This window comes from Ruegeria sp. HKCCD7251 (genome assembly GCF_013031165.1).
Classification (GTDB): Bacteria; Pseudomonadota; Alphaproteobacteria; order Rhodobacterales; family Rhodobacteraceae; genus Ruegeria.
The window spans coordinates 57,672-962,918 of sequence record NZ_WPZC01000001.1; the positions used below are offsets into that span (position 1 = coordinate 57,672).

Sequence of the window (905,247 nt, forward strand, 5' to 3'; positions counted from 1 at the left end):
CACGCTGGAAGGCCGCCGTTGGAACCGCTTCGGATCCGTCAATATCCGTCACAAGGTTTGACAGGTCTTCGTCGATGAATTCGACCAGAGTGCTTCGCAGCTCATCCAGATCAACGCTGCAGGCTTTCATAACGCGGATGGCATCAGGTTCTTCCAACAGCGCCAGCAACAGATGCTCCAGCGTTGCAAATTCATGTCGCCGTTCGTTCGCAGCAGCCAAGGCCGCGTGAATGGCTTGTTCTAATGTGCTCGAGAATGAAGGCACGCGGGTGCTCCTCTGTCTTGGGTCGGAAGGGGCGCGGGCTTTAGGCCGGATCCCCATCCCAACCATGTCCTCATACTATTAGAGTTTGGTTGATCGCGGCCCGGCTTCAAGGGTTTTCTTTCACTTGACAGTCACATTTATTGTGACCGTGGCCGTGAAGAGCGCGAAATAAGCACTAAAAGCGATCTTTTCTAGCCCGGATTTCTGCGAAAACTGCAGCAGGATCGGTATTTTTCATCCCAAGATGCGCCTGAATCGCCGGATCTGTGGCGCGAAGGAACGGATTTGTGGCCTTTTCCAGCGCTAATGAGGACGGCACTGTAGACTCATTGGCGGCGCGGGCGCGTGCGATATCTGCGACACGCTCCAGCAGGGCCGTGTTATCAGGATCGACAGTTAACGCGAATTTCCCGTTGGACTGCGTGTATTCGTGACCCGAGCATACCAACGTGTCATCGGGCAGGGCGGCCAGTTTCGACAGCGAGGCCCACATTTGCGGCGCGGTGCCTTCAAACAGGCGACCGCAGCCAAGGGCCATCAGGCTATCGGCGGTGAAAACGGTCGAGCTCTGTGGCATGTAGAATGCGATATGCCCGACTGTGTGGCCCGAGACATCCATGACTTGCACGGGCTCTCTACCAATCTCGAACCGGTCGCCCTCGGCAACCTGTTGATCCAGCGGCGGCAGGCGATGTGCGTCGGCGGCAGCGCCGATCACCTTGGCCGGGTGTTTCTCGAGAATGGCGGGCAGGCCGTCCACGTGGTCGAAATGATGGTGGGTTAACAATATGTGACTAAGCGTCCATCCCCGGTTTTCCAGTTCGGCCAGAATGGGGCCGGCCTCTGGCGCGTCGATCAATGCGGTGTTGCCGCTTTCTGCGTCATGGGCCAAAAAAGCGTAGTTATCGCTTAGGCATGGGATGGTGACGATCTCAAGAGGCATGGCCTTTTGCCCTTTCGTTGCTAGACTGCGCCGAAGCTAAGCCGATTGACCGGGTGTCCGCAATGCATCTTGATGTGCAGGATCTGAGGAACTTTTACTACCGCAGCACCCTGGGTCGTGCGGCGCAGGCCGCGATACGCGGGCGTTTGACGGAATTGTGGCCCGAAGCCAAAGGGCAAACAGTGGTCGGTTTCGGCTTTGCCGTCCCGCTGCTGCGGCCCTATCTGACCGAGGCGCGGCGGGTGATCGGTTTGATGCCGGGCCCTCAGGGGGTGATGCCTTGGCCTGCGGGTATGCCCAACGTGTCCGTCCTGACGGAAGAGACACTGTGGCCGATTGAAACGGGTCATGTCGACAAGCTGGTCGTCATGCACGGTCTTGAGACATCACAGCGCCCCAGCGAATTGTTGGACGAATGCTGGCGTGTCTTGGGACCCGGAGGTCGGGCATTCTTTATTGTGCCCAACCGGGCGGGGCTATGGTCGCGGACAGATCGCACGCCTTTTGGATTTGGCCGCCCTTATTCGGCGTCGCAGCTTGAGAGCCAGCTCAAGTCCCATCACTTTATTCCGGAAAACCACTGCTCGGCTTTGTATCTGCCGCCATCGTTCCGTCGATTTTGGCTGAAATCCGGAAGCTTGATCGAAAAAACCGGACAACGTCTGCCGACGATCATGGCGGGTGGGGTGTTAATGGTCGAAGTGACCAAGCATATCCGACCGCCCAGCGGCAGCGTTACGAAGGATGCCGAACGGCGTCCGATCAAGGCGCTTGATGGTCTGCTGAAACCGGCCTAGGCCAAGCCAGGCGTTTTACGCCGCGTCGGGCGTAGAAATTGCGGCAAAAAGGCCGCAGGAATCGCAAAAACTTACAGTTTGGTAACATTTTTCGCGCCCTCCAGCAGGAAAAAAGGGCCGCACCCACCGTAAGTGTTTGAAATGGCGTATTTTGTGGATAACGCGGAGGGGATTATAACGTATTGCTAGCTGGGTTCGGCTCTGCTACATCCCCGGTGATTTTGATCCCCGGCCGTAAGGGCGGGGTTTCTTCACGCCCCCGGGATGGCTGCGCGCGCGGTTTTTCGGGGCCTAATATTCGGAAGGGTGGACGTGTCCGAACCAGCTTCGATTTCCACTGGCATAGCTGAACGCTATGCCACGGCGATTTTCGAGATCGCGAAAGAGAACAAGGACCTTGCAGGTCTGGAAACCGGAATCAACGATTTGGCAGCAGCTTTGGGCGACAGCGCCGAACTGCGCGACCTGATTGCCTCGCCTCTGGTTTCGCGCGCCGAACAGGAAGGCGCCATTACTGCAATTGCCGATAAAATGGGTCTGAATGCCATCCTGCGTAATACGCTGGGTCTGATGGCGCAGAAACGCCGCCTGTTTGTTGCACCGCAACTGATTCAGGTTCTGCGCGACATGCTGGCCGAAGAGCGCGGCGAAGTGACCGCCGATGTCGCCTCGGCCAAGGCGTTGACTAAGACGCAAATGGATAAACTGTCCAAAACGCTGTCCGAGCGTGTGGGCAAAACCGTGACAATCAATGCGACCGTTGATGAAAGCCTCATCGGCGGTCTTGTCGTTAAAGTCGGCTCGAAGATGATCGACAGTTCGATCCGTTCGAAGCTGAACTCCCTACAGAATGCAATGAAAGAGGTCGGATAAATGGGAATCCAAGCTGCAGAGATTTCTGCAATTCTGAAGGACCAGATCAAGAATTTTGGTCAGGAAGCCGAAGTAGCCGAAATCGGCCGCGTGCTGAGCGTCGGCGACGGTATCGCCCGCGTATACGGCCTGGACAATGTGCAAGCCGGTGAGATGGTCGAATTCCCCGGTGGCATCATGGGCATGGCCCTGAACCTGGAAAGCGACAACGTTGGTGTCGTTATCTTCGGTTCTGACCGTGACATCAAAGAAGGTGACACTGTTAAGCGCACCAACTCGATCGTGGACGTTCCGATTGGTGACGAGCTGCTGGGCCGCGTTGTTGACGGTCTGGGCAACCCGCTGGACGGTAAAGGCCCGATCAACGCGTCGAAGCGTGGTGTTGCGGACGTCAAGGCCCCCGGCATCATCCCGCGTAAATCGGTGCACGAGCCGATGGCAACCGGCCTGAAATCGGTTGACGCGATGATCCCGATTGGCCGTGGCCAGCGTGAGCTGATCATTGGTGACCGTCAGACCGGTAAGACCGCCGTGGCTCTGGACACCATCCTGAACCAGAAAGTCTATAACGACGCAGCAGGCGACGACGAGTCTAAGAAACTGTACTGCATCTACGTGGCTGTTGGTCAGAAGCGTTCGACCGTTGCACAGCTGGTGAAGAAACTGGAAGAGTCCGGCGCGATTGAGTACTCGATCGTTGTGGCCGCGACCGCGTCTGACCCGGCACCGATGCAGTTCCTGGCACCTTACGCGGCGACCGCGATGGCTGAATTCTTCCGTGACAATGGCCGCCATGCGCTGATCATCTATGATGACCTGTCCAAACAGGCTGTGTCTTATCGTCAGATGTCGCTGCTGCTGCGCCGTCCGCCCGGACGTGAAGCTTATCCTGGTGACGTTTTCTACCTCCACTCGCGCCTGCTGGAGCGTTCGGCCAAGCTGAACGAAGATTTCGGTGCGGGCTCGCTGACCGCTCTGCCGGTGATCGAAACGCAAGGTGGTGACGTTTCCGCCTTTATTCCGACCAACGTGATCTCGATCACCGACGGTCAGATCTTCCTGGAAACCGAACTGTTCTATCAGGGGATCCGTCCTGCTGTGAACACCGGTCTGTCGGTTTCGCGTGTGGGCTCGTCGGCTCAGACTGACGCGATGAAGTCGGTTGCCGGTCCGGTTAAGCTGGAGCTGGCTCAGTACCGCGAAATGGCTGCGTTTGCGCAGTTTGGTTCCGACCTTGACGCGGCGACCCAGCAGCTGCTGAACCGTGGTGCGCGTCTGACCGAGCTGATGAAACAGCCGCAGTACTCGCCGCTGACCAATGCGGAAATCGTTTGCGTTATCTTTGCGGGCACCAACGGTTACCTCGACAAGATCGACGTCTCGGACGTTGGCCGCTATGAGGCCGGTCTGCTGGCGCACCTGCGCGGCAAGCACGCCGACCTGCTGAAGTGGATCACCGACGAAGATCCGAAGATCAAAGGTGACGCGTCCGACAAGATCAAGGCAGCGATCGACGAATACGCCGCGACCTTCGCGTAACGGGGGGTTCCGATGCCTAGTCTGAAGGACCTTAAAAACAGGATCGAGTCGGTCAAATCGACCCGCAAGATCACCAAGGCCATGCAGATGGTCGCGGCAGCAAAACTGCGCCGCGCCCAGGAATCTGCCGAAGCCTCGCGTCCCTATGCCGAGCGGTTCAATGCCGTGATGGCGGGGCTGGCAGCTTCGGTCGGGGGCAGCGACAGCGCCCCCAAGCTGCTCCGTGGTACGGGCAGTGATGATGTGCATCTGCTGGTTGTGATGACAGCTGAACGCGGCCTTTGCGGCGGCTTCAACTCGAACATCGCCAAGCTGGCCCGCCAAAAGGCGGAAGAGCTGCGCGGCAAGGGCAAGACGGTCAAGGTTCTGACCGTCGGCAAGAAAGGCCGCGACGCGCTCAAGCGCGATTTGGGCGATCTGTTCGTTGGACATGTCGACCTGAGCGAGGTCAAGCGCATTGGGTACACCAACGCGCAGGACATCGCGAAGGACATTCTGTCTCGCTTTGACGGGGCTGAGTTCGATGTTGCCACGATCTTCTACTCGAAGTTCGTCAACGTCGTGACCCAGATCCCGACGGCACAGCAAATCATTCCTGCTTCGTTTGAGGACGACGCAGCGGGTGACGACAGCGGTGCCATTTTCGATTACGAGCCCAGCGAAGAAGCCATTCTGGCCGACCTGTTGCCCAAGGGGGTTGCGACCGCAATCTTCTCGGCTCTGCTCGAAAACGGAGCATCTGAACAGGGTGCACGGATGTCCGCGATGGACAACGCGACTCGCAACGCGGGTGAGATGATCGACAAGCTGACGATCCAGTTCAACCGCTCGCGTCAGGCCGTGATCACCAACGAGCTGATTGAAATTATTTCCGGCGCCGAAGCGCTGTAGAGACATACCGGAGACGAAACATGGCGAATGCAAAAGGCAAAGTCACACAGATCATCGGGGCCGTCGTCGACGTGCACTTCGAAGATCAGCTGCCTGAAATTCTGAACGCGCTGGAAACCACCAACAACGGCAAGCGCCTGGTGTTGGAAGTTGCTCAGCACCTGGGTGAAAACACCGTCCGCACCATCGCGATGGACGCGACCGAAGGTCTGGTCCGTGGCGAGGTTGTGACCGACACCGGCGCACCGATCTCGGTTCCGGTTGGCAACGCCACCCTGGGCCGCATCCTGAACGTGGTCGGCGAGCCGATCGACGAAAAAGGCGACGTTGTTGCGTCGGAAACCCGCGCAATCCACCAGCCCGCGCCTGAGTTCGCGGAGCAGTCGACCGAGTCGGAAATCCTGGTGACCGGCATCAAGGTTGTTGACCTGCTGGCCCCCTACGCCAAAGGCGGTAAAATCGGCCTGTTCGGCGGCGCCGGCGTTGGTAAAACCGTTCTGATCATGGAGCTGATCAACAACATCGCAAAAGTGCACTCGGGCTTCTCGGTGTTCGCGGGTGTTGGTGAACGGACCCGTGAAGGGAACGACCTGTACCACGAGATGATCGAATCGAACGTCATCAAGCCCGACAACCTGTCGGAATCGCAGGTGGCCCTGGTTTACGGTCAGATGAACGAACCTCCGGGAGCGCGTGCGCGTGTTGCTCTGACTGGTCTGACCCTGGCCGAGCAGTTCCGCGACCAGTCCGGTACCGACGTTCTGTTCTTCGTCGACAACATCTTCCGCTTCACGCAGGCGGGTTCCGAGGTTTCGGCTCTGCTGGGTCGTATTCCTTCGGCTGTGGGCTACCAGCCGACACTGGCCACTGACATGGGCGCCCTGCAGGAACGCATCACCTCGACTAAGTCGGGCTCGATCACCTCGGTGCAGGCGATCTACGTGCCTGCGGACGACCTTACCGACCCCGCGCCGGCAACCTCGTTTGCCCACTTGGACGCAACAACCGTTCTTAACCGTGCGATCTCGGAAAAAGGTATCTACCCGGCTGTTGACCCGCTCGACTCGTCCTCGCGTCTGCTGGACCCCGCGATTGTGGGTGAAGAGCACTACGCGGTTGCGACCGACGTTCAGCAGATCCTCCAGCGCTACAAGTCGCTGCAGGACATCATCGCCATCCTCGGCATGGACGAACTGTCGGAAGAAGACAAACTGACCGTGGCCCGTGCCCGTAAGATTGAACGCTTCCTGTCGCAGCCGTTCGACGTGGCCGAAGTCTTCACCGGTTCGCCGGGTGTTCAGGTTCCTCTGGATGTCACCATCTCTTCGTTCAAAGCCGTTGTAGCTGGCGAATACGATCACCTGCCCGAAGCGGCCTTCCTGATGGTTGGCGGCATCGACGAAGTAATCGCCAAAGCGGAAAAGATGGCCGCAGAAGCCGCCTAAGGAGTATCCCTGATGGCAAACACGATGCAATTCGACCTCGTCAGCCCCGAGCGGAGCCTTGCTTCGCTTGAGGCCACCGCGGTCCAGCTACCCGGCGCGGACGGGGACATGACGGCGATGCCCGATCATGCCCCCACCATCACCACGCTGCGCCCCGGTCTGCTGAAGGTTGAGGCGCCTGCCGGAGCCAGCGAATACCTGGTCACTGGCGGGTTTGCCCAGATCAACGGCGATAGCATGTCGGTTCTGGCAGAAAAGGCCATTCCGGTTGCGGAAGTGACTCGGTCGCACCTGGATGACCTGATCGCCGAGGCCCGTGCTTCGCACGAGGCTGCCAAGGCCGGTGAGGATCAGTCGATCGTTGACGATGCAGCCAAGCTGCTGGCTGACATGGAAGCACTTGGGACACATATGAGCCTGTAAGGTTCATATCATACCCGGATAGTAAGACGGCCCTGCAAAAGCGGGGCCGTTTTTTTGTCGTGATTTTGACAATGCCTCCGAATAAGCTGTCGGAATATTTGGTAAAGAACAAAAATCGAAGACATAAATGAAGGTTTTTCAGACACACCCGATTGGTATCGACCAAGGCGAAACAGTCTTGTTTTCTGACTTTTCGAACGGCGGGGATATGTGGACAGGCGAGGGCGCGCGGGAAAGGCGCTCGGCTGTTTCGTTCAGCCAGCCGTTCCGCTCTGTACCTGTCGTTCAGGTCAACATTTCGCTTTGGGATGTAGACACATCCGCGCCGTTGCGCGCAGAAGTCGTGGCCGAAGATGTCACTGCCACTGGATTCAATGCTGTGTTCCGTACGTGGTCAGACACGCGCATCGCCCGAATTCGCGTTAAATGGACTGCGATTGGTGAGGTGGCCCATGACGATGATTGGGATATCTCATAAGCCACTGATCAAGAGTTTTGGCCGTATTTACTCGTCCTGAGGTTCGATCATGTCCACGCGGGTAGCGTGGCGGCCGCCTTCGAATTCGGCGTTCAGAAAAGCGTCCACGATGTCCAGCGCCTGACCTTCGCCAACGACACGTGCGCCGATGGACAGCATATTGGCGTTATTGTGCTGACGGATCATCCGCGCCGAGAACGCATCGGAACAAACACCACAGCGGATGCCGGGCACCTTGTTGGCGGCCATCATGATCCCTTGACCGGTGCCGCAAAAAATGATCCCAAGCGCACAATCGCCCGAGGCAACGGCCTGAGCGGCGGCCTTGCCATGCAGAGGATAGTGGGTGCTTTCCGGCGAGGTCGGGCCGATATCCATGACCTCCCAGCCTTGGGCGGAGATGTGGTCGCCTACCGCTTGGCGCAGTTCGATTGCGGCGTGGTCACTGGAAAGAACAATACGTTTGGGGGCTGTCACGGGAAGCTCCTGACTTGGTGGTCACGAAAAAGGGCGGCTGGTGGGCCGCCCTTTCAGATCAGTCCATATGGTACATGGATTCGTAGATCGGGGTCAGGGTCTTATCCTCGAACAGGGACGACACGCTTGTGCCATTCCAGATGTTCAGGATCGCCTGTGTAAAGATCGGCGCGGTCGGCACGATGCGGATGTTCTTGGCCTTGGCGACCTCTTTGGTGGGCTGGATCGTGTCTGTCAGCACCAGAGATTTCATCACCGAATTGGTAACGCGCTCGACTGCGGGGCCGCTCATGACGCCGTGTGTGATGTAGGAATGAACTTCTTTGGCGCCGTTATCCAGCAGCACCTGCGCCGCCTTACACAACGTTCCCGCCGTGTCGCACATATCGTCTACGATCAGGCAGATCTTGTCTTTTACGTCGCCGATCACCGTCATCTCGGCCACTTCACCAGCCTTCTCGCGGCGTTTATCCACGATCGACAGGGGTGCATTGATGCGCTTGGCCAGTTCTCGCGCGCGTGCAACGCCGCCTACGTCGGGTGAAACCACCATGATCTCGTCCAGATTGTCCTTGAACTGGTTTTTCACGTCCAGCGCAAAGATCGGCGAGGCATAAAGGTTGTCCACCGGAATATCAAAGAACCCCTGAATCTGCGCGGCGTGCAGATCCATGGTCAAAACGCGTTCGATCCCGGCACCGGTCAGCATATTGGCGACCAGCTTGGCGGAAATCGGCGTGCGGGCTTTGGTGCGGCGGTCCTGACGAGCGTAGCCGAAATAAGGGATCACGGCGGTGATCCGCTGCGCGGACGAACGGCGCAGCGCGTCGGCGATGATCAGCAGCTCCATCAAGTTGTCGTTTGCCGGGTTCGAGGTTGGCTGGACGATGAACATGTCCTCGCCCCGCACGTTTTCGAAAACTTCGACGAAAATCTCGCCGTCGTTGAACCGTTCGACGCGCGCATCGACCAAACCCTGATCGACGCCGCGATACAGGCTCATGCGTCGCGAGATGGTTTCGGCAAGAGGAAGGTTGGCGTTCCCAGCAATCAGCTTGGGTTCGTTGAGTGTCGGCATCGGCTGTTTTTCCCCGGGCAGCAATAGCAATGTGACAGATTCGTGATGTTGACACCGCTTATCATGGCCTTACCGTCTCGCAAAGATAACGCAGCGGAGAAAGTGAACATGGCCACCATTGACTACTATTTTGCGACACTCTCGCCCTTTACCTATCTGGCTGGAACCCGGCTGGAAGAGGTGGCGGCGAAACACGGCGCGACAATCAACTACAAACCGCTGGATATTATGGCCCTTTTCGGCCGCACCGGGGGAACACCCCCAAAGGATCGGCATATCTCGCGCATCGAGTACCGGGCGCAGGATCTGCAACGAACGGCTAAAAACCTGGGTATGGACTTCAACCTGCAACCCGCACATTGGCCAACCAACGCCGCGCCATCGTCCTATGCGGTAATCGCTGCAATCAAGGATGGATCAGGGGATATTGGAAAGCTGGTTCATTCCTTCGTTCGCGCGTGCTGGGCCGAGGAAAAAGACATCGCGCAGGATGATGTGATCCGCGATTGCCTGACGCAAGCCGGGTTTGATCCGGGGCTAGCAGACAGCGGGCTGCTGGTTGGGGCCGAGACCTATTCCGCGAATCTGGAGGAAGCCGTCGACCGCGGTGTGTTTGGTGCCCCGTTTTATCTAACTGAAGACGGCCAACGGTTCTGGGGGCAGGATCGACTGGACGATCTGGATCGGCACCTGTCGGAGATGAAGGGGTGAAGGACGCAGAAAGCACGTCCCCAGTTTTCGTCAGAACACTTGGACAGGGCGCGCGCAAAGTGCTCGCCCTTCATTGCACAATCGCGCATTCTGGCGTGTGGGCCGGTCTGGCTTCAGCGCTGGGTGACCAGGCCACTTTGACCGCTCCGGACATGCTTTCGCATGGGAACAGCCCGGATTGGGACGGGCAGGGGGATTTCTTTGATCTCACGGCCGGTTTCTCTGCCGATCTGTTGGCCGAGCCGATGGATGTAATTGGCCATTCCTTCGGCGCGATGATCGCGCTGCGGCTTGCCCTGGAATACCCGGACCGCGTCCGCAGTGCCGTGTTGATAGAACCGGTTTTCTTTGCCGTGGCAGCGCAGGATGCGCCTGACGTTCTTGCACGCCATGATCAAGAGGCGCAGCCTTATGCCGATGCCTTGGCCGCTGGGGACATGCAGTTGGCGGCTCGTCTGTTCAACAGGATGTGGAGCGCGGATGTCAGCCCACGATGGACAGAAATGCAGGAAAAGACCCGCGCTGCGATGATACGGGGCGTGCCCGTTGTGCCTGCCGTGAAAGAGGCGGTGTTTGACGACCAAAAGGGCTTTTTGAAGCCTGGTGTTCTGGATCGTGCAACCGTGCCCATTTTGATTCTGAGTGGCACAAAATCGAACCCCGTCATGCCAGTGATCGGTCAGGGGTTACAGAACCGTCTGCCCAACGCGTCTTACGATGTCGTCGAAGGAGCCGGGCACATGCTGCCGATTTCCCATCCCGCAGCTACCGCAAAGCTTGTGCAGAATTTCTGGAAAACCACCGGGTCATCTGAATAAGCTGGCGTTTGCTCTGAGAGTTTTCAGAGCAAAGCGAGAAAGCGGTCGATATCATCCGAACTTATTGACCAGTCGCAAACGAGCCTGCAGGCGAGGGGTTCTTCCTCGTCTGCTCCATCAAGGTCCGCGCCCCACAGGTGATAGACCGCGCCAGCATCGTGCAACTGCCTGTGACGCGCGCGCGAAAACTCGGCGAAGATCATGTTGGCTTGCGGTTCGTGCAGAAACGAGGCCCCTTTCGCGCGCAGCCCGTCCGCAAGCCGTGCGCAGTTGGCGTTGGCCTGACGCGCCATTGTCAGCCACAGATCGTCCTGAAGGTAAGCCGCCATTTGCGCCGATAGGTAACGGTGCTTGGAAAACAGGTGCGCTCCGCGTTTGCGCCGTAGTTCAAATTCCCAAGCCTTTGTTTCGTCAAAGAATACAACGGCTTCAACGCCCATCAGGCCGTTTTTGGTGCCGCCAAAACTGACGACATCCACCCCTGATTTCCATGTCATCTCAGCTGGGGAACAGTTCAGCGCGACCAGAGCGTTGGTGAAGCGCGCGCCGTCAAGGTGCACGGGCAGGCCGTATTCTTTTGCCACGCCGCACAATGCCTGCAATTCACCCAACGAATACACCGACCCGCGCTCGGTCACTTGTGTGATGGACACCGGTCCGCGCTGGGGGCCGTGTACGCCGCGGGTTTCCTCTGCCAGAATTGCGCCACGCAACGCGTCGGGGTCCATCTTGTCGCTGCCCGGGACAAGCGTCAGTTTTGCGCCAGAGTAGAATTCGGGCGCGTTGCACTCATCTTCGTGGATATGCGCAACCGGAGAACAGAATACGGTATCCCAAGGGTTGGAAAGCGTTGCCAGTGCTAGCGAGTTCGCTGCTGTGCCGGTTGCCACCAGATAGACCGCCGCCCCCGGAGCTTCAAAGATGCCGCGAATACGATCGCGCACCTCGTTCATAAGCGTGTCGGCGCCATACGCCATCTGATAGCCTTCGTTGGCCGCGTTCAAGGCGGCCATGACCTGCGGGTGCACCGGCCCGGAATTGTCAGAGGCGAAATACATCAGCTAGGCTCCTCGATGATATAATCTTCCCACTCTTCCATGGGGGTTTCGAACTCGGACACCGTGCGCCCCTGAACCGAGATCCCGGCGGAATGTACGCTGTCGGGCGTACCAGATATCAAAGGGTGCCAGTCGTAAAGGGGCTTACCCTCCCACAGCAGCCGATAGGCACAGGTCTGGGGCAGCCAATAGGCATGGCTGTCGATATTGTCGGGCTTCATAACGATGCATTCCGGCACGAATTGGTGGCGGATGTCATATTGCGTGCAGCGGCAGGTCTCATCGTCCAGCAGGCGGCAGGCAACGCAGGTCAGGGCGACCTCGCCAGTATCTTCATCCTCTAGCTTGTTCAGACAGCACTTGCCGCAGCCGTCGCACAGGGCTTCCCACTCGCGCTGGTTCATCTTGGTTAGCGGCTTGCGTTCCCAGAACCGGGTGGCCAGACCATTGCGGTCAATCGGGTCGGTGGTCATAGAGCCGCCAGCAGCGTGCGGGCCGTGTCGCAATCGGTATCCATCTGGGTGATCAGCCCTTTCAGTCCGTCAAAGGTCATCTCGGGGCGCAGGTATTCGACCAAGCCAACCGAGAGAGTGGCACCATAAAGATCGCCCGAGAAATCGAACAAGAATGTCTCGATATTCGGGACTTCGCCGTTGAACATCGGGCGCGTGCCCACCGAGGCCGCTCCGTGATAGCTGCCCTGATGCGGGCCATCCAGAACATCGACCAGCACGGCGTAAACCCCAAATTTTGGAGGATGCAGCCCCTCAATCGACATGTTGGCGGTGGGATAGCCCAGTTCACGCCCGCGCTGTTCGCCACCGATCACCTTGCCCTCAATCCGGTGCCAGTGACCCAGCATTGTGGCGGCATCACGCGGTCTGCCTTCGGTCAACGCGGTGCGGATCGCGGTCGAGGACACGATGTTTTCGGACCGCTCCATTAACGGCGCGATTGTCACACCAAACCCCATCTCATTTCCAAAACGCACCAGATCTTCTGCCGTCCCGCTTCGCCCCTTGCCGAAACAGAAATCCGACCCAACAACCACATGCGATAGCCCAAGCCCCTCACAAATCACCGAGCGCGCGAACTGCTCGGGCGTTAGCCCGGCCAGCGCAGCGTTGAAGGGGAGTTCGTACAATTTCTTCACGCCCAGTTTCTGCAACCGGTGCGCACGTGCATTGCCTCGCATCAGGCGAAAGGGCGGAGAATCCGGGGCGAAGTATTCGCGGGGATGCGGTTCAAATGTCATCACGCCAAGCGATGCATCTAGCGCGGCGTTCCGCGCCAGTTCAATAACCGACTGGTGACCGATGTGAACGCCGTCAAAATTGCCGATGGCTACGCTGGCGCCACGGTCTTGAGGCTCGACAAACTGAAAATCCCGGATGATGCGCATAGCGACTGCCTAACGGGACTACAGCCGGTGTTCAAGAGGTTGAGAGGTCAGTCGAACTTGCGCGACGGTGCCAATACCATGGCTTCGCCAACAACCACCTTTTTGCCGTCAACCGCGCAGTGGCAATCTAGCTTGACCCGACGCTTGGCAAAGTCGATGTCGATCACTTTGACTTCGGCATAAACCATGTCGCCGGGACGGACGGGTGCAAGGAACTTCAGCGACTGCCCCATGTAAACGGTGCCATGGCCGGGCAATTGCTCGCCAATCACGGCCGAGATCAATCCCGCTGTCAGCATGCCATGGGCGATGCGGCCTTCGAAAATCGTGTCGCGGGCGTAGTCGTCATCCAGATGCACCGGGTTCCGGTCGGTCGAAACCTGCGCGAACATCTCGATATCTTCGTCTGTAACCACTTTGCGCAGGTGACGGGTCATGCCCATTTCGATGTCTTCAATACAGATCGTGCCGCGTGGAAGATTGTCCAACATGTCGCCCTCACTCGATTCGATTGGGCAACAAAAAAACTAAAGTCGCCCATATTGGGCAACTTTATTACTTCGCAAGCGCAGAAAATCAAGCCCTTTCTGATCAACGCAATCGGCCGATTGTGTAGGTTGGATTGATGTTTTCCCTTGCAATATAATCGGTTAGGGATTCATGGTGGGGATGGTGCGACGTTTTGGTTTCAGCGGCGGCCAGCCCGCCCGAGATGAACAGAGAATCAATCCCTTCGCCCATTCCGCCCAGAATGTCAGTATGTGGCCCGTCACCGATCACCAAAAGATCGCCATCAGGGAAGTCGTGACCCAGTTCTTGTAACCTGCGACGCGCCAGATCATAGATTGGCGGGTGCGGTTTGCCGAAATACAGGCTTTCGCCCCCCATATCCGTATAAAGCTTGGCCAAAGCGCCGGCGCACCATTCTCGTACCTCACCGCGATCAACAACGATGTCTGGGTTGGCGCAAAGCAGCTTCATGCCTTTTTGCTTGGCGTAAAGAAATTCTGCGCGGTTCACGGACGGGTCCGCCATTGGGTCGAATGGACCGCAACAGACGATCCCTTGGGCTTCGCTTAGGGGAACCCGCTCAATCTGGATGGGATGATGCAAAAGCTTCAGCGGCTCGAAAAAACCTGCATCCCGCTCCCATTCCCCCATAAAGTAAACTTTCTCACCGACAGCGCCCTGGAACATGGCTGAACGGGCAGAATCGCCGCTGCTGGCAATTGTGTCATAGGCGTCTTCGGGGACGTTGAACTGCACGAGTTGCTCTGCCACCCCCGCGCGGGGTTTAGGGGAGTTGGTGACCAAAACAACAACTCCACCCTTGGCGCGGTAGTCTTGCAAAGCCGCGACTGCCTCGGGGTAGGCGGTGATGCCGTTATGGACGCAGCCCCACAGGTCCACGAATAGGGCTTTGTATCGGTCAGAAATGTCAGAAAGTGTATGAATGATCTGGGTCATTTGATCGCCCCCGGGCACAGATATCGCATTTGCGTCAGCTATGGCAAAGCTGATGCGCTTTGACCATCCCGCAATGCAATTTCCTGACGTTTGTGTGGGTGCTTATCAGTTTTCTTCTGACAGCTTGTCCACGTCCGGGGCCTGCTGGACATTCTCGGTCCCCAGGATGAGTTGCGCACCAATTCTGTTCTGGAACCTTACGACAATCAGGTAGCCAGGGCCCAGCTCATCCTCCAATACGTCCACTAGCGGAGTTTCTCGTAGGCTGTCAGGCAGTAGCCCCGCGATCGAGGACACCTTGAAGGCTGCTTCGATGGGCAGGTCGACGATTAGCCACAGGTCTGCGTGTTTGCGCTTGGCGCTGACGTCGATGCGGATGATCTCGACCGAAACCGGGTCGGCCCAATCGCGGATCGCCTGAGCGACGCGGGCCTCGGTTCTGGTTTCAAGGTACCGGTTGTACGTGGATTTCCCCAATTGCAGAACCACGACAGCCAGAAACGCAAGGGTAACGAAAACGCTGGCTGTAAAGCTGAGTTTGCGTTTGCCTTTGCTGAACATCACCGACCGCGCGGCATAGACTATATAGACAGCGCAGGCGGACAGGATAATTGCCCCAAGGTTCGTCGCAAACAGCAACCCGGCTTCATAGGCGTCAGCGGGTTCGCCGAAATACAACAATACACCCGAAGCCGATAGCGGTGGCACAAGCGACACACCAATCGCGGCACCGGGCAGCAAGCTGGCCTCTGACCTGTTGATCTGCACATATGCTGCCGCCACGCCAGCGGCCAGCGCGACGATCAGGTCTTCGGTGCCCGGGTCAGTGCGCGCCAGCACCTGATCGGGGATCAATATGCCCCGAGGTACGTCCGCGACGTAGACCAGGAACCATGCCAGCAGAACGCTCAGGAACGCTGCGGTACAGACGGTCAAGGCCAGAAACAGCGCCCGCTTTAGCCACCCCATGACCATGGCTGCGGCGATTCCGAGGATCGGCGTCATCAGGGGGGCAACCAGCATTGCAGCGATTACAACTGCGCCGGAATTGCGCAGCATACCCATTGTGGCGATGATCACCGACAAGGTCAGCAGCATGGCAAAGCGCCGCCAATAAGCAGCTTGGTCCTTGCCTTCAAACCGCAGGATATCCCGCGTCGTGCTATAGCTGAGCATGCTCATGTGATTGGTTTGGCCCGTGTTCCCAAGTTATCTTGGAACAGATTACCAACGGAAACGGATCTCGCAAATCTTTAGGCGCAAACAATAAAGGCGCCCTGAGGGGGCGCCTTTTCAATCGCAGGGTTGGCAGATCAGACCTTAAGGTTCGGGATGATCTGTTTTTTGCGGCTCATGATGCCGGGCAGAACGACCGCATCGCCATCGACGCTTGCGCCAAAGCTTTTCTCAGCGACGGATTTGACCAGATCGTTGGGGACCAGCAGGGTGGCCTCTTCGTTCAGGATGTCGACCACGAATAGCAGAACCTGATCGACGCCGTCTTCCTTGGCAACATCAACCATCGACGCGGCCAGGCTGTCTTTACGATCCAGCACAACGCCCGGAGCGGTGGTTTCCAGAACCGAGACGCGGAACTTGGTGCCGTCTACCTCATATTCCTTGCTGTCCATGCGGATCAGTTCAGCGTCCGAGAACGAAGACACGTCCGACTTCGCTGCGAACATGTCAGCGGCATAGGCCGAAACGTCCAGACCCAGCTCAGCCGCCAGTTTCTCGGCCACGGCGCGGTCATGCGCGGTGGTGGTGGGCGAGCGGAACTCCAACGTATCCGACAAGATGCAGGTCAGCGCCGCGCCTTTTACGGCGTCGGGCATTTTGGCAGCGTCGTCACCCATCAGGTCAACCATGATGGTCGCGGTGCAGGCCAGCGGGCGCACGGTGATGTCGATGGGGCCTTTGGTTTCCAGACCGCCGACCAGCTTGTGGTGGTCGATGATGGCGCGGATATCGGCGCTGTTGACGCTGGCGGGCAGCTCGGCAGGGTTGTTGGTGTCAACGATGACAACAGGCGCGTCTGCGTCCACGTCCGCGATGATGCGCGGCTTGGGCAGGTCCCAGCGTTGCAGCATAAAGGCGGCCTCGGTGTTGGGTTCGCCCAGCAGAACGGGCTCGGCCTGTTCGCCTTTCACTTCGTTCAGGTACCACGACCACAGGATCGGAGAGCCGGTGGAATCGGTGTCGGGGGATTTGTGTCCAAATACGAGGGTTGTCATGTCAGGATCCTGAGGATGGTCATTTTGCGCGCCTTATAGGGCGGTCCTGCGGGCTTGTCACCCGCCCTCGCGTAAACTGCGACGAAGGGTGATCTTTGCCTCAGAATGCGGCACGTTCCAGTGTGTATCCGGCCTGCTCAAGTTGGTTAAGCAAGCCGTGCTCTCCACCCAGATGACCAGCACCGACTGCGATCACGGCCATCTGATCCTGAATCCCCAAAATATGCTGCATCCAGTTGTTGTTGCGTTCGACCAGAAGCTGCTGTTCGAAACCGCCCCATTCCTCGTCAAAGATTTCTTCTGAAAGACCCGAAGATTCGAGCCCCTGAAGGCGGGCGAACTGGATGATCTCGCCGTGTTTTTCTTCCAGATAGGCATTCAGCATGGTGGCCAACTGGTCCTCGCTGCTTTCAAACGCGTCCGCCATGCGCACCAAAGATTGCACTTGCTGTTCCATGGGGAATTCATCGAACATCGCCATCAGGTCTTCGATGCGTTCAAGCGAGAGCTGCGGGATGTTATGCTCGGCTGCCAGATCTGTCAGGCGTGCATCCATCCCGTGATTGGCTTCCGGGTCTTGAATCATGCAAGGTGGGATGCCAAGGGTCATGCTCAGGAACCATGGGCGCATTTTCGCACCCATCCAGCCGGGAATGCCGCGATCGGCCAGCCCCTTGGATAGCGCGGCCCAGTCTTCTTCTGACACCATGTCGATCAAAGTGGGTCCTGACGTGATCAGAACCGGGCTGAGGTCCTGCGCCAGTTGCTTTTCGAAGGCGTCCATTTCGGATTTTGTCACCTCGAAATAGAACGCGTCGGCTTGGCTGAGCGTCGGGGCCAGTCTTTCAACCACAGCATCCATACGCGGATCGTTGGTGTGCACAGTACCAATCAGGTGCAGAACCGTGTCACCCTTTGTGGCCGTCCAGTGATTGCCTTCGGGAAATGGGAAATCTTTCAAGGCCTGCTGCAGTTCCTCTTGCATCTCAGCCGAAATATCGGGCCTTAGATCCCGCCCTTCGCAGGCGGCATGAACCGCCAGCGGCAAAAGCGAAAAGAGGAAGACAAAAAGAAATCGCATCGGCACCATCCCGTTAAACCAAGTACTTATATGTGTCGCGACCTTGCCCTGCTCAAGGTGTCGGTTCAAGCGACTTGGATGCGGGTAAGGCTGATCTGTGTCTGGCATTCCACAGCAAAACGCCTAGCATGGCAGGATGAACCGCGAGCAGGACCTCTATCCCCCCATCAAAACGCTGTTAGAGCGTCAGGGCTATACCGTTAAAGGTGAGGTTGGCGCGGCTGATATCGTAGCCGTTCGTGATAGCGAGGAGCCGGTGATAGTCGAGTTGAAGCTGCGCTTTTCATTGGCGTTGTTCCATCAGGCCATCACCCGGCTGAAAGTAACGGATCAGGTCTATATCGGGGTAAGCAAACCGACAGGGCGCACAGCACGACGTGCTTTGAAGGACAATGTTGCGCTGTGCCGGCGTTTGGGGTTGGGCCTGATCACTGTCCGCGCGGATGGTGCAGTCGAGGTTCAGTGCGACCCCGGCCCTTATGCTCCGCGCAAAAACAAGGCCAAGGCTGCTCGGTTGTTGCGCGAATTTGATCGGTTGGAAGGCGACCCTAACGCCGGGGGCGCCACGCGGCATGGGATCGTTACTGCCTACCGTCAGGATGCTTTGAGATGTGCTGCCCATCTTGCCGAACAGGGTGCCACCAAGGGGGCCGAGGTCGCCAAGGCCACCGGTGTTTCTGAAGCCACCCGCCTGATGCGTGACAATCACTATGGCTGGTTCGACAAAGTAGAAAAGGGCGTCTATTGCCTGACCGAAGCCGGGCAGGAAGGGCTGAAGCACTGGGCTTACAGTTGGGAGCAGCCGGAATAGGACCCCACGTCAAAAAAACCTTCACGGCTTGTTGACTCGGGGATTTGAACTCCCTAGCTATGCGTCGTTATCACTCGCATACCCTGAGTGCTAACGCCCCGCCATCCGGCGAGGGGAGGATTAACAACTTTGAGCCCAAGGAGCTGCAAAGATGGCATTGAAACCGCTTCATGACCGTGTGCTGGTTCGCCGTACCGAAAGCGAAGAGAAAACTGCAGGCGGCCTGATCATTCCTGACAGCGCAAAAGAAAAGCCCAGCGAAGGCGAAGTCGTCGCGACCGGCGAAGGCGCACGCAAGGACAGCGGCGAGCTGATCGCAATGGCTGTAAAAGCTGGCGACAAGATCCTGTTCGGCAAATGGTCGGGCACCGAGGTTCAGGTCGATGGCGAAGAGCTGCTGATGATGAAAGAAAGCGACATCATGGGGATCATCGAGTAAGCCGCGCGCTTTCTCTGATCTTCATTCCCAACTTATTTCTCAAGGAGAAACGACATGGCTGCAAAGGACGTCAAATTTGACACCGATGCCCGTAACCGCATGCTGGCAGGCGTAAACATCCTGGCCGATGCTGTTAAAGTGACCCTGGGCCCCAAAGGCCGCAACGTGGTTCTGGACAAATCCTTTGGCGCACCGCGCATCACCAAAGACGGTGTTTCGGTTGCCAAGGAAATCGAACTGGAAGACAAGTTCGAAAACATGGGCGCGCAGATGGTGAAAGAAGTCGCCAGCCGCACCAATGACGAAGCCGGTGACGGCACCACCACCGCGACCGTTCTGGCCCAAGCAATCGTTCGCGAAGGTCTCAAGCAGGTTGCTGCTGGTCTGAACCCGATGGACCTGAAGCGCGGCATCGACCTGGCAACTGCCAAAGTCGTTGCAGGCATCAAAGACGCGTCGCGTGAAGTCAAAGACTCGGCAGAAGTGGCTCAGGTTGGCACCATCTCGGCCAACGGCGAAGCCGAAATCGGCCAGCAAATCGCAGACGCGATGCAGAAGGTCGGCAACGAAGGCGTTATCACCGTCGAAGAAAACAAAGGTCTGGAAACCGAGACCGATGTTGTCGAAGGTATGCAGTTCGACCGCGGCTACCTGTCGCCTTACTTCGTCACCAACGCAGACAAGATGATTGCAGATCTGGATGACTGCATGATCCTGCTGCACGAAAAGAAACTGTCTTCTCTGCAGCCGATGGTTCCGCTGCTCGAGCAGGTGATCCAGTCGCAAAAACCGCTGCTGATCATCGCTGAAGACGTTGAAGGCGAAGCGCTGGCAACTCTGGTTGTCAACAAACTGCGCGGCGGCCTGAAAATTGCTGCTGTCAAAGCACCGGGCTTCGGCGATCGCCGCAAAGCCATGCTGCAGGACATCGCAATCCTGACCGGCGGTCAGGTCATCAGCGAAGATCTGGGCATGAAGCTCGAGTCCGTCACCATGGACATGCTGGGCACCGCCAAGAAAATCGAAATCACCAAAGACGAAACCACCATCGTCGACGGTGCTGGCGAGAAAGCCGAGATCGAAGCGCGTGTTGCTCAGATCCGCACTCAGATCGAAGAAACTTCGTCGGACTACGACCGTGAGAAGCTGCAAGAGCGCGTTGCCAAACTGGCAGGCGGTGTTGCTGTTATCCGCGTCGGTGGCATGACCGAAGTGGAAGTGAAAGAGCGTAAAGACCGTGTGGACGATGCTCTGAACGCAACGCGTGCTGCTGTTCAAGAAGGCGTTGTTGTGGGCGGCGGTGTTGCCCTGGTTCAGGCCGGTAAAGCGCTGGAAACTCTGGAAGGTGCAAACGCTGACCAGAATGCAGGCATCAACATCGTTCGTAAGGCAATTGAAGCGCCGCTGCGCCAGATCGCCGAAAACGCAGGTGTTGACGGTGCGGTTGTTGCGGGCAAAGTCCGCGAATCCGGCGACGTGGCATTCGGTTTCAACGCGCAGACCGAAGAATATGGCGACATGTTCTCGTTCGGCGTGATCGACCCTGCCAAAGTCGTTCGTACCGCTCTGGAAGACGCGGCATCGGTTGCTGGCCTGCTGGTCACCACAGAAGCGATGGTTGCAGACCGTCCTGCCAAAGAAGGCGCGGCACCTGCCGGCGGCATGCCCGACATGGGCGGCATGGGCGGCATGATGTAAGCTGTCTAAGCCTTAGTGCTTATGGATGGGGTCGCCTTCGGGCGGCCCCGTTTCGTTTGAAATGCCCGCTGCGCGGTTATGCCTCCGGCGGAAGTATTTTTGAACAGAAGAAGATCGGGGTTTTGGTTGCGGGAAAGTGAGTGTGCAAACGGCGTGGAACCCGCTATGCGATGGGTATGCGACTGTTTTTGCTCTCTGCCCTGACCATGTGCGCTTTTGCGGCGAATTCGATTCTTAATCGGTTGGCCATTGAAAGCGGTGCCGCTGATCCCGCCGGTTTTGCCGTTATGCGCGTTCTGGCAGGGGCTGTGGTGCTGGCGGTGCTGGTTTTTCTCAGAGGTGGGCATTTGCCGCTGCGAAACACGCGTCGGATCGCCGGGGCGGGTTCCCTGTCTTTCTATATGATCGGCTTTTCGATTGCCTACCTGACACTGGACGCGGGACTGGGCGCGTTGATCCTGTTCGGGGTGGTCCAAATCACCATGTTTGCAGTGACATCGGTGACCGGAACAGCTCCGGGCACCCGCCAGATTGCCGGGGCCGCGATTGCGCTTGGCGGGCTAGCTTGGGTGCTATGGCCGTCTGGTGAACTGCGCGTGGACCCAGTCGGAGCCGCCCTGATGACTGCTGCTGGGGTGGGCTGGGCCATCTACTCATTGGTTGGCCGATCCGAGCCGGACGCATTGGCCGGCACAGCGGCCAACTTTGTTGTCGCGTTGCCGGTCACCACATTGGCCCTGTTGTCCGGCAGCACCGATTGGCACATGACTGCTAACGGTTACCTGCTGGCCGCCCTCTCTGGGGGTGTTACGTCTGGAATGGGCTATGCGCTTTGGTATCGTGTCCTGCCGCAGTTGGCACCGACCACTGCAGCGGTGGTCCAGTTGAGCGTTCCGATCATCGCGATTGTAGGCGGCGTCATCTTGTTGGGCGAGACAGCTTCGGTGCGCTTAATACTTGGTGCGACACTGGTGTTGGGTGGCATTGCGTTGGCAGTCCTTAAGTTGAAGCCGCGCTAGGGGTTTTAATGCACCCTGTTTGGGCTTATCTGGCCGCTATGAGATACCTGTTTGCCGTTGTTCTATTTCTTTTTCCTGCCGTGGCGCAGGCAAAGTGCGTCGTGTTGTTGCATGGGCTTGCGCGTACCGAGGCGTCCTTTACCGTGATGGAGCAGTTGTTCAAGGCGCATGGCTATACGGTCGTGCGGCCTAGTTACCCTTCAACGGATTTGCCGATCCCTGAGCTGGCCAACCAAACTCTGCCCGAGGCGTTTGCGGCCTGCGGCGACGACACAGTCAACGTCGTGGCCCATTCGATGGGGGGGATCCTTTTGCGGTATTGGCTGCAGGGTAACCAGCCTGAAAATCTGGGCCGCGTGGTGATGCTTGGACCGCCCAATCAGGGAAGCCAACTGGTTGATGAGTTGGGCGCATATGAGGTGTTCGGAATGCTGCACGGGCCTGCGGGTCTGGCGCTGGGAACGGGCCCAGAAGGGATCCCGGCCCAGTTACCGCCGGTTGATTTTGAGTTGGGGGTAATTGCCGGCGAAAATTCTTTGAATCCTTTGTTTTCCTCAATGATCGACGGAAAGGATGACGGTAAGGTTTCTGTCGAAACCACCAAGGTCGACGGGATGAAAGATCATATCGTCTTGCCCGTGACCCACACCTTCATGATGAATAATCCCCGTGTCATGGCTCAGGCGCTGCATTTTATTGAGTTTGGCCAGTTCGATCCGGAAATTACTTGGCTGGATGGGGTGCAGGATATCATTGATGAAATCTGCATCGGGCAGGATTGCTCCGAACCTGTCTCGGAGCCCTCTCAGTGACTGCTCTGAACCTGACGCTGACAGGTGCAGAGGTTCTGTTGCCGGACGCCGGTCTGACCGTTGCCAACCTGTCATTGGCCGAGGGTGTCTTTCAATCTAACTGTACAGGACGATCCATCGACCTGTCGGGGTATTTGTTGCTGCCCGGAATCATAGACCTGCACGGTGACGGATTCGAACGTCACATCGCGCCGCGCCGGGGGGCGATGAAACAGATGGATGAGGGTATCCTGTCGGTCGAAGCCGAGCTTGCCGCCAACGGGATCACGACCGCTGTCTTGGCGCAGTTCTATAGTTGGGAAGGCGGCGTGCGCGGCCCTGAATTTGCGGGGCAGGTGTTTGATGCAATCGCGTCGGTGAAAGGCCAGGTCGTAACGGACTTGCTGCCACAACTGCGGTTTGAGACGCATATGCTGGACGATTACAAGGGCTTGCCCGAACGTATCGCAGCGTGGCAAGTGCCCTATGTCGTCTTTAACGACCACTTGCCGCATGACCGCTTGGTAGAAGGGCGCAAACCGCCGCGCCTGACTGGACAGGCGCTGAAGGCTGGGCGCAACCCAGACAAACACTTTGAGATGTTGCTATCCATGCACGCTCGCAGCTCCGAGGTGCCTCAGGCGCTGGATGATCTCTGCGCGACGCTGGCGGGGCAGGGGGTGCGCATGGGCAGTCACGATGACGCGACCTCGACAACCCGGGCCGACTGGCGAAATCGGGGCGCGCGCATTTCTGAGTTTCCCGAAACGCTTGAGGCCGCCGAAGCCGCCCGCGCTGCCGGCGATCACGTTATTCTGGGATCCCCGAATGTAGTGCGTGGCGGATCGCATAAAGGCAATGCCAGCGCGCTGGACCTGATAGCTATGGGGCTGTGCGACGCTCTGGCCTCGGATTACCATTACCCCAGTCCACGCCGTGCCGCTTTGATGCTGGCCAAAAGCGGTCTGCTGGATTTTGCCGGTGCCTGGACGCTTGTGTCCTCTGGTCCGGCGCAGGTTCTGGGATTACAGGATCGTGGCACGCTGGCGCCAGGCCAACGTGCTGATTTGGTCATTCTAGACGCAAAGACACACCGGGTTGCCGCCACAATGGCAGCGGGTCGGATCAGCTACATGGCTGGTGATATCGCGGCCCGGTTCCTAGCCTGATCCGCGCGCTTCATCTGGCTAAAAATATCCCCACCGTGGGCATCGCACGCCAGCGCGATTTCTTAGCGCATGACACGGTTGAAATGCCCCATCTTCCGACCTGCCTTAACTTCGGCCTTTCCATAGAGATGTAGGGCCACGTTACGCTCCTGCGCCAGTTCCGGCACGCGGTTCATGTCGGCACCGATCAGGTTTTCCATCACCACATCCGAGTGGCGCTGCTCGTCGCCCAAGGGCCATCCGGCCACGGCGCGAATATGCTGCTCGAACTGGTCGACGGCACAGCCGTTCTGCGTCCAATGGCCCGAGTTATGTACACGTGGCGCGATCTCGTTCACGATCAGGCCGCCGGGCGTTACAAACAGCTCGACCCCCATCACGCCCACATAGTCCAGAGCGTTCAGGATATTGGCCGCCAGCAAAACCGCATCCGTACGCTGTGCGGGGCGCAAACGTGCCGGGACCGTTGTGGTGTGCAGGATGCCGTCGCGATGCACATTTTCGCCGGGGTCGAAACAGGCCACCTGACCATCCAGCCCGCGGGCCGCAATGATCGAGATTTCGTGACTGAAATCGACGAACCCTTCAAGAATTGCAGGCGAGCCGGCCATGTCCGCCAAAGCGGTCTCGGCATCTTCGGGGGTGCGTAGTCGGGCCTGTCCCTTGCCGTCATAACCAAAACGACGGGTTTTCAGGATCGCAGGCGTTCCGATTTGTTCAATCGCGGCTGTCAGGCTGTCCAGATCGGTAATGTCGGCAAAAGGTGCGGTTTGCAGGCCGAGCCCTTGCAGAAATGTCTTTTCGGTCAGGCGGTCCTGGCTGACGCGCAGCGCCTCGCGGCCGGGGCGAATGGGGCGGTGGGTTTCCAAAATGTCCAGCGCCTCAGTCGGGATGTTTTCGAACTCGTAGGTGATGACATCAACCGACTCGGCGAAGGCTTTCAAAGCGTCGGCGTCCTCATAGGCTGCCGTCGTCACCCGGTCGGCCACATGACCGGCCGGAGGGTTTGCGCCGGGCTCATAGATGTGGGTCAGAAATCCCAAACGGGCCGCTGCAACCGACAGCATCCGTCCCAATTGGCCGCCGCCAAGAATACCGATTGTTGCGCCGGGCTGCAGCATCTCAGTCATCGACAGGCTCCTGCGGGATCGAGGCCGAGAGCGCATCGCGCCACGTGTCCAACCGTGCGGCCAGAGCATCGTCCTGCAGCGCCAGTATACCAGCGGCCATAAGCCCGGCATTGGCGCCACCTGCCGACCCGATGGCCATGGTCGCCACGGGAAACCCTTTGGGCATCTGCACGATGGAATAAAGCGAATCGACCCCAGACAACGCCCGCGTCTGGACGGGCACCCCAATCACCGGGACCCGCGTTTTCGAAGCCATCATGCCCGGCAAATGTGCAGCTCCGCCCGCACCAGCAATAATTACCTGCAGGCCACGCGACACGGCGGTCTTCCCATAGTCCCAAAGGCGGTCAGGCGTCCGGTGTGCTGAGACAATGCGCTTTTCATACGCCACGCCCAATTCATCCAGAATGTCTGCGGCTTCTTTCATCGTGGGCCAGTCCGATTGACTGCCCATGATGATCCCCACTTTCACGTCGCTCATCCGCTTGTGTCCCTGCGTTTCGAAAGAGCGCGCACTATAGCCAAATCCGCTTATGTGGCAATGCGGTACAGAGCGTTCAGGCGATGATATCCGGGGTCAGACGGTCTTCGATCAGGCGGATGATGTCTTTCAGGCGCAGTTTTTGTTTTTTCAGTCGTTTGATCGTCAGTTGATCGGACGTGCCCTTGGCCTGCAACGCTTCGATCGCCTCATCCAGATCGCGGTGCTGGCGACGAAAAACCTCCAGCTCCACCCTTAAAACCTCATCTGTTTTCATTGAAAGATCGGTGGGCGCGTTCATGGGCGACTCGGTTGTTATTGTGGTGCTTGTCACACAAGATAGTGTGTCAGGCGTTATCCCGCCAGACCTTGTGGACATCCTGGTTTCTTCCCATATTCTATAGCATGCGGTTGCCAAAAAGGGGCCGCAAAACACGTCGCTTTGACAATAAAGGACGAAAATACGTGTCAAAACTTACTCTTGGCTCATACCCGCATCTTCTGGGGTTCGAGCAATTGGAACGCCTTTTGGAACGGTCTGCAAAGGCCGGAAATGAAGGATACCCGCCCTATAACATCGAGCAGACCTCGGATTTTTCGTATCGTATCACTCTGGCGGTAGCCGGGTTCGCGGAAGAGGATCTGTCGATCACCATCGAGGATCGCCAGCTGGTGATCCGGGGTCGTCAACGCGACGACAGCGAGGGGCGCATATTCCTGCATCGCGGCATCGCGGCGCGTCAGTTCCAGCGCATGTTCGTGCTGGCCGACGGGGTCGAGGTGGGCGAGGCGATCATGGAAAACGGTCTGCTGCATGTGGATTTGACCCGCGCCGTGCCGGAAACCGTGGTGCAAACGATCAACATAAGAAAGGGGTAAGAGCAATGAATACGCCGATAGAACTGAACGCCGAAGGCGACCGGATCGTCTATGTCAAAACGGTCGAAGTCGCTGATCTGCCTCGGGAACTGCGCGAACAGGCAGGGGATCTGGATCTGCTCTATGCTGTCCACGACTCGGACGGTCAGCAACTGGCGCTGGTCGCCGACCGCAAGCTGGCGTTCAACCTTGCGCGCGAGCATGACTTCTCGCCGGTGGCCGTGCACTGAGCACGGCCCCTCTGACGTTTTCCACGTGACATCTGCTGTCCGTCGGGCGAGTTATGCGAACCGGAGACGGTTTGCATAAGAAAGAGCGCGCGGAAATGAGCTGGTTTGATTTTGACTGGGTAGATGCCTTTACCGACAGGGCATTTGGTGGAAACGGTTGCGCCGTGGTCCACGGTGGGGCGGCCCTATCTGACAACACCTCGATGGCCTTTGTGCAAGAGACCTCGCTTGTCGAGTGCACGTTTACAGGACCGTCCGAGGTCGCCGACATCCGGGTCCGCTACTTTCTGGCCAGCCGAGAAATCCCATTTGCCGGCCATCCAACCATTGCGACTGTCGCGGCCATGCGGTCCCGTGGGTTAATTCAGGGAAATACGCTGACGCTGGAAACGGGTGCCGGTGTTGTTTCGATCCGCCTGATCGGGGATGAGATCGAGATGATTCAGGTCGCGCCACAGTTTGGTGCGTATGTTCCCGCCGATTTGGTGGCTGCGGCGATTGGTTTGTCTCAGGACGACATCATATCTCCTCCGCAGTTTGTATCTACGGGACTGCCTTTTTGCGTTACGGTGCTGCATGATCACGACGCCTTGCGAGCATCCAAGTTGAATGTCGAGGCGCTTCGGGATGTGTCAGAAATGGCAGGGTTTTTTGGGTCTGACATGGCGGAACCTTTTCTTGTCACGCTGAAGGGCGCAACCGATTCAGGAGACACATTCTCGCGCTTGTTGCTGGCGCCACCCAGCCCGCCCGAGGACCCCTTTACCGGTTCGGCAACCGGGGCGATGGCCGCCTATCTGTGGAAACACGGTCTGATGGCGAAGGATAGGTTCACAGCCGAACAGGGGTACGACATGGGACGCCCCGGTCAAGCGACCGTGACCCGCGTCGGGCCTTCTGATGCGATGACTGGTATAAAGGTTGCCGGGCGTGGTCACGTTCTGATGCGTGGTCAGGTCAACCTGCCAGAGGTGTCTGTATGACCGAACCCGCCATTGCAATATTGCCTTATGGAAATCGTTTGGGGCCAAAGCTGTCATCGCTACCCCTGGCTGACCTGATCTGGCCCAAGGGGTGCCCCGAGCGACTGATCGGCAAATCCGTCGGGGACCTTGAGCCCACCGATCACTTGATCATGTACCCCAATTCAACTGTGCATCTACGCCTGCGCCGGGGCACCCGTGCGCAGATTTCCCTGATGATGGGCGAACCTTCGGCCATCCACGCCAAACACGACCGGATGCTGCGCTGGACGTGGCGGCGGTTTTTCCGCGTCCTGACGTTTCATGATGTTTTGCTGCAAGGTATCCCGAACGCGGTATTCCTGCCCTATGGCGTCACAATGATTCCAAACTGGCGCGAATTGGATGTGACCAAGTCAAAATCCTGTTCGTTGATCGCGTCAGGCAAACGTGATCTCGAAGGGCACCAGTTGCGCCACTCTGTCATCGACTGGGTGCGGGAAACTGATGCGGACGTGGATATCATGGGGCGGGGCTATAACCCCTTTGACCAAAAATCCGACGGCCTTGCGCCTTATCGCTATTCCGTAGTGATCGAAAACGTGCGCGAGAAAAACTATTTCTCCGAAAAACTGACCGACGCGATCCTGTGTTCAACTGTGCCGATCTATTGGGGTTGCCCGAATATCGACGATTTCATGGATTGCTCGGGCATGATCCTATGCGAATCCGAGGCTGATATTCAGCAAGCGATCCAATCCCTGACGCCCGAGGATTACGCAGCCCGCTTGCCTCGGTTGCAAGCGATTCAGGCCAAGGCTGCGGAGTTTGGGGACTTTGAAGGCCGCGTGGTCGCAGCCCTGCGCGCAGAACTTTGACCTGAAATGCAAAAGGCCCCCGCGCTGCGAGGGCCTTTCATAGAACATATGCGCTGTCTTAGGACGCTGCGATCAGGCCCATGCTTTCCAGCTTGAGCAGCACCTGATGGGCGCAGTTGTCGACATCGACATTCTCGGTCTCGACGCTCAACTCGGGGTTTTGGGGGACGTCATAAGGGTCAGAAATTCCTGTGAATTCCTTGATCTTGCCTTCGCGCGCCAGCTTGTACAGGCCCTTGCGGTCGCGACGTTCACATTCCTCGATGCTGGTCGCGACGTGAACTTCACAGAAGGCACCGAACTGTTCGATATCTTCCCGAACCGCGCGGCGCGTGGTTGCGTAGGGCGCAATCGGTGCACAAATAGCGATGCCACCGTTTTTGGTGATCTCGCTGGCCACATAGCCGATGCGACGGATGTTCAGGTCGCGGTGCTCTTTCGAGAAGCCCAGTTCCGACGACAGGTTTTTACGCACGATGTCGCCGTCCAGTAGCGTCACGGGGCGGCCACCCATTTCCATCAGCTTGACCATCAAGGCGTTGGCGATGGTGGATTTGCCCGAGCCCGAGAAACCGGTGAAAAACACGGTGAAACCCTGTTGGCTGCGCGGCGGTTTGGTCTTGCGCAGCTCGGCCACAACCTCGGGGAAGCTGAACCATTCGGGGATTTCCAGACCTTCGGCCAGACGGCGGCGCAGTTCGGTGCCCGAGATGTTCAGGATCGTGACGTTGTCCTTGTCTTCGATCTCGTCATTCGGCTCGTACTGGGCGCGCTCTTGCACATAGACCATGTGTTTGAAGTCAACCATCTCAAGGCCGATCTCGTCCTGGAACTTGCGGAACAGATCCTGCGCGTCATAGGGGCCGTAGAAATCTTCGCCTTGGCTGTTCTTGCCTGGGCCAGCGTGGTCACGCCCGACAATGAAGTGGGTGCAGCCGTGGTTCGCGCGGATCAGGCCGTGCCAAACCGCCTCGCGCGGGCCTGCCATGCGCATCGCCAAGTTCAACAGCGACATCGAGGTGGTCGAGGCCGGGTATTTGTCCAAAACCGCCTCATAGCAGCGCACGCGGGTAAAGTGATCGACGTCGCCGGGCTTGGTCATCCCGACAACCGGGTGGATCAGCAGGTTGGCCTGCGCTTCTTTGGCTGCGCGGAACGTCAGTTCCTGATGCGCGCGGTGCAGCGGGTTGCGGGTTTGGAACGCAACGATGCGACGCCAGCCCAGCTTGCGGAAGTAGGCGCGCAACTCGTTCGGGGTGTCGCGACGGGCGCGGAAATCATAGTGGACGGGTTGCTGGATGCCGACAACGGGACCGCCCAGATAAACCTTGCCTGCCACGTTATGCAGGTAGTTCACCGCCGGGTGTGCGTCATCATCTGCGCCGAACACTTTTTCAGCCTCGCGCGCCTTGTTCGGGGTCCAGCGGTCGGTCACGGTCATGGTGCCAAGGATCACGCCCTCTTGGTCGCGCAGAGCGATGTCCTGACCCAGTTCGATAGTATCGGCAAACTCTTCGCTGACGTCCAGCGTGATGGGCATGGGCCACAAGGTGCCGTCGGCCAGACGCATGTTGTCTACGACGTTGTCGTAATCAGCCTCGGTCAGAAACCCCTTCAGCGGGTTGAACCCGCCATTCATCAGAAGCTCCAGATCGCAAATCTGGCGGGGGCTCAGGTCCCAGCTTGTCAGGTCAGCGGCTTCTACTTTCAGTTTCTGTGCGGATTCGTAGGAAACATATAGTTCAGGGATTGGAGCGAGATTGCTTAACATCGTCATTGGAATACTCTTGTCGAAGTGCGGTTTTGCCAGTGATTCAAGGGCGTTTGCGGGGCATTTGCCCCGACAGTTGGGCGAAGTCCATATACATTCATGAAACAAAGGACGAAATGCGCGGTTTTTTCGCGGAATGGAAGGATTTTCTGACATCCGGCGGAAATTACGACCGTGGTTCCAGCAATGGTCGGCAAAATGGTGCCAAAACGTGAATGTGTTCCTATGAGGAGGCACTTTCCAATAGGTCCGCCGCGCTTTGGACAGGCAGAGCGGGAATCGGTCGGGTCACACCGCGCAGCTGAAAGGACTTCATCCCGTTCAGATCGCCTTGGTACCCGGCAATCTTCAGCAAGTCGTCTGAGACAAGAAGTTCCACTTTCAATGCCTTTGTTTCGGCCTCCAACCGGCTGGCCACATTGACCGCATCGCCGATGATGGTGCGTGCGGCATTGCCCGCAGCACCGATTTCACCAAGAACCAAATCGCCCAGATGAAGGCCCATTCCGATGCGAATGCGCGGGCTTCCTTCGGCTTCCAGCTGCTGATTGAACCGCATGAGGGCGTGGCTGACATCTGCCGCTGCCTTCAAGCCCGCTTTTGCCGAACTTTCGGCATCAGGCGTTTCAAACACGGCCAGCAGCCCGTCACCCATGTATTTATCAACCACACCCCCGTCGGCGGTGATGGCCGGAACGATGGCATCAAAGAACCGGTTCAGAAGAAAGACGATGTCATAAGGCAACTGCCCCGTGGTCCGCGAGGTGAATCCCCGCATATCCAGAAATAACACGGCCAGTTTGCGTTCCTGACCCTGACTGGCATGTGCGCGCTGCCGCCCTCCGTCGGGGCGGAACATGCGAAAGGCCGTGATCGGTTCGGTCGGGCGTATCTGGCACGCCAACCGAGCACCATCGGGTGCGCTGACGGCTGCCAGACTGCGGGCTTCAACGTCACTGGGGGCCGGAAGTTTCTCGGCACCGTCTTCTACGATCACGCGACAAGTCGTGCAGCGTCCCTTGCCGCCACAAAGGGCGGTGTGGGGGATGCCGTTGGCCTGTGAGATTTCCAGCAGCGTCATGCCTTTCTCTGCCACGACTTCGGGGCCTTCGACGTATTTGACCCGCACAGAATGTCTGCGCCGCCAGAGTTTGCGACCAAGAAACACGGCAATGGACGCAGCCAGTGCAATCCAGAACGCCATCATTGCGTTGTCTTTTACACTGAAAAGGGCCTGAAACTCTTCGGGTGAGGGCCAGTTGTAATGTTCGATATATTGTTCGCGCAGTGAAGGATCAGCAAAATCGGTCCAAATCCTGCGACCCTCGGTCAGCAGGCCTGCAAAGGCAAAGGACGGAACAAAAACCGCCAACCCGATCAGATAGGGGGCTACGTTTGACCACCAACGGGTGAGGCGAAGCCACATATGCAGCCCGATGCAACTGTGAACCCAGACGACCAGCAACAGAAGGCTTTGCATGTAGATCGCGGAACTGGGCCACATCAGGGCGATGATATACCCCATCTCGTCGTTGACGTTGTATATCTCATGCGCATAGCGCGTGTGCACGATGTGCGCGATCAATTGCAGCGGGATCAGCAAACCCAGCACCACTTGCAGGGCGGTGTTAAACGGCATTCGCAATGTGCGGCGTTGGCTAATGGAATACAGGGCAAGCCCGAAATGGGTGAACAAGGCCACGTACAGAACCGCGCTGCCGATGTCATGGCGTGTGACGGCGTGGCGACCGTCTTGCATATCGTGCAGATAATCGGTGTGGAATAGGCCCAGGCCAATATTGATGAAGTGAAAGAAAGCGAAGGCAAACAGGATTAAGCCGCTGCCAATCCGCAGCCGGGTTGCCCACCCGCCTTGCCAAAGAACGCTTTTCAATCAAGCCACCTGTATTCGCATTTCTTGCGCCCGAGTCTGGAGCGGCTGGGGCTATGGGTCAAGTTATGGTTGAGAATAGGATGGTTCCCACGGGGTTGCCTGAGCGTGGGCGCAAATAATGGCCGGGGAAAGATTGAACAGCACGATGTGGCTCAGCTCTGGGCGGGTCCGAGAGCTGTAGATCAAACCGTCAGCGTGTTTGGCACGTGCTTGATCTGAGAACCGCCATGTTGGTGAAAAGCCATGTTCTTTATGGATATCTTGCCAAACTATCGACGCTTTGTGCTGACCGCGCAGATCGATCAACCTTGCGCCCGATACTTCTGCCCTCTGCAATATTCTTGGTGGGTCGTTGGGCGAGACATATCGACGGATGGCAACACCGGCCCCTTCGGCGCTAAGAGAAGCGTAGAGAGCGATTTGCCCGGAATAATGAAAACGCCCCTCGGGTGCCTGAGCGGGAACCAAAGGGGCGCTAATTTGGGATAGAAACAGAATTCTCCAGACCGGGCCGGAGAACTCCATCATCACGTTACTCCTGCTCGGCCAAAAAACGTTCCGCATCCAATGCAGCCATACAACCCATACCGGCGCTGGTCACAGCCTGGCGATAGATGTGGTCGGTCAGGTCACCCGCCGCGAATACGCCCGGAACCGACGTTTCGGTCGAGCCAGGCTTGGTTACGACATATCCGCCCATATGGGTTTCCAGCGAGTCTTTGACCAGCTCGTTCGCAGGCGCGTGGCCGATCGCGACAAAGACGCCCTTGCATGGGATCTCGGTGACTTCGCCGGTCTTCACATTCTTGACGCGCACGCCTTCAACGCCCAGAGGGGCATCCGTGCCGATGACTTCTTCAAGCTCGTGGAACCACAGCGGCTCGATCTTTTCGTGCTTCAGCAGCCGGTCCTGCAAGATTTTCTCGGCCCGCAATTCGTCGCGGCGGTGGATCAATGTCACTTTGCTGGCGAAGTTGGTCAGGAACAGCGCTTCTTCGACCGCAGTGTTGCCACCGCCGATCACCACGATTTCTTGTCCGCGATAGAAGAACCCGTCACAGGTTGCACAGGCGGATACGCCGAAACCCTTGAACTTTTCTTCCGACGGCAGGCCCAGCCACTTGGCACGGGCGCCCGTGGCAAGAATGACGGCATCGGCCGTATAAACCGTTCCGCTGTCACCCTTGGCGGTGAACGGACGTTTCGAGACGTCCAGATCATTGATGATGTCGCCGATGATTTCGCAACCCATCGCCTTGGCGTGGTCCTGCATGCGAACCATCAGATCGGGACCCTGAACTTCTGTATCGCCGGGCCAGTTCTCAACCTCGGTGGTGGTGGTCAACTGACCGCCGGGTTCAATGCCCTGAACCAGAATCGGCTCAAGCATCGCGCGGCTGGCGTAGACGCCCGCTGTATAACCGGCCGGTCCCGATCCGATGATCAGAACCTTCGTGTGACGTGTTTCGGCCATGGTACCCCCAACTCGATCTGCCTGTTTTGGGCGCTTGGCCCCTTGGCGAATGGATATAACGACCACAGTGCGGCGCTTAAAGCCCCTACCTGTCACACATCCGCTATGCGTTCAGCGAAAAGCGCCTAAAAAAAGAACACTGAAAATAAAGAAAATTGCGCATACGCGAAAGATTATTGCGCATCTTTGGGGTGCTGATATAACAACCGAAAATTCAGGAGCATTGAATGGTCGCGACACGGCTGGATGAGATTGACCGCAAGATTCTGGCGGAATTGCAGGCAGACGGTCGCATGACCAATGTCGAACTGGCAAAGCGAGTGGGAATTTCAGCCCCGCCCTGCCTAAGGCGTGTGCGCACGCTGGAAGATTCAGGGCTGATCCGCGGGTATCATGCCGAGGTGAACGCGCGCGAGTTGGGATTCGAAGTTCAGGTCTTTGCCATGGTCGGACTGGAAAGCCAGGCCGAATCCGAACTCAGCGCTTTTGAAGAACGCTGCCGCGACTGGCCTCTGGTGCGCGAGTGTCACATGCTGAATGGCGAGGTCGATTTCATCCTGAAATGCGTGGCCCCGGACCTAAGCAGTTTTCAGCAATTTCTAACAGGTGAACTTCTGACCACTCCGAACGTGGCAAGCGTGAAAACGTCGCTTGTGATCCGGGGCGCTAAGGACGAGCCCGGCGTACCTTTTGACGTGCTGGAAGAACGAATGAGCCGGATGGCTTGAACCGCGCGCGTTTATGCGCAGCACAACATGGCGGTAGAATCGCCGTGACGAGCAAGAACAGTGCCCAACCTAGTAAAATCTGCATAAAGCCCCCACTTTGCAGCAATATTTTTGTGTTTACGCTGTGATTGCGTCTACTTCTCCGTCACCGGCACGCGGCATCAACAGCGGGCCGAAATCGTTCAGCGAATCGACATGCGCAAACAGGTTCAGGTAGATTGACCGCAGCGAATGACTGATCATCCGAACTGCGTTGACCCCCGGGTGATAAGTTTCGAACTGTAGCCCATCAACCTTGATGACCGAGTGGCGTTTTAGGCAGATGTGAAACAGCTCGATCGGAGTGGGCGGAAGGGTTTCGATAACACTCATCCCGTCTTGAAATTCGTGGACTGGTGTCAAAATCGTTTCGTTGCCATGCAGGTGGCGCAGATGGGCCGGTGTCCCGACGATACGCGCGGCCGGACCCGCGATTACGCCAGACAAAGGTTTCTGCATCCCAAACGTGTCCGCCATGATGCGGGTCAAGGGGCGGGTGCGCCCGCGCGAGTCCTCGCGCCCTGGGACAAGAGTGACTGATCCTTTCCACAAAACAGTTTGCGAGGAACCGTCCTGCGTCAGAACGGTGTCACCGGGCAGCAGGTCTTCGATCGCCAAGGGACCCATCTTTGTTTCAACCAGTGAACCGCGCGTAAATGCGCAGAATGCATCTTCAAACATCGGCAAAGCCGGTGCGATGTGCCGTGTCTGCGAAACGTCACCGTTTGGCATCAGCGAACTGACCTCATAGCGCCGCAGCTGCGCCTTGGGTTTGTTCGGCGATCTTGAGGCATCTTGCAGCATTGCCGAAGTATCAACGGCATTCCTGGCAGCCCGTGAGAGCGAATGTGGAATAGGCATAGTTATTCCGTCCCTTCTAGTACCCGCTCAGACGGAGTGACCTCTCGAAAGAGACCCGTCTGATTAGTCTTATTTTTTGTTTTGATTGAAAGGGCGACCCTAAGGCGGCGGTCGATTCGACGACGCGATGAAAAAATAATCCGCAGACCTTTGGCCAACATTTTGACCCCCCAAACAAACTCACACCAACGCAGGCTGAAATTGCCGGCGCACACATGCCCCTGAACCTGACCGCTTTGAATACCTGCGGCAGGCCACACACCGGACCGGAGCACCCCTCCGGCGTGTTTCTTGGCCCTGGGGACCGGCAGCTTGGTACCCTGGGCATGTCGGTCAGCCTTGCTTTGCCAAACGGCGCGCAACTCTGACCGAGCGGCTGGAAACGTGTTTCCACGGCATCTCCAGCCCCTTCTCTTTGCTCGCCGCAACAACGGCGCTGAGAAAGCGAGATTTGATCTTCATTTTGTGTTCCTGCTCCTCGGGGGTTTGACACCCCGTTCCCTATGGTTAGCCAATGTGACGCCATATTGAGGCGCCGATAAGGCTGATCCGGGATCAATTCAGGACAAAATGAAGGTTGGCAGCTCCTCTTTCTTCATACTGTCTCGCACTGCTGGAGCATCGGCAGATAAGCACCTGAGAGCGGACAATAAAACTCAATTTGTTCCGACTCAGATAGACACAAAGAATGTGGCGAAAAAGCGGCGATATCGCCACAATTCGGTCTTGGTTTACAATTTGATTGCTGAAATCAGTCTGCCATAGTCGGCTTCTTTGGCGTGGGTCGCCCTGCGATAGGAATAAAATCTAACCGGATCGGAATAGGTGCAGTGCCGAGTCCACTCGGCTTGACCGATTCCCGCCTGTCGCAGCCTGTGAAGGCCAAATGCGGGCAGGTCGAACTGAAGCCTGTCGCCAGTGCCGTTCGCAAAAAACCGCAGGTTGTCTGGGGAATCCGCGACGAAATCGTCCAGAAACTCTGGACCCACCTCATAGGCTGTCTGCGAAATCGTCGGTCCGATCACTGCAATCGTATTTGCGCGACTTGCGCCCAATGCCTCCATCGCGTCGAGCGTGGCCTCCAACACGCCATCCAGCGCGCCTTTCCAGCCTGCATGGGCTGCGCCGATGACCTGTGCTTCGGGGTCGGCAAACAGAACTGGCTGACAATCCGCTGTCAGGATCGTGAGCGCCAGACCGGGCGTCGATGTTACCACCGCATCAGCCTTGGGCTTTTCCCCATTTATCGGTCCGTCGACCGACAGCACGGTTGGAGAGTGGACCTGATGAACCCCAATCATTGCGTCGGGCGTAACTTCCATTGCGTCCGCAACCCGATTGCGGTTGATCGCTACGGCCTCGGTCTGATCCGAAGATCCATATCCACAGTTGAGCCCGGCGAATATGCCGGAAGACGCGCCTCCGCGACGGCTGAAGAACCCGTGGCGAACAGAGGACAGCATGTCCGAAGTCAGAATTTCCAGTGTCATGATTCCAGTCCCGGAGGGGGGGCGGCATAGGAAGGGTAGAGGCCCAGTACTTTGAACAGGTTTCCCATTTCATTCGGATGCGTCAACCTGCGATGTGCGGAAACCAGTTTATCAAGCTCGACCCCGCCGAGAGTCGCAGAAAGCTTCTGCGCGCGCGCAGTTATTCCCAGCCGCTCCAGAAATACCCCCTGAGGCGTCAGGCGCGTGTGGGCACATCCGGCGGCGCGTGTGGCGGTGGCCAGCGGCTCGAAATCGACATGGGCGGTCAGATCAGCCTGTCCCGGTGCCTGCAAAGGGTCTGCCCGCTGATGCTTGCGAACGGCCTGCAAGGTATCGCCCAGCGAATGCCAGTCGCCATAATCAACAATCAGCCCGGCTCCGCCTTGCGTCGCGATCCGGCCTGCCAAAACGGTGATAATTGGAATTGCGGATGGGCAGAGTTCGACGAGATCACCATCTTGTGTATCGTCCAGCCGATCCATCAGTGCCACCTGAGATGCCTGTGCCCCCAGACCATACGTCAGTGATTCGCCTTCACGCCCGACCAGACGCTCGCGCCATCCATCGCCGTCGCGCAGGAATTGACGTATGGGGAGGGCGTCGAAGAATTCGTTCGCGACCACAAACAGCGGTGCATCGGGCAGGTCGGCAACCGTTTCGATCCAGCGTGGCGTGTATCCCTTCAGGGTATCCGACTGGATTTGTCGAAGGATCGGGGAAGCCTCCAGCAAGGTGACTTCCGCGGCGTCGTGGAAGCCCTCAATGTTTCGGGTTGTGCGCAGAATGTCGGCCATCAACGTGCCGCGCCCCGGACCCAGCTCGGCAAGCGCAAAGCGGTTGGGGTGACCCTGATCTATCCAGGCTTGAGCCAGCGACAATCCGATCAGTTCGCCAAACATCTGACTGATTTCCGGCGCTGTGATGAAATCGCCCAGAGCACCCAGAGGGTCGCGGGTGGAGTAATATCCCTGAGTTGGATGCAGCAGGCATTCGGTCATGTAGTCGGCCACGCTCATCGGGCCGTCTTGCGCGATGCGCGCAAGCAGGTGATCGGTCAGAGTCATCGAGCAGATCGCGCTCGCAGCGCGAACCACAAGCCAAGTGCGATCATGGGGATCGATAGCAACTGACCCATTGTCAGCCCATAGCCGCCGATATGCCACGCCAGCCCCAGCGGATTACCGGGCGAGATGAATTGTGCGTCCGGCTGCCGGAAAAACTCGACAATAAATCGCGAGGCACCGTAACCGGCCAGGAAAACCCCCATGATCAAGGCGGGTGTCTTGAACGCACCGCGTCGATAGGCCAGCCACAGCAGCACCGCCCCCAGCAGAACCCCTTCCAGCGCCGCTTCATAGAGTTGCGATGGGTGCCGCGCGCACATGCCAGCAAGTACGCCGGGGCAATCCTGCGCGGCCGCACCGGGGAAAATGACGGCCCAGGGCAGCTCGCTCGGGCGTCCCCATAATTCCGCGTTTACAAAGTTTGCCAACCGCCCCAGCAACAACCCCGGCGGAACCGCGTGTGCGATAAGGTCGGCCAAGGACAATACCGGAACCTTGTGGCGACGCGCATACAGATAAGAGGCAACGACCACTCCGAGCAGTCCGCCGTGAAAGGCCATTCCGCCCTGCCAGACTTTTAGAATGTCCTGCGGGTTCGCCAAGTAATAAGCGGGTTGGTAAAACAACACGAAACCCAGCCGACCGCCCAGAATGACTCCGAGAATGATCCATGTGAGCAGGTCTTCCAGTTGCTCGGGCTTCATGGGTGGGATCGATTCTGGCCAAAGGGCAGGTCGCCGCAGCGCCATTGCACCCAAGCGCCACGCGATCAGAATACCTGCAATATAAGCCATTGCGTACCAGCGCAGCGCGAACTCCATCCCGAAGAGTGAGATTGAGAACAGCTCGGGCGACAGATCGGGGAAATTCAGAACAGCCTGCATGTGCGTCTCATTGCCCGTGCTTTATGGGGCAAGTCAACCTTGAGCCTGACGCAAACTTTACCCATATAGGGATCAACCGCGATTTCGGAGAAAAGCCATGCAGACCCGCAACAAGATTCTGGACGACGTATCCCAATTGATGACCAACGCCATGGGCGTAGCACAGGGTGCGCGGGAAGAGGCCGAAAATGCGATGAAGTCGATGATCGACCGCTGGCTGGCGGATCGGGATTTCGTGACGCGCGAGGAATTCGACGCGGTCCGTGCGATGGCCCAAAAAGCGCGCGAAGAGAATGCCGCGCTGGAAGAACGCATCGCAGCGCTTGAGGCGAAACTGGACAATTAACGTCCGAATCCAAATTTTCGATGCAAGAGAAACGCCGCGCGATACGGGTAGGGATTGTGCGGTGTTGTGCATCTTGCCGCCTTGCAGAATTTAATCAAGATAAAGCTGCACGCGACGCCAATATTTTGATCGCCGTGACCGTTCGTCCACAACTTATTGCTGTTATCCCCAATAAATAGGGTTGCCAGACGGGTACTGGCAGCGCACCATATTTAGTACAGGCCCACGGGGGAAGCCCGGCTTGTAGAGCAGGCAACTAGCGCTGGGGCGCTGCCAGCCCCAAAATGCTAGAGATTAGTGAGGTGGCATTATGGCCCTTTCCGAGCAGTTTCTCGAAGAAGATCTTCATCCAATAGATATTGTTGAACACCTGGCTGAGCACCACGACTGGGACTTTGACCGGATCGGGGATGACCAGATCGCCATGGCTGTCGAAGGGCAGTGGCGTACCTACTCAATCACGCTGGCCTGGTCGAACTATGACGAAACCCTGCGCATGGTGTGTTCGTTTGAAATGGACCCGCCGTCCGAACGTGAGTCCGAGTTGTACGAACTGCTGAACAAGATGAATGATCAGTGCTGGGCGGGTGCCTTTACCTATTGGGCCAACCAGAAACTGATGGTTTATCGCTACGGTCTTGTTCTTGCTGGCGGACAGATGGCCAGCCCCGAACAAATCGACACGATGATCACCGCAGCCGTCCTGAGCGCCGAGCGGTATTACCCCGCGATCCAGTTGGTCACATGGGGCAACCGCGATCCCGAAGACGCGATGCAGGTCGCCATTGCAGAGGCCTACGGGCGCGCGTAAAGCTTTGCCCCGAACCGACAAGTAAGGGGGAGGGGCAATCATGGATATGTCACGCGTCGCCGAACAGGGGCTGGTGCTTCTGGGTTGCGGCAAGATGGGATCGGCCATGCTCGCTGGATGGTTGGAGCATGGCCTTCCTGCGTCATCGGTTTGGGTTGTGGACCCGTATCCATCGGACTGGTTGAAGGCGCAGGGCGTCAATATCAACACACCGCTGCCCGAAGCCCCCGCTGTGGTGCTGGTGGCTGTCAAACCGCAGATGATGGGCGAGGCCCTGCCTGCGATCAAGGCGCTGGGCGGCGGCGGCAGCCTGTTTATCTCGGTCGCGGCGGGGACGTCGATTGCCACCTTCGAAGCCGTTTTGGGCACGGACACGCCGATCGTGCGCGCGATGCCAAACACACCCGCAGCGATCCGACAGGGGATCACAGCTTTGATCGGGAATTTTGTCGCATCGAATGACGATGTCGCACTGGCCGAAGACCTGTTGTCAGCCATTGGCGAGACCGTCCGATTGGATGACGAATCTCAGATGGACGCAGTAACGGGCCTTAGCGGTTCAGGCCCGGCCTATGTCTTTCACTTGATCGAAACGCTGGCCGCTGCGGGTCAGGCGCAGGGCTTGCCGCACGATCTGGCAATGAAACTGGCTAAGTCGACTGTGGCCGGGGCTGGTGCGCTGGCGATGGCCGCCGATGACGACCCCTCGCAATTGCGGATCAACGTGACCTCTCCCAACGGTACGACTCAGGCCGCGCTTGAGGTGTTGATGCACGAAGAAGAAGGCTTCCCCGATCTGCTGCACCGTGCCGTGAAAGCCGCTACCGACCGATCCAAGGAGCTTTCTCGTGAATGAGATTTCATTTGACGATTTCCTCAAGGTCGACATCCGCGTCGGCAAAGTCGTTCGTGCCGAATCGTACCCCGAGGCGCGCAAGCCTGCGATCAAGATGTGGATCGACTTCGGCGATGAAATTGGTGAGCGTAAGACATCGGCCCAGATCACCGCGCATTACGACCCGGCCACGCTGGTGGGTAAACAGGTGATGGCTGTGGTGAACTTCCCCCCGCGCCAAATAGGTCGCTTTATGTCCGAAGTGCTTGTGTTGGGTCTTCCTGATGAAAGTGGCGAGATTGTTCTGATCGGCCCTGATGGTGACGTTCCTGTTGGCGGGCGGATGCACTGATGAGACTACTTGTTGCCCGCCCTATGACAGCAGCAGTCACAGCCCGCGCGCGGGCAGAGTTTGATGTCGAGTTTCGCGAAGATACATTACCGATGACTCGGGATGAGATGCTGCGTGCGTTGACCGAATTCGATGTGGTGGTCCCGACTTTGGGCGATCTTTTTTCGGAACAGGTATTCGCACTGGTGCCCAACCCCCGATGCAAATTGCTGGCAAATTTCGGAGTTGGGTATAATCACATCGACGTGGATGCGGCGCGGGCCGCAGGCGTTGCCGTGACGAACACACCGGGCGCCGTAACGGATGCAACCGCTGACATAGCGATGACCTTGCTGCTTTCTACAGCCCGGCGTGCGGGGGAAGGGGAACGGCAGGTCCGGGCTGGCACTTGGCAGGGATGGCATCCGACGCAGATGCTGGGCCACCACGTGACGGGCAAACGTGTTGGGATCGTTGGTATGGGGCGCATCGGTCAGGCTATCGCCCGTCGGTGTCATTTCGGGTTTGGAATGCAGGTCCTTTATCAATCCCGCAGCAAGAAAGAGATCGACTTTCCGGCGGAATATGTTCCTGACCTGAAAGAGCTGGGTGCTCGGGTCGATTTCCTGATCCTGGCAGTCCCTGGCGGTGCGGAAACCCGTCACCTGATCAACGCGCAGATACTAGAAGCTATGAACCCGTCGGCCCTTCTGATCAATATCGCGCGCGGAGAAGTCGTGGACGAATCTGCATTGATTGCCGCGCTGCGTGCCGGCCAGATCGCCGGGGCGGGATTGGACGTCTATGAGTTTGAGCCCGCGGTCCCGCAAGCCCTACTCGACATGGAGAACGTGACACTGTTGCCCCATCTGGGCACCGCGACCGAAGAAGTGCGCAGCGATATGGGGAATATGGCCCTGGACAATGTGGCCGCCTTTATCGACGGACGCCCACTGCCGAACCCGGTCTAAGTGCCCACAGCCTCACGCCAGTGTTTGCGGCATAGCGAGACGTAAGTTTCGTTCCCGCCAATCTGCACCTGCGCGCCTTCGGTGATGGTGTTTCCGTTTTCGTCCTGACGAATCACCATCGTCGCCTTGCGCCCGCATTCGCATATGGTGCGGACCTCGCGCATTTCGTCAGCCAATGCCAACAACGCAGCCGAGCCCGGAAATAGACGGCCCTGAAAATCCACGCGCAGCCCGTAAGCAAGCACTGGCACTTTCAGGTCGTCTACGGCGCGCGCCAGTTGCCAAACTTGATCTTCGGTCAGAAATTGGGCTTCGTCGACAAACACGCAGGCGACTTTACCTTTCGCCAATCGCCCTTCGATCATTGCGAAAACATCGTCTTGAGCCGTGAACGTGTCGGCGTCCGACGATATCCCGATTCGGGATGCAATCTTGCCCACACCTGCACGTCCGTCCAACGCGGCGGTCATCAAATAGGTATCCATGCCCCGCTCGCGATAGTTGTGCGAGGCTTGCAACAGGACGGTCGATTTGCCTGCGTTCATTGTAGAATAATTGAAGTACAGCTTTGCCATGGTCCCGGGTCTAAAACGCCTGAACGGTGCGGACAAGCCATCATATGTCGCAGTAGAAGCGACGCCGCCGTTGTTGCTGTCAGGGCCGAGCATAGGCTCAATGGGGATGGATACCCGAACGACAACAACAGCGACGTCGTCGGCCAACATGCGGCCTAAACAAAGCAGGGCATTCAAAAATTACCCCACAATCACTCGTACTCGGCAAGAACTGCCGCCACTCACTCACAAAACCCCCGCATATCTGAGGGATAGCCAATGTATGCCATTTGAATTATGACTCGGTTATGGGAAATTTCTTTTCCCTTTCCCCCGCAACGAAGAATACACTGGGGAGGCAGGCAGCAGAGGGTGGAGCATGGCGGATATTGGGGCTTATCTGAAAAAGCATACCGAAGCGTTGGTTAAGGATGTCGGAATCGAAGCAGCGTGCGAGATTACCGGAAAATCCAAGGCGACGCTTGGGCGTTATTATTCTGACAACGCTGAACATGCCGACCGCTTTATGCCCGTCGACGCCGTTGCCCGTCTGGAGGGAGTTGCCAATTTTCCGCACGTCACCTCGGCCTTGGCGGATCTGAAAAATATCACGCTGTCCTATGATGGACGAAACAGTGAAACACCGCGCACGGGCGGGGTGAATTCTGACGTGATTGCGTTGAGCCAGCGCTTTGCGATGCTGATGACCGAGTATCAAGCCGCGATTGAAGATGGCATCATTACGGTCAACGAAGCAAAACGGCTGCTGAAAGAAACCAGCCTGCTGCAACAGGTTCTGATCGAAATGAAGCTGCACCTAGAAGAAGAAAGCGTGAGCTGACGCCACCACCGGCCCCTGTTGGGCCGGGGCCAATCCAAAGCTTTCAGTCAGGGAGTCCGGTTTGCCAGGATGAGTGCCTTATCCGTGGCGCTTCACAATCACCGACCCAACTGAATACCCCGCCCCGAATGAGCAGATCAGGCCGACTTCGCCTTCTGCAAAATCATCGGAGTATTTTGAAAACGCGATGATCGACCCAGCCGAAGACGTGTTGGCGTAGTCCTGCAAAATGTTGGGCTGTTCCTCGGGTGCCGGTTGCCGTCCCATCACTTTCTTACCGATGAAATCGTTCATGGTCTTGTTCGCCTGATGCAACCACAGGCGCTTTAGGTCTTCGCTGCTGACGCCCTCGGATTCCATGTGGTCTGCGATGTGTTTGCTGACCATCGGCAAGACCTCTTTGAACACCTTCCGGCCGTTCTGCATGAACTGCATGTCACGGCGATCCTCAAGTCCGGCAGGTCGGGTGCGGCGCAGAAATCCGTTGTTGTTTCGGATGTTATTGGAAAACTCGGTTGCGCAACGTGTCGAGAGTACTTCGAAATGCGGGCCATCCGCGTCTTCGATCCTTTCGATCAAGGTCGCTGTTGCGACGTCGCCAAAGATAAAATGACAATCACGGTCTCGCCATTCCAAATGCCCCGTGCAAATCTCGGGGTTCACCACCAGCGCGCTTTTGACTGAACCCGACCGAACCATGTCGGCGGCGGCCTGAATGCCGAACGTCGCCGAAGAACAGGCGACGTTCATGTCAAACCCAAAACCGTTTATGCCCAGTGCTTGCTGTATCTCGATCGCGATCGCGGGATAGGCGCGCTCGTGGTTCGAAGCTGCGCAGATGACCAGATCGACATCTTCTGCGGTGCGCCCGGCCTGTGCCAATGCTTTCTTGCAGGCGTCTACAGCCATCTCGGTCATGATGCCCGGCTCGTCATCGCTGCGCTGACGCATAAGTGGGTGCATGACGTCAGGGTCCAGAACGCCGCTTTTGTCCATCACGTAGCGGTTTTCGATACCAGAGGCTTTCAGGATGAACTCTTCCGACGAATGTTGCATAGGCTCCATCTCGCCTGCGGCAATCGCGTCTGCGTTCTTGGCGTTCATCTTGTCGGCATAGGCATTGAACGCGGTGACAAGTTCGGCGTTCGTGATGACATTCTCTGGCGTGAAAACACCGGTGCCGGTGATAGCTGGCGTGTACATGATCATCCCTGGATATCTCGAATTTGCCCAAAATGCAGTCAACTTGGGGTTAGTTCAAGGTAGATTGACCTAAGGGAATATCAAAGTTGGGGATTTAATCAGCTTCACTTGTTGAATATTTCATTTTTCGAAGTATACGGCGAAGACGAAATCTGAAATGGATTCGACCAATGACCTTAGACGACAGTGAGCTGGTAAAGCGCCTTAGCCCTGAAATGCAGGCAATGATGGGGGTCTATGCTCTCTACTGGAAGTTGCAGGAAAGCCTGGATCTCATCGACGTAGCGGTAAGCCAGCAGGAATGCCACATGCTGATCAAGCTGGATCAACCCAAACGTATGGGCATCTTGGCGGCGGATATGCTGACGGTTCCTTCAACCATCACCTCAACGGCTGACGCACTTGAGGCGGCGGGATATCTGACGCGTCAGCGCGACCCCGAGGATCGCCGCGCGTGGCTGTTGGTTTTGTCGGACAAGGGTCTGGAAATGCGCCAGGAAATTTTAGCCGAGGCCGGTGCTTTGTTTAACCGGGCCTCTGGATTGAACGATGCCGAAACCGCCGAGTTTGCGCGGCTGGCCCGGAAAATCCGGGAAAACATCTTAAAAACGGGAATACCCGAGGGAATGACGAAATGAAGCTTTTCTCTGTTCTAAGCCTTGCTCTGAGCGTTCTGGCAGCCCCCTTGGCGGCACAGGAAGCTGTAAAGCCGGTTAAGCTCATGGTTGCAAAGGAAACAAGCCCGGGGTTTTCGCGTCAGTTTTTCGGGCGGGTGGCAGCGCGCCAGACGGTTGATCTGGCGTTTCAGGTGGCCGGGCAGATCGTCGAGCTTCCCGTGACGCAGGGCTTCGTTATCCCGAAGGATGGGTTGATCGCCCAATTGGATCAGGAACCGTTCCAGCGTCGGTATGACCGCGCGGTGCTGCAAAAGGATCAGGCAGATCGCACTTTGGCTCGTTTGTCGCGCTTGCGGGGGACAGCAGCTAGTCAGGTGGCGGTGGATGACGCGGAAACCGCCGCGCAGCTTGCCGAAATTGCAGTACGCGATGCGCAGTACGATCTGGAACAGGCCACTTTGACCGCGCCGTTTGATGCTTTGGTATCAAGTCGGGCGGTCGAGTCCTTTACCACCGTATCGGCGGGCACTCCGATTGTGCGCATTCACGACATGTCCGAATTACGGATCGAAGTCGATGTGCCTGAAATTCTGTTCCAGCGCTCTGGGCAGCAGGATGACATCGAAATCACCGCCAAGTTCCCCGTCAGTGACGAGGTCTTCCCGTTGCAGATTCGCGAGTTTGACGCGGAATCGTCAAGTGTGGGGCAGACTTTCCGCATCCAGTTCGGTCTTACCCCGCCGGAAGGATTGCAGATTCTGCCCGGCTCTTCGGTGACGGTAAACGTGCAGGTGCAAGATCAGCGCACTGGCATCATTGTCCCGTCGACGGCCATTGTCGCTGATGCGGAAGGGGAACTGGGCATCATGGTGTTTTCACCTGCCGGGGCAGATGGAGGCACTGTTCGTCGGGTTGCGGTCACGATCGAACCCACTGAATCAGGTGATGTTCGTGTTCTGACGGGCCTGAACAATGGCGATGAGATCGTGGTTGCCGGAGGCGGCGCCCTAACCGACGGGCAGGCGGTGCGCCGCTTTGTCGGATTTGCGAACTGAGGGGCAAGGGATGAACATCGCACGCGCTTCCATCGACCGCCCGATCTACACATGGCTGATCATCTTAATCGCCTTGTTTGGCGGTATTTGGGGATTCTTGTCGCTTGGTCGGCTTGAAGATCCTGCATTTACAATCAAGAACGGGGTCATCTCGACGCAATATCCCGGTGCCACGGCTGAACAGGTGGCGCTGGAAGTATCTGAGCCGTTGGAATCCGCCATTCAGCAGATGGGCGAGGTCGACACTATCACCTCGATCAACCAGCCCGGATTTTCGCTGATCGAGGTTGAGATCAAATCCACCTATGACGGCACCGAATTGCCCGAGGTCTGGACCAAACTGCGTGCAAAAATGCGCGATGCCGCCCGCCATCTTCCCCCGGGTGTTGGGCAACCGTTGGTCAACGACGGTTTTGGAGATGTGTTCGGTTTGTTCTATGCCGTGACTGCGGATGGATTCTCAGACGCGGAAAAGCACGAGCTTTCAACATTTTTACGGCGCGAATTGCTAACAGTAGAAGGCGTGGCCGATGTTGAGGTGATGGGGCTGCCGGAAGAGGCTATTTTCGTCGAACCCGATCTGGCGATCACGGTGAACCAGAATGTTCCTATTCAGGCGGTCAACGAAGCAATCGCCAACGCGGATTCCGTCAACGCATCGGGGTCCGTGCGGTCAGAGGACGAGCGCACGACTATTCTGACAGCAGAAGGGTCTGACAGCGTTTCGGCCATCGCCGGGCTGTCGGTGGGGTCACAGGGGCAGGTGATCAATCTGTTCGACATGTCCGACGTATATCGTGGACGTCAAACTGATCCTGATGTCATCATCCGCTTTGACGGAGCCGAGGCCTTTACGCTGGGCATTGCTGGCCTGTCGTCGGAGAATATTGTCGAGGTCGGCAAGCGGGCCGACGCCAAGTTCGCCGAGCTGGATTCTCAGGTACCCTTCGGCGTCGAAATCCAGCCGATCTATCAGCAGCATGTCGTGGTTGAAAAAGCCTCGAACGACTTTCTCGTGAACCTTGCGCTTTCTGTGACCATCGTGGTTGCAGTGCTGGCCCTGTTTATGGGTTGGCGTGCGGCGATTGTCGTCGGTTCGACCTTATTGCTGACGGTTGTCGGGACGCTTTTGTTCATGTCGATTTTTTCGATCGAGATGGAGAGGATTTCGCTTGGCGCACTGATCATTGCCATGGGGATGTTGGTGGACAATGCCATCGTGGTCGCCGAGGGTATGCAGATCGCGATGTTGCGGGGTAAGAACTCACGCGATGCTGCGGACGAGGCTGCCTCTAAGACACAGATCCCGCTGTTGGGCGCGACGATCATTGGTATCATGGCCTTTGCCGGTATCGGTCTCAGCCCTGATGCGACGGGCGAATTCCTGTTCTCGCTGTTTGCCGTGATCGGCATCTCGCTACTGCTGAGCTGGGTGTTGGCGCTGACCGTAACGCCGCTGCTGGGCCACTACTTTTTCAAGCAGGGCAAAGAGGGTGCGGTGGATGCTTATGGCGGGATCATGTTCCGTTTCTACGGCGCTATCCTGCGCTGGGCGCTGCGGTTCCGCTGGCTGGTGATCGCTGGATTGATCGGGGTGACCGTTGCCTGTTATGCGGGCTTCGGTCTGGTCAAACAGCAGTTCTTTCCCGACTCGAACACGCCACTATTCTTCGTTCATTACAAATTGCCTCAGGGCACGCCAATCTCGCGCACTGCGCAGGACATGGCTGTCTTCGAAGACTGGCTGGCCGAACGGGAAGACGTGGTCTCGGTCACGACTTTTGTCGGGCAGGGCGCGACCCGATTCCTGCTGACCTATTCAGCGGAAAAGCCTAATCCCAGCTACGGTCATCTGATCATCCGTACAAAAACGCTGGACGACATTCCGCCGCTGCAGGCGGAACTCGAAACCTTCGGAACGGCCCAGTTCCCCGAGGGTGAATTCCGGACCCGGCGTCTGGTATTCGGTCCCGGTGGAGGAGATCCCATTCAGGCGCGCTTCTCGGGCAGTGATCCGGCCGTATTGCGGCAGCTTGCGGATGAGGCCGTCTTGCTGATGCGAGAAGCGTCGGACAACGTCCTGAATGTGCACCACGACTGGCGCGAGAAAGAACTGGCGGTGCAGCCGATCTATGCAACCGAACGGGCGCAGACAGCAGGGGTCACGCGAGAGGATATTGCCGCCACGCTGCAATTCTCGACGGATGGGATATCTGGCGGCATGTTGCGCGAACGCGATCGCCTGATCCCGATTATTCTGCGGCGACCAGCCGACGGGGATTATTCAATCGTTGATCAGGTCGTATTCTCGGATCAGTCCGAAAAGTTCGTTCCCATCGAGCAAATGGTTGATGGGTTTGAATACAAAGCCCTGAACACACTGGTGCATAGACGCGACAGGGTGCTGACCATCACGGTAGGGGCGGATATTCCGTCTGACCTGACGGCGGCACAAGTGCATTCGGAAGTGCGAAGCGCCATAGAATCCATGGACCTTCCGCCAGGATATCGCATGGAATGGGGCGGTGAGTTTGAGAATGCGGGTGACGCGAATGAAAGCCTTGGCCGTCAGTTGCCTTTGAGCCTGCTGATCATGATCTTGATCTCGGTTCTGATATTCAACGCCATTCGTCAGCCGATCATAATCTGGTTGCTTGTGCCCATGTCGGTCAACGGTGTTGTCATCGGCCTGTTGGGAACCGGTCTGCCCTTCACCTTTACCGCCCTTCTGGGGCTGCTCAGCCTGTCGGGTATGTTGATCAAGAACGGGATCGTTCTGGTCGAGGAAATCGACCTTGTGCGCGAAACCGGCAAGGGGCTGCGCGAGTCGATCATCGAAGCTTCGGTCTCGCGTCTGCGGCCGGTGATGCTGGCGGCGATTACTACCATTCTGGGGATGGCGCCGCTGTTGACGGATGCGTTCTTCAAGTCGATGGCGGTGACGATCATGGGGGGGCTGGCCTTTGCCACGATCCTGACCATGGTGGCGGCTCCGGTGTTCTATATGGTGTTCTTCCTGCCTGAGTACCGGCGGAAATCAGCGCCGCAGCCTGTTGTTTGAACGAAAAACCCCCGGTCACTGACCGGGGGTTTTTCTTTATTCTGGTGCGGGGTGGCGGGGTCAGCCTTGCAGCGATTTGACCTCGACATCGCCTTCGGCCTGCGCCTTGATTGCCAAAGCTGCTGCATGGCTGGCGGCCGCTGTGGTGAAATAGGGAATCTTGTCATAGAGCGCGATGGAGCGGATAGACTTGCTGTCTTCGACCGCCTGCGCGCCTTCGGTGGTGTTCATCAGCAACTGCACCTGACCGTCTTTCAGCATGTCCGCCACGTCGGGGCGACCTTCATAGACCTTATTGACCACGTCGCAGGCCACGCCCTGTTCTGCCAGCCATGACTGCGTGCCGCGGGTTGCGACCAGCGAGAAGCCCTGTTCGGTCAGTACCTGCGCTGCCTCAAGCATTGCGGGCGTCTTGTCGGCATCCTTGATCGAGATAAATGCCCGGCCCTCGGACGGCAGCACCATACCGGCCCCCATCTGCGCCTTGAGGAAGGCGCGCGGGAAGTCGCGGTCCCAGCCCATAACCTCACCAGTCGATCGCATTTCGGGGCCAAGGATCGTATCGACGCCGGGGAAGCGGGCGAAGGGCAGCACTGCCTCTTTCACCGAGAACCACGGCATGTCCGGGTCGGCCAGTGTCATCTGGTCCGCAATCTTGGTGTCCTGACCCTCTTTGTACGCCGGGCGCATCGGGAAGCTTGCCAGTTTTTCACCAGCCATGATGCGCGCGGCGATCGACGCAATCGCGCTGTCGGTGGCTTTGGCGACGAATGGCACGGTGCGCGAGGCGCGAGGGTTCACTTCGATCAGGTAGATCTCGCCGTCCTTGATCGCGAACTGCACGTTCATCAGGCCGACGACGTTCAGCGCCTTGGCCAGTTTGAACGCCTGATCCTTGATCTGGTCGAGGATATCCTTGGACAGCGAGTAGGGCGGCAGCGAACAGGCCGAGTCGCCCGAATGCACGCCCGCTTCCTCGATATGCTGCATGATGCCCGCAACGTGCACGTCGGTGCCATCACACAGCGCATCGACGTCCAGCTCAACCGCACCCGCCAGATAGCTGTCCAGCAGAACGGGGCTGTCGCCCGAGACCACAACGGCCTCGTTGATATAGCGCTTAAGCTGCTCCATATCGCGCACGATTTCCATCGCGCGACCACCCAGAACGTATGAGGGGCGGATCACCAGCGGGAAACCGATTTCGTCCGCGATCTCCAACGCCTGTTCGTCGGTCGAGGCAATGCCGTTCTTGGGCTGTTTCAGACCCAGATCGTTGACCAGCGACTGGAACCGTTCGCGGTCTTCAGCGAGGTCAATCGCATCCGGCGTGGTGCCGAGGATCGGAATGCCTTCGGCCTCCAGCGCGTTGGCCAGTTTCAGCGGGGTCTGTCCGCCGAACTGAACGATGACGCCGTGCAGCGTGCCGTTTTCCTGCTCTTTCGTCAGGATTTCCATGACGTGTTCAAAGGTCAGCGGCTCGAAATACAGGCGGTCCGAGGTGTCATAGTCGGTGCTGACGGTCTCGGGGTTGCAGTTGACCATGATGGTCTCATACCCCTGTTCGGTCAGTGCGAAACAGGCGTGGCAGCAGCAATAATCGAACTCGATTCCCTGACCGATCCGGTTGGGGCCGCCGCCCAGAATGACAACCTTTTTTCGGTCACTCGGGCGTGCCTCACATTCGACCTCGCCCATCATCGGGGCCTCGTAGGTCGAGTACATATAAGGCGTTTGCGCCTCGAACTCGGCGGCACAGGTGTCGATGCGTTTGAACACAGCGTTGACGCCCAGATTACGGCGGGCGCGGCGGACGTTATCCTCATCCCGACCAGTCAGGTTGCCCAAACGCGCGTCGGTGAAGCCCAGCATTTTCAGCTTGCGGATGCCATCTTCGGTCACCGGTAGGCCATCCGCGCGGACCTGACGCTCGGCGTCGATGATCTCGCGGATGCGGGCCAGGAACCACGGGTCAAACTTGGTGACACCGAAGATTTCATCATCGGTCAAACCATGACGCATCGCCTGCGCGATGGTGCGCAGGCGGTCGGGTGTCTGCTGGCTGATAGCCTTGATGACGGCGGCCTTGTCGTCCGCTTCGTCCCACAGACCCACGTTCAGGCCGGGGATTTCAATTTCATCAAACCCGGTCAGGCCCGATTCCATCGAGGCCAGCGCCTTTTGCATCGATTCGTGGATCGTGCGGCCGATGGACATCGCCTCACCCACCGATTTCATTGCGGTGGTCAGGTAGGGTTCCGAGCCGGGAAATTTCTCGAACGCGAATTTCGGAATCTTGGTGACGACATAGTCAATGGTCGGCTCGAACGAGGCGGGCGTGACCTTGGTGATGTCGTTGTCCAACTCATCCAGAGTATAGCCCACGGCCAGCTTGGCCGCGATCTTGGCAATCGGGAAGCCGGTCGCCTTGGAGGCCAGCGCGGACGAGCGAGACACACGGGGGTTCATCTCGATCACAACCATTCGGCCATCGACGGGGTTGATCGCCCATTGCACGTTCGATCCGCCGGTCTCAACCCCGATCTCGCGCAGCACGGCAATCGAGTGGTTGCGCATGATCTGGTATTCTTTGTCAGTCAGCGTCAGCGCCGGGGCCACGGTGATCGAGTCACCCGTATGCACACCCATCGGGTCGACGTTTTCGATGGAACACACGATGATGGCGTTGTCGGCAGTGTCGCGCACCACCTCCATCTCATATTCTTTCCAACCCAGCAGGCTTTCGTCGATCAGGATCTGACCCACGGGAGATGCATCCATGCCTGTACGGCAGATATGAATGTAATCCTCGCGGTTATAAGCCACGCCGCCGCCAGTGCCGCCCAGTGTAAAGGCGGGTCGAATGATGGCGGGCAGACCAACCGTTTCCAGCGTTTCCAGTGCCAGCGCAACACCAGCCTCAAGGTCTTTCTTGCCATCCGCACCTTTGGGGGCGGTGACAATCTCGGCCTTGGGGTTTTCGATGCCCAGCCGGTCCATCGCCTCGCGGAACAGGGCGCGGTCTTCGGCCATCTCGATGGCGTCGCGCTTGGCGCCGATCATCTCGACGCCGAACTTGTCCAGCACGCCCATCTCTTCCAAGGCAAGCGAGGTGTTCAGCCCAGTCTGCCCGCCCATGGTAGGCAGCAGCGCGTCAGGGCGCTCTTTCTCGATGATCTTGGCGACAACTTCGGGGGTGATCGGCTCAATGTAAGTCGCATCCGCTAGCCCGGGATCGGTCATGATCGTGGCCGGGTTTGAGTTCACCAGAATAACCCGGTACCCTTCTTCCCGCAGCGCTTTACACGCTTGCGCACCGGAATAGTCGAATTCGCAGGCCTGACCAATAACAATGGGGCCGGCCCCGATGATCATGATCGACTGGATGTCGGTTCTTTTGGGCATGGCCATGCTCCTTCGATTGTTCGCGAGTCAGGGCACCCCCCGAGCGCCCAAATTGTCCTGCGTTATAGGGACCGCGCGAAAAGGTTCAAGGGGTATCGGAAACGGGGGCAAAATTGCCGCTTTCCCCTCTTTCCCTTAGCGCCGTATTCTCTATACCGCGCAGCACGGCAAATGAGGATGCACTTGCGTATTCGTTTTGATCAGGGCCCGGCCGGGCAGGGGACAACGTTCGACCGGCCAACAGACGTGATCCGCGCTGATACTGCGGACGAGGTGCCCCAGGCTTTGGCGGCGCTGGATGGCGCGCGCATGGGTGGGGCGTGGCTGGCAGGCTATGCCAGTTACGAACTGGGCTATGCGCTAGAGCCGCGCCTTGCGGACCGGATGCCCCAAGGTCGACGTTTGCCGCTGCTGTGTTTCGGGGTGTATGACACACCGCGCTCTACCGATCTGCCCGCCAATCGGGGCGGAATGACAGGGTTTGAACCACGCTGGGACGAGGCACGATACACGCGCGCGTTCCAACAGGTGCACGATGCTATCGGCGCAGGCGACATCTATCAGGCAAACCTGACCTTTCCGATTGATTTGACGGTCGAGGGCGACAGCGCCGACGTATATGCTGCGCTTACCGAGGGGCAGTCTGTGGGCCATGGCGCGCTTGTGCAGCAGGACGGCTTGCCCGACTTGCTTAGCCGCTCACCCGAGTTGTTCTTTCGCACGGATGCCGATCGGATGATCGAGACCCGGCCGATGAAAGGCACCCAGCCGCGCAGCGAGGATTTGGCAGAAGACGCCCGACGCCGTGATTTTCTGTCGCGTGACGACAAGAACCGTGCCGAAAACCTGATGATCGTCGACTTGCTGCGCAACGATATCAGCCGCGTGGCGATGCCCGGCTCGGTCAAGGTGCCCGAATTGTTCAAGGTCGAGACTTACGCGACCGTGCATCAGATGATCTCACTCGTGCAGGCGCAACTGCATCTCGGGGCCGAGTTGTCGGATATTTTGATGGCCCTGTTCCCCTGCGGCTCGATCACCGGCGCGCCCAAAATCCGCGCGATGGAGATTCTGTCTGACCTCGAGCCTTGGCCGCGCGACATCTATTGCGGCGCGATTGGCTGGGCCGCGCCGGATGTGCGGTCGGAATTCAACGTGGCAATCCGCACGTTGATGGTTGAGGGTGGCAAAGCGACCTTAAACGTAGGGGGAGGCGTCGTTTGGGACAGCACCGCTCCGTCAGAATATGAGGAGGCGCTATGGAAAGCCCGCTTCGCCCGCCAGATGACCCTGACTTCCGTTTAATCGAAACGCTGGCCTTCCGGCCGGGACAAGGGTTTGTGCGACGGGATCGCCATTTGGCCCGTATGGCGCGATCGGCCGCCGCTTTTGGTATTCCATTCGACGGTGTGTATGCAGTTGAAATGCTTGATAAGGTCGTTGGCGAGTCACCGCTGCGCTGCCGGTTAACTCTGGCCGCAGACGGGCAGTTGGAGGTGACCACCGGTGCACTGGCCGACAATCCACCTGTTTGGGAGGTAGCTGTTGCCGAGCCTCGTTTGTGCGCGTCCGATATCTGGTTGCAGCACAAAACCACACAGCGCGTGGTTTACGACGCCGCCCGCGCGGCCTTGCCCATCGGGGTCGATGAACTGCTCTTCCTGAACGAACGTGACGAGCTGTGTGAAGGCACCATCACCAACCTGTTTGTCGATATGCCCGACGGCCGTCGCCTGACGCCCGCACTGTCCAGTGGCGTGCTGCCGGGCATCCTGCGCGAAGAATTGCTGGGTAATAAACAGGTTACCGAAGCCACCCTGACCTTGACCGAACTGAAAAGCGCAACAAAGTTCTATATGGGCAATTCGTTGCGTGGTCTGATCCGGGCGGAGTTGGCATAACCGTGAGCAAACAAATTGATTGGGCCAACAGCGCGGCACCGCACATGCGGTTGCGATTGGAATTTGGGCTATTCTTCATTGCTGTACCGGTGTTGATCGCGGTGTTTTTCCCGCCCAACTGGATGTTCCCGTCCCTGTTTGGCTTTACGGGGCTAGGCATCGTATTGCTGCATTTCACGCCGGGCTTCGCCTGGGCTGAGCTGCGGTATAACTGGCGCAACTGGTCCTGGGGCGAAGTGGCAGTTTTTGCCGTCGCGATGACGCTGTTTTGCAGCGCCCTTGTAATGGCCACAAGGCCCGACGCCGCATTCTTTCTGCTACGCAACCGGCCCGAGTTTCTGATCGTCATCTGGACCTTCTATCCAGTGGTCTCGGCATTGCCACAGGAATTGCTGTTTCGCGTTCTGTTTTGCCGCCGTTACCACGCGATCCTGCCGGATGGCCGTGCCTTTTACCTGCTGAATGCGTCCCTGTTTTCACTGGCTCACCTTATGTATTGGAGCTGGATCGTTGCCATCATGACCTTTGGCGGCGGGCTGCTGTTCACATGGGCCTATCGCAAGCGCGGCTCGTTTTTCTACGCGGCGCTGTTGCACGCGATTGCGGGGAACATCATCTTTGCGGCGGGTCTGGGCATCTATTTCTACTCGGGCAACGTGCAAAGGCCGTTTTGACGGGCTGACCTGCCTTGACTTTCCAAGCCTGACAGGGTGTATCGGCGCGACGAATTCTGCGCCCGAAGGGATATGATCCATGCACGCCTATCGCAGCCACACCTGCGCCGCTCTGACCGCCGCCAATGTCGGTGAAACTGTCCGCCTATCCGGTTGGGTGCATCGTGTCCGAGATCATGGCGGCGTGCTGTTTATCGACCTGCGCGACCATTTCGGCGTAACGCAGGTTCTATGCGATGGTGACAGCGCTGCTTTTGCCGAGTTGGAAAAGGTCCGCTCGGAATGGTGTATCCGCATCGACGGCACCGTCAAAGCGCGCGACGCCGATCTGGTGAACCCGAAACTGCCCACGGGTGAGATCGAGGTTTACGTGCGCGAGTTGGAAGTGCTGGGTGCTGCCGACGAACTGCCGCTGATGGTGTTCGGCGATCAGGAATACCCCGAGGAAACCCGCCTGCGCTATCGCTATCTGGACCTGCGCCGCGAGGCGATGCAGCAGAACATGACCCTGCGCTCGGACGTTGTGGCCTCGATGCGCCGCCGCATGTGGGATCAGGGTTTCCGTGAATATCAGACGCCGATCATCACCGCCTCGTCGCCCGAAGGCGCGCGTGACTTTTTGGTACCGTCGCGCCTGCATCCGGGCAAGTTCTATGCGCTGCCGCAGGCACCGCAGCAATTCAAACAGCTGATCATGGTGTCGGGCTTCGACAAATATTTCCAGATCGCGCCCTGTTTCCGCGATGAAGACCCGCGCGCCGACCGGTCGCCCACCGATTTCTACCAGCTTGACCTTGAGATGTCGTTTGTCGAGCAGCAGGACGTGTTCGATACAATCCAGCCCGTGCTGACAGGCGTGTTCGAGGAATTCGGCGGTGGCCGCAAGGTCGATCAGGAGTGGGCGCAGATCTCCTACAAGGACGCGGCGCTGTGGTATGGCAGCGATAAGCCCGACCTGCGGAACCCGATTAAAATGCAAGTGGTCTCCGACCACTTCCGCGGGTCTGGCTTTGCGATTTTCGCAAAGCTGTTGGAGCAGGAGGGCACCGAAATTCGCGCCATCCCAGCGCCGACTGGCGGTAGCCGCAAGTTCTGTGACCGTATGAACGCCTTTGCCCAGAAAGAGGGCTTGCCGGGGATGGGTTACATCTTCTGGCGCGATCAGGGCGAAGGGATGGAGGCCGCTGGCCCTCTGGCCAAGAACATCGGCCCCGAACGCACCGAAGCGATCCGTCAGCAACTGGGTCTGGGCGTCGGCGATGCAGCATTCTTCCTCGGCGGCAAGCCGAAAGCCTTTGAAAAGGTTGCAGGCAAGGCCCGTGATGTGATTGGCGACGAACTTGGCCTCACCGAAAAGGACCGCTTTGCCTTTGCCTGGATCGTCGATTTCCCGATCTATGAGCAGGACGAAGAAACCGGCGTGATAGACTTTGAACACAACCCGTTCTCGATGCCGCAGGGCGGGATGGAAGCGCTGAACGGCAACCCTCTGGACGTGCGCGGGTATCAATACGATCTGGCCTGTAACGGGTACGAGCTGGTCTCGGGCGCGATCCGGAATCACAAGCCCGAGATCATGCTGAAGGCCTTTGAACTGGCTGGCTATGGCGCGGATGAAGTGAAATCCCGCTTTGGTGCGCTGTTCAATGCGTTCCACTATGGCGCGCCGCCGCACGGTGGTTGTGCTGCGGGCATCGACCGGATCGTGATGCTGCTGGCAGATGAGGCCAACATCCGCGAGGTTATGATGTTCCCGATGAACCAGCGCGCCGAAGACCTGATGATGGACGCGCCCTCTGACCCTACGTCGGATCAGTTGATGGAACTGGGTCTGCGGATCATCCCTCAGGAGTAAGAAGCAGCCCGTCGCCGACCGTGTGGCGGGTTGACGTCCGAACTTACCATAGAACTGTTGCTACAGCCGCCCGGTTCTTTTGACCGGGTCGGTCAACTGGTCCCGTGCTAGCCTTATCTTTCGTGCTGCTGCGCGTGTTTGCAGGTACATCCAAAGACACAAGACGGTGGCTGTCACGAAATAGGCAACGACCATTCAGATCGCCTCACGCTGTTCAAGCCGGGACTGTACGATCCCGGCCACCTGCGCAGCCAACGCGGTGACTGGGGTTCCTTCGGCCCGGGATGTGGCAAGTTTCCGGGCTGCGTCGGCAAGCACCGCGTCATCCGCGTCCTGAGCGATGCCGCGCAAGAACTGGGCCGCATAATCCAGCGTGCGGTGATCGTTCGGGCCAGCAAGGACATCGGCGATATGGGCCATGTCATCCTGATAGGCCATCGGGTCCGGGATGATCACCTCATCCCGAACGGCGTGGAGGCTGTTTGGGCGGCGGTCTTGCGGTAAGCGTTCCAAAATCGAGGTTTGGAAATAAGCTAGCGACTTTAGCGGTTTTGCCAAAAAGCCGTCAGCACCCGCCTCCAAAGCTGTGCTTTGGGTGTGATCATCCCCTGACATTCCTAAAATGGCACCGATGCGCGGGGTTGCTTCGACCAGTTCGGCTATCAACTCGGCCCCGGACCCGTCGGGTAGCCCCATGTCCACAAGGATGACGGACGGCCGATAGATTTGCAGGTGCCGTCTGGCCGACTTCAGACAATCCGCCCGACGAATACGCGCGCCGGAATGTAGGCACATCAGCCGGATAGCGTCGCAGGCGTAACGGCTGTCCTCGACAACCAGGATTGTTTGACCCAGCAGAGGCCGCGTGGCGGTCGGCTGCGCGGGAGAGGCAAGGTGGCTCGAATCGTCCATGGCAGAACTCCTAATCAGCAGATGCCTCACGCTAGGAACTTCTGGCTAACACCACGTTAACGGCAATTTGGCGCACTTGTTCTTTGGCCGAACTGCCCTCATAAACCGCTGCAACGCAGAACATAGGAGAGTTCCATGATTGGTCGCCTGAACCACGTTGCCATTGCCGTACCGGACCTTGAGGCCGCGTCCGAACAGTATCGCGCCGCACTGGGGGCCAAAGTTGGCGCACCGCAGGACGAACCCGATCACGGTGTAACGGTCGTGTTCATCGAGCTGCCAAACACCAAGATCGAACTTCTTTACCCATTGGGCGAAGACAGCCCGATCAACGGGTTTCTAGAGAAAAACCCCGCAGGCGGCATCCACCATGTCTGCTATGAGGTCGAAGATATCATCGCCGCGCGCGACCACCTGAAGGAAACCGGCGCGCGGGTACTGGGCTTGGGTGAGCCCAAGATTGGTGCGCATGGCAAGCCGGTGCTGTTTCTGCACCCCAAGGACTTTAACGGCTGTCTGGTCGAACTAGAACAGGCCTAACCCAAGCGAGGCTGTCATGACGATCACTGCTGCACTGGTTCTGTTCGCCGTTATCTGGTTCATGACGCTGTTGGTCGTGCTGCCGGTCCGCATCAAGACGCAGGGCGATCTCGGTGAGATCGTTCCGGGCACACACGCGGGTGCCCCGGAAGTGCATCACATGAAGAAAAAGCTGTGGATCACCACCGGTGTCTCGGTGGTGCTCTGGGCGATCATCGCGGGGATCATCATCTCAGGCGTAATCTCGGTGCGCGACTTTGATTGGTTGAACCAGTTGGAGCCGCGCAACTGATCCTCAGGTAGACAGCTTGTGATAGATATGGGTGAATGTGGCGGCTCCGATAATCGGGATCACCAGGTTCACCAGCGGTACTGACAAGGGGATCGCCATCAGCGTCCCCGCCATCCAAATCGTAGCCGAGTGTTTTGCGCGCAATTTGCGCGCGCCGTCGCGCCCAATCCGGCGCATGGCGGCCAGAGTGAAGTATTCACGCCCCAGCAAGAACCCGTTCACGGCCCAAAAGATAAACGGGGCCAACGGCGTGAAGATGGCGTAAAGGACCAGCGCCAGAAGGTTGGCAACAATCAGCACGCCCATAAAGCTGATCGCATCGCGCAGCCCTTCGCTGAACAGAATGCCGCGAACAGAGGGCAGGGCCGGATAGTGTTTATCTTCGACCGCCTGCGCGACCTCTTCCAGAAACATTGAGATAATGGCCGAGGCGACCGGCATCATCAGGAAAACCGGAAGAACCAGAACCACAAAAATACCTGAATAGTTCAGCACGTCGTTTAACCACGGGACGACACCAATCCATGGCAACGAAATCTCACCACTGGCCAACCAGTTGATCAGCCAGATCGCCGCTGCGCAGGCCGCAATCAGCAGGACGATCGTCAGACCAACACCACGAAACAGGACCGAGCGAAACTTGGGGTCTCCGATCTGACCCAATGCCGCAAAAAAAGAGTTCAGGATCATCATTCTGAAACCCATTCTGTCAGCGCCTCAATATCAGGGCGGGGGCGTTCAGGCGGGGCAACACCTTCGGTTGCGATATGGACCAGGCCCGCCACGCGCTCATTATCTGCAAGCCCAAATGCGGCACGGCAAAAATCCGGATCATGAGTTTGCCAGCCCGACAGCCAGTTTGCCCCCCAGCCCGACGCAAGTGCGGCGTTCAAAAGCCCCAGACACACGGCACCCGCCGAATAGGTTTGTTCAATCGCCGGAATTTTTTCTGAAGGCTTCTGTACCTCGATCACGGCAACCGCCAGATGGCCCAATTCGAACTGGCTGCGCGCCTTAATGATGTCCTCGGGTGACTTGCCCAAGGCCACGCCCCGGTCGTGCGTCAGCTTGGACAATCGTGGCATTGCTCCCTTCTCGATCACGATGAATCGCCATGGCTCCAGCTTGCCGTGATCCGGGCAGCGCGCGGCGGCGGTCAAAAGCGGCTGCAATTGTTCACGGGTCGGGGCAGGGGCGATCAGAGTTTTGGCAGGCCGGGACCGGCGCGATTGTAGAAACTCCAAGGCGGCCGGATTTTTCAAGGACATATGTTAACTTCCTTTACATGGGCAGTGTCTATCTGGTCGAACACCTGGCGGGTTTCAAGTGGAACCGGCTTGGTTTCCCAGATCAATTTCATTCAATTGCCGGTCGCGCAAGAATGTTCGCGAATTGGAGGATGGAATGGCCAGACCAAAACCGCGCGCCTTGCCGGACTTAACCCGACTGGCCAAGCCGGGTGCTAGGTTCGAGGCTAAAGTCATCCCCAAATCCACGTCGGACCGAATGACGTTTGAAAATGGGTCCATCCGCATTCACGTCACAGCTTTTCCTGAGAATGGCAAAGCAAATCAGGCGGTGAGCCGCATTCATGCGTCTGCGTTGGGGGTTGCGCCGTCCCAATTTTTGCTGGCGCGCGGACATGCGGCGCGGGACAAGGTATTTGTCTACGAACCCTGACCTGGCGTTTCGTGGATTTGATAGACCCCTTCGGGTAAGTCCAACGCCGCCGCCAGATCCCGGACCTGTTCTGGGGACAAAGTAATCTTCTGTACCTTGTCCGTGCGCGGGTCCAATTGCTCTAGCGTCACGCATTCAGCGAAATTATTGATGACCACATCCTCTTGCAGAGGCTTTGCGCCTTCGTCCACCAGAGTGATCACCGTCGAGTCGAATTCATGCTCAATCGAAAACATGATCCAACAGTGAAGGGCGGCGAACCGCATTGCAACCCGTTCAATCGCATTCAGGCTGTGGCGGTCCCTCACGTCCCGCGCTATGGTCCGAAAAACGGCATGACCGTTTCAAAGGATGATCCATGCGCCGTCTGACTTTACTGTTGCTTCCCCTGATGCTGACGGCCTGCGTTGCCGACACTTTACGCGTTCAGCCAGCGGAAGAGTGGCAACAGGACAGGGACGATTTTCAAGTTGAGGCTGCGACCTTTCAGGAGATCAGCCGACAGATTGGGCAACAGGCCAGATCAGAATGCCTCAGGCGTGGGAATGTCTCCAATTGCGATTTCACGATTGTGGTTGATCTGAACCCGCGGGCCCCGGCCAATGCTTTTCAGACGCTGGACGAAGACAATCAACCGGTCATCATCTTTACCCGTTCCATGATCGAATCTGCGCAAAACGCTGATGAATTGGCATTTGTCATGGGGCATGAGGCCGCGCATCACATCCTAAGACATATTCCGCGCCAAACCGTAAACGCCCGGGAAAGTGCCGAGATTTTTGGCGAACTGGCCAGATTAGGTGGGGCAGACGGGGCCGGAGTTGAAAAGGCTCAGAAATTGGGAGCTCAGGTCGGTGCACAGGTTTACATCAAGGATTTCGAGCTGGAAGCAGATCAATTGGGCACGGTCATAACGTATAAGGCCGGGTACAACCCTTTGATAGGTGCCAAGTATTTTGACCGCTTGCCTGACCCGGATGACAGTTTTCTGGGAACACATCCACCCAACGAGCAACGTGTTCAGATCGTTGTGGAAACCGCAAGACAGCTTGGGCTTTCGCAATGACCGCAATTGAATGCATGGGCGTGATCCTGACGGATCGCGGATCGAAATACGCTGTGTCCGGCGCGCCTGTGGCTACGCGCGATGATGTGGACGCCGTCCTGCAAGAGCTGAAATCTGACAAGAGCTATGCCAAGGCCACCCACAACACTTGGGCCGCAGTTCTGCCCACCGGCGCACTAAAGGCCGACGATGGCGAAAGTGGTGCGGGTATGGTGATTCTGCGGATGATGGAGCGTGCCGAACTGGAAGGTCATGTGATCATCGTCACGCGCTGGTATGGCGGCAAGAAACTGGGCGGAGACCGCTTTCGTCGCGTGCAGGACGCCACGCGCGCCTATCTCGATCATATCGCGTCGCCCTCTTGACCTGAGTCAAAGGTCTGCGGTTCGGCATCGGCTATCCTGACCTACACGTGTCAGGGAAAGGATGTCGAATGCGCAGCCGAGAAACGCTTAGGCGGCACGCCGGTTTGGTAGACAACATGGCGACGAAAATCGGTGTTGATCTGGAAGCAGCCGCGCTTGGCGGCGAAATCTCGATCGACCAGATTTCGGAATCTGTTCTTCGATGCAGTGGGTGCCCAAACCCGGATCATTGCGAAAGCCTGATGGAGCGGTCCGAGGGGCTGGAAAAGACGCCAGAATATTGTCGGAACTCTGACTTATTCGCCAAGTTAATCCCGGAAGCGAACAAGTGATGCAAAGGTTGGGTCACATTATGACTCATCTGCGTCTTGTTCTGCGCATGGGACAGGCAACCGGCACGGATGTCGTTGCCGCACACCGGCAGGGGCGGCTGTCCCAGCAGGACTGGGCCAAGATGGTGCGCTCTTGTCAGGGGTGCACGTGGGCCGCCAAGTGTCCCGATTGGCTGGATAAAGCTGACAGTGTAGTACAGCCCCCCAATACATGTCCCAATCACAAGCGATTTGAGGTACTAAAGGCGCAGCAGTCGAAGGGTAGCTGACGATGCAGGATGTTCTGGGCGACATTGAAAAGCACTTCTGGCTGACCCGGTCCGTTGCCAGAAGTCTTGACGTCTCACTGACCGAGGCGATCGCTGACAAGCAGATCTCCCCCACTTTGTACGCCGAAATGGTCACCCGCTGCCGCGCATCTCAGTGCACTGAGCGGTGCATGGCGTGGCTGGCAGAACGCCAGACCACAGCAAAGTCGGCGCCGAAGTTCTGCGCCAACGCTGATATCCTCAACTCCCTGAAAAAGTAGTCAGAGCTTGGAGTGTGAACCGTCGCACAGCGGCGGATTTGCGCTGTGTTTGCAGCCGCAGAAAAACACTTTCTTGCTTGTGTCCGCGGTGAATTTCACTGGCTCGATGCCTGTATCCTTATGTGAGCCATCGCAAAACGGCTGCCGCTTGGATTGGCCGCACGCACACCAGAAATAGGTTTTACCCTCGGTTACCTCGACAGGATATGGGGCTTTTTGTGCGATAATTGGCGCTTCTGACATATGGCTACTCCGTGGTTTGCGAAAGGCGTTTCCCAACTGTAGGGCGCTTTTGGCAAAACTGTAGGGGTGACCATCCATGCCGACCAGACAGCATGGTTTTGCCGCTTTCACATTTTCGTGATTGATTTTGTTGCAAAAAACCCTTGAAGGGCGTAGTTTTAGGACAGCCCCGAATTTCAGGGCAATACTAGAAAATTGATAGAGGAACGACGGACATGAAAATTAAATTCGCTGCCGTTAGCGCAATTGCCCTGATTCTGGCTGCATGCTCGCAACAAGAAGAGCCTACACCAGTCTACATCACACCTGAGTATGACAAGTTCGGCACGCCGAGCTGCCCGGCAGGTACTGAACTGGCAACAACCGAAGCCGGACAGACCGTTTGTAACCCTGTCGCACAATAAGAATTTTGCAGGTGGCCCATGTTCGGGCCACCTGCACCCGACGTTCAACCGCCTTTCCGGGCGGTTTTTTCTTGCCTAGTCGCCTTCCATCAGGTTTCTGTCGGCTCTGTCTGAAAGCAGAGGGCCCATGAAAAATTTCTTTGTTCGTCTGAAAGACCGCACGCGTTGGAGCTGGCAGGGTTTGGCCGCGACGTGGAAGGAAGAGTATTCGTTTCGCGCTTGGGCATGGTCCAACCTCGTTTCTATTGTGCTGGCCCTTTTCTTGCCCCTGTCCGACGGTCTGCGCGCGCTTATTATTGTGTTGGGCGTCTTGGTGATGGTGGCAGAGCTGTTCAATACGGCGGTTGAACGCGCAGTGGACCATACTTCAACGGATCACAATGTACTGGCGGGACAGGCGAAAGACGCGGCAAGTGCCGCTGTTGCGCTGACGGCTCTTGCCGCGGGCGTGGCGTGGATTATCGGGCTTGTCAGCCTGTTCTGAAGTCAGATTTCGGCCACGGTTACCGACGCCGAATGCCATAGTTTTGCGGAATGTAATAGGGTGAAGACAAACGGTTGAAGGGGCTGTGGACCGAGTAGTGATACCGCTTTGCTGGTTTGTGGTAGTACCGTTTTGACTTGGCTTTGTAGCGATGGCCTTTGTGGTAATGCGCCTTGGGTTTTCCCGTGTATTCAATCCCTGTCGCACTGGATTTGTGACCATGCACCGAAGGCTTGTTCTTGCGTTGATACACCTTCGGGGCGGCGTAGTGCCTATGGACCTGATGCTTACTGCGAAGGTGCAGACTGACCGAGTCGGACCCGATGAAAATGAATCCGCCTGTTCCTTTGCTATCTGCAACAACGGGCATGGCGCAAAGCTGGGCGATGAAGGTAAGCGCGAACACCTTCGGGGCAAAGCCGTTAAAACTGGACAAGGGACCCTCCTGGCGACAAAGCAGGTTGCCCTGTCATGATCCACCATATGCGCGCAAAACGCCAATAAACTTGTTTCACGCACCAACGACTTGGGGTGAGCAGATCAGACCAGCTTGCCCCATAGGTCGTATTCGCCAGCCTCGTCCACTTCGACGGAAACGATATCGCCGGGTTTCAGGCTTTCGAAGGCCTCGTCGATGAATAGGTTGCCGTCGATTTCCGGTGCATCGGCTTTTGTACGGCAGGTGGCAGCCTCGTCATCCACCTCGTCCACGATCACGTCGAGTGTCTGACCCACTTTGGCGGCCAGCTTTGCCTCGGATATCGCCTGCGCCTTTTCCATGAAGCGTTCCCAGCGGTCCTGTTTGACGTCGGCTGGAACGTGATCCGGCAAATCGTTCGACCGTGCGCCATCAACGTTTTCGTATTGAAAGCAGCCAACGCGATCCAACTGTGCCTCGTTCATCCAATCCAGAAGGGTTTGGAACTCGGCCTCGGTTTCGCCGGGATAACCGACGATAAAGGTCGAGCGCAGGGTGATATCGGGGCAGGTGGCGCGCCATGCGGCGATCTCGTCTAGCGTCTTGGCGGCTGCTGCCGGGCGTGCCATGCGTTTCAGAACGTCGGGGTGGGCGTGTTGGAACGGAATGTCCAAATAAGGCAGCACGCTGCAGCCCGCATCGGCCATCAGCGGAATCAACTCGCGCACATGCGGGTAGGGATAGACGTAGTGCAAGCGCACCCATGCGTCCAACTGCCCAAGCTCGCGCGCCAGATCGGTGATATGGCTGCGGACCTCACGGTCTTTCCACGGGTTCACGTCGTATTTGCGATCCAGCCCATAGGCCGAGGTGTCCTGCGAGATCACCAACAGCTCTCGCACGCCGTTGTCGACCAGCTTTTCCGCCTCGCGCAGGACTGCATGAGCCGGGCGGCTGGCCAGCTTGCCGCGCATATCGGGGATGATGCAGAACTTGCACTTGTGGTTACAGCCTTCCGAGATTTTCAGATAGCTGTAATGGCGCGGAGTCAGTTGCACGCTTGCCGCAGGCAGCAGATCAACGAACGGGTCGGGGTCGGGCGGCACCGCCTGATGCACGGCATCCAGCACCTGTTCATATTGATGCGGGCCAGTGACGGCCATGATGCGGGGGTGATGTTCGCGGATGTAATCCGGCTCGGCCCCCAGGCATCCCGTGACGATGACTTTGCCATTCTCAACCAGCGCTTCGCCGATGGCATCCAACGATTCCGCCTTGGCACTGTCCAGAAACCCGCAGGTGTTCACGATCACGGCATCCGCCCCTGAATAATCGGGCGAAATCCCGTACCCCTCGGCCCGCAAGCGGGTCAAGATGCGTTCACTATCCACCAAGGCCTTGGGGCAGCCCAAAGAGACCATGCCGATTGTTGGCTGGTTTGAACGGGGCGTATCGGTGATCCGGGCGGCAGGCGCCAGGTCGGGGCGGAGGTTCGGCGGGTTCGTTGTCATGGCGCGGCATATAGTGGGGAACGCTTCCCCTTGCAAATGGCCGCTGGGCTTTGAATGATATTTTCAACGCATGCCAGATAAGCGGAGAGCAGAAAAATGAAGTGGCTGTTGCGCATCGTCTTCCTTCTTGTGGCCGTTATCGGGCTGGTGATCGGAGCATTGTTGATGATGCCCAGTGACAAGCTTGCGGCGATCCTGACCGAGCAGGTGCGCGGCCAGACGGGGCGGGATTTGAAACTGTCCGGCGATGTAAACCTGTCGTTCTGGCCGGTCTTGGGCATGGAAACCGGCCCCGTGACATTCAGTAACGCGTCTTGGGCCGGACCAGAGCCCATGCTGAGCGCTGACAGCATGGCGGTTGGCGTGGATGCTGCGGCGTTGATCTCGGGGGATCTGAGGATACGTCGGATCATCGCGGAAAATCCGACGCTTCGGCTTGAACTGTCCGAAGGGCGCGGCAACTGGCAATTTGACCGGGCGGCACCTGTATCCTCTGGCAACGCTGTCAGTGCCCCATCTCAAAGTACGACGGGTACGGTAACACTGGACTTTCTGGAACTGACCAACGCACGTCTTGTTTATGTAGAAAACAACGCGGTGAAGTTCGACTTTGCCAATGTGGATCTTTCCGCGAACTGGCCTGACGTGACTGCCCCGCTATTTGTCGAGGCCAAGATGGGTGTCCCCGGCGGCAAGGTCGAGGTTGAACTGAAAATTCCGGACTTGCCTGCCTACGCCACAGGCGTCGCGGCGCCGCTGGAACTGCTCTTGCGCGCACCGGGCGGAGAAGTGGATTTCGATGGCCTGGTGAACCTTGCCGGAGAGATGGACGGCAAGCTGCATGTCAAAGCGCAAGACACCGAAAGGATGCTGGCCGCTTTTGGGCAGGCTGGCGTTGGCGTACCGCTTGGTCTGGGGCGGAAAGCCGAAGTCGCGGGCCATATGACCTATACCAGCGAGGGACGTATCTCGCTGCGAGAAATGGTGGCGCAACTGGACGACAACCGGCTGACCGGAGAAGCGGATATCGTGATCTCGGACCCTCCGCAGATTACGGCACGGCTGAACGGCGGGGATCTTGATCTTTCACGTTTTAACGCGCCTTCAGGCGAAGGAGGTGACGGCGGCGGATCGGCGGCGGTTACGGCCGCAGAAGGGTGGTCGACCACACCAATTGACGCCTCTGCCCTTGCTTTGGCCAATGGAAAAATCCGGCTGACGGCCAATTCGATCGCTGTGCCTGAGCTAACTCTGGGGCCAAGTGACCTGACGCTGAACCTCGATCGTTCAAGAGCGGTGCTTCAAATGAATCCCGCCACGCTGTTTTCCGGAAAACTGACCGGTCAGGTCGTGGCAAATAACAGAAACGGTTTGTCGGTTGGCGGTAATCTTCAGGCTGAGGGCATCGACCTCCAATCCGCTTTGTCCACTTTGGCGGATGTCACGCGACTATCTGGTATCGGCTCTGGATCGTTCGAGTTTCTGGGGGTGGGTCAGACCGAAGATCAGATCATGCGCTCCCTCAGTGGCAAGGGTCGGCTTGATGTCGGCAGGGGCGTAATCTCGGGCATTGATCTGGATCGGATAATGGGGCGCGGAGACGGCAGTGGCGGTGCGACGGTGTTCAACAGTCTGACGGCCAGCTTCACCATTGATCAAGGGGTTCTCAGGAATGAGGACCTGCTGATGTCGCTGGACAACTTCAGGGCAGACGGCAAGGGCACGGTTGGTATAGGCGCCCGCAATATCGACTATCTTTTCACGCCGACTGCCTTGAGGGCCAACTCGGGGCAAGGGTTGTCGGTACCAGTCAGAATCGTGGGACCGTGGAGCAACCCCTCGATTCAACCGGACCTGAGCAAAGTGATCGAGGCCGCTGCAGAGGGAAAGATCAAGGAATTGGAAGGCGACGCCAAACAGCAAGTCCTTGATAAGGTCGAGGATGAATTGGGTACCGCCGTCACGGACAGCGAAAGCCTTGAAAAGGCGGTAAAGAAGAAGCTGGAAGAGGAAGCCAAGAAAGGGCTTTTGAAACTGCTGGGTGCAGATTGATGGGCTGGGGCGTTATCTACGCCCCAGCCCTACGATAAAATCAGATAGTTTGATCGTAGTCGCCAACGCCGGGTTCGGTGCGAATAACGGCGTCAATATCAGCGAAGATTGCGCGCATTTCGTCTTCGCTTTCGCTGCTTTCGCAAACGACAACCAGATTAGGTGTGTTTGACGATGCGCGCACCAGACCCCAACTGCCATTGTCCAGAATGACCCGCGCACCGTTGACGGTCACGACTTCTTTGATTGCGCGGCCAGCAAATGTCTCGCCCGCTTCGGACTTGGCGACCAGCTTTTCGACCAACCGCTTGAGAATGTCATATTTCTGGGTATCTGCCGCATAGGGGGACATGGTCGGCGTTGACCAGGTCTTCGGCAGGGCCTTTCGCAGATCCGACATGCTTTGATTTGGGTTGCGGTCCATCAGCTTGCAAATCTCGACAGCCACGCGCATTCCGCAGTCATATCCGCGCCCGATGGGCTCGGCCAAGAAGTAATGACCCGACTTCTCGAACCCGGCCAACGCGTTGATTTCCTTGACCCGGCGCTTCATGTGGCTGTGGCCGGTTTTCCAGTAATCTGCCTTAACCCCAAGGGCCTGCAACTCTGGATCGCTGGCGAATAGGCCGGTCGACTTCACATCGGCCACAAAAGTTGAGTTGGGGTAAAGCTTCGCCAGATCGCGCGCCATGATGACACCGACCTTATCGGCGAAGATCTCTTCACCCTCATCATCGACAACGCCACACCGGTCGCCATCACCGTCAAACCCCAGAGCCATATCCGCGCCGCTGGATTTCACGGTATCGGCCATGTCATGCAACATCTCCATGGCTTCGGGGTTGGGGTTATAGTTGGGGAAGGTGTAATCCAGACGATTGTGGCTGGGGACCACTTCGACGCCCATCCGCTCAAATATCTCGGGCGCAAAGGCCGAGGCGGTGCCGTTCCCGGTCGCACAGACCACTTTCAGCGGGCGTGACATTTTGAAATCACCGACCAGATCGTCGATATACGCTTCTTTCACACCATCAACGAATTCATACGAGCCACCTTCATGCGCCACACCGTCGCCGTTCAGGACGATATCGCGCAGTTCTGACATCTCGTCCGGGCCGTGGGTCAGTGGACGGTCAAAGCCCATCTTCACTCCAGTCCAGCCGTTCGGGTTGTGGCTGGCAGTGACCATCGCGACCGCAGGTACGTCCAGATGGAACTGTGCGAAATAAGCCATCGGGCTAAGTGCAGGGCCGATATCCTTGACCTGAATCCCCGCCTGCATCAGGCCCAGAATCAACGCGTTTTTGATGGCCAGCGAATAATCACGATAGTCGTTGCCCACCGCGATCACAGGTTCGATCCCGCGTTTGCGCATTTGGGTGCCCAGACCCAGACCCAGCGCGGTCATGCCGGGCAGGTTGATCTCTTCGGGATATTTCCAACGGGCGTCATATTCGCGAAACCCGGTGGGTTTGATCATCGCGTCGCGCAGAAAGCTCCAGGTGTTTGGGGTCACCTCGGGGATGGGTTTGTTCATTCTATAGCTCGTGCTCAAATTTGAATTGGGTTGGCTTTCGCCAGCGCATCAAAGCGCATCAATGTGTCAATTAATTGAGGCATTTGATCCAAGGGGATCATATTCGGACCATCAGAAGGTGCCGAGTCCGGGTCTTGATGGGTTTCAATGAAAACCGCCCCAACGCCTAAAGAGACAGCAGCCCGGGCCATGACTGGCGCAAATTCACGCTGTCCGCCGGATGATCCGCCTTTGCCACCGGGTTGCTGAACCGAGTGGGTCGCATCCATAACAACGGGGTACCCGGTCTGAGCCATCTGAGGCAGCGCCCGCATATCAGCGACCAGCGTGTTGTACCCAAACGAGGTTCCACGCTCGGTCAAGAGGATGTTCTGGTTTCCTGTGCTTTCGACCTTGTCGACAATATTGGTCATTTCCCACGGGGCAAGGAACTGACCCTTTTTGACGTTCACGGCCTTGCCGGTGTTACCCGCAGCCAGCAACATGTCCGTCTGCCGGCATAGAAACGCCGGGATTTGCAGGACATCCACAGATTCGGCCGCAACGGCGCATTGGGCTTCGGTGTGGACATCGGTCAGAACCGGAATACCCATGGTCTTGCGGATGTCGCCAAGAACCTTCAGTCCGGCGTCGATCCCCATACCCCGTTTCCCGGACAATGAGGTCCGGTTCGCTTTGTCATACGAGGCCTTGAAAATATATTGCGCGCCTGCAGCGTCGCAGGCTTCTTTCATTTTGCCGGCGATCATCTGGGCGTGATCGGCCGTTTCAAGTTGGCAGGGGCCGGCGATGATCGTCAGAGGCAGATCATTGCCGACCGTGAGGTCGGAGATTTTTACATGTTTCATATGTCTTACGAGGATACCTGTTCACGAAGGACCGACGCTGTTAGCGAGATCATCAGGTAGATACCAGCAAACAACAGGAAAGCCAAAATCGTATTTTCGAATTTGCGCGGATAAGTCGGATCCTGGCTGGGAACCGGATTCACCGATACCGACAAGTAACGGACCTTGCGGTTTGCTTCGGTTCGGGTGGTTTCCATCTGTTGCATGGCCGTTTGCAGCATCATGTCGCGTGCGGCAAGATCTGCCTGCGCCATCTGAATCCGCACGCTTAGCCGGGCCAGAGAGTTTTCGCCGCCAGAAACGTCCAGCATTTCGGCATTCAGTTCCTCAAGAACGGCTTCCAACCGGGCGATATCAGCGCGCGCGCCGTCCACCTTGGCCTTGTTCGGACGCAAGTTGTCCAATAGCGCCGCCAACTGCAGCTCTTTCTCCTGAAGCTGGGTTTCAAGTGTGTTAATGCGCGTGCGTAAGCCGACAATGACATTTTCGGGGTCCAGAATCGCACCCTGCAATTGCAGCTCGATAAGTGCTTCCTGCGCCTGCCTGCGATCTTCCTGTGCGAGTTCAAAGCTTTCCAGTGCATCCCGCATCTGGTCTTCGCGCTTCAATTCGGACAGGCCGTTGATCGTTTCTTCCGCGTAGGACAGCAGTTTTTCAGACAAGCCCACCGCGATATCAGGGTCCGGGGCCGCAACTTCCATGCGGATGATGCCATCGCTTGGATCATATCCAATCGTGACCATTCGCTTGTAGAGCGTGTAGGTTTCTTCGAGGCTTGCGTCCGGGGAAAGGCGCTGGATCGGATCAATCCATTCTTGTTTGAAGATGTCCGAAAAGCCCATGTCCCGCTCCAACCTGATCAGAGCGTCCTTGGATTCCAAAAATTCCTGCGTTGCGACCGAATCCTGCGCGGTGGCGTACTGTGTTCCGGCCAGAAAACCGCCAAACGCGGCACCGCCGCCATCGGCCTGCAATATCGAATAGGCCGAGTCGCTGGCATACATCGGTGTCGCGTAGCGGTAGAAATACATGCCGACGGCCACTGTCGGCAGCAGCACAAACACAGCCAGTCGCGCAAACAGGGCAAACAGTTTGCGACGGCGGCGGCGGGCGATGTCCTTTTGTATTTCGCCGATCTCGAATTCCCGGCGCTGTGCAGGGTTCAGTTCAGGGCCGGGTAGGGTCTGAGGGCCTTCGGAAAAAGTCTGCGGCAGTTGGATTTTGACCTTGTCTGTTGTCTCGTCCTCGGCCCGCTTCTTTTCCGCTGCAAGGTCCAGCAGGCTGGCGCGTTCAAACGGATCTATGCCTTTCTTTCGCAACAACCGAACCGCATCGTAATCCGACGTTGTCGCCAAACCGTGTTTATGGGCCAGACGGCGGGCGATCCTGAGTTGGCGTCCTGTCAGACCTTCACGTTTGATATCGTCAATATCCGTGCCCGGCTGCGGTTCGTTGGCCGCCTCGGGTGCGCTGGTTGCCTCTCGGATACGCGACATTGCGTCGGCGCGCGCCTCGGCCGTGCCCGATCCGTTGCGCTTGCGCCGCCAGTTATAGATTCTAGCCTTGGGTTTGGTAGTCATATAGCTGTTTTGCCTCTTCCAAGGTGTCGAACATGTATAGCTGGCCGTCCACCAGAACAGCCGCTTGGCGCGCGAATTTCTCCAGAACTTGCGGACTGTGCGACACGATCACCAAAGTGGTGGTGCGCAGTCTTTCCCGCAGGATGTCGCCCGCTTTTTTGTTGAATTCCACATCTGTCGTGGCTGGCATCCCCTCATCTATGAGGTACATGTCAAAGTCCAGCGCCAACATGAGCGCAAAGGTAAAGCGCGCTTTCATGCCTGACGAATAGGTGGCGAGCGGTTGATCAAAATACTCGCCCAAACCACAAAGCCAACTGCAATAAGCTTCGACGTAGTCCGGGTCCATGCCATAGATCTTGGCGATGTAGCGTGCGTTTTCCAAAGCTGACAACTTGTTGGACACGCCGCCGGTGAAGCCCATGGGAAACGACACCCGGCAAGATTTGCGAATGACCCCGTCGTCGGGTTTCTCTAACCCGGCCATCATGTTGATCAGTGTGGTTTTTCCGGTTCCGTTTGGTGCGAGAATGCCAACGGATCTGCCCAGATCGACCCTGAACGAAACCCTGTCCAGGATCACTTTGCGGCGTGTCCCGGTCCAAAAGGACTTACTGACATTTTCGAATTCAAGCATTCTGGGCCTGCTATATTTCTTGTCAATTCCTACCGGTCAGGGAGGCGGAAAAGAAGAGTTTTTATCCATTCACGATGGCTGCATTATGTCGAATTATGAAACAAATGTTCAATGCATCCTGTTGCGGCCTGTTTTGATCGTGACTTTTCCACCTGTTTCGGAAGAACCTCGCCGTGACTAGGTTATGAGTAACTCTCGGGCAGTTTGCTTCAGGAAACCTTGCGATCTTATGAATTCACTCGAAGAAGAAATTGCGGCCTGCCGTCTTTGCGCGGATCGGTTCGCGGCCACTGAGACGGCCCATGAACCAAGACCGGTGGTCTGGTTTCGCAAAGGCGCCCCGATTCTCATAGCCGGTCAGGCACCGGGCGCAAGGGTGCATGCCTCGGGGCGGCCTTTTACAGACCCCTCAGGTGATCGGCTACGCGAATGGCTGGGGGTGGATGAAACCACGTTTTATGACCGCACCTGCGTATCCATTGTGCCGATGGCGTTTTGCTTTCCGGGGTATGATGTGCGTAAGGCCGATTTGCCGCCGCCGCGGGTTTGCGGCCAAACCTGGCATGACAAGGTAATGCGGACGCTCGGTGAGGTTCCTTTGACTGTCCTCGTGGGCGGCCATGCATTCAAGTATCACCTCAAAGCGCGCGGGTCGGTGACGGACACTGTGCGCAACTGGCGGGACCATGCGCCGCGGGTCTTCGCCTTGCCACATCCGTCGTGGCGGAATACGGCATGGATCAAGAAAAATCCGTGGTTCGTGTCCGACCTGTTGCCGGTTCTGCGCGCGCGGGTGCAAGAGGTATTGAATGACTGAGATAACCGCGCTGGATTCGGCTCATGCCGCGATGGACGCTGCGCCTCAGGACGACGCCGCGCGTCTGAGGTTCTTTGAACGGTTGGCGGACAGCGAGCTGTTCCTGATGCTGACCGAAGAGGCACGGGACGAAAACATTTCGCCCGAACTCTTTGACGTTGCAGATGGCAGTTTCGTGCTGGCCTTTGATCGTGAGGACCGTCTGGCGCAGTTCGCTGGCCGCCCGGTTCCCTATGTCGCGGTGTCGGGGCGCGTTCTGTCGTCGATGCTGGCGGGGCAAGGTATCGGGTTGGGTCTGAATTTGGAGACAGCCCCGTCTTCGATGTTGATTCCGTCCGAGGCGTTGGGCTGGCTGGCGACAACCCTTCAACATGGCCCCGAAGAAGTTGAGCAGCACTTTGCTGAGTTTGTACCGCCTGCGGGATTGCCAGATGAACTGCTGACCGCGCTGGACACCAAGTTGGCCACCGCTGTTGGGCTGGCTCAGGCCGCGTTTCTTGTGGGCACCAGATCGAAAGAAGGTGGCGCAGGGCACATGCTGGGATTCGTCGACGCGGTAGACGGTGCCGAGGCCGCCTTGGCCAAAGCCGCGTCCGAGGCTTTGACGTTTTCGGGGATTGAGGCCGGGGCGATGGATGTCGGTTTTTTCAGTGCACAAGATGCAGCGGCGGCATCTCTGGCCCGTGTGGGATTGCGCTTTGATCTGCCGCAGCCCGAAGCGCGGGCCATGACGCAGGTTGCGCCGGGCAGCGACCCGGATGAACCGCCTGTCCTGAAGTAGAACAAGACCCCGCGGAGCGTTCCCCGCGAGGTCTAGGTGTCTTATTCCGCCGCGGCCTCAAGCTTATCCTGCGTGCGGGTTTCGAAATCGCTGGCTTCGTGACGTTCGTGAAGCTGCGTATGTTTCTCACCAAATGCGCGGTTCACCATCCGGCCGTGTTTGACGGCTGGGCGCTCGTCAATCGCTTTGGCCCAACGCATGACGTTCTTGTAGGAGTCGACGTCCAGGAATTCGGCCGCGCTGTAAAGACGCCCCAGAACCAGTTGGCCGTACCAGGGCCAGATCGCAATATCTGCGATCGAATAGTCGTCACCCGCGATATAGGTCTTGTCGGCCAGTTCACGATCCAGCACGTCCAGTTGCCGTTTGGTTTCCATGGCGAACCGGTTGATCGGGTATTCGAACTTTTCGGGCGCGTAGGCGTAAAAATGTCCGAACCCGCCGCCCAGATAAGGCGCACTGCCCATTTGCCAGAATACCCAGTTCATGACCTCTACGCGCTCTGGGCCGGATTTGGGAAGGAAGGCATCAAACTTTTCCGCCAGATGAAACAGGATCGAAGCGCTTTCGAACACACGTACGGGCTTTTCACCCGAGCGATCCCAAAGGGCAGGAATCTTCGAATTTGGATTGGCCTCGACAAAACCTGATCCAAACTGGTCACCGTCACCAATATTGACGAGCCATGCGTTATACTCGGCGCCTTCGTGCCCCAGCGCCAACAGCTCTTCGAGCATGACGGTTACCTTTACCCCGTTCGGGGTCGCCAAGGAGTACAACTGCAGCGGGTGACGCCCGATCGGCAGGTCCTTGTCATGTGTGGCCCCGGCAATCGGCCGGTTGATATTGGCGAACTGGCCGCCATTCTGACTGTCCCATGTCCAGACCTTGGGGGGCGTATAGGTCGTTTGTTCGGTCATTGTCCGTCTTTCCCAGAAGATTTCATGTAAATTGTCCGTCCGTCACAACAGCTAATATTGCAGACTTCAGAGTCCAACCCCGGAAGTTGGGTCGTTTTTGTAACAAACGGGGCGAAACCTTCACGTTTTCACGTGCGATGTCACAGCGGCGCGAGCGGGACTGCGCAGAGCACACAAATCACCTATCCTCAGACCGAACCCGGAAACCGGAGCGATGAACCGCTCCTCGGACATGAGGATTGAACACATGAAACGCTTTGCCCTGACCCTGGCCGCTACTCTTGCGCTGTCGCTGCCCGCATTTGCCGGAGATCAGTATGTCGATGGCACTGGTTTTGCGGTTTCAGGTTATGACGTCGTCGCCTATCGCGGCCTCGATCAGTCTCCGGTCGGTCAGGCGCAGCCCGAAGGAGTGCGCGGCCGGGCGGATATCACCGCTGAATACAATGGTGCAACCTGGGCGTTTTCGACCGAAGAAAACCGCGACAAGTTCCTTGAGAACCCCGCCTTTTATGCGCCCCAATACGATGGCCATTGCGCTTATGGCGTTTCGCGCGGCGGCAAGGTTCCGGCAAATCCCAACCTTTGGCGGATCGTGGACGACAAGCTGTATCTCAACATCACGGATGTGGTCGTAGGTTTCTTTGAGGAAGACATTCCCGGCAACATCAACCTTGCCGAAGGGAACTGGCCGGGGATCGAGGCCGACGCAGCATCAACCGCCGTCATTCCGAAATTCACCTCGGACGCTCCGGTTTCAAACTGATAACTGGAAATTCGAATGGAAACCCGGCTGTTTCAGCCGGGTTTTTCTGTGTCGAAGTCAACTGGCCAGCCAAAACTCATCCTGAGTTTTCTGATCCGCCTCGAACCGGATGCGGACGCTTTTTGCGCCGGGGAACTTGCGGTTCAGGATTGTCTCGGGGACAACCACCTCGCCAGCACCGGCCTCTTTGCACTGAAAACTGAGGACCTCAGTCTCGGTGCGGCGAGTCCCAGCCAAAATCGACGTAGGAAGCGCGATACGGTTTGCACCTTCACAAACCGGAGATGGCACGAAATACGTCAGGTTGCGGCCATAGCAGCCGACAGCCTCGGGGATATGATCCGAGTCGGCCCGCAAATCGACCGTCGCCTCGGTCTGATTGGCTTCCTGTTCTTCCGAAACATGCGCAAGTTCTTCCGAAACATGCGCAAGCGCTTTGTCGAGCAATGAACGACAGGCATCGATATCCGCATCTTCCAGCGTGATTACGCGTTTGCGCAACCTGGGACGCTTTGGTTTTCCGGCATCAGCAGCTTTCCCAGCCAACCCTTCTTCGCGCAAAAGATCGTAAGCTTCCTTGGCGCGTGTGAAGTCTGCCGCATCAGACGAGGAACAATCGGGATGTGCGTGAAACGCGATCTGTCGCCACGCGTTCCTGATGTCTGCAGAACCAGCTTGCTGGTTCAATCCAAGGGCATGAAGTGCCTCAGCACGCGCCCTGATTCTATCAACAGGTTCCATAACAAATCACTCGTTAAACAACTACGAGAACCAGTGTCAGGACGGGTGAATTTTTGTCAAATTAGGCAAAAAATTGAATATGAAGAGGGCACAATAGGGGTGTTTGCGAATGGATTGTCCCCGGGTTTGGCTCGACAATATCGTGTGTTCGGACCTTTGGATCAGGCGACGTTCTGAAGCTCGGTTTTGGGTGTGATGCCCAATGCAAAACAGACATCACGGGTAAGTTCCGGGCGGTTCAGCGTATAGAAATGCAGCTTGTCGACACCGCCTTCGATCAGGTCGGAACACAGCTCGGTGCATAGGGCCGTGGCCAGCAGGTCTTCGCGGTCGTCGCGAACGGCCTTGTCAAACGCCTGTTCAACCCATGCCGGGATGCGCGTTCCACAGCGGCGGGCAAAGTTGCGCGCCCCTTTCCAGTTTTCGATCGGCAGAATTCCCGGCACGATGGGCTTGTCGATCCCCGCTTTGGCGCAGTCGTCGCGAAAGCGGAAGAAGGTTTCTGCCTCAAAGAAGAACTGCGTCAGGGCTTCGTCGGCACCGGCGTCCAATTTGGCCTTGAGCCAGTCTACGTCTGTGCGCGCATTTTGCGCCTCGGGATGGATATCGGGGTAGGCGCCGACGCGAATGTTGAACTTGCCTGTTTCAGCCAGCGCCGCAATCAGTTCGACCGAGTTCTGAAAGCCGTCAGGGTGCGGAACAAAACTGTCCTGACCTTTTGGTGGGTCACCGCGCAACGCGACGATATCCTGGACGCCTGACTTGGCAAAACTGTCGGCAATGGCCAATGTTTCCTCGCGCGTCGCATCCACACAGGTCAGGTGGGCCGCGACAGGCAGGCCAGAAGATTTGTGCAAAGTTGCCACCGCATCGCGGGTCAGTTCCCGCGTGGTTCCGCCTGCACCGTAGGTGACAGACACAAATCGAGGATCAAGTGGGGCCAATGTCTGAACAGTGTCCCACAACCGAAAAGAGGCTTCCAGCGATTGCGGCGGGAAGAACTCGAACGAAATTTCTGGCTTGGTCATCTTGGCCTCATTTGCTGCGGTCCCGGGTCTTGTGCCAGTTTCTGCTATGTGAGACAAACTCATATTGTTCAAGAACAACATGAGCGAATCTGAAATGCACATCGAATTCCGGCACCTGCGCACAATCAAGGCGATCCATGAATGTGGTGGGCTTGCCCGCGCTGCGGACCAGTTGAACATCACGCAGTCTGCGCTGAGTCATCAGATCAAGGGGCTGGAAGATCAGGCGGGTGTTGAACTTTTCCTACGTCGGTCCAAGCCGATGAAATTATCGGCGGCTGGTCTGCGCCTGTTGCGGTTGGCCGAGCAAATCCTGCCGCAGGTCGAAGCGACGCAGCACGAATTCTCGTCCCTGCGTGATGGTCGTACCGGTCGGATGCATATCGCTATCGAGTGCCACGCCTGTTTCGAGTGGTTGTTTCCCGTGCTGGAAACCTTCCGCAAGTCGTGGGGGGATGTCGATGTAGATATCAAACCAGGTCTTGCGTTCGACGCTTTGCCAGCGCTGCAAAAAGAAGAGGTCGATCTTGTCGTGTCGTCCGACCCCGAAGACCTGCCGGGTGTCGAGTTCATCGAGCTTTTCGACTATGACGCCGTATTTGTCGCCGCGTCGGTGCATCCCTTGGCGCAAAAGGACTATATCGAAGCCGAAGATTTCCGGGGGCAGACCTTGATCACTTATCCTGTCGAGCGCACGCGACTGGATGTGTTCAGCCAGTTGCTGATCCCTGCGCGGGTGGAACCGGCCGCGATCCGGCAGGTGGAACTGACGGCGGTCATCCTGCTTTTGGTTGCCTCGAACCGTGGGATTTCGGTGTTGCCCGACTGGGTCGTGCGCGAGGTAAAGTACAATTCCGACTATGTGACACGCCCACTGACCAAGGATGGGATTACGCGCAGTTTGTACGCTGCGGTTCGCACGGAAGACCTTGAAAAGCCCTATGTGCAGGAGTTGATTCAACTGGCCGGAACCGAGGCCCGCAAGCTGCAACAGCAATAGGCGCAAATCGCGGGTCTGCTATGCGTATCATTCCTCTTGGCAAGGGCGCTTTGCATCAGTATACGCGCGGTTTGACCGAACAGGAGCCTTTGGACAATGGTTGGCAGTGCAAACCTCAACATCATGATTAAAGCCGCGCGCAAGGCGGGGCGGTCTTTGGTCAAAGATTTTCGCGAAGTCGAGAACCTTCAGGTGTCGATGAAAGGCGCAGGCGATTTTGTCTCAAAGGCGGATATCGCCGCAGAGGCGATCCTGAAAGAGGAACTGCTGGGCGCGCGCCCGACCTATGGTTGGCTGGCCGAAGAGGGCGGCGAAATCCCCGGCGAAGATCCCACCCGCCGCTGGATCGTGGACCCGCTGGATGGGACAACGAATTTCCTGCACGGCCTGCCGCACTGGGCGATTTCAATCGCGTTGGAACATAAGGGCAAGATCGTCGCTGGCGTGATCTACGACCCGGCCAAGGACGAAATGTTCTTTGCCGAAAAAGGTGAAGGTGCGTGGATGAATGACACCCGCATTCGCGTCTCAAGTCGTCATCGTATGATCGAGTCTATCTTTTCGACGGGCCTGCCCTTTGGTGGCCGTTCGGACTTGCCAGCAACGCTGCAGGATCTGGCGCGTTTGATGCCGACCTGCGCCGGTGTGCGCCGCTGGGGCTCGGCTGCGCTTGACTTGGCATACGTGGCCGCAGGTCGGTACGAAGGGTTCTGGGAACGCCGCCTGCACGCATGGGACGTGGCGGCCGGGATCATCATCGTGAAAGAGGCCGGTGGCTTTGTGCAGGCCCTAAACCCCGAAGGCAGTGTCTTGGAAGATGGCGAGGTGATCTGTTCGAACGAACCGATTTTTGACCAGTTTGCAAAGGTGATCCGGGGCTAAGACCTGATCGCCACGATCGAAGTTGCGCGCCCCGAACGAGGCGCGCTTTTTCGTTTCATAGGGCCGCGCGCTGCGCCAAGCCTGCCTCATCCGCCAATCGCGCGGCGACCGACGCAACTGCCAAATCCTGCAAACCGACCCCGGTTCCGTCGAACAGGGTGATTTCGTCTTCGCTGGTCCGGCCGGGGTGATCCCCGTTGATCACGGCACCAATTGGTGTGATCTGATCCTGCTTCAGCGCCCCCGAGTTTACAGCGTGCTGGGCTTCGCCGATCGTAATGGATTGGGCGACCTCGTCTGTGAAGACGGTTGCTGCGGCCAAAAGCGCGGGGTCGACCTCTTGCTTGCCTTTCGTGTCGGTGCCCATGCAGGCAAGGTGCGTGCCGGGTTTGATCCAGTCATTCATCAATAGCGGTTCAAAGGCTGAGGTGATCGTGATGATCACATCCGCCTGCGCGCCCAGTTCCTGCTGGCTGACGGCCTCGAACTCCAACCCGATTTCCTCGGCCACGGCAGCCAGACGCGGCAGCATGTCCGGGTGGGGGTTCCAGGCGACGACCTTTTCGAACGCGCGCTGTTCGGCTGCCGCACGCAGTTGAAAGGCGGACTGATGACCTGCACCAACCATCCCCAGAACCTTCGAATCTTGCCGCGCCAGATGTGCAATCGAGACCGCTGACGAGGCCGCCGTGCGCACCGCCGTCAGGTAATTGCCCCCGACAAGCGCAGAGAGCTGCCCGGTGTCAGGATCGAACAGAAAGACGGTGGATTGGTGGTTGGTCAGATTTTTTTCGGCATTGCCGGGCCAATATCCGCCCGACTTTACACCCAGCACCTGTCCTTCCCTGTCGAACCCTGACTTGAAGCCGTACAATGCGTCCGCGTAACCCAGCGCCTCGCGCACAACAGGAAAATTCCACGCCCCGCCGTTGGCCATTGCGCCAAAGACCGACTGAACCGCGTCAAAGGCTTGCTGGCGGCCGACCAGTTGCTTGCAAAGATCTTCGCCTACGATCAGCAGACCGTCTTGAGAAGTCATGATATCCCTCATTGCTCAGAACGCCTTTCCACGGGCCGAAACAGGCCAGAGCGTTTCAACCTTGCCGCCCCGCACACCCACATACCAGTCATGGACGTTACAGGTTGGGTCACAATGACCGGGAACCAGACGCAGCTTGTCGTTGACCTTGAGAACATTGCCGGGATCACCGATCACGCCGTGTTCATCCGAGCATTTGAGGTATTCGACATCATCGCGCCCAAAGACGAACGGCAAGCCGCTATCGACGGACTGCGCCTTTAGACCTGCATCACAGATCGCCTTATCTGCTTTGGCGTGGCTCATGACGCTTGTTAGGATAAACAACGCGTTTTCCCACTCACCCTGGTCGATCCGCTTGCCATCCTTGTCCAGAATACGGCCATAGTCGGCATCCATGAAGGCGTAGGAGCCGCATTGTAGCTCGTTGTAAACACCTGAATTGCTTTCGAAATAATACGAACCGGTGCCGCCGCCCGAGACCAGCTCGCAGTCGATTCCTGCGGCCTTCAACCCGTCAACTGCGTCTTCTACCATCGCGATTGCAGCATCCAGTTTCTCTTTTCGGGCCTCGTACGTGTCGAGATGCTGCATTGCGCCCTGATATGCCTGAATGCCTGTGAATTTCAGGTTTGGGGCTGCCACGACCGCCTCGGCGATCTCGATTACAGCCGGAGTTGTGGTCACACCGCACCGCCCCGCGCCGCAGTCGATTTCGACCAGAACCTCTAATTCGGTGCCGTTGCTGACTGCCGCAGCGGACAGGTCCGCGACGTTATTGACGTCGTCCACACAGACGATGGTGCGCGCTCCGGTCTTGGGCAGTCGCGCCAGGCGGTCGATCTTGGCCGGGTCACGCACCTGATTTGATACAAGGATATCCTTGATGCCGCCGCGCGCAAAAACTTCTGCTTCCGAGACTTTCTGACAGCAGACACCCACCGCGCCGCCCAGCTTTTCCTGAAGTTTGGCGACATCAACGGATTTGTGCATCTTGCCGTGTACGCGGTGGCGCATGCCATGTGCCTTGGCATAGTCGCCCATCTTCCTGATATTCCGCTCCAGCGCGTCCAGATCGAGTATCAGGCACGGTGTTTGAATGTCTTTTTCGTCCATACCGATTGAGGCGGGGATGTCGAAGCCGACTTCGAGGTCGTCAAATTTCACAGGTTTGTTCATGTTATTCCTCCTTACCCTTTGAGCCAGGGCAGCTTGTCCAAATCCACGTTGCCGCCGGTGATGATTACGCCGACGCGTTTTCCGCGAAACACGTCCGGATTTTTGAGAATGGTTGCCAGAGGCACCGCCGAGGACGGCTCCATCACCACGCGCAGATATTTCCACGTCAGTTTCATCGCCTCGACGATATCATCTTCCGAGGCGGTGAAGATGTCCGTCACGTGGTTGGACACAAAGTGCCACGTGTTTTCCTTGAGCGGCACCAGCAGACCATCGGCAACCGTTTTGGGGGCGTCGTCCGCGATAATGCGACCCGCCTTAAACGAACGATAAGCGTCATCCGCCTGTTCCGGCTCCGCGGCATAGATCGCTGTACCGGGAGCCAGGTTTGACACTGTTAAACAGGTTCCGGACACCATACCGCCGCCGCCAATCGGCGCGATGACCGCATCCACGCCGTTAGTTTGTTCCAGCAGTTCCGCCGAACATGTCGCCTGCCCAGCGATCACGCGGGGGTCGTTATAGGGGTGGACGAATTCGCCGCCCGTTTTGGCCTGCACTTCGGCAAACGTCGCTTCGCGCGAGGTGGTCGACGGCTCGCACTCGGTAATCGTTCCGCCAAAGCGCCGGACCGCATCTTTCTTGGCCTGTGGTGCCGTGCGCGGCATGACCACGTGGCAGGGAATGCCCCGCCGCCCGGCCGCATACGACAGCGAAAGCGCGTGGTTGCCGCTGGAATGGGTGCAGACACCCTTTGCCGACATCTCATCGCTTAGGCCAAACACGGCGTTGCTTGCTCCGCGAACCTTGAAGGCGCCGGCCTCTTGAAAGTTCTCGCACTTGAAAAACAGATCGGCGCCTGTCAGGTCATTCAGGTAGTCGGACACCATGACCGGGGTTCGGCGGATATATGGTTTGATCCGTTCATGCGCCGCTCGCATGTCGTCGATTGTCAGCTTCGCGGCGGGGGTGTGATCCAGCATGATCAATCTCCTCAGGCTGCCGCCATTGCGTTGCCGGACGAGCCGGAACGATAGAATTCCTGCGCGGCCGCGACCCCGCTGCCCAGTGAGATCGGGTAATTCAGGTCCGCCATCGCCATTTCGATCGTGCTGAGGCCAGACAGGACCATCACGTCCGTCAGGCTGCCCAGATGACCGATGCGAAACGCCTTGCCGTTCAGTTGCCCAAGGCCGATCCCGAAGGACACGCCATATGCGTTGAACGCGTGATCTGTCAGGGCGTTGCTGTCGAACCCATCGGGGACATAGATTGCGCTGACCGTATCGGAATAAAGGTCGGGCGACTGTGCAACCAGCTTCAAGCCCCACGCGTCGGTGGCACGGCGAACCCCTTCGGCCAGCCGGTGGTGGCGGGCATGGACGTTGTCCAAACCTTCCTCAAACAGCATCTTAAGGCTTTCGCGCATCCCGTAGATCAGTTGCAGCGGCGGGGTATAGGGAAACCCGCCCGATGTATTCGCAGCCATCATGTCGCGGAAATCAAAAAAGGTGCGGGGCAGCTTGGCGGACGCCATCGCCTCTTGCGCCTTTTCGCTGACACACAGGATCGCCATCCCGGTCGCCAGCATGAATCCTTTTTGCGACCCCGACACGGCGATATCGACGCCCCATGTGTCAAACTGAAATGGCACAGAGGCCAGCGAGCTTACGCAATCCACAAACAGCATCGCGGGATGGTTTGCGGAGTCAATGGCTTGACGCACAGCACCGATATCCGAAAGCACGCCGGTGGCAGTTTCGTTATGGGTCACCAGAACGGCGCGGATGTCGTGCGACGTGTCCTTGGCAAGGGCTGCCTGAAACAGGTCTGCTGGTGCACCTGTCCCCCAAGGGCAATCAATAATCTGCACGCCCAACCCGTGCCGTTGGCACAGGTCGATCCAGCGATGGCTGAAAACGCCATAACGGGCCACCAGAACCTTGTCTCCAGGGCTGAGGGTATTGGTGATCGCCGCTTCCCACCCGCCGGTGCCCGAGGCAGGGAATGTCACGATCTGACCGGTTTGAGTGCTGAAGACACGCTTTGTCTCTTCCAGAACAGGGGCGAACGTGTCGACAAAATCCGGTGCGCGGTGGTCTTGCGTTTGAACCTGCATGGCCAGCCGCAGCCGGTCGGGGATATTTGTCGGCCCTGGTATGAAGACCGGGTTTTGGTTGGACATCTTCTATTCCTCCGCTTTGGAGGACATTTTCCAGGATTATGTGGCGTCATGCAATTTTCTTGAAAAATATTTTCATTTTTGCCAAAAAATCTGTAACCGGCGAAATTCGTGAAGATTTCCGTTTTTCATTTTGATGGCGAATTTCAACCGCGACAAAAAATATCGGGCAAAGGAGGAAGGGAAATTGGGACAAGAGCCGCAAAAAAGACCACGAGGTCGACCGAAATCCATGTTCAAGGAAAGCTCGGCCGGGACCATGCAGTCTTTGGATCGCGCGTTGGGCGTTATGACCACGGTTGCGCGCATGGAGCGGGCCGCGCTGAGTGATCTGGCCAGAGAGATCGGGGTCCCCACAGCCACTACGCACCGTATTCTGGTCACGTTGCAAAAACACGGCTTCGTCAGCTTTGACGAAGAGCGTCAGGAGTGGGTGATTGGCATCGAGGCATACAGAACCGGCGCGTCTTTCTTGCGTAGAAACAGCGTGATCGAGATCGGACGACCCATCCTGCGGCGCTTGATGCAGGACAGCGGTGAAACAGCCAATCTTGCGGTTCCCGATGGGTTCGAGGTTGTGTTTGTTGGGCAGGTCGAAACCGGGAACCCCATCCGGGCGTTTTTTCCGCCGGGGGCCCGCACCCCGATGTATGCATCGGGAACTGGCAAGGCGATCCTGGCCGAACTGGGCGGGGCCGGGTTGACCAAAGCGCTAGGCTTGGGGGAACCGGTTGCCTTTACCGAGAGTACTCTGCTGCCCGGGTCAAAGTTGCAGTCGGACTTGGCGCTGACGCGAAAGCGGGGCTGGTCGCATGATCGGGAAGAGCGCTATGAAGGCATGTCCTGCATTGGCGCGGCGATATTCAATGACCGTGCCGAGCCCTGTGCCGGGATATCCGTGTCCGGCCCGACTGTGCGATTCAAAACGGACCGCGCGCCGGACTTGGGCGGGTTGGTTATGGCCGCTGCCCGGGAAATCACTGAACTAAGCGGTGGGCGTCTACCTGCGCGGAATGCGGGGAATGCGTGATTGCGAGAACTTGTAGGTCTGCTCAGGGTGGGGTGGATGACCGTGTGTCTGGTTCCAGAATTTGACGCCACCGCGTCGCAACCATAACGGAATACTCAACACCAGCCCGACGAAGAAACCGCCTGTATGCGCCCAATATGCAATCCCCCCTTCGTCGGGGTTGCTGGAGAGGCTGCCCAGAAACTGCATGCCAAGCCAGACCCCAAGCATGACAAAAGCCGGAATGGTGAAGACGCGAATATAGACGATCAGGATCAACAGGATATCAACCTGCGCCTTGGGGAACAGCAGCAAATAGCCGCCCATCACTCCGGCAATCGCGCCCGATGCACCGATTGTGGGAACCAATGAGCCGGGGGCTGTCAGGACGTGAATCAGGCCAGCGCCGATCCCGGCGGCCAGATAGAACAGAAGGAAGGGTAGGTGGCCCATCTCATCTTCGAGGTTGTCGCCAAAGATCCACAGAAACAGCATGTTGCCGATCAGGTGCATCCAGCCCCCGTGCAGGAACATTGATGTCACCAAAGTATCGAACGCAAATCCGTCAGTGATCCGAGCCGGAATAACGGCGTAATCATAGTAAATCTGGTTGATCAGCCGCGCGTCGTCCATGGCGCCTGCATAGCTGATAAAGATCAGAATATTCGCCGCCATTAGCAGGTAAACGACGAACGGAGTGCGCCCCGAAGGGTTATGATCGCGGATCGGAAACATGGCGCGACGCTGGGCTTTCCTTAGCCCAGCGTCAAGGTCTGTTTAGGCCGCACCACCCAGCAACGCCGCGTTACCCCCTGCGGCGGTTATGTCGACGCAGACGTGGCGCTCGGCCTGTACTCGGGCCTTGTCTGGCAAGCCGGGGATCAGGGGCAGGATCGGACCAGTGCGGCGGGCCAGATGCCGTTCAATGTCTCGGGCCGTGGCTTCATCACCCCACCACAAAACGCCGGAGATACCTGTCGCATTTTCAAGCCGATGCAGGTCGATCGTACCTGTGGCGCGGATTACTGAACCGCCCAATTCCTGCACGGCCACCGCTTGTGCCTGAACTGCAGCCTCACCCGGCCCCATACACAATAGAGGCGGGCGGGGGAACTCGCTGAGGCGGTTGGATTCTCCGGTGGGGCCGGGCAGGGAACGGGTTTGAACTGATGCCGGTTCGCCGTCCGCGGCAGGCATGCCGCCCATTGTTGCGTCCCACGTCCCGGCGCTGTTCTGGCGGTCGGGTGCGCAGAAACGGGTCATGTAGTTTGGGCCACCGGCCTTGGGGCCAGTCCCGGAAAGCCCTTCACCACCAAAAGGTTGCGATCCGACAATCGCTCCAATCTGGTTACGGTTCACATAGATATTGCCTGCGTGAACGGCTTCGGTGATGTGCTGAACACGGTCGTCAATGCGCGTGTGCAAGCCAAAGGTCAGGCCGTACCCCGTGGCATTGATGTCAGCGATCACCTGATCAATCTCGGACGCCTTGAACCGCACGACATGCAGAACCGGGCCGAAAACCTCGCGTTCTAGCGCGGCAATGCCAGGGATTTCAATAAGCGTTGGAGCGACGAATGTGCCGTCTGGCGGCGTTGGCATCTCTTTCAGGATGCGCCCGTCCCGACGCGCCGTTGCAACGTGATCCGTGATGACCTGCCGTGCATCGTTGTCGATAACAGGGCCGCAATCGGTTGAAATCAACCATGGGTCGCCAACCTGCAGGGCCTCCATCGCGCCCTTCAGCATCGTTAGCAGGTCGTCCGCAATGTCCTCTTGCACATAAAGGCACCGAAGGGCCGAGCAGCGCTGACCCGCCGATTGAAACGCGCTTTCGATGATGGATTGAACGGCTTGTTCTGGCAGGGCAGTGCTGTCCACTATCATGGCATTCAGCCCGCCGGTTTCCGCGATCAAAGGGGTGCCGGGCCGCAGGTTTTCTGCCATTGCCTCGCGGATTTTCAACGCCGTCGCGGTCGAGCCTGTAAAAGCCACGCCCGAAACCCGCGCGTCCGAGGTCAGTGCCGCACCCACCATAGGGCCACCCGGCAGCAACTGCAGAACATCCAGTGGCACACCTGCTTCATGCAACAACTGCACGGCGCGATGCGCGATCAGGGGTGTTTGCGGGGCGGGTTTGGCCAGTACAGCGTTACCAGTGGCAAGCGCCGCCGCAATCTGACCGGTGAAAATGGCCAGCGGAAAGTTCCACGGGCTGATGCATGTGAAGGTTCCAGCAGGCGCAAGATCAGGGATATTTGCAGCATAATACCGCATAAAATCAACGGCTTCACGCAGTTCAGCAACAGCATCCGGAAGTGATTTCCCAGCCTCGCGGGACAACAGCGCAAAAAGCTCGCCGTAATGGTCTTCGTACAGATCGGCGGCGGCGTTCAGGATGCGGGACCGCTCGGTCGCTGTCGATTGCCATGGCGCCGCAGAGGCCAGCGCCAGTTCGACGTCCTCGGCGCTTGCTGGGGCGACAGCGCCGGGCCGGTCCTGAGGTTGGGCCGGATTGATGACAGGCTGGTCGTCCTCGGGCGTGGCATCCCCGGACAAAAGTGGCCGCGCGTACCAGTGATGTGCTCGGAACCCGTCGCGGGCGGCGTCGATCCGATCCAGTGTGGGCGTGTGTTGCAAGTCAAACCCGCTCGAGTTCGGGCGCTCGGGCTGAAACAGTTCAGGTCCGGTGGGCAGTGGCCGTGCCGGTTCGCGGATATCGTTGAACGGGTCGGCGGCGACTTCTTCCGGCGGCACAGTCTCATCCACAATCTGATTCACGAAAGATGAATTCGCACCGTTCTCCAACAGTCGGCGCACCAGATACGCCAACAGGTCGCGATGCGCACCGACCGGAGCGTAGATACGGCAGCGGGTAGAGTTCTGATCTTTGACCAACCCGTGCAGCGTTTCGCCCATCCCGTGCAGGCGCTGGAATTCATAGGGTTGATCCTTGGCCATATGCAGGATCGCGCTGACGGTATGCGCGTTGTGGGTGGCGAATTGCGGATAGATCCGGTCGGTCATACCCAGCAATTTGCGCGCATTGGCGATGTAGGAAATATCGGTCGCCGCCTTGCGGGTGAAGACAGGGAAGCCATCGACGCCTTCGACCTGCGCACGCTTGATCTCGGTATCCCAATAGGCCCCTTTGACCAACCGGACCATCAACTTGCGATCGTGGCGTTGGGCCATGTCATAAAGTGTGTCCAAGACGATCCCGGCGCGTGGGCCATATGCCTGAACCACGACCCCGAACCCGTCCCATCCGGTCAGGGCGGGCTCGGACATGACCTCTTCTATGACCTGCAGCGACAGGGACAGGCGGTCGGCTTCTTCGGCATCTACATTCAGGCCCATCCCGGCGGCCTTGGCCAGCAGGCAGAGCGCACGCAGGCGGGGCACAAGCTCATCCATCACGCGCTGTTCCTGCGCCAGTTCATAACGCGGGTGCAGCGCCGACAGCTTCACCGAAATTCCCGGATTGGCGCGTATGTCGTCATGGGTGCAAGCATCGGCAATGGCCGCAATCGCGCGCGAATAGGACAGGTGATAGCGGGCAGCATCGGCCTCGGTCCGGGCGGCCTCGCCCAGCATGTCGTAGGAATAGGTATAGCCCTTGGCTTCCATCCCCTTGGCGCGGTCCATTGCGGCTTGGATGGTTTCGCCCAGTACGAACTGACGGCCCATTTCTTTCATGGCCCGGCCTACGGCCGTGCGGATCACCGGCTCACCCAATCGCTTGATTGCGCCGCGCAGGGCACCGACCGGAGATAATTTGCCTTCATCCAGAACCTTGCCCGTCAACATCAAGGCCCAGGTTGAGGCATTGACCAGCGAGGACGAGGACTGCCCCAGATGTTTACCCCAATCGGATGGCGCAATCTTATCCTCGATCAGCGCGTCGATCGTGTCGGCATCGGGGACACGCAACAGTGCTTCGGCCAGGCACATCAAGGCCACGCCTTCGTCAGTGGACAGGCCGTATTCGGCCAGAAATACCTCCATCATGCCGGGCGACGTGCTGGAACGAATATCGCGCACCAACTGAGCGGCAGAGGCGCATATGGACTGACGATCGGCTTGGGTCAGATCAGACTGTGCAATCAGGTGGGCCAGTATGGCTGACTGATCGGCATAGGTCTGACCGTCGATATGGGCGCGCAGGCTGTGTGACATGTATCCTCCGGGGCTTTTGATAAATATAGGGTCGATTTGACAGGAGGATTGCCTTATTTCTTTCCAAACTAAGGCGAATGGACTGAAGTTTTGGGAGGATACAGTGCAAAAAGACTTTCCCGGTCTTGATCGGTTCGATCAGTCAATTCTGACGATTCTGTCTGAGGATGGGCGCATCCCCATCGCTGACCTTGCGCGGCGGATTGGGTTGTCGAAATCGCCCACTCAAGCACGTGTGAAGAGACTTGAGGCCGATGGCATCATCACCGGATATCGCGCCTTGCTTGACCCGATCCGCCTTGGTCTGGACCACGTGGCCTTTGTCGAGGTGCGTCTGACAGATACTCGCGAAAAGGCATTGGCCGAGTTCAATGCGGCGGTGCGCAAAGTGGCCGAGATTGAGCAAGCCCATATGATTGCATCGAATTTCGACTATCTTCTGAAAATTCGCACCGGTTCGATGTCCGAGTATCGGGCCGTTCTGGCCGAGAAAATTTCGTCGTTACCCCATGTGGCCAGCACGTCGACCTTTGTTGCGATGGAGGCGGTGAAGGAAACCGGCGTCTCGGGCGCGTTCTGAAGGCTGGGTTGACGAAAGCCGTGCAAGCGTCACCATTGCTGTATGAAACAGCTTTTCCTTGCCTCTGCCTTTGTTGCCGCAACCTCGGGTGCTGCCTTTGCCGATGATTGCCCCATGGCACCGGATCATTCTGCTGGAGTGACCGGGTTGATCTCGCAGATACAACAGGCCGAAAACGAACAGGCCGCCCGCGCGCTGTCCAATCAATTGTGGGAGTTCTGGACGGATGCACCGGACGAAACGGCTCAGGCCGTTCTGGACCGGGGTATGACGCGTCGGAATGCATGGGATTTGTTGGGCGCGATCGAGGATTTCGACAAGCTGATCGAGTACTGCCCGTCCTACGCCGAGGGATATAACCAGCGTGCCTTTGCCCATTATCTGAGGCAGGATTTTCAGGCGGCATTGCCCGACCTGGACCGGGCTATTGAGCTGTCACCGAACCACGTCGCCGCGATAAGTGGCCGTGCGTTGACGTTGATGGGTCTTCAGCGAACGGACGAAGCGCGAGAAGCTCTGCAGCAGGCATTGGAGTTGAACCCATGGCTGTCAGAGCGTCACCTGATGGCTCCAGGCGGGCCGTTGGCTTTGCCGGGCGAGGATATCTGACAGCGCCCTCACCCGTATTCGGAAGAGGGCACCACCAAAAGATGTATTAGCCGACCAAGCCGTTGTCATTCCGCTTGATAGCGATGATCGAAGACCGTGGCGTTCCGCCATCGGGCCAATTGCTGCCGGGGTGTTGAATTCCGACGAACATTGTCCGCAGGTCGGTTGACCACGCGAGCCCAGTGACTTCGCACCCATTCGGACCCGTCATAAAGCGCGCGATCTCTCCGGTGATCGGATCACCAACCAGCATCTGGTTGTTCCCGTTTCCGGCAAAGTCCTCGGCGTTGTTGTCATTGCCGTCTGTCTGAATCCAGATCAGTCCGGTTGTGTCGATGACCATGCCATCCGGCGAATTGAACAGGTTGCCTTCATTGACATTGGGCGACCCGGCATAAGCATCCGTATGCACGGTTGGGTTGCCGGCCATGACGTAGAGATCCCATTCGAACGTATCTGCTGCGTGGTCGTCGTTGCTTGGGCGCCAGCGCACGATCTGGCCGTATTTGTTAGCCTCACGCGGGTTGGGTCCATTGACCGGGGTATCGTCGCCGCCTGCGTTTGGCTTGATGCCTCGGTTTTTGTTGTTGGTCAGGCAGCAATATGCCTCGACCGCAACCGGGCTGGAGGCAACCCATTCGGGGCGGTCCATGGTCGTGGCACCCACTTTCGAGGCCGCGAGACGCGTGAAGATCGAAATCTCTGCGGCGTCCATGTCTGTTGTTTCGGGCGTCAAAGGCAGCCATTCGCCCGACAGATCGTCGTCGAACTTGGCTGCGTATAAGGTGCCGTCGTTCAGCAGGCTCTCGGTCTCGCCGCCCGGCTGATAGGTGCCGTTCGAGACGAACTTGTACAAGTACTCGCCCCGCTCATCGTCGCCCATGTAGACGACCACACGACCATCTGCGGCCAGAGTTACCTCGGCGTTTTCGTGCTTGAAGCGGCCCAGACCGGTATGCTTGACAGGTGTGCTGTCGGGTTTGGTCGGGTCGATTTCCACGATCCAGCCTACGCGGTGGGGTTCATTCGGGTTTTTCGACGTGTCGAAACGCGGGTCAAACAGTTCGTAGCCGTTCCAGCTTTTGGCTTTGACGCCATAGCGCGCATATCCGTCCGCGACCGGTTTATCGTAAACGGCGGTTTCATCGGACGATCCGAAATAGCCGTTAAAATTCTCTTCGCAGGTCAGGTAGGTGCCCCAAGGCGTTTTGCCTGCACCACAATTGTTCATGGTGCCCAGCGACGTCGTGCCAGTTGGGTCAGCCTTGGTTTTCAACAGGTCGTGACCAGCAGCGGGACCCACGATTTTCAAAGGCGTATTGTGGTGGATGCGGCGATTGAACGGGCTGTCCTTTACCACAGACCATCCGTCAGCAGCCTCCTTGATCTCCATCACCGTAACGCCCTGAATGTTCTGCATTTTCAGAACGTCGCCTGCGTTGGCGGGAACACCTTCTTGCGCAGAGGGAAGGTTGATGCCGTTATTTGGGAACTCATGGTTGATCGCGATCAGTTCGTGACCCTGATATGAAAAGCTCTCCATCCCGTCTGTGTTTTCGCCAAAGATACGGTCGGATTTTTCAACCGGGCCACCGTCGGTGATGTCATAGCCATCCGCGTCCGAAAACACTGGGTCGCCCCAGCGCATCAGCACCTTCCAGTCATACCCTTCGGGCACATGTACGGTCCCGTCGGTTTGCGCGGGAATAGGGGTGAAGGCAAAGCGCGAGGCCTCGACCGCCTGCGCCGAAGTCGACCCCATTAGACCGGCGCCCATCGCCGCCGCGCCCGAGCCGAACGCCAGGACTCCACCCAGAAACCCTCGGCGAGAGATGGCGCTTTCGACGACTCGGTCAAACCCGTTTTCCTCGGGGCGCGGAAAGTGCAGTTCGTCCCAATCGTCTGCAGAGAGGGGCATGCGATCAGCGTCTTTCATGGGGTGGCTCCTGGCTGTAAATGAATAGCTATGAAATGGACTTAGAACCCCATTGTGACAGTTGAATAACGGCCCTGCAAATGTGTCTGTCCAGTCTTCTGTCAGGCCGACATTGCCAGAAATTTATGTCCCACCACACCGTAATTCCAACCAAAACGCCGCAATTTGGAGCTTTGGTGCTTGTTCAGGCGCTTCAGGTTTTGGGGTGTTAATGGGCGCGCCTAACGCAAACGCTGCCCATTGGTGTCAAACCGATAAGCTTTGTCGGCGGTATAAGCGAATCGCAGTTGCTCGCCTTCGCTGATCGCGTGCTGGCCGAACAAGCGGGCGGTGACGGAATGGTCGTTGACCTTGGCGATAACGTTTGTATCGCCGCCCAGCTTTTCGACATGGCTGACGCGCGCTTTCAGCGGGCCGTCATCCGACAGAAATAGGTCTTCTGGCCGAATGCCGATGGTGTTTTGACCTTCGCCCAACAACCCCTCGGGCAAGAAATTCATTGACGGCGACCCAAGGAACCCGGCGACGAACTGGTTGGCGGGGTTGTTGTACAAGTCCATCGGAGTGCCGATCTGCTCAACCCGCCCGTCACGCAGCACGACGATCTTGTCGGCCAGCGTCATCGCCTCGGTCTGGTCGTGGGTGACATAGATCATCGAAGCATCAAGCGCGCGGTGCAGGTTTGCGATCTCGATCCGGGTGTTCATCCGTAGGGCGGCGTCCAGATTGGACAGCGGTTCATCGAACAGGAACAGTTTCGGCTCGCGCACAATAGCGCGCCCGATGGCGACGCGCTGCCTTTGACCGCCGGACAGTTCCGAGGGGTAGCGATCCAGATATTCCTCAAGGTTCAGCATCCGGCTGGCCGTGGCGACACGTTCCTCAATCACCGCTTTGGATTGCTTCTCTTGTTTCAAAGCCAGCGTCATGTTTCCACGCACGTTCAGATGGGGGTAGAGCGCATAGCTTTGAAAAACCATCGCGATCCCTCGTTTCGACGGAGGCACCAGATTGACGGTTTGCCCGTCGATATTGATCTCGCCCGAGGACGCATCTTCCAACCCTGCGATCACGCGCAGCAGGGTGGACTTGCCGCAGCCTGAGGGGCCGACGAAGACGACGAACTCACCTTCCTCCACCTCAAGCGAGATGTCTTTCAGGACATGAACCTCGCCAAAGGACTTGTTCACATTAGTCAGGGTCAGAGCGGTCATGTCGTGGGCTCCTTGAGCGAAACGGGCCGGCCGGTGCGGATGCTTTCATCGGCAGCCAGACAAATGGCAAGGGATTGGACGGCGTCATTCATATGGCGCGTCAGGTCGATATCGTCAGCGATAGCGCGCAGCATAAAGGCTTGTTCGGCGTCACACAGTTCCTGGTGGCCGGGCTCATCCGGCATGTCGACGGTACGGTCGCCGCCCGGCGTGTGGATCAGCAGGCCACCAACCTTGGTGTGCCCGTCGATATCCGCCGAAGCGCCCTTGTTGCCGTCGGTGATCGAGACCGAGCCGTTGGGCGAGACAATGTCTTTTACGAAAAACGCAGTCTCGGACATCATCGGGCCCCATCCGGCCTCGTACCAGCCGACCGATCCGTCGTCGAAGATCACCTGAAACTGGCCGTAGTTATACATGTCCTCGGCGATCTCATCAGACAGGCGCAGGCCCATGCCATGCACACGGACCGGCTGTGCATCAGTGATCTGGCACATCACATCCACATAATGCACACCGCAATCCACGATGGGCGAGGTGGTCTGCATCAGCGCCTTATGTGTCTGCCACTCCGCACCCGAGGATTGCTGGTTCAGGTTCAGGCGGAACACGTAAGGCCCGCCCAGATCGCGTGCTTCGGAAATCAAGCGTATCCACGAAGGGTGGTGGCGGAGGATATAGCCGATCACCAGTTTACGGTTTAGGCGGGTTGCGGTTTCGACGACACGCTTTGCATCGGCGACATTGGTGGCCAGCGGTTTTTCTACAAAGACATGCGCGCCTGCCTCCATCGCGGCGCAGGCGAATTCGGCGTGGCTGTCGGAATAGGTGGCGACGACCACCAGATCGGGTTTGGTCTCGGCCAGCGCGGTCTGGAAATCCGAATAGGCAGGGTAGTGGCCCAGTTCGGGGTGATCCACATGGCCCGACCGATTCACCAGCCCCACGATCTGTGCGTCGGGGTGGTTATGATGGGCCAGCGCGTGGCTCAGGCCCATATTCCCAAGGCCAGCGATCAGAACTTTGGTCATTTGACAGCTCCTGAAGTGATGCCGCGGATCAATTGGCGCGAGAAAATGACATAGAGGATCAGTACCGGCAGGATCGCCATGGACAGCGCCGACAGAACCGCGTTCCAGTCCGTAACGAACTGGCCGATGAAGACCTGACTGCCCAGTGTGAGCGTCTTGGTCTCTTCGGCCGGGGCAAGGATCAGCGGGAACCACAGATCATTCCAGATCGGGATCATGTTGAACACAGCCACGGTCGCCATCGCGGGCCGGACCAGAGGCAGGACCAGCCGGAAAAAGATCGTATATTCCGACAGCCCGTCGATGCGGCCTGCATTTTTCAGATCATCGCTGACCTGCCGCATAAACTCGGACAGGATGAACACCGCCAGCGGTAACCCTTGTGCCGTGTAGACCAGTATCAGCGCCCACAACGTGTTCACCAACCCGGTCGCCACCATCATCTCAAGGATTGCCACAGTGCCGATGCGGATCGGGATCATGATCCCCAGCGCCAGATACAGCCCCATCACCAAATTGCCCTTGAATTGGTATTCCGACAGCGCATAAGCCGCCATCGCGCCGAACAGCAGAATAAAGAACAGCGACGCCACGGTGACGATCATCGAATTCTGGAAATAGAGGAAGAAATCCCCCTGCTTCATCACTGTCTCATACCCGATCATCGAAAAACTATCGGCATTCGGCAGCGCCAGTGGTTCCCGGAAGATCGCGCGGCGGGATTTGAAGCTGTTGATCAGGATCACAAAGACCGGGAACAGGGCGATCAGCGTATAGAGGATCAGCGCCCCGTGCATTGCGGCGGTGTTGACCGGGTTATGGCGTGCTTTGTTCATTTCAGCCCCCCCTCACATCTGGTATCGGCGCATCCGGGTCTGGATGCCGAAGAGGTAAATACAGACGCCCACAAGGATGATCGCGAACATGGCCCCGGCGATGGCCGACCCCATATGCGGATCGCCCAGTTGCAACTGGAAGCCAAAGAAGGTGCGGTACATGAAGGTACCCAGAATATCGGTCGAGAAATCCGGCCCCGCCAGCGCGCCCTGCGCGGCATAGATCAGATCGAACGCGTTGAAGTTACCTACGAAAGTCAGGATCGAGATGATGCCGATCGACGGCAGGATCAGCGGCAGCTTGATTTTCCAAAAGGCTGAGGCCCCGGTGATGCCGTCAATCTCTCCGGCCTCAAGAATTTCTTCGGGGATGGTCAGCAGGGCGGCATAGATCAGCATCATCGGGATGCCCACAAATTGCCAGACCGAGATCAGCGCCAGTGTGGTCAGGGCGTATTCCTCTTTTCCAAGCCACGGCGCGAACAGGGATTTCAGTCCCACGGCATCCAACATCGAAGGTGCGATGCCCCAGATGGGCGACAGGATCAGCTTCCACGCAAAGCCAACGATCACAAAGCTCAGGATCGTCGGGATGAAAATTGCCGACCGATACAGCGCCGAGAAGCGCAGGCGCGGGTGGCTAAGCAGCGCGGCCAGTGCGATCCCGATGGGGTTCTGGACCAACATATGGATCAGGAAGAACCAGAAATTGTTGCCTAAGGCGTTCCAGAACTGCTCGGACCAGATGGGGTCGAAAAACAGGGTTTGAAAGTTCTGCAATCCAACGAACACACGGCTTTGATCAATCTCTGTATACAGCGCCAGTCGAAGCGTGTTGAACAGAGGGAAGATCATCACCGCCGTATAAACCAGCACGGCAGGTGCCAGAAATACAACGATATGCCAGCGGAAGCGGGGGCGGTTCATGGATCAGCTTTCAAAGGAGTAAAGGGTGTACCCGGGCGAACAGTTCCGCCCGGGTATGTGTCAGCTTACTGATGCGGTGCGTACCACGAGGCCAGACCCTCTTGCAGCCGTGCGCCTGCATCGGCGGGGCTTTCCGCGCCTTTGACGACCTGAGCCGCAGCGTTCCAGGTTTCGTTCTCAAGGTTCGGCGTGCCGCGCGACAGGATCTGATAGGTAGACCGGATTGTCGAGCCGCAGTCATTCCGCCAGCTTACAAATTCCTGCGCCAGCGGATCTTCCATCGCGATGTCGTGGCTCGACAGTGAGAAGAAGCCCGGCAGAGCGTTAGCATAGATCGTGGCGAATTCCGACGTGCCCATCCAGTCAAGGAAGGTGCGCGCTGCTTCGGCATTCTCCGACGCTGCGTTCAGACCCATCGCAATGTCCGTGTGGTCAGAGATGTAGCATCCGTCGCCCGCATTACGGACCGGGGGCTTGAACGCGCCCATTTCGAAATCGGCCTGTGCGTTGAAGCCCGAAATCTCCCACGAACCGGCCGGATAAATCGCGGCGCGTCCAAGGGTAAAGATGTTCTGGCTGTCGGGGTAGGTCTGTGCCTCAAACCCGTCGCCCAGATAGTCTTTCCAGCGCGCAATGGTCTCATACGGCTCGACCCACTGCGGATCGGTCAAGGACTGCTCGCCCGATATCAGCGCCAGACGGCCTTCTTCGCCCTTCCAGTAGTTAGGGCCGATATTCTGATAGCCCATCGTGGCGGCTTCCCACTGGTCGTTGGTCCCCATCGCCATCGGAATATAGGTGCCGTCTTCCTTGAACTTGTCCAAAGCGGCAAAGAACTCGTCTTCCGTCGTGGGAACGTCGACACCCAACTCGGCAAAAGCGTCTTTGTTGTAGATGAACCCGTGGATCACCGATGCCATCGGCACGCAGAACGTGGCGGAGCCGTCATCGTTCTGCCATGCGGATTTCGCTACATCCGAAAAGTTGTCCATCGCACCCAGATCGCTCAGATCCGCCAGGTTTCCGTTTTCAAACAGCAAAAGCGACGTGTCGAAGGGGCGGCAGGTAATGAGATCGCCCGCAGAGCCAGCTTCCAGTTTTGCGTTCAGAACCGCGTTGTATTCCGCAGGGGCAGAGGGCGTGAAGTTCACCTTGATGCCCGGATTGGCGGCTTCGAATGCCGGGATGATCTTTTCCTGCCACAGCGTCAGGTCGTCGTTGCGCCAGCTTTCGATGGTCAGCGTCACGTCCTCGGCCAAGGCCGAAGTGGCCATAAGCGTTGTGCCCAATAGGGCAAGTTTCAGGCTTTTGCGTTTCATTGTATTCTCCCAGTTGGTTAGCAGTTGTTTTTTATTTCCAATGCGGTGCTCAGGATGCCGTTTGTCGCGTTCAGTTGTTCTGTTGCTTCGGCCAGAGACAGGCCGCGCGCTGCAATCAGAATTGCGGGCTTAACGTCGCCGTCAGCCGTTTCCAAAGCGGATTGTGCCGTGTCCGTATCCACTTCGGCGATCCGTGTAACGATGCCAGCGGCCCGTGCGCGCAGCTTGTCATTGTCAGCGCGCAGATTGACCATCATGCCCCGATATACGTGACCAAGTTCCAGCGCCATTAGCGAAGACAGCATGTTCAAGGCGATCTTCTGCGCCGTTCCAGCACCCATGCGGGTTGATCCGGAAATCAGCTCTGGCGGTGTGGCCAAAAGGATCGGGATGTCGGCACCTTCCAGCAGCGGACTTTGCGCATTGTTGGCGATGCCGATGACGGTGGCCCCTTTTTCCCTGGCGATTTCACAGGCCGCTAATGTGTAAGGCGTGGAACCACTGGCTGACACCGCGATAACTGTGTCTTTGGCCTGAAGGTCTTGCAGGTCATTTCTGAGGCCTTCGTCTTCATCTTCTGCAGCGCCGGGCATTTCCACGCTGGTCGGCAAGCCACCCGCCATGTGAATCCGCAACTGGCTTGCAGGGATCGAGAAGGTGCCCCCAAGCTCTTGCGCGTCGGCAGCGGCCATCAGGCCAGAAGAGCCCGCAGCGATGTAATGGATCACGCCGCCAGAACGAATGGTATTTGCCATTGATTCCGCTCCGTCTGCTATGACGTCCACCGCCTCAAGCGCGGTGTTTGCAGCAGCAACCTGCCCCGAAGCCAAAAGGCGGGCAGACAGCGTCAGGTCGCTGCGGTCAAGCCGCGTAGCTTCTTGATGCAGTTGTTCAGTCGACGGCAGCGTCAAGAGAATCCCCCATTGGTTTTCCTTACAATACCTATTCAATACCACTTGTCTATAATTTTCTTCCCGCGCTCGGAAAAATGAGGAAATCTACAAAGGAAAGAGAGAATTGGTTCAAATTGGTCTATTTTTGTCTTTCCTGACAGCAATAGGTATTATAATGGTATTGTCATGACTGAGTCTCGAAATAGTGCCGTTTTGGCGGTTGATGGGGGTGGAACGCGGTGCCGTGTTGCCTGTGACATGGATGGTGCCGTCCATTCAGTAGAAACCGGACCAGCCAATGTTTCGAGCGATTTTGAGGGCGCGATTAAGCAGATCAACATCGGATTTGAACGGTTGGCCAAAAGTGTGGGCTGCAAAACGGATGACATGCTGCACTGGCCGTCCTTCGTTGGGCTGGCCGGCGTGACGGACGCCGGGATAGCGTCCCGATTGCGCGTGTCTTTGGGATTGGCGCAGGCACGGATTAAGGACGACCGACCTGCGGCCCTACGCGGTGCCTTGGGCGCGCGGGACGGTTTGATTGCACATTGCGGCACGGGATCGTTTCTTGCGGTGCAGATGGATGGAGAAATGCGGTTTGCCGGGGGGTGGGGGCCTGTTTTGGGTGACGAAGCCTCGGCTCAGTGGGTTGGTCGACGCGCCCTGACCGAGACATTGAATGTGATGGACGGGGTCGAGGAGGAAACCGGCTTGACGCGCAAGCTTTTGGATCGCTTCGACGGTGCGGCCGGTATTGTCGGCTTTGCCGGGACTGCAACGCCTGACCAATTCGGCGCTCTCGCGCCCGAGGTGACTGCGGCTGCACGTGAAAACGATGCGATCGCCAAGCGGATCATGCAGGCAGGGGGCGATTACATAGCGTCGATGGCAGCGAAATTGGGCTGGCGTCCGGATCAGGCGTTTTGCCTGACAGGAGGGATCGCGTCGCATTACGCAGATTACTTGCCACCGGAGATGCAGTCTGCCGTGCTTGCCCCTTTGGCGGAACCTTTGGTCGGAGCATTGGAATTGGCGAAGGAGATTCAGCATGAGCATAACTGATTTCCTGCGTGCAGACCTGTGGCTTTCGCCCGAAAACGGCCCGCGATACGTTCAACTGCGACGCAGGTTGCAGGAAGGGATCGACAAGGGTGTGCTTGCCCCCAATTCGTCGTTGCCGTCCGAACGTGAATTGGTGGAAATCACCGACTTGTCTCGGGTTACTGTGCGCAAGGCGATACAAGAGCTTGTGCAGGAAGGCGTTATTGAGCAGCGACAGGGGTCGGGTTCTTTTATTCGCGAACGCGTTCCAAAGGTCGAACAATCTCTGACCCACCTAACATCGTTCACCGAGGATATGTCGACCCGTGGTATGAAAACCGCGTCCAAATGGCTTGAGCGCGGAGTTTTCGCACCGACTGCCGAAGAAATCAGTGCGCTGAACCTGTCGGAGGGTGAACAAATTGCCCGCATCTACCGATTGCGAGAGGCCGATGGTCGACCCCTTGCGCTTGAACGCGCGGCGTTGCCTTTGGATATCCTGCCTAATCCGATTGAGGTGACAACCTCACTCTACGAAGTTCTCGAAGGTCTGGGGCGTCGTCCGGTGCGGGCGGTTCAAAAAATCTCGGCACTCAACCTTGCTGCGCGCGAGGCTGAGTTGCTGGAAGTTCCCGAAGGTGCTGCCGGTTTGAATATCGAGCGCATCTCATTTCTCAAGAACGGGCGGGTCGCAGAACTGACCCGGTCGTTGTATCGCGGTGACGCCTACGACTTTGTGGCCGAGCTACGGTTGTAACCGGAAGGACCGGAAATTCATGTCAGAAACTACTTCGAAAATGCGCCAAGAGATTCTGGAAATCCCTGCGGCGGTTGACAGATTGCTGTCCCAAGGCGCGCAGGACATCCAGAATGCCGCTAAGGTTTTCCGCGAGGCTGATCCGCGCTTTCTGATCACGGTGGCGCGCGGATCGTCTGATCACGCGTGCAGCTACATCAAATATGCCAGCGAGCTGTTGCTGAACCTTCCCGTCGCTTCGGTCGGGCCATCGGTCAGTTCGATCTACGGGGTTGAGTTGCAGGCAAAAGGCGCGGTCTGCCTGTCCGTTTCGCAGTCCGGGCAAAGCCCGGATATTGTGGACCTTGCGCGCTCGTTGGGTCGGTCAGGAGCTGCTACGGTCGCGATCACCAACAACACCAACTCTCGTTTGGCCGAGGTCGCCGGTGCGGTCCTTCCCCTGCACGCCGGGCCCGAGTTGAGTGTAGCTGCCACCAAAACCTTCGTGACATCTCTGGTTGCCGGGCTTTGGCTGTTGGCAGAGGTCAAGCGCGACGCAGACCTTCTGAAGGCCATCCAAGCCTTGCCGCCGCTGCTTGAAAAGGCCGCTCATTGCGATTGGTCTGCCGCGGCTGACACCATCACGGGTAGATCGTTGTTTACCCTTGGGCGGGGCCCTTCTTTTGCAATCTCCAGCGAGGCAGCGTTGAAGATCAAGGAAACTTGTCAGATCCACGCCGAAAGCTATTCGGTGGCCGAAGTTCTGCATGGGCCGGTCTCGATCGTAGAGGAAGGTTTCCCAGCTATCGTGTTCGCCGCAAGTGACGCGGCCGAGCAAGCAACGGCTGAAGCCGCCGATGCATTGGCAGGGAAGGGCGCGGCTGTCTTTGCAACTACGGAAAAAGTCACGCAGGCCGGCCCGCTTCCGGTCGTCAAGACCGGCCATTGGATCACCGACCCGATCACCGCGATCACCGCTTTCTATGGTATGGTTGAATCCCTGGCCAGCGCCCGCGGGATTGACCCCGATGCGCCGCGGCATCTGAAGAAAGTGACTGAGACGGTATGACAAATAACACGGTAACCTTCCGTAACGGTCCCATCTTCGACGGTAACCGTTTGCTGTATGACCACGCGATCACCTTCCGGGATGGGGAGGAAGGTGAAATCCGGCCCGAGTCTGATGCCGTTGGTGGTGAAGTTGTCGACCTGAAGGGCGATATTCTAAGCCCCGGCTATTGCGACCTGCAAGTCAATGGCGGCGATGGGATCATGTTCAATGACAACCCCTCGGTCCAGACTGTTCAACGCATTGCGGCGGCTCACCGGCGTTTGGGCGTTGTGTCGCTGTTGCCCACATTGATTACGGATACGGCAGAGAAAACGCAGGCAGCAATTGAAGCGACCGTGCAGGCGGTTCGCGAAGGTGTATCGGGTGTGGCCGGGCTGCATCTGGAGGGGCCTCACTTGTCGGTAGCGCGCAAAGGCGCCCATGACGCGGATCTGATCCGGCCAATGGACGACACGGATTTGGCCGCGCTGATCGCCGCGGCAGACGCGCTGCCCTGTCTGATGGTCACGGTTGCGCCCGAGGCCGTGACCGAGCAGCAAGTCGCCGTGCTCCATGACGCTGGGGTGCTGGTATCTCTGGGTCATAGTGATGCGGATTTCGCGACGTGTCAGCGTTATGCGGCGGCTGGTGCGCGGTGCGTGACGCATTTGTTCAACGCAATGAGCCAGCTTGGAAACCGCGAACCCGGTCTGGTGGGGGCTGCGCTGGCAAATGGCGGGCTATCCGCCGGTTTGATCGCTGATGGAATTCACGTGCATCCCGAAGTCATGCGGGCTGCATGGGCGGCCAAGACGTCTCCGGGGCAGATATTCCTTGTCAGTGACGCGATGGCTGTTGCGGGCACCGACCTGACCGCGTTCGAGTTGGAGAGCCGCAGGATCACACGGACAAACGGGAAACTCACGCTTGAGGATGGCACATTGGCCGGGGCTGATCTGGATTTGACGACGGCCATTCGCGTTTTGGTCACGCAGGTTGGTGTACCCTTGCCGCAAGCTTTGGCAGCGGCGACATCCTATCCATCGCAATTGATCGCGCATTCTGGCGCGCAGCAGCTTCGGTATGCGTCGATGATCCGTATCTCTGCGACGCTGGATTCGTGCGACTGGCTGCCGCAGCGGGATTGATCAACATCGCCCGGCCCAGTCCGATTTCCGGGCCCGCCCCGGCATGGATGGCCCGATTGAACCTATATCGGATGAAATCGAAATCAGCCCAAGAACTGCGCTTGACGGCACCTTGCGCATCGCTTAAACCGACCTCCGCTGAGCGGGCGTCGTATACTGGCTATTACCTCAGCCTTCCAAGCTGATGAAGCGGGTTCGATTCCCGCCGCCCGCTCCAAATCAGCCCAAATCTTTGCGTCAAAAGGCCCTGTGAAGGCCCAAAATCTGGTGCTTTGCTTGACCCCAACTGTTCCTGCGGTCAAGAAGCGTTCACCCAAGTGCGAACACGACATAAGGCCCAGACATGGCAAGATCCGACGCCGCCAAGCCCGCAGGAAATTCCGCCCCCAGCGCGACCGAAGAACGTGCGCGCTCACGGAAGATAGGCGTTCTTGGGTCTTTGTGGCCCTTTATGAAACCCTACCGATTGCTCATGGCCGGGGCAGGGCTTGCTTTGGTTTTGACGGCCAGCATGACCTTGACCTTGCCCCTGGCGGTGCGTCGTGTGGTTGACAATTTTCGGATCGAAGATGGCGAGCTGCTTGACTGGTATTTTCTTGCCGCGCTTGCAATTGCCGCTGTTCTGGCTGTCGGGACGGGCATCCGCTATGCGCTGGTTACCAAGTTGGGCGAACGCGTGGTGGCGGATATTCGCAAGGCGGTTTTCGACCGGGTAATCGGGATGAGCCCCGAGTTCTATGAACGTATCATGACGGGGGAAGTCCTAAGCCGAATTACGACGGACACGACGCTGATTCAGTCCGTAATCGGTTCATCGGTTTCCATCGCTCTGCGGAACATGCTGATGTTTTTCGGTGGGCTGGTCCTGATGCTTTTGACCTCGGCCAAGCTGACGGGAATGGTGTTGCTGTTGATCCCGCTGGTCGTGGTTCCGATTCTGGTGCTGGGCCGTCGTCTACGGGTGATAAGCCGCGAAAATCAGGATTGGATCGCCGCCTCATCCGGTAATGCAGGCGAGGCACTGACGGCCGTTCAGACCGTGCAGGCCTTCACCCATGAACAGGCCAGTCGCCAGCAGTTTGGTGAAATGACCGAGACCTCATATGTCGTGTCGCTGCGCCGTATTCGCACGCGCGCCGTGCTGACCGTGATTGTGATCTTTCTGGTGTTCTCCGGCATTGTCGGGGTGTTGTGGATGGGGGCGAATGACGTTCGCAACGGTGTGATGACGGAAGGTGTTCTGATCCAGTTCGTTATCTACTCGATCATAATGGCGGGTTCGGTCGCCGCCCTATCCGAGATCTGGAGCGAATTGCAGCGCGCGGCTGGTGCGACCGAGCGTTTGGTTGAATTGCTGAACGCGCAGGACACCGTGACCGATCCCATATCCGCCTCTCACTTGCCGACGCCTGTGCGGGGCGAGATCAACTTTGATCAGGTTACATTCCACTATCCTGCGCGACCCGATGTCGTGGCGCTGGATCACCTGTCCCTTTCGGTCAAACCCGGTGAAACTGTTGCGTTCGTGGGGCCGTCGGGTGCTGGGAAGACGACGGTCATTCAAATGATCCAGCGTTTCTACGATCCGGATTCGGGCCGTGTCAGCCTTGATGGTGTCGACTTGCGCGATCTGGACAGGAGTGATTTTCGCAGTCACATGGCCCTTGTGCCGCAAGACCCGATCATTTTCGCGGCATCAGCGCGGGAAAACATTCGCTTTGGGCGTCTGGACGCTTCTGACGCGGAAGTGGAATCTGCTGCCCGTGCTGCCGCTGCGCATGACTTCATCTCGGCCCTCCCGGAAGGGTATGACAGTTTCGTTGGCGAACGGGGTGTGATGCTGTCAGGGGGGCAGAAACAGCGTATTGCCATCGCGCGGGCAATCCTGCGAGATGCGCCAGTTCTGTTGCTGGACGAGGCAACCTCGGCGCTGGATGCCGAAAGTGAGCGTGCGGTTCAGGGGGCGGTCGATCAGATGCGCGCGGGTCGGACGACGTTGATCGTGGCCCACCGCTTGGCAACGGTCAAAAAGGCAGATCGGATCATTGTGATGGAAGCTGGGCAGATCGTGGCGCAGGGTACCCATGATGATCTGGTCGCCCAGGACGGGCTTTACGCGCGTTTGGCGCGGCTGCAGTTTACTGATGGAGTCGCCGCAGAATAAAATGACGTCGGGGCAGTATTGAACACTCCGCTGCGTCACGCTGCTTAATTGCACATTTTTTGGCTATGCGCCTGCTTGCGCGTACACGGTTTTGCTTCCATCCTACGGTGGACTTAAAACCCGTGCGTGACGCGGGAAGCAATCAGGGAGGTGCCGCATGGCCTTTGTCGGAGTGGAAGACAAGCTAAAACTGGAGCAGGAAATGCCGTGGGAGGATCGGGACGTTCCGGTCACATTCCACCAACTGCTGTCCCGGACTGCGGGTAAGTTTCCCAATAACAACGCGATCAGTTTTCAACTTATGTCCGGTCCGACGGACAAGGCCGAAACGCTGACGTGGTCTGAATTGCTTGGAAAGGTCAATCAGGCGGCGAACCTGTTCCGCTCGTTGGGTGTGGGTGAAAAGGATGTGGTGGCCTATATCCTGCCCAATTGTAACGAGACGCTGATCACCATGATGGGTGGTGCAGTGGCAGGGATCGTGAACCCGATCAACCCGCTGTTGGAACCCGAACAGATCGCGGCCATTTTGCGCGAAACCGGCGCCAAGGTTGTTGTCACGCTGAAGTCTTTTCCCAAGACGGATGTGGCGCAAAAGGTCGAAGAGGCCGTGCGCCATGCGCCCAAGGTCAACACCATTCTTGAAATTGACCTGAACCGTTATCTGACGCCTCCCAAATCATGGCTGGTTCCGTTCCTGCGCCCCAAGATGGGCGACAAGGAACATCTGGCCCACGCGAACTATAAAAATTTCAACAAAGAGCTGGCAAAGCAGCCCACGACCCTGACCTTCGAGGACAGCAAGGAAGACCGCGTCGCCTGCTATTTCCACACCGGCGGAACCACGGGTATGCCGAAGGTGGCGCAGCACAAGTATTCTGGCCTGATTTACAATGGCTGGCTGGGCGGCACGCTGCTGTTTACGGACAAGGACGTGGTGATGTGTCCATTGCCGATGTTCCACGTGTTTGCGGTTCACGTGATCATGATGTCCGCTGTGTCTTCGGGTGCGCATGTGGTGTTCCCGACACCTGCCGGATATCGCGGCGACGGCGTGTTCGACAATTTCTGGAAACTGATCGAGCGTTGGAAAGTCACGTTCATCATTACCGTGCCCACCGCGATTGCCGCAAAGATGCAGCGCCCGGTGGATGCCGATATCTCGACCGTGAAAACTGCGTTCTCGGGCTCGGCCCCGCTGCCGGTAGAGCTGTTCCGCCGCTTCGAGGAAGCGACCGGTGTGACCATCATCGAAGGTTATGGCCTGACCGAGGCGACTTGTCTGGTGTCCTGTAACCCGACAGATGGTGAGAAGAAGATCGGTTCGATCGGGATTCCGTTCCCCTATACGGATGTCAAAATCCTAAACGATGGACAGGATGGGCCGGCGGAAGCCGCCCCTAACGAGATCGGTGAGATCTGTATCTCGAACCCAGGGGTCTATGCTGGCAACACCTATACCGAGGCCGACAAGAACGTGGATCTTTACCACTTTGACACATATCTGCGCACCGGCGATCTGGGTCGTTTCGACGAGGACGGTTATCTGTGGATCACAGGCCGCGCCAAGGACCTGATCATCCGTGGCGGTCACAATATCGACCCCGCCGAAATCGAAGAGGCGCTGCTGGGACATGATGCCGTTGCCTTTGCCGGTGCCATTGGACAGCCCGATGCCTATGCGGGAGAGGTACCCTGTGCCTTTGTCGAACTAGTCGAGGGCGCCTCGGTTACCGAAAAGGAGCTGTTGGAATATTGCGACGTCCATGTTCACGAACGTGCGGCGCAGCCCAAGCACATGACCATTCTGGACGAGCTTCCCAAGACCGCAGTTGGCAAGGTGTTCAAACCCGAACTGCGCAAACAGGCAATCACACGTATCTATAACGGCGCGCTGGAAAAAGCAGGCGTCGATGCCCGCGTTGTATCGGTGATTGACGACAAAAAGCGCGGGCTGGTTGCACAGCTTGACGCGAACGGTTCCTCGGACGACGATGTCAGCAAAGTGCTGGGCTCTTTCACCCAGCCATGGGAATGGGCTGTCTGATCGCGGAGGGGACATGGATTATGAACGCCTGATTGACGAAGAAACCTGGGCGTTCATAAGACGTACCGCCGAAAGCTATCCCGATGACGCGGTCGAGCTGTCGATTGACGACCAGCGCCGCGTCTATGACGCGATGTGTCAGGACTTTCGCCAACCGCGTCCTGCGGGGGTAGAAACAGAAGACAGGCATGCCGACGGCGTGCCTGTTCGCGTCTATGCTGCAGGCGATCCCACACGAACGGTAGTTTACCTGCATGGGGGCGGCTTTGTCGTAGGCGGCTTGGACAGCCACGATGATGTTTGCGCCGAGATTTGCGCGCAAACTGGTTATCGGGTTGTCTCAGTGGATTACCGGCTGTGCCCGGAACATGTTCATCCCGCCCAATTTCAGGACGCCTGGACTGCAGTGAATTGGGCTGCAACGGAATTCGGGGATGCGTTGGTACTGGCCGGAGACAGCGCCGGAGGGAATCTGGCAGCGGCTGTCGCTCATCACGCGCGCGGACGTTTGGATATGATTCTGGGGCAGGTGCTGATCTATCCCGGTCTGGGCGGGGACCGGTCGAAGGGGTCGTATCTTGAACATGCCCATGCGCCGCTTTTGACGCTGGAGGATATCGTCTTCTATGAAAAGGTGCGGTGCGGCGGACCAGCGCCGCAGGATGATCCGACCTATGCTCCGTTGCACGATAGCGATTTCTCAAACTTGCCGCCGACTGTGGTCGTAACGGCAGACTGCGATCCGTTGCGCGATGACGGGCCAGACTATTGCGCCCGGATTACCGAGGCCGGCGGCAAAGCACACTGCATCAACGAAGCGGGGCTGGTGCACGGCTATCTACGGGCGCGAACCTCGGTCAAGCGTGCCGCGGACAGTTTTGAGCGGATATCCGTGGCGATCGAAGCGCTGGGTCAGCAGATATGGCCTTATGACTGATTACTTGAGGAATGGCTGTGCCTTCATGGTCTCGGCCACGGGCGTGCCCATCCGGGTCAGGATCGTAGGGGCAAGTTGAAGCTGGTCGATGACCACATCCGCCTCGGGGCCTTCTGCATCGCCGAAATAATACAGCGCCGTTTCCTGCTGCAATGGGCTGCGGCCTCCGTGGTGGCCACGTTCATCTTGGCCATGGTCGGCCGTGACGATCACCTCGTATCCTAGTTGCCGCCAACGGGGGATGAAAGGGGCCAGCATCTCGTCCATGACAAAACAGGCGTGGTCCATTTCCTCGCTTTCATGGAAAAAGCGATGTCCCATGCTGTCCAGCGTGCAGGTGTGCAGGATGCCGTAATCCAGCCCGAAGCGCAGGCACATGTTGGTGAGCTGGGCAAATAGGTCTACGTCGCAGGGCGTCATCTGGTTGGCCTTGCCATAGCCGGTCATGGTGTGAAACCGACCATGATTGATCGTCTTGCTGTCCGGTTCATCATATTCAACGTCGCGCACGTAATCGAACGGGTGGCGGTTGAAGAATTGCGACCAATAGCTGTGGGTGACGGCCCCGGTGATGCCCCCGGCCTCGCGCACCTGACTGAACACGTCCTTGTGACTCAGGCGGAAGACATTGCCGTTGCCGGTGCACCCATGTTCCTGTGGAGTGACGCCCGTGTGGATCGAGGCATAGCAACTGGCCGAGGTCGATGGCAGCACCGAACGCAGCTTCCAGACCCGCGCCTCACCACTCTCGACCCAGCCCTCAAGATTGCCGAACAAGCGGCGGAAATTGCGCCACGGCACACCGTCAAGAATGATGAGGAGGAGTTTGCGGTCCATGGTCCGGCCTTTTCGTTAGTTCTTTGGGTGAGCCTAGCGGATTCGCCCCGGATAAGCCGCCCATTCCAGTCCCAAATAGCAAAATCCCGACACCTGTTTGTGACACGTGCCGGGATTTCATGAGTGTTTTTTGCGGGATCAGTTCCCCGCGCTTTCCATTTTGCGGTGGGCGACAACCTCTTCCAACCAGCCCAGATGCATCTCGGGGACCGAGCTGAGCAGAAGGTCGGTATAGTCGTCGAACGGTGGGCTCAACACTTGTGACTTAGGGCCGTAACGGACCACACGGCCCTGATACATCACCGCGATACTGTCGCTGATCGCGCGGACCGTCGCCAGATCGTGCGTGATGAACAGATAGGCCACATCCTCGATCTTTTGCAGGTCCAGCAGCAGTTTCAGGATGCCATCTGCCACCAGCGGGTCCAGTGCCGAGGTCACCTCATCACAGATGATCATCTTGGGCTTGGCCGCCAGAGACCGGGCGATACAGACACGCTGTTTCTGCCCGCCCGACAGTTCCGCCGGATAACGGTCGATGAACTTTTCGCCCAGCTCGATCTCATCCAGCAGTTCGATGATCCGCTTGCGCTTTTCCGCGCCGCGCATGTTGAAATAGAACTCTAGCGGGCGACCGATGATGGTCCCGACAGTCTGACGCGGATTCATCGCAACGTCGGCCATCTGGTAGATCATCTGCAACTCGCGCAGGTCCTCGCGGGTGCGACCCTTAAGGTCTGCCGACAGCTTGCGCCCGGCAAAGGTGATCTCACCATCGCGCGGCGGCAGAAGGCCGGTGATCACCCGCGCCAGCGTCGACTTGCCCGAGCCGGATTCACCCACAACCGCCAGCGTCTGCCCCGGGTGAAGCTCGACATTGACGTTGTGCAGCACGTCGAAATTCAGCCCCTTATAGCGCGCGGTGATGCCGTCAACGCTCAGCACCGGTTCAGGTGTGGGTTTTTTCTCTTCGTGTTCGATCGAGCGGACCGAGACCAGAGCCTTGGTATACTCTTCCTGCGGGTTGTTGATGATCTGGTCGGTATTGCCGTACTCGACCGTATTGCCCATGCGCAGAACCATGATGTCGTCGCTGACCTGCGCGACCACGGCAAGGTCGTGCGTGATATAAAGCGCGGCAACACCGGTATCCGCGATGGCTTCTTTGATGGCCATCAGAACGTCGATCTGGGTGGTCACGTCCAACGCCGTGGTGGGTTCATCAAACACCACCAGATCGGGTTCGGGACATAGCGCCAAAGCAGTCATACAGCGCTGTAGCTGACCGCCTGACACCTGGTGCGGATAACGCTCACCGATATTGTCGGGGTCGGGCAGACCCAGCTTGGCAAACAATTCCCGCGCGCGTTTTTCGGCTTCTTTACGGCTGAACTTCTTTTGTTCCACCGCAGCCTCAACCACCTGATCCATGATCTTCTTGGCGGGGTTGAAGGACGCCGCTGCAGATTGAGACACGTAAGTAACCTCACCCCCGCGCAGCTTGCGGATATCGCCGTATGAGGTCTTCAGGATGTCACGCCCGTTGACCCAAACCTCACCGCCTGTGATCTGCACACCGCCCCGGCCATAGGCCATCGAGGCCAGACCGATGGTTGACTTACCAGCGCCGGATTCTCCGATCAGCCCCAGCACCTTGCCGCGTTCGAGGTCAAAGCTGACCCCGTGCACGATCTCGATGTCATGGGGTTTTTCACCCGGTGGATAAACGGTCGCGCCGATCTTGAGGTCGCGGACCTTGAGAAGGGTATCACTCATCCCCGGCCTCCTTTCAGCGATGTGGTGCGGTTCAAGACCCAGTCAGCCACCAGGTTGACCGAGATCGCCAGCGTTGCGATGGCCACAGCCGGGTATAGCGCCGCGCCGATGCCATAGACGATACCGTCCTTGTTTTCCTTCACGATCCCGCCCCAATCGGCCAAGGGTGGTTGAACACCCAAGCCAAGGAACGACAGTGTCGACACAAAGAGAACCGCAAAGATAAAGCGCAGACCTAGTTCCGCCACCAGCGGTGACAAAGCGTTGGGCAGGATTTCGCGGAAGATGATCCACGATTGGCCTTCACCGCGCAGTTTTGCGGCTTCGACATAATCCATCACGGCGATATCTACCGCGACCGCGCGGGCCAGACGATAGACGCGGGTGGAATCCAGCAGCCCCATGACGAGGATAAGAACCGGGATGGTCACTGGGACCATCGCCAGAACGACCAGCGCGCTGATCAGCGTCGGGATCGACATGATCAGATCGACGGTCCGCGACATGACCTGATCGGCCCAACCGCCCAGCACAGCAGCCAGAAACCCAAGGATAGAACCGGTCACAAAGCTGAGGATAGTCGCAGCAGTAGCGATAAAGATCGTCGTCCGCCCGCCATAGATCATGCGGCTGAGAAGGTCGCGCCCAATATTGTCGGTGCCAAGCCAGAACTGAGAACTCGAAGGCTCCCACACGTCGCCCACGACCTCGGCCATGCCATAAGGGGCCAACAGGGGCGCAAGTAGAGCGATGATGAAGTAGAGGGCTGTGAAGGCCAGCCCGATCATTGCAGAGATTGGGATGTTCTTCATTTCGGATGCCTCAGCCTTGGGTTGGCAAGAATGGCAACGATGTCGGCAACCATGTTCAACCCGATATAGATCGCGGCAAAGATCACGCCGCAGGCCAGAACCACCGGAACATCACGCTTGGTCACGTGGTCCACAAGGTACTGTCCCATGCCGGGATAGACGAACACCACCTCGACCACGACGACGCCGACCACCAGATAGGCCAGGTTCAGCATCACCACGTTGACAATTGGCGCAACCGCGTTGGGCAGCGCGTGGCGGTAGATGATCTTGAAGTTGGTCAACCCCTTCAGTTCAGCAGTCTCGACATAGGCCGACTGCATCACGTTCAGGATCGCTGCGCGTGTCATTCGCATCATATGCGCAAGGACCACCAGCGTCAGAACGATAACAGGCAATGCGATCGAGTTCAGCTTTTGACCAAGTGTCATGCTGTCATTGATCATCGCAAGCGGTGAGAACATGCCCAGCTTCACAGCCACGAAATAGACCAGAACGTAGCCGATCAGGAATTCGGGGATCGAGATCGTGGTTAGGGTGACCGCCGAGATCAGCTTGTCGGGCCAGCGGTTGCGGTAGCGCACGGCCAGCAGGCCCAGAAAGATAGCAAGCGGGACGGATATAACCGCCGCCCAGAATGCAAGAAACAGGGTATTGCTCAGACGGCCACCGACGGATTCGGCAATGTCGAGCTTGTTGGTCAGGGATTGTCCCAGATCACCTTGAACAAGGCCCCCCAGCCATTCGAAATAGCGGGTCAGCGCAGGCCGGTTCAGGCCCATCTCTTCGCGTAGGTTTTCAAGGGCTTCTGGGGTTGCGGACTGCCCCAGGACGGCTTGCGCGGCGTCTCCGGGAAGGGCTTCGGTCATGCCAAAAATCAGGGCCGAAGCGCCGAGCAGCAAAAGGAGTCCCAGCGCCAGGCGCTGGGAAACCAGTTTCAAAATAGGATGCATAAATCCGTGACCCGTATCAGGCGAACCACATCTTACGAGAAACGTTGCCGTTCATCATCTCTTGGGTCGGATCGGAATCCCACCCGGCAAGCTGGTTGCTGATGCCTTCGACAAAGTCGTTGAACATCGGGCAGATCAGGCCGCCTTCGTCGCGGACCATCTGACCCATCTGGCTGTAGATGTCCTTACGCTTGTCGTTATCCAGCTCTGCACGGGCCTGGAACAGCATCTCGTCAAAGGCCGGGACCTTGAAGCGCGTGTCGTTCCAATCCGCCGTCGACAGATACGCGGTTGCGTACATCTGATCCTGCACCGGACGGCCACCCCAGTAAGAGGCGCAGAAAGGCTGTACGTTCCAGACTTCGGACCAATAGCCGTCATTGGGCTCGCGCTTGATTTCCAGCGGGATACCAGCTTGCGCTGCGGTCTGCTGGAACAGCGCCGCCGCGTCGACAGCACCGGGGAAGGCGCCGTCTGCAACACGCAGAATGATCGGCGAGCCGTCATGGCCGGACTTCTTATAGTGCTCGGCCGCTTTTTCGAGGCTGAATTCACGCTGCGGGATCGAACCATCGAACAGCGGATAGGCCGCGTTGATTGGCATGTCGTTCCCGATGGTGCCATAGCCACGCAGAACTTTGTCCACCAGTTCCTGACGATTGATTGCGTGCTTAAGTGCCAGACGCAGCTCATTCTGGTCGAACGGTGCAGTGTCGCAATGCATGATGAACACATAGTGCCCACGACCGGCCGTCGAGTGTACGGTCAGGTTGGGCGCACGACCCAGCAGGTCTGCGACTTTGGGCTCGACTCGGTTGATCGCGTGAACCTGACCGGATTGCAGCGCAGCGGTACGCGCGGTGGCATCGTTGATGACGACCACTTCGACGCTATCGAAATTGCCGAAATCCGAGTTCCAGTGGTTAGCGAATTTTTTGAACACATGGCGTACGCCGGGCTCGTCGACTTCCAACTGGTAGGGGCCGGTACCGATACCCGCGCCGGGGTTGTCCATGCCGCCATCAGGCTGGACGATCAGGTGATAATCGGCCATCAGGTAAGGAAGGTCGGCGTTCGGTTCGGTCAGCGTGACCTGGAAATTGTCGCCATCGGCCTTCATCGACTCGATGCCCTTCATGATGCCCAAAGCACCGGACTTGGAGTCTTCGTTCGAGTGGCGCTCCATCGTCTTCAGCACGTCTTCGCTGGTCATGGTTTTGCCGTTATGGAATTCCACGCCCTGACGCAGCTTGAAGGTCCAGACCTTAGCGTCGGCGCTGCCTTCAACGCTTTCAGCAAGGCGCGGTTCGATCGAGCCGTCAGGCGCAACTTCGACAAGTTGGTCGCCGAACTGCTTGCCGTTTTGGAACGGAACCGAGCTTGCATAGGTTGCCGGATCAAGCGAGTTGGTCGATTCGCCGCCTTGCAGACCAAATTTCAGATCACCGCCTTTTTTCGGGCCTGCCGCGCGTGCAGCATCTGCGAACAGTGTGCTGGCCATCGCTGTCGATACACCCAAGGCCGCAGCTTTCCCCATGAATTCGCGGCGGGTCAGCTTGCCCGCTGTGACCTCTTTGGTCATGTGAGTGAGTTGTTCGTTCATCCAATGATCTCCCAATTGGTTGGATATTTTTGGCCCTTTGCGGGCTTTTATTGACGCATGAGTCAAGTTAGGCGCAATTCGCGCTTCTGAGCAAGGATAAATGTCTTACCTTTTCAGCTCGAAAAATCACATCTGGTTGCGCGGTATGGTATCCTCCAGTTCCCTCGAAAACACCTCAACCTCCCCCTCATAGGCTGTCAATTTCGCCCTGAGGAAGAAACTAGTGTGATCTGACCACATTTGACAGGATGTTTCGGTGCGCAATTCGATACCGTCCCGCTTCAATTCCTGCGTCCAGAGGCATTGCCCTTTGGCTGAAAGAGGGTCATCCGGGTGGATCGACCAGCATTCGTAAGCGGTTCCGCCATTTGTCAGGCCGTGGTGATTGTCCTTTGTCAGGCCAAAGTCATCTTCGATGATCAGGCGGGTCTCACCGGTGTTCATATCCGTTTCGACACGTCTGTTGTTTTGGGCCTTGCGTAGGATGGTGGCGTCACGCGGCACCTCGGATTCGGGGGGCGGGAAAACATATTCATCTGTTTCTGTCGGACGAACAGGGATCGAGACTTCGCCCTTAGTCAGATGTAGTTCAACCGGCTCCGGCGACGGCCAGATCAAGGGCCAATAGGCACTTGAAACAGCCACGCGTAGGCGGTGACCTTTCGGAACCCGATAGGCGATGTGGTCCAGATCCAGCGTGACATCATACGCGACGCCGGGGGACAAGGGGGCAGGTTGGGCATGGCTGTCGCGATGGGACAGGTTTAACACGCCATATGTGATGCGCGTAGAGGCCCCGTCCGGGTGCAGGTGATTCAGACGTATGGCAACCTGCGTCTGAGGTCGGTCTGCGCTGATCCGCAACCGAATGCGGGGTGCACCGACGATATCAAGATCCGCCCCCAATGGTTCGCCGTCAAAACAGGCGGACATGGCATCGTCTGTACGCTGGTCACCTGGCATGTCCGGACCAAGCCAGATGGCGCAATACTCACCGCTTTCCATGCCGCATGTCTGAGGCGAACGGACCCTGACATCCATAGGACCCGACGCGCCCATTCCGGAATCGGTCAGGTGCCAATCTTGCGTCGGCAAATGGGATGTGGCGCCTTCATTCTCAGCGATCCAGCGCCCGGGGCGGTCGTTGTACCAGCGTTGCGGGCGAACCCCGTCCATCAGATACGCGCGGTAATCCGGGTCGCTCTCAACCCCGGTATCTGCATCTTTCAGCCAGTGGTTCCACCAGCGCAACGCTTCTTGTAGAAACCCGATCCGGGGTTCGGGCACGGCGAAATGCGGGTACTTGTGGACCCAAGGCCCAACGATGCCTTTGGCCGGGGACTTCAACTGCTCAACCAGCAAGGGAACCGTGTTTTTGTACGCGTCGCCCCAGCCCCCGACGGCCAAAGTCGCAGCTTGGATCGCGCTGAAGTCCTCGCAAACCGAGCCATGCTGCCAATACGCATCCCGCGTTTGATGGCGGAGCCAAACCGAGGGCAGGAACGGTTCATTCTCAAGCCGGTCCAGCCAAAGTTGACGCCAATTCGGGCGTAAGGCCGGATCGGGCGCGCGCGAAGAATAGGACCACATTGTCGCGCCCCATCCGAGGTTTTCATTCAGCAGGCAACCGCCCTTGTAATGGATGTCATCCGCATAGCGATCAGCCGTCGAACAGAGCGTGATGATCGCCTTCAGCGCCTCGGGCTGCATGGCCGCGACCTGCAATGCGTTGAAGCCGCCCCAACTGATACCCATCATGCCGACGCTGCCCGTGCACCAAGGCTGTTTCGTCAACCATTCGATCGTCGCGACTGCATCGTCCAGTTCCTGCTGGGTATATTCATCTTCCATCAGCCCTTCGCTATCGCCATTGCCGCGCATGTCGACACGAATACAGGCGTAACCGCGTTTGGCAAACCAGGGATGGGTCAGCGCGTCGCGTGTCGCGGTCCCGTCGCGTTTGCGATACGGTAAAAATTCCAGAATGGCGGGAACGGGGGTCTCGGTAGCTTTTTCGGGCATCCAGATTCGCGCCGAAAGGCGGCAACCGTCCGGCATGTGAATGCCAACATCCGGCAGATCCTGAATATCGTACAGCGTATTGGGATTGGGTGTCATTGTCTCAGTCTCAGCGTCTTTGATTTTCTCGGTCCATTGAAAATCGTCAAACTACGTGCGGATTGCGACAAGCAAGTCCATTACGTTTGTCCCGGTCGGACCCGTAACCAGCAAGGCCCCAACCTGATCCAGATAGCTGCCGCTATCGGCGTTTTTCAGAAATTCTTCCGCTGTTGGATTCCAGGTGGCCCCATCAATCACGGCCCCCGCTGCGTTTGTCGGGCCGTCCGTTCCATCAGTGCCACCAACCACTATCGTTATGCCAGGAATGCCCGAAACCTCTTTGGCCAAGGCCAGCGCCAGCGCCTGATTGCGCCCACCGCGTCCGGGTTTTTTTGGCAGAACAACCGTTGGTTCTCCGCCAAAGACCATGACGCCTTTCGGCATGTCGCGCAGACGTTGTCCCAACTGACTTGCGACGCTCAGATAGTCATCGTGCAAGCATTCTTCATTCGCAATCACATCGCAGCCTTCTGACTTTGCGGCAGCAACCGCAGCAGCCCGGGCAATGGCGTTAGAGGCCACGATCTGAGTCGAGGCTTGAAACTTTGGTGCGTCGGGCAATGCACCAATTCCCGACCCGATGACATTCAGGTCATCGCCGGGCACGTCAGAAATCGCAAGTACAGTCGCCCTGTCGCCGCGAAAATGCGAGAGAAGCCCACCGCCCTTGATGCGCGACAGCTTGCGACGCTCGGCGTTCATGGCCGTTATGTCCAGCCCTTCAGACAGCAGCTTTTGGTTCAACTGCTCCAAATCAGCAAGCGTTTTGCCGGGGACAAGATCGTCGGCAAGCGAGGATGCACCGCCTGACACCAACAGCAGCAAATGCGAGGCAGGGCCCATCGCTTCTACTGCCTCACGTAGGGCGCGGCCCCCGTCAAGGCTGCGAGAATTCGGCACGGGGTGTGCGGCTTCTATAATCGTCACATGGTCAGGCAGATCGCGTCCGTGATCATCTTTGGTGACAACCAATGTCGGTTTAGGCCCAAAATGTTCCAGCGCGGCTCGCGCCATCGCTGCGGCGGGTTTCCCAACGGCCAGAATTTGATCGGGTGCCGCAATGCTGTCCAAGACTGCTGTGGTCGCCGCGTGCCCGCCGACTGCATCCACACCGGCTTGCCAGATGCGAATTGCACATTGTTTTTGATCCATCAGCTTTCTACCCAAATCGTGACGGGGCCATCATTGACCAGCTCCACCGCCATATCCGCCCCGAACTGCCCTGTTTCCGTTGGAACACCGAGACTACTCAACTGTGCAGCGAACACCTCGTACAGATGCTTACCAAGCTCAGGCGAGGCAGCTTCTGAGAACCCGGGGCGATTTCCGCGCGATGTGTCAGCGGCCAGCGTGAACTGACTGATCACAAGAGCGGATCCGCTAATATCCAGAACGGACCGGTTCATCTTGCCTGCATCATCCTTGAATATGCGTAGCTTGGAGATTTTGGTCGCAAGCCGCTGTGCAGACGCCTCGTCATCTTCCTGCATTGCACAAACAAGCACCATGAGGCCGGGGCCAGTTCGACCAATCACGTCGCCATCCACCGAAACCTTGGCGTGAGAGACCCGTTGTAATACTGCGCGCAATCTGTTTCTCCAAAATGTTCTTAGCCGAGCCAGTCGACAAAAGCGTCCGGGCTGGCGCGATCCGTACGAAAACCGTTAGCCGGGTGGTCTTTGTCGGCATAGCCAAAGGATATCGCGCACAGGATCAGACGGTCTTCCGGGATGTCAAAATAGCGGTGCAGGAACGGGCCATAACTTGCAACTGCCGCTTGCGGAATGGTGGCCACGCCAAGGGCTTGGGCCGCAAGCGTAAAGGCGGTGACGAACCCGCCGCAATCCATCGCCCCATAAGGCCCAAGCTCAGCCGGGCTAGACAAGATCACACAGTGCGGCGCATCAAACAGAGTAAAGTTCTCCATCATTTGTCGTGCCGAAGCCGCGCGGTCGCCACGTTCCACGCCGACGGCTTCATAAAGGGCCCACCCGCATTCTCGGCGGCGATCCCGATAGACGCCCGAATAGGATGTGGGGAAGGGCAGGTCAGGGGCTGGCGCGCCGGACATTGCCTCCTCTCGCAGGGCATTGCGAAAACGCTCGGTTTCAGTGCCGCTGGTGACCACGACATTCCAAGGTTGTGCATTGCACCAACTGGGCACACGGCCTGCGCTGATCAGGATTTGCTCGATGTGTTCCCGTGGAACCGGATCGGGGCGGAATGCCCGACAGGAGTGGCGCGCAGCCAATAGCGTGTTCAGGTCCGATAACGTCACACTGGCCTCCCCATCGGCGTCGACGGGGCGAGGATGGCGTGTGGTTTGAGGATGTTCAAGCGCTTAAACGGCGAAACCGGTCCTGATGCCGTTCGCCCGATCACTGTTGCCCAGTCGCCAGCAGATACCCAACCCCTGCCGCGACCAGCAGGCCGACAACAACCGCGATCGTGATCTTGATCGCCGACCATGGACGCTCACCTTGAACCCGACCGGTACGTCCGTTGACAACAAACCGATAGGTCTGGCCACGGTACTTGTAGGCGGCCATCCAGACCGGCAGCAGAATATGCTTGAAGGTCACATCCCGAACGTCCGTATCGACCGAATGAATGCGTTGGCGATCACCACCAATATCGAACCGAACGTCGCGTTCAATCACACGAGCCATATACCCCCGAGCCTCAGTATAACCTTCGTTCAGTTCGACGGTGTAAGCCTCAGCACGAAAGCCCGCCAGATACTCGGGTTGATAAGGTTCCAGCGCAGGTAGGTCCCAGGGTTCCAACGCATCGGTATAGCTTTTGGGCAGGGATCGAGAAGCCAGGACCAGAACGTCATCGAAAAAGCGCGCGACCTGTCCCGATTTCGGTGACCAGCGGATCTTGGCGACCTGCTGCTGCACCCGCTTTCCGTCGCGCATCACCGTGTGGGTTTCGTAATAAACCGTCCCGCGCTCGCCCCGGTAAGAGGATTGCGTATCCGCGTCGAATGTCCAGTAGGGTACGTAGATACCCTGCATCTTGCGCCCTTTGCGGGCATAGTCCTTGAGACCGTTGGGCGCGAACCACAAACGACCAAGCCAATCCCCCATCGCTTTGTGCGCGGAACGCTCGTCCAGTGCAAAGGGCAGAACACCGCGTGGCTTGATATGTCGGCTGACGCCGGTACCTGTGACCACTGGGGTGGCGCAAAACGGACATTCCGCTGCATGGGTGTCGGGGTCAAACTCGACTTGGGCTGCGCAATTGGGGCAGGTCAGAACGCGGGTTTCTTCGATTTCACCTTCCGGCAGGTTTTCTGACAGGGCGGCGTTGAAATCCAGTTCCTTCAGGGTTGCGCCGCCCCAAGGACCGGCGGCGATGCTCTGGGAATGGCCGCAATGATCGCACTTCAGCGTTCCGTCGCCCGGATTGAACCGATAGTCTGCACCGCATTGATCGCAGGGAAATCTGTGCTCTTTGGTCATGTTGCCCCCTCGTTCATCAAAAACAAACGCGGACCGGATCAGGTCCCCGGCGGAGGTGGTGGCAGGATGGTGAACAACTGAGCAAGCTCCTGAACATCGCCGGCCTTTTTCCACCCATCCTGACCTGCTGTCCAAACGTGGGTGTCGCGTGTGACTTCACCCTCGGCGGCCATGCGTCCCATCTTAGCTTTCGAAAATGGTCCGCTGGTCTGCCCATCCACGGCGATATGCCAGACATGTTCGACGGGTGGCGGCGGCGGCGGTGCCGCGTGCGCCGACGGTTGCGGGGCAGCGGGGGCGGGGCTTCCCCACGGGCCGCTCTGTTGACCCGCTGCCATGTTCGACATCTGCTGGGCCATCGCCATTCCCATGCCCATTCCAAGACCTGCGCCCATACCGCCGCCCTGACCGGGATTGTTGGCAGCCGCTGTCATTGCCTCGGCCGCTGAATATTGCGTGAACTTACCCAGATCGCCCGCCAGCCCCATTGACGTGCGCTTGTCCAGCGCCGCCTCGACCGCAGGCGGAAGCGAGATATTCTCAATGTAAAACTCGGGCATCTCCAGCCCGTAGCTGTCCAATACCGGTGAGACTTCGGCCGCGATCAGCTTGCCCAAATCCGCGGTGTTGGCGGCCATGTCCAAAACCGGAATGCCCGATCCGGCGATCACGCGGCTGAATTCCTGCACGATGATGTTGCGGATCTGAAAGCTGATCTCATCCATCGTGAATTCGCCATCAGTGCCGACAATCTCGACCATGAATTTCGCCGGATCTTTGACGCGGATTGTATAGGTTCCGAACGCGCGAATTCGGGTCGGTCCGAATTCGGGGTCGCGCAGCATGATAGGGTTCTTGGTGCCCCATTTCAGGTCGTTGAACCGGGTGGTGTTGACGAAATAGATCTCGGACTTGAACGGTGACTGGAACCCGTGATCCCAATGCTGCAGGGTTGTCAGGATCGGCATGTTGTTGGTCTCAAGCATATAAAGGCCCGGCGTGAACACATCCGCCAATTGTCCTTCATGCACGAACACGGCGGCCTGACCTTCGCGCACGGTCAGTTTGGCCCCGTATTTGATCTCATGACCTTCACGCTCGAACCGCCAAACCATTGTGTCGCGGGTGTCATCGACCCAGTGAATGACGTCAATAAATTCGCCGGTCAGAAAATCGAAAATACCCATTTGGGGTCTCCTTTCAGGGGGCTCAGAGCGGCTGGCCCATTAATTCGCGTGCAATAATCCGGACCACCGGGCGCGCGCTATCCACCGTCACGCCGGGTTCGAGGCGCGGATCATACAGCATGGTCAGAAGCTTTTCGTCATGGCTGGTCAACAGCGCAAATTCATCATCATCGTTGAAAATCGAAGGCCGCGCTGCAGGGCTGTCGTTCGACAATCCCAACCCTTGTGCAATTTCTTCGTGGATGCAGCTACGACGCAGCAATTCCGGCAACTCGGTTCGGATCAAGGTGACGGCACGCACGTATTTATATGGTGAAGAACTTGTGGCTGAGGCAAAGACGAAACAGTCGATATTCGCGCGCGGATTGGCAACCAGTTCCAGCGAGGCCTGACTGATATTCGGGATCAGTTCTTTCAGACGGGTCACGACGTAGGCGCTGTCATCCTTGCCTGCGAAAAAGACGTGAAAGTTTGCGCGGCGATTCACGACCGAGATCGGGTGCCCGGTCAGTTTTGCCAGCCGTGCGGTAAAGGATTCAACCTCGGTTGCATCTTGCGTGCGTGTGGCAGGCAAGACCGAGGGACCGAACTCTGTCTGTACCCTCACAGGCCCCGACCAGCGACTGAGTTGCCCGTCTGTCTGCCGGGACGATGCTGCGACCGCGTGATCGGGATATTCGCTGTAGAAAGCGATAGCTTCAAAGTTCCGCGCCAAGTCGTCTGCATCGAACGGGGTGTCCGGCCCGCCGCCATCGGTGCGTAGCAAACCGCGTGTCAGCAGATCACGCTCAACCCGTTCATAAAATCGCGCAAGGTCCTGGCTTGCGGCAGACGGAGCGACATAGGCATTCGCCGCAGGTGCTGGGGGCGCAGGCCGCGTTTCAGGGACGACGGAAGACGTCAGTGTCTCATCACAATTGGCCAGCGCCAACAGCGAAACAATGCCCAGAACAGCTTTTGGAAATCCCGGTCTCCGCATTCGGTTATCCCGGCACAGCGTTGCCGGCGTTGTCGCCAGTGCCGTCCTTGCGTGCTTTGGCCGAGGCCAAAGTATCGCGCAACTCGGCCTCCATCTTTTGCAATTCTTGTTCCGCGGCTGCGCGTCGCGCTTTGCCTTCGTCTGCAATTGCCAGGCTTTCGTTAATCGTCCCGATCAGGTCGGCATTGGCCTGTTTGACCGCTTCGATATCAAATACGCCACGTTCCATTTCCTCGCGGATCATCTTGTTCGATTGCCGCAGGTTGGCCGCGTTGGATGTCAGCAACTCGTTGGTCAGATCATTCGCATCCCGCACAGCCGAGGCTGCTTCCGCGCTGCGCTGGATGGTGACGGCCTGCGCAAGTTGAGTCTCCCACAGCGGGACGGTGTTTACCAATGTCGAGTTGATCTTGGTTACAAGCGACTTGTCGTTTTCCTGCACCAACCGGATCGAGGGCAGAGATTGCATCGTCACCTGCCGCGTCAGCTTCAGGTCGTGGACCCGGCGCTCCAGATCGTCACGGGCAGCGCGCATGTCGCGCAATTCCTGCGCCTTCATCACCTGTTCTTCTTCGGGCGCGGCGTTAACTTCCGCTTCCTTTTCAGGAATGTCATGGCTGTCCAGCTCGGTCAGCTTTTCTTCGCCAGCGGCGATGTAAAGCGCAAGTTCGTCATAGAAACTAAGCGTCTTTTCATACAGTAAATCCAGCGACTTGATGTCCTTGAGCAACGTGTGTTCATGCCCCAGCAAGTCGTCGGTGATCTTGTCGATTTGGCCCTGGACCTCTTCGTATTGCGCGGTGAACTTTGCAAATGGGGCCGCTTTTCCGATCAGCTTTTCCCACCAGCTTCTTTCACGGCGCACATCCAGTTCACTAACCGAGAATCCCCGGATCGTGGTGACGATATTGCGCAGGCTGTCTCCGGCTGGGCCGACGTCCTTGTTTCGTACGTCTGCCAGCATCGCCTGGCTGATTTCCTGCAACTCGGCCTGGGCGGATGAACCGAACGCGACAATCGAATTCGTGTTGTCCATGTCAATCTCGTCCATGCGTTTGCGAATTTCCGCGCTGACGGGTTCATCTGCTTCTTCCAGCGAAACCACTTCGGCTGCAGGTTCGGGCAGCGCGACGGCCGTTACTTCCTGCACAAGCGTTTCTGCTTCTACCGCCTTGTTCTTGATCTCATTGGACATTTGAAATCCTTTCTCAAAAAATGGCCGGTCAATCCAACCGAACCCCTTCGCGCTGCAACCTTTCGCGCAGCACGTCAATTTCAACAGTCAGGTCGCTGCGGTCATCCAAAAGCAATTTACGGGTTCGCGCCGCGAAATTCTGTTCAAGATCATCCAAAAGGGCCGAATAGTCAGCCAATGCCTGCGCGTCGCGGGTACGTGCATACACATCAGCAAACTTAATCGTCGCATCCCGCGCGCCCTGTAAATATACAGTCATGTATTTGCGCGCCCCGGCCAGATCGCGGGGGTCTTCTTCGACGGTTCGAAACAAATCTCGGGCGGTGTCCTGAAACTGTTCCACGCGGGCCTCGATCCTTCGGTCGCCGGCGCGCTTAATGGCGTCTGTCATCTCAGTCAGGTGCTGTTCGGCATCTTCTACAACCCGCGCAACGCGGTCTTGCTGGAATGTGTCGACGCCTTCCATCCCTTTGTCTGAAAGCGGATCAAACCCGAAGGAAACCGAATGCAATACCGTCGCCACACAGCCAAACAGGATTGGCGCGATCAAGCTGACCTCAGACGCAGAGGCCGCGTCCAAAAATTCGGAACGATAGGAGGCCAGCGCTGCGCCGAGGCCGGTGAGAATACTTGCGAAAATTTTTCGTGGAAATGCGGGCTTTCGCGCAACGCGGCGCGCGTTATACGCGGCTTCGGCGCGCAGGCCTTCACGCAAAAGGAACGCTGCCGCAGTCAGAACGCCCGCCGCGATCAATCCGATCGTCATTCCAACCGCGCCATCGTTGAGCGATAGGAACACCAGCGGCACGGCAGGCAGGAAAAGCAGGTTTGCGCGCGCGCCCGCAGGTTCTACGCGCGCGCCGTCGAATTGACCGCGCGCGGGTTGGTCTGGCTGAGAAGCGTCGCCCTGAGGACTAAATTTTCCGCCATAGCGTTTGGCCATCTGCTCACAAGCCCCCAAGTACGCCGGTGCAAACACCGAAGAGCAGTACAAGTAGGACCACATAGGCCAGTTTTTGTACTCCGGTCCCGGACATGACGCCCCCCAAAGACTTTCCTACTCGAAAATCTAGGGCAAGAGACCCTGCGAAGCTAGGGGGAAGGTTGTTTAACTGGCGTCACTTGCGAGGTTTCTTGCCGATGGGCGCACGTTTTCTTTGCGGCCGCGTGGGGCGTTTGGCCGGAGTTGCGGGATCAGCGTCTAAACCAAGTTGGTCGCGCATCACGCGGCGTCGGATTTCTTCGACTTCGCCGGGCTTTAGATTGCCCAGTTGGAATGGGCCATAAGATACGCGCAACAGCCGGTTCACGGCATAGCCGATATCCTCCATCGCGCGGCGAATTTCGCGGTTCTTGCCTTCACGAAGACCGATTGTCAGCCATGCGTTTGCGCCCTGTTGACGGTCCAGCGAGACATCCATCGGCAGAAACCGTTCGCCGTCGATCACCAGACCCTTGCGCAGGGGGGCGAAGTCTTCGTCCTTGGGGCGACCATTCACCCGCACGCGGTAATTGCGCAGCCAGCCGGTCGAGGGCAGCTCCAGCTTACGCTTGATGCCGCCGTCATTCGTCAGCAGCAGCAACCCTTCTGAATTCAGGTCCAGCCGTCCGACACTCATGACGCGGGGCATGTCCTCAGGCAGGTTGTCGAAGATCGTCGCGCGGCCCTTTTCGTCCCGTGTCGTCGTCACCAGACCCGGTGGTTTATGATAAAGCCACAGGCGCGACGGCTCGGGTTCGGACACCGGCTTGCCGTCCACGGTGATCTTGTCTTTGCCGGTGACGTTCAGTGCGGGGCTGGTGATGGTCTTGCCATTCACGCTCACACGACCGGCTTCGATCATGCGTTCGGCTTCACGGCGCGAGGCAACGCCCGCGCGGGCAATCACTTTGGCGATCCGGTCGCCGGGAGGAGGGGTTTTGCTCATCCGCAGCCCATAGCGCATCCCGTTGCCTTGCGAAAGACGCGTTTCTGATGCAGTCAAAGGCATGGAGTTCAGATCATTCATGAATATCGCACTGCAAGAGGCACGCGCCGCGGCAGACCGGGGTGAGGTTCCAGTGGGGGCCGTGATTGTCGCAGGCGATCGCGTCGTGGCCGCAGCAGGCAACCGCACGCGCGAGATGAACGACCCGACTGCACACGCCGAAATCCTTGCCTTGCGCGCAGCCTGTGCCGCTGTTGGGTCCGAGCGTTTGCCGGATCATGACCTGTACGTCACGCTGGAGCCTTGTGCGATGTGTGCGGCGGCTTTAGCTGCGGCGCGTATCCGGCGGATCTACTACGGCGCGGCTGACCCGAAATCGGGTGGCGTGGCCCATGGCGCGCGGGTTTTCACCCATTCGCAGGCGCACCATGTGCCCGAAGTCTATGATGGTATCGCAGCGCAGGAAGCTGCCGAACTGCTAAAGGCATTCTTCGCGGCGCGTCGGGGGGATGTGCCGGGCTGAAGCCCGGCCTATAGGTTTTTTTTATAACTTGATGGGCTGCATCACTTCGGGCTCGATTACATCGACGCCGGGCAAGCCCTCGACCAAAGGCCGCGCCGATTGTTCCAGAATCGGGAAAGTCTTGTAGTGGCAGGGGATCACGGTCTTGAAGTTGAAATAGCGCTTGGCGGCGTAAGCTGCGCCCTTCATGTCCATGGTAAAGTGTCCGCCTGCCGACAGAATGCCGATGTCGGGTTTGTAATAATCCCCCATCCAGTCCATGTCGGCCATGATATCTGTGTCACCTGACACATATAGCATGTGACCATCCCCCGCGATCATGAACCCGACCTCGCTGCCGCCGGTACGCAGTCCGTCGGGTGTGGAAAAGGTCGAGCTATGCGAGGCCGGAACCATCGACACCATCACCCCGTTCAAGTTCACAGTGCCGCCTTTGTTGAAGCCTACGGTCTCAATCCCCTCGGACTCGCTCCAGTACCCCATCAGGTCGTACTGACCCACAACCGGAACCTTGAGTTGTTTGGCCAGCGAGACTACATCGGCCACGTGGTCGAAATGCGTATGTGTCAGAAGGATATGCGTCGCGCCGTCAAGGGCCGCGTCGTGCTGATCCTCGGGCAGAACGGGGTTACCGGTCAGCCAAGGGTCGATCAGCAGCACTTGCCCTCCGGTCTCGATGCGGAAACTGCCGTGGCCCAGCCAAATGATATTCATGAAAAAATCCTCCGAAACAGACTGTTGGCATTAACCTAGCATCGGCTATGTAAAATTTCATGGATTGGTTTCGGGAAATTGACGGATATTGCGAGAGATTGTCGCCCGACTATTGGGCAGAGCCGATCAATGCGGTGACAAACGCCGCATTTATCGTCGCCGCTTTCATCATGTGGAGGCGGGTGCGCGGGCAGGGGATGCCGCTGGCAGTGGCATTGGTGGTGATTCTGGCCGCGATCGGATTGGGCAGCTACCTGTTTCACACCCATGCGCAGGTTTGGGCAGCACTGGCGGACGTGGCGCCAATCCTGCTGTATATTCTGGTCTATATATACGCGATCAATCGCGACGTCTGGCAAATGCGTCCGCTTTATGCCGGTGTCGCCACCGCGCTGTTTGTACCCTATTCCACTGCGACAATCCCGGTCTTTCAACTGGTGCCCGGTCTGGGCGGGTCGGCGGCTTACGCGCCGGTTCCGCTGCTGATCCTGATCTACGCAGTCTTCCTGCGCCGTAGGTTTCCCGAGACGGCAGCAGGGCTGGCGTTTGGTGCTGTGATCCTGATTGCCTCAATTACGTTCCGCGCACTGGATGAACCGATCTGCGTTCAATTCGAAACTGGAACGCATTTCATGTGGCACATCTTGAACGCGACCATGTTGGGCTGGATGATCGAAGTATATCGCAGGCATCTGAAACGAACGTCTCAGGCCTGAAAAGCAGTGGCAAGGTTTGCGGGCAGGTCAAATTCTTCCAGCACACGTGAGCGGCCTTCGGCTGACATCTTGCGGGCTGTCTTTTCGACAATGCTTTGAATTTTTTCAGCCGAATGTTTGGCAGCGAAAGGGGCAAAATACCATTTTAGGAAAACGAAGCAGATCACGTCCTCAAGTGCCTGAACCTCGTCATCGCGCTTGAGTCCCTGTTTGCGCAGCATCCGACCGGCCGCTTCGGTATCTTCGGCGCCATATTCGCTCAGCTCCATTAGGCCCATGACAATCTCGGCATGATGCACGCCCTGCGCTTTTCGCCAGGCCAAATATCCTGCACGCCCTTCCGGGAATTCGGTACGCGCCAGTTTCCAGCGTTCAACGTGCTGACCGCGCGCGGCAATTGTCAGCGCATCCGAGGCGTCCGGAAATAACCTGTCCAGCTCGGCACTCATGCGCTGACCATAGAGCAGGGCGGCGGGCTGGCCGTCTTCCAGATTGGGGTCCTTGGCGTTGGCCGCATCTATTGCGTCCAGTACTGCTTGCTTGCGGGGGCTCATTGGGTGCTCCGTTGTTGTGCCGGTTCAGCGGTCATGTCTGGCCGTATATCCAAAGCTACCCTATCGAGTTGCCGAGTTGCGTGCAGCAGCCAAATGAATTTTCGGGCCGGGGAGAGGAGTACCCGGCCCGGACGAAGCGGGCAAATTAGCTGGCAGGCTTCGCCTTATCTTGTGATACCGGTTCCGAGACCTGATCGGGGAAGCTCAGATCTGGAAACATGCTGTCCATTGTTGGCCCAAACGCATGGGCTTGCGCGGCAAGAACCGTGGTTGCCAATACAAAGGCAGTCATGAGGGTTTTCATCGTCTTACTCCGGTGATGGCTGTGTCGTGTTATTGAAATGAACAGTTCAGTTTACTTTTTCAAGATCAAAAGTGAACTAATCGGTTTACTTTTTCACATACCCGATATGCAAAAATGAATGATCACCCTGGAAAACTCTGCGCCGTAGTCTCAGATCAGCTAAGCGGTGCCCTTGCGACCGAAGCATCAGACAGGTAAACGCCCCCTAACGCATATGAGGTTTTCCGATGTCGATTGACCAAAGCACTGCCGCAAAGGTGGCTAAACTGGCCCGGATCAAGGTCGAGGATGATGCGCTGCCTGCGCTGGCATCCGAATTCAACACCATCCTTGGGTTTATCGAACAGCTTAACGAAGTGGATGTCGAAGGCGTCGAACCGATGGTCTCGGTCGAGCCGATGCGCCTGAAACGTCGTGAGGATGTGGTCACCGACGGAAATCAGCAGGACAAAGTTCTGGCCAACGCCCCCGACGCGCGCGAGGGCTTTTTCGCAGTCCCCAAAGTGGTGGAGTAAGACATGAGCGATCTGAATAAACTGGGTCTGTCCGAGGCCCGCGACGCGCTGCGCAAGGGTGATGTGACCTCGGTCGAGCTGACCGAATCCTGCCTGAAGGCCATTGATGACGCAGACGCGCTGAACGCCTTCGTCCACAAAACACCTGAGATTGCTCTGGAGCGCGCCAAGGCTGCGGATGCCCGAATCAAAGAAGGCGACGCGCCTGCCATGTGCGGTCTGCCGATCGGCATCAAGGATCTGTTCTGCACCAAGGGTGTTCCTTCGCAGGCGGCGTCGAAGATTCTGGAAGGCTTTAAGCCCGAGTATGAATCAACTGTTTCACAGCAATTGGCCGATGCGGGCGCTGTGATGCTGGGCAAGCTGAATATGGATGAATTCGCCATGGGTTCGTCCAATGAAACCTCGGTCTACGGCAATGCCGTCAGCCCGTGGCGACGCGGCAATGACGATGCGCAATTGACACCGGGCGGCTCGTCCGGTGGGTCGGCCTCGGCTGTGGCCGCTGATCTGTGTCTGGCCGCGACCGGTACAGATACCGGCGGTTCGATCCGTCAGCCTGCGGCCTTCACCGGGATCACCGGCATCAAGCCCACCTACGGGCGCTGCTCACGCTGGGGCATCGTGGCCTTTGCGTCCTCGCTGGATCAGGCTGGTCCGATGACAAAGAACGTGCGCGACGCGGCAATCATGCTGGAAACCATGTGCGGCCACGACCCAAAGGATTCCACCAGCGCCGAGCTGGCCGTGCCGAACTTTGAGGCGATGCTGACCGGCGATATCAAGGGCAAGAAAATCGGTATCCCGAAAGAATACCGCATGGACGGTATGCCTGCCGAGATCGAAAAGCTCTGGTCCGACGGCGCGGCAATGCTCAAGGACGCGGGGGCCGAGATCGTCGATATCTCGCTGCCGCACACCAAATACGCGCTGCCAGCCTACTACGTGATTGCCCCGGCCGAGGCGTCCTCGAACCTCGCGCGCTATGACGGTGTCCGCTATGGCCGCCGCGCGACGCTGGCGCAGGGCGACGGCATCACCGAGATGTACGAGAAAACCCGCGCTGAAGGTTTCGGTCACGAGGTCCAGCGCCGCGTGATGGTTGGCACCTACGTACTGTCGGCAGGTTTCTACGACGCATATTACAACCGCGCCCGCCGTGTTCGCACCCTGATCAAGAAAGACTTCGAAGACGTCTTTGCCGCAGGTGTCGACGCGATACTGACCCCGGCCACCCCGTCGGCCTCGTTTGGTCTTGGTGAGATGACCGAGGCCGATCCGGTGCAGATGTATCTTAACGACGTCTTTACCGTGACCGTAAACTTGGCTGGTCTTCCGGGCATTTCGGTACCTGCGGGTCTGGATGCGCAGGGCTTGCCGCTTGGCCTTCAACTGATCGGTCGTCCATGGGACGAAGGCGATCTGCTGAACACGGCTTACGCGCTGGAAAACGCGGCGGGTTTTGTAGCCAAGCCGGGCAAATGGTGGTAAATCTCGGTTCAGGCAAGACGACTTAAAACGGAGCAGCCGAATGCGCCTTACGCTTCTGATTCCCGCCATTGGCTTGGTGGCCGCCTGCAATACGGTGGCCCCGATACAGAGCACAAGCTTCAATACGCCGCAATATCAGGCGCAGCGCGAGGCTGAATTGGCTGGGCAAGGGCTGACCGGTAACCCCTTGCTGGGACCGGTTGATGTGACCGAACAACAGCTTGGCGCCCCCGGCGATCCGCTTCCACCAACCGGAGAGAACGCGGATATCGCGTCGGCAACTGCTGTGGCCCTGGCCAACACCTCGGTTCCTGCGACGACGCCAGTCGCAAGCAATAACGCGATTTCGGACGAGCAGGATTTTGAGGCCGTGTCCGGGCGCCGTACCATTGAATCCGACGCGGCCCGGATCGAGCAAAATCGCCAAACCTACGAAGTTGTGGCACCGACCGCCGTGCCGCAACGGGGCACGGATGGTCAGCCCAATATCGTGCAATACGCTCTGAATACATCGAACCCGGTTGGCACACAGCTTTACAGCCGCGCGGGGTTTAACTTGCAGGCCAAGGCACAACGTAATTGCGCCCGGTATCCGTCGTCAGATCAGGCACAGATCGAATTCCTCGCAAGCGGCGGCCCCCAGCGCGATCGCAAAGGGCTGGACCCGGACGGGGACGGCTACGCATGTGGTTGGGACCCAAGCGCGTTCCGCAGTGCCGTCAATAACTGACCTTAACCCAATCTGGCACCCGTCACCCAATTTCGGGGAACGCCGGGGCGGTTTGAAGCCGTCGATGGTGGTTATCCACTACACCGCAATGGACAGCGCGCAGGACGCCTTAAAGCGCCTATGCGATCCGCAACACGAAGTTTCCGCCCATTTCCTGATCGGTTCAGACGGTAAACTCTGGCAGATGGTGCGCGAAAAGGATCGCGCCTGGCACGCCGGAGCAGGAGAATGGCATGGTCAGTCCGACATCAACTCTCGGTCAATCGGCATCGAACTCGATAATCGCGGCGACCATCCGTTCGCTGAGCCGCAGATGATGGTTCTTGAGCGTCTTCTGACCGCTCTTTTACATAGATGGAAGATCCCCCCCAATGGCGTCATCGGCCATTCTGATATGGCGCCCGGCCGCAAGCTGGACCCGGGTTCCCGATTTGACTGGCAACGCCTCGAGCATCAGGGGCTGGCAAAGCCGCGCGGCAAAGGTCAGCCCCCACAGATCGCTGAAATGCAAGAGTTCATAAGCTCGGCGCGCGCGGCTGGTTTCACCGCAAACGTCGACGATGAGACACTTCTAAATACGGTTCGCCTTCGATATCGACCTTGGGCTAGGGGACCTCTGACACCCGACGACCTCACTCCGCTAATAGAGAAGACCGGATCAAGCTGATCCGCTCTTCATCTGGCCAAAAATATCCCGGTGTTGAATTGGCCGCAGGCCAAGAAGGGGCTGGCCCCTTTACGTCCTAACCCCTTGACGCCACCCAACCCAAAGCATACCCACCGCACTGCGCGGAGGGCCGGATGGCCGCTGGGGCCTAGGCCCGAGAGGAAAGTCCGGACTCCAAAAGACAACGGTGCCGGGTAACGCCCGGGCGGGGCAACCCGACGGAAAGCGCCACAGAAATCAGACCGCCTGCGGCTTCGGTCAAAGGTAAGGGTGAAACGGTGGGGTAAGAGCCCACCGCGCCCCTGGTAACAGGGGCGGCACGGCAAGCCCCACCGGGAGCAATGCCAAATAGGGTCCCCGCGCGGGCCGGTCGGCGCAAGCCGATACCGCCGCTAAGCGCGTCTTGGCCGAGAGGGACCGGGTTGGCAGCTTGAGCCGCGCAGCAATGCACGGCCTAGAGGAATGGTCATCGAAGGGGGCAACCCTGGAACAAGATCCGGCTTACAGGCCCTCCGCGCGTATTCTTACTTTAAGTCCCCACAGCAATTGCGCTTCCAATCAGCCACAGACCCGCAACGATCAGGGCAATCCCGGTTGCGGGGCCTAGCCATCGCGCACGCGGCAGGAGCTTTTCCAGCCCCACATAAATAGCAATACCGACAATCCAGTAGAGGTTCATCACGCCTCCGACGAACAGCAGCAGCATCAACGCCCAGCAGCAGCCCAGACAATATGCCCCGTGCACTGCGCCCACGCGAAATGCACCCGTTGCGCCGGGTCGGTTGTGCTCGGCCAGAAACTGGGCCGGGCTGCGGCAGTGTCGCAGACATGCGGACTTCAGACTGGACAATTGATACAGACCCGCTGCCAGCAAAACACACCCGGCAAACACCTTGGACCGGATCGTCATCATAGGACCGTCCGACAGACCAATCTGCTCCAGCCCCCATTGCCCACCAGTCGCAAGCGCGCTGAACACAGCCCAAGCGACGAGGTAGCCGCTTAGAAAAACCAGGCTGAGCCATGTTGTGCGCTTCTTATCTGGTCCCATGCGCTTGATGGCTGAGTACAACAACACGGTCGGTGCGGCGCTGGGGGTCATCATCGCGATCATCATGACCCACCACATGAGGAATATCAGGATGGTGTAGGGCAGGGACCAGACGACCGGCCCGCCCATCTGCATGGGCTCACCGATCGGCCCTGCCATGCGGGTCATCTCGACAGCGGTCATGTTCATGCCGATACCGACAATGGTGTACCACGCGGCCCCCAACACGATCAGAGTGATGCAAAGCAGCACGACGCCACTGTCGCGCCGCAGAACGTAATCTACTGCTCCTGCGTGCGATTGATTTGTCTCAGAGGTCATATCGGCTGGGTATCACGCGCCGATTACGCCGTGGCCAGAGATATTGAGGTGGGCCAGATGCGCGTGCGTCGCATCAAAGGTCAGGCTGATTTCCCCACCCGTGGTTTTTGTTGTCCCGGATGCGGACTCAGCGTGCCGATACTCAAAACCGTTGGGCAGTTGGATGGACGCTCGATGCGGCAGCCCGGAAACGATATGAGGGATCGGGTTCACCTCAAGATCGAAGATACCTTTTACCTTTGCATAACCCTTGCGGTCTTCGCGGGACCAATCCAACTCAATCGGAAGGTAAAGTGTTTCGTGTTTTTTCGGCGCCATCGCGCTGTAGACGTACCAGAAGGTCGCCATCTCGTCGGTGTCTTCGCCTTTCATGATGGCTTCCAAAGCAGCCCTTTGATCCGCCGAGGCGCTTTCGTCGATGATCAATTGCATCTGGCCATTGCCTTCGTGGATGGGGCCCGGCCAGTAGTAGACGCCTGCCGCGCGCAGCCCAGCCAGATCGGTGTCCCCGTAATGCCCGGATTGAATGTCATACGCGACGACCGCCTCGCAATTGCCGTGCGTCGGCAACACACTGAACTGGCACGGGCACCCGAAGTTGCAGTTGCAATTGGCCAGCTCTTCGCCCTGAATCGTCCATTCCGTCATGATGTCCCCCCCAAAAAAATAGCTACAAACACCGCTGTCATTGGTGCTTGCCTGTTTTTGGTGCCTCGAAACCGAGCCGTTCGGGGGCTTCTTCGATTTTGGAACTGAGGGGAAGTTATCACGGTTAAGTGATTGCCACAAACTTTGGGGGTTTTCGCCATAAATCGTTTTATTGAGATGCCGCTTTTTCCGCGACCTCTAAGACTAAACGGATCGCCAAATCTGACATCCTGAGGGCAGGGCGCGATTCGGGCGGTTACCGATCATGGATCATCGGACTTGATGCAGAAAGTGCTGCGGAGTGCGCTCCGTGCAGTTAATTCGGGTCAGATTCAGTCTTGTTTCAGCTCGCCAACCCGTCCGTCTGATGCCAATCCCGCTTAGGCTGGTTATCAGGTGCGATTGCGCTTGACATGGGCGGTGCAGGGCGTAAAAGCGCACGCTCATAGGAATTCAACCGAAAGGCCCTGCCTTTTCGGACGCAGGAGATAACCATGGCGAAGCCGACGACAATCAAGATCCGCCTGAACTCGACCGCGGGCACGGGCCACTTCTACGTGACCAAGAAGAACGCGCGCACCATGACCGAGAAGATGACCGTTCGTAAATACGATCCGGTCGCTCGGAAGCATGTCGAGTACAAGGAAGGCAAGATTAAGTAATCTGCCGTCCAGCTTGGACAAAGTTCAGGGGTCTGCTGCTGCAGGCCCCTTTTTCTTTGCAATATGATGGGGTGCTAGACAAAAAACGGACCCTCGATCGAAAAGCACGCGTTGCAACGAAGCATCAGCGGTCAGATCAATCGAATGGGGCATGGGTTGCTTTTTTGAATGGCTTGCCACTACGCTTCAACAACTCGTTCCAAAATGTTGGCCGTCATGAAAAAAATCTTGTTATCCACAATCACTGTGTTGGCCCTTGCGGCTTGTGAAGACCCTTACAACCGTCAGGGGGTCGGGTTCACGGGTATCGATGGTGAACCACGAACCTTGTCTGATGTCCCCGGAGCCGTGGCTTTCCTGCCTCGGGCAACCAACGTACCCGCAGAATTGGCCGTGTTGCCGCCGATCCGGGTGACTTCCGGTGAGACCGATCCGCAGAAACTCGCGCGGGTTGCCATTGATAATGGCGGACGCAGCGACACCAACTCGGTTGTTCTGACCGGATTGTCCACGAACATGTTCCTGAGCACTGTAAGCGTAAACGGCACGCTCTATGGCGTCCTGCGCACGGAAAACAACAGTACCCGGGTCGACAATCAAATTGGCGCAGCGTTCGGCCAGAATGCCGAACAGTTTACCGGATGCCTTGCAGCAGGTGACGTGTTCCGCAAAGGTTCGTCGCAGCGCAGCTCGGGCTTTGCGGTTCCTTTGAACTGTAGCTAAGAGCAAATCACATATAGCTGACAGAGCCTCCACCAATCGGTGGGGGCTTTTTCTTACCCTGCTTGACGTAATGGGGGCAGTGCGCCACAGGAAAATCTTGCATCACTGGCCAAAAGAAAAGGGCGGACCCAACGGCCCGCCCCAAAAAGCCGAAGCTTGTTCGTCTGTTATTCCCGGTTGCCGAAGAGTTGCAGCAGGAACATGAACATGTTGATAAAGTCCAGATACAGGCTCAGCGCGCCCATGATCGCGGCTTTGCCCAACCATTCCTGATCGCCCGAGTGCGCCATCTGCAGGTAGGTGGTTTTGATGTTCTGCGTGTCATAGGCCGTCAGACCAGCAAAGATCAGAACGCCAATCACCGAAATTGCGAAGGCCACCGCGGAAGAGGCGATGAAGATGTTCACGATGGACGCGACGATCAGGCCGATAACGCCCATGATCAGGAACGTGCCCATTGCGGACAGGTCTTTCTTGGTGGTGTATCCGTACAGCGACAGACCGGCAAAGGCGATCGACGTGATCAGAAAGACCTGAATGATCGACTGACCGGTAAAGACCAAGAAAATCCAGCTGATAGACACACCCATGACGGCGGCGAACAAGTAAAAGACCGACTGAGCGCCCGATGCGGACAGGCGATTGATTCCGGCGCTGAAGCCAAAAACAAAGGCCAGCGGTGCAAACATGATGACCCACTTCAGGGGCGACGCGAAAAGCGTTGCGCCGAACGAGGTCAGGTATTTGTTGGCGCTTAGCTGAGCCGCGGCGGCCGACGGATCGGTTGTCGTTGCAAGACCAGCAATCGCCCAAGCCGCAGCAAAGGTGATCAGCATGCCAACGGACATTGTGCCGTAGACTTTGTTCATATGGGCGCGCAGGCCCTCATCAATCTCGGCAGCGCGGGCACCGGCCGCTGTCCGGATCGTGTCAAATTGTGCCATTAAAGGGTCTCCCTTTACTTATTCTTGTTGCGCCCTGAAATCAGTGCGCGTTCCCCGCAAATATCGGCAAGTGCGAGCTACGTTTCAAGGGTTTAACACCGGAAACTGGCTAAAACACGCTACAAAAATGGCGGCCTGCTGACACGGGCCGCCATTCAGCGAAAAAAGATGCATCCTATGGTCACTTTTGCCAGAACTCCGGTGCGTCCCAAATATGACGGGTTGCCTCTGATTGGGCTTGTTCTCTTGTGATTCCAATATCCTCTAACGCCCGGTCGTCCAGTTGGCCAAGGGCGCGGCGTTGACGCATGAGCGACAGCGCGTCCCAAAGAGAAGTTACTGAAAAACGGCTGCGTGGATTGCAATTCGAAGCGAGTGTTAACTGGGTCATAGCTTATGTCCTTTCCGTGAATTTCGATGGTTTGCGCCGGTCTTATCAACTTCCTTGATTTATATGGCTCGATATGGCACATTTTAAAAATGAATATTTATGAACTGATGCATAAGGAATCGTGAACATGCGAAATCTGGACATCACCACGTTGCGCTCTTTCGTGGCGGTTGCCGATCAGGGCGGTGTGACGCGGGCGGCGGGGTTTTTGCACCTGACGCAATCCGCCGTTTCCATGCAATTGAAACGTCTGGAGGAACTGCTGGGGCTTGAATTGCTGGACCGCAGCGGCAGAACGATTGCGTTGACCGCGTCTGGCGAACAGTTGCTGGCCTATGCCCGTCGCATGATCGCCCTGAATGATGAGGTGATTTCGAAGCTCACGGATCAGGCATTTGAAGGAGAAGTTGTTTTGGGTGTGCCCCATGACATTGTCTACCCGGCCATCCCTCGGGTACTGCAACGCTTCAATGCCGATTTCCCGCGCGTGCGTGTTCAGTTGGTGTCGTCCTATTCGCTGCAACTGAAGGATATGTACAAAAAGGGAGAGTGCGACCTGATCCTGACAACAGAAGCGTCTGTCGGCGATGGGGCCGAAACAATTGCCGAGCTTCCGCTGCGTTGGATAGGGGCCCCCGGCGGCTCTGCCTGGCGCAAACGCCCTTTACCCTTGGCGCTTGGTCGTCGGTGTTTGTTCCGCCCGCAAGTGATCGCGGCCTTGGACGAAGCAGAAATCCCGTGGGAGCTGTCGGTCGAAACCGAAAACGACCGCACGATCGAAGCGACGGTCAGCGCGGATCTGGCCGTTCATGCGATGCTGGACGGAACCGAAGCGGCGCATCTTGCGCAAATTGACGACGGGGGCGTTTTGCCGGAACTGCCGGCGCACATGATCAACCTCTATGGCGGTGAAGCCGGTCGCGGCGCGGTTGTTGAGGCATTGGCCTCTTTGGTTCGGCAGAATTTCCGTCTGGTTGGTGGGACGCAGTTGAAGGCCGTAGTGGGCTAGGGGGTTATCACGACTTTGCCTGTCGCTGTACGGTCCCGCAAAAGCTGCAACCCTTTTTCGACCTCGGCCAAAGGCAGGGTGTGGCTGATGTGGGGCTTGATCCGGCCTTCGGTATGCCACCGAAACAAGGTGTCAAAGCTGTCCTGAACGATCTGGGGGCGGAATTTCAGGTATCCGCCAATGTAGAAGCCGATTACGGTCAGGTTTTTGACCAGCAGGTGGTTTGCGGGGATTTGGGGAACATCCCCACCGGCGAAACCGATCGGAAGCAGGCGGCCCTCGGGGTTTGTCGCGCGAAACGCCGCTTTGAAAACCTCTCCGCCAATCGCGTCGTAAACAACGTCTGCCCCGCCCAATTCCAGAACCCTCTCGCGCAGGTCTTCCGATGCGTCGATCAGATGGTCAGCGCCAGCGGCCCGGGCCACTTCAAGCTTGTCGGCGCCACGCGCCTGCGCGATGACCGTCGCCCCCATCAGTTTACCGATCTCGACAGCAGTCAGACCCACGCCCCCAGCCGCACCGGTGACCAACAGCGTTTCACCGGGCTGAAGGCGCGCGCGATGGTCCAGCGCGATATGGCTTGTGCCGTAGGCAATCTGGATCGCTGCTGCGTCTTCAAAGCTCATCGAGTCGGGCAAAGAAATCGCGCGAGCGGCGTCGAAAACACCGAACTCAGCCAGTCCGCCTTGGCCGGAATACACCGCCACGCGATCTCCGGGGCGTAGATGCGTGACGTCTGCGCCCAGTGAATCTACGACACCTGCGATTTCCATGCCCTGAGTGAACGGCGCATCAGGTGTGTCCTGATACGTGCCTTTCTGCATCAGAAGGTCGGCAAAATTCAAACCACAGGCCTTGACCCGGATGCGTATTTCGCCGGGGCCGGGTTCGGGCTGGGGCATGTTGCAAAGTTGGGCCTCAGCCCCTTTGGATTGAATTCTATAGGCCAGCATGATCACGCTCCGTATTTTATGTGCATAGATTCGTTTTGGCCTGCGAATGTCAATCGTTTACCCCACGAGACAATTGGGGCGGAAATCTCAATATTGAACATTATATGTAATAAGTGCACGTGCAGGCTTTGGTGGATCCGTACAACCATAAACCTTTGTTACCGGACGAAGATTCAACCTTCTTGAAAAAATAACCAAAAGAAGCAATATTGCGCTATGGTGCTGATTTGGGGGCATGATCCAAATTAGGGAGTGGTTAAGCACAGCTCACTAGTGATGCGGCAGTGAAAGCGGTCGCGCGCCCCCTGTGGTTGTGTGTAGAAGAGGAGAATACCAATGACTCATCACGTCGATGTCCATGTGGGCAAACGCGTCCGGCATCGCCGCTGGCTGATAGGCATGACCCAGCAGCAGCTGGCGCAGCAGGTTGGTATTAAGTTTCAACAGATCCAAAAATACGAGACCGGCGCCAATCGGATCAGCGCCTCTCGTCTGTGGGATATTGCCGAAGCATTGGATGTTCCCGTCAGTTTTTTCTTTGAAGGTCTGGAAGAGACCGAGAAAGACACAGCCGGCAAGAAGTCTGTTCCTGCCGATCTGATGGGCGACAAAGAAGCGCTGGATCTGGTCCGGTCCTATTACGCGATCCCCGAAAATCAGCGCCGCCGTTTGTTCGAACTGGCGCGTGTCCTAAGCGATGTCGCGTAATTTGCCGGGTTGACTTCGGTGCGTGCGGGCCGCACGGGTAGCGCATGCAAAAAACTTCGCTGAATGACTTGGAAGTCGCTGAAGAAATGGCCGATGCAGCACGCGAGGCCATTCTTCCTTATTTCAGGCAATCCAACCTGGAAACATCCAATAAACTGTCTGGTGGGTTCGATCCCGTCACCATTGCCGACCGCGAGGCTGAAAAAGCCATGCGCGAAGTTCTTGCCCGTCACCGGCCCGATGACGGCATTTTCGGCGAGGAATTCGGACAGGTCCAAGGCAGCACAGGTCGCACGTGGGTTCTTGACCCGATCGACGGTACGCGGGGGTTCATCAGTGGCACGCCGACCTGGGGTGTTCTGATCGCGTTGAGCGGTCAGGACGGCCCGATAATGGGCGTCATTGACCAGCCCTATATCGGTGAAAGGTTTTTGGGTTCCACAGATATCGCTCAGGCGGTCGGGCCGACTGGGACGATGCAGCTCAGCACGCGGTCGACGCGCACTTTAGATGAAGCGATTCTGTTCACGACGTTCCCCGAAGTCGGATCTTTGCAGGATCGTGCAGGGTTCGAGGCCGTCGCACAACACGTGCGCCTGACCCGGTACGGCATGGATTGCTACGCTTATGCCTTGCTGGCCGCTGGTCAGGTTGACCTGGTGATCGAGTCGGGTCTGAACGCCTATGACATCCAAGCCCCAATTGCGGTGATCCAGGCCGCAGGCGGTATTGTCACCGACTGGCAAGGCGGCGCTGCCCATAATGGTGGGCGCGCACTGGCTGCGGCAAATGCGGATGTCCATGCCGCAGCTTTGGAAATCCTGCGCAATTATTGAAACCTGTTGCCGTGGCGGAGCCGGTCGGGTAGGTTCTGCCCGGCTGGTTCTTATGCCCGTTTTCCGCCAGCCTTCGCACTCCATGCATGAAACGGGCTTGTGCAAGGAGGGCGAAATGACCGAAATCCTTATCAAAAATGCCGACACAATCCTGACAATGGATGACACGCGCCAAGAGCTTTCGGGCGCGGATATCCTGATCCGTGACGGCCAGATTGCCCAGGTCGGGCATGCGTTGCAGACGGGCGGCGATATCCACGATGCTTCGGGTTGCGTTGTGACCCCCGGACTGGTGAACACGCATCACCACCTGTATCAAACCCTGACGCGCGCTGTTCAGGGGGGGCAGGATGCGCTGTTGTTCGGCTGGTTGAAAACGCTCTATCCAATCTGGTCCCGGTTCGGACCGGAAGAGATGTTTGTCTCAGCACAGATTGGACTGGCAGAGCTTGCCCTGTCGGGATGCACCCTGAGCTCAGATCACCTGTACCTGTATCCGAACGGCGCCAAGCTGGACGACACCATTGCTGCGGCGGCTGAGGTCGGTATGCGGTTTCATCCCACACGCGGCGCGATGAGCATAGGTGAAAGCGAAGGTGGCCTTCCGCCGGATTCTCTGGTCGAGGCCGAACCCGCCATTCTCGAGGACATGATCCGCGTGGTTGATACATTCCACGACCCTTCTGACGGAGCCATGTGCCGGGTGGGGCTAGCACCCTGTTCACCTTTCTCGGTCAGCCGCGACCTTATGCGGGACTCCGCGGTTCTGGCCCGCGACAAGGGTGTAATGCTTCATACACATTTGGCTGAGAACGACGAGGATATCGCTTATTCGCAGGCGCAGTTTGGCTGCCGACCGGGGCAATATGCCGAAGAACTGGGCTGGACCGGATCAGATGTCTGGCACGCCCACTGCGTTAAGCTGGACGGGGCTGAGATCGACCTATTCGCACGTACACAAACCGGGGTGGCTCATTGCCCCTGTTCGAATTGCCGCCTTGGGTCCGGCATCGCACCAGTGCGCGCCATGCGAGATCGCGGTGTACCCGTCGGGCTCGGCGCGGATGGGTCCGCCAGCAATGATAATGGAAGTTTGGTCCTTGAGGCACGGCAGGCCATGCTGCTGCAGCGGGTCGCAAACGGGGCCGATGCTATGTCTTCGCGCGAGGCGCTGGAAATCGCCACCCGAGGCGGCGCAGATGTGCTGAACCGCCCCGATTGCGGACGGTTAGCGCCCGGCAAACGCGCCGATATTGCCATCTGGGATACGCGCGGCATCGAAAGCGCCGGCAGTTGGGACCCGGCAGCCTTGCTGCTGGCGGGGCCGATGAAGGTCAAGCACCTGTTTGTAGAAGGCCGCCAGATCGTGCGTGACGGGCAGATCACAACGCTCGACCTGCCCAGAACTATCGAAACCCAAAACCGCCTCGCCCGCGCTTTGGCAGGCTAGGTCAGGGTCCGCTCTTCATCTGGCTCAAAATATCCCCGCCGGAGGCATGGGCCGTAGGCCTATTCCCTTCAGCGCGATACGGCCCGCCCGCCGATCCAAACCTCGGCAATGGCACGGTCGTCGCCCATCATGATGGTTGGGAAAATGGCTTCCCATAGATCCTCGGCGCAGGCTTCACGCTGGGCAATCGCGGGGGTTGAGGCAAGGTCAAGTACGACCAAGTCCGCCTCCATCCCCGGTGCGACGTTGCCGATGCTGTCATCCAGCCGCAGCGAGCGGGCGGAACCGACGGTGCCCAGCCACAGCAGTTGCGCCGCGTGCAAAGGCGCGCCGCGCAGTTGGCCAATCTCGTAGGCCGAAGCCATGGTGTGCAGCATCGAAAAGCTTGACCCGCCGCCTGTATCCGTTGCCAAGCCGACGCGGTGGCCGTCCTGCATCAGGCCGGTCATGTCGAACAAGCCTGAGCCGATGAACGTGTTGGACGTCGGGCAGTGGATCAGGGCCGCATCCACTTCGCGCAGGCGATCGCGTTCGCGCGCCTCCAGATGGATGACGTGGCCGTAGACGCCGTACGATCCCAGCAGGCCGAATTTCTCATATGTATCCAAATAATCCCGCGCCTCGGGGAACAGCTCGCGAACCCATGCGATTTCGTCGGTCTGCTCGCTAAGATGGGTTTGCATCAGGCAATGCGGGTGCTCGGCCCACAGCGCACCCATCGCCTCAAGTTGTTCGGGCGTGGATGTTGGAGAGAAGCGGGGCGTAATCGCATAAGACAGGCGGTCGACTCCATGCCATTTCTCCAGCAACGCTTGGGACTGATCATAGGCCGTCTGCGCCGTGTCCCGCAGCCGCTCGGGCGCGTTGCGATCCATGCAGGTCTTGCCCGAAACAACGCGCTGATTGCGCTGCTGCGCGGCTGTGAAAAAGGCGTCGACGCTTTCGGGGTGGATGGTGCAGAAGCTGCACATCGTCGTCGTGCCATGGGCCGCCGTCAGATCGAGATAGCGGTTCGCAATCTCCGAGGCATAGGCCGGATCGCCAAATTTCATCTCTTCGGGGAAAGTATAGGTGTTCAGCCAGTCGATCAGGCGTTTGCCCCAACTGGCGATCATCGCGGTCTGGGGATAGTGCACATGCGCATCCACGAACCCAGCCATGATGACATGATTGCCGTGGTCAACCACGGCGGCCTCGGGATGTGCGGAACGCAGGCTGTCAGCATCCGCCACCGCCGAAATCCGGCCGTCTTCGATCAGAACGGCCTCGCTGATCTTGACGGCCTCGGTTGGCTCTCCTTCGAAGGGGGAACCTGTAAAGCTCAGAACACACCCTTTCAGCAGCGTTTTTTGCGCCATTTTCATTCATCTCCGCCTGTATGGGACTGCGAAACAGCATAAGGGCGGGAAACTTGCCGGTAAATCGGCGCATTGTCATTGTTTTCCGGTAGCTGCTTCTTCTAATTAGGGGGCAATGACCGAACGGAACGGGGGCAGATATGACCACAGGCTTTGATGAACCCGTAATAGATACGCACAGCGACGAAGACGTCTATGCGCTGGATCGCAAAACCGTGGCTTCGATCCTTTACGCGGTGGATGTGGATGACCGCGACAAGTTGATCGAGTTGATGGAGCCGTTGCACCCGGCTGACATCGCGGACCTTCTTGAGCAGATCAACCCATATGATCGCGCCCGGCTGATCCGGCTTTATGACAAGGAATTCGACGGCGATATCTTGTCGGAACTCGATGAGGCCGTTCGTGAGGAGATCATCGGCATCCTCAAGCCGGACGTTCTGGCCGATGCCGTCCGCGACATGGAAAGCGACGATGTCGTTGACCTGCTCGAGGACCTTGAAGAACCGCAGCAAGAAGCCATTCTGGACGCGCTGGAGGATTCCGAGCGGATCGCGGCGGAACAGGCCCTGTCCTACCCCGAAAATTCAGCCGGTCGTCTTATGCAGCGCGAAGTCGTCATGGCGCCTGAGCATTGGACAGTGGGACAAGCCATCGATTTCATGCGAGCCAATGATGGTCTGCCCGAGCAGTTCTATCACGTCGTGCTGGTTGATCCCCGCCTGAAGCCCTCGGCTCAGGTCATGTTGGGTAAGCTTATGGCGGCGCGGCGCGACGTGCCGTTGCAGGACATCACCGAAGAGGAATTTCACACAATTCCCGTCGATCAGGATGAGGAAGACGTGGCCTATGCCTTCAACCAGTACCACCTGATCTCGGCCCCGGTTGTCGATGCTGACGGTCGGCTGGTTGGGGTCATCACAATCGACGACGCAATGGTCGTTCTGGACGAAGAGCATGAGGAAGACATCCTGCGTCTGGCGGGGGTGAGCGACGAAAGCTCGCTGTCCGACTCGGTGGCGGCAACCAGTAAGCGGCGTCTGCCGTGGCTGGCCGTGAACCTGTGCACAGCGATCTGTGCTTCGCTGGTTATCTCGCAATTCGAGGCGGCGATTGATCAGTTGGTGGCGCTGGCGATCCTGATGCCGATTGTGGCGTCGATGGGCGGCAATGCCGGGACACAGTCGTTGACGGTTGCCGTGCGCGCACTGGCAACGCGCGACCTGACGCCGTCGAACGTGCTGCGGGTGATCCGTCGTGAGTTGCTGGTGGGGATGTTGAACGGCCTGTGTTTCGCCATCGTGCTGGGAACGGTCGGGATGCTGTGGTTCGACTCGCCGCTATTGGGTGTCGTGATCGGGGCCGCCTTGGTCGTGAACATGATCATCGCTGGTTTCGTTGGTACGGTAGTACCGGTGGTGCTGGACCGTCTGGGCGCTGACCCGGCGCTTGCGTCCGGCACCTTTGTGACAACCACGACGGATGTCATGGGGTTCTTCCTGTTCCTTGGACTTGCCAGCGTGGTGCTATTGTGACCGATTTGACCGAAATTAAGGCCGCAGCACGGAAAGAGGCGTTCGCCCGTCGAAAGGCCGCGTTTGATGCGCGCTTACCCGGTGCGGCCGGGCGCCTGTCCGAAGTTCTGGCGGGGCACCGGGGTGTGCCGCTGTCTGGCTATATGCCGATCCGAACCGAAATTGACCCACTTCCGGCAATGGCCGAGGCATCGGCTTATGGCCCGGTTGGTGTGCCTGTCATACAGGCCGCAGGACAGCCCTTGAAGTTCTCTCGCTGGATACCTGAGGGCGCGTTGAAGGACGGGCCATTCGGGGCCAAAGTTCCCGAGGTCGATGACTATTTCGAGCCGGAAATCCTGATCGTCCCACTGGTCGCGTTTGACGCCCAAGGGGGACGACTGGGGTATGGCGGCGGCTTTTATGACCGCACGCTGGAAGGGCTGCGGGCAAAGCGGCCAACACTTGCCATTGGTTTTGCGTTCGATGCGCAACAGGCCGATCGGCTGCCTCTTGAGCCAACCGATCAACCGTTGGACATGGTCGTTACAGAAAGTCGTGTACTGACCTTTCCGTCGTGAATGGAATATTATCCCGAGTGGTTCTCGCGGAAATAATCCCAGGCATCGACTTCCTGACCGTCTGCCAGTTTGCAGATTCCGGTCTGCCCGTCGGCACCGTCACGGATTTCGTATGTTCCACCGCTTTCAACGCAGAATGTCGCTGCGGGATTCGCCAGTTCTGCTGATTGCTCAGGCACTGGGTCACAGGCGGCAAGCGGCGTCAGAATTGCAGCCAACAAAAGGAATCGGTTCATCAAGAGCTCCTTTGGAATGGGAATTTGCGGTTTATGGTGTCAGTTTAACCACTTGTGCTTGATGGATGCCACACTTAGGACGGTTTAAATGAGGATTCTGTTTTTAGGTGACGTCATGGGCCGGGCGGGACGCTCGGCCGTTCAGCAGCACTTGCCGCGTTTGCGCGACGAATGGCAGCTCGATTTTGTTGTGGTCAATGGTGAGAACGCCTCGAACGGGATGGGGCTGAGCGGGGATCACGCAAAACTGTTGCTGGATGCGGGCGCGGATTGCCTGACGTTGGGCGATCACGCATTCGACCAAAAGGACATGCTGCAGTTCATCGAAAATGAACCGCGCATTGTGCGCCCCGTGAACTTTGCCAAAGGCGCACCGGGGCGGGGGCATCGTCTGTATACCGCGCCGGGGGGACGCAAGGTGCTTGTGGTGCAGGTGCTGGGGCAGGTGTTCATGAAGCGGCCCTTTGATGACCCGTTTTCGGCTGTTGAGCCAATCCTGAAATCCCATCCGCGCGGTGGGCAAGCTCATGCGATCATCGTCGACATGCATTGTGAGGCGACCTCGGAAAAAATGGCGATGGGTCATTATTGCGACAAACGCGCCAGCCTTGTGGTGGGCACGCATACGCATGTGCCAACGGCGGACGCGCAGATCCTTCCGGGCGGCACGGCCTATTTGACCGATGCGGGTATGTGCGGGGATTATGACTCGGTGATCGGCATGGACAAGGTAGAACCCATGCGCCGTTTTATCACCGGAATGCCTAAGGCCAGATTTACTCCGGCCAATGGTGAGGCAACCCTCAGCGGGGTGTTCGTCGAGACCGACGATCAGAACGGGCAGGCAAAATCTGTTCAAATGGTACGCGTTGGCGGGCGGTTACAGCAGGTGGGGCCGCAGTAAGGCTTGCTCTGGCCCGCGCAATGCGGGAAACTGCGTGCCGGGCGCGTATGCCAAGCCAGGGTTCGGACAGAATACCAAGAATGCAATTCCTCCAACTGACAGAAACAGGAAGCGCGATACTGGCGCTGTTGGTCGTCGCAGGCATGTTCGTCATGTTCCTGCGAGAGGTCTATCCGACCGAGGTCGTCGCCATTGGCGGCGTGGCCGTGATGCTGGTGACAGGCATTCTTCCATACCAAAGCGCCTTGGCTGTCCTGTCAAACCCCGCGCCGTGGACCATCGTCGCGATGTTCATCATCATGGGCGCGCTGGTACGGACCGGAGCGTTGGATGCGTTCACCTCGACTGCCCAGAAACAGGCGCAGGTGAACCCGCGTATCGCTATCGGATTACTGATGGCCTTCGTGGTTCTGGCGTCGGCGGTTGTGTCGAACACACCGGTCGTTGTCGTGATGATCCCGGTATTTGTGCAGATTGCGCGGACGCTTAACGTCCCGGCCTCAAAACTGCTGATCCCACTCAGCTATGCGGCCATTCTGGGCGGAACGCTGACCCTTATCGGCACGTCGACCAACCTTTTGGTGGACGGTGTCGCCCGGTCGCAGGGCATGACTCCGTTCACGATTTTCGAGGTTACGCCGCTGGGGATCGCGCTGGTGATCTATGGTATGGTGTATCTCCGATTCATCGCGCCACGTTTACTGCCTGAGCGCGACAGCATGGCGTCGCTGTTAAGCGACAGGTCCAAGATGAAGTTCTTTACCGAGGCGGTTATCCCCCCGGAAAGCAACCTGATCGGCCGCGAAGTCACCGGTGTTCAGCTTTTTAAACGCCCCGGCGTGCGCCTGATCGACGTCATCCGTGGTGACGAATCGCTGCGCCGGAACCTTAAAGGCGTTCAGCTACAGCTTGGTGATCGCGTGGTTTTGCGTACCCAGATGACCGAGTTGTTAAGCCTGCAGCGCAACAAGGAACTGAAGCGTGTGGATCAGGTTTCAGCGGTTGAGACCAAAACGGTCGAGGTACTGATCACTCCGGGTTGCCGCATGGTTGGGCGAACGCTGGGCGCGATGCGCTTGCGGCGGCGCTATGGCGTTTATGTGCTGGCGGTACACCGCCGGAACCAGAATATCGGGCGGCAACTGGATGAACTTGTGGTGCGTGTAGGTGATACTCTGCTGCTGGAAGGTTCGCCCGAGGATATTCAGCGGCTTGCGGCAGATATGGAGATGGTCGATGTCACGCAGCCCTCGGCCCGCGCGTTCCGCCGCAGCCATGCGCCGATTGCGATCGGGGCACTTGCAGGCATCGTCGTGCTGGCCGCACTGGGCATTGCACCAATTCTGCTGTTGTCGGTTCTGGCCGTTGCCGTGGTTCTGCTGACACGGTGTATCGACGCGGACGAGGCTTTTTCCTTTGTCGAAGGCCGCCTGTTGGCGCTGATCTTTTCCATGCTCGCCATTGGTGCCGCGCTGGACAAATCGGGCGCAGTCTCGCTGATCGTCGAAGCTGTCGCGCCGGGACTTAGCGCGCTGCCGCCTTTCCTGATCATTTGGGCCGTGTACCTGCTGACCTCAGTGCTGACCGAACTGGTGTCCAACAATGCGGTCGCTGTCGTTGTGACGCCCATCGCCATTGGGTTGGCGCAGGCCGTTGGTATTGACCCGCGCCCACTTGTCGTTGCGGTAATGGTTGCGGCCTCGGCGTCATTCGCTACTCCGATTGGGTATCAAACCAACATGATGGTTTATGGTCCGGGCGGGTACAGGTTCGTCGACTTCATGAAGGTGGGTATCCCACTGAACCTGACCGTGGGCTTGCTGGCGTCGCTTCTGATCCCGCTGATCTGGCCGTTGTAAGATCGGCGTATTATCGCTGGTTTTCCGGCGAAGTCCTTGTAAAATCGACCTCTATTACAATGTTTCTGGAAATGATTTTGCAGGAAGGAGCAAACATATGCTCAAATCCGGATCTTCTGCCCTGGCTGCTGTCGCGCTGACCGCCGTTCTGGGGGGCGCTGCGAGTGCCGGAACGATTGAAGGCACGGCCACCTATCGCGAACGTATCGCAGTGCCGCCTGATGCAACCCTGTTGGTGCAGTTGCAGGATGTTTCGCGCGCCGATGCGCCGTCAGTGACGCTGTCTTCCAAACGCTATGCATTGACCGGAGTGCCCGCCCAATTCGAGCTTAGCTATGACGATGCGCTGATCCGCGACAGGATGCGGTATGTCGTGCGCGGGTCGATCTTTCAGGGTGACAAGCTGCTGTTCACGACGGACACGGCGTATCCGGTTCTGACGAACGGGGATGGAAACACTGTCAATCTGGTTCTGGTCCAAGCCCAACCACAGGGGGTCGCCACGTTGGAAAACACAAAGTGGATGGCGACCGGGCTGAACGGAAAACCGCTTGAGACAGAAAAGCGCCCAGAACTTGCCTTTGCCGAAGGTGGGGCGTTTTCAGGCAGCGGCGGCTGCAACCGGTTCGCAGGCGAGGCCAAGATTACCGGAAGTCAGATTGACTTTCCGGACAACATGGCCGCGACCCTGATGGCTTGCCCGCCGCCGCTGGATGAGATCGAGCGCGAGTTCTTCAAAGCCCTGTCCGGCGTGACGGCTTATGCGTTCAAAGGCGACACGCTTGTGCTGCTAGACAGCGCAGGACAGGCCGTTATCCAGTTCGCACGCGCGAGTTGATAGCTGGGGCCGTCACGCGACGGCCCGAGACCGCCCGGCATTGCGGCCAGAGAAAATGCAGCCCCCAAGGAACGTGCCCTCGAGCGCGTTGTACCCGTGGTAGCCGCCACCACCGAACCCGGCGACCTCTCCGGCGGCAAACAGGCCGGGGACGACCTGACCGTCGGCTCCGACCATCTGACTGTCGAGATTTGTTTGCAGACCGCCCAGAGTTTTACGGGTCAGAACGTTCAGCTTAACCGCGATCAGTGGCCCATTGGTCGGATCAAGAAACTTGTGCGGTTTGGCGGTTCGGATCAAACGATCCCCGCGATAGTTGCGCGCCGCCAGAATCGCCGCCATCTGCGCATCTTTGGTGAACGGATTGTCGATCTGTGAGTCCCGCGCTTCGATCTGGGCGCGAAGGTGGGCTTCGTCGATCAGACCACTGCCCATCTGATTCATGCCGCTCACCAGCTCGGTCAACGTATTGGCGACTATGAAATCCTCACCGTGTTCCTTGAACGCCTCAACCGGGGCTGTTGCCTTCGAGCCGGTCAAAATGCGCTGCAACAGAACTTCGCGCCAACCGCCATCGGTCATGTCAGGGTTCTGCTCGGACCCCGAAAGCGCGAATTCTTTTTTGATCACCTTCTGGGTCAGGACGAACCAGCTGTATTCATACCCGGTTTTCAAGATTTCCTTCAGTGTGCCCAGTGTGTCAAACCCCGGCAGGCAGGGTGGTTTCATCCGGTTTCCACGCGCATCAAACCACATCGAACTTGGGCCGGGCAAGATACGAATTCCGTGCGAGGGCCAGATCGGATTCCAGTTTCGCACCCCTTCGGTATAATGCCACATCCGGTCGCCATTGATCACGTGCCCACCAGCCTTTTCACTGATCGCGATCATTCGGCCATCAACGTGAAAGGGCACGCCCGCAACCATATCCTTTGGGGGTTCCCCAAGCCGGTCGCGGGGCCAGTTCTTGCGGACCATCTCGAAATTACCACCGATCCCGCCGGAACTAACGATGACAGATGGTGCGTAAATCTCGAATTCTCCGACTTCGTCGCGGTTGGTTTTGGCCCCATGCTGGGCGGGGTCATCGGCCAACACCTCGCCAGAGACTCCTTTGGCGCAGCCGTTTTGCATGATGATGTGGCTGACCTGATGGCGGAACTTGATTTCGACCAGTCCGGTGGCGACATGCTCTTGCACACGGCGGATGAAGTGTTCCAGAACCCCCGGACCGGTACCCCATGTGATGTGAAACCGGGGAACCGAGTTTCCGTGACCGTCCGCATAGGACCCGCCGCGTTCTGCCCAGCCGACGATTGGGAACCACCGCAGACCCATATCATGCAGCCAGGGGCGCATTTCCCCGGCGGCGAACTCGACATAGGCTTCCGCCCATTTACGCGGCCAGGCGTCGTCGTCCCGGTCGAATTGGGCGCTGCCCAGCCAATCTTTCATGGCCAGTTCGTGACTGTCGCGAATTCCCATCCGGCGCTGTTCGGGCGTGTCGACCATGAACAGTCCGCCAAGGCTCCAGAACGCTTGCCCGCCAAGAAAGTGCTGCGGTTCCTGATCCAGTATGATCACTTTCTTGCCGCGATCCCCTAGTTCGGCTGCGGCGGCCAGACCAGCCAGACCAGCCCCGACGACAATGGCGTCAGCAGTATTGTTGGACATGAAAACTCCTCTCAGCGGCGGCGGAACCAAAGGATCAGGGGAAGTGCGACCGCGTACATCGTGATCCCGTAAACGGCGGACGGAAGTGCAAGCGGACTGAACCCGCTTTCCGTGCCTGTAATCAAGGCGGCCAGTGTTATTCCCAAGGTCGAGTTCTGAATGCCGGTTTCGATTGAGACCGTCTTACTCTCATCCCACGACAGGTTAGCTGCGCGCGCTAAACCAAGGCCAATCAGCAGCAAGGCGATATTAAGCGTGATCAAGCTTGCGCCCATAACGCTGAGATTGTCCACGAACAACTGCCAGTTACCGGCAAGCGCGGCAATGACGATCAGGACAAACAGGATCGTGGCAAGCTTTGATAACGGCGCGTCGACCCGATTGGCGAACCCGGTTGCGAAATGTCGGATGCTGACGCCGATGGCGACAGGCAATGTGGTGATCAGGAATAGGGCGATGGCCAGCACTGTGATCGAGACTTCGGGCGCGTCCTCTCCCATGAAATGAGCAATGGACCAAGCGGCCAGAATGGGAACGGTCAGCATGGACAGCAGGCTGATGACCGCCGTCAGGCTGACGGAAAGCGCGACATCACCCTTGGCCAGTTTGGACAGGATATTGCTTGTGACCCCGCCGGGGCAAAAGCTGAGAAGCATGAAGCCGACCGCGATTTCCGGCGGCAAGGCAAACAGCTTTACGGTCGCAAAGGCTGCAACGGGCAGCAGGATTATCTGCGATATGGCGCCGATCGCGAACGGGTAGCCCCTGCTTAGGACGCGGCGAAAATCGGCGAGTTCCAGCCCGATGCCCAATGACAGCATGATGATGGCCAGCGACAAGGGCAGGCCGACATTTATTATGAGATCCAAGAACAACTCCTCCCAAAGCCGTTCCGGGCAGCCTATGCGAGGGGCGCGCGATCAGGCAACAGCGCCGTAGGGTCATCCATACCGTTGTGCAAACCGCCGAAGGATTTTGCGCGGCTGGGTGACGTCCGCCGCATGGCAGATGTCGATCAGGCGCTGGGCATCTTCGGGCGGGAAATAGCCGTGATGCTTGTAGATGTTGATCCGTTCTTCAAAATCGCGCGCGTCGGCTTCGGGATGGAACTGAGTGGCATATACGTTCTGGCCCCAACGGATCATCTGAAACGGGCAGGGGTCCGAGGCCAACAGGTGCACGCAACCCTCGGGCAAGGCCTGAACCGCTTCCTTGTGGCCAACAAAGGCGTCAAAGCGTGGCTCTAGCCCCGAGGTCAGCGGGTCCTGCATTCCGTCTTCCGTCAGGCGGCAAGTAGATGGGCCGACGGGTTCGCCGAAGCGATCTTTACTAACTTCTCCGCCCAGATGGGCCGCCAGAATCCCCAAACCGTAACAGCACCCCATGAAGGGATGGTCCTGCGCGGTGATCTGCGGCATCAGCCCCATGATCGCCGCCTCAACCCGCGCATCGACCGCAGATTTTGTCGCCGGGTCGTCGCTGACACAACCGGGACCTCCGCCGACAATCACGCCTGCATAATCCGTCACGTTCAAACCTTCGGGCAGGTCTTCGCGGTCCAGCCGGAAACGATGCGTCTGGTCGGGTGTCAGCCCGGTCTTGTCCAGGATCGAGGCATACTCAGCGTCCGATGCATCGGTTTCAGGGCGCAGTTGCAGGATCAGAAATCGTTTCATACGCAGCCTTTACCCGTCACAGCGGCCAGAACACAAGGATTGCGGGGATCGAAACCGCAATGATCAGAATTTCCAGCGGCAGCCCCATGCGCCAGTAGTCGCCAAAGCGATACCCGCCGGGGCCCAGCACCAGCGTGTTGTTCTTATGTCCGATCGGCGTGAGGAACGCGGCCGAGGCTGCGACGGCGACGGTCATTAGAAACGGGTCAGGCGAAACCTCAAGCATGCGGGCCATCTGGATGCCGACCGGGGCCGCGACGATCGCCGTTGCCGTGTTATTCAGCACATCGGACAGCGTCATCGTGACGACCATCAGCACCGTCAAAATAGCCCAGGCGGGCATTCCATTGGTGAGTTGGATCAGCCCGTTTGCAATCAGTTCCGTACCGCCAGAGGTTTCAAGCGCGCTGCCCAACGGGATCATCGACCCCAGCAGAACGACCACGGGCCATTCGATATGGTTGTAGAGATCTGCAATGGGCATGATCTTGGTCAGCACGTAGGCAACGACCACCAGCCCCAGCGCAATCGGCAGGTAGAACAGCCCAACGCTGGCTGCAATAACGGCAGCAGCAAACAGGCCAATCGCCAGCCAAGCCTTGTCATTGGCGGTGACATTCAACCCGCGTTCAGCCAAAGGCAGGCATCCAAGCCATTCGGTGACATCCGCACTCCGGTCGCGTGGGCAGAGCAGCAAAAGGATATCACCGGCCTCGACTTCAGTTTTCCGAACTTGCTGGGTGATCCTGCGACCCTGGCGCGAGATACCCATAAGAACCGTGCTTTGGCGCCAAGCCAAGCCCAACCCTTGCGCGGTACGTCCAGTAATGCGCGCGCTCTCGGTGGCGACGACTTCGATCACTTCCAGCCCATCACCTTCGGCCGTCAGCAATTCCTGTCGACGCGTGTCCGAGAAATTCAGGTTCAGCGCCGCGCGGAATTCGTCCAGTGCTTCGGGGCGGGCCTCCAATACAAGCGCGTCGCCCTCGTGCAGGGTTGCATGTGCCGAACGGCCGTACCGCCGTTTGCCATCCCGGATCAGGCCGATGATGGCGACGTCCGATTTTTCGGCGACCTCGTACAGTTCGCTGACCCGTTTGCCGATGTGGGCCGAATATGGTGGGATCGTCAGTTCGGCAATATACTCGGCCAGCGCCTCGGAGCTTTCTTCTTGCGGTCCGCGATTGGGAATCAGCCGCCAGCCAATCAACGAGACAAAAGCCAGGCCCGCAATAGCCGCCAGACCGCCAACCGGGGCAAAATCGAACATATGGAACGGCTCACCCAGTGTTTCCGCGCGGATCGAGGCAATGATGATATTGGGGGGTGTGCCGATCAGCGTGGCCATACCGCCCAGAATGGTCGCAAAGCTAAGCGGCATCAGCGTTAGCCCGACGGACCGCCCCGCTTTTCGCGCGGTCTGAATGTCGACAGGCATCAAAAGCGCCAGCGCTGCCACGTTATTCATGAAGGCTGACAGAACAGCCCCGATTCCGCCCATCAGAGCGATATGAGCACCCAGGCCGCGCGACGCATCGACCAATGTGCGTGTGATCATGAAAACGGCACCCGACCGCACCAGCCCGGCGGAAACGACAAGAACCAGCGCTACGATAATCGTGGCCGGATGACCGAACCCGGCAAAGGCATCGTCCACTGGTACGACCCCAAGCACGACCCCGATCAACAGGGCGGAAAACGCCACGAGATCATACCGGTAACGCCCCCACAGCAGCATTCCAAATACAGTTGCAAAAAGGGTAAAAAGAATAATCTGATCTGTCGTCATGCCGACACCATACCCGCAAGTGGCCACCGGACAAGCCGCTCTCTTGATCCCGAGGCCCGCAAACGTCTATATGAGCGCCGAATACGCAATCACTATCACGAGGACGCACCATGGCAGGCCACTCCAAATGGGCCAATATCCAGCACCGCAAGGGACGTCAGGACGCCGCGCGGTCCAAGCTGTTTTCCAAGCTGTCGAAAGAGATCACCGTTGCCGCCAAGATGGGCGATCCCGATCCCGACAAGAACCCGCGCCTGCGTCTGGCGGTGAAAGAAGCCAAGTCAAACTCGGTCCCCAAGGACGTGATCGACCGCGCAATCAAGAAGTCGGTCGCAGGTGAAGGCGACGATTACGAGGAAATCCGGTATGAGGGCTATGGCCCGAACGGTGTGGCTGTAATTGTCGAAACAATGACCGACAACCGTAACCGGACTGCGTCGACGGTGCGCTCGACCTTTTCGAAAAATGGCGGAAATCTTGGCGAGACCGGCTCGGTCGGGTTCATGTTCGAACGCAAGGGCGAAGTTGTTTACCCCGCGACCGTGGGCGATGCTGATACCGTGTTTGAAGCGGCGATCGAGGCAGGTGCCGAAGATGTCGAAAGCTCGGACGAGGGTCACATCATCTGGTGCGCCGATACCGATCTGAATGACGTGTCGAACGCATTGGAAGCGGCACTGGGCGAGACCGAGTCGACTAAGCTGGTCTGGAGACCGACTACGACCACTGAGTTGGGTTTGGACGACATGCAGAAGCTGATGAAGCTGGTCGATGCGTTGGAAGACGATGATGACGTTCAGCGCGTCACAACCAATTTCGAGGCATCGGACGAGGTTATGGCTCAACTTTGATCCGAACCTGAATTACTCTGCAAGAACCCGGCCATTGGCCGGGTTTTTTGTTTGCGTTTTCCGGATGCTTGGCCGGTGCTGTTAAACTCGGTAAGCTGCCATGAAACGCAATCGACCCTTAGCCTTAATTCAGGCCGAAAAAGGCGTGTCACATGATCGAGTGAATGACGAACAGCCCTTCTAATACTGCAAAACGGAACATCCCCGTTCTGACCGGGCAGAGCATTCTGTCTCAGGTCGCCTGGACACTTGGCAGCCCGTCCATCGTTTTGCCTTTTCTTGCCGTTTCGCTGGAACTGCCGATGTTCGTCGCGGGTGCGCTGGTATCGGTGCGCATGGTCGGCAGCATGATTTCCGATGTGTTCCTTGCCCAGCCGATTTCAGCCCGCGAGCGCAAGAAGCGCGGTATCGCAATGACGGAAATCGCAATAGGCGCATGCCTCGTTGTGGCACTTGTCATTGCCGCGACCGGAAAGGTTCCCCTTATCGCGATTGCCTTTGTGTCCGCGTTCTTTCTGATCGGTCTGATCGAAGAAATCCAATCGCTGATGTACACGGACCTTCTGGGCGATCACGTTCAATCAAAGTCGCGGATGATCATGCATTATCTGCAGCTTGGCGTTGGTGGGTTAGGTGCCATCGGGCTGGCGCTATTGGTTCACGAAATTACAAAGGAAAACCCACCATTTTCGCGCCATTCCGCGATTATTGCGGTGTCGGTGACATTCTTTGTGTTGTCTGGTCTGTCCATTTTGGCGATGTCCGAAGGAACTTCGCGGCCACCGATGAGCGACCAAGCCTCTGCCGCGAAAAAACGGAAGTTCACCGAGAATTTCACGGATATCGCAGCCATGTTTAACGAGGCGTGGTTCCGTCGCTATATGATCATGCGCCTGCCGATTGTCGTGGTGTCCCTATCTGTGCCGTTCTTCGCCCTGATCGCAGCCGAAGCACACCACACCTCGGCCAAGGGTCTGACCGCGATGATAATTTCATCGGCGTCAGGCTATCTGGTCTCGGCTCCGTTGTGGCAATTGGTGAACATGAAATCGCATCGTGCGGTCATGGTTACGGGAAACCTGATGGTCGCCGTGACCGGAGCCGCCCTTTTGTCCGTTCACTACTTGGGTGTCGATCATGACGTCCACCTGCACGCGGTTGCGTTGTTTATTGTGACGGTCGCAGTTACGGGGATCAGCAGTGCGCGGAAGCTTTACTTTCTTGACGTCGCGCCCAAAGATCAGCGGGTAAAAGGTGCCGCCGCTATCAAGAGTATCTGCCGAATTTCCGGGGTTATTCTGTCTGCCGCACTTGCAGGGATTGCCCATATGCACGAAGTGGCCTGGGCGATCCTGTTCATCGTTATTGCAAGCCTTTTTGCTGCCATCGCATGTTATTGCGTGGTTGTTCCGCGTTCCAAAGTTCCAGTTTAGTCTTGATCAGCGAGTTATGCGTCAGGCCGAAGGGCGCGCTGGGCGCATTTCAGGACAGCGGCGGTTAACGGCCTGAGCGCGGGGGCCAGAATACGCCCGACCTGCCACGTCATCGGGATATCCAGCGGCGCATCTTCAACCAGCAATCTCAGCCGTCCGTCCGATAGGGCTGTGTCCACCAGACCCACCGGGTTCATCCCCCATCCCAATCCTGCAATTGCCGCATCCACGAACCCCTGCGAAGAGGGCAGGAAGTGCGAAGGCGGAGAAAGACGGCGGCCCGTCTGCAGGGCGATCCATTCCTTTTGCAAGCTGTCCTTTCGATTGAAGGTCAGGCAGGGCGCGCGGGCTAAACTGGCTTCGTTTACACCGTTTGGGAACCATGTCCGCAGGTATTCCGGACTGGCCGTGGGAAGATACCTCAGCGCGCCCAAGGCAATCGCGTCACATCCGGCAATTGTTTGTCCGCCGACGGTTACCGCGGCGCTGACTTCGCCGCGCCGCAACCACTCGGCTGAGTAATCCTGATCGTCAATGACCAGATCGAACAGCAAGTCGTCGACCTGGGCCATCGCATCAATAAACCAGGTTGCCAGACAATCTGCCGGAACTGCGATACGCACCCGCGCCGGACCTGATTTGCGATCGAGGGTAAGCTCTCGTGCCAGTTTCGCCTCGAGCAATCCGATATCCTCGGCGTGTTGCGCGATCCGCAACCCCATTGGGGTGGCCGTACAAGGTGTGCCGCGATGTATCAAAGCCGCCCCAACACGATCTTCCAAGGCCTTGATCCGTTGAGAAATCGCCGACGGCGTTACAGACAGGTCATCGGCCGCGGCCTCGAAACTGCCGTGTCGCAAAATAGCCGACAATGCAGACAAGTGATGGGGGTCGATTATCATTAGTAGAACTTAACCAGCATCAACATCTTTAATTTGATAGAACGCAAGGATGGGCATAGTCAACGTCCAAACACAGGAGGTTAAATGTCCACATCTCTGATTGCAGGCTTTGTGCTTGGCTTTAGTCTGATCCTTGCCATTGGTGCGCAGAACGCATTCGTCCTGCGTCAGGGGCTGCGGCGCGAACATGTGTTTTCCTTGTGTCTGACATGTGCCGTTTCAGACGCAATTCTGATCGCAGCGGGCGTCGCGGGTTTCGGCACACTGGCGCAGATTTTTCCCTGGTTTGAAACGGCCATGCGCTATGGCGGTGCGATATTCCTGACGTGGTACGGGTTGCGCAGCCTCAGCTCGGCCTGGCGCGGCGGGGCCGTTATGGAGGTGGGGCAGGGGCAGACGGCCAGCCTGAAATCCGTTTTGCTGACAGTGCTCGCGTTTACGTGGCTCAACCCCCATGTCTATCTGGATACGGTTGTGTTGATCGGCTCGATTTCCGCCCAATACGAAGATCAATTGGCCTTTGCGTTGGGGGCTATGTCCGCCAGTTTCGTTTTCTTCTTTTCTCTCGGATACGGGGCGGGTCTTTTGTCGCCTGTCTTTGCCCGACCCAGAGCATGGCAAGTGCTGGACGTGGTAATCGGGGTCGTGATGCTGACGCTTGCGGCAAAGCTTGTTGCGATGTGAAGGGTTGTTCCCGGCGGCAATTCGGTATTGAATCGTTAACATGACAACTCAAGCCGCTTTGTATCGCCCTGTCGCGGGCATGTTCTGGATGTTTTCCGCCGGTTTGGCGTTTGTCGTTATGACGGCGCTGGTCAAATCGCTGGGGACGTCCATGAACCCTATTCAAGCGGCCTTTTTGCGGTTTGCCTTTGGGTTGGTCTTTTTGCTGCCCGCGCTGCGCCTGATCGTTACCACACATCTGACACGCAAGCATGTTGCGATGTTCGGAGTGCGTGGTCTGGTCCATGCAGTCGCGGTCATGCTGTGGTTCTTTTCCATGACGCAAATTCCGTTGGCCGAGGTCACCGCCATGAATTACATGACGCCTGTTTATGTGACGCTGGGTGCGGCGTTGTTTCTGGGCGAAAAGCTGGCCTTTCGCCGGATTGCAGCGATCCTTGTTGCCATGATCGGGGTTGCAATCATTCTGCGCCCGGGTTTTCGTGAAATCTCGGCCGGTCATCTGGCGATGTTGGGGACGTCCCTGATGCTGGGGGCGTCGTACCTGTTGGCTAAAACGTTGGTGCGGGACCTGCCGCCCTCGGTCGTTGTCGCGCATATGTCGATTTGGGTAACGGTGGCACTGGTTCCCTTTGCCGCTGCGGTTTGGACCCCGCCCAGTCTGTATGATCTGGGCGTTCTCTTTCTGGTCGCCAGTTTTGCGACTCTTGGCCATTATTTCATGACGCTTGCGCTTCAGGCGGCACCTGTGGCCGTCACTCAGCCGGTGACGTTCTTGCAACTGATCTGGGCCACACTTCTTGGCGCATTGGTGTTTCACGAGAGCGTCGACATCTGGGTCGTTGCAGGGGGAACTTTGATTCTTGCAGCCGTAAGTTTCATTGCATGGCGCGAAGCTGTTCTGAACCGCAGCAGCTTGACCACGCCCAGTATCGCGCCCAAACTTTAAGCGTGTAGCGGCCGAAAGATCGTTATTGATTGACGAGTCAATAAAAACCGCATAGCGTTTCCTTACCAGTAGCAGGTGAGGGGGCCGTGATGCCGAAACTCGGAATGGAGCCAATTCGTCGTGATGCGATCGTCAAGGCGACGATTGCCGAGCTTGGGTCCAAGAAATCCCTTGATGTGACCGTAAGCCAAATTGCGAAACGTGCAGGGATGTCCAGCGCGCTGGCCCATCACTATTTCGGTGGGAAAGATCAGATATTCCTTGCTGCGATGCGCCAAATCCTATCCGACTTCGGGGCCGAAGCGCGGGAGGAACTCAAGTCCGCAGCACCCGATGAACGTGCGCAAGCCATCATCCGATCCTGCTTTGCGCCGTCCTGTTTCACGCCTGACGTGATCGCCGCGTGGATGACATTCTATGTCCTTGCGCAGACAAACGAAGACGCGCTTCGTTTGTGGCAGATTTATCAGGCCCGCATCCGGTCAAATCTGATATTTGCGCTGCGGCCGCTGCTGTCTGATCCGGTTGAAGCGGCGGAAAACATGATCGCGCTGATTGACGGGCTTTATATCCGCGCCGCGCTTAGTGCCCCGGAAGAACCGCAACTGGCGGTTAATCACGCCATTCGGGTGCTCAACACCTTTCTCGAGGCAGAAAAATGACACAACCGAACATTCTGATCCTGATGGTGGATCAGTTGAACGGGACCCTCTTTCCAGACGGTCCCGCCGAATGGCTTCATGCTCCGAACCTGAAAAAGCTGGCTGATCGTTCGACCCGGTTTGCCAATGCCTATACGGCATCGCCACTATGCGCGCCGGGGCGCGCAAGCTTCATGTCCGGGCAGTTGCCCTCTCGGACTGGTGTTTATGATAACGCGGCTGAATTTCGCAGCGACATCCCGACTTATGCGCATCATCTGCGCCGGGCGGGGTACTACACCTGTCTGTCCGGCAAGATGCATTTTGTCGGCCCCGATCAGCTACACGGGTTCGAGGATCGCCTGACCACCGATATTTACCCTGCCGATTTCGGCTGGACGCCGGATTATCGCAAGCCGGGTGAGCGGATCGACTGGTGGTATCACAATATGGGCTCGGTGACGGGCGCGGGCGTGGCCGAAATCTCGAACCAGATGGAGTACGACGACGAGGTTGCCTACAACGCGAAAGCCAAACTGTATGATCTGGCGCGAGGCAAGGATGAGCGGCCTTGGTGTGTGACCGTCAGCTTTACCCATCCGCACGATCCCTATGTGGCCCGCCGAAAATACTGGGACCTGTACAAAGATTGCGAGCACCTGATGCCCGAGGTTCCGGACCTTGGTTATGACAATCAGGACGCACATTCGAAACGGATTTTCGACGCAAACGACTGGCGCAGCTTCGATATCACTGAGGATGATATCCGCAAGTCACGGCAGGCTTACTTCGCAAACATCTCCTATCTGGACGACAAGATCGGCGAGATTCTTGAGGTGCTGGAAACCACGCGCCAGGAAGCGATCATCCTGTTCGTCTCGGACCATGGTGACATGCTGGGCGAACGGGGCTTGTGGTTCAAGATGACCTTCTTTGAAGGCTCGTCCCGTGTGCCGTTGATGATTTCAGCGCCTGACCTTGCAGTGGGCCGAATTGATACGCCTGTTTCAACCATCGACGTGACCCCAACACTGGGTGCGCTGGCTGGTGTGGATATGGCCGAGATCGCGCCGTGGACCGATGGTGAGAACCTTGTTCCGCTGGCGCAGGGATCTGAGCGCACGGCCCCCGTTGCAATGGAATACGCGGCGGAGGCGTCCTATGCCCCGCTGGTTTCGCTGCGCTATGGCAAGTGGAAATACAATCGCTGTGCATTGGACCCCGATCAGCTTTTCGACCTTGAGGCCGACCCGTACGAGTTGGAAAACCTTGCGGGCAAGCCCGAACACGCCGGCACCCTGCAAACCTTGCGCGCCAAGTCCGAGGCTCGCTGGGATCTGGACCGCTTTGACGCAGATGTCCGTGCAAGCCAGGCCCGCCGTTGGATCGTTTACGAGGCGTTGCGTCAGGGCGGCTATTACCCGTGGGATTATCAGCCGCTGCAGAAGGCGTCCGAACGTTACATGCGCAATCACATGGACCTGAATATCGTCGAGGAAAGCCAACGCTTTCCCCGAGGAGAATAACTGACTGAATTAGAAATACCCCCTTCAGTCTTGCTGAGAGTATTCGACAGAGATCTTGGCGCTGAAGCGGCAATGGAGACCCGAAAATGGAAGCAGATTTCGTCATCGTTGGCGCAGGCTCCGCTGGCTGCGCGATGGCATATCGACTGAGCGAGGCCGGGGCCTCGGTTCTGGTGATCGAACATGGCGGCACCGATGCCGGACCGTTCATCCAGATGCCTGCCGCTCTCAGCTATCCGATGAACATGGCGCGGTACGACTGGGGCTACCAGTCCGAGCCCGAGCCGCATCTGAACAACCGCCGGCTGGCCTGTCCGCGCGGGAAGGTGATTGGCGGATCGTCCTCAATCAACGGCATGGTCTATGTACGTGGCCATGCGCGGGATTTTGACACCTGGGCTGAGATGGGCGCGGATGGCTGGTCCTACGCGGATGTGCTGCCCTACTACAAGCGCATGGAAACGTGGCACGACGGAGGTCATGGTGGCGATACCGCGTGGCGCGGCACCGATGGTCCGTTGCACGTGTCACGCGGCCCGCGCGAGAACCCACTGTTCAATGCGTTCGTCGATGCGGGTCAGCAAGCCGGGTACGAGGTCACGGGCGACTATAACGGCGAAAAGCAGGAAGGCTTTGGCCCGATGGAGCAGACCGTCTGGAAGGGGCGGCGCTGGTCGGCGGCAAATGCTTATCTGAAGCCCGCCCTCAAGCGCGAGAATTGCGATATTGTCCGCGGTCTTGCCTCACGGGTCGTGATTGAGAATGGTCGCGCCACGGGCGTCGAACTGATCCGAGCCGGCAAGAAAGAGATCATCCGTGCGCGGCGCGAGGTAGTTCTGGCGGCGTCGTCGATCAACTCACCCAAGCTGTTGATGCTGTCGGGAATTGGCCCTGCGGCACAATTGGCTGAACATGGAATCGAGGTTGTCGCTGATCGCCCCGGTGTGGGGGCAAACCTGCAAGACCATTTGGAACTGTATATCCAGCAAGCGTCGTTGCAGCCGATCACGTTGTATAAGCATTGGAACCTGATCAGCAAGGGTTTGATCGGGGCGCAGTGGTTGTTCACCAAAACCGGGCTTGGGGCGTCGAACCAGTTCGAAAGTGCGGCCTTTATTCGGTCAAAGCCAGGGGTCGAGTACCCCGATATCCAATACCACTTCCTGCCAATCGCGGTGCGCTATGACGGGCAGGCGGCGGCCGAAGGGCACGGGTTTCAGGCACATGTGGGGCCGATGCGGTCTCCGTCGCGCGGGTCTGTAACCTTGCGTTCAGCGCGGGCCGAGGATGCACCTGTGATCCGCTTTAACTACATGAGCCACGAACAGGACTGGGAGGATTTCCGGACCTGTATACGACTGACGCGTGAAATATTCGGGCAGGAGGCTTTCAAGCCATTTGCCGGGAAGGAAATTCAGCCGGGTGAAGGCGTTCAAAGCGATGAAGAGCTAAACGGCTTTATCGCCGAGCATGCCGAGAGCGCGTATCATCCCTGCGGCACATGCCGAATGGGGCGGGCGGACGACAGGAATGCTGTTGTAGATCCGCAGGGCCGAGTGATTGGGGTGGACGGGTTGCGTGTGGCTGACAGTTCACTCTTTCCGCAGATCACCAACGGCAACTTGAATGCCCCGTCGATTATGGTGGGTGAGAAAGTCTCGGATCATCTTCTGGGCCGAGATCCCTTGCCAAAGGCCAATGACCGGCCCTGGATTCATCCGCAATGGGCTACTGCACAACGGTAATTTGATCCGCGTCAAAGCGGGGTATGGGAATCATCTATAGTCTGAATCGCAACGACATATTCAAGGAGCGAACAGGAATGTCCCACACCCCGCATGAACTGGCCGAAGAGTTTCCGGACAAAGTTGACCTGATGAGCCAGCTCAAGCAGTCGGACGCGCATTTCGCGCGGCTGGCAGATGAGTATCACGAGATTAATCGCAGCGTTCACCGCGCGGAAACCAATGTTGAACCGATGGAAGAACTGGCCGAAGGCGAGCTGCGCAAGAAACGCGCAGCCCTGAAGGATGAGATCTGGTCGATCTTGTCGAAAGCCTGATCCAAAAGGGCGGGGGCTCTGCCCCCGTCGCGGCAGGCCGCGACTCCCCCGGGATATTTTCTTGCCAGGTGAAGATCAGGTGACTTCGTAGGGCAGCGTGCCACGTGAATGCGCGTCGATTGACAGACGGCGCTCCAGCGGTGGAACAGAGCGTTGATGGCAATTTTGACGTTCGCAGATGCGGCAGGATATGCCGATGGGTTCGTATGCGCTGGCGTTGTTGATATCCAGATTGTCTGCGTAAACCAGTGCCTCGGTATGGCGCACTTCACATCCAAGCGCTATGGCATAGCGGCGCACTGGCGCGCCAAACGATCCCCCCGATTTGGACACGTCCCGCGCAAGGGAGATATACTGGACGCCGTCTGGCGTTTCGGCAAGTTGTCTTAGGAAGTGGCCGGGCGTTTCAAAGGCACGGTGCACGTTCCACAGCGGACATGCGCCTCCGAACCGGGCAAATTGCAGTCGGGTGGCTGAGTGGCGTTTGGTAATCGTTCCGGCCTGATCCACACGTACGAAAAAGAACGGAATCCCCTTGGCTCCGGGGCGTTGTAGGGTGGAAAGTCGGTGGGCCACCTGTTCAATCGACGCGCCAAAACTGTTGCTGAGCAATTCCAGATCGTGCCTGTATTCCTGTGCCGCCGCTAGAAATTTGCTGTATGGCATCAGGGAGGCGCCCGCGAAGTAGTTGGCAAGACCGATTTTCGCGATTGCGCGGGCCTCGTCACTTTGAAATTTTGCAAAATCCAGTGTCGCTTCGAGCAGCTTGTCCTGGTCGATCAGGGCGACCTGCAGCAACAGTTGGAACACCTGTGTCTGGGGCGCAATGCGTGACGACAGGAAAAGCGTTTTACTGTCTGCGTCGTATTTCCGCGTTTCTGCGATATCCGGAAACTGAACTCTGATACCGCGCTCGCTCAGGCTTTCTATGGCTGCCGTGCGAATATTGCCGGCGTCTGGAGCCCGGCTGGAAAACCTCTCGGCGGCGCGGTCGACGGCGTCGATGTAGTTGTCGCAATAATGAAAGAAGTCACGAACTTCTTCCCAGGGACTTGCTTGTATCTGGGCGTCCTCACGCCCCAGCGCTTCGTCAAGCGACGCCAGTCTTTCGTGGGTCTGCCGGTACGTGCGGTGTAGCGCAATAAACGCACGAGCAAGTGCGGGCGCATTTGATGCCGTCAGGCGCAGGTCTGCCAGCGGAGGGGTCGCGTCATCGAACACAGGGTCTGCCAAAGCCTCCCGCATGTCCGAGACAAGCCGTTCGCTGTCACCTGTGCTGAGTTCGGTCACGTCCATTCCAAACTCTTGCGCCAGAGCCAGAACAACCGTCGTCGATATCGGGCGGTTGTTGTTCTCCATTTGGTTTAGGTATGGCAGCGAAACACCCAGTTTGGTTGCGAATTCCTTTTGAGTCAGCGCCAGACGTGTGCGCATTTCGCGCAGTTTCGCACCAGCATATAGCTTTTGGGTCGCCATGGTCTGCCTTTGCAACTTTTCTGTCGCGCTAGGCTAACTTTGCAAACTATTGGGTGCAAGCCGTCTTATAGGCCCAATTGCCGCTCGCGTCGGATCACCGTTGCGATTGCGCAAACCGCGAGTGCAGCGGTGGCGAGCATTAGCCACAACAAGGGCATCGCGCCGGTCTCATGCGTCAACAAGGTGCCAGCCAGTGCGCTAAGGCCAGCGCCGCCGCCGAGCATGATGGCACCGCTGAGGCCAGAGGCTGTGGCGGCCAAATGGGGGCGAACGGACAGGGCGCCCGAGGTGGCGTTCGGTATCGTCATGCCATTGCCAACACCGACGAAGGTCATGAAGCCAAAAAAGCTGACTGCAGTACCGAAACCGGCAAGGAACAGTATAGCGGACAGTAAGACTCCCGCGGCGTTCAATGCGCTCCCCCAAAGAACCATGCGGTTTACGCCAAATCGAACCGAATACCGCCCGCTGATAAAGTTCCCGAAGAAATACCCGATTGCGGGTGCGCCAAAGTAAATTCCAACCTCGGATGCGGTCAGGCCAAAAAGCTCGGTGCCGATAAAGGGCGCGCCGCCGAGATAGGCAAAAAAGGCACCTGATGACAGGGCCGATGACAACGAATATCCCCAGAACCGTGGCGACGTCAGCAACTCGGGGTATTCCTTGAATTGCTGTCCCAACGTTTTGCCGCTTTTGGCGCTGGTTTCGCCAAAGTCGAGATATACAAGCAGCAGAGTCAACGCGCCAAGGACGAATGGCAGCCAAAAGTTTGCCTTCCAGCCGAAGCTTTCTTCCAGAAGGCCACCGACTGCAGGACCGATCATGGGAACGACGGCCATCCCCATAGTGACATATCCGATCATCGAGGCGGCTTGATCCTGATCATAAAGGTCGCGCACGGCTGCACGGCTAAGCACCATTCCGACGACAATGACCGCCTGACACATGCGGAAGGCCAAGAAAACTTCGACATTGGGTGCGTAGATGCTGCCGAGTGTGGCAAGCAAGAACAAAGATAATCCCCAAAGCAGGACTGGCCTGCGACCGGCCTTGTCCGCGATCGGTCCAATCAGAATTTGCAGAACGGCGTTGACCAGCAAGTACAGGGCGATTGACAACTGCATGACCTTGTAGTCCGCGTTGAAATACAGCGCCATATTCGGAAGGCTGGGCAGGAACAGGTTCAGGCTTAGCGCAGACAGCCCCGACAAAAGGACGAGCGTTGTAATCGTGGGCGGCGAACGTCGCGTCGAGGGTGAACTGAACTGCATGGTTCACATGTATAGTGAGCGGCGTCGCAATTACCATCCGTCTTGCCGAACTCGATACAATATTAGCAAATTTACAATTTTCCGAAAGGATATTTCCAAAGATTTGCAAATTTGCCGAATGGTGCTTTGGTCCTTGGTGCGATGCGTATAGTGTCCCGACAAATTTTAGAGGGGATCATCGTCATGAAAGACATCCTGACCGAACTAGAAAGCCGCCGCAACGATGCCCGTCTAGGGGGCGGACAAAAACGTATCGACGCACAGCACGCAAGAGGCAAACTTACCGCGCGTGAGCGGATTGAGTTGCTGATGGACGAAGGCAGCTTTGAAGAATTCGACATGTTTGTCAGCCACCGTTGCACTGATTTCGGGATGGAGAACCAAAAGCCCGCTGGCGATGGTGTCGTGACCGGATGGGGCACGATTAATGGCCGCATGGTTTATGTGTTCAGTCAGGACTTTACCGTTTTTGGCGGATCCCTTTCGGAAACCCACGCGCAGAAAATCTGCAAGATCATGGACATGGCGATCCAGAACGGAGCACCTGTGATTGGTATCAATGACTCGGGTGGTGCGCGGATTCAGGAAGGCGTTGCGTCGCTGGCCGGTTATGCAGAAGTTTTCCAGCGCAACATCATGGCCTCGGGCGTGGTGCCGCAGATCAGCGTGATCATGGGGCCATGTGCAGGTGGTGCGGTCTACAGCCCGGCGATGACCGACTTTATCTTCATGGTCAAAGACACCTCCTACATGTTCGTGACAGGCCCCGACGTTGTGAAAACTGTCACCAACGAGGTCGTCACTGCCGAGGAATTGGGCGGTGCTTCGACCCACACCAAGAAATCCTCGGTCGCGGACGGAGCGTTCGAGAACGATGTTGAAGCGCTGGCCGAAGTTCGCCGCTTGGTTGACTTCCTGCCGCTGAACAACCGTGAAAAACCACCGGTCCGCCCCTTCTTTGACGAACCTGACCGGATTGAGGCTTCTCTGGACACGTTGATCCCAGATAATCCGAATACCCCCTATGACATGAAAGAACTCATCACCAAAGTGGCGGATGAGGGGGATTTCTACGAAATTCAGGAAGACTACGCCAAGAACATCATCACCGGCTTTATCCGCTTGGAAGGCCAGACCGTTGGTGTTGTCGCAAACCAGCCAATGGTTTTGGCAGGCTGTCTGGACATCGACAGTTCCCGCAAGGCGGCTCGGTTCGTGCGTTTCTGCGATTGCTTCGAAATTCCGATCCTGACGCTGGTTGATGTGCCGGGCTTCCTGCCGGGGACCAGTCAGGAATATGGCGGCGTCATCAAACACGGTGCAAAGCTGCTGTTTGCTTATGGTGAGGCGACCGTTCCGAAGGTTACCGTGATCACCCGCAAAGCCTATGGCGGGGCCTATGACGTTATGGCGTCCAAGCACCTGCGCGGGGACTTTAACTATGCGTGGCCGACTGCTGAGATCGCTGTGATGGGTGCCAAGGGCGCGACCGAGATCATTCACCGTGCCGATCTGGGGGATGCTGAGAAAATTGCACAGCATACGCAGGACTATGAAGACCGTTTTGCCAATCCCTTTGTCGCTGCTGAGCGTGGCTTCATTGACGAGGTGATCATGCCGCAGTCAACGCGCCGCCGCGTGTCCCGTGCCTTTGCCAGCCTGCGGAACAAGCAGCTCAAGAATCCGTGGAAAAAGCACGACAATATCCCGCTGTAAGGTATTGGTGCAGAACAGGTTGCTTGGTTCGAGGGCCGAACTTGAACCGGGCAACTAGGCTTAATGAAAGTCAAGTTTGACTTTGAGGTCAAAGCTGTTAAATGAATGTCCTTATCAGAAATAGGAAAGCGCGGGCCAAAAGCCATGCGCGCACGATCCCGGAGAGAGGAGCTTGCCATTGGCAGGTCTGGGGTCGTGCCTTTATTCTGACCCTTCTTGCGCAGCCCGCTACGACTTTTGCCGAGACTTCGGCGCTGTTGCCGGTCCCGTCAGGTCAGCCCGTACTCCTGCGCGATGTTCTTCTGGACAACAACCCCGGAGAGCTGTGGGTGCGGTTTCGGTTTATCGCGCCAAAGATCGGGTCTGATGTCGGGCGAATTGGCTATGACGTCGCTTCGGTTGATATGGAGCATCTATGTCAGACACTGGCTGTTGCCTACGTCGAGCAGTACGAGCTTGAGCCGGCTCGCGTCGTTATCTCCCTATCTGATCGTCCTACGGAATTTGGCCGCTCTGCTCCTGATGCCACGCAGTTTTTCGAGGCCTACCGGCTGGAACAGTCCCGGTGTATCTGGGAGGGGCTTTGACCATGATGACCGTGTGTAAACCAGTCAAAGCATTTCTGACCAGTAAAGACGCTATGGGGGTGTTTGAAATGGCTTCGTCCTGCAACGGATGTGCGTTTTGTTCTTATTTTCGCGAGGTGACAGCATGTTGAAACATCGCGGTTTCCCGGGCCGTCTGGCCGGAACGGATTTTCAGTTCACCATCCGTCGAGCCAATCCAAAGGGGGTGACCCCAATAACCTCCCGTGAACGGTTTCGTGACCGCAAACCGGCGGACAGGCGCGCAGATACAGCTTTCATGCAGGCGCTGTGGGAGCATTTCGGGGATCAACCATTTGAGCGTGGAAATCTGGATGCAGGGCGGCTGAGCTGGCTGTTCCAGCGCGAGGTGATCCCGGCCGAAGATCCGTTTGATCCCGCCAGCTATGATGCGCTTTTGGTGATTGACGTCGACGCTGCGCGGCAGTCATTTCCCGATATTTTCGATGGGGTGCGCTGAACGTGCCTTTGGCCGCCACATATCAGCGGACGTCAGGTCCTGACTGGTTGACCCCGCCCCGTGTGGGGCAGGGTCAGGTTCGTGCGTCAGAAGTTAAGCTGCGCGGCCACCTGAACACGGTTGGCGTCGAACGTCCGTCCGGTGGGGGCGTCGTTGCGTTCGCCAAAGATGTATTCGGCGCTCAGCGTCAGGTTGTCGGTCGCCTGATAGAAGGCGTTGACGTGGATCGTCTCAAGCTCGGTAAAGGCCAGCGTACCGGTCGAGGTCGCCAAGTCATAGTCTTCATAGCCGTAGGCGATGCCCACATTCCATTTGGGGTTCAGCTGCTGACGCAGTTCGACGGTGAATCCGTCGACGTCGTTCGCCTCGCCTCCGACGACCGCATCACCAAGGCCGATCAGCCACGGGCCAAGCGCCTCACCGGTGACGTAATTGACCTGGAACAGGCCGCCTTCCCACAAGCGCGCCGAACCCGACAGGGTCAGACCGGTCTGATCGACTTCGACACCGCCGCCCTCGGCCTTACCGTAAAGCAGGGCACCGCGCGCGATGAACCTGCCATCATTATACTCGGCCGAGGCCGTCAGGACCGGATCATCCGAATTCGAACCGCCGACATTTTCCTCGATGGACAGTGCGAATTCAGCGTTGCTGGAGAACGAATTGGTATAACGCACCTGCGGAACACGGGCGAAGGCAATACCAACCGGGCCGTTGAATTCGACCGAGGTCGGGTAGGTGTCCAGTGGCTGGAAGTTGGTCCAGAACTGACCGATCAACCATTGTTCGCCAATGCGGATGTTGGCGTGACGCAGGCGCAATTCGGCGGCACCTCCACCTGCGAACAGGTCAAGTTCCAGTTGCCCGCCGATATCGCCAATCGCGCTGGGCGTACTTGTCAGAAGCCCGAGTCGGGATTGCCGAACGGTTGCACCGAACGTCCCGCTGGTCGCGGCAGAGGGCTCACCCACGACGTTCACGAAGGCCGTGTCGCCCTGATCAAAGTCAAAGTCGTAGAAGAAATCAGCTTTGACATAGCCGTACAGGTCCAGGGTCGTGTTCCCAATCCGGAACTCGCCGGGGGTCGAGTTCGGATCCTGCGACTCCAGCGCCTCGACCCGGAGTCGCAGGTTCTCCAGTTCGGCCTGGGTTTCAGCATCTTGCGCCAAGGCCGGCACGCCAACCGCGCAGAGCGCGCTGGCAGCAAGCAGGCGAGCGTATTTACCCTTTGTTTTCATGGGGATAATTCCATGTATGCGAGTGTGCAGGGCCAAGGTTTCACGCAAGCTTTGCGGAGGGAAATCACCAAGTCGGGAGGATTTGGGCCGGATTTCTCATGCGACTGTGTTATTTCGCTCGCCGGCTTTCACGGCGGGGTGAACGCAAATACCAATGCGTTGCAAAACATGGGTTTTGTTATCTTCGCACCCGCAGCACGCCGTGAGGTCGATTTGGCGCGAAGTGTCGAATTGATAACTTTGTGTAACGGCTATGTGACGGCTAGCAGAGCGTCTGTGAACACATGTCTACAAATTCCCGTCGGCGCATATTTGCGCGAGGTTTCGATGTATGGGCAGGATTCAGCCGGAAAATCAAAAGGAAACGATGAGTGGTTGGCGGCCGAATTGGTGGCGTGCATGGTTGATAGGCCGTGCGGCTCTACTTTGCCTGCGCCGCACATGCACCTACTATTCCGTACCCCTTCCTTCCGCGGGCAGGCTTGTGAAACTCACAATTCCCTGCCCGCGTTTTTCTTTGCGCATGAATTGCGCAAAAAGCGGCATAATTCTGCGCAAACGCCAAATTTGATCCGCCTGATATTGAATAACAAGGCGCAAATCCGACATGTGCCCCCGAATGCATCAAATAACCTGAAGGGGCAGATAACATGCGAATTTCAAAAGTCGTCCTCGTATTGGCGACCTGTGCGGGCCTTACGGCCTGCGGTGAAAACACGGGCGAACAGGCGCTGCTTGGTGGCGGCGCGGGCGCGTTGGGCGCGGCCGTCCTCAGCGCCGACCCGTTTGTCGGGGCTGCGGTCGGTGCCGCAGGCAACGTGCTTTTCTGCAAAACACAAAGAAACTGCTACTAACGTAGTCTTCGGGGCGCGCGTCGCCTCGACCGTCATCGCGCATCACGCCGTCGTGGGGATTAGACCCTGCGGCGGCGTTTTGCGTTCCCAGAACACCAAGACAAAGGACGTCCCATGTTCAACAAGATCCTGATCGCCAACCGGGGCGAGATCGCCTGCCGGGTCATCAAGACCGCGCGTAAAATGGGTATTGGCACTGTCGCCATCTACTCGGACGCGGACAAGAACGCATTGCATGTGTCGATGGCGGATGAAGCTGTCCATATCGGCCCGCCCCCCGCGAACCAGTCCTATATCGTGATCGACAAGGTTATGGACGCGATCCGTCAAAGCGGCGCACAGGCGGTTCATCCCGGCTACGGCTTCCTGTCGGAAAACGCCAAATTCGCCGAGGCGTTGGAGGCCGAGGGCGTGGCCTTTGTTGGCCCCCCGGTCGGTGCGATTGAAAGCATGGGTGACAAGATCACCTCGAAGAAGATCGCTCAGGATGCAGGCGTTTCGACAGTGCCCGGCTATATGGGGCTGATCGAAGACGCCGATGAGGCGGTGAAGATTTCCAACGACATCGGCTATCCGGTAATGATCAAGGCCAGCGCCGGTGGCGGTGGTAAAGGCATGCGGATCGCGTGGAACGACGACGAAGCGCGCGAAGGCTTCCAATCCTCCAAGAATGAGGCTGCAAATTCCTTTGGCGACGACCGGATTTTCATTGAGAAATTCGTGACCCAGCCGCGCCATATCGAGATTCAGGTTCTGTGTGACAGCCACGGCAACGGCATTTACCTGGGCGAGCGCGAATGCTCGATCCAGCGCCGGAACCAGAAGGTTGTGGAAGAGGCTCCGTCGCCGTTCCTTGATCCCGAAACCCGCAAAGCGATGGGCGAACAGGCGGTCGCTTTGGCCAAGGCCGTGAACTATGCCAGCGCTGGGACAGTTGAATTCATCGTGGATGGGGAAAAGAACTTTTACTTTCTTGAGATGAACACCCGCCTGCAGGTGGAACACCCGGTGACCGAGCTAATTACCGGTGTCGATCTGGTGGAACAGATGATCCGTGTGGCGGCTGGTGAGAAACTGACCATTACCCAAGATGACGTGACCCTGACCGGCTGGGCGATTGAAAACCGCCTGTATGCCGAAGACCCGTATCGCGGGTTTTTGCCCTCGATTGGCCGTCTGACCCGGTATCGTCCGCCGATGGAAACGGCTGCTGGTCCCATGTTGGTGAACGGCAAGTGGCAAGGCGACGCGCCCGAAGGCGAGGCCGCGGTGCGTAACGATACCGGCGTTTATGAAGGCGGCGAGATCAGCATGTACTACGACCCGATGATCGCCAAGCTGTGTACCTGGGCCCCGACCCGCGATCAGGCGATCGAGGCGATGCGCGTGGCGCTGGACAGTTTTGAAGTCGAAGGCATCGGCCACAACCTGCCGTTCCTGTCTGCCGTGATGGATCACCCGAAATTCATTAGCGGCGACATGACCACCGCATTCATCGCCGAGGAATACCCCGAGGGGTTCGAAGGCGTGACCCTGCCCGAAGCGGACTTGCGTCGTATCGCAGCGTCTTGCGCGGCCATGTACCGTGTTGCTGAAATCCGCAGGACCCGAGTGTCGGGCCGTATGGATAACCACGAACGTAAGGTCGGCGCACATTGGAATGTCGCGCTGCAAGGGCACGAGTTTGACGTCAAGATCGAGGCCGACAAAGAGGGCGCGACTGTCGCCTTTACAGACGGAACGACGCTTCGCGTCGCTTCGGACTGGACGCCGGGTGATCAATTGGCCGTGCTGGATGTCGATGGTGATCCGCTGGTCATGAAGGTCGGAAAAATCTCGGGCGGGTTCCGCATCCGCAACCGGGGTGCGGACCTGAAAGTGCATGTGCGCCGCCCGCACCAGGCGGAATTGGCCAAGCTGATGCCTGAAAAGCTGCCGCCAGACACCTCGAAAATGCTGCTTTGCCCGATGCCCGGCCTGATCGTGAAGATCGACGTCGAAGTAGGTCAGGAAGTGCAGGAAGGTCAGGCCCTTTGCACCGTCGAGGCGATGAAGATGGAAAACATCCTGCGCGCCGAGAAGAAAGGCGTGGTCGCCAAGATCAACGCTGGTCCCGGCGACAGCCTTGCCGTGGACGATGTGATCATCGAGTTCGAGTGATCATGGTGGCGTTTTTGCCATATCCCTTTGTTGTCCCGGCGTTCTGTGCCGGGCGGCTTGGGTGTGGCGAAGACGCTCAACCGCCCTCGCGCCGTTCGCGAATTTCGCGTTCGCGTAAGGGGGTCTTGTCGATGGAGCGGCCAATCTCGCGCACGCTCCACGGGGACGGTTTGCGCAGTTTGACCACGCCGTCCTTGTCGACAAATACCATCTGGAACCCGCGCGGGCGCAACTGCGACCGGATCGGGGATCGGGCCGATGGGTCGGTGTCGGTCAATACCACGACGTCGCGGTCCCGCATGGCGGCTTCGCCCTCGACCAGCATGTCGATCTGCTGCTGGAAACGTGGATCCGCAGGGGTGTCGGCAAAGACGACGATGGGTCGGCTGACCCACAAAAACTCGCTGAGGTCGCTGTCACCAGCGGGGCGGACGAATTCGTCTTCGGCAGGTGCAGACCCGTCAGCGGCAAAGGCCGCCAGCGGGATTAGTGCCGAGAAAACAAGGGCAAGCGTTCGTGTCATTGGGCCTCCTGTCCCATCGAATATAGCCCCTGTGTCGATGAATGCGACCAGTGAAATGCACTGTGCGCTCAATTTGTTGCGCGCAGCCCGAATGGACCGGGCAATCCGAAACATAATTGCGGGCAGGTTCCTCTCTGCGCGCGATCCTAAATAGGAAAAGGAATTCGCCATGACCGATACCAAAGACTGGCAGGCGCTGGCCGAGAAAGAGCTGCGCGGTCGTCCGCTGGAAGACCTTACCAAGGAGACGCTTGAAGGCATCGACGTCAAACCTCTTTATACAGCCGAGGACACCGCCGATCTGCCGCATATGGGCACGCTGCCGGGATTCGGCCCGTTTACCCGGGGCGTGAAGGCCACGATGTACGCAGGTCGTCCGTGGACGATCCGCCAGTATGCTGGCTTTTCGACGGCTGAGGAATCGAATGCCTTTTATCGCCGCAATCTGGCCGCCGGTCAGCAGGGTGTGTCCGTAGCCTTCGATCTGGCTACGCACCGCGGCTATGACAGCGACCACCCGCGTGTGGTTGGCGACGTGGGTAAGGCTGGTGTTGCCATCGACAGCGTTGAAGATATGAAGATCCTGTTTGACGGTATCCCGTTGGACAAGGTCTCGGTCTCGATGACCATGAACGGTGCAGTGATCCCTATTTTGGCGAATTTCATTGTCGCCGGTGAGGAGCAGGGCCATGACAAATCCGTCCTGTCCGGCACCATTCAGAATGACATTCTGAAAGAGTTCATGGTGCGGAATACTTATATTTACCCGCCCGAGCCGTCGATGAAGATCATTTCGGACATTATCGACTATACCTCGAACGAGATGCCCAAGTTCAACTCGATCTCGATCTCGGGCTATCACATGCAAGAGGCTGGCGCGAACTTGGTGCAGGAACTGGCCTATACGCTTGCCGACGGCCGCGAATATGTCCGCGCCGCGACGCAAGCCGGTATGGACGTCGACAAGTTTGCGGGCCGTTTGTCGTTCTTCTTTGCCATCGGCATGAACTTCTTCATGGAAATCGCCAAACTGCGCGCCGCACGCACCCTCTGGCACCGTGTGATGACCGATTTTGGCGCGAAGTCTGAACGCTCCAAGATGCTGCGCACCCATTGCCAGACCTCGGGTGTGTCGTTGCAGGAACAAGACCCCTATAACAACGTGATCCGGACAGCGTATGAGGCGATGAGCGCGGTTCTGGGCGGTACCCAGTCGTTGCACACCAACGCGCTGGATGAGGCGATTGCCCTGCCCACCGATTTCTCAGCCCGCATTGCCCGGAACACGCAGCTTGTGCTGCAGGAAGAAACCGGCGTGACCGATGTGGTCGATCCGCTGGCGGGGTCCTATTACATCGAAAGCCTGACTAATGAACTGGTCGAAAAAGCCTGGGCCCTGATGGAAGAGGTCGAAGAGATGGGCGGCATGACCAAGGCCGTCGCTTCAGGCATGCCCAAGCTGCGGATCGAAGAAAGCGCCGCGCGCCGTCAGGCCATGATCGACCGGGGCGAAGAGGTGATCGTCGGTGTCAACAAGTACCGCAAGGAACAGGAAGACCCGATCGACATTCTGGACGTCGACAACGTCGCTGTGCGCGAAGCGCAGGTCGCACGTTTGGAGCGTATCCGCGCCACGCGCGACGAGGCCGCGTGCCAACAGGCGTTGGGCGCCCTGACCAAGGCCGCCCAAGAGGGCGGAAACCTGCTGGCTGCTGCGGTCGAAGCCGCGCGCGCCCGCGCATCCGTAGGAGAGATCAGCATGGCAATGGAAAAGGAATTCGGTCGCCACCGCGCCGAAGTGAAAACGCTGGCCGGTGTGTACGGAGCGGCCTATGAGGGTGACGAAGGCTTTGCCGCGATCCAGAAGTCCATCGAGGAATTCGCCGAGGCTGAAGGCCGCCGTCCGCGTTTGCTGGTGGTCAAGATGGGGCAGGACGGTCACGACCGGGGTGCCAAAGTGATCGCGACCGCCTTTGCCGATATCGGGTTTGACGTGGATGTTGGTCCACTATTCCAGACACCCGCCGAGGCGGCGCAGGACGCGGTAGACAATGACGTGCATGTGGTCGGTATTTCCTCGCAGGCAGCGGGGCATAAGACCCTCGCGCCGCAACTGGTGGAAGAGCTGAAAAAGGCTGGAGCCGAGGATATCATCGTGATTTGTGGCGGCGTGATTCCGCAGCAGGATTATCAGTTCCTCTATGATCACGGCGTCAAGGCGATCTTTGGTCCGGGGACAAACATCCCCGAGGCAGCGCAGGACATTCTGGGCCTGATCGGCAAGACCAAGGGATAATGCGGGTTTCCCGCCGAAACCTCTTGTGATCCCGCGTCTTTGACGGAAACATGCGACCAGATCCGCTTGGGTCTGGTCGTTTTTTGCAGGAGGGTGCGAATGTTGCTCGATCATCTGGCTGTTGCGGGTGAAACGCTTGAAGAAGCCGCTGCTCATGTCGAGCAGGCACTGGGTGTTTCCCTACAGGACGGCGGAAAGCATGAGAAATTCGGAACCTATAATCGGCTTCTGGGTCTGGCGGATGGTCTGTACCTTGAGGCGATCGCGATTGACCCGTCTGCACCTCGCCCCGAACGGACGCGCTGGTTTGACCTTGACCGGTTTCAGGGAAGCTCGCGACTGACAAACTGGATTTGTCGTGTCCCGAACATTGAAGCATCGCTGGATGTGTTCCCTGACGGCGTTGGGCACCCCATTGACCTGACCAGAGGCGCGCTGCGCTGGCGTATGGCTGTTCCCCCCAGCGGGCGGCTACCGTTTGACAATCTGTTTCCCGCGCTAATTCAATGGCACGGTGACCTGCACCCGGCGCAGATGCTGCAAGATAGGGGATGCCGTCTGCGGCAGTTGATTGTGTTCCATCCCGAAGCACTGGAGCTGGCAAAACTGCTGGGTGCTTTGGACCGCGTGGTATTTGATTCCGGCCCTGCCGCGATGCGTGCGGAATTCGAAACACCCCATGGTCTACGCGTGCTGGAATGATCATCCGTCAGGCAAAAGTCGCGGACGCTGATGCCATTGCTGAGATCACCAATCAGATCATTCGGGATACGCTTGTGACCTTTACCACAGCCGAGCGGGATGTAGGCAGCATAGCAAGCGACATCCAAGCCCGTGGACCCGCTTTTCTAGTGTCCGAGTTGGAAGGGCAGGTTGTGGGTTTTGCCACTTACGGCCTGTTTCGCTCAGGTCCCGGATACGCCCAATGCCGGGAACACTCTATCCAACTGTTGCCCATGGCGCGTGGGCATGGCACTGGTCGCGCGTTAATGGCCGCGCTAGAGGCCGTGGCAAGGGACGAGGGCGTTCATGTCTTGGTTGCAGGAATATCGTCGGTAAACCCGGCGGCAATTTCGTTTCACGCGGCCATCGGATTCGAAAAAGTTGGGTGCATGCCAGAAGTTGGGTCCAAGTGGGGCAAAAGGCTGGATCTTGTGCTGATGCAGAAAATTCTTGCCGCAGACCCATTGGTTGCACCTGACACCGGCGAATTGGGGCGCTAGGGTGCCCTCATGTCGATCTGGACCCGCATATCCGACGCGCTAAGCGCGCTTGCGCAGGGCGAAAGCCTGACCGCTGTTTTTGAAATTCTTCGCACACCGCCTGAACGGTCGGTCGCGTTTACTATTGCTGTTATTGCGCTGGGCGCAAAAATGGCCAAGGCCGATGGGCAGGTGACGCGGGACGAGGTCACAGCCTTTCGTGATGTGTTCCAAATCGCGCGCGAGGATGAAGCCGACGCCGCCCGCGTTTTCGACATGGCCCGAACCGACGTCGCTGGGTATCAGGAATACGCCCGCAAGATCGCCGGAATGTTTGCCGATGACAGCACCACGCTCTGCGATTTGATGGAAGGACTGTTCCATATCGCGATGGCTGACGGGTTCTATCACCCGAACGAAAATGAGTTTCTGGAAGAGGTTAGCCGTATATTCGGGCAGACTGAAGCCCAGTTTCTTGCGCTGAGGGAAAGGTTTGTACCGGATGCGCCCAAGGATCCCTATACGGTGCTGGGCGTTCCGCGCGACATGCCTTTGCCCGATATCCGCAAGGTCTGGCGGCAGTTGGTGCGCGAAACTCATCCCGATGCAATGATTTCCCGCGGGGTCCCAGAAGAAGCCATTCGCCTGGCCGAAAAGAAGATGATCGACATCAATCGCGCCTGGGATCAGATCAACGGCGCCCGAGCCTGATACCCATGCGGTTGGCGACCTACAATATCGAGTGGTTTGCCAATCTTTTCGATCGTAAAGACCGGTTGATCTGCGATGATACATGGTCAGGCAGACATGATGTCACGACCGCCCAGCAGGTCGAAGCGATTGCCAAGGTCCTGACCGCAGTAGACGCCGACGCCATTTTGATTGTCGAAGCACCGAATACCGGCAAAACTCAGAATACAGTCCGTGCCTTGCAGCGGTTTGCCGAGGATTTTGACCTTCGAACAAGTCATGCGGTCATGGGGTTTCCGAACAACACGCATCAGGAGCTGGCCTTGCTGTATGATCCGGCCTGTCTTTCGGTACGCCACGATCCGATCGGTGATGATGGCGCGCGATCGGATGCACCCCGTTTCGATTCGGTGTTTGAAATTGATCTCGATATCGACGCGACCGAGGATCAGGTTCAATTTTCAAAGCCTCCTATGGAGTTGGCCGTCAAAACTCCGGCCGGTGCTTTGTTTCGATTGATCGGAGCCCATTTGAAGTCCAAGGCCCCGCACGGGGCCGGCAGTCGGGATGAAGCGGTCCGAATTTCAATCGCCAATCGCCGCAAGCAACTTGCGCAGGCGGTTTGGTTAGCGCGGCGGATCAAGGCCCATATCGCCGATGACGAAGACGTCATTCTTTTGGGTGACCTGAACGACGGGCCGGGGCTTGATGAGTTTGAGAACCTGTTTGGGCGGTCTTCGGTCGAGATTCTGCTTGGGGCGGGGCTGTTCGATCCGAATGCAGCCACGGCATATGGGCCAGAGCCGGGCGTCGCCCCCTCGACCGCGCGTTTTCCAAGACCCAATACTGGCGGGCATCTTGAGGCGCTGCTGGACTACATCATGATCAGCGACAGATTGCGCGCGCACCGTCCCGAGTGGCGTATCTGGCACCCATTTCATGATCCGATCTGTAAAGCCCAAACAGACCTGCACGACGCGCTTTTGACAGCGTCGGATCATTTCCCGGTCACTTTGAATATAGACCTTTGATCTTTAATCAACTGCCTCAAACGCATATATCTTTTAGTATGAAAAACCTTGTTTCGATTTGTGCAGTCACACTGGCTCTGGCGACGCCTGCGTACGCAGAGGATGAAACCGGGCCGTCCTTGATGGAGCAGGGCGCAGAACTGTTCTTTGAAGGGCTGCGTCAGGAAATGGAACCGGCGCTGGAGGATTTGCTGGGATTGGCGGATCAGTTCGGTCCGGCCATGCAGTCGTTCTTTGAAGAAATGGGGCCGGCTTTGGCAGAGTTGGCGAGTGAGATTCAGGATTGGAGCGCATATGAAGCTCCGGAAATTCTGCCTAATGGTGATATCATCATCCGGAAAAAGCCGCCCGTGTCCGAAGATACTCCGGAACCAGAAATTGCCCCCGATCAATCCGAAGACCTACCCGAAGGCGCGACCGATATCTGAGCTTTAGCCTTTTGTGATGACGCGCGTGTCAGATTTCAGCGCGGACGCTAGCGAATTCAGCCGCGCTTCGGCAACTTCGTTGAACAGCAGACAGGCTGATTTCGGCAGATACAGATCTAGCTGCCGCTTTTTGGGATAGAACCGCAATGTTCCCATTTTTGCGTTGCTTTGCATCCAGAGCATTGCGCCAAACCGCATGGCCTTGCCCAAAATTTCGGCCTGTTTCTGGTCCTTCTCGTTCAGCAATTCATAAAGGGGCGCGAACCTGTTGCCTTCGCGCTTGTTGCGGTACCTATGCTGCAGCGCAAGGCCGATGAAAACGCGTTCAGAATGTTTCAGCCCGCCTAGATTGGCACGTGTAACATTGTCAAAACAGACTTCCGCCCGATAGTCGGGATGGGCGCGCCAGCTTACGTCATGCAGAAGGCACGCAGCCTTGATCAGCCTGACCTGTGCAGGGGGGGCCGATTTGAAAAGCGGCATCACAAAGTCAAAGAGGTGTTTGCCAAACCCCGGAAGACGCGCGTCCTTGGCCTCGGAAAACCGGCTGGCTTCAATGAGCGGGTCGCGGTCTCGTAAGACTTGCGGCATTTGCTCGTAAAGCAGGCCCTCACGGATGCCATAGCTGGAAATGGCGATGTCCTTGGGTTTGAATGTTCGAACCAGTCGCGCAAGCACGTCCATCGCATAGGGGATCAGAGACATCCGAGACCCCGAAACCCCGGCCAGGCTGCGCAGTTTCTCAGGGTCACCCTTTTCGATGAACTTAATGGTTTCGCGAACTTGCGACGTCGTCATGCGGTATTCGTGCAAGACGTTCAGCGGATACCCCCGGCGCAGCATGTCCAGACGTGCGAACGCCCGCCAACTGCCCCCGACCAGAAACAGACGGTCACGTTGCGGGCCCATCTGGGCGCGCAGGTCTTCCATTGTCTCTTTGATGTGGGCCTTGCGCGCGCGTCGACCGCCCTTGATATCCCTCAGTTTAAGCGGGCCAAGGGCCGAGGTGACACGTCGTCCGACCTCTCCTCCGCCGATTTCGGCCAACTCCATGGAAGATCCGCCAATGTCACAGATCAAACCATAGGCACCTGGCCACCCCAATAGGACACCCTGCGCAGACAGGCGCGCCTCTTCTTCGCCATCGATTACCGATACCGTCAGGCCAGTTTGGTCGTAAACCTCTGCGCAAAACTCAGGTCCGTCCTCGGCCTCGCGCACGGCGGCAGTGGCTACGACATGTAACCCCGGAAGGCCCAGATCATCGGCCAGTTGGTTGAACCTCTGCAAGGCAGACAGCGCACGCACGCGCCCACGCGGGTTCAGGCGACCGGTTTCAGAAAGGCCAGCGCCAAGTTCGCACATGACTTTTTCATTGTAGAAATACGCCGGAGATCGCGCGGCCCCGTCAAAGATCACCATCCTGACCGAGTTTGAGCCGACATCAACAACACCCACACGCGACAGGGCGCGGGCCTCGGGGTCATCGAACAGAGGTTTTCCGAAAGGCCCCCAGTCGGGGATGTCGGTTTCGACGGTCTGATCCATGTCTCTTCCAGATATTCCGGGCTTAGAATGCGAAATCGCCGTGTGCGGGTCAATTACCAGATTGGAATTCATCGCGCTCTGAACTTAGGACACGCACGGCCAAAGCCCGCGTAATTTCACGTTTTTCCGACAACGCCAATTGGTCCAGTTGCGCCACGACACTGGCGGCTGTCTCGAAGCGTCTGTCCATGTGCTTGACCAGATAGGCAATGACCTCGGGGCCGGGGTTCAGTTGCCTGTCGACAAATAGCTTGGCCAGGACCGCCCCCAACAGCGCGTCATCCGGCGGGTCTAGGGCGACATGATGCGCGCCTTCAATTCGGCTTTGCAGATCGGGCAGGGGCAATTCCCAGAACTTCGGAGCCATACGCCCTGTCATCAGCAGGGCATTTCCTTCGGCCAGAACCAGATTGTGCAGGTGAAACAGCGTTTTCTGCTGCTCGATATCACCAGCGATCATGGGCACATCTTCGACGGCTATCGCTGATTGGGCAAGGGTGGGCACGTCGTCGTGCGTGATGTCCTTCGCCTGTACAATGCGCCCGCCCGTTTCGGCAGCCCAGACATGGGCCAGATGCGTCTTGCCTGCCCCGGCGGGACCGCTGAGGACCAGCTTGTTTCCCGGCCATGACGTTGCCGAAATCATGGCAACGGCCAGCGCGTTTGCTGGGGAAACGAAAAAATCCTCTCGCCCCAGCGCGGTCTTGGCCGGAAGATCAAAGCTCAGTTGTTGGGCCATTTATTCGTCTTTCTGGTCAGCCTGTTCGGCGCTTTCTAAACCGGTGTATAGCCGGCTTTCCAGATAGATCGAGGTGGCAAACCGTGCCAGTACGCCCAACGCCGCCGCGACCGGGACGGCAATCAGCATGCCGACAAATCCGAACAAGGCCCCGAAGACTGACAAGGCCAGCAGCAACCACACCGGGTGCAGCCCGACTGAATTGCCGACCAATTTCGGGGTCAGAAAGTTGCCCTCGGTCACCTGACCCAACGCAAATATCCCGGCGACCAGGCCAATTTGCACCCAATCCCCCCAGAACTGAAACAGGGCCAATCCAATGGCCAGCATGCCGCCGATGAGCGCACCGAGATAGGGAATAAAGGTCACCAGCCCGGCGATGAATCCTACGATAAGGCCGAATTGCAATCCCACGGCCATCAGCGCAACGGCATAATATGTACCAAGGATCAGGCAGACCGTGCCCATGCCGCGCACGAACGAGGCAAGGACGTCGTCAATTTCCCCGGCAAGCCGTTTGATGGTGGGGGCATGATCGCGTGGCAGCAGTTCTCCGATACGGGCGACCATGCGATCCCAGTCCAGCAGCAGATAAACAGCAACAACCGGCACAATCACCAGCAGGACAACCACATTGATGGCCGAGCTGAACGATGCGGCGACAGACTGCAGCACGTCGCCGGACTTGGATTTCAGCGTTTCCCCCAACGATACAAGGAACTGATGCGAGCTGGATTCGCGGTCCAGAAGTGAGGGAAATTGTTGTTCGATGAAACCGCGCAGTTGCTTGATCAGGCTGGGCAGGACCTCGATCAATTCGATCAACTGCGTGACGAGCGCTGGCACGACCATCAGCACCATCAGGACAAAACCCAATACGCCAACGACCGTTATCAGTCCGGTTGCCGCGATCCGCGACAGGCCCCACCCCTCAAGCCGGTCGGCGACGGGATCCAGAAAATAAGCAATTGCACCACCGATTACAAAAGGCAGCAAAACGTCGCCAAGTGCCCATAACAGAAGCACAAAAATCGCCGCAGCAATGCCCCAGTATCTGAGTTGATCCTTCACGGGCAAAGCCATGCTCATCCCCTTTTTATCGGTTCTTGGACAAGTTATTGGCTTATGAACGCCTGCGATGCAAGCGTTTCATTTCTTTGGACTATTGGCGCGGTTAATCGCCTAGCGTGCCCAGTTCGGGCGTCTGATCGTGGGCCGTTTCGTCGGGCCAGTTGGTGCGCCAAATTTCAGCAGACCAATGGCCGCAATGGACCGAGGGACGATCAAAGCCGTCGACGGGGTCCAATAATGGCGAAACAACCACATCATGGCGTGGTACTGCGAAATAGGGGAACGAGTATCGCTCTTTTCCCGAGCGATTAACGACCCGGTGAGGCGTCGACTTAAGCCTGCCGCCTGACCACAGCTCCAGCATGTCGCCGATATTCACGATAAACCCATCCGGTGGGCAGTCCGGGGTGATCCATCCTCCGTCGCGGGTCTGCACCTCCAACCCGCCGACCGGATCTGGCGCGATGATCGTCAAGGCGTCAGTATCCTTGTGCGGATGAATGCCGTAACCGCCTTCGTCAGCGGCCTGTGGCGGATAGTGCAGTAGGGTCATATTGGTCATCGGAGTGTGAAATGCCTTGCGTAACACCTTGTCTTCCAATCCAAACCCCGCTTCTAGCGCGGCCAGCAATACGTCAGTGACATCATCCAGTTGGGCCCAATAGTCCAGAATGATCCCGCGGGCTTCTGGCACTTCCCTAGGCCAGATGTTGGGGCCATACAGACTGCATTCCGTCCGGACAGTTGCGTCAGGGGCAACGTCATAGTGCAGCTTATAGCCTTCGTATTTGTCTGCTTTGCCCGTCCCGTCATTTGGGGTGAAAAACCCCATGGGGATATATCCCCTGTAATTCTCGCGCGTGATCGCCTGATCCCATTTCGAGGTTTCTTCGACAGCAAAGATTTCCCGAACACAGGCACGTACGGTCTTTACGGTCTCGGGCTCAATTCCAGTGCCGGTGATGGACAGAAAACCGATGCCGGTGCAGGCGTCGATGACTCGATCCACTGTTTGCCCATAGAGCGGGTGGTCCGGTTCAAACAGCGGTGCGATGTCTATCGTCGGGATGTGATCCATCAGTGTATCCTGACGCCCTGGCGGTCCAGTTCCTTGTGAACGGGGGTCAGGTTCATGTCGTGAACGTCCTGATTGCTTTTCAGTGATAGCGCGGCGGCGATTCCCGCGCCTTGCCCCATAACGGCGCAGCACGCCATGTTGCGTGTAGCCGCATGTGCTACCTTGTCTGATCCGTGCGAACGCCCCGCGACCAGCAGGCCCTTGATCCCCTTGGGCAGCATGGACCGGTACGGTATCTGCATATACCGCCCCGTCGTTGGCAGGATCAGGATGCCGTACCCGTCGATGAATTCGGGGTAGATGCCGATGGTATCTTCGAACCGTCCCTGATGGCGGGCGTCATTCTCGGTCATGTTGTAGACCGCGTCGATCTTGCGAGTGTCGCGGATGCCGATGGTCATGCCGAAATTCCGCAGCCGGGCGTTTTCACATCCCGGCATGAAGCGCCGTAGCGCCTCGATGGCCAGCATGGATTGGCGACGGCCCTCGATCTCACCTTTAGTCAGGCTGTCGGGATCGGTGCCGTCAATCTCGGCCAGATGGATGAGGTTCATATAGGTCAGCTCACCCGTATCGTGCATCGCGCCCCACGTGCCCGCGATGGTGTTCAGATGCGGTGGGATCATCCCTGCATCAATCGCTTGCTGGAACGGTTTGTGAACGAAGGGCGAGAACATGTTGTCTTCTTTGCCCGAGGTCTCGATATTCCACTCACCGCCGCCGCCCCAGTCCTTGTAGGTCTGCGGATCGGCCTTCACGCCTTCCATAAAGGCGCGTTTGTCGACACCGGCCAGATGGAACATGACCGAGGCGGCCATCATATCCTCGCGCGCGGTTTTGTGGGTGGGGGAACCGGCGCGGTGGGCGACATCGGCGTCGCCGGTGGCGTCAATTACCACGCGGGCCAGAATCGCCTCGCGCCCGGCTTTGGATTCGGTGATGATTCCGGTGATCAGGTCTCCCTCCATGATGGGGGCGACGAACTGACGGTGCAGCATGGGGTGCACGCCCGCCTCTTCGACCAGTTTGTCAGCCACCAGCTTGAAGCCTTCGCTGTCCAGCTCATAGCTGAGTGACTGGCTTTCCGGCACTGCCGCGCCCATGTCCTTGGCTCGGGTCTCGAACTCCATACCGATACCGCCTGCCTCGACTGTTTGTTCATGGCGATACCACGCGAACCCCTCGACCCCCACGGCGGTGATATTGCCGCCCATGCAGCCGAACCGATCGACCAAAGATACTTCGGCTCCGGCACGCGCGGCGGCCAGCGCAGCGGCAAGCCCGGCAGGGCCGGAACCCACAACCAGGACATCCGTCTGGTGGACAACAGGAATTTGGCGGGCGGGTTCCGAGATTGTCTGCATCGCGGCCTCTTGCTTTTACATTCCCGTCACATTTGAGTTTCCTGACTGGCGGGTCAATAAAAAATGCGACTGACCCGAGGTCGCAAAAACGCCATTGCGTGATTGCCCCCGGCGAGGCTTTGGCATAATCACCTTGCAGCGAAATTCTCACCTTTGAAGGTCACCCAATGCGCCTCAGCCGTTACTTTCTGCCCGTTCTCAAGGAAAACCCCTCCGAGGCTCAGATCGTCAGCCACCGGCTGATGCTGCGCGCGGGGATGATCAAGCAGGCATCCGCTGGGATTTATTCCTGGTTGCCGTTGGGCTTCAAAGTGCTGCGCAAGCTGGAAAACATCATCCACGAAGAGCAGGCGCGCGCGGGCCACATCGCGATCCAGATGCCGATCATCCAATCGGCAGACCTGTGGCGCGAATCCGGGCGTTATGATGACTACGGTCAGGAAATGCTGCGGATGAAGGACCGGCACGACCGGGATATGCTGTTCACACCCACCGCCGAGGAACTGGTGACCGATATCTTCCGTGGGCACGTCAACAGCTACAAAGACCTGCCGCTGACGCTCTATCAGATCCAGTGGAAATTCCGCGATGAAATCCGTCCGCGTTTCGGCGTGATGCGGGGGCGCGAGTTCTACATGAAGGACGGCTACAATTTCGACCTGACCAAGGAGGACGCGCTGCACGCTTATAACCGCCATCTGGTCAGCTATTTGCGTACATATGAACGAATGGGCCTGCAAGCCATCCCGATGCGTGCGGACTCTGGCCCCATTGGCGGCGATGATACCCACGAATTCCTTGTGCTGGCCGACACCGGTGAATCCGAGGTCTTCTATGACAGCGCCGTAACCGACCTGAGTTTTGGTGATCGTCAGATTGACTATGACGACCGCGATCAATGTCAGGCGATTTTGGAGGAGTTCACCTCGAAATACGCGCGCACCGATGAAACCCATGACGAGGCGTTGTTTAATCAGGTGCCCGAGGACCGCCGCCGCGTGGCGCGCGGGATCGAAGTGGGGCAGATCTTCTACTTTGGCACCAAGTATTCGGAAGCCATGGGCGCAACCGTTCAAGGCCCCGATGGTAAACCGACCCCCGTTCACATGGGCAGCCACGGCATCGGCGTCAGTCGCCTGATTGGCGCGATCATCGAGGCCAGCCATGACGACAAGGGCATCATCTGGCCCGAGGGCGTGACGCCGTTCCATTGCGGGATCGTGAATCTCAAGCAAGGTGACGAAGAAGCCGATGCCGCTTGTGACAAACTCTACGCCGCGCTGACCGCTCTGGGGCTTGAGCCGCTTTATGATGACCGCAACGAACGGGCAGGGGGCAAGTTCGCGACTATGGACCTGATCGGTCTGCCGTGGCGCATCACCGTTGGTCCGCGCGGTCTGAAAAACGGTGTGGTTGAACTGACCTGCCGCCGCACCGGGGAAAGCGAGGAGCTTAGCCCAGAGGCCGCCGTTACGAAAGTTGCCAAAATCTATGAACAAATCGCCTGAACAGCATCCCGGGCCGCTGATCTCGGTCGTTACTGTAACCAGAAACCTGATCGAAGCGGGGCGGGGTGACCAAGTCCTTGCCGCGCTTGACAGTGTGCAGGCGCAGACGTTCCGCAACGTTGAGCATGTGGTCTGGGACGGTCAGTCCACCGATGGCACGCAAGAGCTGCTTGAGGGCGCGATTCAAAAGATCGAAAAATCAGGCGATCTGATCCCGGTGCGGTATTTCTGTGAGGCGGACAAAAGCCTTTATGATGCGATGAACCAGGCGGTTGCGCGTTGTACCGGGGAATATGTGCTGTTTCTGAATTCTGATGACTTGATCGCGGATGCAGACAGCCTAGCGAATGTCCAGAAAGCCATCGTGCCCGGGAAGCCTGATTTTGTTTATGGGGAAACGGTTTTCTTTGACGATGAAGGCAACCGGCGCCACGCGCGCCGACTGACGCCAAAGTCCATTCTTCAACGTCTGCCATTCGGTCACAATGCGATGGTCCTGAAAAGATCTCTGTTCTTGGAAATGGGTGGACATGACCTGCAGTTTCAGATTGCTGCGGATTACGACATGGTTTTGCGGATGATTTTGTCCGGCCATTCCGGTCATCGGTTACAGATGCCGGTGTCTCTGTTTCGGATTGGTGGGGTGTCTGCGGACACCGATGCCGCGGGTGCTGAAATGGCCGCGAGTTGGTTCAAGAACTATAGCCAGTTCTGCGATATGTCCCGATATACGGATGAAGATCGACTGGGGTGGTACAGACAAGGCCATCTGCCGGTTCGGGTGTCCGGTGCTATTTTGATGAAATCCCTGTCGAAGCCTGCGATCGCACGCGCTGCGCTATACAGCCTGTCAAAGACACTAAGACGCAAAGCTCAATTCTGGCGCAGCTACTAGCCGCGCTGTGCGTCCGGCCGTTCAGAAAGAATTTCGCCATCGGCGCTGTTGTTGCCATGTGCAACGACGATCGGACGTCCCAGACGTTTGACCAGTTCTTTGAACTCGAACCCTAGAAAACGAATCCCGCAAACACGTTCGTCCGTCGTGCGATCTGTGATGCACATCCGCCCTTCGCGAAAGGCGAGGCGGTAACCTTTATCTCTTAGGATATCGGACAAATTTGCCCAGCTTGCCGCAGTATCGAATATCGGGCGGATGGTTGCGCGCAATAGCGCAGCGGTTTCGCAATCCAACTCTGAAGATGCATTTCGGACCAATATCGGGTCCATCAATTCCGTACTACTCTTTACTAACATGAGCGTCTCCCGCTCTGAAAATGGTATCCCCCTTAAACCTAGGGTGACAAAGTTTCTGAAAATAAGCAAAAGGCGAAACAAAGTTGCTTGATGAATGTTGCATTTCGAGTTCAGTCGTTCACGCAACTGCCACATTAGCTTCATAGCTGAAACAATTGGTGTTTGTCTGTGAAGGGCGTCACAACCAAAGGTGTAGGAAGTAGCGTGACTCTCTCCTTTTGGCGGAGAGGATGTTCTGGCTTCAGGGGTGATTCGCGCCGGGTCAGAAGGCGCTGTTGCCCATCCGGGCCCAGGTGGCGCATAACGAACTTGACCATCGGGTGAAATGCCGAAAGGGTCGCGCCAAGTAGTAAGAACCGGAGCAGACATGGCCACGACGCCCCCGCCCTTTGCCCCCTTTGAATGGAAGATCGCCTGGCGGTACCTGCGCGCGCGCCGTGCGGAAGGTGGCGTAAGTGTCATGACGTGGATCTCGCTGATCGGGATCACACTGGCGGTCTTCGCTCTGATCGCGACATTGGCGGTGCGGTCCGGGTTCCGGTCAGAATTTGTGGGGACCATTCTGGGGGCCAATGCTCATGTCACGGTTTACTCGGCCGGAGAGATGGATGCGCAAGGCCGCTTGGACCGCACCATCGCGGATTATACAGACATGGCTGGGCGTATTGCAGAGGTCCCCGGAGTGAACCGAGCCGCGCCTTTGGTCAAAGGGCAGGTGTTGATCACCAACCGCGACCGCAGCAGCGGCGTCGAGGTTTTTGGCATCCAGCCCGATGACTTGCTTGATCTGCCGGGGGTGGCCGAAAGTGAGCAGGCCGCCGGGGATCTTTCGCAATTTCAGAACGGCGAGGATGTGATCGCCATCGGATCAGGGGTGGCCCGCAGCATCGGCGCGACCGTTGGGGACACGGTCAAACTGACGTCGCCCAACGGCGTGAAGACCGCGTTTGGTACGTCGCCGCGGGTTAATGCCTATCGCGTGGTCTATGTGTTTTCGGCCGGGCGCTATGACATCGATCGCACACGTGTATACATGCCGTTCGAGCAGGCGCAGGGCTTTTTTAACCGCGAAGGTGTCGCTGACGAGATCGAAGTCATGGTGGATCAGCCCGAAGAGCTGGACCCGACCATATATCTGATCTTGCAGGCCGCTGGAGAAAACAGCCGCATCTGGACATGGCAGGACGCATCAGGCGGGTTTCTGCGCGCGCTTGAAGTCGAGGACAACGTCATGTTCATCATCCTGTCGATCCTTGTGCTGATTGCCGCGATGAACATTGTGTCCGGGTTGATCATGCTGGTCAAAAACAAGGGTCGGGACATCGGAATTCTGCGAACAATCGGCCTGAGTGAAGGGTCGGTGCTTAGGGTTTTTTTTATCTGCGGGGCCTTTACGGGGATCATCGGCACCGGGATGGGTGTGGCGTTGGGGTGTTTGTTTGCGATCTATATTGATCCGATTTTCAGTTTTGTGAACTTTGTTATGGGCGGCGGGGTCTGGGATCCATCCATACGCGGGATTTATGCTTTGCCCGCCGAGTTGCACTTGGTCGACGTGTTGAAGGCGGTTGGATTGTCTCTGGGTCTGTCCTTTTTTGTCACCTATTTCCCGGCCCGTCGCGCGGCGCGGCTGAACCCGGTAGAGGCGCTGCGCTATGAGTGATATCACGTTGCGGTTGGACGGTCTGACCAAGACCTACCTGAAAGGAACGCCGGGCGAGGTGCAGGTTCTGCGTGGTGTTGATCTGGACCTGCGCGCGGGTGAGGCGGTTGCGCTTGTCGCGCCGTCGGGTGCCGGTAAATCGACCCTCTTGCATATCGCCGGTTTGCTGGACACGCCCGATGCGGGGACGGTGGAAATAGCCGGGCAAAGTGTCACCGGAAAAGGCGACCGCACCCGTACCGCGCTCAGGCGGCAGGATGTCGGGTTCGTCTATCAGTTTCACCATCTGTTGCCCGAGTTCACGGCGCTTGAGAATATTATCCTGCCGCAACTGGCCAACGGCGTTTCGGAAAAAGTTGCTCAGAACAGAGCGATGACCCTTTTGGACCGCGTAGGTGTTGCCGCCCGCGCGGATCACCGCCCCGCAGCCCTGTCGGGGGGCGAGCAGCAGCGGGTGGCGTTTTGCCGTGCTTTGGCCAACAAACCCCGCGTTTTGCTGGCCGATGAACCCACAGGCAATCTGGACCCTGAGACATCGGATCAGGTGTTCGACGCGCTGATGGCGTTGGTGCGGGACGAGGGGCTTTCAGCCCTGATCGCGACGCACAATATGGATCTTGCGGCGCGGATGGACCGCAAGCTGCGGCTGGATGGTGGTGTGCTTAAGCCAGTTGAGTAATTGCGACCCCGGCCGCCATAACTGCGATGCCGCCCGCGCGAATCCAGGTCAAAGGTGTGACCTGCGCGCCAAACAGCCCAAAGTGGTCGATGGCGGCCGCGCTGATTAACTGCCCCACAAGCACGAAAAACACCGCGTTGCCAACGCCGAAATGTGGCGCGACATGGGTGATCGACAGGACGTAAAAGGCGATCAGGACGCCGCCCAGCAAAAGGTGTTTGGGGGCGTCAGTGACTTTGGACAATGCGCTGACACCGGGAAACAACAGCATCACCAAAGCGGATGACAGAAAGGCGATGGCAAACAGGATCACTGCGGCGGTGGTGGGTGAGCCGATCAGCTTTCCCAACGCCGCGTTCAGGGCCGCAAGGATAGGCACACCAATCCCGGCTGCCAGCATAATAGCTGCGTATTGTGTCATCGCCCGAACCCTCCTGCTTCGTTGATCTGGATCATTGCGCCAAGCGGGCCTTCGGGCAAGCCTGCAAATGTCAATCGCGACAGGAGGATAGGATGACCAGACGGATACTCGGGGCTGTTTCTTTAGGGCTGATGGCGGTGGCCTCTCAGGCAGTCGCCCAGGACGTTGAGACCGGGGCCGAACTTTATCAGCACTATTGCGCGACCTGTCACGGGATCGACGCAACAGGTCATGGGCCTATGGCCGGCGTTTTGGTTATTCAACCGACCGACCTGACCCAGCTTTCCGGTGACGGCGGAGTGTTCCCGACGGCCCGGGTTGTGGCCCGCATTGACGGGCGCGACCCTCTGGTCAGCCACGGCAGCCCGATGCCGGTATACGGGCCTTATTTTGACGGGCAGGACACCTCAATGAAAACACCTGAAGGTCAGCCTATCTTAACCAGCCAGCCGATTGTTGATCTGGTCGCGTATCTTGAGACGATTCAGGGTGGCTGATTTTTAGCGGCAGATGCCTTCAACCTTTGCCTCGGACCAAGGGATAACCACGGCCCGTTCCCGTTCTTGCTTTGGCAATGGCGACAGGTCGAAATGCTGGCCCAGCATTTCGTGCAACCGCATTGTACGCGGAGCGGTCGGGTCCAGCGCCCGGCAACACACATATTCCTCGACAATCGCGCCCTGTTGTTCAAACCCGTAGGAAAGGAAATCAGGCGAGGTATCCAGATCAAACAGGTAGGGGTCCTTGTTGCCGCCATGCTCGGCCGCCGCCCGCAAGGGGTGATATCCCGTTGTCTTGCGGTTCTGCCATTGCCAAACATGGGTCAGTTCGTGGGCCAGAAGCATCGCGGCGATCAGGTCCATTTGTTCCGGAAAGTCAGACATATAGTCTTCCAGATACCATTCGCGTGTGAAGTAGACGCGATTGAACAGGGCAACGGCTGCGGGTTTCGCTGTTACAACACCTTCCTCAGCCGGGGGTAGAATACGTTCCCGGCAGGCAAGGCGCGGTCGCTTTTCACGATAAAACGTAATTGGCGCGACCGGGGCGCCCTCGACCAGTCGCACGCTTTCAAGATTCAGCGTGTCGCCCTGAACAGCGCTGGCAAAGGCTACCTCCTGATCCGTCAGCGGCCGTCCACAGGAGGCAAACAGCAATAGAAACGTCATCAAAATAAGGCGCATCATGTTCAAAGCCTAGTGCGTTGCAATCACTCTGTAACCCGTTTTCATACACTCATTGCCAAAACACGGCTGATTTCGGTTAGCGACCGGCCCGATTGGTCCATCCAGACATTGAACGCATCCTGAACGGTAATCATCGCTTTCTTGGACGTCGGGGCCTTGTCCACAACCCCTTCTGCAATCAGCCGGGCGGTCACGTCCTGCGAAAGGATGAAACTGTCGCGCCCGGCAAACCGCATGGCGTATTGGGCCGAGGCCCCACCCAGACGCGACCCTCGCTTGCCCAGCATCGTTAGCAATCCGATGAAATCTGTCGAAGGCCATCCGCCCAGCACCTTGCCTGCACCCCCTTCTTGCCGCAGTTCAAGAAGAAAGGCCGCATTGTCTCTGACGGTCGCGATTTTTGTACCGTTTCGCACGATTCGGGTGTCTTGCAGCAGCGAGTCGAACTTTTCGTCATCCATGAAAGCACAGCGCCCGACATCGAACCCATCAAAGGCCGTTTCAAAGCCATCCCATTTGGCCTCAATGACTTTCCAGTTGAACCCAGCCTGAAAGATGCACTTGGTTATGATCGCAAGCCAGCGGTCATCCGGAACCGCAGCAAGTTCGTCTATGGTTTTGGGTTTGCTGAGTTTTTGATCCAGCGCGCCGTGACCGCCATGCCGTTTAGCTGCTATGGAAAAGATCTCGTCGAAATGATGCATAAAAAACGCCCTCCGACCACAGGGTCGCGTTTAAGTGCCGGTGATGCAAGGCATGTACGGAAGATCAATTCTTGGGCGAGGGTCAGAAAATCACTCAATACGTAAAAGAAATGCTCGACAAACTGTACGATTTTGGTTTGTGATTGACTCGTCAATCAACTTCCCGCCTCGATGAATATGGCGTAAACACAAGGGGTGGGGCGCGGCGCATAGTGAAAGGCGGGGAATCAGGTGGGATTTCGATCATGGCGACCCAGCCATGCATCAAACTGTTCACTTTCCTTTCCCAGCCAAATTTGTGCATGTTGCGACATGGTATTGTCATGCGACAAGCTTTCCGGCGCGCGATCGCGCCGGTCTGGGCAAAGAATAGAAGACAGGGAGAATGTCGATGAAAAAACTGAGTGTAAGCCTTTTGGCGATGACGGTAGCCGGATCTGCATACGCAGCCGATATGGGCGCTGTGGACGAACCGATCAAACTGGCGATCAATGAATGGACCGGCCAGCATGTCACGACACATGTTGCCGGTGAGATGCTCAAGGCCGCGGGCTATAACGTGGAATATGTCACTGCAGGCATGATGAACCAGTTCCAGGCGTTGGCCGATGGCGATATCGATGCAACGCTGGAGATCTGGTCGTCGAATGTCTCGGATGAGTATGCCAAAAAGGTTGAGGAAGGCACCGTCGTTGAAATCGGTGATCTGGGCCTCGATGCCAAGGAAGGCATTGCGTATCCCGCGCACGTGGCCGAACTGTGTCCGGGCCTGCCTGCCTGGGAAGCCCTGAAAGACTGCGCGCAGGTCTTTGCAACTGCGGAAACGCTGCCCGGCGGTCGTTTGGTGGATTACCCGGCCGATTGGGGCACCCCCGGCGCGGACCGGATGACTGGCCTGGAACTGCCGTTCAAAGCCGTTCCTGCCGGGTCTGAAGGCGCGCTGATTGCCGAACTGCGTGCCTCGACCGAGCGTAAATCGCCGTTGCTGATCACTTTCTGGCAGCCGCATTGGGCGATGTCGGCCTATGACGTGCAATTCGTCGAGCTGCCAGCAGGTGAAGAAGCGTGCTTTAACGACCCATCCTGGGGGCCGAACCCGAACGCGGTAAACGACTGCGATTTCTCGCCCTCCCGCATCTTCAAGGCAAGCTGGAGCGGCATGGAAGACAAATGGCCTGCTGCTTATGAGATCCTTACCAACTATCAACTGGCGGTCGAAGACCAGCAGCCGATGATGGGCGCGATTGACGTTGACGGCGGTAAAGTCGAAGAAGTTGTCGCGGCATGGATGGCCGAGAACGAAGGCAAGTGGCGTCCGGTCGTTGACGCAGCAACGCAGTGAGCCAGCCTAAGTGACTGACGCTAAAATGCCAGCCATCGCCTGCCAGAACCTCTGGCAGGTCTTTGGCCAAGGTGCTGACAAGGCCCTGACCGACGCGCTGTCTCGGTCAGGGAATGACGCCGACAAGGCCGCCTCGGATCTGAGGGAACATGGCTTTATCCCCGCCGTGCAAGACGCCAATTTTGAGGTCAAAGAGGGCGAGCTGTTCGTCATAATGGGCCTGTCGGGCTCAGGTAAATCGACGCTGATCCGCTGTATCTCGCAATTGCTTCCCGGCACGGGTGGCGAAATCCGCGTGGATGGTGAGAATGTCATGGGCGCGTCGAAAAAGGTGCTGACGGACTTGCGCCGCAAAAAGCTGGGCATGGTGTTCCAGCATTTCGGCCTGTTCCCGCATATGACCGTTGCCGAAAACGTCGCTTACCCGCTGCGCGTGCAGGGCGTGGGTAAAAAAGAACGTCTGACCCGCGCGCAGGAAGTGATCTCGCTGGTCGGTCTTGAGGGGCGCGAGGACAGCTTCCCCCGGCAGCTGTCCGGTGGTCAGAGGCAACGTGTGGGCATTGCGCGGTCTCTGGCCGTGAACCCCGATATCTGGTTTCTGGACGAGCCGTTCTCGGCACTCGATCCCCTGATCCGTCGCCAGTTGCAGGATGAGTTCCTGCGCATTCAGGCGACGTTGAAGAAATCCATCGTCTTTATCACTCACGACATTCAAGAGGCGCTGAAGCTGGCCGACCGCATTGCCATCATGCGCGATGGCAAGATCGTTCAGATCGGGACACCGACGGACATCGTTCTGCGCCCGGTCGATGACTATGTGCGCGAATTCTCAAAAGATGTTGCCAAGGGTCAGCACGCCAAGGTCGCCTCGGTCATGCGTGATGAATCCGAGCGTGGCCCGGATGATCCCGGTTTGACCACCAGTATGACGCTGGACGCCGCGCTGGCGCATTGCATGGAGCTGTATGAGCCCGTTCCTGTGCGGGATGAGACAGGCAATATCGTTGGCACGGTCCACCCGTCCGACCTGGCTGCGGCACTTCAGGTGGACGAGACATGACCGCGATGACCGACGTTCCCGCGCAGGCGCGTCTAACGGTTGGGGCCAAGGCCGCGCTTATTACCGCTGTGGTCGGCGCGCTGTGCCTTGCGCTTGAGGGCATTGCCCCGTGGTTGGTCAAATGGCCCACCGCGTGGGAGCTGCCCGCAACCCAGTGGGTCGGAGCCTTTCTGGACTGGTTCCTGAACGGCATCAAACCGGCGATGCGATTGTTCTCGGACCTGATGACCTATCCAATGGATGCGGCCAATTTCGTGCTGGGGAATACCCCGTGGCCGATCCTGATCGGGCTTGTCACCGCGCTGGGCTGGTATCTTGGCGGGTTGCCCATGGCGGCGCTTGGATTTTTTGGCCTGACATTTGTACTTGCCTCGGGCTATTGGGCCGAAAGCATGAACACACTGGCGCTGGTTGTTGTCTCAGTTCCCGTGGCGCTGGTTGTGGGGGGCGGGATCGGTATTCTTGCCAATGAAATCCCCCGCGTGAAGAGTTTTGTTCAGGCCGTGCTGGATGTGATGCAGACGGTGCCGACCTTTGCCTATCTAACGCCGCTTTTGCTGCTGTTCGGCTTTGGCCCGGTGGTGGGTCTGATCGCCTCGGCCATCTACGCCGCACCGCCCATGGCGCGGAACGTGATGCTGGGTCTGGAACGGGTCGAACCCGAAATCAAAGAGGCTGCCATCATGTCTGGCGGCACGCGGTTCCAGCAACTGTTTCAGGTGGAAATCCCGGCGGCGGCAACGCAGATCATGGTCGGTGTGAACCAGTGCCTGATGGCGGCGCTTTCGATGGTGATCATCGCGGCCGTAATCGGTGGCTTCAATGATATCGGTTGGGAGGTTCTGCTGACCATGCGCAAGGCGCAGTTCGGCGAATCCCTGATGGCCGGTCTTGTGATCGTGGTCTTCGCCGTCGTCATCGACCGGATGAGCGGGACGCTGGCGACTGAGCGCAAACGCTATGACCAGCGTGTCGTCTGGGCGGTTCTGGGCTTTACCGTGCTGTTCACGGCCGCCTTCTGGCTGTGGCTGCCGAACCCGTCCGAGCTGACCCTGCTGGACCCAATGGCCGAGGCGATCGACAGTGGCTTGACCGCCTTTACGCAGGCCAACGGCCCGTGGCTGGATGCGCTCAAGAACAATTCTCTGTTCTACGTGCTGCTGCCGCTGCGGATTGGCTTGGATCAAGCGGTGCTGCCCTTCACATGGGGATTCCAGTGGACGCAGGGCATGAGCTATGGCCTGTTCATCGTTGCCGCCGTCATCGCCGCACTGATGGCATGGCGCGGGCATCTGACCGGAGGGTTGGTCGTGCTGATCCTGATCGGCATGTTGGAAACGGGCATCGCAAACCTTCCGTGGCCCTTCGTTCTGACCGGGGCTGCCGCGCTCAGCTATGTGGCGGGCGGTTGGCGACTGGCGGTGCTGTCGGTGGGGCTGCTGTGCACCATCCTTGTGTCGGGCCTTTGGGAGCGCGCTTTGCTGTCGCTCTACCTCAGCGGTGCGGCGGTGTTTTCCTGCGCCGTGGTCGGCGGGCTGATCGGTCTGGCCAGCGCCGTATGGGAACCCGTCTGGAAAATCGTCCGACCGGTTTGTGACATGCTGCAGACGATCCCTTTGTTCGTGTTCCTGATCCCAGTGCTGATGGTGTTCCAGATCGGAGAGTTCTCGGCCTTTCTAGCGATCTGCGCCTACGCGATCGTGCCAATGATCCGCTACACCCGGCATGGGCTGGTCAACACGCCCGAGGAAATGATGGAGGCCGCGATCTCTAGCGGCGCCACCGAGTGGCAGATCATGCGCGATGTTCGTGCGCCTTATGCTGCGCCGACCATTCTGCTGGGGCTGAACCAGACGATCCTTTATGCCTTTGCGATGCTGGTGATTGCGGCGCTGATCGGGACCACCGGTCTGGGCCAGTCGATTTATCTGGCGCTGGGGCAGGCGGATGTCGGGCTTGGCATCTCGGCTGGTGCTGCGATGGCGATTCTGGCGCTGATCGCCGACCGCATGGTGCAGGGCTTTGCCGAAGAACGCCGCAAGGCGCTGGGATTATAAAAGGGCAGGGGCAGCGCGACTGCCCCGCCCCCGACTTGATTTCGGACAAGTTTCGCCCAGCCGCGCTGCCGTAAATCAGGTGCAGAATATACGGAGTCTATGATGATGAGCTGGGGACCTTTCTTTGCCGCGCTGATTGTATTTCTTCTGAGCCATATGATTCCAGCCCGGCCCGCTGTGCGCGGGTATCTGATCTCATTGCTTGGTCGGCGGGGGTATTACAGCGCATATTCTGTCCTGTCTCTGGTGGTTCTCGTCTGGCTGATCGTCGCAGCCGCCCACGCGCCTTATGTTGAGGTCATTCCGCCACTCGCGATCCTGAGGTGGATTCCGCTATTGTGTATGCCCGTTGTGTGCTGGTTGGCTGTCAGTGGTGTGTCTGTGCAAAACCCGTTCTCTTTCGGTGGCTTGGGTCATCGTCCGTTTGATCCCGAGAACCCCGGCATATTGCGCACCACCCGCCACCCTGTTCTGGCCACCCTGAAGCTGTGGGCTGTGGCACATCTGTTGGCCAATGGCAGCTTGTCACATGTGATCTTGTTTGGTTTGTTCGCTGGATTCGCAGGCATGGGTATGGCTGTGATTGATCGCCGCAAATCTCGCGAGATGGGGCCGGAATGGGTCCGTTTGTCCCGCAACACCGCGCGGCTGTCTCTGCGGGTTCCGCAGCCATGGTCACGTGCTTGGGTTTGGGTCGCGTCGCTGGCGGCGTACCTGGTTCGGCTTGGTGCGCACGAGTCTGTGATCGGACTTTCACCGCTGCCATAATGCAAAGAGTGGTCCGAGGGCGACTTGCGTGCTATCTGGAATGTCACAGTTTTATCAAGGGGTCTTTGAATGTACCTGGCCTACGTAACCACGACAGAGCGTGGCGCAACCGATCGACTGCTTAGCGCGGCTGCTGAGCAGTTGCTGAAAACCGGTGCACAGCTAGCGGGTGTCGTGCAAACCAACACCGAATGCGCGGACAGCAGCAAATGCGACATGGATGTTCGTGTTTTGCCCGCAGGCGAAACGATCCGCATTTCGCAGTCGCTGGGCGAACAGTCGCGTGGATGTCGTCTGGACCCCGCCGCACTAGAGCAGGCCGTGGGGTATGTCACTTCGTCACTGGCCGATGCACCTCAACTCTTGGTCGTGAACAAGTTCGGCAAACACGAAGCCGACGGGCGCGGTTTTCGCCCTGTTATCGCCGAGGCGCTTGCGCTGGACATTCCGGTTCTGGTTGGAGTGAATGGGTTGAACAGGGAAAAATTCGAAGCCTTCACCGATGGGGCCGCCGAACAGATCGCACCCGAGGTCGACGCGATCATCGAGTGGTTCGCCCGCGTAACAGCAGAGCGCGCGGCGGCCGCCTGATCTTAGTTGCCGTTGGGTAACCTGCTGGAAACCTGACTTGTTTTGGGGTCGATGTGCTGCAATCCTTCAATTGGGAGGAGATTGCAGATGTGGACCAACTGGGCAGGTGGCCAAAGCTCAAGCGCACCCATATTGCGCCCTTCTACCCTTGCCGAACTGCAACACGCTGTCGCACAACCTGACGGTATGCGCGTTGTTGGTGCGGGGCATTCCTTTACGCCGATCGTGGCTGGTGCGGATCGCATTCTGGATTTGTCCAACTTGAATTTACCGACATTGGGACAGGTCAGCGAAGACCGCGTCTGGGTAAACGCCAACGCGCGTTTGCGCGATCTTTCTCCGGCGTTGGCCGATCACGGGTTGGCCTTTCGCAACCTTGGGGACATCAACGCGCAATCGCTGGCGGGTGCGGCCGCGACCGCAACACACGGAACCGGCCGGGAATTACCCTGCATTTCCGCCGAAATCACCGCGGCCAGTTTTGTCGGGGCATGTGGAGACATCCTGTCGACCGAGGATATCCCCCTTGAGATGGCTCAGGTCTCGCTTGGGTTACTTGGCGTACTGACCGACGCGCAAATCGCCGTAATTCCGAAGTATAGCCTGCGTCGTCGTGTAACCTTGGTACCGCTTGAAGAAACGATTGCCAGCATGCACCAAAAATGGGCGGAGTTTCGGAATTTTGAGTTTTTCTACATCCCCTTCACCGGAAAGGCCGTTGAGATTTGCCATGAAATGACAGACGCGCCCGAGACCAAGGCCCCGCGCGATCTGGACATGATTGCGGTCAAGGTGCTGAAGCTGGCTAGAAACGCAGGACGCTACAGCAGCGGTCTGCGCAGTGCGCTACTTAAGCTGCTGACTCTGGCCCAGTCGTATGAGGATTACGTCGGCGAAAGCTGGCGCGTGCTGTGCAGTGATCGCCACATTCGGTTCAATGAGATGGAGTATCACCTGCCGCCCGATGTCGCCGGGGATGTGCTTAGGGATGTGTTCACGCGTCTGCACCGTGACCATCCGGACATATATTTTCCGATTGAGGTCAGGCACACCGCGGGCGATACGGCCTGCATTTCTCCGTTTCAGGGTGGCCCGCGTGTTTCGGTTGCGATTCATACCGACGCCGCCGAAGATCACACGCGTTACTTTGCCGATATCGAGCCAATACTCCTTGAGGCCGGAGGGCGCCCGCACTGGGGTAAGATCCATAGTTTGACGTATAAAGAACTTTCGCGCCTGTATCCCGACTTCGACCGTTTCTGCGCGGTGAGAGAGCAATTGGACCCAAACGGAAAGTTTCTTACGTCCGCTTTGAACAAACTGTTCCGACCATGACGGCGGAATACCTACAAAACTTGTCCGCAGCGCTGCGTGACTATGGGGTGGATAAACCAGTGGCCGTGGTCGATCTTGATCGGCTCGACGCTAATTGTTCTCTGGCGGTTAGTTTGGCTGCTCAGGGCTTGGCAAGCCGTCTTGTGGCCAAATCCCTCCCATGTCTGCCGTTGCTGGATCACATTCGGGCGAAAGTTCCGGCATCAGGGCTCATGACCTTCTCCGAGCCTATGTTGTCGACGCTGCTGGACGCAGAGCCTGATACTGACCATTTGATCGGTAAGCCTTTGCCAGTCAGTTCGGCGGCACGTGTGCTGAAAAAGAACCCGACCGCGGCGGAACGCGTCCAATGGCTCATCGACACGGCTGAAAATCTGGATGCCTATTTGGCGCTGGCCCAAGCTCTCAATCTTCGGCTTCGTCTGTCGCTTGAGGTTGATATCGGCCTACACCGGGGCGGGTTGCGCGCTGAAGACATTCCTCAGATCGCGCAACGTATTGGCAGCCATCCCTATGCGACGTTGGCCGGGGTCATGGGGTATGAGGCGCATCTGGCCAAGCTGCCGCATGTTCTGAAATCCCGCGCCATGCGGTCCAGCGCAAGCGCATTCCAACGTGCGATAGCAGGGCTGCCAAATGCAGGTGAGGGGCTTTGCCTGAATACAGGGGGCAGCCTGACGTTCCAGTCCTATGCTGCTGGCAGCGCCGCAAATGAGGTCGCCTTTGGGTCCGTTCTGGTAAAGCCCACGGACTTTGACCACCCGACGACGGCAGCGTTTCAACCAGCGGCCTTTATCGCCTCGCCAATCCTGAAAGTGATGCAGGGCAACGCGTTACCGGGTTTGGACTTTCTGCCCAGACGGAAGACGGACTTGGCGATATTCGGCGGGCATTTTCTGGGGCAGCCCGTGTTCCCAGACGGTTTTTCCTATTCGTCGATTTTCGGCCGATCAAGCAATCAAGAAGTATGGACCGGTCCCTTGGATTCCAGCGTGACACCTGGGAACATCGCCCTATTGCGACCAACACAAAGCGAGGCGGTACTGAACCAGTTCGGGCCACTTTTGGTTTTGAAAGGGGGGCAGGTGGTGGATGAATGGCAATGCCTGCCGAATTAACGGCCTGTTGAACTTTTTCACCATCTGAAGAAGATGGTGGGCGACCCTGGAATCGAACCAGGCGTGCGTCTCCGCGAGGGAGTTACAGTCCTCGTCTTGTGAGAGTAATTTCTAAGCTTGCAAAGGTCTTTTCCAGACGTCTTCCAGATAATACAAGTTCTCACACTAAGGTACCGGAGTAGTGTTGCTGTCTGCTACACAGGCTTCCAGCAAATCCGTGTAAGCCGGACTGAGCAGCCTCATCTGACTGGTCCAAATTGATTGTTAGTGCATCGTCGGCCTGTAATCCATTGGGATGATGGTTTCAGGTGCTGGCGGGCGATAGCCCAGTGCACTGTGGGGCCGCTTTGTGTTGTAGTGTCTCCTCCATTGTTCGATCAGAATTTGAGCTTCGCGCAGGCTGTAGAAGACTTCACCGTTGAGTAGCTCATCCCTGAACCTGCCATTGAAACTTTCACAGTATCCGTTCTCCCACGGGCTCCCAGGTTCAATGTAAGCCGTCTGGGCGCCAACTGCGGCGATCCAGTCTCGGACAACCGGAGCGCCTGTGACCTCAGCAATATCTGCAGCACCTATGACCTTTGGATGATGAACCAATATATCGGCGTTCTGCCCGACTTCCCACAGGGTCTCGAGCGACTTTTCGAGCATCGGTATTGCAATGCTTTTCCAAATTTTTCCAATACCAAACGGATTGCCCGCCAAAATTTTGCGGATTTCACTGGATTGGAGAAGATCCTGTATATTGGTACCCATCGCGGCGTACGACAAACCGAAACTGCCGATCCAACTCGCAAAATCGTCGGGTGCCGCGAGCACCACGTCGTGCCCACGCCGCGCTAACCCCAGGGCCAACGCTATATATGGCTGAACGTCTCCACGAGAGCCCTGTGCGAATATGGCAATGCGTTTTTTGGTAACCAAATCCGTCCTTTCCGATCTCGCGCCCAAATATAGAACACGTCTTTTCCGCAATATTGGCAGTCTACAAAAAGGAGCACTGTTGTAGTTAGAGCTATGTCACTCGAAATTGTCATGAGAATGCAAACCGGATATCTTCAAGTACGAGATCGTTTCTGTCCCAGAGGCTGAGTGCAAAGTTACATGTTGTCCAAAGTACGTTATTCCAGCGCACCGAAGATCTACAGGTACAGATTTCTGTCCGCTCTTTTTCCCGCCTACAAGAACAAAGCGCATCTGGGAAAACTAGACACAGAAATCCAGGAGTTGGCACGTCGATCGGTCTTTTCCAACAATGGGGCGTACGTCTATGTCAAAAACCCCAAGTGTGGCACAAGTGCAGTGGCCGCAAAGATATATGAATGGCAGTACGGAAGAAAATACATCGGCGACATACATCAATGCCCTGAGTTAGTACGAGGGAAAGACTGCCCGCACGAGCTATTGAGTGGCCTACTAGACGACAAGGTTTTCAAATTTAGCTTTGTGCGAGATCCGAAAAATCGGGTCGAAAGTGCATTCAAGAACTTTTTTCTCGATTTCAAAAACCCAGAGCACAGCCGCCATTTGCCCTACATCAAAGGCTTTGGGTTCAATTCCGACCGCACAAGCAGCCAAAAGTTCGATATCTTCCTAGACTATATCGAATACGGTATTTCAGAAAATCCACGGCGTTTCGATCCACATTTTCGCCCTCAATTCTTTAATCTCCGCCCCGACATCATAAAATATAGCCGTATTGGAAAAGTGGAGGCTTTGAACAAAGAACTGATCAATCTATCAGAGCAGTTCAGCGAACATGAGGTTGAAAACGGGACGGTCACCGCAAAACGCATAAACCAATCTACCTCTGAGTTCTCGTCTACTCCTGAACAAGCCGATCGGATTAGACGCTTGTTCGATATCGACTATTCATGGTTCAACTACTGATCGCTTCAGAGCTCGCGGTTCAACTATCGCTCACCAACGGCATCGGGCTAGTGGGTTTTGACAGCAAGATGTTCATAGCGAGCCATGTCTGGAATTGGCTGTGCAAGTATTTATAAATTCAGTGGTTAGCTTGGGACAATAAGTCCTTCGATTATATTTTTGCGCGAATTTTCGCATCCCTTAAGACTACCCCACCCGGGGGGTGTCCAAGGGGGTGCCTGTCTGAGTTTTTATATGGGTGTCATTCTCATTTGAGTCAGCCAAAATTAGGTGTCGGCTGCTGGTAAACACTTTGGATATTGGCAGAACTTCAAACAAAGTTGGCGCGAAAAAGCAACCTACAAAACCGATCTGAACCTAAATCGCGAAGCGGACATGGTCGTAGTTCTTAACACAATTTTTTTTGCTGGAGCCAAACAGATGCCTATAGTTTCCTTGAACAAGAAGCACAGCCTATCCCGCTTCAAAAAGAAATATTCTGCCCAAACGATAGTTGGAGAAAACGGAGCGGCGAGCACGCCAAGTATAAGCGGTGAGTTTGTCGTTTGGGATGAAAACCCTGGACGTAAAGTCAGAGACGTACCATTTACCTTCTCGCTTTTTCAGAAGTTGGCAAAATCTCGGAAGAAACTTGGATTGACCGCGTTGGTGGGGCTTTATTCTGTAGAATATGAGTTGGACAAAAAGCTCTTTGGGAAAGAAATGCTAGAGTGCGCCGAGCGTCTCAAGTCCAATGTCCATGGCGCGAGCTGGTATGACGCGATTTTTCTGTTGATGACCGCTCGTCACGTCGAAAACCACGAATATCGTGAATGGGCAGTCAAGTGGCTAACGGAGCTATCCAAAAAGATTTCCGGTTTCGACGAACAGATAAAATATGTGTCTGAAGCCGGGTTTCGTGACCTTATTTAGCAGCAGAAACGCCTCGAAAGAGCAACGCGTTGGCTTGGCTGACAGCAAAACCGTTGTTTACCACCGGAATACATATTTGCTCAGATTGGTGGGTGGTCGTCGAGCAGACGACCCTTGATGCCAACAGCCCTGCGAGCGCGCGGCCCCGCCTCCGGTGGGATTTTGGAAACCGGCGTCGGAGTCAATGACAGGGTCAGCCTGTTTTTGTCGCGTTTGAGATAGCCGCCGGTGTTCAGTTCTTCGCGCAACATCCTCGGTGCCATTCCGACCTCGGCTGCAAGGTCGTCGAAGGCAGAGCAGAACACCAGGAACGCACCGGCAGTCGACAACGCCTCAGATGACTCAATGACCATCCCGACAAGCGACCCATCGTCTGGAGCCGACAAAAGCTCGTATTCGTATCTCAGTTTCCTCTGACCTTTGTCGCGCTCGACTTTCAGACAAGCAAATCGTTGTCCGTTGGCGCGTATCCAGTCGGCGACCTTCTGGGCAGGGATGTCGAGGGTGTCCTGGTGTTCGATGTATCTTAGTTGCTCAAAGAACGCCCTTGAGAAAAAGTTTGGTGGTCGTCCTGACTTCCTGGCCAGTTCCTCGATAAACGACATAATCCGGTTTCCGCTGGTGTGTTCGTCGTTGCCGAGGATACCAGACAACCACAAAAGCCTCAAAGCAGGCGCTTAGGTGGGTGCGTCCTGGCGATGGCCTCGACAACATCCCACGCGCAATCTGGGCCGAGCAGCATCCGCGTCTCAAGTGGTAGGGTTGCGTCGGCACCAAAACCGACGAGGTTGGCCATAACCCCCCTGACACCCATACTGACGCTGTTTGTGGTGTGCCAACGCAGGGGTTTGACCAGCTGGTCGTATGTGCCACGCATATAGCCATAGTGGTCCGGCTTTCCCTGGCGCTTTGCTGCTGCGTAAATCCGCTGCCAGACGCCGGGTGCGTCGAGTGCACCGCCCTCGACCGACATCGCGGTCACTGTTATCCTGGGCAGCTCCAGCATCTTTCTGACTGGGGGAAACCTGGCAACGCCGACCTGGTCGGATTTGTAGAGGACGACCGAGCCGTGCCGGACACCGACTACCAGACAAGCCAGGCGCAGGAGTGAGCACCGACATAGGTTGCGTGCCCTAAGCATTGCCGTGCCGGATGGTTTGGTCGTCGTCAGGAATAACCGCTCAAGTGCCCTGACATCAGCATCCAGAACCGACAGGTATGGCGCGAGGTCGGGTTGGTGTTCGCGGACCACGACCTTGAGCCGGTCGACTTTCTTTCGGACTGTCCGAACGGTCAGCGGGGGCATTGGAGTGGGGCGGGGGCACTTCCACTTCCTGCCTGTGTTGGTGGCGGTCACGCGGTGTTGCTGCGCCCTTGGCATACAGCTCGCCAGCGCGGCGTGAACAGTGACCATCGGTGATAACAGGGCCTGCGGGTTGTCGGGTGGTGGCAGGGGCACTGAAGGGTCAGCGAACGCGCCGCAAGGCTCGTCAGTTTCCATCTCGACGCGCTCGGTTCGCACGTCATACAGCTCTGGGTCGGCGCGGGTCATAACCGGTTCTCCGCGTTGGTTTTGGGGGGTGAACGATGAGCATTTCGGGGGGTGAACGATGCGAACGATGTCCGAAAGATGTGCGAACGATGTTTTCGAGGGGGCGTCGTTCTACCTTAAGCCTATGATAAAAAACGGTTAATCCAGATGGGCGGACGATGCGAACGATGTTTTCGGCAAACTCCTTATTAGACATCCAGAAACCGACAGCTGCACCGTCAAATATCAACGACTCCTGTGTAATTCTTAAGTCGTTGAAGTCGTTGGCTTTAATTACACAGCGGTCGTCTGTGTAAATATTGGGGTCTTTTTCAGGGTTTAAATAAAAGGTTTCGCGAAAACATCGTTCGCACCGTTCGCATTTTTTAAAAATAACTTTTAAAGACAATGGGTTAAGGTAGAACGATGGCCCCCGAAAATCATCGTTCACCCATCGTTCGCGACCGTTCGCCTCTACCGTTGTCGCCTTAGCCACGACTACGGCACCTTCGGCTTAGGGGTTACCAGCTTCAAAACATGCCGTCTGACACGGTCTTTTTTGCTCCGTCTCCCCCCACCGACATAGATGCCGTTGTGGCCCAAAAGCGGTTTGGCTCGTGCGAGGGCGCTGCTAAACGCGTTGGGCGCTTTCGGCCATCCTCGTGCGGTTTTGTCGACCAGGAACACTTTGTTGCCCTTGCCATCATCGACCAGCAGTCCCTCCAGGTGCCGTTTGAGTTCGCTCGACGACCCGGTCAGCTTTGATGGTCCGTTGGGGTCGTGCATAACAGCGACTATCGCCCCCGCGACCGGATTGTTCTCCAGCACACCGGCCAGAACTTCGCCCTGGTTCTCCGTATAGGCATCCAGAAAGGCGTCGGGATTGTTGTTGGTGGCAAGCGAGCAGGCAGCGGCCCAGGACGCGAAGTCGGCCATTCTCGGCAGCGCTGGCAATTTGAGGGTAGGTCCGTGCTTCAAACCAGCAACGACCCCGTCCAGCAGGCCACCAAGGATGCCACCAGCCAGGCGGTCAAACCTCGCTTCCATCGCCGCTTCGGTCTTCCGTTCTTTGTCGGGTATCCTGGGCAACTCTATCGACAACATCCGGTCGGCCAGGTCTTCGCGGACGAACAGCTCATTAATTCCGTTCAGCAAGACCGGGCGTTTTACCTCGATTGTTGCTTCGTCGTCGTCCGTGTAGAGCGCCCGCTTCGACAACCCGCCACCAGTCGCCAGCCTGCAAAGCGCATCGCTTTGGTCCTCGCTGACGAAACTGACATTGTCATAGGCCACAACGCGCTGGTGCTTGGCCGCAATCATCAGGTCTTCGGTCTTTTTGGGAAAGACAACATCCAGTGGCGAGTGGTTGTCGACCAGTTTTCGCAAGGCGCGCGTTGACCCGGTTTTGCTGGCCCCGTGCGCACCCGAGATTGCCAGTATGGGAAACGGCCCCTCGGGTTTGAGCGTTGCGTGAAGCCACGCGACCGCCAGCAGAAAGTCGTTCTCGGTCTGAAACCTTATCAGTTTCTTAAGGTCGTCGACCGACCCGCCACGCACGGGTGTTGGCAGTTCCTTCGCTCCAGACGACCGAACAAATTTGCAAGGGCACACATCATACGAGATGATGTCCCACCCTGATGCCGTGGCTCTCACAATCTGCCAGTCAGGTGTGCCAAGGTCGATGTAAATATCCTGACCGTGACGACCGCAACGCACATACACCTCGTGGACCTGCGGAGCGGTAACACCGTTGCCGTGCTTGGCGAGTGCCTTGATGGTATGAACCGCGTTGTCGAGGGTCGTTGGCACTACCGCCCTGCCTGTCTGGTGCAGATATGCGCCAGCCAGCAGTTCCTTGTATTGCTTGCCGCCCACGCGAAAAGTTTCGTTGTGCCCGATGACGACACAATCTGCGTAAGCCTCCCCGCTGGGGTCGGTATAGAGGGTGTGTTGTTTCGCAATCTGGAGCACTTTGTCGACCGCTGCCAGTCTCGGGGGCTCGTCGTCTTCGTCCGTTTGCGTAGCCGCTTCGTTTGCCCTGCGAGACTCGACTTCGCTCGTTAACCCGTCCACGAACGCCTCTTTGGTGATTGTCCACCCTGCGGCAACAACACTGGCGTGCATCAAGTCGTATAGCCCGGGGATGTCGTCTCTGGTGGCCAGTATCTCAGCGACCATCGACATTTCCAAGAGCAGGTCAGCACCGCCACGACTGACCCGCTCCTCAAATATCGCAAGCATATCGGCGGCTGTTTTAATCGCGCCAGCAGTGTATGGGTTTTCGTCTGTCGCCTCGTCGTGCGTGTCGACGACTAACGGTGCGGACGCTCCGTTGAGCCGCACATCCGGTTCGCCCAGCACAACGCCGAGCATTGCGTCCAGCTGTTCGCTTTCGTTTTGCATCTCAATTTCCTTTCGAGGGATGTATCATCCCCCTGTTTTTGATGTTGTGTTGGGCTGAGCCGCCTGCCGTTCCAGACATGGCTCATTATCGGCGTCAAACTCGCGTCAGCGGTTGTCCAGGGCGAAACCGACGACCCTGCCTGAGTAGTCGTCGCCTTTGTCGATATGAGCCATCAGGGCGGGCGCGGCCCGCTCCAGCAGATAAGTCAGCTCGTCGGGCGACTTACCCTCTCGCACCCATTGGTTGACCAGGTAAAAGAACGCGTCGTGCCGCCCCGACCCGATAGCCACGGCTTCCTGGGCGATGGTCAATGCCGCGCGCGTCGGCCCCATAGCCGCGAGTTCTTTCCACCGCGCAGGCCACGATCCGACACTTCCTGACCTGCTCAGACGATGCCCCCGCTTAGCTGCCATCTCGGCACGCAGTTCGCGCAGGATAGGCTCGGCGGCGACCATAAACGCATCGACCTGGGCACCGCTGACAATCGGGATTGACGGGTCGGTGGCATTCACATCCAGCAACGACTGCTCTGGCCACTGGTAAGGTCGTCCGGCCTTCTGGTGAAAACCGAACACGGCCACCTGGCCAGAGCCGCTGAAGACCTCCAGCGGGTGGGCCTTCCTGGACCTTGTGGTGCCGTCTGACCGCCTGACCTGCACCTGCTTTGGTGCGTTGCCGATGCGCACAAGCGAGGTCAAACCGAGTAATTCGTTGGCCAGCCCGACAACTTCTTGATTGACGGCTGGATCAAGGATGTCGATGTCGAGTACGCACAGTTCCTTATGGACTGCGATGCCGCAAGCGTCGTCTCCGCTCGCTTGTATCTGCCTGGTCAGCGCGTTTTGCGTCCACTGAGTTTCGTTGCGGTTGTTCCACCCCCTCAGATAGGCAATTTTCGTATCCGGTTTGAGACGGATGGGTCGGTATCCGTGCTGCCACAGCGTCGCTGCGACTTCACCAAAGCGGGTTGGGGTCTCTTTGTGCGCACTCATAGGGCCATACCGATGACATCGTCTGACTCGTCGGGTTTAGAGTCAGGGGTTTCAGCATTGGCAGGGTTGTCAGCTGACAATGCCCGTGCGCTCAGGATGGTGTTCTGCACCCGGCCTTGCCGTTGCTCACAGCCAAGCGTGAACAGCGCCTCACGGCCCATCAGCTCATCCAGAACAGGAGCGGCCAGGCCAGGTAGTCGTTGGCTCAGGCCACAAGCGTTGATGATGGCGGTCAGTGCCCCCAGGTTCCGCTCGACAAACTGCCGTGCATGACTGCTGTCGGCCTTGCCAGGCGTGACACCGACAACCAGCGGAGCCGCGTCGACGCTTTCGCCCCCAAATGTCTTGAGGTCTAGTTGCACCAGCTGCGCGCGGTTGCGGGTGATTTGTCCCCTGGCCCCGACGACGCGGAGCATATACTCGCCAGCCTCAAGGACCACGGGAACTTTCTCTTTGCCGGTCAGTTCCAGCGTCAGCGGCTTCGACAGGCTCAGGTCATCGGCGCTCTTGTCTCGGTCAGGCCAGACCTCGTCGATGACTTTGCGGGTGTCATCTGATATTGTCGGTTTCATCTCAATTATCCTTTGGATTGGGGTCGCGTGTCGCCGGGTCAGCTGCACGCGACCTCTTTCGTTTCTCCTTAAGCCGTCGCAGGCGCATTTCGTGGTGTTTGCGCTGGTCGTCGTCGATGACAACGACTTCCATCACTTCACCCCCCAGGTGATGACGGGTTTCTGTTTTGGTGACTTGATAAAGTCCCAAATATACCAAGCGAAGTTGTGCCGCGGACTACCGCTGCCATCCGCGAACCAACGCGGTCGGGTTGTCAGCTCTACCTTGGCTGCGAAGGCATCGAACTTGAACAGGTGCGCCCGTGACTTGGCATAGGACCATTCAGCCCGTGCCAGCAGCGCCACCGTCCCTTTGACCTGCGCCATCAGGAACAGCGCGTGTTCGACGTGAATGTCCAAATCGTCATAGGGCGGATTCATTACGATTCCGCGAATCTGACCTGACGGAACCTGCCGATAATCAAAGAAATTCCGCTCCAGCACATCGTGGCGGCGCGGCGTCTTGTCGGAGGCGTAAACCGCCACAGACTCGTTCTTCAATGCGTCCACCAGGTCGCCCTTGCCCGCATGAGGCTCCCAGGCCACCGATGGCAGGCCGTAGGCCCGTTTCAGGGCCTTGACCAGCCACTTGGCCTCTAAGGTGTCGTAGGCGTCGTTCTCTATGCGGTCGTGGCCAGATTTAACCATTGCGGGGTCAGTCATTGTAAACCTCCCGAATCCGACTCTGGAGGTGGTAGGTGTCGAAAAGCCGCGTCACGCCGCGGCATCCGTCTGCGGCTGGATCGCGTTGCGCGCGCGGTAGTCGTCAACCGACTGGCCCACAATCGAGGTGACGCGACCACGCTTGTAAGCCTTAATCTCACCTGACCGGATAAGGCCGTAGATGAAATTTTCACTCCAGCCAGCTGCGTGATACAGCTCGCGGATTGACCAGTCGCGGTGGCCGAAACCACCGCCATCCTGGGCGGGTAGTCCGTGGTTAGTGAAAGGCATAAGTGCCTCCTTTCGTTTGTCGATAGGAAGCACTTTGGCAGACCCAGGTAGGTCATCGGTCTACGCCGCTAAGCGGCGTAGAAAATGGGTCAGCTATCGGTCAGATTTCTGTAGAGCCAGGCGCGCGACCGCATTTTTCCGGCTGCAATCATTTCCTCGTCGACCCTGTCGATTGCTCGTTTGCGGCTCAGACCGTCTGCGCGCAACGCCCTGTATCTGGCGAGCCAGGGTTTTCGGAAGTCAGCCGCCGCCCGGCTCTGCATAGCGTTCGTCTTGTTCGCACCAGCCACCCGCCGCGCGGCCTCTGTCTCACGCACCAGCTCGTCGACACCTTTCTGATAGCGGAAAAGACGCTCAAACTCTGACGCTCGCTGCGCAGCGGTCATCTCGCCGTTGCAAATGGCTGGCGCGTCGGCGGCGATGATGTCGCGGAGTATGTCCTCGGCCTTCTGGTTGGTTGTCTTGTCGGTGACATCGACAACGACCACCCCGCTCCAAGGTTTGCGCACACTCACGCGCGCGCACCGTCAAGGCTCACAACACCCGCGCTCTCATTGCCAACGACCGCGTCTGCCCACCGCTGCCAGGCAGTCGCTGCTGGCTGGTTCAGCGCCGCGCCATTATAGGTGCTGTCGACACGGGTCGAGGGTGGCAGGTGGTTCAGCACACGGTCCCGGACCTCAATGGGTACCAGGTTCTCGGCAAACCAGGTTGTTGCGGCGTGCCTGACAGAATGAGAGACAAAACGCTTGTCGATTTCCAGTGTTCCTCGACCGGCTGACAACGCTTTGGCCACAGTCTCCGCCGACATATGCTCGTCAGCATACTTCACAGACGGGAACACCCATTGCCCGTCAGGGTCAGCTTCACGACGACGCTTCAATATCTCGACCGCCTGCACAGGCATCAGGATAATATGCTCGGTGCCGTTCTTGGCGCGCTCGGCTGGCAGCGTCCACCGACCGGTATCCAGGTCAATCTCCGACCACGGTAGGTCTACTGCCTCACTGATGCGAGTCGCAGTCAGTGTTTGCAGCCGCAACGCATCAGCGTTGAGTTCGCCGAGTTCGTCGAGGTTGTCATAGTAACGGCGCATCTCGTCTATTGTCGGCTTGTAAGCATCGACCTTGCGTGAGGGCAGGGGCGGCACCCCTGACATCGGGTTGGCGATGTCCTCGGGCAACCACGGCTCAGCAATCTTGATTTTGCGCGTCTTGCCTTTGGCCACATTGAACATCGTCGACAGGCAAGCCAGCAGTTTCTCGGCTTCCCGAGGTGCCCGGTCGTGAAGCGAGTGCACAATCTGGGTGATGTCCTTAGCCTCGACCCCTGACACCGCTTGTTTGCCGAGCTTTGGCACAATGTGTTTGTCCAGCAGCCGTTCGTCGACAGTCCACGACCGCTTAACCTTTTTGGCGTAGTCCTCGATGTATCTGCGCATCAGGCGCTCGACCGTCATCACCTGGTCGGTCGGCTCATTGCCAAGCAGCTTATCCGCGTGCATCGGCCTCGGCTTGCCATCGACCACCTCGGTAAACTTTGCGTTCGCATCCCTACGCAGGTCGCGCAGTTGTCGCCACATCTCTCTGGCCTGAGTGATGCTGACACCCGGGTAGCTGCCCATCGGCACCTCAATCTGGTGGCGTGTCATTGGCTCGGTGGTGCGGAAAACCCACCGGCGACCATCCAGCTTCCCATGTCGCATAAGCAGGCCGGGCCGTTTGGGGTCAGTGAGTTTTTGGCCGGGTCGTAGCTGGTCGTATGACAGGTTGTTAAGGTCGGTCCCGTTGCCCTGTTCTCCGACCTCGATGGCGGCTGCAATGGCGGTCCTGAGCGGCCCCCTGACCATATCGTGAGCCTGATAGAGCAGGTCGATGGCATCACGCTGGCCTTTTGTCTTGCGTTTGTTCATCTGCTCGCCTCCAACGCAGCGCGGCGCTCGCGCGCCTTGTCAAAGTCGATGCGGATTGCGGCGAGGTGCAGCATGTCGGTGATAGGGTCGTCGTCCTGAGATTGGATGACCGGAAACAGCTCCCACAAGTCGCCGTTCCACCGTTTCGGCTGCGCGTATGGCTCCAGCGTCTTTTTGAGTTGCACGATGTTCTTTAGAGAGCCGAAAAAGACGGGTTTGCCCTCCGTGTCGATGCAATAGGTGCGAAGTCGGCTGGCTGGCAGGTCAACATCGACGACCTGGTTGAGAGCGTTGTCGTAATTCAGCACACGCGACTGATGTTGGGCAAAACCGTCTAGGTCATCCTTGGACAGTGGCTCGACCGCCTTCCCAAGTAAAAAATCCCGGTGAGCATCCAATGTGCGGTCAACAGCGGGCTTGCCCGTTATGAGGTAGCCGACCAGCCGATCGATAATCGGGTTGATGTTTTGGAGTAGATGATTGGTGCCGTCAAAAGCTATAGTGTCAGCGTTCATTCCGTCTTTCCTTTCAGCTGGACGGGTGGACGACTCAGGGTGTTACAGCACCCTGGGTCACTAAAATGAACATAATACTTTTCCAGACTTTGTCCAGACTGAGGAAGTCGTCGACGCGCATTCAAGGGCATTGGTGTGGAAATGATGGGAACACGGTGTAACCACCGCAAACACCGAAAGGCATGCAAATGAGCTATATTTTATTGGTGGATTGGAAGTGGTGGGCGACCCTGGAATCGAACCAGGCGTGCGTCTCCGCGAGGGAGTTACAGTCCCCTGCCACACCTTGCGGCCTGTCGCCCACTGTCAGGCGTTGCACCTGACGTGGAGGCGTGATTACTAGCGCCTTAAAGGAGCGTCAACAGGAAAATATCGCTTTGGCGCAGGAAACCGATTTCCCGGCCCGGAGGCCCAAGAAATGAAGAAACCCAAGTGGGTCGTTGAAAAGGAACAGGCGCGCAAAGCTGCGGCGTCGGAAACCGTCTGGCTGTTTGGTCTGCACGCTGTGCGCGACGCCCTAATGAACCCGGATCGGCAGAAGCTGCGCTTGATTGTGACCCGAAATGCGCGGGACAAGCTGACCGAAGCCATTGAGTTTGCAGGGATTGAGCCCGAGATGGTCGATCCACGCAAATTCACCGCCCCGATTGATCCGGGGTCTGTGCATCAGGGCGCGGCATTGGAAGTGAAGCCCTTGGACTGGGGTGGGCTGGCCGAGAACTGTATCGGGCGAGAACATCCGCGAGTGATCCTACTGGACCGCGTGACAGACCCGCACAACGTCGGGGCGATTCTACGCTCGGCCGAAGTGCTGGGGGCCAGCGCAGTTATCGGAACGCGCCATCATTCGGCACCGGAAACGGGGGCATTGGCAAAAACTGCAAGTGGGGCGCTGGAAAGGCAGCCGTACCTTCGTGTTCGCAATCTGGCCGACGCAATAGTCGAGTTGCAGGGTATGGGCTTTTTGGTGCTGGGGCTGGACGGCGAAGCGGACCTTACGATCGAGGCCACTTTGGACGGCAAACTGGATCACCCGGTGGCGTTGGTGCTTGGCGCCGAAGGGCCGGGTTTGCGCCAGAAGACCAAGGAAACCGTTGATCATCTGGTGAAAATCGACGCAGCGGGTGGGTTCGGGTCCTTGAACGTCTCAAACGCGGCTGCGATTGCCCTATATGCCTCAAGGCACAGATAAACAGGAGAGCACCATTTCCACGCCCTCAAAAATCGCCACCTGCTGCTACTGTGGAACCCGCGCGGCGCTGGTTCTAAGGGGAAAGCAGCGTCATGAGCTAAGTTGTTCAAACTGCGGCGCGCCTCTGCACGACCTGAAAATGGTGCCCAAGCGCAAACTTTCGGACAGCAAGCCGGTTCGTAATGCCGCGAAAACCCAGCACCCGTACAAGAACAAGAAGAAAAAGAGGAAAAAGGGTTTGTTTTCGCGCGTTCTGGATGAAGCCTGGGACGTTGTTGAAGATATCTTTGATTGAGGGGACGTATTCGCATCTCAGGCGATCACAACCTCGTTAATGGGGGTTTCGGATGTGTCAAAAAATTGCAAATTAATACACTGAACCTCAAACCATGACTTGGTGGTTATGAACCGACGTTTCCTACTTGGCGCGATGGCCGCCACCCTGTTTGCTCCGGCGGCGTTTGCCCAGGACATGCCCGTCTTTTATCAGACGGACGGGGCAGTTATGGCCGGATATGATGCGGTTTCGTATTTCACCGAAGACACCCCGCGCCTTGGGCTTCCTGAATTTTCGGTAAAGTGGAAGGGTGCCGAATGGCACTTTGCCTCGGCCGAGAATCGCGATGCTTTCGAGATGAACCCAAGGGCCTATGCGCCCCAGTTCGGCGGATACTGCGCGTATGCCATGGCGATGGGAGAGTTGGTGAGTACAGACCCGAAGCTTTGGACAGTGATTGACGGACGGCTGTACCTGACGCACTCACCCGGGATCGAGCAAGTATGGAACACCGACACTGCAGAATACATCCGCATGGCCGAAGCACATTGGCCCACCGCGCTGTACGAGCAATAGGCGGGTTTCCGCTTTTTGTGATCTGTCATCACAAAATTGCGCACCCCCTCTTTTTTTCTCTCAACTTATGCCTAAATGTCACAGTGACCGCGGAACGGAACTGCCGCGGGTCATTTCACTGTCCCTCGTTCCAACAACTTGCGCTCAGGTTTTTACCTGGGCGCTTTTTTATTCTGTATCGTCCGAATAGGGTGGGCGCATGACCGAATACTCTGATGCGTTTCTGAAAGACATCCTCCAGCGAACCAAGTCGATTGCCGTTGTCGGTGTTTCGATGAATCCGGTGCGGCCAAGTTACTATGTGGCGCGTTATCTGTCGCTTAAGGGGTACACCGTTATTCCCGTGAATCCGGGCCATGCAGGCAAGCAGCTGTTTGGTCAAACAGTGCGGGCTTCGCTGTCTGATATTCCAGAGCAGGTGGATATGGTGGATATTTTCCGGCGCTCAGAAGCAGTTCCGCCAATCGTTGATGAGGCGCTTGGGGCATTTCCTGGTCTACGCACAATCTGGATGCAGATTGGCGTGGAAAATGACAAAGCCGCCGCCGTAGCCGAAGCACGCGGTGTTGATGTTGTGATGAATCGTTGCCCGAAAATCGAATATCAACGCCTTTTCGGAGAACTGCGCATGGGCGGCTTCGCGACCGGGGTCATATCGTCCAAGCTTTGAATGTTCAGGTGCCAGGCAGGGGCTTCAGTCGCGCGACCTGCTCTAGCCGTCGCTTTTCCAGAACGATTTCGCGCGGCACCCACTCGTATTTCGTATCTTCCGGCAGCGGAGACCAGAATAAGGTGCCACCGTACCGCCAGGGGTCCAGTACGACACCATCATACATAGTTTCCCCTTTGCGGCTGATGATGGCGGTACTGTGGTCGATGCGGAACGGGTTATCTGCATTGGCGATGGCGCGATGCATCTCCAGCGTTTGAAAGCCTTCCTGATCCAGCCGCCGTTCGATGTCTTCGGCCCAATGCCAGCACAACCCCCGGGGGCGCAAACCCTTGTTGACCTTGGCGTTGTGAATCAGTGGGGGATCGGTGATTTCGTATTCCTGTGCTAACTGCACGGTATAGGAATAAGCGATGCGCGCCGCACGCTCTGCTTCTTCGGGGTCGATATCCGGGCCAAGGCTGCGAATTTCGGCCGCAAGCCGCTGAACCTCGTCTCCGGTTGACGGCGGTGCGACTGAACAGGCCCCCAGTATTCCAAGCGCAAATACAAACGCCAAAGCTTTGATCATATCCGCGCCTTCAATCCGTGAACCTTGCCGAACCACATTACGAGATTGCGAGGGCAGGCGTCACCCCTTTGGTCGCGCTGCCTTTTCTTCCAGGCCGCTGACGCCCTGACGCCGCGCCAGCTCATCCAACACATCGTCCAAAGCGACGTCACGCGCGGCCAGCATTACGAGAAGATGATACAACACATCCGCAGCCTCAGACGTCAGTTTTGCCTGATCGCCTTTGACAGCCTCGATAATCGCCTCGACGGCCTCTTCCCCGAACTTCTCGGCGCATTTTTCCGGGCCTTTGGCCAGCAGCTTGGCGGTCCAACTGCTGTCTGGATCAGTCTTTTTGCGGGCCTCAATGGTTGCGGCCAGATCTTGCAGGATGCTCATGTCAGCCTCATCGGAATGCCTGCGGCGGCCATATGCTCTTTGGCCTCGCGGATTGTGTACTCGCCGAAATGAAAGATCGAGGCGGCAAGAACAGCGCTTGCGCCGCCTTCGGTCACGCCTTCTACCAGATGGTCGAGATTGCCAACACCACCAGAAGCGATAACCGGAACGTCTACGGCGTCGGAAATGGCGCGGGTCAGAGGCAGGTTGAACCCAGCTTTCGTGCCGTCGCGATCCATCGAAGTTAGCAGGATTTCCCCGGCACCCTTGGCGACCACGGTTTTCGCGAATTCAACTGCGTCGATACCTGTGGGCTTGCGCCCGCCATGGGTGAATATTTCCCATTTTCCGGGGCTGACGGTTTTGGCGTCGATCGCGCAGACGATGCACTGACTGCCAAACTGATCCGCCGATTCCGCGATCACATCCGGGTTCGCCGCAGCCGCCGAGTTGAAGCTGACCTTGTCAGCACCGGCCAGCAGCAGGGCGCGCACGTCTTCTTTGGTGCGCACACCGCCGCCCACGGTCAGAGGCACAAAGCACTGTTCGGCAGTCCGTTGGACCACATCGAACATGGTGCCTCGGTTTTCATGGGTGGCGTGGATGTCGAGAAAACAGATCTCGTCAGCTCCGGCTGCGTCATAAGCTTTTGCCGACTCTACCGGATCGCCCGCATCACGCAGGCCAACAAAATTGACGCCCTTGACCACACGGCCATCGGCGACATCCAGACAGGGAATGATGCGGGTTTTTAGCATGTGGTATCCTCTATAGCGGGCACCTCTAACGGCAAAGCCCCGCCGATGCTAGACTTGTGATTGCCGCACGGCGCAAAGCTGTGAAAACTGGGGTGAAATTCAATAAAGGAATTCCGATATGCACAAACTGATACTGGCAACGTTTCTGATTTTCGGAGGTACTCTGTCCGCTATGGCTGACGATATTATCAAAATCCCTACAGACAAATCTGTCGCTGAAGCACTGGATGCGCTCGAGGCAGCCGTTGGCAATGCGGGCGCAACCGTATTCGCCCGGGTCGACCATGCAGCCGGTGCCGAAAAAGTTGGTACCCCGATCCCCGCCAATCAGGTCCTGATCTTTGGCAATCCTGCGTTGGGCACACCCGCGATGCAGATCGACCCGAGGGCCGGCCTGTTCCTGCCATTGAAGATTCAGGCCTATCAAGACGCTGATGGTCAGGTTTGGCTGGCCTATGAAGACCCCAAAGAGACAATGGACGAGTTGGACGAGGTCGAGAATTCGCCGGTGATCGACAAAATGCGCGGCGCATTGGCCAAGTTGACTGCTGCGGCCGCGCAGTAACCTAGTTCAGGGCGCGGATGGCTTCGGCCAGATCAATCGCGCCGTCGTAAAGTGCGCGCCCTGAAATCGCGCCGTCCAGTTCCACGCCGCAATCACGCAGAGCGATCAGATCGTCCAAAGAGCTGACGCCGCCTGACGCGATCACTGGAATTGACACGGCCCGGGCAAGGTCGGCAGTTGCCTCGATATTGGGGCCCTGCATGGCTCCGTCGCGGTTGATGTCAGTATAGATGATGGCCGCAACGCCCGCGTCCTCGAAGCTGCGGGCAAGATCGGTTACTTGCACGTCCGTTTCTTCGGCCCAGCCTTTGGTGGCAACCATGCCGTTGCGGGCATCGATGCCCACGGCGACTTTGCCGGGGAATTCACGCGCGGCTTCACGCACCAGGTCAGGGTTCTCGACTGCCACAGTGCCCAGAATAACCCGCGCCAGTCCTTTGTTGATCCAAGTTTCGATGGTGGCCATGTCGCGGATGCCGCCGCCCAGTTGTGCGGGTACGTTGCAGGCCGCCAGAATCGCCTCGACCGGTGCAGCATTTACAGGCTCGCCCGCGAAGGCACCGTTCAGATCAACCAGATGCAGCCAGTCACAACCGGCATCAACGAAGGCTTTGGCCTGCGCCGCAGGGTCTTCGTTGAATACGGTTGCCTTGTCCATTTCACCGCGCAGCAGGCGCACGGCCTGGCCGTCTTTGAGGTCGATAGCGGGGTAGAGGATCATTTTAGGCGGCCCTATATCAGAGTTGTACGCGCGGGATATCGCACAAGCCGGATAGGGGATGCAACGCGACGTGGGGTTAATCTTGCCGGTTCGGTTGCTGCGCGACACAGTACCGCCATCTAAGGGAGAACATCATGAAACACTCAATCATTGCAGCGGCAGCCCTGTGCGTTTTTTCCACGGTTGCATCGGCTGACCCAGTTGACGGTCTGTGGAAGACCGAACCCGGCGACGAAGGCGGCTATCTGCACGTGACGATTGCACCGTGCGGCAGTGCGATCTGCGGTACCATCGACACCGCGTTTGATGGCAACGGCAATCAGCAACTTTCCTATGAGAACCTGGGCAAAAAGATCATCTGGGACATGGAGCCCGAGGGCAACGGCGCTTATGACAACGGCAAGATCTGGGCGCCGGACCGGGACAAGACCTATAACTCGAAGATGACGCTGGACAGCCAGAATGCGCTGACCGTCAAGGGTTGTGTCGCGGGTGGTCTGGTCTGCCGTGGTCAGACCTGGACCCGCGTTCAATAAGGGCTCAGGGGGCCCAGGTAAGGAAATTCCCGATCATACGCAGGCCCACATCCTGGCTTTTTTCGGGATGAAATTGCATACCAATCATCGTGTCGCGGCCGATCACGGCCGTGACTTCCTGACCATAATCCACATAGGCCAGCCGTTGCGCCGGATCGGTGACGCGAAAATGGTAGGAGTGGACGAAATAGGTATGGTCGCCCGACTTCACCCCGTCAAAGACCGGGTGATCACATTCGAGAACCAGATTATTCCAGCCCATATGCGGCACCTTTAGCGCGCTGTCAGAAGGGGCGATGCGCACCACGTCCCCGGCAACCCAGTTCAGACCGTCAGTCTCGGTGTATTCATGGCCTTTTGACGCCATCAGCTGCATCCCGACGCAGATACCCAGAAACGGTCGCCCCTTTTGCTCAACCGCCTCGACCATGGCGTCATAAATACCTTTGTGGCCCCGCAACTCGGCAGCGCAGGCGGGAAACGCGCCGTCGCCCGGCAGAACCAGACGATCCGCGCGCGCAACGACGTCTGCGTCCGAGGTCACAACCACCTCGCCCGCATTCAACTCGCTCGCCATGCGTTGAAACGCCTTCTCTGCCGAGTGCAGATTGCCGCTCTCATAGTCGATAATGGCTGTCAGCATTTACAGCGCGCCCTTGGTGGACGGAATCGCATCGGCCTTGCGCGGGTCGGTTTCAACCGCCAGACGCAACGCGCGCGCGACCGCCTTGAACGCTGCCTCGGCAATGTGGTGGCTGTTGAACCCGTGCAATTGGTCGATATGCAGTGTGATGCCGCCATGGGTGGCCAGCGCCTGAAAGAACTCACGCACTAATTCGGTGTCGAACGTGCCGATCTTGGGCGTGGGCAGGTCGACATTCCAGATCAGGAACGGACGGCCAGACAGGTCCAGCGCGCAGCGTACCTGCGCATCATCCATAGGCAGGTGGCATTCGCCATACCGGCGGATGCCCTTCTTGTCACCCAACGCCTGCGTCAGCGCCTGACCGAGCGCAATCCCCGTATCCTCGACGGTGTGGTGGTCGTCGATGTGGTAATCACCCTTGGCGCGGATCGTCATGTCGATCAGCGAATGGCGCGCAAGCTGGTCCAGCATGTGATCGAAGAACCCGACGCCTGTCTGGTTGTCATACTGGCCGGTGCCGTCCAGATTGACCTCGACCGAGATTTCGGTCTCGGCGGTCTGACGGCTGATCTTTGCGCTGCGCATGGGCGAATTCCTTTTGCTACAGCCGCGCTTATAGACGCGGAGGGGCAGCACTTTCCAGACCGCATCTGTCTTTCCCGCCAAACTGTTGCAGGGGATTGCACCCCGGCGCGGCCCGTGCCAGCCTGCAAGCAACCTGAACAACCAAGGCTCGGCCCATGTCCACCTGCGTCTTCATCCAAATCCGCTGCAAACCCGGCACAACATACAAGGTGGCCGAGGAAATCGCCCTGCGCGAAATCCATTCCGAGCTGTATTCGACCAGCGGCGAATACGATCTGCTGCTAAAGCTCTATATCCCCGAGACCGAAGATGTCGGGCATTTCATCAACGAACATCTGCTGGTGATACCGAATATAGAAAGGTCGCTGACCACGATGACATTCAAGGCGTTCTAGATCAGGCGACAGTCTCGGCGGGCGGGTCCATCGGTATGGTCCCGCTTAGTAAAACGCCTCCGCGCGATTGACGGTCTGTCGCGCCCGCACGCAGAAAGCGCTGACATCCAAAAAGCACCATGAGCGGAACCGCCAGCGTTATCAGGTAGTTCTGTCCCATGGCTGCGGACCAGACAATCCCGGCGACGCACAGCGCCAACATTGCCGTGGAATGGATGCGCGTTTGCTTGGCGCTTTTTGCGTCATAGGTCAGAAAGCCTTTGGCTGTGAACAGGGTCAACACAACGCCCGTTAAGAAAACACTGCCCAGCACAAGTGAGTCGATATTGCCGATCAATAGATCAGCTGCGTTCCGGCTGCCGGACAGCACCAGAATTTCGATCAAAGGTGTTATGACCACCATGAAAATATTGATCCCCAACAAGATGGGATGTGCGCGCAGAACCCGTTTGACATACGCCAGGCACACAAGGGTCGCGAGCACGGTTCCGACCCACCCGGCCAGACGCAAATCGTCAGTGGCACGGGACAGGATCAAAAAGCTGATCCCCGGCAGGTTCTCGAACATGTCCTGCAACAGCCGTTTTTGGTGTTCTCCCAGCATGCATAAAGTCCCTGCGCATAAGGTTGGACGTCGAAGCGGGGTCTCGAAACCTGGCGTTAGCCAAGTTCGAACGTGGTCACTCCGAAGATTCGGTTGAGGTCAATTTCCGGTTCGTGATCGGAATACATCCGGGCGGTTTCGAAGACTTTGGTCAACCCTAACTGTCTGGCCATTGCAAACGCGGCATCGTTGGGTTGTGGCATGTCGACAAAGACGTCGTGATCGTGATGATCTTGGGGTACAGCGGCCAGTAAGCTGGCCAAAAGTGCCTGCGCGATGCCAACCTCATCCGCAAAAAGTGGACCAACCTTGTAACCCGATCGGCAGGGGCGCAGGGTGGCATAGCCCTTTATCTGACCGTTCTCGGAATAAACGCGTGAAATATGATCCGATGCGCCCAGCCAGCTTTGCAGGAACGCGTCGCGCGGGGCAGGGAACAATTTACGATCATAGGCGCGCAGCGCGTTTGTGGCAGATTCCAGTGGTGCAACGCCGTTACCCAGCACCTGACCAAGTTCCGGTAGGACTTCACCGATAGTCCCGCCGAACCGATAATTGTTATAGGCAAAGGAAAAGCCTGACTTTCGGTAGTTGTCCTGCTGCTCGACCACGCCATCCAGCCCCATATTGCGCCCCTCGCAATGCGCTAGAGCATGCTGCGCGATCTCTAGCCCGTGACCGTGGTGACGAAACTCGGGGCGCACGATGTAAAAACCCAGGAAGGCAAACGCGTCATCGTAGTTCACCGCTGAAACCGAGGCGATCATATCCCCATCAAGGAACCCGCCCAAGAACCCTTCCGGGTCGGTGGAGCGGAAACATTCTGCATCGCGCAAGCCCGGATTCCATCCTTCGCTGCCTGCCCAATCGACGGCATACTGCAACTCTACGGCCGAAAGGGGCCGGATAGAATAATCTGACATCGTTAAAATCCTGCAATCGTTAATGCCAATACAATGGCGCAACATTCGGCAGGAAACCAGAAAAGTTTAGGAAACAATCGTATCTGGAGCGGGCGAGGCGATTCGAACGCCCGACCCTAACCTTGGCAAGGTTATGCTCTACCCCTGAGCTACGCCCGCATCAGATACATATGTGTCGGTCCTAAAGACCTCTCAATGGAGCGGGCGAGGCGATTCGAACGCCCGACCCTAACCTTGGCAAGGTTATGCTCTACCCCTGAGCTACGCCCGCGCCGTTGAGTGAGGAGGGATGTATAAATTCCCAAGCGGGGCTGCAAGCGGAAAAACGCATCTCTTGGAAAATTTCTTTTTTGGCGACGGAACTCTTCTGTGAATGCGTTGAAGGTTCAGAGAGTTGCAAAAAACGACGGAGGTGACAGGTGAAACCCAAAGAAAGATACAAAATCACGGCATTGGCCATTTTAATGACAATTGCCGCGATCTTATCGCATATTCCAGCAGAGCAGAGCGTCGAGCCAACTCAGGTCTGGACGTCGGCCCATACGATAGTGTCCAAACCTCTGACAGGTTGAACGCCTTTCGGCGTTTCAGCCCGAGAACAACTCAAAGCGCTAGAACAAGGTTGGCGACAGCAGCAATCAGCAAAACAGCGAATGTCAGAATCATGCCCATCTGACGCAGAATGACGATCTGCGGTGTTTTGCCGAACCCATAGGCGTGGAACACCCTGCCCGTCAGTAGGCCAAGGCCCAGAATGTTCACCAATACGCCCCCGGCACCCTGAAGCTCGACCATCGCGATCAGCAACAAGGCAAACGGCGCGTATTCCGCAAAGTTGGAATGCGTGCGAATGGACTTGAGCATACTGTCGTCACCAGAGTCGCCGTAGGAAATCTTCTGTGTCCGGCGCGTATTGATGACCCATCCGCTGAGAAAGACATAAACGATTGCCAGCAAAGCGGCGTAGATCGGTGTAATGGACAACATGGTTTCCTTCCTTAACTTACGAAAAAGGCCGCCCGGTTGTCCGAGCGGCCCGTCACTTGATCAAGAAACTAGAGCGTTCACTCCAGTTCGACCAGCAGGTCCTTTGCGTCAATCTGGCCACCGGGCTGGACATGAGTGGCCTTGACCACCGCGTCACGTTCGGCATGGATGCCGGTTTCCATCTTCATGGCTTCGATGGTTAGCAACAGATCACCTTCTTTGACCTCTTGACCGGCGGATACGGCTACGGTCGCAACAACCCCCGGCATTGGCGCGCCGATATGGTTGGGATTGCCCGCCTCGGCCTTGGGTCGGGCCTGTGTGGATGACGTCACCAGTCGGTTGGGAACCCGGATCACGCGGGGTTGGCCGTTGAGTTCAAAGAACACTTTGACCTCACCATTCTCGTCAGTCTCACCGATTGCCTGACAGCGGATTTCCAGCGTCTTTCCGGGGTCGATTTCGGCCGTGATCTCTTCGCCGGGGTCCATGCCATAGAAGAAGGTGCGCGTGGGAAGGGTCCGGACCGGACCATAGACCCGGTGGCGGCCCATATAGTCGAGGAACACCTTGGGATACATCAGGTACCCGTTCAGGTCCTCATCATCGACCTCTTTACCTTCCAACTGTTTGGACAACTCGGCGCGGGTAGCCTCAAGATCGACGGCGGGCACGTCCTTTCCGGGGCGTTCGGTGTTGGGGGCTTCGTCCTTCAGCACCTTCTTGATGATCGTATCGGGGAACCCGCCCGGAGGTTGGCCCAGATTGCCGCGCATCATATCGACGACCGAGTCGGGGAATGCCACATCCGTGTCCGCGCTTTCCACGTCGGCGCGTGTCAGGCCCTGGCTGACCATCATCAGCGCCATGTCACCCACCACCTTGGACGAGGGCGTCACTTTCACGATATCACCGAACATCTGGTTCACGTCCGCGTACATCTGCGCGACCTCGTGCCAGCGTTCCTCCAGCCCCAAAGACCGTGCTTGCGCCTTGAGGTTGGTAAACTGACCGCCGGGCATTTCGTGCAAATACACTTCAGACGCCGGGGCCTGAAGGCCGGATTCGAAGGCCGCGTACTGACCGCGCACGGCCTCGAAATAATCGCTGATCTCACGGATCGCCTTGATGTCCAGCCCGGTGTCGCGATCGGTGTGGCGCAGGGCCTCTACCACGGTGCCCAACGTCGCCTGAGAGGTGTTGCCGCTGAAGCTGTCCATGGCGCAATCCACCGCGTCCACGCCCGCCTCGGACGCCGCCAGAATGGTGGCGCTGGCGATACCTGCGGTGTCGTGGGTGTGGAAATGGATCGGCAGCCCAACCTCTTCTTTCAGCGCGCGGATCAGAATCTTGGCCGAGGCTGGCTTCATCAGCCCCGCCATATCCTTCAGTCCCAGCACATGCGCGCCCGCGTCGCGCAGCTCTTTCGCCATGCCGACATAATATTTCAGGTCATACTTGGCACGATCGGGGTCCAGAATATCGCCGGTATAGCAAACGGTGCCTTCACAGATTTTGCCGTTCTCGACGACTGCATCCATAGCTACTCGCATATTCTCGACCCAGTTGAGCGAGTCGAACACACGGAACACGTCGATGTTCTGCGATGCTTGCCGGACGAACTCCTGCACCACATTGTCGGGATAGTTGGTATACCCAACCCCGTTCGCGCCACGCAGCAGCATCTGGGTCATCAGGTTCGGCATCGCCTCGCGCAGGTCGCGCAGTCGTTGCCACGGGCATTCCTGAAGGAACCGATAAGCCACGTCGAACGTCGCACCGCCCCAGCATTCTACGCTGAACAGTTGCGGCAGGTTCGCCGCATAAGTCGGAGCGACCTTGATCATGTCGATTGACCGCATCCGGGTCGCCAACAGCGACTGATGCCCGTCGCGCATGGTCGTGTCGGTGATCAGCAACTGCCGCTGGGCCTTCATCCAGTCAGCCACGGCGTGCGGACCTTTTTGTTCAAGCAGGTTGCGCGTGCCCATCTGCGGCTCGGCCTTCAGTGCCGGGGGCTTGGCCTCTTTGAGGTCGGCGCGGGGTTCGGGGCGGTCCTTGGTTTCGGGATGCCCGTTCACGGTGATGTCCGCGATATAGGTCAGAACCTTGGTGCCCCGGTCGCGGCGGCGCTGAAAGCTGAACAAGTCGGGCGTCGTGTCGATGAATTTGGTGGTGTATTCGTTCGACAGGAAGGTCGGGTGTTTCAGCAGGTTGATAACAAAGTCGATATTGGTGCTGACGCCGCGAATACGGAATTCGCGCAGGGCGCGGTCCATCCGCGCTATTGCGGCCTGCGGCGTGGGGGCCTTGGCCGTCACCTTGGTCAGCAACGAGTCGTAATACCGCGTGATCACCCCACCTGCGTAGGCCGTGCCTCCATCCAGACGGATGCCCATCCCGGTGGCCGAGCGATAAGCAGTGATGCGGCCATAATCGGGGATGAAGTTGTTCTGCGGGTCCTCGGTGGTGACGCGGGTCTGCAGCGCGTGGCCGTTCAGATGCACATCCGACTGGCTGGCCGCTCCGGTGGCCTCGGCCAGAGTCTTCCCCTCGGCGATCAGAATCTGCGCCTGCACGATGTCGATACCGGTGACTTCCTCGGTGACGGTGTGTTCGACCTGTACGCGGGGGTTCACTTCGATGAAGTAGAACTTGCGGGTTTCCATATCCATCAGGAATTCGACCGTGCCCGCGCATTCGTAGTTCACATGGGCGCAGATCTTGCGGCCCAACTCACAGATCTCTGCACGCTGTTCGTCGGAAAGATACGGGGCAGGGGCGCGTTCCACAACCTTCTGGTTGCGGCGCTGCACCGAGCAGTCGCGTTCATAGAGGTGGTAAATCTCACCATGCTTGTCGCCCAGAATCTGCACTTCGACATGGCGGGCGCGGGTGATCATCTTTTCCAGATAGCCTTCGCCATTGCCAAAGGCGGCTTCGGCCTCGCGGCGGCCTTCCAGAACTTTTTCTTCCAACTCATCCTCGGATTCGATGGGGCGCATCCCGCGTCCGCCGCCGCCCCAAGATGCTTTCAGCATCAAGGGATAGCCGATCTCGGCGGCCTCAGCACGGATCGCATCCATGTCGTCACCTAGAACCTCGGTCGCCGGGATGACCGGCACGCCTGCCTCAATCGCAACGCGCCTGGCACTGGCCTTGTCACCAAGGGCGCGCATTGTTTCGGCCTTGGGGCCGATGAAGGTGATGCCGTTTTGCACACAGGCATCCACGAAATCGGGATTTTCCGACAACAGGCCGTAACCGGGATGGATCGCATCAGCACCGCATTCCTTGGCGACGCGAATGATCTCATCAATGCTGAGATATGCTGCAACCGGGCCCATCCCTTCACCGATGCGATATGCCTCATCCGCCTTGAAGCGATGCAGGCCCAGCTTGTCTTCTTCGGCGAAGACAGCGACGGTGCGTTTGCCCATCTCGTTGGCCGCGCGCATCACGCGAATGGCAATCTCGCCGCGGTTGGCGATCAGGATCTTGTTAAAGTCGGTCATGTCAGGTCCCGGTCCTACTTCTTTGGCCGTGTTGATAGGCGGACAATACGCGCACGTAAATCAGTCGTTCTGGGTAGAACCGGCATGTTAACGCTCGCAAACGCCTTCTGTTAGCGCTATCTTATTACACGCGCTGCGCTGCGGCATCAATCCAGTGTTAGGCTAGGTGGGATTTGCCCCAGATTTTCGGCGCCCAGTTGGCCCATATTCGCCTGTAGATCCTGCCGCAAAATGTCGATCACATGCGCGGGTCCATTCTGACCTAATGCGGCCAAACCGTACATGAAGCCACGGCCCAGCATGACAAAATCAGCCCCAAGTGCCAGCGCACGCAGTATGTCCAGCCCGCTTTCAACCCCGCTGTCGAAGATAAGGGGAAGGTCGGTCGCCGCCCGGATCGCTGGCAGGGCCTCAATACTGGATGGTGCTCCATCAAACTGCCGCCCGCCGTGATTCGAAATCCAGATCGCGTCAACACCAGCCTTCTTAAGGGGCTCTGCATCCTCGGCCCGCATCACGCCTTTGACGATCAGATTGCCATCCCATGCATCGCGCAGCCAGTGCACATACTCCATATCTGGCGATGTTCTGAGCAGATACCCGACATGCGCTGTCGGGGGCAGGTTGCTGGAGTTGTCGGTGTACTTGTCCAGTGTCCGCATCCTTGGCGGGCCATTGCGTGCCATTGCCATGGCCCATGCCGGACGCTGCGCAATCTGCATTAGCAAGCGCGGGGTCAGTTTAGGCGGGTTGGTCAGGCCAGACCGCGTCTGGCGTTCGCGTCGTGACGCAACGGGAACATCAGCAGTCATTACCAGTGTCGAAAATCCCGCCTGTTTTACTCGATCCAGCAAGTCCCGGCGAATGTCGGGGTCTTTGGGCGGGTAAAGCTGAAACCACGCATTCTGTCCCAGATGAGGGGCCACATCCTCGGGGCTTTGCGTGGCGACGTTTGACAGGGTAAAGGGTAGGCCAGCCGTCGCTGCCGCCCGGGCTAACAACCCCTCGGCGTCGGGCCAGATCAACCCCGCCATGCCGATCGGTGCGACTCCAAACGGCAATGGATAGGTTTGACCCAAAAATTGACGCTGTGTGTCAAACTCCAACGGGCCATGCAGGATCGACGGCAGAAACCCCATGCGATCCAGTGAGACCCTGTTGCGTTGCAAAGTTGCCTCGGACCCGGTTCCGCTATCCAGATACTCCCACACGAAATGCGGAATCCTGCGTTTGGCGCGGCGTTTTAGGTCGGCAATTCCGGGATAGCTGCTGTGTAGTTCCATACGGATTGATCAGACCTAAGGCGCGATTCGGCAAGGACATTACCCTTTTGGCGCGTTTGGTTTCACTTTCTGGCACCCGTAAATCCGACGGTAAACATCGCACGCAAGCGTTGAAAGAAGGCCAACGGTCTGTCGGGCCACCATACCAATCCGAGTAGAATTGGTGTGAAATCAATGCGGAATGTCTTGTGAACAAGGCGTGAACAAACTCTTTCCCTCGCGGCGTAACCAGCGTAGTTTGACGATATGAGCAGTTTCGACGAAATGGACGCCTTCGAAGGCGCATCGCTGTCTGCGCGGGCCATGGCCGCGCGGCCTATGCCTTATCTGGACGAATTGAATCCAGCGCAGCGTGAAGCTGTCGAGCGGTTGGATGGTCCTGTGCTGATGTTGGCTGGTGCCGGGACAGGTAAAACCAAGGCGCTGACGGCGCGGATAGCCCATCTGCTCAGTGCTGGACGCGCGCGACCCAACGAAATTTTGTCGGTCACTTTCACCAATAAGGCCGCGCGCGAGATGAAAGAACGTGTGGGCCGCCTGCTAGGACAACCCGCCGAGGGGATGCCGTGGCTGGGGACGTTTCACTCGATCTGCGTCAAGCTGCTGCGCCGTCACGCGGAACTGGTCGATCTGAAATCGAATTTCACCATTCTGGATACGGATGATCAGCTACGGCTGCTCAAGCAACTAATCCAAGCGGCCAATATTGATGACAAACGCTGGCCCGCGCGAATGCTGGCGGGGATTATCGACGATTGGAAGAACCGTGCTCTGACACCCGATAAGGTGCCCGCTGCAGATGCGGGGGCGTATAACAACAAAGGTATTGCGCTGTATGCCCAATACCAAACCCGCCTACGTGAGCTGAACGCGGTCGATTTCGGTGACCTCCTGTTGCACATGGTCACGATTTTTCAGACCCACGCGGATGTTCTTGAGCAATATCAACGCTGGTTCCGGTACATTCTGGTGGACGAGTATCAGGATACCAACGTCGCCCAATACCTGTGGCTGCGGCTGTTGGCCGGGGCGCATAAGAATATCTGTTGCGTGGGCGATGATGACCAGTCGATCTATGGCTGGCGCGGGGCCGAGGTGGGCAACATCCTTCGGTTCGAAAAGGATTTCCCAGGCGCGTTCGTGGTGCGGCTGGAACAGAATTACCGCTCGACCCCGCATATTCTGGCCGCAGCTTCGAACGTCATTCGCGGCAATGAAAACCGTCTGGGCAAAGAGCTGTGGACGGATGCCGAAGACGGCCACAAGGTCAATCTGATCGGCCACTGGGATGGCGAGGAAGAGGCCCGTTGGATCGGTGAGGAAATCGACGCCTTGCAGGGTGGAACGCGCGGAATTCGTCCTATGAATCTGGATGAGATCGCCATTCTTGTCCGCGCCTCGCACCAGATGCGCGCGTTCGAGGATCGGTTTCTGACCATTGGCCTGCCTTATAAGGTGATCGGTGGCCCTCGGTTCTATGAGCGGATGGAGGTTCGCGATGCCATGGCCTATTTCCGGCTGGTGGTCAGCCCCGGCGACGATCTGGCGTTTGAGCGGATTGTGAACACGCCGAAACGAGGTTTGGGCGACAAGGCGCAGCAGACTATCCAAATGACCGCGCGTGAACACGGTGTTTCGCTGGTCGATGGCGCGCGGATTGCGGTCGACAATGGGCTAATTAAGGGCAAAGGCGGCAAGGCGCTGCGCGAGCTGATCGAGGGGCTGGCGCGCTGGAATGCGATGACGCGCGGCCCGAGGATTGAGGTCGAGGATGATACGGTCATCGACGACGGCGCACCCCTTCGTTTTGGTGAGCCTGAAGTATCGCATATCGAACTGGCGCAGATCATTCTGGATGAATCCGGCTATACGGCCCATTGGCAGAATGAAAAGACGCCCGAGGCACCGGGGCGGTTGGAAAACCTCAAGGAACTGGTCAATCAGTTGGACAATTTCGAGAATCTGCAAGGATTCTTGGAACATGTCAGTCTGGTTATGGATAACGAGCAGGACAGCGACGGCGCCAAGGTCTCGATCATGACGCTGCATGCGGCCAAGGGGTTGGAGTTTCCAGCCGTGTTCCTGCCGGGCTGGGAGGATGGCTTGTTCCCGTCACAGCGGTCAATGGACGAATCCGGTATCAAGGGGCTCGAGGAAGAGCGGCGTTTGGCCTATGTGGGAATTACCCGCGCCGAAGAAGTTTGCACGATTTCCTTTGCTGCAAATCGGCGGGTGTTCGGGCAGTGGCAGAACTCCATGCCTTCGCGATTCATTGATGAATTGCCGGAAGATCACGTGGAAGTTCTGACGCCTCCGGGTCTTTACGGTGGGGGGCAGGTTACGGCCAGCATCGAAAGCCGAGCAGCCGAAGCGAATGTCTATAATTCCCCGGGCTGGAAAAGGATGCAGGCGCGTCAGGGGCAATATGGGACGTCTCAGCCCCGCGAAAGCCGGAACACTGTGATTGATGCGACAGCGGTGGCCAGTTTCACCTTGGGTGAACGGGTTTTTCACCAGAAGTTCGGCTATGGCGCGGTGATTGGCATTGAGGGTGACAAGGTCGAAGTCGATTTCGACAAGGCCGGGGTGAAGAAGGTCGTCTCGCGGTTCTTATCTGCCAAGGATGACGTGCCGTTCTGAGTTATTGCGAGGCTCTGCCTCGCGCTCCGAAGTATTTTAACAGAAGAAGCAGGGGGCGTTTGCGTCCCCTTTTTTGTTTTTGGGCAAAGAAAAACGGCGGTTTCCAGGGAGGAGGAGAGGAAACCGCCGTTCTTTGCAACATCGAGACAGGGAGGAGGAGAGTCCCGATGTATCCGAACCCGGGTTTGATCCCGGTATGTGTAAGTCGCGACGACACCAGGGAGGAGGAGAGGTGTCGTCGCGCTCTTTCAACATCAGGGCAGGGAGGAGGAGAGCCCCGATGTATCCGTCTCCGGGTCTGATCCCGGTATCTGTAAGACGCGGCGACGTCAGGGAGGAGGAGAGACGTCGCCGCGCGCTTTCAACACCGGGAAAGGGAGGAGGAGTACCCGGTGTGTCGGTTTCCGGCAGGTTGGGCCGGTATTTGGTGCAGCGGCATCAGGGAGGAGGAGAGATGCCGCTGCTGTAATACAGGTCCTAAAGGGAGGAGGAAGGACCTGATCTCGGTTATGTCGTGCCGCGATTAACGCGCGGCGAATTCTTCTGCGGCCCGAAGTGCCAGCCGGCGGATCATCGAGCGGTGCAGGCCCAGATCGGCCAGTTCGCGGTTCGAAAGTTCAGACAGTTCATTAACGGTCTGACGATAGACGCGGTGACGCGCGTACCGGGCCTTTGCGGCCTCAATCAACGAAGCCAAGCCGGTTGCGGGCGCGTTCTTCAGCGCAGTATGATGTGTTGCTACAGCCATGTGCGTAACCCGGTTTGTATGTTGTCGCCGGAGTGTTCCAGCGCTTGCTTGGTTACAAAAATAGGCAAATGCTGCGCCTGCACAATAGCCTACGTAGTCATTGCTGCTATGCAGCAAACGCATGGATATCAACAAGTTGTAAACCTTGCGGTGAAAGTGCCTTTAAAATATGACTTTTGGCCGCTTGCGCATGAGGGGCATCGCCTCGGCGCGATTTCAGGGTGCATGGGTTTGCCCCTTGATTGGGCGGCATATTCCGAAATTTGTGCATATTGTAAATCCCGTCTTGAGAGTTGAGGCGCGGGCTGGGCGAAATTTAGAGCTATGGGAATTCGTGGGCGCGCCGTGGGCTGCAGTTGAATTTAGGTGGTGCAGCCATGTCTGAGGCTGGGTGATTCGACTAATTTTGTGCGGTGTTGCCGTGTGGTTGGGCTGGGAATCACAAAAATTGAAAAATTTTTGGGAAATCATGGGATAGATTGGGTCAACGTGAACTCAGCTATATATGGTGTGCATTTTCTTCAAACAGACAATTTGTGGTGCAATTAGTGGTCTTTCCTTTTGGTTGCGGCCTTATTAGGATGGGTCTTCAGTCATGAGCGGGCGAATTTTCCTATTGATTTCCATGAATTCCCATGTCATCCCTTATGCATCCGATGAGGACGAGGCACATGGGGCACCAAACGACCCCGAACCAATAAAATTCAGGTTTCATACAGGCATCTCGCTTTCATCACTCAAGAGATCCGGCGCGCGGGCGAGCAGACATCCCCCCAGGTGGCGCGCGCAGCTGGACTTCCCGCTCAGCGGGTCAATGCGGCGGGTTGATCAGTGGCAGCAGATCAACCCGCCGTTTTTCATCCGGGGGGAACGTGAATTTTAGGTGGGGCGCAAGCGAAAGGGACAGTCGTCTTGGCGCGCAGGTTTAGAGGTGAAAGCCACCATAAGGTGGACACGAAGGGCAGGGTCTCGATCCCGGCCTCTTTTCGCCGTGTGCTTGAATCCTGTGACCCCAATTGGCAGCCCGGCGATAATCCAGAGCTTGTTATTGTCTACGGCGATCACCGCCGGAAGTTTCTTGAATGCTATACGATGCGGGCGATCGACGAGGTTGATGACAAGATCGACGCGCTGCCACGTGGTTCGATGCAGCGGAAACTGCTGCAACGCATGTTCCACGGTCAGTCTTTCCCGACCACGGTGGATGAGACCGGTCGTCTGGTGTTGCCTGCTAAGTTGCGCAACAAGATCGGACTTGAGGGCGAGGCGTTCTTTATTGCCGCCGGGGACACGTTCCAGATTTGGAAGCCCGAAACATATGAATCGGAAGAACTGGCTTCGGCCGAAGAATGGTTGGACGAACAGCCAGGGGACTTTGACCCTCTGGAGTTCCTAGACGGCACCGGGGATGCGTAACGGCATGGCCGGCGCTGAAACCCCCACCGAAAAACCCCACATCCCTGTCCTTCTGCGTCCGTTGCTTGCGACCGTGGCGCCTGTCTCGGGCACCTGGCTCGACGGCACCTTTGGAGCGGGAGGGTACACGCGCGGCTTGCTGGAAGCCGGGGCCGAGAAGGTTATCGGTGTGGACCGTGATCCGCTGGCATTTGAGATGGCCGCTGATTGGGTCGGCGAATACGGTGACCGACTGGTGATGCAGCAGGGTGTGTTCTCTCGCATGGATGAATTCGCGCAGGATCTGGATGGCGTGGTGCTGGACCTTGGGGTCTCGTCCATGCAGTTGGATCAGGCGGAGCGTGGTTTTTCCTTCATGAAAGACGGTCCGCTGGATATGCGGATGAGTCAGGAAGGAGAGAGTGCTGCCGATTTGGTCAACACAGCGACCGAGGCGCAACTGGCCGACATCCTTTTCCATTTTGGCGAGGAACGCGCTAGCCGCCGGATTGCCAAGGCGATTGTGAAGGCGCGGGCCGAGGCGCCGATTACCACAACACTGCGACTGGCTGAGATTATCGAATCCTGCCTCCCGCGTCCGAAACCGGGTCAATCGCATCCGGCGACACGCAGCTTTCAGGGCCTGCGGATCGCGGTGAACGCGGAATATGAAGAGCTTTTCCAAGGGCTTATGGCTGCGGAACGTGCTTTGAAGCCGGGCGGGCAACTGGCTGTTGTGACGTTCCATTCTATCGAGGACCGCATGGTCAAACGGTTCTTTCAGTCACGTGCTGGCAAGACTGGGCGTGCAAATCGCTATGCGCCTGAGGTGGAGCAGGACCAGCCGCAGTTTACGCTTAAGACGCGCAAGGCTGTTGGACCGGATGAACAGGAATTACAGGAAAATCCGCGCGCGCGCTCGGCCAAGCTGCGTGTCGCTGTGCGGACCGAGGCACCGGCGGGGGAAATTGATGCCCGCGCCATTGGGATGCCGCAACTTGGGGGAAGGGCAAAATGAAAAGTGTTTTGTATGCGTTGACTGCCTTGGCCGTGTTCGGATTGGCGCTTTGGGCGTATCAAGAGAACTATCGCACCCAGCAGGTCGTTAAGGAAACGCAGAAGTTGCAGCGCGAGATTGGCGTGGCTCAGGTCCGGCTTGCGGTTTTGAACGCGGAATGGGCGTATCTTAATCGCCCTGATCGACTGCGCGAACTGGCCGATCTGAATTTTGAACGTCTGGGTTTGCTACCCCTTCGTGCCGAGCAGTTCGGGCGCGCTGACCAGATTGCATATGCAGAAGACCCTGACTTGCCGATCGTAGACCCGTTTGAGCTGCAGTCGCTGACTAACATTCAGGCTTTGGGCGAGGTGCAGATCCCATGACGCGCACGCCCCTCCGACCTCTGGCCCGTATCCTTGATGCACGCGCGCGCGGGGAAAACCCCAAGGCCATCGAGCGTGAAAATATCAGGAAGCGCCACGAAGACATGAAGGATCACGCCCGCGCCCGTGCAGAAGGTCGGCTTCTGGTGCTTGGCCTGTTCTTTTTCTGTGCCTTTGCAGTGGTTGGGTTTCGCATGGGGATGCTGGCAACATCCGAGGCGCAAGAGCCGCTGGCCAGCGCCCCCGGTGCCGCGATTGCCATGCAGCGGGCCAATATTGTCGACCGCGAGGGGCGTATTCTGGCAACCAATCTGGACACCTATTCGGTCTATGCCCAGCCGCCCCTGATGATCGACCCGGTGGCCGCCGCTGATCAGTTGGTCGCGATTTTCCCTGATCTGGAAAAAGAACGTCTGGTCAAGGATTTCACCGGCGACCGCAAGTTCCTGTGGATCAAAAAGCGTATCTCGCCGGAACAGAAACAAGCCGTTCACGACATCGGTGATCCCGGCATTCTGTTCGGCCCGCGTGAGATGCGGCTGTACCCCAACGGCAAGCTGGCCGCGCATATTCTTGGCGGATCGGGATTCGGGCGTGAAGGCGTCAGCGCAGCCGAGGTGATCGGTGTTGCCGGGGTCGAGAAACAGTTTGATGACTATCTGCGCAACCCGGCCAATGGGAACAAGCCGCTGCAACTGTCATTGGACCTGACCATTCAGGCTGCGGTCGAGCAGGTTCTGTATGGCGGCATGAATATCATGAACGCCAAGGGTGCCTCGGCCGTTTTGATGAACGCGCATACGGGTGAAGTGATCTCGGCGGCGTCGTTGCCGTCATTTGACCCAAACGACCGTCCGCGCCCGCCGACCTCGGGGTTTGATCCGTCTGACAGCCCCTTGTTCAACCGCTATGTGCAGGGCGTGTACGAGCTGGGATCAGTTTTCAAGATCTTCACGGCCGCGCAGGCGGTGCAACTGGGGCTGGTGAATTCTGAGACAATCATCGACACGTCTGGGCCTATGCGGATCGGACGCTTTCCAATTGGTGAGTTCAACGGCAAGAACTATGGCAAGATCAGCGTCGCGGATGTGATTGTTCACAGCTCGAACCGGGGGACCGGGCGGCTGGCGTTGCAGATCGGCGCGCAGCGTCAGCAGGAGTTCTTGCGCGCGCTCGGCATGTTTGAACCCACCCCGTTTGAGATTGTCGAAGCCGCGGGTGGCGAGCCCCTCAAGCCCAAGAAGTGGGGCGAGCTGAGTACCGTTACCATTTCCTATGGTCATGGGCTGTCGACCAGCCCAATGCATCTGGCAGCCGGTTACGCGGCGATCGCCAATGGCGGGCACTACGTCAGTCCAACGGTGTTGCGTAAGAACGGCCCTCAGTATGGTCCCCGCGTGCTGTCACATGGTGCCGCGCTTCAGGCGCAAAAGATGTTGCGCAAGGTGGTCACGGACGGGACGGCCAGTTTCGGGGACGTGGCGGGGTATGATGTCGCCGGTAAAACCGGCACAGCCGACAAGCCGAAGCCACGCGGCGGTTACTATGATGACAAGGTCATCGCGACGTTCGCGACGATCTTTCCGGCCTATGATCCCAAATACGTTCTGATCGTCACGCTGGACGAGCCGTCCATTGTTGCCTATGGCGAAAAGCGCCGCACGGCGGGCTGGACAGCGGTGCCCGTGGCTGCCGAATTGATCGGTCGTGTCGCGCCTTTGCTGGGCTTGCGTCCCCGGCTTGAGCCTGAGGCGCGCGCTGCTATAACGCTGACCTCAAATTAGACTGTCCGGCAAGAGGTGGGCGATGGGCACAAGGACAAAGAAACTCAGCCAACTGGCCCTGACCGCCCGAGGTGGCGCAAACCCGGAAATTACCGGGCTGGCCGTCGATAGCCGAGAGGTTAAGGAAGGCTACTTGTTCGCAGCCCTTCCCGGAACGCGGGTTCACGGGGGCGAGTTTATCCAGTTCGCCCTGCGGATGGGCGCTGCGGCCATCCTGACGGATGCCGAGGGCGCTGTGATCGCGGCGGATGAGTTGTCGGGCTCGGATGCGGCGCTGGTCGTCGTTGAAGACCCTCGTCAGGCGCTGGCGGGATGTGCGGCGCTTTGGTTTGGCTCTCAACCGCAGACTATCGTTGCCGTGACCGGAACAAACGGCAAGACATCGGTTGCAACCTTTGTACGTCAGATCTGGATGGAGCTGGGCCACGCCGCGGTCAATCTTGGCACAACCGGTGTCGAAGGTGCCTGGACCGCGCCTCTGGCCCATACCACGCCAGAGCCTATAACCCTGCACCGTTGTCTCGCAGAAGCGGCAGAAAACGGTGTGACCCATGCCGCGATGGAGGCGTCGTCGCACGGTTTGGAACAACGGCGCCTGGACGGGGTGAATCTGACTGCGGCGGGCTTTTCAAACTTCACGCAGGACCATCTGGACTACCACGAAACGTTTGAGGCCTATTTTGCGGCCAAGGCCGGTCTGTTCGATCGCGTTCTGCCGCAGGACGGAACCGTCGTTATCAACATGAGCGACCCCAAAGGGCTGCATGTCCGTAAGATCGCCGAAGACCGGGGGCAGGATGTGCTGACCGTTGGTTTGGGTGATGCAGACCTGTGTCTGATGAACCAGCGTTTCGATGCCACGGGTCAGGACCTGCGCTTTTCGTGGAAAGGAAAGGTCTTTCAAACGCGCCTGAACCTGATTGGGGGATTTCAGGCCGAGAATGTCCTTTTGGCCTGCGGGCTTGTGATCGCGGGCGGAGATGATCCCGAGCGCGTTTTTGAAACCTTGCCGCACCTGACAACCGTGCGTGGACGAATGCAACTGGCTGCAACGCGAGAGAATGGGGCGGCGGTGTTCGTGGACTACGCCCACACGCCGGATGCGGTTGCGACTGCGCTCAAGGCGATGCGCCCGCATGTCATGGGTCGGCTGATTGCAATCGTTGGCGCGGGTGGCGATCGGGATGCGGGAAAGCGCCCTTTGATGGGCAAGGCCGCGGCGAACAACGCCGATGTGGTATTTGTAACGGATGACAACCCGCGCAGCGAAGACCCCGCAGTGATCCGCGAGGCCGTGATGCAAGGGGCACCGGGTGCAACCGAAGTCGGAGACAGGGCCGAGGCCATTCTGCGCGGTGTCGATGCCATGCAACCCGGGGACGCGCTGCTGATTGCAGGCAAAGGGCATGAAACAGGCCAGATTGTTGGCGATCAGGTTCTGCCATTTGACGATGTGGAACAGGCCAGCATAAGCGTCGCTGCACTTGACGGGAGGGTCGCATGACTTTGTGGACCGCATCCGAAGCCGCCGAAGCAACCGGTGGGCGTGCTACAGCGGATTGGACAGCAAACGGCGTGTCCATTGACACGCGAACCCTGCAGCCCGACGATCTTTTCGTAGCGTTGACAGCGGCGCGTGACGGGCACGAATTCGTTGCGCAGGCATTGGAAAAAGGGGCAGGTGCAGCGCTTGTGTCCCGTGTGCCCGAAGGTGTGCCCGAAGATGCGCCGCTGCTGATCGTGGACGACGTTCAGGCAGGGTTGGAGGCGCTGGGGCAGGCCGCGCGTGCGCGCACGGATGCGCGGGTGATGGGCGTTACGGGCAGCGTCGGGAAAACCTCGACCAAGGAAATGCTGTCTACTATCTTGGAAACGCAGGGAAAAACACATGCCAGCGTTGCCAGCTACAACAATCATTGGGGTGTTCCTCTGACATTGGCCCGGATGCCGCGCGACACCGACTACGCGGTAATCGAGATTGGCATGAACCACCCCGGAGAGATCGCGCCCTTGGCAAGGCAGGCCCATCCCCACGTGGCATTGGTAACGACCGTGGCGGCTGTCCACCTAGAGGCGTTCGAGTCCGTTGCCGGAATCGCCCATGAAAAGGCTGCGATTTTCGAAGGTCTGACCAAAGGTGGCGCGGCGATCGTCAACGCGGATGTGGAACACGCAGAAATTCTACGCGAGTGTGCAATGGAAAACGGGGCTGGGGTCGTAGAGTTCGGGCGATCCGCTGTGGATTATGTGCTGAAAGATGTCACGCAGGCCTCGGATTCGGTACATGCGTCGGCGACCGTGGGCGATGTCCCATTCAAGTTTGACGTACAATCTGCCGGCACGCATTTTGCGATGAACGCGCTAGGGGCATTGGCCGCCTGTGTAGAGATGGGCGTTGAACTGGACGACGCGATTACTGGGTTGGCCCGGTGGTCTCCGGTCAAGGGGCGCGGGGTGCGAGAGCAGATTGCGCTGATTGCGGGCGGTCAGGTCGAATTGCTGGACGACAGTTATAACGCCAACCCAACCTCGATGGAGGCCGCGCTGGATGTGCTGGCCGCGTCGCAGGGTGACCGTAGGATCGCGTTCTTGGGCGATATGAAAGAGTTGGGCGCACAAGAAGCCGAAATGCACGCCAATATGGCCCACGTGGATGCCATGCAACGTGTTGATCGTGTTCATTGTATCGGCCCACTGATGAAGACGCTTCACGACGCTTTGCCGGACGAAAAACGCGGCCTCTGGTTTGAAACCAGCACTGAAATGGTCGCGCGTTTGCCAGAGCTGATCCGAGCCGGTGATACCGTATTGGCCAAAGGCTCTCTGAGCATGGCTTTGGCGCAGATTGTTGACGGTTTGCGGAAAATGGGGCAAGGGAGCGCGCCTGACCCATGATCGCCGCACGAGAAAGGTTTTAAGATGCTTTATTGGTTGACCGGCCTGTCGGACGGGGGGGATTTCTTTAACCTCTTTCGGTACATCACGTTCCGTGCAGGTGGGGCCTTTATGACTGCGTTGATCTTTGGGTTCCTGTTTGGAAAACCGCTGATCAATGTGTTGCGCCGCAAGCAGGGCAAGGGTCAGCCGATCCGGGATGACGGTCCCGAGGGGCATTTCTCAAAGGCCGGAACGCCAACCATGGGCGGCCTGCTGATAGTCGGGGCGCTTGTGACGTCTACTCTGGTCTGGGCGCGGTGGGACAACCCCTATGTCTGGATGGTGCTGTTCGTAACTTTGGCTTACGCAGCCATTGGTTTTGCCGACGATTACGCCAAGGTGTCCAAGCAGAACACTAAGGGCGTTTCGGGTAAAATGAGGCTTGCTCTGGGGATCATTATTGCGGTTCTGGCTTCGCTATGGGCGACTTTGCACCATCCCGAGGCTTTGCAGAACCAGCTTGCCGTGCCGGTTTTCAAGGACACGCTGGTCAATCTGGGGATATTCTACATTCCGTTCTCGATTATCGTGATTGTGGGTGCGGCGAATGCCGTGAACCTGACCGACGGGTTGGACGGGCTTGCGATCATGCCTGCAATGATCGCGGCATCGACGCTGGGGATCATCGCTTATGCGGTGGGCCGGGTCGACTTTACCGAATATCTGGACGTGCACTATGTGCCGGGAACGGGCGAAATCTTTATCTTTACCTCGGCGCTTTTTGGAGCGGGGCTTGGGTTTCTTTGGTATAACGCGCCGCCTGCCGCTGTGTTCATGGGCGATACTGGGTCACTGGCCTTAGGGGGCGCGCTGGGTGCAATCGCAGTTGCCACCAAGCACGAGTTGGTACTGGCCGTTGTCGGCGGTCTGTTCGTCGTCGAGGCACTGAGCGTGATCATTCAGGTCCTGTACTTCAAACGCACCGGTCGCCGCGTATTCCTGATGGCGCCGATCCACCATCACTATGAGAAAAAGGGGTGGGCGGAACCGACGATCGTGATTCGGTTCTGGATCATTTCCCTGATCCTCGCGATGATTGGTCTAGCGACGCTGAAGGTCCGGTAGCCCTCCCGCCAGGTTCGGCGGACCTTCGGTCCACCTGCCACCTGTTGGGCCCGGCTCGCGCTGGCGCGCGAGCCTGTCTATCCCCTTGCCAATGAGGGGGTCTTCTGCGCAGGGTGACGCCCAAGCCAAAGTCAAAAAAGGGTGGGCAGCATGATCCCGGTCAAAGGGTTTTCAGGACATAAAGTTGCGGTTCTGGGGCTTGGTCGGTCAGGGCTGGCCGCCGCACGCGCATTAAGGGCTGGCGGCGCCGAGCCGGTCTGTTGGGATGACAACCCAGCGGCCCGCGAGAAGGCGGAAGGCGAAGGTTTTGCCTGCGCCGACCTTTTGCGCCATGGCGCGTTTGACGACATCGCCACGCTGATCGTCTCGCCGGGTATTCCGCATCTTTATCCTGACCCGAACCCTGTGGTGGCCGCTGCATTGGATGCGGGCGTGCCGGTAGACAACGACATCGGGCTGTTCTTCCGCTCTTTCGCGGGTGCGGAATGGAACAACTACGATATGCCTCCGCGCGTGATTGCGGTTACGGGGTCGAACGGTAAATCGACCACGGCCGCTTTGATCCATCATATCCTTACCGAAGCGGGGCGAGAGGCTCAGTTGGCGGGGAACATCGGGCGGGGTGTTCTGGATATTGAGCCGGGCGGGGATGGCTCTGTCGTGGTGCTGGAGCTGAGCAGCTATCAGACAGAACTTGCCCGCGCTTTGACGCCGGATGTAGCGGTGTTCACCAATCTTTCACCGGATCATCTAGATCGCCACGGCGGGATGGGCGGGTATTTTGCGGCCAAGCGCCGGTTGTTTGCCGAAGGCGGACCAGACCGCGCCGTGATCGGCATCGACGAAAAAGAAGGAGCGTTTTTGGCCGGTCAGCTTGCCGAGGGGCCCTCTGACGACCGGGTGATCCGCGTATCGGTCGCACGCAAATTGACGGGTCCCGGATGGCAGGTCTTCGCGCGCAAGGGTTTTTTGTCGGAATATCGCAAAGGTCGGCAGGCCGGGTCGATTGACATGCGTGGGATCAAGGGACTGCCCGGTTCGCATAACCACCAGAACGCATGCGCGGCATACGCAGCCTGTCGTGCGTTGGGCTTAGCCCCCCGCGTGATCGAGGACGCACTGCACAGCTATCCCGGCTTGCCGCACCGCAGCCAGATCATCGCCGAAGCAGATGGCGTTACTTTTGTGAACGACTCCAAGGCCACCAACGTGGACAGTGCTCTGAAGGCGCTGAACGCATTTGGAAAAATCCGCTGGATTTGCGGTGGGCTAGAGAAAGAGGGCGGATTGTCGGCATTGAACGCAGCATCGGACAGAGTCATCAAAGCCTATGTGATCGGGCGCGAGGCGGCCGGATTTGCCATGCAGCTTGACGCGGAAACGCTGGTTTGCACGACGATGGCCGAGGCCGTGGCGCAGGCCATGTCGGATGCGCAGCCGGGTGAAACTGTGCTATTGGCCCCAGCGGCGGCTAGTTTTGACCAATACGACAGTTTCGAGCGACGCGGAGAAGACTTTGAGGCGCAGGTTCGGCAGAGGCTGTCAGAATAGAGGTTTGCAATTGATCGCCGGTTGAGCGAAGCTGAGTTGCTATCAGCTTGACGCGCCAAGATTATTGGTTTTGCCTGCCTTCAAATTCAACGTGAGGTTATGATTATGCCATACCGTAAATTCTCTTTGATCCTGCCCGCTATTTTGGTGGTTGGAGCCTGCTCCAATGTCGGTGCCAATTACCAGCCGGTCGTCGATGGACCGGTTGGGCCAAACTACAACGCGGATCTGGCCCAGTGTCAGGCGCTTGCACGGTCTCAGCCGACAGTGGATAGCCGGACGGCTGGCGCTGCTGCCATCGGCGCGGCGGGTGCTGCCGGCACCAAGGCGATCATTGACGACAGCGCCAGCGATCTGGGACGTGCCGCCGTTGCGGGTGCGCTGGTAGGTGCGGGTGCGAGCGCGATTAACAATACTCAAAATCAGGAAGTGATCGTGCGCAACTGTATGCGCGGACGTGGGTATAACGTCGTAGGTTAACGGCCCGCGATCGCAGTTCCGGCGGCGTGGCCCGATGACCACGCCCACTGGAAGTTGTATCCGCCCAGCCAGCCTGTGACATCCACTGCTTCGCCAATCGCGTAGAGGCCGGGGACATCCCTGGCCTCCATCGTTCTGGACGAAAGGTCGTCGGTGTCGATCCCACCCAATGTGACCTCGGCGGTCCGGTAGCCCTCGGTGCCAGATGGGGTCAGTTGCCAGTTTGATAGGGCTTTGACCAGTTCAATCAGAGCGGCATCGGATTGGTCGGCCAGATTGCCTTGCATGGGGATGATGCGGCTGAGGAATTCCACCAGACGACTGGGCAGGTGCCGGGCCAGTTCGGTGGTCAGAGCTTTGCGCCCTCCGGCCTGCCGCTGATCGCGCAGCACGTCAAACAGAGCGAGATCAGGGATCAGATTGACGCTGATGTCTTCGCCCTCGCGCCAGTAAGAGGACAGTTGCAGGACAGACGGTCCGCTGAGGCCGCGATGGGTGAACAGCAGCGCTTCGTCAAAGCTGGTGCGCGTGTTCGACAGTCGGGCAGGCAGGGAAACGCCTGAAAGCTCTTTGAATTTTGCGTCCGAAAACGTGAATGGCACCAGCGCCGCCCTTGTATCAGTAATGCCCAACCCGAATTGTCGCGCGATGTCATAGGCCAGCCCGGTCGCACCCATTTTGGGGATCGACTTGCCGCCCGTGGCCAGCACCAGATTGGCGCAGGTCAGGGAAACGCGCTGTCCTTCGCGATCGACGTCAAGGGCGAACCCGCTTTCCGTCTTGCGAAGGTACCTCAACTCGGCCCGGACCCACAATTCGGCCCCTGCATTCGCCATCTCATCCATCAGCATCTGAATGATCTGTTTTGAGGAACCGTCGCAGAACAACTGCCCTAGCGTTTTCTCGTGCCACGCAATCTTGTGCCGCCCGACCAGATCGATGAAATCCCACTGGGTGTACCGGGCCAATGCGGATTTGCAAAAATGCGGGTTCTGCGACAGGAAGTTGCCAGGCCCTGCGTACATGTTCGTAAAGTTGCAGCGCCCGCCGCCCGAGATACGGATTTTCTCACCCGCGGCCTTCGCATGGTCGATCACCAATACGCGCCCACCGCAATGGGCGGCGCACATCATACCGGCTGCCCCGGCACCAAGGATGATCGTGTCAAAGTCCATGTGTTGCGCATGGCGCGGATTACCTGGGATGGCAAGGGGGACTTGGTGCGTGCCATGTTTGTCGCGGCCCTTTCTTTGATGCTATGAGCTGTCGGGTATTCTCTGCACCGATGCGTGACGTATTCAGGAAAGGTCCAATATGCCCCAGACAATAATAAAGGGAATCAAGGCACTGCTGGCCGAAGCGAATGCCGTTGTTTCGTCGGTTTCGGTTGAGCAGGCCCAAGCCATGCTAGACAGTGACGACCACGTTCTGATCGACTTGCGCGACTTTCGCGAATTAAAACGGTCTGGCAAGATCCCCGGAGCATTCTCATGCCCCAGAGGGATGCTCGAGTTTTGGATCGACCCCGAAAGCCCATATCACAAGGACGTCTTTGATCAGGACAAGACCTACGTGTTCTATTGCGCCAGCGCGTGGCGGTCGGCGCTTAGTGCCAAAATCGCGATGGAGATGGGGCTAAAGCCGGTTGTTCATATCGAAGGTGGGTTTACCGCTTGGGCCAAGTCCGGTGCACCGGTTGAAGAAGTTGAGTAGTCAGATTTAGGCGAACATCATTCCGCAAACCCCCGTCCCGGCGGGACTTTGCTGACGGCGGTTTGTTTTTGCTCAAACCCCTCATTTTACTGGCCCAAAGGCAAAAACCGGGATAGACTCTCAATCAGATCCCGAAAACGGGACGTGAACGAGGCAGAGAGTGGCGGTATCTCATGACTGAGATGGTGTATGGCGCGGTCCAGGACCAGCGCGGCGAACCGATTCTACCAAAGTGGTGGCGCACGATTGACCGCTGGACGATGTCCTGCGTTCTGATCCTGTTTGTCATCGGCTTGTTGCTGGGGTTGGCGTCCTCGCCGCCGCTGGCAAGCCGCAATGGGTTTGATCCTTTTCACTACGTTGAGCGGCAGGCGTTGTTCGGCGGCTTAGCTCTGATTGCGATGCTGCTGACCTCGATGATGTCGCCGACTTTGGTGCGGCGACTGGCTGTGCTGGGTTTTCTCGGCGCGTTTGTGGCGCTGGCCTTTCTGCCTGTCTTCGGGACCGATTTCGGTAAAGGGGCGGTGCGCTGGTATTCGCTGGGCTTTGCCTCGCTGCAACCGTCCGAATTTCTGAAACCCGGTTTCATCGTCGTGGCTGCATGGTTGCTGGCCGCGTCGCAGGAAATCAACGGCCCTCCGGGGCGGTTGTGGTCTTTTGCGCTGTGTATGGCGATCGTGGCGATGTTGGTGCTGCAACCCGACTTTGGTCAGGCCTGCCTGATCCTGTTTGGTTGGGGCGTGATGTATTTCGTGGCCGGTGCGCCGATGCTGCTGCTGGTCGGCATGGCGGGCGCGGTCGTTCTGGGCGGGATGTTCGCTTATTCGAACTCGGAACATTTTGCGCGCCGCATTGACGGCTTCCTGAACCAAGAGGTCGATCCGACCACCCAGCTTGGCTATGCCACCAACGCGATCCGCGAGGGCGGGTTGTTCGGTGTGGGCGTGGGCGAGGGGCAGGTGAAATGGTCGTTGCCAGATGCGCATACGGATTTCATCATAGCTGTTGCGGCCGAGGAATACGGCCTGATCCTGGTGTTGATCATCATCGCGCTTTATTCGCTGATCGTCGTGCGTTCGCTCCTGCGGCTGATGCGTGAACGCGACATGTTCATCCGTCTGGCAGGGACAGGTCTGGCCTGCATGTTCGGCGTTCAGGCGATGATCAACATGGGGGTGGCCGTGCGTCTGCTGCCCGCCAAGGGCATGACATTGCCGTTCGTCAGCTATGGTGGTTCCTCGCTGATTGCGGGTGGAATTGCGGTTGGCATGTTGCTGGCCTTTACCCGCACCCGGCCACAGGGCGAACTGGGCGACATACTGCGCGGACGAGGTTGATGACAGCACCTTATCTTCTGATTGCGGCGGGCGGCACCGGGGGTCACATGTTCCCGGCACAGGCGCTGGCCGAGGCAATGCTGCACAAAGGCTGGCGCGTCCGTTTGTCAACTGATGCGCGCGGTGCGCGTTATACCGGTGGCTTTCCTCATTCGACCGAGATTGTCGAGGCCAGTTCCGCCACTTTCGCGCGGGGCGGTTTGGCCGCCAAAGCGATGGTGGGCCCAAAGATCGCGGGCGGCGTGACCAGCATGGCAATGCAGATGATGCGCGAGCGACCTGACGTGGTTGTCGGCTTTGGTGGATACCCCTCAATCCCTGCGTTGGGGGCGGCAACGTTGCTGAAAATCCCGCGCATGATCCACGAACAGAACGGTGTGCTGGGCCGCGTGAACCAGTTGTTTGCCAAGCGCGTGGCGCAGGTGGCTTGCGGTGTGTGGCCCACGGACCTGCCAGACGGCGCGCAGGGGGTCCACACCGGCAACCCGGTCCGCGCCGCCGTGTTAGAGCGTGCAGCGTCGGGGTACATCCCCCCCGGCGACTACCCGATGTCTGTGCTTGTTATGGGCGGCTCGCAGGGGGCACGTATTCTCAGCGACGTTGTGCCCGGTGCGATCGCGGCATTGCCCGAAGCCCTGCGCGCCCATATCCGCGTGGCGCATCAGGCGCGGAATGAGGATGGCGAACGTGTCACCGCGTTTTATGCCGATAACGGAATTCGCGCCGAAGTCTTGCCATTCTTCGATGACGTCCCGCGACGCATGTCCGATGCGCAACTTGTCATAAGCCGCTCGGGTGCCTCCAGCGTTGCCGATATCTCGGTAATCGGGCGGCCTTCGATCCTGATCCCTTTTGCCGCTGCTGCCGGAGATCACCAAACCGCCAATGCTCGCGGGTTGGTGCAGGCCGGGGGCGCAATCATGATCCCGGAAAACCTGCTTGACGTTGCTGCGTTGAGCGAGCAAATCACCGCAGTTCTGACAAACCCCGAAGCCGCGCAAAAGATGGCCCACGCCGCCCTCTCGACCGGCGCGCCCGATGCGACCGAGCGTCTGGTGCACCTCGTCGAACAGTTGGCGCAGAAGGAGACCACATGAATCCAGCAACTAAACTGCCGCAAGACGTAGGGTCGATCCACTTTGTCGGGATCGGCGGGATTGGGATGTCGGGGATTGCCGAGGTTCTGCTGAACCTGGGCTACCGGGTGCAGGGCTCGGACCTGAAAGCGTCCAAGATCACTGGCCGTCTGGCCGGTTTGGGGGCCGAGATTTTCGTGGGCCAGCGCGCCGAAAACCTTGAAAATGCAGCCGTTGTGGTGGTGTCTACTGCGATCAAGGCGGGGAATCCCGAATTGGACGGTGCCCGTGCGCAGGGCCTGCCAGTGGTGCGCCGTGCCGACATGCTGGCGGAGCTGATGCGCCTGAAGTCCAACATTGCCATCGCCGGAACCCATGGCAAAACAACCACCACCACCATGATGGCTGAACTCATGGTCGCCGGAGATTTCGACCCCACCGTGATCAATGGCGGCATCATTCACGCCTATGGCAGCAACGCGCGGATGGGGCAGGGCGAATGGATGGTGGTCGAGGCCGACGAATCGGATGGCTCGTTCAACCGTCTGCCCGCGACCATTGCTATTGTCACCAATATCGACCCCGAACATATGGAGCATTGGGGCGATTTCGATAAACTTCGCGATGGGTTCTATGAGTTCGTCTCGAACTTGCCTTTCTATGGGCTGGCGGTCTGTTGCACGGATCATGCCGAGGTGCAGACGCTGGTGGGTCGTATCACCGACCGCCGCGTGCGCACTTATGGGTTTAACGCGCAGGCCGATGTGCGGGCGGTGAACCTGACCTATAAGGGCGGCGTCGCGCATTTTGATGTTCATCTGCAATATGAAGACACGGTGATCGAAGGCTGCACGCTGCCGATGCCGGGCGACCACAATGTCTCGAACGCATTAAGCGCCGTGGCCGTTGCGCGTCATCTGGGTATGAAAACCGCGGAAATCCGCGAGGCTTTGGCCAATTTCGGCGGCGTCAATCGCCGTTTCACCAAGGTTGGAGAGGTCGACGGAGTCACAATTATCGACGATTACGGCCACCACCCGGTTGAAATCGCCGCCGTACTAAAAGCTGCACGTCAGGCTTCCGAAGGCCGCGTAATCGCAGTGCATCAACCGCACCGGTATTCACGCCTGTCGAACTTGTTTGATGATTTCTGCACCTGTTTCAATGACGCCGACGTGGTCGCCATTGCCGAAATCTTTGCCGCCGGAGAAGATCCGATCGAGGGGGCATCCCGCGATGATTTGGTGCAGGGCCTGATCCGCCACGGCCACCGCCATGCCCGCGCGCTGCTGGATGAAAACGATCTGGAACGGCTGGTCCGCGAACAGGCCCGTCCCGGCGACATGGTCGTCTGTCTGGGGGCCGGTACGATCAGCGCATGGGCCAATGGTTTGCCGGAACGGTTGCTGCGCAAGCAGGCTGGATAAGGTAATGGACTCTGCCGACGCGCAACCTTAAAGAGCGTGGTCGGACTCGCCAGAAAGCGTCCTTGGAGGGGCGAATGGTTTATTCAGTGGTATTTGCAGGATTGTGGGTGGTGGCCTCGACCGTCGTGGCCATGCTGCCGATGCGTCTGCAATTTCCACCCGGCGTTGTTCTGTTCGTGGCGGCACCTGCACTGATCGTCTGGTTAAGCCATGATTTCGGCTGGTTCTTTTCAGTGCTGGCATTTGCTGCCTTTGCGTCAATGTTCCGCAATCCCATCCGTCATTACTGGCACCGTTGGACAGGGCAGGAGGTAGAAGAGTGAACTTGTCTCTTGCTCTTGCTTTCATGTGGGGGATCGCTGCGAATGTGCTGGCGATGATCCCAAGCAAAGACAACCACTGGACCAGGGCTTATGTTCTGATTGCTGTTGGCATTCCGATCCTTGGCTATGTGACTTTGCAAAATGGTCCCTGGATTGGCTTGGTCGTTCTGGCGGCGGGAATGTCCGTGTTGCGCTGGCCGGTGATCTATCTGGGGCGGTGGGTGCGCAAAGTACTTGGCGCGACGCTCTGACCAATACAGCTTGCGTTGCAGGTTCAAATCCGCGAATTAGCAGGCATGACAGCTCTTCCCACGCCACGCGGCAAACTCTCTGAAAACCGACCTTTGAATGATCTGACATGGCTGCGCGTCGGCGGGCCGGCGGACTATCTGTTCCAACCAGCCGATTTGGAGGACCTGCGGGATTTCCTGCGGCGGCTTCCCGGAGACATGGCGGTTTTTCCGATGGGTGTCGGCTCTAACCTCATTGTGCGCGACGGGGGGCTGAGGGCGGTTGTGATCCGTTTGGGGCGGGGCTTCAATGGCATTGGCGTCGAAGGCAACCGAGTAACGGCAGGGGCTGCTGCGCTGGATGCGCATGTTGCGCGCAAAGCGGCGGATGCGGGGGTTGATCTAACGTTCCTGCGCACCATTCCCGGGTCTATCGGTGGTGCTGTGCGGATGAACGCGGGGTGTTATGGCAGCTACACGGCGGATGTCCTGCGCAATGCGACTATCGTGACCCGTCAGGGCGACGTTGTGGACCTGACCCCTGACGAGCTGAACTTTAGCTATCGCCATTCGGACCTGCCCGAAGGTGCGGTGCTGATCTCGGCGACGTTTGAGGGGCCTTCCGCTGATCCGCAGGTCTTGCATGATCGCATGACCGCGCAACTTAAGAAACGCGACGAAACCCAGCCCACCAAGGACCGCAGCGCGGGGTCCACTTTTCGCAATCCGGCGGGGTATTCCTCGACCGGCCAAGCCGATGATGTGCATGATCTGAAGGCGTGGAAGGTGATTGACGATGCGGGAATGCGCGGCGCGGCCAGAGGCGGCGCGCAGATGAGTCCCAAGCATTCGAATTTCATGATCAATACTGGCACCGCAACCGCCGCCGACCTTGAAGGTCTGGGTGAAGAGGTGCGAAAAAAGGTTTACGAAACAAGCGGCATCACGCTAGAGTGGGAAATCATGCGGGTCGGTGATCCGCAGACAGATTAAGACCCCAACCGTCAGACCAAAACAGGCAAATTCAGGCGACGGATCAAGGGTATAAACGTATACGGACCACCAGATAAGGTCCGGGGACATTGAGGCGCTAAGTGGGTAAGTCGAGCAGGACACACCCCAAAGTGGCGGTATTGATGGGCGGCCCCTCGGCAGAACGCGAGGTGTCACTCAGCAGCGGGCGCGAATGCGCAGCCGCCCTCAGGGGAGAAGGCTTTGAAGTGGTCGAGCTGGACGCGGGTCCCGACCTTTACGCGCGCCTTTTGGACATCAAGCCAGATGTTGTTTTCAATGCCCTGCATGGCCGCTGGGGTGAGGATGGCTGCGTGCAGGGCCTGCTGGAATGGATGCGGATACCCTATACGCATTCCGGCGTGCTGGCCTCGGCTTTGGCGATGGACAAACAGCGCAGCAAGGAAATTTACCAGACCGAGGGTCTGCCTATCGTACCCAGCGTGATCGTGCCCAAGGTCGAGGTTGTCGAAGTTCACGTGATGGAGCCGCCCTACGTGGCCAAGCCCAATAACGAAGGGTCCAGCGTAGGGATCTACATCGTTCACGAAGGGTCCAACGGACCGCCGAAACTGTCGGATGATATGCCCGAACATGTCATGGTCGAGAAATACGTGGCCGGGCGTGAATTGACGGTGACGGTGGTGGGGGATCGCGCCCTTACAGTGACCGAAATCATGACGGATGGCGGCTGGTACGACTATGACGCCAAGTATAAGCCGGGCGGTTCGTGGCACGTACTGCCTGCTGATATTCCGCAGAACATTTTCCAACTTTGCATGGAATACGCAATTAAGGCCCACAACGCTTTGGGTTGCCGGGGCGTAAGCCGTACTGACTATCGCTGGGATGACAGCATGGGCGCGGATGGGTTGTTCCTGCTCGAGACCAACACGCAACCGGGTATGACGCCAACGTCTTTGGTGCCCGAGCAGGCAGAACATTGCGGTATGACGTTCGGACAGCTTTGCGCCTGGATGGTGGAGGATGCCTCATGCGACCGTTAAGAGCCACCCGCGCACCTGTCATACACCGGTCAAAACCATTGTCGGGGCCGGATGCGGATTTCGTGTCGGGCGAACATCACGATGTTGAGCCGAAACTGCGTTTGCAAGGCGCAAAGCTGTTTGGCCGCAAGTCCCTTCGCTTTGACCCCGCGCCCTCGCGCCTCAGCTACCGGGTGCAGCGTTGGATGCTGACACCGGGTGTGCGGCGTGGCCTGAAGGTTGGGTTGCCGATTTTTGCGATCTGCGCGGCTGTTGGCCTCTATTTCAGCGCGGCAGAGCGGCGCGACGCATTGGTGGCTTATGCCAACGATATCAAGACTTCTATCCAGCAACGCCCCGAATTCATGGTCAACCTGATGGCGATCGACGGGGCAGGCCCCGGTCTGGCGGATGATATCCGTGCGGTGGTGCCGTTGGATTTCCCGATCAGTTCTTGGGACCTGGATGCCGATCAGATCCGCGATACGATCACGGGGCTGGACCCTGTCAAATCAGCGACTGTGCGCGTGCGCCCAGGTGGAATCCTTCAGGTGGATGTTGTTGAGCGCCAGCCTGTTGTCGTCTGGCGTACGCGGGGCGGTATCGAGCTGCTGGATGACACCGGCGCGCATGTCGAACGAATTGTCTCGCGCAAGGACCATTCCGGTCTGCCTTTGATCGCGGGCAAGGGTGCCGATGCCCATGTGCCGCAAGCGTTGGAACTGTTGGTGACGGCGCGCAGCCTTGGCAACCGGGTGCGCGGGCTTGTGCGTATAGGCGAACGCCGTTGGGATCTGGTGCTGGATCGGGGTCAGCGCATCATGCTGCCGACAGAACGCCCCGTCCGGGCGTTGGAGCGCGTGCTGGCCGTAAACGAAGTTCAGGATCTGCTGGAACGCGACGTGGCCGTGGTCGACATGCGTTTGGGTCAGCGACCAACCATCCGAATGACCAAAGCTGCCAGCGAAGACTGGTGGAATACAAAAGTAGATGTAAGTAGCGGGCAGTAACGATTATGATGACCGACCTTTATCAGTCTCAACGGGCCATGCGGCAAATGCGCAGACAGGCAATGCAGCGCGGTGTGGTTGCCATTCTGGATGTCGGCAGCTCAAAGATTGCCTGCCTTGTGCTTCGGTTTGACGGCGCCGGTCGCCTGAACGAAGACAGCGGAATCGGATCGCTCGCCGGTCAGTCAGGCTTTCGCGTGATTGGTGCTGCAACGACCCGGTCTCGTGGCGTGCAGTTTGGCGAAGTCACGGCCATGCAGGAAACTGAGCGCGCCATTCGAACCGCGCTGCAAACAGCGCAGAAGATGGCCGATATCCGCGTGGATCACGTGATCGCATGTTTTTCGGGGGCCAATCCCCGATCTTACGGTTTGGACGCTCAGGTCGATCTTGAAGGGCAGGTCGTGACTGAGGCCGAGGTTGGTCGCGTTCTGAATGCCTGCGACGTTCCCGATTACGGTGCGGGGCGCGAAGTGCTGCATGCGCAGCCGGTGAACTTTGCTTTGGACAACCGCTCTGGCCTGATCGACCCACGCGGTCAGATGGGGCAATCGCTGGCCGTTGACATGCACATGCTCACCGTTGACGCCGTTGCAATCCAGAACATCGTGCGCTGTATCAAGCGTTGTGATCTAGAGCTCGCCGGGATCGCGAACTCGGCCTATGTGTCGGGTGTTTCGGCCTTGGTCGAGGACGAGCAGGAACTGGGCGCGGCCTGTATTGACATGGGCGGTGGCACGACCAGCGTGTCGATCTTCATGAAGAAACACATGATCTACGCCGATTGCGTGCGTATGGGCGGTGATCACGTGACCTCGGATATCTCGATGGGGTTGGGTGTTCCCGCGCATGTGGCTGAACGTATCAAAACATTCAATGGGGGGGTTCATGCGACAGGCGCAGATGATCGTGACCTGATCGACATCGGTGGCGATACCGGCGACTGGGAGCACGATCGCCGGACCGTAAGCCGGGCCGAGTTGATTGGGATCATGCGTCCTCGTGTAGAAGAAATCCTGGAAGAGGTCCGCATTCGTCTGGATGCTGCGGGGTTCGAACACATGCCCAGTCAGCAGATTGTTCTAACGGGCGGTGGTAGCCAGATCATGGGCCTCGATGGGCTTGCGACCCGTATTCTGGGTCAGCGCGTCCGCCTTGGCCGCCCCCTTCGCGTTCATGGGTTGCCGCAATCGGCAACCGGGCCGGGATTTTCCTCGGCCGTGGGCCTTAGCCTGTTTGCGGCGCATCCGCAGGATGAATGGTGGGACTTTGAAATCCCGGTCGATACCTATGCGGCGCGCCCTTTCAAGCGCGCAGTGCGCTGGTTCCGTGACAATTGGTAAGGTCCTGATCGCGGCGCTTGTCGCTGCGATTCCCACTACCCCATCGGCCCAGACTCGCATCACGCCTGAGGCGTTTCTAAGCGCGGTCGAGGGCAAAACCGTCAAGTTCCACGACTACCCGAGCGGCGATCTGGTGGGGGCCGAAGAATTCCTCAGCCCGACTCTCTCGGTTTGGCGAATGGAGGGCAGGGGTTGTGTCTATGGTCAGATTACAACTCCTGACGGGCAGATCTGCTTTCTCTATGACGATGATGTCGACGGCATTCCGGTTTGCTGGTGGCCCTTTGCGCACGAGGATCGGCTGATGGTTCGTCTGGCCACATTCGCCTATACTGAAATCCAAGAAGTTCGTGATATTTCCGAAGACGGTCTGAACTGTCCAAGTGCCCCAATTGGCTAAAGAAATGTGTTGCGGACGCCGTTGAAATCCCGCAAAATATCCACAGGGCCCGTCAGAGGCCCCGCGGCAGGACCTGAGCAGTTTTCCGCACACAGAAGATGATGGATTTTTAGGTGACGCGCCCGCCAACTGCGGTGTGCCGGTCGCATTTTTCGTGGTGCTTTGAGTTCAATCCGCAACATCTGGCAATCAATGCAAAATACGGCGGTGATCCGCCTTATTTCCTCCATATTTTGTGGATTCTGGCGATTTTTGGCGTGACCTTTGGCGTTTCGGTCGGTAGGATTGTTGAAGGATAGGTAAGAAAAACACCGCTTTGGCGGATCATATAAACAGGCGGACAGAGCATGACATTGAATCTTTCGATGCCCGGGCACGACGAACTGAAGCCTCGGATTACTGTATTTGGCGTTGGTGGCGCAGGCGGTAACGCTGTCAATAACATGATTGAAAAACAGTTGGATGGCGTGGATTTCGTGGTCGCCAATACCGACGCACAAGCACTTCAGCAAAGCCATTCCTCGGCGCGGGTGCAATTGGGCGTCAAAGTGACCGAGGGTCTGGGCGCTGGCGCGCGGCCTACCGTTGGGGCTGCGGCTGCAGAGGAAAGCATCGAACAGATCGTCGATCATCTGGCGGGCGCACATATGTGTTTCATCACCGCCGGCATGGGCGGTGGAACCGGTACAGGCGCTGCTCCGATCATCGCTCAGGCTGCGCGTGAGTTGGGCGTTCTGACTGTTGGCGTGGTAACCAAACCCTTCCAGTTCGAAGGGGCCAAGCGGATGCGTCAGGCCGAAGACGGTGTTGAGGCGCTGCAAGAGGTCGTTGACACGCTGATCATCATTCCGAACCAGAACCTGTTCCGTTTGGCCAATGAAAAGACCACGTTTACCGAGGCGTTCTCGATGGCCGATGACGTTCTGTATCAGGGCGTGAAGGGCGTGACCGACCTGATGGTGCGTCCGGGTCTGATCAACCTCGACTTTGCCGACGTCCGCGCCGTGATGGACGAGATGGGCAAGGCGATGATGGGTACGGGCGAGGCGACCGGCGAAGATCGCGCGGTTCAGGCGGCCGAGAAAGCAATCGCCAACCCGCTGCTGGACGAAATCAGCCTCAAGGGTGCCAAGGGCGTGCTGATCAATATCACCGGTTCGCACGACCTGACCCTGTTCGAATTGGACGAAGCCGCCAACCGCATCCGCGAGGAAGTGGACCCCGAGGCGAACATCATCGTTGGTTCGACCCTGGATACCGCGATGGAAGGCGGCATGCGCGTTTCGGTTGTCGCAACCGGTATTGACGCCAGTGAAAAGCACGATGACGTCCCCGTTGCCCGTCGTTCGATGTCAGCCCCACTGACACGCACAGTTTCGGCAGAAGAACCGCTGCAAGAAGAGACCCTCGTCGCAGCGGAAGAGGTCGTTACTGAGCCTCAGCCCGAAGTGAACCGCGAACCGTCTTTGTTTGAAACGACCGAGGAACCGACGGAACCACAGTACCAGCCGCGTGCCGAACAAGACGATGATGGCCTGCCCCCCCCGGCCTATCAGCCGCAGGTCGCTGAGTTCGAACCGACTCCCGAGCCGGTTGAACCTGCTCCGGAAAACTATGTCGCGCCTCAGCCTCAACCAGCGGCGGGCACCCCGTCGCCCGAGGCCCTGCAGCGCCTGCAAGCCGCAGTTCAGAACGTTCCGGCGTCCGAGCGTGGCCACCCAGCGCCGCGCCCGGCGGCACCGCAGCCCGCACCTCAGCCGACGGCCCATGCTGAGGCTGATCGTCCCCGGTTTGGCTTCAACCGTTTGATCGACCGGATGACGGGGCACGCGGCCGATACGCCGGCGCAACCACCGCGCCAACAGCCGGTTATGCGCCAATCTGACGCTACGGCACCAGCACAGGATGAGGCCGATCCCGAACAGGATCGCATCGAAATTCCGGCATTTCTGCGGCGTCAAGCGAACTGATCACGGTAACAATATACGTTTTAGGGGTCGCCACTTGGCGGCCCTTTTTAATTTAAATACAGTACCTTAGGTGGATATAAGCAGTCTTTTGCCGATCTGTTACATACATGTTTCATTCAGTTACAAAGAGTGAGTTGAGCCTTTTGCCCGTGTTCCTTAACTGAATGTCCAACACGGCCGGGATGGGCCGGACACCACTCACCGAGGTTCACTTTGCAACATACGCTCAAAACTCCGATCACGTTTACAGGCGTCGGGCTGCACAGCGGCAAACCAGCGACGATGGTCCTGAAGCCAGCGGCTGCCGGTCACGGCATCTGGTTCAGGCGGTCGGATATCGAACTGGGCAACGCGCTGATCCCGGCGATCTACGACGTGGTGGAACGCACTCCGCTATGTACCCGTCTAGTGAACGACGCGGGTGTGTCGGTGTCGACCATCGAACATATCATGGCAGCTTTGGCCGGGTGCGGTGTTCATAACGCTCTGATCGAGATTGACGGCCCCGAAGTTCCGATCATGGACGGATCGTCGATCGACTTCGTGCGCGGCATCATGACCAAAGGCGTGCGTCGGCAGGCGAGCCCGGTTCTGGCCTACGAAGTTCTTAAGCCCGTAACAGCGACCCGCGAAGGGGCAAGCGCCTCAATCGCGCCCGCCGATGGCCTGATCATCGACTTCCACATAGATTTCGAAGACGCAGCGATTGGCAGTCAGACCAAGACATTGGATATGCGTAACGGATCCTTTGCGCGTGAGCTGAGCGATTGCCGTACGTTCTGCCGCCGCACAGACGTAGAAGAAATGCGCGAGAACGGTCTTGCGCTTGGCGGAACATTGGAAAACGCCGTGGTTGTTCAGGGGGACGAAGTGTTGACCCCCGGCGGACTTCGCCACGCTGATGAAGCCGTGCGTCACAAGATGCTGGACGCTCTGGGTGACCTTTACCTAGCCGGAGGGCCGATCCTGGGTCATTTCACAGGCGACAAGTCGGGCCATGCGATGACAAACACCTTGCTGCGCAAGCTGTTTGAAACGCCGGGTGCCGTTCGTCCGATCCTTTGCACGCCCGAACAGGCCGCGCGCCTGCCGGGGCAAGGCCTTGTGTGGGACGAAATCCCCGAAGTCGCCTGATTGGATCAACTCTGTCGACAATTGCGCCAGAGGGCTTACTAAGGCGTTTTGCCCCGCAATTATATGTGCTAAACCAAGGCCAAATCCGGGGTTTGCCCCAATAATCAAGACGACAAGGATAGGCGGAATGGTTGGCACCAAAGCGGCAGTCAGATTCGCAGCGGCGATTCTTCTGGCAGCAGTTTTGACGGCTTGCGGCAGACAAGGCGCAGACCGCGATCAGAACCTGGATGGGTTCACTCCGGAACAGATTTTCACGCGCGGCGAATACGAGCTGTCGCAGAATCGTTCGGATGATGCGGCGTGGTACTTCTCGGAAGTTGAACGTCTGTATCCTTATTCCGATTGGGCCAAACGCGCGCTGATCATGCAGGCGTTCTCATACCATTCGGACAAGAACTATGAAGAAAGCCGGGCGGCGGCGCAGCGGTATATCGACTTTTACCCCACGGATGAAGATGCGGCCTATGCCCAGTACCTGCTTGCGCTGAGCTATTATGATCAGATTGACGAGGTCGGGCGTGATCAGGGCCTGACATTTCAGGCGCTTCAGTCCTTGCGCACGGTCATCGAAGTTTACCCCGACAGTGAATACGCAACGTCGGCGGTGTTGAAATTCGATCTGGCTTTTGACCATCTGGCCGGAAAGGAAATGGAGATTGGCCGGTATTACCTGCGCCAAGATCATTATTCCGCAGCCATCAACCGGTTCCGTGTCGTGGTTGAGGATTTCCAGACCACGTCGCACACAGCCGAGGCGCTGTATCGTTTGATCGAAGCCTATCTGTCGCTGGGTCTGGTGGACGAAGCGCAGTCGGCCGGTGCGATTCTGGGATACAACTATCAGTCGTCCGAGTGGTACGACGCGGGTTACAAGCTGTTGACCTCGCGTGGGCTGGACCTGAAGAGCCGAGGAAATAATTGGCTCAGCCAGATCTATCGCCAGACGATCAAGGGTGAGTGGTTGTAATCGCCATGACCAAAGGCGTGGGACGCTAAGACCCGATGCTGCGCGCCCTCGATATCCGCGACATGCTGATCATCGACCGGTTGGAACTGACGTTTCAACCGGGTTTGAACGCGTTGACCGGCGAGACAGGGGCAGGCAAGTCAATCCTGCTGGATTCGCTCGGCTTCGTTCTGGGGTGGCGGGGTCGGGCCGAACTGGTGCGTCAGGGCGCTGTTCAGGGCGAGGTTGTGGCCGAATTTGAACTGTCCCCGGACCATCCGGCCCATGCAATCTTGGCGGAGGCCGGATTGCCAGCCGGAGAGGAATTGATCCTGCGCCGCGTAAACACAGCCGAAGGGCGCAAGACAGCCTGGGTCAATGACCGGCGCTGCTCGGGCGAGGTGCTGCGGGCGCTATCTGAGACTCTGGTGGAGCTGCATGGTCAGCATGATGATCGCGGATTGTTGAATCCGCGCGGTCACAGGGCCATGCTGGACAGCTATTCGGGCGCTGGTGAGCAGCTTGCCGACGTTCGCACCGCGTGGTCTGAAGTTTCGCGCGCCCGCAAAGCTCTTACCCAGACCGAGGCCACTTTGACAGCGATGCGCGCAGAAGAAGAGTTTCTGCGCCATTCGGTAGCCGAACTTGATCAGTTGAACCCGCAACCGGGCGAAGATGCTGATCTGGATGCACGTCGTCGATTGATGCAGGGTGCCGAGCGCATCCGTGACGACGTTGCCCGCGCATTTGATCTGCTGGGCGGCGACGGCGCAGAGGGCGCGATGTCTGACGCCGTGCGTTGGTTGGAAGGTGTATCCGATAATGCCGGTGGGCAGTTGGAGGAACCGATTGCCGCGTTGGGCCGCGCCTTGATCGAATTGGGTGAGGCGCAAGACGGTGTCAGCGCCTGTCTTGACGCGCTTGAGTTCAACCCATCCGAGTTGGAGCTGACCGAAGAGCGTCTTTTTGCTATTCGCGCGCTGGCCCGCAAACACGACGTTGCCCCCGATGATCTGGGTGGCTTTGCCGAGACCTTGCGGGACCGTTTGAACCGCTTGGAAGCAGGGGACGCGAATCTGGCCGATCAGCGCGCTGCGGTTGCGGCCGCGCAGGAGCGCTATGACGCTGCTGCTTCGGCTATGAGCGCCGCTCGGCAAAAGGCTGCCGTCGAGTTGGACGCAGCCGTAATGGCAGAACTGGCACCGTTGAAAATGGAGCGTGCGGTGTTTCGGACCGAAGTGACCCCAGGCGACCCCGGCCCCGAAGGTATTGACGTGGTTGCCTTCACGGTTGCCACCAACCCGGGCGCCCCGTCCGGTCCGCTGAACAAGATCGCGTCCGGCGGAGAACTCAGCCGATTTCTGTTGGCACTCAAGGTGTGCCTGACCGGGGAAGACAGTGCGCACACCATGATCTTTGATGAAATTGATCGGGGTGTAGGCGGTGCCACGGCGGATGCTGTTGGCCGTCGACTGGCGTCTTTGGCGGATGGTGGGCAGGTTCTTGTGGTGACGCATTCACCGCAGGTCGCCGCCCGAGCCGCGCATCACTGGCGGGTTCAGAAACATGTCACGGACGGTCAGACGCTTTCGACGGTGATCCCGCTGGCTGACCTTGACAGGGTGGACGAAATTGCCCGAATGGTTGCCGGCGATACCATAACTGACGAAGCACGCGCCGCCGCCCGTGCCTTGTTGGACGCATAGCTGCTCACACCCGCGCGATCCGCCTTTTATATGTGCCCACCGTGGCTTAGTAAGGCATATGAATTGATCCCCGAGGGCACATGACTCAGTCGACCCGTACCGTTTTGCGCAACCAGCTCAATCAGGCTATGGCCGCGATGAAGGATGCGTGGCGGGTGATGCGGCGTCGGGGCCCCAGCCAAATTCAGTTCTGGTTCATTGCTTTGGCCATCGGGATCGCGGCTGGCTTCATGGCGCTGGGATTTCGCAAGGCAATCCGGGCACTTCAGGCCTATGTCTATGACACCGAAGACATCCTGCTGCTGCATAGCCATGCGGAAAAGCTGCCGTGGTTCGTGATCCTGATCACGCCCATCATTGGCGGTCTGGTTGTTGGCATCATCCTGCACAGATTCACCGATGACGGGCGCGTTCGTTCCGTCGCCGACGTGATTGAGGGCGCGGCGCTGACCGATGGCCGGGTTGAACGCAAGGCCGGGATCGCGTCCTTGTTCGCGTCCCTGATTACACTAAGTACGGGCGGATCGACGGGCCGCGAAGGTCCGGTGGTGCACATGGCCGGTGTCATCTCGACATGGGTCAGCGACCGTATTAACGCCGACGGCATTACCGGGCGCGACCTGTTGGGATGTGCGGTTGCGGCCGCAGTATCGGCCAGCTTCAATTCTCCGATCGCGGGTGCGCTTTTCGCGCTCGAGGTCGTCTTGCGGCATTTTGCAGTTCACGCTTTTGCGCCGATCGTCATCGCGTCGGTGGCGGGCACGGTGATCAACAGGTTGGAATATGGCGACGTCACCGAGTTCGTTCTGGAAACGCCCGGCTCGCTGCAATTCTATGTCGAGCTACCCGCATTTCTGATCCTTGGCCTGATCTGCGGGCTGGTTTCCCTGCTGCTGATGCGATCAATCTTTTTCGCCGAGGACTTCGGCAACCACATTCAGGCCCGATTGTCCCTGCCGCGTTGGTTGCGGCCAGCCGTGTCGGGCGCGATGCTGGGGCTTCTGGCGATCTGGTTCCCGCACATCATCGGGGTTGGATACGAAACCACGGTCCGTGCCTTGACCGGAGATTTGGTGCTTTCCGCTGCTATTGTCTTTGCCGTGGTCAAAACCGTTGCGTTGGCCATTACGATGGGCGGACGGATGGGGGGCGGGGTGTTCTCGCCTTCGCTGATGATCGGCGCGCTGACCGGGTTGGCCTTCGGCCTTGTCGCGACGGGTCTGCTGCCGGATGTATCTGGCACGCATACTCTCTATGCGTTTGCGGGGATGGGGGCCGTTGCCGCCGCGGTGCTGGGGGCGCCGATATCGACCACGATGATTGTTTTTGAACTGACCGGAGACTGGCAAATCGGTCTGGCCGTAATGGTTTCGGTGTCCATGTCGACCGCGCTGGCCTCGCGCTTAGTCGACAGATCGTTCTTCCTGACACAGCTTGAGCGCCGCGATGTCCACCTGGCCGCTGGCCCGCAGGCTTATCTGTTGGCGATGCTCCGCGCCGGATCAGTGATGCGCCCGATCGGTGATCCACAGTCAATCACCAAGGACGAAGCACAGGATCTGATAGAACAAGGCCTGTGCGTTCAGGCCAGCGCCACGTTAGAGGCCGCGATGCCTTACTTCGACCGGGTGGACATCCCGTGCATTCCGGTCGTCGTGATGGATGAGGACGGCTGCGAAAACCCCGTTGGTGCCCTGTACCACATTGACGCGCTCAAAGCCTATAACCGGGCTTTGGCGGCGACGGCGGCCGAGGAACATTCTTAACCGGGATACACAGTCGCGGCGTCCCCCAGATAGTTATCCCACGCAAACCAGTACGAGATATGTCCCGCGACGCGTGGCAACCGGGTGCCATCAGGCCCGATCAAGGCCTCTTCGGTCATTGTCCATTTCCGGCCCGCCTGATCAACCAAACCGCTGTCAGACGCCGTGAATTGGTTTGACTTCCTCTCGTAGGCCCGGACCGCGCGCTTGTCTGGGTTTCCGACCAAAACCAGCGCCTTGTTGTCGATTGCGTCATTGATCACGCGGGTCTTGCTGAAAGCGTTCAAAGGCCAAGCCCGCGCCGCGCCAAATTGACGAATGGCGAACACATAGTCCTTCTGCTGATGTCTGGATTGATCGACCAGCGCCGGGAACATCAACTCGGGCGATGCGAAGTAATCGCGATAGACTACGCCCGATCCATAGTTTCTGCGGTGCCCGGTTTTGAGGGACAGAACCTTGGTGTCCGGGTGCGAGGTTTTCCAGCTTTGCCATGTGGTGATCACAACTGGTCGCTGCTTCAGTTCAATCCCGCTGCTGACCAAGGGGCCAACAACCGGTTTACCGGTGTATTGGTTCCATAACGAGTGTGTCTCGCGGTCGAACATCAGCTTGTTCGAGCGGTATAGAAAACCTGATGAGCCAAAGACCAGAGGCTTGCTCCGCCCGGCCACTTGCGTTTCAAATAGAATTCCAGAACCACACAGCGTACAATAGGCCAGCGCGACAGGTGCGCCGCCGATGACTTCATTGAACATTTCGTGCCAGCCCATAATCCGTAACGGATAGGCGCGTGTGTCTCCGTTGATCGAGACCCCGAAAACCAGATCGCTGTCTTTCAGGTATTCCGCCCGAGACACCGGCACCAGTGTCGGATTATCCAGAGATGGGATACCATCCTTGTGAACCCCACCCCATGTGATCTCTTCTAGCCGGATTTTCATCTTCTCGGGCTGAAGGTATTCAGGGCGCAGAAAATCGTCGAAATTCGGATCGATTCCCAATAGCACCTCGCGCTTGAATGGGATCAGCGACGGATGTGGGGTCAGTTGCGGGTTGTTCTCTTGCCACAGCATCCAATCGAACCAATCGGTTCCGATAGTCTCGCCCGTAAGATCGCGCATCACGCCGGTGATCTCGTTGCTTCGCTGCCGCCCGTACCGCATCGCGGTCAGCAGGGCAGGGACGACATCCGGATTTCCACGCGCGACCAGATAAGCCATACCTTCGGCAAACTCGGAATTGCTGCCATACAGGGTGGAACGCACCGCCTGCAAAACAGGATCGGATTGTGACCACAACGCTGTGGGCAGGGCAAGCCCGGCCCCAAATGCTCCGACGAAACTGCGGCGGGTGATCGACATGGCGTCCTCCGATGATGTGTTGTGCCATTTTGCCCGCAAATCGGTTCACTTGCATTGAAAAGGCGCGTGAGGAACGCGTGAAGTTTGTTCGATTTGGGGCGTGGTTGAAGTCTATTGGCCCCAATCGTTCGCAGGAATTGGCAAGCCGGGTTGATACTGTTGAAGTTTCCGGTTTCTATGAGCCCGAGCAGCACCCGCAGTAATGGCGGATAACAAAAAAACTAGGTTGAGGTCAGGCAATGAGCATCGTGAAACGACTGTTGAGTAGCCCCGTTATCACGGTGACGTTGGCAGGTTCGCTGGGCCTGATGATGTGGGAAGTCCACCAACTGCGCACAAGTCATGTTGGGATAACTCATTCCGCTCCGATCTGGTCTGGGGATCGCGTTGCGCAAGTCGAAACCATTTTCACCGCCCTCAACATGAAAGAACTGGACGTCCCCGTGGACCGTGCGGGCAGCGGTGGAGCGTTGACCAGTTTAGGAAATGACCTGATCGTCATGACTCATGAAGGCGGGTTTTTCGAAGTCAGCGGCGATGAAGCCGTGACGCTTGATATTGCGCCGCCGCCCAACGGGTGGGAGGCCATGCTTGATTTCGAAGAGGCCAACCCGGATTACAACTTTGCGCATTTTTACTTTCGCTATAACGACGTAGACGTCGTCGACGGTAAGCTGATTGTCTCATTCACCGAGTGGGTAGAAGCCGACAATTGCTATCGCACGACCTTGTCCACTGCTCCGCTGAACGGCACCTCTGTCGATGCGGTGTCAATCAGTTCGGATGACTGGACCATTCTATACGCAACGGATCCCTGTCTTGCGCCCAACCCGGACGGGCGCGCGATTCAGGGCCATATGGCGGGCGGTCGGTTCCGTGTGGACGATGATGGGACATTGTATCTGGCGGCTGGCGACTATGCGATGGACGGAACCTATTCGCCGGTGGCGCTGTCGCAGGATCCTGACCAGATGTACGGCAAGGTACTTGCCGTCGATACGGCAACAGGTGAGCACCGCGTTCTCAGTCAGGGCCACTCGAACATGCAGGGGATCGCGTTTGATGCCGATGGCCGATTGTGGACGGTCGAGCATGGCCGTCGCGGAGGGGATGAACTGAACCTTATTCGTGAGGGGTCAGATTACGGGTGGCCGCAGGTTTCGCTGGGTACGCGGTACAATAAGTTGCCTTTGCCGGATACGCTTGATTACGGACGCCACCCGGAATTCCAGCTTCCAGCCTATTCGTGGTTGCCCTCGGTCGCCGTAAGCTCATTAGCGCCAGTGGACGATTTCCATCCGGCGTGGGACGGTGACATGCTGGCGGGGTCCTTGGCCGGAAACAGCCTGTTCCGCATTCGCACGAACGGCGAAGGCATCCTGTTCGCCGAGCGCATTCCGCTTGGCTTTCGCATCCGCTATGTCCATCAGCATGGAGACACGATCGCACTTTGGACCGACCAGAAAAAGGTGCTGCATCTGACGGTTGGAGAGTTTGATCCAAGCTACCAGTTCGCTGTTGCCAAAATTGGCGATCTTGGTTTGTCGAACAGAACCGCCGGCGCAGTCGAAACCGCATTGGACGGTTGCGCCGAATGTCACGGTTTTGGCGTACTTCCTAGCGCAAGCGCCCCGTCATTGGGCGAGGTCTACGGCAGAAAGATCGCGGGTCTCACAGATTTTGATTATTCGCAGTCGCTTTCGTCGGTCGGAGGAGAGTGGACGCGCGAGCAGTTGGTAGCATTTCTGGACAATCCGCAATCTGTGGCCCAGGACACCTCGATGCCTGACCCGGCGCTGGACGACCCAGAAGTTATTAACGCTTTGGTGGATATCCTGATTTCTCTGCGCGAGCAGGCTGAATAACCTCTGATTTTTGTGTGAAGGAAGGCCTCGGGCGCGTCTGAAGCAGCACGGATTTTTGCTTGGAAACAGCAATCGCCGCAAAGTTAGGCTTTGGGCATTCTTGCGTGCTTAAGAACGCACCGAGCCAGCAGTGGAACTTGTTCGACGCCCATTGGAATGGCTTGTTTTCTTGATTCAAACAGCAAATTTCAGCTATTATCGGCAAAGTTGGCCCGGATAATTTATTGAGTTCAATTGGTATTCGTTCTTCTTAACCGGGTATCTGGCACTACGAATACACGTAATTTCAAACAACTAGACGACAAATATACGAATTTGCACCAAGGCTCATGAGATTTGGGGGCAACTTATTATGTTTTTACTGCGTCTCGCTTTGTGTACATCAAATTACACTACTGCCTCTGCGCGTGCATGGTGTCCGGCGCTTTTGGGGCCGCTTGGCAGAACTTGGGCCATCTATTGCTTGTGGAAGTTCCGAATACTCCGCTCTGAACCTTTCAGATGCGCAGAGTACCCTTTGGTTCACGCCCGTGTTCCGATGAATTGCCGGGGCGGAAAGCGAATTCTAAATCCGGTTTCGTGTAGAAAAGGGTCTTTGCATGCGCGTTTTTGATGCCGCATTGATCGGCGCTGGCCCTGCTGGTTATGCCGCCCTGACCGCGATGAAGGGTTATTCCGGATCGTTGGTTGTTGTTACGGGTGCGACGTCCCAACCCTTTGAGGGGGGGCCGGCCAAAATAGTTTCGGTTGCTTATGAACGGCGCGAGCCCGCCTATTTGGCCGAACGAACGGCAGTGTCCGGAGATGCCCCTCCAATGTTTGTTGCCGCAGAAATTGGTGGTTTGGCCAATTATTGGGGAAAACAGCTTCAGGTCTATGACAGGGATGACCCTTGGGGACAGGGACGATTCCTTGAAAACTGGCGGGCTTACCGCGAAGCGTGCGACGCAGTACAATCCGATTTTGAAGTGGTTGGCGGCGTTCGTCGGCAGAAACTGGAAAACGGATTTGAAAAAAGCGCACCGCGCCTTCTGACGGGAACCAAGGACGAGCCCGGGTCTGGATTGCGCGCTATGGCAAATGCGGTGGAAAAGCGCCTGCGTGAAATGCCGGATGTCGAAATCCGCGACGGTCGGGTACAGCGTATCGAAACCGAACAGGAACTTGTTCGGTTAGAGCTTGACGACGGTACCCGGATTAAGGCTCGTCGCGTGTTTCTGGCTGCCGGTGTTCTTGGCACGGCAACTTTGCTGGCACGTAGCCTAAGGGCAGCGACCGAGATCAGATTTCGTGATCATGCACCTTACACGATCAATTGCCTCAGGCTCGCCCGTATACTTGGGTCGCCCCGCAGCTATACGAACCGAGGGAATTTCAACGCGCTGACGCTCAAGTGGAAACAAGACGGGCTTTGTAAGCTGTTTGCCTCAGTCTACACGGTGTCCCAAGCCCCGCTGAGTATGCTAACGACCAGGTTTGGTCTGGGGCCTCACTTCCGTGGTCGACGCATTGGACGCATTATTGATTTTGTCCAGCCAGTGCGGATTTGGACACCGAAAACGCTGGTTCAGTTCCACCATTTACCGGGCCAGGACCGGATAGAGGCGATACAGACGCCGAAACCGGATATGGACGAATACTTGCAGCATCTTCTCGACTGGCTCGCCTCTCATGGCGTGCGCAGCGCATTGGGCATCACTGACCCCGGTCAAGGGTTTCACTATCACAGGCTGACCCTTGGGCAGCGTCATGAGCCCGTGGATCGGGTCGTGCGATCTGCTTTCGACGGGAAGGTCCGTGTGATCGACGCATCCTGCCTGCCTGAGATTGGCTGCCCTCCGCATACGTTGACCTCAATGGCGCAGGCGTTCGGACGTGTCCGTCATGACATGGCAACTGTCGAGGCGGTGAAAGAGGCGATCTAGATTTGTTCGACCTTGACCGACTCGATCTTATAAAAGGCAACGTAGCCCTTGATTTCCAGGGCTGATGGGATTGGGTCTTCGTAGCTCCATGCTGCGTTTTCAGTGACAGAGGATTTGTTCACAATCGAAAAATGCGTGGCATCGCCCTTGTGCGGGCAATGCGTGCGTTTTTCGGTGCGATCCAGAAACGCCATGGCAATGTCTGAGCGAGGGAAGTAGATTACAGGGTCAAGATCGCCTTCCAAAAGCTCCAGCGCATTTGTGCTTTCACCAAGGATAGCGCCTCCGGACCGGACGCTCCATTTCCCCGGTGCTTTACGGATTGTGATCTTGGTCATACGTATTCCATCCCTTTGTTCTGGGCTTCTCCTCTGCCCGGTGTTTGTAACAGTCCGGTGTCAGACCGGCCCGGTTGCGGCATCCAACCACAGCTGCGCCTCTGCGCCCAGCCTAGGCCTGATTTTTTCCGCAACGTCGCGGTGATAGGCGTTCAGCCAATCGCGTTCGTCAGTGGTAAGCATCTCGACCACAATCAACCGTTGGTCAATCGGGACAAAAGTCAGAGTACACCAGTTCAGCATCGCGCGTTCGGCATCACCACCGGGCAGGGCGGGCGCCTCTTGCACAGCCACCAGATTTTCGATCCGGATTCCGAAAGCGCCCTCGCGGTAGTAGCCAGGTTCGTTTGACAGGATCATACCGGGTTGCAGCGGGACTGAGCTGACACGCGACAGACGCTGGGGGCCTTCGTGAACGCTTAGATAAGCGCCGACCCCGTGGCCGACCCCGTGATTGAAATCCTGCCCTGCCGCCCAGAGCGGTGCGCGCGCGATACATTCAACGTCGCGTCCTGCCAAACCAACGGGCCAGCGCAACATGGACATGTTAATCATGCCCTTCAACACGCGGGTGAAGCAGGTTTTTTCCTCTTCGCCGACCTCTCCGACGGCGATGGTCCGGGTGATATCTGTCGTACCATCCAAATACTGGCCGCCGCTGTCCAGAACCAGTATGTGTCCGTCTTTTAACAAGCTGTCGGTTTCTTCGGTCACGCGATAGTGCATGATCGCACCGTTGGGGCCGGTTCCGGCGATCGTGTCGAACGAGATGTCCTGCAGGGCGTTGTCCGTGCGCCGGTTTTCTTCCAGCCGGGTAACGACTTGGGTCTCGGTCACTGTGCCGGGGGGCTGTGCATCCAGCCAGCACAGGGTTTCGACAACCGCTACGGCGTCGCGCAAGTGCGCCTTGGCGCTGCCAGCGATTTCGGCCAGGTTCTTGCAGGCCTTGGGCAGGGCGCACGGGTCGCCGCCGTCATTCATCCGATCTGACAAGATATCCGCTACGGCTTGTGGCAACGTGCCCAGATCGACCTGTACCTTGCCATCAAGCGCAGCGAGGCTGTCCAAGAACGCGTTCGGTTCGTGGATATTCACCCTGTCACCCAGAGGAATGACCAGTTTTTCCTTGGTCATGAACAGATCCACCAGCCCATCGGCATGTAGAATCGCGAATCCGTGTGCCACAGGATTGTAGCCGATATCTGAGCCGCGAATGTTCAACAACCACATGATCGAGTCCGGCAGGGTAATCACAGCGGCCGAACATCCTGCATCGCGCAGGCCCTTGGCCAAGCGTGTGATTTTGCTTTCTGCGGTTTCTCCAGCGAATTCCAGAGGGTGAGCCTTGACGGGATTTAATGGCGGCTCCGGTTGGTCGTTCCAAACACGGTCGACGAGGTTATCGCTGCGCATCAGTTCGATACCACTGCCGGACAGCTCTTTCTGGGCGGCTGAGATCTGCCCGGCGGCGTGCAACCAAGGGTCAAAGCCAACTTTTCCCCCGTTCGGCAGTTGTTCCTTCAACCACGCACTCAGGCCGACTTCGGGCCAAGGCACCGGGGTGAAGTCGGACGCGACCTGTGCCTTGACCTGAGTACGGTAGCGTCCGTCAACAAACACGCCTGCGATGTCTGACAGGGCAACACAAAATCCGGCTGATCCGGTAAATCCGGTCAACCACGCCAGACGCTCGTCCCGTGGGGCGACATATTCTCCCTGATGCGCGTCCGCGCGCGGGGTCAGGAAACCATCCAACCCCTCTTGCGCTAGCTCCTTCCGCAGCGCAGCCAAGCGCGGTGGGCCTTGTTCCGGACGTGCGGTCACGGCAAAGGATTGAAACATGTCTCACCTCATTCAGATCGGAGTGCACTCCGTTTAGTTTTAGGATTAGGCGCGTTAGCCTACTTTCCTCATCCCCATGACCCTGGCGCGCGCCCTTGGGTCGCTGTCAAACAGTGCTGCCAATTGTTCGGTCATCGCACCGGCCAGTTGTTCGACGTCCGTAATTGTAACCGCGCGGTCGTAATAACGCGTCACGTCATGGCCGATCCCGATAGCAAGCAGTTCGACCATCTTGCGCTTCTCAACCATTGCGATCACGTCGCGCAGGTGTTTTTCCAGATAATTTGCAGGGTTAACGCTGAGAGTTGAATCATCGACCGGCGCACCATCGGAAATCACCATCAAGATCTTGCGCTGTTCGCGCCGGGCCATCATCCGACGATGCGCCCATTCCAGCGCCTCGCCGTCGATGTTTTCCTTCAGCAGACCTTCTTTCATCATCAGGCCAAGGTTGGGGCGTGCGCGACGCCACGGAGCATCCGCGCCCTTGTAAATAATATGGCGAAGGTCGTTCAGCCGCCCGGGTTGCTGGGGGCGACCGTCGTTCAGCCACGCCTCGCGTGCCTGACCACCCTTCCAGGCGCGGGTGGTGAAGCCCAGAATTTCGACCTTAACATTGCAGCGTTCCAGCGTCCGCGCCAGAACATCAGCGCATATCGCTGCGATCGAGATCGGACGCCCGCGCATCGACCCGGAATTATCCAACAAAAGCGTCACGACGGTGTCGCGGAACTCGGTATCCTTCTCGATTTTGAAACTGAGCGGAGTTGTCGGGTTCGCGATGACACGTGCCAGACGTCCAGCATCCAAAATGCCTTCCTCACGGTCGAATTCCCACGATCGGTTCTGCTGCGCCTGCAGGCGGCGTTGCAGTTTGTTGGCCAGACGGCTGACCGCGCCCTTCAGCGGTTCAAGCTGTTGATCGAGATAGGCGCGCAGCCGTTCCAACTCGGCGGGTTCGGCCAAATCCTCGGCCTCGATCTCTTCGTCAAAAGTATTCAGGTAGACTTTGTAATCAGGGTCCGCCTCAGAGGCCGGAGGCGGGGCGGGCGGCTCTAGCGGGGCCTCGCCTTCGGGCATCTCTGCCTCTTCGCCCATCTCGTCGTCGGCCATTTCGTCCATCGAGACCTGAGCCTGAGATTGGTCCTGCTGCTCTTCCTGAGATTGCTCAGGGGTGGCATCGGCTTCTTGTTCATCCTGATCGTCCTGGCCGGTGCTATCAGGATCGGGCTGTTCTTCTGCGTCGTCCTCGGCCCGATCTTCCTGTTCTTCGTCCAGCTCGTCAGGGTCATCCCCCAATTGGTCGCCGTATCCCAGATCCTTGATCATCTTACGGGCAAACTTTGCAAACTCTGCCTGATCCGAGAGAATATCATCGAGGCTTTCAAGCGTTCCCCCAGCTTGTTCTTCGATGAATCCGCGCCAAAGGTTCATGATGTTATCTGCTGCCTGGGGCAGGTCACGACCAGTCGCCAGATGTCGGATCAGATAACCTGCCGCAACGGCCAAAGGCGCATCAGCAGGTTGTTTGCACTGGTCATACCCACGGCGGATAGCTTCGTGTTCAATTTTGACGTCGATATTGGACGCGGTGCCGGGCATGTCCCGTGCGCCCATCGCCTCGCACCGGGCGGTCTCCATCGCTTCGTACAGATCGCGCGCCATATCTCCCGGAGGGGCATAGCGTGCGTGCGTTGCATCGTCGTGGTATTTGCGTTGCAGCGCCAGTGCATCGGCGGTTCCGCGCGCCAGCAGAACCTCTTCGCGAGTCATGCGGCGGCTGACTTGCGGCAGGCGCATAGATTCACCCGACATGCCCGACGGATCGACCGTGTATGAGACGTTCAGCTCGGGATCATCGGCCATCACTTTCGTGGCTTCGGCCAAAGCTTTCTTGAACGGATCAGCGGGGTTATCGATTGGTTTGCTCATCGGCGGCAGGTCCGGTTGTGTTCTGTCCCGGCAACCTAGAACCATTCCGGGGTCTTGACCATAGGGCCAGCCCTGTTTTCATGCAAACAGGGTTACAACAGGACGGCGCGGCACTCGGATATCCGGTGCTCCAATTGGAGTTCAGCCCCAGCGGCGATCCGGGCATCAAAGCTGTAGTCCATATCGGCCAATAGATACGCGACCTCAACCCAGCCACGCACACGCCAGCGTTTGGGCTGATGCTCCTCAACGCCTTCGGACAGCGCCCAAGGCAACACCGCTTCGAGCATCTGGTCAAATTGAACGCGAAGGATCTCTGCCGAATTCGCTTTGCTACCCAAGCGGGCCTTTTGCCGCGCAGCCAATGCTTCGAGCCGTCCTGAACATACGGCAAACAACTCTGCCCGGTCAGTGGGCTTGGAAGGAAGGGCTGCAACCGGCGAGGAAAACGTAACGGCAATCGTGACCACGATTAAAAGAAATCTGAAACATGACATGTGTGAATGTAGCATGGATATTAATTGTATATACTTTAATTATACAAAATACATCGCGCTACGTGATCAAAACACAACATTGATATATGGTTTTAACCAATGTGGTCGCTAAATCGGGGCCCGATAAGGCGGAAAATTTGACTAGGTTGCTCCCACGGGGGAGTTGTAGCCGTATTCCTCACAGTATTCATTCAGAAGCGCCCGGGCTTGTGGTCCGATCACTTCCCACTGTTCTGCGTCGATCTGAGGTTTTTCGTGATGCTTGCCCTTATACAGCTTCTCGGCGTTTACAGGGCCGATATCCAGATTGTCCTTGTGAACCTTGAAACCTTTGTCCTGAAGAAAGTCGATCAGGGCCTCAGAGTCGGTTTCAATTCGGAATACAAAGTCCGGGTTCTGCCCACGAATGATGGACGCCCACAATCAAAGCGACGCGATAGCCCGTTCGATATCAGTCTCAAAACCGTTCAGATCAATCCCTGTTTCCGCAAGAATGTGGGTCCGGCGAAACTCGTATGATGCAGGGGCATGTGCGTTTTCGCGAATAATCGAGGGAATGGCTGTGGCCGGATCCCGAACCGTCTGGATCATGAATTGCCACTTTAGGGCTTTGCGCGTTTGGGCGACCGGGTCAGCGGCCCAAGGGTTTTCCGCCGCGTCCACCGCAAACATCCACGAACTAATGCCGTCCTTACCGTCAGCTTCGTGACCGACATCCAAGCCGGACTTGGTACACAGTTCGGCCACGAAACCAGTTCCGGTTCGAGGATGACCTACGCATAAAATTGGTCGTTGATATACATGCTGAACATGGTGCTTCAACCGACGCTCAAACTCGGCAAGTTCAGTGTCCCGATTGTGTTTCTTTAGGTATTCCAAGCGGTTTTTCTTGGGGTGAATGTAGGAATCCGTTGCGCCTTCGGACCAGGACAAATCCGAAGCAACAGGCGGGAAAATCGTGAGAGAATCCTCGGGCGTCGCAACCTCGCCATGCAAAAACACATCCGACGTTGTGTCCACACGGTCGAAGCGATCAATGAGCTTTGCGGCAAACCCCGAAGTGAGCGCATAGCACGGGTTCGACATTTTGACCTTGTGATTTGTGCGGAATCGCTTGAAACGACCATGATCCTTGGACAATGCCCACCCAAGTCGCAACATCATTGTTGATCTTCGGGTGAAGTCGATGTTTCCACGCTCGATCCCGTGCCAGAGCTTTCGCAATACACGCGACGTCCAAGGGTGGAGCACAATATCATCTTCCATCACGAGGACCCTACCGTCCTGCTGACTGGTAAGCCGCCATATGTCCAAGTGACTGGCAAAGTTTGCGACCTGCTGAGGAATCAGCACGTTGTTAGGGCAATCGCAATCGTTCATCCCGCACCGAAAACACGGCGGGAACGTCGCTATGCGTTGTTCTTCATAGAGCGACTGAACGGCTGGATGATCCGGCGTAAAAGCGTCATGCCATTCAAATGCAGTGATCCCGTACTCTGCCAGATGAGAAGGGATACGATCGCGACGTTCCTGAGCCTCGGGAAGGCTCAAGACAATAATCCGGTCGATAATGCCCTCAAAGACACCGAGTCCGGTGGACGGACGCGGGTCAGATCCGAACAGCATTTACGACTTATCCCAATGAGGCGTTTGCCGCGCTTTCAGGCAGTTCTTCGTCAAAGCAGCGCTGGTAGAACTCGGCAACCGTCTGACGTTCAAGTTCATCACATTTGTTCAGGAAAGACAGGCGGAACGCGTAGCCGACATTGCGGAAAATTTCGGCGTTTTGCGCCCAGTTGATGACCGTTCGGGGGCTCATGACTGTGGACAGATCGCCATTCATGAAGGCGGTTCGTGTCAGGTCTGCAACAGTGACCATCTGGCTAACGATCTTGCGTCCTTCCGCCGTGTTATAATGAGGGGCCTTGGACAGAACGATCATCGTTTCAGCGTCATGGCTGAGGTAGTTCAGCGTTGCGACCAAAGACCAGCGGTCCATTTGCGCCTGGTTGATCTGCTGGGTGCCGTGGTACAGACCCGTCGTGTCGCCCAGACCAACGGTGTTGGCGGTTGCGAACATGCGGAAATACCGGTGCGGCGTCAGGATTTCGTTCTGATCCAGCAGGGTCAGGCTGCCGTTGGCTTCCAGCACGCGCTGCAGCACGAACATCACGTCCGCGCGCCCGGCGTCGTATTCGTCGAACACGATCGCAACCGGATTGCGCAGGGCCCAAGGCAGAATACCTTCGCTGAATTCGGTGATTTGAACGCCGTCGCGTAGTTTGATCGCGTCTTTGCCGATCAGGTCGATCCGGCTGATGTGGCTGTCGAGATTAACGCGCACGGCGGGCCAGTTCAGACGCGCGGCAACCTGTTCAATATGCGTCGACTTACCCGTGCCGTGATAGCCTTGGATCATCACCCGGCGGTTGTGGGTAAATCCTGCCAAAATCGCCAGCGTGGTATCAGGGTCGAACTTATAGGTCGGATCAATCTCGGGCACCCGCTCGGTCACTTCGTAGAAGCGTTTGACCTGCATGTCGGTGTCGATGCCGAAGACTTCGCGAACCGAAATCTCATCTGATGGTTTTGCGTTTGCGTCAATCGGCCAATCCATGCCTGTCGTCCTTATCCTGATACCGCAGCCTCACGAGGGGCCTTCGACACTGTGTGTGGTGCAACATATTGAGAGCAAGGGCAAGGGAAAGCCGCCTGAGCAGTGGCGCAGGCGGGTGTTTCTTCGGTGCTGGCCTGAAAGTCGTGTATTTTTCGTCACTGAGAAATGTCGCTGAGGGCCTTTGGGGCTGTGTCGCTTCACCAGCCCAGGGCGAGTTTGAAATGTTTCCCAACCATTCATTCTGAGCCGGTCATCGGTCGTCTGTCGGGACGTTTTAGCAATTCTCGGATGGCTCTGCGGCAATCACCCGAATAGTCGCCTGCGCGCCTTTGATTTGCGTTAATTGACAATTAAGGTGATAATACATGGTGTTTTTTGTATGAGTGCAGAGTGTTGGTCATGGGTTCCAAGATCAAAGCCTCTTTTGATTGCTGCGTCATGTCGGGCGGTGGTCGGACTGTTTTGATACCTTGCAGGGCTAGGGGCGCGGTCCATGCCATTTGACGTGCTCCTTCATAATGTCGGGACCACCGGTGGTGGCGACTATATCGTTCGCAACTCGACCCAAACCGCGATCATTGATGGCCAGACAATTTCGTTTGATGGGGGAACGACCTTTCAGCCCTATACCTATCTTGGTCAAGGGAACTATCGGGGCACAGGGGAATCCGGTGAATTTATCCAAGTTGGCGGCAATATCTATGCCTGGGATACCGATGATCCGACTGGCCCAATGCAAACCGGAAATTGGAAGATTGATGAGGGCGATCTCGACCCAACGGACCCGCCATGCTTTGTGGCGGGAACATTAATCGAGACAGATCGGGGTCCACGCCCGGTAGAAGACCTGAAAATTGGGGAATGGGTTCGCGGGGCAGGGGGACAATCTCTACCCATTGTCTGGATCGGTCAGCGAACCCTTACTGCGCAGACCTTGCGTATACAGCCAAAGTACCGGCCAGTGCGGATCCAACGGGACGCGTTGGGTGCGGGATTGCCCAACCGGGATCTATATGTGTCACCCCAGCACCGGATCGTTCTCGAGGGGTGGCGGGCCGAATTGCTGTTTGGTGAAGAGAGCGTATTTTGCGCCGCTATTCATCTGGTCAACGGAGATACGGTTCATCAAGTGCAAGCAGATAAGCCGGTGACGTACTATCACATCGCCTGCGAGGAACACGCTATACTGACTTCCCAGGGTTTGCACAGCGAAAGCCTGTATCTGGGGGATCGCGCGCTAAAGTCCTTTCAGCGCGAGGACGTCGCCGAATTGCTTGCGTTATTTCCCGAACTGGAAGGTACCAGATCAATGCTAAAAACGCGGCTGCGTTGCCTCAAGCGGGCCGAAGCCAACGCATTGCAAGGTTTGTTTTAGCGATGTGCCGAATTACTTAAAATTCCGGCTGTCCTTGATCTGATCCCAGGCCCAGACGACTTCTTGCAGTTGTTCTTCCTGGGACCGGTCGCCGCCGTTCATATCCGGGTGCAGTACTTTGATCAGTTTTTTGTAAGCCTTACGCACCTCGGCTTTGGTCCAACTGTCATTGGCTTCCAGAATCTCAATCGCGCGGCGTTCAGTGGGGGGTAGACGGCGGCCACCGCCGCCGGAAGTACGGCCAGGGTTCTTGGTGGCGTTTGCGCCCAGAACCTGATGCGGGTCTTCTATGCCCAAACGCGCCCATGCACGGGCTTCGGGGTCACCCATGGGCTTGGTTTCACGTTCCCACACTTTGTCCTTCGACCGCTGCGCGTTCAGTTCGGCCTCGGTCGTGCCGTCGAAGAAGTTCCACTTCTGGTTATATTCGCGCACGTGTTGCTGGCAGAACCAGAAGAAATCATCCAGTACATCCGGCGCTTTGGGCGCGCGGAATTTGCCCGCCTCTTCACAGCCTTCATGGTCGCAGATTCGCACCGATGTCTCAGACGCGCCCGACATCCCCCGGCGCCCGCGCGGGTTCTTTTTCTTGGCGCTGGAGACGGACATATCGAATCCGAAAGGGTCTGATTTCGTCATGCTGTGATCCTTAAGAACGCATCTTCTCGACTCGGAGGCAGCAGTTTAGTCTAAGCAGCCGAAAGTAGAAGAGGGGGGCGGTAAAATTTTTACCGCTAGGCGTAAAAATGACTGTGACCGACGAAATCCGAACCTGCCTGCAAGCTGCCTTTGATCCGCATGAGCTTGAGGTAGTTGACGACAGCGAAAGCCATCGTGGGCATTCGGGGTATCAAGAGGGCGGTGAGAGCCATTTCAACGTCCGTATCCGCGCGGCCGCCTTCAAGGGACAATCCCGAGTCGCGCGTCACAGGGCTGTGCATAAAGCGCTCGGCGATATCGTGCCACGTATTCACGCGCTGGCGCTGGATATTGGGGAGTAAATGCGCCAACTCGTTTATTGAGGAGGGGGAGATGGAAGACACAGAGACAACCATAATTCTCGAGTCGACTTTGACTTGTCCCGCTTGCGGACATGCCGAAACGGAAACTATGCCAACAGACGCGTGCCAGTGGTTTTACGAATGCAAATCGTGTCGTGAAATCCTGAAGCCGCTGGAAGGTGATTGCTGTGTCTATTGCTCCTACGCGACAGTGCCATGCCCGCCGATTCAGGCGGGGCAGGCGTGCTGCGGATAAGTTCGAACTTGGCTAGGGTTTATCTTGTTGCTCGGGTGCTTCTGCCCCTTTCAGCGACAGTGGGGGTTCTTTCACCTCTTCGGCAATTGGGGCTGGGGCAACAACGGCCTCGGGTCCGGGTAAGGGCTGCGCCAACGGCACACCCTCGGGCGTTTCGCTTGGGCCACGGGTTGAGACAAAGTTCACTTCAATTTCGCGCCGAAAGACCAAAACATTGCGCCAGTTCACGGTAGAACTGGTCAGGCCCGAACGCTCTTCGCTGGGCAGTAATTCCGCGCGCTGGTATTCCCAGCCGTCCTGACCCATCTGGTTCAGCACCTGTTCAATCGAGACGGCAAACCGGTCTTCGGCGGTCTTGGCCCCTTTCGCCTTGCCGCCTTTTTGCGGGGCGGCGACAACTTTGTATTCGTAGCGCGGCATCGGTTCTTCCTACCTGTTCGTTCCCGGCAATCTAGCATGTTGAGGCTATTGGGAAAGTCATCTTCGCGCAGTCCGCAGCGTGTGTTGCCACGCCACAGCGCAAAAGAAAGGCTGCAGAGGGGATGCCCCTTGCCGCCCTTGCACTAATTTTCGATGACTTAGTCGCCTAGTTTCTTGCTCACCAGCTCGTTCACAGCCTTGGGGTTGGCCTTGCCGCCGGTGGCTTTCATCACCTGACCCACGAACCAGCCTGCCAACTTGGGGTTCACCTTGGCCTTTTCAACCTGAGCGGGGTTGGCGGCGATGATCTCGTCCAACGCAGCCTCAATCGCGCCGGTGTCGGTGACCTGCTTCATGCCGCGCTCTTCCACGATCTGCGCGGGGTCGCCGCCTTCGGTATAGACGATCTCGAACAGGTCCTTGGCGATCTTGCCTGAGATGGCATCCGAGGAAATAAGGTCGATGATCCCACCCAACTGTGCCGGAGACACGGGGCTATCGGTGATATCGTGGTCTTCTTTCTTCAACCGGCCGAACAGTTCGTTGATCACCCAGTTTGCGGCCAGTTTGCCGTTGCGGCCCTTGGCGACTTCTTCGAAATAGGAGGCGCTTTCCACCTCAGCAGTCAGGACCGAGGCGTCGTAATCGGTCAGGCCAAACGCCTCGATAAAGCGCGCTTTCTTGGCGTCGGGCAGTTCGGGCAGTTTGGCGGCGATGTCGTCCACCCACGCCTGCTCGATCTCAAGCGGCAGCAGGTCGGGGTCGGGGAAATAGCGGTAATCATGCGCTTCTTCCTTGGATCGCATCGAGCGTGTCTCGCCCTTGTCCGGGTCGTACAGGCGGGTTTCCTGCTCGACCTCACCACCACCTTCGACAATGGCGATCTGACGGCGGGCTTCAACCTCAATGGCCTGTTGAATAAAGCGCATCGAGTTCATGTTCTTGATTTCGCACCGTGTGCCCAGATGCGAGAAATCCTGTGTTTCCTGATATTTCTCATACGCACCCGGCAAACAGATCGACACGTTGACGTCCGCCCGCAGGTTGCCGTTCTGCATGTTGCCATCACAGGTGCCCAGATACCGCATGATCTGGCGCAGCTTGGCGATATAGGCGGCGGCTTCTTCGGGGCTACGGATGTCGGGGCGGCTGACAATCTCCATCAGGCAGACGCCGGTCCGGTTCAGGTCGACAAAGGACATATGCGGGTCCATGTCGTGGATGGATTTACCCGCGTCCTGTTCCATATGGATGCGCTCGATCCGAACCATGCGCGCGGTGCCGTCGCCCATTTCCACCAGTACTTCACCTTCGCCCACGATGGGGTGGTAAAGCTGGGAGATCTGATAGCCCTGCGGCAGGTCGGGGTAGAAATAGTTCTTGCGGTCAAAGGCCGATTTCAGGTTGATATCCGCCTTAAGGCCCAGCCCGGTGCGCACCGCCTGTTCAACGCAGTATTCGTTGATGACCGGCAGCATCCCCGGCATCGCGGCGTCCACAAAGGCCACGTTCGAATTCGGCTCCGCCCCGAATTGGGTCGATGCACCAGAAAACAGCTTGGCGTTGGATGAGACCTGAGCGTGCACCTCCATCCCGATGACCAGTTCCCAATCGTGCTTGGCCCCGGCAATGGTTTTGATTTTGGGCATTTCGTATGTCAGGTCGAGCATGGAGCGCCTCTATTTCCGCAGAAGTCTAAGCCTGCGTATTAGGCGCGCTGCGCCAAAGGAGCAAGGGGGAATCAGTGACCTGACAGGTGCAGACCCGAAGGCGTAAAGGTGACGTCCATGCCGCTGCGCAATTCTTCACGGAACAAATCGCCAATCGCACGCAGGGCATCGCGGTGACCACGCGCCGCAAACCTCTCGGGCGAGTTGATGCGGACCGAGTTGTTGAACCCATTCGCAGCATGCGCCCAGATCAGCGGATGCAGCTCGGTCATGTGATCACGGATCAGCCAGTTCGCAGCCTCATGAATTTGCGCGCGTACTTCATCGGCTTTTTCGTTCAGGCCAAGCCCGTTCTGAATGGTGATGGCGCAATAAGCGGCCAACATGTTGACGGTTTCCTGATCGGGGCGTTGACGCAGGATGTCACGCAGCCCTTCCAGGAAATATTCCACGTCCAGCCGGGCACATGCCTCTGGGTCAAGGGCAATCGCGTCGAACTGCGCCCAGGTATACCCGCCAGCACCCCAGATTTCGTGTGTCCGTGCGGCGTTGCGAAGGGCCTGAACCTCAAGCTCTTCATAGCTGCCGAACCAACGCGGCAGCAGGTGGGTGCCCATAGCACGCATGTGACGCTGATTGTGCGGGTCCAGAGTAATCAGACGCTCGTATTTGTCGGCCACCCGGATGTTCGACTTACGTTGCCCGGCCAGCAGAGCGCAGTCGGCCGCAGCAACAAGCGGGCTTTCGGGTGCGGCCTCGCGGCATTTCGGAAGGATTGCTGCCGCCCGGTCGAAATGTGCAGCGCAGCGCGATTGGTGCAAGGGCGGCAATTTCGCGTCCACGGAGGTCCCGCGCCATGCCCAGGCCAGATCAATATGTGCAAGTGCAACAACCAGTGCGATCATCGGATCGCCTTCGTGCTCTCGCATTTCGTCTTCCAGTTCGGAAATGCCACACAGCACGTCATAATCAGACAGCGCTTTCCAATCAGAAAGCGCGTGCTCAACCGCCAGAACAACGTCGGCGCGGGCACCAAACGCCAGAAGGTCTGCAATCGGCATACCGTCAGGCGCAGACTCCCGAGCCTCGTCCGCGGCCCGCATTTGCCGCGACAGCTCGGACCAGCGGCCCTGACGCGCCAGATGACGCCCGGCTTCGATCGTCTTGCGACCCACCAGATCCTCGGCCTGAAGCTCTGCTACAGGGATATTCAACTGCCCCTGATCAGGCATTGCCGCAGCGACCTCAGGCGAAAGCGCCAAGTCGGACGGCATCGGCAGAGAAGAAGCCTGTGCGTTGGATGAAGAGGTGCGGAACAACCGGAACATGGTGAAACTCGGAACTGTAAAAACTGGTAACTTAGGAACCAAGCTTCTCTGGAATTTGCATCAAATTCAAGATTTGGGGGGGTATTTGTGTCGTTTTGGTGAACAGTGAGACTTTTTTCCCGGCATTGCCGTCAGAATACACTGAAGTGATGCCGCTCCACTCGGATCCCGGCCCGCTCAAAGATGGACTCAAACTCTGCGTGTGGGGGGATCGACTCATCCGGCAGCCGAATTCGTTTTCCCGAGATCGTAATCAACGAAACGCGCACGGAAAAATCCCAGCGGGTGTCAAAGCGGACATAGTGAATTTCCGACAATTTCACCTCGGCTGTTCGATTGCCGGTGAACCAATTCAGCTTGTTCTGATCAAGCGACAGGCCCGCGCTGGTATCCCGTACAACGTCCCAAAGGGCCGGCAGCGTTGGAAGCGCCAGCAACCCAATCAGCCACCAGACGGCGTCAAACAGGATCACCAGCGAAATCAACGCCGCATACACAAGGATCAGGATCACGACCGTTCGGGGTGTTCGGTTATGACGTGTATAAGTGAACGGTGTCATGCGCCCAGAATACGCGAGACCATTTCGGTCGTATCACGCGACAAGTCCGCTGTATCGGCAATGCGCCTCAGGTGCGTGCGGATCAGGTCCTGACGGCCCGCGTCATAGCGTTTCCAAGTCTGAAAGGCCGAGCACATCCTTGCGGTGGTTTGCGGGTTGACCGGATCCAGCTTGATCAACCAGTCGGCCAGCAACGCATACCCAGCGCCGTCTTCGCGGTGGAAGCCAGCGTGATTCATCGCCAAAGAACCAATGACCGCGCGGAATCGGTTTGGGTTTTTCCAGTTGAAATCTGGATGCTCAGTCAGTTTGCGTGCTGAATCCGCAGCGGATTCAGGTGCGGCCATCGCGACCTGCAGGCCGAACCATTTGTCCACCACAAGCCGATCGTGCTTCCACTGATCGTAGAAGGCGGTCAATTCAGCCTCACCTTTGCCAGCGCGCAGTAGGCAGGATAGGGCGGAAAGTTGCAGGGTCATGTTGTCAGCGGTCTCATAGCTGACAGCGGCCTTGGCTCCGCCATCCAATCGCGTGGTCAGCGCCAGTGCCGCCCCACCCAGCGCACGCTTGCCTGATTGATCGGCGTCAGGACTAAAGGGCGCATCAATCATGGTTTCGCTGTGCAGGCGCGGTAGCAAGTCCTGCACGTGTTGCGCCGTGACCTGCCGCAGGGTTTCTACTGCGGTCCAGATCGCCATTGGATCAGGTGTTAAACCGCGTTCGTGCAGAGCTGCCGCCAGTTCCGATTGTGTCGGCAGGCCCAGCATCAGTGCACGATAGGCCGGGTCAAGATCACGATCGCGCAGCACGGCCAGCAGCCCGTCAAGATAGTCGGCATCAGGCGACGCACCGGTTTGGATCATCGCCAACAGAGTGTCTTCGGCCAACGAACGCCCGGCCTGCCAGCGGTTGAACGGGTCCGTGTCATGGGCCAGTAGGAAGGCGCGTTCGGTATTGCTCTGATTCTGTTCAAGAATGACCGGGGCCGAGAAATCCCGCAGGATCGAAGCCGTCGGTTTGGCGGCCAGCCCTGTGAAGGTAAAGCTCTGGCTGGCCTCTGTCAGTTCCAGCACCTCGGTCGCGCGGACCTCATCCCCGTTGGGGCTCAGCAGGCCCACGGCCACCGGGATCACCTGCGGCAGTTTCTCATCCTGCCCCGGGGTCGGTTCGGTGCGTTGCGACAGGGTCAAAGTATAGGTGCCGTCTGCCCAATCCTCGGCCACGGTCACGCGGGGGGTGCCGGATTGGCTGTACCAGCGTTTGAACTGTGACAGATCACGGCCCGTCGTATCCTCGAACACTTTGATCCAGTCTTCGATGGTGCAGGCCTGACCGTCGTGACGATCAAAATACAGGTCCAGCGCCTTCGTGTACGCCTTATCCCCGACCAGCCGTTTTAGCATCCCGATGACTTCGGCGCCTTTTTCGTAGACGGTGGCGGTGTAGAAGTTGTTGATTTCCTGAAAGCTTTCGGGTCGCACCGGATGGGACAAAGGCCCGTTATCCTCGGGGAATTGCCGCGCGCGCAGGTCGATGGCATCGTGGATACGTTTCACCGGGGCCGAGCGCATGTCGGACGTGAACTGCGCATCGCGGAACACGGTCAGCCCCTCTTTCAAACACAGCTGAAACCAGTCGCGGCAGGTGATGCGGTTGCCGGTCCAATTGTGGAAATACTCATGGGCAATGATCGCCTCGATCCGTTCGAAATTCATGTCGGTTGAGGTCTCGGGGCTGGCCAGAACGGCGGAAGAGTTGAAGATGTTCAGCCCCTTGTTCTCCATCGCGCCCATGTTGAAATCGTCGACGGCCACGATGTTGAACACGTCCAGATCGTATTCCCGGCCATAGACGTCTTCATCCCATTTCATAGATTTTTTCAGCGCTTCCATACCAAAAGCGCATTTACCTTCGTCGCCGGGACGCACCCAGAGGTTCAGTTCGACGTCCCGGCCCGACATGGTGGTGAATCGGCCGGGATGCGCGATCAGATCGCCCGCGACGAGCGCGAACAAATAGGCGGGTTTAGGCCATGGGTCGGTCCATTCGGCCCAGCCTTCGCCTTTGCCGCTTGGGTTGCCGTTGGACAGTAACACCGGAAGATCGCCGTTGATGCGCACAGTAAAGGTGGACATCACATCGGGACGGTCGGGGTAGTAGGTGATCTTGCGGAACCCTTCGGCCTCGCACTGGGTGCAGTACATGCCGTTCGACATATACAGCCCCTCAAGCGCGGTGTTGTTGCCGGGGTCGGTCTCAACCTCAGCCTCCCAAACAAAGGGTGCATCGGGGGCAGGGGCGGTCAGACCCTTGTCGGTCACCTCGGGCGTGACATCGATGCCGTCAATGGACGCGCGGATCAGGGTCAGGTCTTCGCCGTGCAAAAAGAATGTGCGGTCCGTCGCCTCAGGGTTGGGGCGGAACGCCATGCGCGAGGTGACGCGGGTGGCGTGTGCGGCCAGATCAAAGGTCAGATGCACGCTATCCACGATGTAGCCGAACGGCGTGTAGTCTTTCAGGTAGATCGTTTGGGGGGCAGCGTCGCGCATCGGGACCTCGCATCATTTGATAACTGGCGCGACGTTATGGTCTGAGGCGATGGGCTGCAACAGCGGCTTCATTGCCTTGTCGTATTTGAAGCAGCTTCGTGCAACGCCGAAGGGTTTAAATGTGACGTCGAAAGTTGCCTATCGGAAACAATCGGCCTAAATGCAGGCTGCATACAATGGCGCACAATGGCGGAGAGACACCAAATGAGCAGCAGACAGGCACGCAGCGGACTTCAGGTCGATACGGTTCTGGCCGAATTCATCGAGGGCAAGGCCCTGCCGGGAACCGGTGTATCCGCCGATACGTTCTGGGATGGTCTGTCGCGGATGGTAGCCGAGTTGGGACCGAAAAACCGTGCCTTTCTTGCCAAACGAGAAGAGCTTCAGGGCCGGATCGACGCATGGCACGTGGACCGTAAAGGTCAGGATCATGACGCCGACGCCTATCAAGCCTTCTTGCGTGAGATCGGTTATCTGGTCGAAGAAGGCGAAGATTTTCAGATCAAAACCGCCAATGTCGACCCTGAGATTGCCACCATTCCCGGCCCGCAACTGGTTGTGCCAATCACCAATGCCCGCTTTGCGCTGAACGCCGCCAATGCACGTTGGGGCAGCCTGTACGATGCGCTGTATGGAACCGACGCGATGGGTGATCTGCCCGCCGCTGGAGGGTATGACGAAGCGCGCGGCGCCCGTGTGATTGCCTGGGCCAAAAGCTTTTTGGATGATGCTGTGCCGCTGACCGCAGGGTCGTGGGCCGATGTGTCCGATCTGCGCGTCGAAGGCGGTGCGCTGGTACCCGCGCTGGCCGACGCTTCGGCATTTGTTGGCTTTGGCGGTGAGGCTGAGAAGCCCGATTTCGTACTGCTGAAGAATAACGGGCTGCATGTGAAAATCGTCGTCGATGCCTCTAGTAATATTGGCGCGGCTGATCCGGCTGGAATTGCTGACGTTCATCTGGAATCGGCGCTGTCCACGATTATGGACTGCGAGGACTCGGTCGCCTGTGTGGATGCCGAGGACAAGGTCGTGGCCTATGGCAACTGGCTGGGTCTGATGAAGGGTGATCTGGCCGAAGAGGTAACCAAGGGCGGCACCACCTTCACTCGGAAGCTGGCTGATGACCTGACCTATACCACCGCAGGCGGCGAACAGGCCGTGTTGAAAGGCCGCTCGCTGATGCTGATCCGCAATGTGGGCCACCTGATGACCAATCCGGCCGTTCTGGACGGTGATGGCAATGAGATTGGCGAGGGCCTGATGGACGCGCTCTGCACCACGCTGATTGCGATGCATGACCTGCAGCGTGAGGGCGGAAACTCGGTCAAGGGGTCGGTCTATGTGGTCAAGCCAAAGATGCACGGCCCCGCCGAAGTGGCCTTTGCGGTTGAGATTTTCGATATGGTTGAAGACATCCTTGGCCTGCCGCGCAACACCGTGAAATTGGGCATCATGGATGAAGAGCGCCGCACCTCGGCCAACCTGCGGGAATGCATCCGCGCCGCGAAATCGCGTGTGGCCTTTATCAACACCGGCTTTCTGGACCGCACGGGGGATGAGATTCATACCTCGATTGAGGCAGGCCCGATGTTGCCCAAAGGCGATATGAAAGCGACACCGTGGATTGCGTCTTATGAGGATCGCAATGTCAATATCGGTCTGGCCTGTGGTCTGAAGGGCAAGGCGCAGATCGGCAAAGGCATGTGGGCGATGCCCGACCGGATGGGGGACATGTTGGATCAGAAGATCGGCCACCCGAAGTCCGGCGCGACCTGCGCTTGGGTGCCGTCACCGACCGCCGCAACCCTGCACGCCACGCATTACCATAAGGTCGATGTTCTGGCCCGTCAGGATGCGCTTGCCGCCGGTGGAGCGCGCGGCACGCTGGATGATCTGCTGACGGTTCCGCTGTTGGGTGGGCGTAACCCAAGCGATGATGAAATTGCGCGTGAGGTCGAGAACAACGCACAGGGCATTCTTGGTTATGTGGTGCGCTGGGTCGATCAGGGTGTGGGCTGTTCGAAAGTGCCGGACATCAACGATATCGGCCTGATGGAAGACCGCGCGACTTGCCGGATTTCGTCGCAGGCGCTGGCCAACTGGCTGCATCATGATGTGGTCAGCGAGGAACAGGTGATGGCCGCGATGAAGAAGATGGCCGCCGTGGTGGATCGTCAGAATAAGGGCGACCCAAGCTACCGCCCGATGGCTCCTGAATTTGACGGTATTGCGTTTCAAGCGGCCTGTGATCTGGTTTTCAAAGGTCGGGTGCAGCCCTCGGGCTATACCGAGCCGGTCCTGCACGCCCGCCGTTTGGAGCTGAAAGCCAGCTTGGGTTGAGTGGATAGAATGGGAACGAGGGGGCTGTCTGCCCCCTCGCGCTCCCCCGAGGATATTTTTGGCCAGATGAAAGGGATCAGGGTTGGTTGTTACATTGCGTAAGGCGCGCACCATTGTGCGCAAAGCTTTGGAAAAGGGCCGTGAGTTGGAATTGAAACCGCTTTCGGTTGTAGTTCTGGATGCCGGCGGGCATGTGATTGCGTTTGAACGCGAAGATGGTGCCGCGCCAGGCCGCTTTGCGATTGCGCAGGGCAAGGCCTATGGCTCGGTCATGCTGGGCATGGCGGGCACGGCGCAGATGGCGCGGGCCGAGGCGCAGGCTTATTTCATGGCCGCCGTGAACGGAGTGTATGGCGGGCAGGTCGTCCCGGTTCCGGGCGGCGTGTTGCTGCGCGACAAGAAGGGCGCTGTGATTGGGGCCGTTGGTGTGACCGGCGATACCTCGGACAACGATGCTGTTGCGGCGATGGCCGGGATAGAGGCCGCTGGTCTGGTCGGCGAAGTCTGATTGGTTGAAATATTCCGCGAGCAGCAGATGCTCTTTGATCTGCGGAATTCGCGGAACGACGCCAAAATGGGCAAATGCCGTCACAGGTGCCCTAATGTGCAGGGGTGAACAAGTACTTGCGCTGATACACAGGGGGTGTGCTATTGCACGCTTTTGACCCTGCGGATAGCTTTCGTGAAACGCGCAACAGATTAGGAAAGCGGAATGTCTCGGCCCGTCGTCGGTATCATCGGCAACTCTTACCTTATGAACGATGAATACCCGACCCATGCGGGCGGGACGATGAATTCTGAAGCCGTGGCGAACGTGTCGGGCTGTCTGCCGCTGCTGATCCCGGCTGATCCGCGCTATGTTTCGGTCGAAGAATTGCTTGAGGTGTGCGACGGCTTTCTACTGACGGGTGGTCGACCCAACGTGCACCCGGAAGAATACGGTGAACCCGAGACCGAAGCGCATGGTGAATTTGACCGTGCGCGTGACGCGATCACCCTGCCGCTGGTGCGGGCCTGCGTCGAGCGAGGGCAGCCGTTCTTTGGAATCTGTCGGGGGTTCCAAGAGGTCAACGTCGCAATGGGCGGAACGTTGTATCCGGAAATCCGCGAGCTGCCGGGTCGGATGAACCACCGTATGCCGCCCGATGGAACGCTGGAAGAAAAATTCGCGCTGCGCCATATCGTGACCCTGTCCGAAGGTGGTGTGTTCCATCGGCTTATGGGCGCTTGTGAGGTGATGACAAACACGCTGCATGGGCAGGGTATCAAAACCGTGGGACATAGGATTGTGATCGAAGGCCATGCGCCGGATGGGACGCCAGAGGCGATCTATGTCAAGGATGCGCCGGGCTTCACCCTGTCGGTTCAATGGCACCCGGAATGGGATGCTGAAAACGATCCCGTGTCGCGGCCGTTGTTCAAAGCGTTCGGAGCAGCCGTTCATGCTTGGTCTGAAGGGTCCGGCGCGAGGCTCATCCAGCAGAGTGCGTAATTCGTGCGCCGGTCCGGGAGAGAAGAACCAGACCGGCGCAACGCGATCAAACCAGCAGATTGAACTGATTGATCAGGGGTAGCGTCCGCGCGCGTTCACCTGTCAGGTCAAAAAGCGCATTTCCCAAAGCTGGCATGGACGGAGGTGTTCCAGGTTCACCAACACCACCCAGACGCGGGTTGGTTTCAAGAACCCGAATTTCGGTGAGCGGAGCGTTGTGCATCCGCAGGGCGTCATAGTCGGGGAAGTTGTACTGTTCGACTTCACCGTCCGAGAAAGTAATCTCGCCCGTTACCGCCGCCGACAGACCATAGATCATGCCGCCGACCATCTGTGCCTTGACCGTGCCGGGGTCCAGCGCGAGGCCGACGTCACAGGCGATCCACGCCTTAGCGATGCGGATAGTGCCATCTTCGTCAACTACTTCGATCACTTGTGCGACCGGCGTACCAAAGCTGTAGGTCATCGCAACGCCGCGTCCGACGCCATCTGGGGTTCGGCCGGTCCAGCCTGACATTTCCTTGACGGCCTGCAGAACACCTGCGCTGGGCGTGTGTTCGCCCTTGGCCAGTTCCAGACGAAACTCCAGCGGGTCACGTCCTGCGGCATGGGCCATCTCATCCATGAACGTCTCGTGGAAGAAACCGTTGTGGCTGTTGCCGACCGAGCGCCAGAACCCCACGGGCACGTCCAGATCTGCAATGTGACCGCTGATGCGATAATTCGGCACCGCATAGGGTTGGTTGAACAGACCTTCGACCAGCACCTTGTCAGGGCCGCCGCCCGGCATACCGGTATACCGCTCGACAGCTTGCTGGGTGCAGGATTGGGCCGCAACCTTGCCGTCGATCAGGACCGCTGTACCATCCTTGACCGCACCCCGCATCCGCGCCAGCGCGCCGGGGCGATAGAAATCGTGGCGCATATCTTCTTCGCGGCTCCAGGTGGTCTGGACCGGAAAGTTGGGCATGGCCATCGCGACCTTGGTGGCAATCTCGGCAAAGTCCAACTCTCCGCGCCGCCCAAAGCCGCCGCCCAGATAAGTGGTGTGAATTTCGACGGCATCCTTGTCCAGATTGGCGGTGTTTGCGGCGCGGATCAGCAACAGGGTCGGGGCCTGGTTACCGCACCACAGGTCCAGCTTGGTGCCGGTGAACAGCGCGGTGGCGTTCATCGGCTCCATCGTGGAATGCGCCAGATAGGGCACGCGGTATTCGGCGGTGATCTCGGTCGCGCCGTCGGGCAACACGTCCACATCGCCATCGTCCCGCATGGTTGAGTTTGGCGCGTCGTCAAACGCCTGGGCGATGGTGGTGAACAGGTCTTCGGTCTCGGACGGGTAGGGGGCGTCGGCCCAATCAACGTCGATCGCCTCGACCGCTTGAATAGCCAGCCATGTGTTGGTGGCGACAACCGCCACTCCATTGCCCAGATCCAAGACTTTTTCAACGCCGGGCATGGACTGGGCCGCGCTGGCATCAAAGCCGTTCATCTCGCCGCCCAGCTTGGGATTCATTCGAACCGAAGCGAATTTCAGACCTTCGGGGCGCACGTCTATGCCGAACTCGGCGGTGCCGGTGGATTTACCTACGATATCCACACGCGGCAGACTCTGCCCCAGCAGACGCCAGTCCGACGGATCGCGCAGTTCCGCATGAGGCGGGTCGATCCGGCCTGCGGCTTCGGCCAGTTCCGTATAGGGGATGCGTGTGCCATCCGGTGCGATCACCACGCCCGCTTCGGTTTTCAACTGCGCGCGGTCAACGCCCAACCGGTCCGCCGCCGCCTGTTTCAATGTTTCCCGCGCGGTTGCTCCCGCCTCGCGCATACGCTCAAATCCGTCTTTCATCGAGGTCGAGCCGCCGGTGACTTGCAAGCTGAGGGTTTTGCCGAGGACACCAAGGGCTTCACCCAGATTGTGTTGGAAGTCGGAGATGTCATATCCCTTGTTCGGCAGACCTTCACCAACCAAAGCAGAGTTATAGTAGGCTGCCGCAGCAGGACCATGCAGAACGCGGATATCGTCCATTTCCACGTCCAGTTCTTCTGCGATCAGGGCGGCCCAGGTGGTCATCACGCCCTGTCCCATCTCGGCGCGTGGGGCGAACAAGGTCACGCCCTGCTGGTCAATCAGGATAAACGGGCTGAGTGCGGTTTCACCTTTTGTCGGCTTCAGCGGGTTCGCTGCTGGGCGGGTAACGTAATACGCACCAAATGCAACGCCGCCGACGATAGCTGCCGAACCGATCAGGAATGTTCGGCGAAGGATTTTACCAACAGATGCCATTGCTCACGCCTCCTTCAACTTGGAAGCCGCATCGTGGATTGCGGCCCGGATGCGTGGATAGGTTCCACAACGACACAGGTTGCCCTGCATCGCGTCGTCGATGTCAGCATCTGTCGGAGAGGGGTTCTCGGCCAGCAAGGCCGCCGCTTGCATGATCTGACCTGATTGGCAGTAACCGCATTGCGCAACCTGATGGTCGACCCAAGCTTGCTGGATCTTAGCCATCGCGTCCGGAGTGCCGAGACCCTCGATGGTTGTTACGTCGCCCCAGACATCAGACAACGCAACCTGACAGGACCGCACGGCCTCGCCGTCGATATGGACAGTACAGGCACCACAGGCGGCAACACCGCAGCCAAATTTGGTACCGGTCAGGCCAACCTCATCCCTCAGAACCCAAAGCAGGGGAACATCGTCAGGCAAATCCACCTGGTACGACGTACCGTTAACGTTCAAATTGGTCGCCATGGTGTTCCCCTCTTGGCTTTGCTGACGTGCTGACATATTTAATACGTGATGTCAGTCAGTCAACTGACAAATGAAACAAAAAATGTCAAAGGTTCACATGAGAGACTTTGCGCTCGACGAAAAAACCCGGGCTATCCTTGAATCCGCTCTGCGGGTCTTTTCGACCTATGGATTCAAGAAGACCTCGATGGATGACATAGCAAAAGGTGCGGGGATGTCGCGCCCAGCTTTGTACCTGTACTTCGAGAACAAAGAAGCCATTCTGCGAAAACTGACAGAGCTGCACTACGAGGAAAAGAAAGCAGCCGTTGCCAAGGCGCTGAATGCGGACGGTCCGGTGTCACAGGTTTTCGGAAACGCGATCCGCGTTCAGACGGACGGGATGGCAGAGATCATGTCTTCAGCACATGGGCTCGAACTGCTGGACGCGGGTATTTCCATGGCATCTGACATTGTCACGCAAGGCGAGGCGCAGTTGCTGGAGCTTTACGCGAACTGGCTTGAACGCGAGGTAGAAAACGGGCGGATACGCCTGTTCGACAGCCCGCGAGAAACGGCCAGAATGATTGGCGCTGCTCTGCGCGGTAACAAGATCGCCGCCACGGATTACCAGCAGTTCGACCGCATGAACTCGAACTTTGCCACGATTGTCGGAGCTGGGCTTGCGCTCAGGTAACCCGCTGGCGTTGCTTGTATTCCGGGGTGTCCCACAACCGGTTCGCCATAATATCGGCCAGAATGTCCACCGCGCGTTCAACATCCTGCTCGTCGATAAATAACGGCGTAAATCCGAACCGCATGATGTCGGGCGCGCGAAAATCTCCGATAACTCCGCGGGCGATGAGCGCCTGCATAGCCGCATAGCCTTCTTCAAAGCGGAATGAGACCTGGCTGCCGCGCTGCTTTGCGTCGCGCGGACTGGCAAGGCGCAGCTCGGGGCAGGTGGCTTCGACCCGGTTGATAAACATTTCAGTCAGCGCGATGGACTTGGCGCGCACGTCTGCCATGTCAGCCATGTCCCAGATATCCATTGCAGCGGAAAGGGCGGTCATCTGGATGATCGGAGGGGTGCCTACCCGCATTCTCTCGATCCCGCTGCCGGGGCGATAATCGAGATCGAAGGAAAAGGGGGCCTCATGCCCAAGCCAACCTGACAGCGCTGGGCGAACACGGTCAGTCAGGCGTGGTGCGACGTAGATGAACGCAGGCGCTCCGGGGCCGCCATTGAGGTATTTGTAGGTGCATCCCACCGCAAAGTCGGCATTGCAGCCAGACAAGTCCACAGGAATTGCCCCGGCAGAGTGGGCCAGATCCCAGACCGTGATGGTTCCGTTGGCGTGTGCAAGTTCCGTCAGCGCCTTCATGTCGTGCATCCGGCCCGACCGGTAATCGACTTCGGTCAGCATCAAAACGGCCACGTCCTCGGTGATGTTCGCAGCCACATCCTCGGGTGCGACAACGCGCAATTCATAGTCCGGCCCCAAAGAGCGCAGCAGCCCATCCACCATATAAAGGTCAGAGGGGAAGTTGCCGTTGTCCGACAGCACGACCTTGCGATCTGGGCACAGTTCCAGCGCCGAGGCCACGGCTTGATAAACCTTGATTGACAATGTGTCGCCGGTTACCACGCTGCCGGGCTCTGCTCCGATCAGTCGGCCGATGCGATCGCCCAATCCGATCGGAAACCCCATCCATCCGGCCTTGTTCCAGCCGGTGATCAGCATCTTACCCCATTCTTCGGTCATCATCTCAGCAACTCGCGACGTCGCTGCCTTGGGTACGGGGCCCAGCGAATTGCCGTCCAGATAAACCACGCCATCCGGCAGGTCGAACATAGCTTTGGTTGCTTTGAAGTCAGTCATTGGCGGGCCTTCGTCTTTGTGTGTCGACCAAGGGCTAGCCCATCCGACCTTGTCTGTCTATCGGCGTCGGTGAGGGTGAAGGGTGAGATAAATTTCCTGCGACTTTCTGCGATTTTGCGATTCCTGTCGGAAAGCGATAGATCATCATGCAAAAGCGACATTTAGCCTCGCTACCGAGCAGAAAGTTACTTAACCATGCGCAAAATTGACATACCTCCGGTCTGGTTGTTGGGCTGCGCGGTTCTGGCGTGGCTACAGGCCCGATACCTGTCGATGGGATTGTCGCTGGATGGTGGCTTTACGGATTTGCTGAGCGGCATTCTGATCGGAGGCGGGCTTATCCTTATCCTGCTTGCCATTACCGAGTTCCGCAAACACCGGACAACAGTTATCCCGCATGAAACGCCCAGTTCGTTGATTCAAAGCGGTATTTTCAAACGCAGCCGCAATCCGATCTACTTGGGTGACGTTCTGATTCTGACGGGGTTGGTTCTGCGCTTTGATGCAGTTTTATCGCTGGCACTGATACCTGTTTTTGTCTGGCTGCTGGAGCGGCGTTTTATTCTGCCCGAAGAAGACAGAATGCGCAGAACGTTCCGCGCAGACTTCGCGCGATATGAGCGCAGCACGCGCCGATGGATCTGAGGACTCACGTAAAATGACACCACGTTAATATTGCTGCGCTTGCGAAATAATATTGCGCAGGATACATGGATGCTTGATGAACAATACCGACCACCCGCTCAATGTGAGTGAAAATTAGGGGGATAATGCCGGTGAAGATAGGAACACCAAAAGAGATTATGGACGGTGAAAACCGGGTCGCGATGACTCCGGACTCAGCCGTTCAGCTTCAAAAACTGGGCTATGACTGTGCCATTGAAACCGGTGCGGGTGCTGCGGCTGGATTCTCGGATGCAGCCTATGAAGCCGCAGGCGTTGAGATTGTCAAAACCGCTGCGGCCCTATGGAAGGCGGCGGATATTGTTGCCAAGGTACGTCAGCCGAATGAAACCGAGCTGAAGCGCCTGACCAAGGGCAAGACCTTGATTTCGTTCTTCAACCCGGCGGGCAATGAAGAAGGGATGGAACTGGCCAAGTCCAAGGGCGCGAACGTGATCGCCATGGAAATGGTTCCGCGTATTTCGCGTGCGCAGAAGATGGATGCACTGTCCTCGATGGCGAACATCGCGGGTTACCGTGCCGTGATCGAGGCCGGCAACAACTTTGGCCGTTTCTTCACCGGTCAGGTCACAGCTGCGGGTAAAGTCCCGCCTGCGAAGGTGCTGATCGTTGGTGCCGGTGTGGCCGGTCTGGCCGCGATCGGCACGTCGACCTCGCTGGGTGCGATCACCTATGCGTTCGACGTGCGCCCCGAAGTGGCCGAGCAGGTCGAATCCATGGGTGCCGAGTTCGTTTATCTGGACTTTGAAGAGCAGCAGCAGGATGGCGCAGCCACCGGCGGCTATGCGTCGGTCCAGTCCGAAGAATTCCGCAACGCGCAGCTTGCCAAGTTCCGTGAACTGGCCCCTGAAATGGACATCGTGATCACCACCGCGCTGATCCCGAACCGCGAAGCGCCCGAGCTTTGGACCAAGGATATGGTCGAAAGCATGAAACCGGGCTCGGTCATTGTTGACCTTGCTGCCGAAAAAGGCGGCAACTGTAAGCTGACCGTCGCGGATGAGAAGATCGTGACCGACAATGGCGTGACCATCATCGGCTATACCGACTTCCCCAGCCGGATGGCGTCGCAGTCCTCGTCGCTCTACGCGACCAACATCCGTCACATGATGGCAGACCTGACGCCCGAAAAGGATGGTCAGATCAATCACGACATGGAAGATGACGTGATCCGCGGGTCGACCGTGACCTTTGAAGGTGAGATCACCTTCCCGCCACCACCGCCCAAAGTGCAGGCCATCGCGGCGCAGAAAAAGCCCGAGGTCAAAGAACTGACCCCGGAAGAGAAAAAGGCGCAGGAGATTGCGGCGTTCAAGGCGCAGACCAAGCAGCAGTTCACCCTGCTGGGTGTCGGCGGCGCGCTGATGCTGCTGGTTGGTCTGGTCGCTCCGGCCAGCTTCATGCAGCACTTCATCGTGTTCGTACTGGCCGTATTCGTGGGCTTCCAGGTGATCTGGGGCGTGGCGCACAGCCTGCACACCCCGCTGATGGCGATCACCAACGCGATCTCGTCGATCATTATCGTTGGGGCGCTTATGCAGATCGGGTCGGGTTCGTTCCTGGTCATTCTGCTGGCGGCGTTGTCTGTCTTTATGGCCGGGATCAACATCTTCGGCGGCTTTCTTGTCACTCGGCGCATGCTCGCCATGTTCCAGAAATCTTAAGGAGGCCGGGTAGATGATTGGCTTCACCACTGCCGCTTATGTTGTCGCGGCTGTCCTTTTCATCCTGTCTCTGGGCGGGTTGTCGAACCAGGAAAGCGCCAAACGCGCTGTCTGGTACGGCATTGTCGGTATGGCGCTGGCGGTTTTCGCCACGCTGGTTGGTCCGGGTTCCGGCCTGTGGCTGCTGTCGCTGTTGCTGATCGCAGGTGGCGGTCTGATTGGTTCCTACGTGGCCAAACGCGTGCAGATGACCGAGATGCCGCAGCTTGTGGCCGCGATGCACTCGCTGGTGGGTCTGGCGGCTGTGTTCGTTGGTTTCAACGCGCATTTTGAGATCGGCAACGTTGCGCAGGTCATGGCGATTGCTGACAGCGCGAAAGAGGCGGACCTGTCCGATCTGGGCGCATTTGCCAAGCTGATCGCCAAGAAAACGGCGGCGGAACTAACCATCCTGCATGTGGAACTGTTCCTGGGTATCTTCATCGGTGCGATCACCTTTACCGGTTCTGTCGTGGCTTATGGCAAGCTGGCGGGCAAAGTGACATCTGCGGCGACCAAGCTGCCTGGCGGTCATGCGCTGAACGCGGCGGCGGCGGGTCTCTCGCTGATCTGTCTGATCTGGTACACCGCGTCGGGTGGTCTGTTCCCGCTGATCCTGATGACGCTGGCGGCGCTGTTCATCGGCTATCACCTGATCATGGGTATTGGTGGTGCGGATATGCCGGTGGTTGTGTCGATGCTAAACTCGTATTCGGGTTGGGCTGCGGCAGCGATTGGTTTCAGCCTTGGCAACGACCTGCTGATCGTGGTCGGTGCGCTGGTCGGTTCGTCCGGTGCGATCCTGTCCTACATCATGTGTAAGGCGATGAACCGGCACTTTGTCAGCGTGATCCTGGGCGGCTTTGGCGGCACCTCGGGCCCGCAGATGGAAGTTGAGGGCGAGCAGGTGGCGATTGACGCCGATGGCGTGGCCGCTGCTTTGAATGACGCTGACAGTGTGATCATCATTCCAGGTTATGGTATGGCGGTTGCGCAGGCACAGCAGTCGGTTTCCGAACTGGTCCGCAAGCTGCGTGCCAAGGGCAAAGAGGTGCGTTTTGCGATCCACCCCGTTGCGGGTCGTTTGCCGGGTCACATGAACGTGCTGCTGGCCGAGGCGAAGGTGCCTTATGACATCGTTCTGGAAATGGATGAGATCAACGAGGACTTCCTGGAAACGGATGTGGCCATCGTAATCGGCTCGAACGACATCGTGAACCCTGCGGCGCAGGAAGACCCCAACAGCCCGATTGCCGGGATGCCGGTTCTGGAATGCTGGAAGGCCAAGCAGGTGTTTGTGTCCAAACGTGGTCAGGGAACTGGCTATTCGGGCATCGAAAATCCGCTGTTCTTCAAAGAGAACACGCGCATGTTTTATGGCGACGCGAAGGCTTCGTTGGACAAGCTGCTGCCGATGATCGACTGATCTATCCTTATAGGTAGATTGGAAAGGGCGCCGATGGGCGCCCTTTTCTTTTTGGTGAATGATGGGGGGCTTTGCCCCCCAAACCCCCCAGGATATTTCTGGCCAGATGAAGCGGGCGAGATGTGGTATCTTTGGGGAGAAGGTATTCGCGAATGGGTAGGTTTTGCAGAAAGTAAATGGCATAGGCGGCGTGTTCTTTCGCGCTCGTGATCCGGAGGCGCTTGGACGGTGGTATGAAGAGCATCTTGGTGTGAACCAGCTCAACCCGCTGCCTTGGAAACAGAGTGCCGGGTATACGGTCTTTGCGCCATTCGCGCAGGATACGGATTATTTCGGGCGCACCGAACAGCAATGGATGATAAATTTTCGAGTGGACGACTTGGGCGCGATGATCGCGCAGCTTGAGGTCGCTGGAATCCCTGTGGAGACTCGGGCCGAATGGGACAGCGAGGTCGGAAAATTCGCCAGACTTCACGACCCCGAGGGCAACCCGATCGAGCTGTGGCAACCAAATCAATGAGATAGCGGATTTGTATACCGTTGTATCCTTGTAAGCATATGAAATAAAAAGAGAATTGATGTATTTTTGAGGTGTCGTATAGTGCGCTGGTCAGACCCGGAGCCCAGAATGACGCCTATCGATGATCATCCGCTGCGCTATGCGCTGGCCAACGAACTGCATGCGCGCCCATTTCCGGTGGCATCGACGCCCTGCACGGTGGTGTTTCTGGCCATAAAGAAAACTACTGAAGCTGTCGGGCGGGATCGGCACGAAGATATGGTGCATTTGATCAATCTTCTGGATCGCCATGGCGCGCCGCATCCGCAGCCTGAGGCCACCCATTATGCGGGTCAGATTGGCCGTCATTGGCTCAAATGGGAGCAGCATACCGAGTTTGTGACTTATACTGCGATCACGCAGAATGTCAGCGACCGTGCCTTCAATCCTGCCGATTTTGAGGTGTTTCCACAGGACTGGTTGATGGCAAGTCCGGGTCAGCGTGTTACCTCGGCCATGATGCGGGTGGTGGACCTGGAAAGCGATGCGGCTGCCAAGGACGCTCTGGCCGATTGGTTTGAGCCGGAAAGTCTTGCTGTGGCAAGAGTATTGGATGATGCGGCCATATGCGCGAGCGACTTCCGGATTGATCCGGCTGGACATATGCGCTTTGCGCTGTTTGTGAACAAAGGCACCGGGCGGCGTAGGACGGGGCGGATCATTCAGCGCCTGTGCGAGATCGAAACATACAAGGCGATGTCGATGCTGGGTTTTGCCCGCGTCAAGCAATTGACGCCCCGGATTGGTGAGTTGGACGCGCAACTTACCAATTTGATGGGGCAGATGACCGACAATTCGGCCCATCCTGACGAGCTTTTGCCGGACCTGCTTGCCACGTCGATTGAGCTGGAGACATTGTCTGCCCGGTGTTCGTTTCGGTTCGGTGCAACGGGCGCATATGAAGCCATCGTCAATCAACGCATCGAGGTGTTGCGCGAGCAGAGGTTTGAGGGTCGTCAGAGCTTTGCCGATTTCATGATGCGGCGCTATGACCCCGCGATCCGCACCGTGAAGTCGACTGAGCGGCGCTTGCAGGCCCTGTCGGATCGGGCCATCCGCGCAGGAGAGCTGTTGCGGACCCGGGTGGATGTGGAACGCAGTGCGCAGAATCAAGCGCTGTTGGAAAGTATGGACCGTCGCGCTGATCTGGCCCTGCGTTTGCAGCACACGGTCGAGGGGTTGTCGGTGGTTGCCATCAGCTATTATGCGGTCTCGTTGGTCAGCTACCTTTTGTATCCTTTGACCAAGGCCGGGATAAGCAAAGGTATGCTGACGGCGATTGTCACGATCCCAGTTGTGCTGACCGTTTGGTTTGCGATCCGGCAAATTCGCAGGCGTTTGGAGTAAACCTCGTTTGCCATTCCGTGCCGTGTCTGTAGTACTGACCGGGGCAGGCGGAGAGCTGAGGGTAGACCGGTGATTGGAATCGTAGCCGCATGGCGGGCTGTAGCCGCCATGTTCATCCTGAATGGTGCGTTGTTCGGTATATGGGCATCCCGTATCCCCGCGGTACGGGACAGGCTGGACCTGACGCACGAGGCTTTGGGCCTTGGCTTGCTGTTCATGGCGGCTGGGGCCGTTTGTTCCTTTCCTATAACCGGTCGTTTGACGGATAAGTTTGGGGCGGTGTCCATCACGCGAGTCATCGCGGTTCTCTACACGCTTTCGCTGGTTCTGTTGGCTGTTGCCGGCAGTTTTTGGGCGCTGGCGGCCTTATTATTCATATTCGGGGCGTTTCACGGGTCGATGGACGTCGCGATGAACGCATGGGCTGCTGAAGTTGAACAAGCCTATGACAAGCCCGTCATGTCTTCGTTTCACGCGATGTGGAGCCTTGGGGCCGGGCTGGGTGCGCTGAGTGGGTACGGTGCCGTGCAGCTTGGTATGACTGTAATGCAGCACTTTCTTTTGGCGGGCGGTGCTGTGGTTGGTTTGGCGCTGGTTTTGTCTTGGGTGCGCTGGACGTCGCGCAGGGCGGCTTCGCCCGGCGGGGCGGTTTTTGCCCTGCCATCCGGGGCACTGATCCTTGTCGGATTCACAGCCCTGTGCGGTGCATTGGGCGAGGGCGCGGTTGCAGACTGGAGCGCGATTTTCCTGCGGGACGTGACGGGCGCAGCCGAGAGTATCGCGGCCTTGGGGTACGCTGTATTCTCAGTCACCATGGTCGCCTTTCGGTTGGCCGGAGGCGTCGTCATCGCCCGGTTTGGGCCTGTTGCGACGGCCAGGTTTGGTGGCGTGTGCGCGGCATTGGGTGTTCTGGGCGTCGTTTCGGCGGTGCAGCCCCAATTGGCGCTGGCAGGCTTTGCACTGATGGGCATCGGTTATGCAGTCATTATGCCCTTAGCGTTCAGCCGAGCGGCCAACGATCCATATGTCCCGCCCGGCCAAGCCATCGCAAGCGTGGCCACATTGGGATATGGCGGGTTGTTGATCGGGCCTCCGCTTATTGGGTTTTTGGCAGAGATGCTTACATTGCGGTTGGCGTTTATGGCCCTGCTGCCGCTTGCAATCATGATAGTTATCTTGTCCGGTGCGTTGCGACCTGCTTCACTGGATTGACTGCCAAGAGCAGGGAACAAGAACAATATGGGAGGTAGACATGCCGATAAAGAACCGGTTCGCGGAACTGCTAAACGAAATCACCGAGTGGCGGCGTGATATCCACCAGAATCCCGAAATTCTGTTCGAAACCCATCGCACCAGTGCTTTGGTCGCGGAAAAGCTGAGGGAATTTGGCTGTGACGAGGTCGTGACCGGGATCGGGCGCACGGGTGTCGTGGGCATCATCAAAGGCAAGGTCGATACAAAGGGCAAGGTGATCGGATTGCGGGCTGATATGGACGCGCTGCCGATTCATGAGGCGACGGGGCTGAACTATGCGTCCAAGACTGAGGGCGCCATGCATGCCTGCGGGCACGACGGTCATACGGCGATGCTGTTGGGGGCGGCGAAATACCTCTCGGAGACGCGAAATTTTGATGGCACTGTCGTTGTCATCTTTCAGCCCGCCGAAGAGGGCGGCGGTGGTGGTCGTGAGATGTGCGAAGACGGGATGATGGACCGCTGGGGCATTCAGGAAGTTTATGGGATGCATAACTGGCCAGGACGTCCGGTCGGAAGCTTTGCCATACGCCCCGGTGCCTTTTTTGCCGCGACCGACCAGTTTGATATCATATTCGAAGGTAAAGGGGGCCACGCGGCCAAGCCACATGAAACAGTCGATACGACTGTCCTTGCGGCGCAAGCGGTCATGGCCTTGCAGACCATTGCGTCGCGCAATGCTGATCCCATTGATCAGATTGTCGTGTCGGTCACGTCTTTTGAAACGTCTTCGACAGCCTTCAACGTGATCCCGCAGACGGTCAGGTTAAAAGGTACGGTGCGCACGATGAGCGAAGCGATGCGGGGGCTGGCTGAAAAGCGGATCGGTGAAATTTGCAACGGGGTTGCTGCCACATTCGGCGGAGCGGCAGAAGTAACGTACTACCGCGGCTATCCCGTGATGGTGAACAGCGATGAGCAAACTGATTTTGCAGCGAATGTCGCGCGATCCGTGGCCGGTGAGTGCGCTGAGGCACCGTTGGTCATGGGGGGCGAGGACTTTGCCTTTATGCTGGAGGAGCGACCGGGGGCTTATATTCTGGTTGGAAACGGCGATTCAGCGGCTGTGCATCACCCGGAATACAATTTCAACGATGAGGCGATTCCTGCCGGTTGCAGTTGGTGGGCAGAGATTGTTGAACAGCGAATGCCCGCTGCGTGAATGGCAGCGTGGGTGGGGGCGCTGCCCCCACACCCCCGGGATATTTTATCCAGATGAAGAGGGATCCTGAGGCCGTAGATCAAGCCTGGTATATAGGGTTTCGACGACATCATTCAGGGCCGATTTCTGCGTATTGACGCAGGATTTTGAGGCTGTCCGTGCTGAATTCAGTGCGCTTGGGTCAGATAGCCATTTGTCAACGATAGCTGCCAGTTGCGGGGCAGAGTTTATTTCCACCGCACCTCCGGTTTCGATCAGGGGCGCGAATGTTTCAGCGAAATTGTAATAGCCGGGCCCGGTGATGACTGCAGCGCCGGCTTGTGCGGGTTCGAAGGGATTGTGTCCTCCGATTTCCTTCAATGAGCCGCCAAGGAACACGATGGGGCAGATTGCGTACCACGTGCCGGTTTCCCCTAAAGTGTCTGCCACGTAGATTTGTGTTGTGTCCGTGATTGCTTGGTCAGAGGACCGAAACGCGGCCGTTAGTCCGGTTTGTTTGATAAGGGCGTGAACTTCGTCCCGGCGTTCCGGGTGGCGGGGGATCAGAAGCAATAGCAAGTCGGGGCGTTGTTTGAGCAACTGTGCATGTGCGGCAAGAACGGCGTCTTCCTCGCCCTGATGGGTGGAACTGGCGATCCACACGGGGCGGCCTGAAATCTGGTTTTGGATTTGCGATACTGTGTTCTGGTCAACAGGCAGGGGGTCGGACATAGCCTTGAGGTTGGTGCCTGATTGAACCCGTTCCGGTGCAGCCCCCATTTGGCGCAAGTTTTCGGCCGCCTTGTCATTTTGGGTCAGGAAAAGACTGAACTTATCCAGAATGAAACGTGCGGTTACTGGTCGCTTTTTCCATCCCTCGACAGATTTGTCTGAGAGGCGGGCGTTCAGTAAGGCCAGCGGGATCTTGCGATCTGCACTTTCAACGATGAGCCGGGGCCAGATTTCGCTTTCGACGAAAATACCAGCGTCCGGTCGCCAATGGGTCAGGAAGCGCTGAACGGGTCCGGACGTGTCAAGCGGTGGGAATTGGTGGCGCGTGCGCGGGGGCATCCGCTTTGCGATCAACGCGGCTGAGGTCGGTGTGCCGGACGTTATGAGGAACTCGGCCTGGGGCAAGCGCTGACCCAGGCGTTTGATCAGGGTGATGACGGACAGGGTTTCGCCGACGCTTGCCGCATGAAACCAGATCAGTTGGCCATTTGGTCGCGGCAGGCTTGCATGGCCCAGCCGTTCGTGTTGACGCTCAACCGGGACATCAGCGGCCTGTAGTTTCTTTCGAACCGTCTGCCAAACGATTGGCGCGGCAACGCCGGTCAGGCCGCAATACAGGGTGTATAGCAGCGTCGGCCGTTCTGAATGATCGGGCATGTCAGCCGCCTGTGTGACTCATGTGACGGCTCATCTTTCCGTCGACGGACTGGCGGGAATAGTCGAAATCGTGGCCCTTGGGTTTCAGATTGATGGCCGCGCGGATCGCGTGTTCCAGCGGCTCTTCGGTGTTGGGATGATCCCGAAGTGAGCTGCGCAAGTCGGCCATGTCTTCCTGACCAAGGCACATATACAATTCACCGGTGCAGGTCAGGCGTACACGGTTGCAGCTTTCGCAGAAATTGTGGGACAGCGGTGTAATGAACCCGATTTTCTGTCCGGTTTCCTCTAGCCGTACATAGCGCGCCGGTCCGCCCGTGCGCTCGGCCAGATCAGAGACCGTGTAGTGGTTTTCATACTCTTTGCGCACGTCCTTCAGCGACCAGTACTGATCAAGGCGGTCTTCATTGCCGATATCACCCATGGGCATGACTTCGATCCAGGTTAGATCCATGTCGCGCTCGGCGCACCACCGCGTGATTTGGGGAAGCTCCTCTTCGTTGAAACCCTTAAGGGCAACAGCGTTGATCTTGATGCGCAGCCTGGCTTTCTGAGCAGCGTCAATGCCTTTCAAGACCTGTTTCAGGCTTCCCCAGCGTGTGATCTGGGCGAATTTGTCCTCGTCCAGCGTATCCAGCGAGATATTCACGCGGCGCACGCCGGCTGCGTAGAGGTCGTCTGCGAAACGATGAAGTTGCGATCCGTTGGTGGTAAGGGTCAACTCCTTAAGTACCCCGCTTTCCAGATGGCGTGTCATCGCGTTGAAGAACGCCATGATGTTCCGGCGCACCAAAGGTTCACCCCCTGTGATGCGCAGCTTTTCGACGCCCATGTTGATGAAGGTCGAACACATCCGGTCCAGTTCTTCCAAAGTCAGAAGGTCCTTTTTGGGCAGGAACTTCATGTCTTCGGACATACAATAAACACAGCGAAAGTCGCAGCGGTCCGTGACGGAAACACGCAAGTAGGTGATTGCACGGGCAAACGGGTCGATTAGTGGAGCAGCAGTCATGCACCATAGGTAAAGCGGTGACCCCGCTGCGACAAGGGCGAACTGTGCTTTGGTCTAGATCAGAGGCCGTTGGAACGGTAGATTACCAGTATGAGGATTGCATTTATTGTTTTGTTTGCAGTTGTTGCGGGATGCGACACCGTCCGGTCCACGACAGATCGCGTCTTTGGCGGCGACGGTGAGAAGGCTCAAGCCGAGCCCGAAGCAGTAGAAGTCGCTGACGTAGCTGACCCCGAACCTGTTGCTGTGGCTGCCCCAAGTTGGGTTGGTCCGAAAACCACTGTGGCCAGTCTGGGTGACCCCACAACACCGGGGCGCTGGTTGGAAACACCGCTGGTCGACACCGAATTCACCGGGCGGGTGGTCGTTCCAAGAACTGGCGCTCAGGCCTACATTACGCTGGTGCCTGCTTCTGGGCCGGAAGGCGGGGGCAGCCGTTTGTCGTTGGACGCGATGCGGGCATTGCTGCTGCCTTTCGATGAATTGGTCGAGCTTGAGGTCTACTCAAACTGATCCTTCAGGTACTTTCCGGCCTCTTTGCGCGCAAAGGGTTTCATTGCATCACCATACGTTTGTAGGAACGCGACAACACGGGATGGGTCGTGCTTGGAAAGCTCGCGCAACCACCATGCGATGGCCTTCTGGATAAACCAATCACGGTCGGGGACATATCCTGCGGCCCAGGTCAAAATACGATCCCGGCGGTCCAGATCATCCGGCTTGGGGTGGTTTTGCTTGGTCCATGGCAAGGTTGCCACCAATGCCGCGCGACGTGTCCACATGTGGTCTGAGGATGTCCAGCCTCCGACCTGATCCAGCCTTTCTGGGTCGGCTGACAGCCGCTTTTGCATGGCCATGCACGCGTGGTCCGCGACGGCCCAGGCATCGAAATCCGGCAACCAGCTTTGCAGTACTTCCCAAGCCGCATCATCCGGCCGAATGCGCGCCTGTGTCAGCAATTTGGTGGCGGCTAAGCGTGCCTCATGAATGTTTGTCTGCCACAGGTCATCGGCCAATTGGACCCGAGAGGCCACGTCAAGGTCTCGCCGCCACGCTTTTGTCAGGTCGTTCAAGATAGGGTTTGCGACCCCTAAATAAGGACGGGCGGCCTTGTGATAGGCCGCCATCTGCGTGGCGCGCTCGGGATCGGCATGTTGCTTGATCTGATCCAGATAGGCGTCCACGGATCGCTACTCCACCGTAACAGATTTCGCCAGATTGCGTGGCTGGTCCACGTCTGTGCCCTTGGCGACGGCCGTGTGATACGCCAGCAACTGCGCAGGAACCGAATAGAGGATCGGGGCGAGGCTTTCGTGAACAAGTGGCATGCGGATCGTGCTCCAGACGCCGTCCTCAGCCTCGGCGATCCCGTCGCCATCTGATATCAGAATGACCTTGCCTTTGCGTGCCATCACTTCTTGCATGTTCGATATGGTTTTGTCGAAAACCGCGTCACGCGGTGCCATCACAACCACCGGCATATGTTTGTCGATCAGGGCGATTGGGCCGTGTTTCAGCTCGCCAGACGCGTAACCTTCGGCGTGTATATAGCTGATTTCCTTTAGCTTTAGTGCGCCTTCCATGGCCAGCGGATACATCAGGCCGCGCCCCAAAAACAGAACGTCCCGTGCCTCGGACAGTCGTTGGGCGGATGCGCGGATCGCGTCGTTCTGCTCTAACGCGACGTTGAGCACCGCAGGCAAGCCGCGCAATGCGGCGGCGTGGTCGGCCAGTTCTTCTGCCGTCAACGTCCCGCGATCCGAGGCGGCTTTTAGTGCAAGCATCAGCAACACGCTCAATTGGCATGTGAAAGCCTTGGTCGAGGCCACTCCGATCTCGACCCCGGCATGAATGGGCAGCGTCACATCGCTTTCGCGCGCGATTGAGCTTTCGGGGACATTGACCACCGAAATGATCTTGTCCGCCTTGCCTTCACAGTACCTTAGGGCCGCCAACGTATCGGCCGTTTCACCGGACTGACTAACGAACAGCGCCGCGGTCCGGTCACTGATCGGAGGTTCCCGGTACCGGAATTCACTGGCGATATCGACCTCAACCGGCATTTTGGCTAGTTTCTCGAACCAGTACTTGGCGGTCAAACAGGCATAAAAGGCGGTGCCGCACGCAACCATCGTCATACGGTCGAGCTTGGTAAAGTCCAGTTCTGCGGGCAGGGCAACCTCATCACCGCCGGTGGGCAAATATGAACGGATTGCTTCGGCCACGACCACGGGCTGCTCCGCAATTTCCTTGGCCATAAAGTGCTTGTGCCCGCCTTTGTCAGTACGCGCAGTGTCCAGCTTGATCTGGCGAACGTCACGGTTGACGAGATCTCCCGCTTCGTTACGAATTTCCAACGTGGTACGGGTCAGCACCGCCCGGTCGCCTTCTTCAAGATAGGTGATGCGGTCCGTCAGCGGTGCCAGCGCAATGGCGTCCGAACCGACGAACATCTCATCATCCCCATGCCCGATCGCCAGCGGCGATCCCTTGCGCGCGGCGATGATCAGGTCCTCTTGCCCTTCAAACAGAAATGCCAGAGCAAATGCGCCTTCCAACCGGTCGATTGTTTTAAAGGCCGCCTCAACCGGGGAAAGCCCCGTTGACAGGTAGTGCTCGGCCATCAGCGCGACAGTTTCGGTGTCGGTTTCGGTCATGAAGCCTACGCCATGTTCGGCCAGCTCTGTACGCAGATCGCGATAGTTTTCGACGATGCCATTATGTACCACGGCCACTGGACCCGCCTGATGCGGATGCGCGTTCGTCACAGAAGGTGCGCCATGGGTGGCCCAGCGTGTATGGCCGATGCCGGACTTGCCGGGCAGGGGATCATGCACCAGCAGATCGCTGAGGTTCACCAGCTTTCCCACGGCCCGGCGACGCCCCAGGTCACCGCCGTTCACCGTTGCAATCCCGGCGCTGTCATAGCCGCGATATTCCAGACGTTTCAACGCTTCGACCAGAATGGGGGCGACTTCGTGCTGCCCCAGAACGCCTACAATTCCACACATAGGTCAGGCTCCTTTGTCGCGGCGAGCCTTCTTCGCCTTGAGCATCTCAAACAATTTGCGCGCATAGCCGGGTTTGTTGTCCTGCTTGGCGCGCGCCACAGCCAGAGCGTCGGGCTCGACGTCGCGCGTGACCACGGTGCCGGTCGCTGTCATGGCTCCGTCGCCCACGGTCACGGGTGCAACAAGCATGGTGTTCGATCCGATGAAGACATTTTCACCTATCGTGGTCTTGTGCTTCATCACCCCGTCATAATTACAGGTGATCGTACCCGCCCCGATATTCGAATCCGCGCCAACGGAGGCATCCCCGATATAGCTAAGGTGATTGACCTTCGCGCCTTCGGCGATCTCGGCATTCTTGATTTCGACGAAATTCCCGATGCGTGTGTTCTCGGCCAGTTCCGCGCCGGGGCGCAGGCGGGCATAGGGGCCGATGACAGCGCCTCGGCTAACGTGACAGCCCTCAAGATGCGAAAACGCCCGGATCGTCGCACCGCTTTCGACCGTGACGCCGGGGCCGAATACCACATTCGGTTCGATAACCGTGTCGCGTCCGATGATCGTGTCAGCGGCAAGATAAACGGTCTCAGGGGCCATCAAAGTCACGCCAAGGCCCAGCAGTTCTGACCGCGCGCGGGTTTGGAATACAGCGTCGGCAGCGGCAAGATCAGCGCGCGAGTTGACCCCCAGCGTCTCGGCCTCGTCGCAGGTAATTGCGGTGACTTTCAGGTCACGGCTGCGGGCGATTTCCACGACGTCGGTCAGATAATATTCCTCGGCCGCATTGCCGTTACCCACCGCGTCGATCAGGGAAAACAACACCTCTGCGTCGCTTGCCAAAAGACCGGAATTGCAAAAGGTTATCGCGCGTTCTTTATCTGAAGCATCCTTGAATTCGACAATCCGCTCAAGATGATCTTCGTTCATGACCAAGCGACCATAGCGCGCGGGATCGGCGGCTTCGAACCCGAGGATAACCAGATCGTTTTGCGCGCGCGCCTCGATCATCCGCTCCAGTGTCTCGGGTTGAAGGAACGGAGTGTCGCCATACAAAACCACCACGTCGCCCTTGAACCCCTCCAGCGCAGCGCGTGCCTGAGCGACGGCATGAGCGGTGCCCAACTGTTCGGTCTGCTCCGCGATCCGGGCTGTTTCGTCTTCGGCGGTCGCCACTTTCGCCACAGCCTCGGACCCGTGCCCGGTGACGATCACGGTGCGCTCGGGCGATAGAACCGATCCGGCGCGCATGGTGTGAACCAGCATCGGTGTCTGGGCAATTGGATGAAGGACCTTGGGGATGTCCGAATTCATCCTGGTGCCTTTACCTGCGGCAAGGATGACAAGGGCGGTGCTCATGAAATCGTTTTCTCTTTGTGTTTTGTTGCGGTCCGTTTTATCCGCTGAGGGCAAAGGCGCAAGCGGTTCAGCCATCAAACAAGATTGCCGTTTGCAACAGGATACGGCGAAAAACCGCCGAAGCAGGAGGCGCGATGCGAACGGTTATCTTCGATCTGGACGGGACATTGGCCGATACCTCGGGTGATTTGCTTGAAGCCGCGAACCACTGTTTCCGCCATATGGGGCACGGGGATGTTCTGGTTCACGGGCAGGATGCTGCGGTCGCGCTGCGGGGTGGCCGGATGATGCTGACGCACGGATTGAAGCGTGTCGGGGCTTACGATGAACAGGCGATTCAGGTATATTATCCAATGCTGCTGGACGCATATGCGCAGGCCATTGATACCCATACGCATTTCTACCCAGGTGCACTTGATGCGGTTGAGGCATTGAAGGTCGCGGGGTACGGCGTGGGGATTTGCACGAACAAGCCCGAAGCTCTTGCCGATCAGTTGCTGACCCAGATGGGCGTGCGGGAGCAGTTCGCATCATTGGTGGGGGCCGACACCCTGCCGGTTCGTAAGCCCGATCCCGAACCTCTGCGCGAGGCCGCGCGGCGGGCAGGGGGGCATCCCGATCTTTGTGTGCTGATCGGAGATTCCGATACTGACCGCAATACTGCGCGCGCCGCTGGGGTTCCTTCGGTGTTGGTGACGTTTGGTCCGTCGGGCGCGGATATGGCCGCGCTTGAGCCCGAAGCGTTGCTGCATCACTTCGATGATCTGCCCGAGGTTGTGACCAGCCTTATCGGAGCGGTGGCGTAAGCCCTTGACGCTGCGCACGCGCGGCCTCAGAACGGGCGTATGACTGAGACATTCACTGGCAGTTTCACGCAACAGGAACCCATCCCCGACGAAGCGATCGAGGCCGCATTGGCGGTTCTGCGTCACGGGCGGTTGCATCGCTATAACGTGACGCCCGGAGAGCTGGGCGAAACTGCTTTGCTGGAGCAGGAATTTGCCGCGCAGATGGGGGCGAAATACTGTCTGGCCGTGTCGTCGGGCGGCTATGCGCTGGCGACCGCATTGCGTGCGGTGGGTGTGCAGCCCGGTGATCCGGTTCTGACCAATGCCTTCACGCTGGCCCCTGTGCCGGGGTCGATTGCCTCGGTCGGGGCAAAGCCCGTGTTCGTGGGCGTGACCGAAGGGCTGGTAATTGATCTGGATGATCTTGAGAGCAAGCTTGATCAGGCGCGGGTGCTGATGCTCAGCCACATGCGCGGGCATCTGTGTGACATGGATCGGCTGATGCAGATGTGCGACGCCGCGGGTGTGACCGTGATCGAGGATTGCGCGCATACGATGGGTGCCGCGTGGCGCGGGCAACTGTCGGGGCGGCAGGGGGCCATCGGGTGTTATTCTTGCCAGACCTACAAGCACGTGAACTCGGGCGAGGGCGGCTTGCTGATCACAGATGATGAGGAGTTGGCGGCCAAGGCCACGATGCTGTCGGGATCCTATATGCTGTACGAACGCCATCTGGCCGCGCCGGGACCTGAGGCTTTTGAGAGGATCAAGTACACCACGCCCAATGTTTCGGGTCGGATGGATAATCTGCGGGCGGCGATCCTGCGGCCTCAGCTGCGGGATCTGGATAGACAGGTCGCGCGTTGGAATGAGCGTTATGCCGAGATTGAAAAGGGGCTGCGCGGAACGCCCGGCTTGACGATTGTCGAGCGGCCCGAGGGTGAGACCTATGTGGGCTCGTCCATTCAGTTCCTGCTGTTGGACTGGTCATCCGAGCGTATTGCCGAAGTGATCCGCCGCTGTGCTACGCGTGGGGTCGAGTTGAAGTGGTTCGGCGGGGCCGAGCCCACCGGGTTTACCTCGCGCTATGATAGCTGGCGCTACGCCGACAGCGCGCCTTTGCCCGCCAGTGACCGGGTGCTGGCCGGGATCATGGACATGCGCGTGCCGCTGACATTCTCTCTGGATGATTGCCGACTGATCGCGCGGATCATCTGGGCCGAGGTCGGGGCGGTCTACCAATCGTAATCCAAAGGAGTGCGCTGAAAGCGCACACTTGATGCTTTGACACCACCACCCCTGACGGGTCGGTGGTGTGTTTCTGCATGGCCGTCGTTGACCCGGAAAAGATTCGCTGATACTTATTGAACAACTGTTCATTAATGCGAGGGAGGAGATCGCATATGTTCGCGGCTACCATGCAGTTTGATCTGGGCGAGGATGTGAATGCCCTGCGTGAAATGGTTCACCGCTGGGCGCAGGAGCGGGTCAAGCCGATGGCCGCCGAGATTGATGCCTCGAACTCGTTTCCCAATGAGCTTTGGAAGGAAATGGGCGATTTGGGGATGTTGGGCATAACGGTGCCCGAAGAATTTGGCGGGGTGGGCATGTCGTATCTGGCCCATACCGTCGCCGTCGAAGAGGTTGCCCGGGCTTCGGCTTCGGTATCACTGTCTTATGGCGCCCACTCGAACCTGTGCGTCAATCAGATCAAGTTGAACGGAACGGATGAACAAAAGGCGAAATACCTGCCGCGCCTGATTTCGGGTGAACATGTGGGAGCACTGGCGATGTCCGAGGCGTCGGCAGGTTCCGACGTGGTGTCGATGAAGTTGCGGGCCGAGAAGCGCAATGATCACTACCGTCTGAACGGCAGCAAATACTGGATCACCAACGGACCGGACGCGGATACTCTGGTCGTTTACGCCAAGACTGACCCAGAGGCCGGGTCGCGTGGGATAACCGCCTTTCTGATCGAGAAAGAGATGACCGGCTTTTCCACCTCACCCCATTTCGACAAGTTGGGGATGCGCGGGTCGAATACGGCCGAGCTGGTCTTTGAAGACGTCGAAGTGCCGTTTGAAAATGTGCTTGGCGAAGAAGGGAAGGGTGTCGCGGTTCTAATGTCTGGCCTGGACTATGAGCGTGTGGTGCTTGCCGGAATCGGTATCGGCATCATGGCCGCCTGTCTGGATGAGATCATGCCCTATCTGGCCGAGCGTAAGCAATTCGGGAAACCCATCGGTAGCTTCCAGCTTATGCAGGGAAAGATCGCAGATATGTATACGGCGATGAATTCAGCCCGCGCCTATGTGTACGAAGTGGCCAAGGCGTGTGATCGCGGGGATGTGACGCGTCAGGATGCGGCGGCGTGCTGCCTTTACGCGTCCGAGGCGGCGATGACGCAGGCGCATCAGGCGGTGCAGGCAATGGGCGGGGCCGGGTTTCTGTCGGATTCTCCTGTCAGCCGGATTTTCCGCGATGCCAAGCTGATGGAGATTGGCGCGGGCACCAGTGAAATCCGCCGGATGCTGATCGGCCGGGAACTGATGAGCGGGATGGAGTGATGGAAAAGCGCCCCGCAGACGAGGGAACTGCGGGGCGTTTCTTCGAAGGATCAGAAGCGATGGACGTAGGAAACGCCGACCAGCCACGGATCAATCTCGGCAGTACCGAGGTCGTTTCCGTCGAGGCTGACATCCGAGTCGATGTCGAACCAACGCACGTTCAGACGCACGGCGCCTTTTTCGGTGACCATGTAATCCAGACCAGCCTGCAGAGAGACACCAACCGAGTCATCCAGTTCCAGATCGCCCAGAGCCGAGCTTTCGTCAAAGAAGACGGTATAGTTGATACCAGCGCCAACGTAAGGCTTCCACGCGCTGTTGGTCGGGAAGTGATAGTTCAGCGACAGTGTGGGCGGCAAGTGCTTGACTGTCCCGCCGTCGATGCTGCCAGCCAGGGTAATGTCATGGCTGAAGGGCGTTGCGGCCAGCAATTCGACGCCAAGGTTGTCACGAACGAAGTATTCTACTGTGAAGATCGGGCGCGTGTCCGAGTCAACCTCGACGCTGGCGCCATTGCTCAGCGTGCCGTTGTCGGATTTCGGGTCGAGATAGCCCACACCAAGTCCGACGGTCCAATCACCCTGAGATTGAGCGAAAGCCGGGACAGCCAGTGCGACAAGCGCGGTGGAGAGGGTCAGAGCGGCGAGTTTGTTGGTCATTTTACTGCCTTTAGGTTTGTTGATGCTGGCGTTTTGCACGAACGGTCCGCTGCCAACTCTGATCTGTATCAAGTTCGTGTGATTGGCCAACGCGCCCATCGCCAAAGAAATGTCATGAAAACAAAGGGTTTCGGCAATGTGTCCCGCTAGGCGCATACCCGGATTGCAGCCCGGTGGTGGCTGGGTGATTCCCGACCAATTGAACATGGCGCGGCAATGTCTGTCGCAACCGGGTGATCGCGTGGCTATTCGCGACCTGACCGGGGGTACGCAGGACGACGTCACCTTTGACCGCTTGCAGCAAATGGTGGACGGTATCGCGCGCCAACTGATGATATCCGTGCAACGCGGCGACCGGGTGGGCGTACTTCTTAGCCAATCGCCATGGTGCGCGGCAGCGCATCTGGCGATCTGGAAAATCGGCGCGATCTCGGTTCCGCTGTTCAAGCTATTCAAACATGATGCGCTGGCCTCAAGGATTCGGGATGCAGGTGCGCAGATAGTTTTGACGGATGCAGAAGGCGCGGAACTGATGGGCGCTTTGGCACACTCGGTGCGGGTTGACCGGATTGCACCGTCTGATGGCGCGGTTTCCTTTGCTGATACGGGCCCCGAGGATCCAGCCGTGCTGATCTATACCTCGGGTACAACCGGAAGCCCCAAGGGGGCGCTGCACGGGCACCGGGTTCTGACGGGGCATCTGCCGGGCGTATCCATAAGCCACAATCACCTACGCGACGGCGATTGCCTTTGGACCCCTGCCGACTGGGCATGGATTGGCGGGTTGTTCGATGTGCTGATGCCCGGTCTGGCGCTGGGCATCCCGGTGGTCGCCGCGCGGCTTGAGAAATTTACCCCAGAAGTCTGCGCTGACGTGATCGCGCGCGGCGGTGTGCGCAATGTGTTCTTTCCCCCCACCGCGTTGCGGATGCTGAAAGCGGCAAGTCAGGCCGTCCCCGGCCTACGCTCGGTCGCGTCGGGCGGCGAGCCGCTGGGGGCCGAGATGCTGGCCTGGGGGCAGCAGGCATTCGGCCTGACGATCAACGAATTCTACGGCCAGACCGAATGTAACATGGTCGTGTCGTCCTGCGCCGAAGATTTCCCGGTGCGGCCCGGCTGTATCGGGAAACCGGTGCCGGGGCATGAGGTGGCGGTGATTGATGACATGGGCCAGCCAACGGACAAAGAAGGCAACGTTGCCATCCGGCGCGGCTCGGCCTCGATGTTGCTGGAGTACTGGAACCGGCCCGAGGAGACTGCGCAGAAATTCCGGGGCGACTGGCTGATCACCGGTGATCGTGGCGTGTGGGAGGGCGACTATCTACGGTTCGTGGGACGAGATGACGACGTGATCACCTCTGCCGGATACCGCATCGGCCCCGCCGAAATCGAGGATTGCCTGCTGACTCACCCTGAGGTGGCGACCGTGGGCGTGGTCGGCAAACCCGACCCGCTGCGGACCGAGATTGTCAAGGCGTATGTGGTGTTGAAACCGGGGGCTGAGACGACGGGCACGGAGTTGCAGGAGTGGGTAAAGGCCCGTCTGGCGCAATATTCCTACCCGCGCGAGGTGGCGTTTCTGGAGGAATTGCCGATGACGGTGACGGGGAAGGTGATCCGGAAGGAATTGAAGCGTCGTGCGAAGTTGGAATTGGAGACAACGTAAATGAAACTCACATCCAAAGCCATGCCCGCCTCTGAGGGTTTCAAGGCAAACCGCAGCGCTCATCTGGACGCGCTGGCACAGATCTCCGAAGCCGCCGAAGCGGCCCGCATGGGCGGCGGTGAAAAATCCCGCGCGCGGCATATGTCTCGGGGCAAGATGCTGCCTCGGCGCAGGGTGGCGAATTTGCTGGACGCGGGGTCTCCGTTTCTGGAGATCAGCGCGACGGCGGCGCATGGGATGTATGGTGACGCCGCGCCTTGTGCCGGGGTGATCGCGGGGATTGGCCGGGTGCAGGGGCGCGAGGTCATGGTGGTGTGCAACGATGCCACTGTGAAGGGCGGTACATACTATCCGATGTCGGTCAAAAAACACCTTAGGGCGCAGGAGATTGCCGAGGAAAACCATCTGCCCTGCATCTATTTGGTCGATAGCGGAGGTGCGAACCTGCCCAATCAGGATGAGGTCTTTCCCGACCGAGACCACTTTGGCCGTATTTTCTATAATCAGGCGCGGATGAGCGCCAAGGGCATTGCTCAGATCGCGGTTGTGATGGGGTCATGCACGGCGGGTGGGGCCTATGTGCCCGCGATGTCGGATGTGACGATTATCGTCAAGGAACAGGGGACGATCTTTCTGGCCGGACCGCCTCTGGTCAAGGCTGCCACGGGCGAGGTGGTCAGCGCCGAAGACTTGGGCGGCGGCGATGTGCATACGCGCCTGTCCGGTGTGGCGGATTATCTGGCCGAAGATGACGCGCACGCATTGGCTTTGGCGCGGCGGGCAGTGGGGTCGTTAGGCGGTGCCGGACTGAAGCCTGGCCTACGGTTCGAGGCACCGGAAGACCCGGCTTATGATCCTGAGGAAATTCTGGGTGTCGTCCCCGCCGACCTGCGTACACCTTATGATATCCGAGAAGTGATTGCGCGTCTGGTCGACGGGTCGCGCTTCGATGAGTTCAAGCCTCGGTTCGGGGAAACGCTTGTGACGGGGTTTGCCCATGTCAAAGGCTGCCCGGTGGGGATCATCGCCAATAATGGCGTGCTGTTTTCCGAAGCCGCACAGAAGGGGGCGCATTTTGTCGAACTGTGTTCGCAGCGCAAAACGCCGCTTGTGTTCTTGCAGAACATCACCGGGTTCATGGTCGGTCGGAAATATGAAAACGAGGGGATTGCACGCCACGGGGCCAAGATGGTGACGGCTGTGGCGACGACCTCGGTGCCCAAGATCACGATGCTGGTGGGCGGCTCGTTCGGCGCGGGAAACTACGGCATGGCGGGTCGCGCCTATCAGCCTCGGTTCCTGTGGACCTGGCCGAACTCGCGCATCTCGGTGATGGGGGGTGAGCAGGCGGCAGGTGTTTTGGCTACTGTCAAACGCAACGGGATCGAGCGGCAGGGCGGCACGTGGTCGGCCGAGGAAGCAGCCGAATTCAAGCGCCCGACGCTGGATATGTTCGAGGAGCAGTCACACCCGCTCTATGCTTCGGCGCGGCTTTGGGATGACGGCATCATCGACCCGCGCAAATCGCGCGATGTGCTGGCCCTGTCGCTAAGCGCCGCCTTGAACGCCCCGATCGAAGAGACACGTTTTGGCGTGTTCAGGATGTGATCATCATGACCTTAAAGGACGTTTTGACTCGTTATCCCGGCGCGCAAACCTTCAAGTTCGGTGACAGCGCGTCGATGAGCGCTGAACTGTTGGGGTTGGTTCGTGCAGGGCGGAAAACAGCAACCTGTGGCGCGTTGCGTGACTATCCCGAAGGCAGCGCAGAGACCCCAGTGGTCGGGCGGCGCGATATTGCTCTGGAGTGGGATGGTCGTCCGGCTTTGGTGATCGAGACGCTTGAGGTTACGGTCAGCCGGTTCTGTGACATGACCGAAGCGTTTGCCTTGGCCGAGGGCGAGAACGAAACGCTTGAAGGATGGCGGGAGGATCACAGTCGATACTTTGAGCGCAACGGTGGATTTGACCCAGAGATGGAATTGCTCTGCGAACGGTTTCGGCTGATCGAAGATTTGGCGTCAGAGGAGTAAGAAATATGTTCAGCAAAATCCTGATTGCCAACCGGGGTGAGATTGCTTGCCGGGTGATGGAAACCGCTCAGAAGTTGGGTGTGACCTGCGTTGCGATATATTCCGATGTGGATGCCTCGGCCAAGCATGTGCAGATGGCAGATGAGGCCGTGCATATCGGCGGTGCGGCCCCGGCTGAGAGCTATTTGAAAGGTGATTTGATCATTCAGGCAGCGCTGGATACCGGCGCGCAGGCGATCCATCCCGGATACGGGTTTTTGTCCGAGAATCCGGATTTCGTGGATTCGGTCGAAGCCGCTGGGTTGACGTTTATCGGGCCTTCTGCGGATGCGATCCGCAAGATGGGTCTCAAGGATGCGGCCAAGGTTTTGATGGAGCAGGCGGGCGTGCCGGTTGTGCCCGGCTATCACGGTGACAATCAGGACCCCGAGCATTTGGCCGGTGCGGCGGAAACCATCGCCTATCCCGTGCTGATCAAGGCTGTTGCCGGAGGTGGCGGCAAGGGGATGCGGCTGGTTGAGCAGCCCGAGGATTTTGCGTCGGCCTTGGACAGCGCACGTGGCGAGGCGCGTACAGCCTTTGGTAACGATGCCGTGCTGGTCGAGAAGTTCGTCGCCAAACCGCGCCACATCGAAGTGCAAGTGTTCGGAGATGGAACGCATGCCGTGCATCTGTTCGAACGCGATTGCTCTCTGCAACGGCGCCATCAAAAGGTGATCGAGGAAGCGCCTGCGCCCGGTATGACGCCCGAAATGCGCGAGGCGATGGGGCAGGCGGGTGTCAGGGCGGCCGAGGCGATTGGCTACAAGGGCGCAGGCACGGTTGAATTTATCGTCGATGCCTCGGAAGGGCTGCGACCGGATCGTTTCTGGTTCATGGAAATGAACACACGCTTGCAGGTCGAACACCCTGTGACCGAGGCCATTACGGGCGTAGATTTGGTCGAATGGCAATTGCGGGTTGCCTCGGGCGAGACGCTGCCAAAGAAACAAAATGAACTGTCGATCACCGGCCACGCGTTTGAGGCGCGGCTTTACGCCGAAGATGTGCCCAAAGGGTTTTTGCCTGCGACGGGCAAGCTGACTCATCTGAAGTTCCCGACGGCTTGCCGGGCAGATAGCGGCGTTCGGGCGGGCGATACGATCAGCCCTTGGTACGATCCGATGATCGCCAAGGTCATCGTGCACGGGCCAACACGCCAGATTGCGTTGGAGCAACTGCATCGGGCGTTGTCGCGTACCGAAGTTGCCGGGACAGTTACAAACCTCGGGTTTCTGGGGGCTTTGACACGGCATACCGGTTTTGCGGCGGGGGATGTGGATACAGGACTGATCGGGCGGGACTTGGACGCGCTTATCAGGCCCGTCCCAGTTGCGGCGTCTACCTGTGTTTCGGCGGCGATGACGGCGTTGGGGCTGGTGGATACGAACGAAGAATGTGGGTTCTCTCTTTGGGCACCCCTACATCGGGCGGCCCAACTGAAGGCCGAAGACGTGATTGATCTGGATGTTCAGGTTGAAGGGCCGGACCGACAGCTTTGGCGGGTGGGGGACGACTCGGTTCTGGCCGAACGAAAGGCCGGGAAATGGATCGTGGGTGGCAAGCCCATGCCGCGCGTAACTGTGGCAGGGTCGAGGGTCACGGTTTTCGAAAACTATGGGCAATCGTTCGATATCGTCGATCCTCTGGACCGCGACGCAAGTGCCGTTGGCGACACCAACGTGATCGAGGCACCGATGCCGGGATTGGTAAAAGCCATGTTCGCGACAGTGGGGCAAAAGGTGCAGGAAGGCGATCGACTGGCCGTTCTGGAAGCCATGAAGATGGAGCATTCCTTGCTGGCAGCACGCGATGGCGTCGTTGCCGAAGTGCTCGCCGAAGCCGGGGGGCAGGTCGAAGCCGGTGCCGCTCTGGTCCGGTTGGAGGAGGAATGATCTGTCCCGTGCGGGCGCAACGTGGCAAGGTCGGGTTCGTAGCGGCAATAAGGGAGGGGTGCAGCCATGGGTGATCGGGTTGAAATCTTCGAAGTGGGGCCGCGCGACGGTCTGCAGAATGAAAAGCGGGAAATCCCGGTGGCCGAAAAGGTCGCGTTGGTCGATTGTCTGAGCCGGGCCGGCTTCAACCGGATCGAGGTGGCCAGCTTCGTCTCGCCCAAGTGGGTGCCACAGATGGCGGGCAGTGCCGAAGTGCTGGCTGGGATTTCCCGTGCCGATGGTGTGCGCTATGCCGCGCTGACACCGAACATGCGCGGGTATGACGACGCGCTTGCGGCCAAGGCGGATGAGATTGCTGTTTTCGCCTCAGCCTCCGAGGGGTTTTCTAAGGCCAACATCAACGCCTCGATTGCGGAATCCATCGAGCGGTTTACCCCAATTCTAGAGGCTGCTCGGCATATTGACCTTCCCGTGCGGGGGTATGTCTCTTGCGTGACGGACTGTCCCTATGATGGCCCGACAGACCCTGAAAAAGTTGCTGAAGTCGCGGATACGCTGTTTGCGCTGGGCTGTTACGAAGTGTCTCTGGGGGATACGGTCGGGCAGGGCACGCCTGATACTGTCGCGCATATGCTTTTGGCGGTGCAAAAGCGGGTGCCCGTCACCAGACTGGCGGGTCATTTTCACGACACCAACGGACGGGCGATCGACAATATAGACGCGGCCCTCGCTTTGGGGGTGCGCACGTTCGATTCCGCGGTTGGCGGTTTGGGGGGGTGTCCATACGCCCCTGGCGCGGCCGGGAATGTGGCGACCGAAACGGTTGTGTCGCACTTACATCGGCTGGGATATGAGACCGGCATCGCCCCCGAGATCGTGGAACAGGCCGCGCAGATGGCGCGCGCCATGCGAGGGGAATAAGTAAGGCCATGTTCGACACCATTTCAATCGCAGTGGACCCGCGCGGCGTCGCGACGCTGACGCTGAACCGTCCGGAAAAACACAATGCGATGTCAGCGCAGATGATATCGGAGCTGACACAGGCCGCAGGGCAGTTAGGGCAGGACGACGCAGTGCGGGTGGTCGTCCTGACAGGCGCGGGCAAAAGCTTCTGCGCCGGAGGCGATTTAAGCTGGATGCAAGATCAAATGGCCGCCGACCCCGAAACGCGCTTTGTTGAAGCGCGTAAGCTGGCCGAAATGTTGCAGGCTTTGAACACGATGCCGAAACCGTTGATCGGCGCCGTTCAGGGCAACGCTTTTGGAGGGGGCGTTGGAATGGCCGCAGTTTGTGACGTGGCAATTGGCGTCCAGTCGGTGAAAATGGGCCTGACAGAAACGAGATTGGGCCTGATCCCGGCGACCATTGGTCCCTATGTTGTTGCACGCATGGGTGAGGCACGGGCGCGGCGCGTATTCATGTCGGCACGTCTTTTTGAAGCGTCCGAGGCTGTGGAACTGGGATTGCTTGCCCGCGCGGTCAATGCCGATGATCTGGCCGGGGCGGTCGAGGCCGAGGTCGAGCCATACCTGTCCTGCGCGCCGGGGGCCGTGGCCTCGGCCAAAGCTTTGGTGCGAATGCTGGGACCGACGATTGACAATACTGTGATCGACGGGACGATCCGGGCGCTGGTGGATCGTTGGGAAACTGAAGAAGCGCAAGAAGGAATCGGCGCGTTTTTTGCCAAAAGAAAACCTGTTTGGAACAGCAAGGTCTGAATTCCAACAGTCACTTATCGCGCAAACAGAACCAACATACTCAATATCCCACGAGGGAAACGGAATATTAGGTGCCTGCGCGCTTCTGTTCGGTTGACCCTCTGATCACGCAGGGATAGAGAATGTCCAGTCAACACGCCAATTGACGGTGCGTCGCTGCGAGCGCTGCACAGGAAAGGAGCTTTACGTGGAAGACCTGTTGCGGGAGTACCTCCCGATTCTGGTGTTTCTGGCCGTTGCCGTTGGCCTTGGAATCGTTCTGATTCTGGCTGCTGTGGTTCTGGCCGTCCGCAATCCAGACCCTGAAAAGGTTAGCGCATATGAATGTGGCTTCAACGCCTTTGATGATGCGCGGATGAAGTTCGACGTTCGGTTCTATCTGGTTTCGATTCTCTTCATCATCTTCGATCTGGAAATTGCTTTCCTGTTCCCCTGGGCCGTCGGTTTCAAAGACATCAGCGATGTTGGGTTCTGGTCCATGATGGTGTTTCTGGGCGTTCTGACCATTGGCTTTGCCTATGAATGGAAGAAAGGGGCCCTGGAATGGGAGTGATGACGGGTGCAAATACCGCAGGCGTCGACAAGGAAGTTGCAACCCAGGCCCTGAATGCTGAATTGCAGGACAAAGGATTTCTGCTGACCTCGACCGAGGACATCATCAACTGGGCTCGCACCGGGTCTTTGCACTGGATGACCTTTGGTCTGGCCTGCTGCGCGGTTGAGATGATGCACACCTCGATGCCGCGCTATGATGCGGAACGGTTTGGCATCGCGCCGCGCGCCTCTCCGCGTCAGTCCGACGTGATGATTGTTGCCGGAACCCTGACCAACAAGATGGCCCCGGCGTTGCGCAAGGTTTATGACCAGATGCCCGAGCCACGCTATGTGATCTCGATGGGGTCCTGCGCGAATGGGGGTGGGTATTATCACTATTCCTACTCTGTTGTACGGGGCTGTGATCGCATCGTTCCGGTGGATATCTACGTCCCCGGCTGCCCTCCGACCGCCGAGGCTCTGCTTTATGGTCTGATGCAGTTGCAACGGAAGATCCGCCGCACCGGAACCATCGTGCGCTGAGGGAGAGGGAAGATGAGCGAAGCACTCAAAGAACTCGGCGCGCAGTTGGAGCTTAAACGGGCTGATTGCGTTCTGTCCTGGGATGTGACCCATGACGAATTGAACGTCGATGTCGCGCCGTCGAGCCTTGTGGAGTTCGTAGAATTCCTGCGGTCTGATCAGAATTGCAAGTTCTCGACCCTTGTGGACATTACGGGCGTCGATTACCCCGAACGCGCCAAGCGGTTCGACGTGGTCTATCACTTCTTGTCGATGTATCAGAACCAGCGCATTCGCTTGCGGGTTTCCATTCGTGAGGAAGACATGGTGCCCTCGATCGCAGATGTTCACCCCTCGGCCAACTGGTTCGAGCGAGAGGTGTTCGACATGTTCGGCATTCTGTTCTCGGGACACCCGGACTTGCGGCGCATTCTGACGGATTATGGTTTCCGCGGCTATCCGCTGCGCAAGGATTTTCCCACCACCGGCTATACCGAAGTGCGGTACGACGAGGCGCAGAAGCGTGTCGTTTACGAACCGGTCAGCCTGGTGCAGGAGTACCGGCAGTTTGACTTCATGAGCCCCTGGGAAGGTGCGAATTATATTCTGCCAGGGGATGAGAAGCAGGAGTAGCCGCCATGTTTGAGTTCCTGATCTGGATTGTTCTGGTGGTGGCGACGGTTGTGCCAATGATCAAGCTGCTGCCGCATTTCGGGATCAACAAGAACTGGGCGTTTGCGTGCATCATCTCTCCGGTCGTGATTGTCCTGCTGTGGATGATGGCGCTGAAACTGCAAGAGATGGAGCGACGCTGATATGACAGGCGAACTGATTGTTCTGGGCGTGCTGGGTGTGCTGCTTGCAGGGGCCGCAGCGAAGGCGGCCGAGGCCGAAAAGGTCCGGGTTCGGGCCGAAGCGAAGAAGAAACGAGGGCGTTGATGGACGGCTCAAGATACGATGACGGCAGCACGGACGCGCTGAGCGGAGAACAGAAGATCCGCAATTTCAACATTAACTTCGGCCCGCAACACCCTGCGGCGCATGGGGTTCTTCGCCTTGTTCTTGAGCTGGACGGTGAGATTGTTGAACGTTGCGACCCGCATATCGGTCTGCTGCACCGCGGCACCGAAAAGCTGATGGAAAGCCGGACGTATCTGCAAAACCTGCCGTATTTCGACCGTCTGGATTACGTGGCACCGATGAACCAGGAACATGCCTGGTGCTTGGCCATCGAAAAGCTGACCGGGGTCGAGGTACCGCGCCGAGGTTCGCTGATCCGAGTTCTGTATTCTGAGATCGGGCGCATCCTGAACCACTTGCTGAACGTGACGACGCAGGCGATGGATGTTGGCGCCCTGACTCCACCGCTGTGGGGGTTTGAGGAACGCGAAAAGCTGATGGTGTTCTATGAGCGTGCCTGTGGTGCGCGCCTCCACGCCGCCTATTTCCGCCCCGGTGGTGTGCATCAGGACCTGCCGCCAGAACTGCTGGACGATATCGAGGCGTGGAGCCACGAATTCCCCGCCGTTCTGGACGATATTGACGGTCTGCTGACCGAAAACCGCATCTTCAAACAGCGTAACGCCGATATTGGCATCGTGACCGAAGATGACATCCAGAAATACGGCTTCTCCGGCGTAATGGTGCGCGGATCGGGTCTGGCTTGGGATTTGCGCCGCGCGCAGCCCTATGAATGCTATGACGAGTTCGAGTTCCAAATCCCCGTCGGCAAGAATGGTGATTGCTATGACCGCTATTTGGTTCGGATGGAAGAGATGCGCCAGTCGCTGCACATCATCCGTCAGGCCATCGCCAAGATCCGCGAATGCCCGGGCGACGTTCTGGCCCGCGGCAAAATCACCCCGCCGAAACGCTCGGACATGAAGACCTCGATGGAAAGCCTGATCCATCACTTCAAGCTGTACACCGAAGGCTTCCACGTCCCCGCGGGCGAGGTCTATGCCGCCGTCGAAGCCCCTAAGGGCGAGTTCGGCGTCTATCTCGTCGCCGATGGCACCAACAAACCCTATCGCGCCAAACTGCGCGCGCCGGGTTTCCTGCACCTGCAAGCCATGGATCACGTCGCCAAGGGTCACCAACTGGCCGACGTCGCCGCGATTATCGGAACCATGGACGTCGTATTTGGAGAGATTGACCGCTAATGCTCCGCCGTCTTCATCCCGAACAACCCGAAAGCTTTGCCTTCACCGCTGCTAACCAGCAGTGGGCCGAAGCGCAGATCACCAAGTACCCCGAGGGTCGTCAGGCCAGTGCGGTTATTCCGCTGTTGTGGCGCGCGCAAGAGCAAGAGGGTTGGCTGTCCCGTCCGGCGATCGAATCCGTCGCTGACATGTTGGGTATGGCCTATATCCGCGTGCTTGAGGTCGCCTCATTCTACTTCATGTTTCAGTTACAACCTGTTGGAACAGTTGCGCATATCCAAGTGTGCGGCACGACCTCATGTTTAATCTGCGGGGCCGAAGATCTGATTGCGGTGTGCAAAGAAAAGATTGCTGCCAAGCCGCATGAGTTGTCCGCTAATGGTAAGTTGAGTTGGGAAGAGGTTGAATGCCTCGGATCCTGTGCGAACGCGCCCATGGCGCAGATCGGCAAGGACTATTATGAAGATCTGACGGCCGAAAGCTTTGGCAAGATCATTGACGATTTGGCCGCGGGCAAGGTGCCGGTGCCAGGTCCACAGAACGGTCGTTATGCCGCGGAACCGCTGAAAGGTTTGAGCAGCCTGACCGAGTATGCAACGGACAAGCCCGAGCATAATGCGAGTGTCGAACTGGCTGTTGATCTGGGCGACACGGTCAAACGCATCGACGGGACCGAGGTTCCGATCCTGACCCCGTGGTTGGGTAAGGATGGTAAGGCGGCGGCGACCAAGGCAGCTCCTAAACCTCCGAAAGAGCGTGAGGTTGGCGAACCGGCGGCGAAGCAGGCCCAGGAAGCTACGGAAGACAAGCCCGAAACGCTGACGAAGGCGCGCGACGGTAAGGCGGATGATCTGAAAGTGCTGAAGGGCGTTGGGCCGAAGTTGGAAGAAAAGCTGAACGATCTGGGGATCTATCACTACGACCAGATATCAAGCTGGACGGCCGGGAATATCGCTTGGGTGGACACGCAGCTAAAGTTCAAAGGCCGGATCGAACGCGACGGCTGGGTCGAGCAGGCAACCAGCCTTGCCGCGGGGAACGAGGATTAAGATAGGTGCCCACCCGGGGCATCGGGATGAGATGGACAAGGACAAGGAACAGGCCATAGCCCGAAAGGGTCGCCATATCGGCATCGTCATCGCCGCGACGATGGTGCTGTGGCTTGTCATGTCTTTTGTTGGTCCGCAGTTGGGGCTGCCGGGCCGCTATGCGTTGCTTTTTGATTTTGCCGCTCTGGCAGGATTCATCTATGCGGGCGTCAACATTTTTCAACTCTGGCGCATGCGTCAGGACAGCTGAAGGTAATACACGATGCTGAAGGATCAGGACCGGATCTTTACCAACATCTACGGGATGCACGAGCGCACATTGCGCGGCGCACAGGCGCGCGGGCATTGGGACGGCACCGCTGGCCTGATCGAAAAGGGCCGCGACTGGATCATCCAGACGATGAAGGATTCCGGCCTGCGCGGTCGTGGCGGTGCGGGCTTTCCCACTGGTCTGAAATGGTCGTTCATGCCCAAGGAAAGCGACGGTCGCCCGGCTTATCTGGTGGTGAATGCCGACGAATCCGAACCCGGAACCTGCAAGGACCGCGAGATCATGCGCCATGATCCGCATACGCTGATCGAAGGCTGTCTGATCGCCTCGTTCGCGATGAACGCGCATACCTGTTACATCTATCTGCGCGGCGAATATATCCGCGAGCGCGAGGCGTTGCAGGCCGCGATTGATGAGGCCTATGACGCTGGCTTGTTGGGCAAGAACGCCGCCGGTTCGGGCTGGGATTTTGATCTGTTCCTGCATCACGGCGCAGGCGCGTATATCTGCGGCGAAGAAACCGCCCTGATCGAAAGCCTTGAGGGCAAAAAGGGCATGCCGCGGATGAAGCCTCCGTTCCCGGCGGGTGCGGGGCTGTATGGTTGCCCGACAACGGTGAACAACGTGGAATCCATTGCCGTTGTGCCCACCATCCTGCGCCGGGGCGCGGATTGGTTCGCAGGCTTTGGTCGTCAGAACAATGCGGGCACCAAGCTGTTTGCGATCTCGGGCCATGTGAATAACCCATGTGTGGTCGAAGAGGCGATGTCGATTTCGTTCGAGGAACTGATCGAGACCCATTGTGGCGGTATTCGCGGCGGTTGGGACAATCTGCTGGCGGTGATCCCCGGTGGCTCGTCCGTTCCTTGCGTGCGCGGTGAAAACATGCGCGATGCGATCATGGATTTCGACTATCTGCGCAACGATTTGGGCTCGGGCCTGGGAACGGCGGCAGTGATCGTGATGGACAAATCCACCGATATCATCAAGGCAATCTGGCGGCTGTCGAAATTCTACAAGCACGAAAGCTGCGGCCAGTGTACGCCATGCCGTGAAGGCACCGGTTGGATGATGCGCGTGATGGATCGACTGGTGCGCGGTGAGGCCGAACTGGAAGAGATCGACATGCTGTTTGACGTGACCAAACAGGTCGAAGGGCACACGATCTGCGCGCTTGGCGATGCTGCGGCTTGGCCCATCCAGGGCCTGATCCGCAATTTCCGGGACGAAATCGAAGACCGTATCAAGGCCCAGAAGTCTGGTCGCCTTGGTGCAATGGCTGCGGAGTAGAACCTATGGAAGTATTTGCAGAATATGGCCATGCGATCGTTTCGCTGATGATCTTCACCCTGGTTGTGTTGTTACTTGCCCCATTCACGGCTTTGGCAAAGCAAGGAAAAGGCTTGGCTCCGGGTTCCACGCCCGAGCAGGACTATGCCGACAAAACCTATCGACTGAACCGAGCGTATCTGAACGGAACTGAGACCCTTCCGGCATATGCGGCTGTGACAATTGCGGCCATACTGATGGCGGTAAGCCCGTTCTGGGTAAATCTGCTGGCCTCGGTCGCGCTTTTGGCGCGATTGGTGATGCTGGTCATTCACATTCAGGGAATTGGCAAACCTAACACAGGCTTGCGGAGCGTTCTTTATGTTCTGGGATGGGCGTGCATGTTCATCATGGGGATTATGGCAATGGTGGCCGCGTTCTGATGTTAAGCGCTGTTCATCATGTCACCGGAAAAACGCGCCGGACGAAAACCTGTGGTCGGGCATTGGTGGTCTGTGCCGCGGCTGCGCTTGTCGCGTCTTGTGGTTTGGTGACCCCATCCTCGGACCGCGTGGTTTTTGACGGTCAATACTTCCGCGCTAAAGCGAAAGTCGTGGACAAAAAAACAGCGCCAACAGATTTCACGGTCGTGGTGAACGGTGTTTCAGCTTCATTGGACGGAGCGCGCGAGGCGGGACGGTACGAAGGCACCAAGTTTTGTATCGCAAAATACGGGTCTTCGCGAATTGACTGGAAGGTCGGACCGGATACCGAACCGCAAAACCTGCGGATCACCGACGACAAACTGACTTTCGCAGGAAAATGCCTTCGTCCATGACACGCAGTTTCGCATATCACGCAGCTATGCGCGCTGAATGCCGGGGGCCGGCAAATCTGCGAGGGTCCGTATTGGGCGCGGCGACGTTGATTGCCGCGATATGCGTGTTTGCGTCGCCGGTGCCGGCTGACGCCAAGCCGCCTTTGCGAGATGTCAAAGAGATCGACAACGAGTTGTACTATATCGCGGTAGCGAACGAGATTTCAGAGGTTTGCCCTTCGATCAGTGGGCGTCGTCTGAAGGCGATTGGAGTGATGTGGGATTTGCGGTCGAAAGCAAACAAGCTGGGGTACTCGGACAAGGAAATCCGGGCCTATGTAGAATCCGATTCTGAGAAAGACAGGATGCGCTCAAAAGGCGAAGCATACCTGGCGCAGAACGGTGTCTCGTATGACAACCCCAAAACTTTCTGCGCATTGGGGCAGAAGGAAATCGAAAGAAACAGCGCCATCGGCGTGTATTTGAGGGCGAACTAGACCATGTCTGACCTCCGCAAGATCAATATCGACGGGCAGGAAATTGAAGTCGATGGTGCGATGACCCTGATCCAGGCTTGTGAGCAGGCCGGGGTCGAGGTGCCGCGTTTCTGCTATCACGAACGTCTTTCGATCGCCGGGAACTGCCGGATGTGTCTGGTTGAAGTCGTGGGCGGGCCGCCGAAACCTGCCGCCTCCTGCGCGATGCAGGTGCGTGATCTACGTCCGGGTCCGGAAGGCCAGCCGCCCGTGGTCAAAACAAACTCGCCCATGGTCAAGAAGGCCCGCGAAGGGGTGATGGAGTTTCTGCTGATCAATCACCCGCTAGACTGCCCAATCTGCGATCAGGGGGGCGAATGTGACCTTCAGGATCAGGCGATGGCCTATGGAGTGTCGGGGTCGCGCTTTAAAGAAGCCAAGCGCGCAGTGGATGATCTGGATCTGGGGCCGCTGGTCGGCACCGCGATGACCCGGTGCATCAGTTGCACCCGTTGTGTGCGCTTCACGACCGAGGTCGCCGGGATCACTCAGATGGGGCAGACCGGGCGTGGCGAAGATGCCGAGATCACCTCGTACTTGAATGAAACGCTGCAATCGAACTTACAGGGCAACATAATCGACCTGTGCCCGGTTGGGGCGCTGACGTCTAAACCCTATGCCTTTACTGCCCGTCCGTGGGAGCTGACCAAGACAGAGAGCATTGATGTTATGGACGCTTTGGGTTCGAACATCCGGGTGGACACCAAGGGGCGCGAGGTGATGCGTTTCTTGCCGCGCAACCATGACGGCGTGAACGAGGAATGGATCAGCGACAAGACGCGCTTTGTGTGGGATGGCCTGCGCCGTCAGCGGCTGGACAAGCCTTATGTACGCGAGAATGGCAAGCTGCGCCCCGCGAGTTGGCCCGAGGCATTGACCAAAGCTGCTGAGGCGCTGAAAGGGGCCGAAAAACCGGCCGGGGTCGTAGGTGATCTGGCCCCGGTTGAGGCTGCGTTTGCGCTGAAACAGATGATCGAGGGGCAGGGCGGTATTGTCGAATGCCGCACCGACGGGGCCAAGCTGCCAGCGGGCAACCGTGGGGCCTATGCCGGGACTGCCGCCATCGAAGATATCGACACGGCCGAGCGTATCCTGCTGATCGGCACCAACCCGCGGGACGAAGCTCCGGTTCTGAACGCACGTATTCGCAAGGCATGGGCGCAGGGGGCTGATATTGCTTTAGTTGGGCCTGCTGCAGATTTGACCTATCCCTATCACCACTTGGGCGATGACCGGGTGGCGCTGCAAAAGGTCGTCGATATGGGCGGTGATGATGAGATCAAGGGCAAGCCGTCGCTGGTTATCGTCGGGCAAGGTGCCCTGCAGGAGGCTGACGGGGCCGCCGTTCTGGCCGCCGCGCAAGCCATTGCCGCCAATACCGAAAGCGGGCTGATCATCCTGCATACCGCCGCCGCGCGTGTGGGCGCCTTGGATGTAGACGCGACGAACGATGCAGGGATGGACGCCGTAAATGCGGCGGACGTTATCTATAACCTTGGTGCGGATGAAGTCGAGATCGGCGAAGGCGCTTTTGTCATCTATCAGGGCAGCCATGGTGACCGGGGCGCGCACCGTGCCGATGTGATCCTGCCGGGCGCGGCCTATACCGAGGAAAACGGGTTGTTCGTGAACACCGAAGGCCGTCCGCAACTGGCGATGCGGGCCGGGTTCGCACCCGGAGAGGCGAAAGAGAACTGGGCTGTTCTACGCGCGCTTTCAGCCGAATTGGGTGCTGCGCTGCCTTTTGACTCGCTGGCGCAATTGCGCACGGCCCTGATCGAAGCGGTGCCACATCTGGCGCGCATTGACGAAGTGATTGAAAATGAAATTCAACGACTTGAGGCCGGGCCACTGGGCAAGACCAGCTTCCGCCCTGCGATCAAGGATTTCTACCTGACAAACCCGATAGCACGGGCCTCGCAGTTGATGGCCGAGCTGTCGGCGCAGGCGCAAGCCCTCAAGACTGACAGGATGGCCGCAGAATGATCCGACCCGCTGACACTTCCCTGACGACCCACGGTGTGAGGACCAATGGCTGATTTCTTTAACACCCCCGGCGGCATCGCCCTCATCATTCTGGCGCAGGTGCTGGCCGTCGTCGCCTTTGTGATGATTTCGCTGTTGTTCCTTGTTTATGGCGACCGCAAGATCTGGGCCGCCGTCCAGATGCGTAGGGGCCCCAACGTCGTTGGCGTCTACGGCCTGCTGCAATCCGTGGCGGACGCACTGAAATACGTGGTGAAAGAGGTCGTGATCCCAGCGGGTGCGGACCGCACGGTCTTTATGCTGGCGCCGCTGACATCCTTTGTTCTGGCGATGATTGCCTGGGCGGTGATCCCGTTCAACGATGGCTGGGTGCTGTCAGATCTTAACGTCGCGATCCTCTATGTCTTTGCGGTATCCTCTTTGGAAGTTTATGGCGTGATTATGGGCGGTTGGGCATCGAACTCAAAGTATCCGTTCCTTGGGTCGCTGCGGTCTGCGGCGCAGATGATCTCGTATGAGGTTTCGCTGGGCTTGATCATCATCGGTGTGATCATCTCGACCGGGTCGATGAATTTTGGACACATCGTAGAGGCACAGGACGGTCGGTTTGGCTTCTTCAGCTGGTACTGGCTGCCGCATTTCCCGATGGTCTTCCTGTTCTTCATCTCGGCGCTGGCTGAAACCAACCGACCGCCGTTTGACCTGCCCGAGGCAGAATCGGAACTGGTGGCAGGCTATCAGGTCGAATACTCGGCCACGCCCTTCCTGCTGTTCATGGCAGGGGAATACATCGCCATCTTCCTGATGTGCGCGCTGATCTCGCTGCTGTTCTTCGGTGGTTGGCTGTCACCCATTCCGGGTCTGCCCGATGGCGTGCTGTGGATGGTCGCCAAAATGGCGTTCTTCTTCTTCCTGTTTGCAATGGTCAAGGCAATCACGCCCCGCTACCGCTATGACCAGTTGATGCGGTTGGGTTGGAAAGTGTTTCTGCCCTTCTCGCTGGTCTGGGTGGTGTTCGTGGCCTTCGCAGCAAAGTTCGACTGGTTCTGGGGTGCGTTCGCCCGTTGGAGCGTAGGAGGCTGATATGACACAAATCGACTATACCCGCGCTGCCAAGTATTTCCTGCTGCAAGACTTCTGGGTCGGCATGAAGCTGGGGCTGAAGTACTTTTTCGCCCCAAAGGCTACCGTGAACTACCCGCACGAAAAAGGTCCTCTGTCGCCTCGGTTCCGCGGCGAGCACGCCCTGCGTCGGTATCCCAATGGCGAGGAACGCTGCATCGCCTGCAAACTGTGTGAGGCGGTCTGCCCCGCGCAAGCGATCACTATCGACGCCGAACCGCGCGAGGACGGCAGCCGCCGCACCACGCGGTATGACATCGACATGACCAAGTGCATCTATTGCGGCTTCTGCCAAGAGGCCTGTCCGGTCGATGCCATTGTCGAAGGTCCGAACTTCGAATTCGCGACGGAAACCCGCGAAGAGCTGTTTTATGACAAGGAAAAACTGCTCGACAACGGTGAACGTTGGGAAGCCGAGATCGCTCGCAACCTCGAAATGGACGCGCCGTACCGATGACAGACAGTCCGACAAATCCCTTCGAGCTAATGATGAAGCAGGCTCAGGACATGGCCAAGGCGATGAACCCGGCGATGGAGAATTTCTCGCCGAAAGGGTTCGAGGCGCTGTGGCCGACCATGCCCAAAGAGGTCATGGAGATGATGTTCGGCAACACGGTCAACACCGACGGGCTGGACGCTAAGACCCGCCTTTTACTGACGCTGGCCGGGTTGACCTGTCAGGGCGCTCAGGCGGATTCAGCCGTGCGCCAGACTGTGCGCCATGCGCTCGAGGCGGGTGCGAAGAAACAAGAGATCGTGGAAACGATCGGTCAGATGTCGGTCTTTGCCGGCATCCCGGCCATGACCCGTGCGCTGGATCTGGCGCAAGAGGCCATGGGCGACAACAAGGATGAGGATCAATGACCGTCTTTGCCTTTTACCTGTTTGCCATCAGCGCTGTCACCGGCGGGCTGTTCACGGTGATCAGCCGCCAGCCGGTGCACTCGGTGCTGTGGCTGATCCTGTCCTTCCTGTCTGCGGCTGGGCTGTTCGTGCTGCTTGGGGCCGAGTTCGTGGCGATGCTGCTGATCATCGTCTATGTCGGTGCGGTCGCGGTGCTGTTCCTGTTCGTGGTGATGATGCTGGACGTGGACTTTGCCGAGCTTAAGGCCGAAATGGCGCGCTATATGCCGCTGGCGCTGCTGATCGGTCTGGTCATCCTGATGCAGTTCGTCATGGCCTTCGGCGCATGGGACAGCGCGCAAGGGGCGGCGGCCAATCTGGCGCAGCCAGTCCCAACCGACCGCCACAATACCGAGGCGCTGGGTGTCATTCTTTACGATCAATACTTCCTTTTGTTCCAACTTGCGGGCCTGATCTTGCTGGTCGCCATGATCGGCGCCATCGTGCTGACCCTGCGCCACCGTCAGGACATCAAGCGTCAGGACATCATCAGCCAGATGATGCGCGACCCGGCCAAAGCGATGGAGTTGAAGGACGTGAAACCGGGGCAGGGGCTTTAAGACGATGATCGGACTCGAACACTATCTTACGGTCGCGGCGACGCTGTTCGTCATCGGCATCTTCGGTCTCTTCCTGAACCGCAAGAACGTCATCATCCTGCTGATGAGCATCGAACTGATGCTGCTGGCGGTGAATATCAACCTCGTGGCGTTTTCCAGCTTCCTCGGCGATCTGGTCGGGCAGGTGTTTACGCTGTTTGTCTTGACCGTTGCGGCGGCTGAGGCGGCGATTGGACTGGCCATTCTGGTCTGTTTCTTCCGCAACCGTGGCTCGATCGCGGTTGAAGACGTCAATATGATGAAGGGGTAAGGGAACATGGAAACCACCATCCTTTTTGCCCCGCTGGTGGGCGCGCTGATCTGCGGGTTCGGCTGGAAGTTCATCGGTGAGAAAGCCGCGATGTGGACCGCGACGGGCCTTCTATTTCTGGCCTGTCTGCTGTCGTGGATCGTGTTCTTCTCGTTCGACGGCGTCACTCAACAGATCGAGATCATGCGCTGGATCGAGAGCGGATCGCTGTCGACAAGCTGGGCCATTCGTTTGGACCGGCTGACCGCGATCATGCTGATCGTGGTGACGACTGTTTCGGCGCTGGTTCACCTCTATTCCTTTGGCTACATGGATCACGACCCGCAATGGCGCGAGGGCGAGAGCTATAAGCCGCGTTTCTTCGCCTATCTGTCCTTCTTTACCTTTGCCATGCTGATGCTGGTGACGGCGGATAATTTGGTGCAGATGTTCTTCGGTTGGGAAGGCGTGGGCGTCGCGTCCTACCTGCTGATCGGGTTCTATTACCGCAAACCGAGTGCCAATGCGGCGGCGATGAAAGCGTTCATTGTGAACCGTGTGGGGGACTTTGGCTTTGCGCTGGGGATTTTCGCGCTGTTCTTTCTTACCGACAGCATCAACTTTTCGGACATTTTCGCCTCGGCCCCGGCTTTGGCCGAAGAAAAACTACACTTCTTGTGGGGCGAATGGACTGCGGTTGAAGTGATCTGCGTCCTGCTGTTCATCGGTGCGATGGGTAAATCGGCGCAGCTGATCCTGCACACATGGTTGCCGGACGCGATGGAAGGCCCGACGCCTGTTTCGGCCCTGATCCACGCAGCGACAATGGTGACGGCGGGCGTGTTCCTGGTTTGCCGCATGTCGCCGCTGATGGAGTTCGCGCCGGGTGCGACCGGGTTCATCACAGTGCTGGGCGCGACGACCGCGTTCTTTGCCGCGACCGTGGGTCTGGTGCAGACCGACATCAAGCGCGTCATCGCTTATTCGACCTGCTCTCAGCTTGGGTACATGTTCGTGGCCGCAGGCGTGGGCATGTATTCAGCGGCGATGTTCCACCTGTTCACGCACGCGTTCTTCAAGGCACTGTTGTTCCTTGGTGCGGGCTCTGTGATCCACGCCATGCATCATGAACAAGAGATGACCGAGTATGGCGGGCTGCGCAAAAAGATCCCCTATACCTTCTGGGCGATGATGATCGGGACGCTTGCCATTACGGGGGTCGGCATTCCGCTCACGACCTTCGGATTTGCAGGTTTTCTGTCCAAGGATGCCATCATCGAGAGCGCTTATGCAGGCGGTTCGGCCTATGGGTTCTGGCTGCTGGTGGTCGCCGCTGCGTTCACATCCTTCTATAGCTGGCGTCTGATTTTCCTGACCTTCTACGGCAAACCACGCGGCGATCAGCATACACATGATCACGCGCATGAAAGCCCGATGGTCATGCTGGTGCCTTTGGGCGTGTTGTCTCTGGGTGCGGTCTTTGCGGGCATGATCTGGTACGGCAACTTCTTCGGTCACGCGGACAAGGTCGGCAAGTTCTATGGCATCCCGGTGGCTGAGGCGTCGGAACATGCCGAGGCTGACGATCACGGCAAAGCCGATACGCATGGCGATGACAGCCACGCCGACGATGGTCACGGCGATGCGCATGCAGATGACGGTCATGGTGAAAAGGACGCCCACGGCGATCACCACTACGTCTTCGCGGGAGAGCCGGGCGAGGGCGCGCTGTATATGGCACCGGACAATCATGTGCTGGACGACGCGCATGCTGCTCCGAAATGGGTCAAGGTATCGCCTTTTGTGGCCATGCTGCTGGGCTTTGTTGTGGCCTATTGGTTCTACATCGTGAACCCGTCCCTGCCGGGACGTCTGGCGCAGAACCAGCGCCCGCTGTACCTGTTCCTGCTGAACAAATGGTACTTTGATGAGATTTACGATGCGATCTTCGTCAAACCCACCGTGGCGATCGGTCGGTTCCTGTGGAAACGCGGCGATGGCAACACCATCGACGGTTTCTTGAACGGGATTGCCATGGGCGTTGTTCCCTTCTTTACCCGCCTCGCAGGCAAGGCGCAGACGGGCTACATCTTTACTTACGCCTTCTGGATGGTCTTGGGGATAGCAGCTCTTGTCACCTGGATGTCGATCGGCGGAGGCGCACACTAATGGATAATATCCTCTCGATCGTTACCTTCATCCCCGCTGTGGCGGCAGGCATTCTGGCCCTGTTTCTGCACGGCGATGACGATGCCGCGCAGCGCAACGCGAAATGGGTTGCGTTGGTGGCGACCACGGTGACGTTCCTTGTCTCCATCGGCATCTACACAGGCTTTGACCCATCCAACACCGGCTTTCAGATGGTGGAAGAGGGTGAGTGGCTGCTGGGCCTGAAGTACAAGATGGGCGTGGATGGGATCAGCGTTCTGTTCGTGCTACTGACCACCTTCATCATGCCGCTGACCATTCTGGCCAGCTGGAACGTGACAGACCGGGTCAAGGAATACATGATCGCCTTCCTGCTTCTGGAAACGCTGATGCTGGGCGTGTTCATGGCGCTGGATCTGGTGCTGTTCTACCTGTTCTTCGAGGCAGGCCTGATCCCAATGTTCCTGATCATCGGTATTTGGGGCGGTGCGAACCGGATTTATGCAAGCTTCAAGTTCTTCCTCTATACCTTCCTCGGTTCGGTGCTGATGCTGGTTGCGATGGTTGCGATGTATGCGGATGCGGGCACCACGGATATCGAGGCACTGATGAGCCATCAGTTCTCGTCCGAGGGGTTCAGCGTGCTGGGCGTCTACATCGTTGGCGGAATGCAGACGCTGATGTTCCTGGCATTCTTCGCATCCTTTGCCGTGAAGATGCCGATGTGGCCGGTTCATACGTGGCTGCCGGATGCGCACGTGCAGGCCCCGACGGCGGGCTCGGTCGTGCTGGCGGCGATCCTGCTGAAAATGGGCGGCTATGGCTTCTTGCGGTTCAGCTTGCCGATGTTCCCAGTGGGTTCGGCGGTGATGACCGATCTGGTGCTGTGGATGTCAGCGATTGCGGTTGTCTACACCTCGCTGGTGGCGCTGGTTCAGGAGGATATGAAAAAGCTGATCGCCTATTCCTCGGTCGCGCATATGGGTTTTGTGACCATGGGTATCTTTGCGGCGAACCAGCAGGGCATTGATGGCGCGATCTTCCAGATGATCAGCCACGGCTTCATCTCGGCGGCGCTGTTCTTGTGTGTCGGCGTGATCTATGACCGGATGCATACGCGCGATATCGACGCTTATGGCGGTTTGGTCATTCGGATGCCTGCCTACGCGCTGGTCTTCATGCTGTTCACCATGGCCAATGTCGGCTTGCCCGGCACCTCGGGCTTTATCGGCGAATTCCTGACCCTGATGGGCGCGTTCCAAGTGAACACATGGGTGACGGCTGTGGCTGCAACCGGCGTGATTTTCTCGGCCGGGTATGCGCTGTGGCTTTACCGCCGGGTGGTCTTTGGCGATTTGATCAAGGAAAGCCTGAAGGCGATGACAGACATGAGCTCGCGCGAGCGGCTGATCTTTGCACCGCTGATCGTGATGACGATCCTGTTGGGCGTTTACCCGTCGCTCGTGACCGATGTGATCGGCAACTCGACCGCGGCATTGATTTCGAACTATGACACGGCTCTGGCCGCGGCAGAGACCGTGACCCAGACAGCCGCTTCGCATTAAGGGGGCTTTGGAGACATGATCCAGGCTGATCTGACGATAATCCTGCCGGAAATAATTCTGGCCGTATATGCGATGCTGGCGCTGATAGGGGCGGTCTATACATCAAAGGATGGGCTGGCACCCGTTTTGGTGTGGTCTACCGCTGGTTTGATGGCCTTGCTCGCGATTTGGATCGCGACGAACGGTGATGGCACCAATGTCGCCTTCAACGGCATGTTCGTGGATGACGGTTTCGCGCGCTTTGCCAAGGTTGCGATCCTTCTCTCTGCCGCTGCCGTTCTTTTGATGAGCCAGGATTATATGGCGCGGCGCGGCTTGCTCAGGTTCGAATACCCGTTGCTGGTCGCTCTGGCCGCAGTGGGCATGATGATGATGGTCAGCGCAGGCGACCTGATGTCCCTTTACATGGGGCTAGAGCTGCAATCCCTGTCACTTTATGTCGTGGCCGCCCTGCGCCGTGACAGTGCGAAATCCACCGAGGCCGGCCTGAAGTATTTCGTTCTTGGTGCGCTCAGCTCGGGCCTGCTGCTGTACGGTGCGTCGCTGGTGTATGGCTTCACCGGGACCACGCTGTTCTCGGGCATTATCCAGACGGTACACCACGGAGATGTTTCGGTCGGGCTGCTGTTCGGCCTGATCTTCCTGATCTCGGGTCTGGCGTTCAAGGTCTCGGCGGTTCCGTTCCACATGTGGACTCCGGACGTCTACGAAGGCTCACCCACGCCGATCACCGCATTCTTTGCTACGGCACCAAAAGTGGCAGCGATGGCGCTGTTTGCGCGTCTGCTGCATGATGCCTTTGGCGGAGTGGTCAAGGATTGGCAGCAGGTGATCGTCCTGCTCTCGGTCCTGTCGATGTTGTTGGGCGCAGTTGCGGCCATTGGTCAGCGCGACATCAAGCGACTGATGGCGTTTTCGTCGATTGCCCATATGGGCTATGCTCTGATTGGTCTTGCTGCGGGTACGGAATTGGGCATCAAGGCGATGCTGATGTATCTGGCGATCTATGTGACCATGAATATCGGCACCTTTGCCTTCATCCTTATGATGGAGCGTGACGGCAAACCTGTCACCGATATCGACGCTTTACGTCAGTTTGCAAAGCGTGATCCGGGTAAGGCGCTTGCTGTTTTGATCCTGATGTTCAGCCTTGCAGGCGTGCCCCCGATGCTGGGATTCTTCGCCAAGTTCGGCGTCTGGCAGGCTGGCGTCAGCGCCGGGCTGACCGGTTTGGTGATCGTTTCTGCCATCGCTTCGGTTATTGGGGCGTTCTACTACCTGCGGATCGTTTTCTACATGTATTTCGGGGCCGAGAATGATGAACCGGTCGAAACCCACTCTTCGCCAGTGTTGTGGACTGCTCTGATGGGGTCGGCGGCGCTGATGCTGGTCGGGGTCGTATATCAGTTTGGCATCGAAGGCGCGGCTGCGGCTGCGGCGGCAACTCTTGTCAACTAAGATGCGCATCACACGTTTTTGGAGGGCTCGGTCAGCAGACCGGGCCTTTTTACAATGACCCAATGGCCGCAAGGATATGGCCTGCATATTCTGCAGGAGGTCGACAGCACGCTGAATGAGGCGGCCCGTATCGCTCCAACCGCGCAGGGGCCAGTCTGGATTCTGGCGCACCACCAAACAGCGGCCCGAGGGCGACGGGGCAGGGCCTGGGCCAACCCCAAGGGAAACCTAGCGGTGACCCTACTTTTGCGCCCCGAAGGAAACCTGGAACAGGCGGCGTTACGCAGCTTCGTGGCGGCGCTTGCACTATTTGATGCCTGTGTCGCCGTCACCGGGCGCGCGAGTGGTTTTTCCCTGAAGTGGCCGAATGACGTGTTACTGAACGGCGGGAAATTGGCGGGGATCCTGCTGGAAAGCACTGGCCACGGGCACGGTGTCTCGCATCTGGCTATTGGGATCGGCGTGAACCTGTCCGAAGCGCCCCTCCCGCATGCGGTTGAACCAGGTGCGGTGCGTCCGGTTTCCTTACTGTCAGAAATGGGTGTCGACGTCACGCCAGAAGACTTTTTGACGGAACTGGCTGCGGCGTATTCGAAATACGAGACGCAGTTTGTGACCTATGGGTTTGAGCCAATCAGGACGGCCTGGTTGGACCGTGCGGCCCGGTTGGGTGAGGTGATCACCGCCCGTACCGCAACGTCCGAGTCGGTTGGGACCTTTGAAACAGTGGACGCGGGTGGCAACCTTGTCCTAAACACCGCCAAAGGCCGCGTCAGCATTCCGGCGGCGGATGTGTTTTTCTGAAGGAGGCTCAAATGCTTCTGGCAATTGACTGCGGCAATACGAATACGGTGTTTTCGATCTGGGACGGGGAAACCTTTCTGTGCACCTTGCGCACGTCAACGCACCACTCTCGGACGGCGGATGCCTATTTCACATGGTATTCCACGCTAGTGAAACACTATGGTATTGAGGCGGACATTACAGACGTGGTTATCGCCTCAACCGTGCCGCGCGTGGTGTTCAACCTGCGCATATTCGCAGACAGGTTCTTTGGCTGCAGGCCGCTGGTGGTTGGTAAACCCGAATGCCTGCTGCCCGTTGCTCCACGAATTGACGAAGGCACCATTCCCGGACCTGACCGGCTGGCCAATGCGGTCGGCGCGTTTGACCGTCACGGCGGCGATGTCGTCGTCGTTGATTTCGGAACAGCCACGAATTTTGATGTGGTCGCCTCGGATGGGGCATATGTCGGTGGGATCATTGCGCCGGGCGTCAACCTGAGCCTTGAGGCGTTGCATCAGGGTGCGGCTGCGTTGCCGCACATCGACATTACCCGTCCTGACAAGGTGATTGGTACGAATACGGTTGGCTGTATTCAATCCGGCGTGTATTGGGGCTATTCGGGATTGATCGAAGGGTTGATTGCCCGCATCAAAGCGGAATACGGAATGCCGATGAAGGTCGTTGGGACCGGTGGACTTGCTCCGTTGTTCGATCAGGCCGACGTTGGGTTTGACGCGATCGAGGATGACCTGACGATGCACGGCCTGACTGTAATCCATCGCTATAACAAGGAAAATGGCTCAACATGAGCAGTGAACGACTGATCTATCTGCCGCTGGGCGGTGCAGGCGAAATCGGCATGAATGCCTATGTCTACGGCTATGGGAAGCCGGGGCAGGAGCGTCTGATCCTCGTCGACCTTGGGGTAACGTTCCCCGATATGGACACCACGCCGGGCGTCGATCTGATCCACGCCGATATCTCGTGGCTGCAGGAACGAGCGGATCGTTTGGATGCAGTGTTTGTTACCCATGCCCACGAAGACCATGTCGGCGCGGTTGCGCATTGTTATGAGGCTTTGGGCGCACCGATCTATGCCCGCGCCTTTACCGCAAATATTGCGCGCCGCAAGATGGACGAGCATGGCCACCCAGAAGACGCCGTGCGAACGGTTTCCGCCTGGCCGGAGCAGGTATCGGTGGGCCCTTTCAAGGTCGCGTTCTTGCCGGTCTCACACTCGATCCCCGAAAGCGCGGCGCTGGTCATTGATACGCCCGAGGGGCGGATCGTACATTCCGGCGACTTCAAGCTGGACGCCAATCCGGTTGTAGGTGAACCTTTCGACCCCGACCTTTGGGCCGAAGTCGCCAAGCCCGGCGTTAAGGCATTGGTGTGCGACAGCACCAACGTGTTTTCCCCTCATGACGGTCGATCGGAATCCGAGGTCGGACCTGAAATTACTAGACTGGTCGAAAATGCCAGCAGCATGGTTGTGGCAACGACCTTCGCGTCGAATGTCGCCCGGGTGAAGACGCTCGCAGAGGCGGGGCAAAAGGCTGGGCGCTCGGTCGTTTTGCTTGGCCGGGCGATGCGTCGCATGATCGAAGCGGCAACCGAAACCGGAATTCTGTCGGACTTTCCGAAAGTGATCAGCGCGGAAGAGGCGGTGGATGTGCCGCGCCAAAACCTGATGCTGATTGTTACGGGCAGTCAGGGTGAACGCCGCGCCGCAAGCGCGCAACTGGCGCGTGGAAAATACCGCGGACTGGAGTTGAAAGAGGGCGATCTGTTCCTGTTTTCGTCCAAGACAATTCCGGGGAACGAGCGGGGTGTGATCTTCATCATCAATCAGCTCAGCGAAAAAGGCGTGGATGTCGTGGACGACAGTTCGGGCCTGTATCACGTTTCGGGCCACGCGAACCGGCCAGACCTTGAGAAAGTGCATGCGCTGATTGACCCGCAATTCGTCATTCCGATGCATGGTGAGCATCGTCACCTGCGAGAGCACGTGAAACTTGCCGAAGCGGGCGGTCGGACAGGTGTTTTGGCCGTGAACGGCACTATGCTGGACCTGACCGGCAATGCGCCAAATGTGGTGGATTATGTCGAAACGGGCCGGACTTATCTGGACGGCACCGTCAAAGTCGGCGCTTTGGATGGCGTTGTGCGCGACCGAATTCGAATGGCGCTGAACGGTCATGTGACTGTTACGGTCATTCTGGACGAAGAAGATGAACCGCTGGGCGAGCCATGGTGCGATACGATGGGATTGCCTGAGTTGGGAACCTCTCGTGCTGCCTTGGTTGAGGTTCTTGAAGAAGATCTGAACCAGCTCCTCATGCGCGCCGATGCCAAGACTCTGCGCGACGACGACAAGCTGGAAGAGGCAATGCGTCGAATTGTACGTCAGACGGCCAAGGCAGAGATCGGCAAAAAGCCCGAAGTCACCACTGTTATCAGCAGGATGAATTAAGCGACGGTCAGTCGCTTTCGGGCATCGGATAACCTTTGAGCTTTAGAAATAGGCTTTCCTCTTCCCGATTCAGCAGGAAGGGGACCGATGTCGGCGGCGCGGTGTCTGTCACCCGCGCCGTGATTTCGGCCAGGACAACTTCGGTGATGAAGGGAAGATCGAACTCGCGCGCGCGTTCCAAGGGAACCCATTGCAGATGGGACAGCTCGTCAGACGCGCGGCTGAAGTCATCCAAATTTCCTTGAATTGCTGAAGCATCGACAAGGAAAAACCGCGCATCAAACCGGCGGGGACGCCCAGGAGGGGTCACAGCGCGGAACACGAACTGCAACGCCTCGGCGGCCGGGCGATAGCCCAGTTCAGCGAAACCGGTCCAAGCCACTGGGGCAGGCGTAGGCCAAGCTTCGGGGTGGCCCAGAACCAGCCCGGTTTCCTCCCACAATTCACGAATTGCAGCGGCGGCGAGCGCGTTTTGCAGGTTCGGCTCGGACCTTTCTGCCAGACGGTCCTGACACAGGGTTGGCATGTCAGAGGCCAGAGGAATCTCGGCATCTTCTTTGTCGACCGCGCCACCGGGGAACACGAATTTGTTGGGCATGAACGCAGCTTTGGCTCCGCGTTGTCCCATCAGGATTGACGGATTTGTCATACGGTCGCGCAGAACGATGACCGTCGCCGCGTCGCGGATCGCAGTTTTGCCAACCGTCATACTTTGAACACCTGTATCGTCGGGGTCATTGCGATTTTTCAAACCCATGCATAAGGCGCGCCCATTGATAGGCGACAACAGCACCTTTTAAACGCGGTAACAGGAACAGGGACAATGCCGTGCATCCAATCGCGAATATCAGGAACATCGTCAAAGGCTCGGGCCGCCAATGCACGTATGAGACATGCAGCGCCGGTGCCAGTAGATGCCCGACCAGCAGAATCGTCAGGTAAGCCGGGCCGTCATCCGCCCTGTGGTGAAACAGTTCTTGCCCGCAGGACGAGCAAGTGTGGTTCACCTTCAGATAGTCGTGCAACAGCTTTCCTTCACCGCATTTTGGGCAACGGCAACGAAAACCCTTGGCCAAAGCCGGCCAAGTGGGCCGGTCTTCCTGAGCCGTGGTATCGATCGTTTGATCTGTCATCATGATACTCGCGCGTTCCGATTTGTGGGATATTGCGCATGTTTTGACGTGTAGAAAAGGGGGGTGCGTCGCTTTGTGTCCTTAAAGGGAGTGATGTTTTTTTTGAAATTCTGCGACGGAACCCACGCGCAGCGGCGTTTGAACCTATGTGAGCAGCGGCAACGACGCCGCACAAACAAAGGAAAACCGATATGAAAAGCGCGAAGTTTATCCCGGCGATTGTTCTCTCGGCTGTCGCGATTACAGGCACCTCGGTTCTGGCGGCAGGTCAGCGCGGTCACGAACCTGTGACGTTTGAGGAATTGGATGCGAACAATGACGGGCAGGTCACGCCCGAGGAAATGCAGGCCCATCGAAGCCAGCGGTTCCTGGACGCGGATACCAACGGAGATGGTCAACTCAGCGTCGAAGAGATACAGGCGGCCAGCCAGAAGAAGGTGAACGAACGTGTCTCGAAGATGTTTGAGCGGCACGATGCCAATCAGGATGGCTTTCTGAGCGAGGATGAGTTGCCCAAACCGCGCCGCGCTGACAAGATGTTTGACCGTATAGACGCGGACAATAGCGGTGCGATTTCGGAACAGGAATTTGCGGATGCAAAAAACAAGATGGGTCGGCACCACAAGAAACGCGACAAGGGTGGTTCTGACGATAGCTGATGCGGAATGCAGGATCTGACCTCTTCACTGCAGGATGTTCGTGGTGCGGCCTGCACCGCGAACACGCCCAGCGATGATGCCCTGTTGGGTCAGTTCGCCCGTGGCGATGCAGCGGCCGCGCGCGTTCTGACCGACCGGCTTGGACCGCGAAGTTTTTCGGTTGCCCTTCGGATGCTGGGATCACAGGCAGAGGCGGAAGATATCACGCAAGAGGCAATGATGCGCCTTTGGAAGATGGCCCCGGATTGGGTTTCGGGGCAGGCAAAGGTTTCAACATGGCTGTATCGCGTAACGATGAACCTGTGCGTGGATCACCTGCGCAAGCAAAAACCTGACCATCTGGCCGATGTTCCAGAGCCAGAAGATGGTCAGGCCAGTGTTGCCGAGCGTATGCAGGACAAAGCCCGCTCGGATGCGCTTCAAGTGGCCTTGTCACAACTGCCCGAGCGACAGCGACAAGCCGTTGTTTTGCGGCACATAGAGGAATTGCCCAACCCCGAGATTGCCGGGATCATGGGTATTTCTGTAGAAGCGGTCGAGAGCCTGACCGCGCGCGGAAAACGGAGCTTGGTGGCCATTCTGTCCGATAGGCGTGGTGAATTGGGGTATGACGATGACTGAAGACGAAAAGCAACTGGATCAGTTATTTACGCAAGCCCGTCAGAACCGACCGGAGCTGCCGGATACACTTGCAGTACGCATCCTGACAGACGCCGAAGAAGTGCGTTTGGGTCAGAAGACGCCCGCAGGCAAACCCGCTCGTTCGCTTTGGACGCGGATTGTTGATGGCGTCGGAGGCTGGCAGGGCATGGGGGGGCTGGTCGCGGCCAGTGCAGCGGGTGTGTGGATCGGCTTTGCCGCTCCGGGCTTTTTGCCGGACCCCGCCACCTACATTTATGGGCAGGAAACGAGCTTTGTTCTCGCCGACCTCGATACATCATTTCTGGAGGACACCGAATGAGCGATAGCCCGCAACCCAAGCGTCGGTGGATACCGATCCTTTTGGCCGTGTCCCTTGCGCTCAACCTTTTGATCGTGGGGATGGCTGTCGGAACCGTTCTGCGGGTCAAAGGCAATGATCATGCCAAGGCACCGCCCGGGTTTGGTTCTGCTCTTTATCGCGCGCTGCCGAAGGATGATCGGAAGGCTTTGCGGGGTGATCTGTCGGATCGGCACAGAAAAGGGTCAAGCAGCCGCTCCAGGGATTTCGCAACGCTGAATGAGGCATTGCGCGCCGATCCCTTTGATCCTGTGGCCGTTCAGACGCTGTTGTCCCGACAGGCGCAGTCCATGGCCGATCTGCAAGTGGCTTTACAAGAGCAGTGGCTTGACCGCGTCACGTCGATGACCAGCGACGAGCGTCTGATTTATGCCGATCGTCTGGAAGAGGTCGTTCGTCGCGGACCGCATGGCCGCAAGAAAAAGGACTAATGGTTTCAGGCAGCACATTGTCTGACCCGCACCTGATTTCTGCCTGCTTTCTTTGCAGCGTACAGAGCGGAATCCGCTGACCGGATCAAGCCATCCAACGGCGCAACAGAGGACTTTTGAGGTTTTGTCGCGATAAGCCCGATACTGATTGTGACCTGTACCAATTTCCGATTGTCCGGGGGTGAAAACGGGGACTGACGGATGCAGTCACACAAGGTTCGGGCGATGGAAAGGGCGCCAGATTGCGTTGTTTCCGGCAGGCCAATCAGAAATTCCTCTCCGCCGATGCGCGCGACGAAACCGGCTGATCCAATCGCGCGTTCCAAACGTTTGCCCGCTTCGGTCAGCACAAAGTCACCAGCGACGTGACCGTAACGGTCATTGATTGATTTGAAATGATCCAAATCCGCCAGCATCACCGCAAAACCCTTGTTGGCTTGGGATGACCTGCGCGCAATTTGATCCATGGCGTGCATGGCATACCGGCGATTGTGAAGTCCGGTCAGGGGGTCGATCCAGGATTCGGCGACCCCGCGATACAGCGATGCACGCATCTGATCCAATCGGGATTTCCGGGCGATTTGATTTTCAAGCCGCAACGCAACTTCGTCGGCGCAAAATCCGCTCTGGCAAATCGCATCCACCCTGCGATCAAGCGCATCGGCGGCAAGCTGCGCGCCGTCCTTAGGCAGAACGCCAATCAGCACCGTTCGCCTTGTACCGACCCTTGATCGCAAGTCGGCTAGGGTGCTTAGGGCCTTTGGGTTGATTTCAATGACAATTGCATCGGGCAGAGGGCCTGACAAAAGCCCCTGCAAATTCGAACAGGTATGCGTGGCCAGCGCGTGCCGCGTTTTCCCGGACAGTGCCTTGTGCCACAGCGCGCTTGTCTTGGTGGATTGTGTCAGAACCGCAACCCGAGCAGGCTTTTGTGCTGGCGTGAAACCCGTTGCGGGTTCGGCAAACCCTATCGGTTGCGACCCACTTCCTATTCTGAGTTCCTGAGTCTCGGCGCGTGAACGCAAAAGGCTACGGACCCGGGCAAGCAAGAGAGTATCCTTGAAAGGTGGGGCAATGACATCATCCAGCCCATCCGTAAGCGCTTTCAGTCTGGCCGCCTTGTCGTTCTGGGCAGCAATTGCCGCCACTGGCACATCGGCAAGGTCTGGATCGGCTGCCACCAGTTTCTTGACTTCTGCCGCCGTGCCATCCGGCAGGGATTGCGCGGTCAGCACAAGGTCCGGGCGTGTGCGCCGCAACAGCCCGGCCAGACCGTCCAGCTTTTCGGCCTGCACAACGTGATACCAGGCCGCCGTCAGCTGAACCTTCAGCATGATGCGATTGGTCGAGGTCCCGTCTAGGACAAGGATGGTTCCCTGAACCGACATTTGTGTCACCGTTGATTGCATGCGTTGCCAAAGTGTTTATGAGTCTGGTTAACAAACCATTTCCAATATCTGATCCGGGGCAATTTAATGGTAATATCTGCCCAATCCGCTGAAACTTTGGCCTTGAACGTGCTGGGTTGGCTCGTTGGGAACGAGGAATTGCTACCGGTTTTTCTTGGGTCAACCGGGGCGTCCGTTCAGGATCTAAGAGACAGGGCAGAGGATCCGGATTTCCTTGGGTCGGTACTTGATTTTCTTGTGCTTGACGATTCGTGGGTGATGTCCTTTTGTGACGCCAATTCCGTGCCTTACGAACTGCCCGGTCAAGCCCGCGCAGTTCTGTCTGGCGGCGCGGACATGCACTGGACCTGAAGCTTTTTCCCTGCGGGAGCACGTAATGCCCATTGATGCGATTTTGTTCGACAAGGACGGCACTCTGTTTGATTTTGCGAATACGTGGGGCGCTTTTGGGCGCAACGTGTTGCTGCGTTTGGCGGATGGAGACAATCAGCGCGCGGCGGAATTGGGCCGCATCATCGGGTTTGATCTGGAATCCGTGACCTATTCCGAAGACAGCATTGTGATCGCCGGAACCGTGGAAGAGGTGGCAGACGTCCTGGTTCCGCATCTACCCGACATGGAACACGAAGAGCTGATTGACTTGCTGAACGTAGAATCCGCCTCAGCGCCACAGGCCCCTGCTGTTCCCTTGGCGCCTTTTCTGAACGGGTTGCGCGATGCGGGGTTAAAACTGGGTGTGGCAACGAACGACGGTGAGATGCCCGCGCTCGAGCATTTGGCTTCGGCCGGGATAAGAGAACATTTCGATTTTGTCGCAGGATACGACAGTGGACACGGATACAAGCCCGGGCCGGGACAGCTTTTGGCGTTTGCTGCACATGTCGATGTCGCCCCCGAGCGGGTCGCGATGGTTGGCGACAGTCTGCACGATCTACAGGCCGGGCGCGCTGCGGGTATGACCACAATCGGAGTTCTGACCGGATTGGCCCCGGCCGAGACACTGGCACCATTTGCGGATGTTGTATTGCCCAATATCGGGCATATCCCGGGCTGGCTGGCCAAGGACTGAACGAGGTCGGGTCAAAATCGCCGATCTGAGTGTTGAAACCGACATAGCTTGTCGCAGACAGAGCGGCCAGCCTTCCGACTTCGGGGCTTGCTTAAAGCAACGCCAGTTTCGGGAGGGTCCAATGGCCGACACAAAAACGCGCAGACGCCGCAGCGGTGGACGTGCAGGTGCAGCCGAGCGCAGAGGCACCGCCGTGATTGATCAGATGCCGTGGAATCCACCTGTCAATATCGACAACCCCACCGAACCGTTGGATGCTGCCGGGATCGAAGCGATCCACGAAGGCGCAATGCGTATTCTCGAAGAGATCGGGGTCGAATTCTACAACGAAGAAGCTATCGGCATTCTGCGTGAAGCCGGGTGTACAATTGACGGCGATAACGTCCGAATGGGGCGGGATTTTGTGATGGAGATGGTGGGAAAAGCGCCGTCATCCTTCTCGATCACGCCGCGCAACCCCGATCGTAAGATCGAAATCGGGGGCAGGAATATGCTGTTCGGGAACGTATCCTCTCCGCCAAATTACTGGGACATGGAGATTGGAACCAAGGTTCCGGGAAACCGAGAAATGTGCCGGAATTTGCTGAAGCTGACTCAGTATTTCAACTGCATTCACTTTGCCGGGGGATACCCGGTGGAACCGGTCGATATCCACGCCAGTGTTCGGCATCTGGACGTGTTGTATGACAAGCTGACCCTGACGGACAAAGCCATGCACGCCTATTCGCTGGGCAAGGAACGGGTTGAGGATGTCATGGAGATGGTCCGCATCGCAGGAGGCCTGACCCATGAGGAATTCGAGGCGGAGCCTCGGATGTACACCAACATCAACTCGACCTCACCACTGAAGCATGATCATCCGATGATTGACGGATGCCTGCGGCTGGCCCGGCGCGGTCAGGCGATTGTTGTTACTCCGTTTACATTGGCGGGTGCCATGGCGCCCGTAACAATGGCTGGGGCGGTGGCGCAATCTTTGGCCGAGGCACTGTGCGCGATTGCTTTGTTTCAGTACGTGCGGCCAGGCATTCCTTGCGTCATCGGAACATTTACCTCGAATGTCGACATGAAATCCGGGGCGCCTGCGTTTGGAACCCCGGAATACATGCGCTCCACCCAAATGACAGGGCAGATGGCCCGGTACTATGGCTTGCCCATGCGATCCTCGGGCGTGTGCGCCGCAAATGTGCCTGACGGTCAGTCTGTTTGGGAGACGTCGAACTCTTTGTGGGCTGCCGTGCAATCGGGGACGAACATGGTTTACCACGCCGCTGGCTGGCTGGAGGGCGGGCTGATCGCCAGCCCCGAGAAGTTTATTATGGATTGCGAGATCTTGCAGCAAATTCAAAGGTATATGCAGCCCGAGATCACGGCGACTGGACCTGATGAAATCGCATTGGAGGCAATAAAAGCAGTCGGAAATGACGGCCATTTCTTTGGCATTCAGCATACACAGGACCGCTACACCACAGCATTTTATCAACCCTTCCTGAGTGACTGGAAGAATTATGAAGGATGGAACGTCGCTGGTGGTGTCTGGACGACCGAGCGCGCCCATCACATGTTCAAAGAAATTATCACCAGTTTTGAGCCGCCCGCGATTGACGACGGGATTCGGGAAGAACTTGCCGAGTTCGTCACACGTCGTAAGGCCGAGGGCGGCGCGCCAACAGATTTCTAAGTAGAGGCACGCCTTTTCACATTGAGACTAGGCTGAATTCTACCTATCGGGCTGGTCATTTTGGCTTTTTGTTAAGGTTTCTCGGACCAGACTGAGCATGTAACCACACTGGGGCATCTCATGCATGGTCTGATTAATCGGGCGGTACAGTCATTTGTTTGCGCGACTTATGGACTATCGTGTTGGAAAAACGTGACCGAGGCGGCTGAACTGGGATTTTCCGAGTTTGAGGCCATGCTGGTCTACAACGACGAAATGACTCTGCGTGTTCTGGACATTTTATGCGCGAAGCTAAAGCGGCCGCGCGGGGAACTGCTTGAAGACCTTGGGACTTATCTGGTCTCGCATCCCAATATGGTAGGGTTGCGCCGTCTTCTGCGGTTTGGGGGCGAAACTTATGTCGAATTCCTTCACTCGCTGGATGATTTGTCTGACCGCGTTCGTTTGGCGGTCAGCGATCTGACCTTGCCTGTGCTCGAGTTGAGAGAGGTGTCGCATGCGGAGTTCCAACTCTACTGCTATCCCGGCTTGAAAGGGTATTCGAGCGTTATGGTCGGGGTCTTGTGTGCCATCGCCGACGACTATGGTGCCTTGGCGATGCTGTCCCATGCAGGCACCGAGGGAAAGGTTGAGATTATTTCAATTGTTCTGATCGAAAGCGCGTTTGCCGAGGGGCGACAATTCGATCTGGGGGCGCGCGGTTGATGATGGAAGCATCGGATCTTTCTTCTTTGCTTGGACTATTGTGCCCCATGTTTGTGCTTGTTGACGAACAGGGACAAATCACAAGCGTTGGGCCCACTTTGCAAAAGCTCCGCCCCGAGCAACCCATGCAAGGCCAAGGCTTTTTGGACCTGTTCGAATTGGTTCGCCCACGCTCAATCACCACGACTGCTGCATTGTTGTCGCTGGCAGGTGCCAAACTGCACCTAAAACTACGGGACGAACCACGCACCGCGTTAAAGGGGTTGGTTGCACCGCTGCCGGGGAACAAGGGCGCGATCATCAATCTGTCCTTTGGAATTTCGATTCTGGATGCCGTGCGTGATTATGCCCTGACCAGTGCTGATTTCTCGGGAACCGATCTTGCAATTGAACTGCTGTACTTGGTCGAAGCCAAGTCAGCCGCGATGGAAGCATCACGTTCCCTTAACCTGCGCTTGCAAGGTGCCATGCTTGCGGCTGAGGAACAGGCCTTTACGGATATGCTCACTGGTTTGAAGAACCGAAGGGCCATGGACGTTCTTCTGGGCCACATGGCGTCGGGCAACGCACCATTTGCGTTGATGCATCTGGATTTGGATTTCTTCAAGTCCGTGAACGACCGACTTGGGCACGCGGCAGGTGATTTTGTTCTGCAGCAGGCAGCGCGCATCATGGAGGAAGAAACCCGCAGCGACGATATGGTCGCGCGCGTGGGCGGGGATGATTTTGTTATAATTATCAAGGGCTTGATTGATGAGGGGGTGTTGTCCTCAATTGCGGGCCGTTTGATTGACAGGCTGAGGGAGCCGACGATATTTGAAAGCGAAACCTGTAGGGTATCTGCAAGCGTTGGAATAGCCTTGTCGACCCAATTCAGTAGCTTGAAGGCTGCAGAAATCCTTAAGGCTGCTGACCAAGCTCTGTATGACGCTAAACGATCTGGCAGATCCCGCTATAGCTTTTTCTCACCACCAGCAGGTTCGATAACCGATCCCCCAAAATTGCAGGGTTCCCTACAGCCGCGGTCCGGTATCTCTGGGCAATAGTGCTAGGTGCCCCCGAAGGCTTGCGAAAGTACGTTGGCAATCTGACGCTTCACGCGGGGAAGTTCGCCGACAACGGGCAAAACCCGGCCCTTGAACGCAGCGCGATCCAACTCTTGCGGGACGTCTTCCAGAACGTGGCCCCCGGTACAGGCAAAAAATGGCAGGCAGAGGGCCTTTGCCCCTGTGCCCTGCGCGGCCTCGAAGATGGAGGGTGGTTCTTCCACAAACCCGACCCGGATTGAGCGAAAATCTGTCAATTCCTCGAGCTTCTTGGCGAAATCTCGGGCAACTTTGGACGGGTTGCGGCTGCGCCCAGAGCCATGCGCGGCCAATACGATATCGGTGGTTGATGACACCCATTTTAAATCCGTAACCGCGTCGCCTAGTGTGTCTGCAATCAGCGAAGGCAGGATGGCGTCGGTACCTAAAGGGTTAAGAACGCGCAGCGGCTGTGCCCCAAGACGTTTGGGCAGGGCGCTTGTGACAAACCACCCTTTCGCCATGAACAGCGGAAAAACCACTGTGTCATCGGGCAAGTCCTGTAGTTTCACCTCAAGCGCGCCGGGTGCCGCCAAAGTCGCTGACGTCACCGTAACGCCGTCGCACATCCCGTTTACCTCGGTCGCGTATCGGGCAAGCGCGGCTTCAGCGGGATCTGGATCAGAGGGCTGACCATGAGCGACGATAAGGGCGTAGGGCATGAGGGCCTTCCCGTTTTGAGTTATCGAAAGGTGTGTTGTACCGGGGCAAAGTCAACATGCATTTGGATAGAGTTAGCCCAACAACATGAGCCAGAACCAGACCGTAAGTATAGACGCCCCGGTTCCAACCAAAACCGACGACGCGGCGACTCTTTTGGCCCGCCCATACATGTTGGCAAAGATGTAGGCATTGAACCCGGGCGCCATTGCCGCGTTCAGAACGCCCGATCGAAACAAGTCCTGTGGTAAACCGACGGTAGAGCCGAATAGCCAGACAAGACTGGGGTGCAGCATCAGCGACACGCCGCACACAAAGGCAATCGTGCGGAGGTCGCCTTCGGGCTTGTACTTGACCAGAACCCCGCCCAACGCGAACAGCGCCCCTGGAAGGGCGGCGCGGGTCACAAGGCCAAGGGCTTCATCCACAACGGCAGGAACCTGGATCCCGGACAGGTTGACGGCAAAGCCCAACGCGATCCCTAAGATCAGAGCGTTTCGGAACATCGCCGACAGAACCGAGCGCACCATACGCGTGCCACCGTGCCCGCGATTGCGGACGAACTCCATCACCGTGATGCCCACGCAATAGCAAAAAGGCGAGTGAAACGCGATAATCGCGTAGTTTCCGGTCAGGTTTTCGGGGCCATAAGCGCGCTCGGTAATTGGCAGGCCCAGTAGAACTGAATTCGAAAATAGGCAGCAAAACCCGATGGCGACACAGTCTTCCCAATCCCTGTTGAATATCAGCCGCGCGCCGAACAACCCAGCGCAGAAACACAGCGCGGCCGCCGTATAGAAACTGGCCAGCAGACGCGGATCGAAACTGGCGCTAAGGTCAAGATTGGAAATGGCCAGAAACAGCAGGCAAGGGATTGCAAACCCTTGGGTGAACTTCATCAGCCCGTCGACATGGACCTCTTTGAAATACCCAAGCCGGGTCGACGCATAGCCAGCCCCGATAACCAGAAATACCGGAAGGATGACGTTGATCAGGGATTGCAGCATCTAAGGCTCCACCGGGGTCGCCAACCGGGGCGAGGATATGGCAGAGCAAGTCGTCAGGGCCTTACAGCGCCTGATGTATCACCATGCCGTCATAGGCTGGTGCGATGTGATCCGCAGTTTCCGCATCGACTGTGGCATAATCCAGGTCGATATGCATGTTGGTTAGGACGGCCTTCTTGGGTTGCAACTTTTCAATCCAGCCCAGCGTTTTTTCCAGATGTGCGTGGGTAGGATGCGGAGACCGGCGCAACGCGTCGATAATGAGACAGTCCAGCCCTTCCAACATTGTCCACGCATCGTCGTAAATCTCGGCTACGTCGGGCAGGTAGACAAGATTGCCCATTCGAAAGCCTAAAGCGTCAATCGACCCATGGTTCACTTTGAACGGATGAAAGGGGATCGGACCGCCGGGGCCTGTAACCTCGAACGGGCCATCAATGGTTTTCAGGTCGAGAATGGGCGGGTACGGCGAATTTTCGGGCTGAATAAAGGCATATCCGAAGCGACCCAGCAGATCGTTCTGAGTATCGCCGTCAGCCCAAACAGGGACACGCTCGCGCATGTTGAAAACGATCATGCGCAGGTCGTCGATGCCGTGCACGTGGTCAGCGTGGGAATGGGTGTAGACCACTCCGTCCAGACGGCCCGTGCCTGTATCCAGCAACTGACTGCGCATATCGGGGGTCGTGTCGATCAGAACCGAAGTCGTCCCTTTGGGTCCGTCGCGTTCAACCAGCATCGAGCAGCGGCGACGGATGTTGCGCGGATTGTCGGGGTCACATGCGCCCCAGTGACCGCCCAGTCGCGGGACGCCGCCAGAAGACCCGCAGCCAAGGATCGTACAGCGCAGTTCCGTCATGCAGCCGCCTTGTAAGTTGCGGCCTTTGTGAACAGCCGGTCAAAATTTGCTTGCGTCTGTGCCGCGAATTCCGAGTACCCCATCCCGAAAACTTCAGCCCCTTTTCGGGCGGTATGGGCCGTATAAGCGGGTTCGTTACGCTTGCCGCGGAATGGAGGTGGCGCCAGATAAGGCGCATCGGTCTCGACAAGGATGCGATCGACCGGGGCGCTGGCGAATATGTCCCGAAGGTCCTGGCTTTTGGGGAATGCAGCGATGCCGGACATGGAAAGGTAAAATCCCAGACCCAATGCGGCCTTGGCCAGTTCCGCCGATGATGAAAAGCAGTGCATCACGCAGGAATAGGGCGCGTTGCGATATTCTTCGCTTAGAATCCTCGCCATATCATCGTCAGCCGCGCGGGCGTGGATGATCAGCGGCAAGCCTGTTCGCTGCGCGGCTTCGATGTGGATACGCAGAGATTGCTTTTGTACTTCGGCACTGTCAGCGGTGTAGTGATAGTCCAGCCCGGTCTCCCCAATGCCCACGAATTTGGGGTGCCGGGACAGTTGCACCAGTTCATCAACGGTAGCTATCGGTTCATCCGCGGCGCTCATGGGGTGCGTACCAGCGGCGAAAAAGACCGGAGCATGTGCTTCTGCGATCGCGCGGATGGTGGGTTCATTGCGCAAACGGGTACAGATTGTGACCATCCGCGTCACGCCTGCTTCGGCTGCGCGGGCCACGATTTCGTCCAACTGGCCATCGAAATCAGGGAAGTCCAGATGACAATGGCTATCTGTGATTTGGGGCGTATCGCTCATCTGCTCTGACCGGCGGTTTCCTGTATCTTGAACACCGTATCTAGGACCAGCGCGGCAGGGTCAAGGTTCACCGCTTGACCATGTCGCGTGCGGGCCGTGATCAGGGCTGCGGTATCCGCCCATTGACGCGCCATATGTGGGGACGCGGACAGGCGTGACAGGACTTCCGCCTCGCCCGGCGCGGCCTCTGGCATAGGGGGGGCACCTGTTGCACCCGTGAGGGCAAGCCGAGACAAAGCAATGTCTATCAAAGTCAGCAACAACTCAAAACGCTCGGCCGCGCCGCGTTGGGCTGCGGCCTCGGCCAAGGCCAAGGCACGCTGACGGTCCATTCTTGGAATCGTGCCCAAAATGGCGATGAGTTCTGCGTAAATGTCCAGGCCACTCAAGTTGATCAGGCGAACGGCACTGCCCACAGAACCAGCGGCGAGAGCGGCCAGATGATCCGGGTTGCTTGGCGGCTCGGCCCCGGTTTGTGCCAAAGCCGTCATCATATCTTCGGTGCCCAGCGGTGACAGCCTGAGCGTTCGGCACCGCGACCGGATTGTAGGCAACAGCCGCGATGGTTGGTGCGAGACCAACAAAAGCGTGGTGCGGGCAGGGGGCTCTTCGAGCATTTTCAGAAGGGCATTGGCTGCGCTGACATTCATCTCATCCGCAGAGTCCACGATGACAACGCGCCGCCCACCGTCGGCTGAAGAAAGTCCGAAGAACTTGCCCAGCTTACGGATATCTTCGACCACGATTTCGTTTCGCATCCTGCCGCGGTCGTTCTCGGACCGGGTGACCGAGGCAAGTCCAGGCTCAGCCCCGGCCAGAATGCGATGAGAGACCGGGTGATCCTCGACAATATCCAGCGTTTCAGTTTGTGGGGGCGCTCCGAAAAGGCCATCCTCTCCGGCTGGAGGTGTCGCGAGCAAGAACCGTGCGATGCGCCACGCCAAGGTCGACTTCCCAACGCCACGAGGGCCGGTCAGCAACCAGCCATGGTGCAGCCGTTCCGAATTGTAGGCCGTCAGAAACGCGTTTTCGGCCTCGGCCTGCCCGAAAAGCTGCCGGGTTTCGCGCGGGTGTGGGGCACCGGGTGCCTGATCCGGGGGCGGGGTTTCGTCGCTCATCAATAGTTTACCGCAAAGCCTGCTTAACGATATCTGTCACATCGCTGGCGACACTGTCCATGTCCCGATTGCCGTCGATCACGCGAAATCGTTCAGAAAACTCATCGGCAAGGGCAAGAAATCCGGCTCTCATCTTGAGTTGCAGGTCAAGGCCGAAATCTTCGAACCTTTCTTCTGTTCCCTGACGCCCCTTTGCCCGGTTCAGACCGGTCTGGGGGTCCATGTCGATCAGAAGGGTCAGATCAGGTTCACGACCAATCATCAGATTGTGCAACTGATCCACCAATCCGCGCAGGTCACCGCGAGAAAGGCCCTGATACATGCGGGTGCTGTCGGCAAAGCGATCACATATCACCACTTTGCCAGCGGCCAAAGCGGGTTCGATCGTACGTTCCAAGTGGTCGCGGCGCGCAGCGGTGAACAGCAAAATTTCCGTTTCAGCGGACCACCGATCGGGGTCGCCCTCAAGAACAAGCCTGCGGATTTCTTCAGCCCCGGCAGACCCGCCGGGTTCGCGGGTCAGGACAACGTCGTGACCCATGCCGCGCAGGTGATCGGCCAGCAAGCGTGCTTGTGATGACTTACCCGATCCGTCAATACCTTCGAAGGTCAGGAATAACCCGGTGCTTGTCACAGGGCGTCCAACGGATTGCCGATAACGTCAGTTAACACGATGCTGCCTACGGTCATCATCCGAACAACAAACCCGCCGGTCGCAACATCATTCGCTGCCACCAGAGGGCGGCGAATTTCCGGCAGACCCTCGGGCTTGATGACCAGTTCGGCCAGCTTCTGACCCTTTTTGATCGGCTCACTCGATGCATCGACGGGCCCATCATAGACCACTTCGGCCTTTACATCCTTGTCGCCCAAAACCGGAAGAAGAATAGACAGATCACCATCGGGAACCAGTCCAACCGTCTTTTCCGCACCCATCCAGACTTTGGCTTTGGCTATCGGCGCTTCGGAGTTGGCAATTGTCCTCTCGACAAAATTGCGAAACGACCAGTTAACCACGGCCTCAGCCTCCTCTGCGCGGCGGGCAGTGCTGTCGAGACCGGACAGGACAAAGATCACCCTGCGGTCGCCCTGTTTGGCTGAACCGACAAGGCCGTATCCCGCTTCTTGCGTGTGGCCGGTCTTTAACCCGTCTGCCCCAATTCCCAGTTTGAGCAGGGGATTGCGGTTGCGCGAGTTCGACGGCGCGCGACCGTCAAATTCAAACTCTTCCTCGGCGAACAGGGGATAGTATTCGGGGAAATCGGTGATCAGTCGGTCCGCAAGAACCGCCAGATCATGCACGGACATCATGTGCCCAGCCGCAGGCCAGCCGTTTGAGTTGGCGAAGTTCGAGCTGTTCATCCCCATCTGCTCGGCGCGCTGCGTCATATAGCGTGCGAACCCGGCTTCGGTTCCATCCGGGCTGAGTGCCTCGGCAATCACCACGCAGGCGTCATTGCCGGACAACACGATTATGCCCCGCAACAAATCCTCGACCCGGACCCGGTCCTGCGTATTTAGGAACATGGTCGAGCCGCCATAACTCATCGCGTGTTCCGAAACGGGCAGTTCTTCGTCCAGCGTCAGGCGGCCATCCCGCAGTGCTTCGAACGCGACATACAAGGTCATCAGTTTCGACATCGACGCCGGTGGCAGCGGCTGATCTGCGTCTTTGGACAGCAGTACCGTGCCTGTTGTCTGGTCCATCACATATGCTGCGCGGGCCGTTGTATCGAGGGCCTGGGCAGGCAGGGCAAACAGCGCCAGCCCCAGGGACAAAACAGAAGATCGCAATGAGGTCAGCATCAGGGCCTCCCTTGTTTCAGTTCTTGACCAGGAAGGCATCCGAGAAGCCTAGGTCCTTTACGTCGCTTTGAAGGGCGGTGCGCTCTCCACGGGTTGAGGCGGGGCCTACAAGAACCCTCCAGACAGAATCATCGTCGGTTGCTAGCTCGCGCACTTCGGCAGGCAGCCCGTTGCGGCGTATCTTGTCAGCGGCGCTTTTGGCGTTGGCTTCAACGCCGAATGTCCCGACCTGAACATAAGGTTTGGACAATGGGCCAGAAGACTGTTCCGGCTGGCTTGCCGCACTTGCAGGTGTAGGTTCCGCGGCGTCGATCGCGGCCGCGGCGCCTGCGATCGGATCAAGCGGCGTTTCCGTGATTTCGTCTGCAGGTTTCTTCTGCCACCATTTTCGCTTTGCAGGTTGATCGCTGGGCGGGGTCACCTCTGGATCGCTCAGTGTCGCGGTTGGCGCGGCTTCGGCGGCAGCTTCAATTGTTTCCTCTGCGGCTTCCGTAGCTGTGTCTGTGGCCGCGTCTGCCGCGACCGCAGCTGCGCCTGCTGCACCAGCCGCGACTGCGGCGGTTTCTTTCTTTTGCCACCATTTCCGCTTGGCGGGCTTTTCTGCGCCGTCCTCTGCCGTGTCTACGGATGCGGACTGAGTATCGTCATCCTGTGGTGCAGGGGCGTCTTCGCCCGCGTCCGTCGGAGTATCTTCAGGCTCGGGTTTCGGGGGTTCCGCAGGTTTACGGCGCAGCGCAACGACCTGAACCTTCGTCGGGGACCCTGCCAGAATGCCCAATTCCGCAGCAGCGGCCGAAGAAAGCTGCAAGGCCGGCCCCGGCAGATTTCTTTCCCGACGGAACAGCGCGCCGGTTACGGTCTTGTTGTTGCTGGCGTTCTTGATCCGCACCCGTTCGGGCTGTGTGACGTCCGGGTGAGCCACCCAAACTCCACCCAACGATGGGCGCCCATCCCACAATCCAGCCTCGGTAACGTCGAAGACCTCGGGCGCTTCGACATCGTCGCGGGGATTTCCGGTGGCGTCCGGGAACAGTTCGACCTTGTTGTCATCCTGAAGGCTTTCTGTGGCCGCTTCGGATGACGCGTTGTCAGGGGAAAGTGTCTCATCACAACCTGCGAGGGTTGCGGAAAACACGGCCAGAACCGCCAACGCTCGCGGTTTTGCGCGTGTCTGGGTCGCTCGATTCATTTTGTCATCCCTTGCCTGAAGGGGCCTCGTTTCCCGAGCCCCGCCGATTGCCGGTTCTGAATTGCCGGCCTGTTACGGTCTTTCGATTAGATCATAACCTGCACAAAGTGTCATGGAAAGGCCGCTGCAACTGCTTCGGCAAGATTTCCCTATTTGGTCTTGCCACCGGTTTCGGTTCGCCTTAGACCCAGCGTCACGCGGGGAGGTGGCAGAGTGGTCGAATGCGGCGGTCTTGAAAAGCGTTGAAAGTCGCTTGTAAGCATTTGATTTATTTACCACTAATAAACCGCATGGAACAGGACATGGAACACGTTGACTGCGTAATCTGTGTCCGATTCGTTCCGTCGCGCGCTGAAAGGAAGAGTGGCAGAGTGGTCGAATGCACTGGTCTTGAAAACCAGCGAGGGTGAAAGTCCTCCGTGGGTTCGAATCCCACCTCTTCCGCGCAGCAAAAAACCGCCCCCGAGAGGGCGGTCTTTTTTTGGCGCTGGGCTGAAAATTCAAGGCGTTACGTCAGCGGTTTCACTTCCTTTCAGAGAGTTTGTCGATCCGCCGCCCACTCCTGCCCAGCTATGCGATCTGGTCGAACTGGTGTTTGGGATGGTGCACGCCGCTGAGCGTGGAGAGTCCGTGTCCGACTTTGTTGAACGAGTCAGGAATGGCAGAGACCGCATTTCATTCTGGACCGCCCCCCACCGGGGAGGTGCTGGCTGGGGGGGGATGGTCAAAACAAATGCTCGGGGGCGTTAACCGTTTGGCTCCAAACCAATCGCCGACACCCAATTGCGGACCAAACGCGCGTACTGTCGCGTCGATATATGCGGCCTTTCGTGGAAGCGGCTTGGGAAAAGGAAATTGCGTCCAAGCATCTCCGGGCGACATACCCAGGTCCAGATGGACTGGCGGGTATTTTCCGAAACCTCGAATTTGACTGGCCGCTTTGTTTTGCTCTGGACAACTGTCACGCGTTCGCGGACACGATCACCAGCAACAAGATCGGCTACGTTCAAACGAACGAGATCGCAGCCTCGCAGCTTGCTATCGATCGCAAGATTGAAGAGTGCCAAGTCCCTGAGATTGTCCGAGAGTTCAAGCCGGGCGCGGATGGCCCAGACCTGCTTCGCGAGAAGCGGGCGTTTCTGGCCTATATGGCGACCTTTGTTCCACGGCGGGCGCTTCGGTGAGATGGCAGGAAGTTGAATAATGGACATCGTTTGTCCTCCATCCTTCCCTCCCTCTCCAGGCACCGACACCGTGTCGACCAACTGAATCTATCAGGGAGCTAAAGACAGGTTTTATCAGAGTACTCGACGTTCGTTGGCAGCGCAGCGTATGACCGCCTTGAGCCCAAAGACGACTTAGATGCAGATTATGAGAGCTGCGTTCTTCGCTCATGGCGAAAACCTGATTTTCGCAACAATCGCAAAAACTCGCGTTGACTTTGACTGGTTTTGGGTTCCGAGTGAAATGAGAAACAGCTTACAGGACTATGGGAAGCTCAAGCGTAATGCTCGCTCCTCTTTCGACTTGGTTGATTTCGATCATTCCTCCGTGACGCTCCGCCACTGCAGAGACGATGGACAACCCCAATCCGCTGCCCCCGGAATACTCCAATTGAGAAAACCGATTGAATGCCGCTTCGCTTTGGTCTGGCGAAAGGCCAGCACCATCATCGGTCACAGTTAGGTTGACGTATTTGCCGTCACACCGCAGCACCACTGAAATTTGGCTCAACATTGTGCCGCCGTGTTTGACTGCGTTGTCCAACAGATTCTTTAGAGCCTCAATCAGAAAGACCCGGTCACCGATTACCGGTACCGCCGTCTCAGGTATCGTGACATCGAACTCGATACCCTTTGCTAGGATGTGAACTCCCATCTCCGCGCAGGCCTCTTCCACGACCGAGCGGAAGTCAATTTTATCCATTTGGTCTTGGTGCGTCGGCTGCCTGAGCCTTTCAAGTGATAACAGCTGTTCCGCCACCGTCGCTGAGTTTTTTGCAGCCGCTACAAGCTCTGAGATACGTTTTTCTCGGTCGTCATCCGTTTTCGCGTCCTGCAGAGCTTCGGCCATCGACTGAACAGCCGCAGCCGGGTTTCTCAGCTGATGTGCTGCTTCGGAAATAAACACTTGATGGGCGTTGATGCTTTTTTCCACCTGACCAAAAAGCCGGTTCAGGGTTCTAACAACACCCTGAACTTCGATCGGGACAGGGCGCTTAATCTCACTGAGGTCATCTGGTGAACGCAGGTCAATTGCGTCCTGCAAATCCAGCAAAGGCCTCAGTCCACGAGCGACGCCGAACCATACCACAATGGCGAGGGTGGCCAGCAGAATTCCCATGAGAATTCCTGCGCGGATTGACAATTCATTCGCGAAAGCGTTGCGATCCGCCATACGTTGCCAGACTGTAACTGTCGCATCTCCGATTAGACTGTCTATGGTCACTCGTTCGGTCATCTTAAGAACGCGGACCGGTTCTTGGCGGTAAAGTGCTTCGAAAAACTGCGGTTTGTACGCTTCTTCAGTAGACGGGTTGGTGGCTGCTGGAGGGTAGGCATAGCCTGTCACATAGATGCCGCCGGGTCCCGTTAAGTGATAAAAAATCTCTCCGCCTGACGCGTCACGGATCATGCTGCGTGTAGTTGGTGAAAGCGCGTCACCGCCTGAAATCGCAACATCTCGCGATATTGCGAGACCAGCAGATAACAGGCTGTCGTCGAACAATTCCTGAGCCGTTTTTTGCGCAATCATAAAGCGCCAAAGACCAAGCAGAGCGGCGATTAGTATCAAGGGCGTTAGGATAAGAATGAACAGTCTTAACCTGAGTGAGCCGTGATTGATCACTTCTGCACCTCGAGCAGATACCCGAGACCACGGGCTGTTTTAATTCCAATGTCGAGATCTTGAAGACGTTTTCTCAGCCGAGATACATGAGTCTCAACTGCCGAGGCCTCGACATCGGCACCCACGCCATAGACGTAATCTGTAAGCTGGCTTTTGGGAACAATTCTGCCCCTGCGCTCCAACAGGCATTCAAGCACCGCGATTTCCCGCCGAGGTATATCCATAACTTCGCCGTGCACGCTAACCTGACGTGCGGCGCGGTCGAATTCCAAGCCGCCGATGCTCTCTTTTGCTCCATATTCGAGTTCTTTGCGTCGAGAAAGCGCCCGGATGCGTGCTTCCAACTCGTCCATTTCGAACGGCTTAACCAGATAATCATCTGCACCCATATCCAACCCGGAAACCCGGTCGCTTGTTTCAGCACGTGCCGTAAGCAAGATCACCGGTACGCCATCGCCACGATTGCGAAGAGATTTCAGGATCTCCAGCCCAGATTGTCCGGGCAAATTGATGTCCAGAACAACCAAGTCTGCGCCTTCTTGCGCAAGATACAAGTCAGCCTCGTTGCCGTCCGCAAGCACTTCTGCCGCATGACCGCGGTCACGCAAACGATACGCAATGGCGTTGGCGAGGGTCTCGTTATCCTCGACTATGACGATCCGCATTCGGGCTCCTGCAAGTTTCGCGCAAGGTTGGCGCTCCATGATTGCCAGATGGGAGGGGGAATCAACCCCACAGTTCTATTTGCGATCACGGTGGCGCAGAGGACGCTAGCGTGGTTGTCTGGTCAACAGGGAGGAACCAATGACCATTTCCAACTTCACCCGTCGCGCCGTCGTGGGGCTGATCGCCGCCGCCGGTATCGCCGCACCTGCCGCTGCCGAGGTCGATTTCTCGGGCAAGACCATTGAATGGGTCATCCCGTTCTCGGAAACGGGTGGCTCCGCCAAATGGGCCAACTTCTTTGCACCACTTCTGTCCGAAGCCCTGCCGGGCCAACCCACTGTTGTTGTGAAATTTATGCCGGGCGCTGGTTCAACCAAAGGCGCAAACTGGTTCCAGGAGCAGAGCCATGATGACGGCACTTTGCTGTTTGGCACCTCCGGTTCAACTCAATTCCCATATCTGCTGAGCGATCCTCGCGTGCGCTATGAATACAACGACTGGATCCCGGTTATGGCGTCGGGAACCGGTGGTGTTGCCTATCTGAACGCCGAGGACGGAGCAAAGTTTGATGGCTCAGCGAACGCGCTGAAAGACACAAACTTCATTTACGGCTCGCAGGGCGCGACACGCCTTGACCTTGTGCCGCTGCTGGCATGGCAAATGCTGGGCATGAGTGTTGAGCCTGTTTTTGGCATCAAAGGCCGTGGCGATGGTCGTCTGATGTTCGAGCGCGGTGAAGCCAACATCGATTATCAGACCTCGTCCGGCTATCTGGGTGGATCGGCCCCGCTGGTTGAATCCGGTCAGGCCGTGCCGATGATGACCTGGGGGGCGCTGGATGCGGATGGTAATATCGTCCGTGACCCGACTTTCCCAGATATCCCGACATTTAAGGAAGTATGTGAGGCCACCGATGGTTGTGAAACCAGCGGTGAGGCATGGGATGCGTGGAAAGCATTCTTTGTAGCCGGTTTCCCGGTTCAGAAACTGGCGTTCCTGCCGGGTGATACACCTCAGGAAGTGGTCGACGCATACACAGCAGCGTTCCAAGCTGTGACTGAGCGGGGCGACTTTGCCGACATCTCCTCGAAGCGCGTGGGCAAATACCCGGTTTTCGTAGGTGACGGCTCTAAAGCGGCATTGCAAACCGCGACAAACGTCGACGGCAACGCCAAAGCCTACGTTCTGAACTGGCTCAAAGAAGCCTATGGTGTCGAGCTAAACTAAGCTCTAACACCACTGCGCGCGTCCCAATGTCGGGCGCGCGCTTTTCTAAACACAAGACAATTTATGAAAGGCGGCCGCTATGGAGGTTTTCGCCATCGCTCTTCCTGCGCTCAGTGACGCGTGGGGTCTGATCCTGCAACCTATTGTTCTGGGGTACCTTGTTCTCGGTGTCGTTATGGGACTGGCCGTAGGGGTTTTCCCGGGGCTTGGCGGTATTGCTGGTCTGTCCCTATTGCTGCCTTTCATGTTCGGCATGGACCCGATCCTTGGATTGGCGTTGATGATCGGGATGGTCGCCGTTGTGCCGACCTCTGACACCTTCGCATCAGTTCTTATGGGTATCCCCGGTAGCTCTGCCTCTCAGGCTACGGTGTTGGATGGTTTCCCGATGGCGAAGAAAGGCGAAGCCGCGCGGGCATTGTCAGCGGCCTTTGCTTCATCGCTTTTCGGCGGTTTGGTCGGCGCAACTTTTTTGACCATGTTCATCCTGGTCGCGCGGCCCATCGTTCTGGCATTTGGTCTGCCCGAGATGCTGATGATCACCATTCTTGGATTGTCGATGGTCGCTATCTTGGCCGGACGTATCCCACTGAAGGGTGTCGCGGCCGCAGGGCTGGGTTTGATGGTCGGTACGATTGGCGAGGCGGACGCAGGCGGTTCGCTGCGTATGGCGACTTATGACATTCCCTACCTGACCGATGGTTTGAAGTTGGTCATCGTTGGCTTGGGTATTTTTGCGGTGCCGGAAATCGTCTCGCTGCTGCGTCAAGACCGATCCATTGCTAAGGGCGCCTCACTGGGCGCGGGCTGGCTTGATGGCGTCAAAGACTGGGCTGCAAACATCTGGTTGTCAGTCCGCTGTTCAATCATTGGCGTGGTTGTCGGTGTCATTCCCGGCCTTGGTGGCTCGGTTGTTGACTGGATCGCTTATGGCCATTCGGTTCAATCGACCAAAGACAAAAGCAACTTCGGAAAGGGCGAAGTGCGAGGCGTCATCGGGCCGGAAAGCTCGAACAATGCCAAGGAGGGCGGGGGGCTCGTCCCAACGCTGCTGTTTGGCATCCCCGGCTCGGGTTCGATGGCGATCTTTATCGGCGCCGTCGCACTGTTGGGATCCGGCGATATCGAGGTCGGTCCTAGCATGCTCAAGGATAATCTCGACATCACCTATTCGATTGTCTGGTTGCTGGCTCTCGCCAACGTGGTGGGCACAATCTTATGCATCGCGGCCTCGGGTGGGATAGCCAAGCTGACAACAATCCGCTTCACCTATCTGGCGCCGTTTCTGTTCATGCTGATCAGCTTCGCGGCATTCCAGTCCGGTCAGAACTTCGAAGACCTGCTGGCCCTGTTCGTCATCGGCCTGATCGGAATTTTCCTGCGCCGTTTCGACTGGTCGCGCCCGGCCTTTCTGATTGGGTTCGTGCTGTCGAACCCGGTTGAGAAGTTCACCAACCAGGCGTTCCAGATTGCCTCTTTCCGCTTCCGCAAAAGCTTCGGTGAGGGGATGGAATATGTCTTCAGCCCGATCGTTATCGTGCTGATCGTGGTTACCGTGGTTTCGGTCATTCTGGGCATTCGCCAAGCTAAGATGATCATGGCAGAAGGTGAGGTCAAATCCGGCAGCAAGCGCGCGCCGCTGATATTTTTGTTGGTGATCATGGCCTATCTGATCGTGGCGCTGGTCAATGCCAACATGATCCCTGACTACAACATGACCGATAAAATCATCCCGCTGGTGATCGGCAGCGTGTCGCTGTTCTGCTGCGTCATTCTGTTGATCCAGATGATGCGGCGACCTGAGGGCGATGCGATCTTTGCAGACAAAGAACTTGCCGGTGAGGATGCAAGCGCGCCGCATGGACTTTGGTCAACGCTCGCTTGGTTTGCAGGTTTGATCGCGGCCACTTGGGTTGTGGGGTTCATCCTAGCCCTGATCGGGTTCCTAATCGCATTCTTCCGCATTCGGGCCGGGTCCAGTTGGCAGATGACGTTGCTCCTGACGGCCTGCGGTATCGGTTTCATGTGCTTCATGGCTGGTGCCCTGAACCGGGATTTCCCGCCAGGCCTGCTGCAAGACATGGTGAACCTGCCATGGCCGCTCAAGTAGGCGCTCCACGGTTTCCCGGCCCGCCAATCTGGTGGGCCGGGCAGCGCTGAAATCCGAAATTTCAACGGTTTGTAAAGGAGGGTTCGCAATGAGCCAGATAGCAATCCCATATGTTTTCATGCGCGGCGGCACTTCCCGAGGGCCTTATTTTCGGCGCTCTGATCTGCCCGAAGACCTGGACACTTTGGCCGATGTTCTGGTCGCTGCCATCGGGGCTGGACAAGCGCTCAATATCGACGGGATCGGTGGTGGTAACGCAGTGACGACCAAAGTGGCGATGCTTTCAGTCAGCGAGGACGAATGGGCCGATATCGACTATTTCTTCGCGCAGGTTTCTGTTGATGAGAAGCTGGTCGATTTCAAACCCACCTGCGGAAATATCCTCTCAGGAGTTGGTCCAGCTGCGATCGAAATGGGATTGTTCCAGCCCAACGGCGATGAAACCGAAATCCGTATTCGCGCTGTCAATACAGGCGCTAGTGTCATAGCCAAAGTTCAGACCCCGGGCGGTGAGTTGGTGTACCAGGGCGATGTGGAAATCGCCGGAGTCCCTGGCCATTCTGCACCGGTGCAACTGAGTTTCATGGGCGTTGTGGGTTCGGCAACTGGTGCATTTCTACCCACCGGAAATTTGCGCGATACAGTACAGGGGATCGAGCTGACTTGCATGGATGTCGCCATGCCGATGGTCATAGCCCGGGCAGCGGATTTCGGACTGACAGGATATGAAAGCGCCGAAGAGCTGGATGCTAACCGTGCTTTTTTTGATCAGATGGAGGCCGTGCGGATCGAAGCCGGAGAACTGATGGGTATGGGCGACGTCTCGAAATCGGTAACTCCCAAATTCGGCCTGATAGCACCCGCCAGAGAAGGTGGAGCCCTTGCGGTTCGGTATTTCATGCCATGGAAAACTCACCCGACAATGGCCGTTACGGGCGCGCAATGCATGGCATCTTGCGCTTTGACGCCCGGAACCGTCGCGGACGGGTTGCTTGATCGCCCGGATTCAAGCCCGGCTGAAGTTGTGTTGGAGCATGCCTCAGGCAAGATCGACGTTCAGGTGGGCTTCTCGAATTATGGGGAGTTCAACGTAATTTCTGCCGGTTTGGTGAGGACTGCGCGTAAATTGGCGGATGGGCATGTTTATGTGCCGGAATCCGAGTGGAACGGTAGTTGAAGTGGGAACTCTCATTTAGTATACAATAGTATACATAATGAGGATATCACGATGGACGACTATTCGGAATGCCTTGATATCGCCCGTCAAGAACTCAGGCTGGCGCAGTCGGCTCTGCGGAAGGATATCGCGGAATACCCAACACCGATTGCCGGTTGCGATGAGCAATTCAACCATCTGTTGGATCAACGCGAGCGGGTTCGCAATGCGCTTGAAGCACTCGACAAACTTCATTTTGTGCCGACGCCAAGAAAACTGAACAAAAGGCAGGGTGTAGAAAGTCGATGAAAGTTCACATTCTAGACGATTGGTTCGATACAATGCAGGGCCTTCCCTGTTTTGGAAAACTGTCCGACCATCACGTGAAGGTCTGGACAGATCATGTCGAGGATACCGGCGAATTGGCCGAACGCTTGCAGGAGGCTGAGGCGCTGGTTTTGTTTCGCGAGCGCACCAAGATCACCCGGGATTTGATTGAAAAACTTCCAAACCTGAAATTGATCAGTCAGCGCAGCGTGTATCCGCATGTCGATGTGCAGGCATGCTCGGATAACGGAGTGCTGCTGTGTTCGAACATGCATGGTGGGACACCCTCATATGCCGCAGCCGAACTGACATGGGTACTGATCATGGCCGGGATGCGCGACTTGCCTGCGCAGATGGCTTCGGTCAAAATGGGGCGTTGGCAGGCCGGAGTTGGCAAGACCCTGAGAGGGCGGCAGTTGGGACTGTATGGCTATGGCCGTATCGCCCGCGCCGTTGCTGGCTACGCCGAGGCATTCGGGATGAATGTGGTTTGGTGGTCTTCGGATGAAGGCCGGGCACGCGCGCAGGCCGACGGCGTGCAGATTGCCACAAGCCGCGAAGCGTTCTTTGCCAACAGCGATGTTGTCTCAGTCCACGTCCGCCTGAAGCCCAACACGAACGGTATCATCACAGCGTCAGATTTTTCGCAGATGCAACCGGGCGCGATGTTTGTGAACACCTCCCGCGCCGGGCTGATCGCTCCGAGTGCTTTGTTGGACGCGCTGAACGCCGGTCGCCCGGGGAAGGCCGCAATTGATGTCTTCGATACCGAGCCGCTCACCGACCCGAATGACCCCTTGCTATCGCACCCAAACCTGATTGCGACACCACATATAGGTTTTGTGACTGAGGACGAATTCGACCTACAATTCGCAGATATTTTCGATCAGGTGAATGCCTATGCTGAAGGTGCCCCTATTCACATGATCAACCCCGAGGTTTGGACCAGCGCAGGATAAGATTGGCCGCTATGGGCGCGCCGATGATAACCAGCACGATCCTTGTCAGATGGTGGGTGATCACAAAGCCCAGATCCGCGCCCGAAACGATGGCCAGCACTGTCATCTCGGCCTGTCCGCCAGGAGCAAAGGCTAGAAAAGCCTCGACCGGCTGGCCGAAGCCCAACGTAGTGACAACGGCGGTGAAAGCGGCTGCAAGGATCGCAAGGACGATGACATAGGCGAAGCCCGCTGCAACCACCCGGCGGAGTTCGACCCATGTGACGCCCACGAACTTCACGCCGATCCCGCAACCAATAAAGAATTGCGCTGCAAGGATGGCCTCGCGCGGTGGACGAGTATGAATGAAGTCCCCCAGTGACAAAGCCGCTGTCAGTATCATTGGGCCAAGGATAGATGCCCCGAACAGGCCGATCCGTTCTCCGCCTTTCCAGCCAATGAGGGCGGCCAGCACCATCAACGCCAGTTCATGTATTGGGAGGTCGCGCGCTGGCTCTCCGATTGGGTTGTTGAGCTGGGCATCGTAGAAAACTGTCAGAAACAGGGGGGCCAGCGTTACGATGATCAGCACGCGCGTACCGTGGATCAGGGAAAGTGTACGCGGGTTGGCGCCTGCTTCGGCGCCAAAGATGATCATGTCCTGCAATCCGCCTGGCATGGCAGCGTAAAACGCGGTCGTGGAGTCAAAACCCCAAATCTTGCGAAAGAATGGCACGCCTACCAGCGCGATCAGCAGGATGAATAACGGGACCAGTGCTATAGACGCGGCCATCTTCGGCAATTCGACAAAAAGGGCAGGGGTAATCGAAGCCCCAACTGCAACGCCGAGTATGGTGCGCGCTGCAACCGATATCTGACCAAAACCTTCCATAGGGGCACGTGCTAGGGCGGCGATCAGACACGCGCTCATTGGGCCGAATAGAAAGGGCAGCGGCAGGTTCAACGCCCAAAATACTCCGGAGCCCAGAAGCGCAAGGACCAGTGTCACGGCCCGCTTTGTCAGGAAAGAGGGTGTTTTGTTTTGGGTGGGCAAGGCGCGGCTTTCGATAACATTGACTCGCAACGTATCCAAATGTATACAACTGGACGCAAGAAGACAAGTGAGCGCTCGATGACCATTCAAGACGACCCCTTACAGCCAGGCCCACAAGGCAATTCAGCGTATCAACACCTGCTGGATGAGATTCGGGATGGCACACTTCAGCCTGGTGAACGCCTACGCGAGATTGAGTTGTCAGAACGATTAGGCGTCAGTCGCACCCCTGTGCGCGAAGCTATCCGGCAGTTGGAGTCCGACGGGCTAGTAACTCATGTGCCACGGCAGGGCGCAACCGTACGCAGCCTCGACTATGCCGAAGTAATGGAGCTTTATGAGATGCGCGCGGTGCTCGAGGGAACCGCGGCACGACTAGCGGCACGTGCAGCGTCGGATGTCGAGTTGGACGAGCTGGGCGTTTTGAATGATCGCTTGGCCGAGGCTGGCACAGGCTCGGAAGCGGCTCGGATCAACCGGATTTTCCACGCCACACTTTTGGACGCAGCAAAGAATCGGTTTCTTTCCAAGTCTATGTTGTCTTTGCAAAAAGCGCTGTTGATCCTTGGGCCATCACAGTTGCTGGAGGGTGACCGGGCCGAGACAGCAGTGGCCGAGCACAAGCGCGTCATGGCTGCCTTAATGGCCCGCGATGGCGCTGCGGCTGAAAAAGAAATGCGCGCGCATATTCAGGCCGCACAACGGATGCGTATTCGGGCGTTGCAAGAACGCGACCGGACAACAGACGAAAACCATTAGGTAGACAGGATATGACCACCCAAAAGGAAGCTTATGACATCGCTGTGATCGGCGGCGGGAATGCTGCTCTATGCGCTGCAATGACCGCTGCCGAGGCAGGCGCCCGTGTTCTGATTCTCGAGACAGCGCCAAAACCCTATCGTGGTGGAAACTCCCGCCATACGCGTAATTTTCGTTGTATGCATGGTGCACCTCTGGGTCCGCTGATCGAAGAATACAGCGAAGATGAGTATCTTGAAGATCTGCTCAAGGTCACTGGCGGCAAAACCGACGAACATCTTGCTCGCCTCGCGATCCGAACCTCCGAGGAATGCCTTCCGTGGATGGAAGAACACGGCGTCAGGTTCCAACCATCCCTGTCCGGGACACTGTCACTGGCGCGGACCAACGCCTTCTTCATGGGGGGCGGGAAGTCTCTGGTTAACGCCTACTACCGCACCGCGGCAGCTTTGGGCGTTGATGTGCTATACGAAGCTGCCGTGACGCATCTTGAACTGAACGGCGATCAGATTGATTGGGTGGACTATACCTATGAAGGCCAGTCTCATCGCATCACGCCCAAGGCCGTCATCGTTGCTGCGGGCGGGTTTCAGGCAGATACCGATTGGCTCACTCGCGCATGGGGCGCGCCTGCAAAGAACTTCCTGATCCGGGGAACGCCCTATAACCGGGGCGTGGTGCTGGCCGATCTGCTGGATCAAAGCGTCGAAAGCGTTGGGGACCCGACCCAGTGTCACGCCGTTGCCATCGACGGGCGCGCGCCGAAGTTTGACGGCGGTATCGTCACTCGTTTGGATTGCGTGCCGTTTTCGATCGTCGTGAACAAAAATGCTGAGCGGTTTTATGACGAGGGCGAAGACGTCTGGCCCAAACGCTATGCGATTTGGGGGCGTCTGGTCGCAGCGCAGCCGGATCAGGTGGGCTATGTGATCATTGATGCGAAGTCGCTGAACCTGTTCATGCCCTCGGTGTTCCCTCCGCTAAAAGCGGACACCTTGGAAGAACTGGCTGGCATGATGGACCTACCCGCCGACAAGTTGAAGGCAACCGTTAGTGAATTCAACGAAGCTTGCGGCGACACCAGCGGATTTCATCCAACCGAGTTGGACGGGGTAACAACCTCGGGTCTGACGCCACGCAAAACCAACTGGGCTCGTCCGATCACCGATCCGCCCTTCTATGGCTACTCGCTGCGTACTGGCGTGACCTTCACCTATCTGGGGCTAAAGGTCGACGATACGGCCCAGTGTTCGACGCCTAACTGCAAGATCAAAAACCTGTGGGCCGCGGGCGAGACGATGGCGGGTTCGATCCTTGGGCAGGGATATCTGGCCGGTTTCGGCATGACCATCGGGACCGTTTTTGGACGCATCGCAGGACGTGAGGCTGCAGCCTATGCAAACTGATCTTATTCAAGAAGCACGCCGTCAGGCTGAGATATGCAACGCCTGCCGTTACTGCGAGGGCTACTGCTCAGTCTTCCCGTCGCTGCACGCGGAACGCGCGTTCTCGGATGGAGACATCACGCAACTGGCTAATTTGTGCCACAACTGTCGAGGTTGCTACTATGCGTGTCAGTACACGGCGCCGCACGAGTTCGATCTGAACCTGCCGAAAGTTCTGGCCGAAGTGCGGCGGGACAGTTGGGAAAGCTTCGCCTGGCCGCAACCTCTGGCGCGGCGGTTCCATACGCACGGTGGCGCGATCGCGCTGGCCCTCGTCATCGGTTTTGCTCTGCTGTTCTGGGCAATTCGCGCTATTGGATCCAGCGGAGGCGACGGGTTCTATGCCGTCCTGTCCCACAATGCGATGGTCGCAATCTTTGCGCCCGCATTCTTGTTGCCACTCTTTAGCTTGGCTATCAGCCTGAGGCGCTATTGGGCGGAGGTCGGTGGCAAATCCATCCAATTGTCTGATCTGACTGCTGCGTTCAAACGCGCTGGCAAGATGCAGGACTTGGCCGCAGGCCACGGCGAGGGTTGCAACTTCGAGGACGAAGACCGGTTCAGTCAGGGTCGACGCCACATTCACCACGCCATCATGTACGGCTTCCTGCTGTGCCTTGCCTCGAGCTCGGTGGCGACGATTATGCACTATGGGTTCGGGTTACACGCGCCCTACGGGTTCTGGTCCCTGCCAAAACTCTTTGGGGTTTCAGGCGGTATTCTGCTGACAGTGGGTTGTGGAGCTATGGTTTTTCTCAAGCAAAAATCTGATCGCGAGCTTGGTGACCCGTCCGCATGGGGCGGCGAAATCGGGTTTATACTGTTGCTCGGATTTGTCGGGCTGAGTGGGCTGGTCCTTTACGTCCTCGGTTCAACTGCTCTGATGCCCGCGCTGCTTGCCACCCATCTTGGATCGGTTCTGACGTTCTTCCTGCTCGTACCATACACCAAGATGGCTCATGGCTTCTATCGACTTGCAGCTTTGATCAGAGACGCGCAGCGTAAGAGAGAATTGTCACTTGGTTGCTAGCAAACATCCAACGCCAAGGGTGTCAAAAGACGCAATTCATGCGCATTTTGATGCCCTTACAGGCTTCATTCCGGCACCCCGGGTGGCGGTCAACGTCTGGAATGGGTCTGTTTGCTGTGATTGACAACATCGACACGAAAGGCAGCTAGGTCCGCACAGCGGTCGTTCGGTTGCGCTGCCTTGATTGTCCGCTTTCGGAGTTTTGAAGGCCGATCTGGAAATACAGATAGTACAACGAGGAGGGCTTGAAGACTTCTCCAAAGGCGTCTGAATGAATTTCCATACTTTGAGAGCCAAGGTGGTCTAGCCGCAAAAGAGAACGGATCGCACATGCCGAGTGGTCAGGCATCGGCAAGTATCAAATCGCTCGCCTTTTCACCGATCATGATCGCAGGCGCGTTGGTGTTTCCGCTGACGATTTCGGGCATGATCGAGCAATCAGCGACCCGCAGGTTTTCTATTCCGTTGACCTTCAAATGGGGGTCTACAACCGCATCGCCCGACGCGCCCATCGCGCAGGTGCCTGTCGGGTGGTAGATCGAAACAGAATTCGACCGTGCCCAGTCCAGTGTGCCTTCGTAATCATCGCAGGATAGCTGAGCGTCAGGCCGGAACTCTTCCGAGATTTTTGACGCCAACGGGTTATGCCGTGCGATCTTTCGGGCGATGTTCACTCCGTCTACGATCGTCCGGCAGTCTTTTTCCGTTGACAGGTAATTCGGAACGATTTTGACATATTCAGACGGATCAGGCCCATTCAAGAGCAGCTCGCCTCGGCTTTCAGGGCGCAGTTGGCAAACCGACATGGTAAAAGCAGAGAAAGGGTGCACGCCTTCGCCAGGGCTGTCCGCAGACCACGGCTGGACGTGAAACTGGATATCGGGTGTATGCACATCGGGGCGCGTTTTCAGAAACCCGGTGGCAAGGCTAGCAGCCATGGTCATGGGCCCAGCGCGAAACAAGGCATATTTTAGCGCAATGCGGGCCTGATTGAGCAGGCTGCGCACTTCGTCGTTCAGCGTGGGTTCGTTGCATTTGAATACAAGGCGCGCCTGCAGGTGATCCTGCAACCCTTTGCCTACGCGAGGTAAGGCGTGTATCGGCTCAATCCCATTGTCTTTCAGGTGATCGGGATTACCGATGCCCGATAGCATCAATATCTGTGGCGAGTTGATTGCCCCTCCAGACAGTATGATTTCCCGGCGCACCTTAAGAGTCCGTGTCTCACCAGAGCGGTCGCGATATTCCAGCTTGGTGGCCTTCTTTCCGTCGAGTACTACTCGCGAAACCAGAGCGTGGGTGATGATATTCAGATTGTCTCGGTCGCGGATCGGTTTGAGATAGGCCACTGCAGCGCTGCACCGGCGCCCGTTGCGCGTCGTCAGCTGAAAATATCCGACGCCTTCCTGTTCCGCACCGTTGTAGTCAGGGTTGAACGGATAGCCCGCGGACTGCGCGGCGGCGACCCAGGCGTCACAGATCGGACGTTGTATACGCATATTCGACACTGAAAGCGGGCCGCCTGTGCCATGAAAGGCATCCTCACCGCGTTCTTGATTTTCGCTGCGCTTGAAGAGGGGCAGCACGTCTTCCCATCCCCAGCCTACATTGCCCATCTGACGCCAGCGGTCGTAGTCTTCTTTTTGTCCGCGCACATAAAGAAGACCATTTAGCGAGGACGAACCGCCCAAAACCTTTCCGCGCGGCCAGTCAATAGAACGACCGTTTAGCCCTGGGTCGGGCTCGGTGCGGTAACACCAGTCGACCGATGGGTTGTGCATGGTTTTGAAATACCCAACGGGGATGTGAATCCATGGATTCGTATCTGGCCCACCCGCTTCAAGCAGGGCGACTTTAATGTTTGGATTGGCGCTCAGACGGTTGGCAATGACACAGCCAGAAGACCCCGCCCCTACAACCGCATAGTCCACCTCCATGACCGTCTCCTCCCAAAGTCGTCAAAAAACTCTATGCAAAATGCCAGAACTATACTAGCCTTTTTTGATACAAAACGTCTCAATAATTGCGATACGGGAGGATAGCAATGGAGATCGGACGGAAACTGAGTGGCATTTCACGGCGGGATTTCTTCCGTGTGGCAGGTCGCTATGGCATGAGCTCGACTCTGCTGGCAGCTGGTGGGTTCGGCGGCGCGATGAGCCTCGCCAATTTGGCGCAAGCCGCTGAATCAAATTATGAAAAGCGGTTCTCAAAAGAACCGAAACACACGCTGAAATTCGGTGCGGCCGGTTTCAACACCCGCAACCTGCTGATCGAACGGGCAGGGGCCATTGAGTTCGCCCGCGACCTGGAAGAACGCACAGACGGTGAGATTCGCATCGAATTTATTGGCGACAATCAGATCTGCGGTCAGCTTAGCTGTGTTGAGAAGACTCAGCAGGGAATTGTGGATATCTACGCCGCCTCAACCCAGAACTCCGCGGGCGGTGCACCGTATCTGAACGTGCTGGACTATGCCTATATGTTCCCAAGCCGCGCGGCGCAGTATCATTTCTTCTACAGCCCCGAAAGCCAACGCATCCTGCGTGACCCATTGGAAAAACGGCATGGCCTGAAGTTCCTGTTCACCCACTGTGAACTGCGCGGCCTACAGATGGGTTCGACTTTTGCGGACAAGCCTACTGTGACGAAACTGGAGGAACTGTTCGGCACCAAGAACCGGGTCACCGGCACACAACTTGGCCGGATCGCGATGCAGTTGCTTAACCTCAACCCGGTGCCGGTGGCGTGGGAAGAAACGTTGGACGCGCTGAAGACCGGTTTGATCGACGGGGCCGAAACATGGGCGTCTGCTGTTGCCTATGCCAACATGGCCCCTGTTGTTTCGCAATCGGTGAACCTCAAGTTCTTCTGCGGTACCGAACATACTTCGATGTCAGCGAAAGTTTTCGACAGCCTGAGCGGAGAGCTTCAGGATGCCGTCATGGAATCCTCGTACTTCACACAAGCGCTGATTCAGGGTGCGAACGAGGCTGCACTGCTGAACACCGTTGGGTTCTCGGACCCGCAACTGCCTAACACGATCTTTGCAGAAAACGGCGTTCGTGCGGCCTTCCTGCCGGACGATCAGATCAAACTGGCCGAAGAGATGTGTGCCCCGAACTATAATCCCGAACCGTGGGCGCAATGGCGTGAGCGTCTGAACAACTGGGCGGGCGGCATCGATACCTATCAGGAAATCTACGATATCGCGCGCGAGATTCCGGCAGACATGCTGCCAGAAAATGTCGAGCCCCGTCGTTGGTGGATGGGCACTGCCTGATTAAGCAGAACGAACTGGCCCCAAGCGGGCCAGTTCCAACAAATACCCACTGGGAGGACGGGGTTCATGTCGTTGTGGGCAGATATCGGCGCGATTTTTAATGCTTTACTCAGCCGGGATTCATTCGAGATTCAATCTGCGTTGCGCTCGGACGCGGCCTGGGTAATGGGCACGGTGGTAGCGGCTCTTGGCGGATTGCTGATCATGATGATTTACCGAAAAGTGCCATTTATCGAACGCCACCTTGAGCGCTCGGTCATGGTGTATTCGTATCTGGCGATCGCGCTGATTATCTTCTGGGGAGTCATAGATCGGTTCGTGTTCAATGATCAGGAACCATGGTCTACCACCATCCCACCCCTGTTATTTATGGTAATGGCGTGGTTTGGCGCGTCTTACAACGTGCGCCTGCGCACTCATCTCAGTTTTTCCGAGTTCCGCACAGCAATGCCGCGCGGCGCTCAGTTGGCGTGCCTGATCTTGGACGCGGTGTTATGGTTCATCTTTGCTGTCATCGTGATCGTGACCACGACACGTCTGGTGGCGTTATCCGCATCGAATTTCCAGATTGTTCTGGGCACAGACAACATTATGCAATGGTGGTTCCTGCTGGCTGCCCCCCTATCGTTTTTCCTGATGGTTGGGCGGGTATTTCAAAACTTGGCCGATGATTTCCGAAACTGGAAAACAGGCAAACCTTTGTTGCAACAGGCAGTGATAGGTTCAGACTGATGGCAGACGGAACCTGGGTAACTCTGATCTCGGTAGGGGTCACATTTCTGTTCATGCTTGGTGTGCCTGTTTTGCTGGTCATCAGCTACTGGGTGATTGGCTGTTCCTTTGTCCTCGGCCTTACGCTGGACAATATGGGTGCCGAGCTGTTGAACGTCTTCAATAAGGGTTTCGCGCTGCTGGCGATGCCACTGTTCATTCTGACTGGCGACCTAATCAACAAGTCCGGTATCGCCCGCAGGTTAAGTGACTTTGCTTACGCCTGTCTGGGTTGGATACGCGGCGGGCTTGCGATGGCATCATTGGGGGCCTGCGGATTGTTCGCGGCGATTTCGGGATCGAACTCGGCCACGACGGCGACGATCGGGTCAATGCTGCATCCTGAGATGGTCAAGGGCGGATATGACGAACGGTTCAGTGCGGCAACTGCGGCAGCAGGGGGTACGGTTGGGATCATCATCCCACCTTCGATCATTTTCATCGTTTATGGTTTCCTGATGAACCTGCCGATTTCCGAACTGTTCGTAGCAGGCATTCTGCCCGGTGCGCTGATGGTAATGGGCATGCAACTCGCCTGTTGGATCATCTGCCGCATGAATGGATGGGGCTACCTGATCCCTCTGCAACTGAACCGTATTCTGAAAACTGCCTTTGGCGCATGGCTCGGGTTCTTTGCCATTGGGCTGGTTCTTTGGGGTATATACACGGGTAAATTCTCGCCGACCGAAGCTGCAGGAGTTACCGTAGGATTCTGCGTGATCGCCGGGCTGGTCAGCTATCCGATCAACCGCATCATGGGCGCACGCAACAACATTCCGCCCACCGAAAAGACATATGCCGAGATGTTTGTGGTAGAGGGATTTACCATTCCAGAAATCCCATCGATCGTGATCCGTTCGGCACAGATCACCGGTATCCTTGCGCCGCTGATCGCGGTGTCGGTCGTGATGCAGCAAATCCTGTCTTTGCTTGGTGCGCAGCAGACTATTGGCGATTTCGTCACGTCGATGGGCGGGTACCATGCCGTGCTGTTTACCTCAATGGTGATCGTATTCTTTTCCGGCATGGTTTTGGAGAGTCTCCCGGTAACGATTATTCTCGCTCCAATTCTGGCCCCTATCGCAGCATCAGTAGGAGTTGATCCGATCCATTTCTCGGTGATTTTCCTTGTGGGGGCGTCCATCGGATTCATCACTCCGCCCTATGGGCTGAACTTGTACGTGGCTTCAGGTGTGACAGGTGTTCCGTATTTCCGGTTGTTACGCTACACGGTGCCGTATCTGGTTGCCTTGCTATCAGTTTGGATACTTGTTTCGTTGGTGCCCGATCTGGCCTTGATCCTGCTGCCCAACAACTAGAAGGTAGCGGGATGGCGAATTTAGATGTACCAGACAAAGATTCTCAGATACCGACGAACCTGCGCCTGTTGCTGATCCTGGAAGAAGTCGCTCGTCGCGGAGTTGCGGTTAGACCCTCGGATCTGATTGAAACGCTGGGTCTGGCAAAACCGACGATTCATCGCCTTTTGCAAACTGCTGAGACCGAAGGTTTCCTTCAGCGTGATCTGGATGGGCGGTCTTTCGGACCGGGCCCCCGCCTGCGTCAGCTTTCGGTGAATACAGTGTCGTCCGAACATCTGCGTACTGCGCGACTTAGGATTTTGCGCAGCGTGGCAGATGAAATCGGTGAAACATGCAATCTGGCAATCCCCGACCGCGAAGGGATGATCTATCTTGACCGGGTCGAGACAAAGTGGCCTTTGCGCATTCAGTTGCCGGTCGGGACGCAAGTGCCGTTTCACTGCACCGCTAGCGGCAAGATGTACTTGTCGACGCTTAGGCAACAAGTTCTGGACGGTTATCTGGCCGCTGGAAGGCTGGACGCCCAGACCCAGCATACACTGACCGAACCTAAGGCATTGCGGGCCGAAATGAACCGGATTTCTGCCAGCGGTTATTCGACTGATGACGAAGAATTCATGTCCGGCATGACCGCTGTTGCCGTTCCAATTCAGGACGAGACGGGCAGGTTGGTCGCCACTTTGTCGGTTCATGCCCCAACGCAAAGGCATGAACTGCAAGGGTTGCTCGAATTCCTTCCTGTCCTGAATGGAGGAGCCGAAAAGTTGTCGAAGCTTCTATATTCATGATTGGCTCTTTGCTGAGCCGTAGCAAGTGTTCTGCCTGCACCTGCATTGTTCGCGATCCTGTCGATACTTCGGATCTCAAAACCTTCATCCGCTAACGCTGGCATAAGGAAAGTCGGTTATAGGAAGTTATGCCGTTGCTGAGATTCCCAAAATTCCAGCCGGGTTTTTTTGTCAGGTTTTCCGTAGGCGTCGGCAGGAATTTCCAAATATTGAGTTCTGACCTAACTTAGATCCCGCTATCCCGTAAGCGGACATTGATGGACACCGCAGCGAACGACTGCCTTGAGCCCAAAGCAGACATAGATGATGAGCGCAGCATTCGTCACTCAGGGCGGGAAGCTGACATTCTCTGTGAGTGCAAATTGGAGGGTCTTTTTTCGCGGAGCAGTCATTTGACTTCCCGGTGGTTCATAAAGTGAACCGCCTCTTAACAAATTGCTACGGATCGTGCCCATCATTGGCAAATGGGGGCGGGTCGACCTGAGTCGGCTAAACACTCATTGCGTGGTATAGAATTGATGAAAACATGCACCGACCAGTAAAGATTGCACGATCCGGAAGCAGAGCACGGCCTTCGAATACCAGTTTCGATGCTTCTTGAGCCATTTGGTGTTCATAGTATGCGGAGGCGCAAGGGGGAAGTTTTGACTAAAGTCCTGTTGGTGGAAGACAATGAAATGAACAGCGATATGCTGTCGCGCCGGTTGGAACGCAAAGGGTTTCATGTTGTCGTTGCGAGGGACGGGCTGGAAGGCGTGTCCATGGCCGGAGAAGAACGTCCCGACATCATTTTGATGGATATGAGCCTGCCTGAGATTGATGGATGGGAGGCTACACGGCGTATCAAGGCAGCGCCCGAGACGGCCTCGATCCCAGTGGTGGCCCTGACCGCGCACGCGATGGCCAGCGATCGGGAAAAGGCGCTGGAAGCAGGTTGCGACGACTTCGACACCAAACCGGTTGAGTTGAGCCGTTTGCTAGACAAGATGGGGAATCTTCTGCCTACGACCTGAGGAAGAACCGCTCAATCCGCCACCGTTTTGCGTTGGGTGACATAGTAGGTTCTAATCTGACCCTTGCCTTTCACCCTTGTTTCGACAGGTTCAGAGATGTCAAAGCGATGCTCGACCCGTCTGGCGGTGGCCTCAGAAACCTGCACCCGGCCCGGCGCACCCGTTGATTCAAGGCGGCTGGCAAAATTAACAGTGTCTCCCCAGACATCGTAAAGGAAACGGTGCGATCCGATGATACCAGCAACCACCGGCCCGGTATGCACGCCGACCCTGATATGCATCGGGTGGTCCGTTTCAAGGTTCAGCGCCTCGACCTGATCGAGCATCCGAAGCGCCATCTCGACGATCACTTCGGCATGATCTGCGCGACCATCCGGCACCCCGGCGGCAGACATATACGCGTCGCCAATCGTCTTTATCTTTTCAACGCCAAGTTCCGTCGCCGTTTTGTCGAACCCCGAGAAAACCCGGTTCAGATAGGAAACCACCTGTGCCGGGGCGAGCCTGGCTGACATCTCAGTGAAGCCGACGATATCGGAAAAGAGCACGGTGACGTCGTTGTGGCGGTCGGCGATTGTAGCCTCGCCGTCATTAAGACGCGCCACGATTTGTTGCGGCAGAATACTGAGCAGAAGGTCTTTGTACTTTTGCTTTTCCGCTTCCATCATCTCAAGATACTGGCGTTCGCGCTTTCGCCAGCGGTTTTTCTCCAGCGCGGCGCTGATCCGGGCTTGCAACAGGATCGGATTGAAGGGTTTGGGCATGTAATCCTCGGCACCGGCCTCGATGCAGCGCGCGACGCTTTCTATCTCATCAAGAGCAGAAATCATAATGACGGGGATATCATGAAGAGCGTTATCCTTTTTCAACCGTGCCAGAACGTCAAAACCGTTGATGTCCGGCATCATCAGATCGAGCAGAACCAGATCGAACGGCTGGCGGGACAACTCCTCCAGAGCAGAATAGCCGCCGTCGGCAGTCCAGACGCGATGCCCGTCCCGCTTTAACCGGCGGGCGAGCAAGTCCCGGTTGGCTTCGGCATCATCGACGACAAGGATGTTTCCGGTTGATCTGGATGTATCGGCGATTGAAGGCAGGGGCTGCATGCTCTGTACCAGATTGGCAAACATCGCGACCGTTTCGCGTGGCGGTTCAGAGATTTTGAGAGCATCACCCGGCAAACCCGAGAGCGTGTCGATACGTTGTAGCAAGGCGTCGGTGTGATCCAAAAGCCCAAGCAAATCCGGCCTCAGATGTTCTGCGTTCAGGTCCTCTAGATCCTCAAGCATCATCTCGCTGTAGCCTTTGATCGCGTTCATCGGAGTGCGCAGGTCGTGACGAAGCCGTTTCACGCCTTCATCGCCGCTGACCGTCAGCTTTTTCGCCATCTCAGGGTGCAGAAGCTGATCCACCACGGCACTCAGTTCCACCGTTGCCTGGGAAATCCGATCCAGATCCGAGTTGACTTCATCCAAATTCAGTCGCCTGAACTCGCCCTGAAGCAACTCACAAAAACCGACGATGGCACTGACCGGAGAAATGAGGTTTTGACGCAAATTGGCCAGCCACACCGCTTGTGTGTTTTGTGCTTCGTTTTCAGCGCCGTCATTCACGACTTAGTTTCCCCTGCAGAGGCAGGCCGGTGTTTGACCAGAATGTCGTTCAACTGGTTGAGAATGGTTTCAATTTCATCCCCGTTCTTGCTGATCAGTGTCTCGACCAAGCCGCTCAGTCGCGCGCGGTCATCGTTTGACAGGGTCTTCGCGGTGACAACGATGACTGGTATGTCTTTCCAGTCCGAGTTTTTCTTCATCCGCGCCAGAAATTCAAACCCATCCATCTTAGGCATCATGAGATCTAGCAAAATGACGTCCGGTACGGATGCAGAAAGATGTTGAAGGGCGTCCAGTCCGTTGACTGCTTGTTCGATCTGCCAGCCTTCCTTGCCTAGAACGCGACAGATCAATTCACGCGTTGCAGCCTCGTCTTCAACGACAAGCATCCGGGGCGCTGGCAGGGTCGGACAATGCTCTTTCAGCGCGCTCAGGAGTTCGACCGTGTCGATGGGTTTGCCCAGATATTCGCTGGCACCCAGAGACAGTCCTCGCGTGCGGTCCTCTGCGAATGTCAGCATGATCACCGGGATGTTTGCCAGGTCCGGATCGTCTTTCAGTTTGGACAACACCGCCCAACCATCGATCTCGGGCATGAACACATCCAGTGTGATGGCGTCAGGCTGGGATTTGCGCGCCAGTTCCAGAGCTTCGTCACCCTTGATCGAGGCAAGAACGCGGTATCCTTCCCTGCGCAGTCTTCGTCCCAAGAGGTCGTGCACCGTAGGGTCATCATCGATCAACAGAACCAATGGCGCGTTTGGATCGCTGTTTGGATTGTCCTCAAAAAACCCGGTTTCCCGTAGCAAATCTGTGGACGGATCTCGGCAGATACGCGGAATGCGAATTGTGAAAGTTGACCCCTCACCGAGAGTGCTGGCGCAATGAATGTCGCCACTCAATTGTGTGCAGAAGACCTTGGTGATCGATAAACCCAGACCGGTACCGCCATAGTTGCGGGTGGTGGAGGAATCCGCTTGAGTGAAAGCATCGAACACTTTGTCGACTTGCTCAGGCGACATGCCGATGCCCTGATCGGAGACTGAAAATTCCAGCTGATCCTGTTCCTTCGATCGTAGAACGGACAGCGTGATTGTTCCGTTTTCGGTGAACTTGCAGGCATTGGACAACAAGTTGAGCAATGCTTGCCTCACTTTGGTCAGATCGCAGACCATATCCCCGACGTTTTTGGCGCACTCAATCTTCAGAGCATTGTTGTTTTTTTCGGCCAGTGGCCGCACCGTTGTGGCAACGTCCTTAATCATTTGAAAAACGTCGAAAGATTCCAGATTGAATTCCATCTTGCCGGCTTCGATCTTGGATAGGTCCAGAATGTCGTTAATCAGCGCAAGTAGGTGTTTCCCGGCAGATTGAATTTTTCGAAGATCGCTCAGATTCGTCTCTTCATTCTGATCGATAGCTTCCTCAAGCATCAACTCACTGTACCCGATGATCGCGTTTAATGGCGTGCGGAGTTCGTGGCTCATATTGGCAAGGAATGTGCTCTTGGTCTTATTCGCAGCTTCAGCATTGTCTTTTGCCACGCGCAGTTCGCTTTCAACTTGCTTCTGAGTGGTAATGTCCCGACCGTAGATATTCGCATAGCCGCCCTCCGGTACCGGCCATAGTAAAAGGGCATAGATCAGACCACCTGCCTCGTATTCGAAGTCTTGCCGTTGATCCTCGTGCAAACCTTTGGTGACCCTTTTGCGCCAACCCGTTCCCACGCGGTCGCCAACCTTCAATTGTAGCGCTTCAATCAGCGGAGTGCTTGCCTTGTTGGCGTATATCAATTTGCCCTGATCAGTGATGCGCAAGACCGGGTTAGGGTTCTCTTCAGGAATGCGCGCCAGTTCTCGCATCCGCTTTTCTGCTTGCTTCAGCTGCGTAACGTCTCGCCCGTACAAGTTGACATGTTTGGCATCCGGCACCGGCCAGAGCAGTAACGAATAGACCATACCGCCAGCATGACATTCAAAATCCTGCCTTTCGTTCTCTTCAAGCCCTCTTACGACGCGCGCTAGCCATTCTTCTGTAACGGCTGCACCGACTTTCATGTTCAACGCTTTCAACATCGGGTCGCTGGCTTTATTCGCAAAGAGCAGCTTTCCGTCGCTACTGATGCACATAACCGGATTGGGGTTTTCCTGGGGGATCTGAGCAAGCTCGGCATTGCGAGCTTCGACCTTCTTCAATTCGGTCACATCGCTGTAGATCGCAACGGTTCCGTTATCACTGGTCTTCCGCTCACTGATCTTGATCCAGCCCCCGGCTGTCCGGCTTTGCATCTGGGTGCCTTCCGGATTGTCGTGGCGTATTAGTCGCTGCGCCAACCATTCTTCTTCACGTCCGACTGCATCTGCGATCACGTTGAGCGACAGTGCTTTGCGAACGACCTGTTCGAATGTCATCCCCGGTTTCACCAGATCTTCGTGCCCTGGATACAGCATCTTGCGATACGTCTCGTTCGCCAGAACCAAACGATCATCGGAATCGTAGAGGGCAAAGCCTTCCGGTATTGTGTTTATTGCATCGACGATCCGGTCCAGCGCCTGGCTCGTTCCAACCGGTTTCGACACATGGTGATCGTCGGATTGGTTCATTTCGCGCTCTCCATCTGGTGAGACCGACACGTCGGTAAGCTACTGTTTTCAGTTGAATTGAAATGCGGTTTCAAAACAAGGCTGTTTCGGCCCGTGTGAGTGCCTCGGGATTGATGTTGACAGAGCCGCTGTTCTGCCGGACCCCGTGAGGCCAATGGTGCAGCTGTGGCCAATGTCCGGAATGCGGGTACGATAGCAGATATCAATCAATCTGCTCAAAGTCGGCTCTGGGCCTTCATCACACATCCCAACAAACTGACTTATCGGCAGTTTTGTCCGCAGAGCTGTCTTTCCGCGCAACTCTCTCCCTTGTCTGCTTCGCGGACAAAGCAGTGGTTCAGCTCAGACGCGAGAAAACCTCCCCACACATATGGCAAACTGGCTCGATGCCGTGATCAGAACCTGACCCTAACCGCCAGCCCAACCAATGGTGCAGTGTCATACCTTTGCCGACTGATTTCTACTCCGTTCGCATCATCTAAAGTCAGGCGGCCATCAAATTCTGCGCCCGCAAACACGCTCATTGAAACCCCAGGATTCGGATTGTACCCAAGAGAAAGAACTACAGGGATACTCTTATCTTCACCCGCCCCATCCGGGGCGAGGCCATCCCCATCTAACCTGAAACGAATTCTCTCTGAGCGTGCGGTCAACGAAAGGTCGATAGCCTCATTTAGAGCGTAGCTCAGCGACAACCCGGGGCCTTGCGTTGCTCCGACACCAGAGCCAGTGTTCAAATTCCAGCGGTCATTTATGTCCCAGTCGATAAGCAGAGCCGGAAAAAAATCAGTACCGCTTTCGTCAAATTCAGAAAACGCGCCAAAGGCCGGACCTATCGTTAGGCGCTCGTTCAGTTGCCATGCAATACCTGCAAAAACACCGTAGGTTCTACCGTCAGATGAGGAGGCCCCGCTTTGGTAGTCCCACCTGATCTGTGGCGAAACAAAAACCGTTGTTGTATCCCCCACACGAAACCGGACAGGAACAGCTACGCGAAGGTCCCGGATGTTTTCCCAAGGCTGGTTGTTAGATTGGCTGAAATTATAATCCAGCTTGCCAAAGCTGGTGGAAAGCCCAACGCTGCTTCCGCCTTCTAGATTGTAAAGTGCGGTAGCACGTAGAAACGCTCGACTTGCAGAGAACTTCCCACCGCCATTCAAATCCGCATCCCCTTGAAACGCGGCAAGCCCATCAACCTGATACGCCCATCCTAACCGAGGCTGGGCAGCCGACGGAAACGCGGTGAACCCAAGAAAAACAAATCCAAAGCAGCACGTTAGAAGAAGGTTTTTCATCTGACATTTTCCACGTGAGACTGGTTTCCTTTTGGGATGCCATTGCTGGACGAGCGGCTCAAGTTCTATACCCGCACAATCATCTGGGTGCTTGCGTTTTGTGATGAATGGGTAGAGTGATCCGGCTGGAGCGGTTTTTCATGGCAGGAGTTCCTCGATCTTGTTCGTAATGGACGCCGAAAGCGGATCAAAGGTCGACCTGTAGGTTTCTACGACTGTGCCATCGGGACCGATCAAGACCTTGTTGAAATTCCACCTTGGCACGAATCCTTCCTCCTCTTTCAAGGACCGGAAGAAAGGGTGAGCGTCAGGGCCGGTCACGTGTGTTATCACGCTCATCGGCAAATCGATTCCGTATTGCAGTTCGCAGAAATCGCACACTTCGTCGTTGGTGGCCAGTTCTTGCTTGAAGTCATCCGAAGGGACCGCGACAACAACCAATCCGCGGTTGCGATACCGATCATAAAGGTCTTGAAGCCCCCGGTATTGACCGGTGAACGCGCATTGGGATGCCGTATTGACAACTAGAACCGGTTGACCGTTCCAATCTGACAAAGACAAGGTTCCCCCGTCAATCGAGTCAAACTTCGCGTCAAGTTCAAGGGCGCGCACTTGTTCGCCTAGCAATAGCAAGCCGCAAAGCACAATTATCCGTAACATTCCACACCTCCATTTTCATAGTTGGATACGGAAGAACAATGCGGACGGATTTCATTTTGTGGACATAGCGCGCGGGCCGCGTGCAACTGCCGGCGGTCGCAACTCAGAGATAGAAAATTGGGGAAGTTCGAAAGCTCGATTCAGGCCCATTTTCAAAAATTATCTTGTTCCTCAGTGGCAACGTCAAAATGGCTTTACCCGAATATATTTGAAATCGGTCGTCGCTGGGACGCAGAAAATCATACCAGAACTAGTAATGCACTCGGCACTTTGCGAAGCGCAATACTGTAATTTGAACCTCTGTACTTTGAACTTCCGCGCTACGACGGGCTTTAGACGCAATAAAGAAGAAGACGTTTTCTGCAGGCTAAACAACAACGCCTGCATTGCTGACGTGGTCGCTTTCAATACCGGGCAGATATCTACCCGTGGATCAACGCTGAAGGGTCAATCAATTTGCTGGCAGCAGCTGTGAATTCGGCAATCACAATTTGACTTTTCCTTTGTTAGGCAGACTTCTACTTGCAGATCATTTTATTGAAACTGAACCTTGGTCCAAAATAGTTGAAAGGAACTACAATGTCGCACACACCTCGATCCTTTTCTCACATAGGGCTTTCTGTGCCAGACGTTGATGAAGCCGTAAAATTTTATTCCGAGGTATTTGGCTTCTACGTCATCATGCCGCCGACAGACGTTCTCGAGGATGATAGCGATATTGGTGTAATGTGCACGGACGTCTTTGGACCAGAATGGAAAAAACTGCGCATAGCTCACATGGCGACTGCGGATCGCGTTGGGATTGAGATTTTCGAGTTCGACGGGAATTATGCGCCTGAAAACAACATGGACTACCGGCGCAATGGGACATTTCACTTTTGTATCCAAGATCCCGACGTGGAAGGTCTGGTGGAAAAAATCGTAGCGGCAGGGGGAAAGCAGCGGATGCCCATTCGTTACTATTATCCGGGCGATAAACCTTACCGGATGGTCTATGTTGAAGATCCATTCGGTATTGTTTTCGAACTATACAGCCATTCCTATGAATTGACGTATTCGTCCGGTGCTTACAAATGAGAAACAATTCAATTTGAAGGCTGCTTTGGCTCCAAATAACCGTTCTCTGCGTTGCAGCGCCTCTCAAGTTTTTGAGCGACTGCTTTGAGGTCTGAGCGATCGCTAGTTTCAATTCGCTTCAACGACCGCTTTGCGGACAAAACCGACATTAGCGTTATATACTTGAATGACTCCTTAAAGCCCCGCTGCAGACATTCATATTTTGATAGAATGTGCGAAAAGTGAATCCTCAGGCCGTTTTGGCTGTTTTAACGCTAGCCGCGCGCATCCAAGCAGTTATCAAGTATCTTGACCGCGTAATTCTCGTAGTCAGTATCGCGTTTATCTGCATCTTCCTCTGAAAACGCGCGAGACAGTTTGCTGCCTTCTGCAATGCGCGCTACCGTTAAAACCCTGTATTGGTCATCGATGACGACTTCGAATGCAGCTCGCATCGACAAGCCCATTTTGTCTAAAAAAATGTCTACATCTGCGTCCTCAAGTTTAACGTCTAAGATGCATTCATAAGTGGCTTGGTCGAATTCAATGGTGTCGGCCTTTGCACCGCTTCCAAAAGCCAAAGCAGCGGCGGTTAAGATGGCTGGTCGTTTCAATGGTCTGCTCACTAAATTGCTGATTGGCAAATTAGCACTTATGCCGGTTTTGACCCTCCAGCTTGCGATTTTTTGTCAAGGTATTGCCCGCAGGCGCCAATTGACAAGCCGCAGAACAAAATTGGAACATTCGCCATGCGTAAAGGGCCCCGAACCATCCCTTATGACTTTCGATGCAAACTGGAATCTCTGGGGGAGTAGTGTAGCGCAGCCTTCGCTGCAGGACGACTAGGGCGCGGTGTTTGAATAGCTTCACAAGCACGGGGTCGAGCCGCCAGACCATCCCTTGCCGACTGAGTCTGAGCAGACCGGTCCCGCCGACCATCGATGAGTGGTTCATGCCAGCTCCATGGAACAGACGGTGGAACATGTTGGGGGCGTCAATCGCGTAAACTAGGGCATGTGTGTACGTTAAATGCGTAAATAACGTAAAGGACGTAAAGAAAACCGTCGTTTTGCCGCTCTTGAAAACCGTTGAACGTGAGAGCGTTCCCAGGGTTCGAATCCCTGTCTCCCCGCCACTCATCCACCCAAGCCCCAGCTTTTTCCTATAGTCCCGATGCGGCCAACATTTTGTTTGGGTTTTCAGGGACTCAGCCCTTTGCCGCATATCGCCGTTCTGCGGGTTGGCGGACCGTGGACTTGTTTACTTGAAGTAAACGTCGGGTTAAAACGATGTATTATTTCATTTTTGTGACAGCGCCGAGGCGTGGTCAGCTATTGTGTTAACGAGTGCAGGAGGCCCAAAATGCCGGGAGAAGAATTTGTCGTTCCTCTTGGCCAGAGCGCGTCGGTTCGTTCTAAGTACTTTCGTATCAATTCGTTGATTATTATTTGTTTATTTGCCCTCTCGATGATCTCGATTCTGATCCTTGAGAGCACGGACAACCGGGTTCTTAAGTTCTTCGCCTGGCGTTTTAATCACGATGTCGAGCAAAGCGTTCCAACGATTTACAACTACTTTCTGCTCGTCTCGAACTTTGGCCTGTTAACGTATGTTTTTTTGATTAAACGAACGCAAAAGGATAGCGACTCGGTCTATTGGTTGATCCTTGCTGTGGTCATGTTTTTGATGGGATATGACGAAGCGGCCCAGGTGCATGAGAAGTTTACGCAGCCCATGCGCTCTATCCTGCCCGAAAGCCCGCTTTGGCATTTTTCCTGGACGCCGATCGGGGCTTTTGTCGCACTTGTTGTGGCGGGGTTCTATTTGCCCTTTCTCATGCGCCTGCCAAAAGCAGTCGCCGGTCTGATGGCACTTGCTGGCGCCACTTACCTGTTTGGTGCGTTGATGGTCGAAACTTTGGGCGGTTGGGTGGATTTCTACAATGACGACCGCGGCTGGAGGTTTTTCTTGCTGGCGACGATCGAAGAATCCTTTGAGATGCTTGGAATGGTAATCTTCGGATATGCCCTTTTGCGGCAGATTTCCTTTTTACAAAACGACGACAACCCCGCCTCGGCATAGGATGCCTCCCGCCCGCTGGGTAGAATGGCTCAAATGTGTTCGAACAAGCGGCCCGGTAATGCGGCGTGGCGGTCAAGTTTCAACCTTTGGATCATGCAAAAGACCATTGCTTGATTGGAGGTGATCACTGGCTTTCCCAGATGCGCCTCAACTCTGTCGATGACCTCGACCGCGCGCATGTCAGTGCAACTCAGAACGATTGCCTGCGCATCCGGATGGTCTGCTTGGCAGGCTAGGTCAAACACCTCATCTGGGGTCAGTTCGCCTTGTCCGTAATTTCCCAATTCGCGCCCTATATCTGCGCAACACACGGTCTCAATCCCGTTCTGAGACAAAAAATCCATGGCCTGTGTGTTGATCTCACCAAGATAAGGCGAGGAAAACCCAACCTTTGTTGCGCCCAGAGCTTTGATCCCAGCGATCAATGACCCCGCGGCTGTCAGAGAGTCTGCACCTGATTGTGTCTTTATCTGACCTGCGAGTTCTGTATCGAATACAGGACCATGCGTCAGGGTGGCTGACGTGCAGCCGTACAGCACAATATCTGGCCGAACGCCCGCGATCATCCGTAGATCATGGCTGATATCCGAGGCACCCAAACCTGCCATCTGTTCAGCCCCCGGAATCTCATCCACGTCATAGCCACCCATGCGTTGGAAATGAACCGTGGTATTCGGCGGACGCAACATCTCCATGTCAGGTTCAAGATTGGTGTTTGTGTAGGGGACGAGCACACCAATCTTGGCTGCGGTTCGCGTCTCTGTCATGCCAACACTCCTTTCAACACGTTCAGGGCCTTGTCCATAATCGCAGGAGCGCAAATCGTTGCGCGCAGACAGTCCGGCAAGCCATAGCCTGCCATTCCGCGCATCAGTAGGTTTTCGGTCCGCAATGCGGCGTCGGCTTTTTGAGCGTCGTGTGTGGAACCAAAGCGGAGCAAGACAAAATTCGTGTGGCTGTTTGGCACGATCAGCCCAAGGGCACGGCAATCTTGCGCAAATTGGTCGCGAAGGCTTGCCGTTTGGCTGACCACATCGCGCATGTGGGATTGGTCGCGCATAGCAGCGGCGGCTGCAGCTTGTGATGCTGATGATATGTTGTTTGGGTTGAGAAGTTTCCGCAACTCAGCGGCGATTGGCAGAGGGAAATATCCCCATCCGACGCGGGCGCTGGCTAAGCCATAGGCTTTGGAAAAAGTTCGGGTGATGACGGTGTCACCTCGGTCCACCAGCGCGAAGATGTCCGCAGGGTTGTTGGCCATGTCCGAAAACTCGGCATAGGCTTGATCAACTACTAGCAGCACATCGTTCGGCAGGGCGGTGCGCAGTCTAAGTATGTCGGAGTTCGGGATAAGCGTTCCAGTCGGGTTGCCTGGATTGCTAATGAAAACAATGCGTGTCGCAGGCGTTACCCCGGCAAGAACTTCGTCAACTGATACGGTCAGGCCAACCTCGGGTGCCGTCCGATAGTCCGCCTGCGCTTGTGCGGTTGCCGACGCTACGAAAGCATATCCGTACTGCGTGCCCAGAACCCGAACACCGGGTCCGGCGAATGCGCGGATCAGGCAACCTATCAGCTCCATTGATCCGGCTCCGCATAGGATGCGCGCTGGGTCCAGGTGGTGCACGGTCGAGATCGCTGTGCGTAATTCTGTCCACTCGGGGTCAGGGTAAAGCGTCAGGTCAGACGCCGCAGCTTGGCCTGCACGCACCGCGGCGGGGCTGGCGGGAAACGCGCTTTCATTCTGCGCCATCGAGATTGTCTGCGCCCCGCCCAGATCGGCAAGGGCATAGGCCGCCATGTTAGCGACATAAGCGTTCGGGCGGATCATGTGTCACCTCCATAGGCTTTTGCCCCTTCCGCGGTCACCAAACCACGTTTTAAATCGAGGTCGAAGGACAGGGGATCGCGCAGCTTTGGATCTCCGAACCCACCGCCGCCGGGTGTTTCAAAGATCAGGTAGTCACCCGGTTCAACGCGCAGCTCACCTTTGCCCGGAATGTCCTCGGCAGAGTTGCGAAGGTGAATGCGGCCAGGTTTGCCCGCACCGCCGCCCATCCTGCCAAGGGCGGGGAATTTCAACCGTTCAACCGATAAGAACACAACAAAAGGCGCGCCATTGGACGATGTCATTTCTATGCGCTGACCCAGCCCGCCGCGAAATTGCCCCGCGCCGCCGGAATCCGGTCTAAGCTCGCGCCGCCAAATCGTCACGGGCGCGACGCTTTCGGTGATTTCAACCTGACTGCCAAAAACGCCGGACGGGTAGGCCGTCGCGGATAAGCCATCCGAATGAGGCCGCGCGCCTGTTCCACCATTATGTACTGGTTCGATCGCAAACTCCCGTCCACCGTCGCGGGCCACTTCGGGCGCGTGACGCATGGGCAGGTCAAACATGCAGCTTGCGCCCTCTGCCGGGACTTGATCAGGCAAGGCTTGATGCAAGCATCCCAGTACCAAGTCAGGTGTCACCTGACCAAGAGTATGCCGCATGGCGACGGGAACGGGCCTTTGGGCGTTCAGGATGCACCCTTTCGGCCCATCAACGGTGAAGGGCTCTAGTGATCCTGCGTTGTTCGGTATGTCCGACCCAACGATGCAGCGCAGCGCAAATACGGTATAGGCCGTGGCATAATTCAGCGGCACGTTGATCCCTTTGCGCGAACATCCAGAGGTGCCAGCGAAATCCACATGCATCCTGTCCTGATGGACGGTCAGCGTGGCGTGAAGTTCCAGTTCATTCTCATACCCATCCATTTTCAGGACGTTTTTATAGACACCATCAGGCACTTCGGAGATTGCAGCTTGGGTGCCACGGCGCGACGTGTCGATGATATAGGCGCCCAGCGTTTCCAGATCGTCGAGGTTGAATTCCTCCATCATGGATAGCAGACGGTCGACCCCAGACTCGCAACAGGCAATTAGTGCGTAAATGTCGCCCTCATTCGCGACGGGTTCGCGGGAATTTGCGCGGATGATGTCAAGAAGCAGGGCATTTGGCACGCCTTGATCGACCAGTTTGCAGGGCGGGATCAACAAACCCTCGTCATAGATATCAGACCCCTCAGGCCCCATTCCAAGCCCGCCCAAATCGACCAGATGAGAGGTGCATGAGGTAAAGCCAACGACCTGTCCGTTCCGGAAGGCCGGCATCATCAGAAGAAAGTCGTTCAAATGCCCCGAGGCCAGCCAGGGGTCGTTGGTCATATAGATGTCACCCGGTTTCATGTCTTGAACGGGGAAGGCCGCGCGCAGGTGCTGAACCGCTTCGGCCATTGTGTTGATATGTCCGGGCGTGCCGGTGACGGCCTGCGCCAGCATGCGCCCATTCGCATCAAAGATACCGGCGGAAATATCCCCGCACTCGCGCACGATCGGGCTAAACGCCGCCCTGATCAGGGTTTGCCCCTGTTCTTCGACAACTGCCAGAAGACGGTTCCACATAACTTGAAGTCGGGCGGGAGAGAGGGTCATCATTCTGTTCCTTTCCGGGTAAGGACAAGGTTCCCGATCGCGTCCACACGGGCTTCGAAGTCGGAGGAGACCAACGTTGTTGTCTGTGGCTCCGTAATCAGCGCGGGTCCGGGGACATAGTCGCCCGCGCGCAGGTCGAGGCGGGCGATCAATGCGGCCTGTACGGTTTGTCCGGTCAGGTCGCAGGTGATGGGGCGCGTCTGTGACGGCATTGCTGGACGAGATATCGGCGTATCCGCCAAGGTGGGCGCTTCGCTCCCGAAAGTCGCCACGCGCACCGACCAATTCAGGATTTCTATCTGCATCCCCGGCACTGGGCGCGAGAATTGCTTGCGATACTCCTTTTCAAACGCATGGGTAAGGGGGGCAATGTCTGTGGTGGAAAGGTCGCGGTCGGGCAGGGGGATTTCGATCTCGTGGCCCTGACCGCTGTAGCGCATGAACGCGGTACGCCGCGTTTGAGTTGGCGCATCGCCTGCGCCTTGGGAAACCACCTGTTGTGCTTCGGAAATCATTGTGGCGAACAGCGTGTTGATTGCGTTAACTTCGATGCTTTCCAACAAAGAGTACCGAGACCACACAATCTCAAAACTGACAGGCGCGTAAAGAAAACCAACAGCCGAGCCGACACCAGGGTTTGGTGGGATCACGATCTGGTTGACCCCGGCAGACCGGGCAACCCGCGTTGCGTGCAGGGGACCGTTGCCGCCAAACGCGATCATGGTTCGGGTGCCCAGTTCCTTACCGCTTTCGACGGCGTGCATGCGTCCGGCGCTGGCCATGCTTTCGTCGACGATGCGACTGACACCATCTGCGGCACCGGTTGCGTTAAGACCGAGCTTGGTCCCGATCACGCGATCCAAAGCATGTTTCGCAGCCTTAAGGTCAATCGCGATGTGCCCTTCGGCAAAGGTTTCGGGGGTGATGTAGCCCAGTGCGATATCGCTATCTGTGACCGTTGGCTCTGTGCCGCCGCGTAGGAACGCGACGGGGCCGGGTTCCGAGCCAGCCGATTTCGGCCCAACGGTCAGCCGCCCCAACCGATCTACCCCGGCGATTGAGCCGCCGCCCGCTCCGATTTCGATCATTTCGATCACGGGAATTCGCACAGGCATGCCTGAGCCCTTGATGAACCGGGCCGCACGCGCGATTTCGAACTGACGCGAGGTCTGCGGGCGCGCGTTGTCGATCAGGCAGAGCTTGGCCGTTGTTCCGCCCATGTCAAAGGACAGAACCTGATCCAGACCCGCGCGTGCGGCGATCCGGGCGGCCAAAATGGCGCCCCCGGCCGGGCCGGATTCGACAAGACGGATGGGAAATTGCGCCGCGGTGTTTAGGGTGCACATTCCGCCACCAGCCGTCATCATCAGGATCGGGCAGGCAAGACCTTCGTCACGGAACCGATCCGCGAAACGCGTCAGGTATGCCTGCATCAAAGGCTGGATATAGGCGTTTGCAACCGTGGTGCAGAGGCGATCAAACTCACGCGCCTCGGGGCTGACCTCGGACGAGATTGAGATGGCCAGTTCGGGGCGTTCTTGGGCCAGAGCTGATTGCAACTGCCGTTCGTGCGCAGGGTTGGCGTAAGCGTGCATAAGGCAGATGGCGACGGCGCCCACACCGCTTGCGTCGATCTCTTCCAGCACTGCGTCGATTGCGGACTGCTCCAGCGCGATCAAAACTTCACCGTCTACCGACATACGTTCACGCACCGTAAACGCCCGTTCCCGGGGCACCAGCAGGTCGGGCTTTTCCAGGTTGATATCGTATTGCGCATATCTCCGCTCGTAAGCGATTTCGAGGATATCGCGGAAGCCTTCTGTCGTGATCGTTGCAACCTTGGCCCCGCGCCGTTCGATCAGGGCATTGGTGGCCAAAGTTGTTCCATGAATGAAGCCGGAGATGTCGGATAATGAGCGTTCAGATAGCTCGATAACCCGCCTCGCGCCCTCCATCGCGCCGTCAGCGGGGTTTTGATGAGTGGTCAGCGTCTTGGTGGATGCAAGGATTGTGTCCTCACCCGAGAATAGAACCGTGTCGGTAAAAGTGCCGCCAATATCAATGGCGAGGCGCAGCGCATCAGGGGTCATTCTGTAGTCCGAAGTCAGAGTAATCGCAGTCCGTCGCAAAGGGCACAAAGCCCTTGGCTCAGGCGGCAACCACCAGATCACAACCCGTCGCGCGACGGTTCATCGGATGAGAAATACAGGCCATACGCATACCGGAAGTTTGCAGGCGCAGGCGGTGCCTTACTAGTGGAAATGCGACGTTATTGCATGTAAGCGACATCAAAACGCGCAGTTTTCGGGAGGCATCAATAATGCGGCGGGTTGAGCCCGGCCTGAAACCAATTGACGAAGGTGACCATCGAAAACACCGGAAGGTTCGTAGCCTTTTGAATGTCAGCCGCATAGGGACACATGTTGGTGCATTCCAGAACGATCGCTCCCAAGTCAGGGTTCTTTGCCTGCAGGGATAACGCAGCGGCGATGTTATCCGCACGGGCCTTGTCCACATCCATCGTCAGCTCATTGCCAAGAATTGCGCGTGTGAATTCGTCACCCCCCTCAGTAGTTCCGATTGGAGTACCCAGTGGAACATGAGCGCCAGACAAATGTTCATCCGTCAGGGTGGACGCTGAAATCGTCAGGATGCCCGCACGTTTGCCCGCTGGAAGGGTGCGGTTTACCATTTCCACTTGCATCAAAGATGATGTCGCGACGGGGACGGGAATGGCTTCGGACAGTTCCTTTTGAAAGACCGAAAGAAAGCCGCAATTTGTGGTAATGCCGTCAGCCCCGTCCTTGACCAGATCCAGAGCCGCATCGACGAACGCGCCCAACATGCCTTCGGCCTTTTGGCGAACAACTCGGTCCGGTGACGCATCACGCACTATTCGGTAGAGCACGGGAAAGGGCCATGTCAGCGCGTTTCCCATATCTCCGGGAATTCGTGGAAACTGCGCATCCAGCATAAGAATGCCCACCGAGGCACCGTAAATGGATTTTCCACCTTGCACGATCATGCCTCAAGCCTCCTCAATGATGCGGGTCGCGATTTCGTCGGGCCCCTCCATATAGATGCTGGAAATTCCCTGACGTACTGCGTCCTGTACCTGATCCATCCGCCTGGAGATATGGGCCCCCATTATCCGCGCGGCCTCGTCCGTGTTTCGCTCAAGCATGGCGTTCATTACACCCTTGTGCTGATCTTTCGAGCGATGAATGCGGTCCGCAGTCATCGAAACCCACCGGATATACCGGATACGGTCATTGATCCGGCTGAGGGTTTGCAGCAATTCGCGATTGCCCGACAACCGCGCGATTCCGATATGGAATACCTCGTCGCGCGCTACGGCTTCTTCGACCGTCAGGCCAGTTATGTCGATGCCTGTGTCGTACAGTTCCTGTTCAAGCGCCTTCAGCTCTTGATCCGTTGCCTTGGCGCAAGCCGCACGTACTGCGGCCACTTCTATGATCTGGCGCAGTTCGAACAGGTCGTACACGCTCTGGGCATTCAAGGGTCTGCAAAAAAACCCCTGACCGGGGCGAAAGTCGAATAGGCGTTCGGCGACCAGACGGTTCAGCGCCTCGCGCAGGGGGGTCCGGCTTACGCCGAGTTCTTTGGAGAGTGCGACTTCGTTCAGGCGGTCACCCGGACGCAGGCGAAATGACACCGCCATCGCCTTTACCTGATCGTAAATGTCATCGACTCGTGGACCCGCCATCAAATATTGCCTTCCTCTGCTTCTTTTCAGGGGTGCCACAGGTCGATCTTGAATTCAATATGCAATACTGTATACAGTTATGTATTCAATCCTTGATGAGGGCAAATATGACGGGCGTGAACTACCTGACAGGGGCTGAGGCGATGGTAAGAATGCTTGAAGCCCATGGCGTGACTCACATGTTTGGTTTGTGTGGGGACACGACCCTGCCGTTTTATGATGCGTTGGCGCGGATGGATCACGGCATTCAGCACATCTTAACCCGCGACGAACGACACGCGGCATATATGGCTGACGGTTATGCCCGCGTTACGGGCAAACCCGGTATTTGCGAGGGGCCATCGGGCGGTGGGGCGACCTATATACTGCCGGGTGTGGTCGAGGCCAACGAAAGCTCGGTGCCGATTCTGGCGATCACCTCTGATGTCGCGACAACCAGCCGGGGGAAATACCCGCTGACAGAATTGGACCAGACAGCTTTGTTCAAGCCGCTGGCGAAGTGGAACGCCTCGATCGACGATGCCTCGCGGTTGCCTGCAATGATGCGGGCGGCGTTCCGGGCTATGACGACCGGAACGCCCGGTGCGGCACATCTTGCTTTGCCCTTTGATGTTCAAAAGGCCTCGGTGGACGAAACTGAAATCTGGGCGGACGCGCGGCATCGCAGTTATCCGGCTGAACGGGCGGGGCCTGATCCTGACGCGATAGACGCGGCCGCGGAAGTCTTGGCTAAGGCAAAATCGGCAGTGGCCGTTTGCGGGGGCGGGCCTGTTCTGTCGGGGGCCAGCGATGCGCTGCGCCGGGTGGCAAAGGCTTTGGATATGCCTGTGGCCACAACGGTTTCAGGTCAGGGCGCGCTGGCCGAGACCGAGCCTTTGGCGCTGGGCGTCGTGGGATCAAACGGAGGCGTGCCAGCGACTCGGGCGGTTGTAGATCAGGCGGACGTGGTTCTGTTTATCGGTTGCCGCGCAGGGTCGGTTACGACCGAACGCTGGAGAAGCCCAGCCCGAAGCGCAACGATCATCCACATCGATAGCGATCCGATGGTGATCGGCGCGAACTATCAGACTGAGGTGGCGATCTGCGCCGACGCGCGGCTGGCGCTGGAAGCGCTGGCGGACGCGCTGGAGGGAAATGATGATCTGCCCGGCCAAGGCGGTGCAGCCAAGGCCAAGGCCGCCTGGGCTGCCAAAACCGCCGCCTTTGCCCCGCTAGCGGCAAGCCGTGAAGCCCCGATCCGCCCCGAGGCCGTCATGGCAGCGCTCATGGATGTTCTTGATGACGATGCCACGATTGTCGCAGACCCCGGGACCCCTTGCCCCTATTTCAGTGCACACTACCGGTGGCAAAGCGCCGGGCACCACTTCATCACGAACCGGGCGCATGGTGCCTTGGGATATTCGTTAGGGGCCGCGATGGGGGCGCATGTCGGCAGGCCGTCCGTCAAAACGCTGGCCGTCATGGGGGATGGCTCTTTCGGGTTCACGTGCGGAGAGTTTGAAACGATGGTACGGCACAAAATGCCGATCACTTCGATCGTGTTCTCAAACTCGGTCTTTGGGTGGATCAAGGCGGGTCAGGATGCCGGGTTCGGGCAGCGGTACTACAATGTCGACTTTGATCGCACCGACCATGCTGCGGTTGCTTCGGCCTTTGGGGTCAAGTCGTGGACTGTGAAAGACCCGGCCGACCTGCGCAGGGTGTTGGCGATGGCCGTGGAACATGACGGGCCAACCTTGGTGGATATACATTCCCAACCGCTTCACGAGGCCGCCGCGCCGGTGTCCGAGTGGGTGGCGTAAGTCGCAATTGACGATGTGAGTTGGGCCAGAAAGTCCTGCGCAACGGTCGAAAGAGGCCGTCCTTTGGCCGTTATGATCGCTAGATCCAGCATCACGGCCGGCCGAAAAGGGCGAGTCTGATAACCAGTCTCTTCATCGAAATTCACTGTAAAGGGATCAATCAGGGCAACGCCCATGCCTTGTTTGACGAAGCTCAGTAAGTTTTCAGACAGATGCGTGTGGATTTGTGTTCGCCACGTGCGCCCCTGCGTTTGAAACGCATCCCTAGTGCGCCGGTGCGTTTGATGTTCCGGCCCCATGACAATGAAAGGCTCGTTCTCCAGCAACGCAGGCGTCAGGACATCGTGGACGGCCAGTCGACTGTCTTCGGGAAACGTCGCCAGAGTTTCGAAGTGGAACACCTGATAGTTCAGCGTGTCGTGAAGGATTGGCATCTCGACAACCCCGATCTCGAACAGGCCCGAGGTTACCCATTCTTGTATTTTCGACGAATACTGCGATTGAAAACTGACGGACAGGTTTGGTCGAGTTTTGGCAAAGCGGGCGACCTCGCGCGGGATAAAGCCGAAGGACAACAGATGAGGGGCCGCGATCTGAAGCTGACCGGGATGCTTGTTTTGCAGGTCAGAGACCGCTTGGGCGACGTGGTCCAGACCGCGCACGACAGTATCGACCTCTCGGTACAGCAGCTCGGCCTCGGGCGTGGGTAACAATCGGCCTTTGCTGCGTTCAAACAGCGGCAGACGGGCCTCGCGTTCAAGCTGGGCCAGAAGATTGCTGATGCCCGGCTGCGAAATGCCCAGCACAGACGCCGCGCCAGTGACGGTTCCGGTTTCCATGATGGCGTGAAAAGCCTGCAATTGGCGAAAGCGCAGAGACATGGTTCACCCTATCACTTTTTCTGATGGAATTGCGAAAATATAGTATTTGAAATGATATACAGGTCAAGGCAGGCTTCTGCTCATCAAGGGGATGCGGCATGGGCGACCTGTTTCAGAAAATTGTTGGGTTTGACCTTTGGCATCTGAAGCTGCCGGTCACATCACGTCGTGATCATGGAATTGGCACTGTTGAAGGAAGTTGCGAAGTTGTCGTCTTGCGCCTGACGTCCGAGGACGGCTGTCATGGATTCGGCGAGGCCTCGCCCTGGTCGGTGTTCACGGGAACGCCCGAGGCTACCTATGCGGCTTTGGACCGGTATATCCGGCCGCTGGTGATTGGCTCGTGCATTGCCGACCGGGCCGCCATCACGGAACAGGCGTCCCGCGTCGTCGCACATTGCACCGAAGCAAAGGCCGCGTTGGACAGTGCGCTGCTTGACTTGGCTGGTCGGATCAGTGGCGTGCCGGTGTGGGCATTGTTGGGTGGAAAGTGCCGCGATACCATTCCGCTGAGCTGTTCAATCGCCAACCCTGAATTCGCGCAGGACAAGGAACTGCTGGATCGGCTGCAGGACGACGGCGTTCGGATCGTTAAGCTGAAGACGGGGTTCAAGGATCATGCCTTTGACATCATGCGGCTGGAATATCTGGCGCAGAACTACCCGAATATGTCTGTCAGAGTGGACTATAATCAGGGGCTTGAAATTACGGATGCCGCTGCACGGGTGCGGGACGTCGCGCAATTTGCACCGGATTTCATCGAGCAACCCGTGCGGGCGCATCACTTTGGCATGATGGCCCGTTTAAGGCAGATGATTGATGTGCCCCTGCTTGCAGATGAAAGCGTTTTTGGTCCTGAAGATATGGAGCGCGCCGCGCGCGAAAACATATGCGACGGCGTTTCGGTGAAAATCATGAAATCCGGCGGGCTACACCGCGCCCAGACAACTGCGCGTATCGCCGCAGCCCATGGGTTGAGCGCGTATGGCGGCGACATGTTCGAAGCAGGGTTGGCCCACCTTGCGGGCACCCACATGATTGCGGCAACGCCCGAGATAACTCTGGGCTGCGAGTTTTATCAGTCTTCATACTTCCTTGCGGAAGACATTCTGCAAGATCCTTTCCGCGTGGCCGACGGCAACGTGATCGTTCCCGTTGGTCAGGGGCTGGGCGGGTGTCCTGACATCGGAAAACTGAACCACTATGCAACAACCAAGGCGGTGGCAGCATGAACGACGCAAAAACCATCGCGATCATCGGGGCCGGTATTGTCGGCGTGTCCTCTGCAATCTGGCTTCAGCGCGATGGGCACCGGGTGATCCTGATTGACAAGGCGGGTCCGGGCGAAGGCACTTCATACGGCAATGGCGGAGTGTTGGCTTCTTGCTCAATTGTGCCGGTGACCGTTCCGGGGTTGCTTCGAAAAGCTCCGAAAATGCTGTTTAGCCCCTCTCAGCCGTTGTTCATGAAATGGGGGTACTTGCCCAAGCTTCTGCCGTGGCTGTCCCAATATCTCAAACATGCGAATGTAAATGATGTGGAACGTATTGCGGCTGCACTGACCCCGATCGTGGGGGACAGTTTGAATGACCACGAAGCCCTTGCCAAAGGGACGGGGGCCGAAAAGTGGATCGTGCCGTCCGACTATCTGTTTCTTTATGAAAACCGGGCGCAGTTCGAAGGTGACGCGTTTGGGTGGGCGATACGTCGAAAGTACGGGTTCCAATGGCAGGAGCTGGAGGGCGAGGCATTTCGTGCCTATGACCCTGTCTTTGGTCAGGAGATCGGATTTGCTGCAAAGCTTTCAGATCACGGCCACATCACTGATCCGGGGCGTTATGTGAAAGACCTTGCGGCACATGTCGAAGCGCAGGGCGGTCACATTATTCGCGCCACTGTCGAAGACATCGCTTATGAAAACGGTCGGGTGGTCGGTGTGCGGGCAGGTGGGGAGACCATCGCCTGTGATACAGCCCTGATCACTGCGGGTGTTTGGTCGGGCCCTCTGGCCGAGCGTCTTGGGGTTTCTGTTCCTTTGGAAAGCGAACGCGGCTATCATCTTGAATTGATAGAGCCTTCTGCGATGCCGCGTAGCCCGGTGATGGTGGCTTCGGGCAAGTTTGTGGCCACTCCGATGGATGGGCGAATTCGTTTGGCCGGTATCGTCGAATTCGGAGGGCTGGATGCGCCGCCGTCACGCGCGCCGTTTGAATTGCTGAAGAAAAACGCCCGAGCTGCCTTTCCGGGTGTAACATGGAAGGAGGAAGTTGAATGGATGGGGCACAGGCCCGCCCCGGCGGATTCGATCCCGATCATCGGCGAAGTACCTAATATCAAAGGCGCCTACCTTGGCTTTGGGCATCATCACATCGGTTTGACGGGTGGGCCGAAAACCGGGCGTCTGTTGGCCCAGATGATCGCGGACAGAACTCCGAACACAGACGTGAGCGTCTACGCGCCCTCACGCTATGCAACACAATAATGTCGGTGAGAAACACCGGCGGTTCGATATTCAATAGGGAGAATACGATGAAGAAACTGACAAGTCTTTTGGCGGCAACCGCTTTGACAGCTGCTTCGGTCGCTCCGGCCGTGGCGGAAAAATGGGATATGCCCATGGCATATTCTGCTTCCAACTTCCATTCCGCTACGGGGGCCGAGTTTGCTAAGTGCGTTACCACCGGAACCGGCGGTGAGATTGAAATCGTAACGCATCCGTCGGGGTCCTTGTTCAAGGGCGCGGATATCAAACGTGCAATTCAGACCGGACAGGCCCCCATCGGGGAACGCCTGTTGTCGGGGCACCAGAACGAAAATGCGCTGTTTGGTTTTGACTCGATCCCCTTCCTTGCGACGTCATTCGATGACAGCGCAAAACTTTGGGAAGCGGCCAAGCCGTCCATTGAGAACCTGCTGGCAGAACAGAACCTGACGCTGCTTTACGCAGTTCCATGGCCGCCGCAGGGTCTCTATTTCAAGAACGAGGTGAACTCGGTCGCGGATATGGAAGGCATCAAGTTCCGTTCCTACAACAACGCGACCTCGCGCCTTGCAGAGCTGACCGGGATGCTGCCAGTCACGATCGAAGCGGCAGAAATCAGCCAGGCTTTTGCAACCGGCGTGGCCGACTCGATGGTGTCGTCGGGGTCCACCGGGTATGACCGTAAGGTATGGGAAAGCCTGAATTATTTCTATGAGGTGGATGCCTGGTTGCCGCGCAACTATGTGATGGTCAACTCAGATGTCTGGGGTGGTGTGTCTGACGCCAACAAGAATGTCATCAAGGCCTGCGCGGAGCTGGCGGAATATGCCGGTAACTGGCGTGCCAAGGAATATACTGGTTTCACCCTTCAAGGCTTGCGCGATGGTGGTATGACCGTTGGTCCGGCCTCTGAGCAGATGGTCAACGAGTTGAAAGAGATCGGTGTGACCATGACAAACGAGTGGCTCGAGGCGGCAGGAGACGAAGGCAAGGCCATCGTCGACGCGTTCCAGTCGCAATAAATCCCTCAAACGGGCGGCGGGGTATCCTGCCGCCCTTTGTCTGACCAATCATAACATCGCGGGGACGGTATGGCAGCATTGCGAGGGCTTCGGTCCGTATTGGATTTCATTTATCAGGCCGCAGGCGTTCTGGCCGCGCTGAGTCTGATCGCCATCTTGTTGCTGATTGTGGTGCAGATGCTGGCCCGCTGGACAGGCGAGGTTTTTCCCGGTGCCCCTGACTATGCCGGATATGCCATGGCTGCGGCGTCCTTTCTGGCCTTTGCGAACGCATTGAACCGGGGTAGCCATATTCGCGTGTCGATCCTGTTGAACGCCGTTCCCAATGGTGTCCGCAGGGTGCTGGAGATCTGGTGCTTTGCCGTCGGTGCTGCCGTGATGTGGTACTTTTGCTGGTATGCCTATCGGTTTGTCTACTGGAGTTGGAAATTCAACGACGTCAGTCAGGGGCAGGACAAGACCGCCCTTTGGATCCCCCAGTCATCCATGCTGATCGGGGCGGTAATCCTTGCAATCGCCCTGACGGATCACCTGATCCATGTCGTCGTGAAAGGTGATCACCGTATCACCCGTGATCTCGCAGATCAGAGCCACGGGGAGTGACGGCATGGAAAATATCTCAGTCATCATTCTTTTTCTTTTCGTTCTGTTCACCTTGCTCGGCACGGGCGTATGGGTCGGCCTTGCCCTGATGGGCGTGGCTTGGGTGGGGATGGAACTGTTCACCACACGGCCGGTCGGCGATGTGATGATCACTACGGTCTGGTCAGCTTCGTCCTCGTGGACTTTGACCGCGTTGCCCATGTTTATTTGGATGGGGGAAATCCTCTATCGAACGCGATTATCTGAAGACATGTTCAAGGGGCTTTCGCCTTGGATGGCCCCGCTGCCCGGCGGGTTGGTACACACGAACATCGTAGGCTGTACCGTGTTTGCTGCGGTGTCTGGATCGTCTGCTGCGACCCTGACGACCGTGGGCAAGATGTCCATTCCCGAGCTACGCAAACGCAACTACCCCGAGCGCATGATCATCGGCACCCTGACGGGGGCGGCGACGCTTGGCTTGATGATCCCGCCATCCCTGACTCTGATCGTCTACGGCGTGACGATAAATGAATCCATTACCAAGCTGTTCTTCGCTGGCATCCTTCCGGGTCTGGTTCTGGCCGCCATGTTCATGGGCTTTGTCGCGATCTATTCAAAGCTGGGCAAGGATTGGAATCCGAACGACGAGGGCAAGCTTAGTTTTTCCGAGAAAATCAGGAACTCTCGGTTTTTGTTGCCTGTGATCCTGCTGATCATGGTTGTAATTGGCTCAATGTATTTGGGCTATGCAACTGCCACCGAAGCTGCAGCATTTGGGGTGATCGGGGGGCTTCTGCTTGCGGCGGGGCAGGGGTCACTGAACTGGAAGACCTTTACGGAAAGCCTGATGGGAGCAACCCGCACAAGTGCCATGATTGCGTTAATCCTTGCGGGGGCGGCCTTTCTGTCACTGTCGATGGGCTTTACGGGATTGCCACGTGGTTTGGCCGACCTGATCGCAGGGTGGGAGCTGACACGGTTCGAGCTGCTCATGGTGCTTTTGGTCTTTTACATCATTCTGGGTTGTTTCCTTGATGGCATCTCGTCGGTCGTTCTGACCATGGCCGTTGTGGAGCCGATGATCAGGGAGGCCGGTATCGACCTGATCTGGTTTGGAATATTCATCGTTGTTGTGGTTGAGATGGCGCAGATCACCCCTCCGATCGGTTTCAACCTGTTCGTCATGCAGGGCATGACCAATCATGAGATGGGCTATATTGCCCGCGCCGCGATCCCGATGTTCCTGATCATGGTCTTGATGGTCTTCGTGTTGATCTGGTTCCCGGAACTGGCCACATGGCTTCCGGACAACCTACGTCAGAGCCCCGGTGGGTAGTCCGTCTTGAACCCCTTGCATTGGGCCGCACGCAACGGCCCGCTTGTTCTAGTGGCTGGACTGGTTGGTGGGTTGCTGCTGCCGGGACTGGCCGAACCGATGCGCCCGATGCTGCCCCCGCTGGTGGTTCTACTGTTGTTTGTGACCGTCCTGAGGATGGAGCCGTCGTCCATTCTGGGCTCGATGGGCGACTGGCGGCTTGTATCCGGGACTGTATTGGGTTTTCAATTCGCCATTCCGTTGGCTGTGCTTGCTGTTGGCTTTCTGTTTGGTTGGAACGCGGAGCCCGTGCTTTTGGCTTTGCTAATCATGACCGCAGCGCCATCCATCACAGGCAGCCCCAATCTGTGCCTGATGATGGGGTACCCGGCGGAACACGCGATGCGTTTGCTTGTGGCCGGGACTGCCGTTTTACCGCTGACCGTGTTTCCCATCTTTTGGCTGATGCCCGAGATTGGTGATTTTCATACGGTGTTGCAGGCCGTGCTAAAGTTGTTCGTGACGATTTTCGCTGCGACATTTGCAGCGATAGCTCTGCGTCGAACAGTGCTAAAATCCCCGTCGCAAGGAATACTGATGAACCTTGAAGGGTTGGGCACGATCACATTGGCCGTTTTTGTCGTGGGGTTAATGCCTTCGGTCAGCAGCACAATGTTGGAGCGGCCCGGGACTGCTTTGTTTTGGATCGCTTTTGCGTGTTGCGCAAATTTTGGCGCTCAGGCGGTGACATATGTCCTGACACGCAACAGGCTGTCCGCGGCTAAAAGAACGGCCATGGCCTTGATTGCAGGCAACCGGAATATTGCCATCTTCTTTGTGGCGCTGCCTCCGGAGGTTACCGCGCCACTGATGGTGTTCATCGGCGCGTATCAAATTCCGATGTATCTGACGCCGACCGTCATGCGACGGCTATACCGCGCAGGATAGTCTTGCTGGGGTTAAGGAACCTAAGTCCACCAAATTACTGCAACTGCAAGATATCGGGCACGCAAAGTTTGCGCTTGGCGGGCATCTGATCGGCCCCGTCTGACCGTTTCAGGCGCTTCGGCCCGTCCTTGACCTTAATGTTTGGCTTTGCCAGCGGACCGGTCGCCGTCACTGGCCACGGACTGCGGGACAGGGGATCACCGATTTTGCGAGGTTGCAGGTTAAGGTCCAATGCCTTGTTGTTCATATCCACCGCGCCAAAAACAACGACCTGAACCTGATCGGTCTCCATGGTGGTTTGTTTGGTCGAGATATTGCCGTTTGCAATAGCCAGCGGTGCGCGTAAACACACGATTGGCGCAACCTTTTGCTTTTCCTTTGAAAAGACCCAAGGTAGCAACCCAAGGCCCGCAAGATCCAATAGCTGGGTTTCAATCGACCCGTCGCGCATGGAAACGGTGGCGTTACCGCTCATGGATTTGACGAAATGTTTGGCCGAGTCGATCCCGCCGGTGACGTCGAAATCCGCGTAAATAGTTCCGCTGGCGCCTTTCTTGAAATTCAGGTTGTGCAGGATGTCGTTCAGCCGCCATCCCCCAGCCTGACCCTTAAGTGTCAGCCGATGATCTTCGCCCGACAGGTCCATACGGCCACTGACGTCGAAATGGGCGCCACCATATTCAAACTTCAACGGCCCCGCTTTCAGTTCGCTTTCGTTCAGGGTCAGTTCGCTTTGCAAAGTGCTGATACCGTCCGAGCCTTCGATGTGACGCAGGTCGATATCAACATCCATATTCATTCCAGACAGAAGGATAGAGCGCCCAATCGGTTTCAGCGTTACGTCCCTTAGGGCGCCGGGTTCCGCCTGTGCGTCTGTTTCTGCTGCGGTGTCCTCGTTGGCTACTCCCAGTTTTCGTAACTGAGCGGTCGCCAGAACGATGCTGCGGATCTGGTCAATACGGATCAGGTCGCTTTCGATTAACCCCTCGAGGACAGGGTCCGAGGTCGCGTCGTCCAGAGTGGCTGAAAAGGTCAGGCCGGAATCGGCGACGGTCACATCCGCCTGTGCGTTCCAATCCGTACCATCGCTATGAAGGTCGATCGAAAATCCTGTATGTCCGGTATCTACGGGCTCTAGCGACAATGCCTGCAAAAGGTCGGCACCGGATGGGACGTCGATTTCGATGCCAAGGTCCAGGTTTTCGAACTTAAGAACGTTCTCGACAGAACCATGAACGTCCAGAGACCAGACATCCGTGTCACTTGTGCTTCCGTTCAAGTCCGAGAGCGAGAGCTGTTTGATATTGCCGGTCAGGGAAAACGCGCCGGAGAACTTTCCAAGTTGATCATCTTCGCCCAACAGTTCGGGGGAAATCAAACTGCTTGCCGGAATTTCAAGTATTCCTTCGCCTAAGACCTCCTGCAACTGCAACGCGTCCCCTACCGATCCGTTGAGAATGACAAACGGGTTCGCGGGGTCACCGATCCGCAGGTTCACATTGCCAACTCGCAGTTTTCCATCCGGCGTTCTGGACACTTCCGAGAATTTAACTGGGGGCGGGCCTTCGCCCGATGTGTCCAGTGTGAAACCATTGGTTTCAATGACCATCTGCCGCTGCGGTATTTCACCGGGGACGCTGTCCATGACCATGTCCACCGAAATCAGTTTCAGGTCATAGCGCGATGCAGCCGGCGCGGGCTCGGCCCCTTCTGGGTACAACCGAATCCGGGTCGTCAGGGACACATCTTCCGGATTGCCAAGCTCACCGATCTGACCGGTGAGCTCCAGGCTCTGCCCGCCTTCCAATTGTGCCTGTATGTTAAGGTCGTCCAGACGTGACACGCCCTCAGAGACCTTCAATACCGCTTCCGCACTTCCAGAACCTTCAAGAACACGGTTCAGCTTTAGAATATCGAGAAGTTGTCCAAGTTCATCAATCGTCGCAGTGGTAGCAATCGCCAAGCCCGCTTCGGCTTGAACCTCGGTCGCGGCAAGTGAAACCTGATCGAACTTGGCCGTTACCTGAAAAGGGTCTTGGTCAGGGAATTGGGCGCTTAGGTCAAATGCCTGCCCATTCAATGTGCCGTGCCCGTTGGCCGAGGCGACCGCGACCCCGTCGCCAGACGCCAATGTCAGTTCCGGCAGGCGTAGATCGAAATCGAGACCATTTTGCGCACTTTGATACAGGACCGTGATGTCGGTTAGGCTAAGTTCACGGTCTGCAAAAATCTCTGAAACAGCATTCGTCGTTAGCATTGGGCCGCTTGCGTCGTCTGTCTTTTGACCGGTTGGCCAGCTTGTCTTACCGTTTTCTGTTGCAATCAGGTTTAGGTGAATTCCGTCCACCATCAAATTGCTGATCGACAGTTTTCCCTTCACAAGATCCGCAGCAGAAACCGAAAAGCTGAGCGTATCTATCTTGGCAAGGTCGGTACCCTCCAGCGACGCAGAAGGCATTGCAATGCCGTTGGCTGTGACCGACAATTGTGAGCCAAGCCCAACACTTATGTTTTCGTTGATAACCAATTGCTGACCCAGCTTGTTGGTCAGAACCTGTTGGGCCATGGCGGTGCGCGGGGTCGACAGAAACTGGGATGATAGAAACAGCCATGCGGCGGCAACGACGAAAAGGATAATTACGCCAATTATCAGCGCGCCTTTTAGCAAAACTCGCACTATATGCCCCTCTCAATTCATTCTTGCGTCCACTGTTGCTTGGTTCGCGGTGCGTCTTTCAGATCAAGTATTATCGGTTCTTCGTTAACCGATTCATTGCATCCACCTTAGCATCAAAACCCGCTAACACGTTCAACCAACCAATATATCGACACGCACCCGATCGCGTAGCCTGCGATCGGCATGGAATAAGTCGCAAGCCGCCCCGATCCAGAGGGTGTCATGAAATGCCATGCCATCAGAACCGCTGACAGGGTCGCAATAAACAAAAGCTGACCAGCTTCAACACCCAGATTGAAAGAAAGCAAGGCGGCGAAAACGTCCTGAGGGGGGATGCCGATTTCGGCCAATGCCCCGGCAAAGCCCAAGCCGTGCAGCAGCCCGAAGCAAAAGCATACGATCCACGGGTACTGTTCCGACAACCGCAATTGCCCGTCCTTTCGGCGCAGGATTTCCAGCGCGAGGAAAACGATCGACAGGGCGATTACTGCTTCCACAGGCGGGCCGGGGACGTTCAGCACGCCCAGAGTTGCCAAAGCCAAAGTGATCGAATGGGCAACTGTAAACGCTGTCACCGCGCCGACCAGACGCCACTTGTCACGCACCAGAAGGAACAGGGCAAAAACGAATAGCAGGTGATCCCAACCTTCCAGAATGTGTTCGAAACCAAGGCGAAAATAGCTTGAGAAGACGGCCAACGTCGTAGGTTGTTGGGGAATTTCCAGTTCTACAGTGTCAGGCGTGAACCTGAGAGTTGTTGTTGGTGCATCAATGGGTTGAAGCCGCAAAAGCACGTCATTTCTTTGTGTTTCCAGCCCATCAATTTTAACGGAATTTCCCCCAAGACCGGTTTCGCATTCAGCGACCCAAACCGATACCCATGCAACGCCGTCCGAGGTCGGTTCAGGCCCACGCGCGGGCGTGCAGGACTCTGGCAAAACCGCATCAATCGTCATGGGGCGGCCTGTCACATCAGGTTTTCGCCACAACACTTGCCAGGTGTTCTGAGCCAATTGCCTCAGCTCCAGATAGCCCGGGTCTAGCGCATGTGCCTGCGCCGGCGCCCCCGAAAGTGCGACCCAAACGGTCAACAACACAAATAGCGCAGCCTTCATTCCTGCGCCTTTTCGGTTTCCGGAGTGACGATCTGATAGGTCGCGGCTAAGTCCTCGAACTGGGCCTGCGCCAATTCTTCACCCGTGTCCCGCCGCCATTCAAGCAAAACCGCATCATGGATATCCTCCAGTTCGGGCAATTTGGAGGGTTGCGTGTCGGTGATCCGAACCAGATGAAGACCATAACCCGACTGAATGGGGCCTTCCCACTCACCGAGCTTAAATTGGTTTACGGCGCCAGAGAACCCGTATCCGAACGCCGCATCGACTGAGCGTGCGGCAGCTAAAGGCAGGGACAACGGCAGCAATGTGCGCGCCCCGACGCCGGTCCAGTCTTCGCCGGCTCTTAGCCTTGCTAGCGCGGAGTCTATGTCAGCAGGCGTCGGCGCTTCGCCCAGAAACACCTGATCAAATGCAATTAACCGAGGTGTGGTGAAGCGTTCCGCGTTCTGCTCCAGGTACGCTTGCAGAACGTCGGTTTCCGGCTCTACCGAGGACGCGATTGCATCTGTCAGAAAATCCATCTTCTGCGCCAGCCGCGCCCGGATTACCTGATCGCCACGGTCTAACCCAAGTTTGCGCGCTTCGCGAACAAGGACTTCTTCACGGATCAGAGCTTCAATCAACGCCTGTCGTTCGGTGTCCGTCGGTGGCCGTTTCCAACTGTCGGTAAAACGTGCAACCAGCAAATCTACATCATCCTGGTCGACAATTATCGTTTCTGCTGGCGGGGCAACTTCACCATCCGGGGCAACAAGGAAGAACCATCCAAATATTCCGCACCCGATCAAGAGGAAGTGGAGTAAGGGGTCTTTCAATACACGCATGGGCTCTTTCTCGGAAGCGGAGGGCCGTGGTCATTACTGACCAGCGGCTCTGTTTCCGGTGACTTAATAGTGTTGATTAGTTGAAGACTTAAGCCCGCGGATCACTCGCTGGGGGTGTACCATATTGGCGAGGAATAAGCGCGTTCCTGATGAACCAACTGGGCTTCTTCTGGCAGATCAATTCCAAAGCGCAATTTGTCATACAAAACCCAGCGCGGTGTAGGAATTTCCAACACTCGAACATAGTAGAATGCTCTTTGGCTCGGATCGAACTCGGGGTCGGTCCACACGGTCAGAAGTTCAGATGTCCCGATCGTATTGCTCCAGCTTGCGGTATCGAGATCGACTGTATTGCCAACCTCAGGCAACTGGCCATTCGCATCCAATGCGCGATCGCCGGACCAGGCGACATTGAACACTTTCTCCTGAAGCTCGCCTTCAGCATCCAGCCAGCCCTTTACGACCTGTACCCGGTCCAGATTTGCACCAATGGGGTCGCGCAGAGCGCCAATCAGGAAAGATGGCGCGCCATCGCCCTCACGCGGGCGCAAGTCGCTGCCCATGGGCACACCTTTGGTATAACCGACATCCGCGACCAGCCGCGTCAGTAGGTCGTCGTCCTGAAAATCCCAGCCACCGAAAAAGCGTAGGCCGATGCGCGGCCCGGTCGTGGCATAGGTCTCCCGGCGTTTGAAGGCGTCAAAGATCGCCGCGCGGGTGTTATCGGACGCCCAAACCGCAGTGTACCCGGACGCGACAAGCGTGTGTCCTTCGAATGCGCCCAGTTCACTTTCCACAAAGGGATGCAGAACGCGCGTTGCCGAAGGTTCAGCACTTACCGACTTGCCAAAGTAGTTTTCCTCTTCCGCGGTCGCCAGTGAGGTGTGGCTGTCCGTGGCGCCGCCCATGCCGAATTTGTAGGGGTTCACTCCGAACTTTTCCTCAAGCGCCAAGCCGCGTTTCAACGCCTCGCGCGCGTATTCACCGGCCAGCATGTCCTCGGTCTTGAGTTCGGTGATATCCAGATTGCCAACATCCCAGTTTTCGTAATCGGCAAACGGATCATCGGGGCTGAGATAGGGGTGAGCCTCGCCGTCGCCCTTGATTTGCGTGACTTCGTAATGCGGCTCCCACTTTGCGCGGTTTTGAACATACTCTTCGTCCACTTTTCCGCCGTGGTAGGTGTCTTCGGTCGGGAACATCCAGCCATTGGACAGGTTTCCGTTATGGGCAAAGGCAACGGCCCGCCCACCGGTTTTTTCCTGATACTCTTCCAGCCAGGCGTACAAGGCCTTGGGATCGGTATCCCCATAGGGCGGCTGCGTGACCGGTGGAACCATTTGCAGCGCACGAATTGGACCATCGCGCAGCATGACGTTCCGGTGCAGGTTGAACCCTTTCGGAACCGAGGTCCATTCAAAGCCGATGAACGCAGTGAACTTGCCCGGATCATTATGACGTTCGGCCGCCAAAACGATCTGTTCCCAGGTGAACGCAAAGGCATCCGCGCCGGGGCTGTAGGATTCAAGCAGGATTTCCGGCAGGGTCATCTGCGAAAAATTCGTAATGATGTCAAAAGCAGCCTTGGCCGCGTTCTCGCCACCTGCCTTGTACCCCTCGTACCACTCCAGTCCTTTCGGATCGGACAGAACACCGGGTTTCCCGGCTTGCAGGTCAGGTGCAAACCCCATCAGATCGGTATGATCCGTCAGAACCATCCAATCCAGGGGCCGCGCCAACCGAACGGGCTGGCCAGTGGATGAAATGACTTGTTCACCTTTTGCAAACCGCCAGGCTTCGTCGGGCAGCAAGGTATTCCCGAATGCGCCAGCATCCAGTGACAGCCCGGTGTGAAGGTGCGTATCCCCCCACAAGGGGCGCTCGGGGAACGTGCGATTGGCGTAAGGTGAAAAGGGGCGTTCCGCAAACGTGCCTTCGGCGGCTTGCTTGCTTGGAACAGCGTCAGCAAAAGTAATGGTGGGCAGCGAAATAAAAGCCACCAAACACGAACGCAGTCTGACCATCGAAATCTCCCCAGTAAAAAAGTCGTAAAAAGACAGGCGATTCAGCCGTCTCCTAAGGATATTCTATTTTTCTAATATATCCGAATGAATTTTTGTTTGGGCGCGCCGGTAGGAGGGGTGAAACCAGAACCGCGCAACTGCGGCGTATCCTGCGAACAAAAAGGTGCGCTCAGTTGTCCTGAACGCACCTAATTTCAGATCGTGTATTAGGCTTAGCCGAACCGTGCAATCGGGCCTTGCGGAATATCGGCCAATTCCACGGCTTTGTCGATCAGGAACAGCGCCTCCATCTTGGAGTGGGCCAGCAAAGAAACGTCGTCTCCAACGTGGAACGAGAAGTTGGTCGGTGAATGCACACCTGCAAGTTCACCTGCCGGAATCTGGGACAGTCGGTGCGTCAATTGTTGCGCGCCCATACCCTTTTTTTTGTCATGGATAAGCAGGAATACCCCGTTGCCCCAATAGGTCGCAAAGTTGCGCCCTTCCTGTGTGACGGACAAAAGCGACGATCCTGCCGAAGCCAGGAATTCCCGGAATTCGCTGGACGGGCTTGACGCAAAAATCTCTTCTACATCTGCGACCTTTACGGCCACGATCTTGGAGGTTCTGGAGTGCATTGTCGCCAGTTGAACAACGTAGTTTTCGAACTCGGCCAATCCAATGCAACCTGTCAGATCTCCAAAATAGAGCGGGTCGGTCAGGCTGAAATTAGGATTAACTTCCGAGTCGTTATTCGCGTAAACATCGGCTTCCATCACTTCGATCGCTGCGCGTCGTTCCGCCGCCAGCCTGTATGCATCAGAAAGCCGTTGCTTCAGATCGGCAAACTCGAAGGGTTTGGTCACATAATCTGTTGCGCCAACCTCGAAAGCCTCGTCGATATACTGCTTTTGCACCATGGCAGTTACCATGATGATCGGCGTAAACTTGTAATCGGGCAACTTGCGCGCTTCTTCGCACAACGTAATGCCATTCATCTCGGGCATTTGCACGTCAAGCAGCAGGCAGTCGAACGGCTGATCGGTTTCTGACAAAATTCGAATTGCTTCGTGACCGCTGTTTGCCGTCACAACATCTTCGTAGCCGAACGCTCCCAGAACGCAGATTAGCAGCTCCAGAATGCTTGGGTCGTCGTCTACAGCAAGTATCCGCATAACTATTCACCAGGTTTTGCCACCGAACCGACCTTTGGGCATTGCAGACGTCAGGCAAAGATCGGTTGGCGAGTGGATTATTTAGGTTTGGTCAGCCTGTCGGACAAAAGCGGCAAAACATTGACACTTGAAGGGCGCGCATGTGTCCCACCTTATATTTTTTCACGTTGCATCTTGGCACGGGAGAAATAGGCCGTAGGGCGCTATTGGTAGACTTGACCGCACCAAAACCAGGCATTCCAAGTTGTGAACGATGCTCAGTTGTAACCCGCGACTATTACGCGTTCCTTAATGTTTCCTGAAATTCTGACTGAGTTTGGCGACCGCAAAGAAAAGCGGAGGTAAGTCAAACTCTTGCGAGAATGATCATGCCCTTAAAGCTCATGCCTAGAGCGTAAAATGGTCAAGCAAATATACATATAGGTATCTTGCGTTTGCTCAACCCAAGGTATGGGAGGAGATTTGGTCACACATGCCATACAATCATAAGGAGAGCGCCACTAATATATAGACTTGCCGTTCAGCTTCTTGGCATAAGTGTGGCAAAATTAAGAGTAAAATATGGACCGACCACTCAGGTACGAGCAGGCATACCCGGCGTCGCAACTTCTGCCGGACCTTGAACCTGCCAATGATATTCCGGCTGGGCCGAAAGTCTCGGCGCGGCAGAAGATGTTCGCGCTCAAGCGTGGATTGTCCGAGCGTCAAAGCAAGCTCGGCAGCATTCGTGCAACCACGTTGAACTTCCGCAATATGCACGAGCACGGCACTCTGCTTGCAAAGTACCTTGAGACCCGAAAGGCAATCTTCATAGACCGGCTGAAGTGGCAGATCGGCGAAGTCGATGGGATGGAGTTCGATCAATACGATACCCCAGCCTGCCGCTGGGTGATCCTGCACGAATTTGGCGAGGTGATTGGCGGGGTGCGGTTGCTGCCGACTTCGGCGCGCTGTGGCATGTACACTTATATGCTGCGGGACGCGCAGAAAGGCATCCTTCCGGGAATGCCTACAGACGTTCTGTTTTTTGAGGCTCCGGTAAATCCGAAAGTTTGGGAGGCGTCGCGCTTCTTCATCGCTGACAGTGTTCCGTCAGCACGCAGGATGGCCGTACAGCACGAACTGTTTTATCAGATGACGGTGAACGCCGAAAAAGGCGGTGCATCACGGATACTGGGAATTGTGCCGTCCATCTGGGCGCGTTGGTCGCGGCGTTTGGGCGTAGGGGCCGCACCCGTTGGTGCCAAGTTTGCGATCGAGGGAAGCTACAGCCAATCCGTGCTGTTTAATATTAAGAACGATTCAGACTGATCCGCCGCGATTTCTCGATAACAAGAGTGAATTCTGGCGCTTTTCGACGGCGCCCGGATCTGATAGAATACGCAGTAAGGTCAAGCCGTTTGGCATGCGCGCGCAGAAGCGCGTTTTGGACTTGAATTAACTATTTGATTTGACTTGTAAAAAATACGATCGGGGCACGGCATTGTCGAAATCCGCCCGTTGCCCGACAAAATAACGTCAAGAAATGAACAACATTTAGGGGCTTTTCCGGGCTTTTTGCCGCTGTTTCGTCCCACTCACTGCCTAGGCTAAGGGCGTTAATGAGGTCAAATGCGGTTCACCAGTCATGAAACATACGAACCCGGGAAAAGAACAATTCCAGCGTAAGCTGGAAACCCGCGCGCTGCAGAAAAGAACACTAAGAGTGCTTGCCGTCGACGACGAGCCGAGCATTTTGGAGTTGCTGCAGGCGGCACTGGCTGAATTCGAAAACTATGAAATCTCGGTCGCGGGTTCAGCCAGCGAAGCGTTGCAGGCCATAGAGTCGTCTGAGACACCGTTTGATTGTTTCCTGCTTGATATTCAGATGCCCGAAACAAACGGCATCGAATTGTTGCGCCGCATTCGACAAATCCCGGAACACGCGGAAACCCCGGCCATCATGCTGACCGCAATGAGTGGCCGCAAATACGTGGAAGACGCGTTTTTGCAGGGTGCGTTTGATTATGTCAGCAAGCCTTTTGATTTCTTTGAGTTGCGCAGTCGAATGCACGCGGCCCACTTGTTGATGCAGGAGAGGATCAAGGCGCGCAGGACATCTGCGTCGGTGAAAAATCTCCGCGAAGAACTGGACCATAATCAGCAATTCAGCTTCGAGGACCCGCTTACCATAGATGGGCTTGAACGCTGCTTGAAATATGTCGAGTTCGACAACTACATCGAACAACTTTCAAGAGGCCGTCTTTTTGAATCCTGGGTGACCGCTATCAAACTTCAGGATGCAGAGTTCCGCTTTGATCTGAACGATTTCGGAGGCTTCCGGCGCACGATGGCCGATCTGGGCCGTAGTATCGAATTGACAACCGGGAACTCTGAGGCCGTGTTTTCCTACAGGGGAGGCGGCGCCTTCCTTGTGGTTGTTCATGGGCGGGATCGGGCGGCCGGGTTGCCCAAGGAAGACCAACTCAATCATGTTTTCAGTGACACACTCGGTCGACGGGGTGCCTCTGGCTATATGAGGGCTGTGATGAGCCCGCCGGTTTCAATGCGTTCAATTTCCAAGACAGGTGCGTTTGCTGCAATGAATAATGCTATCGAAAAAGTTGACGGTCGCGAAAAGGCTCTTCGAAAGGGGACCGAAGTCGAGCCCCAACAAAGATGCGAAGTCCGAGTAGGGCGCAAAGAAAAATCTCAGAAAAGACTTTTCGACACGGTTCTGCGCGAGATGTACGGAAACGAAACCTATCTGGCGGGTAAATAGTCTCGCCACCCTTGTTTCCATCAGGACCCTGCGGGGACTTCTTCCGCGTTCAAGATCAATGGACCGCTGGTCCGCATTGTAAATGTGAGAACAGGTTCTGGCATTTCGACATCTGACAGCGAAAAATGTATCCGCCTCAGGACTGAAGCCATCAAAATCATGATCTCGGTTTCAGCGTACTGCGCGCCAATGCAAATTCTGGGTCCGGCTCCGAATGGAATATACTGGCCGCGGGGTGGTGGAGTTCCCATAAATCGCTCGGGGCGGTATTGCGCGGGATCTTCCCACAACATTTCATTCCGATGCAGCGAATAAACTGGGAAGAAAAGCGCATCCCCTTCTTCAATTTTGACATCTTTGACCTGAATGGCCTCGGAGGCGTCACGGGCGAAGAAGGCCGCAGACGGGTAAAGGCGCAGGGTTTCCTTGATGTGGGCCCGAAGCAGCGGCAAATGCTCCAGATGAGAAAACTCAAGCTTGCCTTCGGGACATACTGTCCGAATTTCGTGCCGGATACGGGTTTGCATCTCTGGGTTCAGTGCCAGCAGGTAGTATCCCCACGCCAAGGCATTGGCCGAGGTTTCGTGGCCAGCGACAACAAAGGTCAGCAGGTTGTCGACGGTTGTCTCGGCATCCTCAAAGTCTTCCTTCAACGCATCAATCATCAGGTCGAGGAAGTCTTCTGGTTCTTCGCGGTTTTCCGACCGGCGCAGTTCAATAACATGCCGGGCCAGATCGCGCATGTCCGTGACCGGAGCCTTACTGCTAAGCCATTTCTTGCGAGGAAGCCATTTCGGAAGACCCATTAAATCGAACAAGGACAGGTCTGAAATATAGTTGAAATAGGCGATAAGCCCGACGCGAATTTGCTCGGAGCTGACTTCTTCGTTCCCCGAGAAGATGACCCGTGAAATGTTTGTCAGCGTAGAAGCGGGCGCGATCTGCGAAACGTCGACCGGCCCCTCGTTTTCGGCAAGAGACTCGGCAACTTCATACCCGGTCTCGGCAAAGTGGCGGGACAAAACAGGCAGGTTTCTGGCTGCAAAAAGCGGAGAATAACGGTGTCTTTGTTTGCGCCACTTTTCGCCTTCCGACAGGATCAGGCCGTTGCCGACCGCAGATCCGATAATGTCCTTTGTGAACTTTGCCTTTGGGAAATTACGGCCGCCTCCGACAAGCAGTTCGGTGACCATTTCCGGGTCGCAAATGTAGTGGATGTTCAGAGGCCCACGCACATAGGTCTGACGAAGCGTTTCGGCCGGAATGACTTCTAACATGTTCCGACCAGCGGATCGCGCGAACTGAAGCAACGTTACCGGCTTTTCAGCGAGCTTCGCTGAAACCGGCGTCACGTCGAACTGTTCCATCTGACGTTTCCCAATTGTGGTCAAAACGCGGTCCCTTTTCGCTTTTCGCCGGTTATTGGGAATATTTACGTGGAGAAAGTTCAAAAAAGCAATGAGTTAGTGATCTTAGACGAGATTGATTGGCCTATTTGGGGGAAACAATTCAAGACGTATGCAATTGTGCAACGTTCAACTAGGCGGGACAATTCTTAATAAGGTTCGGGAGTATTGCCAAACTGTGAACTAAATTCCGACCAACTACGTCCTCATTGTGCCGGTACAGACATCCTGAGAGGCAAAGTAATGAAGACACCGGGATGACGGCAATCGACGCATCGCAACAGGTTCGGGACTCGGGTGAGCCCGACGACAAGCTGCTGCAAAATATCAAAGACTATACCGCCATGAGCTTTGCGCTGCTGTGGCAGCGGCAAGCGATTTTTCTGGCGACCACGATACTTACAGGCTTTTTCTTCGACCCTCTCAACGCCCTGCTGTTTTATGGCACAATCCTGATCTGCGAAGCGCAGGACCTGTACCTGGCAAAACGGGTTGCGCGCCTAAACCCGGATGAACGCGGCGCAATCGCGGTGATGGTCGCCTGGATTTTGTTGAATACAATCCTCAGTTCCACCGCGATATGCTTGTACGCTGTTTCGGTGGCGCTTGAGCAGCCTACCGGCGGCCACTTCACCCCTTTGTTTTTCCTTTTTGCCGCTGCCCTGTTTGCCGCGATGAACAACCACCAGTTTGTGTGGGCGATGATCGTGCGACTGGCCATGTACGGTGTTTCGTTCATGGTCATCGTGGTTCGGGATATCTGGGTTGAACAACCTGACTTGTCTTCGGATTTGTGGCTGCACTTTTTCACAGTCGTTTTCGTGATGTACTTTTTGATCGACTGCTCGTTGGTCTTTCTCAAGCTCTACCGCAAAAACCTCGAACAGCTTGAAAAACTGAAAGAGGAACATGAGCGCACCAAGGCAGCTTACATCGCAAAAACTCAGTTCATCTCGACTGTGAGCCATGAATTGAGAACTCCTCTGACCTCGATAAAAGGCTCGCTGGACCTGATAAACTCCGGGGTCATGGGCGAGGTGCCGGAAAACATGCAAAACCTGATCGCCTTGGCGAGCAAAAACAGCGAGCGTTTGGCGTCCCTTATTAATGACGTTCTGGACATTCAAAAGATGGAAGCCGGCGAAATGGTCATGCGCCAGACGATGATTGAGGTCGCCCCGCTGGTTCAAGAGGCGATTGCCTGCAACCTTGGCTTTGCCAGCGCGCATGACGTGGAACTTGTCGAGGACGCACCTGAACAGCAGGACCTGTTGATCAAGGGCGATGCATCCCGCCTTATTCAGGTTCTGACCAACATGATCTCTAACGCGGCCAAGTTTTCGTTCGAGGGCGGAACTGTGACAGTCGGGTTCAAGAAGATCGGACCACGGGTGCGGTTGTTCGTGAAAGACCAAGGTGTGGGCATTCCCGAAGGTAGCCGGGACAAGGTCTTTGATCGCTTCTCTCAAATTGACTCGTCCGATGAGCGCCACGCCGGAGGCACCGGGCTTGGGATGAACATTTCCAAGGAAATCGTGGAACAGTTCGGCGGAACGATCGACTATTACAGTACCGTAGGTGTGGGGACTGAGTTTTTCGTAGAATTCCCGATTGTTGACGGGAAAAGGGGCGCAAGTCGCGCGTTTTCAAGAAAGCCCGATGCCGCTTGATGAGGCTTCTCCGCGACCCACGCGGTGCTTTGTCGACGGTTTAGTTAGCGGCTTGCCGAGCCTACCCAAACCGTTGCCACGGACGAAGCCGACCTGTGCGCCTCGTAGCGAACAAGGCCAAAGCCGCTGACCTTGCTGCATTGGCGTGTCTCTTGCGCGAGCCAGCCAAAACCTTTCTTCTGGCGGTCTGAGCCCTGCTTGTAAGAGGTGGTCATATGGCAAAGTCTCACGGGACGGAAACTCGGTTGCTGGTTGTTGTAGCGCCAAGTTTCAATTTGGCTGCAACAATGGGTTTCATAGATCCTTTTCGGGCCGCCAACTACTTGGATGGAAAGCCGTATTTCAAGTGGGAATTTGCCTCGGAAACAGGTGGTTACTGTGTTTCCAGTAACGGCAGCGGGATCGACACGGTGGCGTTGGATCAAGTCGCAACCAAGGGCTATGACGTTGTCATCATCTCGTCCAGTTGGACGCCGGAAAAACACGTGACAGCACATATCGCAAAAGCTCTGCGACAGTGGGCGCGCAATGGCGCGACATTGGGGGCGCTGGATACGGGTGCCTTCATTTTGGCGCAGGCGGGGTTGTTAAACGGAAAGAAGGCAACAGTGCATTATGAGCATATAGACGCCTTTCAGGAGCTGTTTCCGGACGTAGAGGTTGTCGAAAACCTGTTTGTGCTGGATGGCAATCGTATCACCTGTTGCGGAGGAACTGCCGCTGTCGATTTGGGGCTGCAAGTTCTGCAGGGCATCCATGGAAGCGCCTTGGCGAACGCTGCGGCGCGGTACGTTTTCCATGACAGATTGCGCGGTCCGTCGGACATGCAGCAGCCGGAGACAAACGAGCCATTGGGGACGACTGTCCCGGCCAAGCTGAGAACGGCGATTCAGGTGATGGAAGCCAACCTTGAAGAGCCCCTACCGGTTCCAGAAATCAGCAGGGCGGCGGGCCTTTCGCAGCGTCAGCTTGACCGGTTATTCTCAACCTACATCAAGAAAACACCTGCCTTGTATTATCGGGACATTCGTCTGGACCGCGCGCGTGGGCTGGTCACCCAAACGGACATGCCGATCGCCGAAGTTGCGATGGCTTCTGGATTTGCCAGCCAAGTGCATTTCAGCCGGTCGTACAAGCAAAGGTTTGGGCTGCCCCCAAGTCAGGATCGGATCGAAGGCCGCGTTCCCTTTGAGTTTCGCGCCTGGCCTATGCATCGCAAGCCTCTGGCGGGGTGATTGCAGATCGGTTGATGTCGGAAATTATCATTTTCGCGGCGAGAAAAGTTTAGAAAGTCGCGGAGCTTCGGCCGAATATATCAGCGACTACCCGACACCAGGTTCAACAGCGGCCCAGATAAGTGGAGTGACCGATGAGCGAGCTTCCCTCGAAAACCCAGTTTGCGCGAATTTCAGATGGCTTCAGCCCTGATCCTTTGAACACCAGTTCCTTGAAGGCAGAAGCCTATGTTGATCCGGCATGGCACCAAGTGGACCTGAACGAAATCCTTGCTAAGACATGGCAATGGGTGTGCCATGTCGAAAAACTACGGGCGCCGGGGTCTTTTGTGACAGTTGAGATTGCGAACCGCCCGATTGCCGTTGTCCGCGACCGCGAGGGGACGCTTCGCGCATTCTACAACGTGTGCAAGCATCGCGCGCATCACCTGTTGTCTGGCGAGGGCGAGACCACTCGGATCATGTGCCCGTACCATGCGTGGGTTTACAAGCTGGACGGACAGCTTGTCCGTGCGCCGGAAACCGAAAACCTGACGGGGTTTAACACGTCGGACATCTGTCTGGATCAGGTTCAGGTCGAGGAATTCGCAGGCTTCGTGTTTGTGAACCTCGACAATGACGCGCGTCCGCTGACCGAAGTTTCGGGCGACTTGCAGACCGAGATACGCCACTGGGCACCGGATATCGAAGACCTAACCTTTGGGCACCGGCTGACCTATGACATCAAGTCGAACTGGAAGAATGTCGTCGACAATTTTCTGGAATGTTACCACTGCCCAACCGCCCATAAGGATTTCTGTGATCTGGTCGATATGGACACCTACAAGGTGACAACCTACGGCATTTACTCCAGCCACATGGCCGAAGCCGGTAAAAACAGTAACACCGCATATGACGTGTCCAACGCAACCGTGCGAACGCATGCGGTTTGGTGGCTGTGGCCCACGACCTGCCTGATGCGGTATCCGGGGCGGTCTTCGATGATCGTGCTGAATATCATTCCGGTGGGCCCGGACCGGACGCTGGAGACTTATGATTTCTATTTGGAAACACCCGAGCCTGACGAGGCCGAGCTTGAGGCGATCCGCTATCTGGATGAGGTTCTGCAACGCGAAGACATCGATATCGTTGAAAGCGTCCAACGCGGGATGAGCACTCCGGCCTTCACGCAGGGTCGTATCGTTCACGACCCCAGCGGATCGGGCAAGTCGGAACATGCCGTTCACCACTTTCACGGTTTGGTGCTGGATGCTTACGCGAAGGCCGCGCCGTGAACAGGCCCAACATTGTTGTGATCATGGCTGATCAGTTGGCACCCCATTTTTGCGGAGCCTACGGGCATCCAACTGTGAAAACCCCGCATATTGATGCGCTGGCGCAGCGCGGGATGCGGTTTGATGCGGCCTATTGCAACTCGCCGCTGTGTGCTCCGTCGCGTTTTGCCTTCATGTCCGGGCAACTGATCAGCCGGATCGCGGCCTATGATAACGCCAGCGAGTTTCGCGCCTCGGTCCCGACGTTTGCGCATTACCTTATGTCGCTGGGATACAGGACGTGTCTGTCTGGAAAAATGCATTTTGTCGGACCGGACCAGAAGCACGGCTTTCAGGATCGGGTCACGACCGACATCTACCCGGCCGATTTTGCCTGGACGCCGGACTGGGAAGCACCGGACGAGCGGATCGACAAATGGTATCACAACATGCAGACCGTCAAGGAAAGTGGCGAGGCAATCGCCACCTTCCAGACGGATTATGACGACGAGGTTGAGTTCGCAGCCCGCCGCTGGCTGATCGACCGCGGGCGAGAGCGCGCAGGCGGGGATGTCGCGCCGTTTTGTCTGGTGGCCAGTTTCATACATCCGCATGACCCCTATGTCGCAAAGCCAGAGTGGTGGAATTTGTATTCCGCTTCAGATGTGCCGATGCCGGATTTTACCCTTACTCCGGACGAGCAGGACCCGTTCTCGCGCCGCGTAATGGATGGGATCGAGGCAAGCTATATCCCTCTGACCCAAGAAGAAATTCAAAGGGCGCGCCGAGCGTATCTGGCGAATGTCAGCTATTTCGACAGCAAGGTCGGGGCAATGGTGCGTGCGCTGAAGGATATTGGTGAACTGGACAATACGCTGGTTGTCGTCACAGCGGATCACGGCGACATGTTGGGGGAACGTGGCCTGTGGTATAAGATGAACTTCTTTGAACACTCGGCCCGCGTGCCGTTGATCATGGCCGGGCCGGGTGTGGTTCAAGGTGTGGCTGGCAACGCCTGTTCTCTGGTCGATCTGCTACCAACCTTTGTCGATTTCGCGGGTGGTACAGCAGATATCTTCGGAGAGCCCATAGACGGCCGTTCGTTATTGCCCCTTGCGCGTGGAGAGTATGACCCGGTGGACGAAGCCATTGGCGAGTACTGCGCCGAGATGACACCATACCCGGTTTTCATGATCCGCAGAGGGGCGTTGAAATACATTCATTGCGACCCGGATCCACCGCAGCTTTATGATCTGGCGTTGGAACCGCACGAAAAGACCAATCTGGCCGCTGATCCTGCTTATGCGTCTGTTGCCAAGCAATTTGCTGCAGAGGTCGTAGAGCGTTGGGACAGCGAGAGCCTGCGCGCCGATGTGATCGCCACGCAGAAATCTCGCCGTGCCCTTCATGCGGCGATGGTGGCAGGAGCAGGCGAGACGTGGGATTACAATCCGCCACGCGATGCCTCGCAGGAATACGTGCGCAATCACATGGACTGGACAGTGGCCGCAAAACGGTACCGGTATCCGCCGTTGAAGGAGAACTCTGAATGATGCTGAAGGGGAAAACTGCACTGGTCACAGGCGGGCGCGGTGGAATCGGGCGGGCGATCGTGGCCCGGTTCCTGCGGGAGGGTGCGCGGGTCTATGCCGCAGACTTAACGCCAGAAGGGTCGCTTGCTGCCCACGACGACGATGGCAGCATCTTCGTTAAACTGGACGTTACGCAAGAGGCCGACGCGGTTGCAGCAATGGCGCAAGTCGGGCGCGAAGCGGGGCAGCTTGATGTGCTTGTAAACGCGGCTGGAATCGAGATCGAAAAGACCATCGAGCAAACGACGCTGGAGGAGTGGAACCTTTCGTTCGCTGTGAATGTGACAGGAACTTTCCTAACTGCCAAACACGCGCTGCCGCTGTTGCGAGAGGCGGCACAAGGGACAACCGCTTCGATCATCAATTTCGGCAGTTATGACGGATTTATTGCTGATCCCGGTCTTGCCGCATATTGCGCAACCAAGGGGGCCGTACATGCGCTGACAAAGGCGATGGCCTGCGATCACGGACCCGAGGGAATTCGTGTCAACGCCATTTGCCCGGGTTATGTTGATACGCCGATGCTGCAAAGTTTCTTTGCAGGCGAAGGCTCTGGCGGGGGCGGTCAGTCCATCGACCAGTTGCAACAGGCCGTTCGGGACGTGCACCCCATGCGCACTTACGGAACGCCCGAAGATATTGCCAATCTGGTCAACTGGCTGGCCTCGGACGAGGCACGCTACGCCAGTGGACAACTTTGGGTTCTGGACGGAGGGCTGAGCGCGCAGGTTCAGCAGATGAAGCTATGAGCACGCTACTCACTCATGCCGTGGAAGCGTCGGTGAAGCGGGATCGGGCCGCGATAGGTCCGTCGATGCGCAGCAAACCTGCACATTGGTTCAACGTATGAGGGTCGTGCAGTGATGCGGTTAGCAGGAAAAACAGCATTCGTGACTGGTGGGCGGCAGGGAATTGGCCGCGGAATTGTTGACGCTTTCGCACGCGAAGGCGCGTCAGTGACGACATGCGGCCGTGGGCCAAGACCGGACGGGTTGAAGGACGACATCATCTGGATATCGCTTGACGTCACCGACGCTTCTGCCGTGGACGAATTGGCAACCTCGATCAAAGACCTGAGCATCCTTGTGAACAACGCAGGCGTGCAGGTTGAAAAGAATGTGGTCGACAGCTCGGAAGCAGATTGGGACGCGGTGGTTGGAACGAATTGTAAAGGCGTATTCAACCTCTGCCGCGCGATTATCCCGCGAATGGCAGAGGGCGGCTCGATCATCAACATCGGTTCGATATCAGGAATGGTCGCGGATCCCTCGATGGCCTTGTACAACGCATCCAAGGCCTTTGTGCATGGGCTCACCCGATCAATCGCAGTCGATCACGGGCCGAGGCTGCGCTGCAATGCGATTTGCCCCGGCTGGATTGAAACAGGGATGTTGGACGCCGGGTTTGATCTGGCGAATGACCCCGACGCTGCGCGTCGCGACGCGCTGGCGCGGCACGCTGTTCGAAGGTTCGGCAAGCCACAGGATATTGCAAACATGGCGGTCTGGCTGGCTTCGGACGAGGCAGGTTTCGCGACTGGTCAGTTGTTCACTGTTGACGGTGGCATGACTGCGGCTTCGCCCCTAAATCCGGGATTGTTTTGATGGATATTCAGCATACGGCCTGTCTTGGCGGCGGTGTTATTGGCGCAAGTTGGGCCGCATTGTTCCTGGCTTCGGGGCGGTCCGTTGCGATGTTCGACCCTGATCCGCAAGCTGAAGGAAAGGTGCGCAGCTATATCGCTGACGTCTGGCCGTCTATGGAGGAACTTGGTCTTGTTCGAAACGGAAACCCGGACGCGATCACCTTTTGTCACCATGCGACGCAGGCCGTGGAAGGTGCTGGTTTTGTGCAGGAAAATGTACCTGAGCGGCTCGACATCAAGCACGCAACCTTCCACTTGATCGAACCTGCGTTAGAGCAGGATGCAATTGTCGCAAGCTCTGCTTCCGGCTTGACGCTGGGACAGATGCAAACCGGATGGGCGGACCCCTCACGCTTTGTCTTGGGGCACCCGTTCAACCCGCCGCATTTGATTCCGCTGGTTGAAGTGCAGGGAAACGACAAGACGGCTTCGGGCGTTGTCCAAGCTGCGCAGGGATTTTACGAAAGCCTCGGCAAAACGACGATCCGAGTGAACAAAGAGGTGCCGGGGCATGTGGCCAACCGCCTGCAGGCTGCACTCTGGCGCGAGGCCATTCACCTTGTTGTCTCTGGCGTTGCGTCGGTTGAGGATGTCGATAAGGCGGTCTGGGCTGGACCGGGTCTGAGATGGGCGGCAATGGGGCCGACCATGTTGTTCAATCTCGGGGCAGGAGAGGGTGGTCTGGAAGCGTTCTGCGACCACTTCTCAGACACGTTCAACGGATGGTGGGATGATCTGGGTCAGGTCCATTTGACGGATGATGTGAAACGGCAAATGACCGAGGGTGTTCAGGCGGCGTCACAGGGGCAGACGCCTGCTGAACTTTCCAGAAAACGCGATACGCTTATCGTTTCCGTGCAAAAGTCCGTATCAGGGTTGCGATAAAGCACGGCCCTTATCCCGGACCTAGTCAGCCGTCGTCTGCCCACCGGTCTTGCGACGGCCAGCCGCGCGGAGTTTGTCGGCTGCGCTGTCGCTCCACTCTAAACGATCCTCGCGGCTTTCCAGCGTTTCAACCCGATCAGCATCCAGCGTGAACGTCGCCCGCATTGGCATAAGGCCGTCCACGACAACCATCTGGTGGTCGGTCGGATCAATGTTCAACTGACCCGTCAAACGGACAGGTTCGTGAAAATAGGCAGGTGTCCAATCACTGTTCAGCCTGACCCGGATCATCTGGTTCGGCGGAGGAGGGGGCATGTGGCTGCACATTCCCCGTTGGGGGACCAGATACGCAATCTGGCGACCTTCTGCGTCGGGCGGTGCCGGGATTGCAAATCCCGCAACGGTTATGTTTTTGCCGTCAAATACCGGATTTCCTGCGTTCGCCGCTTTTTCCCGACGCTCCATGACGACGTGACGCTGGTCAAGCAACCAGTCGATGTCGATGCCGCCTGCGGCCAAGGCAGCTTCGGTTTCGTCCAGCATCTCTTGCCAGTTCTGACGTTCGTCTCTGGTTCCGCTATCCTGTTGTAGCCTGCCGCGCAGTCGGACGACAAACAGCACATCATCGAATTCTTCGGGGCTCAGGTCGCTGTAGGGGTCTTCAAAGACTTGGGCGATCGGGTCGGGGAGGTCCGCCCAGTCAACCGAAACACCAGCCGACGCACCACTCGCATGAAGTGATAGCGCGACACTCGCGACAGCCAAACCTTGAGCCCATTTCTTCAACAACAACGACTTTTCCCGCATTTCTTGCTTTCGCCACTCATAATATAGGTCACTTTGAGCCTGGAGAAGGCGGATAATTTCACCACCCAAGGTCAAAACAATCTTTTGATCCCGCGAGCGCCCATCCAAAGGGTCGTTCACTCACCCGCATATTGGTCGGCCTGAGTATAAATCGCCGCCTTAACTGCGACTTCGCTTTAGTTTCGCGCGTGCCGTTTCCCGCCTGATTTTCGCAAAGGCCGTCCTTAATCGAGGTAAATTTTTAAGTTTTGCCAAAACCCACTCAAAGAAAGTATAATTACTGAGCTTACTGTTGCTCTGGCTGGTTTTGGCCGTTCGCGTATTTGTTGTTTGTAAGAGTATTGTGGTTACCGATGGCTTCACAGAAACGAACTGTTAAGCGGCGGCACGTTTTTGGTGTGCTGGCCGCCATTGTTTTGATACCGCCGATCACACGGGTTGGTTTCCTGCGGATTAAGGACAACCCTCTTCCACCTGTTGCAGACCCCAAACCTGTCCTAGTCGATGGCTGGTTGCTGGACGAAAGCGATCTCGACGGTGGAGAGGTGTCATGATCCTCGACGCACGAGGCGACATTCCCGCATTGGATGACCGCTACGATTGCTGCATCGTGGGTGCCGGGCCTGCAGGAATGACGCTTGCCTTCAAACTGGCAGAATCCGAGCAACGTGTTCTTTTGCTTGAAGCTGGCGATTGGGAAGTGACCTGGGAATCTCAGGACCTGTACGAAGGGGAAAATCTGGGGTTGGAATACTACCCCCTGTCTGCCCCGCGGCTTCGGGCCTTGGGTGGAAGCACGGGGCATTGGGGCGGGGTGTGCCTGTTGCTGGACCGTTCTGATTTCCTGCCGCGCGATGATGTTCCGCTAAGTGGCTGGCCAATCCGCTTTGAAGATCTGGTGCCCTATCAGGAAGAGGCGGCAAACCTTCTGCAAACCGGTCGCTTCAGCGCGGATATTCGAAAGCCCGTTGATGACCTTGGAAATCTGGAGATCGTTGAACAGCGTTTCAGTTCCGACCGCCAGTTTCATGATGTTCGAAATGAAGACCCCGTTCGTTTTGGTGTCTCTTTTCAAGACAGATTGAAGAACACTCCGAATATTGATCTGGTCCTGAACGCCAATGTCGTGGGGTTTGCGGTCGATGGTGATACAGGCCGTATCACCCAGGCGCAGGTTCGCAATTATGAAGATGGGCAGGGCGTGGCCACGGCCGACCGGTTTGTGTTGGCATTGGGCGGCATCGAAACCAGCCGCATGTTGCTGCACCTGAATGCGGGTCACGAAAATCGCTTTGGCAACCAGAACGATATGGTCGGGCGGTGTTTCATGGAACACCCGATTATCGACAACGACACCTACTTTATTACCAAGCGGCTCTATTCGCACTCACCCACATGGGAGCTTGAACGCCTGTTGCGCCGGTCCCGGCCTGAACTTTTGCTGAGTCCCAGTCACGATCACATGCTCAAGAATGGATGGCTGAATTCTGCTGTGCGGCTGCAACGTCTCAACCCTCTGCCGATCAGAGAAAAAGCAATCGGCGACGCCGAGTTTATCAAGAGCCTGCAATTCGAAGAGGACTACTTCTTTACCGGGACGTCCTTTGTGATGGGGGAACAGCAACCCAATCCCGCAAGCCGAATTGTGCTGACCGAAAATCGGGACAGGTTTGGCTTGGGCATCGTCGGGCTGGACCTGCGGTTGACCGAGAAAGATATCGAAACCCTGCGCGGTTCCACAGCCGAAGCTGCCAAGTTCCTGATCCGCAGCGGGCTTGGTCGAATGCGCGTCGATCCGTCCCTTTGGAATCGTAAGCCGCTGGAACAGTTGCCACTTGACTATTCCAGTCATCATATGGGCGGCGCGCGTATGTCTTTGACATCTGAAACTGGCGTGGTCGACGCCAATTGCAAGGTGCATGGTGCGCCCAACCTTTATGTTGCGGGGTCAGGGGTTTTCCCAACTAGTGGGCATGCAAACCCGACCTTCACGATTGTTCAGCTTTCACTACGTCTGGCCGAGCATTTGGCTGATCCAACCGCCTAGGGTACCGCAGACCGCAAAAGACCGGATAGCCCTAATAAACGGTTGCTTAATCGCGGTGTCCGCTGGCAAATTGCAGTCGCAAGCGGGGGGACATCGAGCACATGCAATCAGGATCGTCGGGCAAGGCTGTTTTTCTGACAGGCAGCCTGATGCGGCACGTCACACGGATGTCGCTGACCACTAGTATCGGGTTGATGGCAATTTTTGCCGTCGACTTCGTGGATATGGTTTTCATTTCGATGCTGGGTAATGACGCGCTGGCCGCGGCCGTGGGATACGCGGGCACTCTGCTGTTTTTTACGAATTCCGTTAATGTCGGTCTTTCGATCGCCGCAGGTGCGTTGGTGGCGCGAGAACTGGGTGCTGGGCGGCCCGAACGTGCAAGGCAGTTCGCGACCAGTGTTGCTATTCTGGGCATATTGTTTGGTTTAATCGTGTCCGCCATCGTGATGATTAACATACGCTTTCTTCTGTCTGCCTTGGGGGCAGAAGGTGAGGTGCTGCGTCTGGCGGCGCGCTACGTGTCGATCATTTTGCCGACCATGTGGGTCATGGCCATGGCGATGGCTGGCATGGCCGTTCTGCGCGCGAACGGGGACGCCCGGCGTTCGATGATGGCGACGATTTATGGTGGGATCACAAACGCTGTCCTGGACCCGATCCTGATTTTCGCTGTGGGGCTCGGTCTGGACGGTGCGGCCATTGCGTCAGTGATCGCACGTATTTGCATGTTGATCGCTGCGATCAGGCCCGCCGTGCGTGTGCACCGCGCGTTTGCGCGCCCGTCGATTCAACAGGTTCTTGGCGATTTCCGCTCGGTACGGGCAATTGCTGTGCCTGCTGTTTTGACGAATGTGGCAACCCCGGTGGGAAATGCAATCGTCATCCGTGAAATCGCCCAATTTGGCACAGACGCCGTTGCCGGTATGGCCGTGATCGGACGGTTGATACCTGTTGCATTCTCGGTCATCTTTGCCCTGTCAGGGGCAATCGGGCCGATCGTAGGGCAGAATTTCGGAGCCGGACAACACGACCGCGTAAAAGAAACCTTTTGGTCCGGGGTCAAGTTTACGGCCGTCTATGTCTGCCTCATGGCTGCAACGCTGTATTTCCTACGCGCACCTATCGCGGACTTGTTCCGCGCGCAGGGGGAAACGCGGGTCTTGATCTATCTTTTCTGCGGGCCTCTGGCGCTTGCGTCATTCTTCAATGGGGTGATTTTCGTCTCCAATGCCAGCTTTAACAATTTGGGTCACCCCGTGTATTCGACCTGGGTCAACTGGGGGCGACACACTTTGGGAACCTGGCCATTCGCCGTGGCTGGTGCCTATATCGCAGGCGCGCCCGGCGTTTTGATCGGGCAGGCACTGGGGGGCGTCATATTCGCGGCGATCTGTATCGTTTTAGTCCGCCGCGTCGTGTCGCGATTGAAGGAACCTCAGCCAGTTGATCCGTTTTCGGGACAAAAACGGCTTCAGGCCCTATTTGGACGGCGCGGTTGGTAGGCAAGGTCAGTCGGACTGACTGCTGCGCGCTTCCAACCTTTCAAGGTTCACCACAGTGGACAGCATGATGCGGTCGTGGCTCCAATCATCTGCCTGACGCACCGAGGCTGCGGCCAATCCAAGCACCATCGCAAACGCGATTGTCAGGCCGAGAAACAGAAGCGGCATGGAAGATTGAACCGAGGGTGCTTCGGCCAAGGCGATTACCCGTTGACGCAGCACTCGTTTTGCCTTGCCTCCCGTTACCAAGGCTACGTTCAAGACGCGTGGGCTTCCTTGAACAACGGTTCTGGCGCAATAGTCCAATAGACAGGTTGTATAGTCACGCGCATTGATACCCCTGCGGGCAACAACGGATTGGTCGCAAGCAAGTTCGCGGAGCCGGTCAAACTGGTATTTCAAAACAACATAGGCCGGGTTCCAGAACAGGAGCGGGCGCATCAATTCAAAACCCAGTTCCCACTCGACATCTCCGGCGCGCACGTGCTGCAACTCATGTGCCAGCGCAAAGCGCAATTCGCGCGGGGTATCAAGAAGATGGCTGGGCAAGACTACATGGCGTCGGCGCAGACCGCGCACCGCAAAAGGTACGGCGATGCGATCAGATAGCCGGATATCTACCTTGGCAGAACGCCGCCATAGATAGCTGCTGTTGATCGTGTTGCGTATCGCCAAAGCGTCATACGCAATCCGAACCGCGTACCCCACCGATATGATTGCAAGAAGGACAATCACAGCAGACACAACCGGATACTCGCCCGAGAAGACCAGATCGCCCCAGCGCTGACGTGTGTTGAGCAGCGCCTCAAACTGAGTGGCTGGCATGGCAATATCGCCTCGCAGATAAGCGGCGACAGCGATATCGCCGATCGCGACAACACCGCGGGCCGATGTCTGAGCGGCCAGTGCGAAAACGCCAAGGGCAAGCGCAGGACTGAGAACAACGCACAGGCACAGCGCCTTAAGCGCACGAAGCTGGATTACAAACCCATGTTGCAAAGGCGTCTTTGCAAGGGCAGCTCTGACCGCCAACCAAACAAATGCTGCCAGAACAAGTACAAGGTTCAGTTCGAGATAGGCATCGAGAACCGGTTTAACCGCCGTCATTTTGCAGTCTCCTTTCTACCAATGCCCGAATTTCCTCTAGATCGGCTTCGCTAAGGCCGGCGTCGTCCACCAGACGCGCGACAAGTGTGGCAGGTGTGTCGTCGAACAAAGTTCGTGACAGGTTCTGCAACGACCGGGCCTGATACCTGTCTTTCTCCAGAAGCGGCGTATAGATCAGCGTCTTTCCGTCCTTGCGGCTTTCGACAAAGCCTTTCTCGTCGAGAATACGCAGGATGGTAGCGCCGGATGTATAAGCGAGATTGCGTTCAGCAGGCAGACGATCAAGCACGTCACGGACCGAGCCCTGACCAAGTGCCCAAAGCTCATTCATGAACTCGAGCTCTACTTCGGTCAGCAGGTTTGTTGTTTTTTTCTTTCGCATCGGTCTTTCGTGTCGCATTTTTTAGTATGCCTGACAGACAAGCATCCTTTCGCTGTTTCGCAAAGCTCAAACTTTCCAGAAGACGAAAATACCCCAGCCGATTGACAGGAACAGCGGTGTCCAGACGGGCTGTCCCACGAACCCCAGCCAGGCAAGAAAGATGTAGGCCGATCCCAATAGGGTGATGAATAGACGATCGCCCAGTGTGGTCGTCAGGCCCAGAACGCCGCGCCGTTCGATCCCGTCGCGGTACTTGGTGGCTTCGAGGACGCCGATCAAAGCAATAGCTGAGAAGATGCCAACAAACACGGCCAGTGTGGCCGGCGTCCATGCCATCCAAAAATCGGGCCAAAGGGGATCCGTCCAGGAAAAACCTTTCTCTTCTTCCTGTCCGACATTGCCCCAACCGGCTTTGGCTTGGGCGAAGGCCGATGAAGGCAGGAAGGGGAGGGTAAGTAGTAGTTTACGCATATCGAACCTCACACACGGCCCATCGCGAACCCGCGCGCGATGTAGTTGCGGACAAACCAGATGACGATGGCGCCGGGGATAATGGTGAGCGTCCCGGCGGCTGCCAGCAGGCCAAGTTCATACCCAGCGCTGGAGGCGGTGCGGGTCATCACAGCGGCGATGGGTTTGGCCTCAACCGCCGTAAGCGTCTTGGCCAACAGCATCTCGACCCACGAGAACATGAAGCAGAAGAACGCCGCCACACCCACGCCCGCTTTGATGTTGGGCAGAAAGATCGTCACGAAGAAACGCGGGAAGGAATAGCCATCGACATAGGCGGTTTCGTCCAGTTCCTTGGGGATGCCGCGCATGAAACCTTCCAGAATCCACACCGCCAGTGGCACGTTAAACAGCGTATGCGCCAGCGCCACAGCCAGATAGGTGTCGAACAGGTGGATCGACGAATAAAGCTGAAAGAAGGGCAGCGCGAACACGGCTGCCGGAGCCATGCGGTTGGTCAACAGCCAGAAGAACAATTGCTTGTCACCCAGGAACCGATAGCGCGAGAACGCATAGGCCGCGGGCAGGGCAACGCAGACCGAAAGTACTGTGTTAAGGGTCACATAGGTGATTGAGTTGATGTATCCCCAGTACCACGTCGGATCCGTAAAGATCGTGATGTAATTGTCCAGCGTAAAGGTCTGTGGAAACAGGGAAAAGCCCGACAGGATCTCGTTCGTGGTCTTGAAGGACATCGCCACTAGCCAATAGATCGGCAGCATCAGGAACGCGATATACAGGATCGGGATAAGGGACCGCTTCTTCATTGCGCGTCATCCTTTGTCATCAGAGTGTAGAAGAGCCATGAGACCAGCAGCGTGATGGCGAAATAGATCAGGCTCATCGCAGCTGCAGGGCCAAGGTCGAACTGTCCCAACGCGATCTTCACAAGGTCGATCGACAGCAAGGTGGTCGAATTGCCGGGGCCGCCTCCAGTCAGAACGAAGGGCTCGGTATAGATGTTGAAACTGTCCATAAAGCGCAGCAGGACGGCGATGGTCAGAACGGTTTTCATCTTGGGAAGCTGGATATAGCGGAACACCGACCACGGGCTGGCTCCGTCGATCTTGGCGGCTTGGTAATAGGCATCCGGGATCGACACGAGGCCCGCATAACACAGCAGCACCACCAGCGAAGTCCAGTGCCAGACATCCATGACGATGACCGTGATCCAGGCCGACAGGGGCTGTTGCGTCATGTCATAGTTGATGCCTAGAACGTCATTCAGGAAATATCCCATCAGGCCGATTTTCGGCAGGGTGAAGATGTTCCACATCGAGCCAACCACGTTCCACGGGATCAGCATCGGCAGGGCCATCAGCACCAGACAGACCGGCACCCAGAACCCTTTGCGGGGCATAGACAGGGCCACGATGATGCCCAAGGGCACCTCGATCAGCAGGATCAGGAAGGTAAAGAGGAACTGCCGACCGAGGGCCGCTTGGAACCGGTCCGAACGCAGGATTTGTTCGAACCAGCCCAGCCCTTCCCAGAAGAACTGGTTGTTACCAAAGGTTTCCTGCACCGAATAGTTGACTACCGTCATCATCGGCACCAGCGCGTTGAATGCGACCAGTGCCAGCACAGGCAGGACAAAGAACCACGCTTTTTGGTTTTCCGTTCTCATTGCGACCGCTCCTCGGTTGCGATCCAGCCGTCGCGGTAGACGCGGGATTGTTCTGGTTTGAATTGCAGAAAGACCTCTGATCCCGGCTCGGGCACACTGTGTTCCGTCACCGCTTTCAGGGCCGTATTGCCGACCATGGCGCTGATCACATAGTGGCGGCCGATATCAGCCACTTTGGTCACATGGGCCGGGATTCCGGTGTCGCCAAAACCCACATACTCGGGGCGAATGCCTAGATCGGTGCGACCTCCGTCGCCGTGAGTGGGGCCTTCCAGCATGACCTCGTGGCCTTCGAAAACGGCGCGGTCGCCTTTGGCCTCGCAGGGCAGAACGTTCATGCCGGGCGATCCGATGAAATGGCCGACAAACGTGTGCTGGGGCCGCTCGAACAGTTCAACCGGCGTGCCAATCTGCACAACTTCGCCTTCCTGCATCACCACCACTTCGTCGGCAAAGGTCAGCGCCTCGGTCTGGTCGTGGGTCACGTAGATCATCGTCGCTTTGACGCGCTGGTGCAGCTCTTTCAGCTTGGACCGAAGTTTCCATTTCAGGTGCGGGTCAATAACGGTCAGCGGTTCGTCGAACATCACCGCGTTCACGTCATCACGGACCAGCCCGCGCCCCATCGAGATCTTTTGCTTGTTGTCCGGACTCAGGCCGCTGGCGCGGGTGTTAAGCATGTCCGTGACGTCCAGCATCTCGGCAATCTCATCGACGCGGCGCTTGATGGTTGCAGGATCGACTCCCCGGTTCTTCAGCGGAAAGGCCAGGTTTTCGCCTACGGTCATCGTGTCGTAGATCACCGGAAACTGGAACACCTGCGCAATGTTGCGCTGATCAGGGGGCAGGGCGGTCACGTCCTGACCATCGAACAGGATCTGCCCCTCGGATGGGGTCAGCAGGCCCGAGATGATGTTCAGCAGAGTTGACTTGCCGCAACCCGACGGACCCAACAGCGCATAGGCCCCGCCATCGCGCCACGTCACGTCGATTTCCTTCAGTGCATAGTCCTCGGGACCTTTCGGGGCCGGCATATAGCTGTGCCTAAGGTTTGAAAGCTTGATCTGAGCCATTAGACAACCCTTTTTCCGTCTTGGCTGAAGTACCGGCAATGCGCTGGATTCATGTAGAAACTATGGTCTTCGCCAACCTGATAAGGGTGCACACCTGCCGCCAATGACACCCAGGCGTCGTCCCCATGTTGGAAATGCGCACTGGAATCCGAGCCCGAAAGCTCGGTCACGATCACGCGGCCCGTCAGTTCTACATCGATGTCAGATGTGCGGAATGGGGTCACCCGGTGCGGGCGGACGGCGACCATGTATTCGCCATCGGCCATGTCCGAGACTGCCCAGCCTCCACCACCTGCAAGCTGCGCCTGCGTGCCTGATACGGTGATGCGCGCCACGTTGATCGGCGGGTCTGAAAAGACGCGCGCAGCCGCGATGTTTTCGGGGTTGCGATAAATATCTGCGGTCGGGCCGAACTGCGTCACACGTCCATCTTCCATCAGGGCGGTGTAGCCGCCCAGCAGCAACGCCTCTTCGGGTTCTGAGGTCGCATAGACCACCACGGCCCCGCGCCCGGCGAACAGATCGGGCAACTGCTCGCGCAGTTCTTCGCGCAATTTGTAGTCGAGGTTGGCCAGCGGTTCGTCCAGAAACACCGCGCGGCTTTCCTTGGCAATTGCGCGGGCCAGCGCAGTACGTTGCTGCTGCCCGCCCGACAGCTCATGCGGGCGGCGGTGCAACATAGGGCGCAGTTGCAGCAGATCGGCTGCCTCTTCCACGCGGCCCTCGATCTCGGATTTCGCCATGCCCGCCACGCGCAGCGGCGAGGCGATGTTGTCGAATACAGTCATATGCGGGTAGTTCACGAAGAACTGGTGGACGAGGCTGATCTGCCGTTTTTGCGTGTTCAGCCGGGTCACGTTCTGCCCGTCCATCAGCACTTTGCCAGAGGCGATCGGGTCCAGCCCGGCCATCATCTTGATCAGAGAGGTCTTGCCTGATCCCGTCGCGCCCAACAGCACATTGAAATGGCCGGTCTGAAGCGTCAGGTTTGTGGGCTTGATGTGGATGACGTTGCCAACCCGTTTGGTGGCGTCTTGAAGTTCGATCATGTCCGTGGGTTCCGGTCCTTCAGTGCGGTGCACTGGTCTTGGTGTGGGGATGCCGCGCACGGCATCCCCGGTTTCATTGGCTTAGTTGGCCTGCCAGCGCGCCACCAGCTCGTCATAGTTGACAGTCTGGCCTTGCGGCTTTTCGTTTTCCAACTTGGCCTTTGGCGAACCGGCTTTCTCCAACCAGAAGGCAGGATCTTGCGGTTCGTTCAGACGCGGACCACAGCCGCCGTAGACACCGGCGCTTTCATCCGCAGCCTGCATCCGGGCCATGGTGATGTCCATTTCCTCGGCCAGACGGTCCATCGCCTCTTGCGGAGTGAACGCGCCCGAGTTCACATCACCGATCTGCTGCCACCAGATTTGGGCCAGCTTCGGATAGTCCGGCACGTTGATGCCGGTCGGCGACCATGCCACACGGTCAGGCGAGCGGTAGAACTCGACTAGACCACCCAGCTTGGGTGCACGTTCGGTGAACGACTCGTGGTTGACCGAGCTGTCGCGGATGAAGGTCAGACCCACATGGGACTTCTTCACATCAACAGTCTTCGACGTCACGAACTGAGCGTAAAGCCAAGCCGCCTGAGCACGATTTTCGGGGGTCGATTTCAGGAAGGTCCACGACCCCACGTCCTGATAGCCAACCTTCTGGCCGTCTTCCCAATAGGGGCCATGCGGGCTGGGGGCCATCCGCCACAACGGCGTGCCCTCGTCATCCACGGTGTTGTTGCCTTCGGATTTCGGCTTCACCATGTCGGCGGTAAAGGCGGTGTACCAGAAGATCTGCTGTGCCACGTTGCCTTGGCTGAGCGCGGGCAACGACTGGTAGAAGTCATAAGACGCCGCACCCGGAGGCGCATAGTTGCGCAGCCATTCGTCCCACTTGCGGATCGCATAGACCGCAGCCGGGCCGTTTGCAGCGCCACCGCGCGAAACGGACGCACCAACAGGATTACAAGTGCCCGCTTCCATGCGGATGCCCCATTCGTCGACGGGAACACCGTTCGGCTCGCCCACGTCACCGGCACCGGCCATTGACAGCCATGCGTCGGTCATACGCCAGCCAAGGTCAGGCGCACGCTTGCCGTAATCCATGTGGCCATAGATAGCGACGCCGTCGACTTCTTTCACGTCGTTGGTGAAGAATTCGGCGATGTCTTCGTATGCCGACCAGTTGACCGGAACGCCCAGGTCGTAGCCGTACTTTTCTTTGAAGGCCGCCTTGTTTGCTTCGTCGTCGAACCAGTCCTTGCGGAACCAGTAAAGGTTGGCGAACTGCTGGTCAGGCAATTGGTACAACTTACCATCGGGACCGGTGGTGAACTGAATGCCCATGAAGTCATCCAGATCCAGTGTCGGCGAAGTTGTCGCCGCCCAGTCGCCTTCCATCATGTCTGTCAGCGGATAGGCCAGTTGCAGACGCGAGTGGGTGCCGATCAGATCACTGTCGTTGACATAGCCGTCATACAGGTTACGTCCGGTTTGCATCTGAGTTTGAACAGCCTGAACCACCTCACCCTCACCGAGGATCTGGTGGTTGACCTTGATGCCGGTGATTTCCTCGAACGCCTTGGTCAGAACCTCGGATTCATAGGAATGGGTTGGGATACCCTCTGACAGGACGTTGATTTCCATGCCGGCATAGGGCTGTGCAGCTTCGATGAACCACTTCATCTCACCCATCTGCTCGTCTTTCGACAGCGTTGATGGCTGGAATTCGTCATCAATCCAACGTTGTGCTGCGGCTTCGTCAGCCCAAGCAGGGCCGTGCCCCGCAATGACGGCAGCCGCCGCCACTGCGGAAAGTAGATGTCTCCGCATCTGTCTCCTCCCAAAGATTATGAGTTCCGGTATTGACCGGATGACGAACAGCATCAGCGATTTCGCGCTTAGCTGTCAAACTAATTTTTTAGTAAATGGCATAGTTTCTCGTTAAGTAATTGTTTTACATTGGAAACGCATCGTTCTTGCGCAGTCTGAGGAGGCCGCGGATTAAAGCGCGCCTCATTCGGTCCTCATGTTTATCTTTCCTTGCCAAGTCCTTGATTCTTTGTAAGCTGATCGTGATTTCACTGGTTTCGAGCGGATATCTTGTCCAGTGAATTCTCTATTTCTTTTAGACGACTGAGGTTCGACGATGTCCCAAAGTCTTTTGAAGTACACTCGTGTTCTGGAAATTGTCGGGGACACGATCAAGGTCAGGGTCCCGCTGGACGGCGAAGCCGATGCGGCGGTTCGGTTCAACGACCTGGCCGTGATCGAAACGGTGGACGGGCACAAGACGCTGGCGCAGGCGATTTTCATCGACCGCGATGTTGTGACCCTACAGGTGTTTTCCGGCACCAAGGGTATCTCGACCGAGGCAACCGCGACCTTTCTGGGCCACCCGATGCAGACGCCCTATTCGGCCAACATTCTGGGCCGCGTCTTTGACGGGGCAGGGGTGGCGATCGACGGTGGGCCGGACCTGTCCTCCGAGCCGCGGATCGACATTGGTGGGCCAACGGTGAACCCCTCGGAGCGGGCTGTGCCCAACAAGATGATCCGCACCGACGTGCCGATGATCGACGTGTTCAACACACTAGTCGAAAGCCAGAAAATCCCTATCTTTTCGGTCTCGGGCGAGCCGTTCAATGCGTTCCTCAGTCGGATCGGTATTCAGGCTGATGCCGATATCGTGGTCTTTGGCGGGTTGGGGCTGATCTTTGACGATTACCACACCTTCCGGACCTCGTTCGAGGATGCGGGCGTGTTCTCGCGAACGGTGATGTTCGTCAATCAGGCGATGGACCCGCTGGTGGAACGGCTGTTGGTGCCAGATATGGCGCTGGCGGTGGCCGAGAAATTCGCGGTGGAAGAGGGCAAGCGCGTGCTGGTGCTGTTGACCGATATGACCGCCTATGCGGATGCAATGAAAGAGGTGGGGATCAGTCAGGAACGCGTGCCGTCGCAGCGCGGTTATATGGGAGATCTCTATTCCCAACTCGCGCGGCGGTATGAGAAAGCGTGTGATTACGCCAAGGGCGGCTCGGTCACGGTGCTGACCGTGACGACAATGCCCGGCAATGACGTAACCCATCCGGTGCCAGATAACACGGGCTATATCACTGAGGGGCAGTTTTACCTGCATTCGGGGGTGATCGACCCGTTCGGCAGCCTGTCGCGCCTCAAGCAGAACGTGATCGGCAAGACCACGCGCGAGGATCACGGGCAGATCATGAATACGATGATCCGGTTCTATTCCGAAAGCCGAGACGCCTCGCAGAAACAGGCGATGGCGTTTGATCTGTCGGATTACGATCACCAATTGCTGAAATTCGGCGCGCTGTTTCGCAAGCGGTTCATGGATATCAACGTCTCGATCCCGCTTGAGGACGCGCTGGATCTGGGGTGGAAGACGCTGGCCGAGTGTTTCCAGCCTGATCAGTTGCTGATGAAGCAGGCCTTGGTCGAGAAGTATTTCCCAAAGGATACCGATGGCGCGGTTGCAGCTGAATAAATCGTCGCTGGCCCGCCAGCAGACCCAGCTGAAAAGCTATGAGCGGTTCCTGCCGTCGCTGGACCTCAAACGCCAGCAGTTGATGGCGGAACGTGCCAAAGCCCGCGAAGACGTCCAACGCTTGCAGCAAGAGGTGCATGATCTGGCGCAGCAGGTCGGGGAAAAACTGCCGATGCTGGCGCAGCAGGGGGTTGATCTGGACGGGCTTGTTGAGCTGAAGGATTATAGGTTGAAAGAGGTCAACGTGGTCGGCGTCAAGATGCCCGACCTAGACCGGATCGAAGTTGCTGTGCGGCCCTATTCGGTGTTGGCGAAACCGCATTGGGTCGATGCCGCTGCCGGCCTGTTGCATGACATGATTGAGGCGCGGTTGCGCGTTAAAGTCGCCGAGGAACGGGTGCGCATCTTTGACAAGGCCGTGGCCACGATCACGCAGCGGGTTAACCTGTTCGAAAAGGTTCTGATCCCGCGCGCCAAGGCCAATATCAAGAAAATCCGCATCTACCTGAGCGATGAGCAGATGCAGGCGGTTGTGCGCTCGAAAATCTCCAAGCGCAAACACGCGCAGGAGGCGCTGACATGAGCGTTGCGCGGCTGAAGAAACTGTCCCTCGTCGGACCTGCCGCGCATAAGGGCGACACGTTAGAGGCGCTGCAGGAGCTGGGCTGTATGCATGTGCTGCCGCTTGCGCCTCCGCCATCCGAGCCGGAAAAGATCAGCGAGCGCGGCGCGCGCAATGCGTATAAGGCGCTGCGCTTTTTGACGGATGTGCCAGAGCCGCGCCGACAGATACAGCGTGATCCGGTGTTCGATATGGATCAGTTCGTGCGTGACGTGTTGGACCTGATGCAGCGCACCCGCGATATGACGGATCGCCGGGATTTTCTGACCTACCGGATCGCGCAGGTTCGCTCTTGGGGGGACCTGGATTTTCCGCCGACCGATGTGCTGGCGGGTAATCGGCTATGGTTCTATCAGCTTCCCCTGAAACATCGCGATGCATTGTCAAACATCAATCTGCCCTGGGCGATTTTGCAGGAGGACCATCGGTACATTTACGCCGTTCTGATCGCGCCCGATGATCCGGGCGATGATATCCTGCCGGTGCCGCGTACGCATACCGGTTCTTTGCCGATTCACGAATTGGAAGCGCAACTGGAAGAAGCCGAGATCGCGATTGAGGCGTTGGAGGCTGAACGGGTTGCCCAAACACGTTATCTGACCCTGATGCGCCGTAACTTGTCGGCAGCAGAAAGCGCCGCAGAACTGGCTCATGCGACCCAGAAGGTCCGCGACGCAGAGGCGATGTTCGCCTTGCAAGGCTGGGTGCCCGAAGACCGTATCGAAGCCGTTCTGGACATGGCCAAATCCAAAGATGCCGCTGTTCTGATTGAAGAACCGGGGCCGGATGACAATCCACCGACTCTGCTGGAGCAACCGGAGGACCGAAGCGCGGCCGTTGATCTTGCGTTGTTCTATCAGGTGCCGGGGTACAAGGACTGGGACCCGAGCATTATCGTCGCGGCCTCATTCGCGCTTTTCTTTGCCATGATCGTGGCGGATGCAGGGTACGGAGCGGTCATTCTGCTGGGTCTTTTGGCATTCTGGAAACGCATGGGAAAAACGCCGAGCGAAAGGTCTTGGCGCCGATATGGAGTGATGATTTCCAGCGCTACGATCATCTACGGTGTGTTGGTCGGCAGCTATTTCGGTGCATCACCAGCCGAAGGCACGGTTTGGGCCAAGCTCAAGATACTGGACCTCAACAACTTTGGTGCGATGATGATGATCTCGATCGTAGTGGGCGTATTGCATCTGGTGTTGGCAAATGCTTTGGCCGCGCGCGCGGCGTGGGGGCAGCGGAGGGCCGTTGCAAACCTTGGCTGGATCGGAGCCTTGATTGGTGGGTTTATTCTGTGGCTCAGCTATATGAAGGGTGGGACGATGCTGCCGGGCTCGATTGTATTGGCTGCGGGTGTTCTGGCCATTGTCCTGTTTTCAAGCGAGCGGGTGGTGCGTAAACCAATCGACTGGCTGTGGCGGCTGATAGATGGGCTACAAAGCCTTGCTGGTGCGATGGGGGCATTTGGCGATGTGCTGAGCTATATGCGTCTGTTTGCGCTGGGTCTGGCCTCGGCGTCGCTTGCGATCACGTTCAATGATTTGGCGGTTTCGGTGATGCAGGCGATGAAGGGGCCGGGCATTCTGTTCGGGCTGTTGATCCTGATCGTCGGTCATATTCTGAACTTCGCCCTCGCGATGATGAGCGGTGTCGTTCACGGTTTGCGTCTCAATTATATCGAATTCTTTAAATGGGGTCTGCCGGATGAAGGCATCGTCTTTCGCCCGTTCGCCCGCAAGGAGGTACAGGAATGAATGAGCTTGTATTGACATTGGGTTGGCTGGGTATTTACGCGCCAATGGCGTTGGGCGCGGCGGCAAGTGCCATTGGGTGCGCAATCGCTGGGCAGGCCAGCATCGGAGCGATGACTGAAACCGAAGGCGGCTATGGTCGGTTCGTCGGTGTCTCGGCATTTCCGTCAACGATGGTGATCTACGGGATTGTCATCATGTTTACCCTGAACCGGGATGTGACGCCCGAAAATGCGGGCGGGTTGTTCGGGATCGGCATCCTATCGGGCATTGCGCTGATGTATTGCGGCATCTGGCAAGGACGGGCCTGCGCCGCGGCAATCAATGCAACAAAAGAGAAACCAGAAATCTTCGGCTTGGCGCTTGCTCCGGCGGCGATCATCGAAGGGTTTGGCGTTTTCGCCTTCGTATTTGCCTTGGTCATCAGCGCGGGGATTAGCTGATGGCACAGGATGGAATGATCTCTCATGGTGTTGATGCCCTGATCGACAAGCTGCGAAATGACGGCGTTGCCGCAGGTCAGGCCGAGGCCGAGAAGCTACGCGCCGAGGCCAAGGCTGAGGCCGCCAAGATCCTTGCAGATGCCAAGCACGAGGCTGAGGCGCATCAGAAGAAAGCCCGCGCCGACTCGGACAATTACCGCGCGGCTGGAGAAGAGGCGCTGAATACCGCGATGCGCGATGCCGTTTTGACGATGAAAGCTGGCCTGACCGACCGTTTCCGCAAGGATGTCGAGCGCCTTGTCACCAAGGAAATGGCTGATCCCGAGATGCTGAAACAGATGATCCTTGAGGTTGTTGGGCGGGCCGCAGCAGGTGCCAAGCTGGATGGTAAAGTGCAGGTGATCCTGCCCGCGAAAGTGGCCACTCAGGAAGATATCAAGCAGAACGCCGACGATATCCAGTCTGGTAAATTGACCAAGTATGTGCTGGGTTTGACCGCCGAAATGCTGCGGGAACAAGTCGAGCTGCACGCGTCAGACGATACGCAGGATGGCATTCGCATTCAGGCCGAGGAGCAGGGCGTTGTTCTGGACCTCACCGACAAAGCCGTGGCCTCGCTGTTGATGGAGCATCTGCAACCCAGATTCCGCGCCGTGCTGGAAGGCGTGATCCGCTGACATGTCGGACCCGGACGCCTATATCGCGCTGATCAGCAGTTTGCCGGGCTCGGAGCGGTTGTTTGTGGCCAAGCAGCCGCCTCTGTCGCGACTGCGGCTGGATCGACGGTTGAAGGCGCTGGCACCCGAAGATGCCCGGGTTCTGCGCGTGTTGGAGCACGCTCTGAACTGGAACGATTACGACATGGATGTCACGGACGATCAAGCGATTGCGCGCTGCAGGAAGGCACTGGATAACATCCCGCAACCGACATTGAAAAAGTTGCTTATCGAACGGATGGACTTGCGCACCGTAGTTGCCGCGTTGCGACTTCGGCATCGAGGGGAACCACCGCCTGCGACGCCTTTGGGGTTTGGACGATGGAGCCGCCATATCCCTGCCCATTGGAATGACCCCGGTTTCGGGTTGGATGCGGCAATGCCTTGGATCAAAGACGCGCGTCAATTGCTGGAATCCAACGATCCACTGGGGCTGGAAAGGCTGCTTTTGTCGATTAGTCACAGGCAGTTAAAGCGCCACGTCGCACGACATCTTTTCGATTTTGAGGCCGTGGCGATCTATGTGCTGATCTGGAATATTTTTGACCGTTGGGCGCAAAGCAGCGCGCAGGAGGCGGCAACACGATTTGACAAACTGGCGCAACAGGCCATGGCCGACGTCGCTGATATCGACTTTGAGGGAGCTTACGCATGACCGCCCCAACCCCCGCTATCCAAACAGCCACCGCCCGTGTTGTCTCGGTCCAGGAGGGGCTGGTTCAGATCGAAGCAAAACCGGACGCAGAAGGTCGCCCCGGGCAGTTGATCAAAAACGAGGTGGTGTTTATTTTGCCGACTCGCCTCGGCCCCGGAGGTCGACAGGAACGCCTGAAGGCCGAAGTTCTGCGTGTGCGTGGGAAAACAGCGGACGTACAGGTCTATGAAAGCACGGATGGCGTTGCGGTGGGCGATCCGGTGGAGCAATCGGGGCAGTTGCTGTCGGTCGAACTTGGGCCGGGATTGTTGGGTCAGGTGTTTGACGGTCTGCAGTCCCCTTTGCCGAAAGTCGCGGCTGAGTTTGGCACTTTCCTGCCGCGCGGTGCGGATGTGGCCCCGTTGGACGATCAGGCAAAGTGGTCGTTTTCACCGTCCGTCAAAGTTGGTGATAGTGTTCGATCAGGGGACAGTATCGGAACGGTGCCCGAGGGCAGGTTCGAACACAAAATCATGCTGCCGTTCAACTGGGTCGGCGACTATAAGGTTGTCTGGGTCCAGAAGGGCGCGGCTACGATCCACGATATCGTGGCGCGGCTTGAGGACGAACAGGGCGGAGAGCATACTCTGACCCTTTCACAGAAATGGCCGGTGCGACGTCCATTGCCCGAAGGGGTTCTGAAACGCGCGCTGTCCGAAAGGCTTTATCCAACCGAACCGGTCCTGACATCTCAGCGCCTGATCGACACGTTCTTTCCTATTGCCCGGGGTGGAACAGCCTGTATTCCGGGACCGTTTGGTGCCGGTAAGACAGTGTTGCAGAACCTGATCGCGCGAAACGCCAAGGTAGACATCGTCATCGTCGTCGCCTGCGGAGAGCGCGCGGGCGAGGTGGTTGAAACCATTAGCGAATTTCCAAAGATGACTGACCCGACCTCGGGTGGTAGCCTCATGGACCGGACGATCATAATCTGCAACACGTCCTCGATGCCCGTTGCGGCGCGTGAGGCGTCGATTTTCACCGGCATCACACTGGGAGAGTACTATCGCCAGATGGGGTATGATGTTCTGTTGATTGCCGACAGCACAAGCCGCTGGGCACAGGCTATGCGAGAGACCTCGGGCAAGTTGGAAGAAATCCCCGGAGAAGAAGGGTTTCCGGCCTATCTGGAAAGCTCGATCAAGGGGTTGTACGAACGCGCGGGCGCATTGAAAACTAATGACGGCGCGCTGGGCAGCCTGACCCTGATTGGAACGGTCTCACCCGCCGGAGGCAACTTTGACGAACCGGTCACGCAATCGACCTTGTCGACGGTTAAATGTTTCCTCGGTCTGTCTTCCGAACGTGCCTATAAGCGGTTTTACCCTGCGGTCGATCCGATGCTCAGTTGGTCGCGCTATCTGGACCAGTTGTCCGACTGGTATGACAAGAACGCCGAGGCGGGTTGGACCAGCAAGGTTCGTGATCTTCTGGCGTTGATCGAAAAGGGCGAACAGGTCGACCAGATGATGCAGGTGACAGGCGAAGAGGGCGTCACGATCGAGGATTTCGTCACCCAGCAAAAGGCGCTGTTCGTGGACATGGTCTATCTGCAACAAGATGCGTTCGATAAGGTGGACGCGACCGTACCGCTTGATAGGCAGAAGATGACTTTCAAGCTGGTCTATGGCGTGACACAATCCACCGCCGAATTCGCCAATAAAGCCGAGGTTCGACAGGTCTTTACGCAGCTGACGGGATTGATGAAGAACTTCCACTATGCGGCTGAAAACACGCCGGAATTCAAATCGACTTGGGGTCAGATAGAAGATCTGTGTCGCGAAAAATTCGGAGTGTAAGGGAAATGGTAGCCCGTAGGGGAATCGAACCCCTCTTTCCAGGTTGAAAACCTGGCGTCCTAACCGATAGACGAACGGGCCATTTAGGCGATACAAGCACAAGTGGTAGCCCGTAGGGGAATCGAACCCCTCTTTCCAGGTTGAAAACCTGGCGTCCTAACCGATAGACGAACGGGCCACGTTAGCTTGTGGAGCGCCTTTTACGGTTTACCTATCACCCCCGCAAGCCGAAAAATGCAGGGATGTGAAAGTTTTTTGGCGGGGCCGGGTGCTGGCCTAATTGGCCTCGGCTGCATCCTCCAGCCGAAGCTGCACAGATTGCCGTCCGCCCCATGTGTTGACCTCAAGCCTGCCGGCGAAATGGAACCGCGCGCCGCCATGGTTGGACAGCTTTTCGCCCATCGGCCCGTCGAACGCTCCGAACGCGATGGCGTCCAACCCGGCGCCTACGCCATCGGACAGCGAAAGTTTGAGATGAGATTCGCCCACTCGTTTGGCAAAGCGCACTTGTAGATCAGGCAGGGCATACCGTGGGGCAGGGGCACTTGCCCCAAATGGACCTGCCTTTTCGATCTGTTCGATAAGGTCCACTGTGGCTGCGCCCGGCATCAATGTGCCGTCCAGTTTCAGGTCCGCCGGGCCGCTGTCGCCCGCGCCTTGTTTGGCCAGAAGTTCAGACAGCCGCGCCATGGCCGGTTCTAACTGATCGCGCATCACGGTCAGACCGGCGGCCATTTTGTGCCCGCCGCCTTTGACCAGCAGCCCCTCGGCAGCCAGTCGCTGAATCGACGCACCCAGATCAACGCCCGAGACAGAACGGCCCGAGCCTTTGCCCTCATCTCCGTCAAAGCCGATCACGATGGCAGGGCGGTTCGCGGCCTCTTTCAGGCGCGAGGCGACGATGCCGACGACGCCCGGATGCCAGCCCTCACCTGCTGCCCAGACCAAGGGTGCATCTAAGCCGCGTTCTGCAGCTTGTTCCATGGCGGCTGCGCGCACGGCGTTTTCGATGTCGCGGCGCTCGGTGTTCAGTTCATCAAGTCGCTGGGACAGCGCTTCGGCTTCGTGCTGCGACTCGGTGCTAAGTAGCCGCGCGCCCAGATCGGCCTGACCAATCCGCCCACCGGCATTCACACGTGGCCCCAGCAGGAACCCCAAGTGATAGCTGTTGGGGGCCGAATCCATCCGTGCCACATCCGACAGGGCCACCAGACCGGGCCGCTGCCGCTGGGCCATCACCTTCAACCCCTGCCGTACCAGCGCCCGGTTCGCCCCGATCAGAGGAGCCACATCGGCAACCGTCGCCAGCGCCACCAGATCCAACAGTGAGATCAGGTCAGGCCCCTTAACTCCGGCCTCGCGCAGTTGCCTCCCCGCCTCGACCAGCATCAGGAACACCACGCCCGCCGCACAGAGATAGCCAAGATCGCCGCTTTCGTCCTGCCGGTTCGGGTTCACGACTGCCACGCAATCGGGCAGGGTCTCGCCCCCCAAATGGTGATCCAGAACGATCACATCCGCACCCTTGGCCGCCGCAATCGGTTCATGGCTGATGGTGCCGCAATCAACGCAGATGATCAGGTCGTGATTGGCGGCCAGGTCCTGCATGGCGGGTACGTTGGGGCCATAGCCTTCATCAATCCGGTCGGGGACATAGAGCGTTGCCTGAAGCCCCATCTGCCGCAGCCAGACCAGCAACAAAGCGGCCGAGCTGCCGCCATCCACGTCGTAATCGGCAAAGACGGCAATCCGCTGCTTGGCGCGTACCGCCGCCAGAAACCGGGTCGCGGCGGCTTCCATGTCTTTCATCGCGCGGGGATCGGGCAATAATTCTTTCAGCTTGGGGTCCAGAAATCCGGGGGCCTCCATCGCCGGAACACCACGCCGGGCCAAAACCTGACAGACCGCACGCGGCAGGCCCGCTTGTTGCACCAGCATCTCGGTCGCGCGTTCCACATCTGCCGAAGGGCCGACCCAGCGCCGCCCGGACAAAGACTGTTCAACCCCTAAAAAGCTCATGACCTGCCCCTGATATGCCAAGGCCGGACCCTCGCGGACCCGGCCTTTGTTATTGTATGGATCGACTTGCGCACGCGGTTACGCGTTGTCGTGCGACCACATTGGCGTGCGGTAGGACATGCGCCGAACCGACCCGGTTTTCGACCGCATCAGCAGGGTGGTGGTCTCAACCCAGCCTGGCTCGCGTTTGATGCGCGGCAACAGCGATCCTCCGGTCACGCCAGTCGCGGCAAAGATGACGTCCGCTGTCACCATCTCATCCCGCGCATAGACACGGTCCAGATCGGTGATACCCGCCTTGGCCGCTCGTCCGCGTTCGTCATCGTTGCGGAACAGCAGGCGGCCAAAAATCTGACCGCCCATGCATTTCAAGGCAGCCGCAGCCAGCACACCCTCGGGCGCGCCGCCTTGACCCATATACATGTCGATGCCGGTCACTTCGCTTTCGGCACAGTGCATCACGCCCGCAACGTCACCATCGGTGATCAGACGGATGGACGCGCCGGTCTCGCGCACCTCGGCGATCATGGCCTCGTGCCGGGGGCGCTCAAGAATGCAGACGGTGATGTCGGCGGGTTCACACCCCTTGGCCTTGGCCAACGCTTCAACCCGTTCACGCGGGCTCATGTCCAGGCTGACGACACCCTCGGGGAAGCCCGGGCCAACGGCAAGCTTGTCCATGTAGACGTCAGGAGCATGCAGCATCGAACCGCGCGGACCCATTGCGATTACAGTCAGCGCGTTGGGCATGTCCTTGGCGGTTAGCGTGGTGCCTTCCAGCGGGTCCAGCGCGATATCAACACCGGGGCCGTTGCCGGTGCCAACCTCTTCACCGATATACAGCATTGGTGCTTCGTCACGCTCGCCCTCACCAATGACAACGACACCTGCGATGTCCAGCAGGTTCAACTGTTCACGCATGGCGTTCACAGCAGCCTGATCCGCAGCCTTTTCGTCCCCGCGACCCACCAGAGATGCCGACGCGAGTGCGGCCTGTTCTGCCACCCGCGCTAGGCCCAGTGACAGCAGGCGGTCGTTGAAATCAATCTTGGCAGCACTCATTTTTCAGTATCCTTAACTCAGTATCGGCGTTGTTTTGGGCATAGCCTGCGTTTTGGGCAGGCCGCAAGGGTCAAACCTCTTCGATCCGCAGGGCGACAGGCTCTCCGGCAACAACGTCTGTCTCGCGGAAGCCATCCAGCGCAACGTCGAGCGTGGCACGCGTTGTCTTGTGCGTAACGATCAAAACCGGCGCGGTGCTTTCGGAATGCCCGTATTGGCGCATCCGATCGATCGACACACCTGCATCGCCCAGAATAGCGGCAACTTTAGCCAGCGCGCCGGGTTTGTCGAACAACGCAAGACGCAGATAATAGGGGGCAGGCAGGCCCGTGATCGCCGGGGCTGCATCCTGAAGCGATGTAGCTGGGCGCCCAAACGTCGGAATTTGCAGTCCGCGTGCCAGATCGCAGACATCACCCATCACAGCGCTGGCCGTGGGTCCTTCGCCTGCGCCGGGGCCGCGCAGAACAACCTGTTCCACTGCGTCGCCTTCGATCACGACCATGTTCGTTCCGCCTTCGAGCTGTCCCAAAGGTGAACCGCTGGGTACCAGACAGGGCTGCATCCGCTGTTCCAGCCCGCGCGCGGTTCGTTGTGCGACGCCCAGCAGCTTGATCCGGTATCCCATATCATCCGCCTGATGAATGTCATCGAGGCTGATTTGCTGGATGCCTTCGATCTCGATCCCGTCGAAATTCGGCTTGGTGCCAAAAGCGATTGAGGACAGCAGGGCCAGCTTGTGTGCGGCGTCGATTCCGCCGACGTCTAGATTTGGGTCGGCCTCAAGATATCCCAACTGCGCGCATTCCTCGAACAGAGCGTTATAGCCAAGTTCCTGCGACTGCATTCGCGTCAGGATATAGTTACAGGTGCCGTTCATCACCCCCATCACGCGTGTAATCTCGTTGCCTGCAAGCCCTTCGGTCAGGGACTTGATGACGGGAATACCGCCTGCGACGGCGGCTTCGAAACGAATGACGCGGCCAGCGGCCTCGGCCTTTTCCGCCAATTCCTGACCGTGGATTGCCAGCAGCGCCTTGTTTGCGGTGACGACGTCCTTGCCACTTGTCAGCGCCGCCTCGACCGAGGCTTTGGCGGGACCATTCTCACCGCCCATCAATTCGACAAATACGTCGATATCATCGCGTTTGGCCAAAGCGACTGGGTCGGTTTCCCAAGCATAGTCAGACAGGTTGACGCCACGGTCCTTGCTCGCATCCCGCGCGGATACTGCCACGATTTCCACAGGGCGGCCTGTCCGCGCCTGCAACAGGTCCGCATGACGGCGCACGATCTTGACGACGCCCACGCCGACAGTTCCCAAGCCCGCAATTCCAAGCCGCAGCGCCTGTGTCATCCCGTGGGTTCCTTTCCGCTCGTAATTCTTTAATGCCGGGTTGCCCCGTTCAACGCTGCCTTAGCGGGTTCGGCGAAGGGGTGCAATGCGTGGTGAGCCGCAGCAATCACTTGGTCAGTTGATTTGTTCGCTTTGTAGCTGATCCGCCTTTTTCTGCAGCTCTTTGCGCCGTGTCTCAAGCTCTTCCTCTACCTCGGATGCCTCGCTGATCGGGTCGATCGTAGGGCCAAGGCTTTCTTGTAGGGGGATCAGTTTTGGATAGCGCGCTGATTTCAGGCTGGCTGGTTCGCTGCCTTCCAACTCAGGAAAGTCGGCACAGGCCGCACAGCAAAGGGTCAGGATCAGCAGGGGCAGGGGTTTCATACTGCTCTTTCGAATACCATTGCCCCCGTGATGCACTTTTTACCGTGGGCATTCAAGCGGGGTTCTATCTGAACATCCGTTCATATACGGTTGGGGCATGGCACGCACACAAGGTTCCCATTCCGATATTACCGGCCCCCGCATCCGAAAGGCGGCTTTGCGCCTGTTCGCGCAGCAGGGCTATGCCGCAGTTTCCATGCGCCAGATCGCGGCAGACGTCGGCGTGCAGGCTGGCGCGCTTTATAATTACACGCCGGACAAGCAGAGCCTTCTGTATCGCCTAATGAACGATCACATGCAGGATCTTCTGTCGACCTACGCAAAGCTTGAAAGGCCAGCGACCGCCCTTGAGGCGCTGCGCCAGTTTGTCGGTTTCCATATCCGGTTCCATCTTGAGCGTCCGGATGAGGTGTTCATTGCCTATATGGAGCTGCGCAACCTGACCCCCGAAAATTTCGGTGAAATCGAGGCGTTACGCCGGGCTTACGAAGACTCGCTCGAACAAATCCTAAAGGATGGGCAAGAGGTAGGGGCCTTCTTGGTCGCCGACACCAAGATGGCGACCCTGGCCGTCATTGCCATGTTGAACGGCGTGATGACGTGGTATCGCGCAGGCGGACGCCTTTCGCTGGATGAAGTCGAGCAGGTCTATTGGGATATGGTCCGGCGATCCGTGACCGCCTGATCAATGCGCGGGCCGGATGAAGGTGCCGTTGCGCAATTCCCGGAATGCCTGCTCAAGCTCGGACCGTGTGTTCATGACAATCGGGCCGTGCCATGCAACTGGTTCGTCTATCGGCGCACCGGAAATCAGCAGAAATCGCACACCCTCAGGACCTGCCTGAACCGTGATCTCGTCGCCGGTTCCGAAACGAACCAAAGTTCGGTCGCCTGACATATCGCGGATATTGACCTCTTGCCCCGCGATTTCCTTTTCAAGCAGAACCCCGGTGGGTTGAGACGCATCCGCAAATGCCGCTTGTCCCTGAAAAACGTAGGCAAACGCCCTGCGGTAGGTGTCGATGCGAAACGTTTTCTTCACACCGGCTGGGATCTGAATATCAAGATACTGCGGATCGGCGGCGATGCCGTCTACGGGACCTGTCTTTCCCCAGAATTCGCCGACGATGACGCGGACCGTCGTGCCATCGTCATCCGTGATCTCTGGAATGTCCTTGCTTTCTACATCCTGATACCGCGGAGCCGTCATTTTCTGGCCGGACGGCAAGTTTCCCCAAAGTTGAAACCCGTGCATCTGACCCACAGCGTTCCCTTTTGGCATCTCTTGGTGAAGGATCCCCGAGCCTGCGGTCATCCATTGCACGTCGCCTGCGCCCAGCGTTCCGGTATTTCCAAGAGAGTCCGAATGCTCGACTGTTCCCGACAAGACATATGTGATCGTTTCTATCCCGCGATGTGGGTGCCACGGGAAGCCAGCCTGATAATCCCGCGGGTGTTCGTTGCGAAAATCGTCAAACAGAAGAAACGGGTCAAGTTCGGACGGGTCCTGAAATCCAAAGGCACGATGCAACTTGACGCCGGCGCCCTCCATCGTCGGGACGGATTTCCTGATTTCCAAAGTGGGTCGTAGCGACATCGCGGCCTCCTGTTACTTGGTCGATCATGCAGTCTGTGCGCAATGTGCGTCAATTTGCGATTGGGCACGTGCTGTGTGCAAAAATTGGTAGTCAATCCGCCTCTGTCTTTCGCCGTGGAAAGCCGCTAAACCCGGTCGAAATCATGCAGGGGATGGACATGCAGCAGGAAGTTCTGGCCACAGTAAAAGCGTCGACGCCCAGGCGGTGGCTTGGGGTTGGTATGTTGGCCGTGGTCGGTGCCATGGTTCTGTACGTGGCCTTGGCCGCGCCGCCCGAACCCCATTGGCAGGTGTTCCTGATCGTTGTGGGCGCTGCTGCGTTTTGGCTGGCGTATCGCATGTGGAATGCGACCGAAGATTGGATTGAGCTGACACAGACCGAGCTGCGCACCGGAACAGGGCGTATCATTGCGCGCGTTCGGGATGTCGAGGCCGTTGACCGAGGGGTCTTTGCGTTCAAACCATCAAACGGATTTCTTGTACGGACAAGTTCCAAGGAAAAGAACGTCTGGGCACCGGGTCTTTGGTGGCGACTTGGGCGTCGGGTCGGTATCGGAGGAATGACCGCCGCTGCTGAAACCAAGTTCATGTCCGAGATGCTGTCTGCGATGATCGCAGACAGAGCATAAATCAGACGTCAGCCGCGATCTCGTTGGTGAAACGGGGGCGGGTGAACACAAAGTTGCGGAACGTATAATCGTCAGAAACCCAACCGGACCCAAAAACAGGTACATAGTTGTTGGCTGTTTCGACGATAATCAAAGTGTCCTGATCGGGCATCGGGGGCAGGCTATCCCGCATGTCCTTGATGTTCCCGTCGGTCCAGACTTGATTGTACCCACGTTCGGTTGACCACCGGACGTAGTGGCGATCATCCACTTCATCAAAAACAATGAGCGTGACCCGCAGCTTCATTTCCGAGCCATTGTTGACCATGCGCAGCATCAACTCATACAGAGAATCTACATAGGTGTCCGTAACTGTTTGAGTTTCCCGCGAGATGAGGTCGCCGATTGTATAGGCCGCCTTCAGGTTGGCCGCGCTTTGACGGAACCCGTCGAAAAAAGTAAAGGCCCCCGTCACAGTCCAGACCAGCATGGGGAATATCAAAACAGCTTCGACGGTCAGCAGACCGCTTTCGTCACGCGCGGTGCGGCTGAAGAGTTTTTTGAACTTGGACAGAAAGGACATGGGTCTATCAAGGCTCCTGAACAAATGCTGTGGTCGCGGTCAACGCGATCTGGCCAGTTTCGTCCGAAAGCGCACGACCCATCGCAGAGGTCGGGAACACCGGATCAACTTTTGCGCATGCGCGCAGGATCATCAGTTCGTTGGACTGGCCTTGTTTGAATTGACGCACGGGCTTCACTTCTTCGGAATTGTCAGTGCAATCCGGGGCAGGGGGCAGGTCGACGCCAACAAACGCGTTTTGGATGATCATCTCGAGCCGCAGGTTCTTCCCGCACTCTCTGACCATAATTGCCTTGTTGCAGATCGAGTCCTTGATCTGATCGTGGGTCAAGTTTGAGCCTGTGCCCAGGCGAATGTCCCGAACGGACTGATCGACCGCGCGCTCCAGCATCGCCTGCTGCAGGGTGACAAGCGAATACTCCACCGCGCTCAGGATGAAAAACAGGAACGCGGGGAAAATCAGCACGAACTCTACCGTCACAGAGCCGGCCTCTGATTTTCGGAATTTCAGGAGTTTTGCCAGGGCTTTCATGCTCATTGTGTCAGCCTCAGTTTTTTGATCGACGAAGCGATGGAGACAAAGGCGTCTCCCAGCGAAATACCTTCTGGATCATCGAATTCGTCGACTTTGTAGACATGACTGTCCGAACTCGCACAGTTCTTGATGGTCGTCAGACCTTCGTCCGGTGCTTCGAACGCGATACCGTAAACGATCACGCCCATGTCTTTGGCAGCGCTGCAGATGTTGCTGGTGCGCGTGTTCTTGGTTGTCGCACCCACCGATGAGCGAATGTTATAGTGCCAGTTACTCTCGTGGTTGTTCTGCCAGGAATAGTTGTTCTTGGCATTCCACCAGGTCGAAGCAAGTTTGAAGAGTTCAGGATAGGTCAGGCGCACAGATGTGCCGACTTCTTCGTTCGAAGCGTTTTCGTCGGGCGGATTGCCAAACGGATGCGTTGCCGTGACATAATAGCCCGCCGCATCTGTGTGCTGCATCCAGACCCAGCGATCCGGATTGGTCGAATAGCGAACACTGTATTCACCCAACTTACCATCGCCCCGGTCGTATTCGGGGTTGAACCAGACATTCGAATTGCCGCTGCGGTAATTTGAATTCAGCATATACTGCGTCGTGTTCTTACCGTCGGTCATGACGATGATAACTTTCAGAACATCATCCTCATAGCGCAACGGACGGTCGTCGAATTTCACAGGAACCGCGCCTTCGGTCGACAAGCTTTTGATAATGCCCTTGAATTTTGGGTCCAACATTGCGGATCCCCACTTCATTCCAACGTCGATTGACGTGTTGCCTTTCGCGGTCAGGGCATCAATGCGGTTGTGAAGTACGTCGATATCGTCTGTGACGGCCGTAATTTCACTGCCGACGCGGGTTGGGCACACAGGATATCTTGGAAATTGCTCTGCACCATTGGTGTAGCGGAACGGGTCAAAATGCGCGGTGCGCTGGAATGCCGAAGTCGGATCCATTGACGGGTCGTCAAATTGGGTCGACGAAAAGTTCACGCAGTGCGAATAGCTGTGTTCAGAGGTGACATTGCTGAACTTGCTCAGAATATCCTCGCCCGCATTTACCTGCGTCGCGTAAGGAACAATCGACATGGAAACTTCTGTCGCGTCTTGCTTCGACAGCATCAGCGTAACGAATTCTTTCGCGGCATCCCGCAGAACTTCGATCTTGGTTTTGCCGGCTTCGGCCGACGGGTTGTCCATCGAACCCGACATGTCGAGGACCAGCGAGATTTCGACAGCACCCACTGATTCTTCCGCAGTGCTCGCGGCGCGTGCGGTCAGTGAGTTGACCCCCGAAAAGCTCATGAAATGCGTTTTGACGACGGTTTCGGCGGTGGCCGAAACGGTTCTTGATCCCAATCCTTCAATCACGACGGGTTCGCCGACAAGTTTGCCTTCCAATCCGGCTTTTTCCAAATAGGAAGCAACAACCTCTTTCGGGGGCAGTTTCTGATCAAGGTCGGCCGCAGCCAGCACGGCGCGATCCAGCGTTGACTGCAAATTCGCGCGGTCACGCTCATAGTTCATCAAATCGACGCCCATCCCCGTTGTGGCGAAGATAACCAAGAAACCCAATAGTACGAAAATCGTGAACGTCCCGTCTTCGCGTTCAGCGAAATCGCGGACCGGTGCACTCTTTTTTCCAAATTTTCCAAATCCGCTGACAATAGCGTTCTTAATCATAGTGCTGACCTCGCTGAGCAGTGGCTTGGCCCTGCTAAGGAAAAGTTAACGCCAGAAAATTAGCTGGGAAACGTGGCGGGAATTGGGCGAAAAAACCTTAGATTAGGCCCTTTTCCTGTCGAATGGCGGATAATTCACAGAGTTCGCGCCGCTCTGTATTCTGTTTGGGGACAATTCCGGGCGATGATCGAAAAGACTGCGACTCACCGCGGTTCGGTAAAAAAGTGTGAGGATTTTGAATTTTATTTTTGCTTAAATATTGATCGTTTACGCAAGGGGTGCGACAAAAAGTCAGAGAGTAGATCGCTCTTTGGCACGGAGGATTAAATGACGGCCACAAACGAACCCAGCTTTCGAGAGAGTGTTGATTTGATGTTCAACAGGGCGGCGTCCCTGATGGACCTCCCTCCGGGGCTAGAGGAAAAGATCCGGGTCTGTAACGCCACCTATACCGTGCGATTTGGTGTGCGGCTACGGGGCGATATTCACACGTTCACAGGGTACCGTTCTGTTCATTCAGAACATATGGAGCCGGTGAAGGGCGGTATCCGCTTTGCGTTGGCCGTGAACCAGGATGAGGTTGAAGCACTGGCGGCCCTGATGACCTATAAGTGCGCTTTGGTCGAAACACCCTTTGGCGGGTCCAAGGGGGGATTGTGCATTGATCCTCGGCAGTACGAGGAACACGAGTTGGAGCAGATCACGCGCCGGTTCGCGTATGAGCTGGCCAAGCGTGATCTCATCAACCCTTCGCAGAACGTCCCGGCGCCGGATATGGGCACGGGTGAGCGTGAGATGGCGTGGATGGCGGATCAATACGCCCGTATGAACACCACCGATATCAATGCGCGCGCCTGTGTGACTGGCAAACCCCTGAACGCTGGGGGGATCGCGGGGCGGGTCGAGGCCACGGGCCGGGGTATCCAGTATGCGCTGCGCGAATTTTTCCGGCATCCCGAGGACGTCCAAAAGGCAAACCTGTCAGGAAAGCTGGATGGGAAGCGCATTGTCGTACAAGGGCTGGGCAATGTGGGTTACCACGCCGCCAAGTTCCTGAGCGAGGAGGATGGCAGCCGTATTGTCGGTATCATCGAGTGGGACGGAGCACTTTATAACCCGGACGGAATTGATGTTGAATCGGTTCGACAGTGGATCGTCAAACACGGTGGCGTAAGCGACTATCCCGATGCGACCCATTCGGCAGACGGTGCGGCGGTTCTTGAGGCCGAGTGCGACATCCTGATTCCCGCCGCCTTGGAAGGTGTCATCAACCTGACCAATGCCGATCGCATCAAAGCCCCCCTGATCATCGAGGCTGCAAATGGTCCGGTGACTGCGGGCGCCGACGAGGTTCTACGCAAGAAAGGCACGGTTATCATCCCCGACATGTACGCCAATGCGGGCGGTGTGACCGTTTCTTATTTTGAGTGGGTAAAGAACCTCAGCCACATCCGGTTTGGTCGAATGCAGCGCCGGCAGGAAGAAGCCCGCCACGAGCTGATTGTAAGTGAGCTTGAGCGGTTGGATCGCTATCTGGGGGATGCCTGGTCAATGTCACCGGACTTTAAGTCCAAGTATTTGAAGGGCGCCGACGAATTGGAGCTTGTACGCTCGGGCCTGGATGACACGATGCGTATCGCCTACCAGTCCATGCGTGAAGTCTGGCACAACCGCGACGATGTCGAGGATCTGCGGACAGCAGCCTATATCGTGGCCGTGGACCGTGTGGCGAAAAGTTATCGCGCCAAAGGTCTCTGACGCATATGAAATCTGGGCGGTCGATTAAATGTTCGGCCGCCCTTATGTTTTCGGAAAGTACTCCGGGCAGGTGCAAATGGGCAATGGCGGGGATGCCCAGTGGCGGGTAAGCTGCCCAGAAGGAATCAAATCCGGGAGACAACCGTGTTGCGAATAGCAATGATTGCCTTTCTTGCGGCCACGCCTTTGGCTGCGCAGGAAGCCAAGAAACAAGACTGCCAATATCAGGCCGACGTCGTCGCAGCTATTCAGAAAGCGCGGCTTGATAAGGTGAAAGAGCGGGACGTGCCGGAGGCCGTTGCTGCATCAGCCCCGACTTGGCCGGATAATTACAATGCGGCAATTCCGCTGATCACACCGTGGGTCTATGAGCAAAAGATGCGCGATATCCGCAAAAAGGACCTTGCTGCCGCATGGCTGGAGCTGTGTTTGCAGCAATAATCCACAAGTTCAGTAATTCGCTGTGGACAAACGCGCGTCATCCCCTTGGCGCGCGTTTTCATTTCTGTCAGGTTTGACCCATGTCGTTGCCCCCCGGATTTCTTGATGAACTGCGCACACGCCTTAGCCTGTCTCAGGTCGTTGGGCGCAAGGTCATGTGGGATCAACGCAAGTCCAATCAGGGCAAGGGTGACATGTGGGCGCCGTGCCCGTTTCACCATGAAAAGACGGCCTCGTTCCATGTGGATGATCAAAAGGGGTTCTATTACTGCTTTGGTTGTCACGCCAAAGGCGACGCGATCAGCTTTGTGAAAGACACCGAGAATGTCTCGTTCATCGAAGCGGTTGAGATTCTGGCACGCGAGGCCGGGATGCCGATGCCACAGCGTGACCCCAAGGCGCAGGAAAAGCAGGACCGCCGTGCGCAACTGGCTGAGGTGATGGAGCAGGTTGTGCAGTTCTTCCGCCTGCAGCTTAAGACCGGTGCAGGAAGTGCTGCGCGCGACTATCTGACCGGCAGGGGGCTAGATGCGCAGGCGTTGGACCGGTGGGAGATCGGCTTTGCCCCCGATGGATGGCAGGCGTTGTGGGACCATTTGACGGGTAAGAACGTCACCGAGGACTTGATCCTTGGGGCAGGTCTGGCGAAGCCTTCGAACAAGGGCAAAAAGCCTTACGATACATTCCGCAATCGGATTATGTACCCGATCCGCGACCCGCGCGGGCGCTGCATCGCTTTTGGCGGCCGGGCGATGGACCCAAATGACAACGCCAAGTACCTGAACTCGCCCGAGACTGAGCTGTTCGACAAGGGGCGCAATCTCTATAACCACGGTCCCGCGCGGCAGGCTGCGGGTAAGGGGCAACCTCTGATCGTTGCCGAAGGGTATATGGACGTGATTGCGCTGGCCGAGGCTGGGTTCGGCGCGTCCGTTGCGCCTTTGGGCACGGCGATTACCGAACATCAGTTGCAATTGCTGTGGCGCATATCGGACGAGCCGATCATTGCACTGGATGGCGATACAGCCGGTCTGCGCGCCGCGATGCGCGCGGTTGATCTGGCGCTGCCGTTGCTTGAGGCTGGCAAATCCCTGCGCTTTGCCCTGATGCCCGAGGGCAAAGATCCTGATGACTTGCTGCGTGCCGAAGGGCCGGGGGCTGTGCAATCGGTGTTGGAGGGCGCAATCCCCATGGTCAAACTGCTGTGGCAGCGCGAAACCGAGGGTAAAGTGTTCGACAGCCCCGAGCGCAAGGCTGCGCTGGACAAGGTGCTGCGCGACAAGATCAAGCTGATCCGCGACCCGTCGATCCGGTCGCATTACGGGCAGGAAATCAAGGATTTGCGCTGGCAGCTATTCCGCCCACAGCGCCAGTCGCAGAATCGCCCTTGGCAACCGCGCGGCAAGTGGCAGCCCAAACCGGCGGCGACACCGGGTGCGCGCGCTTCTTTCCTTGCTTCGTCAGAGGGCGCGGAAATCCAACTGCGCGAAGGTGCGATCTTGGCGATCGCGGCGCTGAACCCGCAGGTCGTGGTGCAGTTTGAACATCAATTGGAAGAGATGGAGTGTCGTGACCCTGATTATGCCGCCCTGCGCGGCGCGATCTTGCGCCATGCTATTGATGATCCCGAAAACCTGAAAGACCACATTGCCGAAACTTTGGGGCCGGACGCCCTTGAAAACCTCCTGCGCCTTCGCCATGTCGCAGTGATCCCCTGTGTGTTCAAACCGGGCGACGTTGAAAAGGCCGAGATGACACTGGCCGAGGAACTCGCAAAAATCAAAGCTCTCAGGGGGTTGGACGCAGAGATTGCCGAAGCCGAGGAGGAACTGTCTGAACTGCCGGATGAGGCGCTGACATATCGGCTGGCTCAGGCCGCCGAAGAGCGAAACCGCACAAGCCGCAGTCAGAACGAAGACAGGGCGATTTTCGACGTGGCCGACAATGGCGCGCGAATCAACCGCGACGAGAAAGACGCGTTCGAGGCAATCATGTCCGGAATCAATTTTGAGCGAAAACGCCGGTAAAGTGGTGTTTTCGTAAGGCACTGGAAAAGAAAAACGGGTAAACGGGTGGCCGAATCACTTCTACGCGCTAATGATTCGGCTCAGACGAATCACCCATCCCTGCAGGAGCATTGAATGGCCGCCAAGGATACCAACGAAGACCGCAAATCCGACGAGCAGGAACAGGAAATCTCGCTGGACATGAGCCAGGCCCAGGTCAAGAAGATGATCGCTGAGGCCCGCGAGAAAGGCTACATCACCTACGACCAGCTTAATCAGGTGCTGCCGCCGGATCAGGTCAGTTCGGAACAGATCGAAGATGTAATGTCGATGCTGTCCGAGATGGGCATCAACATCATAGAAGATGAAGAGGCCGAAGAAGAAGAAAACAAAGGCTCGACCGAACTCACCACGACCGAAAGCAACCGCGAAGTTGCCCTGTCAGGGGCAGCAACCGAAAAGCTAGACCGCACCGACGATCCGGTGCGCATGTACCTTCGCGAGATGGGCTCGGTTGAACTGCTGAGCCGCGAGGGTGAGATCGCCATCGCCAAGCGGATCGAGGCCGGCCGCAACACGATGATCGCCGGTCTGTGCGAAAGTCCTCTGACCTTCCAGGCGATCACCATCTGGCATGACGAATTGCTGTCCGAAGACATTCTGCTGCGCGACGTCATTGATCTGGAGGCCACCTTCGGCAACCAGATGGACGAAGACGGCGATGTCGACGAACCGGTGGTCGATACCTCGAACGTGCAGGCTGCCAAGCCCGCGAAAGAGAATACCGGCCCCGAACTGGATGCCGACGGCAACCCGCTGAACAATGACGATGATGATGACGACGACGATCAGGCCAACATGTCGCTGGCCGCGATGGAAGCCGCGTTGAAAGATCAGGTTCTGACGACACTGGAGCGGATCTCGACCGACTTCTCGATGCTGTCTGAAATGCAGGACAGCCGGATTTCGGCCACCCTGAACGAAGACGGTTCGTTCAGCGAAAAGGACGAAGAAACCTATCAGAAACTGCGGGCCGAGATTGTTGAGCTGGTGAATGGTCTTCACCTGCATAACAACCGGATCGAAGCTCTGATCGACCAGCTTTATGGTATCAACCGTCGCGTCATGTCGCTGGACAGTGCGATGGTGAAACTGGCGGATCAGGCGCGGATCAACCGTCGGGAATTCATCGACGCCTATCGTGGCCGCGAGCTGGACCCGAACTGGCTGTCGGATATGGCCGAAAAACCGGGGCGGGGCTGGCAGATGTTCATCGAACGCTCGACCGCCAAGGTTGAAGAATTGCGCAACGATATGGCCCAAGTCGGGCAATACGTTGGTCTGGATATCCCGGAATTCCGCCGCATCGTGCAGCAGGTTCAGAAGGGCGAGAAAGAGGCGCGGCAGGCCAAGAAGGAAATGGTCGAAGCCAACCTGCGTCTGGTGATCTCGATTGCCAAAAAGTACACGAACCGTGGCCTGCAATTCCTTGACCTTATTCAGGAAGGTAACATCGGCCTGATGAAGGCGGTGGATAAGTTCGAATACCGTCGCGGCTATAAATTCTCGACCTATGCGACCTGGTGGATTCGTCAGGCGATCACGCGGAGCATCGCGGATCAGGCGCGCACCATCCGTATTCCGGTGCACATGATCGAAACGATCAACAAGCTGGTTCGGACCGGCCGCCAGATGCTGCACGAAATCGGCCGCGAGCCGACGCCGGAAGAATTGGCGGAAAAGCTGCAGATGCCGCTGGAGAAGGTTCGCAAGGTGATGAAAATCGCTAAAGAACCGATCTCTCTGGAAACGCCGATCGGCGACGAGGAAGACAGCCAGCTGGGCGATTTCATCGAGGACAAGAATGCCGTGCTGCCGCTGGACAGCGCCATTCAGGAAAACCTCAAGGAAACCACAACGCGCGTTCTGGCCTCGCTCACGCCGCGTGAGGAACGGGTTCTACGGATGCGTTTTGGCATCGGCATGAACACCGATCACACGCTGGAAGAGGTCGGCCAGCAGTTCAGCGTGACCCGCGAACGTATCCGTCAGATCGAAGCGAAAGCCCTGCGGAAACTGAAACATCCCAGCCGATCGCGCAAACTGCGGTCCTTCCTGGATCAGTGATCAAAAAAAGGCGCCTGACATCAGGCGCCTTTTTCTTTGGGCATTCGTCATAAACACGAAGTCTTGTTCAAACCTCAAATTGGCGAGAACTCACAAGTCATAAGGTCTCGGGGTTTCTATATCGCGCTTGTCCACTCATGGGACGGGCCGGGGCGAGGCGTTTGCGCCAATGACCCCCGGTCTCAGGCTTTGGTCGACACATCCAGCCTGCTTCGAAACGCACTGGGGGCTTGCCCTGTCCATCTTTTGAATGCGGTCGAAAACGCAGGTTGATCGGCATACCCCAACGAGAACGCAATCTCGGACAGAGGCATTCCGTTGGTGATAAAGGTCTGGGCCAAATCACATCTCAAGTCCTCGACGATTTCGCGATAGCTTGTGCCTTCTTCCTTGAGCCTACGGGCAAAGGTCCGGGTACTTAGCCCCAAATTTGCGGCGGCGTCTTCGGATTGAATGATCGCGCCGGGCAATGAGCGGGTGATCAGCCCTTCGACCTGAGCGCGCAGCTTTTGTTTCGGTTGCCGCTTTTCGGCGATGACACGGTCACCATATTCCAGCAGATGTTCGCGCAGTTTTGGGTCGTAGGTTGGAACCGGAAGATCCAGCGAAGACAGAGCCAGAACGATTTCCACCCTCTCAGCCCCAAACAACACGGGAAAACCCGCCAACCTTTGGTATTTGTTTCTGCTGCTCCCAACTTCGTGCTGAAAGCGAATTTCAATAGGAAAGAAGTTTGATTGCGTCAGGTCCCGCAGGCGGGCAAGACCCGCGAACAAAAGAAACTCGGTTCGCCGATGATAACGGGCATAACTTGCATCTTTCCATTCAGCCTCAATCGCGGCGAAATTTCCTGCAACCCTCAGGCTGAACATTAGGGCAGGGTCAATGAGACCGTGAAACCGGGACGCGTTTTCCAGTACCTGCTTCAGATCGCGGGAGTATTTACTGATATATGCCGTCAGGCTTGATGACGATTTGAACTGTAGGCCGGCCCTGGCCGCAAATGTAGCGTCAGCCAGCACATCGCAGGCGAACCGCACAAAAAGCGCCTCTTTTTGGGCGCTATAGGTTGCTGATGTCTGGTCGTCGCGAGTTAGGCCACTTTTTTCAAGAACCTGATCCACAATAGCCGGATCGTTCGCTTGATCTTCAAGCATTCTGGTCAACAATTGAAGGCGAGCAATATCAACGTCCATAATGTGATTTTAGCGCATACATTGTGATTTCCACCAGTTTACCTGCTGGGGTTCCCGTGTGAATTGTCTTTCAACTGACTGTAAATCGTAAAAGGTTGGCAGGATTCAGCAAGACCTGTGTTGGCGATCCATCTAATATCCGCGCGTTGTCGGGTCCGTACCTTTATGGGGATGAAGGTCAGAGCCCAGCCAAATTGTCGCGCAGACGACCAGAGGCTCCCCGACACGTGACCTGCCAATTATCCAGTGTACTTTGGCGCTTTCGGGGCGAAGCCCTGTAAAGAACGCGTGCAACTTGATACCATTCTAACGCGCGCTCACGTGAATTTTGGGCGCGCCTGAATTGATTGTGAACCGGTCTTGCTCGCTATGAATGTACACTATTTCAAAATTCACCTCGTAACAGGAAAGAGTATGATTATGAAAAAGTTTATCACCACGGCAGTGACCGCTGCGGTCTTGCTGAGCACACCAGCTTCTGCCTCAGCGGCGCGGAACGGATTTCAGACAGTTGCGCTGAACAACTCGGTTTTTGAAGTGATCCCGCGCTCACGCAGGGATGTTGATGGATATTGGTGCGCGGCTGCGGATTTTGCGCGTCGAACTCTGGGCGCTGGCTGGCAGGATCGCATCTATGTCGTGCGTGGCTATGGCCCCAGCGAGGCAACGGGCCGCCGTACAGCCGTCCAGTTCTCGACCCAACCGCCTGCGGGTGGGGTGCCCCAGCAAGGCAGTTTCATAACTTCGGGTTTCAACCCCGGCGAAAGCATGTCAGTTCAGGGTGCCAATGGGCGTTGTAATGTCCGTCCTTTCTTGAACTGAGGTTAAGTGAACCACTAAATGCAGACCGAGTTTATTATTTCGACGAAAGGGCCGGGGTTGTATGAATTCACCTTGGACCTGCGCAACTGGCTTAGCTCGGTCTCAGGTGACGGTTTGCTGACATTGTTTGTGCGGCACACGTCTTGTTCGCTTGTGATACAGGAAAACGCAGACCCCGAGGTTCAGACGGACCTAAAAGCCTTCTTTGAAAGGCTTGTACCGCCATCAGATCATCCGTCGATGTCCTACCTGCGTCATACCTACGAAGGGCCCGACGATATGCCCGCGCACATCAAGGCTGCTCTTTTACCGGTTTCCCTCAGCATTCCGGTAACGAACGGGCAGCCGATGCTGGGAACGTGGCAGGGCGTTTACCTGTTTGAGCATCGTGCGATGGCACACAATAGAAGGGTCGCTGCGCATTTTGCCTGAACCCTTTATCTTGCGGTGATAAATTCCGACTACCCAAACCCTAGCGGCTGCCCTATAGTTGTGGATAAGTAAGCCGTAGCGCTTACAAAAAGAGGTGGACAAAGGGACGAGGAGACGGCGGATGCGCTGCCCGTTTTGCGGAAATATCGACACTCAGGTCAAAGATTCACGTCCGGCTGAGGATCACGTTGCGATCCGCAGACGTCGCTTCTGCCCGGCGTGTGGCGGACGGTTCACGACGTATGAGCGTGTACAGTTGCGCGACTTGGTTGTAATCAAGACCAACGGCAAGCGCGAAGATTTCGATCGTGACAAGCTGGAACGTTCTATCCGCATTTCGATGCAGAAACGCCCGATTGAGCCGGATCGCATTGACCAGATGATCTCTGGCATTGTGCGCCGTCTGGAAAGCATGGGTGAAACCGATATCCCCTCAAGCAAGATCGGCGAGATCGTGATGGAGGCTCTGGCGCGGATTGACACGGTGGCTTATGTTCGCTTTGCCAGCGTGTACAAGAATTTCCAGGCGGCCGATGACTTTGAGGAGTTCGTCCACGAGTTGCGACCGCCGCAGCCTTCGTCAGACGAGTGATCGAAACAGATAAGCGATATATGGCGTTGGCCCTGTCCTTGGGTCAGCGCGGTCAAGGAACGTGTTGGCCAAATCCGGCTGTTGGTTGCGTTGTCGTGCGCGACGGTCGGATCGTTGGGCGTGGCTGGACGCAACCGGGCGGACGGCCCCACGCCGAAACCGAAGCTCTGAGGCAAGCCGGAGATGCAGCGCGCGGAGCGACAGCATATGTTTCGCTGGAGCCGTGCTCACATCATGGCAAGACGCCGCCCTGCGCCGAAGCCCTGATCGCGGCGGGTGTCTCACGCGTTGTTTCTGCGATTGAAGACAGCGATCCGCGCGTGGCCGGGCAGGGCTTTGCGATGCTTCGTGATGCGGGAATTGAGGTGACGACCGGGGTTCTTGCCGATCAAGCGGCGCGGGATCATGCGGGGTTCTTTTTGAAAACCGAACAGGGGCGGCCTTTTGTGACGCTCAAACTGGCCAGCAGTTTTGATGGCCGGATCGCGACCTCAAGCGGTCACAGCCAGTGGATAACCGGCCCCAAGGCAAGACGTGTGGTTCATGCGATGCGCGCCCGGCATGATGCGGTGATGGTCGGGGCAGGAACCGCGCGGGCAGATGACCCGTTGCTGAATGTCCGCGATCTTGGAATAGACAACCAGCCTGTCAGGGTCGTTGTCTCGCGCCATCTGGACATTCCGCTGATCGGTCAACTTGCCAGAACCGCCGCTCAAATTCCGCTGTGGCTGTGCCACGGCCCGTCGCCGGACCCCGAACGTGCACGTGCGTGGGAAGGGCTTGGCGCGACGCTGATCCCTTGCGCGTTGAATGATCACCAGATTGATGCCACGGACCTTTTGCAGCAGTTGGGGCAGGCCGGTCTGACCCGTGTCTTCTGCGAAGGAGGGTCTGCGCTTGCGGCGTCACTACTTGCCGAAGACCTTGTCGATGAGTTGGTCGGATTCAGTGCTGGCCTGACAATCGGTGCAGAAGGCTTGTCGGCAATTGGTTCACTGGGGCTAGAGACTTTGGACACCGCACCTCGGTTCGAATTGTTGGAGGTGCGGGCCGTTGGGCCGGATGTGCTGCACCGATGGACGCGATCTTTCCGCTAACCTCTGCGCCAGAAATGCGCGTGCGTGGCAAAAACGCCCTGTAGTTTGGACAGCAGTCGAACAGACGTGCCGCCTGTCGCCCCATAACCGTCCACCAAACGTTGTAGGGCGACTTCAACGGGGCAGGGTTGGTCGGTGACGGGGTCCAGATAGCGCGGATAATCTATCAAAGACGCGTGCACCAAACCCAACAATGATGGGCGCGCTCCGCGTCTCGCAGGAACGGACCCCAGATCTTGGGTCAGTCCCCAACCGGCATAGAAAGGTCCGCCAAGCGTCGTAACGCTGACATCGCGCAAAAGCGCCTCGAAGCCCAGCAGCGACGTCATGGTCCAGACTTCTTGCACTTTGGTAAGCAAAAGTGCGGGGTCGGAGTTCACTGCAACGACGTCAGCAAGTCCTGCCGTGTCAATCTCGCCTTCGCGCAGCTTAGCTTCGACATCCGGGTGAGGCTTGTAGATGATTACGGCGTCTGGGTTCGCCTCGCGCGTCGTTCGCAATAGTTCAAGATTTGTCCGCACGTTGTTGGTGCCCAAAAGGATTGACGCATCATCCTCTACCTGACCGGGGACGAGTATCCGGTGACCCTCGGGCAGTTTCGGGCATGACCCACCCGTATTGTACTTGCTGAGGTTCGCAGACGCGATGCGCGAGATAAGCTTTTCTGCTCGGATTTGCTGATCGGGACGCAGGGTTTCCCGCCGGGCGATCCTCTCCTCAAGCTGGCTCGGACGGGTAGGGTCGTAGTAGATTCCGATGTCGTCGGTTGCCAGAGACAGGGGTGGCACAAGACGCGCGCCAAGCCCTCGGGACCGGAGAAATCCATCTTCGACCCGCGTGACATGCCCGGCATCGCGTGCGTGATTGCCCCACACCATGTGCGGCCGGTCCGGATTTTCAGGAATCTCGGTCGTGAACCGCATTTTCTTTTCGCGCCCGAACATCTGTTGCAGGTGTTTGCGCTTCCACAGCCGCATACCCGAGGCTGTCCAACCTTTGTGATCCTGCCGCCAAGCGCGCGTTTGCGCCTCAAGAATGTCGAGAACCGTTTCCAACTCGCACAATTGATCCTGAAACGGATCATACCACTTCGGGTACAGAACCATCGCAGCCGCAAACAACTGCGCGCGGGTCAAGGTGCGCTGCCTGCGGGGAAAAAAATGTTCGTCCTGCGTCAATCCCCAACCGGCATAGAACGGCTCGCCACAAATGCGGGGTTTGTGCCCGGCGAGGATGGCTTCGAACCCCAATTGGGACGACAGGGTATAAACGCCGACGGCACCTTCCAGCAGCGTCCAGGGGCTGAGTGGTGCGTCAAAGATAGTGACCCGGTCGGACAAGTCCTGTTCAGAATAATACCCGGCGCGATGCCCTTTGATCGTTTCAGGGTGGGCCTTAATCAAAACGCGTGCGCCCGGATTCTCTTCCTGCGCCATGACAAGCATCTCACGGAACCGGGCAGCGTCGCCTTTGCTGGCGGTGACGGATGCGTCGTCGCGCGCCTGATCCACGACCAAAACATATCCGGGGTCGGGTGGCGAAAGGGCCGTATCAAACGCGGAATACTTGCTGATGTGGAGCTCTTTCATACGGGCGATCCCGCCGCGCGCCCTGTTCAGCAGGGCGGTATCGTCCAGCGGGTGCGTGCTCAGAAGCGTTTCAATATCCGACGGTTGGGCCGGATCGAAGTGCAACCCGGTTCGATCCAGCAGCAGGCCCAGCGGCGCCTCGCCACTTCGGCCGGGATGTAGCGAGCGTATGAAGGCATCCTCGACCCTGAGAAGGGGCGCGTTATGCTTCTCGGCTATGTTTAGGCCGCGATGGGCCGTTGGGCTGTTGCCCCAAATGCCGACAACATCTCCCTCCTTGGGAAGGCCTAGTCGGATGTCATACCTGGCAAGCTTCAGAATTCGGCGTATACGTCGCCCGGTCAGAAAACCGCCATTGTACACAAACAATCGGGTGCGATCCGCCCCGGCCGACGCTTGGGAATACATCAGCCGCCCGTAAGAGTGGCGACGTTTGCGAAGGGTGTCAGCCCGCCCGCGATGAGGGAAATTGACTTACTCCACTGTGAGTAGGGCGCCTCGGTCACATAGATCGTGTCGTCGTCGCGAATGACAAAGTCTCTGGCCACGAAAAGCCCGTTCGGGGCAGTCAGATTCAGCAGGTAGATCATACGTTGATCCCCCTGCAAATCCGCACGCCCCATAACTGTGCGAGCGATGTCCTGTCGCTCTCGCCGCAGAACGAAAATGCCTGTTGGGTCCGAAGACAAGGATTGCAAACCGCCAACCTGAGCAAGCGCTTCAAGTGCGGACAGGTCCTGACTGTCAAAGGCAACACGCGACTGTCCACCAGTGGCGCCCAATGCGATATATGACCGCGCGTCAGCCTCAACCAGAATTCGGTCGCCGCCGCGTAAGGCCACATCCATCCGAGGGTTGCTAAACAGGTCCTCGTACCACACCGTGCCCCGTTCGTTGCCGCGAATAAGCGTCACCAGTGCAATATCCGACCCGACAGCAACACCACCAGCTTGGGACAGCATGCCCGTCAGAGTGCGCGTCGGACGTTCAATTGGGTAGATGCCCGGCGCCCCGATAGTGCCTGTCAGTGAAACGGTTGATCCATCACCCGCGATACGGCGCACTTCGACCTGCGGGTCGGGCGTTTGATCCTTGAGCTCTTGGGTGATCTGCATGCGCAACTGTTCCGGGGTGTTCCCGGCTGCACGGACGCGCCCCGCGTAGGGCACAAAGATATACCCGTCGCTGTCTACCTGAACCTCGTTCAGCGCAGTTGCGGCCCCGGCTGGCCCCGTCAACAGGCCGTCATCGACGTTTTCCCATACGGTCAGTCCCAACACGTCACCCGGTCGCACTGTGTCGGCGGCCAAGCTCTGCGCGCTTTGAAACGAGGTGGGAAAGCCAAATTGTGGAATCGCGGACGTGGCCTGCGCGACACGATCATCGACTTCTACAACGAAGGCGTTGCCACCGTTTTCGACGGACCCGGCCAGAATCTGGTTCTTGCTGGGGCCGGACTTTGGAAGTTGACACGCCGCCAGAAGGCCAAGCGCGGCCACAAGGGAAACCCCCCGTATCCATTGGATTGGAAAGCTCTGCACTGCCGAATATCCTCAGTCTTTTTTGTTTGCGTTACGCTATCTGTTTCTTCTCGCAACTTCCAGCATCAACCTGTTCGTTTCCTTCCACTATTCTTAACTGTGGCGTCTGAGTCTCTGTCACATCAAGGACCGAATGGTAAGGATCGTGCGGGCTGAGCATCATGTCCGCGACGCGGCGCAGCAACTGGCGTCGACCGTGTCTGGAATAGAATCCGCCCGGCACCTGGCAGGTTTTCAAAAGAAAGTCCCGATATACCTGATAGGCGTCGTGGTCGGGCGGATCAGGGCGCGCAAAGAACTCTGCAATAGGCTGTTCTGACACGAAATCCGGTTTGTCATAGACCGATGTGCCGAAGGTGCGAATAGGGATGCCACGCCACAAAACTTGCTGACCTGCTGTCGAGTTGATCGTAACTGCGGAATTCGCATCATCCAGCAGTTTCGCCAATTTTCCGCCCGGAACATAATGGACCCGATCCGCGATCCCGTATTTCTTGGCAAAAAAGCGGGTTTTGCGTCGTAAGGGTTCGCGATGGTTTTCCAGCGGATGCTCTTTTACGACAAGCTGGTGATGCCGGGGTGCGCCTTCTGCAAAACCTTGGATTGCATGTTCGAGAAAGTCGGACATGCAGGTGTAATCCGAATGAGTCTGAACCGAACTGTCATGCCCCAACTGAAGCAGGACCAGATGATACGGCAATCCACTTCTGCGTGCTCGCGCCGTGGCCCATCGCCGCTGAACCCTGTGAAACGGCATTAGCATCAACCGTTTAAAGTACAAGCGGAATTCTTTTGAGACCGGCAGCTCTCGGTGCCGTCGGAAGTTGTTGTAACGATGGTTCAGAAACAAAAGGAACCAATGGTAGAGCGCGCCATAGAAAATGTGCTGCCGCATATCACCCCAATGCGACGGAGGCGGCGGCTTCGGCGCGTCAGAGCGATCCAGCGCCCGCTCCATCTGCCTGACATTCAGTGTCATCAGACGCGAATTGCCGTTGGAACCCGACCGCTCATAAGTGATCCACCATGGGCGAAGATATCCCTCTTCGAACACATGCACGGTGATGCCGCGGGTGCGCGCGATTTCGACCGCTTGGGCGTGGACGGGCCGGGTGTCTCCGTACAACACGATATCGGTGACGCTCAGGGTTTCGACGAAGTTGCAAAACCGCTCAGGCCATGTGTCGGCAGGGTCGGGGAAGGGAACGAAGCTGCTCCGGTCGAACCAGAACACCTCATCCCCGGCATTGAAACCCACGCGCCAGACCTTGGCCCCGGTTCCGCGCAGCGCGCGACCCAGAGCGCTGAAAAACGGCCCATGTGGCCCCTGTAGGAACAGGAACACGCGGCCATCGGCGCCGGAATTGAGTGGTGGCATTGGTACTGCTCGTTTCATTTTGGTGCGGAAATTATGCCTATTTGTGTCTATCACGGCAAGGCGGGGCTTGCCCCTACAGTCGGTTACGCTTACCTCGGCTTGGAAAACTGGTCACAGGTTAGAAGCTGAGGGTTAAAGCAATGTTTACCGGGATCGTTACAGATGTTGGCACTGTTACCGAGTTGGACCAGCAGGGCGATCTGCGGGCGCGGATTAAAACGGCCTATGATACAGTCGGCATTGATATCGGCGCCTCGATTGCCAGCGACGGTGTTTGTCTGACTGTAATCGCGTTGGGTGATGACTGGTACGATGTCCAGATCAGCGCTGAAACCGTGTCGAAAACCAACTTGGATAGTTGGCAGGTTGGCAAGCGTGTAAACCTGGAGCGTGCTCTGAAAGTCGGGGATGAACTGGGCGGGCACATTGTATCCGGTCATGTCGACGGTGTGGCCGAAGTTGTCGCGGTGGAAGACGAGGGCGACAGCACCCGTGTAACTCTGCGTGCGCCCAAGGACTTGGCGCGTTTCATAGCGCCCAAGGGCTCGGTCGCTCTGAATGGAACGTCCCTCACAGTCAATGACGTGGCAGGTTGCGATTTTGGCATCAACTTCATCCCGCACACCAAGGAAGTGACGACTTGGGGCGGCGTTTCTGTCGGTGACAAAGTGAACCTCGAGATTGACACTCTGGCCCGCTATGTCGCGCGTCTGGCCGAAATGTCCTGACCAGACGCCGCGTTCTGGCCGGTTCGGGGCGTTTGCAGACTGGCCTTTGCGCGCGTGGTGGTCTATCCACCCGTGCAAACTTGCTCAGCGAAAGGCTGCCCAATGAGCTTTGAAACCCCCGGACCCGTCGAGGCGCAATTGCGCGACGCGATCAGCCCGATCGAAGGGATCATCGAAGAGGCGCGCAAAGGCCGGATGTATATTCTGGTCGACCACGAAGACCGCGAGAACGAGGGCGATCTGGTTATCGCCGCCGAGTTCGCGGATGCCGAGGCGATCAACTTCATGGCCACCCATGGGCGGGGATTGATCTGCCTGCCGATGACGGCCGAACGCGTGGACGCATTGGGCCTGCCGATGATGGCGGTCAACAACTCGTCGCGTCATGAAACAGCGTTCACCGTATCGATCGAGGCGCGCGAAGGTGTGTCGACCGGGATTTCCGCCGCTGACCGCGCGCTGACCGTGGCGACCGCGATCAACGAACAGAACACCATGGCGGCCATCGCCACCCCCGGCCATGTCTTCCCCCTGCGCGCCAAGCGGGGTGGGGTGCTGGTGCGCGCAGGCCATACCGAGGCCGCAGTGGATATCTCGCGCCTGGCCGGGTTGAATCCCTCGGGCGTGATCTGCGAGATCATGAAACCCGATGGCACCATGGCGCGGCTGCCCGATCTGGTGGAGTTCGCCAAAACCCACGACATGAAAATCGGCACGATCAGCGATCTGATCACTTACCGCTCGCGCAATGACAATTTGGTGGTCGAGACCTCGCGGGAAACCGTCACCTCGGAATATGGTGGCGAATGGGAGATGCGGATTTTCACTGATCAAACCCACGGCATCGAACACGTCGTCATGGTCAAAGGTGACGTGACTACACCCGAGCCGGTTCTGACCCGTACTCACGCTTTGCATGAAGCGCCCGACATTCTGGGCCTTGGACCCAAATCCTCGCGCGAATTGCCGCGCGCGATGGAGAAGATAGCCGAAGAAGGCCGCGGCGTGGTCTGCCTGTTCCGCCAGCCGCGCAATTCGCTTTATGCCGCCGAGGACGAAGGCCCGCGCACCATCAAGCAAACCGGTCTGGGCGCGCAAATCCTGTCCAAGATGGGCATTCAGGAACTGGTGCTGCTGACTGACTCGCCCGAAACCGTATATCTGGGGCTCGACGCGTTTGGCCTGTCCATCGTCGGCACCCGCTCCATCCTCAAGGAAGACTGATCGTGGCTGAACAAGATAAACACGGCGTCCTGCCGACCCCGACCTTCGACAAACCGGTGAAGCTGCTGCTGGTGGTGGCCCCGTTTTATCGCGCTATCGCTGACAATATGGTCGCCGGTGCCAAGGCCGAGATTGAGGCAGCAGGTGGTACCTGTGACGTGGTCGAGGTTCCCGGCGCGCTGGAAATCCCGACCACCATCGCCATGGCAGACCGTCAGTGTAACTATGACGGCTATGTCGCGCTTGGTTGCGTCATTCGCGGCGAGACCACGCATTACGAAACGGTATGCAATGACTCCAGTCGTGCCATTCAGTTGATGGGCCTTCAGGGTCTGCTGATCGGCAACGGCATCCTGACCGTCGAGAATGACGAACAGGCCGAGGTTCGTGCGAACCCCGAAAAGATGAATAAAGGCGGCGGGGCAGCCGCTGCGGCCTTGCATCTGATCGCGCTCAGCCGTAAGTGGGGCTCTTCCAAAAAGGGCGTGGGCTTCAAGCCGCCGTCCGAGTCCATCCTTGTGGCGGGCGACAGCAACGGACCCACGACAGCATGACCCAGACAGACGCGCCGAAACCGGCCAACCAGAAACGCCTGATGAAATCCGCCGCCCGGTTGTATGCCGTGCAGGCGCTGTTCCAGATGGAGCAGTCGGGTCAGACCACCGAACAGGTTGTCAACGAGTTTCTGGATCACCGGTTTGGTGCCGTCTATGAGGGTGAGGAAATGCTGGACGGCGATATCCGCCTGTTCCGCAAATTGGTCGAAGACGCCGTGAACTATCAGGCACCGATCGACCAGATGACAGACCGCGCGCTGGTTGCCAAATGGCCTATCGCGCGCATCGACCCGACCCTGCGCGCTGCGTTCCGCGCCGCAGGCGCCGAGCTGACCCAAAGCGACACGCCGCCCAAGGTGGTCATCACTGAATTCGTCGACGTGGCACGGGCGTTTTTCCCCGAAGGGAAAGAGCCAAAGTTCGTCAACGCAGTTCTGGACCACATGGCGCGCGAGGCCCAGCCCGAGGCGTTCTGACGCCTTTACGCAGGGCCCATATGCGCTAGGCTGAACGTCGGAGCGCAAGGAGGCCCGCAATGCCCAAACTGATCCGTCTGTATATTACTCAGGTTGCCTGGGGTTTCGCGATCTCGGCAGTGTTTGTCGGTGTCTTGCTGGCGTTTAACGTGGCCAACCTGCGCAGCCTCATCACTGGGTCGGATATAGGACTGATTGCGCTGTTGATGATCTGGTTCATGAACGGCATCGTTTTTGCCGGTGTGCAATTCGCTTACAAGATCATGAGCATGGCTGAAAAACCCGGTGGCCCGCGCCGTGGCTCGCCGGTTGTGCACAGCTTTGAGCCTGCTGTCGTTCGTCGGGACGCCCCTGCGGGGAAATAAGCTAAGCTTGGAAAAATGTGGCGGGACCGCCAGTCAACCGTGCGGTGTGATTCCCGAGGACCTGTATGTACAGGTGGGCGCCAGGTAATCAGGCCAGGACCTGAACAGAGCCAGCCCCCTCGGAATTGCTTAAGGCCACCAGAATGCTACCAATCACAAGAAGGGCAGAACCCGCCAAGGGTCTAACTAGGTGTTGCTGACTGGATAAGCAAGGGGAGGCGGGTTGATTTTTGTTCTCTAATTGTTCACATTCCCCGGATGGTATTGGACTTGCAGCCTGGACAGAAGCTTGCACGCGGTGTCGCGCGCCATCTCAGCGCGCATGGATTTGTTTCTGTTGAAGAGTTTGTGCCCGTGCGTGGGTTGCGTGTGGATGTCATGGGGCTGGGCCCCAAGGGTGAGCTTTGGGTGGTTGAGTGCAAGTCCAGCCGCGCGGATTATCAGTCGGATGCCAAATGGCAGGGCTATCTTGAATGGTGTGATCGGTTTTTCTGGGCCGTGGATACTGATTTTCCAACAGACCTGCTGCCACAGGAAACCGGCCTTATTATCGCTGACGCCTATGATGCCGAGATTGTGCGCATGGCGCCCGAAGACAAGCTGGCGCCGGCAAGGCGCAAGAAAATGATACAAAAGTTTGCAACGGACGCGGCACGTAGACTGCACGCGATTCGCGATCCAAGGCTTTGAAAAATCAGCCTTTTACCTCGCGTGCGGCTTGCGCGGCGGCTCGGATTTCATCCGCAATCTCCTCGGCTTCTTCGGGGTCAAAATCCATCGGGACTTCCAGACCGTCGGCTTCGATGAACAGGCGCACCATGCCCTGATCGGTCGGGCCGATTTGCAGGTTGGCCTGAATGTCACGTTCGGTGTTGATGCCCATATTCGCCTCCGGAGATGAGCATTCGTGCTATCGCGCAAAGGCTTGAGAATCAAGACGCTGATGCGGTCAGATGCATTATGAACAATGCAAAGATAAGACCCTTTTGCGCTTCGGACGTGCCGTGGCTGGTTGAACAGCACGGGACCCTCTACGAGCGTGATGAAGGATTCGACGAAACCTTCGCACCGCTGGTTCAACGGATTCTTGAGGATTTCGTAGCGACCCATGACCCCGAGTTTGAGCGAGGCTGGATTGCCGAACAAGAAGGTCAGCGTTTAGGCAGTATTTTTTGCGTCAGACTGGACGATAGCACCGCAAAGCTGCGCCTGTTTTTTCTTGTACCCGAGGCGCGGGGAATGGGGCTGGGCAAACGCCTGTTGTACACATGTATGGACCACGCACGCACTGTAGGGTTCGGTCAGATGTCATTGTGGACGCACGAAAGTCACCGCGCCGCCTGCGCGCTTTACAAGGCGACAGGCTGGCATTTGACAGGCAGCAAACTGGTCCATTCCTTCGGTGTCGATCTTGTCGAACAAAGCTGGAAAATTCGGCTTTAATCCTCTTGCATTCCCCGGGCGCGTTCGGTAAATCGCCCCTCACGAGTGCCGCCTTAGCTCAGTTGGTTAGAGCGCTGGATTGTGGATCCAGAGGTCCCCTGTTCAAGCCAGGGAGGCGGTACCACTTCTCCCTGATCAGAGATTGGTGACACGGCAGGCTAGGCCGTTCATTCATGCATTGAAAATGAAGTAGCGCGCCGAAAATCAGCGCGCCAGGTTCAGCCTCAGCTTCATTTTGCTGCGCTTGGCGGCAGGCAGGTGCCGGTTCAGGCGCTTGTTGACCAGCCCGAACGCCCAGATGACCACGAGTGTCAGCAGGATGAAGTAGAAGGCCAGAATTGGGTAGGGAATGAAGGGGTTGAAGGTCTTGTCTGCAAAATACCCTGCGTAATACAGCGCATCGCCTCGTTGCTGCCAGACCGGAAACGCCGAGAAGAAGACCAGTGTGGTGGCGTGGAACAGAAAGATTGCTTCGTTCGTATAGGCAGGCCACGCCAGTCGCAGCATCGTGGGCCAGATGATGCGACGGAAGCGGGACCAACCTGTCAGGCCATAGGCGTCTGCAGCCTCGATATCGCCCTTGGGAATTGAACGCAGCGCGCCGTAAAAGATCTCGCCCGAATAGGCGGCCGTGTTGAAGAACAGCACGATTAGCGCGCCCAGCCAGGCCGAGGTCAGCGCATCAAGGAGCGGAAAGCTCTGCTTGAGAGACAAGAAGAAGAAATAGGCAAAGAAGAACTGGATGAACAGCGGCGAGCCCCGGAACAGAAAGATGAACCATTCCGACGGTTTACGCAGCCATACATTTGTTGACGCTTTGCCCAGTGCCAGTGCCGTGGCCAGAAAGAACCCCGTGACCAGCGCCATGATTCCGAAATAGATGTTCCAGATCATGCCTGAACCGATCAGGGTGAACTGTTCGCACAGGGTGAAATCAGCCTTGGGAATGGCCCGCTCGCCAATACCGATTGAGCGCAGGCCATAGTCCTGAATGGTCTGGATACAGCTCATGCGGTGGTCTCCTTGCGCAACAGCTCTCCGCCTGATGTGGCCTGACCGTGGGACAGGCGGCGCATCAGCCGTTCGAGACCAATTTCAGAAACTCGGGTCATGCCCAGGTAGAACACCAGCAGGGCAAGGAAATACCACATGCGCCAGTCGCCATGCGGGTATTGCGTGAATTTCGGGTTCTTGAACGCGCCCAGTTCGCGCGCCCAATAAACGATGTCTTCGATACCCAGCAGGAACAACAACGGCGTAGCTTTGATCAGCACCATCCATAGGTTCGACAGGCCGGGCAGGGCATACACCCACATCTGGGGCACAAGGATACGCCAGAAGGTCTGGCTGTGTGTCATCCCATAAGCCGCCGCCGTTTCCAATTGCGCATGGGGAACCGCGCGCATCCCGCCAAACAGGACGTTGGCGGCGAAAGCTCCGAACACGATGGAAAAGGTGATCACGGCCAGAAAGAAGCCATAGGTTTCGTGCACCCATTCGGGGGCTGTGCCCAGCGGCAATTTCGCCGACTGACAGACGATAAAATCATTGCCCTGCCGGATTGGGTCCGTCCATTCAGGACACAGTATCTTGTGCCGCGTCCATTCAAACGCCTGATCCAGCGCGATTACGAAAAACATGAAAAATGCGATGTCCGGCACGCCGCGCACGATCGCGATATATCCCTTTCCCAACCACGTTAGCGGCAGGATATGCGACCGGGCAGCCATGGCCCCCAGAAAGCCGAATCCCAAGGCTACGGGCGCGGTAATGGCCAGCAGCAGCAAAACCTTGAAGAAGGACAGGTAAAACAGCCAATGAACGCCGTTGGTCAAATAGCAAGAGAACCAACGGACAGTGCCGAGCGTTTCGGGATCAGTGCAGAACGAGAAAATGGCGGGCCTCTTTGACTGGCAAAGGCTCAGAATGCGGCGCGCCCGGTTGTCAGGCGCGCCGCAATTAGCAATTTAGAAGGTCGAGGACACTTCCCACTTGGTGATCAGCTTGTTCAGGCTGCCATCGTCCTTCATGGACTGGATGGCGGCGTTGAACTTCTCTTTCAGCTCACCGTCGGACTCGCGGATGCCCATGCCGACGCCACCGCCCAGCGGGACTTCGTCACCGACAAAGACCATGCCCGAGCCGTCTTCGGTGAAGGGCACCAGGAAGGATTTGTCAGCCAAAACCGCATCAGCTTCGCCATTGCGGACGGCTGCGATGGTTTCTTCGGGGCTTGCAAACTCCACCAGAGTTGCGCCGGAATCTGCAATGTAGCCAGCCTGAATGGTGCCTGTTTGGGCCGCCACGACGCCGCCTTCCAGATCAACACCATCGGACATGGCAACATAAGCCGACGGATCTGGCGGGGTGTAGTTCTGGGTGAAGTCGATGACTTCGTCCCGCTCATCGGTGATCGACATGCCGGCGATGATGGCATCATAGTTGCCCGAGACCAGGTTCGGGATGATCGAATCCCAGTCGTTCTTGACCCATTCGCAATCCAGGCTGGCGCGCTTGCACAGCTCGTCGCCCAGTTCGCGCTCGAACCCGTCGATCTCGCCCGCGTCGTTTACGAAGTTCCACGGTGCATAAGCACCTTCAGTGCCCAGACGGATCGTGTCCGCCATGGCCATGCCCGCGCCAAGCGCCAGCGCTGCTGTGGTCAGAATCAGGTTTTTCATTGGTAACTCCCCAGTTTAGTTCTTTCCTGAGTTTATGCCGCCTTGGTGGCGGATAGAAAGCCCTGAAGCCGTGCGGATTCAGGGGTGGTGAAGATGTCTTCCGGAAGGCCCTCTTCCTCGATCAGCCCTTGATGCAAGAACACCACGTGGCTTGAGATATCGGCCGCCATTTTCATGTCATGGGTCACGATGATCATGGTGCGGCCTTCAGCGGCCAGATCCTTGATAACCTTGATGACTTCCTGCTCCAACTCAGGGTCCAGCGCCGAGGTCGGTTCGTCAAACAGCAGCGCCTCGGGCTCCATGCACAGTCCGCGCGCAATCGCGGCACGTTGTTGCTGACCGCCTGAAAGTTGCGCCGGATATACGTCGCACTTGTCGCCGATACCGACTTTTTCCAGATATTTCCGCGCGCTGTCCTCAACTTCGGTCTTGTCACGGCCCAACACGGTGACCGGGGCTTCCATGACGTTTTGCAGGATTGTCATGTGGGCCCACAGGTTGAATTGCTGAAACACCATCGACAGGTTGGTGCGGATACGCAGAACCTGTTTTGCGTCGGCGGGACGACGGTGTTGACCTTGGCTTGCCCAACGGACGGGTTCGCCCTTGAACAGAATTTCCCCCTGCTGACTGTCTTCCAGCAGGTTGCAACAGCGTAGAAGCGTGGATTTACCAGACCCGGACGACCCGATCAAAGACACCACATCACCGCGTCTGGCCGTAATATCCACCCCTTTCAGCACTTCTAGATTGCCGAAACTCTTGTGTAGGTTTTTGATTTCGATGACCGGAGTGGAATCTGTCACGGGAGCCCTGAGTGTTATTGGTGTTGGTGCGGTACTAGGGCTTAAATTTTTGAGCAATGCAATGCGCAAATGATGCGTTACCGCTCAGAAACTGTCAAAATGACCAGACGTTCTGGCCAAATCGGTCAGGGATTGAGCAAGTCGGCAGCCGCTTGCGGTGGATTGGGAACAGCCAGATAGTCATCCGCCGGGATGTAGATAAGGTCCCGCAGAAGCAGCAGTTCTGCGTCCTGATCAGACAATTCGGTTATCGCCTTTTGAGTTGCCCGTGCGATGGCGGCTGCGTCTTGCCCGATGGCCGTGATGAAGGGAAGGGCGGGTGTCGGGGATGTTTCTTCAACAGGGCGCAACGCTGTTCCCAAGTCTGAGAGTTTCTTCAACGACGCCCAAGTGACGGCATCCAGACAGGCATAGTCGGCGCGACCATCCGCAACCGCTTGGGCTGAATACGCGTGACCGCCAGTCATAAGCAATTCAGACGGAAACTGGGCGGCTTTGGCAAGGTGAACCATAGGAGCGGCCCAGCCGGACTGCGAAAGCGCCTCGTTATAGGCAAATGTCCCGCCTGCAAGCTCTTTCAACCCACGGGGGTCATCCTGCCGAGCAACAAAGACCGAACGATAATGCCCCGGTGGACATCCCGGCAGCCCGTAATCCGGTGTTCCAACCAGTTGCACCTTGCCGTGCAATCGGGTGCGGTAGGGCATCCCGCATGTCTGGGCGAACAGAAGGTCGGGACTCTGCCATATGCTCCATGCATCTTGGTCCCGTGTCAGGCTGGCGGGGCCGAAGCCAAGGTTTTCACGAATCAAAAGCCAGAAATGATCATTCGCGGATCGAACAGCGGGCATGTCATACATGCCCAACGCAGCGATCACGCCTTGGCTGCCTTTTGCCGCGCCAGGGCCGAGTCGACATCGCTGACCCCCAACAAGCTGACCACCAGTCGCAAAAGGGAATCTTCCTCTCCCGTGCGGTGCCCATCGGCCAGCGCAACCGACCACATTGCCTGAACCACGGCAAGCCGATCTTCATATTGGACGGCTTCCTTGATCGCGCGGGTAAAGCGGACGGTGTCCGGGGCTTCGGCCTCAAGATCTTCGGCGCGAGCGCGCAGGGCGGCCGCTTCGAACGGGGACAGGCCATAGCGTTCGGCGGAAATTCGGTCGATCCGCGCCATCTCGCTGTCGGCATAGTCGTTGTCTGACCGAGCAATGCGGACCAATAGGGCGGTCAACGCCAATCGCGCATCGTCATCGGCAAGCGGGTCGGGCTGAGGCTGAGTAAGCCGGGACAGGAATTCACTGAACATGCGAAAGATATAGAGGCCGACTAGGTTTCTTCCAAGCGCCTTTGCACGCGGCCGCGTGCAGCTTGGCTGTCGTTGAAGCTGAGGCCCATCGCAATACGGGCTTCCTCGACGATCTTCATCTCGCCTTCGTCGGAATTGCCGTCGGCCAGAACGACCTCCCACAGGGCGTCTAGGGCGGCCAGCCTCTCGTGCAGGTCTGTGGTCTCGCGGATCAGTTTGCCGAACGTGTCTGTCTCGGGGGCCGCCGCGTGCAGTTTTTCGCAAGTGGCGCGGACCTTGGCGGCCTCAATCGCGTTGTGCTGGTACAGACGGGCAAGTATCCGATCAATCAGGCTGATTTCTTCCAGCTTATAGTCGCGATCCGCCTGCGCCACGCGCACCATCAACGCACCCAACGCCAATTCAGCGTCCGGGTCGGGCAGATTCGTATGCTGTGGCGGGCGAAACGCCTGAAAGAACTTCTTCAACATAATTTTAGAATATTCCATATTTTGTAGCCCGCCAAGCACGGACTACATGTCATGGACTGGAATCGTCAAAATCCCGCTGTGTGGGTTTCAGCGGGCCATAAGGCCCTGAAGTTTAGTTCAGAGCCTTTGTCGCCTGTTCTTGCAGCCATCCCAACATCTGTTTGTAGGGCACGGGGCCATAGCTGATGCGCGCCACGCCCAGTGATGCCAATGTTGCAGTGTCCGGTGTTCCGGGCAGGGCGATGATGTTTACAGGCAATTCGGTCGATTCGCATAACCGCGCGATAAGCACCTCATCCTTCAGTCCCGGCGCAAAAAAGCCGCTGGCCCCTGCTTCGGCATAGGCTTTGGCGCGTGCGATTGCATCGTCCAACATGTCATCGCTATGTGTATCGGGCCTGGCCTTGAGGAAAATATCTGTGCGCGCGTTGATAAAGGCGGGAATCCCGGCGGCATCACAGCCCTCGCGCATTGCCCGTACCCGCGCTTCCTGAGTCTCGATGTCATACAACTCTTTCGTGCCGACGATCTGATCCTCGAAGTTGAAACCGATCACCCCGGTTTCCAAGGCACGTTCGACATTTGCGGCCACGCCAAGCACGTCCGATGCGTAAGCCCCTTCGAAATCCAGTGTCACAGGAAGATTGACGGCCGACACAATGCGACGGGCATTGTCCAGCGCGGCCTCCATGGGAATGTTCTCACCATCCCCGTACCCCTGCGCCATCGCGACCGGGGCGCTACCCGTGGCAATCGCTTTGGCCCCGGCATCACGCACGGCACCGGCGCTGCCAGCGTCCCAGATATTGTACAGAATAACCGGGTCGCCCTTCTTGTGCAGGGCGGCAAAGGTTTCTGCGCGTGTGATCTGATCTGTCATGGCCGGTCTCCTGTCGTTGTTGTGACGACAGTTAAAGGCGCAAACAGCCGATGCGTACAGAATTTTTCGCATCGGCTGTCACAAGGCAGTGATCCTGTGAAGGTCAGACCAGACGAGAGGTATCCTTGGCCGCGCGCACAAACTCGCGGAACAACGGATGCGGGTCGAACGGCTTCGACTTTAGTTCAGGGTGATACTGAACACCGATGAACCACGGATGGTCCGACCATTCGACGATTTCCGGCAGACGTCCGTCAGGAGACATGCCCGAGAATTTGAGCCCGGCCTTTTCCAATTGCTCGCGGTATTTGATATCGACCTCATAGCGGTGGCGGTGGCGTTCTTCGATGTTGGTGCCGCCGTAGATCTCGGCCACTTTCGAGCCATCGGCCAGAACCGCATCATATGCGCCCAGACGCATGGTGCCGCCTTTGTCGTCGCCGACTTTGCGTTCGACCTTGTGGTTGCCCTGAACCCATTCCTTCAGGTGATAGACCACAGGTTCAAAACGCTTTTTGCCGGCTTCGTGGTCGAACTCTTCGGAACCCGCCTCTTTGATGCCAGCCGCGTTCCGGGCTGCTTCGACAACCGCCATCTGCATGCCAAGACAGATACCCAGATAGGGAACCTTGTGCTCGCGCGCGTATTGCGCGGCTTTGATCTTGCCTTCCGTGCCGCGCTCGCCAAAGCCACCGGGGACAAGGATGGCGTGGAATCCTTCCAGATGGGGCGCGGCGTCTTCTGTATCGAACACCTCGGCGTCAACCCACTCGACCTTGACCTTGACGCGGTTGGCCATGCCACCATGAGTCAACGCCTCGGCAATCGACTTATAGGCGTCTTCTAGTTGGGTGTATTTACCGACGATGGCGACCTTTACCTCGCCTTCGGCGTTGTGGATTCGATCACTGACGTCTTCCCATTTCGCCAGATCGGGTTTCGGGGCAGGGCTGATCTGGAACGCGTCCAGAACTGCCTGATCCAGACCTTCCTTGTGATAGGCCAGCGGCGCGTCGTAGATCGTGCTAAGGTCCTGCGCCGCGATCACGCTGTCAGGGCGCACGTTGCAGAACAGGGCCAGCTTTTCACGTTCTTTCTTTGGGATAGGACCTTCCGACCGGCAAACCAGAATGTCAGGGGCCAGACCGATCGAGCGCAGCTCTTTGACCGAATGCTGGGTTGGCTTGGTTTTCAACTCGCCCGAGGCCTTGATGTAGGGCAGCAGCGTCAGGTGCATGAACAGGCACTGGCCGCGCAGCTTGTCCTGGCTAAACTGACGGATGGCTTCGAAAAAGGGCAGGCCCTCGATATCGCCGACGGTGCCGCCGATCTCACACAGCATGAAATCAACCTCATCCTCGCCAATGGCAATGAAATCTTTGATTTCGTTGGTGACGTGCGGGATCACCTGAATGGTCTTACCCAGATAGTCGCCGCGGCGCTCTTTCTCGAGCACATTCGAATAAATCCGCCCCGAGCTGACCGAGTCGGTCTTGCGCGCGGCGACTCCGGTGAAACGCTCATAGTGGCCAAGGTCCAGATCGGTTTCGGCCCCGTCATCGGTGACGAACACCTCACCATGTTCAAACGGAGACATAGTGCCGGGGTCGACGTTCAGATAGGGGTCCAGCTTGCGCAGCCGGACCGAGTATCCGCGTGCCTGCAACAAGGCACCCAAAGCTGCCGAGGCCAACCCTTTGCCCAAGGACGAAACCACACCACCGGTGATGAAAATAAAACGCGCCATGTTGTTCGGCTAGCTCCCGTGAGACGTCAAAATCAGCTGCCCGACGGTTCCGAAAAACCGTTGCATCACGGGACTCCATACATAAAGGATTCGCGCCCAAAGCGCAAGAGAACCGCAAGATGCTGTTGCAGTTCTCTGTCAGGATTCTAGGTTTTGTGGATCAGTCGGCCTGCGGGATCAGCGGCGCGTTGTCGCCCTGTACCGGAGGCAGAAGATCGTCCGCCGACGGAACCGCCGGTGCGCTTTCTTCAGTCGCAGCCGGGGCGGGAACGCCCAACCGGTCGATAACCGAGCTGCCCGAGGATTTCTGAGCCGCCAGAATCGTCAGCGTGATCGACGTGACGATAAAGCACGCCGCCAGAATCCATGTGACCTTGCCCAACGCAGTTGCAGCCGCGCGGCCGCTAACGGCGCCGCCACCGCCGCCACCCATGCCAAGACCACCGCCTTCGGACCGCTGCATCAGGACGACGGCGATCAGGCCCAGAGCCAGAAGAAGATGGATGATGAGAACGACGTTTTCCATGGTGGTCCTGTACAGCGTGGCGTGTATCGCGTGGTACTTATGCAAGTTTGGTTCCGGGGGCAAGTCACGAGTTTCCATCAGGATCAATGATGTGTCTTATCACGGCAAAGGGACTGGACAGATCGGCGGATCGTGGCGCAACCTGCGGCCATGCCCCATGATGATCACGACCACCCGCACGCCCTTTTGCCACCCGAACCTGCCTTGCGCGTCAAGGCGCTCGAGACGATTCTGACTCGCAAGGGGCTGGTTGACCCCGCGGCTTTGGATGAGATTATCGACACCTACCAAAACAAGATAGGCCCTCAGAATGGTGCGCTTGTCGTCGCAAAGGCGTGGACGGACCCGGAATTCAAACGCGCTTTGCTTGAGGATGCGACCCCGGTTGTTGCTGATCTTGGATTTTATGGGCGGCAGGGCGAACACATTGTAGTGGTCGAGAATACGCCTGCCCAACATAATATGGTAGTTTGCACCTTGTGCAGTTGTTACCCGTGGCCGCTGCTCGGTATCCCCCCGGGGTGGTACAAGTCCGACGCGTATCGCGCGCGTGCCGTTCGGGAACCGCGTAAAGTACTGACCGAGTTCGGCGTGACGCTGCCATCCCAAACTGCCGTTCGGGTTTGGGACTCGACCGCCGAGATCCGCTATCTGGTTTTACCAATGCGGCCCAAGGGCTCTGTATCGCTTGACGAAGACGCTCTGGCCGCCCTGGTGACACGCGACAGCATGATTGGAACCGGTTTGCCCAAGGTGCCCTCATGACACGGGTTCACGACATGGGTGGGCGGTTTGGCGATGGCCCGGTAGTCCCCGATGCCGTAGACGCGCCGGTTTTTCCCCAGGAGTGGCATGGTCGCGCATTGGCTGTAACTCTGGCAGCAGGCTTTCTAGGCCAGTGGAACATCGACATTTCGCGCCATGCGCGTGAGCGCTTATCGCCGAAGGATTACACGCGGTTTTCCTATTACGAAAAATGGATATCTGCCTTGGCTGACTTGTTGGTCGAGCAAGGTGTTCTGACATTGGCCGACTTGAGAGGGGCGGAACAAGAGGGGCCGCATCCTCTGGCATCAAGGACGCTCAAAGCTGAAGCCGTTAGTGCCGCGCTATCCAAAGGTGGTCCAGCGGATCGACCGTCCAACGTGCCAGTGCGATATGAAATCGGCCAGTACGTTCGGACCGTTCACCCTGCTTCCAATCGGTTGGTGGATGGCGGTCACACACGATTGCCAGCCTACGCCGCTGGAGCCGAGGGGCGGGTTCTGCGTGTTCACGGCAGCCATGTCTTACCGGACTCAAACGCGCACGGCCTCGGAGAATCGCCCGAGCCGCTTTATGCAGTGGTTTTCGACGCATCGGAACTTTGGGCAGCGCCCGAAAATCCCAAGGACGAGGTCGTACTAGACCTCTGGCAAAGTTATCTGGAGCCATCATGACCGATTGCATCGCGCATACAGCTCCCGAGCCGGTATTTGCCGAACCATGGCACGCTCAAGTCTTTGCCGTGACAGTTGCGCTGAACGAAGCGGGGCGATTCGATTGGCCGGAATGGGCGACACGATTTTCTGCTACGTTGAAGCGTCACGGGTTGAAGAAGGAACTCGATGGCGGCGAGTATTATTTTCGCGCTTGGCTTGAGACACTGGAAACGCTTCTGGCGGATAGTGGTGAAACCAGTGCCGGCGATATCGACGATGTATCAGCGGCATGGGAAAAAGCGTATTTGACCACACCCCATGGCAGCCCTGTTGAATTGAGTGCCGACTAGGGGCTCTGCCCCCGCCGCGCGTTCCGCGCGCCTCCCCCGGGATATTTGTAGCCGGATGAAGCGGGGGATCCGTTCTTCATCTGGCTATAAATATCCCCGCCGGAGGCATCGCGCGCAGCGCGGTTATGGTCTGCGGCGAATTACCGGTTTCCCTGCCGCTTTCTCCTCGTTATACGAGCCGAGTTTGATATCTCAGCGCAAAAGGACCGGATATGGCCAATGTGGTTGTTGTCGGCGCCCAGTGGGGTGACGAAGGAAAAGGCAAGATCGTCGACTGGCTCAGTGAGCGGGCAGACGTCATCGCGCGTTTTCAGGGTGGGCATAATGCCGGGCACACGCTGGTCATCGATGGTGAAGTTTACAAGCTGAACGCGCTGCCTTCAGGTGTGGTACGTGGTGGCAAGCTGAGCGTGATCGGCAACGGTGTTGTTCTGGATCCTTGGCACTTGGTGAACGAAATCGCCTCGATCCGCAAACAGGGGGTCGAGATCACCCCGGAAACGTTGATGATTGCTGAAAACACGCCCTTGATCCTGCCCATTCACGGTGAGCTGGACCGAGCGCGGGAAGAAGCGGCAAGCAAGGGTACCAAGATCGGTACCACAGGGCGCGGCATCGGCCCGGCTTATGAGGATAAGGTTGGGCGCCGCTCGGTGCGCGTTGCTGATCTGGCTGATGAGGCGACGCTTGAGGCACGGGTTGATCGGGCGCTGCAACACCATGATCCGTTGCGCAAAGGTCTGGGGATCAAAGCCGTGGATCGTGACGCGCTGATCGCTCAGTTGAAAGAGATCGCCTCGAAAATCCTGCCTTTTGCGGCTCCGGTCTGGAAAGTGCTGAATGAAAAGCGCAAGGCGGGGAAACGCATTCTGTTTGAAGGGGCGCAGGGGGCGCTGCTGGATATTGATTTTGGCACCTATCCTTTCGTGACGTCTTCGAACGTGATCGCAGGGCAGGCCGCAACGGGCGTAGGCATTGGGCCGGGGTCGGTGGATTTTGTTCTGGGTATCGTCAAAGCCTATACCACCCGCGTCGGTGAGGGACCTTTCCCGACCGAGCTGGATGACGAGGACGGCCACCGTCTGGGCACTCGGGGTCATGAATTTGGAACGGTGACAGGACGCAAACGCCGCTGCGGGTGGTTCGATGCCTGCCTTGTTCGTCAGACCTGTGCCACCAGCGGTGTAAACGGCATCTCGCTGACCAAGCTGGATGTGCTTGACGGGTTTGAGACGCTGAAAATCTGCGTGGGTTATGATCTGGACGGCGAGCGACTGGATTACTTGCCGACCGCCGCAGATCAGCAGGCCCGCTGTAAACCGATCTATGAAGAAATGCCGGGTTGGAGCGAATCCACCGAGGGCGCCCGCAGTTGGGCAGACCTGCCTGCCAACGCCATCAAATATGTGCGCCGGGTCGAAGAACTGATCGAATGCCCGGTTGCCCTGTTGTCGACAAGCCCGGAGCGGGACGACACCATTCTGGTGACTGACCCGTTTGCAGATTGATGGGCACCGATCAGAAACCAGGACTCAGCTATAAGGCACGCCGTCGTTGGTCGATGGTGTTGCTGCTGGTTGGTCTGCCGGCCTATATCGTGGCGGTGGTGACAATTGTGAATTGGCTCGACCGACCGCCGATCTGGTTGGAACTGCTGGTCTATGTCGTGCTTGGCGTCTTGTGGGCTTTGCCATTTAAGTTCGTGTTTAAGGGCGTCGGCAAAGAAGATCCGGATCAGCCATCGGAATAGGCGGTTTTTACTGCCTGTTTACGTGCTCGGGTAATGGCCAAGTCAGGATTGCGCGCGCTAAGGCGTGATACTCGCCCGAAATTTCTTCGGCGAGGCTGAACGGGCTTGGCCATGGTGTGGTCAGTGTGGCCTCGACCTGTCCGGTGACAAGCTTCAATTCAGCTTTGTGTTTTGCCGCCAGACGGCGCATTTTCTGGTTCGTCGCCAGGCACAGCATATGAACCTCGCGAATGCCTCGGTTTCGCGCGGCTGCAATGATCCGAGAGAATAGGGCGTCGCCGATACCGCGGTCTTGCCAAGATGCTTCGACTGTCATCGCAACTTCTGCCACGAAATTCTGGCTATCGGGTACAGTCCGAAGCTCGCCAACACCTCGCAGGCAGGAATCTGGAAAGGCCCCGAAAACAAGCGCGGCATTGTCAAATATTCCGTCCAGATAGTTTTGCACGAATTCCGGTCTGACAGGGACGCCAAACCGAGAGGTCAGCGTGTCTTCGTTTAGGTTTCTGTAATGGCTTATTATTTTCGGTTTGTCGTATATTCGAAGGCGCCGTATTGGGAGTTCATACATGGCACGACTCCTGTTTTAACGAATTGTGGGCATCAAATTAGATGGCGACAGGTTACCATTATTCTGCAGTGCAGCAAAAAGGACGTTTCGTCACAATCGGGCGCGGAGGTATCAGTTTGAATAGGCAAAAGAAAAGGCCGGTGCATAGCACCGGCCCTTTGATTTCAAGCTTGTATATGGTCAGCCAGCGGCGCGTTCGTCATTTGGGCGAAAGCCAATCTGGTTTGACGCTGCAAATCGTCCGCCGCCTGCTTTCTCGATCTTGCCGTCGCGCAGCAACTGACCGAAGGACCGCAGGCTTTCTTCGCGGTTGAACTCATCTTGCTTGAGTGAGCGAATCTTATTCATCAACTGCGGGCGCGAGAATTGCTCCTGACCTTCGATGAACGACAGGTAGGCCGCTGCGGCCTCAAGCAGATCGGGCAGGGACTGCGCGCCTTGCTCTTGCGCGAAGGATGCAAATCCACCTTCCTCGCTCGCCTGATCTTCATCCTCGGACTTTACACGGCGGGGCGTAACGGGGCCGGCATCTTCGTCGTGAGTGTCAATGCGTTGTTCTGCCACCAGCTTCAACGGAGCCAGCGTATTCGATTGCGGGCGCATGCTGGTCACCTGAACCTCGGGGCGGCGAGGGTTGACTACGGACGATGTCAGGTTGCGATATTCTTCTTCCTCATCGTCTGCCTCGGGCTGTTCTTTGCGCTCTGCTTCGGTTGCAGCTACAGCCGCGCGGAGGTGAGAATAGGTCTCGCGCTGTGTGTTCGCCGGATCGTCCATCTGAACACCGGCTTTGTCCATCAGGCGCGTCAAGTCCTGGTCTGATGCCGCTGAATCGGCTGCGGGTTCGTTCGCACGATTGGCAAGAAACGCCTCAACCTCAGAGATTTCGCTAAGGAGGTTTTCTTCGTCCTGCGCGCTCAGAACACCTTCTTCGGCAGCGGTCTCTTCAATTTCGACATCGTCGTTGTCCGAGGCATCCTGGCTGAGGATATTGAGGATTTCTTCGTCTTTGTCTTGTTCGTCATCCGAAAGCTTGATTTCAGTCTCGGCAATCTCTTCCTCGATCACGTCCTCGGTGGGCAGCACCGAGGTTTCGTCCAGATCTTCGACGGCTTCAATCACCGCCTCAATGGACGGATCGTATTCTTCGGCAAGCTCGTCCAGTTCAGCAACCGGTTCCACGGCTTCGGGAGCCGCCTCGGCCGTGGGCATCTGGTCGTCTTCGGCAATTGGTGCGGTGTCCTCTGCTTCGAACGGCGCTGCGTCGGCTTGGGCAACATCTTCTGCCGGGACGTCTTCCTGCAGGTCTGCCGCGCTCAACGAACCGGCTTCAAAGGCGGCAGCGACGGCATCCGAGGGGCCAGCGGCCTCTCTCATCAGCGTCGTTTCTTCGTCCTCAGCGTAAATGACCGAATTCTCGTCGGTATGGGATACGACGGCACGGATGCGCTGCAGCTTGGCGGCTATACTGTCAGCGGCCGGGGCAGGGGCGTTTTCAACCGCTTCCGCGTCATCAAAGAAAACAGCGGGGGCTTGTTCCGGCTCTGCCGCGCTCGGCGCTTGCTCTACTGGCGTTGCAGGTTCGGAAGGCGCTGCCGCAACTTCGGTTGCACGCAGCAAAAGGCCGCTTTCGTTCTGGCGGGCTTCCACGCGTGTGGATGCGTCGCGCTGCGCGATGCGGGCCAACATCTCGGCGTCGGGCTGGGGAGGTTCTGACCCAAAGTACCGGTCTTCCGCAGCAAGGTCGCGAAAGTACTCGGCGATGGCCTTCATCGTTTCGAAGGAATCGTCAAAGCCTTCCAAAGTGCATGAGAAGGTTCCGTAGGAAACGGTTAAAACCTTGTTATTCTGTACCATCAGACGCACGTCCTTTACAAACTACCTGAACCAACCTGCCCAGGTCCGGGCACCCCTATTGGTTCGAAACTTTGCTTATAAACCTATCATTTTGTGGTCTGAATGTGTCCAAAACCGGGAAAAATGATCAATCTTAGAAAAAATATGCCAATTGTGCGCTCTGACGAGCCAATTGTGCTGGTCGGAGGCGGGCAAATTGGGCCCCGCGATCTGGAAATCGCGCTGATTCGCGCAGGTAGGGTCGTAGCTGCCGATGGCGGAGCGATACCGGTGCTTGAGGCTGGACATATCCCCGAGGCCGTGATCGGTGATTTCGATTCGTTGGAGGCATCCCACAAAGCGCAGATTCCATCCGACCGTCTGTTTCCAATTCGTGAACAAGACAGCACGGACTTTGACAAGGCATTGCGCAGCGTAGACGCGCCGTTGATCCTGGGGGTCGGGTTTCTTGGCGGGCGGTTGGATCACCAATTGGCCGTGCTTAACGGGTTGGTCAGGCGGCAGGATCGGCCCTGCGTCCTGTTGGGGGAGCATGAGGTCGTGTTTCACGCACCGCCAAACATCAGGCTTGCGCTTGCGCCGGGGGACGTCGTCTCATTGTTTCCATTTCAGCAGGTAACGGGGCGGAGTACGGGGTTGGAATGGCCGATCGACACGCTGGTCCTGGAACCTGACGGAGTGGTCGGGACATCGAACCGGGCAATATCTGAGGTTACGCTAACCATGGACACGCCGGGGTTGTTGGTAATGGTCCCAAGGACGGCTTTGGATACGGTTATGCAGGCGTTTCAGTCGGGGCAGATCGGGCGCTGGCCCGTTCGCGCAGAATGACATAGAGGCCGGCCAGAACGGTGATCGTAATACCGATCGCGGCCATGCCGTTGGGCAGGTCCAAAAAGACCAGCCAGCCGAACAGGGTGGCGACTGGTATCTCAAGGTACTGCATCGGGGCCAGCGTCGCCGAGGGCGCATAGCGCAGTGACCACGTCATAAACAGATGCGCGACGGTCCCAAGCAGGCCTATCGCCAAGAACAGGAAATGGGTGCCTTCAGTTGGGACGACCAGCGAAAGGTGCCAGACCTCCGTCGCGGTTCCAGCGATCAGGGCGGGCAAAATGATGATGGTGGCCATCGCACCCGAAACAGCTTGAAGGGCAATCGGGTCGGCCTCTTTCGCTATTTGTCGCGTGACCAGCATGAACAGTGCAAAGACGATGGCGACGACCAGGGGCAGAAGGGCAGCCGCTCCGACCTGAATGAAGCTTGGCTGGATAACCATCAGCGTCCCCGCGAAACCTACGGCGCAGGCCACAAGGCGCCTCAGGCCGACTTCTTCGCCCAGCACGTAACGGCCCAGCAACAGCATGATGAAGGGCATGACAAAGGCGATGGCCACCGCGTCGGCCAACGGCAGATATTGCAGGGCGCTGAACATCGCGCTGATACCGAGAATGTGCAAAATCGTTCGAATGGCCGTCAGGCGCAGTACGCGCCCCCGCATCCGCCAATGTCGTCCCGTCAAAGCAACCAGCGGGATCAGGACCATCGCCTGCACCGCGAAACGGACGAAGACAAGCATCGCAACGGGCGTTGTCTCACCCAAAAGCTTGGCCATCGCGTCGCCCAAGGGGGCGAGCACGCAAAACCCAAGCATCAAGACGATGCCGAAGACGGGGCGATCCTGTGTCATGCCCGCGACGCTAAGTTGAATGGGGGTATTCGGGCAAGGGCTGTACTTGGGTGTAGTCTGGCCCAATGCAGACCGGCAGATCGTCATTCAGCCTAAGCCATTCCAGCTTTTCTTCGTGGGCTACATGCAGCGTCGGCTGCAAAGCGTCGGGATTGTCCAGCGTCGCGACGTATAGATGCAGGATGCCCGACATCGCCTGAGACCGAAACGAGATCGGCGTGCCGCATTCCGGGCAGAAACTGCGTTCAACGCCGGGCGAAGACGTAAAGGTCTTTGGTTCCTTGCCCGTCCAGCGCCACTGGCCGTCGCGCACCCCGAATTATGTTGTCATTGGTGCGGCGCATTGCCGTCGGCAACTGTCGCAGTGGCAGGTCACGCAGGACAGGGCAGGGGGATCGACCTCAAAGGTTATAGAACCACATAGGCAGTGTCCGTGCATAAGGCTCCTCCGACTCGGGGCTCAACAATTGGGCACGTTCACGGCCAGACCACCCAACGATGTTTCTTTGTACTTTTCATGCATGTCATGCCCGGTTTGGCGCATGGTTTCGATGACTGCGTCCAAGGGGACAAAGTGACGACCATCACCGCGCAACGCTAAAGACGCTGCGGAAACTGCTTTGATTGCGCCCAACCCGTTGCGCTCGATACAGGGAACCTGAACCAGCCCCGCGACCGGGTCACAGGTCATGCCCAAGTGGTGCTCCAACGCAATTTCAGCCGCGTTTTCCACTTGCTCAGGCGTGCCACCCATCACAGCGCACAGCCCCGCCGCAGCCATTGCCGAGGCGCTGCCAACCTCGGCCTGACACCCAGCTTCGGCACCCGAGATCGACGCGTTGAACTTGACCAGCCCGCCAATGGCAGCCGCAGTCAGCAAGAAATCCTCAATATGCGTTTCCGAAGCACCGGGCACGTGATCGAGGTAATAGCGCAGGACCGCAGGCAGAACCCCGGCAGCGCCGTTTGTTGGCGCTGTTACGACCTGACCACCGGCGGCGTTTTCCTCGTTTACGGCCATGGCGTAAACGCTCATCCAATCGTTGATGGTGTGCGGGGCATTCAGGTTCATCCCTCGTTCAGCCTGAAGCGCGTCGTGGATACCCTTAGCGCGGCGGCGCACGCTCAGGCCACCGGGCAGAATGCCATCGGTGTGCAGGCCGCGCTCGATACAGTCGTTCATGACTTGCCACAGACGGGCCGAGCCTTTGGCAAAACTGTCGGCGCACCCGCGCGCGATCTCATTGGCGCGCTTCATCTCGGCGATGTTTTTGCCGCTGGCCTTGGCCATGTCCAGCATTTCGACCGCCGATTTGAACGGAAAGGGGACGGGGGCGCCTTCGTCGGTGGCTTTGCCTGCGGCCAGTTCTTCTTCGGTCAGGACAAACCCGCCCCCGATCGAATAGTAGACCTGCCGCAGGATTACGTCGCCTTGTGCGTCCGTGGCCATCAGGATCATGCCGTTGGCGTGGCCCGGTAGGGTGTGATCGTAATCAAAGACCAAATCCGCCTTGGGGTCGAAATGCAGCGTCGGCAAACCATCGGGGGTAACGCTGTGGCTCTCTTTGATGGCCAGCAGCGCGGCTTCGGCTTTTTCATTGTCGTAAGTATCGGGAACAAATCCAGCCAGCCCCAGTATCGTCGCGCGGTCCGTGGCGTGCCCAACACCTGTAAAAGCAAGAGAGCCGTGCAGCGAGCCGCGCAGGCCCGCAAATTCGAACGGAGAATCGCGCATAAGGTCCAGAAAACGTGCCGCGGCCACCATCGGACCCATTGTGTGCGACGAGGACGGGCCGATGCCCACTTTGAACATATCGAAGACAGACAGGAACATATCAGGTAGCGGAGCCTTCTGGAGGGTTAGCATAAGTCGGAGAAGTAAACGGTGTAACCCCCAACCCTTCGGCTTTGATAACCGCGCGGGTCGCAGGGCGGGTTTCCAGGTGCATAAGCACGTCGCGCAGGCGCGGTGTATCAAGCACTTGATACCAACTGCGGTCGGACTGCGCGGGGTAGAGGGCCATCCAACGCATCTGGCAAGCGAGGTAATACGTTAGAACCGAGGGTTTCTCGGGGTGCAGCCAGTCCGGGGTTTGCTCTGCTGTGGCTTCCAGAACCTGAAGGTGCTGGCGCAATCTCTGGCGTATTCCTGCGCGCAAAGGATCGGCCTGCGCTGCCTCAATGTATTTTTCTGCATAAAAAAGGATGCGCAGGTCAGCGTGTAGAGTGTTCGATGCAAAGAACAGCCACTTCAAGAACGCGGCCCGGTCGGGGCTGTGCGGTGCAGGTGCAAGTTGTGAATGGGTGTCGGCCAGCCAAAGCAAAATCGCGGCCGTTTCAAAAATCGGGCCCTGAGGGGTTTCGAGGACCGGAATCAGACCGTTGGGGTTCAGCGCGCGATAGGCCGCACCGTCTTGTGCATTCTGACTGCGATCGACCAGAGCCGTATCGTAGGGCAGGCCCATCTCTTCCATCGCCAGCCGGATCACCAGCGAGGCGTTGTCGGGGGCATAGTGCAGACGGTAGCGCGCGTTCATAACGCTGTGTACACCGCTGCGCAGAAGGCGAAACCATCGATTGCGACGTTTCCAATCGGAAACGCGTAGTTTTCAGCCGCGCAAGCATTGCGAAATGTTTTATTCGCTCTCGCAGTCGCCGCAGGCATTCCGTATAAGTCCGGCAGCAAAATAAGGATTTACGGCGATGATCGGAGAGTTGTCACCCATCGACAAAGCCAAATATGTCGCCGCGCGCCGCGCGGCTGACATGGTGCAGGACGGAATGCGCGTCGGGCTTGGCACCGGGTCGACTGCCGACTGGATGGTGCGCCGTTTGGGGGAACGGGCGCAGCAAGAAGACCTGAAGATCAAGGGTGTGCCAACTTCGACCCGCACGGCGCAACTGGCCCGTGAGGTCGGGATTGACGTTGTCTCTCTGGATCAGGCTGGATGGCTGGATATCACCATTGATGGCGCGGATGAGTTTGACGGCGAACTGAACCTCATCAAAGGCGGTGGCGGAGCGCTGCTGCAGGAAAAGATCGTCGCCACAGCCAGTGATCAGATGGTCGTGATCGCAGATGCCGGCAAAGAGGTTGAAACGCTGGGCGCGTTTCCACTGCCGATCGAAGTCATTCCATTCGGCTGGCAGACAACACGCACTTTGATCGAAGAAGTGCTGGATACGATGGATGTGTTGGGCACCTCGACCGCGTTGCGCATGATCGGGCAAGCACCGTATGTGACTGACGAAGGCAACCACATTCTGGATCTGCACCTTCAGCGTATTGGGAATGTGCGGCAGTTGGCATTGGTCTTGAACCAGGTCCCCGGTGTGGTTGAGAACGGATTGTTCGTGGATATCTGTGACCAGATCGTGATCGGTTATGGGGATGGCCGTGTCGAAGTGCGCGATATCAACGAAGGGACAACCGAAGTGGATCAGCCCACTGAAGGCGGAGAAAACCTGTTCGCGGATCTTGCGGATTAACAAGGTGGTTAAGCTGAACTTTGCGCGAACGCGAATAGCTCAGCGAACTTTCTGAAACATCAAGGGTTAGCAGTTTGGTAATCGACCCCAGATACTCAACGAATTTTGGCTTGAAAGAACAAGGGAACTCAGGATGAGCTTTGACTATGATCTGTTTGTCATCGGCGGAGGCTCGGGCGGGGTCCGCGCGGCGCGCGTTGCTGCCGGGGAAACCGGGGCAAAAGTCGCACTTGCAGAAGAAGACCGTTATGGCGGTACATGTGTCATCCGGGGATGCGTGCCCAAGAAACTGATGGTGTTTGCCAGCGAATTCTCGGGCACGGTCGAAGACGCGCAGGCGTATGGCTGGGACATTCAGCCCGGTGCATTCAACTGGAACACCTTTCACGGCAAGCTGGTCGCTGAGCTTGACCGGCTCGAAGGTATTTATCGTAATATCCTGAAGAACAACGGCGTCGAAAGCTTTGACCAGCGCGCTCATGTAGTTGATCCGCATACTGTCGAGTTGGCGGACGGAACGCGCAAGACCGCCAAGCATATCCTGATCGCCACTGGTGGCCGCCCGGTTGTGCCGGATTTTCCGGGGTCGGACCTGGCGATCACATCGAACGAGATTTTCCATCTGGAGAAGCTGCCCGAAAGCATCCTGATTGTCGGAGGCGGCTATATCGCCAGTGAATTTGCCGGGATCATGAACGGGTTGGGCGTGAAAACCACTCAGTTTTATCGGGGTGCGCAAATCCTGCGGGGCTTTGACGAAGAAGCCCGTGGCCTGATCTGCGAAGAAATGCGCCAGAACGGCATCGACGTCCGTTTGGGGACCAACGTGCTTGAGATGACCAAAGAGGGCGAGCAGATCCGTGTGAAAGCCACTGACGGTACCGAGGACCGGTTCGATGTGGTCATGTACGCAACGGGCCGTGCCCCAAATGCCGACGATCTTGGACTTGAAGCGCTGGGCGTTGCGCGCGGACGCAAGGGTGAAATCGTCGTTGATGAATACAGCCAGACCGCTGTGCCCTCGATCTATGCCATTGGGGATGTGACTGACCGGGTGAACCTGACGCCGGTAGCGATTCGCGAAGGCATGGCGTTTGTTGAAACGGTCTTCCAGGGCAATCCGACCCCGGTAGATCATGAGCTGATCCCAACGGCGATCTTCACACAACCTGAAATGGGAACCGTCGGCCTAAGTGAAGAAGAGGCTGCCGCACAGGAGCCAATCGAGGTTTATGCCACGTCGTTCAAACCCATGCAGAAGGCTTTTGCAGGTGGAACGCAGCGGGTTTTGATGAAGCTGATCGTCAGTCAGGAAACCCGTAAGGTGCTGGGCTGTCATATCGTGGCACCGGGCGCGGGCGAGATGATCCAGCTTGCAGGTATCGCCGTTAAAATGTGCGCCACCAAAGAAGATTTCGACCGCACCGTCGCCGTTCACCCGGTCATGGCAGAAGAGCTGGTGACAATGCGGCAACCTGTACGCACTGCTTGATTTGCAACTGCGCGCACACAAGTTACAAGGGAACCCGTGATCACACGGTCCAACACAAGGGAATATATACATATGGCGGGCAACAGCGGCGGCCCCTGGGGGGGCGGAGGCTCTTCGGGTGGCGGAGGAAATCGGGGTAACAACGGGAACGGGCAACGCCCGCCCGAAGGCGACGGCCCGCAGATCCCCGAGATCGACGAATTGATGAAAAAAGGTCAGGAACAACTGCGCGTCCTTATGGGCGGTCGCGGTGGTTCAGGCCGGGGCGGAAACGGGCAGGGCTCTGGCGGGGGCGGTCCCATTTTCACCAAGGGAACCGTTTTGATCGGCGTGGTCGTTGCAGCGGTTCTTTGGGGTGCGGCCAGTTTTTATACCGTCAAACCCGAAGAACAGTCGGTTGAACTGTTTTTGGGTGAGTTTTCAGCCGTCGGCAATCCGGGTCTGAACTTTGCGCCTTGGCCCTTTGTTACGGCTGAGGTTATCCCGGTAACGCGCGAACAAACCGAAGATATGGGCGGTGCGCGCGGAAGCGATGATGGCCTGATGCTGACCGGCGACGAAAACGTGGTCGACATCGACTATCAGGTCGTCTGGAACATCAGCGACCCGGCCAGGTTCCTCTTTAACCTGCGTGACCCGCGCCAGACGATCCGCGCCGTGTCGGAATCGGCCATGCGCGAGATTATTGCGCAAAGCGAGCTGGCACCGATCCTGAACCGTGACCGTGGTGTCATTGCCGAACGCCTGCAGGAACTGATTCAGACAACGATGGACAGCTACGATTCGGGCGTGAACATCATCCGCGTCAACTTTGACAAGGCCGACCCGCCGCAGGACGTGATCGCCGCCTTCCGTGACGTTCAGGCCGCCGCGCAGGAACGTGACCGTTTGCAGAACGTGGCCGACGCCTATGCCAACCGCGTTCTTGCCGAAGCACGTGGTGAAGCCGCGCAGGTTCTGGAAGAGGCCGAAGCCTATCGCGCGCAGCAGATCAACAGCGCACAAGGTGAAGCCAGCCGCTTTAGCGCGGTTCTGGAGGAATATTCCAAAGCTCCGGACGTGACGCGCAAGCGTCTGTATCTGGAACGGATGGAACAGGTGCTTGGCGACGTGGACAAGATCATTCTGGACGAAAACTCGACCGGTCAGGGGCAGGGCGTCGTGCCTTACCTGCCGCTCAATGAGTTGCGCCGCAATCAGGCTGAGGAGAGCAACTGATGCGTAAATCACCCCTTATCCTCATTGCCTTGGTGATCATTGGCGTTGTTGGTCTGTCTTCGATTTTCATCGTGGATGAACGTGAACGCGCGCTGGTCCTTCAGTTCGGTCGCGTGGTCGCCGTCAAAGAAGAACCTGGACTGGCGTTCAAAATCCCGTTGATTCAGGACGTTGTCCGCTATGACGACCGCATCCTTTCGATCGACGTGCAACCGCTGGAGGTCACGCCTCTGGATGATCGTCGTCTGGTCGTTGATGCCTTTGCCCGCTACCGGATTTCCGATCTGGAACAGTTCCGTCAAGCCGTTGGTGTCGGCGGCATTCCGGTCGCCGAAGATCGTCTGGACCGTATCCTGCGCGCCGAAACGCGTGAGGTTCTGGGTTCGGTGTCGTCCCGCGACATCCTGAGCTCGGACCGTGCGGCGCTGATGCTGCGTATCCGCAACAGTGCGATTGCTGAAGCCCGTGCGCTGGGCGTGAACGTGATCGACGTGCGCCTGAAGGCGACCGATCTGCCGCAGGCCAACCTTGAGGCGACATTCGACCGGATGAAGGCCGAGCGTGAGCGTGAAGCGACGGACGAACGCGCCCGTGGTAACGAGGCGGCGCAGCGTGTGCGCGCGCAAGCTGATCGTACCGTGGTCGAACTGGTCTCGGACGCCAACCGCGAGGCAGAGATCATCCGCGGTGAAGCTGACGCTGAACGTAACGCGATCTTCGCCGAAGCATTTGGCAAAGACCCAGAGTTCTTTGAATTCTATCGGTCTCTGTCCGCTTATGAGCGCGCGTTGGGCGGCAGCAACAGTTCGATGGTTCTGAGCCCGGATTCAGAGTTCTTTAACTATCTGAAGTCACCAACAGGGCAGGCATCCCAGTAATGGGTATGATCCTTCTGGCCCTCGGGCTGGTACTGATTGTCGAGGGGCTGGCCTATGCGCTGGCCCCTTCGCTTATTGAACGGATGCTGGAAGCATTACGATCGCTGCCTGAACAGGCGCGACGACTGGCGGGGCTGCTTTGCGTGGTCAGCGGCTTTATCCTGCTTTGGGGCGCGTATCAGGTCGGGTTTTAGTGCCGTGGTTTCAATTGCAGGTGATTTCCCCGCGATCCTCAGTTGCGGGCCTGATTAAACCGACTACATTAGTTGCCAAGAGGGAGGCGTTCATGCGCGATCCCGCAGAATTGACGACAAGGAGTACCCAAGTGCAGGCACAAGCGCGCAGTATTTCCGTCCGAGCGGACGACAGGGTTGGTTTTTTGCGGCTGATGTGGCTGGCATTTGCGGGGATGTTGATAATCCTGGCGCAGACATCGGCAGCATTTGCGCGCGGGGAAAGCCTTGCGCCGTTGGCCGAAAAGATCAGCCCGGCGGTGGTGAACATCACAACCTCGACCCTGATCGAAAATCAGACCGGGCCGCAGGGCATCGTTCCCGAAGGGTCGCCCTTCGAAGATTTTTTCCGCGAGTTTCAGGACCGGGGCAATAATGGCGAGAACGCCCCGCGACGCAGTAATGCGCTTGGGTCGGGGTTCGTGATTTCAGAGGATGGTTACATCGTCACCAATAACCACGTGATCGCCGAAGCGGATGAGATTCTGATCGAGTTCTTTCCGGGTGACGGACAGCCCAAGAAGGAATTGCCTGCCAAGGTAATTGGCACGGACGAAAAAACCGATATTGCGCTGCTCAAGGTCGAGGCGACGGGGCCGCTGCAATATGTCAAATTTGGCGATAGCGACGTGGCCCGCGTAGGCGATTGGGTGATCGCGATGGGCAATCCGTTGGGTCAGGGATTTTCGGTCTCAGCCGGGATCGTATCGGCCCGCAACCGTGCGCTGAGCGGATCTTATGACGACTACATTCAGACCGATGCGGCGATTAACCGAGGTAACTCGGGCGGGCCGTTGTTCAACATGGACGGCGAAGTGATCGGTGTGAATACGGCCATTCTGTCGCCCAATGGTGGTTCGATCGGGATTGGGTTTTCGATGGCATCGAATGTTGTCGTTAAGGTTGTGGACCAACTGCGTGAGTTCGGTGAGACCCGCCGCGGCTGGCTGGGCGTGCGCATTCAAGACGTGACCGAGGATATGGCCGAAGCCATGGGACTGGACAAACCGGGTGGCGCTTTGATCAGCGATGTGCCGGACGGGCCGGCAAAAGACGCCGGTTTGTTGGCTGGTGACGTGATCCTCAGCTTCGATGGGGTCGAGGTCGAGGATACGCGCGGCCTTGTCCGTCAGGTTGGCGAAACCACAGTGGGCAAGTCGGTCCGCGTGGTCGTGCACCGGGATGGTGGAACGCAGACTGTTCTGGTGACACTCGGACGGCGTGAGGACGCTGAGCGGTCTGAGGACGGCGAGGAAGAAACGTCAGAAGCGCCAGTTGAGGAAAATGCCGACATACTGGGTCTTACGATCTCGCCTTTGACGGATGAGATGCGTACCGACATGGGCTTGGATGAAAACGCCGAAGGTTTGGTTGTAACTCAGGTTGACGAAGCCTCGGAGGCCTACGCAAAGGGATTGCGCTCGGGTGACCTCATCACCGAGGCTGGCCAGCAAAAGGTCACTTCGGTCGAAGATCTGGAAGCACGGATGGACGAAGCGCGAGAGGCTGGGCGGAAATCCCTGCTGCTTTTGGTGCGCCGTGGCGGTGACCCGCGATTTGTGGCTCTAAGCTTGGAAGAGTGAAATTCGGGTCTACTTGAATGAATGGGCCGGGGCGTTTGCTCCGGCCTTTTTTCTGTTCTGCAAAGAAGTGAGCCACACGCCGGGGAAGGCGCGTGGCTCTGATACAGGGAGAGGTCAGTGGACAGATATCGGGGATGATTCTCTGACCTCCTACGGTAACAATTACGAAGATAGTCTTAACGCAGCCGGTCGTATGTGAAGCAGGTCACAACGGATCAGATCAGATCGGATTCCGCCAATTCGCGCAGGGCTTCGAAGTCATGGATCATCAGACCGCCGCGTGATGCCTCGACCACGTTATCGCGCTTCCAGGTCGAGATTGTTTTGGATACGGCTTCCCGTGTCGCGCCAACGAACTCGGCCAGTTCGCTCTGCGACAGGGTGATCCGTTTGGCAGGGTCGTCCTGAAGGCCGGACAGGTGCAGCAGCTTACGCGCCAAACGGATGGGCATTGGCAGAAAGACCTGCTCATTCATTTGCGATCCCATCCAACGCATACGCAATCCCGCAAGGCGGATCAAATCGACCGCAAGATCGGGATGCTGACGGATTTGGTTCATTACGTCGCTGCGCCGGACGCGTAGAACACGGGACGGTTCAGCAGCCGCAATCGTGGCGGTGCGCGGTCCGTTGTCGAACAGGGCGATTTCACCGAAGATTTCGCCCGGCTTCATCAGGCTCAATGACAGTTTTCGACCACTCATGGCCAGAAAGGACACTTCCAATGTGCCCTCAGTGAGGGCGTAAAGTGAGTCACCTTCGTCACCTTGTTCAAACAGGGTCTCACCCTGTTCAAGCGAAATTTCTGTCGCCTGGGCAGAAAGCATGGCCCTGAGCCTGTCAGACGCCTCGGCCAAAAAGCCGCTGTTTGGGATGGCCGTCATGTGGATGTGGTGCTCCGGCTGCCAATGGTGAGTGGTCCCACAACTTTCCACAGCTATGACGTTTAGCCAAGGATTTTATGCGAATTCCGAAAGTTGGCTGTGCGTTGGCGCTCCACAGGACCGGTTCGACCACCCGGTTTACTGATGATCGGGGTCGTCCATATAGCTTTGTAGCATGCTGAACTGAAGCATGAGAAAGACCATCAACGCGATCGGAAACCCGAACGTTTCGATCTTGACCCAAAGGTCGGTGGACATCGTGCGCCAGACCAATTCGTTGGCCACGGCTAGAACTGCAAAACACCCGCACAGTCGGCGCGTGAGGATCATCCAGCCCTCGTTGCGCATGGGAAGCATTTCATCGAGAACATAGGCGAGATAGGATTTACCCTGCAGCAATCCGATGCCAAGGATGATCGAAAAGAACCCGTAGACCAGCGTGGTTTTCATCTTGAAAAACCGTTCGTCATTGAACCAGGCTGTCAGGCCGCCGAAGAAAATGACCATGAACGCGGTGAATATCTGCATCCGGCTGAGTTTCCCGGTCAGGTACCATAGCACGGCCATTGCAGACAGCAACAGGGGCACGAAGATGATGGTCGCGACGATGAACCCGGAATATTCAGTTCCGGCAAGCTCGAAACTGTCATCCCGCAAGCGTAGGTAGATGAAGAAAAAGGCCAGCGGAGGGCCAAGTTCCAGCACCTGCTTTAGAAATGGATTGATTTCTTTCTTGCCTGTCATGTCAGTTTCCTGCTGTTTACCCGCCCATTTCAACGATTACGGCGCCTAATGCAATCAATGCCATCAAAGCGATCCGCCTTGGCCCAACGGTTTCTTTCAGAATCAGCCAGCCGATCAGGGCAGCAAAGACGGTCGAGGTTTCGCGCAGAACGGCAGCCTCGCCAACTTTGTCCAATCGCGTTGCCAGCATGATAGAGCCAAAGGACAGCGGGGCAATGATGCCACCAGCCAAACCGCGCAGCATCAAAGGACCGATCGCGGGCCGGTTGACCATCGCACGCCATCTCAGGAAGGCGTAAATGGGCATGGTGGCGCCGTCGATCATGAAGAACCAGGCCAAAAAGGTGAAAGGGTCGGCGGTCGCGCGTATGCCATAAGCGTCATAGGTTGTGTAAAGCGCTACGAACAATCCGGTGGCGATTGCCAGCGCCAGGGCGATCCCAAGCGTTTCGCGGTTGGTTTCGAGAAAGCGGAAGTTGTAGGCCGCCAGTCCGAATATGCCGGCCAGCAAAACCGCGACACCCAGCCATTGGATGCCGGTAAAAGTCTCACCGAACAGCAGGTAGGCGCCGATAACGGTGAACAAGGGGCCGGTTCCACGGACGACCGGGTAAACGACGGTGTATGAGCCTTTGGTATAAGCCATAGCCTGTAGCGTTTTGTAGACGATGTGAATCAGCCACACGACGGCGAAGATGGGCCACATGTAGGGCTCTGGCCACGGCACGACGAAAAAGGCAAAGGGCGCTGCCATCAGGCAGTAACACGCGTCGATGGCACCACGGGACAGCCAGGGATCGTGACGACCCTTCTGCAATGCTCCGAAAGCCGCGTGAAGGAACGCCGCCATCAATGCCAATCCCAGCGCGAGCTGATGGCCTGCTTCGGTGCCTTCGAGTGAGATCAGCCAGTCGCTCAAGTGTCGGATCTTTGCGTTGGGAGGTGAGTGTGGGGGGCTGTCTGCCCCCCACACCCCCCGAGGATATTTTTAGCCAGATGAAGCGGTGGATCAGCTTTGGTCAAGGCCGGTGAGGGCGGCGGCGAATTCTTCAGGGTCGAAGGGGGCAAGGTCGTCGATCTGCTCCCCAACGCCGATCGCGTGGATCGGTAGGCCAAATTTGTCCGCGAGCGCCACCAGAACGCCGCCTTTGGCCGTGCCGTCCAATTTGGTCATCACAAGACCCGAGACATCGGCCAGCTTGCGAAATGTCTCGACCTGACTGAGTGCATTTTGCCCGGTGGTCGCGTCCAGCACCAAAAGGGTGTTATGCGGAGCGGTTTCGTCGACCTTGCGGATGACGCGGACGATTTTGGCGAGCTCTTCCATCAAATCGGCGCGGTTTTGCAGGCGGCCAGCGGTGTCGATCATCAGCAGGTCTGCTCCGTCCTCTTGCGCGCGCGTGAGGGCATCGAATGCGAGAGAGGCGGGGTCGGATCCTTCGGGCGCTGTAAGGACGGGCACGCCGGCACGTTCGCCCCAGACTTGAAGCTGTTCGACCGCCGCAGCCCTGAATGTGTCGCCCGCTGCAATTACGACCTTTTTGCCTGCAGCTTTGAACTGGCTTGCGAGTTTGCCGATTGTTGTGGTCTTTCCGGATCCGTTCACGCCGACCACAAGCACCACCTGAGGGCGCTTGGGGTAGATCGGCAGCGGTTTGGCGACAGGCTCCATCACGCGGGAAACTTCCTGTGCCAGCAGCTGTTTGATTTCCTGTGTTGAAAGTTTGCGGCCCAAACGTCCTTCGGCCATGTTGGAGGTGACGCGCAAGGCGGTGTCTACACCCATGTCCGAGGCGATCAACAGCTCTTCGAGTTGTTCCAGCATGTCGTCGTCAAGCGTGCGGCGAATAACGGTTTTTGCCTCGTTTCGGCTGAACATCCGCGCCAGAACACCTTTGGACGGTGCGGCCTCAGGTGGCGGGGGGGCTGGCATTGGGTCTGCCGGAACTGGTTCAGGGGTTTCAACAGGTTGCGGTTGAGGCTGTGGCTGCGGAACTTCAGGTACGGGTTCTGGCTGCGGCTCTGGCTCGGGGATGACAGGGTTAGGGGCTGTTGTTTCTTCGCCGCCATCTTCAATGATGGCGTCCAACCCCTGTTCGAGTCGGGACGAGGATTTGAACAGCTTGTCCTTGAGCTTTGAGAAAAACGCCATTTTTGGTCTCCGCAGATGTTCCTCTCACCTAATGCGGATTTGAACCAGTTGCAAAGGGTCACAGAAAGGCAATCAACAACCCGGCCTGAGCGCCCCAGTACAATATCCACACCATGTAAGGCGTGAGGCGGAGGCTTGGATGATTTTGGGGCAGCAGGAACTTTTCCGTCGCTAGGATCAGGTCGGACGCGATAAAGGCCAACGCTGCGGGCAACGCCCAACGCAAAGGGCCGATGTCGGGCACTGCCAAAACGGTAAGACCCATACCGAGGATAATCGGGATATATCCAAGAACGGGCACCTTTAACTCTCCGGCGCGGGGGGCGAGCAAGGTTACGGCAACGATGCCTAATATAATCAGCGACCAGAAGAAGCCGGGCCTGTCGAAGATAAGCGCTGTTTCGCTGGACGGATGGGACAGAAACAAAGCGATATAGGCCAAGTGTCCGGCAGCAAAAGCACCGATGCCGGCCATGAATGTGGCGTCGGAGTCCCGAGACAGTAATGCGTCGCCGACCGCGCAGAGAGCCAGAGCTGTGGTCAGCAACAGTGGCGCGCCCTGTCGGGCTGCGATAAGCGCAAGTATGGCAACCGACAGCGTCTTTAGGACTGACCTCGGCCAACTTGCGGGTTTCGGTGACATCGGCAAATACGCAAGCGCGCAGGCTGCGGCGATCAGAAACAGGGCGGTCATTTGGCGGCTCTCCCGTAATATGGTTTTTTGAACAGCGTCGCCGGGAACTCGGCATTACCTCAACCTGTTAAGTTGGGTAAGTCGTGCGTTGCGCGCAGAGTTGGCGTTGCTGCACCACATCTGCGAAGATGATCATATGCTGAGGTCTATCGCGATTCTGATGGTAATGTCCGGTCCGGCTGTGGGCGCGGAGCCTGGTCTTTCGGGATCGGAATTTGATGCATACACACGCGGGAAAACTCTGTTCTACGGGTTTCAGGGGCAGGTTTACGGGGTTGAACGTTACCTGCCAAACCGCAGAGTTATATGGTCTTTTTTGGATGGGGACTGCAAGGAAGGTGTTTGGTACGAGCAAAGCGGCCAGATATGTTTCCTGTACGAGGATCGTCTGGATCCGCAATGCTGGGTGTTCACGGATTCGGGGAGCGGCTTGATCGCTCAGTTTGAAGGGAACCCGGACAGAACCGAGCTGTATGAAGCCGATGAGATCGACGAGGAAATGGTCTGCCACGGCCCCGACGTCGGCGTTTAGCGCGCCCCTTAAAATAGCGATCCCTGGTCCGGAGTATCCTTTGATGGCGTTTTCTTCTGCGATGGACGTGACGGGTTTGCCTGACCTGTACTTAGCACACCGTCCGCGAACTCGATCTCGAAGGAAGCGTGCTTTCCAGCCTGTTCTTTGGTCGTCAGGACCTGACCTTCTGCGCGCACCACTGCGTAGCCCCTTTCTAACGTCGCTTTGTAGCTGAGTGTTTCGCGCAGACGGTCCGTCGCCTCAAGATTCTGGCGCATCCGGTCGAGACGTGCGGTCTGCGCGCCGCTCAGGCGTTCCGCCAGTCGGGTGACGTTATTTCGCTGCGCTTCGATCTCGCGCTGGATTGGCCGCAGGGTCAGCCGGGAAGACAGGTTGCGAACGGCCTCTTGCCGCGCCGCCACCAGATTGCGCAGCGTGGCCGGACGCAGATGTGCAGAGATCTCAACGACACGCAAACGCCGGTTCTGAACACTTCGGTCAAGCGCGGGTGCCAGCCTATCTGCAACAAGATCAAGGCGTTGGCGCGGAATGTTCAACAAGGTATCCGGTCGTGGCAAGGCCCGGGACAGATCGCGCAAACGCTGGGCGCGGCGTTGAACCGCGTCTGTGGCCGAACGGGAAAGACGCGCGCCTTGTTCTCCGGTCCAGGCCAACAGTTCCATACGAACGGGAACCGCCAGTTCCGCTGCGGCCGTCGGCGTGGGTGCGCGTCGGTCAGAAACGAAGTCGATCAGTGTTGTATCTGTTTCGTGCCCCACGGCCGAAATCAGTGGAATATCCGAGGCGGCGGCGGCGCGCGCGACGACTTCTTCGTTAAAGCCCCACAGGTCTTCGATCGACCCACCGCCACGGGCGACAATGATCAGATCGGGACGCGGCAGGGTGCCTCCGGGGGTCATTCGGTTGAATCCCTGAATGGCGTTCGCCACTTCGGGTGCGCAGTTTGATCCCTGTACGGCCACCGGCCAGATCAGCACCTTGCGCGGAAACCGGTCGCGCAGACGGTGCAGGATATCGCGGATCACAGCGCCTGATGGTGATGTCACAACGCCGATGATCTGCGGCAGGTAGGGCAGAACCTTCTTGCGCTCTGGCGCGAATAGCCCTTCGGCTTCAAGCTGTTTCTTGCGTTTTTCCAGCAGCGCCATCAGGGCACCTTGTCCGGCGACCGCGACTTCATCGACATTCAGGTTGTACTTGGATTGTGCACCGAAAGCTGTGAGGCGACCGGTTACAACAACCTCAAGCCCTTCTTCCGGCACCACGGACAAGCCCGAGATTTGGCCCTTCCACGTGGTGCACGCCAGCACGTTTCGGTCATCCTTGATGTCGTAATACAGATGGCCCGAGCGCGCTTTGAACACGCGTCCGACCTCGCCGCGCACACGGATTCGGCCAAACGCGCCTTCAAGCGTGCGCTTAACCTCTCCTGAAATGTCCGAAACGCTGTATTCGGGGGTGTTTTGGCCGGGAATGGGGTCGTCAAGCAGGTCGGACATTTCAGCGCCTTGTGTCAAATGCCTGCCCAGCTTAGAACGCGCGGAAGGCGAGGCCAAGCAGATCGGAGAGCAGTCATGAATATCCTCATTCTCGGCAGTGGTGGGCGGGAGCACAGCCTGGCCTGGGCAGTGATGCAGAACCCCAAATGTGATCGACTGATCGTCGCGCCGGGAAATGCCGGAATCGCGCAGATCGCCGAGTGCGCGGCGCTTGATATCGAGAATGGCGGCGCAGTGGTCAGCTTTGCCGAGGAAAACGCGATTGATTTTGTGATTGTCGGCCCCGAGGCGCCTTTGGCAGCCGGGGTTGCAGATCGGTTGCGAGAGGCGGGCGTTCTGGTCTTTGGTCCGTCGGCAGAAGCAGCCCGGTTGGAAGCCTCTAAAAGCTTTACCAAGGAAATCTGTGATGCCGCCGGTGCTCCGACTGCGGCTTATGCACGGTTTACCGAAGCCGACCCCGCCAAAGCCTATATTCGCGAGCAGGGTGCGCCGATTGTAGTCAAGGCCGATGGTCTGGCCGCAGGCAAGGGTGTGATCGTCGCGATGGACGAAGAAACCGCGCTGGAGGCGATCGGCGATATGTTCGGCGGCGCGTTTGGTGGGGCCGGGGCCGAGGTGGTGATCGAAGAGTTCATGGAGGGCGAGGAGGCCTCTCTGTTTGTGCTTTGTGATGGCGAGAACATCCTTTCAGTCGGCACAGCGCAGGACCACAAACGCGTCGGCGAAGGCGATACCGGTCTGAATACCGGCGGAATGGGGGCGTATTCTCCGGCACCGGTTCTAAGCGCCGAGATTGAGGCACGCGCAATGGATGAAATCGTGCGCCCGACGATGGATGAGATGAAGCGTCGCGGCGCGCCGTTTCAGGGCGTGCTTTACGCGGGCCTCATGATCAAGGATGGACAGCCGAGGCTGGTGGAATACAACGTGCGCTTTGGAGACCCGGAGTGCCAGGTGCTGATGATGCGTCTGGGCGGGCAGGTGATGGACCTTATGCATGCCGCGGCCGAGGGACGCTTGGCAGAGGCGCGCGTGAACTGGGCGGATGACCATGCGATCACCGTTGTGATGGCGGCGAACGGGTATCCGGGAGCTTATGAAAAGGGAAGTGTTATCAACGATTTGGGCGCACTTCCTGAAGACAGTAAGAACATGGTTTTCCACGCGGGAACCAAAGCTGAGGATGGTCAAATTCTGGCGGCGGGCGGTCGTGTGCTGAACGTGACTGCACGGGGGGAGACTTTGCAGGACGCGCGTGACCGGGCCTATGCGATGGTGGACGGGATAGACTGGCCCGGCGGATTTTTCCGCCGCGATATCGGCTGGCGCGCGTTGTAATCCAATTGCCGGGCTGCGCCCGTCTTGAATTCTTGGGGCGAGGGGCGCTGCCCCGCCGCCATTGGCGCTTGCGCCAATGGCGGCTCCCCGGGATATTTATAGCCAGATGAAGGGCGGATCAGCAGTTCGGGGTTTGGGTAAGGGTCTTGCGGTCTTTGAGCGGACCGAGATCGGTTTTTATCCAGCCGTTTCTGAAGGTGACACTGATGATGCGGGACCAGTCGGCGCTGGCCAAGATCAGTTCGGGACCTGTCGTGCAATAGACTAGACCGCCAGCGATAAATGCATCTCCGATACGGTGATTGGTCAGGCCGGGAAGAGTAGCGATTTCAGTAAGTTTGCCGTCCGAGTAGCGCCAGATGCGCAGGGTTTTGACCAAGTGCGGGCGATCTACATAGGCGATTTCGATTTGGCCGTCATTGTCCAGATCCCAAATCCCTGCAGGGGCAAGCCAGCGGTTGCGAGTGCCAATATGAGGCGTGGCAGCTATCTTTTCGCCGCGTGCATTATAGATGGCGAGTTGTGCGCCGGTGTTTTTCTGAGATTCCACGACGATGACCTCGTTTGTTCCATCAAGGTCAACGTCTGACAATCGGGGGGCGAGGTCCTCGAACACCCGGTCCTGCGGCAGTCGGATCGTTAGTACCGACTGTTCGTTCGACCGTTCCTCGGGGTCGGTGCTTTCAACGGTGATTTCCAGTGCACCATATTCGATATCGTCCCCCAAAACGCCATGGGCATAGCGTGTGGTGGGTTCGGTGTACCGTGCGGCAGTTACAGTGTCGGCGGCGGTGGCGAAGCCAACTCCGGAAAACCATAACCCAAACGCCAGCAGCGCGCCGCGGGTCCCGCGTTGCCACAGGCGAGCGGGCAGGCGCGGCGCTTTGGACTGCATTAGATCTGTTTTTCCGGCATCTGAACGACCAGACCGTCCAGCTCATCCGTGACCTTGATCTGGCAGGTCAGGCGCGAGCGGGCAGGGTCGGGTTCAAAGGCAAAGTCCAGCATGTCCTCTTCCATGTCATCCTTGGCGGGAACTTTCTCGACCCAGTCGGGATGGACATAGACGTGGCAGGTCGAGCAGGCGCAGGCGCCGCCGCAATCGGCCTCGATGCCGGGGATGTTGTTGTCGCGGGCCCCTTCCATGACGGTCAGTCCGTTGGCGACCTCGACAGTATGCTCGGTACCGCCATGCTCGACATAGGTGATCTTTGCCATTGCGTGCGTCTTCCTTTTTCGATTGTCGAATTCTTCCTTAGTGAAGGCATTTAGGTCTGACCAGCCTCATTTGCGACTTGGCGCGCTATGTCTGGACTTTCTGGCTGCATGTTCTATTTTTGTTCTCATGCTTGTTGCCCCTGTTCGCCCTACGGTTTCAAACCGAGACTGGCCGCGCCCACCTGCCTGTCTGCCAGCCAAGCGGCTGGACGACCCACCCGAAGGCGCGCGGGTGGCCGTTGCCGGGTTGGTGATCCTGCGGCAGAGGCCGGGGACGGCCAAGGGGGTGATCTTTCTGACGCTTGAGGATGAGACCGGTATCGTGAACGTGGTGGTCTGGCGTGCGATCTACGAACGCTTTCGCCGCGCCGTGATCTCGGGTCGGTTGTTACGGGTCACGGGGCGTATGCAGCGTGCGCATTCGGTGACCCATGTGATCGCCGAAGAGATCGAAGATATCTCAGGGATGCTGGATGTACTGGTGCGGGGGAAGGGGTAGTCACGTAAGCTGACTTTGCTGCCGTTCAGTTCATACAGCCCAACATCCGAATAAACTTCTGAGGCGCATTCTCTTACGGCGTGATTATGGACAGCGTTGTCTCAAGTGCTTGGTGAGCCATTTCACGGGCCTGTTCGACAGACATATCAACAAATGTCGGGTCCAAGTTACTGGTGCTAACGGTTAGACGTGATCCATTGCCAAATGGTTGCCAAACCCAACACTGAGTTTTACTCCCTTCTTCTGACAACAGACAAATGGAACCTTCGGTCAGATCGCCTTGCTTCTCTTTCTTGAGCGACCCTCCCTCTCTCCAGTAGGGCATGGGAAAGCTTGGTTCGGTATCTGTAGCGATCAGAACTTTCCCGATGTGACGGTATGGATAAGGTGAGTACATACCGCACCAGTCAGGCGCCTCATCGGCTTCACATAAAGAAGTCAAACGTGGATGGTTCGATCTCGGGGTTATCCAAACCAAGTCCATATCGATTTCTTGTGCGCCGTTTCGACTAATTCTACACAAGCGCGAATAGCCAGATTTTCTATCCAATCTACCGAAGAAGCTAATATTCCGCCCCCTCTCAAGACGAGGGCGCAGCTCTGGTGGAAGACTCAAGGTTTCACCGGCTAGGCGAACTTGAAGAGTCTTTCCAAGACAAGCGTTTGGGACGTATTGGTTCCAAAGCGCGCGACCCGCATAGGCACTGGTAACAATGACCGGAATCAATATTGAAATCGCCAATGAGACCCGCGCCAATCTCATGACACTTCCCCATCCCGCGCCTACTAAAATTAATGCAATAGATGGAACAATTGTGAGCACATACCCTAGCCCAGCGTGATCACCAGTTGGCGAAATAGACCATAAAAAAACAGCCGGGAGCGCCAATGCCATAAGAAGAAGTGGAGCACGGACCTTCCATCCAAAACGAAACGCCACTGCTGAAAGTAGGGCAACACCCGCCAAGACAAGGGAGAAAATTGTAGGGTCGTTGAGCGGGAACATAACAGGGCACCTTTTCCCGCAAGTTGTCCGAGGAACATACGCTTTGCAACCAGTGGCCGAGAGACTCTCAGATAACTCGCCCCTGAAGCCCTGGAAATTTCTGGAATAGCCGACATTGGTTGCATTGCACGAGACGGCACCAATGGGCTCAAAGAAGACATTCGTATGAGGTGGATTATCGCTTGAACAAAATCCCCTGTGCCTGCCTGTCCCTATGATCTCCGCGCAGTTCGGCATGTAACGCCCGCCCTGCCAGAACCCCCGGACGAGCGCTGACCGTTTCAAGCCAGCGAGCGAAATGCGGTTTGTCACCTAAAACCTGTTGCTGACCTTCCCACAGGCTCGCCCAGCCCCAGATCGACATATCTGCGATGGAATAGAAATCGCCTGCCACGTACTCATTCTCGGCCAGTCGACGGTCCAAAACGCCATACAACCGCCCGACCTCGGTCCGGTAGCGATCCTTGGCGTAGGGTAGATCCTGCGGTGGTTCGAGGTTGGGGGCGTATTTAAGGAAGTGATGCGCCTGACCCGCCATCGGTCCGACGCCGCCCATTTGCCACATCAACCATTCTTCAACCGCCACACGATCTCTCTCCGTCGTGCCATAGAACCGGCCGGTCTTGCGGGCCAGATACATCAGGATCGCGCCGCTTTCAAAAACCGAGATCGGCTGTCCGTCCGGTCCGTCCGGGTCGACAATCGCAGGCATCCGATTGTTCGGAGCGATTTTCAGAAACTCGGGGTCGAACTGGTCGCCCTTACCGATGTTGATCAGATGAGTAGTGTAGGGCAACTCCATCTCTTCCAGCGCGATAGAGGCCTTCCAACCATTTGGCGTGGGCCAGAAATACAAGTCGATCATGATGTCTCCTCAGGTTGAGAGGATCATGGGGCTTTCTGACCGAAGGGCAATAGCTGTTGTGACTGAGATAAGGCAAAAAGCCGTGACCAGCGGCGGTATGCCCGGCACAAGATATTGTGGCACCGTTTTGCCTGGGCGCTATGGCGCTTGGGTGAGCGGGGCGAAGCGGACCCGTGACGTTGCACCGGTCAGGGTTGACGCGCTGACAACTGAGGCGTAAGCGCAAGGTAATACGTGGCGATTTGTTACCGGATTGCGGGCCACGCTAAACAACACCGCTAAAAGGTCAGGATGAAAGGCCCCTTTCGCTTGACCGCGTCTGGGGTTTTTTTGATGCCCTTGCCAGACAAGGGCCGAGAGGAATGAGATGAGCGAGAGCTGGAACAAACGCACCCAAGCCGTCCACGGCGGCATTCGTCGCAGCCAATATAACGAAGTGTCCGAGGCGATCTTTCTGACGCAGGGCTTTGTTTACGAACACGCTGAACAGGCCGAGGCACGGTTCATCGAAGCCGGCCCGGATGAGTTCATTTATGCCCGCTACGGAAACCCGACCGTGTCTATGTTCGAACAGCGCATCGCGGCGTTGGAAGGGGGCGAGGACGCCTTTGCCACCGCGTCTGGTATGGCGGCGGTGAATGCTGCTTTGACCTCGATGCTGAAAGCGGGCGACCATGTAGTTTCGGCCAAGGCTTTGTTTGGTTCTTGCCTGTATATCCTTGAAAACATCCTGACCCGCTATGGGGTCGAGGTGACGTTTGTAGACGGCACCGATCTGGACGCGTGGCAAGCGGCGATCCGCCCGGATACTAAAGCCGTGTTTTTCGAGTCCATGTCGAACCCGACGCTCGAAGTGATCGACATTTCGGCTGTTGCCAAACTCGCCCATGCTGTCGGCGCGACCGTGATTGTCGACAACGTTTTTTCGACTCCGGTCTTCTCGCGTGCGATCCAGCAAGGTGCGGATGTGGTGGTTTATTCTGCAACAAAGCACATTGACGGGCAGGGGCGGGCGCTTGGCGGCGTCATCATAAGCACCAAGGATTTCATTCGCGGAACTATCGAGCCGTATCTCAAACACACCGGGGGGGCGCTTAGCCCGTTCAACGCGTGGGTGATGTTGAAAGGTCTGGAAACGATGACCTTGCGGGTCAACGCGCAGGCCGAGTCTGCCCAGATCATTGCCGAGGCGTTAGAGGGGGATGCCGCGCTGGAACGCATATTGTATCCCGGCCTGAAGACACACGCGCAGAACGCTTTGGTTCAGTCTCAACTAGGCGGCAAGGGCGGCACGGTTCTGTCATTGGACATCAAGGGTGGAAAAGAGGCTGCATTTGCCTTCCTCAACGCGATGACGATTCCGGTGATTTCAAACAATCTTGGGGATGCAAAGTCGATTGCAACCCATCCGGCTACGACGACCCATCAGCGCCTGAGTGACACGCAGAAGGATGAATTGGGGATCACACCGGGCCTGATCCGTTTTTCGGTTGGGCTTGAGGACGCAGGCGACCTGCTTGCCGATATCAGGCAGGCATTAGCCGCTTCTCAGCGATAAGGAAGCGTCCAGACCTGATAGGGTTCTGTCAAAGGTTAGTGTGCGGGGTGGTAAATTGCTTTTCCCGCACCGAAATTCGATCCGGACTGTGTTTTCCGACGTATAGAGAATAATTGGTAAACACGCCAAAGCTGTATATAGTCCGGCGACCAACCCCAAGGAAACCCGATCGATGAACGTGCATCCCCGTGACATTGACGAAGCCCCAAACAATGACGAAGCCGCAGCCGCGCTGAAGACGCTGCGCAAATGGGCCCAGACCGCGACCGAGGCCGAGATCAGCCAGCTTGATCCCGCAATCGCGCGCCTTGTTCCGGGGCTGGTGCCGGTTAACTATCCCTCGCTGTCGCGCGAGTATCCCGAAGGGTTCGAGGTTGACGCAGCCTATCGCTCCACGCTGCCCGATCTTCAAAACGGACCGTCCAGCCTGATCCGTGGGGCAAAGCAGCAGATTCAGCACGTTGGCATCTCGAACTTCCGCCTGCCGATCCGGTTCCACCGTAAACAGGGCGATGATCTGACGCTTGAGACCTCGGTCACCGGCACGGTCAGTCTGGATGCCGAGAAAAAGGGCATCAACATGTCCCGGATCATGCGGTCTTTTTACAGACATGCCGAGCGGACATTCAGTTTTGAGGTCATGGAGGCTGCGTTGAGCGATTACAAGACCGATCTGGACAGCTTTGACGCGCGGATACAGATGCGGTTTTCCTATCCCGACAAGGTGAAAAGCCTGCGTTCGGGACTTGAGGGCTATCAGTACTACGATATCGCGCTGGAACTGGTCGAACAGAACGGCGTGCGCCAGAAGATCATGCATCTGGACTATGTGTATTCCTCGACCTGTCCCTGTTCGCTGGAACTGAGCGAACACGCGCGGTCCACGCGCGGCCAATTGGCAACACCACATTCGCAGCGCTCGGTTGCGCGTATTTCCGTTGTGGTGGACTGTGATGCAGATTGCCTGTGGTTCGAAGATCTGATTGCGTTGTGCCGCCGCGCGGTGCCCACGGAGACGCAGGTCATGGTCAAGCGCGAGGACGAACAGGCCTTTGCCGAGCTTAATGCGGCCAACCCGATTTTTGTCGAAGATGCCGCGCGGCTATTCTGCGCCGAGTTGCTGGCGGACCATCACGTGGGTGATTTCCGCGTTATCGCCAGCCATCAAGAAAGCCTGCACAGCCATGACGCAGTGTCTGTCCTGACGGAAGGGCCGACATTTGTGTCAGCCAGCCTGGACCCAAAGCTGTTTTCAACTCTGTTTCACGTCGGGTGAGGTTTTAAGGTCTCAGTATTGACCTTACGGCATGTTTTTGCCGCATCGCAGCGAAAAATGCTGCAACAGCACAATCTTTGAAGTAGGCTCATGTGGAATGCAGCCGTGGCAGGGCCGTTTCTTGGCGGTACGGGCCACTCCTGAAGGAAGCTGAGACGTGCGACGCCTGAAACTGCGCGACATCGCTTTCCGCCCGAAACTTCGCGGCGGGCAGGGCTTATTACTCTTCGGCTGGCTGCGTTGTTTTCAGAGGAGAAACTACGTATGAACCCGATTATCCAGCCATTGGAATTTCAGGCTGCCGCCATCAAGATGGCGGGCTATGCGGTTAGCAACCAAATGAAAATAATGCATATTTTGACGCAATCGGCATTGGAGTTGCCGGTTGTCTCGGTGCATGCGTTGCACACGTCTTCGTCTGCACCTGAGCCGGTTACACCCAAGCCAAAAGCCAAGCCAAAGGCAAAGCCAACCGTACGGAAAACGGCGCGCAAGGCCGCGCCGACTGTGAAAGAAAAGCCCGCTGTGGCTGCGAAGACAGTTGCAAAACCCAAGGCCGAATCATCTCAACCCAATGCGGCGGCTAAAGCTAAACCAGCAAGTGTTGCGGCCAAACCTGATGCGAAACCTGCGGCGCGCGCTGGTCGGACAACAGTCGCAAAGCCTGCTGCGCCGAAAGCGCCTGCAGCGCGTAAACCCGTCGCTAAGACTGCCCAGGCCAAACCTGCTGTTGCACAGCCCGCGCCCAAGGTGGCGGCTGCACCGGTTGCCCCGAAACCTAAGGTCAGCAAACCTGCACCCGCAAAACCTGTGACTGTTAAGCCTGTGGCTGCAAAACCGGCGGCCAGCAAACCTGCGGCTACCAAAACAGCCACCGCAAAACCGGCTGCCGCGAAACCTGCGGCTGCAAAACCGGCAGCGCCAAGCAAAGTGGTTGTAAAAACTGTTGCGCAGAAGGCCGAAGCGGAAAAGCCCGCGGCCCCTGTACGGCGAACGCGTGCCCCGTCCAAACCTCCGGCAATGCCAGTGCCGACCGGCAGAACGACCAAGTAAAACCGGACTATTGCTTGACACCGTCGTGCAGGCGCGCCAACGCTGCGCCTCATGACGGATATGCGCCCGGTTGGATATGTGATTGGCCTCTTGGTCGCCATTCTTGGGGCGACCATGATTTTGCCGTTGATTGCGGACCTGATCGAGGGGCGCGGCGAATGGCACGTTTTCCTTGAAAGCGGCGTCATCACTGTCCTGACCGGGGTGGTTCTGGCAATGAGCTGTTCGAACGGCGTCGGGGAAGGTCTGACAATTCGACAGACCTTTTTGCTGACCACGGGAGTGTGGGTGGCTCTGCCCTTCTTTGGTGCCATTCCGTTTCTGTTCGGTGAGACTGAGCTGCGCTTTGTTGACGCCTATTTCGAGGCGATGTCAGGTCTGACAACGACCGGTTCTACCGTTATTTCGGGGTTGGATGACCTTCCTCAGGGGTTGCTGCTGTGGCGTGGTGTGCTCCAGTGGCTTGGGGGTATCGGGATCATCGTTGTGGCGATGGTATTCCTACCCGAACTCCGTGTCGGAGGGATGCAGATCTTCCGCTCTGAAGGGTTTGAAACCATGGGGAAAATCCTGCCGCGTGCGCAGGAGATTGCCGGGCAGATTTCTCTGATCTACGTGTTTCTGACCTTCGTCTGCGTTCTGGTCTACGCGGGCTTTGGCATGAGCTTTTTCGACGCTTTGGTGCATGCGATGACGACGATCGCGACGGGCGGGTTCTCGAACTATGACGACTCGTTCGCAGCGTTTTCTGGGCCGACCGAGTACGCTGCGGCAATTTTCATGATCCTCGCCGCGCTTCCTTTTGTGCGGTACGTGCAGCTTGCAAATGGCAATACGCGGTCCCTTTGGCAGGATAGCCAAATACGGACGTTCCTGATCACCATCATTGTGCTGGTGCTGGTCATGACGGTGTTTTTGCTGTGGGTCTTCCCGCATCACTGGGAGCAGGCGTTTCGGCAATCCCTGTTTAATATCACCTCGATCATCTCGGGCACCGGGTACGCCAGTGTGAACTACATGACCTGGGGAAGCTTCCCAGTGATGGTCTTCTTCCTGATCGGCTTGATCGGCGGGTGCGCGGGATCAACCGCATGCTCCATCAAGGTTTTCCGCTATCAATTGTTGTTCGCCTCGATCAAAACCCAGATCAGGCGCATTCGATCGCCGCATGGGGTTTTCATGCCGCTTTACGATGGGCGCCCCATCGGAACGGACGTGCTGACTTCTGTCATGAGCTTTTTCATGTTTTTCGTCCTTTCGATGGGCATTCTGGCCTGGGCGCTGGCCTTGACCGGGCTGGATTTTATCACGGCGGTGTCCGGGGCGGCGACTGCGTTGGCCAATGTGGGGCCGGGGCTGGGGGAACAGATCGGTCCGGCTGGTAACTTTGCAGGGCTAAGCGATACGGCAAAGTGGCTGCTTTCGATTGGTATGCTGGTGGGGCGTCTTGAATTGTTGGCCGTGTATGCCCTGTTCACCGTTCAATTCTGGAGAAGCTGATGAAAAGACCGCTTGGTGCGCAGATATCGCATATGCTGAAAGAGCGTGGTGTGGATGTGATCTTTGGTATTCCGGGCGTCCATAACCAAGAGATGTATCGCGGTATCGAAGAGGCGGGCATAACGCACGTATTGGCGCGGCACGAACAGGGTGCGGGCTTTATGGCGGACGGTTACGCCCGCGCGACAGGCAAACCCGGCGTGGCCTATGTGATAACCGGGCCGGGCCTGTGCAACATCATGACTCCGATGGGGCAGGGCTATTCGGATTCAGTCCCGATGCTGGTCATCTCGTCCTGTCTGGATGAAACGCAGGCTGCGAGCGGTCAGTTGCACCAGATGAAGGATCAGCGCGCCGCAGCTGAGGCCGTGGCTGACTGGTCGTGTCAGGCCAACACCGCGCAAGCCGCTTATGGTTTGGTGGAGCGCGCGTTTGAAGAGTTTGCACTGGCCCGTCCGCGTCCCAAACATATTCAGGTGCCGATTGCCCAGCTTGAGGCTGAGGCTGATGCCGCGCCATTTCCAAACCAATTCGGGCTCAGGACCAGCGTCAAGCCGCCGGATGTTGCCCCGGTTCTGTCAATGCTCAACATCGCGCGGCGGCCATTGTTCATTTTGGGTGGAGGCACGCGGTCGAACCTTTGGCGTCAGATACTGACGCAATTGGGGGCCGCTTGTTTTACGACTTTTGCAGGTCGGGGCATGGCCGGTCTGAATTATGCGTTGGATTTTGGGGCCCACTTGTCGCGGCCGGGCAGTGCCGAGGTGATCGCGTCGGCCGATCTGGTCGTCGCGGTGGGCGCAGAACTGGGCGAAGTTGACCTGTGGCGTAACGAATTGGGTAACACGGCAAGCCTTGTCCGCGTGGATCTGGATCCCAAAGTGCTGTCGGATCACCATCGCGCTGCGGTCAAACTTCAAATGGATGGTGAGAGTTTCGCCCATGCTTTGTGGGCCTCAATTGACCATGTGAAACCCGCGACCGGTTGGGCAAAGGAAGAGGTGGCCGAGGCCCGGGCCCGTTGGAAGGCCGAAGTCGACGCCGTGCGTCCGGGTGTTGTGCCCGTGATCGACGCACTGCGCGACGCGTTGCCGGCTGATACGATGATTTATTCAGACATGACCCAGTTCGCCTATGTCGCGAAAGAGGTTTGGGATATGGCCTATCCCTATCTCTGGCATCACCCCACGGGGTTCGGCACCCTTGGGTATGCGCTGCCTGCGGGAATCGGTGGAGCCGTGGCCCGCCGCGGAAAGCCGACAGCCGTCATCGCGGGCGACTATGGTTTTCACTACACGATGATGGAGCTGGGCGTTGCGGTTGAATTGGGGCTCTCATTGCCCATAATCCTGTGGGATAACGGTAAGCTAAAAGAGATTGAGGACAGCATGGTCCGTGGCCAGATTGCACCCAATGCTGTCGTCGCGCACAATCCCGACTTTTGCAGACTGGCCGAGGCATTTGGTGCGTTGTCGGCAGAACCATCCAGTTTGGATGAAATGCAAAAGACTGTGCGGGCAGCGCTCGACGCTCCGGTCCCGACGCTGATCCGGGTCACTCCGGATATTGTCTGAAAAAAACGCCGCTCGAATGAGCGGCGCTTTGGTTTACTGGGCTCTTGGTTAGTCCCAACAGTGAACCAATACCGTCATTCCCGTGGCCCGGCGATTCAGTTCATTCGGGGTAACCTGTGCCGTGGCCTGCCCGGACTGCCCCGATACGCCAGCCTTATCCAAAATCTCGTTCAGACGTGCCGCTGAAGCTGCCAAACTGACCGAGGCGGGCAGGGTGCGCCCGTCTGACGGTGTTGGCAGCAACATGCCAACCACTTGGCCACTATCGTCAAAAACCGGGCCGCCCGCGTCGCCGGGTAGGGCGGCCAATGCCAGGCGTTTCACACCTTCTTCACCGTTCAGGCCGCGAATGTCTGCCACTTGGCCGTATGTCAGTGTCGGAGCACCCAATGCCCCCTCGTAAGAGAACCCCGAAACCGCCACTTCGGATTGAATTCTGGGTGTGTCAGAGTTGAATTCCGCAATGCTGATCGGCGCAAGATTGTTTTTGGGCCGCAGGACAGAGACACCTAAATCCGCGTCGGTCCAGGCAACCTGCAACTCTTGCTCATCGTCCAGTGTCACGCGTGCGCAAGTGTCGGCTGCCTCGGAAACGGTAAGAACCGTACCGCTGGAATCCGCGAAGAACCCCGAGCGTGAAAGACGCGGTTTGCGCACCTGCAAACCAGATACAAGGTCGACGCGCTGATCTGCGTTCGCCCCTGCACCCGCGTCCAGAACAGCGTCAGTTGTCGTGAAGCTGGCTTTCATCGCGGCCAGAACGCGCGCGCGGCGCGCCTCGTCCCCGTCGGGCCAGACGAGGGTAAAGCCTTTGATTGCGCCGTCTTTCAATTGTGCTTGTGTATAGGACACGATGTCGTTTCCGCGCCCTTCGATCATAAAGCTGTCTGCGCGCAACTGTCTTGGGCCCTCCATGGGGATGATCTCAAGCGATTGCATAACTTCGTAGAGCGCGCGCAGCGTGTCCTTGCCGCCGTCCTGACTGATCAGCAGGGCTTTGGCGTCCAGACTTGAGGTGCCGTTGAAATGAGCGAACGGTGCCTCGTACCGCTCGAATTCAACCACGCTCAGTGGCATGTCCAGATTTATCCCGGCCTGCGGGTCGTTATGGCGTGCCATGCCTACACTGATCAGGGGTGCATTGTAGGCATCCATCAGTGCCTGCCTTTGGGCGGAGGTCAGAACGCCTGTGGCCTCAAAGCCGTTGAATCTCTGCCAATCGCCCATCGACCGGCGTGTGCCCGGACCGAACGCGCCGTCGATTGTCGAGTTATAGAACCCGGCGGCCTGAAGCGCCGTCTGCAAGTCTTTGCGTTCCTGTGCGGTCAAAAGACGCTCGCTCTGAAGGGCTTGCGCGCGGCTTTCATCTGAAACTTGGGGCGTTAGTCCTGTCACGGGCTGCTCGGCCGCAGGCTCGACAGGTGGCGTTACGACCCCTCGGTCCAGAATGTTGACTCCGACGGGCCAGAACTGCTGCTCCAATGAGTTTGAGAACGCGATGTAGCTGTCAGCGGGGATTTGGCCCTCAGCGCGGTAAACCCTCAGGACCTGCTCGGCGTCGTTTTGCAAATATGGTCCGATTACAATGGCATACCAGCCAGAGTTGAGGCGAAATCCGTTGACGTCTGGCAATACGTTGGCGTAAGCCTGCGCCCGTTCCTGCGCCTCACGAAGTGAGGGCTGTGCCTCGACCTGAACCCAGACGCCAGCGTCTTGCTGCGCAAATACGGCGCGCACGCCAAAGAAGAATAGAAACAGAATTGCAGTGAATATGCGTGTCATTGTCTGCCCGTGTCCGCAGTGTTTTATCTTTGGGTCAGACTAAGCGATTTGCACCATTGAACGCTATGCCCCGATTACGGGGAATTTCCAGTGTGGCGGTCCAGTGACAGCCAAGGTGCACTGGGACGTTGACGCCCATTGGCCCCTTGCATAGGAAGGGCAAAACCCATCGGAACCGGGCGCAAATCCGCCCAAAGGGAAAGTCATGACCGAACAGTCCAGCGCACCTCGTTCTTTTCAGGAGATAATCCTGCGGCTACAAACCTATTGGGCCTCGAAAGGGTGTGCCATTCTACAGCCCTACGACATGGAAGTTGGCGCAGGTACGTTCCACCCGGCGACCACGTTGCGCGCATTGGGGTCAAAGGCTTGGGCAGCCGCCTATGTGCAGCCCTCGCGTCGCCCCACAGACGGGCGATACGGTGAAAACCCGAACCGGCTGCAGCACTATTATCAGTATCAGGTGTTGATCAAACCCAGCCCGCCGGACCTGCAAGAGCTGTATCTGGGGTCGCTTGCGGCGATCGGGATCGACATGGATCTGCATGACATCCGTTTTGTCGAGGATGACTGGGAAAGCCCCACCCTTGGCGCGTGGGGGCTGGGCTGGGAAGTCTGGTGTGACGGTATGGAAGTCAGCCAGTTCACCTATTTCCAGCAGGTCGGCGGCCATGACTGCGCGCCTGTTTCAGGCGAGCTGACCTATGGCCTTGAGCGTCTGGCCATGTATGTGCTGGGCATCGATCATGTTATGGACATGCCGTTCAACGATCCCCAATCCCCCAGCCCATTGATATACGGTGATATCTTCAAGCAGACCGAAGAGGAATACGCCCGCTGGAATTTTGACGTGGCCAATACTGAGGTTCTGCTGCGGCATTTCGAAGAGGCCGAGGCCGAGTGCGCCACTATTTTGGCGCAGGAACATGACGACCCGAAAACCGGCAAGCGGATCGTGATGGCGCATCCGGCTTATGATCAATGCATCAAGGCCAGCCACATTTTCAATCTGCTGGACGCGCGGGGGGTGATCTCGGTCACTGAGCGGCAGGCTTATATCGGTCGTGTTCGGGCGTTGGCCAAGCAATGCGCGGACGCCTTTGTGATGACTGAGGCCGCCGGGTTCGAGGCCTGATGCCTCGATCACGCCAAACCGGGCAACAGAACCTTCAGGCCGTCTGCAATCATCCCGATTGCGATGGCCGACAGGATCATGCCCATGAAACGGCTCATGATGACGCGGGCGTTTGCAGACAGCCGCTTGGCCAATGCCGATGCGTTCCAGAAGGTGATGAACAGCAAGAACAGCACCGCCAGAAAAACGCCCGAGTAGATCATGGCGTCAACTGGTTTGGAAACGTGGTGCGCATACAGGATCAGCGTCGTGATCGTGCCGGGCCCAACAAGAATGGGGAAGGCCAACGGATAGAAAGCTACGGTTTCGGGCTTGGGGTAGGATTGTTTTTCTCCTTCCGTCCCGTGATGAGAGGTGCTTTCGTTCCCGTTCAGCATGTTCAGCCCAATCATGAGAACAACCAACCCGCCCGCGACACGCAGGTCGTCCACGCTGATGCCGAAAAGACCAAGGGTTTTGTTGCCAACAGCGGCAAACGCTCCACCCAGTATCAGGCAATAAAGTGCGGTCTTGGTCGCGACCTTTCTTTGATCGGCGGGCGACAGGCCATCTGTCACGCTCAGGAAGACGGGCAGGTTGGTGATGGGGTTCATGATTGCGAACAACGCGCCGAAAAAACCGGCGGCAAGGGTGGGGTCCATTCCGTGTGCCTCAACTCAACCTGTATTGGATTGAAACCTGTCGCATTTTTCGCAAGTTTGAAAGAGGCCGCGTGATCGGGGTGTGGAAACTATGACCGGAAAACTGCTTGCTATTTTGTTGCTTGTGTCGGCTGGCATCGCTGGTGCGGCCATGTACTACTTACAGGTCTATGGGTTCTATTATTCGGTCGAACCCGGTTCGGATCAGGATGTCGTTCTTTTGTCCGCGGATGGTGAAACGTCCATTCCCCTTGAACACACCGCTTTTCAGGCGATTGACGCCGACAGCTCGCCGATCCGGTATCGGGCCTGTTTTGAGACAGAAGAAAACGCTTCGACTTTGTCAGCCTTCTTGCCTGCCGAAAGCCCCGAGCCGTTGACGGCCCCAAGCTGGTTCGAATGCTATGATGCGGTAGCCATCGCAGATGCTTTGAAATCGGGGCAGGCCCGCGCGTTTGTAGGGGTCAAAAACATCCACTACGGCGTTGATCGCATTGTCGCCATTACAGAAGATGGCAAAGGTTTTGTCTGGCACGCGCTAAATAATTGCGGTGAGAAAGCCTATGACGGAACGGTAGTGGGTGAGGAATGCCCACCCCGACCGGAGAGTTGAGGGCCCCATGAACGACGCCGCGCTGCACGTTCCTAATTTTCTTACCGCGACGCTTGGCATCGCGGTTTACCTGATCGGGGCCGAGATCAACGCGCGCGTCGCTTTGCTGCGTCAGTTCAACATACCCGAGCCGGTCACGGGCGGTTTGCTTGCCTCGTTCACTCTGTTGTTTTTGTACCTCGTCACCGGCCTTGAGCTGAGTTTCGATCTGTCTGCCCGCGATTTCCTGTTGATCGTGTTCTTCGCAGGGATCGGGCTGAACGCTCGGCTGTCCGATTTGATTTCTGGCGGCAAGCCTCTGTTTCTGCTTCTTATTTTGACGTTAGTTACGATTGTCGCTCAGAATGTGGTTGGAGCGGCAGGCGCGGTGGCGTTCGGCTATCCGGCACAGGCAGGGGTTCTGTTCGGCTCGGCTGCCCTGATCGGTGGTCATGGAACTGCGATCGCCTGGGCGCCTGAGGTCGGCGCGGTCACCGGTCTAAGCGGCGCCACCGAATTGGGGGTCGCCGTGGCGACTCTGGGTCTTGTACTGGCGGCGGTGGTTGGCGGGCCGATTGCCCGCTTTTTGGTTGAAGGCAAGAACCTGACGCCTGACCGCCCAAACGAAGAGCATACGGTCGGCCTGCCTGAGGACGCCACCGAGGCCGAGGCTAAGATCGACCACCTGACCATCATGCGCGTTCTGCTGTATCTGAATTTGGCGATCATCTTTGGATATATGCTGAATGGGGTCATTGAGGCGGCGGGGCTGAGGCTGCCTCTGTTCGTGCCCTGCCTGATCATGGGGATCGTCATCGCAAATATCCGCACGGCCCTGGCCCCCAACGCGCCTCCCGTGTCGCGGACACCGTCACTGGCTTTGATCTCGGAATTCTCGCTGGGCGCGTTTTTGGCCATGTCGTTGATGAGCTTGCAACTGTGGACTATCGCTGAACTTGGAATGGCCATTGTCGTGATCATGGCCGCGCAGACGTTGTTTGCGGTGATGTTCGTAATCTGGGTGCTGTTCCCGGTGATGGGCAGCAACTACCGCGCCGCAGTTCTGGCCGCCGGGTTCGGAGGGTTCGCCTTGGGTGCGACACCTACCGCTATTGCCAATATGACCGCAGTGACCAAGAGATATGGTCCATCGCCTATTGCCTTTATCGTGCTGCCCCTTGTATCCGCCTTCTTTGTGGATATCGCCAATGCAATCGTCATCCAGACGATCGTCAATTTCTAAGGACTGACAATGCCCGACCTGCTGATCGAACTGTTCTCTGAAGAGATCCCCGCGCGTATGCAGACCCGCGCCGGTGAGGACCTGAAAAAGCGGATCACCGACGGTCTGGTCGAGGCCGGTTTGACCTATGCCGGGGCCGCCGCCCTGACCACGCCGCGCCGTTTGACGCTGGCAATCGAGGGCTTGCTAGCGGAAAGCCCCACCATTCATGAAGAACGCAAGGGGCCTAAAGTGGGCGCCCCGGACAAGGCGATTGAGGGCTTTTTGCGTGGTGCAGGTTTGACCCGCGATCAGTTGGAAGAGCGCGAAACCCCCAAAGGCGCAGTCTATTTCGCCACCATCGAAAAAACTGGACGTCCGGCTGCCGAGATCGTGGCCGAAGTGCTTGAAACCACCATTCGCAATTTCCCGTGGCCCAAGTCGATGCGCTGGGGCAGTGGACCATTACGCTGGGTGCGCCCGCTGCACTCGATCCTTTGCATTCTCAGCGATGAAGCGGGCACAACAGTTGTTCCGCTTGAGGTCGAGGGGATTAAATCCGGTGACACAACGGCCGGTCATCGTTTCATGGCGCCGGATCGTTTCGCGGTTTCGTCGTTTGACGATTATGCTGCCAAGCTGAAACGCGCGTTCGTCGTCCTGAACCCTGCGGACCGGGCCGAGCATATCTGGAACGACGCGCAAAACATGGCGTTTGCTGCTGGTTTGGAAGTGGTCGAGGATAAGGGCCTGCTGGCCGAGGTCTCGGGGCTGGTCGAATGGCCCGTGGTGCTGATGGGCAAGATCGACGACGAATTCCTCGACCTGCCGCCCGAGGTATTGCAGACCTCGATGAAAGAGCATCAGAAATTCTTTTCCGTGAAGAACCCCAAGACTGGCCGGATCGAACAGTTCATCACCGTAGCCAACCGCGAAACTGCCGACAATGGCGCGACCATACTGGCGGGGAACCAAAAGGTGCTGTCGGCCCGTTTGGCTGACGCGAAATTCTTCTGGGAGAATGACCTGCGCATCGTCAAATCCGACGGGTTTGAACCGTGGGTCGAAAAGCTGGATGCTGTCACGTTCCACGCGCAGTTGGGCTCGCAGGGTGAACGGGTTCAGCGCATCGCCGCGCTGACGCATGAACTGGCCGGAGCAACAGGTGCAACACCCGCGCTGGCGATGATGGCCGCGCAGGCGTGCAAGGCCGATCTGTCATCCGAGATGGTGTTCGAATTTCCTGAGCTACAGGGCCTGATGGGTCGCTATTATGCTGACGCCGCTGATCTGCCGATCGAGGTGGGGCAGGCGAGCGAGGAGCATTATTCACCCCTTGGTCCGTCGGATGATGTGCCAACCGAACCGGTTTCGGTGGCGGTTGCGCTGGCTGACAAGTTGGACACGCTGACGGGGTTCTGGGCGATTGACGAAAAGCCCACCGGGTCGAAGGATCCCTTCGCTCTGCGCCGAGCAGCGCTTGGGGTGATCCGGTTGATCCTGACCAACGATCTGCGCCTGTCGTTGAATGTTACTTTTGCAGGGGCGCTTGGCAAATTGCTGAAGCTGCCCGAATGGCAGGCTGCCTTGCTTGAGGCCAAGGCGAAGCAAGCCAAGGCCGAGGATGCCGAGGCCGCCGCGCAAGAGGTTCACGGGCTGGCCCATCAGGTCGAAGCAGCGACCGCAATCGTTACCAATGCCCCGGCAGACCTGTTGTCTTTCTTCCACGACCGCCTCAAAGTGTTCCTGCGCGATGAGGGCATCCGACACGACATCATCGACGCCTGTATCGCGATGGACGGCAATGATGACCTCAACCTGTTGGTCAAACGCGCCCGCGCGCTGAATGCGGTGATCGCGACCGAGGATGGTGAGAACCTTGTGCAGGGGTTCAAACGCGCCAACAACATCCTGACGCAGGCCGAGGAAAAGGACGGTGTCGAATACTCGTACGGTGCGGACGTGAAATTCGCGGAAACCGACAGCGAAAAGGCGCTGTTTGCGGCACTGGATCACGCACAGGGGCAGATCGAGGCGGCGCAAAAGGCCGAGGATTTCCCCACCGCCATGACCGCTATGGCCGCCCTGCGTGGTCCGGTGGATGCGTTTTTCGAGGATGTTCAGGTCAACACCGACAACGATATCCTGCGCCGCAACCGCCTGAACCTGCTCAGTCAGATCCGGCAGGTTTGTGCGCGCGTGGCTGACCTCAGCAAGATCGAAGGTTAAGCCAGATCGCCCTTGCGCCACTGGTGCAGGGGCTTATGCTGCGGTGAAACCAAAAGGTGCCGCAGTGCAGAATAACCCGCATACCACGCTTATTACTCCGACAGCGCCCGTTGCGACCACATCTCATGGTGGCCGGGCGAAATGTCTGCAACGCCTTGTTCGTCTGGACTTGCCTGTGCCACGCACGGTGGCTTTGTCCTTTGATGCCGTGCAAAAGATCGCAAGCGGTCAGGTTCCGGACATTGACGCAATTCTTGAACAGTTTGATCAGGCTGCGTTGCTATGTGTCCGCCCAAGCTCTGAGGATCCTGACTGGGGCGGGCCTGGCGCTATCCTGAATATCGGGATGAATGACGCGCGCTATGTGGACCTGTCCGATTCAATGGGTGTCGAAGCTGCGGCGGCGCTTTACCTGCGTTTTGTCCAAAGCTTTGCCGTCCATGTCGCACGTTTGGATGCCGACGTATTTGACGATATCGACTCTGACGGCCGCGAAGGTCTGAAGCTATCGCTTCGCGCGTACGAAGATGAAACGGACGAAGCCTTTCCCCAGGATAGAGGAGAGCAACTGGTTGCCGTTCTCCGCTCGATGGCGCGGGCTTGGGACGGGACGTCCGCGCGCCTGTTGCGGCAGGCCAAGGGAGCCCCTGCGGATGCCGGGCTGGGTCTGGTCATTCAGGAAATGATCCCCGGTGTCGGACAAGGCGAGTGTGGGTCGGGTGTGCTGCAACTGGTTGATCCCACGACCGGAATGCCGCAATTGACTGGCCGTTACCTTAGTCAGAGCCAGGGCCGCGATGCATTGGGCGAAGGCGTTTCCGCACTGTATTTGGAAAAGGACCCGCGCGGGACGTCTTTGGAAGACGTCGCGCCCGAGGCTTTTGCCGAACTTAAGGCGCACGCTGCCCTGATGCGCATTAAATTGCGCGAAGAGATGCAGGTCGAGTTTGTCATTGAAAACGGCCACGTCCATATTCTGGATGGCGTTCGCGTTCAGCGCAGCGCAAGGGCTTCTATGCGGATTGCCGTGCGGCTGGCCGAGGATGGTATCATCCCACCGCAAGAGGCCGTCATGCGGGTTGATCCGCATTCTCTGAACGAACTGTTGCACCGTCAGGTTCATCCCGAAGCGCGCCGGGATGTGCTGGCCACTGGCATCGCAGCCAGTCCCGGCGCAGCCACAGGAAAAATAGTATTCACCGCCGCCGAAGCGCAGGCCAGCGCAGCCCGGGGCGAGCCGTGTATTCTGGTCCGCCGCGAAACCGCGCCTGAAGACGTACGCGGGATGCATGCGGCCGTCGCGGTCTTGACCGAGAAGGGCGGGATGACCAGCCACGCAGCCGTTATCGGGCGCGGTCTGGGCCTGCCCTGTATCGTCGGCGCGTCCGAGATGCGGTTTCAGACGAAAAAGAAACTGCTGGCGGCATCTGACGGGCGTGTGTTCCAGACTGGCGATACGCTGACCATTGATGGGACCTCCGGTCAGGTTCTTGCCGGGCAGCCCGCGATGCTGGAAGCCGCGCTGGATGACTGTTTCCAAACGCTAATGGGCTGGGCCGATGCCGAACGCGACATCGCCATCCGTGCCAACGCCGATACACCCGCCGACGCGCAAACTGCGCGAAACTTTCTGGCGCAGGGGATCGGCCTGTGCCGGACCGAGCATATGTTCTTTGATCCCGGCCGCCTGATCGTGATGCGCGAGATGATCTTTGCGCAAACCTCGTCGGGCCGAGAGGCGGTGCTGGAACGGCTATTGCCGATGCAGCGCGACGATTTCGTGCAGCTTTTCCGGATCATGGAAGGTCAGCCCGTTTGTATCCGACTGTTCGATCCGCCTCTGCACGAGTTTCTGCCCACCACGCGCAGCGGTCAACGCGAGTTGGCCGAGGCGCTGGACCTTCCGGTGTCGGATGTCGAGCGCCGCGTCGCCGCCATGACTGAGTATAACCCGATGCTGGGGCTGCGCGGGGTTCGGCTGGGTGTCACTGTTCCCGAAATCTATGACATGCAGGCGCGAGCGATCTTCGAGGCAACGCTTGAGGCCAGCAAGAACGGTGCACCCGTTGTGCCCGAGGTGATGATCCCGCTGGTTTCGGCCAAGCGTGAGGTCGAGCTTGTGAAATCCCGTATCGATTCCGTCGCAGCCTCGGTTGCATCCGAACAGGGGCAGGAGTTCGAGTACCGTCTAGGGGTCATGGTCGAAACACCGCGTGCATGTCTGCGAGCGGATGAGATCGCACCACAGACTTCGTTTCTCAGCTTTGGGACGAACGACCTGACCCAGATGACCTATGGGCTTTCCCGAGATGACGCGGGGCGCTTTATGTCGGCTTACGTTCGGCAGGGTGTTTTCGCCGAAGACCCGTTCCACGTGCTTGATCCGGACGGTGTGGGCGAGTTGCTAAGATTGGGGGCCGAGCGCGGCAGACAGGCCCAGCCGGACGTGACTTTGTCCGTCTGCGGCGAGCACGGGGGCAATCCCGAATCAATTGCCATCTGCCGAGAGCTCGGATTCGATTATGTGTCCTGTTCACCGTTCCGCGTGCCGGTCGCTCGGCTGGCTGCCGCGCAATTAGCGATTTCGTCCAGACTTGGGGGTTGACACTTACCCTTTCCGCTAGGATTAGTAGGAAACAAAGCACGCCGTCGTCGATCATTTTTGACTTTACGGCGATTTTCCACTTGCTTTTCCGCGAAAACTGGACGTTTCCGTTTCAATTCGGTATGAGCCTCGTCGCGCCCGCCGGGGGAGGGTTTGGCGCGGAATGTGCCTGTGCGAGGTTATCTGATGCTACGATACATACTGGCTGTTGCCACATTGGCAGCAACCGTGCTGCCGAGTGTTTCCGTCGCTGAGAGGGAAACCACTGATACTGCCAAGCGTGAACTTGTGACGCGGAGCGAATTGCCCGGTCAGAATTTCCGTGAATATCTGAGTTTGTTCAAACCGCGAAAAACGGTTGAACCACAAAAAATGTCTTACTCGAAGTCATGGCTGGACGAACAGCCTGCGGCTGCGGGGGATGAACATTTCAAGTGTTTGGCCGAGGCGCTGTACTTTGAGGCCCGTGGCGAAAGCGTTCGCGGCCAGTTTGCTGTGGCCGAAGTTATTCTGAACCGTGTCGAAAGCAGCCGGTTTCCAGATTCGCTGTGCGGTGTGATCAAGCAGGGGACAGGCAAAAAGTACCAATGCCAGTTCACTTATACCTGTGATGGGCGCAAGGAAGTGATCCACGAGAAGAAGGCCTACGAGCGTGTGTCGAAAGTCGCGCGGGCGGCCATTGACGGTGTTGTCGGTGAAATGACCGAAGGTGCCACGCATTACCACACCACTGCGGTTCGCCCGTCCTGGTCGCGTGTGTACAAGGAAACGGCACGCATTGGCGTGCACATTTTCTACCGTCACAACTATCGGACGGCGAGCAACTAACTGACGCACCCGCGCTGGAAGCTTGCTGGCGCGGGATGTTTTTTGCCTTATGTTGCGGGCCGGGAGGCCCGTAATGAATTTGAACCGCAGACAATTCATGCAAACGACTGCTGCGGCGGTCGTTTTGCCCAGCTTTGGGTGGGCTTCATACCCTGCGCTTGTGGCTCAGGAAGCTTTGCAACAGATTGCCCCGGAAGGGTTTTCTGAGACGCGCGTCTGGACCTATGGCGGTCAGGTGCCCGGTTCGGAAATCCGGGTGTCTCAGGGTGCGCGCGTCCAACGAAGATTGTCGAACACTCTTCCGCAGCCGACAACCGTGCACTGGCACGGGATTCGCATCGACAACGCAATGGACGGTGTACCGGGTCTGACTCAGGACGTTGTTCAACCGGGGTCTTCCTTTGACTATGACTTCGAGGTCCCAGATGCCGGAACATATTGGTATCACGCGCATAATCGCTCGATGGAGCAGGTTGCGCGGGGGCTTTACGGGCCGCTGATCGTTGAAGAGGCGGTCGCGCCGGATGTCGATCGCGATCTGACATTGGTGTTGGATGATTGGCGACTGGACCCTGAAACCGCGCAAATCATGGACGATTTTGGGAATGGTCATGACCTGAGCCATGCGGGACGGTTGGGAAACCTTGTTTCCGTCAATGGGCGGTTTGATCCTGACTATTCGGTGGGCGGCGGCGAGAGGTTGCGTTTACGACTGATTAACGCGTCCAATGCCAGGATATTTGATCTCGGGCTGGACGGCCTGACCGGTTGGATCGTTGCACTTGACGGTATGCCCTTAGAGGGTCCGCTAGAGGTCAGCGACAGATTTCCCCTGGCACCGGCGCAAAGGGTAGACCTGATCGTGGATGTCCGGGCAGAACCTTTTGGTACTGCGAACCTCGTGAGTTTTGAAAGGGACGGTAGCTATGGGCTGGTTCGGTTCGGCGTTTCCGGCCCGTCGAAACCTGCTCGAGCCGGAATTACGCCATTGGCCCCGAACCAAATGCCTGAGGTCTTGGTTGAGGATACTCCTCTGCATCGAATGGAGATGCAGGGAGGCGCGATGCGTTGGCTGGACACGGCAAGGATCGGAGAGACAGAGCTTTCGGGGCAGGAACTGGCTCAGCTCGGGCGGTTTTGGGCATTGAACGGCAATGCCGAGCGACCGGCAGAGCCGTTTTTGGATGTCCAAAAGGGGACGACCCATAGGATCGAGTTCGTCAACGAGACTGCGTTTCCACACGCGATGCACTTACACGGTCACCATTTTCGCCTGATCCTTCAGGACGGGACCTTGGGCCCATGGCGCGATACTGTTTTGGTTGAGCGTGGGCAAACCCGTCAAATCGCACTTGTGGCGGATAATCCGGGCGACTGGCTGTTGCATTGTCATATGCTGGGACATGCTGCTTCGGGTATGATGAGCTGGTTCCGCGTCACCTGACGCCGCATTCGACGACTAGAAAGGCGTTTGTTGCGGTGTTATACGCGCCCGCATCGTTTAATTTGGGTAAGCCCGTCCCAAAAGCCCGAAAAGGTTCGCTGCATGAGTTCCGAAATCCGTCTTGCCTTTGCGCACCCCTCTGAGCGGTCCGAGGCAACTGCCACTCTGGGGCCGTTGGATCGCATTTCTCTGCGCGACCATATTGTCGAAGTTGAGATCGGCGCATTTCAGGCGGAGCGCGGTACGACGCAGCGCATCTGCTTTAACATAGTTGTTGAAGTGCGCCCGCTGACCGATCCTATCGACGATGATGTTGACCGGATTTTGTCCTATGACCGGGTGACAGAAGCAATCGCATATGAACTGGCCGCCGAGCGTCTAAACCTGCTGGAAACTCTGGCCGACCGGATTGCGGAACGGATTTTGTTTGAGCCTCAGGCTGTAAGGGCTTTTGTAAGAATAGAAAAATTGGATCGCGGCCCAGGTGCCTTGGGCGTTGAGATCGTGCGTGGCCGGGATATGGCCCATCATGATCTGGTCGAGGAAGAGCGCCCGCACCCGCGACTGGTATTCTTGTCGAACGAGGCCATTGCGTCCGACAATCTGACCGGTTGGATTGATCAGTTGGAGAACCGTAAACGCCCGCTGATCCTGTGTGTCGGGTCCGCAGATATGGCGGTTCCGCAAACAGGGCACGCGATGACACAGCGTCGGATTGACCTGCTGGCCATCGAACAAAATGCTTGGGTGCTGGCCGCGCGGGATCATCGCTGCGTCGTTGTGTCGACCCGAACGGAACTGGATTGGGCGATGAAGAACGGCCAGATTTGCGTATGGGCACCGTCCAAGATTGTTCTAGACGCAGTGGATGGACCGTCTGCTGCTCCTTCTGATGCAGTTGCATTGGCCGCATGGTTCGCCGCGACTTTTGAGGCCAGCGAGATGATGGTGATCGGTGGGGGCTTGCCCGAAGCGCCGAAAACCCCGTTGCGTGCAGTACCCGTGGATCAGGCGCGACTGTGACAGAATACTACCGCCCTTTGGTTCAGCATGGCCCGGCTCGTCCCGATGGGGCAGTAGCCTTGGCTGGGCAGCAGCTTTGGTTTTCTCACGTAGAGCGGCTTAGCCGCGTGGATGCCCCTGTGGTTCTTCCGGTAGGCGAAGTACCGGATCAGGACTTGGATCGCTTGACGAGACCACGCCAGCCGGTTGCTGGTCTGGCGATGGACCGCCCTCAGATCATGGGTATCTTGAACGCCACGCCCGACAGTTTTTCGGACGGTGGGCTTCACAACTCGGTCCATGCGGCACAGGCGGCTGCGCGGGCTATGGTTGACCATGATGCAAGCATTCTGGACATCGGCGGTGAATCCACACGGCCCGGTGCCTCTTTTGTGCCTGAAGCCGAAGAAATCGCGCGGACCGAACCGCTGATCAGGGCAATTCGGGCTGAAACGAATGCGCTCATTTCCATAGATACGCGCAAATCTTCGGTTGCAAAGGCCGCGTGGAAGGCGGGCGCGGGGCTGATCAATGATGTCTCGGGCTTCACTTTTGATCCGCAACTGGCGCCGTTTTGTGCCGAGGTTGGTGCGCCGGTCTGCATTATGCATATGCAGGGTGATCCGGCCACGATGCAGGATAATCCCACTTATGATGACGTTCTGCTGGATGTGTATGATTTTCTAGACGGCCAAGTGAATTATCTGGAGCGGCTGGGGCTGGACCGCAGCAAGGTCCTGGTCGATCCGGGGATTGGCTTTGGCAAATCCGAGGCCCATAACCTGACTCTGCTCCAGAACCTCAGCCTGTTTCACGGGTTGGGCTGTCCGATTCTATTGGGTGTATCGCGCAAGGGCTTTATCGGCCAGATCGGCAAAGAGATGCGCAAGGATGCCCGTGCGCCGGGGTCGATTGCAGTCGGGTTGGCAGGTCTGGCACAAGGGGTGCAGATCCTGCGGGTACATGACGTAGCTGAGACGGCTCAAGCCTTGCGTCTTTGGGCTGCCGTCCGGTAAGCCATCTACAGGCAAGAATTTACGGAGTGACATCTATGCGCAAGCTGTTCGGAACCGACGGGGTGCGGGGCACCGCGAACACGCATCCGATAACGGCTGAGATGGCCCTTCGCATCGGTGCGGCGGTTGGGCGGTATTTCCGCCGTAGTCAATCCGGAGCACACCGGGTGGTAATCGGTAAGGATACGCGTCTGTCAGGCTATATGCTGGAAAGTGCTTTGACGGCCGGTTTGACGTCGACAGGTATGAACGTGCTTTTGCTTGGGCCGGTGCCGACTCCGGCGGTGGGTCTGATGACCCGATCAATGCGTGCTGATTTGGGGGTCATGATCTCAGCGAGTCACAATCCGGCGGAAGATAACGGAATTAAGTTCTTTGGTCCTGACGGGTACAAGCTGTCCGATCAGGCCGAGATCGAGATTGAGAAACTAATCGAAGAAGGTGTGCGCCCAGCCCAAGCGCAGAATATCGGGCGTGCGCGGAGGGTTGACGATGCGCGTTTCCGCTATGGTGAGCGTATCAAGTCGTCATTGTCCCGCGATTTACGACTGGACGGGTTGAAGGTCGTGGTGGACTGTGCAAACGGTGCCGCGCACCGGACCGCGCCCGAGGTTCTTTGGGAACTGGGGGCCGAGGTTGTTCCCGTTGGCGTTGCGCCCAACGGCAAGAACATCAATTTGAACTGTGGTTCAACCAAGCCGCAACTGGCCGCAGAAACGGTTGTGGCGCATGGTGCAGACGTTGGGATTTGCCTTGACGGTGATGCGGATCGCGTCGTCATGATCGACGAACACGGACAAGTGGCCGACGGTGATCAGTTGATGGCATTGCTGGCAACCTCGTGGGCCAAGGCCGACAGGCTTAATGGCGGCGCTTTGGTTGCTACGGTCATGTCAAACCTTGGGTTGGAGCGGTATCTCATCGCTCAGGGGCTGCGGCTGGAGCGAACGGCGGTCGGCGACCGTTATGTGGTTGAGCGGATGCGTGAAGGCGGGTTCAATCTGGGTGGCGAGCAATCCGGCCATATCGTCATGAGCGATTTTGCGACGACCGGCGATGGTCTTATGGCGGGGCTGCATTTCCTGGCCGAGATGGTCCATTCTGGCCGCAAGGCGTCCGAGCTTTCGGCGCAGTTCGAAACCGTGCCTCAGTTGTTGAAGAACGTGCGTTATGCAGACGGGCAGACGCCGTTGGAATCCGCAAGCGTTCAGGCCGCAATCGCGGATGCCGAGGCGCGTTTGAACGGGCAGGGGCGTCTTCTTATTCGCAAGTCTGGGACCGAGCCGCTGATCCGTGTCATGGCAGAATGCGAGGACGATGCCTTGTTGGGTCAGGTCGTCGACGGTATCGTGGCCGAAGTCGAGGCTGTTACCGGTTAATAACCGAACAGCATCCTGCGCAGGCTAAACCATTGGCTGATCGCCAAGCCGGTCAGGATCATGGCAAGGGCGACGAAGAACCGAAGTGGCAACGCTTCGGACAAAATCCATGCGCCAAAAACCATTGACCAGATTGGGACCTGGTAATTCACCAGCGTCAGAAAAACCGATCCTGCGCTGCGGATGATCGAAACGCGCAGCAATGTGGCAAGCGCCGTTGGCACGAGGCCAAGTGCAATGATGGCTAGGCTTGGTCGAGTACCTTCCCATGCCGGCAACCCTTCGGTCATCAACATGATGGGAAGCAAGATGATCGCGCCAACCAACAGGGTCAGGGCGGCCAGAACCACGGGGTCAATCGGTGGGCACCGTCGTGTGAAGATGGATGCGCAGGCGTAGCAAAGAGCGGCGCTGACGCAGGCCAGTTGGGCCAGAGGTTCCGTGCCTTGCCCGATCTGCGCCAATCCCGGTCCGATCAGCACCAGCGCGCCGGAAAATCCAAGACATACACCCACAAGGCGGCGCGCATTCAGAGGCTCATCCGAGAAGAAATGCGCCAGCGGCAGAACCATCAGCGGAATTGCGGCCATCGACAGGCCTGCAAAAGCTGATGGTACAAATTGCTGCCCCCAGCTCAACAACAGGAAGGGCAGGGCCGAGGACAGGATGCCGATGATCACAATCGACCACCACAGTGCCGCAGAAAATCCCGGCATCCGACGTTTTGTGACGGCCATAAGCCCCAGCAACGTCACCGCACCCAAAGTGGTGCGCGCGGTCGCGACTGTGATCGGTCCGTACCCTTCAAGCGCCATGGCGACGACCATGAATGTGCCGCCCCAGATCAGGCCCAGAGAGAATACACCGCTCCAGTCGCGGGATGTGGGTTGATTGACCATTTACACCCTCCGGCCCGGACAAAAAGGGCGACCCGTGGGCCGCCCTTTCGCACTATCCCAAAAGGATCAGTTCTTTTCTTTGTCGACCATTTTACCAGCCGAGATCCAGGGCATCATGGCGCGCAGCTTGGCACCGGTTTCCTCGATCATGTGCTCGTCATTGGCACGGCGCGACGCTTTGATAGTCGGCTGGCCAACGGCGTTTTCCAGCATGAAGTCACGAACGAATTTACCCTGCTGAATGTCGTTCAGAACCTCTTTCATGCGCGCTTTGGTCTCGTCGTATTTCAGGATACGCGGGCCGGTGACGTACTGGCCGTACTCAGCCGTGTTCGAGATCGAGTAGTCCATGTTGGCGATGCCGCCTTCATAGATCAGGTCCACGATCAGCTTCACTTCGTGCAGACACTCGAAATAGGCCATTTCAGGCGCGTAACCTGCCTCGACCAGCGTTTCAAAGCCGCAGCGGATCAGTTCGACCAGACCGCCGCACAGAACGGCCTGCTCACCGAACAGGTCGGTTTCGCATTCTTCACGGAAGTTGGTTTCGATGATGCCCGAGCGGCCGCCACCGATGGCCGAGCAATACGACAGGCCAATTTCCAGCGCCTTGCCGGTTTCGTCCTTATCGACGGCAACTAGACAGGGTACGCCGCCGCCTTTGACATATTCGCCACGAACGGTGTGGCCGGGGCCTTTGGGGGCCATCATGATGACGTCGACGCCTTCTTTCGGCTCAATCAGGCCGAAATGCACGTTCAGGCCGTGGGCAAAGGCGATGGCCGAACCGGGCTTGATGTTGTCATGTACATATTTCTTGTAGGTTTCGGCCTGCAGTTCATCGGGCATGGTGAACATGATCAAGTCACACCATGCGGCTGCTTCGGCGATGCCCATCACGGTCAGACCTTCGGCTTCGGCTTTCTTGGCCGAGGCCGAGCCTTCGCGCAGCGCAACGACAAGGTTCTTTGCGCCCGAGTCACGCAGGTTCAGTGCGTGGGCATGGCCTTGGCTACCATAGCCCAGGATGGCCACTTTCTTGTCTTTGATCAGGTTGATATCGCAATCGCGATCGTAATAGACGCGCATGTCGCTGGTCCTTTCTGTTTAACTTGGCGACGGTTCTACTTGCGATCTTTCGGGATGGCGATAGCGTTTTCCTTGTTATTCTGTATGGATTGTGAGAAATTATTCTCTCAGTTGCCGTAATTGGAAAAAATCATGCTCGATGACGTCGATCGGCGAATCCTGCGCCATTTTCAATCTGATCCCACATTGTCGACCGCGGAACTGGCCGAGCGCAGTCGTATCAGCGCAAGCCTGTGTTGGCGTCGCATTGAAAAGATGCAGGAAGCCGGCGTGATCGAAGGGCAGGAGGCCATCATCGACTGGGCCGCGCTGGGGTATGCCGTAGAGGTATCGCTTCGGGTCACGCTGGATAAAACGCAACCCCGCGCGTTTGACGAGTTTACAGCGGCCGCCCGTCAGGTGCCCGAGGTGATAGAGATTCAAACCTTTCTGGGCCGTGTGGATGTTCGGTTGTCGATATTGGCGCGGGATATGTCCCATTATCAGAAACTCTATCGGGATCAGATTCTGACTCTGCCGCATATCGCGGATATCGAGGCCCTGATGCACATCGCGCGCGTCAAAAGCGAAGTGGCTCTTCCAGTATGATCGAGTTGGATGAGATCGACCTTAATATCCTGCGCGCTTTGGTGCAGGAGGCATCGCAAAGCGCAGGGGCATTGGGGCGCAAGTTGGGACTGTCGCAACCCGCTACCTGGCGCCGTATTCGGCGACTGGAAGATGCAGGGGTGATAAAGGGTCGCCGCTTGCGTTTGAACGCCGAAGCCTTGGGTTTTGGCGTGACGGTCTTTCTTGGCGTCAAACTGGCCCGCAAGGGGCAGGTGAGCCTTGAGGACTTTGAACGCGCCGTCAGCGCAATCCCCGAAGTGCAAACCGTCGAGCACGTACTAGGGCTGTATGACTATCGGTTGCGGGTCGTTGCACGCGACCTTGCTGACTTTGAGCGTGTCCTGCGACGGCGAATCATGACCTTGCCCGGAGCCGGAGATGTCGAAGCCAATGTTCTTCTCAGCGAAGAGCGATTGCCCGGACCAATCGGCTAAATCAGTATTTTGTGCGGATGCGGTACCCCGGATGATGGGTCATCCGCGCAAAGGTCATGGGCTGACCGTTCTTCCATGTGGTGCGTTCAAGTTGAATCATGGATGCCCCGGCTGTAGTCCCCATGAATTCAGCCAGACGACCATCCGCAGACACCGCGCAGAATGCGACCTCGGCCTCGGTGAAAGGTGCTGCATTCAACAGCCACTCATGCGGGCCATGTGCGTTCAGATCGGCGTGCTCAACTTCTGGGACGGCATCTATGTTGATCCAGCGTTCTTCCAGTTGGAAGGGGCGATTGTCGGCGTAATGCATGCAAATCACGTGCAGCACCTGCACGTCCGGCGAAACGCTAAGCTGTGATGCAAGCCAACCCGGACTTGCAACCACGTTCCGTTCGACCAGGGAATACCGGTAGGTAGAGTTTTGGCTTTCAACCGACTGACGTGCCAGCGAAAATTCCAACTTTGCATGTTTGCTGGGCTCTTTTTTGACGCGCGTACCACTTTTACGCTTTCGCTCGACAAAGCCTTGTTCAGCCAATTCTCGCAAGGCCCGGTTCACGGTTGCGCGCGCGCAATTGAACTCTTCAGCGAGTTGCGTTTCCGTCGGCAGCAAGGATCCCTGTGGCCAAATTCGAGTTTCGATTCGCCTTTTAACCTCGTCCCGAACAACCTGAAAACTGATCCGTTTTTGCGCCGTCACGACCCGAATTACCTTTCTTCCATAAAGTGAGTGTATCTGGTCAGAAACACGCATCGGTGTAAAGGGGCGTTGACACTGTTTGGCGTCACATTTTGGGGTGTTTTTCGCCAAAAAAATCAAGTTTTCTATTGAACTTATGGGCTTCCCTGACGTCAATTGCGTTCGGCAGGTATCACTTGCCACCAAGTGCCCGTATTTGGGGCCGGCAATGCAAAGTGAAAGGACGTGTCATGCCAGCACTATTGGATACCGTTGACCCAAATGGGCTTGAAGAATTTTCGGTCGTCTTTACGGACCGTTCTCTGAATCACATGTCGGTACAGTTTCAGCAGGTCATGCGGGACATTTCGGCGATGCTAAAAGACGTCTACAACGCGGACGGCGTCGCGGTTATCCCCGGAGGCGGCACCTATGGCATGGAATCCGTCGCGCGTCAGTTTGCCCGGAATCGAAATGTTCTGGTCGTTCGCAACGGATGGTTCTCTTATCGTTGGAGCCAGATCATAGAAACCGGCGGTCTGACGGCCTCGACAACGGTGCTCAAGGCGCGGCAGGTCGGGAACTCCAGCCCTTCGCCTTTCGAACCAGCTCCAATCGAAGATGTCGTTGCGACCATACAAGATCAGCGCCCGGATGTGGTGTTCGCCCCGCACGTGGAAACGTCGGCGGGTGTCATTCTGCCCGACGACTACGTGACAAAAATGGCTAGAGCCGCTCATGAGGTTGGTGCGCTGATGGTGCTGGATTGCATCGCGTCGGGATGCGCGTGGGTCGACATGAAGGCTACAGGTGTCGATGTTCTGATCTCGGCCCCTCAGAAAGGGTGGAGCGCGTCGCCCTGCGCCGGTTTGGTTATGTTGTCCGAGCGCGCAGAGGCGCGCTTGGAAGAAACCACCTCAGACAGCTTTGCGATAGACTTGAAAAAATGGCGTCAGATCATGGCGGCATACGAAAACGGTGGCCACGCGTATCACGCGACGATGCCGACGGATGCTTTACGCGCCTTTCGTGACACGATGGTTGAAACCCGCGACTATGGATTTGACAAGCTACGCCGCGCGCAATGGGCGCTGGGTGACGGTGTCCGCGCGATGTTGAAGGAAAATGGCGTGATCTCTGTCGCGGCCGATGGCTTTGGCGCACCCGGGGTGGTGGTAAGCTATACGTCAGACCCGGACGTGCAAAACGGCAAGAAATTCGCCGCTCTGGGCATGCAGATCGCGGCTGGTGTGCCCCTTCAATGCGATGAACCGGAAGGGTTCAGCACATTCCGGCTGGGTCTGTTCGGACTGGATAAGTTGTATGACGTAGACAGGACCATCGCACGGTTGAAACGCGTCTTGGATCAGGTTCTTTGAGCGTCGGCATTCACCGAACGCCAAGGCCCATCTGCATCAGTGTCTTTCGCACCGTCGGCAGCGAATAGAGGGCGTTCAGCCCCATCGCCCGAGCATCACGCAACGCCCGCGTTTCGATCATCGAGGCGCGGTTAAGAAGGTCGATGCCTTTGACCCTCATCGCGATCTCGGTGTGTCGGGCTTTGTGATAGGCATCCAGCATTTGCACGTCACCAAGGCCCTCGGGCCGTTCAGCGGCAAGGTCCAGCAGGCTGCGAAGATCACCCAGTGACATATTCAGACCCTGCGCGCCAATGGGCGGAACGACATGCGCAGCCTCGGCCATCAATGCGATCCGTTCCCCGGACAGACGTTCAGCCGACTGGCTGACGATCGGCCAGATGGTTCGCTGCGAGGCAAGTTTCACCGGGCCGAACAACCCGCAAGAGCGTTCGGTCATGGCGGCCTCAAACGCTTGCGGCTCGGTGTTCAGCAACTCGACCGCGCGCGGTCCACGTTCCATCCACACAACCGCGGAAGAAGGCTGACCCTGCCAGTCCGGTAGAGGGACCAGAGTGAATGGGCCACCGGACCGGTGAATCTCGGTCGAGACATTGTCGTGTGGGATTGGGTGCGTTACTGCAAAGGCCAGCGCCTTTTGCCCGTAGCGCGTCGTTTGCACAGAAATTCCAGCAGCTTCGCGCATCGGGGAATCGCGCCCATCGGCAGCCACAACAAGTTTGCAAGAAACACGGCTGCCATCACTCAGTCCGACGCGGGCGTGGGCGGTGCGGGTGAACAGGCTGGCGGTTCCGGTCCCCGGGCGGAAATCGACATTCGGAAGTTCAGCCAGACGGTTCACCATTTCGCGCCGAAGCAACCAGTTCGGCAGGTTCCAGCCAAAGGGCTGATCCGAAATGTCGGAGGCGTCAAAGTCCCGCACCACACGTGGTTCAGGCACATCACCGCCTGCATCCACGATACGCATGATCTGAAGAGGGGCGGCATGCGGGGCCAGCTTTTCCCACAGCCCACATTGTTCTAGCAAGCCTCGCGCAGGTTGCAAAAACGCCGTGGTCCGCATGTCCGAGCCGTCGACATCGCGTTCGGTAACTGGTGGGGCAGGGTCGACGCACACGACGTCAAACCCGGCTGTCCCAAAGGCTGCCGCAGCAGTCAAACCGGCAATCCCGCCACCAGAAATCAGGATGTCACAGCTTTCAGTCATGGCCTTGGTCTCCGTATCTTAGGCAGACCCTAGTGCGGTTCCAAGGCGCGTGCCAAGTGACATCCTGTCCCGTGTCTTAACCTCGGGTAATCAGCAAAAGGATCAGGAACATCACCGGCACCATCATCACGGCGGGGATGTAAAGGCCCGGCAGACCGAACAACAGGGTCGAACAGCCCCACATGCTGAAGATCGCAAGTGCGGCATAGCCCCAATCCTCGGCCTCGCCATGGGCAACGTCTTTGGCCATCCAGCCAAACAGGGGAATTGCAAACAACAGACGCTGCCAGATTGGCAGACGCCGAGGGGCCTCGATCGCGGTCATGGGTGTCTCCGTTTCTATTCGTCGCTGAGGCGCATATAGGGGCGATGCTGCGTCTGCGAAATACGCGGAAAGTCGTAGTGTGACAGCCTACCGCAGGCGGGACAGAAATGACGTTAGGTCGTCGGTATGATGGTGGATATGATCGGCCTCGTGCGGCTCGGGTGCGACGTGGACCGTCCGCATCCCCATCTCGTGCGGGGCAGCCAGATTGCGCGGGTCATCTTCGAACATCGCGGCTTTTTCTGCGTCAATTCCGTCGCGCTCAAAGATTGCTTCGAACGCGGCTTTCTGCGGCTTTGGGCGATACTCTGCGTGCTCGATGCCGTAAATCGCATCGAACAATCCGCTCAGGCCACGCGCCTGCAATACGCGTTCGGCATAAGGAGCGCTGCCGTTCGTATAGACGATCCGGCGGCCCGGCAGGGCACGGATGTGATCGGCCAGATCGGCGTCCGGGTCCATATGGCTCATGTCGACCTGATGAACGGCCTGAAGATATGGGTCCGGGTCAAGGTCGTGCTCGGCCATCAGCCCGGCCAGAGTGGTGCCGTATTCGCGCCAGTAATGCGACCTAAGCCGATCTGCCTCGGCCCGGTCGACGCCGATGGCCTGAACCACGTAGTCCGTCATCAGCACCTCGATCTGATCGAACAGGCGCATATGCGGCGGATAAAGCGTGTTGTCGAGGTCGAACACCCATTGGGTGACGTGAGCAAATGCAGGTTTGACCATGACTTGGGTTTAGGCCGCCATGTCCCGGTTTTCAATGCCGGACTTGATTGCGGGGGTCTGAGGCGGATACACAGGTCCGAACGAGGAGACGAACCATCCCATGCCCCAGTCCAAACAGTCCAACAAGGACGCCTACAGCCTGATACTCGAAGCGATTGACGTGGGCGTCTACAAACCCGGTGATCGGCTTGTCGAGAGCGAACTGGCCGAGCGGTTCGGCGTATCGCGCACCCCCATTCGCGAAGCGTTGCAGAGACTTGAGACCCAGTCTCTGCTAGAGCGGGACGGGCGGTCGCTGATCGTGGCCTCGCTGGATCACAACCAGATGGCCGAGCTTTATGTGGTGCGTCGTGAGCTAGAGGGATTGGCCGCGAGTCTGGCGGCGAAACACGCGACCGAAGAAGAGATCAAGGTGCTTCAGGATATGGTTGCCGCCGACGATGCATTGGTCGATGACCCGACCGCTTTGTCCCGTGCCAACCGCCGTTTCCACGAACAGATCCACCTGGCTTCGCACAACCGCTATTTGGTTCAGCAATTGGATTTGGTGCATCGAACGATGGCTTTGATGGCAACCACTTCTTTGGCGGTGCAGGGCCGAGGCGAGATCGCCCAGAGCGAACATAAAGGCATTGTCGAGGCCATCGCTGCCCGTGACGAAGCCGCTGCCGCCCGCGCGCTCAAAGAGCATATTTCCGTCGCCTTCATGACGCGTCTGAAACAGGATGCAGTGCGCCGCGAAAACTGACGTTTATTCTGGCTGAATCTCTTCGAAGGCTTGCCCGTGTTGGGTTTTGTCCCAGAAGAATGGGTTTCCGATCAATTCCCACAACGCTTTGTAAGCTGCGACAACCCCAAGCGGAAAGTACAAGGGCATAGTTGGCACCCAAGGTACAAGAAACCTTCTTTCCCGCGCCCAGACCGACAGGACTCCGGCGAAAAGGTTTGTGAGTTCTGCGGCAAGGAAGAGGGCAAATAACGAAAACAGCGCCCAACGCGGCAGCAGTGCCTCCATCGGGTTAAGCATCCCCAGCGCAGTCAGCCAGAACACCCAAAGAGCGGGTGCCAACAGAAATTGCCCTACCGTTCCAAGAAAGAACGCTTGAAAGCCTAGAAACTTCAAGGCTCCGAGGTCGTTCCAAAGCTGGACGGGGTCACGCATGTGAACGAGATAGGTGACCATGAAACCCTTTAGCCAGCGCGAACGCTGTTTCACCCAAGGCCAAGCGCGGAAATTAGCCTCTTCAAAGGTGGTGGTGTCGACCATCTCGGTTCTGTAACCCGCGCGGCTTAACCGTACACCCAGATCTGCGTCTTCAGTGACATTGTGGGCGTCCCATCCGCCCAATTCCAAAAGCTTTTTCCGGCGGAAAAAGAAGGTTGTCCCGCCCAGCGGAACCACAAGACCCAAGCGCGCGATACCCTGCAACAGAATGCGGAACCAGCTATTGTATTCGATTGTAAAACAGCGCGACCTCCAGTTGGTGCGCGGGTTGTAATAGTCCAGTCCCCCTTGCAGACAGACGACGCTATCGTCTGCATTCGCGAAATGCGTGACCACACGTTCGACCTGATCGGGCTGTGGAGCATCCTCGGCGTCCCAGACACCCAGAATGTCGCCCCTGCAAAAATCGAGTGCATAGTTCATTGCCCGGGGTTTCGTTGTCAGCCCGCTTGATGCCGGAACTTCGACGGACCTGATCCAAGACGGCAGGTCGACATGCGCAAGCGCCGCGCGTGTGACATCGTCGGATGCCTCAAGAACCAAAATGACGTCCAATAAGGCCTTGGGATATGTCAGGCGTTGCAACCGTCGTATCAGGGCGTCTGCTATTTCTTCTTCCTTGTACAGAGGCACCATGATCGACACACGGGGAAGGGGCTGCGGCAAGGGTTTCGGGGCGCTTTTGGGGGTCTGAAACCTCTGGTGCAGAAAACTCAGCAAGCCGCTTAACCGTAGTGCAAAAAACAAGATCAGTGAGCAGACCGCGAGTGTCACGAAGAACATCAGTCCAATTTTTGGTAACGCTGCGAAAATCGCCACCACAGCGATCAGGGCTGCAAGTGGTTTGATCCGTGCGCGACGTGCCCAGGATCGACAGCTATGCTTTGCATCCACTCGGGTCTCGGCATCCGCTGCCAGTTGGGGCGAAAACGTAGCGGCAATCGTGCCGTCGATATCATCTGTCGCCGCAAGGACGGGCAGGACAGTAAGGCCGACTTTGTCCAAGTGCGCTCGAACTGTTTCAAAGCAATCCGGCTTGGCAGTCGCCACCAAAAGGAATGGGCCCACCTGTTTCCAAGGGATCGCGTTATGTTCAAGCCAGAAGCGAACGGGTTTTATCTGGCAAAGCTCAAGAGAAGGCGGGGATGCGATCAGATCAGCAAATTGAAGATGGTTTTGGTCAGCAAGCGCGTTCATCACGTCGCGGCGGTTGACCCAGCCTTCAGCCACAAGAATCTCGCCCAGTGGCACGTCCTGCCGGGATCTGAGATCCAGCGCTTTTTCCAACTGCGCCTGGGTAATCAGGCCACTCTCAAGCAGGTAGATGCCCAAAGGTTTTCTGACCTGCACAGGAATAGGCGCCGCCTGCGCAAAGTGTTGCAGGTTCAGTTCAACCATAAAAAAAACCCTGACACGTAAAACCGGTGTCAGGGTTGTTATATTAAGGTTAACAGCGGGTTAATTCTAACTAAAGCAGCCGTTATACCTTTGCTTTTTGGTTCGCCATCGCCTCGGCGAACCGCTCGAACAGGTAGAAACTGTCCTGTGGACCAGGTGATGCCTCGGGGTGGTATTGCACCGAGTAAACAGGGCGATCTTTCATACGAATACCGCAGTTCGACCCGTCAAACAGCGAGCGATGGGTTTCCACGACACCTTCGGGCAGTGATTGCGCGTCGACAGCAAATCCGTGGTTCATCGAGGTAATCTCGACCTTGCCAGTATCCAGGTCCTTGACCGGGTGGTTTGCTCCGTGGTGGCCGTGGTTCATCTTGACGGTCTGACCACCCAGCGCCAAGGCCAGCATCTGATGACCGAGGCAGATCCCAAAGACGGGCAGGTCGGTGGTCTCTAGCACCTCTTTGATCATCGGCACGGCGTATTCGCCGGTCGCCGCAGGATCGCCCGGACCGTTCGACAGGAACACCCCGTCGGGTTCGTGCGCAAGGACTTCGGCTGCTGTTGCCGTGGCCGGCAAAACTGTGACGTCGCATCCTGCGGTGGCCAGGCAGCGCAGGATGTTGCGCTTGGCACCGAAGTCCAGGGCCACAACCTTGTGCACAGGGGCGTCCTGACGGGCGTAGCCATCGGGCCAGGCCCAACGCATCTCGTCCCACCGATAGCTCTGGGCGCAGGTCACTTCCTTTGCCAGATCCATGCCTTCCAGTCCGGCAAACTCGCGTGCGGCCGCCACCAGAGCCTCGATATCGAAATTCCCCTCAGGGTCATGAGCCAGCGCGACATGCGGCGCTCCCTGCTGACGGATCGCGCGGGTCAGGCGGCGGGTGTCCACGCCGCCAATAGCAATACGTCCGCGACGGGCCAGCCAGGTTTTCAGTTCTTCCGCCGCGCGCCAGTTTGATGGCTCGGTCGGGTTCCATTTGACCACCATCCCGGCTGCAACAGGGTCAGCGGTTTCGTCATCTTCGGGGTTCACCCCGACATTGCCGATATGGGGGAAGGTGAAGGTGACAATCTGACCGGCATAGGACGGGTCCGTCATGATTTCCTGATAGCCGGTCATGGCGGTGTTAAAGCACAGTTCGGCCACGGTCTGCCCGGTGGCGCCAAAGCCCATCCCGTAGAACAATGTTCCGTCGGCCAATGCCAGACATGCGGTGGGCTTGGTCGGGGCGTTCTGCGACATGGGGCGACTCTCTTGCAGGGTAAATCGGCGCATACCTAAGGGGCTTGGGCGCTTGGGTCAAGTCTGTTCAAATTTTGTGCTATTGTTAAAAATCAATAGGTTAGCCATATTTCTTCCCTGTTGTATCACGCTTTTTGTTTAGATATGGTCGTGGTTCCTTTTCCATGGGGATGGACAGATCATATGGATATGCGATCAAGGGTGAACTCAGCCCTGAAGCAGGCAATGAAAGATAAGGAGGCCGAGCGTCTGTCGACGCTGCGGCTGATTAATGCCGCGATCAAGGATCGTGACATCGCGTCACGTGCCTCTGACAACGAAGAGGCGAAGGGCTGCGGCGATGCCGAGGTTCTTGAAATCCTTGGCAAAATGACCAAACAGCGCAAGGAAAGCGCGCGCGCCTATGAAGAGGGCGGGCGGTTGGACCTTGCCGAGCGTGAGCTTCGCGAAGTCGAAGTTATCGAGGAATTTTTGCCCAAACAACTGGATGAAGATGAGGTCTCTCAGGCCATCCAGACGGCAATCTCGTCAACAGGCGCTGGTTCGATTCGGGATATGGGCAAAGTGATGGGCGAGCTGAAGTCGCGCTACACTGGCCAAATGGATTTCGGCAAAGTGGGACCGATGGTCAAAGATCAGCTCTGCGCGGCTGCAAGCGGCGGCTGCTGACCGCTTTCGCCTCAAACACGACGTTACTGCGCGGCCGGGTCGCGCAGTTTCTCTGTCAGATCGTCATACAGGGCGATCCGTTCTTCTTCGGTCAGGAAAGACCCGATTTCCACTTCGCGCCCGTCGCCCTTCAGCGTGACATAGTTGGGTACGGGGCCGCCATGCTTGTGCATCTCAGTGCGCGCCCAGTATCGGTTGCAGGTCCATTCCTGTGACCCTCGGCCGGGATGGTGATGGACAAGCCGGGCCTGCGTACCTGTCAGAGTGAATACCTCAAAAACGCTGCGGGAACGATAGTTCGACTGTATCGCCAACCACAATCCGACCACTGTCAGCAGCAGGAATGGCAGCAAACCCCATAACAGCACGGAACCCAGAACTGCCATCATGGGGATGAGGCCGAACAAAAAGACAGCCAGAACAACACGCATAGCCCATTTTGGCGGCAGTGAGTTATGCGGCCACAGGCGCAGTTCCAGATTCGATCCAGAGGTTTGATTCCACCGGTAGGGCATGGTCAAAAAATAACGTCTTGCAATGCAAAGTCGACGCCAAATGATCACACAACGTGACCTACGCGCGACCATGACAAGGCGTCGTCCAGCCGGTCGTCGCCCCAGAAAACCTCGCCCCGCACGACAAGGCTGGGCGCGCCGAATACGCCAAGACGGGAGGCGCGGTCAGTTTCGAATTCCAGTGCTGAAACCGCATCAGGGCTGCGGGCACGTGCCAGAGTCAGACGAGGGTCTTGCTGGCACCGTAAAAGAGCCTCGGAAATTGCCGCCTCGCTGCCAGCTTCGATGCCGTCTTCGAACCAGATCCGGTAGAGGTTTTGTGTAAAGCTCTTGCCCCATCCATCCTGTATTCCCATCAAGGCGACCTGATTGGCAAGTTCGAGGTCAGAAATTGGATAGGGCGCAGGCAGACGGGCGTGGATATGATACTTGGCAGCTCGCCGCTCGATATCGCGCCACATATACGCCGACTTAACAGGCTTACCAGCAAATGGGATGTTCTTCTGTTCGGACATGACGCTTCGGACATTGAAAGGGCGCCACGCAACTGCGACATCATTCTCAGCGCACCAGTCATCCAGGCGCATGATCGTCAAGAAGCTGTACGTACTGCCAATGGAATACCAAAAATCAATTTCGGGCATTAGATCACCCCGATCTCAGAGTTTCAGTTTCCATAATAGCCTAATTTTTGGATTTTTTCGATCTCTGCCGTTTGGCGACTTTCCACAATGGCCAGTACAGGGTGCTATTTATGCGTCCCATGGGCATGACCTCGCTCACCGATTGCCTGACGCATGTCGATAGCAACGTTCTGCACATGGTGGACTGATGTGAAGGTCCGCCAATCTTCTGAAACATCATGAACTTCAAATTGCGATCTTTTTGGGAGTCTCGGAGCAACTGTCCAACGCGCGTTACCGACGGGTAATGAAAAAGCCCCGCACGAGGCGGGGCTTTCTTTGTTCCTTAATGGAAGGGATCAGTGCGCGTGGCCTTTGTCCCAGTCTTCCTGCTTTGGAAGCTGCTCGAACGTGTGTTCGGGCGGCGGGGTGGGCAGGGTCCATTCCAGCGTGTCTGCGTATTCGTTCCACGGGTTAGGGCGTGTTTCTTTAGCGCCGCGCAGCAGGGCGTAGATCACGATGCCGAAGAACAGCAGGAACGAAGCGAACGAGATGAACGCACCAATCGACGAGACAAAGTTCCACTGAGCGAATGCCTCGGGGTAGTCGATATACCGACGCGGCATCCCCTGACGGCCCAGGAAGTGCTGCGGGAAGAAGGTCAGGTTGGCGCCGATGAAGAACAGCCAGAAGTGAACCTTGCCCCAGAATTCCGAGTACTGGCGACCCGTCATCTTCGAGAAGTAGAAGTATACGCCCGCGAAGATCGCAAAGACGGCGCCCAGGCTCATCACGTAGTGGAAGTGTGCCACGACGTAGTAGGTGTCGTGATAAGCACGGTCGATACCGGCCTGAGAAAGAACAACACCGGTCACACCGCCAACGGTGAACAGGAATAGGAAGCCGAAGGCGAACAGCATCGGCGTCTTGAACTCAATCGAGCCGCCCCACATGGTTGCAATCCATGAGAAGACCTTAACGCCGGTTGGAACCGCGATGACCATCGTTGCCAGCATAAAGTAGGCCTGCTGACGCAGCGACATGCCAACGGTGTACATGTGGTGCGCCCAGACGACGAAGCCCAGAACACCGATCGCAATGATCGCCCAGACCATCGGCAGGTAACCGAAGATCGGCTTACGCGAGAAGGTGGCGATCACGTGGCTGATGATGCCGAATCCGGGCAGGATAACGATGTACACTTCCGGGTGGCCGAAGAACCACAGGATGTGCTGATACAGGATCGGGTCACCGCCACCGGCTGGATCAAAGAAGGTGAAGCCAAAGTTGCGGTCCATCAGCAGCATGGTGATCGCGCCTGCCAGAACCGGCAGCGACAGAAGAATCAGCCACGAGGTGATGAAGATCGACCAACTGAACAGCGGCACCTTGAACAGGGTCATGCCCGGGGCACGCATGTTCAGGAACGTGGTGATCATGTTGATCGCGCCGAGGATCGAGGAGGCGCCCGATACGTGTACGGCAAAGATTGCAAGGTCCATGGACATGCCGCCTTCGGTCGTGGACAGCGGCGGGTAAAGCACCCAGCCAACGCCTGAACCGAGCTGGTCATTGCCACCGGGGCTCAGCAACGAGGCCACGCCCAGCGAGGTACCAGCAACATACAGCCAGAACGACAGGTTGTTCATCCGCGGGAACGCCATGTCCGGCGCGCCGATCTGCAACGGCATGAAATAGTTGCCAAATCCGCCAAACAGGGCGGGGATGACAACGAAGAACATCATCAGAACGCCGTGATATGTGATCATCACATTCCACAGGTGTCCATTGGGGGTACATGGGTCGGCCATGAACCCTTCGAGGCACATGTACTGCACACCGGGGTGCATCAGTTCGAGCCGCATATAGACGGTCATCGCCACCGAGATAAACCCGGCCAGCGCCGAGAAGATCAGGTACAGAATCCCGATGTCCTTGTGGTTGGTCGACATGAACCAGCGGGTAAAGAACCCACGCTGGTCTTCATGATCGTGACCATGAATGGCTGCGTCTGCCATTAGGTGCCTCCTGTTACAATTCTACCGCGCAGCCGGACCTCTCCGGCGCGCGGGATTCCTGCTGGTTTTAGAATGCGAAGAGGACGCCTTCAATGGTCGAGTTTGATCTGGATCAAGATTAATTGTCGCGGGCAGGGGCCCGAAACGAGCATTGTCGGCTAAATTAACCTTTCAGTTGGGTATTGGCTGTCAAAATTCAAGCGCTGCGCGTGACAGAGGTTTCTTCGCTTGACCCTGGTGCGGACGAAACGCAGAACTGGGCGTAACGCCGAAATCGGAGATTTGACATGACCGCCTACGATCCAGAAAACATCTTTGCCAAGATCCTGAAGGGGGAGATCCCCGCGAACCGCGTTTACGAGGATGACGATACACTTGCGTTCATGGACATTATGCCCCGATCGGACGGTCACCTGTTGGTGATACCCAAAACACCGTGCCGCAATATGCTGGATGCATCTCCGCAGCAACTGGCATCAGTGATGGCCACTGTTCAGAAACTGGCCAAGGCGGTGGTGAGGGCCTTTGACGCTGACGGAGTAACGATCCAGCAATTCAACGAAACGGCCGGAGGGCAGGAGGTGTTCCATCTGCATTTCCACGTTCTTCCTCGCCACGAAGATGTTGCTTTGCGTGCGCCCGGAACAATGGGGGATTTCGACCTGATCGCGGAGCACGCCGAAAAAATCAGAACTGCTGTTGGCTGAACGTCACGCACTTGATCACCGGGTAGTCGGAACTTCTTGCGGGCCTTGGGCAGTTGATGCGGCTTCGGCCAAAGTGAGAAAGTTTGGGAAAGCCGGATGCGTGAAGTCCGGAAGGTGGATGCCCCAGAAATGAATTGCCGTTCCGATTTGGGGTCGGAACGGCAGACTCGTAAAAAAAACTTTTCCGTTTTCGCAGAAATCCCACGATTACCGGTTTAACACACCACTCACTCTAGAACGGTGAAATCAGTCTAACCGTAAATCTCGGGCCTGTATTCATTTGAGTGGGGTTGGACAGACAATTGTCATGATTCACTCGGCTTTTGCGCGAGTTTTGGGCGCGCTTTGGAAACAGAGCGCAAGCTGGGGTGTGGATTGTTAACCAATTGGAGTCGCGAAACGATTCGGTTTATGACGTCAGGCCCTTATCGTTTCGAATATTTGGGAAAAGGTTTTCTGTAGTGCGGCATCCATGTCTGCCATCGTGACAGGCAGTCCCAATTCGACCAAAGACGTTACACCATGTTCGGAAATTCCGCATGGCACGATCCCTGAGAAATGATCAAGATCAGGTTCCACGTTGATCGAGATTCCGTGAAAGCTGATCCATTTGCGTAGTCGCAAGCCAATCGCTGCCACCTTGTCCTCGGCAGGGGCGCCCGAAGCCGTCAAGGGCTTGTCATCCCGGCGCACCCAAACACCGACGCGACCATCCCGGATTTCACCTTTGACATTGAATTCCGCAAGTGACGCGATCACCCAGGCTTCTAGCTGTTTTACAAAGCGCAGGACGTCTTTCCCGCGTTTGTTTAGGTCAAGCATGACATAGGCAACCCGCTGGCCGGGGCCATGATACGTGTACTCACCGCCGCGCTTGCTTTCGTAAACGGGAAACCGATCAGGATCGGTCAGGTCTTCGATCCGGGCGGATGTTCCCGCGGTATAGAGCGGGGGGTGCTCGAGCAGCCAGACGCATTCATCTGCTTCACCGGCCGCAATTGCCGCTACCCGCGCCTCCATAAAGGCCACGGCATCGTCATAATCGGTCAAGCCGTCAGTGATTTTCCATTCCATGAGGTCTCTTACCGCGCGGTATCAGGCAGGAAAAGGGGTTACGCCGCCTCTGCCAAACAGCGCCTAAGGATTTGCGCATAGGTATCTTGGCCCTGCGCCCCTGTCACAAGGTACTTGCCGCCAAACACCATCGAAGGCACGCCCGAGATGCCGCGACTTGTCCAGAATTCCTGCTTCTGTCGCACTGGTTGCACGTGGGCACCAGAGGAAAGGACCTGCTGTCCGGCGACCCTGCCCAATCCGACGGCTTCAACAGCGTCGAGAAGGACTTTGGGATCGGAAACATCCTTTTGGTCGGTGAAATATGCCTGAAACAGAGCCATCTTTAGCGGGTGTTGACGCCCTTGGGCTTCGGCCCAGCCCAAAAGCTGGTGTGCGGCAAAGGTATTGTAGATTCGGGACTCTTCGTTGAAATTAAATAAGAAACCCAACTCTGCGCCGAGCTGCGTCAACCGATCACGCGCCTGCTGACTTTGCTCGGCCGTAGACCCGTATTTCTCAGCCATGTGCTCGCGCAGGTTTTGCCCTTCGGCCCCCATAGCAGGGTTCAATTCAAACGGGTGCCATCGGAGTTGGGCAAGCACCCCCTCTTGCTGCAGTGCCAGATCAAGCTGCCGGAAGCCGACAATACACCAAGGGCATACCACATCCGAGACAATGTCGATCTGGATGATCGGGCGCGTGTCTGTTGAAGTCATGATGCATCTCCGGATCAGGTGGCAAAGTGAAATCTGTGATACAGATATGAAGGTCGAAAAGGAATTCAATCCGGCTTGTTTTTTGCCTCTTCACATCCCGTTCCGCACCGTCTATACGCGCCTCTACCAAGTCACATACAGTGCGGTCGTGGCGGAATTGGTAGACGCGCAGCGTTGAGGTCGCTGTGGGGTAACACCCGTGGAAGTTCGAGTCTTCTCGACCGCACCAATACAATCCTCCGGGTTTTCATAGGTTTTCATGCCATGTGTGACCAGACTGTCATAAGTCGTTATTTTGTCACTCTTTTCGCGCAGTGAATAGCGCTGATTGTTCATAGGACACCATTAAGCACGCCGTGCATGACGAATTGGTTGAGGCGGTCACGCGTCTTTATTATTAGTGCCTTAAATGCCTTTGGTATCTGAACACAATTTCCAGGAAATGCCGTGTCAGGCGCTAGGCTCAACGCAACAGCGAATTGACGTGTTCAAAACATCAACTCAAGAGAACTTTCCGCGATGAAGCCTAGATTTTTGTGCGTCGGTACACATCACAAGACTGGCACAATTTGGATGCGAAAGGTTTTTCGTGAAATCCATCAAGATCAATCCATCCCATTTATGCAGTGCTACAGAGCGAAAAGACTTGCTGACGCGGCTGAGACAGGGCCACAGATTATTGTGAATTGGTCGTCTAAATTTCCTAGAGAGCTCCTGGAGCTGGGTCACGCCAGATTTCTGCACGTTATCCGAGACCCGCGTGATGTGCTGCTGTCCGGCACCCGCTATCACCAGATAGCGCCGACCGGCAATGAGAAGTTTCTGCGAGAGACAAGAGTAGAATGGGATGGCAAGACTTACAAAGAGTATATTTCCAGCCTGCCAAATGAGCTCGACAAGCTCATGTTTGAAATGGAAAACAAGCACCATCAAACTCTGACCGAAATGATGGCTTGGCCATATGGTCATGAGAACGCGATAGACGTGAAGTACGAGGATTTGATCGAAGACTCGACGTGTGATTTGTTCCGAGAAATTCTTAGCAATTTTGACATTGAAGGATTGGATATCGACAAAGCCGTGCGGTCCTATTGGAAGCACTCTTTGTTTGGGGGCTTGAAAAAGAAAACTGACCGAGCGGAACGGATTTCGTTGCATATCGGGTCAGGGGCTAAAGCGCAGTGGCAAAGCAAACTGCCACGTGAAGTCGCCGAGGTTTATGAGGCGCGCTATGGTGGTGCTCTGAGGAAGCTTGGCTATGAAAGTAACTCGGATTGGGTGAAGACCTGCCCGCCAAGCAGTCAAATCTTCGCATAATTGCCGTCGAAAAACCGGAATAGCGTGGCTCGGTGTGTCGCGCCGCAATCGGTCGGATTCAAATGAGCCGTGACTTTGGCTTGCATCAAAGATGCAACGACCCATGCTTCATGAAGTTTCAGCTTCCGGTTTCGGAAAATACCCAGAATCCACAAACTCTCGAAACTCGGGCGCCTCAAGTTGATAATCCAGAACACGTCGCGCGCAGTCGTGGCAGGATCGAAGCAGAGCCGCCAGATCGCCATCTTTCAGCCAATCAGACATAATTGAACGAATGGCTGAGGTGTCGATTGAATCGTCATGGCTTGTGTTGATGTCGTATTTCCCAAAATACTCCATGTCGATGCGGTCTTTGTTTTTTGAATTGGCAGTTCCACGTAACCGCTTGAGCAAAAACTCTTCCCGGCTTTTGACCGCATAGTGATTTACTTGTGCAGTTTTGCCTGTGACGTTGTCTCTGTTGCCGCGCCATCCTTTTTGAAGAATATTCCCGCCCATTGGCTTTCCGTCCGCGTTTGTCCAACGCGCCATGTCTGGCTCGATCTCGCGGTGTTTGAAAAAGCGGGGGCGGTGCACTCCGAAATAGTCGAACGTTGAAGGGCGGAACAGCGTTTTGAAACCCCAGACCAAACCGTTTTCAGGGGCCTCGAAAGTTGATCCGCGCGTGAAGCGTTGCGTGACCAGAGCTTCTGGGTTCCAATGTTCCAGCCCACATGACCCCATAAGGCGCCAGTTGACGGATATCGCGTCTGGCGCGCCACAATTGTCGATCAATGCATCTATGCTGCGATCGCCTACGTGGATGTTAAGGAATTCATCTGCGTCAAGTATGAGCACCCAATCGGCATCCCGCACCCAGTCCATTCGGTTCGCTCGTGAGTAGGCAGCGCGCTGCGGGTCCATCCTCGGGCCGATGGGGTTATCAAAGTGACGGACCACCCTCAATTGATCAAGGCGGTTGAGCATTAGATTGGTGCCATCGCTGCAGTCGTTGGAAAAGATGCAGAAATCGTCAATGCCAATTGATTTGTGATAGGCCAGCCATTCCAGCAGGTATATTCCTTCGTTTTTTACCGTAGAAAGCAACAGCTTGCGGCCTGCGTTCGGGGGGGTGTCTTCAGTTTTCATCCTCATCCCCGTTGGTCGGTCGTTTCAATACCCCCTTGGCACTGTATCTGCCAACTGCGTGTTTCACGGATTGGGCTTTACCTACCACGTCAGAAACGCGGTTGTCGGCCTCATCTGCCGCTTGAGCAGCCAACGCCATTTTAAGGGTGCGGTCCTTGGACAATGGTACACCCAAACCTGCGGCAGCCTCAGTGTTCATAAATGGATTGTCCGGGCCGTTTTCGTCATCCATTCGGTTGTCGGCCCCCGGTTCGTCGCCTTCAAGGGCGTTTGCCGGGGCCTTGCCGGAAAGTTCAAGCAACTCGCGGCGCGTTTGACCTTTTTTCGCCGTCTGAGTCTGAGCGATCATTTTGGCAATCTCGCTGTCGGATACTCCTTGTGCCTGCAGCTCCTTGACCTTCAACTGCCATTCTTTTGGCAAGTGTTGAACAAAGAGAACTTCGTCAAGCTTATTCAGCGGAACCTGACCCGCTGTCTTCAACTCTTCCAGCCATCCTTCATATTCTTCGGTCTCGCGCAGTTGTCGAACGCGGTTCTCATGGTGGTGGATTGCTTTGTCCTGCAGTTCCCGCATTATCGGGTCGGCCAGGATCGCTTCGATTTTTCGCTTGGTCGCGCGAATATGACGCTTCACGTTGGTGGCTTCGGACTCGTTTCGATCAAAAAGCGCGAAATAGGCGGCGTTATACTTGTCTGGTTTGTTGTTCACATTGCCCCGAATGCGCCTGAGCAAATATGACTCGTATGACTTGACCGCATAGTGGTTCATCTCGACCAAGTCATACCCCAAGGTCGGTTTCGTAGAGCGCCAGCCTGACAAAGAAAACTCGTGCGGCATGGGATCGCCTGATCCGTTTAGCCAGAACTGGTCCAAAAGCAGTTTGGCGTTGGCGGGAAGTTTCTTGGCTTTTTTTATGTGCGGTCGGTGGATGCCAAGTTTCATGTCCAGATATGGCTTGAAGAGGGTTTTCACCCCCCAGCCTTTTGGAAACCTATCCGGCGCGGATCGGGTGTAAGATTCGATTGCCAACCCTGGGTCCCATCGCGTCAGGTCATTCGATCCGAAAAAGCGCCAGGTAATGGCAATCCCATCTGCCTTGGGGTCAATGTTTTCCACAAGGTCTGTGATCCGGCCGCGCCCAACTTTGATGGAAAGGAATTCGTCCGCGTCCATCGTCAGAATCCATTCGCTGTCGATCACTTCCGGATTTCTGGTTCCAAGCGCAAGGGCATTTGGCTGCGGTTTGCGCCCCTCGGGTACGTCGTTGCGGAAGTGTTGTACCCATCCCAGCTCTTGCAGACGGATCAGCATGTCGTCTGTGCCGTCGGTGCAGTCGTTTGTATAAACGACGATATTATCGAAACCTATGTGCTTGTGATAGGCGACCCATTCCACCAACGAATGACCTTCATCCTTCATCATGGACATGATCGTGAAGCGGTGTTTGGGCATTAGTTCTCCATGCCTATCGGTTCCGGCGATAAACAGCTCTTACGAGGGTCTTTCCCGATCCAAGCGGTTCGAGGTTTTTCGCGCATAGTGATGTTCACGGACATTCAGTAGCAAATTCAATGCTCAAGTTAAATTCCACAATCTGGCGAAAGCGGGTATTTTTGAACCTCTTGATGGAAGCCTGATGGCGCAAGCTGCGGGGCATTCTGCCTTGAGGTTGTCAAAATGGTTCGATCAGACGCAGCCAGACCAAATCAAACACAGCCTGTCCTTCCAAAGCTTTACTCGACCTGAACTTCGCTGCGCAGCTTTCCGGTTGTTTTGTCAAATATCAAAATACGATTGTCATCGGTCACGACCGCGTACCAATTGTAGCCAATCGTCACAGCCTGTGCCTTTGCGCCGCCCGGCAGTTCAATCTGGTCGGGCAGAGTGGGGGTTCGGTCCGATAGCCGGATGACAATCAGGGCGAATGTCACTAGAACGCCGCCAATCATCACCGCGGTCAGCAGCATGACCATTCGCCGCAACAATCTGATCTGCGGCGTTTCCAGCGGTTCTTGGGGTTCGGAAGGGACAGTCATGGGCACTCGCCAGATTGAATTTCACATCGCGGCTGATCCGCCGTCACGCCTTGATAAGGCGCTTTCGCGTGATGTGCCAGCCGAGGAAAACCTTTCGCGTACCCGATTGGGGCGTCTGATCGAAAGCGGTGCTGTTCTGGTTGACGGTTCTCAGGTCACGGATCCTAAGGCCAAGGTCACAGAAGGGGCCACGGTCAAGATAACCGTTGCAGAAGCCGAGGATAGCCATATCGGACCCGAAGAAATTCCCTTGGATGTCGTGTTTGAAGACGATGACTTGATCGTTATCAATAAACCGGCGGGGATGGTGGTTCATCCGGCGCCGGGATCTCCGAACGGGACGTTGGTAAACGCGCTGCTGCATCATTGCGGATCGGATTTGTCTGGCGTCGGTGGTGTGAAGCGCCCCGGCATCGTCCATAGAATTGATAAAGAAACCAGTGGCTTGCTGGTCGTCGCTAAATCAGACGCAGCGCATCACGGTTTAGCCGCCCAGTTCGAGGCGCATACGGTCGAGAGGTATTACCGCGCTATCTGTTACGGGGTGCCGGATGCGAACGACCCCAGATTGCGTGGGGTCAAAGGGGTCAGTTTTGAGCCCGGCAATGTCATGCGTCTGACCACGCAACTGGCCCGCCACAAGACGGATCGTCAAAGGCAGGCCGTTCTGTTTCATGGTGGCAGGCACGCGGTTACGCGGGCGCGGGTCGTTGAGACTTTTGGCGCTCCTGCTGGGTTGGCCCTGATCGAATGCTGGCTGGAAACGGGACGCACGCATCAAATCCGGGTCCATATGGCGCATGTGGGGCACGGTTTGGTCGGTGATCCGGTCTATGGAGGTAAGCGAAAGCTGGCCGTCAAAGCCTTTGATCCCGCAACTGTCGAAGCGGTGCGCGCCTTTCCCAGACAGGCCCTGCACGCGGCTGTTTTGGGTTTTGAGCACCCGATCACAGGCGAATCTTTGCGGTTTGAGGCAAATCTTCCCAAAGACATGGAGAATCTGATTGATCGGCTTCGCGCGCCACTGTCATAATGTGCAAACCATTGTGAGTAACGCGTTCTTATCTTTCCTTTATAGATCGTTAATTCCAAACTGTTAAAGGTACCTCTTGAATGGATCGGGACGACCTCCCATATCCTATGTTAACGAACTAAACATTTGTCGGAGGGACATGAAACATGGCAAATTACGCAAATCTCCCCGCGCCGACGCCGGAAGGCGGACTGAACCGCTATATGCAGGAAATTCGCAAATTTCCCCTGCTGGAGCCGGAAGAAGAATACATGCTCGCCAAACGTTGGGTGGAGGAGCAAGATACTGAATCTGCGCATAAAATGGTCACATCGCACCTGCGATTGGCGGCCAAGATCGCCATGGGCTATCGCGGCTATGGATTGCCTCAGGCCGAGGTGATCTCTGAGGCCAATGTGGGTCTGATGCAAGCCGTGAAACGGTTTGACCCTGAAAAGGGCTTTCGCCTGGCGACCTATGCGATGTGGTGGATTCGTGCCTCGATTCAGGAGTATATCCTGCGGTCGTGGTCACTGGTGAAGTTGGGTACGACTTCGGCGCAGAAAAAGCTGTTCTTTAACCTGCGCAAGGCCAAAGCCCGTATCGGCGCGTTGGAAGAGGGCGACTTGCGTCCCGAAAACGTGACACAGATCGCCAACGATCTGGGCGTGACCGAAGAGGAAGTGATCAGCATGAACCGCCGGATGTCCGGTGGCGATGCTTCGCTCAACGCGACGGTTGGGTCCGAAGGCGAAGGCACCATGCAGTGGCAGGACTGGCTTGAGGACGAAGATGCCGACCAAGCTGGTGACTATGAGGCGCGTGATGAATTGGACGCACGGCGCGAGCTGCTGGCTGCTGCTTTGGAGGTTCTGAATGACCGTGAGAAGGACATTCTGACTCAGCGCCGTCTGATGGATCAGGCCGTCACGCTGGAAGAGTTGAGCACGCAGTACAATGTCAGCCGTGAGCGCATTCGTCAGATTGAGGTGCGCGCGTTTGAAAAGCTGCAGAAAAAGATGCGTGATCTCGCGCGTGAAAAGGGAATGTTGGGAACGGTTTAAGCCACCCTAATTCTGGAAAAGCCCGCCGAAGTTGGCGGGCTTTTTTTGTTACTGGGCAAGCTGTTGCCTGAACACGCGCACCATGTTTCCGCCCATCACCTTGCGGATTTGATCCTCGGTCAACCCTTCGTAAAGTAGGGCAGAGGTCAGAGCCGCCAGTTCGGATGTGTCAAACGCGGTCTCGACCGAACCGTCATAATCTGACCCAAGCGAAACATGGTCTTCGCCAACCGTTTCAACGGCGGCCTTGATCATCTTGGCGATACCGGTTGGCGTGATGTCCCCACAGGTGACGTCCGCCCAATATCCCATGCCGATGACGCCCCCGGTTTCGGCAATACCCAGCATCAGATCGTCAGGGTAGTTCCGTTTGACGGGGCAGAACCCATGCAACCCACCGTGGCTGACGATCAGGGGGACGTCTGTCATTGCGATCACGTCCCGCGCGACCTGCGGGCTGGAATGCGCAAGGTCGATCACAACTGGCATCGCTGCCAACTCTGCTACGACCTCACGCCCGAAGTCTGACAGTCCGGTATTTGCCTGCCCGTGAAGCGATGCACCCAGTTCGTTGTCGAAAAAGTGGTGAAGCCCGAACACCCGATGCCCGGCGTCAAAAATGTCATTGAGATTGGCCAAATCACCTTCCAGTGGATGACTACCTTCGATGCCCAGAATTCCGCCTACGATTGGCTTGCCCGCGGCGCGCGCTTCAAGCACCTGTTCCAGATCATCGCGTGTCTTAACGACTTTAAGCTGGCCATTGGACGCGGCCTCGAACTGGTGGAGCTTTTCTGCCTGATATATCGCGCGTTCCTTCAGACTGCCCCATGTACGCAGCGGCCATAACTGACCGACGGCCAGAAGGGTGATGTTGTCAAACGACTCCGCGGAATTGGCTTCATAGTTCTGGCCCGCCGGGGATTTCGTTACAGCGGTGAAAACCTGCAGGGCCACGTTTCCTTCGATCAGGCGCGGGATATCGACCTGTCCGCGTGTACCACGCTCAGTCAGGTCCCGGCTCCACAGCAATGGGTCGGCGTGAAGATCACCGACGATGAGGGTCTCGTGCAAGGCGGCGGCATCATTCGTCACATCGTAGGGGGCGTGCGCAATGACATTGTTGCGTTCCGCTTCGATGTAAGGTGGTAGAAACACGAAGAAAACCAACGCCCCGATAACCACCGTGACGGCGATCAGGATACCAACCCATTTGAAAAACCTGCGCATTTGCTCTCCCTCTCGTTGTTGGCGCTAGGTTACGGAGAATGCCTGCCGAGAAAAGCCTGACTTAACGTCCACTGGTTGATAAAGAGGTCACGGCGGCACGGGCCGGCTGAGACTGGATTGGGAGGAGACACATGCAAAAACCTGTTCAATGGGGCGTTTTGGGCGCTGCCAATTTCGCGCGTCGCTATATGGCTCCGGCGATCCATGCGGCAAATGGTTCGCGTTTAGCCGGGCTTGCCACGTCCAGCGCAGAAAAAGCCCAGCCGTTTCAGGCGTTTTGCCCTGATCTGAAAGTCTATGACGACTATGAGGCGATGTTGGGGGATCCGAACATCGAGGCCGTCTATATCCCGCTGCCCAATCATCTGCACGTGGAATGGAGCCTGAAGGCGCTCGAGGCTGGCAAGCACGTATTGTGCGAAAAGCCGATGACGATGCAGGCCGCTGAATTCGATGCGTTGATTGCGAAACGTGACCAAACTGGGCTGCTCGCGGCCGAAGCGTATATGATTGTGCACCACCCCCAGTGGCAGTTCACGCGCAATCTTATTGCGGACGGAGCGATTGGGAAGCTGGCGCATGTGACCGGCGCATTCAGTTTCGACAATCGCGCCGACACCGGAAACATCCGAAATCGGGCTGAGACTGGCGGCGGTGGCCTTCGCGATATCGGCGTTTACGTAATCGGAAGTGCCCGGTTTGCAACGGGGCAGGAACCCGTTTCGGTGCAGTCCGCGATCCGCTGGGAAGACGGCATTGATGCCTTTACCGAAATTCGTGCGCAGTTCCCGGATTTCACCTATTCCAGCTATGTCTCCATCCGAATGCATCCACATCAGGAAATGGTGTTTCACGGCGAAGGGGGTGTAATCCGCCTTACGGCACCGTTCAACGCGCGGGTTTTCGGCGAGGCGCGCGTGGAATTGCATCGCCCCGGTCTGGAAGTGCAGGTCACGCGTTTTCCCGGCGACGATCACTACAAGCTGCAGGTCGAAGCGTTCTGCCGATCGGTCCGTGACGGTGCAGATTACCCATGTTCACTTGAATTCTCGCGCGGCACGCAAGAGGTTATAGACCGCGTTTTCGAGGGCGCGGAACCCCTCTGACTTGCACGCCGCCGCGCAACTGGACTAACCTGTCGGGTACCGGATGAGGAGAGTGCAAATGGCTGGCGGCTGGGCGCGCGATGGCGCGGTGGGTGAACAGATCGAGGCGTCAATTTCAGACGAGCTTGCCCGGATGCAGGCCCAAAAGCGCCCTGTAGGGCAAAGCCTGACCCATTGCGCTGAGTGCGAAGAACCGATCCCTGAAAAGCGGCGGGCCGCCATTCCAGGCGTGAAACTGTGTCTGGATTGTCAGCAAGACCGCGACGGGACCCACAAGTCGCGCGTTGGGATCAATCGGCGCGGGTCGAAAGACAGCCAGCTTAAATAACGCCGGAGGTACCGCTTGTCCGACATCCGCACCCAGCAGTCGATATGGCAAAACGGGCTGGTTTTGGGGTTTATGGCGGCGTTCCTGTGGGGCACGCATAGTGTCATCGTTCGGTTTCTGACCAACGATCTTGGTGGAATGCAGATCGCCGTATCACGTCTGTTTATTGCTGCGCTGGCGATCTATGGCCTGCTGCGTGTTTTGAACGTTCCGGTGTCAGTCCGATGGCGCGATCGCTATTTTCAGCTTGCTGTCTTGTCCACCGTTATCAACTACATCCTCTTTCACATAGGCCTGGAACATACCGGGGCCGCAAATGCCATGGTGCTCGAGAACACGGCACCGTTCTTCGTGTTGGTATTTTTGTACTTTTTCGCCGAAACACCCGTTACCCGAACCGATGTTCTGGCGACGGGCCTCGCGATTTTGGGCGTGTTTCTGACCGTTTTTCAAGATTTTCAGGGCGGTGGCGAACCGTTGTTCGGCGATATTCTTGAAATCGGCGCGGGCCTGAGTTGGGCGGTATTCCTGATCGCAAGCAGCCGGGCAATGCGAAACTCGAAATCCACTGGCGAGCGTTTGAATTTTCTATTCGGGATATTCTTGTGCTCGGGACTGCTGTTGCTACCATTCGCGGCACTGTCCATGCAGGTGCCGACGGCAACAGACCTTGTGTTCCTGATCCTTCTTGGTGTTTTGCCGACGGCGTTGGCATATTATCTGTGGTACGAGGCTGCTGCGCGTGTCTCTACTCTGACCGCGACACTCATGTTCGCGGCCTCGGTCGTGTTCACATTCATCAATGCGGCGATATTCTTGGGGGCCGCGATCACGCCAATCGCGGCCACAGGTGCTGTACTGATTGTGATCGCCGTCTTTTTGACGACCAAGAAACAGACGTGATCAGTCTTCCATCGCTTCCAGTTCGTCGATGAAGCCCGAGATCATGCTTAGCCCTTTGTCCCAGAACTTTGGATCGCTCGCGTCCAGCCCGAAAGGGGCCAGCAAGTCTTTGTGATGCTTTGACCCACCTGCGCGCAGCATTTCAAAGTACTTGTCCTCGAACCCTTCTGATCCGCTTTCGTAAACCGAGTAGAGCGCGTTGACCAATCCATCGCCAAACGCATAGGCGTAAACGTAGAAGGGCGAGTGGACGAAGTGCGGAATATAGGCCCAGAAGGTCTCGTACCCCTCCATGAACTCGAACGCGGGCCCAAGGCTTTCGGCCTGAACGCTCATCCAAAGGGCGTTAATGTCGTCGGGCGTCAGTTCACCTTCGCGGCGGGCTGCGTGGAGTTTGCATTCAAAGTCATAAAACGCAATTTGGCGGACGACCGTGTTGATCATGTCCTCGACTTTTCCGGCCAGTAGCACCTTGCGCTGTTCCGGCGTATCGGCCTGATCCAGCATCTTGCGGAAGGTCAGCATTTCGCCAAACACCGACGCTGTCTCGGCCAGAGTCAGCGGGGTCGAAGACAACATCTCACCTTGATCCGCAGCCAGTACCTGATGAACGCCATGGCCCAGCTCATGCGCAAGCGTCATCACATCGCGAGGTTTACCCAGATAGTTCAGCATCACATAGGGGTGCACGTCAGTCACGGTCGGATGTGCAAACGCACCGGGCGCCTTGCCCGGTTTCACCGCCGCGTCGATCCAGCCTTTGGAAAAGAAGGGGGCCGCGATCTCACCCATGCGGGGATCGAATGCGTTATAGGCGTTCATCACCGTTTTCTCGGCTTCGTCCCAGCCTACGACACGCGTGTCTTCCATCGGCAGCGGTGCGTTGCGGTCCCAGACCTGCATGACGTCCAGCCCCAGCCATTTGCGTTTTAGCTCGTAATAGCGATGGCTCAGCTTGGGATAAGCGGCCACAACCGCCTCGCGCAGCGCCTCGACCACCTCAGGCTCGACATCGTTTGATAGATGGCGACCGGTTTGGGCGGTCGGCATGTTGCGCCAGCGGTCCACGATTTCTTTTTCCTTGGCCTGCGTGTTGTGAACGCGGGCAAAGGTCTTGATGTTGTCCTGAAAGACCGAGGCCAGCTCTCGCGCTGCTGCTTCGCGCTTGTTGCGGTCTTGCTCGGTCAAGAAGTTCAATGTGCCTTCGATGTTCAGTTCTTCGCCGTCGACCGTAAAGGTCAGTCCGGCGATGGTTTCGTCGAAAAGACGTTCCCATGCGTCGCCAACCACACCGAGGTCATGCAAAAACTTTTCCAGTTCATCAGACAGTTGATAGGGTTTCATCGCGCGGATACGGCGGAATACGGGCTCATACCGGGCAAGATCAGCATTCTCCGCGAAATGCGTCTTCAGCACTTCGTCGTCGATGCGGTTGATTTCCAATGTGAAGAAGACCAGCGGGGTGGTGAAGATCGTGATCTTTTCCTGCATGTCCGACAGGAATTTTGCGCGCTCGGCATCCGTGGTCAGTTGGTAATAGCGAAGCCCGGCAAAGGACATGATCCGTCCGGCTATCGCGTTGATCTTTTCGTTGCGCAGAACGCATTGCAGCAGGCCGTCGGCATCCAAATCAGCCAGCTTACCTTCGTAATCGGCGGCGAAAGAAGTACATTCCCCTTCCAGCCATTCCAGATCGGCAGCCAGTTCACGCGCGTCCTCAGAGCTGTAAAGGTCCGTCAGGTCCCATTCCGGCAGGTCGCCAAGATTGTCGGCTCCTCCGACTGCATTTGCGTCACGGACGGGAAAGGGAAGGTCGCGCATGGATCACCTCGAAAATCTGCATTTGCAAACATCTAGGCGCGACGCTCAAGGATCACAAGCAGGGTCTTAGCTCGACAGGGCCGCATTTGCCTCAGGGTCGGTGCTGGCTGCGCCGAAATGGGCTGCAAGCTGGTCAAATACGGGGCCGCGGACATCCGGCGCTTCCATCATCACTTCGTGTTCACCGTCTGGAATTTCGACCAGAGTTCCATTTGGCCAATTCGCCATACGAGCACGGATCGCCTTGCGGTCGACGATCTGCTCATGCGAGCCAAGGAAGGTCAAGCAAGGGGTGGAAGGGGCGGTCTGCGCCATCAGCCACGAACACTCATCCAGCGCCTCGCGCAACCAGATGGTCGACGGCGCGCCCAATGTCAGCTCAGGATGCGCGACCAGTTGATCCTGCATCATCTTGTACATGTCAGGATCGCGGGTCAGTACATTGCCGTCAAAGGGTTGGGACAGAACATAGCTTTCCAGCGACGTAGTTGGAGGTGTCTTTTCACCAAGGCCAAAACGAGGTCCCCAATAAGCCGTCAACCGGCCAAGAGGTTTCATCAGGGGCGTAAAGAAGATTCCCCACATCGGCCCGGTAAAGGCGCAGGCGGCAAAGCAGTCGTTTTCCAGTACCGCCCGCAAACCGATTGCACCGCCCATCGAGTGGCCGATGACATACCAGGGTTTTGGCAGGTTCTGACGCTGGGCCAGATCAAGAACGGCCCTTACGTCGTGTTGGTAATCGGTGAACTTGTCGACATGTCCAACACGATTGTCATCCAGCAGGCGATCCGCCAGCCCCTGACCACGCCAGTCAACAGAAAGAACAGCATACCCACGGCCCACAAATTCGGATGCGGCTTCGCCATATTTTTCGATATATTCTGTTCGCCCCGGGAATATCATTACCGTTCCGCGGGCTTCGTCTTTGGGCGACCAATGGGCGGCGCGAATGCGCACGCCATCTTCGGTGTCCAACCAGTGCGCCACACCGCCAGAGGGTGCGCCGGCCACGTCTTCAAACAAAGGGGCCGGCGACATTTTCATCAGGCCAGAGCCGATGCTAGCTGCATGGCGATACTCATGTCGCCATCAACGCTGAGTTTGCCGGCCATGAACGCACCGGTCGGGTTCAGCTCACCGCTGAGAATTTGTTCGAACGTGTCGACATCCGCGCTCATGGTGACGTCGGTTTCTTCATCGCCAACGCGTGCACCGCTGCCGTCCAGAACAATCGAACCAAGACCTTCGATGGCAAATTTGGCCGATGCGCCAAAACCGCTGCCGTCCAGTTTTTCGTTCAGCGCTGCTGCGGCTTTCTCCAGAGTGTCGCTCATGATTCTCCTCACTTTGATTTGAGCGCGAGGAATGGACATCCTTCTGCGCTACGCTACACTGAACGTTGTTATGGGCACTAATTACACAAATCTCAAAGGTATCGTTGCGGCAACCGCAATGCTAGTCACGTTTTCCATTCCTTGTGTCGCTCAGACCGCCGATTCCCGGGACGAAACCGAATTGCTTGAACAACTGGCGCAGTCGACGCCGGAACAGGCGCTGGGGTTAGACCGGCAGCTTAAGGCGCTGTGGGCTTTGTCCGGGTCTGCATCGGCGGACCTGTTGCTGGAACGCGGGCGTGAGGCATTGGATGACGGTGACACAAAGGCAGCAATTGATCACTTGACGGCTTTGACCGACCACGCGCCCGAGTTCGCAGAGGGCTGGCATGTCCGTGCCTCGGCGTTTTTCGGGATCGAGCGTTTTGGAATGGCTGCGGCCGATCTGGAGCAGGCCCTGACTTTAAATCCCAACAATTACGAGGCGATTTACGGCTTGGGTTTGATTTTCGAGATTGTCGGTCAGCCTGATAAGGCGCTTGCGGCTTATGAACGCGCGCTGGCTATACATCCCCATCACGAAGAAGTAACCAATGCCGTGAATCGACTGAAGCCTCAGGTCGAGGGCTCGGCCCTCTAAGGGGCAGGGGGCAAGAGTGAGCGGGTCATCCCGAATTGTGGCCGTACTTGGCCCGACGAACACAGGTAAAACCCATTACGCGATCGAGCGGATGCTGGGTCACCGGACAGGTGTGATCGGTCTGCCGCTACGCCTGCTAGCACGCGAGGTCTATGACAAGATCGTTGCCATTCGCGGGCCGTCTGTCGTGGCGCTGGTCACGGGTGAGGAACGCATTGTGCCCCCGCGCACCCAGTATTGGGTCTGCACCGTCGAAGCGATGCCCGAGGGCATGGGCGCTGATTTTGTGGCCATCGACGAAATCCAGCTCTGCACCGACCCCGAGCGCGGCCATGTCTTCACCGATCGCCTGTTGCGGTCGCGCGGCACAAGCGAAACGCTTTTTCTGGGCTCGGACACAATGCGCGGCCCCATCGCGGCGTTGGTCCCCGAGGCGCAGTTTGTGCGGCGCGAACGCATGTCTCAGCTTGTTTATGCCGGGTCGAAAAAGATCAGCCGGATGCCTCCGCGTAGCGCCATCGTCGGGTTCTCGGTCGATAGTGTTTATGCCATTGCGGAACTTCTGCGCCGTCAAAAGGGTGGGGCGGCGGTCGTCATGGGCGCGCTTAGCCCGCGCACGCGGAATGCGCAGGTGGACCTCTATCAGAATGGCGAGGTCGATTATCTGGTCGCCACCGATGCCATCGGCATGGGGCTGAATCTGGATGTAAATCATGTGGCGTTTTCCTCGCTGACCAAATTCGACGGTCGGCGGATGCGACCCTTGGCCCCCAACGAACTGGCACAGATCGCTGGCCGGGCAGGGCGTGGCATGTCGGACGGCACGTTCGGCGTCACGGGCGAGGCCCCTCCGCTGGATGAAGGTGTGGCGCAGGCGATCATGGACAGCCGCTTTACGCCGATGAAAAAGCTGAACTGGCGGAATGCCGCCCTGCGGTTTGGCTCGATCGAGGCGCTGATCACATCGCTTGAGGTTGGCCCGGACAATGAAAACCTGCTCAAGGCGCGCCCGGCCGACGACCTGAACGTGCTGAAATCGCTGTCACAAGTGACCGAGGTCATGGCCCGCGCCAGCGATCCGCAATCCATCCGTCTGCTGTGGGATGTCTGCCGAATCCCCGATTTTCGCGGTATCAGCCATGCCGAACATGCCAGCCTGCTCGAGGTGATCTACGGCTATCTGCATGAGCGTCAGTCGATCCCTGATGACTTTATGGCGCGGCAAATCCGCCGGATTGACCGGACAGACGGAGATATTGATGCACTGTCCAAACGGCTGGCATATATTCGCACCTGGACATATGTTGCGCAACGAAACGGATGGGTGCGTGACGAATCCCATTGGCGTGAGGAAACGCGCACTGTAGAAGACAGGCTGTCGGACGCTTTGCATGACCGTCTGACCCAACGATTTGTGGACCGGCGCACATCCGTTTTGCTGCGGCGGCTCAAACAGAAGGAGGCCCTTTTGGCCGAAGTAAATGACAAGGGTGAAGTGACCGTCGAAGGCGAATTCGTCGGTCGTCTGGAAGGGTTCCGGTTCATTCCGGACAAAGCCGCGCAGGGGACCGAGGCGAAAGCCTTGAAATCGGCGTCCTTGCAGGCTCTCGCGCCGCAATTCCATCTGCGTGCCGACCGCTTCTACAACGCGCCCGATACCGAAATTGATTTCACCGAACAAGGTGGCCTGATGTGGGGCGAATATGCTGTCGGCAAGTTGGTCGCCGGGGCTGAGCCACTCAAGCCCATGGTTGAAGTCTTCGTGGACGAAGCCGCAGGCCCTGACGTTGACCAGAAGGTGCAGCGCCGTCTGCAACACTTCATCGACCGTAAGGTTGCCGCGCTGTTCGAGCCGCTGCTGAACCTGTCGCGGGACGAGGAACTGTCCGGTCTGGCCAAAGGCTTTGCCTTCCGCATGGTCGAAGCTTTGGGCGTGCTGCCCCGCGCGCAGGTCGCGCAAGAGGTCAAGGATCTGGATCAGGACGCCCGCGGTGCGCTGCGCAAGCACGGCATCCGGTTCGGTCAGTTCACCATCTTCATGCCACTGCTGCTGAAACCCGCGCCGACGCGCCTGCGTCTGGTGTTGTGGGCACTGTCCAGCGGGCTGCAGGAATTCCCCGAAGCACCACCTCCGGGTCTTGTGACTGTTCCTGTCGCTAAAGATGCGCCCAAAGGCTATGACACAATGTGCGGCTATCGTGACGCAGGTGAACGCTCGATCCGCATCGACATGCTGGAGCGTCTGGCCGATATGCTGCGGTCTGAGGACAGCCGTGGCGGGTTCGAAGCCAAGCCCGACATGCTGTCGATCACCGGCATGACGTTGGAACAATTCGCCGACCTGATGCAGGGCTTGGGCTATAAGGCCGAGCGTGGCGAGCGTGAAAAGATCAAAGTCACGTCTGCGGAACAACCTGTGGTAGATGCGCCCGAGCAACCTGCCGCCGAAGAAACCCCGGCAGATGCAGTCGCGACAGATAATGCAACTGTATCCGCCGAGGTGCCAGCCGAGGCCCCGGCCGCAGAACCCGCAAGCGAAGAGCCCGAGGTTGAGGTCTTCTATACCTTCACATGGGGCCGTCAGCGCCAGCCGAACCGTGGCCCGCGCCGTGAACAGGGGCAGGGTAAGGGCAAGCCGCGTGGGAAACCTCAGGACGGTCGTGGAAAGCCACACGGCAAGAAGGGTGGCAAGCCGCAGGGCGCGAAGTCTTTCTCGGCCCGTCCGCCCAAGAAAGAAAAAGCCATTGATCCCGACAATCCCTTCGCCGCTGCGCTGATGGGGCTGAAGGACGGCAACTAAGCGCTGATGTCCGAGAGCAAGCTGCGGATCGACAAATGGTTGTGGCAGGCGCGGTTCTTCAAGACCCGCAGCCTGTCTGCCAAACAGGTCAGCGGCGGCCATGTGCGCGTTAACGGCAACCGGGTGCTGAAACCGGCGACAGCCATCGGCACCGGTGATGTATTAACCTTCCCGCAGGGCCGCATCGTTCGGGTTGTCCGCGTGGAAAAGCTGGGTGATCGTCGCGGGCCTGCGACCGAAGCTCAAACGCTTTATGTTGATTTGACCGAAAAACAGGACACACCGCCACGAAATCCCGGGTTCGAGGGAAAAGGTCGTCCAACCAAGAAAGATCGGCGTGCTCTTGATCTTTCTCGCACTCAAGATAGCTGATCCTATCTTGAAGCTGACGCCAGACTGATTTAGCTAGACGCCCAAAGCGCAAACGGGAATCCGACCATGACCTACGTTGTCACTGAAAACTGCATTGGCTGCAAATACACCGACTGTGTCGAGGTATGCCCGGTGGATTGTTTCTATGAAGGTGAGAACACGTTGGTCATTCATCCCGATGAATGCATCGACTGCGGCGTGTGTGAACCCGAATGCCCTGCAGACGCCATCCGCCCCGATACCGAGCCGGGGATGGATCAATGGGTCGAGTTCAACCGGAAATACTCGGAAATGTGGCCGGTGATCGTGACCAAGAAAGACCCGCTGCCCGAGGCCGAAGAACGTGACGGCGAAGAAGGTAAGATGGAGAAGTATTTCTCTGAAGCTCCGGGTGAGGGCGGCTAACCGATTCGTTTTTATCAACCGGTCAGTCAATATCGGAAATACCGCCTAAGCTATTGGACAAAAATAGTTTTGTAAGGCACCTGAACTGTGCTGCTTTCGTATGTCTCAGTTTTGTGATATACTCAAAAGCTGAATGATGACTGAGTTGGGGATGTGCTCCGTAAGTATGTGCGCTTTGGAGTTCTGATTTATTGACAAATACACCGCCTGACCGGGCCGAAGATGGCGCGGGCTGGTGTGTTGTTTTGTCTGTCCTTCGCTCTGGAAACAAGGATGAACCTGTATGTCTAAGTCGAAAAAGCTTGAGTTCCGCCCGAACGATTACGTTGTTTACCCTGCCCATGGCGTGGGTCAGATCATCTCGATCGAAGAACAGGAAGTCGCGGGATACTCGCTTGAGCTGTTCGTCATCTCGTTTGAAAAAGACAAAATGACCCTGCGGGTCCCAACCAACAAGGTCACCGAATCCGGTCTGCGCTCGCTGAGTTCGCCAGATGTGATTAGTCAGGCGATGAAAACCCTAAAAGGTAAGGCCAAGGTAAAGCGGGCCATGTGGTCGCGCCGTGCGCAGGAATACGAACAAAAGATCAACTCGGGCGATCTGATCTCGATCGCCGAGGTGGTTCGTGACCTGCACCGCACCGATGACCAGCGTGAGCAGAGCTATTCCGAGCGTCAGCTTTACGAAGCCGCGTTGGAACGTCTGACCCGTGAAGTTGCCGCTGTTTCCGGCGCCGGCGAAGTGTCTGCTGCCAAACAAGTGGATGAGGTTCTGACCTCGCGCGCAGCCGCCGCCTGACCTCGCAGAATGTCGATTTAAGGCCGCTCTGATAACAGGGCGGCCTTTTTCGTGCCCAAGCGCTTGGTGAATTGCCTGATTGCGGGTAATTTCCCTGTAAACAGAGGCGGGTACATGGCCAAGGTAAAGCAGACCCTCAAGTATCTCTATATCGGGCGCGATACGATTTCCGTCTGGTTCCGCTATGGGCTGATCCTGTTTGATCTTGTGACGATCGTGTTCTTTGTCGCTACGGCCCATGTTCCGCACGGGCCGGGGCTGACGGTTCTAAGCATGTTCATCGGTCTGTTGATCCTGTGCGATTTCTCGGCGCGGCTTTGGATATCAAAGGATCGGTGGAAACTTTTCTTCAAGGTCTACACGCTTGCTGATCTGGTCGTGATCATTTCGTTGATGCTGGATCCATTCGTTTCCGGCAATCTGGCGTTCCTGCGTATTCTGCGCGCGTTGCGATTGATTCACTCCTATCACCTGCTCAGAGATTTGCGCCGTGATGTTGAGTTCTTCCGAACCCACGAAGACGCCGTGATAGCGGCCATTAACCTGTTGGTGTTCGTGTTCGTGACCTCAACCGCTGTTCTGGTCTTTTTTATCCCCGAGGAGAGTCAGACTGCCTATATCGACGCGCTGTATTTTACGATGGCAACGCTGACGACCACCGGTTTTGGTGACATCACCTTGGCGACACCGGGGGGGAAGCTGTTTTCAGTGTTCATTATGGTTGTTGGCGTCGCGCTGTTTGTTCGATTGGCGCAAGCGATCTTTATGCCGCAGAAAGTGCGCCACAAGTGCCCAAGCTGTGGTCTGTTTCGCCATGATCCCGACGCAGTGCATTGCAAGCATTGCGGCGAAGTTCTGAAAATCGAAACCGGAGGCGTTTCTTAGGACGCTACGACCAGAACCAGCAGGAATGCGATTTCGGACACTTGTTGCGTTGCGCCCAGAACATCTCCGGTTTGGCCTCTGATCTTGGCTTTTGCGACAACGGCGATAACAAACAGGCATATGGCAATAACCAGTATCGCGGCCATTGCTGGGGCACCTACCAAAACCATCGCACATACCAGTGCAACCAACGCGCCCAATGCGACTGAACCAGCACTGGGTGCCCCGACCGAGTGGCTTAGGCCCGCGCGCCGTGCATTTGGAAGTGAGGCCATCAAAACCGGCATCGCTGCGCGGGAAACGATGCATGCGGCTAAGATGCCCGACAAGCCACCCTGGGACAGCAGCGTCGCTATCAAAACGACGCGCAGGCCTTGCGATATCAACAGAGCCAGGACGCCATAGGTTCCGATTTGGCTGTCTTTCATGATTTCAAGCCGTCGTTCGGGGGTAAACCCTCCCCAAAACCCATCTACCGTGTCCGCAAGCCCATCTTCGTGCATGGCACCCGTGCACAGTATCAGAACGGCAATGACGAGTATTGCGCTGGCCAAGGGCGGAAGGTTTACTGCGACGCAGGCCCACCCGATAGCGCTGGCAAGTAGGCCGACGACCAGCCCAACAACAGGGAAGGCCCAGGCCGCATCTGCCTGGCGTTCAAAAACGTGTTCAGGCAGTCGCGGAAGCGGTAGGCGTGTCAAAAGAACCAGCGCCACAGGAATATCCCATCTGGAAACGAGGTTGGTGTCGGTTTTTTGCACTCCCATGCCTTTCTGGGTCTTGCCGGATTGATCGCTTTGGTTAAACACGCAGGACCACTCTGATGCAACGAGGCTTTGAATGCTGCCCGAACTGACCGATCTGAATTCCTTTCGTCAAGCTCTGAGCGGGGCCCCCGGTCCTGACGATGATGCCGCGCAAGGTGCGGCTGAACGAAACGGTCAATTGACAAAACCACCGGGAGCGTTGGGGCGGCTGGAAGATCTGGCGATCTGGTATGCCGGATGGCGTCAAGATGCGCGCCCTCAGATAATCGCGCCTCAGGTCATCGTTTTTGCTGGCAATCATGGGGTCACTGCGCAGGATGTATCAGCTTTTCCGCCTGAAGTGACCGTTCAGATGGTTGCGAATTTTGAGCATGGCGGAGCGGCGATCAACCAATTGGCCAAGGCCGCCGGTGCCACCATGCACGTACACGCGCTGAATCTGGATGTCCCGACAACGGATTTCACAACCGGACCAGCCCTGTCGGAAGATGAGTTGCTGCAGGCGTTGCAAACCGGGTGGAGCTCGGTGAACCCCAATGCTGACCTTTTGGTTGTTGGTGAGATGGGGATAGGAAATACCACCCCGGCGGCTGCGATTGCGTGTGCGTTGTTCGGCGGCGAGGCGTCCGATTGGACCGGGCGTGGAACCGGCGTTGACGATGCGGGTCTGGCAAACAAGACGCGGGTCGTCGCCGAAGGTGTGTCCTTGCATGCAGGCACGGGCGATGGTCTGGAAATTCTGCGCCGACTTGGGGGACGGGAAATCGCGGCCATGGCCGGAGCGATCGCTGCCGCCCGTGCATTGCGCATTCCTGTCATCTTGGATGGGTTCATCTGTTCTGCTGCCGCAGCTTGTTTGGCTGAGACGGTCAAAGGCGCGTTGGACCACACCGTAGCAGGACATCAAAGTGCCGAAGGCGCGCATGGGGCCGTTTTGGTAAAGTTAGGTAAAGAGCCGCTCTTGAACCTTGGCCTGCGTCTTGGCGAAGGCTCTGGAGGAGCGCTGGCAATCAATATCCTGAAAAGCGCCGTGGCCTGCCATTCCGGAATGGCGACATTTGCCGAGGCAGGCGTGTCGGACGGGTAATCAATGCAGCCTGATCCATGACGGATCACGCGGACTTTTTCGCGTGTTTTTCGGAAAGCTCCAGCAACTCGGTCTCAAGGTCTTTTTCCAGTTGCTGTGCGCGTTCGATGTATTTCTTGTTTTCAGCCGTCGGCATTCCGGGAACCCAAAGTTCAGCAAGCTCGCGGACGGACATCCTGTCGTGGTGATAAAAGGTCTGTTCGGCGTGGGCTGCCTCGTACTCACTAAGTCCGATATTTTCGAGGACATACCGGCCCGCACGTAGTGATCCGTCGAACATCTCGCGCACGATATCGTCCGCGCCGGCCTGGTACAGCTCATAAACATGGGTACGATCATGCGCGCGCGCGACGATGTGCAGGTCGGGGCGCTGGCGGCGTGCAAAACTGACAAGACGGGTGACCGTCTTTGGATCGTCCATCGCCGCAACCAGAACCGCAGCTTTCTCAAGCCCCGCGGCCCGCAAAAGTTCGGGTCGGGTGGGGTCGCCTAGAAACCCCTTGACCCCGAAGCGGCGCATAAGCTGGATCGTTTCGATGTCGTGATCCAAAACGATCGTCTTGAAACCGCTGGCGCGCACCAAACGGTTTACGATCTGACCAAAGCGACCGATGCCTGCAATGATCACTGGGCCTTTCTCGTCGATCTCATCCGGTTCAGGGGTTGGTGTTCCCTCGCCGATACGCCGCGAGAGCAGGTCGAAGATGATAAACAAAAGCGGTGTGATCAGCATCGTCAACGCGATGATCATCAACAGTTTTTGCGACAGGTCCGGGAGGATCACGTTCTGCTGGGTCGAAAAGGCCAGAAGAACAAAGCCAAACTCACCAGCTTGCGCCAGACCCAGTGTGAACAGCCAGTGATCACGTCCCCGCAGCTTGAATGCGCGACCAACCAGATACAGAATGATCCCTTTGGCCAGGATGACCAGCAAGGCCAACCCAATCAGATCAAACGGGTCATTGAAGAAATAGCCGATATCAATTCCGGCGCCGACCGTGATGAAGAACAGGCCAAGAAACAGGCCTTTGAACGGCTCCAGATCGCTTTCCATCTCGTGACGGAATTCTGAGCTGGCGAGAACCACGCCGGCCAGAAACGCACCAAGGGCAGGGGACAGGCCCACGAGGGTCATCAGGAAGGAAATGCCGACTACGATCATAAGGGCAAGCGCCGTATACATTTCGCGCAGACGGGTTGCGTGGATAAAGCGGAACAAGGGGCGCGTCAGGTAAATCCCGGCAAGAATGACAAATGCAACCGCGCCGATGGTGACAAGCGTCACGGCCCAACCCGGTAGCCCTTCAACCAGCGACAAGCTGTGATGCGCGGTATCGTGAAGGTCCTTCACCCCACGGTCGATAGAGCCGTCATCTTCGAAATGAGGCATGGCAGGCATGGCCAAAAGCGGCAGCAACGCCAGAATTGGGATAACCGCGATATCCTGTGTCAAAAGCACGGAAAAGGTGGCGCGCCCCCCGTTCGTTTGCATCAACCCCTTTTCCGAAAGGGTTTGCAAGACGATCGCCGTTGAAGACAAAGACAAGGTCAATCCAACGGCCAGGGCAACAGACCACGGATGGTTTGCATAAATAGCAACACCCGCGATCACAGCCGTCGATAGCAGTACTTGCAGACCACCCAAGCCCAACAGCCTGTCCCGCATATCCCAAAGGGCGCGCGGCTCAAGCTCTAGCCCAATTAGGAACAGCATCATGACGACGCCGAATTCAGCGACATGCTGCAGGCTTTCTGTTTCAGCCCCGACAAGGCCGAACATGGGGCCGATCACAATCCCGGCTGCCAGATATCCAAGAACAGATCCCAAACCCAGACGGGCCGACAAAGGCACGGCAATCACCGCGGCGGCCAGATAGATTGTCGCCTGATAAAGGAAGTCGTCCATTTTGGTCCTTTCGTTCGGGTCAGGTGGGCAGCGGCGCGTCGCGCTTGAGCTGGTCCATCACAATCTGGCTTTGCACTCTGGCTACTGCAGGATGCGGCAGTATCACCTGGTGAAGCAAGCGGTTCAGGGCAGAAAGATCGTCGCAATAAACATGGAGCAAATAATCCGCTTCTCCAGTCATCGTCCACGCGCTGGTGATCTCTGGGCGGGTGTCGACCATGCGGGAAAAGCTTTCGGATTGCTCGGGGCCGTGGGTGCCCAGATGAACCTGTATGAAGCCTTGAACCTGTAGTCCCAATTTCAGCGGATCCAGCCGGGCAGCATAGCCTGTGATATAGCCTTCAGCCTCAAGCCTTTGCCGTCGCCGCCCTGCCTGACTAGGCGACAGGTTCAACATTTCCCCCAACTGATGCGCAGTCAAATGCGCATTCTTCTGCAGCTCGGACAAAAGGCGTGTGTCGGTGGAGTCCAGCATATGCGAAAATTCTCTAAAATATTCGTAAACCATGCGCAAATCGCGCGTTCTATATTAGGTTACACGAAAACAATGCGCAGAAAAAGCATTGGATAAGGCGTATTTTGGAATCAGCAAAGAAATTCCTGTTATTTACGGAGACGCGCCATGGGTCCTTTCCCGCACAACGCCCCGAAATCTGTCATCAGCTCTGAAAACCCCGCCGGAACCGACGGGTTCGAGTTTGTTGAGTTTGCTCACCCCGATCCTCAGGAACTGCGCGACCTGTTTGCCAAGATGGGGTTCGAACTGGTTGGGCATCACAAGGACAAACCGGCGGTTGAACTCTGGCAACAGGGGGATGTGACATACATTCTGAACGCAGACGAAGATAGCTTTGCCGCGAAATTTGTGGCCGAGCACGGCCCCTGCGCCCCTTCGATGGGGTGGCGGGTAGTGGACGCCCAAAAAGCGTATGAGCACGCTGTGTCCAAAGGGGCAGAGCCTTATGACGCCGAAGACAAGACAATGAACGTCCCTGCGATCAAGGGGATTGGTGGGTCGCTGATCTATTTTATTGATCAGTATTACGATACCTCGCCCTATAACGAAGAATTCACCTGGACCAAGCAATCAAAGCCGCGCGGTGACGGGTTTTATTACCTCGATCACCTGACGCACAATGTCTACAAGGGCAACATGGACAAATGGTTCAAGTTCTACGGTGATCTGTTTAACTTCCGCGAAATTCGTTTCTTTGACATTCAGGGAAAGTTCACCGGCCTTTTCAGCCGCGCATTGACGTCGCCCTGCGGACGCATTCGCATTCCGATCAATGAAGATCGTGGCGAAACGGGCCAGATCGTGTCGTACCTGAAAAAGTACAAGGGTGAAGGCATTCAGCATATCGCCGTGGGCAGCGAAGATATCTACGCGTCGACCGATGCAATCGCGGAAAAGGGTTTGAAATTCATGCCAGGTCCGAACGAAGCCTACTACAAGATGTCTACGGATCGGGTCGCTGATCACGAAGAACCGCTGGACCGGATGACGAAACACGGAATCCTGATCGACGGAGAAGGCGTTCTGGATGGGGGCGAGACCCGCATTCTGCTTCAGATATTCTCAAAGACCGTCATCGGTCCGATCTTCTTCGAGTTCATTCAACGCAAAGGTGACGATGGATTTGGCGAAGGTAATTTCCAGGCCCTGTTCGAATCCATCGAGCGTGAGCAGATCGAAAGCGGCGAGATTTCCGCGGCTTAAAAGGACTGGCTAACGTAAGGCTCAGAGGGTGCGACTCAGCCTCTGAGCCTTTTCGTCAGCTTCGTGGCATTCGAAGGGTCACGTTCTGACCGCGTTTTTGATAGCGTAACTCGCTGTCACTAATGGCGACCACATTTCCGCCATCCAGCCGATCCCCGACCTTCAGCTTTTTGTAGCGGCCACTGGGAAGCCGCACCAGCGCGCGCCTGTTTGCCGGGGAGCCGTAGACGCCAATCAGATTAAGTTTGCGCAGGTTGATCGCATTGTCGATTGTCGCCTGACGGGCAACCGATGCAGAAGACGGAATTTTCGGAGCAACGGCCCGTGCCTGGAAAGAACCCGCCTCATCGTTATTTTGTGGAACTGCTGCGGCTGACCCCAACCGGGCCGTATTTGTTTCCTGTCTTTGAATAAGCCCTGCCGGGCGCGGTTTGGGGCGCGGTACGCGCACCACCGCCAGCGCCGTTGGCGTGTGATCAACCTGTGGCCGCTCTTGAACAGATTTGGGGCGCAGCTTGGGCCTGACGCTGGCCAGTTCTTCGCGCGTTCGTCCACCCAATTGCTGACGCTCGAAGCGCTCAATCAAGTCACTGGGCCGGGGTTTCGGGCGTAACTCTGCCAAACGCGAGGTCAGTTCTTCGACGATGGGTTCTTGTTCAAAGCGAACCGGAACGTCTGGCGGCACCTTCGCTGGGCGCCCTAAATAGACCACGATGCCATCGGGATTCAGTGTGCCGTCCACTGTGGCCGCAACAAGCCCCCGGTCGTCCAGATCGAAACGCGTGCCGGGCTTGGTCGGGTCGGCGACCTGCTCAAACGGGGTGTCAGTGTCAAAGCTGCCGGCCTCCGGCAAGGCGATCGCATCCCGCGAAAGATCGGATTTGTCGATTGACGTAAAATAGACCGTCTCAGGTACGGCGGGTTCGGGGTCAGGCAGGAGGGCGGGGACGACGATCTGTGCACTGGCATGTACCTGTACGGGCTCTGGCTCGGGATCTTGTGCGACATCTTCAACGACAGTCGGGGCGATCTTTAGCGCCTCAAGAATTGCGGCGTCTGTTGGTGTCTCGTTCAACGCCTCAAGGATCGCGGCGTCGGTTGGGGAAATCTCACCCGCCAAGTCTTCATCTGCCGGCGGCGCCTTGGGTTCCGGTAGGGTGACGCTTGCCGTTTCCGATTCTTCGACGTCCAAAGCTTCGGTTTGCAAAGGCAACGGCACAGGTTCAACCGGTTCTTCCTGTACGTCGGCAAGTTCCGCATCCAAAGGCACATCGCCATCAGAGCCGAAAACGCCCCAACCGATCAAAACCACCGCGATCACCGCCGCTGCTGCCAATGGTATCGCAAGGCCTTGGGGCAGTTTCATTCCTGCAGTAGAACCTTGACCAGCGGTCGCCTGCGACGGGGCCGAGCGGAACTCAGCCGGGGTCGAAGATGCGGCTATCGCATGAACCGCAAGGCCGTCAGGCTCCTCTGGGGTGATGGGGGCGGCAGGGTGCGCAATCGGTTGGTCTGCCAAGGAAAACAGGGGGTCGGCCGGGTAATCCTGATCGTCCACTTGTGTTGTAAATTCTACCGGGATGAACCCGTGATCGGCAGCAAATGTCTGCGCCTCTTTCAGGGTCTGCTTGGCGACCGCGGCGATATAAGTGGTTGAGCCGCTGCTGACGGTGTCGAACGCCAATTCGTCCAGTTCATAGGGCGTTGCCTCGGACAAAGCAGTTCGAACGCGCTGATCCGTCCCGGCGGGATCAGACGCATCGGTTTCGACCGAAAGGAACCGGACCTGATCAGTTGGAAGGATCAGCCTACAACTCAGGTCGTTTTCCAGTGCGAAACCCTTGTTGCGCAGGTCTTCGATCTGCGCGTTCAGGTCTTCCACATCCAAGGAAACTTCGCCAACGCAGAACCACTCATCGTCCGCGAAGTGGTGCAAAGAAATCCCGGCAGAAGAAAAAGACAGCGCAAAGGCAGGTTTCATATTCCGGAGGAACCACAATTGTCATCATCAACGCGGGCGATGTCTCGTCCGCAGACTGACATTAAAGCAGGATCCCGCCGAGGGAAAGAAAAAGCCAATCCTTCCCCTTGTTCGGCAGACCGTTGCCACCCCATCTTAGTATAAATGAATTTGGAGGGAAGACCTTGAAGAACCTTGCTTTTCTGGCCGTCGTGCTGGCCATGACCACTGCGGGAATGGCACATGCGGAAGAACGTCGCATCTCAGTCGCCGCCGCTGGCACCGTTCAGACGGCCCCGGATATGGCGACGATCATTCTGGGTGTCACGAATGAGGATACGCAAGCGTCAACCGCGATGCAGGCCACGTCGGTCGCTGTATCTCAGATCCTCAGCAGGTTGGAGGAACTGGGAGTAGAAGCGCAGGATATCCAGACCCGAGATGTCTCTTTGTCGCCTGTGTGGTCCGGGCGCGGCAACCAGGCCGGAGAAAAGGCAGAGATCACGGGATTTGTCGCCTCGAACCGGGTGATCGTACGTGTTCAGGACCTTTCGCAGCTTGGATCGCTCATGGACGCTGTTATTCAGGACGGGGCTAATGACTTCGGCGGCCTCAGTTTCGGTGTCAAAGACCCGAAACCCCTTGAGGCCGAAGCGCGGGCCAAGGCCGTCGCCGAAGCGACCGCCAAGGCTGAACAATTGGCACAAGCTGCGAACCTGACTTTGGGCCCGGTCCAAACGATCAATGAACAGGTCGCAAGCGTCCGACCTGCCGCTCAGATGCGCGAGTTCAACATGGCAGACTCAGGTGGTGTGCCGGTCGCAGGCGGGGAAATCTCGATCTCTGTCACCGTTTCGATGGAGTTCGGAATTTCAGAGTAACCCTAGCTTTCGGCGCGGGCCTGCAGCGGATGGCGTTGCTGGCCCGTTTGGTCGAAATTGTCGGGCGACAGCCATGCTTCGAACGCGGAACGGACGCGGGGCCATTCAGTGTCGAGTATGGAATACCAAGCCGTATCCCGGTTGCGCCCCTTGTAATGCGCGGCCTGCCGGAAAATCCCTTCGAATGTGAATCCCAGACGTTCGGCCGCGCTGCGTGACGGGGCATTCAGTGCGTCGCATTTCCATTCATAGCGCCGGTAGCCCAGCTCATCGAACACGCGGCGCATCATCAGAAACATTGTTTCGCTCGAGGGCGGCTTGCGCTGCAATAGCGGCGAAAAGTGGATGTGCCCAACCTCGATGACGCCCGCAGCGGGGTCGATCCGAAGGAACGAGGCCATCCCAACCGGGGTGCCCTCGTGATCCAGTACCGTGTGAAACATCGGATCAGCGTCTACGCACGATGCACGCGCCCAAACTTCAAAGTCTTCTTCGGCCTTGAACGGACCGTATGGCAGGTAGGTCCAGTTCCGTCCGTCAGTATCGTTGGCAAACGCCCGGTATAATCCGGGCGCATGCCGGTTCACGTCCAGTGGCACGACCGAACAATAGCGCCCCTCCATCGGCGTGTAGGGCGGAGTCGGGCGTGGAAACTCGCCCGAAACCGGCAATCCGATGGGTTGGCCCAAGTCGTTCGTTACGTGCTCGACCATGATTTAGGCCGACGCTTTTGCAAGTGCCTGATCCAGGTCAGCGATCAGATCGCCGGCGTCTTCGATCCCGATGGATACGCGCACAACGCCGGGGCCGGCACCTGCGGCCTCTTGCTGTTCGGGGGTCAACTGGCGGTGGGTGGTCGAGGCCGAGTGGATGATGAGTGACCGTGCATCGCCCAGGTTGGCCACATGGCTAAAGATTTCCAACGCATTCACCAGCTTGACGCAGGCGTCATACCCACCTTTGACAGCAAAGGTGAACAGCGCGCCAGCGCCCTTCTTGTACTGCGCCTTGACCCGGTCGTTGTAAGGCGACGAGGGCAGCCCTGCATAGGTCACGTATTCCACCCGGTCATCCGCTTCGAGCCAGGCCGCGATTTTCTGAGCGTTCTCGACATGGCGCTCCATCCGCAGCGACAGGGTCTCTATCCCCATCAACGTATAGTGGGCAGCTTGCGGATTCATCGTCATGCCAAGATCGCGCAGACCGATGGCGATGCCATGGAAGGTGAAAGCCAACGGGCCGAACGTTTCGTGGAACTTCAGGCCGTGATAGGCGGGTTCAGGCTGGCCGAGCGAGGGGAATTTGTCATTCGCCGACCAGTCGAATTTGCCCGAATCCACGACGCAGCCGCCCGTTACGGTGCCGTTGCCGGTCAGGTATTTGGTGGTCGAATGCACCACCAGCGTCGCGCCATGCTCAATCGGGCGGCACAGGTATGGGGTGGCCGAGGTGTTGTCGACGATCAGAGGAATGCCCGCATCGTCGGCGACATCTGCCAGCGCACGGATATCGGTGACGTATCCGCCTGGGTTGGCGATGGATTCGCAGAATATCGCGCGGGTGTTGTCGTCGATGGCGGCCTTCACCGCGTCTACGTCATCCGTATCTACAAATGTGGCGGACCAGCCAAAGCGTTTGATGGTTTGGCTGAACTGCGTAACGGTCCCCCCATAAAGGCGCGTCGAAGCAACGATATTGCAGCCCGGAGTCATCAACGGGAACAACGCCATGATTTGCGCCGCGTGGCCCGAAGAACAGCAGACAGCGCCCACACCACCTTCCAGCGTGGCGATACGCTCCTGCAGAACGGCCACGGTTGGGTTGGTCAGGCGAGAGTAGATAAAGCCGACTTCCTGCAGGTTGAACAGGGCGGCCGCATGGTCTGCGTCACGAAAGACATACGCCGTTGTCTGGTAAATCGGGGTCTGACGCGCCCCCGTTGTCGGATCAGGGCGCGCACCAGCGTGAATTTGAAGCGTGTCAAAGCCGTAGGTTGGACCGTCTGACATCGTTGAACTCTCCCTCTGGAATGTGTGTTGCTGACTCTCTAGGCGATTGGGCGCTTGCGCACAACAACCCAGTCAACGCATCCAAAGGCCGCTAGTTTTGATCCTGTTGCGAATGACTTGTTCGCGTTGGGGCAGGTTGTCGCGGTCGAACATCTGACGGATCTTATGCCCTTTGCGCTGGATCACCAACTTTCTGATCGGCTCATACCCCTTGAGCACTTTCTTGATCTTGTTCGGTGCAACGACGGTTTCTAACACCTCGACCACTTGGTCACTCTCGCGTGCGTATAGCAGTGGAAACAGGCGGTAATGGCAGCTCACCGATCCATCCAGCAGACCTTGGGGCAGGGTGTCACGCCCTCCGCCAAGCGAATGGATGACAAGGGGAAGTGCGATTTGATCCAACCAAGGGGTCAGCGTTTGCCCGGCCATTTCGGGGATGTCTTCGTCCCGGATGGTGCGGGCATATTCCAGATAGCGTTCCCCGAACTCTTTGGGACAGCGGTAATAGAAAAAACCGGCATTGAAATACAGATACCGCCGCCAGTAGTCGTGCGGCTGCGATCTGTCCAAAGAGCTGTCAAAATCCAGTCCGAACCGGCGGTACAATGCGCCCCAAATGCCATCAAAGCCGGGACCATACAGTGTTGGGCGGGGCCATGTCCCCTCGACTTTTTGCGAGGCGCTTGGACGATCAAAATCGAATGCGACGCTGTTCAGATCCCCGGTGATCAGCGTGTCGCTGTCAAGAAACACAAACGGCTCACCCTCGGGCAGCGCGAGCAAGGCTTCAATCTTGTTGCCGTTGGGATAGCTTTCACCAAATACGAGGTTGTCGAATGGCAAAACCTCGGCGTCCAACTGCTTCAAAGCCTTAAGTACATCCTCGTTTTGTAGCCCGGGGTCTTGGGACCAACGCGGCCCGGAATTGGGTGAGGCAACGAATAATCTGCCCGCAAAATCCGGTGAGCTGTGCCGCAACGAAGCGGCAAACAAAAGCGCCTCGTACTGTAGGCGGTTGTTCTGTCCGACGATTACGACGTTGAACTTTGGGGTCTTGGCCTGCATCGAGGGACTTTCGGAATTTGGCCGCTCATTGGCGCATTATTTGTGTTGCACGTACTGTACGCAGCAAGGCTCGTCAAAACCAGAGTTCACGCGGCACCGGAAATGGGAAATTTGAAATTGGCGGCAGCACGCCCATCTATTGGACACGGGACGAAACAGGAGAAGACTCATGAGGGTCAACGCAGATTTCACCAGGCGCGTGGCAGTTCATTTCGACGAAAACGAATGGGTCGCGTCCCCGGCTGCTGGGGTTGAACGGAAAATGCTTGATCGGATCGGCGAAGAGGTCGCTCGCGCGACGACGATTGTTCGGTTTGCACCGGGCAGCGCGTTTGCCGCGCATACCCATGATGGGGGTGAGGAATACCTTGTTCTGGATGGCGTCTTTCAGGATGAAACGGGTGACTTCCCTGTGGGCAGTTACGTGCGGAACCCGCCGACATCGTCCCATACGCCTTCGGCAAAGGAAGGAGCGACGATATTGGTCAAGCTGCACCAATTCGACCCCGAGGACCGGACCCAAGTGCGGCGTTCAATCAACGGTGAGAGCAACATGCAACTCTTCAAAGACGCGCAAGAGGACGTGCGGGTTCTGACGTTAGGCCCCGGCGAAACGGTGGAATTGGACGCTGCCGGAGGGCTTGAGCTGTTCATAATCGAAGGCTCGGTGCAGGAATCGTCCGAGGATTTTGCGGTCTGGGACTGGCTCAGGCTACCACCCGGAGAGAAGTCTAGCGCGCAAGCCGGGGCATCTGGCGCACGTGTTTGGATGAAGTCCGGCCACCTGAACCAGATGATCTGAATTCCGCGATTGCTTTAAAAACAGGCATTAGAACGGTGAAGCCGGGCTTTTTGGCCCGGTTTTTTCATTTTTTGACCAATTGGCAAATTTTACCAATTGATAAAAAATCAGATTGTGGCAAGCTGAGATCATAACGAACATATCTACAGGGAGTAGAGCGATGGCACAGGGCCAGATGGTCCCCGGCATAGTTTCCGGGCGACTTTCCAGCGATGAGCTGACCTCGAATTTCACGGATCTGCATCCGCCATTGGCCCCGCATGAGGCTGCCGTGGCTGCTGATCGGTGCTATTTTTGCTATGACGCGCCGTGTGTGACGGCTTGTCCCACAGACATCGACATACCGCTGTTCATGCGACAGATTCAGGCCGGACAACCCGAAGCGGCGGGTGAAACTATTCTGGCGCAGAATATCCTTGGTGGAATGTGCGCCCGCGTTTGCCCGACCGAAACGCTGTGTGAAGAAGCCTGCGTGCGCGAAACCGCAGAAGGCTCGCCAGTGGAAATCGGACGTTTGCAGCGTTATGCGACAGATAGCGTGATGGCCGATGGTGCGCACCCGTTTGAGCGTGCTGCACCTACCGGCAAGACAGTGGCCGTTGTAGGGGCTGGCCCTGCGGGTCTGGCCTGTGCGCATCGTTTGGCCATGCTGGGTCATGACGTTGTCATTCACGAAAGCAAACCCAAGCCGGGCGGACTGAACGAATACGGGATCGCGGCTTACAAATCGACCAACGATTTCGCGCAGGCCGAGGTGGATTGGCTGCTTGGAATCGGCGGGATCACCATTGAGACGGGTTCGGTTCTGGGCGAGGGGATTTCGCTGGAAGGTCTGTCTGCAAATTATGACGCTGTCTTTTTGTCAATCGGTTTGGCCGGGGTGAACGCCCTGCGCGCGGGTGGTGTCGACAAGGACGGTGTGCGGGCCGCAGTCGACTTTATCGCCGATGTGCGTCAGGCTGGTGATTTGGCGGATTTGCCGGTCGGTAGGAATGTCGTGGTCATCGGTGGCGGAATGACGGCCGTGGATGCAGCGGTGAAGTCCAAGTTGCTAGGGGCCGAACACGTCACAATCGCGTATCGGCGCGGCCGTGATGCGATGGGGGCCAGCCGATACGAACAGGACTTGGCTGCTTCGCATGGGGTCAAAATCATGACCAACGTGCAGCCTGTGGCCGTGCACGGAAACGGGGCAGCCGCTGAGATCGAACTGGAGTATACTGCCAGCCATGACGGTCAACTGACCGGCACGGGTGAGATGGTCCGCGTTCCTGCTGATCAGGTACTCAAGGCGATTGGTCAGACATTGGAAGGCGCGCCGGAAGGCTTGGAACTGGACGGCAACAAGATTGCTGTAACTGGGGCCGGGCGTACTTCGATCGCAGGTGTCTGGGCCGGGGGCGACTGCGCTGCTGGTGGCGAAGACCTGACCGTGACTGCCGTGGCCGAGGGCCGCGATGCCGCAATGGATATCCACGCAAGCCTTACTGCGTGAAACCCACAGATAAAGATGCAGAACTGCATCAGGGAGGCCGGATAGATGGCTGATTTAAAAACAAACTTTCTGGGTATTGAAAGCCCGAACCCGTATTGGTTGGCCTCGGCGCCGCCGACCGACAAGGAATACAACGTCCGCCGCGCTTTCGAGGCCGGATGGGGTGGCGTGGTCTGGAAAACGCTCGGGGCCGAGGGGCCTCCGGTCGTGAACGTGAACGGGCCGCGTTATGGCGCGATCTATGGTGCCGATCGGCGGCTTTTGGGCCTGAACAACATCGAGTTGATCACGGACCGCCCGTTGGAGGTGAACCTTGAAGAAATGGCGCGGGTTAAATCGGATTACCCGGACCGTGCGCTGATCGCTTCGATCATGGTGCCGTGCGAGGAAGAGGCCTGGCAAGCCATCCTGCCGCGCGTGGCGGAAACCGGCGCAGACGGGATTGAGCTGAACTTTGGCTGTCCGCACGGGATGAGTGAACGCGGCATGGGTTCCGCCGTGGGGCAGGTACCGGAATATATCGAGATGGTCACGCGTTGGTGCAAAAAGTACTATGATCGCCCGGTCATCGTGAAGCTGACGCCGAACATCACAGACATTCGCAAACCTGCCGAGGCGGCAAAGAACGGCGGTGCCGATGCGGTGTCGCTGATCAACACGATTAACTCGATCACCAGCGTCAATCTGGATACGTTCAGCCCCGAGCCTTCGATTGATGGCAAGGGCAGCCATGGCGGGTATTGCGGCCCTGCGGTGAAACCGATTGCTCTGTCGATGGTGTCCGAGATTTCGCGGGCGCAAGCGACGCACGGCTTGCCGATTTCCGGCATCGGCGGCGTGACCACGTGGCGCGACGCGGCAGAGTTCATGGCGTTGGGATGTGGCACCGTTCAGGTTTGTACGGCGGCGATGACCTATGGCTTCAAGATCATCGACGAGTTGACCGCTGGCCTGTCCAAATGGATGGACGAAAAGGGCTATAAGGACGTTTCGGAAATTGTTGGTCTTGCCGTTCCGAATGTCACAGATTGGCAGTATCTGAACCTGAACTACGTGGCGAAGGCCAAAATTGATCAGGACCAGTGCATCAAGTGTGGCCGGTGCTATGCGGCTTGCGAAGACACCAGTCATCAGGCGATTTCCATGTCCGATGACCGCGTGTTCGAGGTCATGGATGACGAATGTGTCGCCTGTAATCTTTGCGTGGATGTCTGCCCGGTTGACGGCTGTATCTCGATGGTGCCGATGACGGCCGGAGAGGTTGACCCACGTACAGGACGCGAGGTTCAGCCAGACTATGCCAACTGGACGACGCACCCGAACAATCCCATGGCAAAAGCAGCTGAGTAAGCAAAGAAAGGGGCCAGCGCTGGCCCCTTTTTATGGCGTCAGTAGCTTACGATAGAGCGTATCAACGAACGGCTCGGCCCCTTCATATGGGTCTTCATCCCCTAGGATCGCCCGAACCTGAACGTCAAAATCCGCATAGTGCTGGGTCAGCGCCCAGATGGAGAAAATCAGGTGATAGGGGTGCAGTCGCGCAATCCTTCCCTGATCCATCCAATCGGACAATATCGCGGTTTTTTCATCGACCAGGGCCTTTAGGTCATTGGACAGCGAATCGTGAATGCGTGGCGCGCCCTGTACCAGTTCATTTGCAAACAGACGGCTTTCGCGGGGCAGATCGCGGCTCATCTCTAGCTTGCGTTGGATATACGCCAGGATTTCTTCCATCGGGTCGCCTTGTACATCAAGATCGTGCAAAGGGGCCAGCCATGTTTCCAGAAGGCCAGACAACAGCGCGGTGTGAATCGCTTCTTTCGATGGGAAATAATACAGCAGATTGGGCTTGCTTAGTCCGGCTTCGGCGGCAATCTGGTCAACCGTTGCGCCACGGAATCCATGGGCTGAGAACACATTAAGTGCGGCGTCGAGAATTGCGGCGCGGTTCTTTTTCTGAATTCTGGTCGGGGCGCGGTCTTCAGGCATGTTTTCAGGGTGTCTCTTTTTCCGGCAGGCGGGTGCTGAATAGGGCAAAAAATCTGGCTGAGTCCTGCAATTTCTTGACTGATCTCGAACCCGTGATAGCGTGAGTTTGACCAGATGGTCAAATCAAGACACCAAAAGCGAGCCAAATCGCAAGCAACAGGGAAAAACAAGATGGCAGCTCCGGCGCAGAACCTCAGGATCAATGGCGACAGGTTGTGGGACAGCCTGATGGAGATGGCCAAGATTGGCCCCGGTGTGGCGGGTGGGAACAACCGTCAAACGCTGACGGATGAGGATGCCGAAGGCCGCGCGCTGTTCCAAAAATGGTGCGAGGACGCGGGCTGTTCGATGGGGCTGGACCAGATGGGCAACATGTTCGCGCGTCGCGAGGGGACGGATCCCGAAGCCTTGCCAGTCTATGTCGGCTCGCATTTGGACACGCAGCCTACGGGCGGAAAATACGATGGTGTCTTGGGAGTTCTGGGCGGGCTGGAGATTATCCGCACTCTGAATGATCTGGGGATTAAGACCAAGCACCCGATCGTCGCGACCAATTGGACAAATGAAGAGGGCACGCGCTATGCACCTGCGATGTTGTCCTCAGGCGTGTTCGCAGGGATGCACACGCAGGACTGGGCCTATGATCGCGAGGATGCCGAGGGCAAGAAGTTCGGCGAAGAATTGCAGCGGATCGGTTGGCGCGGGGATGAAGAGGTCGGAGCGCGCAAGATGCACGCCTTCTTTGAGCTGCACATCGAGCAAGGTCCGATTCTCGAAGCCGAAGGAAAAGACATCGGTGTCGTTACCCATGGTCAGGGCCTAAGCTGGACGCAAATCACAGTCACCGGAAAGGACGCGCATACTGGCTCGACCCCGATGCCGATGCGCAAGAATGCTGGCCTCGCCATGGCGCGAATTCTTGAAAAAGTAGATGAGATTGCGTGGTCCCATGCACCTCATGCGGTTGGGGCGGCGGGGCATATCGATGTCTTCCCGAACTCTCGCAATGTGATCCCCGGCAAGGTTGTGTTTACGGTTGATTTCCGGTCACCTGAACTGGAAGTGATCAAAGATATGGAGGCGCGCCTTCGGGTTGCGGCTGAGGACATCGTGGAAGAGATGGGCCTTGAGATTGAGTTCGAAAAGGTTGGTGGGTTTGACCCGGTGAAGTTTGACGACAGTTGCGTCGCGGCGGTGCGGGATGCGGCCGAACGGCTGGGCTATTCGCATACGGATATCATCTCGGGGGCGGGGCACGATGCGTGTTGGATCAATCGGGTGGCGCCGACGGCCATGGTGATGTGCCCCTGTGTGGATGGGTTGAGCCACAACGAGGCTGAAGAGATCAGCAAGGACTGGGCGGCTGCCGGGGCGGATGTTCTGTTTCATGCGGTCGTCGAGACAGCGGAGATCGTGGAATAGGGGGCGCTGCCCCCGTCGCCCGAGGGCGACTCCCCCGGGATATTTTTAGCCAGATGAAGCAAGCGGCGCAGACCGCAACAGGGAGATCAAAATGAGCACTGTTATCAAGAACGGGACCGTCGTGACCGCGGATTTGTCCTATAAGGCGGATGTGATGGTCGAAGATGGCGTGATCACTGAAATCGGGGTGGATCTGAAGGGTGACAAGGAACTGGATGCGACCGGATGTTATGTGATGCCGGGCGGGATTGATCCGCATACGCATCTGGAGATGCCGTTTATGGGCACCTATTCCAGCGATGACTTCGAAAGCGGGACGCGGGCGGCTTTGGCCGGGGGCACCACGATGGTGGTCGATTTCGCGCTGCCTAATCCGGGCGAAAGCCTGCTGGATGCGTTGAAACGCTGGGACAATAAGTCTACGCGCGCGAATTGTGATTATTCGTTCCACATGGCCGTCACCTGGTGGGGCGAGCAGGTGTTTGATGACATCAAGACCGTGATCGAGACGCGGGGGATCAACACTTTCAAGCATTTCATGGCCTATAAGGGCGCGCTGATGGTGAATGACGATGAACTGTTCGCCTCGTTCAAGCGTCTGGCCGAACTGGGCGGGATTGCGATGGTTCATGCCGAGAATGGCGATGTGGTAGCTGAGTTGAGCGCGAAACTGCTGGCCGAGGGTAATACCGGGCCGGAAGCGCACGCTTATTCCCGCCCTCCGCAGGTCGAGGGTGAGGCCACGAACCGAGCCATCATGATTGCGGACATGGCTGGAGTGCCACTTTACGTGGTGCATACATCCTGCGAAGAGGCGCATGAGGCCATTCGCCGGGCCAAGATGCAGGGCAAGCGGGTTTGGGGGGAGCCTTTGATCCAGCACCTGACCTTGGATGAGAGCGAGTATTTCCACCAAGATTGGGATCATGCCGCGCGCCGGGTCATGAGTCCTCCGTTCCGGAACAAGCAGCATCAGGACAGCTTGTGGAACGGGCTGCATTCGGGAACGCTGAGCGTTGTGGCGACCGACCATTGCGCCTTTACGACCGAGCAGAAACGCTATGGCGTGGGTGATTTCACCAAGATTCCGAATGGTACTGGCGGGTTGGAAGATCGGATGCCGATGTTGTGGACCTATGGGGTGAATACCGGGCGTCTGACCCCGAATGAGTTTGTGGCCGTTACATCAACAAACATCGCTAAGATCATGAATTGCTATCCAAAAAAGGGCGCGATACTTGTGGGCGCGGATGCGGATATCGTGGTTTGGGATCCTGAAAAGACCAAGACGATCACTGCCGACGCGCAGCAATCCTCGATTGACTACAACGTGTTCGAGGGAAAAGAGGTCAAGGGCCTGCCGCGCTTTACTCTTACACGGGGCCAGGTTGCGGTTCATGATGGGGAAATTCGTACTCAGGAAGGACATGGTGACTTTGTGGCTCGAGAACCGAACGGGCATGTGAACCGCGCGCTGAGTACGTGGAAGGAATTGACGGCCCCGCGGCCCGTTGAACGGACGGGAATCCCGGCGACGGGCGTGTGATCTGGTTGGGCTGCTTTGGAAGCGGCCCATAACCGAACCTTTTCAAGGCACTGGAATGAATACTGAAAGCACCGCGCAGCCTGTAATAGAGGCGAAACAACTGGATCTCACCTTCCAGACAAACGACGGTCCGGTTCACGCGCTGAAGGACGTGAACCTGACGATCGACAAGGGAGATTTCGTCAGCTTTATCGGCCCCTCGGGTTGCGGCAAAACCACCTTTTTGCGCTGTATCGCGGCGCTTGAGACGCCGACGGGCGGGACGTTGATCGTCAATGGCATGACCCCGGATGAGGCGCGGCGGAACCGGGCCTATGGCTATGTGTTTCAGGCGGCGGGTCTGTATCCGTGGCGGACAATCTCCAAGAATATCAAACTGCCGCTTGAGATTATGGGCTATTCCTCAGCCGAGCAAGAGGATCGCGTCAAGAAGGTCTTGGAACTCGTTGACCTTGAAGGGTTTGGTGGGAAGTTTCCATGGCAGTTGTCAGGCGGGATGCAGCAGCGGGCAAGTATCGCGCGGGCATTGGCCTTTGATGCTGATATCCTTCTGATGGACGAACCCTTTGGCGCGCTGGATGAGATCGTGCGCGACCACCTAAATGAACAGCTTCTGGCGCTGTGGGCACGGACGGAAAAGACTATCGGGTTCGTGACGCACTCGATCCCCGAGGCGGTCTATCTCAGCACCAAGATTGTGGTCATGAGCCCCCGGCCGGGTCGGATTACGGATGTGATCGACAGCCCTCTGCCCAAAGAGCGGCCTCTGGATATCCGCGACACGCCGGAATTCATCGAAGTTGCCCATCGCGTGCGTGAAGGGCTGCGGGCGGGGCACTCGGATGAATAGTTCTGGCTTCAAAGCGTTCTGGGCGGTTCTTACTGTCCTCGCCGTGATCGTGGCCTTCTGGTATGCGGCGTGTGTTCCGATGAATATCAAAGGGGTTCTGACCGAGCAGGAACGCGCAGGTGCCGAAGTGCAGCCGCCTTCGGCCAAGGATCGCCGAGATATGTCCGAGCTGGGTCTGGTGCTAAACAACAGCTTTGCCATTCCCGCAACATGGGAACAGGATCGCCCCCGTCTGCCCGCACCGCATCAAGTTGCGATTGAGATGTGGGAGACGACGGTTCTGAAGAAGATTACCTCGAAACGGTCGCTGATCTATCACGGCTGGGTGACGCTCAGCGCGACGGTTCTGGGCTTTGCGATTGGGACAGGTTTGGGCATTTTGCTGGCGGTCGGAATTGTGCATAGCCGCGTTATGGATATGTCGGTGATGCCTTGGGCCATCGTCAGCCAGACGATCCCGATCATCGCTTTGGCCCCGATGATCATTGTGGTTCTGTATTCCGTAGGCATTCAGGGGATTATCCCCAAGGCCGTCATTTCGGCTTATCTGAGTTTCTTCCCGGTCGTCGTGGGTATGGTCAAAGGTCTACGAAGCCCCGATGCGATGCAGCTTGACCTGTTGCGCACCTATAACGCCAGTCGGTCGCAAGGGTTCTGGAAACTGCGCCTGCCTGCGTCGATGCCGTACCTGTTCACCTCATTGAAGATAGGTATCGCTGCCTCGCTGGTCGGGGCCATTGTCGGAGAACTGCCGACCGGTGCTGTCGCCGGGCTGGGAGCGCGTCTGCTCGCCGGCAGCTACTATGGTCAGACGGTGCAAATCTGGTCGGCGCTGTTTGCTGCCGCGATATTGGCGGCCTGTCTTGTCGGTTTGCTTGGGCTGATCGAACGGACGGTTCTAAAGCGGATGGGGATAGCGCAATGATGTTGGTTTTGTGTGCAATCCTGCTGTGGCTGTTTGGCTGGTGGCTAAACAGTCGCCTCGCCAGCGGGCCTTATGCGGATATGCGAATGGTTCGGTTCCTTGCACCGTTGATCTTTGGCCTGACGATTGTCGGGATTTGGGAACTGGTCGTCCGCGGGCTTGAGGTGCCATTGGTCATTCTGCCGGCCCCGTCGGTCATCGCCGTGCGGTTTGCCGACAGTTTGCCCATCCTGTGGGCTGACTTTGTGCAGACCATCATCAAGGGGGCCTTGAGCGGGTATATTATTGGGTGCGGCGCGGCCTTCCTGACGGCAATCGCGGTGGATCGCTGGGACTTTCTTCGCCTAGGGCTGCTGCCTGTGGGGAACTTCGTGGCAGCCCTGCCGATTGTAGGGACGGCGCCCATTCTGGTCATGTGGTTCGGGTTTGATTGGCAGTCCAAGGCGGCGGTTGTCGTTGTCATGGTGTTCTTCCCAATGCTGGTAAACACGGTCGCAGGGCTGCGCGAGGCGACTGCCATGCAGCGCGATCTGATGGAGACCTATGCCGCAACCTATTGGCAGAGTTTCCTCAAGCTGCGCCTGCCTGCTGCAATGCCGTTTATTTTCAATGGCTTGAAAATCTCTACGACCCTTGCTTTGATCGGTGCTATCGTGGCCGAGTTTTTTGGCTCACCAACATTGGGAATGGGCTTTCGGATTTCGACCAGCGTTGGTCAGCTTTCGCTGGATATGGTCTGGGCGGAAATCGTGGTCGCGGCTTTGGCCGGAACAGCGTTCTATGGCTTGATGGCGATGATCGAAAAGGCGGTGACATTCTGGCATCCGTCGCAACGTGGATAACAACAAAACCTTAACAGACCCCGAAAACGGGGCATCAACAGCAACTAGGAGACATGAAGATGAAGAAGCTACTTAGCGGGGCGGTCGCCGCCTTTAGTTTGGCAGCCAGTGCTGCACTGGCAGCGGACGAAGTGACACTGCAATTGAAGTGGGTCACGCAAGCTCAGTTCGCGGGATACTACGTGGCCAAGGACAAAGGGTTCTACGAGGAAGAAGGGCTGGACGTCACAATCTTGCCTGGTGGTCCCGACATCGCGCCCACTCAGGTGATTGCGGGCGGCGGTGCGGATGTAACCGTGGAATGGATGCCTGCGGCGCTTGCTGCGCGGGAAAAGGGTTTGCCGCTGGTGAACATTGCGCAGCCTTTCAAAAGCTCGGGCATGATGCTGACCTGCTGGAAGGATGCAGGTATTTCCTCGCCCGAAGATCTTAAGAACCGCACACTGGGCGTCTGGTTCTTTGGCAATGAATTCCCGTTCATGAGCTGGATGAGCCAGCTTGGTATCGACACAGGCGGCAAGAGCGAATCCGGTGTCGAAGTTCTGAAGCAGGGCTTCAACGTTGACCCGCTGTTGCAGCGTCAAGCCGATTGCATCAGCACTATGACCTACAATGAATACTGGCAGGTCATTGATGCAGGCGTCAGCCCCGATGAGCTGGTGACCTTCAAATACGAAGATCAGGGCGTCGCGACGCTGGAAGACGGTCTGTATGTTCTGGAAGAGAACCTGAGTGATGATGCATTCGTCGATAAGATGGAGCGGTTCGTACGCGCCTCGATGAAGGGTTGGAAATACGCCGAAGAAAACCCGGATGAAGCAGCGGATATCGTTTTAGAAAATGATGCGACGGGCGCTCAGACCGAAGAACATCAAAAGCGCATGATGGGCGAGATTGCCAAGCTGACCGCAGGTTCGAATGGCGCGCTGGATCCGGCGGATTTTGAGCGGACTGTTGGCACGCTGCTGGCAGGTGGTTCAGACCCGGTGATCACCAAGCAGCCTGATGGTGCCTGGACCCATCAAATTACCGATGCAGCCTTGAACTGAACTTGTTCATTATACCAAAACTACGCGGTCCCATTCGGGGCCGCGTTTCTTTTTTCAGTGTCGTAAATGTGCGTGTACTTAAGTCGAAAATGGCCTAGTATTATCCTGAAATTAGTGGCGTTTAGAGAGTATTTCTCAATCAAAGGGAGAAAATGCAGGTTTTTGCATCAGAATTCAGCGCAGCGATATCTCTGATCCTTGAAGGCGATTCAGAGCTTTGGGCGATTGTGTTGCTCTCCCTTAAGGTTTCGGTATTTGCGGTGCTGATTTCAGCGTTGATCGGGATGCCGGTTGGGGCGGCGCTGGCCGTTGCACGGTTTCCGGGACGAAGGGTTCTGATCATAGTCATGAACGCTTTGATGGGGTTCCCTCCGGTTGTTGTTGGCCTTTTGGTTTATCTGATGCTGTCACGATCGGGAGCGTTGGGCGTGTTGGAGCTGCTTTATACGCCGACTGCGATGATCATCGCTCAGGTGGTTTTGGTCACACCCATCGTCGCTGCGCTGACCCGGCAGGTGATCGAAATGCTGGCCGAAGAATACTCGGAACAGTTGCGGTCGCTTGGGGTGTCGCGTCTGGCCTCGGTCCCAGTACTTTTGTGGGACGCAAGGCTGGCTTTGATAACTGCGCTACTGGCCGGTTTTGGACGCGCGATTGCCGAAGTGGGCGCGGTCATCATTGTCGGCGGAAATATCAACCATGTGACGCGGGTGATGACCACGACCATCGCGCTTGAGACATCCAAGGGCAATCTTGCGCTGGCGCTGGCCTTGGGCGCGATCCTGATCGGAATAGCTGTGGCCGTGAATGCGATAGTCAGCACGCTTAGCCTGCGTGCCGAGCAAGAGGGGCTGCGCCATGCGTGATCTGACCCCCGAGATAGTCCGGCGTCTGTCCGTTCGCAATCTTGAGATAGCGCGCAACGGTAAGGCTCTGTTGACGGTGCCGCGTCTGTCTTTGGATGGCCCGGGGCCAACTTTGATCCTTGGCCCGAACGGATCGGGGAAAAGCCTGCTTTTGCGGTGCCTGCATGGGCTGATTGCACCAGATCGCGGGCAGGTCGAACAGGACGGAGCGCCACTTGGTCTGGAACACAAAGCTCGGCAGGCGATGGTATTTCAACAACCCGTTTTGTTGCGGCGATCCGTTGCGGCCAATCTAGATTTTGTTTTGAAGCGACAAGGCGTTCCACGCCGTATCCGCAAAGCCCGGATCGAGGAATTGCTGGGCGAGGGTGGGCTTGAAGGCAAGGCGCGCCAGTCTGCAAGATCGTTATCTGGGGGCGAGGCACAGCGCCTTGCTATCCTGCGTGCGCTGGCGTTGGACCCTGAAACCTTGTTCCTTGACGAACCAACCAGCGCACTGGACCCCAGTGCCACACAAACGATCGAAAGAATGATCCAGCGGGCCTCGAACCGGGGGGTGCGGATCGTCATGGTCACCCACGATATTGGACAGGCGCGCCGCTTGGCCGCTGATATCGTGATGATGCAAGGCGGGCGCGTGGTTGAACATGGGGCCGCCAAACAAGTACTGGATGCACCGGAAAGCGATGCATCGCGCCGTTATCTTGCCGGTGGGTTGGTAACATAATCAATTAGCGGAGATCAGAATGATCCGGAAATTCGTTCGGGCAGCATTGGTAACGCTCGGCCTAACAGTTACGCCAGCCGTGGCCGAAGCACCTTTTATCGTGGTGCAATCGACAACCTCGACGCAGAATTCGGGTCTGCTGGATTATATCCTACCGGGGTTTGAGGCAGAAACCGGGATCGACGTCAGGGTTGTTGCCGTAGGTACGGGGCAGGCGATACGCAATGCGATCAACGGGGATGGTGATGTTTTGTTGGTCCATGCAAAGCCGGCCGAGCAGAAGTTCGTGGCCGACGGTTGGGGGGTTGAGCGGTTTGACGTGATGTATAACGACTTTGTCCTCGTTGGGCCAAAATCGGATCCTGCAAAAGTCAAAGGCGGGACAGATATCGCCGCGGCTTTGACGGCTGTATCAAAGGCGGAGGCTCCGTTCGCCTCGCGTGGGGACGACAGCGGGACGCACAAGGCAGAACTAGATCATTGGGCGGCAGCAGGGATTGATCCGACCGAGGCGTCAGGTACTTGGTACCGCGAAACGGGGTCCGGTATGGGTGCGACGCTTAATGTCGCCAGCGGAATGGGGGCCTACGCCCTGACGGACCGCGCGACGTGGCAGTCATTCGGGAACAAGGGAAACCTTGATATTCTGGTCGAGGGCGACCCGCGCTTGTTCAACCAGTACGGAGTTATTCTGGTTAACCCTGAAAAGCATCCAGGCGTTCGGGCTGCCGCAGGGCAGCGGTTCATTGACTGGTTGATCGGTCCTGACGGGCAGGCTGCGATCGAGTCCTACAAACTAGACGGTCAGCAGCTATTCTTCCCGAACGCGCAGTAAGATCAGCCGCTGGCCCCGTTATGGTGGATCGAGCCCAGCCCTGACAGGTCATATCCACCAAACTCAGCAGCGCGTGTGGCAAACCTGTCGGATTGAACAAAGCTGAGGAGCTTGAGCATAGGCTCATCAAAATAGGCGCGCCGCCAGATGGCAAGGTCCAGCCGTTCACTGTGGGTCGGCACGAACTCAAGATCGTAAAGGCCGGCCAATGCACCAAGGCCAAAACCCGCTTCGGCCTTACCGTCATGCAGGGCGATGGCCAACTCTTCTTCGGTTCGGGCGCAGGTTGGAGGGGTGTCCAGATCATCGCGCGTCAACCCGAGGGTGGCGAGCTGAGTGTCAAACAACCTTTGGCTGGCCGCGCTGTCCTGCCTTAAAATGACATGTCGACCTTTCAGGTCACCGAACTCTGAAATTCCAGTGACACCGGGGGCAAGAAGCAATCCGCGTTGCCGCCTTGCTATCTCGTATAAGACGACGGGGGCTTCACCCAACTGATCCCGCAAAGCGCCTTCGTTGAACCCGTCATCTTCGTGAATGTGGAGGGCTGCGGCCTGAGCGGTTCGGTCCCGGAGCCGGTTCAAACCGTCGAACGAGCCATCGTAATATGTCGCAAGGCCAGAACCGCTTTCACGCAAGGCCCAATCCAGCAATGGATCATGGCTGCCCGCGACAATCGGGGGCAGGGGCGGTTCAGCCACCTGCGGGCCAGTCCGTGACGCGTTCAACCAGGCGATAACCTCGGCTCGTGGAAACAACAGCTTTCCCATCGCGCGCACACAAGGCACTTCGCCCGAAGAGGCAAGGTCATAGGCTTTACGCTCGCCAATGCGCAGCAGGTCAGCCAGCTCTTTCGTGGTCAGGTATTCGGGCATCTAGTCCAATCGCACGGATGAGCCGGTCCCGGCATCTGCGGCACTGAAACCAAGCTGGCCCAAAGCGTTCGGGGCTGCCACGGTAATCACGACCATCGCGGCGACGGCGGCAAGAAAGGCTTTCATGTTCTCCTCCGGCTCAGTTTTCGGGCGCCGTGGCACGACGCAAGAAAGCGATAAGGTCTGTCCTGTCGCTGGCTTGCGTGATCCGCTGCATCGGCATCTTTGACCCCGGAATGTAGTGGTCAGGCCCTTCGTCGAAAAGAGCATTTATCGTTTCGCTATTCCAAACGATATCAGAGTCTTGCAGCGTCTCCGAGTAGAAATATCCCGGCAGCGTACCTGCCTTGCGGCCGAAGACACCGTGCAACGTCGGTCCGGCGCGCCGCTGACCATCGGGTGTCAGGCTGTGGCAGATCGAGCATTTGCGGGCGAATTGGCGTTCACCATTGCCCATTTCGTTTGGGTTTTTCAGAAAGCTGGGTTCGGAAGACGCCATCTTTTCCCGATCGCCAAGATCTGAAACCGGCCAGCTATACATGGCCTCATCAATGCCTCCGGCGTGGATATTACGGCCATCTGCGGAAAAGGCCAAGGCCCAGACCGGTCCGCGCAGGGTGGCGCGAAAATCCTGTGCAATGCGCCATTCGACTGTGTCGATGACCATGATATAGCCTTCTCCGTCACCCACCGCCAAAAGGCTCCGGTCTGGGCTGAGGGCCAGGGCGAGGATCGGGCGTCGATCCAGGGTAAAATCCTGTTCTTCCCCGGTGGTCAGGTCCCGGATGCGGGTAACGCCGTCAACGGCCCCATATGCGATCCAATTGTCCTGAGAGTTCAGAATAAGCTCGTTGATGCCGAAACCATGCTCTACCAAACGCAAGGTTTCCTGACCTGTGCTCAGGTCCCACACCCGTAGCGCGCCATCCATTCCTGCGGAATAAAGCCGTGAGCCGTCAGGTGAAAACACCACTGTATTCACGCCGCTTCCGGTCGGGCCAAGCACCATAGGGGCTGACCCGTCCACCGGCCAAACGCCTATCGTGCCGTCCCAGCTTGCCGTTGCAACATGGGTTTTTGAGGCCGCGATACTGACGATCTTGCCTTGATGTCGCCCCACTACTTCGCCGCCGGGCCAGCGTCTAAGTGTGAAGTCATCCCCGGCCGAGTAAATGGATGTACCGTTGAACACGACCGAATTTACCGCCGCTTCGTGTCCTTCCAGCCATTTGGGGGTTTGGTCAGACCAAAGCCCCACGGAATTGTCGAAACTTGCCGTTGCGATGCGCCCGTCCGGTGCCGTGGCTATGCCCATGATCGGGCCGCCGTGCCCCTTGAGCGTAAAGAACTCCGCCCAGGCGGGCAGGGGTAGCAATACCAGTGCAAAGGCCAGAGCGCGCATTTATTCCGCAGGTGAGGCCGCTGCTTTTCCTGCCTCTTTTTCCTGCACCTCTTCCAGCCACAGGGAATGGTGTTCACGCGCCCATTGCTCCTCGACCTCTCCAGTGCCCATTGCGTCAAACGCGCCTTCCATACCGACGGACCCAAGGTAGATATGTGCGATGATTATGGCGATGAAGATATACGCAACCATCACGTGCCATACCTGCGCATATTGCATCTCTTCTTGCGGGGACATCTGCGTCGGCAGGTTCAGACCCAGCAGTTGGGGCAATCCCGTTGCATTGGCAACCGAGAAGGTCTTTGCAAATAGCGGCATCTCAAACGGGAAGAGCAGGGACAGACCCGAGAGGCTGATCGAAATTCCCAACAGGATACAGGACCAGAAGATAATCTTTTGACCCGCGTTAAACTTCTTGGCGGGTGGGTGTGATCCCTTGGTGAAAAGCCCTCCGCCTGCGGCCAGCCATTTCAGATCGACGCGGTTCGGGATGTTGTGCGAAATCCAGTTGATAGTGACAATCACCAGCCCGATCATAAAGGCCCAGGCAAGGTTGTTGTGAAGCCATTTGCACCCCTGTGCGATCGTCGCAAATCCTTCCTTGCCAAAAATAGGCATCAGAAAATCTCGACCATAAAGCGTCAGCAGCCCGGTAATCCCAAGGATCAGAAACGACCCGGCAAACAGCCAGTGGCCAAAGCGCTCGAACCCATTGAATCGAAGAACGGTGCGACCCGTTTTTTCTCCGTCGATGCGGATTTTTCCACGGATCAGGAAGAACAGCAGAATGATCGCGGCCATGCCAGCAATGATATAGCTACCATATTCGCGCAGGGGGCCGGTGCGAAAGTTCAGCCACCACATGCCTCCGTCCTGAATAAGGACACTGGCGGCGGGTCCCTTCGAGGATACTGTGACATCGGCCGACCCATAGCGCAGCGCGCGATATACATCGCTGTCGGACGCAACGCCCCGCGTGCCAAGCTGGCCCAAAAGGCCCTCGGCATTTCCTTGACCGGTGTTTTCGGACCGGTACGAGTTATCGACCTTTTCGCCGCGCTGTCTGGCAAGGATGTCCTCTAGCGTGGTTGCCCCGCCGGTCGAGGCGCGTTCGGGCGCCTGAGCTTCGGAAGTGTCCTGCGCCCAAGCGACCCCTGTTAGGAATATCGAAACAAGCAGGAAGTAGATCAGGCGCATTTGGACACCCTCCTGTGGGTTAATGACTTAGCGGTCGAACCCGCCGATCTGTTGGTGAAAGACCGCGCCAACTGGGGATAGGGCCGCACGCAGGTCATCTTTCGCAGGTCCGTAGACTTCAAGTTGCACGGGTGTCAGTAGGGACATGAACCGCTCGGCGAAGTTGGCGCCGAAATTCTGCATATGGATCAGGGCATCGTCAGAGCTGGCGTAACGCTCATAGATATGGATCGCATTGCCGCTCTGGTGCCATTCATAGCTTTTGGCGCCGTTTTCCTGAAGGGTGGCCGCCACCATCTCGGCCATCAGTGCCTCGAAATCAGATTGTTTTTCGGGGTTCAGATCCAGCTTCAGCAGCCAGTAGATATCTTCGGTCATTTCAACTCCGTCACGGTCAAGTCGTACGGCAGAACCAATCAGTGGATGCCGCGCATAATAGTGCGATAGCCCCCGACGTGACGCGGGGACTATCGTTTTGTTTTAAGGCCTTAGCCGTCTTTCTGGTCGTAGGCGGTGCCCCAACCCCACGCGCCCGAGCCAAACCCGCGCGCAACAACGCGCTCGCGGTAGATGGCCGAGACCACGTCACCGTCACCGGCAAGCAGGGCCTTGGTGGAGCACATCTCGGCGCAGATGGGCAGTTTGCCCTCGGCAATCCGGTTGCGACCATATTTGGCGAACTCTGCGGTCGAGTGCGTTTCCTCGGGGCCGCCGGCACAGAAGGTACATTTGTCCATCTTGCCGCGCGATCCGAAGTTGCCCGCCTGCGGATATTGCGGCGCGCCAAACGGGCACGCGTAGAAGCAATAGCCGCAGCCAATGCACAGGTCTTTGGAGTGCAGGACGACACCTTCTTCGTTCTGATAGAAGCAGTCGACCGGGCACACCGCCATGCAAGGCGCATCCGAGCAATGCATACAGGCCACCGAGATCGAGCGTTCGCCCGGGTTGCCGTCATTGATCGTTACCACCCTGCGGCGGTTGATGCCCCATGGCACCTCGTGTTCGTTCTTACACGCGGTAACACAGGCGTTGCACTCGATGCAGCGTTCAGCGTCGCAGAGAAACTTTGCTCTAGCCATTCGTTTTCCTCCTTACGCTGCCCAGATCTTGCAGAGAGTACACTTGGACTCCTGCATCTGGGTCACTGAATCGTAGCCATAGGTCTGGGCGGTGTTTGAACTTTCGCCCAAGACATAGGGGTCTGCACCTGCGGGGTATTTCGACCGCAGATCATCCCCCTGGAAATGGCCGCCAAAGTGGAACGGCATGAAGGCCACACCGGCACCGACCCTGTTGGTCAGCATCGCCATCACCTTGACCTTTCCGCCTTCGGGACCTTCGACCCAGACCTGTTGCCCATCACGGATACCAAGGTTGTTGGCATCCCGGGGGTTGATCTCGACGAACATGTCCTGCTGCAGTTCAGCCAGCCACGGGTTTGACCGTGTCTCATCACCGCCGCCTTCATATTCGACCAGACGACCAGACGTCAGGATCATCGGATAATCCTTTGAAAAGTCGTTCTTCTGAATCGAAGCGTAAAGGGTTGGCAGGCGATAGGCCTGACGGTCCTCGTAGGTCGGATAGTCCTCGACCAGATCGCGCCGGTTTGTATACAGCGGTTCGCGATGCAGTGGGATCGGATCCGGGAAGGTCCAGACGACCGCGCGGGCTTTGGCGTTCCCGAAGGGCGCACAGCCATGCTTGATCGCAACCCGCTGGATACCGCCAGACAGGTCGGTTTTCCAGTTGGTCTCTGGTCCCGCAACGGCGTCGATTGCCGCGCGTTCCTCGTCCGTGAGGTCGCCGTCCCAGCCAAGATCCATCAGCATCTGCATCGTGAACTCGGGATATCCATCCTGAATTTCCGACCCAACGCTATAGACCCCTTCGGCCAGCAGGTTGTCACCGTCGCGTTCCACACCGAAACGGGCGCGGAAAGTCAGGCCACCTTCGGCCACCGGCTTGGACATGTCATAGAGGTTCGGTGTCCCCGTATGACCCATTTCCGGTGTTCCCCAGCAGGGCCAGGGCAGGCCGTAATATTCGCCGTCGTTGGGTCCACCGATGGCTTGCAGCGTGGTTCTGTCGAACGTGTGCTGGTTGGCCATATGGCTTTTCAGACGTTCCGGCGACTGACCGGTATAACCGATGGTCCAGAGGCCCGAGTTGAACTCACGCGTGATGCTTTCAACATTCGGCGTTTCCGGGTCTTCCATCTCGATATTGCGGAAGAAACGGTCCGCCCAGCCGAACTTGTTGGCGAACTTGGCCATGATGACCTCGTCCGGCAAACTTTCGAACAGCGGATCAACCACTTTGTCGCGCCACTGCAGCGACCGGTTCGATGCAGTGGCCGAACCACGTGTTTCGAACTGCGTACAGGCAGGCAACAGGTAGACACCGTCGGTGCGGTCATGCAGCACGGCGGAAACAGTGGGATACGGGTCGATTACGACCAGCATATCCAGCTTTTCCATCGCCGTCTTCATTTCCGTCATGCGGGTCTGCGAGTTGGGCGCGTGGCCCCACAGAACCATGGCACGGACGTTGTTGTCCTGATCCATGTTGGCCGGATCTTCCAGAACACCGTCGATCCAGCGGGAAACCGGGATGCCGCGCTCATTCATGAGCGGCTTGTCCTTGCCTTCCTTGTCCTTGATCGTGGCGAACTGACCTTTCAGCCAATCCAGATCTTCACCCCAGACACGGCTCCAATGGCCCCATGCCCCTGCGGACAGGCCGTAATAGCCGGGCAGGGTGTGGGACAGAACACCAAGGTCCGTCGCGCCCTGCACGTTGTCATGGCCACGGAAGATGTTGGTGCCACCACCCGAGGTGCCCATGTTGCCCAGCGCAAGCTGAAGAACACAGTAGGCGCGGGTGTTGTTGTTGCCGTTGGTGTGCTGTGTGCCGCCCATGCACCACACAACGGTGCCGGGACGGTTGTTCACCATGGTCCGTGCGACGCGGCGTAGCTGAGAGCCGGGCGTGCCGGTGACGCGCTCAACCTCATCCGGGTTCCACTTAGCAACTTCCTCGCGGATCTGGTCCATGCCCCAGACACGGGTGCGGATGAACTCTTTGTCCTCCCAACCGTTGTCGAAGATATGCCACAGGATACCCCAGACCAGAGCGACGTCGGTGCCGGGGCGGAAACGGACATATTCATCCGCATGGGCCGCGGTTCGCGTGAAACGCGGGTCGCAGACGATCAGGGGTGCATTGTTCTGCTCTTTCGCGCGCAGGATATGCAGCAGCGAGACGGGGTGCGCCTCGGCCGGGTTACCACCGATGATAAAGATGGCCCGGCTGTTGTGCATGTCGTTATACGAGTTGGTCATGGCGCCGTAGCCCCACGTGTTCGCAACGCCCGCAACAGTGGTCGAGTGGCAGATACGGGCCTGATGGTCCACGTTGTTCGTGCCCCAGTAGGCAGCGAACTTGCGGAACAGATAGGCCTGTTCGTTATTATGTTTCGCGGACCCCAGCCAGTACACGCTGTCCGGACCGGATTCCTGACGGATGTTCATCATGCCGTCGCCGATCTCGTTGATCGCCTGTTCCCAGCTGATGCGCTTCCACTCTCCGCCTTCCTTTTTCATCGGGTATTTCAGGCGGCGCTCGCCATGGGCGTGCTCGCGGACCGAGGCCCCCTTGGCGCAGTGTGCACCCAGGTTGAACGGGCTGTCCCAGCCGGGTTCCTGCCCGACCCATACACCGTTTTGCACTTCGGCAACGACGGTACAACCGACCGAGCAGTGAGTGCAGACGGATTTGATATTCTCAACGGCAGTGTTGGCCGCTGTCTGGGCACTGGCTGGCGTCACGGTTCCACCCGTGGCGCTGATCGCGGCAAGGCCGCCGATCGTCAGGCCCGAGCCACGCAGGAATGCGCGGCGATCGACGGTTTTCTCGCCGACCTGGGACAGGATACTTGTCCGCTGGGGGCGTCTCGCAACCCCGTTGGTCTTTTTCCTAAGCATTTCTTTCCTCCCTTGCTGGCCATGTAAGCCATGGCTGGCTTGGTACTGTTGGTGCCGACGTCAGGGCCAATCGCAACCGTCAGTCGGGTGTGACGTCGTCCGGCTTAGAACCGGGCGCTGTCGAGATAGGCGCGTGTGTGCGCTGTGTCCTGCATCCGGGTTTCGTCCGTCGGCAGCTCGGCTGCTTCGGCTTTCCCGGTCAGGCTGGCGGCGGCTACGGCAGCGGGCGCTGCGGTTCCGGCCAGTTTGAGGAAGTCGCGGCGTGTTGCGCCTTCTTCCTTGGTCTTGCTCATGGGCTCCTCCTGTCCCAATTGCGGTTTGATGCCCATCGGGCACCGGCGAGCGGCGGGTTACGCCGACATTCGGAAGGCTTCGCGCTCGATCTCCATAAAGACCCGACCGGCAGTACCTACCGAGGCATAAAGAACCGAGTTCTCGGCGCCTTCCAAATCTGAATAGAAATGCGTGGCCCAGGGGCCAATGTGCTTGTTCCAGAACGCTTTCTGGTCGTCCAACGTAGCAGGCGGTCCGAAACGCCCGACGATCATGCCCGCCATCATCTCCATCAACGAGGCGATGTTGTCTTCTGGTTCAAACACGTTCTGCGCGCGGGTTATCCCACGCGCGGCCATGTCATTGCGAAGCTGGGCCAAAGGTTTTTCGTTCAGGAAACCTGTCAGGTAGTAACTTGCATAAGGCAGCAACTCTCCGCGTCCCAAACCGATGAACAATGCGTTGAACTCGCGCTCGGCCGCTGCGGGCTTGGTGACCTTTGCCACCCGTGCCATTGCCTGAACGGCCTGGCCCAGATCTGTATCATCCCCGCTGAGGCCCACCACCTGATCCAGCAGCAACTGATCCGGTGGACCTGACAAAAGCAGACCCAGAAAATTGTAGAAATCCGCGCGCAGGCGATCCTCGGCCGAGACATCCATCTGTTGCGCTTCATTTGCGGTCATTCAGTCATCCTTCGAATTCAAATTTCATACGGCGCGGGGCAGGGGCCAGTTCGACCTCGTCCGGCTCATCAAGTTCTATTTCGGCCGCCATCAAAACGGGTTCCGCATCGGGCGTGTCGGTTTCTTCCAACTCGATCTGAGGTTCTTCAGCCTCGCTCTCGTCAGCCTCGGCCTCGTCAGCCTCGGCTTGGGCGGCCAATGCTTCGACATGAGCCAGCATTCCCTTACCGACCTGATAAGCGGTCTGCAGATTTTCGATGACACAGGCCGCGTCTGTGTAATCCTCGCCATAGTCAACAAGCCCGTCGACATTGGCCAGAACCGGGTTCAGCCGCCACAGCCGACGCAGCGCACGGCGACGCAGGCGGTCAGGCACAGCTTTGGCCATAAAGCCCGAGACGTCATCCCCGGCCTGCAATTGATCGGGATCGGGCAGATTGAACTCGGCAAGAATTTCGGCGTCTGTCTTTTCTTCCAGTTCGGCCTTTTGCGCAGAAATTGCCTGTTCCTCGGCAGTCAGCAGTTCGGCATCGACTTCGGCCTGAACAGCAGCCTTGCGGCGGGACCAGAAATCGCGCGCTTCGGTCATTGCAGAATCCTCCGCGGGGCACGGTAGACATCCGAGGTTTGCCGTATGCGTGCATCGCCCTTGCCATCTTCGACCAGATCAGTGCGTTTTTTGTCTCGCTTGCGTTTGACGAAGACCTCATCGCGGTGATGTTCCAACGCAAAATCCCGAACCCAGGCAATCAATCCTTCGGTCATCGGGATTTTTTCGACAATCTCTTCTCCGGTATCCGCATAGTCCTGCCCCTCGAACGGGGATGCGGTGACCAGAACTGCGTCCATCGGGCGCTTGCCATCCAGCGCGTCACGCAAAACCAGATAGATCGACGGTTGCCCGTCCGAAAGGTTCACCATGTAGGCTTCGGTTTCATCTGCCCAGAGGGTCAGCGGCAAGGTGGCGGCATGGTATTCAATGGCCTCACCTTCGCGTCGCATTTCAAGCCAATCAGCCGGTCCCGCACCGGGCAGAACGGCAACGGCGCGCCAGTTCCATTTGGCCCAGCGGGTTACACCGGGTGTTTTGCGCACGACGACGCCAATTGGCATTTCGATCTGGCTTGCGGCCTTCGCCACTTAATCCTCCCCGGAAGACTCTCCCCTGCCTTCCCCTCGGTCCACTATGGTACACAAAATAGCTCTGTGCCAAGCCCGACATCTACGACCTTAGTCGTAGACCGTGATCGCAAGTTTGCGAGGAACCCGTGGGATGCCTTGGTTTTAAGGCTTGAATGGGATCATAAACCTGCACCCAACCGTTTTTGAGGTGGGGTTTACATTGCCAGTTTGGGAATACAGCCTACTGTGCTGAGAAAAGGCGCGACGTCCGGGGAGGGGATATGAGCACCAAAATACTTCTTTGTGACTGCGCGGGGTCTCAATCCATTGACGCCGAAAAGCTGGCGTCGGCCTGTGATGTGGCGTGCTCAAAGGTTCACACCGCCCTATGTACCCGTGAGATCGAAGCGGCGGCTGCGTTAATGCAAGAAGGCGACACACTTATCGCCTGCGGGCAGGAGCAGGACGTATTTCGTGCTCTAGCGGAAGAATTGGAATTGGATGCGCCGGGGTTCGTCGACCTGCGGGATCGTGCAGGCTGGTCCGAGCAAGGGAAAGATGCAGCGCCCAAGATGGCCGCCCTTGCGGCCGAGGCTTTGTTGCCCCAGCCCATAACGCCAAGTATGGATGTTTTCAGCGAAGGGACCTGTTTTATTATCGGACCCGGAGCTGTCGCTTTTGACGTGGCCGAGCTGTTGGCAACCGCGCTAGCCGTCACAGTTTTGGTGACGGACGACGCCGAACCAATGTCGCGCGCCTACGACGTTGTTCGGGGGCGCATCAAATCGCTGAATGGGGCATTGGGCGGGTTCACCCTGTCGATGGACGCCTTGCAGCAACTTGAACCCGGTGGGCGAGGTGCCTTTGCCTGGAGCGAGCCGCGCGATAAGGCTAAATCGTCCTGCGACATCGTATTGGACCTTACGGGCGGGACCCCGTTTGTGCAGGCCCCCGCCAAACGTGAGGGGTATCTGAGTGCGGACCCTAAGGATGCTGTCGCCGTCGAACGGATGATGTTCGACGCCGCGCAATTGGTTGGCACGTTTGAGAAACCTCTTTACGTTCGGGTTGAGGAAAGCCTTTGCGCACATTCCCGGGCCGAGCAGGTCGGGTGTACGAATTGCCTGGACATCTGCCCGACCGGAGCAATCACTCCGGCAGGTGAGCATGTGGCAATTGACCCGATGATTTGCGCGGGATGCGGAGCGTGCGCAGCACTCTGCCCATCGACCGCAATCACGTATGAAGACCCGCCTGTATCGGCCTTGCTGTCGCGGATGCATATCCTTGCGCGGACTTATCGCCGGGCCGGAGGGCAGGCCCCTCGGCTGCTGGTCCACGATTCACATGGGGCGGAAATGATCCGGCTTGCCGCTCGTTTCGGCAGGGGTCTGCCGTCAGATGTAATTCCGATCGAGTTGGCTGTGATTTCCGGTTTTGGTCATGCCGAAATGCTGGCTGCGCTGGCACACGGATTTGCACGGGTTGATGTCGTGCTTGCGCCGACAACGGAACGGGACGCATTGGATCGTGAGCTTGAACTGGCGCAGGCGATTGCCGGAATTGGCGCGCTTGGTCTGATTGACGAGGCAGACCCAGATGCGCTGTGCGATGCGTTGTACGAACAAAACGCCCCGGTTCCGCTGGCTGATCCGGTTCTGCCGCTTGGCAACCGACGGCAGATTGCGCGGTTGTCAGCTCAGGCCCTCAATCCACAAACTGAGGCACCGTTGCCATTGCCCGAAGGCGCGCCCTATGGTGCCGTTGCGGTCAACACCGACGCCTGTACCTTGTGCCTGAGTTGCGTGTCGTTGTGCCCATCCGGAGCATTGATCGACAACCCGGACAAGCCGCAGTTGAACTTTCAGCAGGACGCCTGTCTGCAATGCGGGATGTGCAAAACGATCTGCCCCGAGAACGCGATTACGCTTGTTCCGCAACTGGACCTCAGCGATGCGGCCCTGTCTCAGCAGGTGTTGAATGAGGAAGAACCCTTCGCCTGTGTCGAATGCGGGGCGCTGTTCGGGGTCAAATCGACAGTCGAACGTATCATGGAAAAACTGTCGGGCACGCACCCGATGTTCGCAACCTCGGACAAGGCGCGGATGATCCAGATGTGCGACAACTGCCGCGTGAACACGCAGTTTCAGCAGACGGACAACCCCTTCCAGTCCAATCCGAAGCCAAAGGTCGTCACCACCGACGACTATTTTTCAAAAAGAAAGGATCACTGAAGCTGAAGCGGCGCGCCAAGATCGGCGGCTTTTATGACGGATACGAAAGCCAAAATAGCCTCTAAGTCATCCAGCGTCATTTCGACAGGATGGATGGGGGACGGGCGTTCAGGATCGAACGGAGCAGTCAGCCCTTCAATTTGCGTGAAGGCCGGATGGGGGTTGAGGGCAAAAAACGCCTCAAACCGTTCAGACCAGTCAGGCATCGCGCGCAGCACCGCAAAAGATGGGGTAGAGCCCAGACCGTTCATTCGGTTCCTGGGGCCGATCACGTGGCACCGCCCGCAATGAGTCATCGACAGTTCTTCGCCCAATGCTGCATTGCCGTCGATTACCGTTTCCTGCTGAACGGCGGCGACCTCAAAGCTGGCAGAAAACGGCGGGCCGCTGTTGGGGCTGAACCCTTCCACGGTGCGTTTGCCGATATCCGAAAGCAGCCAGTCTCGGAACCTTTCGTGTTTGGCGTCATCTTGGATACGCAAGTGGTAAATTACGCCGTTCCGGGCAAAGACAGGATCGCCCGGCGGTTCCGCCTCCAGAACAAGAACGCCTGTGTCATCCGTAATAACGCGTATCCCGGTCTTGAGAGAGAAGCGCGGAAGGATATGTTGCAACAGACCAGAGTCTGTAACCTCTGTGGGGGCAGCAAGTCCCAACGCCTCTTGCGACCAAGAGGGGGTAGCGGAGAGCGTAAGGCTCAGGCACAAAAGGACACGGCGCATGGCAGCAGCCTAAGGGCACCGCCCCGGATGCGTCAAATAAACAGAAAGAGACAAAGACACATGGTAGGTCAACTAAGTGGGTTTTCGGCATGAGCGTGCGTGACGCGGTTCTGGCGAACCTGAAGAAGATCACGGATCCTGTTTCCGGACAGGATATCGTCAGCGCGGGTGTTGTACGTGCACTGAATGTCGAAGGCGATAGCGTCAGATTTGTTCTGGAAATCGACCCGAAACAGGCCGAGCGGATGGAGCCGGTTCGCGCTGCTGCGGAACAGGCCGCGCAGATGGTGGACGGGGTTGCCAAGGTTTCGGCGCTTATGACCGCGCATTCGGACAAGGCACCGCCCGATCTTAAGCCCAAGCCCAAACCGTCGCAGACCGGACCGCAAGCTGTGCCGGGTGTTGACCGGATCATTGCCGTGGCGTCGGGCAAGGGGGGCGTCGGTAAATCCACTGTTTCCTCAAACTTAGCCTGCGCACTTGCAGCGGAAGGGCGACGTGTTGGCCTGTTGGATGCTGATGTGTATGGCCCGTCGCAACCCCGGATGCTGGGTGTTTCTGGTCGTCCTGCCAGCCCAGATGGAAAGACGATCCTGCCGCTGCGCAATCACGGCGTCACCATGATGTCGATGGGATTGATGACGAACGAAGGTCAGGCGGTTGTTTGGCGCGGGCCGATGCTGATGGGCGCACTGCAACAGATGATGAACCAGGTGCAGTGGGGTGCGCTTGACGTACTGATCGTCGACTTGCCGCCGGGTACCGGTGATGTCCAGCTAACGCTGAGCCAGAAGTTCAAGGTGGATGGGGCGATCGTTGTGTCGACTCCGCAGGATGTTGCCCTGATCGACGCCCGAAAGGGGATCGACATGTTCAACCAACTCAAGACACCGATCGTCGGGATGATTGAGAATATGTCCACTCATATCTGTTCGAACTGCGGGCATGAGGAACACGTGTTCGGTCACGGTGGCGTTGCCTCCGAAGCCGAGTCGCTGGGTATTCCGTTGTTGGGGGAAATTCCCTTGCACCTGGATATTCGGGTCGCGGCGGATGGTGGAGCCCCCATCGTGGTCAGTAAACCCGACAGCCCTCAGGCCGAGGCATTCCGCAAGATTGCCCGCGACCTGATTGCCAAGGGCAACGCATGAGCGAACCGGTCTTTCCCCCATTGCTGACGGGTCACCCGGTTCAGGGCGGAGAGGACCCGTTCCAGCGTGCTCAGGCCATGGCCGCGCTGGGATGTGATGCGGGAACGGTGGTCTACAACATCCAGGCCGACCGCCTGCGGGTTGCCATTGTCTTTGCGCCCGAAGTTTCCTTGCAGGATGCAATGGCTATGCTGCCGCTTTGTTCGGTGGGATTCCAGAATGCGCTGGGTGCCTTGGCCCCGCCCGAGGTCGCGGTGCATTTGGATTGGGACGGACCGATCTGCGTGAATGGTGCCAAATGCGGCGCCTTTCACGTCGCGGCATCAACTCACGCGCCGGATGAAGAGCCGGATTGGTTGATCGTGGGGTGGGAACTGGCCTTGCTGCAAACCAGCGACGCGCCGGGCGAAAACCCAGATATAACAGCACTTTATGACGAAGGGTGTGCCGAGGTAACGGCGTCCCAGTTGGTCGAAAGCTGGTCGCGCCACACGCTGACCTGGCTCAACCGCTGGCAAGAGGACGGCAACGCGCCGCTCCATGCTGAATGGATGGGTCTATTGCGTGGGGTTGGTGAGCCTTATGGCGATAAGGGCGTTTTTCTGGGAACGGATGAAAGATTCGGTATGCTGATCCGAGATGGGTCAGACACACACCTGGTGCCGCTGACGGAGTTATTGGAGAACGGATGATGAAACTGGCCCGAGCCATCCATTTCGATGAAAGCGACTTGAATGTGTTCCACTCTCCGGCCCGAACGGGTGAGTGGTGCATTTCCGGCGGGTTCGAGTTTTCAAACTGGGGCGAGGGCGATCTTGAAGGCAAGGCACGGCAGGCTTTTGCAAATGGGTGGTTGGGGCTGGAAACCTTTGGTCGTGTGACTTTTGTTGCCGTCACGCAGATTGAACAGGCCGAGATTGATCAGATCACCCGGAACCTTGCTGAACACTTCGTACGCCTTTACGGGGCACCATCCGTCGATGCGGCGTTGGACGTCGCGCGGTCTGAAATCGCGCACATGACCGAATTGTGTGAAGAACACGCGCCCAATACGTTGCTGACGGTTGCCCGTGAATTGTCAGATACAGGTGTTCATGAGGCGTACCGGATAATCACGCCACAAGAAACGCAGCTTGAAGCATTGGCCGTTCACGGCTCGCTTGACGACTGACGCCTAAAGCAGGTCGGCGAAACCGCCAAATTGACCGCGTTTGAAGATCAGGCCTTTACCAGTGCGATACATGACTTTTTCGACCTGACCCACAAGGATCAAGTGATCCCCCGCTTCGTGACAGGCGTGCAGGTGACAGTCGAACCGCGCCAGACAATTCTCCAGTTGCGGGCGGCCGATATGGTCAGAAACCCAATCCGCATGCGAGAAGTCCTCGCCATTCCGCGCGAATTTCACGGCCTGTTCCTGTTGTTCCTCGGCCATCACGTGAATGGAATAGTGCCGACAATCCTTGAACGCATCGTATCTGTTCGAGTCCTTGGCCAGACACCACAACACGAGAGGCGGGTCCAAAGACACGGATGAGAACGAATTCACCGTGATTGCCCGCGGCCCCTGTGCCGTATTGGTGGTTACAACGGTTACACCTGTGCCAAAGCACCCCAAGGCCTCGCGGAACGCGGTGCTTTGGTCTGTCGTTGGTGTAAAGGTGTTTTCCGTCATCTTCCGCTCAATCCGTGGCCGCGCATCAGGTGCCACGGCATGTGGGGATTGTCCACGAAAAGCTGAGTCTGCGGCGTATTTTTCCCGCTCAGTTCAGGTCTTCCAGCAGTCGACCGTGCTGACGCGTTGCTTCGATCACCGCCCCAAACGTGTTCATCCCGCGCGCCTGTAGCATCGGCAGCATTTTGACGAGGGCTTCAGCCGTCGCCACCGCATCACCTAGTGCCGTATGGCGCAGTTCAACCGGGATGGTGATGTCTAGCCTGTCGCACAAAGCATCCAGCGTGTGTTTGTCGCTGGCACCGAACAGCACGGCCGACAAAAGAACTGTATCAAGTATCGGGTGGTTCCAATCCACATCCATCCGTTTCGCGTGCCGTCGCAGGAACGCCATGTCAAACGGCGCGTTGTGCGCGACGATGACCGCGTCGTGCGCAAATTGGTGGAACACGCGCCCGGCTTCCGTGATGTCCGGCGAGTCTTGGACCATCCGGTCGTTGATCTTGTGCACTTTGGTCGAGGCCGGAGGGATGGGTATGCCGGGGTTCACCAGTATATCAAGGTTTTCACCTGCAACGATGCGCCCATTCACAACCCGGACTGCTCCGATCTGAACGATCTCATCCTTATGCGGTAAAAGCCCCGTGGTTTCGGTATCGAATACAACAAAACACAAGTCCCGCAACGCCTTGGAGTCAAACTCGGTGTCAGTGTCAGAGTTCAAAAGGTCAAAATCATACACAAGTGGTCGGGCTGCCTCGGGCGAAATGTTGGCCGCGCTGTCTTCGAGGATCAACATATATCCCGGCGCATCCCCCAGGGGTTTCATCCGGGCAGAAAATGTTTGCGTTCCGTCGATACTCGTAAGGTCGCAGATGACTTCCCGCCCTGTTTTTGCCAAGGCAGCATAGGCGTCTTCCAACGAGCGTGGCTTCAAGTATTCAAACAGCGACGAATTCAAGCGGGGGTGGGCGATTTGCGCCAGAACTTGCGCGGCCTGTCCGTCGTACAGAACGATCTTATGCGTCGGACTTGCCAGAACCATGGCAACCGGGATTTCGGTCAGAAGGGCGGTCAGCCTTTGCTTTTCGGCAGCTAGATGAGCGGTTTCGGCAGCGACAGCTTCGGCGACACCCATGGTTTTTTCCGACAACTGACCTGCCAACCCGGCGGCGGCCGGGGCCAGATCCCCAAGATACCTTGCGGCCTGAACGTCCATGTCGGTGCTGACCCCCGCATGGGCCCGGGCACGCAGTTCAGCCGAGAGTCGCTCAATCGGTTTTGCGACGTTGTCGTCGAACAACAGCCAAACCGCGACGATCAGAGCGACAAAGCCGAACGCCATGAGGATTTCCGCAAAGACAAACGCATTGATAAGTTCTGGGTCAGCGATGCGCCGATAACTGACCCACAGCGCGGTCGAACTAACCGCCAGGCCACCAACAGCCAGCAGGCAGAAAAACAGGAAAATGCGCAGGCGCAGGCTTAGCCGGGTCAGCATGCTACACTCCGCAGGTGGCCTCGATGATCGGGTCGTTGGTTTCCCCCTTGATCCAGTCAGCGTTCAGCAACTGGCCGTCCGCGCTGAATTCTGCGCCGTCTGCCAGATTGGCCCGCAGATTCTGAGCGCAGTCGACCGCGACCGGAAGTTTCGAGACAGGGGACCAGCGGCCAAAGAAATAGATATCAACCAGCCGTTGATCCGGCACTTGTTCGTTGCTGCGGACCGAGGCGGTGTCGATTGCCGCAAAGCGTTCCACATAAGGCACCGCATACGTCCACGGGCGATAGAAGGCACGACTTTCAACTTGTTGGATGACCTCCATGCCTTCGGGCAGGGTGTCAGACGTGCGGTCGTACCACGAATATTCGCTGCTGATCGTCGCCACGATCATGCCCAGCCCAGCGGCGACAGGGGCTATCCATTTGGGCAGACGCCCTTTGACCAGCTTGTTCACCAGCATCACGACGCCCGCACAGGCGATGCCGACAAAGATTGTGGCGATCAATTCCAGGAACATTCATTCTCTCCCAATTCCGGCTGGTTCAGCCGAGCATTCCTTTTCCATGCCCTACCGCGGATTGCATCGTTTTTACCACAACGAAGGCGTCGCGCAGATGGCTTCGCTCAAAGTCCGACAAGTCAGAGGGGGGCAGGAAATTGTCCGGTGCCTTTTCGCCTTTCACAAGTCGAACCTGGTGCTCTAACCGGTTTTCGGCAATCAGATCGTAAGCGTCCAACAAGTCACGCGCGCCGGAGTCGCTGAGGATGCCGGCGCTGGCTGCGGCCTTGAGCCGGGCGCGTGTATTGGCCTCGGGCAGTTCCCCCTGCAGGCTGTAGACGCGCGCCAAATCCACAACTGGAACAACGCCATTATGCTTTAGATCCAGCGTGTTGCGATGCTCACCTGATCTAATTGTCGCGAAGCCGCGCAGCAGTCCTAGCGGCGGGGTGTGTTTCAGTGAATTCGAGATCATGTGCGCGACAAAAATCGAGTTTGCCTTGGCCGCGGCAAGCGTGTCGGCTTGCAGGTCATCAAACAATTTAAACGCGCCACCGATCGGACGCAGGTCGAACATGACCGAGGCCAGCATCTGTGCCTCGGGGTTGGGTTTGGCGATCCAGCCTTTGAAATAGTCGCGCCATACACGCACCGGCTGACACCAGCGCGGGTTCGTCGCCATCATGTCGCCGGGGCAATAGAAATACCCGCAGGTGTCCAGCCCGTCCGAGACGAATTTGGCCAGAGCCGCGAAATAGGCCATATCGTCATCCGTGACGTCGTCATCCAGCATCAGGCAGTTGTCCTGATCCGATACACCCGTCTGTTCCTGTCGACCCTGCGATCCACAGGCCAACCACAGGTAAGGGACGGGCGGCGCGCCAAGTTCTGCTTCGGCCAGTGTCAGCAACCTGCGGGTTGCCGTATCCGCGATGTCCGTGATCAGGCGTGTCACGATCTCATGCCGGTTTCCGGCGGCGACCAATTGCACTAAAAGCTGCGGGATTTCCTCGGTCACCGCTGCCATTTGGTGCGCCGTCTGCGCCGAAGCGATCCGGCGGACAAGTTCGGCGGAATTCACCGCCTGATAGTGGGTCAGGTCGGTCTGCGTTACGATACCGACAAGCCGCCCACCTTCCGAGATCGGGATATGGCCAATCCCGCGCTCCATCATGATGTGCAGAACATCTGATCCAATGTCCGAGGGTAACAAGGTAATCGGATCAGCCGTCATGATGCCCGACACAGGTGTGTCGCTCGGCAGCCCATCGGCCACGAATTTACCCGAGATATCGCGCAGCGTTACGATTCCAAGCAGCGCCTCGCCTTCGGTCACGCAGAGCGATGAGATGTGTTTGTCGCGCATCATCTTCGCCGCCTCGCGCACTGTTGTGGTAGGCGGGCAGGTGGCCGGGTTATGCGCCATCAAAACGTCTATGGCGCTTGTCGCCAAACTCTGAGGGCCAGACCGGGTGTCGCGGGTTCGATTGAAGAATTTGGATACGACCGGATGCCCGTCGATCAGATCACGCACCAGATCGGGTGGCAAAACCAGCAGCACCGAGGGCGTATGCGCCTTGGCCTTCGTCGCGGCCTTTCCACCCTTTAAAAGGCCTCGTTCGCCAAAGGAGTTTCGCAATCCCAGATGAGATACGACCGCGTCATTCCCATCCTTTATTTCCACCTGTCCTTCGTAGATCACAAAGACGCCGGGCAGGGTGTGGCCCAGCTCGTATACCGGGTAACCCTCTTCGACTTCCCAGACTTCGATCTGTCGGGCCACCGCGTCTAGAACATCCGCTGGCAGGGCGTCATAAGGATGTACGGATTTCAGAAACCGAGTGATCTCGTCATGGGACAGGGGCATCGGATACTCCGCGGTTTCGGGGTTGAAAAATCCCGCCCGGTGGTGTGCCGGGCGGGAGTAGTCAGTCGAAAGATGCAGCCTTTGGCAAGAGGCCTTGGGGCCGCATCATGGCTCAGTGATCCTGAGCTGCGCCCGCGCCACGGGGAATGCGGATGCTTTCGACCATATCTTTGATCTCTTCCGGGGTCTCTTTGGTCGCGCCTGCTACAAAGTAGGCGACGGCAAAGTTGACCATGGCACCGATCGCACCGAACGAGGTCGACTTGATCGGACCCAGCAGCGGATCAGCATCTGTGAACGAGTTGGTGCCCGGAATGAACAGCCAGCCCTTGTGCAGGAAGATGTAGATCAGGGTCACAACCAGACCGGCCAGCATACCTGCGACCGCGCCGACATTGTTGATGCGGGTCGAGAAGATCCCCATCATCAGCGCCGGGAAGATCGAGGCCGCCGCCAGACCGAAGGCCAGCGCCACCGTCTGTGCCGCAAATCCCGGAGGATTCAGACCCAGATAGGTTGCCACGGCGATGGCAACAGCCATTGCGATCCGTGCCGACAGAAGCTCTCCTTTTTCCGAGATCTGCGGGTTGATCGCACCTTTGATCAGGTCGTGGGACACCGCCGACGAGATCGCCAGCAGCAGGCCCGCAGCGGTTGACAGAGCGGCCGCAAGACCACCGGCAGCGACCAGACCGATCACCCAGCTTGGTAGGTTTGCGATCTCGGGGTTGGCCAGAACCAGGATGTCACGGTTGAACTTGGTCAGCTCGTTTCCGACCCAGCCTTTTTCCTCGGCAAGTGCCTGCATGTCGGCATTTGCGTCGTTGTAGTACTGGATCTTGCCGTCGCCGTTCTTGTCTTCCCAGTCCAGCAGGCCGGTTTTCTGCCATGTCTGCATCCAGTCATAGCGTGCGTCATTGTCGATCTGTTCGACCGAAACGGCGCCACCTTCGATGCCACCATTGGGCCACATCATGTCGGTGATGTTCAGGCGGGCCATGGCACCAACTGCGGGCGCAGTCAGGTACAGCAGCGCGATGAACACCAGTGCCCAACCGGCGGACCAGCGTGCGTCAGACACCTTGGGAACGGTGAAAAAGCGCATGATGACGTGCGGCAGACCGGCGGTACCGATCATCAGCGACAGCGTAAACAGCACCATGTTCAGAGTGTCCGAATGGTGGGTGGTGTATTCGTTGAAACCCAGCTCGGTCACGATGGCGTCCAACTTGGCCAGCAGCGGTTCACCGCTGGCGGTATCGCCAAACAGACCCAGCGCCGGAACAGGTGTGCCTGTCAGTTGCAACGAGATGAAGATCGCCGGGATAGTATAGGCCGTAATCAGCACGCAGTACTGAGCGACCTGCGTGTAGGTCACACCTTTCATGCCGCCAAACACCGCATAGGCGAACACCACACAGGCACCGATCAGCAGACCGGCAGTGTTGCTGACCTCAAGGAAACGGCCAAAGGCAACACCAACGCCGGTCATCTGACCGATCACGTAGGTCACCGATGCGACGATCAGACAGATCACAGCAACGATACGGGCGGTCTGGCTGTAGAACCGGTCGCCGATGAATTCGGACACCGTGAACTTGCCGAACTTGCGCAGATAGGGCGCCAGCAGCAGGGCCAGCAGCACATAGCCGCCCGTCCACCCCATCAGGTAGGTCGAGTTGTCATAGCCGGTAAAGGCAATCAGGCCCGCCATCGAAATGAACGAGGCCGCAGACATCCAGTCCGCCGCTGTCGCCATACCGTTGGTAACCGGGTGAACGCCGCGACCAGCAGCGTAGAATTCCGATGTAGAACCCGCACGGGCCCAGATCGCGATGCCGATGTACAGCGCGAAGGATGCGCCGACAAACAGCAGGTTGATGGTAAACTGGTCCATGGGACTTATTCCTCCTCAACGCCGTATTCGGCGTCCAGTTTGTTCATGCGCCAGGCGTAGTTGAAGATCAGCACCAGAAAGACCAGGATTGATCCCTGCTGGGCAAACCAAAAGCCCAGATCGGTGCCACCCACGGAAATACCCGACAGCAGCGGACGCAGCAGAATGCCGAATCCAAAAGACACCAGCGCCCAGATCACGAGGCTGATGTAGATGAGACGCAGATTGGCCTGCCAATAGCCCTTGTCGGCCTCGGCAGTCTGCGCGGAGTTTGTTGATTGATCCGCCATCGCGGGGTCCTCCTTCGCTTCCTCCTGTTGCGACCCTTTGCCCAATCCACCGGTGCTTGGGACCGCTTTCCGATACGCCCAAGGCCGGTTGGCATCAGGCAAAACCTCCCGGGTCCGCCAAGGCGGGTCCGATGAAGTATCCGTTTAGGAATTCAGCCCTTATTCAGGGCGGGCTGCATTCCCTTAGTTCATCGCGCTGCTGACAACTTTCTCAAGCTGGCTTGCGATGTCGTCGATATTGCCCATGGCGTTCAGTCCTTTCAGAACGCCATGGTCTTGGTAATACGTGATTAGAGGCGCAGTTTGCGCGTGGTAGGCCGCAAGGCGCGAGGCGACGGTTTCGGCGTTATCATCTGCTCGACGTTTGAATTCGGAACTGCCACACTTGTCGCATTTCCCGTCGGTCGCCGGGATTTTGAACGTGTCGTGATACCCTTCACCACACATTGCACAGGTGTAACGGCCCGATATACGCGTGACCATTTCCGCATCTTCAACCTCAAGGCTGATTGCGGCGTTGATCCTCTGGCTGGTTTCGGACAGCAACGTATCCAGTGCCTGCGCCTGAACTGTCGTGCGCGGGAAGCCGTCAAGGATGACACCCTTGCCGCAGTCCGGCTCGGCCAGACGGTCGCGCAGGATGGCGATGACAATATCGTCACTAACCAACTCGCCAGCTTCCATGACGGCTTTGGCGGTTTTGCCTGCCTCTGTTCCCGCAGCGACCGCTGCGCGCAGCAGGTCGCCGGTGCTCAGTTGAACCAGTCCGAACTTGTCTTCCAGCATCCGGGCCTGCGTTCCCTTCCCGGCACCCGGAGGGCCGAGAAGGATCAGAACAGCGGGTGTGGTGATCGTGGCAGCGTCCATCACATCCTCACTTATTTGCGCGGTTTTCGATCAGGTCTTCAACCACCGACGGATCAGCCAGCGTCGAGGTGTCACCGAGCGAGCCAAAGTCATTCTCGGCGATCTTGCGAAGGATACGGCGCATGATTTTACCCGAGCGTGTTTTTGGCAGACCTGGCGCCCACTGGATCACGTCCGGCGAGGCAATCGGTCCGATCTCGGTCCGTACCCAAGTGCGCAGTTCTTTCAGCAGATCATCCGAAGGCTCACGATCATTCATCAGAGTGACATAGCAATAGATGCCCTGACCCTTGATTTCATGGGGATACCCGACCACAGCGGCTTCAGCCACGGCAGCGTGGGCAACCAGCGCGCTTTCCACCTCGGCGGTGCCCATGCGGTGCCCCGAGACGTTGATTACGTCGTCAACACGTCCGGTGATCCAGTAATCGCCACCCTCGTCACGACGGCAGCCGTCACCGGTGAAGTAATAGCCTTTGTAGTCCGAGAAATAGGTCTTTTCGAACCGCTCATGATCGCCCCAGATGGTGCGCATTTGCCCGGGCCAACTGTCCTTGATGCACAACACACCCTCGACCCCGTTGCCTTGGATCTCGACACCCGACTGCGGGTCCAGAACCACGGGCTGCACACCAAAGAAGGGCTTCATCGCCGAGCCGGGCTTGGTCGCATGTGCGCCGGGCAGGGGGGTCATCATGTGACCGCCAGTTTCAGTCTGCCACCACGTATCGACGATCGGGCATTTACCCTGGCCGACCACGTCATTGTACCAGTTCCACGCTTCTGGGTTGATCGGTTCACCCACCGTGCCCAGCAGGCGCAGGTCGCTGAGGTCGTGCTTTTCAACAAACTCTTTGCCCTGACCCATCAGCGCGCGGATCGCGGTAGGGGCGGTGTAGAATTGGTTTACCTTGTGCTTGGCGCAAACCTCCCAAAAGCGGCCTGCATCGGGATAGGTCGGGACGCCTTCGAACATCAGTGTAGTCGCACCGTTGGCCAGTGGGCCATAGACGATATAGCTGTGGCCGGTAACCCAGCCCACATCCGCTGTACACCAATAGATGTCGCCGTCGTGGTAATCGAACGTCACTTCGTGGGTCAGCGATGCATAAACGATGTAGCCGCCAGTGGTGTGTACAACTCCCTTGGGCTGACCTGTCGAACCAGAGGTATAGAGGATGAACAGCGGGTCTTCGGCATTCATTTCCGCCGGGGCGCAATAGTCATCCGCCTCAAGCGCCATTTCGTTGTAGTCAAAGTCGCGGCCGCTGATCCACGTGGTCTGGCCGTTGGTGCGCTTGACCACAAGGCATTTAACAGTGTCCTTGCAGTGCAGCAGCGCCGCATCGGCGTTGGATTTCAGCGGGGTCTTGCGGCCTCCGCGCGGCGCTTCGTCTGCTGTGATGACAACCTTCGCGTCGCAGCCATTGATCCGCGCCGCCAGAGCGTCCGGCGAGAAACCTGCAAACACAATAGAATGGATCGCGCCGATCCGCGCACAAGCCAGCATCGCATAGGCTGCTTCGGGGACCATCGGCAGATAGATCACCACGCGGTCGCCTTTGCGCACACCCATCGACTCGAGGATATTTGCCATCCGGCAGGTGCGACGGTGCAGTTCCGAATAGGTGATATGCTGGGCCGCGTCATTTGGATCATCCGGCTCCCAGATGATCGCTGTCTGATCGCCGCGTGTTTCAAGATGGCGATCCAGACAGTTGGCTGAAACGTTCAGCGTGCCATCAGCAAACCAGTTGATTCCGACCGAGCCGAAATCATAGCTGACATCCTTGACCTGGGTGAAAGGTTTGATCCAATCGATACGCTTTCCCTGCTCGCCCCAAAAGGCGTCGGGATCGTTGACGGAGGCTGCGTACATTTCGGAATATTTGTCAGCATCGACATGTGCACGCGCAACGGTTTCTGCGGATGGCGGATAAACATTGGCATCTGCCTGGGCAGCGGTTGTCATTCTGAGGCTCCTCCCTCTAGGACTGAAATTTACGGGCCCGATTTTGCCTGCTGATTTGGCAATGTCGACCCGCATCCTCCCGGTACCGAATAATACGGAGAACTGAAAACAAGGGAATAAATTACAGAAAACTAAAGATTAGTTTGTAAATAAATTTCTGTGCATCTCGGAAAACAGAAAATGAATTTAAAAATTTTTTCTAAAAATATTTCAAAAACAGATGATTAGTTGTAATTGAATTGATGTGTAAAAGCTGACATCTGAACCATAGGCAATAGGTATTAGAAAATCATCTTTTGGTTGTTAGCGCCCAACAGATTCGAGGAACAAGAGGATGTACTGTGTGCCGGGGGTTGGCACGTTCAAATGTTGGCGCTAGCTTTGTTCCCAAGCGCCCCGGTAGGAGGCGCAACAAAGGGAGAAATCATGATGAATAAGATGTTGAGCGGTGCCGCCGTCGCCGCTTTGACCGTTGCTTTCGTGTCCGAAGCCGCAGCAACCGAATGGAGCGCCTCGGTTTGGGGCAAGCGCCGCGCCTTTACCGAGCATGTTGAGAAGCTGGCCGAACTGGTCAGCGAAAAGACAGGCGGTGAATTTACGATCAATGTCAGCTATGGCGGTTTGTCCAAGCCACGTGAAAACCTGGATGGGATCGAGATCGGAGCCTTTGAAATGGCTCAGTTCTGCGCTGGGTATCACCGCGACAAGAACCGGGCGATCACGGTTCTGGAGCTGCCGTTCCTGGGCGTAAACACGTTAGACGAAGAAGTGGCCGTCAGCCATGCCGTTTACGACCATCCAGCAGTCCAGGATGAGATGGCCCAGTGGAACGCGCGCATCATCATGACCTCGCCGATGCCGCAGTATAACCTTGTTGGCACAGGCGATCCGCGCGCAACCTTGGCGGATTTCGATGGAATGCGGGTACGTGCGACGGGCGGTCTGGGACAGGCATTCGAGGCCGTTGGCGGCGTACCGACATCGGTTCCCGCGACCGAGGCGTTCAATGCAATGGAATCAGGTGTTGTTGACACTGTTGCATTTGCCCAGCACGCACACCTGTCCTTTGGAACCATTAACGAAGCAGACTGGTGGACCGCAAACCTGAACCCCGGCACTGTTAACTGCCCCGTTGTTGTAAACATCGACGCGTATGAGGCACTGCCGGCCGAGCACCGTGAAGCGCTCAACAGTTCGATCGACGAAGCGATTGAACACTACCTTGCCAACTATGGCGGGCTGTTGGAGCAGTGGGACGGCGTTTTGTCCGAAAAGGGCGTTGAAAAGGTCATGATCGACGATGCGGTGATCGAAGAATTCCGCACAAAGGCCGCCGATCCGATCCGTGAACAGTGGATTGCTGACATGTCTGCGCAGGGTCTGCCTGCACAGGACTTGTATGATCTGGTTCAAACCACGTTGCAAGAGCAGCGCAGCGGAAACTGATCTGCATGTTCCGGGTGCCTGGCAGGGCACCCGGATACCAATAATAAACAAGGGGATCACCGGAATGGCAGGACAGGCCACGGTGCTGGAAGATGGCAGTCGCCTCAGCCGGCTTGATCACCATCTGCTTAGGATAGAGCGGTTTCTTGCCCTGATAAGCGGCCTCGCTGTCTTTGGCCTGATGGTTCTTGCGGTTGTGTCAGTCAGCGGACGCAACGCATTCAACGCGCCTTTACCCGGCTATGTGGACTGGATCGAACAGGCCATGCCACTGATTGCGTTTCTTGGCGTGTCTTTCGTTCAGCGTGACGGGGGACATATACGTATGGATATCGTGATCTCTCGCCTGCACGGTCGGGCGCTTTGGCTGTTCGAACTGATCTCGGTCGTCCTTATCCTTGTGTTGATGCTGGCTCTTGTCTGGGGAAGCTGGTCGCATTTCGACCGCTCACTCGATTTCGGCGCACCATTGTGGAGCCGCGACAGCTCGATCGACATTGGTATCCCGCTTTGGCCTGCAAAACTGTTGGCACCTGTCGCGTTTTCTGTGCTGTGTGTGCGTTTGGTCCTGCAAATCTGGGGATATGGGCGGGCCTTTATTCTTGGGTTGGAAAACCCCGTGGCCGTGCCCTTGATTCAGGATGCCACCGCGCAAGCCGCAGCCGAAGCCGAGCAATTTGAGGGGCAGGACGAGTAGATGGACAGTATTGACATCGGGCTCTGGGTCACCGGTGGCCTGCTTGTATTGGTCGTCACAGGTATGCGCGTGGCCTTTGCTGCTGGTCTGGCCGGATTGGTGGGGTTGGTTTGGATTTTCTGGGCCAAGTTCGGTTACGACCCGGACCGGTTCGGCAAGGCTCTGACGGTTGCCGTCAAAACGGCGGGGCAGGTGCCGCATTCCAAAGTCGCAGCCCACACCCTTAGCCTGATCCCGACTTTCATCCTGATCGGGTACCTTGCTTACTATGCAGGCCTGACCCGCGCATTGTTTGAGGCGGCCAAGCGTTGGGTCGCCTGGGTGCCGGGAGGGTTGGCCGTATCGACCGTATTCGCGACGGCGGGCTTCGCGGCTGTATCCGGCGCCTCGGTTGCGACGTCAGCAGTATTCGCGCGCATCGCGATCCCCGAGATGCTGAAGGTCGGGTACAACAAGCAATTCGCCGCGGGTGTGGTTGCGGCTGGCGGAACATTGGCGTCATTGATCCCACCCTCTGCGATCCTTGTGATCTATGCCATTATCGTTGAACAGGACGTTGGAAAGCTCCTGTTGGCCGGTTTCATTCCGGGCGCGTTCTCGGCCGTGGTCTATGGATTGCTGATCGTGGGGATTGCGGTTGTGTTCAAGTCCGTTGGCCCACCGGTCACCGGCTTTACATGGAAACAGCGTTTTGCCGCGCTGCCGGGTGCATTTCCAATCGTGGCCGTGATCCTGATAATCATCTGTTTCGTCTATAACCCATTTGGTGAAAAAGCATGGGGCACACCGACCGAAGGCGGAGCAATCGGCGCATTTATCGTGTTCTGCTTCGCTCTTTTCCACGGGATGCGCTGGACCGAGTTAAAATCTGCACTGCTTGAGACTGCTAAACTGACGGCGATGATCTTTTCGATCATCTGGGGCGTTCTGATCTACGTGCGTTTTTTGGGATTTGCCGACTTGCCGGGCGCTTTCTCGGATTGGATCACCGGGTTGGAAATGTCCCCGATGCTGATCCTGATTTGTATCTTGCTCGCCTATGCGGTGCTGGGGATGTTCATGGATGCCATCGGGATGCTCTTGCTGACCTTGCCGGTTGTTTACCCGGCGGTCATGGCGCTGAACGGGGGCGAGACTGTCAGCGCAGCAGATAGTGCTTTTGGCATGTCCGGGCCGATGTGTGCCATCTGGTTTGGAATCCTTGTAGTCAAGATGGCCGAGTTCTGCCTCATCACACCACCGATCGGTTTGAATTGCTTTGTTGTTGCAGGTGTACGCCCAGACCTGAGTGTTCAGGACGTTTTTAAAGGGGTGACCCCCTTCTTTGTCGCAGACGCGGTCACTATCGCATTGCTTGTCGCGTTCCCGGGCATAGTTCTCTATCTTCCGTCGCTTGCCAGTTAGCAGTTTGTATTTTGCGAGGCTCTGCCTCGCGCTCCGGGATATTTTTGGCCAGATGAAGAACGGATCCCGCACTTCATCTGGCTCTAAATATCCCGGGGGAGTCGCCCGCAGGGCGGCGGGGGCAGCGCCCCCAATCAACTTGCTCGCATCAACATTCCGTACAGGTCGCGCGGATCGTCAGGGTCAGCCAGCATATCGAGCGGCTCGTAGAAATCTGTCCCGTCGATTGCGGTTTTGATGTAGCGCAGGGCCGAGAAATCCTCGATTGCAAAACCGACACTGTCGAACAGGGTGATTTGCCGGTCGTCGCGTCGACCCGGCGCTTGACCTGTTATGACCTGCCACATTTCGGTAACGGGGTGATCCTGACCAAGCGCCTGAATTTCACCTTCAATGCGGGTTTGCTCAGGATATTCGACGAATATCTCTGACCTTAGCAGGATATCCCGGTGCAATTCGGTTTTGCCGGGGCAGTCTCCGCCGATGGCATTGATGTGAACGCCGGGCCCGACCATGTTATCGGTCAGAATTGTTGCGTATTTCTTGTCGGCGGTGCAGGTGGTGATGATCTGAGCACCCTCAATGGCGTCTTCAGGCGTTTTGCAGCAGACGACCGTCAGGCCAGACGCCTCGAGGTTCGAGGCGCATTTCTGAGTTGCATTTGGATCGGTGTCATACAAGCGCACCGTATCAATTCCGCACATTGCCTTGAAGGCCAGGCATTGGAACTCGGACTGCGCGCCATTGCCGATCATAGCCATCGATGTGGCCGATTTCGGAGCCAAATAGCTGCCCACAAGCGCAGAGGTCGCCGCGGTTCGCAATGCCGTCAAAAGCGTCATCTCGGTCAGCAATGTGGGATAGCCGGTATACACGTCGGCCAGCAGACCAAAGGCCGTGACGGTTTGCAGCCCTTCTGACGTGTTTTTGGGATGACCGTTGACGTATTTGAATCCGTAGGCTTCACCGTCCGACGTTGGCATAAGCTCGATAACGCCATGCGGTGAGTGCGCAGGTATACGCGGTGTTTTGTCGAAACTTTCCCACCGCTTGAAGTCGGCTTCAATCTGGGTCGCGATCTGCGTGATCATGCGCTCGACGCCGATGTGGTGTACCAATCGCATCATGTTGTCGACAGAAACAAATGGCACCAGTGCCTTGTCAGAAGGTTGTGTCATCAAAAACTCCGGGTCGGGCGGTCAAAGATTCGACGCCCCAGCAAAGAGGCGGCCAGATCGACCATCAGTTTTGCGGTTCTACCGCGTTCATCCAGAAAGGGGTTCAGCTCAACCAGGTCCAATGAGCACACAAGCCCGCTTTCGTGTAGAAGCTCCATAACCAGATGCGCTTCGCGTTCGGTTGCGCCGCCGGGAACGGTCGTGCCGACGGCTGGTGCGATTGAGGGGTCGAGGAAATCCACATCGAGCGAAACATGCAGGATTCCGTTTGCTGCCCGTACCCTGTCAAGGAATGCCATCAGAGGGGCTTTGATTCCATGTTCGTCGATGCTGCGCATGTCGGCTAGCATCGCGTTGTCTTGTTCAAGCCTTTGCCGCTCGGCTGGGTCAACAGAACGCAGACCGATCATGCCAACGCGATCGGTTGGAACTGGGATCGTTACCGCCGGAAAGCCATCAAAACCCGGCTGACCGGTGAAATAGGCGACCGGTGTGCCGTGCAGGTTGCCGCTGTCGGTGCTGCCGGGCGTGTGGAAGTCGCTATGCGCATCCAGCCAGAGCACAAACAGGGGGCGGTCAATTCCGTTGGCATATTCAGACATGCCTTTGACCGTTCCCATCGACAAAGCGTGGTCGCCGCCCATAAAGATAGGCAGTCCCTTTGCCGCGGTTTCTTGGGCGACGCGACTTAGCGCGTACGTCCAGCCCACGCATTCCGGCAGGGCAAACAGGTGATCATGCGGCGGTATGTCAGTGTCGTCTGCACGAATGTCACCGACGTCCTGAACCGTATGTCCCAAGTTTGCCAGAGCCTGCTCCAATCCTGCCACTCGATAAGCGTCAGGACCCATTCGACAACCTTGCCGGCGTTTACCCGCATCCATCGGAGCGCCGACCAATATTACGTTTCCTGTATCCATATTACTATCTAACCACTCGTTGCGGGTTGCGAATAGACTGCAAAGTGTTCAAAAAGATATCTGTCAATACAAAGTGAGAAGTAGTTATGGACGATTTGGATGGTCGATTGCTCAGTGCTTTGCACCGCGATGCCCGCGCGTCGCTGTCAGAGCTTGCCGAAACGCTGGGAGTAACGCGCGCGACAGTGCGCAACCGCTTGCAGCGCCTCAAGCAGTCGGGCGAAATCGTAGGGTTTACCGTGCTGACCCGGCAAGATGTGGCGCAAAGCCCGGTTCGCGGCTTGATGACGCTTGAGATCGAAGGCCGTGGCACCGAACGGACCATGTCGCGGATCGCGGCTTTGCCGCAGGTTCGAGCCGTGCATTCGACCAATGGAAGCTGGGATCTGATTGCGGAAATCGGGACCGAAACCTTGGCCGAATTGGATGAGATCCTCTTTCAAATTCGGCGGATGGAAGGGATCACCCGTTCTGAGACCAATCTGCTGCTCTCGACCCGCAAGGGGCGCGTCTGACGCCCGTAGTGCTTTGACGTTCAATGAAATTGTGCAACAGTTTCCCGGCGTAGTGATACGCACGAGTGACCATAATCGGGCCTGAGAGCAGGGGAACATTATGACGACGCAGGACACAGGCGAAGAACTGTGGGCGGTTCGCTGGGCCGAACGTGCGACAGGTTTTCTTGAGCGACCTCTGGTCCGTATCGCAATTCCGGTGTTGGTCACATTGATCGCGCTGGTCGTTTTGCATGAGCTGTCGTCGCATGTGAAATGGTCAGACGTTCAGACAGACGTGGCGAATACGTCTTGGAAACTGATGTTCTTTGCCGTCTGCTGGACGGCATTCAGCTTTGTTTCCCTGTCCATGTACGACGTTTTTGCAGTTCAAAGCGTGGCGGATGGTGAAGTTCCCTTGCCCGTCGCGGGGATGGCGGGGGCGTGTGGCTATGCCGTGTCGAACTGTTTGGGCTTTTCCTACATCACGGGAACGGCGATCAGGTACCGCATTTATGCCTCACTTGGACTGGACCTTGGGCGGGTCGCGGGTGTTATCGCTACATCGTGGATAGCGTTCTGGTCAGGTATGGTCTTGTTGCTGGGCTGCCTGTTGACCCTTCATCCTGACGGGATTTCCAAGATACTGCCGATCAACGAAACTGTCGAAACCGTCATAGGTATCGGTCTTCTTATCGGCCTTGCGACGTTGTTGATTTGGTTAGCAAAAGGCGGCCGCAGGCTGGCTTATGGGGGGCTGGGGTTCAATCTACCCGGTGGGAAACTGGCCGGATTGCTGACCCTAGCGGCCATTGGTGATCTGTTCGGAGCGTCCATGACGCTTTATGTCCTGATGCCAGATGATCTGGGCATCGGTTTTCCGTTCTTCTTTGCCGTATACATTGGCGCCATCGCAGTCGGTATTCTAAGCCACGCTCCGGGCGGGATAGGCGCGTTTGAGGCAACGTTGATCGCAGGGCTGGGGGCCTCGGGCCGCTCGGACGTCATTGCTGCCTTGTTGCTGTACCGGTTGGTTTATACGTTCCTGCCATTCGCTATCGCCAGCCTTTCTATCGCGGTCGCGTCTGCCTTGACGCATCGTCGCAGAATTGGCGGAGCCGCCACGTGGGTTTACCGCGTCCTACGCCCCATCGTGCCGATGGTCGCTGCGGGTGTGTCAGCCGTTGCCGGGGTGATCCTGCTTGTCTCTGGGGCGCTTCCGACCAGCAGCCAAAACCTTGGGGTCCTGCGGGATTTTCTGCCTTTATCTTTTGTCGAGGCGTCGCACCTTGCAGGAAGCGCGGTTGGCGTTCTGTTGATCCTTGTCTCGCGCGGGCTGTTCCGAAAACTCTATCGTGCTTGGATCGTGGCCATGCTGCTAATGGTTGTCGGCTTTTTTGCGTCACTGACCAAGGGCCTGGATACGCATGAAGCCATTAGTATGCTGGGTACAATCGGCTTGCTTGCCATGTTCCGGGGCGCGTTCTATCGCGTCAGCGGTGCTTCGATTTTCAGATTGAATATCCCGTGGCTTGTCAGTGTGATTGCCCTGCTGGCGGTCATTTTCTGGATAGGTTTGTTCGCCTATTCCCACGTGGAATATCAAAACTCCCTGTGGTGGGAATTCGCGTGGAACGGTGATGCGTCGCGCTTCCTACGCTCCAGCCTGATTGTGGCGGTTATTTTGGGCGTGGTTGCCGTGAACACGCTGTTTGGAAGGGAGATTCCACCACCAGTTCGCACCGAGATCCCCAAAGCGGTCGAACGTCTGGCGATGGAAAGCGAAGATACCGAGGCGCAAATCTCATTGACTGGCGACAAGCAGTTTTTGATGTCGCCCGAGGAAAACGCTTTTCTGGCCTACGCCGATACCGGCAATGCCCTGATCAGCAAGGGCGAGCCTGTCGGTGATGAGACCGCCGGCCAGCAACTGATCTGGCAACTTCGTGAAATGGCGGATCGTGAGGGCAAGCTTTGTGCGTTCTACAGTGTTTCGACCAAATACCTGCCGACCTTTCTTGATCTGGGGCTGTCGATTCTGAAAATCGGTGAGGTCGCGCGTGTGCCGCTGAATGACTTTTCCTTGGACGGAAAGTCGCGCAAACGCTTCCGTCAGGCCAAAAACCGGGCCGAGCGGGAGGGGTATGTGTTCGAAATCATCCCTAAAGAGCAGCTTGCACCGGTTCTGCCCGAGTTGCGGAAGATTTCCGATGATTGGCTCGCGCAAAAAGCAGGTGAAGAAAAGGGTTTCGCGCTTGGTGGGTTTGACGACGAATACCTTTCATATTTTGACCATGCGGTTCTGCGTAACGGGGCGACGGGTGAAATCGTTGCGTTTGCCAATCTGTTTCAGGGTGGTCACAAATCTGAACTGTCGCTGGACCTGATGCGGTATGAGCCCGACAGTCCCAGCTTTGTCATGGACGCCCTGTTTGCCGAGATGATGTCTTGGGGGGCAGAGCAGGGGTTCCAATGGTTTTCGCTGGGTGCCGCGCCGTTTTCAGGGATCGAAAACCGTCAGCTTGCCTCGATCTGGAATCGCATTGGCGGGTTCGTTTACGAACATGGTGAACAGTTTTATCACTTTGAGGGGCTTCGATCCTTCAAGCAGAAGTTCGATCCGGACTGGAGCCCGAACTATCTGGCCAGCCCCGGAGGTCTGGCGGCCCCCCGAATATTGTATGAGGTGAACATCCTTATCTCAGGCGGGTTGAGGGGCTTGACGAAATAGCGATCAGTTCAGGCTGACCCCGGTGGGCGCTTCCTGCAGCAGGTCGCCCCAGTCCGTGCGGTATGCCATCTCTGCCAATACGGTCTCGGGCAGGAATTCCTGATTCTGACGAATTTGCCAACCTCCGCCCAGCCCCTTGTAGACTGCGACCAGATTGCTGGAGACCTGCTGTCTGGCTTCGATCAAATTCGCCTGCGACTGCAACAGCGCGGTTTGCGTGTTCAGAATGCGGGAATAGCTGGCAGCCCCATCACGGTACTGATCCACAGCAATCTCAGCCGCCTTGCGTGAGGCCGCGACGCTGTTTTCATAAAAGCCGACCTGCTTGCGGGACTGAGAATAGGCGACCATCGCGCTTTCGACTTCGGAATAGGCCGTCAGGACAGTGTTCTGGTAATTTGCGATAAGGGCTTGATAGGCCGCGTCCTGCGCGCGGACGTTGTTCTTGATCCGGCCATAGTTCAGGACGTTCCAGACCACCCCGGCATTGGCAAGCCCGGTCGTGCTGGCCGCCGAAAACAAATCGCGGCCGCCCGAAGCCTGTACTCCGATAGAACCCGACAGGATAAACTGTGGGTAAAGGTCCGCGAGAGCAATCCCGACCTGCGCCGATTGCGTAGCTGCCGCCAATTCAGCCGCACGCACGTCCGGGCGGCGCCGCAAAAGCTCTGCCGGAACACCAACAGATACATTGGAACGAGCGGACGGAATGCGGCCAGAACTTCCCAACAGGCCGGACATTCGTGACGGGGTCGCGCCCAGCAGCACCGCCAGCGCGTTCTTTGTTTGCTGCAAGTCGCTTTCGATTGCGGGGACCAGAGCCTTGGTGTTATTCAGCAGCGCTTGAGACTCCTGAACATCCAGCTCAGTCGTGACGCCGTTCTTGAACCGGAGTTCGGTCAGGTTCGCGCTTTCCTGCTGCAACTGAATGTTCTCACGTGCGACAGAGAGCGACTCTTGCAACGCTCGGATGTTGACGTAAAGCGCGGCGACATCGCCTGTCAAAGTAACCAAGGCGTCGTCATAGTTGGCGACCTGAAGCGCAAGGTTAGATCGTGCTGCCTGCACACCCCGCCGTTGCGCGCCCCAGACATCCAGCTCCCATTGTGCATCAAAGCCGACTTGCGAGGTCGAAAATTCGGTATCCAAAGGGATGATCCGGTTGATGTCCGAAATCGGCCCGAGATTTTCGCTGATTTGGCGCCGTTCGATAGAGCCGCCGATAGCCTGTGATTGCGGATAAAGCTCGCCAAACGCGATACCCAACTGCGCGCGGGCCTGCAAAACGCGGGCACCTGCCACTTGCAGGTCAAGGTTCTGGGCATAGGCTTCTGCGATCAGCTTGTTCAAGGTGGGGTCGTTGAATGTCTCCCACCAGCGGACCACGGGGGCGCTGCGCGAGGTCAAGCCACTGGGCCCTGTGCTTGGGCTGTTCACCTCGATCCATTCCTTCACGACCGGAGAGTTCGGCCGCACGAAATCGGGGCCAACTGGTGTGCACGCCACAAGCAAAGCTGCGCTTAGTGCTGTACCGATGATCCTGCTGCGGAAGTTGGCCCGGTTCATGGCGTGCGTCCTCAGATGTCCAGTGGTCGGATGAAGTTGGCGAAGGAATAAAGCCGGATATTGATGCGTCGCAGGAACTCAAAGCTTTTGCCCTGGCCTGTGTAGATCGCCACGGCTGCGTGCCCACCGGCGGGCAAAGTGTGGCCGTCGGGAAGATCGACCGTGATCTGCACCGCAATGCGACCCGGCAATTTGGGCAGTTCAAAACCGGGCAGGCGGCCGGATGGCAGGTATTGACCTTGGCGTGTGGCCCACCAGATCGCCTCGACCTTGCCGGTAAGGATTTCGCCCGGATACAGGTCCAACGCGACCTCGACCTCTTGACCGGGCTCAACAAATTTGAGGTTCTGCTGACGATAAGTCGCAAGAAGATAGGGGTTATCCTTGGTCACAAAGCTGGCGATCGCACCTAAACGAATATCCCCGACAACAAGACCGGGGCGCGCCTGTTGCGACACGATCATCCCGTCTTCAGGGGCGTATATCGTGGTGTTCTCAAGGAAGTACTCGGCCTTTTCCAACTGTGCCTGCGCTTGCAGGATGCCGGTATTCACCCCATCGATTTGAGAATTCAGAGCAAGTTCCGCCTTTTCAAGGTTCGCTTCGGCCTCTTTGATCGACGCCTGGTCTTCGGTGACTTGTTCGTTCCAGCGATCCAACTCATCCTGTCGTGCGCCGCCTGCGGGAACAAGGTTTTCATACCGCGTTTGTTGCGTCAGCGAATAGGCAAGCTTGGCGTTCGCGCGTTCGACGGCTTCTGCGGCAACGATGACGTCCTGTTCAAGGATCTTCGCGTTCTGCTGTGCGGCAACCAATTGCGCGTTGGCTTCTTCAACTTCCAGCGAAAAAACGGTGTCATCGAAACGATAAAGCGGGTCCCCTTTTTTGACCTCGGTGTTGGGTTCAACCAAAACCTCCGTCAGGATCGTCGGCTCGGTCAGGCGGGGGACGATCTGGATGGTCGAGCGGACAACATGGCTGTCGATGGAAAACGGTTGAAAGAACCGCAAAGCAACAAGGAAGATCAGCAGCAGGTGTGCGCCCACCCAAAAGGACACGATGCCCCAGGCGATGTTGAAGCGCAGCCATTGCATTTTGAAGAAAATGAACCAGACGAAAATGATGTAGAAAAGCGTAATGCCGAGGGCGACAAACATGGTGTTTCAGTTCCTTTGGCTTAGCTTTTCTGCGTCTCGTCAGGGTCAAGCGGATCGCGGTATTCGTCGGTCAGTGTTCCGCCCAACCGCTTGATTTCTTTGCGCACGGCGTCCCGTTCATCGTCTGGCATACGGCGAATATCGACGGTTGTTCCATCGTGGAAGGCCCAGATAAAGGCGTGAACCCAAGGCACGATCGCCAAGAACCCCATCCAGCCCATGATCTTGACCGCCTCGGCATGAGGATGGTTTCGCTTGATCGCGATACGGCCGGGCAGCCCCATCAGGAACAGGAACAATCCCATAACCGCAGCAAGCAGCAATATCAGTGCAAGAAATGTCAGGTAGTCATAGTAGCCCAGCGGCTGCCCCAATAGTCCCATGCTCGTGCCTCCTTGAGGGACGGTTGACCCATCCTCAGTTGTTGGTCCCCAGTTCGTCAATCAGTTTGTAGTCCGTCGGCGGGTCAGCGCAGATGCCGGGGCCGCATTCCAGCAGGGTCGAGATTGCGTTCAAGGCGGCCAAGCCCAGCATTATGAAGAATGCAGCCTTCGCCAATGTGCTGCCACCGAACCGAGGCCGATCGGATGTGTCGTCAGCATATTGCCGGTCGAACATCAGCATGATGGCAGTTCCCAGCAAGATCAGGAAAAAGCAGATCGCCGCCCAAGTGTAGTAGTGGTAACCCAGTACGGGTGAGCCATAATGCCCCGTACCCGGCACGATATGCAGCAGGATTTGCCTGACCGAAACGCTGATACCAAAGAGCGCGGCAATCAGCATCAGCGCATAATGTCTGGGCCGCGCGCCGTACAAAAGGTTCAAACCCAGCCCAACCCCAACGGCGACAAAGCCAACGCGTTGCAGCAAGCAAAGGGGGCAGGGTAGTTCGTAGAGGGTTAACTGATAGATATAGGCCAGAAGCAAAACCAGACTGACGGCCAGAGTGCCAAGGGCGTTCAGGTTTCGGGACAGATCAGGTGTCATCGCAGCCCCCTATAGTTGAATCGTCAATTGGCTGGTTGCATGGAACTTGAACCAGTAGACACTCATCGCAAGGGTGATGAAAAACAGCACATTGGCCGCTGTGGTCAATCGAAAGTAATTCAGCCCCATGGTGGCAGTAAGCAACGCAAACAAAAGCGCGATCATGGCCCGGACCCTCCCTGCCGTGCAACGATTGCAATATGTTGTGATAGTGTCAGGCTAAGTCGCACCTGACAAGAACGGGTTTTAGAATAAGCCCCAAATACGGGAATGCAGCGCCTTACTGACCTATATTCAGCCGTGTCTGCCATTCCGCACATTTGTGCTGAAGATCACCAGTCACCGGTAAATCTGTATAGAAAACATCAACCTCAGCGAGTGAAGCTATCCTTGCCGGAGCGGTTCTTTGGAACTTGGAATGGTCCGCTACCAGCAATGTCTGTCTTGCTTGGGCGATGATTGTCTGGCTGACCCGAACTTCCTGAAAGTCAAAATCCAGCAGATCGCCTTCTGCATCAAGGGCGGAACACCCAATCACCGCATAGTCGAATTTGAACTGTTCAATTGTCGATATCGTCAGGTTTCCGACCAAGCCCCCATCTGACCTACGCAGGACGCCCCCGGCGACCACGATCTCGCAATCCGTGTTTTCGACAAGGATATTCGCAACGTTCATGTTGTTCGTCACAACCATCAGGTCCTTATGGTTCAGCAATTGGCGCGCAACCGCTTCGGTCGAGGTGCCGATGTTCATGAAAAGGGATGCGCCATCAGGGATGTCTTTTGCGCAGGTTTGCGCGATGCGGGTCTTTGTATCCGCATTCAGCGCACGGCGGTCTTCATACCCAATGTTCGAAACACCTGACCGCAACACAGCCCCGCCATGCACGCGGTCCAGCTTTCCCATATCTGCAAGCTCTGACAGGTCTCTGCGAATGGTTTGCACGGTGACATTGAAGGTTTCGGCCAGTTCCTCAACCATGACGCGCCCGTCCTGCTTGGCAATTTTCAGGATGTCAGACTGGCGGAATGAAAGTGACACGGGCATCTCCAACTGTACTGCGTATTCGTTTTTGTTCGCTTTTGGTGAAAATGCAAGGGATTGGACTAGGATTTGCATTCTGATTTGCGGTTAGTTATGGCGTTTGGCTTGTCAAATACGAACAAAAACGAAAATCAACATTGACGAACCGAGCACTCACCGGGTTAATGGCGGCGAATATGCCAGCAAGGGGAATCGACTGGATATGGCTAGGCGCAGCGAAGAGGTTACCGATCTTTTTATCATCGGTGGGGGGATCAACGGATGTGGTATCGCCAGGGATGCGGCAGGGCGTGGATTGTCTGTTGTGTTGGCCGAGATGAACGATCTGGCTTCGGCTACATCTTCGGCTTCGACCAAGCTGTTTCATGGCGGCCTGCGGTATCTTGAGTATTTTGAATTCCGGCTGGTCCGCGAAGCATTGGTCGAGCGCGAAACCCTGTTGCGGGCCATGCCGCACATTAGCTGGCCGATGCGATTTGTGCTGCCCTATCACGAGGATATGCGGTTTGAATCGGATACGCCGACGTCACGCTTGCTAAGTACTGTCATGCCGTGGATGCGAGGAAGGCGACCGGCGTGGCTGATCCGCTTGGGCCTGTTCATGTATGACCACCTTGGCGGGCGGAAAATTCTTCCGGGTACAACCTCATTAAACCTTCGGACCGAGGTAGAAGGTGGCCCCCTTCAAGAAAGGTTTGAAACGGCTTACGAGTATTCGGATTGTTGGATCGAAGACTCGCGGTTGGTCGTCCTGAACGCCCGCGATGCCGAGGCCCGCGGTGCGCAGATTTTGGTTCGGACCAAAGTGATGTCGGCCGAACGGGTAGATGACCTGTGGAATGTCACAATCCTCGACGAAATCAGCGGCGACACTCGGATGATACAGGCGAAGATGCTGATCAACGCTGGAGGTCCATGGGTTGGCGACATCATCCAGACCAAAATCCGTGTGAACTCGCGCGAGGGCGTGCGGCTGGTTCGCGGCAGCCATATCGTGACCCGCAAATTGTTCGACCATGATAAGTGCTATTTCTTTCAGGGCGAAGATGGCCGCATCATCTTCGCTATCCCTTACGAGCGTGAATTTACCCTGATTGGCACCACAGATCAGGATCATCCGAACCCCTCTGAACCGCCGGTATGCACCGAGGCCGAGCAGGATTATTTGTGCGCCTTTGCGTCGAAATATTTCAAAACGCCTGTTACGCGGGAAGACGTCGTTTGGACTTATTCCGGCGTGCGCCCGCTTTATGATGACGGGGCCAGCAGCGCCACGGCCGCCACGCGGGACTACACGTTGAAGGTGGATGCGCAGGGTGGTGCGCCAGTATTGAATGTGTTTGGTGGAAAGATCACCACCTATCGCCGCTTGGCCGAAAGCGCGCTTGAAAAGGTTTCTGAGCATTTTCCGCACCTGCCGGGCCCTTGGACGGCTGGCGTCGCACTCCCCGGCGGTGACTTTCCGGTTGACGGTGTGCAGGAACTGATTGCCGGGTTGGAAGCTGATTATTCCTTCTTGAACAGGGAGTGGGCAGAGCGGCTGGTGCGCGCCTACGGCACCGATGCTCGGGGCATTCTTGCAGACGCCAAAAGCGCCAGTGACTTAGGCCAAGAGTTTGGTGCGACACTGACTGAGCGCGAGTTGGAGTGGCTGGCCGATAAAGAATACGCAAGAACCGCCGAAGACGTTGTGTGGCGGCGCAATAAGCTTGGGTTGAAGCTGACCACGGACCAAATCGACCAGATCGGGCGATGGCTGGACAAGCGGCAATGATCAACTTTGTGATCCTCTATACGCTAAAAGGCCCCGCTGTTTCAGCGGGGTCCTTTTTCAATGTTCAGGCTGTTTTTTCAGACGGCCCGGGATCGTTCTTGGTGCCTTTCAGCCACTCTCGCAACCCTTGCAGCAGCGCGTAGAGGACCGGAACAACAATCACCCCTACTAATGTCGCTGCCAGCATCCCGCCAAACACTGCGACGCCGATTGCCTTCTGACTGGCTGCACCCGCTCCGTTTGCGGCCAAAAGGGGCACAACACCCAGCAGGAAAGACAGGGCAGTCATCATGACCGCGCGGAAACGCTGGAACGCAGCTTCGGCTGCGGCTTCTTTGATCGGCAGACCGTTTGCGCGCTGTTCCATTGCGAATTCGACGATCAGAATACCGTTCTTGGACGCAAGCCCCACAAGCATGATCATCCCGATCTGCGTATACAGGTTGATGTCGCTGCCTACGATAGCCACCGCAGCAACGGCCCCGAACAGGGCAACCACCACGGATAACAGGATAGAGACCGGCAGCGTCCAGCTTTCGTATTGCCCGACAAGGAACAGATACCCAAACAGGATTGCCAGTCCCAAGATCACGATGACCAATCCGCCAGACGCAAGCTGTTGCTGCGCTGTGCCGGTCCATTCGAAGGCATACCCAGGGGGCAGGGCGGTCGCGGACTCTTCGGTCATTGTATTGATCGCATCCCCGGTTGATAGCCCTGCGGCTGGAACTGCTGTTACCGTCGCGGACCGGAACAGGTTGTGGCGTTTCAGCAGAACCGGCCCAAGCACGTTCTCAACATCAACCAGTGTTCCAAGCGGCACCATTTCGCCCTTGGTGGAGCGCACATAGAGGTTCGAAATATCCTCGACGTTGTCGCGATAGCTTCCGTCGGCCTGGATCATCACGCGGTAGACCCGCCCAAACAGGTTGAAGTCATTCACGTAATACGACCCCAATTGCGCCTGCATGGTCTGGAAGACTTCGGCCACCGACACTTGCAGCGTCTTGGCTTTCTCACGGTCCAGATCAACAAACAATTGAGGCACGTTTGCCCGGAAGGTGGTGTAGGCCTGTGCGATCTCGGGCCGTTGGTTGGCTGAGTACACAAAAGAGCCCACGGCAGATGCCAGATCCTGAGGTGAGCCGCCGCCGGTTTGCTGGACTTCCATCTCGACGCCCGCCGACATGCCCAAACCTTGAATAGGCGGTGGGTTGAAGGCCACGATCGAGGCTGCGGATTCGCCATTTGCGATGGCCAGTACCTTGCCCAAAATCGCATTGGCGCTCAGGTCGTCTTCCTGACGCTCATCCCAGTTGTCCAGGTTCACAAAGATTGCGGCACCGTTGGTGATCGTTCCATTCAGCAGCGAGAAGCCGTTGATCAGAACCGTGCTTGCGACGCCCGGGATTTGGCGAATTTGGTCGTCCACGCGGCTCGAGACCGCCTCGGTGCGTTCAAGCGTTGCGGCGTCGGGCAACTGGATGTCAACGAACAGGTAGCCGTTGTCCTCAAGCGGGATAAAGCCGCTCGAAGTTTTTGACATGATTGTTCCTGTTCCCATCGCAAGGGCAACAACGATCCCCAAAGCGATGACCGGCAGGATCAGCAGCTTGCGCACGATCGCGACATAGCCGGACCGAACCGTGCCAATGAACTTTTCGAACAGAGCCAGCAACCCCTTGGGCGGGCCAGAGCGGGCGCGCAGAACAAGTCCGCACAAAGCCGGCGACAACGTAAGGGCGTTGATCGATGAGATGACCACAGCCGTCGAAATCGTCACGGCGAACTGAGAGTACAGCCGCCCTGAAATTCCGGGCATGAAGGTCACAGGTACAAACACCGCCAGCAGAACCAGCGTGGTTGCAATCACCGGCCCGGTGATCTGCCCCATGGCCTTGCGGGTCGCTTCTGCCGGGGGCAACCCCTCATCCGCGATAATGCGTTCTACGTTTTCCACGACAACAATGGCGTCGTCGACCACAATCCCGATCGCAAGCACCAAGGCGAACAATGAGATCGTATTTAGCGACATTCCAAAGGCCAGCAGAAACGCGAACGTCCCGATAAGCGAGACAGGGATCGCAACGGCAGGAATAATAGTTGCGCGCCAACTGCCCAGAAACACGAACACGACCGAGATCACCAGAATGAAGGTCAGGATCAAGGTTGAGACAACGTCCTTCAGAGATTGCTCTACAAAGTCGGTGGTGTTGAACGGAACCTGATATTCCACATCCGTCGGGAACGAGCGGGACAGGCGCTGCAGTTCCGCCTCAACCCGCTCGGATACGGCAAGTGCGTTCGCGCCGGGGGCCTGATAAATGCCGATAACGGTCGCGGGGACGCTTTGGAAATAACCTGAGGCGGCGTAGTATTCAGCCCCCAACTCGACCCGAGCGATATCTTTGACGCGGACGATCGAGCCCGCTTCCCCGGTCCGAATGACAATGTCACCAAACTCTTCCGCCGATGTCAGTCGACCCTTGGTTTTGATCGTATATTGGAATGTCTGTCCCTTCGGTACCGGCGGGGCGCCGATCGAACCCGCAGACACCTCGACGTTTTGTTCGCGGATGGCGCTGATCACATCGCCGGGTGTGATAGACAGCGCAGCCATCTGATCCGGGTCCATCCAGATCCGCATAGCGTATTCCAGATTGGTCAGAACATCGGCCTTACCAACCCCCTGAACCCGTGCCAGCGCGTCTTTCAGATTGATAGAGGCATAGTTCGACAGGAACACGCTGTCATATGTACCTTCGGGCGAAGTCAGCGTGACCAGCAACAGCATGTTCGTCGACGCTTTTTGCGTAACCACCCCCGATGATGTCACCTCGGCCGGCAGCGACGACATAGCCTGCGCAACGCGGTTTTGCACGTTCACGGAGGCGATATCCGGGTCGGTTCCGACTTCGAAGGTAATATTCAGCGAATAGCTTCCGTTGTCCGAGGAGGTCGACGTCATGTAAATCATGTCGTCCACGCCGTTTACCTGCGCCTCGATCGGGGCGGCTACGGTATTTTCAACAGTCTCGGCATTGGCCCCGGTGTAGGTTGTCGTCACACTGACCACAGGGGGCGTGATGTCGGGGAACTGGGCGACCGGCAGGACCATATACCCAATGGCGCCCATAATTGTGAGGACAAGCGAAATAACAAGGGCCAGCTTTGGCCGGCTGATGAACAGGGCTGAGAACATGGGTTATTCTCCCGGCTGCTCAGACGCCACGACAGCGTCGACCGCGACGCCGGGGCGGACCCGTTGCAGGCCCTCGACGATGACGCTTTCTCCTTCACGCAACCCGTCCTTGACGATCACGGCGGTGCCTTCGTTGTTGCCAGTTGTGATATAGCGCTGTTCGACCATTTGCTGATCGTTGACGACCAGAACGAACTCACCCCGTTGATCACGTTGCAGCGCGGCTTGCGGGATCAGCACTTCGAGCGTGGGTTGCAGGGCTTCGATCCGGACGTTCAAAAATGCCCCATCGACGATCAGCCGTTTGGCATTCGCAAACTCGGCCCGCATCGAAATCGCGCCGGTCAATGGGTCGATCCGGTTGTCGACGAACACGATCTTGCCAGTCTCATCCAGTTTCGTTCCATTCGGAAGGTCGATGTGAACATTCGGGCTTTTGTCGCTTTCTGCAAGGGACGCTGGATTTTCACCAACAGTTTCCAAAACCGAGGTAAATTGCTTTTCGTTTACAGAAAAATTCACGTAAATCGGCGCTTCGCTGACGATATTGACCAAGGGCGGATTGGTCGGACCAACCACATCCCCGACGCTTATTGCGACGCGGCCAATTCGACCGTCAAAGGGTGCGTGGATTTCAGTATAGCTCAGGTCCAGTTGGGCCTGTTGAATAGCAGCTTTCGAGGCTTTGACCTCAGCTTCGGCAACCAACTCATTGGCCCGCGCAATGTCGCGTTCCGATTCCGGCGTGGCATCCCGCTCATATAGCTCTTGCTTTCTTGTCAGCTCGACCTTGGCAAGCTCCAGATTGGCTTCGGCCCGGTCGAGATCGGCGTTACGGGCGTCTAGTGTCGCCTGATACAGATCGGGTTCAATGGTGAACAACAGATCGCCCTGTTTCACCAGAGCCCCATCTTCCACGTTCTGAGATTCCAGAAACCCGCTAACGCGTGCAACGATATCGGCTTTATTCAACGCCTCGGCCCGTCCGATGAACGCGGCTTCCTCGGTGATTTCTTGCGTGTAGGCCGCGGCGATGGACACTTTGGGCGGCGCTGCGTCGCCCTGATCCTGAGCAATGGCAGGATGTGCCAGTCCGATTACGGTCAAAGCCACGGCGTGCCTCAGAAAACTGGGTTCCGCTTTGCTTTGGCCAAGTTTCAACAACGTCGATGCAAGGGACATGGCAATTGCCTCATTAAATTAAACTGTACGCAACCCGGATTGCCGGCCGCGATCCGAGTCGAGTGAACTTTTAGGCAGGATGGCGGTTTTGTTTCTTTTTCTCAAGCATGTTGACGCGTTTCCGCCGGATCGCTGGCGGAATTTCTTGCGGTAGCGTACGGGGTTACGAGCGCGCTTGCGCGAAAGGTAGCGCGCCGGGCAGGTTAAAGGACGAGTCTGAGCACGAACCTGACAACAAAAAGGGGGCAAATTGCCCCCTTCGTGTTCAATGCTGTCGCGTGGCTTTAGTCGCGTGTACCGGCAAAACGGGTTTGCCAATCTTCGCGCTGTTCGTCGGTGATTTTGGCGAACAGAACGTCGGGAACAGAAAATTCATGCCCCGCTGGTAATGCGTTCAGCGCCTCGGCCACGTCCTCAGGCCAGCTTGTGTCCAGCGTGTTCATCGCGCTCAGCATCTTGGCCGAGGTTTCGGGGATGAACGGCGCGCTCAGGACCGCGTAAAGGCGGATCAGGTTCAGACCCAAGCGGACCTGCGCAGCGGCCTGTTCGGGGTCTTCCTTGAAGGTCGACCAAGGGGCTGCAGATTGCAGATACTCGTTGCCCGCCACCCAGATCGCGCGCAGTTCCTGTGCCGATTTGCGAACTTCCATCGCCTCCATGAACTCTTCATAGGCGCGGACGCGCCGGGTAAGTTCCGCGATAAGTTCTTGTTCACGCTCGGCAAATGCGCCGCCTTCGGGAGCCGCTTCACCGAATTTCGAACGGCAGAACTTGGTGATCCGACTGACAAAGTTACCCAACACGTCGGCCAAATCCTTGTTCACCGATTGCTGGAAATTCTGCCATGTGAACTCACTATCGCTGCTTTCGGGCGCATGGCTCAGCAGCCACCAGCGCCAGAAATCGGCAGGCAGGATGTCCAGCGCCTGATCCATGAACACGCCACGGCCCTGAGAGGTCGAGAACTGGCCGCCGTCATAGTTGAGGTAGTTGAAGGATTTCAGGTGATCGACCATCTTCCACGGCTCGCCCGAACCCAGAATGGTGGCAGGGAAACTGAGCGTATGGAAGGGCACGTTGTCCTTGCCCATGAACTGCACATAACGAACATCATCCGCGCCTTTGTCGGTGCGCCACCAGCGTTCCCATTCGGAATCCGGTTTGCCGCTGGCATCGGCCCATTCCTTGGCGCAGGCGATATATTCGATCGGCGCATCGAACCAGACATAGAAGACCTTGCCTTCCATCCCCGGCCAGTCCTGATCACCTTTTTTGACCGGAACACCCCAGTCCAGATCGCGGGTGATGCCGCGATCCTGCAACCCGTCACCGTCATGCAGCCATTTCTTGGCAATGGATGTGGTCAGGATCGGCCAGTCGGTTTTGCTGTCGATCCACTCATCTAGTTGATCCTTCATCGCGGATTGACGCAGATACAGGTGCTTGGTCTCGCGCACCTCAAGGTCGGTCGAGCCACTGATCGCGCTGCGTGGCTCAATCAGGTCAGTGGGGTCCAACTGTTTGGTACAGTTCTCGCACTGATCCCCACGGGCACGGTCGTACCCGCAATTGGGGCAGGTGCCCTCGATATAGCGGTCGGGCAAGAAACGGCCATCAGCGTTGGAATAGACCTGTTTTTCGCTGACCTCGCGGATCAGGCCCGCATCGTCCAGCTTGCCCGCGAAATGCTGCGTCAGGTGCTTGTTCTGGTCGCTGGAGGACCGGCCAAAGTGATCGAAGCTTAGACCAAACCGGTCGGCGATATCGGCCTGCACGCCGTGCATCTCGGCACAATACTCTCCTACTGGCTTGCCCGCCTTGGCGGCGGCCAGTTCCGCCGGAGTACCGTGCTCATCGGTGGCACACAGGAACATGACCTCATTCCCGCGGCCACGCTGATAGCGTGCGTACAGATCGGCGGGCAATTGTGAGCCGATCAGGTTGCCGAGGTGCTTGATCCCGTTGATGTAAGGGATCGCCGAGGTGATGAGAATCCGAGCCATTTTGTGCTTCCACGTAACTGTCTGCGCGCCCGTCTACATGATGTGACCGGCCAGCAAAACCCCAGCTTTTGCTTACCTGCCAGTTTGGACGTGAAAATCCAGAGTTCAGGGGCCGGACTTATGCTCTTCCCGTGACTTCTTCAGTAGCCGCCCGATTGTGAAAGAGGTGCGCGGTGCATAGACATAATTCGTGCGCTCTTCTGGTGTTGGGCGCGATTGCATCCGGGCCAGACCAAAGACGATCAGCCCGACATGACCAACCGCCACAAATGCAAACAGCGCACCCGGTCCGAATTGCTGAATCAGGGTTGATGAGATGAATGGTGAGGCGATCGCCCCGAGCGCGTACCAGAACATCAATGCAGCAGAGAGTTCGACCCGCTGTTCCGTTGTGGCAAAGTCGTTGGCGTGGGCGGACGAGACCGAAAAGATGGGAAAGGTTGTCAGGCCAAATAGTCCTGCGGCCAGCATCACGCCGAACGTCCCGGCACCGCTAGCTGCCATGGTCACACCACAGCTTAGTACAGCGGCGACCGACAGCCAGATCAACACCCAGCGGCGGTCATATTTGTCCGCCAGCCAGCCCAAAGGATACTGTGCCAGCGCCCCGCCCAAGACAAAGGACGCCAGAAAGAAAGCGATCTGATCTACGTCCAAGCCAACTTCTTGCCCGTAAACCGGCCCGACCATCCGAAACGATGCCGAGCTTAACGCTGCCACGATCACGCCCGCCACCGCCAAGGGGGAGCTGCGCCAGGCAAGCTTGGGCCGCAATCGCGGCGCGTCAGGGGTTTTCGGCTGGCTTGCCCGTGTCAGGGTCAAGGGCAACAGGGACGCGCAACACAATATCGCCAACAGATTGTACGAGACATAAGAGGCAGGCGGCAAAACGGCGATGATCAACTGGGCACATAAGGACGCGCCCATATCCGCGATCCGGTAAGTGCCCATCGCGCGCCCGCGTGTTTCGTTGGTCACCTTGGCGTTCAGCCAAGCCTCGATCACGGTATAACACCCGGCGACGCAGGTGCCCGATGCGATACGAAGCACCGCCCAAACATACGGATTTTCCGTCAACGTATGCCCCAACAGACCCATTGCACCCAAGGCAGTACAGACCGCAAAAGCGCGCGAGTGACCCACGCTTCCCATCAGGCGCGGCGCCCACCAGCAACCGATAAAGAACCCGATGAAATGCGCCGAGCCCAAAAGACCGATCTGCTCGGTCGTGAACTCAAGCGTCAGGCCCGAGATGGCATCCAGCGGGCCGACGCCGCCTGTTGATAGCTGCAACAGTATGACCGAGAGGAACAGGGCGGCAAAAGAAATGATGGTGCGCATAATGGCCTCAGATTGGCGCATCCTAAGCGGGACGCGCGCAGCTTATCGACTTTGTCACGTCGTTTTTCACCTATCCGATGCGTTTGATGCGGGCCTGAATGTCCAGCCCGACTGTATCCTGCACCAGATCAGCATAACCGGACGCGCCGAAGTCGTGCCTGTTTAGTGCTCCGGTCAAGTTGATTGAAAGATCGTCAAGATTGTCGGTGGCGCTGCCGCGTTCCCGAAACAGGTTCGCCTGGAGCGCGATAGGGCGGGTAACGCCGCGCAATGTCAGATCGCCGACCACCATCGCCCCGCGAGAGATACGCCCGCCTTCGCCTAACAGAATGCTGGTCGATTCGAATTGTATGGTCGGAAACGCGGCGGCGTCCAGAACGCTTTCGCTTAGCATCGGTTTGCGTGCAAACGGGACTTTGGTGCGTGCTTCGGCAACGCTCAGGACGACTGCAACGCGGCTGTTTGGCAGGTCGCGAAGGTCGATCTGAATATCGGCGCTTTGGATCGGCATCGTGCCGGATTGGGTGATGCCGGAGAGTGCAAAGGTAAAATCGACAGAAGTTCCGTCCTTTAGCAGTTCGTAGGGCTGTAACGCGGCCAGTGCGGGGCGGACCATCGGTAGGGTGACAAGCCCGCCCAGTAAGGTACGCCGTGACAGTATGGTCATGCGGGTGCCTCTTGCCTGCGCGGGCGTGATCGGTTGAGCAGGGTCAAAAGAATGACGATGTTCAGACCATTCCAGAGAATGCCGTTGATAAATGCCAGTTGGTAGTTTCCGGTAAAGTCGTAAATCCACCCAGACATCCACCCGCCTAGGGCCATGCCCATGATTGTCATCATCATGACAAAGCCGACCCGCGCTCCAGCCTCTTGCGGCGGCATGTATTCGCGCACGACCAAAGCATAGCTGGGTACGATCCCACCTTGCGCCAGCCCGAACATAAGGCTGATGACATACAAGGAAACCATCCCGTCATACGGAAGGAACAGGAACAGGGCGATGCATTGCAGGACCGAGCCGATCAGCAATGTGTACAGACCGCCCAGCTTGTCCGCGACCATCCCCGAGATAACCCGGCTGACCACACCGCCAAGAAGCATCAGCGACAGCATCTCGGCCCCGACAGCAGGGCCATAACCCAGCCCCACGCAGTACGAAACGATATGAACCTGTGGCATCGACATCGCCACGCAACAGCCGATCCCGGCTAGACCCAGAATGTACTGCAGTGTTCGTGGGGATATGCCGACACTACGCGCATTGATTTGCGCGTTTGCGGCTGCGGTTTGATGGGCCTCGACCGGGACCTGACGGCGCAGTAGCAGGGACAGGGGGATCACGACGACCAGTGTGATAATCGCCAATGTCAGATAGACCTGCTGCCATCCCTCGCGCGCCAGAATGCCAGACAGCAGGGTCGGCCAGATTGCGCCAGATAGATAGTTCCCGCTGGCCACCAGCGCCACGGCGATGCCGCGCCGCTTCATGAACCAGTGCGAGATATCGGCGATCAGCGGACCAAATCCGATCGAGGTTCCCAGACCCAGCAATAGATGAGCCGCAGACAGTAGCGCCATGTTCGGTGCCCAAGTTGCAAGCAGGTAGCTGATTGCGCTCAGTGCCGCGGCCCCGATCAGCGCCTTGGTCACACCCAACCGATCCACCAGTTGGCCCAGCCACATGTTGCCCAGCGCAAAGCCGATCATGGACAGGACATACGGGAACGATGCCTCGGCCCGGCCAGCGTCGAACTGCGCCTCGATTGCGGGCATCACCACGATCACGGCCCACATGCCTACATTCGCCACCGTCGCAATGGCGAGCGTGATCAAGAGGCGAAGCCAGGAATAGCGGCTGTCGTGGATCGCGTGGCTCATCCCGGCACGCTAGGGCGCAGGTTTGGTTTTGGCTAGTCACATCTTGCGTGATCTTCCGCCAGTGTCACACGCGGGCGTCTTCGGTTTTCATCTGGCGCAGGTTCAGCCCCGCGCGCGGTTTGGTCTGAGTGGCGTGCCAACTGACCGGGGGCAGGGCGCGGGCACGGCTGCGGGTCAGGGTCCAGCGGCGGACTTCCCCCGCATGATCGGCTGCCATATGCCAGCGCGTTTCGACGCCCTGCGCACCGCCATCGCCGGGGGTCAGCAGCAACCCCAGCGGAGCCCGCCCCATCGCGCCACCCTGTTCGGCGGCCAGATGCATCCGGCGCACGGGTGTCAGGCCGGGCGCACCGGGCAGGTCACCGATCACCAGCGGAATGGCCCCGCTGCGCAGCGCCTCTTCAAGGCACCACAGTACGTCTTCGGCACGGGTCGGGTGGACAAAGATGAACCGGGCCGGATCCGCAAAGGGCATAATCCCGTCGGGGTTTAGTTGACCGGGCTCCCACGCGGGGGAAATCCACAGCACCGGTCCCTGCGCCTGACCCGCCAGCCACATGGCAAAGCTGCGCCGGGCGGGGCCGCAGGCTTCGTGCACGCGACCCAGTTGCAGGGCGACTTGCGGAACAAGGTTTATACCCGGCGCTTCACGCGCGGGTTTGCGGCCAAGAAGATGAGTAGACATGCTTTCAATCTAGCATGTTCTCATTTTGTTCTCAATTTGGAAATGCCCTCAGCGGGACAAAATAATTCGACCGTCGGCAAACTGAATGTTCGAGAACCTGTGCAGGTAGTCCATCCCCAGAAGGGACTTGTGCAGCTCACCCTCATTGATCCAGGCCGAGACATTCTGGTCGGTGATCGGACCAACTGTAAAGGTTTCAAGCCGAACGGGTGCTGTCCGGACCTCACCGTTCGCAGTGGCCGCGCGGCCGAAATAGTTCAACTGATCGGGATCAATACCAACGCGGGAGGCGTCCTGTGCGCTCAGAACAATCTGACTGGCACCGGTGTCGACAAGGAAGGTAATCGGCTCTCCGTTCACCACAACGGGCAAATAATAGTGGCCATCATGGGCGCGGGGGACTTCGATCGTTTCGCCCGTCACAGTCATCTGCGGGGCAGGGCCGACGGTCGTGCGAATGTCTTCCCACAGACCCACAAGGGCAATCACGCCGATAAAAATGAACACCCAGGCCATCGCCTGTTGCAGCGTCTTGTTCAGCGTCTGCCTGTTCTGCGAAATAAACCAGGCCACGACAGCCGCGCCAAGCAGTCCCAGATACGCAATGCGAGCTATGCTGTCGCCATCCATACTTTCACCTTAAACCATGAGCTTGAGTGATATATGGGGAGTCAGGACGCAAATCCAAAGGCTTTGAGGCCGTCCAGAATGAACTGTACGGACAGGGCGGCCAGCAGCATTCCCAGCAGGCGTGTCAGGACGTTCAGGCCGGTCTTGCCCAGAATGCGCGCGATAACGCCCCCAGACAGAAAAAAGGCGAAAACAACGGCCATAACGGCCAACATGACCACACAAGCCTCGACAATTCCCAGAACGCCGGGGTGTTGACCGGCCAGCAGAATGATCGTTGCAATCGACCCCGGCCCAGCGATCAGGGGAATGGCCAGTGGAAAGACCGACGGGTCAGGGTGCTCCTCTTCTTCGGCCCGGTCCTCGCGCCGTTTGGTGCGGCGGTCAAACAGCATATCGAGCGCGGTCAGGAACAGCAGCGCGCCACCCGCCACGCGGAAGGCGGGCATTGAGATGCCGACAAAGCCCAGCACGGCCTCGCCAAAGGCGGCGAAGGCAATCAGGATGCAGACGGCGGTCAGGCAACTGCGGATCGCAGTTTTGCGACGGGTTGCGGCGTCCATGTCCTGCGTTAGCGCCACGAAGATGGGCGTGGTGCCGAATGGGTCGATGACCACGAACAGGGTGGTGAATGCGGTGACGAAAAAGGCCAGATCAATCATGCCGCGCCCTCTGCTTGTTCCAGGCGTTCGGCGGCTGCGACCCACAACGCTTCGGCTTTTTGCATGGCTTCGACCACCTCGGCGAATTTGCGGTTCCACGATTCCAGATCGCTGATCCGGTCATCTTCATACAGCGCCGGGTCCGCCAGTTTCGCGGACAGCTTTTCATGCATGTCTGTCAGCTTTTCAATCCGGTCCTCGCATTTGCGCAGATCGGCACGCAGGGCCAGCATGGTGTCACGTGACGGGCGTTTGGGCTTGGCGATTGCTGGCTTTTCCTTCACCGGTTTGTCACGGGCCAGCAGCATGGCACGATATGCCTCCAGATCACCCTCGAACGGCTTGACCGTCCCTTCCGAAACCAGCCACAGCCGATCCGCCACCAGTGACAGAAGATGCATGTCGTGACTGACCAGAACCACCGCGCCGGAATAGGCGGTCAGCGCCTCGACCAGCGCCTCGCGACTTTCGATATCCAAGTGGTTGGTCGGTTCATCAAGGATCAGCATATGCGGCGCGTCGATTGTCGCGATCAGCAGCGACAGACGGGCTTTCTGACCGCCTGACAGACGACCGACCTGCGTTTCTGCCTGATCGGCGTTCAGCCCAAAACCGGCCAGACGGGATCGCCATTTGCCCGGTGCCTCATCCGGGCGCAAACGGCGCAGATGGTCCAGAGGGGTTTCGTCCACATACAGTTCATCCACCTGATGCTGCGCGAAATAGCCGATGCGCAGCTTGGAACTGCGGGTCATCTTGCCCGCCATCAGGGGCAGGCGATCGGACAGCAGCTTGGACAGGGTCGATTTACCCTGACCGTTCTTGCCCAGCAGGGCGATGCGGTCATCCTGATCAATGCGCAGGTTCAAACGGCGCAGCACCTCTGTGTCGCCATAGCCTGTGATCCCGCCTTCAAGATGGATGATCGGGGGCGACAGTTCTTCTGGCACGGGGAAAGAGAACGCGCGTAGGGCGGCCTCTTGCGGGGTCGAGACCAGTTGGATGCGTTCGATCATTTTCAGGCGCGACTGGGCTTGCACGGCCTTGGTGGCCTTGGCGCGGAACCTGTCCACAAAGCTTTGCAGGTGGGCGATGCGGGCCTTAGCCTTGGTGTTCTCTGATTCCGCCTGCGCAATACGTTCCGCGCGGCGTTCGGCGAATTTATCGTAAGGCACCGCGTAATAGGTCAGCTTGCGGTCTTCCAGATGCAGGATCGAGCCCACCGCGCGGTTCAACAGTCCGCGGTCGTGGCTGATGATGATGACCGTATGCGGGTATTTGGCCAGATAGCTTTCCAGCCACAGCGCGCCTTCAAGGTCCAGATAGTTGGTCGGTTCGTCCAGCAGCAGCAGATCGGGTTGAGAAAACAACACCGCCGCCAGAGCGACGCGCATCCGCCAGCCGCCCGAGAAATCCGAGCAGGGTTTCAGTTGATCCTCATCATCAAACCCCAGACCTTTGAGGATGGAGGCCGCGCGCGCCTCGGCCGACCATGCGTCGATATCGGCCAGACGGGTCTGAATCTCGGCAATGCGCGAGGGGTCTGTGGCACTGTCGGCCTCGGCCATCAAGGCGCTGCGTTCGGTATCGGCGGCTAGCACCGTGTTGATCAGTGAGACATCGGACGAGGGCACCTCTTGCGCCACGCCACCGATCCGCGCGCGTTTCGGCAGTACGATATTGCCCGATTCCAGCGCAAGTTCCCCTCGGATCAGGCGGAAAAGGGTGGTCTTGCCGGTGCCATTGCGCCCCACAAGGCCCACCTTGTGTCCATCGGGAATTGTCGCACTGGCCCCATCGAACAGGGGGCGGCCTTCGACGGCATAGTTGATGTCTTCGATCCGTAACATGAGCCGCTCTTAGCAGAGCCGTGTTGCCGCCGCCAGCGGCTTGGCATGTTCTTCCCGGACACGATGTGATAGCGCTGGTCCGATTGGATTTCAGACGGTTTCTTGACCCATGCGAGCGGCCCAGACGCCCCCTTCCTTGGTCACCTTGATCTTTGCGACGGCACTGTCGGTGCTGTCGCTAAACATGTTCCTGCCGTCACTGGCACGCATGGCCGAGGATTTTCAGGTCGACTACGCACTGGTTAACTTCTCGGTCGCCGGTTACCTGGCGGTTTCAGCGATATTGCAACTTATCGTGGGCCCCTTGTCGGACCGGTTCGGGCGCCGACCTATAATGTTGATCGGGTTGGGGATATTCGCAATCGCCTCGCTGGGGTGCGTTTTGGCCGAGTCGATCTGGGTCTTTCTGGGTTTTCGATTGCTGCAGGCGGCCGTTGTTGCTGGCCCGGTTTTATCAAGCGCGTCGATCCGTGACAGATACGCCCCGAATGAAGCTGCCAGCAAACTGGGATACGTCGCCATGGCGATGGCCTTGGCGCCGATGCTGGGTCCGATGCTGGGTGGGGCCTTGGATATGCTGTTCGGTTGGAAGGCCGGATTCACATTGTACACCATGCTGGGGGCAGGGATGTTTGCGCTGCTTTGGCTGGATATGGGCGAGACGAACAGCACCCCATCAGCAACGTTTGCGGCCCAACTGCGCGAATACCCGCATCTGTTTCGGGCCCGCCGATTCTGGGGATACGCCTTGTGCGCGGCATTTTCGATCGGTGGGTTCTTTACCTTTATCACCGGAGCGCCCCTTGTGGCCGCCGCTTGGTTCGACCTTAGCCCGGCGTCGTTGGGGCTGGGCATTGGTATTATCACTGGCGGATTCATGGTGGGGAATTTCATCACCGGGCGGATCGCGGCCCGAACAAGCCTAACGACGATGATCCTGATCGGGCGGGTCGTGGCATCGACCGGTCCATTCTGCGGACTGCTGTTATTCTTGGCAGACTTGGGGTCTGTCTGGGTCTTCTTCGGATCAGCGATCTGTGTAGGCTTTGGAAACGGTTTGACCAACGCAAATGCATCGGCCGGAGTAATGTCGGTTCGGCCGAAACTGGCGGGCAGCGCGGCGGGTTTATCTGGCGCGATGATAGTCGCTCTCGGGGCGGTGCTGACATCAATGACCGGGGCGCTGGTCAGTCCCGAAAACGGTCCTTACCTGGTGCTGGGCATGATGAGCGCGTGCAGTTTTGCAGGGCTGTTGGCCATTTTGTACGTGCGCTGGGTCGACCGGGTAGAGCCGTTGCCCGACGCGATCTGACGGTTAGGCCATCATAACGCTTTTCTTGGGTCAAATACCGTGCTAGGCGGCGCGCGATGGATTTCGGCGCAGCGCGCCAAACACGAAGGAGAGGCCGACATGGCACTGGAACGCACATTCTCGATCATCAAACCCGATGCAACCCGCCGCAACCTGACTGGCAAGATCAACGCCAAGTTCGAAGACGCGGGCCTGCGCATCGTCGCGCAAAAGCGCATCCACATGACCAAAGAACAGGCTGGCAAGTTCTACGAAGTCCATGCCGAGCGTCCTTTCTATGATGAACTGTGCGAATTCATGTCGTCGGCTCCGGTCGTTGTTCAGGTTCTGGAAGGCGAAGGCGCCATTGCAAAGAACCGTGAAGTCATGGGCGCAACCAATCCCGCAGACGCGGCCGCCGGCACCATCCGTGCCGAGTTCGCTGAATCGGTTGGCGAAAACTCGGTTCACGGTTCGGACGCACCTGAAACTGCAGCGGTTGAGATCGCTTACTTCTTCTCGGGCATTGAACTGGTCGGCTAAATCGTCGCCGGAACAAGTTGAAAAGCCGTCCTCAAAACTTGAGGGCGGCTTTTTCTATGCGGGTTTCAAATCGTCCGGTGACACCCGCACGCCGATCGCATCAAGGTCGGAAATCATTTGCGCCTCAGGCGCTGTTCCGACACTTGCTTTGATTGCGTCAAACCGTTTGCGCAGCGCCTTTTTCTCATCACCCTTGCAATCGTTCCAAGGACGACCCTGCAGCCCCATAACCAGCACGTAATAGCCGATGAAATGCGGGCGTGATCCGGACTGCAGCAACTTGGAATACGCAGCATCTGCGCCCATCTCGCGCAGGTCCTGTGCCGAGTGTATGCCCGCACGCGCGCAGGCCTGTTCAAACGCGGGGCCAAGGTTGCGGATGGATGAAACCGGGTCAGTCATACATGCGTCTTAGCGAGGCCAGTTGCTGCTGTCATCCACTTGTTCCGACCGCGCATGTAAGGTCAGCCAGATCAGGTGAGGTTTGGCAGGCTTGCTTTTGACAGACGTATGCGATTGCATGACAACATCCTGTCAAGCGAGGTGCCGATGTCCAAGAACAAGGAATCCGCAAAGAACGAAGCCAAGGCAAAAAGAAAAAATCTTTGCCGCTGGATGGGAACCCACTCAAGCTTCGCGCGATTGAAGAAGGTGAAAGCGCGCAGAACTTCGTGGAAGTCCTTGTGAGCGAGCACCTTGCAGCGCCACGGAAGGAACGCACGCTATGACAAGGGCGGACGCTTTGTTCGTTATTCATGGCGGGTTTGAACTTTCTTTGCTTGCGAAGCCGCTAAAGAAACTTTGCTTGAGGGTTGAGCCCGCAAAGGCCGCTCAGAAATGTCTGATACTGGACTGCTTTGATCAGTCAATCAGGATGTCCGGAGGCGCCTTGGTTGAAACGTCCGGGTCGCTATTGCTTTTTCAATTCAGTGGTGAGGTATTGGCGCAGAACGCCCGGGGGAACGGCGCGTTTGTTCAAGATCTTCCAGACGGAGCCGTAAAGTCGGCTTTGCAGGGCTTTCCCAAATTACGCGCGTTGACCAGCATTGGAACAGGAACGCTCCGAGTTCACGAGTTTTCGGTTCTGGATGGCCTACAAAAAACTCAGGTCCGTGGATGCGTATATGCCTTGGACTCTGAGGTTGGTAAAATAAGTATCGTGTTCGTTCAGCGGCTGAAAGGATAAGACAGTGCATTCAGCGCCGTTTGCACAAGGTTGAAAGGACTGGCAGCGAAGACAAACGGAGCAGACGCTTTGTTCGGGACGCTCTTTCCAGACGCGGTTCCGTACCGCGCAAAACCGGATATAACATTGAGCAAGGAAGAGCCGTCCATCGAGGTGGCAACGGACATCATTCGAACTTTCCTAGCCGTAGCGCGCCAAAATGAGGCAGGCGTAATTGCAGATATCGACACCGAGTATCTGCATGATTACCGAGTGTCCCTGCGTCGTGTCAGGTCGGTGTTGAGCCTGTTTAAAGGTGTGTTTTCAACTGAGCAGACAATCGAGCTGAAACACGCGTTCTCAGAGTTGATGGCCCCGACGGGACGGGTTCGTGATCTTGATGTGTATTTGCTGGATAAAGATAGATATTTCAAATTATTACCCTCCGGCCTTCACTTAGGCACCGAGGCCATGTTCGCGCAGTTTGAAAAAGAGCGTTTGCAAGCCCTTGGCACTCTTTCGCGACGGTTCAAATCTGCTGAATATGATCGTCAGTTGAATGATCTGACCGCACTCTTTTCAGATGTTGGAAGCCTTGAGCCCGGGCCCAACGCAAGTCGGGGGGCTTATGGGTATGCCTGCGCCCTGATTTGGAAACGCTACCGAAAGGTTTGCAAACTGGCGCGGCAGATCACCCCCGAAACCCCAGACGAATTGGTTCATGATTTACGGATCGACTGCAAGAAGCTGCGATATCTGATGGAGTTCTTTGGGCCTTTGTTCGACGCAGGGGATTTCAAAACAATCATCAAGCCGTTGAAAAAGCTGCAAGATAACCTTGGATTGTTCAATGACTGCTCGGTTCAGCAAGAGGCGCTTTTGGAATTTGTTGCACGGCAAAGTAACTCTCAAAATCGTGCAAACGCTCAACTTGCTATGTCTGTCGGCGGGTTGGTTGCCATGCTGTATCGGCGGCAGAAATCAGAGCGAGCGCGCGTCATTGCCAATTTTCAGCATTTCGACAGCCCGAACATCCGACACCTGTTTCGCAGTCTGTTTCACCACAAGGAGGACTAGGGATTGAAGATCATAGCCTGTTACAGCAAGAAGGGCGGCGTTGGAAAAACTGCGACTGCGGTCAATCTGGCCTATGCCTATGCGAAGGCAGGGAAAACTGTACTTCTGTGTGATCTCGATCCGCAAGGGGCGTCAGGATTTTATCTGCGTGTCAAACCTTCGAAGAAACTGACGGATGCCCGTTTTTTCGAGGATGTAGAGCGCTTTACCAAATCTATCCGTGCCAGCGATTTCGAAGGGCTGGACGTTCTGCCGGCGAATATGACCTTTCGCGACTTTGATGTGTTTCTGTCTCGGATGCGCAACAAGAGATCGCGGTTGAAGAAAGCTCTGGTTGCGGCAGGCAGTGATTATGACGTGATCGTTTTGGACTGCCCGCCGAATTTTTCGACCTTGTCCGAGAACATTTTCAAAGCCGCAGACCAGATTGTTGTACCCGTCATACCGACGACACTGTCCGAACGGACCTTCGACCAACTGGTGAATTTCTTTGATCAGAAGGGGCTGCCAAAGAAAAAATTACGCGCCTTCTTTTCGATGGTCCAACGCCGAAAGACGTTGCATGTGGAAACGATGATGGTGATGCGAAAACTGTATCGAAAACGGTTCTTGCAGGCGTCGGTCCCGTTTGCCGCGGATGTCGAGCGGATGGGGCAGAATAGGGCGCCCGTCAGCGTCTATGCGGGACGCAGCGCGGCCAGTGCCGCGTATCGCGCGCTTTATGATGAGTTGGAAAACGGAGTGGTTTCAGACAAATGAGTACCGAAATCGAACGCAAATTCCTTGTGGCTGACCTGCCGGATTTAAGCCGTGCGGATAAGGCCATCGTGCGGCAGGGCTATCTGACAACTCCTAACGATTCGGCCGAATTGCGCCTTCGGCAGAAGAACGATCACTACTACCTGACCCTCAAGGGCGGTGGCTCGATGGTTCGGGTCGAGCGTGAGGCGGAAATTTCAGCCGAGCAGTTCGAAACCTTTTGGCCTGAAACCGAAGGACGCCGGGTCGAGAAAGAGAGGTATACCGGCGTGCTCTCGGATGGGCGTGTGTTTGAACTGGATGTGTTTCAAGGGGACCTAGCCCCGCTGCAACTTGTCGAGGTCGAGTTTTCGACCGAGGCCGAGGCGGTGGCCTTTACGCCCCCGGATTGGTTCGGCGCGGACGTGACGTCGGACAACCGGTACAAGAATAAGACAATGGCGACTAATGGCGTCCCAGCTTGATGGTCGCTTGCAGGCCTGGATTGCTGTTTGAGGCCATGAAAGCACCGCCATGCATGTGCGAGATCGCGGCAACCAGTGCCAACCCAAGCCCCGCGTTTCGTTCGGTACGTGCGGGATCCAGCGTGACGAACGGCACTTGAAGGCGGGGCAGGTCTTCGTCTGGAACGCCGGGGCCATGATCGCGGACACTCATGCACGTGAACAGGCCATCCTCGGAAATTGTTATGTCGATGGATGTATCTTCAGGTGCATAGCGCATTGCATTTTCCAGCAGGTTTGACAGGGCCTGCGACAGCAAAGGGCGGTGACCCTGAATTGGTCTTGCCGTTCCATTGACGGTGATCTGAACTCCTTGATCCGAGGCCACGGGTTCATAAAGTTCAACAACATCGCCAACCAGTTGTTGCAGGTCGACAGTTTCAAATTGCTCGCGTCCCACGCCGGCCTCGGCACGCGAGATGTCAGTAAGCTGGCCCAGCACTCTGAGAACATGATCAATTTCCGCTGTGGCCCGTGCCACATCAATCTCGCGGTCCAGATCAGTTTTGCTTGGGTCGGACAGGGTTTCAATTCTCTGGCGCAGGCGCGACAGAGGGGATCTGAGGTCGTGCGCGATCGAGTTTGAGGTCGTGCGCAGATTGCTGATCAGTTCCTCGTTTTTGTCCAGCATGGTGTTGAGCGTGCGGGCCACCTGATCAAACTCATCGCCTGTCCCGCGTAGGGGCATTCGCCGGGACAAATCTCCGGACACGATATTCTCGGCGGTGCTGGCTATGTCTGACAGGCGAGAGAACACCAGTCGTGTAAACAACCACCCTGTTAAGACACTGAGCGCAAGGGCAATCGCCAGTGCTATGCCAACCGAGCGTAACAGAACCCTGTCAAACTGCTGCCGCGCCAGAGCGTCCCGTCCGACCAGCAGACGTTCGCCACCCGGTAAGCGGATCGAGGCGGCGGAAATGGGGACCAGTTCATCATTGTCGGCGCGCCGAAGCTCAAGATCGACCCATCCGCTGCCGGCGGTGACATCCGCAGGCCATTGTTTGAGATTGCCTGCAAGCTTCGCGCCAAAGCGATCGGTTAACAGGTACAGCGCATCCCTCTCGGACGCTGAGGGCAAGCGGCGTTCGATGGCCGTCAACAGACCGATAAGGCCGCGCCTTTCGTATTCATCGGCCAACCCGGTCAGTTCAGCGGATACAACTGATCGTGTTTCACCTTCGATACTGCGGTTGGCCGTGACATAGACCAAAGCCAGCACCGTTGCGGTCAGCAAGGTGCTGAGGACCATGCTGGCGAAAACCAATCTCGTTCGGGAATTATTGAAGGAAAGTTGAAGGTTATCCATCAGAGATCATGTAGCCGGCACCCCGGACGGTTTCAATCAAAGGCGGTCCGCCACCTTCATCCAACTGACGCCGCAGTTTTGAGATATGGACGTCAACCACGTTCGTATTCGGATCGAAGTGGTAATCCCAGACACCCTCAAGCAGCATCGTGCGCGACACCACGCGGTTCTTTCTGCGCAGAAAATACTCAAGGATCTGGAACTCTCGCGGGGTCAGCGAAACCTCGTGCCCGTCGCGCGTGACCTTGCGGGTCAGCAGGTCCATCTCAAGGTCGCGGCAGGTCAAGGTCGCGTTTTCTTCGGCCTCCTGAGGGCGCCGCAACAACGCTTCGATCCGCGCGTGCAGCTCTTGGAAAGAGAACGGTTTTACAAGGTAGTCATCCGCGCCCGAGCGCAGCCCCTTAACCCGCTCATCAACTGCGCTCATCGCGGTGAGCATCAGGACGGGAGTCTTCAGACCCGCAGCCCGAAGGGATCGGATCAGCGACAACCCGTCCAGCCCCGGCAGCATCCGGTCCAGCACAATGGCGTCAAACCCGCCGTCGGTGGCATGATACAGACCTTCACGGCCATCAGCGGCCTGTTCGACCACATAGCCCTCTTCGCCAAACCCTTTGGCGATGAACTCGCGGGTGTCTTCATCGTCTTCAACGATCAGCAGGCGACGGCTCATGGTCCGAACTCCTTTCTACTGGTATTTAAACACAAAATTTCGGGTAAAGCACTGGTTTTAGGGAAAGAACGTGCCGGGTGCGTCGTTGCGCACCCGGCAGTCCCGGCAGATAGCGGACAATTCAATCCGCCGGGGAGGCGCACGCCAGATATTCCCCATCACGTGGCGCGCGCGGGTGTCTGATCAGGCGATTTCCACCGCGACGAAGATCTGGTTGCCACCACGATTGATCAAAACCAGCGCAGGATCGGTCTTTTCGCTGTCCAGCGCGGCCTTCAGCGCACCCGGCGAAACGGTTTCCTGCCCGCCAAGTTTCACGATCACGTCGCCGCGTTGCAGGCCAGCCTTGGCCGCCGGGCTTTCGGGCGTAAGGTCGGTCACGACGACGCCGTTGACATTTTCACCCACTCCCATCTCGGCACGGGTCGTATCGGTCAGCGGTGCGACGGTTACACCCAATGCGGTCCCCGAGATGGTTTCATCAACGGATTTGTCGATGTCTGCCGAGGCGCTTTGATGCTGGCCGATGGTCAGCTCAAGCTTTTGTTCCTTGCCATCGCGCAGAACTGTCAAGGTGCTGTCAGTCCCCACCTTCGTCGTGCCGACCAACAAGGGCAGGTCGCTGCTGGAGTCGACAGATTCATTGTTGAAGGTCAGAATGACATCGCCCTGTTCCAGGATTCCCTGGGCCGGGCTTCCATCGACCACTTCGGAAACCAGCGCACCTTTTGAGGCATCAATTCCCATCGCTGCGGCAATTTCAGGGCTGACATTCTGGATCGAAACACCCAACCAACCACGACTGACCTGACCGTCATCACGCAGGTCGGCAGTGATATGTTCCACGATGTTTGAGGTCACCGCAAAGCCCAGGCCAACAGACCCGCCGCTGGGCGAATAAATCGCCGAGTTCACGCCGACAACTTCGCCTTCCATGTTGAACAGCGGTCCGCCTGAATTGCCCTTGTTAATTGCCGCATCGGTCTGGATGAACTCGGCATATGGTCCTTGAGAAATGTTACGACCCTTGGCCGAAACGATGCCCGTTGTCACGGTCGAGCTCAGGCCGAAGGGATTGCCGATTGCCACAACGTCTTCGCCCACGCGGATCACGTCGCTGTCGCCCAACTCAACGGCCTGAAGGGACTCACCCGCCTCGATCTTCAGAACTGCGATGTCCGTCAGCGGGTCGGTCCCGACAACCTCGGCGTCAAAGGTGCGATCGTCGCTCAGGCGAACGGTGACGTTGGACGCGTTGTCGACAACGTGGTGATTGGTGACGATATATCCTGCCTCATCCAGAACAAAACCTGATCCCAGACCTTGTGCCGGGCCGCGTTGCGGGGCGTTGAACCCTTCTGGCGTACCAAACCGCTTGAAAAATTCACCGAACGGGTGGCCTTCCAAATCAAAGTCCTGTCCTCTGGCCGGAACCGCGGTGGCGTCCTGTTCAGCGATAATTGTCACGACGGATGGTGACACGCTCTCAACCAGATCGGCCAGTGCTTCGTCCGCTTTTGAGGGCAAGGCAGTCGTCGCAAGCAGAGCGGTGCTCAGTGCGGTGACACCCACCCAATTGGACGTGCGTGGTGTAAGAAGAGAGGATTTACGGATGCTCATATTGGTCTCCTGTTTGTATCACGCGGTTGCGGCCGCGCGTTACATCAGCAGATGACGTATCAGTCTTTGTGTTTCCTGTTTGAAAGATTAAGAAATCTTAATTTCGCCACATTGGGCCCGTCTTATACGCGGGTTGGGCGGTAAGACCTCGTGCGCCCAGGCGAATCAACGGCTCGAATCACTGAATTGTTGACGCACATGCGGGCAATGCCTGAAAAGGGCTGAATTGAAACAGTTTGGTTAACAAAGGAACGGATCCACAGATCCTTTGGTAATCGCTCGTGTTTTGGTTGTGACCAGGTATGGGGTTTAGTCTTTACTGGCTTCAACAAGCCTAAAAGTGACTGGTCTTTAGTTGAATAAGAGCGCTCATAATGGCGATTTTAGCGCCATTAGCACAAATTCCGGTTCCCTCAATGATTGTTTTTTCTTCGGCAGGATGTTGCGCAAAAACCATTCTGATACGTCGAAAATTTACCGTTCTTTCCAGTTTCCCGTTGTCTGATCCGGCGCGATGGGTGACGATGATCAGGCCCAAGCGAGGGGAGCCGAAGGCACTAGGGGGTGCCAACGGCCGTCACAGTCACTGGAAGCGCTGAGCGGCATGTTAACGAGGGGGTCTTGTTTAGGTTCAGCGGCGGAATAGCCAGCGTGCTACTTGGCACAAATGGCCGCGCTTTCAGGATTGATGAAAAGTGGTAGTCCTGTTTTGGGCACCGGCCCGGTCTGAAAAGACCGGGCCGTGTTCTTTTCAGGCGTTTCTTTTTTGGTGCCATGCATCCCAGTCTTCCGGGGTGTCCAAGTCCAACAACGCGTTTTGATCCGGTAGGGGAACAAGGCACACGCGGTCAGCATGTGCCCGGACAACGGCCTGTGCGCCTTCATCGCCCGTCAGTCTTGCAAGGTCATCAAATAGTGATCGGTGGAAAACAACCGGATGGCCGGGTTTTCCGTTAGCCGTCGCGCCGCGCCAAACCAGGTTGTCCGGATGGTGTTGAACCGTGTCGATCACTGCCTTCAGGTCGCCGGGCGTGATATCGGGTAAGTCTGCCAACAAAACCATGACGGCGGTGGCTTCAGGTGGGACGTGCCGCATCGCTCCGCGCAGGCTGGCATTCATTCCTTCGACAGCATCTGGAATTTCTACCATTTGCGCGTCCAGACCTTTGATCACGTCGTAGCGCGGGTGCGGCTTTGGAGGAAGGGCGACGATGGTCGGCCCGGCCTGCAGCGCCGTTTCGAGTGAGCGACGCAACAAAGGCATACCGTCAACAGCTTGCAATAGCTTGTCCTTGCCACCCATACGACGTGACTGTCCGGCGGCCAAAAGGATAATGGGTAACGGAATCATGTGGCTAGAATGCCGCTGCCGGGGAGGTATGTCATCCCCGCATGCGTGCGCCATCCGCGTCAAATAGTGGTTCCGAAATCACGCGAGCCTTCCTCAACTGGCCGAGAATTTCGATCTCGACCTCAAGCCCGTCGCTGATTTCTTCGACTGGCAGGAACCCCATCGCCACCGATTTTTTGGCATAGTGTGAATATCCGCCAGATGTACAGAAGCCGACGACCTGACCGCCCAGCCAGATCGGCTCATATGCGTTTACATCTGTGTCGTCCGCGTCAACTTCAAAGGCCACAAGTCGGCGTGCCGAGCCTTCGGCACGTTCCAATTCGGTCGCCGCACGGCCGATGAAATCCACGTTTTTCGAAAACGCAATGAAGCGGTCCAGCCCTGTTTCTGCTGCGGTGTAATCTGGTGAGTATTCGCGCATCCAGGACCCAAAGAACTTGTCCAGACGCAGGCTCATCATCGCGCGCATCCCAAAGGGCACCATGCCATGAGGCTGCCCAGCCTGCCACAAAGTCCACCAGAGTTGCCTCTGCGCCATGGGATCGCAATAGATTTCAAACCCCAAGTCGCCGGTATAACTGACCCGTTGAACGATGCAGTCCGTCATACCGATTGTCATGCGCCGCACATCCAGAAAGCGGAGGGTTGCGACGTCGTCTCGCGTGCAGGCTGATAACACGTCGGCGGCCTTGGGACCGGCGATCTGAAACCCGTTCAAACGATCGCTGACATTTTCGATGATCACGCGGTCGGATTGATTTTGCAGGAACCACCTCATGTGGAACGCTTGGCTGCCATAAGAGGCGGTGAGTTGAAATTCTTCGTCGCCAAGGCAGGATATGGTGAAGTCGCCAATCAACTTGCCCTTAGACGACAGCATGGGGGTCAGTGACAATCGTCCCGGTTGTGGAATTCGCCCCGCCATGATCCGATCCAACCATGCCCGCGCATTGGCGCCAGAGATGCGGTATTTGCCGAAGTTGTGCACCTCGTTGATACCGACGCCGTTGCGGACAGCGTTGACCTCGCGGCCCGTCGCCGAGAATGCATCCGAGCGTCGGAACGAGGGGGTTTCATAGTCCGGCTCATCGCCTTGGGCGAAATAGTTGGGCACCTCCAGCCCGTATTGCTGGCCCCAGACCGCGCCCAGATCACTGAAGATGTCGTACATCGGCGTCGTTCGGTTCGGGCGGGCGGCGGGTAGTTCCTCGTTCGGGTAGGCGACGCTGAATCGCTTCTGGTAGTTTTCGATCACCTTGGGGCGAGTGTAGCCGGGGCCGATCCAGTCGCCGAAACGTGCCACGTCCATGGCAAAGACATCGCGTTCGGGTTCGCCTTCGATCATCCATTGGGCCAGCGTCAGTCCAACGCCACCGCCCTGACTGAACCCGGCCATCACACCGCAGGCCGACCAGTAATTCCGCAGCCCCGGCACAGGTCCGACCAAAGGGTTGCCGTCTGGCGCAAAGGTAAACGGCCCATGGATCACCGATTTCACACCGGCCTCGGCCAGAACAGGAAAGCGGCGATAGGCGAATTCGATACTGTCGGTGATCTTGTCAAAGTCGTCCGGCAGGAGTTCGTGCCCAAACTCCCACGGGGTCCCATCGACGGCCCAAGGTTTACAGGGTTGTTCATAAAACCCAATGCACAAGCCCCGACCTTCCTGCCGCAGATAGCTTTCGCCTGCGGGGTCCATCACATGCGGGTGTTCACCCCCTGCATCAATGATGGCTTCGATCTGAGGAAGCGAGTCGGTGACCAGATACTGATGCTCCATCGGGTGTAGCGGGAAATACACACCTGCCATGGCGCCGACCTCGCGCGCCCAAAGACCACCGGCATTGATCACATGTTCGGCATGAATCGTGCCTTTGTCGGTGACGACATCCCAAGTTCCGTCCCGCCGTTGAAGCGTTTCATGCACCATGCAATGTGTTTCGATGGTTGCACCGCCCATGCGGGCAGCCTTGGCATAGGCATGCGTAGTGCCGGACGGGTCCAAGTGGCCATCCAGCGGATCATAAAGCGCGCCGATTATCCCATCCGTGTTGGTGATCGGAGCTATTTTCCTGATCTCTTCGGGGCCGACAATCTCGGTTTCAAGGCCCATAAAGCGGTGCTTGGCACGCTCGGCCAGCAGCATGTCGAACCGATCCTGATTGTCGGCCAGCGTAACACCGCCCACATGATGCAGGCCGCAGGACATGCCGGTGATCTCTTCCAGTTCCTTGTAAAGACGGATGGTATAGCCTTGCAGGGCGGCCATGTTGGTGTCGCCGTTGAGCGTGTGAAAACCGCCTGCCGCATGCCATGTGGAGCCGCTGGTCAGTTCGGACCGCTCCAGCAGCATCACGTCTGACCAGCCCAGTTTGGTCAGGTGATACAGGACCGAGCACCCGACAACACCACCCCCAATGACTGCCACCTGCGTTGTCGTCTTCACGTTGCTGCCTCCATCCGGTTTCGGCCCGAGCCTGCAAGCGCAGGCTTGGGTTTACTGTTCCGTTCCCGACATGCTGTGTCGCTGGCCGCGCGTCAGAGAGGGCGGATTTTCAACTCGGTTATCCGGTTGCCCTCGCGCGCCGTGACTTCGAAGCGGAAGCCGTGGAACGAGAATACCTGGCCCGTTACCGGGATCATCTGCGCCTCGTGAATAACCAGACCTGCGACGGTGTTGGCTTCTTCGTCGGGCAGGGACCATTCCATCGCACGGTTCACGTCGCGGATTGTCATCGCTCCTTCGACCAAAAACTGACCGTCCTCGGTTCGCGTAACGGGGACGTCCTCTTCAAGATCGAATTCGTCGGCAATTTCACCCACGATTTCTTCAAGGATATCTTCCAGTGTGATCAGACCGCGCAGCGAACCATATTCATCCACGACCAGCGCAAAATGGCTGTGCATCCGCAGGAATTCTCGCATCTGGTCGTCCAAAGTCGTTGTTTCGGGGACGAAATACGGGTCGTTGGCAACCTTCGAGATATCAAACTCTTTCAGCCGGTTTGCATCCCCTTCGCTGCTGCCTGCATGCGCATACATGGCGCGGAACAAGTCCTTGGCATGAACGACACCCACGATGTTTTCAGGCTCATCCCGGAAAACGGGCAGGCGGGTATGAGGGCTTTTCAGGCACTGCTGTAGGATAACCTCGGGCGTATCCTCTGCATCGATCATTTCAATGTTCGAGCGGTGAAGCATGATTTCTTCCACGGTTCGATCACCCAGATCCAAAGCACCCAGAATGCGGTCGCGATCTTCTTTTTCAACAACCCCTTCGGAATGGCCCAGTTGCAGCGCGCCTGCGATCTCTTCTCGTACCGCAAGGATGTTACTGTCGGGGTCGATCTGCACCCCAAACAGGCGCAAAACGCCGCGCACCAGCAAGCGCACCGCGGAAACGACCGGGGAAAACACGGTCACCACTACGCTGATCAATGGGGCCACGGCCGAGGCCGCTTTTTCTGCGTTGGTGATGGCGTAGGTCTTGGGCAGAACCTCGGCAAAGATCAGAACCAGAAGGGTCATGACCAAAGTCGCCAAAGCGACGCCGCTTTCCCCAAAGAGACGCGTGAACAAAGCGGTGGCCAAAGACGCCGCAAGGATGTTCACCAAATTGTTGCCCAGCAGGACCGAGCCGATCAGGCGTTCGTTGTCATCGGTGATGTCCAGCGCCTTTTGCGCCCCGCGTGACCCTTTGTCGGCCTGCGCCCGTAGCTTGCCGCGCGACGAGGCGGTCAACGCTGTTTCAGAACCCGAGAAAAAGCCCGAAAGGACGAGCAAAAACAGAATGGCGCCGGTCGTAAACCAGAATGCGCCGTCGATCAGAGAAGAAGAGGGTTCCATCGGTCCTTGGTTGTTCGTGTTGCTGCAATGGTTATGGGGGCGCTGCCCCTGTAGATCAAGGGGTTAGCCCTTGTCGACGGGGTCTTTGGCAAGCGGGTGATGCTCGTACACCAGTTCGGCAAGCCGTTCGTCTAGTACATGCGTGTAAATTTCCGTGGTCGCAACATCAGCGTGGCCAAGTAAGGTCTGGATCGAACGCAAATCTGCGCCGTTGGCCAGCAAATGTGTTGCAAAGGCATGGCGCAACGTGTGTGGCGTGACTTTTTTGGGCGAAACGCCCCCTTGAACCGCAAGGTCCTTGATCAGTTGAAAGAACATATGCCGCGTCAGATGACCGGATTTACCACGCGAGGGAAACAGGAATTTTGAGCGCTGAGCGCCATCTGAAACTTTTTGATCCTCGGTCTCATCCCGCACACTCAACCACGCGGCAAGCGCCTCTCGTGCGGGTGGAGACAACGGGACCATCCGCTCTTTGCCGCCCTTGCCAAGAACCAGCAGCATGCGTGGATCACCCCGTGCCGATGACACGGGTAAAGAAACCAGTTCGGTCACGCGCATTCCGGTGGCGTATAGCAGTTCCATTAGGCAGGTGTTGCGCACACGATCTTCCTTGGTACGCCCGGTTTCGCGCGCTGCTTGCAACAACCGGTCGACTTCGGGCACGTCCAGCGTTTTTGGCAGGCGCTTTTGACGGCCCGGTCCTTTGATCTGAATTGCGGGGTTGGCCTCACGCCAGCCTTCTTCAAACGCAAATCGGTAAATCTGTTTGATCGCTGAAAGCCTGCGCGCACGGGTGGATTGTGAAAGCCCCTGCGCGTCACAGTAGATCAGATAGCTCTCGATCTGGTCGCGGCTTGCTTCTGCAAGACCGGTTTTTCGCCGATCCAACCATTCGGCAAAGTCCTTCAGATCCCTGCCATATGCCAGCAGCGTGTTCGTGGCTGCACCTAATTCGGCCGCTTGTGCCTGTAGAAACGTGGAAATCCAAAGCTCCTGAGTGGCGGGGGCGGTCATGATCAGGTGCCCTGCAGGATCAACAGGTTCAGTGCAGCGCGTCGCGCGGTGTCCTCAAGACCCACGCGGCGCAACGTGGCAATAGCCGCCGTCAGATCAACAAGGTTCCCGCGCGAGCCATGCGCGAAAAGCTCCATCGTCTCAAGGATCGCTTCGCCCAACTGGTCATTGGACAGCAGGGCATTGATGTCCGAAGGCACTGGCGCGGCCCATGCAAACGCTTCTGCCACCGCATCCGCCAACGGAGAGGGGGACGGGGCGCGCCCGGGATCACCTTGCGCCAACGCCGCCAGAAACTGACTTTCCTCTGACTGATCGGGGGCGGAAAGGGCCGCAGTTTCGTAAAGGTCAGACAACAGCATAATCCGCCACCGCAATTGCTCGACCGCCGGGTCGTCCAATGTGACGTGAGACAACTGACCTGCGAACAGTTCCGAAAATGGCACCTCTAGCCCGACGCTGCGCATTTGCTCCCATACGATGGGCAATGCCTCTGTGATGGCGGTCGGGTCGCCCGAGTTCAACGCGGTTTCAAATTGTTGAACCGCTGTGACCCTGTCCCACACGGCACCTGAGGCTGCCGGGGATCGTTCCGTATAGAGCCCAAGTAACTGGTTCGGTGTCAGGGCGCCCACACGCGTCAGACGCTCAGCCGCTTCGATCTGTGCCTTCCAGCCTGCAACGTCGCGCAGATCGGCGTTCGCAAAGACCCGGGGCAGCGGGGCAGAGGGTAAACGCTCGCCAATGGCTTCGTAAAGGCGGAAGCTCAGCGGATCAGGGTTTTGCGGCTGCGGCAAGTATTCTGCGTCCTCGAACAGTTCCGGGCTGAGAAACCGGTCAAGGACATCAAGATCCTCGGGGGGCAGAACCTCAAGCGCGTGCGCGGCTTCCAGGGTGAGCGCAGCAGAGGGCCAATCCCCCCGGCGGGCTTTGCAGAAAATCTGCGCGGCATAGTCCTGTGACAAGTGGGGCTGGGCAATCAATGCGGTGCAGCTTCGGTCTTCGTCACCGGTCAGCAAGGTCGCGTCGAACCAGCGTTTGAAACGCTCGCGGCTGTTGGTCGGGCCGGCAAGCTGAACGAGAGATTGCGCCGGATCAGCCGCCCCTAGCTGCATCAGCCTGTCCAGACGTGCCAGCAATAGTGTTTCTTCGGCCTCGGGTCCGGACGGCGCGCGCGCCTCGGACAACAGCAAGGTAAACAGCAGGCGTTGCATGGCCGGGTTGTACTTGACCGGGACTCGGGCGATCAGTTCTGCCAGACGATCCGTTTCGCTGTTCTGCCAAAGACCGATGGGCAGGCCAGTTACGTTCGATGAAACAAGACCCAAGGGTTGCGACAGCGCCTCCAGACGCGTGACCTCGACCTCGGGTCCGAGACCTGTTTGCGTAACCGGGGGTTCCAGCAAGACAGTACCCGGCAGGTTTTCGGGTGGCTCGCTCAGCCACTCAATAACAGAAAGTGGTTCCTGCTGCGCGTGGACCGAAGTGGCGAGAAACAGCGCAGCAACTGCGGCCTTATTCGACATTCAGGATTACCGGTTCTCGTATCTCTTGCTGCGGGGAGGAAAAATCCACGCCGAAGAGAGGGCCCAGATAAGCGTAGCCCACCAGCCCGATGAAACACAGGCAAACCAGATATATCAGGAACTTGATCAGACGACCCATTGCTCAACGCTGCCTCAATTTTGTGTTTTGTCCAAGTTATAACTGGCATTTTTCTTAAGATCACGTCATTCACGGTGAAATGAGCGAAATTAAGCATAACACCGTGACGTCCGAACACGATCACAGCTTCATACTGCACAAAACAGTGGTTTTGGTAGGTATGATGGGGGCTGGTAAAACAGCCGTTGGCCGTGCTTTGGCTGCAAGGCTTGGTGTTCCGTTCCTCGATAGCGATGCCGAGATCGAATCGGCGGCCAATATGACTATCCCGGAAATCTTTGAACGCGACGGTGAGCCGTTTTTTCGTGCGAAGGAAAGTCAGGTCATTGGGCGGCTTCTGGACGAAGAAAAAGGTGTTCTGTCCACCGGCGGCGGGGCGTTTTTGGCCGGTCAGAATCGCCAGATGATTACCGATCGCGGGGTTTCTGTCTGGTTAAAGGCCGATTTGAACGTGCTGTGGAATCGGGTCAAGCACAAGGACACGCGTCCCTTGCTGCGCACAGCGGACCCTCATGCGACGTTGCGCGCCTTGTATGAGGAACGTGTGCCGGTCTATTCGCAAGCCGACCTCTCGGTGACTTCTGACGGAGAGACGTCGATAGAAAATATGGTGGACAGGGTCGTCGATGCCTTGATGACGCGCCCGGATGTTTTGGAACGGAATTAATGCACCAAACCGTACATGTAGAGCTGGGTGAGCGATCCTACGATGTAGAGATCGGGCCCGATTTGCTGGGCCAGTCAGGAAAGATGATCGCACCTTTACTCAACCGTCCCAAAGTTGCGGTTCTGACGGACGAAAACGTCGCAGCTTTGCATCTGGACGCGCTGCGGGAAGGTCTAGCCGATGCGGGTATCGAGATGTCGGCGCTGGCTCTACCTGCCGGAGAAGCCACCAAAAGCTGGCCGCATTTTGAGCGCGCGGTCGAATGGCTGCTAGCCGAAAAAGTCGAACGCCGCGATGTTGTCGTGGCCCTTGGGGGCGGCGTCATTGGCGATCTTGCAGGCTTTGCCGCCGCCGTTTTGCGGCGCGGCGTTCGGTTCGTGCAAATCCCGACCTCTTTGCTGGCACAAGTGGACAGTTCGGTTGGGGGAAAAACCGGGATCAACGCGCCACAGGGGAAAAACCTGATTGGGGCTTTTCACCAACCCTCGCTGGTTCTGGCTGATACCTCGGTATTGGGTACAATGACCCAGAGGGATTTTCTGTCAGGCTATGGTGAGGTCGTAAAATACGGTCTGCTGGGCGATGCCGCGTTCTTTGAGTGGCTCGAGGCCAACGGCACCGATGTATCGGGCGGCGACATGGCAGCGCGCGTCCGGGCCGTGACGCGATCGGTTCAGATGAAGGCCGATATCGTCGCGCGCGATGAAACCGAACAGGGCGATCGCGCGTTGCTGAACCTTGGCCACACCTTCTGTCATGCGTTGGAGGCCGCAACCTGCTATTCGGACCGCTTGCTGCATGGCGAGGGTGTAGCTATTGGCTGCGCGCTTGCGTTTGAGCTGTCGTCGCGCCTTGGTTTGTGCGCGCAAGAAAACCCCAGCCGCGTTCGCGCGCACCTGCGTCAGATGGGAATGAAGACGGACCTTGCCGACATTCCGGGCGATCTTCCGGGGGCAGAGGCATTGGTCGATCTGATGGCGCAGGACAAAAAGGTTATCGACGGGCAGTTGCGCTTCATTCTGGCACGAGGAATCGGTCAGGCATTCGTAACCTCGGATGTCCCGCGCGAAGCTGTCTTGTCGGTGCTCGAGGACGCTCTGGCCGCCGCTTGATTAGCGTCCCCGGAGGACCATCAACTCACCGATGTTTTCGCGCGTAATGTAGCCCACCATGTGACCGGCCTTGGTACAAACCGCTATGGCTGGAGCGCCTTTGTGCAGACGTTCCAGAACTGTCTCCAACCCGCTGGTGAGCTCTACCTGCGGAATATCGGCTTCCATTATGGAAGTGGCGAGGTCTGATCGCGGAGTTTCCGCAGCCAGAGCCGCAAACAGGCGGTTGCGGGTCACGAAACCCTTTAGCGTTCCGTCTGCGTCCAACACTGGGAATTCATGCTGTGTGGTATGAATAACGGCTTGGGCGGCCGTCGCCAGAGTGTCTGACGGCGACAGCGATTGGTATTCGGTGATCATCGCATCGCGCGCCATAACCCGCCGCGCGACAGATCGCATGGCCACGTCCTGACTCTCTGCGTTGGCTGCAACGAAGACAAACACAGCGATCAGAACCAGCAGTGGATTGCCCGTGCTGAGACCAAGAAAGCCAAAGCCCACAGCGACCGCTTGTCCGGCAAGCGCCGCGACCCGCGTTGCCTTGACGCGATCCATTTTAAGGCAAAGCAAGGCGCGAAAGACCCGTCCGCCGTCCATTGGAAAGGCCGGTATCATGTTGAAGGCGGCCAACAGCAGATTGACATAGGCCAACCGGTTCAAAAGGCCGGGGGCCGTGCTGTCGATTTGCGTCATCGTTTCCAAAGGCATTCCGGCCCCGAACGCAATCAGAATGATCCAGATGACGATGTTTACCGCAGGGCCAGCAAGGGCGACCCAGACTTCCTGCATTGGCTTCTCCGGCATTCGTTCCAGCCGAGCCAGCCCGCCAATTGGCAAAAGGGTAATGTCAGGAGTCTTGATCCCGTAACGCCGAGCCATCAGCGCATGGCCGAATTCATGCGCCACTACACAGGCAAACAGGGCGAGTACGAAGATCAGGTTCTCGACGACCGCCGACATGCCGCCGTTGGAGTATGCCGCAAAGCCGACCCAGGCCAGCAGCAGAAAAAAAGTGACATGGACCCTCAGTTCCGACCCAAATAACCGGCCGAGTGAGAAGGACCATGTCATCACCAATCTCCGTTTTGCTTAGAACGGAATCTCGTCGTCGTCGATTCCGCCGGATGCAGGGGCAGGGGATCCAGAGGGCGCGCCGTAGGGGTCGCCGTAACCGCCGCCGGACTGTCCGCCGCCGTCGCCACGACTATCCAGCAACGTCAGTTCGCCGCGATAGGGGCGCAAAACAACTTCTGTCGTATATCGGTCTTGGCCGGACTGGTCCTGCCATTTACGTGTTTCCAACTGGCCTTCGATATAAACCTTGCTGCCTTTGCGCAGGTACTGTTCAGCAATGCGGGCCAGAGGTTCCGAAAAGATCGCGACCGAGTGCCACTGTGTCCGGTCACGCCGTTCGCCGGTGTTGCGGTCCTTCCACGTTTCCGACGTGGCAAGGCGCAGGTTGCACACCTTGCCGCCGTTCTGAAACGACCGGACCTCGGGGTCTGCGCCCAGATTTCCGACCAGAATGACCTTGTTTACTGAACCCGCCATGTATGTCCTCGTTCTTGTCTGACTGGATCGCGCCCGAATCTGGCGCTTGTGTTCTGCTGCCGACCCTATACGGCCTGCGGCGCGGTTAAAACATAGTTGATGAAGACCGCACCGAGCAGCAAATCACTCAGAAAATTTTTACCAAGCTTTCATTTTTTACTGAAATATCTATACTCGGTCGGGTTCGTGGACGAGCGGGATTGGCATTAATGCGTTTTCTGGTTGGTTGGTTTTTAGGGTTTTGCCTTGCGCTGGTTTCAGTTCCGGCTGCGGCTCAGACATTGTCTACCAAAAGCCGCAAGGACATTTTTCTGAAGCAGGCCAAGATTTTGGACACTCGCGCGGCGACTCAGTATCGCGATTCCGAACGGCTGAAGCCCAAGCGAAAAACAGCTTCGGGGACGTTCAACAAGCGCTATAACGGTAAGTACCGCGGTCAATACCTTTCGTTGGCACGTCAAGCGGCCCGCAAGTACAATGTGCCTGAAGATCTATTTCTTCGACTTGTTCAGCAGGAAAGTGGCTGGAATCCCCATGCCGTATCGCACAAGGGTGCGCTGGGTCTTGCGCAGCTAATGCCCGGTACTGCGCAGCTATTGGGTGTGAATCCGCATGATCCCAAACAGAACCTTGAAGGTGGTGCGCGTTACCTGTCGTGGCAGTACCGCAAGTTCAAATCGTGGCGCTTGGCTTTGGCGGCCTATAACGCGGGGCCAAAGGCGGTTGAAAAGCACGGCGGTGTTCCGCCGTACAAAGAAACCCAGAACTACGTAAAGGTCATCTGGGGCGGGTAATTCAAACGATCTAGGGATAAAAGAACCGGCACTGTGACCGGTTCCGTCGCTATGATCGTTTATTCCGCCGCAATTTTGATGACGGGCTCCATCCGCGCCAAAATATCATCAGCCAAATGGCATTTTATCTGATGGCCGTCGGCAAGGGCTTTGACGGGCGGCACGTCATGCTCACACCGTCCGTCCGGCACCTCGGATTTCCAGCGGCAACGCGTCTGGAAAGGGCAGCCGGGTGGCGGGCTCATTGCGGACGGAATGTCGCCTTCAAGAACGATATGCTGTTTTTCGATCGACGTATCAGCGATCGGGACAGCACTCAGCAGGGCCTCGGTATATGGGTGATACGGAGGTGAGAACACCTGGTCCGTCGTCCCCAACTCGACCACATGACCCAGATACATCACCATCACTCGGTCACTCAGGTATCGCACAATAGACAGGTCATGGCTGATGAACAAAAGCGTGGTTTTGTGTTCGCGTTGAATCTCCATTAGCAGATCCGTGACCGCAGCCTGCACCGATACATCCAGCGCTGAGACCGGTTCGTCCGCAACCACGATCCGCGCGTCTCCGGCAAAGGCGCGGGCGATACCGACACGCTGCTTCTGCCCACCTGACAATTGCCGCGGCATTCGATCGGCAAAGGCGCGTGGAAGCTTCACCAGATCCAAAAGCTCCAGCATCCGCTTTTTGCGTTCAGCCTCAGAGTTCCCAACGCCGAAAATCTCCAGCGCCCGAATGATCTGACGGCCGACGGTCATGGATGGGTTCAGCGTGTCAAACGGGTTCTGGAATACCATTTGCACTTCACCCACGGTCTTGGCGTCGCGCTCCTCGATCGGCACAGCTTCGATGTTGCGATTATCCAGCAAAATCTGACCATCGGTCGCTGTTTCCAGCCCCATCAGAACCTTGGCAAATGTAGATTTGCCACAGCCAGACTCACCCACGATGGCCAGAGTTTCAGACTCATGAGCCTCAAAACTCAGGGTTTCATTGGCTTTTACAACTTTCTTTTCACCGCCACCGAATAGGGCATTTGCGGCCACCTCATAGTATTTCTTGAGGTTGTCCATCTTCAGAACAGTACGGCCGATTTCCGCTTTTTCCTTCTGCTCAGACACAGTGATCGGCGCGTTCCAGTCGATTTCCTTGAATTTCAGGCACCGCGTATGGTGGCGGTCGTTGCCCGGCACCGCCTCCATCAGAATGTTCTGCGCGTCACACCGGCCTTCCTCGAAATAGTCACAACGCGGCCCGAAATTACACCCCGGCGGGCGTTCGTGCGGCAAAGGAAAGTTTCCCGGAATTGCCACCAGAGGCCGCGCGTTCTTGTCAGCCCCAGGCAGGGGGATCGAGCGGAACAGCGCCTGCGTGTAAGGGTGCTGCATTTCGTCGAACACGTCATGGATCGAACCACGCTCAACAGCCTCACCGGAATACATCACGCAAAGCCGGTCGCAGGTCTCTAGCACCAGCCCCAGATTGTGCGAGATGAACAGCATCGAAGTGCCGTATTTCTTGCCCAAGTCCTTGACCAGCTCGACCACGGCAGCCTCGACCGTCACATCCAGCGCCGTTGTCGGCTCGTCCAGTATCAAAAGCGCGGGCTTCGACATCAGCGCCATAGCGATCACAATCCGCTGCTGCTGCCCCCCCGACAACTGATGTGGGAATGAGTTCAGCATCCGCTCAGGGTCAGGCAGGCGTACATCTGTAACCACCTCCAGAGCGCGCGCATAGGCTTCTTCTGCACCGACGCCTTCATGGATCATCGGCACTTCCATTAACTGCTTGCCGATCTTCATGGCAGGATTCAGCGATGCCATCGGCTCCTGATAGATCATCGCGATCTCATTGCCGCGAATATCGCGTAGTTCGTCCGATGTCATCTCGGCCAGATCGCGCCCTTTGAACTTGATGGTACCTCCGACAATGCGCCCGTTCTTGCCAAGGTCCTGCATGACCCCCAGTGCGACGGTGGACTTGCCGCAGCCGGATTCACCGACCAGTCCGACAGCCTCCCCGGGCTGGACGCTGACCGAAAAATCCATAACGGCCGGAATTTCCCGCAAACGGGTAAAAAACGAAATCGACAGCTTGTCGATCTCAAGAATTGGCCCGTCATAATCCGCCAGTTTGTTCATCTTGCTTACTCCTCGCGAGAGTCAGGGGATCCCCTTCATCTGGCTAAAAATATCCTGGGGGTCCGGGGGCAAAGCCCCCGGCCTTCGATCACAATCAGTCCTTCAGACTTTCTTCGCGCAAACCATCCGCCAACAGGTTCAGTCCCAGAACCAAAGACAACAGGGCCAAGGCAGGCGGCAGGGCGGGGTGCAGATAGATCGACAACAGCTTACGCCCTTCGTTGATCGTTGATCCCCAATCCGGGCTTTCCGGTGGCAATCCCAGCCCAAAGAAACCCAAAGTCCCCAAAAGGATGGTGGTATAACCAATCCGCAGACAGAAATCGACGATCAGCGGACCCCGCGCGTTGGGCAGGATTTCCCACAGCATGATATACCACGGCCCTTCACCGCGTGTCTGAGCCGCAGCGACATAGTCGCGGGTTTTGATGTCCATCGCCAAACCGCGCACGATACGGAACACGGTTGGTGAGTTTACAAAAACCACCGACACAAAGACGACTAAAATCCCTCCGGGCACATCAAAAAGGTCCAGATAGGTGGGCAGTCCCCAAATGCTGTAGTTGTCCGTGTTTACGATGTAGCCATTCGTTGAGATCAGCGACAGATACAGCCACAGCGCAACACCCAGAACACCAATCAATAGCGGTGTGCGGAACGTCGGCCTTGTGTAATAGCGCGAGTTCAGAAGCACACCAAGGAAGATGATCGGGAAGATGAACAGGATAGCGGCCATATAGTTCGGCACACCTGTTGCCACGATCTCGGGCGTCACAAGCAGGTAGAACAGCAGGATCACCGGGAAGGCCAGGATCAGGTTCGCCAGGAACGACAGCAGCGTGTCCAGACGTCCACCGTAGTAACCGGCGGGCAGGCCCAGCGTGATCCCGACCATGAAGGCAAACATCGTTGCCAGCGGCGCAATCTGAACAACGATCCACGCCCCTTTGACCATACGGCTGAACACGTCCCGGGCAAGATTGTCGCCCCCTAGCAGATACCAGGCGTACTCCCCGTCTTCTATACTGGGCAGAGGTGTCCCGGGTACTTTGTTTTTCATCCCCGAAACCTGCGAGAGCGGGTCGTGTGTCACGATCAGGTCAAGCGCGCCAAAGATGCCGGTAAACACCCAGAACATCACAAGCCCAAAGCCGATCATACCAATCGGGCTGTCAAACAGTTTACCGTACAGACCCAGCTTACGTTTGAATGCAATCGACATGGCGTAGAGAAGGACCAGCGACAACCAGACAGGCAGGAATTGTTGGGCCATGGCCCCGATGATACCGGCGCTTGTTCCCATGAGGACGCCCAGAACGATATAGGCAACGCCCAGCCCGACGCTTGCCAGAAAACTAAAGCGCAGCACGGTTTGAATGAGGTTTCTCACACCCGATCCAGACGTCAGCGTCCCATCTGGGTTCACGGTCATCTGGGGTTCCGGCAGGATGATGCTGGCCAGTATCCAGGCCAAGATCGAAATAACCATCAGCGCCAAGGCTATGGCCAGTAACGGGTTCAGGAAGGCGATAGAGCCGGTCCAGGTAAGTGGTTCCATGATCTATCCCTCCTTACGAAATGCGGATGCGCGGGTTGAGGTAGACATAGCCGATATCCGAGATCAGCTGCGTCACCAGCACCACAAAGACCGACACGACCGATATCGCCAGCAAGAGCTGGATGTCGTTATTCCCCGCCGCCTGCACCAGCGCCCAGCCAAAGCCCTTGTAGTTGAACAGGGTCTCGACGATTACCACGCCATTCAGCAGCCATGGGAACTGCAGCATGATGACGGTGAACGGCGCGATAAGCGCGTTGCGCAGTGCGTGTTTCATAACGATGTTCGGGAACGACACACCTTTCAGGCGCGCGGTTCGGATGTATTGCGCCGTCATCACCTCGGTCATCGAGGCGCGGGTCATGCGGGCAATGTAACCCATCCCGTATAGGGCAATGGTCAACACTGGCAGGAAAAAGTTCTCGAACGTTGGATTTTCCATCGCTTGCGTGGCGGTCCCTTTGAACCATTTCAGCCCGACGGCAGACGAGGTGAAGATCGCGATGAAGATAACACCAGACACATATTCCGGCGTTGCCGTGGTGGTGATCGCAAAGGTCGAAAGGGTCCGGTCGGTGGCTGACCCTTCTTTCATGCCCGCCAGAATTCCGAGGATCAAAGCGGATGGAACCATCAACAGCATGACCCAGAACATCAGACGTCCCGTAAGCGCAAGCCGGTTACCAACAACAGTTGAGACTTCTTCTTTGAAGACCGTCGAATATCCCCAATACCCCTGCAAAATCCCGCAGAAATTCGGAGATTCTTCGGCTGTTTTGCCGGGCAGGATACATCTGCCTTGCACCGTGCCGTCTTCATTCGTGTGTCTGTAAGAAGGCAAGACACCCAGCCATTCGCCGTACTTTATGGGCGTTGGCTGAAGGTATCCGCCTTTTTCCAGAAAGCTTTCGACTTGCTCGTCCGACATCCTGAAATTGCCCTGCGTCTTCGCAAGCTTTTCAAGGTTCGGGTAGAGGTTGGTCAGAAAGAAGACCAGGAAGGTAAGGCACAGTGCGGTCAACAGCATAATGCCGACGCGCCTTAGTATGAAAAGTCCCATGGTAGCCCCTGTTGGTAGGCTAGCGTGTCGGTGGTTTTACCGCACGCATCGCTGTTTTTCTGGTCGCCGTGGTCAGGACGAAAAGGCCGCCCCCGGTAGGCGCGGCCTTGTGTTTTTTTGGCTTAGGAAACGATGCCGAACTTATACAGCTGCGGCAGATCCGCGATGTGCTTTTCGACGCCCACCATGTTGTCACGGTGGTGGCGCATTGCGGTCCTCCAGTATGGCTGGATGACGACGCCTTCGTCGATCATGATCGCTTGCAGCTTGGCCATCACTTCGCGGCGCTGGTCGACATCCGCGATCGAGTTTGCCTCGGCCAGCAGCGTATCGAACTCGTCATTGGCAAAGCCGGACTCGTTCCAGGCCACCCCGGACTTGTAAGCCAAAGCCAGAACCTGCGTGCCGAGCGGACGGTGGTTCCAGTTGGTCGACGAGTAGGGGTACTTGGTCCAGTCGTTCCAGAAGGTCGAGCCGGGCAGGATCGTATGCTTGGCTTTGATGCCCGCGTCGTTAAGCTGCGCGACGACGGCCGCTGTGGTGTTGCGACGCCAGTCATCGTCAATGGACTGAACTTCATGCTCAAAGTCGCCCATGCCCGCTTCGTCCATCAGGGCTTTCGCCGCTGCAGGATCATACGGGATGCGGGTTACAGCCGAGTCGTGCTCGGGGTGCATCGGGCCAACGTGGCAGTTGTCGGCGGGAATGCCGTAACCTGACATCCCAAGTTCCAGACAGACTTCGTTATCGACCGCCATGGCCAGAGCCTGACGGACACGCTTGTCGCCGTAGATCTTGTTACCGTTCTCATCCTCGGCCAACTGGTTGGGACGAATTACGATGGTAAAGCCCGACGGGATTTCCGAACGCACAAGACCGATGCTGTCAAAGATATCGACAAACTCGCCGACCGACTCCCAGTTCATGTCGATCTCTTCGGCCTCATAAGCAGCCAGGAATGCCGCAGGGTCGGTGCCGTAGTCGATGAACTCGATCCGGTCGATGTAGCCGCCTTTGCCGGCCTCATAGCCCCACCATTCGAATTCTTCGTTGCGTACAAGAACACCTTTGACGCCAACTTCGTGGCTTTCTGGGATCATGAAGCCCGTGCCGACAGGGTTGGCCAGCATGTTATTTGCGTCAAAGCTACTGTGCACGATAGCCGCCGGATAGTCGGCCATGCCCGGAATGATCGTGATGTCCGGGGCGCTGCATTTCAGCTTAACGGTATGAGTGTCGACAACAGTGATGGCCCCGTCTGCGGCTTTCTGGGTGCTCTCATCTACAAGCGATGCCATGCGTGACGCCATCGAGTTACCCTCGAGCCCTGCGTCACACCAGCCTTCGATGTTGCGCGCAACGTCTTCGGCGGTGAAGTCGTCGCCGTTGTTCCACTTGACGCCCTTGCGGACATTCAGCGTGTACTCGGTCGCGTCATCGTTTGCTTCCCAGCTTTCCAGCAGCATGGGCTTGAACGAGCCGTCATTGTTGTATTCGACCAGATATTCCAGCCAGCCTGCGGTGAAGGTGGCAATCTGTGTCCAGTCATAGGTGCGCGGGTCTTTCAGGGCGCGCACTTCCATCTGATAGCGAATAGTACCGCCACGCTGGGGTTCTTGGGCTGCCGCAGGTGACTGTAGGCCAATCATGCCATAAGCGGCCGGAACGGCGACCCCCAATGCAGTTGCGCGCGCCATGAATTCGCGCCGACTAAGTTTACCGTCCCGATACTCTTGCGCATGCATTTCTGCCGCCCAGTGCATCGGTGCTCCGGTGATTGTTTGGTTTTCCATTTATGTCTCTCCCTGTGACATAGTATTTTTATTGATAGAGTTTCGAACAGCTCAGACCCGAACACGTCGGGCAGCAGGTTCTCGGGTTTTTGTTTTTCGGAATTTGAACACCCCCATGGGGACATTCGGCACCAGAATTTAAATCAGGTCAATGTTCGAAATCGTCATTCGAGGTACAAAAGCGACATCGGTGGCCAGAGTTTGTTAGCAACAATGTCCGGTTAACGTGCGCCGTTGTACCTCTTTGGCTGCGTCAGCAGCGGAGATTCGGGGAAATTTGAGGGGCCGTTGGAAACGCAGATCTTGGAGTTCAGCCTGCACAAGGTATCACTTTGAGAAATCTACCCGATTCCAGTTTTTCATTCTTGCGCGAAACCACGTCCGCTGCCGCTTGGCAAACTGCCGGGTCGAGATAGTTGCGCGCTCACGGGCATCCTGCAACGACATATGACCTTCAAGGTAGGCCATAAGCTCGGGTACGCCGATGGCTTTACAGGCTGGAAGCGTGGGATCGTACTTGTCGCGCATCGCTTCCACTTCCTCAAGCGCGCCAGTGTCCAGCATCATGTCAAAACGCCGCGTGATCCTGTCCAGAAGCCATTGTTTGTCCACGTCAAAGACGATGGGTACGGTGTCGTGTAGCCGTAGTATCGGGGGTGGTGTGTCGGCCTGCCAGTCGCGCAGGCTTCGGCCCGTGGACCGCTGCACTTCCCAGGCACGCTGAACACGGGCACGGTTCTGCGTGTCGATGCCCGCCAAAGTTTCGGCGTCGACCCCATCCATAAGGGTGGACAAGTCCAGCCTGTCCGCCTCGGCCCGCACATCGGCGGGCGTGGCTGGAATATCTGCCATACCTTCGGTGAGGGCCGAGAAATACAACCCGGTCCCACCTACGATGATCGGGCGTTGACCGTCCGCCAATATCGGTTTGACGTCGCGCAGCCAGTGACCCGTTGAATAGTCCTGATCGAATGCGACATGGCCGTATAACACGTGCGGTGCGCGCGCCTCCTCTTCGACTGAGGGACGGGCCGAGATAACGCGCCAGCAGTCATATACCTGACTGGCATCCGCATTGACGATGACGCCGCCGAACTGTTCGGCGATCTCTAACGCAAGGGCGGATTTTCCAGACGCCGTCGGGCCTGCGATCAGCACCGGAACACCATCCGGAATCTTGGGCAGGCGACCCAGGGTCTGCAGAGTTTTGCCATTGGTCATCCCGGCACGCCTCATTCCTTACCATCCGCATTGAACCCGCCGAGGTTTTGCTTCATTTTGCGCCGGAATTAAACCCGTGCCAGCCCGGAGCGCAACATGAGCCATTCCCCGACAACCAACACAGTTGAACCCCCTAAAACAAAGTACAAGCGCGTGATGCTGAAGATATCCGGCGAGGCACTGATGGGGGATCAAGGCTTTGGCCTGCATCCACCGACCGTTCAGCGTATCGCGCAAGAAGTGAAATCGGTTCACGATCTAGGCGTCGAAATCTGCATGGTCATTGGCGGCGGCAACATTTTCCGCGGCCTAAGCGGTTCGGCACAGGGGATGGAACGCACGACCGCTGATTATATGGGAATGCTGGCGACCGTGATGAACGCGCTTGGGATGCAGTCCGCCTTGGAAGAGGTCGGCGTATTTACCCGCGTTATCTCGGCCATTCGGATGGATGAGGTCTGTGAGCCCTACATCCGCCGCCGCGCCGTGCGTCACCTTGAGAAAAAGCGGGTTTGTATTTTTGCGGCCGGAACCGGAAACCCTTATTTCACCACCGACACCGCCGCGACGCTACGCGCCAACGAAATGGCGTGCGAGGCGATCTTCATGGGCAAAAACGGTGTCGATGGCGTGTATGACAAAGACCCCAAAGAACACTCAGATGCCGTGCGCTATGACACGGTGACCTATGACGATGTACTGGCCAAGCGACTGCGGGTGATGGATGCATCGGCCATCGCGCTTGCACGGGATAACAACTTGCCGCTGATCGTTTTTGGTTTGGATGAGCCGGGCGGCTTTCGCGGTATTCTTGCGGGCGAGGGGACCTACACCAAGGTTCAGGGCTAATTTATCCAATTCACGTTGCAAAGCCGGGTCTAAACGCCCGGCTTTTTTTGTCGTGAAGGAGGGCCCGCTTGACGATTAACGGTGTTCTGGGCAATTTGGCCCCGTCCTTGTGATCAGCAAGGGCTGCCGGTGTTTCCAAAGCACAGGCTGGGCTGGAAGACCTGCCATGATTTTCGAGGGGACCGAAATCATGCGCGGGCTCCTCATGGATTTAAGTGCATGATCAAGGAGGCCCGTGCCATGAGCACTCTGGATATCAACTTTGTTCGGTCACAGTTTCCGGCGTTTTCCGAACCTAGCCTGCAGGGGCAGGCGTTTTTTGAGAATGCAGGCGGTTCTTACACCTGCAAACCGGTTCTCGACAGGCTGAGCCGATATTATACCCAACGCAAGGTTCAACCTTATGGTCCCTATGAAGCCAGCCGATTGGCGGGGGAAGAAATGGACGAGGCCCGCAGCCGGATGGCGACCATACTGGGCGTTGAAACTGATGAACTCAGTTTTGGCCCGTCGACCACTCAAAACACCTATGTTCTGGCACAGGCATTTCGCCAGTGGATGAAGCCGGGCGACGCCATTGTCGTGACCAATCAGGATCACGAGGCGAATTCAGGTCCTTGGCGGCGGCTTGCGGATGAAGGCATTGAGGTCCGCGAATGGCAGATCGACCCCGAGACCGGGTCGCTGAACCCGCACGATCTTGAACACTTGCTGGATGAAAAGGTGCGTCTGGTTTGTTTCCCCCACTGTTCGAACGTGATCGGTGAGATCAATCCGGTTACCGAAATCACGGCCATCGCACATGCGGCGGGCGCTTTCGTTTGCGTCGACGGTGTTTCATACGCGCCGCACGGGTTTCCGAATGTCGGAGACCTTGGGCCGGATATTTACCTGTTTTCCGCCTACAAAACCTATGGACCGCATCAGGGCTGCATGGTGATCCGGAAATCTCTTGGAGAACTGCTGCCCAATCAGGCGCATTATTTCAACGCGGATGTGCTGTATAAACGATTTACGCCCGCTGGCCCCGACCATGCGCAAATCGCGGCGAGCGCAGGTATGGCGGATTATGTCGACCTTCTGTGTGACCATCACAACGGGCCGGATGGCGACGCCACTGAACGCGGTGCCTTTGTACATGACCTCATGCGCGGGCAGGAAGTGGCCTTGCTTCAGCCGGTTCTGGACGCAGTCAAGGATCGGAATGCCGTTCGGCTGATCGGAACCTCCGATGCCACTCGGCGCGCGCCGACGGTGGCACTGGCTCTTACGCGCAACGCCGAGTCGGTGGCGGCTGATCTCGTGAAATACGGTATCATGGCAGGCGGGGGCGACTTCTATGCAGTGCGGCCATTGAAGGCGATGGGGGTTGATCTAACCCAAGGCGTGCTGCGCGTCAGCTTTACGCACTACACCTCTCAACAGGAAATTGATCAATTATTGAATGCACTTGACGCTGTTTTGTGATCCACTTTCAGCCCTGTTTCGTAGATCGAAGAAAACAGGGCAAAAATGGAAAACGAGCGGCCACCGATTATTGTTTGGTTCCGACGGGATTTGCGCCTGTCGGACCATCCCGCGCTGACGGCTGCGGTTGCCTCAGGGCGGTCGGTCATTCCCTTATTTATTCTGGACGATCAGGCCGAAGCACTCGGGGCTGCACCCAAATGGCGTTTGGGATTGGGCGTAGATACGCTGGCGCGAGCGCTGAACAGTTTGGGCAGTCGTTTGGTTCTGCGTCGCGGGCGCGCTCTTGCGGTTCTGCAAGATATTATCGCGCAGACAGGGGCAACAGCCGTACACTGGACGAGGGCATATGATCCCGATGCAATTACTCGGGACACGGATGTAAAGTCGCGATTGTCAGAGCAGGGCATCGAGGCAAAGTCTTTCACCGGTCATCTGCTGTTCGAGCCTTGGACCGTTGCGACCAAAGCGGGTCAGCCGTTCCGCGTTTTCACACCAATGTGGCGGGCAGTACGGGTTCGGGACGTCGCGCCGCCTGAACCTGCGCCTGCAACGTTGCGGGGTCCGCAGAGTTGGCCGGATTCAGACGATCTGTCAGAGTGGAATTTGGCCCAAGGTATGAACCGTGGGGCGACAATCGTGGCCCCTTATGTGCAGGCAGGCGAAGCCGCAGCGTTCGAAGCGCTTCAAGGCTTTCTGGACCGGATTGCGCATTATTCTGAAAACAGGGATCGGCTGGATCGTGATGCAACGTCCAATCTGTCTGAATATCTGTCTTTGGGGGAAATAAGCCCGCGCTCCGTTTGGCACGCCGTTCAAAACGCGGCGATGACTGGAGTGTCAGGGACCGATGCCTTCTTGCGCCAGCTTGTGTGGAGAGAGTTCGCTTACCACCTGATGTTCCATACGCCACACCTGTTGGCAGAGAATTGGAAACCAGAGTGGGAGATGTTTCCGTGGAATACGGACGCCACTCGCCCCGAGGTGATTGCTTGGCAAACGGCCAGAACCGGAATTCCGGTTATAGATGCCGCGATGCGCCAGATGTACGTCACGGGCCGGATGCATAACCGGGCACGGATGATAACATCCAGTTACCTGACCAAGCATTTGATGACGCATTGGAAAATTGGGATGCAATGGTTTGCTGACTGTCTGATCGACTGGGACCCAGCCTGTAACGCGATGGGCTGGCAGTGGGTTGCAGGCTCGGGGCCTGATGCCTCTCCGTTTTTCCGTATCTTTAACCCTCTGACTCAGCAGGAAAAATTCGATCCGAGCGGGGAGTATGTGCGCCGTTGGATTGCCGAAGGGCAGCCAACGCCACCCGTGACGGCGTGTGCGTATTTTGACGCCGTTCCACGTTCTTGGGGCATCTCTGAGACCGATTTGTATCCCAACCCGATTGTTGAATTGCCTGCCGGTCGCGCACGTGCACTTGCGGCTTATGAAGGCCTAAAAAACCACTAAGGAACTGAAAACTTGCCAGAAACACAAACTCGCCCTAGCCTTAAACAACAACCGCATAGGGGAAAGCGGATGATCCATACGACAACAGAAGGGCAAAAGGGCCTGCCGAGGTATTTCGCGCAAGTTCTGAAAATGCTGAACAAGATGGAATCCGGGCGGCTTGATATCGCTCTGCCGGATGGCCGCATTTTTCGAACCGAGGGCGCCAAGCCCGGACCGGTCGCACGGGTGGACATTCACAACCCCGACGTTTTCGCGCGACTGATCCGCGAAGGAGAGCTGGGTTTTTCCGACGCCTATCTGGAAGGAGACTGGAGCACCCCAGACCTGCGGTCCTTCATGGATCTTGTGCATTTGGGCACTGAAACGGTCTATGACGACTTTACCGGCAAGTTCCTTGTTCAGACCTATGAACGTTTACGGTTCTGGTTGCATGGCAATAGCCGGAAACAGGCAAAGAAGAACATCTCGTACCACTATGATTTGGGCAATGATTTCTATGCCTTATGGCTGGATGATACGATGACCTATTCCAGCGCCTTGTTTGAGACGGGGCAGGAAAGTCTCGAAAACGCGCAGACGGCGAAATACGCCAGTCTAGTTGATGAAATGGGCGCAAAGCCGGGTGATCATATTCTTGAAATTGGCTGCGGCTGGGGCGGATTCGCGGAATACGCTGCGAAAGAGCGTGGCTTGCGGGTCACAGGGCTGACGATTAGCCAAGAGCAGTTGAAGTTTGCCAGGCAAAGAATTGAAAAAGCCGGGCTTTCTGATTTGGTCGAGTTCAAGCTTCAGGACTATCGCGACGAGCGGGGCCAATACGATGGCATCGCGTCGATTGAAATGTTCGAAGCGGTTGGGCAGAAATATTGGCCAGCATATTTCGAAACTGTGAGAGAGCGCCTTAAACCAGGCGCGCAGGCGACATTGCAGATCATTACCGTGGCTGATCATCGGTGGGACGTCTACCGAAATGGTGTTGATTTCATTCAGAAATATATCTTTCCGGGTGGAATGCTTCCGGCACCTTCGGTGTTGAAAGAGCAGGTCACGCAAGCCGGGCTGAACGTCGTGACATCAAAGGAATTTGGCAAGAGCTATGATCTGACCCTGCGACGCTGGTACGAGACATTCAACGACAAATGGGATGTCATTTCAGAAATGGGATTTGATGAGCGTTTTCGCCGCATGTGGAATTATTATTTGACCGCCTGCGGCGCAGCCTTTGACACCGGCAATTGCGATGTGACACAGATTACCGTAGCAAAACCAGCATAGTTAACGGATCTGCCCAATGCCCAGTGCCTCACGTCTTATTGCCGCCATCTGTCTATTGGTGGTGGCATTTCTCGTGTCGAGCATGATCATCGAGAATGGGGAAGAGGGTAAAGATTACGGCGCTTTCACCTTTGTTAACATGGTTTTGGGCGTTGTTTGTGGCTGGACCGTCATGGGTAAGCGCGCGGGCAAAGGATGGACTGCGGCGATCAATAACGGCATGACGGGAATTGCCACTTTGGTTTTCTGGGGGCTGTTCCTTCAAGGCTGTTACGAAATGTTCAGTCTGGCGATGCGCCACAGATACAATGGCCCATTCGAAGCCCTGTTGGCGATTTTCCAGATCGGTATTGAGTATGGTCAATTGCTTCTGACGTCCGAAATCCTGCTGACCTTGGCTATCGGTGGGGTGGTGGCAGGCCTTGCCACAGAAGAGGCCAGCCGCCGCTGGCGATAAATTCCTGTCTGCAAACGAGACTTCTTCTTTGTCTAATCTCTTTTTCTACGGAACGCTCAGATACCTGCCATTGTTGGATTTGGTATTGGGTCGTCCATTGTCACGTCTTGAGGTAAAGCAGGCTGCTTTACCGGGGCACGCAGTGTACAGCGTAGATGGGCAGCCATTTCCGATGATCGTCAAAGAAAAATCCGGCCAAGCAGACGGTCTGCTGGTGCAAGGGCTGGGTCCAGAAGACCTGCGGCGTCTGGTGTTTTATGAAGGCGGGTTCGATTATGACCTGAGCCCGCAAACGATCCATTTGGAAGACGGTTCGCAAACGCAGGCAAGCGTCTTTTTCCCCGAACCCGATCTGTGGTTTCCCGGCGACCGCTGGTCCTTGCAAGCTTGGATCGATCAGTGGGGGGAGTTGTCGATCGCCGCAGCTCAGGAGGTTATGAGCTTTTACGGTCGGATGGATGCCAAAGCGGTCGCACGCTGCTTTCCGTCGATCCGAACCCGGGCGTGGGCGCGAATGGCCGCGCGGCGTCGACAGACCGGTGATCTGCGCGATGTTGGGTCAGATGTCGTTCTGCATCAGCATGAACGGGCGTACCTAAGCTATTTCGGCATGAACGAGATTCGATTGCAGCACCGCCAGCATGACGGAACCATGGGGCCGGTCCTGAATCGCAGCGCCTTGATGCAGGGCAGCGCTGTCGTGGTGTTGCCCTATGATCCTGCAAGGGACACGGTCCTGCTGGTGGAGCAGTTCCGAGCCCCGGTTTACTTGATTGACGATCCCGAACCCTGGATGTGGGAGCCGGTGGCAGGAATGATTGACCCCAGAGAATCCCCCGCGCAGGCGGCGCAGCGAGAAGTGCTTGAAGAGGCGCAAGTAGACCTGAGCAGCTTGGAATATGTAGGGGGTGCTTATTCCTCAAGCGGGTCGTCAACCGAGTACATTCACCTTTATGTCGGACTGGCCGATCTGACCAAGACAGTTGAAAACGGTGGGGTCGCTTCGGAAGGCGAGGATATTCGCACTCAAATTCTGCCATTTGCCGAGTTCATGGACCGTGTGGACAACAATGGGTTCAAGGACTTACCCCTGTTGATGTTGGCCAATTGGCTGGCGCGTCACAAGAACCGTTTGCGGGCATAGTTATCGCGGCTTGTGGTTGTCGCGCGTCGACTGTAAATCTTCGTTGATATGTAAAGAAAAGAGGGTGCCATGCGCATTGCACGAGACCTTGCTGACGCAGTAGGAAAAACGCCGTTGATCCGGCTGAAACGCATCAGCGAAGAAACCGGGTGTGAAATCCTTGGCAAGGCCGAGTTCATGAACCCCGGCCAATCGGTCAAGGACCGCGCAGCGTTTTATATAATCAAGGACGCCATCGCGCGGGGTGAGCTGAAGCCCGGCGGAACCATTGTCGAAGGCACCGCAGGAAACACCGGAATCGGCCTTGCGCTGGTTGGGGCATCGATGGGGTTCAAGACCGTGATCGTGATCCCGGAAACCCAGTCCGAAGAAAAGAAGGACATGCTGCGGCTTGCCGGGGCGCAACTGGTGCAGGTTCCCGCCGCGCCTTACCGCAACCCCAATAACTTTGTGCATTACTCGCGCCGACTGGCCGAGGAACTGGCGCAGACCGAACCCAATGGTGCGATCTGGGCCAACCAGTTCGACAATGTGGCAAACCGTCAGGCGCATGTGGAAACCACTGGCCCAGAGATCTGGGAGCAAACCGGCGGCAAGGTTGACGGTTTTGTAAGCGCCGTGGGCTCCGGTGGGACTTTGGCAGGCGTCGCGGATGCTTTGCAGCCTAAAGGGGTCAAGATCGGCCTGGTCGATCCGATGGGCGCGGGGCTTTATTCCTATTACACTACCGGTGAAATCGCGATGGAGGGCAGCTCGATCGCCGAAGGGATCGGTCAGGTGCGCATCACCAAGAACCTTGAGGGTTTCAAGCCCGACTATGCCTATCAGATGACAGATAACGAGGCGCTGCCCTACATCTTTAGTTTGCTGCGCGAGGAAGGTCTGGTCATGGGCGGCTCGACCGCAATCAACATGGCCGGTGCCGTGCGTCTGGCCAAGGATCTTGGGCCGGGCCATACCATTGTGACGATCCTCTGCGACTATGGCACACGCTATCAGTCCAAACTGTTCAACCCGGAATTCCTGCGTGAAAAAGAGCTGCCGGTGCCTGATTGGATGACCGAAGCCCCCCGCAGCATTCCTGGCGTGTTCGAGGACGTATGATGCCGCGGCAGGTCCGCCTGTTTCTTGCCCTTGTAACGGTTTGTTTGGCCGTTTGGGGCGGCCCTGTTGCCGCCCAACTGACCGACCGGCAAAGTGAGTATTACCAGGGCTGGATCAGCACGGCGGACCGGGCCGAAGCGGTAATCGAAGCGAACCGCGCTTCGAATGCTGCTTTGGAGAACCTGCGTTCTGAAATCAACGAGTACCGAGAGGTCTTTAATCGCGCGCGGGATGCGAATACTGAACGTATTCAGACGCTGGAAAGTCAACTCAAGGCATTGGGGCCAGAACCTGAGGGTGACGCCTCTGAACCCGAAGACATTGCGACGATCCGTGCGCATCTGGAAGAACAGCTCAACAGCCTTCGGGTGCCGCGTGTTGTATCCGAAGAGGCGTATAGCAGGGCCAACGGGCTTATCAGTGAAATAGACCAGATTATCCGGCACCGTCAGACCAAAGAGTTGTTGGAACGAGGTCCGTCGCCTCTTAATCCTACATATTGGGCACCTGCCTGGGTGGACGTGAAAGAAGCCGCCCGTGGCTTGATCAATGAAATAACCGAAAACCTGAGAACGGATGTCGCCCGCGAGCAAATGAGAGAGCGCGGGTTGGGGATATTTGTCCTTTTGGTCATATCGGCGGTGTTGCTGATTTTCGGGCGGCACTGGTCGGAAAAGGGCGGTGATTACCTGCGGAAGTTAGGGGGCTCTGGCACGGGCGTCTGGACTTTTGTGATATCCCTGTTGCGGATCATCTTGCCGTGGTTGGGCGTCCTAGCCGCAGTTGTCGCAATTAACCTGACCGGGGTGTTGGGTGTGCGGGGCACCTTGCTGCTTGAGGAAGTGCCATACTGGGCCGGAATTATCTTCTTTTATGACTGGATCGGGCGGCAAGTATACCTGATGGGGCAGGCCAGAGGGTTCAAGCGTCTGTCCGCTGCCAGGATCAAGGAACTTCGCGTCTATATTGATCTGCTGGCTGCGATGCTCATCCTTCATGAACTGGCCGTCTTGTTCGAGCAGATCGAAAATATCTCGGATTCCACGCGTGCAGTAGTTAGTTTTCCTGTCATCGTGGCCACGGCTTTGTTGCTGCTTCGGGTGCGCCATATCCGGACCAATGACGCGCAACCAGACGAGGCCGAAGCCCCAAGTGTAGCTCGGGCGGCAGGCTTCAGCCAACTGGTCGAATTCCTGCGGCGCGCCTTGTTGCTTCTGGGTATTGCGACACCTGTTCTGGCCGTCTTCGGGTATACAAATGCGGCCGAAGCCATAGTCTTTCCCGCAGTAAAAACGCTGGTTCTGATTGCTGCGTTGGTCATTTTTCAGCGCTTCATTACGCAGGTCTACGGCTGGATCACGGGGCAGGGCGAAGCTGTCTGGGATTCGCTGTTTTCGGTTCTGGTCGGTTTCGCGTTGGCTATCTTTGCTTTGCCGATCCTTGCCCTTTACTGGGGGGCGCGTCAGACCGATTTGCTTGAAGCTTGGTCACGTCTGTTGCTGGGTTTTGATATCGGCGGAGTGACGATATCGCCAAGCAACTTCTTCGTCTTCGTGATTGTGTTCCTGATCGGATACGGCCTGACCCGAATGCTGCAAGGCGGATTGCGCAATTCTTTGCTGCCAAAGACAAGCATTGACCCCGGCGGTCAGAACGCGATCGTTTCCGGCACCGGGTATATCGGAATTTTTCTGGCCGCGCTGGTTGCCATTATGGTTGCCGGGTTCGATTTGTCCTCGCTGGCAATTGTCGCCGGTGCCTTGTCCGTTGGGATCGGTTTCGGGTTGCAGACCATCGTCTCGAATTTCGTGTCTGGGATCATCCTGCTGGTCGAACGTCCGATTTCAAAAGGGGATTGGATCGACGTTAACGGGATGATGGGCTACGTGCGCGACATCTCGGTCCGGTCTACGCGGATTGAGACGTTTGATCGTACGGATGTGATCGTTCCCAATTCTGACCTGATCAGCGGCGTTGTAACCAACTATACGCGCGGCAATACCATCGGGCGTGTCATTGTTCCGGTTGGCGTCGCTTATGGGACGGATACCAAACTGGTTGAAAAGATACTGGGCGAAGTCGCCAATGCGCACCCAATGGTTTTGGCCAATCCCGCGCCCAGTGTCGTGTTTCAGGGATTTGGTGCGGATTCGTTGGATTTTGAGATCCGGGCCATCCTGCGCGACGTGAACTGGGTGCTTTCGGTAAAATCGGACATGAATCACGAGATTAACCGGCGCTTTGCCGACGAAGGTATCGAGATTCCGTTCGCCCAACGCGACGTCTGGCTGCGTAATCCGGAGACGCTTAGGGAATCGTCAGCCGCGCCTACGCCTGAACCGGCAAATGAGGCGGGGGACACCCCGACCGACACAGACAAATCTTCCCCGATCGAGATGACCGAGGCGGATATGCCCGACAGCGACGGGGATGAGGTCTGAGGCCGGTTTAAGCGCGATCCGAAAAGGTTGAATTTTCGCTATATTCGGGCCTTGCAAATCCCCAAGCGATAGTCCAAATATCGCGCCCACGGAGAGGTGGCCGAGTGGTCGAAGGCGCACGCCTGGAAAGTGTGTAGGCGGGAAACCGTCTCCAGGGTTCGAATCCCTGTCTCTCCGCCATTCACCCTAAAAATCCAGACCCAGATCGATTGTCCTGTAGGAATGCGTCAGCGCCCCGGATGAGATGTAGTCGACGCCCGTTGCTGCGATCGCGGCCACGGTTTCTTTGGTCACGTTGCCAGAGGCTTCGGTTGTGATTTGCCCGTTTGCCATCGAAACCGCTTTGGACAGCATGTCTGGGGTCATGTTGTCTAACAAGACGACATCCGCACCTCCAACCGCAAGCACGTCTTCCAGTTGTTCCAAATGGTCCACTTCGATTTCAACCTTCATCATGTGGGACGCACGCGCCTTGGTTGCTTCGAGGACCGCCCGAACGCCTCCGGCGGCGGCGATGTGGTTGTCCTTAATCAGAATTGCGTCGGACAATGAAAAGCGGTGATTAAAGCCGCCGCCGTGCAGTACGGCCTGTTTTTCGACGATACGCAGGCCGGGCGTTGTCTTGCGGGTGCAGGTGATACGCGTATTGGTGCCCTTGGTTTCTGCGACCAGAGAGGCAGTCGCCGTAGCCACCCCCGTTAGGCGTCCGGCAAAGTTCAACGCCACACGTTCACCAGACAGGATCGAGGCTGCATTGCCGCGTATCTCCATCAGGGTCTCGCCCTTGGCGCAGCGTTGACCATCTTGCACGTGGCGAACGATCTCAAGCGCAGGGTCGACTAGACGAAAGGCAAGCTCGGCTACTTGCATGCCGGAAACCACCGCGTCTTCACGCGCGTTTAGCCGAGCAGAGTAGGTTGTTTCTGGCGGTATGACCGTTAACGAGGTGACATCGCCGTTGGATCCCAAATCCTCCATCAAAGCCGCGCGGACAACCGGTTCTAGGATTAGATCGGGTAGGGCAGGAACGGTCATACGTTTTCCTTTGTGTATTTGTCTCGAAACGCCAGCGCCTGTTCAAGCGTCAGCATTGATCGTTGTCCGGGGTCGGAATGCGTCTGTGGAAAATCCGACCTGTAGTGTGCGCCGCGACTTTCTTCTCGCATCAAAGCCGCCGCCGCGATCAGTGTCGCGGTCGCCGTCATATTGAGAAATGCCGGTGAGTTTTGGTTTTCGGCTTCGAGCAGAGCTATGCGGCTCAACGCTTGGCGCAAACCTGTTCCCGTGCGAACGACGCCGACCAGATCCATCATGATCCCGCGCAGCTCTGCCGTGGCTTGCAAGATCGCTGTTTGGCAACTGGGCGCAAACTTTAGATCTACCGGTTCGGCATCGTCACAAGTGACATGCTTTGCAATGTCCCGCGCGCAGGTGCACGCAAATACCAACGCCTCTAGCAATCCGTTTGAAGCGAGCCGGTTTGCCCCATGCAGCCCGGTCGAGGCCGCCTCACCACAAACCCAAAGCCCGCCCAATGTGCTGCGCCCGGACAGGTCTGCCGCAACGCCACCCATATGATAATGCGCTGCGGCCGTGACAGGTATGGGCGACAGCACAGGATCGACGCCATTGCGACGACAGGCTTCAGTAACTGCGGGGAACTGCGACGCGATGTCGACGCCGATGGCCTGCCGCGTATCCAGCGCAGGTTGCAGGCCGGACTGGGTTTGCAGAAAGACCGCGCGGGCAACAATGTCCCTAGGCGCGAGCTCTCCATCCGGATGCAGTTCAGGCATAAACCTGTGCCCGGTCTTGTCGATCAATACCGCACCCTCGCCGCGCAGGGCTTCGGTGGCCAGTGGGCAGGGGTCTTCGCCGACATTGATCGCCGTTGGGTGGAACTGAACGAATTCTGCATCTGCAATTTTCGCTCCGGCTCGCGCCGCCATGCCTATGCCCTGACCTCGGATACGGGTGGGGTTGGTTGTTTGCGCGTAAAGCCCGGCGGACCCACCAGTTGCCAATACATAAGCCGCCCCGTGCAACGCAATCGAGGGCGTATCTGATCCATTCGCCGGGGTCAGGTAGACGCCCTGAACCTGCTGGCCATCACTGTCAAAGCCGATGGCCTGCACCCCTTCAATTACTTGGATCGACGGCGTCGCACGTAGTGCGGTGACCAATGCGCGCATGATTTCCGCACCCGCTTGATCGCCCTTTACACGGACGACCCGGGCGGCCGAGTGGGCGGCCTCGCGGGATTGAACAAAGGCCCCGTCGCTGGTTCGGTCAAAGTCGGTGCCAAGATTTGACAGGTCAAGAATATGATCCGGCGCGGCGCGCGTGACGAAATCGGCTACCTCTTGCAGAACCGAACCGGCCCCTGCGCGCACTGTATCTTCGGCATGAGCCTCAGGGCTGTCAGTTTCGGCCATCGCAGCGGCGACCCCCCCCTGCGCCCAGGCCGAGCTGGCGCCGGTCCCCAGCGCCTCGGGCGAGATCATCACGACGGGTCGCGGTGCCAGTTTCAGCGCGGCGTAGACGGCGGCCAATCCAGCGCCGATGATCACCACGCGCTTGGTGCTGACGTGTTGCATCCGCCCGGTCAGATACCCAGTTTGCGCGAAAGGTCTATCATCCGCTGAACTGACAAGCGGGCTTTGTCGGCCACATCTGCTTCAACTTCGACCTGTCCGGTCATGGTATCCAGCGCATAAAGCACTTTTTCGAGGGTGATTTTCTTCATGTATGGGCACATGTTGCAAGGACCCACAAATTCGACCTCGGGCAGTTCGTCCGCAATGTTTGAAGCCATGGAACATTCGGTGATCAGCAGCGCTTTTTCGGGTTTTTCATCCGTGACGTATTTAATGATGCCGCTGGTCGAGCCCGAGAAATCTGCCTCGGCCACCACGTCGGGGGGGCATTCCGGATGCGCGATCAGTCGGGTGCCCGGGTTCCATTCGCGGAAGTCCCGCAGGTCGCTGGCCGAGTATTGTTCGTGAACGATGCACGATCCTTCCCACCAGACAATGTTCTTTTGTGGAACGTCCCGTGCCACGTTCTGCGCCAAGTACTGATCAGGGGTCATGATGATGGTGTCGCTGTCCAGTGCCGCAACGATCTGTGCCGCGTTAGACGATGTGCAGCAGATGTCAGAGGCCGCTTTGACCTCGGCCGTGGTGTTGACGTAAGACACCACCGGTGCACCGGGATAACGACGGCGCATTTCGGCCACGCCGTCCGCCGTTATGGATTCGGCCAAAGAACACCCAGCTTCCATATCGGGCATTAAAACCGTCTTGTCCGGGCTAAGGATTTTGGATGTTTCGGCCATGAAATGCACACCGCATTGCACGATCACGTCCGCTTCGACCTCGGTTGCCTTGATCGCCAGTTGCAGGCTGTCGCCGCCGAAATCCGAGATGCCGTGATAAATCTCGGGCGTCATGTAGTTGTGGCCAAGGACAACTGCATTGCGTTCGGCCTTTAGGTCGTTGATCGCTTTGACATAAGGCGCATAGATCGCCCAATCCATCGGCGAAACGACGCGGGACATGCGCGCATAGATGTCTTCCATGCTAGCTGCCAGTTCCGCTGAGGGGCTAAGGTCGTACTTTTCGGAAAGATGCGCACGCTGCGCAGGTAGGTCGAACACGGGTCTGATATCTGCCTGTTTTACACTCGCGGCACTGAATATGTGATTTGAAAGTGATTGACCACCGCTCCGCTGGGAAGAATGTTCCAAAATTCCCGGCATCCACGGAACTATATTGTTTTCGTGTGGGATTTTTCTGTTCTATGAGTGCATTTGCCGCGCAAGGCACCGAATTTCGACAGCTTTCCGTCCTTTGTCGCAAGATTGGCGCAATGCTGCCACAAGGGGTGGCAATAACTCCGGTATTGCATCATTGGGTTGGTCGTTGGCGACTGACCCCAAGGATGTGTCGCGGCGGTAACTACGGTTTGGAAACTGGAACTTACCGATTAGCGAAATGTGACAGTTGAGATATCAAGGGCAGCGACCCAAAACGAGAAAAAACCAAAGCGACGTGTTCTAGAAAAAGCGATCCCATCGCAAATAATCGAGCAGGACAGTTCGCGTTCGGAGGTTAAATGTTATTGTCTGTAGTCGTTCCTTGTATGAACGAAGAGGACTCTGTGCCGATGCTGGTCGAGCGTCTGGTCGCGGCAACTGATCCCTGGTCCACTGACCGGGAGATCGTGCTGGTGGATGATGGCTCTACCGATGGCACGTGGGACGAAATCTGCAAGCAGAGCGAAAGCCACGCAGGTGTTCGCGGCATAAAGCTGTCAACGAACCGTGGGCACCAAGTCGCTTTGACGGCGGGTTTGATGGCGGCCAAGGGGCAGCGGATTTTCATGCTGGACGCCGATTTGCAGGACCCGCCCGAACTGCTGCAAGATATGATGGCCATGATGGATCGCGGGTATGACGTGGTCTATGGGCGCCGCAGCGAACGCAAGGGCGAGAGCTGGCTCAAGAAGATGACCGCGCATGGGTTTTACCGGGTGCTGAATCGGCTGTCGGATGTGCCTATTCCCAACGATACGGGTGATTTCCGTTTAGTGAGCCGCCGCGCATTGGATGCGGTTTTGGATATGCCCGAGCGGTCCCGGTTCATCCGGGGAATGTTCGCTTGGGCTGGGTTCAAGCAGATTGGCATTGAATATGTTCGCGACCCGCGCGTGGCGGGTGAGACCAAGTACCCGATGTCCAAGATGATCCGTCTTGCGTTTGATGCCTTGTCCAGCTTCTCGATCAAGCCCTTGCAGATGGCCACCCGGCTGGCCTTTCTGACCTTGCTCATCGCCGCATTGATGGCTGTATACGTGTTCTGGTCACTGATCTTGTACAGCACGGTTGCTGGTTGGGCGTCGACCGTTTTGGTCATCAGCTTCTTTTCAGGCATTCAGTTGCTGACCCTTGGCATTATCGGAGAATACCTTGGACGGCTTTATGTCGAAGCAAAGGGGCGGCCCTTGTTCTTTGTGGATGAACAGGTTGGCAATGGTGTCGAAACTCTGTCCGAGAGAGCGCAGAAGACGTCATGAGTAAACCCAAACGCATATTTCGGTTTGCAGTGGTCGGAACCGGTGTCGCCGCATACTATTTTGTCACGTATCTTGGCCTGCTGCAGATATTCAATTCCCCTTGGATCGCAAACCTGCTGGCATTCGGGTCTGCAATCCTTATCCAGTATGTTGGCCAAACCGCTTGGACGTTTGGTAGGCCAGTGGTCGCGCCGGGTCAGTTTGGCCGCTTTTTGTGCATGATCGCGATCGGCTTAGTCGTTTCCTCGATGATAACGGGCATCCTTGCACCTAGGCTGGCCCTTGCCGAACCGGTCGCCGCCGGTTTGGTCGTAGTTGTTCTTCCCATCATAAATTTCGTGATCCTGCGTTTGTGGGTCTATCGCGAAGAAAGCTCAATTTAGAGAGTGGTCATGTCGCATATCTATTCCAACGAGTTCTTTGACTACATCGACCGTGGAGCGCGAAGCTCGGCTGTTCGACTGATCGAAACGCTTCAATCCCATGTCAAACCAGACAGTGTCGTGGATTTTGGGTGTGGGCGCGGCGTCTGGTTGTCAGAATGGGCAGCCGCCGGGTGTCAGGATGTTGCAGGTGTGGATGGCGATTATGTCGATCGCGAGACATTGGCCATTCCAAAGGACTGCTTTTTTGGCAAAGACCTGAGTCAGCCTGTCGATTTGGGCCGTAAGTTTGGGTTGGCGCAATCGCTGGAAGTAGGCGAGCATTTGCCCCACGAGGCATCGGCCAGCCTGGTTCAAAGCCTAACAACGCATAGCGATCTGGTTCTGTTCTCAGCCGCCGTGCCGGGGCAGGGTGGTGAGTTCCACATCAATGAACAGCCTTTGTCGTTCTGGCAGGGACTGTTCGCTGAGCAGGGCTATGCGGCCTATGACTGTCTGCGCCCCATTTTGTTCGACGATGCCTCGATCGAACCCTGGTATCGCTATAACAGCGTCCTTTACGCAAACGAAGCTGGCGCCGCGACGCTTCCGGCAGAGGTTCTGTCGACCGAAGTGAAACCGGGCGCGTTGAAAGAGGTGGGCACGTTCGGCTGGAATTTGCGGAAAATGATCGTTCGCAGATTGCCACAAACGGCGGTCACCAAAATAGCACAGGTCCGCGCATCCGTCATCGCGCGCTCGCACCGGAGCCAGTGATGAACGTAAGACCTCTGTGGCAGGACCTATTGCGCCTGTGGTTGCTGGCTTTTGCGGCTTTGCTGGTGATTTACGGGCCGCTGGTTATTGATCCGCTTGTGCGCCACGATGACTTCCCCGCACTGCTGGGGCAAAAATTTATGGCCCATCGAAAAGCCTTGGATGAAGGGCGGTGGCTGAATTATTGGTGGCAGTTCAGGCCGTTTCTGTGGTCTTCGCCGGTTAGCTTTGCCTTATACCTGATGGCCTGGGCCACATTTTCCGCCTGTACATCAATCACGATGCTCGGGCGCGAGGCACCTGGATGGTACAAGGGTTATTTTGCGCTGTTTGTCGCGCTTTCTATCCCGGCATTCATGATCGCATTTTGGTTTAACACGCTACTGCCAGGCGTTTGGATCATTACTTTTTATGCGTTGGGCGTCGTGTTCCTGCCGCATCGGGTTTCGGTCGCATTGCTGATCGTCGCGGTGCCGTTGTCCTTTATGGCCTATACAACTTATCCGTTCCTTTTGATGGCCTTGGCGATGATGTCCTACAAGGCGCCGAAAACATACAAGAGCATGGCGATTACTCTGTTCGTGTTCTTTTTCAGCCTCGGTGTAGGTATGCTGTCCGTTTACAGTCTGAATTACATCTATCACGGTGTTTTTGGCATACCGATTGCCGACTGGCGCGCCCCGTCCGAGGTCCAATCAACCGAGGATCTGATAAGGAACCTCGGTAAGTTGCGCATCTATCTTCAAACGACGATTAGACAGCTTGGAGGCGGAGCGGCTGGCAGTGGCGTTGTGCTACTGGCATTCTTCGCTATCGGTTGGGGCATATTGTTCCGCTCTCAGCGTTTCGTTGCCATTACGGTGTTGGTTGCGATGTTGGCGGGTCTTGTACCGTTGCTTGGCAAATCGCTGATGTCGGGTGTTTTTGTCCCGGCCCGTGCATTTGGCTGGATTTGGCTATTGCTTGGGTTCACCTTTACCGCCGCGACTTTGCATCTGTCGTTAACGCCGGGAAGGGTGGCAAGTATCGCCCGGATCACCATTATGTACGTTCTGCTGATCAAGATCATTCTTTTTGGACGTGCGACATATGTCAGGGTTCCGCCATGGCAAGAAGCCACTCGGGACTTGGCTTCAGCGATACCTGACACCACTGAAACCGTGTATATCTATGGGCACTATCTTGGCCTGACTGGTGCAGGACCCGCCGGCATTCAGTTCCCCCGAGGTTTGAGGTTGCGTCTGGTTTATCTCACAGGTTTAGACGTCGTTATATGTGATGAGACACCCGACGAATGTGCTGACGTCGAGCCGCCGATTGATCCACGGGGTTGGACGCATATCCCAATTATAGAGTCCGAAGGTAATCAAACCTTCATGCTGATGCCTTACCCGCCGATCGGACCGTAGTCGGCGCGCATTTTGCTCATGCCGAAAAAAGCAATTTGTAACACTTAGGAGAAGGATTTATGAACGGGTTTCAGTTTAGCATTTAATCCAGTGGCGGGATGTTCGGCTTCTGGCCCTAGATAGCAGGCAAAATGATAGATCTGAGCGAATTGAAACCCTTGCGCAAAAGCCGCAACTACCTGATTTTTCAGCACCCCGAAAATGACAAGGCTTTGCTGAAGGTCAGGGTAGATGAGCCTGTCCGCAACCACCTTATCCCTCGATACGCCGAATGGCGTTATGGGAACCTGCGGCAATGGAACCGTGAGGCAAACGAATATCTGGCGGCGCTGCATCGTGGCCGCCCCGAGATTGAGCGTTTGGCGCGTTTTATGGGCTATGCTCCGACCTCGTTGGGGCCGGCAATTGTGGTCGAGAAACTGACAGGCCCGGATGGTGATCTTGCACCGACGCTACATAAGGAACGGTTGGGCCTAAGGAATGATCCCGAAGGGTTGGAACGTCTACGCCAGGAATTCATGGGTCTTCTGGATGATCTCGAAAAAGGCCGCATCATCGTTGGAGACATGAGCTATGAAAACATAGTGCGTGCACAAGAACGGGGTGGAAAACTGACTATCATCGACGGTCTGGGAGAGAGGGTTTTGTTCCCGCTTGCCTTAATCAGCGACTGGGCGTTTCGCTTGTCGATTCAACGGCGTCGCGATCGTTTGGGTGGCGGCTTCAGGTTTTGACCAAGCGGGTCTGAGATTTCACTAAGTCTTGAAAGCGTGCGGCTACCTTAACTCTCAGGCTGACCGCCTGCTTGGTAGTATTAGTGGGCCGATCTCATGGCGGTAATGATCGCATGATGCAGTGACCCGGCCGAGGATCTGGGTCCATAAAGGCTAACATGGTCGGTACCGCGACACAGGGCGAAACACCCAATATGGTGAATTGAACCGCGCGCCGCGTACCCGGGCTCAAACCGTCGCAGATCCAATTGACACAGAAGTTCCAGAACCGCATTGATCCCATCGCCCTGCAAATCGAACCGCGCCCAGGCATCCGTTTGCTCCGTGACCGAAGCTGTATCGCCAAAGATTGCCTTCACCTGATCCGCAAGGTCTTCGTGGCTGTCAAAGGGTGCTTCGATCATCCACTGGTCTGGCCCTGACCAAAAGGCGATCACCTGATCTCCGGTAAATCGCTGAACTTCGGGCGCTGGTGCCCCAATCAGCTTGGCCAAAGCCTTTTGCGCCTGTGTTTCCTTCCCACGGCGCGCAGCCACCGAGGCCAAAGCCACACCGGGGACTTCGGCACAGGTGACCGAACCAACCGTGTCAACACGCGGCTCAGACCCACCAAGGGCGGTTGTGGCGACAAGATCATGCACGAAGACGTTCTCCTTCGGGATCAACAAAATGGGCCGAGACGATTTCGACTTCGATCGTCAGGTCGGTCAGCGGGGAAACAAGGCGCATCTTCTCGCCCAGCCGTTCATCGCCACGTTTCAGCAGGCCCAGACCGATGTTGCTGTTCAGGTTGGGGGAATAGGCCACCGAGGTCACATATCCCTGATCATGCGCTGCATCGATGGGGCCTTCGACGTTCATAAGGTGGCCTCCGGCAGTTACCTTATCTTCAGGAGTGATCGGCTTTAGCCCCACCAGTTTCAATATGTCCGGTGCGGTCAAAGCCTCTCGCTCGGACAAAACCGACCCGATACTGTCCTTGTTCTTTGAGACCATCTTGCCCATGCCAAGGTTCAGAGCCGTGGTGGTTCCGTTCAACTCATTGCCGACCGGGTGGCCTTTTTCGATACGCATAACACTTAGTGCCTCGGTGCCATAGGGCGTGACGTCAAACTCCTCACCCTCAGCCATCAACCGTCGCATCAGCGCGTCGCCATAGCGCGCGGGGACGCCAATCTCGAATGCCAACTCGCCCGAGAAGGAAATGCGGAATAGCCGTGCCCTTAGTCCGCCGCAGACGGTGATCTTTCCGCAGGCCATGAAGGGAAACGCCTCGTTCGAGATATCGAATTCGGGGTCTACGATCTTTTGCAGAAGCTTGCGCGAATTTGGCCCTGCGACCGCGTATTGCGCCCAGCCGTCTGTGGTCGAGATCAGCTGCACATCCAGGTCTGGGAACAGGCACTGGCGCACAAATTCCATGTGGCGATAGACACTTACAGCGTTTGCGGTTGTGGTGGTGACGACGAAATGATCCTCGGCAAGACGCGCGGCGGTGCCGTCATCCATGACCATTCCATCCTCGCGCAGCATTAGCCCATAGCGCGTTTTGCCCACCGCCAGCTTGGCAAAGCCGTTGGCGTAGACGCGGTTGAGGAAATCGGCGGCATCCGTGCCTTGAACGTCGATCTTGCCCAGCGTGGTGCAATCGCACACCCCGACCGAGGCTCGGGTCTGGCGCACCTCACGGTCGACAGACTCGCGCCAATGCGTCTCACCGGGTTGGGGGAACCATTGCGCGCGCAGCCAGTTCCCGGCCTCGACAAACACCGCTCCGCGCTCCTTGGCCCAATGATGTGACGGGGTCAGGCGGGTTGGGTGGAACTCCTTGCCAATCATCCGTCCTGCAAACGCGCCGATAGGAACGGGCGTGTACGGTGGGCGGAAAATGGTGGTGCCGGTTTTGGGGATCGACTTGCCCGCGACCTCGGCCATGATCGCAAGCCCCGTGATGTTCGAGGTCTTGCCCTGATCGGTTGCCATGCCCAGCGTGGTATAGCGTTTCAGATGCTCGACCGAGCGGAAGCCTTCCTGATAGCTGAGTTTCACATCCTTGACGGTCACGTCATTCTGCTGATCAACCCATGCCCGTTTGCAGCCCTGCACATACCAGAACGGCTTTTGTGCAATGGGCGAGTCCTCGGTCTCGGGCAGGTCGGGCAGGGTGGTTAGGTCCAGCGCGGTGGCGGCTGCTTGGGCGCCTGAGCGAAGCGCGCCATGGGTCGACATGACTCCATTGGCAGCGCCAGCGACGGTCATGCCGACCGGTAGGTTTTCTCCCGGCACGAATGAAGCAAGGGCTTCGTTCCAAACAGGCTGCCCGCGCTGGTGGCAGGTCAGGTGGACATTCGGGTTCCAGCCGCCTGACACGCCCAGCGCGCCGCAATCCAGCATTCGGGTCGAGCCATCGGGCAGGGCGATCTCGACAAAGCTCAGGCCCAGACGACCCTTGGTGTTCAAGACCTGCGCGCCCTTTAAGACCTCGTAGTCATAGCTGAGCGGTGCGTCTTCGCGCACATCCACCACGGCGGCGATTTTCACACCTTTGGCGTGCAGGTCCGAGGCTGTGCGGTGACCGTCATCATTGTTGGTAAAGAACGCCACGCGCGGCGCGGCGGTTACTGCAAAGCGGTTGGCGTAGGTTCGAAGCGCGCTGGCGGTCATGATGCCGGGTCGGTCATTGTTTTCAAACGCAATCGGCCGCTCGGTCGCCCCGGCACACAGCAGCGCCTTTTGACTGTAGATCCGCCACAGTATCTGGCGCGGTTTACCGGCGGGCAGCGAAGGCAGGTGATCGCCGGTCCGTTCCACGGCCCCATAGATGCCGTGGTCAAACGCTCCGATCACAGTAGTGCGCGGCATCAGCCGGACGTTCGGCATGGCGGAAAGTTCGGCAACGGCCTGTGCCGCCCAGTCGGTTGCGCTGTGGTCGCCGACCGAAAAGGTTTCGCTGTTCAGACGTCCGCCGAGCATGAAATCCTCATCCGCCAGTATGACATCTGCGCCCGCGCGTCCGGCGGTCAGCGCTGCCATCAGACCTGCAGGCCCGGTACCGATGATCAACAGATCACAATGACGGAAGCCTTTGTCATATTCATCCGGGTCAGGCTGCATCGACAGCGACCCAAGGCCAGCGGCGCGGCGGATGATCGGCTCGTACAGCTTCTCCCAAAAGGCGGCGGGCCACATAAAGGTTTTGTAGTAGAACCCTGCCGACAGGAAGTTAGAAAACATGTCATTCACGGCCATCGCGTCGAACCGAAGACTTGGCCAACGGTTTTGCGAGTTTGCGATCAACCCGTCAAACATCTCGATGGTCGTGGCGCGGGTGTTGGGTTCTTTGTGCGCTCCGCTGCGCAGTTCCACCATACCGTTGGGTTCTTCGGAACCCGCCGTTAGCAACCCGCGCGGACGATGGTATTTGAACGACCGCCCAATCAGCCGCACATTGTTGGCCAGCAGCGCCGAGGCCAGAGTATCGCCGGGATGCGCAGTATAGCTGCGCCCGTCAAATCGGAAGTTCAGGGTCGTATCGCGGTCGATCTGCCCACCGGTCAGCCGGTTCGCCTGTGTCATTTCGAACGCCCCCGCGCGCGGGCCACATCGCGGGCCAGTTCCACCTTGGAAATCTCGTGGGTCAGTGTGTTGCGAGTGATGACCAGCCAAGACCGATCCCCGGCTTCGTGATACCAAAGCTCTTGATGCTCACCGGCGGGGTTGTCGCGCAGATAGGCATAGTTATAGAACGCGTCGGCGGCATTTTCGGCCATCCCGTCAGGCCGGTCGATCAGGGAGGCATCGCCCAGATATGTGAACTCCGAAGCATCGCGGGGCCCAAGCAGGGGGTGGTTGATGATCATGTCCGTGTTCCCCTTAGTGCAGGTTGGGCTGGTTGCCCGCGCCTTTTTCGTCGATCATCCGGCCAGTGCGGAACCGGTCCAGACGATAGGCGGTGGCAACGGGGTGCGGTTCATCTTTTGCCAGCAGGTGCGCAAAGCAATAGCCCGAGGCAGGCGTGGCCTTGAACCCTCCGTAGCACCAGCCGCCGTTGAAATAGAGCCGCTGAACCGGGGTGCGGTCGATGATCGGAGAGCCATCCATCGACATGTCCATCACACCACCCCACATCCGCAGTAATCGCGCGCGGCCGATCATGGGCATCAGGGCCATGCCGCCCTCACACACATCCTCGACCACAGGCAGATTGCCGCGTTGGGCATAGGTGTTATAGCCGTCGATATCGCCGCCAAAAACCAGCCCGCCCTTGTCGGATTGGCTGACATAGAAATGGCCCGCACCAAAGGTGATGACGCTGGGCAGAATGGGCTTTAGCCCCTCAGACACAAACGCCTGCAAGACGTGGCTTTCAATGGGCAGGCGCATCCCGGCCATGCCCATCACACGGCCCGAGTTTCCAGCGACCGCACAGCCCACTTTGCTGGCCCCGATAAAGCCCCGGCTGGTTTCGACCCCCAGACAGGTGCCGTTTTCGATCCGCAGGCCAGTGACCTCGCAATTTTGGATGATGTCGACCCCGTGTAAATCCGCCGACCTTGCATAACCCCAAGCCACCGCGTCATGGCGGGCCGTGCCCGCGCGACGCTGAACCAGACCTCCCTTGATAGGAAATCGTGCGTCGTCGAAATTCAGATAGGGATGCTCGGCCCGGACCTGGTCGGCGTCCAGCAGTTCCGCATCCGCGCCGTTCAGGATCATCGCATTGCCGCGCCTTATATAGGCGTCGCGTTGTCCGTCGGTGTGAAATAGGTTGATGATCCCGCGCTGGCTCATCATCGCGTTATAGTTGACGTCCTGTTCCAACCCTTCCCACAGTTTAAGCGAGAATTCGTAGAAAGGCTCATTCCCGTCCAGCAAATAGTTCGAGCGTACAATCGTCGTATTTCGCCCTACGTTGCCGCCCCCGATCCAGCCTTTCTCGACCACGGCCACGTTGCGCAGTCCAAACACCTTGGACAGGTAGTGCGCCGTGGCCAGACCATGACCGCCGCCGCCAATGATGATGACGTCGTAGTGGGGCTTGGGCTCAGGCTCACGCCAGACCGGTTTCCAGCCCTTGTGACCGGTCAACGCCTCTTTGATGACTCGAAAGCCAGAATATCGCATGAATCGGACCTTTTTCGCCAGAATTCACTATTTTGGGGCGGTTGGATATCCTCAGATGCGACATCGACATGTCTGAATCAGACCCTTGCCTGAAAACGCACCAAGTCCGAGAACCAGTCGGCAAATTCGGACACGGCGGCAGAGTCGCGTTGGACCGACAGGAAATACCCCTCGCTGGCCGCCGCGGGTTGATCAAAAGCGGGCTGAACGGCCCCGGTTTTAAAGGCATGAGCTGCGATGATCGAGTTAACCAAGGCCACACCGTTTCCAGCCACCGCGAGTTGCAGGGCCAAACCATAGGAATCCACAAAATAAGTTGGGTGCCCGACCTGTTGGCCAGTTACCTCGGACCACGAAGCCCAACTGTCGGAGGTTCCCACAGATTCAATTAAAGGCAAGGTTTGCAGATCGCCAACCAACGCAGGTGCCTTGACTGGGATAAGGCGGTTCGGCTGCAAAGGAACCGCGTTCTTGCCGACCTGCTTTTCCGACCCGAACCTGATTTCGATATCCGCACGCGATGCCGCGTATTCGTCGGGCCAGATCGTGCTGACAAATCGCACTGATGTTTCGGGATGCTGCGACCTGAACCGTGGCAGGGCGGGTGCAATGACCCATTCGATTATACTGATCGAGGCCGCCACGGTGATATGCCGCTCTTTTTTCTCGGTCAGGTAGGGCGATGCGGCGGTCTCCAGCATCTCAAGCGCTGCTTCGACCTGTGGCAGCAGTTTTCGGCCTTCATCCGTCAGGGACAGCCCGCGCGCGTGCCGGTGAAACAGGACCACACCCAACCGCGTTTCCAGCGCGCGGATTTGCTGGCTGACGGCGGATTGCGTCAGGCCGATCTCATCAGCGGCAGCGGTAGAGCTTAGCCTGCGGGCGGCTGCTTCAAAGGACCTGAACCATGTAAGCGGGGGCAGTGTTTTTGCCATCGGTAACTGACCTATTAGTGATGGTAATACCTAAGGCTAAAGTTCTTTCGTTTGTCAAAAGATGATTCCGGCGGTGATATTTTGCCTGACTGAAAAAGGGGGCAACCGTGAAGCCAAACATCCGAAAAATCGTAACCTATGATGAGGAAGTTCTGGTCGAAGGATTTCGTAAAGCCGACCGTACTTGGCGCATGTTTGCCGTTGCAGCGGTTGTGTCGAACCCGTGGGCTGGTCGGTATGTCGACGATCTGCGCGCTGAAATTCTTGCTTATGGACCGATCTTGGGTGAATTGCTGACCAACCGAATGGTCGCGCTGGCCGGAGGGGGCGATGCGATCGAGGCCTATGGCAAAGCTGCCGTTGTCGGATTGGACGGCGAGGTCGAGCACGCCTCGGGTCTGATCCACACCCTGCATTTCGGGAATTTTTTCCGGCAGGCGGTTGGTGCGAAATCCTACCTGTCTTTCACCAATACACGCGGGCCCGCGAACACGCCGATCATGGTGCCGATGATGGATAAGAACGACGCGGGCCGTCGGTCGCATTACCTGACGCTGCAATTTGCGATTCCCGACGCGCCGCGCGCTGATGAGGTTGTTGTGGTTCTGGGTGGTGCGACTTCGGGGCGGCCACATCATCGTATCGGAGACCGCTATCAGGATTTGAAGGATCTGGGTCATGACGTGGACAACCCGGCCTCGGTTTGAGTTTGGCGATCTTGCCGTCATAGAGTCAGGCGAGGGGCCGCTGGTCATCCTGTTACACGGGGTTGGCCTGCGGGCTGAGGCGTGGAATGCGCAGATTGATGCATTCGGCGCGGCAGGCTTCCGCGTTTTGTGTCCGGACATGTCTGGCCACGGTCGGTCACCCTTCTGTGACCCCGGTGGGCTGCTCAGCTACGTTAAAGCCGTTGAACCCCTGTTGTCCGAACCATCCGTTCTGGTCGGACATTCGATGGGCGCGTTGGTAGCGCTGTCATTGGCCGCGTCAGGACATGAGCATGTCAGGGGTGTTGCGGCCCTGAATACAGTTTACCGACGTGATCCCAAGGCGCGTGAGGCGGTTATTGCACGCGCCACTTCATTGAGTGCAGACGCATCGAACGATCCGTCAGGTACACTTAGACGCTGGTTCGGCGATCACGAAACCAAAGAACGCGACGCCTGTGCCCAATGGCTGACCGAGGTGAACCCGGCGGCCTATAAAGCCGCCTACAGCGTCTTTGCTGAAAGCGATGGGTTGTCGGATGATGACCTATCCAAAATCACGTGTCCCGCGCTGTTCATGACAGGCGCGGACGAGCCGAACTCAACCCCCGCTATGTCCCGCAAGATGGCAGATCTGGTGGCGCAGGGACGTGCCAAGATCGTGCCCGGCGCGGCGCACATGATGCCAATGACTCATCCGGTTGAGGTGAATTCGTATCTGTTGGGGTTCGTGCAGGAGTGCCTGATATGACGACCATCGACCTAAGGGCGCTGCGCGACGCTTTCGGCAGCTTCATGACCGGCGTAACCGTTGTGACCACACTCGATCCCAATGGGGCTCCGGTCGGATTCACGGCAAACTCGTTTTCGTCCGTATCGCTGGATCCGCCTTTGTTGTTGGTTTGTCCGGGCAAATTTCTGTCCAGCCATGATGTTTTTGCCAAGTGCTCGCATTTCGCTGTCAACATCCTGTCTGAGGGTCAGCAGGAAGTGTCCAACACCTTTGCCAGTTACAAAGGCGACCGCTTTGCCAAGGTTGACCACTCCAGAGGGGTGGGCGGCCTGCCATTGATCCAAGGGGCATTGGCCCAATTTTGTTGTGAAACGCATGCCGTTGTCCCTGCCGGGGATCATACGGTTTTGATCGGCCGAGTTCAGGAGTTTTCACACGCCAAGGGCAATGGTCTGGGTTATGTCGGCGGGGCGTATTTCAGCCTGGGTTTGGAGCGCGAGATCGACGCGAAAGAGCCAACGATCTGCGGTGCGTTGGTGCGGTCGAACGGTCATGTTTTGCTGGAGGTTCACAACGGTCGGCACCAACCGCTTCAGATCGCAGGTGTCGAACCCGGAGGGCAGCGCAATAGGTTGGCGCAAGGGCTGTCAGACCGTGGTGTGACTGCGCGGGTAGATCAGGTGTATTCCTCGTTTAGCGACGCGGGAAGCGCGCTGCACTATACGTTCTTTTTGACCACTTGCCACGATACCCCCGCAGTAGAAGGCACCAAATGGGTGCCTGTCGATGCATTGCCCAAGCTCACCTATACCACTCAAGCCATCCACGACATGATGACCCGCTTTGCGGTCGAGGCGCAGGAGGGGAATTTCTCTCTCTACCTTGGCGACGCGAAACAGGGTGACATCCACAGTTTGAATGAAGGAGCCCGTTGATGGAGTTTTCCCTGTTTGCCCATATGGAGCGCCTGACGCCGCAGCAGCCTCATGACGTTCTTTACGATGAATTCGTTGGGCTTGTTAAAATGGCGGACGAGGGCGGGATGCGCGCGGTCTGGACGGGCGAGCATCATGGGATGGAGTTCACCATCGCGCCGAACCCATTTCTATCGTTGGTCGATCTGGCGCATCACACGCGCAACGTCCGTTTGGGGACTGGGACGGTTGTCGCCCCATTCTGGCATCCGATCAAACTGGCGGGTGAGGCAGCGGCAGCGGATCAGATCACCAAAGGACGAATAGAGTTGGGGATCGCGCGCGGGGCGTATTCCTTTGAATACGAACGCCTAATGCCGGGCATGGACGCGTGGGAAGCGGGTCAAAGGATGCGCGAGTCGACGCCGTTGTTGAAAGAAATCTGGCGAGGGGACTGTGCACATGATGGTGAGTTCTATTCCTTCCCCGCAACGACGTCCGCGCCGAAGCCATTGCAAGAGGACGGACCCCCGATCTGGATCGCAGCACGCGACCCCAACAGTCACGAGTTTGGCGTCCATAATGGGTTTAACATTCAGGTCACCCCCTTGTGGCAAGGCATGGAAGAGATCGAAACCCTGATGGGGCGGTTCAACGATGCCTGCGACAGCTATTCTGGACCGCGCCCCAAAATCATGTTGCTTCATCACACATATGTCGGCGCTGATGAAGATGATGTTGCTCGGGGCGTCCAGGACTTGCGTCGGTATTACAATTATTTCGGTGCGTGGTTCTTGAACAAGCGCCCGATCACTCAGGGCTTGATTCAGCCGATCTCGCCAGACGAAATGGACGCGAACCCTATGTACACGACCGAGAAGCTGGCGGCCGATCTGACCGTCGGCACCCCGCAACAGGTCATCGACCGCATCAAGCGGTACGAAGATTTGGGCTATGATGAGTTTTCGTTCTGGATCGACAGTGGAATGACCAACGATCGCAAACGTGCGTCGTTGGCTCGGTTCATTGACGAAGTCATGCCGGTTTTTCAGTGAGGATCACGATGGGTAACTTGCCGCACTTTAAGCTTTTCATTGATGGCCGCCGGACCGAAGGCGCGTCGACACAGGTTATGACGTCTGAAAACCCGGCTACCGGTCAGGGTTGGGCGACCTTCGCCTGCGCCGCGCCCGAGGATGTTGACCGCGCTGTCGCAGCAGCAAAACGCGCGTTGGACGATCCGCTGTGGCGCGATCTGTCAGCAACCGCTCGGGGGAAACTGCTGTATCGACTGGCTGATCTGGTTGCCGAAAACGCATCGCGTCTGGCCGAGCTTGAGACAACGGACAGCGGTAAGTTGCTGGCGGAAACTGCGGCGCAAACGGGGTATGTCGCGGACTATTATCGGTATTTCGCGGGGTTGGCTGATAAGGTCGAGGGGACGGTTCTGCCAATCGACAAACCGGACATGCACGTGTTTACGACGCGCGAACCGATTGGAGTGGTCGCCGCGATCGTGCCGTGGAACGCGCAGATGTTCCTGACGGCAACAAAACTAGGCCCCGCTCTTGCGGCTGGGTGCGCCGTGGTTCTGAAAGCCTCGGAAATCGCACCGGCCCCGATGCTGGAATTCGCTCGATTGATCGATGAGGCCGGTTTTCCGCCAGGTGTTGTGTCGGTTATCACAGGGGATGCCGAAAATTGCGCCATACCCCTGACGCGCCATCCTGACGTGGATCGCATCGCTTTTACAGGCGGGCCGGAAACCGCGCGCCACGTTGTGCGAAACTCGGCTGAGAATTTCGCGGTTACCTCTTTGGAACTGGGCGGTAAATCCCCGATACTGGTGTTTGAGGACGCGGATTTGGATGGGGCGGCGAACGGCTTGATTGCAGGTAACTTCGGCGCGTCCGGCCAAAGCTGCGTCGCGGGAACCCGTGGGCTGGTGCACCGGCCTGTTCTGGATGCTCTGATAGAGCGGATCGAAGAAAAATCCCGCGCGATTCAGGTGGGTGATCCTTTGCATGGGGACACGCATGTTGGCCCGCTCTGCACGCAAGCTCAGGTTCGCAAGATCCAAGAGACGCTGGCTGCAGCACGTGGGCAGGGTGCAGTGATCCGGTTCGGTGGGGATACCGCAGACAGGCTGGGGAATTACATGAATCCGACGCTGGTTCAGTGCAACTCGCCCGAAACGGAGACCCTGAAGGTCGAAATGTTTGGCCCTGTGATGTCCCTATTGCCGTTTGATACCGAGGAGGAGGCCATATCGCTGGCAAATGCCACACCCTACGGGCTTGGATCTGGCGTTTTCACGCAGAACCTTGCGCGCGCGCACAGGGTTTCCAAGCGGATCAGGGCTGGCATCTGCTGGGTAAATACGTATCGCGCAATCTCGCCCATCGCGCCGTTTGGCGGGTTCAATCAATCCGGCTATGGGCGCGAGGCCGGGGTCGAGGCGATTTTGGATTACACACGGACCAAAACAACATGGATCAGCACCGCGCAAGAGCCGATGGCGAACCCGTTTGTAATGCGCTAAGTCTGGGCCGAAACAGGGAAGGGAGTATGCCCGTGAAATTGAAGAACCCGCATTTCAGGGCGCCAACAGACGCAAACCAGCGCAAGGGTATCCCACCGGTCATCTGCTATTCGCCAGATACGTTGCCGCAACCTGATTTGGGCGCGCTGAGCACGCTTAGGCAGCAGGCATCCAAGATTGCCGAGGTGACTGCCGCACCGCGGGACGCGGCCTGCATAGATGTGCCTGCCGGCGCTTTCGTTCGGGTTGTTTCGGTCGATGGCCCACAGGTCGGCGATCTGAATATGTGGAACAAACACGACCTGTCTGAGCGGTTCTATTCCGGCAAAACCCGCGCCCTGCACGGGACACATCTGTCGACCGGAGATCGCATGTGGTCCAGCTTTCCCAACATGCGCCCAATGGCGACCATCGTGGGTGATACGTTGGACTGGTACGGGTTTGACGAATTTGGCGGCTCTGTTCATGACGTGATCGGCACGCGTTGTGATCCCTATACGGGCCGCCTTCTGTCTGGCGACGACTATCACTATTGCTGCCACTCGAACCTGACGCGGGCTCTGGCCAGCCATTGCGACCTGCCGCTTCATGAGGCGGAAATGCATGTGCATGACGTTCTGAATGTGTTCATGTGCACGGGGTTCACGCGCGATACCGGACAGTATTTCATGAAAGCCAGCCCAGTGCGCCCCGGCGATTTTCTGGAATTCTACGCTGAGATTGATCTGATCGTCGGGCTTTCGGCCTGTCCGGGAGGGGACTGTTCGTCCGAGCACTCCTCGGATTCCGCGGCCTGCTATCCGTTGCTGATTGAGGTGTATGATCCGGGGCAAGGCGCGCGAGATGCGCATGTCCAGCCCGCACGATCAGCTTATGATCGTTCTCACGGCGCAGGCTAGGCGGTCATTCGACGCCCCAAGCGGTCGAGCATCCGACAGCAAAGCTCAAGCTGTTCAATCTCGACATATTCGTCTGCTTTATGGGCTTGGGTGATTGATCCCGGCCCGCAGACAATTGCCTGAACCCCAAGCTGTTGAAACAGCCCCGCTTCTGTCGCGAATGAAACGACGCCCGTGCCGTTGGCACCGGTCAGCTCGGCCACAAGGTCTCGGGCTGCGTTTTTGTCCATCGGTTCAAGGCCTGCAACTTCGGCGACGGCCTGTTGCGTAATATTGGCGGCGCTGTGCACGGCCTGCATTTCAGGCAGCAACGTGCGTTTGACATAGTCGGACAGAGTGCGCTTGACCAGATCCGCATCGCTCGACTGAACGGGCCGCATTTCCCAAGCAACCTCGGCTTTGCTGGCGATCACATTGTGCGCGACACCACCGGAAATAAGCCCGATATTCACGGTCGTCCAAGGTGGTTCAAACGGGCTGCCGGATGGTGCGCGGGACTTTAGGACTTGCCGCAATTCCAGCAGCTTTCCGATATAGCGGGCTGCATACTCAGCCGCGTTTACTCCGTCATCCGGGGCTGAGCTGTGCCCTTCGAGCCCGATAAAGGACGTGGTGTATTCATAGCAGCCCTTGTGGCCCTCAATCACGCGCATTTCTGTCGGTTCACCTATGATGGCGATATCTGGAACGATGCCACGCTCGGACAGGTCATCCACCAGATTGCGCGCTCCAAGGCACCCGGTTTCCTCGTCATAGGTGAACGAGAAATGCAGCGGTTGGGTCAACTGCTTCGCATCAAGAGTTTCCGCAAAAGCCAAGGCCGCGGCTATGAACCCCTTCATGTCGCAGGTACCGCGCCCATACAGCTTTCCGTCACGCTCGACCATCTGGAACGGATCGCTGGTCCAGTCTTGATCGGCCACGGGAACAACATCCGTATGTCCGGACAAAACAATGCCGCCATCCATCTCTGGCCCAAGCGTGGCAAAGACGTTGGCCTTTGTTCCAGTCGCATCCTGAGTCTGAATACACCGCGCACCCAGTGCCGAAAGAAAGTCGGTCAAATAGTGGATGATCTCAAGATTGCTATCCGCCGAAACCGTTTCAAACGCGATCAAATCGGACAGGATTTCCTTGTTTCTTTGCAATGTCATGGCTTAACGAACAGTTTGCGGGGGCGGTCACAGAAACACTCTGCGCTCCCGGATTCGGTGATCAGGATGGACTCGGTGATCTCAAGCCCCCAGTCATCCATCCAAAGGCCGGGCATGAAATGGAAGGTCATGCCAGGTTCAAGAACGGTTTCATCCTCGGGTCGAAGGGATATGGTGCGCTCGCCCCAATCTGGCGGATAACTGAGGCCGACAGGATAGCCGCACCGCGCGCCGCGTTCGATCCCGGAGCGTTCCAGCGGCGCGGCCAACGCAAGCGCAATATCGCGGGCCTGATTGCCCGCGCGGGCTGCATTCAAGCCTGCTTCGAGCCCCTCAACCAACGCCGCTTCGGCGCGCAGCAGGTGATCAGGTGGCTGACCAAGGAACACCGACCGGCAGAAAGGTGTGTGATACCGTCGATAGCAGCCGGAGAGTTCAAAGAACGTGCACTCACCCGATCTGAACGGCGCGCCATCCCACGTTAGGTGGGGCGCTGCCGCGTCTGGCCCCGAAGGAAGCAAGGGCACAATGGCCGCATAGTCACCCCAATTCCCGTCAGCGCCATGAATTGCGTCGCTGTAAATCTGGGCCACTAATTCGTTTTTTCTAAGCCCCGGTTCCACGCGTTCCAGAACGCCGTCGATGATATGTTCTGAGATACGCGCGGCCTTGCGCATCAAGACAATCTCTTCGTCGGACTTAACCGCGCGTTGCCAATTGATCAGCGCGTTTGCGTCAATCAGTTCGGCGTTGGGAAGCTCTGCCTGAAGGGTCAGGTGGGCCTTGGCCGAATAATAGTAGTTGTCTAATTCGACACCGATACGTCCGGTGGCAAGACCGCAATCTGCAATCAATGCTGCAAGGTCCTGCATCGGGTGACGAACGGTCGACTGAACATATGCGTCCGCATAGCCGCGAATGCGGTCGTTCGTCATCCAGACAGTGCGGCGTGCCCCGTTGGCATCCTGACCTCGACCCCACCAGATCGGATCGGCATCGTGTAAAACCACGACGCCTTGATGCACGTAGAACGACCAGCCCTCATACCCCGTCAGCCACGCCATGTTCGAGGGGTCTTCGACAAACAGCGCGTCCAGGCCAGCCTTTGCCATCGCCGCGCGCGTCTTGGTCATGCGGCGGTCATACTCTGCCTGAGTAAATGCCGGATCAGCGTGGGCCATGGGCTGCTCCTGTCTGGTGTGAAGTCTTGTTGACAGAACTTGACGAAATCGGTCACGTCAATGGGCAACACAGGAAAGGCAGGCAATTGAAGATCTCATCCAACCCGTATCGCGGTGGTCAGAAACTGATCCCAGAGGCGCCATTCCCCTCAAACGACGCCGCGCGGGTTGCAGCCCTGTTGGGTCAGTGCCCCGCGGCCGCTGAAACTCCGCTGACTGAGGTTGGCGGCCTTGCCGGTGTCGCAAATCTCTGGGTGAAGGATGAGCGTGGGCGGATGAACCTTGGGTCGTTCAAGGCGTTGGGCGCGGCATATGTGATTGCGCGCCACGCTGCGGATATCTCCGACGCCCCCGACGATACAACCTTAACCGGGCCGACCTATGTGACCGCCAGCGCGGGCAATCACGGCATGAGTGTTGCGGCTGGTGCGCGGATATTTGGTGCAGATGCGGTGGTGTATATCGCTGAAACTGTGCCCGAAAGCTTTGCGGATCGCTTGCGGTCTCAGAACGCGCGGGTCGTGCGTCAGGGTGTTGATTATGCGGCCAGTATGGAGGCTGCGGCGCAGGCCGCTCGGGATAATGGCTGGACGTTGCTGTCTGACAGTTCCTGGCCCGGCTACTATGAACTGCCGCATATCCTGATGGAAGGCTACCTGCAAATGGCGGCCGAGGCCGTGCGTCAATGCCCACAGGTGCCCACGCATATCTTCTTGCAGGCTGGCGTAGGTGGGTTGGCAGGGGCCGTCGCCGCCTATGCCCGCGACGTCTGGAAGGATGCACCTCAGATTATCGTGGTCGAGCCCGAGGCCGCGCCCGCTTTGCAGGCCAGTATCGAGGCGGGCGCGTGTGTCTTCGCCGATGGGCCTGACAGCGTAATGGGCCGCCTTGACTGTAAAGAGCCGTCGCTGATCGCGCTGAACGGTCTGGCACGAGATGCGGATATGTTTCTGACGCTCTCGGATGAAGAAGTTCTGCGTTATCTGCCGGCAATGGCCAAGGCAGGCATCGCGACAACAGCGTCCGGAGGGGCAGGGATTGCAGCCGTCATGAATTCCAACGTTCGCACTGAATTGGGTATGGGCCCCGAGGCGCGGGTTCTATGCTTTTTGTCCGAGATCGCCGAATGAAGGGGTTTGAGGATACCGAATTCGCGGCACGCACCGAACGTGCCCAGCGTTTGATGAGCGAGCATGGGCTTTCGGCATTGCTGCTAACCACCGAGCCCGAAGTGCGCTATTTCACAGGTTATTTGACCCGGTTCTGGGAAAGTCCGACGCGTCCTTGGTTCCTGATCGTGCCTGCATCTGGCAGACCCATTGCCGTCATTCCTTCGATTGGCGCGGCGCTGATGGGACAAACGTGGATTGATGATATCCGTACGTGGAGCTCGCCGGATCTAAGCGATGATGGGATCAACCTGCTGGCAGACACACTACGAGAGGTGACTCAGCCTGGTTCCCGTATCGGATTACCAGACGGGCACGAAACACATATCCGAATGCCCCTGGCCGATTTATATCGCCTGAAACAGTTGGCGGACGATCGCGTATTTGCAGGCGACGCGGGTATTTTGCGCAGGCTCCGAATGGTGAAATCCGAAGCCGAGATTGCAAAGATCGAAGCGGCTTGCACCATCGCGGGCCGTGCCTTCGCGCGTGTCCCAGAAATTGCGGGAGCCGGTGTCACGGTTGCCTCTGTTTTTCGCCACTTTCAGATGTTGTGTTTGGAAGAAGGGGCCGATTGGGTGCCTTACCTCGCCGGAGGCGCGGAACAGGGCGGGTATGCAGACGTGATTTCACCAGCCCGAGATACCGCTATGGCACCCGGAGATGTTCTGATGTTGGACACGGGATTGGTTTGGGACGGCTATTTTTGCGATTATGACCGCAACTGGTCGATCGGTCCGGCCACGGCAGGTGTCAAATCGGCATATGCAACCTTGATTGAGGCGACTGATGCCGCGTTTGAAGTCGCCCGTGCAGGCGCGCGTGCGTGCGATTTGTATCAGGCGATGAACTCAGTTCTGTCACGCCAAAGCGGTGATACCGGGGCAGGTCGGTTGGGGCATGGGCTTGGAATGTCATTGACAGAGTGGCCGTCGCTCATACCCGGCGATGAAACAGTTCTTGAGGCCGGTATGGTACTGACGCTTGAACCCGGCATCGCAGTTGGTGACAAAATTCTGGTTCACGAGGAAAACATAGTTATCACCGAAGACGCGCCGCGGTTTATCAGTCCTAAGTCTGGGACGGAGTTGATTGAGATATGAGTTACTTACCATACACTCTTGATGCAGGTGACCCATCCGTCAGTCCGCTTGGTTTGATTGTCCTGCAAACAGACGAAACAATCGAGCCCGAGTTCAGCGCCTATTTCGCGGATCGCAGCGTTCCGCTTTACGTATCAAGGATTCCAAGCGGGGCCGAAGTCACGACGGACACCCTGTCAGAAATGGAGAAATCATTGCCTGCGGCTGCGGACTTGTTGCCAAAAATTCGGCCGTACAAGGTTGTGGGATATGGCTGCACCTCAGCCAGTTCTGTGATTGGCTCAGATCAGGTTGAACGGATGGTTCAGCGCACATGTGACGTTGCAACCGTCACGAATCCTTTGCGCGCAGCTTCGGCCTGTGCCGCAGAACTTGGGGTTTCGAAATTCGCGCTTTTGTCCCCATATATCGAAGAAGTGAACGAACCTCTTCGACATGCTTTCTCTCAAAATGGGATTTCGATGGATGTTTGTGGCTCTTTTGGGGAGGCAGAGGAATCCAAAGTCGTGCGGATATCCCAACGATCCGTCACCGATGCCGCCATCCGGCTGGGTTCTGATTCGGCGGTCGAAGCTGTTTTCATAAGTTGCACGAATCTCAGAACTTTTGACGCGATCCCGGAAATCGAAAAACAGCTTGGTAAGCCCGTGCTTTCCAGCAATCAGAGCCTTGCCTGGCACATGCGGCACCTGAATTCCGCCTGAATATCAGGCGCGTGCCAATTTCTTTGTCATTCTCTAGACATATTTTGGTTGCGCGACGCGTCCCGCTTGTCCTTAAATGGGCCGGACAGGTCTTTGAGATCCGGATGAACCGGGCAACCAAGGGCGGCACAGGGGAGCCAAGTTGGTAATGACTAATGACGCAGCGTTCGTCGAATTTCAGCGTGTCCAAAAATCTTATGATGGCGAAATACTCGTCGTAAAAGATTTAAATCTTTCAATGCCAAAGGGGGAATTCCTCACGATGCTGGGCCCGTCGGGTTCCGGCAAAACGACGTGTTTGATGATGCTTGCCGGTTTTGAAACGGCAACGCATGGCGAGATCATGTTGGACGGGCGACCGATCAACAACATCCCACCGCATAAGCGCGGCATTGGCATGGTTTTCCAAAACTATGCGCTGTTCCCGCACATGACTGTCGCCGAGAACCTCTCGTTCCCGCTTGAGGTTCGGAAGATTGGCAAGGATGAGCGCGAAGAAAAGGTCAAACGCGCTTTGGATATGGTTCAGATGGGTGCCTTTGGCAGTCGTCGCCCTGCGCAATTGTCGGGTGGCCAACAGCAGCGTATCGCTCTTGCACGTGCCTTGGTGTTCGAGCCTGAGCTTGTCTTGATGGACGAACCGTTGGGGGCCTTGGACAAACAACTGCGTGAGCATATGCAGTTCGAAATCACACGTCTGGCTCATGAGTTGGGGATCACAACTGTTTACGTGACCCACGATCAGACCGAAGCCCTGACAATGTCGGATCGTGTCGCCGTGTTTGACGACGGACGCATTCAGCAACTAGCGCCGCCGGATCTGCTGTACGAAGAGCCTGAAAACAGCTTTGTCGCCCAGTTCATTGGGGAAAACAACACGTTGGAAGGTGTTGTTAAATCTATCGATTGCGACTCGTGCGTGGTCACACTTGACGATGGTTCTGAAATTGACGCCAAGCCAGTGAACGTCACCAAGGCGGGTGAGCGGACCAAGGTGTCGATCCGGCCTGAGCGTGTTGAATTCAACAAAGATCGCCTGCACGCCGATGCCCACACTCTGAAGGCAACGGTGAAGGAGTTCATCTATATGGGTGACGTGTTCCGTTTCCGCCTGTCAGTGGCCGGCAATGATGACTTCATCATCAAGACCCGGAACGCACCTGACGCCATCAGGCTGTCCCCCGGCCAAGAGGTCGAGATCGGCTGGCTGGCGCATGATTGCCGGGCGCTTGACGCCTAAGGCATGAATACCCCGCCGTTGCGGGGCAAGAGTTGGCCGGGTTGCCCCGTGACCCGGTCTCAAAATCTAAATTTAACGGGTATAACAGGGAGTTAAACATGAAAGTTAAAACCACTCTGATGGCAAGCGCAGTTGCTGCCGTTGCCGGTGGCGCGATGGCCGAAGAGATGACCATCGTCTCCTGGGGCGGCGCGTATTCCAAGTCGCAGCTCAAAGCGTATCACGAACCCTATTCGGAAAAGACCGGCGTCACCATCCTGAATGATGACAGCTCGGCCGAGGCCGTTGCAAAGCTGCGTGCGATGAATGAAGCGGGCAACATCACTTGGGATGTGGTGGACGTTGTTGCCGCGGACGCGATCCGTCTGTGCGATGAAGGTCTGGCGCTTGAAATCGACTTTGACAGCCAACTTGCCGCTGCACCGGACGGGACACCGGCGTCCGAAGATTTCGGCGATCTTCTGGTTAGCGACTGCTTTATTCCGCAGATCGTGTATTCGACTACATTCGGCTATCGCACCGATCTGGTAGGCGATAACCCTCCGACCGAGATCTGCGCCGTTTTCGATCTTGAGAACTATCCGGGCAAGCGCTCGCTTGAAAAGCGTCCGATCAACAACATGGAATGGGCGCTACTGTGTGACGGCGTGGCCAAAGAAGACGTTTATGATGTTCTGGCAACACCGGAAGGTCAGGATCAGGCGCTGGCCAAGTTGGGCACCATCAAGGACAACGTTGTTTGGTGGTCTGCCGGTGCCGACACGCCGCAGTTGTTGGCCGACGGCGAAGTCATCATGGGCTCGACCTATAACGGTCGTCTGTTCAGCGTGATCGAAGAGCAGAAACAGCCCGTCGCAATGCTGTGGGACGCGCAGGTGTTCGATCTGGACGGTTGGATCATCCCCGCCGGTCTGAGCGAAGAGCGTCAGCAGCGCGCGTTGGACTACATCATGTTCGCAACCGACACACAGCGTCTGGCGGATCAGGCCAAGTACATCTCGTACGGTCCGGCCCGTGCATCTTCGGCACCGCTGGTGGGCCAGCACGCCGATCTGGGTATCGACATGGCTCCGCACATGCCGACCGATCCGGAGAACGCCAAGAACACGTTCCTCTACAATTACGAGTTCTGGGCTGACTACCGCGACGACATCGACGCCAAGTTCCAGGCGTGGTTGGCGCAATAAGCCTGCTTTAAGTCATTGGTCGGGGCCGTCATTGGCCCCGATCCACCAAAAAAGACCAAGGGACGCAGATGACTGACGCAACTCAATCCGGTCCGATGCTGGCCGCCGATGGTACGCCGCTGAAGAAATCTCTGGCGCGGTCTTTGCGCCGCCGCAAGCTGAGGGCGCTGGCCCTGATTGCGCCGCTGCTGCTGTTTGTCCTGCTTTCCTTTGTGATCCCGATCATGTCTATGCTGTTCCGCTCGGTCGAAAACAGCATCGTGGCCGACACGCTGCCTTTGACTGTGGTCGAATTACGCAATTGGGATGCCGACAGCGGTGAACTTCCGAATGAGGCGCTTTATGCGGCCTTCACCAAGGACATGATCACCGCGATCGACGAGAAAACGCACACCCGTCTGGGCTCGCGTTTGAACTATGAACAAACGGGTATGTCGTCGATGTTCCGCCGGTCTGGTCGTCAGATCAAAAAGCTGGATCCGGAAACAGACGGCCCGTTCAAAGACAAGCTGATTGATATTCACGATGGCTGGGGGGATGTTGAGACTTGGCGCACGATCAAGACGCACGCGGTTCCCATCACTAACGGCTATTTCCTGAATGCAATCGACATGCGCCGCACCCCCGAAGGCGCGCAGGCGCAACCTGAAGATAAGCAAATTCTGATCAAGCTGTTTGGCCGCACGCTGATGATGTCGCTGATTATTACGGCGTCCTGTATCCTGCTGGCTTACCCAGTGTCCTATCTGTTGGCGACGCTGCCGATGCGTGTGTCGAACCTGTTGATGATCCTTGTGTTGTTACCTTTCTGGACGTCACTTCTGGTGCGAACCTCGGCGTGGAAGGTGATGTTGCAACAGCAGGGCGTGATCAACGAAACGCTGGTCTGGCTGGGGCTGGTGGCTGATGATGCGCGATTGGTGATCATCAACAACCAATTCGGGACGATCATTGCGATGACGCATATCCTGCTGCCGTTTATGATCTTGCCGATGTATTCGGTGATGCAGACCATTCCAGACTCCTACACACGCGCGGCAAAATCCATGGGCGCGACCAACTGGACGACCTTCTGGCGCATCTACTTCCCGCAATCCATTCCAGGCATCGGCGCAGGGTCGATCCTCGTGTTCATCCTCGCAATCGGCTACTACATCACACCCGAGATCGTGGGCGGCACCAAGGGTGTCTTCATCTCGAACCGGATCGCTTATCACATCTCGTCCTCGTTGAACTGGGGGCTGGCGGCGGCCTTGGGTACGATCCTGCTGGCGGTCGTTCTGTTACTCTACTGGTGCTATGACAAGATCGTGGGCATCGACAACGTGAAGCTGGGATAAAGACGATGGCAGCACTTACACCTATATCCCGCAAACCCATGTCGGTGGTTCTGCCCGCGGTGGCCATTGCCGGAGGTTTCCTTGGCATGTTCGTCGGGGCCGGGCAGGGCAGCGTCCTGCTGGGGATTTTGATCGGAGCCGCGCTTATGGCGGGGCTGGCTTGGGTCTATATGAACGTTCTGGACAATGAGAGCGTGGCTCGGTGGATCACGATACTAGGGCTGGGCGGGCTTGGCTTGCTGTTTGCCGGTGTTACCGGGTTGATTGTTGGGCTGCTGGCCGGATGGTTCTTCGCCTTCTTCATCTTCTGGCTTTATGAAGGCCGTTACCGGCAGAAACTGCTGCCGTATATGACCGGTCAACAGGTGTTCTGGCACTATACGTTCCGTGTGATCTGTGGTGCGATCTTCGTGTTCCTGATCACGCCGATCCTTGTGGTCCTGCCGCTGTCGTTCAACGCGCAGGATTTCTTCACCTTCACGCCCGAGATGCTGAGGCTGGACCCCGAAGGATATTCGCTGAAGCACTATCGCGACTTCTTCACCAATAATGAATGGCAGCGCAGCTTCAAAAACTCGCTGATCATCGCGCCGATTGCGACGTTCATTTCTGTTTCGCTGGGTACTTTGGCGGCCATCGGCCTCAGCCAGAGCCATGTTCCCGGGCGGCGTGCGATTATGGGCATCCTGATCTCACCCATGATCGTGCCGCTGATCATCTCGGCCACTGGTATGTTCTTTTTCTACAGCGATATTGGCCGGTTCCTTGAAGGTACATTGGGAATGGACAAGAACTTTGTGGGCTATGTGAAGGTCATTCTTGCCCACGCGGTTCTGGGTATTCCGTTTGTGATCATCACCGTGACGGCGACTCTGGTCGGGTTTGACCAGTCACTGACGCGGGCAGCGGCAAATATGGGGGCAGGGCCGGTGCGGACCTTCTTCAAGATCCAGATGCCGCTGATCCTGCCGGGTGTGATCTCGGGCGGATTGTTCGCCTTTATCACCTCGTTTGACGAGGTGGTTGTGGTGCTGTTCGTCGGCTCGGCCAGCCAGAAGACGCTGCCGTGGCAGATGTTCACCGGCCTGCGCGAACAGATCAGCCCGACCATACTGGCGGTGGCGACGATCCTTGTGGTGATCTCAATCGCGCTGCTGACCACGGTTGAATTGCTGCGCCGCCGGTCCGAGCGTCTGCGGGGACTTTCCCCCGCTTGACGCACGCCGCGGCGTGATTTAGCCATTGCGATATGTAGCCCGGTCACGATGGCGTCGTGACAGTCAAACGGGCGCATGGCTCTCGGTTCCCGAGGCCGCTTGTCCTGAACGCCGGGACTTGTGGCCGGGCACCCTTCGTCCGGCATTGCAGGAGAGAGCATGATGACAGATCTGACAAACCGCCCCGAGTTCTTCACCAGCCACAATGGCGACAAGGCCCCGCTGCCGTTCAGCAAGGCAGAATACGCCCGCCGCCTGTCGGGCCTGCGCGCCATGATGGCCGCGCGGGATATACCGGCGGTGTTACTGACCTCGATGCACAATATCGCCTATTACTCGGGCTTTCTGTATTGCGCCTTTGGCCGTCCTTACGGCTGTGTTGTGACGCAGGACGCGTGTACGACGGTTTCGGCCAATATCGACGCGGGTCAGCCTTGGCGACGCTCGGTCGAGGAAAACGTCATCTACACCGACTGGAAACGCGACAATTACTGGCGCGCGGTGGCCGACCTGATCGGTGGTGCTAAGCGGATCGGTATTGAAGGCGACCACATGACACTGGCCGCACGCGACACGGCGCTTGCAATGCTGGGACAGCCCGAGTTGGTGGATGTGGCCGGTGATACGATGGCGGCCCGGATGGTGAAATCCGCAGAAGAGATAGAACTGATCAAGGGTGGGGCCCGCACCGCAGATGTGGGCGGTGCCGCTATCCACGCCGCGATCCGCGAAGGCGCGACTGAGATCGAGATCGCTATGGCCGGGCGTGACGCGATGGAGGCTGAGATTGCCCGCGCATACCCGGATGCCGAATACCGCGACACCTGGGTCTGGTTCCAGTCTGGCCTGAACACTGATGGCGCGCATAACCCCGTAACCAAGCGGGCCCTGCAAAAGGGCGATATCCTGTCGCTGAACACCTTCCCGATGATCTCGGGCTATTACACCGCGTTGGAGCGTACGCTGTTCCTGGGCGAGCCAGACGCTGACAGCCTGCGCATCTGGAAGGCCAACGTCGCCGCGCACGAATTGGGCCTAAGCCTGATTAAACCCGGCGCGACCTGTTCGGGCATCACCGCCGAGATCAACCGGTTCTTCGCTGATGAGGGCCTGCTGCAATACCGGTCGTTCGGCTATGGCCACTCGTTCGGCGTCCTCAGCCACTACTATGGGCGCGAAGCGGGGCTGGAGCTGCGCGAGGATATCGACACGGTGCTGGAGCCGGGCATGGTCGTGTCAATCGAGCCGATGCTGTGGATTCCCGAAGGTCAGCCCGGCGCGGGTGGTTATCGTGAGCATGACATTCTGGTTGTCGGCGATGACGGGGCCGAGAACATCACCGGCTTCCCCTATGGGCCGGAACACAACACGATCAACTGACAAAAAGGGCAAGAGGGGCGTTTAGCCCCTCTTGCCACGTTCGTGAAAAATGAAGCCGATGAAATTCAGCAACACCTGCGCGGCTAGAATTTGTGTGCTTTCGGTTGGGTCGTAATTCGGCGCGACTTCGACCAGATCAATGCCCACCACATCGCCACGTTGCGCCAGACCTTGCAGGATTTCCAGCACGTCATAATACAGAAAACCCCCGTGGCTGGGCGTGCCGGTGCCTGACGCAATCGAAGGGCAAAAAGCGTCTATATCAATCGTCACATAATACCGCGCGCCCTCAGGGATGCGGGCCAATACGCCCTCGGTTCCCAGTTTGCGGACCTGCCGCACCGACAGAATGTCTGAGCCACGGGCGCGGGCATCCTCGTAGCCTTCTTTCGCGGTCGAGGACACGTTGCGAATGCCCAACTGGGTCATGCCCGAGACATAGTCTTTCTCGATCGCGCGCCGCATCGGGTTGCCGTGCCCGGCAGTGACACCATGGCGTTCATCAACGAAATCCAGATGCGCGTCGATCTGGACCACATGGATAGGACCATTCTCGGCACAATTCGCGGCAAATGCGCTGATGCAAGGGATATTGACCGAGTGATCGCCGCCAATGGTGACAGGTAGGGCCCCTGCGTTCAGGATTTTCTGCACTCCGAACTGGATGTTGGCGTGGCTTTCCTCGGTCTTGGTGTGGATGATGTCGGCGTCCCCGATATCAACCATGCGGACCGAGCTATCCAGATAGGTCGCGTCATCTTCGTGATCATAGGCCCCCGCGTGACCAAAGCTGAACAAGGTCGACGCCTCGCGCACGGCACGCGGCCCGAACCGAGCGCCCGACCGCCACTGGGTGCCGAAATCGAACGGAGCGCCAAGAACGGCCACGTCTGCGTCTATCTGATCCCAGTCCTCGACATAGGGTGATTTGCCGAAGGTTGATATGCCTACGAAAGGTAGGTTGAGGCGTCCGCTGGAATACCCATGTGATGACATAGCTGAAGACCTGTTTCTTGTTTTCAAATCAAAACTTAGCCGGGTTCTTGGTCGGTGGATAGATCATCCAGATGAAGTTGGCGGTTGAATGTCCCCGCCGCCGGTGTCTATCTGACGGGGCGACTGGAAAGGAAATGCCGTGAGTGATCACGAACTGCCCCCGGAAACGGGTATTTTCTATATCAACTTGGACCGTGTCCCCGCACGGCGTGACTTTATGGAAGGGCAGTTTACCGCTGCAGGCGTGGCCGGTGCCGCACGGTTCTGCGCAGTCGATGGTCAGGTGCCGGGCGCCTTGGACAATAACGGCTATGTGCCGGGTGCAGGCAGCCGCTGGGGGCTGAAGCAAAGTGAAATTGCGTGCTTTGAAAGCCACCGTGCGGTTTGGCAGGCTGCGTTGGATCGCGGCCTTCAGTCGGTTGCAATATTTGAAGATGACGTGGAATTGTCTGCGGAAACGGGCAAGACAGTCTCGACCTTGCTGAGTAATCCGGCTGAGTACGATATGGTCAAGCTCGATTATTCCCCAAGGTCAATGAGGTTTGGAGAAGTAGGCCACATTTCGGACGTTCCGGTCAGACCTATGCTTGAGATGGCTCCTAGCTCAGCCGCTTATATTGTGACCCAAACCGCGTGTCGGAAGCTTCTTTCCTGGTCTGAGCAGTATTCAGACCATCTGGATGACTTCATTTCCTATCCGCGTACAGATTGGCGTATGTATCAGTGTTTTCCCGCCGTGGGCGTTCAGATGATCTGGTCAAAGCAACAGGATCAGACAGATGAAGAAGTAAAGGTCAGTGAGCGGTCGATAGACACCAAAACGAATACCGGTCTGGATAAAGGACCAAGCTGGTTCCGCATTCGGCGTGAACTTCGCGCGGCTCAGAGGAAATTGTACTGGCGGGTGGGCGGTGAAAAGCGATTGTTGGAGCAGGGCGGTTACGTCGGATTTATCCCCTGCGCAAAGGATCTAAAGGTGTAAGCGCGCAACGATTGCAGCGTCATTTGCACCGAACGTGGTCATTTGCCCTATAAGCGTTAACAAAACTACCATTTTGATATAACCTCGCGGTGTTGTTTCCAATTGGCACTTGGGTTTTTGGTATGAGTCAGACGATTTATGAACGCTATGGCGGCTTCAAAACGATCAGCCGGATCGTGATGACGTTCTACGAGATGGCTTTGGATTCCGACCAGATCGGAGATCATTTCGAAGACATTGACATGCCTCGCCTGATTGATCACCAAACCAAGTTTGTTTCTTCGCTTGTTGGCGGCCCGGCGTCGTTCAGCGATGACAGGATCGAGGCCGTTCATCGGCACCTGAATATTTCTCATGCTGATTTTGACGAAATGGCGGATTTGTTCGGCCAGGCTTTGGAAATGCACGGTATGGAGGACGCTCATATCAAGATCGCGCTGAATGCCATTGAATCCAAGCGCGCAATCATCGTGACGCGCAACGCAGCATGAGCATTCTGGCAATAAATGAACAATTGCTGCGGGCAATTGGTGTGGGGATTGCCGTTGTGCGGGCCTCGGACCTGGGGTTTGTTTTCTATAATGGTCCCTTTTCCGAATGGTTCGGAGCACCGTCCGAAGGGCAGACATTGCTGGATATGTTCCCCGATCTGGACCCGCGCGAGCTGGATGACGTCAAACAATCGGGTCTGCGCTACTCGGTCGAAATGCAGATCAAACCAAAGCGTCGGACTCTGGTCTTTGCGATGGCCGTGTCTCTGGCAAATGGTTCGGAAGAGCAGTTGCTGGTTGTTGAATACCAGAACATCACGCGCATCCGCGAGTTGGAGAGCATGATCGACAGCTACTCGACAATGGTCGAGCGTAACACACGTGAACTGGAGCGTGAAAAAGAGCGTGTCGAGCGTCTGTTGCTGAACCTGATGCCGCGCGCGGTGTATGAAGAGTTCAAGACCTTCGGCGTTGTCACGCCGCAGCTTTATGATCAGGTTTCAGTGGTCATGCTGGATTTCGTCGGTTTCACGGATTTCGCTGCGAAAACAGATCCCACAGTCACGTTGAGCGAGTTGAACGACATTTTCACGGCCTTTGACCGGATCGTCGAGCAATTCGGATGCGAGCGGATCAAAACAATCGGGGACGCCTACCTTGCCGTGTCCGGGATGCCGGACGCGACCCCAGATCACGCGACGGCGGTTGCGCATTGTGCGGTCAGATTCCTGCGTTATCTGGAACGGCGCAACGAAAGCCACCCTCATAAATGGCAGGCCCGCATCGGGCTTGGAATGGGGCCTGCAGTGGGCTCTGTTGTCGGGATTCAGAAATATGTCTACGACGTGTTTGGACCGGCGGTGAACATCGCCTCGCGGCTGCAAGTCTTTGCTAACCCTATGAATATTGTCGCCCCTGAAGACATGAAATACGCCCTGATTGATGAATTCCAGGTTTCGGAGTTAGGACGTGTGGACATCAAGGGGATGGGGGAAATGGATCTGATTAATGTAACCTCTGGCCTCAGCTTGCCGCAGCCAAGGTCGGTGTTCTGATCAGTCGTCTTGCGGCACCAATCCCAAACCCCTGAGATAAATGCCAATACCCGACTCCAGTAAGTCTTCGGGAGGGAAGGGCGATGTTGCACCGGTGTTTCTTGCATAAAGTTCCACGACACCGTGGCTCATGGCCCAAATATGGGCGCTGAACATGGAGGCTGGAGGGCGTTTTTCAGGTGGTATGTGCTGCGACAAGTCCGCTGCGGCCTTTTCCAATACGCTTTTTGCCCGGTTGGCAGCCAAGGAAAGTTCAGGCGTGCGGTTGATGGAAACGCCACTTTCGAACATCGCGATGTAATGGCCCGGGTGCTTGCGCGCAAATGCAAGATAGGCGCGCCCCGTTGCTTCGAACGCAGCAAGTGCCGACGGTTGCCCCTTGTCGTAGGCATACTGCATGAGGTCCGCAAACATCTCGAACCCTTGTCTGGCTGCTTCGGCAATCAGGTCTTCACGGCCCTGAAAGTGCCGGTAGACCGCCGCTGGCGTCACCCCGGCGGTTTTGGCGGCCTCAGACAGGGTAAAACCCGTTGGGCCTTTTTCCTCGATCAGGGATAAAGCGGCCTCGATCAGGGCTTGTTTGAGGTTGCCGTGGTGATAGCCGCGTTTCGTCATCCCTGGGTCAGGTGCCTTTGTTGTCGTGAATGGGCGAAACTTGACATAATCCGAGTTGGCGCCTTCGTCCAATGTCTATCGCGTTGGAGACACGTGAATTTCATCACGAATCCCAGATTTCGGGGCCGCCGCAGATTTTCGTGTCGACCTCGCCTATGGCTTTGACGTCTTTCTCGTCATAGTCCAAGGCGTGTAGAACGGTTCGAATGGCGGCAAGGCGCGCACGTTTCTTGTCATCCGATCGCACGATGGTCCAAGGGCACTGTTCGGTGTGGCTGCGCGTTAGGGTTTCCGAGATGGACTGGCTGTATTCATCCCATTTACCAAGCCCCAGAATATCAATTGGGCTGAGTTTCCATTGTTTCAACGGGTCAGTCTCGCGGGACAAGAACCGGTTAAGCTGCTCGGCCCGTCCCACATTCAGCCAGAACTTGAACAGATGAATACCGTCGTTGATCAGACTGGTTTCCAGCGGCAAAACCTGTCGAAAGAACCTTTCGCGTTCTTCCGGGGTGCAAAACCCAAATACGTTCTCGACGACACCGCGATTATACCAACTTCGGTCGAAGAACACGATTTCTCCAGCTGCGGGCAGGTGCGGGATATATCGTTGGAAATACCATTGGCTGCGTTCTTGATCCGACGGTTTGCTAAGGGCGACGTTTCGGGCACCCCGAGGGTTTAGATTTTCCCGAAAGCGTTTGATCGTGCCGCCTTTGCCCGCCGCGTCGCGCCCTTCGAAAATGATAGCGATCCGGCGTTCGGTTTCCTTCACCCAAGATTGCATCTTGACCAATTCAATCTGCAACGCCTCCATCTGTTTTTCATATTCTTTGCGCTTCATTCGCTCGTCATATGGAAAGCTGGGATTCAGGATGTCATCCTTATCTGCTTTCTCGATAGCGGATCGAACGTCCTTTGGAGCGTCTTTGCGGAAGTACTTTTCGATGGAACCTTTTTCAGACCGGGCCATGAACTACCTCTCGATAAAATCCAATTCCTACTATGGATTAGCCGAGGCTTTAACGCAAACCCGCCCGTTGAGCCGCCCGGTCGATGGCTTCGGCCACTTCAGGCGCGGCGACCACTTGTGGCATGTGTCCAATTCCGGGCAGTTCGATCAACTCGGCGCCGGGGATTTGTTCAATCAGGCGCTCGGAGTGCCACCCCAGCCCAACTGTATCGTCCGCAGTTCCATGCACAATCTCGGTAGGAACGGTAATGTCCTTGTATTCTGGTTGCAGGGTGCGGATTTCTTCAAGAAGATTTGCGCGCTGTTTGGCATTTGCATGCATCGACGCTCGGCGAATGGTCAGGCCGGGCCCAAAGTGGCTAGCGTAGCCGTCTGGTGCAGACTGAGGGGCAAAAACCTGATCAAGCGCTTTTTCTACATACCAGTCCGGCACAAATGCGCTGATCAAAGGCAAAGCCAGCGTGTTGCCTGCCGAAGTTGACGCGAGCCTGTTGAACCCATCCAGCGGGGTTTCCCACGGGATCGCGGCGGGGGCGATCAGGACCAAACCCGCGATATTGTCCGGACGTGTAACGGCCCATGCAAGCGAGACTGAACCGCCATAACTCTGACCGGCAACAATCGGTTTGTTTGCGCCGAGTAACGCGGCAGCTTTCTGAAGGATTTCCGCTTGTTCTTCAATCGTTTCCCCGTCGGGGTTAAAGCTTCCGCTATAGCCAAGACCGGGGCGGTCAAAAACGATCACCCGGAAGTTTTCAGCCAAAATCGGAGCCAGAGCAAACGTCATATCGCGGGTATTCCCGCTGGACCCGTGGATCAGAACAACGTCCGGACCTTGCCCCATCACGACCGCATGGATTGGGATGCCGTCCACATCGACAATCTGTCCTTCGGGCGGGAAGGACGCTTCGGCGCGCGCTTCGTTTTGTGACGCGCGCCAAACCGTCAACAGTGTAAGGCCGGATAGGAACAGCCCGAGGGTTATGACGGTTTTAACGGCCAATTGCATTCATATCGAATGGGGTCGACTGATAGATCTCATTGATCCAGTTGCCATAGAGCAGATGCGCGTGGCTACGCCATCGGTTCTGCGGAGATTGGCTTGGATCGTCATCCGGATAGTAGTTCTTTGGCACATTGATGGGCGCGCCACTCGCTACGTCGCGATCGTATTCTTGCTTTAGCGTGTCACTGTCATATTCGAAGTGATTGAAAATGTAGATTGCGCGGTGCGCGGGGTCCTCGACAAGGCAGGGACCAACTTCTTCGCTGCCCAGCAAGGTCTTCAGTCCCTCAGCACTGTCAATCTCATCCTGTTTCATTTCGGTCCAGCGGCTGACAGGGATCACGCAATCGTCTGAAAATCCACGAAGAAACGGCGAGGCCGAATCCAGGTTTCGATGCCGGAAGCACCCGAACGCCTTGGCGTCCAGCATGTGTTTCTTTACGTCATGGAAGTGGTTGATCATCGCCATCCCACCCCAGCAAACGCCAAAGGTCGAGTGTACGTTGGTTTGTGTCCAGTCGAACACTTCGCTAATTTCGTCCCAATACGTCACATCCTGAAACTCCAGATGTTCGATTGGTGCGCCAGTGATGATCAGACCATCGAATTTCTGATCCTTGACCTCCTGAAACGGGCGATAAAACTCGGCCATGTGTTCGGCTGCTGTGGTTTTGGTCCGATGCTCGGTCATGCGGATCAGCGACAAGTCGATCTGCAACGGGGTCGCGCCGATCAGGCGGGCGAACTGGTTTTCCGTCTGGATTTTCTTGGGCATCAGGTTCAACAGCCCGATGCGCAAGGGGCGAATATCCTGACGCATAGCCTGATCCTCGGCCATGACCATGACGCCCTCATTGGTGAGGACGTCAAATGCGGGCAGGTCGGCGGGAATCTTGATTGGCATCAGGTGCTAGCCTTTGGAATTATTGTGTAAGAGCGATAGTTAAGCGCGGTTTGGGCGTGTCTCAAGGGTGCGTTCGATCAACTCGTCGAAATCAGAGGCATCTCTGACGTCGTGCATGTCTTTCGCCGAGATGGATACGCCCCAATTGTCGGCCATCGCCTGATAGCGCGGCTGCCGATGTGCAAGCGCGCGCGCATAGGTCCATCGGACGAAGGCATCCGGGTCAACTTGCGCGGGCTGGCACCCGTTTTCATCCAAATATTCCTCCCAGACCCGTGTAAGGAATTCGGGCTGGTAGGACATCGGTTTGGGGGCTTTGTCAAAACGGCGGATCAGCTCGGCTGTATGTTCCTCGTCGCCCTTTAGCCAGATCATCAGTGTCTGGCGTGACAATTCGGATAAGACCTGATCACGAGGGTCGTTTGGATCAACCCACTCACAGATCGAACCACCCGTGTCGCAAATGAAATGAGGGTACTGATACAGGCGTTCTGCGCGGTCGATGAAGTATTCCGTATCCAAAAGGGCGTGAATCTCGGCCATGCGAAACTGTTCCTGCCTGCGGCGATATTCTGACAGTTCCAGCCCGCCCAGCGCCGGATCACCCGGTTTGCCGAGATAAGCGGCAACCGGAGTTAGGTTTTCAAACGTGATGTTCGAGCCGATATAGATTGAGTCCGACAGCAGAAGGTCGCGCAGAAACGGCACTTTCATGGCCTGCGCTTTGGCATTGTCTGCGATGTACTCGCCCATGTATCGCGTTCCGATACGGTAATCGATCGAGTAGTGGAACCAGTCGCCAGAATCACGCAGGACATTGGACACATAGGTCTTGCCAAGGCCCGACATGCCGAAAAACAGCACCTTCTTTCTTGCCGCCTCGCGCCACTCTTTTGCCGAGCTGTAGATCATGGTCCGCTATCCCTTTTTGCGACCTTGCTAAATGGGGCAGGGGGCGGCGTCAATCAGGAGTGGATGAGCGGTTGAGTATCAGCAGCCCCAGCGCGAGCACGGCGAACCCCGCATAGGCCTGAGGCTGCAAGGTTTCATCCCGAAGGATTGCGCCCAAAACAATCGCCACGGGCGGGATTATGAGGGTTACTAGCAATAGGTTTCCAGCACCTGCCATGGCCAGTACGCGGTAATACAACAGATATGCGCCTGCCGTGGCAATCAGTGCGTAATACGAGATGGCCAGCCAAGTTGATGTGGGCAACGCCAGCGATGGAACACCATCAACTGCAAGTGTTATCGGCAGGATAACGATGGTTGAGCTCGTAAGCATTCCCGCTGCCGCAACAATCGGTGGGAGGACAGACAAAGTCTTTCGGGCCCATGCACCCGCCAATGTATATGAGATTGCGCCAGCGATGATCGCCAGCTGTGCGGCACTTTGCAGATCGAATTTGGTGAAGTTGTTTAGCCCAATAGCAATCGCCACGCCCGTAAAGCCCAGCCCCACGCCCAGGGCACGACCTTGAGTCAGTTTTTCATCTTTGAAGAACATGGCCGCGATCAATACGCCAAAGATCGCTGTCGCCGCATTCAGGATCGAAGTCAGGCCCGTTTCGATATGCAATTGTCCCCATGCCATCAGGGTAAAGGGTATCGCGTTATTCAGAAGCCCCATAACCAGAAACGCGCCCCAGATACGCGGGTTAGTCGGGATTCTTGTGCCTTTGATCCATACGACGATCCAAAGTGCCAACATCGCCCACAGGACACGATGAAGAACCGAAGTCATGACGGGAATGGTGTCCAGCGCAATCCTGATAGAAACAAAGGATGCGCCCCAGATCAGCCCAAGCAACAAAAGCTCGGCCCAAGCCTGAGTGGATATGCGTTTCTGCGGTGCCATGCTGATGTTTCGCATTCAGCCAGAAGAAACGCGACCCGAAACATGCGAAAAGGCCCCGCCGATTGGCGAGGCCTCTATTCAGATCGTTTGACGCTCGATCAGTTCAGAGCGTAGGTCAGCTGCAGACCAACACTCCAGGCTGAGTTGCCCGAGAACTGACCACCGGTGGTGGTCGTCGTATCACCAATGTCGGTGTAGCGGATACCGCCCGAAATCTGCGCCTGCTCGAACGAGTAGGTGCCGCCCAGACCAAGGCTCCAGAACCCGTCAGTCGGGCCCAGGTTCGAGACCAAGGCGTCGGTCGAAGGTTCGTAACCAACGGAAACGGCCCCCGAGAATGCTTCGGAGAACTGATAGCCTACGCCCAGCGTGTAGGTGAAGGTATCGTCTTCGTAATCCACAAGGTTCGAACCGGTAATTGCAACATAGTTTGTCGGAGCCAGAACGGTTTGTGGCCAGTCGACCCAACGGATCGAACCGAAGACCAGAGTTTTAGGTGCAACACCCGTCTGGAAGTCCAGGTTGACCGACTGCGGCGTTTCGACTTCGGTTTCGGACGGAACCGAAACCAAAGGCACTGGAACCGGCGGAGGTGCCAGGTTGAAAGTCTCGTTGCCGCTGAAGTTATGCGTGATCTTCGAGTTGTAGACCAACGAGACACGCGCCGCGATCTCAGGGCGTTCCCATGCGACACCGACAACATAGCCGAAGTCAACTTCGGCGCCGGGATCAAACGAATACCCAGCAGCAGCAGGGACCGCAACGGACGCATCTGCACGCTGGCCACGGATACCACCAATGGCGCTGAAACCGCCATCGAACTTGTAGCGAAGCAGCGCAGTAATTGCGTCTACGTCAGCTTCGGCGCGCAGGACGTCGTTGTTACGTCCGCCTGCAATGGCAAGCGGGTTTTGCGACAGCGGATAGGCGCTGGGATAGCTGACATCCGCACCGAACGGCTCGTCGTAGATGACCGCAAAATCCAGACGGTCATTGAACGAATGCTTGTACGCAAGGCCCGGCGAAAAGAAGCTGTTTGCCACGTTGCCGGACGGAACGCCATTCTGCGACCCGCTCACGTCCGGGTCAGCGTAGCCAAGCCGCAACTGAACAACATTGCCTTCTTCGAACAGAATGTTGACGCCCTGGCCGCTGCGGTCCAAGCCGCCAGCATAGGCCCCTGTAGCACCAACGCACACAGCGCACGCCTGTAGAAGCGCTTTTTTCATCTAGTTCCTCCCTCAAAGGTCACTTGTTCGGTCAGCACTAGTGCTTGAGTGGATAAGGCTGACCACCTACATGATGCTCGTTATTCTCTGATGCTTTACCTTATCGTCAACAGGTGACGGTGCGTTACTTGTTTGGCTGGTGGCCGGGGAGTGTTGCTGATCGGTTACGATTTTCGGCGTGAACATTCATAAAGATACCTGAGAAGATCACGGCAGCGCCCAGAAGGGTCCATTGGTCAAGCGGTTCTTGGTAGAGAATCATACCGACGATCGCGATTGTCGGCAGCCGCGCAAAGTCAAAAGGTACCACGACAGTCGCCGGAGCAATCGCCAAAGCGTTCGTTATACAATAGTGGGCAAGCAGCCCCGCCAGACCAACCAACAGCAAAAACGGAGCCGTTTGTGCCGATGGCAAAGCGATCTGTCCGTCTATCCCAGATGCCACCAAACCCAGAATGGCCTGAATGACAGTCAGCCAGAACATGATGCATCCAATGCTGGCGAATTGGGTTAGTTTCTTTGTCGATATTGTCGTGAGTGCAAAGAACACCGCTGAAAGAGCTGCAGTAATCAGGCCGGTACTCAGGGGGGCGGCTCCGGGGCGGGCGACGATCAGGATACCCGCGAACCCGATAAGTGCCGACATTACCCTTACGGTTGTCAGCCTTTCCCCCAGTAGCAAAGGAGAAATAAGAATGACCCAGATCGGTTGCGTAAACTCAAGCGCGAAAACCTGCGCCAAAGGAATAACCGTAACGGCATAAAACCACAGGTTTTGCCCGGTGAAATGCATGACATTTCGCACACAATGCAGGCCAATGCGCTTGGTGGTAACGTGATGCCACGTGCCGGACAGAGTTAGAACCAAGGACACGACGACGATTCCAACAAGGCTTCGGTAAAACATGATTTCAAACGTGTCGTGCGTCACGCTCAACTCACGGCCCGCGATTGCCATTGACGAGAAGGACGCAATGGCCCCCGTCATCCAAAGCGCAGCCTTTCCGATCTGAGGTTTACTACTGTCCATTCACCAGCCTGAAGGAATCGTGGTTTCTGACATGAAACCTATGGGTTTCTGGGTGAAGTTAAATAAAAAAGCCGGGACAGAGCCCGGCTTTTTGTTTCATTCCCACTCGATCGTTCCGGGTGGTTTTGAGGTGATATCATATGTGCACCGATTGATGCCTTTGACCTCGTTGATAATCCGCGTGGCGGTTTCACCAAGGAATTCGTGGGTGAAGGGGTAATAATCGGCGGTCATGCCGTCCACCGACGTCACTGCCCGAAGCGCGCAGGCGTAATCATATGTGCGTCCGTCCCCCATCACACCCACGGTGCGCACCGGCAGGATGGCCACGAAAGCCTGCCAGATCTCATCATAAAGGCCGTGCTTGCGAATCTGGTCGATATAGACGGCATCCGCCTCGCGCAGGATGTCCAGTTTCTCGCGGGTGATTTCACCGGGGCAACGGATCGCCAGACCGGGGCCGGGGAAGGGGTGTCGGCCGATGAAGCTGGCCGGAAGACCCAGTTCGCGGCCCAAAGCGCGGACCTCGTCCTTGAACAGTTCGCGCAGGGGTTCGACCAGTTTCAGGCCCATTTTCTCGGGCAGGCCGCCGACATTGTGGTGCGACTTGATCGTGACCGACGGGCCGCCGGAAAAGGACACCGATTCAATGACATCGGGGTAGAGCGTGCCCTGCGCCAGGAACTCGGCCCCGTCGATAGTGTCGGCATGTTTCTGGAACACGTCGATAAACAGCTTGCCGATGATCTTGCGCTTAGTCTCGGGGTCGGACTGGCCTTCGAGATCGCCAAGGAACAACTCGCTTTCGTCAGCGTGGATCAGTTGGATGTTGTAGTTGTCGCGGAACATGCCGACGACTTCCTGGGCCTCGTTCTTGCGCAGCAGGCCGTGATCGACGAACACACAGGTCAACTGATCTCCGATCGCCTCATGGATCAGGATCGCCGCGACCGAGCTGTCGACGCCGCCAGACAACCCGCAGATGACCTTTTTGTCGCCCACCTGCTCGCGTATTTTGCGGATCATCTCGTCACGATAGGCACCCATCGTCCAGTCACCCTTGAACCCGGCCAGTTTGACGAAATTCTCGTACAGTTTCGCGCCTTTGGGGGTGTGATGCACCTCGGGGTGGAACTGAACGGCATAGAAGTGGCGTGTGCTGTCGGCAGTGATCGCAAAAGGCGCGTTGGGCGAGGTGCCGAACACCTCAAAACCCGGTGCGATTTCGCTGACGTGATCACCGTGGCTCATCCAGACCTGCTCGTCACCCTCGGAAAACCAGCCATCTAGAATGTCCAATTTGCCCTTGGGTGTGACAAAAGCACGACCGAATTCGGCGGTGCCGTGGCCGCTTTCGACCTTGCCACCCAATTGGTGCATCATCACCTGCTGGCCATAGCAGATGCCCAAAATCGGCACGCCATAGTCGAAAATCTCTTGCGGGGCGCGCGGTGAACCCTCGCGCGTTACGCTGTCGGGGCCGCCCGAGAAAATCACAGCTTTTGGCGCCATCTTGCGCACAAAGTCCATCGTGACATTCTGGTAGGGGTGGATTTCGCAATAGACGTTCAGCTCACGAAGGCGTCGCGCAATAAGCTGCGTTACCTGGCTGCCGAAGTCGATGATCAGAAGGCGGTCATGGGTGTCCTGGGTCATGGTTGGCTATTAGGTCGCAAGCCTTGCATGTGCAAGCGCAATGACATCATTTGTGCAATTGTGCCTCAGGATAACGCCAATAGGATCTTACATGTCAGAGATCACGTTGCGAAAAGCCACTCTTGCTGATGTAGGCAAGGTCACGAATTGTCTCGCCGCCGCTTATGCACCCGCATTGCGCGATATTCCGGATCTGCCGGATGTAACAGGGGGTGTGGCCGATGACATCCGGTCCCATGGCGGGGTTGTGGCCGAGATGAATGCTGAAATCGTTGGATACATCGTTTTTGGGCAAGTGGACGATGCAGTGATGATATTCAATCTTGCGGTGGCACCCAACGCACAAGGCCGAGGGATCGCGGGACGATTGCTGGACCAAGCCGAAAGCGTTGCGCGCGACAGGGGAATATCGCGCCTCACGCTGCGGACTCACCGTTTGATGCATTCCACGGTGTCCATGTACCAACATCTGGGTTGGAACGTGGAAAAACAAAGCGAAAACAGATTACTATTGGGTAAGTCTATATCAAAGTCGCCCTAATCAGCTAGCTGGTGCGCTCAACGGAAATGTCGCTTTTTCACCTGTAGCGCCGTAATTTATATGCTTTGCCCCTGTCAGCTCCTGTAACAGAATTCTCAAACCAACCAACACACGGGATCTTCACATGGCTGAGGCAAACACCCGGCGCAGGGCGAGAGGTGGCGGTGGCGCTGCCCGCCGCGCCGAGCGCACCGCGGTACGAATCGAAACGGCAAAATACATCGAACGCAATATTCCGAACTTCGAAGTTCTGAACGAAGAAGCGTTGCAGATCATCGAAACCAACGCCGAAACCATTCTGGCCGAGGTCGGTGTCAACTTTGTCGACAACCCCGCCGCACTGGAGCGTTGGAAGGATGCGGGTGCAGATGTGGATGGCGAGCGTGTCCGCATCCCCCGAGGTCTTGCGCGCGAGCTGATCAAGACCGCCCCCAGCGAGTTCACCCAGCACGCACGCAACCCCGAGAAATCGGTGGTCATCGGTGGCCGCAATCTGGTTCTGGCCCCGGTCTATGGCCCGCCCTTCGTGCGTGATGCGCAGGGTGGCCGTCGCTATGCGACCATGGACGATTTCAACAAGTTCGTGAAGCTGGCTTATATGTCCAAGTGGCTGCATCACTCGGGCGGGACAGTCTGCGAACCCACCGACATCCCGGTGAACAAGCGTCACCTCGACATGCTGATGGCGCATATGACCCTGTCGGATAAGCCTTTCATGGGTTCGGTAACCGATCCCAGCCGTGCGCAGGATTCGGTTGAGATGTGCGAGATCCTGTTCGGCAAGGAATTCGTGCAGGAAAACACGGTCATGACGTCGCTGACCAACATCAACTCGCCGATGACCTTCGATGATGTGATGATGGGCTCTTTGGAAGTCTACGCGGCCAACAATCAGGCCTGCATCATTTCGCCCTTTATTGTGGGTGGCGCGATGGCTCCGGTCTCGGTTGCTGGAACGCTGACGCAGGTTCTGGCCGAAGTTCTGGCTGGTGTAGCCTATAGCCAGATCATCCGTCCGGGTGCGCCTGCAATCTTTGGTGCGTTCGTGTCGTCGATCGACATGAACTCGGGTGCGCCGACCTTTGGGACACCCGAGGCGTCTATGGTCACCTACGGCGCGGGCCAGCTGGCACGTCGTCTGGGGCTGCCGTTCCGATCGGCGGGTTCGTTCTGCGGCTCCAAGCTGCCGGACGCACAGGCCGCGTATGAAACCGCGAACTCGCTGAACATGGGTCTGATGTCCGGCGTGAACTTCATGCTGCATTCCTGCGGCTGGCTGGAGGGCGGTCTGGTGGCCGACTTTGAAAAGTTCGTCATGGATGCCGACCAATTGGGCGTTCTGCACGGTATCGCCAAAGGCGTAGCCTATGATGAAAACGCGCAGGCCATGGATGCGATCCGCGAAGTCGGCCCCGGAGGTCACTATCTGGGATGCGCTCATACGCAGGCCAACTTCAAAGAGGCGTTCTGGAAATCCGATCTGCTGGATTACAAGCCGTTCGAAACCTGGGAAGACGAGGGCGGTCGTGACACCCGTCAACTGGCGACGTCGCGGGTTGAACACTTGCTGGCCAACTATCAGCAACCGCAGCTCGACCCAGGCGTCCATGCCGCTCTGAACGAGTACATTGAAAAGAAAAAGGCGTCCATGCCGGACGCCTTTACCTAAATCAGTGATATTGAGGGGCGCGACTGGCTTTGAACAGTTGCGCCTCTCCCATTAGCGCGATCAAAATATCCAGATGCCGAACCAGAGAATAGGCAGCGTCTTCGGCCATTCTTTGCGCGTTGGCTTCTTTCTCCATCTCTATCAAGCGAACGAGGGCCGCCCCGTTTCCGGGCAATGAGCCATATCCCAAAATTCGCTGTAGATGACGATCCCGATCATAGTCTTGCGCGCCGTGCTTTGCAGCGCGGGCCAACAGGCGCGGGCGGCGTAGGGTCGAGATCATTGTCATCAGGTCTTGCATTTCAAAGTTCCATTGCAGTGTGGCAGTTGCCCTGAGTGTCACACAACCAAGGCGGGTGTTGCCTCAACCACGGTCTGGCCGAACTCTGACTTCATGAGTGTTTATGTTTTTAAAACAAATCTGGTTCTTGTCCTCGCCGGTTAACGAACGAGTAACGAAAGCGACTCTAGTTAGAATTGGTTAACAAATTCACCGGGGGCGATAGAGAACAGAATTGAATTGTCTACGAGGGCAACTAACTATGGAAAATAACATGGCTTTCACCATTCCGGCTTGGGTTCCCGAAGGGGCGCAGCGGTATCTTGCGCATACCGAAACCGGACAGTCGATCCGCGACATTGCGCGGTCAGCAGGGTGCCATGCGTCAACCATACTCAGGCAGATAAGACGTATCGAGTCGCGTCGGGACGATCCATTGGTGGACGCCGCGCTACAATCTTTGGCTGCCGAGCATTTTTCGGAAAACACAGCCAAAGATGAACCATTGTCTGGCATTCGGGGCGATGACATCGCCGCAGCCGAAGAAGAATTTGAGCGTGAGGCATTAAGAGTTCTGCGACGGCTTTGCGAGACCGGGTCAGTCTTAGCCGTCGCCGAAGATATGGACAAAGCCGTGGTCGTTCGTGGCACGGGCGATCAGGGAAGCACACGAACGGCTGTCGTCGATTGCAGGGTTGCTCAGGCGCTTGCCCTAAAAGACTGGATCGGCTGTGACAATCCGGGCCGTATCTCACGGTACCGTATCTCTTCTGCCGGACGAACCGCGCTGGGTCAGTTGATGGCCGAGGTGGAAAACCGGGCGCGGACACGCAATGAACTCGGGATGTCCGAAGCGCAAACTCCGTTCCAGCCAATGACCGCAAAGGCTCAGGCACGGGGGGGCGGGGGATCGACCCCGTAGAATTCGTTACAGCGCCGCGGAAAGCCCATTGATCGGGCTAGCGCGCCGACGTGATCGGGACGGAAAGCCGTTTCTGGACGAAACGCTGGTCAGCGCCGGAGAACGCCTGCGGGAAGATTTTGAGTTGGCGCAAGTCGGGCCAAGGGTCGCGCAGAACTGGGATCACTTCCTGACCGCCGGAAGGCGCGGCAGCTTTGGGAACTATAGCGGTGATGGTTGCGGGTCATCGGATGCCCGTAATCGGGTTGAGAGTGCCCTTTCTGACCTTGGCCCCGGACTAAGTGACGTTGCATTGCGTTGTTGTTGTTATCTTGAAGGGTTGGAATTGGCCGAAAAGCGGATGGGGTGGTCTGCTCGGTCCGGAAAAATCGTACTGCGGATCGCACTTCAAAGGCTCAAACGACACTATGAGGAAAAGGCTGAACAAAACCGACTTATAGGGTGATCGGACCAGCGATAGTTCTGCCTTGCGGGTTTGGTGTGATATGATAATCAAAGGTTATGAATTTTACCCTTAGACAATTGCAGTATTTTAACGCCGTGGCCGAGCAGCGGAATTTTGGCAGGGCTGCGCAGGTTTGCCATGTTTCGCAACCCGCTTTGTCCGTTCAGATCAAGGCGTTGGAAGAGACACTTGGCGGAACGCTGTTTGAACGGCAAGCCCGCGATATTCTGCTGACCCCGTTGGGACGGGATGTGCTGGACTATGCACGGCAGGTTCTGGGGGCTGCGGATCGGCTTGATCAATTTGCAAAGGATCAGTCGGGTGGTCATAGATCGCTTTCGATTGGGATTATTCCAACAATTGCTCCGTACCTGCTGCCTGGGGTTCTTGCCGGACTTCGCGCGGCGGATGTTTCCTTGAAGGTTCAGATACGAGAGGCGAGAACAGAGAGACTGCTCTCGATGCTTCGCGCGGGTGAGGTTGATGCCGGATTGTTGGCACTGCCGGCTGGAGGCTCCGAGTTGTTTGAGCTTCCGTTATTCGAAGACCGCTTTCTGTTGGCGGGCAGCGCCGGGCGGCTACAGTCTATGCCGCAACACCCTGAGGCGCTGCATCCATTGGATCTGCAGGCGACACAACTCATGCTGCTGGATGACGGTCATTGCCTAACGGATCAGGCGTTGGAGGTGTGTGGACAGGATCGAAGCAGTGGGTTGATCAACATGGGCGCTTCTTCGCTGGCCACCTTATCCCGGCTGGTCGCCGAGGGATTTGGTCTGACGCTGATGCCCGAACTTGCCGCCCGCGCCGAGACTGAGGCCGTTCCCGGCCTAAAGCTGCAGCGTTTCGGTGCGCCCCAACCATTCCGCACAATCGGTCTGGTGCGTCGTATGTCCACCAGCGCAGAAGATTGGTTCGACAGTCTCGCGGATGTCATACGTCAGGTTGGCGAAGACATCGTTGCTGAGACGCGAAAGTAGTAAGACCCGCCGGGACGGGTCTTAATCTTTGAGCTTATGCGATTAAGCGAGGGCGGGTTCTTTCGCCTCATCCAGATGCTTCATCAGGTTATCGGGCGATGACACGCCGTAAGGATCTTCGGGGCAGTTGTCCATCAAGCCTGGTTCTTCAAACCAAGCCTCGACCACGCCGTCATTGACAATGGCAGCGTAACGCCAAGACCGCATTCCGAAACCAAGGTTGTCCTTGTCGACCAACATGCCCATTTTCCGGGTGAATTCCCCGGAACCATCAGGAATGACCTTTACGTTCTTCAGGCCTTGATCCTGCGCCCATTTGTTCATGACAAAGCTGTCATTCACAGACATGCAGTAAATGGCGTCGATTCCCTTTTCCGCAAAGTCGGCAAAACCGTTTTCGAACCCCGGAAGCTGATAGGTCGAGCATGTTGGCGTAAACGCGCCCGGCAGGGAAAACAGGATGACCCGCTTGCCCGAGAAAAAGTCCGCTGTGGTTTTGTCTTCCCAGCGATATGGATTTGGCCCTTCGACGGCCTCATCGCGAACGCGGGTGTGGAAGGTGACAGCAGGTAATTTTGTGCCGGTTTTCATCAGCAAGCTCCTGTGATTCATGATGATTTGGCACGTATTTAAAATAGTTCTAAATTGGCTTCAACGTCAGAATTGCTGCAACCGCGAATTACCCGAGGTTATTGAGAGAACGTCCATAATTTGCCCAGGATTGTTCATATGTTCTACGTTTCCGAAAAGCAGATACTATGTTGCATGTCAGGTATGTGTCGGTGGCATGGTACAGTTTGACGTACTATGTTAGAGCAAAGCAAATTGACCCAAAGTCAGGAAAGCCAGCCGTGCGTGATCTGAAGATCCCCGAACAACGTCACCCTGAAAAGGCGCATCGCCCGGACAACGCGCAGCCCAAAAAGCCCAGTTGGATTCGCGTCAAAGCACCGGGCGGCAAGGGCTATGCCGATACCCGCAAGATTATGCGGGACAACAACCTTGTCACCGTCTGCGAAGAAGCCGGTTGCCCGAACGTCGGCGAATGCTGGAGCCAGGGCCACGCCACCATGATGATCATGGGCGAAATTTGCACGCGCGGCTGCACCTTCTGCAATATCGCGACCGGACGGCCTGACGATCTGGATGTTTTCGAACCCGGACGCGTTGCCCATGCGGTCGAAAAACTGGGTCTGAACCATGTCGTCATCACCTCGGTCGATCGTGATGATCTTGCGGATGGCGGGGCGGATCATTTTGCGCAAACTATTCGCGCCATTCGTCATCGATCCCCCAAAACGACCATCGAAATTCTGACGCCTGACTTTCTGAAATGTGAGCCCGAGGTTTTGGAAGTCGTGGTCGAAGCCAAGCCGGACGTGTTTAACCATAACCTTGAAACCGTACCGGGGCTTTATCCCGAGGTTCGGCCCGGCGCGCGGTATTTCCATTCTTTGCGCCTTTTGCAGCGTGTGAAAGAGCTTGACCCGTCTATCTTTACCAAGTCCGGCATCATGGTTGGTCTGGGTGAAAAGGAACAAGAGGTGCGGCAGGTCATGGACGACATGCGCGCGGCGGACATCGACTTTTTGACGATCGGCCAATACTTGCAACCCACGCCGAAGCACCACGGCGTCGACAGGTTCGTAACACCGGAAGAGTTCTCATCGTATGAGAAAGCGGCTTATGGCAAAGGGTTCCTGATGGTGTCGGCAACGCCGCTGACCCGCTCGTCCTACCACGCTGGCGATGACTTTGCGCGCCTGCGGGATGCGCGTCAAAAAATGCTGGAGCAAGGGTGACCCCGGACGCCCTTGAACGGCTCACGGTCTTACGCCGCGATCTTCACAGCTACCCCGAACTATCCGGGCAGGAGCGAGAGACTTCGGCGCGCGTGGTCGGTTTGTTGTCCGATCTTGGTGCGGACCGTATCTTGCAAGGGTTGGGCGGCTATGGAGTCGCTGCAGTCTTTGAGGGCAACAGGCCCGGCCCGACGGTCGCCATCCGCTGCGAGTTGGACGGCTTGCCAATTCAAGAGATCAGCAATGCGGAATACGCGTCGCAGAACGCTGGTAATGGCCATTTGTGTGGGCATGACGGCCATATGGTCATGGTGCTGGGTGTCGCTGAGGCGCTAAAGCGGTGTAGACCCTCCAAAGGGCGCGTCGTGCTGATTTTTCAGCCCGCCGAAGAAACCGGCAAAGGCGCTGCGGCGTTCCGAAATTCAACTGGTTTTTCGAACATCGCCCCAGATTATGTGTTTTCTCTTCACAACTTGCCGGGATTGGACCTTGGTTCGGTCGAACTGTGCGAAGGGCCCGCAAATTGTGCCTCTCGCGGAATGAAGGTGACACTGGTCGGGAAAACCTCACATGCCGCGGCACCGCAAGATGGGGTGTCTCCGGCATTTGCGTTGTCTGAGCTAGTCCCGAAATTGGCCAACCTAAGCCGCGGTGAGGATCTGGACGAGGATTTTGCGCTGGTGACGGTCACTCATGCGAATTTGGGCGAGCGGACATTCGGCGTTGCACCTGGACAAGCAGAGCTATGGGTGACCTTGCGCACTGTGACGGATGCCAGAATGCATCAGATGATTGCGGACGCCGAAGCGTTGGTGCAGGACGCTGCGGCGTCTGATGGGTTGGCGTGCCAGATCACTTACGACGATGTGTTTGAAGCCTGCGTCAACCATCCTGAGGCGGTCGAATATCTGCAGACTGCATGCAAGACGCACGGCGTGCCTTGCAAGCTTGTCCAAAGCCCACAGAAATTCTCCGAGGACTTCGGCCAGTTTTCCAAAGGTGCAAAGACGGCCATGTTCTGGTTGGGTGCAGGTCGGACGCACCCGCAATTGCACAACCCGGATTATGATTTTCCGGATGACTTGATACCTGTAGGAACCGGCGTGTTCCTAAGCGCCATAGACGCAGTGCTGGAAGGGGTGTTCTAGTATCGGCCTGCCTAGTTGGCCAAATCGCTAACAATTCCAACGGCTTCTATTACAGTTTTCGTGTCGTCCGAGATGGAAAGAATTTCGTCGTCGACCCGAATGTAGCGTTGACCGGGACCCAGCGGCTTCAGCTTCCAGTTATCGAGGTCGTCAATGTAGTCAAAGTTCAGATCATTCGGCAATTTCTGGCCGCGCGTATACCGTTTGATTTGTCCGGGCGGAACAGCGTTGCCGTTTGAGTTTATAACTTTCTCAGCTTTGTTTTTGTTAGCTCCGTGCCCTTTGCCCTTATTGTCCTTTGCGGACGATGCACCGGCAAACGCTACAATCGCCATAACTACACCAACGGTCGCAACAAGTCGCTTCATCAAATTCCTCCCACTTTCATGGAAAGAGTAAGGGCATTTCGCGGTCCTTGTCTATTTGTATTCGAAAGTTTGAATTTAGTTGGCTACGCAGACACGTGTTTTGTCATCTTAGCCGTCCACAAAACGCACCTTGCCGATGAAGGGCAGGTTGCGATTGCGTTGGGCGTAGTCGATGCCATAGCCGACGACAAATTCGTCCGGTATTTCAAACCCGATCCAGTCCGAGCGAAAGTCAACCTCACGCCGACTGGGTTTGTCGAGCAGGGCAATAGACTTGAGGCGGCTGGGCTTCCGACTGTTCAACAGCTTGGTCACATGATTCAACGTATGGCCGGTGTCGACGATGTCTTCGACCACCAGCACGTCACGCCCTTCAATTGCGCCACGCAAGTCTTTGAGAATACGAACTTCACGACTGCTTTCCATTGAGTCTCCGTAAGATGATGCCTCGAGGAAGTCCACCTCGATCGGCAGCTCGAGTTCGCGCACAAGATCGGCGATGAAGACAAAACTGCCACGCAGCAGGCCGACCACGATCAGCTTGTCGGTATTCCCGAATTCCTGCGTTATCTCGCGGCAAAGCTCTTCGATCCGGGCGGCGATCGCCTTGGCCGAGATCATCTCATCTATCACATATGCGCGGTCTGTCATCACTGCCCCCTTGATCTTTGGCGCGCAACATACGACATGACGCGCCATTGTCACCTGTAAATACCGGACCGCCATGCCGACCCATTCCGAGACACGTCACCTGCCGTATACCGCTCAGCAGATGTATGACCTTGTCGCGGATGTGGCGAAGTATCCGCAGTTTTTGCCGTGGTGTGCAGCGGCGCGGATCAGGCGCACCTACGCGGCGGGCGAGGCACAGGTGCTAGAGGCCGATCTTGTGATCTCGTTCAAAGTGTTCCGTGAACGGTTCGGTAGCCGTGTGACATTGCACGCCGAGGATCGGCGGATCGACACCGAGTATCTGGACGGGCCATTCAAATACATGAAATCCGATTGGCGGTTCGCGGATGCGCCCGAGGGGGGATGCAACATCTCATTCCACGTGGATTTTGAGTTCAAGAACGCAATCTTACAGGGCATCATCGGAGTCGTCTTTAACGAGGCCATGCACCGGATTGTTCAGGCGTTCGAGAGCCGGGCTTCCGATTTATACGGCTAAGCCTTTACCAGGAATGGGCGCACGCTAGACTGCGCCTCATGACCGATTTCACTTCAGCTCTGGCCGAGTTTGCATCCGGCCCAATTTCGACTTCGTCCCAGACCCGTATTGTGACGTCCCTTTCGGTACTCGACTGGATGGCCGTTGGTCGTGCGGGCGCCAATGAACCCGTTTCTATGACGGTGCGCGATCTTGTTTTGGGCGAAGGCGGCACAGGGCAGGCGCATCTATTTGGTGGCGGCCGCGCACCTTTGCGAGGGGTCGCGTTGGTTAATGGGACAGTTTCTCATGCTCTGGATTACGACGATACGCATTTCGCTCATATCGGGCACCCGTCGGTCGCGGTGCTGCCAGCAGCGTTGGCGCTATGTGAATGGGATGATCGGATACTTGTAGATTTTCTCGAGGCCGCTTTGGTCGGGATGGAGCTGTCCATCCGGATGGGGCTGTGGCTAGGGCGGGACCATTATCAGGCCGGGTTCCACCAAACCGCGACGTCCGGAGCGTTTGGAGCGGCGGCTGCAGCGGGCCGGGTGCTTGGCTTCGATGTGGGGCAGATGCGCAAGGCTCTGGGTCTGACGGCCACCCGGGCGGCAGGTTTGAAAGCTCAGTTTGGAACGATGGGCAAACCCTATAATGCGGGGCTTGCAGCATCAGCGGGCGTCGAAGCCGCGCTGTTGGTCGCCAAGGGGTTTGAGCCCAGTTCCAATGCGTTGGAAGGGCCGTTTGGTTTTGGTGCAACGCATCAGGGTCAATCCGAGGCAGAAGCAGCATTGAACGGGCTAGGGGGGGATTGGTTGTTCGAGTCGGTCAGCCACAAATTTCATGCCTGTTGTCATGGCCTGCACGCGGCGCTTGAGGCCGCCTTGGAACTGGACATAGCAGAACCAGAAGTGGCCGAAATCAAGATCATGACCCACCCACGCTGGATGAGCGTGTGCAATCAGATGTCGCCCACAACGGGGTTGGGGGCCAAGTTTTCCTATCGGACAGTGATTGCGATGCAGGCGCTGGGTTATGACACGGCGTTGCCAGCCAACTATTGCGAAAAAACATGCGCCGATCCGCGTCTACTTTCGCTGCGCGACCGTGTGACGGTCGAGGCAGATGAGACTTTATCTGAGACTCAAGCCCACCTGACCCTGCTGCGCCGTGACGGTATCCGCAAAGAGGCGAGCCATGATCTGTTGACCCAGTTGCCTCTGTCCGAGCGCGAGGATCGGGTGCGCGGCAAGGCCACCAAGCTGATCGGAGGGGATGAAGCGGACGCGATCTGGTCGATGCTGCGCACCGGAGGCCGCGCCCGCAATCTGGCGGCATTGCTAGCGAGTTAGACCACGCGCCAGTGCAGCGGAAACCCGGGGTCGAACACCGTGACAGGGCCATCACCGGACTCGATCTTGTCGGGATAGACGACCGGTTCGCCCTTGGTCAGCGTGATCGTGCAATCATTCATCGGCAGGCCATAAAAACCTGGGCCATTGAGCGACGTAAACCCTTCCAGCTTGTCCAAAGCGCCCTCGCGGTCGAACATCTCGGCCACCAGCGACATGGTGTTCGTCGCGGTGAAGCACCCGGCACAGCCGCAGGCCATCTCCTTGTTCGCATCCGTGTGCGGCGCGCTGTCGGTACCCAGAAAGAACCGCGCATCGCCCGAGGTCGCAGCGGCCAGCAGGGCCAGCCGGTGCTCCTCGCGCTTGGCGACGGGCAGGCAATAGTAATGCGGCTTGATGCCACCGACCAGAATGTGGTTGCGGTTGATGATCAGATGATGAGCTGTGATCGTCGCGCCCAGATCACTGTCATTGGCCTTGACGTAGTCTACACCGTTCGCGGTGGTAATATGCTCCATCACCACACGCAGGCCGGGCGTCGACTTGCGGATCGGGTCCAGAACACGGTCGATGAACACGGCCTCGCGGTCAAAGATGTCGATCTCTGCATCCGTGACTTCGCCATGCACACACATGGGCAGGCCAATCTCGGCCATCTTTTCAAGCACCGGACGTATCTTGTTGAAATTCCGCACGCCCGAGGCCGAATTGGTCGTGGCCCCCGCCGGATACAGCTTGCACGCCTTGATCAGCCCGCTGGCATGTGCTGCAGCGACGTCCTCGGCGTCTGTGTTCTCGGTCAGATATAGGGTCATCAGCGGCTCGAACGTCATCCCGTCGGGCAGGGCGGCCAGAATGCGGTCGCGATAGGCGGCGGCCTGATCACCGCGCACCACGGGCGGCACGAGGTTCGGCATGATGATCGCACGGGCAAAATGGCGCGCGGTTTCGGGCAGGACGGCTTCCAGCATCGCGCCATCGCGCAGATGCAGATGCCAGTCGTCGGGGCGGCGGATCGTCAGGGTATCGGTCATGGCCCCCGGCTAGCACAGTGCGCGCAGCCGCGAAAGGCCCCGATTTTGCACCTATCTCTTGTCAACTTGTCGGAACGTCGTAAGTCACCTGAAAGCCGATGGTCTTGACGCGCGCGTTCGGTCATGACCTGTTGTGCCGAAGGGGAGAAAACCATGACGCAGCCAAATTCTATCGACGCCGTTCAGACCATGCTGGGCGAACAGGGCTATGTCTGTGGCCGGGCCTTGGCCACGGTCGTCTTCCTGTCGCTGAAACTGGGCCGCCCGCTGTTTCTGGAAGGCGAGGCCGGGGTCGGAAAGACCGAGATCGCCAAGGCGCTGGCATCCGGGTTGAACCGCCGCCTGATCCGACTGCAATGTTATGAGGGGCTGGATGCGTCCTCTGCCGTCTATGAATGGAACTTCCCGGCGCAGATGGTAGCGATCCGTACCGCCGAGGCATCTGGTGGCGCGGACCGGGGCGCACTTCAGACCGAGCTTTTCTCGGACGACTACCTTATCGAACGCCCTTTGCTGCAGGCCATGCGTCCCGACGCAAACGGCGCACCGGTCCTGCTGATCGACGAGCTCGACCGCACGGATGAACCATTCGAGGCATTCCTGCTCGAAGCCCTCAGCGATTTTCAGGTGACGATCCCCGAGTTGGGCACTGTGCAAGCGCCCGAGCCACCTATTGTCATCGTCACCTCAAACCGCACGCGCGAAGTGCATGATGCCCTTAAACGCCGCTGCCTCTACCACTGGGTCGACTACCCGGACTTCGAGCGTGAGATCGAAATCCTCCACGCCCGTGCCCCCGAAGCGGCCGAAGCCCTCAGCCGCGAGGTGGTGGCTTTTGTTCAGCACTTGCGCACCGAAGATCTTTTCAAGAAACCGGGTGTGGCTGAAACGATTGACTGGGCCAAGTGTCTGCTGGCCCTTGATGTGATCAACCTCAGCCCTGAGGTCATCGGCGACACGCTGGGCGCGATCCTGAAATACCAGGACGACATCCATAAACTTCAGGGGTCCGAGGCGAAACGCATTTTGGACGAAGCCAAAGCCACTCTTGAACCGGCCTGATGTTTCTTCTGTTCAAAAATACTTCGTGGGTATGGGGGCAGAGCCCCCATGATTTTTGATGGTCGAGCAACTCCCGCTGGATATCCCTGAAAATCCAAAGCTGGCGCAGAACATCACGCATTTTGCCCGGGCTCTGCGCAAAGCCGGACTGCCTATTGGCACAGGCCGTGTCGTGGACGCCATTCGCGCGGTTCAGGCGGCGGGTTTCTCCGAGAAACAGGATTTCTATTGGACCCTGCACGCCTGTTTCGTGAACCGACCTGAACATCGAACTGTTTTCGCGCAAGTCTTTCGCATGTACTGGCGTGATCCGCGCTATATGGAGCACATGATGGCCATGATGCTGCCTGCCGTGCGGGGCGTTCAAGAGGATCGCAAGGCCGATGCGGGCGAAAAACGCGCGGCCGAGGCTCTATTGGACGGTGTCGAGCGTGACCTTCCTGAAACGTCTGAATCCGAGGAAGAGACCGAACTTGAAATTGACGCATCACAAACGGCGTCGTCCGAGGAACGGCTGCGCAGCCTTGACTTTGAACAGATGAGCACGGCCGAAATCGCATTGGCTAAGCGCATGTTGGCGCGGATGACCCTGCCGGTAAAACCCATCGAGTCGCGGCGTGGACAGGCCAGCCATTTAGGCAACCGCATTGACCGCGCCCGAACCCTGCGCGCGGCCATGCGCCAGGGTGGAGAACTGCGGGACATCCAGCATCTCAAGCCGAAACCGCGCTGGCCCAATCTTGTCGTGCTTTGCGATATTTCGGGGTCAATGAGCCAATACAGCAGGATCATCCTGCATTTCCTTCATACGGTTTCAAACGCAAAGGGGGCGGGCTGGGCCAAGGTTCACGCGTTTACCTTCGGCACCCGACTGACCAACATCACTCGGCATTTGCAGCAACGCGATGTGGATGCAGCCCTTGCGGCGGCAGGGTCCGAAGCGCAGGATTGGGAAGGGGGAACCCGCATTGGTGATTGCCTCCACACCTTCAATCGAGACTGGTCTCGGCGTGTTATGGGGCAGGGTGCGGTCGTGTTGTTGATTTCCGACGGGCTGGACCGCGGAGAACCTGAGGCTCTGGCCAAGGAAACTGAACGTTTGCACTTGTCATCGCGCCGCCTGATCTGGCTGAACCCGTTGCTGCGCTGGGACGGGTTTGCGCCCAAGGCGCAAGGTGTTGCAGCAATGCTGCCTCATGTGGACAGCTTTCGCGCGGGACATTCCATTGCCACGCTAGAAGACCTAGCAGACGTAATTTCTAAACCCGACGATGTGGGTGAGAAAGCGCGGCTCATGTCCGCGCTTTCCGGGTGAAGTCTAACTTAGTTGTTCTTCGTTGCATTTGCGGGCCATTTCCATGGCTTTGTAGGTGCCCGTCAGATCAACGGTAAAGGCGAATTCCTTTTCGGGGAACACGACCATGACCTTTTGCTTGGCGATGTCTTCGGCAAATTGCGGGTCGTCCGACAAGACATAGCCGCCCGAGTACCCTTTGGTAATGTTGCCCTTCATGCCGGTCGCTTCGCCGATATAAAGGTTATCACCTAACAGAACGGCCACGGCCTCGGTGTCGCCGCGTTTGATATCGGTCTTGGCTTTGGTGAAAACGCCGACATATCCAACACCGCGATCTTCGGTTAGGCCCATCTGAACCACATTTTCCGAGTCATCCACCGCTTCGATCAGGCAGGATTTCTTGTCTTGGTCGATGAATACTTTCCAGCCCTCAACCTCGCCATAGCGCAGGAATGTGTCTGCAGATGCGATCGTCGATGTGAACAGACCAATGGCTATTCCCAGTGTAACAATGCGTTTCAACTCTCTGTCTCCGTTGTAAAAATGAGATCTGTTATACGCTGGATGCTGCCAGCGGTGGGCTCAAGCTACGACCAGAGAACACGACAATCAACAGTTTGAAAAATCCGCCTCGAACTGAGCCTTTTTGCGCCGAACGGGCGCGATGAACCAATGGGTTAGAAACGGTCACGAACATATTGGCCTTTAGGCTCACTTTTCATTACGGCAAACCTCCCTATGTTGGATCAGAATACGCCGGGAGGGTGCCATGGACAGATTCGACAACAGCCCGGAAACGGCTTTGCGTTGGTATGATGAGGGTAAATCTGCCGCTCTTGCCACTGTCGTTGAAACCTGGGGCAGCGCGCCGCGCCGCGTCGGAGCGCAATTGGTCATCGCCGGAGATGGCCGGATCGAAGGGTCAGTGTCAGGCGGTTGCGTCGAAGGCGCAGTCATTGTCGAGGCGCTGGAAGCGATCGACGAGAAAGAGGCGCGATTGCTGGAATTCGGTGTCAGCGACGAAGACGCCTTTGCCGTTGGGCTTGCCTGCGGCGGTACGATCCGGGTTCTGGTCGAGCCCATCGGAAGCGTGCTGCCCGAAGCCATGTTGCGTGAACTGGTCGATGCGCGGGCCGGGCGCGAGCCTGTCGTGTACGAAGTTAATGTCGAAACGGGCCACAGAGCCCTGAAACGAGATGCCTATCCGCAGCGTGTGCGCATGGACCGATCGGGTTTTGAGGAAGACGGAAAGACATTTGTGGCGGTCCATAACCCTCCGCTACGTCTGATTATCGTGGGTGCTGTTCATATTGCGCAGGCGTTGGTGCCAATGGCTCGGATTGCCGGGTACGACCCCGCGATCATCGACCCGAGGGATGCATTTGCCTCGGACTCGCGTTTTCCCGGGGAAACCATACTAACCGATTGGCCTGACGAAGCCGTTGCCAAGCTCGGGTTGGATGTGCGCACTGCCGTCGTTTTGCTGACCCATGACCCCAAGCTGGATGATCCGGCGCTTGAATCTGCGCTTCGGGCCGGGGTGTTCTATATCGGTGCCTTGGGGTCCACCCGAACGCATGCGAAACGCGTTGCCCGACTGACTGAGGCAGGCTTCACCAAAGCCCAGATCGCCCGAATCCACGGCCCGATTGGTTTGGATATCGGGGCCGCCGACCCGTCGGAGATTGCGGTGGCAATTCTGGCTCAGATGACCGCTGTACTAAGAGGCAAAGCGTGAAATTCGGACCCATTCCCGTGGCTGATGCAAACGGCGCGATACTTGCCCACTCGGTCAAGGTTGGTGAAAGCAAACTGCGCAAGGGGATTGTTCTTGCGCCTGAACATCTTGATCAGTTGACGGCTGCGGGCCACACCTCGGTTACAGTTGCGCGACTGGAACCGGGTGACTGCCATGAAGATGATGCCGCGCAGATGTTGGCGGACTCGCTTGCGCCAGACCCGGGCGCTGTCGGGCTGCGCGTGACGTCGCCCTTCACCGGCCGTGTGAACCTGCTTGCGGATGGGCCGGGTGTCGTCGTTTTGGATGTCGACGCGCTTGAGGAATTCAATCGGGTCAATCCGATGATTACCGTGGCGACCGTGCCGCAGTATCAGCAGATTAGCGAAGGGGGGATGGTCGCGACAATCAAGATCATTTCCTATGCCGTGCCGGGGGCTGATGTGCTGCATGCCTCTCGTCTTGCGAAAGCTTCCATTCGATTGGTCCAACCGACGCTGAAAACAGCGGGGCTTGTGGTGACAGATATCCCCGGCGGACCGTCCAACGAAAAGGGAATTGCGGCAATCCGCAACCGGGTCGAAACCTTGGGAATGCAGCTTACAGATGTGCGCATTGTCCCGCATAGCCCCGAGCCTTTGGCTGAGGCGATTGCAGCAATGTCCGGTGATCTGGTGATGATCTTAACCGGTTCTGCAACATCCGACGCTTATGATGTGGCACCCCAAGCGGTTCGCGCCGCCGGAGGGCAGGTGGATCGGTTTGGCATGCCTGTAGACCCCGGAAACCTGCTGTTTTTGGGGTCATTGGAATCCCGGCCGGTGATCGGTCTACCGGGATGTGCGCGCTCTCCGGCATTGAACGGGGCTGACTGGGTGTTGTCCCGCGTGGCGTGCGGGGTCGAAACTACGGGTGTCGATATTGCCGGGATGGGCGTTGGTGGCTTGCTCAAGGAAATTCCGACACGGCCACAGCCACGGTCATCGCGAAAGCGTAATTGAGTTCCGGCAATTCGCCAGACCGCAGAAAAATCGCAGTTTTTTGTTCTCAAATGAAAATCCTCGTGTTTAACTCTCGTTAAGGGAAAACACGAAATGGGAGGAATTCATGACACAGGTCTCGATGACTGTGAACGGCGTAGCTGTGAGCGGTGAGGTTGAGGGTCGGACGTTGTTGTCTGGTTTTTTGCGCGAGCATTTGTCTTTGACTGGTACGCATGTTGGGTGTGACACGGCGCAATGTGGTGCGTGTGTTGTGCATGTGGATGGTCAGGCTGTGAAGTCGTGCAACATGTTGGCTTTGGAGGCGGATGGAGCCGATGTTGGCACGATTGAGGGTCAGGCCAATGCGGATGGGTCGTTGAACGTGATTCAGCAGGCGTTTCAGGATCATCACGGTCTTCAGTGCGGCTTTTGCACGCCGGGGATGGTGATGAGCGCGGCGGCTTTGCTGAAAGAGAACCCGCGCCCGACGGAAGGAGAGATCCGGCATTACCTGGAGGGCAACCTGTGCCGGTGCACGGGCTATCATAACATCGTCAAGGCGATCATGGCCGCATCTGGTCAGGACGTGAGCAACATCGCCGCCGAATAAGCGGCCCGAGGGAGGAGAACAAGCAATGCCCAAAGACAGTGGCATCGGAGCCAGTTCCAAGCGGCGCGAGGACGTGCGCTTTCTGACCGGAGCAGGCAATTACACCGACGACATCAACGTGGCCGGACAGGCCTATGTGTATTTTCTGCGCTCGGATATCGCGCATGGTAAGATCAACAGCATCGACACCTCGGCGGCCGAGGCCATGCCGGGTGTGGTCAAGGTGTTTACCGGCAAGGATTTCGAAGGGGTGGGCGGCATCCCCTGCGGCTGGGAAGTGACCGACAAGCACGGCGCACCCATGCAGGAACCGGCGCATCCCATTCTGGCACAGGGCAAGGTGCGCCATGTGGGCGATCCCATCGCCGCCGTGGTGGCCGACAGCCTGGCTCAGGCCCGCGATGCGGCCGAGGCGATTGACGTCGACCTCGAGGAACTGCCTGCCGTGATCGACATGAAGGCGGCGGTGCAGGATGGCGCGACGCTGGTCCATGACGATCTGAAGAACAATGTCTGCTATGACTGGCAGTTGGGCGAGACCGACGATGCCAAGGTCAACGAGGTGTTCGCCAATGCGGCCCATGTGACCACGCTGGATCTGGTGAACAACCGTCTGGTTGCCAACCCGATGGAGCCGCGCGTGGCGGTGGCGGAATACAGCCGCGGGACCGAGGATTATACGCTCTATACCACCTCGCAGAACCCGCATGTGATCCGGCTGCTGATGTGTGCCTTTGTGTTGGGCCTGCCCGAGCATAAGGTGCGCGTGGTGGCCCCGGATGTGGGCGGTGGCTTTGGCACCAAGATCTTCCACTATGCGGAAGAGGCATTTGTGACCTTTGCCGCCAAGGCCTGCAACCGGCCCGTCAAATGGTCGGCCAGCCGGTCCGAGGCGTTCATGTCCGATGCCCATGGCCGCGATCACGTGACCACGATCGAACTGGCGCTGGATGCGGAGAACAACTTTGTCGGGCTGCGCACCAATACGCTGGCCAATATGGGGGCTTATCTGTCGACCTTTGCCAGCTCGGTACCCACATGGCTGCATGGCACGCTGGCGGCGGGCAATTACACCACGCCGGTCATTCAGGTGAACGTCAAGGCGACCTTCACCAACACGGTTCCGGTGGATGCCTATCGCGGCGCGGGCCGGCCCGAGGCGACGTACCAACTGGAGCGCGTGATCGACAAGGCCGCGCGCGAGCTGGGGGTCGACCCGATTGCCCTGCGGCGTCAGAACTTCATCACCCAGTTCCCCTATGACACGCCGGTCGCGCTGACCTATGACACCGGGGACTATAACGGGACCATGGACAAGCTTGAGGCTGCCGCCGATCTGGCGGGCTTTGCCGCGCGGCGTGCGGAAAGCGAAGCCAGGGGCAAGCTGCGGGGCCTGGGCATCAACTGCTATATTGAGGCGTGCGGCATTGCGCCCTCGAACATCGTGGGGATGCTGGGCGCGCGTGCGGGTCTGTATGATGCCGCCACCGTGCGGGTGAATGCCACCGGCTCGATCAGTGTCATGGTGGGCGCGCACAGCCATGGGCAAGGGCATGAGACCGCCTTCCCGCAGATTGTGGCCGACATGATCGGCATCGACGAGTCGATGGTCGAGATCGTGCATGGCGATACGTCCAAGATCCCGTTCGGCATGGGCACCTATGGCTCGCGCAGCCTCGCGGTCTGTGGTTCGGCCATGGTCAAGGCCACCGAGAAGGTGATCGACAAGGCCAAGAAGATTGCCGCCCACCTGCTGGAGGCGTCCGAGGCGGATATCGAGCTGAAGGACGGTCAGTTCAGCGTGGCAGGCACCGACAAGTCGGTGGCCTGGGGCGATGTGACCCTGACGGCTTATGTACCGCATAACTACCCGCTGGAAGTCGAGCCGGGGCTGGAGGAGACCGCGTTTTACGACCCGGCCAACTTTACCTTCCCCTCGGGCGCCTATGCCTGCGAGGTCGAGCTGGACCCTGAGACCGGCAAGGTCACCATCGAGGCGTTCACTGCGGCCGATGACTTTGGCAACATCGTCAACCCGATGATCGTGGATGGCCAGGTGCATGGCGGTATCGGTCAGGGCATCGGTCAGGCGCTGCTGGAGAACTGCGCCTATGACGAGAACGGTCAACTGCTGAGTGCGTCCTATATGGACTACGCCATGCCGCGGGCCGATGACGTGCCTTTCTATGGCGTGGATCATTCCAGCCAGACGCCGTGTACGCATAACCCGCTGGGTGTGAAGGGCTGTGGTGAGGCCGGGGCCATCGGCTCGCCCCCCGCTGTGGTCAATGCGGTTCTGGATGCGATGCATTCGGGTGGCAAGGCTGTCGATCACATCGACATGCCGGTGAGCCCGTCGCGCGTCTGGGCGGCGATGAACAGTTGAGAGGTTGGGGTGCGAGGGGCCAGCCCCTCGCGCTCCCCGGGATATTTATAGCCAGATGAAGAACGGATCCGTGTTCTTCGGAAAGGAAATGCGAAATGTACAGTTTCGAGTTTGAGAAGCCTTCGACCATTGCCGATGCGGTTGCCGCGTTGGGGGCCGAGGACGCACAGGCGTTGGGCGGGGGGCAGACGCTGATCCCGACGCTGAAGCAGCGGTTGGCGGCCCCTTCGGCGCTGGTATCGCTGGGTGGGATTGCCGAGATGCAGGGCGTGTGCGTCGAGGATGACGGCTCGGTCTCGATCGGTGGGGCCACGCCCCATGCGGTGGTGGCGCGCGAGGCGGCGGGGTCCTATCCTGGGCTGGCGGCTTTGGCCGGGCAAATCGGTGATCCGGCGGTGCGCAATCGCGGCACCATTGGCGGGTCGGTGGCCAACAATGATCCGGCGGCCTGTTATCCGGCGGGCGTGCTGGGATCGGGCGCGACCATTGTGACCAACGCGCGGCAGATCGCGGCGGATGACTTTTTTCAGGGCATGTTCACAACGGCGTTGGACGAGGGCGAGATCATCACCCAGATCCGCTTTCCCGTGCCGCAGGCCGCGAGCTATCAGAAGTTCCTGCAACCTGCGTCGCGCTTTGCGTTGGTCGGCGTCTATCTGGCGCGGTTCGCAGATGGCGTGCGCGTGGCTGTCACCGGCGCCAGCGAGGATGGCGTGTTCCGTTGGTCCGAGGCTGAACAAGCGCTCAACACCGAGTTCCGCCCCGACGCCCTGACCGGCCTGAGCATCAACCCCGCAAACATGATCGGCGACCTGCACGGCAGCAAGGACTACCGCGCCCACCTCGTCAGCGTCATGACTAAACGCGCAATCAACGCCTGCTCGTAACACACCAATAAACCAAGGCCCGGAAACAAAGGGCCTTGGTTATGGTTTTCGAATTTTGGGTGCTTTCGAAGGCTTCCAATAAGCGCCGGTGTTTTCGCGCGCTTGTTGATATTGTCTTGCACGGTGGTGTGCGTCTTTGCCGCCCGCTTCGAAAAGATGCCCCAGGATACAGTCCAAAACAGTCATCGCGCCGGTAAAATTCGAGAAATCATGTAGGGAGCGGACGCTGACGGGAAACGTCACGTCAGGCTCAACTTTTGGCGCAATGACATCGCTGTCGGACACAAGGATGATTTTCATCCCTTTCTGCCTTGCGAACCGCATCGATTGAATTGTTTCGGCTGAATATGGGTGGACTGTAATCGCAATAAGGCAGTCACTGTGGTCTGCGTCCAGCAAATCATCAACAGCCGACCCGACATGCCGGGGTGCAAGTTGAATGCCGGGATGTGCCATTCGTCCGACATAGGAAAAATAGTATGACAGCGCATAGCTGGCACGCGTGGCTGTCACAAAACACCTTTTGGATTTGGTGATGAAGTCAACGGCCCTGCGTATCTTTTCCGGGTGCATGAGCCTGAGCGATCGGGTTACGACGTTCTGAGCATTCTGCGCGTATTTTGCTTGTGATTGGCTTAGCTGGTCCCCTGATTGCAGATTTGCCAGCCAATCTTGACCCAATTCGCCCTCTCGGTCCGTAACCAGAGCTTGCCGAAAAGGTTCACGAAAAGCATCGAAGCCATCAAACCCCATGCGGTGGGCGAGGCGAACCAAAACGTTTGAACTGACGCCAATATGTGCAGCCGTTAGGCGAATAGGGTTCAGGCCAAAATCGCCCGGATAATCTATGATGTACTTTGCTGCGGCTTGAAGGCTGGGGGGCATATGTTCGATGTCCCGGCGTAGCTTGTTGGTGAGGTTGTTGAGCGTGTCTTTCATAGCATGAAAAAAACATATGTTTTGCAAATTGCAAATTGAAAACACGGTGTGTGGGGGTAGATAAAATTGAACCGTGGAAGGCCGCATTGATGACACCCGAGCAATTACAGCATGCACCGTATATTCTTGTGGCACCGAACGGCGCGCGCCGCGGGATAAGTGACCATCATAATCTGCCCGTTACGACCGAGCAGATTGTAGCGGCGGCGCAGGCCTGTTTCGATGCTGGTGCGCAAGGTATTCATCTGCACGTGCGCGATGAAAATGGGCAGCACAGTTTGGATGCTGGCCGATACATTGAAACGATTGCCGAGTTGCACAGGGTCGTCCCTGAAATGGACGTTCAGATTACGACCGAAGCTGCTGACATGTACGACGTTTCCGCTCAGTTAGAGTGTCTAGAGCGGGTCTGCCCCAAATGGGTTTCGATCGCGGTCAGAGAAATTGCCAGATCACCGGAGCTGGTCGACAAGGTTTATGGCGTTTGCGCCGAGCAAGGAACGCAGGTGCAACATATCTTGTACGATGCCGATGATGCCGCAGTGTTGGGTCGCTGGCAGGAACAGGGGCTGATCAGGTCGGGTCAGACAGACAGGTTGTTGGTTCTTGGTCGGTATGTGGAAGGACAGCAATCAAATCCGAAGGAACTGGACCTGTTTCCAACCGCTCAATCGCGATGGATGGCTTGTGCGTTTGGCCGGCAAGAGCATGAATGCCTGTTGGCAGCCGCCAGACGTGGCGGTGATGTGCGCGTCGGTTTTGAAAACAGCATGACTGATCGGGATGACATGCCCTGGAAGGACAATGGGTCCTCGGTGAAGGCACTTGTCGCAGCATTGAAGGAGAATGTTTCATGAGCCACGTCTTTCCACGCCATACAAAATCCAACTTGCCGATCGCTGTTGCAGGGGACGGGTGTTACGTCATTGACGCTGTAGGAAAGCGTTATCTGGATTGCGGGGATGCTGCGGTGTCTTGTTTAGGTCATTCGGATCAATCGGTTATTGAGGCCGTGCAGGATCAAGTGGGCAAGATCGCCTTTGCGCATACCGGTTTCATGACATCCGAACCAGCCGAAGCCTTGGCAGACCTGTTGATTGAACATGCGCCGGGTAATCTGGACCGCGTCTATTTTGTGTCCGGTGGGTCCGAGGCGACCGAAGCGGCGATCAAGCTGGCGCGACAGTATTTCCTTGAGATTGGTCAACCCGAACGCCGTCATGTGATTGCGCGTCGTCAAAGCTATCATGGAAATACGTTGGGGGCGTTGTCTGCGGGTGGCAATGCGTGGCGACGTGCGCAGTTCGCGCCGATGCTGATCGAGATGACACATATCGCCCCGTGTTATGAATACGCTGAGAAGCCGGATGACGAGAGCAGTTACGACTACGGTCAGCGTGTTGCAAACGAACTTGAGTCAGAGATTTTGCGATTGGGGCCTGAAACGGTGATGGCGTTCATGGCCGAGCCGGTTGTCGGCGCGACGTTGGGCGCGGTCCCGGCGGTCGAGGGGTATTTTCGCCGCATCCGAGAGATTTGCGATCAGTATGGTGTTCTGTTGATTCTGGACGAAGTGATGTGCGGTATGGGGCGAACCGGGCATTTGTTTGCTTGTGACCACGACGGAATCTCTCCGGATATCCTGTGTATCGCAAAAGGTTTGGGGGCAGGGTATCAGCCTATCGGAGCGATGCTGTGCACCAGTAAGTTGTATGGCGCGATTGAGGAAGGTTCCGGTTTCTTTCAGCACGGGCACACGTATGTTGGCCATCCTGTAGCAACGGCTGCGTCCTTGGCAGTTGTTCAGCAACTGATACAACGCAACCTTCCAACGCGGGCCACCGAGCTGGGGGACGTTTTGCAAAATGCGCTGCTGGAGGAGTTTGGCCAGCATCCGAATGTCGGCGATATCCGGGGTCGTGGGTTGTTCCGAGGGTTGGAACTGGTTGGAGATCGTGCGACAAAAACACCGATTGATCCATCGCACGGCACAGCAGCCAAGATAAAAAAAGCCGCGTTTTCTGAAGGACTAATCTGTTATCCCATGTCCGGTACGCGGGATGGCAGGCATGGCGATCATATCCTATTGGCGCCGCCCTTTATTATCGGAAACTCGGAAATCGGCGAATTAGTCACAAAGTTGAGTAAAGCGCTATCTGCAGCCGTTTAACGTGTTTGTGAACTGACTAATCCTGTGTATCAATTAAAGTAATTGATTAGTTAATAGTGCACAGGTGACGAATGGTTCGCGATATTTGGCTGAGCTTTAGGGAATTACCCCTTTGGGTTCAGTTTTGGATGGCTTTCATACTTATTCCCGTCAACTTGGCTCCACTAGCATTTGTCGATCAACCACAAGGTGCATTGATCGCTGCGCTGTCGGTGACCGGTATGGCGTTGAACATTCCCATCATGCGCGCGGCCAGAGGTATGACAAAGGCGATGGCGCTGCCGCATTTGGTCTGTTGGGTTCCAATGCTGGCAATCGTCATAATGCTGTTGATGGATGATTCCGCATTGTCACCGGGTTATGTGCAGTTTTTGGTGCTGCTGTTGGTGGTCGATCTCATTTCTCTTGGTTTCGATGTGAACGACTCGATCGTTTGGCTGCGCCAACGACAGGCGGAACAATAAAGCCCCCTGAAAAGGGGTGTCTTTCGAGGCACAAACCTGCAAAGGCCACTGCCTTAACCTATTGTTATTGATAATTTATTAAGAATATCGGGACACAGGCTTCCGCGCAGTCTTTGCGCTGTGTCCCGAATGTGTCCCGAAAGCCACGTTGCCAAAGCAATAAGAGCTTTAGGCGTCCGAATACTTCAAGCCATTAGTTTGCCGGGTACTCGGCGCACATGGCGCGTGTGTTCATCTCTTAAGCCTTAGATTTGCTGTGTCCGCAAATTTAATAAAGTTATCAGTATTTTGACTTATAGTGGCATTGGCCAAAATTTTGTGACGAGGATGCTGGACTTAGGTCCAACATCCTTTTTACCCACCAGCCGCTTGGATGGCGTCGTATTGGCCTTTCATTTGGGCCAGTTGCGCGCTTTCGTCTTTATCATTCGCAAGCAGGAATAGCGCGGGCCAGAACAACACCAAGCCAACGCCCATTGCCACGGCATCATTGGTTGCTTTCTTATTCTGTTCACCAGTCAAATGGTTCACTTGAGCGACAATTCGTGCTTGTTCCTGCCGAAGCTGTTTGCAGTTCTGGTCCGTATACAGCGTCATGGGAACGTAACTTGCCGTTACATTTTCTGCTTTTTGTGCGCAGGCAGACAACGCCATAGAACCCGCCAACGCGGGGATGATAAATTTTTTCTTGTCCGAAACTCCTTATGCCCGCGATATATTCAAGTCGAGTGATGTCTACTTGTGATTTTTTGCCAGAATTTTTCTAATATGCTGTTTTGATGTGAATTATTCGTTCTTGGGGCAGTCAAATTGCAATGTCGGGCCACGGGAAGCTATTTCGAGGCGCTCTCGGGTATTATAAGCCCGGGACCGTCTCAGACACGTCCCGAGTCCCTCCCAGTGGCTTCTTTGGGTATCAGACGGTGTCGTCCCAGTGGTTGTGGAGTAAGGCGTAATTGTTGCAGTAAGTAAATGCGTTGATCGACTACTTAAAGTGAATACCCGGTAAACTGATTAGAGCTGGAAAACGCGTCATAAATTAATTTTTTATGCCGATCCAAGACTTCTATGTCCTGACGAAATCCTGTTTTTGCCCTTGCTCGCAAATCAAGCTTGAATCCAAGCATTTCTCCAACCGCATTCAGCTCTTCAGACAAGTTTTCGTACTTTAAAATCTTATCGACGAGAAGGGTGCCATGCTTGTCTGTATATTTCCCAGTATTTACGGGGAAGTCTTTCCTTTCCACATAGTCATCCCATGATAAATTTTCGTTTCCGGAATTATGCTCAGGGCTGTTTTTGATCATACTGTACCAACTTATGCACTTATCTACCGGCTCTCGTTCTACGCAGAAAACAAAATAGTCGCTAAATACACGGCTCCCGACAATTTTCTTAACTTCGGCGGCACCCATGTGGTTCCGAAATCTTTTTGTAAAAAGGCCGAACTTCTTGAACTCAAAATTTCGTGCTTCGTGGCCGCTTACTTTTGGGAAAATAGGAGTTGCAACGTCGCTTTCTCCCAGAACTTTATTCAAATCTACCTCAATAGAAGTTCCCGCAGTCTTTACTGTTTTAATAAATATAAACTTGAACTTGTGGGAAATAATCATTTTTTTTCAAACCGTTACTTGTGAGCCCAAGGATGCCTATCGCTTAAGGCAACTCTGCTTTTTCTGGCAGGCAGCATGAGGGAGCAAAATCTTAATGTGGTGCTACTCCCGATCTGGCTTTGGCTAGCATACAAAGGAAAATGAAACCACCCTCCCTAGCCAGAACATTGTTAACGAATTTATTTGGGCCCGAAACTCGTCTTTCCAGGGGCTTTTTTGTTCTATTCTCTCAGCACGGAACTGGCAGCATCCTCTAACAGGGGCAATCGATCAAAGCGTTTCACAACGGTTTTCGCCGTGTGCCCTAGTCCGCAACAAAATCTTCTCCCTGCGAAGATTGCAGCCAGTTTTAGTGCTGGAAGGAGATACGCGGAGTTGTCTGAGTACTCACACTGAAGCTACCTCACGCGTCGGGGTCATATGCAAGCTACGGTCACACAAAGTGTGAAACTCCACTTGCTTGGTTGCTGTGCGCTAGAGCTGCTTCTGCTTGACCGACAACATGATCACGCACCTTGTTCAAACCGCGCGTGTTTAACCATTTCCACCACTTTCGCAGAGGAACAAGCTGTTTGCAGCCAAAACTGTCTATCCACACAAACCTGCCCAATCCATCTCCTTGCGTTTGGAATACGATGTTCTTTAGGTTCTTGTTGCTGATCACGACGTGGTTTTCCATCAACGCATCAAAAAAATCGTTAAGCAATTTCAAGTGCAGGGTATTCAGGCGACCCGCTCGGATCATGTCCCTGAGGGTCGGTGACAAATTACCATCAGGATCTGAAATGCGCTCGTACACCAGCCCTAGACCTAAATCAGTTGGCATCGTTCCATGCACTTCACAAATTGGCAGTAGCGCGCCGGGTTCTTGTTTGCGAGCTTTTAGTTCCAAATACTCGCGAAACTCGCGCAGAAAACCATTGTACATGGTCGCACGGCGAAGGCGGCGTTCGATCCAACTGACGTCCGGAAGTTGTCCATGTGCGTCGTACGTGCCCGGCTGCGGTAACTTCACGAGAAGAGACGGTTCGTTCGGGTGTTCATAGATATGCTGACGCTTGCCCTTGGCAATCACAGGCTTATTGCTCAGCGTCAGCATGCTGCACCTCATAGCTTAGTGGTTTGCAGGTGCGTATGACAGTTTTGTGACAGAAGTAAAGAACCGTCCTCGAAGTAAATACTGCGCTTTTGTTTCCAGCGCAGAGATGGCCGCTAGCCAATGAAGTGGCGGACTTGCCCGTTCTTGACGTCCACTTTGGGCTCGAAGCAGACGTTCGCTGCACTCGGCAAGAGCGACCGCTCTGCGGAGGTTGCAGTCATTCGCATTCTTTCACATCATCTCGGCTGGGATGAGAGGAAGAAAAACCATGGCAGACGAGAGACAGAGCCACTGGGAGGGGGTCTACCGCGAGAAGAATGATGACCAACTGAGCTGGCATCAGGATGATCCGGCAATCTCGTTGGAACTTTGCGACGTGGCTGGCATCAACAATCGCTCCTCCGTGATCGACATAGGCGGTGGAACATCTCGCTTTGCCGCACGCCTGATCGAACGGGGGCTCCGTGACGTATCCGTGCTCGATGTGTCTGAAGCTGCGCTTAATCGATCTCGTCGGCACCGTGGACCCGTGGGCGAGCAGATCAAATGGATCGCGGCAGATGTCACTTCCTGGAGCCCGGGCAGGAGCTATGACCTCTGGCATGATCGCGCCGTGTTCCATTTCCTTGTCGATGCGGAAGATCGCGCCGCTTACCGGGATCGGCTATGCCGCTGTGTTCGTCCGGGTGGCCACGCAATAATCGCTACCTTCGCGCTGGACGGTCCCAAAACATGCAGCGGGCTGCCAGTCGCCCGGTATGATCCAGACGGGCTGACAAAGGCGTTGGGGGACCGGTTCACTCTCATGGCGCGGCGGAGTCACACGCACAACACGCCATAGGGCATTGGCCAGTCCTTCCAATACAGCCTGTTCCGCGTAGGCCAGTAGCATTACCAAAGCGGGAACGGACCACTCTGGGCTCAATTTCGTCATCTGGGACTTTTCGTCGGATGACCGGTCCGCCGTTCAGAGCGGCCATTGCATTGGCCGATTCCATCGGAAACGCCGTCGTGATTCAAGGGCGGCAGGAAGATTGTCCGTGTCGCACCTGCTTTGGCTCGACCTACAGCACCTGAAACGCATCCAGCATTTGTTACCAAAACAAATTTTGAACGGTTGCGCGATGTTCGCGGTGGACTTATCAGGGGGCAGGCACCTTCCGTGCCGGGGCGGTCGCGGCTTCCAAACGCGTCGCCCCATCAAACCCAAAAAACGGTCATTGCGGGACACGGGCAGGACACAGCGTTTATTAGACTCACCTAAAACTATAATTTGTCTGGTAATTTATCTTAAACACTTCCTCCTTTGGAGGGGGTAACGCCCAGCCCAACCGCTTTTGCGTCGCGTGTTAGCAGGTTTACGGCTTCCCTGTATTCAATCTTTGCAAACGGATTGAACCTTGGTTTGTCGTCGTAAGTATCCCAAACACGGGCAGGTGACATGTCATGTATGGCGTTGTTGCGTTGGGCACTATGCACCGCGGCGGCCCGGTCCACCGCTTCAATTCCCCGCACGGCCAGCGTGCCAGCCACAGCCGCGGCCCGTGTCCGGTCCATCGGGTCGTTGCTCGGGTCCATCGCGATGGATGCAACGTCGCGTGTAACGGCGGTCAGGATTGCCAGAAAGTCGTTTGCAGTCGGAAGCGGCGCGACGGCGGTTTCCTCAATAGGGGGCGCGGTGGCCTTCCCCTTCGGCATCTTCACAATCTTTGTGGTCTTACTCATCGCCCGCAACCCCGCGTACCTGTTCCAGTGTTACCCCAAAGCCTTCGCATAGCGCCGCAAACGCGCCCTGTTCATAGTCCCGAAACTGTTCTTCGGTCGCGCAATTCACCAGATGGCAAAAGCCAACCTTCAACGCCCGCTTGCGCGCAAAATCCATGTCGTGCAGTTCGGCCAGCACAATAAGCCTTTCCACCGCCTGAAACGCGGCATCGCGGGCCTCATCTATGTCGCTGGTGCTTAGGTCAAATGTGGGGGCAACCACAGCCGCGATTGCCCTAGCGTCGGTGCTCATATCTTCGGCCGCATCATCTTCATGTTTCAAAGCACGGGCGGCGCTTTCAACCGTCCATTCAGTCGGTATCGGTATTGTCTCGGACATTCTCGCTTTCCTCATCCAGAACATTTTGCGCGGCGGGATTGCCGCCAATAATTGCATCAATCGCATCGGCACCGCGAACTGGGTCCAATTTGACTATTTCGGCGCACAGGGCGCGGATTGTGTCGGACAACTGGCGCTGGCGATGTTTGTCCACCCGGTCCAGAAACCCCATGTAGATATCCAGATGGTCCAGAAAGTCCGCACCGATTTGAAGGGCCGCCGCCGTGTTCCCTTCGCCCATCTGCGTTTCAATCCCGACCTTCATGGTTTCCAGCGTGTCCAGCACCAGCTTTTGCAGGTCGCCAATGTGGTCAACGTCGCGTTGACGTTCCAATCGGTGCGTCGCTTCGATGATTTGAGGGATGCACCGCACGACATGCCGCCACACGGTCGCGGGCGTCACGCCAATACGTTCGGCAATGTCCGCATTCGACAGGCCCGCATAGTGCAGGGTTGCCACCGCGCGGCGGTTTTGAAGGTCCATCGCGCATATCGGGCAGGACGGAAGGTCCACACGCGCCATGATGTTGGATAGATTGAAACGCCCTTTTTCACGCAAAATGCGCCATTTTACGCCAGCACGACGCGACGTCTTAGACATCCGATAGCCCCTTCGCGCCCCAAACCGCAACGGCAAAGTTTTCCCCGTGTTCCGCGACGTAATCCTGAAACTGTTCAATCGCCATGTTCACGCGGTGGACAATATCGCGTTGCGTGGGCGTTTCGCCGTCAAACACGTCGGCGCTGGTCAAATCGTCCACCACTTTGGCGTGGTAGTGGGTGCCGCGGTCCATCAGGGTTATCGTGAATTCCCGTTCCTTATCGTCTGGATGTTCGGGTTGCATATTTCGCTTCCTTCCATGCAAGGGATTTGGGCGGGTTTCGTTTTTCCGTCAGGTGCCTACTCCCCCCCTTAGTATATTCTGACGGAAAATCTCGACAGTTGGTAACACACTGAAAACAGGGACTTACGCGGTTCTGAAAATCGTTGACGGAAAAACCTAGCGTTTGGTCGCCCCCGGTTGAGTGGGCGCAACCTATTTCTAGTTGTGTGGATACAACCGTCATAACAGCACCGATTTCAGGGCGTTGAGGGGCAGGGCGGCGGCCAGATTACCGCCAAGCGCAAGGTCAGTAGACGTCATTGCTATGGCCCGCGGTTGTGGCTGTTCGGTGCGCCTGCGTATGTTGTCCAACGTGCGGGTGGTTATGCCTGCCACCCCGCACCCTTCCAGTAGTTTCACCGCGTCGGGGTACTTAATGTCAAAGCCGGGTATGCGATGCGCAAACGCCGCAAGCACAGCGCGTTCAAATTGCGTCCGCTTCAAATCAACACCGCCCGGTTGCCCGTCCATCATCCAGCCGTGAAAGCGCAACCAATCGTCAGCACTTTTTAATACCGCTTCGGCCTTATGCCTGTATTCATCCCACGCGCGCCGCCAGTGCAAACAATCCTCAACCGTGGCGAATGGGGCAGTTCCAAACCGGATAATCCCGTCATAATCCCGCACGTCCACGGGCATACGTTTGAAGTCAAAGTCTAGATTGGATGCAACGTCACGGGTTTCGTCTATCAGGTCGCACCCAAGGCGGTATTGCTTCGGCAGGGACACCAGCGACTTTCTGGTCATGACGTCACCGTATTCGCGGTTCCGTATGATTTCCTCCCACGCGTGCGCTTCCTCAATCTTCGGCTTTGTCCTATCCCAGTGGGGGATTTTGTGCCCAGCGCGCGCGATAAAAACGTTTGTTTCATCTTCGACAAATAGCGCCATGCCCCCGCGGGTTTTCACCACCAGCACGCGTTGCGCCCTATGCTTCACCTCAAGCGTTTCAGTGTCGCCGTTTGGGTCCACCATGCCGCGCAGTTCGGCAAACCATGTACCTATTGCCCCCGACGTTGCGGCCTTCGCTTCTGCCAGCGTCGCGTCACTCAGAAAACCGTCTGTTGTCGCGCTCATCATCGTGACGTGGGCAGGCAATCCGGCAACGGCTTCGGCCAGTGTCGCGCGGACAATAGACGTAATGTAGGCCGCATATGGCGCGCAGGTTATGCCGCTTTCTGGCATGTCCTGATATGTGCCGTTGCGTGTGTCAAACACGCGAGCTGTCACAGGGTTTGTTTTCCAGCCTGCGACAGCCTGCGCAAATTTGCCGTACCCACTGTTACCAACTTCCTTAACCAGCGCGTGCAGGCCGGGGTGCGTGCCCTTCGGAAACCGCGCGCGCCAATGGTTGATGAATTTGGCGAAATCAACCAACGGCCGCGCCGTTCCAGCCCACGGCACATAGACGCCGTGTTTAACGGTGATGCGCGCGCCCATCTGCACCGCTAACTCCAGTTCGGGGCCGCAACAGCAGGTTTCCCCCGATAGCGGATAGCAAAGGCCATAACCCCCGTTTGCCACTGGCAGGCACGGAAAGCGCGTGTCTGGCGGGAATTCAAATTCGGCCCGTGCAAACGTCAAAGCGTCGTGGCGGGCCAGTGTGTCCACGTCCTTAGTGTATTGGATGGCGTCCCAATCCGCGGGGCGTAAGGCGGCCATGGCAGACGTGTATGCCCCCTTAAGGTCAAGGTCGGTTATATCCCCGTCATGCACGCCGATTTCGCAGGCGATATTCAGCCCGCCATGGAAGCAATCGGCCGTCAGCGTTTTTATATCGCCCACGGCTGGCAACATGGTTTTCTGTTCACGAGGGGGTTTCTGCCATCCGCAAAAGCGTAACGGGTCCAAATCGCAATCCGATATGCAGGACCGTATTTTTTCAATGCCCTTGCTGGCGACGGTTGCGGGCATGGTTTCCAATCCCCACGCATCGGCCAGCGTCGCGACTTCAAATATCCAATCCCGCGCTATCACCGCATCGCGCAGGGCGTATGCCTCAAACGGGGCGGGGTGTTGTTGCAAACACAAATCCATGCGGCGGATGGCGGGCACACGCTGGCCCTGTTCATCAATCACCGGGGGCATACTCAGCTTTTCAACGCCCATCCAATCGCCGAGCGCCGCCAGTGGTGCGCGGCCGGGGGCCAACAACATCGTATCCAGCAAACGCACACGGATATTCACCAGTCCGACGCCCGGCATCCGGTAAGGAACACGAATGCCGTCCCTATGGTTAATCGTGGCGTATGTGCCGCGGACGTTCTGCGCGCGCTTTTTCAGTTTGTTGAAATCGGCAAACGTCGCCAGTTCTGCGCGGCTGAAATGCGCCGCAACGATAATGTTGATGGCATCGTTGCAAATGTCGGCTTCGGAAATCATCCCAGCGGCGCGGGCATCTTCTATCACGCCGCCAATCATGTGGCTGAAATACGGGCGGCGCGTGCGGCCTTCGGTGTAAACGATATGGTCGCGGGTCGCTGGGTTGTTGGGGGTGCGGTAACTCAGTTGGTGCGACAGGACTATGTTTTTCACAGGATGGCAGGTGCGCTTTTCGCAATGAATGTCCGGCCCCTTCCGTGTGCAGGTCGGACATTGGCGGGCCAGCATATCCGCGGACGGGTTCGGCAGTTCGGATGCGGACACATATTCCGCATCCAGCCCGACAATCAGCGAATATCTATCCAGCACACCCAACGCAGTTAACCACCCATCCGGGTCACAGCACCGCGGGCAGACCGTTCTAATTCCCGTTCGCGGTTCGTTGGGCTGGTCGCGATGGCGCGCGGGTGCGTTGTCACGGCTTCGCGTAGGAACCCCGTTATTGCGGCTTCGGAATATCCGTAGTTCGCCAGCGTCCAAACGGCGGCGGCCATGGCGGGGTGTAGCTGGGTGGAACGCTGAATAAAGTCGCTGGCGGCGGCGGGCAGGCTGATAAAGCGGTCATGCCCAGCCATGAAATGCGCGAAAACGTCGTCGGCGTTGACGCCGTGCGGCGCGAACGCGCGGAAGCCGTTGCCATGGGGGGTAACGCCTTCGGGGGGTGGAAACGCCGATGTGACGGCTTCGATGAAACCCAACACGCGGGTTTGGTCCACCAACGGCAAATCATCGGGACCGCAATCCAACGGGCTGGTTTCGGGCCATGTGTATTCGTTGCCGTTGGGATGCTGGCCGCCCAAGATAATCAGGCCAGTCGTGCAATAGACGGATATATCAACGCCGTGGAAATGCTGGGTGGTTATGCTTTCATCGGCGGGGTGGTACAGGCGCAAAGTCCTATGGCCCGGTTTGCGGGTGCGCCACAGGTCGGTTTGTCCAAGGTGTTCATCGGCAATTTCGCGGATTGCAAAAGCGCGTTCGGCGTCATCGTGGTCTAGGTCCACCGCAACAATCGTCCCGTCCATAATCAGGGCGACGTTTTCGGCGGCGCGGACGTTGGCCCATGCTTCAATCAGGTGGCGCGGCGGTGTTTCCCCCTGCCATCTGTTCCAGCCCTTACCGCAGGCTTTGCCATGGGCAGGGACAACGGTTGTCCATCCGTTGTCAAAAAGTTCGGGCGCGTCTGCAAATCTCATCAGGTTCGGACCTTCCCCACCTCAGCCCCCCACAAAGGGGCTTGGCGATGGGATTACTTATTAAAAAACAACAGGAAATTTCGGCATCAGGCGGTTGTGTCCCGCCTGAGTGCCATTTCAGGGTGCCGTTCGATTAAAACGGTGCGTCCGTCGGGTCATAGCTTTCGACAGCTTCGGGCGCTGGGGCTGGCGCTGGTGCGTCGGCGACAATCGGGGCGGGGCCGATGATTTTGGCGATTTCGTTTTGCGGAAGCCCGTCGCGGTCCTTCCCCTTCGACACCATCACAGCCACCCGCGCGCCCAGCAACATGGGCAGGTCGTCACCATCCGTGATTGCGTCCGCTTCCAACCCCGCGGCCGTTACCAGCGCGTGCAGGCGGTTGAGGCCACCCAGAACAGCGCGGGCCTGTTTCGGCTCAAACACAGCAGGGTTTAAGGTCACGCCCCCGTTGCCGTCGTCAACCAACGCGTCCGCACCGTGGGAGACGGGAACAAACGCGGCGATTTCATCAGCGCCTTCCACACCTTCCAGCGCGAAGCGGACAACACCCCAACCCACGGGGCCAGTGCGTTCGCCAACACTGGTGTGGGTTACAACGGCGGTGTAGCGCCCCGGCTTTGCAAGGCCCGCTTCCAGCGCCTTCGCCGCGCTTTTCATCGCATCGGCCAACGTCGGGCCAGCCGGATTATTTGCGCCATTGCCCAGCGCGTTCAGGCCATTTGGTTTCTGTTGTTCAGTCATGGAACAGTTCTCTCTGTTGATTGATTTCGTCTTGATGCGCCGTAATCAGCGCATCCATTGCGGGCGTTGCACCGCGGGCCATTGTGTCGATTTCGCCCAGCCCCCGGCGTAGCGCTTCGGGTGACATGGCTTTGTCAGTCACGGCCCATGCCAGCGCGCACAGGGCGGACCCAATGCGCTGGCGGTCCAGTTTGTCGGAACGGAATTCCTGCGTGCCCATCACGACGCCTCATCATCGTCGCGGCGCATAAACTGGGTGAACAGCGCAACCAAATCTTCGGGGAATTCAACGCGGGGGGCTTTGCGGCCGCCCTTACGCTTTTCGGGTGGCGTGATGCGTTCGTATTCCATGCGGCGCGCGACTTCGGCAGCGCGTGTCTGGTCGCATTCCACTTTGGCGGCAATCTGCCAATACGGGGCCGTTGGGTCCGCTTCCAGCGCGGCGCGGATAACGGCGTTGCGCTTTTTATCGTCGCGGATGCGCTGGCGTGGCTGGCCACGATGCACGGGCTTCCTATTCCCGCAACGGTTGGCGATACGACGCAGGGCGGACGGAACATCATCCGCGCTCATCTTTTCGTTTTCCACGGCCCAAGCGACCGTTTGCAAAAGCGAACGCATCGCGTGCGCCTTCGACATGCTTTCGAGTGATTTCATATTCTCAATCCCTTCGGATTTCTGAGACACGAAAAACTGTGATAGTCAGGATTACGGAAATTCGATTGCCCGACCTTCACGCCCTGTACCGTTCCAGCGGTGCAGGGTGTTTTTCATGCCGGGTTAAGCGGCCGTTGGAAAGTCGGGGCCGTTGTCGTCGTGACGAAAGTTGAAACCGCGGCGACTGGGTCCAACGCCCTGCGCCTGCCACACTTCCCGCGCGGCGCGGACTTCGCGTGCATCGTCTGGGTGCATCAGTTCCAGCGCGCTTTCAGCGATGGCGTCACCCTGCGACGCCAGACGCCAGCCCAACCAATCGGTTGTTTGCGCGGCACGGGTGCCGTTTCCGGTGTCGGTTTGGCCGGGATAGCGGCGGGCCGTGGTGAGACTGGTTTCTAAGACTGTCTCGGACATGGCACGCGCAAGGTCTGTGCAAGCCATCCATTTCGGCAGTCGGTTGCGTTTGTTGAACATAAAAAAAACCCCACTGGTTTACGACTAGTGAGGTTCAGTGTGGGTAAATCTAAATTTCTCGCCTGACAGCGTTTGGACAGCTTTTGGACAGCTTTACAGCACCATGTCCAACCCGCGCTTTAATTGCTTTTTGTAGCTTTCAGGTGTGTTTTCGGGAAAAAGCGCGTCGTGGATTACGGCGCGACAATGTTCTGCGATTGCGGCACCCTTGTTGTTCGGGGCCAGATGCGACTTTTCAAACGTGCTGATGAGTGTTTCCAGCACAGCGGCCGCAACCTTCGGGTCGTCGGGGAAGGCTTTCAGCTTTTCTTTCATCAAATCGGCCAGACCTTCCATGCTTTCGCCCACGGTGGCGGAGTACAATTCTAATGCCTTTTGATAGACGGCCAACCCCACGCACCCGATGCGCGTTTGATAGTGCCATTCGGGACAGGTCCATGTCGCTTGATGCCGAATGCCGTCGCACTCATTCACGGCCTCAACAATCGGGCGTGCCCGTTCAACCGTTCGCGGCATCCCAATATTTACGTGCTTGCCCGTTTCCTCATCTATCGGCATTTCAATTTCGCTACTCATCATCAAACCCTTCCGTGGTTCAAACTGATTACTTTGTTCGCAGGTACTTCGCCGCGCGCTTCGGCCAGCGCATCGGCCAACAGCGACGCCCACGCTTCAAACACGGCGCGTTGGCGCTCGACTTGCTGGTCACGCTGATACCGTCGTTGAAGCCGTGAAGTCGTGGCGCTGGCGCTATGGTTCAAACAGCGGTCAACAATCGCTACGTCCGAACCCGCTTTGATAGTCCCGTCAGAGAACGCGCGGCGCAGGTCGTGAAACGTCCAGTCCAGAAAGTCCGCGCCCAGCGCATCGTCTAACCGCTGTTTGATTGCGCCAAAGCCACCATAGGGACCATTGCGCTTGCCTTGGAAAACGTAAGCGTCAGGGTCGCCGTTCAGGTCAACGCCAATCGCTTCGGCCGCGGCTTGGATATGTTCCAGCGCGGTTTCACTTAGCGGGGTCTTATAATCCTCATCCGTTTTTGCTTTCTCGGCGGGGATAATCCAGACGCGGTTTTCAACGTCGATTTCGCCCGCCTGCATCTGCGCCACGTTTGCCCGCCTTTGCGCGGTGTATATCAGCGCGGTAACAAACCCGCGGGCGGATGCGCTTTCTTCCCCTTCCAGCGCAATCAGGATTTGCGCTACTTGTTCTTTCGTTGGGGAAACGTTGCGTTCCTTCTCAACCTTCACCTTGAGCGGGGCCAGTATGTCTTGCGTGGTCCATCCCTGTTCAAACATCCAGCGAAACAGCGGCTTTGAACGGCGTAGCGTCGTATTAATGCTTGAGGGGGCGCGAACACGTTCCTTTTCAATCCACAGCCGCACGGCTTCGGGGGGCAGGGCGTCAGGGCGCATATGCAGATATTTCGCAAATAGCCGTTTCATGGCTTTGACGGTCTTATCCTTGGACCGCGTGCCCGCCAGCCGAATATCTGCATAAAAGTCTATTGCATCGCGCAACGTTGGCGCTTCGGCCCGGTTCCGTCGTTGGGCCTGTTGCTGGCGTAGTTCGCGGGCAACCGCTGTCTTGTCCGTGGCGGCAACCTTCGCATTAACCGCACCCAGTTTTGTTTGCGCCAGTTCGCGCGCCTTCGCGGGCGTGGTTTCTGGAAAGTCACCCAGACGAACCCGAAAACGGTTTCCGTCGATTGTGTGCCGCAAATACCATGCGCCCTTGTCAGAACGCCCCACGCATTCCAGACCGCGGAATTCCTTATCGCGCCACGTTCCCCGCCCTTCTTTGGGCAGGTGGCGCGCCACATAGCTAGTTGATTGGGCCTTGCCCATCGCATCCACCTTCCGTTGTTGTGTCCCGCACGCGTCCGATTGTGTCCCGAATACCGCTTCCAACCGCACCCGGTCGGACCGTGTCATGTAAATACATAGGGGGATTACTTAGGGGATGCAAACGCCTTTATTTTATGGCGATTGTTATCGTTCAGGTCAGGTCTGGTAAGGTGTGTTTTGTGCCCAAAAAAGCCCCCTGAAAAGGGGGCTTTGATAAACTAACCTGAGCCAGACTTATTTCTGCGGCAACGGCCCGATCATCATGATCATCTGGCGGCCTTCCATCTTGGGCATGTTCTCGACCTTGCCCAGTTCCTTGATGTCCTCGGCCACACGTTCCAACAGCTCACGCCCCAGATTTTGGTGTGCCATTTCACGACCACGGAAGCGCAGGGTGACTTTGACCTTGTCGCCCTTTTCCAGAAACTTGAAGACGTTCTTCATCTTGACGTCATAGTCATGCGTATCGGTGTTGGGCCGGAATTTGACCTCTTTCACTTCGATGACTTTTTGTTTCTTGCGGGCTTCGCTTTCGCGTTTCTGCTGTTCGTACTTGAACTTGCCAAAATCCATGATCTTGCAGACCGGGGGGTTCGCGTTGGGCGAAATCTCAACCAGGTCGAGGCCGGCATCGGCGGCAAGTTGCATGGCTTTAGCGGGATGAACCACCCCGACATTGTCACCATCAGCACCAATCAGGCGAATTTCGGGGGCACGGATCTTTTCATTGACGCGCGGGCCGGTTTCTCGTTGCGGCGGCGCGTTGTGAGGTCTGCGGGCTATGGGTTCATTCCTTTGATGATTGCAGAATTTCGAGCCCGAAATTTAGACTGCCACGCGCCCTGTTTCAAGCGCCAACCGCGCTGAAACGATTGAAATTCACATGATTCACGGCAGGTTTATGCGCCGGTCACAGTCTGTGCGGTGACCGGCACGGTCTGATCAGCCGACAAAGGCTTTTTCGATCACAAATTCCTTGGGCTCGGAATTTGCGCCCTCGCGCAGGCCGAACCCTTCAAGGATTTCCTTGATATCGAGGTTAAAGGCTAGCGAGCCACACACCATCGCGCGGTCGGTCTCGGGTTTGATGCCGCCTTCGATGCCAAGGTCCGCAAAAACGGTGCCGTCGTTCAGCAAATTGGTTATGCGGCCCATCTTTGGGCTCTCTTCCCGAGTCGTGGTCGGGTAGTAGCGGATCTTGTCTGCAAAACCTTCGCCCATCAGTTCGGCAAGCATCTCATCCTGACGTATGTCTTCGATCAGTTGACGGCCATATTCCAGCTCGGCCACTTCGCGGCAGGTGTGGGTGATGATGACCTCGTCGTAATCTTCGTAGGTCTGCGGCTCGCGCAACAGCGAAGCGAAAGGCGCGAAACCGGTGCCGGTGGCAAAGAACCACAACCGCTTGCCCGGCAGCAGGGCGTCGTGGACCAGCGTGCCCACGGGCTTGGGCCGCAGGATGATCTGATCGCCGGGATTTATATGCTGCAGCTTCGAGGTCAGCGGGCCATCCTGAACCTTGATCGAGTAGAACTCCAGCTCTTCATCCCACGATGGCGAAGCGATCGAATAGGCGCGCAGCAAAGGCTTTCCGTTGTCGCCCAACAGGCCGATCATCACGAACTCACCCGAGCGGAAGCGTAGCGAGGCAGGGCGCGATACCTTGAAGGAAAACAGGCTGTCGGTCCAATGCTTGACGTCAGTTACGGTCTGCGCGTCCGGCAGAACGGGGGCCTTCACGGTGGTTGCTTCGGTCACGGGCTTCATCTCTGTCATCGTTTCACTGTCGGTTTGCTAAACCGACATCTCCGTTTAATCTTTGATCCAAGTCAGGAAAAGGGGGCAGTTGCCGCAACGTCCTGTCGACAAGCTGTCGATTAGTTGCGGTTAACCGCGCAAGCGGGCTTGGTAGTTGTTCTCTTCCCAGTTCGCACGCGCTAGCCACTGATCTTCGGGCTGCCGATTTGCAAGGTTGTGATCTATTTCAACTTCGTCGAATCCGCTGCGGCGGGCCATGGCGTATTGATCGGCCAGGACATGCCCCTTTGCGCGCAAGCGGCCTGAATAGCCTTTCAAGCGCAGAATGCGCGCGATCGTAAAGCCACGCCCGTCTGCCGAGGACGGAAAGTCCACGCGCACCATCTTGGCGTTGCCCAGGCGTTCAAATAGTTCATCGGGGTCAGTGTCCGAGGCAACGTCCAGCGCAACAACGTCGTTGGCGGTGTCTTCCAGTGTGACAAACCCATCGGTCCAGTCGTCGGGGGCAAAGCCCTCATCGGTAACGATTACGTTCATGATGTCTCTCCGGCGCGCATCATCTTGCCATCGACAAAATGGATGCCGCATTCTTCCTTGTTCTGGTCGCGCCAGCGTCCGGCGCGCGGGTCTTCGCCCTCCTTGACCGGCGAGGTGCAGGGCGCACAGCCGATCGAAGGGTATCCTTTGGCCACCAGCGGATGCCGGGGCAGGTTGTTTTCGTCCATGTAGGCGCGCACATCCTCGGGTGCCCAATGCGCCAGCGGGTTGACCTTGATCCGGCCCGTTCCGTCCTCGACCTCAAAGAAGTCAAGCGCAGCGCGGGTGCCGGACTGAAACCGTTTGCGCCCGGTTATCCAACCGCTATAGCCCATAAGGGCCTTTTGCAGCGGAAAGGTCTTGCGCAAGTTGCAGCACGCGTCCGTATCCCGCAAGCGCAAGGCTCCATAGGGGTCGTCACGTTGCACATCTTCGTCCTCGGCGCGGATGATCTGCACGTTTTTCAGGCCCAGACGTTCGCTCACCCCCTGCTGGTATTCCAGCGTTTCGGTGAACAGCATCTGCGTGTCCACGAACAGCACCGGGGTCATCTTGTCGACGACCGCCGCCATGTGCAGCAACACCACCGACTCGGCCCCGAAACTAGACACCAGGGCAAGGTCTTCAATCTGGTCGATGGCACCGTGCATCACGTCATGCGCACTGTGGTGCCGGAACCGGGCGTTCAGCGCATCGACCTTTTCGGTCAGCTCGCTGCGGTCCTTGCCCAGTTCCGTCTGGATCAGATCAAGCGGCATTCGCCTGCGCCTCGGGGTACAGAGCAGCCTTGAACGGAGCCATGCCAACACGGCGGTAGGTTTGCAGGAACTCCTCTTCGGCGCTGTCGCGCTGTTCCAGATAGGTGTTCACGATCCGCTCGACTGCCGGGACGATCTCATCATAGGCAAAGCCGGGACCGGTGCGATCGCCAATGGCTGCTGTCTCGGTGCCGTCACCGCCCAGAGTGATCTGGTAGTTCTCGACGCCTGCACGATCCAGGCCCAGGATACCGATGTGACCCACGTGGTGATGCCCACAGGCGTTGATGCAGCCCGAGATCTTGATCTTCAGGTGGCCGATATCTTGCTCCAGCTTCAGGTCATCGAAGCGGGTTGCGATTTCCTGCGCAACCGGGATCGAGCGTGCTGTGGCCAGCGCGCAATAGTCCATGCCGGGGCAAGCGATAATGTCGCTGATCAGGCCGATATTGGCGGTGGCCAGTTCATGTTCCTTCAACTTGGCGTGGATCGCGGGCAGGTCCGACTTGTGGACATGCGGCAGGATCACGTTCTGCTCATGGCTGATGCGCAGTTCGTCATAGGCGAATTCTTCGGCTAGATCGGCCATCACACGCATCTGTTCGGCGGTCGCATCGCCCGGCGTTGCGCCGTGCTTTTTGATCGAGATCGTGACAATCGCGTGGTCCGCGTTCTTATGCGGCGCGATGTTGGTGTCGACCCACGAACGGAACACCGGATCGTTGCTGTAGGCACTCTCGAACGAGGCAACCGAAGTTTCGCGGAAATCGGGCGCGGCAAAGTGGGTTTTGATCTCATCCAGCAAGGCCATGTCGGCGCCCTTGAACTGCGGGCGAACCTGCAGGAAACGCTCGTTGACCTTGGCGCGGATCGTGTCGATGCCGTTTTCGTGCACAGTGATCTTGATGCGCGCCTTGTACTTGTTGTCGCGGCGACCGATCTGGTTCCACACGGACACTGTGGCCTCAAGGTACGCCAGCAGGTCATCAAAGGCGACGAAGTCCGACAGTTCTTTGCCGATCATCGGTGTGCGACCTAGACCGCCGCCTACGATGACGCGGGCGCCCAGAACGCCGTCACGCTCGACCAGTTGCAAACCGATGTCATGTGCCTTGATCACGGCGCGGTCGTTTTCGCTGCCGGTGATGGCGATCTTGAACTTGCGCGGCATGAACTGGAATTCCGGGTGGTCGGTGGACCACTGGCGCAACAGTTCGGCATAGGGGCGCGGGTCGGCGACCTCATCCGCGGCGGCACCGGCGAAATGGTCGGCAGTAACGTTGCGGATGGTGTTGCCCGAGGTCTGAATGGCGTGCATTCCCACTTCGGCCAGCGCGTCCAGCATATCCGGCACGTCTTTTAGCTTGGGCCAGTTGTACTGGATGTTCTGCCGCGTGGTGAAGTGGCCGTAACCTTTGTCCCACTTTTCGGCCAGCAGGGCCAGTTGGCGCATCTGCGCGCTGGAGAGTGTGCCGTAAGGGATAGCGACCCGCAGCATATAGGCGTGCAATTGCAGATACAGGCCGTTCATCAGGCGCAGGGGTTTGAACTCGTCCTCGGTCAATGAGCCGTCAATGCGGCGCTCGACCTGAGCGCGGAACTGTTTGTTGCGTTCTGCCAAAAATGCTGTGTCGAACTCGGAGTAGCGATACATGATTAGCTGTCCTTGGTTGCAGCCCCGATACCTGGGGGCTTAATGGGGAGAGAGAGGGCCTGATCTCAGGTCCGGGGCTGCGGGGAAGTTTCCTGTTTGCCATGGGCATAATTGGACGGGCCAGTCCGACGGAAGTCTTCCCGAAAATGGGTCGGTTCGGGGCCGTTTTCACCGGCCACAGCGTCCGCAAGATACGCGCCGACAATGACATTTGCCTGACGTTCAGCATCCAGCAGGCGGACTTGCGCATGTGCTTCGTCGGTAATCAACTCGGCCTCGGACAGGTCACGGGACCAGCGGTCGTCCTCGGTCAGATAGATAACGTCGCCTTCCAGCAAATGATTTGCGGTGATTACTTTTGGAGTAAAAGCGCGGGGCATCAGGCGTGCTCCTTCTTGTATTGGGTCAGGGCAGTAACCGCGTTGCGCGGTTCGAGGCCATAAAACATAAGGGTTGGGCCATCCATTTCGGCGGCAATTAGATCGTCAGGCAGTTGATCAAGTGTGGTCGCCAATACGTGCTGATCGGGTCGGGATGCGTTTTCGATCAGCGTTACCGGAGTCGCGCGATCTGCGCCGTGCATGATCAGACGACCTTGAATGAACCGAGCGGACTTTTTGCCCATATTGATCGCAGCGACGGATCCGGATCGGGCAAGCGCGGTCCAATCGTGGTCCGCGAATCCTTTCATGTCGTGGCCCGTCAGGAACCGGACCGAGGAATTGCGCCCCCGTTGGGTCAGGCTTTGACCGATCCCGGCAACAGCGGCAGAGGCCGCAGTAACGCCCGGAACGATGGTCCACGAGATCCCTGCGGCCTGAACCGCTTGGATTTCTTCATCAAGACGTCCAAACACCGTGGGATCGCCGGACTTAAGGCGAACTACGTGCTGACCGTTGGCAGCGTGACTGACGAGAAGGGCGTCGATGTCTTCTTGTTTCCAAGACGGACCAAACCCCGCCTTGCCTACGTCGACCAAAACAGCGTTTCGGCCAGCCAGCGCCAGTACCTCGGCGCTGATCAGTCGGTCATGCAGGACGACATCTGCACGCTCAAAGGCTTTTAGCGCCTTGAGGGTCAGCAACTCGGGATCGCCCGGACCTGCGCCGACAAAGTCGACGTTCCCAATGCCATCATTTGTTTGCGAATGCCGCATGTCCCGTTCCACGGTTGGTTTGACTTGGCTTGCAATATAGGAAATATTCCCGGTAATGCGCCATATGGGCAGGTAAATAAGAACAATCGTTCCGGTGGATGGCCCATTTGGAACGAAAGTTTTAAAACGAAGGAAAAATTGGAATGTCGGTGCGGATTGACGATACGGATCGGAAAATTCTGGTAGAGCTTCAGCGCGATGCCAGTCAATCACTGGACGAAATTGCGGCTCGGGTCGGCAGTTCGAAGACCCCGGTCTGGAATCGTATTCGCAAGCTCAAGGGCGCAGGCGTTATTGGTCAACAAACCGTTTTGTTGGACGCCGAGGCGCTTGGATTCGAAGCGACTTTCTTTGTTCTAATTCGCACGTCCGAGCATGAGGCAGACTGGCAGAGAAAGTTCTTGAAAGCCCTTCGTGATCGTCCCGAAGTTCAGGAGGCTCACAGGCTGGCTGGTGACATTGACTATATCCTGAAAGTCCGGGTCAAAAACGCGCGTGCCTATGACGAATTCTATCAGACACTGATTTCTGAGGTGCGCGTTCATAATGTTACGGCGTTGCTGTCTATGGAGGAAATCAAATCCACGACAATGCTGCCCCTGAATGCCTTGATCGAAAGCTGAAGCTTTAAACCTCGACTATAAGTTGGCGCAACCCGTGAAAGTGATAACTGTTTGAATAGTCGGGGCCTTTGCTAAGGCGCAAATTCGGGCACCGTTCGAACAGAACTGAAAGCGCGATACGCATCTCGAGCCGTGCAAGCGGCGCGCCAACGCAGAAATGCAAGCCCCCTCCGAAGCTGCTGTTCGTTACTATCGTGCGGGTCGGATCGAAGGTATTGGGGTTTGCCCATACAACCGGATCACGGTTTGCCGCGCCTAGCAACAGTGCTACCTGATCCCCTCGCTTGAAGCTGTGATTGAATATCTCAATGTCTTCATAGGCATAGCGTGTGAACATATGCAGCGGAGGGTCAAAGCGCAGAACCTCTTCGACCGTCTTGTCGATCGCATCTGGTGAAAACGCGTCCTTGTGAATTCCAAGTTCTAATACCGTTTTGATCCCATTTCCCAAGGAATGAACCGTTGCTTCGTGCCCAGCGTTCAGGAGCAGGATGCAGGTGGCCACCAACTCTTCTTTGCTGAGTTTCTCGCCATGTTCCTCGGCCTCGATCAGGCGGGTGATCAGGTCGTCGCGAGGATCATCGCGGCGCATTTCGATGTATGACGACAGAAACGCAGTGAAGTCCCGGGACGCGGTCGCCGCGTTGTCTTCGGTCTCACGGGTTTTGCTGGCCTGATACATGGCGACCATATCATGCGACCACCTAAGAAGGTCGGGCGACTTTTCCTCGGGAACGCCCAGAAGCCTGCAAATTGTAACGACAGGTATCTGAGTGCAGAAACCGCCCAGTATGTCAAACGGCGTTGCTGGAAACTGTTCAATCAGGGAATGGCTCAGATCGTGGATGGAATCTTCAAGGCCCGTAATGGCGCGGGACGTAAAGGCGCGCATCACAAGGGCGCGCAGGCGTGTGTGACGCGGCGGCTCTGCCTCTAGCAAAGAGTGCGCTTCGACGGCGAGCCACGGCGCAAGGTGGCTGGGGCCGTGGCTTTGCATTTCAACCGGGACTTCGCGGCCAAAACGGCGGTCTTTCAGCAGTGTCTGCACGGCCTTGTGCGAAACGGCTGCGGGCATTTTGTACTCAGACCAATAGAACAGGTCGCCGTGCTCTCGGGCCCGGTCATAAAAAGGATAGGGGTTTTGGACGAAATCCGGGTCGACCGGCGATTGTGATAGGGTCTTCATGACGGGCACACTTGCCATGCGGCCCGGTGAATGCAAGACCCTATGACATGCAAAGGGTTTGGGTCGTACTGGGATTCTTGTTTGCTGTCGCGCTGTTGGCGGCCGGGGTGTGGTCCTATGGTTTCCGGCAGGCGTTGTCACAACTCAGCGAAAAAGCCCAGGCGGATTTGGAACTGGCAGCCGACCGCTTAAGCACCCAACTGCAAGTATATCAGGAATTGGCTGTTCTTATGGCCGGTCACCCGGACCTGAGAAACCTTCAGGGGGCGGATACCCCGGCGCAGGCGCGCGCTCTGTTGCTGGAGGTCGCCGACAAAACAGCGGCTGTCGACGTGATCTACGCCGATCCAACGGGCCGGGTACTGGCCGCTGCCCATGACGTGGTTGGCGGCAGCGTTTCCGGGCATCCGGCCTTCGAACGTGCGATGCAAGGCGCCCTCGGAAGCGAGCACGGTGTTTTGACAAGTCAGGGCGACCGGTTCTTTTCCTATGCGGCCCCGGATTTTTCCCCAAGCGGTCAGGTATCCGGCGCGCTGGTGGTGATTGCCGATGTTGAGGACATCGAACAGGAATGGCGCGGCAGCACCGAAGCTGTGTTTTTCGTAGATCGCAACGGGGTCGTCTTCATCAGCAACAGGACTGAACTGTTGTTCTGGAAGCGCGAGAAAGGTCAACCCGGCCTTACGCCGCCGGACGGTCAGACCTTATCGTTTGCCGCAGATCAGGTTGGTCCTTTTGAGGTTTGGGATTTGGGATGGGGGCCATACCTTCCCGCGCGGGCGTTGCATCTGAGCCGTGATTTGCCGGTGATCGGCATGACGGGCGAAGTTGTCATGGACATTGCGCCAGCCCAACGTCTTGCCAGTCTTCAGGCGGCAACTGTTGCCGCGATCTGCCTTGCGTTCGGTGCCTTGCTGTTCCTCGCGACCGAGCGGAGGCGTACCCTTGCGCAAGCCAATGCAGTTTTGGAAAGCCGGGTCGCGCAGAGAACCCACGCTCTCACGGCTGCGAATACGGCACTTCGCCGTGAAGTGCGCGAGAGGCAGGAGGCTGAGACAGCCTTGAAGCACGCCCAAGAGGACCTTATTCAAGCGGGTAAGTTGAATGCGCTGGGTCAGATGTCAGCCGGTATCAGTCACGAGTTGAACCAACCATTGATGGCCATCCAACAATTTGCGGACAACGGCACCGCGTTCCTGACACGAGGGCGCGAAGAAAGGGCAGCGGAAAACCTGACTCGTATCTCCGAGATGGCGGCGCGCATGGCGCGGATCATCAAGAACTTGCGTGCCTTTTCCCGAAATGAAAGCGAACCGATGGGCAAGGTCAATTTGGTACAGGTCATTGATACTGCGGTGGAGTTGACCCAAGCCCGGCTAAGGTCGGAACAGGTGCAAATGGATTGGGCCTCACCTGCGGAACCAGTTTATGCGTGGGGCGGTGAGGTGCGGCTGGTTCAGGTCTTTGTAAACCTCATCAATAACGCCGCTGATGCCATGAGCCATCAGGATGAAAGGTTGGTCCAAATTCGTATTCACATCGGATCGGGGTCCAAATTGTCTGTTACTGTTCGGGATATTGGTCCGGGCATAGAAAACTCGGAAAAACTGTTCGAGCCGTTTTACACGACAAAGACGGTTGGGTCTTCGGAAGGCATGGGGCTGGGGCTTTCGATTTCTTATGGTCTGATCCAGAGTTTTGGCGGAAATATTCGTGGTTCCAACACTGAAAGGGGCGCAGAGTTCACAGTTGAACTTGAACATTTCAGGGAAAAAGAAGCGATATGACCCGAAAGGTATTACTGGTCGATGACGATGCCGCCGTTCGCGAGGCACTGGCGCAAACGCTTGAACTGGCTGATTATGCGCCTGTGACAGCCGGGTCATTCGTTGCGGCCAAGGATCACATTCGGACCGATTTTCAGGGGGTAATTGTTTCGGATATCCGTATGCCCGGTCGGGATGGATTTCATCTGCTCACCTACGCGCACGAGGTCGATCCCGAGTTGCCGGTCATTCTGTTGACCGGAGAAGGCGACATCCCGATGGCTGTTCAGGCGATGGGGAAGGGGGCTTTTGATTTTCTGGAAAAGCCCTGTGCCGCCGCCGAGTTGCTCGAGGTTATTGGGCGGGCGACGGACGCGCGATCGCAGATCCTGGAACAACGGGCGCTTAAGCGAGAGCTTGAGCGCGGCGATCCGGCGGCCCGATTGCTGTTTGGGCATTCTCCCCAAGCGGAAGAACTACGAAACCGCACCCGAACCGTTGCCCCGACCAAAGCCGAGGTCCTTGTAACGGGGCCGGCGGGCAGTGGTATCGCCAAGGTCGCCGAGGTCATTCATATGATGTCACCGCAGGCACAGGGTGCTTTTGTCAAACGACAGGTTTCCGGGCTTTCGCGTGAGGATTTGGTGCGGGCATGTGAAGATGCTGCGGGCGGCTCCTTGTTTCTAGATGAGATTGGGACAATGCCCGAGGCAACGCAATATGCAGCCCTTGAGATGCTGGAGCAGGGCGTCGAGGCAAGGATTCTGGCAGGAACGACGACCGACTTGGCCAGTTTGTCAGCCAAGGGACAGTTTAACGCCGATCTTTTCTATCGGTTGGACGTAATGCGGGTTCGCATTCCCTCTCTGGCTGAACGTCGTGAGGATATACCGGTAATTTTCAGGCACTATGTGGGGCAGGCGGCCGAGCAGACGGGGATTGCGGCCCCAGAAGTGACCTCAGAGCATTTGGCATCGCTTATGGCCAGTGATTGGCCGGGTAACTCTCGGTCTTTGATGTCGGCTGCGATGCGCTTTGTCCTTGGTATGCCCGAAGAGGTGTCCCGGGCAGCGGATTTGGGTCTGAATGAGCAGATGGCGCAGGTGGAAAGGTCATTGCTGATAGCGGCATTGGGTCGCCACAACGGCAAGGCGGCAGACGCAGCAAAGGCACTGAAACTTCCTAGGAAAACTTTCTATGACAAGCTTGCCCGATATCAGATTCGCCCAGAAGACTATCGCAGGTAGCATGCCCTCCCGCCCCCTTTTTCTGCATTGTCATGCAGTTAAAGGCGTTGGGGGTGGCAGTTCGCCCAGGCGAACTGCGGTCGATTCCGGGTGATTCTCGGTAAACGAATCGTCAATCGTGCGGAATTTCGCACAAAGTGGTTCAAACCTGTGCGGAATTTCGCACTGGCCTAATTCCCTTGACGCAGAGTTGGTTGGGAATGTCCAACAGGTATCTGAAAATAAACAAAAATAAGTTTTGGAACCTGGAATCGAACAAAAAGTTGAGGCGTAAGGGACGATTCGGTTCACTCCCGGCATGCGACGCAGCCCATGCGTCCTTTGAATGCATCTATGAAGTCTGGGAGGAAGAGACTGATGAAATTCCTAACAACGGCTGCAACCGCTGTTGCGCTGACCGTAACTGCAACTGCTGGTATGGCGGCCTGCGATGACGGCGAAATCGTAGTGAAATTCGCCCATGTGACAAACACGGACAAACACCCCAAGGGTATTGCGGCCTCGCTGCTGGAACAGCGCGTCAATGATGAGATGAACGGCGTGATGTGCATGGAGGTGTTCCCAAACTCGACCCTCTACAATGACGACAAAGTGCTGGAAGCGATGCTGCAGGGCGACGTGCAACTGGCCGCTCCGTCGCTGTCAAAATTCGAGAAATTCACCAAGCAGTTCCGCCTGTTTGACCTGCCGTTCATGTTTAAGAACATCGACGCGGTCGATGCATTCCAGGCATCGGCAGACGGTCAGGCCATGAAAGACAGCATGCAGCGCCGCGGCCTGCAAGGGTTGGCGTTCTGGCACAATGGCATGAAGCAAATGTCGGCCAACAAACCTCTGGTCGATCCGACGGATGCGGATGGTCTGAAGTTCCGCGTTCAGTCCTCGGATGTTCTGGTGGCGCAGATGGAAGCCATCGGTGGCAGCCCGCAGAAAATGGCGTTCTCGGAAGTCTACGGCGCGCTACAACAGGGCGTTGTGGACGGGCAGGAAAACACCTGGTCTAACATCTACGGCAAAAAGTTCTTCGAGGTGCAGGACGGCATCACCGAAACCAACCACGGCATCATCGACTATCTGGTCGTGACCTCGGTTGATTGGCTGGACAGTCTCGAACCGGAAGTGCGTGAACAGTTCCTGACCATTCTGGACGAAGTGACAGAAACCCGGAACAAAGAAGCCTTTGCTGTGAACGAAGCGGCCAAAGCTTCGATCACCGACGCGGGTGGTATCATCCGTGACCTGAACCCTGAACAGCGTCAGGCCTGGGTCGATGCGATGAAGCCCGTCTGGGACAAATTCGCTGATGACGTGGGTCAGGACAAGATCGACGCCGCTCAGGCGATCAACGCCGGGTTCTAATCCCGGTTCAGGCAACGCGTCGGGGGACTGGGGAGTTATCGACGCGTCGCCCGGGCGGGCCATAATGTGCCCGCCCCAATATTTCTCATCACAAGAAAATGTGGGGACAGAAAGATGTCTGGTGCGAATCCCGGCCAAGGCGGGCTGATCGACCATATCGAGGAAACCCTGATCGCGGTGTTGCTTGGCCTGATGACGGCTGTGACCTTTGCCAATGTGATCGCGCGGTTTGCTTTCAATTCCAATATTCTGTGGGCGCTTGAGCTGACAGTGTTCATGTTCGGCTGGCTGGTTCTGATGGGCGCGTCCTATGCGGTCAAAAAGCACGCACATCTGGGCGTCGATGCGATCCTGAACATGCTGGCCCCTGCGCCGCGTCGCATTCTGGCGCTGATTTCGGTGGCCTGTTGTCTGGTGTTCTCGCTGCTGTTGCTCAAGGGGTCATACGATTATTGGGCTGTGTTCGCGGACTTGCCGCCCACCTCGGGGCGTTGGTTCCCGACCGGGTTCGACACCGGCGCACGCAGCCAGAGCTTTTATGAAGTCGACGACATTCCAATGGTCGCACCGCTGCGCTTTCTGGAAGATCTGATCAACTATGGCGAGGGCTACGAGAAGATCCCGAAAGTCATCCCGTATCTGGTTTTGCCGGTTTCCATGCTGCTGCTGGTAATCCGGTTTTCGCAGGTCGCTGTACAAATCTGGCGCGGCGAAACCGACCGCCTTGTCGCCAGCCACGAAGTCGAGGACGAGATTGAAGAAGTCCGCGCTCAGCAAGGAGAGCATAACTAATGGACGTCGTTCTTCTATTCTCAATGGTCATCGGCCTGCTGCTGATCGGTGTTCCGATTGCAGTGGCGCTTGGCCTCAGCTCGACACTGTTCCTGCTGATCTATTCCGATAGCTCTCTGGCCTCGGTCGCGGGCACGCTGTTTGAGGCATTCGAGGGGCATTTTACTCTGCTGGCGATCCCGTTCTTTATCCTCGCGTCGTCCTTCATGACGACGGGCGGGGTGGCGCGTCGGATCATCCGGTTCTCGATTGCCTGTGTGGGGCATCTGCCAGGCGGGTTGGCGATTGCGGGTGTGTTTGCCTGTATGTTGTTTGCCGCTTTGTCGGGGTCGTCCCCGGCGACTGTGGTAGCCATCGGTTCGATCGTGATCGCAGGTATGCGTCAGGTTGGCTATTCCAAAGAGTTCGCCGCCGGTGTGATCTGTAACGCCGGTACGCTGGGCATCCTGATCCCGCCCTCCATCGTGATGGTGGTCTATGCAGCTGCGGTCGAGGTTTCGGTCGGGCGCATGTTCCTTGCCGGGGTTATTCCGGGCCTGATGGCCGGTCTGATGCTGATGATTACCATCTACGTGATGGCCAAGGTCAAAAACCTGCCTAAGGGCGACTGGAAAGGGTGGAGCGAGATCTTTGCCTCGGCCCGTGAGGCCGGGTGGGGCCTGTTCCTGATCGTTATTATTCTGGGTGGTATCTACGGCGGTATCTTCACCCCGACCGAGGCCGCAGCCGTGGCCGCCGTCTATGCGTTCCTGATCGCCAGCTTTGTCTACAAGGACATGGGCCCCCTGAGTACGGAAGAAGGGCAACCCAACCTGCCGCTGATCAAAAAGCCCTATGCATTGATCACGGCGTTCATCCACCCCGACACCAAGCACACGCTGTTTGAGGCTGGGAAGTTGACCGTCACGCTGCTGTTCGTGATCGCCAACGCGCTGATCCTGAAACATGTGCTGACGGACGAGCAGGTACCGCAACATATCGCCAGCGCGATGCTTTCGGCTGGTCTGGGTCCGGTGACCTTCCTGATCGTGGTAAACGTGATCCTGCTGATCGGCGGTCAGTTCATGGAGCCCTCGGGCTTGCTGGTCATCGTTGCACCCTTGGTGTTTCCGATTGCCATCGAGCTGGGCATCGACCCGATCCATCTGGGCATCATCATGGTGGTCAACATGGAGATCGGGATGATCACACCTCCGGTCGGGCTGAACCTGTTCGTGACCTCGGGCGTTGCCGGAATGCCTATGATGAGCGTCGTGAAGGCGGCGCTGCCCTTCCTGGCGGTTCTGTTCGTCTTCCTAATCATGGTCACATATATCCCATGGATATCGACCTTCTTGCCCAACACCTTCATGGGGCCAGAGATCATAACGAACTAGCCGAAGCGGCACAAAAGCCGGGTCTCATCGGTCCGGCTTTTTCTTTTCTACCCCTCTTGATGACACTTCCGCCATCCCCATCTTGAGGGCAGAGGACGACCTCACCATTATGGTCAATCATTCGGGACGACTCGAACGGACATGAGGTGCCTCAATGCCTTGGGTTTTTCTGTTATTTGCCGGTCTGCTGGAAATCGTCTGGGCGGTTGCGATGAAGCAATCGGCAGGATTTACGCGGCTTTGGCCTACGGCCCTGATGGGTGTTTCAATGATCGGATCGTTTGGCCTGTTGGCGCTGGCGATGCGCGACCTGCCACTGGGAACGGCCTACACAATCTGGACCGGGATCGGTGCGGTTGGCGCTTTTATGGTCGGGGTAATGTTTCTGGGCGAGGCTCTTACAGCCCCGCGCCTTGTTGCAGCGGCCTTGATCGTGGCTGGTCTGGTGATGATGAAGCTGGCCTGACGCTCAGGCGTTTTGGAGCGCGTCGATGATACCGGCGAAATCTTGTGCCTTGAGGCTGGCTCCGCCGACCAAAGCCCCGTCCACATTGGACACGGCAAAAATTTCAGCGGCATTACCCGGCTTGACCGACCCACCATACAGCAGCCGGACCGAGCGGCCCACGCCCTCGCCAAATCGCCGTTCCAGACAGGCGCGGATAAAGTCGTGAACCTCACCAATTTCGTCCAAGGTCGGCACCTTGCCGGTGCCAATGGCCCAGATGGGTTCATATGCGACGATCAGGTTCTCGCCGGTGGATAGATCAGGAATCGACCCCGACATCTGTCCACCGATGATATCCAGCGTATTGGCCGCCTCGCGCTGTTCAAGGCTTTCGCCAACGCAGATAATTGCCTTTAGACCTGCGTCCATGGCAGCGCGAGCCTTGGCGCGGACGTCTTCGTTTTGCTCATCATGATCTTCGCGCCGTTCGGAATGACCCAGGATAACGGCCGTGGCCCCCGCATCCACCAACATCTCGGCGCTGATATCACCTGTATGCGCGCCAGACCCGTTGGCGTGGCAATCCTGCCCTCCAACTTCGATATCGGTGGAATGCACCGTTTCGGCAGCCCTATGGAGCAATGTGGCAGGCGGACAAATCAGAACTTCAACCGACGGGGCGGGGTACGTATTTGCGAGCGACGTCAACTCCCCCAAAGCAGATGACGTTCCGTTCATTTTCCAATTACCTGCCGCCAGCTTGCGCCGCATCTTACGTACTCCCACATGATCTGTTGTTTGACCCTCGGATAACACCCGGGGCAGGGCGTGACAATTCTGGTTGCAGACCAGCGGCGAAATCGACAGAAATTCCGCAAAAGAATGAGGCAGATATGATCGTCACTCTGGATCTGAAAAAACTGGATACCCGTAACAAGGTCGAGTTGGCCCGGCTGCAGCGCGCTGTCAGGGATGTCGGCTTTCTGTGTGTGTCCAACACGGGTTTGGACAATGCCCGCGTCGAGAGGGTGCTGTCGGAATACCGCGCGTTCTTTCATCTGCCGGAAGCTGAGAAAAGGCGCGTTGACATGGCTACGACCGGCGCAAACCGGGGCTGGGGTGCATCCAGATCCGAGCAGGTTGACCCCAGCGCAAACCCTGATTTCAAAGAGGTGTTTGATTGCGGCTATGAACTGGCGGCTGGCGATCCCTATGCAAACCGGGGGTTGAGCGTCTATGCCCCGAACCTGTGGCCCCAATCGCCGTCAGGGTTTCGGGACACGATCCAAGATTACTATGACGATGCCTGTGCTGTTGCGCTGCGTATCTTGCGCGCTATTGCTGCTGCTTTGGGCCGGGACGCGCACAGCTTTGATACGGCTTTTGAGACACCCTTGGCTTTGCTGAGGGGCAATTTCTACCCACAACGCCCCGCGTGGGCTGGCGCGCAGGATTTCGGTATCGGCGCACATACGGACTATGGCTGTCTGACCCTATTGGCCACAGATGGTACGCCGGGTCTTGAGGCGCAATTACCAGATGGTAATTGGGCCGAGGTGCGTGCTGATCCAGGCACCTTTATTATCAATTTCGGGGAAATGTTGGAGTTCTGGACCGAAGGGCAGGTTAAAGCGACGATGCACAGGGTTGTCGGAGGCGCGGAAGAGCGGCTTTCAATTCCGCTGTTTTTCAACCCGTCCTACGACACAAATGTCGCTCCACCTGACTCAGATCAGATGATTTCCGCCGGAGAACACCTCACCCGTCGGTTCAATGAAACATACATCCACCTAAAGACGGCGTCTTAACGCTGTGTTGACAGGGTTTCGTCGAACTTAATGGATTCACCGCAACCGCAGGCATCGACAACGTTGGGGTTGCGGAACTTGAAACCGGATTCCAACAGCGACACTTCATAGTCAATCTCGGTTCCGAATAGGAACATCTGCGCCATCGGCGCGATCATGACCCGCGCACCGCCCTGTTCAACGACCTCATCATTGACATCGGCTTCGTCGACATAGTCCATCGTGTATTCCATGCCGGCACAACCGCCTTTCTTTACGCCAATACGCAAACCGGCATGTCCGCCAGTATCCATCAGGCGGGCAATCTGCGCAGCAGCTTTAGGCGTCATCGTCACGGCGTTTTTGCCGGGAATGCCGAACATGTTGATCTCCGTTTTCACAGGTTGGTTTCAATTTAATGCTGACTCGACGCAGTCTCAAGTCATAGCAGCCCTGCTTACCTAACTTTTCGAGTCAAGTTTGCGAAATGGGCCTGTATTCATTTGCTTTTGGCAACATGATGGTTTTAGCCTGAGCCGTGTTTGAGCAGAGAATTCAGAGGGCACAATCTTATGAACAGTCGATTTAAGAAGACGCAGCGCGGATTGTTTGTTTTATCCGCAACCGCAGCAATTCTAGCCGTTTCGGGCATGTCGATGGCGGATGAGGCAGCTCGTCACCCTGTAAACTGCGCAACCGCCGAAGGTGATCTTCGCGCAATTTCCGCAGAAAAGAAACATGCGCAGGATCAGCAAGTTGAGAGCGCGATTGCGATCACCCCCGCAGGCGCGTTGCTGGGGCTGGTCACCGGAACCGAAAAGAAAAGACTTACAATGTTGTCAGGCGATTACGTCAAACAGTTGGACCAGCGCGCCGACGAGATAAAGACCACTTGCAACATTCAGTGATCGGCGGGATATCGGCCTGGTTGCCCTATTCAACTTAGGCCATTGTAATCACTGGGTTTACATGAAGCCCAGTTCAAGCCGCGCCTCGTCGGACATCATTTCCATGCCCCAGGGCGGCTCCCACGTCAGTTCGACGTCGACCTCTTTGACGCCAGCGACGGGCTCAATAGCCTCAACGATCCAGCCGGGCATTTCACCGGCAACAGGGCAACCCGGAGCCGTCAGTGTCATGATGACCTTGACTGCGTTATCGCTGGTAATGTCGATCGTATAGATCAGGCCCAAATCGTAAATATTTACAGGGATTTCAGGGTCATAGACCGTCCGGCAAGCTTCGACCACTGCGTCATACAGGGGGTGCTCAATGGTTGAAGGCGCGATCAGCGGGGTTCCTTCAAACTGTTCACTCGGATGAGTCATTTTTGCCTCGGGTCTGTTTCCTGAGAATTTATATAGGGAAAGCCACTGGCAGCGTCCAGTGGGGGTGTGGCGCCAAAAAGGGCGCCAGCGCTATTTTTCGTTGATGTCGTGGTTGAAGGTTTTCACCTGTCCATGGGGCAACGAATACATGCGCCGCAACACAAGCCAGGAAACCAATGACAACACCGCAAAGATCAGCAGCAAAATCGACAGCGACGGGGCGAAGCCGGGAATTACCAGCAAGATACCCGTAATTGCGGCACCGATCGCAAAGCCAAGAAAGATGAACCCGGGCAAGACGATCTCTAGGATGCCGAGGGCTAAAGCCCCGGCAAGCCAGATCCACCATGTCAGCCAGAACGGGTCGGCCATCACTTTGCTCCTTTCAGCATTTTGAACGCATCGCCGAATGCTTCAAGTGCGTTGGCGGGCACAACAATCGTTTGCGAACCGGTTCCGTTCCCCAGCGCATTCAGGGCTTCAACTTGTTTCAACGCGACCTGGTACTGGGCGGCTTCGATGCCATTGTCCTGAATGGCCTTGGCAACAACGCCGGTGGCATAAGCTTCGGCCTCGGCCTGAATACGGCGCGCCTTAGCAGTCTGTTCGGCCGCGTAAAGTTCTGCGTCCGCCTGAAGCTCGACCGAGCGTTTCTGACCTTCGGCCTCGGTAACCTGCGCACGGCGCGCACGTTCTGCGTTCAATTGCTGCAACATCGCGTCGCGGGTTGCCTGATCCAGGTTCACATCCAGAATCTCGGCCCGGGTCACTTCGATTCCCCAATCATCCACCGCGGTTTCAACGCTTTCCTGAATGCGGGTGATCAGTTGGGCACGGTTTGATTGCACCTCGTCTAGATCCATTTTACCGATCTCGGCTCGCACGATCCCCGCCACGGTGGTGGCAATCGCACCGTCTACGTCGCGGATACGGTAAACCGTCTTTTCCGGTTCCAGAATGCGATAGAACACCGAGGTGTCAATTTGCACCAGCACGTTGTCCTTGGTGATCGCGTCTTGCGTTGCATTGGGAAGTTGGCGTTCCAGAATGGATATCTTGTGGCGCGCAACATCCAGAAACGGAACGATAAAATTGATACCGGGGCCAAGGACCGAATGCAGTCGGCCAAACCGTTCAACCACGTATTTTTCGGATTGAGGTACGATTTTAATGCCTTTGAAAATAACGACGACAACCAGAACCGCCGCAAGTAAGTAGATTATATTTGATGAAAGCAGTCCAAAAATTTGGTCTTCGGTCATATCTGTCCTCTATTATTGTGTACGATGGTATACATTTGGGGATTGAATCGCACAATTTCAACTCAGGTATGAAGGGAATGCGCATAATTGCATATCTTTGACCTTAACGCCGTGTACCGGATTTTTGGGAATGTGGCTGCTTTGCATCCTGAAAAGGTTGGGTACGGTTGAGGTAAATGTACGAAGGCGACCCCACGGTTGGCGTTTATTCTCCGGGTTTTGTGCGATCCATAAAAACCGGGCTTAGCGCATCGACTTGCCGACGGGTTGCAATACAGCCTCAGATCAGGCAAATGCTGCCCGGTTCAGCGACCCAAAGAGCGATCCAATGACCGAGCGGTTTTCTTTCGAGCTAAAGGCCACCGATGGCAAGGCCAGAACGGGCGTCATAAACACGCCGCGTGGCGACGTACGTACACCCGCTTTTATGCCTGTTGGTACTGCGGCCACCGTTAAGGCGATGATGCCGGAAAGCGTGCGTGCGACCGGTGCGGATATATTGCTGGGCAATACCTATCACCTGATGCTTCGCCCAACTGCCGAGCGTATTGATCGGCTGGGTGGCCTGCACAAGTTCATGAACTGGGAACGTCCCATTCTGACGGATTCGGGTGGGTTTCAGGTCATGTCGTTGGCGGGCCTCCGTAAGCTGACCGAAAAGGGCGTGACCTTCAAATCTCATATCGACGGGTCAAAACATGAACTGACGCCAGAAAGGTCGATGGAAATCCAGCGTCTGCTGGGGTCTGACATCGTCATGTGTTTCGACGAATGTCCGGCGCTGCCTGCTGACCGCGATCGGATAGCCGAGTCCATGCGCCTGTCGATGCGTTGGGCCGAGCGGTCGCGCGAGGCTTTTGGTGACCGTCCCGGTCATGCATTGTTCGGTATCCAGCAAGGGGGGCTGGAACAGGACTTTCGCGAGGAATCGGCCGACGCGTTGAAAGAAATCGGGTTCGAAGGTTACGCGGTCGGCGGATTGGCCGTTGGGGAAGGCCAAGAGGCCATGTTCGACGTGCTAGATTTCGCCCCCGATATGCTGCCGGCAGATAAGCCTCGGTATCTTATGGGTGTCGGAAAGCCCGACGATATCGTTGGGGCCGTTGCACGCGGAATTGATATGATGGACTGCGTCCTTCCATCTCGGTCCGGGCGCACGGGGCAGGTGTTCACGCGCTATGGCGTTGTAAACATTAAGAATGCGCGCCACGCCGATGATCCACGCCCATTGGACGAGAATTGCGCGTGCCCGGCCTGTTCCAACTATTCCCGCGCATATCTGCACCACGTGTTCCGGTCGAATGAGATGATTTCGGGAATGCTTTTGACCTGGCATAACCTGCATTATTTTCAGGAAATCATGCAGGGAATGCGTGACGCTATCGCGGCGGGAACCTTTCAGGCGTGGCATTCCGAATTCCACGCGCAGCGCGCGCAAGGCGATATTGAGCCGATTTAACAACGCGGACCCACCTTCTTGAGGTAAAATCCGTGGATATATTAGCGCGACGCCTTGCAGTCCGAAAAACCACGGGTCATTCTGATTGAGACAAATGACGGTGAGGTTGAAAACGGGCGCTGAAGCCCCACCTTAATCGTCCAAACAGGAGACGGTCGGGCGTTGCCTCGATGAGGGACCGGTGCCGTCTTGCCAATGATAAGGATTGAGCATGCAAGAGCCTCTGAATTCCTCGTACCCAGTACTTCCGCTGCGCGACATTGTGGTATTCCCACACATGATCGTGCCGCTGTTCGTGGGTCGGGAAAAATCCGTCCGCGCGCTGGAAGAAGTGATGCAGGACGACAAGCAGATTCTGCTGTCCAGCCAGATTGACCCAAGCGATGATGATCCTTCGGAAGACGGCATCTATCGCTCAGGTGTTTTGGCGAATGTTCTGCAGCTGCTGAAACTGCCTGACGGTACTGTAAAAGTGCTGGTTGAAGGGCAGGCGCGTGTTCAGATCAACGAATTCCTGACGAATGACGAATTCTTTGAAGCCCGCGCGGAATACCTGACCGAAATTCCCGGTGACGTGACCACAACCGAAGCGTTGTTGCGCACCGTTGCCGATGAATTCGAGCGTTACGCGAAAGTACGCAAGAACATCCCAGAAGAAGCCCTTACTGCGGTAGGTGAAACTGCCGAACCGGCGAAGCTGGCTGATCTTGTGTCGGGTCATTTGGGCATCGAGGTTGAACAGAAGCAGGAGTTGCTGGAAACCCTCAGTGTCAGTGAACGGCTTGAGAAGGTCTATGGTCTGATGCAGGGCGAGATGTCGGTTCTGCAGGTCGAGAAAAAGATCAAGACCCGCGTGAAATCTCAGATGGAGAAGACCCAGCGCGAGTACTACCTGAATGAGCAGATGAAGGCCATTCAGAAGGAGCTGGGCGATGGTGAGGACGGCAGCAACGAAGTTGCTGAACTGGAAGCCAAAATCGCCGAGACCAAGCTGTCGAAAGAGGCGCGCGAAAAGGCCGAAGGCGAGCTGAAGAAGCTCAGGAACATGTCGCCCATGTCGGCTGAGGCCACAGTCGTGCGGAATTATCTGGACTGGATCTTGTCTCTGCCGTGGGGCACCAAATCCCGCGTCAAAAAGGACTTGGGCCGTGCGCAGGATATTCTGGATGCCGATCACTATGGCCTTGAGAAGGTCAAGGAACGGATCGTCGAATATCTAGCGGTTCAGCAGCGGTCGAAAAAGCTGAAAGGCCCGATCCTGTGTCTTGTTGGCCCTCCGGGTGTGGGTAAGACCTCGCTTGGTAAGTCGGTTGCCAAAGCCACGGGGCGCGAGTTCATTCGCATCTCGCTGGGTGGTGTGCGCGACGAATCCGAGATTCGAGGTCACCGCCGGACCTATATCGGCTCGATGCCCGGTAAGATCATTCAGGCGCTGAAGAAGGCAAAAACCACGAACCCGCTGATCTTGCTCGATGAAATCGACAAGATGGGGCAGGATTTCCGTGGCGACCCGGCTTCGGCGATGCTGGAAGTGTTGGACCCGGAACAGAACAGCACGTTCATGGACCACTACCTTGAGGTCGAATATGACCTATCCAACGTGATGTTCCTAACCACCTCGAACAGCTACAATATGCCTGGGCCTCTGTTGGACCGGATGGAGATCATTCGGCTGGCTGGCTATACGGAGGAAGAGAAGTCCGAGATCGCCAAGCAGCACCTGATCAGCAAGCAGGTCAAGAACCACGGTCTAAAGGCCAAGGAATTTGAACTGACCGATGAGGCGTTGCAGTCGATCATCCGCACCTATACTCGCGAGGCGGGCGTGCGGAACCTTGAACGTGAAATTGCCAAGGTTGCTCGGAAATCGCTGACCAAGATCATCAAGAAAGAGGCGGAATCGGTTACCGTGACGCCCGAAAATCTGGATGACTTTCTCGGCGTGCCCAAGTTCCGTTATGGTCTGGCCGAACAGGACGATCAGGTTGGTGTTGTAACCGGTCTGGCGTGGACGTCGGTTGGTGGCGATCTGCTGCACATCGAGGCGCTGAAACTGCCGGGCAAAGGTCGCATGAAGACCACGGGTAAGTTGGGCGATGTGATGAAAGAGTCGATCGACGCCGCTTCGTCTTATGTTCGTTCAATTTCGCCTCAGATCGGGGTCAAGCCGCCGAAATTTGACACGCTTGATATCCACGTTCACGTGCCGGACGGCGCGACGCCCAAGGATGGGCCCTCTGCCGGTTTGGCAATGGTGACGTCGATCGTGTCGGTGCTGACCGGTATTCCGGTGCGCAAAGACATCGCCATGACGGGCGAAGTGTCCCTGCGCGGTAACGCAATGCCGATTGGGGGGCTGAAAGAAAAGCTGTTGGCGGCCCTGCGCGGTGGTATCAAGACGGTCCTGATCCCGGAAGAGAATGAGAAAGATCTGGCGGATATTCCGGACAATGTAAAAGAGGGGCTGGAAATCATTCCCGTAACCCACGTGTCCGAAGTTCTGAAACAAGCGCTGGTGCGCGAGCCTGAGCCGATCGAATGGGACGAAGCCGCAGAAGAAGCAGCAGCGGCGGCGGCAAAGTCGAAGGATAGTTCAGGGGCGTCTGCAACGACGCACTAAGCTTTGATCTTAATGGATTGGGCGGGGTTTCGACCTCGCCCTTCTTCTTTTGCCCGGACGACAAGTCCAAAGGTCTGTTCGCGATGTTAAAAAGGGTAGGTGGTGGGTGATAAGAGATTTGAACTCCTGACATCTTCGATGTGAACGAAGCGCTCTACCACTGAGCTAATCACCCGTAAGGCGGCGTCTTACAGCGAGTCATTGACGTCTGCAAGAGGGGCCAAATGAGATTTGGTGTGTCGTTTGATATCCCCTGGAAGGAAAAGCCCCGAAGGTAATCTCCGGGGCTTTGGTCTTTACAGGCCAGGCAGACCGGGAAGCTTGTCGAAAACTCCACGACGCCCGAATGTGGTTCCGCGTTCGTTGCCGAAATTCATCCGGACCCCGACACCGATATAAGCTTCGTTCGTGTTACCCGAAACGACAGGCGAGGAGATATGCGCAACTCCGAGAATCCCGTAGACCTCGGCGTTGTCGCTGGCTGCGTAATTCGCGCCAAGTGCAAACAGATCAAAATCCAACACTCCGACAACGTCATTCACCAGATCATAGCTGGCGGTGAATTCCCATTTGTCGTTCAGGTCTGCGGTAACCGATACACCGAACATATTGCCGTCAACGTCCGAAAAATCGCTCAACTGTTGACGTGCGATATAGCCTTCAACCTCGGCTGGTCCTGCGTCGAAGCCAGTTTCCAGACCGTAGAATTCCACATCAAGAGAATCGATGCTTTCCTGCCCATAAAACGCACCGAATGAGGCGTTCTTGCTGGTGTGCCAGTTTGCGTGCAGCGTCCAGTTTGTCGCGTTTTCACCCAAATCCTGAAAGCGGTAACCGCCCAGGTCCAACTGCGCGCTGAATGCACGATTGAATGCCAGCTCGCCAGATCCGTTCAGGTTAAATACATCACCCAGATCGCTGTCTGTGAAAGTTCTGTAACCTAAATCCAGATAGCCACCGGTCACTTCGACTGCGTTGGCATGGTTTGCGGCAATAGTTACCGATAGTGTGCTGATAATGAATAATTTTTTCATTCTTCTGCTCCGTCTTTTTCTTGTTTTCGGTAGCGTCTGATTGAGACTCTTCCGGTGGGCGCTGCTCTAGTCACCTCGGTCTGGAAAGTGTACTGAGTCGATTTGAAATCGTGACGATGTTGCGGGTCGGACACACCTATAGGATGAATGTTGATTTAGGACTTCGCGCTGCCGAGAAATGTCAATGTTTACTGTGAAACTTGGTAGGCGCGCTGACCTGAGGGCCAAGAATTTTTTGGAATTCGGAAAAATCTTCAAAACGCCGCTTGACGATGTCCGAGCCTAGCCATAATACACCCCAACGTTCAGCAACGAACGGGCAGCGGGCGGTTGTAGCTCAGTTGGTTAGAGTACCGGCCTGTCACGCCGGGGGTCGCGGGTTCGAGCCCCGTCAACCGCGCCATCGCTGCCAACCTTGGTCCAGGGTAAAGGCCATGAAAATAAGTGCGCGGTTGTAGCTCAGTTGGTTAGAGTACCGGCCTGTCACGCCGGGGGTCGCGGGTTCGAGCCCCGTCAACCGCGCCACTTTTCCTCAAAACCTGCCTTTTTTCCGAGCGAAATTCGCCGAGTATCGGCAGTACGTCAGTATGTGTCAGCAGGGATGGGCGATATTCCGACAGTTCACACTTTGTTCTAATTTTTCTGTTGGAGACTCAGTGCGGCTCGCCTATTTCTAGGACACTTGTGTGTTGGGAGCCGAATATGGCTGAGCTGAAGAATATCGAGGTGCGCGGCGCGCGTGAACATAACCTCAAAAGTATTGATGTAGATATCCCTCGGGATCAGCTTGTGGTGATCACCGGGCTATCCGGTTCGGGCAAGTCATCCTTGGCGTTCGACACCATCTACGCCGAAGGCCAGCGGCGCTATGTGGAAAGCCTTTCTGCCTATGCCCGTCAATTTTTAGACATGATGGAAAAGCCGGATGTGGATCACATCAGCGGTCTTTCCCCGGCGATTTCCATCGAGCAGAAGACGACCTCCAAGAATCCGCGTTCGACCGTGGGGACGGTGACCGAAATTTACGACTACATGCGCCTTCTGTTCGCGCGTGCTGGAACGCCGTACAGCCCCGCAACGGGCTTACCAATCGAAGCGCAGCAGGTTCAGGATATGGTCGACCGTATCATCTCCATGGAGGAGGGCACACGCGGATACCTTCTTGCTCCGATCGTACGAGACCGGAAAGGCGAATATAAGAAAGAGTTCCTTGAACTTCGTAAACAGGGCTTTCAGCGCGTCAAAGTGGACGGAGAGTTCTACGAACTGGATGAGCCACCGACTTTGGATAAGAAGTTTCGGCATGACATTGACGTGGTTGTTGACCGCCTTGTCGTGCGGGAAGGAATGGAAACGCGGCTTGCAGACAGCTTGCGCACTGCGCTGGATTTGGCGGACGGGATTGCGATCTTGGAAACTGCTCCGCGTGAGGGCGACCCCGAGCGCATCACCTTTAGCGAAAACTTTGCCTGCCCGGTCAGTGGGTTCACCATCCCCGAGATCGAACCCCGTCTGTTTTCCTTCAACGCGCCTTTCGGTGCATGTCCGGATTGCGACGGGCTGGGTGTTGAACTGTTCTTTGACGAACGCCTTGTGGTGCCGGACCAAACGCTCAAGCTGTATGACGGGGCGCTGGCCCCGTGGCGCAAAGGGAAATCCCCGTACTTTCTGCAGACGATCGAAGCCATCGCGCGGCATTATGAGTTCGACAAGAATACCCCGTGGAAAGACTTGCCCAAGAACGTCCAGCAGGTGTTTTTGCGGGGCTCGGGCGATGAGGAAATCCAGTTCCGCTATGATGAGGGCGGGCGCGTCTATCAGGTGACACGCAGCTTTGAAGGTGTGATCCCGAACATGGAGCGCCGCTATCGTGAAACCGACAGCGCATGGATCCGCGAAGAATTTGAGCGGTATCAGAACAACCGGCCATGCGGGACCTGCGAAGGCTACCGTCTGCGGCCCGAAGCTCTGGCGGTTAAGATCGCGGGTCTGCATGTAGGGCAGGTGGTTCAGATGTCGATCCGTGAGGCCCTGGCGTGGGTCGAGGATGCGCCAAATCACCTGAGCGTACAGAAGAATGAGATCGCGCGGGCCATTCTAAAGGAAATTCGCGAACGCCTTGGGTTTCTGAATAATGTTGGATTGGAATATCTTACGTTGTCACGTTCAAGTGGAACGCTTTCGGGTGGGGAAAGTCAGCGCATTCGCTTGGCCAGCCAGATCGGGTCGGGTCTGACTGGGGTGCTTTATGTCTTGGATGAACCCTCAATTGGCTTGCATCAACGCGACAATGATCGGCTGCTCGGAACTTTGAAAAACCTTCGGGATCAAGGCAACACCGTAATTGTGGTCGAGCATGATGAAGAAGCTATACGCGAAGCTGACTATGTGTTCGACATCGGCCCCGGCGCCGGTGTTCACGGCGGACAGGTCGTGAGCCAGGGTACGCCGTCTGAAATTGCGGCAGATGCGGCCTCGATGACGGGGCAGTATCTGGCCGGAACGCGGGAAATCTCGGTTCCCGCAAAGCGCCGCAAGGGCAACAAGAAGAAAGTCACCGTTGTCAAAGCGACGGGAAACAATCTCAAGAATGTCACGGCGGAATTCCCGTTAGGCAAGTTCGTTTGTGTGACCGGAGTTTCGGGCGGCGGCAAGTCCACCCTGACAATTGAGACATTGTTCAAAACGGCCTCGATGCGCCTGAACGGGGCGCGGCAAACACCAGCGCCCTGTGAGACGATCAAAGGGTTGGAGCATCTGGACAAGGTTATCGACATCGACCAGCGGCCTATTGGCCGAACTCCGCGTTCGAATCCAGCGACTTATACTGGGGCGTTCACACCGATACGGGATTGGTTTGCCGGTCTGCCAGAAGCAAAGGCACGCGGCTATAAACCCGGTCGCTTCAGCTTTAACGTCAAAGGTGGCCGGTGCGAAGCCTGTCAGGGCGATGGCGTCATCAAGATTGAGATGCACTTTCTGCCCGATGTCTATGTCACCTGCGAAACCTGCAAAGGCGCGCGCTACAACCGCGAGACGCTTGAGATCAAATTCAAGGGTAAGTCCATCGCAGATGTCCTTGATATGACGGTAGAAGATGCGCAGGAGTTCTTTAAGGCCGTGCCCTCGATCCGCGACAAGATGGATGCGCTGGCCCGCGTCGGACTGGGTTATATCAAGGTCGGCCAACAGGCAACGACACTCTCTGGCGGCGAAGCGCAGCGGGTAAAACTGTCAAAAGAGTTGTCGAAACGCTCAACCGGTCGGACGCTTTATATTCTGGACGAACCGACGACGGGCCTGCATTTCGAAGACGTGCGCAAGCTGCTCGAAGTGCTTCATGAGTTGGTCGAGCAGGGTAACACCGTGGTCGTCATCGAACATAATTTGGATGTCGTGAAAACGGCGGATCACATCATTGATATTGGCCCCGAAGGCGGTGACGGGGGAGGTGAAATCGTTGCCACAGGAACGCCAGAAGACGTCTCCGACGTCGCGCGCAGCCATACCGGGCGGTATTTGAAACAGATGCTGGATGGCGCACGCGTCGCGGCAGAGTGATGGTGGTGATAACCGACGGTCAGTACAGAATGTCCGCCACCGCCCCGATCAGGTTCAGAACCTTTCGCGTTTCCGGATCAACGCGGTAAACGTAGTCTCCGGCGCGGATATACGATCCGCCACGATTCAGGCCATAGCGGTACGGATCATTAATCCAACGGTAGTCGCGATCAATGTAGTCACCTGTTCGGTAGTATTTTTTCGCTTGCCCGGGCGGCACACACGGCACGGCTTTCTTCGCAAGCCCCGGAGGGCAATGGCCTGCTTTGCCCTTTGCAAGCGCCACCGGGGAATTCGGGACGCGAAATACTTTGTCGTTTGCCCGAATGTTGTCATTGGCCGCGAATACAGCCGTTGAGCTGCACGCGATAGCCGATGTCAGGAAAAGAACCTTAAAATGCCGCAGCATCTGTGTCACCTATGCTCGATTTCTCTGCCACATAGTTGGCCCTTGGCAACTTTCAGGTCAACCCGATGGGCAATAAGCTGCCAAGGGTGATCCGTTATTCCCGCCCCCGCTTTTCGAAGCGAGGCAGCATGGCCGAGAAATCCTTGCCCAAACCATCTTCGACCTCAACAAAACGTTCGTACAGTGAAGTTGCGGCTTGTCCCATCGGCGTGTCAGCATCCGAACTTTCGGCGGCCTGTTGGCTAAGGCGCAAATCTTTCAACATAAGCTCTGCCGCGAAGCCGGGTTGGTAGTCATTGTCTGCAGGGCTGGCTGGACCTACACCCGGAGCTGGACAATAGGCGTTCATTGTCCAGCTATATCCAGACGAGGTGCTGACCACATCGAACATCTTTTGTCGGTCCAGCCCCAGCTTGTCAGCCAGGGCGAATGCTTCGCATGTTGCGATCATGGTGACGCCAAGGATCATGTTGTTGCAGATCTTCGCTGCTTGCCCGGCGCCGGACTCGCCGCAATGGACTGCTTTTTGGCCCATGATGTCAAACAATGGCGCGGCTTTTGCAAAGGCTGCATCACTGCCGCCCGCCATGAACGTCAAGGTTCCTGCAGCGGCCCCGCCAATACCGCCCGAGACCGGGGCGTCAACGGCCAAGATTCCGGCCTTGGCAGCCTGTGATGCGACGGCGCGGGCGCTGTCTACGTCGACGGTTGAACAATCAATCCAAACCGATCCTTCGGACATGGATGGAATGATGTCTTCGGCGACGGCACGCAGGATTTGACCGTTGGGCAGCATCGTAATCACGATTTCAGCGCCCGAAGCCGCGTCCGCGCTGGAACTGGCCATCTCGACACCCGGAACGCTTACATTCGCGGTATCGAACCCGGTTACGGCATGACCAGCTTTCGCCAAATTGGCCGCCATCGGATTTCCCATATTCCCAAGACCAATAAATCCGATTTTCATCCGTTACTCCTCTTCGAATGTCAGGGTGTCCGCACCGAGCGGCCGAAGCATGTTCGATACCTCCACAGCCGGAACAATTTGATCCTTATGGCGCCAGCGCGGCTTGCGGTCTTTATCGATGATCTGGGCGCGAATACCTTCCAGAAAATCACCGCTCTCCATTGCGCGGAAGGTAAAGCGATATTCATGCTCCAATGCTTTGCGGATCGACAGGTTTGAACTACGCAAGCGGTGCAGCATTTCAATGGTACAAGCCATCGACAAAGGTGAGCTACGTTTCATCATCTTCAGGGCGTTTGCTGAAAACTCATCCTCTGAATGGTGTAGAGTGTTCAGAATATCGGCCAGGCCTTCACCTCCGAAGCCAGTGTCGATCTCAGCTTGAGCGATGGTCAAGCTACTGTCAGGTGGTGTCTGCGCATGGTTGGCAAGATGTTCAACGTCGCCGGACGCTTCCAAAAGCTGTATGATGTCGGGCCATTGGGACGAAGGGATGAAAGTATCCGCGAACCCCGCATAAATTGCGTCGCCGGGCCCCATGCGGTAGCCGGTCGTTCCCAGATATTCGCCCAGACGACCCGGTGCCAACGCCAACATAAGCGAGCTTCCAACGTCAGGGATCAGACCGATGCCGCATTCAGGCAACGCGATCTGGCTGGATTCGCAAACAATTCTGTGGCTGCCGTGGCATCCAATTCCGACCCCGCCACCCATCGTGAAACCTTGTAGACAGCTGACAACTGGCTTCGGGTATTCAAAGATCAGCGCGTTAAGCCGGTATTCATCCTGCCAGAACGTTCGTCCATAGTCGAAATCGCCCTTTGTGCCTGTTTCATACAGTTCGGCAATATCGCCACCTGCACAGAATGCCTTTTCCCCCACCGCATCCAAAATGACTAAATCGACGGCGTCATCCTCGCGCCAATTTCGCATCGCTGCGTCAATAGCCATGCACATGTCGTAGCTGAGCGCATTAAGCGCCTGCGGCCGGGTCAAAGTAATGCGTCCAGCGCGGCCTTCGGTACGGATTTCGATGTCTGACATTCGGACCTCAGCGTTGGGCCAGCATTTGACGCGAAACGATGACGCGCATGATCTCGTTTGTGCCTTCCAGAATCTGATGAACACGCAGGTCGCGGACAAGCTTTTCGATCCCGTAGTCAGCAAGATAGCCATAACCGCCATGAAGCTGCAGACATTGGTCCACGACTTTTGACCCGGTTTCTGTCACGAATTTCTTCGCCATGGCGCAGAATTTTGTCGCGTCGGGCGCGCCTTGGTCCAGCTTCCACGCGGCCTGACGCAGGAAGGTGCGGGCGGCTTGCAGTTCAATCTCCATATCGGCAAGACGGAACTGTAGGGCCTGAAACTGATCAATAGATTGCCCAAAGGCTTTGCGCTCGGACATATATTGCAAGGTCATGTTCAACCCGGTCTGTGCTGCGCCCAGAGAACATGAGGCAATGTTAAGGCGCCCACCATCCAGCCCCATCATGGCATATTTGAACCCGTCACCTTCGGCACCGACAAGGTTCCCAGCCGGAATCTTGCAATCGTCAAACTGAACCTGCGCGGTGGGTTGGCTTTTCCATCCCATCTTTTGTTCCAGCGCACCAAAGCTAAGGCCGGGCGTTCCGTCTTCGACGTAAACGGTCGAAATGCCCTTTGGTCCGTCTTCGCCCGTGCGAACCATGCAAACATAAGCATCGGAATAGCCACCACCCGAGATGAAAGCTTTGGTTCCGTTCAGAGTGTAGCCTTCGTTCGTACGCGCCGCCCGGGTCTTAAGCGCCGCGGCGTCCGAGCCCGAACCCGGTTCTGTCAGGCAATAGCTGAGTACGGTGTTCAGGCTTAGAACCTCTGGCATGATGCGCGACTTCAACTCATCGCTGGCAAAGCTGTCCAGCATCTTGGCGCACATGTTGTGGATCGACAAAAAGGCCGCGACTGAGGGGCAGGCCATGGACAGTGCTTCGAACACCAAGGTGGCGTCCAATCGGCTGAGGCCCGATCCACCACCGTCTTCTGAAACATATAGCGCTCCGAACCCCAGTTCGCCGATCCGGGGCCACAGGTCCTTGGGGATCGTTCCGTCGACCTCCCACTGGCGCGCGTAAGGGGCGATGTTTTCCTGGCCAAAATCATAGGCCATATCGAAGATCGCTGTTTGCTCTTCGGTCATTGCGAAATCCATGGCTTGCCTCCCACGCCGTCGGATGAATTGAACAAGTGTTTATTTCCGAATTCTTACAGAAATTTTTCACGGTCAGCAATTCCCCAGCGGGGTACCGGCGGTTCGGGATTAAGCCGTCGAATTCCTAGTCAGAGATCCGCGTGGTATTCCTCGATCAGGTGTTTGACGACGGCCTTTCCGGGATCTTCGTCCCGGGCTGTAGCTTCGGCGTAAACACGGCGTTGGCGGGTGGCCGATGTCCCGTTCTGGGCGATTTGCTGAAGGCGGGCCAGTTCGGTCATGGTCCCCAAGGCCTCGGCGTCTTCGGCAAGCAATCCCATCAGCTCCCCCATGAGTTCGGGCATCGGTTTGACGGAACGATCGCCAAAATCTATCATCCCCTCACCAACGCCGTAACGCTGCGCGCGCCATCGGTTTTCTCCAATGAGAAAACGGTCGTATTGACGCCACCGCAGGTTACGATCCTTTAATCGGCACAGCATACGCGTCAGGGCTTGCACCATCGCGGCCAGGGACAAGGCGTGTTCCAAGCGTGGCTGAACGTCCATTATCCGGGTCTCGAGCGTTGGAAAACGATGGGACGGTCGCAAGTCCCACCAGATTTTCGAGGTGTCTTCGATGACACCCAGCTCGACCAGTATCCCGGTCGTCCGTTCATAATCCGCCCAGCTTGCCAGCACTGGTGGAAGACCCGTGCGGGGTAGGTTATCGAAAACGGTCAGGCGATAGGACGACAGGCCGGTATCCTCGCCGTTCCAATAGGGCGAGGACGTGGACAGGGCCAAAAGGTGCGGCAGAAAGTATGACAACTGAGGCATCAGGTCGGCCCGCAAAGCCGGGTCCTCGACGCCGACATGGACATGCATCCCACAGATGAGCATACGGCGCGCGACACCGCCCAGCGCGTGGTGCAGGGCATCATACCGATCTTTTCGTGTGTGATGCTGTTTCTTCCAATCCGCAAAAGGATGACAAGACACCGCAATGGGCGCCAGATTGTAGTCTGCGGCACGGCTTGCGACGCAGCTACGCAGCCGCTTTAGGTCTTCTCGGGCTGAACCGATCGTTGTGTGGGGGCGGGTGCCGACCTCAATTTGACATTGCAGGAATTCCGGGCTGACTTGCCCTTCAAAATCCGCCTGACACGCTTCCATAAGGGCTTCGGGTGCTTCGGCAAGTTCAAGACTGTCACGGTCAACCAGCAGATATTCTTCCTCGATGCCCAGTGTGAATTCCTGCTGCATGGCGGCCCTCATGGTTGATTATCGGACCAGTGAATACGGAATTTGGATTTTTGCCAAGTGTTTACCCGCGCGGTGCTTGCGGACTGCCTGTCTCCAAATGTAAGGACAGGATCAAATGAAATCCAAACCCGGAGTCTTCGATTGAAACCCAGGAAATTCCCTCGGCTGAATACGGTGCTTGACCAGCTTGGAGTAAAACTGATCGACAAGGTGACAGAGCGCGAGGAGCGCGCCCGTCTTGAGGCGTTTGAACGGGCAGGGGGGCTGACCCGCCCGGCCTATGCGCTTTCTCCTGGGATGGATAGGTTCGACATCACGCAGTTGGCCGACGAATATCGCCAGCACGCAGCCGCACTGGACGCCTTGAAAGACCCCGCGCACAATCAGACTGGGTATCGCGTTGGAAACGGATATTACGACAGCCCAGACGCAGACGCGCTGTATCTGATGATCCGCAGGTTTCAGCCCAAACGGGTGATCGAGGTCGGGTGCGGAAATTCGACACGCGTTACGCGTCAGGCGATCATTGACGCAGGGCTGGACACGCAGATAACCGCGATCGACCCGTTTCCGCGTGCAGACATCGCGCACGTGGTGGATCAGTTCGAGCAAAAACGGCTGGAAGATGTCGATCCATCGGTATTCGATCAGCTTGAATCCGGTGACGTATTGTTCATCGACTCCAGCCATGTTGTCCGCATGAGCAACGACGTCGCGCATTTGTTCTGTCGGAGCATTCCGAACCTGAAACCCGGCGTCGTCATCCACGTGCACGATGTTTTTCTGCCTTACGAATATCCCAAGCGTTTCTTCTATGATTGTCCGGGTTGGGGCGAACAGTATATGCTGCACGCCTTGTTGCAATCTGGCGCCTTTTCAATGCTTTGGCCGGGATATTACCTGCAACAGGATCGTCCGGATGCGATGGAAGCCCTGCCTTTCCTTAAGGACGGTCGGGCGCAAAGTATTTGGGTGCAGATAAAAGAAAATTGACCTCATTGTGATCCGGCTTCCGCAAAGGCGCGTACCCCTTTCCATACAACGCTGGAGAGGAGTTAACAGCCATGTTCCGCCGCACATTCATGGGCGCAGCCGCCGCAATCGCACTGACACTGCCAGTAAAGGCTCAGGCCGCTGACATCGTGGACACCGCAGTTTCTGCCGGGTCATTCAATACGCTGGTCGCAGCCGTTCAAGCCGCCGGTCTCGTCGACACGCTGAAAGGGAACGGACCTTACACAGTTTTCGCGCCGACCGACGAAGCGTTTGCCGCTCTGCCCGAAGGCACCGTGGAAACTTTGCTACTGCCTGAAAACAAGGATCAACTTGTCGAGATTCTGACTTACCATGTTGTTCCCGCCAAGGTGATGTCGGGTGATATTGCCGGGAAGCGCGCCAAGGTTCTGACCGTTCAGGGCGATCGTTTGAGCGTGAATGCCAAGAACGGCGTCAAAGTGAATGGTGCAGAGGTCGTACAAGCCGACATCAAAGCAAGCAACGGCGTCATTCATGTTGTGGACGCGGTGATCCTGCCTGAGTAATCACTCATCAGAAAAAAAGCCCCGGTCCTTGTGACCGGGGCTTTTTTGTCAGATCAGTCGAACTTGGGTTCCGACTTTAACCAGAGGATACAACTCCTCAACATGCTGGTTATACAGACCGATACACCCAGACGAACTTTGGCGTCCGATCTTACGCGTGTCGTGTGTTCCGTGAACCAGATACGCCGGCCAGCCCAAATACATCGCGCGGGTGCCCAATGGATTACCGGGGTCTCCGCCCTCCATTCTAACGGGCAACGAGGGATCGCGTTCGCGCATTGACGCGGTTGGTGTCCAACTTGGGTTTTCTCGCTTGCGTACCACTTCGGTATATCCGCGCTTGGTCAGTTCTTCGCTCATGGGAACGGAACTTGGGTACAGTTTATAGGTTCCATCCGGACCCCAGTAGTGGACCGCGCGGCTGGTAATATCGGCCAGCAGACACCCAACCCCCAACTGGTCAAAGTGATCCTGCCAGTTCTGTTGCGAGAACGAGGATACATTGCGGCGTACAGGCAACTGTGTGCTGATCGCATCTTCTGTTTGCGGGAATGCATCCGTGCTTTGCGCGCGCACCAAAGCAGGTGTTGCCAGCAAGGACGCTGCACCCAACAAAGCTGTGCGGCGGGTCATACGGGGGTTTGACAATGTTGCCTCCGGATCAGGAACTGCTCGAACAAATTTGAGGTAAAATATTGCTGCCGGCACGGATTTGCCAGTGGTGTCAGTTTGAACTTATCGTGAGTTCGCCAAAAACTTGGATTTCGGCAGAGCTTTGCCGAAAAAACCCGGCCAATACAGGCCGGGTTTGGTGTTCATGGGGGACGCTTTTAATCAGTCCATGGCTTTGAAGTTAAACTCGCCACCTTCCTTGATGCCCGAGGGCCAGCGGGCCGTAACGGTCTTGGTGCGGGTATAGAACTTAAAACTGTCAGGGCCGTGCTGGTTCAGGTCACCGAACATGGACTTCTTCCAGCCGCCAAAGGTGTGATAGGCCAGCGGAACAGGGATCGGTACATTGACGCCGACCATGCCGATATTCACGCGGCTTGAAAAGTCGCGTGCGGTGTCACCATCACGGGTAAAGATCGCGGTGCCGTTGCCGTATTCATGGTCCATCGCCAGCTTCAGCGCTTCCTCATAAGAACCGGCGCGGACGGTGGACAGGACAGGACCGAAGATCTCCTGCTTGTAGATATCCATCTCAGGCGTCACGTGGTCGAACAGGTGAGGACCGACAAAGAAACCGTCCTCATAGCCTTGCAGGCTGAAATCGCGATTATCGACGACCAGTTTTGCACCCTGTTCCACGCCCGAGTTGATCAGGCCCAAAATGCGTTCTTTCGCGGCGGCTGTAACAACGGGGCCCATGTCCACGTCATCACCTGCAGTATAGGGGCCAACTTTGAGTTTTTCGATGCGCGGGATCAGCTTTTCGATCAACGCGTCGGCTGCTTCTTCCCCAACGGGAACCGCAACCGAAATCGCCATGCAGCGTTCGCCTGCTGCGCCGAAACCCGCACCGACCAGCGCATCGGCTGCCTGATCCATGTCTGCATCCGGCATCACGATCATGTGGTTCTTGGCACCGCCAAAGCACTGAGCACGTTTGCCGTTCGCCGTGGCGCGGGAATAGATGTACTGTGCAATCGGGGTCGAGCCCACGAAAGACACGCCCTGAATAATTTCGCTGTCCAGCAGGGTATCGACGGCCTCTTTATCGCCATTCACGACCTGAAAGACGCCTTTGGGCAGACCTGCCTCGATGAACAGTTCGGCCAGCATCAGCGGAACCGAGGGGTCACGTTCGGACGGTTTCAAAACGACAGCGTTACCACAGGCCAAAGCAGGGCCCACATGCCATAGAGGCATCATCGCCGGGAAGTTGAACGGCATGATCGAGGCCACAACACCCAACGGTTGACGCATCGAATACATGTCGATGCCCGGACCCGCGCTGTCCGTGAACTCACCCTTCAACATCTGAGGCGCGCCGATGCAGTACTCGATCACTTCCAGCCCGCGTTGAAGGTCACCCTTGGCGTCCGGGATGGTTTTGCCGTGTTCACGGCTGAGTGCCTCAGCCAGTTTGTCCATATCGCGGTTCATCAGATGAACCATTGCCATCATAACACGCGCGCGTTTCTGAGGGTTTGTCGCGCCCCAAGCAGGTTGCGCCGCCGCCGCACTTTCGATCGCAGCGGTGGTTTCAGCAGCGCTTGCCATGGGGCATTTGTACTGAACTTCGCCTGTTGCCGGATTGAACACATCGTCGAAGCGACCAGACGTGCCAGCGACATTCTCGCCATTGATAAAGTGGGACAGTTCGGACATTTCCATTTCCTCCGATAGATTTGCGGGCAGAATAGGCTTGCATAAATCGCGTGAACAGAGGCAATCTCCCAAAGGTGCTTTGCAAAAATGCAATGGAATAAAACGTGACGCCAAACTGGGATGATATGCGTGTATTTCTTGCGGTTGCCCGCGAGGAAAGCCTGTCGGCGGCTGGACGTTTGCTCAAAATTGATCCCGCTACGGTCGGGCGCAGGATCGGGCGGCTTGAAATGTCACTGGACACATCGCTTTTTTCAAAGTCCCCGCAGGGATATTTGCTGACCACCGCCGGTGAGCGCCTTCTGGAATACGGGCTGAAGGCGGAAGAGGCCATGCGTGCTGCGTCTGGTGCGTTGGCTGGATCGTCCAAGACGATGAGCGGCCAAATTCGGATCGGGGCACCTGATGGATGCGCCAATTATCTTTTGCCGCAGGTTTGCGCGAAGATCTGCGAAGCCAATCCTGAACTGGATATACAAATCCTGGCCTTACCGCGCGTCATAAACCTGTCACGCCGCGAAGCGGACATGGCGGTGACGGTAAGCGCGCCGACAGCGGGGAAGTTGCTGGTTCAGAAAATCACGGATTATAGGTTACATCTGGTTGCAACGCAGGATTACCTGCACGCTCACCCCACAATCAACTCAGTCGAGGCTTTGAGTGGGCACAGGCTGATCGGTTACATCCCGGACATGATCTTTGATCGCGAACTGGATTATCTGGTCGATATCGGTGTTGACCGTGTCGCGCTTGCATCGAATTCGGTTTCGGTTCAACTGAGGCAAGTCTCGCTGGGCTCAGGTATTTGCATGGCGCATGACTTTACCCTGCCGTTCCATCCATGTTTGCAGAAAATACTGACGGATCAGGTAAGTCTGACCCGAAGTTTTCACCTTGTCCGCCATCAGGGAGACCAACGAAATGAACGATTGAACCGTTTTGCGCAGGCCCTGACGCTTGGTATTCGCGAAGAGGTTGAGCGGCTTGAGGCCGAAGCTTCACCTTGACAGGTTTAGACATTCCGGCAACGCTTTGTAAAACAGGAAGTTATTTCGGAGGTTATCTATATGCTTGTACAGACCATTCTGAAATCCAAGGCCACCGAGGGGGTCGTTACTGTTACCCCCGATATTACCGTGTCCGAGGCTTCGAAAATACTAGCGGAAAAACGGATTGGTACGGTCGTGGTGTCTGTGGATGGTGGGGAAACAGCATCCGGTATCCTTTCCGAACGTGACATCGTGCGGGAATTGGCCGCAAGTGGCAGTGGCTGTCTGAATCGGTCCGTCAGTGCCTATATGACGAGTGATCTGGAAACCGCAACGCGGCAGGACAGTGTGCAAGATGTTCTTCAACGCATGACGACCGGCCGCTTTCGCCACATGCCGGTTGTGGAAGACGGACAGTTGATTGGAATTGTCACTCTGGGCGATGTCGTCAAAGCGCAATTGTCAGAACTTGCAATGGAAAAGGAAGCGCTGGAAACGATGATCATGGGGCATTAATCACCCCTCAAACCTTACTTCCTATTGCACCTGCGGCAGAGTTATGTTTGCTTGCGCAGAAATTTTGTTGCGCAGGAGGCCGCGATGAGGGTTGGATTGTATCCCGGAACTTTTGATCCGATCACTTTGGGTCATATCGACATCATTCGCCGCGCTTCCGCGCTTGTCGACAAGCTGGTGATTGGCGTCGCAATTAATCGGGACAAAGGCCCCTTGTTCACCCTGGAAGAACGCGTCGCCATGATCGAGGCGGAATGCGCACTTCTGACGGAGCAAACGGGTACTGAAATCATCGCACATCCCTTTGAAAACCTTCTGATCGACTGCGCCCGCGATGTCGGCGCGCAGATTATCGTGCGTGGTTTGCGCGCGGTTGCCGACTTTGAGTATGAATTTCAAATGGTTGGCATGAATCGCGCGTTGGATAATTCGGTGGAAACCGTTTTCCTGATGGCCGAAGCACGCCACCAGGCGATCGCGTCGAAACTGGTTAAAGAAATCGCCCGGCTGGGCGGGGACGTATCGAAATTCGTCACACCCCGCGTCAATACAGCATTGAAAGCGCGCTTAGGATAACGCACCCATCGCCGCTGCGGTATCCAGCATCCGGTTCGAGAATCCCCATTCATTGTCATACCAGGCCAACACCCGGACCAGAGTACCGTCGGTGACCTTTGTCTCGGGCAGCGACACGGTTGAGCTGTGGGAATCGTGGTTAAAATCGACGGAGATAAGCGGGCGTTGTTCGGCCGCCAATACGCCGGGGATTTTAGCCGCCGCTTCGACAAACAAGGCATTGACCTCGTCTTCTGTGGTCGCGCGCGAGACCTCGGCCACCAGATCAACGACCGAGACATTCGGCGTCGGCACGCGGATGGCTTGACCGGTCAGTTTGCCCTGCAACTGCGGCAATACAAGACCAACGGCGGATGCAGCACCGGTTGTTGTCGGGATCATCGACAGAGCCGCCGCGCGTGATAGATAGGGGTCCTTGCCCGCGGAATCGTGCACCGGCTGACTGGCGGTATAGGCATGAACCGTCGTCATGTTGCCATGGACAATGCCAAGGCCCGCATCCAAAGCGGCAGCGACTGGTGACAGGCAGTTTGTGGTGCACGAGGCGTTTGAAACGATGGTGTCCTGCGCCGTCAGTTCGTGGTCGTTTACGCCGAATACGACTGTTTTAACGCCACCGTCTCCACGTGCCGGGGCCGAGATCAGAACCTTTTTCGACCCGTTCTCCAGATGGCGGGCGGCTGCCTCGCGCGTGCGGAATACGCCGGTACATTCCAGGACAACGTCCACATCGGACCAGTCAAGAGTCTCAGGGTCCCGCTCGCTGGTCAGTCGGATAGGGCCTGCACCGACATCCATACCGGCATCCGACAGGGTCACGGGTTTGGAATAGCGGCCATGGACACTGTCAAACTCGAACAGATGCGCATTCATTTCCGGTTTTGCCAGATCGTTGATGGCGACGATTTCAACATCGGTCCGGCCATTTTCCGTAACAGCCCGCAACACGTTGCGTCCGATGCGTCCAAATCCATTTATTGCCAGTTTGAGTGTCATGGTTTGCTCCGTCCGTGTATCGGCCATGTTCTAGTTAGCGCTAACAACGTCAGAACGACGAAAAAGTCAAGCAAAACCTCTGTCATCGCCAGAAGGCGATCCAATCCAGAAAGGCATAGAATTTCTTGCCGAGGAACACGAAATGCTCGGGTCCGAACAGGGCAATGTCCAGAAAAGCGCCGCCCAGAAGCAATAGACCCAGCCAGATTGCGATTTGATTGGTCATTTGGGCCCCGAACGAAAACACCCGCCCAGATAACCTGAGCGGGTAAATATGTTCAAGATTTCAACGACGTCTTAGTTAAGACGCCCCATCGCAACAGCGACATCGGCCATACGCACCGAGAAGGCCCATTCGTTGTCGTACCACGCCAGCACACGGACCATGCGGTCATTGACGACGCGAGTCTGGTCCGGCGCGAAGATCGAGCTTTCTTCGGTATGGTTGAAGTCGGTCGAAACCAGCGGCGCGGGCTCATAGCCCAGCACGCGCTGCATATGACCTTGCGAGGCTTCGCGGACGATGGCGTTCACTTCGTCCACGCTTACGTCACGCGCCGCGCGGAAGGTCAGGTCTACGGCAGAAACATTCGGCGTCGGAACACGGATGGCCGATCCATCCAGACGCCCCTTTAAGTTCGGCAGCACTTCACCCAGCGCCTTGGCCGCGCCTGTCGAGGTCGGGATCATCGACATAGCAGCGGCACGGGCGCGGTACAGGTCGCTGTGGCGACGGTCTAGTGTGGGCTGGTCGCCGGTATAGGCGTGGATCGTGGTCATAATGCCATGCTCGATCCCGATGCCTTCGTCCAGAACCTTGGCAAGCGGGGCAAGGCAGTTCGTGGTGCAAGAACCATTCGAGACCATCTTGTCTTCTGCAGCCAGGTTGTTGTGGTTCACGCCATACACGATGGTTTTGTCGACATTCTTGCCAGGCGCGGACAACAGAACCTTTTGCGCGCCGCGCTCAAGGTGAGTCTTTGCCTTCAGGCCGTCGTTGAACTTGCCGGTACATTCAAGAACGACGTCGCAGCCTTCCCAGTCCAGTTCGTTCATATCGTAGGTCGAGAACATCTGCATCGGACCACGGCCCAAATCCATCGTATTGCCGTTGATGGCAACATCACGAGGGAACCGGCCATGGACGCTGTCGTACTTCAGCAGGTGCGCAGTGGTTTCCAGCGGGCCGGTCGCGTTGACCTTGATCACTTCGATGTCGTTGCGGGCCGATGCCGCGATATGCGACAGGGTGCAGCGGCCGATACGGCCAAAACCATTGATGCCGACCTTGATGGTCATCTGACGTCTCCAAAATGCGCTTGCGTTGCAGGCGATATAGCGGCCCGAACGCGTTCCCAAAAGAGTAAAAGTGACATATTCTGAACGTGTTAGCGCAAACCTCGACCGGTATCGCTAACGCTTGCGCTAGCCGTGGGATCGGGTAGGGTCGGATTGCGGCAGGTGACTGGAAAGGAAGCAGCATGAGCGGTCTTTTGGCATTGTTGGATGACGTGGCGGGGATCGCAAAGGTTGCGGCGGCGTCAGTTGACGATGTGGTTGCTGCAGCGGGCAAGGCCGGGGCAAAAACTGCAGGCGTGATAATCGACGACGCGGCAGTTACCCCCAAATACGTTCAGGGTTTTGCTCCGGCCCGAGAGCTGCCGATTATATGGCGCATTGCGCGCGGTTCGGTGTTCAACAAGGTTGTTTTGTTGTTGCCCGTCGCCTTGTTGCTAGCGAATTTCGCGCCTTGGATGATCACGCCCTTGTTGATGTTGGGGGGGTCTTATTTGTGTTTTGAAGGGGCGGAGAAGATTTTCCACGTCCTTTTTCCGCACGGCAGCCATATCATCAAAGAGGATATGGCCATCCGCGAACCGGGCCAGCTTGAAGAGCAAAAGGTCAAAGGGGCGATAAAGACAGACTTTATCCTGTCCGCCGAGATCATGACCATTGCGTTAGCCGCAGTTGAGGCCCCGAACCTTTGGATGCAGGCGGCTACTCTGGCCGTTGTGGGTGTCGGTGTCACGGTTGCGGTATATGGCTCGGTGGCGCTGATCGTAAAGATGGATGATATCGGGCTGTACATGGCACAGAACGCGTTCACCCCGATCGGGCGCGGGTTCGGTCGTGGGTTGGTCAAGGCGATGCCCATTGTCATGAAGGTTCTGTCCGTTGTCGGCACGGCTGCAATGTTGTGGGTCGGCGGGTCAATCCTCATTCATGGCATGGAAGAACTGGGCTTTGGCTGGTTGGGCCACCACATTCACGACTGGGCTTATGCGCTGGGGCATACCGTGTCCGAGCAATGGACCGGTGCGGTGGAGTGGATATCCAAGGCCGCGATGGATGGTGTGTTTGGTCTTGCCTACGGGCTAGTGCTGATTCCAATTGCAACCAAGATTATCGCGCCATTGATGGCTATGTTTTCGGGGCCAGACAAACAGCATTGAATACTCTGTTTTGACGTCGGGTCGTTATAGCCGGAAGCTATACGGCAGTTAAGTTGTGGGCTGAATTGCAAGAATCGGAAACCAAATGTCGTCTCACACTTTAGCCGAGGTTCTTGAGAGCCGTATGCCGGAAGGCGATGATCTTAGATATCCCGTGCCATCCGAGTGGATGCAGGGTCGGACAACCTTTGGCGGCTTTTCCTCGGCGCTTATGTTAGATGCGGTTCGCACTAAGCATCAGGATTTACCGTCCTTGCGCTCGGCCCTGGTGAATTTCACCGCTCCTATTGGAACCTCGCCGACGATCGGCACCGAGGTTCTAAGGCAGGGACGGAATGTGACTATCATCAATGCCCGTGCTGAGATCGACGGGAAGGTCGCGGCGATGGCGACTTTTTCCTTTGGTTATCCTCAGGATAGCCACGTAGCGTTCGAATGCCCGGCAAATTCAGCAGAGGAACCCGAAAACACGGGGTATTATTTTCCGCCAGATTTACCCAAGCCGCCCATACCGTTTCTGCAAAATTTTGATGTTAGGCTGATCGACGGTGCTTTGCCTTTCTCAGGTGCTGAGAAAGGGTACATGCGCCTTTGGGCACGGCATAAAGATCCGTGCATGTGGGACCGGATGGAAGGGTTGATCTCGGTTGCTGATCTGCCGCCGCCTGCAATCTATCCAGCGCTCAAAAAGCCGGGTCCAAACTCATCGATGAACTGGATTTTCAATGTGTTGGCCGAAGAGATCAGGACGCGAGAAGGCTGGTGGTTGCTGGAACATCAACTGACTGCGGGGCGAAACGGTTATAGCTCTCAAGTCATGCGGGTCTGGAACACCGACGGTGACCTTGTTGTAGACGGGATGCAGTCAGTTATCATCTTTGTTTAACAAAAAAGCCCCGGCGCAGGCCGGGGCTTTTGACGTTATTGCTGCCGGGATCAACCCAGCAGTTCTTCAACCTTCGCAACTGCAGCCTCAGCCGTGATGCCAAAATGCTTGTACAGTTCGCCCGCTGGGGCCGAGGCACCAAAGCTCGACATGCCGATGAAACCGGCCTTGGCTTCGCGGCCGCGTTCACCCAGCAACCAGCGATCCCAGCCACCCGCGCGAACGGCGGCTTCGATGCCTACACGGACGGGACCAGCCGGAAGAACACGCTTACGATATGCTTCGTCCTGCTGTGCAAACAGTTCCATGCAGGGCATGGACACGACGCGGGTGCCTATGCCTTCGGCTTCAAGCATCGCTTTGGCTTCCATCGCCAGCGACACTTCGGAGCCGGTGGCAATCAGGATGGCCTGACGTTTGCCCTCGGCCTCGGCCAAAACATAAGCGCCCTGAGCGGTCAGGTTCTTGGTCTTGTGCTGGGTCCGAACGGTCGGCACGCCCTGACGGGTCAGCGACAGGACCGATGGGCTGCCCTTGAAGGTCAGCGCCAATTCCCAGGCTTCGGCCGTTTCAACCGTGTCAGCGGGGCGGAACACATAGGTGTTCGGCGTCGCGCGTGAAATTGCCAGATGTTCGACCGGCTGGTGAGTCGGGCCGTCTTCGCCCAGACCGATGGAATCGTGTGTCATCACGAAGACCGACGGCACTTTCATCAGCGCGGCCAGACGCATCGACGGGCGAGCATAATCGGTGAAGGCCATAAATGTCCCGCCATAGGGGCGGATACCGCCATGCAGCGCCATACCGTTCATCGCAGCGGCCATGCCGTGTTCACGGATACCGTAATGGATGTAACGGCCCTTGCGGTTTTCCGGCAGAAACACACCCATATCAGCCGACTTAGTATTGTTCGAGCCAGTCAGGTCGGCCGAACCGCCCACGGTTTCGGTCACGATCGGGTTGACGACGTTCAGAACCTTTTCCGACGAGGCGCGGGTGGCCAGTTTTGGCTGGTCTTCCGACATCTGTTTTTTGAATGAACGGATGGCACCGGCCAGATTCTTGGGTGCTTCGAACGCATAGGCGCGGTTGAATTCGGCCTGCTTACGCTCGGATAGCGCAGCAAAGCGGGCCTCCCACGCGGTGCGCTCGGCACTCCCACGCGCGCCGATTGCTTCCCATGCGGTCTTCACGTTGGCGGGGATTTCGAACGCGTCATGCGGCCAGCCATAGCCTTCCTTGGCGGCCTTCAGTTGATCTTGATCCGTCAGCGCCCCGTGACCTTTCGAGGTATCCTGCGCTGCGTGACCCAAAGCGATGTGGCTTTCGCAGGCGATCATGGTCGGCTTGTTCGATTTTTTCGCATCCACGATTGCGGCGTCGATGGCCTGCGGGTCGTGACCGTCAATCTCAATCACATGCCAGCCCGAGGCCGCAAAACGGCGCACCTGATCGGTGCGATCAGCGATGTCCACGGTGCCGTCAATGGTGATGTTGTTGTTGTCCCAGAAGACGATCAGCTTGCTTAGTTCATGACGACCGGCAAGGGTGATCGCCTCTTGGCTGACGCCCTCCATTAGGCACCCATCGCCCGCGATCACGTAAGTGTAGTGATCGACGACTTTCTTGCCGTAATGCGCGCGTTGGATTTCCTCGGCCATGGCAAAGCCCACGGCGTTCGAAATACCCTGACCCAGCGGGCCAGTCGTGGTTTCGATTCCGTCGACCAGGAAGTTTTCCGGGTGACCCGCGGTTTTCGCGCCCAGTTGGCGGAAGTTCTTGATCTCGTCCAGCGTAACGTCTGCATGGCCTGTGAGATAAAGCAGCGAATAGACCAGCATCGAGCCGTGTCCGGCAGACAGGATAAACCGGTCGCGGTCCGGCCAGTTCGGGGCAGAGGCGTCAAATTTCAGGTGCTTTTCGAACAGCACGGTCGCAACATCGGCCATGCCCATGGGCATGCCGGAATGGCCGGAATTGGCGGCCGCGACGGCGTCGAGGGTCAGTGTGCGGATGGCCGCAGCTTTGTCCCAGTGTTCGGGGTTTGCATTGCGCAGCGCAGTCAGGTCCACGGGCGTTGTTCCTTTGGATTACAGGCAGATGGGCCGCTCAATACCACTCAGCCCTCAAAGTGCAAGCATAACTGGGGGTTGCATCATATTCATGGATCAAGAACGCAGTCCAAGTTGTTGAAAGCAAAGAGTGGGTATTTTCTGCGCCGTTGGGTTAGACTAGAGCAAGACGCGGATTATGTTGATTCGGATGAACCGCGACACAAGGAACCTTGATAAAGAGGTGGCAGGGGCATGAGCCAGATCGAAGAATTACACCGCCGTATCGTCTCTGCGATGGAGAGAATTGGAATTGGGGTCGATGCCTTACAGAACAAAGCTCCGACCGGGGCAGTCCAAGACGATAGCTTGCGCGCGGCACTGGATGATGAACGTGTCGCCAATGCGCAGTTGGAAGAACGCCTGAAGACACTGAAACAGCGGCACGAACAAGAAGTCGACGCAATGCGTGCTGACATGGAAAGCCTGCGTTCAGCACCTTCCGACCACCCCGAAAACGGCGCATTGCGAGAGCAGTTGGCCGAAGCGACTGCGAAGCTAGAGGCGGTTGAAGCCGCTCGCGCGGAACTGGCGGACGCAAAGGCCGCCTTGGAAAATCAGGATGAGGTCGACACGCTTCGCGCAGAGAATGAGAAACTGAGGGCCGCGGCAACAAAATCTCAGGAACTGGAAGCCGAGAACGCCCGATTGAAATCCGAATTGGCCGATAGTGAGCGCGTAGCCGAACTTAGTTCGGAACTTGAGATGTTGCGCGCGGAGCGCAGCAGCCATGGTGCCGCAATGTCCAGACTGGATGATGATCTGCAACGTATGCGCAAAGCCAATGAGCAATTGCGCAAGTCTGTTGATGAGCTTCGGGCAGCGTCGCAGAACGGTCTGCCCGATGCGGAACTGTTGAACCGGGCCACAGTGGCGGAACTGGAAGCAACCCGCGCGGCGCAGGCAACAGATGCTGCCGAAGCCCATGCAGTTCTGGCCCGTTTGGAACCGCTGTTGTCGCGGGCGAAACTGGCTGATGGAGAGGTGGAGTAATGCCCGAAGTAACCATTCAAATAGGTGGCCGTGGCTTTGATGTCTCTTGTCAGGAGGGTGAGGAAGTATTCCTGCAAGCCGCTGCAAAAATGCTGGATGACGAGGCGCAGGTATTGTCAGACCAGATTGGGCGTATGCCCGAGTCGCGAATGCTTCTTATGGCAGGGTTGATGCTTGCGGATAAGACCGCAGCGAATGATGACAAGATCAAGATGCTTGAACGTAAGTTGTCCGAGGTGGAAGCAGAGGTCAAAACCCTTCGTGAGATGCCAAAGCCAGAGCCCGAAAGGGTGGAAGTCGCAGTTGTGCCACCGTCGGTGACGGATACGCTGGCGGAACTGGCTGCAAGGGCCGAGGCCTTGGCCTCGGTCATCGAAGACAAAACAGCAGGATAACGCATGTTCAGGATTGGCATTTTTGCCGCTGCGATGCTTGCGTCAGGCGGATCGGCGCAGGCTGAGATCGACATCCTGCCTGTGACATTCACCTGTGAGAACAACGTCTCGCTTCAAGTGACGTATTTCAACGCGACTGACGGATCCAGCGCGGCGGCAATGTTGGTTGATGACACTCTGATCTCACTTAAGCAAGCACCCAGCGCCTCGGGTATCCGCTATGAATCTACGGGTGAGGACGGCACTTATATTCTGCGGTCCAAAGGCTGGGATGCCATGGTCAGCTTTCTGGCGACGGGCGACGCCGCCAGTGAGCAGGACATTCTAAAGGATTGCTCCAGCCGTTAATCAGGCGTTCGCTTCGCGGATTTTGTCCGCAGCATCTTTGTCGTAGCCAACACCGTTGTCGTCAAAAAGCGTATCCAATTCACCCGACAGGGTCATTTCGGTGATGATATCGCACCCGCCGACGAATTCGCCTTTGACATACAGTTGCGGAACGGTCGGCCAGTCGGAGTAATCCTTGATACCCTGACGGACCTCTTCGTCGGACAAAACGTTTACGTCGGTATAGTCGACCCCCATGTAATTCAGCACACCAGCCACGCGGGACGAGAACCCACACTGAGGCATTTCCTTGGTGCCTTTCATATACAACACCACGTCGTTGGCTTTGACGGTTTCGTCGATCTGGGTCTTAACGTCGCTCATCCTGCGTTTCCTTGTCGATAGCGCTCGTGAGCGCCAGTTTCGTGTTCAATTCGTTCGTTTTCCACCCGCACCTTAGTCATATTGGCAATCTTCAGCCTCAAAGGTGGTTCTTCGTCGTAACAAGGGTTTTCCGGCCAAATTGAAAAAGCCAGAAGTTCCCAAGCCACTCGCGTTATTCGGGCGCCTTAGTCGTTAACGCCAGCGCGTGTAGTTCTCCATCTGGGCCGTCCATTTTGCCTTTCAAGGCTGCATAGACCGCACGCTGCTGTTGAACCCTGTTTTTTCCGCGAAAACTCTCATCCACAACCATGGCGGACATGTGTACACCATCGTTGCCGCCGACTTGAATTTCCGCATCCGGAAAAGCTTCGCGCAGCAGGTGTTCGATTTCGTGGGCGCTCATCGGCATGTAGGTAACTCCTGAAGGTCTTTCCCAAGATGTAGAGTGCCCGGGCGGGGCGTGCAAGGGTGTGGTGTCGGGCTAAAACGCACAAAACCTGCGCTTGAAACAGCGCAGGTTTCGCATTGCAAATCCCTGTTAAGATCAGGCGACAGCGGCGGCAAAGCTGCTGCGGAACGTCCCGGTCAATTCCTCTAGCGGGGCTTCCGAGCTTCCGATGCGAACCGCGTCTTTGGTGAAACGGCCAACCGAGGCCACTGGTACACCCGCCTGGGCTGCAGCAATCATCAGCGCCTCGGCCTGATCAAAGTTGCAGGCGACCAGATAACGGGCCTGATCTTCACCAAACAGAAACTCGGTCGAAGCTTCGTCGAGGCAAACGCCCACACCAGCCGCCTCGGCCAATTCAAACGCGGCCAGCGCAAGGCCGCCATCGGCCAGGTCGGTGCAGGCTTTGATCATCTCGCGGTTGGCGCGGATAAAATCGCCATTGCGCTTTTCTGCGTCCAGATCGACATGTGGCGCATCGCCGTCTTCGCGGTTGAACACCTCGGCCAGCAGGGCAGATTGGCCCAGATGGCCAGTCGTTTCGCCGATAACCAGCGCCACATGTCCCTCACGTACTTCGTTGCCGATGATGTCATCGGTATGAGTCAGCAGACCAACCGCGCCGATGGTCGGGGTCGGCAGGATCGCCTGACCGTCGGTTTCGTTATAAAGCGAGACGTTGCCTGACACGATGGGCATATCCAGCGCGGCGACGGCTTCGCCGATGCCTTTGATCGCGCCGACGAACTGGCCCATGATCTCGGGCTTTTCGGGGTTGCCGAAGTTCAGGTTGTCGGTGGTCGCCAGCGGAGTGGCTCCAACCGCGGTCAGGTTGCGATAGGCTTCAGCCACCGCCTGCTTGCCGCCCTCAACCGGGTTGGCGCGCACATAGCGGGGCGTCACGTCGCTGGTGAAGGCCAGAGCCTTGTCGGTCCCATGCACGCGGACCATACCAGCGCCCAGACCCGGCGTGCGGGCGGTGTCGGCCATGACCATGGTGTCGTACTGTTCATAGACCCATTGCTTGCCCGCATAGTTGGGCGAGGAGAGCAGGGCGCGCAGACCGTCGATCGGATCAATCTGCGGAACTTCGGCCAATTCTTCGGCTTCCGGCGTCGCGACCCATGGGCGGTCATACTCAGGCGCGGTCGAGGAGAGTTTCGACAGGACCAGATCAGCTTTGACCTCACCATTGTGGACGATAAGGAAGCGGTCCTCGGCAATGGTTTCGCCAACGATCGCGAAATCCAGATCCCATTTTTCGAACACGGCGCGGGCTTCGGCTTCAAGCTCGGGCTTGAGGACCATCAGCATCCGTTCCTGAGATTCCGAAAGCATCATCTCATAGGCGGTCATGTTCTCTTCGCGCTGGGGGACGTTTTCCAGATCCAGACGCACGCCAAGGCCGCCCTTGTCGCCCATTTCAACCGCAGAGCAGGTCAGGCCCGCAGCCCCCATGTCCTGAATCGAGATCACGGCACCGGTCTGCATCAACTCCAGCGTTGCTTCCATCAGGCGCTTTTCGGTGAAGGGGTCGCCGACCTGAACGGTGGGGCGCTTTTCCTCGATCGTGTCGTCGAATTCGGCCGAGGCCATGGTTGCGCCACCCACGCCGTCGCGGCCTGTCTTAGCGCCCAGATACACGACTGGCATCCCGACGCCCGAGGCAGCCGAGTAGAAAATCTTGTCACTGTCGGCCAGACCGGCGGCGAAGGCGTTTACAAGGCAGTTGCCGTTATAGGCAGAGTGAAATCGAACCTCACCGCCCACACAAGGAACGCCAAAGCAGTTGCCATAGCCGCCAATGCCCTCGACCACGCCATTCACAAGCTGACGGGTTTTGTGGTGGCCGGGTTCACCAAAGGAAAGCGCATTCATCGACGCGATGGGCCGCGCGCCCATAGTGAAGACGTCGCGCAGGATGCCGCCGACACCGGTCGCCGCGCCTTGATAAGGCTCAATGTACGAGGGGTGGTTGTGGCTTTCCATTTTGAACACCACGGCCTGACCATCGCCGATATCGACCACACCCGCATTTTCACCGGGTCCGCAGATCACCTGAGGGCCCGAGGTGGGCAGGGTGCGCAGCCATTTCTTGGACGACTTGTACGAACAATGTTCGTTCCACATGGCCGAGAAGATGCCCAGCTCTGTAAAGGTCGGCTCGCGCCCGATGATCTCGAGGATCATGTCATATTCGTCGGGCTTCAGCCCGTGTGCGGCAATCAGATCCGGGGTGATGGCGGGCTCTTGCATCGTCTGTCCTGTGTCCAAAGGGGCCGAGATTGCGCGCCTTGTAGGGCAAGGACGCGCCCGTGGGAAGGGTCAAGTCACCGCAGGGCGGTCTAGATGAACAAAATCGGGCCCCGCAATCGTGCAGGGCCCGTGTATTGAATAATATAGAGCCGGGTCAGGCGGGTGCTTCGCCCTTGTTGACGGCATCCGCTGCGGCTGCTCCGACCGCCGCCTTTTGTTCTTCCGTCAGGTTCTCGGCTTCTTCCAAACCGGGGATCGCCACGCGCACTTCGCGGCGGGCAAAGTCGATGCCGTTTTCCTTGAAGGCCGCTTTCACGCGATTGAAGATTTCCTTGCGCAACGTGAACTGCTTGCCCGGTTTGGCCATGAACTTACCCCGGATGATCATGCCAACATCGTCGAAATCAAAAACACCCTGAGATTTGAATGGCTGAAGGAACCCGTCTTTGTGGGTTTCGTCTGCCATCATCTCGGCCCCAATCTTCTTGAAGATCTTTTTGACCTTGTTTGGATCGGTATCGAATGGAACGGTGAATTTCAGCTTCATAATCACCCAGTCGCGGCTGAAATTTGTCAGTTTCTGAATTTCGCCGTAAGGGATCGTGTGAACCGGTCCGCGGTGGTGTCGCAGTTGCATGGAGCGGATCGAAATCTTCTCGACCGTTCCCATTGTGCCGCCAACATCGACATATTCACCGACGCGGAAGGCATCATCAATCAGGAAGAAGATGCCACCGACGATATCAGCCACCAACTTCTGTGCGCCAAAACCAATGGCCAGACCGAGAACACCAGCACCGGCCAGCAGCGGGGTGATGTTGATACCCAGCGCCCCCAGCGCCAGCAGCACAAAGATTACCGCGATCGAGACTTGTGCCGTCACGCGCAGCAAGGGCAAAACCGTCGCCAGACGTGATCCGCCAGCACCGCCGCCTTCGCCAGCTTCCTCGTCGGGGCTTTGTTCCGCTGCGGTCTGTTCCTTGGCCAGCCGGCGGTTGATCCACAGAGATACCGCTTCGTTCAGAATGTAGCCGACTGCGATGATGATAAAGAACTGAATGACCTTGCTGCCAGATTCCGTGCCACCGCCCGCAATCTCTTGCAGATCCAGATCCCAGGCGTTCGCGATCATTAGAATTATCAGGATACCGGCCAGAACACGGCCAATGCGGATATAGCTGCGCTTGGTCGACTTGTAGGCGCGTTCTGCAACCGGTCCATCGCCCAGCATCGGAGGCTGAAGGTGGCGGACCAGCCCACGGATCAGCGTATCCAACGCCGGAGCGATCAGAAGCCAGAACATGGTGGTGAAATGGGCACCATGCGCCAGCAACTCGAACACGGCCGGGTTGCGCTGTGCCGAAAGGTATTCAACAAGCAGCCATGTACCCGCCGAGACACCTATGGCCAGATATGGATATAGGCGCGCGACTTCTTCGTCGAAACGCGTGCGGTCAGGGTCAGACCCCCGCATCATGTCAGACAGCCCATCGCGTGCGCGCCATGCGATTACGCCAATATAGATATGAATCGCTGTATTGAGCCAGAATCCCAAGCGGGACTCACCCGGCATGACACCATTGAGCGCATTAAAGTCCAGAATGAACAGCGTGAAGCCGATCAGCAGGAACAGGCCAATCAGGTTCCGATGCAGGTACTTTGCCCAATGGTCGTCGACGTTCACAAGCCGCAGGTCGTGCTGTTTGGGCGCCAGAATAAACCGCGAAATAGCCGCACCCAGACGCGGGAACCAGATCATGTAGAATACAAAGGGGGCCGCCTGAGCAATCTGCTGTTCGTTCAACAACTGCCGTCCGACAAAAACGAGGGTGTAATAAAAGACCAGCAGGCCCAGAAACTCAAACAGGAACCGTTTGAATAGAAAGGTCACGGCCCCACGAAGGTTCGATGATGCGTCGCCATCGACGACCTTGATCCAGCGGCGCGTCCACAGACCGACGACGTTTTCCGCCGCATACCCAATCGCCAGCGCCAGGAACGTAAATCCAAACAGTGACATGAGGCCACTTGAGCCGAAGGTCGCTCCGAAATTCGAGAAAGCCTCGACCTGGGCGCTTACCAGCAGGGGTATCTTTCGGATCACATCCAGCCATGAGGCGGTCATGCTGGTGACGGTGTCAGAAATTGTTTGAATCAGGCCCTTTCTGGCCTGAGTGGTTTCGGCCTGTTGCGCCGCCACAGCGTCGAGGCGTTCCAGCAGAATGGCGCGAACCTGATCGTCGGACATGCGCGCAACAAGGTCGTCCACCTGCTCGGGTGTCAGATCCTCGGGAATTGAGATGGAGGCTGTCGAACCGGAAGTACCGCTTACCTGCGCGGCCAGAGGCCCTGAAAGTAAAATAACTGACAGCATCGCCAAAAGCAGGCGAAATGGGTGAAACATCGAATCTGTCCTCGAACACATCTATTGGTATTTTTTTCGGATCATAGGTCTAAGTGCCCGGCATTCCCAGATGTTTCACCAACTCAGGGCCCGTTCTGATGCTTGAAGGCAAAAAAAAGGCCGAGCACTAAGCTCGGCCATAGTCCAACAGGGAGGTATGAAGATGATGAGCGTTTCAGCATCACCGCCTTCGAGTGCTCATTTAGGGATCAGTTTATGAACGATCAAGATTTTTCAGACTGATGAATGGGAATGTCCGCTATGCCTTTCGTGCATAGCTAAAGTTTTCCCATTTGCTTCAATTGCTTGCGTTGTTCAATAATTTCATCCTGAACAAAGTCCCTAAACGCCGCAACGCGCTTGGAATGGCGCAATTCCTCGGGGTAGGCGAGGTAAACGGGAACATCGGCGGCTTCGATATCGCTCAAAATCGGAACCAGATGCGGGAAATCCTGGGTCACATAGTCCGGCAAGACACCGATACCAAGATTGTGCAAAACGCCCTGCAAAACGCCGAAATAGTTGTTCACTGTCAGCAACGACCCGGGGTTATAGGTCATAAGATGGCGAACCATTGATGCACTTGCGCCTACTTGTGGGGCTGCCGGAGTTTGACAAATCAGCCGATGGGTCGAAATTTCCTCGAGTGACCCGGGCGTACCGTTTTCGGCAAGGTATTCCTTTGTCGCATAAAGCTGCATCTGCACGGTCATCAACCGTTTGCGAACAAGGTCGGCCTGGCTGGGTTCCTTCATACGGATGGCGACGTCGGCCTCGCGCATTGGCAGGTCCAGCACGCGTTCTTCCAGCATCAGGTCGATATTCAGGTCAGGATATTGCTCGTAAAGTTTCGGGAGGCGCGGCGCCAACCAAAGCGTTCCGAACCCGAAGGTCGTAGTGACGCGAAGAACACCAAAAACCTCTTCTTCACTGTCGCGGATGCGTGCTGCCGCAGCATCCAGTCGTTTGGACATGGCCGAGGTTGCGTCGAACAACAGCTCACCTTGTTCGGTCAGGATCAAACCGCGGGCGTGACGGTGAAACAGGGTCGAATCAAGCGATTCTTCCAATGCCCGAATTTGGCGGCTTACGGCGGATTGCGACAGGTTCAGTCGATCCCCCGCATGGGTCAGACTGCCTGCATCGGCCACTGCATGAAAAATCCTAAGCTTGTCCCAGTCCATCGCCGCAACTTTCGTTATCCTTCGGAATGCCTATATGAAATAGGTAACAACTTCCACATTCAAACGGTGAAATCCTTATGTTTCAGAGGATAAACCCTATACAGGTCAGGAATTGTGACCTAATATGTGTATAAATGAAGCACACTGATCTGACGAGGGGAGACGTCTGATGAGTCAGCCACTGATATCACTAAATGACCGGTTCGATCTGGAGAAGAACCCGGTTCTGCTGAACGGAACACAGGCTTTGGTGCGCCTGATGTTGATCCAGAAAGCACGGGACAAACAAGCGGGACTAGACACAGCGGGTTTGGTTACCGGGTATCGGGGATCACCGCTTGGGGCCGTTGATCAGCAGATGATCCGCGCTCAGAAGCAATTGGCCGAAAGCGATGTAACTTTTCAGTACGGTTTGAACGAAGACCTCGCGGCCACCGCTCTGTGGGGCAGCCAACAGGCTGGTTTGCGTGGGGATGGAAAATACGACGGTGTCTTCGGCCTTTGGTACGGCAAAGGTCCCGGTGTTGACCGATCTGGTGACGTGATGCGCCATGCGAATATGGCTGGTACGGCCAAGCACGGCGGCGTTCTAATGGCGATGGGCGATGACCACACTGGCGAAAGCTCGACCGTATTGCATCAATCCGAGTGGTCACTGGTCGACACCTATATGCCCGTGGTCAGCCCGGCCGGGGTTCAGGAAATTCTGGATTACGGTGTCTATGGATTTGCACTCAGCCGGTTTGCCGGAGTCTGGGTTGGCCTGAAGACGATGAAGGACACGATCGAAGTGACGTCCGTCGTGGATGGCAGCGTTGACCGAATGAAGGTGATAACGCCGGACTTTGAGATGCCTGAAGGTGGCTTGAACATCCGGCTTGGCGACACACCGCATCTGCAAGAAGCGCGGATCATCGACTATAAGCGGTTCGCGGCGGAAACATTCTCGCGCGCCAACAAGATGGACAAGCGGGTTTGGGGTAAACCCGGTGCCAAGATCGGTTTTGTCGCTGCCGGGAAGAACTGGCTTGACCTTGTTCACGCCATGTCACTTTTGAACATCGACGAGGCCGAGGCCGAACGGCTTGGGATCACGACCTATAAAGTCGGGCAGACATTCCCGCTGGACATGGCCGGGTTCCACGAATGGGCCGAAGGGCTGGACCTGATCGTGATCGTCGAGGAAAAGCGCAAGCTGATCGAAGTACAGGTCAAAGAAGCCATTTTCGATGATCGCCGGGGGCGCCGGGTCTATGGATGGTACAAGGGCGGTGCAGGTACGCTGCACCGGGAAGAGCTTTTCCCGACGCGTGGTGCACTTGACCCGATTATGATCGCCGAGAAATTAGGAGAAATCCTGATCGAGGAAGGTCGTGAAACCGACGGCATTCGCGGCGGCCTCGATTCGTTGTCCGCAGCCCGACGCGCTGACAACGCCGAAGAGATCGCAACACGCCTTCCGTATTTCTGTTCGGGCTGTCCGCATAACAGCTCGACCAAAGTGCCTGACGGAAGCCGCGCTTATGCCGGCATCGGGTGTCACTATATGGTTCAGTGGATGGACAGGAATACGTCCGGCTTTACCCAAATGGGCGGAGAGGGTGCGAACTGGATCGGTGAAGAGCCGTTCTCGACCACTCAGCACGTTTTCCAGAACCTTGGGGACGGCACCTATAACCACTCGGGTGTGCAAGCCATCCGGGCGGCATTGTCTGCGGGAACGAACATCACCTTCAAAATCCTGTTCAATGACGCGGTTGCTATGACCGGCGGGCAGGGGAACGAAGGCGACCTGACCGCCGAGCGGATCGTGGCCGAAGTTAAGGCGATGGGCGTAAAGGACGTTGCTTTGGTCTATGACGAGAAAGAGGATGTGAACTTCAAGGCTTTGCCCGCCGGGGTCGAGACATTCGAACGCGCGGAACTCATGCAGGTTCAGGAGCGGTTCCGAAACATCGAAGGGGTTTCCGTCATCGTCTACGTACAGACTTGCGCTGCCGAAAAACGGCGGCGTCGCAAGCGCGGTACTTTCCCCGATCCGGACAAGCGGGTGTTCATCAATACCGATATCTGCGAGGGCTGCGGCGATTGCGGCATTCAGTCGAACTGTGTGTCGATCGTGCCCCAAGAGACGGAACTGGGGCGCAAGCGCGCGATTGATCAATCCAGTTGCAACAAGGACTTTTCCTGCCTGAAAGGGTTTTGTCCGTCTTTTGTAACCCTGGAAGGGGCGGAAATCCGTAAGGAAGCCACGACCGAGATTGACCTGCCTGACCTGCCTTTGCCCACTCTGCCGACGATCCACGGCACTCATAACGTGGTGATTACCGGTATTGGCGGTACCGGGGTTGTTACACTTGGAGCGGTTTTGGCGCAGGCCGCTCAGATCGACGGCAAAGGGGCCGGGATGATGGAGATGGCTGGACTGGCGCAAAAAGGTGGCGCGGTGCACATTCATTGTCGCCTAGCCGACCGGCCCGAAGACATCAGCGCAATTCGCGTCGCCACGGGTGAAGCCCACGCATTGATCGGCGGTGACCTTGTTGTGTCCGCCGGGTCCGCGACGCTTGGTCTGACCCGCGCAGGGCAGACAGGAGCAGTGGTGAACAGCCACGAGACAGTCACGGGTGACTTCACCCGTGACACCAAGTTCCGCATTCCAGGTGACAGGTTGGAATTGGCATTGCAGGCGCGTTTGAAGGACGACGTTTCCCTGTTCGATGCCACCGAACTGGCGCGTGCCGTAATGGGCAATTCGATCTATTCCAACATGATGGTGTTTGGGGCCGCGTGGCAGCGCGGGTTGCTACCAATCAGCCATGAGGCCGTTTTGACTGCGATCGAGCTGAATGGAACTGCGGTTGAGCGCAATAAACGGGCATTCGACATTGGACGCTGGGCCGTTTTGCACCCCGAAAAGGTCGGTGAAATTCTGCGCCCCAAGGTCGCCGAACTGCCCAAAACTCTGGATCAACTGATCGAGTTCCGGGCAAGCCATCTATCCGAGTACCAAAGTGCCCGGCTGGCAAAGCGATATCGGAAACTGATTGACTCGTTCGAAGATACGGAAATCAAAGAGGCTGCAGCAAAAGGGTATCACAAGCTGTTGTCCTATAAGGATGAATACGAGGTTGCTCGCTTGCTGTTGTCCAGTCGCGAAAAGGCTGCTGCTGAATTCGATGGGGACTTCAAGATGACCTTCCACCTTGCCCCTCCATTGCTGGGCGGCACCGGACCGGACGGACGTCCACGCAAACGCGATTTTGGCGAATGGATGCTGGGTCCGCTTAAGATAATGAGCAAGTTCAAATTCCTGCGCGGTACACCGTTGGATATCTTCGGCTACAGCGCGGAACGGCGCATGGAGCGTGCTTTGATCAAGCAATATGAGCGTGATTTCAAAGAGGTGTCTTCGCTGGTCACGCCGCAGACAAAAGACGCCGTTGTTGCGTTGGCCCAGTTGCCACTGGATATCCGGGGTTTCGGACCTGTTTTGAAGGAAAACGAGGCCAAAGCAGCCAAGCGTCGCGAAGAACTGCTGGCAACGATCCGAAGCGGAGGGCCCGATTTGCGCGCGGCAGCCGAGTAAATCGTCACAGCCCTGTCACGATATCTAGGCAAACTTGATGCCTGCACATAAATAGCAGGCAACAAACCCCGGAGTCGTCCATGCCCTCGCGCCGCCATGTCGCTCGTGACATTTCTTATGCTTATTCCGCCGAAACCAAAGGTGGACGCATGGTCATTAAGCTGATGGAGAATACAACCGGCCGGATGCGGCTGATCAAGCGGGCCGACGGGTACGAGAAAGAAGTCGCCAACGGGCGCGATTTCTGGTCGGTGATGGTGGATCGGTACGGGCTTTCGCTGGATGTGGTTGGCGGGTCACTGGCGAATATTCCCAAGACTGGGCCGCTGATCCTGATCGCCAATCACCCCTATGGCATTCTGGACGGGATGATGATGGGGCATATGCTATCCCAGACCCGTGGCGATTTCCGCATTCTGGCGAACAGAGTGTTCCGCAAGGCCGAGGACCTGAACCGCATCGTCCTGCCAATTTCGTTTGATGACACGAAAGAGGCGGTTAAACTGAACCTGGAGACTCGGAAAACAGCCTTGAACTACCTGGGTGAGGGTGGCGCAATCGGCATTTTCCCCGGTGGTACTGTCAGCACGGGCGCAAAGCCGTTTTCCCACCCGATGGATCCGGGGTGGCGGGGATTCACCGCGCGGATGGTCGCCAAGTCGAATGCTACTGTGGTTCCTGTCTTTTTCGACGGCCACACCTCGCGCCTGTTTCAGATCGCCAGCCATCTGCACAGCACCCTACGTATGGGTTTGTTGATAAAAGAGTTCAAAAAACGCGTAGATACACCTGTCAAAGTCGCCATCGGAGAGCCGATTGGCCGCGACGTTCTGAACCCTTTGGCGAAGGATACGCGCAAGATGATGGATTTCCTGCGCAAAGCCACGTATGAGCTGTCTCCAAAGCCGCTAAGGTCCTATGACTACGGCTATGAATTCGAGGAACGGCATCGCGCCTGAAGGGGCAAATGGCAGTAGGTATTTTTGATTCTGGTTTGGGCGGTTTAACCGTGCTGGACGCCGCGCAGCAACGTCTGCCGGACGTGGAGTTTCTATATTTCGCAGACAGCGCGCACGCGCCTTATGGGGTGCGGGACGCCGAAAACATCTATGATCTGACGCGCAGCGCTGTGAACGATCTGTGGAACCGCGGCTGTGATCTGGTGATTCTGGCGTGCAACACGGCAAGCGCCGCCGCCCTGCGTCGGATGCAAGAAGAGGGCGTGCCGGAAGGCAAGCGGGTTCTGGGTGTGTTCGTTCCATTGATCGAAGCGCTGACTGAACGTCAATGGGGCGATAATAGCCCCCCGCGCGAAGTCGCCGTGAAGCATGTTGCCCTGTTTGCAACCCCGGCCACCGTCGCCAGCCGAGCGTTTCAACGCGAACTCGCTTTCCGGGCGATCGGTGTGGACGTCGAAGCTCAGGCCTGTGGCGGTGTGGTGGATGCGATCGAGGATGGCGATATGATCCTGGCCGAGGCGTTGGTGCGTAGCCATGTCGATGCGCTGAAACGCAAGATGCCGGAACCGCAGGCCGCCATTTTGGGGTGTACACATTACCCTTTGATGGCAGACACGTTCCAGCAGGCACTTGGCACCAATGTTGAGGTGTTCAGCCAGGGGGATCTGGTCGCGGAGAGTCTGGCGGATTACCTGCAGCGCCATCCCAAGATGCTTGGCGAAGGTAAAGGCGGTTTTCTGACAACCGGGAAGCCAGACGTTGTCAGTGATCGGGCGACACAGTTCCTCCGACGACAAATCACATTCGAGGCCGCCTGACTTAGGTCAAGGATAGTTAAAGGCTGGCCGCTTAGTTCAAAGATCGTCACGTCGGCGGTCGTGATATGTGACATTCAGAAACAAGAGGTCTCAGATGACCCATAAAATCGCAATTCTGGGCGCTTCGGGATATACCGGCGCTGAACTTGTTCGGTTGATCGCCGAACATCCGAACATGGAAATCACCGCTCTTGCCGCCGAGCGCAAAGCGGGCCAGCCGATGGCGCAGGTCTTTCCTCATCTGCGCCATATGGACCTCCCTGATCTGTGCAAGATATCCGAAATCGACTTTTCGCAAGTCGACCTGTGTTTTTGCGCGCTGCCGCATAAGACCAGTCAGGAAGTCATCCGCAATCTGCCTAAAGGGTTAAAGATCGTTGATTTGTCCGCAGACTTTAGGCTGCGTGACCCAGACGAATACGAAAAGTGGTACGGCAACCCTCATGTGGCCTTGGAACAGCAAGACGAAGCCGTCTATGGCTTGACCGAGTTCCATCGCGACGACATTCGCCAAGCTCGACTTGTTGCGGGAACAGGTTGCAACGCCGCGACGGGGCAATATGTGCTGCGCCCGTTGATCTCGGCCGGAGTGATTGATCTGGACGATATCGTTCTGGACCTGAAATGCGCCGTTTCGGGGGCAGGGCGCTCACTCAAAGAAAACCTGCTGCACGCGGAACTCAGCGAAGGGTATAACGCTTACGCTGTTGGCGGCACGCATCGGCATCTCGGAGAGTTTGATCAGGAGTTTTCAGCCTTGGCCGGACGTCCTGTGCATGTTCAGTTTACGCCGCACTTGATACCGGCGAACCGGGGAATTCTGGCGACCACCTACGTCAAGGGCGATCCTGCCAGTGTCTATGAGGTATTGTCCAAGACCTATGAAGATGAGCCGTTCATCAAGATGTTGCCCTTTGGCGAAACGCCTTCGACGCACCATGTGAGGGGGTCTAATTTTTGCCATATCGGAGTGGTTGCAGACCGGATTGAACGCCGCGCGATTGTGATCGGTGCACTTGATAACCTGACAAAAGGTAGCAGTGGACAAGCCTTGCAGAATGCCAACCTGATGTTAGGTGAAGCTGAAACCGCTGGTCTGATGATGGCCCCTCTGTTCCCGTGAGGATATCATGAAGTCACTCAAGAAACGTCGTCGCGTACAAATCATTCTGCTGGCCGTTGTGGCCTTGGTGTCTTCGACGGTGTTGATTGGTTGGGCATTGCAGGACGGTATCAACTTTTTCCGCTCGCCCAGTGAAGTGATCGCTGAACCACCCAAACCTACCGAAGTGTTTCGGATCGGTGGCCTTGTCGAAGAAGGCTCGATTGTTCGCGGTCAGGGTGAAACAGTGACATTTGTTGTGACGGATGGCGGAGAAAGCGTACCGGTCGCCTTTACGGGTGTTCTGCCAGACCTGTTTTCGGAAAATCAGGGCATGGTCGGCACCGGAAGTTACGTAAACGGTGTCTTTGAAGCCACTGAAATTCTTGCAAAACATGATGAAACTTACATGCCGAAAGAGGTAGTGGATGCCCTCAAGGAACAAGGCGTATATCAACACGCCGACGAAGGCTGATCCGACGATTTTCCATTAGGTAAAAGGGCGTTGCGTAGGAAGACTATTCAGCGCCCTTTCTTGTTTCCCGGACTTAACACTTTTGACTGACCGTTCCCTCACACTTTGAAGGAGGGTGCGGTGCAGACGGTTCGACAAATCGCAACACAGATTGTAGCCCGAGAGGGCGGGTTTGTAGATGACCCAGACGACCCGGGCGGCGCAACCAAGTATGGCGTTACAATCCACACAACGCGACGACTTGGTTTGGACCTTTCTGGTGACGGAAAGATAAACAGGGAAGATGTGAGGCTGCTCACCAAATCACAGGCGGTCGACATTTTTGTAACCCACTACTTCAAGGGTCCGCGTCTGGGGCTTTTGCCATTTGATCTTCAGCCTTCGTTATTCGACATGCACGTCAACTCTGGCGCGCAAGCTGTTAAAATATTGCAGATATTACTGCGCGATATGGGGTTTTCACTGGCCGTAGATGGGGTCGTTGGACCGCAGACAGCAGACGCCGCACAAAAGGCATCGCGGCCAGAGCCTGTGGTTTTGAAAGACGCCTATGGCGTGGCCCGGAGGAACTATTACTTCCGATTAGCAGACCACCGACCCTCGGCCAGAAAATATGCACGGACGCGGGCGGGCGGCAAAGGTGGCTGGATACGCCGGGCTGAGGAGTTCATCTCGCCGGTCTACCATCTGAGTGATGCAGAGTTTCAGACAAGGGTTGCGGGATGGGACTGATATCCGAGGTTTTGACGTTCCTCTTTGGCGGCGGAAGGAACGTGGTGCGCGAAACAACTGAGGTTTTTCGCCAAAATGCTGAAAACGCGGCCGTTCGTGATCTGACCTTACAACAACAGGCAATGCTTCAATTCGGCACCGAATTCCGCGCGGCCAACAAAAGCAGGTACGATCGGGTTCTGGATGGTCTAAATCGTTTACCAAGACCGGCGCTGGCCCTTGGCACACTTGGCTTGTTTGTCGCCGCAATGGTTGATCCGCTTTGGTTCGCAGCCCGGATGCAGGGGATTTCGTTGGTCCCTGAGCCGTTGTGGTGGTTGTTGGGTGTGATCGTGTCCTATTATTTTGGCGCCCGCCATCAGGCCAAGGCACAAGATTTACAACGAGAGCTATCCGCGGCAATTAAGCGTGCGCCCCAAGTCGTTGAAAATATTATGCTAATTGAGGGATTGCGTACCGAGGCCATAGGTTCCGCAGACCCCGGCACTGACGCCGAATTGGCGGAAAACGCGCTTCGGCCCGATGCGAACCGCGCGCTAGAGGATTGGCGGCATCAGCGATCCGGCTGAAGCCGCGACACTATGTGCGCCCCTACGGGGCGAAAGTTATTGGTTATCGCCCCGCATCAGGATTATATGCGGGGCCATGATTACTGAACTCGGTCACTTCACCCTGATACTCGCCTTTCTCGTCGCAATCGTTCAGACGGTTTTTCCACTTATTGGCGCGGGCTACCGCTGGACGGGTTGGATGAAGTTCGGTGAAACGGCTGCAATTGCGCAATTCGCGCTGGTCTCATTTTCTTTTGGCGCGCTGGTCTGGGCCTTTGCGACCTCTGACTTTTCGCTACGCATCGTGGTGGAAAACAGCCACTCTCTGAAGCCGATGCTGTACAAGATCAGCGGAACCTGGGGAAACCATGAGGGGTCGATGCTTCTGTGGGTTCTTATCGTTGCACTGTTTGGTGCAATGGCTGCCTTCTTTGGTGCAGGTTTGCCACCCACACTCAAGGCCCGTGTACTGTCAGTACAGGCCGCCATCGGTGTCGCGTTTTATGCATTCATCTTGTTCACCTCTAATCCTTTCGACCGGCTCATCGTCGCTCCGTTCGACGGGCAGGACCTGAACCCATTGTTGCAGGATCCGGGCTTAGCGTTTCACCCGCCGTTTTTGTATCTGGGCTATGTGGGCCTGAGCATGGCGTTCAGCTTTGCCGTCGCCGCCTTGATCGAGGGGCGTATCGACGCCGCATGGGGCCGCTGGGTTCGGCCATGGACTTTGGCGGCATGGATTTTTCTGACGATTGGCATCGCTCTGGGATCGTGGTGGGCGTATTATGAACTGGGCTGGGGCGGTTTTTGGTTCTGGGACCCGGTTGAAAATGCCTCGTTCATGCCATGGCTTCTGGCTGCAGCCTTGTTGCATTCCGCCATCGTTGTCGAAAAACGCGAAGCTTTGAAAAGCTGGACGATCCTTCTGGCCATCATTGCCTTTGGCTTTTCGCTTATCGGGACGTTTATCGTTCGATCCGGCCTGCTGACATCCGTTCATGCCTTTGCGAATGACCCGGAACGCGGTGTGTTCATCCTGTTCATTCTTGTCATTTTTATTGGCGGCGCGCTTACCCTGTTTGCGGCCCGTGCTCAGGCGATGGAGGCAAAGGGCGTCTTTGGCATGGTCAGCCGGGAAAGTGCGCTGGTTCTCAATAACATCCTGCTGGCCGTAAGTTGCTTTGTCGTATTCTTCGGAACGATGTGGCCGATGGTGGCGGAAATGGCGTTTGACCGGAAACTTTCGGTTGGTCCGCCGTTCTTCAACGCGGCCTTCACGCCCTTCATGATCGCTTTGGGAATTGCCCTTCCTGTTGGGGCCATGCTTCCATGGAAACGGGGCAAGATTGCGAAAGCCGCCTATTCATTGCGCTTTGCCTTTGTTCTGGCGGTGGCTCTGGCGCTGTTGGTCTGGGCGATGCAGACGGGTCGCAGTTCATTGGGGCCTGCAGGTCTGTTTCTGGGTGCATGGATTACCTTTGGCGCAGCCGTGGATCTTTGGAGCCGCACCGGGCGCAAAGGCAACCTGTCGCGCCTGTTTCGCCTTCCTGGCGCGGATTGGGGCAAGGCCGTCGCACACACCGGGCTTGGCGTTACAATGTTTGCCATAGCGGGCCTTACCGCGTGGGAGGTTGAGGATATTCGTGTCGCCCAACCGGCAAAACCATTCGATGTGGGACAGTTTACATTCACATTGGAAGATGTCCGGCGGGTAGAGGGGCCGAACTACTTCTCAACCATGGCCGAGGTTCTGGTGGAAAAGGACGGACGACCCGTTGCAACCCTATACCCAGAGAAACGAGACTATCCGGTTGCCAGAATGCCCACTACCGAAGCGGCAATCGACTATCGTTTTCTACGCGACGTATATGTCGTGATCGGTGATCAACAGGCTGACGGTGGCTGGGTGATGCGGACCTATATCAAACCTCTGGCCAACTGGATTTGGGGTGGGTGTATTCTTATGGCCCTTGGTGGCTTCATAAGCTTGTCGGACCGCCGCTTCCGTGTTGCGGCAGGTGCGCGCAAGGCCCCTTCGGGTGGAGTTCCCGCAGAATGAAACGACTGTTTTTGATCCTCGCGTTTCTTGCATCGCCTGCGTGGGCGGTTCAACCGGACGAAGTTCTGGATGATCCGGTTCTGGAACAGCGCGCGCGCGACCTGAGCACGGGTCTGCGATGCCTTGTGTGCCGAAACGAGAGTATTGATGAAAGCAATGCCGACCTTGCGCGTGACCTGCGCCTTTTGGTTAGGGAAAGACTGGTCGCAGGCGACACCGATGATGAGGCGATTGAATTCATCGTGGATCGCTACGGTGAATACGTTCTGTTGAAGCCTACCTCTTCTGGGGCAAACCTTGTGCTGTGGCTGGCCGGTCCAATCATGCTGCTGATTGCTGCGGGTCTGGGTTGGAACTTTGTGCGCAAGCGGTCAAACGCGCAACAATCCACAGGCGGTGAGGCCCTGACCGACGCTGAAAAAGAGCGGTTAGAACAAATTCTTAAGGACTAACGGGTCGTCGGGCTTTCCCTGTCAAGGTAATTGCGTCAGGGTTGCGAGAAATCCAGGACGAACGGGAGGAACGCATGGACTACGAAACGCTGTTATTGGACGTTGCTGACGATCTGGCAGTAGTCACCTTGAACCGGCCAGACAAAATGAATGCGATGACCGCGCAGATGCGGGCCGAAGTCACACATGCCATGAAACACGCAGCCCGCAATGCCCGCGCAGTCGTATTGACGGGCGCGGGCGGCGCATTCTGTTCAGGTCAGGATCTGGGAGATTCCTCAAGCACCGGCAAGATCGACCTTGAGCGTACTCTGCGGGATGAGTACGAGCCAATGCTTGAAACGATTTATAACTGTCCGGTTCCCACCATCGCTGCGGTGAACGGTGCTGCGGCCGGGGCAGGGGCGAACCTAGCGCTTTGTGCCGACGTTGTGATCGCGTCGGAAAGTGCGTATTTCCTGCAGGCTTTTGCGCGAATTGGATTGTTGCCCGACGCGGGCGGCACATGGTTCACACCGCGGCAAATGGGGTTCGCTAAAGCCATGGGTGCTGCCTTGTTCGCCGAAAAGATCAGCGCGCGGCAAGCTGATGATTGGGGTTTGATTTGGGAAGCCGTTCCCGATGGCGAATTTGAGGCGCATTGGCGCAAGCGCGCATCCTACCTTGCCAAAGGTCCAACTGCCGGTTTCGGAGCGATCAAGCAAGCCATTCGGGGCACTTACGACAAAACGCTAAGTCAGCAGCTAGAAATCGAAGCCCATTTACAGGGCGAATGCGGACGAACCCGAGACTTTGCTGAAGGCGTGGTGGCCTTCATGGAAAAACGCCCCCCGAAATTCGAGGGGCGCTGAACCTTATGCTCTGCGACGGCGGCGGGCCCTGCGTTCGGGCACGTCGGCCTCTTCGGTGCCGTCCGAGGCTGACGAAAACGGCCCGAGTGCTTCAGTAATCTGATCCAGTGTGGGGCGAGAGCCGCACGAAGTGGTATCAAGGGCTTCGCGCATCTTTCGAAGATGCGCTGGCATGGTGCCACAACAGCCGCCAATGATCGTTGCGCCGGAGTCGCGAGCCATCGCTGCGTATTGCCCCATCAACTCGGGCGTACCGTCATAGTGGATATGGCCGTTGACGTATTTCGGGATGCCCGCGTTGCCTTTTGAGATCACAGGGCGCTCGGTCCCTTGGGCCACAAAACCAAGAACAGTGCGCAGGATGTCAGATGCACCTGTGCCGCAATTCGCACCGAAGGCCACGGGCGGGTTCGGTAGGGTCTCGACCAATTGGGCCAAATCCGCCGAAGTGACGCCCATCATGGTCCGCCCGGCAGTATCAAAGCTCATCGTGCCACACCAGGGCATGTCGGCCAGTGCAAAAGCTTCGGCTGCGGCCCGGAACTCTTCCGGGGCGCTGATTGTCTCAAGCCACAGAACATCCGCACCGCCAGCCTTCAACGCTTCGGCTTGTTCATGGAACATCTCGACAGCGCCAGCATGGGACAGGCTTCCGATGGGTTCCATAATCTCGCCCGTCGGACCGACCGAACCGGCGACGATTACGAGGCGTCCGGCTTTGTCAGCGACCTCGCGGCCCAATTCAGCGCCGACCCGGTTCAGCTCGGCCACACGATTTTGAGCATCGTGCAGTTTCAACCGCGCCGAAGTTCCGCCAAACGTGTTTGTCAGAAACAGATCGCTGCCCGCATCGACCGAACCTTGATACAAAGCCTTGATTTTTTCGGGAGAATCCACGTTCCACAGCTCAGGCGCGTCACCGGATTGCAAACCCATATTGAACAGGTTTGTTCCGGTGGCACCATCAGCCAGAATCGTATCATTGGTTTCCAGAAATGTGTTGAGCGCGTTTGTCATTGAGGTTTCCAGATGTCGGCAAGGCCGAACAAGGCCGTATATACTAAGATGCCCCGTCTCTCATGGACGGGGCATCAAATCAAATTCATAAAACTCATGAAGATCATGAGTTGGGCGTTGGCCTTACTGAGCTTCGCTCAGAATCTGCGCCTTAGCCTCAGGCAAAAGCTCGGCCATTTTCGCGCGGATTTCATCATCGGATGACAAAGAGCCAAGGTCGCCGGACACTTTGCGAACCACGTCCTCGTGGCCAGCTTCTTCCATATCGGCGATCACAACGGTTTTGGCATAATCTTCAGCCTCGGCACCGGACTTGCCTAGCTTTTCCGCGGCCCAAAGGCCCAAAAGCTTGTTGCAGCGTGCCTGTGCCTTGAACTGCATCTCTTCATCATGCGCAAACTTGGCTTCAAAGGCGTTTTCGCGTTCGTCAAACGTGGTCATTGATTGGGGACCCCTTGGATTACATCTTCTTAATTGATGATATGACTATAGCTGCGCCCGGACGCAAGGTATTTGCGCTGCGTCAAAGACCCTCGGGTCGTCGAACTTGCGGGAAAGTGGGGCTTGGACTATGAGAGCGCCAAGAAGCATGGGAAATCCCCGGCTCAACAGTCTGGAAGGGTCGCTTATGGCGCGTCGCAAGAAAATCTACGAAGGCAAAGCCAAGATTTTGTATGAAGGCCCCGAGCCGGGTACCATTGTGCAGTATTTCAAGGATGACGCCACCGCGTTCAACGCGGAAAAGAAGGATGTCATCGACGGCAAGGGCGTTCTGAACAACCGCCTGAGCGAATTCTTCATGAACGGCCTGAACCAGATAGGCGTGCCGACCCATTTCATTCGTCGCCTCAACATGCGCGAACAACTGGTTCGTAGCTGCGAGATCGTGCCCCTTGAAGTGATCGTGCGCAATTATGCGGCCGGAACCATGTCCAAGCGTCTTGGAATTGCTGAGGGAACGCAGTTGCCGCGTCCTATTGTTGAGTATTGCTATAAGGATGACGCTCTGGGTGACCCGCTGGTAACTGAAGAGCACATTGCAGCATTCGGTTGGGCCAGCCAGCAGGATATGGACGATATCCTTAGTCTTGCGTTGCGTGTGAACGACTTCATGAGCGGCATGATGCTGGCAGTGGGTATCCGCCTGGTCGACTTCAAGATCGAGATCGGCCGTGTTTTCGAAGGCGATTTCCAACGCCTGATCGTAGCCGACGAGATCAGCCCGGACAGTTGCCGCCTGTGGGATATTGAAACGGGCCAGAAATTGGACAAGGACGTGTTCCGCCGCGATTTGGGCAGCCTGACAGATGCCTATTCAGAGGTGGCGCGTCGTCTGGGCGTCCTTCCCAAAAGCAATGTGACCAAGCCCACACTCATCAATTGAGGCATGCTCTCATTCTGACTTTGAAACGCCGCATCTAATTGCGGCGTTTTTTATTTGCCGACGGACCTGCGGCAAACTGCGTGCGGACAAGGGTTGTCGAATGGCCAAAGGCGCGCTATCCCCCGCGCAACGGAACGGGCCGTGACCGAAGGCCCTTAGCTGGAGTTGCAGGAATGAAAGCACGGGTGCATGTGATGCTCAAGAACGGGGTTCTGGACCCGCAGGGTGAAGCGGTGCGTCATGCATTGGGCGCTATGGGCTTCGATCAGGTCGAAGGCGTGCGCCAGGGCAAAGTGATCGACCTGGAACTGGCCGAAGGCGCGACCGAGGCCGACGTGACCCAGATGTGCGAAAAGCTGTTGGCCAACACGGTCATCGAACGCTACGAAATCGAACTGGTCTGACGGGATGCGGGATGCGCTCTATTCCGGGCGGTTGGCCGTGTTTGGCACCGGTGGAATGCCAAGTTGGCGCTATCCTTCACTAATATCGTTGATCGTTGGGGGCGGTGTTGATCTGAGCCCGCTGGCGTCACGTCAGAATTCACTGTCTCTGGTAAGTGAAGAACTTGCCGCTGTTGATCATCCGACGCCACTCGGCGTTGCCGTGGTCGCCGATTATTTGCATTAGGAGGCCCCGTAATGCGCGCAGCAGTCATCGTATTTCCCGGTTCGAACTGTGACCGGGATCTGGCCGTAGCCTTCGAACAGGCAGGTTTTCAGGTTGATATGGTCTGGCACAAGGACGCCGCCTTGCCCGAGAGGGTGGACATTGTCGGCGTACCCGGTGGTTTCTCGTACGGTGATTATCTGCGCTGCGGTGCGATCGCTGCGCAGTCCCCGATCTGCAAGGCCGTCGTGGATCACACAAAGCGGGGCGGCTACGCGCTGGGTGTTTGCAACGGTTTTCAGATTCTGACCGAAACCGGCATCCTTCCGGGCGCTTTGCTGCGAAATGCTGGCCTCAAGTACATCTGCCGAAAGGTCGGCCTGAAAGTCCAGACGAGCGCCAGTGCATTTACCGAAGGATATAACGCAGGGGATGTGATCGGGATTCCAATCGCGCACCACGACGGCAATTATTTCGCCGATGACGACACGCTGGCTCAACTACGGGACCAGGATCGGGTGGCCTTCACCTATACCGAGAATCCGAACGGCTCGGTTGGCGACATCGCTGGTATCCTGTCTGAAAACCGCCGCGTTCTTGGAATGATGCCGCATCCCGAACGTGCGGCAGACGAAGGTCACGGTGGAACAGACGGAACGGCATTGTTCCGCGCATTGTCAGGCGTGCTTGCACCCGCATGACTTGAGGTCGCAGACAAGCCCGCGTAGTTTCCGGGTATGAGTTCCGACGATCGCTCAGGGTGGGCTTCACTGCAAAAACCTTTCCGCGGCGCGCCATTGGGTTGGCGCCTACGTGTTGCGGTTTCCATTCTGCTGATTGCAACCGTTGCAACGATCTGGGTGACCAATCGGTTGCTGACAGATCGGTTTACGGAATCCACGCGCAATCGGGCCGAATTGCGTCTGGCCCTGTATTCCGGCAACCTGCTGAGTGAACTGCGCAGGAACGCAATTGTTCCACAACTTTTAGCGCGGGATCCCACCCTGATTTCGGCGTTGCAATCCAGCGATTTTACGCTTTCAACTCAGCGCCTTATATCATTTGTTGAAGAAATTGGTGCGGCATCATTGATGTTGTTGGACAGTGACGGGCGCACCGTTGCTGCCACAGATCGCAGCAGGTTGGGTGAAGCGCACCGAAACTCTCCTTACTACGTGGAGGCTGTCCGCGCGAATTCGACGATTTTCACCGTTATCGAGAATGAAACCGGGTCGTACAGCTTTACCTATTCACGCCGAATGGACGCCGGTTCGGATATTCTTGGGGTAATCGTTGTCGAAGTTGACCTGCAAAAGTTTGAGCGTGCTTGGGCGGGTATCTCTGACGCGGTGATGGTGGCCGATAGTACCGGCACGATTATTCTTTCGACTGAACCGAAGTGGCGGGGACTGGAAGAAAGTGCAGCCCTGGTGCGTCAACCACCCGAAGGCGCGATTGAGCGTGCCATCCGTGCGACAACCGATTGGACGGCATTGCCACCGGACGCCTATCTGCAAGGCGAAGCCGTGATGAGACTAGACACGCGGATTCCGTTCAGAGGATGGCAAATGACGTCGTTCACGACCTATTCCTCAATTCGGGAAAAGGTGAACAGCGTCATCGCGCTGGAAATCATGGGTTTTGCGATTCTTCTGGCGCTTGCCTTCTATGCGCTCAGTCGCCGGGCAACGTTCCGCATGGCCCTGTTCCAGCGCGAGTCGGCAGAGCTTCGCGCATTGAACACAAGGCTACAGCGGGAAATTGCTGAACGTGAGAGGGTCGAAAAGACGCTGGAAGTGGCAGAACAGACGCTTGCGCAAAGCTCAAAACTTGCGGCCCTTGGTGAGATGTCGGCGGCTGTCAGCCACGAGTTGAATCAACCATTGGCTGCAATGAAAACCTATTTGGCGGGCGCACGCCTGCTGCTGCGCCGAAACCGCCCAGAAGAGGCGTTGGCCAGCTTTGGCCGCATCGACGGTTTGATCGAGCGGATGGGAGCCATTACCCGACAGCTCAAGTCCTATGCGCGCAAGGGCGCGGATGCGTTTTCGCCTGTAAATCTTGGTGAAGCGCTGGCCTCGGCTCTGTCGATGATGGAACCGCAATTGCGGCAGCGCCATGTTAAGATCACGCAAATTCTCCCGGAAAAACCCGTGTTTGTGATGGGGGATCGGATGCGGATTGAACAGGTCATGGTGAACCTCTTGCGGAATGCGCTGGATGCCACCAAATCTGTAACAGAGCCAGATGTCGAAATAATTCTGGCCGTGGGCGACATGGCGGTGTTGACTGTAAGGGATAACGGTCACGGGATCGAAGACATCGAAAACCTGTTCGAGCCCTTCTACACGACCAAACAACCTGGCGATGGCGTTGGGCTGGGGCTTGCCATCTCGTCCGGGATCGTGAACGACCATGGCGGACGGCTGACCGCGCGCAACAGCCCGAACGGAGGCGCGGTGTTTGAAATGCAGCTGCCGACACTAGGAAGCGACGGCCTTGAGGCCGCGGAATAACGGGGAAAGACTATGGCACAAGCCATGAAGATTGCCATCGTGGACGACGAACAGGACATGCGCCAGTCGATCAGTCAGTGGTTGGCGTTGTCGGGATATGACACGGAAACCTTTTCCAGTGCCGAAGATGCGCTCAAGGTTCTTGGGCCTGAATACCCCGGGATCGTCATCTCCGACATCAAGATGCCGGGCATGGATGGCATTCAATTGTTGAAAAAGCTGATGGGTGCGGACAGTACTCTGCCGGTTATCATGATCACCGGACATGGCGATGTTCCCATGGCGGTAGAGGCCATGCGTGTCGGGGCGTTCGATTTTCTTGAGAAGCCGTTCAACCCGGATCGGATGTCAGAGCTTGCCAAGCGCGCCAGCAACGCGCGGCGCCTGACGCTCGACAACCGTGCCCTGCGGCGGGAATTATCGGACGGCACGCAGATCATGAACAAGTTGATCGGTGCCAGCCCTGTGATGGACCGTCTGCGTGAAGACATTCTGGATCTGGGTCAGGCCGACGGCCACGTGCTGATCGACGGCGAAACAGGTACTGGCAAGACGCTGGTGGCTCATGCATTGCACGCTGTTGGCAGCCGGGCAGGTAAGAAGTTTGTTCTGGTGTCTTGTGCAGCGCTTGAGGAAGAGGCCCTGTCAAAGCGCCTGTTCGGACCGATGATGCCCGAAGACGCACAATTACCAGCGATCGAAGAGGCGCGCGGCGGGACTTTGGTCTTGGAAGATATCGAAGCCCTGAGCGATACGTTACAGGCGCGGCTGCTGAGTGTGATGAACGATCAGGGAACACCGGCCGAAACAAGGATCATCGCTATTTCGAACCTTCAGGAGGCAGGCAAGACAAGCGAGGATGTGCTGCGCCCGGACCTCTTCTACCGTTTGGCTGCGTTGCGGATTACTATGCCCCCGTTGCGGCAGCGTGGTGAGGATATCCTGACGTTGTTCACCCGTCTGAGTGAGCAATTTGCCGAGGAATACGGCTGTGACGCACCTCAGGTCAGTGCTCAGGAAGCAGCGCAGCTGCTGCAGGCCCCCTGGCCGGGCAACGTGCGTCAGTTGATCAATATTGCCGAGCGTGCCGTTCTGCAATCACGTCGCGGCTCGGGCACCATTGCTTCGTTGCTGATGTCGGATCACGAAGAAATGCAACCGGTGATGACGACCGAAGGCAAACCCCTGAAAGAGTATGTTGAGGCGTTCGAACGCATGTTGATCGACAATACGATGCGCCGCCACAAGGGCTCCATCGCGTCGGTGATGGAGGAACTGTGCCTTCCAAGGCGGACCTTGAACGAGAAAATGGCCAAGTACGGGCTTCAGCGTTCGGAATATCTGTAAAGGCGAGGAGGGGGCCAGCCCCCTCTTGAGCCTTTGGCTCAATTCACCCCCGAAGTATTTTTGAACAGAAGAAGGTGCAGATGCCTGCTTGGAGGCGCTGTCATGCAGTTTGCCCATTGTCTTTTCCACAGGACTGCTTTTATTGTAACCGAACGGGCCGGGCCTTTTTGCGCCCTCAAGTCCCGAATCTTTGAGTTTCGCTGCAATGCCGCAGGTGGTGACAATCTCCCACACAGGCTGCGCAGACCGATTGTGCCCCGTATCGGGGCAAGTGAACGCCTGAACCCGTCGATACGGGTGATAGGAATAAATGGGCAGGCAGCGTAGAACCGCGCCTGTCGGAGAAGAACCGCGATGACGCGCGCGCAACGATTGACCATACGGGCAGGGGGCCACAGCGCCGGACCCTGCTGCGCGCCGTCCGAAATCGCCCTGACAAGACACCACCCCAAAAGCGCCTGTCCACCCGGACGGGTCAGGACAACGCGTTTGGCGCGGTGCACCAAGGACACATGGCTAAGAAAATGCTTATCGATGCCACCCACGCGGAGGAAACCCGCGTTGTGGTGGTCGACGGAAACAAGGTCGAGGAGTTCGATTTTGAATCCGAGAACAAACGCCAGCTTGCTGGCAACATTTATCTTGCAAAAGTAACGCGGGTCGAACCATCCCTGCAGGCTGCGTTCGTTGACTACGGTGGCAATCGCCACGGGTTTCTTGCGTTTTCAGAGATCCATCCGGATTATTACCAGATTCCTGTCGCTGACCGTGAAGCGTTGATGGAAGAAGAGCGGGCTTATGCGGAAGCGTTGAAAGCACGTGATGAGGCGGAGGAATCCAAGCCGAAAAAACGCCGCTCGCGCTCTCGGACCAAAGCTGCTGACGTAAAAACCGAGGACGCGGTCGAAACGCTTGATGTTTCGAACGAGCCTACTGGTATGGAGACAATTGACCTCGGCGATGGGGAAGAAAATCCCGATCTAGAGGTGCCGGAGGGGACGTCCCCAGCAGATCGCGTTGCCGAAACACCTGTTGAGGAGCCTGTTGACGACGAACCGGAGGCATCCGAAGACGCGGCGGGCGAAGGCGTTGAAAGCGCGGCTGATGAGGCACCAGACACCCAAGACGCGGATGCAGCAGTCGAAACGCCGGCTGCAGAAGGCACCGCCGAGGACAGTTCGGACGGTGACTCCGGTGGGGAAGATGCGGGCGACGCTGCCCCCACCGCCGAAGCTGCTGAGCAGACGTCAGACGAAGGCGAAACCAAGGAAGATAGTGACGAGGCAGAGGCCCATGCAGATGCGGCCGCCAAAGACGATTCGATCGAATCCGTTGCGGATGAGGATGACAGTGAGGACATTCGACCTCCGCGCAAACCACGGCCGCGTCGTTACAAAATCCAAGAGGTTATCAAGGTTCGACAGGTCCTTTTGGTTCAGGTTGTCAAGGAAGAGCGTGGAAACAAAGGCGCTGCTCTGACGACGTACCTGTCTTTGGCCGGTCGGTATTGCGTTCTGATGCCCAACACAGCGCGCGGCGGCGGGATCAGCCGAAAAATCACGAATGCGCCTGACCGAAAGAAGCTGAAGGAAATCGCAGCCGAGATTGATGTGCCAACTGGCGCAGGACTGATTATTCGAACGGCTGGAGCCAAACGCACCAAGTCTGAAATCAAGCGCGACTATGAATATCTTCAGCGGATGTGGGAACAGATCCGCGAGCTGACATTGAAGTCTATCGCGCCGGCGAAAATTTATGAAGAAGGCGATCTGATCAAGCGGTCGATCCGCGATCTTTATAACCGCGACATCGACGAAGTTCTGGTTGAAGGTGAAACCGGTTACCGGATCGCCAAGGACTTCATGAAAATGATCATGCCGTCGCACGCGAAAAACGTGAAACGGTACGAGGACGCGCTGCCTCTGTTCGCGCGCTATCAGGTTGAAAGCTATTTGGCGGGGATGTTCAACCCGACCGTTCAGTTGAAGTCCGGTGGCTATATCGTGATCGGCGTGACCGAGGCACTGGTTGCGATTGACGTGAACTCGGGCCGGGCGACCAAGGAAGGCTCGATCGAGGACACCGCACTTAAGACCAACCTTGAAGCGGCCGAAGAAGTGGCCCGGCAATTGCGCCTGCGTGACCTGGCCGGTCTGATCGTCATCGACTTTATCGACATGGACGAGCGCAAGAACAACACGGCCGTTGAAAAGCGCCTGAAAGACAAGCTGAAAACCGACCGAGCGCGCATTCAGGTTGGCCGGATTTCCGGCTTTGGCTTGCTTGAGATGAGCCGTCAGCGTCTACGCCCCGGAATGCTGGAGGCAACGACGCAGCCTTGCCCGTCCTGCCATGGCACCGGCCTGATCCGCTCGGACGACAATATGGCCCTCACCATTTTACGCCAAATCGAAGAAGAGGGCACACGCCGCCGGTCGCGTGAGGTTCTTGTTCGCTGCCCGGTGAGTATCGCCAACTTCTTGATGAACCAAAAGCGCGAGCACATTGCCCAAATCGAAGCCCGGTATGGTCTGTCCGTCCGGATCGAAGGGGACGTGCATCTGGTCAGCCCTGATTTCTCGTTGGAGAAGTTCAAGACAGCGAGCCGTATTGTACCCGAGGCGAGTACCCCGGTTGTTTCCGTCGATGCCTCATTGATGGACCTTGTGGATGCTTCTGACGAAGAGCAGGTTGAGGACGAAGCTCCTCAGGCGGAAGATGAGACAAAGCCCAAGCGCAAGCGTCGTCGTCGCCGTCGCAAGAAGAGCAGCAATTCGGGTGACGCGCCTGAGGTAAATGGAGAAGAGGGCGAAGAAGCACCGGCTGAACCTTCGGATGAGGCGGAAGCAGAAGCTGTTGCAGATGACGCGGCCGAAGAAGAAAAACCGGCTAAACCAAAACGTAGCCGTTCACCCCGCCGCAAGAAAAAAGATCCCGAAACGGCTGAAGCTTTTGAGGAAAGTCAGGCGTCGGACAGCAGCAGTGAAAAGCCTGAAGAAACGGTGGACACCGAAATGACCGAACCTTTGGTCGCTGAGAGTGAACCCGTGACCGAGGCCGAAACCGCTGTTGAACCGGAACCAGAATCAGAATCGGTTTCCGAAGAGATTGCCGAGCCAGTAGCGGAAGCACCGGAAGAGCCTGCTCAGGACCCAGAACCGGAAGAACCCGCCGCAGAGCCGGTGTTGGAAGTGGTTGCAGAAGAGCCTGAGGCACCAAGCGATCCTGCCAAACCCAAGCGACGGGGTTGGTGGTCTTTGGGACAATAACAAGATCAGGCGGGTTTCAAGACCCGCCTTTTTTCTTTGAAAGCTGTGGTTTTTTGTCAGCCCGTCTTTTGAATGACGTAGATCTGGTGCCCGTCTGAATCCTCTTGCGAGATAAGCACGTGTCCACTTTCGGCGCAGAAATGTGGAACGTCAACAACAGCAGCGGGGTCGTCGGCCAGAATGCGCAACAAGGACCCTTTCGGCATAGATTTCAACCGTTTGCGCGCTTTGAGCACGGGCAGGGGGCACAACAGCCCCAATGCGTCGAGTGTTTCCGGCGTGTCAGACATAAATATCAAATATTTCCAGTTTTATCGGGTGTCCAGCATGCAACCACGAGGATGTGACCGAATTGCCCCGTGACGTCGGCGGAGTCATAACTTATGTGCTGAGTCATGTTCGGAATTGACATCATAGACGCGGGCCTTTTGCCTGCCATGTTCATCGCGATGCTGGGCGGCCTGATTAGCTTTTTGTCACCCTGCGTTTTACCAATTGTACCACCATATTTGGCGTATATGAGCGGCGTGTCCATCAACGACATGCAGGATCAGGCGCAGGCACGTCGAAAGGCGACCCTGACGGCCTTGTTCTTTGTTCTGGGTCTTTCAACGGTATTCCTGCTGTTGGGTTTTACAGCGTCTGCCTTTGGCGCGTTTGTACTGCAGAATCAGGTTCTTTTCGCCAAACTGTCTGGCGCGGTTGTGATTGTCTTTGGTTTGCATTTCCTGAACGTGTTTCGAATTCCGTTTCTTGACCGAGAGGCCCGTATCGAAACCGGTGATTCAGGTGGCTCGGTCTTTGGTGCTTACATTCTGGGTCTTGCGTTTGCCTTTGGATGGACGCCCTGCATTGGTCCCCAATTGGGCGCGATTCTGTCTCTTGCTGCATCCGAAGCGTCCGTGGCGCGTGGAACGCTGCTATTGGGGGTCTATGCGGCGGGGCTGGGAATACCCTTCCTTCTGGCGGCGATGTTCCTCAACCGCTCGATGACTGTGATGAACAAGATCAAACCGCACATGGCGACGATTGAAAAAGTCATGGGTGGCTTGCTGTTGTTTGTCGGCATCATGCTGATCACCGGCTTGTTTACCGAATTCAGTTGGTGGTTGCTGGAAACCTTCCCGGCACTGGCGAATTTCGGTTGATGACCTGATCTGTCTTACCTTGTCGGTAATGCTGCGGTAACTTGCGTGGCAGAAGGTAAGATCATGAGCAGTCAGGCCAAACAATCACGGGTTCGCAAACGCCGGGTGTTCTACATTCCCGGATACGACCCGATCCATCCACGCAGGTATCGTGAGCTGTACCGCAAGGAAAGCACTGTTCAGGCCAAACTCTCGGGTTTCGAGATATCCGTATCCGCCAAGTCGGGCGAAGGGCCATATGGCTGGCATGTGCGCTCGGAACAGGATGGTGCACAAGTCCAAAGCGATGTCGAGGTTCTGGTCTGGTCCGACATCGTTCGGGAAAGCATGTCCAATTCGATCCTCGCGACCTACTTGCAACTGGCACAAACCGCGTGGGTTTACATCTCTACCGGAACGCTTTGGCGGCTGATGCGTTTGCGAAAAGGCCCCGTGATTGCCGCGTTGTATCCCGTAGCGATGCTGCTGTTTCAACTGTTTCTGGCGTTCGGTGCAGCATGGGCTCTGACGGCTATTCTCATGCCAGTTGCATCTTGGTTCGCGATCCTGCCGGCGGCTCTGCTCGGCTACGGTCTGTTGAGGTGGTTTCGAAAGGCAGACAACAAGTTGTTTGCCTACTACTTGATGCACGACTACGCCTATTCGGCATCAGAAAAAGGAGTGACGCCGGATGCCCTCGAAACTCGCCTGTCAGAATTTAGTACGCTGATAGCGGAAGCCCTGAAAACAGATGTCGACGAAATTCTGGTCGTAGGACACAGTTCAGGGGCACATCTCGGAGTTAGTGTGCTGGCGCAGGTCTTACGGTCAACAGACCGTTCGGCAAAAGGGCCAGAGCTTTCGTTTCTTACGTTGGGACAGGTCGTTCCCATGGTGTCGTTTTTACCGGACGCGCATTGTTTGCGTAGTGACCTTCGCTATCTGTCTCAGCAGGACGATCTGACATGGCTGGACGTTTCAGCGCCCGGAGATGGGTGTTCATTTGCACTTTGCGATCCGGTTGCGGTTTCGGGTGTTGGAACGGACAAGTCCAAATGGCCACTTGTTCTGTCAGCGGCTTTCACGCAAACGCTGTCCGCCGAGCGTTGGAAAGAGCTCCGCTGGCGTTTCTTTCGCTTGCACTTTCAGTACCTTTGCGCGTTCGATCGGGTGGGGACATATGACTATTTTCGGATTACCGCCGGTCCAATGACATTGGCGCAAAGATATGAAGGGCGTGCGCCTTCAAAGTCCCGGATAGACGCACCTGTGTCGAAATTCAGGTCGGTGCAAGCATGACCCCGCCAAAGCCAGTCTCGCGCCCCGACAAGGTCTCGCTTTGGCGCTACTTCAAACTCTTTCGAAAAGATATCCTGTCAGCACAACCGCATCGTCTGTACCGGGCGTGGATGGCAGAGTTTCGAACCCCGTTCTTCAGGTCATACCTGATCAACCAACCTGAACTTGTTGATAAAGTTTTGAAAAAGCAACCTGATCAGTTTCCGAAATCGGAACGGATCAGCGAAGGGCTTCGCCCACTGTTAGGAAATTCGGTGTTCCTGACCAATGGCAAAACTTGGAAACGCCAGAGGCGCATTATCGACCCGGCATTTGACGGAGGCCGGTTGAAAGACACGTATCCAGCAATGCTGGACGCGGCGAACGCTGCGGTCGAGCGGTTGCGGCCTCTTGCGGGCTCTGAATTGGAATGTGAACAGTTCACCAGTTACGCGGCGGCGGATGTCATCTTTAGGACGCTGTTCTCAGTCCCGATTGACCACAAGATCGCAGCCGAAGTGTTTGATAAATTTCACAGGTATCAGCGCGCGCAACCTCTGCTGAACCTTGCGGCCCTTTTTCCACTGCCAAAGTGGGCCCCGCGATTTCATTCGTCCGAAACCAAACGAAATGCCAAGGAGATCAGGTTTCTGATCAAACAGCTTACGGCTGACCGCGCGAAACAAATCGCCGCTGGTTGCGCCCCGAACGACCTAGCAACCAAGATCATGACCACGCCCGACCCGGCAACGGGGCAATGCTTTGGGCAAGATGAAATGGTGGATCAGGTCGCCATCTTTTTCCTCGCCGGTCATGAAACCAGTGCTTCTGCATTGGCCTGGACCCTCTATCTGATGGCCTTGTACCCAGATTGGCAGGACAATGTCGCCAACGAAGCGCAAAGCCTTTTCGACCAAGGTTTCACGACCATTCCCCGGTTGAAACTCAGTCGGGACGTGTTTCGCGAAGCATTGCGATTGTATCCGCCGGTTCCGATGATGGTCCGCGAGAATACCTGCCCGGTAACGTTTCGGGACCGGGTGGTTTCAGAAGGATCGCAAATAGTTATCAGTCCTTGGCATCTTCACCGGCACGAGCGATTGTGGGAAAACCCGGACGCATTTGATCCGGCCCGATGGGAAACCGAAAACGGACGCTCATGTCAAAGGGATGCCTTTATTCCCTTCTCGGCGGGCGCGCGCGTCTGCCCGGGTGCCGGATTTGCGATGATCGAGGGGCCTTTGTTGTTGTCGATGCTTCTGAAATCCTTCCGCTTTGAGCTGATTGAGGGGCGCGAACCCGTACCCGTTGCCCATCTTACGGTCAGATCGAAAGATGGGATTTGGTTGCGCGTGCGTGAGCGCTAAACGCCTATCAACATCCGACGCCTTGCTGTATGCGGTTGAAAACAGCGGAATCATTTCGAACGGGAAAGTCTTATGTCCAAATCAGAACAGCGCGAACAAATGTCTAACGGACCGGGCTTTATTGCCGCTTTGGATCAAAGTGGCGGTTCAACCCCCAAGGCACTGGCGCTTTATGGGGTCGAGGCATCGGACTATTCTTCGGATGAAGAGATGTTTGGTGAAATCCAGAAGATGCGCGCTCGGATTATTCTGGGTAATGATTTCACCAAGGATAAGGTGATTGGCGCAATCCTGTTTGAACGCACTCTGTCCGAACAGATCGACGGGCGTCCCGTCGCCGACTACCTATGGTCGGTCAAGGGAATCGTTCCTTTTCTTAAGATCGACAAAGGGTTAGAGGACGAAGCGAACGGCGTTCAGATGATGAAACCTATCCCGGGGCTGGCCGAAACGCTGGCCAAAGCAGAGGGTGTGTTTGGCACCAAAGAACGCTCGGTCATTCACGAAGCAAACGCCGAAGGCATTGCGGCCGTTGTCGCCCAACAGTTCGACGTCGCCCGTGAGGTTGTCGCCGCCGGTATGGTTCCGATTGTTGAGCCAGAAGTAAATATTAACTCTGCGACCAAAGCTGAAGCCGAGGACATCCTGAAAGCCGAAATCCTGAAGAATCTGGATCAGTTGCAGGATGGGCAGGATGTGATGCTTAAACTGACTATCCCCAGCCAAGCCAACTTGTACGATGAAGTGGCCGATCATCCACGCGTCGTCCGTGTAGTGGCCTTGTCAGGTGGGTACTCAACCGAGCAAGCCTGTGATCTGCTGGATCAAAATGAAAAGATGATCGCGTCTTTCTCACGCGCCTTGACCGAAGGCCTTTCAAAGCAACAGTCCGATGCAGAGTTCAACACCGCTTTGGGTGGGAACATCGACAAGATTTTCAAAGCCTCCGTCTAAAATCGGTTAGCTTACTGGTTTCGTGAAATCGCGGCGCAACTGCGCCGCTTTTTCGCGCATGATGCAACCAACAGCATGGTCGTTCACCAGACCCATCGCCTGCATAAAGGCGAATACCGTTGTTGGCCCTACAAATTTCCACCCCCGTTTCTTAAGGTCTTTCGACATCGCAATAGATTCTGGCGATGTTGAAGCTGTTTGCGGGTTTTCTGGCGTATCAGCCTCAAACCTCCAGACGTAGGCGGCAAGGGATCCTTCGGCTGCAACCAGTTCCTGGGCACGCCGGGCATTGTTGATAACAGCTTCGATCTTTCCACGATGGCGAACGATCCCTTCGTCCTGAAGCAGACGGTTAACATCAGCCTCATCAAACTCAGCCACCTGTGTGAAATCAAAGTGTTTAAACGCTTTTCTAAAGTTCTCGCGTTTAGACAAGATCGTGCGCCAACTTAGGCCAGACTGAAAACTCTCGAGGCACAGTTTTTCGAATAGCCGCTGCTCGTCCGCAACCGGATAACCCCATTCCTGATCGTGGTAGTCAAAAAACTCAGGCGCGGAGTTACACCATGCACAGCGTGGTTTGCCATCTGGCCCGGCTACGGTCTTGCTCATTAAATGTACCCCCTTTGTTCCCATATGACACTAAATAGTAATGTTCGAAAAACTCAACCGCTTTCCGTCAGGCCCGGTACCAATTCAGAATGAAAACGCGGATGGCCGATGCAAGCCCCACATCTGGGTCCCGCTGCACATCAATTTCCGCAGCTAACGCATTGATTGGAGTATTCTTTGACTTGGCGATATCCCGAAACGCCAGCCAAAACTCATCCTCCAACGACACGGATGTCCTGTGCCCTTTGAGCGTCAAAGATCGTTTGACAGGGCGGCCGCTCATTTATCCAACTCGTGATTGTCGAGGTCTGAGCGTTGCTTTTCCTGTTGTTTTTGCAGGACTTCTTTTTCAGCCTTTCTGCGCCCGAATGCGACAGAGTTCTGATCCGCGCGGGCTTTTTTCTCAGCCCGCGCTTTTTCTTTTCGATACCGGTTGAGGTTAACCGGCTTTCCCATCAGCTTTTGGGTCCGATCATGTGTTCCGGACGGACCACTGCGTCAAAGGTTTCTTCGTCAACAAATCCAAGGGCGATCGCCTCTTCCTTGAGGGTTGTCCCATTCTTGTGGGCCGTTTTCGCGACGGTCGTGGCATTATCATACCCGATCGTGGGGGCCAGAGCGGTCACCAGCATCAGAGATTCTTTCATCAACTTTTCGATCCGAGGCTCGTTAGCCTGAATGCCCATCAACATGCGCTCGGTAAAGCTGTCGGCTGCGTCGCCCAACAACTGAATGGACTGCAGCAGGTTGTAGGACATCATTGGGTTATAGACGTTCAGTTCAAAATGTCCCTGGCTGCCCGCGAATTTGATTGCGGCGTCATTGCCCATAACATGCGCGGCGACTTGGGTAATCGCCTCGGCCTGCGTTGGATTTACCTTGCCCGGCATGATAGATGATCCGGGCTCATTCTCAGGCAAGATCAGTTCACCCAGACCCGAGCGCGGACCAGAGCCCAACAGGCGGATATCATTCGCAATTTTGTAGCAGCTTCCTGCAATGGTCGCCAAAGCACCAGACAGGAAGACCATCGCATCGTGCGACGCCAAAGCCTCGAACTTGTTTGGGGCGGTGACGAAGGGCAGATCAGTTATCTCGGCCATATTGGCGGCGACGGCTTCGCTCCAGCCGTCATGCGTGTTCAGGCCGGTTCCGACGGCCGTACCGCCTTGGGCCAGTTCATAAATTCCCGGCATCGCAGCCTTGACCCGTTCAATTCCCTGACGAATCTGATGCGCATATCCACTGAATTCCTGACCCAGTGTCAGAGGCGTGGCATCCTGTGTATGCGTGCGCCCGATCTTGATGATCTCGCTGAATTCCTCGGATTTCTTCTCGAGCCCCGACGCCAGTTTTTCCAGTCCAGGCAGCAGAACATCGCGCACGCTCATGGCGGTGGCGATGTGCATCGCGGTCGGGAAGGTGTCGTTAGACGATTGCCCCATATTGCAGTGATCATTGGGATGAACCGGATCCTTCGAGCCGATCACGCCGCCCAAAATCTCGATCGCGCGGTTCGCAATCACCTCGTTCGAGTTCATGTTGGACTGCGTACCCGATCCGGTTTGCCAAACGACAAGCGGGAAGTTGTCGTCAAACTTGCCCTCGATCACCTCGCCAGCGGCCTGAATAACTGCGTCCGCGATCTTGGCGTCAAGCTTGCCGATCGCCTTGTTCTCCATCGCACAGGCTTTTTTGATCACACCAAGCGCGCGAACGATGGCGACGGGCTGCTTTTCCCATCCAATAGGGAAGTTCATGATTGAACGCTGAGTTTGCGCGCCCCAATATTTGTCAGAAGGAACTTCCAGCGGGCCAAAGCTATCGGATTCGGTGCGGGTCTGAGACATCGGTCACTCCGTCGTGTATACAGTCGTATGCCGTTTACCTGCAGCAGAGCCACCATGCAATCGGCCAGTTTCGCGCACCTTAAACTTAGGGAATGGAAAGGTATAGATAAGCGCGTGCCTGATTTTTCTTGAACCAATGACAATTCGCGCCATTGTCTGTGCCACCGGGTAGGCTAAGATAAACAGATCATAAATTTGGAGGCTAAGGTGGCCCAACTAACACGGCTTCACCCCCTGAAATTCTTCGTTTTTTTCACGGGCATCACTCTTTTCGTTTTCTTATTCAGCCTTCAGGGCCGCGCCGCAGACATTGAAGATTTTGTTGGCGATTACGTCGGTTCGGCGAATGTTGTGGATCAGGACGGCAGCGAAACACCGCGTGATATGAGCGTGTCAATCCAAGCCACCAAGGACGGCTTCAACGTCAGTTGGAAAACCACGACGTACAAAGCGGATGGCCGTGTGAAAGAGCAATCTTTTTCGATTGATTTCAAAGAATCCGAACGGTCGGACGTTTATTCTGCCGCAATGAGACGGAATGTCTTCGGTCACGAAGTCCCATTGGACCCGATGCAGGGCGAGCCCTTTGTTTGGGGCCGGATCGAAGGGGACACTATGACTGTGTTTTCGTTGTTTATTGACGAAAACGGCGGATACGAACTTCAGCAATTTGACCGGACGCTTGCCGACGGCGGACTAAACCTTTCATTTTCAAGGTTCCGAAATGGGATCAAATCCCGGTCGGTGGAGACCTTTCTAAAACGTCAGTAGAACAAGCCCGGGAGTTGTTACTTCCGAAAGCTGTCTAGTGACACAACATCCGCATCATGTTGATCCTGAGGTTCTTCTACCTCGATCGTTTCCTCGGCGACGTGCGGCATTTCTTCGTCATCTTCCGGGCTTTCAAAGCGAAGGCCGAATTCGACTGACGGGTCCACAAATGTCTTGATCGACGCGTAGGGAATATAAAGGGGTTCTGGCGCATCCCCGAAGTTCAGCGTAATTGCGAATCCGTTATCACCCACCTCGAGGTTTTCGAACCAATGCTGCATGACGATAGTCATTTCATCGGGGTAACGCTCGCGCAGCCAATCCGCCAGCTCGACGCCGTCGTGGCCTGTGTCAAAAGTGATAAAGAAATGATGCGCACCGGGTAGGCCGCGCTCGGAAACTTCTGTCAAAACAGTCTTGATAAGGCCGCGCATGGCGGTGTGCATCAAGTTGCCATAATCAATGTCCTGCGACATGTGCCATCCTCAAAAGTAATTACCCCAAGCATAAGGGATTCCAACGGAAACGAAAGGCCGCGTATTCACAGATTGTTCAAAGAAAATGAAATCCGATACCAGCCGCAGCCATGACCGCCAGCGTTAGCCCCATGCCAAATTTTAGTTTGAATATCAACACCCCAGCCAACATTGTCAGCACTACCGCCGACGGATTTAGGCTGGCGGGATCAGGCCACGGAACCGAGGCAATGCCCAGCTGTTTCTGCGAAATATCGCCAAACAGAACATTAAGGCCAAACCAAACGGACAGATTGAGAATCACACCCACTACGGCCGCCGTTATCCCATGCAACGCAGCGGACAGTCGTGGGCGCGCGGCCAAGTGTTCCAGATACGGCGCGGCAAGAAATATCCAGAGGAAACACGGTACGAACGTCGCCCAAAGCGCGACTGCACCTGCTGCGATCGCCAAAGACACACCGCCTTCGATCTGGCCCGTCAGCATGGCGACAAACTGTGTTACCAGAATTAGAGGTCCCGGGGTTGTCTCGGCAAGCCCAAGGGCGTCAATCATCTGGCCTGTGTTGATCCACTGATACTTGTCCACAACTGTCTGTGTCATATACGCAAGGACTGCGTAAGCGCCCCCAAAGGTGACAACTGCAAGGCGGGCAAAGAACCACCCCAGATCACTCAGCAGTTTTTGTCCTGCTAGTCCCAACAGAAACAAAGGGGTCAGCCATAGACTCAACCAAATTACGCAGGTTCGAACCGGATGCGTCGCCGGTACGGGCGGTGAGGAGCTCACCTGAGCACCTGTATTTTTGTACCGTGCGTATCCCCAAACGGCGGCCGCCAGGATGATCAGAGGAAAGGGCAGGTTCAACGCAAAAATTGCCAGAAACCCCAACCCGGCGATAATGCGATGTTCGGTGTCCGACAAAGCCTTGCGTGACAGTTTATGCAAAGCCTGCAGCACGATCACAATCACAGTCGCTTTAATGCCAAGAAAGCCGGCCTGAACCAAATGCAGAGTGCCAAACGCAGCGTAGAGCACAACCAAAACCGATATGACAAGGGCCCCGGGCAGAACGAAAAGACCACCTGCGATCAGACCGCCTGATACCCCGCGAAGACGCCATCCAGCGAATGTGGCCAACTGCATAGCTTCTGGCCCGGGCAGCAACATGCACAGGGACAACGCCCTAAGATACGTCTGCTCGCCCAACCACGGGCGCTTTTCCACCAATTCCTGATGCATCAACGAAATCTGCGCGGCGGGCCCGCCGAAAGACAACAGCCCAATCCGTCCGAAAACCCTGATCAAGTCGGCAATAGTCGGCGTCATGATTTCTTGTCCGTTGGCCAGTCGTGACGTTCTTCGAAACCGTCGCGTGCCCAGCGATACAGCGCATCATATAGCTGCAGTCCGGCCACAAGATTCTGGTGATCATCGCGGTATTGCCGGGACAGGCCTACAGAGATCGCCAGCAATCCCGCGGCTTCGGGGGATAGGTCATGACTGTTTGTATCCGCCGCGCGAATAACGGTTGCCATCCGATCCAATGCTGGGGTGCGCAGGGCAAATTCATCCAGCATCGTATCAAAGGTGCACTGGTCGTTACGGTGGCTCCAGAACACGTTTTCGACGTCAAAGGGGGTGGCTTCGAAAGCGTCTGCAACACTCTGAACCTCATTCGGGGCTACGAACAGAAACCGCGCTTTGGGGTCCACAAACCGTCGGATCAACCAGGGGCAGGCTATACGGTCAATCTTTGGCCGATGGCGCGTGACCCAAAGAGTATTCTCACCCCCCAATCCTGACAGAGTTGATGCGGGGATCCGTGGCGCATCTGGTGTTTCCCGCCACGCATGCATCCCGCCGTCCAGATACTCGGCATCTACCCCCTCACTTCGCAACCAGGAAACAACTCCTTGGCTTAGTTTTTTGCCCTTTTGGCAGATGATCACAGCAGGGCGTTCGCCAACGGTCTCTTTCAAGCTGTCAAAATCAAGGGCGGAACGGCGGAACGATCCCGGTATCAGGAAAGGGTCCTTTTGAAAGTCTTCATCGACGCAAATGTCGACCAACACCGGGGCTTGAGGTGTTCCGATCAATCGTAACAGCTGCTTGGGGGTCATCGAATTGGGCGCGGGCATAGCATGTTTCCTGTGTTAGTCGGATACATGCGAAACTTGGGCAGGCGCCTCACGGGGCGTTCGCAATCTTACCCCATGCCCCTTGCTACAGCGCTTGGGACAGGGGGGTCAAGATTTCTTGCCGGACTCTCAGGCCCAATCCAGCCTTTGACCTGTCATGCAGACGGGCAGGGTGTCTTGTGGAAATTGGCCGAGCTGCTCGAACAGTGAAATAAAGTCAAACTGGTTGTACGCCTCAACGACGCGCCCGTTTTTGATACGCCCGATCATGCTTCCGGTTGCCTGCAGCGGGGCACCGTTGTCGGCCCGGGTTGTGCTGACATGCAGAATCGCCGAAACCCAATCCCCATCCTCGATAATCTTGGGAATGTTGACCTGTATGTCGCCCAGAATATGCCGAAATGCCATGACCAAATCGCGAAATTCGTCCGCGCCGACCTGCATTTCCGGGATCAGCCCCTCAGCCATGGCTTCCGGGGCAAAGTATTGGTCGATTGCGTCGGTATTGCCGTTTTCCCAAACCTCAGAATACCACTCTCTGAGCACTTCTGCATGCGACATCTCAGTTCTCCTGTCTTTATGAACAGAGCATCACTGCAATCAGTGAATAAACTCTGAACATAAGAACAGAAGACTTCCGGAGCGACTTTGGGAAAATGCAGGTTTCTGTTGCCAGGTACCTGCGAACCCCGCCTTACGCGGCTAGGCGCAAGGGCTTAAGTTTCGGTCTTGTTACTGCTTACGCAGCAACTGCAACCGGAGCACGATTGTCGTTTGCAATTGTACTAGTTTCGCCGGTAACGGTGGCAGACAGCCGAGACAAAGCTAACCCCTTTAGACGTTCGTCGATCCTATTTCGGCCCCATGTTCCCCAAACGAGAGATATTGGTGGAGCCGCCGGGTACCGCCCCCGGGTCCGATCCGCTTATTACGAGCGCGTTTATGTCCATAGTCCCGAAGGACTCTCTCTATATAAGTGAGCATACGCCCGGATGCAAACGCGGAAACGTCTGCAGTCTTTCTTATAAATTTTAGATAATTAGGTGGTCTTGTTGAAGTTCGCGAGGATCAGCCACAACGCCAGGACCAATTCGATTCCACCGAAGGTCAGTGCCTTGACCAGTGGTGGATTGTCCAGCACGACCGATACGAACCGCCCCAGTGCGGCACCCGCATAGACGACACCCAGCATCACATAGCCCATTGGATTATTCAGCAGCAAAACCACTGCACCGGTCACGACAAACAGCCCTCCGACCGACGCGCGCATTTCGCTCAACCCCATATTGCTGTCGGTTGGAGCCAAGTCCAGCGAGGCTGCGGTGAAGGCCGGGGCAAGGAATCCAAACAAGCCGAAACCGATGGTCAGGATCGCGGCAATTACATTAAGTCCTGTGGTCATCATGCCCTCATTAAACAGTTTTTCTGCGCCGATCAGCGACATCCTGCGCCAGCTTTCGGGTATAGTTTTCCAGCTTTACGAGTGTTTCATCAACAATGTCGGGTTCTCTTTCTTGCAGAGCATCCACGATCCGGCTGTGCAGCGAGATGATCTCTTCGCGTGATCTTTCCGTAAAGGTAATCATGTTCATCAAGGGCTGCATCGCCTCAACCGCGCCTGCCAATTGGTAGGACAGAACCGGATTTCCTGCACCGTCGACCAACGCGCGATGAAAGGCCACGTCTGAGGCACAAAATGCCTCATCCGTAAGGCCGGGTTGTTCTTGTCTGAAAATTTCAGCCCGCATCGTTGCCAATTGATCCGCTGTTCGACGCTGCGCCGACAAAGGCGCGCAGGCGCGTTCCAACGCATACCGCGCCTCACACGCAGTATCGAAGTCTACGGCGTTCATAGACAGCAAAAGGGTCGATGTCGTGATTTGCTGCGAATACGCGTCTTCAAAGCTTAGACGATTGACAAAGGCCCCACCGGTCGCGCCCCGCTGCGTACGGATCAGAGACTGTGCAGCAAGCCGTTTCAGGGCTTCGCGGACGGTCGGGCGCGAAACCTGAAATTGATCGGCAAGTTCCGCTTCGGACGGCAACCGCTCATCAACGATCAACTGCCCTGAGATGATCGCGTCGCGGATAGCCTGAGCGATCTGCGCGGACAGATCTACAGGTTTTTGAGGGTCGATTTTCATAATCTTAGACATTTTTCTAATTTTTATTTGTCTGACATTTAAAAGTCTGACATTTGAAATGCAAGGATTGAGTCGGGAGGCACAAGTGAGTCGCGCAGTTCTACGTAACGGCTTTTGGCTGGGCTTCTATGCTTTGATCCTTTGGGCGTGGTGGATGATGTTCGCCATGAGCCGTGACATGGACCTTGATTGGATTGGCCGCCCGGGCCCGATGGGTCAGGCGATGGCAGCCATGGACCCGCGCATGGATATGTACATGCCCATGGCCGAGTTCGGCCCTTTGTTCTGGATGTGGGCGATTATGATGGCGGCCATGATGCTGCCCACGCTGGTTCCAACCTTGCGCAGTTATGATGACCTGATCCGCAGTGCTGATGGTACGCGTGCTGGATGGCTTGGCGTTCTTAGCGGCTATTTTCTGGTTTGGGTCGGCTTTGCCGCGCTCATCACCGGCGTGCAGCTTGTTCTTCTGTATGGCGGCGTGGTGGATATGCTGGGCGTTTCCAAGTCCAACATACTTGCTGCCGGGCTACTTATCGCCGTTGGAGCGTTCCAATTCACCCGCGCAAAAGAAGTCTGCCATGGTGTGTGTCACGCCCCGATGACCTATTTTCTGGGCCATTGGAAAACAGGGTTTTCCGGCGGGCTGCGCATGGGGCTGGGCCTGGGCGCGTTTTGCGTGGGATGTTGTTGGGGCTTCATGGCGCTTGGGTTTGTCGGCGGCGTGATGAGCCTGTTGTGGATGGGTCTGGCGACCCTGTTCATGGTTTTCGAAAAACTACCTCAGATCGGGCACGCCGTGACGCGGCCGCTGGGGTTTGCTCTGATAGCGGGCGGACTTGTTCTGCTCGTTTACCCTTTTGCTTACGGAGGATAAGTATATGGCTAAAAACAGAAAACAAGACGCTGACCGTTTACCGATCAGCCAGCGCATCGACAGCCGTATGCCCAATCCAAAGCGGCGCGAAATGAGCCCGACAGATTGGGCGATCAAGGGTGAGCTGATACTTAACTGTTCCTGCGATGTGTTCTGCCCATGTGTCGTATCCTTGGGGGCGCACCCTCCGACGGAAGGGCATTGCCATGCATGGATGGGCGTGATCATCGACGAAGGTCACTATGAAGGCGAAGACCTCTCGGGGCTGAATGTCGGGCTGTTGGTCGATATTCCGGGTCGAATGGGCGAGGGCCAGTGGAAAGTCGCCGCCTACGTGGACGAACGTTCCAGCGGAAAAGCTTATAACGGCTTGCTGCAAATCTTCAGCGGTCAGGCGGGCGGTACAACCGGTCTGTTCACCATGTTGGTAAGCGAAATAATTGGCGCCGAACGCGCCCCGGTGCAGATTGAGCGTGACGGGAACAAACGCCGCATCTCGATTGGCCGCAAAATTCAGGGCGAGATCGAAATGATGGCAGGCAAAGATGCCGACCATCCGGTCATGGTATCCAACTCCAAATACTGGATGGGGCCGGATATCATTGTCGCCCGTGGAACAAAGTCCAAGGTGCGCGATTATGGCAGGGTCTGGGACTTTGGTGGAAAGTCTGCGGAAATCTGCCCGATCGACTGGCACGGCCCCAAGTAGCGAGGATTTGCAATGGCACAGATTTCGCTTTCCCGTCGTTTGCGCCGTACCCCTTTTTCCGAAGGCGTTGAGGCTGCGGGTGTCAAGGCATACACGGTTTACAACCGCATGCTTTTGCCAACGGTTTTCGAATCCGTCGAAGACGATTACCGACATCTGAAAACCCATGTTCAGGTATGGGATGTCTCATGCGAGCGGCAGGTGGAATTGCGCGGGCCAGAAGCGACGCGCTTGATGCAGATGCTGACTCCGCGTGATCTGCGGGGCATGCTTCCGGGGCAGTGTTTCTATGTTCCCATCGTAGATGAAACCGGCGGGATGTTGAATGATCCCGTCGCAGTGAAACTGTCTGAAGACCGTTGGTGGATCTCGATTGCAGACAGCGATTTGCTGCTGTGGGTCAAGGGCATTGCGAACGGATACCGTCTAGACGTGCTCGTTGATGAGCCAGACGTGTCACCGCTTGCAGTGCAAGGCCCCAAGGCGGACGAATTGATGTCACGGGTCTTTGGTGATCGCGTTCGGGACGTCCGCTTTTTCAAGTTCGACATGTTCGACTTTCAAGGGCGCGATCTGGCCGTGGCCCGATCAGGGTATTCCAAACAGGGCGGGTTCGAGATTTATGTCGAAGGGTCCGACATCGGGATGCCGCTGTGGAACGCCTTGTTCGAGGCAGGAAAGGACCTGAACGTTCGTGCGGGATGTCCGAACCTAATTGAACGCATCGAAGGCGGTTTACTGTCATACGGCAATGATATGACCGACGACAACACGCCGCATGAATGTGGCTTGGGCAAGTTCTGCAACACGCACACGGCCATCGGTTGCATCGGGCGGGACGCTTTGTTGCGCGTGGCCAAGGAGGGCCCGGTTCAGCAAATTCGGCCCCTGGCAATCGACGGGGACCCGGTACCTGCCTGTCGTGGCACGTGGCCGATTTTGGCCGACGGTAAACGGGTAGGGCAAGTGACCTCGGCCGCATGGTCCCCTGACTTCAAGACAAACGTGTCGATTGGGATGCTCCGGCTGAGCCATTGGGACGCGGGAACTGAAGTCATGGTTGAAACACCGCAAGGAACACGCCGCGCCGTCGTTCAGGAAAAATTCTGGATTTGATCACGTCGCCAGACGTGCGGCACACAAGAAATGAAAGGAAATCATATGTTTAACGCGCTGGTTATGGATAAGGATGAAGAAAGCGGGCTTGCGAGCGCTTCGATAAAGCAGCTTTCGACTGATGACCTGCCTCACGGTGAAGTCACCGTGGCTGTCGAATATTCTACCGTGAACTACAAGGACGGCCTGTGCTTGTCTGCAAAGGGCGGCGGACTGGTCAGAAACTATCCTCACGTGCCCGGCGTCGATTACAGCGGTACAGTCGAATCTTCGACCGACGATCGCTACAAACCCGGTGACAAAGTGGTTTCAACCGGCTGGCGCGTCGGCGAAGCTCATTGGGGTGGATATGCGCAAAGAGCCAGCGCTTTGGCCGATTGGCTGGTGCCTTTGCCCGACGGACTGAACACACGGCAGGCGATGGCAGTTGGTACTGCGGGATTCACGGCCATGCTGGCCGTAATGGCGCTGGAAGACCACGGTCTGACACCTGGTAACGGACCTGTTTTGGTAACTGGCGCCGCTGGTGGTGTCGGATCTGTAGCGACCGCAATTCTTGCCAATCTCGGCTATGAGGTCGCAGCCGTCACCGGCCGCCCAGAAGCCGGCGAATACCTCAAATCACTGGGTGCGACCACCATCGTTCCGCGTGAGGACCTGAACGAGACTGTCAAACGCCCGTTGGAGAGCGAAACGTGGGCGGGATGCGTCGACGCGGTAGGCGGCGAGATGCTGGCGCGCGTTCTGGGTCAGATGAAGTATGGGGCATCCGTTGCAGCGGTTGGTCTGGCCGGAGGGGCAGGGCTTCCGGCCTCGGTCATTCCGTTCTTGTTGCGTGGCGTGAATCTTTTGGGCATCGACAGCGTGATGCAGCCTTATGAAAACCGCGTGCGTGCGTGGCAAAGGGTGGCAACCGACCTGCCGATGGACAAGCTTGATGCGATGATTCAACCCGCCACGCTGAATGATCTGCCACAATTGGGGGGCGATATCCTTAAAGGGCAGGTTAAAGGGCGTGTTGTTGTAGACGTAAACGCCTGATCCCGAAGTCTTCCTGGGGACCGACCGGTCAGTGGACCGGTCGGTCTTTTTGCCTTCTGAAGAACTCGAAAATACCGGAAACAACTCTGGTCATTGACGCATTTCCCCATCATCATTGCTATACATCCCAACCGTGATGTCTTATGAGCCTAGCAAATAGCACCTGAAGACGGGGAGTGAGCAGCATGTCTGACGATTTCGAACTGGACACTGACGATCTAAAGCGCCGCATGGATGGCGCCATGTCCAACCTCAGAACCGAGTTTGCGTCACTGCGGACTGGTCGCGCGTCAGCGTCGATGCTGGAACCAATAATGGTTGACGCCTATGGCTCCATGACCCCAATCAATCAGGTTGGCACGGTAAACGTTCCGGAACCCCGTATGGTTACGGTGAACGTGTGGGACAAAGGTCTTGTCGGCAAAGTCGAAAAGGCCATTCGTGAAAGCGGGTTGGGAATTAACCCTCAACTGAACGGCACGATCATTATGCTGCCGATCCCCGAATTGAACGAAGAACGCCGCCGCGAGCTTGGCAAGGTCGCGGGACAGTATGCAGAACATGCACGGGTCTCGATCCGCAATGTACGCCGTGACGGTATGGACCAGATCAAGAAAGCCAAGGCTGACGGAATGTCCGAAGACGACCAGAAGTTCTGGGAAAGCGAAGTTCAGGACCTGACCGACGAGATGATCAAGTCCGTCGACGCCGCGCTTGAAACGAAACAGTCTGAAATCATGCAGGTTTGACGCCACTATGCCCGACACCGCACATACTGCACCCGTGGATGGCCCTCGTCACGTTGCCATAATCATGGATGGCAACGGTCGCTGGGCTCAGGCACGGGGCAGGCCGCGCCTGTTCGGGCATCAGGCAGGCGCGCGCCGCGTGCGTGATGTGGTCGAGGCGTGCCCGGGTCTGGGAGTCAAATATCTGACCGTCTTTGCGTTCTCGACCGAAAACTGGAAACGCACACAGGCAGAAGTTGCCGGTCTGATGAGTTTGTTCCGGCGCTATATCATCAAGGAAACACGAAACCTGACCAACAATGGGGTGCGGGTTCGGTTTATCGGTGATCGCGTTCGTCTGGATCGAAAGCTTATCGACCTGATGGATACTCTGGAAGACGCTACCAAGAACAATGATCTGGTACACTTGACCATTGCCATCAACTATGGCGGTCGGGATGAGGTCGCACGGGCCACCAAACGTCTGGCAAAGGATGTCGCGGAAGGGCGTCTGAAACCAGAAGATGTGGATGAGGAAACCCTGCCCAAGTATCTGGACACACATGTTCTACCGGATCCTGACCTTGTTATACGCACAAGCGGTGAAGCAAGGATTTCCAATTTTCTTCTGTGGCAATCCGCCTACTCGGAATATGAGTTTATCGACACGCTGTGGCCTGATTTCACAGCAGAGGAACTCGAACGTTTGTGCCGCAATTTCGGGACGCGAGAGCGTCGGTTCGGAGCAATTTCAGCATGAGCGAAGGCCGATGGTCTGACCTGACGGCGCGCGTCCTGTCGGCGGCAGTTCTTGTCGCGATTGGCTCGATCGAGGTTTGGCTGGGCGGTCTTTGGTTTGAAGCCTTCATCGCAATTGCTTGTGGCCTGATGACATGGGAACTGGTCCGGATGATCGACCCGGATCGAACTGCGGTGGCTGTGCAATTGTCTATCCTGACGGGTGTGGCCGTTGTTCTAAGCTACCACGTGCCGCCGCTTTATAAGTTGCCGTTCCTGCTGGCACCAGCCCTTGTCGGGGCGGGGCAGATCAGTCGCGCCAAGGGGACATATGCACTGTTTGCCGTGTGGATTGCCGCTGCGGGCCTTGGGTTCATCTCAATCCGCGAAAATATGGGCTTTGGCTGGATGGTCTGGTTGATTGCCGTTGTGGTCGCCACAGATGTTGCGGGTTATTTCGTGGGCAAGGCATTTGGCGGCCCGAAATTCTGGCCGAAAGTCAGCCCTAAGAAAACGTGGTCGGGCACCGCCGGCGGGTGGGTCGCCGCTGCGGTGGTCGGGACTATTTTTGCCGTCTATGCCGGATTTGGCGTCTTGTTCGTTCTGGTTTCGGTACTGGCTTCGATGGCAAGTCAGGCCGGAGACATCATAGAAAGCGCCACCAAACGTAAGTTCGGAGTAAAGGACAGCTCGAACCTTATCCCTGGCCATGGCGGCTTTCTGGATCGCTTCGATGGGATGATGGGGGCCGCGTTGTTCGTGTTGATTGCCGGTCTGATTTACACTCCGGGTGCAATGTAATGCGCAAAGTTTCAATTTTTGGCGCGACAGGTTCCATCGGTCAAAACACGATAGACTTGATTGGCAGGGACCCGTCTGCATATGACGTCGTTGCACTTACTGGGGGCGCCAAGATTGAACAGCTTGCCAAGGACGCGCGTCGTTTGAACGCCGACTTGGCTGTGACAGCCCACGAGGACAGGCTGGGCGATCTTCGCGACGCATTGGCGGGCAGCGGTATTGAAGCGGCCGCCGGACAGCAAGCCCTGACCGAAGCAGCCGCGCGTCCGGCAGACTGGGTTATGTCGGCCATTGTCGGCTCGGCAGGCCTTCCGCCTGGCCTTGAGGCGCTGAAGCAAGGCGCAACCCTTGCACTGGCCAACAAGGAAACGCTGGTCTGCGCAGGCGCTCTAGTGCTTGAGACAGCGCGCAAGCATGACGCAAAGCTTCTGCCTGTCGACAGCGAACACTCTGCCGTGTTTCAGGCACTGGTTGGCGAGGATATGCAGGCCGTCGAACGTATCATCATAACGGCAAGCGGCGGAGCATTTCGCGACTGGCCCCTTAGCGATTTGGCAAGCGCCACGGTCGAACAGGCGTCAAGCCACCCAAATTGGAATATGGGCCAGAGGATTACCATCGACAGCGCGTCGATGTTCAACAAAGCCCTGGAATTGATTGAGACAAAAGAGTTCTTTGGCGTCGCACCAGATCAGATTGAAGTATTGGTTCATCCCGAATCCATCGTTCATTCCTTGGTGGGATTTACTGATGGCGCGGTCATGGCCCATATGGGTGCGCCCGACATGCGTCATGCCATAGGATACGCCCTGAATTGGCCGGACCGACGCGACCTGCCGGTTGACCGGTTGAACCTTGCAAAATTGGGTCAACTTCGGTTCCACGACCCGGACGAGGCACGATACCCGGCCCTAAGGCTGGCGCGTCATGTGATGGAGCGGGGCGGGTTGTCAGGCGCAATCTTCAACGCGGCCAAGGAACGGGCGCTGGATCACTTTATCGACCGCAAGATCGGCTTTTTGGAAATGGCTGACATCGTCGAAACCGCTCTGGACAGGGCAGAGGCCGAAAGCAGCCTTATTGATGCCCCTTTGACACTTGATAACGTGCTGCAAACGGACCATCTGGCACGTAAGTGGGTAGATGAAACCGTAGCCCAACGCGCAGGATAGAATTTTGGACGTACTTTCACTGATCCCCCAATTCGGTAATCTGGTTTACACCATTGTTGCGTTTGTCATTGCGTTGTCGGTAATCGTGGCGGTGCATGAATACGGCCACTATATTGTTGGCCGTTGGTCAGGGATCCACGCCGAGGTATTCTCGATCGGGTTTGGCCCGGTCCTCTGGAGCCGAGTCGACAAGCGTGGAACACGGTGGCAGATCGCGGCGCTACCCTTTGGCGGATATGTGAAATTTCTGGGCGACGCCAATGCGGCATCGGGCAAGGACGAAGCCGCCATGTCCGAGATCACGCAGCAAAGCCCGGAAGAGTTGCGCAGAACGATGCATGGCGCGCCGCTTTGGGCACGTGCGGCGACGGTCGCTGCCGGGCCGGTTTTCAATTTCGCCATGTCCATCTTGGTTTTTGGGATGATCTTCCTGTCTCAGGGCGTAACGAAAGAGCCGTTGACGGTTGGCGCACTCGCCCCCTTGCCGGGTACGGTTCAGGAGCTTCGTGACGGGGATGAGATCATCGCCATCGCAGGCGTTCCACTACCCGAATTTGGAGAAGAGGGGGTGTGGTCCGAATTCTTGGAAGCGCTACCAGTTGAACCTGTGCTGGACTACACGGTCGTCAGAGATGGTCAGACATTGGACGTTTCCGCCCCCTGGCTGATGCCTCCGCTAATCCAGCAGGTGGCCCCGCGCAGCGCCGCAATGGATATCGACCTGAAGCAGGGTGACGTCATCACTGCGGTTGACGGTGAGCCGATCTTTGCGTTCGAACAGTTGAAGGACCATGTGGAAGCGTCTGACGGCAAGGTTCTTTTGCTGGATGTATGGCGCGACGGAGCAGAGCTGGAGTTTGCGCTGGCACCACGCCGCACCGATGAACCTCAGCCGGACGGCGGTTTTGTCACCCATTGGCGGATCGGGATTGTCGGCGGCATGATGCTGGAACCAGCTACGGAACCCGCTGGTATCGGCGATTCCCTTTCCGGTGGCGTAAGGCAGACAATTCGGATCGTTGAAGGATCCCTTTCGGGGATTTGGCATATGGTTACAGGTGCTATCAGTACATGTAACATGTCAGGGCCCATCGGTATCGCCGAAACCTCGGGGGCGATGGCGAGCCAAGGCGCTCAGAACTTCATCTTTTTCATAGCGGTACTGTCGACGGCGGTTGGTCTTTTGAACCTGTTTCCCATCCCGGCTTTGGATGGCGGGCATCTGGTTTTCTACGCTTACGAGGCGGTTGCAGGTAAACCACCCAGCGATGGTGTACTGCGCGTGCTCATGGGTGTCGGTGTCTCGTTGATCTTGGGCTTGATGCTTTTCTCGGTATCCAACGATTTGTTCTGCTGATTGTGGCGCGTTCGGCGCGGAAAGGCCGCAATTCCGCCCCAATTTATGGGTAATCTCTATGGCAATCGGATGATTGTTTCAGAGGATGCCATGACACGGGCCCTGCAAAAGTCGTATAAAAGCTTCAGCTTCCTATTCCTGTTGAACTGGGACTCGATCCTGTTCTTCGGCGCGACCGCTTTGGCGATGTTTGGATGCGCTTATCTGATCACGATGTGATTCTCGCATTCCACTGAAAAACAACAGTTGGCGACCTTCTGGGTCGCTTTACTTTTTGGGCTTTTGACAAGATTTCTGAATACCGCTACTCAAACTTAAAGTCCTGAAAATTTGGGTAGAGAAAAATATGACTGATAGGCGAGGCGCAGGCACATCCTGCGGGGGGCAGAAGCTAACAAACAATATTTTGTGGCGAACGCTATCCGTTTTTTCCCTTATTGTTTTAGTGAGTTTAGTGTCGGCGCCGCACGTCGCACAGGCGCAGAGTTACACCATCAATTCCTTCGACGTTGACGGGAACCGTAGGATCGAAACATCCACGATTATTGCCCGTACTGGCATCCAGCCCGGTCAGACGGTGACCGCCGGAGAATTGAACGACGCGTTTCAGCGTTTGCTTGACAGTGGTGTTTTTGAGACAGTCGAACTGACCCCGCGCGGCAATACTCTGCTGATCGAGGTTCAGGAATACCCGACGATCAACCAGATCAGCATCGAAGGAAACCGCCGCGTAAAAGATGACGTTCTGATCGAAGCAATCTCGTCTCAGCCACGCCGCGTGTTCACGCCACAGGTCGCCGAAGCCGACGCAGATCTGATCGCAGAGATTTACTCGGCGCAGGGCAGGGTGTCGGCCACCGTTATTCCGCGCATCATACGCCGCAGCGACAACCGCGTTGATCTTGTCTTTGAAATTGCTGAAGGTACGACAATCGAGGTTGAGCGCGTCAGCTTTGTCGGCAACCGCGCGTTTTCCGACCGCCGCTTGCGTCGGGTGCTTGAGACCAAGCAAGCCAATTTCCTGCGGACTTTCCTGCGGGGCGACACGTTTATCGCGGACCGGATCGAATTCGACAAACAGGTCATCCGCGATTTCTATCTGTCTCGCGGCTATGTCGACTTTCGCGTCAACAGCGCGAATGTGGAATTCACCCGCGAACGTGATGCGTTCTTCCTAGTGATGAATATCACCGAAGGGCAAAAGTTCTCGTTCGGTAAGATCTCGACTGTCAGCGAAATTCCCGGCGTCGATGCGGCTCCGTATCAGCAGGCGTTAAAAATCAAGCCCGGTGTGACTTATTCACCGTCGTTGGTTGAGAACTCGATCGCTCGTCAGGAGCGTTTGGGTATCAAGCAGGGCGTTGATTTCCTGCGCGTCGAACCGCGTGTCACTCGTAACCCACGCGACCTGACGTTGGATGTTCAGTTCGTCCTGACCAAAGGACCGCGTATCTTTGTTGAACGCATCGACATTGAAGGCAACACCACAACGTTGGACCGTGTCATTCGCCGTCAGTTCGACACCGTTGAAGGCGATCCTTTCAATCCGCGCGAAATCCGGCAGGCAGCCGAACGTATCCGTGCACTGGGCTTCTTTGCGGTGGCAGACGTTGAACCGCGCGAAGGCTCGACGGCCAGCCAGGTCATCGTCGACGTGGACGTGGAAGAGCAGCCGACCGGCTCGCTGAGCCTTGGTGGTAGCTACTCGGTTTCCGACGGTTTCGGGATTGCAATCGGCCTGAATGAATCGAACTTCCTTGGCCGAGGTCAGAATCTGGGTGTGACCCTGTCGACCGCGCAGGATGCCGAGCAATATACGCTGAACTTCACCGAACCCTACCTGTTGGGACGTAGGTTGCGTTTTGATCTTGGTCTGGGCCTTGCGTCCACGAACTCGAGCTTTGCAAGCTACGACACAGAACGGGTTTTCTTCAACCCACAGCTTAGCTACTCGATTGGTGAACTTTCCGCCTTGCGCGTGCGCTATGGCTGGGACCGCAGCGAGATGACGCAACAGGATGACGAAGTAAACGGCGCTGTGATTTCGTCAGAGATTGATCAGGGTAAGCGTACAACCAGTTCCTTGGGCGTTTCCTATGTGTACGACAGCCGGATTGGCGGTCTGAACCCGAATGCTGGTGTGTTGTTCGAAGTTGGTCTTGATGCCGCCGGACTGGGCGGAGACAACGAGTACTACAAATCAACCGCCAGAGCGATCGCTCAAACCCGTGTGCTCAGCGAAGAAGTCGTCTTGCGTGCCACGCTTGAAGCGGGTGCACTGCATTGGAGAGGCGACGACTTTAGCCGGACGATCGACCGGTTTGTGCTTGGTCCGAACACGTTCCGCGGCTTTGAACCCGCGGGTCTTGGTCCGCGCGATCTGTCCAACGGTCAGGACGACGCGATTGGCGGCAACTACTACTGGGTTGCCAGATTTGAATCGGACTTCCCGCTGGGCCTGCCCGAGGAACTGGGACTACGCGGTGGCGTGTTCTATGACGTGGGTAACCTGTATAACATTGACGATGTCAATACGGCCGGTGCTGATATCGTTGGTGCAAATGGCTCAATTCGCCACGTCATAGGGGTGTCGGTGCTTTGGGAAACACCGTTTGGACCTTTGCGGTTCAACTTCTCGAAGGCGTTGAAGAAAGAAGACTTCGACCAAGAGCAGAATTTCGACCTGACCATTCAGGCACAATTCTGACCAGAGGATGATGAACACATTATCTCTTAAACTGCAGGGCCCCCTTCGGGCCCTGTGTGTTTTTTTGACCATTTTCCTTGCCGGTTTTGCTCAGGCTCAGCAACTGGGGGTTCCGCAAACGGCGGTTCTGACGATTTCCAGTGAGCGTCTGTTCGCAGATTCCGAATTTGGCCAACGTGTCCTGCGTGAGATCGAGGCTGAGGGCACATTGCTGGCCGAAGAGAATGAACGGATCGTTGCTGAGCTTAGTCGTGAAGAAAAAGACTTAACAGAGCAACGGGCCGAGCTTCCGCCGGAAGAGTTTCGGCCGCTGGCTGAAGCATTCGATGAAAAGGTGCAATCCCATCGGGACGGGCAGCGGGCAAAGCTGGACGCACTTGCGCGGCGAAGTGAAGAAGCCCAGCAGATGTTTTTTGAGTTGATTCAGCCCGTGCTGATAGACCTACTTCGTGAATCCGGAGCAACTGTCATTATAGAACGTTCAAGTGTCTTTTTAAGCTCGGACCGCACAGATGTGACCGAATCTGCGATTGCCCGGATTAACGTGGTAATCGGGGACGGAAGCACAATAGAAAACCAGGCGAACGAATAGGTTTGCTTGCCCTTGGGTCGCGGTGTTGCTAACCACGCCGGAAAGAGAAATCCAGAACGGGACACCTTCATCATGAGTACGGAAACCAAGAGCGCAGACATTCAGCTGATCCAGCGGATATTGCCGCACCGCTATCCGTTTCTGCTGGTGGACAAGGTCATCAACATCTCGGGCTATCAGTCTGCGGTTGGCATCAAGAACGTCACCATGAATGAACCGCATTTTCAGGGGCATTTTCCAGGTACTCCGATCATGCCGGGCGTCACCATCGTCGAGGCGATGGCGCAGACCGCCGGTGTGATGTTGGGCGTGGGCATGGATGTGATTGACAGCGAACTGCTGATCTATTTCATGAATATCGACAAATGCAAATTCCGCCGCAAAGTCGTACCGGGCGACGTGCTTGAGATGCATGTGGAAACTGTGCGTGGTAAAAAAGGCGGTAAGATTTTCAAGTTCAGCGGCCGCGCGACTGTTGAAGGCGAGGTAGCCGCCGAAGCTGAATTCTCGGCCTATGTTGATTGGGACATGGAAAAAACGACATGAGCGGCATTCACCCCAGCGCAATCATCGAAGACGGTGCGCAGATCGGTGAAGACTGCATCATCGGGCCGTTCTGCTATGTCGGGCCTCAGGTCAAACTGGGCGACCGGGTCGAGCTAAAGTCGCATGTGGTCGTAACCGGCGATACCTCGGTCGGGGATGAAACGGTCATCTTCAATTTCTCGGTGATCGGTGAAATTCCGCAGGACCTGAAATTCGGCGGCGAAAATACCCGACTTGAGATCGGTAAGCGCAATCGAATCCGCGAGCATGTGACAGTAAATACGGGCACGGATGGCGGTGGCGGCGTGACCCGGATCGGGGATGATTGTCTGTTGATGGCAGGCGTTCACGTGGCGCACGACGTTCAGATCGGCAACCGGGTGATCATGGTGAACCACGCCGGTGCGGCTGGGCACTGCATCATTGAAGATGACGTGATCGTAGGTGGTATTTCTGGTTTGCATCAGTGGGTCCGGGTCGGACGCGGCGCGATCATCGGTGCGCTGACGATGGTGCCGAACGACGTCATTCCCTATGGGCTGGTTCAGGCACCGCGCGGCGAGTTGGACGGGCTGAACCTGGTTGGTCTGAAACGCAAAGGTGTTTCTCGCGAGGATATCTCGGCCCTGCGCGCGGCCTTCCGTGAGCTATCGACGGGCGATGGCACATTTATGGAACGTGCGCAGCGTGTCGGCGCTGAAAACGAAAGCGAATACGTGCAACGGATCGTCGATTTTGTCACCGGACAGACAGACCGTTCTTTCCTGACCCCGAGGAAGTAACCCATGCTGGCGCTGATTGCGGGAACGGGCGCATTGCCGGATGAGGTGGTTGGCCACCTCGAAACCAAACCGATCATTTGCGCAATGGAAGGGTTCACTCCGGATAAGCTCACCGCCGATATCGTCTTTCCGCTGGAGCATCTGGGCAGTTTCATTGCCGATCTGAAAGGGCGTGGTGTCACCGAAATCTGTATGGCGGGCGCTGTAAAGCGGCCTCAGATAAACGCCTCGCGCATTGATGCCGCCACGATGCCTCTTGTGCCCGTGATTCAGCAGGCGCTGATGTCCGGGGATGATAGTGCGCTGCGCGCTGTGATCGGCATTCTTGAAGAATCCGGTCTGACGGTACGCGCAGCACATGAAATCGCACCGGCCTTGTTGCCGCAACTTGGTTTTTTGACTAACACGCAGCCGTCGGATGGCGATCTGGCCGATGTAGACAGGGCGGCTGGTATTCTGCGCGCAATGGGAACGGCCGACATCGGTCAGGCCTGTGCGGTCTCAAAAGGGCAAGCGCTTGCTATTGAAAGCATCTTTGGAACTGACTGGATGCTGCAATCGCTGACCCAACGCCCCGATGCGGGCGGAGGAGTTTTGTTCAAAGCCCCTAAACCAGATCAGGACCGTCGTGCCGATCTTCCAACAATCGGCCCCTGCACAGTCTCGGGCGCCGTGGCTGCGGGTCTGACCGGAATCGTTATCGAAAAGGGCGGTGTCATTGTGTTGGATCAGGCGCGTGTCATTGAAGAATGCGACCGCCTCGGCCTGTTCCTATATGTCCGCGAGCGGGCCAACTGATGCGAGTTTTTCTGGTTGCCGGCGAACCTTCGGGCGACCGTCTTGGCGGATCGTTGATGGAAGGGTTGCGCAGCCTTGTTCCGGATGTTGAGTTCGACGGTGTTGGCGGCCCCTTGATGCAGGCGCAGGGTCTAAACAGCCGCTTTCCAATGTCGGAACTCTCGGTAATGGGTTTGGTCGAGGTTCTGCCAAAGTTCTTTCACCTCAAACGTCGCATTGCCGAAACTGCTCAGGCGGTTTTGGATATGAAGCCGGATGTTCTGATTACAATCGACAGCCCGGATTTTTCCTTGCGTGTCGCCAAGATTGTCAAAGCTCAAAGCAATATCAGAACCGTACACTACGTCGCCCCAAGCGTATGGGCGTGGCGACCGGGGCGTGCGGATAAAATGGCCAAAGTCATTGATCACGTTCTGGCGCTGCTGCCCTTTGAACCCGCCTACATGGAACGGGCGGGGATGGAGTGTGATTTTGTCGGCCACCCTGTCGCCACTGAGCCAGTCGCCTCGGATCAGGAAATCACCAATTTTCGTACGGCCCATGAATTGGGTGATGCTCCGCTTTTGCTTGCTCTACCGGGTTCGCGCCGGGGTGAGGTTGATCGTTTGGCTCCAGTATTTGGACAGGCGCTTACGCTTTTTCTTCGTGATCACCCGGACATGCGGGTGGTTGTTCCGACGGTTTCGCATATGGTCGATGCGGTCCGTGAACATCTCAAAGACTGGCCGGGCAATCCGGTGGTTGTGGATCCGCGCGACCTGCCCACAGATCAAGCCGTAGCCGAAAAACGGGCCGCGTTTGCATCGGCGGATTTGGCGCTTGCAGCCTCGGGCACTGTTTCACTGGAATTGGCCGCACAAAACACACCGATGGTCATCGCCTACAAGCTCAGCTGGCTGACCCAGAAAATTGCAGAGCGCATGGTAAAGCTGAAAACGGTCACCCTCGTAAATCTGGTCTCTGATACCCATGCGGTCCCGGAACGTCTGCTGGATGACTGCACTCCGGAACTCATATTTGAAGCTTTGGCCGAAGTTTATTCCAACCCCAAGGCGCAGCAGACAGCGATGGACGTGACAATGAATCGTTTGGGACGCGGCGGCGAGGCTCCGGGCCTTCGTGCGGCACGAGCGGTGTTGGACAGGCTGCCCGCGCGCCATGGTTGAACATATTCTATTTGCCATTTCTGCCGGGATTGTGACGATTTCGACCAACTTGGACAACCTTGTCATGTTGTTTGGTCTGGTAATGGTGATGAAGACGGCACGCGCCGTTATCGGTTTTGCGGTTGCGCAAGTTCTGATCCTGTCCTTGTCGCTCGCTATTGCCAGCGGGTTGGATCAAACGAGCTTTCTGCACTGGGTCGGGTATCTTGGGATTGTTCCTCTTGCGCTTGGCCTGCGCGGTATTTGGCACCAGATGTCCGGGAAAGATGATCACAAGATACCTGAGCGTGGCGCGGTCACATCGGTCGTTGTCCTGTTTCTGAGCCTGTCAATCGACACACTTGCGGCGATGACGCCTTTGTTGGCGGATTCAACACCTGCGTTCCGGGTAACCGCACTGATCGGTGCGGCCTTCGCGCTTACCGGGTTGATTGCCTTGGCGAGCTGGGGTGCCCCTCGTGCGCAAAACCTTGGTCCACGCATCGCACGACTGGACAGAATAGCCCCTTACATCATGGTTTCCGTCGGTCTTTATATCCTGATCAACAGCCCAACCGACGCCATGTGATTTTAGCGGATCAGTAGCCGCGCCAAATCCAGCCGCCACCAAAGATTCGGCTGCCTTCAGACGCGTAGAAGACACAGGCCTGACCCGGAGAAATGCCCTCCTCGGGCGTCAGCAGCTCGACTTCGGCGGTGGTGTCTGACAGGGGGCGAACGATCGCCTCGCGCGGTGGGCGAGTGGACCGGACCTTGACCTTCAGATGCCATTCCTCGCGCGACGTGAACGGCTCATCCCCAAGCCAGTTGATTTCGCGCACGGGTACTGTACGGGTTGCCAGCATTTCCTTGGGGCCGACAACCACCTGCTTCTTGTCCACGTCCAGCTTGACGACATAAAGCGGTTCGCTCAGGCCGCCAATGCCAAGCCCGCGCCGTTGGCCAATCGTATAGTGGATTACGCCGTTATGCTGTGCCAGCACACGACCGTCGGCATGGACGATCTCGCCGGGTTCAGCCGCACCGGGGCGCAGTTTTTCGATCACGCTGGCATAGTTGCCATCGGGCACGAAACAGATGTCCTGACTATCGGGTTTGTCGGCCACGGCCAGCCCGTATTGCGCCGCCATCTCGCGCGTCGCGTCTTTCGAGGGCAGGTGGCCCAGCGGAAACCGCAGGAAATCCAACTGTTCAGGCGTCGTCGAGAACAGGAAATAGGACTGATCGCGGTTCGCATCCTCAGCGCTGTGCAATTCCGGGCCGTTCGGGCCCATCTTGCGCTGAATATAGTGACCGGTGGCCATGCAGTCAGCCTCAAGGTCCTTGGCGGTTTCCAGCAGGTCCTTGAACTTTACCCGCTCATTGCAGCGGATGCAGGGCACCGGGGTGGCGCCCGCCAGATAGCTGTCGGCAAACTCGTCGATCACCGCGTCCTTAAAGATGTTCTCATAGTCCAGAACGTAGTGCGGAAAGCCGCGTTCTTCCGCTACGCGCCGCGCATCGTGAATGTCGATCCCTGCACAGCACGCGCCTTTCTTAGCCAGCGCCGCACCATGGTCATACAACTGCAGCGTCACACCCACGACGTCATAGCCCTGATCGGCCAGATGTGCCGCCACAACAGAACTGTCCACACCGCCGGACATGGCCACAACCACCCGCGTTTCCGACGGGGGTTTAGCAATGCCAAGCGAGTTCAGCGGTGTCTCGGTATCGAGGGCCATGACGATTCCAGTGCGGATTAAGAAAGACCGGCAGAATATAGGAAAATTCTACACACTCTCAAGGGGTGGTTTCACCCAGCGTTAAGTACGCTGGCTTCAGCGTTGTCGCAGCAGAAAAGGTTATGAAGATGTATTTGCACAAAGATGAAGGACCACGATCCGTAACCCTGCCGGATGGAACGGTTTTGTCGCGCGCAGACCTTCCTCCTGCGGACACGACACGATGGGTGGCGTCGCGAAAAATCGTTGTTGTTCGCGGCGTACTTTACGGCCTGATCACGCTGTCTGACGCAAAGTCACGGTATGGGTTGAGCGATGAGGAGTTCAATTCCTGGGTCTCGGCCGTTGCGGAGCATGGAAAAGACGCCCTGAAAGTGACGGCTTTAAAAAAATATCGACAACCTAAAGATGAAAGTGAATAAGTGATTCAACGTTAACGTCAGGTTTACCATTTTTGAGCAGGCTTAACCTAATTGGTACGTTGAACCGAATTGGAGCAGTAAATGCGTATACTTCTTGTCGAGGATGATCCCACTACGTCGAAAAGCATCGAATTGATGTTGACCCACGCCAACCTCAATGTCTATGCGACCGACCTCGGCGAGGAGGGTATCGATCTAGCAAAACTTTATGATTACGACCTGATCCTTCTGGACCTGAACCTGCCTGATATGAATGGGCACGAAGTATTACGTCAATTGCGCATTGCGCGGGTTGAAACCCCGATCCTGATCCTGTCTGGCGCTGACGACACCGAAAGCAAAATCAAAGGTTTCGGTTTTGGTGCTGACGACTACATGACCAAACCTTTCCACCGTGAAGAACTGGTTGCACGTATTCACGCAATCATTCGCCGATCAAAGGGCCATTCCCAATCCGTGATCCACACGGGCCGCGTCGCGGTGAACCTGGATGCCAAAACGGTTGAAGTCGAAGGCAAAGCCGTGCACCTGACCGGCAAGGAATACCAGATGCTAGAACTGTTGAGTTTGCGCAAAGGCACGACGTTGACCAAGGAGATGTTCCTGAATCACCTCTATGGCGGCATGGACGAACCCGAACTCAAGATCATCGACGTCTTTATCTGCAAGCTCCGCAAGAAACTCAGCAACGCGACGGGCGGCGAAAACTATATCGAGACAGTCTGGGGCAGGGGATACGTCCTGCGAGACCCACAAAGTAACAGAATGGTCGACAGGCGGGTGGCGGTCGGTGCGTAACCCGGATTTTGAAATCTGGCCGTTGGTTCAGAGCGGTACCTTCAGTCTGTGAACGGCACGTCTGGACGTGAGAATAACCTCGCCCTATCACTGAGTTCCAAGATTACGTGACAGGGCGAGGGCATGAGCGATTCAACACCAGTATCCGAGCTGACAGAAGCACAGGCCCGATCCGAGCTTGCACGGCTGGCCCCGCTGATTTTACACGCCAACACACTGTACCACTCGGAAGACGCACCCGAGATTTCGGACGCCGAGTACGACAGCCTCAAACAGCGAAACGCTGAGATTGAACGCCGCTTTCCGCACCTGAAAAGAACGGACAGCCCATCCGACCAGGTAGGTGCCCGACCTTCTGACGGGTTTTCTAAGGTCTCCCACGCCGTCCGAATGATGTCTCTTGGAAATGCGTTCAGCGAAGAAGATGTCGTCGATTTTGACCGCTCAGTTCGCAAGTATTTGGGATTGTCGGATACGAAGTCGCTGTCCTTTACGGCAGAGCCAAAAATAGATGGTTTGTCTCTATCGCTCAGATACGAAAAGGGAATTTTGGTTCAAGCTGCGACTCGAGGGGATGGAGAGGTCGGCGAAAACGTGACAGCAAATGCGCGCACGATTTCCGATATTCCCCTGAGCATATCAGATGCACCTGATATTCTTGAGGTCCGGGGCGAAGTTTACATGTCGCACAAGGATTTTGAGGACCTGAATGCACGTCAGGAGGCTTTGGGTGACAAACTTTTTGCCAACCCACGCAACGCGGCTGCCGGATCTCTCAGGCAACTGGATTCGGCAATCACGCGATCGCGACCGCTCAGGTTTTTTGCCTATGCTTGGGGCGAATTGTCCGAACCTTTGGCCGACACGCAAATGGGCGCAATTGAGCGATTGGCCGGTTTTGGGTTTTCGACCAATCCACTGACCGCCGTTTGTGACACCAAGGACCAAATCCTGAACCACTACCGAAGTATCGAAGCGCAGCGCGCAACGCTTGGGTATGATATTGATGGCGTCGTTTACAAAGTAAATGACCTGTCTTTGCAATCTCGGCTTGGATTCAGGTCAACGACACCCAGATGGGCAATTGCTCATAAGTTCCCAGCAGAACTCGCATGGACCCGGCTTGAGGCGATCGACATTCAGGTTGGCCGAACAGGGGCGCTTAGCCCGGTCGCGCGCCTGCATCCGGTGACAGTCGGCGGTGTTGTCGTATCTAATGCGACGCTCCACAACGAGGACTACATCGTCGGGCGCGACGCCAAAGGTGGGATTATTCGGGAGGGTAAGGATTTTCGCATCGGCGACTGGGTTCAGGTTTACCGAGCAGGTGATGTCATTCCCAAACTTGCGGATGTCGACATTTCGAAACGCCCGGCTGACGCAGAACCTTATGTGTTCCCAACGACTTGCCCAGAATGCCAAAGCGACGCGGTTCGCGAGGAAGGCGACGCCGTAAGGCGCTGTACAGGAGGCATAATCTGCCCAGCCCAAGCCGTTGAGAAGCTGAAGCACTTTGTCTCGCGTAAGGCATTCGACATCGAAGGTCTGGGTGCCAAACAAATTGAGATGTTCTATGACGACCCTGATCTTCCGGTCAGAACCCCAGTTGATATCTTCACCCTGCAATCCCGCGACGCCGCAAACCTGAACAAGCTGGCGAACCGCAAGGGCTGGGGCGCGCAAAGCGCTGGTAACCTGTGGGCTGCGATTGATGAAAAGCGGGACATACCGTTCGGACGTCTTTTGTTTGCGCTGGGAATCCGCCACATGGGCGAAGCCGCGTCAAACCTGATCGCCAACCATTATGGGTCCTGGGAAGAGTTCGAAGAAGCCATCACCGCCGCCGCGGATTTTGTCGGTCCTGAGTGGGAAGATTTGCTGGCCATTGACGGGATCGGAGAGATCATGGCCCGCGCATTAGTTTCAGCATTTGCCCAAAATGCCGAGCGGTCCAGCATCGACGCTCTGGTGGCGCAGTTGGACGTACAGAAAGCGACTAGACCCGACACCTCTGGTAGTCCTGTGGCTGGTAAAACGGTTGTCTTCACCGGCACACTGGAAAAAATGACCCGCGCCGAAGCCAAGGCACGGGCCGAATCCCTGGGTGCGAAAGTATCCGGCTCGGTCAGTAAGAAAACCGATTTGCTCGTGGCTGGACCGGGCGCTGGATCAAAGGCAAAAAAGGCGGCGGAATTGGGTATCCAAACGCTGGACGAAGACGGCTGGCTGACCTTGATCGGCGCGTCATGAGCGGAAGGCCCGAAGTCCTGTTCCCGCTGTTTGCCGGGCTAGAAACACTGGAAGGAGTGGGTCCCAAGACCGCGCAAACCATGTTGCAGTCCGGGGTTGAAGCACCCCGTGATGTGCTTTTCGGATTGCCCTATGCAGTGATAGATCGACGTAAAAGGGATACGATCCAGGGCGCTGATCTCCCGACAACCTTGACGGTTGAGGTGACGGTGGGACCGCATAGACCGCCGCGCAATAAGGGTGGTGCCTATCGTGTTCACGTCGAGGATTCGCAGGCAGATTTCCAATTGGTATTCTTCCATGCACGCGGAGATTACTTGAAAAAGGTTCTGCCCGAAGGATCGCGACGGGTGATATCGGGCAAACTAGAGCTGTTCGACGGCATGGCCCAGATGGTTCACCCCGATCATATGCTTCCGTTGGAAAACGCCTGCGACATACCGGAGTTTGAACCGGTCTATCACCTGACTCAGGGGATAACGCAAAAGACGGCTTACAAAGCAGCTCGTAGCGCATTGTCCCATGCGCCTGAACTGGCTGAATGGATTGATCCGGCGCAAGTCACCAAACAAGAGTGGCCTGACTGGGCAACTGCAGTCAAAGCAGCCCACAACCCACAAGGCGCGGATGATATCGCAAGCCATGCCCCTGCAAGACAACGCTTGGCTTATGATGAGTTGTTCGCTCATCAGATGACCCTCGCTTTGGCCCGGCAACGGGAGCGAAAGGCGAGGGGCGTTGTCAGTGTTGGAACAGGCGCGCTTCAATCCAAGGTTCTGGCGAGCCTTCCGTACAAGCCAACCGGCGCGCAGATGCGGGCAATTGATCAGATCGCGGCGGATTTGGCCTCGGACGCGCGGATGAATCGTCTGTTGCAGGGGGATGTCGGTGCCGGCAAGACGCTGGTGGCATTCATGGCGCTGCTGGTCGCGGTCGAGGCCGGAGGGCAGGGCGTGATGATGGCTCCGACCGAGATACTTGCCCGTCAACATCTTGAAGGGCTGCGCCCCCTTGCCGAAGAGGCCGGAATTGTTCTGGAGATACTGACAGGACGCGATAAAGGGGGCGAACGGCGCAACAAATTGGATGCATTAAAAAAGGGTGACATTCAAATTCTGGTCGGAACCCATGCGGTCTTCCAAAATGACGTAGAATTTTGCGACTTGCGACTGGCGATCGTGGATGAACAGCACCGATTTGGTGTTCGGCAAAGGATGGAACTGTCCGAAAAAGGGCGTGGTGCCGATGTATTGGTGATGACGGCAACGCCAATCCCGCGCAGTCTGGCTTTGGCCCAATATGGCGATATGGACGTGTCTGTTCTGGATGAAAAGCCTCCGGGCCGCAAACCCATCAAGACGGCTGTTGTCAGCACAGACCGTATGGAAGAAGTGATCACTCACCTGCGGCGGGCCATTGACGAGGGGCGGCAATGTTACTGGGTGTGTCCGCTGGTTGACGAGTCCGAAGTATCTGACCTTACTGCCGCTGAGGAGCGTTTCAAGCGGTTGCGAGCAATTCTCGGGGATAACGTGGTGGGTTTGGTGCATGGCCAAATGCCACCAGCGGACAAAGACACGGCGATGAAAGCGTTTCAGGAAGGTCAGACCAAGGTTCTGGTCGCGACCACTGTTATCGAAGTCGGCGTAAACGTTCCCAACGCCACCATCATGGTCATCGAGCGCGCCGAGATCTTCGGCTTGGCGCAATTACACCAACTGCGCGGCCGTGTCGGTCGTGGAGTAGCGGATTCGACCTGCTTGTTGATGTACCAACCCCCGCTGAGTGAGGGCGGGCGCAAACGTCTGGAAGTATTGCGTGAAACCGAGGATGGATTTCGGATATCCGAAACAGATCTGCAGATGCGCGGCGCCGGAGACCTTATTGGGACGGCCCAATCCGGGTTGCCCAAATTTCGGATCGCTGATCTTGAGCGGCAAGCCGGTCTGATGGCCATCGCGCAAACGGATGCCAGAGCTTTCCTAGCGAAAGACCCAAAACTAAGCTCGGACAGGGGGCAAGCGGTGCGTGTTCTTCTTTGGCTGATGAAGCAGGATCAGGCGATCCGTTTGATTTCAGTTGGTTAGAGAAAAATTTGCCGTTAGTTCACAAATGTTCTTAAAAAGTTCTTTACCGACTCAATGAAATGTGAGAACAAAAGGTCAACAAAGGATTAAAGCTCTGACCGGAGGTGACCCATGTTGACCCAGATAAAGACCGCCATCACCCGCTCGCAATCTACGCTTTTGCAGGATGCAGCCGGTGCCGTTTCTTTGGTGGTTATTCTGATGGTTGCCCTCCACCTGCCCGGAGCGTTCTAACCTTTTCTGCCTGCGATCTCGTGCCGACCAAACCCGCGCTGTCATCCCCATATCAGTCAAGGGTGACCTGCCTGACCCAATTCCCTTGAAGGGGCCTTGCCTCGGCCCCGTGCGGACCTCCGGACCCACACGAGAAACGCACATCCTGCCGCCGCCCTTTCCGCCCGGAAGGTGCGGCGGTTTTTTTACAATTGCCCGGTTTTCATAATTTCCAGCATCGCCGACAGAACAGAGTTCACGGCGACAGAGGCCAATATCATCCCCATGACACGGCTTATGATCGCGGCACCAGAATGGCCAATCAGCCGAATGATAGGCTCGGCCAGCAGCATAAGCACAAATGCAATGGCCACGACCGAAATCATGACAAGTGCCGTAATTCCCTGGTCAGCAACGCTGTATCTGTTGTTGTCCGTCAGAATTACGATGGCCAACATAGCACCGGGCGAGGCCAAAGATGGAACCGCCAGCGGAAAAATGGCCGGGTTGTGCTGGTGCATCTGGTCTTTGATATCTTCCTCGGCGGCGCGTTGTTCAGTGTCCTGCTTGCTTTCGCCAAAAATCATGGTCAGCGCGAACAGGAACAGAATAATGCCGCCTGCAACCTGAAATGAGTTCAGCCCGATATCCAGCGCCTCGATCAGCAATTGCCCGAAGACTAGAAAGAACAGAAGAATTCCAGCGCTGATAATTGATGCAACCAACGCCATCTTGCGCCTTGCTGCAGCCTCCAAGCCGGCGGTAACGGCAATGAAAACGGGGATCGTGCCGATGGGATCAATCACAACCCAAAGCGTGACGAAATGTTCCAGCAAGTTGTTCAAGTCACAAACTCCCCCTGATTTCGCAGGAGGTTAGACTGAATTGCCAGAAAAAACTATGGTTACGCGCAGTTTGCTTGTTCAGCCTGCTCCATCGCTTCGGCCGTTGCGTCCAAAGCAAGTAGAATCGAAGCATGGCGGTTCTTATATTCGCGGGCAGGCATCAAAACCTCCAACCCGTCAAACGGGGCGTCAGGGGCAGGGCCATCCTTTTTGAGCATATCGGCCAGTTGATCGCGCGCCGTTTCTATCTGCGCTCTGGTTGCCCCGATAACAGCGCCCCCAACAACGGCGGCCGATGCCTGACCCAAGGCACAGGCTTTCACATCCTGCCCAAATTCCGCAACACGCCCATCCTGAACCTTGACATCAACGGTCACAGTCGATCCGCAAAGAGGCGAGCGTTTCTTCACCGTCGCGTCCGGATTCTCAAGCCGGTCCAAATGGGGAATATCCGAAGCCAGCGCCAGAATTCGGCCAGAGTATAACTTAATCAGGTCATTATCGCCGGACATGGCTTTCCCTCGTTGATTGTTCCTCATACATAGTGAGCATCCACCCGGATGCAAAAGGTTTTTATGATGCAAGCAAGCGCCACATTCGACCCGACCACTTTGAAATATAACGATGCGGGTCTTATCCCTGCCATTGCTCAGGACGAAACTTCGGGCGAAGTTCTGATGATGGCGTGGATGAATGCGGAAGCCGTTGAAAAAACGCTGGAAACGGGCCGCGTCACCTATTGGTCGCGTTCACGTCAGTCCTTTTGGATCAAAGGAGAAAGCTCTGGCCACACGCAGGAGTTGGTGGATTTCCGTGTGGATTGTGACCGCGATTGCTTGCTTGTTCTCGTTCATCAGACCGGCCCGGCCTGCCACACAAATCGGCGGAGCTGTTTTTATACTGCCGTTCGGGAAGGTGACGAGATCGAACTAATGTCGCCTATGACATAAACCCACCATCGCCCTTATATCCGCCGGGCTTTGGCCCTCGGCGCGGTACTTTGCGATCGCGCGCGCATCGTCACGTTTTGCTAGTCGTTTGCCGGTGTCATCACGGATCAATTTGTGATGATGGTAAACCGGAGAGGTCAAGCCAAGCAGAGACTGCAACAGAATGTGGATCCGTGTTGCCTCAAACAGATCCTGCCCGCGCACCACGTGGCTAACGCCCTGTTCCGCGTCATCCAATACAACGGACAGGTGGTATGAAGTGCCCATATCCCGCCGGGACAAAACGACGTCACCGATCGTTTCGATCATTTCTTGCCCGCTGAAAGTAATCCACCCGGTTTCACCTTCAGGCCCCACTCCATCTTCTTGAAACCCTGCTGATTCTCCAAACAAATCAACTGTGCGATGCACCGCCGCTTCCATGTCTAATCTCAGCGGTACTGTTCGTGGCATCGGTCCGGTTCTATCCGATTTTTTCCGGCATGTACCCGGGTAGATTATGCCATCAGGCCCAAGCAAAGGGGCACCTTCCTGCGGTGCCCCAACTGCTGCAGCAATATCGCGGCGATTGCACGTACAAGGATAAAGCAAACCATTATTCCAGAGCGTTTCAAGGGCGTGCTCATACACATCCAGCCGCAAAGATTGTCTCATAACCGGCGTGGGCCAAGTAATTCCAAGCCAGTGTAAATCGTCGAAAATCCGGGTTTCCCATTGCCGACGCGAACGTGCGCGGTCGATGTCTTCTATCCTGAGAAGAAATGAACCCTCATGCGACGTGGCCATATCGCAGGCCAAAAGCGCCGAATACGCATGTCCAAGATGCAGGGGGCCCGTCGGAGAGGGCGCAAACCTAGTTACGAATGTCACGACTTTTCAACAATATAGACGTCTGATTTGAGGTCCATGCCCGGTAGATGAGGGCCATGCTCACGAAACAGCAGGCGCGTCGCCCCCATGTCCAGCCAATCGTTCAGCCGACAGGTATAGGTGTGATCTGCAAGTGTGTGATCATTGAATGAAAATGCCAGAAGACCCCCTTTGGGCAAAGCATTCATCAACAGATCAAATGTCTCGGGCGGGGCGGCGCCAACGCTGATGACACCAATGGCGGCAATCGCCTTGTACGCACCTTGCTGCAAAGGGTTTGGGTCGGACAGATCGAACGTCGACAACCGTCTGTAAACCCCCTTGGCCTCGGCGCCTTCTAACATCTTTGGTGAAGGGTCTACGCCGTCGATGACCCTGAATCCAACCGCGTGCAGCGCCTCGCCGGACAAACCAGTGCCACAGCCATAGTCCAGAACAGGCGTCTGAGCTTCGGGCATATGCGACCAAAGCGCCTCGGCAACGCGACCGGGAGTGACATAGCCATGGGCAGCCACTTCGGAATCGTATGACGACGCCCATTTCTGATAGTGCGCGCGCGTGGCTTCGGGTGTGTCCAGCCCATACGCGTCTTTTAGGTAATCGTCGTTCATGCCCGTATGTTAGGCCGCTAACACGGGCTGCGTCCAGTCAGCAATGTGACAGCCACTTGGACCACTCGGCCTTGGCACGGTCTGTGTAGGCCTTGTAACGGTCTTTCCGCCCTCGGCGGCCCCCTTTGAGGCCATCAACAGGACGAAACAGGCCGAAATTTACGTTCATGGGCTGAAACGTCTTTGCTTCGGCCCCGCCTGTAATGTGGTGAATCAAGGCACCCATGGCGCTGTCCTGCGGGACCGTCGGCATATCCTGCCCAAGGATTTCCGCGGCGGCCAGACGCCCCGCCAGCAATCCCATGGCCGCGCTTTCCACATAACCCTCAACACCAGTGATTTGCCCGGCAAATCGAATGTTGGGCTTGGACTTCAACCGCATTTGCGAATCCAAAAGCGTGGGCGAATTGATGAAAGTGTTCCGGTGGATACCGCCCAGACGCGCGAAGCTTGCATTTTCCAGACCAGGGATCATCCGGAACACCTCAGTCTGAGCGCCGTATTTCATCTTGGTCTGAAAGCCTACGATGTTGAACAACGTACCAAGCGCGTTGTCACGCCTAAGCTGAACAACCGCATGGGGTTTCACATCAGGCTGATGCGGGTTGGTAAGGCCGACTGGTTTCATAGGGCCATGTCGGAGAGTCTCGCGCCCGCGTTCAGACATAACCTCAATCGGCAGGCAGCCGTCGAAATAGCCAGCAGTTTCGCCTTCGTGAAACTCGGTCTTGTCGGCGGCCAGCAGCGCATCAATGAACGCCTCGTACTGTTCCCGATCCATTGGACAATTCAAATAGGCGGTCCGCTCTTCCTCGGTCTCGCCTTTGTCGTATCGCGATTGCATCCACGCTTTGCTCATGTCGATGCTGTCTGCATAGACGATTGGTGCAATCGCGTCGAAAAACGCCAACGAGTCCGCTCCGGTTTCCGCGCGGATCGAATCTCCGAGCGCTGTCGAAGTCAAAGGCCCCGTCGCAAAGATCCATTTGCCATCATCGGGCAGGGCGGTCACTTCCTCTTCCGAGATCTGCACACGGTCATGCGACTTGAGCTTTGCGGTCACGGCCTCGGCAAACGGGTCGCGATCCACGGCAAGCGCACCACCGGCTGGCAAGCGGTGTGCATCAGCCGTGGTCATGATCAAACCGTTTGCCGCGCGCATTTCCCAATGCAGCAGCCCAACCGCGTTCTGCTCGTCATCGTCCGATCGGAACGAGTTCGAGCACACCATCTCGGCCAGGTTACCGGTTTGATGCGCAAAGGTGCCAACTTTGGGCCGCATTTCGTGGATGACCACGTCAACGCCCATTTCCGCTGCTTGCCAAGCTGCTTCGGACCCGGCCATGCCGCCGCCCACGATATGCAATGTCTGTGTCATGTGCTGCCACATAGGGCAGAGCGCACGCCAACGCAAACGACTGTTGATCAGGGGAAAGAAAAAGGGGAGGTTTTTTGGGATCGCCGCTGCGGGAATGTCAACGCCAGTGAGAGAAACCAGCTCGGAGGGACCTTCCGCCCACGGCGACCCAAAAGTTTAAGCAAGGCCTTAGCCTTGTCTCAGCATTGCCACAGTGTCGCCCTTTTGAAAAGTCCAAAAATACAAACAGTGGCGAAAAAGGTTTAATATCGTCGCCTTATTGATCCCAATTTGGCGGCCTTTTTTCGATAAATGCAGATATTCCTTCTTCGGTATCCCGATGCAGCATATTTTGTGCCATTACCTCACCCGTATACGCATAGGCTTGTTCAATGGGCATTTCCAGTTGCTGATAGAAGGCCTGTTTCCCGATTTTCACCGCTGATCCAAGCTTGGTCGCCAGTTGATCTGCCAGCGCCTGTGTCTCGTGTTCCAGCAACATTTCAGGTGCCACGCGATTGACCAGGCCCAGTTCAGACGCCCGTTCCGCCGAGATGAAGTCGCCTGTTGTCAGCATTTCGAAAGCACGCTTGCGCGGGATATTGCGGCTGAGGGCCACCATCGGCGTTGAACAAAACAAGCCGATATTCACACCGTTGACACCAAACCGCGTCCCTTCGGCAGCAACCGCAAGATCGCAACTGGCAACCAATTGGCAACCCGCAGCCGTCGCAATCCCATGCACCTGTGCAATGACAGGCTGGGGCAGGGATTGGATCGACAGCATCATTCGGGTGCATTGGGCGAACAAATCCAGAAAATAGGCCTTTCCGCCATCTTCAGCCTGACGACCAGCGGTCATCTGCATTAGATCGTGGCCAGCGCAAAACCCTTTCCCGGCCCCGGAAAGGATAACGACGCGAATAGAACTGTCCTCTCGAAGCGCATCAAGTTCCGCTTGCAGAGCAGCAAGCATTTCCTCGCTGAGGGCATTCAGGCGATCCGGCGCGTTCATCTTCAGCCTGGCAACGGCACCTGTGTCGCTACGTTCCAGAATTCCCATCTTGCCCTCCGATCTGATGTGAGGCCAACTCTAGGTCGGCAATTCGAGGAGGGGAAGTATGTCGTTGGTTTTGAACCGCGAAGAGCTGTCGGATTACATGGCGCAGGTGTTTCCGCAGGTAAAGGATGACTTTGTCGTTGAAGACGTGACAAAAGATACGATCGTCATGCGACTCGTCGTCGAGGACAGGCACCTGAGGCCGGGCGGAACCGTATCGGGGCCCTCGATGTTCGGCTTGGCGGATGTCTGCGTTTACGCGCTCATCCTTGCGCGAAAGGGGCGATTGTCCCTTGCGGTTACAACAGGATGCTCGATGGATTTCATGCGCAAACCAGATGGAGACAAGGACATGATTGCCCGTTGCAGGTTGCTAAAGCTTGGAAGGACTTTGGCGGTCGGGGATGTGCTTATGTATTCGGTAGGTTCGGACAAGCCGGTTGCCCGGGCCACAATGACGTATTCACTTCCGCCGGAAGGGTCCTCTGCCGAATCTTTTGGATAAAAAATGGCCGGGCGAGCCCGGCCAAGGAAGAGGTCCCTTATGGGACTGGGGAAAACCTATCCGTGCCAAAACGGACGATTGATCTCGCGGTCTGCCTGATGGCGAGTCAGCCCGACATCACGCAGCATCCGATCATCCAGTTTTGACAAATTGACCCTGCTGCGGCGTTGACGTTCCCACTTGGTGACAGTCGCCGCAAACCGCACGGCCAGCGCAGCGATCAAAGGCAGCCGAGGGCTGTCGTTCAGCAGCAAAAGGGCGGGGGTGTGCATTGCGCGTGTCATAGTTGGTATCCTTTCAATTGTATTGACACAAACGTAATATGTTCGGTATGTGTGATTGATACATTTCCAATTGTGTCGAAATCAAAGGAAGAATTGTAATGGATACAATTTGGCCGGAGTCACTGCCAAAATCCAAAGGCCCCAAGTATACATTGGTGGCCGACACAATTCGAAAAGCCATTGATAACAAGTTACTGGACGTCGGAGCCAAGCTTCCACCGGTCCGTGAATTGGCGTATCGGTTACAAATCACGCCCGGGACCGTTGCACGAGCATACACGATCCTGACTGATGAGGGATTGTTACAAGCCGAAGTCGGGCGTGGTACATTCGTGGCCCCTCCTAAATCACCGATTCTAGACGATGTCTGGGCGCGGCAGTTGCATCTGCGGGACGACAAATACAATGCCAATGTCAGTTTGTTCAGCCCGCGATTGGCAGATGTGGGGCAGGTGACCCTTATCCGGGAATGCCTTAACAAGGTTTCGCAGGCAGATCCGGGGCTGTTCCTGAACTATCCGACCCGCGACGCCTATCAATCCGTACGACAAACTGTGGTCGAATGGTTGTCGGACCTACCGTTGGGGGCGCTGTCACATGACGACATTGTACTGACACATGGCGGCCAGAACGGACTTTGCCTTGTGTTTCAAACCATCTTGCGTGGCCCTAAACCTGTCGTTCTGGTCGAAGATCTTTCCTATGCAGGGTTTCGCCGCGCCGGAGAGTTGATGCGCGCCGAAGTTGTCGGCGTGAAAATGGACAAGTGGGGGATTGATCCACAAGCCATGGAACAAGTTTTGCGCCAAACCGCCGCGCAGGCCGTCTGTGTTTCGCCCGAGGTGCAGAATCCAACTGGCGCCCACGCTCCGCTGGAGCGGCGCAAGGAAATCGTGGAAGTCGCCCGCCGCTTTGATCTGCAAATCATCGAAGACGACTGCTATCGCATGGGCGATGCCCGCGAACCCAGCTACCGCGCACTGGCACCGGAACGCGGGTGGCATGTGTCGTCAATCTCAAAAACGCTAACACCGGCATTGCGGGTTGGCTTTGCGATCGCGCCGCGGGAACGAAGTGTCGATCTGCGTCGATCTGCGGAATACGGGTATTTTGGCCTTGCACAGCCTCTGGCGGAATTGACTCGGTTACTGTTGTCAGACCCAAGAACCCGGCGGATCGCAAAGGATGTGCGCCTGAAAATGGGCGAATACGTGCGCGTGACTGTCAACGCTCTTGGCGGTTTCGACCTGAGCTGGGCGCCGGATGTGCCATTTGTGTGGCTTAATTTGCCCTCAGGTTGGCGCGCCGCCGCCTTCAGCCGCGCTGCCGAGCGGGAAGGTATACAGCTGAGGTCAGCCGACGAGTTCGCATTGCGTGACGGTCGCGCCCCAAACGCGGTGCGCATTGCAATGAACGGCCATGTCTCTCTGGAACGGTTTGAAGAGGCAATGCAGCGGCTGAGATCCCTGTTAGACAATCCACCCGAGCAAATCAGCGTCTAATAATGGGGTAAAATAATACCTATTTTTCAAATAGTTGTTATTAAACAATTTTATTAGACTTAACGTTGTTGACGTGCACCACGCACCCCTCTAAATACGCTCCATCGAATTCGGGCCGCTCTGTCTTGGGGCGGTCTTTCACATCAAACAGGACTATCCTGCCATGAAAACCTTTTCTGCAACACCTGCAGACATCGACAAGAAATGGATCCTGATCGACGCCGAAGGCGTTGTTCTGGGTCGTCTTGCCTCGATCGTCGCCATGCGCCTGCGTGGCAAGCACAAAGCGTCGTTCACACCCAACATGGACATGGGCGACAACGTCATCGTGATCAACGCTGACAAAATCCAGATGACCGGCAAGAAGCGCGAAGAGAACTTCTACTGGCACACGGGTCACCCGGGCGGCATTAAATCCCGCACCAAGCAGCAGATCCTCGAGGGTGCACACCCCGAGCGCGTCGTGACCCAAGCGGTCAAGCGCATGCTGCCGGGCAACCGTCTGGCGCGTCAGCAGATGACCAACCTGCGCGTTTATGCCGGTGCCGAGCACCCTCATGAGGCGCAAGCGCCCGAAGTTCTGGACGTTAAGTCCATGAACAAGAAAAACACCCGGAGCTAATGACCGATGGCTGATCAGATCAATACTCTCGAAGAGCTGAGCGCCGTCGCAGGCGTTGAAACCGTGGCCGAAGAAGTCATCGCACGTGAGCCCGTGCGTGACGAGCTGGGCCGCTCCTACGCCACCGGCAAGCGTAAAGACGCTGTTGCCCGCGTTTGGATCAAGCCGGGTTCCGGCAAGGTCACCGTCAACGGCAAAGACCAGGACAAGTACTTCGCTCGTCCCGTTCTGCAGCTGATCCTGCGCCAGCCTTTCCAGGTTGCCGGTGTAGAAGGTGAGTTCGACGTTGTTGCAACCGTCAAAGGCGGTGGCCTGACCGGTCAAGCCGGCGCGGTCAAGCACGGCATCTCGAAAGCACTGCAACTCTATGATCCGTCGCTGCGTGGCGCACTGAAAGCCGCTGGCTTCCTGACCCGCGACAGCCGCGTTGTGGAACGTAAGAAATACGGTAAGCGCAAAGCGCGTCGTTCGTTCCAGTTCTCGAAGCGTTAATCGCTGCGGATATCGAATTGGAAAGGGCTCGCGTCTGCGAGCCCTTTTTCTTTGGAACGGTTATTCTTCGTAGACTTTTTTCCAGACGCCGTTGTCAACAACACTGACATAGACGGTATCCGCACCCTGGTGATCGTCGGGACCGTAGGTGATCTCATTCCCAACCAACTCATCTGTGTAGTTCAACGACTCCATAGCGGCGATAAAGCTGTCATGCGTCAGATCGGGCCCTGCGGCTTCCAGCGCTTTGACCATCATTTCAGCCGCTGCGTAGCCAAGCATCGAAAATCCTACAGGGTCTTCACCGGTTGCGGCTTTGTATTCCTCGATAAAGGCGGCCGGGGCAGGTTCCTCCGCACGCGCCCACAGGTCCTGCCACGAGGCGGCGGCATAAAACCCGTCGGTCACTCCGCCAGGTACCTGAGCGACCACGGTCAGGAAACTGGCCGACGTTCCGAGGAATTTCATATCCTCCAAACCCATCTTCTTGGCTGTTCCGACGACCGTGATCACCTGACGGACCCCCAAGGCCATCGTTACAATGTCGCAGCCTTCTTCCTTGAGCTTGCTCAGCGATCCCACAAAATCGGTTTCATCAGGCTTGTGCGTTGTTTCAGCGGCGAATTCAATTCCGGCTTCTTCGGCACCGGCCTTGCTGCCTTCAAGAATTTCTTCGCCGAAATCCGTGGGCAGGTACATCGTGCACACCTTTTGCGACCCGAACTGGTCGGCGATGTATTTCACACCCACACGGCTTTGGTCATAGTAAGTCGAGAAGGACGTGAATTTGTTCTTTATCGGCTCTTGCAACATCTGACGCGCGGCGGTCAAAGGGGCAACGTTTGGAATACCTTTTGGATCCAACAGCTTGAACCCTGCAAGGTTCATAGGTGTGCCCAATGATTGCATCATCGCAAAGACCTTGTCCCGGTTCAGCAACTTGTTATAGCCCTGCATCGCGCGCGGCATCTGATAACCGTTGTCTTCAACGACAAACCGGATCGTGCGCCCGTGCACGCCACCTTCGGCATTCACGCGATCAAACACCACGTTGGCCCCCTTGGTGGACGGCACACCAACCGCAGCGAAAATACCGCTCAGATCATTGACCGATCCGATGACGATCTCATCATCTGTCACGCCCTGAGTTTGCGCGCTGGCGAATGTCGCCGAAGCGGTCAGCGCAGTGGCTGCAGCCATCCCTTTGATCAGAGTCCTCATGTTTTTCCTCCCTTTGGGTAATCCCTTGTCTATTTGTACATGTCTTCAATAAGGTGCCCGTGTTTCTTTTCGACAAAGCTGCGCTTAAGTTTCATGGTCGCAGTAAGTTCATCGTCATCTGCTGTCAGCAAAACGTCGATTAGACGAAAATCCTTGATCTGTTCTACGCGCGCGAACTCTTTGTTGACCTCTGCAACTTCTGACGCGATCTGATCCTTCACATCGGCTGCTGCACACAAAGATGCAAAGTTAGAGAACGGAATTTTTCGATCCTGCGCGAACTTCTCGACGTTTTCCCGATCTATCATAATCAGCGCCGTCAGGAACTTTCGCTTGTCACCGATCACCACTGCGTCCGAGATATAGTGGCTGAATTTCAGTCGGCTTTCGATCTCGGCCGGGGTGATGTTCTTGCCGCCTGCGGTAATGATGATGTCCTTTAACCGGCCTATGATGGAAACGTAGCCTTCCTTGTCAATCTGCCCCATGTCACCGGTTTTCAGCCAGCCATCGGCCGTGAATGTCTCGGCGGTTTTTGCGTTATTACGCCAATATCCCTGAAAGACGTTCAGCCCCTTGATTTGAATCTCACCTTCATCTGAGATGCGAACATCATTGCCGGGAACCGGTTTGCCAATCGTGCCGATCTTATTGTCCTCGATGGTATTCAGCGTCGCCAAACCAGAGGTCTCCGTCATACCGAATCCTTCGACCAACGGCACACCAATGGCCCAATACCACTTGAGCAGATCGGTCGAGATCGGAGCGGCCCCACTACCGCCCCGCCGCATTTTGTCCATGCCGAGCATTCGGCGAAGGTTGCGCAGCACAAGGCGGTCCCACAGCCAGAATTTTGCAGCCACACCCGCAGGCACGGGTTGGCCAGACAGAATGTACTCTGCCCGGGCAAGCCCCGCCTTCAACGCCATCCCAAAAGCGGCACGACCAGCAGGAGTTGCATCCTGCGTCATGATCTGGACCTGAGAATATATTTTCTCCCAAACGCGCGGAACCGCGGTGAAGGTTGAAGGAGAAACCTCTTGCAGGTTCGAAAAGACAGTCTCGGGGCTTTCTGCGAAATTAACCACGCACTTAGCAGCCAATGGGAAATACACGGACACATCCCGTTCCAGGATGTGGCACAGCGGCAAGAAACACAGTTGCTCATCCGTTTCATGGGTCGGCAGAGAATTGGCGCCACACTCGATTGCCGCCAGAACATTTTCATGACTCAGCATTGCCCCCTTGGGAGCGCCCGTCGTACCCGAAGTATAAACCAGCAGGGCCGTGTCCTGCGGTGATGCCAAGGCGATTTCGGCCTCGAACCGATCGGGTTCTTCGGCCTCGGCCTGACGCCCGATGTCGTATAGGGCGTCGATCATCATACAACGGTCGTGGTCCAGTTCGTGCAGGCCCTCATCCTCAAGGATGATGACGTTCAACAGGCCGGGAACTTCGGTTTCGATTTCAAGGAATTTGTCCAGTTGTTCTTCATTCTCGACCACCAGAAACCGGCTATCGCTGTCATTCACCAAGTATTTCAATTGATTGGCGGAATCTGTCGTGTAGACCCCCGAAGCGATCCCGCCCACGCATTGAATGCCCATATCGAACCAGGCCCATTCCTTGCGGTCCTCGGACAGGATCGAGACAACCTCACCCCTTTGCAAACCCAGCTTTCGCAGGGCCAACCCGATCCACTTTGCGTGTTGCCAGTAATCTGCCCAGGAATAGGCTTTCCAGATGCCGAAGTCCTTTTCCCGATGCGCCGTTCGCGTACCCAGATCGGCACAGCGTTTTTGGAATAGCTGGCTGATGGTCCGGCATTCATCCACCAGCACGGGGCGTTGGCCGGGGGTAGCGTTGAATTGCACGCCGTTGATCTTGGTCTGAGGGGGCAGGGTGCTGATATTCATTCCACTCACCTCCAGGTCTTTCTGCGTTTCCAGCGGCGGTTTTCCCGCGCGCCTTCTTCCTGAACGCCCAAATAAAAATTCTGGATGTCTTCGGATTTCATCAAGACATCTGCGTCGCCATCCATCACGATCCGCCCGACCTCCATCACGTACCCATGATGCGCTAGCTCCAGCGCAGCGTTGGCGTTCTGTTCGACCAGCATCATGGTCATGTTCTGCTCGTCATTAAGGCGTTTTAGGATGCCGAAAATCTCCTGCACCAGTAGGGGCGACAGCCCTAGTGAGGGCTCGTCCAACAGCATGATCTTCGGGTTCGCCATCAGCCCACGCCCGATTGCCAGCATCTGTTGCTGTCCGCCGGACAGGGTTCCGGCCTCTTGATTGCGGCGCTCTTTGAGGATCGGGAAGTACGAGAATACCAGCTCGCGGTCATGGTCGATCTGGCCCTTATCCGTTGCCGTATACGCCCCGAGGCTGAGGTTTTCATCGACCGTCAGAAGCGGAAACACTTCGCGTCCTTCGGGGACATGGACGATGCCTTTTTGCACGACCTTATGCGGCTCTGATCCTTGGATTTCGTCGCCATCAAAGGTGATCTTGCCCTTTTCTGGGTCCATAACACCTGACACGGTTTTCATCAGCGTCGTCTTGCCTGCACCGTTCGCGCCCAGGATCGAGACGATCTGCCCCGGATGCACATCCAGCGACACGCCGCGAATGGCCATGATCGGGCCATAGAAGCTTTCGACATTGCGGATGGTCAGGATCGGCGCGCTCATGAGGCTTTCCCCAGATACGCTTCGACCACCGCCGGATGCGACTGGACCTGCGCCGGAGTGCCAAGCGCCAGCATAGCGCCATCGGCCATTGCCAACACCCGGTCGGACACGCCCGAGACCAGCCCCATATCGTGTTCGACCATCAGCACCGTGATCCCCATCTGTCGCCGGATATCGTCGATCCACCAACGCATATCCGTTGTTTCCTCGACCGACAGGCCAGAGGCAGGTTCGTCCAACAACAGCAGCTTGGGATCGGTGGCCAATGCACGGGCGACCTCGACCACTTTGCGCACCCCGTAGGGCAGGCCCGATATCATCTTGTCGCGATAGGCCTGCAGATCGAGGAAGTCGATGATCTCCTCGACCTTTTCGCGGTTTTCCAGTTCTTGCCGCCGAGCCGAAGGCAGGAATAGCACCTCGGACAGCAGGTTGGTTTTGCGGTGCCGATGCCGCCCGACCAGCAGGTTCTGCAACACAGTCGCATGTTCGAACAATTCGATATTCTGAAACGTCCGCGCCACGCCATACGCCGCCACGCCCGAGGGCTTGACCTGCAGCAGATCATGCCCGTCAAAACGGATCGACCCGGCAAACGGATCGTAGAACCGCGAAATCAGGTTAAACACGGTCGACTTGCCCGCGCCGTTAGGGCCAACGATGGCAAAGATTTCGCCTTCCTCAACCGCAAAGGACAGGTCATTCACCGCCGTCAGGCCACCGAATTTCAGGGTCACGTTCTGGAACTCAAGCAAGCTCATCTCAGGCGCTCCGTCTTGAGGTAAGATTTCTGACGTTTGAACATGTCTTTGCGGTAGAAGGGGAACAGTTCGAACCATGTGCGGATTTTCAGCCATCGGCCATACATGCCCATCGGTTCGAACAAGATGAAGGCGATCAGAATCATGCCGAAGATGCCGAACTCCAACCCTGGAATAGCAACGGTATTTCCGCCGAACAGAGCGCCCACATATTCCTTTGAGATCGACAGAAATTGCGGAAGGAACCCGATAACAACAGCACCCAGAAATGCGCCGTGGATCGACCCCAGCCCACCAATCACTATCATCATCAGCAGTTGAATCGAGATCACAACGCTGAAGGTTTCATTGTTGAACGCGCCCGAGAACATCCCCATCAGCGCACCCGCCCATCCAGTGACGGCGCAGGATAGCGCGAATGAGATCATCTTGGTCCGCGCGATATCAACACCCATCGCCTGCGCTGAAACTTCAGAGTCGCGCACCGCGATAAAGCTGCGCCCCAAAGGTGCACGCAGCAGATTGATATAGCCCAGCGTGACCAGAACCGTAACGCCCAAGACCAGCCAGAAGAATTGAACAGGGGTACCCCAACGGTCGATCGTCAGGCCAAAGATATCGACGCCTCCGATGAATTTTCCGCCGACACCGCCCGTAAGAGGCTCGGCCAGTACGATCACGTCATCCATCAGAATCGAAAGTGCCATGGTGAAGATCGCGAGGTAAATACCGTGCAACCGCAGGGCAGGGATGGCGACCGTCACGCCGGCGATGCCTGTTAGGATACCGGCTAACGGGAAAGCGATCAGGAAGGGTACCCCGGCCTCGAGCAGGATGACATTGGCATAGCAGCCAAAAGCTAGAAACGCCGCGTGGCCCAGACTGACTTGCCCGGTGTGGCCCGTCAGCACCATCAGGCCCAGACCGGCGATGGCCCAGATCAGGACGTTCGTCAGCTCACCCAGATAGAAGTCGTCCAGCCACCAGGGGGCCGCCGCCACCACTGCCAGCAGAGCAAGGTAAAGCCCAAGCTGATAGCCGTCTTTCCAAGGCCGGATGTCCTGCATGTAGTTGGTTTTGAAAACAATCCGCATATGCCTAGACCTTTTTGACCCGAACCTGACTGAACAGCCCGTTGGGGCGGAAGATCAGCACCGCCAGCAACAGCGCATAAGGTGCAATCTGGCTGTATCCTGCAGCGATGTAGCGGCTGGCAAAGGGCTCGATGACGCCGACGATCAACCCTCCGGCCAGCGCACCGGGCAGGCTGCCGAACCCGCCGATCACAGCCGCGGCAAACGCCTTGATCCCCAGCAGGCCCGTAGTTGGATCGACCGAACCTTTGGCGGCAAACAGGATACCCGCGATACCAGCGACCACGCCAGCCAGTCCCCAGATAAACCCCTGAACACGTTTGACGGGGATACCCATGTAATAGGCCGCCAACTGGTTTTGCGATGCCCCCTGCATGGCCAATCCCAGCTTCGTGCGGCTAAAGAAGATGTATAGCCCCCAAGTCAGCAAGACTGTGACGACGATAACCGCAACATCCTCCATCCCCAGCACGAGGCCGCCAAAACGGACCTCTTTCCCGGCCAAAGGGTTCTGCAGCGTTTGCGGCTCGTGCCCCCAGATCAAACCCGCGGCAAACCGGATCACGAAGCCCAATGCGATAGTCAGAATCACAACCGCCGTCTGGCTTTCACCGAACAGTCTTCGGATGATCAACCGGTCCAGCAAATACCCCAGCGCACCCATAATCCCCAACGAGATCGGCAACGCCATCCAGAAAGGAAGCCCCATATATTCGGTATTTGTAAGCCCGATGGTGACGAAAGCCCCCAGCATCATGAAATCGCCTTGCGCGAAATTCACAGCTTCGGTCGCCTTATAAATCAAAACAAAGCCAAGAGCGATCAGGCCATAGACACAGCCGTTCGCCAGCCCGCTGATCAACAGCTGAGCGTTATCCAAGTTCACCTCCCATTACCGGTTCAACCGGTATTTTTGGCGCTCCGAACCTCCTCCTTTGTTCAGAGCTTTGTTCTACTATGGCGCGATTATCACCTTGCCGTCACCCTTTTTCAGCGCATCCGCCAGACCCGTCACCACGTTCCTAAGAGGAAGCCGTTGCGATACATCCGTTTTCCAGCGACCGTCAGCGAAACGCGCCTGCACTTCACCAACAACGCGCATCTGATCCTCAGGCGGAGTCGAGGTCATCCATTTCGTCAACCAGAACCCTTCAATCTGCTTTCCCATAAAAATTAACTGGCCGGTCTGCGTCAGCGCGGGGGGTTCCGTGCTGAGCTTGCCATAACAAACCCAACGTGCACCGTTAGGCATGGCGCAAAAAATCTGCTCAGATATCTGGTCAGCAACTGCGTCCAGAAAAACCCGTGGCTTCAACTCAGAACTCAGCTTGGAAAATTTCTCCAGCATCATTGAATCCGAGGTAACCAGCACGTCGTGCGCCCCCAAGGATTTCAACGCTTCAACTGCATCTGCGCGACGAACGATCGCGATGGGCTTTAGCCCCAGGTCGCGCCCCAAGCTGCACATCAGCTTGCCTAACTGGCTGGTCGCCGCTGACACGATGAAGGCCTCGCCCGAGTTCTTGGCGATGTCGACCATGGCCATGGCGGTCAGCGGGTTTACGATCTGTGCCGATCCATCCTCGTCACTGACATCTGGTCGAAGCGGAATACACATCAGCGCCTGTGTCACGACATATTCGGCCCAAGCCCCAGCGCCCGCCGCAATAAAAGCCACGCGTTTCCCTTGTAACGCCTCGGCGCCTGTGCCCGTTGCCACGACATCCCCACAGCCTTCGAACCCCGCTGCGGTCCCTTTGACACGTGGCTGGCCGTATTCACCTTTGATGAAATGGATATCCGACGGATTTACAGAAGAAGCCCGCAGCTTGATTAAAACCTGTCCGGGACCGGGTACCGGTACCGGTAGATCAGCTTCCGCAAGCCAATCGGCGGCATCATCAATGAATGGTCCTGAGGCTGTGTCCGAATAGCCGTCATGCGTCTGAATAACTGCAAACATTTTAGAGGGCAGGGCGGCCATCGCAAATCCTCTTCTTGGGGTGTTTTCTCCACGCCGTGCCAAAAATTTTGACAAGACTTCGCGAAAACACTTCCAGGTACGTGTCAGGTTTTCCGTCAGCCAAACAAAGGTTTCGCGCTACGTCAACTTTGTCGGAGACTTACCTAACGGAACTCCGCCACGCGGCCAACGCATCGGGCCGCCACCAATTTGGCGGCCCGTTTTTTTATTGTCCTTGAAGCAAGGCCTGCAATTCCTGCAGTTTTGCTGCGAACAATTCAGGAGAGGCTTTGATTTCGTCCAGAATGGATATGGCCTTCGTTTTCATATCTTGCGCCAATGCGCTGTCCTGGACCGACGCGACCATCGCATCATAATCGAAATTTTGCACCGTCAGCGTGCCTTCTTCGATCCAGGAGTTCAGCAAGTCCTGACCTTGCTCTGCCAAAGCAGCCACTTCTTCACCAGCTTGATTTGCAAGGTCCGCCGCTGCCTGACCTGCTTGATCTGTTGCGTCAGAGGCCTGTTCTGTAACCGACTCCACGGCGTCACTGACGGCATCACCTGCATCCTGAGCCGCTGATTGCAACCGTTCCGCTGGGGTCGGCTCGGGTTGATTCAAATAGTAGTAGATACCAGCACCAATAGCGGCGACCACTACACCTAACACGATAGTACGCGACATCGAAATCTCCTCAGAATATGTGTAACCGGGATGGCTTAAAGATAGGGATTATCCAAGGGGAAATCCTCGGCCACGTAATCAATAAGCGAGTTTAAGCCGGGCAACGCCGATCCCATGCGAAACACCGGCAACATCGCGCCACAAAGGCAAAAAAGCGCACAATACATTTGGGGATAGTGGCGGAGAGACAGGGATTCGAACCCTGGGTGGGCTTGCACCCACAACGGTTTTCGAGACCGCCCCGTTCGACCACTCCGGCACCTCTCCGCGGGGGTCTGTGAGGGGGGGATTTAGTGAGGAACGCGCAGGGGTGCAAGCAGAAAATTCCTGAAATTCAATCTGACGGGATTTTCCATTGCCTGTTGGCGTAAAACGCCTAGGCTCTGATACCATGATACACTCTGCACGCTCTGCCTTTCAGTCGATTTCAGCCCTTGTTGCCACGCTTGCCACACTGTCCCTTCCGGCTGGTGCGGTGGATAGGGACCGGATCGAAGCCTTTCTAACCACCACCGGTTTCGACGTCGCATTGGAAAGCATCGCGCTGGCGTCGGCGTCGGCACCGCAAATGCTGGGAATTGACCCCGAGGGATTCGGCTCGGACTGGACACGCCTGACCGAAGAGGTCTTTGACACCGAAGACATGCACGAAACGGCCGTGTCGATATTGGAACAAACACTCAGCGACGATGCGCTGAACCACGCGGTCGAGTTCTATGCCTCGAATCTTGGGCAGCGTCTGGTCGAGGCCGAGAACGAATCTCATATGATCGAGGATGACGACACCAAACAGCTTGAGGGTCAGGAAATCGTTTCCAGTTTGGTCCAGGAGGGATCCAAGAGGGTGGAAAGCCTCAAACGCATGAACACGGCCATTGACGCCAGTGGTACGGCTTTGCGCGCCCTTCAGGAAATCCAGGTCCGATTCCTGTTGGCCGCCAGCGCGTCCGGGGTCATTGACCTTCAGCTTAGCGCCGACGAACTGCGCCAGATGATGAAGCAAAACGAAATCGGTATGCGACAGGCTTTGCAGCTTTCCGCACTGGCAGGCGCGGCGTACACCTATCAAGGCTTTTCCGACGACGAGGTGATCGCCTATGCCGAAGCGTTGGAAGACCCCCTGATGCAGGAAGTATATGAATTGTTAAACGCGATTCAGTACGAAATCATGGCGATGAAGTTCGAGGTGCTGGCAGTACGAATGGCGGATCTACATCCCGCACAGGATATCTGATGCGCTTCTTGACCACTTTGTTCGTCGCTGTGCTGTGGATCACTCCGCTGAGTGCCGCAGAAAAAGTGGACCGCCTTATGGAGGCGCTGCGCCTGTCCGAGGTTGTCGACATCCTGACAAGCGAAGGTAAAGCGCAAGCGCACACGATGAACGAAACCTTTCTGGGAAACTCAGGCGGTGAGTACTTTCACACCCAGATAGAAGACATCTATAATCCGGACTGGATACATGATCAGATTTCCATGGCTTTCCTCGAAACCCTGACAGACAGCCAGTTGGACCGCGCAATCGTGTTTTTTGAAAGCGACTTGGGTCAAACGATTGTTTCGCTTGAAAACTCGGCGCGATTGGCAATTCAGGACGAAACCATCAAGGAAATGGCGCAGGACAGCTATTTCGCAATCGACCGATCCTCGCAATCTTATCGGCTGATTGACGAATATATCGAGGTCAACGACCTGATCGAAAAGAATGTCCAGAGTTCCCTAAACGCCGACTACAACTTTTTCCGTGCACTCACAGAAGATGCTGGCGGTGACGGGACTGACTTGATTGAGCAATTGCTTCTCGACAAAGACAACATTGAACGGGAAACCGTTACATGGTTGTATTCCTTCCTGCTTTTGGCCTATCAGCCACTGACCGAGGCACAGATGCGTGAAAACATTGCATTCTCGCGAACGGATACGGGCCGTGCCATGAATGATGCGTTTTTTCTTGGCTTCAATCGTATGTACGACGACGTGTATTACCGCCTCGGTCTAGCAGTTTCGCATGTCCTGAGCGGATCGGACCTGTAAACCGTATTTGATGTTGACTTTCCTCTTCAATCTATGGATAAGCGCGCATCCCGGCCGGATTTTCCGCGCCGGGTCTCGTTATTATTGACCCAAGGGGATACCCCGAAAGGTCGTCACACAGCCCGAAAAGGGCGCGCTGTTCGAGGTGGCTGAGGCCATTAATGCCCGCAAGGGGACCACAGAACGCGGTTAGACAAAGGAAAGACGCAATGTTTGCGGTCCTCAAGACTGGCGGCAAGCAGTACAAGGTTCAGGCGGGCGATATCCTCCGCGTTGAAAAGCTGGCTGCCGACGCAGGTGAAAAAGTTCAATTCAACGATGTTCTGATGCTGGGCGGTGACGCTCCGATCGTTGGCGCACCTTTCGTTGAAGGCGCAGGCGTACAGGCCGAAGTGATCGAACAGATCAAAGGTGACAAGGTCATCAAGTTCGTCAAGCGCCGTCGTAAGCACAGCTCGAAGCGTACCGTTGGCCACCGTCAGAAACTGACTCTGGTCAAGATCACTGACATCCTGTCGTCGGGCGCTGACAAGTCGGGCATCAAAGCCGCAACCGGTTCCGTGCCTGCTGGCGAAGCTGCTCCGGCGGCGAAAAAGCCCGCTGCGAAGAAAGCTGAAGCCAAAGCAGAAGCACCCGCTGCTGCCGCCGCTGACGATCTGACCAAGCTGAACGGTGTCGGCCCCGCCGCCGCCAAAAAGCTGAACGACGCTGGTATCGAGAGCTTTGCCGCTCTGGCCGCCTTGTCGGACGAGCAGATTGCTGCTATCGACACCGTCAAAGTGAAACCCGAATGGGTTGAACAGGCCAAAGAACTGGCCAAAGGCTAAGGAGAGAGAGAATGGCACATAAAAAAGCTGGCGGTTCCTCCCGTAACGGTCGCGACTCAGCGGGTCGTCGCCTTGGCGTAAAACTCTATGGTGGCCAAGCGGCCATCGCAGGCAACATCATCGTACGTCAGCGCGGCACCAAGTTCTGGCCGGGCGAAGGCGTAGGCATGGGCAAGGATCACACAATCTTTGCAACTGTTGATGGCGCCGTGAAGTTCCATAAGGGACTCAAGAACCGCACCTTTATTTCGGTCCTGCCAGTGGCGGAGGCCGCAGAGTAAGCCGAAACCCATAAGGTTTAGAAATAAATGGGGGACCGGCAGAAAATGCCGGTCCCCTTTCTCGTTTTTAACACAGTTTTGACCTATGAGCCCGATGACACACGCAGCAAGCACCATACCGCCCCTGTTTCAGGGACGGATTGCCCATGCGGTTGAAGATCGTCTGGGCCGCAAATATCTGATGTGGGCGTTAATTGGTTTCACTGTTGCGTCCGCAATTTACGTGTTGTTCGGAGGAGGAACGCACTCATGAAGCTTGAGACAATAATAAACCAGCCGGTGATAGAAACCGAGCGGTTCGACCTGCGCCCGTTGCGCCGGTCGGATATGGGTCTCATTGAACACTTTGCAGGTGATGAACGCGTGGCGCGGATGACGACAGCAATCCCACATCCGCTGCCGCCTGGATCGACCGAAGCCTTTGTGACCCGTGCCATGTCTGATGACCGGGACGAGGATGTTTGGGCCATGGACGCGACCAAGGATGGCGGCCCCGAGCTTATCGGCCTAATTTCGTTGACGCGACTGGATCGCAACCAATCCGAGGTTGGCTATTGGGTCGCGCCCGTCTACTGGAACACGGGCGTCGCTTCGCTGGCTGTAGAAGCGTTGGTAAACTCCAACCCGTTGGAGAACGCCAACATGTTCGCCAGTGTATTTCAGGACAACCCTGCCTCGGCGCGGGTTCTGACCCATTGTGGGTTTGAATATCTGGGCGATGCGGAAAGCTATTCGGTGGCGCGCGATGCAAATGTGCCCACCTGGACATATACAAAGAAACTCTGACTTGTGGCCGATGGGGCCTTTGCAGTAGGGGACAGACATGAAATTTCTCGATCTTGCAAAGGTCTACATCCGGTCCGGGGCCGGTGGGGGCGGCTGCGTCAGTTTCCGGCGCGAAAAATACATTGAATATGGCGGCCCTGATGGCGGCGATGGCGGCAAAGGCGGTTCCGTTTGGGTTGAGGTTGTAGACAGCCTGAACACACTGATCGACTTCCGCTATCAGCAGCATTTCTTTGCCAAGAACGGCCAACCCGGCCGCGGCCAGCAGCGTACCGGCAAGGACGGCGATGATATCGTCCTCCGCGTGCCTGTTGGGACCGAAATTCTGGACGAAGACGAAGAGACCGTGATCTGCGACCTGACCGAGGTCGGGCAGCGCGTGTTGCTGGCCAAGGGTGGCAATGGCGGTTTCGGCAACCTGCATTTCAAGTCGGCCACCAACCAGGCGCCGCGCCGGGCCAATCCGGGGCAGGCAGGGATCGACCGCACCATCTGGTTGCGGCTCAAGCTGATCGCCGATGTCGGTCTGTTGGGGATGCCCAATGCGGGCAAATCGACCTTTCTGGTGGCGACCTCGAACGCACGGCCCAAAATCGCGGATTATCCTTTTACTACTTTGCACCCCAATCTGGGCGTTGTAGCCGTGGATAACGTGGAATTTGTTGTCGCCGACATCCCCGGCCTGATCGAAGGCGCGCATGAGGGGCGCGGCATTGGCGACCGCTTTCTGGGCCATGTCGAACGCTGCGCCGTGTTGCTGCATCTGGTCGATGGCACCTCGGAATCCGTGGCCGAAGATTACCGCACCATCATTCACGAGCTTGAGGCCTATGGCGGAGAACTGGCCGAGAAACCTCGGATCACGGTGCTGAACAAGGTCGACGCACTAGATGACGAAGAACAAGAACTAGCCAAGGCCGAACTGGAAGAAGCGGTGGGCCGCCCCGTCATGGCCATGTCCGGTGTTGCGCATCTGGGCGTGACCGAGGTGCTGCGTGCGTTACGTGCCGAAATTGATGACAACCGCGTGCGCCACAAACCCGCCGAGGAGGCCGCACCTTGGCAACCCTGACGTCGGCGAAACGACTGGTTGTAAAGATCGGGTCCGCCTTGCTGGTGGACCGAAATTCAGGGTTGTTGCGTTCAGATTGGCTGCATTCACTGGCACAGGACGTAGCGTGGCTCAAGGGGCAGGGGACTGACGTCATTTTGGTGTCGTCCGGGTCGATCGCCTTAGGGCGGGGTGTCTTAGGGCTGCCTATGGATGCCCTGCCTCTGGAACAATCACAAGCCGCGGCCGCCGTTGGTCAAATCCGGCTGGCCCGCGCCTATGAAGAGGCGCTGACCCCGCACAATATTACGACAGCACAGGTTCTGGTGACCTTGGAGGATAGCGCCGACCGCCGCCGCTACCTGAACTCACGCGCGACGCTTGAGACATTGCTAAGCCTTGGCGTGGTGCCGATTGTCAACGAGAATGACACGGTCGCAACGGATGAGATCCGGTACGGCGACAATGATCGTCTGGCTGCCCAGATCGCCGTTACAGTCGGTGCAGATCAGTTGATCCTGCTGTCGGACGTGGATGGATTCTATACCGGCAACCCTGTTCAGGATGCCTCGGCCACACGCTATGACGTGATCGAGGAAATCACGCCAGAGATTGAAGAAATGGCGGGTGACGCCGGTTCGGGCCTGTCCAAGGGTGGGATGAAAACCAAATTGCTGGCGGCTAAGATGGCGACGGCGGCAGGTTGCGATATGGCAATCACCGAAGGTTCACCACTGAACCCACTGAAAACACTCGAAAATGGTGCCAATTGCACATGGTTCACCGCAACGGTCGATCCGCACGCGGCGCGCAAACGCTGGATTTCGGCCATGAAACCGCGTGGTGAAATCGTGGTTGATGCGGGCGCGGCGAGGGCCCTTGGCAATGGCAAAAGCCTGCTGCCAGCGGGTATCGTCGAAGTGACCGGAGATTTCGGGCGCGGCGATCCTGTGGCAATCATCGACCCACAGGCGCGGCGGTTGGCCCAAGGACTCAGCCGCTATACCGCGCAAGAGGCGGACGCAATCAAGGGCCGCAAGTCGTCAGAGATCGAAGCCACGCTGGGCTATCCCGGCCGCGCTGTTCTCATCCACCGGGACGACCTGGCGCTATGAAAAACACACGAGAAAGGCACCTGAGATGAAGGATTTTGACAGCATTCCCGCCCTGATGGCTGATCTCGGTGCACGGGCGAAGGCCGCTTCGTCCGAACTGGCCTTTGCCAGTGCCGAGCGTAAGCACGCCGCCCTGATCGCGGCGGCCGATGCAGTATGGGCACGTCGCGCAGAGATCGTCGAAGCCAACAAGAAAGACCTCGAGTTCGGGCGCGAAAAGGGCCTGAGCCCGGCCATGATGGATCGTCTGATGCTGGACGAAGCCCGTGTGCAAGGTATGGTCGATGGGCTGCTAACCGTGGCTGATCAGGCTGACCCAGTCGGTGAGGTTCTTTCCGAATGGGACATGGCGTCCGGCCTCAACATTCAGCGCGTGCGTACACCGCTCGGCGTCATTGGCGTCATCTATGAAAGTCGCCCGAACGTGACGGCGGATGCCGGTGCCTTGTGCCTGAAATCAGGGAATGCCGTGATCCTGCGCGGCGGGTCCGAGAGCTTTCACTCTTCGAGCGCGATCCATGCCTGCCTGGTCGAAGGATTGAAGGCCGCGAACCTGCCCGAAGACGCTATTCAGTTAGTCCCCACACGGGATAGGGCGGCCGTTCAGGAATTGTTGCGAATGACCGACTATGTCGACGTCATTATCCCGCGCGGTGGCAAAGGTCTGGTTGGGTTGGTGCAACGCGAAGCCCGCGTACCGGTCTTTGCGCATCTCGAAGGGATCGTGCACATCTATATCGACAAAGCTGCGGACCCGGCCAAAACGCTCGACGTGGTGCTGAACGCCAAGACCCGCCGGACGGGGATATGCGGTGCTGCCGAATGCCTGCTGATCCATCAGGATGTGGCCGAGACGCTGGGCCACGATGTCATCGCCGCCTTGCTGGCCACCGGGGTCGAGGTTCATGCCGAGGGCGCCTTGGCCGTCGAAGGCACGCAAGCCGCCAGCGATGAAGACTGGGGAAAGGAATTCCTCGATAGTATCATCGCCGCCAAGCCCGTCGCGGATATCGACGCGGCCATCGCGCATATCCGTCAGTACGGCTCGAACCATACCGACTGCATCATGACCGAAGATACGCAGGCCGCTGCCCGGTTCTTTGAACGCCTCGACAGCGCGATCCTGATGCACAACGCCTCGACCCAATTTGCTGATGGCGGTGAGTTTGGGATGGGCGCCGAGATCGGGATCGCCACCGGTAAAATGCACGCACGCGGGCCGGTGGGGGCGGCTCAGTTGACCAGTTTCAAATATCTGGTGCGCGGCAACGGCACCGTCCGCAGTTAGAACCGGATCACAATTCGGGTTGCAGTGGTCTCTACAGCAACCCGTCGCCCCATTGCAGCGGCCGCATCCGGAAGAAGGGCGAACTGAACCTGCGCCGGGGTCACTTTGTCTACAAAACGGCCCGTCGGGAGGTTTTTCCAAAGGCCACCATCAAGGTTGAGCCTGTCGGCAACGCCTGTGATGACCCAGTTTAGCCCGTCATTTTGCACGTTGACCTCTCCGCCCAGTGGCATCGCGCTTTCGCAGCACATCATCGCCAGAAACGCCAGTTTGACCTGATTGCGCGGAACGGCTTCGGTCAGATGCCAGCTCACGCGCACCCGACCTGCCTTTTCCACATCGTTCAAAAGCTCGGCGACTTCAGCCCGGCCAAGGGGCTGATCACTTGTGGATCCGAAGGCCACGCGAAAGAACCTTATCCGCGCCCCAGCGCTGCCCACGCTGCCCGCGATCAGTTCCATCTCTGGACCTTGCGTGCCGCCAACCATCTCCAGCAGTTCCAGCCCGTTGGTGATCGCGCCAATTGGGCTGATCAGGTCGTGGCAGATCCGCGAGCCGATCAGTTCGGCCAGGTTGACGTCTGTAGCGCTCATGCGTACCTCCTGCTGTATCTGCCACCGGACCCGGAGCCCAGTCATGTCAGACCTCAATGCCATTCTTGCACCGGGCATGTATGTCCGCCACCCCGATTTCCCCGATTGGGGCATTGGACAGGTGCAGTCCAACATCGGTGGCAAAATCACCGTTAACTTCCGCGAGCAGGGGAAAGTGGTGATTGACGGATCGCGCATCGCCCTGATGCCTGTCTTTGATCCGTGAAACTGGTTTAGGAAAGGTTAACGTCCGGTCGGTCTTACCCTATGTTGCCATCCCCCCGAAACCTGCGGTATCAGCGCTGAAACAACACGGAACATCAGATGCCGGACGCGGGCCCATCCTTCACCGTCAAACTTGCCGAGACAGAGGCCGAACTGCGCGCTGCGCAGCGCCTTCGATATGACGTGTTCGTGCGGGAGCTGGGCGGCGGCGGAGAGATGGTCGACCACGAGGCTGGGCTTGAGCGGGATCGCTTCGATCCCTATTTCGATCACATGCTAGCCATCGACGACCAGACCGGCGAAACTGTGGGTGTTTACAGGCTGTTGCCGGGCGAACGTGCCGCAGAGTTGGGTCAATTCTATTCCGAAGACGAATATGATCTGACCGTCCTGAGAGACAGCGGCCGTAGGCTGTTGGAACTGGGCCGTTCCTGCTTGCACCCCAACTATCGGGGCAGTACGGCGATGTACCATCTGTGGAATGGTCTGGCGAGGTATGTGTCAGAACGACAGATCGAAGTTCTGTTCGGCGTTGCCAGCTTTCACGGCACCGATGTGCAGGCTTTGGCGCAGCCTCTGTCCATGCTGCATCACAACCATCTTGCCCCACCGGACTTAAGGGTCCGGGCGCAACCTGACGTGTTTCAGTCTATGAATATCGTCGACGCGGACGCGTTGGATCGTCGCGCGGCCATGGTGCGAGTGCCCGCCCTAATCAAAGCCTATTTGCGACTGGGCGGGTTCGTGGGCGAGGGGGCGTTTATCGACCACACCTTTAACACAACGGATGTGTGCCTGATCCTCGACACGGCGCGCATGAATGAACGCCAACGGCGAATTTATAGCGGAGCATGAAGCGTTGAGTGAATCGTCCTGGCACAGCGAAGATGCCCCTGACCCCATCGAACTTGGCGTTTCGGGCTGGGCGCTTGCCATCCTGCGGGGTGTACCGTTGGTTGTGTTGCTGCTTGGCGGCCTTGCCATCCTTCTCGTCCTGCGTCTGATCGAAATCCCCTTTTTCGGGCTACGTCGCCCAGTGACTCCGTTCATTACGCAATTCGTCTGTCGAAATGCCCTGCGTATTCTCGGCATCGGGTTCAAAGGGTCCGGTGAATTGATGACGCAGCGCGGAGCGGTTGTCGCAAACCACTCATCCTGGCTGGACATTTTTTCGCTGAACGCGCGCAAAAGAGTATACTTTGTGTCGAAGGCAGAGGTCGCCAAATGGCCCGGCATCGGTTGGCTGGCCCGCGCAACTGGCACGGTTTTCATCGAAAGAAACCGCAAAAAGGCGCGCGAACAGACGCTTCTTTTTCAAGAGCGTTTGACCGCCGGTCACAAATTGCTGTTCTTCCCCGAGGGCACATCGACGGACGGGTTGCGCGTTTTACCATTTAAAACAACGCTCTTTGCGGCGTTCTTCACAGATGAACTACGTGACTTCATGTACGTACAGCCGGTTTCGGTGATCTATCACGCGCCCCGAGGGGAGCCAGACAGGTTTTACGGATGGTGGGGCGACATGGACTTCGGACCGCATCTGCTGAAAACACTCGGGGCGCGGCGGCAAGGGTCTATCGAATTGATTTACCACACACCCGCTAAGGTCAGCGACTTCGCCAACCGCAAAGAACTGGCTGCGCATTGCGAAGCGGCGGTTCGTCACGCACACAGTCTGGCGCAGCTTGAAAAATAAGGGCAAAAGCCTCTTGCGCTGCTACTAAAGCTGCCGTATACGCGCGCCATTCAAACCCGCAGGCGGGGTTTGGGCTTTTTGAGGGAGACATCCTCATCAGGACCGCCGGTTGGAGCATCCGCTTCTTTCACCCCCGCCAAGGCGTAAACCGGAAAAGGAAAATAGCATGGCTCTTCCCGAGTTCACCATGCGTCAGCTGTTGGAAGCTGGCGTTCACTTTGGTCACCAGACACAGCGTTGGAATCCCCGCATGGGCCCGTTCATCTACGGCTCGCGCAATGGCATCCACATCATGGACCTGACCCAGACCGTTCCGATGCTGGATCAGGCGCTGCAGGCCGTTCGTGACACCGTTGCAAAAGGCGGCCGTGTTCTGTTCGTTGGTACCAAGCGTCAAGCCGCTGGCCCGATCGCTGAAGCGGCTGAAAAGTCGGCTCAGTACTACATGAACCACCGCTGGTTGGGTGGCACGCTGACCAACTGGAAAACCGTTTCCCAGTCGATCAATCGTCTGAACCAGATCGACGAAGCGATGGAATCCGGTGCCGAAGGCCTGACCAAGAAAGAGCGTCTGGGCATGGAGCGTGACCAAGCTAAGCTGCAGGCTTCGCTGGGCGGTATACGCGAAATGGGCGGGGTTCCTGACCTGCTGTTCGTCATCGACGTCAAAAAAGAAGCACTGGCCATCGCCGAAGCCAACAAGCTGGGTATCCCGGTTGTGGCTGTTGTCGACACCAACTGCTCGCCCGACGGCGTGGACTACATCATCCCCGGAAACGACGACGCAGCCCGCGCAATCGGCCTGTACTGTGACCTGGCCGCACGTGCAGCTCTGGACGGTATGACCGCTCAGATGGGTGCCGCAGGCGTTGACCTGGGCGCGTTCGAAGAAGCTCCGGTTGAAGAAGCCGTTGCGGAAGAAGCTCCCGCAGAAGCCGACGCAGAAACCCCTGCCGAAGCGTAAGCTGCCCGTCACGTAAATGACATATGGGGCAGGGTATGACCTGCCCCAATTCCGTTTGAATTGAGGAGAGCCAAAAATGGCAATCACAGCAGCAATGGTAAAAGAACTGCGCGACTCGACCGGCGCAGGCATGATGGACGCGAAAAAAGCGCTGACCGAAACCGGCGGCAACATGGATGAGGCCGTTGATTGGCTGCGCACCAAAGGTCTGGCCAAGGCGGCCAAGAAATCGGGCCGTACCGCAGCCGAAGGTCTGGTTGCTGTTCACGTTGACGGCGGCAATGGTGTCGCTGTCGAAGTGAACTCGGAAACCGACTTCGTTGCGAAGAACGCCGAGTTCCAGGAAATGGTTGGCAAGATCGCTTATGCGGCTGAAGGCGTTGCTGATGTTGACGCACTGCTGGCGGCTGACCTGGGTGGTAAGACCGTTGCAGACACACTGACCGACAAGATCGCCACCATCGGCGAAAACATGTCGGTTCGCCGCATGGCCAAGCTGTCGGGCGACACTGTTGTGTCTTATGTCCACAACGCGGCCACCAACGGCATGGGCAAGATCGGCGTTCTGGTCGCTTTGACCGGTGGCGACGAAGCGATCGGCAAGCAGGTTGCGATGCACATCGCGGCTGTGAACCCTGCAGCTCTGTCCGAAGCCGATATGGATCCGGCGGTTGTCGAGAAGGAAAAGCAGGTTCAGATGGACATCGCCCGCGAATCCGGCAAGCCGGAGCAGGTGATCGAGAAGATGATCGAAGGCCGCATGAAGAAGTTCGTGGCGGAATCGACTCTGCTGAACCAGCAATTCGTTGTGAACCCCGACCTGACCGTTGAAGCAGCGGCCAAAGAGGCGGGCGCAACCATCACCGGCTTCATCCGTTTGGAAGTTGGCGAAGGCATCGTTGTCGAAAAAGAAGACTTCGCAGCCGAAGTTGCCAAAGCCGCTCAGGGCTAAATTTGATCTCAGGACCTGCTTTGGGGTTCTGAGATAACTGCAAAGGCCGGTTACGCATTGCGTGGCCGGCCTTTTGCTTGCGCAAATAAAAAAGGACACCGAAGTGTCCTGTGCTCATTGGTTAGAATGAGGGGCCCCGCATGATGGGGATGGTCGAGGCCCCCCACAATTTCCGACATAGTTGCGTTGACGAATAGACGCCCCTTTGCCAGAGCGATCAGAGCGCTTTGTTATTGCAAAGATCCGACCAAATGTTCCCAGGCTAAAGCCACCACTCACGGAACAATATCACTTTGCAACCAAACGCTCAGATTCGGGAAGTCATGTTTTCCTTACCTAGGGTAAATTGACGCAGAGAAGCGTCAATAACTCAGCGATTTTGCCTACATAATAAACATTTGGTTCTGCAACGACGCTTTGAGAACAGCCTGAGCCGTCGTCTCCACGGCAAGCGACTCGCGTGCAAGCCTGAGATGCTTTTCGACAGTCGCTGCGGTCAGCCCCATCAGCAGGGCAATGTCCTGCGTCGTTTTACCGTCACCCACCCATTCCAGAGCTTCGCGCTGCCGCTTAGTCAGCGCGCGGTTGGGGGCATTGTAGGGCAGGGTCAAAATCTTGAGATGCGCGACATTGTTCATCAACAAAATGTCTTCGCCATGCTCGGCCCATACCTCATCAACTTCTTCCTGTGTGCGCGAGCCGCAGCCAGAAAGAGAGATTGCACCCTTCGAGCGCATAGATACAGAATTGAAGCTGACCGTATAACCTGCCGCAACACCCTTGGAACGATTGAACTCAATAACCTTGCGCTCAAGCTCTGTAAGCGTGCCGTCCTCCATCATGTCCTGAGTAATTTTCCAACTACCGGCGCCTTCGTTCTGCAGTGCCCATTTCAGCATCGGAGCGTTGAAATACAGACCATCCCGCAGGAATCCGTCCAGATAATCCCTGCCATGGTTGGTCAGGATCACAAAGTCTTCGGGATCACCCAGCGAGGTTTCAGTTCTATAGCGCGTGAACCCATAGAGCAGGCGATCGAAACCATACTCGGCCATTTGCCTGCAATGAGCGTCCCAAAGCTCCTCCAGCGTTTTTGTATAGCTGAGAAAATGGAGATACTCTGTTAGCTTCATGTAGAAGCCCTTGCGTTCAAATGGGCAGACAATGCATCCAGCGCCAATATATAGCTCTGCGGTCCAAACCCGCAAATTTGCCCGATTGCCACACGCGCAATGTACGAGTTGTGCCGAAAGCTTTCGCGCGCATGGATATTGGACAGGTGTACTTCGACAACAGGCAACTCAACTGATGCGATGGCATCCATCAACGCGATCGACGTATGCGTATACGCTCCAGCGTTCAGAACGATTCCGTGCTGGGTGCCCTTGGCAACGTGAATTGCATCAATAAGCTGACCTTCATGATTGGATTGGAAATGCGATACGTCCAAACCGACAGAATTGCCGTGTTTCACACACAAGCTTTCAATCATTTCAAGCGTGGTGCTACCGTAAACCTTAGGCTGACGCGTGCCCAGAAGATTTAGGTTCGGACCGTTTAAAATCAGAGCTTTGTGCATTATCTCACTGTTCCTGTTTACAAGTTCATAAACGCGAAAAGGTAGGAATGTCCACCGCCTGCAATTTTTCGAACATAAGGGAATGGCCCTTCCCACACAGTTCCATGGAGCGGCTGTTCGCCTTCCCGAGCCGCGCGCCACGACGAAAACCGCTTTACCCAAGATGCGACTGTCCGCCGGTGTCAGCGAAACCAAGATCACGCTCCTTCAGGCGCGACGTTGAGTAATGCTTGCATGTCGTCCCCGTTATCCCTGTTATCCAATCAGAAAGAACACTGGCGTCACCGCAATAAACATCACGATCCCGGCCAAGCGCACCTTCAAATTGCAGTTGCGCGCCGGATCGCGGCAGTCTTTGCACGCCAACCAAAGCTCGGAGGAGAAAGATCATGACCCCAGAAACGTTGTTCTCAATGAACGGCAAAACTGCGCTTGTGACAGGTGGCGCGACTGGAATTGGGCGCATGGCCGCCGAAGCCTTGGTTAGGGCAGGGGCCCATGTTCTGATCGCCTCGCGAAACCGCGATGCCTGCGAAGCCGTGGCAGAGGAGTTGAATGCCCTGGATGCCCCGGGCAGCGCCGAAGGGTTCGGAGGCGACGTCGGTACCAAAGAGGGTATCGATGACATGGTGTCCGAGGTTGGGAAGCGGACGAAAAGACTCGACATCCTTATGAACAATGCGGGCGTTACTTGGGGCGCGCCGATGGGGCAGTTTCCCTACGAAGCCTGGGACAAAGTGATGTCTGTAAACGTCGCCGGGATCTTTGACCTGAGCCAAAAACTGTTGCCAATGTTGATGAAGTCCGGCACGCCCGATGATCCTGCTCGCGTGGTCAACGTCGGATCCGTGATGGGAGAGGTCCCAATGGGGGACGGTGCCTATAGCTACTCGGCATCGAAGGCGGCGGTCCTGCACCTGACAAAGATCATGGCAAAGGAACTGTCACCATACAATGTCACCGTGAACGCGTTGGCCCCGGGGCCGTTTGTTTCCCGAATGACAGCGTTCGCGACTGCAGACGAGGACGTAAGGGCCAAAGTAGGGAAATCCGTTCCGCTTGGCCGGGTCGGCAGCGAAGAAGACATCGCCGGTTGTATGCTGTTTCTCTGCGGGCGCGGCGGCAGCTATGTAACCGGAGCCGTCATTCCGGTTTCAGGCGGCATTAACGTGGTGACCGCTGGAAACATCTTCGCTGAGGCCCTCTAAGACTATGTTGCGGTAGATGCCGAAGTTTCCGAGCCTTTAAACTGACTAACAGTTTGAGCTTACGCACTTCGGGCAACGGGCGACAGTTAATCACGACGGACCGGACAGCTCTAGTTCAAGGTTGCCAAGGCTGTTCTTTCCAAAGAACATCTCAGACCCAACAAAGAACGTCGGCACACCGAATACACCCTTTCTTACAGCAGCTTTTGTCTGATCCTTAAGCTGCTGTTTGACCTCGACACTTGTCATCGCCTCGCGAAGCTTGCGAACAGGCAATTCGTTTTCCTGTAGGATATCCATCAAAACGCCAAGCTCATCAACCTTTTGGCCATGCACCCAAATCGCGTCAAATATGGCATCTACATATTTGTTTTCCCATGATTTTCCCTTGGCATAAACTGCACCCCGCATGGCAAATTTCGTGTTTACGGGAAAGTGCGGGCTCATGTGGAAACTCAAACCGCGACGTCTGGCAAAACGGTGCAGGTCATGCGTGAGGTAAGCGCTTTTCTGCCGGATGTCAGAAAAGGCCTGAAACGGGCTTTGGTTATTCGTGGCCTTGAAAACTGTTGCCAACAACACTGGCACCAAGTCAATTTCAACGTCGTGTCTGTCGG

At 57.2% G+C, this 905,247-nt stretch carries 891 protein-coding genes, 14 tRNA genes, 2 other RNA genes, 2 pseudogenes and 1 riboswitch (2 of these 910 running past the window's edge); of the genes and pseudogenes, 483 read left to right on the forward strand and 426 right to left on the reverse strand.

The genetic code is table 11. The features are described from left to right. A protein-coding gene (gene clpA / locus GOX75_RS00245; protein WP_171120196.1) for an ATP-dependent Clp protease ATP-binding subunit ClpA crosses the window boundary here: on the reverse strand, positions 1-265 show its 5' end (the start). It extends 2,060 nt beyond the left edge of the window; only the first 265 of its 2,325 coding nucleotides appear in the window; the start codon lies at positions 263-265; its stop codon lies off the left edge, out of view. A 175-nt stretch (positions 266-440) separates the two neighbouring features. Continuing rightward, a complete protein-coding gene (gloB, locus tag GOX75_RS00250) occupies positions 441-1,208 on the reverse strand; it encodes a hydroxyacylglutathione hydrolase (protein WP_171120197.1) in 768 nt (255 codons plus the stop codon). Positions 1,209-1,270: 62 nt separating this feature from the next. Between gloB and GOX75_RS00255 the strand changes: the two genes are divergently transcribed. From GOX75_RS00255 to GOX75_RS00285, 7 genes are all read left to right on the forward strand, one after another. Then, positions 1,271-2,005: a class I SAM-dependent methyltransferase gene (locus GOX75_RS00255; protein WP_171120199.1), complete on the forward strand. Its 735-nt coding sequence runs from the start codon at positions 1,271-1,273 to the stop codon at positions 2,003-2,005. Positions 2,006-2,317: 312 nt separating this feature from the next. Beyond that, positions 2,318-2,878, forward strand: a complete 561-nt coding sequence (locus GOX75_RS00260) for a F0F1 ATP synthase subunit delta (protein ID WP_171120201.1) — start codon at positions 2,318-2,320, stop codon at positions 2,876-2,878. Next, positions 2,879-4,417 (forward strand): F0F1 ATP synthase subunit alpha, encoded by a 1,539-nt coding sequence (atpA, locus tag GOX75_RS00265; RefSeq protein WP_171120202.1) that lies wholly within the window; start codon positions 2,879-2,881, stop codon positions 4,415-4,417. A 12-nt stretch (positions 4,418-4,429) separates the two neighbouring features. Further along, positions 4,430-5,308: a F0F1 ATP synthase subunit gamma gene (locus GOX75_RS00270; RefSeq protein ID WP_171120204.1), complete on the forward strand. Its 879-nt coding sequence runs from the start codon at positions 4,430-4,432 to the stop codon at positions 5,306-5,308. A gap of 20 nt (positions 5,309-5,328) precedes the next feature. After that, entirely contained in the window at positions 5,329-6,753 is a 1,425-nt protein-coding gene (gene atpD / locus GOX75_RS00275; protein ID WP_171120206.1) for a F0F1 ATP synthase subunit beta, read from the forward strand. Positions 6,754-6,765: 12 nt separating this feature from the next. Further along, a complete protein-coding gene (locus GOX75_RS00280) occupies positions 6,766-7,176 on the forward strand; it encodes a F0F1 ATP synthase subunit epsilon (RefSeq protein ID WP_171120208.1) in 411 nt (136 codons plus the stop codon). Positions 7,177-7,303: 127 nt separating this feature from the next. Further along, positions 7,304-7,654 carry an H-type lectin domain-containing protein gene (locus GOX75_RS00285; protein ID WP_171120210.1) on the forward strand — a complete coding sequence of 117 codons (351 nt, stop codon included), beginning with the start codon at positions 7,304-7,306 and terminating at the stop codon, positions 7,652-7,654. Positions 7,655-7,681: 27 nt separating this feature from the next. On the opposite strand, the gene rpiB is transcribed toward GOX75_RS00285, so the two are convergent. Continuing rightward, positions 7,682-8,131 carry a ribose 5-phosphate isomerase B gene (gene rpiB / locus GOX75_RS00290; RefSeq protein ID WP_171120212.1) on the reverse strand — a complete coding sequence of 150 codons (450 nt, stop codon included), beginning with the start codon at positions 8,129-8,131 and terminating at the stop codon, positions 7,682-7,684. Positions 8,132-8,189: 58 nt separating this feature from the next. Further along, the gene (locus tag GOX75_RS00295; protein ID WP_171120214.1) at positions 8,190-9,209 is read right to left on the reverse strand and encodes a ribose-phosphate pyrophosphokinase; all 1,020 of its coding nucleotides are present in this window, start codon (positions 9,207-9,209) and stop codon (positions 8,190-8,192) included. Positions 9,210-9,317: 108 nt separating this feature from the next. Between GOX75_RS00295 and GOX75_RS00300 the strand changes: the two genes are divergently transcribed. Both GOX75_RS00300 and GOX75_RS00305 read left to right on the forward strand, forming a co-directional pair. Next, positions 9,318-9,920 carry a 2-hydroxychromene-2-carboxylate isomerase gene (locus GOX75_RS00300; RefSeq protein WP_171120215.1) on the forward strand — a complete coding sequence of 201 codons (603 nt, stop codon included), beginning with the start codon at positions 9,318-9,320 and terminating at the stop codon, positions 9,918-9,920. After that, on the forward strand, positions 9,917-10,738 hold the full coding sequence (locus GOX75_RS00305; protein ID WP_171120217.1) for an alpha/beta fold hydrolase: 822 nt from the start codon (positions 9,917-9,919) through the stop codon (positions 10,736-10,738). Before GOX75_RS00300 ends, GOX75_RS00305 begins: the two co-directional genes overlap by 4 nt. A gap of 23 nt (positions 10,739-10,761) precedes the next feature. Here the strand turns inward: GOX75_RS00305 and GOX75_RS00310 are convergent, their stop codons facing one another. The 8 genes from GOX75_RS00310 to GOX75_RS00345 form a co-directional block, all read right to left on the reverse strand. After that, entirely contained in the window at positions 10,762-11,796 is a 1,035-nt protein-coding gene (locus tag GOX75_RS00310; protein WP_171120219.1) for a low specificity L-threonine aldolase, read from the reverse strand. Then, positions 11,796-12,269 (reverse strand): YcgN family cysteine cluster protein, encoded by a 474-nt coding sequence (locus GOX75_RS00315; protein WP_171120221.1) that lies wholly within the window; start codon positions 12,267-12,269, stop codon positions 11,796-11,798. Before GOX75_RS00315 ends, GOX75_RS00310 begins: the two co-directional genes overlap by 1 nt. After that, complete coding sequence (locus GOX75_RS00320; protein ID WP_171120223.1) at positions 12,266-13,198, reverse strand: bifunctional riboflavin kinase/FAD synthetase; 933 nt, start codon at positions 13,196-13,198, stop codon at positions 12,266-12,268. Before GOX75_RS00320 ends, GOX75_RS00315 begins: the two co-directional genes overlap by 4 nt. Before the next feature lie 47 nt (positions 13,199-13,245). Continuing rightward, positions 13,246-13,689 (reverse strand): MaoC family dehydratase, encoded by a 444-nt coding sequence (locus tag GOX75_RS00325; RefSeq protein WP_171120225.1) that lies wholly within the window; start codon positions 13,687-13,689, stop codon positions 13,246-13,248. Positions 13,690-13,789: 100 nt separating this feature from the next. Continuing rightward, positions 13,790-14,665 carry a TIGR01459 family HAD-type hydrolase gene (locus GOX75_RS00330; protein WP_171120226.1) on the reverse strand — a complete coding sequence of 292 codons (876 nt, stop codon included), beginning with the start codon at positions 14,663-14,665 and terminating at the stop codon, positions 13,790-13,792. Positions 14,666-14,770: 105 nt separating this feature from the next. Then, on the reverse strand, positions 14,771-15,847 hold the full coding sequence (locus tag GOX75_RS00335) for a DUF389 domain-containing protein (RefSeq protein ID WP_171120228.1): 1,077 nt from the start codon (positions 15,845-15,847) through the stop codon (positions 14,771-14,773). Between the two features lie 131 nt (positions 15,848-15,978). Further along, entirely contained in the window at positions 15,979-16,899 is a 921-nt protein-coding gene (locus tag GOX75_RS00340; RefSeq protein ID WP_171120230.1) for a manganese-dependent inorganic pyrophosphatase, read from the reverse strand. A gap of 100 nt (positions 16,900-16,999) precedes the next feature. Further along, positions 17,000-17,980, reverse strand: a complete 981-nt coding sequence (locus tag GOX75_RS00345) for a TraB/GumN family protein (protein WP_171120231.1) — start codon at positions 17,978-17,980, stop codon at positions 17,000-17,002. A gap of 136 nt (positions 17,981-18,116) precedes the next feature. Here GOX75_RS00345 and GOX75_RS00350 point away from each other — a divergent pair, with 136 nt between their 5' ends. The 6 genes from GOX75_RS00350 to GOX75_RS00375 all read left to right on the forward strand — a co-directional run bounded on the left by GOX75_RS00350 (position 18,117) and on the right by GOX75_RS00375 (position 23,907). Beyond that, entirely contained in the window at positions 18,117-18,791 is a 675-nt protein-coding gene (locus tag GOX75_RS00350; protein WP_171120233.1) for a DUF2161 domain-containing phosphodiesterase, read from the forward strand. Between the two features lie 151 nt (positions 18,792-18,942). Next, complete coding sequence (gene groES / locus GOX75_RS00355; RefSeq protein WP_170352338.1) at positions 18,943-19,230, forward strand: co-chaperone GroES; 288 nt, start codon at positions 18,943-18,945, stop codon at positions 19,228-19,230. 54 nt (positions 19,231-19,284) lie between these two features. Next, positions 19,285-20,928 (forward strand): chaperonin GroEL, encoded by a 1,644-nt coding sequence (gene groL, locus GOX75_RS00360; protein ID WP_171120235.1) that lies wholly within the window; start codon positions 19,285-19,287, stop codon positions 20,926-20,928. A 176-nt stretch (positions 20,929-21,104) separates the two neighbouring features. Next, entirely contained in the window at positions 21,105-21,947 is an 843-nt protein-coding gene (locus GOX75_RS00365) for a DMT family transporter (RefSeq protein WP_171120237.1), read from the forward strand. 38 nt (positions 21,948-21,985) lie between these two features. Continuing rightward, positions 21,986-22,759: an alpha/beta fold hydrolase gene (locus GOX75_RS00370; protein WP_171121668.1), complete on the forward strand. Its 774-nt coding sequence runs from the start codon at positions 21,986-21,988 to the stop codon at positions 22,757-22,759. Then, complete coding sequence (locus GOX75_RS00375; protein WP_171120238.1) at positions 22,756-23,907, forward strand: alpha-D-ribose 1-methylphosphonate 5-triphosphate diphosphatase; 1,152 nt, start codon at positions 22,756-22,758, stop codon at positions 23,905-23,907. Before GOX75_RS00370 ends, GOX75_RS00375 begins: the two co-directional genes overlap by 4 nt. A 62-nt stretch (positions 23,908-23,969) precedes the next feature. Here GOX75_RS00375 and GOX75_RS00380 read toward each other — a convergent pair whose 3' ends face one another. The 3 genes from GOX75_RS00380 to GOX75_RS00390 form a co-directional block, all read right to left on the reverse strand. After that, positions 23,970-25,037, reverse strand: coding sequence for a 5-(carboxyamino)imidazole ribonucleotide synthase (locus GOX75_RS00380; protein ID WP_171120240.1), 1,068 nt, complete (start codon positions 25,035-25,037; stop codon positions 23,970-23,972). Continuing rightward, a complete protein-coding gene (gene purE / locus GOX75_RS00385; RefSeq protein WP_171120242.1) occupies positions 25,030-25,518 on the reverse strand; it encodes a 5-(carboxyamino)imidazole ribonucleotide mutase in 489 nt (162 codons plus the stop codon). Before purE ends, GOX75_RS00380 begins: the two co-directional genes overlap by 8 nt. Positions 25,519-25,594: 76 nt before the next feature. Continuing rightward, on the reverse strand, positions 25,595-25,819 hold the full coding sequence (locus tag GOX75_RS00390) for a YdcH family protein (RefSeq protein ID WP_010441787.1): 225 nt from the start codon (positions 25,817-25,819) through the stop codon (positions 25,595-25,597). Between the two features lie 164 nt (positions 25,820-25,983). On the opposite strand from GOX75_RS00390, the gene GOX75_RS00395 reads away from it, so the two are divergent. The 4 genes from GOX75_RS00395 to GOX75_RS00410 all read left to right on the forward strand — a co-directional run bounded on the left by GOX75_RS00395 (position 25,984) and on the right by GOX75_RS00410 (position 28,467). Beyond that, complete coding sequence (locus GOX75_RS00395; RefSeq protein ID WP_058275530.1) at positions 25,984-26,397, forward strand: Hsp20 family protein; 414 nt, start codon at positions 25,984-25,986, stop codon at positions 26,395-26,397. A 5-nt stretch (positions 26,398-26,402) separates the two neighbouring features. Then, positions 26,403-26,627: a DUF1150 family protein gene (locus GOX75_RS00400; RefSeq protein WP_171120244.1), complete on the forward strand. Its 225-nt coding sequence runs from the start codon at positions 26,403-26,405 to the stop codon at positions 26,625-26,627. 95 nt (positions 26,628-26,722) lie between these two features. After that, positions 26,723-27,610: a PhzF family phenazine biosynthesis protein gene (locus tag GOX75_RS00405; RefSeq protein ID WP_171120246.1), complete on the forward strand. Its 888-nt coding sequence runs from the start codon at positions 26,723-26,725 to the stop codon at positions 27,608-27,610. After that, positions 27,607-28,467, forward strand: a complete 861-nt coding sequence (locus GOX75_RS00410) for a glycosyltransferase family 10 domain-containing protein (protein WP_171120248.1) — start codon at positions 27,607-27,609, stop codon at positions 28,465-28,467. Before GOX75_RS00405 ends, GOX75_RS00410 begins: the two co-directional genes overlap by 4 nt. 58 nt (positions 28,468-28,525) lie before the next feature. Here GOX75_RS00410 and GOX75_RS00415 read toward each other — a convergent pair whose 3' ends face one another. From GOX75_RS00415 to trxB, 4 genes are all read right to left on the reverse strand, one after another. Next, on the reverse strand, positions 28,526-30,244 hold the full coding sequence (locus GOX75_RS00415; RefSeq protein ID WP_171120250.1) for a bifunctional sulfate adenylyltransferase/adenylylsulfate kinase: 1,719 nt from the start codon (positions 30,242-30,244) through the stop codon (positions 28,526-28,528). Positions 30,245-30,461: 217 nt separating this feature from the next. Next, complete coding sequence (locus GOX75_RS00420) at positions 30,462-32,132, reverse strand: adenylate/guanylate cyclase domain-containing protein (protein ID WP_171120251.1); 1,671 nt, start codon at positions 32,130-32,132, stop codon at positions 30,462-30,464. 63 nt (positions 32,133-32,195) lie between these two features. Then, a complete protein-coding gene (locus GOX75_RS00425; protein WP_171120253.1) occupies positions 32,196-32,660 on the reverse strand; it encodes an RES family NAD+ phosphorylase in 465 nt (154 codons plus the stop codon). A gap of 4 nt (positions 32,661-32,664) precedes the next feature. Continuing rightward, a complete protein-coding gene (gene trxB / locus GOX75_RS00430; RefSeq protein WP_171120255.1) occupies positions 32,665-33,606 on the reverse strand; it encodes a thioredoxin-disulfide reductase in 942 nt (313 codons plus the stop codon). Between the two features lie 227 nt (positions 33,607-33,833). On the opposite strand from trxB, the gene GOX75_RS00435 reads away from it, so the two are divergent. Continuing rightward, positions 33,834-34,334, forward strand: a complete 501-nt coding sequence (locus GOX75_RS00435) for an Lrp/AsnC family transcriptional regulator (protein WP_171120257.1) — start codon at positions 33,834-33,836, stop codon at positions 34,332-34,334. A 117-nt stretch (positions 34,335-34,451) separates the two neighbouring features. Here the strand turns inward: GOX75_RS00435 and GOX75_RS00440 are convergent, their stop codons facing one another. The 5 genes from GOX75_RS00440 to lgt form a co-directional block, all read right to left on the reverse strand. Beyond that, positions 34,452-35,234 (reverse strand): Hint domain-containing protein, encoded by a 783-nt coding sequence (locus tag GOX75_RS00440; protein WP_171120260.1) that lies wholly within the window; start codon positions 35,232-35,234, stop codon positions 34,452-34,454. Between the two features lie 333 nt (positions 35,235-35,567). Then, a complete protein-coding gene (locus tag GOX75_RS20460) occupies positions 35,568-35,696 on the reverse strand; it encodes a hypothetical protein (protein WP_255431604.1) in 129 nt (42 codons plus the stop codon). Positions 35,697-35,965: 269 nt separating this feature from the next. Further along, positions 35,966-36,724, reverse strand: coding sequence for a peptidoglycan editing factor PgeF (pgeF, locus tag GOX75_RS00445; protein WP_171120262.1), 759 nt, complete (start codon positions 36,722-36,724; stop codon positions 35,966-35,968). Then, positions 36,721-37,788, reverse strand: coding sequence for a class I SAM-dependent methyltransferase (locus GOX75_RS00450; RefSeq protein WP_171120264.1), 1,068 nt, complete (start codon positions 37,786-37,788; stop codon positions 36,721-36,723). The genes pgeF and GOX75_RS00450 overlap by 4 nt, the downstream gene beginning before the upstream one ends. Further along, on the reverse strand, positions 37,785-38,672 hold the full coding sequence (gene lgt, locus GOX75_RS00455; protein WP_171120265.1) for a prolipoprotein diacylglyceryl transferase: 888 nt from the start codon (positions 38,670-38,672) through the stop codon (positions 37,785-37,787). Before lgt ends, GOX75_RS00450 begins: the two co-directional genes overlap by 4 nt. Positions 38,673-38,769: 97 nt before the next feature. Here lgt and GOX75_RS00460 point away from each other — a divergent pair, with 97 nt between their 5' ends. The 5 genes from GOX75_RS00460 to GOX75_RS00480 all read left to right on the forward strand — a co-directional run bounded on the left by GOX75_RS00460 (position 38,770) and on the right by GOX75_RS00480 (position 41,966). Continuing rightward, positions 38,770-39,018, forward strand: a complete 249-nt coding sequence (locus tag GOX75_RS00460; RefSeq protein WP_171120267.1) for an accessory factor UbiK family protein — start codon at positions 38,770-38,772, stop codon at positions 39,016-39,018. A 310-nt stretch (positions 39,019-39,328) separates the two neighbouring features. Next, entirely contained in the window at positions 39,329-39,829 is a 501-nt protein-coding gene (locus tag GOX75_RS00465) for a YbjN domain-containing protein (protein ID WP_170753355.1), read from the forward strand. A 40-nt stretch (positions 39,830-39,869) separates the two neighbouring features. Further along, positions 39,870-40,685 carry a pyrroline-5-carboxylate reductase gene (gene proC / locus GOX75_RS00470; protein WP_171120269.1) on the forward strand — a complete coding sequence of 272 codons (816 nt, stop codon included), beginning with the start codon at positions 39,870-39,872 and terminating at the stop codon, positions 40,683-40,685. Beyond that, positions 40,678-41,016, forward strand: a complete 339-nt coding sequence (locus GOX75_RS00475; protein ID WP_171120270.1) for a tRNA-binding protein — start codon at positions 40,678-40,680, stop codon at positions 41,014-41,016. The genes proC and GOX75_RS00475 overlap by 8 nt, the downstream gene beginning before the upstream one ends. Further along, positions 41,016-41,966 carry a D-glycerate dehydrogenase gene (locus GOX75_RS00480; RefSeq protein ID WP_171120272.1) on the forward strand — a complete coding sequence of 317 codons (951 nt, stop codon included), beginning with the start codon at positions 41,016-41,018 and terminating at the stop codon, positions 41,964-41,966. Before GOX75_RS00475 ends, GOX75_RS00480 begins: the two co-directional genes overlap by 1 nt. Here the strand turns inward: GOX75_RS00480 and GOX75_RS00485 are convergent. Next, a complete protein-coding gene (locus tag GOX75_RS00485) occupies positions 41,963-42,541 on the reverse strand; it encodes a thymidine kinase (protein WP_171121669.1) in 579 nt (192 codons plus the stop codon). The two genes, GOX75_RS00480 and GOX75_RS00485, sit on opposite strands and share 4 nt — an antisense overlap. A gap of 358 nt (positions 42,542-42,899) precedes the next feature. Here GOX75_RS00485 and GOX75_RS00490 point away from each other — a divergent pair, with 358 nt between their 5' ends. Then, positions 42,900-43,361, forward strand: a complete 462-nt coding sequence (locus GOX75_RS00490; RefSeq protein WP_171120274.1) for a hypothetical protein — start codon at positions 42,900-42,902, stop codon at positions 43,359-43,361. A gap of 78 nt (positions 43,362-43,439) precedes the next feature. Here the strand turns inward: GOX75_RS00490 and GOX75_RS00495 are convergent, their stop codons facing one another. Continuing rightward, entirely contained in the window at positions 43,440-44,564 is a 1,125-nt protein-coding gene (locus GOX75_RS00495) for a beta-ketoacyl-ACP synthase III (RefSeq protein WP_171120276.1), read from the reverse strand. Between the two features lie 170 nt (positions 44,565-44,734). Here GOX75_RS00495 and GOX75_RS00500 point away from each other — a divergent pair, with 170 nt between their 5' ends. From GOX75_RS00500 to GOX75_RS00510, 3 genes are read left to right on the forward strand one after another with little or no spacing between them, the layout of a single operon-like run. Further along, positions 44,735-45,202, forward strand: coding sequence for a MarR family winged helix-turn-helix transcriptional regulator (locus tag GOX75_RS00500; protein WP_171120278.1), 468 nt, complete (start codon positions 44,735-44,737; stop codon positions 45,200-45,202). Then, positions 45,199-46,236, forward strand: coding sequence for an efflux RND transporter periplasmic adaptor subunit (locus GOX75_RS00505; protein ID WP_171120280.1), 1,038 nt, complete (start codon positions 45,199-45,201; stop codon positions 46,234-46,236). Before GOX75_RS00500 ends, GOX75_RS00505 begins: the two co-directional genes overlap by 4 nt. Before the next feature lie 10 nt (positions 46,237-46,246). Beyond that, on the forward strand, positions 46,247-49,297 hold the full coding sequence (locus GOX75_RS00510) for an efflux RND transporter permease subunit (protein WP_171120282.1): 3,051 nt from the start codon (positions 46,247-46,249) through the stop codon (positions 49,295-49,297). A gap of 60 nt (positions 49,298-49,357) precedes the next feature. On the opposite strand, the gene carB is transcribed toward GOX75_RS00510, so the two are convergent. Continuing rightward, positions 49,358-52,702, reverse strand: a complete 3,345-nt coding sequence (gene carB, locus GOX75_RS00515; RefSeq protein WP_171120284.1) for a carbamoyl-phosphate synthase large subunit — start codon at positions 52,700-52,702, stop codon at positions 49,358-49,360. 177 nt (positions 52,703-52,879) lie between these two features. Between carB and GOX75_RS00520 the strand changes: the two genes are divergently transcribed. The 4 genes from GOX75_RS00520 (at position 52,880) to aspS (ending at position 57,132) form a co-directional block, all read left to right on the forward strand. Then, on the forward strand, positions 52,880-54,007 hold the full coding sequence (locus GOX75_RS00520) for an aminodeoxychorismate synthase component I (protein ID WP_171120286.1): 1,128 nt from the start codon (positions 52,880-52,882) through the stop codon (positions 54,005-54,007). After that, the gene (locus GOX75_RS00525) at positions 53,962-54,603 is read left to right on the forward strand and encodes an aminotransferase class IV family protein (RefSeq protein ID WP_171120288.1); all 642 of its coding nucleotides are present in this window, start codon (positions 53,962-53,964) and stop codon (positions 54,601-54,603) included. The genes GOX75_RS00520 and GOX75_RS00525 overlap by 46 nt, the downstream gene beginning before the upstream one ends. A 2-nt stretch (positions 54,604-54,605) precedes the next feature. Next, positions 54,606-55,277: a CPBP family intramembrane glutamic endopeptidase gene (locus GOX75_RS00530; protein ID WP_171120290.1), complete on the forward strand. Its 672-nt coding sequence runs from the start codon at positions 54,606-54,608 to the stop codon at positions 55,275-55,277. Between the two features lie 79 nt (positions 55,278-55,356). Beyond that, positions 55,357-57,132, forward strand: coding sequence for an aspartate--tRNA ligase (aspS, locus tag GOX75_RS00535; protein ID WP_171120305.1), 1,776 nt, complete (start codon positions 55,357-55,359; stop codon positions 57,130-57,132). 195 nt (positions 57,133-57,327) lie between these two features. On the opposite strand, the gene GOX75_RS00540 is transcribed toward aspS, so the two are convergent. Then, entirely contained in the window at positions 57,328-58,044 is a 717-nt protein-coding gene (locus GOX75_RS00540; protein ID WP_171120307.1) for a response regulator, read from the reverse strand. A gap of 135 nt (positions 58,045-58,179) precedes the next feature. Between GOX75_RS00540 and mce the strand changes: the two genes are divergently transcribed. Both mce and GOX75_RS00550 read left to right on the forward strand, forming a co-directional pair. Then, positions 58,180-58,584 (forward strand): methylmalonyl-CoA epimerase, encoded by a 405-nt coding sequence (mce, locus tag GOX75_RS00545; protein WP_171120309.1) that lies wholly within the window; start codon positions 58,180-58,182, stop codon positions 58,582-58,584. Between the two features lie 16 nt (positions 58,585-58,600). Further along, the gene (locus GOX75_RS00550) at positions 58,601-58,876 is read left to right on the forward strand and encodes a DUF1467 family protein (RefSeq protein WP_171120311.1); all 276 of its coding nucleotides are present in this window, start codon (positions 58,601-58,603) and stop codon (positions 58,874-58,876) included. Positions 58,877-58,879: 3 nt separating this feature from the next. Here GOX75_RS00550 and GOX75_RS00555 read toward each other — a convergent pair whose 3' ends face one another. After that, positions 58,880-59,569, reverse strand: a complete 690-nt coding sequence (locus tag GOX75_RS00555) for an EI24 domain-containing protein (protein ID WP_171120313.1) — start codon at positions 59,567-59,569, stop codon at positions 58,880-58,882. Further along, positions 59,566-60,144 (reverse strand): nitroreductase, encoded by a 579-nt coding sequence (locus tag GOX75_RS00560; RefSeq protein ID WP_171120315.1) that lies wholly within the window; start codon positions 60,142-60,144, stop codon positions 59,566-59,568. The genes GOX75_RS00555 and GOX75_RS00560 overlap by 4 nt, the downstream gene beginning before the upstream one ends. A gap of 136 nt (positions 60,145-60,280) precedes the next feature. On the opposite strand from GOX75_RS00560, the gene GOX75_RS00565 reads away from it, so the two are divergent. Beyond that, positions 60,281-60,556 carry a DUF167 domain-containing protein gene (locus GOX75_RS00565; protein WP_171120317.1) on the forward strand — a complete coding sequence of 92 codons (276 nt, stop codon included), beginning with the start codon at positions 60,281-60,283 and terminating at the stop codon, positions 60,554-60,556. On the opposite strand, the gene GOX75_RS00570 is transcribed toward GOX75_RS00565, so the two are convergent. Next, positions 60,544-60,792 carry a hypothetical protein gene (locus GOX75_RS00570; protein WP_171121670.1) on the reverse strand — a complete coding sequence of 83 codons (249 nt, stop codon included), beginning with the start codon at positions 60,790-60,792 and terminating at the stop codon, positions 60,544-60,546. The two genes, GOX75_RS00565 and GOX75_RS00570, sit on opposite strands and share 13 nt — an antisense overlap. A 122-nt stretch (positions 60,793-60,914) precedes the next feature. Here GOX75_RS00570 and GOX75_RS00575 point away from each other — a divergent pair, with 122 nt between their 5' ends. The 5 genes from GOX75_RS00575 (at position 60,915) to GOX75_RS00595 (ending at position 62,848) form a co-directional block, all read left to right on the forward strand. Beyond that, positions 60,915-61,622 carry a M48 family metallopeptidase gene (locus GOX75_RS00575; protein ID WP_171120319.1) on the forward strand — a complete coding sequence of 236 codons (708 nt, stop codon included), beginning with the start codon at positions 60,915-60,917 and terminating at the stop codon, positions 61,620-61,622. Continuing rightward, positions 61,619-61,987: a YigZ family protein gene (locus GOX75_RS00580; protein ID WP_171120320.1), complete on the forward strand. Its 369-nt coding sequence runs from the start codon at positions 61,619-61,621 to the stop codon at positions 61,985-61,987. The genes GOX75_RS00575 and GOX75_RS00580 overlap by 4 nt, the downstream gene beginning before the upstream one ends. Before the next feature lie 68 nt (positions 61,988-62,055). Then, positions 62,056-62,319, forward strand: coding sequence for a DUF6455 family protein (locus GOX75_RS00585; RefSeq protein ID WP_171120322.1), 264 nt, complete (start codon positions 62,056-62,058; stop codon positions 62,317-62,319). Continuing rightward, the gene (locus tag GOX75_RS00590; RefSeq protein WP_256368055.1) at positions 62,319-62,588 is read left to right on the forward strand and encodes a DUF6455 family protein; all 270 of its coding nucleotides are present in this window, start codon (positions 62,319-62,321) and stop codon (positions 62,586-62,588) included. Before GOX75_RS00585 ends, GOX75_RS00590 begins: the two co-directional genes overlap by 1 nt. Positions 62,589-62,590: 2 nt before the next feature. Continuing rightward, positions 62,591-62,848, forward strand: coding sequence for a DUF6455 family protein (locus GOX75_RS00595; RefSeq protein ID WP_171120325.1), 258 nt, complete (start codon positions 62,591-62,593; stop codon positions 62,846-62,848). Here the strand turns inward: GOX75_RS00595 and GOX75_RS00600 are convergent, their stop codons facing one another. After that, positions 62,849-63,091, reverse strand: a complete 243-nt coding sequence (locus GOX75_RS00600) for a CDGSH iron-sulfur domain-containing protein (RefSeq protein WP_171120328.1) — start codon at positions 63,089-63,091, stop codon at positions 62,849-62,851. Positions 63,092-63,306: 215 nt separating this feature from the next. Between GOX75_RS00600 and GOX75_RS00605 the strand changes: the two genes are divergently transcribed. Beyond that, the gene (locus GOX75_RS00605; protein WP_171120330.1) at positions 63,307-63,495 is read left to right on the forward strand and encodes a hypothetical protein; all 189 of its coding nucleotides are present in this window, start codon (positions 63,307-63,309) and stop codon (positions 63,493-63,495) included. A 127-nt stretch (positions 63,496-63,622) separates the two neighbouring features. Continuing rightward, positions 63,623-63,979 (forward strand): diacylglycerol kinase, encoded by a 357-nt coding sequence (locus GOX75_RS00610; RefSeq protein ID WP_171120333.1) that lies wholly within the window; start codon positions 63,623-63,625, stop codon positions 63,977-63,979. Positions 63,980-63,998: 19 nt separating this feature from the next. Here the strand turns inward: GOX75_RS00610 and GOX75_RS00615 are convergent, their stop codons facing one another. Beyond that, positions 63,999-64,415, reverse strand: a complete 417-nt coding sequence (locus GOX75_RS00615) for a hypothetical protein (protein ID WP_171120335.1) — start codon at positions 64,413-64,415, stop codon at positions 63,999-64,001. A gap of 104 nt (positions 64,416-64,519) precedes the next feature. Continuing rightward, entirely contained in the window at positions 64,520-65,908 is a 1,389-nt protein-coding gene (gene rimO, locus GOX75_RS00620; protein ID WP_171120337.1) for a 30S ribosomal protein S12 methylthiotransferase RimO, read from the reverse strand. A gap of 96 nt (positions 65,909-66,004) precedes the next feature. On the opposite strand from rimO, the gene GOX75_RS00625 reads away from it, so the two are divergent. Continuing rightward, positions 66,005-67,960, forward strand: a complete 1,956-nt coding sequence (locus GOX75_RS00625; protein WP_171120339.1) for an AsmA family protein — start codon at positions 66,005-66,007, stop codon at positions 67,958-67,960. 40 nt (positions 67,961-68,000) lie between these two features. On the opposite strand, the gene GOX75_RS00630 is transcribed toward GOX75_RS00625, so the two are convergent. From GOX75_RS00630 to GOX75_RS00645, 4 genes are read right to left on the reverse strand one after another with little or no spacing between them, the layout of a single operon-like run. Then, entirely contained in the window at positions 68,001-69,497 is a 1,497-nt protein-coding gene (locus tag GOX75_RS00630) for a phosphomannomutase/phosphoglucomutase (protein WP_171120340.1), read from the reverse strand. A gap of 14 nt (positions 69,498-69,511) precedes the next feature. Next, positions 69,512-70,345, reverse strand: coding sequence for a 3-deoxy-8-phosphooctulonate synthase (gene kdsA / locus GOX75_RS00635; RefSeq protein WP_171120342.1), 834 nt, complete (start codon positions 70,343-70,345; stop codon positions 69,512-69,514). 5 nt (positions 70,346-70,350) lie between these two features. Further along, positions 70,351-71,925, reverse strand: a complete 1,575-nt coding sequence (locus tag GOX75_RS00640; RefSeq protein ID WP_171120344.1) for a capsule biosynthesis protein — start codon at positions 71,923-71,925, stop codon at positions 70,351-70,353. Then, positions 71,903-72,562, reverse strand: coding sequence for an ABC transporter ATP-binding protein (locus GOX75_RS00645; protein ID WP_171120346.1), 660 nt, complete (start codon positions 72,560-72,562; stop codon positions 71,903-71,905). The genes GOX75_RS00640 and GOX75_RS00645 overlap by 23 nt, the downstream gene beginning before the upstream one ends. A 229-nt stretch (positions 72,563-72,791) precedes the next feature. On the opposite strand from GOX75_RS00645, the gene GOX75_RS00650 reads away from it, so the two are divergent. After that, a complete protein-coding gene (locus tag GOX75_RS00650; protein WP_171120348.1) occupies positions 72,792-73,379 on the forward strand; it encodes a uracil-DNA glycosylase family protein in 588 nt (195 codons plus the stop codon). After that, positions 73,372-74,160 (forward strand): SseB family protein, encoded by a 789-nt coding sequence (locus GOX75_RS00655; RefSeq protein ID WP_171120350.1) that lies wholly within the window; start codon positions 73,372-73,374, stop codon positions 74,158-74,160. Before GOX75_RS00650 ends, GOX75_RS00655 begins: the two co-directional genes overlap by 8 nt. Positions 74,161-74,201: 41 nt before the next feature. Here GOX75_RS00655 and yghU read toward each other — a convergent pair whose 3' ends face one another. Next, on the reverse strand, positions 74,202-75,080 hold the full coding sequence (gene yghU, locus GOX75_RS00660; RefSeq protein ID WP_171120352.1) for a glutathione-dependent disulfide-bond oxidoreductase: 879 nt from the start codon (positions 75,078-75,080) through the stop codon (positions 74,202-74,204). 247 nt (positions 75,081-75,327) lie between these two features. Here yghU and GOX75_RS00665 point away from each other — a divergent pair, with 247 nt between their 5' ends. Continuing rightward, entirely contained in the window at positions 75,328-75,846 is a 519-nt protein-coding gene (locus tag GOX75_RS00665; protein WP_171120355.1) for a YHS domain-containing (seleno)protein, read from the forward strand. Between the two features lie 57 nt (positions 75,847-75,903). On the opposite strand, the gene GOX75_RS00670 is transcribed toward GOX75_RS00665, so the two are convergent. Together GOX75_RS00670 and metF are read right to left on the reverse strand one after the other, a co-directional pair. Further along, positions 75,904-76,587, reverse strand: a complete 684-nt coding sequence (locus tag GOX75_RS00670; protein WP_171120357.1) for a J domain-containing protein — start codon at positions 76,585-76,587, stop codon at positions 75,904-75,906. A 161-nt stretch (positions 76,588-76,748) separates the two neighbouring features. Further along, entirely contained in the window at positions 76,749-77,615 is an 867-nt protein-coding gene (gene metF / locus GOX75_RS00675; RefSeq protein ID WP_171120358.1) for a methylenetetrahydrofolate reductase [NAD(P)H], read from the reverse strand. A gap of 94 nt (positions 77,616-77,709) precedes the next feature. Between metF and GOX75_RS00680 the strand changes: the two genes are divergently transcribed. Together GOX75_RS00680 and GOX75_RS00685 are read left to right on the forward strand one after the other, a co-directional pair. Continuing rightward, positions 77,710-78,615: a LysR family transcriptional regulator gene (locus tag GOX75_RS00680; protein WP_171121671.1), complete on the forward strand. Its 906-nt coding sequence runs from the start codon at positions 77,710-77,712 to the stop codon at positions 78,613-78,615. Between the two features lie 96 nt (positions 78,616-78,711). Beyond that, complete coding sequence (locus GOX75_RS00685; RefSeq protein ID WP_171120360.1) at positions 78,712-79,497, forward strand: inositol monophosphatase family protein; 786 nt, start codon at positions 78,712-78,714, stop codon at positions 79,495-79,497. Positions 79,498-79,552: 55 nt separating this feature from the next. Here GOX75_RS00685 and bhcD read toward each other — a convergent pair whose 3' ends face one another. The 4 genes from bhcD to bhcA are packed head-to-tail and all read right to left on the reverse strand — an operon-like array spanning position 79,553 to position 83,900. Then, on the reverse strand, positions 79,553-80,536 hold the full coding sequence (gene bhcD / locus GOX75_RS00690) for an iminosuccinate reductase BhcD (protein ID WP_217354415.1): 984 nt from the start codon (positions 80,534-80,536) through the stop codon (positions 79,553-79,555). Positions 80,537-80,551: 15 nt separating this feature from the next. After that, positions 80,552-81,715, reverse strand: coding sequence for a 3-hydroxy-D-aspartate aldolase BhcC (gene bhcC / locus GOX75_RS00695; RefSeq protein WP_171120364.1), 1,164 nt, complete (start codon positions 81,713-81,715; stop codon positions 80,552-80,554). Between the two features lie 11 nt (positions 81,716-81,726). Next, the gene (gene bhcB / locus GOX75_RS00700; protein WP_171120366.1) at positions 81,727-82,698 is read right to left on the reverse strand and encodes a beta-hydroxyaspartate dehydratase BhcB; all 972 of its coding nucleotides are present in this window, start codon (positions 82,696-82,698) and stop codon (positions 81,727-81,729) included. An 11-nt stretch (positions 82,699-82,709) separates the two neighbouring features. Further along, positions 82,710-83,900, reverse strand: a complete 1,191-nt coding sequence (bhcA, locus tag GOX75_RS00705; RefSeq protein WP_171120368.1) for an L-aspartate--glyoxylate aminotransferase BhcA — start codon at positions 83,898-83,900, stop codon at positions 82,710-82,712. Positions 83,901-84,129: 229 nt separating this feature from the next. On the opposite strand from bhcA, the gene GOX75_RS00710 reads away from it, so the two are divergent. Further along, complete coding sequence (locus GOX75_RS00710) at positions 84,130-84,927, forward strand: IclR family transcriptional regulator (RefSeq protein WP_254428661.1); 798 nt, start codon at positions 84,130-84,132, stop codon at positions 84,925-84,927. On the opposite strand, the gene GOX75_RS00715 is transcribed toward GOX75_RS00710, so the two are convergent. Both GOX75_RS00715 and putA read right to left on the reverse strand, forming a co-directional pair. Further along, positions 84,898-85,641 carry a rhomboid family intramembrane serine protease gene (locus GOX75_RS00715; protein WP_171120372.1) on the reverse strand — a complete coding sequence of 248 codons (744 nt, stop codon included), beginning with the start codon at positions 85,639-85,641 and terminating at the stop codon, positions 84,898-84,900. The two genes, GOX75_RS00710 and GOX75_RS00715, sit on opposite strands and share 30 nt — an antisense overlap. Positions 85,642-85,683: 42 nt before the next feature. After that, the gene (gene putA / locus GOX75_RS00720; protein ID WP_171120374.1) at positions 85,684-89,085 is read right to left on the reverse strand and encodes a bifunctional proline dehydrogenase/L-glutamate gamma-semialdehyde dehydrogenase PutA; all 3,402 of its coding nucleotides are present in this window, start codon (positions 89,083-89,085) and stop codon (positions 85,684-85,686) included. A gap of 103 nt (positions 89,086-89,188) precedes the next feature. Between putA and GOX75_RS00725 the strand changes: the two genes are divergently transcribed. Both GOX75_RS00725 and GOX75_RS00730 read left to right on the forward strand, forming a co-directional pair. Then, entirely contained in the window at positions 89,189-89,665 is a 477-nt protein-coding gene (locus GOX75_RS00725; RefSeq protein ID WP_170411303.1) for an Lrp/AsnC ligand binding domain-containing protein, read from the forward strand. Between the two features lie 42 nt (positions 89,666-89,707). Then, positions 89,708-90,274, forward strand: coding sequence for a tetratricopeptide repeat protein (locus tag GOX75_RS00730; RefSeq protein WP_171120376.1), 567 nt, complete (start codon positions 89,708-89,710; stop codon positions 90,272-90,274). Between the two features lie 46 nt (positions 90,275-90,320). Here the strand turns inward: GOX75_RS00730 and GOX75_RS00735 are convergent, their stop codons facing one another. The 7 genes from GOX75_RS00735 to GOX75_RS00765 all read right to left on the reverse strand — a co-directional run bounded on the left by GOX75_RS00735 (position 90,321) and on the right by GOX75_RS00765 (position 98,448). After that, positions 90,321-92,210 carry a PhoX family phosphatase gene (locus GOX75_RS00735; protein WP_171120378.1) on the reverse strand — a complete coding sequence of 630 codons (1,890 nt, stop codon included), beginning with the start codon at positions 92,208-92,210 and terminating at the stop codon, positions 90,321-90,323. 221 nt (positions 92,211-92,431) lie between these two features. Next, positions 92,432-93,424: an ABC transporter ATP-binding protein gene (locus GOX75_RS00740; protein ID WP_171120381.1), complete on the reverse strand. Its 993-nt coding sequence runs from the start codon at positions 93,422-93,424 to the stop codon at positions 92,432-92,434. After that, complete coding sequence (locus tag GOX75_RS00745; protein ID WP_171120383.1) at positions 93,421-94,455, reverse strand: Gfo/Idh/MocA family protein; 1,035 nt, start codon at positions 94,453-94,455, stop codon at positions 93,421-93,423. Before GOX75_RS00745 ends, GOX75_RS00740 begins: the two co-directional genes overlap by 4 nt. Continuing rightward, the gene (locus tag GOX75_RS00750) at positions 94,452-95,291 is read right to left on the reverse strand and encodes a carbohydrate ABC transporter permease (protein ID WP_171120386.1); all 840 of its coding nucleotides are present in this window, start codon (positions 95,289-95,291) and stop codon (positions 94,452-94,454) included. The genes GOX75_RS00745 and GOX75_RS00750 overlap by 4 nt, the downstream gene beginning before the upstream one ends. Positions 95,292-95,303: 12 nt before the next feature. Continuing rightward, positions 95,304-96,218, reverse strand: coding sequence for a carbohydrate ABC transporter permease (locus GOX75_RS00755; RefSeq protein WP_171120388.1), 915 nt, complete (start codon positions 96,216-96,218; stop codon positions 95,304-95,306). Positions 96,219-96,283: 65 nt separating this feature from the next. Further along, positions 96,284-97,537 (reverse strand): ABC transporter substrate-binding protein, encoded by a 1,254-nt coding sequence (locus GOX75_RS00760; RefSeq protein WP_171120389.1) that lies wholly within the window; start codon positions 97,535-97,537, stop codon positions 96,284-96,286. A gap of 17 nt (positions 97,538-97,554) precedes the next feature. Next, positions 97,555-98,448 carry an N-acetylmuramic acid 6-phosphate etherase gene (locus GOX75_RS00765; protein WP_171120391.1) on the reverse strand — a complete coding sequence of 298 codons (894 nt, stop codon included), beginning with the start codon at positions 98,446-98,448 and terminating at the stop codon, positions 97,555-97,557. A 168-nt stretch (positions 98,449-98,616) separates the two neighbouring features. Here GOX75_RS00765 and GOX75_RS00770 point away from each other — a divergent pair, with 168 nt between their 5' ends. From GOX75_RS00770 to GOX75_RS00805, 8 genes are all read left to right on the forward strand, one after another. Continuing rightward, positions 98,617-99,492, forward strand: coding sequence for a BadF/BadG/BcrA/BcrD ATPase family protein (locus GOX75_RS00770; RefSeq protein WP_171120393.1), 876 nt, complete (start codon positions 98,617-98,619; stop codon positions 99,490-99,492). Then, on the forward strand, positions 99,479-100,228 hold the full coding sequence (locus GOX75_RS00775) for a GntR family transcriptional regulator (protein ID WP_171120395.1): 750 nt from the start codon (positions 99,479-99,481) through the stop codon (positions 100,226-100,228). Before GOX75_RS00770 ends, GOX75_RS00775 begins: the two co-directional genes overlap by 14 nt. Positions 100,229-100,247: 19 nt before the next feature. Then, positions 100,248-101,276, forward strand: a complete 1,029-nt coding sequence (locus GOX75_RS00780; RefSeq protein WP_171120397.1) for an SIS domain-containing protein — start codon at positions 100,248-100,250, stop codon at positions 101,274-101,276. Continuing rightward, on the forward strand, positions 101,273-102,406 hold the full coding sequence (gene nagA, locus GOX75_RS00785) for an N-acetylglucosamine-6-phosphate deacetylase (RefSeq protein ID WP_171120399.1): 1,134 nt from the start codon (positions 101,273-101,275) through the stop codon (positions 102,404-102,406). The genes GOX75_RS00780 and nagA overlap by 4 nt, the downstream gene beginning before the upstream one ends. Positions 102,407-102,548: 142 nt before the next feature. After that, positions 102,549-102,623: transfer RNA gene (locus tag GOX75_RS00790), tRNA-Gly, on the forward strand. A 126-nt stretch (positions 102,624-102,749) separates the two neighbouring features. After that, the gene (locus GOX75_RS00795) at positions 102,750-104,570 is read left to right on the forward strand and encodes an ABC transporter transmembrane domain-containing protein (RefSeq protein WP_171120401.1); all 1,821 of its coding nucleotides are present in this window, start codon (positions 102,750-102,752) and stop codon (positions 104,568-104,570) included. Positions 104,571-104,727: 157 nt separating this feature from the next. Further along, positions 104,728-106,617: an acyl-CoA synthetase gene (locus tag GOX75_RS00800; protein WP_171120403.1), complete on the forward strand. Its 1,890-nt coding sequence runs from the start codon at positions 104,728-104,730 to the stop codon at positions 106,615-106,617. A 13-nt stretch (positions 106,618-106,630) separates the two neighbouring features. Next, positions 106,631-107,554, forward strand: a complete 924-nt coding sequence (locus GOX75_RS00805; protein WP_171120405.1) for an alpha/beta hydrolase — start codon at positions 106,631-106,633, stop codon at positions 107,552-107,554. Here the strand turns inward: GOX75_RS00805 and GOX75_RS00810 are convergent, their stop codons facing one another. From GOX75_RS00810 to GOX75_RS00880, 15 genes are all read right to left on the reverse strand, one after another. Continuing rightward, positions 107,555-108,391: an alkaline phosphatase family protein gene (locus GOX75_RS00810; protein ID WP_171120407.1), complete on the reverse strand. Its 837-nt coding sequence runs from the start codon at positions 108,389-108,391 to the stop codon at positions 107,555-107,557. A 138-nt stretch (positions 108,392-108,529) separates the two neighbouring features. Continuing rightward, the gene (locus tag GOX75_RS00815) at positions 108,530-110,167 is read right to left on the reverse strand and encodes an ABC transporter ATP-binding protein (RefSeq protein WP_171120409.1); all 1,638 of its coding nucleotides are present in this window, start codon (positions 110,165-110,167) and stop codon (positions 108,530-108,532) included. Further along, the gene (locus tag GOX75_RS00820; RefSeq protein WP_171120411.1) at positions 110,164-110,979 is read right to left on the reverse strand and encodes an ABC transporter permease; all 816 of its coding nucleotides are present in this window, start codon (positions 110,977-110,979) and stop codon (positions 110,164-110,166) included. Before GOX75_RS00820 ends, GOX75_RS00815 begins: the two co-directional genes overlap by 4 nt. Next, complete coding sequence (locus tag GOX75_RS00825; protein WP_171120413.1) at positions 110,976-111,932, reverse strand: ABC transporter permease; 957 nt, start codon at positions 111,930-111,932, stop codon at positions 110,976-110,978. Before GOX75_RS00825 ends, GOX75_RS00820 begins: the two co-directional genes overlap by 4 nt. Before the next feature lie 16 nt (positions 111,933-111,948). Continuing rightward, complete coding sequence (locus tag GOX75_RS00830; RefSeq protein ID WP_171120415.1) at positions 111,949-113,535, reverse strand: ABC transporter substrate-binding protein; 1,587 nt, start codon at positions 113,533-113,535, stop codon at positions 111,949-111,951. Positions 113,536-113,661: 126 nt separating this feature from the next. Further along, positions 113,662-115,653 (reverse strand): CocE/NonD family hydrolase, encoded by a 1,992-nt coding sequence (locus GOX75_RS00835; protein ID WP_171120416.1) that lies wholly within the window; start codon positions 115,651-115,653, stop codon positions 113,662-113,664. 51 nt (positions 115,654-115,704) lie between these two features. Then, positions 115,705-116,808: a glycerate kinase gene (locus tag GOX75_RS00840; RefSeq protein ID WP_171120418.1), complete on the reverse strand. Its 1,104-nt coding sequence runs from the start codon at positions 116,806-116,808 to the stop codon at positions 115,705-115,707. Next, positions 116,808-117,245: a D-aminoacyl-tRNA deacylase gene (dtd, locus tag GOX75_RS00845; RefSeq protein WP_171120420.1), complete on the reverse strand. Its 438-nt coding sequence runs from the start codon at positions 117,243-117,245 to the stop codon at positions 116,808-116,810. Before dtd ends, GOX75_RS00840 begins: the two co-directional genes overlap by 1 nt. Before the next feature lie 20 nt (positions 117,246-117,265). After that, positions 117,266-117,934, reverse strand: coding sequence for a nitroreductase (locus GOX75_RS00850; RefSeq protein WP_171120422.1), 669 nt, complete (start codon positions 117,932-117,934; stop codon positions 117,266-117,268). 100 nt (positions 117,935-118,034) lie between these two features. Continuing rightward, entirely contained in the window at positions 118,035-119,123 is a 1,089-nt protein-coding gene (locus GOX75_RS00855; protein ID WP_171120424.1) for a TFIIB-type zinc finger domain-containing protein, read from the reverse strand. A 38-nt stretch (positions 119,124-119,161) separates the two neighbouring features. Continuing rightward, complete coding sequence (locus GOX75_RS00860) at positions 119,162-120,310, reverse strand: SPFH domain-containing protein (protein ID WP_171120426.1); 1,149 nt, start codon at positions 120,308-120,310, stop codon at positions 119,162-119,164. Positions 120,311-120,332: 22 nt separating this feature from the next. Next, the gene (locus GOX75_RS00865) at positions 120,333-121,289 is read right to left on the reverse strand and encodes a DUF2927 domain-containing protein (protein WP_171120428.1); all 957 of its coding nucleotides are present in this window, start codon (positions 121,287-121,289) and stop codon (positions 120,333-120,335) included. Between the two features lie 4 nt (positions 121,290-121,293). Then, positions 121,294-122,484 (reverse strand): toxic anion resistance protein, encoded by a 1,191-nt coding sequence (locus GOX75_RS00870; protein WP_171120429.1) that lies wholly within the window; start codon positions 122,482-122,484, stop codon positions 121,294-121,296. A gap of 28 nt (positions 122,485-122,512) precedes the next feature. Further along, positions 122,513-123,427, reverse strand: a complete 915-nt coding sequence (locus tag GOX75_RS00875; RefSeq protein WP_171120431.1) for a 5-bromo-4-chloroindolyl phosphate hydrolysis family protein — start codon at positions 123,425-123,427, stop codon at positions 122,513-122,515. Between the two features lie 175 nt (positions 123,428-123,602). Then, positions 123,603-124,493 carry a pseudouridine synthase gene (locus tag GOX75_RS00880; RefSeq protein ID WP_254428662.1) on the reverse strand — a complete coding sequence of 297 codons (891 nt, stop codon included), beginning with the start codon at positions 124,491-124,493 and terminating at the stop codon, positions 123,603-123,605. Between GOX75_RS00880 and GOX75_RS00885 the strand changes: the two genes are divergently transcribed. Then, positions 124,474-124,935, forward strand: coding sequence for a nucleoside deaminase (locus tag GOX75_RS00885; RefSeq protein ID WP_171120433.1), 462 nt, complete (start codon positions 124,474-124,476; stop codon positions 124,933-124,935). The genes GOX75_RS00880 and GOX75_RS00885 overlap by 20 nt on opposite strands. Before the next feature lie 21 nt (positions 124,936-124,956). On the opposite strand, the gene GOX75_RS00890 is transcribed toward GOX75_RS00885, so the two are convergent. Next, the gene (locus GOX75_RS00890) at positions 124,957-125,649 is read right to left on the reverse strand and encodes a metal-dependent hydrolase (RefSeq protein ID WP_171120435.1); all 693 of its coding nucleotides are present in this window, start codon (positions 125,647-125,649) and stop codon (positions 124,957-124,959) included. 59 nt (positions 125,650-125,708) lie between these two features. On the opposite strand from GOX75_RS00890, the gene GOX75_RS00895 reads away from it, so the two are divergent. After that, positions 125,709-126,365, forward strand: a complete 657-nt coding sequence (locus tag GOX75_RS00895; protein ID WP_171120438.1) for a ceramidase domain-containing protein — start codon at positions 125,709-125,711, stop codon at positions 126,363-126,365. Here GOX75_RS00895 and GOX75_RS00900 read toward each other — a convergent pair. Next, a complete protein-coding gene (locus GOX75_RS00900; RefSeq protein ID WP_171120439.1) occupies positions 126,356-126,919 on the reverse strand; it encodes a DUF4202 domain-containing protein in 564 nt (187 codons plus the stop codon). The two genes, GOX75_RS00895 and GOX75_RS00900, sit on opposite strands and share 10 nt — an antisense overlap. Before the next feature lie 145 nt (positions 126,920-127,064). Next, a complete protein-coding gene (locus GOX75_RS00905; RefSeq protein ID WP_171120441.1) occupies positions 127,065-127,223 on the reverse strand; it encodes a hypothetical protein in 159 nt (52 codons plus the stop codon). 227 nt (positions 127,224-127,450) lie between these two features. On the opposite strand from GOX75_RS00905, the gene gatC reads away from it, so the two are divergent. The 5 genes from gatC to rnpB all read left to right on the forward strand — a co-directional run bounded on the left by gatC (position 127,451) and on the right by rnpB (position 131,146). Further along, positions 127,451-127,738: an Asp-tRNA(Asn)/Glu-tRNA(Gln) amidotransferase subunit GatC gene (gatC, locus tag GOX75_RS00910; RefSeq protein WP_170325838.1), complete on the forward strand. Its 288-nt coding sequence runs from the start codon at positions 127,451-127,453 to the stop codon at positions 127,736-127,738. A gap of 3 nt (positions 127,739-127,741) precedes the next feature. Next, positions 127,742-129,229 (forward strand): Asp-tRNA(Asn)/Glu-tRNA(Gln) amidotransferase subunit GatA, encoded by a 1,488-nt coding sequence (gene gatA, locus GOX75_RS00915; protein WP_171120443.1) that lies wholly within the window; start codon positions 127,742-127,744, stop codon positions 129,227-129,229. A gap of 40 nt (positions 129,230-129,269) precedes the next feature. Beyond that, a complete protein-coding gene (locus GOX75_RS00920) occupies positions 129,270-129,959 on the forward strand; it encodes a hypothetical protein (RefSeq protein WP_171120445.1) in 690 nt (229 codons plus the stop codon). Continuing rightward, positions 129,943-130,626 carry an N-acetylmuramoyl-L-alanine amidase gene (locus GOX75_RS00925; RefSeq protein WP_371808128.1) on the forward strand — a complete coding sequence of 228 codons (684 nt, stop codon included), beginning with the start codon at positions 129,943-129,945 and terminating at the stop codon, positions 130,624-130,626. The genes GOX75_RS00920 and GOX75_RS00925 overlap by 17 nt, the downstream gene beginning before the upstream one ends. A 122-nt stretch (positions 130,627-130,748) precedes the next feature. After that, positions 130,749-131,146, forward strand: an RNA gene (gene rnpB / locus GOX75_RS00930) — RNase P RNA component class A. Between the two features lie 9 nt (positions 131,147-131,155). Here the strand turns inward: rnpB and GOX75_RS00935 are convergent. Both GOX75_RS00935 and GOX75_RS00940 read right to left on the reverse strand, forming a co-directional pair. Next, on the reverse strand, positions 131,156-131,998 hold the full coding sequence (locus GOX75_RS00935; RefSeq protein WP_171120447.1) for a DUF2182 domain-containing protein: 843 nt from the start codon (positions 131,996-131,998) through the stop codon (positions 131,156-131,158). Between the two features lie 12 nt (positions 131,999-132,010). Then, positions 132,011-132,646 (reverse strand): DUF1326 domain-containing protein, encoded by a 636-nt coding sequence (locus GOX75_RS00940; protein WP_171120449.1) that lies wholly within the window; start codon positions 132,644-132,646, stop codon positions 132,011-132,013. 494 nt (positions 132,647-133,140) lie between these two features. Between GOX75_RS00940 and rpmG the strand changes: the two genes are divergently transcribed. Next, positions 133,141-133,308 carry a 50S ribosomal protein L33 gene (gene rpmG / locus GOX75_RS00945; protein WP_005630270.1) on the forward strand — a complete coding sequence of 56 codons (168 nt, stop codon included), beginning with the start codon at positions 133,141-133,143 and terminating at the stop codon, positions 133,306-133,308. 216 nt (positions 133,309-133,524) lie between these two features. Further along, positions 133,525-134,031: a hypothetical protein gene (locus GOX75_RS00950; RefSeq protein WP_171120450.1), complete on the forward strand. Its 507-nt coding sequence runs from the start codon at positions 133,525-133,527 to the stop codon at positions 134,029-134,031. A gap of 167 nt (positions 134,032-134,198) precedes the next feature. Here the strand turns inward: GOX75_RS00950 and GOX75_RS00955 are convergent, their stop codons facing one another. Together GOX75_RS00955 and GOX75_RS00960 are read right to left on the reverse strand one after the other, a co-directional pair. Next, positions 134,199-134,975 carry a Bax inhibitor-1/YccA family protein gene (locus GOX75_RS00955; RefSeq protein ID WP_171120451.1) on the reverse strand — a complete coding sequence of 259 codons (777 nt, stop codon included), beginning with the start codon at positions 134,973-134,975 and terminating at the stop codon, positions 134,199-134,201. Positions 134,976-135,156: 181 nt separating this feature from the next. Beyond that, positions 135,157-135,366: a DUF1127 domain-containing protein gene (locus GOX75_RS00960; RefSeq protein ID WP_171120453.1), complete on the reverse strand. Its 210-nt coding sequence runs from the start codon at positions 135,364-135,366 to the stop codon at positions 135,157-135,159. Between the two features lie 127 nt (positions 135,367-135,493). Here GOX75_RS00960 and GOX75_RS00965 point away from each other — a divergent pair, with 127 nt between their 5' ends. Then, positions 135,494-136,375: a LysR family transcriptional regulator gene (locus GOX75_RS00965; protein WP_171120455.1), complete on the forward strand. Its 882-nt coding sequence runs from the start codon at positions 135,494-135,496 to the stop codon at positions 136,373-136,375. Here GOX75_RS00965 and GOX75_RS00970 read toward each other — a convergent pair. Further along, positions 136,372-137,328 carry an NADPH:quinone oxidoreductase family protein gene (locus GOX75_RS00970; protein ID WP_171120456.1) on the reverse strand — a complete coding sequence of 319 codons (957 nt, stop codon included), beginning with the start codon at positions 137,326-137,328 and terminating at the stop codon, positions 136,372-136,374. The two genes, GOX75_RS00965 and GOX75_RS00970, sit on opposite strands and share 4 nt — an antisense overlap. A 336-nt stretch (positions 137,329-137,664) precedes the next feature. Here GOX75_RS00970 and GOX75_RS00975 point away from each other — a divergent pair, with 336 nt between their 5' ends. The 3 genes from GOX75_RS00975 to GOX75_RS00985 all read left to right on the forward strand — a co-directional run bounded on the left by GOX75_RS00975 (position 137,665) and on the right by GOX75_RS00985 (position 140,322). Next, on the forward strand, positions 137,665-138,036 hold the full coding sequence (locus tag GOX75_RS00975; protein WP_171120458.1) for a helix-turn-helix domain-containing protein: 372 nt from the start codon (positions 137,665-137,667) through the stop codon (positions 138,034-138,036). Between the two features lie 44 nt (positions 138,037-138,080). Then, positions 138,081-138,872, forward strand: coding sequence for a histidinol-phosphatase (gene hisN, locus GOX75_RS00980; RefSeq protein ID WP_171120459.1), 792 nt, complete (start codon positions 138,081-138,083; stop codon positions 138,870-138,872). 115 nt (positions 138,873-138,987) lie between these two features. After that, positions 138,988-140,322 (forward strand): 8-oxoguanine deaminase, encoded by a 1,335-nt coding sequence (locus GOX75_RS00985; protein ID WP_171120461.1) that lies wholly within the window; start codon positions 138,988-138,990, stop codon positions 140,320-140,322. A 68-nt stretch (positions 140,323-140,390) separates the two neighbouring features. Here the strand turns inward: GOX75_RS00985 and guaD are convergent, their stop codons facing one another. After that, positions 140,391-141,680 carry a guanine deaminase gene (guaD, locus tag GOX75_RS00990; protein ID WP_171121674.1) on the reverse strand — a complete coding sequence of 430 codons (1,290 nt, stop codon included), beginning with the start codon at positions 141,678-141,680 and terminating at the stop codon, positions 140,391-140,393. A 140-nt stretch (positions 141,681-141,820) separates the two neighbouring features. Here guaD and mgtE point away from each other — a divergent pair, with 140 nt between their 5' ends. Continuing rightward, positions 141,821-143,215: a magnesium transporter gene (mgtE, locus tag GOX75_RS00995; protein WP_171120463.1), complete on the forward strand. Its 1,395-nt coding sequence runs from the start codon at positions 141,821-141,823 to the stop codon at positions 143,213-143,215. Then, positions 143,212-143,775 (forward strand): 5-formyltetrahydrofolate cyclo-ligase, encoded by a 564-nt coding sequence (locus tag GOX75_RS01000; RefSeq protein WP_171120465.1) that lies wholly within the window; start codon positions 143,212-143,214, stop codon positions 143,773-143,775. Before mgtE ends, GOX75_RS01000 begins: the two co-directional genes overlap by 4 nt. 8 nt (positions 143,776-143,783) lie before the next feature. On the opposite strand, the gene GOX75_RS01005 is transcribed toward GOX75_RS01000, so the two are convergent. After that, entirely contained in the window at positions 143,784-144,011 is a 228-nt protein-coding gene (locus GOX75_RS01005; protein WP_171120467.1) for a DUF333 domain-containing protein, read from the reverse strand. 88 nt (positions 144,012-144,099) lie between these two features. Between GOX75_RS01005 and GOX75_RS01010 the strand changes: the two genes are divergently transcribed. The 3 genes from GOX75_RS01010 (at position 144,100) to GOX75_RS01020 (ending at position 147,612) form a co-directional block, all read left to right on the forward strand. Further along, positions 144,100-144,915: a TIGR00282 family metallophosphoesterase gene (locus GOX75_RS01010; RefSeq protein ID WP_171120469.1), complete on the forward strand. Its 816-nt coding sequence runs from the start codon at positions 144,100-144,102 to the stop codon at positions 144,913-144,915. Positions 144,916-144,995: 80 nt separating this feature from the next. Next, complete coding sequence (locus GOX75_RS01015) at positions 144,996-146,774, forward strand: SLC13 family permease (protein ID WP_171120471.1); 1,779 nt, start codon at positions 144,996-144,998, stop codon at positions 146,772-146,774. Between the two features lie 97 nt (positions 146,775-146,871). Next, on the forward strand, positions 146,872-147,612 hold the full coding sequence (locus GOX75_RS01020; protein WP_171120473.1) for a YbaY family lipoprotein: 741 nt from the start codon (positions 146,872-146,874) through the stop codon (positions 147,610-147,612). Between the two features lie 12 nt (positions 147,613-147,624). On the opposite strand, the gene GOX75_RS01025 is transcribed toward GOX75_RS01020, so the two are convergent. From GOX75_RS01025 to GOX75_RS01040, 4 genes are all read right to left on the reverse strand, one after another. Next, entirely contained in the window at positions 147,625-149,286 is a 1,662-nt protein-coding gene (locus GOX75_RS01025; RefSeq protein ID WP_171120475.1) for an FAD-binding dehydrogenase, read from the reverse strand. Positions 149,287-149,297: 11 nt separating this feature from the next. Continuing rightward, positions 149,298-150,155, reverse strand: a complete 858-nt coding sequence (locus tag GOX75_RS01030; RefSeq protein ID WP_171120478.1) for a bile acid:sodium symporter family protein — start codon at positions 150,153-150,155, stop codon at positions 149,298-149,300. A gap of 72 nt (positions 150,156-150,227) precedes the next feature. Next, positions 150,228-150,962, reverse strand: a complete 735-nt coding sequence (locus GOX75_RS01035) for a glutamine amidotransferase (protein WP_171120481.1) — start codon at positions 150,960-150,962, stop codon at positions 150,228-150,230. A gap of 16 nt (positions 150,963-150,978) precedes the next feature. Next, positions 150,979-152,751 (reverse strand): SLC13 family permease, encoded by a 1,773-nt coding sequence (locus GOX75_RS01040; protein WP_171120484.1) that lies wholly within the window; start codon positions 152,749-152,751, stop codon positions 150,979-150,981. Between the two features lie 110 nt (positions 152,752-152,861). On the opposite strand from GOX75_RS01040, the gene GOX75_RS01045 reads away from it, so the two are divergent. Together GOX75_RS01045 and GOX75_RS01050 are read left to right on the forward strand one after the other, a co-directional pair. After that, the gene (locus GOX75_RS01045) at positions 152,862-153,602 is read left to right on the forward strand and encodes a YebC/PmpR family DNA-binding transcriptional regulator (RefSeq protein ID WP_171120485.1); all 741 of its coding nucleotides are present in this window, start codon (positions 152,862-152,864) and stop codon (positions 153,600-153,602) included. 164 nt (positions 153,603-153,766) lie between these two features. Then, positions 153,767-155,035 carry an MFS transporter gene (locus tag GOX75_RS01050; protein WP_171120486.1) on the forward strand — a complete coding sequence of 423 codons (1,269 nt, stop codon included), beginning with the start codon at positions 153,767-153,769 and terminating at the stop codon, positions 155,033-155,035. Positions 155,036-155,049: 14 nt separating this feature from the next. On the opposite strand, the gene GOX75_RS01055 is transcribed toward GOX75_RS01050, so the two are convergent. Continuing rightward, positions 155,050-155,937 carry a LysR family transcriptional regulator ArgP gene (locus GOX75_RS01055; protein ID WP_171120488.1) on the reverse strand — a complete coding sequence of 296 codons (888 nt, stop codon included), beginning with the start codon at positions 155,935-155,937 and terminating at the stop codon, positions 155,050-155,052. An 84-nt stretch (positions 155,938-156,021) separates the two neighbouring features. Here GOX75_RS01055 and GOX75_RS01060 point away from each other — a divergent pair, with 84 nt between their 5' ends. The 6 genes from GOX75_RS01060 to GOX75_RS01085 all read left to right on the forward strand — a co-directional run bounded on the left by GOX75_RS01060 (position 156,022) and on the right by GOX75_RS01085 (position 161,799). Further along, a complete protein-coding gene (locus GOX75_RS01060) occupies positions 156,022-156,621 on the forward strand; it encodes a LysE/ArgO family amino acid transporter (RefSeq protein ID WP_171120490.1) in 600 nt (199 codons plus the stop codon). Positions 156,622-156,661: 40 nt separating this feature from the next. Beyond that, positions 156,662-157,570 (forward strand): DMT family transporter, encoded by a 909-nt coding sequence (locus tag GOX75_RS01065; protein ID WP_171120491.1) that lies wholly within the window; start codon positions 156,662-156,664, stop codon positions 157,568-157,570. Between the two features lie 89 nt (positions 157,571-157,659). Then, a complete protein-coding gene (gene betI / locus GOX75_RS01070; protein ID WP_171120494.1) occupies positions 157,660-158,232 on the forward strand; it encodes a transcriptional regulator BetI in 573 nt (190 codons plus the stop codon). Next, a complete protein-coding gene (gene betC, locus GOX75_RS01075; RefSeq protein ID WP_171120496.1) occupies positions 158,229-159,737 on the forward strand; it encodes a choline-sulfatase in 1,509 nt (502 codons plus the stop codon). Before betI ends, betC (GOX75_RS01075) begins: the two co-directional genes overlap by 4 nt. An 86-nt stretch (positions 159,738-159,823) precedes the next feature. Then, a complete protein-coding gene (gene betA / locus GOX75_RS01080; RefSeq protein ID WP_171120498.1) occupies positions 159,824-161,482 on the forward strand; it encodes a choline dehydrogenase in 1,659 nt (552 codons plus the stop codon). A 77-nt stretch (positions 161,483-161,559) separates the two neighbouring features. Continuing rightward, positions 161,560-161,799 carry a YdcH family protein gene (locus tag GOX75_RS01085; protein WP_171120501.1) on the forward strand — a complete coding sequence of 80 codons (240 nt, stop codon included), beginning with the start codon at positions 161,560-161,562 and terminating at the stop codon, positions 161,797-161,799. 75 nt (positions 161,800-161,874) lie between these two features. Here GOX75_RS01085 and GOX75_RS01090 read toward each other — a convergent pair whose 3' ends face one another. Both GOX75_RS01090 and GOX75_RS01095 read right to left on the reverse strand, forming a co-directional pair. Further along, complete coding sequence (locus tag GOX75_RS01090; protein WP_171120504.1) at positions 161,875-163,275, reverse strand: short-chain fatty acyl-CoA regulator family protein; 1,401 nt, start codon at positions 163,273-163,275, stop codon at positions 161,875-161,877. Between the two features lie 65 nt (positions 163,276-163,340). Beyond that, entirely contained in the window at positions 163,341-164,546 is a 1,206-nt protein-coding gene (locus GOX75_RS01095) for a multidrug effflux MFS transporter (RefSeq protein WP_171120507.1), read from the reverse strand. A 183-nt stretch (positions 164,547-164,729) separates the two neighbouring features. On the opposite strand from GOX75_RS01095, the gene GOX75_RS01100 reads away from it, so the two are divergent. From GOX75_RS01100 to GOX75_RS01110, 3 genes are all read left to right on the forward strand, one after another. Beyond that, entirely contained in the window at positions 164,730-166,262 is a 1,533-nt protein-coding gene (locus tag GOX75_RS01100; protein WP_171120510.1) for an acyl-CoA carboxylase subunit beta, read from the forward strand. Positions 166,263-166,363: 101 nt separating this feature from the next. Further along, positions 166,364-166,849, forward strand: coding sequence for a DUF6497 family protein (locus GOX75_RS01105; RefSeq protein ID WP_254428663.1), 486 nt, complete (start codon positions 166,364-166,366; stop codon positions 166,847-166,849). A 124-nt stretch (positions 166,850-166,973) separates the two neighbouring features. Continuing rightward, complete coding sequence (locus GOX75_RS01110; protein WP_171120512.1) at positions 166,974-167,327, forward strand: hypothetical protein; 354 nt, start codon at positions 166,974-166,976, stop codon at positions 167,325-167,327. 86 nt (positions 167,328-167,413) lie between these two features. On the opposite strand, the gene GOX75_RS01115 is transcribed toward GOX75_RS01110, so the two are convergent. Continuing rightward, entirely contained in the window at positions 167,414-168,565 is a 1,152-nt protein-coding gene (locus tag GOX75_RS01115) for a DcaP family trimeric outer membrane transporter (protein WP_171120514.1), read from the reverse strand. A 650-nt stretch (positions 168,566-169,215) separates the two neighbouring features. Here GOX75_RS01115 and GOX75_RS01120 point away from each other — a divergent pair. Both GOX75_RS01120 and GOX75_RS01125 read left to right on the forward strand, forming a co-directional pair. After that, positions 169,216-169,419 (forward strand): hypothetical protein, encoded by a 204-nt coding sequence (locus GOX75_RS01120; RefSeq protein ID WP_171120517.1) that lies wholly within the window; start codon positions 169,216-169,218, stop codon positions 169,417-169,419. Between the two features lie 114 nt (positions 169,420-169,533). Continuing rightward, positions 169,534-171,579 (forward strand): acetyl/propionyl/methylcrotonyl-CoA carboxylase subunit alpha, encoded by a 2,046-nt coding sequence (locus GOX75_RS01125; RefSeq protein WP_171120519.1) that lies wholly within the window; start codon positions 169,534-169,536, stop codon positions 171,577-171,579. A 76-nt stretch (positions 171,580-171,655) separates the two neighbouring features. On the opposite strand, the gene GOX75_RS01130 is transcribed toward GOX75_RS01125, so the two are convergent. Continuing rightward, positions 171,656-172,102: a DUF4174 domain-containing protein gene (locus GOX75_RS01130; RefSeq protein WP_171120521.1), complete on the reverse strand. Its 447-nt coding sequence runs from the start codon at positions 172,100-172,102 to the stop codon at positions 171,656-171,658. Between the two features lie 169 nt (positions 172,103-172,271). Here GOX75_RS01130 and scpA point away from each other — a divergent pair, with 169 nt between their 5' ends. The 6 genes from scpA to GOX75_RS01160 all read left to right on the forward strand — a co-directional run bounded on the left by scpA (position 172,272) and on the right by GOX75_RS01160 (position 177,749). Further along, positions 172,272-174,398 (forward strand): methylmalonyl-CoA mutase, encoded by a 2,127-nt coding sequence (gene scpA / locus GOX75_RS01135; protein WP_171120524.1) that lies wholly within the window; start codon positions 172,272-172,274, stop codon positions 174,396-174,398. A 99-nt stretch (positions 174,399-174,497) separates the two neighbouring features. Then, a complete protein-coding gene (locus tag GOX75_RS01140) occupies positions 174,498-175,100 on the forward strand; it encodes a VOC family protein (protein WP_171120526.1) in 603 nt (200 codons plus the stop codon). Continuing rightward, positions 175,097-175,621, forward strand: a complete 525-nt coding sequence (locus tag GOX75_RS01145; protein WP_171120529.1) for a GNAT family N-acetyltransferase — start codon at positions 175,097-175,099, stop codon at positions 175,619-175,621. Before GOX75_RS01140 ends, GOX75_RS01145 begins: the two co-directional genes overlap by 4 nt. A gap of 9 nt (positions 175,622-175,630) precedes the next feature. Next, a complete protein-coding gene (locus tag GOX75_RS01150; protein ID WP_171120531.1) occupies positions 175,631-176,311 on the forward strand; it encodes a molecular chaperone DjiA in 681 nt (226 codons plus the stop codon). Positions 176,312-176,316: 5 nt separating this feature from the next. Further along, on the forward strand, positions 176,317-177,321 hold the full coding sequence (locus tag GOX75_RS01155; RefSeq protein ID WP_171120534.1) for an endonuclease/exonuclease/phosphatase family protein: 1,005 nt from the start codon (positions 176,317-176,319) through the stop codon (positions 177,319-177,321). Positions 177,322-177,359: 38 nt separating this feature from the next. Further along, positions 177,360-177,749 (forward strand): hypothetical protein, encoded by a 390-nt coding sequence (locus tag GOX75_RS01160; RefSeq protein WP_171120536.1) that lies wholly within the window; start codon positions 177,360-177,362, stop codon positions 177,747-177,749. Positions 177,750-177,752: 3 nt separating this feature from the next. Here GOX75_RS01160 and GOX75_RS01165 read toward each other — a convergent pair whose 3' ends face one another. From GOX75_RS01165 to GOX75_RS01185, 5 genes are all read right to left on the reverse strand, one after another. Next, a complete protein-coding gene (locus tag GOX75_RS01165) occupies positions 177,753-179,297 on the reverse strand; it encodes a Ppx/GppA family phosphatase (RefSeq protein WP_171120539.1) in 1,545 nt (514 codons plus the stop codon). Positions 179,298-179,346: 49 nt separating this feature from the next. Further along, on the reverse strand, positions 179,347-180,036 hold the full coding sequence (locus GOX75_RS01170) for a DnaA ATPase domain-containing protein (protein WP_171120540.1): 690 nt from the start codon (positions 180,034-180,036) through the stop codon (positions 179,347-179,349). Further along, the gene (locus tag GOX75_RS01175) at positions 180,037-181,119 is read right to left on the reverse strand and encodes an AI-2E family transporter (protein WP_171120541.1); all 1,083 of its coding nucleotides are present in this window, start codon (positions 181,117-181,119) and stop codon (positions 180,037-180,039) included. A gap of 91 nt (positions 181,120-181,210) precedes the next feature. Next, complete coding sequence (locus GOX75_RS01180) at positions 181,211-182,185, reverse strand: isopenicillin N synthase family oxygenase (protein WP_171120543.1); 975 nt, start codon at positions 182,183-182,185, stop codon at positions 181,211-181,213. Then, the gene (locus GOX75_RS01185) at positions 182,185-183,549 is read right to left on the reverse strand and encodes an FAD-dependent oxidoreductase (RefSeq protein WP_171120544.1); all 1,365 of its coding nucleotides are present in this window, start codon (positions 183,547-183,549) and stop codon (positions 182,185-182,187) included. The genes GOX75_RS01180 and GOX75_RS01185 overlap by 1 nt, the downstream gene beginning before the upstream one ends. A 167-nt stretch (positions 183,550-183,716) precedes the next feature. On the opposite strand from GOX75_RS01185, the gene proS reads away from it, so the two are divergent. Together proS and GOX75_RS01195 are read left to right on the forward strand one after the other, a co-directional pair. Continuing rightward, entirely contained in the window at positions 183,717-185,057 is a 1,341-nt protein-coding gene (gene proS / locus GOX75_RS01190; protein ID WP_171120546.1) for a proline--tRNA ligase, read from the forward strand. Beyond that, positions 185,041-185,952, forward strand: coding sequence for a glycosyltransferase family 2 protein (locus tag GOX75_RS01195; RefSeq protein ID WP_171120547.1), 912 nt, complete (start codon positions 185,041-185,043; stop codon positions 185,950-185,952). Before proS ends, GOX75_RS01195 begins: the two co-directional genes overlap by 17 nt. Here the strand turns inward: GOX75_RS01195 and GOX75_RS01200 are convergent. Beyond that, complete coding sequence (locus GOX75_RS01200; RefSeq protein WP_171120548.1) at positions 185,949-186,311, reverse strand: hypothetical protein; 363 nt, start codon at positions 186,309-186,311, stop codon at positions 185,949-185,951. The two genes, GOX75_RS01195 and GOX75_RS01200, sit on opposite strands and share 4 nt — an antisense overlap. 367 nt (positions 186,312-186,678) lie before the next feature. Between GOX75_RS01200 and GOX75_RS01205 the strand changes: the two genes are divergently transcribed. Together GOX75_RS01205 and GOX75_RS01210 are read left to right on the forward strand one after the other, a co-directional pair. After that, positions 186,679-187,974, forward strand: a complete 1,296-nt coding sequence (locus tag GOX75_RS01205; protein WP_171120549.1) for a lipoprotein-releasing ABC transporter permease subunit — start codon at positions 186,679-186,681, stop codon at positions 187,972-187,974. Continuing rightward, positions 187,967-188,653, forward strand: coding sequence for an ABC transporter ATP-binding protein (locus GOX75_RS01210; protein WP_171120551.1), 687 nt, complete (start codon positions 187,967-187,969; stop codon positions 188,651-188,653). Before GOX75_RS01205 ends, GOX75_RS01210 begins: the two co-directional genes overlap by 8 nt. Here the strand turns inward: GOX75_RS01210 and GOX75_RS01215 are convergent. Further along, complete coding sequence (locus GOX75_RS01215; protein WP_171120553.1) at positions 188,637-189,074, reverse strand: DMT family transporter; 438 nt, start codon at positions 189,072-189,074, stop codon at positions 188,637-188,639. The genes GOX75_RS01210 and GOX75_RS01215 overlap by 17 nt on opposite strands. A 92-nt stretch (positions 189,075-189,166) precedes the next feature. Between GOX75_RS01215 and GOX75_RS01220 the strand changes: the two genes are divergently transcribed. Next, on the forward strand, positions 189,167-189,571 hold the full coding sequence (locus GOX75_RS01220; RefSeq protein WP_171120555.1) for a c-type cytochrome: 405 nt from the start codon (positions 189,167-189,169) through the stop codon (positions 189,569-189,571). A gap of 3 nt (positions 189,572-189,574) precedes the next feature. Here the strand turns inward: GOX75_RS01220 and GOX75_RS01225 are convergent, their stop codons facing one another. Both GOX75_RS01225 and GOX75_RS01230 read right to left on the reverse strand, forming a co-directional pair. Then, positions 189,575-190,261 carry a hypothetical protein gene (locus tag GOX75_RS01225; RefSeq protein ID WP_171120557.1) on the reverse strand — a complete coding sequence of 229 codons (687 nt, stop codon included), beginning with the start codon at positions 190,259-190,261 and terminating at the stop codon, positions 189,575-189,577. Positions 190,262-190,302: 41 nt separating this feature from the next. Beyond that, positions 190,303-190,965, reverse strand: a complete 663-nt coding sequence (locus GOX75_RS01230) for a DNA-3-methyladenine glycosylase I (RefSeq protein ID WP_171120559.1) — start codon at positions 190,963-190,965, stop codon at positions 190,303-190,305. 391 nt (positions 190,966-191,356) lie between these two features. Between GOX75_RS01230 and GOX75_RS01235 the strand changes: the two genes are divergently transcribed. From GOX75_RS01235 to GOX75_RS01265, 7 genes are all read left to right on the forward strand, one after another. Further along, positions 191,357-192,307 (forward strand): ABC transporter substrate-binding protein, encoded by a 951-nt coding sequence (locus tag GOX75_RS01235; RefSeq protein WP_171120561.1) that lies wholly within the window; start codon positions 191,357-191,359, stop codon positions 192,305-192,307. A 10-nt stretch (positions 192,308-192,317) separates the two neighbouring features. Further along, positions 192,318-193,367: a betaine/proline/choline family ABC transporter ATP-binding protein gene (locus tag GOX75_RS01240; RefSeq protein WP_171120563.1), complete on the forward strand. Its 1,050-nt coding sequence runs from the start codon at positions 192,318-192,320 to the stop codon at positions 193,365-193,367. Next, positions 193,364-195,424: a proline/glycine betaine ABC transporter permease gene (locus GOX75_RS01245; RefSeq protein ID WP_171120565.1), complete on the forward strand. Its 2,061-nt coding sequence runs from the start codon at positions 193,364-193,366 to the stop codon at positions 195,422-195,424. The genes GOX75_RS01240 and GOX75_RS01245 overlap by 4 nt, the downstream gene beginning before the upstream one ends. A 105-nt stretch (positions 195,425-195,529) precedes the next feature. Beyond that, complete coding sequence (locus GOX75_RS01250) at positions 195,530-196,192, forward strand: NnrU family protein (RefSeq protein ID WP_254428664.1); 663 nt, start codon at positions 195,530-195,532, stop codon at positions 196,190-196,192. Positions 196,193-196,261: 69 nt separating this feature from the next. After that, positions 196,262-196,783, forward strand: coding sequence for a DUF2478 domain-containing protein (locus GOX75_RS01255; protein ID WP_171120569.1), 522 nt, complete (start codon positions 196,262-196,264; stop codon positions 196,781-196,783). An 87-nt stretch (positions 196,784-196,870) separates the two neighbouring features. Beyond that, entirely contained in the window at positions 196,871-198,118 is a 1,248-nt protein-coding gene (locus GOX75_RS01260; protein ID WP_171120571.1) for a D-arabinono-1,4-lactone oxidase, read from the forward strand. Further along, complete coding sequence (locus tag GOX75_RS01265) at positions 198,115-199,236, forward strand: alanine racemase (RefSeq protein WP_171120573.1); 1,122 nt, start codon at positions 198,115-198,117, stop codon at positions 199,234-199,236. The genes GOX75_RS01260 and GOX75_RS01265 overlap by 4 nt, the downstream gene beginning before the upstream one ends. Before the next feature lie 264 nt (positions 199,237-199,500). Here GOX75_RS01265 and GOX75_RS20465 read toward each other — a convergent pair whose 3' ends face one another. Continuing rightward, on the reverse strand, positions 199,501-200,211 hold the full coding sequence (locus GOX75_RS20465) for an integrase core domain-containing protein (protein ID WP_371808129.1): 711 nt from the start codon (positions 200,209-200,211) through the stop codon (positions 199,501-199,503). A gap of 129 nt (positions 200,212-200,340) precedes the next feature. On the opposite strand from GOX75_RS20465, the gene GOX75_RS01275 reads away from it, so the two are divergent. Then, on the forward strand, positions 200,341-201,126 hold the full coding sequence (locus GOX75_RS01275) for a sulfotransferase family 2 domain-containing protein (RefSeq protein ID WP_171120575.1): 786 nt from the start codon (positions 200,341-200,343) through the stop codon (positions 201,124-201,126). A 270-nt stretch (positions 201,127-201,396) separates the two neighbouring features. Further along, positions 201,397-202,038, forward strand: a complete 642-nt coding sequence (locus GOX75_RS01280) for a hypothetical protein (protein WP_171120576.1) — start codon at positions 201,397-201,399, stop codon at positions 202,036-202,038. 80 nt (positions 202,039-202,118) lie between these two features. Here GOX75_RS01280 and GOX75_RS01285 read toward each other — a convergent pair whose 3' ends face one another. From GOX75_RS01285 to GOX75_RS01340, 12 genes are all read right to left on the reverse strand, one after another. Further along, positions 202,119-202,643, reverse strand: coding sequence for a hypothetical protein (locus GOX75_RS01285; RefSeq protein ID WP_171120578.1), 525 nt, complete (start codon positions 202,641-202,643; stop codon positions 202,119-202,121). 59 nt (positions 202,644-202,702) lie between these two features. Further along, on the reverse strand, positions 202,703-203,590 hold the full coding sequence (locus tag GOX75_RS01290; RefSeq protein WP_171120580.1) for a hypothetical protein: 888 nt from the start codon (positions 203,588-203,590) through the stop codon (positions 202,703-202,705). Then, complete coding sequence (locus GOX75_RS01295; protein WP_171120582.1) at positions 203,562-204,065, reverse strand: hypothetical protein; 504 nt, start codon at positions 204,063-204,065, stop codon at positions 203,562-203,564. Before GOX75_RS01295 ends, GOX75_RS01290 begins: the two co-directional genes overlap by 29 nt. A 2-nt stretch (positions 204,066-204,067) precedes the next feature. Next, positions 204,068-205,972, reverse strand: a complete 1,905-nt coding sequence (locus tag GOX75_RS01300; protein WP_171120584.1) for a hypothetical protein — start codon at positions 205,970-205,972, stop codon at positions 204,068-204,070. A gap of 105 nt (positions 205,973-206,077) precedes the next feature. Further along, complete coding sequence (locus GOX75_RS01305; protein ID WP_171120585.1) at positions 206,078-206,965, reverse strand: hypothetical protein; 888 nt, start codon at positions 206,963-206,965, stop codon at positions 206,078-206,080. Then, entirely contained in the window at positions 206,962-207,537 is a 576-nt protein-coding gene (locus tag GOX75_RS01310; RefSeq protein WP_171120587.1) for a hypothetical protein, read from the reverse strand. The genes GOX75_RS01305 and GOX75_RS01310 overlap by 4 nt, the downstream gene beginning before the upstream one ends. A gap of 132 nt (positions 207,538-207,669) precedes the next feature. Next, complete coding sequence (locus GOX75_RS01315; RefSeq protein ID WP_171120589.1) at positions 207,670-208,239, reverse strand: hypothetical protein; 570 nt, start codon at positions 208,237-208,239, stop codon at positions 207,670-207,672. Positions 208,240-208,290: 51 nt separating this feature from the next. Next, positions 208,291-208,530 carry a helix-turn-helix domain-containing protein gene (locus GOX75_RS01320; protein ID WP_171120591.1) on the reverse strand — a complete coding sequence of 80 codons (240 nt, stop codon included), beginning with the start codon at positions 208,528-208,530 and terminating at the stop codon, positions 208,291-208,293. A gap of 89 nt (positions 208,531-208,619) precedes the next feature. Then, positions 208,620-209,045 (reverse strand): hypothetical protein, encoded by a 426-nt coding sequence (locus GOX75_RS01325; protein ID WP_171120592.1) that lies wholly within the window; start codon positions 209,043-209,045, stop codon positions 208,620-208,622. Beyond that, positions 209,042-210,442 carry a site-specific integrase gene (locus GOX75_RS01330; protein ID WP_171120594.1) on the reverse strand — a complete coding sequence of 467 codons (1,401 nt, stop codon included), beginning with the start codon at positions 210,440-210,442 and terminating at the stop codon, positions 209,042-209,044. The genes GOX75_RS01325 and GOX75_RS01330 overlap by 4 nt, the downstream gene beginning before the upstream one ends. Continuing rightward, a complete protein-coding gene (locus GOX75_RS01335; RefSeq protein ID WP_171120597.1) occupies positions 210,439-210,957 on the reverse strand; it encodes a hypothetical protein in 519 nt (172 codons plus the stop codon). Before GOX75_RS01335 ends, GOX75_RS01330 begins: the two co-directional genes overlap by 4 nt. Positions 210,958-211,175: 218 nt before the next feature. Beyond that, positions 211,176-211,259 (reverse strand) — tRNA-Tyr (locus GOX75_RS01340). A gap of 116 nt (positions 211,260-211,375) precedes the next feature. On the opposite strand from GOX75_RS01340, the gene rlmB reads away from it, so the two are divergent. The 4 genes from rlmB to GOX75_RS01360 all read left to right on the forward strand — a co-directional run bounded on the left by rlmB (position 211,376) and on the right by GOX75_RS01360 (position 213,672). Beyond that, positions 211,376-212,149: a 23S rRNA (guanosine(2251)-2'-O)-methyltransferase RlmB gene (rlmB, locus tag GOX75_RS01345; protein WP_171120598.1), complete on the forward strand. Its 774-nt coding sequence runs from the start codon at positions 211,376-211,378 to the stop codon at positions 212,147-212,149. Beyond that, complete coding sequence (locus GOX75_RS01350; protein ID WP_171121677.1) at positions 212,130-212,444, forward strand: hypothetical protein; 315 nt, start codon at positions 212,130-212,132, stop codon at positions 212,442-212,444. The genes rlmB and GOX75_RS01350 overlap by 20 nt, the downstream gene beginning before the upstream one ends. A 108-nt stretch (positions 212,445-212,552) precedes the next feature. Beyond that, positions 212,553-213,002, forward strand: a complete 450-nt coding sequence (locus GOX75_RS01355) for a YHS domain-containing (seleno)protein (protein WP_254428665.1) — start codon at positions 212,553-212,555, stop codon at positions 213,000-213,002. A gap of 199 nt (positions 213,003-213,201) precedes the next feature. Further along, complete coding sequence (locus tag GOX75_RS01360) at positions 213,202-213,672, forward strand: CoA-binding protein (protein WP_171120602.1); 471 nt, start codon at positions 213,202-213,204, stop codon at positions 213,670-213,672. 4 nt (positions 213,673-213,676) lie between these two features. Here GOX75_RS01360 and GOX75_RS01365 read toward each other — a convergent pair whose 3' ends face one another. Genes GOX75_RS01365 through hisF form a run of 3 tightly spaced genes read right to left on the reverse strand, consistent with a single transcriptional unit; the run spans position 213,677 to position 215,379 of the window. Beyond that, positions 213,677-214,243 carry a hypothetical protein gene (locus tag GOX75_RS01365; protein WP_171120604.1) on the reverse strand — a complete coding sequence of 189 codons (567 nt, stop codon included), beginning with the start codon at positions 214,241-214,243 and terminating at the stop codon, positions 213,677-213,679. A 60-nt stretch (positions 214,244-214,303) separates the two neighbouring features. Then, entirely contained in the window at positions 214,304-214,621 is a 318-nt protein-coding gene (locus GOX75_RS01370; protein WP_171120606.1) for a phosphoribosyl-ATP diphosphatase, read from the reverse strand. Beyond that, positions 214,618-215,379, reverse strand: a complete 762-nt coding sequence (gene hisF / locus GOX75_RS01375) for an imidazole glycerol phosphate synthase subunit HisF (protein ID WP_171120608.1) — start codon at positions 215,377-215,379, stop codon at positions 214,618-214,620. The genes GOX75_RS01370 and hisF overlap by 4 nt, the downstream gene beginning before the upstream one ends. Positions 215,380-215,497: 118 nt before the next feature. Between hisF and GOX75_RS01380 the strand changes: the two genes are divergently transcribed. Then, a complete protein-coding gene (locus GOX75_RS01380) occupies positions 215,498-215,944 on the forward strand; it encodes a DUF302 domain-containing protein (RefSeq protein ID WP_254428666.1) in 447 nt (148 codons plus the stop codon). 1 nt (position 215,945) lies between these two features. On the opposite strand, the gene hisA is transcribed toward GOX75_RS01380, so the two are convergent. Next, complete coding sequence (gene hisA / locus GOX75_RS01385) at positions 215,946-216,665, reverse strand: 1-(5-phosphoribosyl)-5-[(5-phosphoribosylamino)methylideneamino]imidazole-4-carboxamide isomerase (protein WP_171120610.1); 720 nt, start codon at positions 216,663-216,665, stop codon at positions 215,946-215,948. 134 nt (positions 216,666-216,799) lie between these two features. On the opposite strand from hisA, the gene GOX75_RS01390 reads away from it, so the two are divergent. Further along, entirely contained in the window at positions 216,800-217,201 is a 402-nt protein-coding gene (locus GOX75_RS01390) for a DUF2147 domain-containing protein (protein ID WP_171120614.1), read from the forward strand. Between the two features lie 4 nt (positions 217,202-217,205). Here GOX75_RS01390 and hisH read toward each other — a convergent pair whose 3' ends face one another. Next, positions 217,206-217,844 (reverse strand): imidazole glycerol phosphate synthase subunit HisH, encoded by a 639-nt coding sequence (hisH, locus tag GOX75_RS01395; protein ID WP_171120617.1) that lies wholly within the window; start codon positions 217,842-217,844, stop codon positions 217,206-217,208. Next, positions 217,845-218,432: an imidazoleglycerol-phosphate dehydratase HisB gene (gene hisB, locus GOX75_RS01400; protein ID WP_171120619.1), complete on the reverse strand. Its 588-nt coding sequence runs from the start codon at positions 218,430-218,432 to the stop codon at positions 217,845-217,847. It abuts the gene before it with no gap. 155 nt (positions 218,433-218,587) lie between these two features. Between hisB and GOX75_RS01405 the strand changes: the two genes are divergently transcribed. Then, positions 218,588-218,827: an Lrp/AsnC family transcriptional regulator gene (locus GOX75_RS01405; protein WP_050602861.1), complete on the forward strand. Its 240-nt coding sequence runs from the start codon at positions 218,588-218,590 to the stop codon at positions 218,825-218,827. A gap of 1 nt (position 218,828) precedes the next feature. Here GOX75_RS01405 and GOX75_RS01410 read toward each other — a convergent pair whose 3' ends face one another. The 7 genes from GOX75_RS01410 to GOX75_RS01440 form a co-directional block, all read right to left on the reverse strand. Beyond that, the gene (locus GOX75_RS01410; RefSeq protein ID WP_171120621.1) at positions 218,829-219,431 is read right to left on the reverse strand and encodes a hypothetical protein; all 603 of its coding nucleotides are present in this window, start codon (positions 219,429-219,431) and stop codon (positions 218,829-218,831) included. A gap of 56 nt (positions 219,432-219,487) precedes the next feature. Next, positions 219,488-220,354, reverse strand: coding sequence for a GNAT family N-acetyltransferase (locus tag GOX75_RS01415; RefSeq protein ID WP_171120623.1), 867 nt, complete (start codon positions 220,352-220,354; stop codon positions 219,488-219,490). Between the two features lie 84 nt (positions 220,355-220,438). Continuing rightward, positions 220,439-220,513: transfer RNA gene (locus tag GOX75_RS01420), tRNA-Gly, on the reverse strand. A 37-nt stretch (positions 220,514-220,550) separates the two neighbouring features. Beyond that, positions 220,551-220,625, reverse strand: a tRNA-Gly gene (locus tag GOX75_RS01425). Positions 220,626-220,957: 332 nt separating this feature from the next. Continuing rightward, the gene (locus tag GOX75_RS01430) at positions 220,958-221,341 is read right to left on the reverse strand and encodes an MAPEG family protein (protein ID WP_171120624.1); all 384 of its coding nucleotides are present in this window, start codon (positions 221,339-221,341) and stop codon (positions 220,958-220,960) included. A gap of 77 nt (positions 221,342-221,418) precedes the next feature. Beyond that, entirely contained in the window at positions 221,419-224,856 is a 3,438-nt protein-coding gene (locus tag GOX75_RS01435; protein WP_171120626.1) for a pyruvate carboxylase, read from the reverse strand. Between the two features lie 146 nt (positions 224,857-225,002). Next, positions 225,003-226,139 (reverse strand): alpha-hydroxy acid oxidase, encoded by a 1,137-nt coding sequence (locus GOX75_RS01440; RefSeq protein WP_171120628.1) that lies wholly within the window; start codon positions 226,137-226,139, stop codon positions 225,003-225,005. Positions 226,140-226,385: 246 nt separating this feature from the next. Here GOX75_RS01440 and GOX75_RS01445 point away from each other — a divergent pair, with 246 nt between their 5' ends. After that, entirely contained in the window at positions 226,386-228,779 is a 2,394-nt protein-coding gene (locus GOX75_RS01445) for an ATP-dependent helicase (protein ID WP_171120630.1), read from the forward strand. 523 nt (positions 228,780-229,302) lie between these two features. Here GOX75_RS01445 and GOX75_RS01450 read toward each other — a convergent pair. After that, a complete protein-coding gene (locus GOX75_RS01450) occupies positions 229,303-229,527 on the reverse strand; it encodes a DUF1127 domain-containing protein (protein WP_171120631.1) in 225 nt (74 codons plus the stop codon). Between the two features lie 912 nt (positions 229,528-230,439). Here GOX75_RS01450 and mraZ point away from each other — a divergent pair. The 9 genes from mraZ to GOX75_RS01495 all read left to right on the forward strand — a co-directional run bounded on the left by mraZ (position 230,440) and on the right by GOX75_RS01495 (position 240,122). After that, positions 230,440-230,943, forward strand: coding sequence for a division/cell wall cluster transcriptional repressor MraZ (gene mraZ, locus GOX75_RS01455; protein WP_170384396.1), 504 nt, complete (start codon positions 230,440-230,442; stop codon positions 230,941-230,943). A 4-nt stretch (positions 230,944-230,947) separates the two neighbouring features. Then, on the forward strand, positions 230,948-231,940 hold the full coding sequence (gene rsmH, locus GOX75_RS01460; RefSeq protein ID WP_171120633.1) for a 16S rRNA (cytosine(1402)-N(4))-methyltransferase RsmH: 993 nt from the start codon (positions 230,948-230,950) through the stop codon (positions 231,938-231,940). Beyond that, complete coding sequence (locus tag GOX75_RS01465; RefSeq protein WP_171120635.1) at positions 231,937-232,305, forward strand: cell division protein FtsL; 369 nt, start codon at positions 231,937-231,939, stop codon at positions 232,303-232,305. The genes rsmH and GOX75_RS01465 overlap by 4 nt, the downstream gene beginning before the upstream one ends. Further along, the gene (locus GOX75_RS01470) at positions 232,302-234,089 is read left to right on the forward strand and encodes a penicillin-binding protein 2 (RefSeq protein ID WP_171120637.1); all 1,788 of its coding nucleotides are present in this window, start codon (positions 232,302-232,304) and stop codon (positions 234,087-234,089) included. Before GOX75_RS01465 ends, GOX75_RS01470 begins: the two co-directional genes overlap by 4 nt. Before the next feature lie 22 nt (positions 234,090-234,111). Then, positions 234,112-235,593 carry a UDP-N-acetylmuramoyl-L-alanyl-D-glutamate--2,6-diaminopimelate ligase gene (locus GOX75_RS01475; protein WP_171120639.1) on the forward strand — a complete coding sequence of 494 codons (1,482 nt, stop codon included), beginning with the start codon at positions 234,112-234,114 and terminating at the stop codon, positions 235,591-235,593. Then, positions 235,590-236,984 carry a UDP-N-acetylmuramoyl-tripeptide--D-alanyl-D-alanine ligase gene (gene murF, locus GOX75_RS01480; protein WP_171120641.1) on the forward strand — a complete coding sequence of 465 codons (1,395 nt, stop codon included), beginning with the start codon at positions 235,590-235,592 and terminating at the stop codon, positions 236,982-236,984. The genes GOX75_RS01475 and murF overlap by 4 nt, the downstream gene beginning before the upstream one ends. Before the next feature lie 24 nt (positions 236,985-237,008). After that, on the forward strand, positions 237,009-238,091 hold the full coding sequence (gene mraY, locus GOX75_RS01485; protein ID WP_171120644.1) for a phospho-N-acetylmuramoyl-pentapeptide-transferase: 1,083 nt from the start codon (positions 237,009-237,011) through the stop codon (positions 238,089-238,091). Between the two features lie 150 nt (positions 238,092-238,241). Beyond that, positions 238,242-239,642, forward strand: a complete 1,401-nt coding sequence (gene murD / locus GOX75_RS01490; protein ID WP_171120646.1) for a UDP-N-acetylmuramoyl-L-alanine--D-glutamate ligase — start codon at positions 238,242-238,244, stop codon at positions 239,640-239,642. Between the two features lie 105 nt (positions 239,643-239,747). Then, positions 239,748-240,122, forward strand: coding sequence for a glycine zipper family protein (locus GOX75_RS01495; protein ID WP_254428667.1), 375 nt, complete (start codon positions 239,748-239,750; stop codon positions 240,120-240,122). Here GOX75_RS01495 and GOX75_RS01500 read toward each other — a convergent pair. Further along, positions 240,119-241,297 carry an NAD(P)/FAD-dependent oxidoreductase gene (locus tag GOX75_RS01500; protein WP_171120651.1) on the reverse strand — a complete coding sequence of 393 codons (1,179 nt, stop codon included), beginning with the start codon at positions 241,295-241,297 and terminating at the stop codon, positions 240,119-240,121. The two genes, GOX75_RS01495 and GOX75_RS01500, sit on opposite strands and share 4 nt — an antisense overlap. Before the next feature lie 139 nt (positions 241,298-241,436). Between GOX75_RS01500 and GOX75_RS01505 the strand changes: the two genes are divergently transcribed. From GOX75_RS01505 to GOX75_RS01580, 16 genes are all read left to right on the forward strand, one after another. Further along, complete coding sequence (locus tag GOX75_RS01505) at positions 241,437-241,835, forward strand: rhodanese-like domain-containing protein (RefSeq protein WP_171120653.1); 399 nt, start codon at positions 241,437-241,439, stop codon at positions 241,833-241,835. Positions 241,836-242,008: 173 nt separating this feature from the next. Continuing rightward, positions 242,009-243,172 carry a putative lipid II flippase FtsW gene (gene ftsW, locus GOX75_RS01510; RefSeq protein WP_171120656.1) on the forward strand — a complete coding sequence of 388 codons (1,164 nt, stop codon included), beginning with the start codon at positions 242,009-242,011 and terminating at the stop codon, positions 243,170-243,172. Beyond that, a complete protein-coding gene (locus GOX75_RS01515; protein ID WP_171120658.1) occupies positions 243,172-244,269 on the forward strand; it encodes a UDP-N-acetylglucosamine--N-acetylmuramyl-(pentapeptide) pyrophosphoryl-undecaprenol N-acetylglucosamine transferase in 1,098 nt (365 codons plus the stop codon). Before ftsW ends, GOX75_RS01515 begins: the two co-directional genes overlap by 1 nt. After that, complete coding sequence (murC, locus tag GOX75_RS01520; RefSeq protein ID WP_171120660.1) at positions 244,266-245,675, forward strand: UDP-N-acetylmuramate--L-alanine ligase; 1,410 nt, start codon at positions 244,266-244,268, stop codon at positions 245,673-245,675. The genes GOX75_RS01515 and murC overlap by 4 nt, the downstream gene beginning before the upstream one ends. A 74-nt stretch (positions 245,676-245,749) precedes the next feature. Beyond that, entirely contained in the window at positions 245,750-245,998 is a 249-nt protein-coding gene (locus GOX75_RS01525) for a DUF2484 family protein (RefSeq protein ID WP_171120662.1), read from the forward strand. Next, on the forward strand, positions 245,995-246,249 hold the full coding sequence (locus GOX75_RS01530) for a DUF2484 family protein (protein ID WP_171120664.1): 255 nt from the start codon (positions 245,995-245,997) through the stop codon (positions 246,247-246,249). The genes GOX75_RS01525 and GOX75_RS01530 overlap by 4 nt, the downstream gene beginning before the upstream one ends. 45 nt (positions 246,250-246,294) lie before the next feature. Then, positions 246,295-247,221, forward strand: a complete 927-nt coding sequence (gene murB, locus GOX75_RS01535; protein ID WP_171120666.1) for a UDP-N-acetylmuramate dehydrogenase — start codon at positions 246,295-246,297, stop codon at positions 247,219-247,221. A gap of 101 nt (positions 247,222-247,322) precedes the next feature. After that, positions 247,323-248,246 (forward strand): D-alanine--D-alanine ligase, encoded by a 924-nt coding sequence (locus GOX75_RS01540; RefSeq protein WP_171120668.1) that lies wholly within the window; start codon positions 247,323-247,325, stop codon positions 248,244-248,246. Beyond that, the gene (locus tag GOX75_RS01545; RefSeq protein WP_171120670.1) at positions 248,234-249,235 is read left to right on the forward strand and encodes a cell division protein FtsQ/DivIB; all 1,002 of its coding nucleotides are present in this window, start codon (positions 248,234-248,236) and stop codon (positions 249,233-249,235) included. Before GOX75_RS01540 ends, GOX75_RS01545 begins: the two co-directional genes overlap by 13 nt. Positions 249,236-249,243: 8 nt before the next feature. Next, complete coding sequence (gene ftsA, locus GOX75_RS01550; protein ID WP_171121679.1) at positions 249,244-250,578, forward strand: cell division protein FtsA; 1,335 nt, start codon at positions 249,244-249,246, stop codon at positions 250,576-250,578. After that, the gene (locus tag GOX75_RS01555; RefSeq protein ID WP_171120672.1) at positions 250,565-250,978 is read left to right on the forward strand and encodes a hypothetical protein; all 414 of its coding nucleotides are present in this window, start codon (positions 250,565-250,567) and stop codon (positions 250,976-250,978) included. Before ftsA ends, GOX75_RS01555 begins: the two co-directional genes overlap by 14 nt. Before the next feature lie 347 nt (positions 250,979-251,325). Then, positions 251,326-252,948 carry a cell division protein FtsZ gene (gene ftsZ / locus GOX75_RS01560; protein ID WP_171120674.1) on the forward strand — a complete coding sequence of 541 codons (1,623 nt, stop codon included), beginning with the start codon at positions 251,326-251,328 and terminating at the stop codon, positions 252,946-252,948. 213 nt (positions 252,949-253,161) lie between these two features. After that, positions 253,162-254,082: a UDP-3-O-acyl-N-acetylglucosamine deacetylase gene (gene lpxC / locus GOX75_RS01565; protein ID WP_171120676.1), complete on the forward strand. Its 921-nt coding sequence runs from the start codon at positions 253,162-253,164 to the stop codon at positions 254,080-254,082. Between the two features lie 127 nt (positions 254,083-254,209). Further along, positions 254,210-255,052 (forward strand): outer membrane protein assembly factor BamD, encoded by an 843-nt coding sequence (locus tag GOX75_RS01570; RefSeq protein ID WP_171120678.1) that lies wholly within the window; start codon positions 254,210-254,212, stop codon positions 255,050-255,052. Positions 255,053-255,087: 35 nt separating this feature from the next. Then, positions 255,088-256,737: a DNA repair protein RecN gene (gene recN, locus GOX75_RS01575; protein WP_171120680.1), complete on the forward strand. Its 1,650-nt coding sequence runs from the start codon at positions 255,088-255,090 to the stop codon at positions 256,735-256,737. A gap of 80 nt (positions 256,738-256,817) precedes the next feature. Next, positions 256,818-258,503: a chloride channel protein gene (locus GOX75_RS01580; protein WP_171120682.1), complete on the forward strand. Its 1,686-nt coding sequence runs from the start codon at positions 256,818-256,820 to the stop codon at positions 258,501-258,503. Here the strand turns inward: GOX75_RS01580 and GOX75_RS01585 are convergent. Next, positions 258,500-259,867, reverse strand: a complete 1,368-nt coding sequence (locus tag GOX75_RS01585; protein WP_171120684.1) for a DUF3179 domain-containing protein — start codon at positions 259,865-259,867, stop codon at positions 258,500-258,502. The genes GOX75_RS01580 and GOX75_RS01585 overlap by 4 nt on opposite strands. A 239-nt stretch (positions 259,868-260,106) precedes the next feature. Between GOX75_RS01585 and GOX75_RS01590 the strand changes: the two genes are divergently transcribed. Both GOX75_RS01590 and GOX75_RS01595 read left to right on the forward strand, forming a co-directional pair. Then, complete coding sequence (locus GOX75_RS01590; RefSeq protein WP_171120686.1) at positions 260,107-261,732, forward strand: PQQ-dependent sugar dehydrogenase; 1,626 nt, start codon at positions 260,107-260,109, stop codon at positions 261,730-261,732. A 599-nt stretch (positions 261,733-262,331) separates the two neighbouring features. Continuing rightward, on the forward strand, positions 262,332-263,657 hold the full coding sequence (locus GOX75_RS01595) for a hypothetical protein (protein ID WP_171120688.1): 1,326 nt from the start codon (positions 262,332-262,334) through the stop codon (positions 263,655-263,657). Here the strand turns inward: GOX75_RS01595 and GOX75_RS01600 are convergent. The 7 genes from GOX75_RS01600 to cobS (GOX75_RS01630) all read right to left on the reverse strand — a co-directional run bounded on the left by GOX75_RS01600 (position 263,654) and on the right by cobS (GOX75_RS01630) (position 270,883). Further along, positions 263,654-263,995, reverse strand: coding sequence for a DUF427 domain-containing protein (locus GOX75_RS01600; protein WP_171120690.1), 342 nt, complete (start codon positions 263,993-263,995; stop codon positions 263,654-263,656). The genes GOX75_RS01595 and GOX75_RS01600 overlap by 4 nt on opposite strands. Before the next feature lie 60 nt (positions 263,996-264,055). Further along, the gene (locus GOX75_RS01605; protein ID WP_171120692.1) at positions 264,056-265,837 is read right to left on the reverse strand and encodes an aminopeptidase P family protein; all 1,782 of its coding nucleotides are present in this window, start codon (positions 265,835-265,837) and stop codon (positions 264,056-264,058) included. A 54-nt stretch (positions 265,838-265,891) separates the two neighbouring features. Then, complete coding sequence (cobT, locus tag GOX75_RS01610; RefSeq protein WP_171120694.1) at positions 265,892-267,769, reverse strand: cobaltochelatase subunit CobT; 1,878 nt, start codon at positions 267,767-267,769, stop codon at positions 265,892-265,894. Positions 267,770-267,861: 92 nt separating this feature from the next. After that, positions 267,862-268,239, reverse strand: coding sequence for a hypothetical protein (locus GOX75_RS01615; RefSeq protein ID WP_171120696.1), 378 nt, complete (start codon positions 268,237-268,239; stop codon positions 267,862-267,864). 168 nt (positions 268,240-268,407) lie between these two features. Beyond that, positions 268,408-268,689: a hypothetical protein gene (locus GOX75_RS01620; protein WP_171120698.1), complete on the reverse strand. Its 282-nt coding sequence runs from the start codon at positions 268,687-268,689 to the stop codon at positions 268,408-268,410. Next, positions 268,690-269,892: a glycosyltransferase family 25 protein gene (locus GOX75_RS01625; RefSeq protein WP_171120700.1), complete on the reverse strand. Its 1,203-nt coding sequence runs from the start codon at positions 269,890-269,892 to the stop codon at positions 268,690-268,692. It abuts the gene before it with no gap. 7 nt (positions 269,893-269,899) lie between these two features. Then, entirely contained in the window at positions 269,900-270,883 is a 984-nt protein-coding gene (cobS, locus tag GOX75_RS01630; protein WP_171120702.1) for a cobaltochelatase subunit CobS, read from the reverse strand. 493 nt (positions 270,884-271,376) lie between these two features. On the opposite strand from cobS (GOX75_RS01630), the gene GOX75_RS01635 reads away from it, so the two are divergent. Further along, positions 271,377-272,258 (forward strand): Hint domain-containing protein, encoded by an 882-nt coding sequence (locus GOX75_RS01635; RefSeq protein WP_171120704.1) that lies wholly within the window; start codon positions 271,377-271,379, stop codon positions 272,256-272,258. 12 nt (positions 272,259-272,270) lie between these two features. On the opposite strand, the gene GOX75_RS01640 is transcribed toward GOX75_RS01635, so the two are convergent. Next, positions 272,271-272,897, reverse strand: coding sequence for a J domain-containing protein (locus GOX75_RS01640; protein ID WP_171120706.1), 627 nt, complete (start codon positions 272,895-272,897; stop codon positions 272,271-272,273). A gap of 107 nt (positions 272,898-273,004) precedes the next feature. Here GOX75_RS01640 and GOX75_RS01645 point away from each other — a divergent pair, with 107 nt between their 5' ends. Next, positions 273,005-273,259: a BolA family transcriptional regulator gene (locus tag GOX75_RS01645; protein ID WP_171120708.1), complete on the forward strand. Its 255-nt coding sequence runs from the start codon at positions 273,005-273,007 to the stop codon at positions 273,257-273,259. Between the two features lie 31 nt (positions 273,260-273,290). After that, a complete protein-coding gene (locus GOX75_RS20290; RefSeq protein ID WP_254428668.1) occupies positions 273,291-273,515 on the forward strand; it encodes a GDCCVxC domain-containing (seleno)protein in 225 nt (74 codons plus the stop codon). Positions 273,516-273,527: 12 nt separating this feature from the next. On the opposite strand, the gene GOX75_RS01650 is transcribed toward GOX75_RS20290, so the two are convergent. The 5 genes from GOX75_RS01650 to pepN form a co-directional block, all read right to left on the reverse strand. Next, complete coding sequence (locus tag GOX75_RS01650) at positions 273,528-273,935, reverse strand: DUF4177 domain-containing protein (RefSeq protein WP_171120710.1); 408 nt, start codon at positions 273,933-273,935, stop codon at positions 273,528-273,530. Positions 273,936-274,093: 158 nt separating this feature from the next. Beyond that, positions 274,094-275,605: an Asp-tRNA(Asn)/Glu-tRNA(Gln) amidotransferase subunit GatB gene (gene gatB, locus GOX75_RS01655; protein WP_171120713.1), complete on the reverse strand. Its 1,512-nt coding sequence runs from the start codon at positions 275,603-275,605 to the stop codon at positions 274,094-274,096. A 71-nt stretch (positions 275,606-275,676) separates the two neighbouring features. Next, entirely contained in the window at positions 275,677-276,933 is a 1,257-nt protein-coding gene (locus GOX75_RS01660) for a hypothetical protein (RefSeq protein ID WP_171120715.1), read from the reverse strand. A gap of 131 nt (positions 276,934-277,064) precedes the next feature. After that, positions 277,065-277,493 carry a hypothetical protein gene (locus tag GOX75_RS01665; protein ID WP_171120717.1) on the reverse strand — a complete coding sequence of 143 codons (429 nt, stop codon included), beginning with the start codon at positions 277,491-277,493 and terminating at the stop codon, positions 277,065-277,067. Further along, the gene (gene pepN, locus GOX75_RS01670) at positions 277,490-280,042 is read right to left on the reverse strand and encodes an aminopeptidase N (RefSeq protein ID WP_171120719.1); all 2,553 of its coding nucleotides are present in this window, start codon (positions 280,040-280,042) and stop codon (positions 277,490-277,492) included. The genes GOX75_RS01665 and pepN overlap by 4 nt, the downstream gene beginning before the upstream one ends. Before the next feature lie 204 nt (positions 280,043-280,246). On the opposite strand from pepN, the gene GOX75_RS01675 reads away from it, so the two are divergent. The 3 genes from GOX75_RS01675 to GOX75_RS01685 all read left to right on the forward strand — a co-directional run bounded on the left by GOX75_RS01675 (position 280,247) and on the right by GOX75_RS01685 (position 283,874). Further along, complete coding sequence (locus GOX75_RS01675; protein ID WP_171120721.1) at positions 280,247-282,382, forward strand: malate synthase G; 2,136 nt, start codon at positions 280,247-280,249, stop codon at positions 282,380-282,382. Between the two features lie 82 nt (positions 282,383-282,464). Then, a complete protein-coding gene (locus GOX75_RS01680; RefSeq protein ID WP_171120723.1) occupies positions 282,465-282,890 on the forward strand; it encodes a heme-binding protein in 426 nt (141 codons plus the stop codon). Positions 282,891-283,094: 204 nt separating this feature from the next. Then, a complete protein-coding gene (locus GOX75_RS01685; protein ID WP_171120725.1) occupies positions 283,095-283,874 on the forward strand; it encodes a gamma-glutamyl-gamma-aminobutyrate hydrolase family protein in 780 nt (259 codons plus the stop codon). A 46-nt stretch (positions 283,875-283,920) separates the two neighbouring features. Here GOX75_RS01685 and GOX75_RS01690 read toward each other — a convergent pair whose 3' ends face one another. Both GOX75_RS01690 and GOX75_RS01695 read right to left on the reverse strand, forming a co-directional pair. After that, a complete protein-coding gene (locus GOX75_RS01690) occupies positions 283,921-286,161 on the reverse strand; it encodes a xanthine dehydrogenase family protein molybdopterin-binding subunit (RefSeq protein ID WP_171120727.1) in 2,241 nt (746 codons plus the stop codon). Between the two features lie 3 nt (positions 286,162-286,164). Next, positions 286,165-286,629, reverse strand: coding sequence for a (2Fe-2S)-binding protein (locus GOX75_RS01695; protein ID WP_171120729.1), 465 nt, complete (start codon positions 286,627-286,629; stop codon positions 286,165-286,167). 82 nt (positions 286,630-286,711) lie between these two features. Between GOX75_RS01695 and GOX75_RS01700 the strand changes: the two genes are divergently transcribed. Further along, the gene (locus GOX75_RS01700; protein WP_254428669.1) at positions 286,712-287,305 is read left to right on the forward strand and encodes a TetR/AcrR family transcriptional regulator; all 594 of its coding nucleotides are present in this window, start codon (positions 286,712-286,714) and stop codon (positions 287,303-287,305) included. Here the strand turns inward: GOX75_RS01700 and kynU are convergent. Continuing rightward, positions 287,298-288,491: a kynureninase gene (gene kynU / locus GOX75_RS01705; protein ID WP_171120731.1), complete on the reverse strand. Its 1,194-nt coding sequence runs from the start codon at positions 288,489-288,491 to the stop codon at positions 287,298-287,300. The genes GOX75_RS01700 and kynU overlap by 8 nt on opposite strands. Before the next feature lie 195 nt (positions 288,492-288,686). Between kynU and GOX75_RS01710 the strand changes: the two genes are divergently transcribed. The 7 genes from GOX75_RS01710 (at position 288,687) to GOX75_RS01740 (ending at position 296,626) form a co-directional block, all read left to right on the forward strand. Beyond that, complete coding sequence (locus GOX75_RS01710) at positions 288,687-289,136, forward strand: isoprenylcysteine carboxylmethyltransferase family protein (RefSeq protein WP_171120732.1); 450 nt, start codon at positions 288,687-288,689, stop codon at positions 289,134-289,136. Positions 289,137-289,267: 131 nt separating this feature from the next. Beyond that, positions 289,268-290,839 carry a Re/Si-specific NAD(P)(+) transhydrogenase subunit alpha gene (locus tag GOX75_RS01715; RefSeq protein ID WP_171120734.1) on the forward strand — a complete coding sequence of 524 codons (1,572 nt, stop codon included), beginning with the start codon at positions 289,268-289,270 and terminating at the stop codon, positions 290,837-290,839. A 13-nt stretch (positions 290,840-290,852) separates the two neighbouring features. After that, entirely contained in the window at positions 290,853-292,304 is a 1,452-nt protein-coding gene (locus GOX75_RS01720; RefSeq protein ID WP_171120737.1) for an NAD(P)(+) transhydrogenase (Re/Si-specific) subunit beta, read from the forward strand. A gap of 163 nt (positions 292,305-292,467) precedes the next feature. Continuing rightward, positions 292,468-292,824, forward strand: a complete 357-nt coding sequence (locus GOX75_RS01725; RefSeq protein ID WP_171120739.1) for a VOC family protein — start codon at positions 292,468-292,470, stop codon at positions 292,822-292,824. A 108-nt stretch (positions 292,825-292,932) separates the two neighbouring features. Continuing rightward, positions 292,933-294,210 (forward strand): DUF3422 family protein, encoded by a 1,278-nt coding sequence (locus tag GOX75_RS01730; RefSeq protein WP_171120741.1) that lies wholly within the window; start codon positions 292,933-292,935, stop codon positions 294,208-294,210. 69 nt (positions 294,211-294,279) lie between these two features. After that, a complete protein-coding gene (locus tag GOX75_RS01735) occupies positions 294,280-295,422 on the forward strand; it encodes an MFS transporter (protein ID WP_371808130.1) in 1,143 nt (380 codons plus the stop codon). Between the two features lie 40 nt (positions 295,423-295,462). Beyond that, positions 295,463-296,626: a M20 aminoacylase family protein gene (locus GOX75_RS01740; protein ID WP_171120743.1), complete on the forward strand. Its 1,164-nt coding sequence runs from the start codon at positions 295,463-295,465 to the stop codon at positions 296,624-296,626. Positions 296,627-296,671: 45 nt separating this feature from the next. On the opposite strand, the gene GOX75_RS01745 is transcribed toward GOX75_RS01740, so the two are convergent. Next, positions 296,672-297,994 carry a 3-deoxy-D-manno-octulosonic acid transferase gene (locus GOX75_RS01745; RefSeq protein ID WP_171120745.1) on the reverse strand — a complete coding sequence of 441 codons (1,323 nt, stop codon included), beginning with the start codon at positions 297,992-297,994 and terminating at the stop codon, positions 296,672-296,674. Position 297,995: 1 nt separating this feature from the next. Further along, positions 297,996-299,006 (reverse strand): GTP 3',8-cyclase MoaA, encoded by a 1,011-nt coding sequence (moaA, locus tag GOX75_RS01750; RefSeq protein WP_171120747.1) that lies wholly within the window; start codon positions 299,004-299,006, stop codon positions 297,996-297,998. 90 nt (positions 299,007-299,096) lie between these two features. Between moaA and GOX75_RS01755 the strand changes: the two genes are divergently transcribed. Next, positions 299,097-299,519 carry a hypothetical protein gene (locus tag GOX75_RS01755; RefSeq protein ID WP_171120749.1) on the forward strand — a complete coding sequence of 141 codons (423 nt, stop codon included), beginning with the start codon at positions 299,097-299,099 and terminating at the stop codon, positions 299,517-299,519. On the opposite strand, the gene GOX75_RS01760 is transcribed toward GOX75_RS01755, so the two are convergent. The 3 genes from GOX75_RS01760 to glmU are packed head-to-tail and all read right to left on the reverse strand — an operon-like array spanning position 299,507 to position 303,373. Continuing rightward, complete coding sequence (locus GOX75_RS01760; RefSeq protein ID WP_171120751.1) at positions 299,507-300,190, reverse strand: DNA alkylation repair protein; 684 nt, start codon at positions 300,188-300,190, stop codon at positions 299,507-299,509. The genes GOX75_RS01755 and GOX75_RS01760 overlap by 13 nt on opposite strands. A gap of 6 nt (positions 300,191-300,196) precedes the next feature. Beyond that, entirely contained in the window at positions 300,197-302,017 is a 1,821-nt protein-coding gene (gene glmS / locus GOX75_RS01765; RefSeq protein ID WP_171120753.1) for a glutamine--fructose-6-phosphate transaminase (isomerizing), read from the reverse strand. A 3-nt stretch (positions 302,018-302,020) separates the two neighbouring features. Beyond that, positions 302,021-303,373, reverse strand: coding sequence for a bifunctional UDP-N-acetylglucosamine diphosphorylase/glucosamine-1-phosphate N-acetyltransferase GlmU (glmU, locus tag GOX75_RS01770; protein ID WP_171120754.1), 1,353 nt, complete (start codon positions 303,371-303,373; stop codon positions 302,021-302,023). A 134-nt stretch (positions 303,374-303,507) separates the two neighbouring features. Here glmU and GOX75_RS01775 point away from each other — a divergent pair, with 134 nt between their 5' ends. The 3 genes from GOX75_RS01775 (at position 303,508) to GOX75_RS01785 (ending at position 306,728) form a co-directional block, all read left to right on the forward strand. Continuing rightward, positions 303,508-304,179 carry an HAD-IA family hydrolase gene (locus tag GOX75_RS01775; RefSeq protein ID WP_171120756.1) on the forward strand — a complete coding sequence of 224 codons (672 nt, stop codon included), beginning with the start codon at positions 303,508-303,510 and terminating at the stop codon, positions 304,177-304,179. A gap of 39 nt (positions 304,180-304,218) precedes the next feature. Then, a complete protein-coding gene (locus GOX75_RS01780; protein WP_171120758.1) occupies positions 304,219-305,409 on the forward strand; it encodes a DegT/DnrJ/EryC1/StrS aminotransferase family protein in 1,191 nt (396 codons plus the stop codon). 155 nt (positions 305,410-305,564) lie between these two features. Next, entirely contained in the window at positions 305,565-306,728 is a 1,164-nt protein-coding gene (locus GOX75_RS01785) for an isovaleryl-CoA dehydrogenase (RefSeq protein WP_171120760.1), read from the forward strand. A gap of 50 nt (positions 306,729-306,778) precedes the next feature. Here the strand turns inward: GOX75_RS01785 and GOX75_RS01790 are convergent, their stop codons facing one another. Further along, a complete protein-coding gene (locus tag GOX75_RS01790; protein WP_171120762.1) occupies positions 306,779-307,387 on the reverse strand; it encodes an OmpW family protein in 609 nt (202 codons plus the stop codon). 136 nt (positions 307,388-307,523) lie between these two features. On the opposite strand from GOX75_RS01790, the gene GOX75_RS01795 reads away from it, so the two are divergent. From GOX75_RS01795 to GOX75_RS01935, 30 genes are all read left to right on the forward strand, one after another. Continuing rightward, entirely contained in the window at positions 307,524-309,053 is a 1,530-nt protein-coding gene (locus GOX75_RS01795) for an AMP-binding protein (protein WP_171120764.1), read from the forward strand. Next, on the forward strand, positions 309,054-310,661 hold the full coding sequence (locus GOX75_RS01800; protein ID WP_171120766.1) for a carboxyl transferase domain-containing protein: 1,608 nt from the start codon (positions 309,054-309,056) through the stop codon (positions 310,659-310,661). Positions 310,662-310,666: 5 nt separating this feature from the next. After that, complete coding sequence (locus tag GOX75_RS01805; protein ID WP_171120768.1) at positions 310,667-311,086, forward strand: ASCH domain-containing protein; 420 nt, start codon at positions 310,667-310,669, stop codon at positions 311,084-311,086. Positions 311,087-311,091: 5 nt separating this feature from the next. Beyond that, the gene (locus tag GOX75_RS01810) at positions 311,092-313,020 is read left to right on the forward strand and encodes an acetyl/propionyl/methylcrotonyl-CoA carboxylase subunit alpha (protein ID WP_171120770.1); all 1,929 of its coding nucleotides are present in this window, start codon (positions 311,092-311,094) and stop codon (positions 313,018-313,020) included. A 66-nt stretch (positions 313,021-313,086) separates the two neighbouring features. Continuing rightward, a complete protein-coding gene (locus GOX75_RS01815; RefSeq protein ID WP_171120772.1) occupies positions 313,087-313,941 on the forward strand; it encodes a hydroxymethylglutaryl-CoA lyase in 855 nt (284 codons plus the stop codon). A gap of 8 nt (positions 313,942-313,949) precedes the next feature. Next, positions 313,950-314,738, forward strand: coding sequence for a crotonase/enoyl-CoA hydratase family protein (locus GOX75_RS01820; RefSeq protein WP_171120774.1), 789 nt, complete (start codon positions 313,950-313,952; stop codon positions 314,736-314,738). A 187-nt stretch (positions 314,739-314,925) separates the two neighbouring features. Then, on the forward strand, positions 314,926-315,291 hold the full coding sequence (locus tag GOX75_RS01825) for an NADH-quinone oxidoreductase subunit A (RefSeq protein ID WP_050602775.1): 366 nt from the start codon (positions 314,926-314,928) through the stop codon (positions 315,289-315,291). Continuing rightward, positions 315,282-315,815, forward strand: a complete 534-nt coding sequence (locus tag GOX75_RS01830; protein ID WP_037307875.1) for an NADH-quinone oxidoreductase subunit B family protein — start codon at positions 315,282-315,284, stop codon at positions 315,813-315,815. Before GOX75_RS01825 ends, GOX75_RS01830 begins: the two co-directional genes overlap by 10 nt. Positions 315,816-315,827: 12 nt before the next feature. After that, the gene (locus GOX75_RS01835; RefSeq protein ID WP_171120776.1) at positions 315,828-316,427 is read left to right on the forward strand and encodes an NADH-quinone oxidoreductase subunit C; all 600 of its coding nucleotides are present in this window, start codon (positions 315,828-315,830) and stop codon (positions 316,425-316,427) included. Positions 316,428-316,432: 5 nt separating this feature from the next. Further along, the gene (locus GOX75_RS01840; protein ID WP_171120778.1) at positions 316,433-316,609 is read left to right on the forward strand and encodes a hypothetical protein; all 177 of its coding nucleotides are present in this window, start codon (positions 316,433-316,435) and stop codon (positions 316,607-316,609) included. A 1-nt stretch (position 316,610) separates the two neighbouring features. Continuing rightward, a complete protein-coding gene (locus GOX75_RS20470) occupies positions 316,611-316,733 on the forward strand; it encodes a hypothetical protein (protein WP_255431592.1) in 123 nt (40 codons plus the stop codon). Next, positions 316,733-317,956: an NADH-quinone oxidoreductase subunit D gene (locus GOX75_RS01845; protein ID WP_171120779.1), complete on the forward strand. Its 1,224-nt coding sequence runs from the start codon at positions 316,733-316,735 to the stop codon at positions 317,954-317,956. The genes GOX75_RS20470 and GOX75_RS01845 overlap by 1 nt, the downstream gene beginning before the upstream one ends. Beyond that, positions 317,956-319,005, forward strand: a complete 1,050-nt coding sequence (gene nuoE / locus GOX75_RS01850; RefSeq protein ID WP_171120781.1) for an NADH-quinone oxidoreductase subunit NuoE — start codon at positions 317,956-317,958, stop codon at positions 319,003-319,005. The genes GOX75_RS01845 and nuoE overlap by 1 nt, the downstream gene beginning before the upstream one ends. 31 nt (positions 319,006-319,036) lie before the next feature. After that, positions 319,037-319,255: a DUF5337 domain-containing protein gene (locus tag GOX75_RS01855; protein ID WP_170784212.1), complete on the forward strand. Its 219-nt coding sequence runs from the start codon at positions 319,037-319,039 to the stop codon at positions 319,253-319,255. Between the two features lie 12 nt (positions 319,256-319,267). Beyond that, the gene (gene nuoF / locus GOX75_RS01860) at positions 319,268-320,566 is read left to right on the forward strand and encodes an NADH-quinone oxidoreductase subunit NuoF (RefSeq protein ID WP_171120784.1); all 1,299 of its coding nucleotides are present in this window, start codon (positions 319,268-319,270) and stop codon (positions 320,564-320,566) included. A gap of 5 nt (positions 320,567-320,571) precedes the next feature. Beyond that, positions 320,572-320,988, forward strand: coding sequence for an MAPEG family protein (locus GOX75_RS01865; protein ID WP_171120786.1), 417 nt, complete (start codon positions 320,572-320,574; stop codon positions 320,986-320,988). Beyond that, positions 320,943-321,383 (forward strand): hypothetical protein, encoded by a 441-nt coding sequence (locus GOX75_RS01870; RefSeq protein WP_371808327.1) that lies wholly within the window; start codon positions 320,943-320,945, stop codon positions 321,381-321,383. Before GOX75_RS01865 ends, GOX75_RS01870 begins: the two co-directional genes overlap by 46 nt. Before the next feature lie 26 nt (positions 321,384-321,409). After that, complete coding sequence (locus GOX75_RS01875) at positions 321,410-321,859, forward strand: DUF5333 domain-containing protein (protein WP_171121683.1); 450 nt, start codon at positions 321,410-321,412, stop codon at positions 321,857-321,859. A 3-nt stretch (positions 321,860-321,862) separates the two neighbouring features. Further along, positions 321,863-323,884: an NADH-quinone oxidoreductase subunit NuoG gene (gene nuoG, locus GOX75_RS01880; protein WP_171120788.1), complete on the forward strand. Its 2,022-nt coding sequence runs from the start codon at positions 321,863-321,865 to the stop codon at positions 323,882-323,884. 45 nt (positions 323,885-323,929) lie between these two features. After that, complete coding sequence (nuoH, locus tag GOX75_RS01885) at positions 323,930-324,967, forward strand: NADH-quinone oxidoreductase subunit NuoH (RefSeq protein ID WP_171120790.1); 1,038 nt, start codon at positions 323,930-323,932, stop codon at positions 324,965-324,967. A gap of 1 nt (position 324,968) precedes the next feature. After that, a complete protein-coding gene (nuoI, locus tag GOX75_RS01890; protein ID WP_170331439.1) occupies positions 324,969-325,463 on the forward strand; it encodes an NADH-quinone oxidoreductase subunit NuoI in 495 nt (164 codons plus the stop codon). Beyond that, positions 325,460-325,870 carry a carboxymuconolactone decarboxylase family protein gene (locus tag GOX75_RS01895; RefSeq protein ID WP_171120793.1) on the forward strand — a complete coding sequence of 137 codons (411 nt, stop codon included), beginning with the start codon at positions 325,460-325,462 and terminating at the stop codon, positions 325,868-325,870. Before nuoI ends, GOX75_RS01895 begins: the two co-directional genes overlap by 4 nt. Further along, positions 325,867-326,469 (forward strand): NADH-quinone oxidoreductase subunit J, encoded by a 603-nt coding sequence (locus tag GOX75_RS01900; RefSeq protein ID WP_171120795.1) that lies wholly within the window; start codon positions 325,867-325,869, stop codon positions 326,467-326,469. Before GOX75_RS01895 ends, GOX75_RS01900 begins: the two co-directional genes overlap by 4 nt. 4 nt (positions 326,470-326,473) lie before the next feature. Beyond that, positions 326,474-326,779, forward strand: coding sequence for an NADH-quinone oxidoreductase subunit NuoK (nuoK, locus tag GOX75_RS01905; RefSeq protein ID WP_050602759.1), 306 nt, complete (start codon positions 326,474-326,476; stop codon positions 326,777-326,779). Between the two features lie 6 nt (positions 326,780-326,785). Then, positions 326,786-328,927, forward strand: a complete 2,142-nt coding sequence (nuoL, locus tag GOX75_RS01910; RefSeq protein WP_171120797.1) for an NADH-quinone oxidoreductase subunit L — start codon at positions 326,786-326,788, stop codon at positions 328,925-328,927. Then, positions 328,927-330,471, forward strand: a complete 1,545-nt coding sequence (locus GOX75_RS01915) for an NADH-quinone oxidoreductase subunit M (RefSeq protein ID WP_171120799.1) — start codon at positions 328,927-328,929, stop codon at positions 330,469-330,471. The genes nuoL and GOX75_RS01915 overlap by 1 nt, the downstream gene beginning before the upstream one ends. Before the next feature lie 15 nt (positions 330,472-330,486). Further along, a complete protein-coding gene (nuoN, locus tag GOX75_RS01920; RefSeq protein ID WP_171120801.1) occupies positions 330,487-331,929 on the forward strand; it encodes an NADH-quinone oxidoreductase subunit NuoN in 1,443 nt (480 codons plus the stop codon). Positions 331,930-331,983: 54 nt separating this feature from the next. Next, entirely contained in the window at positions 331,984-332,733 is a 750-nt protein-coding gene (locus tag GOX75_RS01925; RefSeq protein WP_171120803.1) for a biotin--[acetyl-CoA-carboxylase] ligase, read from the forward strand. A gap of 11 nt (positions 332,734-332,744) precedes the next feature. Continuing rightward, positions 332,745-333,524 carry a type III pantothenate kinase gene (locus GOX75_RS01930; protein WP_171120805.1) on the forward strand — a complete coding sequence of 260 codons (780 nt, stop codon included), beginning with the start codon at positions 332,745-332,747 and terminating at the stop codon, positions 333,522-333,524. Then, entirely contained in the window at positions 333,521-335,188 is a 1,668-nt protein-coding gene (locus tag GOX75_RS01935; RefSeq protein ID WP_171120807.1) for a ribonuclease J, read from the forward strand. Before GOX75_RS01930 ends, GOX75_RS01935 begins: the two co-directional genes overlap by 4 nt. Before the next feature lie 7 nt (positions 335,189-335,195). On the opposite strand, the gene GOX75_RS01940 is transcribed toward GOX75_RS01935, so the two are convergent. Further along, positions 335,196-335,897, reverse strand: a complete 702-nt coding sequence (locus tag GOX75_RS01940) for an NUDIX hydrolase (protein ID WP_171120809.1) — start codon at positions 335,895-335,897, stop codon at positions 335,196-335,198. Positions 335,898-335,922: 25 nt separating this feature from the next. Then, positions 335,923-336,321, reverse strand: a complete 399-nt coding sequence (locus GOX75_RS01945; RefSeq protein WP_171120812.1) for a DUF983 domain-containing protein — start codon at positions 336,319-336,321, stop codon at positions 335,923-335,925. A gap of 191 nt (positions 336,322-336,512) precedes the next feature. Here GOX75_RS01945 and GOX75_RS01950 point away from each other — a divergent pair, with 191 nt between their 5' ends. From GOX75_RS01950 to GOX75_RS01965, 4 genes are read left to right on the forward strand one after another with little or no spacing between them, the layout of a single operon-like run. After that, positions 336,513-336,980: an EF-hand domain-containing protein gene (locus GOX75_RS01950; protein WP_171120814.1), complete on the forward strand. Its 468-nt coding sequence runs from the start codon at positions 336,513-336,515 to the stop codon at positions 336,978-336,980. A gap of 6 nt (positions 336,981-336,986) precedes the next feature. Further along, positions 336,987-337,601 carry an RNA polymerase sigma factor gene (locus GOX75_RS01955; RefSeq protein ID WP_171120816.1) on the forward strand — a complete coding sequence of 205 codons (615 nt, stop codon included), beginning with the start codon at positions 336,987-336,989 and terminating at the stop codon, positions 337,599-337,601. After that, positions 337,594-337,941, forward strand: coding sequence for a hypothetical protein (locus GOX75_RS01960; protein ID WP_254428672.1), 348 nt, complete (start codon positions 337,594-337,596; stop codon positions 337,939-337,941). Before GOX75_RS01955 ends, GOX75_RS01960 begins: the two co-directional genes overlap by 8 nt. Then, positions 337,938-338,411: a periplasmic heavy metal sensor gene (locus GOX75_RS01965; RefSeq protein ID WP_171120820.1), complete on the forward strand. Its 474-nt coding sequence runs from the start codon at positions 337,938-337,940 to the stop codon at positions 338,409-338,411. Before GOX75_RS01960 ends, GOX75_RS01965 begins: the two co-directional genes overlap by 4 nt. 5 nt (positions 338,412-338,416) lie before the next feature. Here GOX75_RS01965 and GOX75_RS01970 read toward each other — a convergent pair whose 3' ends face one another. Further along, complete coding sequence (locus GOX75_RS01970) at positions 338,417-339,799, reverse strand: diguanylate cyclase (protein WP_171120822.1); 1,383 nt, start codon at positions 339,797-339,799, stop codon at positions 338,417-338,419. Positions 339,800-339,886: 87 nt separating this feature from the next. Between GOX75_RS01970 and GOX75_RS01975 the strand changes: the two genes are divergently transcribed. From GOX75_RS01975 to GOX75_RS01995, 5 genes are all read left to right on the forward strand, one after another. Further along, a complete protein-coding gene (locus tag GOX75_RS01975) occupies positions 339,887-340,171 on the forward strand; it encodes a DUF3572 domain-containing protein (protein WP_171120824.1) in 285 nt (94 codons plus the stop codon). A gap of 25 nt (positions 340,172-340,196) precedes the next feature. Beyond that, entirely contained in the window at positions 340,197-340,889 is a 693-nt protein-coding gene (locus GOX75_RS01980; protein WP_171120826.1) for an HAD family hydrolase, read from the forward strand. A gap of 121 nt (positions 340,890-341,010) precedes the next feature. After that, complete coding sequence (locus GOX75_RS01985) at positions 341,011-342,570, forward strand: trimethylamine methyltransferase family protein (protein WP_171120828.1); 1,560 nt, start codon at positions 341,011-341,013, stop codon at positions 342,568-342,570. A gap of 120 nt (positions 342,571-342,690) precedes the next feature. Next, positions 342,691-343,275, forward strand: coding sequence for a heme NO-binding domain-containing protein (locus GOX75_RS01990; RefSeq protein ID WP_171120830.1), 585 nt, complete (start codon positions 342,691-342,693; stop codon positions 343,273-343,275). Continuing rightward, positions 343,275-344,321: a GGDEF domain-containing protein gene (locus tag GOX75_RS01995; RefSeq protein WP_171120832.1), complete on the forward strand. Its 1,047-nt coding sequence runs from the start codon at positions 343,275-343,277 to the stop codon at positions 344,319-344,321. The genes GOX75_RS01990 and GOX75_RS01995 overlap by 1 nt, the downstream gene beginning before the upstream one ends. Before the next feature lie 2 nt (positions 344,322-344,323). Here GOX75_RS01995 and GOX75_RS02000 read toward each other — a convergent pair whose 3' ends face one another. The 8 genes from GOX75_RS02000 to GOX75_RS02035 form a co-directional block, all read right to left on the reverse strand. After that, entirely contained in the window at positions 344,324-345,022 is a 699-nt protein-coding gene (locus GOX75_RS02000) for a CbiX/SirB N-terminal domain-containing protein (protein WP_171120834.1), read from the reverse strand. A gap of 72 nt (positions 345,023-345,094) precedes the next feature. Then, positions 345,095-346,027 carry an AEC family transporter gene (locus GOX75_RS02005; RefSeq protein WP_171120836.1) on the reverse strand — a complete coding sequence of 311 codons (933 nt, stop codon included), beginning with the start codon at positions 346,025-346,027 and terminating at the stop codon, positions 345,095-345,097. A gap of 61 nt (positions 346,028-346,088) precedes the next feature. Next, positions 346,089-346,886 (reverse strand): MBL fold metallo-hydrolase, encoded by a 798-nt coding sequence (locus GOX75_RS02010; protein ID WP_171120838.1) that lies wholly within the window; start codon positions 346,884-346,886, stop codon positions 346,089-346,091. Continuing rightward, a complete protein-coding gene (locus GOX75_RS02015) occupies positions 346,883-347,689 on the reverse strand; it encodes a TatD family hydrolase (RefSeq protein ID WP_171120839.1) in 807 nt (268 codons plus the stop codon). The genes GOX75_RS02010 and GOX75_RS02015 overlap by 4 nt, the downstream gene beginning before the upstream one ends. Then, on the reverse strand, positions 347,686-348,807 hold the full coding sequence (locus tag GOX75_RS02020; RefSeq protein WP_171120841.1) for a DNA polymerase III subunit delta': 1,122 nt from the start codon (positions 348,805-348,807) through the stop codon (positions 347,686-347,688). Before GOX75_RS02020 ends, GOX75_RS02015 begins: the two co-directional genes overlap by 4 nt. Positions 348,808-348,814: 7 nt before the next feature. Beyond that, on the reverse strand, positions 348,815-349,441 hold the full coding sequence (gene tmk, locus GOX75_RS02025; protein ID WP_171120843.1) for a dTMP kinase: 627 nt from the start codon (positions 349,439-349,441) through the stop codon (positions 348,815-348,817). Continuing rightward, positions 349,438-350,613: a D-alanyl-D-alanine carboxypeptidase family protein gene (locus GOX75_RS02030; RefSeq protein ID WP_171120845.1), complete on the reverse strand. Its 1,176-nt coding sequence runs from the start codon at positions 350,611-350,613 to the stop codon at positions 349,438-349,440. Before GOX75_RS02030 ends, tmk begins: the two co-directional genes overlap by 4 nt. Positions 350,614-350,629: 16 nt before the next feature. Next, positions 350,630-351,802, reverse strand: coding sequence for an SPOR domain-containing protein (locus GOX75_RS02035; RefSeq protein WP_171120847.1), 1,173 nt, complete (start codon positions 351,800-351,802; stop codon positions 350,630-350,632). A 357-nt stretch (positions 351,803-352,159) separates the two neighbouring features. On the opposite strand from GOX75_RS02035, the gene GOX75_RS02040 reads away from it, so the two are divergent. Next, positions 352,160-352,246: transfer RNA gene (locus GOX75_RS02040), tRNA-Ser, on the forward strand. 305 nt (positions 352,247-352,551) lie between these two features. Here GOX75_RS02040 and GOX75_RS02045 read toward each other — a convergent pair. The 3 genes and pseudogenes from GOX75_RS02045 to GOX75_RS02055 form a co-directional block, all read right to left on the reverse strand. After that, a pseudogene (locus GOX75_RS02045) lies at positions 352,552-353,013 on the reverse strand (tyrosine-type recombinase/integrase); the annotation flags it as partial. Between the two features lie 268 nt (positions 353,014-353,281). Beyond that, positions 353,282-354,649, reverse strand: coding sequence for a sensor histidine kinase (locus GOX75_RS02050; protein ID WP_371808131.1), 1,368 nt, complete (start codon positions 354,647-354,649; stop codon positions 353,282-353,284). Then, positions 354,646-355,314, reverse strand: coding sequence for a response regulator transcription factor (locus GOX75_RS02055; protein ID WP_170390157.1), 669 nt, complete (start codon positions 355,312-355,314; stop codon positions 354,646-354,648). Before GOX75_RS02055 ends, GOX75_RS02050 begins: the two co-directional genes overlap by 4 nt. Positions 355,315-355,453: 139 nt before the next feature. Between GOX75_RS02055 and GOX75_RS02060 the strand changes: the two genes are divergently transcribed. The 5 genes from GOX75_RS02060 (at position 355,454) to GOX75_RS02080 (ending at position 361,094) form a co-directional block, all read left to right on the forward strand. Continuing rightward, positions 355,454-356,542: a tricarboxylate transporter gene (locus GOX75_RS02060; protein WP_170390158.1), complete on the forward strand. Its 1,089-nt coding sequence runs from the start codon at positions 355,454-355,456 to the stop codon at positions 356,540-356,542. A 79-nt stretch (positions 356,543-356,621) separates the two neighbouring features. After that, a complete protein-coding gene (locus GOX75_RS02065) occupies positions 356,622-358,652 on the forward strand; it encodes a tripartite tricarboxylate transporter permease (RefSeq protein ID WP_170390161.1) in 2,031 nt (676 codons plus the stop codon). 88 nt (positions 358,653-358,740) lie between these two features. Continuing rightward, entirely contained in the window at positions 358,741-359,829 is a 1,089-nt protein-coding gene (locus GOX75_RS02070) for a 4-oxalomesaconate tautomerase (RefSeq protein ID WP_171120851.1), read from the forward strand. Between the two features lie 51 nt (positions 359,830-359,880). Further along, positions 359,881-360,117, forward strand: coding sequence for a hypothetical protein (locus GOX75_RS02075; RefSeq protein WP_170390164.1), 237 nt, complete (start codon positions 359,881-359,883; stop codon positions 360,115-360,117). Further along, positions 360,114-361,094 (forward strand): D-2-hydroxyacid dehydrogenase family protein, encoded by a 981-nt coding sequence (locus tag GOX75_RS02080; protein ID WP_171120853.1) that lies wholly within the window; start codon positions 360,114-360,116, stop codon positions 361,092-361,094. The genes GOX75_RS02075 and GOX75_RS02080 overlap by 4 nt, the downstream gene beginning before the upstream one ends. Here GOX75_RS02080 and GOX75_RS02085 read toward each other — a convergent pair. After that, positions 361,063-362,082 (reverse strand): AbrB family transcriptional regulator, encoded by a 1,020-nt coding sequence (locus GOX75_RS02085; RefSeq protein ID WP_371808132.1) that lies wholly within the window; start codon positions 362,080-362,082, stop codon positions 361,063-361,065. The genes GOX75_RS02080 and GOX75_RS02085 overlap by 32 nt on opposite strands. 123 nt (positions 362,083-362,205) lie before the next feature. Between GOX75_RS02085 and GOX75_RS02090 the strand changes: the two genes are divergently transcribed. Genes GOX75_RS02090 through tcuB form a run of 3 tightly spaced genes read left to right on the forward strand, consistent with a single transcriptional unit; the run spans position 362,206 to position 365,361 of the window. Continuing rightward, on the forward strand, positions 362,206-362,886 hold the full coding sequence (locus tag GOX75_RS02090; protein ID WP_170390169.1) for a GntR family transcriptional regulator: 681 nt from the start codon (positions 362,206-362,208) through the stop codon (positions 362,884-362,886). An 11-nt stretch (positions 362,887-362,897) separates the two neighbouring features. Continuing rightward, positions 362,898-364,292 carry an FAD-dependent tricarballylate dehydrogenase TcuA gene (gene tcuA, locus GOX75_RS02095; RefSeq protein WP_170390171.1) on the forward strand — a complete coding sequence of 465 codons (1,395 nt, stop codon included), beginning with the start codon at positions 362,898-362,900 and terminating at the stop codon, positions 364,290-364,292. After that, positions 364,282-365,361, forward strand: a complete 1,080-nt coding sequence (gene tcuB, locus GOX75_RS02100; protein ID WP_171120854.1) for a tricarballylate utilization 4Fe-4S protein TcuB — start codon at positions 364,282-364,284, stop codon at positions 365,359-365,361. The genes tcuA and tcuB overlap by 11 nt, the downstream gene beginning before the upstream one ends. Before the next feature lie 341 nt (positions 365,362-365,702). Here the strand turns inward: tcuB and GOX75_RS02105 are convergent, their stop codons facing one another. Further along, on the reverse strand, positions 365,703-367,298 hold the full coding sequence (locus GOX75_RS02105; RefSeq protein WP_171120856.1) for a GMC family oxidoreductase: 1,596 nt from the start codon (positions 367,296-367,298) through the stop codon (positions 365,703-365,705). A 107-nt stretch (positions 367,299-367,405) separates the two neighbouring features. Between GOX75_RS02105 and GOX75_RS02110 the strand changes: the two genes are divergently transcribed. The 5 genes from GOX75_RS02110 to GOX75_RS02130 all read left to right on the forward strand — a co-directional run bounded on the left by GOX75_RS02110 (position 367,406) and on the right by GOX75_RS02130 (position 372,538). After that, on the forward strand, positions 367,406-368,644 hold the full coding sequence (locus GOX75_RS02110) for a TRAP transporter substrate-binding protein (RefSeq protein ID WP_170778352.1): 1,239 nt from the start codon (positions 367,406-367,408) through the stop codon (positions 368,642-368,644). 66 nt (positions 368,645-368,710) lie between these two features. Further along, the gene (locus tag GOX75_RS02115; protein ID WP_171120858.1) at positions 368,711-369,376 is read left to right on the forward strand and encodes a TRAP transporter small permease; all 666 of its coding nucleotides are present in this window, start codon (positions 368,711-368,713) and stop codon (positions 369,374-369,376) included. Next, a complete protein-coding gene (locus tag GOX75_RS02120) occupies positions 369,376-370,734 on the forward strand; it encodes a TRAP transporter large permease (RefSeq protein WP_171120860.1) in 1,359 nt (452 codons plus the stop codon). Before GOX75_RS02115 ends, GOX75_RS02120 begins: the two co-directional genes overlap by 1 nt. A gap of 11 nt (positions 370,735-370,745) precedes the next feature. Beyond that, entirely contained in the window at positions 370,746-371,525 is a 780-nt protein-coding gene (locus GOX75_RS02125) for an IclR family transcriptional regulator (RefSeq protein ID WP_171120862.1), read from the forward strand. Positions 371,526-372,169: 644 nt separating this feature from the next. Then, complete coding sequence (locus GOX75_RS02130) at positions 372,170-372,538, forward strand: response regulator (protein WP_171120864.1); 369 nt, start codon at positions 372,170-372,172, stop codon at positions 372,536-372,538. Positions 372,539-372,549: 11 nt separating this feature from the next. Here the strand turns inward: GOX75_RS02130 and GOX75_RS02135 are convergent, their stop codons facing one another. The 4 genes from GOX75_RS02135 to GOX75_RS02150 all read right to left on the reverse strand — a co-directional run bounded on the left by GOX75_RS02135 (position 372,550) and on the right by GOX75_RS02150 (position 378,709). Further along, entirely contained in the window at positions 372,550-374,151 is a 1,602-nt protein-coding gene (locus GOX75_RS02135; RefSeq protein ID WP_217354417.1) for an adenylate/guanylate cyclase domain-containing protein, read from the reverse strand. Then, positions 374,148-376,754, reverse strand: coding sequence for a response regulator (locus tag GOX75_RS02140; protein WP_171120866.1), 2,607 nt, complete (start codon positions 376,752-376,754; stop codon positions 374,148-374,150). Before GOX75_RS02140 ends, GOX75_RS02135 begins: the two co-directional genes overlap by 4 nt. A 395-nt stretch (positions 376,755-377,149) precedes the next feature. Next, positions 377,150-378,049 carry a hypothetical protein gene (locus GOX75_RS02145; protein WP_254428673.1) on the reverse strand — a complete coding sequence of 300 codons (900 nt, stop codon included), beginning with the start codon at positions 378,047-378,049 and terminating at the stop codon, positions 377,150-377,152. Between the two features lie 138 nt (positions 378,050-378,187). Beyond that, positions 378,188-378,709 carry a glutathione peroxidase gene (locus GOX75_RS02150; RefSeq protein ID WP_171120868.1) on the reverse strand — a complete coding sequence of 174 codons (522 nt, stop codon included), beginning with the start codon at positions 378,707-378,709 and terminating at the stop codon, positions 378,188-378,190. Between the two features lie 579 nt (positions 378,710-379,288). On the opposite strand from GOX75_RS02150, the gene GOX75_RS02155 reads away from it, so the two are divergent. Beyond that, complete coding sequence (locus GOX75_RS02155; protein WP_171120870.1) at positions 379,289-379,786, forward strand: lactoylglutathione lyase family protein; 498 nt, start codon at positions 379,289-379,291, stop codon at positions 379,784-379,786. A gap of 254 nt (positions 379,787-380,040) precedes the next feature. Here the strand turns inward: GOX75_RS02155 and GOX75_RS02160 are convergent, their stop codons facing one another. Then, positions 380,041-380,379, reverse strand: coding sequence for a hypothetical protein (locus GOX75_RS02160; protein ID WP_171120872.1), 339 nt, complete (start codon positions 380,377-380,379; stop codon positions 380,041-380,043). Positions 380,380-381,127: 748 nt separating this feature from the next. Here GOX75_RS02160 and GOX75_RS02165 point away from each other — a divergent pair. Next, positions 381,128-381,847 (forward strand): hypothetical protein, encoded by a 720-nt coding sequence (locus tag GOX75_RS02165; RefSeq protein WP_171120874.1) that lies wholly within the window; start codon positions 381,128-381,130, stop codon positions 381,845-381,847. A 29-nt stretch (positions 381,848-381,876) separates the two neighbouring features. Here the strand turns inward: GOX75_RS02165 and GOX75_RS02170 are convergent, their stop codons facing one another. The 6 genes from GOX75_RS02170 to GOX75_RS02195 all read right to left on the reverse strand — a co-directional run bounded on the left by GOX75_RS02170 (position 381,877) and on the right by GOX75_RS02195 (position 389,048). Then, the gene (locus tag GOX75_RS02170; protein WP_171120876.1) at positions 381,877-382,614 is read right to left on the reverse strand and encodes an Asp/Glu racemase; all 738 of its coding nucleotides are present in this window, start codon (positions 382,612-382,614) and stop codon (positions 381,877-381,879) included. Beyond that, the gene (locus tag GOX75_RS02175) at positions 382,611-383,678 is read right to left on the reverse strand and encodes a histidinol-phosphate transaminase (protein ID WP_171120878.1); all 1,068 of its coding nucleotides are present in this window, start codon (positions 383,676-383,678) and stop codon (positions 382,611-382,613) included. Before GOX75_RS02175 ends, GOX75_RS02170 begins: the two co-directional genes overlap by 4 nt. Then, positions 383,675-385,321 (reverse strand): hydantoinase B/oxoprolinase family protein, encoded by a 1,647-nt coding sequence (locus GOX75_RS02180; protein WP_171120880.1) that lies wholly within the window; start codon positions 385,319-385,321, stop codon positions 383,675-383,677. The genes GOX75_RS02175 and GOX75_RS02180 overlap by 4 nt, the downstream gene beginning before the upstream one ends. Then, a complete protein-coding gene (locus tag GOX75_RS02185; protein ID WP_171120882.1) occupies positions 385,321-387,411 on the reverse strand; it encodes a hydantoinase/oxoprolinase family protein in 2,091 nt (696 codons plus the stop codon). Before GOX75_RS02185 ends, GOX75_RS02180 begins: the two co-directional genes overlap by 1 nt. A gap of 224 nt (positions 387,412-387,635) precedes the next feature. Beyond that, a complete protein-coding gene (locus GOX75_RS02190) occupies positions 387,636-388,346 on the reverse strand; it encodes an aspartate/glutamate racemase family protein (protein WP_171120884.1) in 711 nt (236 codons plus the stop codon). Positions 388,347-388,349: 3 nt separating this feature from the next. Further along, on the reverse strand, positions 388,350-389,048 hold the full coding sequence (locus tag GOX75_RS02195) for a GntR family transcriptional regulator (RefSeq protein ID WP_171120886.1): 699 nt from the start codon (positions 389,046-389,048) through the stop codon (positions 388,350-388,352). Between the two features lie 107 nt (positions 389,049-389,155). On the opposite strand from GOX75_RS02195, the gene GOX75_RS02200 reads away from it, so the two are divergent. Then, positions 389,156-390,850 (forward strand): thiamine pyrophosphate-binding protein, encoded by a 1,695-nt coding sequence (locus tag GOX75_RS02200; protein WP_171120888.1) that lies wholly within the window; start codon positions 389,156-389,158, stop codon positions 390,848-390,850. Here the strand turns inward: GOX75_RS02200 and GOX75_RS02205 are convergent. Continuing rightward, positions 390,811-391,731: a LysR substrate-binding domain-containing protein gene (locus GOX75_RS02205; RefSeq protein ID WP_171120890.1), complete on the reverse strand. Its 921-nt coding sequence runs from the start codon at positions 391,729-391,731 to the stop codon at positions 390,811-390,813. The two genes, GOX75_RS02200 and GOX75_RS02205, sit on opposite strands and share 40 nt — an antisense overlap. Positions 391,732-391,829: 98 nt before the next feature. On the opposite strand from GOX75_RS02205, the gene GOX75_RS02210 reads away from it, so the two are divergent. The 6 genes from GOX75_RS02210 (at position 391,830) to GOX75_RS02235 (ending at position 398,083) form a co-directional block, all read left to right on the forward strand. Further along, positions 391,830-392,963 (forward strand): enolase C-terminal domain-like protein, encoded by a 1,134-nt coding sequence (locus tag GOX75_RS02210; protein WP_171120892.1) that lies wholly within the window; start codon positions 391,830-391,832, stop codon positions 392,961-392,963. Further along, positions 392,960-394,213 (forward strand): FAD-binding oxidoreductase, encoded by a 1,254-nt coding sequence (locus GOX75_RS02215; RefSeq protein WP_171120894.1) that lies wholly within the window; start codon positions 392,960-392,962, stop codon positions 394,211-394,213. The genes GOX75_RS02210 and GOX75_RS02215 overlap by 4 nt, the downstream gene beginning before the upstream one ends. A gap of 47 nt (positions 394,214-394,260) precedes the next feature. Next, positions 394,261-395,235, forward strand: a complete 975-nt coding sequence (locus GOX75_RS02220) for a TRAP transporter substrate-binding protein (protein ID WP_171120896.1) — start codon at positions 394,261-394,263, stop codon at positions 395,233-395,235. Between the two features lie 69 nt (positions 395,236-395,304). Next, positions 395,305-395,838 carry a TRAP transporter small permease gene (locus tag GOX75_RS02225; protein ID WP_171120898.1) on the forward strand — a complete coding sequence of 178 codons (534 nt, stop codon included), beginning with the start codon at positions 395,305-395,307 and terminating at the stop codon, positions 395,836-395,838. Positions 395,839-395,842: 4 nt separating this feature from the next. Further along, a complete protein-coding gene (locus GOX75_RS02230; protein WP_171120900.1) occupies positions 395,843-397,156 on the forward strand; it encodes a TRAP transporter large permease in 1,314 nt (437 codons plus the stop codon). Positions 397,157-397,162: 6 nt separating this feature from the next. Then, positions 397,163-398,083 (forward strand): hypothetical protein, encoded by a 921-nt coding sequence (locus GOX75_RS02235; protein ID WP_171120902.1) that lies wholly within the window; start codon positions 397,163-397,165, stop codon positions 398,081-398,083. A 34-nt stretch (positions 398,084-398,117) separates the two neighbouring features. Here the strand turns inward: GOX75_RS02235 and GOX75_RS02240 are convergent, their stop codons facing one another. The 5 genes from GOX75_RS02240 to GOX75_RS02260 form a co-directional block, all read right to left on the reverse strand. Beyond that, complete coding sequence (locus GOX75_RS02240) at positions 398,118-400,760, reverse strand: AsmA family protein (protein WP_171120904.1); 2,643 nt, start codon at positions 400,758-400,760, stop codon at positions 398,118-398,120. Positions 400,761-400,873: 113 nt separating this feature from the next. Then, complete coding sequence (locus GOX75_RS02245) at positions 400,874-401,875, reverse strand: HupE/UreJ family protein (RefSeq protein ID WP_171120906.1); 1,002 nt, start codon at positions 401,873-401,875, stop codon at positions 400,874-400,876. Beyond that, the gene (locus GOX75_RS02250; RefSeq protein ID WP_171120908.1) at positions 401,872-402,702 is read right to left on the reverse strand and encodes a peptidylprolyl isomerase; all 831 of its coding nucleotides are present in this window, start codon (positions 402,700-402,702) and stop codon (positions 401,872-401,874) included. Before GOX75_RS02250 ends, GOX75_RS02245 begins: the two co-directional genes overlap by 4 nt. 101 nt (positions 402,703-402,803) lie before the next feature. Further along, positions 402,804-404,726, reverse strand: coding sequence for a DUF3604 domain-containing protein (locus GOX75_RS02255; protein ID WP_171120910.1), 1,923 nt, complete (start codon positions 404,724-404,726; stop codon positions 402,804-402,806). Between the two features lie 212 nt (positions 404,727-404,938). Beyond that, complete coding sequence (locus GOX75_RS02260) at positions 404,939-405,880, reverse strand: PleD family two-component system response regulator (RefSeq protein WP_171120912.1); 942 nt, start codon at positions 405,878-405,880, stop codon at positions 404,939-404,941. A gap of 561 nt (positions 405,881-406,441) precedes the next feature. On the opposite strand from GOX75_RS02260, the gene GOX75_RS02265 reads away from it, so the two are divergent. Continuing rightward, the gene (locus GOX75_RS02265) at positions 406,442-407,191 is read left to right on the forward strand and encodes an acyl-homoserine-lactone synthase (RefSeq protein WP_254428674.1); all 750 of its coding nucleotides are present in this window, start codon (positions 406,442-406,444) and stop codon (positions 407,189-407,191) included. 316 nt (positions 407,192-407,507) lie between these two features. Continuing rightward, positions 407,508-408,641: a PleD family two-component system response regulator gene (locus GOX75_RS02270; protein WP_171120914.1), complete on the forward strand. Its 1,134-nt coding sequence runs from the start codon at positions 407,508-407,510 to the stop codon at positions 408,639-408,641. A gap of 20 nt (positions 408,642-408,661) precedes the next feature. Here GOX75_RS02270 and GOX75_RS02275 read toward each other — a convergent pair whose 3' ends face one another. Continuing rightward, the gene (locus GOX75_RS02275) at positions 408,662-410,008 is read right to left on the reverse strand and encodes a cytochrome P450 (protein WP_171120916.1); all 1,347 of its coding nucleotides are present in this window, start codon (positions 410,006-410,008) and stop codon (positions 408,662-408,664) included. 296 nt (positions 410,009-410,304) lie between these two features. On the opposite strand from GOX75_RS02275, the gene GOX75_RS02280 reads away from it, so the two are divergent. The 7 genes from GOX75_RS02280 (at position 410,305) to GOX75_RS02310 (ending at position 418,327) form a co-directional block, all read left to right on the forward strand. After that, a complete protein-coding gene (locus GOX75_RS02280) occupies positions 410,305-411,717 on the forward strand; it encodes a cell wall metabolism sensor histidine kinase WalK (RefSeq protein ID WP_171120918.1) in 1,413 nt (470 codons plus the stop codon). 215 nt (positions 411,718-411,932) lie between these two features. Next, positions 411,933-412,952, forward strand: coding sequence for a GlxA family transcriptional regulator (locus GOX75_RS02285; RefSeq protein WP_171120920.1), 1,020 nt, complete (start codon positions 411,933-411,935; stop codon positions 412,950-412,952). Between the two features lie 134 nt (positions 412,953-413,086). Then, complete coding sequence (locus GOX75_RS02290; protein ID WP_171120922.1) at positions 413,087-414,226, forward strand: SRPBCC family protein; 1,140 nt, start codon at positions 413,087-413,089, stop codon at positions 414,224-414,226. Next, positions 414,223-415,758 (forward strand): choline-sulfatase, encoded by a 1,536-nt coding sequence (gene betC / locus GOX75_RS02295; protein ID WP_171120924.1) that lies wholly within the window; start codon positions 414,223-414,225, stop codon positions 415,756-415,758. Before GOX75_RS02290 ends, betC (GOX75_RS02295) begins: the two co-directional genes overlap by 4 nt. Continuing rightward, positions 415,755-416,546 (forward strand): SDR family NAD(P)-dependent oxidoreductase, encoded by a 792-nt coding sequence (locus GOX75_RS02300; RefSeq protein ID WP_171120926.1) that lies wholly within the window; start codon positions 415,755-415,757, stop codon positions 416,544-416,546. The genes betC (GOX75_RS02295) and GOX75_RS02300 overlap by 4 nt, the downstream gene beginning before the upstream one ends. A 114-nt stretch (positions 416,547-416,660) precedes the next feature. Then, a complete protein-coding gene (locus GOX75_RS02305) occupies positions 416,661-417,401 on the forward strand; it encodes an SDR family NAD(P)-dependent oxidoreductase (RefSeq protein ID WP_171121688.1) in 741 nt (246 codons plus the stop codon). Beyond that, complete coding sequence (locus GOX75_RS02310; protein WP_171120928.1) at positions 417,401-418,327, forward strand: 3-hydroxyacyl-CoA dehydrogenase NAD-binding domain-containing protein; 927 nt, start codon at positions 417,401-417,403, stop codon at positions 418,325-418,327. The genes GOX75_RS02305 and GOX75_RS02310 overlap by 1 nt, the downstream gene beginning before the upstream one ends. Positions 418,328-418,348: 21 nt before the next feature. On the opposite strand, the gene GOX75_RS02315 is transcribed toward GOX75_RS02310, so the two are convergent. After that, positions 418,349-419,134 (reverse strand): DUF3299 domain-containing protein, encoded by a 786-nt coding sequence (locus GOX75_RS02315; protein ID WP_171121689.1) that lies wholly within the window; start codon positions 419,132-419,134, stop codon positions 418,349-418,351. 353 nt (positions 419,135-419,487) lie between these two features. Between GOX75_RS02315 and GOX75_RS02320 the strand changes: the two genes are divergently transcribed. The 3 genes from GOX75_RS02320 (at position 419,488) to GOX75_RS02330 (ending at position 422,686) form a co-directional block, all read left to right on the forward strand. Next, positions 419,488-419,688 (forward strand): hypothetical protein, encoded by a 201-nt coding sequence (locus tag GOX75_RS02320; RefSeq protein ID WP_171120929.1) that lies wholly within the window; start codon positions 419,488-419,490, stop codon positions 419,686-419,688. Continuing rightward, positions 419,685-421,181, forward strand: coding sequence for a GMC oxidoreductase (locus GOX75_RS02325; protein WP_171120931.1), 1,497 nt, complete (start codon positions 419,685-419,687; stop codon positions 421,179-421,181). The genes GOX75_RS02320 and GOX75_RS02325 overlap by 4 nt, the downstream gene beginning before the upstream one ends. Positions 421,182-421,282: 101 nt before the next feature. Continuing rightward, positions 421,283-422,686, forward strand: a complete 1,404-nt coding sequence (locus GOX75_RS02330) for an MATE family efflux transporter (protein WP_254428675.1) — start codon at positions 421,283-421,285, stop codon at positions 422,684-422,686. Between the two features lie 6 nt (positions 422,687-422,692). Here the strand turns inward: GOX75_RS02330 and GOX75_RS02335 are convergent, their stop codons facing one another. From GOX75_RS02335 to GOX75_RS02370, 8 genes are all read right to left on the reverse strand, one after another. Beyond that, entirely contained in the window at positions 422,693-423,793 is a 1,101-nt protein-coding gene (locus GOX75_RS02335) for a M56 family metallopeptidase (RefSeq protein WP_171120933.1), read from the reverse strand. Next, positions 423,780-424,175, reverse strand: coding sequence for a BlaI/MecI/CopY family transcriptional regulator (locus GOX75_RS02340; protein WP_171120934.1), 396 nt, complete (start codon positions 424,173-424,175; stop codon positions 423,780-423,782). Before GOX75_RS02340 ends, GOX75_RS02335 begins: the two co-directional genes overlap by 14 nt. Before the next feature lie 66 nt (positions 424,176-424,241). Next, positions 424,242-424,646, reverse strand: a complete 405-nt coding sequence (locus tag GOX75_RS02345) for a DUF2160 domain-containing protein (protein WP_171120936.1) — start codon at positions 424,644-424,646, stop codon at positions 424,242-424,244. An 8-nt stretch (positions 424,647-424,654) separates the two neighbouring features. Continuing rightward, on the reverse strand, positions 424,655-425,452 hold the full coding sequence (locus GOX75_RS02350) for a carbohydrate ABC transporter permease (protein ID WP_170410573.1): 798 nt from the start codon (positions 425,450-425,452) through the stop codon (positions 424,655-424,657). Continuing rightward, positions 425,449-426,312 (reverse strand): carbohydrate ABC transporter permease, encoded by an 864-nt coding sequence (locus tag GOX75_RS02355; RefSeq protein ID WP_170383538.1) that lies wholly within the window; start codon positions 426,310-426,312, stop codon positions 425,449-425,451. The genes GOX75_RS02350 and GOX75_RS02355 overlap by 4 nt, the downstream gene beginning before the upstream one ends. Beyond that, positions 426,309-427,385, reverse strand: coding sequence for an ABC transporter ATP-binding protein (locus tag GOX75_RS02360; RefSeq protein ID WP_171120938.1), 1,077 nt, complete (start codon positions 427,383-427,385; stop codon positions 426,309-426,311). Before GOX75_RS02360 ends, GOX75_RS02355 begins: the two co-directional genes overlap by 4 nt. Next, on the reverse strand, positions 427,385-428,434 hold the full coding sequence (locus tag GOX75_RS02365; protein WP_171120941.1) for an ABC transporter ATP-binding protein: 1,050 nt from the start codon (positions 428,432-428,434) through the stop codon (positions 427,385-427,387). The genes GOX75_RS02360 and GOX75_RS02365 overlap by 1 nt, the downstream gene beginning before the upstream one ends. An 81-nt stretch (positions 428,435-428,515) precedes the next feature. Further along, positions 428,516-430,255, reverse strand: coding sequence for an ABC transporter substrate-binding protein (locus GOX75_RS02370; protein ID WP_171120942.1), 1,740 nt, complete (start codon positions 430,253-430,255; stop codon positions 428,516-428,518). A 316-nt stretch (positions 430,256-430,571) separates the two neighbouring features. Here GOX75_RS02370 and GOX75_RS02375 point away from each other — a divergent pair, with 316 nt between their 5' ends. The 7 genes from GOX75_RS02375 to GOX75_RS02405 are packed head-to-tail and all read left to right on the forward strand — an operon-like array spanning position 430,572 to position 437,958. Further along, positions 430,572-431,933 carry a V-type ATP synthase subunit B gene (locus GOX75_RS02375; protein ID WP_171120944.1) on the forward strand — a complete coding sequence of 454 codons (1,362 nt, stop codon included), beginning with the start codon at positions 430,572-430,574 and terminating at the stop codon, positions 431,931-431,933. After that, positions 431,911-432,516, forward strand: coding sequence for a V-type ATP synthase subunit D (locus tag GOX75_RS02380; protein ID WP_171120946.1), 606 nt, complete (start codon positions 431,911-431,913; stop codon positions 432,514-432,516). The genes GOX75_RS02375 and GOX75_RS02380 overlap by 23 nt, the downstream gene beginning before the upstream one ends. Further along, positions 432,513-434,309, forward strand: a complete 1,797-nt coding sequence (locus GOX75_RS02385) for a V-type ATP synthase subunit I (protein ID WP_171120947.1) — start codon at positions 432,513-432,515, stop codon at positions 434,307-434,309. Before GOX75_RS02380 ends, GOX75_RS02385 begins: the two co-directional genes overlap by 4 nt. Then, entirely contained in the window at positions 434,306-434,749 is a 444-nt protein-coding gene (locus GOX75_RS02390) for an ATP synthase subunit C (RefSeq protein ID WP_170422131.1), read from the forward strand. Before GOX75_RS02385 ends, GOX75_RS02390 begins: the two co-directional genes overlap by 4 nt. Then, positions 434,749-435,426 (forward strand): hypothetical protein, encoded by a 678-nt coding sequence (locus GOX75_RS02395; RefSeq protein WP_171120950.1) that lies wholly within the window; start codon positions 434,749-434,751, stop codon positions 435,424-435,426. Before GOX75_RS02390 ends, GOX75_RS02395 begins: the two co-directional genes overlap by 1 nt. A gap of 1 nt (position 435,427) precedes the next feature. Continuing rightward, positions 435,428-436,120 carry a hypothetical protein gene (locus GOX75_RS02400; RefSeq protein ID WP_171120951.1) on the forward strand — a complete coding sequence of 231 codons (693 nt, stop codon included), beginning with the start codon at positions 435,428-435,430 and terminating at the stop codon, positions 436,118-436,120. After that, the gene (locus GOX75_RS02405) at positions 436,117-437,958 is read left to right on the forward strand and encodes a V-type ATP synthase subunit A (protein WP_171120953.1); all 1,842 of its coding nucleotides are present in this window, start codon (positions 436,117-436,119) and stop codon (positions 437,956-437,958) included. The genes GOX75_RS02400 and GOX75_RS02405 overlap by 4 nt, the downstream gene beginning before the upstream one ends. Positions 437,959-437,964: 6 nt before the next feature. Here GOX75_RS02405 and GOX75_RS02410 read toward each other — a convergent pair. The 6 genes from GOX75_RS02410 to GOX75_RS02435 form a co-directional block, all read right to left on the reverse strand. After that, positions 437,965-438,039, reverse strand: a tRNA-Glu gene (locus GOX75_RS02410). A 22-nt stretch (positions 438,040-438,061) separates the two neighbouring features. Next, positions 438,062-438,136, reverse strand: a tRNA-Glu gene (locus GOX75_RS02415). 98 nt (positions 438,137-438,234) lie between these two features. Then, complete coding sequence (gene recJ, locus GOX75_RS02420; protein WP_171120954.1) at positions 438,235-439,977, reverse strand: single-stranded-DNA-specific exonuclease RecJ; 1,743 nt, start codon at positions 439,975-439,977, stop codon at positions 438,235-438,237. A 78-nt stretch (positions 439,978-440,055) separates the two neighbouring features. Then, a complete protein-coding gene (glpX, locus tag GOX75_RS02425) occupies positions 440,056-441,039 on the reverse strand; it encodes a class II fructose-bisphosphatase (RefSeq protein ID WP_171120956.1) in 984 nt (327 codons plus the stop codon). Positions 441,040-441,109: 70 nt separating this feature from the next. Beyond that, positions 441,110-442,396: a homoserine dehydrogenase gene (locus GOX75_RS02430; RefSeq protein ID WP_171120958.1), complete on the reverse strand. Its 1,287-nt coding sequence runs from the start codon at positions 442,394-442,396 to the stop codon at positions 441,110-441,112. A gap of 114 nt (positions 442,397-442,510) precedes the next feature. Then, positions 442,511-442,759, reverse strand: coding sequence for a hypothetical protein (locus tag GOX75_RS02435; RefSeq protein WP_171120960.1), 249 nt, complete (start codon positions 442,757-442,759; stop codon positions 442,511-442,513). Between the two features lie 97 nt (positions 442,760-442,856). On the opposite strand from GOX75_RS02435, the gene GOX75_RS02440 reads away from it, so the two are divergent. Then, positions 442,857-443,444, forward strand: a complete 588-nt coding sequence (locus GOX75_RS02440; protein ID WP_171120961.1) for a TetR/AcrR family transcriptional regulator — start codon at positions 442,857-442,859, stop codon at positions 443,442-443,444. On the opposite strand, the gene GOX75_RS02445 is transcribed toward GOX75_RS02440, so the two are convergent. Then, on the reverse strand, positions 443,445-444,356 hold the full coding sequence (locus GOX75_RS02445; RefSeq protein WP_171120963.1) for a pirin family protein: 912 nt from the start codon (positions 444,354-444,356) through the stop codon (positions 443,445-443,447). It abuts the gene before it with no gap. 158 nt (positions 444,357-444,514) lie between these two features. Here GOX75_RS02445 and GOX75_RS02450 point away from each other — a divergent pair, with 158 nt between their 5' ends. Beyond that, positions 444,515-444,985 (forward strand): hypothetical protein, encoded by a 471-nt coding sequence (locus GOX75_RS02450; RefSeq protein WP_171120965.1) that lies wholly within the window; start codon positions 444,515-444,517, stop codon positions 444,983-444,985. A gap of 1 nt (position 444,986) precedes the next feature. Here the strand turns inward: GOX75_RS02450 and GOX75_RS02455 are convergent, their stop codons facing one another. From GOX75_RS02455 to GOX75_RS02465, 3 genes are read right to left on the reverse strand one after another with little or no spacing between them, the layout of a single operon-like run. Next, a complete protein-coding gene (locus GOX75_RS02455) occupies positions 444,987-445,547 on the reverse strand; it encodes a TadE/TadG family type IV pilus assembly protein (RefSeq protein WP_171120967.1) in 561 nt (186 codons plus the stop codon). Between the two features lie 7 nt (positions 445,548-445,554). Continuing rightward, on the reverse strand, positions 445,555-446,085 hold the full coding sequence (locus GOX75_RS02460; RefSeq protein ID WP_171120969.1) for a TadE/TadG family type IV pilus assembly protein: 531 nt from the start codon (positions 446,083-446,085) through the stop codon (positions 445,555-445,557). Then, on the reverse strand, positions 446,082-447,764 hold the full coding sequence (locus GOX75_RS02465; RefSeq protein WP_171120971.1) for a TadE/TadG family type IV pilus assembly protein: 1,683 nt from the start codon (positions 447,762-447,764) through the stop codon (positions 446,082-446,084). The genes GOX75_RS02460 and GOX75_RS02465 overlap by 4 nt, the downstream gene beginning before the upstream one ends. 327 nt (positions 447,765-448,091) lie before the next feature. On the opposite strand from GOX75_RS02465, the gene GOX75_RS02470 reads away from it, so the two are divergent. The 4 genes from GOX75_RS02470 (at position 448,092) to rpoD (ending at position 454,096) form a co-directional block, all read left to right on the forward strand. Then, positions 448,092-449,522 (forward strand): Glu/Leu/Phe/Val dehydrogenase, encoded by a 1,431-nt coding sequence (locus tag GOX75_RS02470; RefSeq protein ID WP_171120973.1) that lies wholly within the window; start codon positions 448,092-448,094, stop codon positions 449,520-449,522. Between the two features lie 144 nt (positions 449,523-449,666). Beyond that, positions 449,667-449,963 (forward strand): hypothetical protein, encoded by a 297-nt coding sequence (locus GOX75_RS02475; RefSeq protein ID WP_171120975.1) that lies wholly within the window; start codon positions 449,667-449,669, stop codon positions 449,961-449,963. A gap of 80 nt (positions 449,964-450,043) precedes the next feature. Beyond that, positions 450,044-451,990: a DNA primase gene (gene dnaG / locus GOX75_RS02480; RefSeq protein ID WP_171120977.1), complete on the forward strand. Its 1,947-nt coding sequence runs from the start codon at positions 450,044-450,046 to the stop codon at positions 451,988-451,990. A 114-nt stretch (positions 451,991-452,104) separates the two neighbouring features. After that, a complete protein-coding gene (gene rpoD / locus GOX75_RS02485) occupies positions 452,105-454,096 on the forward strand; it encodes an RNA polymerase sigma factor RpoD (protein WP_171120979.1) in 1,992 nt (663 codons plus the stop codon). A gap of 182 nt (positions 454,097-454,278) precedes the next feature. Here the strand turns inward: rpoD and GOX75_RS02490 are convergent, their stop codons facing one another. Beyond that, positions 454,279-455,253 (reverse strand): AraC family transcriptional regulator, encoded by a 975-nt coding sequence (locus tag GOX75_RS02490; protein ID WP_254428676.1) that lies wholly within the window; start codon positions 455,251-455,253, stop codon positions 454,279-454,281. A gap of 459 nt (positions 455,254-455,712) precedes the next feature. Here GOX75_RS02490 and GOX75_RS02495 point away from each other — a divergent pair, with 459 nt between their 5' ends. The 4 genes from GOX75_RS02495 to ribD all read left to right on the forward strand — a co-directional run bounded on the left by GOX75_RS02495 (position 455,713) and on the right by ribD (position 458,235). Continuing rightward, complete coding sequence (locus GOX75_RS02495) at positions 455,713-456,114, forward strand: hypothetical protein (RefSeq protein WP_171120983.1); 402 nt, start codon at positions 455,713-455,715, stop codon at positions 456,112-456,114. An 18-nt stretch (positions 456,115-456,132) separates the two neighbouring features. After that, positions 456,133-456,546 carry a secondary thiamine-phosphate synthase enzyme YjbQ gene (locus GOX75_RS02500; RefSeq protein WP_171120985.1) on the forward strand — a complete coding sequence of 138 codons (414 nt, stop codon included), beginning with the start codon at positions 456,133-456,135 and terminating at the stop codon, positions 456,544-456,546. A gap of 121 nt (positions 456,547-456,667) precedes the next feature. Further along, positions 456,668-457,138 (forward strand): transcriptional regulator NrdR, encoded by a 471-nt coding sequence (gene nrdR / locus GOX75_RS02505; protein ID WP_171120987.1) that lies wholly within the window; start codon positions 456,668-456,670, stop codon positions 457,136-457,138. Further along, entirely contained in the window at positions 457,138-458,235 is a 1,098-nt protein-coding gene (ribD, locus tag GOX75_RS02510; RefSeq protein WP_371808136.1) for a bifunctional diaminohydroxyphosphoribosylaminopyrimidine deaminase/5-amino-6-(5-phosphoribosylamino)uracil reductase RibD, read from the forward strand. Before nrdR ends, ribD begins: the two co-directional genes overlap by 1 nt. Here ribD and GOX75_RS02515 read toward each other — a convergent pair. The 3 genes from GOX75_RS02515 to GOX75_RS02525 are packed head-to-tail and all read right to left on the reverse strand — an operon-like array spanning position 458,232 to position 462,743. After that, positions 458,232-460,232: a capsular polysaccharide biosynthesis protein gene (locus GOX75_RS02515; protein ID WP_171120990.1), complete on the reverse strand. Its 2,001-nt coding sequence runs from the start codon at positions 460,230-460,232 to the stop codon at positions 458,232-458,234. The two genes, ribD and GOX75_RS02515, sit on opposite strands and share 4 nt — an antisense overlap. Further along, positions 460,232-461,365: a polysaccharide biosynthesis/export family protein gene (locus tag GOX75_RS02520; RefSeq protein WP_171120992.1), complete on the reverse strand. Its 1,134-nt coding sequence runs from the start codon at positions 461,363-461,365 to the stop codon at positions 460,232-460,234. Before GOX75_RS02520 ends, GOX75_RS02515 begins: the two co-directional genes overlap by 1 nt. Before the next feature lie 31 nt (positions 461,366-461,396). Continuing rightward, positions 461,397-462,743 (reverse strand): capsule biosynthesis protein, encoded by a 1,347-nt coding sequence (locus tag GOX75_RS02525; RefSeq protein WP_171120994.1) that lies wholly within the window; start codon positions 462,741-462,743, stop codon positions 461,397-461,399. A 140-nt stretch (positions 462,744-462,883) separates the two neighbouring features. Here GOX75_RS02525 and GOX75_RS02530 point away from each other — a divergent pair, with 140 nt between their 5' ends. The 6 genes from GOX75_RS02530 to GOX75_RS02555 all read left to right on the forward strand — a co-directional run bounded on the left by GOX75_RS02530 (position 462,884) and on the right by GOX75_RS02555 (position 466,783). Next, positions 462,884-463,471, forward strand: coding sequence for a riboflavin synthase (locus tag GOX75_RS02530; protein ID WP_171120996.1), 588 nt, complete (start codon positions 462,884-462,886; stop codon positions 463,469-463,471). A 102-nt stretch (positions 463,472-463,573) separates the two neighbouring features. Further along, positions 463,574-464,695: a 3,4-dihydroxy-2-butanone-4-phosphate synthase gene (gene ribB, locus GOX75_RS02535; RefSeq protein ID WP_171120998.1), complete on the forward strand. Its 1,122-nt coding sequence runs from the start codon at positions 463,574-463,576 to the stop codon at positions 464,693-464,695. A gap of 2 nt (positions 464,696-464,697) precedes the next feature. Further along, positions 464,698-465,249: a 6,7-dimethyl-8-ribityllumazine synthase gene (locus tag GOX75_RS02540; RefSeq protein ID WP_171121000.1), complete on the forward strand. Its 552-nt coding sequence runs from the start codon at positions 464,698-464,700 to the stop codon at positions 465,247-465,249. After that, on the forward strand, positions 465,246-465,728 hold the full coding sequence (nusB, locus tag GOX75_RS02545; protein ID WP_171121002.1) for a transcription antitermination factor NusB: 483 nt from the start codon (positions 465,246-465,248) through the stop codon (positions 465,726-465,728). The genes GOX75_RS02540 and nusB overlap by 4 nt, the downstream gene beginning before the upstream one ends. Positions 465,729-465,787: 59 nt before the next feature. Further along, positions 465,788-466,093 (forward strand): hypothetical protein, encoded by a 306-nt coding sequence (locus tag GOX75_RS02550; protein WP_171121004.1) that lies wholly within the window; start codon positions 465,788-465,790, stop codon positions 466,091-466,093. 258 nt (positions 466,094-466,351) lie between these two features. After that, positions 466,352-466,783 (forward strand): MmcB family DNA repair protein, encoded by a 432-nt coding sequence (locus GOX75_RS02555; RefSeq protein ID WP_171121006.1) that lies wholly within the window; start codon positions 466,352-466,354, stop codon positions 466,781-466,783. A gap of 4 nt (positions 466,784-466,787) precedes the next feature. Here GOX75_RS02555 and GOX75_RS02560 read toward each other — a convergent pair whose 3' ends face one another. Further along, complete coding sequence (locus GOX75_RS02560; protein ID WP_171121008.1) at positions 466,788-466,976, reverse strand: DUF6324 family protein; 189 nt, start codon at positions 466,974-466,976, stop codon at positions 466,788-466,790. A 77-nt stretch (positions 466,977-467,053) separates the two neighbouring features. Here GOX75_RS02560 and GOX75_RS02565 point away from each other — a divergent pair, with 77 nt between their 5' ends. Together GOX75_RS02565 and GOX75_RS02570 are read left to right on the forward strand one after the other, a co-directional pair. Next, on the forward strand, positions 467,054-467,536 hold the full coding sequence (locus GOX75_RS02565; protein WP_171121010.1) for a GNAT family N-acetyltransferase: 483 nt from the start codon (positions 467,054-467,056) through the stop codon (positions 467,534-467,536). Between the two features lie 47 nt (positions 467,537-467,583). Beyond that, a tRNA-His gene (locus GOX75_RS02570) sits at positions 467,584-467,660 on the forward strand. Between the two features lie 80 nt (positions 467,661-467,740). Here the strand turns inward: GOX75_RS02570 and GOX75_RS02575 are convergent. The 10 genes from GOX75_RS02575 to secG all read right to left on the reverse strand — a co-directional run bounded on the left by GOX75_RS02575 (position 467,741) and on the right by secG (position 475,961). Next, positions 467,741-468,547 (reverse strand): ABC transporter permease, encoded by an 807-nt coding sequence (locus GOX75_RS02575; RefSeq protein ID WP_171121012.1) that lies wholly within the window; start codon positions 468,545-468,547, stop codon positions 467,741-467,743. After that, entirely contained in the window at positions 468,544-469,431 is an 888-nt protein-coding gene (locus GOX75_RS02580) for an ABC transporter permease subunit (RefSeq protein ID WP_171121691.1), read from the reverse strand. Before GOX75_RS02580 ends, GOX75_RS02575 begins: the two co-directional genes overlap by 4 nt. Positions 469,432-469,503: 72 nt before the next feature. Next, positions 469,504-470,217 (reverse strand): transporter substrate-binding domain-containing protein, encoded by a 714-nt coding sequence (locus GOX75_RS02585; RefSeq protein ID WP_171121014.1) that lies wholly within the window; start codon positions 470,215-470,217, stop codon positions 469,504-469,506. Between the two features lie 32 nt (positions 470,218-470,249). Then, positions 470,250-471,026 (reverse strand): ATP-binding cassette domain-containing protein, encoded by a 777-nt coding sequence (locus GOX75_RS02590; RefSeq protein ID WP_171121017.1) that lies wholly within the window; start codon positions 471,024-471,026, stop codon positions 470,250-470,252. Between the two features lie 125 nt (positions 471,027-471,151). Continuing rightward, positions 471,152-471,904, reverse strand: a complete 753-nt coding sequence (locus GOX75_RS02595) for a PhnD/SsuA/transferrin family substrate-binding protein (RefSeq protein ID WP_171121019.1) — start codon at positions 471,902-471,904, stop codon at positions 471,152-471,154. Continuing rightward, positions 471,901-472,338: a TerB family tellurite resistance protein gene (locus GOX75_RS02600; RefSeq protein WP_171121021.1), complete on the reverse strand. Its 438-nt coding sequence runs from the start codon at positions 472,336-472,338 to the stop codon at positions 471,901-471,903. Before GOX75_RS02600 ends, GOX75_RS02595 begins: the two co-directional genes overlap by 4 nt. Positions 472,339-472,358: 20 nt before the next feature. Continuing rightward, positions 472,359-472,808, reverse strand: coding sequence for a TerB family tellurite resistance protein (locus tag GOX75_RS02605; protein WP_171121692.1), 450 nt, complete (start codon positions 472,806-472,808; stop codon positions 472,359-472,361). A gap of 112 nt (positions 472,809-472,920) precedes the next feature. Next, positions 472,921-473,688 (reverse strand): isocitrate lyase/phosphoenolpyruvate mutase family protein, encoded by a 768-nt coding sequence (locus GOX75_RS02610; RefSeq protein ID WP_171121023.1) that lies wholly within the window; start codon positions 473,686-473,688, stop codon positions 472,921-472,923. A 103-nt stretch (positions 473,689-473,791) separates the two neighbouring features. Beyond that, positions 473,792-475,435: a CTP synthase gene (locus GOX75_RS02615; protein ID WP_171121025.1), complete on the reverse strand. Its 1,644-nt coding sequence runs from the start codon at positions 475,433-475,435 to the stop codon at positions 473,792-473,794. 160 nt (positions 475,436-475,595) lie between these two features. After that, positions 475,596-475,961, reverse strand: a complete 366-nt coding sequence (secG, locus tag GOX75_RS02620) for a preprotein translocase subunit SecG (RefSeq protein WP_171121693.1) — start codon at positions 475,959-475,961, stop codon at positions 475,596-475,598. A gap of 150 nt (positions 475,962-476,111) precedes the next feature. On the opposite strand from secG, the gene nthA reads away from it, so the two are divergent. The 5 genes from nthA (at position 476,112) to GOX75_RS02645 (ending at position 479,482) form a co-directional block, all read left to right on the forward strand. Continuing rightward, positions 476,112-476,726: a nitrile hydratase subunit alpha gene (nthA, locus tag GOX75_RS02625; RefSeq protein WP_171121694.1), complete on the forward strand. Its 615-nt coding sequence runs from the start codon at positions 476,112-476,114 to the stop codon at positions 476,724-476,726. Next, positions 476,723-477,400 carry a nitrile hydratase subunit beta gene (gene nthB, locus GOX75_RS02630; protein WP_171121028.1) on the forward strand — a complete coding sequence of 226 codons (678 nt, stop codon included), beginning with the start codon at positions 476,723-476,725 and terminating at the stop codon, positions 477,398-477,400. The genes nthA and nthB overlap by 4 nt, the downstream gene beginning before the upstream one ends. Next, on the forward strand, positions 477,397-477,732 hold the full coding sequence (locus GOX75_RS02635; protein WP_171121030.1) for a nitrile hydratase accessory protein: 336 nt from the start codon (positions 477,397-477,399) through the stop codon (positions 477,730-477,732). Before nthB ends, GOX75_RS02635 begins: the two co-directional genes overlap by 4 nt. A gap of 212 nt (positions 477,733-477,944) precedes the next feature. Continuing rightward, on the forward strand, positions 477,945-479,240 hold the full coding sequence (locus GOX75_RS02640; RefSeq protein ID WP_171121032.1) for an adenylosuccinate synthase: 1,296 nt from the start codon (positions 477,945-477,947) through the stop codon (positions 479,238-479,240). Beyond that, positions 479,240-479,482: a DUF2842 domain-containing protein gene (locus GOX75_RS02645; protein ID WP_171121034.1), complete on the forward strand. Its 243-nt coding sequence runs from the start codon at positions 479,240-479,242 to the stop codon at positions 479,480-479,482. Before GOX75_RS02640 ends, GOX75_RS02645 begins: the two co-directional genes overlap by 1 nt. A 7-nt stretch (positions 479,483-479,489) precedes the next feature. Here GOX75_RS02645 and GOX75_RS02650 read toward each other — a convergent pair whose 3' ends face one another. Beyond that, entirely contained in the window at positions 479,490-480,053 is a 564-nt protein-coding gene (locus GOX75_RS02650) for a GNAT family N-acetyltransferase (RefSeq protein ID WP_171121036.1), read from the reverse strand. A gap of 180 nt (positions 480,054-480,233) precedes the next feature. Continuing rightward, positions 480,234-481,910 (reverse strand): hypothetical protein, encoded by a 1,677-nt coding sequence (locus tag GOX75_RS02655; protein WP_171121038.1) that lies wholly within the window; start codon positions 481,908-481,910, stop codon positions 480,234-480,236. A 144-nt stretch (positions 481,911-482,054) separates the two neighbouring features. Between GOX75_RS02655 and GOX75_RS02660 the strand changes: the two genes are divergently transcribed. Further along, on the forward strand, positions 482,055-482,741 hold the full coding sequence (locus tag GOX75_RS02660) for a thiamine diphosphokinase (protein ID WP_254428678.1): 687 nt from the start codon (positions 482,055-482,057) through the stop codon (positions 482,739-482,741). On the opposite strand, the gene GOX75_RS02665 is transcribed toward GOX75_RS02660, so the two are convergent. From GOX75_RS02665 to GOX75_RS02680, 4 genes are all read right to left on the reverse strand, one after another. Next, on the reverse strand, positions 482,686-483,600 hold the full coding sequence (locus GOX75_RS02665; protein ID WP_171121042.1) for a DMT family transporter: 915 nt from the start codon (positions 483,598-483,600) through the stop codon (positions 482,686-482,688). The genes GOX75_RS02660 and GOX75_RS02665 overlap by 56 nt on opposite strands. 10 nt (positions 483,601-483,610) lie before the next feature. Continuing rightward, entirely contained in the window at positions 483,611-483,913 is a 303-nt protein-coding gene (locus tag GOX75_RS02670; RefSeq protein WP_371808134.1) for a GFA family protein, read from the reverse strand. A gap of 147 nt (positions 483,914-484,060) precedes the next feature. Continuing rightward, positions 484,061-485,434, reverse strand: a complete 1,374-nt coding sequence (locus GOX75_RS02675) for an L-serine ammonia-lyase (RefSeq protein ID WP_171121044.1) — start codon at positions 485,432-485,434, stop codon at positions 484,061-484,063. Between the two features lies 1 nt (position 485,435). Beyond that, a complete protein-coding gene (locus GOX75_RS02680; RefSeq protein ID WP_171121046.1) occupies positions 485,436-486,137 on the reverse strand; it encodes a glutathione S-transferase family protein in 702 nt (233 codons plus the stop codon). A 166-nt stretch (positions 486,138-486,303) separates the two neighbouring features. Between GOX75_RS02680 and rpiA the strand changes: the two genes are divergently transcribed. The 6 genes from rpiA to GOX75_RS02710 all read left to right on the forward strand — a co-directional run bounded on the left by rpiA (position 486,304) and on the right by GOX75_RS02710 (position 492,493). After that, positions 486,304-487,089: a ribose-5-phosphate isomerase RpiA gene (gene rpiA / locus GOX75_RS02685; RefSeq protein WP_171121048.1), complete on the forward strand. Its 786-nt coding sequence runs from the start codon at positions 486,304-486,306 to the stop codon at positions 487,087-487,089. A gap of 133 nt (positions 487,090-487,222) precedes the next feature. Next, positions 487,223-488,581 carry a glutathione-disulfide reductase gene (gene gor / locus GOX75_RS02690; protein ID WP_171121050.1) on the forward strand — a complete coding sequence of 453 codons (1,359 nt, stop codon included), beginning with the start codon at positions 487,223-487,225 and terminating at the stop codon, positions 488,579-488,581. 72 nt (positions 488,582-488,653) lie between these two features. Then, positions 488,654-489,799, forward strand: a complete 1,146-nt coding sequence (gene hflK, locus GOX75_RS02695) for an FtsH protease activity modulator HflK (protein ID WP_171121052.1) — start codon at positions 488,654-488,656, stop codon at positions 489,797-489,799. Further along, positions 489,799-490,677, forward strand: a complete 879-nt coding sequence (gene hflC, locus GOX75_RS02700) for a protease modulator HflC (protein ID WP_170482680.1) — start codon at positions 489,799-489,801, stop codon at positions 490,675-490,677. The genes hflK and hflC overlap by 1 nt, the downstream gene beginning before the upstream one ends. Next, positions 490,677-490,871, forward strand: coding sequence for a DUF2065 domain-containing protein (locus GOX75_RS02705; protein WP_170482677.1), 195 nt, complete (start codon positions 490,677-490,679; stop codon positions 490,869-490,871). The genes hflC and GOX75_RS02705 overlap by 1 nt, the downstream gene beginning before the upstream one ends. 92 nt (positions 490,872-490,963) lie before the next feature. Next, entirely contained in the window at positions 490,964-492,493 is a 1,530-nt protein-coding gene (locus tag GOX75_RS02710) for a Do family serine endopeptidase (RefSeq protein ID WP_171121054.1), read from the forward strand. Between the two features lie 215 nt (positions 492,494-492,708). On the opposite strand, the gene GOX75_RS02715 is transcribed toward GOX75_RS02710, so the two are convergent. The 5 genes from GOX75_RS02715 to GOX75_RS02735 form a co-directional block, all read right to left on the reverse strand. Beyond that, the gene (locus GOX75_RS02715; protein ID WP_171121056.1) at positions 492,709-493,377 is read right to left on the reverse strand and encodes a Crp/Fnr family transcriptional regulator; all 669 of its coding nucleotides are present in this window, start codon (positions 493,375-493,377) and stop codon (positions 492,709-492,711) included. A gap of 138 nt (positions 493,378-493,515) precedes the next feature. Next, positions 493,516-494,121, reverse strand: a complete 606-nt coding sequence (locus tag GOX75_RS02720) for an inner membrane-spanning protein YciB (protein ID WP_171121058.1) — start codon at positions 494,119-494,121, stop codon at positions 493,516-493,518. A 16-nt stretch (positions 494,122-494,137) separates the two neighbouring features. Beyond that, positions 494,138-495,040 carry an EamA family transporter gene (locus tag GOX75_RS02725; RefSeq protein ID WP_171121060.1) on the reverse strand — a complete coding sequence of 301 codons (903 nt, stop codon included), beginning with the start codon at positions 495,038-495,040 and terminating at the stop codon, positions 494,138-494,140. Positions 495,041-495,130: 90 nt separating this feature from the next. Next, the gene (gene ftsY / locus GOX75_RS02730) at positions 495,131-496,273 is read right to left on the reverse strand and encodes a signal recognition particle-docking protein FtsY (protein ID WP_171121062.1); all 1,143 of its coding nucleotides are present in this window, start codon (positions 496,271-496,273) and stop codon (positions 495,131-495,133) included. Between the two features lie 58 nt (positions 496,274-496,331). After that, on the reverse strand, positions 496,332-496,967 hold the full coding sequence (locus GOX75_RS02735) for a lysoplasmalogenase (protein WP_171121064.1): 636 nt from the start codon (positions 496,965-496,967) through the stop codon (positions 496,332-496,334). A 136-nt stretch (positions 496,968-497,103) separates the two neighbouring features. On the opposite strand from GOX75_RS02735, the gene GOX75_RS02740 reads away from it, so the two are divergent. Continuing rightward, a complete protein-coding gene (locus GOX75_RS02740) occupies positions 497,104-497,499 on the forward strand; it encodes a hypothetical protein (RefSeq protein WP_254428679.1) in 396 nt (131 codons plus the stop codon). Positions 497,500-497,507: 8 nt separating this feature from the next. On the opposite strand, the gene xseA is transcribed toward GOX75_RS02740, so the two are convergent. Further along, a complete protein-coding gene (gene xseA, locus GOX75_RS02745; protein WP_171121066.1) occupies positions 497,508-499,001 on the reverse strand; it encodes an exodeoxyribonuclease VII large subunit in 1,494 nt (497 codons plus the stop codon). Positions 499,002-499,076: 75 nt separating this feature from the next. Here xseA and purD point away from each other — a divergent pair, with 75 nt between their 5' ends. Continuing rightward, positions 499,077-500,339, forward strand: coding sequence for a phosphoribosylamine--glycine ligase (gene purD, locus GOX75_RS02750; RefSeq protein WP_171121068.1), 1,263 nt, complete (start codon positions 499,077-499,079; stop codon positions 500,337-500,339). Between the two features lie 118 nt (positions 500,340-500,457). Here the strand turns inward: purD and GOX75_RS02755 are convergent, their stop codons facing one another. Both GOX75_RS02755 and GOX75_RS02760 read right to left on the reverse strand, forming a co-directional pair. Then, a complete protein-coding gene (locus GOX75_RS02755) occupies positions 500,458-501,234 on the reverse strand; it encodes a VCBS repeat-containing protein (RefSeq protein WP_254428680.1) in 777 nt (258 codons plus the stop codon). After that, on the reverse strand, positions 501,234-501,557 hold the full coding sequence (locus tag GOX75_RS02760; RefSeq protein WP_171121070.1) for a 2Fe-2S iron-sulfur cluster-binding protein: 324 nt from the start codon (positions 501,555-501,557) through the stop codon (positions 501,234-501,236). Before GOX75_RS02760 ends, GOX75_RS02755 begins: the two co-directional genes overlap by 1 nt. 127 nt (positions 501,558-501,684) lie before the next feature. Between GOX75_RS02760 and GOX75_RS02765 the strand changes: the two genes are divergently transcribed. Further along, entirely contained in the window at positions 501,685-502,056 is a 372-nt protein-coding gene (locus GOX75_RS02765) for an OB-fold nucleic acid binding domain-containing protein (RefSeq protein WP_171121071.1), read from the forward strand. 73 nt (positions 502,057-502,129) lie between these two features. Here GOX75_RS02765 and GOX75_RS02770 read toward each other — a convergent pair whose 3' ends face one another. Both GOX75_RS02770 and GOX75_RS02775 read right to left on the reverse strand, forming a co-directional pair. Then, positions 502,130-503,062, reverse strand: a complete 933-nt coding sequence (locus GOX75_RS02770; protein ID WP_171121072.1) for a hypothetical protein — start codon at positions 503,060-503,062, stop codon at positions 502,130-502,132. Positions 503,063-503,237: 175 nt separating this feature from the next. Beyond that, positions 503,238-503,927, reverse strand: coding sequence for a glutathione S-transferase N-terminal domain-containing protein (locus tag GOX75_RS02775; protein ID WP_171121073.1), 690 nt, complete (start codon positions 503,925-503,927; stop codon positions 503,238-503,240). Between the two features lie 224 nt (positions 503,928-504,151). After that, positions 504,152-504,229, forward strand: a riboswitch (SAM riboswitch). Positions 504,230-504,294: 65 nt separating this feature from the next. Between GOX75_RS02775 and metZ the strand changes: the two genes are divergently transcribed. After that, a complete protein-coding gene (gene metZ / locus GOX75_RS02780; protein WP_171121074.1) occupies positions 504,295-505,485 on the forward strand; it encodes an O-succinylhomoserine sulfhydrylase in 1,191 nt (396 codons plus the stop codon). Positions 505,486-505,657: 172 nt separating this feature from the next. After that, positions 505,658-506,761, forward strand: a complete 1,104-nt coding sequence (folE2, locus tag GOX75_RS02785; RefSeq protein WP_171121075.1) for a GTP cyclohydrolase FolE2 — start codon at positions 505,658-505,660, stop codon at positions 506,759-506,761. Positions 506,762-507,327: 566 nt separating this feature from the next. Here the strand turns inward: folE2 and GOX75_RS20545 are convergent. Then, positions 507,328-507,867 (reverse strand): hypothetical protein, encoded by a 540-nt coding sequence (locus GOX75_RS20545; protein ID WP_171121076.1) that lies wholly within the window; start codon positions 507,865-507,867, stop codon positions 507,328-507,330. Here GOX75_RS20545 and GOX75_RS02795 point away from each other — a divergent pair. Both GOX75_RS02795 and GOX75_RS02800 read left to right on the forward strand, forming a co-directional pair. Further along, positions 507,866-509,314 (forward strand): TrkH family potassium uptake protein, encoded by a 1,449-nt coding sequence (locus GOX75_RS02795; protein ID WP_171121077.1) that lies wholly within the window; start codon positions 507,866-507,868, stop codon positions 509,312-509,314. The two genes, GOX75_RS20545 and GOX75_RS02795, sit on opposite strands and share 2 nt — an antisense overlap. Next, positions 509,314-510,888, forward strand: coding sequence for a thiamine pyrophosphate-binding protein (locus GOX75_RS02800; RefSeq protein ID WP_171121078.1), 1,575 nt, complete (start codon positions 509,314-509,316; stop codon positions 510,886-510,888). The genes GOX75_RS02795 and GOX75_RS02800 overlap by 1 nt, the downstream gene beginning before the upstream one ends. 48 nt (positions 510,889-510,936) lie before the next feature. Here the strand turns inward: GOX75_RS02800 and GOX75_RS02805 are convergent, their stop codons facing one another. Then, positions 510,937-512,670, reverse strand: a complete 1,734-nt coding sequence (locus GOX75_RS02805) for a serine protease (protein ID WP_171121079.1) — start codon at positions 512,668-512,670, stop codon at positions 510,937-510,939. A 205-nt stretch (positions 512,671-512,875) separates the two neighbouring features. Between GOX75_RS02805 and GOX75_RS02810 the strand changes: the two genes are divergently transcribed. Beyond that, entirely contained in the window at positions 512,876-513,805 is a 930-nt protein-coding gene (locus GOX75_RS02810) for a glycine--tRNA ligase subunit alpha (RefSeq protein WP_171121080.1), read from the forward strand. An 8-nt stretch (positions 513,806-513,813) separates the two neighbouring features. Here GOX75_RS02810 and GOX75_RS02815 read toward each other — a convergent pair whose 3' ends face one another. Beyond that, positions 513,814-514,446 carry a MarC family protein gene (locus GOX75_RS02815; RefSeq protein WP_171121081.1) on the reverse strand — a complete coding sequence of 211 codons (633 nt, stop codon included), beginning with the start codon at positions 514,444-514,446 and terminating at the stop codon, positions 513,814-513,816. 91 nt (positions 514,447-514,537) lie between these two features. On the opposite strand from GOX75_RS02815, the gene GOX75_RS02820 reads away from it, so the two are divergent. The 9 genes from GOX75_RS02820 to glmM all read left to right on the forward strand — a co-directional run bounded on the left by GOX75_RS02820 (position 514,538) and on the right by glmM (position 526,763). Continuing rightward, positions 514,538-515,059, forward strand: coding sequence for a DUF6446 family protein (locus GOX75_RS02820; RefSeq protein WP_171121082.1), 522 nt, complete (start codon positions 514,538-514,540; stop codon positions 515,057-515,059). Positions 515,060-515,066: 7 nt separating this feature from the next. Next, positions 515,067-516,281, forward strand: a complete 1,215-nt coding sequence (gene gltS, locus GOX75_RS02825) for a sodium/glutamate symporter (protein WP_171121083.1) — start codon at positions 515,067-515,069, stop codon at positions 516,279-516,281. Positions 516,282-516,290: 9 nt separating this feature from the next. Next, entirely contained in the window at positions 516,291-518,489 is a 2,199-nt protein-coding gene (gene glyS / locus GOX75_RS02830) for a glycine--tRNA ligase subunit beta (RefSeq protein ID WP_171121084.1), read from the forward strand. 43 nt (positions 518,490-518,532) lie between these two features. Beyond that, positions 518,533-521,094, forward strand: coding sequence for a pyruvate, phosphate dikinase (locus GOX75_RS02835; RefSeq protein WP_171121085.1), 2,562 nt, complete (start codon positions 518,533-518,535; stop codon positions 521,092-521,094). 186 nt (positions 521,095-521,280) lie between these two features. Further along, complete coding sequence (locus tag GOX75_RS02840; protein WP_171121086.1) at positions 521,281-521,922, forward strand: cell wall hydrolase; 642 nt, start codon at positions 521,281-521,283, stop codon at positions 521,920-521,922. Between the two features lie 73 nt (positions 521,923-521,995). Further along, positions 521,996-523,366: a multicopper oxidase family protein gene (locus GOX75_RS02845; RefSeq protein WP_171121087.1), complete on the forward strand. Its 1,371-nt coding sequence runs from the start codon at positions 521,996-521,998 to the stop codon at positions 523,364-523,366. Positions 523,367-523,468: 102 nt separating this feature from the next. Continuing rightward, the gene (locus GOX75_RS02850) at positions 523,469-524,389 is read left to right on the forward strand and encodes a dihydroneopterin aldolase (RefSeq protein ID WP_171121088.1); all 921 of its coding nucleotides are present in this window, start codon (positions 523,469-523,471) and stop codon (positions 524,387-524,389) included. Then, positions 524,386-525,384: a dihydropteroate synthase gene (folP, locus tag GOX75_RS02855; protein WP_171121089.1), complete on the forward strand. Its 999-nt coding sequence runs from the start codon at positions 524,386-524,388 to the stop codon at positions 525,382-525,384. Before GOX75_RS02850 ends, folP begins: the two co-directional genes overlap by 4 nt. Positions 525,385-525,419: 35 nt before the next feature. Then, complete coding sequence (gene glmM, locus GOX75_RS02860) at positions 525,420-526,763, forward strand: phosphoglucosamine mutase (RefSeq protein WP_171121090.1); 1,344 nt, start codon at positions 525,420-525,422, stop codon at positions 526,761-526,763. Here the strand turns inward: glmM and GOX75_RS02865 are convergent. Both GOX75_RS02865 and ilvC read right to left on the reverse strand, forming a co-directional pair. Next, the gene (locus GOX75_RS02865) at positions 526,760-527,662 is read right to left on the reverse strand and encodes a DMT family transporter (RefSeq protein WP_171121091.1); all 903 of its coding nucleotides are present in this window, start codon (positions 527,660-527,662) and stop codon (positions 526,760-526,762) included. The genes glmM and GOX75_RS02865 overlap by 4 nt on opposite strands. A 66-nt stretch (positions 527,663-527,728) precedes the next feature. Then, positions 527,729-528,751 (reverse strand): ketol-acid reductoisomerase, encoded by a 1,023-nt coding sequence (gene ilvC, locus GOX75_RS02870; protein WP_171121092.1) that lies wholly within the window; start codon positions 528,749-528,751, stop codon positions 527,729-527,731. A gap of 132 nt (positions 528,752-528,883) precedes the next feature. On the opposite strand from ilvC, the gene GOX75_RS02875 reads away from it, so the two are divergent. Both GOX75_RS02875 and GOX75_RS02880 read left to right on the forward strand, forming a co-directional pair. Beyond that, complete coding sequence (locus GOX75_RS02875) at positions 528,884-529,339, forward strand: Lrp/AsnC family transcriptional regulator (protein WP_171121093.1); 456 nt, start codon at positions 528,884-528,886, stop codon at positions 529,337-529,339. Continuing rightward, complete coding sequence (locus GOX75_RS02880; protein WP_171121094.1) at positions 529,336-529,794, forward strand: Lrp/AsnC family transcriptional regulator; 459 nt, start codon at positions 529,336-529,338, stop codon at positions 529,792-529,794. The genes GOX75_RS02875 and GOX75_RS02880 overlap by 4 nt, the downstream gene beginning before the upstream one ends. A gap of 1 nt (position 529,795) precedes the next feature. Here GOX75_RS02880 and GOX75_RS02885 read toward each other — a convergent pair whose 3' ends face one another. Then, positions 529,796-530,497: a GntR family transcriptional regulator gene (locus GOX75_RS02885; RefSeq protein WP_171121095.1), complete on the reverse strand. Its 702-nt coding sequence runs from the start codon at positions 530,495-530,497 to the stop codon at positions 529,796-529,798. A 230-nt stretch (positions 530,498-530,727) separates the two neighbouring features. Between GOX75_RS02885 and GOX75_RS02890 the strand changes: the two genes are divergently transcribed. Next, a complete protein-coding gene (locus GOX75_RS02890; RefSeq protein ID WP_171121096.1) occupies positions 530,728-531,855 on the forward strand; it encodes an aminotransferase class V-fold PLP-dependent enzyme in 1,128 nt (375 codons plus the stop codon). Between the two features lie 10 nt (positions 531,856-531,865). Here GOX75_RS02890 and GOX75_RS02895 read toward each other — a convergent pair whose 3' ends face one another. The 3 genes from GOX75_RS02895 to GOX75_RS02905 all read right to left on the reverse strand — a co-directional run bounded on the left by GOX75_RS02895 (position 531,866) and on the right by GOX75_RS02905 (position 534,119). Beyond that, positions 531,866-533,062 (reverse strand): UbiH/UbiF family hydroxylase, encoded by a 1,197-nt coding sequence (locus GOX75_RS02895; RefSeq protein WP_171121097.1) that lies wholly within the window; start codon positions 533,060-533,062, stop codon positions 531,866-531,868. Positions 533,063-533,138: 76 nt separating this feature from the next. Then, a complete protein-coding gene (locus GOX75_RS02900) occupies positions 533,139-533,387 on the reverse strand; it encodes a hypothetical protein (protein WP_171121098.1) in 249 nt (82 codons plus the stop codon). Positions 533,388-533,474: 87 nt separating this feature from the next. Further along, a complete protein-coding gene (locus tag GOX75_RS02905) occupies positions 533,475-534,119 on the reverse strand; it encodes a pyrimidine 5'-nucleotidase (protein ID WP_171121099.1) in 645 nt (214 codons plus the stop codon). Between the two features lie 100 nt (positions 534,120-534,219). Between GOX75_RS02905 and GOX75_RS02910 the strand changes: the two genes are divergently transcribed. Then, positions 534,220-534,867, forward strand: coding sequence for a GntR family transcriptional regulator (locus tag GOX75_RS02910; RefSeq protein WP_171121100.1), 648 nt, complete (start codon positions 534,220-534,222; stop codon positions 534,865-534,867). A 3-nt stretch (positions 534,868-534,870) separates the two neighbouring features. Here the strand turns inward: GOX75_RS02910 and GOX75_RS02915 are convergent, their stop codons facing one another. Continuing rightward, on the reverse strand, positions 534,871-536,742 hold the full coding sequence (locus GOX75_RS02915; protein WP_171121101.1) for a glycosyltransferase: 1,872 nt from the start codon (positions 536,740-536,742) through the stop codon (positions 534,871-534,873). Between the two features lie 82 nt (positions 536,743-536,824). Further along, positions 536,825-537,991 carry a glutamine-hydrolyzing carbamoyl-phosphate synthase small subunit gene (gene carA / locus GOX75_RS02920; RefSeq protein ID WP_171121102.1) on the reverse strand — a complete coding sequence of 389 codons (1,167 nt, stop codon included), beginning with the start codon at positions 537,989-537,991 and terminating at the stop codon, positions 536,825-536,827. A gap of 183 nt (positions 537,992-538,174) precedes the next feature. Here carA and GOX75_RS02925 point away from each other — a divergent pair, with 183 nt between their 5' ends. Continuing rightward, positions 538,175-538,660, forward strand: coding sequence for a GatB/YqeY domain-containing protein (locus tag GOX75_RS02925; protein ID WP_171121103.1), 486 nt, complete (start codon positions 538,175-538,177; stop codon positions 538,658-538,660). 23 nt (positions 538,661-538,683) lie between these two features. Here GOX75_RS02925 and GOX75_RS02930 read toward each other — a convergent pair whose 3' ends face one another. From GOX75_RS02930 to ctaD, 3 genes are all read right to left on the reverse strand, one after another. Further along, entirely contained in the window at positions 538,684-539,175 is a 492-nt protein-coding gene (locus tag GOX75_RS02930) for a DUF2244 domain-containing protein (protein WP_171121104.1), read from the reverse strand. Between the two features lie 44 nt (positions 539,176-539,219). After that, on the reverse strand, positions 539,220-539,819 hold the full coding sequence (locus GOX75_RS02935; RefSeq protein ID WP_171121105.1) for a 2-hydroxychromene-2-carboxylate isomerase: 600 nt from the start codon (positions 539,817-539,819) through the stop codon (positions 539,220-539,222). A gap of 338 nt (positions 539,820-540,157) precedes the next feature. After that, the gene (gene ctaD, locus GOX75_RS02940; RefSeq protein ID WP_171121106.1) at positions 540,158-541,816 is read right to left on the reverse strand and encodes a cytochrome c oxidase subunit I; all 1,659 of its coding nucleotides are present in this window, start codon (positions 541,814-541,816) and stop codon (positions 540,158-540,160) included. 287 nt (positions 541,817-542,103) lie between these two features. On the opposite strand from ctaD, the gene GOX75_RS02945 reads away from it, so the two are divergent. After that, positions 542,104-542,523, forward strand: a complete 420-nt coding sequence (locus tag GOX75_RS02945; RefSeq protein WP_171121107.1) for an HIT family protein — start codon at positions 542,104-542,106, stop codon at positions 542,521-542,523. A gap of 417 nt (positions 542,524-542,940) precedes the next feature. Here GOX75_RS02945 and lipB read toward each other — a convergent pair whose 3' ends face one another. Next, positions 542,941-543,597 (reverse strand): lipoyl(octanoyl) transferase LipB, encoded by a 657-nt coding sequence (gene lipB / locus GOX75_RS02950; RefSeq protein ID WP_171121108.1) that lies wholly within the window; start codon positions 543,595-543,597, stop codon positions 542,941-542,943. A gap of 38 nt (positions 543,598-543,635) precedes the next feature. Next, positions 543,636-544,295, reverse strand: coding sequence for a DsbA family oxidoreductase (locus GOX75_RS02955; protein WP_171121109.1), 660 nt, complete (start codon positions 544,293-544,295; stop codon positions 543,636-543,638). Between the two features lie 142 nt (positions 544,296-544,437). Between GOX75_RS02955 and GOX75_RS02960 the strand changes: the two genes are divergently transcribed. Next, a tRNA-Leu gene (locus GOX75_RS02960) sits at positions 544,438-544,524 on the forward strand. 290 nt (positions 544,525-544,814) lie between these two features. Continuing rightward, positions 544,815-545,612, forward strand: a complete 798-nt coding sequence (locus GOX75_RS02965; RefSeq protein ID WP_171121110.1) for a sulfotransferase domain-containing protein — start codon at positions 544,815-544,817, stop codon at positions 545,610-545,612. Positions 545,613-545,720: 108 nt separating this feature from the next. Here GOX75_RS02965 and GOX75_RS02970 read toward each other — a convergent pair whose 3' ends face one another. The 3 genes from GOX75_RS02970 to GOX75_RS02980 all read right to left on the reverse strand — a co-directional run bounded on the left by GOX75_RS02970 (position 545,721) and on the right by GOX75_RS02980 (position 548,777). Beyond that, positions 545,721-546,740: a glycosyltransferase family 2 protein gene (locus GOX75_RS02970; RefSeq protein WP_171121111.1), complete on the reverse strand. Its 1,020-nt coding sequence runs from the start codon at positions 546,738-546,740 to the stop codon at positions 545,721-545,723. Next, positions 546,730-548,193 (reverse strand): glycosyltransferase family 2 protein, encoded by a 1,464-nt coding sequence (locus tag GOX75_RS02975; RefSeq protein WP_254428681.1) that lies wholly within the window; start codon positions 548,191-548,193, stop codon positions 546,730-546,732. Before GOX75_RS02975 ends, GOX75_RS02970 begins: the two co-directional genes overlap by 11 nt. A gap of 281 nt (positions 548,194-548,474) precedes the next feature. Then, a complete protein-coding gene (locus GOX75_RS02980; protein WP_171121112.1) occupies positions 548,475-548,777 on the reverse strand; it encodes a DUF6476 family protein in 303 nt (100 codons plus the stop codon). Here GOX75_RS02980 and GOX75_RS02985 point away from each other — a divergent pair. Both GOX75_RS02985 and rpoH read left to right on the forward strand, forming a co-directional pair. Continuing rightward, on the forward strand, positions 548,776-549,810 hold the full coding sequence (locus tag GOX75_RS02985) for an RluA family pseudouridine synthase (protein ID WP_171121113.1): 1,035 nt from the start codon (positions 548,776-548,778) through the stop codon (positions 549,808-549,810). The two genes, GOX75_RS02980 and GOX75_RS02985, sit on opposite strands and share 2 nt — an antisense overlap. Before the next feature lie 146 nt (positions 549,811-549,956). Beyond that, entirely contained in the window at positions 549,957-550,853 is an 897-nt protein-coding gene (gene rpoH, locus GOX75_RS02990) for an RNA polymerase sigma factor RpoH (RefSeq protein WP_170383778.1), read from the forward strand. A gap of 48 nt (positions 550,854-550,901) precedes the next feature. On the opposite strand, the gene GOX75_RS02995 is transcribed toward rpoH, so the two are convergent. Then, positions 550,902-552,083: a dipeptidase gene (locus tag GOX75_RS02995; RefSeq protein ID WP_171121114.1), complete on the reverse strand. Its 1,182-nt coding sequence runs from the start codon at positions 552,081-552,083 to the stop codon at positions 550,902-550,904. Between the two features lie 131 nt (positions 552,084-552,214). Here GOX75_RS02995 and GOX75_RS03000 point away from each other — a divergent pair, with 131 nt between their 5' ends. The 3 genes from GOX75_RS03000 to GOX75_RS03010 are packed head-to-tail and all read left to right on the forward strand — an operon-like array spanning position 552,215 to position 554,420. Then, positions 552,215-553,189 (forward strand): Gfo/Idh/MocA family protein, encoded by a 975-nt coding sequence (locus GOX75_RS03000; RefSeq protein ID WP_171121115.1) that lies wholly within the window; start codon positions 552,215-552,217, stop codon positions 553,187-553,189. Positions 553,190-553,247: 58 nt separating this feature from the next. Beyond that, positions 553,248-553,517 (forward strand): DksA/TraR family C4-type zinc finger protein, encoded by a 270-nt coding sequence (locus GOX75_RS03005; protein ID WP_171121116.1) that lies wholly within the window; start codon positions 553,248-553,250, stop codon positions 553,515-553,517. A 15-nt stretch (positions 553,518-553,532) separates the two neighbouring features. Beyond that, complete coding sequence (locus GOX75_RS03010) at positions 553,533-554,420, forward strand: DMT family transporter (protein ID WP_171121117.1); 888 nt, start codon at positions 553,533-553,535, stop codon at positions 554,418-554,420. Here the strand turns inward: GOX75_RS03010 and GOX75_RS03015 are convergent, their stop codons facing one another. The 3 genes from GOX75_RS03015 to GOX75_RS03025 form a co-directional block, all read right to left on the reverse strand. After that, positions 554,421-556,241, reverse strand: coding sequence for a M3 family oligoendopeptidase (locus GOX75_RS03015; RefSeq protein WP_171121118.1), 1,821 nt, complete (start codon positions 556,239-556,241; stop codon positions 554,421-554,423). A 66-nt stretch (positions 556,242-556,307) separates the two neighbouring features. Beyond that, entirely contained in the window at positions 556,308-557,285 is a 978-nt protein-coding gene (locus GOX75_RS03020) for an alpha/beta fold hydrolase (RefSeq protein ID WP_171121119.1), read from the reverse strand. Then, positions 557,285-557,575, reverse strand: coding sequence for an SCP2 sterol-binding domain-containing protein (locus GOX75_RS03025; protein ID WP_171121120.1), 291 nt, complete (start codon positions 557,573-557,575; stop codon positions 557,285-557,287). The genes GOX75_RS03020 and GOX75_RS03025 overlap by 1 nt, the downstream gene beginning before the upstream one ends. 31 nt (positions 557,576-557,606) lie before the next feature. Here GOX75_RS03025 and GOX75_RS03030 point away from each other — a divergent pair, with 31 nt between their 5' ends. The 6 genes from GOX75_RS03030 to GOX75_RS03055 all read left to right on the forward strand — a co-directional run bounded on the left by GOX75_RS03030 (position 557,607) and on the right by GOX75_RS03055 (position 563,476). Then, a complete protein-coding gene (locus tag GOX75_RS03030; protein ID WP_171121121.1) occupies positions 557,607-558,215 on the forward strand; it encodes a tetratricopeptide repeat protein in 609 nt (202 codons plus the stop codon). Between the two features lie 16 nt (positions 558,216-558,231). Further along, positions 558,232-561,015, forward strand: a complete 2,784-nt coding sequence (locus tag GOX75_RS03035; protein ID WP_171121122.1) for a helicase-related protein — start codon at positions 558,232-558,234, stop codon at positions 561,013-561,015. Between the two features lie 6 nt (positions 561,016-561,021). Beyond that, positions 561,022-561,387 carry an RNA-binding S4 domain-containing protein gene (locus tag GOX75_RS03040; protein ID WP_171121123.1) on the forward strand — a complete coding sequence of 122 codons (366 nt, stop codon included), beginning with the start codon at positions 561,022-561,024 and terminating at the stop codon, positions 561,385-561,387. Between the two features lie 66 nt (positions 561,388-561,453). Then, the gene (fdxA, locus tag GOX75_RS03045) at positions 561,454-561,792 is read left to right on the forward strand and encodes a ferredoxin FdxA (RefSeq protein ID WP_171121124.1); all 339 of its coding nucleotides are present in this window, start codon (positions 561,454-561,456) and stop codon (positions 561,790-561,792) included. Between the two features lie 283 nt (positions 561,793-562,075). Further along, positions 562,076-562,591 (forward strand): CarD family transcriptional regulator, encoded by a 516-nt coding sequence (locus GOX75_RS03050; RefSeq protein WP_170348382.1) that lies wholly within the window; start codon positions 562,076-562,078, stop codon positions 562,589-562,591. Positions 562,592-562,705: 114 nt separating this feature from the next. After that, positions 562,706-563,476, forward strand: a complete 771-nt coding sequence (locus GOX75_RS03055) for an ion channel (protein WP_171121125.1) — start codon at positions 562,706-562,708, stop codon at positions 563,474-563,476. Here the strand turns inward: GOX75_RS03055 and cobS (GOX75_RS03060) are convergent. After that, positions 563,473-564,285 (reverse strand): adenosylcobinamide-GDP ribazoletransferase, encoded by an 813-nt coding sequence (gene cobS, locus GOX75_RS03060; protein ID WP_371808135.1) that lies wholly within the window; start codon positions 564,283-564,285, stop codon positions 563,473-563,475. The two genes, GOX75_RS03055 and cobS (GOX75_RS03060), sit on opposite strands and share 4 nt — an antisense overlap. 31 nt (positions 564,286-564,316) lie before the next feature. On the opposite strand from cobS (GOX75_RS03060), the gene cobT (GOX75_RS03065) reads away from it, so the two are divergent. Next, a complete protein-coding gene (gene cobT, locus GOX75_RS03065) occupies positions 564,317-565,330 on the forward strand; it encodes a nicotinate-nucleotide--dimethylbenzimidazole phosphoribosyltransferase (protein ID WP_171121126.1) in 1,014 nt (337 codons plus the stop codon). Positions 565,331-565,355: 25 nt separating this feature from the next. Here the strand turns inward: cobT (GOX75_RS03065) and GOX75_RS03070 are convergent, their stop codons facing one another. Further along, positions 565,356-567,236, reverse strand: a complete 1,881-nt coding sequence (locus GOX75_RS03070) for a monovalent cation:proton antiporter-2 (CPA2) family protein (protein WP_171121127.1) — start codon at positions 567,234-567,236, stop codon at positions 565,356-565,358. Positions 567,237-567,255: 19 nt separating this feature from the next. Continuing rightward, positions 567,256-567,711 (reverse strand): Lrp/AsnC family transcriptional regulator, encoded by a 456-nt coding sequence (locus tag GOX75_RS03075; protein ID WP_171121128.1) that lies wholly within the window; start codon positions 567,709-567,711, stop codon positions 567,256-567,258. Positions 567,712-567,858: 147 nt separating this feature from the next. On the opposite strand from GOX75_RS03075, the gene hppD reads away from it, so the two are divergent. Further along, positions 567,859-568,956, forward strand: a complete 1,098-nt coding sequence (gene hppD, locus GOX75_RS03080; RefSeq protein WP_171121129.1) for a 4-hydroxyphenylpyruvate dioxygenase — start codon at positions 567,859-567,861, stop codon at positions 568,954-568,956. A gap of 55 nt (positions 568,957-569,011) precedes the next feature. On the opposite strand, the gene GOX75_RS03085 is transcribed toward hppD, so the two are convergent. After that, complete coding sequence (locus GOX75_RS03085; RefSeq protein WP_171121130.1) at positions 569,012-570,937, reverse strand: hypothetical protein; 1,926 nt, start codon at positions 570,935-570,937, stop codon at positions 569,012-569,014. Positions 570,938-571,101: 164 nt separating this feature from the next. Between GOX75_RS03085 and GOX75_RS03090 the strand changes: the two genes are divergently transcribed. After that, complete coding sequence (locus GOX75_RS03090) at positions 571,102-571,797, forward strand: SIMPL domain-containing protein (protein WP_171121131.1); 696 nt, start codon at positions 571,102-571,104, stop codon at positions 571,795-571,797. A gap of 2 nt (positions 571,798-571,799) precedes the next feature. Here GOX75_RS03090 and GOX75_RS03095 read toward each other — a convergent pair whose 3' ends face one another. The 3 genes from GOX75_RS03095 to GOX75_RS03105 form a co-directional block, all read right to left on the reverse strand. After that, the gene (locus tag GOX75_RS03095; protein ID WP_171121132.1) at positions 571,800-572,510 is read right to left on the reverse strand and encodes a GNAT family N-acetyltransferase; all 711 of its coding nucleotides are present in this window, start codon (positions 572,508-572,510) and stop codon (positions 571,800-571,802) included. 3 nt (positions 572,511-572,513) lie between these two features. Next, a complete protein-coding gene (locus GOX75_RS03100; RefSeq protein ID WP_171121133.1) occupies positions 572,514-573,806 on the reverse strand; it encodes an O-acetylhomoserine aminocarboxypropyltransferase/cysteine synthase family protein in 1,293 nt (430 codons plus the stop codon). A gap of 72 nt (positions 573,807-573,878) precedes the next feature. Next, a complete protein-coding gene (locus tag GOX75_RS03105; RefSeq protein ID WP_171121134.1) occupies positions 573,879-574,874 on the reverse strand; it encodes a hypothetical protein in 996 nt (331 codons plus the stop codon). A gap of 169 nt (positions 574,875-575,043) precedes the next feature. Here GOX75_RS03105 and GOX75_RS03110 point away from each other — a divergent pair, with 169 nt between their 5' ends. The 3 genes from GOX75_RS03110 (at position 575,044) to preA (ending at position 578,521) form a co-directional block, all read left to right on the forward strand. Next, positions 575,044-575,676, forward strand: a complete 633-nt coding sequence (locus GOX75_RS03110; protein WP_171121135.1) for a cupin domain-containing protein — start codon at positions 575,044-575,046, stop codon at positions 575,674-575,676. A gap of 160 nt (positions 575,677-575,836) precedes the next feature. Beyond that, the gene (locus tag GOX75_RS03115) at positions 575,837-577,171 is read left to right on the forward strand and encodes an NAD(P)-dependent oxidoreductase (protein WP_171121136.1); all 1,335 of its coding nucleotides are present in this window, start codon (positions 575,837-575,839) and stop codon (positions 577,169-577,171) included. Between the two features lie 45 nt (positions 577,172-577,216). Beyond that, complete coding sequence (gene preA, locus GOX75_RS03120; RefSeq protein ID WP_171121137.1) at positions 577,217-578,521, forward strand: NAD-dependent dihydropyrimidine dehydrogenase subunit PreA; 1,305 nt, start codon at positions 577,217-577,219, stop codon at positions 578,519-578,521. 30 nt (positions 578,522-578,551) lie between these two features. Here preA and GOX75_RS03125 read toward each other — a convergent pair whose 3' ends face one another. Continuing rightward, positions 578,552-579,160 (reverse strand): TetR family transcriptional regulator C-terminal domain-containing protein, encoded by a 609-nt coding sequence (locus GOX75_RS03125; RefSeq protein ID WP_171121138.1) that lies wholly within the window; start codon positions 579,158-579,160, stop codon positions 578,552-578,554. Between the two features lie 171 nt (positions 579,161-579,331). On the opposite strand from GOX75_RS03125, the gene GOX75_RS03130 reads away from it, so the two are divergent. From GOX75_RS03130 to GOX75_RS03170, 9 genes are all read left to right on the forward strand, one after another. Continuing rightward, complete coding sequence (locus GOX75_RS03130) at positions 579,332-580,582, forward strand: Zn-dependent hydrolase (protein ID WP_171121139.1); 1,251 nt, start codon at positions 579,332-579,334, stop codon at positions 580,580-580,582. 91 nt (positions 580,583-580,673) lie between these two features. Further along, positions 580,674-582,128, forward strand: a complete 1,455-nt coding sequence (gene hydA, locus GOX75_RS03135) for a dihydropyrimidinase (RefSeq protein ID WP_171121140.1) — start codon at positions 580,674-580,676, stop codon at positions 582,126-582,128. Between the two features lie 55 nt (positions 582,129-582,183). Beyond that, on the forward strand, positions 582,184-582,978 hold the full coding sequence (locus GOX75_RS03140) for an ABC transporter ATP-binding protein (RefSeq protein WP_171121141.1): 795 nt from the start codon (positions 582,184-582,186) through the stop codon (positions 582,976-582,978). Further along, on the forward strand, positions 582,971-583,903 hold the full coding sequence (locus GOX75_RS03145) for an ABC transporter permease (protein ID WP_171121142.1): 933 nt from the start codon (positions 582,971-582,973) through the stop codon (positions 583,901-583,903). The genes GOX75_RS03140 and GOX75_RS03145 overlap by 8 nt, the downstream gene beginning before the upstream one ends. Next, the gene (locus GOX75_RS03150) at positions 583,900-584,745 is read left to right on the forward strand and encodes an ABC transporter permease (RefSeq protein ID WP_171121143.1); all 846 of its coding nucleotides are present in this window, start codon (positions 583,900-583,902) and stop codon (positions 584,743-584,745) included. Before GOX75_RS03145 ends, GOX75_RS03150 begins: the two co-directional genes overlap by 4 nt. A gap of 59 nt (positions 584,746-584,804) precedes the next feature. Beyond that, positions 584,805-585,794: an ABC transporter substrate-binding protein gene (locus tag GOX75_RS03155; protein WP_171121144.1), complete on the forward strand. Its 990-nt coding sequence runs from the start codon at positions 584,805-584,807 to the stop codon at positions 585,792-585,794. A 152-nt stretch (positions 585,795-585,946) separates the two neighbouring features. Beyond that, positions 585,947-586,660: an ABC transporter permease gene (locus tag GOX75_RS03160; protein ID WP_171121145.1), complete on the forward strand. Its 714-nt coding sequence runs from the start codon at positions 585,947-585,949 to the stop codon at positions 586,658-586,660. Next, positions 586,653-587,387, forward strand: a complete 735-nt coding sequence (locus GOX75_RS03165) for an ATP-binding cassette domain-containing protein (RefSeq protein WP_171121146.1) — start codon at positions 586,653-586,655, stop codon at positions 587,385-587,387. The genes GOX75_RS03160 and GOX75_RS03165 overlap by 8 nt, the downstream gene beginning before the upstream one ends. Positions 587,388-587,406: 19 nt before the next feature. Then, on the forward strand, positions 587,407-588,222 hold the full coding sequence (locus GOX75_RS03170) for a substrate-binding domain-containing protein (RefSeq protein WP_171121147.1): 816 nt from the start codon (positions 587,407-587,409) through the stop codon (positions 588,220-588,222). 2 nt (positions 588,223-588,224) lie between these two features. Here GOX75_RS03170 and GOX75_RS03175 read toward each other — a convergent pair whose 3' ends face one another. From GOX75_RS03175 to GOX75_RS03220, 11 genes are all read right to left on the reverse strand, one after another. Beyond that, on the reverse strand, positions 588,225-589,097 hold the full coding sequence (locus tag GOX75_RS03175; RefSeq protein WP_171121148.1) for a helix-turn-helix transcriptional regulator: 873 nt from the start codon (positions 589,095-589,097) through the stop codon (positions 588,225-588,227). Next, positions 589,098-589,223 carry a hypothetical protein gene (locus GOX75_RS20475; protein ID WP_256368052.1) on the reverse strand — a complete coding sequence of 42 codons (126 nt, stop codon included), beginning with the start codon at positions 589,221-589,223 and terminating at the stop codon, positions 589,098-589,100. Positions 589,224-589,236: 13 nt separating this feature from the next. Further along, positions 589,237-590,499 (reverse strand): c-type cytochrome, encoded by a 1,263-nt coding sequence (locus GOX75_RS03180; RefSeq protein WP_171121149.1) that lies wholly within the window; start codon positions 590,497-590,499, stop codon positions 589,237-589,239. After that, positions 590,500-591,696 carry a formate dehydrogenase subunit gamma gene (locus tag GOX75_RS03185; RefSeq protein ID WP_171121150.1) on the reverse strand — a complete coding sequence of 399 codons (1,197 nt, stop codon included), beginning with the start codon at positions 591,694-591,696 and terminating at the stop codon, positions 590,500-590,502. It abuts the gene before it with no gap. A 27-nt stretch (positions 591,697-591,723) separates the two neighbouring features. After that, positions 591,724-592,074: a putative quinol monooxygenase gene (locus tag GOX75_RS03190; protein ID WP_171121151.1), complete on the reverse strand. Its 351-nt coding sequence runs from the start codon at positions 592,072-592,074 to the stop codon at positions 591,724-591,726. Positions 592,075-592,184: 110 nt separating this feature from the next. Next, positions 592,185-592,778, reverse strand: a complete 594-nt coding sequence (fdh3B, locus tag GOX75_RS03195; RefSeq protein ID WP_037307340.1) for a formate dehydrogenase FDH3 subunit beta — start codon at positions 592,776-592,778, stop codon at positions 592,185-592,187. 12 nt (positions 592,779-592,790) lie between these two features. Then, on the reverse strand, positions 592,791-595,685 hold the full coding sequence (locus GOX75_RS03200; RefSeq protein WP_171121152.1) for a formate dehydrogenase subunit alpha: 2,895 nt from the start codon (positions 595,683-595,685) through the stop codon (positions 592,791-592,793). Between the two features lie 104 nt (positions 595,686-595,789). Beyond that, positions 595,790-595,978, reverse strand: a complete 189-nt coding sequence (locus GOX75_RS03205) for a ubiquinol-cytochrome c reductase iron-sulfur subunit N-terminal domain-containing protein (protein WP_039530250.1) — start codon at positions 595,976-595,978, stop codon at positions 595,790-595,792. A 57-nt stretch (positions 595,979-596,035) separates the two neighbouring features. Continuing rightward, positions 596,036-596,644: a molecular chaperone gene (locus GOX75_RS03210; RefSeq protein ID WP_171121153.1), complete on the reverse strand. Its 609-nt coding sequence runs from the start codon at positions 596,642-596,644 to the stop codon at positions 596,036-596,038. A 4-nt stretch (positions 596,645-596,648) separates the two neighbouring features. Continuing rightward, on the reverse strand, positions 596,649-597,233 hold the full coding sequence (locus GOX75_RS03215) for a DUF3306 domain-containing protein (protein WP_171121154.1): 585 nt from the start codon (positions 597,231-597,233) through the stop codon (positions 596,649-596,651). Further along, positions 597,230-597,784, reverse strand: a complete 555-nt coding sequence (locus GOX75_RS03220; protein ID WP_171121155.1) for a DUF3305 domain-containing protein — start codon at positions 597,782-597,784, stop codon at positions 597,230-597,232. The genes GOX75_RS03215 and GOX75_RS03220 overlap by 4 nt, the downstream gene beginning before the upstream one ends. A gap of 263 nt (positions 597,785-598,047) precedes the next feature. Between GOX75_RS03220 and GOX75_RS03225 the strand changes: the two genes are divergently transcribed. After that, complete coding sequence (locus GOX75_RS03225) at positions 598,048-600,000, forward strand: 4Fe-4S binding protein (RefSeq protein ID WP_171121156.1); 1,953 nt, start codon at positions 598,048-598,050, stop codon at positions 599,998-600,000. Here the strand turns inward: GOX75_RS03225 and GOX75_RS03230 are convergent. Then, positions 599,994-600,722 carry a cytochrome c gene (locus GOX75_RS03230; protein ID WP_171121157.1) on the reverse strand — a complete coding sequence of 243 codons (729 nt, stop codon included), beginning with the start codon at positions 600,720-600,722 and terminating at the stop codon, positions 599,994-599,996. The two genes, GOX75_RS03225 and GOX75_RS03230, sit on opposite strands and share 7 nt — an antisense overlap. Positions 600,723-600,811: 89 nt before the next feature. On the opposite strand from GOX75_RS03230, the gene GOX75_RS03235 reads away from it, so the two are divergent. The 3 genes from GOX75_RS03235 to GOX75_RS03245 are packed head-to-tail and all read left to right on the forward strand — an operon-like array spanning position 600,812 to position 603,044. Beyond that, on the forward strand, positions 600,812-601,873 hold the full coding sequence (locus tag GOX75_RS03235) for an Mrp/NBP35 family ATP-binding protein (protein ID WP_171121158.1): 1,062 nt from the start codon (positions 600,812-600,814) through the stop codon (positions 601,871-601,873). Beyond that, positions 601,870-602,565 (forward strand): biotin/lipoate--protein ligase family protein, encoded by a 696-nt coding sequence (locus GOX75_RS03240; protein ID WP_171121159.1) that lies wholly within the window; start codon positions 601,870-601,872, stop codon positions 602,563-602,565. Before GOX75_RS03235 ends, GOX75_RS03240 begins: the two co-directional genes overlap by 4 nt. Beyond that, the gene (locus GOX75_RS03245) at positions 602,565-603,044 is read left to right on the forward strand and encodes a DUF6505 family protein (RefSeq protein ID WP_171121699.1); all 480 of its coding nucleotides are present in this window, start codon (positions 602,565-602,567) and stop codon (positions 603,042-603,044) included. Before GOX75_RS03240 ends, GOX75_RS03245 begins: the two co-directional genes overlap by 1 nt. A 3-nt stretch (positions 603,045-603,047) precedes the next feature. Here the strand turns inward: GOX75_RS03245 and GOX75_RS03250 are convergent, their stop codons facing one another. The 8 genes from GOX75_RS03250 to acs all read right to left on the reverse strand — a co-directional run bounded on the left by GOX75_RS03250 (position 603,048) and on the right by acs (position 612,444). Beyond that, entirely contained in the window at positions 603,048-603,548 is a 501-nt protein-coding gene (locus GOX75_RS03250; protein ID WP_171121160.1) for a flavin reductase family protein, read from the reverse strand. A gap of 88 nt (positions 603,549-603,636) precedes the next feature. Then, positions 603,637-605,049 carry a 3'-5' exonuclease gene (locus GOX75_RS03255; RefSeq protein WP_171121161.1) on the reverse strand — a complete coding sequence of 471 codons (1,413 nt, stop codon included), beginning with the start codon at positions 605,047-605,049 and terminating at the stop codon, positions 603,637-603,639. Position 605,050: 1 nt separating this feature from the next. After that, positions 605,051-605,569 carry a hypothetical protein gene (locus tag GOX75_RS03260; RefSeq protein ID WP_171121162.1) on the reverse strand — a complete coding sequence of 173 codons (519 nt, stop codon included), beginning with the start codon at positions 605,567-605,569 and terminating at the stop codon, positions 605,051-605,053. 25 nt (positions 605,570-605,594) lie between these two features. Next, positions 605,595-607,418 carry a DUF294 nucleotidyltransferase-like domain-containing protein gene (locus tag GOX75_RS03265; RefSeq protein ID WP_171121163.1) on the reverse strand — a complete coding sequence of 608 codons (1,824 nt, stop codon included), beginning with the start codon at positions 607,416-607,418 and terminating at the stop codon, positions 605,595-605,597. 112 nt (positions 607,419-607,530) lie between these two features. Then, entirely contained in the window at positions 607,531-609,315 is a 1,785-nt protein-coding gene (locus GOX75_RS03270; RefSeq protein ID WP_171121164.1) for a sodium:solute symporter family protein, read from the reverse strand. Between the two features lie 5 nt (positions 609,316-609,320). Next, positions 609,321-609,605: a DUF4212 domain-containing protein gene (locus GOX75_RS03275; protein WP_171121165.1), complete on the reverse strand. Its 285-nt coding sequence runs from the start codon at positions 609,603-609,605 to the stop codon at positions 609,321-609,323. Positions 609,606-609,788: 183 nt separating this feature from the next. Continuing rightward, positions 609,789-610,472: an adenylate kinase gene (locus GOX75_RS03280; protein WP_171121166.1), complete on the reverse strand. Its 684-nt coding sequence runs from the start codon at positions 610,470-610,472 to the stop codon at positions 609,789-609,791. 7 nt (positions 610,473-610,479) lie between these two features. Further along, positions 610,480-612,444 carry an acetate--CoA ligase gene (gene acs / locus GOX75_RS03285; protein WP_171121167.1) on the reverse strand — a complete coding sequence of 655 codons (1,965 nt, stop codon included), beginning with the start codon at positions 612,442-612,444 and terminating at the stop codon, positions 610,480-610,482. A gap of 429 nt (positions 612,445-612,873) precedes the next feature. Between acs and dctP the strand changes: the two genes are divergently transcribed. The 3 genes from dctP to GOX75_RS03300 all read left to right on the forward strand — a co-directional run bounded on the left by dctP (position 612,874) and on the right by GOX75_RS03300 (position 615,991). Next, positions 612,874-613,890 (forward strand): TRAP transporter substrate-binding protein DctP, encoded by a 1,017-nt coding sequence (dctP, locus tag GOX75_RS03290; RefSeq protein ID WP_171121168.1) that lies wholly within the window; start codon positions 612,874-612,876, stop codon positions 613,888-613,890. Positions 613,891-613,954: 64 nt separating this feature from the next. Beyond that, positions 613,955-614,587 carry a TRAP transporter small permease subunit gene (locus GOX75_RS03295; protein WP_171121169.1) on the forward strand — a complete coding sequence of 211 codons (633 nt, stop codon included), beginning with the start codon at positions 613,955-613,957 and terminating at the stop codon, positions 614,585-614,587. Further along, the gene (locus GOX75_RS03300) at positions 614,588-615,991 is read left to right on the forward strand and encodes a TRAP transporter large permease (protein ID WP_171121170.1); all 1,404 of its coding nucleotides are present in this window, start codon (positions 614,588-614,590) and stop codon (positions 615,989-615,991) included. 134 nt (positions 615,992-616,125) lie between these two features. Here the strand turns inward: GOX75_RS03300 and GOX75_RS03305 are convergent, their stop codons facing one another. Together GOX75_RS03305 and rocF are read right to left on the reverse strand one after the other, a co-directional pair. Further along, positions 616,126-617,169, reverse strand: coding sequence for an ornithine cyclodeaminase (locus GOX75_RS03305; protein WP_171121171.1), 1,044 nt, complete (start codon positions 617,167-617,169; stop codon positions 616,126-616,128). Beyond that, on the reverse strand, positions 617,169-618,089 hold the full coding sequence (gene rocF, locus GOX75_RS03310) for an arginase (protein WP_171121172.1): 921 nt from the start codon (positions 618,087-618,089) through the stop codon (positions 617,169-617,171). Before rocF ends, GOX75_RS03305 begins: the two co-directional genes overlap by 1 nt. Before the next feature lie 86 nt (positions 618,090-618,175). Between rocF and GOX75_RS03315 the strand changes: the two genes are divergently transcribed. Next, the gene (locus GOX75_RS03315) at positions 618,176-618,604 is read left to right on the forward strand and encodes an Lrp/AsnC family transcriptional regulator (RefSeq protein ID WP_171121173.1); all 429 of its coding nucleotides are present in this window, start codon (positions 618,176-618,178) and stop codon (positions 618,602-618,604) included. A gap of 100 nt (positions 618,605-618,704) precedes the next feature. Beyond that, on the forward strand, positions 618,705-621,314 hold the full coding sequence (mprF, locus tag GOX75_RS03320; RefSeq protein ID WP_171121174.1) for a bifunctional lysylphosphatidylglycerol flippase/synthetase MprF: 2,610 nt from the start codon (positions 618,705-618,707) through the stop codon (positions 621,312-621,314). Positions 621,315-621,317: 3 nt separating this feature from the next. On the opposite strand, the gene GOX75_RS03325 is transcribed toward mprF, so the two are convergent. The 6 genes from GOX75_RS03325 to GOX75_RS03350 form a co-directional block, all read right to left on the reverse strand. Further along, on the reverse strand, positions 621,318-622,880 hold the full coding sequence (locus GOX75_RS03325) for an efflux transporter outer membrane subunit (RefSeq protein ID WP_171121175.1): 1,563 nt from the start codon (positions 622,878-622,880) through the stop codon (positions 621,318-621,320). An 11-nt stretch (positions 622,881-622,891) separates the two neighbouring features. After that, the gene (locus tag GOX75_RS03330; protein ID WP_171121176.1) at positions 622,892-624,037 is read right to left on the reverse strand and encodes an HlyD family secretion protein; all 1,146 of its coding nucleotides are present in this window, start codon (positions 624,035-624,037) and stop codon (positions 622,892-622,894) included. 20 nt (positions 624,038-624,057) lie between these two features. After that, on the reverse strand, positions 624,058-624,420 hold the full coding sequence (locus GOX75_RS03335) for a DUF3302 domain-containing protein (RefSeq protein ID WP_170383924.1): 363 nt from the start codon (positions 624,418-624,420) through the stop codon (positions 624,058-624,060). A 34-nt stretch (positions 624,421-624,454) separates the two neighbouring features. Then, entirely contained in the window at positions 624,455-625,024 is a 570-nt protein-coding gene (locus tag GOX75_RS03340; protein WP_171121177.1) for a disulfide bond formation protein B, read from the reverse strand. A gap of 9 nt (positions 625,025-625,033) precedes the next feature. Further along, positions 625,034-625,189: a DUF5993 family protein gene (locus tag GOX75_RS03345; protein ID WP_171121178.1), complete on the reverse strand. Its 156-nt coding sequence runs from the start codon at positions 625,187-625,189 to the stop codon at positions 625,034-625,036. Positions 625,190-625,304: 115 nt separating this feature from the next. Next, positions 625,305-626,066 (reverse strand): DeoR/GlpR family DNA-binding transcription regulator, encoded by a 762-nt coding sequence (locus GOX75_RS03350; protein WP_171121179.1) that lies wholly within the window; start codon positions 626,064-626,066, stop codon positions 625,305-625,307. A 205-nt stretch (positions 626,067-626,271) separates the two neighbouring features. Between GOX75_RS03350 and glpD the strand changes: the two genes are divergently transcribed. After that, positions 626,272-627,843 carry a glycerol-3-phosphate dehydrogenase gene (gene glpD / locus GOX75_RS03355; RefSeq protein ID WP_171121180.1) on the forward strand — a complete coding sequence of 524 codons (1,572 nt, stop codon included), beginning with the start codon at positions 626,272-626,274 and terminating at the stop codon, positions 627,841-627,843. A gap of 64 nt (positions 627,844-627,907) precedes the next feature. Here glpD and GOX75_RS03360 read toward each other — a convergent pair whose 3' ends face one another. The 10 genes from GOX75_RS03360 to GOX75_RS03405 form a co-directional block, all read right to left on the reverse strand. Next, on the reverse strand, positions 627,908-631,045 hold the full coding sequence (locus GOX75_RS03360; RefSeq protein ID WP_171121181.1) for an efflux RND transporter permease subunit: 3,138 nt from the start codon (positions 631,043-631,045) through the stop codon (positions 627,908-627,910). A gap of 3 nt (positions 631,046-631,048) precedes the next feature. Beyond that, positions 631,049-632,227, reverse strand: coding sequence for an efflux RND transporter periplasmic adaptor subunit (locus GOX75_RS03365; protein WP_171121182.1), 1,179 nt, complete (start codon positions 632,225-632,227; stop codon positions 631,049-631,051). Between the two features lie 284 nt (positions 632,228-632,511). Further along, entirely contained in the window at positions 632,512-634,230 is a 1,719-nt protein-coding gene (gene metG / locus GOX75_RS03370; RefSeq protein WP_171121183.1) for a methionine--tRNA ligase, read from the reverse strand. A gap of 105 nt (positions 634,231-634,335) precedes the next feature. Continuing rightward, on the reverse strand, positions 634,336-635,571 hold the full coding sequence (locus GOX75_RS03375; RefSeq protein WP_171121184.1) for an MFS transporter: 1,236 nt from the start codon (positions 635,569-635,571) through the stop codon (positions 634,336-634,338). 70 nt (positions 635,572-635,641) lie between these two features. Further along, entirely contained in the window at positions 635,642-636,238 is a 597-nt protein-coding gene (locus GOX75_RS03380) for a YceI family protein (RefSeq protein WP_171121185.1), read from the reverse strand. Continuing rightward, positions 636,235-637,449, reverse strand: coding sequence for an MFS transporter (locus GOX75_RS03385; RefSeq protein WP_171121186.1), 1,215 nt, complete (start codon positions 637,447-637,449; stop codon positions 636,235-636,237). The genes GOX75_RS03380 and GOX75_RS03385 overlap by 4 nt, the downstream gene beginning before the upstream one ends. Positions 637,450-637,513: 64 nt before the next feature. Beyond that, positions 637,514-638,134, reverse strand: coding sequence for an ImuA family protein (locus tag GOX75_RS03390; protein ID WP_171121187.1), 621 nt, complete (start codon positions 638,132-638,134; stop codon positions 637,514-637,516). 48 nt (positions 638,135-638,182) lie between these two features. Further along, positions 638,183-638,764 carry a TIGR02281 family clan AA aspartic protease gene (locus GOX75_RS03395; protein WP_171121188.1) on the reverse strand — a complete coding sequence of 194 codons (582 nt, stop codon included), beginning with the start codon at positions 638,762-638,764 and terminating at the stop codon, positions 638,183-638,185. Between the two features lie 41 nt (positions 638,765-638,805). Beyond that, complete coding sequence (locus GOX75_RS03400; RefSeq protein ID WP_171121189.1) at positions 638,806-639,426, reverse strand: MarC family protein; 621 nt, start codon at positions 639,424-639,426, stop codon at positions 638,806-638,808. Further along, positions 639,423-641,276, reverse strand: coding sequence for an ABC-F family ATP-binding cassette domain-containing protein (locus GOX75_RS03405; RefSeq protein ID WP_171121190.1), 1,854 nt, complete (start codon positions 641,274-641,276; stop codon positions 639,423-639,425). The genes GOX75_RS03400 and GOX75_RS03405 overlap by 4 nt, the downstream gene beginning before the upstream one ends. 109 nt (positions 641,277-641,385) lie before the next feature. Between GOX75_RS03405 and GOX75_RS03410 the strand changes: the two genes are divergently transcribed. Continuing rightward, positions 641,386-642,588 carry a multidrug effflux MFS transporter gene (locus GOX75_RS03410; protein ID WP_171121191.1) on the forward strand — a complete coding sequence of 401 codons (1,203 nt, stop codon included), beginning with the start codon at positions 641,386-641,388 and terminating at the stop codon, positions 642,586-642,588. Positions 642,589-642,687: 99 nt separating this feature from the next. Beyond that, positions 642,688-643,110 carry a nucleoside-diphosphate kinase gene (gene ndk / locus GOX75_RS03415; RefSeq protein WP_170352964.1) on the forward strand — a complete coding sequence of 141 codons (423 nt, stop codon included), beginning with the start codon at positions 642,688-642,690 and terminating at the stop codon, positions 643,108-643,110. A gap of 54 nt (positions 643,111-643,164) precedes the next feature. Here the strand turns inward: ndk and GOX75_RS03420 are convergent, their stop codons facing one another. Then, complete coding sequence (locus tag GOX75_RS03420) at positions 643,165-643,512, reverse strand: TfoX/Sxy family protein (protein ID WP_171121192.1); 348 nt, start codon at positions 643,510-643,512, stop codon at positions 643,165-643,167. Between the two features lie 910 nt (positions 643,513-644,422). Between GOX75_RS03420 and GOX75_RS03425 the strand changes: the two genes are divergently transcribed. Genes GOX75_RS03425 through GOX75_RS03435 form a run of 3 tightly spaced genes read left to right on the forward strand, consistent with a single transcriptional unit; the run spans position 644,423 to position 646,575 of the window. Next, positions 644,423-645,352 (forward strand): CHAD domain-containing protein, encoded by a 930-nt coding sequence (locus tag GOX75_RS03425; RefSeq protein ID WP_171121193.1) that lies wholly within the window; start codon positions 644,423-644,425, stop codon positions 645,350-645,352. A gap of 3 nt (positions 645,353-645,355) precedes the next feature. Beyond that, positions 645,356-646,111 carry a ParA family protein gene (locus GOX75_RS03430; RefSeq protein WP_171121194.1) on the forward strand — a complete coding sequence of 252 codons (756 nt, stop codon included), beginning with the start codon at positions 645,356-645,358 and terminating at the stop codon, positions 646,109-646,111. Next, positions 646,108-646,575 (forward strand): CYTH domain-containing protein, encoded by a 468-nt coding sequence (locus tag GOX75_RS03435; RefSeq protein ID WP_171121195.1) that lies wholly within the window; start codon positions 646,108-646,110, stop codon positions 646,573-646,575. Before GOX75_RS03430 ends, GOX75_RS03435 begins: the two co-directional genes overlap by 4 nt. Here GOX75_RS03435 and GOX75_RS03440 read toward each other — a convergent pair. From GOX75_RS03440 to GOX75_RS03480, 9 genes are all read right to left on the reverse strand, one after another. Further along, positions 646,556-647,866, reverse strand: a complete 1,311-nt coding sequence (locus tag GOX75_RS03440) for a HAMP domain-containing sensor histidine kinase (RefSeq protein ID WP_254428682.1) — start codon at positions 647,864-647,866, stop codon at positions 646,556-646,558. The two genes, GOX75_RS03435 and GOX75_RS03440, sit on opposite strands and share 20 nt — an antisense overlap. A 49-nt stretch (positions 647,867-647,915) precedes the next feature. Further along, positions 647,916-648,596, reverse strand: coding sequence for a response regulator transcription factor (locus tag GOX75_RS03445; RefSeq protein ID WP_171121197.1), 681 nt, complete (start codon positions 648,594-648,596; stop codon positions 647,916-647,918). Between the two features lie 183 nt (positions 648,597-648,779). Further along, positions 648,780-650,216: a Do family serine endopeptidase gene (locus GOX75_RS03450; protein WP_171121198.1), complete on the reverse strand. Its 1,437-nt coding sequence runs from the start codon at positions 650,214-650,216 to the stop codon at positions 648,780-648,782. Between the two features lie 751 nt (positions 650,217-650,967). Beyond that, entirely contained in the window at positions 650,968-651,567 is a 600-nt protein-coding gene (locus tag GOX75_RS03455) for an NTP transferase domain-containing protein (protein ID WP_171121199.1), read from the reverse strand. Positions 651,568-651,598: 31 nt separating this feature from the next. Beyond that, entirely contained in the window at positions 651,599-654,016 is a 2,418-nt protein-coding gene (locus GOX75_RS03460) for an FAD-dependent oxidoreductase (protein ID WP_171121200.1), read from the reverse strand. Between the two features lie 92 nt (positions 654,017-654,108). Next, positions 654,109-655,416, reverse strand: a complete 1,308-nt coding sequence (locus GOX75_RS03465) for an HlyC/CorC family transporter (RefSeq protein WP_171121201.1) — start codon at positions 655,414-655,416, stop codon at positions 654,109-654,111. 63 nt (positions 655,417-655,479) lie between these two features. Beyond that, positions 655,480-656,433: a site-specific tyrosine recombinase XerD gene (locus GOX75_RS03470; RefSeq protein ID WP_171121202.1), complete on the reverse strand. Its 954-nt coding sequence runs from the start codon at positions 656,431-656,433 to the stop codon at positions 655,480-655,482. 2 nt (positions 656,434-656,435) lie between these two features. Next, the gene (locus GOX75_RS03475; RefSeq protein ID WP_171121203.1) at positions 656,436-657,959 is read right to left on the reverse strand and encodes a hypothetical protein; all 1,524 of its coding nucleotides are present in this window, start codon (positions 657,957-657,959) and stop codon (positions 656,436-656,438) included. Continuing rightward, entirely contained in the window at positions 657,949-658,098 is a 150-nt protein-coding gene (locus tag GOX75_RS03480) for a hypothetical protein (RefSeq protein WP_171121204.1), read from the reverse strand. The genes GOX75_RS03475 and GOX75_RS03480 overlap by 11 nt, the downstream gene beginning before the upstream one ends. Before the next feature lie 79 nt (positions 658,099-658,177). Here GOX75_RS03480 and GOX75_RS03485 point away from each other — a divergent pair, with 79 nt between their 5' ends. After that, positions 658,178-658,765, forward strand: a complete 588-nt coding sequence (locus GOX75_RS03485) for a shikimate kinase (RefSeq protein WP_171121205.1) — start codon at positions 658,178-658,180, stop codon at positions 658,763-658,765. Next, positions 658,765-659,877 (forward strand): 3-dehydroquinate synthase, encoded by a 1,113-nt coding sequence (gene aroB / locus GOX75_RS03490; protein WP_171121206.1) that lies wholly within the window; start codon positions 658,765-658,767, stop codon positions 659,875-659,877. Before GOX75_RS03485 ends, aroB begins: the two co-directional genes overlap by 1 nt. Here aroB and GOX75_RS03495 read toward each other — a convergent pair whose 3' ends face one another. After that, positions 659,878-660,948 carry a site-2 protease family protein gene (locus GOX75_RS03495; RefSeq protein WP_171121207.1) on the reverse strand — a complete coding sequence of 357 codons (1,071 nt, stop codon included), beginning with the start codon at positions 660,946-660,948 and terminating at the stop codon, positions 659,878-659,880. 18 nt (positions 660,949-660,966) lie between these two features. Next, on the reverse strand, positions 660,967-661,428 hold the full coding sequence (gene ssb / locus GOX75_RS03500; protein WP_171121208.1) for a single-stranded DNA-binding protein: 462 nt from the start codon (positions 661,426-661,428) through the stop codon (positions 660,967-660,969). 209 nt (positions 661,429-661,637) lie between these two features. On the opposite strand from ssb, the gene GOX75_RS03505 reads away from it, so the two are divergent. Continuing rightward, the gene (locus GOX75_RS03505; protein WP_171121209.1) at positions 661,638-662,222 is read left to right on the forward strand and encodes a lytic transglycosylase domain-containing protein; all 585 of its coding nucleotides are present in this window, start codon (positions 661,638-661,640) and stop codon (positions 662,220-662,222) included. 59 nt (positions 662,223-662,281) lie between these two features. On the opposite strand, the gene GOX75_RS03510 is transcribed toward GOX75_RS03505, so the two are convergent. The 5 genes from GOX75_RS03510 to miaA form a co-directional block, all read right to left on the reverse strand. Continuing rightward, positions 662,282-664,369, reverse strand: a complete 2,088-nt coding sequence (locus GOX75_RS03510) for an ABC transporter ATP-binding protein (protein ID WP_171121210.1) — start codon at positions 664,367-664,369, stop codon at positions 662,282-662,284. A gap of 94 nt (positions 664,370-664,463) precedes the next feature. Next, positions 664,464-665,927: an ABC transporter permease gene (locus tag GOX75_RS03515; RefSeq protein ID WP_171121211.1), complete on the reverse strand. Its 1,464-nt coding sequence runs from the start codon at positions 665,925-665,927 to the stop codon at positions 664,464-664,466. 13 nt (positions 665,928-665,940) lie between these two features. Next, the gene (locus GOX75_RS03520) at positions 665,941-666,987 is read right to left on the reverse strand and encodes an ABC transporter permease (RefSeq protein WP_171121212.1); all 1,047 of its coding nucleotides are present in this window, start codon (positions 666,985-666,987) and stop codon (positions 665,941-665,943) included. Positions 666,988-667,109: 122 nt separating this feature from the next. Further along, positions 667,110-668,780, reverse strand: coding sequence for an ABC transporter substrate-binding protein (locus GOX75_RS03525; RefSeq protein ID WP_171121213.1), 1,671 nt, complete (start codon positions 668,778-668,780; stop codon positions 667,110-667,112). A 327-nt stretch (positions 668,781-669,107) separates the two neighbouring features. Beyond that, positions 669,108-670,001 carry a tRNA (adenosine(37)-N6)-dimethylallyltransferase MiaA gene (miaA, locus tag GOX75_RS03530; protein WP_171121214.1) on the reverse strand — a complete coding sequence of 298 codons (894 nt, stop codon included), beginning with the start codon at positions 669,999-670,001 and terminating at the stop codon, positions 669,108-669,110. Positions 670,002-670,097: 96 nt separating this feature from the next. Between miaA and pyrH the strand changes: the two genes are divergently transcribed. The 9 genes from pyrH to GOX75_RS03575 all read left to right on the forward strand — a co-directional run bounded on the left by pyrH (position 670,098) and on the right by GOX75_RS03575 (position 680,391). Beyond that, positions 670,098-670,850: a UMP kinase gene (pyrH, locus tag GOX75_RS03535; RefSeq protein WP_171121215.1), complete on the forward strand. Its 753-nt coding sequence runs from the start codon at positions 670,098-670,100 to the stop codon at positions 670,848-670,850. Positions 670,851-671,090: 240 nt separating this feature from the next. Beyond that, positions 671,091-672,317 (forward strand): aminotransferase class V-fold PLP-dependent enzyme, encoded by a 1,227-nt coding sequence (locus GOX75_RS03540; RefSeq protein WP_171121216.1) that lies wholly within the window; start codon positions 671,091-671,093, stop codon positions 672,315-672,317. 45 nt (positions 672,318-672,362) lie between these two features. Then, positions 672,363-673,787 carry a deoxyribodipyrimidine photo-lyase gene (locus tag GOX75_RS03545; protein ID WP_171121217.1) on the forward strand — a complete coding sequence of 475 codons (1,425 nt, stop codon included), beginning with the start codon at positions 672,363-672,365 and terminating at the stop codon, positions 673,785-673,787. A gap of 69 nt (positions 673,788-673,856) precedes the next feature. Continuing rightward, entirely contained in the window at positions 673,857-675,065 is a 1,209-nt protein-coding gene (locus GOX75_RS03550) for a cyclopropane-fatty-acyl-phospholipid synthase family protein (RefSeq protein ID WP_171121218.1), read from the forward strand. Between the two features lie 16 nt (positions 675,066-675,081). Then, positions 675,082-675,522 (forward strand): TrgA family protein, encoded by a 441-nt coding sequence (locus GOX75_RS03555; protein ID WP_171121219.1) that lies wholly within the window; start codon positions 675,082-675,084, stop codon positions 675,520-675,522. A gap of 28 nt (positions 675,523-675,550) precedes the next feature. Beyond that, on the forward strand, positions 675,551-676,666 hold the full coding sequence (locus GOX75_RS03560) for an NUDIX domain-containing protein (RefSeq protein ID WP_171121220.1): 1,116 nt from the start codon (positions 675,551-675,553) through the stop codon (positions 676,664-676,666). Positions 676,667-676,735: 69 nt separating this feature from the next. Continuing rightward, on the forward strand, positions 676,736-677,770 hold the full coding sequence (locus tag GOX75_RS03565; protein WP_171121221.1) for a cysteine synthase A: 1,035 nt from the start codon (positions 676,736-676,738) through the stop codon (positions 677,768-677,770). Next, a complete protein-coding gene (locus tag GOX75_RS03570) occupies positions 677,770-680,211 on the forward strand; it encodes a DUF3772 domain-containing protein (RefSeq protein ID WP_254428683.1) in 2,442 nt (813 codons plus the stop codon). Before GOX75_RS03565 ends, GOX75_RS03570 begins: the two co-directional genes overlap by 1 nt. A gap of 90 nt (positions 680,212-680,301) precedes the next feature. Then, positions 680,302-680,391 (forward strand) — tRNA-Ser (locus GOX75_RS03575). Between the two features lie 6 nt (positions 680,392-680,397). Here GOX75_RS03575 and nadC read toward each other — a convergent pair. From nadC to nadA, 3 genes are read right to left on the reverse strand one after another with little or no spacing between them, the layout of a single operon-like run. Continuing rightward, positions 680,398-681,246, reverse strand: a complete 849-nt coding sequence (gene nadC, locus GOX75_RS03580) for a carboxylating nicotinate-nucleotide diphosphorylase (RefSeq protein WP_171121223.1) — start codon at positions 681,244-681,246, stop codon at positions 680,398-680,400. Then, positions 681,243-682,808 carry an L-aspartate oxidase gene (locus GOX75_RS03585; RefSeq protein WP_171121224.1) on the reverse strand — a complete coding sequence of 522 codons (1,566 nt, stop codon included), beginning with the start codon at positions 682,806-682,808 and terminating at the stop codon, positions 681,243-681,245. The genes nadC and GOX75_RS03585 overlap by 4 nt, the downstream gene beginning before the upstream one ends. Positions 682,809-682,816: 8 nt before the next feature. Continuing rightward, entirely contained in the window at positions 682,817-683,869 is a 1,053-nt protein-coding gene (gene nadA, locus GOX75_RS03590; protein WP_171121225.1) for a quinolinate synthase NadA, read from the reverse strand. Between the two features lie 458 nt (positions 683,870-684,327). Between nadA and GOX75_RS03595 the strand changes: the two genes are divergently transcribed. The 5 genes from GOX75_RS03595 (at position 684,328) to GOX75_RS03615 (ending at position 688,569) form a co-directional block, all read left to right on the forward strand. Then, complete coding sequence (locus GOX75_RS03595; protein WP_171121226.1) at positions 684,328-685,287, forward strand: glycosyltransferase family 2 protein; 960 nt, start codon at positions 684,328-684,330, stop codon at positions 685,285-685,287. Then, positions 685,284-685,670, forward strand: a complete 387-nt coding sequence (locus tag GOX75_RS03600) for a GtrA family protein (protein ID WP_171121227.1) — start codon at positions 685,284-685,286, stop codon at positions 685,668-685,670. The genes GOX75_RS03595 and GOX75_RS03600 overlap by 4 nt, the downstream gene beginning before the upstream one ends. A 9-nt stretch (positions 685,671-685,679) precedes the next feature. Further along, positions 685,680-686,426 carry a methyltransferase domain-containing protein gene (locus GOX75_RS03605; protein WP_171121228.1) on the forward strand — a complete coding sequence of 249 codons (747 nt, stop codon included), beginning with the start codon at positions 685,680-685,682 and terminating at the stop codon, positions 686,424-686,426. After that, on the forward strand, positions 686,426-687,835 hold the full coding sequence (locus tag GOX75_RS03610) for a hypothetical protein (protein WP_171121229.1): 1,410 nt from the start codon (positions 686,426-686,428) through the stop codon (positions 687,833-687,835). Before GOX75_RS03605 ends, GOX75_RS03610 begins: the two co-directional genes overlap by 1 nt. Positions 687,836-687,966: 131 nt before the next feature. Then, the gene (locus tag GOX75_RS03615; RefSeq protein ID WP_171121230.1) at positions 687,967-688,569 is read left to right on the forward strand and encodes a YrbL family protein; all 603 of its coding nucleotides are present in this window, start codon (positions 687,967-687,969) and stop codon (positions 688,567-688,569) included. Between the two features lie 80 nt (positions 688,570-688,649). Here the strand turns inward: GOX75_RS03615 and GOX75_RS03620 are convergent, their stop codons facing one another. The 5 genes from GOX75_RS03620 to GOX75_RS03640 form a co-directional block, all read right to left on the reverse strand. Beyond that, positions 688,650-689,210, reverse strand: a complete 561-nt coding sequence (locus tag GOX75_RS03620; RefSeq protein WP_171121231.1) for a sarcosine oxidase subunit gamma — start codon at positions 689,208-689,210, stop codon at positions 688,650-688,652. Beyond that, the gene (locus GOX75_RS03625) at positions 689,203-692,145 is read right to left on the reverse strand and encodes a sarcosine oxidase subunit alpha family protein (RefSeq protein WP_171121232.1); all 2,943 of its coding nucleotides are present in this window, start codon (positions 692,143-692,145) and stop codon (positions 689,203-689,205) included. The genes GOX75_RS03620 and GOX75_RS03625 overlap by 8 nt, the downstream gene beginning before the upstream one ends. Continuing rightward, complete coding sequence (locus GOX75_RS03630) at positions 692,142-692,429, reverse strand: sarcosine oxidase subunit delta (protein WP_171121233.1); 288 nt, start codon at positions 692,427-692,429, stop codon at positions 692,142-692,144. Before GOX75_RS03630 ends, GOX75_RS03625 begins: the two co-directional genes overlap by 4 nt. Before the next feature lie 13 nt (positions 692,430-692,442). After that, positions 692,443-693,693, reverse strand: a complete 1,251-nt coding sequence (locus tag GOX75_RS03635; protein WP_171121234.1) for a sarcosine oxidase subunit beta family protein — start codon at positions 693,691-693,693, stop codon at positions 692,443-692,445. Positions 693,694-693,770: 77 nt separating this feature from the next. Then, the gene (locus GOX75_RS03640) at positions 693,771-694,628 is read right to left on the reverse strand and encodes a LysR family transcriptional regulator (protein ID WP_171121235.1); all 858 of its coding nucleotides are present in this window, start codon (positions 694,626-694,628) and stop codon (positions 693,771-693,773) included. A 107-nt stretch (positions 694,629-694,735) separates the two neighbouring features. Between GOX75_RS03640 and GOX75_RS03645 the strand changes: the two genes are divergently transcribed. Genes GOX75_RS03645 through GOX75_RS03670 form a run of 6 tightly spaced genes read left to right on the forward strand, consistent with a single transcriptional unit; the run spans position 694,736 to position 700,423 of the window. Next, a complete protein-coding gene (locus GOX75_RS03645; RefSeq protein WP_171121236.1) occupies positions 694,736-695,335 on the forward strand; it encodes an amino acid synthesis family protein in 600 nt (199 codons plus the stop codon). Then, on the forward strand, positions 695,307-696,086 hold the full coding sequence (locus GOX75_RS03650) for an alpha/beta fold hydrolase (RefSeq protein WP_171121237.1): 780 nt from the start codon (positions 695,307-695,309) through the stop codon (positions 696,084-696,086). Before GOX75_RS03645 ends, GOX75_RS03650 begins: the two co-directional genes overlap by 29 nt. Then, entirely contained in the window at positions 696,083-697,003 is a 921-nt protein-coding gene (locus GOX75_RS03655) for a flavin reductase family protein (RefSeq protein WP_171121238.1), read from the forward strand. The genes GOX75_RS03650 and GOX75_RS03655 overlap by 4 nt, the downstream gene beginning before the upstream one ends. Beyond that, complete coding sequence (locus tag GOX75_RS03660) at positions 697,003-698,037, forward strand: LLM class flavin-dependent oxidoreductase (RefSeq protein ID WP_171121239.1); 1,035 nt, start codon at positions 697,003-697,005, stop codon at positions 698,035-698,037. Before GOX75_RS03655 ends, GOX75_RS03660 begins: the two co-directional genes overlap by 1 nt. Before the next feature lie 8 nt (positions 698,038-698,045). Further along, on the forward strand, positions 698,046-699,524 hold the full coding sequence (locus tag GOX75_RS03665) for an aldehyde dehydrogenase (protein ID WP_171121240.1): 1,479 nt from the start codon (positions 698,046-698,048) through the stop codon (positions 699,522-699,524). A 26-nt stretch (positions 699,525-699,550) separates the two neighbouring features. Then, the gene (locus GOX75_RS03670; RefSeq protein ID WP_171121241.1) at positions 699,551-700,423 is read left to right on the forward strand and encodes a DUF1989 domain-containing protein; all 873 of its coding nucleotides are present in this window, start codon (positions 699,551-699,553) and stop codon (positions 700,421-700,423) included. On the opposite strand, the gene argE is transcribed toward GOX75_RS03670, so the two are convergent. Both argE and GOX75_RS03680 read right to left on the reverse strand, forming a co-directional pair. Beyond that, entirely contained in the window at positions 700,420-701,577 is a 1,158-nt protein-coding gene (gene argE, locus GOX75_RS03675; protein ID WP_171121242.1) for an acetylornithine deacetylase, read from the reverse strand. The two genes, GOX75_RS03670 and argE, sit on opposite strands and share 4 nt — an antisense overlap. Further along, positions 701,574-702,758, reverse strand: a complete 1,185-nt coding sequence (locus GOX75_RS03680; protein WP_171121243.1) for a M24 family metallopeptidase — start codon at positions 702,756-702,758, stop codon at positions 701,574-701,576. The genes argE and GOX75_RS03680 overlap by 4 nt, the downstream gene beginning before the upstream one ends. Positions 702,759-702,844: 86 nt before the next feature. Between GOX75_RS03680 and GOX75_RS03685 the strand changes: the two genes are divergently transcribed. The 8 genes from GOX75_RS03685 (at position 702,845) to GOX75_RS03720 (ending at position 712,098) form a co-directional block, all read left to right on the forward strand. Then, a complete protein-coding gene (locus GOX75_RS03685; RefSeq protein ID WP_171121700.1) occupies positions 702,845-703,888 on the forward strand; it encodes a pyridoxal-phosphate dependent enzyme in 1,044 nt (347 codons plus the stop codon). Continuing rightward, complete coding sequence (locus GOX75_RS03690) at positions 703,885-705,030, forward strand: Xaa-Pro peptidase family protein (RefSeq protein ID WP_171121244.1); 1,146 nt, start codon at positions 703,885-703,887, stop codon at positions 705,028-705,030. Before GOX75_RS03685 ends, GOX75_RS03690 begins: the two co-directional genes overlap by 4 nt. After that, positions 705,027-705,734 carry an aspartate/glutamate racemase family protein gene (locus tag GOX75_RS03695; protein WP_171121245.1) on the forward strand — a complete coding sequence of 236 codons (708 nt, stop codon included), beginning with the start codon at positions 705,027-705,029 and terminating at the stop codon, positions 705,732-705,734. Before GOX75_RS03690 ends, GOX75_RS03695 begins: the two co-directional genes overlap by 4 nt. 148 nt (positions 705,735-705,882) lie before the next feature. Further along, positions 705,883-706,974, forward strand: a complete 1,092-nt coding sequence (locus tag GOX75_RS03700) for an ABC transporter ATP-binding protein (protein WP_171121246.1) — start codon at positions 705,883-705,885, stop codon at positions 706,972-706,974. Positions 706,975-707,072: 98 nt separating this feature from the next. Next, positions 707,073-708,161 carry an extracellular solute-binding protein gene (locus tag GOX75_RS03705; RefSeq protein ID WP_171121247.1) on the forward strand — a complete coding sequence of 363 codons (1,089 nt, stop codon included), beginning with the start codon at positions 707,073-707,075 and terminating at the stop codon, positions 708,159-708,161. Between the two features lie 68 nt (positions 708,162-708,229). Continuing rightward, a complete protein-coding gene (locus GOX75_RS03710) occupies positions 708,230-709,501 on the forward strand; it encodes an ABC transporter permease (RefSeq protein WP_171121248.1) in 1,272 nt (423 codons plus the stop codon). Positions 709,502-709,506: 5 nt separating this feature from the next. Continuing rightward, complete coding sequence (locus GOX75_RS03715) at positions 709,507-710,718, forward strand: ABC transporter permease (protein ID WP_171121249.1); 1,212 nt, start codon at positions 709,507-709,509, stop codon at positions 710,716-710,718. A gap of 162 nt (positions 710,719-710,880) precedes the next feature. Then, on the forward strand, positions 710,881-712,098 hold the full coding sequence (locus tag GOX75_RS03720) for an aminopeptidase P family protein (RefSeq protein WP_171121250.1): 1,218 nt from the start codon (positions 710,881-710,883) through the stop codon (positions 712,096-712,098). A gap of 21 nt (positions 712,099-712,119) precedes the next feature. Here GOX75_RS03720 and speB read toward each other — a convergent pair whose 3' ends face one another. Further along, entirely contained in the window at positions 712,120-713,094 is a 975-nt protein-coding gene (speB, locus tag GOX75_RS03725; protein WP_171121251.1) for an agmatinase, read from the reverse strand. Between the two features lie 139 nt (positions 713,095-713,233). On the opposite strand from speB, the gene GOX75_RS03730 reads away from it, so the two are divergent. The 3 genes from GOX75_RS03730 to GOX75_RS03740 all read left to right on the forward strand — a co-directional run bounded on the left by GOX75_RS03730 (position 713,234) and on the right by GOX75_RS03740 (position 715,622). Continuing rightward, positions 713,234-714,076: a glycosyltransferase family 25 protein gene (locus GOX75_RS03730; protein WP_171121252.1), complete on the forward strand. Its 843-nt coding sequence runs from the start codon at positions 713,234-713,236 to the stop codon at positions 714,074-714,076. A 122-nt stretch (positions 714,077-714,198) separates the two neighbouring features. Then, positions 714,199-714,567, forward strand: coding sequence for a group 1 truncated hemoglobin (locus GOX75_RS03735; protein ID WP_171121253.1), 369 nt, complete (start codon positions 714,199-714,201; stop codon positions 714,565-714,567). Beyond that, a complete protein-coding gene (locus tag GOX75_RS03740; protein WP_171121254.1) occupies positions 714,564-715,622 on the forward strand; it encodes an adenylate/guanylate cyclase domain-containing protein in 1,059 nt (352 codons plus the stop codon). Before GOX75_RS03735 ends, GOX75_RS03740 begins: the two co-directional genes overlap by 4 nt. On the opposite strand, the gene GOX75_RS03745 is transcribed toward GOX75_RS03740, so the two are convergent. From GOX75_RS03745 to guaA, 9 genes are all read right to left on the reverse strand, one after another. After that, complete coding sequence (locus tag GOX75_RS03745; protein ID WP_170384099.1) at positions 715,623-716,237, reverse strand: TetR/AcrR family transcriptional regulator; 615 nt, start codon at positions 716,235-716,237, stop codon at positions 715,623-715,625. 103 nt (positions 716,238-716,340) lie between these two features. After that, positions 716,341-717,210 (reverse strand): polyphosphate kinase 2, encoded by an 870-nt coding sequence (gene ppk2, locus GOX75_RS03750; protein ID WP_171121255.1) that lies wholly within the window; start codon positions 717,208-717,210, stop codon positions 716,341-716,343. Between the two features lie 49 nt (positions 717,211-717,259). Beyond that, positions 717,260-718,219, reverse strand: coding sequence for an alpha/beta fold hydrolase (locus tag GOX75_RS03755; RefSeq protein ID WP_171121256.1), 960 nt, complete (start codon positions 718,217-718,219; stop codon positions 717,260-717,262). Further along, positions 718,203-719,120, reverse strand: a complete 918-nt coding sequence (gene metA / locus GOX75_RS03760; RefSeq protein ID WP_171121257.1) for a homoserine O-succinyltransferase — start codon at positions 719,118-719,120, stop codon at positions 718,203-718,205. Before metA ends, GOX75_RS03755 begins: the two co-directional genes overlap by 17 nt. Positions 719,121-719,159: 39 nt before the next feature. Next, complete coding sequence (locus GOX75_RS03765) at positions 719,160-720,032, reverse strand: ATPase (RefSeq protein ID WP_171121258.1); 873 nt, start codon at positions 720,030-720,032, stop codon at positions 719,160-719,162. A 49-nt stretch (positions 720,033-720,081) separates the two neighbouring features. Next, positions 720,082-720,978: a DMT family transporter gene (locus GOX75_RS03770; protein WP_171121259.1), complete on the reverse strand. Its 897-nt coding sequence runs from the start codon at positions 720,976-720,978 to the stop codon at positions 720,082-720,084. A 98-nt stretch (positions 720,979-721,076) separates the two neighbouring features. Further along, positions 721,077-722,207, reverse strand: coding sequence for an OmpP1/FadL family transporter (locus tag GOX75_RS03775; RefSeq protein WP_171121260.1), 1,131 nt, complete (start codon positions 722,205-722,207; stop codon positions 721,077-721,079). A gap of 124 nt (positions 722,208-722,331) precedes the next feature. After that, complete coding sequence (locus tag GOX75_RS03780) at positions 722,332-723,237, reverse strand: DMT family transporter (RefSeq protein WP_171121261.1); 906 nt, start codon at positions 723,235-723,237, stop codon at positions 722,332-722,334. A 96-nt stretch (positions 723,238-723,333) separates the two neighbouring features. Next, positions 723,334-724,893, reverse strand: a complete 1,560-nt coding sequence (gene guaA, locus GOX75_RS03785) for a glutamine-hydrolyzing GMP synthase (RefSeq protein WP_171121262.1) — start codon at positions 724,891-724,893, stop codon at positions 723,334-723,336. Positions 724,894-724,984: 91 nt separating this feature from the next. Here guaA and GOX75_RS03790 point away from each other — a divergent pair, with 91 nt between their 5' ends. Both GOX75_RS03790 and GOX75_RS03795 read left to right on the forward strand, forming a co-directional pair. Further along, complete coding sequence (locus tag GOX75_RS03790; RefSeq protein WP_171121263.1) at positions 724,985-725,434, forward strand: GNAT family N-acetyltransferase; 450 nt, start codon at positions 724,985-724,987, stop codon at positions 725,432-725,434. A 124-nt stretch (positions 725,435-725,558) separates the two neighbouring features. Continuing rightward, positions 725,559-727,103, forward strand: coding sequence for a trimethylamine methyltransferase family protein (locus GOX75_RS03795; RefSeq protein WP_171121264.1), 1,545 nt, complete (start codon positions 725,559-725,561; stop codon positions 727,101-727,103). Between the two features lies 1 nt (position 727,104). On the opposite strand, the gene GOX75_RS03800 is transcribed toward GOX75_RS03795, so the two are convergent. After that, the gene (locus tag GOX75_RS03800) at positions 727,105-727,404 is read right to left on the reverse strand and encodes a DUF6477 family protein (protein WP_171121265.1); all 300 of its coding nucleotides are present in this window, start codon (positions 727,402-727,404) and stop codon (positions 727,105-727,107) included. A 241-nt stretch (positions 727,405-727,645) separates the two neighbouring features. On the opposite strand from GOX75_RS03800, the pseudogene GOX75_RS03805 reads away from it, so the two are divergent. Both GOX75_RS03805 and GOX75_RS03810 read left to right on the forward strand, forming a co-directional pair. Next, positions 727,646-728,750 (forward strand): annotated as a pseudogene (locus tag GOX75_RS03805) (DUF6456 domain-containing protein). 56 nt (positions 728,751-728,806) lie between these two features. Next, entirely contained in the window at positions 728,807-729,730 is a 924-nt protein-coding gene (locus tag GOX75_RS03810) for a hydrogen peroxide-inducible genes activator (protein WP_171121266.1), read from the forward strand. Positions 729,731-729,772: 42 nt separating this feature from the next. Here GOX75_RS03810 and GOX75_RS03815 read toward each other — a convergent pair whose 3' ends face one another. Beyond that, a complete protein-coding gene (locus tag GOX75_RS03815) occupies positions 729,773-730,321 on the reverse strand; it encodes a peroxiredoxin (protein WP_171121267.1) in 549 nt (182 codons plus the stop codon). Positions 730,322-730,581: 260 nt separating this feature from the next. On the opposite strand from GOX75_RS03815, the gene lipA reads away from it, so the two are divergent. Together lipA and GOX75_RS03825 are read left to right on the forward strand one after the other, a co-directional pair. Then, complete coding sequence (gene lipA, locus GOX75_RS03820) at positions 730,582-731,532, forward strand: lipoyl synthase (RefSeq protein ID WP_171121268.1); 951 nt, start codon at positions 730,582-730,584, stop codon at positions 731,530-731,532. Next, positions 731,529-732,680, forward strand: coding sequence for an amidohydrolase (locus GOX75_RS03825; RefSeq protein WP_171121269.1), 1,152 nt, complete (start codon positions 731,529-731,531; stop codon positions 732,678-732,680). The genes lipA and GOX75_RS03825 overlap by 4 nt, the downstream gene beginning before the upstream one ends. A gap of 11 nt (positions 732,681-732,691) precedes the next feature. Here the strand turns inward: GOX75_RS03825 and GOX75_RS03830 are convergent, their stop codons facing one another. Together GOX75_RS03830 and hpt are read right to left on the reverse strand one after the other, a co-directional pair. After that, on the reverse strand, positions 732,692-733,048 hold the full coding sequence (locus GOX75_RS03830; protein ID WP_171121270.1) for a hypothetical protein: 357 nt from the start codon (positions 733,046-733,048) through the stop codon (positions 732,692-732,694). Between the two features lie 108 nt (positions 733,049-733,156). Then, on the reverse strand, positions 733,157-733,699 hold the full coding sequence (gene hpt, locus GOX75_RS03835) for a hypoxanthine phosphoribosyltransferase (protein ID WP_171121271.1): 543 nt from the start codon (positions 733,697-733,699) through the stop codon (positions 733,157-733,159). A gap of 73 nt (positions 733,700-733,772) precedes the next feature. Between hpt and GOX75_RS03840 the strand changes: the two genes are divergently transcribed. Continuing rightward, complete coding sequence (locus tag GOX75_RS03840; RefSeq protein ID WP_171121272.1) at positions 733,773-734,219, forward strand: type II toxin-antitoxin system RatA family toxin; 447 nt, start codon at positions 733,773-733,775, stop codon at positions 734,217-734,219. Positions 734,220-734,257: 38 nt separating this feature from the next. Then, complete coding sequence (locus GOX75_RS03845; RefSeq protein ID WP_171121273.1) at positions 734,258-735,553, forward strand: MmgE/PrpD family protein; 1,296 nt, start codon at positions 734,258-734,260, stop codon at positions 735,551-735,553. On the opposite strand, the gene pyrC is transcribed toward GOX75_RS03845, so the two are convergent. Continuing rightward, positions 735,550-736,587: a dihydroorotase gene (gene pyrC / locus GOX75_RS03850; protein WP_171121274.1), complete on the reverse strand. Its 1,038-nt coding sequence runs from the start codon at positions 736,585-736,587 to the stop codon at positions 735,550-735,552. The genes GOX75_RS03845 and pyrC overlap by 4 nt on opposite strands. A gap of 153 nt (positions 736,588-736,740) precedes the next feature. Here pyrC and GOX75_RS03855 point away from each other — a divergent pair, with 153 nt between their 5' ends. Both GOX75_RS03855 and GOX75_RS03860 read left to right on the forward strand, forming a co-directional pair. After that, complete coding sequence (locus tag GOX75_RS03855) at positions 736,741-737,649, forward strand: MoxR family ATPase (protein WP_171121275.1); 909 nt, start codon at positions 736,741-736,743, stop codon at positions 737,647-737,649. A 58-nt stretch (positions 737,650-737,707) separates the two neighbouring features. After that, positions 737,708-738,964 carry a VWA domain-containing protein gene (locus GOX75_RS03860; protein ID WP_171121276.1) on the forward strand — a complete coding sequence of 419 codons (1,257 nt, stop codon included), beginning with the start codon at positions 737,708-737,710 and terminating at the stop codon, positions 738,962-738,964. Between the two features lie 3 nt (positions 738,965-738,967). Here the strand turns inward: GOX75_RS03860 and GOX75_RS03865 are convergent, their stop codons facing one another. Continuing rightward, entirely contained in the window at positions 738,968-739,468 is a 501-nt protein-coding gene (locus tag GOX75_RS03865; RefSeq protein WP_171121277.1) for a hypothetical protein, read from the reverse strand. 247 nt (positions 739,469-739,715) lie between these two features. On the opposite strand from GOX75_RS03865, the gene GOX75_RS03870 reads away from it, so the two are divergent. The 5 genes from GOX75_RS03870 to GOX75_RS03890 all read left to right on the forward strand — a co-directional run bounded on the left by GOX75_RS03870 (position 739,716) and on the right by GOX75_RS03890 (position 745,550). Next, the gene (locus GOX75_RS03870; RefSeq protein ID WP_171121278.1) at positions 739,716-740,684 is read left to right on the forward strand and encodes an XdhC family protein; all 969 of its coding nucleotides are present in this window, start codon (positions 739,716-739,718) and stop codon (positions 740,682-740,684) included. Then, positions 740,681-741,685, forward strand: coding sequence for a molybdopterin-binding protein (locus GOX75_RS03875; protein ID WP_171121279.1), 1,005 nt, complete (start codon positions 740,681-740,683; stop codon positions 741,683-741,685). Before GOX75_RS03870 ends, GOX75_RS03875 begins: the two co-directional genes overlap by 4 nt. 106 nt (positions 741,686-741,791) lie before the next feature. Continuing rightward, positions 741,792-742,277, forward strand: coding sequence for a (2Fe-2S)-binding protein (locus GOX75_RS03880; RefSeq protein ID WP_171121280.1), 486 nt, complete (start codon positions 741,792-741,794; stop codon positions 742,275-742,277). A gap of 25 nt (positions 742,278-742,302) precedes the next feature. Continuing rightward, positions 742,303-744,663: a xanthine dehydrogenase family protein molybdopterin-binding subunit gene (locus GOX75_RS03885; RefSeq protein WP_171121281.1), complete on the forward strand. Its 2,361-nt coding sequence runs from the start codon at positions 742,303-742,305 to the stop codon at positions 744,661-744,663. 95 nt (positions 744,664-744,758) lie between these two features. Continuing rightward, on the forward strand, positions 744,759-745,550 hold the full coding sequence (locus tag GOX75_RS03890) for a xanthine dehydrogenase family protein subunit M (RefSeq protein ID WP_171121282.1): 792 nt from the start codon (positions 744,759-744,761) through the stop codon (positions 745,548-745,550). Positions 745,551-745,589: 39 nt separating this feature from the next. Here the strand turns inward: GOX75_RS03890 and GOX75_RS03895 are convergent, their stop codons facing one another. Continuing rightward, a complete protein-coding gene (locus tag GOX75_RS03895) occupies positions 745,590-746,606 on the reverse strand; it encodes a MurR/RpiR family transcriptional regulator (RefSeq protein ID WP_371808154.1) in 1,017 nt (338 codons plus the stop codon). Here GOX75_RS03895 and GOX75_RS03900 point away from each other — a divergent pair. From GOX75_RS03900 to GOX75_RS03910, 3 genes are all read left to right on the forward strand, one after another. Next, positions 746,579-747,346 (forward strand): 3-keto-5-aminohexanoate cleavage protein, encoded by a 768-nt coding sequence (locus GOX75_RS03900; protein WP_171121283.1) that lies wholly within the window; start codon positions 746,579-746,581, stop codon positions 747,344-747,346. The genes GOX75_RS03895 and GOX75_RS03900 overlap by 28 nt on opposite strands. After that, positions 747,343-748,659 (forward strand): aspartate aminotransferase family protein, encoded by a 1,317-nt coding sequence (locus GOX75_RS03905; protein WP_171121284.1) that lies wholly within the window; start codon positions 747,343-747,345, stop codon positions 748,657-748,659. Before GOX75_RS03900 ends, GOX75_RS03905 begins: the two co-directional genes overlap by 4 nt. A gap of 128 nt (positions 748,660-748,787) precedes the next feature. After that, on the forward strand, positions 748,788-749,123 hold the full coding sequence (locus GOX75_RS03910) for a hypothetical protein (protein WP_254428758.1): 336 nt from the start codon (positions 748,788-748,790) through the stop codon (positions 749,121-749,123). A 354-nt stretch (positions 749,124-749,477) separates the two neighbouring features. On the opposite strand, the gene GOX75_RS03915 is transcribed toward GOX75_RS03910, so the two are convergent. The 3 genes from GOX75_RS03915 to GOX75_RS03925 all read right to left on the reverse strand — a co-directional run bounded on the left by GOX75_RS03915 (position 749,478) and on the right by GOX75_RS03925 (position 751,835). Beyond that, positions 749,478-749,777 carry a hypothetical protein gene (locus tag GOX75_RS03915; protein ID WP_171121286.1) on the reverse strand — a complete coding sequence of 100 codons (300 nt, stop codon included), beginning with the start codon at positions 749,775-749,777 and terminating at the stop codon, positions 749,478-749,480. 335 nt (positions 749,778-750,112) lie between these two features. Next, positions 750,113-750,736: a hypothetical protein gene (locus GOX75_RS03920; protein WP_171121287.1), complete on the reverse strand. Its 624-nt coding sequence runs from the start codon at positions 750,734-750,736 to the stop codon at positions 750,113-750,115. 433 nt (positions 750,737-751,169) lie between these two features. Then, entirely contained in the window at positions 751,170-751,835 is a 666-nt protein-coding gene (locus GOX75_RS03925; protein ID WP_171121288.1) for a YrbL family protein, read from the reverse strand. 268 nt (positions 751,836-752,103) lie between these two features. Here GOX75_RS03925 and GOX75_RS03930 point away from each other — a divergent pair, with 268 nt between their 5' ends. Beyond that, complete coding sequence (locus GOX75_RS03930; protein ID WP_171121289.1) at positions 752,104-752,676, forward strand: trans-aconitate 2-methyltransferase; 573 nt, start codon at positions 752,104-752,106, stop codon at positions 752,674-752,676. Between the two features lie 449 nt (positions 752,677-753,125). Here GOX75_RS03930 and GOX75_RS03935 read toward each other — a convergent pair whose 3' ends face one another. From GOX75_RS03935 to cobA, 19 genes are all read right to left on the reverse strand, one after another. Then, on the reverse strand, positions 753,126-753,560 hold the full coding sequence (locus GOX75_RS03935; RefSeq protein ID WP_171121290.1) for a hypothetical protein: 435 nt from the start codon (positions 753,558-753,560) through the stop codon (positions 753,126-753,128). After that, positions 753,553-753,939: a hypothetical protein gene (locus GOX75_RS03940; RefSeq protein WP_171121291.1), complete on the reverse strand. Its 387-nt coding sequence runs from the start codon at positions 753,937-753,939 to the stop codon at positions 753,553-753,555. Before GOX75_RS03940 ends, GOX75_RS03935 begins: the two co-directional genes overlap by 8 nt. Continuing rightward, on the reverse strand, positions 753,911-754,540 hold the full coding sequence (locus GOX75_RS03945; RefSeq protein WP_171121292.1) for a helix-turn-helix domain-containing protein: 630 nt from the start codon (positions 754,538-754,540) through the stop codon (positions 753,911-753,913). The genes GOX75_RS03940 and GOX75_RS03945 overlap by 29 nt, the downstream gene beginning before the upstream one ends. Continuing rightward, on the reverse strand, positions 754,533-754,784 hold the full coding sequence (locus GOX75_RS03950; protein ID WP_171121293.1) for a hypothetical protein: 252 nt from the start codon (positions 754,782-754,784) through the stop codon (positions 754,533-754,535). Before GOX75_RS03950 ends, GOX75_RS03945 begins: the two co-directional genes overlap by 8 nt. Before the next feature lie 219 nt (positions 754,785-755,003). After that, positions 755,004-757,514, reverse strand: a complete 2,511-nt coding sequence (locus tag GOX75_RS03955) for a hypothetical protein (RefSeq protein WP_171121294.1) — start codon at positions 757,512-757,514, stop codon at positions 755,004-755,006. 11 nt (positions 757,515-757,525) lie between these two features. After that, positions 757,526-758,401: a bifunctional DNA primase/polymerase gene (locus GOX75_RS03960; protein ID WP_171121295.1), complete on the reverse strand. Its 876-nt coding sequence runs from the start codon at positions 758,399-758,401 to the stop codon at positions 757,526-757,528. Positions 758,402-758,534: 133 nt separating this feature from the next. Beyond that, complete coding sequence (locus tag GOX75_RS03965; RefSeq protein WP_171121296.1) at positions 758,535-759,143, reverse strand: hypothetical protein; 609 nt, start codon at positions 759,141-759,143, stop codon at positions 758,535-758,537. Beyond that, the gene (locus GOX75_RS03970) at positions 759,136-759,363 is read right to left on the reverse strand and encodes a hypothetical protein (RefSeq protein ID WP_170416411.1); all 228 of its coding nucleotides are present in this window, start codon (positions 759,361-759,363) and stop codon (positions 759,136-759,138) included. The genes GOX75_RS03965 and GOX75_RS03970 overlap by 8 nt, the downstream gene beginning before the upstream one ends. Then, positions 759,363-759,800 carry a hypothetical protein gene (locus GOX75_RS03975; protein ID WP_171121297.1) on the reverse strand — a complete coding sequence of 146 codons (438 nt, stop codon included), beginning with the start codon at positions 759,798-759,800 and terminating at the stop codon, positions 759,363-759,365. The genes GOX75_RS03970 and GOX75_RS03975 overlap by 1 nt, the downstream gene beginning before the upstream one ends. 123 nt (positions 759,801-759,923) lie before the next feature. Next, a complete protein-coding gene (locus tag GOX75_RS03980; RefSeq protein WP_171121298.1) occupies positions 759,924-760,274 on the reverse strand; it encodes a hypothetical protein in 351 nt (116 codons plus the stop codon). Positions 760,275-760,367: 93 nt separating this feature from the next. Further along, the gene (locus tag GOX75_RS03985; RefSeq protein ID WP_171121299.1) at positions 760,368-760,850 is read right to left on the reverse strand and encodes a hypothetical protein; all 483 of its coding nucleotides are present in this window, start codon (positions 760,848-760,850) and stop codon (positions 760,368-760,370) included. Between the two features lie 2 nt (positions 760,851-760,852). Beyond that, the gene (locus GOX75_RS03990) at positions 760,853-762,208 is read right to left on the reverse strand and encodes an integrase family protein (RefSeq protein ID WP_171121300.1); all 1,356 of its coding nucleotides are present in this window, start codon (positions 762,206-762,208) and stop codon (positions 760,853-760,855) included. A 147-nt stretch (positions 762,209-762,355) separates the two neighbouring features. Further along, positions 762,356-762,904 carry a translation initiation factor IF-3 gene (infC, locus tag GOX75_RS03995; protein WP_171121702.1) on the reverse strand — a complete coding sequence of 183 codons (549 nt, stop codon included), beginning with the start codon at positions 762,902-762,904 and terminating at the stop codon, positions 762,356-762,358. A 159-nt stretch (positions 762,905-763,063) separates the two neighbouring features. Next, entirely contained in the window at positions 763,064-763,897 is an 834-nt protein-coding gene (locus GOX75_RS04000; protein WP_171121301.1) for a ferredoxin--NADP reductase, read from the reverse strand. 111 nt (positions 763,898-764,008) lie between these two features. Continuing rightward, entirely contained in the window at positions 764,009-764,416 is a 408-nt protein-coding gene (locus GOX75_RS04005) for a DUF934 domain-containing protein (protein WP_171121302.1), read from the reverse strand. Beyond that, entirely contained in the window at positions 764,413-765,174 is a 762-nt protein-coding gene (locus GOX75_RS04010) for a phosphoadenylyl-sulfate reductase (protein ID WP_171121303.1), read from the reverse strand. Before GOX75_RS04010 ends, GOX75_RS04005 begins: the two co-directional genes overlap by 4 nt. Then, entirely contained in the window at positions 765,164-766,828 is a 1,665-nt protein-coding gene (locus GOX75_RS04015; protein ID WP_171121304.1) for a nitrite/sulfite reductase, read from the reverse strand. The genes GOX75_RS04010 and GOX75_RS04015 overlap by 11 nt, the downstream gene beginning before the upstream one ends. 65 nt (positions 766,829-766,893) lie before the next feature. Next, positions 766,894-767,208 carry a DUF2849 domain-containing protein gene (locus GOX75_RS04020; RefSeq protein ID WP_171121305.1) on the reverse strand — a complete coding sequence of 105 codons (315 nt, stop codon included), beginning with the start codon at positions 767,206-767,208 and terminating at the stop codon, positions 766,894-766,896. Next, positions 767,208-767,984 (reverse strand): uroporphyrinogen-III C-methyltransferase, encoded by a 777-nt coding sequence (gene cobA, locus GOX75_RS04025; protein ID WP_171121306.1) that lies wholly within the window; start codon positions 767,982-767,984, stop codon positions 767,208-767,210. The genes GOX75_RS04020 and cobA overlap by 1 nt, the downstream gene beginning before the upstream one ends. Before the next feature lie 143 nt (positions 767,985-768,127). Here cobA and GOX75_RS04030 point away from each other — a divergent pair, with 143 nt between their 5' ends. Then, positions 768,128-768,607 (forward strand): Lrp/AsnC family transcriptional regulator, encoded by a 480-nt coding sequence (locus GOX75_RS04030; protein WP_170442447.1) that lies wholly within the window; start codon positions 768,128-768,130, stop codon positions 768,605-768,607. Between the two features lie 4 nt (positions 768,608-768,611). On the opposite strand, the gene GOX75_RS04035 is transcribed toward GOX75_RS04030, so the two are convergent. Then, a complete protein-coding gene (locus GOX75_RS04035; protein WP_171121307.1) occupies positions 768,612-769,793 on the reverse strand; it encodes a cytochrome P450 in 1,182 nt (393 codons plus the stop codon). Positions 769,794-769,840: 47 nt separating this feature from the next. Here GOX75_RS04035 and GOX75_RS04040 point away from each other — a divergent pair, with 47 nt between their 5' ends. From GOX75_RS04040 to GOX75_RS04065, 6 genes are all read left to right on the forward strand, one after another. After that, positions 769,841-771,580, forward strand: coding sequence for an ATP-binding protein (locus GOX75_RS04040; RefSeq protein ID WP_171121308.1), 1,740 nt, complete (start codon positions 769,841-769,843; stop codon positions 771,578-771,580). After that, positions 771,577-772,806: a sigma-54 dependent transcriptional regulator gene (locus GOX75_RS04045; protein ID WP_171121309.1), complete on the forward strand. Its 1,230-nt coding sequence runs from the start codon at positions 771,577-771,579 to the stop codon at positions 772,804-772,806. Before GOX75_RS04040 ends, GOX75_RS04045 begins: the two co-directional genes overlap by 4 nt. Positions 772,807-773,163: 357 nt before the next feature. Next, positions 773,164-774,165, forward strand: a complete 1,002-nt coding sequence (locus tag GOX75_RS04050; RefSeq protein WP_305849916.1) for a DctP family TRAP transporter solute-binding subunit — start codon at positions 773,164-773,166, stop codon at positions 774,163-774,165. A 114-nt stretch (positions 774,166-774,279) separates the two neighbouring features. Then, positions 774,280-774,957, forward strand: coding sequence for a TRAP transporter small permease (locus tag GOX75_RS04055; protein WP_171121310.1), 678 nt, complete (start codon positions 774,280-774,282; stop codon positions 774,955-774,957). Next, a complete protein-coding gene (locus GOX75_RS04060; RefSeq protein WP_171121311.1) occupies positions 774,957-776,333 on the forward strand; it encodes a TRAP transporter large permease in 1,377 nt (458 codons plus the stop codon). Before GOX75_RS04055 ends, GOX75_RS04060 begins: the two co-directional genes overlap by 1 nt. Before the next feature lie 154 nt (positions 776,334-776,487). Continuing rightward, on the forward strand, positions 776,488-776,799 hold the full coding sequence (locus GOX75_RS04065; RefSeq protein ID WP_171121312.1) for a multidrug efflux SMR transporter: 312 nt from the start codon (positions 776,488-776,490) through the stop codon (positions 776,797-776,799). Positions 776,800-776,802: 3 nt separating this feature from the next. On the opposite strand, the gene tpiA is transcribed toward GOX75_RS04065, so the two are convergent. Beyond that, positions 776,803-777,552: a triose-phosphate isomerase gene (gene tpiA, locus GOX75_RS04070; RefSeq protein WP_171121313.1), complete on the reverse strand. Its 750-nt coding sequence runs from the start codon at positions 777,550-777,552 to the stop codon at positions 776,803-776,805. A 122-nt stretch (positions 777,553-777,674) separates the two neighbouring features. Between tpiA and GOX75_RS04075 the strand changes: the two genes are divergently transcribed. Beyond that, positions 777,675-778,589 (forward strand): isopenicillin N synthase family oxygenase, encoded by a 915-nt coding sequence (locus GOX75_RS04075; RefSeq protein WP_171121314.1) that lies wholly within the window; start codon positions 777,675-777,677, stop codon positions 778,587-778,589. Here the strand turns inward: GOX75_RS04075 and GOX75_RS04080 are convergent. Further along, entirely contained in the window at positions 778,586-778,951 is a 366-nt protein-coding gene (locus GOX75_RS04080) for an iron-sulfur cluster assembly accessory protein (RefSeq protein ID WP_171121315.1), read from the reverse strand. The genes GOX75_RS04075 and GOX75_RS04080 overlap by 4 nt on opposite strands. 189 nt (positions 778,952-779,140) lie before the next feature. Here GOX75_RS04080 and GOX75_RS04085 point away from each other — a divergent pair, with 189 nt between their 5' ends. After that, a complete protein-coding gene (locus GOX75_RS04085) occupies positions 779,141-779,476 on the forward strand; it encodes a hypothetical protein (RefSeq protein WP_254428759.1) in 336 nt (111 codons plus the stop codon). A 57-nt stretch (positions 779,477-779,533) separates the two neighbouring features. Here the strand turns inward: GOX75_RS04085 and GOX75_RS04090 are convergent, their stop codons facing one another. The 3 genes from GOX75_RS04090 to GOX75_RS04100 form a co-directional block, all read right to left on the reverse strand. After that, complete coding sequence (locus GOX75_RS04090; RefSeq protein WP_171121316.1) at positions 779,534-779,896, reverse strand: SUF system Fe-S cluster assembly protein; 363 nt, start codon at positions 779,894-779,896, stop codon at positions 779,534-779,536. A 90-nt stretch (positions 779,897-779,986) separates the two neighbouring features. Further along, complete coding sequence (locus GOX75_RS04095; protein ID WP_171121317.1) at positions 779,987-780,268, reverse strand: NfeD family protein; 282 nt, start codon at positions 780,266-780,268, stop codon at positions 779,987-779,989. Beyond that, positions 780,268-781,158 (reverse strand): SPFH domain-containing protein, encoded by an 891-nt coding sequence (locus GOX75_RS04100; protein ID WP_171121318.1) that lies wholly within the window; start codon positions 781,156-781,158, stop codon positions 780,268-780,270. Before GOX75_RS04100 ends, GOX75_RS04095 begins: the two co-directional genes overlap by 1 nt. 328 nt (positions 781,159-781,486) lie before the next feature. Between GOX75_RS04100 and tgt the strand changes: the two genes are divergently transcribed. Then, a complete protein-coding gene (gene tgt, locus GOX75_RS04105; RefSeq protein ID WP_171121319.1) occupies positions 781,487-782,617 on the forward strand; it encodes a tRNA guanosine(34) transglycosylase Tgt in 1,131 nt (376 codons plus the stop codon). A gap of 211 nt (positions 782,618-782,828) precedes the next feature. Next, complete coding sequence (gene lon, locus GOX75_RS04110) at positions 782,829-785,237, forward strand: endopeptidase La (RefSeq protein WP_171121320.1); 2,409 nt, start codon at positions 782,829-782,831, stop codon at positions 785,235-785,237. 100 nt (positions 785,238-785,337) lie between these two features. Here lon and GOX75_RS04115 read toward each other — a convergent pair. Then, positions 785,338-785,412: transfer RNA gene (locus GOX75_RS04115), tRNA-Val, on the reverse strand. Positions 785,413-785,533: 121 nt separating this feature from the next. Then, on the reverse strand, positions 785,534-786,271 hold the full coding sequence (locus GOX75_RS04120; RefSeq protein ID WP_171121321.1) for a porin: 738 nt from the start codon (positions 786,269-786,271) through the stop codon (positions 785,534-785,536). Between the two features lie 326 nt (positions 786,272-786,597). Between GOX75_RS04120 and GOX75_RS04125 the strand changes: the two genes are divergently transcribed. The 3 genes from GOX75_RS04125 (at position 786,598) to uvrA (ending at position 789,832) form a co-directional block, all read left to right on the forward strand. Then, positions 786,598-786,674 (forward strand) — tRNA-Asp (locus GOX75_RS04125). Between the two features lie 45 nt (positions 786,675-786,719). After that, positions 786,720-786,796, forward strand: a tRNA-Asp gene (locus GOX75_RS04130). A gap of 177 nt (positions 786,797-786,973) precedes the next feature. Continuing rightward, the gene (uvrA, locus tag GOX75_RS04135; RefSeq protein WP_171121322.1) at positions 786,974-789,832 is read left to right on the forward strand and encodes an excinuclease ABC subunit UvrA; all 2,859 of its coding nucleotides are present in this window, start codon (positions 786,974-786,976) and stop codon (positions 789,830-789,832) included. Positions 789,833-789,851: 19 nt separating this feature from the next. Here the strand turns inward: uvrA and GOX75_RS20305 are convergent, their stop codons facing one another. The 5 genes from GOX75_RS20305 to GOX75_RS04160 form a co-directional block, all read right to left on the reverse strand. After that, positions 789,852-790,241 carry a hypothetical protein gene (locus tag GOX75_RS20305; RefSeq protein ID WP_254428760.1) on the reverse strand — a complete coding sequence of 130 codons (390 nt, stop codon included), beginning with the start codon at positions 790,239-790,241 and terminating at the stop codon, positions 789,852-789,854. A gap of 94 nt (positions 790,242-790,335) precedes the next feature. Further along, entirely contained in the window at positions 790,336-791,208 is an 873-nt protein-coding gene (gene mmsB, locus GOX75_RS04145; RefSeq protein ID WP_171121323.1) for a 3-hydroxyisobutyrate dehydrogenase, read from the reverse strand. A 3-nt stretch (positions 791,209-791,211) separates the two neighbouring features. Then, the gene (locus GOX75_RS04150) at positions 791,212-792,252 is read right to left on the reverse strand and encodes an enoyl-CoA hydratase/isomerase family protein (RefSeq protein WP_171121324.1); all 1,041 of its coding nucleotides are present in this window, start codon (positions 792,250-792,252) and stop codon (positions 791,212-791,214) included. A 7-nt stretch (positions 792,253-792,259) separates the two neighbouring features. Next, positions 792,260-793,402: an acyl-CoA dehydrogenase family protein gene (locus GOX75_RS04155; protein WP_171121325.1), complete on the reverse strand. Its 1,143-nt coding sequence runs from the start codon at positions 793,400-793,402 to the stop codon at positions 792,260-792,262. 128 nt (positions 793,403-793,530) lie between these two features. Continuing rightward, positions 793,531-794,646, reverse strand: a complete 1,116-nt coding sequence (locus GOX75_RS04160; RefSeq protein WP_171121326.1) for a carboxylate-amine ligase — start codon at positions 794,644-794,646, stop codon at positions 793,531-793,533. 141 nt (positions 794,647-794,787) lie between these two features. Here GOX75_RS04160 and GOX75_RS04165 point away from each other — a divergent pair, with 141 nt between their 5' ends. Then, on the forward strand, positions 794,788-795,639 hold the full coding sequence (locus tag GOX75_RS04165; RefSeq protein ID WP_171121327.1) for a class I SAM-dependent methyltransferase: 852 nt from the start codon (positions 794,788-794,790) through the stop codon (positions 795,637-795,639). Between the two features lie 71 nt (positions 795,640-795,710). Beyond that, the gene (locus GOX75_RS04170; RefSeq protein WP_171121328.1) at positions 795,711-796,187 is read left to right on the forward strand and encodes a fasciclin domain-containing protein; all 477 of its coding nucleotides are present in this window, start codon (positions 795,711-795,713) and stop codon (positions 796,185-796,187) included. A gap of 48 nt (positions 796,188-796,235) precedes the next feature. Here the strand turns inward: GOX75_RS04170 and GOX75_RS04175 are convergent, their stop codons facing one another. Both GOX75_RS04175 and GOX75_RS04180 read right to left on the reverse strand, forming a co-directional pair. Continuing rightward, entirely contained in the window at positions 796,236-796,820 is a 585-nt protein-coding gene (locus GOX75_RS04175; RefSeq protein ID WP_171121705.1) for a L,D-transpeptidase, read from the reverse strand. A gap of 201 nt (positions 796,821-797,021) precedes the next feature. Next, a complete protein-coding gene (locus tag GOX75_RS04180) occupies positions 797,022-798,521 on the reverse strand; it encodes a CoA-acylating methylmalonate-semialdehyde dehydrogenase (RefSeq protein WP_171121329.1) in 1,500 nt (499 codons plus the stop codon). A gap of 104 nt (positions 798,522-798,625) precedes the next feature. Here GOX75_RS04180 and GOX75_RS04185 point away from each other — a divergent pair, with 104 nt between their 5' ends. The 3 genes from GOX75_RS04185 to coaD all read left to right on the forward strand — a co-directional run bounded on the left by GOX75_RS04185 (position 798,626) and on the right by coaD (position 800,602). Continuing rightward, positions 798,626-799,528: a LysR family transcriptional regulator gene (locus GOX75_RS04185; RefSeq protein ID WP_171121330.1), complete on the forward strand. Its 903-nt coding sequence runs from the start codon at positions 798,626-798,628 to the stop codon at positions 799,526-799,528. A 60-nt stretch (positions 799,529-799,588) separates the two neighbouring features. Continuing rightward, the gene (locus GOX75_RS04190) at positions 799,589-800,026 is read left to right on the forward strand and encodes a CBS domain-containing protein (protein ID WP_171121331.1); all 438 of its coding nucleotides are present in this window, start codon (positions 799,589-799,591) and stop codon (positions 800,024-800,026) included. Between the two features lie 84 nt (positions 800,027-800,110). Further along, positions 800,111-800,602: a pantetheine-phosphate adenylyltransferase gene (gene coaD / locus GOX75_RS04195; protein WP_171121332.1), complete on the forward strand. Its 492-nt coding sequence runs from the start codon at positions 800,111-800,113 to the stop codon at positions 800,600-800,602. On the opposite strand, the gene gap (GOX75_RS04200) is transcribed toward coaD, so the two are convergent. The 3 genes from gap (GOX75_RS04200) to gap (GOX75_RS04210) all read right to left on the reverse strand — a co-directional run bounded on the left by gap (GOX75_RS04200) (position 800,594) and on the right by gap (GOX75_RS04210) (position 802,897). Then, entirely contained in the window at positions 800,594-801,598 is a 1,005-nt protein-coding gene (gene gap / locus GOX75_RS04200) for a type I glyceraldehyde-3-phosphate dehydrogenase (RefSeq protein WP_171121333.1), read from the reverse strand. The genes coaD and gap (GOX75_RS04200) overlap by 9 nt on opposite strands. An 82-nt stretch (positions 801,599-801,680) precedes the next feature. Then, positions 801,681-801,824 (reverse strand): hypothetical protein, encoded by a 144-nt coding sequence (locus GOX75_RS04205; protein ID WP_171121334.1) that lies wholly within the window; start codon positions 801,822-801,824, stop codon positions 801,681-801,683. 71 nt (positions 801,825-801,895) lie between these two features. Then, complete coding sequence (gap, locus tag GOX75_RS04210; protein ID WP_171121335.1) at positions 801,896-802,897, reverse strand: type I glyceraldehyde-3-phosphate dehydrogenase; 1,002 nt, start codon at positions 802,895-802,897, stop codon at positions 801,896-801,898. Positions 802,898-803,079: 182 nt separating this feature from the next. Between gap (GOX75_RS04210) and GOX75_RS04215 the strand changes: the two genes are divergently transcribed. Both GOX75_RS04215 and GOX75_RS04220 read left to right on the forward strand, forming a co-directional pair. Beyond that, entirely contained in the window at positions 803,080-804,051 is a 972-nt protein-coding gene (locus GOX75_RS04215) for a DUF808 domain-containing protein (RefSeq protein ID WP_171121336.1), read from the forward strand. A gap of 85 nt (positions 804,052-804,136) precedes the next feature. Further along, complete coding sequence (locus GOX75_RS04220) at positions 804,137-804,937, forward strand: thioesterase family protein (RefSeq protein ID WP_171121337.1); 801 nt, start codon at positions 804,137-804,139, stop codon at positions 804,935-804,937. A gap of 50 nt (positions 804,938-804,987) precedes the next feature. Here the strand turns inward: GOX75_RS04220 and tkt are convergent, their stop codons facing one another. Beyond that, positions 804,988-807,009, reverse strand: a complete 2,022-nt coding sequence (tkt, locus tag GOX75_RS04225; protein ID WP_171121338.1) for a transketolase — start codon at positions 807,007-807,009, stop codon at positions 804,988-804,990. 234 nt (positions 807,010-807,243) lie between these two features. On the opposite strand from tkt, the gene GOX75_RS04230 reads away from it, so the two are divergent. Genes GOX75_RS04230 through GOX75_RS04240 form a run of 3 tightly spaced genes read left to right on the forward strand, consistent with a single transcriptional unit; the run spans position 807,244 to position 808,784 of the window. Next, a complete protein-coding gene (locus GOX75_RS04230) occupies positions 807,244-808,041 on the forward strand; it encodes a hypothetical protein (RefSeq protein ID WP_171121339.1) in 798 nt (265 codons plus the stop codon). Continuing rightward, a complete protein-coding gene (locus tag GOX75_RS04235; protein WP_171121340.1) occupies positions 808,041-808,436 on the forward strand; it encodes a cell division protein ZapA in 396 nt (131 codons plus the stop codon). The genes GOX75_RS04230 and GOX75_RS04235 overlap by 1 nt, the downstream gene beginning before the upstream one ends. A 3-nt stretch (positions 808,437-808,439) precedes the next feature. Then, positions 808,440-808,784 carry an MliC family protein gene (locus GOX75_RS04240; RefSeq protein ID WP_171121341.1) on the forward strand — a complete coding sequence of 115 codons (345 nt, stop codon included), beginning with the start codon at positions 808,440-808,442 and terminating at the stop codon, positions 808,782-808,784. Here the strand turns inward: GOX75_RS04240 and grxD are convergent, their stop codons facing one another. The 5 genes from grxD to GOX75_RS04265 all read right to left on the reverse strand — a co-directional run bounded on the left by grxD (position 808,785) and on the right by GOX75_RS04265 (position 815,439). Further along, the gene (gene grxD / locus GOX75_RS04245) at positions 808,785-809,147 is read right to left on the reverse strand and encodes a Grx4 family monothiol glutaredoxin (RefSeq protein ID WP_171121342.1); all 363 of its coding nucleotides are present in this window, start codon (positions 809,145-809,147) and stop codon (positions 808,785-808,787) included. 172 nt (positions 809,148-809,319) lie between these two features. Further along, a complete protein-coding gene (locus GOX75_RS04250) occupies positions 809,320-809,556 on the reverse strand; it encodes a BolA/IbaG family iron-sulfur metabolism protein (protein WP_171121343.1) in 237 nt (78 codons plus the stop codon). Between the two features lie 135 nt (positions 809,557-809,691). Then, positions 809,692-811,851 carry a phosphoribosylformylglycinamidine synthase subunit PurL gene (purL, locus tag GOX75_RS04255; protein WP_171121344.1) on the reverse strand — a complete coding sequence of 720 codons (2,160 nt, stop codon included), beginning with the start codon at positions 811,849-811,851 and terminating at the stop codon, positions 809,692-809,694. 154 nt (positions 811,852-812,005) lie between these two features. Beyond that, positions 812,006-814,255 carry a mechanosensitive ion channel family protein gene (locus GOX75_RS04260; RefSeq protein ID WP_171121345.1) on the reverse strand — a complete coding sequence of 750 codons (2,250 nt, stop codon included), beginning with the start codon at positions 814,253-814,255 and terminating at the stop codon, positions 812,006-812,008. Positions 814,256-814,533: 278 nt separating this feature from the next. Beyond that, positions 814,534-815,439: a LysR family transcriptional regulator gene (locus GOX75_RS04265; RefSeq protein ID WP_171121346.1), complete on the reverse strand. Its 906-nt coding sequence runs from the start codon at positions 815,437-815,439 to the stop codon at positions 814,534-814,536. A gap of 169 nt (positions 815,440-815,608) precedes the next feature. Between GOX75_RS04265 and GOX75_RS04270 the strand changes: the two genes are divergently transcribed. From GOX75_RS04270 to GOX75_RS04315, 10 genes are all read left to right on the forward strand, one after another. Beyond that, a complete protein-coding gene (locus GOX75_RS04270) occupies positions 815,609-819,028 on the forward strand; it encodes an indolepyruvate ferredoxin oxidoreductase family protein (protein WP_171121347.1) in 3,420 nt (1,139 codons plus the stop codon). 80 nt (positions 819,029-819,108) lie between these two features. Further along, positions 819,109-819,987, forward strand: a complete 879-nt coding sequence (locus GOX75_RS04275) for a lysophospholipid acyltransferase family protein (protein WP_171121348.1) — start codon at positions 819,109-819,111, stop codon at positions 819,985-819,987. A gap of 8 nt (positions 819,988-819,995) precedes the next feature. Continuing rightward, positions 819,996-820,805 carry a glutamate racemase gene (locus GOX75_RS04280; protein WP_171121349.1) on the forward strand — a complete coding sequence of 270 codons (810 nt, stop codon included), beginning with the start codon at positions 819,996-819,998 and terminating at the stop codon, positions 820,803-820,805. A gap of 94 nt (positions 820,806-820,899) precedes the next feature. Beyond that, on the forward strand, positions 820,900-821,928 hold the full coding sequence (gene argC, locus GOX75_RS04285) for an N-acetyl-gamma-glutamyl-phosphate reductase (protein WP_171121350.1): 1,029 nt from the start codon (positions 820,900-820,902) through the stop codon (positions 821,926-821,928). Positions 821,929-821,935: 7 nt separating this feature from the next. Then, positions 821,936-822,382: a cytochrome c maturation protein CcmE gene (ccmE, locus tag GOX75_RS04290; RefSeq protein ID WP_171121351.1), complete on the forward strand. Its 447-nt coding sequence runs from the start codon at positions 821,936-821,938 to the stop codon at positions 822,380-822,382. A 120-nt stretch (positions 822,383-822,502) separates the two neighbouring features. Then, positions 822,503-823,114, forward strand: coding sequence for a holin-associated N-acetylmuramidase (locus GOX75_RS04295; RefSeq protein WP_171121352.1), 612 nt, complete (start codon positions 822,503-822,505; stop codon positions 823,112-823,114). Next, on the forward strand, positions 823,105-823,683 hold the full coding sequence (locus GOX75_RS04300; RefSeq protein ID WP_171121353.1) for a holin family protein: 579 nt from the start codon (positions 823,105-823,107) through the stop codon (positions 823,681-823,683). Before GOX75_RS04295 ends, GOX75_RS04300 begins: the two co-directional genes overlap by 10 nt. Positions 823,684-823,759: 76 nt before the next feature. Then, positions 823,760-825,724, forward strand: a complete 1,965-nt coding sequence (locus GOX75_RS04305) for a heme lyase CcmF/NrfE family subunit (RefSeq protein WP_171121354.1) — start codon at positions 823,760-823,762, stop codon at positions 825,722-825,724. Further along, entirely contained in the window at positions 825,721-826,176 is a 456-nt protein-coding gene (locus GOX75_RS04310; RefSeq protein WP_171121355.1) for a cytochrome c-type biogenesis protein, read from the forward strand. The genes GOX75_RS04305 and GOX75_RS04310 overlap by 4 nt, the downstream gene beginning before the upstream one ends. A 74-nt stretch (positions 826,177-826,250) precedes the next feature. Beyond that, on the forward strand, positions 826,251-827,027 hold the full coding sequence (locus GOX75_RS04315; protein ID WP_171121356.1) for an enoyl-CoA hydratase-related protein: 777 nt from the start codon (positions 826,251-826,253) through the stop codon (positions 827,025-827,027). Positions 827,028-827,030: 3 nt separating this feature from the next. Here GOX75_RS04315 and bmt read toward each other — a convergent pair whose 3' ends face one another. Both bmt and GOX75_RS04325 read right to left on the reverse strand, forming a co-directional pair. Further along, complete coding sequence (bmt, locus tag GOX75_RS04320; protein ID WP_171121357.1) at positions 827,031-828,044, reverse strand: betaine--homocysteine S-methyltransferase; 1,014 nt, start codon at positions 828,042-828,044, stop codon at positions 827,031-827,033. 123 nt (positions 828,045-828,167) lie between these two features. Then, a complete protein-coding gene (locus GOX75_RS04325) occupies positions 828,168-828,485 on the reverse strand; it encodes a DUF1476 domain-containing protein (protein ID WP_171121358.1) in 318 nt (105 codons plus the stop codon). Positions 828,486-828,672: 187 nt separating this feature from the next. On the opposite strand from GOX75_RS04325, the gene purC reads away from it, so the two are divergent. From purC to GOX75_RS04360, 7 genes are all read left to right on the forward strand, one after another. After that, positions 828,673-829,428 (forward strand): phosphoribosylaminoimidazolesuccinocarboxamide synthase, encoded by a 756-nt coding sequence (gene purC, locus GOX75_RS04330; RefSeq protein ID WP_171121706.1) that lies wholly within the window; start codon positions 828,673-828,675, stop codon positions 829,426-829,428. 173 nt (positions 829,429-829,601) lie between these two features. Further along, entirely contained in the window at positions 829,602-829,832 is a 231-nt protein-coding gene (gene purS, locus GOX75_RS04335) for a phosphoribosylformylglycinamidine synthase subunit PurS (RefSeq protein WP_170683997.1), read from the forward strand. A 4-nt stretch (positions 829,833-829,836) separates the two neighbouring features. Further along, positions 829,837-830,058, forward strand: a complete 222-nt coding sequence (locus tag GOX75_RS04340) for a hypothetical protein (RefSeq protein WP_171121359.1) — start codon at positions 829,837-829,839, stop codon at positions 830,056-830,058. A gap of 11 nt (positions 830,059-830,069) precedes the next feature. Continuing rightward, positions 830,070-830,738, forward strand: coding sequence for a phosphoribosylformylglycinamidine synthase subunit PurQ (purQ, locus tag GOX75_RS04345; RefSeq protein WP_171121360.1), 669 nt, complete (start codon positions 830,070-830,072; stop codon positions 830,736-830,738). Positions 830,739-830,774: 36 nt separating this feature from the next. Further along, positions 830,775-832,553, forward strand: coding sequence for an ATP-binding protein (locus tag GOX75_RS04350; protein WP_171121361.1), 1,779 nt, complete (start codon positions 830,775-830,777; stop codon positions 832,551-832,553). Between the two features lie 12 nt (positions 832,554-832,565). Continuing rightward, positions 832,566-833,900: a sigma-54 dependent transcriptional regulator gene (locus tag GOX75_RS04355; RefSeq protein WP_171121362.1), complete on the forward strand. Its 1,335-nt coding sequence runs from the start codon at positions 832,566-832,568 to the stop codon at positions 833,898-833,900. Positions 833,901-834,412: 512 nt separating this feature from the next. Then, entirely contained in the window at positions 834,413-837,169 is a 2,757-nt protein-coding gene (locus tag GOX75_RS04360; protein WP_171121363.1) for an Rne/Rng family ribonuclease, read from the forward strand. A 56-nt stretch (positions 837,170-837,225) separates the two neighbouring features. On the opposite strand, the gene GOX75_RS04365 is transcribed toward GOX75_RS04360, so the two are convergent. Then, positions 837,226-837,459 carry a sulfurtransferase TusA family protein gene (locus GOX75_RS04365; protein ID WP_171121364.1) on the reverse strand — a complete coding sequence of 78 codons (234 nt, stop codon included), beginning with the start codon at positions 837,457-837,459 and terminating at the stop codon, positions 837,226-837,228. 105 nt (positions 837,460-837,564) lie between these two features. Here GOX75_RS04365 and GOX75_RS04370 point away from each other — a divergent pair, with 105 nt between their 5' ends. The 4 genes from GOX75_RS04370 (at position 837,565) to GOX75_RS04385 (ending at position 841,895) form a co-directional block, all read left to right on the forward strand. After that, positions 837,565-838,317, forward strand: a complete 753-nt coding sequence (locus GOX75_RS04370; RefSeq protein ID WP_171121365.1) for a cytochrome c biogenesis CcdA family protein — start codon at positions 837,565-837,567, stop codon at positions 838,315-838,317. Between the two features lie 63 nt (positions 838,318-838,380). Then, positions 838,381-839,595: a hypothetical protein gene (locus GOX75_RS04375; protein ID WP_171121366.1), complete on the forward strand. Its 1,215-nt coding sequence runs from the start codon at positions 838,381-838,383 to the stop codon at positions 839,593-839,595. After that, positions 839,592-840,941, forward strand: a complete 1,350-nt coding sequence (locus GOX75_RS04380; RefSeq protein WP_171121367.1) for a cytochrome P450 — start codon at positions 839,592-839,594, stop codon at positions 840,939-840,941. Before GOX75_RS04375 ends, GOX75_RS04380 begins: the two co-directional genes overlap by 4 nt. 72 nt (positions 840,942-841,013) lie before the next feature. Beyond that, a complete protein-coding gene (locus tag GOX75_RS04385; protein ID WP_171121368.1) occupies positions 841,014-841,895 on the forward strand; it encodes a fructose bisphosphate aldolase in 882 nt (293 codons plus the stop codon). 6 nt (positions 841,896-841,901) lie between these two features. On the opposite strand, the gene GOX75_RS04390 is transcribed toward GOX75_RS04385, so the two are convergent. The 4 genes from GOX75_RS04390 to fumC form a co-directional block, all read right to left on the reverse strand. Next, on the reverse strand, positions 841,902-842,507 hold the full coding sequence (locus GOX75_RS04390) for a DNA-3-methyladenine glycosylase I (RefSeq protein WP_171121369.1): 606 nt from the start codon (positions 842,505-842,507) through the stop codon (positions 841,902-841,904). Positions 842,508-842,574: 67 nt separating this feature from the next. Then, positions 842,575-842,790, reverse strand: coding sequence for a ribbon-helix-helix domain-containing protein (locus GOX75_RS04395; RefSeq protein ID WP_171121370.1), 216 nt, complete (start codon positions 842,788-842,790; stop codon positions 842,575-842,577). Then, a complete protein-coding gene (locus tag GOX75_RS04400; RefSeq protein WP_171121371.1) occupies positions 842,787-842,963 on the reverse strand; it encodes a DUF4169 family protein in 177 nt (58 codons plus the stop codon). Before GOX75_RS04400 ends, GOX75_RS04395 begins: the two co-directional genes overlap by 4 nt. Continuing rightward, entirely contained in the window at positions 842,963-844,357 is a 1,395-nt protein-coding gene (fumC, locus tag GOX75_RS04405; protein ID WP_171121372.1) for a class II fumarate hydratase, read from the reverse strand. Before fumC ends, GOX75_RS04400 begins: the two co-directional genes overlap by 1 nt. A 207-nt stretch (positions 844,358-844,564) precedes the next feature. Here fumC and GOX75_RS04410 point away from each other — a divergent pair, with 207 nt between their 5' ends. Then, on the forward strand, positions 844,565-845,128 hold the full coding sequence (locus GOX75_RS04410) for a hypothetical protein (RefSeq protein WP_371808155.1): 564 nt from the start codon (positions 844,565-844,567) through the stop codon (positions 845,126-845,128). A 17-nt stretch (positions 845,129-845,145) separates the two neighbouring features. Here the strand turns inward: GOX75_RS04410 and GOX75_RS04415 are convergent, their stop codons facing one another. The 7 genes from GOX75_RS04415 to GOX75_RS04445 form a co-directional block, all read right to left on the reverse strand. Continuing rightward, positions 845,146-845,604, reverse strand: a complete 459-nt coding sequence (locus tag GOX75_RS04415; protein ID WP_171121373.1) for an SspB family protein — start codon at positions 845,602-845,604, stop codon at positions 845,146-845,148. A 76-nt stretch (positions 845,605-845,680) separates the two neighbouring features. Then, on the reverse strand, positions 845,681-846,934 hold the full coding sequence (chrA, locus tag GOX75_RS04420; protein ID WP_171121374.1) for a chromate efflux transporter: 1,254 nt from the start codon (positions 846,932-846,934) through the stop codon (positions 845,681-845,683). Then, on the reverse strand, positions 846,931-847,746 hold the full coding sequence (locus GOX75_RS04425) for a sulfurtransferase/chromate resistance protein (protein ID WP_171121375.1): 816 nt from the start codon (positions 847,744-847,746) through the stop codon (positions 846,931-846,933). The genes chrA and GOX75_RS04425 overlap by 4 nt, the downstream gene beginning before the upstream one ends. Positions 847,747-847,875: 129 nt before the next feature. Beyond that, positions 847,876-848,307 carry an ester cyclase gene (locus GOX75_RS04430; protein ID WP_171121376.1) on the reverse strand — a complete coding sequence of 144 codons (432 nt, stop codon included), beginning with the start codon at positions 848,305-848,307 and terminating at the stop codon, positions 847,876-847,878. A 94-nt stretch (positions 848,308-848,401) separates the two neighbouring features. Then, positions 848,402-848,748, reverse strand: a transfer-messenger RNA (tmRNA) gene (gene ssrA, locus GOX75_RS04435). A gap of 37 nt (positions 848,749-848,785) precedes the next feature. Next, the gene (locus GOX75_RS04440; RefSeq protein WP_171121377.1) at positions 848,786-849,148 is read right to left on the reverse strand and encodes a DUF4345 family protein; all 363 of its coding nucleotides are present in this window, start codon (positions 849,146-849,148) and stop codon (positions 848,786-848,788) included. A gap of 10 nt (positions 849,149-849,158) precedes the next feature. After that, positions 849,159-849,890, reverse strand: a complete 732-nt coding sequence (locus GOX75_RS04445; protein WP_171121708.1) for a FadR/GntR family transcriptional regulator — start codon at positions 849,888-849,890, stop codon at positions 849,159-849,161. Positions 849,891-849,948: 58 nt separating this feature from the next. Between GOX75_RS04445 and GOX75_RS04450 the strand changes: the two genes are divergently transcribed. The 17 genes from GOX75_RS04450 to GOX75_RS04525 all read left to right on the forward strand — a co-directional run bounded on the left by GOX75_RS04450 (position 849,949) and on the right by GOX75_RS04525 (position 865,588). Continuing rightward, positions 849,949-850,767: a DUF2182 domain-containing protein gene (locus tag GOX75_RS04450; RefSeq protein WP_171121378.1), complete on the forward strand. Its 819-nt coding sequence runs from the start codon at positions 849,949-849,951 to the stop codon at positions 850,765-850,767. Between the two features lie 4 nt (positions 850,768-850,771). Further along, the gene (locus GOX75_RS04455) at positions 850,772-851,476 is read left to right on the forward strand and encodes a DUF1326 domain-containing protein (protein ID WP_171121379.1); all 705 of its coding nucleotides are present in this window, start codon (positions 850,772-850,774) and stop codon (positions 851,474-851,476) included. Between the two features lie 12 nt (positions 851,477-851,488). Further along, positions 851,489-852,592, forward strand: a complete 1,104-nt coding sequence (locus tag GOX75_RS04460) for a dimethylsulfoniopropionate demethylase (RefSeq protein ID WP_171121380.1) — start codon at positions 851,489-851,491, stop codon at positions 852,590-852,592. Between the two features lie 45 nt (positions 852,593-852,637). After that, entirely contained in the window at positions 852,638-853,633 is a 996-nt protein-coding gene (gene acuI / locus GOX75_RS04465) for an acryloyl-CoA reductase (protein WP_171121381.1), read from the forward strand. A 185-nt stretch (positions 853,634-853,818) separates the two neighbouring features. Continuing rightward, positions 853,819-854,382, forward strand: coding sequence for a ribosome recycling factor (gene frr, locus GOX75_RS04470; RefSeq protein WP_171121382.1), 564 nt, complete (start codon positions 853,819-853,821; stop codon positions 854,380-854,382). Between the two features lie 7 nt (positions 854,383-854,389). Beyond that, entirely contained in the window at positions 854,390-855,121 is a 732-nt protein-coding gene (locus tag GOX75_RS04475) for an isoprenyl transferase (RefSeq protein WP_171121383.1), read from the forward strand. Continuing rightward, positions 855,118-855,900, forward strand: a complete 783-nt coding sequence (locus GOX75_RS04480; RefSeq protein WP_171121384.1) for a phosphatidate cytidylyltransferase — start codon at positions 855,118-855,120, stop codon at positions 855,898-855,900. The genes GOX75_RS04475 and GOX75_RS04480 overlap by 4 nt, the downstream gene beginning before the upstream one ends. Further along, the gene (gene dxr, locus GOX75_RS04485) at positions 855,900-857,072 is read left to right on the forward strand and encodes a 1-deoxy-D-xylulose-5-phosphate reductoisomerase (RefSeq protein WP_171121385.1); all 1,173 of its coding nucleotides are present in this window, start codon (positions 855,900-855,902) and stop codon (positions 857,070-857,072) included. The genes GOX75_RS04480 and dxr overlap by 1 nt, the downstream gene beginning before the upstream one ends. A gap of 4 nt (positions 857,073-857,076) precedes the next feature. Further along, entirely contained in the window at positions 857,077-858,429 is a 1,353-nt protein-coding gene (rseP, locus tag GOX75_RS04490; RefSeq protein WP_171121386.1) for an RIP metalloprotease RseP, read from the forward strand. Between the two features lie 90 nt (positions 858,430-858,519). Next, complete coding sequence (locus tag GOX75_RS20480; protein WP_255431721.1) at positions 858,520-858,648, forward strand: hypothetical protein; 129 nt, start codon at positions 858,520-858,522, stop codon at positions 858,646-858,648. Between the two features lie 127 nt (positions 858,649-858,775). Further along, the gene (bamA, locus tag GOX75_RS04495; protein WP_171121387.1) at positions 858,776-861,136 is read left to right on the forward strand and encodes an outer membrane protein assembly factor BamA; all 2,361 of its coding nucleotides are present in this window, start codon (positions 858,776-858,778) and stop codon (positions 861,134-861,136) included. A 64-nt stretch (positions 861,137-861,200) separates the two neighbouring features. After that, positions 861,201-861,728 (forward strand): OmpH family outer membrane protein, encoded by a 528-nt coding sequence (locus GOX75_RS04500; protein WP_254428761.1) that lies wholly within the window; start codon positions 861,201-861,203, stop codon positions 861,726-861,728. Between the two features lie 72 nt (positions 861,729-861,800). Further along, on the forward strand, positions 861,801-862,274 hold the full coding sequence (gene fabZ, locus GOX75_RS04505) for a 3-hydroxyacyl-ACP dehydratase FabZ (protein ID WP_171121388.1): 474 nt from the start codon (positions 861,801-861,803) through the stop codon (positions 862,272-862,274). Continuing rightward, entirely contained in the window at positions 862,271-863,056 is a 786-nt protein-coding gene (gene lpxA, locus GOX75_RS04510; protein ID WP_171121389.1) for an acyl-ACP--UDP-N-acetylglucosamine O-acyltransferase, read from the forward strand. Before fabZ ends, lpxA begins: the two co-directional genes overlap by 4 nt. 3 nt (positions 863,057-863,059) lie before the next feature. Then, positions 863,060-863,854: an LpxI family protein gene (locus tag GOX75_RS04515; protein WP_171121390.1), complete on the forward strand. Its 795-nt coding sequence runs from the start codon at positions 863,060-863,062 to the stop codon at positions 863,852-863,854. Then, a complete protein-coding gene (gene lpxB, locus GOX75_RS04520; protein WP_171121391.1) occupies positions 863,854-865,020 on the forward strand; it encodes a lipid-A-disaccharide synthase in 1,167 nt (388 codons plus the stop codon). Before GOX75_RS04515 ends, lpxB begins: the two co-directional genes overlap by 1 nt. Further along, entirely contained in the window at positions 865,013-865,588 is a 576-nt protein-coding gene (locus tag GOX75_RS04525) for a hypothetical protein (RefSeq protein WP_171121392.1), read from the forward strand. The genes lpxB and GOX75_RS04525 overlap by 8 nt, the downstream gene beginning before the upstream one ends. Before the next feature lie 10 nt (positions 865,589-865,598). Here GOX75_RS04525 and mnmA read toward each other — a convergent pair whose 3' ends face one another. After that, entirely contained in the window at positions 865,599-866,744 is a 1,146-nt protein-coding gene (gene mnmA / locus GOX75_RS04530; RefSeq protein WP_171121393.1) for a tRNA 2-thiouridine(34) synthase MnmA, read from the reverse strand. Between the two features lie 128 nt (positions 866,745-866,872). Here mnmA and GOX75_RS04535 point away from each other — a divergent pair, with 128 nt between their 5' ends. The 5 genes from GOX75_RS04535 to GOX75_RS20485 all read left to right on the forward strand — a co-directional run bounded on the left by GOX75_RS04535 (position 866,873) and on the right by GOX75_RS20485 (position 872,535). After that, positions 866,873-867,166, forward strand: coding sequence for a DUF1153 domain-containing protein (locus tag GOX75_RS04535; protein WP_171121394.1), 294 nt, complete (start codon positions 866,873-866,875; stop codon positions 867,164-867,166). Between the two features lie 81 nt (positions 867,167-867,247). Beyond that, positions 867,248-867,964 carry a response regulator transcription factor CtrA gene (gene ctrA / locus GOX75_RS04540; RefSeq protein ID WP_171121395.1) on the forward strand — a complete coding sequence of 239 codons (717 nt, stop codon included), beginning with the start codon at positions 867,248-867,250 and terminating at the stop codon, positions 867,962-867,964. A 123-nt stretch (positions 867,965-868,087) separates the two neighbouring features. After that, entirely contained in the window at positions 868,088-870,214 is a 2,127-nt protein-coding gene (gene ligA / locus GOX75_RS04545) for an NAD-dependent DNA ligase LigA (protein WP_171121396.1), read from the forward strand. Next, a complete protein-coding gene (gene recG / locus GOX75_RS04550) occupies positions 870,211-872,301 on the forward strand; it encodes an ATP-dependent DNA helicase RecG (protein WP_171121397.1) in 2,091 nt (696 codons plus the stop codon). Before ligA ends, recG begins: the two co-directional genes overlap by 4 nt. A gap of 111 nt (positions 872,302-872,412) precedes the next feature. After that, entirely contained in the window at positions 872,413-872,535 is a 123-nt protein-coding gene (locus GOX75_RS20485; RefSeq protein ID WP_256367685.1) for a hypothetical protein, read from the forward strand. 185 nt (positions 872,536-872,720) lie between these two features. Here the strand turns inward: GOX75_RS20485 and GOX75_RS04555 are convergent, their stop codons facing one another. Both GOX75_RS04555 and GOX75_RS04560 read right to left on the reverse strand, forming a co-directional pair. Next, on the reverse strand, positions 872,721-873,359 hold the full coding sequence (locus tag GOX75_RS04555) for a MarC family protein (RefSeq protein WP_171121398.1): 639 nt from the start codon (positions 873,357-873,359) through the stop codon (positions 872,721-872,723). Between the two features lie 59 nt (positions 873,360-873,418). Continuing rightward, positions 873,419-873,871 (reverse strand): iron-sulfur cluster assembly scaffold protein, encoded by a 453-nt coding sequence (locus GOX75_RS04560; protein ID WP_171121399.1) that lies wholly within the window; start codon positions 873,869-873,871, stop codon positions 873,419-873,421. Positions 873,872-873,919: 48 nt separating this feature from the next. Between GOX75_RS04560 and hisI the strand changes: the two genes are divergently transcribed. After that, positions 873,920-874,309, forward strand: a complete 390-nt coding sequence (gene hisI / locus GOX75_RS04565; RefSeq protein ID WP_171121400.1) for a phosphoribosyl-AMP cyclohydrolase — start codon at positions 873,920-873,922, stop codon at positions 874,307-874,309. Here hisI and gluQRS read toward each other — a convergent pair. From gluQRS to GOX75_RS04585, 4 genes are all read right to left on the reverse strand, one after another. Next, positions 874,289-875,179, reverse strand: coding sequence for a tRNA glutamyl-Q(34) synthetase GluQRS (gluQRS, locus tag GOX75_RS04570; protein WP_171121401.1), 891 nt, complete (start codon positions 875,177-875,179; stop codon positions 874,289-874,291). The genes hisI and gluQRS overlap by 21 nt on opposite strands. After that, on the reverse strand, positions 875,176-875,790 hold the full coding sequence (locus GOX75_RS04575; RefSeq protein ID WP_171121402.1) for a class I SAM-dependent methyltransferase: 615 nt from the start codon (positions 875,788-875,790) through the stop codon (positions 875,176-875,178). Before GOX75_RS04575 ends, gluQRS begins: the two co-directional genes overlap by 4 nt. 37 nt (positions 875,791-875,827) lie before the next feature. Continuing rightward, on the reverse strand, positions 875,828-877,168 hold the full coding sequence (gene trmFO, locus GOX75_RS04580; RefSeq protein WP_171121403.1) for a methylenetetrahydrofolate--tRNA-(uracil(54)-C(5))-methyltransferase (FADH(2)-oxidizing) TrmFO: 1,341 nt from the start codon (positions 877,166-877,168) through the stop codon (positions 875,828-875,830). Positions 877,169-877,424: 256 nt separating this feature from the next. Further along, entirely contained in the window at positions 877,425-878,210 is a 786-nt protein-coding gene (locus GOX75_RS04585) for an enoyl-CoA hydratase (RefSeq protein ID WP_171121404.1), read from the reverse strand. A gap of 58 nt (positions 878,211-878,268) precedes the next feature. On the opposite strand from GOX75_RS04585, the gene GOX75_RS04590 reads away from it, so the two are divergent. Continuing rightward, the gene (locus GOX75_RS04590; protein WP_171121405.1) at positions 878,269-878,712 is read left to right on the forward strand and encodes a PaaI family thioesterase; all 444 of its coding nucleotides are present in this window, start codon (positions 878,269-878,271) and stop codon (positions 878,710-878,712) included. Positions 878,713-878,768: 56 nt separating this feature from the next. On the opposite strand, the gene GOX75_RS04595 is transcribed toward GOX75_RS04590, so the two are convergent. Further along, the gene (locus tag GOX75_RS04595; protein WP_171121406.1) at positions 878,769-878,996 is read right to left on the reverse strand and encodes a DUF1127 domain-containing protein; all 228 of its coding nucleotides are present in this window, start codon (positions 878,994-878,996) and stop codon (positions 878,769-878,771) included. Between the two features lie 98 nt (positions 878,997-879,094). Here GOX75_RS04595 and GOX75_RS04600 point away from each other — a divergent pair, with 98 nt between their 5' ends. The 3 genes from GOX75_RS04600 (at position 879,095) to rpsI (ending at position 881,612) form a co-directional block, all read left to right on the forward strand. Next, positions 879,095-880,498, forward strand: a complete 1,404-nt coding sequence (locus tag GOX75_RS04600) for a PLP-dependent aminotransferase family protein (protein WP_171121407.1) — start codon at positions 879,095-879,097, stop codon at positions 880,496-880,498. A gap of 163 nt (positions 880,499-880,661) precedes the next feature. Then, positions 880,662-881,120: a 50S ribosomal protein L13 gene (rplM, locus tag GOX75_RS04605; RefSeq protein ID WP_039536983.1), complete on the forward strand. Its 459-nt coding sequence runs from the start codon at positions 880,662-880,664 to the stop codon at positions 881,118-881,120. A gap of 6 nt (positions 881,121-881,126) precedes the next feature. Continuing rightward, a complete protein-coding gene (rpsI, locus tag GOX75_RS04610; RefSeq protein ID WP_170388395.1) occupies positions 881,127-881,612 on the forward strand; it encodes a 30S ribosomal protein S9 in 486 nt (161 codons plus the stop codon). Between the two features lie 60 nt (positions 881,613-881,672). Here the strand turns inward: rpsI and GOX75_RS04615 are convergent, their stop codons facing one another. The 9 genes from GOX75_RS04615 to GOX75_RS04655 form a co-directional block, all read right to left on the reverse strand. After that, the gene (locus GOX75_RS04615) at positions 881,673-882,833 is read right to left on the reverse strand and encodes an ABC transporter substrate-binding protein (RefSeq protein WP_171121408.1); all 1,161 of its coding nucleotides are present in this window, start codon (positions 882,831-882,833) and stop codon (positions 881,673-881,675) included. Between the two features lie 29 nt (positions 882,834-882,862). Beyond that, the gene (locus tag GOX75_RS04620; RefSeq protein WP_171121409.1) at positions 882,863-884,749 is read right to left on the reverse strand and encodes a long-chain fatty acid--CoA ligase; all 1,887 of its coding nucleotides are present in this window, start codon (positions 884,747-884,749) and stop codon (positions 882,863-882,865) included. Positions 884,750-884,754: 5 nt separating this feature from the next. After that, positions 884,755-885,528: an ABC transporter ATP-binding protein gene (locus GOX75_RS04625; RefSeq protein WP_171121410.1), complete on the reverse strand. Its 774-nt coding sequence runs from the start codon at positions 885,526-885,528 to the stop codon at positions 884,755-884,757. Continuing rightward, positions 885,525-886,289 (reverse strand): ABC transporter ATP-binding protein, encoded by a 765-nt coding sequence (locus GOX75_RS04630; protein WP_171121411.1) that lies wholly within the window; start codon positions 886,287-886,289, stop codon positions 885,525-885,527. Before GOX75_RS04630 ends, GOX75_RS04625 begins: the two co-directional genes overlap by 4 nt. Next, on the reverse strand, positions 886,286-887,383 hold the full coding sequence (locus tag GOX75_RS04635) for a branched-chain amino acid ABC transporter permease (protein ID WP_171121412.1): 1,098 nt from the start codon (positions 887,381-887,383) through the stop codon (positions 886,286-886,288). The genes GOX75_RS04630 and GOX75_RS04635 overlap by 4 nt, the downstream gene beginning before the upstream one ends. Before the next feature lie 4 nt (positions 887,384-887,387). Next, entirely contained in the window at positions 887,388-888,263 is an 876-nt protein-coding gene (locus GOX75_RS04640) for a branched-chain amino acid ABC transporter permease (RefSeq protein WP_171121413.1), read from the reverse strand. 75 nt (positions 888,264-888,338) lie between these two features. Next, complete coding sequence (locus GOX75_RS04645; RefSeq protein ID WP_171121414.1) at positions 888,339-889,367, reverse strand: alcohol dehydrogenase catalytic domain-containing protein; 1,029 nt, start codon at positions 889,365-889,367, stop codon at positions 888,339-888,341. 205 nt (positions 889,368-889,572) lie between these two features. Continuing rightward, positions 889,573-890,031, reverse strand: coding sequence for a hypothetical protein (locus GOX75_RS04650; protein ID WP_171121415.1), 459 nt, complete (start codon positions 890,029-890,031; stop codon positions 889,573-889,575). Positions 890,032-890,208: 177 nt separating this feature from the next. After that, positions 890,209-890,298, reverse strand: a tRNA-Ser gene (locus GOX75_RS04655). A 124-nt stretch (positions 890,299-890,422) separates the two neighbouring features. On the opposite strand from GOX75_RS04655, the gene GOX75_RS04660 reads away from it, so the two are divergent. The 9 genes from GOX75_RS04660 (at position 890,423) to GOX75_RS04700 (ending at position 897,413) form a co-directional block, all read left to right on the forward strand. Then, the gene (locus GOX75_RS04660; protein WP_171121416.1) at positions 890,423-891,265 is read left to right on the forward strand and encodes a DUF2059 domain-containing protein; all 843 of its coding nucleotides are present in this window, start codon (positions 890,423-890,425) and stop codon (positions 891,263-891,265) included. After that, on the forward strand, positions 891,265-892,065 hold the full coding sequence (locus tag GOX75_RS04665; protein ID WP_171121417.1) for a DUF2059 domain-containing protein: 801 nt from the start codon (positions 891,265-891,267) through the stop codon (positions 892,063-892,065). The genes GOX75_RS04660 and GOX75_RS04665 overlap by 1 nt, the downstream gene beginning before the upstream one ends. Before the next feature lie 209 nt (positions 892,066-892,274). Next, on the forward strand, positions 892,275-892,892 hold the full coding sequence (locus tag GOX75_RS04670) for a 50S ribosomal protein L21 (RefSeq protein WP_171121418.1): 618 nt from the start codon (positions 892,275-892,277) through the stop codon (positions 892,890-892,892). Between the two features lie 11 nt (positions 892,893-892,903). Then, entirely contained in the window at positions 892,904-893,173 is a 270-nt protein-coding gene (gene rpmA / locus GOX75_RS04675; RefSeq protein ID WP_010440093.1) for a 50S ribosomal protein L27, read from the forward strand. A 94-nt stretch (positions 893,174-893,267) separates the two neighbouring features. After that, a complete protein-coding gene (locus tag GOX75_RS04680) occupies positions 893,268-893,426 on the forward strand; it encodes a hypothetical protein (protein WP_171121419.1) in 159 nt (52 codons plus the stop codon). Beyond that, positions 893,423-893,959: a GNAT family N-acetyltransferase gene (locus GOX75_RS04685; RefSeq protein ID WP_171121420.1), complete on the forward strand. Its 537-nt coding sequence runs from the start codon at positions 893,423-893,425 to the stop codon at positions 893,957-893,959. The genes GOX75_RS04680 and GOX75_RS04685 overlap by 4 nt, the downstream gene beginning before the upstream one ends. Positions 893,960-893,996: 37 nt before the next feature. Next, on the forward strand, positions 893,997-895,031 hold the full coding sequence (gene obgE, locus GOX75_RS04690; RefSeq protein ID WP_171121421.1) for a GTPase ObgE: 1,035 nt from the start codon (positions 893,997-893,999) through the stop codon (positions 895,029-895,031). Further along, on the forward strand, positions 895,019-896,125 hold the full coding sequence (gene proB, locus GOX75_RS04695; protein ID WP_171121422.1) for a glutamate 5-kinase: 1,107 nt from the start codon (positions 895,019-895,021) through the stop codon (positions 896,123-896,125). The genes obgE and proB overlap by 13 nt, the downstream gene beginning before the upstream one ends. A gap of 25 nt (positions 896,126-896,150) precedes the next feature. Next, a complete protein-coding gene (locus GOX75_RS04700; RefSeq protein ID WP_171121423.1) occupies positions 896,151-897,413 on the forward strand; it encodes a glutamate-5-semialdehyde dehydrogenase in 1,263 nt (420 codons plus the stop codon). Here GOX75_RS04700 and GOX75_RS04705 read toward each other — a convergent pair. Further along, positions 897,410-898,006, reverse strand: coding sequence for a histidine phosphotransferase family protein (locus GOX75_RS04705; RefSeq protein ID WP_171121424.1), 597 nt, complete (start codon positions 898,004-898,006; stop codon positions 897,410-897,412). The genes GOX75_RS04700 and GOX75_RS04705 overlap by 4 nt on opposite strands. 43 nt (positions 898,007-898,049) lie before the next feature. Between GOX75_RS04705 and GOX75_RS04710 the strand changes: the two genes are divergently transcribed. The 5 genes from GOX75_RS04710 (at position 898,050) to tsf (ending at position 901,843) form a co-directional block, all read left to right on the forward strand. Further along, positions 898,050-898,232 (forward strand): DUF3553 domain-containing protein, encoded by a 183-nt coding sequence (locus GOX75_RS04710; RefSeq protein ID WP_170388360.1) that lies wholly within the window; start codon positions 898,050-898,052, stop codon positions 898,230-898,232. A 98-nt stretch (positions 898,233-898,330) separates the two neighbouring features. Next, entirely contained in the window at positions 898,331-899,086 is a 756-nt protein-coding gene (locus GOX75_RS04715; RefSeq protein WP_171121425.1) for a GNAT family N-acetyltransferase, read from the forward strand. Further along, positions 899,052-899,927, forward strand: a complete 876-nt coding sequence (locus GOX75_RS04720; protein WP_171121426.1) for a 1-acyl-sn-glycerol-3-phosphate acyltransferase — start codon at positions 899,052-899,054, stop codon at positions 899,925-899,927. The genes GOX75_RS04715 and GOX75_RS04720 overlap by 35 nt, the downstream gene beginning before the upstream one ends. A gap of 166 nt (positions 899,928-900,093) precedes the next feature. Next, on the forward strand, positions 900,094-900,891 hold the full coding sequence (gene rpsB, locus GOX75_RS04725; protein ID WP_171121427.1) for a 30S ribosomal protein S2: 798 nt from the start codon (positions 900,094-900,096) through the stop codon (positions 900,889-900,891). A gap of 76 nt (positions 900,892-900,967) precedes the next feature. Beyond that, positions 900,968-901,843 carry a translation elongation factor Ts gene (gene tsf / locus GOX75_RS04730; protein WP_171121428.1) on the forward strand — a complete coding sequence of 292 codons (876 nt, stop codon included), beginning with the start codon at positions 900,968-900,970 and terminating at the stop codon, positions 901,841-901,843. Between the two features lie 383 nt (positions 901,844-902,226). Here tsf and GOX75_RS04735 read toward each other — a convergent pair whose 3' ends face one another. Continuing rightward, on the reverse strand, positions 902,227-902,976 hold the full coding sequence (locus GOX75_RS04735; RefSeq protein WP_171121429.1) for a LuxR family transcriptional regulator: 750 nt from the start codon (positions 902,974-902,976) through the stop codon (positions 902,227-902,229). After that, positions 902,973-903,422, reverse strand: a complete 450-nt coding sequence (aroQ, locus tag GOX75_RS04740) for a type II 3-dehydroquinate dehydratase (protein WP_171121430.1) — start codon at positions 903,420-903,422, stop codon at positions 902,973-902,975. The genes GOX75_RS04735 and aroQ overlap by 4 nt, the downstream gene beginning before the upstream one ends. Positions 903,423-903,504: 82 nt before the next feature. Here aroQ and GOX75_RS20225 point away from each other — a divergent pair, with 82 nt between their 5' ends. Beyond that, positions 903,505-903,645: a hypothetical protein gene (locus GOX75_RS20225; protein WP_217354418.1), complete on the forward strand. Its 141-nt coding sequence runs from the start codon at positions 903,505-903,507 to the stop codon at positions 903,643-903,645. A gap of 166 nt (positions 903,646-903,811) precedes the next feature. Then, a complete protein-coding gene (locus tag GOX75_RS04745) occupies positions 903,812-904,630 on the forward strand; it encodes an SDR family oxidoreductase (RefSeq protein ID WP_171121431.1) in 819 nt (272 codons plus the stop codon). A 90-nt stretch (positions 904,631-904,720) separates the two neighbouring features. On the opposite strand, the gene GOX75_RS04750 is transcribed toward GOX75_RS04745, so the two are convergent. Next, positions 904,721-905,247, reverse strand: partial view of a 2-hydroxychromene-2-carboxylate isomerase gene (locus GOX75_RS04750; RefSeq protein WP_171121432.1) — the 3' portion only. The gene runs 79 nt beyond the window's last position; the window shows 527 of its 606 coding nt (coding positions 80-606); the start codon falls outside the window, past its right edge — the gene reads right to left on this strand; its stop codon occupies positions 904,721-904,723.

What these genes read in the sequence shown, in the direction of transcription:
- GOX75_RS00830 (WP_171120415.1), bottom strand. Translation starts at nt 113,535, where the DNA reads ATGAACGAACAACTCACTCACATGACCAAAGAGGTCACAGCGGGCAAG.
- GOX75_RS02600 (WP_171121021.1), bottom strand. Translation starts at nt 472,338, where the DNA reads ATGTTCAGTGAATTCCTGTCCCGGCTTACTCAGCCTCAGCCCGACCCG.
- GOX75_RS04745 (WP_171121431.1), top strand. Translation starts at nt 903,812, where the DNA reads ATGACCCCAGAAACGTTGTTCTCAATGAACGGCAAAACTGCGCTTGTG.
- GOX75_RS03115 (WP_171121136.1), top strand. Translation starts at nt 575,837, where the DNA reads ATGGCACAGGGCCAGATGGTCCCCGGCATAGTTTCCGGGCGACTTTCC.
- GOX75_RS01820 (WP_171120774.1), top strand. Translation starts at nt 313,950, where the DNA reads ATGTTCGACACCATTTCAATCGCAGTGGACCCGCGCGGCGTCGCGACG.
- GOX75_RS03930 (WP_171121289.1), top strand. Translation starts at nt 752,104, where the DNA reads ATGGCAGACGAGAGACAGAGCCACTGGGAGGGGGTCTACCGCGAGAAG.
- GOX75_RS00680 (WP_171121671.1), top strand. Translation starts at nt 77,710, where the DNA reads ATGCACATCGAATTCCGGCACCTGCGCACAATCAAGGCGATCCATGAA.
- murC (WP_171120660.1), top strand. Translation starts at nt 244,266, where the DNA reads ATGAATCCAGCAACTAAACTGCCGCAAGACGTAGGGTCGATCCACTTT.
- GOX75_RS00270 (WP_171120204.1), top strand. Translation starts at nt 4,430, where the DNA reads ATGCCTAGTCTGAAGGACCTTAAAAACAGGATCGAGTCGGTCAAATCG.
- GOX75_RS02615 (WP_171121025.1), bottom strand. Translation starts at nt 475,435, where the DNA reads ATGGCGCGTTTTATTTTCATCACCGGTGGTGTGGTTTCGTCCTTGGGC.
- GOX75_RS00855 (WP_171120424.1), bottom strand. Translation starts at nt 119,123, where the DNA reads ATGACCAAAGAGCACAGATTTCCCTGCGATCAATGCGGTGCAGACTAT.
- GOX75_RS01315 (WP_171120589.1), bottom strand. Translation starts at nt 208,239, where the DNA reads ATGACTGACCCCGCAATGGTTAAATCTGGCCACGACCGCATAGAGAAC.
- GOX75_RS03935 (WP_171121290.1), bottom strand. Translation starts at nt 753,560, where the DNA reads ATGAGTAAGACCACAAAGATTGTGAAGATGCCGAAGGGGAAGGCCACC.
- recN (WP_171120680.1), top strand. Translation starts at nt 255,088, where the DNA reads ATGCTGCGCGCCCTCGATATCCGCGACATGCTGATCATCGACCGGTTG.
- GOX75_RS00655 (WP_171120350.1), top strand. Translation starts at nt 73,372, where the DNA reads ATGACTGAGATAACCGCGCTGGATTCGGCTCATGCCGCGATGGACGCT.
- GOX75_RS03475 (WP_171121203.1), bottom strand. Translation starts at nt 657,959, where the DNA reads ATGTCGAATAAGGCCGCAGTTGCTGCGCTGTTTCTCGCCACTTCGGTC.
- nadC (WP_171121223.1), bottom strand. Translation starts at nt 681,246, where the DNA reads ATGACCGTTCCTGCCCTACCCGATCTAATCCTAGAACCGGTTGTCCGC.
- GOX75_RS01320 (WP_171120591.1), bottom strand. Translation starts at nt 208,530, where the DNA reads ATGCCTTTCACTAACCACGGACTACCCGCCCAGGATGGCGGTGGTTTC.
- carA (WP_171121102.1), bottom strand. Translation starts at nt 537,991, where the DNA reads ATGTCGCAGAACGCCCCGACCAAGCCCACCGCATGTCTGGCATTGGCC.
- GOX75_RS03880 (WP_171121280.1), top strand. Translation starts at nt 741,792, where the DNA reads ATGACACAGGTCTCGATGACTGTGAACGGCGTAGCTGTGAGCGGTGAG.
- GOX75_RS03450 (WP_171121198.1), bottom strand. Translation starts at nt 650,216, where the DNA reads ATGAGCATCCGTAAATCCTCTCTTCTTACACCACGCACGTCCAATTGG.
- GOX75_RS00555 (WP_171120313.1), bottom strand. Translation starts at nt 59,569, where the DNA reads ATGATGATCCTGAACTCTTTTTTTGCGGCATTGGGTCAGATCGGAGAC.
- GOX75_RS03885 (WP_171121281.1), top strand. Translation starts at nt 742,303, where the DNA reads ATGCCCAAAGACAGTGGCATCGGAGCCAGTTCCAAGCGGCGCGAGGAC.
- gltS (WP_171121083.1), top strand. Translation starts at nt 515,067, where the DNA reads ATGAACGACGCCGCGCTGCACGTTCCTAATTTTCTTACCGCGACGCTT.
- GOX75_RS01185 (WP_171120544.1), bottom strand. Translation starts at nt 183,549, where the DNA reads ATGCAGACAATCTCGGAACCCGCCCGCCAAATTCCTGTTGTCCACCAG.
- GOX75_RS00820 (WP_171120411.1), bottom strand. Translation starts at nt 110,979, where the DNA reads ATGAAGAACATCCCAATCTCTGCAATGATCGGGCTGGCCTTCACAGCC.
- GOX75_RS03225 (WP_171121156.1), top strand. Translation starts at nt 598,048, where the DNA reads ATGAGCACCAAAATACTTCTTTGTGACTGCGCGGGGTCTCAATCCATT.
- GOX75_RS04315 (WP_171121356.1), top strand. Translation starts at nt 826,251, where the DNA reads ATGGACTACGAAACGCTGTTATTGGACGTTGCTGACGATCTGGCAGTA.
- GOX75_RS01450 (WP_171120631.1), bottom strand. Translation starts at nt 229,527, where the DNA reads ATGGCTGTAGCAACACATCATACTGCGCTGAAGAACGCGCCCGCAACC.
- GOX75_RS03280 (WP_171121166.1), bottom strand. Translation starts at nt 610,472, where the DNA reads ATGGACGCTGCCACGATCACCACACCCGCTGTTCTGATCCTTCTCGGC.
- ftsW (WP_171120656.1), top strand. Translation starts at nt 242,009, where the DNA reads ATGACTGAGATGGTGTATGGCGCGGTCCAGGACCAGCGCGGCGAACCG.
- hpt (WP_171121271.1), bottom strand. Translation starts at nt 733,699, where the DNA reads ATGACAGACCGCGCATATGTGATAGATGAGATGATCTCGGCCAAGGCG.
- GOX75_RS04150 (WP_171121324.1), bottom strand. Translation starts at nt 792,252, where the DNA reads ATGTCAGACATCGAAATCCGTACCGAAGGCCGCGCTGGACGCATTACT.
- purL (WP_171121344.1), bottom strand. Translation starts at nt 811,851, where the DNA reads ATGCAAGAGCCCGCCATCACCCCGGATCTGATTGCCGCACACGGGCTG.
- GOX75_RS01105 (WP_254428663.1), top strand. Translation starts at nt 166,364, where the DNA reads ATGAATGTCCTTATCAGAAATAGGAAAGCGCGGGCCAAAAGCCATGCG.
- GOX75_RS03405 (WP_171121190.1), bottom strand. Translation starts at nt 641,276, where the DNA reads ATGTTACGGATCGAAGACATCAACTATGCCGTCGAAGGCCGCCCCCTG.
- GOX75_RS02310 (WP_171120928.1), top strand. Translation starts at nt 417,401, where the DNA reads ATGGATATTCAGCATACGGCCTGTCTTGGCGGCGGTGTTATTGGCGCA.
- GOX75_RS04280 (WP_171121349.1), top strand. Translation starts at nt 819,996, where the DNA reads ATGGCAGTAGGTATTTTTGATTCTGGTTTGGGCGGTTTAACCGTGCTG.
- nthB (WP_171121028.1), top strand. Translation starts at nt 476,723, where the DNA reads ATGACACGGGTTCACGACATGGGTGGGCGGTTTGGCGATGGCCCGGTA.
- kynU (WP_171120731.1), bottom strand. Translation starts at nt 288,491, where the DNA reads ATGACTGACTTCAAAGCAACCAAAGCTATGTTCGACCTGCCGGATGGC.
- GOX75_RS02195 (WP_171120886.1), bottom strand. Translation starts at nt 389,048, where the DNA reads ATGGCGGGTCCACGAGTCGATGACATTTACGATCAGGTAAAGGCGATG.
- GOX75_RS01795 (WP_171120764.1), top strand. Translation starts at nt 307,524, where the DNA reads ATGTGTCCCGCTAGGCGCATACCCGGATTGCAGCCCGGTGGTGGCTGG.
- lon (WP_171121320.1), top strand. Translation starts at nt 782,829, where the DNA reads ATGCAAGAGCCTCTGAATTCCTCGTACCCAGTACTTCCGCTGCGCGAC.
- xseA (WP_171121066.1), bottom strand. Translation starts at nt 499,001, where the DNA reads ATGTCCGACCTGCTTGACGACCCCATTCCCGGCCAAAACACCCCCGAA.
- aroQ (WP_171121430.1), bottom strand. Translation starts at nt 903,422, where the DNA reads ATGCACAAAGCTCTGATTTTAAACGGTCCGAACCTAAATCTTCTGGGC.
- acs (WP_171121167.1), bottom strand. Translation starts at nt 612,444, where the DNA reads ATGACAACCGCTGCCCAGGCAGATGCCAATGTTTATCCGCCATCCGCA.
- GOX75_RS02610 (WP_171121023.1), bottom strand. Translation starts at nt 473,688, where the DNA reads ATGACAGATCAGATCACACGCGCAGAAACCTTTGCCGCCCTGCACAAG.
- GOX75_RS04665 (WP_171121417.1), top strand. Translation starts at nt 891,265, where the DNA reads ATGCGCTTCTTGACCACTTTGTTCGTCGCTGTGCTGTGGATCACTCCG.
- GOX75_RS02965 (WP_171121110.1), top strand. Translation starts at nt 544,815, where the DNA reads ATGAAGCCTAGATTTTTGTGCGTCGGTACACATCACAAGACTGGCACA.
- GOX75_RS03175 (WP_171121148.1), bottom strand. Translation starts at nt 589,097, where the DNA reads ATGCCCGAATACCTGACCACGAAAGAGCTGGCTGACCTGCTGCGCATT.
- purC (WP_171121706.1), top strand. Translation starts at nt 828,673, where the DNA reads ATGGCGCGTCGCAAGAAAATCTACGAAGGCAAAGCCAAGATTTTGTAT.
- GOX75_RS00745 (WP_171120383.1), bottom strand. Translation starts at nt 94,455, where the DNA reads ATGACCAAAGTTCTGATCGCTGGCCTTGGGAATATGGGCCTGAGCCAC.
- GOX75_RS20545 (WP_171121076.1), bottom strand. Translation starts at nt 507,867, where the DNA reads ATGAGGCGCAGCGTTGGCGCGCCTGCACGACGGTGTCAAGCAATAGTC.
- GOX75_RS00600 (WP_171120328.1), bottom strand. Translation starts at nt 63,091, where the DNA reads ATGTCAGAAGCGCCAATTATCGCACAAAAAGCCCCATATCCTGTCGAG.
- GOX75_RS00955 (WP_171120451.1), bottom strand. Translation starts at nt 134,975, where the DNA reads ATGGCACAATTTGACACGATCCGGACAGCGGCCGGTGCCCGCGCTGCC.
- obgE (WP_171121421.1), top strand. Translation starts at nt 893,997, where the DNA reads ATGAAATTTCTCGATCTTGCAAAGGTCTACATCCGGTCCGGGGCCGGT.
- GOX75_RS04535 (WP_171121394.1), top strand. Translation starts at nt 866,873, where the DNA reads ATGTATTTGCACAAAGATGAAGGACCACGATCCGTAACCCTGCCGGAT.
- GOX75_RS00740 (WP_171120381.1), bottom strand. Translation starts at nt 93,424, where the DNA reads ATGACCGCTCTGACCCTGACTAATGTGAACAAGTCCTTTGGCGAGGTT.
- GOX75_RS03485 (WP_171121205.1), top strand. Translation starts at nt 658,178, where the DNA reads ATGAGCGAAATTAAGCATAACACCGTGACGTCCGAACACGATCACAGC.
- GOX75_RS01970 (WP_171120822.1), bottom strand. Translation starts at nt 339,799, where the DNA reads ATGTCGGTTCAGGGAACCATCCTTGTCCTAGACGGGACCTCGACCAAT.
- GOX75_RS00465 (WP_170753355.1), top strand. Translation starts at nt 39,329, where the DNA reads ATGGCCCTTTCCGAGCAGTTTCTCGAAGAAGATCTTCATCCAATAGAT.
- GOX75_RS01805 (WP_171120768.1), top strand. Translation starts at nt 310,667, where the DNA reads ATGACCTTAAAGGACGTTTTGACTCGTTATCCCGGCGCGCAAACCTTC.
- GOX75_RS01035 (WP_171120481.1), bottom strand. Translation starts at nt 150,962, where the DNA reads ATGAAACGATTTCTGATCCTGCAACTGCGCCCTGAAACCGATGCATCG.
- GOX75_RS00935 (WP_171120447.1), bottom strand. Translation starts at nt 131,998, where the DNA reads ATGACCTCTGAGACAAATCAATCGCACGCAGGAGCAGTAGATTACGTT.
- GOX75_RS02515 (WP_171120990.1), bottom strand. Translation starts at nt 460,232, where the DNA reads ATGTATTCCCAAGCGTCGGCCGGGGCGGATCGCACCCGATTGTTTGTG.
- nuoF (WP_171120784.1), top strand. Translation starts at nt 319,268, where the DNA reads ATGCTGAAGGATCAGGACCGGATCTTTACCAACATCTACGGGATGCAC.
- GOX75_RS01865 (WP_171120786.1), top strand. Translation starts at nt 320,572, where the DNA reads ATGGAAGTATTTGCAGAATATGGCCATGCGATCGTTTCGCTGATGATC.
- tcuB (WP_171120854.1), top strand. Translation starts at nt 364,282, where the DNA reads ATGCAAACTGATCTTATTCAAGAAGCACGCCGTCAGGCTGAGATATGC.
- GOX75_RS01380 (WP_254428666.1), top strand. Translation starts at nt 215,498, where the DNA reads ATGCACAAACTGATACTGGCAACGTTTCTGATTTTCGGAGGTACTCTG.
- GOX75_RS03540 (WP_171121216.1), top strand. Translation starts at nt 671,091, where the DNA reads ATGAGCACTCTGGATATCAACTTTGTTCGGTCACAGTTTCCGGCGTTT.
- gap (WP_171121333.1), bottom strand. Translation starts at nt 801,598, where the DNA reads ATGACACTCAAACTGGCAATAAATGGATTTGGACGCATCGGACGCAAC.
- GOX75_RS04325 (WP_171121358.1), bottom strand. Translation starts at nt 828,485, where the DNA reads ATGACCACGTTTGACGAACGCGAAAACGCCTTTGAAGCCAAGTTTGCG.
- GOX75_RS03000 (WP_171121115.1), top strand. Translation starts at nt 552,215, where the DNA reads ATGCAAAAACCTGTTCAATGGGGCGTTTTGGGCGCTGCCAATTTCGCG.
- GOX75_RS00415 (WP_171120250.1), bottom strand. Translation starts at nt 30,244, where the DNA reads ATGACGATGTTAAGCAATCTCGCTCCAATCCCTGAACTATATGTTTCC.
- GOX75_RS04085 (WP_254428759.1), top strand. Translation starts at nt 779,141, where the DNA reads ATGAACAGTCGATTTAAGAAGACGCAGCGCGGATTGTTTGTTTTATCC.
- GOX75_RS02350 (WP_170410573.1), bottom strand. Translation starts at nt 425,452, where the DNA reads ATGAAGAAGCGGTCCCTTATCCCGATCCTGTATATCGCGTTCCTGATG.
- glyS (WP_171121084.1), top strand. Translation starts at nt 516,291, where the DNA reads ATGCCCGACCTGCTGATCGAACTGTTCTCTGAAGAGATCCCCGCGCGT.
- mnmA (WP_171121393.1), bottom strand. Translation starts at nt 866,744, where the DNA reads ATGGCCCTCGATACCGAGACACCGCTGAACTCGCTTGGCATTGCTAAA.
- GOX75_RS02225 (WP_171120898.1), top strand. Translation starts at nt 395,305, where the DNA reads ATGGCAGCATTGCGAGGGCTTCGGTCCGTATTGGATTTCATTTATCAG.
- GOX75_RS02450 (WP_171120965.1), top strand. Translation starts at nt 444,515, where the DNA reads ATGCAGCAGGAAGTTCTGGCCACAGTAAAAGCGTCGACGCCCAGGCGG.
- bmt (WP_171121357.1), bottom strand. Translation starts at nt 828,044, where the DNA reads ATGACAAACGCGCTCAACACATTTCTGGAAACCAATGATACGATTCTG.
- GOX75_RS02060 (WP_170390158.1), top strand. Translation starts at nt 355,454, where the DNA reads ATGACCATTTCCAACTTCACCCGTCGCGCCGTCGTGGGGCTGATCGCC.
- GOX75_RS03395 (WP_171121188.1), bottom strand. Translation starts at nt 638,764, where the DNA reads ATGGATGGCGACAGCATAGCTCGCATTGCGTATCTGGGACTGCTTGGC.
- GOX75_RS03690 (WP_171121244.1), top strand. Translation starts at nt 703,885, where the DNA reads ATGAAGGGGTTTGAGGATACCGAATTCGCGGCACGCACCGAACGTGCC.
- GOX75_RS01935 (WP_171120807.1), top strand. Translation starts at nt 333,521, where the DNA reads ATGAGCAGTGAACGACTGATCTATCTGCCGCTGGGCGGTGCAGGCGAA.
- GOX75_RS01225 (WP_171120557.1), bottom strand. Translation starts at nt 190,261, where the DNA reads ATGATGCGCCTTATTTTGATGACGTTTCTATTGCTGTTTGCCTCCTGT.
- GOX75_RS02080 (WP_171120853.1), top strand. Translation starts at nt 360,114, where the DNA reads ATGAAAGTTCACATTCTAGACGATTGGTTCGATACAATGCAGGGCCTT.
- GOX75_RS02500 (WP_171120985.1), top strand. Translation starts at nt 456,133, where the DNA reads ATGCAGACCGAGTTTATTATTTCGACGAAAGGGCCGGGGTTGTATGAA.
- GOX75_RS00940 (WP_171120449.1), bottom strand. Translation starts at nt 132,646, where the DNA reads ATGACGGAATGGACGATTCAGGGCGAAGAGCTGGCCAATTGCAACTGC.
- GOX75_RS04395 (WP_171121370.1), bottom strand. Translation starts at nt 842,790, where the DNA reads ATGAGCGGCCGCCCTGTCAAACGATCTTTGACGCTCAAAGGGCACAGG.
- GOX75_RS04230 (WP_171121339.1), top strand. Translation starts at nt 807,244, where the DNA reads ATGAGCCAGATCGAAGAATTACACCGCCGTATCGTCTCTGCGATGGAG.
- GOX75_RS02710 (WP_171121054.1), top strand. Translation starts at nt 490,964, where the DNA reads ATGCGCGATCCCGCAGAATTGACGACAAGGAGTACCCAAGTGCAGGCA.
- GOX75_RS02655 (WP_171121038.1), bottom strand. Translation starts at nt 481,910, where the DNA reads ATGGTACAGAATAACAAGGTTTTAACCGTTTCCTACGGAACCTTCTCA.
- GOX75_RS02055 (WP_170390157.1), bottom strand. Translation starts at nt 355,314, where the DNA reads ATGCGGATCGTCATAGTCGAGGATAACGAGACCCTCGCCAACGCCATT.
- GOX75_RS04525 (WP_171121392.1), top strand. Translation starts at nt 865,013, where the DNA reads ATGGTTGAACATATTCTATTTGCCATTTCTGCCGGGATTGTGACGATT.
- GOX75_RS03130 (WP_171121139.1), top strand. Translation starts at nt 579,332, where the DNA reads ATGGCAGCTCCGGCGCAGAACCTCAGGATCAATGGCGACAGGTTGTGG.
- GOX75_RS02430 (WP_171120958.1), bottom strand. Translation starts at nt 442,396, where the DNA reads ATGACACAGGCGCTGCGGCTTGGAATTGCGGGCTTGGGAACTGTCGGC.
- cobS (WP_171120702.1), bottom strand. Translation starts at nt 270,883, where the DNA reads ATGGATTGGCCGATTGACGCAAACGCAAAACCATCAGATGAGATTTCG.
- bhcD (WP_217354415.1), bottom strand. Translation starts at nt 80,536, where the DNA reads ATGACTTCTCAAGACGGTCTGCTGATCGTAGGCGAAGATCTTTGCAAG.
- GOX75_RS04080 (WP_171121315.1), bottom strand. Translation starts at nt 778,951, where the DNA reads ATGTTCGGCATTCCCGGCAAAAACGCCGTGACGATGACGCCTAAAGCT.
- coaD (WP_171121332.1), top strand. Translation starts at nt 800,111, where the DNA reads ATGAGGGTTGGATTGTATCCCGGAACTTTTGATCCGATCACTTTGGGT.
- GOX75_RS02970 (WP_171121111.1), bottom strand. Translation starts at nt 546,740, where the DNA reads ATGAAAACTGAAGACACCCCCCCGAACGCAGGCCGCAAGCTGTTGCTT.
- bhcB (WP_171120366.1), bottom strand. Translation starts at nt 82,698, where the DNA reads ATGCTGGATCACACCCCCGCCGCGAAGCTGACAATCGACGACATGCGA.
- GOX75_RS02550 (WP_171121004.1), top strand. Translation starts at nt 465,788, where the DNA reads ATGCCCAAACTGATCCGTCTGTATATTACTCAGGTTGCCTGGGGTTTC.
- GOX75_RS02840 (WP_171121086.1), top strand. Translation starts at nt 521,281, where the DNA reads ATGCTACGATACATACTGGCTGTTGCCACATTGGCAGCAACCGTGCTG.
- GOX75_RS00365 (WP_171120237.1), top strand. Translation starts at nt 21,105, where the DNA reads ATGCGACTGTTTTTGCTCTCTGCCCTGACCATGTGCGCTTTTGCGGCG.
- GOX75_RS01740 (WP_171120743.1), top strand. Translation starts at nt 295,463, where the DNA reads ATGCCGATAAAGAACCGGTTCGCGGAACTGCTAAACGAAATCACCGAG.
- GOX75_RS00425 (WP_171120253.1), bottom strand. Translation starts at nt 32,660, where the DNA reads ATGATGGAGTTCTCCGGCCCGGTCTGGAGAATTCTGTTTCTATCCCAA.
- GOX75_RS01590 (WP_171120686.1), top strand. Translation starts at nt 260,107, where the DNA reads ATGAGCATCGTGAAACGACTGTTGAGTAGCCCCGTTATCACGGTGACG.
- GOX75_RS02010 (WP_171120838.1), bottom strand. Translation starts at nt 346,886, where the DNA reads ATGACGGAACTGCGCTGTACGATCCTTGGCTGCGGGTCTTCTGGCGGC.
- GOX75_RS03300 (WP_171121170.1), top strand. Translation starts at nt 614,588, where the DNA reads ATGGACAGTATTGACATCGGGCTCTGGGTCACCGGTGGCCTGCTTGTA.
- pgeF (WP_171120262.1), bottom strand. Translation starts at nt 36,724, where the DNA reads ATGACACTGGAAATTCTGACTTCGGACATGCTGTCCTCTGTTCGCCAC.
- ppk2 (WP_171121255.1), bottom strand. Translation starts at nt 717,210, where the DNA reads ATGGCCCGGTCTGAAAAAGGTTCCATCGAAAAGTACTTCCGCAAAGAC.
- GOX75_RS00710 (WP_254428661.1), top strand. Translation starts at nt 84,130, where the DNA reads ATGTTCAAGGAAAGCTCGGCCGGGACCATGCAGTCTTTGGATCGCGCG.
- GOX75_RS01065 (WP_171120491.1), top strand. Translation starts at nt 156,662, where the DNA reads ATGACAACTCAAGCCGCTTTGTATCGCCCTGTCGCGGGCATGTTCTGG.
- GOX75_RS03735 (WP_171121253.1), top strand. Translation starts at nt 714,199, where the DNA reads ATGAGTCAGACGATTTATGAACGCTATGGCGGCTTCAAAACGATCAGC.
- GOX75_RS02385 (WP_171120947.1), top strand. Translation starts at nt 432,513, where the DNA reads ATGAGCGTTGCGCGGCTGAAGAAACTGTCCCTCGTCGGACCTGCCGCG.
- GOX75_RS01330 (WP_171120594.1), bottom strand. Translation starts at nt 210,442, where the DNA reads ATGAACAAACGCAAGACAAAAGGCCAGCGTGATGCCATCGACCTGCTC.
- metG (WP_171121183.1), bottom strand. Translation starts at nt 634,230, where the DNA reads ATGGCTCGGATTCTCATCACCTCGGCGATCCCTTACATCAACGGGATC.
- GOX75_RS02660 (WP_254428678.1), top strand. Translation starts at nt 482,055, where the DNA reads ATGCCAATTGTGCGCTCTGACGAGCCAATTGTGCTGGTCGGAGGCGGG.
- tpiA (WP_171121313.1), bottom strand. Translation starts at nt 777,552, where the DNA reads ATGCGGCGCAAGCTGGCGGCAGGTAATTGGAAAATGAACGGAACGTCA.
- GOX75_RS01165 (WP_171120539.1), bottom strand. Translation starts at nt 179,297, where the DNA reads ATGGATCAGACCGTCGAAACCGACATCCCCGACTGGGGGCCTTTCGGA.
- GOX75_RS02355 (WP_170383538.1), bottom strand. Translation starts at nt 426,312, where the DNA reads ATGAGAACGGAAAACCAAAAAGCGTGGTTCTTTGTCCTGCCTGTGCTG.
- GOX75_RS03240 (WP_171121159.1), top strand. Translation starts at nt 601,870, where the DNA reads ATGAGCGAACCGGTCTTTCCCCCATTGCTGACGGGTCACCCGGTTCAG.
- GOX75_RS01265 (WP_171120573.1), top strand. Translation starts at nt 198,115, where the DNA reads ATGACGGCGGAATACCTACAAAACTTGTCCGCAGCGCTGCGTGACTAT.
- GOX75_RS00480 (WP_171120272.1), top strand. Translation starts at nt 41,016, where the DNA reads ATGAGACTACTTGTTGCCCGCCCTATGACAGCAGCAGTCACAGCCCGC.
- GOX75_RS04355 (WP_171121362.1), top strand. Translation starts at nt 832,566, where the DNA reads ATGGCACAAGCCATGAAGATTGCCATCGTGGACGACGAACAGGACATG.
- GOX75_RS03190 (WP_171121151.1), bottom strand. Translation starts at nt 592,074, where the DNA reads ATGACCGAAGATATCTACTGGCTGCTGAAGCTGGATCTGAACCCCGAA.
- putA (WP_171120374.1), bottom strand. Translation starts at nt 89,085, where the DNA reads ATGTCACACAGCCTGCGCGCCCATATCGACGGTCAGACCTATGCCGAT.
- uvrA (WP_171121322.1), top strand. Translation starts at nt 786,974, where the DNA reads ATGGCTGAGCTGAAGAATATCGAGGTGCGCGGCGCGCGTGAACATAAC.
- GOX75_RS03985 (WP_171121299.1), bottom strand. Translation starts at nt 760,850, where the DNA reads ATGAGTAGCGAAATTGAAATGCCGATAGATGAGGAAACGGGCAAGCAC.
- GOX75_RS02105 (WP_171120856.1), bottom strand. Translation starts at nt 367,298, where the DNA reads ATGGAGGTGGACTATGCGGTTGTAGGGGCGGGGTCTTCTGGCTGTGTC.
- GOX75_RS00330 (WP_171120226.1), bottom strand. Translation starts at nt 14,665, where the DNA reads ATGACCCAGATCATTCATACACTTTCTGACATTTCTGACCGATACAAA.
- GOX75_RS03775 (WP_171121260.1), bottom strand. Translation starts at nt 722,207, where the DNA reads ATGAAAAAAGCGCTTCTACAGGCGTGCGCTGTGTGCGTTGGTGCTACA.
- GOX75_RS04560 (WP_171121399.1), bottom strand. Translation starts at nt 873,871, where the DNA reads ATGTCCGGCGATAATGACCTGATTAAGTTATACTCTGGCCGAATTCTG.
- GOX75_RS03550 (WP_171121218.1), top strand. Translation starts at nt 673,857, where the DNA reads ATGATCCATACGACAACAGAAGGGCAAAAGGGCCTGCCGAGGTATTTC.
- guaA (WP_171121262.1), bottom strand. Translation starts at nt 724,893, where the DNA reads ATGACCCAGGACACCCATGACCGCCTTCTGATCATCGACTTCGGCAGC.
- GOX75_RS03365 (WP_171121182.1), bottom strand. Translation starts at nt 632,227, where the DNA reads ATGTCCCTTGCATCGACGTTGTTGAAACTTGGCCAAAGCAAAGCGGAA.
- pepN (WP_171120719.1), bottom strand. Translation starts at nt 280,042, where the DNA reads ATGCGCGACGCTGCCCCCCAAACGATCTACCTGAAAGACTACACGCCG.
- betC (WP_171120496.1), top strand. Translation starts at nt 158,229, where the DNA reads ATGACACAACCGAACATTCTGATCCTGATGGTGGATCAGTTGAACGGG.
- glmM (WP_171121090.1), top strand. Translation starts at nt 525,420, where the DNA reads ATGCGCAAGCTGTTCGGAACCGACGGGGTGCGGGGCACCGCGAACACG.
- GOX75_RS00315 (WP_171120221.1), bottom strand. Translation starts at nt 12,269, where the DNA reads ATGACCACCGACCCGATTGACCGCAATGGTCTGGCCACCCGGTTCTGG.
- GOX75_RS02555 (WP_171121006.1), top strand. Translation starts at nt 466,352, where the DNA reads ATGGTATTGGACTTGCAGCCTGGACAGAAGCTTGCACGCGGTGTCGCG.
- kdsA (WP_171120342.1), bottom strand. Translation starts at nt 70,345, where the DNA reads ATGAAACATGTAAAAATCTCCGACCTCACGGTCGGCAATGATCTGCCT.
- tgt (WP_171121319.1), top strand. Translation starts at nt 781,487, where the DNA reads ATGACCGAGCGGTTTTCTTTCGAGCTAAAGGCCACCGATGGCAAGGCC.
- GOX75_RS01585 (WP_171120684.1), bottom strand. Translation starts at nt 259,867, where the DNA reads ATGTCGATCACCCGCCGCAGTTTCGTCGGAGCATTTGGGGCCGGGCTT.
- GOX75_RS03160 (WP_171121145.1), top strand. Translation starts at nt 585,947, where the DNA reads ATGCAGGTTTTTGCATCAGAATTCAGCGCAGCGATATCTCTGATCCTT.
- GOX75_RS00920 (WP_171120445.1), top strand. Translation starts at nt 129,270, where the DNA reads ATGCGCCTTACGCTTCTGATTCCCGCCATTGGCTTGGTGGCCGCCTGC.
- GOX75_RS03040 (WP_171121123.1), top strand. Translation starts at nt 561,022, where the DNA reads ATGTCCGAGAGCAAGCTGCGGATCGACAAATGGTTGTGGCAGGCGCGG.
- GOX75_RS03515 (WP_171121211.1), bottom strand. Translation starts at nt 665,927, where the DNA reads ATGGAACCACTTACCTGGACCGGCTCTATCGCCTTCCTGAACCCGTTA.
- GOX75_RS02065 (WP_170390161.1), top strand. Translation starts at nt 356,622, where the DNA reads ATGGAGGTTTTCGCCATCGCTCTTCCTGCGCTCAGTGACGCGTGGGGT.
- mce (WP_171120309.1), top strand. Translation starts at nt 58,180, where the DNA reads ATGATTGGTCGCCTGAACCACGTTGCCATTGCCGTACCGGACCTTGAG.
- GOX75_RS01815 (WP_171120772.1), top strand. Translation starts at nt 313,087, where the DNA reads ATGGGTGATCGGGTTGAAATCTTCGAAGTGGGGCCGCGCGACGGTCTG.
- GOX75_RS01930 (WP_171120805.1), top strand. Translation starts at nt 332,745, where the DNA reads ATGCTTCTGGCAATTGACTGCGGCAATACGAATACGGTGTTTTCGATC.
- aroB (WP_171121206.1), top strand. Translation starts at nt 658,765, where the DNA reads ATGCACCAAACCGTACATGTAGAGCTGGGTGAGCGATCCTACGATGTA.
- GOX75_RS02875 (WP_171121093.1), top strand. Translation starts at nt 528,884, where the DNA reads ATGCTCGATGACGTCGATCGGCGAATCCTGCGCCATTTTCAATCTGAT.
- GOX75_RS01950 (WP_171120814.1), top strand. Translation starts at nt 336,513, where the DNA reads ATGAAAAGCGCGAAGTTTATCCCGGCGATTGTTCTCTCGGCTGTCGCG.
- GOX75_RS02680 (WP_171121046.1), bottom strand. Translation starts at nt 486,137, where the DNA reads ATGAACGCGCGCTACCGTCTGCACTATGCCCCCGACAACGCCTCGCTG.
- GOX75_RS02030 (WP_171120845.1), bottom strand. Translation starts at nt 350,613, where the DNA reads ATGCTGACCTCATTGCGATCTTCTGTTTTGTCCCTGGGGCTGGCGCTG.
- GOX75_RS04215 (WP_171121336.1), top strand. Translation starts at nt 803,080, where the DNA reads ATGAGCGGTCTTTTGGCATTGTTGGATGACGTGGCGGGGATCGCAAAG.
- GOX75_RS04645 (WP_171121414.1), bottom strand. Translation starts at nt 889,367, where the DNA reads ATGGCCGCCCTGCCCTCTAAAATGTTTGCAGTTATTCAGACGCATGAC.
- GOX75_RS02015 (WP_171120839.1), bottom strand. Translation starts at nt 347,689, where the DNA reads ATGAGCGATACGCCCCAAATCACAGATAGCCATTGTCATCTGGACTTC.
- GOX75_RS00500 (WP_171120278.1), top strand. Translation starts at nt 44,735, where the DNA reads ATGACCTTAGACGACAGTGAGCTGGTAAAGCGCCTTAGCCCTGAAATG.
- GOX75_RS03715 (WP_171121249.1), top strand. Translation starts at nt 709,507, where the DNA reads ATGGCAGCACTTACACCTATATCCCGCAAACCCATGTCGGTGGTTCTG.
- GOX75_RS03150 (WP_171121143.1), top strand. Translation starts at nt 583,900, where the DNA reads ATGATGTTGGTTTTGTGTGCAATCCTGCTGTGGCTGTTTGGCTGGTGG.
- GOX75_RS04340 (WP_171121359.1), top strand. Translation starts at nt 829,837, where the DNA reads ATGCGGGATGCGCTCTATTCCGGGCGGTTGGCCGTGTTTGGCACCGGT.
- GOX75_RS02325 (WP_171120931.1), top strand. Translation starts at nt 419,685, where the DNA reads ATGATCCTCGACGCACGAGGCGACATTCCCGCATTGGATGACCGCTAC.
- miaA (WP_171121214.1), bottom strand. Translation starts at nt 670,001, where the DNA reads ATGACCAATGGCAAAACTCTGCAGACCCTGGGTCGCCTGCCCAAGATT.
- GOX75_RS00410 (WP_171120248.1), top strand. Translation starts at nt 27,607, where the DNA reads ATGACCGAACCCGCCATTGCAATATTGCCTTATGGAAATCGTTTGGGG.
- ribB (WP_171120998.1), top strand. Translation starts at nt 463,574, where the DNA reads ATGAGCTTTGAAACCCCCGGACCCGTCGAGGCGCAATTGCGCGACGCG.
- GOX75_RS02125 (WP_171120862.1), top strand. Translation starts at nt 370,746, where the DNA reads ATGGCGAATTTAGATGTACCAGACAAAGATTCTCAGATACCGACGAAC.
- GOX75_RS04630 (WP_171121411.1), bottom strand. Translation starts at nt 886,289, where the DNA reads ATGAGCTTGCTTGAGTTCCAGAACGTGACCCTGAAATTCGGTGGCCTG.
- GOX75_RS01810 (WP_171120770.1), top strand. Translation starts at nt 311,092, where the DNA reads ATGTTCAGCAAAATCCTGATTGCCAACCGGGGTGAGATTGCTTGCCGG.
- GOX75_RS02395 (WP_171120950.1), top strand. Translation starts at nt 434,749, where the DNA reads ATGGCACAGGATGGAATGATCTCTCATGGTGTTGATGCCCTGATCGAC.
- GOX75_RS02905 (WP_171121099.1), bottom strand. Translation starts at nt 534,119, where the DNA reads ATGGTCAAACCTGCATTTGCTCACGTCACCCAATGGGTGTTCGACCTC.
- rpiA (WP_171121048.1), top strand. Translation starts at nt 486,304, where the DNA reads ATGATCGGAGAGTTGTCACCCATCGACAAAGCCAAATATGTCGCCGCG.
- GOX75_RS03570 (WP_254428683.1), top strand. Translation starts at nt 677,770, where the DNA reads ATGCCGCGGCAGGTCCGCCTGTTTCTTGCCCTTGTAACGGTTTGTTTG.
- GOX75_RS02765 (WP_171121071.1), top strand. Translation starts at nt 501,685, where the DNA reads ATGCTTGTTGCCCCTGTTCGCCCTACGGTTTCAAACCGAGACTGGCCG.
- GOX75_RS03670 (WP_171121241.1), top strand. Translation starts at nt 699,551, where the DNA reads ATGCCCGTGAAATTGAAGAACCCGCATTTCAGGGCGCCAACAGACGCA.
- hisF (WP_171120608.1), bottom strand. Translation starts at nt 215,379, where the DNA reads ATGCTAAAAACCCGCATCATTCCCTGTCTGGATGTCGCCGATGGCCGT.
- hisN (WP_171120459.1), top strand. Translation starts at nt 138,081, where the DNA reads ATGCAAAAAACTTCGCTGAATGACTTGGAAGTCGCTGAAGAAATGGCC.
- GOX75_RS04375 (WP_171121366.1), top strand. Translation starts at nt 838,381, where the DNA reads ATGAGCAGTCAGGCCAAACAATCACGGGTTCGCAAACGCCGGGTGTTC.
- GOX75_RS00540 (WP_171120307.1), bottom strand. Translation starts at nt 58,044, where the DNA reads ATGGACGATTCGAGCCACCTTGCCTCTCCCGCGCAGCCGACCGCCACG.
- GOX75_RS04250 (WP_171121343.1), bottom strand. Translation starts at nt 809,556, where the DNA reads ATGCCGATGAGCGCCCACGAAATCGAACACCTGCTGCGCGAAGCTTTT.
- GOX75_RS02305 (WP_171121688.1), top strand. Translation starts at nt 416,661, where the DNA reads ATGCGGTTAGCAGGAAAAACAGCATTCGTGACTGGTGGGCGGCAGGGA.
- GOX75_RS00670 (WP_171120357.1), bottom strand. Translation starts at nt 76,587, where the DNA reads ATGGAACCTGTTGATAGAATCAGGGCGCGTGCTGAGGCACTTCATGCC.
- GOX75_RS02020 (WP_171120841.1), bottom strand. Translation starts at nt 348,807, where the DNA reads ATGAGCGACGAAACCCCGCCCCCGGATCAGGCACCCGGTGCCCCACAC.
- GOX75_RS04615 (WP_171121408.1), bottom strand. Translation starts at nt 882,833, where the DNA reads ATGAGGACTCTGATCAAAGGGATGGCTGCAGCCACTGCGCTGACCGCT.
- GOX75_RS04685 (WP_171121420.1), top strand. Translation starts at nt 893,423, where the DNA reads ATGAAGCTTGAGACAATAATAAACCAGCCGGTGATAGAAACCGAGCGG.
- GOX75_RS04650 (WP_171121415.1), bottom strand. Translation starts at nt 890,031, where the DNA reads ATGTCGCGTACTATCGTGTTAGGTGTAGTGGTCGCCGCTATTGGTGCT.
- GOX75_RS02220 (WP_171120896.1), top strand. Translation starts at nt 394,261, where the DNA reads ATGAAGAAACTGACAAGTCTTTTGGCGGCAACCGCTTTGACAGCTGCT.
- betI (WP_171120494.1), top strand. Translation starts at nt 157,660, where the DNA reads ATGCCGAAACTCGGAATGGAGCCAATTCGTCGTGATGCGATCGTCAAG.
- GOX75_RS02120 (WP_171120860.1), top strand. Translation starts at nt 369,376, where the DNA reads ATGGCAGACGGAACCTGGGTAACTCTGATCTCGGTAGGGGTCACATTT.
- GOX75_RS00760 (WP_171120389.1), bottom strand. Translation starts at nt 97,537, where the DNA reads ATGAAACGCAAAAGCCTGAAACTTGCCCTATTGGGCACAACGCTTATG.
- ccmE (WP_171121351.1), top strand. Translation starts at nt 821,936, where the DNA reads ATGAAGTCACTCAAGAAACGTCGTCGCGTACAAATCATTCTGCTGGCC.
- GOX75_RS03915 (WP_171121286.1), bottom strand. Translation starts at nt 749,777, where the DNA reads ATGGCGTTGTCTGCCTGCGCACAAAAAGCAGAAAATGTAACGGCAAGT.
- GOX75_RS01195 (WP_171120547.1), top strand. Translation starts at nt 185,041, where the DNA reads ATGAACAAATCGCCTGAACAGCATCCCGGGCCGCTGATCTCGGTCGTT.
- GOX75_RS02560 (WP_171121008.1), bottom strand. Translation starts at nt 466,976, where the DNA reads ATGGGCATCAACACCGAACGTGACATTCAGGCCAACCTGCAAATCGGC.
- GOX75_RS01505 (WP_171120653.1), top strand. Translation starts at nt 241,437, where the DNA reads ATGCCCCAGACAATAATAAAGGGAATCAAGGCACTGCTGGCCGAAGCG.
- GOX75_RS00775 (WP_171120395.1), top strand. Translation starts at nt 99,479, where the DNA reads ATGAGCATAACTGATTTCCTGCGTGCAGACCTGTGGCTTTCGCCCGAA.
- GOX75_RS00960 (WP_171120453.1), bottom strand. Translation starts at nt 135,366, where the DNA reads ATGACCCAGTTAACACTCGCTTCGAATTGCAATCCACGCAGCCGTTTT.
- GOX75_RS20485 (WP_256367685.1), top strand. Translation starts at nt 872,413, where the DNA reads ATGTTGACCCAGATAAAGACCGCCATCACCCGCTCGCAATCTACGCTT.
- GOX75_RS02635 (WP_171121030.1), top strand. Translation starts at nt 477,397, where the DNA reads ATGACCGATTGCATCGCGCATACAGCTCCCGAGCCGGTATTTGCCGAA.
- GOX75_RS03975 (WP_171121297.1), bottom strand. Translation starts at nt 759,800, where the DNA reads ATGAAATCACTCGAAAGCATGTCGAAGGCGCACGCGATGCGTTCGCTT.
- GOX75_RS01645 (WP_171120708.1), top strand. Translation starts at nt 273,005, where the DNA reads ATGACTGTGACCGACGAAATCCGAACCTGCCTGCAAGCTGCCTTTGAT.
- GOX75_RS04180 (WP_171121329.1), bottom strand. Translation starts at nt 798,521, where the DNA reads ATGTCCGAACTGTCCCACTTTATCAATGGCGAGAATGTCGCTGGCACG.
- GOX75_RS03125 (WP_171121138.1), bottom strand. Translation starts at nt 579,160, where the DNA reads ATGCCTGAAGACCGCGCCCCGACCAGAATTCAGAAAAAGAACCGCGCC.
- GOX75_RS01175 (WP_171120541.1), bottom strand. Translation starts at nt 181,119, where the DNA reads ATGGCTTTGCCCGTGAAGGATCAACTCAGATACTGGGGCATTGCTGCG.
- GOX75_RS03765 (WP_171121258.1), bottom strand. Translation starts at nt 720,032, where the DNA reads ATGATCTACAGCTCGGCAAAAGAGTGGCGCGAGGCGGCAAGAAAGAAG.
- GOX75_RS02315 (WP_171121689.1), bottom strand. Translation starts at nt 419,134, where the DNA reads ATGCGGGAAAAGTCGTTGTTGTTGAAGAAATGGGCTCAAGGTTTGGCT.
- GOX75_RS20290 (WP_254428668.1), top strand. Translation starts at nt 273,291, where the DNA reads ATGGAAGACACAGAGACAACCATAATTCTCGAGTCGACTTTGACTTGT.
- GOX75_RS02390 (WP_170422131.1), top strand. Translation starts at nt 434,306, where the DNA reads ATGAATGAGCTTGTATTGACATTGGGTTGGCTGGGTATTTACGCGCCA.
- GOX75_RS00390 (WP_010441787.1), bottom strand. Translation starts at nt 25,819, where the DNA reads ATGAACGCGCCCACCGATCTTTCAATGAAAACAGATGAGGTTTTAAGG.
- GOX75_RS01640 (WP_171120706.1), bottom strand. Translation starts at nt 272,897, where the DNA reads ATGACGAAATCAGACCCTTTCGGATTCGATATGTCCGTCTCCAGCGCC.
- GOX75_RS04275 (WP_171121348.1), top strand. Translation starts at nt 819,109, where the DNA reads ATGCCCTCGCGCCGCCATGTCGCTCGTGACATTTCTTATGCTTATTCC.
- GOX75_RS00885 (WP_171120433.1), top strand. Translation starts at nt 124,474, where the DNA reads ATGGAGTTCAGATCATTCATGAATATCGCACTGCAAGAGGCACGCGCC.
- GOX75_RS03625 (WP_171121232.1), bottom strand. Translation starts at nt 692,145, where the DNA reads ATGACACAGGCGAACCGGCTGACCGGTGGGCAGATCGACCGCGATACG.
- GOX75_RS00685 (WP_171120360.1), top strand. Translation starts at nt 78,712, where the DNA reads ATGGTTGGCAGTGCAAACCTCAACATCATGATTAAAGCCGCGCGCAAG.
- purE (WP_171120242.1), bottom strand. Translation starts at nt 25,518, where the DNA reads ATGAGCGACGTGAAAGTGGGGATCATCATGGGCAGTCAATCGGACTGG.
- GOX75_RS00570 (WP_171121670.1), bottom strand. Translation starts at nt 60,792, where the DNA reads ATGTTTTCGATTGAGCATGAATTCGACTCGACGGTGATCACTCTGGTG.
- GOX75_RS01235 (WP_171120561.1), top strand. Translation starts at nt 191,357, where the DNA reads ATGAAAAAACTGAGTGTAAGCCTTTTGGCGATGACGGTAGCCGGATCT.
- GOX75_RS01600 (WP_171120690.1), bottom strand. Translation starts at nt 263,995, where the DNA reads ATGACCAAGATCACAATCCGTAAAGCACCGGGGAAATGGAGCGTCCGG.
- purS (WP_170683997.1), top strand. Translation starts at nt 829,602, where the DNA reads ATGAAAGCACGGGTGCATGTGATGCTCAAGAACGGGGTTCTGGACCCG.
- GOX75_RS01010 (WP_171120469.1), top strand. Translation starts at nt 144,100, where the DNA reads ATGAGGATTCTGTTTTTAGGTGACGTCATGGGCCGGGCGGGACGCTCG.
- GOX75_RS02915 (WP_171121101.1), bottom strand. Translation starts at nt 536,742, where the DNA reads ATGGTTGAACTGAACCTGCAACACTTTGCGCAGGCGGCGCCTATTCCT.
- GOX75_RS01360 (WP_171120602.1), top strand. Translation starts at nt 213,202, where the DNA reads ATGACCGAATACTCTGATGCGTTTCTGAAAGACATCCTCCAGCGAACC.
- GOX75_RS02435 (WP_171120960.1), bottom strand. Translation starts at nt 442,759, where the DNA reads ATGAAACCCCTGCCCCTGCTGATCCTGACCCTTTGCTGTGCGGCCTGT.
- GOX75_RS00320 (WP_171120223.1), bottom strand. Translation starts at nt 13,198, where the DNA reads ATGCGCATCATCCGGGATTTTCAGTTTGTCGAGCCTCAAGACCGTGGC.
- GOX75_RS01405 (WP_050602861.1), top strand. Translation starts at nt 218,588, where the DNA reads ATGTCCACCTGCGTCTTCATCCAAATCCGCTGCAAACCCGGCACAACA.
- GOX75_RS03925 (WP_171121288.1), bottom strand. Translation starts at nt 751,835, where the DNA reads ATGCTGACGCTGAGCAATAAGCCTGTGATTGCCAAGGGCAAGCGTCAG.
- metF (WP_171120358.1), bottom strand. Translation starts at nt 77,615, where the DNA reads ATGACCAAGCCAGAAATTTCGTTCGAGTTCTTCCCGCCGCAATCGCTG.
- GOX75_RS00640 (WP_171120344.1), bottom strand. Translation starts at nt 71,925, where the DNA reads ATGACTACCAAACCCAAGGCTAGAATCTATAACTGGCGGCGCAAGCGC.
- GOX75_RS01500 (WP_171120651.1), bottom strand. Translation starts at nt 241,297, where the DNA reads ATGGACTTTGACACGATCATCCTTGGTGCCGGGGCAGCCGGTATGATG.
- GOX75_RS20480 (WP_255431721.1), top strand. Translation starts at nt 858,520, where the DNA reads ATGACACGGGCCCTGCAAAAGTCGTATAAAAGCTTCAGCTTCCTATTC.
- GOX75_RS01845 (WP_171120779.1), top strand. Translation starts at nt 316,733, where the DNA reads ATGGACGGCTCAAGATACGATGACGGCAGCACGGACGCGCTGAGCGGA.
- GOX75_RS02365 (WP_171120941.1), bottom strand. Translation starts at nt 428,434, where the DNA reads ATGATCGAACTTCAAGACGCCACCAAACGGGTTGGCAACGTCATCCAC.
- GOX75_RS03465 (WP_171121201.1), bottom strand. Translation starts at nt 655,416, where the DNA reads ATGGAACCCTCTTCTTCTCTGATCGACGGCGCATTCTGGTTTACGACC.
- GOX75_RS02980 (WP_171121112.1), bottom strand. Translation starts at nt 548,777, where the DNA reads ATGACTGTCCCTTCCGAACCCCAAGAACCGCTGGAAACGCCGCAGATC.
- gatB (WP_171120713.1), bottom strand. Translation starts at nt 275,605, where the DNA reads ATGCTCGACCTGACATACGAAATGCCCAAAATCAAAACCATTGCCGGG.
- GOX75_RS20225 (WP_217354418.1), top strand. Translation starts at nt 903,505, where the DNA reads ATGGCCCTTCCCACACAGTTCCATGGAGCGGCTGTTCGCCTTCCCGAG.
- GOX75_RS00510 (WP_171120282.1), top strand. Translation starts at nt 46,247, where the DNA reads ATGAACATCGCACGCGCTTCCATCGACCGCCCGATCTACACATGGCTG.
- rocF (WP_171121172.1), bottom strand. Translation starts at nt 618,089, where the DNA reads ATGGATACAGGAAACGTAATATTGGTCGGCGCTCCGATGGATGCGGGT.
- GOX75_RS01495 (WP_254428667.1), top strand. Translation starts at nt 239,748, where the DNA reads ATGCCATACCGTAAATTCTCTTTGATCCTGCCCGCTATTTTGGTGGTT.
- GOX75_RS00560 (WP_171120315.1), bottom strand. Translation starts at nt 60,144, where the DNA reads ATGTCCTTGAAAAATCCGGCCGCCTTGGAGTTTCTACAATCGCGCCGG.
- GOX75_RS04380 (WP_171121367.1), top strand. Translation starts at nt 839,592, where the DNA reads ATGACCCCGCCAAAGCCAGTCTCGCGCCCCGACAAGGTCTCGCTTTGG.
- nthA (WP_171121694.1), top strand. Translation starts at nt 476,112, where the DNA reads ATGCCCCATGATGATCACGACCACCCGCACGCCCTTTTGCCACCCGAA.
- GOX75_RS00800 (WP_171120403.1), top strand. Translation starts at nt 104,728, where the DNA reads ATGGCCTTTGTCGGAGTGGAAGACAAGCTAAAACTGGAGCAGGAAATG.
- GOX75_RS01155 (WP_171120534.1), top strand. Translation starts at nt 176,317, where the DNA reads ATGCGGTTGGCGACCTACAATATCGAGTGGTTTGCCAATCTTTTCGAT.
- GOX75_RS01150 (WP_171120531.1), top strand. Translation starts at nt 175,631, where the DNA reads ATGTCGATCTGGACCCGCATATCCGACGCGCTAAGCGCGCTTGCGCAG.
- secG (WP_171121693.1), bottom strand. Translation starts at nt 475,961, where the DNA reads ATGGAAAACGTCGTTCTCATCATCCATCTTCTTCTGGCTCTGGGCCTG.
- GOX75_RS01250 (WP_254428664.1), top strand. Translation starts at nt 195,530, where the DNA reads ATGAGCTGGGGACCTTTCTTTGCCGCGCTGATTGTATTTCTTCTGAGC.
- GOX75_RS03660 (WP_171121239.1), top strand. Translation starts at nt 697,003, where the DNA reads ATGGAGTTTTCCCTGTTTGCCCATATGGAGCGCCTGACGCCGCAGCAG.
- GOX75_RS02455 (WP_171120967.1), bottom strand. Translation starts at nt 445,547, where the DNA reads ATGTCCTTTCTGTCCAAGTTCAAAAAACTCTTCAGCCGCACCGCGCGT.
- GOX75_RS02290 (WP_171120922.1), top strand. Translation starts at nt 413,087, where the DNA reads ATGAGCGAGCTTCCCTCGAAAACCCAGTTTGCGCGAATTTCAGATGGC.
- GOX75_RS00585 (WP_171120322.1), top strand. Translation starts at nt 62,056, where the DNA reads ATGCGCAGCCGAGAAACGCTTAGGCGGCACGCCGGTTTGGTAGACAAC.
- GOX75_RS02470 (WP_171120973.1), top strand. Translation starts at nt 448,092, where the DNA reads ATGACGGCCACAAACGAACCCAGCTTTCGAGAGAGTGTTGATTTGATG.
- frr (WP_171121382.1), top strand. Translation starts at nt 853,819, where the DNA reads ATGTCTGACGATTTCGAACTGGACACTGACGATCTAAAGCGCCGCATG.
- GOX75_RS04220 (WP_171121337.1), top strand. Translation starts at nt 804,137, where the DNA reads ATGTCGTCTCACACTTTAGCCGAGGTTCTTGAGAGCCGTATGCCGGAA.
- GOX75_RS03705 (WP_171121247.1), top strand. Translation starts at nt 707,073, where the DNA reads ATGAAAGTTAAAACCACTCTGATGGCAAGCGCAGTTGCTGCCGTTGCC.
- GOX75_RS00835 (WP_171120416.1), bottom strand. Translation starts at nt 115,653, where the DNA reads ATGACACCCAATCCCAATACGCTGTACGATATTCAGGATCTGCCGGAT.
- GOX75_RS01855 (WP_170784212.1), top strand. Translation starts at nt 319,037, where the DNA reads ATGGACAAGGACAAGGAACAGGCCATAGCCCGAAAGGGTCGCCATATC.
- hisB (WP_171120619.1), bottom strand. Translation starts at nt 218,432, where the DNA reads ATGCGCAGCGCAAAGATCAGCCGTCAGACCGCCGAGACCGAAATCTCG.
- GOX75_RS02070 (WP_171120851.1), top strand. Translation starts at nt 358,741, where the DNA reads ATGAGCCAGATAGCAATCCCATATGTTTTCATGCGCGGCGGCACTTCC.
- GOX75_RS03420 (WP_171121192.1), bottom strand. Translation starts at nt 643,512, where the DNA reads ATGACTGACCCGGTTTCATCCATCCGCAACCTTGGCCCCGCGTTTGAA.
- GOX75_RS02890 (WP_171121096.1), top strand. Translation starts at nt 530,728, where the DNA reads ATGCCAGCACTATTGGATACCGTTGACCCAAATGGGCTTGAAGAATTT.
- proC (WP_171120269.1), top strand. Translation starts at nt 39,870, where the DNA reads ATGGATATGTCACGCGTCGCCGAACAGGGGCTGGTGCTTCTGGGTTGC.
- GOX75_RS00665 (WP_171120355.1), top strand. Translation starts at nt 75,328, where the DNA reads ATGAAACGCTTTGCCCTGACCCTGGCCGCTACTCTTGCGCTGTCGCTG.
- GOX75_RS03520 (WP_171121212.1), bottom strand. Translation starts at nt 666,987, where the DNA reads ATGGGACTTTTCATACTAAGGCGCGTCGGCATTATGCTGTTGACCGCA.
- GOX75_RS02275 (WP_171120916.1), bottom strand. Translation starts at nt 410,008, where the DNA reads ATGGAACAGTTCGACGTGACGCCGGTTTCAGCGAAGCTCGCTGAAAAG.
- preA (WP_171121137.1), top strand. Translation starts at nt 577,217, where the DNA reads ATGGCTGATTTAAAAACAAACTTTCTGGGTATTGAAAGCCCGAACCCG.
- GOX75_RS02740 (WP_254428679.1), top strand. Translation starts at nt 497,104, where the DNA reads ATGCTGAGGTCTATCGCGATTCTGATGGTAATGTCCGGTCCGGCTGTG.
- GOX75_RS03965 (WP_171121296.1), bottom strand. Translation starts at nt 759,143, where the DNA reads ATGACTGAACAACAGAAACCAAATGGCCTGAACGCGCTGGGCAATGGC.
- trxB (WP_171120255.1), bottom strand. Translation starts at nt 33,606, where the DNA reads ATGGCCGAAACACGTCACACGAAGGTTCTGATCATCGGATCGGGACCG.
- purD (WP_171121068.1), top strand. Translation starts at nt 499,077, where the DNA reads ATGAATATCCTCATTCTCGGCAGTGGTGGGCGGGAGCACAGCCTGGCC.
- GOX75_RS04595 (WP_171121406.1), bottom strand. Translation starts at nt 878,996, where the DNA reads ATGACACGCGCAATGCACACCCCCGCCCTTTTGCTGCTGAACGACAGC.
- GOX75_RS01675 (WP_171120721.1), top strand. Translation starts at nt 280,247, where the DNA reads ATGAGCAGCAGACAGGCACGCAGCGGACTTCAGGTCGATACGGTTCTG.
- moaA (WP_171120747.1), bottom strand. Translation starts at nt 299,006, where the DNA reads ATGACTGCTGCTCCACTAATCGACCCGTTTGCCCGTGCAATCACCTAC.
- rpoD (WP_171120979.1), top strand. Translation starts at nt 452,105, where the DNA reads ATGGCCGCCAAGGATACCAACGAAGACCGCAAATCCGACGAGCAGGAA.
- GOX75_RS01110 (WP_171120512.1), top strand. Translation starts at nt 166,974, where the DNA reads ATGTTGAAACATCGCGGTTTCCCGGGCCGTCTGGCCGGAACGGATTTT.
- GOX75_RS03015 (WP_171121118.1), bottom strand. Translation starts at nt 556,241, where the DNA reads ATGCGCGACCTTCCCTTTCCCGTCCGTGACGCAAATGCAGTCGGAGGA.
- glmS (WP_171120753.1), bottom strand. Translation starts at nt 302,017, where the DNA reads ATGTGTGGAATTGTAGGCGTTCTGGGGCAGCACGAAGTCGCCCCCATT.
- GOX75_RS04350 (WP_171121361.1), top strand. Translation starts at nt 830,775, where the DNA reads ATGAGTTCCGACGATCGCTCAGGGTGGGCTTCACTGCAAAAACCTTTC.
- argE (WP_171121242.1), bottom strand. Translation starts at nt 701,577, where the DNA reads ATGACATTGCAAAGAAACAAGGAAATCCTGTCCGATTTGATCGCGTTT.
- GOX75_RS00890 (WP_171120435.1), bottom strand. Translation starts at nt 125,649, where the DNA reads ATGAATATCATTTGGCTGGGCCACGGCAGTTTCCGCATCGAGACCGGA.
- GOX75_RS02465 (WP_171120971.1), bottom strand. Translation starts at nt 447,764, where the DNA reads ATGATTAAGAACGCTATTGTCAGCGGATTTGGAAAATTTGGAAAAAAG.
- GOX75_RS02445 (WP_171120963.1), bottom strand. Translation starts at nt 444,356, where the DNA reads ATGTCGCTACGACCCACTTTGGAAATCAGGAAATCCGTCCCGACGATG.
- GOX75_RS03680 (WP_171121243.1), bottom strand. Translation starts at nt 702,758, where the DNA reads ATGGCCCACGCTGATCCGGCATTTACTCAGGCAGAGTATGACCGCCGC.
- GOX75_RS04020 (WP_171121305.1), bottom strand. Translation starts at nt 767,208, where the DNA reads ATGCCCCGCGCTTTTACTCCAAAAGTAATCACCGCAAATCATTTGCTG.
- GOX75_RS02245 (WP_171120906.1), bottom strand. Translation starts at nt 401,875, where the DNA reads ATGAAGGCTGCGCTATTTGTGTTGTTGACCGTTTGGGTCGCACTTTCG.
- GOX75_RS02360 (WP_171120938.1), bottom strand. Translation starts at nt 427,385, where the DNA reads ATGGCTCAGATCAAGCTTTCAAACCTTAGGCACAGCTATATGCCGGCC.
- chrA (WP_171121374.1), bottom strand. Translation starts at nt 846,934, where the DNA reads ATGACGCCGACTATTGCCGACTTGATCAGGGTTTTCGGACGGATTGGG.
- GOX75_RS04515 (WP_171121390.1), top strand. Translation starts at nt 863,060, where the DNA reads ATGCTGGCGCTGATTGCGGGAACGGGCGCATTGCCGGATGAGGTGGTT.
- proS (WP_171120546.1), top strand. Translation starts at nt 183,717, where the DNA reads ATGCGCCTCAGCCGTTACTTTCTGCCCGTTCTCAAGGAAAACCCCTCC.
- cobA (WP_171121306.1), bottom strand. Translation starts at nt 767,984, where the DNA reads ATGCGGCATTCGCAAACAAATGATGGCATTGGGAACGTCGACTTTGTC.
- GOX75_RS00730 (WP_171120376.1), top strand. Translation starts at nt 89,708, where the DNA reads ATGAAACAGCTTTTCCTTGCCTCTGCCTTTGTTGCCGCAACCTCGGGT.
- rpmG (WP_005630270.1), top strand. Translation starts at nt 133,141, where the DNA reads ATGGCGAAGCCGACGACAATCAAGATCCGCCTGAACTCGACCGCGGGC.
- GOX75_RS02755 (WP_254428680.1), bottom strand. Translation starts at nt 501,234, where the DNA reads ATGCAGTCCAAAGCGCCGCGCCTGCCCGCTCGCCTGTGGCAACGCGGG.
- GOX75_RS03495 (WP_171121207.1), bottom strand. Translation starts at nt 660,948, where the DNA reads ATGACATGGTCCTTCTCACTCGGCCGGTTATTTGGGTCGGAACTGAGG.
- GOX75_RS00755 (WP_171120388.1), bottom strand. Translation starts at nt 96,218, where the DNA reads ATGAACCGCCCCCGCTTCCGCTGGCATATCGTTGTATTTCTGGCACCT.
- GOX75_RS02110 (WP_170778352.1), top strand. Translation starts at nt 367,406, where the DNA reads ATGGAGATCGGACGGAAACTGAGTGGCATTTCACGGCGGGATTTCTTC.
- GOX75_RS00440 (WP_171120260.1), bottom strand. Translation starts at nt 35,234, where the DNA reads ATGCCTATTCCACATTCGCTCTCACGGGCTGCCAGGAATGCCGTTGAT.
- GOX75_RS00860 (WP_171120426.1), bottom strand. Translation starts at nt 120,310, where the DNA reads ATGGGTATTTTCGATTTTCTGACCGGCGAATTTATTGACGTCATTCAC.
- GOX75_RS00450 (WP_171120264.1), bottom strand. Translation starts at nt 37,788, where the DNA reads ATGACTCTGACCGATCACCTGCTTGCGCGCATCGCGCAAGACGGCCCG.
- nuoH (WP_171120790.1), top strand. Translation starts at nt 323,930, where the DNA reads ATGGCTGATTTCTTTAACACCCCCGGCGGCATCGCCCTCATCATTCTG.
- GOX75_RS02925 (WP_171121103.1), top strand. Translation starts at nt 538,175, where the DNA reads ATGGATATGCGATCAAGGGTGAACTCAGCCCTGAAGCAGGCAATGAAA.
- GOX75_RS04370 (WP_171121365.1), top strand. Translation starts at nt 837,565, where the DNA reads ATGTTCGGAATTGACATCATAGACGCGGGCCTTTTGCCTGCCATGTTC.
- hisI (WP_171121400.1), top strand. Translation starts at nt 873,920, where the DNA reads ATGCAAAAGGTTTTTATGATGCAAGCAAGCGCCACATTCGACCCGACC.
- GOX75_RS01290 (WP_171120580.1), bottom strand. Translation starts at nt 203,590, where the DNA reads ATGACCCGCGCCGACCCAGAGCTGTATGACGTGCGAACCGAGCGCGTC.
- gloB (WP_171120197.1), bottom strand. Translation starts at nt 1,208, where the DNA reads ATGCCTCTTGAGATCGTCACCATCCCATGCCTAAGCGATAACTACGCT.
- GOX75_RS03095 (WP_171121132.1), bottom strand. Translation starts at nt 572,510, where the DNA reads ATGGTCGAGCACGTAACGAACGACTTGGGCCAACCCATCGGATTGCCG.
- GOX75_RS02340 (WP_171120934.1), bottom strand. Translation starts at nt 424,175, where the DNA reads ATGCGAAAGAAAAAAACAACAAACCTGCTGACCGAAGTAGAGCTCGAG.
- GOX75_RS00780 (WP_171120397.1), top strand. Translation starts at nt 100,248, where the DNA reads ATGTCAGAAACTACTTCGAAAATGCGCCAAGAGATTCTGGAAATCCCT.
- GOX75_RS03005 (WP_171121116.1), top strand. Translation starts at nt 553,248, where the DNA reads ATGGCTGGCGGCTGGGCGCGCGATGGCGCGGTGGGTGAACAGATCGAG.
- GOX75_RS02995 (WP_171121114.1), bottom strand. Translation starts at nt 552,083, where the DNA reads ATGCGCAGGTTTTTCAAATGGGTTGGTATCCTGATCGCCGTCACGGTG.
- cobT (WP_171120694.1), bottom strand. Translation starts at nt 267,769, where the DNA reads ATGAGCAAACCAATCGATAACCCCGCTGATCCGTTCAAGAAAGCTTTG.
- GOX75_RS04425 (WP_171121375.1), bottom strand. Translation starts at nt 847,746, where the DNA reads ATGCCCGCGCCCAATTCGATGACCCCCAAGCAGCTGTTACGATTGATC.
- GOX75_RS02665 (WP_171121042.1), bottom strand. Translation starts at nt 483,600, where the DNA reads ATGACACAGGATCGCCCCGTCTTCGGCATCGTCTTGATGCTTGGGTTT.
- GOX75_RS04400 (WP_171121371.1), bottom strand. Translation starts at nt 842,963, where the DNA reads ATGGGAAAGCCGGTTAACCTCAACCGGTATCGAAAAGAAAAAGCGCGG.
- GOX75_RS03275 (WP_171121165.1), bottom strand. Translation starts at nt 609,605, where the DNA reads ATGGCGGATCAATCAACAAACTCCGCGCAGACTGCCGAGGCCGACAAG.
- GOX75_RS00630 (WP_171120340.1), bottom strand. Translation starts at nt 69,497, where the DNA reads ATGAACAAACCCATCCCCGAGGTGACCCCAAACACCTGGAGCTTTCTG.
- GOX75_RS00825 (WP_171120413.1), bottom strand. Translation starts at nt 111,932, where the DNA reads ATGCATCCTATTTTGAAACTGGTTTCCCAGCGCCTGGCGCTGGGACTC.
- GOX75_RS00575 (WP_171120319.1), top strand. Translation starts at nt 60,915, where the DNA reads ATGCGCCGTCTGACTTTACTGTTGCTTCCCCTGATGCTGACGGCCTGC.
- GOX75_RS03950 (WP_171121293.1), bottom strand. Translation starts at nt 754,784, where the DNA reads ATGCAACCCGAACATCCAGACGATAAGGAACGGGAATTCACGATAACC.
- fdh3B (WP_037307340.1), bottom strand. Translation starts at nt 592,778, where the DNA reads ATGGCTAGAGCAAAGTTTCTCTGCGACGCTGAACGCTGCATCGAGTGC.
- GOX75_RS03085 (WP_171121130.1), bottom strand. Translation starts at nt 570,937, where the DNA reads ATGAAACCTGCCTTTGCGCTGTCTTTTTCTTCTGCCGGGATTTCTTTG.
- GOX75_RS01465 (WP_171120635.1), top strand. Translation starts at nt 231,937, where the DNA reads ATGAAAAGTGTTTTGTATGCGTTGACTGCCTTGGCCGTGTTCGGATTG.
- GOX75_RS03640 (WP_171121235.1), bottom strand. Translation starts at nt 694,628, where the DNA reads ATGGCAAAAACACTGCCCCCGCTTACATGGTTCAGGTCCTTTGAAGCA.
- GOX75_RS02845 (WP_171121087.1), top strand. Translation starts at nt 521,996, where the DNA reads ATGAATTTGAACCGCAGACAATTCATGCAAACGACTGCTGCGGCGGTC.
- GOX75_RS03105 (WP_171121134.1), bottom strand. Translation starts at nt 574,874, where the DNA reads ATGCAGGCCAAGACCCCAAAGTTCAACGTCGTAATCGTCGGACAGAAC.
- GOX75_RS01005 (WP_171120467.1), bottom strand. Translation starts at nt 144,011, where the DNA reads ATGAACCGATTCCTTTTGTTGGCTGCAATTCTGACGCCGCTTGCCGCC.
- GOX75_RS02335 (WP_171120933.1), bottom strand. Translation starts at nt 423,793, where the DNA reads ATGACGGCGGTTAAACCGGTTCTCGATGCCTATCTCGAACTGAACCTT.
- GOX75_RS00905 (WP_171120441.1), bottom strand. Translation starts at nt 127,223, where the DNA reads ATGAAAACCCTCATGACTGCCTTTGTATTGGCAACCACGGTTCTTGCC.
- GOX75_RS04050 (WP_305849916.1), top strand. Translation starts at nt 773,164, where the DNA reads ATGAAATTCCTAACAACGGCTGCAACCGCTGTTGCGCTGACCGTAACT.
- GOX75_RS01685 (WP_171120725.1), top strand. Translation starts at nt 283,095, where the DNA reads ATGTCTCGGCCCGTCGTCGGTATCATCGGCAACTCTTACCTTATGAAC.
- GOX75_RS01780 (WP_171120758.1), top strand. Translation starts at nt 304,219, where the DNA reads ATGACTGAGACATTCACTGGCAGTTTCACGCAACAGGAACCCATCCCC.
- mmsB (WP_171121323.1), bottom strand. Translation starts at nt 791,208, where the DNA reads ATGAAAATCGGATTTATTGGTCTTGGGAATATGGGAAATCCGATGGCG.
- GOX75_RS01445 (WP_171120630.1), top strand. Translation starts at nt 226,386, where the DNA reads ATGAGCAGTTTCGACGAAATGGACGCCTTCGAAGGCGCATCGCTGTCT.
- GOX75_RS03980 (WP_171121298.1), bottom strand. Translation starts at nt 760,274, where the DNA reads ATGTTCAACAAACGCAACCGACTGCCGAAATGGATGGCTTGCACAGAC.
- GOX75_RS04160 (WP_171121326.1), bottom strand. Translation starts at nt 794,646, where the DNA reads ATGCAGCAGGAATTCACACTGGGCATCGAGGAAGAATATCTGCTGGTT.
- GOX75_RS02210 (WP_171120892.1), top strand. Translation starts at nt 391,830, where the DNA reads ATGGGCGACCTGTTTCAGAAAATTGTTGGGTTTGACCTTTGGCATCTG.
- GOX75_RS02170 (WP_171120876.1), bottom strand. Translation starts at nt 382,614, where the DNA reads ATGACAGAGACGCGAACCGCAGCCAAGATTGGTGTGCTCGTCCCCTAC.
- GOX75_RS01475 (WP_171120639.1), top strand. Translation starts at nt 234,112, where the DNA reads ATGGGCACAAGGACAAAGAAACTCAGCCAACTGGCCCTGACCGCCCGA.
- GOX75_RS00435 (WP_171120257.1), top strand. Translation starts at nt 33,834, where the DNA reads ATGGTCGCGACACGGCTGGATGAGATTGACCGCAAGATTCTGGCGGAA.
- GOX75_RS03445 (WP_171121197.1), bottom strand. Translation starts at nt 648,596, where the DNA reads ATGAGCCGTCGCCTGCTGATCGTTGAAGACGATGAAGACACCCGCGAG.
- GOX75_RS03025 (WP_171121120.1), bottom strand. Translation starts at nt 557,575, where the DNA reads ATGAGCGACACTCTGGAGAAAGCCGCAGCAGCGCTGAACGAAAAACTG.
- GOX75_RS20470 (WP_255431592.1), top strand. Translation starts at nt 316,611, where the DNA reads ATGACAGGCGAACTGATTGTTCTGGGCGTGCTGGGTGTGCTGCTTGCA.
- GOX75_RS00310 (WP_171120219.1), bottom strand. Translation starts at nt 11,796, where the DNA reads ATGTATTTCGCCTCTGACAATTCCGGGCCGGTGCACCCGCAGGTCATG.
- GOX75_RS04305 (WP_171121354.1), top strand. Translation starts at nt 823,760, where the DNA reads ATGATTACTGAACTCGGTCACTTCACCCTGATACTCGCCTTTCTCGTC.
- GOX75_RS02705 (WP_170482677.1), top strand. Translation starts at nt 490,677, where the DNA reads ATGGGTATGATCCTTCTGGCCCTCGGGCTGGTACTGATTGTCGAGGGG.
- murB (WP_171120666.1), top strand. Translation starts at nt 246,295, where the DNA reads ATGACAGCTCTTCCCACGCCACGCGGCAAACTCTCTGAAAACCGACCT.
- GOX75_RS01975 (WP_171120824.1), top strand. Translation starts at nt 339,887, where the DNA reads ATGGTAATATCTGCCCAATCCGCTGAAACTTTGGCCTTGAACGTGCTG.
- GOX75_RS01925 (WP_171120803.1), top strand. Translation starts at nt 331,984, where the DNA reads ATGACCCAATGGCCGCAAGGATATGGCCTGCATATTCTGCAGGAGGTC.
- GOX75_RS02490 (WP_254428676.1), bottom strand. Translation starts at nt 455,253, where the DNA reads ATGCTTGAAGATCAAGCGAACGATCCGGCTATTGTGGATCAGGTTCTT.
- recJ (WP_171120954.1), bottom strand. Translation starts at nt 439,977, where the DNA reads ATGAGCTTTTTAGGGGTTGAACAGTCTTTGTCCGGGCGGCGCTGGGTC.
- GOX75_RS01515 (WP_171120658.1), top strand. Translation starts at nt 243,172, where the DNA reads ATGACAGCACCTTATCTTCTGATTGCGGCGGGCGGCACCGGGGGTCAC.
- GOX75_RS03630 (WP_171121233.1), bottom strand. Translation starts at nt 692,429, where the DNA reads ATGATCATCAACCACCCCCTGCTTGGGCCCCGCGATGCTTCGGAGTTC.
- GOX75_RS01755 (WP_171120749.1), top strand. Translation starts at nt 299,097, where the DNA reads ATGAGGATTGCATTTATTGTTTTGTTTGCAGTTGTTGCGGGATGCGAC.
- GOX75_RS02975 (WP_254428681.1), bottom strand. Translation starts at nt 548,193, where the DNA reads ATGCCCAAACACCGCTTCACGATCATGTCCATGATGAAGGATGAAGGT.
- aspS (WP_171120305.1), top strand. Translation starts at nt 55,357, where the DNA reads ATGCACGCCTATCGCAGCCACACCTGCGCCGCTCTGACCGCCGCCAAT.
- guaD (WP_171121674.1), bottom strand. Translation starts at nt 141,680, where the DNA reads ATGGCGCAAAAAACGCTGCTGAAAGGGTGTGTTCTGAGCTTTACAGGT.
- GOX75_RS04310 (WP_171121355.1), top strand. Translation starts at nt 825,721, where the DNA reads ATGAAACGACTGTTTTTGATCCTCGCGTTTCTTGCATCGCCTGCGTGG.
- GOX75_RS04575 (WP_171121402.1), bottom strand. Translation starts at nt 875,790, where the DNA reads ATGAACGACGATTACCTAAAAGACGCGTATGGGCTGGACACACCCGAA.
- GOX75_RS03855 (WP_171121275.1), top strand. Translation starts at nt 736,741, where the DNA reads ATGACGCAGCCAAATTCTATCGACGCCGTTCAGACCATGCTGGGCGAA.
- ilvC (WP_171121092.1), bottom strand. Translation starts at nt 528,751, where the DNA reads ATGCGCGTCTATTACGATCGCGATTGCGATATCAACCTGATCAAAGAC.
- GOX75_RS02215 (WP_171120894.1), top strand. Translation starts at nt 392,960, where the DNA reads ATGAACGACGCAAAAACCATCGCGATCATCGGGGCCGGTATTGTCGGC.
- ctrA (WP_171121395.1), top strand. Translation starts at nt 867,248, where the DNA reads ATGCGTATACTTCTTGTCGAGGATGATCCCACTACGTCGAAAAGCATC.
- GOX75_RS02985 (WP_171121113.1), top strand. Translation starts at nt 548,776, where the DNA reads ATGGGCACTCGCCAGATTGAATTTCACATCGCGGCTGATCCGCCGTCA.
- GOX75_RS03315 (WP_171121173.1), top strand. Translation starts at nt 618,176, where the DNA reads ATGGACGATTTGGATGGTCGATTGCTCAGTGCTTTGCACCGCGATGCC.
- GOX75_RS03905 (WP_171121284.1), top strand. Translation starts at nt 747,343, where the DNA reads ATGAGCCACGTCTTTCCACGCCATACAAAATCCAACTTGCCGATCGCT.
- GOX75_RS02115 (WP_171120858.1), top strand. Translation starts at nt 368,711, where the DNA reads ATGTCGTTGTGGGCAGATATCGGCGCGATTTTTAATGCTTTACTCAGC.
- GOX75_RS01100 (WP_171120510.1), top strand. Translation starts at nt 164,730, where the DNA reads ATGAAAGACATCCTGACCGAACTAGAAAGCCGCCGCAACGATGCCCGT.
- GOX75_RS03700 (WP_171121246.1), top strand. Translation starts at nt 705,883, where the DNA reads ATGACTAATGACGCAGCGTTCGTCGAATTTCAGCGTGTCCAAAAATCT.
- GOX75_RS01570 (WP_171120678.1), top strand. Translation starts at nt 254,210, where the DNA reads ATGGTTGGCACCAAAGCGGCAGTCAGATTCGCAGCGGCGATTCTTCTG.
- GOX75_RS01625 (WP_171120700.1), bottom strand. Translation starts at nt 269,892, where the DNA reads ATGCTGTTCGGATCTGACCCGCGTCCGTCCACCGGACTCGGTGTCTTT.
- GOX75_RS03780 (WP_171121261.1), bottom strand. Translation starts at nt 723,237, where the DNA reads ATGGACAGTAGTAAACCTCAGATCGGAAAGGCTGCGCTTTGGATGACG.
- nuoI (WP_170331439.1), top strand. Translation starts at nt 324,969, where the DNA reads ATGACACAAATCGACTATACCCGCGCTGCCAAGTATTTCCTGCTGCAA.
- GOX75_RS03030 (WP_171121121.1), top strand. Translation starts at nt 557,607, where the DNA reads ATGGACATCCTTCTGCGCTACGCTACACTGAACGTTGTTATGGGCACT.
- GOX75_RS03710 (WP_171121248.1), top strand. Translation starts at nt 708,230, where the DNA reads ATGACTGACGCAACTCAATCCGGTCCGATGCTGGCCGCCGATGGTACG.
- GOX75_RS04670 (WP_171121418.1), top strand. Translation starts at nt 892,275, where the DNA reads ATGTTTGCGGTCCTCAAGACTGGCGGCAAGCAGTACAAGGTTCAGGCG.
- hydA (WP_171121140.1), top strand. Translation starts at nt 580,674, where the DNA reads ATGAGCACTGTTATCAAGAACGGGACCGTCGTGACCGCGGATTTGTCC.
- GOX75_RS03360 (WP_171121181.1), bottom strand. Translation starts at nt 631,045, where the DNA reads ATGTTCTCAGCCCTGTTCATCAGCCGGCCAAAGCTGGCCCTTGTTATT.
- GOX75_RS03205 (WP_039530250.1), bottom strand. Translation starts at nt 595,978, where the DNA reads ATGAGCAAGACCAAGGAAGAAGGCGCAACACGCCGCGACTTCCTCAAA.
- GOX75_RS00975 (WP_171120458.1), top strand. Translation starts at nt 137,665, where the DNA reads ATGACTCATCACGTCGATGTCCATGTGGGCAAACGCGTCCGGCATCGC.
- GOX75_RS01690 (WP_171120727.1), bottom strand. Translation starts at nt 286,161, where the DNA reads ATGGCATCTGTTGGTAAAATCCTTCGCCGAACATTCCTGATCGGTTCG.
- GOX75_RS00970 (WP_171120456.1), bottom strand. Translation starts at nt 137,328, where the DNA reads ATGCTGGCCTATAGAATTCAATCCAAAGGGGCTGAGGCCCAACTTTGC.
- GOX75_RS01470 (WP_171120637.1), top strand. Translation starts at nt 232,302, where the DNA reads ATGACGCGCACGCCCCTCCGACCTCTGGCCCGTATCCTTGATGCACGC.
- GOX75_RS03920 (WP_171121287.1), bottom strand. Translation starts at nt 750,736, where the DNA reads ATGATTATTTCCCACAAGTTCAAGTTTATATTTATTAAAACAGTAAAG.
- GOX75_RS01215 (WP_171120553.1), bottom strand. Translation starts at nt 189,074, where the DNA reads ATGACACAATACGCAGCTATTATGCTGGCAGCCGGGATTGGTGTGCCT.
- GOX75_RS04660 (WP_171121416.1), top strand. Translation starts at nt 890,423, where the DNA reads ATGATACACTCTGCACGCTCTGCCTTTCAGTCGATTTCAGCCCTTGTT.
- GOX75_RS03235 (WP_171121158.1), top strand. Translation starts at nt 600,812, where the DNA reads ATGAGCGTGCGTGACGCGGTTCTGGCGAACCTGAAGAAGATCACGGAT.
- pyrH (WP_171121215.1), top strand. Translation starts at nt 670,098, where the DNA reads ATGAGCCATTCCCCGACAACCAACACAGTTGAACCCCCTAAAACAAAG.
- hflK (WP_171121052.1), top strand. Translation starts at nt 488,654, where the DNA reads ATGGCGGGCAACAGCGGCGGCCCCTGGGGGGGCGGAGGCTCTTCGGGT.
- GOX75_RS01985 (WP_171120828.1), top strand. Translation starts at nt 341,011, where the DNA reads ATGGCCGACACAAAAACGCGCAGACGCCGCAGCGGTGGACGTGCAGGT.
- rpmA (WP_010440093.1), top strand. Translation starts at nt 892,904, where the DNA reads ATGGCACATAAAAAAGCTGGCGGTTCCTCCCGTAACGGTCGCGACTCA.
- GOX75_RS03380 (WP_171121185.1), bottom strand. Translation starts at nt 636,238, where the DNA reads ATGACCATACTGTCACGGCGTACCTTACTGGGCGGGCTTGTCACCCTA.
- lipB (WP_171121108.1), bottom strand. Translation starts at nt 543,597, where the DNA reads ATGGAATGGAAAATCACTGACGGCTTGACCGATTATGACGATGCCGTG.
- GOX75_RS01545 (WP_171120670.1), top strand. Translation starts at nt 248,234, where the DNA reads ATGCGACCGTTAAGAGCCACCCGCGCACCTGTCATACACCGGTCAAAA.
- nuoE (WP_171120781.1), top strand. Translation starts at nt 317,956, where the DNA reads ATGCTCCGCCGTCTTCATCCCGAACAACCCGAAAGCTTTGCCTTCACC.
- GOX75_RS04240 (WP_171121341.1), top strand. Translation starts at nt 808,440, where the DNA reads ATGTTCAGGATTGGCATTTTTGCCGCTGCGATGCTTGCGTCAGGCGGA.
- GOX75_RS01365 (WP_171120604.1), bottom strand. Translation starts at nt 214,243, where the DNA reads ATGATCAAAGCTTTGGCGTTTGTATTTGCGCTTGGAATACTGGGGGCC.
- GOX75_RS03740 (WP_171121254.1), top strand. Translation starts at nt 714,564, where the DNA reads ATGAGCATTCTGGCAATAAATGAACAATTGCTGCGGGCAATTGGTGTG.
- GOX75_RS02400 (WP_171120951.1), top strand. Translation starts at nt 435,428, where the DNA reads ATGTCGGACCCGGACGCCTATATCGCGCTGATCAGCAGTTTGCCGGGC.
- GOX75_RS04205 (WP_171121334.1), bottom strand. Translation starts at nt 801,824, where the DNA reads ATGACCAATCAAATCGCAATCTGGCTGGGTCTATTGCTTCTGGGCGGC.
- GOX75_RS00795 (WP_171120401.1), top strand. Translation starts at nt 102,750, where the DNA reads ATGGCAAGATCCGACGCCGCCAAGCCCGCAGGAAATTCCGCCCCCAGC.
- dctP (WP_171121168.1), top strand. Translation starts at nt 612,874, where the DNA reads ATGAATAAGATGTTGAGCGGTGCCGCCGTCGCCGCTTTGACCGTTGCT.
- GOX75_RS03840 (WP_171121272.1), top strand. Translation starts at nt 733,773, where the DNA reads ATGCCGACCCATTCCGAGACACGTCACCTGCCGTATACCGCTCAGCAG.
- GOX75_RS03245 (WP_171121699.1), top strand. Translation starts at nt 602,565, where the DNA reads ATGAAACTGGCCCGAGCCATCCATTTCGATGAAAGCGACTTGAATGTG.
- GOX75_RS03295 (WP_171121169.1), top strand. Translation starts at nt 613,955, where the DNA reads ATGGCAGGACAGGCCACGGTGCTGGAAGATGGCAGTCGCCTCAGCCGG.
- GOX75_RS02265 (WP_254428674.1), top strand. Translation starts at nt 406,442, where the DNA reads ATGGACCGACCACTCAGGTACGAGCAGGCATACCCGGCGTCGCAACTT.
- GOX75_RS04480 (WP_171121384.1), top strand. Translation starts at nt 855,118, where the DNA reads ATGAGCGAAGGCCGATGGTCTGACCTGACGGCGCGCGTCCTGTCGGCG.
- GOX75_RS03585 (WP_171121224.1), bottom strand. Translation starts at nt 682,808, where the DNA reads ATGCAACACGTCAGCACCAAGCGCGTGGTGATCATCGGCGCTGGATTG.
- GOX75_RS00580 (WP_171120320.1), top strand. Translation starts at nt 61,619, where the DNA reads ATGACCGCAATTGAATGCATGGGCGTGATCCTGACGGATCGCGGATCG.
- nagA (WP_171120399.1), top strand. Translation starts at nt 101,273, where the DNA reads ATGACAAATAACACGGTAACCTTCCGTAACGGTCCCATCTTCGACGGT.
- GOX75_RS03455 (WP_171121199.1), bottom strand. Translation starts at nt 651,567, where the DNA reads ATGATTCCGTTACCCATTATCCTTTTGGCCGCCGGACAGTCACGTCGT.
- GOX75_RS03830 (WP_171121270.1), bottom strand. Translation starts at nt 733,048, where the DNA reads ATGAAGCGACTTGTTGCGACCGTTGGTGTAGTTATGGCGATTGTAGCG.
- groL (WP_171120235.1), top strand. Translation starts at nt 19,285, where the DNA reads ATGGCTGCAAAGGACGTCAAATTTGACACCGATGCCCGTAACCGCATG.
- GOX75_RS01745 (WP_171120745.1), bottom strand. Translation starts at nt 297,994, where the DNA reads ATGCCCGATCATTCAGAACGGCCGACGCTGCTATACACCCTGTATTGC.
- GOX75_RS01960 (WP_254428672.1), top strand. Translation starts at nt 337,594, where the DNA reads ATGACTGAAGACGAAAAGCAACTGGATCAGTTATTTACGCAAGCCCGT.
- GOX75_RS02585 (WP_171121014.1), bottom strand. Translation starts at nt 470,217, where the DNA reads ATGAAAAACCTGATTCTGACCACAGCAGCGCTGGCGCTTGGCGCGGGC.
- GOX75_RS01940 (WP_171120809.1), bottom strand. Translation starts at nt 335,897, where the DNA reads ATGACGGTTGGCAAAACTGCGATCCGCGACGCGGCGACGGTCATCGTT.
- GOX75_RS01230 (WP_171120559.1), bottom strand. Translation starts at nt 190,965, where the DNA reads ATGCATCATTTCGACGAGATCTTTTCCATAGCAGCTAAACGGCATGGC.
- GOX75_RS02285 (WP_171120920.1), top strand. Translation starts at nt 411,933, where the DNA reads ATGGCAAAGTCTCACGGGACGGAAACTCGGTTGCTGGTTGTTGTAGCG.
- fumC (WP_171121372.1), bottom strand. Translation starts at nt 844,357, where the DNA reads ATGTCTCAGACCCGCACCGAATCCGATAGCTTTGGCCCGCTGGAAGTT.
- GOX75_RS02865 (WP_171121091.1), bottom strand. Translation starts at nt 527,662, where the DNA reads ATGGTCAATCAACCCACATCCCGCGACTGGAGCGGTGTATTCTCTCTG.
- GOX75_RS02605 (WP_171121692.1), bottom strand. Translation starts at nt 472,808, where the DNA reads ATGTTGAAGAAGTTCTTTCAGGCGTTTCGCCCGCCACAGCATACGAAT.
- GOX75_RS01220 (WP_171120555.1), top strand. Translation starts at nt 189,167, where the DNA reads ATGACCAGACGGATACTCGGGGCTGTTTCTTTAGGGCTGATGGCGGTG.
- metZ (WP_171121074.1), top strand. Translation starts at nt 504,295, where the DNA reads ATGAGCGAGAGCTGGAACAAACGCACCCAAGCCGTCCACGGCGGCATT.
- GOX75_RS01875 (WP_171121683.1), top strand. Translation starts at nt 321,410, where the DNA reads ATGCGCGCTGAATGCCGGGGGCCGGCAAATCTGCGAGGGTCCGTATTG.
- GOX75_RS01260 (WP_171120571.1), top strand. Translation starts at nt 196,871, where the DNA reads ATGTGGACCAACTGGGCAGGTGGCCAAAGCTCAAGCGCACCCATATTG.
- GOX75_RS02405 (WP_171120953.1), top strand. Translation starts at nt 436,117, where the DNA reads ATGACCGCCCCAACCCCCGCTATCCAAACAGCCACCGCCCGTGTTGTC.
- GOX75_RS02575 (WP_171121012.1), bottom strand. Translation starts at nt 468,547, where the DNA reads ATGAGCTGTATCCAGACCATTCAGGACTATGGCCTGCGCTCAATCGGT.
- GOX75_RS03075 (WP_171121128.1), bottom strand. Translation starts at nt 567,711, where the DNA reads ATGCTGGACTCCACCGACACACGCCTTTTGTCCGAGCTGCAGAAGAAT.
- GOX75_RS01060 (WP_171120490.1), top strand. Translation starts at nt 156,022, where the DNA reads ATGTCCACATCTCTGATTGCAGGCTTTGTGCTTGGCTTTAGTCTGATC.
- GOX75_RS02640 (WP_171121032.1), top strand. Translation starts at nt 477,945, where the DNA reads ATGGCCAATGTGGTTGTTGTCGGCGCCCAGTGGGGTGACGAAGGAAAA.
- GOX75_RS01125 (WP_171120519.1), top strand. Translation starts at nt 169,534, where the DNA reads ATGTTCAACAAGATCCTGATCGCCAACCGGGGCGAGATCGCCTGCCGG.
- GOX75_RS04680 (WP_171121419.1), top strand. Translation starts at nt 893,268, where the DNA reads ATGACACACGCAGCAAGCACCATACCGCCCCTGTTTCAGGGACGGATT.
- GOX75_RS02525 (WP_171120994.1), bottom strand. Translation starts at nt 462,743, where the DNA reads ATGCCACCACTCAATTCCGGCGCCGATGGCCGCGTGTTCCTGTTCCTA.
- GOX75_RS00750 (WP_171120386.1), bottom strand. Translation starts at nt 95,291, where the DNA reads ATGAACAAAGCACGCCATAACCCGGTCAACACCGCCGCAATGCACGGG.
- GOX75_RS03815 (WP_171121267.1), bottom strand. Translation starts at nt 730,321, where the DNA reads ATGAAAACCGGCACAAAATTACCTGCTGTCACCTTCCACACCCGCGTT.
- GOX75_RS00810 (WP_171120407.1), bottom strand. Translation starts at nt 108,391, where the DNA reads ATGGACCGCAAACTCCTCCTCATCATTCTTGACGGTGTGCCGTGGCGC.
- gatC (WP_170325838.1), top strand. Translation starts at nt 127,451, where the DNA reads ATGTCGATTGACCAAAGCACTGCCGCAAAGGTGGCTAAACTGGCCCGG.
- pyrC (WP_171121274.1), bottom strand. Translation starts at nt 736,587, where the DNA reads ATGACCGATACCCTGACGATCCGCCGCCCCGACGACTGGCATCTGCAT.
- GOX75_RS03755 (WP_171121256.1), bottom strand. Translation starts at nt 718,219, where the DNA reads ATGCAATTGGCCGTTAAAACCGTCATAACCCTCGGGCTGTTCCTATCC.
- GOX75_RS02880 (WP_171121094.1), top strand. Translation starts at nt 529,336, where the DNA reads ATGATCGAGTTGGATGAGATCGACCTTAATATCCTGCGCGCTTTGGTG.
- GOX75_RS01145 (WP_171120529.1), top strand. Translation starts at nt 175,097, where the DNA reads ATGATCATCCGTCAGGCAAAAGTCGCGGACGCTGATGCCATTGCTGAG.
- GOX75_RS02650 (WP_171121036.1), bottom strand. Translation starts at nt 480,053, where the DNA reads ATGTATGAACTCCCAATACGGCGCCTTCGAATATACGACAAACCGAAA.
- GOX75_RS00735 (WP_171120378.1), bottom strand. Translation starts at nt 92,210, where the DNA reads ATGAAAGACGCTGATCGCATGCCCCTCTCTGCAGACGATTGGGACGAA.
- GOX75_RS04440 (WP_171121377.1), bottom strand. Translation starts at nt 849,148, where the DNA reads ATGACCACAGGACTTAATGTAATTGCCGCGATCCTGACCATCGGTTTC.
- rpsB (WP_171121427.1), top strand. Translation starts at nt 900,094, where the DNA reads ATGGCTCTTCCCGAGTTCACCATGCGTCAGCTGTTGGAAGCTGGCGTT.
- GOX75_RS02795 (WP_171121077.1), top strand. Translation starts at nt 507,866, where the DNA reads ATGACGGATATGCGCCCGGTTGGATATGTGATTGGCCTCTTGGTCGCC.
- GOX75_RS02895 (WP_171121097.1), bottom strand. Translation starts at nt 533,062, where the DNA reads ATGACTGAAAGCTGTGACATCCTGATTTCTGGTGGCGGGATTGCCGGT.
- lpxB (WP_171121391.1), top strand. Translation starts at nt 863,854, where the DNA reads ATGCGAGTTTTTCTGGTTGCCGGCGAACCTTCGGGCGACCGTCTTGGC.
- GOX75_RS03525 (WP_171121213.1), bottom strand. Translation starts at nt 668,780, where the DNA reads ATGGAAAACCAAACAATCACCGGAGCACCGATGCACTGGGCGGCAGAA.
- GOX75_RS02375 (WP_171120944.1), top strand. Translation starts at nt 430,572, where the DNA reads ATGTCCCAAAGTCTTTTGAAGTACACTCGTGTTCTGGAAATTGTCGGG.
- GOX75_RS01255 (WP_171120569.1), top strand. Translation starts at nt 196,262, where the DNA reads ATGTACCTGGCCTACGTAACCACGACAGAGCGTGGCGCAACCGATCGA.
- GOX75_RS00870 (WP_171120429.1), bottom strand. Translation starts at nt 122,484, where the DNA reads ATGTCCAATGAGATCAAGAACAAGGCGGTAGAAGCAGAAACGCTTGTG.
- GOX75_RS03210 (WP_171121153.1), bottom strand. Translation starts at nt 596,644, where the DNA reads ATGACCGCAAATGAAGCGCAACAGATGGATGTCTCGGCCGAGGATCGC.
- GOX75_RS03745 (WP_170384099.1), bottom strand. Translation starts at nt 716,237, where the DNA reads ATGACGAAACGCGGCTATCACCACGGCAACCTCAAACAAGCCCTGATC.
- GOX75_RS00610 (WP_171120333.1), top strand. Translation starts at nt 63,623, where the DNA reads ATGAAAAATTTCTTTGTTCGTCTGAAAGACCGCACGCGTTGGAGCTGG.
- GOX75_RS01895 (WP_171120793.1), top strand. Translation starts at nt 325,460, where the DNA reads ATGACAGACAGTCCGACAAATCCCTTCGAGCTAATGATGAAGCAGGCT.
- mgtE (WP_171120463.1), top strand. Translation starts at nt 141,821, where the DNA reads ATGACCACAGGCTTTGATGAACCCGTAATAGATACGCACAGCGACGAA.
- GOX75_RS01055 (WP_171120488.1), bottom strand. Translation starts at nt 155,937, where the DNA reads ATGATAATCGACCCCCATCACTTGTCTGCATTGTCGGCTATTTTGCGA.
- GOX75_RS00880 (WP_254428662.1), bottom strand. Translation starts at nt 124,493, where the DNA reads ATGAATGATCTGAACTCCATGCCTTTGACTGCATCAGAAACGCGTCTT.
- GOX75_RS03795 (WP_171121264.1), top strand. Translation starts at nt 725,559, where the DNA reads ATGGCTGAGGCAAACACCCGGCGCAGGGCGAGAGGTGGCGGTGGCGCT.
- GOX75_RS03615 (WP_171121230.1), top strand. Translation starts at nt 687,967, where the DNA reads ATGATAGATCTGAGCGAATTGAAACCCTTGCGCAAAAGCCGCAACTAC.
- trmFO (WP_171121403.1), bottom strand. Translation starts at nt 877,168, where the DNA reads ATGACACAGACATTGCATATCGTGGGCGGCGGCATGGCCGGGTCCGAA.
- GOX75_RS01710 (WP_171120732.1), top strand. Translation starts at nt 288,687, where the DNA reads ATGCGCAAAATTGACATACCTCCGGTCTGGTTGTTGGGCTGCGCGGTT.
- GOX75_RS03340 (WP_171121177.1), bottom strand. Translation starts at nt 625,024, where the DNA reads ATGACACCTGATCTGTCCCGAAACCTGAACGCCCTTGGCACTCTGGCC.
- GOX75_RS01835 (WP_171120776.1), top strand. Translation starts at nt 315,828, where the DNA reads ATGAGCGAAGCACTCAAAGAACTCGGCGCGCAGTTGGAGCTTAAACGG.
- GOX75_RS03305 (WP_171121171.1), bottom strand. Translation starts at nt 617,169, where the DNA reads ATGACACAACCTTCTGACAAGGCACTGGTGCCATTTGTTTCTGTCGAC.
- GOX75_RS02380 (WP_171120946.1), top strand. Translation starts at nt 431,911, where the DNA reads ATGGCGCGGTTGCAGCTGAATAAATCGTCGCTGGCCCGCCAGCAGACC.
- GOX75_RS03480 (WP_171121204.1), bottom strand. Translation starts at nt 658,098, where the DNA reads ATGGGTCGTCTGATCAAGTTCCTGATATATCTGGTTTGCCTGTGTTTC.
- GOX75_RS04390 (WP_171121369.1), bottom strand. Translation starts at nt 842,507, where the DNA reads ATGAGCAAGACCGTAGCCGGGCCAGATGGCAAACCACGCTGTGCATGG.
- carB (WP_171120284.1), bottom strand. Translation starts at nt 52,702, where the DNA reads ATGCCCAAAAGAACCGACATCCAGTCGATCATGATCATCGGGGCCGGC.
- GOX75_RS00295 (WP_171120214.1), bottom strand. Translation starts at nt 9,209, where the DNA reads ATGCCGACACTCAACGAACCCAAGCTGATTGCTGGGAACGCCAACCTT.
- bhcA (WP_171120368.1), bottom strand. Translation starts at nt 83,900, where the DNA reads ATGTCCAACCAAAACCCGGTCTTCATACCAGGGCCGACAAATATCCCC.
- GOX75_RS01525 (WP_171120662.1), top strand. Translation starts at nt 245,750, where the DNA reads ATGGTTTATTCAGTGGTATTTGCAGGATTGTGGGTGGTGGCCTCGACC.
- GOX75_RS03435 (WP_171121195.1), top strand. Translation starts at nt 646,108, where the DNA reads ATGAGTACCGAAATCGAACGCAAATTCCTTGTGGCTGACCTGCCGGAT.
- nuoN (WP_171120801.1), top strand. Translation starts at nt 330,487, where the DNA reads ATGATCCAGGCTGATCTGACGATAATCCTGCCGGAAATAATTCTGGCC.
- GOX75_RS01020 (WP_171120473.1), top strand. Translation starts at nt 146,872, where the DNA reads ATGCTCAAATCCGGATCTTCTGCCCTGGCTGCTGTCGCGCTGACCGCC.
- nuoK (WP_050602759.1), top strand. Translation starts at nt 326,474, where the DNA reads ATGATCGGACTCGAACACTATCTTACGGTCGCGGCGACGCTGTTCGTC.
- GOX75_RS00965 (WP_171120455.1), top strand. Translation starts at nt 135,494, where the DNA reads ATGCGAAATCTGGACATCACCACGTTGCGCTCTTTCGTGGCGGTTGCC.
- GOX75_RS00380 (WP_171120240.1), bottom strand. Translation starts at nt 25,037, where the DNA reads ATGACTGAGATGCTGCAGCCCGGCGCAACAATCGGTATTCTTGGCGGC.
- nuoL (WP_171120797.1), top strand. Translation starts at nt 326,786, where the DNA reads ATGGAAACCACCATCCTTTTTGCCCCGCTGGTGGGCGCGCTGATCTGC.
- GOX75_RS01580 (WP_171120682.1), top strand. Translation starts at nt 256,818, where the DNA reads ATGACTCAGTCGACCCGTACCGTTTTGCGCAACCAGCTCAATCAGGCT.
- GOX75_RS01440 (WP_171120628.1), bottom strand. Translation starts at nt 226,139, where the DNA reads ATGGAACTACACAGCAGCTATCCCGGAATTGCCGACCTAAAACGCCGC.
- GOX75_RS00840 (WP_171120418.1), bottom strand. Translation starts at nt 116,808, where the DNA reads ATGGATCAAAAACAATGTGCAATTCGCATCTGGCAAGCCGGTGTGGAT.
- GOX75_RS03100 (WP_171121133.1), bottom strand. Translation starts at nt 573,806, where the DNA reads ATGTCAGACGGTCCAACCTACGGCTTTGACACGCTTCAAATTCACGCT.
- GOX75_RS01205 (WP_171120549.1), top strand. Translation starts at nt 186,679, where the DNA reads ATGGCCACGACGCCCCCGCCCTTTGCCCCCTTTGAATGGAAGATCGCC.
- GOX75_RS00900 (WP_171120439.1), bottom strand. Translation starts at nt 126,919, where the DNA reads ATGAGCCCCCGCAAGCAAGCAGTACTGGACGCAATAGATGCGGCCAAC.
- GOX75_RS00505 (WP_171120280.1), top strand. Translation starts at nt 45,199, where the DNA reads ATGAAGCTTTTCTCTGTTCTAAGCCTTGCTCTGAGCGTTCTGGCAGCC.
- GOX75_RS04045 (WP_171121309.1), top strand. Translation starts at nt 771,577, where the DNA reads ATGACCCGAAAGGTATTACTGGTCGATGACGATGCCGCCGTTCGCGAG.
- GOX75_RS03140 (WP_171121141.1), top strand. Translation starts at nt 582,184, where the DNA reads ATGAATACTGAAAGCACCGCGCAGCCTGTAATAGAGGCGAAACAACTG.
- GOX75_RS00550 (WP_171120311.1), top strand. Translation starts at nt 58,601, where the DNA reads ATGACGATCACTGCTGCACTGGTTCTGTTCGCCGTTATCTGGTTCATG.
- hppD (WP_171121129.1), top strand. Translation starts at nt 567,859, where the DNA reads ATGGGTCCTTTCCCGCACAACGCCCCGAAATCTGTCATCAGCTCTGAA.
- GOX75_RS02005 (WP_171120836.1), bottom strand. Translation starts at nt 346,027, where the DNA reads ATGCTGCAATCCCTGATCAACGTCATCCTTCCGGTATTTCTGGTTATC.
- GOX75_RS04095 (WP_171121317.1), bottom strand. Translation starts at nt 780,268, where the DNA reads ATGGCCGACCCGTTCTGGCTGACATGGTGGATCTGGCTTGCCGGGGCT.
- GOX75_RS00370 (WP_171121668.1), top strand. Translation starts at nt 21,986, where the DNA reads ATGAGATACCTGTTTGCCGTTGTTCTATTTCTTTTTCCTGCCGTGGCG.
- GOX75_RS20305 (WP_254428760.1), bottom strand. Translation starts at nt 790,241, where the DNA reads ATGCTGCGGCATTTTAAGGTTCTTTTCCTGACATCGGCTATCGCGTGC.
- GOX75_RS04190 (WP_171121331.1), top strand. Translation starts at nt 799,589, where the DNA reads ATGCTTGTACAGACCATTCTGAAATCCAAGGCCACCGAGGGGGTCGTT.
- lpxA (WP_171121389.1), top strand. Translation starts at nt 862,271, where the DNA reads ATGAGCGGCATTCACCCCAGCGCAATCATCGAAGACGGTGCGCAGATC.
- GOX75_RS04450 (WP_171121378.1), top strand. Translation starts at nt 849,949, where the DNA reads ATGCAAGGATTGAGTCGGGAGGCACAAGTGAGTCGCGCAGTTCTACGT.
- GOX75_RS03600 (WP_171121227.1), top strand. Translation starts at nt 685,284, where the DNA reads ATGAGTAAACCCAAACGCATATTTCGGTTTGCAGTGGTCGGAACCGGT.
- ctaD (WP_171121106.1), bottom strand. Translation starts at nt 541,816, where the DNA reads ATGGCAGACGCAGCCATTCATGGTCACGATCATGAAGACCAGCGTGGG.
- GOX75_RS01695 (WP_171120729.1), bottom strand. Translation starts at nt 286,629, where the DNA reads ATGGCGACCAATTTGAACGTTAACGGTACGTCGTACCAGGTGGATTTG.
- GOX75_RS01040 (WP_171120484.1), bottom strand. Translation starts at nt 152,751, where the DNA reads ATGACGACAGATCAGATTATTCTTTTTACCCTTTTTGCAACTGTATTT.
- GOX75_RS04265 (WP_171121346.1), bottom strand. Translation starts at nt 815,439, where the DNA reads ATGGACTGGGACAAGCTTAGGATTTTTCATGCAGTGGCCGATGCAGGC.
- GOX75_RS04155 (WP_171121325.1), bottom strand. Translation starts at nt 793,402, where the DNA reads ATGGATTTCGCAATGACCGAAGAGCAAACAGCGATCTTCGATATGGCC.
- GOX75_RS01310 (WP_171120587.1), bottom strand. Translation starts at nt 207,537, where the DNA reads ATGAAACCGACAATATCAGATGACACCCGCAAAGTCATCGACGAGGTC.
- GOX75_RS00520 (WP_171120286.1), top strand. Translation starts at nt 52,880, where the DNA reads ATGCACTTGCGTATTCGTTTTGATCAGGGCCCGGCCGGGCAGGGGACA.
- GOX75_RS01830 (WP_037307875.1), top strand. Translation starts at nt 315,282, where the DNA reads ATGGGAGTGATGACGGGTGCAAATACCGCAGGCGTCGACAAGGAAGTT.
- GOX75_RS00490 (WP_171120274.1), top strand. Translation starts at nt 42,900, where the DNA reads ATGGCGGATATTGGGGCTTATCTGAAAAAGCATACCGAAGCGTTGGTT.
- glmU (WP_171120754.1), bottom strand. Translation starts at nt 303,373, where the DNA reads ATGAGCACCGCCCTTGTCATCCTTGCCGCAGGTAAAGGCACCAGGATG.
- GOX75_RS03390 (WP_171121187.1), bottom strand. Translation starts at nt 638,134, where the DNA reads ATGTCTACTCATCTTCTTGGCCGCAAACCCGCGCGTGAAGCGCCGGGT.
- yghU (WP_171120352.1), bottom strand. Translation starts at nt 75,080, where the DNA reads ATGACCGAACAAACGACCTATACGCCCCCCAAGGTCTGGACATGGGAC.
- GOX75_RS02775 (WP_171121073.1), bottom strand. Translation starts at nt 503,927, where the DNA reads ATGATCGACTTGTATTTCTGGCCCACGCCAAATGGTTGGAAGGCCTCT.
- GOX75_RS02090 (WP_170390169.1), top strand. Translation starts at nt 362,206, where the DNA reads ATGACCATTCAAGACGACCCCTTACAGCCAGGCCCACAAGGCAATTCA.
- GOX75_RS04715 (WP_171121425.1), top strand. Translation starts at nt 898,331, where the DNA reads ATGCCGGACGCGGGCCCATCCTTCACCGTCAAACTTGCCGAGACAGAG.
- GOX75_RS00345 (WP_171120231.1), bottom strand. Translation starts at nt 17,980, where the DNA reads ATGCGATTTCTTTTTGTCTTCCTCTTTTCGCTTTTGCCGCTGGCGGTT.
- GOX75_RS02330 (WP_254428675.1), top strand. Translation starts at nt 421,283, where the DNA reads ATGCAATCAGGATCGTCGGGCAAGGCTGTTTTTCTGACAGGCAGCCTG.
- metA (WP_171121257.1), bottom strand. Translation starts at nt 719,120, where the DNA reads ATGCCAATCAAGATTCCCGCCGACCTGCCCGCATTTGACGTCCTCACC.
- ftsA (WP_171121679.1), top strand. Translation starts at nt 249,244, where the DNA reads ATGACCGACCTTTATCAGTCTCAACGGGCCATGCGGCAAATGCGCAGA.
- acuI (WP_171121381.1), top strand. Translation starts at nt 852,638, where the DNA reads ATGTTTAACGCGCTGGTTATGGATAAGGATGAAGAAAGCGGGCTTGCG.
- GOX75_RS02735 (WP_171121064.1), bottom strand. Translation starts at nt 496,967, where the DNA reads ATGACCGCCCTGTTTCTGATCGCCGCAGCCTGCGCGCTTGCGTATTTG.
- GOX75_RS03185 (WP_171121150.1), bottom strand. Translation starts at nt 591,696, where the DNA reads ATGCGCCTGATCTACTTCCTGCTTGTTTCGATATTCCTAACAGGGGTC.
- GOX75_RS03375 (WP_171121184.1), bottom strand. Translation starts at nt 635,571, where the DNA reads ATGCGCACCATCATTTCTTTTGCCGCCCTGTTCCTCTCGGTCATACTG.
- GOX75_RS04460 (WP_171121380.1), top strand. Translation starts at nt 851,489, where the DNA reads ATGGCACAGATTTCGCTTTCCCGTCGTTTGCGCCGTACCCCTTTTTCC.
- GOX75_RS01285 (WP_171120578.1), bottom strand. Translation starts at nt 202,643, where the DNA reads ATGTCGTTTATCGAGGAACTGGCCAGGAAGTCAGGACGACCACCAAAC.
- GOX75_RS00625 (WP_171120339.1), top strand. Translation starts at nt 66,005, where the DNA reads ATGAAGTGGCTGTTGCGCATCGTCTTCCTTCTTGTGGCCGTTATCGGG.
- GOX75_RS01650 (WP_171120710.1), bottom strand. Translation starts at nt 273,935, where the DNA reads ATGCCGCGCTACGAATACAAAGTTGTCGCCGCCCCGCAAAAAGGCGGC.
- GOX75_RS01430 (WP_171120624.1), bottom strand. Translation starts at nt 221,341, where the DNA reads ATGTTGTCCATTACACCGATCTACGCCGCTTTGCTGGCAATCGTTTAT.
- GOX75_RS04065 (WP_171121312.1), top strand. Translation starts at nt 776,488, where the DNA reads ATGCCTTGGGTTTTTCTGTTATTTGCCGGTCTGCTGGAAATCGTCTGG.
- GOX75_RS03265 (WP_171121163.1), bottom strand. Translation starts at nt 607,418, where the DNA reads ATGCCCCTGTCCCATGACGAGATCACTCGGTTTCTGAAATCCGTACAT.
- GOX75_RS02565 (WP_171121010.1), top strand. Translation starts at nt 467,054, where the DNA reads ATGAACAATGCAAAGATAAGACCCTTTTGCGCTTCGGACGTGCCGTGG.
- GOX75_RS02675 (WP_171121044.1), bottom strand. Translation starts at nt 485,434, where the DNA reads ATGTTCCTGTCTGTCTTCGATATGTTCAAAGTGGGCATCGGCCCGTCC.
- GOX75_RS02000 (WP_171120834.1), bottom strand. Translation starts at nt 345,022, where the DNA reads ATGCCCTACGCCCTTATCGTCGCTCATGGTCAGCCCTCTGATCCAGAT.
- GOX75_RS01410 (WP_171120621.1), bottom strand. Translation starts at nt 219,431, where the DNA reads ATGCTGGGAGAACACCAAAAACGGCTGTTGCAGGACATGTTCGAGAAC.
- GOX75_RS01350 (WP_171121677.1), top strand. Translation starts at nt 212,130, where the DNA reads ATGCCTCAAGGCACAGATAAACAGGAGAGCACCATTTCCACGCCCTCA.
- GOX75_RS01015 (WP_171120471.1), top strand. Translation starts at nt 144,996, where the DNA reads ATGCAATTCCTCCAACTGACAGAAACAGGAAGCGCGATACTGGCGCTG.
- GOX75_RS03635 (WP_171121234.1), bottom strand. Translation starts at nt 693,693, where the DNA reads ATGCGATATTCTGGCTTTCGAGTCATCAAAGAGGCGTTGACCGGTCAC.
- GOX75_RS03940 (WP_171121291.1), bottom strand. Translation starts at nt 753,939, where the DNA reads ATGTCCGAGACAATACCGATACCGACTGAATGGACGGTTGAAAGCGCC.
- GOX75_RS03400 (WP_171121189.1), bottom strand. Translation starts at nt 639,426, where the DNA reads ATGATTGATCTGGCCTTTTTCGTCACCGCATTCACCACCCTGTTCGTG.
- GOX75_RS04075 (WP_171121314.1), top strand. Translation starts at nt 777,675, where the DNA reads ATGATCGTCACTCTGGATCTGAAAAAACTGGATACCCGTAACAAGGTC.
- GOX75_RS03260 (WP_171121162.1), bottom strand. Translation starts at nt 605,569, where the DNA reads ATGTTCCTGGAATTGATCGCCACAATCTTTGTCGGCATCGCCTGTGCG.
- GOX75_RS01160 (WP_171120536.1), top strand. Translation starts at nt 177,360, where the DNA reads ATGAAAAACCTTGTTTCGATTTGTGCAGTCACACTGGCTCTGGCGACG.
- GOX75_RS03270 (WP_171121164.1), bottom strand. Translation starts at nt 609,315, where the DNA reads ATGGACCAGTTTACCATCAACCTGCTGTTTGTCGGCGCATCCTTCGCG.
- GOX75_RS03155 (WP_171121144.1), top strand. Translation starts at nt 584,805, where the DNA reads ATGAAGAAGCTACTTAGCGGGGCGGTCGCCGCCTTTAGTTTGGCAGCC.
- GOX75_RS04445 (WP_171121708.1), bottom strand. Translation starts at nt 849,890, where the DNA reads ATGAAAATCGACCCTCAAAAACCTGTAGATCTGTCCGCGCAGATCGCT.
- GOX75_RS03770 (WP_171121259.1), bottom strand. Translation starts at nt 720,978, where the DNA reads ATGGCACCGCAGAAACGCATATCCACTCAGGCTTGGGCCGAGCTTTTG.
- fdxA (WP_171121124.1), top strand. Translation starts at nt 561,454, where the DNA reads ATGACCTACGTTGTCACTGAAAACTGCATTGGCTGCAAATACACCGAC.
- GOX75_RS03555 (WP_171121219.1), top strand. Translation starts at nt 675,082, where the DNA reads ATGCCCAGTGCCTCACGTCTTATTGCCGCCATCTGTCTATTGGTGGTG.
- GOX75_RS01660 (WP_171120715.1), bottom strand. Translation starts at nt 276,933, where the DNA reads ATGTTCCGGTTGTTCCGCACCTCTTCATCCAACGCACAGGCTTCTTCT.
- GOX75_RS04000 (WP_171121301.1), bottom strand. Translation starts at nt 763,897, where the DNA reads ATGACAGAGATGAAGCCCGTGACCGAAGCAACCACCGTGAAGGCCCCC.
- GOX75_RS03250 (WP_171121160.1), bottom strand. Translation starts at nt 603,548, where the DNA reads ATGACGGAAAACACCTTTACACCAACGACAGACCAAAGCACCGCGTTC.
- GOX75_RS01300 (WP_171120584.1), bottom strand. Translation starts at nt 205,972, where the DNA reads ATGCAAAACGAAAGCGAACAGCTGGACGCAATGCTCGGCGTTGTGCTG.
- rpoH (WP_170383778.1), top strand. Translation starts at nt 549,957, where the DNA reads ATGGCAAATTACGCAAATCTCCCCGCGCCGACGCCGGAAGGCGGACTG.
- GOX75_RS04625 (WP_171121410.1), bottom strand. Translation starts at nt 885,528, where the DNA reads ATGAGCGCGCCGATCCTGACCATCCGCAATGTCGAAAGCTTCTATGGC.
- lgt (WP_171120265.1), bottom strand. Translation starts at nt 38,672, where the DNA reads ATGCAGGCTGTTCTGAATTTCCCCGATCTGTCGCCCGAGCTGTTCTCA.
- GOX75_RS02200 (WP_171120888.1), top strand. Translation starts at nt 389,156, where the DNA reads ATGACGGGCGTGAACTACCTGACAGGGGCTGAGGCGATGGTAAGAATG.
- GOX75_RS02800 (WP_171121078.1), top strand. Translation starts at nt 509,314, where the DNA reads ATGAAAAGACCGCTTGGTGCGCAGATATCGCATATGCTGAAAGAGCGT.
- scpA (WP_171120524.1), top strand. Translation starts at nt 172,272, where the DNA reads ATGACCGATACCAAAGACTGGCAGGCGCTGGCCGAGAAAGAGCTGCGC.
- GOX75_RS01945 (WP_171120812.1), bottom strand. Translation starts at nt 336,321, where the DNA reads ATGACAGATCAAACGATCGATACCACGGCTCAGGAAGACCGGCCCACT.
- GOX75_RS01130 (WP_171120521.1), bottom strand. Translation starts at nt 172,102, where the DNA reads ATGACACGAACGCTTGCCCTTGTTTTCTCGGCACTAATCCCGCTGGCG.
- GOX75_RS03110 (WP_171121135.1), top strand. Translation starts at nt 575,044, where the DNA reads ATGAGGGTCAACGCAGATTTCACCAGGCGCGTGGCAGTTCATTTCGAC.
- GOX75_RS01595 (WP_171120688.1), top strand. Translation starts at nt 262,332, where the DNA reads ATGCGCGTTTTTGATGCCGCATTGATCGGCGCTGGCCCTGCTGGTTAT.
- GOX75_RS04175 (WP_171121705.1), bottom strand. Translation starts at nt 796,820, where the DNA reads ATGACCCGCCGCACAGCTTTGTTGGGTGCAGCGTCCTTGCTGGCAACA.
- GOX75_RS04430 (WP_171121376.1), bottom strand. Translation starts at nt 848,307, where the DNA reads ATGTCGCATGCAGAAGTGCTCAGAGAGTGGTATTCTGAGGTTTGGGAA.
- murD (WP_171120646.1), top strand. Translation starts at nt 238,242, where the DNA reads ATGATCCCGGTCAAAGGGTTTTCAGGACATAAAGTTGCGGTTCTGGGG.
- GOX75_RS00405 (WP_171120246.1), top strand. Translation starts at nt 26,723, where the DNA reads ATGAGCTGGTTTGATTTTGACTGGGTAGATGCCTTTACCGACAGGGCA.
- GOX75_RS03800 (WP_171121265.1), bottom strand. Translation starts at nt 727,404, where the DNA reads ATGCAAGACCTGATGACAATGATCTCGACCCTACGCCGCCCGCGCCTG.
- GOX75_RS01995 (WP_171120832.1), top strand. Translation starts at nt 343,275, where the DNA reads ATGATGGAAGCATCGGATCTTTCTTCTTTGCTTGGACTATTGTGCCCC.
- GOX75_RS01415 (WP_171120623.1), bottom strand. Translation starts at nt 220,354, where the DNA reads ATGTCAGATTATTCTATCCGGCCCCTTTCGGCCGTAGAGTTGCAGTAT.
- GOX75_RS01085 (WP_171120501.1), top strand. Translation starts at nt 161,560, where the DNA reads ATGTCCCACACCCCGCATGAACTGGCCGAAGAGTTTCCGGACAAAGTT.
- rlmB (WP_171120598.1), top strand. Translation starts at nt 211,376, where the DNA reads ATGAAGAAACCCAAGTGGGTCGTTGAAAAGGAACAGGCGCGCAAAGCT.
- GOX75_RS04235 (WP_171121340.1), top strand. Translation starts at nt 808,041, where the DNA reads ATGCCCGAAGTAACCATTCAAATAGGTGGCCGTGGCTTTGATGTCTCT.
- GOX75_RS01245 (WP_171120565.1), top strand. Translation starts at nt 193,364, where the DNA reads ATGACCGCGATGACCGACGTTCCCGCGCAGGCGCGTCTAACGGTTGGG.
- GOX75_RS03440 (WP_254428682.1), bottom strand. Translation starts at nt 647,866, where the DNA reads ATGGTCCTCAGCACCTTGCTGACCGCAACGGTGCTGGCTTTGGTCTAT.
- ftsY (WP_171121062.1), bottom strand. Translation starts at nt 496,273, where the DNA reads ATGGCGTTTTTCTCAAAGCTCAAGGACAAGCTGTTCAAATCCTCGTCC.
- gor (WP_171121050.1), top strand. Translation starts at nt 487,223, where the DNA reads ATGAGCTTTGACTATGATCTGTTTGTCATCGGCGGAGGCTCGGGCGGG.
- GOX75_RS04475 (WP_171121383.1), top strand. Translation starts at nt 854,390, where the DNA reads ATGCCCGACACCGCACATACTGCACCCGTGGATGGCCCTCGTCACGTT.
- GOX75_RS03695 (WP_171121245.1), top strand. Translation starts at nt 705,027, where the DNA reads ATGAGTTACTTACCATACACTCTTGATGCAGGTGACCCATCCGTCAGT.
- GOX75_RS00495 (WP_171120276.1), bottom strand. Translation starts at nt 44,564, where the DNA reads ATGTACACGCCAGCTATCACCGGCACCGGTGTTTTCACGCCAGAGAAT.
- GOX75_RS03545 (WP_171121217.1), top strand. Translation starts at nt 672,363, where the DNA reads ATGGAAAACGAGCGGCCACCGATTATTGTTTGGTTCCGACGGGATTTG.
- GOX75_RS02530 (WP_171120996.1), top strand. Translation starts at nt 462,884, where the DNA reads ATGTTTACCGGGATCGTTACAGATGTTGGCACTGTTACCGAGTTGGAC.
- GOX75_RS00255 (WP_171120199.1), top strand. Translation starts at nt 1,271, where the DNA reads ATGCATCTTGATGTGCAGGATCTGAGGAACTTTTACTACCGCAGCACC.
- rsmH (WP_171120633.1), top strand. Translation starts at nt 230,948, where the DNA reads ATGGCCGGCGCTGAAACCCCCACCGAAAAACCCCACATCCCTGTCCTT.
- GOX75_RS04300 (WP_171121353.1), top strand. Translation starts at nt 823,105, where the DNA reads ATGGGACTGATATCCGAGGTTTTGACGTTCCTCTTTGGCGGCGGAAGG.
- GOX75_RS04005 (WP_171121302.1), bottom strand. Translation starts at nt 764,416, where the DNA reads ATGAACGTAATCGTTACCGATGAGGGCTTTGCCCCCGACGACTGGACC.
- GOX75_RS03385 (WP_171121186.1), bottom strand. Translation starts at nt 637,449, where the DNA reads ATGAGCCACGCGATCCACGACAGCCGCTATTCCTGGCTTCGCCTCTTG.
- GOX75_RS00590 (WP_256368055.1), top strand. Translation starts at nt 62,319, where the DNA reads ATGCAAAGGTTGGGTCACATTATGACTCATCTGCGTCTTGTTCTGCGC.
- GOX75_RS01335 (WP_171120597.1), bottom strand. Translation starts at nt 210,957, where the DNA reads ATGAACGCTGACACTATAGCTTTTGACGGCACCAATCATCTACTCCAA.
- GOX75_RS02175 (WP_171120878.1), bottom strand. Translation starts at nt 383,678, where the DNA reads ATGATCCGCCCGAACGCTTATGTCGCTAACATGGCGGCCTATGCCCTT.
- GOX75_RS03020 (WP_171121119.1), bottom strand. Translation starts at nt 557,285, where the DNA reads ATGAAAATGTCGCCGGCCCCTTTGTTTGAAGACGTGGCCGGCGCACCC.
- GOX75_RS01605 (WP_171120692.1), bottom strand. Translation starts at nt 265,837, where the DNA reads ATGTTTCAATCCTTTGCCGTGACCGCACGTCCGGAACAAGGCCCACCG.
- GOX75_RS00280 (WP_171120208.1), top strand. Translation starts at nt 6,766, where the DNA reads ATGGCAAACACGATGCAATTCGACCTCGTCAGCCCCGAGCGGAGCCTT.
- argC (WP_171121350.1), top strand. Translation starts at nt 820,900, where the DNA reads ATGACCCATAAAATCGCAATTCTGGGCGCTTCGGGATATACCGGCGCT.
- GOX75_RS02190 (WP_171120884.1), bottom strand. Translation starts at nt 388,346, where the DNA reads ATGATCGTGCAAGGTGGAAAATCCATTTACGGTGCCTCGGTGGGCATT.
- GOX75_RS04635 (WP_171121412.1), bottom strand. Translation starts at nt 887,383, where the DNA reads ATGCGGATTGTTTTCAAAACCAACTACATGCAGGACATCCGGCCTTGG.
- GOX75_RS03650 (WP_171121237.1), top strand. Translation starts at nt 695,307, where the DNA reads ATGACGTGGACAACCCGGCCTCGGTTTGAGTTTGGCGATCTTGCCGTC.
- GOX75_RS01390 (WP_171120614.1), top strand. Translation starts at nt 216,800, where the DNA reads ATGAAACACTCAATCATTGCAGCGGCAGCCCTGTGCGTTTTTTCCACG.
- GOX75_RS01170 (WP_171120540.1), bottom strand. Translation starts at nt 180,036, where the DNA reads ATGGCCCAACAACTGAGCTTTGATCTTCCGGCCAAGACCGCGCTGGGG.
- gap (WP_171121335.1), bottom strand. Translation starts at nt 802,897, where the DNA reads ATGACCATCAAGGTCGGCATCAATGGTTTTGGCCGTATCGGCCGCTGC.
- GOX75_RS03665 (WP_171121240.1), top strand. Translation starts at nt 698,046, where the DNA reads ATGGGTAACTTGCCGCACTTTAAGCTTTTCATTGATGGCCGCCGGACC.
- GOX75_RS03255 (WP_171121161.1), bottom strand. Translation starts at nt 605,049, where the DNA reads ATGCTGACCCGGCTAAGCCTGCGCCTGCGCATTTTCCTGTTTTTCTGC.
- GOX75_RS04030 (WP_170442447.1), top strand. Translation starts at nt 768,128, where the DNA reads ATGTCGGTGCGGATTGACGATACGGATCGGAAAATTCTGGTAGAGCTT.
- GOX75_RS02250 (WP_171120908.1), bottom strand. Translation starts at nt 402,702, where the DNA reads ATGCGTGTATTGAAAGACCCCTTACTCCACTTCCTCTTGATCGGGTGC.
- GOX75_RS02910 (WP_171121100.1), top strand. Translation starts at nt 534,220, where the DNA reads ATGCCCCAGTCCAAACAGTCCAACAAGGACGCCTACAGCCTGATACTC.
- GOX75_RS04385 (WP_171121368.1), top strand. Translation starts at nt 841,014, where the DNA reads ATGTCCAAATCAGAACAGCGCGAACAAATGTCTAACGGACCGGGCTTT.
- GOX75_RS00865 (WP_171120428.1), bottom strand. Translation starts at nt 121,289, where the DNA reads ATGCGGAGACCGGGATTTCCAAAAGCTGTTCTGGGCATTGTTTCGCTG.
- GOX75_RS00285 (WP_171120210.1), top strand. Translation starts at nt 7,304, where the DNA reads ATGAAGGTTTTTCAGACACACCCGATTGGTATCGACCAAGGCGAAACA.
- GOX75_RS00595 (WP_171120325.1), top strand. Translation starts at nt 62,591, where the DNA reads ATGCAGGATGTTCTGGGCGACATTGAAAAGCACTTCTGGCTGACCCGG.
- GOX75_RS01120 (WP_171120517.1), top strand. Translation starts at nt 169,216, where the DNA reads ATGCGAATTTCAAAAGTCGTCCTCGTATTGGCGACCTGTGCGGGCCTT.
- GOX75_RS00770 (WP_171120393.1), top strand. Translation starts at nt 98,617, where the DNA reads ATGACTGAGTCTCGAAATAGTGCCGTTTTGGCGGTTGATGGGGGTGGA.
- GOX75_RS00525 (WP_171120288.1), top strand. Translation starts at nt 53,962, where the DNA reads ATGGAAAGCCCGCTTCGCCCGCCAGATGACCCTGACTTCCGTTTAATC.
- GOX75_RS04360 (WP_171121363.1), top strand. Translation starts at nt 834,413, where the DNA reads ATGGCTAAGAAAATGCTTATCGATGCCACCCACGCGGAGGAAACCCGC.
- GOX75_RS03470 (WP_171121202.1), bottom strand. Translation starts at nt 656,433, where the DNA reads ATGACCGCCCCCGCCACTCAGGAGCTTTGGATTTCCACGTTTCTACAG.
- hisA (WP_171120610.1), bottom strand. Translation starts at nt 216,665, where the DNA reads ATGATCCTCTACCCCGCTATCGACCTCAAAGACGGCCAGGCCGTGCGC.
- GOX75_RS02495 (WP_171120983.1), top strand. Translation starts at nt 455,713, where the DNA reads ATGAAAAAGTTTATCACCACGGCAGTGACCGCTGCGGTCTTGCTGAGC.
- nusB (WP_171121002.1), top strand. Translation starts at nt 465,246, where the DNA reads ATGACCCAGACAGACGCGCCGAAACCGGCCAACCAGAAACGCCTGATG.
- GOX75_RS01665 (WP_171120717.1), bottom strand. Translation starts at nt 277,493, where the DNA reads ATGACACCGTTCACTTATACACGTCATAACCGAACACCCCGAACGGTC.
- GOX75_RS03945 (WP_171121292.1), bottom strand. Translation starts at nt 754,540, where the DNA reads ATGTCTAAGACGTCGCGTCGTGCTGGCGTAAAATGGCGCATTTTGCGT.
- bamA (WP_171121387.1), top strand. Translation starts at nt 858,776, where the DNA reads ATGACTGATAGGCGAGGCGCAGGCACATCCTGCGGGGGGCAGAAGCTA.
- GOX75_RS02815 (WP_171121081.1), bottom strand. Translation starts at nt 514,446, where the DNA reads ATGGACCCCACCCTTGCCGCCGGTTTTTTCGGCGCGTTGTTCGCAATC.
- GOX75_RS01090 (WP_171120504.1), bottom strand. Translation starts at nt 163,275, where the DNA reads ATGGCGACCCAAAAGCTATATGCTGGTGCGAAACTGCGCGAAATGCGC.
- GOX75_RS00460 (WP_171120267.1), top strand. Translation starts at nt 38,770, where the DNA reads ATGCAGACCCGCAACAAGATTCTGGACGACGTATCCCAATTGATGACC.
- GOX75_RS00350 (WP_171120233.1), top strand. Translation starts at nt 18,117, where the DNA reads ATGAACCGCGAGCAGGACCTCTATCCCCCCATCAAAACGCTGTTAGAG.
- GOX75_RS01370 (WP_171120606.1), bottom strand. Translation starts at nt 214,621, where the DNA reads ATGAGCATCCTGCAAGATCTGGCCGCAACCATTGAGGCCCGCAAAAAG.
- GOX75_RS00650 (WP_171120348.1), top strand. Translation starts at nt 72,792, where the DNA reads ATGAATTCACTCGAAGAAGAAATTGCGGCCTGCCGTCTTTGCGCGGAT.
- tsf (WP_171121428.1), top strand. Translation starts at nt 900,968, where the DNA reads ATGGCAATCACAGCAGCAATGGTAAAAGAACTGCGCGACTCGACCGGC.
- bhcC (WP_171120364.1), bottom strand. Translation starts at nt 81,715, where the DNA reads ATGAACAAACCTGTGAAATTTGACGACCTCGAAGTCGGCTTCGACATC.
- GOX75_RS02260 (WP_171120912.1), bottom strand. Translation starts at nt 405,880, where the DNA reads ATGCGGATACTTGCTGTAGACGACGACCCAAGCATTCTGGAGCTGCTA.
- GOX75_RS01635 (WP_171120704.1), top strand. Translation starts at nt 271,377, where the DNA reads ATGCCATTTGACGTGCTCCTTCATAATGTCGGGACCACCGGTGGTGGC.
- atpD (WP_171120206.1), top strand. Translation starts at nt 5,329, where the DNA reads ATGGCGAATGCAAAAGGCAAAGTCACACAGATCATCGGGGCCGTCGTC.
- fabZ (WP_171121388.1), top strand. Translation starts at nt 861,801, where the DNA reads ATGAGTACGGAAACCAAGAGCGCAGACATTCAGCTGATCCAGCGGATA.
- GOX75_RS01915 (WP_171120799.1), top strand. Translation starts at nt 328,927, where the DNA reads ATGGATAATATCCTCTCGATCGTTACCTTCATCCCCGCTGTGGCGGCA.
- GOX75_RS03345 (WP_171121178.1), bottom strand. Translation starts at nt 625,189, where the DNA reads ATGATCGCGCTTTTGTTTGCGTTGCTTACTGCCACCATGGGGCTGAAT.
- GOX75_RS04720 (WP_171121426.1), top strand. Translation starts at nt 899,052, where the DNA reads ATGAACGCCAACGGCGAATTTATAGCGGAGCATGAAGCGTTGAGTGAA.
- GOX75_RS02645 (WP_171121034.1), top strand. Translation starts at nt 479,240, where the DNA reads ATGGGCACCGATCAGAAACCAGGACTCAGCTATAAGGCACGCCGTCGT.
- GOX75_RS01775 (WP_171120756.1), top strand. Translation starts at nt 303,508, where the DNA reads ATGCGAACGGTTATCTTCGATCTGGACGGGACATTGGCCGATACCTCG.
- gatA (WP_171120443.1), top strand. Translation starts at nt 127,742, where the DNA reads ATGAGCGATCTGAATAAACTGGGTCTGTCCGAGGCCCGCGACGCGCTG.
- GOX75_RS02850 (WP_171121088.1), top strand. Translation starts at nt 523,469, where the DNA reads ATGAGTTCCGAAATCCGTCTTGCCTTTGCGCACCCCTCTGAGCGGTCC.
- GOX75_RS01115 (WP_171120514.1), bottom strand. Translation starts at nt 168,565, where the DNA reads ATGAAAACAAAGGGTAAATACGCTCGCCTGCTTGCTGCCAGCGCGCTC.
- GOX75_RS01785 (WP_171120760.1), top strand. Translation starts at nt 305,565, where the DNA reads ATGTTCGCGGCTACCATGCAGTTTGATCTGGGCGAGGATGTGAATGCC.
- GOX75_RS00875 (WP_171120431.1), bottom strand. Translation starts at nt 123,427, where the DNA reads ATGGCCAAACGCTATGGCGGAAAATTTAGTCCTCAGGGCGACGCTTCT.
- GOX75_RS03565 (WP_171121221.1), top strand. Translation starts at nt 676,736, where the DNA reads ATGCGCATTGCACGAGACCTTGCTGACGCAGTAGGAAAAACGCCGTTG.
- GOX75_RS00300 (WP_171120215.1), top strand. Translation starts at nt 9,318, where the DNA reads ATGGCCACCATTGACTACTATTTTGCGACACTCTCGCCCTTTACCTAT.
- GOX75_RS01840 (WP_171120778.1), top strand. Translation starts at nt 316,433, where the DNA reads ATGTTTGAGTTCCTGATCTGGATTGTTCTGGTGGTGGCGACGGTTGTG.
- GOX75_RS03610 (WP_171121229.1), top strand. Translation starts at nt 686,426, where the DNA reads ATGAACGTAAGACCTCTGTGGCAGGACCTATTGCGCCTGTGGTTGCTG.
- ndk (WP_170352964.1), top strand. Translation starts at nt 642,688, where the DNA reads ATGGCACTGGAACGCACATTCTCGATCATCAAACCCGATGCAACCCGC.
- rimO (WP_171120337.1), bottom strand. Translation starts at nt 65,908, where the DNA reads ATGACAACGAACCCGCCGAACCTCCGCCCCGACCTGGCGCCTGCCGCC.
- GOX75_RS00985 (WP_171120461.1), top strand. Translation starts at nt 138,988, where the DNA reads ATGACCGAAATCCTTATCAAAAATGCCGACACAATCCTGACAATGGAT.
- GOX75_RS01025 (WP_171120475.1), bottom strand. Translation starts at nt 149,286, where the DNA reads ATGTCCAACAATACTGCTGACGCCATTGTCGTCGGGGCTGGTCTGGCT.
- GOX75_RS04260 (WP_171121345.1), bottom strand. Translation starts at nt 814,255, where the DNA reads ATGTTTCACCCATTTCGCCTGCTTTTGGCGATGCTGTCAGTTATTTTA.
- GOX75_RS01180 (WP_171120543.1), bottom strand. Translation starts at nt 182,185, where the DNA reads ATGGATCACATCCCGACGATAGACATCGCACCGCTGTTTGAACCGGAC.
- GOX75_RS01305 (WP_171120585.1), bottom strand. Translation starts at nt 206,965, where the DNA reads ATGAGTGCGCACAAAGAGACCCCAACCCGCTTTGGTGAAGTCGCAGCG.
- GOX75_RS03325 (WP_171121175.1), bottom strand. Translation starts at nt 622,880, where the DNA reads ATGAACCGGGCCAACTTCCGCAGCAGGATCATCGGTACAGCACTAAGC.
- GOX75_RS04170 (WP_171121328.1), top strand. Translation starts at nt 795,711, where the DNA reads ATGTTCCGCCGCACATTCATGGGCGCAGCCGCCGCAATCGCACTGACA.
- GOX75_RS01050 (WP_171120486.1), top strand. Translation starts at nt 153,767, where the DNA reads ATGACGAACAGCCCTTCTAATACTGCAAAACGGAACATCCCCGTTCTG.
- GOX75_RS04120 (WP_171121321.1), bottom strand. Translation starts at nt 786,271, where the DNA reads ATGAAAAAATTATTCATTATCAGCACACTATCGGTAACTATTGCCGCA.
- mprF (WP_171121174.1), top strand. Translation starts at nt 618,705, where the DNA reads ATGACGACGCAGGACACAGGCGAAGAACTGTGGGCGGTTCGCTGGGCC.
- GOX75_RS03605 (WP_171121228.1), top strand. Translation starts at nt 685,680, where the DNA reads ATGTCGCATATCTATTCCAACGAGTTCTTTGACTACATCGACCGTGGA.
- tcuA (WP_170390171.1), top strand. Translation starts at nt 362,898, where the DNA reads ATGACCACCCAAAAGGAAGCTTATGACATCGCTGTGATCGGCGGCGGG.
- GOX75_RS01900 (WP_171120795.1), top strand. Translation starts at nt 325,867, where the DNA reads ATGACCGTCTTTGCCTTTTACCTGTTTGCCATCAGCGCTGTCACCGGC.
- rplM (WP_039536983.1), top strand. Translation starts at nt 880,662, where the DNA reads ATGAAAACCTTTTCTGCAACACCTGCAGACATCGACAAGAAATGGATC.
- GOX75_RS02140 (WP_171120866.1), bottom strand. Translation starts at nt 376,754, where the DNA reads ATGAACCAATCCGACGATCACCATGTGTCGAAACCGGTTGGAACGAGC.
- GOX75_RS00400 (WP_171120244.1), top strand. Translation starts at nt 26,403, where the DNA reads ATGAATACGCCGATAGAACTGAACGCCGAAGGCGACCGGATCGTCTAT.
- GOX75_RS03335 (WP_170383924.1), bottom strand. Translation starts at nt 624,420, where the DNA reads ATGGGACTATTGGGGCAGCCGCTGGGCTACTATGACTACCTGACATTT.
- GOX75_RS02810 (WP_171121080.1), top strand. Translation starts at nt 512,876, where the DNA reads ATGACCGAACAGTCCAGCGCACCTCGTTCTTTTCAGGAGATAATCCTG.
- ligA (WP_171121396.1), top strand. Translation starts at nt 868,088, where the DNA reads ATGAGCGATTCAACACCAGTATCCGAGCTGACAGAAGCACAGGCCCGA.
- GOX75_RS02770 (WP_171121072.1), bottom strand. Translation starts at nt 503,062, where the DNA reads ATGTTCCCGCTCAACGACCCTACAATTTTCTCCCTTGTCTTGGCGGGT.
- GOX75_RS00340 (WP_171120230.1), bottom strand. Translation starts at nt 16,899, where the DNA reads ATGACAACCCTCGTATTTGGACACAAATCCCCCGACACCGATTCCACC.
- GOX75_RS03200 (WP_171121152.1), bottom strand. Translation starts at nt 595,685, where the DNA reads ATGCTTAGGAAAAAGACCAACGGGGTTGCGAGACGCCCCCAGCGGACA.
- GOX75_RS04415 (WP_171121373.1), bottom strand. Translation starts at nt 845,604, where the DNA reads ATGTCGCAGGACATTGATTATGGCAACTTGATGCACACCGCCATGCGC.
- GOX75_RS00645 (WP_171120346.1), bottom strand. Translation starts at nt 72,562, where the DNA reads ATGCTTGAATTCGAAAATGTCAGTAAGTCCTTTTGGACCGGGACACGC.
- hflC (WP_170482680.1), top strand. Translation starts at nt 489,799, where the DNA reads ATGCGTAAATCACCCCTTATCCTCATTGCCTTGGTGATCATTGGCGTT.
- GOX75_RS04010 (WP_171121303.1), bottom strand. Translation starts at nt 765,174, where the DNA reads ATGCCGCTTGATCTGATCCAGACGGAACTGGGCAAGGACCGCAGCGAG.
- mraY (WP_171120644.1), top strand. Translation starts at nt 237,009, where the DNA reads ATGCTTTATTGGTTGACCGGCCTGTCGGACGGGGGGGATTTCTTTAAC.
- GOX75_RS01730 (WP_171120741.1), top strand. Translation starts at nt 292,933, where the DNA reads ATGACGCCTATCGATGATCATCCGCTGCGCTATGCGCTGGCCAACGAA.
- nuoG (WP_171120788.1), top strand. Translation starts at nt 321,863, where the DNA reads ATGTCTGACCTCCGCAAGATCAATATCGACGGGCAGGAAATTGAAGTC.
- GOX75_RS04590 (WP_171121405.1), top strand. Translation starts at nt 878,269, where the DNA reads ATGTCGTTGGTTTTGAACCGCGAAGAGCTGTCGGATTACATGGCGCAG.
- GOX75_RS00485 (WP_171121669.1), bottom strand. Translation starts at nt 42,541, where the DNA reads ATGGCAAAGCTGTACTTCAATTATTCTACAATGAACGCAGGCAAATCG.
- GOX75_RS04735 (WP_171121429.1), bottom strand. Translation starts at nt 902,976, where the DNA reads ATGAAGCTAACAGAGTATCTCCATTTTCTCAGCTATACAAAAACGCTG.
- GOX75_RS03505 (WP_171121209.1), top strand. Translation starts at nt 661,638, where the DNA reads ATGCGTTTTCTGGTTGGTTGGTTTTTAGGGTTTTGCCTTGCGCTGGTT.
- GOX75_RS03510 (WP_171121210.1), bottom strand. Translation starts at nt 664,369, where the DNA reads ATGAACAAACTGGCGGATTATGACGGGCCAATTCTTGAGATCGACAAG.
- GOX75_RS03990 (WP_171121300.1), bottom strand. Translation starts at nt 762,208, where the DNA reads ATGACACGGTCCGACCGGGTGCGGTTGGAAGCGGTATTCGGGACACAA.
- GOX75_RS03165 (WP_171121146.1), top strand. Translation starts at nt 586,653, where the DNA reads ATGCGTGATCTGACCCCCGAGATAGTCCGGCGTCTGTCCGTTCGCAAT.
- GOX75_RS02460 (WP_171120969.1), bottom strand. Translation starts at nt 446,085, where the DNA reads ATGAGCATGAAAGCCCTGGCAAAACTCCTGAAATTCCGAAAATCAGAG.
- GOX75_RS03050 (WP_170348382.1), top strand. Translation starts at nt 562,076, where the DNA reads ATGTCTAAGTCGAAAAAGCTTGAGTTCCGCCCGAACGATTACGTTGTT.
- GOX75_RS02945 (WP_171121107.1), top strand. Translation starts at nt 542,104, where the DNA reads ATGACCGCCTACGATCCAGAAAACATCTTTGCCAAGATCCTGAAGGGG.
- GOX75_RS04620 (WP_171121409.1), bottom strand. Translation starts at nt 884,749, where the DNA reads ATGAATATCAGCACCCTGCCCCCTCAGACCAAGATCAACGGCGTGCAA.
- GOX75_RS03410 (WP_171121191.1), top strand. Translation starts at nt 641,386, where the DNA reads ATGCGAGCGGCCCAGACGCCCCCTTCCTTGGTCACCTTGATCTTTGCG.
- GOX75_RS02180 (WP_171120880.1), bottom strand. Translation starts at nt 385,321, where the DNA reads ATGACCCTCTCTCCCGCCCGACTTCAAGTTATGTGGAACCGTCTTCTG.
- GOX75_RS02155 (WP_171120870.1), top strand. Translation starts at nt 379,289, where the DNA reads ATGTCGCACACACCTCGATCCTTTTCTCACATAGGGCTTTCTGTGCCA.
- GOX75_RS04060 (WP_171121311.1), top strand. Translation starts at nt 774,957, where the DNA reads ATGGACGTCGTTCTTCTATTCTCAATGGTCATCGGCCTGCTGCTGATC.
- GOX75_RS04365 (WP_171121364.1), bottom strand. Translation starts at nt 837,459, where the DNA reads ATGTCTGACACGCCGGAAACACTCGACGCATTGGGGCTGTTGTGCCCC.
- GOX75_RS04710 (WP_170388360.1), top strand. Translation starts at nt 898,050, where the DNA reads ATGTCAGACCTCAATGCCATTCTTGCACCGGGCATGTATGTCCGCCAC.
- ftsZ (WP_171120674.1), top strand. Translation starts at nt 251,326, where the DNA reads ATGACATTGAATCTTTCGATGCCCGGGCACGACGAACTGAAGCCTCGG.
- GOX75_RS02760 (WP_171121070.1), bottom strand. Translation starts at nt 501,557, where the DNA reads ATGGCAAAGATCACCTATGTCGAGCATGGCGGTACCGAGCATACTGTC.
- GOX75_RS02230 (WP_171120900.1), top strand. Translation starts at nt 395,843, where the DNA reads ATGGAAAATATCTCAGTCATCATTCTTTTTCTTTTCGTTCTGTTCACC.
- rpsI (WP_170388395.1), top strand. Translation starts at nt 881,127, where the DNA reads ATGGCTGATCAGATCAATACTCTCGAAGAGCTGAGCGCCGTCGCAGGC.
- GOX75_RS01200 (WP_171120548.1), bottom strand. Translation starts at nt 186,311, where the DNA reads ATGTTAGTAAAGAGTAGTACGGAATTGATGGACCCGATATTGGTCCGA.
- GOX75_RS03170 (WP_171121147.1), top strand. Translation starts at nt 587,407, where the DNA reads ATGATCCGGAAATTCGTTCGGGCAGCATTGGTAACGCTCGGCCTAACA.
- GOX75_RS03960 (WP_171121295.1), bottom strand. Translation starts at nt 758,401, where the DNA reads ATGAGATTTGCAGACGCGCCCGAACTTTTTGACAACGGATGGACAACC.
- GOX75_RS00715 (WP_171120372.1), bottom strand. Translation starts at nt 85,641, where the DNA reads ATGTTTCCGATCCGCGATCATAACCCTTCGGGGCGCACTCCGTTCGTC.
- GOX75_RS03860 (WP_171121276.1), top strand. Translation starts at nt 737,708, where the DNA reads ATGGTCGAGCAACTCCCGCTGGATATCCCTGAAAATCCAAAGCTGGCG.
- GOX75_RS02185 (WP_171120882.1), bottom strand. Translation starts at nt 387,411, where the DNA reads ATGACCCCTGATGCGCTGCGCCTCGCCATTGATATTGGCGGCACTTTT.
- GOX75_RS00895 (WP_171120438.1), top strand. Translation starts at nt 125,709, where the DNA reads ATGGATTGGTTTCGGGAAATTGACGGATATTGCGAGAGATTGTCGCCC.
- GOX75_RS02930 (WP_171121104.1), bottom strand. Translation starts at nt 539,175, where the DNA reads ATGCCCTACCGGTGGAATCAAACCTCTGGATCGAATCTGGAACTGCGC.
- cobT (WP_171121126.1), top strand. Translation starts at nt 564,317, where the DNA reads ATGCTGCCCGAACTGACCGATCTGAATTCCTTTCGTCAAGCTCTGAGC.
- GOX75_RS02955 (WP_171121109.1), bottom strand. Translation starts at nt 544,295, where the DNA reads ATGACTTCAACAGACACGCGCCCGATCATCCAGATCGACATTGTCTCG.
- GOX75_RS02345 (WP_171120936.1), bottom strand. Translation starts at nt 424,646, where the DNA reads ATGCGTAAACTACTACTTACCCTCCCCTTCCTGCCTTCATCGGCCTTC.
- folE2 (WP_171121075.1), top strand. Translation starts at nt 505,658, where the DNA reads ATGAACGTGCATCCCCGTGACATTGACGAAGCCCCAAACAATGACGAA.
- GOX75_RS01790 (WP_171120762.1), bottom strand. Translation starts at nt 307,387, where the DNA reads ATGACCAACAAACTCGCCGCTCTGACCCTCTCCACCGCGCTTGTCGCA.
- purQ (WP_171121360.1), top strand. Translation starts at nt 830,070, where the DNA reads ATGCGCGCAGCAGTCATCGTATTTCCCGGTTCGAACTGTGACCGGGAT.
- GOX75_RS01720 (WP_171120737.1), top strand. Translation starts at nt 290,853, where the DNA reads ATGATTGGCTTCACCACTGCCGCTTATGTTGTCGCGGCTGTCCTTTTC.
- murF (WP_171120641.1), top strand. Translation starts at nt 235,590, where the DNA reads ATGACTTTGTGGACCGCATCCGAAGCCGCCGAAGCAACCGGTGGGCGT.
- GOX75_RS02820 (WP_171121082.1), top strand. Translation starts at nt 514,538, where the DNA reads ATGACCGGAAAACTGCTTGCTATTTTGTTGCTTGTGTCGGCTGGCATC.
- GOX75_RS02145 (WP_254428673.1), bottom strand. Translation starts at nt 378,049, where the DNA reads ATGAAAAACCTTCTTCTAACGTGCTGCTTTGGATTTGTTTTTCTTGGG.
- GOX75_RS01095 (WP_171120507.1), bottom strand. Translation starts at nt 164,546, where the DNA reads ATGCAGTTCAGTTCACCCTCGACGCGACGTTCGCCGCCCACGATTACA.
- dxr (WP_171121385.1), top strand. Translation starts at nt 855,900, where the DNA reads ATGCGCAAAGTTTCAATTTTTGGCGCGACAGGTTCCATCGGTCAAAAC.
- grxD (WP_171121342.1), bottom strand. Translation starts at nt 809,147, where the DNA reads ATGAGCGACGTTAAGACCCAGATCGACGAAACCGTCAAAGCCAACGAC.
- GOX75_RS01700 (WP_254428669.1), top strand. Translation starts at nt 286,712, where the DNA reads ATGTCAAAGGTTCACATGAGAGACTTTGCGCTCGACGAAAAAACCCGG.
- GOX75_RS20475 (WP_256368052.1), bottom strand. Translation starts at nt 589,223, where the DNA reads ATGAAAGCCTTTCTTGCCGCCGTCGCCGCGATGGTCGTGATTACCGTG.
- GOX75_RS03070 (WP_171121127.1), bottom strand. Translation starts at nt 567,236, where the DNA reads ATGGACGACTTCCTTTATCAGGCGACAATCTATCTGGCCGCCGCGGTG.
- nrdR (WP_171120987.1), top strand. Translation starts at nt 456,668, where the DNA reads ATGCGCTGCCCGTTTTGCGGAAATATCGACACTCAGGTCAAAGATTCA.
- GOX75_RS02280 (WP_171120918.1), top strand. Translation starts at nt 410,305, where the DNA reads ATGACGGCAATCGACGCATCGCAACAGGTTCGGGACTCGGGTGAGCCC.
- GOX75_RS04455 (WP_171121379.1), top strand. Translation starts at nt 850,772, where the DNA reads ATGGCTAAAAACAGAAAACAAGACGCTGACCGTTTACCGATCAGCCAG.
- GOX75_RS00325 (WP_171120225.1), bottom strand. Translation starts at nt 13,689, where the DNA reads ATGTTGGACAATCTTCCACGCGGCACGATCTGTATTGAAGACATCGAA.
- GOX75_RS02035 (WP_171120847.1), bottom strand. Translation starts at nt 351,802, where the DNA reads ATGAATCGAGCGACCCAGACACGCGCAAAACCGCGAGCGTTGGCGGTT.
- GOX75_RS04270 (WP_171121347.1), top strand. Translation starts at nt 815,609, where the DNA reads ATGAGTCAGCCACTGATATCACTAAATGACCGGTTCGATCTGGAGAAG.
- atpA (WP_171120202.1), top strand. Translation starts at nt 2,879, where the DNA reads ATGGGAATCCAAGCTGCAGAGATTTCTGCAATTCTGAAGGACCAGATC.
- GOX75_RS02720 (WP_171121058.1), bottom strand. Translation starts at nt 494,121, where the DNA reads ATGACAGGCAAGAAAGAAATCAATCCATTTCTAAAGCAGGTGCTGGAA.
- GOX75_RS02320 (WP_171120929.1), top strand. Translation starts at nt 419,488, where the DNA reads ATGGCTTCACAGAAACGAACTGTTAAGCGGCGGCACGTTTTTGGTGTG.
- GOX75_RS04055 (WP_171121310.1), top strand. Translation starts at nt 774,280, where the DNA reads ATGTCTGGTGCGAATCCCGGCCAAGGCGGGCTGATCGACCATATCGAG.
- glpD (WP_171121180.1), top strand. Translation starts at nt 626,272, where the DNA reads ATGGCTAGGCGCAGCGAAGAGGTTACCGATCTTTTTATCATCGGTGGG.
- GOX75_RS03655 (WP_171121238.1), top strand. Translation starts at nt 696,083, where the DNA reads ATGACGACCATCGACCTAAGGGCGCTGCGCGACGCTTTCGGCAGCTTC.
- GOX75_RS03910 (WP_254428758.1), top strand. Translation starts at nt 748,788, where the DNA reads ATGGCTTTCATACTTATTCCCGTCAACTTGGCTCCACTAGCATTTGTC.
- GOX75_RS01210 (WP_171120551.1), top strand. Translation starts at nt 187,967, where the DNA reads ATGAGTGATATCACGTTGCGGTTGGACGGTCTGACCAAGACCTACCTG.
- GOX75_RS03870 (WP_171121278.1), top strand. Translation starts at nt 739,716, where the DNA reads ATGGACAGATTCGACAACAGCCCGGAAACGGCTTTGCGTTGGTATGAT.
- GOX75_RS02805 (WP_171121079.1), bottom strand. Translation starts at nt 512,670, where the DNA reads ATGACACGCATATTCACTGCAATTCTGTTTCTATTCTTCTTTGGCGTG.
- GOX75_RS00805 (WP_171120405.1), top strand. Translation starts at nt 106,631, where the DNA reads ATGGATTATGAACGCCTGATTGACGAAGAAACCTGGGCGTTCATAAGA.
- GOX75_RS02370 (WP_171120942.1), bottom strand. Translation starts at nt 430,255, where the DNA reads ATGCGGAGACATCTACTTTCCGCAGTGGCGGCGGCTGCCGTCATTGCG.
- GOX75_RS04700 (WP_171121423.1), top strand. Translation starts at nt 896,151, where the DNA reads ATGAAGGATTTTGACAGCATTCCCGCCCTGATGGCTGATCTCGGTGCA.
- betA (WP_171120498.1), top strand. Translation starts at nt 159,824, where the DNA reads ATGGAAGCAGATTTCGTCATCGTTGGCGCAGGCTCCGCTGGCTGCGCG.
- GOX75_RS03595 (WP_171121226.1), top strand. Translation starts at nt 684,328, where the DNA reads ATGTTATTGTCTGTAGTCGTTCCTTGTATGAACGAAGAGGACTCTGTG.
- GOX75_RS00605 (WP_171120330.1), top strand. Translation starts at nt 63,307, where the DNA reads ATGAAAATTAAATTCGCTGCCGTTAGCGCAATTGCCCTGATTCTGGCT.
- GOX75_RS01980 (WP_171120826.1), top strand. Translation starts at nt 340,197, where the DNA reads ATGCCCATTGATGCGATTTTGTTCGACAAGGACGGCACTCTGTTTGAT.
- GOX75_RS03055 (WP_171121125.1), top strand. Translation starts at nt 562,706, where the DNA reads ATGGCCAAGGTAAAGCAGACCCTCAAGTATCTCTATATCGGGCGCGAT.
- GOX75_RS01435 (WP_171120626.1), bottom strand. Translation starts at nt 224,856, where the DNA reads ATGACCGACTTTAACAAGATCCTGATCGCCAACCGCGGCGAGATTGCC.
- GOX75_RS01140 (WP_171120526.1), top strand. Translation starts at nt 174,498, where the DNA reads ATGTTGCTCGATCATCTGGCTGTTGCGGGTGAAACGCTTGAAGAAGCC.
- GOX75_RS01800 (WP_171120766.1), top strand. Translation starts at nt 309,054, where the DNA reads ATGAAACTCACATCCAAAGCCATGCCCGCCTCTGAGGGTTTCAAGGCA.
- GOX75_RS04015 (WP_171121304.1), bottom strand. Translation starts at nt 766,828, where the DNA reads ATGTATCGCTACTCCGAGTTCGACACAGCATTTTTGGCAGAACGCAAC.
- GOX75_RS02440 (WP_171120961.1), top strand. Translation starts at nt 442,857, where the DNA reads ATGGCACGCACACAAGGTTCCCATTCCGATATTACCGGCCCCCGCATC.
- GOX75_RS04100 (WP_171121318.1), bottom strand. Translation starts at nt 781,158, where the DNA reads ATGACCGAAGACCAAATTTTTGGACTGCTTTCATCAAATATAATCTAC.
- GOX75_RS03145 (WP_171121142.1), top strand. Translation starts at nt 582,971, where the DNA reads ATGAATAGTTCTGGCTTCAAAGCGTTCTGGGCGGTTCTTACTGTCCTC.
- GOX75_RS04585 (WP_171121404.1), bottom strand. Translation starts at nt 878,210, where the DNA reads ATGGGAATTCTGGAACGTAGCGACACAGGTGCCGTTGCCAGGCTGAAG.
- GOX75_RS03810 (WP_171121266.1), top strand. Translation starts at nt 728,807, where the DNA reads ATGAATTTTACCCTTAGACAATTGCAGTATTTTAACGCCGTGGCCGAG.
- GOX75_RS01045 (WP_171120485.1), top strand. Translation starts at nt 152,862, where the DNA reads ATGGCAGGCCACTCCAAATGGGCCAATATCCAGCACCGCAAGGGACGT.
- speB (WP_171121251.1), bottom strand. Translation starts at nt 713,094, where the DNA reads ATGTCATCACATGGGTATTCCAGCGGACGCCTCAACCTACCTTTCGTA.
- GOX75_RS03970 (WP_170416411.1), bottom strand. Translation starts at nt 759,363, where the DNA reads ATGGGCACGCAGGAATTCCGTTCCGACAAACTGGACCGCCAGCGCATT.
- GOX75_RS02165 (WP_171120874.1), top strand. Translation starts at nt 381,128, where the DNA reads ATGCCGGGAGAAGAATTTGTCGTTCCTCTTGGCCAGAGCGCGTCGGTT.
- GOX75_RS02075 (WP_170390164.1), top strand. Translation starts at nt 359,881, where the DNA reads ATGGACGACTATTCGGAATGCCTTGATATCGCCCGTCAAGAACTCAGG.
- GOX75_RS03230 (WP_171121157.1), bottom strand. Translation starts at nt 600,722, where the DNA reads ATGCGCCGTGTCCTTTTGTGCCTGAGCCTTACGCTCTCCGCTACCCCC.
- hisH (WP_171120617.1), bottom strand. Translation starts at nt 217,844, where the DNA reads ATGCTGACAGCCATTATCGACTATGAGAGCGGCAATCTGCACTCGGCA.
- GOX75_RS02715 (WP_171121056.1), bottom strand. Translation starts at nt 493,377, where the DNA reads ATGACGGCCATCCCAAACAGCGGCTTTTTGGCCGAGGCGTCTGACAGG.
- GOX75_RS02935 (WP_171121105.1), bottom strand. Translation starts at nt 539,819, where the DNA reads ATGCCCGAAATTGATTTTTGGTATTCCATTGGCAGTACGTACAGCTTC.
- dnaG (WP_171120977.1), top strand. Translation starts at nt 450,044, where the DNA reads ATGTCGTTGCCCCCCGGATTTCTTGATGAACTGCGCACACGCCTTAGC.
- GOX75_RS03900 (WP_171121283.1), top strand. Translation starts at nt 746,579, where the DNA reads ATGACACCCGAGCAATTACAGCATGCACCGTATATTCTTGTGGCACCG.
- GOX75_RS01275 (WP_171120575.1), top strand. Translation starts at nt 200,341, where the DNA reads ATGTTGTCCAAAGTACGTTATTCCAGCGCACCGAAGATCTACAGGTAC.
- GOX75_RS03890 (WP_171121282.1), top strand. Translation starts at nt 744,759, where the DNA reads ATGTACAGTTTCGAGTTTGAGAAGCCTTCGACCATTGCCGATGCGGTT.
- glpX (WP_171120956.1), bottom strand. Translation starts at nt 441,039, where the DNA reads ATGAGTGCTGCCAAGATTGATTTCAACGACCGCCTGCTGTCACTGGGC.
- GOX75_RS03330 (WP_171121176.1), bottom strand. Translation starts at nt 624,037, where the DNA reads ATGTTTGTCGCCCTCGGCATTACGCTTTTCTACATCATTTTCGTCTGG.
- GOX75_RS01990 (WP_171120830.1), top strand. Translation starts at nt 342,691, where the DNA reads ATGCATGGTCTGATTAATCGGGCGGTACAGTCATTTGTTTGCGCGACT.
- groES (WP_170352338.1), top strand. Translation starts at nt 18,943, where the DNA reads ATGGCATTGAAACCGCTTCATGACCGTGTGCTGGTTCGCCGTACCGAA.
- recG (WP_171121397.1), top strand. Translation starts at nt 870,211, where the DNA reads ATGAGCGGAAGGCCCGAAGTCCTGTTCCCGCTGTTTGCCGGGCTAGAA.
- GOX75_RS01965 (WP_171120820.1), top strand. Translation starts at nt 337,938, where the DNA reads ATGAGCGATAGCCCGCAACCCAAGCGTCGGTGGATACCGATCCTTTTG.
- GOX75_RS03845 (WP_171121273.1), top strand. Translation starts at nt 734,258, where the DNA reads ATGACCGATTTCACTTCAGCTCTGGCCGAGTTTGCATCCGGCCCAATT.
- GOX75_RS02900 (WP_171121098.1), bottom strand. Translation starts at nt 533,387, where the DNA reads ATGACCGCGATCGAGGCCCCTCGGCGTCTGCCAATCTGGCAGCGTCTG.
- GOX75_RS00950 (WP_171120450.1), top strand. Translation starts at nt 133,525, where the DNA reads ATGAAAAAAATCTTGTTATCCACAATCACTGTGTTGGCCCTTGCGGCT.
- GOX75_RS04090 (WP_171121316.1), bottom strand. Translation starts at nt 779,896, where the DNA reads ATGACTCATCCGAGTGAACAGTTTGAAGGAACCCCGCTGATCGCGCCT.
- GOX75_RS02255 (WP_171120910.1), bottom strand. Translation starts at nt 404,726, where the DNA reads ATGGTCAGACTGCGTTCGTGTTTGGTGGCTTTTATTTCGCTGCCCACC.
- GOX75_RS01355 (WP_254428665.1), top strand. Translation starts at nt 212,553, where the DNA reads ATGAACCGACGTTTCCTACTTGGCGCGATGGCCGCCACCCTGTTTGCT.
- GOX75_RS00815 (WP_171120409.1), bottom strand. Translation starts at nt 110,167, where the DNA reads ATGAGTGATACCCTTCTCAAGGTCCGCGACCTCAAGATCGGCGCGACC.
- GOX75_RS03720 (WP_171121250.1), top strand. Translation starts at nt 710,881, where the DNA reads ATGACAGATCTGACAAACCGCCCCGAGTTCTTCACCAGCCACAATGGC.
- GOX75_RS20460 (WP_255431604.1), bottom strand. Translation starts at nt 35,696, where the DNA reads ATGAAGATCAAATCTCGCTTTCTCAGCGCCGTTGTTGCGGCGAGCAAA.
- GOX75_RS04035 (WP_171121307.1), bottom strand. Translation starts at nt 769,793, where the DNA reads ATGAAGACCCTATCACAATCGCCGGTCGACCCGGATTTCGTCCAAAAC.
- GOX75_RS02150 (WP_171120868.1), bottom strand. Translation starts at nt 378,709, where the DNA reads ATGTTACGGATAATTGTGCTTTGCGGCTTGCTATTGCTAGGCGAACAA.
- GOX75_RS03790 (WP_171121263.1), top strand. Translation starts at nt 724,985, where the DNA reads ATGTCAGAGATCACGTTGCGAAAAGCCACTCTTGCTGATGTAGGCAAG.
- GOX75_RS04040 (WP_171121308.1), top strand. Translation starts at nt 769,841, where the DNA reads ATGCAAAGGGTTTGGGTCGTACTGGGATTCTTGTTTGCTGTCGCGCTG.
- GOX75_RS04600 (WP_171121407.1), top strand. Translation starts at nt 879,095, where the DNA reads ATGGATACAATTTGGCCGGAGTCACTGCCAAAATCCAAAGGCCCCAAG.
- GOX75_RS04705 (WP_171121424.1), bottom strand. Translation starts at nt 898,006, where the DNA reads ATGAGCGCTACAGACGTCAACCTGGCCGAACTGATCGGCTCGCGGATC.
- GOX75_RS02270 (WP_171120914.1), top strand. Translation starts at nt 407,508, where the DNA reads ATGAAACATACGAACCCGGGAAAAGAACAATTCCAGCGTAAGCTGGAA.
- ssb (WP_171121208.1), bottom strand. Translation starts at nt 661,428, where the DNA reads ATGGCGGGTTCAGTAAACAAGGTCATTCTGGTCGGAAATCTGGGCGCA.
- GOX75_RS02205 (WP_171120890.1), bottom strand. Translation starts at nt 391,731, where the DNA reads ATGTCTCTGCGCTTTCGCCAATTGCAGGCTTTTCACGCCATCATGGAA.
- GOX75_RS03215 (WP_171121154.1), bottom strand. Translation starts at nt 597,233, where the DNA reads ATGACCGAAGCGCGCGATTTCTGGTCCCGCCGCAAGGCTGCTGTTCAG.
- GOX75_RS00335 (WP_171120228.1), bottom strand. Translation starts at nt 15,847, where the DNA reads ATGAGCATGCTCAGCTATAGCACGACGCGGGATATCCTGCGGTTTGAA.
- GOX75_RS03180 (WP_171121149.1), bottom strand. Translation starts at nt 590,499, where the DNA reads ATGCGCGCTCTGGCCTTTGCACTGGTATTGCTACCCCTGCCCGCCTGG.
- GOX75_RS01955 (WP_171120816.1), top strand. Translation starts at nt 336,987, where the DNA reads ATGCAGGATCTGACCTCTTCACTGCAGGATGTTCGTGGTGCGGCCTGC.
- GOX75_RS02300 (WP_171120926.1), top strand. Translation starts at nt 415,755, where the DNA reads ATGATGCTGAAGGGGAAAACTGCACTGGTCACAGGCGGGCGCGGTGGA.
- GOX75_RS00565 (WP_171120317.1), top strand. Translation starts at nt 60,281, where the DNA reads ATGGCCAGACCAAAACCGCGCGCCTTGCCGGACTTAACCCGACTGGCC.